Source organism: Achromobacter xylosoxidans (assembly GCF_014490035.1).
Classification (GTDB): Bacteria; Pseudomonadota; Gammaproteobacteria; order Burkholderiales; family Burkholderiaceae_B; genus Achromobacter; species Achromobacter bronchisepticus_A.
This window is the reverse complement of sequence record NZ_CP061008.1, coordinates 4282335-5188688: the sequence shown is the minus strand read 5'-3', so window position 1 is coordinate 5188688 and position 906354 is coordinate 4282335. Positions and strand designations below refer to the sequence as shown.

Genomic DNA, 906354 nt, shown 5'->3' with positions numbered 1-906354 from the left:
GGCGGCCAGCGCCAGGGCGCCAAGGACGGGGGCGAGCGGATGCGGTTTGCGCATGGTCAGGCACCTGTTTGGTTGGGTGCCGTTCATTGTACGGGCGGCAGCGGCCTCGCCAAATGAAACGGGGCCGCATAACGCGGCCCCGTGCTTGCGCTGCCAGGATCAGGCGCGGGCGGCGCGCCGGCGATCGATGAAGGCGCCGACCTCGCCCACGATGCCGCGGCGGAAGGCCAGCACGCAGATCACGAAGATCAGGCCGATCACGATGGTGACCGATTCGCCCAGGCGCAGGAACCAGTCCACGCCGGTCAGGTTGGCCATCATCTGGCCGAAGTCGCCCACCTTGTTTTCCATCAGCACCACGATGAAGGCGCCGAGGATGGGACCGGTCAAGGTGCCGAGTCCGCCGATCAGCGTCATCAGGATGACCAGGCCGGACATCTGCCAGGTGGCATCGGACAAGGTGGCCGACACGAAGACCAGGGTCTTGGTGGCGCCCGCCAGGCCGGCCAGCGCTGCCGACAGCACGAAGGCCAGCAGCTTGAAGCGGTCGACGTCGTAGCCCAGCGAGATGGCGCGCGGTTCGTTTTCGCGCAGCGCCTGCAGCACCTGGCCGAAGGGCGAGTTCACCGTGCGCCAGATGATGAAGTAGCCAATGATGAAGATGGCCATCACCACGTAGTACAGGTTCAGGTCCTTGGACAGGTCGATCAGCCCGAACAGGGTGCCGCGCGGCACGCTCTGCAGGCCGTCCTCGCCGCCGGTGAACTTCGCCTGGAGGAAGAAGAAGAACACCATCTGCGACAGGGCCAGGGTGATCATGGCGAAATAGATGCCGCTGCGGCGGATAGCGATGGCGCCCATCGCCAGACCCAGCAGCCCCGCCACGGCCACGCCGAACAGCAGGCCGATCTCGGTGGGGAAGCCCCACACCTTGAGCGCGTGGCCGGTGGCGTAGGCCGCGCTGCCCAGGAAGGCGGCGTGGCCGAACGACAGCAGCCCGGTGAAACCCAGCAGCAGGTTGAATGCGCAGGCGAAGAGCGCGTAGCACATGATCTTCATGGCGAAGATCGGATAGACCCCGATGAAGGGAAGAATGGCCACCACGATGGCCAGTACCGCATAGCCCAGGAATTGACGATTCATTTTTCTTTTCCGAACAGCCCGGCCGGGCGGATCAACAGAACGATGGCCATGATGATGAACACGACCGTGCTGGAGGCCTCGGGCCAGAACACCTTGGTCAGTCCTTCGATCACGCCCAGGCCCAGACCGGTCACGATGGCGCCCATGATGGACCCCATGCCACCGATCACGACCACAGCGAACACGACGATGATGAGGTTGGAGCCCATCAGCGGAGAAATCTGCAGCACGGGCGCGGCCAGCACGCCGGCAAAGCCCGCCAGCGCCACCCCGAAGCCATAGGTCAGGGTGATCATGCGCGGCACGTTCACGCCGAAGGCCTCGACCAGGCGGGGGTTTTCGGTGCCGGCGCGCAGCAGGGCGCCAAGGCGGGTGCGTTCGATGACGAACCAGGTTGCCAGACACACTGTCAGGGAGGCTGCCACGACCCAGCCGCGGTAATTCGGCAGGATCATGAAGCCCAGGTTGGTGGCGCCGCGCAGCGCGTCAGGCGTGGGGTAGGGCTGACCCGAGACGCCGTAGAAGCTGCGGAACAGGCCTTCTATCAGCAGCGTCAGGCCGAAGGTCAGCAGCAGCCCGTACAGGTGATCCAGCTTGTACAGGTGCCGCAGCAACAGCTTTTCTATGATGATGCCGAACAGTCCGACGACCAGCGGCGCCAGGATCAGCATGATCCAATAGTTCAACCCCAGGTACGACAGCCCCATCCAGGCGATGAACGCGCCCAGCATGTAGAGCGCGCCGTGCGCGAAGTTGATGACGTTCAGCAGCCCGAAGATGACGGCCAGCCCGAGCGACAGCATGGCGTAGAAGGAGCCGTTGACCAGGCCTAGCAATAGCTGGCCGAACAAGGCCTGTATGGGGATGCCGAAAATGTCAGTCATCTTATGAAAATCCTGCGCGTACGGAGGGAAGCGAGCTAATCAAAACGCGGCCCGGCCAAAACGTGGCTCGGCCAAGACGCGGCCCGGCCAAAACGCGGCCCGGCGCATAGGTTCGCCGGGTCGCGTCTGGGGGCACGTGGGCTGGATTACTTCTTGACCAGCTTGCAGGTGGACTCGGACAACTTGGTGTAGACCTCGTCGCCAGGCAGCGTCGCCACGACCTTGTAGTAGTCCCACGGGGCCTTGGATTCGGCCGGCGTCTTGACCTGCATCAGATACATGTCGTGGATCATGCGGCCGTCTTCGCGCACGTAACCGCCTTGCGCGAAGAAGTCGTTGACCTTGTTCGACTTCATCCACTTCATGACGGCGTCGCCGTCGTCCGTACCGGTGGCCTTGATGGCGTTCAGATAGAAGGCCGTGGCCGAATAGTCGCCCGCCTGCAGCATGGAAGGCTTGCGGCCGACCTTGGCTTCGAACTTCTTGGACCAGGCGCGCGAGGCGTCGGATTGGTCCCAGTACCAGCCGTCGGTCAGGTACATGCCTTGCGTGGCTTGCAGGCCCAGCGCGTGGACGTCGTTGATGAAGACCAGCAGGCCGGCCATCTTCATGGTCTTGGTCACGCCGAATTCATTGGCGGCCTTGATCGAGTTGATGGTGTCGCCGCCCGCGTTGGCCAGGCCCAGGATCTGCGCCTTGGAGGCTTGCGCCTGCAGCAGGAAGGACGAGAAGTCCGAGGCGCCCAGCGGCGCCCGCACCTGGCCCTTGACCTCGCCGCCCGCGGCCTTGACCACGGCCATGGTGTCGCGCTCCAGCGCGTGGCCGAAGGCATAGTCGGCGGTCAGGAAGAACCAGCTCTTGCCGCCGTCTTTCACCACGGCGGAACCGGTGCCGCGCGCCAGGGCGACAGTGTCGTAGGCGTAGTGCACGGTATAGGGCGAACACTGGGCGTTGGTCAGGTCCGACGCGCCCGCGCCGATCGCCATGAAGGGCTTCTTCTTCGCGGCGGCCACGCCGGCCATGGCCAGGCTGGTCGACGAGTTGGTGCCGGCGATGATGACGTCCACCTTCTGCTCGTCGAACCATTCGCGCACGCGCGCCGAGGCAACGTCGGCCTTGTTCTGGTGGTCCGCGGAGACGACTTCGATCTTCTTGCCGTTGATCGAACCGCCGGCGTCCTCGATCGCCATGCGCACGGCTTCCAGACCGGCCTTGCCGTCGATGTCCGAATACACGCCGGACATGTCAGTGATGAAGCCGATGCGGATGACATCGTCGGAGATACCTTGCGCGTGGGCGGGTGCCCCAGCAAATCCCAGGCCCGCCATGGCCAGTGCAGCAGTGATGGTGTGCAGCTTCATGGGATGACTCCTCTCTTCCCTACGGTGTAGTGTTGCCGGAATTCCGGCGGATGACACAGGTTCTAGACGCCCAGCAGTTCGTTGAGCGTGTCCTGTTTTTCTGAAAGTTCTGCGGCTTCGAAGTGCTCGACGATCTGGCCGTGCTCCATGACGTAGAAGCGGTCGGCCAAGGGCGCTGCGAAGCGGAAGTTCTGCTCCACCATGACGATGGTGTAGCCGCGCTGCTTCAGCGCCGTGATCATGCGAGCCAGCGCCTGCACGATGACAGGGGCGAGGCCTTCGGAGATTTCGTCGAGCAGCAGCAGGTTGGCGCCGGTGCGCAGGATGCGCGCCACGGCCAGCATTTGCTGTTCGCCGCCAGACAGGCGCGTGCCGGGAGAATTCCGGCGCTCCTGCAGATTGGGGAACATGTCGTAGATTTCGGCCAGCGACATGCCGCCGCCCAGCGAACCGACGACCGGAGGCAGCAGCAGGTTTTCTTCGCAGGACAGGCTGGCGAAGATGCCGCGTTCCTCGGGGCAATAGCCCACGCCCAGATGGGCGATCTTGTAGGTGGGCAGGTCGATGGCTTCGGTGCCATGGATGCGTACCGAACCCTTGCGCGATCCCGTCAGGCCCAGGATGGCCCGCAGGGTGGTGGTGCGCCCGGCGCCGTTGCGTCCGAGCAGCGTGACCACTTCGCCTTGTCCAACGCGCATATCCACGCCGTGCAGGATATGCGATTCCCCGTACCAGGCCTGCAGGCCCGAAATTTCCAGTGCCGGGGTGCTCATGCGTGCGCTCCTTGAAGTTCGCCCTCGGTGGTGCCCATGTAAGCCTGCATCACGGCCGGATGGCGGGAGACTTCGGCGTACGATCCTTCGGCCAGCACGCTGCCGCGCGCCAGCACAGTAATGGTGTTGGCGATGGAGGACACGACATTCATGTTGTGTTCCACCATCAGGATGGTGCGTCCGGCGCTGACGCGCTTGATCAGTTGCGTGACGCGGTCCACGTCCTCGTGGCCCATGCCCTGCGTGGGCTCGTCAAGCAGCATCAGTTCGGGTTCCATCGCCAGCGTGGTGGCGATTTCAAGCGCGCGCTTGCGGCCATAGGGCAGGTTGACGGTGGTTTCGTTGGCGAAGGCGCCCAGGTCCACTTGTTCCAGCAGGTCGCGCGCCGGTTGATTCAGCACGGCGAGCTGCTTGTCGCTTTTCCAGAAATGGAACGACAGGCCGGTCCTGCGCTGCAGCCCGATGCGCACGTTCTCCAGCACGGTCAGGTGCGGGAACACCGCCGAGATCTGGAATGAACGGATCACGCCGCGGCGCGCGATCTGCGCGGGGCGCTCGCCGGTAATGTCGATACCGTTGAACTTGATGCTTCCCGACGTGGGAGAAAGAAACTTGGTAAGCAGGTTGAAGCAAGTGGTCTTGCCCGCGCCGTTCGGCCCGATCAAGGCATGAATCTCGCCCCGCTTGATACGCAAATCGACCCCATTGACCGCGACGAATCCGCGGAATTCCTTGGTGAGGCCTTTTGTCTCCAGGATCGTGTCGTCCATGTTCGCTGCACCGGCGTTGTATTTATTTCGGTCTCCACCTGCCGTCGTTGCGCCAGGTCCCCGCAGGGTCCGGAAAACTGTTCAGGAAATCGCAGTTTTCTTCTGAGTTGCCGGCGAGTATGCGCACCTATTTATCAAAATTCCATGAGGGTTTGTCATAGGTTTTGCAGTGCGGAATGGGCAATTGTCGGCAGGCTGACAATGCTTGCGCCACAAGGGAATAGAGGCTTTCCATAATGGAAACGCAATGCAGCAAATACGCGTTGATCGTCATCAACGCGTCATGGATTTATTGGCGAGGGAAAACCCGGTTTGCGGCGCGCCGAATGCCGCGCCGGCGCATAAGCTTGTGCGCGATCAGGCGGGTGTCTTCTGCTTGAATTCGCAGAGATCGGAAATGCCGCATTGAGGGCATTTGGGTTTGCGCGCGACGCAGACGTAGCGGCCCAGCAGGATCAGCCAGTGGTGAGCGTCCTGCATGTATTCGCGCGGCACGAACTTTTCGAGTTTCTGTTCGACTTCCAGCACGTTCTTGCCGGGCGCGATGCCGGTGCGGTTCGATACGCGGAAGATGTGCGTGTCCACGGCCATCGTGGGTTGTCCGAACGCCGTGTTGAGCACCACGTTGGCGGTCTTGCGCCCCACGCCGGGCAGGGCTTCGAGCGCTTCGCGCGTCTGCGGCACTTCGCCGCCGTGCTGCTCGATCAGGATCTTGCAGGTGGCGATGGTGTTCTTCGCCTTGGTGCGGTACAGGCCGATGGTCTTGATGTAATCCGCCAGGCCTTCTTCGCCCAGGGCCAGCAGGGCTTGCGGCGTGCCGTAGGCGGGGAAGAACTTGCGCGTGGCGATGTTGACCGATTTGTCGGTCGCCTGCGCCGACAGCAGCACGGCGATCAGCAGCTGGAACGGCGTGTCGTATTCGAGCTCGGTGGTCGGATGCGGGTTGGCGGCCTGCAGGCGGGCGAAGATCTCTCGGCGTTTGGCGGCGTTCATGATTGCGTGGGGTTGCGGCGGGCCCGGGCGCGGGCCAGCGCGGATTCAATGGCGGAACGCTTGCGGTCCTCGTTGCGCGCCTCGTCGGCGGCGGGAGCGCTGGGCGCGGCAGCCGCTTCGGGCGCCATCAGGCGCGCGTTGTCGGCGGCCAGGCGTTCGGTGCGCGCCAGATGGCTGCGGTGGCGCTGGCGGCTGATCGTGGCGTCTTGCGCGCTCCACGCGCGGCCGGCCGGCACCATCTGGATGCAGTCGACCGGACAGGGCGCCACGCACAGGTCGCAGCCGGTGCACCAGTCGGCCAGCACGGTGTGCATGTGCTTGTTGGCGCCGACGATGGCATCCACGGGACAGGCCTGGATGCACAGCGTACAGCCGATGCAGTGGGCTTCGTCGATGCGCGCGACCAGCAGCGGGCCGGGCTCGCCGCGCGTGGTGTCCAGGGGCAAGGCGGCAGTATCAAGCAGGACCGCCAGCGCGGCGATGCCTTCATCGCCTCCGGGCGGGCAGCGGTTGATCGGAGCGGAGCCGTCCGCGATGGCGTCGGCGTAAGGCCGGCAGCCGTCGTACCCGCACTTGGTGCATTGCGTCTGGGGCAGCAAGGCATCGATGCGGTCGGCTAATGAGCGACAGGACATGAATGTGTAGAAGAAATCGTGGGACGGGGGGAAGGCGTGCAAGACAGGAACCAGGGGCTCCAAATGCGAATCGCGCGCAACCGTTCAGACAGCGGTGATATTTCTAGCCACCGCTGTTTGAAGGGTTGCGCGCGTCGGAGGTCCGGATTCTAGGCCGGCTTGACCCGCGCTACACCCATCCTACGCAGATTGCCGGATGAATTCGGCAATTTTAGGACAGATCATTTCGCGCCAGCGGCGGCCCGAGAAAATGCCGTAGTGGCCGCAATTGGGCGCCGTGTAATGCGTCTTGCGCTCGGCCGGAATGTTCTTGCACAGCTTGATGGCGGCGCGAGTCTGGCCCTGGCCCGAGATGTCGTCCAGTTCGCCTTCGATGGTGAGCAGGGCGACCTTCTTGATGTCAGCCGGCCGCACCAGCTTGCCGTCCACTTCCCAGGTGCCGTTGGGCAGCTGGAATTCCTGGAACACCATGCGGATCGTGTCCAGGTAGAACTCGGCCGGCATGTCCAGCACGGCGTTGTATTCGTCGTAGAAGCGGCGGTGCGCTTCGGCGTCGCTGTCGTCGCCGCGCAGCAGGTCCAGGTAGAAGTCGTAATGCGACTTCATGTGGCGGTCGGGGTTCATGGCCATGAACCCCGCGTGTTGCAGGAAACCCGGGTAGACCTTGCGGCCAGCGCCCGGATAGCGGGGCGGCACCGGATGGATGACCTGGTTCTCGAACCAGCTGTAGGGCTTGGTCGTGGCCAGGCGGTTGACCTGCGTGGGCGACTGGCGCGGGTCGATGGGGCCGCCCATCATCACCATGCTGCGCGGCTGACAGGGATCGTTGGCGGAGGCCATCAGCGAGACGGCGGCCAGCACCGGCACCGTGGGCTGGCACACGGAAATCACGTGGACGTCCGGACCCAGGTGGCGGATGAAGTCCTGCACGTAGCGCACGTAGTCGTTCAGATGGAACGGACCGGCCGACAGCGGCACCATGCGGGCGTCGACCCAGTCGGTGACGTAGACGTCGTGGGCCGGCAGCAGGGCGCGCACGGTGTCGCGCAGCAGGGTGGCGTGGTGGCCGGACAGCGGCGCGACCAGCAGGACCTTGGGATCGTCGCGGCCCGTGTGGCGGACATCGCGCTGGAAATGCAGCAGGCGGCAGAACGGCTTGTCCATGGCCACGCCTTCGATGACGCGGACGGACTTGCCGTTGATTTCGGTGGTGGGCAGGTTCCAGGCAGGCTTCTGGTATTCCTTGCCGATGCGGGTCATCAGCTCATACCCGGCTGCCATCTGGCGCGAAATCGGGGTATAGGCGAGAGGGCTGTAGGGGCTGGAAAACAGCTGGGAACCGGCGTCCGTGAATGCAGCGAACGGAGTCAGGAAGGCGCGCTGCATTTCGTGCAATTGATACAGCATTTGAGAAAAGTCCTTCTGGGTCGTGCGTGTGTCCCGATTATTGCTCCGGGCACTAACGATATTTCTAAACAGCCTGAAGAAACGCCGACAAAAAAAGCAAATCTGTTGCTAAAAAGCGACCCGACTACCCATTGGGCACCAGTTTAGGGCGCTTTTTACACCCGGAAGCCATATCAAAGGGAGGATTTATGCACTAAGTCGGACGGAGAGAACTACCAGTAGTTTTCTACCGCCAGATTGCCGGGAATGCCGCGGCGTCCAGGCTTGAAGCCGCGTTCGCCCAGCAGCTTGCGGGCGTCGGCCAGCATGTCGGGGTTGCCGCAAAGCATGATCTTGGCCTGCTCGGGATCCAGCTGCTGGCCGGCCAACTGCTCAAGGCGGCCGTCGGCGATCAGCGTGGTCAGGCGTTCCTGCGGCATGCCGGGCAGGGCTTCGCGGGTGGCGATGGGCAGGTAGACGAGTTTCTGCGGATCCGCCGCGAAAAACTCGGCCAGGGCCGGCTGGTTGCGCCAGGATTCGATTTCGGTGCGGTAGGCGAGCTCCGCGGCGGTGCGCACCCCGTGCACCAGGATGATGCGGCGGTAGGCCCGCCAAACTGCCGGGTCGCGGAGGATCGACAGATAGGCAGACAGGCCGGTGCCCGAAGCCAATAGCCAGAGATCGCCGCCGGGCGCGAAGCGCTCCAGGGTCAGAAACCCGTAGGGCGTCTTCTCCACATACAGGGAGTCGCCGGGCTGCAGCCGCGCCATGCGCGGACTGAACAGGCCTTCGGGGACCACGATGGAATAGAACTCCAGCCAGGGTTCGTGCGGCGCCGACACCATGGAATAGGCGCGCCACAACGTGGGTTCGCCTTCCGATGCGCCGGCTTCCGGCAGACCGACCCGGGCGAACTGGCCCGGCTGGAACGTATACGCGTCGTCGCGCGTCACGCGCACGGAGAACAGCTTGTCAGGCACCCAGGTATGGACGTGGGTAACGGTCTGGCGCGTGTATTTGGAGTCGTCGGTCATCGGTACATCGCGCGAAGCCGGCCGCCAGGGTGGGGCCGGCGTTCGCGGATTATTTTTCCAGGTATTGCAGCTTGTCCTGCTTGCCGTTCCATTCGTCGGCGTCGGGCAGGGGCTTCTTGGCACGGCTGATGCTGGCGAACTCGGGCGAGAGTTCGGCATTCAGGGCGATGAAATTCAGCTGGTCCTGCGGCACGTCTTCTTCGGCGTAGATGGCATTGGCCGGGCATTCCGGGATGCAGACGGCGCAGTCGATGCATTCGTCGGGATCGATCACGAGGAAGTTCGGACCCTCACGAAAACAGTCCACCGGGCACACGTCTACGCAATCGGTGTACTTGCACTTAATACAGTTTTCGGTGACAACGTGGGTCATTCAGGAACTCCGGGAGCGGCGGCTTTTGTGTCTTGTTGGGCGGATTTTACCCAATGCCGCGCCGATGTGCCGGCAATACCCGTATTGACATAGTGGCCCTTCGCCCTGAACAGCGGGGGCTCTATGCTATGGTGTCGCGAAACGAAACGCGCCATCATGATAATCACTTCGCTGCTCGACACCGATCTGTATAAATTCAGCATGATGCAGGTGGTTCTGCATCATTTTCCCGCTGCCCAGGTCGAGTACCGTTACAAATGCCGCACGCCCGGGGTCGACCTGCGTCCCTACCTGGACGAAATCCGCGAGGAAGTGCATCAGCTATGCCAGCTGCGCTTCACCGAGGACGAACTTAAATATCTGGGCGGCTTGCGCTTTATCAAAAGCGACTTCGTCGATTTCCTCGAACTCTTCCATCTGCCGGAGCGCTGCATCCACATCGGCGTAGGCGAGGGGCCGGGCGAAATCAGCATCGAGGTCAAAGGCCCGTGGCTGCATACGATCCTGTTCGAGATCCCGGTGCTGGCCATCGTCAACGAGGTCTATTTCCGCAACACGCGCAAGAATCCCGACTGGGAAGAGGGCCGCAAGCGCCTGCATTCCAAGATGCACCTGGTGTTGGACGATCCGGCGCTGGCCGATTTCCGCGTGGCCGAATACGGCACGCGGCGCCGCTTTTCCAAGATCTGGCACGAAGAAATCGTGTCCACCATGAAGTCGCAGATGGGCGTGCATTTCGCCGGCACCAGCAATGTGCTGCTGGCCAAGCAGCACGAGGTGCTACCCCTGGGAACCATGGGCCACGAATACCTGCAAGCCTGCCAGGCGCTGGGTCCGCGGCTGCGCGATTCGCAGGTGTACGCGCTGGAGGTGTGGGCCAAGGAATACCGTGGCGACCTGGGCATCGCGCTGTCGGACGTCTACGGCATGGATGCCTTCCTGCGCGATTTCGACATGTATTTCTGCAAGCTGTTCGACGGCGCGCGGCATGATTCAGGCGATCCCTTCGTCTGGGGCGAACGCCTGCTCGAGCACTACCGCAAGAACCGCGTGGATCCGCGCGCCAAGACGCTGGTGTTTTCGGATTCGTTGACCTTCCCGCGCGCCATCGAGCTGGCCCGCCAGTTTTCCGGCCGCTGCAAGGTGTCCTTCGGCATCGGCACCAACCTGACCAACGACCTGGGCCACGAGCCCTTGCAGATCGTCATGAAGATGGTCCGCTGCAATGGCCAGCCGGTGGCAAAGGTGTCCGACGCGCCGGAAAAGACCATGTGCGACGATCCGGCCTACCTGGCCTATCTGCGCCAGGTGTTCCAGCTGCCTCCCGCCTGACGGCGGCTCGGGGTAAATTGCGGGTTCTTCTGCATTGTTCCACCCAACCCACTCGAATCTAGGGGACTATTCATGAGCAGCATCAAGCGCTTCCACGTGGCCAAGCGCCTGTCCGACATGGCCGTGTACAACGGCGTCGCGTACCTGGCCGGCCAGGTGCCGGACGATTCCACGCTCGACATCACCGGCCAGACCGAACAGGTGCTCGCCACGATCGACCGCCTGCTGGCCGAAGCCGGCACCGACAAGACCAAGATCCTGATGGCCCAGATCTATGTGGCCAACATGAAGGAATTCGATGGCATGAACAAGGCCTGGGACGCCTGGGTCGCCGACGGCAATTCGCCTCCGCGCGCCACCGTCGAGGCCCGTTTGGCCAACCCGGATTTCAAGGTCGAAATCGTCGTGACGGCTGCCGTCTGAGATGTTTGCCGCGTTGGGCGCCCTGGGCGTCCGACGCGTGCGCGGGTGGCGGGCCATCGCGTCCGCCATCCGTCTCTTCTTCCCGCGTTGTGCCGGCTACTGCCCGAGCAACAGCGTCGCGGCCAGCAGGCCGCCCAATTCCTCGCATTTCGCAAGTTCCGCACTGGCCACGGTCTTGGGCGCCAGGATCTGCTGCGCCGTCTGCGCGCCCATATTGACGATGAGCGGAGGCGCCAGCGCGTTGAGCCGCCAGCCGGTGCAGATGCGTTCCACCTGCCGCGCCGCGCCCGAGCCGTCGCTGCCCGCGCTGATGGCGCAGGCGTAGGGCAGCCCTTGTATCCGGTCCAGCACGGCGTAGTAGTTGCGGTCGAAGAACTCCTTCATCTCGCCGCTCAGCGAGGCCAGGTTTTCGGGGGCGCAGAACAGGTAGGCCTGGCTGGCGAGCATTGCATCAGCCTGCGTATCGGCGGCCCGCCGCAGGACCACGTTCAGATCTGCCGCCTGTTCCAGCTGCGCGGCGGCCGCGAGCGCGCCGCGCGCAGCGGCTTCGGCCATCTGCCGCGCGGCGCCGGTACGCGAATGCCACACGATCAGCAGCTGTTTCATGCGTAGCGTTCCAGGGGATCCTGCCGGTAGTAGGCCCGCAGCAGTCCATACCATTGCGGCAGTGCTTCGTGCATGGGATAGGGATCCACGAAGAAGTGTTCCGAGCTGACCGCGAAGAACTCGGCTTCGTCGGTGGCGGCATACGGGTCCATCGGCAGTTGGCCGTACCAGGCGTCGGCGGCCTCGCTTTCCGGATCCACGTCGTGCGGGATGGCGGCTTCGACCGCGTCCACGGCCGCGATGAAGCGGTCCAGGCTGTCGTCCAGGATGCGGCGCCATGCCTGGGGCTTGAGTTCGGGGTGCGCGGCCAGCGAGGGCATGCCGTCGGCATGGCCCGACCGCAGGTCCAGCTTGTGGGCGAACTCGTGGATGACCACGTTGAAGCCGCCCTCGGAGAACTGCGTGTCTTCCCAGGACAGCACCAGCGGCCCTCCTTCCCAGGCTTCGCCGGCGGCGTCCTCCAGGTATTCGTGCACCACGCCGTCATCGTCCTGGCGCGAGCGCGGAATGCGGAAGCTGGCCGGGTACACGATGATCTCGTCCCAGCCTTCGTACAGTTCGGGCGCCAGGTTGAGGATGGGCAGGCTGGCCTGGGCCGCGATGCTCAGGCGCATGAAGTCCGAGACCTCCAGTCCTTGCGCGCCATTGATGTGCTTGCTGGCCAGCAGCCAGGCCGAGCGCGCCTGCAGCTGGGCGGCTTCATCGGCGTTCAAAGCCGCCAGGAACGGGTGGGCGTCCAGCACCCCTTGCCACAGTTCCGGGGAGATGCGGGCCTGCATTTCGGCCACCGCGGAGGGGCGGGCGCCCCGGCCCTTGAGCCAGCGCAACATAAGCTTCGGTTCCTTCCATATGCCGGGGCTAGCGGCTGCTTTTGGTGTCTACAAACCCTAGTGTAGAGTGTCGGGATATCAAACTACCTCCGCCTGCCGTCCGTCATGTCCGCCCCGCCTGTTCCCGACGCGCCTACGCCTTTCGACGCTACCTGGCGCCAGGAGGTAGGCGCCGGCCTGGATGCCGACGGCGTGGCGCTGATCGACCAGGCCGTGGCCTGGGCCGAACCGCGTTTCGAAGGGCAGCAGGCGCTGACCGGCGAACCCCTGGCCGGGCATGGCGCGGGCGTGGTCCGCATCCTGGCGGCTCTGCATACCGATGCCGCCACCCGCGCCGCGGCGCTGCTGGCTGCCTTGCCGACCGACCTGATGGCGCCCGCGCCGTCCCTGCGCAGCGATCCGGTCGCGGCGGCATTCGGCCCTGAAATCGCGCGGCTGGTGCAGGGCACGCGCGCGCTGCTGCGCCTGGGCGTGGTGGCGCGGCAGGCAAGCGACGCCGCCGCCGAAAGCGGCTCGCAAAAGGAGATGCAGCGCAAGATGCTGCTGGCCATGGCGGCCGACCTGCGCATCGTGCTGATGCGGCTGGCCTCGCGCCTGCGCACCTTGCGCTGGCACGCGGAAAGCAAGGCGCCGTGCTCCACCGATTTCGCCCGCGAAACCCTGGACCTGTATGCGCCGCTGGCGAACCGCCTGGGGATCTGGCAGATCAAGTGGGAAATGGAAGATCTGGCGTTCCGCTTCCTGGAGCCCGACAAGTACAAGCAGATCGCCCGCCTGCTGGAAGAGAAGCGGGTGGAGCGCGAAGCCTTCATCGCCGGCGCCATCGAGCGCCTGCAGACGGGACTGGCCAAGGCGGGCGTCGAGGCCGAGGTCAGCGGCCGGCCCAAGCACATCTACAGCATCTGGAACAAGATGCGCGTGAAGCGGCTGGATTTCTCGCAGATGTACGACCTGCGCGCGCTGCGCATCATCGTTGATGACGTGCGCGCCTGCTATACGGCGCTGGGCATGGTGCACGAAATGTGGACGCCGATCTCCGAGGAGTTCGACGACTATATTTCCCGGCCCAAACCCAACGGCTACCGCTCGCTGCACACAGTGGTGGCCGACGACGACGGCCGTCCCTTCGAAGTGCAGATCCGCACACGCGAGATGCACCAGTTCGCCGAGTACGGCATGGCTGCGCATTGGCGCTACAAGGAAGCGGGCGCCAAGGGCGGCCAGGTGGCGGCCTCCAGCGAATACGACCGGCAACTGGCGTGGATGCGCCAGCTGCTGGCCTGGAACAGCGATGTCGAGGGCGGCGGCGAACCCGCCCAGCCCGCGCCCGCCAAGCCCGCATCGGGCAAGCAGCGCGGCGCGGCGACGGCGCCGGTCCATACCGATGAGCGCATCTACGTGCTGACGCCGCAGGCGCGCGTGATCGAACTGCCAGCCGGCGCCACGCCGGTGGATTTCGCCTATCACCTGCATACCGACCTGGGCCACCGCTGCCGCGGCGCCCGCGTCGACGGGCAGATGGTGCCGCTGCAGACGCATCTGTCCACCGGCCAGACCGTGGAGATCATCTCCGCCAAGTCCGGCGGGCCCTCGCGCGACTGGCTCAACCCGCAGCTCGGCTTTTTGGCCAGTCCGCGGGCCCGCGCCAAGGTGCGCATGTGGTTCAACGCGATCGAACTGCAGCAGCGCATCACCCAGGGCCAGGCCCTGGTCGAAAAGGAATTGCAGCGCCTGGGCAAGACCGCCGTCAACCTGGAGCAGTTGGCGCAGAACCTGGGGTTCGCCCGCGCCGACGACCTGTACGTGGCGGCGGCCAAGGAAGAATTCAGCCTGCGGCAGATCGATACCCTGTTCCAGCAGCCCGGACCGGCCGTCGAGCCGCAACCGGCCGCTTTGCGCCACGCCAGCGCCGGCAGCGCCGAGAAAAGCGGCAAGAGCGGCGTGCTGGTGGTGGGGGTGGGGTCGCTCCTGACGCAGCTTGCGCGCTGCTGCCGTCCGGCGCCGCCGGACCCCATCGCGGGCTTCGTCACGCGCGGACGCGGCGTGTCGATCCACCGCAGCGATTGCCACAGCTATCTGGCGCTGGCCGCCCGCGAGCCGGAGCGCGTCATCGAGGTGGCCTGGGGCGAGACCGGCGACACGTTCTACCCCGTGGACATCAGCGTGCGCGCGCACGACCGTTCCGGCCTGTTGCGGGACCTGTCCGAAGTCTTTGCGCGGCTGCGCCTGAACGTGGTGGGCGTGAACACGCAAAGCAAGCAGTCGCTGGCTCATATGGTGTTCACGGTGGAAGTGCGCGGGGGGGAATCACTGTCCCGCGCGCTGGACGCCCTGGCCGAAGTGCCGGGCGTGTCGTCGGCGACACGCCGCTAGGCGGGAAACCCGGGCCGGGCGGCCCGGGTGGGAGCGGAACTCAGTTGTCCAGCTCTTCGTGCGCGCGGTCGCGCATGTAGAAGGCGGCGATCAGGCCCAGCGCCACGCCGAACATCACGTAGTAGGCGGGAGCCATCGGCGAGCCGGTGGTCTTGATCAGCCAGGTCACGATGAACTGTGCGAAGCCGCCGAAGATCATCACCGCCACGTTATAGGCCAGCGACAGGCCCACCGAGCGCACGCGCGCGGGGAACAGTTCCGCCATCACCGTGCTGAACACGCCGAAGAACGCCGATACGAACAGGCAGACCACGACCTGCACGGCCAGCAGGCGGCCGATGGAGGGCGCATCCGACAGCCAGTAGTACAGCGGATACAGCACGATCAGGTAGCCGATGAGCGAGCCGATCACCAGGGGGCGGCGGCCGATGCGGTCGGACCAGGCGCCCATGAAGGGCGTCAGCAGCACCATCAGCGCCGCGCCCGCCATCTGCACCAGGAAGGTCTGGTTCAGCGGCAGCTTCAGGATCTGCGTGGAGTAGGTCACCAGATACGTGAAGGTGATGTAGATGGACACGGTCGCGGTCACGACCAGGCCCACGCCGATCAGCGCTTCGCGGGTATGCGTCTTCAGCATCTGGCCCAGGCTCAGGCGCTGCACGTCGCCGCGGGCGGCGGCCTGGCGCTCTTCTTCCTTGATCTGCTTGAAAGCGTCGGTTTCATCGACGTTGCGGCGGATGTAGATGGCGATGGGGACAATGACCAGGCCGAAGGCGAACGGCAGGCGCCATGCCCAGTCGGCGATCTGTTGCGGGGTGAAGAACTCGGTGATGAGCGTGCCGCAGGCCGCGCCGATCAGCAGCGCCAGCATCTGGCCGGCCATCTGCCAGGAACCATAGAAGCCACGCTTGCCGTTGGGCGCCATCTCGATCAGCAGCGCGGTCGAGGTGCCGAATTCGCCGCCGGCGGAGAAACCCTGCAGGAGGCGCGCGATCAGGATGAAGATCGGGGCCAGGATGCCGGCCGCGTGGTAGGTCGGGGCCACGGTGATCAGCGCGATCGACACGGCCATCAGCGAGGTCACCATGACCATGGCGGCCTTGCGGCCTTTCTTGTCGCCGTACAGGCCGAGGATGATGCCGCCCACGGGGCGCATGAAGAAGCCGACGCCGAAAATGGCGGTGGTCATCAGGATGGCGTTCAGCTCGCTGCCGGGAACGCTGGGATCGGTGGGGAAGAACAGCTTCGAGATGATCGGCGTCATGAACGCGAACACCAGGAAGTCATACCATTCGAGGGCATTGCCTATTACTGCCGCCACGATGTTGCGTGTGGGAACTGCTTTGTGCTGCACGGTTTCTCCTTGGGGTTTTCCTATCCGGGCGACATTCTAGGCGCTTCGCGCGCCGGACCACGCCGAGACGCGGAGGCGCGCTGGCCTTACACTCCTGTTTTTCCCCAAGAGAGTAGTGACATGAACGCGCGCACCTGGCTGGAAACGCTGGTTGGCTTTGACACCACCAGCCGCAATTCCAATCTTGCCCTGATCGAAACCGTACGAGATTGGCTCAAGGGCCAGGGCGTCGACGCATGGCTGGCGCACAATCCGGAGCGCACCAAGGCCAACCTGTTCGCGACCTTGCCCGCCCAGGACGGCGGCATGCAGGGCGGCATCGTGCTGTCCGGCCACACCGACGTGGTGCCGGTCGACGGCCAGGAATGGAGCACGGATCCGTTCAAGCTCGTTGAAAAAGACGGCCTGCTCTACGGCCGCGGCAGCTGCGACATGAAGGGTTTCATCGCCAGTTCGCTGGCGATGGTGCCGGAATTCCTGGCCATGCCGCGCAAGAAGCCGATGCACCTGGCGTTCTCGTATGACGAGGAAGTCGGCTGCGCCGGCGCGCCCTACATGCTGGCCGACCTGCACGAACGCGGCATCCGCCCCGAAGGCTGCGTGGTGGGCGAGCCCACCGGCATGCAGGTGGTGGTGGCGCACAAGGGCATCAACTTGTTCCGCTGCAAGGTGCACGGCAAGGCGGCGCACTCGTCGCTGACTCCGCGCGGCTGCAACGCCATCGAATATGCCGCCCGCCTGATCTGCCGCATTCGCGACCTGGCCGACAGCTTCAAGGCCAACGGTCCCTACGATCAGTTCTACGACGTGCCGTTCTCCACGATGACCACCAACCAGATCCGGGGCGGCATCGCGGTCAATACCATCCCCGAACTGTGCGAATTCACCTACGAATTCCGCAACCTGCCCGGCATGCAACCCGACGAGATCCAGGCAGAAGTTGAAAAATACGTGCGCGAAGAGCTCCTGCCGCGCATGAAGGCCGAGTTCGACGGCGCCAGCATCGAAATCGAAACCGGCGCCGCTGCTCCCGCCCTGGAAGCGTCCGAGGAAGCCGCCATCACCCAGCTGGTGCGCGCCCTGACCGAAGACCGCGCCACCCGCAAGGTCGCCTACGGCACCGAGGCCGGCCTGTTCCAGGGCATCGGCATCCCCACCGTGGTCTGCGGCCCCGGCCATATCGAACAGGCCCACAAGCCCAACGAGTACGTCGCGCTGGACCAGCTGGCCGCCTGCGACACCTTCCTGCGCCGCCTGGGGCAGTCGCTCTGAGCGCAGGCTGACGGTTCCCGAGGCGGCTGGGGCGGTGCCCCCGGCCGCTGCCGGCGTCAGGTAAAATGACGGGTTGCAAACCGGATTTGCGGCCGGCAGTGGCCTGCCGCGATGCCCGGGGGAGATGCTTGGTGAAACCTTACGACTTTCCGGATGCCCAGGGCCATTTCGGCCCTTATGGCGGTGTTTTCGTGGCGGAAACGCTGATGCACGCGCTCGACGAGCTGCGCGCGGCCTATGACCATTACCGTGTCGACCCCGCCTTCCAGGAAGAGTTCAACTATGAACTCAAGCATTTCGTCGGCCGGCCCAGCCCGGTCTACCACGCACGCCGCTGGTCGGAAATGGTGGGCGGCGCCCAGATCTGGTTCAAGCGCGAAGACCTGAACCACACCGGTGCCCACAAGGTCAACAATTGCATCGGCCAGGCATTGCTGGCCAAGCGCATGGGCAAACCCCGCGTCATCGCTGAAACCGGCGCCGGCCAGCACGGCGTGGCCACCGCCACGGTGGCGGCCCGCTATGGCATGGAATGCGTGGTCTACATGGGCAGCGAGGACGTCCGTCGCCAAGCGTCGAATGTCTACCGCATGAAGCTGTTGGGCGCGACGGTGGTGCCGGTCACGTCCGGTTCGCGCACCCTGAAGGACGCGTTGAACGAAGCCATGCGCGACTGGGTCACCAACATCGAGAACACTTTCTACATCATCGGCACGGTGGCGGGTCCCGACCCCTATCCCCGCATGGTGCGCGATTTCCAGACCGTCATCGGCAACGAATGCCTGACGCAGATGCCCGAAGCCACCGGCCGCCAGCCCGACTACGTCGTGGCGGCGGTGGGCGGCGGCTCCAACGCCATGGGCATCTTCCATCCCTACATCCCGTACGAAAACGTGCGCCTGATCGGCGTCGAGGCGGCGGGCGAGGGCATGGACAGCGGCCGCCACGCCGCCTCCCTGGCCGCGGGCCAGGTGGGCGTGCTGCACGGCAACCGCACCTACGTCATGCAGGACGCCGATGGCCAGGTCCAGGAAACCCATTCTGTCTCCGCCGGCCTGGACTACCCTGGCGTCGGTCCGGAACATGCCTGGCTGAAGGACTCCGGCCGCGCCGAGTACGTCGGCATCACCGACGCGGAAGCCCTCAAGGCTTTCCACGACTGCTGCCGCATCGAAGGCATCATGCCCGCGCTGGAGTCGTCGCACGCCATCGCGCAAGCCGTGAAGATGGCCGCCACGCTGCCGCGCGACGCCATCATCCTGGTCAATTTGTCGGGCCGTGGCGACAAAGACATGCATACCGTGGCCGAACAGGCCGGCATCGAGCTCTGAGGCCCTGTCCATGACCACTCGCACCGACCGCATCGCCGCCGCTTTTGCGCGCACCGCCGAATCCGGCCGCGCCGCGGCGCTGATTCCCTATATTGCCGCGGGCGACCCTTCGCCCGCCGCGACCGTACCCCTGATGCACGCGCTGGTCGAGGCCGGCGCCGACGTCATCGAGCTGGGTGTGCCGTTCTCGGATCCCATGGCCGACGGCCCGGTGATCCAGCGTGCCGCCGACCGCGCCATCGCGCAGGGCGTGGGCCTGGCCCGCGTGCTGGAGCTGGTGGCTGAATTCCGCCAGCGCGACGCATCCACGCCGGTGGTGCTCATGGGTTATGCCAACCCCATCGAACGCATGGGCCAGGCCGATTTCGCGCGCCGCGCCGAGCAGGCGGGCGTGGACGGCGTGCTGGTGGTGGACTATCCGCCCGAAGAGGTCGTCGAGTTCGCCGCCACGCTGGGTGAGCACGGCATTGCGCCGATCTTCCTGTTGGCGCCCACGTCCACGGAAGCGCGCATCAAGGCCGTCGCCGAAGTGGCGCGGGGTTACGTGTACTACGTGTCGCTCAAGGGCGTCACGGGTTCGGGTTCGCTCAACACCGACGACGTCGCCGAGCGTCTGGCCGTGATCCGCCGCCACGTGCGCGACATTCCGGTCGGCGTGGGCTTCGGCATCCGCGACGCCGAAAGCGCCCAGCGCGTGGCGCGCGCGGCCGACGCCGTCGTGATCGGCAGCAAGCTGATTGAAACCATGGAGCAGGCGGCGGCGAATGCCCCGGCGGCCCAGAAAACAGACGCCGCAGTCACCGCCGCCAGCGGCTGGCTGCGCACCATCCGGCAAGCGCTGGATCAAGTAAAACGAGCAAGCGCGTCGGCCTGAGCGGCGGGCGTGACCTCATACGGGATGAATAATCAATGAGCTGGATCGAAAAACTCCTGCCTCCTCGCATCAATAAAACCAGCGAAAGCGGCCCCCGCCGCGTTCCCGAAGGCCTATGGGTGAAATGCCCGTCGTGCGAATCGGTGCTGTACAGCGAAGACCTGGCGGCCAATCTGCACGTCTGCCCCAAGTGCGACCACCACATGCGCATCGGGGCCCGTGCCCGCATCGATTCGCTGCTGGATGTCGAGGGCCGCGTCGAGATCGGCCAGACCACGCGTTCGGTCGATACGCTGAAGTTCAAGGACACGCGCAAGTACCCCGAGCGCCTGCAGGAAGCGGTCAAGCAAACCGGCGAAACCGACGCGCTGGTGGTCATGAGCGGTTCGATCCGCGGCGTATCCGCTACGCTGGCCTGCTTTGAATTCGAATTCATGGGCGGCTCCATGGGCTCGGTGGTGGGCGAGCGCTTCGCGCGCGGCGCCCAGGCCGCGCTGGACAACAAGACGCCCTTCATCTGCGTGGCTGCCTCGGGCGGCGCGCGCATGCAGGAAAGCCTGCTGTCGCTGATGCAGATGGCCAAGACCAACGCCATGCTGACTCGCCTGTCGGCGGCCGGCCTGCCGTTCATCAGCGTGTTGACCGACCCCACCATGGGCGGCGTGTCGGCCAGCTTCGCCTTCATGGGCGACGTGGTCATTGCCGAGCCCAAGGCGCTGATCGGCTTTGCCGGCCCGCGCGTGATCGAACAGACCGTGCGCGAAAAGCTGCCAGAAGGCTTCCAGCGCGCCGAGTTCCTGCTGCAGAAGGGCGCCATCGACATGGTCGTGGACCGCCGCCAACTGCGCGAGGAAATCGCCCGCCTGCTGGCCTTGCTGACCAATCAACCGGCGGACGTGGTTACGGCTTGAGTTTGCGCCGGCCCGTGCCCTCGGGGCGGGCCGGGCCAACTGCGCCAAGATGCCGCCGGTAGCCCAGGGCTGCCGGCGGCATTGTCATATGCGGCCCCGCGGCGGCCCATGGCGAATGATTTGCGGAACAGTGTTTTCCATCCACGATGTTGCCTGCGTGCGACAAAGCGTGAGCCTTCCGCCCCGGATTTTGCTATGTTGCGTACTAGGTTTGAAATCTACGGAGTTTTTCGATGCAGTTGATCAAGAAGAAGATGCTTACCGGCCTTGTGGGGCTTGCCCTGGCTGCAACCGCGTCGCTGGCAAGCGCCCAATCGTCCGAGGGCACCCAGGGCGGTGTCAGCATGCATTACGGCATTGGCGACCACTACCAGCGCCTGACGATCAACTACGAAACGGCTTCCGTCTGGACCTACCAGTTCGGCGGCAATTGGGGCCGCCTGGACCTGACGCCCGAACTGGGCGCGTCCTACTGGAAGGCGAACGGCTCGCGCTCCCCGGGCCATGTCTGGCAGCTCAATGCCATCCCGATGTTCCGCTGGTGGACTGGCGAACGCTTCTACATTGAAGCGGGTATCGGCGCCACGCTCTTCTCCAGCACGCGTTTCGCCGACGAGAACATCAGCACCGCTTTCCAGTTTGGCGACCACATCGGCATGGGCTTTCTCGTGACGCCGAACAACCGCATCGGCCTGCGCTATTCGCATTTCTCGAACGCCAGCATCAAGCGCCCGAACCCGGGCCTGGACGTGCTGCAGCTGACCTACACCTACCAGTTCTGATTGCGCCGCGCCTGCGGCGAACGGGGCGCGGCCATAGGGCGCGCCACACAGACAGATCCACCCCTCGGGGTGGATTTTTTTTTGGCGCGTCGCGCGCCGTGCTTTCCGGCTCGATCTGAAACCATAAAAATATTATGTGCTGATGCTGCGTATACATACTTGTTGGTAGGGAGTGCAATCGCCAGAATGCTCTGGCACCGCACAACACACAACGAGCCGCCGCGCGGCTCCGATCCCGGCACGCATCGCTGCGGCCGGGGAGGGGCGCGACGATGGCATACGGAGACCAACGCATGAACACCCCCTGTACGCCCGCGCGTCCGCTGACGCGCATGACTGTTGCCATAGGCCTGGCCCTCGCATTTTCCTGCGGCTCGTCCGCCGTCATGGCCGAGGAGTTTCCGAATAAGCCGCTGCGCATGGTCGTGGGCTTTGCGCCGGGAGGCGGGGCGGACATCGTGGCGCGCCTGGTTGGCGCCAAGATGGCCGAAAGCCTGGGGCAGCAGGTGGTGGTCGAAAACCGGGCGGGCGCCACGGGCACTATCGCCGCCGACAACGTCGCGCGTTCGCCTGCCGACGGCTATTCGCTGTTCCTGGGTTCGCAGTCCACCATGGTGGTGGCGCCTTCGCTGTTTCCGTCCCTGCCGTTCAAGCCCGAGAAGGACTTTGCGCCGGTTTCGCAGATCGTGACCATGCCGCTGATCCTGGTGGTCAATCCGGCCCTGGTGGACGCCAAGACCGTGCAGCAACTGACCGAACAGATCCGCAAGGCCGGCGATGGCGCAATGAGCTATGCCTCGTCGGGCCAGGGCGGTCCGCAGCACATTGCCGGCGAGCTGTTTGCGCACATGGTGGGTACCAAGGTGACGCACGTGCCGTACAAGGGCGAATCGGCGGCCATGGCCGACGTGCTGGGTGGCCATGTGCCGTACATGTTCGCCAATCTGCCGGTGGCGTTGCCGCACATCAATTCGGGCAAGGTCCGGCCGCTGGCCATCACCAGCCTGAAGCGCGACCCCAAGGCGCCGCAGATCCCGACCCTGGCCGAGTCCGGCTTCAAGGACTTCGAAGTGTCGACCTGGTATGGCGTGTTTGCGCCGGCCAATACGCCCAAGCCCGTGGTGGCCAAGCTCTCCGATTCCATTCGCGCCGCCGTGCAGCAGAGCGATATGCAGGCCAAGCTCAGCGAGCAGGGTTTCACGGTGGTGGGCAGCGATTCCGACGCCTTCACGCGTTTCGTGGGTACGGAGCTGCCGCGCTGGTCGGTGCTGATCCGCGACATAGGCATCAAACCCGAATAAGCGGCCAGCCCGAGCGGGCGGCCTTTCTCTACGAGATCCAGACATGATCGATTTCACTGAAAAACGCGCGGCCGGACCCGTGATCCGGCTGCATTCCGCGGACAACGTCGTGGTGGCGCGCGTGCCAATCGGCATAGGCATGGCCGTGCCCTCCGAAGGCATCGTCAGCCGCAGCCAGATCCCGGCCGGGCATAAGATCGCGGCCCGCGACCTGCGCGCCGGCGAGCCCATCCTCAAGTACAACGTCTGTATCGGCTTTGCGGCGGGCGATATTCCGGCGGGCACCTACGTCCATTCGCACAACATGGACTTCCAGGAGTTCGACCGCGACTACGCGCATGCGCGCGATTACGTGGCCACGCCGGTCCTGCCCGAGTCCGAGCAGGCGCGCTTTCTCGGCATCGTGCGCGCCAATGGACAGGTCGCCACGCGCAACTACATCGGCGTCATGGCGACGGTCAATTGTTCGGCGACGGTGGTGCACCGCATCGCCGAGGCCTTCACGCCGCAGCTGATGGCCGCCTATCCCAATGTGGACGGCGTGGTGGCGCTGAGCCATGGCATGGGCTGCGGCATGGAGATGTCCGGCGAACCCATGGACCTGTTGCGCCGGACGATGGGCGGCTACGCCTGCCACGCCAACTTTGCCGCCGTGCTGATCGTCGGGCTGGGCTGCGAGCGCAACCAGCTGGATGCCTTGCTCAAGGACCAGGGCCTGGAGGCGGGCGCGCGGCTGAAGACTTTCATCATGCAGGAGACCGGCGGCACGCGCAAAACCATCGAAGCGGGCGTCGCCGCCGTGCAGGCGCTGCTGCCCGAGGCCAATGACGTCGAGCGCGTGCCGGTGCCGGCGCGGCACCTGACGGTGGGCCTGCAATGCGGCGGCTCGGACGGCTTTTCGTCCATTACCGCCAATCCGGCATTGGGGGCGGCCATGGACATCCTGGTGCGCCACGGCGGCACCGCCATCCTGTCCGAAACGCCCGAGATCTACGGCGTGGAACACACCTTGACCTCGCGCGCCCGCAACCGCGAGGTCGGCGAAAAGCTGGTGCAGCGCATCCGCTGGTGGAAGGAAGAGTATTCGCCGGGGCGCGATGTGCAGATCAATGGCAAGGTCAGCCCTGGCAACCAGATGGGCGGATTGGCCAACATTTTCGAGAAGTCGCTGGGCTCCTCGATGAAGGGCGGCACCACGGCGTTGATGGAGGTCTACCGCTACGCGGAGCCGGTGCGCCAGCCCGGCATGGTGTTCATGGATACGCCGGGCTTCGACCCGGTGTCCGCAACCGGACAGATCGCCGGCGGGGCCAACATGATCTGTTTCACCACCGGGCGCGGCTCGATGTTCGGCGCCAAGCCCGTGCCTTCGATCAAGCTGGCGACCAACACGCCGATGTACGAAAGGCTGACGGAGGACATGGACGTCAATTGCGGCGACATCCTGGACGGCACCGCGACCCTGCAGGAAGTGGCGCAGCGCATCTTCGAGGAAATCCTGCTGGTGGCTTCCGGCACGCGCAGCAAGAGCGAACTCCTGGGACTGGGTGATCACGAGTTCGTGCCCTGGAACATCGGCGTGGTGAGCTGAGCGGCACTGCCAAAGAAAGCGCCCCGGCGCACGGCTTCAGGTTGCCGTGCGCCGGGGCTGTTCCGTCGTTCGATGCCGCAGGCGCGGGTGCGCCCGCGGGCCCGGGGCTAGTTGTCTGCCAGGGTCTGCGCGCCCGGCATGTCAAAGCCATTGTCGTCCAGCGCGGCCTGCAGGGCAGAGCGCTGCTCTGCGTTCAGTTCCACCAGGGGCGGGCGCACGGTCGCCCAGGCCGGATCGCCGGATTTCCAGGCAATAGCGGCTTTCATCGCGGGGATCATGGGGAATTTACCGAACACGTTGCGGGTCGCGTTCAGTCCGGCCTGGCGGGCGTCGGCGTCGGCTTCCTGCCAGCGCTGTTGCAGGGCGACGATGGGGCCAGGATTGACGTTGCCGGTGGCGGTGATGCAGCCCACGCCGCCGGCGCGCAGGGTTTGCAGCAGAAAGGCTTCGCTGCCCGCATAGACTTTGAAGCCGCGCGGCGCGAAGCGTTCGATCATGGCGGCCGTGTTGTTCCAGTCCCCGCCGCTGTCCTTCACGCCGGCGACCTGGCCAGGATAGCGGTCCAGCAGCCGATTGATCAGGTCCAGGCTCAGCGGCACCTGGCTCACGGGAGGGATGTGATACAGGTACATGCGCAACCGGGCATCGCCCACGCCTTCGATCAGTTCGGCGTAGTAGCGGAACAGGCCTTCGTCGCTTACGCCCTTGTAATAGAAGGGGGGCAGGACCAGCACGCCCATGCTGCCGCTGCGCACGGCGTGGCGGGTCAGTTCGATCGCATCGGGCAGCGCGCAGGCGCCAGTGCCGGGCATCAGCGCGGACGGTTCCACGCCGGCTTCCAGCAGCGCGTCCAGCAGACTGCGCTTTTCCGACAGGGCCAGCGAGTTGGCTTCCGAGTTGGTGCCGAATATGGCCAGCCCGACGGATTGTTCGCGCAGCCAGCGGCAGTGCTTCACATAGCGGCCCAGGGCCGGGCGATAGGCTGCGTCGAACGGCGTCAGGACCGGAGAAAAAACGCCGGGAATGCTGGCTTGGGTGCTCATTGTCTCTACTCGATTTCTGATGAATGAAAAGGACGCGCCGGGCGGCGCGGCGGCAACGTCTGATTCTGGCACCGAAGCGGCCGCTGAACATCTGCTGTTTAATTGCTTCAATCCATAAAATTGTTGTGGTTTGCCCTGGCGCAAATCGTGCATGCAGAAAAAAGGGGGGACGCTTTGGATACGCGATATGTGCAGAGCTTTGTGTCGGTGGTCGAATGCGGATCGCTGGCGGAGGCCGCGCGCCGGCTGGACCTGACCCCCGCCGCGATCGCGGCGCGGGTGCGCACCCTGGAAGAGGAGCTGGGCGCCACCCTCATCAAGCGCGTCGGCCGCAGCGTCAAGGCGACCGAGGCGGGCCTGAAGGTGCTGGAGCGGGCCCGCAGCGTATTGCGCGAAGTGCGGGACCTGCGCGCCAGCGCCAGCGACGACGCGCCGCTGGGCGAATTGCGGCTGGGCGTGTCGGTGTCGGCGCTGACGGGCATCATGCCCACCGTGCTGGCGCGCCTGTACCGGCGCCTGCCCAAACTGGCGGTGTTCGTGGAGCCGGGCACCTCCAATCACCTGTACCACCGCGTGATCAACGGCGACCTGGACGCGGCCTTCATCGTCAAACCGCAATTCAACCTGTCCAAGGGCTACGCCTGGAAATTGGTGGCGGAAGAGCCGCTGGTGGTGCTGGCGCCGCCCGATACCGTGAGCAATGACGCCCACGAACTCATGAGCACGCAGCCTTTCATACGCTATGACCGCAATGTCTGGGGCGGCCGGCTGGCGGACCAGTACCTGCGCCAGCACGGCATCGTGCCGCGCGAGCGTCTGGAGGTCGATGGCCTGATGGGCATCGCCTGCATGGTGTCGGAAGGGCTGGGCGTGTCGCTGGTGCCCGATTGGGCGCCCGATTGGGTGGACAGCCGGCGCGTCAAGCGCGTGCCGCTGCCGGGGCGCGCGCCGCTGCGCTGCATGGGGATCATCTGGGCCCGGCATATGCCGCATTCGGCGCTGGCGGAAGCATTCGTTGAAGAGGCCGGTCTGGCCTTGAACCTGCCTGCGGAGCCGATAGAGGACGAGTGAACGTCCAGGACGTGCGCGCTGCGGATCGCGTCGGGCGCCGCCGCGCTGCCAAGCCACCATGAAAAACACCCCGGACGCTGGATCGGTATCCAGCGTCCGGGGTGCGGCGTGCTGCCAGTCGCAAGCCCTTGCGGGCCTGCGGCTTAGTGGCGCGTTTCGACCTGAACCAGCGGTTCGTTGGAAACGGGCGCGACCGGCTTGCGCTCGCGGCCCAGGCGGACCGGCGTGTGTGCAGCGGCGATACGCAGCTGGGTCTGGGCGTGGCGGTCCGGATCGGTCTCCACCCACTGCAGGCCGGCGGCGTTCACCACGTCGTGCAGGGCCTGAGCCTTGGCCGACGGGGCGGCAGCCGGCAGCACGATGGGCTGGCTGGCTGCGGGCGCCGGGGCAGCCGCTTCCTGTGCCACAGGCGCGGCAGGAGCAACCGGGGCGGCCGGCGCGGCGGCGGGAGCAACCACGGGCTCGACGGCGGCGGCTTCCACCGGCGTCGTCTCGGTCGCTGCGGGGGCGGAAGCCTCGCTCGCGGCCTGCACGGACACAGGCTGGGTCACCTCGGCGGCAGCCGTCTGCACGGGCTGGGCCACGGGTTCGACGGCTTGCTCGGCTTGGACCTGCACGGGCGTTGCCGGCTGGGCTTCAACCGGAGCAGCGGCAACCTGGGCGGGCTCGGCCTTAGCGGTTTCGGGCTGCTGGGCTTGCACCGGAGCGGCTTGGACCTGTACGGCAGGTTCCACGGCTTGCGCAGCGGTCACGGCGGGTTGAGCGGCAGCTTCTTCCGGCTGATCGATGCTGTCGTCGTCGGCGCCATCTTCCTGCTGATCGTCGCTGCCGGCCAAACCTGCTTCTTCCTGGCTGCGGCGGCCGCGGCGGCTGCGGCGGCGGCGGCGCTTGCGCTCGGGATCGGCAGCGCCTTCGGCGCCTTCCACGGCGGGTACGCCATCGGCGGTCTGTTCGGCCACGGCTTCGGCTTCGACAGCCTCGGCGGTCACCGCGGCGGCTTCAGGAGCCGGTTTGGTCTCGGGCAGGGCAGTGGCGACCGTTTGAGCCAGGGCGGCGACCATGCTTTCCTGTTCGCTCATCGGGGCGTCGGACTGGCCTTCCTCGCGGCGGTTGCGGCCACGGCCGCGGCGGCGGTTGCGGCCGGCGCCGCTGTCCTCGCCGCCGGCTTCCACGGCTTGCTCGGGACGGTTGGACGCCAGGGCCGCTTGCGTGGCCTGGGTGTCGCGTTCGCCGCGGGCGTCGTTACGGTTGTTGCGGTCGCCGCGTTCCTGGCGGTCGCCCTCGGCGCGGCGGTTGCCGCGCACGTGGTGGCGGCCGCCTTCGCTGGCCTCGGCGCCTTCGCCGCGCGATTCGCCGCGGCGGTTGCGGTTGCGGTCCGAACCATGGCGTTCGCCACGGCGTTCCTGGCCGTCATGGCCGCTGCGGCCCTTGCCGCGGCCGGAGCTGGCGCGCTTGGCGCTGTCTTCCTGGGCGGCGGGAGCGGGCTTGGCCGCTTCGGAGCTGCCGCCCAGCCAGCCGAACAGGCGCTTGAACAGGCCGCCCAGGCCGCCGGTAGCCGCCGGCGCGGGAGCCGGCGCGGGGGCGGGCGTCGAAACCGGAGCGGGCTGCGAGGGCGTGATGCCCTTGACCAGCGCTTCCGGACGCGACTTGATTTCGTGCTCGCGCGGCTGCCAGGGAGCGTCCGTGGCCGGGGCTTCAACCAGTTCGAAGCTGGTCTTCAGTTCTTCCAGGCGCGGATCGTCGTGGCGCAGGCGCTCGATGTGGTGGTGCGGCGTTTCCAGATGCTTGTTGGGGATCAGCATCAGGTTGACCTTGAGGCGGGCTTCCATCTTGGTGATGTCGGCGCGCTTTTCGTTCAGCAGATAGGTCGCAACGTCGACCGGCACTTGGGCGTGCACGGCGGCGGTGTTTTCCTTCATGGCCTCTTCCTGCAGCAGGCGCAGCACGTGCAGGGCGCTGGACTCGGCGTCGCGGATCACGCCGGTGCCGTTGCAGCGCGGGCAGGTGATGTGCGAGCCTTCGTTCAGGGCGGGGCGCAGGCGCTGGCGCGACAGTTCCATCAGGCCGAAGCGCGAAATCTTGCCCATCTGGACGCGGGCGCGGTCGAAGTGGAGGGCGTCACGCAGGCGCTGTTCGACGGCGCGCTGGTTCTTGCTGTCCTCCATGTCGATGAAGTCGATGACGATCAGGCCGCCCAGGTCGCGCAGGCGCAACTGGCGGGCCACTTCGTCGGCGGCTTCCGAGTTGGTGCGCAGCGCGGTTTCCTCGATATCGGCGCCGCGCGTGGAGCGGGCCGAGTTGACGTCCACGGAAACCAGGGCTTCGGTGTGGTCGATGACGATGGCGCCGCCCGAGGGCAGCGTGACCGTGCGCGAGTAGGCCGTCTCGATCTGGTGTTCGATCTGGAAGCGGGAGAAGAGCGGGATATCGTCGCGGTAGCGTTTGACGCGCTGGACGTTGTCCGGCATCACCACGCTCATGAAGGCCGTGGCCTGGTCGGCGATCTCGTCGGTATCGATGAGGATCTCGCCGATTTCCGGGGAGAAGTAGTCGCGGATGGCCCGGATGACCAGGCTGGATTCCAGGTAGATCAGGATCGGCGCGGAGTTGTCGCGCGCGGCGCCGTCGATCGCGGTCCAGAGCTGCAACAGGTAGGACAGGTCCCACTGGAGCTCTTCGACGTTGCGGCCGATGCCGGCGGTGCGCGCGATGATGCTCATGCCCTGGGGCAGATCGAGCTGCTCCATCGTGTCGCGCAGTTCCTGGCGGTCCTCGCCCTCGACGCGGCGCGAAACGCCACCGCCACGGGGGTTATTGGGCATCAGGACCAGGTAGCGGCCGGCCAGCGAGATGAACGTGGTCAGGGCGGCGCCCTTGTTGCCGCGCTCTTCCTTTTCAACCTGGACGATCAGTTCCTGGCCTTCGCGCAGGGCGTCCTGGATGCGGGCGCTGCGGACGTCCACGCCTTCCTTGAAGTAGCTGCGGGCCACTTCCTTGAAAGGCAGGAAACCGTGACGGTCTTCACCGTAGTTGACGAAGCAGGCTTCGAGGCCGGGTTCGATCCGGGTGATGACACCTTTGTAGATATTGCCTTTGCGTTGTTCGCGGCCGGCAGTCTCGATGTCGAGATCGATGAGTTTTTGCCCATCGACGATAGCGACGCGTAATTCTTCCTGATGCGTCGCATTGAACAGCATGCGCTTCATGAGAGGGGTTCTCCGTTGTCATGACGCGCCGATATCGGCGCGTGACCTCGGGTCACTCGGGCTGCGGGCTGAAGCGGGCAAGAGTTGCGGACCGTACCTGGGCGGCGCCCAGGCGTATCCGCCGCGGGTCAGGCGGGCACGTCGAGCCGTGGGGCTCGGGGTTCTGTCAGCAGGAGGGTCAGCTTCACTGAATGTGGTTTGACGGAAAAGTGCTGTGAACGGCAGTTGCGGTCGGATTGGTTGCCCACGCGCAGCTGGTGCTTTAAATATGCGACGATTCTTGCGGTGCTTCAGAGCCGCTTGCGGCATGCAACGGACCTGCTGGGACAGCGGGCAAAATGAATGCCACACCACTATCCGGCAGGGCGCGGTTGCGCCGGCGACCAAATGACCCCGGGGGTTGAATGAGCAGGCAGTACAATGGCGGCCCGCGCGCTCGACGGAGTTGCGTAACGTTGCATCTCTACGTCAGGCGGCTAGTTCAGCCCCTTTAGGCTGTCCCGATTATATGTCGCTTTTCGCAATGCGCAAAGAAACTTCCCCCTCGCTTTCCCTCTCTAAAGCTCCCCCTGCCGTCCGGCTGGTGGAAGTCGACGCCGAGCATGCCGGCCAGCGTCTGGACAACTATCTTGCGCGCTTGTGCAAGGGCGTCCCCAAAACCCATATCTACAAAGCCATACGCGGCGGCGAAGTGCGGGTAAACAAGGGACGCACTTCGGCCGACTACCGCGTCGCCGAGGGGGACGTGGTCCGCGTTCCGCCCCTGCGTTTGCCGGATCCGGGCAAGCCCCGTCCAGTGCCTGGCGCAGAATTCCCCGTGGTGTTCGAGGACGAGGCGCTGTTGGTGGTGGACAAGCCCGCCGGGGTGGCGGTCCACGGCGGCAGCGGCGTGTCCTTCGGCGTGATCGAACAGCTGCGGGCGGCCCGGCCCGGCGCCAAGTTCCTGGAGCTGGTCCATCGTCTGGACCGGGAGACCTCGGGTCTCTTGATGGTGGCCAAGAAGCGCAGCGCCCTGCTGGCCTTGCACGCCATGCTGCGAGAAGGAAAAGGGGACAAACACTACCTGGCGCTGGTCGAGGGCGATTGGGTCAATGACCGGCAGCACATCAAGCTGGGCCTGTCCAAGTGGACCACCCAGTCCGGCGAACGCCGGGTCAAGGTCGACCCGGACGGCCAGTCGGCGCACACCATCGTCACGCTCAAGCAGCGGTTTGGTGGCTATAGTCTGGTCGACGCCGAATTGCGCACCGGCCGCACCCATCAGATCCGGGTGCACCTGGCCGCCAGCGGCTTCCCCATCGTGGGCGACGACAAGTACGGCCACGACGAAGTGCGGGCGCAGTTCGCGCGCATGGGCTTCGGCAGGATGTTTCTGCACGCCCACCAATTGACGCTGGCCCACCCGGTGACGGGCGAGCCCCTGACGCTTACGGCCGAGCTGCCTCCAGCTTGCCGGAAAATACTGAAACAACTGGAGTCGGTCTGATTATGTCGTATTCGCTGGTCGTTTTTGACTGGGATGGCACCCTGATGGATTCCACGCATAGCATCGTGGCCGCCATCCAGGGCGCCTGCCGCGACCTGGAGCTGGCGGTGCCTTCGGCATCCGACGCCAGCTGGGTGATAGGCCTGTCCCTGGAAAGCGCCCTGCGCCGCGCGGTGCCGGAACTGACCCAGGCGATGCTGCCGCGCTTCCTGGAGCGCTACCGCACGCACTATCTGCTGCGCGATCCGGAATTGCGCCTGTTCGAAGGCGTGCAGGAACTGCTGACTGAACTGGCGGGGCAGAACGTGCGCCTGGCGGTGGCTACCGGCAAGAGCCGGGTGGGCCTGACGCGCGCGCTGGCCGCGACCGGCCTGGGGCCGCTGTTCGATGCCACCCGCACCGCCGACGAAACCTTCAGCAAGCCGCATCCCGCGATGCTGCACGAACTGATGCAGGAGCTGGACGTGGAGCCGGACCGGGTGGTGATGGTGGGCGACACCTCGCACGACCTGCAGATGGCGATCAATGCCGGCGTACACGGTCTGGGCGTGACCTATGGCGCTCATACCCTGAAGGAACTTGAGGGTTGTTCGCCGCAGGCGGTGCTCGAGAGCGTGCCCAAGGTGCGCGAATGGCTGCTGCCGCGCGTCTAGCGGCCTGGCGCCCGGGATTCTCCGGGTGCACACCGTCCGGGCGCGGAACGCCGGCCGTCCGTGCGGGTCTATAGAAAATACCCGCAAGCGCCGGCTGCTGCGGAATATCATGGGGCGGCGCGGCGTCCATGGCTTGCGCAGGGCGCGTCCATGATCCTGCGGGCGCCACACCGGAGACCATGATGTTGATACGCAAGCCCGACGATATTCTTCCGTCAGAGATCACCTCCGAGGCCGTCTGGCGTTCGCGCCGCGAATTGATGCTGCGCGCCGGGATGGTCGCGGCCGCAGCGAGCCTGCCGGGGTGGGGCATGCGCAGCGCGCACGCCCAGGAGGCCGGCGCCCTGCCGGGCAAGCTCAATGCAGGCTTGAGCGTCATGGATAAGCAGACGACGCTGGCCGACGTAACGTCCTACAACAACTACTACGAGTTCGGCGTGGATAAGGGCGATCCGGCCGCCAATGCCGGCAAGTTGCAGACACGCCCCTGGAGCGTGAGCGTCGAGGGCGAAGTCGGCAAGCCGCGCACCTTTTCCATCGAAGAACTGCTCAAGCTGGCGCCGATGGAAGAGCGCGTCTACCGGCTGCGCTGCGTCGAGGGCTGGTCCATGGTGATCCCCTGGGTGGGCTATTCGCTGTCGGCGCTGCTCAAGCAGGTCGAGCCCACGGGCAACGCCAAGTACGTCGAATTCGTGACTGCGGTGCAGCGCGAGAACATGCCAGGCGTGCGCGCCGCGATCCTGGAATGGCCTTATGTGGAAGGCCTGCGCATCGACGAGGCCATGAATCCCCTGGCCATGCTGGTGTTCGGCGTTTACGGAAAAGTGCTACCGAACCAGAATGGCGCGCCGCTCAGGTTGGCGGTGCCCTGGAAGTACGGTTTCAAGTCGGCCAAGTCCCTGGTCAAGATCCGCCTGGTTGAAAAGCCGCCCGTGTCGTCCTGGATCAAGGCCGCGCCGCAGGAGTATGGCTTTTACGCCAACGTGAATCCCGACGTGCCACATCCGCGCTGGAGCCAGGCCACGGAGCGCCGCATCGGCGAGGACGGGCTGTTCTCGCCCAAGCGCAAGACCTTGATGTTCAACGGTTATGCCGAGCAGGTGGCGTCGCTCTACCAGGGGATGGACCTGAAGGCGAACTACTGAGGCGATTCCATGCCTGACGGCACTCCGCAGGCGGCTCCGGCCGCGCCGCCGCGCAAAACCCCGCTTTCCGCCAAGACCGTGGGGCGCTTCAAACCGTTCCTGTTCCTGCTGGGGCTGGCGCCGTTCGTGCGCTGGATCTGGCTGGGCGCGAACAACGGGCTGACGGCGAACCCGGTCGAGTTCCTGACCCGTTCATCGGGCACCTGGACCCTGGTCTGCCTGCTCGTGACCCTGGCTATCACGCCGCTGCGCCGGCTGACCGGCCAACCTGCCTTGGTGCGTCTGCGGCGCATGTGCGGGCTATTCGCGTTCTTCTATGGCTCCATGCATTTCATGGCCTGGGTCTGGTGGGACCGCGGCTTCGATCCGGCAGGCATGCTGCGCGATATCGGCGAACGCCCCTTCATCATGGCGGGATTCGCGGCGTTCGTGCTGATGGCCGCTCTGGCGGCCACCTCCACGCAGTGGGCCATGCGCAAGCTGGGCAAGCGCTGGCAAAGCCTGCATCGCGCCATCTATGCCATCGGCCTGCTGGCGGTGCTGCATTACTGGTGGCACAAGGCCGGCAAGAACGACTTGGCGCAGCCCGCGCTGTACGCCGCGGTGCTGGCCTTGCTGCTGGGCTGGCGGCTGGTCGCCTGGCTGCGCGGCAGGCGATAGCGCCGCGCGTTCCTACAGCATCGCCAGCATGATGGCGGCGGTCTCCGCGTCCGGCTGGCCGTCGTACAGCGCCGGCCGGTAGTGCATCTGGAAGGCCGCCAGCGCGCCGATCGTGGCCGGGTTCAGCGTGCCGTCCTGTGGACATGCATAGCCTAGCCGCGCCAACTGTTTCTGGAACCATGCCACGTCCGGGATGCCCTGGGCCTGCAGGCGCGCGAGGTGCTCGGCAGCCCCGGTTTCGTCGTACCAGCGCCCGATTCCCGCCTCGGCCAGCATTTTCCACGGGAATAGAGGTCCGGGGTCCACCTTGCGCTGAGGCGCGATATCGCTATGGCCTACGATGTTTTCGGGTGTGATGCCGTGGCGCTGCGCAATATCACGTAGCAGTATGGTCAATGCGCGCAATTGGCGGTCGTTATAGGGATGCCAGACGGGCTTGCCGTCAGGGCCCTCCGTCCAGCCCGGGTTGACGATTTCTATGCCGATGGACGTGCTGTTCATGGCGATGTTGCCATACCAGGAACTGGCGCCGGCATGCCAGGCGGCGCGGTTCTCGTCGACCAGCCGGTAGACGCGGCCGGAGTCGTACACCAGGTAATGGGAGCTGACCTTGCCCTTGGAGAGCAATTCCATCGAACGGGCGTCATCGACGCTGGTGTAGTGCAGCACGATGCTGCGCACCCGGCTGGCCTGGCCGACCGCGGTGATCGAGGTGTCCAGGTCCAGGCCCGCGGGGCCGCGCGCGGCGCATCCTGCCAGAACGGCCGCGGCAAGCGGCGCAAGCAATAGGCGGCGCATGGGTCAGCGCGCCAGGAAGAGAAACAGTGTCGGCAGCTTGTCGAGCTGGGGCGCCGGCTGCTTCTTCCAGTCCGCCACGCTGCGGGTGACGATCCATTCGTCGGCGGTCGTGACCGAGCGCGCCACGCACAGCTTGGTGTCGCCTTTCAGGCTGGCCAGCAGCGTGGCGTACATGGCGGCATTGCGATAGGGGGTCTCGATCAGCAGCTGGGTCTGGTTGTGCTTGGCCGAGTGCTGCTCCCAGGCGCGCAACTGCTTGGCGCGTTCCGCCGGATCCACCGGCGCGTAGCCGTGGAAGGCGAAGCGCTGGCCGTCCAGTCCGCTGGCCATCAGGCCCAGCAGGATGGAAGAGGGGCCGACCCAGGGTTTTACCGTGATGCCCAGGCGGTGGGCGGCGTCCGCGACCTTGGCGCCCGGATCCGCGACCGCGGGGCAGCCAGCCTCCGAGACCAGGCCGATCTCCGCGCCCTTTAGCGCCGGTTCCAGCCAGGCCTTGATCTGGGCGGCGTCGACCTTGTCGTTCAGGGTGTGGATGGTGATTTCCTGCAGCGGCCGGGTGGTGCCGATCAGTTTGAGGAAGGCGCGGGCGGTCTTGGCGTTTTCGGCGATATAGGTGTCCAGCCGGCCTGCCAGGGTACGGACCTCGGCGGGGAGCCAGCGCTCGGGCGGGGCGTCGCCCAGGCCGACCGGGATCAGGTGCAGCGCGCCGCTCATGCGGGTGCTCCGAGGGCGTCCAGCGGATCCAGGCCGAACTGCGCCAGCATGCCGGTCAGCGCGATCAACGGCAGGCCGATGATGGCGGTGGGATCGTCGCTCTGGATGCTTTCCATCAGGGCGATGCCCAGGCTTTCCGCCTTGGCGCTGCCTGCGGTATCGTAGGGTTCTTCGGCGCGCAGATAGGCCTCGATCGCGCGGTCCGACAATGCCCGGAAACGGCAGCGCGTGACGATGTCGGCTTTTTCCACCCGCTGGCCGTCGGTGACCGCCAAGGCGCTGTGGAATTCCACGATTTGACCCGACAGGGCCCGCAATTGCGCCAAGGCGCGCGGGAAATCCCCCGGTTTGCCGATGGGCTGTCCGTCCACGGTGGCCACCTGGTCCGAGCCGATCACGATGCTGCCGGGGTGATTGGCCGCGACCGCCATGGCCTTGGCGACGGACAGGCGCAACGCCAGGGCTTCGGGCGTTTCACCGGAGTGTGGCGTTTCGTCTACATCGGGGGAAATCGCCGTGAAAGGCAGGCGCAGGCGGGACAGCAGTTCTTTGCGGTAACGCGAGCTGGACGCGAGGATCAGGCTGGGCTTGGAAGGCATGCGATATTTGACGTTAAAGCGTAAGTCACAGTATTATCTAACGTTTTGCGGGATTTTTGCATGAATGGGCGCGCGAGCAAGCCGATGGCGAAGCTTAGCGACCTCGGCAAAATCATGGGTATGAGTAGTCCCCATGAGCAGCCCCGCGAATGCAAAGGACTGAACATCAAGCGCATCGATGCATACGCATTTGCCCAGATGGGCAAGGAAGCGCAAGGAACCATACCTCTTGTGCGGCTTACGCGCGTGGTTGACGGGCTGCCCGAACAACCGCAGGGCGATGCCGGACTCGTGACGTGGTCCGTGCGCGGCGAAATGGGTAGGACTGGTCTTCTGATGGGCCGGCCGCTCCTGCATATTCACGTGCAGGCGAATCCGGTGCTGGTGTGCCAACGGTGCAATGAGCCGTTCGTGTATCCGATCGACAGCGAAGTCCTTTTGCAGCTGGTCAAGTCCGAAGCCGATCTCGACGACGATGCTTCCTACGGGGATCCATCCGGCGAGGACGACGAGGACGAAGAAGGAAATGGTTTTGTGTCCAACCTGCCTGAAAAGGTGGTGGGTTCGCATCATTTTGATCTGCTGGCCCAGATCGAAGATGAGCTCATTCTGAGCGTTCCGTATGTGCCCAAGCATGATGTATGCCCGGGCGCGCTGGCCAAGGTCAGCGAAGCTTCTCCCGAGGAGCCCGCTGTCAAGCGTCCGTCGCCGTTTGCGGTGCTGGAACAACTGAAGCACAAAGATTGAGATCAACATCGGGCCGCATCGCGTACAATGCGCCCCGTTTCTAGGAGTCATCATGGCCGTTCAACAAAACAAGAAGTCCCCGTCCAAGCGCGGTATGCACCGCTCGCACGATTTTCTGGTGAACCCGCCGACCGCGATCGAACCCAACACGGGCGAAGCGCATCTGCGTCACCACATCAGCCCCAACGGCTTCTACCGCGGCCGCAAGGTCCTGAAGACCAAGGCCGACGAATAAGGCCCCCGGGCCGAACTCGTACTCGGACCATTTCGGCTGAGCGCTGATACCTGGCACCCGTGATACGCATCGCCATAGACTGTATGGGCGGAGACTTCGGTCTGCCCGTCACGATTCCGGCTGCGATCGAGTTCGCCCGGCAATTTCCGGATACCCGGCTATTGCTGGTCGGGCTTCCCGACGCTATTGAAGCGGCGCTCTCCGAGCACCGCGGCGTGGCGCGTGATCGCATTGAGATCGTGGCGGCTTCCGAAGTCGTCACCATGGACGACCCGGTCGAGGTCGCCCTGCGCCGCAAAAAAGACTCCTCCATGCGCCTGGCCGCCCAGTCCGTCAAGGACGGGCGCGCCGACGCCTGCGTTTCCGCGGGCAATACCGGCGCGTGGATGGCCATTTCACGCTATGTGCTCAAGACGCTGGACGGCATAGACCGCCCCGCGATCGCCACGTCCATTCCGAACCAGACGGGCCGCGCCACCACGGTGCTGGACCTGGGGGCGAATGTGGACTGCACGGCCGAGCACCTGCTCCAGTTCGCCATCATGGGCGCCGCGCTGTCGCAGGCGGTGGACCATCGCGAGCGCCCCTCGGTGGGCCTGCTCAACATCGGCGAAGAAGTCATCAAGGGCAATGAAGTCGTCAAGGAAGCCGCCGAGCTTCTGCGCAACAGCCCGCTCAACTTCTACGGCAACGTGGAAGGCAATGACATATTCAAAGGCACGGTCGACGTCGTCGTCTGCGACGGTTTCGTCGGCAACGTCGTGCTCAAGTCCGTCGAAGGGCTGGCGAAGATGTTGTCCAGCGTCATTCGCGAAGAGTTCAAACGCAATCTGATCACGCTGCTGGCTGGCGCGGTGGCCAAGCCGGTGCTCAACCGCCTGCGCACCCGCGTCGACAACCGGCGCTATAACGGCGCCGCGCTGCTGGGCCTGCGCGGCGTGGTCATCAAGAGCCATGGTTCCGCGGACGTCTACGCCTATGGATTTGCGTTGCAGCGCGCCCGCGAAGCCGTAGTGAGTAAACTGCTGGAGCGCACCGCCGAGACGGTCGCTCAGATTACCAAGCGCGTTCAATCTGGCGAAGGCCCCTCGGTGTCGTCGCCCAACGTGGCTGGGGACACCGCTTGATGGATACCGCAATGAAATATTCCGTGATCGCGGGCACCGGCAGCTTCCTGCCGGAACGCGTGGTTTCGAATGACGAACTGGCGGCGGAGCTGGCGACGCGCGACATCGCCACCTCCGACGAATGGATCGTCGAACGCACCGGCATCCGCCAGCGCCATCTGGCTGAGCGCGGCGTGACCACCAGCATGCTGGCGACCGAGGCCTCGCGCCGCGCGCTGGCTGACGCCGGCGTGGACGCTTCCGAGGTCGACCTGATCGTCCTGGCCACCTCGACGCCCGACTTCGTGTTCCCGAGCACCGCCTGCATCGTGCAGTCCAATATCGGCGCCAAGGGGTCGGCGGCATTCGACGTGCAGGCCGTGTGCAGCGGTTTCGTCTACGCGATGACCACCGCCGACAGCTTCATCCGGGCCGGCCGCGCGCGTTGCGCGCTGGTCATCGGCGCTGAAGTCTTCTCGCGCATCCTGGACTGGAACGACCGCTCCACCTGCGTGCTGTTCGGCGACGGCGCTGGCGCCGTGGTGCTCAAGGCTTCCGACAAGCCCGGCATCCTGGCCGCGCAGCTGCACGCCGACGGCAGCCAGGCCAAGATCCTGAACGCCGCGGGCAACGTTGCCTACGGCGACGTGACCGGCGATCCGTTCCTGCGCATGGACGGGCAGGCCGTGTTCAAGCAGGCCGTCACCGTGCTGGACCGTTCCGCGCGCGACACCTGCGCCGAGGCGGGCATCGAGATCGCCGACGTCGATTGGCTGATCCCGCACCAGGCCAACGTGCGCATCCTGAATTTCCTGGCGCGCAAGCTTGCCGTGCCGGTCGAGAAGGTCGTCGTCACCGTCGACAGCCACGCCAACACGTCCGCCGCCAGCGTGCCGCTGGCCCTGGACGCCGCGCGCCGCGACGGCCGCGTCAAGCCGGGCCAGTTGATCCTGATGCAAGGCGTGGGCGGCGGATTCACCTGGGGCTCGGTACTGGCCCGCATGTGAGGGCGCGCTCCGGCGCGGCGTGGCGCTTGGCGCCGCGGCCGCCGGAACGATGTGCCTGGCATTCCACACAGACACTGAATCAATCCAAACGGTCAAACATGAAAATCGCTTTTGTCTTCCCTGGCCAAGGTTCCCAAGCTGTCGGCATGTTGGACGCCTGGTCCGGCGTCGCGGCCGTCACGGACACCGTGGCGCGCGCTTCGCAGGCGCTGGGCCAGGACCTGGGCGCGCTGATCGCGCAAGGCCCCGCGGAACAGCTCAACCTGACCACCAATACCCAGCCCGCCATGCTGACCGCCGGCGCCGCGTTCTACGCAGCCTGGTGTGCCGCTGGCGGCCGCAAGCCCGACGTCGTGGCCGGCCACAGCCTGGGCGAGTACGCCGCGCTGACGGCTGCGGGCTCGCTCGCACTTGAAGATGCCGTGCGCCTGGTGCGCGTGCGCGCCGACGCCATGCAGGCCGCCGTGCCGGTAGGCACCGGCGCCATGGCCGCCATCCTGGGTCTGGACGACGACGCCGTGCGCGCCGCCTGCGAAGCCGCGGCCCAGGGCGAGGTTGTCGAAGCCGTGAACTTCAACGCGCCCGCGCAAGTCGTGATCGCGGGCCACAAGGCCGCCGTCGAGCGCGCATGCGAACTGGCCAAGGCTGCAGGCGCCAAGCGCGCGCTGCTGCTGCCGGTGTCCGCGCCGTTCCACTCCAGTCTGCTCAAGCCCGCCGCCGACGTGCTGGCCGGCGCGCTGGCCGGCGTGACGGTGTCCGCGCCGCAGGTGCAAGTGATCAACAACGTCGACGTGGCTTCGCCTGTCGAACCTGATGCAATCCGGGATGCGCTGGTGCGTCAGGCGTGGCATCCTGTGCGCTGGGTGGAAACCCTGCGCGCGATGAAGGCGCAAGGCGTCACGCACGTCATCGAATGCGGTCCCGGCAAGGTGCTGGCCGGCCTGACCAAGCGCATCGACCCCGAACTCACGGGCATGGCCATTACCGATCCTGCTTCGCTTGAAGCGGCGTTGGCCGCCGTCAACGGAAATTAAGAACATGGACAACACCTCGATCGAACTGCAGGGCAAGATCGCGCTGGTGACCGGCGCCACGCGCGGCATCGGCCGCGCCATCGCCCAGGAACTGGCCGCGCGCGGCGCGACCGTCGTCGGCACCGCCACGTCCGAGTCGGGCGCCGCCGCCATCACCGAAGCGCTGGCGCCCCTGGGCGGCCGCGGCGTGGTGCTGGATGTGACTGACGCAGTTGCCTGCGATGCGCTGATCGACGCGCTGGGCAAGGAAGGCGGCGGTCCCCACATCCTCGTCAATAACGCCGGCATCACCCGTGATACGCTGGCAATGCGCATGAAGGATGAGGACTGGTCGGCGGTCATCGACACCAACCTGGCTTCGGTTTTCCGTCTGTCGCGCGCCGTGCTGCGCAGCATGATGAAGGCGCGCTGGGGACGCATCATCAACGTTACGTCCGTGGTGGGTTCCAGCGGCAACCCGGGCCAAGCCAACTACGCGGCGGCCAAGGCCGGCGTGGCAGGCATGTCGCGCGCCCTGGCGCGTGAACTGGGCAGCCGCAATATCACCGTGAACTGCGTCGCGCCTGGTTTCATCGATACCGACATGACGCGCGCGCTGGGCGAAAATCAAACTGCCGCCTTGCTGCAGCAGATTCCGCTGGGCCGCCTGGGTTCGCCCGCCGACATCGCCCACGCCGTGGCGTTTTTGTCCGGGCCGCAGGCGGGTTACATTACCGGCACCACCCTGCACGTCAACGGCGGGATGTACATGCAATAAGTCACGAATCGCGCGTAGGCGGCCAGTTCCGCCAAGCCGTCGCCGGATACAAACGGCGAGGCAACGCGAGGTTCAACCGGAAACGCCGCACACCGGTTTCCTGCGCCACTCCCGGCGACAGATCAAGTGCGCGGTGTTATTTTTGTCACGGCCAGGCGTCGCAAAACTCCGCGCTTGGCTATAATTCGCGGGATTTTTCCCAATTGGAGATCTGCATGGAAAGCATCGAACAGCGCGTCAAGAAGATCGTCGCTGAACAACTTGGCGTCAACGAAGCCGAGATCAAGAACGAATCCTCCTTCCTTGACGACCTCGGTGCCGATTCGCTCGACATGGTCGAACTGGTCATGGCGCTCGAAGACGAATTCGAGACCGAGATCCCCGACGAAGAGGCCGAAAAGATCACGACCGTGCAACAAGCGATTGACTACATCAATTCGCACGGCAAGCAGTAAGCTGGGCTTTTACCCTTCTGGTTGCCTTGCGGCGTCCGTCGCAGCCAACCGGGAAATCGGGGCGGTTTCAGGAATTTGCCGTGCGGTCCGCATGCGGGAAGGGCGTTGTAATGCCCGACCCGCTTTCGCGTGGGCCGCACGTGCAGCGCATCCCGAAAACCGCCTTTCTTTTGTCTGTTTGAGGAGTCATCCGTGAAGCGACGTGTCGTCATCACTGGCCTGGGTATCGTTTCTCCCGTCGGGAACGACTTGACCACCGCTTGGGACAATATCGTCAACGGACGTTCTGGCATCAGCCGTATCACCCGTTTCGATCCCTCGGCCATCACCACGCATATTGCCGGCGAAGTCAAAGACTTCGACATCAGCACCTATATCTCGGCCAAGGAAGCCCGCCAGATGGATACCTTCATCCATTACGGCCTGGCTGCCGGGATGCAGGCATGGCGCGACTGCGGTCTGGAAGTCACCGAAGCCAACGCGGAACGCATCGGCGTGATCGTGGGCTCGGGCATCGGCGGCCTGCCGCGCATCGAGGAAACGCAGGTTGAATATCTGGCCAAGGGACCGCGCCGCATTTCGCCGTTCTTCGTGCCGGGTTCGCTGATCAACCTGATCTCCGGCCACTTGTCCATCACGTATGGCATGAAGGGGCCGAGCTACGCGGTGGTGTCGGCTTGCACCACTGGCCTGCATTGCATCGGCGATGCCGCGCGCCTGATCGAGTACGGCGATGCCGACGTCATGGTGGCCGGCGGCGCCGAGTCGACCGTGTCGCCGCTGGGCATTGGCGGTTTCGCCGCCATGCGCGCCTTGTCGACCCGCAATGACGATCCTGAAACGGCATCGCGTCCCTGGGACCGCGACCGCGACGGCTTCGTGTTGGGCGAGGGTGCAGGCGTACTGGTGCTGGAAGAATACGAACACGCCAAGAAGCGCGGCGCGCGCATCTACGGCGAGCTGGCAGGCTATGGCATGAGTTCGGACGCTCACCACATCACGGCTCCCGACAAGGACGGCCCGCGCCGCGGCGTTCTGAACGCGCTGCGCAACGGCGGCCTGAATGCCGAAGACGTGCAGTACGTCAACGCCCACGGCACTTCGACGCCCCTGGGCGACAAGAACGAGACCGACGCGCTGAAACTGGCTTTCGGCGACCACGCCAAGAAGCTGGTGGTCAATTCGACCAAGTCCATGACCGGGCACCTGCTCGGCGCGGCCGGCGGCATCGAGGCGGTGTTCACGACCCTGGCGGTCTACAACCAGATCTCGCCGCCCACGATCAACATCTTCAATCAAGATCCTGAATGCGATCTGGATTACTGCGCCAACGAGGCGCGGCAGATGAAGATCGATGTCGGCCTGTCCAACTCGTTCGGCTTCGGCGGCACCAACGGCTCGATGGCCGTTCGCCGGGTCTGATTTGGAAGAGGCGCTCGGGGAACGCTGGGCGTTTCGCGTGCCTGTCAGGCGGCCAGGAAGCGCCATGGCGCTTTTGGGCCTGGCGCTGGCCGCGGCCGGCGCCTGCGTGCTGACGGCGGCGTTCTGGCACGGTATGGCATGGGCAGCGGGCGCGGCAATCGCGCTCCTGCTTGTGCTGGCCAGGCTGTTACACTCGGCACGGAGCAGCCTGTCCCCCGTATCCGCATTGCGTGCGGCAGCCGGGGCAGGGAGCTGGCAGGTACGCCTGCCGCAAGGCTGGCAGGACGCAAGGCTGTTGCAAGAACAGCGCGGTCCCCGCTGGCTGACGCTCACTTTGCAGCCCTTGTCCACCGGGAGTACGGCCTTTACCAACAGCACAATCACCCTCACCGTCTGGCAACGGACGTTGCGCCCCGAGTCCTGGCGGCGCCTGTGCCTGCTGGCCGGCGCGGCGCGGCCCGCCCGTCCGGCGCCCAGTCTGCGGGAGGCGTCATGAGCGAGCGCGAAGTCGACGCCGAGCTTGTCGCGCGCGTCCAGCGGGGCGACAAGAAGGCTTTCGACCTGCTGGTGCTCAAGTACCAGCGCAAGATTCTCCGTCTGCTGGCCCGCATGATCCGCGACCCCTCGGAAATCGAGGACGTGGCCCAGGAGGCTTTCATCAAGGCCTACCGCGCCTTGCCCCAGTTCCGCGGGGAAAGCGCCTTTTACACCTGGCTGTACCGGATCGCCATCAATACGGCGCGCAATTGGCTGGCCTCGCAGGGCCGGCGTCCCAGCGCGCCCAATGCGATAGAAACGGAAGACGGTGAAACTTTTAACGAAACCGACAACCTAACCGATATAAGCACGCCGGAGTCCATGGTCGCCAGCCGCGAAATCGCCGAGACGGTGAACGCCGCGATTGAGGAATTGCCTGAAGAGTTGCGTACCGCAATTGTCCTGCGTGAAATCGAAGGTATGAGTTACGAAGACATCGCCCAGAGCATGGATTGCCCGATCGGTACGGTGCGTTCCCGCATTTTTCGTGCGCGCGAAGCCATCGCCGTCAAGTTGCGTCCATTGCTAGGCACCGATGCCGAGCGTCGCTGGTAAGGAGTGGCAGTCATGCAAACAGCAGCCAAATCCGTTGTGATCGCCGAGTCCTCCTGGGAGGAGTCGGTTTCCGCCTGGATGGACGGAGAGGAATCCGACGACATCTTTCCCGGCTTGTTGTCCCGCGAGGGGCGCGAGACCTGGGACACCTATCATCTGATCGGTGATTCCCTGCGCAACGCCGATCTGGCGCTGACCCCCAGCGCGGCCTTCCAGGCCCGCCTGGCACGGGCGCTGGACGCGGAATTGCCCATTGTTGCGGCGCCTCGGCGCCGCTCGCCATTGCGAGTCGGCTTGTCCGGCCTGGCGGTGGCCGCCGCCGTGGCGACCGTCGCCTGGGTGGCGCAGCCTTACCTGACCGGCGAACCTGCGACCGAAGTCCGCGTACTGGCCGATGCCAGCTCGCCGGCCGCGGCCGCCGACGATTCGGGCTTGCGCGACTACCTGGAAGCGCATCGCCAGATGGCCGGCCCGAGCGCTGTGCGCCAGGTGTCGTTCGACACCGGGGTGGGGCGCTGATGGCGTTGGTGCTTCCATCGCGCTGGCCGGTGCTGGGCCGGGCCGCCACGCTGCAGGCCCACCGCGCCGGCTGGTTTGCCGCAACGCTCTTGACCGCTTTCCTGGCTGCGCACGAACCCGCGCGCGCAGCCGATGCCGCGCCTGCTGCCACCGATGACGTGGTTCAGCTGCTGACGCGCATCCAACAAGCCGCCCGCAAGCAGGACTACGCGGGCGTCTTCATGTACCAGCAGGGTGAAACGATCCAGTCCTCGCGCCTGGTGCACGTGGTAGACGGCACCGGCGAACGCGAGCGCCTGGAAATCCTCGACGGCCAACCCCGCGAGTATCTGCGCCACAACGAAGACGTGCAGTGTCTCCTCCCCGAGCGCAAGACCGTGCTGCTGGAACGCCGCCGCGGCGACCGCTTCCCCGGCCTGCTGCTGGGCGAGGCGGCCAACCTGTCCGAACACTACAAGATCCATGCCGAATCCGCCCTGCACCGCGTGGCCGGGCGCGAGTGCCGCCTGATCACGATCGAACCGCTGGACAAGCTGCGTTATGGCTACCGGCTGTGCGCGGACGTCGAAACCAATCTGCTGCTCAAGGCCCAGACGCTGAACGCCGCCCGCGGCGTGGTCGAGCAGGTGTCGTTCACCTCGCTGCGGCTAGGTTCGGAAGTCGACCCCCAGTTGCTGACTTCGCGCTGGAGCACGCGCGACTGGAAGGTGCTAGAACCCTCCATGAAGCCGGTGGATCTGGCCGCCCAAGGCTGGCGCATCCCGGCGCCCAAGGGGTTCAAGGCCGTCATGCAGGTGGCCCGTTCGATGGGGAAGGGCATCACGGTCAACCAGATGGTATTGTCCGATGGACTGGCGGCCATTTCCGTGTTCATCGAACCCTACGACAGCCAGCGCGGTCACCGTCCTCCCCATGGCGCCGCGCAGCGCGGGGCGATCACGGTCTACGGCACGCGCATCGCTGATTTCTGGCTGACCGCCGTGGGCGAAGTGCCCCTCGCGACGTTGGAACAGCTGGCGCAAGCCACTGAATATGTGCCCGCCGCGCCTGCGGCGGCAGCGCCCGGGGCCGATTCCAAGTGATCGGCCGGGTGTGGCAAGCAGCAATTTCGGAGTAACACTTATGAAAGCAATGACAGTGTCGAGTGCTTTTTTGCGGCGCTTTCTGGTGGCGGCCGCGGCCAGCGTCATGATGGCCGGCGCCTACGCGCCTGCCGCCATCGCCCAGGCGCCGACGGTGGCGCTGCCTGATTTCACGAGCATTGTCGAAAAGGCCGACCCTGCGGTCGTCAACATCCGCACGACGGCCACGGTGCCGGTGCGCGGCATGGGTCCCGGCGGCGGCAACGATCCCTATGAACTGTTCCGTTGGTTCTTCGGCCCCGAATTCCAACCGCCCGGCGGCGGCCAGCCGGGCCCGTCGCAACGCCAGCGCCCGCAGCCTTCGCAGCCCGAAGAGCGCACCGTGCCGCGCGGCGTGGGCTCCGGCTTCTTCATTTCCGATGACGGCTACATCCTGACCAATAACCACGTGGTGGTGGACGCGACGGACATTTACGTCACGCTGACCGACGGCCGCGAGTTCAAGGCCAAGGTCATCGGCACGGACGAGCGCACCGACGTGGCGCTGATCAAGATCGAAGCCAAGGACATGACCCCCCTGGTCATCGGCGATCCCAAGCAGCTGAAGAAGGGACAGTGGGTGCTGGCCATCGGTTCGCCGTTCGGCCTGGATTCCACCGTGACTTCTGGCATCGTCAGCGCCATCGGCCGCGATACCGGCGAATACCTGCCGTTCATCCAGACCGACGTTGCGGTCAACCCGGGCAACTCGGGCGGTCCGCTGATCAACCTGCAGGGTGAAGTGGTGGGCATCAATTCCCAGATCATTTCGCGCAGCGGCGGCTTCATGGGCATTTCGCTGGCCATTCCCATCGATGAAGCCATGCGCGTGGTGGACCAGCTGCGCGCCACCGGCAAGGTCACGCGCGGCCGCGTCGGCGTGCAGATCGGCGAAGTCGGCAAGGATGTGGCCGAAGCCATCGGCCTGCCCAAGGCCGAGGGTGCGCTGGTCAGCAGCGTGGAAGCCGACGGCCCCGCCGAGCAGGCAGGCGTGCAACCGGGCGACGTGATCCTCAAGTTCAACGGCGAACCCATCAAGCGCTGGTCCGACCTGCCCCGCATCGTGGGCGAAACCAAGCCGGGCACGCGCGCCGACATGGAAGTGTGGCGCAAGGGCAAGAACCTGACGCTGTCGGTCAAGGTGGGCGAGATCCCGACCGAGAAGGCCGCGGGCGCCAGCAAGAAGGGCGCGCCGCCGGTGCCGGAAGTCACCAATGCGCTGGGCTTGGGCGTGGTCGACGTGCCGGCCGACGTGCAGAAGAAGCTGCGCATCAAGGGCGGCGTCCAGGTCAAGGTGGCCGAAGGCGCCGCGGCCAAGGCCGGCCTGCAGGAAGGCGACATCGTGTTGGCCCTGAACGACACCGACGTCACCGGCGCCAAGCAGTTCGGCGAGCTCGTGGCCAAGCTGGACAAGGGCCGCGCGGCGGGGCTGCTGGTGCGCCGCGGCGACCAGACGCAGTGGGTGGCGGTGCCGGCATCGAAGTAATGCCGGGCCCGTCCTCCGAGTCCGCAGAAAAAAGGCGCAAGACCGGCTAAAATGCCTGGTTGCCGCAAGAGGGGGCGCATGGCGCCCCCTTGTTTTGCCCGGGCCAGGCCCGTTGGCACCCTCCTCGTCAGCCGTGCGTATTCCGGCGGCGGTGTCTTCCGGCCCAGTGCCGAGTGTTCCGTCCCTTATAACTTCAAGCATGCAGCATATTCGCAACTTCTCCATCATTGCCCACATCGATCACGGCAAATCGACCCTGGCCGATCGCCTGATCCAGCGCTGCGGCGGATTGGCGGATCGCGAGATGTCGGCGCAGGTCCTCGATTCCATGGAAATCGAGCGCGAGCGCGGCATCACCATCAAGGCCCAGACCGCGGCCCTGCACTACAAGGCGCAGGACGGCAAGGTCTACAACCTGAACCTGATCGACACCCCGGGACACGTGGACTTCTCGTATGAAGTCAGCCGTTCCCTGTCGGCCTGCGAAGGCGCGCTGCTGGTGGTGGACGCCTCGCAGGGCGTGGAAGCGCAGACCGTGGCCAACTGCTACACCGCCATCGAGCTGGGCGTGGAAGTCCTGCCCGTGCTGAACAAGATGGACCTGCCGCAGGCCGATCCCGACGGCGCCCGCCAGGAAGTCGAGGACGTAATCGGCATCGACGCCTCGCAGGCGGTGCTGGCCAGCGCCAAGACCGGCATGGGCATCGACGAGATCCTGGAAATGGTCGTGGCCCGCGTGCCGCCGCCCAAGGGCGATCCCGACGCGCCGCTGCAGGCCCTCATCATCGATTCGTGGTTCGACAACTACGTGGGCGTGGTGATGCTGGTGCGCATCATCAACGGCGTGCTCAAGCCCAAGGACAAGATCCTGCTGATGGCGTCCGGCGCCACCCACCTGTGCGAGCAGACCGGCGTGTTCACGCCGAAGTCGCAGCAGCGTCCGCATCTGTCGGCGGGCGAAGTGGGCTTCATCATCGCCGGCATCAAGCAGCTGGAAGACGCCAAGGTGGGCGATACCGTCACTCTGGCCAACAAGCCCGCGGCCGAGCCGCTGCCCGGCTTCAAGGAAGTGAAGCCGCAGGTGTTCGCGGGCCTGTACCCCGTGGAAAGCTCCGAATACGACCAGCTGCGCGATTCGCTTGAAAAGCTCAAGCTGAACGACGCCGCGCTGATGTTCGAGCCGGAAGTATCGCAGGCGCTGGGCTTCGGCTTCCGTTGCGGCTTCCTGGGTCTTTTGCACATGGAAATCGTGCAGGAGCGCCTGGAGCGCGAATTCGACATGGACATCATCACCACCGCGCCGTCGGTGGTGTACGAGGTCGAACAGCGCGACGGTTCCGTGATCACCGTGGAAAGCCCGTCGCGCATGCCGGAGATCGGCAAGATCGCCGACATCCGCGAACCCATCGTGAAGGTCACGCTGTTCATGCCGCAGGACTACGTGGGTCCTGTCATGACGCTGTGCAATAACAAGCGCGGCGTGCAGGTCAACATGAGCTATCACGGCCGCCAGGTGCATCTGGTGTACGAGATCCCGCTGGCCGAGATCGTGCTGGACTTCTTCGACAAGCTGAAGTCGGTCTCGCGCGGCTACGCCTCGATGGACTACGAGTTCCTGGAGTACCGCTCGGCCGACGTGGTGCGCGTGGACCTGCTGATCAACAACGACCGTGTCGACGCGCTGGCCGTGATCGTCCACCGCAGCAACGCGCGCCACCGCGCCCGCGACGTGGTCACGCGCATGCGCGGCTTGATTCCGCGTCAGATGTTCGATGTGGTCATCCAGGCCGCCATCGGCGCCGAAATCATCGCGCGCGAAAACGTCAAGGCGCTGCGCAAGAACGTGCTGGCCAAGTGCTACGGCGGCGACATCTCGCGCAAGAAGAAGCTGCTGGAAAAGCAGAAGGCCGGCAAGAAGCGCATGAAGCAGGTGGGTAGCGTGGAAATTCCGCAGGAGGCGTTCCTGGCCATCCTGCAGGTGGAAGACAAATAAAACCCAAAGAAGGCGGTTAGCTGATGAGTTGGAACTTTGCCCTGATTCTTTTTATTTTGCTGGTGTTGACCGGCTTTATCTGGGTGCTTGATCTGGCAGTGCTGCGCAAGGGCCGCGAACGCCGGGCCCAGGCGGCAATGGCGCAATACGATGCGGCCCTGGTCGGCGACGCCCAGGAAGCCGAGCGCCTGCGCCGCGAAGCCGGCGACGCTGCGCGCCGCATGCCGTGGTGGATCGAATACGCCGTCAGCTTCTTCCCCGTCATTCTGTTCGTGTTCATGCTGCGCTCGTTCGTGGTCGAGCCGTTCCGCATTCCGTCGGGCTCCATGCTGCCGACCCTGCAATCGGGCGACCTGATCCTGGTGAACAAGTTCAGCTATGGCCTGCGCCTGCCGGTCATCGACAAGAAGGTCATCGACGTGGGCAAGCCCCAGCGCGGCGACGTGTTCGTGTTCCGCTATCCCGTGGATCCGAACATCGACTACATCAAGCGCGTGGTCGGCCTGCCGGGCGACGAGGTCGCCTACCTGGACAAAAAGCTCTACATCAACGGCGAATTGGTGCCGCATGTGCGCGACGGCGACTACTTCGAACCGGATCGTGTGTCGTATATTGCGCAATATAATGAGAAGTTGGGCGACGTTGAGCACAAAATCCTGCTTGATGAAGGCACGCCGCAGCGACTTGACCCGATACCGAGTTTCCCATTCCGCGAAAACTGCCAATACAGCCGAAATGGGGTACGCTGCAAAGTACCCGAGGGGCAGTTTTTCGCCATGGGCGATAATCGGGATAACAGCGCTGACAGCCGATACTGGGGCTTCGTACCGGAAGCCAATATCGTCGGACGCGCGTTCTTCATCTGGATGAATTTCAGCGATCTCAGCCGCATCGGCCGGTTCAACTGATTATGTCGCTAGCCACGCTAGAAAACCGCCTGGACCACCACTTCAGTGATCCGGCATTGCTCGAACAGGCGCTGACGCATCGCAGCCACGGCGCGCGCCACAACGAGCGCCTGGAATTCCTCGGGGATTCCGTGCTGAACTTCGTCGTTGCAGCGATGCTGTTCGAGCGTTATTCCAAAATCGACGAAGGCGACTTGTCGCGCCTGCGGGCCAATCTGGTCAAGCAGGCCTCGCTGGCGGATATCGCCCAGCGGCTGGAACTGTCGCAGTATCTGCGCCTGGGCGAGGGCGAATTGAAGAGCGGCGGTTTCCGCCGTCCTTCGATCCTGGCCGACACGGTCGAGGCCCTGTTCGGCGCCGTGTTCCTGGATGCAGGCTTCGACGCCGCCCGCCGCGTGATCGTGCGCCAGTACCAGCCGGTGCTGGCCTCGGTCGATCCCAAGACCCTGGGCAAGGACGCCAAGACCTTGCTGCAGGAATTCCTGCAGGGCCGCAAGCTGGCGCTGCCGGTGTACACGGTGGTCGCCACGCATGGCGCGGCCCATAGCCAGCAGTTCGAAGTCGAGTGCGCCATTCCGGCGCTCGAGATCAAGGTGATGGCGCCTGGCGCCAGCCGCCGCGCCGCCGAGCAATCGGCGGCCAAGCTGGCGCTGGAGGCCGCGTTGGCCGTCAGCCCGGCGACCAAGGCTGCCCGCAAGTCGGGCAAGGCGCGCAAAACCGCGCAATTGTCGCTGCCGGTGGCAGTGGCTCAAGAGACTAAATGAGCGATACCCCTTTTCGTACCGGCTTCGTCGCCATCGTGGGCCGCCCCAACGTGGGCAAGTCCACCCTGACGAACGCCCTGATCGGTTCCAAGATTTCCATCGTGTCGCGCAAGGCGCAGACTACGCGCCACCGCATCCACGGCGTGTTGACGCGCGAGCACGAGCAGTTCGTATTCGTCGATACCCCCGGTTTCCAGACGCGGCATGGCGGCGCCATGAACCGCATGATGAACCGCGTGGTCACGCAGGCCCTGGCCGACGTGGACGTGGTGGTGCACGTGGTGGAAGCCGGCAAATGGTCCGAGGGCGACGCCAAGCTGCTGCCGCTCTTGCCCGCGCCGGAGCGCACCATCCTGGTCGTCTCCAAGATCGACGCACTGAAGAATCGCGACGACCTGTTCGCCTTCGTCTCCAAGATCATGGCGCTGCATCCGTTCGGCGCCGTGGTGCCCGTCAGCGCCACCAAGAACCAGCAGTTGGACCAGCTGCTGGAGGAAATCGCGTCGCGCCTGCCGGAAGGCGAGCCGATGTTCGAGGAAGACACGCTGACCGACCGTCCCATGCGCTTCATCGCCGCCGAATTGGTGCGCGAGAAGATCTTCCGCCTGGTCGGCGACGAACTGCCCTACGGCTGTACCGTCGTCATCGAGCAATGGGAAGAGACCAGCAAGGGTGCCAGCATCAATGCCTGCGTGGTGGTCGAGCGCGACAGCCACAAGCCCATCCTGTTGGGCGCGGGCGGCATGCACATGAAGCGCATCGCCACGGAGGCGCGGCAGGACATCGCCAAGCTGCTGGACAAGCCGGTGCACCTGGAGGTCTACATCAAGGTGCGCAAGGGCTGGTCCGACCGCGAGGGTGCGCTGCGCGATCTGGGCTATGAGTAGACGGGCGCCCCGCGTCCAGGATCGCCCCGGATATATGTTGCACGCCACCGCGTGGCGTGAGACATCCCTCATCGTTCAGACTTTCTCCCGCGATCACGGCTGCGTGGCCATGGTCGCCAAGGGCGCCAAGCGCCCGTATTCCGTCCTGCGTCCCGTGCTGTCCGCGTTCCAGCCGCTGCTGCTGTCGTGGACCGGCAATGGCGAGGTCAAGACGCTGACGCGCGCCGAGATCGCGGGCATCCGCCCGCTGACCGGCACCGCGCTGATGTCGGCCTGGTACATGAACGAGCTGCTGCTGCGGCTGCTGCCGCGCGAAGACGCCCACCCGCTGCTGTTCGACGCTTACGACTTCGCCTTGCAGCAACTGTCCGGCGGCACCCGCGCTGCGGGCGCGCTGCGCCGTTTCGAATGGACGCTGCTGCGCGAGACCGGCTATGGCGTGGACGAGGATCCCCCCGATTTCGACGATGCGGCGATCGAGCCGGCCCTGCGCCGCGACCTGCGCGAACGGCTGGCCGAAATCCTGGCGGGCCGACCCTTGTCGACCCGGCGCGTGTTGCTGGACCTGCAACGCATCTGAGCGCAGCGCGATCCGGCCATGACCTTCACGCTCAAGCAGGTCGAGACCTTCCGCACCGTCTACGAAACGGAAAGCGTCACCGCCGCCGCCAGGCGGCTGGACGTGTCGCCCGCCACCGTCAGCGCGACCTTGGCGGCACTGGAAGCCAGCATCGAGCTGCGCCTGTTTGAGCGCGTGCGCCAGCGCATGCAGCGCACGCCCGAGGCGACGCTGTTGTATGAAGAAATCCGCCGCCTGAATGTCGGGCTGGAAAGCCTGGGCCGCAAGATCCGCGCCATCCGCGGCGCCGCGCAGCCGCGGCTGCGCATCGGCTGCATCCATGCCTATAGCGGCGCCATCATCAGCGACACCATCGCGCGCTTTCGGGAACGCTATCCCGATACCGGCCTGTATCTGCAGATCCGGGATTCCAATACCTTGCGCGACATGGTGGTGTCGGGCGAACTGGACCTGGCGGCGGTGGCCGACGAATCCGAGCTGGAAGGCTTGCGCGGCCATCGGCTGGCCAGCCTGCGCGCCGTGGCGGTCTTTCCCAAGGGGCATCCGCTGGCGCGGCTGGAACAAGTGGATTTTTCGCACCTGGCCGACGCCGACGTGATCGCGCTGAACGCCGAGGACGGCTCGCGCAAGCGCCTGGACGCGCTGTTGGCGCAGGCGGGGCAAAGCCTGAAGGTGGCCATCGAGACGCCATATTCAAGCACGGTGTGCCAACTGGCGCTGGCGGGACACGGTGTGGGTATCGCCAACCCTGCGACGGCGGTCGGCATGGCGGCGGCGGGCTTGTGCTACCGCCCGCTGGCCGCGCCGGTGCATTTCGAATGCCACATGATCCTGCACGGCAGCCGCCCCTTGTCCGAGGCGGGCAAGTTCTGGGCGACCTGCCTGCGCGGCGCGCTGGCGCCGCTGGTGGAGAGCTTCGGCGTCTAGCGCGCCGAAGCCGTTCCCGGGACGCTAGCCGCGGCGGCCGTCCGAGGTCACGATCAACACCACGGACGACTCCGCGTCCAGCAGGCCCGAGCGCCGCAGCCGAGACACGGCAGCCAGCGCCGCGGCCGACGACAGTTCGGTCGCCAGGCCCATGCGTTCCAGCCGCTGCTGCGCTTGCGCGGCAGCGGCGTCCGAGATCTCCACCGGCGTGCCGCCCGAGCGCGTCAAGGCTTCCAGCGACTGCAGCGTGCTGGTGCTGCCCGCGATTGAATACTGGTCCGTCACGCCGTCCCATTGCTTGCGCGCGTCGCCCGTGGCGCGGGCGCGCGACAGGCGAGCGTATGGCTCCACCGCGTGCAGGCGAGGCAGACGCGCAATGCGGCCGGTTTGCAGCAGATGCTGCCAGCCCAGGAAGATGCCCCACAGCAGATCGCCGCGCGCGGTGGGCACCACGATGTCGCTGGGAACGCCGCAGCTTTCCAGGATTTCCAGCGCGATGGGCTTGTAGCCTTCCACGCCGTAAGGGTGGGTGCCGACAGGCGGATTCAGATAGTTGGTGCCGGCGAAGGCGCCGCGGTTGCGGCACAGGTCCTCGACATGGGGCCAGCGGCTCAGGCTGTCCTCGAAGGCGGTGAGCCGGGCGCCGAAGCGCTGCATGGCCTCGCGCTGCAAGGGCGGGCAGTTGCTGGTGATGGCGATGTCGGCCTCCAGCCGCGCGGCGGCGCAATAGGCGGCCAGCGAGACGCCGGCATTGCCGCTGGAGGCGGCCGCCACGCGGGTGGCGCCGGCCAGGCGCGCGCGCGACACCAGTTGGGCCGCCATGCGGTCCTTGTGGCTGCCGGTGGGGTTGGCGCTTTCGCATTTCAGCCAGAGCTGGCCCACGCCTTCGGTCTGCGCCAGCGCGGGCACGGCGAGACAGGGGGTGGCGCCTTCGCCCAGCGTGACGGCGTTCAGCACCGGCAGGGGCATGGCGCCTTCGGCCGAGGATTCGTACAGGCATTCCAGGCTGGCGGGGTGGCCGGCTTCCAGGCAGCTGGGGCAGCCTTCTGGGTAATCGGCTGGCGGCCACAGGCTGGCGCAACGGATGCAGCGCAGGCCGGACAAGCTAGGGTTCATCTGCATGTGTCAGTACTTCGAGGCTAGGGAATCGAGGGGAAGGGCGGGCGCGACCTGGATCAGGCAATCGCCGTCGTCGCTGCGGGCGATGGAGCGCAGGCAGACGACGGTGCCGGCTTGCAGGCTGGTCAGGGCGCGCGGCGCGGTATCGGGTCGGGCGGGTTCCATCAGTTGGCCGACGCGCTGGCGCGCATTGATCTGTTGCCCCAGTTCGACCGCGGGCACGAACACGCCGGCCTCGCTGGCGCGCACGGTGGCGGCGGGGACGTCCAGGTCGTAGAGGCGGACTTCGGGGCGGCGCGCGGGCGGCCGGTCGGGCAAAAGGCCGAGTTCGCCCAGGCAGCCCAGCAGGCCGTCGCGGCAGCGGTCGACCAGCGCCTGGCTGGTTTCGCGGCCCCCGCCGATCTCGGCGCTCAGGCGCAGCACCCCGTGGCGGCTGGCGGCGGCCGGCATGGAGCCGGACTCCGTGCCGCGGAAGTACATGCAGTCGGGCAGCCCGAAGGCGCGCGCCAGGGCGGGCAGGCGTTCGTCGTAGGCATCATTGCCGTAGCGCGTGATGACCGACGAGGGCAGGTAGCGCAGCGATGCGCCGCCGCTATGCACGTCCACCAGCGCCTGTATGCGCGGCAACAGCCGGGCTTCCAGCGCGGCGGCCACGCTCTCCGTGTAGCCGCGCGCGGGGGCTCCCAAAAAAGCGCGGTTGAGGTTGCCGCCGTCGGACGGCGACAGGCGCGTGCCTGCCAGCGAGGCCTCGGCGTTGGCCGCAGGCAGCAGGTAGACCGTGCCGCGCCGCAGGATGCCGGGCAGCAGGCGCCACAGTTCCAGGATGGCGGCCTGGCCTTCCCATTCGTCGCCATGCACGCCCGCCATCAAGGCGACGGCGGGGCCAGGCCCCGCCTCGATCCGCAGCATCGGTATAGTGACGCGCCGGTAGGCCGACGCGTTGGTCGCCGCGGCGCAGGAGAAGTCCTCGCGGCTTACCGTGGCCATGCGGCGGCTCCTGCGCGTGTGGGGATCCGGTTCAATCCAGCGTGGTGCCGGCGGCCTTGATGATGCCTTCCCATTTGGGCAGCTCCTTGCGTATCTGGTTCTGTACGTCCTGCGGCGTGCCGCCCAGCGGTTCCTGGGAGCGGCTGCGCAGTTCCTTGCTGACGTTGTCCGAGCGCAGCGCCGCGTTCATCGCCGCGTTCAGCCGCGCGATGACCTCGGGCGGGGTGCCGGCGGGCGCGACCAGCGCGCTCCAGGCCGATTGTTCGTAGTCGGGATAGCCTTGCTCCGCCACCGTCGGCACGTCCGGATTGGAGGCGGCGCGGGTCTTGGTGGTGACCGCCAGCGCGCGCAGGCGGCCGTCCTTCAGGTTGCCGATGAGCGGCGGCAGGTTCTCCATCATGGAATCGACATGGCCGCCCAGCAGGTCGGACAACTGCGCAGCCGTGGCCTTGTACGGGATCTGGCGCACGGCGGCGCCGGTCTGGGCGATGAAGAGCTTGACCCCGACTTCGCTGGTGGTGCCCGGGTCGGCCGAGGTCATCGTCAGGCGCTCCGGCTGGGCGCGGCTGGCTTCGATGAACCCCTTCAAGTCGCGATAGGGCGAGGACGCGTTCACCACGATGACGTTGGGCGTTTCGGCCACCAGCCCGATGGCGGCGATGTCGCGGTCCAGGTCGTAGAGTTGCTGCTTGAACAGGAACCGGTGCAGCACCAGCGTGCCGACGTGGGCATAGCCGATGGTGTAGCCGTCGGCCGCCGCGCGCGCCACAGCCTGGGTGCCGATGCGGCCGCCCGCGCCGACGCGGTTTTCCACGACCACGGGCTGGCCCAGCTGGCGGCTCATTTCCTGGCCCACCAGCCGTGCGGTGATGTCGGCGTTGCCGCCCGCTGCGGCCGGCACGATCAGGGTGATGGCGCGTTCCGGATAGGCGGCCAGCGCGGCGGGCGCGGCCAGGCTGAGCAACAGGGAGGCAAGACAGGCGGTGCGTTTCATGACGTTTCCCCAGGCATTGAGAGCTGCGCCATTGTGCGGTCGCGGCCCGGGGAATACGTTTGTTTCAATGAGATGGATGTTCAAAAAAATCTAAGACTTGTCCGCAATACGACGGTCTGCGGTCCGTCCCAGCCCGTGGCCTACCGCCGCGGCCGCCAGCGCGCACAGGGCGCCCAGCACGGCGATCAGGGCCGCGCCATAGCCCAGCATGTCCACGCCCGCCTTGACCCAGCCGCTGGCCGCGTCGCCCGCCCGGTAGACCACGGTATCGATGACGTTCTTGGTCTTGTACTTGTCTTCCGGCGAAACCGCCGTGAACAGCATTTCCCGCCCCGGCCGGATCAGCGCGTACTCGCCGACCCGGCGCACGATCATGGCCGCGGCCAGCACGCCGAAGACGGGAAAGGCCGCCAGCGCCAGGAAAGCGGCCGTCATCGTCAGCGGCACGGCGGTCAGCAGGAAGCGCAGCCCCAGGCGGGTGGCCACGCGTCCGGTGATAAAGAGCTGCGACAGCAGCGACAGCGCCTGCACCGTGAAGTCCAGCGCGCTGAAGACCCGGATGCGTTGCGCCGTGTCGGTGAAGGCATCCGCCACCAGCCGCGCCTGCTCCATGTAGAGAAAGGTGTTGAGCGTGGCCAGCAGGATCACCAGCAGCGAAATTCCCAGCAGAAAGGGAGACTGGAAAATGCGCGAGAGGCCCGCCAGGATCGAACCCTCCAGCGGCCTGCGCATGTCGTCCGCGGCAGCATCCTCGCGGTGGGCCGCACGCCAGCGCAGCAGCCAGCGCTTGAGGGGCAGGGTGGCGGTCAACAGCAGCGCCGACAGCAGCAACAGGCCGGCGGGACCGAGCACGCCAGCCAGCAGGCCGCCCAAAAGCGGGCCGGCCAGCCCGCCGGCGCTGGCGCCCGCGGCGATCAGCGCGAACAGGCGCTTGGCGGAATCCATGCGGAACACGTCGGCCATCAGGCTCCAGGCGATGGAGACGACGAACAGGTTGAAGACCGACAGCCACACATAGAAGCTGCGCGCCGCCCAGACGCTGCCGGGCCGCAGATGGAGCAGGGCGGCGAAACCGGCCATGCTGAGGGCGAAGGCGGCATAGACCCAGGTCACCAGCATGGCGCGAGGCACGCGCGCCGACAGGCAGCCGAACAGCGGCACCACGGCCAGCATGGCGACGAAGGTCGCGGTGAAGAGCCATTGCAACTGGTCGACGCCCGCCTGGATGCCCATGGTCTCGCGTATCGGCCGCAGCATGAAATAGCCGCAGAACAGGAAGAAGAAAAACGCGAAGCCGCAGGCTGCCGGCGCCAGTTCCTCCTGGAGTATGCCCAGCGCCTGCGCGGCGCGGGCTTGCAGGCTGCCGGGGGCCGACGCCATGGCGTCAGGCCAGCAGGGCAGCGATGCGTTCCCGCATGGCGGCGTCCGGCAGCGGCCCGAAGCCGGCCTGCGCGTTGTCCGCCATGTTGGCCGGCTTGGAGGTGGCCGGAATGACGGCGGTGACCGCGGGATGGCCGATGATGAATTTCAGGAAGATCTGCGCCCAGGACCCGCAATCGAGCTCGGCGGCCAGCGGCGGCAGCGCCATGCCCTTGACCCGGCGGAACAGCGCGCCGTCCTGGAACGGGCGGTTGATCAGCACTGCGACACCGTGGGCCTGGCAGGCGGGCAACAGGCGTTTTTCGGCGCCGCGGTCGGCCACGGACAGGTTGACCTGCAGGAAATCGGGCTTTTCCCGTTCCACCAGTTCGGTCAGCTCGTCGTGGGCGTGGTCGGTGTAGTGCGTGATGCCCAGGTAGCGGATCACGCCTTGCTGTTTCAGTTCGCGCAGCAGCGCCAGTTGGTTGGCGGTGTCGATCAGGTTGTGCACCTGGACCAGGTCGAGCTTGTCGCTGCCCAGCGCCTGTTGCGATTGGCGCACCTGGCGCATGGCCGATTCGTGGCCCTGCGTGCCGATCTTGGTCGCCAGGAAGGTCTTGCTCCGCAAGCCGCCGTCGCGCGCCAGCAGCGCGCCGGTGACCGCTTCCGCCTGCCCGTAGCTGGGAGCCGTGTCGATCAGCTTGCCGCCCTTTTGCAGCAGCGTGTCCAGCACCTGCGCCAGCGGCGCCATGGCGGCCTTGTCCGCGGGGGACACGTTGAAGGTGTCGGCGGTACCCAAGCCGATGACAGGCAGCGCCTCGCCAGAGGCGGGTATGTTCCGCCTGTGCATGGGCGTCACCACGCTGAGGGCGCGAGCCGGCAAGGCGGAACCGGTCAGGGCGGCGGCGGCAGCGGTCTGGAGGAAGCGGCGGCGGTCGGGCATGGCGTGGCTCCAGCGGGAGGGGGCGGGCGCGGCAAAGAAAAAGGGCCTGCACGTGAATGTAGGCCCAAGATAAAGAAAAAGAGCCTACATGTGAATGTAGGCCCAAGATAAAGAAAAAGAGCCTACACGTGAATGTAGGCTCTTTGTGCCGCTTTGGCAGCGTTTCGATTACTCGCGGTTGCCGCCGAAGATGCCCAGCAGCATCAGCAGGTTCGAGAAGACGTTGTAGACGTCCAGGTAGATGGCCAGCGTGGCGGACACGTAGTTGGTTTCGCCGCCGTTGACCACGCGCTGCAGGTCGACCAGCATGAAGGCCGAGAAGATGACGATGGCCAGGACCGAGATGGTCAGCATCAGCGCCGGCAGCTGCAGGAAGATGTTGGCCAGGGCCGCCACCAGGATCACGACCGCGCCGATGAACAGAAATTTCTGCAATCCCGACAGGTCGCGCTTGATGGTGGTGGCCAGCGTGGCCATCGTGCCGAACACGATCGCGGTGCCGCCGAAGGCCGTCATGACCAGCTGCGAGCCGTTGCTCATGCCCATGACGAAGCCCAGCAGGCGCGACAGCATCACGCCCATGAAGAACGTGAAGGCCAGCAGCAGGACCACGCCCAGCGAGCTGTTCTTGTTCTTTTCGATCGCGAACATCAGGCCGAAGGCGCCCACCAGGAACACGATGGCGGACAGGCCGGGGCTTGCGCCCATGATGCGGTTGATGCCGGTGTACATGCCCACGGCCGCGCCCAGCACGGTCGGGATCAGCGAGAGCGCCAGAAGCCAATAGGTGTTGCGCAGCACCTGGTTGCGCGCGACCTCGCCCGGCGCGCCGGCCACGGCGCCGGAACGGTTAAAAGGGGACGGACGATATTCGTTCATTGAGAACTCCTGTGTGCGGCAGAGTAATGGTTGCCTAGAAGGCTTAGATGGGAAGGATACCTTACAGTTCCCTGAAGAATCCAGTTCTGCCTAGGATTAGACCAGAGGCGGGAAATAGGTTCCAGACGGGTCAACCCGGCCTGACGTCCTGCAGCACCCGGGCGACGATGCGCGGCAATTCCGCGTCCATGCGGGCCTGGATCTGTTCGATGGCTTCGGCCAGGGCCTCGCGCATCAGTTGCTCGACCTCGGCCTGCAGGCGGGCGCTCAGAACCGTGGCGTCCGGCGCGGCATAGGGCGTAGCAGGGACGGCGGCTGCCGGTGGAATGATATCAGGGGACGCATGGTCGCCGTCCGCCACTTCCGTCAGGAGCGGAAAGGCGTCGTCGTCATGATCCTGCGCGCCATCGTCGGCCAGTTCGGTCAGCACGGGCATGTCCGCGTCGTCCGGGGAAGCTGGCGGGTAGAGCGCGGGCTCGGCCCGCTGGGTCAGGGTAGGGATGCCGGGGTCGGCGTGGCGAGAGGGCATGATGGCTCCCGGATGATCGAGGTGGCGCGCCGCAAGGCCGGCGCGTTCAGCCGTCCGGCTGCTGGCGGCTGAGGTCGTGGCTTTGCGGCGTGTGGCCCGCGGCCAGGTAGGTTCGCCAGCGCTGGCGGGCGGCCTGCTTGTCCTCGGGGTCATCCGAGACGATTTCAAGCAGGCGCTCGAAGGCTTCGAAACCCGGAGGGCAGTCGAGGTCCAGGTTCAGCAGCCAGGACGGCTGGGGCTGTCCGCCCTGGCCCGCCGCGGCGGCCGCCTGTTGCGGATCGCCGGCGGTGAGAATCACCGGGGTCTCGCCCGCCAGCGGATCGTTGGCCAGCACGTGCGGCACGAAAGACGTGTCGTCGAAGGCCCAGAGCATGCGGTCGAACGCGGCCAGGCGGGAGCCATCCCTACAGTACACCACCAGCCGCTGCCCTGCCAGGTAGCGCTTGCGCACCACCTGGCAGGCGGTGCGCAAGCGGTCGGGCGCGCCGAAGGCGAAGTCGATGCGCGTCATGCCGGGTTCCGTTGCTGCCGTTTCAAGCCTGGTCCAGCAGGTACTGCATCAGGAGCGGCACGGGGCGGCCAGTGGCGCCCTTGTCCTTGCCGCCGCGCCAGGCGGTGCCGGCGATGTCCAGGTGGGCCCAGCGGTACGAGGTGGCAAAGCGCGACAGGAAGCAGGCCGCCGTGACCGCGCCCGCCGGAGGACCGCCGATGTTGGCGAGATCGGCGAAGTTGGACTTGAGCTGTTCCTGGTAGGCGTCGTCCATCGGCATGCGCCATGCGGTGTCCAGCGACTGGCGGCCGGCCGCGGCCAGCGCGTCGGCCAGGGCGTCGTCCTTGGAGAACAGGCCGCTGTTGACGTTGCCCAGGGCCACCACGCAAGCGCCGGTCAGGGTGGCGATGTCGATGACGGCGGACGGCTTGAAGCGTTCGGCGTAGGTCAGCGCGTCGCACAGCACCAGGCGGCCTTCGGCGTCGGTGTTCAGGATTTCGATGGTCAGGCCGGCCATGCTGGTGACCACGTCGCCCGGCTTGTTGGCCTTGCCGCTGGGCAGGTTTTCGCAAGCGGGGATCAGGCCCACCACGTCCAGCGGCAGCTCCAGTTCGGCCAGGGCGCGGAACGAGCCCAGCACGCTGGCGGCGCCGCACATGTCGTACTTCATTTCGTCCATGGTGGCGGCGGGCTTGAGCGAGATGCCGCCGGCATCGAAGGTGATGCCCTTGCCGACCAGCACAATGGGGCCTTGCGCGCCCTTGGCGGTCTTCTTGGCGGTCTTGCTGCCGGCATGGCGCAGGACGATGAAGCGCAGCGCTTCCTCGGAACCGCGCGCGACCGACAGGAACGAGCCCATGCCCAGCGCTTCGACCTGCTTGCGGTCCAGCACTTCCACCTTCAGCGACTTGAACTCGCGGGCCAGGCGCTTGGCCGTTTCGCCCAGGTAGGTCGGCGTGCAGATGTTGCCGGGCAGGTTGCCCAGCGTGCGGGTCAGGTCCATGCCGTTGGCGATGGCGCCGCCTTCGCGCAGGCCCTTCTGGGCCTGGGCCGCGTCGGCGCGCTCGACCACCTGGACGATCTTCTTGAGCTTGGGACGGGCGTCGCGGTCGGGCTTGCCGAAGCTGGCGTCGTAGTGATAGGTGGCGTTGCCGGCTGCGATCGCGGCGCTGCGGGCGCGCGCGATGACGGCCACGTCCGCGATCGGGTTGGCGACCAGCGTGGACACGCCTTCGGCCAACTGGGCCGATACGCAGGCCGCGGCGAAGGCCTGCTCGGCCGAAGCGTGGGCGCGGGCCGAATATTCTTCCTGCTTGCCCAGGCCGACCAGCACCACGCGCTGCGCGGACACGCCGGGCAGGTTGCGCAGGGTCAGCGTGGAGCCGGCGCGGCCGCGGAACTCGGCCTTGACCACCGAACGCACGGCGCCGTTGGAAGCGCGGTCGATGAGATCGGCGGCAGGGCTCAACACGCCTTCCGCATAGACCCCGACGGCCAGGGCGGCGGTCTTGACTTGGTGCAGGGAAGCAGTGGTCTGTGTGCTAAATTCCATGAGGGTTTCCCGTGTACGTCTGTGTAGAATGCGGTCGATTATCCCGCATATTCTCCCATGTCTCTATTCAAACGCTCTGTCGTCAGCGAGATCACCAGTCACGCTGGCGTTGTCTTTTCCACGTTGCTCATCGTATGGCTCAGCGTGCTGCTCGTGCGCCTGCTCGGCGAAGCCGCGGGCGGCAACATCGGGGCGGACGTCGTGGTGGTGCTGGCCGCGCTGTCGACCATCACCGCATTGCCGACCATTCTCGCGGTCTCGGTCTTCATCGCGGTCCTCACCACCGTCACCCGCAATTACCGCGAATCCGAAATGGTGGTGTGGTTCGCCAGCGGCCTGTCTCTGGCCGATTGGTTCCGGCCGGTGCTGCGCGTCGCCATCCCGGTGGCGCTGGCGGTGGCGGGGCTGACGCTGGTGGCGGCGCCCTGGGCGTACCGCCAGATCGGCGAATACCATGAACGCTTCGAGCAGCGGTCCGACCTGTCCAAGGTCACGGCCGGCCAGTTCGCGGAATCGTCCGGCGGCAACCGTGTGTTCTTCGCCGAGGATCCCCTGGAACCCAGCGACGAACTGGGCAACGTGTTTGCGCGCGAAAATGGCCCCGAATGGCTCAGCGTGCTGACCGCCAGCAAGGCCCACAGCGAAACTTTGCCCAATGGCGACCGCTTCCTGGTGCTGGGCGAAGGCCATCGCTATGACCTGAAGCCGGGCACGCCCGAGATCCGGCTGGTGCACTTCGACAAGTACGGCCTGCGCCTGGAAAGCAAGTCGGGCGGAGATCCCGTGGCCGAAGCGCGCGCCAACGCGGAACGTTCCGCCAAGGCGCGCACCACCTCGCAACTGATCGCGGACAACACCAACAGCAGCTGGTCGCAAGTGATGTGGCGGGTCTCGCTGCCGCTGGCCGCGCTGAACCTTGCGCTGCTGGCGATTCCGCTGGGCGCCGTCAATCCGCGCCTGGGGCGTTCGGGCGACCTGCTCATCGCCGGCCTGGTGGGCCTGCTCTACATGAACCTGATGAACCTGTCGCGCGCCTGGATCTCCAACGGCAAGCTGAGCTTCGGCGTGGGCGTGTGGGCGATCCATGCCTTGGTGGCGATGCTGACCTTCTTCCTGCTGATGCGGCGCTTGCGCGTGAAGGCGCCCAAGAACAGCGCCTGACGCCGGCACATCCAACGCCTTGCGGCCCGCCCAGCGCGGGCCGCGGCTTTTTCAGGGCAGGTACTTCATCGTGCCGCCCTTGCCGGCCAGCAGGTCGGCGTTCCTTAGCACCGACTTGCGGATGAATTCCCACAGGGCCGTCACGCGCTTGAGCTTGCGCAGGTCTTCATGGCAATACATCCAGAACGAGCGCGTGATCTCGACCTCGTCCGCCAGCACCGGCGTGAGCCGCGGGTCCTGCGCGGCGATGAAGCAGGGCAGGATCGCCAGCGACTGGCCCTGCAGCGCGGCGTGGTACTGCGCCACCACGCTGGTGCTGCGCAACACCACCTTGCTGGCGGGCAGCAGGTCTTCCAGATAGCGCAGCCGCTCGCTGAACAGCAGTTCGTCGACGTAGCCGATGAAGGTGTGGTCGGCCAGGTCCGCGCGCTCGCGGATCGGCGGGTGGCTGGCCAGATAGCCGGGCGTGCCGTACAGGCGCAGCGTGTAGTCGCACAGCTTGCTGCACACATAGGGGCCGCGCTGGGGGCGTTCGATGGTGATGGCCAGGTCGGCTTCGCGCTTGGACAGGCTGACAAAGCGCGGCACCGGCAGGATGTCCAGCGTGATGTGCGGATAGCGCCGCTGGAAGTCCGCCGCCAGCGGCGTCAGCACATAGCTGCCGAAGCCCTCGGTGGCGCCGATGCGCAAATGCCCCGACAGCGCCTGGCCGATGCCCGACAGGTTTTCGCGGGCGGAGTGCACCGTGCTCTCCATCTGTTCGGCATGCACGAACAGGCGCTGGCCGTCTTCGGTCAGCACGAAGCCCGCGCTGCGCGACTTCTCGAACAGCAGGGTGTCCAGCTCCGTTTCCAGCGCGCGGATGCGCCGCGACACCGTCGTGTGCTCGACGCCAAGCTTGCGCGCCGCGGCGCTCACCCGCTGGGTGCGGGCCACTTCCAGGAAATATCTCAGGCTGTCCCAATCAAGCACTTTCCGGCTCTCCAGGCCCGGCTGCGCGCTGCGCCGCCGGTCAAATTTTGCTTGTGCATGAATGCACAAGGAATGTGCATTTCTAGTGTTGCTTGTTGATTTTCACACATCTACACTGGGTCGGCGGGCTTGGGGCCTGTAGCCAGGCTCTCCGGAGTCTGAACCCCCCGGGACCGCAGGCCGCGAAGACGGCGCCATAACGCATAAAACTCAGGAGACAAATCCATGAAATTGCACGCACGCGGGCTGGCCGTAGGCTTGTGTCTGGGCGCCGCATTGGTCGGCCAGGCGCAGGCGGCGGATAAGCCGCCAGTGAAGATCGGCATTCTGACGGACATGTCTGGCACCTACGCCGGCATGGGCGGGCCTGGTTCGGTGGCGGCGGCGCAGTTGGCCATCGACGACTGCCTGGCCGCGGAATGCAAGGGCATGAAGATCGAGCTGGTGTCCGCGGACAACCAGAACAAGGCCGACGTGGGTGCGGCCAAGGCGCGCGAATGGTTCGACCGCGACGGCGTCACCGCCATCGCCGACCTGACCAATTCCGCGGTGGCGCTGGCGGTGCAGGGCATCGCGCGCGAAAAGAACAAGGTGGTGATGTTCTCCGGTCCCGCCACCACGGCGCTGACCAACAAGGAATGCTCGCCGGTGGGCTTTCACTGGATGTTCGACACCTACTCGCAGTCCGCGGGCGGCGCCAAGGCCACGGTGAAGGCGGGCGGCAAGTCCTGGTACTTCATCACCGTGGACTACGCCTTCGGCCACTCGCTGGAAGCCGACACGGCCAAGGCCGTGCAGGCGCTGGGCGGCACTGTGGCCGGCAGCGTGCGCCATCCCCTGAACGCCCCGGACTTCGCGTCCTACCTGCTGCAGGCGCAGGCCTCCAAGGCCCAGGTCGTGGCCCTGGCCAATGGCGGCCAGGACACCGTCAACGCGGTCAAGCAGGCGCGCGAATTCGGCATCGTGGCCGGCGGCCAGCGCCTGGTGTCGCTGCTGATTTTCCTGTCGGACCTGCGCGCGCTGGGCCTGGAAAGCGCCCAGGGCCTGTCCTACGTGGACGGCTTCTACTGGGATTACGACGATGCCACGCGCCAGTGGTCCGCGCGCTTCGAGAAGGCCTTCCGCGGCCTCAAGCCGACCATGACGCAGGCGGGCGTGTACTCCAGCGTGCGGCATTACCTGCGCTCGGTGGCCGCATCCGGCAGCACCGACGGCAAGGTGGTGGCCGACAAGATGCGCGCCCTGCCCATCGAGGATCCGATCATGCGCAACGCTTCCATCCGTCCCGATGGCCGTGTGGTCCACGACATGTACCTGTATGAAGTGAAGAAGCCGTCCGAGTCCAAGGGTGGTTGGGACTATTCCAAGCTGGTGGCCACCATTCCGGCCGCCGAAGCCTTCCAGCCGCTGGCGGATTCGAGCTGCCCGCTGGTCAAGAAGTAAACCGGGGGCGCCGGCAGGCCCTTGCCGCCGGCGCCTCACCATCCATGTATGCGGATTCCATCCGCATCGACCATGCAGTGTGAGGAGCATCAAATGAGTGAAGTCCCCCGCGTTCCGCTATTGATCGGCGGCAAGCTCGTGCAGTCCAAAACCACCGAATGGCGGGACGTGATCAATCCCGCTACCCAGGAGGTCGTCGCCAAGGTGCCCTTCGCCACGCGCGAAGAGCTGGACCTGGCCGTCTCCAACGCCAAGGAGGCTTTCAAGACCTGGCGCAACAGCGGGCAGGGCGCTCGCATGCGCGTCATGCTGAAGTTCCAGGAACTGCTGCGCGCCAACTCCGGCAAGCTGGCCGAAATGATCACCCGCGAGCACGGCAAGACCCTGCCGGACGCCGAGGGCGAAGTCGGCCGCGGCCTGGAAGTGGTGGAGCACGCCTGCTCCATCGCCAACCTGCAACTGGGCGAATACGCCGAGAATGCCGCTTCCGGCATCGACGTCTACACGCTGATCCAGCCGCTGGGCGTGTGCGCGGGCATCACCGCGTTCAACTTCCCGGTCATGCTGCCTTGCTTCATGTTCCCGATCGCCGTGGCCTGCGGCAACACCTTCGTCCTCAAGCCTTCCGAGCAGGATCCGACGTCCTCGCTGTTCCTGGCGCAGCTGGCGCTGGAAGCCGGCCTGCCTCCGGGCGTGCTGAACGTGGTGCACGGCGGCCCGGAAACCGCCAACGGCCTGTGCGAACACCCCGACATCAAGGCGGTCTCGTTCATCGGCTCGACCCGCGTCGGCACCGAGATCTACAACCGCGCCTCCGCCGCCGGCAAGCGCTGCCAGTCCATGATGGGCGCCAAGAACCACTGCGTGATCCTGCCGGACGCCGATCCCGAGGTCGCGCTGAACCAGCTGGTGGGCGCTGCCTTCGGCGCTGCCGGCCAGCGCTGCATGGCCTCGTCCGTGGCCGTGCTGGTGGGTGAAGCCCGCAACTGGCTGCCTGACTTCGTCGAACGCTCGAAGAAGCTCAAGGTCAATTCCGGCATGGACCGCGAGGCCGATCTCGGTCCCCTGGTCTCGCCCAACGCCAAGAAGCGCGTCGAAAGCCTGATCCAGAAGGGCGTGGACGAAGGCGCCAAGCTGCTGCTGGACGGCCGCAGCCTGAAGGTCGCCGGTTTCGAGCAGGGCAACTTCGTGGGCCCGACGATTTTCGACGGCGTCACCGAAAACATGACCATCTACACCGAGGAAATCTTCGGGCCGGTCCTGTGCGTGGTGGGCGTTGAAACGCTGGAGGACGCGGTCGCGTTCATCAACCGCAATCCCAACGGCAACGGTGTGGCGCTGTTCACCCAGGATGGCGGCGCGGCGCGCTACTTCCAGAACAACATCGACGTCGGCCAGGTCGGCATCAATGTGCCGATCCCGGTGCCGGTGGCCTGGTTCAGCTTCACCGGTTCGCGCGGTTCCAAGCTGGGCGACCTGGGCCCCAACGGCAAGCAGGCCGTGCAGTTCTGGACGCAGACCAAGACCGTCACCGCGCGCTGGTCGGCCCACGCCAAGAGCGTGAACACCACGATCTCGATGCGCTGAACTGGGGACGCCTTGCATGTAAGCTTATATAAATAAGTTATATAACAAGGCGCCCTTATTACTTATAATTGGCCCGTCTAACAGGGGCCAATTCATGAACCTGCAGCAATTTCGTTTTGTCCGCGAAACCATCCGGCGCGACTTCAATCTGACCGAAGCCGCCCGGATGCTCTACACCTCGCAGCCCGGCGTTTCCAAGGCGATCATCGAGTTCGAGGACGAACTGGGCATCAAGATCTTCGAACGGCACGGCAAGCGCATCAAGGGGCTGACCAAGCCCGGCCTGGCGGTGTCGCAGGTCATCGACCGCATCATGCGCGAAGTGGACAACCTGAAGAAGGTCAGCGACGAGTTCGCGCGCCGCGACGAGGGCGGCCTGGTCATCGCTTGCACCCACACCCAGGCGCGCTATCTGCTGCCCCGCGTGATTCCCGCATTCCGCAAGCAATTCCCCAAGGTGCACCTGTCGCTGGCCGAAGGCAGCCCCGCGCAACTGGCCGAGATGGTCCTGCACGAACAGGCCGACCTGGCACTGGCGACGGAATCACTGGCCTTGACGCCGGGCCTCGCGACCTTGCCGGTCTATGCCTGGGAACACACCGTGGTGGTGCGCCCGGATCATCCCCTGGCCGAACTGACCTCCAGCGCCGCCAAGCGCCTGTCGCTGGCGCAACTGGCCGAATATCCCATCGTGACCTATGACCGCGCCTTCACCGGCCGCAGCACCATCGATGAGATCTTCGCCAACCAGGGCATCCATCCCGACATCGTGCTGGAAGCCATCGATGCCGATGTCATCAAGACCTATGTCGACGTGGGCCTGGGCATCGGCATCATCGCTGGCGTGGCCTACGATCCGCGCCGCGACAGCAATCTGGTGGGCCTGCCGGTGGGCCATCTGTTCGGCACGCATACGACCCGCGTGGGCGTGAAGGCAGGGGTGTTTCTGCGCGACTACGTCTACACCTTCCTGGAGATGCTGGCGCCTTCGCTGACCCGCGCGGTGGTGACGGAAGCGGTGCAGGGGACGCCCAAGTAGCAGGCCGTGTCCTCGGGGATCAGAGGCGCGACGCCGTTGGGCGGCGCGCCTTTTTCTTGCCGCGACACGGTCCGCCCTATCCCCTTCCATATGCTCATAAAAATAATTAAATAAGAACGGATCTCATTTGAGTTGACTAAAAAATAGGAATCATTATCATTACATCCAGTCTCAACGACCCAGTGAGGTTCATCATGACGGCAGGATTAAGTGCAGTGGTAGTGGGCGCCGACCGCCTCGGCAACATTCCGGATCTGCTCAAAGGGCACAACATTTCGATCACGCACCACATCAGCGGGCGTGATCCCTCGCATCAAAAGAAGACGTTGCAACTGCCCTCGGGCACCCAGCTGGTCATCCTGCTGACCGACTTCCTGGGCCATAACGTCATGAAAACCTTCCGCAACGCCGCGCAACGTGGCGGTATCCGGGTCGTCGCTTGTCGGCGTTCGGTGTGCAGCATGCAGCAGGCCCTGCAGCAATGCGGCCTGTGCCAGCGGGCAGGCTCGGTGCATTGAAAACACGGTCTGCCGCCGCCTAACAAAAACTGGGGAGGCCGGAACGGCCTGCGGCCCAAAACGCCGCGAAGAGATGTAAAAAAACGCCGCCGGACTGGAAAGTCCGGCGGCGTTTTGCTTGTGGCGGGGAGAGCCTGGCGGCTATCCTGGGAGCGTATCAGTTGGAGGCGCGGGCGGAAGCCATCAGGCTGTTGTCCAGGCGGCGCGCGCCGTTGTAGCGCTTGGACCAGTAGGCCATGGTCATGTTTTCCACGCGGACCACGCCGCCGGCGCTGGGCGAGTGCACGAAGCGGTCGTCGCCCAGGTAGATGCCCACGTGCGAGTAGCGGCGGCCCAGCGTATTGAAGAAGACCAGGTCGCCAGCCTTCAGTTCGTTCTTGGCGATCGAGACGCCTTGCTGCGCCATTTCGGCGGCGTTGCGGGGCAGCTTCAGGCCCAGCGAGCGTTCGGCGGTGTACGTGACCAAGCCGCTGCAGTCGAATCCGGTGTCGGGGGAGTTGCCGCCGAAGCGGTAGCGGATGCCAAGATGGTTCAGGGCTTCGCTGACCAGGGCGTTGTCGCTATTGACGCCCGAGTGGGTCTTCTGGCGTTCGCGCTTGAATTTCTGGCTTACCAGTACGCCGATGGGATCATCGGAGGTGGCGACCCATTCCGTCTCGTAGGGGTCAATCTCGGACGTATGGGCGGTTGACTTTTGATTTGTAGCGGCACAACCTGCCAGACCCACCACGCATGCAACCAACGCCAGCAAGCGCAGACCGCGAGTTGCTTGGCCGGAGGAAGGATTCAGTCTCGCGTGGTTGGAGTGTCGATGCATGCGCCTGGGGGTGATTTGCAGATAACGGCAAAAAACACGGAATTCGCCGTGAATGTGGCCGAGATGTCAGCAAAATCAACATTGTTCTACAACTTCGCGGGGATTCTACCAAACTTTTAAGACCAGTTCGTTACGAAACCGGCGTTAATGTCCATGCAGCGTGGACATTTGGTAGAACATTTTGACTTGCGGCAAGCCTCGTGCAAGGTTTGCCTACCAGAATGGCCGAAGGATCAGAGAAGAAATCAATCAGCCTTAAGGCCTAAGAAAGATAACAGGAGACATAAATGCAAAAAACCCGGGATTTCCATTACCGCTCGATACACGACCGCGACGCTTTCTGGCGGGAAGAGGCCGGCCGCATCCACTGGGAGACGCCTTTCGAGTCCGTGCTGGACTTCTCCCGGCCGCCGTTCGCCAAGTGGTTCACGGGCGGGCGCACCAATCTCTGTTACAACGCCGTCGACCGCTGGCTGCCGACCCAGGCCGACGCGCCGGCCCTGATCTGGGTGTCCACCGAGGTCGACCGGGAGCGTGTCTACACGCGCCAGGAAATGTACGAAGAGGTCAACGCCGCCGCGGCCATGCTCAAGGAGCTGGGGGTGGGGCGCGGCGACCGGGTGCTGCTGTACATGCCCATGGTGCCGGAAGCCGTGTTCACCATGCTGGCGTGCGCGCGGATCGGCGCGGTGCACTCGGTGGTGTTTGGCGGCTTCGCCTCGGTCAACCTGGCCCAGCGCATTGACGACGCGGCGCCCAAGGTGGTGGTCTGCACCGACGGCGGTTCGCGCGGCGGCAAGGTCGTGCCCTACAAGCCCCTGCTGGACCGCGCACTGGCGCTGGCCAAGACGCCGCCGGCCTCGGTGGTGGTGTTCGACCGCGGCCTGGCGCCGTTCGAACCCGTCGCAGGACGCGACCTGGATTACGCGACCCTGCGCCAGCGGCATCTGGGCGCGCGGGTGCCTGTGGAATGGCTGGAGTCCTCGGAGCCCAGCTACATCCTCTATACCTCCGGCACCACCGGCAAGCCCAAGGGCGTGCAGCGCGATACCGGCGGCTACGCCGTGGCGCTGGCCTCGTCCATGGAATACCTGTTCGACGGCCGCGCTGGCGATACCTTCTTCTGCACCAGCGACATCGGCTGGGTGGTCGGCCACTCCTACATCATCTACGGCCCCCTGATCGGCGGGCAGGCGACGGTGCTGTATGAAGGCACGCCGGTGCGTCCGGACGGCGCCATCCTGTGGAAGCTGGTGGAGCAGTTCGGCGTGAACACCCTGTTCTCGGCGCCGACGGCGGTGCGCGTGCTCAAGCGCCAGGATCCGGAGCTGCTCAAGCGCCACGACCTGTCCTCGTTGCGCGCGGTCTACCTGGCGGGCGAACCGCTGGACGAGCCGACCGCGCAATGGATTTCAGGGGGCCTGGGCAAGCCCATCATCGACAATTACTGGCAGACGGAATCGGGCTGGCCGATCCTGTCGGCCCAGCCTGGCGTGGAAAAAGTCCCGACGCGCTTCGGCAGCCCGTCGTTCCCGGTGTACGGTTTTGACGCGCGCATCGTCAGCGAGTCCACCGGCGAGGACCTGGGCCCCGACCAGAAAGGCGTGGTGGCCATCGTGCCGCCGCTGCCGCCGGGCGCCATGTCCACCATCTGGGGCGACGACGAGCGTTTCGTGCAGACCTACTTCACGTCCATTCCCGGCCGCCAGGTGTATTCGACCTTCGATTGGGGGCTGGTGGACGCCGACGGCTACTGGTTCATCCTGGGCCGCACGGACGATGTGATCAACGTGGCGGGCCACCGGCTGGGTACGCGCGAGATCGAGGAATCCGTCAACAGCCACAACGCGATTGCCGAGTGCGCGGTGGTGGGCGTGGCGGACTCGCTCAAGGGCCAGGTCGCGATGGCGTTCGCCGTGCTCAAGAATCCCGCCGGGGCCGAGACTGAAGAAGGGGCAAAGCGCCTGGAAGGCGATATCATGCGGCTGGTGGAAGAGCAGCTGGGAGCGGTGGCGAGGCCCGCCAGGATCCGGTTCGTGGGCGCATTGCCCAAGACCCGTTCCGGCAAGGTCCTGCGCCGCGCGATCGTCGCGGTATGCGAAGGACGCGATCCCGGCGATCTGACCACCATAGAAGATCCCACCGCCCTGGAACAAATAAAGGAGTCGCTGCAATGAATACCAAGCCCGTGCTGAGCGCCGAAGACGTCAAGAAGATTTTGGCTGCGGCCGAAGCACACGCCCTGCAGAACAAGTGGGCCGTCACGATCTCCGTGGTCGATGATGGCGGCCATCTGCTGGGCATGCTGCGCCTGGACGGCGCGGCTCCGATTTCGGCGCACATCGCGCCGGCCAAGGCCAAGACCGCGGCGCTCGGCCGCCGCGAATCGCGCGTCTACGAGGAAATGATCAACAACGGCCGCTACTCGTTCCTGTCGGCCCCCTTGATCGACGGCCTGCTGGAAGGCGGCGTGCCGGTCGTGGCCGATGGCCACGTGGTCGGCGCGGTCGGCGTGTCGGGCGTGAAGTCGAGCGAAGACGTGCTGATCGCTCAAGCTGGCATCGCCGCCCTGGGCCTATGAGCCACGGCGAGCCGTCGGATGCGCCGGCCGGCGCGTCCGCGCAGAACGCCGGGCCAGGGGGCGACGGCCCCCTGAATCCCGGTGTGGCCAAACGCGAGGTCTGGGCCTGGGCCATGTACGACTTCGCCAATTCTGGCTACACCACCGTGATCCTCACGGCGGTGTTCAGCACTTATTTCGTCGGTGTGGTCGGCGGGCGCGCCCCGTGGGCCACGCTGGCCTGGACCGCGGCGCTGTCGCTGTCCTACCTGCTCATCATGCTGACCATGCCCACGCTGGGCGCCCGCGCCGATGCGCGCGCCAGCAAGCGTCGCTTGCTCTTTACGAGCACGGTGGGCTGCGTGGCCGCCACGCTGGTGCTGACGCAGGCTGGGCCTGGGGACGTCTGGCTGGCGCTGGCCGCCATCGTCGTTTCCAACTACTGCTATTGCGTCGGCGAGTCCGTGGTCGCGGCCTTCCTGCCGGAACTCGCGCGGCCCTCCGCGCTGGGGCGGGTTTCGGGCTGGGGCTGGAGCTTCGGCTATTGCGGCGGCATGCTCACGCTGGGCCTGTCGCTGGTGGTCGTGACGCTGGCCGAGGGGCGCGGTGAAACCGCCGAGCATTTCGTGCCGTGGGTGATCGTGGTCACCTGCGCGGTGTTCGCGCTGGCGGCGCTGCCATCCTTCTTCCTGCTGCGCGAACGCGCGAAACCGCAGGCTGGCAAGCAGGACGCGCTGCACATGCTCAAGCGCCTGGCCTATGCCTGGCGCGAAACCGGCCAGCACTTTCCGGAGTTCCGCCGCCTGCTCATGTGCATCGCCTGCTACCAGGCGGGGATTTCGGTGGTAATCACGCTGGCGGCGGTCTATGCCTCGGAGGTCATGGGCTTTACCACGCCGCAGATCATGCTGCTGGTGTTCACCGTGAACATCGGCGCGGCGGCCGGCGCGTTTTCGTTCGGCTACGTGCAGGACCGCATTGGCCACAAGCCGGCGCTGGCCCTGACGCTGTGCGGCTGGATCCTGATGGTGCTGGTGGCCTACGCCGCCGTGACCGCGCCCGTGTTCTGGGTCGCCGCCACCTTGGCCGGGTTGTGCATGGGCACCACGCAGAGCGCCGGCCGCGCCATGACCGGCGCCTTGGCTCCCGCCGGCCGGCTGGCCGAGTTCTATTCGCTGTGGACCTTCGCGGTGCAGTTGGCCGCGGTGATCGGTCCGCTGACCTACGGCCTGGTGACCTGGGCCACGCACGGCAACCACCGGCTGGCGATCCTGGTCACCGGCCTGTTCTTCGTGGGCGGCCTCATCCTTTTGTCGCGCGTGGACGTGAAGCGGGGGCTGGAACGGCGCGCCGCCTGAGGCGTGCGGGTCGCGCAGGCTGCTATCCTTATGGACTGTCCGGTGCCGCCGCGTCGAGAGCGCGGCGGCACGCCTTGATTACCCCGCGCCGGCCTTGCGCCGCGGGCTCCGGCCCGCATTTTGCGTAAGGTGCCCGTAAGAGCGTGGCGATACGGTTGCGGTTGGGTAATGAACAAGCGGCACAAACAAACAGAATTACCGATTGGAGACAAAGATCATGTCGAACGCTATTGAGTCCGTACTGGTGGAAACCCGGGTGTTCCCGCCGCCCGAGCGCGCTGCGGAAGGCGCCGCGATTCCCAGCATGGAGGCCTACAACGCGCTGTGCGCGCAGGTCGAGAACGATTTCGACGGATTCTGGGCCGGGCAGGCGCGCGACAACCTGCAATGGACCAAGCCGTTCACGCAGGTCCTGGACGAATCGGACGCGCCGTTCTACCGCTGGTTCGGCGATGGCGAACTGAACGTGTCGGCCAACTGTCTGGACGTGCACCTGACCAACGGCAACGCCGACAAGACCGCCATCATCTTTGAAAGCGACGACGGCAAGGTCAACAAGGTCAGCTACCGCGAATTGCTGGCGCGCGTCTGCCGCTTCGCCAATGGCATGAAGGCGCTGGGCTACAAGAAGGGCGACCGCGCCATCATCTACATGCCCATGTCGATCGAAGCCGTGGTGGCCATGCAGGCCTGCGCGCGCCTGGGCGTGACGCACTCGGTGGTGTTCGGCGGCTTCTCGGCCAAGAGCCTGCAGGAGCGCATCATGGACGTGGGCGCGTCGCTGGTCATCACCGCCGACGAGCAGGTGCGCGGCGGCAAGACCATACCGCTCAAGCCCGCGGTCGAGGAAGCCTTCACCATGGGCGGCTGCGAGGCCGTGACCAAGGTCATCGTGTACCGCCGCACCGGCGGCAAGGTGCAATGGAACGAAGGCCGCGACCTCTGGATGCATGACGTCGAGGCCGGCCAGCCCGACACCTGCGAGCCCGTGCCGGTCAACGCCGAGCATCCGCTCTTCATCCTCTATACCTCCGGCTCCACCGGCAAGCCCAAGGGCGTGCAGCATTCCTCGGCAGGCTATCTGCTGTGGGCGCTTTTGACCGTGAAGTGGACCTTCGACGCCCGCAAGGACGACGTGTACTGGTGCACGGCCGACGTGGGTTGGGTTACCGGCCACACCTACATCACTTACGGCCCGCTGGCGGCGGGCCTGACGCAGGTGGTGTTCGAAGGCGTGCCGACCTATCCCAACGCCGGCCGCTTCTGGGACATGATTGCGCGCCACAAGGTCACCACGTTCTACACCGCGCCCACCGCGATCCGCTCGCTGATCAAGGCCGCCGAGGCCGCGCCCGAAGCGCATCCGCAGAACTACGACCTGGACAGCCTGCGCATCATCGGCACGGTGGGCGAACCCATCAATCCCGAAGCCTGGATGTGGTATCACAAGAACATCGGCCGCGAGCGCTGCCCCATCGTGGACACCTGGTGGCAGACCGAGACCGGCGGCCACATGATCACGCCGCTGCCGGGCGCCACGCCGACCAAGCCGGGTTCCTGCACCTTGCCGCTGCCGGGCATCGCCGCGGCCATCGTCGACGAGACGGGTGGCGATGTGGAGCAGGGCAATGGCGGCTTCCTGGTCATCAAGCGTCCGTGGCCCGCCATGATCCGCAACATCTGGGGCGACCCGGAACGTTTCAAGAAGAGCTACTTCCCCTCGGAACTGCGCGGCTACTACCTGGCCGGCGACGGCGCGCAGCGCGATGCGGACGGCTATTTCTGGATCATGGGCCGCATCGACGACGTGCTGAACGTGTCCGGCCACCGCCTGGGCACGATGGAAGTCGAATCCGCGCTGGTGGCGCACGAGCTGGTGGCGGAAGCCGCCGTGGTGGGCCGCCCGGACGACACGACGGGCGAAGCCGTGGTGGCCTTCGTGGTGCTCAAGCGTTCGCGTCCGGAAGGCGACGAGGCGCAAGCCATCGCCAAGGTGCTGCGCGACTGGGTGGCCAAGGAGATCGGCCCCATCGCCAAGCCCAAGGACATCCGCTTCGGCGACAACCTGCCCAAGACGCGCTCGGGCAAGATCATGCGCCGCCTGTTGCGCGTGGTCGCCAAGGGCGAGGAAATCACGCAGGACGTTTCCACGCTGGAGAACCCGGCCATCCTGGACCAGTTGGCCAAGTCCCTGTGATCGTTCCCGTCCACTTGATGGACGGGAACGGCCCGCCTGCGGCCGCCGGAGGCGGCAAGGCAGGCGCATAATGTCATACGCCCGTATCGGAACCGCCGGTACGGGCGTATTTGCTTTTTCGCGTCCAGAATTTCCCCTACGGAGCCGTGCCAGTGAGCCGCAGCAGTTTCGATCGTGCAGGGCTAGCCCTGATGTTCAGCACCATCCTGGTCTGGGCGGGCAGCTGGATCGCGATGAAACTGATCGTTCCCTACATCGGCCCCTTCGACTTCGTGGCGCTGCGCTACGTCTCGGGCGGCCTGGTGCTGTTCGCGCTGGTCATCGCGCTGCGGCGGCCGCTGGCGATGCCGCCCTGGAAGCTGACCTTGTTGATCGGCCTGACGCAGACGGCCGGATTCCAGGGCTTTGTGCAGACCGCGCTGGTGTCGGGCGGTGTGGGCAAGGTCTCGCTCATGGCGTACACGATGCCGTTCTGGGTGATCCTGTTCGCATGGTGGCTGCTGGGCGACCGCCCCACCGCGCGCCATGGACTGGGTATCGGGCTGGCCGCCATTGGCCTGGTGTGCTTCGTCGAACCCTGGAACGGCCTGGGCGATATCCGTCCCGTGCTGCTGGGGTTGGGCAGCGGCCTGTGCTGGGGCGTGGGTACCGTGCTGTCCAAGCGCATGTTCGAACGCCATGCGCCCGATGTGATGACTTTCACGGCCTGGCAGATGCTGCTGGGCGGCCTGGTCATGACGCCGGTCGCTTTTCTTGTGCCGCAGATGCCCGCCCAGTGGGGCTGGCAGCTATGGGCCGGCATGACCTACATCGTGCTGATCGCGACGGCCGCGGGCTGGCTGCTTTGGCTGCTGGTGGTGCGTTTGGTGCCAGCGTCTATCGCGGGCCTGTCCAGCCTGGGCGTGCCGGTCGTGGCGATGCTGTTCGCCTGGGCGCTGCTGTCCGAGCAGCCTACCGCGGCGGAGCTGGGCGGCATGGTGCTGATCCTGGCCGGCATCTGGGTCGTGAGCCGCGCGGCGCCGGCGGCGCGCGCCGAATAAACGCTTTTTGAATTCCTTTTCCTATCCTGGGACATTCCATGATCGATCTGCGTAGCGACACCGTCACCCGGCCATCCGCAGCCATGCTGCAGGCCATGGTATCCGCGCCCCTGGGCGATGACGTGATGGGCGATGACCCGACCGTGATCCGCCTGCAGGAGGCGGTTGCCGAGCGCACGGGCAAGGCGGCCGGCCTGTTCTTCCCGTCCGGCACGCAAAGCAACCTGGGGGCGCTGATGGCCCATTGCGAGCGGGGCGACGAGTACCTGGTGGGCCAGCTCGCGCACACCTACAAGTATGAAGGGGGCGGGGCGGCCGTGCTGGGCAGCATCCAGCCGCAGCCCATAGAACATGCGGCCGATGGCACCTTGCCGCTGGACAAGTTGGCCGCGGCGCTCAAGCCCGAGGGCGATGCGCATTTCGCCCGTACCCGGCTGCTGGCGCTGGAGAACACTTTCCACGGAAAGCTGATTCCGGCCAGCTACGTGCAGGCCGCGACAGCCTGGGCGCGCCAGCATGGCCTGGCGACGCATCTGGACGGCGCCCGCGTGTTCAATGCGGCGGTTGCCAGCGGCAAGCCGGTGGCGGACCTGTGCGCGCCTTTCGATACGGTGTCCATTTGTTTTTCCAAGGGCCTGGGCGCTCCCGTGGGGTCGGTGCTGGTAGGCAGCGTCGAACTCATCGCCCGCGCCCGCCGCTGGCGCAAGGTGCTGGGCGGCGGTTTGCGCCAGGCTGGCGTGCTGGCCGCGGCTTGCCTGTATGCGCTGGAGCACAACGTGGAACGCCTGGCGCAAGACCACGAGAACGCCCGACTGCTGGCGGAGGGGCTGCGCGCCATTCCGGGCGTAAAGGTATTGAGCCAGGACACCAACATGGTGTTCGCGGAATTCGAGCCCGCGCGCTGCGAGGAACTCACCGCCAAGCTGGCTGCCGACGGCATTCAGATGCGGGCCGTGTATGGCGGCCCGACCCGCCTGGTCACGCACCTGGACGTGTCCGCCGCGGACGTGCGGCAGGTGGTCCAGGCGGTGGCCCGGCACCTGGCATAAGCAGGGCGGGCGCTCAGGCGTCCGCGCGCAGCACGTCCGACAAGACCGAGAACAATTCGTCGATCTGCGCGCGCTCGATGATGAGCGGGGGCGACAGCAGCATGGTGTCGCCCGCCGAACGGATCAGGCAGCCGCGTTCCAGGCAGGCCTGGTGCACGGCGTACGCGCGCTGGCCGGGCTTGCCTTCCAGCGGTTCGAGTTCGATGGCGGCCAGGAGGCCGATGTTGCGGATGTCCACCACGTGCGGCAATCCCTTCAGGCTGTGGGCGGCGTCCTCCCAGTAGCGCCAGAGCTCGCGGCTGCGCTGGAACAGGCCTTCGCGGCGGCAGATGTCCAGGGTCGCCAGGCCGGCGGCGCAGGCCACCGGATGGCCGGAATAGGTGTAGCCGTGCGACAGCTCGATGGCGCTGTCCGGTCCCTGCATGAAGGCATCGTAGACATGCTGCTGCACCAGCGTGGCGCCCATGGGGATGGCGCCGTTGGTCAGCCCCTTGGCGCTGGTGATGATGTCCGGCGTGACGCCGAAGTGCGATGAGGCGAACGCGCCGTCGATGCGGCCGAAGGCGCAGATCACTTCGTCGAAGATCAACAGAATGCCGTGCGCATCGCAGATCTGCCGCAGTTTCTGCAGATAGCCCTTGGGCGGCACCAGCACCCCGGTCGAACCCGCCACGGGTTCCACGATGACGGCCGCGATGGTGGAGGCGTCGTGCAGCGCGACGATGCGCTCCAGCGTATCGGCCAGGTGGGCGCCCCAGTCCGGCTGGCCGCGCGTGTAGGCCATCTGGCTGCGGTCATAGGTGTGCGGCAGATGGTCCACGTAGGGCAGCAGATTGCCGAACGGCTTGCGGTGGCCGGCGATGCCCGACACCGACAGGCCGCCGAACCCCACCCCGTGGTACGAGCGTTCGCGTCCGATCAGGCGCACCCGCTGGCCCTGTCCGCGCGCGCGGTGATAGCCCAGCGCGATCTTCAGCGCGGTATCCACCGCTTCGGATCCGGAATTCGAGAAGAACACATTGGAGAACCCGGCGGGCGCTTCCTGGCGCAAGGACTCGGCCAGCTCGAAGGCCAGTGGGTGGCTCATCTGGAACGACGGCGCGTAATCCAGCTCATGGGCGGTGCGGGCGATGGCCTCGACGATTTCCGGGCGGCGGTGTCCGGCGTTCACGCACCACAGGCCCGCAATGCCGTCCAGCACGCGGCGTCCGTCCGGCCGGATGTAGTGCATGCCCTCGGCGGCGCTGAACAGCACGGGCGCGCGCTTGTAGCGGCGGTTCGCGGTGAAGGGCATCCAATAGGCTTCGGCGTTGATGGCGGGGGTGGGATTAGGCGCTGACGATGACATGGGGCTTCCGGCATGTGGAGATTCGGGGTTTCTATTTTGTATTAATCAATTGATAAATACAATACAAGAAGACCCGAAGGCAATCCGCAGCGCGAGCGTCACGCGTGCCGGAGACCCGCTACGGCGGGCTGGCGGACGAATGAAGATGGAGAGGGGCGGTTAAGACACTTGCAGCGAGGTCTTCAAGTGGCGCCGCATGAGCTGCGAAGCCCATTCCTGGTCGCCGGCCTCGAGCGCGTCGATGATCTGCAGGTGTTCGCTGCTGGAGTTGACGAAGCGCGCGTCGCGGTAGAACGCGGCGTGCTCTTCCAGCCGGCGCAACTGGTTCTGCTGCTGCACCGCCTGCAGGATGTAGCGGTTGCCCGAGAAGCGGGCCAGCATCTCGTGGAACGAGGCGTTGAGATTGAAGAACTCGGTGGCCGAGATGTCGGCGTCGCTGCGCGCCGCCAGCGCTTCATGCGCGGCGCGCATGCGCGCCAGCGCTTCCCGGTCCAGGCGGAAGGTGGGCTCCAGCAGGCCGGCGCATTCGACGGTCATGCGGAAACGGTAGCTCTCGTTGAGCGCGTCGCGGTTTTCCAGCGACGGCGCGAACTGCCAGCCATGGCCCTTGCGCTTTTCGATCAGGCCGTCCGCGGAAAGCTGCAGCAGGGTCTTGGCCAGCACGCTGCGCGGCGCCGGATAGCGCTGCTGCAGGTCGCGCTCGGTAAAGGTTTCCGGCAGTTCGCGCGAGGCGCGGTCATCGATCAGGCGCCGGTACAGCTCGTCCTGGGTGGGGCCTGCGCCCTCGATGGCGGGAGGCGCGGCCGCCGCGTGCGCCGCCACCGTGTAGCCGCTATTGGGGCGGTGCGTGATGAGGCCCTGCGCGGCCAGCAGCTTGAGCGCGCCGCGCACGGGCGTGCGCGAGACCTCGTAGCTCGCCGCCAGCGTTTCCTCCGAGAGGTGGTCGCCGGGCGCATGGCGCCGGGCCACGATGTCTTCCGCGATATGGCGCGCCAGGTCGACTTGCAGCGGAGTGGGGCGGGCGGGAGCGGCGTTGGACATGGGGGATGGGCGCGAAGGGCGGCAGAGTCGGAATGGTACCGGAGAGCTACGCGCGCGGCGTTCGCGGTGATGGCTCCGGGGAAACCCTTGTATTGAACTTTTTCGTATATTAGTACAAAATTTGTCCGTCTTGAATCTTGCTCCGGAGCCTTGAGCCGTGACTTTGCCCACTCCCTTCCCCCTGGTCGATGTACAGGGCAGCCCATACGAGCGGGGCCGCCAGCATGGCGCCGCCGTCCCCGAGCGCGTGGCGCGCAGCGTGGCCCTCTACCGCGGGCAGCTGGAGCGGCGCGGCGTCGCGGCGGACCGCTTGAAGGAACTGGCCGCCGCCATGGTGCCGGTGGTGGGCGACTATGACGCGGCCTACCTGGAAGAGCTGCGCGGCATCGCCGACGGATCGGGTCAGGCGCTGGAGGACGTGGTGGTCATCAACTGCCGCACCGAAATGATGTTCGGCCATGCCGAGCTGGGCCGCGCCCGCAAGGGGCTGGACGATGGCTGCACCGGCCTGGTCGTGCTGCCCGAGGCCGCCGCCGGCGGCAAGCTCATGCATGCCCATAACTGGGACTGGCGCGAGGAATGCGTGGACACCGGCATCGTGCTGCGCATGCGCCGCGAAGACGGTCCCGACCTGCTGGTGTTCACCGAGGCGGGCAGCCTGGCGCGCCACGGCTTCAACAGCGCGGGCGTTTCCCTGTCCGGCAACTTCCTGTCCTGCGAGCACGACTATCAGCGCCCGGCCGAGGTGCCGCTGGTGCTGGTGCGGCGCAAGATGCTGGAAGCCTCCAATATCTGCAACGCCATGAAGGTGCTGTGGGCCTCGCGGCGCTTCTGCTCCAACAACCTGATGCTGGCGCAGGCGCAGGGCGAGGCGGTCGATCTGGAATGCTCGCCCGACGAAATCTTCTGGATTACGCCCGAAGACGGCCTGCTGGTGCACGCCAACCACTGGATCAGCCCGCCCGCGCGCGCCAAGCTGTTCGACAAAGGCCTGGCTGCCAATCCGGATTCGATCTACCGCCAGCGCCGCGTGCAGGACATGCTGGCGCGCGCCGCCGGCGGCATCGACTGGGACACGGTCAAGCGCATCCTGGCCGACGACTTCGCCGCGCCCGACGGCGTGCTGCGTTCGCCCAAGCCGGCCAGCTTCGACAGCATCTCGGCCACGGTGGCCACCACCTTGATGGAGCCGGCCAGCGGCGTGATGTGGATCGCGCGCAAGCCCTACGAAGGACGCAACTTCGCGGAGTACCGGCTCTTCTGAGCCGGCCCCCAGACCCATATGCGGCGAGCGCCGCGCCTGGAGTGATCCCTATGAATTCGCATGCTACGCACGCCAAGAACGCGCTGCTGTTATCCGCCGCGCTGGCCGCCGCCGCGGCCGGCCTGCCAGCCGCCGTGCGGGCGCAGGCCGCCGCGCCCGAAATCCGCTACGCCGAAGGTTCGGGCACGCCGACCACGCTGCCCGGCGGGCGGTCCCGCAACACTTCCACCGACAACGTGCTGGCGCACGTGGTGGAGTCCCTGGTGGCGCTGCGCGCCGACATGAGCGTGGCCCCCATGCTGGCCGACAGCTGGACGCTGTCCGACGACAAGCGCGCCTATACCTTCAAGCTGCGCCAGGGCGTCACCTTCCATGACGGCACGCCCATGACCTCGGCCGACGTCAAATGGACCTACGACTACCTCAACGGCGCCCAGTCCGAGTATTCCTGCAAGAACCTCTATGACGGCAGCAAGGGCGCCAAGGTCGTGGCGGTGGAGACGCCCGATCCCGCTACCGTGGTGTTCAGGCTGGAGCAGCCCTACGCGCTGTTCCTGGACCAGATGGCCAGCGTGCAGTGCCCGATGCCGGTGCTGAGCGCCAAGAGCGTCGACGCCGAGGGCAAGTGGGCCAAGCCCATCGGCACCGGGCCCTACGTGCTGGCGGAATGGAAAAAGGAACAATACCTGCTGCTGACGCCGTACGCCGGCTACAAGCCGCGCGAGGAAGCGCCCAGCGGCATGGCCGGCAAGAAAACGGCACAGGCCAACGTGCGCTTTGTGGTGATTCCGGATGCGGCCGCGCAGAAGGCGGCGCTCATGGCGGGCCAGGTCGACGCCTACAACGCGGACGAGGACAATCTGCCGGCCAAGGACCCGCGCTGGAACATCGTCACCGAGCAGGGTCTGGACACGGTCAACCTGCTGATGCAGACGCGCGCGCCGCTGCTGTCGGACGTGAACATGCGCCGCGCCATCGCGCTGGCGCTGGATTTCCCCGGCATTGCCAAGGCTTTGAACAACGGCCACGCGGTCTATAACCCGTCCCTGGTGCCCGCGGCCAGCGTTTATTACTCCGAAACCGACCGCGCCGGCTACGAAAAGAACCTGAAGGAGGTCAAGCGCCTGCTGGACGCCGCCGGCTATCGCGGCGAACCCCTGAAGCTGCAGGCCAACAAGCGCTATCCCTATCTGTACCGCGTCGCGGTGGTGACGCAGCAGCTGTTGGGCAAGGCCGGCATCAAGGCCGAGCTGGACATGCTGGAATGGGGCACCCAGGTGACCAACTTCCGCGAAGGCAAGTTCGAGCTGATGGCATTCGCCTATTCGGCGCGCACCGAGCCCGCGCTGATGTTCCGCGACGTGATCGGCGACAAGTCCAAGACGCCCATGGCCCAGTGGGAAAGTCCGGAGGCCGCGGCCATCCTGGAAGGCATAGAAGCCGAGTCCGATCCCGCCGTGCGCAAGCAGGCCTTCGATAAGCTGCATGCGCTGATGCTGCGCGACGCGCCGCTGCTGATGTACTACAACAAGCCCGGCTATGTGGTCGTCTCCAGCAAGCTGGAGGGCTTTACCGGCTGGCCGCTGCGCAAGCCGCGTTTCTTCAACGTGACCAAGAACTGAGGCGCCGTGCTGGGCTATCTACTCAAGCGCATCGCGGCGTCGGTGCCCACCGTGATCGTCGTCACGGTGCTCGTGTTCGCGCTGATACGCGCGATCCCCGGGGATCCGGCCTCGCTGATGCTGGGCGATATCGACAACCCGGCGCTGCTGGCCGAAATGCGCCACGCGCTGGGGCTGGACCGTCCCGTTGGCGAGCAGTTCCTGATCTGGGTGGGCAACGCGCTGCAGGGCGACCTGGGCATGTCCATCGCGCGGCGCGAACCCGTGATGCACCTGGTGCTGACGCATTTCGCGGTGACGGCCCAGGTGGTGCTGACCGCCACGCTGCTGGCCTGCCTGGTGGCGGTGCCCGCCGGCATGGTGGCCGCGTGGCGCCAGAACCGCCGCGCCGACACCGCCATCGTGTCGACCTCGATCCTGTTCGTGTCCATGCCCAGCTTCTGGGTAGGCATCCTGCTGATCTGGCTGTTCGGGGTGAAGCTGAACTGGCTGCCGGTGTACGGCTTCGAATCCATCGCCCAGGGCGGATTGGGCGCGGCGCGCTACCTGGTGCTGCCGGTCTGCGCCATCGTGCTGACGGAAATCGCGGCCATCACGCGCATGATGCGCGCCAGCACCATCGAGACGCTGCGGCTGGAATACGTGGCGCATGCGCGCGCCAAGGGCCTGCCGGAAAAGCGCGTCATGCTGCGCCATGTGCTGCCCAACTCGTTCGGCCCCACCTTGACGGTGATCGGCCTGATGTTGGGCCATCTGTTGTCGGGCGCGGCGGTGATCGAGACCGTGTTCACGCTGCCGGGCATCGGCCGGCTGCTGGTGGAAAGCATCTATGCGCGGGACTACCCCGTGGTGCAGGGCTGCCTGCTGTTCATCGCGCTTTTGTACGTGGCGGTCAACCTGGTGGTGGATCTGCTGTATCCGCTGTTCGACCCGCGCGTGAAGCTTCAATAGGATCATCATGGGCTTTAAACATACCAATGCCGTCCTGGGCGGCGCGCTGGTCGGGGGCGTCGTGCTGCTGGCCCTGGTCGGGCTGGTGTACACGCCGCACGATCCGCTGGAAGGCGATCTGCTGGCGCGCTTTGCGCCGCCGTCGGCGGAGTACTGGCTGGGCACCGACGAGTTCGGCCGCGACGTGCTGTCGCGGCTGATGGCGGGCGCCGGGGTCAGCGTGGCGGTCAGCGTGTTTTCCGTGCTGCTGGCGCTGCTCCTGGGCACGACGATAGGCGTCACGGCCGGCTATGCGGGCGGCTGGGTCGATCGCGGCATCACCGTGCTGGTGGAGTCGCTGATGGCGTTTCCCGGCCTCTTGCTCGCGCTGGGCATCATGACTGTGCTGGGACCGTCCAAATGGGGCGTGGTGCTGGCGCTGGGCTTGGCGTATTCGCCGTCGGTGTCGCGCATTGCGCGCGGCGCGGCGCTGTCCCTGCGCCAGCGCGATTTCGTCATCGCCTCGCGCGCCACCGGGCATGGCGGCCTGTGGACCGTGTTCCGCCACGTGCTGCCCAACTGCCTGCCGCCGCTGCTCATCTTCGCGACCTCGATCTTCGGTTCCGCCCTGCTGGCGGAAAGCGCGCTGAGCTTTCTCGGCCTGGGCGTGCCGCCGCCGCTGGCCACCTGGGGCGGCATGCTGTCCGAGAGCCGCAACGCCATGGACCAGGCCATCTGGCTGGCGGTATTTCCGGGCGCCATGATTTCGTTGAGCCTGCTGGGCATCAATCTGCTGGGCGACGCGGTGCGCGACCTGCTGGATCCGCGCATGCGGGGGGTGATGGCATGAGCGCTGCAGAACCCCTGCTGTCGGTGCGCGACCTGGAGATCCGCTTTCCCGGCAAGCGCGACGCCGCGCCTGTGGTGAACCGGGTGTCGTTCGATCTGCACGCCGGCGAATCGCTGTCCATCGTCGGTGAATCCGGCAGCGGCAAGACGCTGATCGGCAAGACCCTGTTGGGCCTGTTGCCCGACTCGGCGCGCATCACGGGCGGACAGGCGCTGTTCGAAGGCCAGGACTTGCTGCGGCAGGCGCCGCGCGATTGGCTGGCGATGCGCGGCACCGGCATCGGCATGGTGTTCCAGGAGCCGATGGTGTCGCTCAACCCGGCATTCCGCGTGGGCGAACAACTGATCGAGGCGCTGGTGCTGCGCCGTGGCATGGCGCGCCGCGAGGCCTGGGACGAGGCGGTCCGGATGCTGGAACGGGTGCGCGTACGCGACGCGCGGGATTGCATGAAGCGCTACCCGCATGAATTCTCCGGCGGGATGCGCCAACGCATTCTGCTGGCCGGCGTGATGCTGCTCAAGCCGCGCCTCCTGATCGCGGACGAACCCACCACCGCGCTGGACTGCGTGGTGCAGAAGGAAGTGTTGGACCTGATGTGCGAACTGACGCGCGAGCAGGGCACTGCGCTGATCTTCATCAGCCACAACCTGGCCCTGGTGGCGGCATACACGCAGCGCGTGCTGGTGATGTGCCGCGGTCTTGCGGTCGAGACCGGGCCAGTGGCCGAGGTCCTGTCGCGGCCGGCGGATCCATACACGCTCAGCCTGCTGGACGCGCTGCCCAAGCGCGGTCCGGCCCGTCCCGCCGTCGAAGGGCCGCCCATTCTGCAGGTGGACGGATTGGCCATCGACTACTCGGTCCGCGAGGGCTGGTTCCGCAAACGCGCGGTGCGCGCCGTGCACCGCGCGACGTTCGCGGTGGCGCCGGGGGAAACGTTGGCCATCGTCGGCGAGTCGGGCAGCGGCAAGACCACGGTCATGATGTCCATCCTGGGGCTGGTGCCGCAGGCGCAGGGGCGGATTGAACTGGATGGCCAGGCCTTGCCCGCGGGCGGTTCGGGCCAGTCTTGGCAGGCGGCGCGCCGGCGGGTGCAGATGGTGTTCCAGGATCCCTATTCATCGCTGGACCCGCGCATGACCATCGGCGACCTGGTGGGGGAAGGCCTGCGGCTGGAAGTTGGCATGACGGCGGAAATCCGCCGCAAGCGCGTGGCCGAGGCGCTGCGGGACGTGGGCCTGGGCGAGGGCTACGCGGAGCGCTATGCGCACGAGCTCTCCGGCGGCCAGCGCCAGCGCGTGGCCATCGCGCGGGCGCTGGTGCTGCGGCCCGAGGTCATCATCGCGGACGAGCCGGTGTCGGCGCTGGACGTCACCGTGCAGAAGCAGGTGCTGGAGACCCTGATGTCGCTGCAGCGCTCGCATGGCTTTGCCTGCCTGCTGATTTCGCATGACCTGGGCGTGGTCGAGCAGATCGCCGACCGCGTGGTGGTGATGCTGCGCGGCCATATCGTCGAAGAAGGCACGCGCGATGAAGTGTTCGACCGGCCCACGCATCCCTACACGCGCCGCCTGTTGCAGGCAGTGCCGGAACTGCGTGGCAACCGGACCGAGGGCTTTCGCGTGGAAGTGCGCGACCTGCCGGCGGGCCCGGGGCGCGACGAGGCCGATTACTTCGATCCCTCATCCGCGTCGGGCCTGCCCGCGATGACGGCGGTGTTCGAATCCGGCGCCACCCATCGGGTGGCGCTGGCGGCAGCCGCGGCCGGGGCCTGAGGCACAGGCCTCAGCCGTGCCGCTCGCGGCTGTCGGCGGGTGCCGCGTCGCGCTGGTTCATGCCATAGTCGCGCAGCACCTGCGCGACGCGCAGGCGGTAATTGGCGAAGACGCCGCCGCGCCCGGCTTCCTGGGCCCGGCGGTGCGACTCCAGCGTGCGCCAGCGCTGGACCGCCGCTTCATCGCGCCAGAACGAGAGCGACAGCAGCTTGCCCGGCTCGGACAGGCTCTGGAATCGTTCGACCGAGATGAAGCCGTCCACGGCCTTCAGTTCGTCGATGAGGCCGGCGGCGATGTGCAGATAGGGATTGGGGTCGCCGTGGGCGGGTTCGACTTCGAATATCACTGCGATCATGGCGCTTGCTCCTCGGAAAAATCAAACTGCGGCACGCGCGCGTTGGGCAGCGGCCGGTAACGGAAACGGGCCGCCAGCGCGGCGGCATCCAGGCCTGCGCGCAGCAGGCGCGTGAGCGCGCCCGCCGCATGCTGGCGGGCCGGCAGGCGGCCGGGGCAGGCGTGCCCGAACGCGCCGAAAGTCCAGTGCGCCTCGGGTTGCACCGTGGCGGCCGCGGCCAGCACCAGCAGCACGGTCTGGCCGGCTTCGATGTATAGACCGCCGACGTCGATGCCGGCGGCGAGAAAGCGCCGCGTGTTGTGCAGCGGCGGGTCGCTGCGTTCCACGTCATCCATCAGCGCCAGCGCCGCATCGTCCGTGAGGTCCGCGCGCAGGCCGCGCCGTCCGGCCAGGATGATGGCGTTGCCCAGCAGGCCTGCGCCGGCCTCGCAGGATTGGAACAGCAGGCCGGCCAGATTGGCGGCCAGCAGCGCCGGCGCTATTCCCGCCCGCGCGCCGTCGTCGCGCAGCCGGCGCAAGGCGGGCGCGGCGTCTCGGGCCTGCAGATGCGACTCCAGGCGTGCCTGCAGACGCTGCGCGGCGGCGTGCCCCGCTTCGATGCGATCCGCCGCTGCGGCGGCGGGCAGCGCGGACAGGAACGCCGCGATATCGGCGGCGCAATCCGCGTACAGGCCTGGCGGCAGGCCCAGGAACGCGGCTTGCGCATGCACCGGCGCGGCGCTCAGGTAACGGTCGACGGCCGCGGCGTCCAGCGGGCCCGGATCCGGCCACATGGGCATACAGGCCTGCGCCGTCTGTTCGCGGAGGTAGGCGCTCAGCAGGGTCTTCACCTGCGTGTGCGTTGCGCTGTCGTTCATGCGCACGAAGCGGCCAAAGAGTTCGCCCGCCGGGCCTGGGCACAGTGCCTTGGGCACGGGCTCCGCCGCCGGACGCACGCGCGCGGCCGGATGTTGCATGATGGCCGCTATCGTGTCCGGATGGCTGGCCACCCACAGGTCCAGCGCCGCCTCGCGATACAGCGGCCGCTCGCGCGCCAGCGCGGCGTAGTACGGGTAGGGGTCGGGGTGAGTGACCGCCTGCAGGGGATGGGCAGGATGCATGGCGATGGCCGGTAATGGATACGGCCGCCAGTATCCGCCAGCCTCGACGGTCACGATTCGATGCGCGGCGAACTATGCCTGCGGCGCGGCCGGGTTGCCTGCCGCTGCCAGCAGCGCGGCATAGCCGAGCCGCGAGTCCGGCCATTGCAGGGCGAAGCCGCTGGCGCGCAGGCGGGCGTTGCTCAGCTTCTTGCTGCCGACGTTGGCCGGCGCCGCCGCCTCGCGCGGCGCAGGGGCGCCGATCAGCCTGGCGAGGTCGGCGTAGAGCTCGTGCAAGGGCAGCGGCGTATCGTCGCAGCCTATGTAGACGGGCGCGGCGTGGGGCAGCAGCGCCAGGTGGACCACGGCCGCAGCCGCGTCGTCGATGTGGATGCGGTTGGCCCAGTGTTGGGGAGAGGCCGGCGCGCCTGCCGCGCCTTGGCGCAGGCGTTCGATCAGTTGCAGGCGTCCGGGCCCATACAGCCCTGCCAGCCGCAAGGCGGTCGAGGGCAGGCCGCGGGCCGCCAACGCGGCTTCGGCTTCGAGCAGGATGCGGCCATTGCTGCCCAGCGGCGCGGGCGGCGTGTCTTCGTCGACCCAGCCGCCCTCGTGTTCGCCGTAGACCGCGCTGGATGAGACGAACACGATGCGCTTGAGCTGCGTGGCGTCCAGCGCGTCCAGCACGTGTTGCAGGCCATCGACGAATACCGCGCGATAGGCGGCGGCTTCGCGCGCGCCGGGCGCGGGCAGGTGGATGAGCCGGGTGACGCCATCGGGCAGGGCGGGCAGTCCGTCGGCGCGGGAAATGTCGCCCCGCAGCCAGCGGATGCCGTCCGCCGTTCCGGCCGGCGGATTGCGGCGCAGCGCGTAGACTTCGTCGCCGCGCGCGAGGAAGCGCCGGGCCGCGCGCTGACCCAGGTCGCCGCAGCCGATGAGGAGTACGCGTTCAGTCATGGATAGTCCTGCCTGTCGAAAAAAAAGGCGCCCCGCGGGGCGCCTGTGGTTGCCGGGCGCGGGCGTCCGGTAGCTTTACATGCCGCTGTAGACGGGCCCTTCGCCGCCTTGCGGGGCCACCCAGACGATGTTCTGGGTCGGGTCCTTGATGTCGCAGGTCTTGCAGTGCACGCAGTTCTGCGCGTTGATCTGCAGGCGGTCCTCGCCGTGGTCGTCCTTGACGAATTCGTACACGCCCGCCGGGCAGTAGCGCGATTCCGGGCCGCCGTACTTGGCCAGGTTGACCTGCACCGGTATGGAGGGATCCTTGAGCGTCAGGTGGATGGGCTCGTTCTCGTCATGGTTGGTGTTCGAGATGAACACCGAGCTGAGCTTGTCGAAGGTGAGCTTGCCGTCGGGCTTGGGGTAGTCGATGCGCGCGCATTGCGATGCGGGCTGCAGACAGGCATGGTCGGGCTTGTTGTGGCGCAGGGTCCAGGGCATCTTGCCCTTGAGCAGCAGCTGTTCGACGCCGGTCATCACGGTGGCGACGGTGCGGCCCTTCTTGAACCACTGCTTGAAGTTGCGCGCCTTGTTCAGCTCCGCATGCAGCCAGGAAGCCTCGAAGGCCGCGGGGTAGGCGGCCAGCTCGTCCTGGCGGCGGTCGGCGAGCAGCGCGTCGAACGCGGCTTCGGCGGCCAGCTTGCCGGACTTGATGGCGGCGTGGCTGCCCTTGATGCGCGAGGCATTGAGGAAGCCGGCCTCGCAGCCGACCAGCACGCCGCCCGGGAAGGTCAGCTTGGGCAGGGCCAGCAGGCCGCCCGCGGTGATGGCGCGCGCGCCGTAGGCGATGCGCTTGCCGCCTTCGAAGGTGCCGCGGATGGCGGGGTGCGTCTTGTAGCGCTGGAATTCGTCGAACGGCGACAGCCAGGGGTTGGCGTAGTCGAGGCCAACGATCATGCCCACCGCCACCAGATTGTTGTCCAGGTGATAAAGGAAGGAACCGCCGTAGGTGTCGGCGTCCAGCGGCCAGCCGGCGGTGTGGATCACCAGGCCGGGCTTGGATTGGGCCGGATCGACTTCCCACATTTCCTTGATGCCGATGCCGTAGGACTGAGGATTGCGGCCGTCGTCCAGCTTGTAGCGGTCGATCAGCTGGCGGCCCAGCTGGCCGCGCGCGCCTTCGGCGAACACGGTGTAGCGGGCGTGCAGTTCCATGCCGGGCTGGTAGTGGTCGGTGTGCGAGCCGTCGCGGGCCACGCCCATGTCGCCGGTGGCCACGCCGCGGACGGCGCCGTTCTCGTCGTACAGCACTTCCACGGCCGCGAAGCCCGGGAAGATGTCCACGCCCAGCGCCTCGGCCTGCTCGCCCATCCACTTCACCACGTCGCCCAGGCGGACGATGTAGTTGCCTTCGTTGTGGAAACAGGGCGGCAGCAGCCAGTTGGGCGTGGTGCGCGCGCCGGTTTCGGACAGGAACATGAACTTGTCATGCGTGACGGGCACGTTCAGCGGCGCGCCTTTTTCCTTCCAGTCGGGGATGAGCTCGGTCAGCGCCAGCGGGTCCATGACGGCGCCGGACAGGATGTGCGCACCCAGTTCCGCGCCCTTTTCAAGTACGCAGACGCCGATTTCCTGATTCTTCTCAGCGGCCAACTGCTTAAGACGGATAGCAGTGGCCAGGCCGGCGGGTCCACCGCCAACCACGACCACGTCATATTCCATCGACTCGCGTTCAGACATTGCAAAGCTCCCCGTATGTATTCCATATATGGCTGGAAGTATTATCGGCGATTGTATTGCAGGCGGAGGCCATGGTTGCCTTCGTATTTCTTTTAGCCATCAGGAGCAATTGGTGAACGCGGACAAAACCTCAGCGCGGATCCTGGCCGTGGGAGATATCCATCAAGTCGAACTGCCTTTGCGGTGGGGCGACTCGGACGCTCTGAACCATCTGAACAATGCGATGTATTTCCGCCTCATGGAAGAGGCCCGGATACAGATACTCTATGGCGCGGGTTTCGCGCTGCCCGCTGATCAGGGACTCATCCTGGCGCATGCGTCCTGCGATTTCCTGCGGCCGTTGACCTATCCGGCCAATGTGCTCGTGACGCACAAGCTCATGCGCATAGGCCGCTCCAGCGCGGAATTCGAATTGCTGCTGGAGAGGGCGGGCGACGAAGGCGGTCCTTATGCCCGCGCGCGCAACGTGCTAGTCTGGATGGACTATGTGGCCAATGCGTCCGCCCCGTGGCCGCATGAGGTGCTGGTCAAACTGGGCGCCATGTTCAAGCCCGGGGCTTGAATCGGCGCCGGCCAAAATAGCGCGTGCGTTGGCCGGCCATGCCGGTAAAATCAGCGCAAAATCAAAAAAGCAATAAGGGCGCGCCACCCTAGGCGCCAGCCGCACAGGACTCCGTACGGTGTTGCTGGGCCGGCGCCGGCAGCCGCGCCCTCTTCAAGTTCGACCTTAACTAGGAGTTGGAGCGATGGACAAGGTTTTTGCAAGCGCCCAGGAGGCGCTGGCAGGCATCGTCAAGGACGGCCAGATGATTGCCGTGGGCGGTTTCGGCCTTTGCGGCATTCCCGAGGCACTGATCGCCGCGCTGCGCGATTCGGGCGTGAAGGACCTCACTTGCATCAGCAATAACGCGGGCGTCGACGGCTTCGGCCTGGGCCAGCTGCTCAATACGCGCCAGGTCCGCAAGATGATTGCGTCCTACGTGGGCGAAAACAAGGAATTCGAGCGCCAGTATTTGTCGGGCGAACTCGAGCTGGAGTTCACGCCCCAGGGCACGCTGGCCGAGAAGCTGCGCGCCGGCGGCGCCGGCATCCCGGCCTTCTTCACCCGCACCGGCGTGGGCACCATCGTGGCCGACGGCAAGGAAATCCGCGAGTTCGACGGCCAACAATACGTGATGGAGCGTTCGCTGGTGCCGGACGTGTCGCTGGTCAAGGCGCACATCGCCGACCGCAGCGGCAACCTGGTGTTCCGCAAGACCGCCCGCAACTTCAATCCGAACGTCGCCATGGCGGGCAAGTTCACGGTGGTCGAAGTCGAGGAAATCGTTGATACCGGCAGCCTGGATCCCGATCAGATCCATCTGCCCGGCATCTATGTGCATCGGATCGTGCTGAACGCCACGCCCGAAAAGCGCATCGAACAACGCACCACTCGCCCGGCCTAAGGAGAACAGACATGGCATGGTCACGCGATGAAATGGCGGCACGCGCCGCGCGCGAGCTGCAAGACGGCTTTTATGTGAACCTGGGCATCGGCCTGCCGACCCTGGTGGCCAACCACGTGCCCAAGGGCATGGAAGTGTGGCTGCAATCCGAGAACGGCCTGCTGGGCATCGGCCCGTTCCCCACCGACGATGAAGTCGACGCCGACCTCATCAACGCAGGCAAGCAGACGGTCACGACCTTGCCCGGCTCCTCGATCTTCTCGTCGGCGGATTCGTTCGCGATGATCCGCGGCGGCAAGATCAACCTGGCCATTCTTGGCGCCATGCAGGTGTCCGAAAAGGGCGACCTGGCCAACTGGATGATCCCGGGCAAGATGGTCAAGGGCATGGGCGGCGCCATGGACCTGGTGGCGGGCGTTGGCCGCGTCGTGGTCCTGATGGAGCACGTGGCCAAGAAGAAGGACGGCACCGAGGACATCAAGCTGCTGTCCGAATGCAACCTGCCGCTGACGGGCGTGGGCGTGGTCGACCTGATCATCACCGACCTGGGCGTGATGGAAGTCACCGAAAACGGCCTCAAGCTGCTGGAAACGGCGCCGGGCGTGACGGTGGACGAGATCAAGTCCAAGACCCAGGCCAAGCTGGACGTGTCGGCGGTCAAGTAATCCTTGCGCCGCACCCACGAAAAACGCCCCTCCGGGGCGTTTTTTTATGCCGTTTCGTCGAGCCGCATTCCCACATGCGGGATGCCGTCCTCGATGTATTCCTCGGTGACCTGCACAAAGCCGTGGCCGCCGTAGTAGTTGCGCAAGCGGGCCTGGGCGCCCAGATACATGGCGCGGCCGGGCCAGCGCAGGCGTACTTCCTGCATCGCATGGCGGATCAGTTCGTGGCCCAGGCCCTGGCCGCGGGTCCAGGGGGCGGTGATGACGCGTCCGATCTCGATCTGGCCGTCCTTCAGCGACGGATCCAGGATGCGGCAATAGGCCGCGAGCTTGCCGTCCTGCCAGGCCATCAGGTGCGAGGTCTGCCCGATCAGATCCTTGCCGTCCATGTCCTGGAAGATGCAATTCTGTTCAATGACAAAGACTTCCGTGCGCAACTGCAGGATCGCGTAGATCTCGGTCACGGTCAGTTCCTGGTGCGGCTTGCAGATCCAATCGGGCATAGCGTCAATCCGGTGTGGCGGGGTGGGAGGGCATTAGGGCGGGCCTTAGCGTACCTCAAACCGACCCCGTTTTATTTGATGCACTGTTACATGTTTTCACGGGTATACCCTTAGTATGAAAATCTATTTTCTTCTCTAAAATTTGTTTGTAAACAGATTTACATAAACTCCCGCTACACCTCCCTCCTCGATGAACAAGGCTGCACTTACGATTGCTGACCGGATCGCCCGGGCCCAGCCCGCGCTGAGCCGTACTCAGCACAAGATGGCCGAGTACGTGCTGGCGCACCAGTTCCGCGCCGCCACCATGACCATCGATGAGTTCGCCGCGGCAGTGGGGGTATCGGTGGCGACGGCCAACCGGTTTGCGCGCGCCCTGGACCTGCCGGGCTATCCGCAGTTCCGCGCCGAACTCGCGCGCGGCTTCGAGGCGGCGCTGGAGCCGGTGGAAAAGCTGCGCACCGAACTGGCGCATTCCGCCAGCGCCGTGCAGATCTTCGCCGCCACGCTGGAAGAAGACATCCGCAACGCCCAGCGCAACCTGCAGTCGCTGGACGCCGCCGCCTGCGAGCAGGCAGTGGAGGCCATCCTGGCCGCCGACCGCGTTTTCATCATCGGTTTCGGCGCCAGCGGTTTCCTGGCCGGCCTGTTGCAGCGCGGCCTTTGCATGCATCTGCATTCCGTCGAATCACTGGCCGGTCCCGGCGGCGTGTCGCACGCGGCGCGCCAGATGGCGCGGATGACGTCCAAGGACCTGGTGATCGCCATCGGCTTTCCCCGCTATCTGGCCGACACGGTGACGCTGGCCGGAGCCGCCAAGCAGGCCGGCGTGCCCGTGCTGGTGCTGACCGACAAGCCCACCTCGCCGCTGGCGCCCACGGCTTCCGTGCTGCTGTATGCGTATTCCGCGCGCCAGCTGATTCCCAATTCCGAAACCGCTGCCCTGGGGCTGATCGAAGCCCTGTCGGCCGCGGTGGCCTATCGGGCCAAGAATTCCGTCGCGGCCGCCGCTGGGGTAACCCAGTCCGTCATGCCGTGGCTCATCCATGGAGTAGGTAAACGATGATTCAACCCGTGATCGCGATTCACGGTGGCGCCGGCGCGATGTCCCGCGCGGCCATGTCGCCCGAGAAAGAACAGGAGTACCTGAGCGCGCTGGAATCCATCCTGACCGCCGGCCAGGCCGTGCTGGCCCGGGGCGGCAGCGCCCTGGACGCCGTGACCGAAGCCGTCCGTCTGCTGGAAGACTGTCCGCTGTTCAACGCCGGCCATGGCGCCGTGTTCACCAGCGCCGCCACCCACGAGCTGGACGCCGCCATCATGGACGGCGCCACGCTGCGCTCGGGCGCGATCGCCGGCGTGCACCGCGTGCGCAACCCGGTATTCGCCGCGCGCAAGGTCATGGAAAACAGCAAGCACGTGTTCTTCGTGGGCGAGGGCGCCGAAGCCTTCGCCAAGGAAGAAGGCGTGGAACTGGTCGATCCTTCCTACTTCTCCACCGAAGCCCGCCGCGAACAGCTGCTGCGCGTGCAACGCGAAACGCCGGAAGCGGCGGTGCTGGACCACGACGGCCAGGCGCTGGTCGCGCGCGGCCAGCCGGCGCCGGCCGATCCGCTGGACTCGGACAAGAAGTTCGGCACGGTGGGCGCGGTGGCGGTGGACGCCCAGGGCAACCTGGCCGCGGCCACTTCGACCGGCGGCATCACCAACAAGCAGGTCGGCCGCGTGGGCGACGCGCCGCTGATCGGCGCCGGCACCTATGCCAGCAACAAGACCTGCGCGGTGTCCACCACGGGTACGGGCGAAATGTTCATCCGCATGGTCGCCGCCTATGACGTGGCGGCCCAGATGGAATATTGCGGCGCGTCGCTGGAAGCGGCCGCCGACCGCGTCGTGCATGAAAAGCTGCCCACCATCGAGGGCAAGGGCGGCCTGGTGGCTGTCGACGCCCAGGGCAATGTGGCCTTGCCGTTCAACACGGAAGGCATGTATCGGGGTTACGCCCGCGTCGGCGAGAAGCCGGTCACCGCTATCTACCGATAAGCGGCGGCGGGTTCGTTTTTTCAGTATTTGGGGAATCAAAAGAGATGGTTGATCGCGCAAACAGCCTGGCGCTGCCGGAAAACCGCGTGGTCCAGGTCGACGACCTGACAGTGCGCTTCGTGGGATCGGAGCGCACGGTCGAAGCCGTGCGCAATCTGTCGTTCCATGTGGACCGGGGCGAGACCCTGGCCATCGTGGGCGAATCGGGTTCGGGCAAATCGGTGACGTCCCTGGCGCTCATGCGTCTGGTGGAGCACGGCGGCGGGCGCATCGCCCAGGGCAGCATGGCCCTGCGGCGGCGCAACGGTTCCGTGATCGACCTGGTCGGATCCAGCCAACGCGAAATGCGCAGTGTGCGCGGCGCGGATATGGCCATGATCTTCCAGGAGCCGATGACCTCCCTGAACCCGGTCTTCACCGCCGGCGACCAGATCGCCGAATCGATCCGCCAGCACCAGGGCAAGGACGCCGCGGCCGCGCGCGCCGAGGCGCTGCGCATGCTGGAACAGGTCCGCATTCCGGAAGCCAAGTCGGTGCTGGACCGCTACCCGCACCAACTGTCGGGCGGCATGCGCCAGCGCGTGATGATCGCGATGGCGCTGGCCTGCAAGCCGGCGCTGCTGATCGCCGACGAACCCACCACCGCGCTGGACGTCACCATCCAGGCGCAGATCCTGCAGCTCATCCGTCAGTTGCAGGAAGAAATGCACATGGGCGTGGTGTTCATCACCCACGACATGGGCGTGGTCGCCGAAGTGGCCGACCGCGTGCTGGTCATGTACCGCGGCGACAAGGTCGAGGAAGGCCCGTCCGAGCAGGTATTCGCCTCGCCGCAGCACCGCTACACCAAGGCGCTGCTGTCGGCCGTGCCGAAGCTGGGCGCCATGCAGGGCACGGACCTGCCCGCGCGCTTCCCGCTGCTGCAGGCCGAAGGCCAGGCCCAGCCCGAGGCCGCTCCGGTCAGCGCGCCCGCCGCACCGGATGCCAAGCGCGAGCCCATCCTGAGCGTGCGCAAGCTGGTCACCCGCTTCGATCTGCGCGGCGGCATCATGAGCCGCGTGCAGCGCCGCGTGCATGCCGTGGAGCAGGTCAGCTTCGACCTGTTCCCCGGCGAGACGCTGTCGCTGGTGGGCGAATCCGGTTGCGGCAAGTCCACCACCGGCCGTTCGCTGCTGCGCCTGGTCGACAGCCAGGGCGGTGAAATCCGCTTCGGCGGCCGCGACATCGTGCGCCTGAAGAACACCGAACTGCAGTCCCTGCGCCGCGACATCCAGTTCGTGTTCCAGGACCCGTTCGCCTCGCTCGATCCGCGCGTGACGGTCGGCTTCTCCATCATGGAGCCGCTGCTGGTGCACGGCGTGGCCCGTGGCCGCGATGCCGAGCGCCGCGTGGCCGAGCTGCTGGAGCGCGTGGGCCTTCCCGCCGAAATGGCGCAGCGCTATCCGCACGAATTCTCGGGCGGCCAGCGCCAGCGCATCTGCATTGCGCGCGCCCTGGCCCTGAACCCCAAGGTCGTGATCGCGGACGAATCCGTGTCGGCGCTGGACGTGTCGATCCAGGCGCAGATCGTGAACCTGCTGATCGACCTGCAGCGCGACATGGGCATTTCCTTCCTGTTCATTTCGCATGACATGGCCGTGGTCGAGCGCGTCAGCCACCGCGTCGCCGTCATGTACCTGGGCCAGATCGTGGAGATCGGTCCGCGCCGAGCCATTTTCGAGAATCCGCAGCACCCTTACACCAAGAAGCTGATGTCCGCCGTGCCGATCGCCGATCCGGCCCGCCGCCACATGAAGCGCACGCTGTTGTCCGACGAAATCCCCAGCCCTATCCGCAAGCTCGGCGACGAGCCGGTGGTGCAGCCGCTGGTGCAGGTCGGAACGGATCACTTCGTCGCCCGGCATCCGGTCGGCGGAGCGTATTGAGTCAGTCGTCGTAATTGTTTTTCTTCCACCAAACCCCCTAATTCCTTTTTTGGAACCAGGAGTTGCAATGATGAAAGTTCTGCGCCCCACCAAACTGATGGCCGCCGCTGCGCTGGCCTTCGGCGTGATCGCGTCGCCGCTGGCGCATGCCGCCAAGGACGTGACGTTCGCCGTCTCCATCGCGCTGGAAACGCTCGATCCGTACAACACCAACAGCACGCTGAACCAGGCGGCCGGCAAGGCCTACTACGAAGGCCTGTTCGAATTCGACAAGGACCTGAAGATCCAGAAGGTTCTGGCCACCGACTACACCGTCAGCGAAGACGGCCTGGTCTACACCTTCAAGCTGCGTCCCGGCGTGAAGTTCCATGACGGCACCGATTTCAACGCCGAAGCCGTCAAGATCAACTTCGACCGTCCGGCCAATCCGGACAACCGCCTGTCGCGCTACATCCAGTTCAGCGTCATCGACAAGACCGAAGTGGTCGATCCGATGACCGTCAAGATCACGCTGAAGAAGCCGTTCTCGGCCTTCATCAACGCGCTGGCCCACCCGGCCGCCATGATGATCTCGCCCGCCGCGCTGGCCAAGTACGGCAAGGAAATCGGCTTCCACCCCGTGGGCACCGGTCCCTTCGAATTCGTCGAATGGAAGCCGGCCGAATACCTGAAGGTCAAGAAGTTCGACGGCTACTGGAAGAAGGGCTACCCCAAGGTCGACACCCTGACCTTCCGTACCGTGACGGACAACAACACCCGCGCCGCCGTGGTGCAGACGGGTGAAGCGCAGTTCGCCTTCCCGGTGCCGTTCGAGCAAGCCGCCGTGCTGAAGAAGAACGACAAGCTGGACGTGGTCGATCACCAGAACTCGATCATGGCGCGCTACCTGTCGATGAACACGCAGCAAAAGCCGTTCGACAACGTCAAGGTGCGTGAAGCCATCAACTACGCCATCAACAAGGAAGCCCTGGCCAAGGTCGCTTTCTCGGGCTATGCCACCATCGTCGACGGCGTCGTGCCGCAAGGCGTGGACTACGCGTACAAGACCGGCCCGTGGCCTTACGACATCAAGAAGGCCAAGGCCCTGCTGGCCGAAGCCGGCTACCCCAACGGCTTCGAAAGCCAGCTGTGGTCCGCCTATAACGACGGCACGTCGGTGAAGGTGGTGCAGTTCCTGCAGCAGCAACTGGCGCAAGTCGGCATCAAGGTGTCGGTCGAAGTGCTGGAATCGGGCCAGCGCGTGCAGCGCGTCCAACAGGTGCAGAAGCCTGAAGACGCCAAGGTCCGCATGTACTACGCCGGCTGGTCGTCCTCGACCGGCGAAGCCGACTGGGGCCTGCGTCCGCTGCTGACCACCGCCGCGTTCCCGCCGGTGCTCAACAACGTGTCGTACTACTCGAACAAGTCGGTGGACGACGGCATCCAGCAAGCCCTGGCCACGACCGACCGCGCCAAGAAGACCGAGATCTACAAGAACGTTCAGGAAACCATCTGGAAGGACGCCCCGTGGGCCTTCCTGGTGACCCAGAACAACCTGTACGTGAAGTCGAAGAACCTGTCGGGCGTGTACGTTGAGCCGGACACCTCGTTCTGGTTCGGCGACATCGATCTGAAGCAGTAAATCTGGCAGTCACTCTCGGGGCCTAGTCGCCCCTGTAAGGCCACATACGGCGGGGGCGCGGTGTCCCCGCCGATGTTGCAGGAATTTCAATGCTGACCTACATCGTCAAACGTCTTTTGGGCATGATCCCCACGCTGCTGCTGGTGGCCGTGGTCGTGTTCCTGTTTGTGCACATGCTTCCGGGCGACCCGGCGCGACTGGCCGCGGGCCAGGAGGCCGACCAGCAAACCGTCGAGCTCGTGCGCAAGGAACTGGGACTGGATCTGCCCCTGCCGCAGCAGTTCGTGCGCTACTTCAGCCACATGCTGCAAGGCGACCTGGGTACCTCCTTGCGTACCAAGCGCCCCGTCTCGACCGAAATCGCCGACCGTTTCATGCCTACCTTGTGGCTCACGCTCGCCAGCATGGTGTGGTCAGTGACCTTCGGCATGATCATCGGGATCGTGTCGGCGGTATGGCGCAATCGCTGGCCCGACCGTCTCGGCATGACGCTGGCGGTGTCCGGCATCTCGTTCCCCGCGTTCGCGCTGGGCATGATGCTGATGCAGGTCTTCTCCGTGAACCTGGGCTGGCTGCCTACCGTGGGCGCCTCGACCTGGCAACACTACATACTTCCGTCCATCACGCTGGGCGCCGCCGTGGCGGCCGTGATGGCGCGCTTTACCCGGGCTTCCTTCGTGGAAGTCATCCAGGAAGACTTCGTGCGGACCGCCCGCGCCAAGGGCCTGACCGAGCGCCGCGTCGTCATCAAGCATGCGCTGCGCAATGCGCTGATTCCCGTCGTCACGATGATGGGCCTGCAGTTCGGCTTCCTGCTGGGCGGCTCCATCGTGGTCGAGACCGTGTTCAACTGGCCTGGCCTCGGCCGCCTGCTGGTGGACGCCGTGACCCAGCGCGACTATCCGGTGATCCAGGGCCTGGTGCTGCTGTTCTCGCTGGAATTCATCCTGATCAACCTGATTGTCGACGTGCTCTATGGCGTCATCAATCCCAGCATCCGTTACAAGTGAGGCGGCCATGAGCAATACGACACCCGCCACGACCATCGCCGCCGTTCCCAAGAACGACGTGCGCACGCCGGCCACCGAGTTCTGGCGCAAATTCAAGAAGCAGAAGCTCGCCGTCGGCGCGGGCCTCTTCGTCCTGCTGCTCGTCGTCGTCGCGGTTTTCGCGCCGTGGATCGTGCCGTTCGATCCGGAGAACTTCTTCGACTACGACGCCCTGAACGCCGGGCCTTCCGCGACCCACTGGCTGGGCGTGGACTCGCTGGGCCGGGACATCTTCAGCCGCATCATCATGGGCGCGCGCATCTCCTTGGCCGCGGGCTTCCTGTCGGTCGCCATGGGCGCCATCGTCGGCACCTTCATGGGCCTGATGGCGGGCTACTACGAAGGCTGGTGGGAACGCATCACGATGCGTATCTCCGACGTGCTGCTGGCGTTCCCCGGCATGCTGCTGGCCATCGGCGTGGTTGCCATCCTGGGTTCCAGCATGGTCAACGTGATCGTGGCCGTGGCCGTGTTCAGCGTGCCGGCGTTTGCCCGCCTGGTGCGCGGCAACACGCTGTCGATCAAGCAGATGACCTATGTCGAAGCGGTCAAGAGCGTGGGCGCGTCCGACTGGACCATCATCATGCGCCACATCCTGCCCGGCACGATCTCGCCGATCGTGGTGTACGGCACGATGCGTATCGGCACTTCGATCATCACCGCGGCCAGCCTGTCGTTCCTGGGCATGGGCGCTTCGCCTCCCACGCCGGAGTGGGGCGCGATGCTGAACGAAGCGCGCGCCGACATGGTGATCGCGCCGCACGTGGCGATCTTCCCGGCGCTGGCGATCTTCTTCACGGTGCTTGCGTTCAACCTGCTGGGCGACGGCCTGCGCGACGCGCTCGATCCCAAGATCGACCGCAAGTAATCCTGCCGCCGGTCCTCCCTGAAGGGCCGGCGTGGAGGGCGAATCTTTGCGCCGTCGCCCCAGGGCGGCGGCGTTTTACATTCAGGAGCGTGGCGACACGTAGCGAACATGGACAAACAAGCGCTGGACATCCCCCGCATCGGCGTACTGCCATCGGGACCGCTGGATTCGATCTGCGACGTGGGCGAGGTCACGGTTGGCCACCGCACGCTGGCCGAAGGCCCGCTGCAGACCGGCGTGACCGTGGTGCGTCCGCATGGCGGCGATCCCTATCTGGACAAGGTGCCGGCCGCCGCCACCGTGCTGAACGGCTTCGGCAAGAGCACCGGCCTGGTCCAGGTGCAGGAACTGGGCGTGCTGGAAACGCCCATCGGCCTGACCAACACGTTTGGCGTGGGCACGGTGGCCAATGCGCAGATCCGCGCGGCGGTCGCGGCGAACCCTGGCATTGGCCGCGGCATGGCTACCGTCAATCCGCTGGTCTTCGAATGCAACGATGGCTATCTGAACGATATCCAGGCGCTGGCGGTGCAGGAATCGCATTACGCCGAGGCGCTGGCCGCCGCGGACAAGCGGTTCGAGCAGGGCGCAGTCGGCGCCGGCCGGGGCATGTCGTGTTTTTCGTTCAAGGGCGGCATCGGCTCCGCGTCGCGCGTGGCCTCCATCCAGGCGGGACCGCAGTACACCGTAGGCGCGCTGGTGCTGGCGAACTTCGGCCGCCTGCCCAACCTGACCGTGGCGGGCCGGCCCTTCGGCCGACGGCTGGCGCAGCAGCTGGACAGCGGCCTGGCGCAGGCGGGCGAGAACGCCGCCATCGTGCCCGAGAAGGGTTCCATCATCCTGCTGCTGGCTACCGACGCGCCGCTGGACTCGCGCCAGTTGCGCCGCCTGTCGCTGCGGGCAGGGGCAGGGCTGGCCCGCACCGGTTCGGTGTACGGCCATGGCAGCGGCGATATCGCGCTGGCGTTTTCCACGGCCTATACGGTGCCGCAACTGCCCGAGCAGCCCATGCCGGCGGTGGCGATGCTGCACGAGGCCCGCATCGATCCCTTGTTCGAAGCGGCCGCCGAAGCCTGCGAACAGGCCATCATTTCCGCGCTGTGGCACGCCGAAGGCGTGACGGGGCGCGACGGCAACCACCGCGCCGCGATCCGCGACGCGGCGCCGCAGTGGCGCCAGTGGCTGTCCGAAACCGAATTCTGAAATCCTCCGAGGCTGATCCCATGAAGATCCTGATTTCCACCGACATCGAAGGCGTTGCTGGCGTCTTTCATTCCGAACAAGTCCGCGCCGGCAACGGCGAATACGAGCGCGCCCGCGCCTGGATGACCGCCGAGGCCAACGCGGCCGTGCAAGGCGCGATCGCCGGCGGCGCCGAAGAGATCCTGGTCAACGATTCGCATGGCGGCTTTCGCAACCTGCTGCCCGACGGCCTGGACGAGCGCGCACGCCTGGTGCTGGGCAAGCCGCGCTACCTCGGCATGATGGGCGGCCTGGAAGAGGGCTGCGACGCGGTCTTCATGATCGGCTACCACTCGCGCTCGCAAGGCCGCGGCATCCTGGCCCACACCATCAACAGCTTCGCCTTTGCGCGCGTGTTCATCAACGGCATGGAGCTGGGCGAGGCCGGCTTGTACGGCGCGCTGGCGGGCGAGATGGGCGTGCCCGTCATCCTGGGCACCGGCGACGATGCCTTCATCGCGGAGACCCGCGATACCTTCCCGGGCGCCGAATGGGTGCAGACCAAGGTGGCCCATGGGCAGGGCAGCGGCGTGACCCTGTCGCCTGCTGCATCGCGCCGCGCGATTGCGTCCGCCGCCGAAACCGCCGTGCGCAATTTGAAGAAAGGGGGAGTGGTTCCTTTCCGCATTCCCGCCCCTATAGAATGCCGGTTGCAGACGCAGAGCTCGGCCCTGGCCGACCTGTTCTGCATGTGGCCCACGCTGGAACGCGTGGACGGCGTGACCTTGCGATTCACCACGGATAGCATGCAGTCCGCCGTCCGCACGCTGAACAGCCTGGCCGCCATGTCTTTCATGTTGCGCTAAGGATCCCATCCCCCATGTCTAGCACCGACGCCCGTATCGCCCAATTGCGGCAGGCCATGAGCCGCCGCGGCCTGTCCGCCTATGTCGTTCCGTCCTCGGACCCGCACCTGTCCGAATACCTGCCCGCGCGCTGGCAGGGACGGCGCTGGCTGTCCGGCTTCACGGGCTCGGTCGGCACGCTGGTGGTCACGGCCGATTTCGCCGGCCTGTGGGTCGACAGCCGCTATTGGGTACAGGCCGAAGCCCAGTTGGCCGGCACCTGCGTGCAGCTGATGAAGATCGCGCTGGCCACGACGCCGGGCCATGTGGACTGGCTGGCGGCCAATGCCAAGGCGGGCGACGTCATCGGGGTGGACGGACAGGTGCTGGGCCTGGGCGCGTTCCGTGCCCTGTCGGCGGCCGCGGCCTCGGCCGGCGCCGTCCTGGAAATCCGCGAGGATCTGCTGGACGACGTCTGGGCGGACCGTGCCGGACTGCCCGGCGCCGCCATCTATGAACACGTGGCGCCCGAAGCCTGCGTGACCCGCGCAGACAAGCTGGCGCAGGTGCGCGGCGCCATGCGCACGCATGGCGCCGACGTGCATTTCATCAGCACGCTGGACGACATCGCCTGGCTCTTCAACCTGCGCGGCGCGGATGTGGACTACAACCCGGTTTTCGTCGGCCACGCGCTGGTCGGGCTGGACCATGCCACGCTGTTCGTGGCCGAGGGCAAGATCGACGACGCCCTGCGCGCCGTGCTCGCGGCCGATGGCGTGGAAGTGGCCGCCTATGCCCAGGCGGCCGATGCCCTGGCCTCGCTGGAACTCGATCAGAAGCTGCTGATCGATCCGGCCCGCGTGACCTGCGGCGTGTTCCATGCGATGGACCCCGCCGTGCCGCGCGTCGAAGCCATCAATCCGTCCACGCTGCTGAAGTCCCGCAAGACCGATGCCGAGCTGGCGAACGTGCGCCAGGCCATGGCGCAGGACGGCGCGGCGCTCTGTGAGTTCTTCGCCTGGTTCGAAGGCGCGCTGGGCAATGAAACCATCACCGAACTGACCATCGACGAGCAGATCACCGCTGCCCGCGCGCGCCGGCCGGCCTATGTCTGCCCCAGCTTCGCCACCATCGCCGGCTTCAACGCCAACGGCGCGATGCCGCACTACCGCGCCACCCAGGAATCGCACGCCACCATCGAAGGCGACGGCCTGCTGCTGATCGACTCGGGCGGCCAGTACCTGGGCGGCACGACCGACATCACCCGCGTGGTCGCGGTGGGCACGCCCAGCGCCGACCAGAAGGTGGACTTCACGCTGGTGCTCAAGGGCATGATCGCGCTGTCGCGCGCCTCGTTCCCGCGCGGCACGCCTTCGCCCATGCTGGACGCCATCGCGCGCGCGCCCATCTGGGAAGGCGGGGCGGAATACGGCCATGGCACGGGCCATGGCGTGGGTTACTTCCTGAACGTGCACGAAGGCCCGCAGGTCATTTCCTACCGCGCCGTTCCGGGCCCGCATACCGCCATGGAGCCCGGCATGATCACCTCCAACGAGCCGGGCATCTACCGCCCGGGTCGCTGGGGCGTGCGCATCGAGAACCTGGTCGCCAATCGCGCCTGGCTGACCTCGGAATTGGGCGAATTCCTGTGCTTCGAAACGCTGACGCTGTGCCCGATCGACACGCGCTGCATCGAACCGTCGCTGATGCGCGCCGATGAAATCGCCTGGCTCAACGACTATCACAAGACGGTGCACGAACGCCTGTCGCCGCTGGTCGAAGGCGAGGCGCTGGCCTGGCTGGAGCGCCGCACCGCCGCGATCTGAACCGCTGCGTGAGTGCATGAAAAAAGGCCGCGGGCGCAATGCCCGCGGCCTTTTGCTTTGCGCGAAATCAGGTCAGCTTGCCGGCGTGGCAGCCTTGGCGCCGGGATACAGCGCGAGCCTGCCGATCAGGCAGCCCAAGGCCAGCAGCGCGCCATAGGCCAGCAGCGTCAGGCCGGCGGCCGCATGGGATTCCGCGGCGCGCATCAGTTGCCCCCAGGTCATCGCCCGGACGGCCAGGAATCCCAAACCTATGCCCAGCGCCTGCGCCAGCCAGAAGGCGATGGAACCGTGGGCGACGGCCCGCCCGAATCGGGCCGCGCCGATCGGGCGCGGCAGGACGTTCAGGCAGACCAGGGTGCATAGACCCAGCAGGGCCGCGGGCAGGACCAGATAGCCCAGCGCGTACGCCGTCCAGCCAGCGCCCTGAGCCTGCATCTGCAGGAAGCCGCCCAACGAGATCGAAACGGTCAGTTGCCAGACCAGCACGGTCAGCCCGGTTGTCCAGGCGGCATGTCGCCGTTCATAGGCCGGGCCGCCGGCCGGGCCTGCGGGCTGCACGGTCCAGGCGGCAATGCGCACGATGACGCAGATGCCGATGATCTCCAGCACGATGCTCACGAGCTTGGTGATGGTGTTCAGGGCCAGAAATTGGCCGATCATGCCGAAGCCGAGCCGTTCCTGCAGCACGTCGCGATGGTCCATGACGAAGCGCATCAGCGTGTTTTGCAGGAAGGCGATGCCGGCCGCCACCGCCAGGGTGTAAAGCAGAAACAGCGCGATGAAGGTGCCGAACAGCTTGCGCGGCTCGGTCACCGCCTGGGTGTCATGGCGCGCCAGCCAGCCTCGCATCGCTCCCCAGGCGGTCAGTCCGGCGATCACCGCGCCCGCGACGATATGGGCCAGCAGCGGCGCCAGGAACTGCGGCTGGCTGTACATCTCCCGCATTTGCTCGAACTGGGGCAGGGCCAGCAGGCTGTACGACTGGACCAGCGCCGAGTAAGCCAGGCGCAGGAAAACGGCGGTCAGCGCAAGACGCCAGGCGAGCGAGTAGGAGGATCGGGCGGGATCGGTCATCGGCGAAAGGATGGAATGTTGAGAAAAAACAGCAAGCAGAAAAATAGGGATCGAACATAGCACGGCGCTGCGCCGCGCCACACAAGGCGATGGCCCTTGCGCCGATTCGAGTGCTGCCAAATGTTACGCCCCGGAGCTAGGGGAAAACCCAAATAAGCTCCGCCTCCCGGCTATAATCCAAATTTCCCGCACGCGCCCGCTCGTCCCGGGTGCTCATTACGATGACCAAATACGTATTTGTCACCGGCGGTGTGGTGTCTTCCCTGGGCAAAGGCATCGCCGCTGCGTCGCTCGCCGCCATCCTCGAGTCGCGTGGCCTGCAAGTCACCATGCTGAAGCTCGACCCGTACATCAACGTCGATCCGGGCACCATGAGCCCGTTCCAGCATGGCGAGGTGTTCGTCACGGAAGACGGCGCCGAAACCGACCTGGACCTTGGCCACTACGAGCGTTTCATTTCGGCTCGCATGCACAAGGTGAACAACTTCACCACCGGCCAGATCTACGAATCGGTACTCCGCAAGGAGCGCCGCGGCGACTACCTGGGCAAGACCGTCCAGGTCATTCCGCACATCACCAACGAAATCCAGGACTTCATCGCCCGTGGCGCCGAAGCCGCCTGGAACGGCAACACCGACGTCGCGATCGTCGAGATCGGCGGCACCGTGGGTGACATCGAGTCCCTGCCGTTCCTGGAAGCCGCGCGCCAGATGAGCCTGCGCATGGGCCGCAACAACGCCGCCTTCGTGCACCTGACGCTGGTGCCCTTCATCGCGTCGGCCGGCGAGCTCAAGACCAAGCCGACCCAGCACTCGGTGCAGAAGCTGCGCGAAATCGGCATCTACCCGAACGCGCTGCTGTGCCGCGCCGACCGCCGCATCCCGGACGACGAGCGCGCCAAGATCTCGATGTTCTCCAACGTGCCCCTGGACGCGGTCATCTCCGTCTGGGACGCCGATTCGATCTACAAGATCCCGGCGATGCTGCATGCGCAGGGCGTGGACAACATCGTCTGCGAAGCGCTGGGCCTGACCCCGCCGCCGGCCGACCTGTCCATGTGGGACAACCTGGTCGAAGCGCTGGAGCACCCGCAGCACCAGCTCACCATCGGCATGGTCGGCAAGTACGTCGACCTGACCGAGTCGTACAAGTCGCTGACGGAAGCCCTGGTACACGCCGGCATCCACACGCGCTCGAAGATCAACATCGAGTACATCGACTCCGAAGACATCGAAACCCGCGGCACCGACCAGCTCAAGCACCTGGATGCCATCTTGGTTCCGGGCGGCTTCGGCAAGCGCGGCACCGAAGGCAAGATCGCCGCGATCCGCTACGCCCGTGAAAACGGCGTGCCGTACCTGGGCATCTGCCTGGGCATGCAGCTGGCCGTGATCGAGTTCGCGCGCCACGTCGCCGGCCTGGGCGGCGCCAACAGCACGGAATTCGATCCGTCCGCGCCGCATCCCGTGGTGGCCCTGATCACCGAATGGATGGACCGCGAAGGCAAGGTCGAAAAGCGCAACCAGTCGTCCGACCTGGGCGGCACCATGCGCAAGGGCGCGCAGCGCGTGCCGATCAAGCCGGGCACCCGCGCGCAGTCGATCTACGGCGACGAAGTGAACGAGCGTCACCGCCATCGCTACGAGGTCAACAACGTCTACGTGCCGCGCCTGGAAGAAGCCGGCATGGTGATCAGCGCCCGCACGCCGACCGAGAACCTGCCGGAAATGATGGAATTGCCCGACCACCCGTGGTTCGTGGGCGTGCAGTTCCACCCGGAGTTCACGTCGACCCCGCGTGACGGCCACCCGTTGTTCGCCAGCTATATCCGCGCCGCCATCGAGCAGAAGGCTCGTCGCGGTCAGGAGGCGTAATGCGCGTCTGCGGTCTGGAGTTCCGTAAGCGGATCTTCGGGACCGCGGGCCGCCGCCTCAGCGCCGCCCTATACGGCGGCGCTTCTTTCGGATACAACCAATTAGCATCGGATATGCGTCGCCCGGCCGCCTTGCGCGACACTGGCGGCGTCGCCGTATCCGGCGTCAGACCGAAACCAACGCAACTGCTCTGAAGGAATCCCATGAGTGCCTACCTCATCGCCGACGTCTCAGTGACCAAGCCCGCGCAGTACGAGGATTACAAGCGTCTGTCCACGCTCGCGATGCGCGCGTACGATGCGAAGATCCTGGTGCGCGGCGGCGATTCCAGGCACCTCGAGGGCCGTGAGCCTGGCCGTACCGTCGTCATGGAGTTCCCCTCCATGACCGCGGCCCAGGCTTTCTACGACTCCTGGCAGTACCGCCGCGCCCGCAATGCCCGCGAAGGCGCGGCTGTCATGAATATGTTTATCGTTCAGGGAATGTAAAGTCATGAGTGCTATCGTCGATATCATCGGCCGCGAGATTCTGGATTCGCGCGGCAACCCCACCGTCGAATGCGATGTGCTGCTGGAGTCCGGCGCCATGGGCCGCGCGGCCGTGCCGTCGGGCGCGTCCACCGGCGCGCGCGAAGCCATCGAGCTGCGCGACGGCGACAAGAGCCGTTATCTGGGCAAGGGCGTGCTGCGCGCCGTCGAGAACCTGAATACGGAAATCTCGGAAGCCCTGATGGGCCTGGACGCCCAGGAACAGACCTTCGTCGATCGCACCCTGATCGAGCTGGACGGCACCGAATCCAAGGAACGCCTGGGCGCCAACGCGATCCTGGCTGCCTCCATGGCCGTGGCCCGCGCCGCCGCCGACGAATCGGGCCTGTCCCTGTACCGCTATTTCGGCGGCAGCGGCCCCATGAGCATGCCCGTGCCGATGATGAACGTCATCAACGGCGGCGCGCACGCCAACAACACGCTGGACCTGCAGGAACTGATGATTCTGCCGGTGGGCGCAGGCAGCTTCCGCGAAGCCCTGCGCTGGGGCGCCGAAGTCTTCCATATGCTGAAGAAGCTGATCCACGGCCAGGGCATGTCCACGGCAGTGGGCGACGAGGGCGGTTTCGCGCCCAACGTAGCCAGCCATGAAGCCGCCATCCAGCTGATCCTGAAGGCCATCACCGAAGCCGGCTACGAGCCGGGTACGCAGATCGCCCTGGGCCTGGATTGCGCCAGCTCCGAGTTCTACCGCGACGGCAAGTACACGCTGGCCGGCGAAGGCGGCATCTCGCTGTCCTCGCAGGAATTCACCAACCTGCTGGCCACCTGGTGCGACAAGTACCCGATCATCTCGATCGAAGACGGCATGGCCGAAAACGACTGGGAAGGCTGGAAGCTCCTGACCGACCAGTTGGGCAAGAAGGTGCAGCTGGTGGGCGACGACCTGTTCGTCACCAACACCAAGATCCTGCGCGAAGGCATCCAGAAGGGCGTCGCCAACTCGATCCTCATCAAGATCAACCAGATCGGCACCCTGACCGAGACCTTCGCTGCCATCGAAATGGCCAAGCGCGCCGGCTACACCGCCGTCGTGTCGCACCGTTCGGGCGAAACCGAGGACTCCACCATCGCCGACATCGCCGTGGCGACCAACGCCATGCAGATCAAGACGGGTTCGCTGTCGCGTTCGGACCGCATGGCCAAGTACAACCAGCTCCTGCGCATCGAGGAAGAGCTGGCTGAAGTCGCGTCGTATCCTGGCTTGGAAGCTTTTTACAACCTGCGTTGATGAGAAGCGCGGCCCCCGGCGCAATCCTGGGGCCGCATCCACGCCACGACTGCTGAGGGTTCCCGCGTATGCGCCTGTTGTTCCTGGTGCTGTTCGTGCTGCTAGGCCTGATCCAATACCCGCTGTGGCTGGGTAAGGGCGGGTGGTTCAAGGTCTGGGATCTGCAACGCCAGGTGGCGGAGCAACGCGAGACCAACGAAGGCCTGCGCGCGCGCAATGCCGCATTGGAAGCCGAAGTGCGCGACCTCGAAGGTGGCTCCGGCGCCATCGAGGAACGCGCCCGCGGCGAACTGGGCATGATGCGCGACGGCGAGGTGTTCGTGCACATCCTGCCGCAGAACACCCCGGCCCCGGCTGGCGGCGCCTCTTTGGCTGCCGACGCCGCGGCCAAGCCGGCCACGCCCGCGCGCGCCAGCGCGCCGGCGGCCCGCCCGGCGGCGACGCCTCCCAAGCCCGCCAATCAGGCCAATACCCGGCACTGAGCGCCGGCTGCCGTTCCTGTTCATCCCCCGTTCCGTTCAGCCGCAGCGCATGCTGCGGCATTCGCCGTACACGATGCCGGCGGGTTGCGGCGTCCTGCGCGCCCAATCCACCGGGTGCGAGTGCATCTCTGTTTCCAGTTCCATGCGCAAGGGCAACAGGCCCCGGGCCTGCGCGTTGCCGGCATAGCTGCCGCGATCGGCGCCCAGCGCGGCCAGCAATGCCCGCAAGGGCGGCAGCAGCGGCTTGTGCAGATAGGTCAGCCGCAGCTTCAAGGTGTTGGCCTGGAAGATGGTCTGTCCGCCCGGATGCGGCGGCCGGCGCGCATGCTGCAGGTCCTGGTAGCCGTTGTCGATGGCGCGCAGGCCTGACGCCGCGGGCACCTTGAGGTCCGGGCGGGCGTGTTCGCGGAACGATTGCTCATCGGGCAGCAGGACTTCGATGCGCCAGGGGTGGGTGCCCGAAATGGCAGCCAGCTCGGCTTGCTCGTCAGCTTGGCGGCGGCGCGCGCCAGCCTGGCCTTGCGGGTCCGCGTGGCGCGGCAGCAGGGCCTGCAGAAAGGCCGTCCGCATGCGCGCGGGATCGCCGTTGCCGGTAGCGCCGGCGCGCGCCGCCTCCATCAGCGCCAGATAGGCCATCTGGCGCACACCCTGCCAGCGGGCGGCCTCGATCGCCAGCAAGCCCAGCAGCAGCACCACGGCGCCAGCCACCGCGAATTCGATGGCGGCGGCGCCGTGTTGCCGGCAGGAGGGAGCATGAAAAAAGGCGGTCATGGCTGCGCAGTCTGGCGCAGGCATGACCGCCTGTCGATGAGGATAAGCCGGTGTGATCGAAACGTCCCGGCGGCCAGGCCGCCGGTGTGGATCAGTGCACCGTGGGAGGTTCGTCCGCGGAGGGAGCCGTGCCGGACGAGAACAAGGTGGCACAGTCGACGGAGTCGAACTTATACGGTTTGCCGCAGAAGTCGCAGGCCACGTCGACCTGGCCGCGTTCGGCCAGGATGCTGTTGATCTCTTCCTGGCCCAGCGTGCGCAGCATGCTGGCCACGCGTTCGCGGGTGCAGGGGCAGTGCCAGCGCACCGCCAGCGGATCGAACGCCACCAGGGTTTCCTCCCAGAACAGGCGATGGATCAGCGTGTCGATGTCGGTGGCCAGCAGTTCGTCGCGCTTGATGGTGCCGGCCAGGGCGCAGGCGCGGTCCCAGGTTTCGGCGGCGTTCTGTTCGGTGAGCGCGGGCGCGTCCGAGCCGCCATGGTAGGGCAGGCGCTGGATCAGCATGCCCGTGGCATGGTCGGCGTCGGCCGCCAGCCACAGCCGGGTATCCAGCTGTTCGGAGGCCTTCATGTAGTGCTGCAGCGCTTCGGCCACGGTGTCGCCCTGCAGGGGCACGATGCCCTGGTAGGCCTGTTGGCCCGGCAGCTTGCGCTGCGGGTCCAGCACCACGATGAAACGGCCGTTGCCGCCCGGGTTCAGCAGGCTTTGCATGTTGCCATCGCTGGGTACCTCGTGGCCTTCGCGCATCTTGACGGTGGCGCGTAGGCTCAGGTCGTTGCGGCATTCCACCACCAGCAGGGCGATGGGGCCGTCGCCCTGGATCTGCAGCACCAGCGAGCCGTCGAACTTGATGTTGGCGGCCAGCAGCGTGGACGCCGCCACCAGTTCGCCCAGCAGGTGGGTGATGGCGGGAGGATAGTCGTGATTGGCCTGCACGGCCTTCCAGGTCGCGTCCAGGCGCACGGCCTGGATGCGGACGCTGCGGTCTTCGGTAAGGTATTTCTTGAGCTGATCGGTCATGGAGGAATGTTAGCCGATCAGGCCCGCCTATTCCCCCTGCCGCCAGCAGGGTCGAAGCGCCGCCCCGGGGCGCTCAGCCGATCCGTTTCAGCGCGGTCTTGTAGTGTTGGCCGCGCGCCACGTAATGGGCGGTGTTCTTGTGCAGATTGGCGATTTCCTCGGCCGAGAGTTCGCGGACGATCTTGCCGATGCCGATGACCAGGGAGTTGTCGGGAATGATGCGATCTTCGGGAATGATCGCGCCGGCGCCGATCAGGCAGTTGCGGCCGATGACCGCGTTGTTCAGCACGATGGCCTGCATGCCCACGAGGGCGCCTTCGTGGATGGTACAGCCGTGCAGCATGGCTTGATGGCCCACCGTCACGTTGGGGCCGATGGTCATGGGACAGCCGTCGTCCACATGCAGCACGCTGCCTTCCTGGATATTGGTGCCGCTCTTGATCAGGATGGCGTCGTTGTCGCCGCGGATCGACACGTTGGACCAGATGCTGACGCCTGCCTCCAGCGTTACGTTGCCGATGATGTCGGCGCTGTCGGCCACGTAGGCCGCCGGGTCGATGCGGGGAATCAGGTCGTCGAGCTGGTAAATGGGCATGCCTAGGTCTCCGGTTGCGGCTTCACGCCTTGGGGGTGTGCGGCGCGTCTGTAATGCCTGCGGTCATCCGCGAGCGCTCTTCTTCGCGCAGGCGCAGGATGCGGCGCTGGATTTTACCGGTGGTGGTCATGGGCAGCTCGTCGACGAATTCGATCTCCTTGGGGTACTCGTATGGGGCCAGGCGCTCGCGCACATGTTCCTGCAGGTTCTCGATGATGTCGTTGCGGTCGCGCTGCGCGAATTCCGGCGTCAGCACCACGTAGGCCTTGACCAGGGCGCCGCGCTCGGCGTCGGGCTTGGGCACGACCGCGGCGTTGGCCACGGCCGGATGTCCGATCAGGCAGCTTTCGATTTCGCCCGGGCCGATGCGGTAGCCGGCGGACTTGAAGACGTCGTCGGCGCGGCCCGCGTACCAGAGGTAGCCGTCGGCGTCGATCTTGGCCAGGTCGCCGGTCAGGCACCAGTCGCCCTTGAACTTGGCCTGGGTGGCGGCTTCATTGCGCCAGTAGCCCAGGAACATCACGGGATCCGGATAGCCATGGATGTCGAGCCGGTTGACGGCGATCTCGCCGGTGGCGCCGGGCGCCACGGGCTTGCCGTCCTCGTCCAGCACCGCGACGTTGTGGCCGGGGTAGGGGCGGCCCATGCTGCCAGGCTTGGCGGGCCAGCGCCTCTGGCTGTTGCCCACCACGTAGTTCATTTCCGTCTGGCCGAACATTTCGTTGGGCGTCACGCCCAGCGCCGATTGGCACCATTCGAAGACGGTCTCGCCCACGCTTTCGCCGGCGCTCATGATGGAACGCAGGGCCAGCTGGTAGCGGCCGCGCGGCTCCGGCACCGCCTTCATCATCATCTTGAGCGCGGTGGGGAAGAGGAAGGTGTTGGTGACCTGGTAGCGTTCCAGGAGTTCGAATGCGCGCTCGACCGAGAAGCGGCCGCGCGTGCCGACGATGGGGTGTCCGAAGTACAGGGTGGGCAGCAGGGCGTCCATCATGCCGCCGGTCCAGGCCCAGTCGGCCGGCGACCAGAACACGTCGGCGGGCTTGGGGAACCAGTCTTGCGAGGCGACGAAGCCCGGCAGGTTGCCGATCAGCACGCTGTGCGGCAGCAGCGCGCCCTTGGGGGCGCCGGTGGTGCCGGAGGTATAGAGCAGAATGGCCGGATCCGAGGAACGGGTCTGGACCATCTTGAATTCGCTGGGTTGGCGCGCCAGCAGGCTGCGCCAGGGCAAAACACGTTCGTCGGCGAAGCCGATGCCGATGATCTGCTGCAGGTTGGGACAGTTGTCGCTCACGGCCAACAGGTTGGCGCTGGAGGCGTAATCCACGATCGCGACGCGGGTTTCCGAGTCGCGCAGGCGGCTTTCCAGGGCTTCCGGGCCGAACAGGGCGGACAGCGGCAGCACCACGGCGCCGACGCTGTAGATGGCCATATGGGCCACCACGGTCTCGGGCCGTTGTCCCAGCACCACACCGACGCGGTCGCCGCGCCCGACGCCCATTTTCACCAGGCCGTTGGCCAGCTGATTGGCCGCTTCCGCCAGGCGGGCATAGGTCCAGACCTCGCGGTTGCCAGATTCATCTTCGTAGTAGATGGCAATGCGCCGCGCATCCGGACTACTGGATGCCCAGCGGTGGCAGCACGCTTCCGCGATGTTGAACTGGGTGGGTACCAGCCAGCGGAATGTTTGGTAGAGCGCCTGATATTGGTCGTTCATGGCCCTATGTTGTGAGCATGTTGCAGCGTGAACGGGTCAAGTTGGCCCGTTGCCCCAGATGCAAGCATGACCTAGAGGGCCGTGAACTGCAACATCCCCGTTGCGTAACGGGGACGCATACGGGTTATCACGGGTGTTTGCCCTGGCGGCGCAGCGCGGACGGCAGGGCCGGCAGCGTCAGCGAGCGGGGCGGCCGGGTGGCGGGATCGGCTTCGCGTTCCGCCATGACGGCGGCCCAGTCCAGCAGCTGGAGCTGGCCGTCGTGCGTTTCCGCCAGGGCGGACAGGCTCTCCACCCAGTCGCCGTCGTTGCAGTAGAGGATCTCGCCCACATAGCGCAGTTCGGCTTTGTGGATATGGCCGCAGACCACGCCGTCCAGACCCCGGCGCCGGGCTTCGCCCGCCAGCGCCTCTTCGAAGTCCGTGATGAAGGACACGGCGTTCTTGACCTTGTGCTTCAGGTATTGCGACAGGGACCAGTAATGCAGTCCCAGGCGGTGGCGCAGCCGATTGAAATGATGGTTGATCCACAGCGCCAGTTGATAGAGCCCGTCGCCCAGATGGGCCAGCCAGCGGCTGTGCTGGATCACGCCGTCGAACTGGTCGCCGTGCAGCACCAGCAGGCGCTGTCCCTTGGCGGTGACGTGCACGTCCTCGTCCAGGATTTCGATGTCGCCGAAGGCGTATCCGGCGAACTCGCGCGCGAATTCGTCATGGTTGCCCGGGATGAATACGACCCGGGTGCCGTTGCGCGCCTTGCGCAGGATGCGCTGGATGACGTCGTTGTGCGCCCGGGGCCAGTGCCAGTGCTTGCGCAGCTGCCAGCCGTCGACGATGTCCCCCACCAGGTAAAGGGTGTCGGAATCGTTGTGGTCGAGAAAGTCTATGAGGAATTCCGCCTTGCACCCGGCGGTGCCCAGGTGAATATCGGAAATCCAGAGGGCGCGCCAGTGCGCGGGGCGGATTTCGTTCACGGTCGCGTTCCCAGGGGCTGTGCTCATGCCTGGGAATGAAACCATCCGGCGATGACCGGAACGTGAACGCCGCGTGACACTGTTGTGTCGGCCGGGCGAGGTTTCGCGATGCACGGCGGGCCGCCGCGCATCGGTTTCAAGGCATAGTGCGGCCGCGATCCGAAACGGCGGTCAGGGCTGCTGTTGGTTGGCCTTCTTGGCGCGCAGGCGCTTCCACAGGCCGCCGCCCAGCGCAGCCGCGGCCAGCACGCCGACCTTGGCGAATTTCGCCAGGAAGGCGGCGATCACGGCGAACAGGCCCAGCTTCTTGGCCGCCACGCCAGCCACCAGGGCGGCCAGGCCGTACTCGGCCACCTTGTCGGTCGAGGAATTGAAGTCGGCGTAGCGCTTGCCTTCGACGTAGTTCAGGTTGTCCAGCAAGGTCAGCACGGCCGTCTTGTCCTTGGGCACCATGCTCTTCTGCGTGATCAGGTCCAGCGTGATGTAGCCGTCGCGGCCCAGCGCGTAGGTGTTGTAGTTGACGGTGGGGTTCTCGGTGGCGCTTTCGCCCTTGTGCTTGACCGCGACCGACCAGACCAGGCGCTGCGAGTTGCTGTCGTACTTCGGCGCTTCGACCCAGCCGTCCATGATCAATTCGGGGAAACCGCGCTTCTTGCGCTCTTCGTTGGACTGCTCGGTGCCTTCGCGCAGGCTGTCCAGCAATTCGTTGACGTTCCAGTTCTTGGCGTCGTCGTCCTTGATGTAGCCGGCCTTGTCGAAATTGACGGTGATGACCCAATCGTCATCGTCGCTCTTGGGCATCACCACGCCCAGCAGGGAAGGATCCTTGCCGTTGCCGTAGGCCGCCATCAGCCGGTCCGCCTGCATGCGCGGCACGAAGAACATGGATTCGGGCAGATGCACGACCGCCTGCTCGCCCAGCTTGACTTCGGCGGGCCCCTCCTGGGCGGCGGCGAAGGCGGCCTTGGTGGCCGCTTCGATCTCCTGCTGGGCGGCCGCGTTCTGCGCGAGCGCACCGGCGGGCAGCAGGAACAGGGCGCTGGCGGTGGCCAGCGCAACACGGGAAAGGAAAGCGCGCATGATGGTTCTGGGGCGTCTGAAAAAAGGGGCCCCATTGTCTTTGCGGTCGACTTTCAACTTTCTGAAAGCAAACGGCTAATTCGGCGCACGATGTTGCCGTTTGTCGCAGGATGTATACGGCGCGGCGGCTGATGCCGCCGACTGGGGGCTAGCGGGCCTTCTTGTGCCGCGGCGCGTTGCGTAGCCGCGTGCCCAGGATGCGGTCGTGCAGGAACTGGCCGTCGGGATCGAACCAGGACCAGATGAAGATGGTGAAGGGCGCGGCGACGATGAACATGTCCATCGAAGGCCAGCCGGTGGCGCTGGCAGCCGCCCACACGACCGCCGCGCCGGCCAGCACCAGCGGCCAGACCAGGACGTAGCGCAACATCAGGCGGGGCGTGGACGGGGTGTTGCCGTCGCGGTCGACCAGGCGGATGTTCCAGGTCTTCATGGGCAGGGTCTGGCCGCGGCGGCGCCAGCACAGCACGAAGTACGCCCCGATGGCGACGAACAGCCAGGCCTGCCGGGCGCCGCGCAGTTCCAGCGCGTTCTTGCTTTGGGTCAGGGTGTCCAGCAGGTAGCCCGCCAGGAACACCACGCCGAACAGCAGCACGGCTTCGTACATCATGCAGGCGAACCGGCGCAGCCGGTTGGGGGTCTGGTCGAGGAGGGCGTCGGTCGTCATGGGTCGCTATTATCCGACAAAGCCCAGGCCTTCCAAGGCAAAAAAAAACCCACCGGTAAGGGCGGGTCTTAAAAGGGGCTATGCAGCCCCCAAGGGGAAAACTGTTCAGGCCGTAAGCCTGGGCCTTGCTTAGGCGGCGGAGTGCGCGTTCTTGGCGCTCGTCTTGCCAGCCAGGGCACGGATGCCGTGGGCCAGCTTACGCAGGCCGGCGGCCAACGCCCGCATCGGGTGCGGACGGAATTGTTCTTCAATAGCCTGGAGCATCAGTTGGCGCTCGAGTTCGTCGGTCAGGCGGATGGTGTTGTTCGGGTTGATCACAATAGCCTCCACGGGCTTGCACTGTTTGTTTAGCTACTAGGGATAACCCGAATTATAGGGGTTAACCCTGAACTTGTGCAAGTGCCCGGTGCATATTGGCAACACCTTGGTGCGATGATGCGCTCAAACGGTGCTGGGGAAAACCATAAGCAAAGATAAGCGCGCCATGTTGCGGCGCCTTTACAACGCGCTGTTCAAGGCGAAAGGGGGGGCGCCCCGGGGGCGAAACCGCCCGGGGCGCGAGGCCGCTCAGGCGTCGCGGTAACCGGCCGCGACCAGCTCGAAACCGAACAGGCGGCAGTCCAGCGAACCGTTGTGCAGGGGCACGCGGCGCTTGGGTTTCAGGCGCAGCTGGTTGGGCAGCGTCAGGTCGCTGGTGATGACGTGCAGCTGCCAGCCCGCGAAATTGCGCTTCAGGCAGGTGGCCCAGTCGCGCCACAGATCCGCATCCTGTTCCGTCCCCATGCGCTCGCCGTAGGGCGGGTTGGTGACGATCCAGCCGTGGTCGGCGGGCGCGGTGACGTGGCGGGCATCGCCGACCTCGAAGCGGATCGAGTCTTCGGTCAGCCAGGCGCGTTCGGCGTTGTTGCGGGCGAATTCGATGGCTTGCGGGTCCAGGTCGTAGCCGACCAACGGCGCGTCCAGCTGCGGCAGGATGCGCGCGCGGGCGTCGTCCTTCAGGTCGCGCCAGCGGTAGGCGTCATGCCCGCGCAGGCGTTCGAAGCCGAACGGGCGCGAGATGCCCGGGGGCACGCCCAGCGCGATCCAGGCGGCCTCGATCAGGATGGTGCCCGATCCGCAGAACGGATCCAGCAGCGGGGCGGCCGGATCCCAGCCCGCCAGCGCCAGCATGCCGGCGGCCAGGTTCTCGCGCAGCGGCGCCTCGCCCTTGTCCAGGCGCCAGCCGCGCTTGAACAGCGACTCGCCCGAGGTGTCCAGGTACAGCGTCGCGGTATGCCCGGTCAGGAACAGGTGCACGCGTGCGTCCGGACGCACGGTGTCGATGCTGGGGCGTTCGCCTTCCAGTTCGCGCAGGCGGTCGCAGATGCCGTCCTTGGCGCGCAAATTGCAGTACTGCAGGCTTTGCACCGGGCTCTTGATGGCCGAGGTGTCCACGCGCAAGGTCTGCTCCGCGCCGAACCAGCGCTCCCAGGGAGTGTCGCGGGCCAGGTCGAGGATGTCGTCTTCGTGCGAGATCTCGGCATGGGCGACCTGCACCAGGATGCGGGTGGCCAGGCGCGAATACAGGTTGGCGCGCTGCACGCCGGCCCAATCGGCCGTGAACGAGCAGCCAGCGCGGCCGGCCCGGGCGTCCTCGAAGCCCAGCGCCTGCATTTCGGCCGTCAGCGCCTCTTCCAGCCCTTGGGGGCAGGGGGCGAAGATGGGGAACGTTTCCGCCTGGCGGGTTTCGCGCGGACGGCGGTTGCGGACCTCGACGGCGGATTCGCGGCGGTCTTCGTGCTGCTCGCGGCTGTCAACGACATCCGATTCGTGCTCGGGTTCAGCCTGGTATTCGGGCGCCGGACCGTCGTCCTCGAACGGGTCGTAGAAGCGTCCCGCCGGCGTGGCCGGCGCGATGTACTGATCGTCGCGCAGGCGCGGCGCGCGCTGCGGGGCGCGGCCGGAGCGGCCGCCGGACTCGGTCTCGCGGCGCGGGCTGTCGGCCCGCTTGCGGTCCGGCGCAGGCCGCCCGGAGGCAGCCCGGTCCGAGGCGCCGCGTCCCGGCGTGGCCCGATCCGACGCGCCGCGCGCGGACTGGCCGCGGCCGGCGCCACGCGGGCCGCGGGCTTCCTCGTCCTTGCGCCGCTGGTAGGCGGCGGGATCCTTCTGGCGTTCGATGCTTTCCTTGGTGCGCTCCTGTTGCGCGACTAGGCGGGCGCGGGCGCCCGTGCGGGTGCGCTTGGGGGCGTCTTCGGCATAGGCGTCGCGCGCCGTTTTCTTGATCGTCAGCGTCTTGCGCGGGCGGTCCTGTTCATCAGAGGACATACGAATCCTGGCGGATGTGCAGAGGTAGGGGGTATCAGAAGGGTTTGACGACGACCAGCGCCACCACCACCAAGAGCAGCAAGACGGGAACTTCGTTGAACCAGCGATAGAACTTGTGCGAACGGGTGTTCTTGCCCTGTTCGAATTTGCGCAGCATCAGGCCACAGGCGTGATGGTAGCCGATGACGAGCAGGACGAAAAAGAGCTTGGCGTGCATCCAGCCGTTGCCGGGGCCCACGCCGATGCCATAACCCAGGTACAGCCACATGCCGAACACGACCGCGACGATGGCCAGAATGGTGGTGAAGCGGTACAGGCGGCGCGCCATGCCCAGCAGGGTGGTATGGACCGCGGGGTCCGATTGCTGCGCCAGGTTCACGAATATGCGCGGCAGGTAGAACAGGCCGGCGAACCAGGAAGCGATAAAGACAATATGAAAGGTCTTGACCCAAAGCATGGCCATGGCGCGATCCAGTCGAGAAAGCCGCATTGTAAGCTGCGCCACCGCGCGCTCAGGCCAGCAAGCCCAGCCCCGCGGACGGGGCTGGTCGGGACGGCGGCTCAGATCACATACAGGTCGACGTACTCGTGCACCGGCATGGCTTCCAGCCGCTTCTGGTCCAGCGAGGCCTGCAGGATGCGGTCCTGCTGGCGGGCGGGGAACATGCGCGCCAGATTGGTGCGGAACTTGGTTTCCAGCAGCGGTATGCCTTCGGCGCGGCGGCGCTTGTGGCCGATGGGGTACTCGCAGACGATCTCGTCCAGCCGCGTGCCGTCCTTGAATTCCACCGTCAGCGCATTGGCGATGGAACGCTTGTCGGGGTCGTGATAGTCGCGGGTGTAGGCCGGGTCTTCGACGCAGACGATCTTGTCGCGCAGCGCGTCGATGCGCGGATCCCGCGCCACCGCATCCTCGTAGTCGGCCGCGGTCAGGCGGCCGAACAGCGTCGGCACCGCCACCATGTACTGGATGCAGTGGTCCCGGTCGGCCGGGTTGGCCAGCGGCCCCTTCTTGTCGATGATGCGGATGCAGGCTTCGTGCGTGCGGATGGTGATTTTCGCGATGTCGTCGGCGCTCTTGCCGGCGGCCTGCAGCCGGGCGTGGAGTTCCATTGCGCATTCGACGGCGGTCTGCGCATGGAATTCGGCCGGAAACGAAATCTTGAACAGCACATTTTCCATCACGTAGCTGCCGTAGGGGCGCTGGAACCGGAACGGCTGGCCCTTGAACAGCACGTCGTAAAAGCCCCAGGTCTTGGCCGTCAGCACGGACGGATAGCCCATTTCGCCGGTCCGGGCGATCAGCGCCAGGCGCACGGCGCGGCTGGTGGCGTCGCCCGCGGCCCAGCTCTTCCTGCTGCCGGTGTTGGGGGCATGCCGGTAGGTGCGCAGGCTCTGGCCGTCGACCCAGGCCAGCGACACCGCGTTGATCACTTCCTCGCGGCTCAGGCCCAGCATCTGCGCCACCACGGCGGTGGAGGCGACTTTCACCAGCACGACGTGGTCCAGGCCGACCTTGTTGAAGGAGTTTTCCAGTGCGATGCAGCCCTGGATCTCGTGCGCCTTGATCATGCCGGTCAGCACGTCGCGCATCAGCAGGGGCGGTTTGCCGGCCGCGACCGCGGTGCGGGACAGCCAGTCGGCGGTGGCCAGGATGCCGCCCAGATTGTCGGACGGGTGGCCCCATTCGGCGGCCAGCCAGGTGTCGTTGAAGTCCAGCCAGCGGATCATCGCGCCGATGTTGAAGGCGGCCTGCACGGGATCGAGCTGGAATTGCGTGCCCGGCACCTTGGCGCCGTGGGGGACTGTCGTGCCGGGCACGATGGGGCCCAGCAATTTCCTGCACGCCGGATATTCCAGCGCTTCCAGGCCGCAGCCCAGCGTGTCGATCAGGCAGTTGCGCGCCGTTTCGTACGCCAGGCCGCTCTGGATTTCATACTTCAGGACGTAGTCGGCGATATCGACCAGAACCAGGTCGGGATCGGGACGGACGTTGGAGATCGGGGCAGACATAGCGGTACCTCTCCATGGAATGAATACAGGTGGCCATGCCGTGCCCTCGTCCGCGCCCTGGTGCCGTGGCTTACTTGCGCTTTTCCAGCGGCACGAACTTCTGGTCTTCCGGGCCCACGTAGTTGGCGGTGGGGCGGATGATCTTGTTGTCGATGCGCTGCTCGATGATGTGGGCCGACCAGCCCGCCGTGCGCGCGATGACGAACAGCGGCGTGAACATGGCGGTGGGGACTCCCATCATGTGATAGCTGACGGCCGAGAACCAGTCCAGGTTGGGGAACATCTTCTTGATGTCCCACATGACCGTTTCCAAGCGTTCGGCGATGTCGAACATCTTGGTGCTGCCGGCCTTCTTGGACAGCTTCTTGGCCACTTCCTTGATGACCTTGTTGCGCGGGTCGGACACGGTGTAGACAGGGTGGCCAAAGCCGATGATAACTTCCTTGGCTTCGACGCGGCGGCGGATGTCGGCCTCGGCCTCGTCCGGGGTTTCATAGCGCTTCTGCACGTCGAAGGCCACTTCGTTGGCGCCGCCGTGCTTGGGGCCGCGCAGCGCGCCGATGGCGCCCGAGATCGCGGAGAACATGTCCGAGCCGGTGCCGGCGATGACGCGCGCGGTGAACGTGGACGCATTGAACTCGTGTTCGGCGTACAGGTTCAGCGAGATGTGCATGGCCTTGACCCACTCGTCGCTGGGCTTCTCGCCGTGCAGCAGGTGCAGGAAATGGCCGCCGATGCTGTCGTCGTCGGTCTGCACGTCGATGATGCGGCCGTTGTGGCTGTAGTGGTACCAGTACAGCAGGGCCGAGCCCAGGTTGGCCATCAGGCGGTCGGCGATGTCGCGCGCACCCGGGGTGTTGTGATCGTCTTTTTCAGGCAGCACGCAGCCCAGCACCGACACGGCGGTGCGCATCACGTCCATCGGGTGGCTGGCGGCGGGCAAGGCTTCCAGCGCGGCTTGCAGCTGGGCGGGCAGGCCGCGCAGGCTGCGCAGCTTTTCCTTGTAGGCCTTCAGTTCGGCCTTGTTCGGCAGCTTGCCGTGGACCAGCAAGTGGGCGATTTCCTCGAATTCGCTGGCGTCGGCGATATCCAGGATGTCGTAGCCGCGGTAGTGCAGGTCGTTGCCGCTGCGGCCGACCGTGCACAGCGCGGTGTTGCCGGCGACGACGCCGGACAGCGCAACCGACTTCTTGGGCTTGAAGCCGGCTTTTTCTTCCGGCTGGGCGTCCGTCTTGGCCACTTGCTTCTTGGGAGCCGTGCTCATGTCTCTACTCCTTCCTTTCGCGATGGTCGTTGCTATTGGGGGTGGGCATGCAAGGCGCCGGGCGGCTGCCGCGGCGCCGGAAACCGGGGGGCTGGCTTACGCCTTGCCCTTCTGGAACAGCGCGTCCAGCTTCGATTCGAATTCGTGGTAGCCGATGCGGTCGTACAGTTCCTCGCGCGTCTGCATCAGGTCCACCACGTTCTTCTGGTGGCCGTCGCGGCGGATGGCGGTGTAGACCGCTTCGGCGGCCTTGTTCATGGCGCGGAAGGCCGACAGCGGGTAGAGCACCATGCCCACGCCCACGCTCTTCAGTTCTTCCACCGAGAACAGCGGCGTCTTGCCGAATTCGGTGATGTTGGCCAGCACCGGCACCTTGACCGCCTTGACGAAGCGGTCGTAGGTGGGCAGGTCGTAGGCGGCTTCGGCGAAGATCGCGTCCGCGCCCGCTTCCACGCAGGCCAGCGCGCGCTCGATGGCGGCATCCACGCCATGCGAGGCGATCGCGTCGGTACGGGCGATCAGGTAGAAATCGGTGTCGGTGCGGGCGTCGGCCGCGGCCTTGACGCGGTCGGCCATTTCCTCGGTCGAGACGATTTCCTTGCCGGGGCGATGGCCGCAGCGCTTGGCGCCCACCTGGTCTTCGATGTGGCAGGCGGCGGCGCCGAACTTGATCAGGCTCTTGACGCTGCGGGCGATGTTGAACGCCGACGGGCCGAAGCCGGTGTCGATGTCGACCACCAGCGGCACGTCGCAGACGTCGGTGATGCGGCGCACGTCGGTCAGGACGTCGTCCATGGTGTTGATGCCCAGGTCGGGCAGGCCCAGCGAACCGGCCGCGACGCCGCCGCCGGACAGGTAGATGGCGCGGTAGCCGGCGCGCTTGGCCAGCAGCGCGTGATTGGCGTTGATGGCGCCGATGATCTGCAGGGGGCTTTCTTCGGCAAGCGCGCGGCGAAAGAGGGCGCCGGCGGATTCGGGTCTGGACATGGGTGGTCTCCGTAATTTGGACCGGGTGTTTTCATGGGCCCCGGATGAAACGACTGGAATGCGGACTGGCGCGTCGCAGGCCTGGCCGGGACGCGTCCCGTCCTGGTTCCTGACCTTACCGCGGGCCCGGAAAATAAATCTGTCCCCTTCGCGACATTTCTTTGCGCAGGGGCAAAGGGACAGGTTTATGTTTCGGTCTTGCCTAGGAATTGGGCCCGCGCAAACGGGCCCAATTCTTTACTCATGCGCTGCTTACTTCAGCAGGTCCTTGACGCCGTCGCGCTCTTCGAGGAGCTCTTTCAGCGTGAAGTCCAGGCGCTCGCGCGAGAAGGCGTCGATTTCCAGGCCTTCGATGCGCTTGTATTCGCCGTTTTCGGTCGTGACCGGCACGCCGTAGATGATGCCTTCGGGGATGCCGTAGGAGCCGTCCGACGGGATGCCCATCGTGACCCACTTGCCGTTGCTGCCCAGGACCCAGTCACGGACGTGGTCGATGGCGGCGTTGGCGGCCGAAGCGGCCGAGGACAGGCCGCGGGCTTCGATGATGGCGGCGCCGCGCTTGCCCACGGTGGGGATGAACGTGTCGCGGTTCCAGGCGTCGTCGTTGATCAGCTTGGACAGCGATTCGCCGCCGACGGTGGCGAAGCGGTAGTCGGGGTACATCGTGGGCGAGTGGTTGCCCCACACGACCAGCTTTTCAATCGCGGCGACCGGCTTGCCCGACTTGGCGGACAGTTGCGACAGGGCACGGTTGTGGTCCAGGCGCAGCATGGCGGTGAAGTTCTTGGCGGGCAGGTCCGGCGCCGACTTCATGGCGATGTAGGCGTTGGTGTTGGCCGGGTTGCCGACGACCAGGACCTTGACGTTGCGGCTGGCGACGTCGTTCAGGGCCTTGCCCTGAGCCGTGAAGATCTGGGCGTTGACCGACAGCAGGTCCTTGCGTTCCATGCCAGGGCCGCGCGGGCGGGCGCCAACCAGCAGGGCCACGTCGGCGTCCTTGAAGGCGGTGCGCGGATCGCTGTGGGCGGTGACTTCTTGCAGCAGCGGGAAGGCGCAGTCATCCAGTTCCATGATGACGCCCTTCAGGGCCTTTTGCGCTTTCTCGTCGGGGATTTCCAGCAGTTGCAGGATGACGGGTTGATCTTTACCCAGCATTTCGCCCGAGGCGATGCGGAATAGCAGTGCGTAACCGATTTGGCCGGCGGCGCCGGTGACGGCGACACGCAAGGCAGGCTTGGACATGGACGTTCTCCGTAATGGTTTGGCGAGAAAAAATCTCACCAAGCAGTGTAATCGTTGGGCGTGAAAATCAACGCGTGTGCAACGGCGCGCGCAGCGGCATGCGCGGGGCCCGGGCAGCGTTGAATCCTAGATCGAATTTACGTGTCCGTCAATTGCTCTTCTATCTTATATAAGACATAAGACGTTGGACAGCGTCCCGGCCGATATGCCACAATAGAGCGTTTATTCGAATGCGCCGCAACCCGGTTTCGGTTGCGCGCCTGTATCAAGCCAGAACACCGGCGGCAGCAGCGCATTGCGGATGGGTTCGCTGCCTCGCGCCGCCCTCCCATTTCCTCCGGATAAACATGACTCAATCAAAAAGATCCATGGCAGAGCCCCGGCCCGAAACCTCCTTACGCATTCGCGCCGCCCGCACGGCGGGCGAGGGGGCCGCTTTCAGTCCGCTCTACCGGCAAATCAAGGATCTGCTTGTCCAGAGCCTGGAACGCGGCGAATGGAAGCCCGGTGAACTCATCCCCAGCGAAATCGATCTGGCTGCCCGTTTCCAGGTGAGCCAGGGCACGGTGCGCAAGGCGGTCGATGAGCTGGCTGCCGAGCACATGCTGCTGCGCCGGCAGGGCAAGGGCACTTTCGTCGCCACCCACCACGAAGCGCGTGTGCGCTACCGCTTCCTGCGCCTGGCCGCCGACGACGAAGGCGAGGCCGGCCGGGCGGAAAGCCGCATCCTGGAATGCCGGCGCCTGCGTGCGCCCGCCGAGATCGCGCGCGCCCTGGACCTGCGGGCCGGCGAAACCGTCGTCATGATCCGCCGCCTGCTGTCCATGGGGCAGACGCCCACCGTCGTGGACGACATCTGGCTGCCTGGTTCCATCTTCCGTGGACTGACCCTGGAGCTGTTGACCGCCAACAAGGCGCCGCTCTACGGTCTGTTCGAATCCGAATTCGGCGTGAGCATGGTGCGCGCGGACGAAAAGCTGCGCGCGGTGATCGCGCCGGCCGAGGTCTGTCCGCTGCTTAATGTTCCCGCCGGGACGCCGTTGTTGCAGGTGGATAGGGTGTCTTATACGTATGGTGACCGCCCCATGGAAATTCGCCGGGGGTTGTACTTGACCGATCGATACCACTACCGCAATAGTCTGAATTGATGAGTTTTTTACCTACGATTTGATACCGACCCTATCTCTGGGCGAAAATACCGTGTTTGCCCGCAAGGGCTACGGCATTTCCGCCGTAACGATTCCCTAGTTCCGAAACACCGAGGCCGTCATGTCCGACACCGCTGCCAAGCCACGTCCGCAGTTTCGCAATATTGGTATTGCGCAACTCGCCAGCTACCGCCTGCCCCTGGCCGGCAAGCTGTCCATCCTGCACCGCGTCAGCGGCGCGCTGCTGTTCCTCTGTCTTCCCTTGGTCATTCTGCCGCTGTTCGCGGCCAGCGTGGCCGCGCCGCAGACGTTCGCAGCCGTGGCCGCGTACGCCGGCAATCCGATCGTCAAGCTTGTCTTCCTGGTCCTGATCTGGGGCTATCTGCACCACTTCTGTGCCGGCATCCGCTACCTGCTGCTGGACCTGCACATTGGTATCGACAAGCTGTCGGCCAAGAAGAGCGCCGGCGTGGTTTTCGGGGTGAGCCTGGCGCTGACCCTGGTGTTCGCTCTCAAACTGTTCGGAGTGCTGTAATGGCCGACGTCAAAAACTACGGACCCAAGCGTCTGGTCGTGGGCGCCCATTACGGCGTCATGGATTTCATCATCCAGCGCATCACCGCCGTCATCATGGCCGTGTACACGCTGGTGCTGCTCATCGGCATCCTGATGATGCCGGCCTTCACGTACGAGCACTGGACTGCGCTGTTCAACTTCTACGTGGGCGTTCTTCCGGTTGGCCAGATCCTGGCCACCCTTGCATTCATTGCGCTGGCCTGGCATGCCTGGATTGGTGTGCGCGACATCTGGATGGACTACGTCAAGTCGGTGGGCGTGCGCCTGCTGCTGCAAGTGCTGACGATCCTCTGGCTGGTCGGTTCGGTCGTTTACTTCGCGCAAATCCTCTGGAGCATTTAAGCCGTGGTCTCTGTCATGAAATCCCTGCCGCGCCGCCAGTTTGATGTGGTGGTCGTTGGCGCCGGTGGAGCCGGCATGCGTTGTTCGCTGCAACTGTCCCAAGCGGGCCTGTCCGTTGCAGTGCTGTCCAAGGTGTTCCCCACGCGTTCGCACACGGTTGCCGCACAGGGCGGCGTGAGCGCCTCGCTGGGCAACATGAGCGAAGACAACTGGTACTGGCACATGTACGACACCGTCAAGGGTTCGGACTGGCTGGGCGACCAGGACGCCATCGAATTCATGTGCCGCGAAGCGCCGAACGCCGTGTACGAGCTCGAGCACTTCGGCATGCCGTTCGACCGCAACCCCGACGGCACCATCTACCAGCGCCCGTTCGGCGGCCACACCGCCAACTTCGGTGAAAAGCCGGTCCAGCGCGCCTGTGCCGCTGCCGACCGCACCGGCCACGCGCTGCTGCACACCCTCTACCAGCGCAACGTCGCCGCGCGCACCCAGTTCTTCGTCGAATGGATGGCGCTGGACCTGCTGCGCAACGAAGCGGGCGACGTCGTGGGCGTGACCGCCCTGGAAATGGAAACGGGCGAAATCTACATCCTGGAAGCCAAGACCACGGTGCTGGCCACCGGCGGCGCCGGCCGCATCTGGGCCGCTTCCACCAACGCCTTCATCAACACCGGTGACGGCCTGGGCATGGCCGCCCGCGCGGGCATTCCGCTGCAGGACATGGAATTCTGGCAATTCCACCCGACCGGCGTGGCCGGCGCCGGCGTGCTGATCACCGAAGGCGTGCGCGGCGAAGGCGGCATCCTGCTGAACAAGGATGGCGAACGCTTCATGGAGCGCTATGCGCCCACGCTGAAGGATCTGGCCCCGCGCGACTTCGTGTCCCGCTCGATGGACCAGGAAATCAAGGAAGGCCGCGGCTGCGGTCCGGACGGCAGCTACGTGGTCCTCAAGCTGGACCACCTGGGCGCCGACGTGATCAACAAGCGTCTGCCCTCGATCCGCGAAATCGCGATCAAGTTCGGCAACGTGGACCCGATCAAGGAACCGATCCCCGTCGTTCCGACCATCCACTACCAGATGGGCGGCATTCCGGCCAACTACCACGGCCAGGTGCTGACGCGCGAAAACGGCGAGAACAAGATCGTCAACGGCCTGTACGCCATCGGCGAATGCGCCGCGGTGTCGGTGCACGGCGCCAACCGCCTGGGCACCAACTCGCTGCTGGACCTGATCGTGTTCGGCCGCGCCACCGGCAACCACATCGTCAATTCGCATCCGGAACGCCAGCACGCGCACCAGCCCGTGCCGCAGCAAGCCGTCGAATTCTCGCTGGACCGCGTCAACAAGCTGGAATCGCGCACCTCGGGCGAGAAGACCCAGGACATCGGCAACGCCATCCGCTTCTCGATGCAGCGCCACTGCGGCGTGTTCCGCACGCTGGAGCTGCTGAACGAAGGCGTGACCCAGATCGAGGATCTGGCCAAGCAGGCCGACCACATCTACTTCAAGGACAAGTCCAAGGTGTTCAACACCGCGCGCGTCGAGGCGCTGGAAATGGCGAACATGACCGAAGTGGCCCGCGCCACCATCAAGTCGGCCGCCGCCCGCACCGAAAGCCGCGGCGCACACGCGCTGGACGACCACCCGACGCGCGACGACGAAAACTGGCTGAAGCACACGCTGTGGTACTCCGAAGGCAGCCGCCTGGATTACAAGCCCGTGCAGATGAAGCCGCTGACGGTCGAGTCCTTCCCGCCCAAGGCGCGTACCTTCTAAGTCCGGATTGAGCCCACTATGAGCACCAAGAGAATCGTCAAGTTCGAAATCTACCGCTACGATCCGGACAAGGACGAGCGCCCGTACATGCAGAAGCTGGACGTCGAACTCCAGCCGACCGACAAGATGCTGCTCGATGCGCTGGTGCGCATCAAGAACGACGTCGATGACAGCCTGGCCCTGCGCCGCTCGTGCCGTGAAGGCGTGTGCGGTTCGGACGCCATGAACATCAACGGCAAGAACGGTCTGGCGTGCACGACCAACCTGCGCGAACTGAAGGAACCCATCGTTCTGCGTCCGCTGCCGGGCCTGCCCGTCATCCGCGACCTGATCGTGGACATGACGCACTTCTTCAACCAGTACCACTCGATCCGCCCGTACCTCATCAACGACACGCCGCCGCCCGAAAAGGAACGTCTGCAGTCGCCCGAGGCCCGCGAAGAGCTGGATGGCCTGTACGAATGCATTCTGTGCGCGTGCTGTTCCACTTCCTGCCCGTCGTTCTGGTGGAACCCGGACAAGTTCGTCGGCCCGGCCGGCCTGCTGCAAGCCTACCGCTTCATCGCCGACAGCCGCGATGAAGCCACGGGCAGCCGCCTCGACAACCTGGACGATCCGTACCGCCTGTTCCGTTGCCACACCATCATGAATTGCGTCGACGTCTGTCCCAAGGGACTGAACCCGACCAAGGCGATCGGCAAGATCAAGGAACTGATGGTTCGCCGTACGGTCTAGTTTTAAGCAAGCGCATTTTGCCTCCGGCGGCGTTTTTGCCGCCGGGCCGTCCCAAGGCAAAAACGCCCTCCAGGGGGTGGCAAACCCGTGTAGCGGGTGCGGCGTTGGGGCTTTTTTTAGGTGTAAAGAAAGATGAGCAAGCTAACTGAATTGGAGCGGGCGCGTTTGCGTTGGCGGGCGCGCCGCGGCTTGCTCGAAAACGACTTGATCATCACCCGGTATCTGGATGCCCACGAGGCTGAACTTACCGATGATGACGTGGCCGCATTGACGCAGCTTTTCGAGATGGGAGACAACGACCTTCTCGATCTGCTGCTGGCCCGCAAAGAGCTTGAGGGCGCGCTGGACACGCCCAGGCTTCGGAGCATCATTGGCCAGATGCGCGCGCTCTGATTAATTGAGAGGAATGAACATGAACCTGTCTGACAAAAAAGCCACTCTATCCTTCTCGGATGGCAGCGCCCCCATTGAGTTCCCTGTTTACAAGGGTACGGTTGGTCCGGATGTGATCGACATCCGCAAGCTGTACGGCCAGACGGGCATGTTCACGTTTGACCCCGGCTTCATGTCCACCGCCGCCTGCGAATCGGGCATCACGTACATCGACGGCGACAAGGGCGAACTGCTGTACCGCGGCTACCCCATCGAGCAATTGGCCGTCAATTGCGACTTCATGGACATCTGCTACCTGATCCTGAACGGCGAACTGCCCAACAAGGACCAGAAGGCCGATTTCGATTCGCAAGTGACCCATCACACGATGGTCAACGAGCAGCTGCACTTCTTCCTGCGCGGCTTCCGCCGCGACGCGCACCCGATGGCCGTGCTGACCGGCCTGGTCGGCGCGCTGTCCGCGTTCTACCACGACTCCACCGACATCACGAACCCGCAGCATCGCCACATCTCGGCCATCCGCCTGATCGCCAAGATGCCGACGCTGGTCGCGATGGCCTATAAGTACTCGCAAGGCCAGCCCTTCATCTACCCGCAGAACAACCTGTCCTACACGGGCAACTTCCTGCGCATGATGTTCGCCACGCCGTGCGAAGACTACAAGGTGAACGAAGTCGTCGAGCGCGCGCTGGACCGCATCTTCATCCTGCACGCCGACCACGAGCAGAACGCTTCGACCTCGACCGTCCGCCTGTGCGGCTCGTCGGGCACCAACCCGTTCGCCGCCATTTCGGCCGGCGTGGCTTGCCTGTGGGGCCCGGCTCACGGCGGCGCCAACGAAGCTTGCCTGCAGATGCTGGAAGAGCTGCAAGCCAACGGCGGCATCGCCAAGGTCGGCGAGTTCATGGAGAAGGTCAAGGACAAGAACTCGGGCGTGCGCCTGATGGGCTTTGGCCACCGCGTCTACAAGAACTACGACCCGCGCGCCAAGCTGATGCAGGAAACCTGCAAGGAAGTGCTCTCGGCCCTGGGCCTGGAAAACGACCCGCTGTTCAAGCTGGCCATGGAACTGGAACGCATCGCCCTGTCGGATCCGTACTTCGTTCAGCGCAAGCTGTACCCGAACGTGGACTTCTACTCGGGTATCGTCCAGCGCGCCATCGGCATCCCGACCTCGCTGTTCACGGCCATCTTCGCGCTGGCCCGCACGGTGGGCTGGATCGCCCAGTGGAACGAAATGCTGTCGGATCCCGATTACAAGATCGGCCGTCCGCGCCAGCTGTTCACCGGTTCGGTCACGCGCGATGTGCCGCCGATGGACAAGCGTTGATACGCAGCCTGGCTTGAGCAAGAAACCGCCTTCGGGCGGTTTTTTGTTGCCTGTTCGCCGTGTGGCCGCGGCGTGATGGTTTGGCGTGTACCATCCTTGCCATGATTCCGATAGCGCTGCCTTCCGCCGGCTTTTACATTTTTGTTTCCCTGGGTTTTCTCGCCGGTCTGGCGTTGCTGGCCTGGGCCGTGGTCCTGGTTGCCATCGGCGGCGCGCGCCGCACGGTGCGCAAGTACTGGAAGACCTCCACCCTGGTATTCGTCGTGCTGGCCGTGCCGTTCGCCTTCTATGCCTGGGTGCAGACGGTGATCTGGCAAATCGAGCGGGAGGGCGCCCGCGCCGAGGCAGCTCGCAATGTCACGCTGCAGGAAGCCACGACCGTCGGTGGCACCGTCATGCCCGCGGGAACGCGGCTGAAGCTGCAGGACGAAGGGCAGCTGGAGACCTATCTCGAAGCGGAGTTTCCGCAGCCCGTGGCCATGTATGGCGTGCAGGCGTCGAGCGCGCGGCGTTATCTCGATTCGGACTATGACGACGAAACCTACGCCTTGCGGGGCCGCTATCCGCGCAACGTCATCCTGCGCGGTGCGGGCAGCCAGACCGTGCTGGGCTGGCGGTGCGACGCCACGCAGGAGATCGAGTTCGAGGTGAAGCGCGATGGCGCGATGACGGCGCTAGACAAGTGCGTGCTGGGTCCGGGCAACCGCGCCGAAACCCTGGATCTCGCGCCGGGTTCCATCCTCTACGGCTCCAGCGGCACGGTCTACACCGATGGCTCGAGCGATCCGGATCGCTGGCGCATCGAGGTCAAGGATCCGATGGCGGTCCGGATATTCGGGCTGCCCTTGAGCGAGCCCAGGCTGTATCTTGACGAGGCGCGGCGCCTGCTGCGGGTCAGCGATGCGGAACTGGCTTGCCCGACGCGATTCGGCGGCGTGAGCTATGCCGCCGGCACTCAGGTGAAGTCGGTGCGCCGCGGCCGCGGCGATGCGCGCGAACCGTACCCGGGCGTGCTGGTGCTGAGCCCCTGGAATGGCCAGGCCGCCAAACGCGACGGCCAGGCCGACGTGCCGGAAGGCATGTCGGTGATGCAGACCTTGGCCGGCGAGGTCGTGGACGTGGTCCAGAACGATACGGTGGGCGTCTTCCACTTCGCCACCTTTGTCGTGGGCGACGAGGAGCCCGAGGCCCGCCGCCGCGCATCCTGCTCTTGATGCGCGCGGCCCTGGCGGAGTGTTACGCGCCGATGCCGCGCGCCATCAGCACGGCGAACAGCGGCAGGAAGATGAACAGGTGCGATTCGATCATGACCCAGCGCCGCGCCCGCTTGATGTCGGCGGCCGCGGGCAGGAAGCCCGGCTGCTGGCGCGATTGCTTGGCCCAGCGCAGGAAGGTCATCGTGGGCGCGATCGAACAGAGGCCGATGATGACGAAGAGCGTGATCTTGGCGTGGAACCAGGGATTGCTCATGTAGAACGCGGCGCCCTTGATGCCCAGCGTCAGGCGCAGCACGCCGGTGACAAGCACCACCACGGCGCTCAGCGCATAGAGGCGGTCATAGATGACCAGGCGCTTGAGGCCGGCGGCGGTGAGATCGGGCCGCAGCAGCACGGCTTCGGCGGTCAGGACCACCACCAGCAGGAAAATGGCCAGGTAATGAAACCAGGCATACAAGGCGTCGGCCAGCATGTGGACTCCAGAAAACAAGGTTGAACTTGGTTTTTACCATCAGCCCGGGCCGGCAGGCTATCGCGGCGGAAAGTGCCCGCAGCAAGAAATAGGGCGCCCCAAGGGGCGCCCTTTGCCTTAATGGCCGTCGATGATCAACGACGCTTCTTGGCGGCCTCGGCGGCTTCCTGCTGCGCGTCCACCACGGCCAGCGCCGTCATGTTGACGATGCGGCGCACGGTGGCGCTGGTGGTCAGGATGTGCACAGGGCGCGCCGCGCCCAGCAGGATCGGACCCATCGCGACGCCATTGCTGCCAGTCATCTTCAACATGTTGTACGTGATGTTGCCGGTGTCCAGCGTGGGCATGACGAGCAGGTTGGCGCGGCCCTTGAGCGTGCTGTCCGGGTAGGCCAGCACGCGGATCTTTTCCGACAGGGCGGCGTCGGCGTGCATTTCGCCGTCGACTTCCAGGTCGGGAGCGCGGTCCTGCACCATCTGGCGCGCGGCGGCCATCTTGCGCGAGGATTCCGTCACGCGGCTGCCGAAGTTGGAGTGCGACAGCAGGGCGATCTTCGGCACCACGCCAAAGCGCAGCATTTCGTCCGCGGCCTGGATGGTGATGCTGGCGACTTCCTCGGCCGTCGGGTTCTCGTTGACGTGGGTGTCGGTGACGAACAGCGTCTGGTCGGGCAGCATCAGCACGTTCAGCGCGGCGTAGGTCTGGCCTTCCTTCTTGCCGATGATTTCGTCGATGTACTTGAGCTGGTTGTCGTACTTGCTGGCCACGCCGCAGAGCAGGGCGTCCGCGTCGCCACGGCGCAGCAGCATCGCGCCGATCAGCGTGTTGTGCTTGCGGATCATCGCCTTGGCGATGGCCGGCGTCACGCCTTCGCGGCCCTTCAACTGGTAGTACGCATTCCAGGTTTCGTTGAAGCGGCTGTCGTCTTCCGGATCCACGATCTCGAAGTCCTGGCCGGCCGCCAGGCGCAGGCCGAACTTCTTGATGCGCATTTCGATGACGGCCGGGCGGCCGATCAGGATCGGGAACGCCAGCTTTTCATCGGCCACGGTCTGCACCGCGCGCAGCACGCGCTCGTCTTCGCCGTCGGCGTAGATGACGCGCTTGGGCGCCTTCTTGGCCTGGGCGAACAGCGGACGCATCAGCTGGCCCGAGTGGTACACGAAGCCCATCAGCTTCTGGCGGTAGGCCTCGATGTCTTCGATGGGGCGGGCAGCCACGCCGGAGTCGGCGGCGGCTTGGGCCACGGCCGGGGCGATCTGGACGATCAGGCGCGGGTCGAAGGGCTTCGGGATGATGTAGTCCGGGCCGAACGACAGTTCCTGGCCGGCGTAGGCGCGGGCCACTTCGTCGTTTTGTTCGGCTTGAGCCAGTTCGGCGATGGCCTTCACGCAAGCCAGCTTCATTTCTTCCGTGATGCGCGAGGCGCCGGCGTCCATGGCGCCGCGGAAGATGAACGGGAAGCACAGCACGTTGTTGACCTGGTTCGGGTAGTCCGAACGGCCGGTGGCGATGATGCAGTCCGGGCGGGCGGCCTTGGCCACCTCGGGACGGATTTCCGGTTCCGGGTTGGCCAGCGCCAGGATCAGCGGGCTGGCGGCCATGGTCTTGACCATGTCGGCGGTCAGCACGCCGGCGGTCGAGCAGCCCAGGAACACGTCGGCGCCGTTTACCACGTCAGCCAGCGTGCGGGCGTCGGTCTTCTGCGCGTAACGCTTCTTGTTGGCTTCCATGTTTTCATCGCGGCCGTCCCAGATCACGCCGCGCGAGTCCACCACGTAGATGTTCTCGCGCTTGACGCCCAGGTGCACCAGCAGGTCCAGGCAGGCGATGGCGGCGGCGCCGGCGCCCGAGCAAGCCAGCTTGACCGAGCCGATGTCCTTGTTCACGACCTTCAGGCCGTTCAGGATGGCGGCCGACGAAATGATGGCGGTGCCGTGCTGGTCGTCGTGGAAGACGGGGATCTTCATGCGCTCGCGCAGCTTCTTCTCGATGTAGAAGCACTCGGGCGCCTTGATGTCCTCGAGGTTGACGCCGCCCAGCGTGGGCTCCAGCGCCGCGATGATGTCGACCAGCTTGTCGGGGTCGTTCTCGGCCAGTTCGATGTCGAACACGTCGATGCCGGCGAACTTCTTGAACAGGCAGCCCTTGCCTTCCATCACAGGCTTGGCGGCCAGCGGGCCGATGTTGCCCAGGCCCAGCACGGCGGTGCCGTTGGTGATCACGCCCACCAGGTTGCCGCGCGAGGTGTACTTCGAGGCGGCGTCATCGCCTTGGTCGAAGATGGCCATGCAGGCGGCCGCCACGCCGGGGGAGTAGGCCAGGGACAGGTCGTCCTGGTTGGCCAGCGTCTTGGTCGGCGTGACCGAGATTTTGCCGGGGGTGGGGTAGGCGTGGTAGTCCAACGCCATTTTGGTGAGGGTTTCGTCCATGGGATACAGGCCTTGCGGGCGCTAAATGGAAAGGAAATGGGATTGCAAAAAGCGGGCTCGCGGCCCGCCGTATTTTCTGGGAAATGCTTGGGAACACCCGTATTTCAACAGAAAGCGCGGGTGCTTGGTTGTTGCGCTGCAGCGAATGGACGATTTTGCGCAAAACCTCGCTGCATCCCGGATTGCAATCCTATCTATCCCAAGGCGGCGTTTGCCGCGTGCCGGCATTCAGGCGCGCGCGCAGCGTCTGGGCGTCTTCCTGGCGGTCCAGGCTGTCCAGCGCGTACAGCACGATCCAGTCCGCGCTGACCTCGAAGAAGTCGCGCAGCTGGGCGCGGGTGTCGCTGCGGCCGAAGCCGTCGGTACCCAGCGTGCGGTAGGGCGCGGGCACCCAGGCGCGGATCTGTTCCGGCACGGCGCGCACGTAGTCGCTGGCGGCAACCACCGGGGCGTTGCTGGCGCCCAGGCAGGTGCGGACCCAGTCGGCGCCGGACGCAAGGCCGAGCACGCGGGCGCGTTCGGCTTCGCGGCCGGCGCGGGCCAGCTCGGAAAAGCTGGTGACGCTCCAGACTTCGGCGTCCACGCCGTAGTCGGCCTGCAGCCGTTGCGCGGCAATTTCGGCCTCGCGCAGCATGGGGCCGGCGCCCAGCAGGCGCACCTGGGCCTGCCCGCGCGCGGGCCGCAGGCGGTACATGCCGCGCAGGATGCCCTCGCGTACGTCTTCGCCTGCCGGCATGTCCGGCTGCGCCAGGTTCTCGTTGGTGACGGTCAGGTAGTAGAACTCGTCGCGCTGCTCGTCCAGCATGCGGCGCATGCCGTGCTCGACGATGATGGCGACCTCGTAGGCATAGGCCGGGTCATAGGCGCGGCAGTTCGGCACTGCGGCGGCCATGATGTGGCTGGAGCCGTCCTGGTGCTGCAGCCCTTCGCCGCCCAGCGTGGTGCGGCCGGAGGTGGCGCCGACGAGGAAGCCGCGCGTGCGCTGATCGGCGGCAGCCCAGATCAGGTCGCCGATGCGCTGGAAGCCGAACATCGAGTAATAGATATAGAAGGGCAGCATCGGCAGGCCGTTGACCGAATAGCTGGTGCCCGCGGCCGTCCACGAGGAAATCGCGCCGGCCTCGGTAATGCCTTCTTCCAGGATCTGGCCGTCGCGCGCTTCGCGGTAATACAGCACCGAGCCGATGTCCTCGGGTTCATAGAGTTGGCCTTGCGCGGAGTAGATGCCGATCTGGCGGAACAGGTTGGCCATGCCGAAGGTGCGCGCCTCGTCCGCCACGATGGGCACGATGCGCGGCCCCACGGTGGCGTCCTTGAGCAGGGCGGTCAGCATGCGCACGATGGCCATGGTGGACGACATTTCCTTGCCGTCGGCGGCCAGCGCGAAACGCGCCCAGTGTTCGGCGTCCGGCGGCGCCAGGCGCGGCGCCTCGGTGTTGCGGCGGGGAATGTGGCCGCCCAGCGCGGCGCGGCGGGCCTGCAGGTGGCGCAGTTCGGCGCTGTCCTCGGCCGGGCGGTAGAACTTGAGCGCCAGGCAATCGGCGTCCGAGATCGGCAGCGCGAAGCGGTCGCGGAAGGCCAGCAGCGCCTCGTCGTCCAGCTTCTTCTGCTGGTGCGTGGTCATCTTGCCCTGGCCGGCCGACCCCATGCCGAAGCCCTTCTTGGTCTGCGCCAGAATCACCGTGGGCTGGCCGCGATGGCGCACGGCGCGGTGGTAGGCCGCATGGATCTTCACCATGTCATGGCCGCCGCGGTGCAGCCGGTCGATGGCCTCGTCGCTCCAGTCGGCCACCAGAGCAGCCAGTTCGGGATTCTGGTTGAAGAAGTGGGCGCGGTTGAAGGCGCCGTCGTTGGCCGCGAAGGTCTGGAACTGTCCGTCCACGGTGTTGGCGAAGGCGCGCGCCAGGGCGCCGCCGGTGTCGCGCCGCAAGAGCGCGTCCCAGTCGCTGCCCCAGACCAGCTTGATGACGTTCCAGCCCGCGCCCGCATACAGCGTTTCCAGCTCATCGATGATGCGGCCGTTGCCGCGCACCGGGCCGTCCAGGCGCTGCAGGTTGCAATTGACCACGAACACCAGGTTGTCGAGTTTCTCGCGCGCGGCCAGCGTCAGCGCGGCGATGGATTCGGGTTCGTCCATTTCGCCGTCGCCGAAGATGCCCCAGACCTTGCGGTCGCCGCCGGGCATGAGCGAACGGTGCTCCAGATAGCGCATGAAGCGCGCCTGGTAGATGGCGTTGATGGGGCCGATGCCCATCGACCCCGTGGGGAACTGCCAGAAGTCGGGCATCAGCCACGGGTGCGGGTACGACGACAGTCCGCGCAGGCCGCGCGCGCCGGCCGTGATCTCCTGGCGGAAATGCGCCAGGTCCTCTTCGCCCAGGAATCCTTCCAGATAGGCGCGGGCATACACGCCGGGCGCCGAGTGCGGCTGCATGTAGACCAGGTCGCCGGGGCCGTCCGGGCTCTGCGCGCGGAAGAAATGGTTGAAGCCGACCTCGAACAGGTCGGCGGCCGAGGCATAGCTGGCGATGTGGCCGCCCAGCTCCCCATGCGCCTGGTTGGCGCGCACCACCATCGCCAGCGCGTTCCAGCGGTTGATGCGGGCGATGCGCTCCTCCACGGCGAGGTTGCCGGGGAAGGGCGGCTCCTGGTCGGCGGGGATGGTGTTGAGGTAGGCGGTGCGGGTCTGGCTGTTGGCGCGCAGGCCCAGCGACGCCGCATGGCCCAGCAGATTGTCCAGCACGTAGCCCGCCCGTTCAGAACCTTCCGCCTGTACCAGCGATTCCAGCGCCTCGCGCCATTCGGCGGTTTCGGCGGGATCGGCGTCGTGCTGGATGTCTTGCCCGGGGGCGGAACTGGCGTCGCGCATGGTCTGGTCGTCTCCTGGTTTGACGTCCATGCTAGACCCTAGCCCCTGGCATGGGTGATCAAAATTCTGGGGAAACTTCGGAAAATTCAGCATAATCTTTTGCAAGTTTTACTGCTTGCGGCAGCTTCTGCCGAGGATATGCTTGGCGGTCGTCTCAGAGGGGTGACCGCTGGGTGGACGCGAAGGCGCTAGAATTCGCGCCTGGCAAGATAGGAATAACTGCAATGACCCAACCCATCAGCGTCCCGGCAGAGGTCACGTTGCCCGAACTTACGTTCCGCGGCATCCTCCTGGGCGCAATCATCACCGTCATCTTCACGGCTTCCAACGTCTTTCTCGGACTGAAGGTGGGCCTGACGTTCTCATCCGCCATTCCGGCGGCGGTGATCTCGATGTCCGTCCTGCGCCTGTTCAAGGACGCGAACATCCTCGAAAACAACATGGTGCAGACCCAGGCCTCCGCGGCCGGGACGCTGTCGTCCATCATCTTCATCCTGCCGGCCCTGGTCATGATGGGACACTGGCAGGGCTTCCCGTTCTGGCAGACGCTGGGCATCTGCGCCGCCGGCGGCATGCTGGGCGTGATGTTCACCATTCCGCTGCGCCACGTGATGGTGGTGCAGAGCGACTTGCCGTATCCGGAAGGCGTGGCCGCCGCTGAAATCCTGCGGGTGGGCAGCGCCGAGCGCGCCCAGGACGAGGCCGCGGAGGACGGACGCGCACCGGCCAAGGCCGAGACCGGCATGGGCGACATCGTGGCTGGCGGCGTGGTCGCCGCCGCGGTCAGTTTCGCCGCCAGCGGACTGCGCGTGCTGGGCGACAGCGTCAGCGGCTGGTTCGCACTGGGCGGCGCGGTATTCCGGCTGCCCATGGGCTTTTCGTTGGCGCTGCTGGGCGCGGGCTACCTGATCGGCATCGTCGCCGGGCTGGCCATGCTGACCGGACTGATTATTTCCTGGGGCATCGCCGTGCCCATCCTGACCGCCATGGGCGACATGCCCGCGGGCACGTCGCTGGCGAAGTACGCTACCGGCCTGTGGGCTTCGCAGGTGCGCTTCATCGGCGCCGGCGTGATCGGCGTGGGCGCCATCTGGACGCTGGCCACGCTGTTCATGCCGATGGCGCGCGGCGTCAAGGCTTCGTTCGCGGCGCTGACCAAGGCGGGCGCCGCCCGTGCCGGGCGCGCGCCGCGCACCGAGCGCGACCTGTCGGCCGGCTGGATTTCAGCGGTGACGCTGGTGCTGGTGGCGGTGCTGGTCGTCACGTTCCAGGTGTTCCTGTCCGGCGCGCCGCTGTCGCCCGCCGGCATCTGGAAGCTGGTGGCCTACGCCGTGCTGTTCGCCTTCGTCTTCGGCTTCCTGGTGGCCGCGGCCTGCGGCTACATGGCCGGCCTGGTAGGGTCGTCGACCAGCCCGATCTCGGGCGTGGGTATCGTCGCCATCGTGCTGGTATCGCTGCTGATGCTGGCGCTGGGCGGCGAACTGCTGGGCGCGCAGAACGGCGTGCAGATGGCGATTGCGTTGTCGATCTTCAGCACCTCGGCGGTGGTGGCGGTGGCCTCCATTTCCAACGACAACCTGCAGGACTTGAAAACCGGCTGGCTGGTGGGCGCGACGCCCTGGCGTCAGCAGGTGGCCCTGCTGATCGGCTGCGTGGCCGGCGCGGCGGTGATTTCGCCGGTGCTGGAACTGCTCTACAACGCCTACGGTTTTGCCGACGCCATGCCGCGCGCAGGCATGGACCCGGCGCAGGCCTTGTCGGCGCCGCAGGCGACGCTGATGCTGGCGATCGCGCGCGGCATCTTCACGCACCAGCTCAACTGGACCATGATCCTGATCGGCATGGCGGTCGGCGTGGGGCTGATCGTGGTGGACGAAATCATGAAGCGCACCTGCCGCGTGGCCCGCATTCCGGTGCTGGCCGTGGGTATCGGCATCTACCTGCCGCCCACCGTCGCCGCGCCCATCGTGGTCGGAGCGGTCCTGGCATGGCTGCTGGAACGCGCTCTGCGCCGCCGCGCGGCCGCCGCCGGCAAGCCCTACGAGCAGTTCGCCGACGCGGCCAACCGCCGCGGCGTGCTGATCGCCTCTGGCCTGATCGTGGGCGAAAGCCTGGTCGGCGTGCTGATGGCCGGCATCATCGGCGCGGCCGGTACCGAAGCGCCGCTGGCGATCGCCGGCGCGGGCTTCGAGCACACGGCCTCGTTCCTGGGCCTGGCCGTCTTCGTGGCGGTGGCGATCCTGTTCTGGCGCCGGGTGATGAAACTGGCGTGAAGCGCCCGGCCGGTCCTGCCGGGCGCCCGCCTCAGGCGGCGTCCAGCAGGTCGGCCAGCGTGCGGGCGATGACCTTGGTGGCGCGCCGCAGGTCTTCCAGCACCACCCGCTCATCGTTGCGCTTGGCGTGCGATTCCAGCACGGTGCGCGGTCCGGCGCCGTAGATCACGCCCGGAATGCCCGCTTCGGCGTACAGGCGCACGTCGGTATAAAGCGGCGTGCCCATGGCGGCGATGGGCTCGCCGAACAATTCCTCTCCATGTTTCTGTATGGCCTGCACCAGCGGCTGGTTGCCCGGCAGCGGGCGCATGGAATTGGCCAGCAGCAGGCGCTTGATGTCCACGCTGATGCCGGGCACGGAGGCGGCGGTTTCCTGGATGATGCGGCGGATGTCGGCCTCGACCTCGGCCGCGTTTTCTTCGGGGATCATGCGCCGGTCCAGCTTGAACACCACCTTGCCCGGCACCACGTTGGTGTTGGTGCCGCCTTCGATGCGGCCGACGTTCAGGTAGGGGTGGCTGATGCCCGGCACCTCGGAGCGGATCTCCCGATACCGCGTGTTCTGCGCGTACAGCGCGTTCAGGATCGCGACCGCGCCTTGCAGCGCATCCACGCCGCTGCTGGGGATGGCGGCATGCGCCATCTTGCCGTGGACCGTCACTTCCATCTGCAGGCAGCCGTTGTGGGCGGTCACGACCTCGTAGCTGAAACCCGCGGCGATCAGCAGATCGGGCTTGGTCAGGCCTTGGGACAGCAGCCAGCCGGGGCCGAGCAGGCCACCGAATTCCTCGTCGTAGGTGAAGTGCAGTTCGACCGCGCCGCGGCTGGGGCGGGCGACGGCTTCCAACGCGCGCAGGGCGAACGTGTAGCTGGCGAAATCGCTCTTGCTGACCGCGGCGGCGCGGCCGTACAGGCTGCCGCCGTCGATTTCGCCGCCGTAAGGATCATGTTCCCAGCCTTCGCCCGGCGGCACCACGTCGCCGTGGGCGTTGAGCGCCACGCGCAGGCCGCCCGCGCCGTACTCGCGGCGCACGATGAGGTTGGTGATGGATTGCAGGCCATAGTCCCGCACCTCCTGCGCCGGCACCGGATGGGCTTCGGCCTCCAGGCCGAAGCCTTGCAGCAATTCGGTCGTGCGCTCGGCGTGTGGCGCATTGTTGCCGGGAGGCGTGTCGGTCGGCACGCGCACCAGCTCCTGCAGGAAGCGGACTTCCTCGTCAAAGTGGGCGTCAATCCAGGCGTCGAGTCGGGCGTAATCGGTCATGGTCGGCTATTGGGTGTCGTGGGCAAGATCGTCGAGCAGGCGCAGGAACGCCAGCACGGCAAGCTGGATGTCGTCGCTGGAGGTGGATTCGCGCGGGTTGTGGCTGATGCCGGAGTTCTGGCCGCGTACGAACAGCATGGCCTGGGGCATGACTTCATGCAGCTTCATGGCGTCGTGGCCGGCGCCGCTGGGCATGCGATGGACGGGCAGTCCCAGCGCGTCGACGGCGCGTTCCCAGCGCTGCTGCCAGGCCGGATCGCTGGGCGCGGCGGCGGCGCGCATGGTTTCTTCCAGCGTGTAGCGCAGGCCGCGGCGCTGGCAGATGGCTTCGAGCTCGGCCAGCACGTCGCGCGCCAGCGCATCACGCTGCGCGTCGCTGGGCGCGCGTAGGTCCAGGCTGAAGCGGCATTCTCCCGGCACCACGTTGATCGAACCGCCGGGCACTTCCAGCATGCCCATGGTGCCGACCGAGTCGCCGTCGCGGGCGGCGCGCTGCTCCACGTACAAGGCCAGCTCGGCCGTGGCGGTGGCGGCGTCGCGGCGGCGGTTCATCGGGGTGGTGCCGGCGTGGCAGGCCAGGCCGTTGATCCGCACCTGATAGCGCACGCAGCCGTTGATGGACGTGACCACGGCCAGCGGCAGCCCCATTTCGTAGAGCACCGGACCTTGTTCGATGTGGACTTCGACGAAGCCCAGATAGCGGGCGGGATCGCGCTTGAGCTTGGGGATGTCTGCGCTGCGTAGGCCGGCTTGCGCCATGGCGTCGCGCATGCTGACGCCGTCTGCGTCCTGCTGGTCCAGCCATTGCGGCTTGAAGTCGCCGATCAACGCGCCCGAACCCAGGAAGGTGGCGCGGTAGCGCTGGCCTTCCTCTTCCGCGAAGCCGATGACTTCCAGGTGGTAGGGCAGGCGCTTGCCCTGGCGGTGCAGTTCGCGCACGCAGGCCATCGGCACGAAGATGCCCAGCCGGCCGTCGTACTTGCCGGCGTTGCGCACGGTGTCGTAATGGCTGCCGGTCATGAGGGTGGGGGCGTCGGCGCTGGCGGCCAGGTAGCGGCCGACCACGTTGCCAACCGCATCGATGCCGACCTCGTCGAAACCGCAGTCGCGCATCCATTGCGACAACAGCGCGGCGCAGGCGCGGTGGGCTGCGGTCAGGTAGGTGACGGTGAGCTGGCCTTTTTCTGCGTAGCCCGGATCGCTGTGGACGGCCAGTTGTTCGCCCCAGTCCCAGATGTCGTTGCCGATGGCGGGCTCGGCGTCGAAGCTATCGCGCAGGCGGATCTCGGCGATGCGGTGCAGCTGCTGCTGGGCTTCTTCGAATTCCAGGTCCGGCGGGTTGTCCAGGCGGCGGGTGAATTCGTCGATCACCTGCTGGCGCGTCATGCCGGCGCCGCGCGGGCCGCGTACGGCCAGCACGAAGGGAAAGCCGAATCTGGCGCCGTAGTCGGCGTTCAATGCTTGCAGGCGAGCCAATTCGGCGGGCGTGCACGCGGCCAATCCGGCCAAGTCCTGTTCGCGTGCCGAATCGGCGTTCCGGGGCGTGCCTGCTGCCAGCTCCGGATGGGCGCGCAGCAGCGCCGTCCGGGCGTCGGCGTCGGCCTCGTTCACGGCGCGGCGCAGGCGCTGCGCCAGGTCGGCCAGCGAGCGAAACGGCCGGTGGCCAAGCGCGCGTTCGGCGATCCAGGGCGCATGTCCGTACAGGCCGTCGAGCATGGCGACGGCGTCCGCGGGCGCCGCCGCATTGAGTTGGGCTAGGGTATGGGCCATGGCCGTCCTGTTCAGGCGTTGGGGGTGTAGGGATGCGCCGCCTTCCAGTGGCGCGCGATGTCCAGCCGCCGGCAGACCCAGACGCGGTCATGGCTGGCAATGTGGTCCAGGAAACGCTGCAGCGCGGTGATGCGGCCGGGCCGGCCCAGCAGGCGGCAATGCATGCCGATGCTCATCATCTTGGGCGCTTCGTCGCCTTCGGCGTAGAGCGCGTCGAAGCTGTCCTTCAGGTACTGGAAGAAGGGATCAGCGTGCGAATAGCCCTGCGGCAGCGCGAAGCGCATGTCGTTGCAGTCCAGCGTGTAGGGCACGATCAGTTGCGGCACGACGCTGCCGTCCGTTTTCTGTACGCGCATCCAGAAGGGCAGATCGTCGCCGTAGTAGTCGCTGTCGTACTCGAACCCGCCATAGTCGGCCACCAGGCGCCGCGTGCGCGGACTGTCGCGGCCGGTGTACCAGCCCAGCGGACGGCTGCCGGTCATTTGCGTGATCGCGTCCATGGCCAGGCGCATGTGTTCGCGCTCGGTGGCCTCGTCGATGTGCTGATAGTGGATCCAGCGCCAGCCGTGGCAGGCGATCTCGTGTCCCAGTTCGACGAAGGCGGCGGTCAGTTCCGGATGGCGCTGCAAGGCCATGCCCACGCCGAATACCGTCAGCGGCAGGCCGCGCTTCTCGAATTCCCGCAGGATGCGCCAGACGCCGGCGCGCGAGCCGTACTCGTAGATGCCCTCCATGCTGAGGTGGCGCTCGGGATAGCTGGCGGGGTTGAACATTTCCGACAGGAACTGTTCGGACCCGGGGTCGCCATGCAGCACGCTGTTCTCGCCGCCTTCCTCGTAATTCAGCACGAACTGCACCGCGATGCGCGCCTGCCCCGGCCATCGGGCATGCGGCGGATTGCGGCCGTAGCCGGCCAGGTCGCGGGGGTAGGGGAGCGTGGAATCGTAGACGGTCATGAGGCGGGCGGAGGGCAACGGCGCGCGGCGGCCGGGCGTGGGTGAGCGGATGACTTCCTGATGATCAGCACCATAGCGGGAAATCGTAGGTTTGTATACAAACTATGTACATAATTTTATTTGGGGGCTGGAAAGGCGGGCCCAAACGAAAAACCCAGCCGGCGGATACGCCGGCTGGGCTGCGCTTCCTGCGCTCATCATCGGCGCTGGCGGCCAGGACTGGCAAGTCCAGGGCCTGGCCGGCCTTTCAGCGCAAGTCGCCGCAAGGCCAGCCGAAGGCGCCGTAGGCGCCCTTATCCGTTGCGGTAGAGAAAGCTGTAGGCGTTGATCGCCGGCACCCCTCCCAGGTGCGCATACAGAACCCGCGAGCCGGCCGGAATCTCGCCGCGGCGGATGATGTCCATCATGCCCTGCATGGATTTTCCTTCGTAGACCGGGTCGGTCATCATGCCCTCGAGCCGGGCGCAAAGACGGATGGCCTCGTTGGTCTCGGCCGAGGGCAGGCCATAGGCCGGGTAGGCATAGCGGGTGTCCAGCACCACGTCGCGCTCTTCGATGGCGGCGCCGAGTCCGACCATGTCGGCCGTGCGCCGCGCGATGCGCAGGATCTGCGCGCGGGTTTGCTCGGGCGTGCCTGAAGCGTCGATGCCGATGACGCGGTCCGCGCGGCCATCCGCCGCAAAGCCCACCACCATGCCGGCCTGCGTGCTGCCCGTGACCGCGCAGACGACGATGTAGTCGAACTTGAAGCCCAGCTCGGCTTCCTGGCGCCGCACTTCCTCGGCGAAGCCGACGTAGCCCAGGCCGCCGAGTTCGTGGTCGGACGCGCCCGCTGGAATCGCGTAGGGCTTGCCGCCGCGCTTGCGGACATCTTCCAGCGCCTCTTCCCAGCTGCGGCGAAAGCCGATGTCGAACCCCTGGTCCACCAGACGCACGTCGGCGCCCATCAGGCGGCTCATCATGATGTTGCCGACCCGGTCGTAGACCGCGTCCGAATAGTCCACCCAGTTTTCCTGCACCAGCACGCAGGCCAGCCCGAGCTTGGCGGCCACGGCTGCCACCATGCGGGTGTGGTTGGACTGGATGCCGCCGATGGTGACCAGCGTGTCGCAGCCCTGTTCCAGCGCCTGCGGGATCAGGTACTCCAGCTTGCGCAGCTTGTTGCCGCCGAAGGCGAGGCCGCTGTTGCAGTCTTCGCGCTTGGCGTAGATCTCGACCTTGCCGCCCAGATGCGCGGACAGGCGCTCGAGCTTCTCGATGGGGGTGTCGCCGAAGGTCAGGCGATGGCGCGGAAATCGTTGCAGATCCATGGGACTCTCCTGGGCCGGGCCGGGTGGCGCGGATGGAAAAATCATAGGAATTTCAAGGATTTGCCGTCAATTGCGTATTTTTATTATTTAAAAGGAAAATAATTAAATAAACGTCCAAGTTTCTATTTAATATTTCTAGATTGGCTTTTTGATCGAAATTTAATTTTCAGGGACGCATCAAATGCCGACGAATTCTGACCTGGACCGCATCGATCGCCACATCCTGCGCGTGCTGCAGCAGGACGCCCAGATCACCAACCTGGAACTGAGCGCGCGCGTCCACCTGAGCCCGGCCGCCTGCCTGCGCCGCGTGGAAAAGCTCAAGAGCGAGGGAGTCATCCGCAAGACCGTCGCCCTGCTGGAACCGGCAGAGGTGGACATGGCCACCCTGGTCATCGTGGGCGTGGTGCTGGACCGCTCCACACCGGAGTCCTTCACGGATTTCGAAGCCGCGGCGCGCGGCATCAGCGGCTGCCTGGAATGCCACCTGGTGGCAGGCGAGTTCGACTACTTCCTGATGCTGCGCATCCGCGACCTGGAACGCTTTAACAAGCTGCATGCGGGCGAGATCATCAAGCTGCCCGGCGTACGCCAGATCCGCACCTTTTTCGTCCTGAAAGAGATCCTGTCGACCACCGAATTGCCCGTATGAACGAGGCTAATGCGCAACACTGCAATTTTTGCCAGTGAAAATGATGCGGCGCGGCATTTTGGATTGCCGGAAATTGAATGCGAGTAGACGGCGCAATGGAAGGGGTTGCCTGGACATTCCAATGCTGCATGACGGCATTCCGAATGCGCTTTTGCGTCACGCAAACGCAAGAAGACGTCCTTAAACTCAAAGGGCTATACTCTTATCCCATACGGCTTTTAAGGCTTGTACGCGCCTTCTGCCCCTGCTATCCGCTTAACGGGAAGCCCGTGTCGCGGAAGGTTTTCCTGCATCGTGTCGAGTGAAGCACTCGTAAAGGTGAAGCGATATGTCTTCGGAAATAGAATCTCTATCCACGTCTTATCTCTTTGGGGGTAACGCCCCTTATGTTGAGGAGCTTTACGAAGCCTACCTCGACAATCCCGGTTCGGTACCTGACAACTGGCGCGAATACTTCGACCAGCTGCAACACGCTCCCGCCACCGACGGCCAGGAATCCACCCGCGACCAGGCCCACGCTCCCATCGTCGAATCGTTCGCCCAACGCGCCAAGGCCAATGCCTTCGTGCAACGCGCGGCCGAACCCGATCTGACCGTGGCCAGCAAGCAGGTTTCGGTGCAGTCGCTGATCGCGGCCTACCGCTCCCTGGGTTCGCGCTGGGCCGACCTGGATCCGCTCAAGCGCCAGGAACGTCCCCCGATCCCCGAACTCGATCCGGCCTTCTACGGCCTGACCGAAGCCGATCTGGACCAGACCTACTCGGCCACCAACACCTACTTCACGACCGCCAGCACCATGACGCTGCGCGACATCCTGAAGGCGCTGCGCGACACCTACTGCCGCAGCATCGGTGCCGAATTCACGCACATCTCCGACCCCGCCGCCAAGCGCTGGATCCAGGAACGCCTGGAAGCCACCCTGGGCGCGCCGGCCTACTCGGCCGAAGAAAAGCGCCACATCCTGCAGCAGCTGACCGAGTCCGAAGGCCTCGAGCGCTTCCTGCACACCAAGTACGTCGGCCAGAAGCGCTTCTCGCTGGAAGGCGGCGAAAGCTTCATCGCCTCGATGGACGAAGTGGTGAACCACGCCGGTGAAAACGGCGTCCAGGAAATCGTGGTCGGCATGGCCCACCGCGGCCGCCTGAACCTGCTCGTGAACATCATGGGCAAGATGCCCGGCGACCTGTTCGCCGAGTTCGAAGGCAAGCACGCCGAAGGCCTGACCGACGGCGACGTGAAGTACCACAACGGCTTCTCCAGCGACCTGTCCACCCGTGGCGGCCCGGTCCACCTGTCGCTCGCGTTCAACCCGTCGCACCTGGAAATCGTCAACCCCGTGGTCGAAGGCAGCGCACGCGCCCGCCAGGAACGCCGCGGCGACGCCGAAGGCAAGCAAGTCCTGCCGGTGCTGGTGCACGGCGACGCGGCCTTCGCCGGCCAGGGCGTGGTCATGGAAACCCTGAACCTGGCCCAGACCCGCGGCTACGGCACGGGCGGCACGCTGCACATCGTCATCAACAACCAGATCGGCTTCACCACGTCCGACCCGCGCGATTCGCGCTCGACGCTGTATTGCACCGACGTGGTCAAGATGATCGAAGCGCCGGTGTTCCACGTCAACGGCGACGATCCCGAAGCCGTCGTGTTCGTCACCAAGCTGGCTCTGGACTACCGCCTGCAGTTCCGCCACGACGTCGTCGTGGACATCGTCTGCTTCCGCAAGCTGGGCCACAACGAGCAAGACACCCCGTCGCTGACGCAGCCCCTGATGTACAAGCGCATCGGCCATCACCCCGGCACGCGCAAGCTGTACGCCGACAAGCTGACCACGCAAGGCGTGCTGGCCGAAGGCGAAGCCGATCAGCTCGTCAAGGACTACCGCCAGCTGATGGAAGACGGCCAGCGCACCATCGAGCCGGTGCTGACCGACTACAAGAGCAAGTACGCCATCGACTGGTCGCCGTTCCTGGGCGCCAAGTGGACCGACCAGGCCGACACCGCCGTGCCGCTGGCCGAACTCAAGCGCATCGGCGAACGCATCACCACCGTGCCGGAAGGCTTCACGGTGCACCCGCTGGTCGCCAAGCTGCTGAACGACCGCCGCACCATGGCCAAGGGCGAAATGAACCTGGACTGGGGCATGGGCGAACACCTCGCCTTCGCGACCCTGGTGTCCTCGGGCTACGCCATCCGCATCACCGGCCAGGACTCGGGCCGCGGCACGTTCACGCACCGCCACGCCGTGCTGCACGACCAGAACCGCGAACGCTGGAACGACGGCACCTACATTCCGCTGCAAAACGTCTCGGAAGGCCAGGCTCCGTTCACCGTCATCGACTCCGTGCTGTCCGAAGAGGCGGTGCTGGGCTTTGAATACGGCTACTCCAGCGCCGAACCCAACACGCTGACCATCTGGGAAGGCCAGTTCGGCGACTTCGTCAACGGCGCCCAGGTCGTGATCGACCAGTTCATCAGCTCCGGCGAAGCCAAGTGGGGCCGCCAGTCGGGCCTGACCCTGATGCTGCCGCACGGCTACGAAGGCCAGGGTCCCGAGCACTCGTCGGGCCGCATCGAGCGCTTCCTGCAGCTGTGCGCCGACAACAACATGCAAGTGGTCCAGCCGACCTCCGCGTCGCAGATCTTCCACGTGCTGCGTCGTCAGATGATCCGTCCGTTCCGCAAGCCGCTGGTGCTGTTCACGCCCAAGTCGCTGCTGCGCAACAAGGACGCCGGTTCGCCCCTGACCGATCTGGCCGGCGGCAGCTTCCGCCCGGTCATCGGCGAGGTCGACGAGGCCATCGACGCCAGCAAGGTCAAGCGCGTGCTGGCTTGCTCGGGCAAGGTCTACTACGATCTGGTCAATGCCCGCCGCGAGCGTGGCGCCGACAACGTTGCGATCGTCCGCGTCGAACAGCTGTATCCGTTCGCGCACAAGTCGTTCGAAACGGAACTGCGCAAGTACCCGAAGGCAACCGAAGTGATCTGGGTTCAGGACGAACCGCAGAACCAGGGCGCCTGGTTCTACGTTCAGCATCACGTGTACGAGAACATGGTCGAAGGCCAGAAGCTGGGTTACGCCGGCCGCGCCGCGTCGGCATCGCCGGCCGTGGGCTACCTGGCCAAGCACCAGGAGCAGCAGAAGGCCCTGATCGACACGGCTTTCGCGCCCAAGTTCAAGGTCATGTTGACGAAGTAACACTCGCTTGATGCACGCGCCGCGCGCGCAGGTTTCTGGAATTCCGATTCGAAGCTTGCCGCGCAGCGCGACCAGAACACAAACTTTACGGAACAAACAAAATGGCTATTACCGACGTCGTCGTCCCCCAACTCTCCGAATCCGTCTCCGAAGCGACGCTGCTGACCTGGAAGAAGCAGCCGGGCGCTGCCGTTGAAGCGGACGAAATCCTGATCGAAGTCGAAACCGACAAGGTCGTGCTGGAAGTGCCGGCTCCCGCCTCGGGCGTGCTGGCTGAAATCGTCAAGGGCGACGGCAGCACCGTCACCTCCGGCGAAGTGCTGGCCCGCATCGACACCGCCGGCAAGGCCGCCGTTGCCGCCGCCGCGCCCGCCGCCGAAGCGCCCAAGGCCGCCGAGCAAGCCGCTGCTGCTCCCGCCGCTCCCGCTTCGTCGGCTGCCGCCGGCGTGGCTTCGCCCGCCGCTGCCAAGATCCTGGCCGAGAAGGGCGTCGACGCCGCTTCCGTGGCTGGCTCCGGCCGCGACGGCCGCGTGACCAAGGGCGACGCCCTGGCCGCCAGCGCTCCCGCCAAGGCTGCTCCGGCCAAGGCCGCCGCCCCGGTCGCGCCTCCGACGCTGTCGCTGGACGGCCGTCCGGAACAGCGCGTGCCGATGAGCCGCCTGCGCGCCCGCATCGCCGAGCGCCTGCTGCAATCGCAGCAGGAAAACGCGATCCTGACCACGTTCAACGAAGTGAACATGCAGGCCGTCATCGACCTGCGCAACAAGTACAAGGACAAGTTCGAGAAAGAGCACGGCATCAAGCTGGGCTTCATGTCGTTCTTCGTCAAGGCCGCCGTTGCCGCGCTGAAGAAGTTCCCGCTGATCAACGCCTCGATCGACGGCAAGGACATCATCTACCACGGCTACTTCGACATCGGTATCGCTGTCGGCAGCCCGCGCGGCCTGGTTGTGCCGATCCTGCGCAACGCCGACCAGCTGTCGATCGCCGACATCGAGAAGACCATCGCCGACTTCGGCCGCCGCGCCGCTGACGGCAAGCTGGGCATTGAAGAAATGACCGGCGGCACGTTCTCGATCTCCAACGGCGGCGTGTTCGGCTCGATGCTGTCGACCCCGATCATCAACCCGCCGCAATCGGCCATCCTGGGCGTGCACGCCACCAAGGATCGCGCCGTGGTTGAAAACGGCCAGATCGTCATCCGCCCGATGAACTACCTGGCACTGTCCTACGACCACCGCATCATCGACGGCCGCGAAGCCGTGCTGGGCCTGGTCGCCATGAAGGACGCTCTGGAAGATCCGCAGCGCCTGTTGCTGGACCTGTAATCTCGACGCCCCGGCCCGGCGCCCGATCGACCTTCGGGTCTTGCGGCGCCCCGGCCGGCCCCATGCCGGCCCGCAGGGCGGGGCGTGTTCCACTCAATACCTCTTCGCGAGAACACTATGTCCAAACAATTTGACGTCGTCGTCATCGGCGCGGGCCCCGGCGGCTACATCGCCGCCATCCGCGCCGCGCAGCTCGGCATGTCGGTGGCTTGCATCGACGCCTGGCAGAACGGCCAAGGCGGCCCGGCACCCGGCGGCACCTGCACCAACGTCGGTTGCATCCCGTCCAAGGCGCTGCTGCAATCGTCCGAACACTACGAACAAGCCAACCACCACTTCGCCGAGCACGGCATCGAAGTCAAGGGCGTCAGCCTGAAGCTCGACACGCTGATCGGCCGCAAGAACACGGTGGTCAAGCAGAACAACGACGGCATCCTGTACCTGTTCAAGAAGAACAAGGTCACGTTCTTCCATGGCAAGGGCGCGTTCGCCGGCCAGGTGGAAGGCGGCTGGGCCATCAAGGTCACCGGCACCGCCGAGGAAGACCTGGTTGCCAAGCATGTCGTGGTCGCCACCGGTTCGTCGGCGCGCGAGCTGCCCGGCCTGCCGTTCGATGAAAAGGTCGTGCTGTCCAACGACGGCGCGCTGAACATCGGCGCCGTGCCGAAGACGCTGGGCGTGATCGGCGCCGGCGTGATCGGCCTGGAAATGGGCAGCGTGTGGCGCCGCCTGGGTTCCGAAGTCACCATCCTGGAAGCCATGCCGGAATTCCTGGCCGCGGCTGACGGCCAGGTGGCCAAGGAAGCCCTCAAGGCCTTCACCAAGCAAGGCCTGAACATCCAGATGGGCGTCAAGATCGGCGAGATCAAGGCGACCGCCAAGTCCGTCACCGTGCCCTACGTCGACGCCAAGGGCGCCGAGCAGAAGCTGGTGGTCGACAAGCTGATCGTCTCGATCGGCCGCGTGCCTTACACCGGCGGCCTGAACGCCGACACCGTGGGACTGAAGCTGGACGAGCGCGGCTTCATCGCCGTGGACGGCGACTGCAAGACCAACCTGCCGAACGTCTGGGCAGTGGGCGACGTGGTGCGCGGTCCGATGCTGGCGCACAAGGCCGAGGAAGAAGGCGTGGCGGTTGCCGAGCGCATCGCCGGCCAGCATGGCCATGTCAACTTCGACACCGTGCCGTGGGTGATCTACACCTCGCCGGAAATCGCCTGGGTCGGCAAGACCGAACAGCAGCTCAAGGCCGAAGGCCGCGAGTACAAGGCTGGCAGCTTCCCGTTCCTGGCCAACGGCCGCGCCCGCGCGCTGGGCGACACCACCGGCTTTGCCAAGGTGATCGCCGATGCCAAGACCGACGAGGTCCTGGGCGTGCACATCGTGGGCCCGATGGCCTCGGAACTGATCTCGGAAGCCGTGACCATCATGGAATTCCGTGGCGCGGCCGAAGACATCGCCCGCATCTGCCACGCGCACCCGACGCTGTCGGAAGCCGTGAAGGAAGCCGCATTGGCCGTGGACAAGCGCGCATTGAACTTCTGATACGCGCATAGCCGATGCAAGACGGGGGCGGGTTCACGGATCCGCCCTTTTTTCATTCTGCTTTTCCTGCTCCCACATGAACGTCCGCGAATACTACGAACACGCCCTGGCCGAACGCGGCTACAAGCCCGACGAAGCCCAGAAAAAGGCGATCGACCGGCTGCAGCGCTATTTCGACGAATGGGTCAAGTTCAAGTCGATGCGCTCGAACGCGCTGAAGAAGCTGCTGAACCGCCCCGACGTGCCGCGCGGCGTGTACCTGTGGGGCGGAGTGGGGCGGGGCAAGAGCTTCCTGATGGACGCTTTCTACGCCACCGTGCCCGTGGTGCGCAAGACGCGCCTGCACTTCCACGAATTCATGCGCGGCGTGCACCGCGAACTCGAAGAAGTGAAGGGTATGCAGGATCCGCTGGACGAGGTGGCCCGGCGCGTGGCCAAGCGCTACCGCCTGATCTGCTTCGATGAGTTCCACGTATCCGACGTGGCCGACGCGATGATCCTGCACCGGCTGCTGTTCAAGCTGTTCGAGTACGGCACGTCCTTCGTGATGACGTCCAACTACGAACCCTCGACTCTGTATCCGGACGGCCTGCACCGCGACCGCATCCTGCCCGCGATCCAGCTGATCCAGGCGCGCATGGACATCATGAACGTGGACGCCGGCGTGGACTACCGCCGCCGCTCGCTGGAACAGGTGCAGTGTTATCACACGCCGCTGGACGAGCGTGCCCAGAACGCTTTGCAGGAAGCGTTCGACAGCCTGGCCGATACGCCGCCCCAGGATCCGGTGCTGCACATCGAACACCGCGAGATCCGCGCGCTCGCGCTGGGCGGGTCGGTGGTGTGGTTCGATTTCGCCACGCTTTGCGGCGGGCCGCGTTCGCAGAACGATTATCTGGAATTGGCCAATCGCTTCCACGCGGTGATCCTGTCGGGCGTACCCCGCATGGGACCGCGCCAGGCTTCCGAGGCGCGCCGCTTCACCTGGCTGATCGACGTGTTCTACGACCACCGCGTCAAGCTCATCATGTCCGCCGAATGCGAACCCGAGGAGATCTACACGGAAGGCGCGCTGGCCAATGAATTCCACCGCACCGTCTCGCGCATCCTGGAAATGCAGTCGCGCGAGTACCTGGAGTCGGAACGCCGCCACACCGTGTCGTTGTAGTCGCGCCGCATCTGTCCGGATTTTCCGGGCAGATCGCGGTTGAAATTGGTAATACAAGTCATTATCAATTAAGATTTGGAGACTTCTGGTCCAGCACCGCAGTTTCCAACGTGTCTTCCACCCTCCTGTCCGCATCGGCCGCGCGCACCGACCCTTCCGCCGCGCCCGTCGATGGCCTGTACCGCGATCATCGCTCCTGGCTGTTCGGCTGGCTGCGCCGCAGGCTGGGCTGCGAGCACCGCGCCGAAGACCTGGCGCAGGACGTGTTCCTGCGGGTGATCCAGGGCCGCAAGGCGGTGCGCGCCGCCGAAGCGCGCGGGCTGCTGACCACCATTGCCAAGGGTCTGGTAGTGGACCACCAGCGGCATGCGGCCTTGGAACGGGCCTATCTCGCCTATCTGGCCGCCATTCCCGAGGCCTATGCGCCATCCCCCGAGGAACAAACCGAGCAGCTGCAATCGCTGGCGCGGCTGGACCGTCTGCTGGACGGCCTGCCGCCCAAGGCCCGATCCGCGTTCCTGCTGTCGCAGCTCGACGGGCTGACCTATCCCGAGATCGCCCGGCGGCTCGAGGTTTCCTTGAGTTCGGTGCAGCAATACATGGTGCGCGCCATGACCGCGTGCTACGCGGCCTTTGATGACTAGCGCCGCGGATCCCGCCGCGGACCCCGTGGCGGGCCAGGCGATCGCCTGGTGGGTGCGGTTGCAATCCGGCCTGGCCGGAGCGGCGGAGCGGCAGTCCTGTGAGGCATGGCTGGCGCAAGACCCCGCGCACCGCTGCGCGTGGGACCGCTTGCAGCGCATCAGCCAGGACGCGCGCCGCGTGCCGGCGGCATTGGCGCATGGTGCGCTGACGCGCTCCGCATCGTCCTCGCCCCGATCGACCGGCCGTCGCACGGTTTTGCGCGGATTGCTGGCTATCGGCGGCACGGCTTTTACCGGCTGGGCTGCCTACCGCCACACACCGTGGCAGCGGCTGGCGGCGGACCTCAGCACGGGCGTCGGCGAGCGGCTGGCGGTAGCGGTGGCGGATGGGTTGCACATCACCTTGAACAGCGACAGCGCGGTGCGCCTGCATGTGCAGGGCGATGCCCGCGGCATGGACCTGCTGCGTGGCGAAGTGCTGGTGCGGGCCGAAATGCGGCCCGGCATGGCGGCGCTGCGCGTGGATACGGGGCATGGCGAGCTACGCGTCGAGCAGGCGCGCTTCGATCTGCGCCGCACCGCCGAAGGCGCGCGCGTGGGCGTGTACGAAGGCAGTCTGGCGCTTTTGCGCGGCGGCGCGGTCACCCATGCGGAAGCCGGGGAGCGCCTGCAATTCTCAGAACACGGCGACGTCGGCCGTCTTGCATCCGATTCCGACCGGCTGGCCTGGACCGACGGGCTGGTGGTGGCCAAGGACTGGCGCCTGGACTATTTCGCGCAATACCTGGCGCGCCAGCGGCTGGGCATGATTCGGGTGGACCCGGCGGTGGCGGGCCTGCGGCTGTCGGGCGTCTTTCCGCTGGACGACGCCGAGCGTGCGCTCAAGGCGCTGGAGTCCACCTTGCCCATCCGCGTGACACGACATACGCAGTATTGGCTGCAGGTCGGTCCGCGCGAGGCGTGAGCGTTACAAATTTTTTTGCCTGCGGCTTGCAGGTTTTCCGATCCCGTACGGAAGGCAGGGATAGATACCACCGTACAGGGAGAGTTTTGTGTCCGTTTCATCTCACCCGCGCTTGCGCGCCCCCTTGTCCGCCGGCCGCATGGCCCTGCTGGCCGCCATGTGCGCGGGCGGGCTTGCCGCCGGCATGCCGCAGTCCTGGGCGCAGCCGGCGCCCGCCTCCGCGAATGCGCCGCGCAGCTACCAGATCGCTGCCGGCTCCTTGGCCGATGCCCTGACGCAGTTCGCGCGCAGCGCCGGCGTGGTCCTGTCGTTCGACCCCGCGCTGGTGCGGGGACGCCGCTCGGACGGGCTGGACGGCGCCTATTCGGTGGGCGCGGGATTTGCCCGCATCCTGTCGGGCAGCGGGCTGCAGGCGCGCGCGCAATCGGGCAATACCTGGACCCTGGTGCAGGTCGCCGCGCCCGCGGGCGACACGCCCACGCTGGCGCCAGTGACCGTGTCCGGCTTGTCCGACAGCCCGATCACGACGGTGGGCTATGTCGCGACGGTGAGCGCCAGCGCCACCAAGACCGACACGCCGCTGATCGAAACGCCGCAGTCGGTATCGGTCGTCACGCGCGAGCAGATCACGGAGCAGGGCGCGCAGACGCTGAACCAGGTGCTGCGCTACACCGCGGGCGTGGCCACGGAATCGCGCGGCGCCACTGCTACGCGCCTGGACCAGTTCAGCGTGCGCGGCTTTTCGGCGTCGACGTATCTGGACGGCCTGCGGGTATTCGGCGGCCGCGACGCCTTGCCGCAGGTGGACGCCTATCGGCTGGAGCGCGTGGACGTGCTGAAGGGCCCGGCCTCCGTCATGTACGGGCAGGGCGGTCCGGGCGGCGTGGTCAACCAGGTCAGCAAGCGCCCGCTGGAAGAGACGCTGCGCGAGGTCGAGGTGCAGGTCGGCAACTATGACTACCGTCGCGCCAACTTCGATTTCGGCGGTCCGGTAGATGAAGACGGCAAGTTCCTGTACCGCCTGGTCGGCTCGGGCTACATGTCCGACGGCCAGGTCAAGGACACCAAGGAACGCCGCTACTTCGTATCGCCGGCCTTTACCTGGAAGCCCAGCGGCGACACGACGCTGACGGTGCTGACCAATTTCCAGCGCGATCCCGACATGGGTTCCTACGGCAGCGTGCCAGCCATGCGCACGCTGCTTTCCGCGCCCGACGGCATTCGCCTGCCGGCCGACTACTACGACGGCGACGCCAACTTCGAAAAGAGCGATCGCAAGAGCTATTCGCTGGGCTACGTGCTGGAGCACCGTTTCAACGACAACATCAAGGCCTCGCAAAGCCTGCGCTGGACGCGCGCGGAAGCGCAGTACCGCAGCATCTACGGCGCCATGACCAACAACTACGGCTACACCGACAAGACCTACCGCTACCAGCAGCGTGCGTCGATCGCGACCGACGTGGACGTGGGCGCGCTGGTGCTGGACAACAACGTGCAGGCGCGCTTCAACACCGGTCCCTTCGCCCATACTACGTTGCTGGGTTTTGACTACCAGCACGTCAAGACCGACACGCTGTCCGGCTTCGGCACCGCGCCCGCGCTGGATGTGCTGAACCCGAACAATCATCAGAACATCCCGGTGCCGGCGTTCTCGTCGGACGCAACCTCCAAGCAGTACCAGACCGGCCTGTACTTCCAGGACCAGATCAAGATCGACCGCCTGTCGGTGTTGCTGGGCGGACGCTACGACTGGTCGCGCACCGTGGGTGAGACCACCACGATCGCCACCGGACGGGTCGCGCCGTCCTCGCTGAATGCGGAGAAGTTCACGGGCCGCCTGGGTGCGATCTACAACTTCGACAACGGCGTGGCGCCGTACTTCAGCTATTCGGAATCGTTCGAACCGCAGTCCGGCACGGGCTGGCAGAACAAGCCGTTCAAGCCGATCGAGGGCAATCAGTACGAGGTTGGCATCAAGTACCAGCCGCCGGGCAGCGCCACGCTGCTGTCGTTTGCGGCGTTCGACATCCGCCGCGAGAACATGACCACCACCGATCCGGATCCGACCCATATCTGCGGTACGGCCGGCGGACGATGCTCGATCCAGGCGGGCGAACTGCGCACGCAGGGCATCGAGCTCGAAGCCAAGACCGAGCCCCTGCGCGGCCTGACGCTGGTGGCTGCGTACTCCTTGATGGACAACGAGTACTCCAAGGGCTATCCCAACGCCGCGGGCCTGAACCTGAAGGGCAAGACGCCCGTGGGCGTGCCTTCGCAACAGGCGTCCGCCTGGGCCCGCTACCAGTTGCAGGAAGGTCCGCTGGCGGGCGTGGGCGTGGGCGGCGGCGTGCGCTACATCGGTTCCTCGTATGCCAACGAGACCAACACGCTGAAGGTGCCGTCGGTCACGTTGTTCGACCTGATGCTGGACTATGACCTGGGCCGCGCGTCGCCGTCGCTCAAGGGCATGCAGGTGGCGCTGAACGTGCAGAACCTGTTCGACAAGGAATACATCGCCTCGTGCTCGGGCGATTCCTGGTGCTGGTACGGCTACCAGCGCTCCATCAAGGCCAGCCTGCGCTATCGCTGGTAAGCCTTGCCGCTATTTCGAAGTGAGAATGGTTATAATTTAAACCCTCCGAATCGGACCCGGGCCGCGGGGCTGGTCCGATCCGGTCCTCTAAAGGAAATCAACAATGACATTCGCAAGAACCTTGGCTGCCATCGCCTTGTTGAGCACGGCAGGGGCCGCGCAGGCGCATTTTGTTTGGTTGGAACGCAGCGCCGAGGGACCGGCCAAGGCGTATTTCGGGGAATGGGCGGATGATGTGCGCGAAAAGCGCGACGGCCTGCTCGGCAAGATCATGGTCGCACCGGTCGTGACGGGCGCCGACGGCAAGGCGCTGAAGACTTCGGGCGAAGGCGCGGACTTCCTCGAATTCGCGGCGGCGGGCAAGGGCGACGTGCGTCTGCGCCAGGCCTACCAGTTCAAGGACACCCTGGTGCAGTACGGCGCCAAGGCGGGCCGCGCGGACACCGAGGGCAAGCTGGACCTGGAGCTCGTGCCGGTCGCGGCCGGGACCAACGCCTTCGTGCTGCAGTTCAAGGGCAAGCCGCTGGCGAAGACGGAAGTCACCGTTTTCGGCCCGCCCAAGTGGGAGAAGCGCTTCCACAGCGATGAGAACGGCCGCATCGAGATCACCACGCCGTGGCCCGGCCAGTACGTGCTCGAAGCCGCCCACGTCGAAGACAAGCCGGGCGAGGCCGACGGCCGTGCCTACGCCAAGATCCGCTACGTTTCCACCACTACCTTCAACGTGTCCCAGTGAAAGCTCCCGCTGCCGGCGCAGGCATGATGCGCTACCGTCTGGCCGTCTTTTCCAGGGCGGCGGCCGCCATCCTGGGCGGCTACGCCCTGGCGTCGGCGGCCGCCGCCTGCCTGGCGATCTGGCTGCCCATGCGGCGGCCGGACGCCGTGGTCACGGCGCAGATGCTGTCCTTCGTGTTCTACGCCTGCGGCGTGATCTGGGTCTTTGCCACGCGCAATGCCTGGCGCGCCTGGGCCGGCGTGCTGTTGCCCGCTGCCTTGATGGGCGCGCTGTTCCTGGCCGGCCGGGCAACGGGGGCGGCATGAAGGCGAAAGTGGAAAGGGCGCCGGGCGAGGAAGGCCTGCGCCAATCCATGTCCTGGCTGCATACCTGGTCGGGGCTGATCTTCGGCTGGGTGCTGTTTGCGATGTTCCTGACCGGCACGCTGGCGTTCTTCCGCCCCGAGATCACGGCCTGGATGCAGCCCGAGATCCAGGTGCGGCCCGCGCCTGCTGCGCAGTCCGTGGCCGCCGCGCAAAACTACCTGGCCGAACACGCGCCCGACGCCACGCGCTGGTTCATCACGCCGCCGTCCGGCCGCGAGCCGTCGGTCCAATTGCTTTACCAGGTGCCCAAGCCCAAGCCGGGTGAACGCGGCTTCGTGCGCGTGAAGCTGGATGCGGCCACCGGCCAGGCCGTGACCGCGCGCGAGACTCGCGGCGGCGACTTCTTCTATCGCTTCCATTTCGAACTGGAAACCGCATTTCCCTGGGGGCGCTGGCTGGCCAGCATCGCCGGCATGTTCATGTTGGTGGCCATCATCAGCGGCATCATCACCCACAAGAAGATCTTCACCGATTTCTTCACGTTCCGGCCCGGGAAAGGCGGGCAGCGCGCCTGGATGGACGGCCACAACGCCTTGTCCGTGCTGGGGCTGCCGTTCCACCTGATGATCACGTTCAGCGGGCTGGTGCTGTTCATGGCCATGCTGATGCCGGCCGGCATCCTGGCCGTCTACGAGAGCCCGCGGCAGTATTCGGACGACGTTTTCAAGTCGTTCAGGATCACGCCCGCGCGCAACGAGCCGGCGCCGCTGATCGCGCTTGCGCCGTTGGTGGAGCAGGCGCAGCAACACTGGCAAGGCGGCCGGGTGGGGCGCATCACCGTCAACCATCCCGGCGATGCCGGCGCGACCGTGACCCTGGTGCGCGACGCTGCCGACGGCGTGTCGTTCGGCAAGCTGGCGCCCTACATGCGCTTTGACGGCGTCACGGGCGCACTGCGGGAAAGCGAGGACGAACTCGGCGCCACGGCGCGTACGGCGGGCGTCATCGTCGGCCTGCACCTGGGTCTGTTTGCCGAACCGTTCTTGCGCTGGCTTTATTTCCTGGTCAGCATGGCGGGCACGGCCATGGTGGGCACGGGCCTGGTTCTGTGGATCGCCAAACGGCGGCAGAAGGCACGTCCGGGCGCGCGCGAAGCATTCTCGCTGCGGTTGGTGGATGCGCTCAACGCCGGCACGATCGCGGGCCTGTTCATCTCGATCGCGGCCTTTTTCTGGGCCAACCGCCTCTTGCCCGTCGACCTACCGGGCAGACAGTTCTGGGAGTCTCGCGCCTTCTTCGCCGCCTGGGGGCTGTCGCTGGTCTACGCCTTCCTGTTCCAGCACCGCAAATGGCGCGACCTGCTGGCCGCCGCAGCCGTTGCCCTGGCGCTGGTGCCCGTGGTCAATGCCCTGACGACCTCGCGCCATCTGGGCGTGTCGCTGCCCGCCGGCGACTGGGTCATGGCCGGTTTCGACCTGACCTGCCTGGCCGGGGCGCTGCTGTTGGCCTGGATGGCGCGCAAGGCGGCCCGCGCTGGCAAGGTGGGCGCCAAAGCGCCCGCCAAGGGCCGCGCCGCGATCAAGCCGGCGGTCCAGCCGCAGGCCGCGCCGGCCCAGCCCGCCTACGAACCTAGAGGTGATACGCCATGACGCTAGCCGCCTTCTGCCTGGCCTATGCGGGCTTTTCCGCCCTGTGCCTGGGCATGGACCGCCACTACGAAGACCTGTTCGACCGCGCTCTGCCGCGGCGTCATCGGCTGCCCCTGCGCCTGTTCGGCTGGGGGGCGCTGGCCCTGTCCCTGTGCGCTTCGGCGGCGGTCTGGGGTTGGAGCTACGGCACGGTCGAATGGATCGGCATACTCAGCATCGCCGGGCTGCTGCTGATCTGGTTCCTGACGTTCCGGCCGCGCGCCGCGCTGACCGCGGGCGGGCTGTGCGCGCTGGCGGCGCCGGTGCTGGCCGTCCTGTAGCCGCGCGCCCGGCACGTTACACTGGGCGTTTCCCCTAGCAAACGCCTCTTCGCCTCATGAATACCCGCGTCCTCACCGGCATCACCACCTCTGGAACTCCCCACCTCGGCAACTACGCGGGCGCGATCCGTCCCGCCGTCCAGGCCAGCGCGCAGCCCGGCGTGGACGCATTCTTCTTCATGGCGGACTACCACGCCCTCATCAAGTGCGACGATCCCGCCCGCGTGGCGCGCTCGCGCCTTGAAATCGCCGCCACCTGGCTGGCGGTGGGCCTGGACCACGAGCGCGTGACCTTCTACCGCCAGTCGGACATCCCCGAGATCCCCGAACTGACTTGGTTGTTGAACTGCGTCACCGCCAAGGGCCTGATGAACCGGGCGCACGCTTACAAGGCTTCGGTGGACCAGAACATGGAAAAGGGCCTGGAGCCGGACGATGGCGTGACCATGGGCCTGTTTTCGTACCCGGTGCTGATGGCCGCTGACATCGTCATGTTCAACGCCAACAAGGTGCCGGTGGGCCGCGACCAGATCCAGCATCTGGAAATGGCGCGCGACATCGCCCAGCGCTTCAACCACCTGTACGGCCGCGACTACTTCACGCTGCCGGAAGTCGTGATCGAAGAGGACGTGGCGACCTTGCCGGGCCTGGATGGCCGCAAGATGTCCAAGAGCTACAACAACACCATTCCGCTGTTCGAAGGCGGCGCCAGCGCGCTGCGCGCGGCGGTGATGCGCATCGTGACCGACTCGCGCGCGCCGGGCGAGCCCAAGGACGCCGAGAACTCGCACCTGTACACCATCTATCGCGCCTTCGCCACGCACGAGCAGGCCGCCGCGTTGCGCAAGCAGCTCGAAGAAGGCATGGGCTGGGGCGAAGCCAAACAGGCGCTGTACGACCATCTGGAAAACCTGCTGGCGCCCATGCGCGAAAAGTACTTCGACCTGATGGCCAACCCCGGCCGCATCGAAGACATTCTGCAGGCCGGCGCCGCCAAGGCGCGCAAGCTGGCCACGCCGTTCATGCAGGAACTGCGCCAGGCCGTGGGCCTGCGCAACCTGGAAGCCGGCTCGGGCGCCAAGGCCGCACAGCCGAAGAAGGAAAAGGGCAAGGGCGCGCGCTTCGTCAGCTTCCGTGATGAAGACGGCGGCTTCCGTTTCCGCCTGCTGGCCGCCGACGGCGAGGAACTGCTGCTGTCGCAGCGTTTCGCCGATCCGAAGGAAGCCGGCGCGCTGATGCGCCGCCTGCAGTCGGAACCGGCCGATGCGGTGCTGCAGGCTGACGGGCAGGGCTATGCCGCGATGATCGACGGCGTGGCCGTGGCCATCGCGCCGGCAGGCGCGCAGGGCGAGTCCGGCGCCTTGCTGGAACGCGCGCGCGCCGCGCTGTCGTCTTTGTCGCAGGAATAAACCCAAGGGGCCGGCGCGCAGCCGGCCCGGCGGTTCAGGCCGCGCGGGCGCTGGCCACGATGCGCCCGTCGCGCACCTGGAAGCGCTGCGCGCTGCCCTGGCCGGCAATTTCCAGCATGTCGCCTTCCGTGTAGCCGGTGACGTTCGGGCAGTCCAGCCATTCCGGATTGATGAACGGGAAGTACTTCAGCGTGCCGCTGCCCTGGCTGGCGAAATCGAAGGTGGTGTTGGCGACCACTTCCGGGTCCCATTGGCTGGCGTCGAAGGTCAGCGCGCAACCCGCGCCGATGCGGTAGGTGATGCTGGCGCCCATGCTGGCGAATCCCAGTGCGCCGACGTGCAGCTGCGCCCCATTGCTCAGTTCGATGATGCGGCTGCCCAGCCGCTCCAGCGTGATGTGCTTGAAGCTGACTTCGGCGCCGTCGACAAGCAGGTGCGAATACTGGCCCAGGGTGATTTCGCTATAGACGCCGCTGGCGTTGGCTTCCTTGGCGGCGAGGGTTGCCGTTTCATTGGCGGCAAGCGTGATGGTATGGGACATGGCGGGGCGGATCTCCGGTCGTTCGGGGCAGGGCGCTGTTGTTCTTGTGCTGCTCCCCGGCAGGCGCTGCGCGCCATGGCGCGCCTGCTCGCGGGGGGCTTGTGCCGCCTTGCGGCCTGGCGCCGCCGGGTTTTATTATTTGGACACAATTAGATATTTTCTATCATTTTTGATAGGTTTGGCTTGAGACTACGCAAGTAACCCGTCTCTTTACGGGTAAGCCCTAGGCAAAAAAAAAACGGCGCATCAGGCGCCGGTTTTCCGTGGGGCGGTGCTTGCTCAGCGCTTGAGCTTGGCGAAGGCGTCCGCCATGGCGCTGTTCATGCCTGCGCCGGCCCCGGCGCCGGCGCGGCCGCCGTCGCCCTGCGGACGGCGGTTGCGGTCGCCGCCCTTGGGCGCGTCGCCGCTGCGGCGGGCGGGAGCCGCGGTGTCGTTCAGGCGCATGGTCAACGCGACGCGCTTGCGCGCCACGTCCACTTCCAGCACCTTCACGCTGACCGTCTGGCCCACCCGCACGACGTCGCGCGGATCCTTCACGAACTTCTCGGCCAGGGCCGAGATGTGGACCAGGCCGTCCTGATGCACGCCGATGTCCACGAACGCGCCGAAGTTGGCCACGTTGGTCACAACGCCTTCCAGCACCATGCCCGGGTACAGGTCGTTCAGCGTTTCGACGCCTTCCTTGAACTGCGCCGTCTTGAATTCCGGACGCGGATCGCGGCCGGGCTTTTCCAGTTCGGCGAAGATGTCGCGCACCGTCGGCAGGCCGAAGCGCTCGTCGGTGAAGTCGGACGGCGACACGCCCTTGAGCGCTTCGCGCTGGCCGATGATCTGCTTCACCTCGGCCTTGATCTTGGCGACGATGCGTTCGACCACCGGATAGGCTTCGGGGTGGACCGACGATGCATCCAGCGGGTTGTCGCCGTTGGGAATGCGCAGGAAGCCCGCGGCTTGTTCAAACGCCTTGTCGCCAAAGCGCGGCACCTTGCGCAGGATCTCGCGGGTCGGGAAGGCGCCGTTCTCGTCGCGCCAGGCAACGATGTTCTTGGCCAGCAGCGAATTCAGGCCGGACACGCGGGCCAGCAGGGCGGCCGACGCGGTGTTCACGTCCACGCCCACGGCGTTCACGCAATCCTCGACCACGGCGTCCAGCGAACGCGCCAGCTCGCGCTGGTTGACGTCATGCTGGTACTGGCCCACGCCGATGGCCTTGGGATCGATCTTGACCAGTTCGGCCAGCGGATCCTGCAGGCGGCGGGCGATGGACACGGCGCCGCGCAGCGTCACGTCCAGGTCGGGGAATTCCTGGGCCGCGGTTTCGGAAGCCGAATAGACGGAAGCGCCGGCTTCGGAGACCACCACGCGGGTGACCTTCAGGTCCGGGAAGCGTTCCATCATGTCGCCCACCAGCTTCTCGCTTTCGCGCGAGGCGGTGCCGTTGCCGATGGCGATCAGGTCGACCTTGTGGCGCGCCACCAGGGCGGCCAGCGTGTTGATGGTGCCTTCGCGGTCGCGGCGCGGCTCGAACGGGTAGACCGTGGTGGTGTCCACGACCTTGCCGGTCTGGTCGATCACGGCGACCTTGCAGCCGGTGCGGATGCCGGGGTCCAGGCCCAGCACGGCCTTGGGGCCGGCGGGCGCGGCCAGCAGCAGGTCCTTCAGGTTGGCGGCGAACACGCGGATGGCTTCGGCTTCGCCGCTTTCGCGCAGGCGGCCGATCAGTTCGCTTTCGAACGCCGTCAGCAGCTTCACGCGCCAGGTCCAGCGGCAGACTTCGCCCAGCCAGCGCGCGCGCGGCGTGGCGTCCAGCGCGAACAGGCCGTTGCCCAGCTTCAGGAAGCCGGCGATGCGGGCCACGCAGGGATGCGGCGTTTGCGCTTCCAGTTCGGCTTCCAGGCCCAGGCGCAATTCCAGCACGCCTTGTTGGCGGCCGCGCAGCAGCGCCAGGATGCGGTGCGAGGGCAGGGTGCGCAGCGGTTCGTTGAAGTCGAACCAGTCGCGGAAATTGGCGCCCTCGGTTTCCTTGCCGTCGACCATCTTGGAATGGATCAGCCCGGTGGACCACAGGTGCTCGCGCATGTCGGCCAGCAGGTCCGCGTTTTCCGCGTAGCGCTCGGCCAGGATGTCGCGCGCGCCGTCGAGCGCGGCCTTGGCGTCGTTGATGGACGCTTCGGGATTCAGGTACTGCGCGGCCAGCGCGACGGGGTCGCAGGCGGGATCGGCGAGGATGCCGTCGGCCAACGGCTCCAGGCCCGCTTCGCGCGCGATCTGCGCACGGGTGCGGCGCTTGGGCTTGTACGGCGCGTACAAGTCTTCCAGACGCTGCTTGGTGTCGGCCGTGGCGATTTCCTGCTGCAGCGCTTGCGTCAGCTTGCCCTGCTGCGAGATGGATTCAAGAATGGAGCCGCGGCGCTCTTCGAGTTCGCGCAGATAGCCCAGGCGCACTTCGAGATTGCGCAGCACGGTATCGTCCAGGCCGCCGGTGGCTTCCTTGCGATAACGGGCGATGAAGGGCACGGTGGCGCCATCGTCCAGCAGTTCCACCGCCGAAGCGATCTGGGAGGCGCGCGTACCCAGCTCGGTGGCGAGCTGCGCGACGATGCGGGCGTTGTCGACGCCGGCGGCGACGTACGTGATAGCGGAAGTTTCAGACATCTCGATACGACGACAAAAAGGAAAAACAAGGGGCGGATTGTGCCATAAGCCGCTGTTACAAAACGTGCCAGGGTGGACGGATATGTCCCCCTCGCGGCAGCCTGGCGGCCAATCCGCGGCCCGGCAGCGGGTATCATTTGGTCCTTTCCCACCCAAGTGTCTGGCGCCCGAACCGCAACCGGCACCGGTTCACCGTTGACTCGCTATGCTGGACCTGGATATCTCCGAATTCTTTGATGCCGAAGGCCCTTTGGCCACGGCCTTGCCTGGCTACAAACCCCGGCCTTCGCAGGTCGAACTCTCGCAGGCCATAGGGCAGGCCATCCAGGACCGCGCCACCTTGGTGGCAGAGGCAGGCACCGGCATCGGCAAGACCTGGGCCTATCTTGTACCCGCCTTCATCCAGGGCGGCAAGGTGCTGATTTCCACCGGTACGCGCACTTTGCAGGACCAGCTTTTCGCCCGCGACCTGCCGCGCGTGCGCGCGGCGCTGGCCGCGCCAGTGACGGCCGCGCTGCTCAAGGGCCGCGGCAACTACGTCTGTCATTACCACCTGGACCGCCTGCAGGGCGACGAGCGCGCGCTGAAGTCGCGCACCGAAATCCAGCAGTTGCGCCAGATCCAGGTATTCGCCGGCATCTCCAAGACGGGCGACCGCGGCGACCTGGCGCAGGTGCCGGAAGACGCCGACATCTGGCAGCGCGTGACCTCCACGCGCGAGAACTGCCTGGGCCAGGAATGCCCGCGCATCCGCGATTGCTTCGTGGTGAAGGCGCGCCGCCAGGCGCAGGAAGCCGACGTGGTGGTCGTCAACCATGCCCTGTTCATGGCAGACCTGGTGCTGCGCGAAGAGGGCGTGACCGATCTGCTGCCCGAAGCGGACACCGTGATCTTCGACGAGGCGCACCAGCTGCCGGACACCGCCACCCGCTTCCTGGGTAGCAGCGTGTCCACGCACCAACTGCTGGATTTCGGCCGCGCGTTGGAAGCGGCCGGCCTGGCCTACGCCCGCGAAGCCGCCAAATGGAGCGACGTCAGCCGCCATGTGGAAACGGCGGCGCGCGAGCTGCGGCTGGTCTGTGCGCCGCTGGACCGCATGCCGGGCCGCAAGGCCACCTTCGAGGCCATCCCCAATCCCGAGGAATTCGATGAAGCGCTGCTGGCGCTGCGCGAGGCCGTGGACGGCGCGGCCAAGGCGCTGGGCGCGGTGGCCGAAAAGCATCCGGACCTGATGGCGGCCGCGCGCAGCGGCGCCGAGATCTCGGTGCGCCTGAAACGCTGGGCCACGCCGGGACGGGCGGGCGCGGACCATGCCGACGAAGGCTGGGGCCGCGATGACCAGGCGTCCGAACCCGCCGTGCAATCGGCGCTGGGCGATGGGCTGTCCACGCCCGCCGCCATCCTGGAGGGTGCGGCCGCCGCGGAACAATGGACCGGTCCGGCGGTGCGCTGGGTCGAACACGGGCAGCACCATGTGCGCCTGCATTCGGCGCCGCTGTCGGTGGCGCAGGCTTTTTCCAAGTACCGCAAGCCGGGCCAGGCCTGGATCATGACCTCGGCCACGCTGTCCGTGAACGGCGAGTTCACCCACTTCACCAGCCAGCTGGGGCTGGAGAAGGCCCGCACGGGCAAATGGGAATCGCCCTTCGACTACCCCGAACAGGCCTTGCTGTTCGTGCCTCGCGGCATGCCCGAACCGCAGTCGCCGCAGTTCCTCGATCGTTTCGTGCAGACCTTGCTGCCGCTGCTGGAGGCCAGCCCGGGCGGCACGCTGGTGTTGTGCACGACGCTGCGCGCGGTGGACAAGGTTGCCAATCTGCTGGCGGATGCCTTCGACGATGCCGGCCATGAATGGCCCTTGCTCAAGCAGGGCGAGGGCACGCGCCGCGATCTGCTGGACCGCTTCTGCAAGCTGGAGCACCCCGTGCTGGTGGGCAGCGCCAGTTTCTGGGAAGGCATAGACCTGCCCGGCGACGTGCTGACGCTGGTAGCGATCGACAAGCTGCCGTTCGCGCCGCCCGACGATCCGGTCATCGAGGCGCGGCTGCGCGCCTGCCGCGCGCATGGCGGCAATCCCTTTGCGGAATACCAACTGCCGGAAGCCGCGATCTCGCTCAAGCAGGGCGCCGGCCGTCTGATCCGCACGGAATCGGACTGGGGCGTGCTCATGGTGGGCGACGCGCGCCTGGTCGAAAAGCCTTATGGCAAGCGCCTGTGGCGCGGACTGCCGCCGTTCGCGCGGACGCGCGAACTGGAAGAGGTGCTGGCGTTTTACCGGCGCAAACAGGAACCGCAGGACTAGCGGCCGTTCACGCCACAATGAGCCGGCCCTGGGGACCGCCCGCGCCAGCGGGCGCCCCTGGCAGCCACCTCAGGCCGCGACCCGTTCCATCCGCCGCGACATCGCCCACCAACCGGTCATGACCGCGGCCAGGCCCACGATGGGCAGCATGGCGGCATTCAACGTTTCCCAGCCCATGCGCGCGAGCGCCGGGCCCGCGGCCAGCGTGGCCAGGGCGGTGGTGGCATAGCGCAGCATTTCGGCGGCCCCTTGTACGCGCGCCCGTTCGGCGGGCCGGTAGGACTGCGCCAGCAGCGTGGTGCCGCCGACGAACATGAAGTTCCAGCCCACGCCCAGGCAGAACAATGCCGCGTGGAAGGCCGTGAGCGAAGTCGATTGCATCGCGATCACCGAGCAGGCCGCGTTCAGCGCCATGCCCATGCCGAGCACGCGGGGCAGCCCCAACCGGTTGATCAGCGCGCCGGCGAAGAAGGCCGGCGCGTACATGCCGATCAGATGCCACTGCATGATGCTGGCGCCGTCGGCGATGCTGTGCTGGCAGGCGACCGCTGCCAGCGGCGCGGCCGTCATGACGAACATCATCGATACCGAACCCACGACGTTGTTGGCCAGGGCCGCGACGAATATCGGCTGCCGCATGACCTCGCCCAAAGGACGGGCCGGCAGGTCCGCGGCCTGCGTGCCGGCGGGCTGGCCGCCGGCGGCTTCCTGGTCGCGGTAGGCGATCAGCAGCAGCGCGCTGGCGACTCCCAGCAGCGCCACCATCAGATAGGCGCCGGAGAAGATCGCGGCGGGGAAGAGGTCCTTGGCCCAGGCCGCCAGCGCCGGCCCCGCGATGGCGGCGATGACGCCCCCCGTCAAGACCACGGATATGGCGCGGCTCTTGGCCTCGGCGGGCACCGCGTCGGCGGCGGCCAGCCGGTAGTACTGCGCGAAGGCCTGGAACACGCCGACCAGCGCCGTGCCCAGGCAGAACAGCCAGAAGTCGCTGGCGAACACCGCGGCCACGGAAATCAGCCCGCCGGCCGCGCCCGCCAGCGATCCCAGCATGAAGCCCGCGCGGCGGCCGATGCGTTGCATCAGCAGCGATGCATACCAGGTGACCGCGGCGCCTGCCACCGTGATCAGCGCGAACGGCAGCGTGGCCAGCGCCGGATGCGGCGCCAGCATCTGGCCGGTCAGCGCCGTCAGGGTCAGGTCGATGGAGATCGCCGCGATGTACAGGCCCTGGCAGACGGCGAGGATGCGGGCATTGCGCAGGCCGCGCGTGGAGGAGGTCATGGCTGGTGGGAGTCCGGAGGATTGACAGGCCCCACTCTAGCGCCGGAAACTATGGCAAGAATGACTATTTTCCCTCATTTCATGCCATGACCCATCGCGTCTGCATTTTGCCTGTACCCAACTTCCAGCTGCTGGACATGGCTGGGCCGCTGTCGGTCTTCCAGATCGCCGCCGAACTGGTGCCGGGCGCCTATGAGGTGGCCGTGGCATCGGCCGAGGGAGGCCTGGTCCGCTGTTCGGCCGGCGTGCCCGTGTTGACGCGGTCCTGGCGCGGCCTGCGCGCCGACACCGTGCTGGTGCCGGGCGGCCAGGGCGCGCGCGAGCCCCAGGCGGCCCCGGCCATGCTGGCCTATCTGCGCGCCGCGCACGCTCGCGGCCGGCGCGTGGCCAGCGTCTGCACCGGCGCTTTCGTGCTGGCGCAGGCCGGCATCCTGCAAGGGCGCCGCGTGACCACCCACTGGCGCCATGCCGCCGAACTGCAGCAGCGCCATCCCGCGCTGGCGGTGGAAGCGGACCGCATCTACGTCGAGGACCGCGCGGTCTGGACCTCGGCGGGCATCACCGCCGGCATCGACCTGGCGCTGGCCATGGTGCAGGCAGACCACGGCGAGGCGGTCGCGCGCGCCACCGCCCGCGAGATGGTGGTCTATCACCGGCGCACGGGGGGACAGTCGCAGTTCTCGGCGCTGCAGGACCTGGCGCCGGCCAGCGGACGCATGCGCGAGGTGCTGGCGCACGTGGGCCAGCACCTGGACGAAGTCCTGGATATCGAGCGCCTGGCCGGCGTGGCCTGCCTGAGTCCGCGCCAGTTCTGCCGCCAGTTCAAGCTGGAAACCGGCGAGACCCCGGCCAAGGCCGTGGAACGCGTGCGCGCCGAGGCTGCCCGCGAACTGGTCGAGGAGGGCGACGCCGGCATGGATGCCATCGCGCGCCGGGTGGGTTTCGGCGACACGGAGCGCATGCGCCGCGCCTTCATCCGCATCTACGGGCAGCCGCCGCAGGCCCTGCGGCGCGGCGCGCCGGCATAAAAAAAAGCCCCTGCGTCGTGGCAGGGGCTTTCTTCGCTGCGGCGGTTACGTCAGTTGAACGGGTTCCACCAGCTCTTGTCGGCCTTCAGACCCTTGGTCTTGAAGTCGCTGTTGGGGAAGTTCTTGTCGTACACGCGCTGCGAGTCATTCTTCAGTTCGGTCAGGCCGAGCTTGTCGTAGGACTCGACCATCAGGTAGAGCGCTTCCTCGGTGGCGGGGGCGCCTTCGAAGTCGGTGATGACGGTCTGCGCGCGGTTGGCCGCGGCCACGTAGGCGCCGCGTTCGTAGTAGTAGCGGGCGACGTGCACTTCGTTCATGGCGATGGTGTTGACCAGCCAGGCGACGCGCTTCTCGGCATCCACCGTGTACTTGCTGTCCGGGTAGCGCTTGATCAGCTCGTTGAACGCGTCGTAGGACGCGCGCAGGCCCTTGGGATCGCGCTCGGCGGGATCCTGGCCGGTGATGCTGCTCATGAAGGCGCTGGCCGGGGTGAAGTTGATCAGGCCCTTCAGGTAGAGGGCGTAATCGGTGCCGGGGTGGTTGGGGTAAAGCTGCTGGAAGCGGTCGATGGCGGCCAGGGCCTGCTCGTTTTCGCCATCTTTCCAGTTGACGTAGGCAAGCTCAAGCAGCGCTTGCTGGGCGTAGACGCCGAAGGGGTAGCGGCTTTCGATCGCGGTCAGACGCTCGCGCGCTTCTTTCCAGCCGCCCGAGGCCATTTCCGCCTTGGCGTCCGCGTAGAGCTGTTCGGCGCTCCAGTTGGTGGTCTTGTCGTACTTGCTGTTGCTTGAGCCGCAACCGGCGATGACCATCACGGCGAGCAGCGCGATAACCACGCGCAAGACCGGCCCGCTTCGGGAGGCGGGATTCGAGGGAGCTGCGGAGTGGTGAATCACGAGAATCGTATCCTTGGTGTTAGCATGCAAGGCTGATTATATGATTTGTCTCCATGTCTGATACAGCCTCCGGCGCGGATCTCGTTTCCGACGACGAACTCCTGGGTATTTCCGAAGAAAACCCGCGGGGGGAACCGCAATTTGTAACAGTGCCTTCCGGCACGCGCGCCGACCGGCTGGACAAGGTGCTGGCAGGGCTGATGCCCGAGCATTCCCGCAGCCGGCTGCAGGGCTGGATCGAGGCCGGCAACGTCCACGTGAACGGCAAGCCGGGCAAGATCCGGCAGACGGTCGGCCCCGACGATGAACTCACCGTCTGGCCCCAGCCCGCGCCCGAAACCCTGGCCTTCGCGCCCGAACCCGTGGATTTCGCGGTCGTGGCCGATAGCCCCGACTGGATCGTGGTGAACAAGCCCGCCGGCCTGGTGACGCATCCCGGCGCCGGCAACTGGAGCGGCACGCTGCTCAACGGCCTGCTGTACCGCTATCCCGAACTGGCGCAGGTGGCGCGCGCCGGCATCGTGCACCGCCTGGACAAGGACACTTCCGGCCTGATGGTCGTGGCGCGCAACGAAACCGCGCAGACCCATCTGGTGCGTCAATTGCAGGCGCGCAGCATGGGCCGCGAGTACGTGGCGCTGGCCCACGGCTGGCTGGCCGGAGCCGGCAAGGTCGACCGTCCCATCGGCCGCGATTCGCGCGTCCCGGTGCGCATGAGCGTGGAGCGCCCGGTGGCGCCCAAGCCCGCCATCACCCATTACATGCCCGCCCGCCGCGGCGAGGCGGATCCCGGCGGCCGCGTCACCGAAGTGGTGTGCCGCCTGGAAACCGGCCGTACCCATCAGATTCGCGTGCACATGGCCAGCCTGGGGCACCCGCTGCTGGCCGACACGCTATACGGCGGCAAGAACATTGCGGGCGCGCAGCGGCAGATGCTGCATGCGCGCGCGCTGCACTTCGAAGATCCGGGCGGCCGCGGCGAAGTCGACTTCACCGCGGCCGTGCCACCCGACATGAGCTTGGTCCAGGAAGAGATTGCATGGAACGCGTAGTGGCAGGCCTGCCGGTGGTGACTGGCCCGCAATGGCCGGGCGTGAACTACTTCTGCACGACCCGGGCAGGGGGCGTCGGCGTCGCGCCGCACGACACCTTGAATCTGGGGCGCCGCGCCGGGGATGACCCGGACACGGTCACCGAGAACCGTCGCCGCGTGCGCGCCGCATTGCCGGCCGAACCCTTGTGGCTGCGCCAGGTCCATGGCAGCGAAGTGGTGGATGCCGATCAGGCCGACCTGCCGGACGAGCCGGCGGTCGACGCCAGCGTCACGGCGCAGCCCGGCCGCGTGCTGGCGGTGATGGTCGCCGATTGCCTGCCCGTGGTCATCGCCGATGCGCAAGGCACGGTGCTGGGCGCGGCGCATGCCGGCTGGCGCGGCCTGTCGGGCGGCGTGCTGGAGAACACGCTGGCGGCCATGCGCGCCAAGGCGCCGCAGGCCTCGGGCTGGCGTGCCTGGGTCGGGCCAGGCATCGGCCCGCAGGCGTTCGAAGTCGGCCAGGACGTGCTGGACGCCTTCTCCAAGGACGATCCCGCGACCCTGCGGTACTTCACGCCGCGGCCGGGCATTTCCGGAAAATGGCTGGCCGACCTCGCCGGATTGGCTGATTTCCGCCTGCGCCGCGCCGGGGTACAAGAAGTGTCCTTGAGCGGGATGTGCACGGTGGAGGGGGCGGATCGGTTCTTCTCGTACCGCCGCGACGGCGAAACCGGACGCATGGCTTTGCTGGCCTGGCTAGGCCCGGTTTGATCTGGCGCAAGGCCCGCAGCCGGCCTTGCGTCATACCCTGTCAGGCCTCCTTGTATACCCGCATTGACAGTCCCGGACCCGGAATGCAACATCAATCGCGTAGTTTCGATAACAAGGTGTCGAAGTGAATGCCAATCTCTCCGCAGGGCCCATTCCGGTGAGCGTGGCACCGGAAGTCCTGGCCGACATTCAGGCCGAATTCTCCCGCGAGTGGCAGCGCCTTTGCGATGACGCCCGCCGTGGCGCGCTTGCGCCGCCGCCAGACCGCCGTTTTTCGGGCGATGCCTGGGCCTCCAATCATTCGCATCTGTTGCTGGCGCATACCTATCTGCTGTCGGCCCGCGCCATGTCGCGCATGGTCGACGCGGCCCAAGTCAGCGAGCCCATGCGCGACCGCCTGCGTTTTTCGATCATGCAATGGGTCGACGCGCTGTCGCCGTCGAACTTCCTGGCGCTGAACCCGGATGCCCAGCAATCCATCGTCGAAAGCGCCGGCCGCGCGCTCAACGAAGGGCTGGCCAATCTGCTGGGCGACGTCAAGAAAGGCCGCATCACGCAGACCGACGAATCGCAGTTCGAGATCGGCCGCAACGTCGCCGTGACGCCGGGCGAAGTGGTGTTCGAAAACCGGTTGTTCCAGCTCATCCAGTACGCGCCGTCGACCGCCACCGTGCACGAACGGCCGCTGGTCATCGTGCCGCCGAACATCAACAAGTTCTACATCCTGGACCTGCAGCCCGAAAATTCCTTCGTGCGGCACGCGGTGGACCAGGGCTTTACGGTGTTCCTGATTTCCTGGCGCAATCCGGTGTCCAGCGACACCGATGGCGTGGACCGCGCGACTTGGTCCGATTATCTGGACGACGCTGTGTTGCAGGCGCTGCGCGTTGCCAGCGACATCACCAAACAGCCGCAGGTCAATGCGCTGGGCTTCTGCGTGGGCGGCACGATGCTGGCTTCCGCGCTGGCCCTGGCCGAGGCGCGCGGCGAGCATCCGGTCGCATCGCTGACGCTGCTGACCTCGCTGCTGGATTTCCACGATACCGGCATCCTGAACGTCTTCGTCGACGAGGCCCACGCGCTGCTGCGCGACCACCAATTGGGGCAGGGCGGGCTGATGCCCGGGCGCGATCTCGCCACCACGTTCTCGTTCCTGCGGCCCAACGAGCTGGTCTGGAATTATGTGGTCGGCAACTATCTGAAAGGCCAGAAGCCGCCCGCGTTCGACCTGTTGTTCTGGAATGGCGACAGCACCAATTTGCCTGGCCCGTTCTTCTCCTGGTACTTCCGCAATACCTACCTGGAGAACAACCTCAAGGTACCGGGCCGCGCGCATGCCGCGGGCCTGCCGCTGGACCTGACGCGCCTGGAAATGCCAGCGTACATCTTCGGGTCACGCGAGGACCATATCGTGCCCTGGGTCTCGGCGTATGCGTCGACCCAGGTGCTGCGCGGACCGCAGCGCTTCGTGCTGGGGGCATCCGGCCACATCGCTGGCGTGGTCAACCCTCCGGCGAAGAAGCGCCGCAGCTATTGGGCGGCTGACAAGCTTGAACAGTCAGGCCATCATCTGCCTGGCGATCCGAACACATGGTTCGCGCAGGCCGTCGAGACGCCGGGCAGCTGGTGGCCCGATTGGGCCGGCTGGTTGTCGGGCCACTCGGGCAAGCAGGTCAAGGCGCGCGAAAAATTGGGCAATGCCAAGTACCGGCCGATAGAGCCGGCGCCTGGCAGGTATGTGAAAGTCCGGGCAGCCTGAAACCGCGACCAGCGGTTAGGCCCAGACGCGAAGAAGGTTAATTAACGAGGCGTCCGTCGCACACAGGAGGAAGTCCAATGAGCGGAAAACTGGCTTACGTAACAGGCGGGATGGGCGGTATCGGCACCTCTATTTGCCAGCGCTTGGCCAAGGATGGCTTTCGCGTGGTGGCAGGTTGCGGCCCCAGCCGCAACTACCAGCAATGGCTGGATGAGCAGGCAGCGCAGGGCTACACGTTCTACGCATCCGTGGGCAACGTGTCCGATTGGGACTCCACGGTGGAAGCCTTCGAACGGGTCACGAAGGAGCTGGGCCCGGTCGACGTGCTGGTCAACAACGCGGGCATTACCCGCGATGGTCTGTTCCGCAAGATGAGCGCGGACGATTGGCGCGCGGTCATCGACACCAACCTGAACAGCTTGTTCAATGTGACCAAACAGGTGATCGACGGCATGGTCGAACGCCAGTGGGGGCGCATCATCAACATCAGCTCGGTGAACGGGCAGAAAGGCCAGTTCGGCCAGACGAACTATTCGACCGCCAAGGCCGGCATCCATGGCTTCACCATGGCGCTGGCCCAGGAAGTCGCCAGCAAGGGCGTCACCGTCAACACGATCTCGCCCGGCTACATCGGCACCGACATGGTTCGCGCCATCCGCCCCGACGTGCTGGAAAAGATCGTCGCCACCATTCCGGTGCGCCGCCTTGGCACGCCGGAAGAAATCGCGTCCATGACGTCGTGGCTGGCCTCGGACGAGTCCGGTTTTTCGACGGGCGCGGACTTCTCGCTCAATGGCGGCCTGCACATGGGCTGACCCATCGCGGACCGCCAGCGGGCGGCCCGTCGGCGCCGGAGGGCCTCGGGGAGAGGGCCCTCCGGATTACACTAACCCTATCCGAAGCCTTAGAGATCGCCCGATCCGGGGACAACCATGACGCAAGCACAAACCGGCGCCAGCCTGCGCCTGATTAAAAAGTACCCCAACCGTCGCCTGTACGACACCCGGACCAGCACCTACATCACCCTGGCAGATGTCAAGCAACTGGTCCTGGCAAACGAAGAATTCCAGGTGGTCGATGCCAAGAGCAGCGAAGACCTGACGCGCAGCATCCTGCTGCAGATCATCCTTGAAGAGGAAAGCGGCGGCATGCCCATGTTCTCGTCGAACATGCTGTCGCAGATCATCCGTTTCTACGGCCATGCCATGCAGGGCATCATGGGTTCCTACCTGGAAAAGAACATCCAGGCCTTCATGGAAATCCAGCAACGCATGGCGGAACAGTCCAAGGGCCTGTACGGCAGCCAGTTCGGCCCCGAGGCCTGGACCCAGTTCATGAACGTGCAGACGCCCATGCTGCAGAACATGATGAACAACTACATCGACCAGAGCAAGAATCTGTTCGTGCAGATGCAGGACCAGATGCAGGATCAGACCCGCGCCATGTTCTCGACCTTCCCGTTCACGCCCGGCGGCACGCAAGGTCCCGGACGCAAGTAACGGCGGGGCCGCGCCAGGCGCGCGCCTCATCGATCAACACCCCAAAAGCCGGACGGAGATCCGGTTCTTGGGGTGTTTTTTCATCATCGCGCGCGGCCTTTTGCTCGCGCGGCATGCAAAAGAACCGACCCCAGGAGTGCAAGCATGAGACTGAACAAGGCGTTTTCCCGCTTGGCCTGCGCGGCATTGGCCGGCTTGACGGCCGTGTCCGCGTCGCCCGCCGCTTGGGCTTGCACGCGCGTGGTTTTCCATGGCGCCAACCAGCAGGTCGTTACCGCGCGCTCCATGGACTGGAAGAACGACATCACCAGCAACCTGTGGGTATTGCCGCGCGGCATGGCGCGCAGCGGCGAGGCCGGCCCGAACTCCCTGCGCTGGACTTCGCGCTACGGCAGCGTGGTCACGTCCGGGTATGACGTCTCCACCACCGACGGTGTGAACGAAGCGGGCCTGAGCGCCAATCTGCTGTGGTTGGCCGAATCGCAGTACCCGCAATTCGACGCGAAGGGCAAGCCCGGCCTGACCATCGCGGCGTGGGCGCAGTACGTGCTGGACAACTACGCCACCGTCAAGGAAGCCGTGGCCGCGCTGGAGCAGGAACCCTACACCATCGTCTCGGACAACGTGCCCGGCGAGGACCGCCTGACGACGCTGCACCTGTCGATCTCGGACGCCAGCGGCGACAGCGCCATCGTCGAATACATCGGCGGACGCCAGGTGATCCACCACAGCCGCGATTACCAGGTGATGACCAACTCGCCTCAGTTCGAACAGCAGCTCGCGCTCGATGCCTATTGGCAGCAGATCGGCGGCACTACCATGTTGCCGGGCACCAACCGCGCGGCCGATCGTTTCGTGCGGGCATCGTTCTACATCAACGCCATCCCCAAGGATCCCGATCCCAACAAGGCGCTGGCCAGCGTCTTCAGCGTGATACGCAACGTCTCCGTACCCTACGGCATCAGTACGCCCGGACAGCCCAATATCTCGTCCACCCGCTGGCGCACCGTTTTCGACCACCAGCGCAAACTGTATTTTTTTGAGTCGGCCCTGACGCCCAACACGTTCTGGGTGGATCTGAAGGCCCTCGATTTCAGCCCGGAAAGCGGCAAGGTGCTGAAGCTGGACCTGGGGCCGGATCAGCGCCACACGTTTGCGGGCGACGCCACGCGCGACTTCCAGCCCTCGGCGCCGTTCAAGTTTCTCGGGCTCTGAGTCATCCGGGGCCGCACCTCTTTCACCGCTTGATCAAACGCAATGATCCGCAGATTTCCCTGGCCCGAGGTTCAGGGTTCTGTCAGTTGATTTGGTTACATTAATGAAAACGGTTCTTGTTTGTATTTTAAGAGCCGTCGTCTCATTCGTGACTCAAGGATTATGCACATGATCAAGAAAGCCTTGGCCCTGGCCATCGTCGCCCTGAGCGTTTCCGCCGCGAACGCGGCCGAATACCCCATCGGCAAGCCGGTGGAAAAGGGCGGCATGGAAATCGGCGCGGTATACCTGCAGCCGATCGAAATGGACCCCCCCGGGATGATGCGTCCGGCCAAGGATTCGGATGTGCACCTTGAGGCCGACATTCACGCCACCGCCGGCAACAAGACGGGCTTCCCTGAAGGCGAGTGGGTGCCCTACCTGGTCGTGAAGTACGAAATCCAGAAGGTCGGCAGCCAGAACGTGCAGAAGGGCACCTTCATGCCCATGGTCGCCAACGACGGTCCGCACTACGGCGAGAACATCAAGCTGGAAGGACCGGGCAAGTACAAGCTGAAGTACACCATCCTGCCGCCGACCGAGGACAAGATGAGCCACTTCGGCCGCCACATCGACAAGGAAACCGGCGTGGGCCCGTGGTTCGAGCCCTTCGATCTGGAATATGAATTCGTCTACGCCGGCACCGGCAAGAAGGGCGGCTACTGATCGTGCGCAGCCTGCTACGCGTTGCCGCCGCATTGCTGATCGGCCTGGCGGGCCTGGCCGGGGCGGCATCCGCGCAGGCTGACGAACTGCCCACGTTCACGCTGACCTTCAAGCCGAACGGGACGTTCGAACCGGCCACGCTGGAAGTGCCGGCGGGCCGGTTCAAGATCGAGCTCATCAACGAGAGCAACGAGCCGGTGGAATTCGAAAGCATTCCGCTGCGCAAGGAAAAAGTCCTGGGGCCGGGCGTGAAGTCTTTCGTGGTGATCACTATTTCCCGCCCCGGCGAATATCCCTTTTTCGACGATTTTCACCAGAGCGTGAAAGGCACCTTGGTCGTCAAGCCCAAGGAATAAGCGGTAGCAATATATGGAACAGGTCCTCTTTATCGTCTGGCGTGAAAGCGTCGAAGCCATGCTGGTGGTGGGCATTCTCTACACCTGGCTGCGCTCCACGCCCGAGGGCAAGCGCGGCCTGAACTACCTGTGGGGTGGCGTCGCGGCAGGCTTGGCGCTGGCCGTGGCCCTGGCGCTGGTGCTGCTGGGCGTGTCCACCTGGCTCAGCGACGAAGGCCAGGAATGGTTCCAGGCCATCATGTCGCTGGCCGCATGCGCACTGGTGGTGCAGATGGTCGTGTGGATGAAGAAGCACGGCCGCACGCTAAAGGGCGAACTCGAAGGCGGGGCGCGCGCTTCCGTCGCCAACGACAACTGGTGGGGCCTGTTCGTGCTGGTGGCCATTGCCGTGGCGCGCGAAGGCAGCGAAACCGTGGTGTTCCTGTACGGCACCGTGTCGGCGGGCGAGGGCGGCAGCGACATGCTGATGCTGGCGCTGGCCGGCGTGGCTGGTTTCGCGGTGGCGCTGCTGACGTTCTGGCTGCTGCAGCTGGGCGGCAAGCTCATCACCTGGCGCCGCTTCTTCCGCGTGACCGAAATCCTGTTGCTGCTGCTGGCCGGTTCGCTGCTGGTGGGCGGCCTGGATCACCTGATTTCGCTGGACGTACTCCCGACCATCGTGGATCCGGTCTGGGACAGCTCCTGGCTCCTGAGCGACAGCACCGGCGTGGGCAAGATCCTGGCCGACTTTGCCGGCTACCGCGCGCTGCCTGCGCTGAGCTCGGTGCTGTTGTGGGCGGCCTACTGGATCATTGTGTGGGCGCTGCTGCGCTGGGTGGGGGGCAAGCCGGCAGGCGCTGCCGCCGCCGCCCGCAGCGCTTCCTGAACCCGACTGTTGCCGGACTGAATATTTGAAGGTTTGACCATGGCAGCTGCACTCGGGAGGGCGACCTCCCGTATCGCCGACTTCCTCCGTGACCATGCCCCGCTGTTGCGCAAGCTGCAGTGGGGCATTGTTGCGATATACGCGTTCCTTTTGATCGTGCCCGCGATCCTGCCTTTGCCGGACAATGCGGCCTCGGTGTTCAACAATCTGACCATCGTCGCGCAGTTCGCGTTCTGGGGCGTGTGGTGGCCGTTCGTGCTCATCTCCATGCCCATTCTGGGCCGGGCCTGGTGCGGCTGGCTATGCCCCGAGGGCATGCTGACCGAATGGGCCAGCGAACGCGGCCAGGGCCACGCCATCCCGAAATGGATGCGCTGGGGCGGCTGGCCTTTCGTCGCGTTCGCGCTGACCACCGTTTACGGCCAACTGGTCAGCGTCTATCAGTATCCGCTCGCGGTACTGGCGGTGCTGGGCGGGTCCACGGTCGCGGCCATGATCGTCGGCTGGCGCTACGGCCGCAGCAAGCGCGTGTGGTGCAAGTATCTGTGCCCGGTCAACGGCGTCTTCAACCTGCTGGCCAAGCTGGCTCCCTGGCATTTCAAGGTCGACGAAGAGAAGTGGCGCCATCCGGTCATCCGCATCGAGCCCATCAACTGTGCGCCGCTGGTACCGCTGCGCCACATGAAGGGCGCGGGCGACTGCCATGTCTGCGGACGCTGCAGCGGCTATCGCGGCGCGATCGAGTTGACGCCGCGTTCGCCTGAAGAAGAAATCGTGCATGTCACCCATGGCGATCCGTGGCAGACCGCGCTGCTGTGCTTCGGCCTGATGGGCATCGCGATCGGCGCCTTCCTCTGGAGCGCCAGCCCCTGGTACGTGACCGCCAAGCAGTGGGCCGCGACCTGGCTGGTCGAACACGACATCATGTGGCCGCTGCTGGACAACGCGCCCTGGTTCATCCTGACGCATTACCCGGAAGTGAACGACAGCTTCTCGTGGCTGGATGGCGCCGGCATCCTGATGTTCGTCGTCGGCGCCACGATCTGTGTCGGCGGCGCTTCCTTCCTGTCGTTGTGGATCGCCGACCGCCTGGCGCCCGCCGCGCCGGTGGAAGGCGAACCCGCGACGCGCTGGGGTCGTCCTGGCCTGCATAAGCTGGCGCAGGCCTTGATTCCTTCCGCCGGCATTGGCGTGTTCCTGGGCCTGTCGGCCACTACCGTCAACCTGCTCAAGCACGAAGGGATGCAGGCCGCCTGGGCCGCGCCCGTGCGCTTCACGCTGCTGAGCCTGGCGGTGCTGTGGACGCTGCGCCTGTTTGCGCGCCTGCTCAAGCCGCGCCAAGCCAGCGGCTGGCGCAAGGGGCTGGCCTGGCTGGTGCTGGCGGCCGGCCTGGCGCCGTTCTGCCTGGCCTGGGTATTGTTCTTCGCGGTCTGGTAGCCCGGGTCCGAGGCTTGCGATAAAGTGGGAAACGCGCCGGCCTGAGCCGGCGCATACGTTTTCAACTATCGCTACCGCCATGGCCTCCTACGCTTTCCGCCTGCTCAACGTTTTCGCTTCCTCCACCTTCAGCGGCAACCAGCTCTGCGTGTTCGAAGACGCGCGCGGCATGGACGACGCCACCATGCTGAATCTGGCGGCGCAATTCAATCTGTCCGAAACGACTTTCATCCTGCCGTCCGACAAGGCGGCAGCGCGCGTGCGCATCTTTACGCCGGGCTTCGAGATGAAGTTCGCGGGCCACCCCACCATAGGCACCTCGCAGGTCGTGCGTGACTTGCGGCAGACGGGCGATGCGTTGACGCTGGAGTTCGCTGCCGGCGTGGTGCCGGTGACGGCGCGCGGCGATGCCTGGACCTTTACCGCGCCGTGCCCGGATGGCGTGCGCACCGCCGCGCCCGCGCTGGAACGAGGCGAAATTGCCAGTCTGCTGGGCCTGGATGCAAGCGATCTGCTGGACGATCCGATCTGGCTGGACACCGGCGCCGATCAGCTGCTGGTGCCGCTGGCCAGCGTCGACGCGGTGCGCCGTGTTGCGCCCGATGCCTCGCGGCTGGACCGCTGGCAGGCCAACAGCCTGGGCCGCAAGGTCATGTATGCCTACGCTTTCGACGACGAGCGGCAGCAGGATGGCCGCCAGGTGGTGGTGGCGCGCTATTTCTACGCCAAGGCGGGCGGCGGCGTGAACGAAGACGCCGGCACGGGTTCCGCCTGCGCCAATCTGGGCGGCTGGCTGCTGCATCAAAAGCGTCCCTTGCCCGCCAGCATCCTGGTGGAGCAGGGCGACCAGATGGGCAGGCCCTGCCGGCTGTTGCTGGACGTCCAGGCCGACGGCCGGATCCAGGTGGGCGGACGGGCGCTGGAGATAGGCCGGGGCGTGGTGAACATCTGATCCGGAGCGCCGCGGGTAGCGGCGCAAAACAAGGCGGCGCCTGTGTCGGACACAGGCGCCGCCTTGTATTTCAAGAACGGGCCGCAACAGCCCGGTTGGGGTTACTTCTTGTTCTTGGCCGGGTCGACCTTGATGTTGTTCATGACCTGCTTGACGCCTTCGACGCCGCGCGCCACGGTGGCGGCATGATCGGCTTCGGCTGCGGTGCCGACGGTACCCGTCAGCTTGGTGACGCCCGCATTGGTCTCCACGGCGATGTCCAGCGCGCTCAGCTGCTTGTCGGCCACGATGGCGGCCTTGACCTTGGTGGTCACGGTGGCGTCGGACGCGTACTCACCCACGGACTGTTTCGGCTTGCCGTCGTCGGCGGCAAAAGCCATGGAAGTGAAGACGGCGCCCGTGCCCAGTGCAGCGGCGGCGATCAGCTTGCGGAATTCCATAGTCATGCTCCTTGTTAGTGGTTCAGCGCGTCGGGACGCGAGGATGGGGTAGTGTCTTGGGTGCGAGTTCTATTTCTTGCGGAATGCGCCGCCGAGGATGGACAGCAGCGCCAGTACCAGAAAGACGAAGAACAGGATCTTGGCGATACCGGCAGCGCCGGCGGCGATGCCGCCGAAGCCCAGGACAGCCGCGATGATGGCGATGACGAAGAAAACTACGGCGTAATGCAACATGTCAGCTTCTCCTGGTGGTTTATCGGATCAAGGATTGCGGTCGAAGAAGTCACGGACTTCTTTTTCGGCCTGCTCCTTGGTCTTGCCGTAACGCTCCTGAATCAGGCCCGCCAGACGTTCGGCGTTGCCTTCGGTGCGGGTCAGCTCGTCATCGGTGAGCTCACCCCAGGCGGCCTTGGCCTTGCCCGTCAGTTGCTTCCATTTGCCAGCGATGATGTCGTTGTTCATGGTGACCTCTCCATTTGCTAGCGGCATCCGGTTTGCGGCCTGTAAACCGGGCTGTCGCGGTTGAGTGGGACACTGATCAGCTAGGGCCTGTCGGTTCAAGTGATTCCGTCCAGGCCATGCACTTACCGTACGGGTCCGCGGCATGGCCGTCAAACCTGGCTGTGGGCAAATGTAACGGCCCGGCGCCGGCGAAATGGCCCGGTTTCCGGCGGGTAGGGATTGCAGGCGCACTAGATCCCGTAGTTACATTCCGGCAATGTCTTGTCCCCTTTTGAGGGAGGCTGGTAACTGGATCTGCAAGGCTGGACGCGGGCATGCGCGCTTGGCTTGCCGGCGGGCGCGCCGGTATAGTGTCCGCGGAACCCGCAAGCAGGTTCGGCCACGGAATATGGAAAGAGGAACTCGCATGACGCAACGACTTTGCCGCGCTATCTTGCTGACGCTGGCCGCGATGGCCGCGCTCGGATGCACGCACGTGACGGACCGCTATCAGGCCGCCGCGCCCGTAGTGTCGTCCAGCAGTTGACCGGCGCGCGCTGATGCAAACGGGGCGCCCTTGGGCGCCCCGTTTGTCCTTCAGGAACCGCGTGCGGCTCAGGCCTGCGCGATGCGGCGCGCGATGTGATCCAGCGCTTCTTCGACCTGGTCGACCAGGATCAGGCACAGGTCGCCTGCGCCCAGGCGCGCCAGCGCCGTGTCGATGGCGAGAAACTCGCCGTGGATCTCTTCGACGTGCTTGCTGCGCGTGGCGTTGGCCAGGCCTTGCTGCAACAGGGCCAGCACTTCGCCGTCGGCGCGGCCGCGCTGGCACTGGTCCTGGTAGAGCAGCACGTCGTCGAAGGCTTCGCCGAGGATCTCGGTCTGCATCCGGATGTCTTCGTCGCGCCGGTCGCCCGCGCCGCTGATGACCACGGAGCGGCGCTTGGCCGGCATGGCGTCCACCGCGCGCACCAGGGCCAGGATGGCATCGGGATTGTGGCCGTAGTCGGCGATGACCGTGGCGCCGCGGTAATCGAACACGTTGAAGCGTCCGGGCGCGGTCTGGGCGTCATTGACGAAGCTGGCCAGGCCGCGGCGGATGATGTCCGTGTCCAGGCCCAGCGCCCAGGCAGCGGCGATCGACGCCATGGCGTTTTCCACCTGGAAGGTGATCGTGCCGTTGCGCGTGAGCGGAATGGCGGCCAGCGGGTAGCGGGTTTCTTCGCCGCCCTGTGCGGTGACGATGGAGTCGCCGTCGCGGTAGACGCAGCGCAGGCCTTGGGCGCGATGCGTGGCCAGCACGGGATGATTGCGGTCTTCGGCGAAGTAGGTAATGGAGCCCGGGCAGCTTGCCGCCATTTCAGCCACGATGGGGTCGGCCGCGTTCAGCACCGCGGTGCCGGTGGGGTGCACGTGCTGCACGATCACGCGCTTGACCACGGCCAGGTCTTCGACCGTGCTGATGTAGCCCAGGCCCAGGTGGTCGCCCATGCCGATGTTGGTAACGATGGCCACGTTGCAGCGATCGAAGGCCAGGCCTTCGCGCAGGATGCCGCCGCGCGCGGTTTCGAACACGGCTGCGTCGACGTCCGGGTGCATGAGCACGCTGCGGGCGCTGCGCGGACCGCTGCAATCGCCGGTGTCGATGCGCAGGTTGTCGACATAGACGCCGTCGGAGTTGGTCATGCCGACACGGTTGCCGGCGACGCCCAGGATGTGGGCGGTCAGGCGCACCGTGGTGGTCTTGCCGTTGGTGCCGGCCACGGCCACGACCGGGATGCGGCCGTCGTCACCGTCCGCGTACATGTTGGCGATGATGGCCTCGCCCACGGCGCGGCCCTTGCCGAAGGACGGATTCAAATGCATGCGCAGGCCGGGGGCGGCGTTCACTTCCACCACGCCGCCGTTCTGGTCTTCGAGCGGGTAGAGCACGCTTTCGGCGACCACGTCCACGCCGCAGATGTCCAGCCCGATCATGCGGGCCGCCGACACCGCGCGCGCGGCCATTTCCGGGTGCACTTCGTCGGTCACGTCGGTGGCCGAGCCGCCGGTGCTGAGGTTGGCGTTGTTGCGCAGGAAGATCAGGGTGCCGGACGGCGGCACGGAATCGGCCTCGAAGCCCTGCTTCTTGAGCGTGGCCAGGGCGATGTCGTCAAAGCGGATCTTGGTCAGCGAGGTGGCGTGGCCGTCGCCGCGCAGCGGATCGGCGTTGACCTGGTCCACCAGTTGACGGATGGTCTGCACCCCATCGCCCGTGACTTGCGGCGGATCGCGGCGCGAGGCCGCGACCAGTGCGCCGCCGACCACCAGCAGGCGGAAGTCGTGGCCGGGGATGTAGCGTTCGACGATGACTTCGGAGCTGATTTCCTCGGCCACTTCAAAGGCCTGGATCACGCGCTCGCGGGATTCGATGTTGACGGCGACGCCGCGTCCCTGGCTGCCGTCGCGCGGCTTGACCACGACCGGGCCGCCCAGTTCCTCGGCGGCGGCCCAGGCTTCTTCGGCGGTGGTCACCGAGCGGCCCATGGGCACCGGCACGCCGGCGGCGTCCAGCAGCATCTTGGTCAGGTCCTTGTCCTGTGCGATGGACTCGGAGATGGCGCTGGTCAGGTCGGTTTCGGCGGCCTGGATGCGGCGCTGCTTGCTGCCCCAGCCGAACTGCACCATGCTGCCCTGGGTCAGGCGGCGGTACGGGATGTTGCGGGCGGTGGCGGCGTTGACGATGGAGCCGGTGCTGGGTCCCAGGCGCACGTCTTCGTCGAGTTCGCGCAGGCGCTTCAAGGCGTCGGCGAGATCGAAGGGCGTGTCGTCCAGCGCGGCGCGCACCAGCACTTGCGCCAGTTCCATCGCCAGCTTGCCGACTTCTTCCTCGCTGTACTCGACCACCACCTGGAACACGCCAGGCTCGATGGTGGAGGCGGTGCGGCCGAACGTGACGGGGCAGCCGGCATGCGCCTGCATCGTCAGGGCCACGATCTGCAGCACGTGCGCGATGGAGACCGCGCCCTGATGGCCTTCCGGGCGCAGCAGCCCGGTCTGCGGCAGACGGGCGCGCAGGCGTGCTTCGAAATCAGGCAGGTTGTCGATGGAGCATTCGGCGTCGGCGCAGGAAACGATGGCCTCGATCGCGGTGTTCTTGCTCCACAGATTGGGGCCGCGCAGTGCTCGGATACGGGAAACTTCCATGGCAGGTATTCCTGTCTAGCTCACGCGCGCCCCGCTGGTGCGAGGGCGCGCGCAGATATTGTCAGTATTGCTGAATCCAGCGGCGGACCAGGTCGATGGTGGGACCGGAGAAGGCTTCGTCGGACTGCAGCAGGACGAAGTCGCCTGCGGCGATGGCGTCGAGCTGGCTCTGGATGGCCTTGCCGTGGTCGGGCTCGTCCTGGATGTCCTTGACGCGGGAACCTTGCGCCAGGCCCTGGCGCAACAGCGCGCGCGCTTCGCCTGCGGGACGCTTGCTGCGCACGGTCAGGTCGTCGTAGAGCACCACGCGGTCGAACGCGTCGCCCAGCAGCTTGCCCTGTTCGATCAGGTCCGCGTCGCGGCGGTCGGCGCCGGCCGAATAGACGGCGGCGCGCGTGGTCGACGGGAACTGGTCGATGGCGGCGATCAGGGGGCGCAGCGCCGAGGCGTTGTGCACGTCGTCGACCACCACGGTGCTGCCGTTGCGTTCGAACAGCGTGAACTGCCAGGGAGCGTCGGCCTGGTCGATGTCGAAGGTTTCGATGCCGGCGCGGATCAGCTCCACGGGAATGTCCAGCGCCCAGGCCGCGCCCACCGCGGCCAGCACGTTCTCGACCTGGAAGGCGACGCGCCCGCCATGGGTCAGCGGGATCGAAGCCACGGTGGCCAGGCGTTCCTCGCGGGTGCCTTGCGCCAGCACGATGCCGCCGTCGCGCACGAATACGGCGCGGCCGTCTTGTTGCAGGTGGGCGGTGATGGCGGGCAGGGCGGGATCGATGCCGAAGAAGATCACGGCGCCGTCGGATAGCTCGGCCATTTCCACCACGCGCGGATCGCGCGCGTTCAGCACGGTGGAGCCGCCGGGCAGCACCACGTCCACCTGCGTGCGGAACACATTGAACATGCGCTCCGTTTCATTGATGTCGAAGTCGCCGAGATGATCGGCGTCGTCGATGTTGGTGACCACGCCCACCTGGCAGCGGTCATAGGCCAGGCCCTGGCCCAGGATCACGCCGCTGTCGTTCTCGATGACGGCGGCATCCACGTTGCGGTTCATCAGCAGGCGCGTACCGGAAGCGAAATCGGCGCGGTCGCCCTTTTGCACCAGGCGGCGGTCCAGGTACAGGCCTTCGCTGCAGGCCAGGCCGGTGCGCTTGCCGGACAGGCTCAGCAGGCGGGCAACCAGGCGCGCCACCACGGTCTTGCCGTTGGTGCCGGTCACGCCCACGATGGGGATGCGGCCTGCATCGCCTTCAGGGAACAGGTGGTCGACGATGGCGCGGCCCACCGGGCGCGGCGTGCCGTCGGCCGGCTTCAGGTGCATCAGCAGGCCGGGGCCGGCGTTGACTTCGACGATGGCGCCGCGCTGTTCGTCCAGCGGGCGCGAGATGTCCTCGGCCACCAGGTCCACGCCGGCGATGTCCAGGCCGACGATGCGCGCGGCCAGGGTCACGGTGGCGGCGATGCTGGGGTGCACGCGGTCGGTGACGTCGAAGGCGACGTTGCCGCTGCGCTGCACCAGCACGCGCTGGCCTTCGGGCGGAACGCTGTCTTCCGACAGGCCCTGGCGCGCGATTTCCAGCCGCGCGGCGGAATCGAGGCGCACCGGGTTCAGCGGGTGGTTCTCGGTGCGGCCGCGGCGCGGGTCGGTATTGATCTGACTGTCGATGAGTTCGGTGATGGTGGACTTGCCGTCGCCCGTCACCCAGGCCGGTTCGCCGGCGGCGGCGGCCACCATGCGGTTGCCCACGACCAGCAGGCGGTGTTCGTTGCCCAGCACGAAGCGTTCGACGATCACGCCGCTGCCTTCGTCCACGGCCACGCGGTAGGCCGACACCACTTCCTCGCGCGTGGTCAGGTTGGTGAACACGCCGCGGCCGTGGTTGCCGTCATAGGGCTTCACGACCACCGGCAGGCCGATGTCCTCGGCCGCTTCCCAGGCGTCGTCCTCGCTGCGCACGAGGCGGCCTTCGGGCACGGGCACGCCGCAGGTCGACAGCAGTTCCTTGGTCAGGTCCTTGTCGCGCGAAATGCCTTCGGCGATGGCGCTGGTGCGGTCGGTCTCGGCCGTCCAGATGCGGCGCTGGGCCGAGCCGTAGCCGAACTGCACGAGGTTGCCCTCGAACAGGCGGATGTAGGGAATATCGCGGTCGTCGGCGGCATCCACGATGCAGGCGGTGCTGGGGCCGAGACAGTGCTTGTCGATCAGGCTGCGCAGCTTGGCGATGGCGGCGGGCACGTCGAAGGGGCGGTCTTCGATGGCGGCCATGACCAGGTCGCGGGCTTCGTTCAGGGCGGTGCGGGTGACCTGTTCCTGCCAGGCGCGCACCACCACCTTGTAGACGCCGCGGGTGGAGGTTTCCCGGGCCTTGCCGAAACCGCCGCGCAAGCCGGCCAGGTTCTGCAGTTCCAGGGTGACATGCTCAAGTATGTGGCCGGGCCAGGTGCCTTCCTTCAGGCGCGACAGGAAACCGCCCCGGACCCCCGGGCTGCAGCGGTGCTCGATCAGCGTCGGCAGCCATTCCGTCAGGCGTTCGTAAAAGCCGGGGATGGTGTTGGAGGGGTAGTCCTCCAGTTCACCGATATCCACCCACGCTTCGAGTACCGGACGGTACGTCCAAATGTTCGGGCCGCGCAAAGCCACGACATCGAGAAATTCAATGTCTTTCTTTTTCATGTTTTAATTTACGAGAGAAGCAGGTTGGCACGCGCGGACGCCCCTATGCAAGACCGCGAATTTATTGGGGTTGCGCCTTTAGAATAATGCCAACGAGTGGGGGATCCCAGATATTCCTAATTAGAAAAATCGGCTGCTACTATACGACGCCTTCAAGGCGTGAAATCGTTATGTTGTAAGGAAGGGACACGTTTGCCGCCAGTCCAGGTTGCGAACCGGTTGCCGCCTAGTAGGGCAGAGTCCTGGCCCGGTATGCGTTCCAATGAAAAAACCAAACCTGCTTTCCGGCCTTGCCGAAGCCTTTCCTGCCCGCTGGCGCGATGAAATCAGCGCCGAACTGGCGGACGGCGAAACCTTGTTGGCCTGGGTTGAAATAGACCTGGATCAGCGCCTGAAGTTCCGTCCGGGGCTGATCGCCGCCACCGACCGCCGGCTGCTGGCCCGCCATCCCGACGAACCGCGCTGGGAATCCTGGGCATACGGCCCCCAATTAAAGCTGAGCCTGACCGACCACGCCGGCGCCGCGCTGCTGGAATTGCACGACGATGGCTCCCGCCTGGGCGCGTGGCGTTTTACGCTGGCGCGCAATCCGGCCGCGTTGAAGCTGCTGGCGCAGTTCGAGACCCAGCAGGCCATCCGTTTGTCGGGCCATCAGGACGAGGAACTGGCGGAGCGCACCTGCACCGTCTGTAATAACGTCATTCCGGCGGGCGAGGAAGAATGCCCGACCTGCAACCAGGAACAGGCGGCGCCATCCACCACTTGGGCGCTGCTGCGCCTGTGGCGTTTCGCCCGCCCTTACCGCGGGCCGCTGCTGGCGGGTTTCGTGCTGACCCTGCTGGGCACGGCCGCCACCCTGGTGCCGCCGTACCTGACCATGCCGCTGATGGATGACGTGCTGATTCCGTTCCAGAACGGCGCGCCCATCGATTACGACAAGGTCCGCCTCTATCTGGGCGGGCTGCTGGCCTCGGCTTTCCTGGCCTGGGGCCTGGGCTGGGCCCGGACCTACATCCTGGCCTGGGTCAGCGAGCGCATCGGCGCGGACCTGCGCACCACCACTTATGAGCACCTGCAGCAGTTGTCGCTGGAGTATTTCGGCGGCAAGCGCACCGGGGACCTGATTTCCCGCATCGGCAGCGAAACCGACCGCATCTGCGTGTTCCTGTCGCTGCATTTGCTGGACTTCGCCAACGACATCCTGATGATCTGCATGACCGCGGTCATCCTGGTGTCCATCAATCCGTGGCTGGCGCTGGTCACGCTGGTGCCGCTGCCGTTCATCATCTGGATGATCCACGCGGTGCGCGACCGCCTGCGCCATGGCTTCGAAAAGGTCGACCGCATCTGGTCGGAGATCACCAACGTCCTGGCCGACACCATCCCGGGCATCCGCGTGGTCAAGGCTTTCGCGCAGGAAAAGCGCGAAGTGGCGCGTTTCCGCGAAGCCAACAACCGCAACCTGGAAGTCAACGACCGCGTGAACACCACCTGGTCGCTGTTCTCGCCCACGGTCACGCTGCTGACCGAAGTGGGCCTGCTGGTGGTGTGGATCTTCGGCATCTGGCAGGTGTCGCAGAAGCAGATCACCGTCGGCGTGCTGGCCGCCTTCCTGGCCTATATCGGGCGCTTCTACATGCGCCTGGATTCGATGAGCCGTATCGTCTCGGTCACGCAGAAAGCGGCTGCCGGCGCCAAGCGCATCTTCGATATCCTGGACCATGTCTCCAGCGTGCCGGAACCGCAGAATCCCGCCAAGCTGCCGCATATCAACGGCCGCATCGAGTTGCGCGACGTGGGCTTCCGCTACGGCAACCGCCAGGTTATCCGCGGCTTGAACCTGAACATCGCGCCGGGCGAGATGATCGGCCTGGTGGGTCACAGCGGCTCGGGCAAGAGCACCTTGATCAACCTGATCTGCCGCTTCTACGACGTGTCCGAAGGGGCGGTGCTGGTGGACGGCGCCGATATCCGTTCGGTGCGCGTGGCGGACTACCGCCGCAACATCGGGCTGGTGCTGCAGGAGCCGTTCCTGTTCTTCGGCACCATCGCCGAGAACATCGCCTACGGCAAGCCGGACGCCACCCGCGACGAAATCGTGGCGGCGGCGCGCGCCGCGCATGCGCATGAATTCATTCTGCGGCTGCCGCACGGCTACGACTCGCTGGTCGGCGAACGCGGCCAGGCCCTGTCCGGCGGCGAGCGCCAGCGCATCTCGATCGCGCGCGCGCTGCTGATCGATCCGCGCATCCTGATCCTGGACGAGGCCACCTCGTCGGTGGACACCACCACCGAAAAGGAAATCCAGAAGGCGCTGGACAACCTGGTGCGCGGCCGCACCACGATCGCCATCGCCCACCGCCTGAGCACCTTGCGCAAGGCGGACCGCCTGGTGGTGCTGGACCGCGGCCAGATCGTGGAGCAGGGTCCGCACGAAGAACTGATGGCCCGCGAGGGCGCCTACTACCGCCTGTACCAGGCGCAGGCGCGCCAGGCCGAGGCCGACGCGCAGGCGTCGGGCAGCGAAGACATGGCCGCCGTGGCCTGACGCGGAACCGGAATTATCGTCATGACCTTGCCGTCTTTTCAGCTGCGCCGCAATGCCTTCGGGCGCCTGGAGTTCCAGTCCGCCGATGGCCAGAACCACGAGGGCGTGCTGCCCGTGCGCGCCTTTCCCATCAGCGAGCCTGGCCGCGGCTTGTCGCTCGTGACGGTGGACGGGCGCGAACTGCTCTGGATCGAACACCTGTCCGATGTGCCGTCTCCGCAGCGCGAGTTGATCGAGGAAGAACTGGCGAGCCGGGAGTTCATGCCCGAGATCCGCAAGCTGGCCAGCGTCTCCACCTTTGCCACCCCCAGCACCTGGCAGGTCGATACCGACCGCGGCCCCACCTCGTTCACGCTGCGCGGCGAAGAGGACATCCGCCGCCTCAGTCCGCAGACCCTGTTGATCGCCGACAGCCACGGCATCTTCTATCTGGTGCGCGACATCCAGTCGCTGGACAAGCACAGCCGCAAGCTGCTGGACCGCTTCCTCTAGCCCTCAGCCTTCCCGCGGCCGCTTGAACGGGGAGTGCGTTTCCAGCTCTCCCAGATAATCCGTCACCGCCGCGGTTTCCTCGTCCAGGAAGTTCTGGATCGCGTCCGCGAAGCCGGGATGCGCGACCCAGTGCGCCGACCAGGTGGGCGTGGGCAGCAGCCCGCGCGCCATCTTGTGTTCGCCTTGCGCGCCGCCCTCGAAGCGGGCGATGCCGTGGGCGATGCAGTAGGCGATGGACTGCATGTAGCAGGTCTCGAAGTGCAGCCCCGGAACGTATTCGGTCGCGCCCCAGTAACGCCCATACAGCGCGTCGCCGCCCGCCAGGTTGAGTGCGGCGGCCACCGGCTGGCCGTCGCGCTCTGCCAGGATCAGCACGAAGGCCTCGGGCTGTTCGCGGTACGCGCGGCGGAAGAATTCGTGGTTCAGGTAGGGCGGATTGCCATGGCTGAAGTAGGTGCGGCAATAGCATTCGTAGAAGAAGTCCAGCTCGGTCTCGCCGATTTCCGCGCCGCGCAGCCAGCGGTACGACAGCCCGGCGGCCGCGACCTTCTTGCGATCCTGGCGGATCTTCTTGCGCTTGTCGTGGCTCATCGTGGCCAGAAAGGCGTCGAAGTCCGCGTAGCCCGGATTGGTCCAGTGGAACTGCACGCTTTCGCGGATCATGAAGCCGGCCTCGCGCAGCGCGCGCATGTCGGCCTCGGCAGGGAACAGCAGGTGCAGCGACGACACCTTGATCTCTTCGGCGAAGGCGACCAGCCCGCGCACCAGCGTGGCGCGATCCTCATCGTTGCCGGCCAGCAGCCTGGGACCGGTGACCGGGGTGAACGGAATGGCCGACAGCAGCTTGGGGTAGTAGCGCAGCCCGTGGCGCTGGAAGGCGTCGGCCCAGGCGTAGTCGAATACATACTCGCCGCGCGAATGGGATTTCAGGTACAGCGGTGCAGCGGCGGCCAACGCATCGTCGCGCCACAGCGCCAGGTAATGCGGAGCCCATCCGGTCTGAGGCGCGGCGCAGCCGGTCTCGTGCAGCGCGCGCAGGAACGCATGGCGCAGAAAGGGCTGGTCGCCTGCCAGCGCGTCCCATTGCTGGGCGTCGATGCGGGACAGGTCGGTCTCTATGGTCAGGCGCAGGGAATCCATGGGTGAATGATAAAGTCTCCGTGTATGCGCGCGGCCTGCGGCCACGGCGCTTTCAAGGGATTTCGGGTGGGCGCGAGGCCGCCCGGCACAGAGAAGCATATGGATAGCAACACGACGCCCGCCGCGGCCGGGCATCGCCAGGATTGCCTGCGCGGGCAGGCGCTGGCGGCCCTGGCCGCGACGGCCTGGCAGGACAAGCTGGCGGCAGTGCGCGCCATGTCGGATGAGGCGGCGCTGGACTGCGAGCGGACATACACGCCCACGGCTGGACTGCCGGGCCGTCCAGCCCGGCCCGAGCTGGTGGCTCCGGCCCAGGTCAAGCAGCGTTCCATGGCCACCGAGGAAGGGCGCGCGGCGCTGCTGCACGCGCTGGCGCACATCGAATTCAATGCCATCAACCTGGCGCTGGACATCATGTGGCGCTTTGCCGGCATGCCTCAAGCCTTCTACCTCGACTGGCTGCGCGTGGCGCGCGAAGAGGCCTATCACTTCGATCTGCTCAGGCAGCGCCTGGCCGCCATGGGGTGCGCCTATGGCGACTTCCCCGCCCACAACGGCCTGTGGGACATGGCGCAGCGCACGCAAGAGGATCTGCTGGCCCGCCTGGCCCTGGTGCCGCGCACGCTGGAGGCGCGCGGCCTGGACGCTTCTCCCGCGATCCGCGCCAAGCTGGCGGGAGCGGGCGACGCGGAAAGCGCCGCCATCGTCGACATCATCCTGGCCGACGAGATCGGCCACGTGGCCATCGGCAATCATTGGTACAAGCAGCTGTGCGCGCAGGCGGGCAAGGATCCCGTGTCCAGTTATGCCGAACTGGCGCAGCGTTACGACGCGCCCCGGCTGCGCGGCCCCTTCAACCTGGAGGCGCGCCGCGCCGCCGGATTCGACGACGCCGAGCTTGCCGCGCTGCAGGCCGGTTGATTGGAAAACATGAGCACCGACACTTTCATCAAAGCGCTGCGGACCCGCTGCTTGCGTCCACTGACCATCTTCTTGACGGGAGGCGCGCTCATTTCGCTGGCGCCTGCCGCATCGGCCGCCGACGCGTTCGCGGCCTGCCTTGCGCAATTGCGCGGCCCGGCGCTCAAGGCCGGCGTGTCGGGCGCTACCTTCGACACCCAGACGGCGGGGCTCGCGCCCGACATGACGGTGCTGAATCTGCTGGACGCCCAGCCGGAATTCAAGACGCCCATCTGGGACTACATGGCGGCTCTGGTCGACGATGAGCGCGTGGCCGACGGCCAAGCCGGCATGGCGCGCTGGCAGTCCGACCTGGACCGCGCCGCGTCGCGCTACGGCGTGGACGCGGCCACCATAGCCGCGGTGTGGGGCGTGGAAAGCAACTACGGCCGCACGCTGGGCGGCCGGCCCCTGCTGACGTCGCTGTCCACGCTGTCCTGCTTCGGCCGGCGCCAGGCCTATTTCCGCGGCGAGTTCTTTGCCACGCTGAAGATCATCCAGGACGAGCACATCGCGCCAGAACGTTTGACCGGCTCCTGGGCGGGCGCCTTCGGCCAGACCCAGTTCATGCCCTCGACGTACTTGCGGCTGGCGGTGGACTTCGATGGCGACGGCCGCCGCGACCTGGTCGACAGCGTGCCGGACGCGCTGGCATCGACGGCCAACTTTCTCAAGCGGGCGGGCTGGAACAGCGCGCTGCAATGGGGCTATGAAGTCCGCCTGCCGGCGGGCCTGGATACGTCGGGCGCGGGCCGCAAGAACAAGCGCGCCATGTCGTATTGGGCGGGGCGGGGCGTGACGCGCGCCGATGGTCAGCCGCTGCCCGCGGGCGACACGCCGGCGGGCCTGCTGCTGCTGGCTGGCAGCAAAGGTCCCGCCTTCCTGGTCACGCGCAACTTCGACGCCCTGTACTCCTACAACGCCGCGGAAAGCTATGCGCTGGCCATCGCCCACCTGTCCGACAGGCTGCGCGGCGGCGGTCCGCTGGCGCAGCCCTGGCCGACCGACGATCCGGGCCTGTCGCGCGCGCAGCGGCGGGAATTGCAGCGGCTGCTGATTGCCCGGGGCTATGAGATCGGCGAACCCGATGGCATGATCGGCGCCCGTACCCGGCAAGCCCTGCAGACGGTGCAGCGCGAACTGGGCCTGCGGCCGGACGGCCGCGCCGGCCTGAAGTCCTTGCAGGCCCTGCAGGCAGGAAAAACCGCCAACTGACGGGTCGGAATCGATAAGCTTTGTAAAGATGCCGGGTGTCATCCATCGGATGACAGGCAGGGCGGCAGGCATGGGCCTATACTGAATCTCCGTTTTTTCAGGAGCACGATGATGAGCCTATTGGATACCTTGGCCTCGATGGCCGGCGGCGGTCAGCAAGGGGGCTCGGCTTCGCTGCTGCCCGCGCTGATCGAGCAACTGAACAAGTACCCGGGCGGCCTGACCGGCCTGATCGCCAGCTTCCAGAAGGGCGGCTTGAGCGAGATCGTGGCCTCGTGGGTGGGCACCGGCCAGAACATGCCGGTCAGCGCCGATCAGCTCGGTTCCGTGCTGGACCCTGGCGTCGTCAACGAACTGGCCGCCAAGACCGGCCAGGACACGGACTCCGTGCTGGGTTCGCTGTCCTCGCTGCTGCCGCAGCTGGTGGACAAGGCGACGCCCAACGGCGAGGTCCAGGGCGAACAGCAATTCAACCCGGCCGACCTGCTGGCGTCCTTGTCCGGCATCTTCGGCAACCGCGCAGGATAAGTCCTATCGCCAGGCAGCCCATGCAGGCTTCTGCGCCTGCTTCCACCGGCCGGCGGCGTCTGTTGCAGGGCCTGGGCGCGGCGGCGCTGGCCGCCAGCCTGCCCGCCTGCGCGCCGGCCTGGTCGGTGCAAAGTACCTTCTGGCAGCTTTGGCCCAGCCATCTGGAATTGAGTCCAGAGGCCTGGCGCGAACGCATCGCCGCCATGCATGCGCTGGGATTCCGCGAGATCATCATCCAGTGGGTAGGCGCCAGCGGCGGGGCGCAGCCCTGGCAACTGCCCGCGCCCACGCTGGCGCTGATCTTCGACGAGGCCGAGCGTCTGGGCATGGGGCTGCAACTGGGCCTGCCCTACGACGAGCGCTGGTGGCGACAGCTTGGCAATCCGGATGACGCGGCGCTGGCCGAATTCCTGCAAGCCGCGCAGACGCAGGCGCTGGCCTATGCGGGGGCGTCGAACGCGACCGGGCTGGCGGCGTTTCGCGGCTGGTACATCCCCTACGAGATCGAGCAGCACAGTTGGGCCGCGCCCGGCCGCCAGGCGCGGTTGGCGCAATGGCTGCGCGAGCTGTCCGATCCGCTTGCGCAACAGACGGGACGCGCGCCCGCCATTTCCACCTATCACAGCAAATTGCCAGGAGCGCTGAGCCTGGCCGACCTGTGGAACGGATTGTTGGATGTTGCCAAGCTGAGGCCCATGGTCCAGGACGGAGTGGGCGTGTCCGGCATGGCGGCGTATGAGGCGCTGGAGCCCCTGCATCGCATGCTGCTGGCGCGGCGCGCGCCATTCGACCTGATCGTCGAATTGTTCGAGGAACTGCCGTCCGAACGCCAGGACGGCACCACCTTCAATGCCCGCTCCGCGGATGCGGCGCGCGTGCGCCGGCAGTTGCGCATCGCGCGGCGCTACCGCGCGCAAAGCGTGGTCGCCTTTGCGGCGGACCCCTGGCTGATCGGGCCTACGCCCGAGGCCGAGCGCTTGCGGCGCGAATGGCCGCTCTAGGCGGCCGTTTAGCGGTCGGGAAGGGAAGGGTCAGCGCGGTTGCGCCGCGGCCATGGCCTTGAGCTGCGCGCAGGTCTTTTCCTTGTCGGCCGCGCTCAGTGTGCCCAGTTGCACCTTGGCTTGGCTGTAGGACTTCGAAAAAGCGGCGTCGAAGTCCGCAGCGGACATGCCCTGGGCGCTGGTCGCGGTCTTCTGTTGTTGCTTCATCTGTTCGAGCTGCGCTGCCGTGTAGGCGCCGCAGTATTCGGCGGCGGCATGCATCTGGCCGCTCACGGCCGCCAGGTTGGGCATCTGGCCCGGCATGGTCTGCTGGGCAAGGGCGGCGCTGCTGGCCAGGGTCAGGGCGACGGTCGTCAGGGCGATACGGGCTTGTTTGAACATCGGCAATTCAATCTCCAACGCGGTGAGGGATGGGGTTTGCACGCCTGGCGATCGCGCTGCCTGCGTGGCGCGGAGCACTATGCCCGAATCATTGTTATAGGCTTATGAATCGATGTAATCGTGTGTATCAGCGGCTCAGTACGACAGCGTCATGTTCATGAACCAGCCCTTGGCGCGGTCGCTCTCGCCGCCGCCCAGGCTGGTGCGGTACTGGACGCCGAAGTCCAGATAGGAGCGCGGCGCGTTGTAGTGGTCTTCGCGGAACCAATAGCGCACGTTGAAGCCCGGTCCCACGCCCAGCGACCAGGAGGTGCCATGGTCGGACAGGACCACCGACTGGTTGCCGTAGCCGGGCAGGTCGTTCAGCTTGGCCACGCTTTTCTGCCACAGCCAGTCCGCGCCGACCACCGCATACGGAAACAGCACCAGCTTGTCGCTGATGCTGGTGGCGCGGAAGCTGCGGCCCACGCGCAGCTCGCCGGACAGGAAGGCCTGGTCGCGCTTGAGGCGGCCCGAGGAACTGCCCAGGTCCTGCTGGCGCTGGCCCTTGGAGTCCACCGAGTAGGCGGTGTAGTTGGCGCTATTGTCGTCCCAGAGATAGCCGCCCTGCGCATAGCCTTCGATGGTGAGCCAGCTCGGCACGTCCACGCGCAGCTCGCGGCCATGGTAGTAGCCGTAGGTGAGGTAGGTCATCCATCCGCCCGCGTTGCCGTTGAGCTTGTAGCGCGCGACCGCGCTCTGGTCCTGCAGGTTGGGGTAGGCGCTGTGGAAGGCCTGCTGCGCCGCGCATTGCACCGCGCTGGATTCCGGATAGGCGTAGCCCTGGCGGGTGGCCGACCCCAGGAAGAAACGCCGTTCTATGCCGAAGGTCACGCCGGTGTCGGCCAGCAGGTAGCGCAGGCCCAGCGCGCCGATGGTGCTGGGGATGCCCGCGGCCGAGCTGCTGTTGCGCAGGCGTTCGTCGGCCGAGCGGTTGTCCGGCGTGCTTTCTCCGGTGCAGGGATCCACGTTCCTGCGCGACTCGTAGGTGCTGCCGCCGTCGTACAGCGTGTTTGAGCTGCGCGCATAGGCTTCGAGCATGCCCCAGCGATTGTTCAGCTGCGGCGGACGCCAGAAGATTTCCGCAGTGCTGAATACCACGTCGCCTGGCGTGTTGATGGCGGCGCCGCCCATGCTGGAGTTGGCGGGGCGCGCACCGCGGTAAGACGCGGAGAACGAGCCGCCCCATTCGCGCGACAGGGCGGCGACGCCGCTGCGCGTGTTGTAGCGCTCAAGCGGCGTAAGGCCCAGCTGGCCGGCATCGTCCATGTCGATGGCTTGCTTGAGCGAGTCGGTGGCGGCGCGGTTGTCGCCCATTGCGGACTGCGCATAGGCCTGGTCCAGGATCAGGCGCGGCGGCGCCTGGCCGGTGGCGCGCGCGGCCGCGAAGTCGGACGCGGCGCCCGCGGGCTGGCCCAGGCGCTGGCGCGCGTAGCCGCGCTGCGCCAGCAATTGGGCCGAGTCCGGCTGGCGGGCGATGGCGTCGCTCAGCCGGGTTTCCGCCTCGGCGGCTTGCGCCTTGTTGCCGGCGGCCAGCGCGGTCGTCAGCAGCTGGGCATAGCTTTCGTTGTCCGGCGCTTGCGCCACGGCCTGGCGCGCCAGGGCGATGGCTTCCTGGTAGGCGCCCTTGTCGTAGGCGGCATAGGCGCCCGTGGCGGCCGCGCTGCCCGGAGCCGGCGCGGCGGGCGCCTGGTTCGCGGCGATCTGCTTCTGAAAGGCCTGTTGCCTGGCCTGTAGCGCCGCCTTGTTGGGCGCGCCCAGCGCCAGCGCCGTGTCCACGGCCTGGCTGGCGGCTTCATAGCGCTGTTGCGCGCCCAGCGATTCCACCCACAGCAAGGCCCATTCGCCTTGCCTGGGCACGGCGCGGAAGGCGCGTTCGGCGCCTGCCGCCGCCGCTGCGTAGTCCTGGCGGCCATAGTCCGCATAGGCGCGCGCCGCCACGGGATAGGCGCGCTGGTAAGGGGTTTGCGGCGCGGATTTGCGGGCAGGGGCGGGGGTTTGTACAGGCGCCTGCCCGGAAGTTTGCGCAGGCGTTTGCGCCGCAGGCTGCGCGGGCGTGGCGGCTACCGCGGGCGGGCGTTGCAGGTTGGCCTTGGCCTGGCGCAGTTCGGGCGTGCCCAGGCCGTCGGCGATCGCCGCATCGGCCGCGCGCGCGGCCTCTTGGCGCTTGCCCTGCTTTTCCAGGGCGTACACCAGCAGCAGCCGCAGGCGGGCCACGTCGGGCCGCAGGCGGATGGCGTTCTCCGCCATGATCTGGGCGGTTTCGTAATGGCCGGCGTCGTACTGCTTGTAGGCCTGGTCGGCGAGTTGGTAGGCGTCGCCTTCCAGCGGACGTTCGGCTGCGGCGGCGGGTTGCGCGGCCGCTTGAGGGACTGCGGCCACGCACAGCAGGGCGCTGAAAGCCAGCGTACGGGAAATGACGGTCATGGAGGTGTGGGCCTGTGCGATAGCGGGTCCGCGGGGTGTTCGGTCTGCGTCGGGGCGCCTTGCTGGAACGACAGCGCTTCGTGCAGCGTCTTTTCGTCGAGCCAGCCCCGTTCCATCAGGATTTCGCCCAGCGGCCGCTTCTCGCGCGCCTGGATCTCCAGCGCCTGCTCCAGCATCTGGTGATCGATGGCCTGCCAGGACAGCAGCAGGTCGCCCAGGCGCTGGCGTTGCTGCGCCAACTGGTCGGTGGAGGGGAAGTCATGCATGGTCTTGTCCCAGGCCAGCCGCTTGCCCGTGATCAGATGGCCGATGAACAGGCGCCAAGCCCGCGCCGCCGCCATGGCGTTGATGAAGTTGCCGACGATCATGCGCGGCATGGACAGCAGCGCATGCTCCCAGCCGTACATGCGGCCGACGAAGTACGCGCGTTGCACCACGCGCAGCAGCAGGGCCCCCGCGTTCAGCCACATCAGCGTCACCAGCCAGCCGCCCGGACGGAAATAGGAGGGGTAGTAGACCTTCCACCAGCCAAAGCGGTCGGCCAGATAGAAGAGAAAGAAGTTGGCCAGCAACAGATAGGCCAGTATCGCGATGAAGGATGTGAACAGTCCCTTGCGGTCGCGGAACAGCAGATACTTGGTGGCCAGCGACCCGGTCCATCCCACCTGTTGCCAGCCTTGCAGGCCGATGCCCAGCGTCCAGCGGGCCTTCTGCCGGTAAGCGGTGCGGAAGGTGTTGGGGAAGTACTCGCGCACGCCCAGCGGCATCTTGATGGCGGAGATCTTCTCCCGCCCCAGGCCGAACCAGGAACGGCGGCGCGTCACGTACTCGACCTCGAATTTGCCGAAGATCTGGCGCATGCCGCGCTGGGCCAGGCGCGCGCCGATGTCGTAATCCTCGGTCAGCGTGTCGGTATTGAAAGGCTGGTTGTTGGTCTCTGCCGCCAGCACCTCCAGCGCGTGGCGCGAGAAGCAGGTGCCGACGCCGGCGGACGGCACCATCTTGGACAGGCTTTCGCGCACCACCAGGTCCTTGGTGTGCCATTCGGCGAACTCGTCCATGTAGGTGCCGGCGACCAGTTCGTGCCACTCCCGCTCCAGCGACGTGACCGGCAACTGGATGAAATCGATGCGCGGCAGCAGGTAGTTGTAGTACTTGAGTTCCAGCGGGTGCAGCACGTCTTCGCTGTCGTGCAGGATCACGCCGGCGAAGGGTTCGGGCTGCTGGGCGTTCTGCGCGAAGATGGCCTGCACGATCCAGTTCAGGCAGTCGGCCTTGCAGGTCGGTCCGTCGTGCGGCACTTCCACCCGTATCAGTTGGCGGTAGCGCCGCCGCATGCGTTCCACTTCCTTGATGGTGCGCTCGTCGTTCTGGTAGGTGCCCGCGAAGATCATGTAGTTCTTGTATTCCAGCGTCGACACCATGTTTTCCAGCATGGGCGCGATCACGTCATACTCCAGCCAGGCCGGCACCATGATCGCCAGCGGCTGTTCCCGCTTGGCGCGCAACTGTTCCGCGCTCAGCGGCGCATACTGGCGCTTGACCGTCAGCCCGCGGCGCAGTTCGCGCAGCCAGAACCAGCCGTCGATGAACAGGTCGTCCAGGCTGGACAGCAGGATGATGACGCCGACCACCGCCGTCACGATCTCCAGGCCGCGGTAGTAGTCGGCGATGAGGTAGGGCCAGTAAAGCGAGGACATGGCGCCTCCGGGTTACTTGCTGTCCTTGTTCTTCCTGCGGGTGACGCGCAATGCGGCGATCAGGATCAGGAGCAGGACCAGCAGGCCCACGCTCATCGCCGGGACGCTCCACGACAGGTAGTTGCGCCATTCGAAGAAGGCGCTTGCACCCGCCCCCGGCGGCTGGCCCGCCGCGGGATTGGCGCTGTCTATCCAGGCCAGCGGTCCCGCCGCGCCGATGATGGCGATGTTGCCGCGGTTCAGCACGAAGGGCGCCTGCGGCATCACCGGATTTTGGCCCAGCGTGTGCCACAGCAGGCCGTCCTGGCCGCCCGCGCGCACCACTTCGGCCGTGCTCAGGTTGTCCAGGCCGGAAATGTCGAGCCAGGGCGCGTTCTTGCCGTCCACCGTCAGCTGCTTGCGGTCCGTGACCTTGACCATGGGTTTGGCGCCATCCACCGCGACTTCCATCGCCACGAAGGGGCCGCCGGGCTTGGCCGCCTGGCCCGCAGGCGTGAGCGACAGCGCCGCGCGCGTGGCGGACAGGCCGCTGGCCGTGGCGATGCCGATGACGCGCTGCAGGCTGGCCGGCGCGTCGGCCAGATAGCCGCCGGGGATCAGCAGCTGGGGACTGCCCGCCAACAGCGGCAGCAGTCCCACGAAGGTGCCGTCCGGCTGCGCGCGGCCCGGCTTCACGTAGCTGGTGGGCAGCACGTTGACGGGATAGCCTTGCGGGATTTCGTTGCAATCGACCGATACCGGCTGGCGCTGGAACGTGACGCGCACCGCGTTGGTGAGGCCCAGGGCGTAGCCGGGCACGCGTGCCGTCAGGCGTTCGGGATGGCCGTCGGCGTCCATCTGCTTGGCGGCTAGCAGGATGCCGTTCCAGAACACCGAGGCGACCGGGCGGGTGGCGGAGGCGCCCGGCGCGGCGGCCAGGTCCATGACCAGTTCGTCCGGCATGCTTCCGTCCGCCGACACCGCGGCCAGCGCGAACGTGGCGTTCCAGTCGCCGCGCGCGACCACGTCGAAGCTGGCGGACGATCCGCCCAGCGCGGTCAGGCGCATGCCGTCTTCGCCCGAGGCTTGCGGCGGTTCGGCCGTCTTGACCTGAGCCTGGCGTGTGACCAGGATGCGGCGCCAAGCCGTGTCGAAGGCGCCCGCGCCCTGCGCGCCGGCATCGGCGGCCACGGCGATGACCGCCTGCCGGCCCAGCGGCGCGAGGCGGATCTCCTTGGAGGGCAGGTCCTGGCCGGCCAGGGGCATGCGCCGCTGGCGCCAGGCCTTGAAGGCCTCTGCGGCGTCGGCGTCCTGCGCCAATTGCGCCTGCAAGGCGTCCAGCGCCTCGTTGTAGCGGGCGCGCAGCGCGGCGTCGGCGATCACCACGTCGCCGCTCACGGCGGGGGCGCCCATGACCAGCAGCGCGCCGATCTCCGCGGCGTTGCCCAGCTTGTGCTTGTCACTGGCCGCCAGGGCTGCGAACGCCGGCACCTGCCCCAGTCCGTTTGGAGCCTGCAGGCCGCGGGTGTCGATCTCGTCGCCGACTGCCGGGAAGGCGCGAACCGCAACCCGCTTGCCGCTGCGCTCCATCGCCACGCCCATGCGCCATGCGCTGTCGAAGGCCTGCTGGTCGAGCTTGGCGCCCGCCACCATCAGCACGGGCTTGCCGGGCAGGGTGCTCCAGGCTTCGTCCAGGCTGCCGATGGCCGATGCGTCGTAGCGGTAGCTCAGGCGCGTGCGCGGCGACACCATCAAGGCGTTGGCGGTGGCGCGGTTGCTTTCGCACTGGCGCTGCGCGATCTCCGATTGCCAGTCCACCGCCAGCCGCACGAAGCCGGTGTCGCGCACGCGTTGCTCCACGCTCAGCTTGCGCGTGGCCGAGCCCTCGCCGTCGGCGATGCGCTGCGCCGTCTGCGGCACGCCGTCCACCCACAGCACCATGCTGGCGCGGCCCGGTTCGCCCTTGATGTAGCGCGCGTCGAAGTCCAGCGTGGCGTCGGCTATCGGCACGCCGCGCGGCACCGGCAGGTAGAACTCTTGGCGCGCGTCGCTGTTGCTCAGCACCACCGGTTCGCGGATGCCCAGGTCTTCCAGGCTGGTGTCGCGCGTGACCCAGTCGTCGCCCAGCAAGCGCCGCAAGGCGTCGCCCGCGGGACTGGCCATCGCTCCCAAGGGGAGCAGCAACCCGGCGGCGATCAGGGCGCGGCAGAGGGTGCGGGCGGCGGGGGAGTGCGGGGCATGGGGCATGAGGGCTCCGGTGGTGAGGGGCGTGGGGCGGCTAACGGGCCGCGGCCGGTGCTTGAGGCGCAAACTCGGATACGGCGCGGCCGCAAAGCGCGTCGACGATGCGTAGGCTGGCGAGGCCGTCGCCATAGGGATTGATGCGGCGTGAGAACGAGGCGTGCAGTTCCGGGTTGTCGAGCAGGCGGTTCACTTCGGCCAGGATGCGCTGCGTATCGGTGCCGACCAGCGTCACCGTGCCGGCCTGCACGGCTTCCGGGCGTTCGGTGACGTCGCGCATCACCAGCACCGGCTTGCCCAGGTAGGGCGCTTCTTCCTGCACTCCGCCCGAGTCGGTCAGGATAAGGTAGGCGCGCTGCATGAACCAGACGAAGTCCAGGTAATCCAGCGGGGCGATCAGATGTACGCGCGACAGGCCGTCCAGCTGCGCCATCACCACGTTGCGCACCTGCGGATTCAGGTGCACGGGGTAGACGATCTGCAGGTCCTCGCGCCGCGCCAGTTCGGCCAGGGCGGCGCAGATGTTCCGGAAGCCCTCGCCGAAGCTCTCGCGCCGGTGCCCGGTGACCAGCAGCAGGCGGCGCTGCGGATCCAGCCAGCCGTAGCGCGCCGCCAATTGCTGCGCGAGCGCGCCTTCGGGCGCGAGCTTGGCGCAGGTCAGGGCCAGCGCGTCGATGACGGTATTTCCCGTGACCGTGATGCGTCCCGAGAGGTTCTCGCGCAGCAGGTTGGCGCGCGATTGCGCAGTGGGCGCGAACAGCCAGTCGCCCACCGCGTCGACCACGCGGCGGTTCATTTCCTCTGGGAAGGGCTTGGCCAGATCGCCGGTGCGCAGGCCGGCTTCGACGTGGCCGATGCTGGCGCGGCGGTGGAAGGAGGCCAGCGCGCAGGCCGATGCGGTGCTGGTGTCGCCGTGGACCAGCACGCAATCGGGCTGCTCCGCCTCCAGCACGCTGTCCACCCGGCTGATCAGCCGCGCAAACAGGCCGTTGAGCGTCTGGTTGGGCACCATGATGTCCAGGTCGTGCTGCGCCCGCAGGTCGAACAGGGCCATCACCTGATCCAGCATCTCGCGATGCTGGCCCGTCACGCAGACGACGCTCTGGATTCGGGGTTCGGCTTGCAGCGCGGACACCAGGGGGGCCATCTTGATCGCTTCGGGACGGGTCCCGAATATGGAAAGGACTTTCATCGCAAGAGCGGGCCCCCTACGCCGGTGGCATTTTCTTGCGTAGATTATGTATTGAAAGTAATCGTAATATGTGACGGTTTATTTCATAGAAAGGGGGTTGCTCGAAAATTTGGGGACAATCTGTTGCTTTCGCGCGATACCCCGCACTATTTACCCAGTGTCATGCCGCCGTCGATCGTGACGATCGAGCCGGTCATGAACAGGAACGGCGGCCTGGTCAACGCGATGAGCGACGCCGCGATTTCCTGGGTGGTTGCCAGGCGGTTCAGCGGATGCATGGCCGCAAGCCGCGCCTCGTCCAGTTCGCCCGCGTCGATGGAATGCTGGATCAAGGGCGTCTTGACGTAGCCGGGCGCCACCGCGATGACGCGGATGCCGTTTTCGGCCCATTCATTGGCCAGCGACCGCGTCAGCGTCGCGACGCCGGCCTTCGACACGGCGTAGTGGGCGCGGCCCTTCATCATGACCATGCCGGCCACCGATGCGATGTTGACGATGACGCCGCCGCGGGCGCGCAGCGCCGGGTACAGGGCATGCGCGCAATAAAAGGTGCCGTTGAGGTTCACCGCCAGGACCTGGGCCCATTCCGCCGGGTCCTTTTCCGCAACCGGGGCACGGCTGCCGGCGATGCCGGCGGCGTTGATCAGCAGGTCTACGCCGTCCAGCTGTGCCGCCGCGCGGGCCACGCTGGCGTAGTCCGAAACGTCGACGGCGACGGCGTCATCCGCGGCGGTCCGGTCCCACACCACGACCTGCCAGCCTTCGGCGCGCAACTGCCGCGCGCATTCCTGGCCGATCCCGCTTGCGCCGCCGGTGATGACGGCGATCCTTGCTTGAGTATTCGTGCTCATGTCTGACTCGCTATGTAGGTTGTGTGGATTTCAGGTGCCGGAGGCCGCTGCTTGTGCGGCTGGCGCCGCGCGCCGGTTGCGCACGCACAGGATTGCCAGGCCCGCGCTCGCCAGCGTCGCCAGGGCGAACACCTGGGCCGCGAGTTCCCATTCGCCGCCGCTGGCCTGCATGACCGCGCCGGTCAAGGTCGGGCCGAAGAAGCCTCCCAGCGAGCCAATGGTCGTCACCAGCGCCAGGGGGCCGGCGTTTGCGCCGATGTAGTTCTGCACCGCGGCATTGAGCGGACCGTAGTACGCGATGGTGTAGCCGGTGATGATGGATACCACGGCGAGGAACGCCGCCAGGGACACCGTCGCCGCGCCGTGCAGCATCAGGAAGCCGCCCGCGCCCGCCAGGCAGACGATCGCCAGGTGCCAGCGGATGTCGCCGGTGCGTTCGCTGCTGCGCCCGACCACGTAGCTGAACACCAGCGCCACGACGTTGGGGATCATCAGCAGCGCACCGATTTCCAGCGGCGTGATGCCATACAGCTGCTTGAGGATGGTGGGAAGAAAGTACGCCAGGGCAAAGGTCGCGGCATACGCGGCCAGCAAGATCAGCAGCAAGCCCCACAGCATGGGCTGGCGGAAGACGGCGAATCCGTGCGTCCAGGAAGCGGAGGGGGAGGCGGCGCGGGCGGGAGCCTCGTGTTCCATGACGGCGCGCAAACCCTGGCGCTGGTCGTCGCTGAGCCAATGGGCCTCCCGTGGCGTGCCGGGCAGGTAGCGTAGGATCAGCAGGCCCAGCAGCATGGTGGGCAGGCCTTCGATGAGGAACAGCCAGCGCCAGCCCGGCATGCCGATGTCGATCTTCAACAGCGCGCCCGCCAGCGGCCCGCCGAAGATCATGGCCAGCGGTAGCGCCATGATGAAGATCGAATTGATGCGGCTGCGGTAGCGCGGCGGAATCCAGGACGCGATGTAGAAATTGACGGCGGGGATGAAACCGCCCTCCGTCACGCCCAGCAGGAAGCGCAGCGCGTAGAACGATTTTTCGCCGTGCAGCGCGGCCATCAGGCAGGAGACCAGGCCCCAGGCCAGGAACATGCAGGCCAGCCAGCGCCTGACGCCAAAGCGTTGCAGCGCCAGGTTGGCGGGCACGCACACGCTGGCGTAGCCGATGAAGAACAGTCCCGCGCCGAAGCCGTAGGCCGCCAGGGAGATGCCCAGGTCCGCGCCCATCTGCAGCTGCGCATAGCTGATGTTGGTGCGGTCCAGGAAGTTGAGCAGATATCCTGCGAACAGCAAGGGCAGGACGCGGTTGCGAAAGCCGGCGACAGCCTGTTCGGCATGCGCCAGATCTTCATTGCGGATCATGGTTGGTCTCCTGTGTCGTCCGCCTTGGTGGCGGATCTCGCTAGGCTGGGATTGCGGTGGCGCGGGGCAGCGCGCCGCCGGTCGTGGTTTCAGGTGCGCCCCGTCACCTGGGCGTACAGGTCGGTATCCGGCCAGGCGGCGCCGCGCCAGGCGACGTGCTGATCGGGTCTGATCAAGGTGAGGGGGGCGGGGTAGAGGTTGGCGACGCCGCCTTCGTCCGGGCGGATCAGCGTCAAGGGCACGCCCGCGGCCCGCGCCGCGGATACGGCGGCATCGACGTCGCGGGCGGCCGCCGTGGGCAAGGCCAGCAGCGTAAAACCCGAACCGAAATGGTCGTACAGCGAGCTGCCGTCGTGCAGCCAGGCATGCGGGGCCAGGGCGCCCGGGCGGGACGACGGCGTGTAGTTGATGAAGTCCCGGGCCGGCTCGGGGCTGCCGTCAGTCACGATGACGGGAGAGTCCCCATATTGGTAGCCCAGCACCACGCCCAGGGTGGCGAACTCGCGCATCTTGGCCGCGCAGATGCGCGCGCCGGCTTCCTGGCGTGCCTGTTCGCCCGCGGCGCCGGCGTCTTCAAGATGGTCGGCCAGCAAATGATTGCCGAGAATCGAATGGTTGTGTTCGGCTTCGTCCAGTACCCATCGGTGCACGGGCCGGCGTTCCCGTTCATAGCTGTCGATGAGGGCGGGGCCGCCCCAGCCTTGCAGCGCCGCGGCCAGCTTCCAGCCCAGGTCCACGCTGTCGGCCACCCCCATGTTCATGCCATAGCCGCCGAAGGGCGGATGCAGATGGCAGGCGTCGCCCACCAGGAAGACGCGCCCCTGGCGGTACCGGTTGCCCAGCAGCTTGCTGGCGGTCCATTCGTCGCTGCTGAGCACCTCGTAAGGCAGGTCGATGCCGGTGGCGCGGGCGATCATGGCGCGCGCGTCGATGTCGCTGGCGCGCCGCTGCGGGTCCACATGAGTGGGCATGAAGAACCAGGTGTCGCCGCTGTCCATCGGGCCGATCAGGCTGGGCGCGTCGCCGTTGATCTGCCAGTACATGATGGCGGGTCCGTGCCGATGGGCCTGGGCCAGTCCGGGGGCGCGGAACACGATGTTGTAGTTGCGGGACAGCCCGTAGCTGCCTTCCATGCGCGTGCCGATCAGGTCCCGCACCAGGCTGCGGGCGCCGTCGGCTCCCACCAGGTAATCCACTTCCAGTTCGATGTCGCGGCCTTGCGCCAGATCGCGCAAGCGGGCGCGCACGCCGCCGGCATCCTGTGTCAGGTCCAGCAGTTCGGAGCGGAACCGTATCTCCACGCCGGGCAGGGAGGCCGCATGCGAACGCAAGACCTCTTCCACGGTGTATTGGGGAATCCATTGCGCGTGTTCCGAGTACAGCGGATTGCGGCCGGGGGCGCAATACATGGCGTTCTCGTGCCGCGCGAGCTCGAAGCCGGCCAGGCGGGTGCAGAACACGACGTTGGAGGGGTAGTAGGCGCCCAGCGGCGATGCCGCGCGCAGGCGGTCGGCGATGCCCCAGCGGCGTAGGTGTTCGCGTGTGCGCACATTGGTCGTCTTGGCGCGCGGCGCGTATCCCACGCGGTCGTTGCGCTCGATGAGCAGGCACGGAATCTTCCTGTGCCCCAGTTCGATCGCCAGACTCAGTCCGGCCGGTCCGGCGCCCACGATCAGCACGCGGGGCGAGGCTCGCTTCTCCACCTTCGGTCTCCTCGGTTGCCTGCTTTCCTTGCAGGCTTTGGACGCATCCTAGGCCTATGCCGCCGATGCTGAAAGATGGCAGAATTGGCTTATCGATATCAAATCTGAATCACTTGGCATGAAGCTCAACACCCTGCGGGATTTCCTGGCCGTGGCCGAACGCGGCGGCGTCAGGGCCGCGGCCCGGCATCTGGACACGCCGCAGCCGGCCATCTCGCGCAGCATCCGCGAACTTGAGAAAGAGCTGGGGTGCGTGCTATTCGAACGGCATGCCAAGGGCGTGCGCCTGACCCCCATGGGCGCCGTGTTCCTAAGGCGGGCCAACGCCATACGCCATGAGCTGCAGCGCGCGCGCGACGAGATCGGCCAGTTGAACGGGGAATCCCGCGGACGGGTCACGCTGTGCATGTCTACGGCGCCGCATCTGGGACTGTTCGCCGAAGTATTGCGCGAGTTCCGGGCGCGCTACCCGGACACCCATCTGGAAATCATCGACGGGGTCTACCCGCTGGTGGAAGCGTCCCTGCTGGACGGCACCGTGGACTTCTATATCGGGCCAGTGCCCACGCGCACGCCTGGCGAGCTACAGGTGGAAAAGCTCTTCGACAACACGCGCGTGATCATCGGCCGCAAGGGCCATCCGCTGGCGCGCGCCCGCTCTTTGCGTGACCTGGCCGGGGCGCAATGGATTACCACCTCCATCACGCACAAGGCCGAAGAAGAGCTGGGTCCGCTATTCGAGAAGCATGGCCTGCCGCCGCCGCACCTGGCCCTGAAGGCCCAGTCCGCGCTGACCTTCATCACCGCCCTGACCAACTCCGACCTGCTGATGATGCTGCCGGTGCAATGGTTGCGGTATCCGCTGCTGCAAGGCGTGTTCCAGGAAATCCGCGTCAAGGAACCGCTGCCCGCGCCGCCGGTATGCATCGTGCAGCGCGCCGGCCTGCCGCTGACGCCGGCGGCCGAGTACTACTGCACGCTGGCGCGGCGGGCAAGTGCGCGCCCCCCGGGCTAGAAGCAGAGCGGCGGGCGCCGCGCTCGAAGAAAACGATATGCCTTATCTGGCGTCGGCCGCCGGCCACTGGAAGCGTTGCGCCACCTTGTCGAGAAATCGGCCCGCCGCCTCGCGGTGATAGTCGGTGGAACGGGCCACCCCCTGGCCGGCGGCTTCCAGGTCCAGCATCGCGTTCAGGTCGCTGTTGAGCGAGGCATTGAAGCCGCGCTTGGTGATCGCCAGCGCCGCCAAGGGCAGTTCGGCCATGGACAGCGCGATCTGCCGCGCACGTTCGTGGATGGCCTCCTGCGGCTGGATCTCGAACACGATGCCCATGTCGCGGGCCTCCTGCGCGCCGAACTCGCGGGTGGAGAAGGCCAGTTCCTTGGCGCGCTGCAATCCCACCATGCGCGGCAGGGTATACATGGTGGCGCAATCGGGGATGGCCCCCAGCCGCAGGAAGGACAGGCAGAAGCGCGCCCGCGGCGAGGCCAGGATCAGGTCGGCGGTCAGGGCCAGGCCCAGTCCGGCGCCATAGGCCGGGCCGTCGACCGCGGCGATCACCGGCCGGTCCAGTGTGATCAGGCCTTCAATCGTCAGGAGCAGGCTGGCCATGCGTTCGCGCGCCTCTTCGGCGGAGCCGCCGGAGCCCATGGTGGAGATGTCGCCGCCCGAGCAGAAGGCGCCGCCGGCGCCGGCCAGGATCACGACGCGCACGCCGCGGTCGCGCCTGATTTCGCCCACCAGATGGGCCAGCTCTTCGCGCATGACCATGTCCAGCGCGTTGCGCTGGGCGGGGCGGTTCAGCGTGATGGTGGCGACTCCGCCTTCCACGGCATAGAGCAGGGTCTTGAACTCGCTAGAGATGACTTGCATCGGATTGGTCTCCATGTCTGCCTTCCATGATGGCCGGGCCGCGCCACGCGGACCGGGCCGCAAGCTGCCGCAGGCGCTCAGGCGATGGCGCCGCGTTCGCGCAGGGCCTGGATCTCGGCTTGCGCCAGGCCCAGTTCCGCCAGCAATTCTTCCGTGTGCGCGCCGGGCGCGGGCACTGCGCGGGCCTGCCCGGGCGTGCGCGAAAGCCGCGGCGCGGGGGCGGGGTGCACGATGCCGCCGGTTTCGATGAAACTGCCGCGCGCCTGATGATGCGGGTGCCGCGGCGCTTCCTCGAAGTCCAGCACCGGCGCGAAGCAGGCATCCGTGCCTTCGAGCAGCGCGCACCATTGTTCGCGGGTCCGGCCCGCGATGATGCCGGCCAGCTTGGCGCGCAGCTGCGGCCATTGCGCGCGTTCCCATTGCTGCTGGAAGTCCGGGTCGTCGATGCCGCAGCGCTCCAGCAGCAGGCGGTAGAACTGCGGCTCGATCGCGCCGATGGAGACGTACTTGCCATCCGCGCAGGCATAGCAGCCGTAGAAATGGGCGCCGCCGTCCAGCATGTTGGATTGGCGCTGGTTGACCCAGCCGCCGTCCCGCAGCTTGCCGTGGTAGGCGCTGGCCAGCAGGGACGCGCCGTCGCAGATGGCTGCGTCCACCACCTGGCCCCGGCCCGTGCGGCCGGCCTCGAGCAGGCCGCAAAGCACGCCGAAGGCCAGCATCATCGCGCCGCCGCCCATGTCGCCGACCAGATGCAGCGGCGGCGTCGGCGGCAGTTCGGCATGTCCCATGGCGTGCAGCGCGCCGGTGATGGCGATGTAGTTCAGGTCATGGCCGGCCGCCTGCGCCAGCGGGCCGTCCTGGCCCCAGCCCGTCATGCGTCCGTACACCAGCCGCGGATTGCGCGCCAGGCATTCGTCGGGCCCCAGGCCCAGCCTTTCCATCACGCCCGGCCGGAAGCCTTCCAGCAGGGCATCGGCCTGGTCCAGCAGCCGCAGCACGATGTCGGTCGCGCCGGGCTTCTTGAGATCCAGCGCAATCGTGCGCCGGCCCCGGTCGATGATGGTGCCGCCGCCGCCCAGGAAACCGGGCGCAAGCCGGTCGATGCGGATCACGTCCGCGCCCATGTCCGCCAACATCATGGCGCAGAAGGGGCCAGGTCCGATACCGGCCATCTCGACCACCGTAAATCCGCTCAGGGGACCAGCCATGTCTATCGTCACTCCATGATGTGTCGGGTTTTCAGGATTCGAAAAATTCAGCGCGCGCGTCCAGGATGATCTGGACGTACTTCTCCATGTTGGCGTCCATGCGGTGGGTCGGGCCGACGATGGACAGGGCCGTCAGCTGGCCTCCCACGCGCCCCGCGATGCCAACCGCCGACACGCCTTCATTGCCTTCGTCGCGGCTGTTGAAATAGTGCTTGGCCTGCTGTGATTCGATCTGCGCGCGCAAGGTGGCGGGGTCGGTGATGCTGCTGGCCGTGACGTGCTCATACGGCAGCGAGTCGATCAGCGCATTGCGTTCCGCCGCGTCCATCTCGCCCAGCAGCGCCTTGCCCAGCGCCGCGACCTGCAGGTCGAAGGTGGTGCCGGGCTGCACCACGTAGCGCAAGGCGCGCGGGCTTTCCTGGCTGGCGTAGATCTTCACCTTGTTGCCGTCCAGCAGGCCGCACATCGAGGATTCGCCGGACTGGCGCGTCAGGATCTCCAGCGCTTCGGACGCGAAGGCCTGCAGCGGGTCGGCCGCCGAAATGCCCTGGGCCACGTCGAGCAGCCGGCCGGTCGGGTGGAAGTAGCGCGACTTGGGCGTGCGCAGCAGGTAGCCTGCCTGGCGCAGCGTGTAGAGCAGGTCCGAGCAACTGCTGTCGGCCAGGTCGAGAAAGCGCGCCATTTCCGAATTCGTCAGGGGACGGCGTTCCCGCGCATAGACTTCGAAGACTTGCAGCACGCGCTGTGCGGTAGGGAGGATTTGCGGCATAGGATGTCGGAGTGGATAGGGGAGCCGGCCTGGGCGTTTGCGTAGTCGGTCATTTCAACGCGGAAATGCCCAGTACGCTCTGCGCCATGAGTAGGGCCTGGATCTGGTTGGTGCCTTCGGCAATGCTCAGGTGACGGGCGTCGCGGTAATGACGTTCGACGGGGAACAGCGTGGTGTAGCCCGCGCCGCCATGCACCTGCATGGACAGTTCCGCCACGCGCAGCACGGCGTCGGTGGCATGGCGCTTGGCCATCGAACATAGCATCTGGCTGTCGGCGGCGTTGCGGTCCAGCGCGTCGGCGGCGCGCCAGCACAACAGGCGCGAGGTTTCGACCAGCGTCATCATGTCGGCGATCATATGCTGCACCAGCTGGAAGCCGCCTATGGGCCGGCCGAACTGGACCCGGTCGCCGGCGTATTTTACCGCCGCCTCATAGGCGGCCTCGGCGATGCCCAGCGCGGAAAACGCCACCACGCAGCGGCCGATGTTGAGGTATTTCTTGGCCAGCGCGAAACCCTTGCCCTCCGTGCCGATCAGGTTGGCGGCGGGGATTTCCACGTCTTCGAACAGCAGCTCGCCCAGCGGGCAGCTCAGCATGCCCATCTTGTCGATGGGGCTGGACGAGAAGCCCGGCATGGCGCGCTCGAACAGCAGGCAGGACACGCCTCGTTCGCCGCCATCCCGCTGGGTCTGCACGAATACCACGCCCAGCTCGCAGACCGTGCCCAGGCTGATGTACAGCTTGCGGCCGTTGACCCGCCAGCCGGTCTCGGTCTGCACCGCGCGCGTTTCGACATGGGCGGCGTCCGAACCGATATTGGGTTCGCTGAGCGCGAAGCTGGCGATCGCGTCGCCCGACAGGACGCGCGGCAGGTACTTTTCCTTGAGATAGGGCGAGCCGCCGTCGCTCAGCACCGAGGCCGCGAGATTGCTGGTGCTGACGATGCTGCGCAGCGACGGCCAGACGCGCGCCAGCTCGGCTATCAGCACGCCGTAGGTCGTCATCGGCAGGTCGTAGCCGCCATCCTTTTCCTGCAGCATGCCGCCCAGGAGGCCGAAGTCGCGCATGGCGCGGACCATGTCCTGCGGCACCACGCGGGCTTCGGCCTCGTAGCGGTTGACGATGGGCGCGACTTCGGCCGCCAGGTAGCGGCGCAGCGAATCGCGCAATTCGATCTGGGTGGAGTCCAGTGAGAAGTCCATGCGAGTCCTAGGCGGATATGGTCGAGGAGGGCGTTGCGGCGGCGGTCATGATGGGCGTTGCTCCAGGCCGGCGTCCGCGCCGGGGCGCAGGCCGATCAGCGCGTCCAGCGGCATCGCGCCCTGTCCTGCGGCGCCGACCCAGACCGGGTTGAGCTCCAGTTCCTGCAAAGCGTCGCGGCGGCTCCAGGCAAAGTCCGATACCCGCAGGATCAGGTCCTCCAGCGCGGCAAGGTCGGCGGGCGCCTGGCCGCGCACGCCGTCCAGCACGTCGGCATGGCGGATCTCGCGCAGCAAGGCGCGAGCATCGTCGCGCGACAGCGGCACCATGCGGTGCGCCACGTCGCGGATGGTCTCGACGAAGATGCCGCCCAGGCCGAAGGTCAGCACCAGGCCGAAGGCCGCATCGCTGTGCACGCCGACCAGCACCTCGCGGCCGCCCGGCGGCAGCATGCGTTCCACCAGGATGCCGTCGATGACGGCATCGGGATGATGGCGCGCGACGGATTCGCGGATGGCGGCATAAGCTTCGCGCGCAGCACCGGCGCTGGCGATGCCCAGCTTGACGCCGCCCGCTTCGGTCTTGTGCGCGATCTGGGCGCTGACCACCTTCATCACCACGGGAAAGCCCAGGCGCTCGGCTTCGCGGGCCGCCTGGTCGGCGCTGGCGGTCACCACCCCTTCAGGTATCGGCAGGCCGGCCGCGCGCAGCATCGCCTTGGCCGCGGCTTCGCTGAGCATGCAGGCCTGGCTGGTAGCGGTGTCCACGTGCGCGGGGGGCGCAACCGCCCTGCGGTCGGGCCGTTTCCAAGGGATGGCCTTGGACAGCGCCGCGATCGCATCCGACAGCGACAGGAACGGCAGCAAACCGGCGGTTTCCAGCAGCTGGAAGCCGCCGCCCAGGCGTCGGCTCATCCAGACCGGCACGATCAGGGTTTCGGTCTCGGCCGCCACCGTGGCGATGGCCTGCGCCATGCCGTCGGTGATGGAACCGTAATCCATGGGGATGGGGAACAGCACCGTGCCCACCGCCGGGTCGGCGCATATGGCGCGCAGGCAGGCCGCCGAGGCCTCGGGGTTGCGCAGGATGTCGGCGGTGGTGTCGACGGGGTTGTCGATGCTGGCGAAGTCCGGCAGCAGCTTGCGCAAGGCGGCCTTGGTCTCGGGCGCGAAGGACGCCATCGGCAGGCCGGCGGCGCCGGCGATATCGGCGGCCAGCGCGGCGGTCCCGCCCGAAAACGTATAGATGCACAGGCCATTGCCGCTCTTGGGCGTGATGCGCGTAAGCAGGCGCGAGACCGCCAGCAACTGGTCCAGGTCGTCCACTTCGATCGCGCCGAATTGGCGGAACACCGCGCTGTTGACGGCGGCCGTGCCGGCTACCGACGCCGTATGCGACTGCGCGGCGCGCACGCCGGCTTCGGAGCGGCCGACCTTCAGCACCACCACCGGCTTGTTGCGGGCGCGCGCCAGCTCCAGCGCGGCGGTCAAGCGCCTGCCATCCTTCACGCCTTCCATCAGCAAGGCGATCACGCTGGTTTTCGGATCGTTCGCCATGTGGGCAATGAAGTCAGGAATCTCCAGGTCGACCTCGTTGCCGGCGGAAAACCACAGGCCCACGCCCTGGCCGTAGGACAGGCCTTGCAGCAGGTTGCGGCCGAGTCCGCCGCCCTGGGTTGCCAGGCCGATGGAGCCGGTATTCAGATCGTCCTTGAAGGCGGGCGAAAAGGTCATTCCCAGCCGGTCGCGGACATTGACGAAGCCCGGACAGTTCGGCCCGTAGACATGCAGGCCGGTGGCTTCGCACAGCTCGGCGATCTCGCGTTCGAGCCGCTGGCCTTCCTCGCCCGCCTCGGAAAAGCCGGAGGTCATGACCACCGCGAAAGGAATCCCGCGCGCCGCGCATTGCCGCAAGGCATCCAGCACCAGCGAGGCGTTGATCATGATCAGGGCCACGTCGATCTCGGCCTGTGGCAAGGCGCTGATGGAAGGCCAGCAAGGCCGACCGCCTATCTCCTGGTAAGCGGGATTGACTGCGTATATCTCGCCTGGCACCGAGGAATGCAGCGCCAGATTGTCGTAAAGGCGGCGTCCCTGGCTGGATTCACGGGCGGACGCGCCGACCACGGCGATGTTGCGCGGATTGACGAAGCGGCTGAGGTCTGCGAACGGCTTCATGCCTGACCCTCCATGGAACGCAGCACCATCGCGAAGTCGGCCTGGACCGCTACCTCGCCGCGCTGATTGATGGCTTCGCGCCGGAACACCACCTTGTCCTTGCCGGGCCGGTACTGCTTCGTCTTTTCCGTCACCGTTACCCGCACCACGATGGTGTCGCCGATGAAGGTGGGTTTGGGAAAGCGGCAGTTGATGTCGATCAGCGCCAGCACGTAGGGTTCCAGCTGGCGGTAGCCGCTGGACTGGGTGGTCAGCCCGGACAGCACGGACAGCACCAGCAGGCCGTGGGCGATGCGCTGGCCGAAGGGCGTGGCGCTGGCGTATTCGTGGTCGACGTGCAGGCGGTTGAAATCGCCCGACAGGCAGGCGAAGTTGACGATGTCGCTTTCGGTAATGGTGCGGCCGGCGGATTCGAAATGGTGGCCGACCTCCAGCGGCGGCTGGATGGGTAGCGGGGGCTGGCTGACTGGGCTTGCGCTTTGCATGGCTGATCGGATTCCGGATGGGAGGGGCGTTTTACGACGCGTAGCGGCCGCCGGTCACGTGCAGCAGTTCGCCCGTGATGAAGGAGGACCGCTCGGAAGCCAGGAAGGCCACCGCGTTGGCGATGTCCTCGACCGCGCCCAGGCGCGGCACCGGCTGGCGCGCCAGCGCATTGGCGCGCAGGGTTTCGTAGGTGGACAGGCCGCGCACCAGCGGCGTTTCGATCAGCCCCGGGGCGATGGCGTTGGCGGTGATGTTGAACTTGCCCTGTTCCAGCGCCAGCGCGCGGGTGAAGCCGATCAGGCCGGCCTTGGCGGCCGAGTAGTTGGTCTGGCCGGGATTGCCCCAGTGCGCGCGCGAGGCGATGTTGATGACGCGGCCCCACTTCCTTTCCATCATCGAGGGCAGGGCGGCCTTGGTGCAGTAGTAGGCGCCCTTCAGGATGGTGTCGACCACCGAATCCCAGTCCTCCACCGGCATCTTGAGCAGGTACTTGTCGCGCGTGAAGCCGGCGTTGTTGACCAGGATGTCGATGCCGCCGAACTTGTGCGCGGCCAGTTCGGCCATGGTCTGGACCTGTTCCGCATCGCAGACGTCGAGCACGGCGCCGATAGCCTCGTGACCGGCCTGCTTCAGGCTGCCGACCGCATGTTCCACCGATTCGGGGTTGATGTCGGTAATGACGATGCGGGCGCCTTCCTGCGCCAGGGCCAATGCCGACGCATAGCCGATGCCGCGGCCGGAACCCGTGATGACAGCGACTTTACCGGTGAGTTGCAGGTCCATCTCCATTCCCCTTCTGTAGCTGATGGCGCCCGGCGCCCTGGACCCGAAATCCAACATCCCGGGATAGGCGCCTGGCAGGTTTGAATTTATTCCGAGGTTCCGAACAAATATACACATCACCGGAATTATTGACAATTAATATCGGCACGTCGTTATACTGTTCGGCATGTCGGAAATAAGTAGGCCCGGCATTCCCATATCTCTAAAAAAACGGAAGGAGATCGACTCATGGCAATGTTGAAGGGATTGTTGGCCGCGGTACTGAGCCTGGCTGCCGCAGGCGCAGCCAGCGGGGCCGACGCTTATCCGGACAAGCCGGTGCGGGTGTACGTGGGCTTCGCGCCCGGCGGCGCCACCGACCTGCTTGCCCGCCTGTACGCCAAAAAGCTTGGCGAACGTTTCAACCAGACTTTCATCGTGGAAAACCGCCCGGGCGCCGGCGGCAACATCGCGATCCAGGCGCTGACGCAGGCGCCGGCCGACGGCTACACGATCGCGATGGCGGCCAACTATGTGGCGGCCAACGCCGCCATGAAGCGCAATCCCTACGACTGGGAGCGCGACCTGATGCCCATAGGCATGGTGGCGTCCACGCCGAACATTCTGGTGGTGCCGCCCGGCTCCAGCATCCAGAGCGTCGACGACCTGGTGCGCAAGGCCAAGGCCGGCGGCAACAAGCTGACCTTCGCCTCGGCCGGCATGGGCTCGTCCATCCACCTGGCGGGCGAGCTGTTCAAGGTCATGGCCGGCGTCGACATGACCCACGTGCCCTACAAGGGGGTGTCGCCGGCGGAGGTGGACTTGATGTCGGGCACGGTGGACATGATGTTCGGCAGCGTCTCCACCGCCATCCCGCTGGTGCAGTCCAAGAAGCTGAAGGCGCTGGCCGTGACCGGACGCGAGCGCATGAAGGCGATGCCCGACCTGCCCACCATCGAGGAGGCCGGCCTCAAGGGCTACGACGTGGAAGCGGTGTACTTCATGGCGGCGCCCGCCAAGGTGCCGGCGCCAGTCCTGAAGAAGCTGGCCGATGCCGTGGCCGACATCAACAAGCAGCCCGATGTGCAGGAGTTCATGGACCGGATCTACGCCCGGCCCCTGACCGGCGGCCCCGAAGAGGCCCGGGCCTTCCTGAAGAGCGAAGTGAAGAAGTGGCAGGGCGTGGTCGACGCCACCGGCATGAAGGTGGATTGACGCGCGGCAACGGGTCCGTACGCCGGATTCGAGACAGCGGGCGCCACAAGCCCGCGGACAAAAAACCAATCAGGAGACATACATGAACACACGCAGGCGATACACGCTGGCAGTGCTGGCCGGCCTGATGACCGCAATAACCTTGCCGCAGATGTCGCACGCGGCCGATGACTATCCGAACAAACCCCTGCGCCTGATCGCGCCCAGTTCGCCCGGCGGAATCCTGGACATCACCAGCCGGGTGATAGGCAAGAAGCTGTCAGAGCGGCTCGGTCAGCCGGTGGTGGTGGAGAACATGGCAGGCGCGGCCGGCATCCTGGGCATGCAAGGCCTGCTGCGCGCCGAGCCCGACGGCTACACGATGGTCATGGGCAGCAGCGGCCCGAACGCGGTCAATTACACGCTGTACAGCAAGCTGCCGTACGCAATGTCCGACTTCGCCCCGGTGATCCGCATCATCACCATGCCGAACGCGCTGGTGGTCAACGCCAACGCGCCGGTCAAGACGCTGGCGGAGTTTCGCGACTATGCCCGCAAGAAGCAGGGCAACCTGTCCATGGCGGTTTCCATGATCGGCACGTCCGGACACCTGGGCGGAGAGCTGCTGAAGAACCGCCTGGACTTCACCGCGGTCACCGTGCCCTACAAGGGCGCCGCGCCCGCGACCAACGACCTGGTCGCGGGCCAGGTCGACTTCACGGTCGAGAACGTGATCACCGTCGCGCCGCTGGTCAAGGCGGGCAGGCTGCGGGCGCTGGCGGTTACCACCCGCGAGCGCAGCCAGATCCTGCCCGACGTGCCGACGCTGGCCGAGCAAGGCTATCCCGATGTGGACGTCGGCGCCTGGCTGGGCGTACTGGTCGCGGCGCGCACGCCGCCGGCGGTGGTCGCGCGGCTGAACACGGAGCTCAACGCGGTCCTGGCCGATGAAGAGGTGAAGAAGCAGCTGGCGCAGCAGGGCGGCATTCCGCTGGGCGGCACGCCGGCCGAGTTCGACAGCTTCATCCGGTCGGAAAAAGACCGTTGGGAAAAAATCATCAAGGCCGCCGGCATCAAGGCGGAATGACCAGCATGCCGGCGGCCTGGCGCTGCCGGCATGCGTCGGGAGGCATGATCCATGGCAATCGATTATCAAAACCTGCGCAACTGGAAGTTCGAGGACCGCGTCGACCGCTACAGCGCGCGCGACTGCATGATTTACGCGCTGGGCCTGGGCTACGGCAGCGACCCTGCCGATGAAGCCGAGCTGCGCTACGTGCACGAGGACGGGACGGCCGTGGTGCCGACTTTCCTGGCCACCATCGGCGCGCCCAACGGCTGGGCCGCCGATCCGGCCACCGGCATAGACTGGGTCAAGATCCTGCACGGCGAGCATCGCATGACCTTCCACGCGCCGCTGGCCGCGGCCGGCGCGGTGCGCAGCCAGACCCGCGTCACGCGGGTGGTGGACAAGGGCGCCAGTAAGGGTGCGCTGGTGGTGACCGTGCGCGACATTTCGGACGCCGACAGCGGCGCGCCGCTGGCCACGGTGGAGCATGTGTCGTTCTGCCGCGCCGATGGCGGCTTCGGCCAGGGCGACGAACCGCCCGAGGCCTTGCCGGCCACGCCGCAACGCGAGCCCGATCAGGTCGTGCTGCTGGCCACGCTGCCGCAGCAGGCATTGCTCTATCGCCTGAACGGCGATCTCAATCCGGTGCACGCGCTGCCGCACATGGCGCGCACGGCGGGCTTCGACCGGCCCATCCTGCATGGCCTGTGCACCTATGGCATGGCGGCGCGCGCGCTGCTGCAGGCCTGCGCGCCCGGGGGGGCGCAACGCCTGGGCGCCATCGCCGCGCGTTTTTCCGCGCCGTTCTTTCCAGGCGAGACGCTGCGCGTGGAGATCTGGCGCGACGGCGACCGCCTGCAATTCCGCGCGCTGGCGCACGAGCGCGGCACGGTGGTGCTGAGCCACGGCGCCGCCAGCCTGGCGCATTGAGAGAAACCAGAGGTGAACCATGTCTGTACTTGAAGCCCATGCCCGGGAGATGCCCGATGGCATCGCCTACCGCATGATTCCGTCCGGCACCACGGTGACCTGGCGCGAGTTGGAACTGCGCAGCCGCAAATGCGCGGCGGCCTTGCTGGACGCCGGCCTGCAACCCGGCGACGTGATCGCGGTGTTCCTGGAGAACCATCCGCGCTTCTTCGAACTGTTGTGGGCCGCGCACCGCGTCGGCCTGTACTACACCACCATCAGCCGCCACCTCAAGCGCGAGGAAGCGCGCTACATCATCGAGAACTGCGACGCGCGGGTGTTGTTCTACTCCGGCCACACCCAGGCCGAAACGGATGCGGATGCGCTGGACGCGCGCGGCGTGCTGCGCGTGAGCATGGACGGCGCGGACGCCAGCGCGATCCAGTACGAAGACTGGACCGGCCGCTACGCCGACGACGTGGCCCTGCCCGAAACCCCGGAAGGCACGGACTTCCTGTATTCGTCGGGGACCACCGGACTGCCCAAGGGCATCAAGCGCCCGCTGTCCGTGGCCAACCGCTATTTCCGCGTTGGCGACGCGCCCAGCAGCGCCTGGAAGGCCTTCGACCGCGACACCGTCTATCTGTCCACCGCGCCGTTCTACCACGCGGCCCCGGTGCGCTGGAACATGGCGGCGCTGCGGGCGGGCGGCAGCTGCGTCATGATGGAAAAATTCGACGCGGCCGCGGCGCTGGAGGCCATCGCCACCTATGGCGTTACCCATTCGCAATGGGTGCCGACCATGTTCATCCGCCTGCTGCGCCTGCCGCCAGAGGAGCGCGCGCGACACGACCTGTCCACGCTGCGCTACGCGGTGCACGCGGCCGCGCCGTGCCCGGCCGACGTCAAGGAGGCGATGATCGCGTGGTGGGGGCCGATCCTGTACGAGTACTACAGCGGCACCGAACTGGTGGGACGCACCTCGCTGGGCTCCGACGAGTGGCTGGCGCACCGCGGCTCGGTCGGCCGGCCGGAGTTCGGCCAGGCCCACATCATGAGCGAGGACGGGCTGAACGAACTGCCCGCGGGCCAGCCTGGCGTCATCTATTTTTCCGGCGGCGGCTCCTTCGAATATCACAAGGATCCGGACAAGACGCGCGGCGCCTACAACGCGCGCGGCTGGGCCACCTACGGCGATATCGGCTATCTGGACCAGGACGGCTATCTGTACCTGACAGACCGCCTGTCCAACATGATCGTGTCGGGCGGCGTCAACATCTATCCCCAGGAAGCGGAGAACCTGCTGAGCACGCATCCCGCGGTGGCCGACGTGGCGGTGGTCGGCGTGCCGAACACGGAGTTCGGCGAGGAGGTCAAGGCTGTCGTGCAATTGCGCGATCCGGCCACGGCCAGCCCCGACCTGGCGCGGCAGTTGATCGACTACTGCCGCGACCGGATCTCCCCCATCAAGTGCCCGAAGAGCGTGGACTTCTCCAGCGACATGCCGCGCACCGAGACCGGCAAGCTGCTCAAGCGCCTGGTCAAGCAACGCTACTGGCCGCAAGCCTAGGCGGCCCGCCATGACAGACCAGGAGACCGCATGAACCCGCAGCGCAAGCTTTTCTCGGCGGAGCACGAACTGTTCCGCGACACGGTGGCGCGCTTCATTGCGCAAGAGATCACGCCCCATCACTACCAATGGGAACAGGAAGGCCTGGTGCCGCGCGAGCTGTGGCGCAAGGCCGGCGCGGCCGGCATCCTGCTGCCCAGCACGCCCGAGGAATACGGCGGCGGCGGCGGCGACTTCCTGCACACCATCATCGTGGTGGAAGAGATCGCCCGCGCGCTGGCCACCGGCGTCACCGGCTTCACCACCCATTCCGACATCGTCGCGCCCTACCTGCTTAACTTCGGCAGCGAACGCCAGAAGCAGCGCGACCTGCCCGGCATGGCCCAGGGCGACATCGTGGCGTCCATCGCCATGACCGAGCCGGGCGCGGGCAGCGACGTCAAGGCGATACGCACCGCGGCGGCCAAGGCGCCGGGCGGCTATGTCATCAACGGCCAGAAGACCTTCATCACCAACGGCTTCCATGCCGACCGCGTGCTGGTGGTGGCCAAGACCGATCCCGCCGCCGGCGCCCGCGGCATCAGCCTGTTCTGGGTCGATACCGCGACGCCCGGCTTCACCCGCGGACGCCTTTTGGACAAGGTCGGGCAGAAGGCGCAGGACACGGCCGAACTCTTTTTCCAGGACATGTTCGTGCCGGACGCGGACATGCTGGGCGAGCCGGGGCAGGGCTTCGGCTATCTGATGAAGGAACTGGTGCGCGAGCGCCTGATGATCGCGGTGCGCTGCGCCATGGCGCTGGAGAGCGCGCTGCAATGGACCGTCGACTACACCAAGAACAGGCGCGCTTTCGACAAGGCGTTGATCGACAACCAGCACATCCGCTTCAAGCTGGCCGACATCAAGACCCTGGCCGCCGCCACCCGCGCCTTCGTCGACGGCTGCGTGCAGCAATACCTGGATGGCGAGCTCGATGCCGGCGGCGCGGCCATGGCCAAGCTGTGGGCTTCTGAAGCTACCAGCGCCATCGACGACCTGCTGCAGTTCCACGGCGGCTACGGCTACATGCGCGAGTACCCCATCGCCCGCGCCTACACCGACGTGCGGCCCAACCGGATTTACGGCGGCGCTTCGGAGGTCATGCGCGAGCTGATCGCGCGGACGCTTTGAACCTTCTTCTTCGACTTCGACAGGAACAGATCCCTACATGAGCAAGCATCTCTCGAAATCGGTCGCCATCGTCGGCGCCGCGGAATCCGACCTGGGGAAAGTGCCCGGGATGACCTCGCTGGACCTGCAGGCGCAGGCAGCGGCCCGCGCGTTGCGCGATGCCGGGTTGACGCTCAAGGACGTCGACGGCGTGTTCGCGCACGTGGACGACAAGTTCGCCGGCCTGCACCTTGCGGAATACCTGGGCATACGGCCGCGCTACGTCGATTCGACCAGCGTGGGCGGCATGTCCAGCGTCATGCACATCCGCCACGCCATGGCCGCCATCGAGGCCGGCATGTGCGAGGTGGCGCTGGTGGCCTACGGCAGCACCCAGCTGTCGGACGGCACACGCAAAGTGGGCGGCACGCCCGAAGACATGCGCATGCCGCGCGGGCAGTTCATCACGCCGTATGGGCAGCTGAGCCCCATCGGCTACTACGCGATGGTGGCGCAGCTGCACATGCAGCGCTACGGCACCACGCACAAGGACCTGGCCGAAGTGGCGGTGGCGGCGCGCAAATGGGCGCAGCTCAATCCCAAGGCCTACCGCCGCGAGGACACCTCGATCGAGGAAGTCATGGCGTCCAAGATGATTGCCGATCCTCTGCGCCAGCGCGACTGCTGCCTGGTGACCGACGCTGGCGGCGCGGTCATCATCACGTCCGCGGCACGCGCCCGCGAACTCAAGCGGCCGCCGGTCTACGTGATGGGCATCGCCGAATCCTTCTCGCACCACTACACGCCTTTCAACACCGCGGACTGGCTGGACACCAATGTGGCGCAGACGGCGGACGCTGCGCTGGCCATGGCCGGCGTCACGCGCGCCGACATCGATGTGGTGCAGATCTACGACCACTTCACCATCGGCGTGATCCAGTCGCTGGAGGAACTGGGCTTCTGCAAGCGCGGGGAGGGCGGGGCCTTCGTGGCGGACGGGCGCCTGGCTCCCGGAGGCGACTTCCCCATCAATACCTCGGGCGGCGGCCTGTCCTATAACCATCCCGGCCAGTTCGGCATGCTGCTGCTGCTCGAGGCCGTGCACCAATTGCGCAAGGAATGCGGTGAGCGTCAGCTGCCCCGCGCCGAGCTGGCCTTGGTGCATGCGCCCGGCCTGGTTTTTTCCTGCAATACCACCCTGATACTCGGAGTCTGACCATGGATCTCGCCCAACGCCCGCTGCCGCAACCGACCCGGATCACCCAGCCCTACTGGGATGCGGCGAAGGAAAACCGCCTGGTCATCCAGCAGTGCGGCTGCTGCAAGACGCGCCAGTTCTATCCGCGCGAATTCTGCACGGCCTGCCTGTCCGACAGCATCGAATGGATAGCCTCCGCAGGCCAGGGCACCGTCTACACCTACACCGTCAACCGGCGTCCGAGCAACGCGGCCCTGAGCGAAAAAGTGCCTTATGTCGTCGCCATGATCGACCTGGACGAAGGCGTGCGCATGATGGCAAACATCATCGACAGCCCGCCCGAGGCGGTCCGGATAGGAAGCCGGGTGCGGGTGTGCTTCGAACAGGTATCGGACGAGATCACCTTGCCGCAGTTCAGGCTGGAGGCTTGAGCACAGCGCCGGCCAGTGGCCGGCGTTGCTGCGTGGCTACAGGTGCTGCTTGAAGAAAGGAACCAGCTCGGCCATGGCCAGCGCCACGGGTTCGGGCTTGTCATAGAGGTCGTAGTGCGACCAGCCTTCGACCAACACCATGCGCTTGTCCCTGGAGCCGGCGCGGCCGTAGATTTCCCAGCCGTCGCGGTAGGCGCCGAAGCCGCCCGGCTTGCTGCCCATCACCACCATCAGCGGCTGGGTCAGCAGCACTTCCGCGTTCAGGAAGGCATCCCAGCCCATCGCGGCGCTATTGAAGGAGTACAAACCGCTGGTCGCGCCATTAGGCTGCCGGCCGCGCGGCGTCTTGTAGTACTCGGTGGCTTCCAGCAGGTCGATGTCGGTGATGCCGGCCTGCTTGCCCGCTTCCACCGAGTCCGGCAGGTAATTGATGATGTGGGGCGCGGCGCCCTTGGCCTCCGCCGTGCGCTGCTTGGCCATGGCCTCGATCGCGGCCACCGGATCGAAATTGGCGAAACCCTCCCGGATCAGGCGCCCGAAATTCACGCCTGTGATCGAGGCCAGCGCCTTGATGCGGTGGTCGGTGATGGCGGCGTGGATGGTATAGGCGCCGCCGCCGCAGATGCCGATCGCGCCGATGCGGTTCTCGTCCACGTAGGGCAGCGACTGCAGATAGTCGATGGCGTAGCGGATGTCGGACACGCGGATGGCCGGATCCTCCATATAGCGGGGCTCGCCGCCGCTGGCGCCCTGGAAGCTCGCGTCGAAGGCCAGGACGATGAAGCCCTCCTTGGCCAGCCCGGCGCCGTACACATTGCCGCTGGTCTGTTCCTTGCAGCTGCCGATGGGGTGGGTGCTGACGATGGCCGGATACTTTTTCTTCTCGTCGAAACCCGGCGGCAGGTAGAGGTCGGCGGCCGTGTCCCAGCCCAGGTTCCGGTAGCTGACGTGCTTGATGGTGGTCGAGGTCATGATGGTTTCCTTGTCGGGCGGTGTGTGCCAGAGGATGGGGTGATCAGTGATGCAATGGAGTCATCTTAGGAGCGCCATTGATTAAGATAAATACGCATTGAAGGACATGAGAGTTAAGCTATGCTTACCAATATGCCCATGTCGCCTTCGCTACTCCCCGCGCTCGCCTGGTTCGCGCACATCGCCCGCCATCGCAGCTTCACCAAGGCCGCGTCGGAAATGGAAGTGTCGCGCGCGGCCCTGTCGCAGCAGTTGAAGGCGCTGGAACAGCAGCTGAACGTGCGGCTGCTGCATCGCACGACCCGCGATATGTCGCTGACCGAAGAAGGGCAACGGCTGTTCGATGCGCTTGCGCCCGCGCTCGCGTCCATCGAGCGCGCAGTCGGCGAACTGGGCGAGGCCTGCGCCGAGCCCGCCGGCCTGATCCGCATCAACACCTCGCGGCCGGCCGCGAGGTTGTTGCTGGAGCCGGGCATGACCCGCTTCCTGGCGGCCTACCCGAAGTTGCGGCTGGAACTGGTCATGAACGACGGCTTCGCCAACATCGTGGCCGAAGGGCTGGATGTCGGCATCCGGCTGGGCGAAAGCCTGGACGAACACATGGTCGCTGTGCCGGTGACCCCCATGCTGGAAATGGCCATCGTCGGCGCGCCGGCCTACTTCGAGCGCCACGGCATCCCCGAAACGCCCGCCGACCTGATGCGGCACAACTGCCTGTCCTACCGCTACACCACCAGCGGCACGATAGACCGCTGGACGTTCAACTCCCCCGATGCCGAGGGCCGCACGATCGTGCTGGAGCCGCAGGGCAACGCCGTCTTCAACGACGACGACAGCATGCTGCGCGCGGCGGTGCAGGGGGTAGGGCTGGTCCAGCACATCGACCTGTGCGTGCGCCAGCAACTGGCCGAGGGCACGCTGGTGCGCGTCCTGCGGCCGTGGTGCAAGCCATTTCCGGGATTCTTTCTTTATGTGCCGTCGCGGGCGCAAATGCCGGCCAAGATACGGGCGCTGATGGATTTTCTGGTGGAACAGCGGCGGTGGTTGGAGCAGGAGAAGCGCGACATCCTGGGGTAGCCGGCGCGCGGTTGGCGCAGGCAAATAAAAAAGGCCGGTCTGACTTTGAATCAGACCGGCCTTCTGCGGTATTTGGTGGAGCCGGGGGGAATTGAACCCCCGTCCGCAAGCCCTCCGCAACCAGTTCTACATGCGTAGTCGATTTATTTGGTTTTAACCCTGGACTTAGCCAACCGACAGGCCGGACCAGAGCGATTCACGTAATTTAAATTTGAACCGTGTGACCCCAGTTCAAACCGATTCCTTGTGAATGTCGCTGCTGCGGTTCGAGGGTTGCCCCCCTAGGAAGTTGCCTTCCCCCGCCTGACCCAAGGACAGATCAGTGCAGCGGCTCACCGCTTAAGCGGCGAGAGCGAAACGCTCGTCGTTGGCGTTTGTAGTGTTCCAGTGGTTTAACGAGCGTACTGGTGCTCGGCATGCCCTGAGTTGTTTCGCGACCCACGTCGAATCCGGATCGGCCCCAAGAACATCTATTGTACTGGGAAACGCCATAGCCTGCTGCATCGTCTGCGCCGCCATGCCCGGGCGTGGCGCAGACGATACAGGCGGGGCGTCAGGCGGCGTTGGCGCAGGCCGCCTTGGGCTCCCGGCGCGGGCGCGAGGCCGCCATCAGCGCGATGGCCAGGATCACGGAGACGCCGACGATGACGGCCGCGGCCCAGCCCAGCGAGGCCAGCCCGTAGTTGTCGATGACGTACCCGCCGACCACGGCGCCCAGGCCGATGCCGGTATTGGCGCCCGAGATATTCAGGGACGCGGCAAAGGCCGGCGCTTCCGGCGCGGACTTCATCAGCCGCACGTGGCAGACGATGAAGAGCGCGGCTTGCGCAATGCCCCAGACGCCCAGCGCCACGGCCAGCAGGCCATGCGATTGCATCACGGGGGCGATCACGGCCAGCCCGGCCGCCATCAGCGCCGAAAAGAGCGCGGTCGCGCCCAGCGGGCTGCGGTCGACCATGCGGCCGCCCAGGGTGTTGCCGATCAAACCGACGGCGCCGAACGCCATCATGGTCCAGCCCACGATCTGGCCGTTGAAGCCGGCCAATCGCTCCAGCATGTCCGCCAGGTAGGTGTAGGCCGTGAACATGCCAGTGAAAACAAGCAGCGACAGCAGCACATGTCCCACCACGATCGGATTGCGCAGGATGCGCAGTTGCGTGATGAGCTTGACGCTATCGGCGCGGATGCGGGTGCTGGGGAAGGCGAACAGCAAGAGCAGGGCCTTGGCGAACGCCACCGCCGACAGCACGCCAAAGGCGGCGCGCCAGCCGAAGGCGTCGGAAATCAGCACGCCGATGGGGATGCCGAACACCGTGGCCGCGACGATGCCGAAGGCGACCATGGAGATGGCGCGGCCGGCGCGCGCCGGGCCGACCAGCTCCACGGCCGTGGCGCTGGCCAGCGACCAGAATACGGGCAGAGCCAGGGCAGGGACGAGGCGAGCCACGGCCATGACCCAGATGTTCGGCGCGACGGCCGCCAGGGCGTTGGACAGGCCGAACAGCACCAGCACGCCGATGAACAGCCGCTTGCGCTCGATATTGGCCATGAGCGCCGTGAGCAGCGGACCGGTCGCCGCCACCGTGAAGGCGAACAGCGATACCAGCAGGCCGGCCTGGGACACGGTGACGTCCAGGTCGCGGGCCAGGCCGGGCAGCAGCCCGATGATCAGGAACTCTGTCGTCAGGATGGTGAAGCCGGCGGCGGAAAGTAACAGGATGGGCAATAGCATAGGCATTCCTCTGGCGCGGCGCGGGATGGCGGCGCGCGGGCGGCGTTGTGGGCGGTCTAAAAAAAGGTCAGGGGTGCGCCGGCCGGAGCGCCGGGCAGAGCATCGGGGCCGAAAGGCGCCGGTGCGGGGATCAGTGGCGGCGGATGGTACTGGCCGCAACTGCCGGCATCAGCCGGAAAAGGCAATCGGGAAGCACCCGCATGCCTTGCATGAGTCACACTTTAAGTGACTATGGTTTCAGGATAAAGACCCTGGTGTCGGAAATATTGTTCGGGTAACTCAACTAATTCCTGCGAACAACCAAAAGGCCGGAACCGGGCCGCATGGCGGCCCGGCCGTGCAGACTTAGCGCAGATCGCTGGGCAGCAGCGGATGGATGGCGGACCAGAGTTCCGCGGGGGTATTGGCGCAGGTTTCCGCTTCCCAGGCCGTGATGTTGTCGTCCTCGCCGACGTAGCCGTAAGCGGCCGCCACCGCGGGCATGCCTGCCGCGTGCGCGGCCTGGATGTCGCGCAGGTCGTCGCCGACATAGACGCAGCGGTCTACGGCGAAGCCGGCTTCGCGCGCGGCGTGCTGCAGCGGCAGCGGGTGCGGCTTGGCGTGCGCCGTGGTGTCGCCGCAGACCAGGACCGCGCTGTCGCGCGTCAGGTCCAGGTATTCGACGATGGGCAGCGTCAGATAGGTGACCTTGTTGGTCACGATGCCCCAGGACAGTCCGCGGCTGCGGATGTCCGCCAGCAGCGCTTCGATGCCGGGAAACAGCTTGCTGTGGACGGTCGAGCCGGCGGCGTAGTCTTCCAGGAACTGAAGGCGGGTGGGCTCGTAGTCGGCGTCGCCCGGTTTCAGGTCCAGCGCCACGCGCAGCAGGCCGCGCGCGCCCTGGGATGCGACCGGACGCAAGGCCTCGTAGGGCATCGGTTCCAGGCCCTTGCGGGTGCGCTGGCGGTTGGCCGCGGCGGCCAGGTCGGGGGCGGTGTCGGCCAGCGTGCCGTCGAAGTCGAACAGGATCAGGGCGCTCATTTGCGGGTAGCCATCAGGTAGTTGACCGAGGTGTCGGACGACAGGGTGTAGATCTGGGTGATCGGGTTGTATTCCATGCCGCGCATGCTGACCGGTTCCAGGTTGGCGCCGCGCGCGGCCGCCGACAGCTCGCTGGGCTTGATGAACTGGTCATAGCTGTGCGTGCCGCGCGGCAGCAGGCGCAGGACATATTCGGCGCCCACGATGGCGAACAGGAAGGACTTGGGATTACGGTTCAGCGTCGAAAAGAACACCCAGCCGCCCGGTTTGACCAGGGTCGAGCAGGCGCGCACGACGGACGCCGGGTCCGGCACGTGTTCCAGCATTTCCATGCAGGTCACCACGTCGTACTGACCGGGTTGTTCCGCTGCGAGTTCCTCTACGGGAACCTTGCGGTACTCCACCTTCACGCCGGATTCCAGGCCATGCAGGCGAGCCACCTTCAGGGACTTGTCGGCCAGGTCGATGCCGGTGACCTCGGCGCCGCTGCGCGCCATGGCTTCGGACAGGATGCCGCCGCCGCAGCCCACGTCCAGCACCTTCTTGCCCGCCAGGCTGCCTGCGCATTCCTGGATCCATTCCAGCCGCAGCGGGTTGATGGCGTGCAGAGGCTTGAACTCGCTTTCGGGATCCCACCAGCGGCTGGCCAGGGCGCCGAACTTGTCGATTTCGGCCTGGTCGGCGTTGATGGCGGGGCGGGCGGTGTCGTGAGTTTGCGTAGTCATGGGCAGGTTCAGCGTAAGGCGACTCTATGACTCTATATATAGAGGGGTCCGTCGCGCCGGGCGAGGGAGGGGCGGCGCAGCCCTGCACCGCTTTGGTGCGTGGCTGGCGAAAAAAAGGGCCTCGCTATGCGAGGCCCCCTTATTGTAGCTAGTCCAGCAATTACTTGCGGCTACCCACGATTTCGATCTCAACGCGACGGTTTTGGGCGCGGCCTTCCTTCGTCTTGTTGGAAGCGATCGGGTTCAGCTCACCCTTGCCTTCCGTGTAGATACGGTTCGGGTCGATACCCTTGCTGACCAGGTAGGTCTTGACCGAAGCGGCGCGGCGCTCGGACAGCTTCTGGTTGTAGGCTTCCGTACCGATCGAGTCGGTGTGGCCCACAGCAATGATGGTTTCGAGGTCGATACCGCGAGCTTGCTGGGCGACTTGGTCCAGCAGCTGACGGCCTTCGGGCTTCAGCGTCGACTTGTCGAAGTCGAAGAACGTGTCAGCATTGAACACGACCTTGGCCGCCATCGGGGCCGGCTTCGCCTTCTGTTGTGCAACCGGAACGCCGTCGCAACCGGGGATGCCGGTGGCCGGGGTCCAGAATGCATCGCGCCAGCACAGTTCGTTCGTGCCGTTCTTCCAAACGTCACCGAACGGGTTGCGCCAGTTGTCCACGGTTTGCGCGGAAGCTACACCAGAGGCCGTGACGGCGGCGAAGGCGAGCGCCAGAGCGAATTTGGAGGGTTTGTTCATGTTTCTCCTCGTTGAGCTTGAAGCTGGATAAGTGACTCGCAGCGAACCCCCGCCGCATATCAGGAAAACGGGGCCAGTATAGCAACGCCAAGAGCTGGTTCAAAGGAATAGCTACTGGGTTTCCTGCGTGCTGGAAACAATCTTAAGGCATTTGGGGGGCTTTGGCTTCCCTGGAGAGGCGCATTGGCGCTGGATATGACGTTTTCGGCGCTCCTTCGGTTTTCCATGTTGGTTTTTGACAACAGGGTCGCGGGACGCGGGCGGACGCGCGGTCGGTCGCCGCCCCATATCTTCCGCTCCGGCCGGTCGAGGCGCTACTTGGGGAGCGCCTTCTGACCTCTACGGGAATCGGATGATAGAATTTCCTGTTTACCCGGCCCGGGTTCCTCCTTACACGATTCTGTCGTTATATATATGGATTCCTTTGCCAAGGAGACGCTTCCGGTATCGCTGGAAGAAGAGATGCGCCGCAGTTACCTCGATTACGCGATGAGCGTGATCGTCGGGCGGGCGCTACCGGATGTGCGGGACGGCCTCAAGCCTGTCCACCGGCGCGTGCTCTACGCGATGCACGAACTGAACAACGACTGGAACCGCGCCTATAAGAAGTCGGCGCGTATCGTCGGGGACGTCATCGGTAAATACCACCCCCACGGCGACCAGTCCGTCTACGACACCATCGTCCGCATGGCGCAGGATTTTTCCATGCGCTACATGCTGGTCGACGGCCAGGGCAACTTCGGCTCGATCGACGGCGATAACGCCGCGGCGATGCGTTACACCGAAATCCGCCTGGCCAAGATCGCCCACGAATTGCTGGCCGATATCGACCAGGAAACGGTGGACTTTGGCCCCAATTACGACGGCAGCGAACAAGAACCGCTGCTGTTGCCGTCGCGCCTGCCCAACCTGCTGGTCAACGGCAGCTCGGGCATCGCGGTGGGCATGGCCACCAACATTCCGCCCCACAACCTCCAGGAAGTGGTCGACGGCTGCCTGTACTGCCTGCGCAATCCCGGCTGCTCGGTCGATGAGCTCATGGAGCTCATCCCGGCCCCCGATTTCCCCACCGGCGGCATCATCTACGGCATGTCCGGCGTGCGCGAAGGCTATCGCACCGGTCGCGGCCGCGTCATCATGCGCGCCAAGACCCACTTCGAAGACATGGAGAAGGGCAACCGCCAGGCCATCGTGGTCGACGCGATCCCCTACCAGGTCAACAAGAAGACGCTGCAGGAACGCATCGCCGAGCTCGTCAACGACAAGAAGATCGAAGGCATCTCGGACATCCGCGACGAGTCGGACAAGGACGGGATGCGCCTGGTCATCGAGCTCAAGCGCGGCGAGGTTCCCGAGGTTGTCCTGAACAACCTCTATAAGAACACGCAACTGCAAGACACCTTCGGGATGAACCTGGTGGCGCTGGTCGACGGCCAGCCCCGCCTGCTCAACCTGAAGCAGATGATCGACTACTTCCTGCAGCATCGCCGCGAAGTGGTCACGCGCCGCACGGTGTTCCAACTGCGCAAGGCCCGCGAACGCGGCCACGTGCTGGAAGGCCTGGCCGTCGCGCTCGCCAACATCGACGATTTCATCGCCATCATCAAGGCGGCGCCGACCCCCCCGGTCGCGCGCCAGGAACTGATGGCGAAGTCGTGGGATTCGTCGCTGGTGCGCGAAATGCTGTCGCGCGCCGACGGCGATACGCCGGGAGGCCGCGCGGCCTTCCGTCCGGACGACCTGGGCGCCGAGTTCGGCCTCCAGGGCGACGGCCTGTACCGCCTGAGCGACACGCAGGCCCAGGAAATCCTGAACATGCGCCTGCAACGCCTGACCGGGCTGGAGCAGGACAAGATCGTCGGCGAATACAAGGACATCATGTCCACCATCGCCGACCTGCTGGATATCCTGGCGCGCCCCGAGCGCATCACCACGATCATTGGCGAAGAGCTGCAGGCCATCAAGGCGGAGTTCTCGACCGGCGCGAAGGATACGCGCCGCTCGGAAATCGAACTCAACGCCACCGAGCTCGACACCGAAGACCTGATCACCCCGACCGACATGGTCGTGACCCTGTCGCACGGCGGCTACATCAAGAGCCAGCCGCTGTCCGAGTACCGCTCGCAAAAGCGTGGCGGACGCGGCAAGCAGGCCACGGCCATGAAGGAAAACGACTGGATCGACCAGTTGTTCATCGCCAACACGCACGACTTCCTGCTGTGCTTCTCCAACCGCGGCCGCGTGTACTGGCTGAAGGTCTGGGAAGTGCCGCAAGGCACGCGCAATTCGCGCGGCAAGCCCATCGTCAACATGTTCCCGTTGGCCGAAGGCGAGAAGATCACCGTGGTGTTGCCGGTCAAGGAATTCAGCGAAGACCACTACGTCTTCATGGCGACCTCGCGCGGTACGGTCAAGAAGACCCCGCTGTCCGACTTCTCCAACCCGCGCAAGGCCGGCATCATCGCCGTGGACCTGGACGACGGCGACTACCTGATTGGCGCCGACCTGACCGACGGCCAGCATGACGTCATGCTGTTCTCGGACGCCGGCAAGGCCGTGCGCTTCGACGAGAACGACGTGCGTCCGATGGGCCGCAACGCCCGTGGCGTGCGCGGCATGATGCTGGAAGACACCCAGACCGTCATCGCGCTGCTCGTGGCTGGCGACGAAACGCAAAGCGTGCTGACCGCCACCGAAAACGGTTACGGCAAGCGCACGCCGATCACCGAGTACACGCGCCACGGCCGCGGCACCAAGGGCATGATCGCCATCCAGACCAGCTCGCGCAACGGCAAGGTCGTGGGCGCCGTGCTGGTCATGCCTTCGGACGAGATCATGCTGATCACGACCGGCGGCGTGCTGGTGCGCACCCGCGTCTCTGAAATCCGCGAAATGGGCCGCGCCACGCAAGGCGTCACGCTCATCAACGTCGACGACGGCAGTTCCCTGTCCGGCGTGCGTCGCGTCGTGGAAAGCGATGCGGACGATGACGGCGACCTGGGCGAAGACGGCCAGGACGCGGATGGCGGCGACGACAACGGCGCTGCGGACTCGACGGATTCGACGGAACCTACGGAGCAATAATGGCCCGCCCCTGGAACTTCTCGGCAGGCCCCTCGGCCTTGCCCGAGGTGGTGCTGCAGCAAGCCGCTGCGGAAATGCTGGACTGGCACGGCAGCGGCATGTCCGTGATGGAAATGAGCCATCGCGGCAAGCATTTCGTGCAGATCTGCGATGAAGCCGAGTCCGATCTGCGTGACCTGCTTGGACTGCCGGCGGATTACGCCGTCATGTTCATGCAGGGCGGCGGTTCCGGGGAAAACGCCATCGTCCCCATGAATCTCATGGGACGCCGCGGTACGCCGGCGGCCGACTTCGTCGTGACGGGCCATTGGTCCAAGCGTTCGTACAAGGAAGCCGGCCGCTACGGCAGCACCCATGTGGCGGCAAGCAGCGAGCAGGCCATCCAGCTGGATGGCCGCGAGCAGGCGCCGCTGACCTGGGTGCCGCCGGTCGATACCTGGCAAGTGCGCCAGGATTCGGCCTATCTGCACCTGTGCAGCAATGAAACCATCGGCGGCGTCGAGTTCATGGACTGGCCCGACACCGCCGCGCTGGGCGCCCCCGACGTGCCGCTGGTCGTCGACGCGTCCTCGCATTTCCTGTCGCGTCCGATGGACGTGACGCGCTGCGGCATGATGTACGCTGGCGCGCAGAAGAACGCCGGCCCGGCGGGCGTGACCATGGTCATCGCGCGCCGCGACCTGATCGGCCACGCCTTGCCGATCTGCCCGTCCGCGTTCGACTACGCCAACGTGGCAGCCGAACACTCGCGCTACAACACCCCGCCCACCTTCGCCATCTACGTCGCCGGCCTGGTGTTCAAGTGGGTCAAGGCCAATGGCGGCGTGGCCGGCATGGAAGCCGCGAACAAGGCCAAGGCCGATCTGCTGTACGGCTATCTGGACAGCACCAGCTTCTACCGCAACCCCATTCACGCACCCGTGCGTTCGCGCATGAACGTGCCGTTCGTGCTGCGCGACGAATCGCTCAACGACGCCTTCCTGCAAGGCGCGGACGCGGCCGGCCTGACGCAGCTCAAGGGCCACAAGAGCGTGGGCGGCATGCGCGCCTCGATCTACAACGCGGTGCCCCTGGCCGGGGTCGCGGCGCTGGTCGAGTACCTCAAGGAATTCGAGCGTCGCTATGGATGACGATCTGCAGCGCAAGCTGCTCCCCCTGCGTCAGCGCATCGACGCGTTGGACGCCCAGATCCTCGACCTCCTGACGCAGCGCGCAAGCGCCGCGCTGGAAGTGGGCGAGGCCAAGCACGCCGCGAATGCCGATGGCCCCGTGTTGCGCCCCGAGCGCGAAGCCGAGGTCATCCGCCGTCTGCAACAGACCAATCCCGGCCCGTTCCCGAACACCGGCGTGGCCGCGGTCTGGACCGAAATCATCTCGGCCTGCCGCGGCCTGGAGCGCGGCATGACGGTCGCCTTCCTGGGGCCGCAGGGCTCGTTCTCGGAGCAGGCCGCGCAGGAGCATTTCGGCCACGCCGTGCAGAAGCTGCCGTGCGCTTCGTTCGATGAAGTGTTCCGCGCCGTCGAGGCGGGGCAGGCCGACGTCGGCATGGTCCCGGTCGAGAACTCCACCGAAGGCGCGGTCAACCGCAGCCTGGATCTGCTGCTGAACACACCGCTGAAGATCCTGGGCGAGCGTTCGCTGGTGATACGCCACTGCCTGATGTCGCAGTCCGGCAGCATGGACGGCATCAAGACGATTTCCGCGCACCCGCAGGCGCTGGCCCAGTGCCAGGGCTGGCTCACGCGCAACTATCCCGACGTGGCCCGCGTGGCCGCGTCCAGCAATTCCGAGGCCGCGCGCGCGGCAGCCGGCGACCCGAGCATCGCGGCGATCGCCGGCGAAGTGGCGGCGCCCGCCTGGAACCTGCAGATCGTGGCCGCAGGCATTCAGGACGACCCGCACAACCGCACGCGCTTCCTGGCGATCGGCAACATCGAACCGCTGGTCAGCGGCAAGGACAAGACCAGCCTGATCCTGGCCGTGCCGAACCGCGCTGGCGCCGTCTACGAAATGCTGGCGCCGCTGGCGGCCAACGGCGTGTCCATGACGCGCTTCGAGTCGCGGCCGGCCCGTACCGGCCAGTGGGAATACTATTTTTATGTGGACGTCCTGGGTCACCGCAATGATCCGAACGTTGAACGCGCCCTGGCCGCCTTGCAGGCGCAGGTTGCCTACCTGAAAGTGCTGGGTTCCTACCCGGCGCCGTGAGCCCTTCCGACATGACCACCGCATCCAAGCCCCTCGTTGCTCCGGCGCACGTCAGCGCCATCGCGCCTTACCAGGCGGGCAAGCCCATCGAAGAACTGGCCCGCGAATTCGGGCTGGACCCGGCCGGCATCGTCAAGCTGGCGTCCAATGAAAACCCGCTGGGCATGCCCAAGTCGGCGCGCGAGGCGATGCTGGCCGCGGCCGAGTCGCTGGCGCGCTATCCCGATCCCAACGGCTTCGACCTGAAGTCGGCGCTGGCTGAACGCTATGGCGTGCCGATGAGCTGGGTCACGCTGGGCAACGGCTCCAATGACATCCTGGAAATCGCGGCGCTGGCGCTGCTGGAGCCGGGCGTGTCGGCGGTCTATGCGCAGCATTCGTTCGCGGTCTACCGCCTGGCCACCCAGGCGCGCGGCGCGCGCCACATCGTGGTGCCGGCCAAGGACTATGGCCATGACCTGGACGCGATGTTCGATGCCATCGCCGACGACACGCGGCTGCTGTTCATCGCCAACCCGAACAACCCCACCGGCACCTTCGTGCCGGGCGACCAGATCGCGGCCTTCCTGGAGCGCGTCCACGCCGCCCACGGCGATCGCGTCACGGTGGTGCTGGACGAGGCCTACAACGAGTACCTCGATCCCGAGTTCCGCTTCGACAGCACCGCGCTGGTGCGCCGCTATCCCAACCTGATCGTGTCGCGCACCTTCTCCAAGGCCTACGGCCTGGCGGGGCTGCGCGTGGGCTTCGCGGTGGCGCAGCCCGCCCTGACGGATCTGCTGAATCGCGTGCGCCAGCCCTTCAACGTCAATACGCTGGCGCAGGCCGCGGCCATCGCCGCGCTGCGCGACACGGCCTACCTGGAAGAGGCCTATGCCTCCAACAAGGCGGGCAAGGCGCAGCTCTGCGCCGCGTTCGAGCGCCTGAAGCTGCGCTACGTGCCCAGCTACGGCAACTTCGTGCTGGTGCATGTGGGCGACGCCCCGCGCATCAACCTGGAACTGCTCAAGCGCGGCGTGATCGTGCGCCCGGTCGCCGGCGACGGCTTGCCGGAGTGGCTGCGGGTGTCCATCGGACTGCCGCAGGAAAACGAGCGGTTCATCGAAGCCCTGACCGCCATCCTGTCCGCATGAACGACGCGTCACCGAAATCCGATCAGGGGGCCGCTGGCCCCCTGATTCCTGTATTGGCCGTCGTAGGAGTGGGCCTGATCGGCGGATCCTTCGCCGCGGCCTTGCGCCAGGCGGGGCAGGTGGGCCGGGTGCTGGGAGTAGGGCGCAACGCGCAATCGCTGGCCCGCGCCATTGAATTGGGCTTGATCGACGAGGCTGCTTCGGCCGAGGAAGCCGCGGCGCGCGCCGATTTGATCCTGCTGGCGACGCCAGTGGGCGGGTTGGGCGACGTGCTGTCGCGCATGCGTGCGCATCTGCGCTCCGATACCGTGCTGACGGATGGGGGCAGTACCAAGGCCGAAGTGGTCGAGGCCGCGCGGGTCGCGCTGGGCGATCGCGTCGCGCAATTCGTGCCTGGCCATCCCATCGCCGGCGCCGAACGCAGCGGACCCGAGGCGGCCGATGCCGGCCTGTACCGTAAGCGCACCGTGATCCTGACGCCCTTGGCCGAGAACGGCGAGTCGTCCCTGGAGCTGGTGCGCCGCGCGTGGCAGGCTTGCGGAGCCGATGTGATCGACATGGACGCCGACGCCCATGACCGGGTGCTGGCCTCGGTCAGCCATCTGCCGCATCTGCTGTCGGCGGTATACATGGAACAGGTGGCCGACGCCGCCGACGCCGCCACGCGCCTGGCGCTGGCAGGCAGCGGCTTTCGCGACTTCACGCGTATCGCCGCGGGTTCGCCCGAAATGTGGCGCGATATTTTTCTGTCCAACCGCGATGCGATGCTGGCCGAACTGGCCGACGTGCGCGCGGTGCTGGACCGTGCCGAACGCGCCATTGCCGACGGCGATGGCGCGGCTTTGCTGACGCTGCTGGACACGGCGGCCCGCGCCCGCCGCAACTGGCGCAAGGAGTAGCTGACATGGGCGCTTTGCCTTATCTCGATCTGCCGCGCGTGCGGCAAGCGCGGGGCGTGATTGCCCTGCCGGGTTCCAAGAGCATTTCCAATCGCGTGCTGCTGCTGTCCGCCATCGCCGAGGGCAGCACGGTCATCACCGGTTTGCTGGATTCCGACGACACCCGCGTCATGCTGGGCGCCTTGCGCCAGCTGGGCGTGCAGGTGTCGGAACTGGAAGCGGGCAGCGTCACGGTGCAGGGCTTGCGCCGCTTTCCGGTGGAAAGCGCCGACCTGTTCATGGGCAACGCCGGCACCGCGATCCGGCCGCTGACCGCGGCGCTGGCGCTGATGGGCGGCGACTACCGTCTGTCGGGCGTGCCGCGCATGCATGAGCGTCCCATCGGCGATCTGGTCGATGCGCTCAAGGGTTTGGGCGCCAGCATCGACTACCTGGGCCAGCCTGGCTATCCGCCGCTGCACATCGGCCGCGGCGACATCGCGGCGGATGCTGTCACGCGGGTGCAGGGTTCTGTGTCCAGCCAGTTCCTCACCGCCTTGCTGATGGCCGCGCCGCTGCAAGCCGGCCGCAGCGGCAAGCCGGTCACGATCGAAGTGCTGGGCGAGCTCATCTCCAAGCCCTACATCGAGATCACGCTGAACCTGATGGCGCGCTTCGGCGTGCAGGTGCGGCGCGACGGCTGGAGCCGTTTCGTCATCGACGGCGGGGCCGCCTATCGCAGCCCCGGGCGGATCGCGGTCGAAGGCGACGCCTCGACGGCTTCCTATTTCCTGGCGCTGGGCGCGATCGGCGGCGGGCCGCTGCGCGTGACCGGCGTGGGCGCGGACAGCATCCAGGGCGATGTCGCCTTTGCCGACACGCTGGCCGAGATGGGCGCCACTGTGACCTACGGCCCCGACTGGATCGAGGTGTCGGGCGCGCGCGTCGCCCAGGGCGAACGCCTGAAGGCCTTCGACACCGATTTCAACCTGATCCCGGATGCCGCCATGACCGCGGCGGCCCTGGCGCTGTATGCCGACGGCCCGTGCCGCCTGCGCAACATCGGCAGCTGGCGCGTCAAGGAAACCGACCGCATCCACGCCATGCAGACCGAGCTGGAAAAGCTAGGTGCGCGGGTGGAATCGGGGCCGGATTGGCTGCGCGTGACGCCGCCGGCGCAGGACGCCTGGCGCGACGCGCACATCGGCACCTGGGACGACCACCGCATGGCGATGTGCTTCTCGCTGGCGGCTTTCGGGCCGGCGGCCGTCCGTATCCTCGACCCGGGCTGCGTCAGCAAGACCTTCCCGGGTTACTTTGATGTTTACGCGGGCCTGGTAGCGGCCTAGCGAAGAATCGCCCATGACTTCGATTTCCCCTGCAACTTCTTCCACTGTCCCCGTCATTACCATCGACGGCCCCACCGCGTCCGGCAAGGGCACGGTGGCCCACCGCGTCGCCAAGGCCCTGGGTTGGGCCGTGCTCGACAGCGGCGCGCTCTATCGCCTGACCGCGCTGGCGGCGCTCAATCGCGGCTTGTCGCCCGAGGACGAACCCGCCGTCGCGCGCGTGGCTGAAACCCTGGACGTGCGTTTCGAGGGGCCTCATGTCTACCTCGAAGGCGTGGACGTCGGCCACGACATCCGCCGCGAGGAAGTCGGCAATTTCGCCTCGCGCGTGGCCGCCTTCCCGGGCGTGCGCCAGGCGTTGCTCGAGCGCCAGCGCGCCTTCCGGCTGGCTCCGGGCCTGGTTGCGGACGGGCGCGACATGGGTACGGTGGTGTTTCCCGATGCGCCCCTGAAGGTGTTCCTGGTCGCCGATGTGGTCGCGCGGGCGCAGAGGCGCTGTAAGCAGTTGATCGAAAAGGGAATTTCTGCTAATCTTGATGACCTCCTACGGGATATGCGCGAGCGGGACGCCCGCGATATGGGGCGGACTACCGCTCCCTTGGCTCCCGCAGCGGATGCACACGTACTGGATTCGTCTGATTTGACGATTGCGGAAACGGTGCAGGCAATACTGGATTTCTGGAAGAACGCCGCCGCGGATTGAAGTACCGGTCCCGGACTTTCCCCTCGAATCCTCCGCAGTTTTCTGTTTTTTTTATCGGCCCTGTTCAAGCCAGGCGCAGCCCCCACGGGACACCCCGCAAGGGTAAACCGGCAAGCAGGCATTTTGACTCCACTGTGGCGGGCAATCCGCTGCGGTGTGTTTTTAACGGCCATTTCGGCCCAATGGATTTCAACCCCATGTCTTCCGTTTCCACTACCGCCACCGGCGGCGAAAGCTTCGCCGACCTTTTCGCACAAAGCCTCAAGAGCCAGGACATGAAGTCCGGCGAGGTCATCAGCGCCGAAGTCGTGCGCGTCGACCACAACTTCGTCGTCGTCAACGCCGGCCTGAAGTCCGAAGCGCTGATCCCCCTGGAAGAGTTCCTGAACGACCAGGGCGAGCTCGAAGTGCAACCTGGCGATTTCGTCTCGGTGGCCATCGATTCCCTGGAAAACGGCTACGGCGACACCATCCTGTCGCGTGACCGCGCCAAGCGCCTGTCGGCCTGGCTGCAACTGGAAAAGGCCCTGGAAAACGGCGAACTGGTTACCGGCACCATCACCGGCAAGGTGAAGGGCGGCCTGACCGTCATGACCAACGGCATCCGCGCGTTCCTGCCGGGTTCGCTGGTGGACCTGCGTCCGGTCAAGGACACCACCCCGTACGAAGGCAAGACCCTCGAATTCAAGGTCATCAAGCTCGACCGCAAGCGCAACAACGTCGTTCTGTCGCGTCGCCAGGTGCTGGAAGCCAGCATGGGCGAAGAGCGCCAGAAGCTGCTCGAAACCCTGCACGAAGGTGCTGTGGTCAAGGGCGTGGTCAAGAACATCACCGACTACGGCGCGTTCGTGGACCTGGGCGGCATCGACGGCCTGCTGCACATCACCGACATGGCCTGGCGCCGTGTGCGTCACCCCTCCGAAGTCCTGCAAGTGGGTCAGGAAGTCGAAGCCAAGGTGCTCAAGTTCGACCAGGAAAAGAGCCGCGTCTCCCTGGGCGTCAAGCAGCTGGGCGAAGATCCGTGGGTGGGCCTGGCTCGCCGCTACCCGCAAGGCACCCGCCTGTTCGGCAAGGTCACCAACCTGACCGACTACGGCGCGTTCGTTGAAGTCGAAGCCGGCATCGAAGGCCTGGTGCACGTCTCCGAAATGGACTGGACCAACAAGAACGTCGATCCGCGCAAGGTCGTGACCCTGGGCGAAGAAGTCGAAGTCATGGTCCTGGAAATCGACGAAGACCGTCGTCGCATTTCGCTGGGCATGAAGCAGTGCCGCCAGAACCCGTGGGAAGAGTTCGCCACCAACTTCAAGCGTGGTGACAAGGTCCGCGGCGCCATCAAGTCGATCACCGACTTCGGCGTGTTCGTCGGCCTGCCCGGCGGCATCGATGGCCTGGTTCACCTGTCCGACCTGTCGTGGACGGAAACCGGCGAAGAAGCCGTGCGCAACTTCAAGAAGGGCGACGAGATCGAAGCCGTGGTTCTGGGCATCGATACCGACAAGGAACGCATCTCGCTGGGCATCAAGCAGCTGGAAGGCGACCCCTTCAACAACTTCGTTGCCACCTTCGACAAGGGCGCCGTTGTTCCGGGCACCATCAAGTCGGTCGAAGCCAAGGGCGCTGTTGTCACGCTGTCCGTGGACGTTGAAGGCTACCTGCGCGCTTCCGAGATCTCCTCGGGCCGCGTTGAAGACGCCACCACCGTTCTGACCGCCGGCGAGAACATCGAAGCCATGATCGTCAACATCGACCGCAAGACGCGTTCGATCCAGCTGTCGATCAAGGCCCGCGACAACGCCGAAACCGCCGAAACGATCCAGCGCATGTCCGACGCCAGCGCTTCGTCCGGCACCACCAACCTCGGCGCGCTGCTGAAGGCCAAGCTGGACCAACAGCGCAACGACGGTTAATTCGTGACCAAGTCGGAGCTGATCGCCGCCTTGGCGGCCCGCTATCCTCAGCTGGCCGCCCGCGACACCGATTACGCGGTCAAGACCGTGCTCGACGCAATGACCCAGGCCCTGGCCTCGGGTCAGCGCATCGAGATCCGCGGTTTTGGCAGCTTCTCGTTGTCGCAGCGGTCTCCCCGCATCGGTCGCAATCCGAAATCCGGCGAACAGGTGCTGGTGCCTGGCAAACAGGTGCCGCACTTCAAGGCGGGCAAGGAATTGCGCGAGCGGGTGGACTTGGCCGGCGGCAATGACGAGGACGCTCAATCCTCTGGATCGAGTGAACCGATGCCGTCGATGGTGAGTCTGCACGCCATGCATTGACGGCACGGCAGTAAGGCCGCCTTCGGGCGGATCGGACCGAGAACCTAGCCCCTTGAGCAATCAAGGGGCTTTGTTTTTTGGCGCCAGGAGGGATCCGTCGCTTACAATTGATAGTCTTGAATTCTTTGGAGCATGCGCCATGCGCTACCTAGTCTGGGCCCTGCGATTGCTCGTGTTTGTTGCAGTTCTGATGTTTGCGTTGAAAAACACGGATCCGGTCGCCGTGAAGTTCTACGCCGATTACGTGGTGCAGGACGTGCCCCTCATCGTCGTGATGCTGGTCGTGTTCGTCTTGGGCGCCTTGTTCGGCCTGTTGCTGACCGTGCCCGCCGCCATGCGCCGCCGCCGCGAAGCCATGCGCCTGCGCCGCGAGCTGGACCGTGTCCAGGCCGCCGTGGCCGGCACCACGCCCGCCGTGCCGCCGGAGGCCGTGGCCCCGATGTCGCCGCTGTGATGCCGTTGCGCCAGCACTGAATCCCTTTCCGCACTGAATTACCGCAAGAGCCCGCATAGTGGATTTTGAACCTTGGTGGTTGATTTTCGTGCCGGTATTGTTCGCGCTGGGCTGGCTGGCCGCGCGCTTCGATATCCGGCAAATGCTGCGGGAAACCCGCAGCCTGCCCGATTCCTATTTCCGCGGGCTGAACTTCCTGCTCAATGAAGAGCCCGACCGCGCCATCGACGCCTTCGTCGAAGTGGCCAAGCTGGACCCGGAAACCACCGAGCTGCACTTCGCGCTGGGCAGCCTGTTCCGCCGCCGGGGCGAAATGGAGCGCGCCATCCGCGTGCACCAAAGCCTCCTGAACCGTTCCGACCTGCCCGCCGCCGAACGCGAGCATGCGCAGCACGAGCTGGCGCAGGATTTTCTCAAGGCCGGCATGCTGGATCGCGCCGAAAACGGCTTCGAGCAGCTCAAGGACACCCGCTACGCCTTGCCCGCGCTGCGTTCTTTGATCCGGATCTACGAATCGGAACACGACTGGCCGCGCGCCATCGAAGCCGTGAAGACGCTGCAGGGCCTGGTCGACGAGCCGGTGCCGCAGCTCGTGCACTATTACTGCGAACAGGCGCAGACCGCGCTGTCGGCCAAGCCTGCCGATATCGACGCGGCCCACAAGGCGCTGGATGCCGCCGACCATGCCTTGTCGACCATCGATCCGGCGTCGAGCAAGGGCGCCATGGTGCGCACCGCGATGCTGCGCGCCCGTCTGGCCCTGATCGAACAGGACCCGAAGCGCGAACGCCTGTACCTGGAGTCGATCATGACCGACGCTCCCGAGTACGCCGGCCTGGTCGCCGAGCAGGTGCTGGCGAATTACCGTGCGGCCAATCAGGAAGCGGCCGGGCTCGACGTGCTGCAGAAGCAGTATGCGCGCCACGCGTCGCTGGACCTGTTCAACGTGCTGTTCCGCGAGCTGCGCGCCCAGCAGGGCGCAGCGACGTCATGGGCATTTGCCCGCAACGCGCTGCGCAGCCATCCGTCGCTGCTGGGGCTGGACCGACTGCTGGAGGCCGAGCTGGCCAATCCGGAAAGCGGCGCCGAGCAGGCGCCGGTGCCGGGCGCCGACCTGACGCTGTTGCGCAGCCTGATACACAAGCATACGCAGCGGCTGGACCGCTACGCCTGCCGCAGTTGCGGATTTCAGGCGCGTCGCTTTTACTGGCAATGTCCCGGCTGCAATGCCTGGGAAACCTACGCGCCGCGCCGCTTGGAAGAACTTGAATGAATGCATTTCCCGCCGAAGCCATTTCGCATAGCCGCGTCCTAGTGGTGGGCGATGTGATGCTGGACCGGTACTGGTTCGGCGAAGTCGAACGCATTTCGCCGGAAGCGCCAGTGCCCGTGGTGCGCGTGGCGCGCCGCGAAGACCGTCTGGGCGGCGCGGCGAACGTCGCGCGCAACGTGGCGGCCCTGGGCGGCCACGTGACCTTGGTCGGCGTGCTGGGCGAAGACGAGGCCGGCGACAGCGTGCGGCGTTTGTCCGCCGAAGCCGGCATACAGGCCGAGCTGGTCGCCGATCCGTCCCTGCACACGACCTTGAAGATGCGCGTGCTGGGCCGCCAGCAGCAGCTCCTGCGCGTGGACTTCGAACAGCATCCGGCACAGCCCGCGCTGGATAACGTCGATGCCGCATTCGCGCGCCACCTGGCCAACCACGACATCGTCGTGTTGTCCGACTATGCCAAGGGCGTGCTGGCGCGGGTTGAATCGCTGATCGCCCTGGCCCGCAACGCCGGCGTGCCGGTGCTGGTGGACCCGAAGGGCCACGATTACACCCGTTACCGCGGGGCGACGCTCGTCACCCCCAACCGCTCGGAAATGCAGGAGGCCGTGGGCCGCTGGAGTTCCGAGGCCGAACTTACCGATCGCGCGCAGCGCCTGCGCGCCGACCTGGATCTGGAAGCCTTGCTCGTGACGCGTTCCGAGCAGGGCATGACTTTGTTTACCGACGCGGGACGCGACCACATCGACGCGCAGGCGCACGAAGTCTTCGATGTGTCCGGCGCGGGCGATACCGTGCTGGCGACGCTGGCGGTGTCGCGCGCCATCGATCTGCCGTGGGTCGACGCGATGGGCTGGGCCAACAAGGCCGGCGGCATCGCCGTGGGCAAGCTCGGCACGTCCATCGTCACCGCTGCGGAATTGGCAGGAGAACTCTCATGATCGTCGTTACCGGAGCCGCGGGCTTCATAGGCAGCAACCTGGTGCGCGGGCTCAACCGCCGCGGCATCAAGGACATCATCGCGGTCGATGACCTGACCGAAGGCGACAAGTTCGTCAACCTGGTCGATTGCCAGATCGCGGACTACATGGACAAGGACGACTTCCGCCGCCGCGTCCTCGACGGCAGCCTGCACGAAGTGCGCGCCGTGCTGCACCAGGGCGCGTGCTCGGACACGACCGAGCGCAACGGCCGCTACATGCTCGACAACAACTACCGCGTCACGCTGGAGCTGTTCGAGTTCTGCCAGGAGCGCCGCATTCCGTTCCTGTACGCCTCGTCGGCGGCGGTCTACGGCGGTTCCTCGATCTACGTGGAAGACCCTGCCAATGAAGGCCCGCTCAACGTCTACGGCTATTCCAAGCTGCTGTTCGATCAGGTCCTGCGCCAGCGCATGGACAGCCTGACCGCACAGGTCGTGGGCCTGCGCTACTTCAACGTCTACGGTCCGCACGAACAGCACAAGGGCCGCATGGCCTCGGTGGCGTTCCACAACATGAACCAGTTCCTGGAGCATGGGCATGTGCGCCTGTTCGCGGGCTGGGACGGCTACGTGGATGGCGGCCAGAGCCGCGACTTCATTTCCGTCGAAGACGTGGTCGCGGTCAACCTGCATTTCCTGGATCACCCCGAGCAATCCGGAATCTTCAACTGCGGCACCGGCCGCGCGCAGCCCTTCAACGATGTGGCGGCCGGCGTGGTCAATGCGCTGCGCGCGGAGCGCGGCGAAGCCGAGCTGACGCTGGCGCAACTGGTGGAGCTGGATCTGATCCGCTATATCCCGTTCCCGGACGACCTGAAAGGGCGCTATCAGAGCTACACGCAGGCCGACGTCACGCGCCTGCGCGCGGCAGGGTTCCAGGCGCCGATGCGCGATGTGCGGACCGGCGTTACCGAGTACGTGCGTTATTGGCGCGCCCGCAAGTAAGTCTGCACAGGCGCCGTGCATAGAAGAAAGCCACCGTCCGCGGTGGCTTTTTTTCGTCTGGCGGTTTGCCGGGGCGGATGTTTCCATTCACAGGGCCTCCGTGACAGAGCGCGCGGCCCGCATGATCTGAGCGTGCGTGACAGCCGTTGCGCCAGACTCCAGGGAGATCACCCATGAATCCATTCCTTCAATCCGCCGCCGCCCACCCGGCGCCCTTTGCCAGATGGCGCAGGGCGCGCGCCGCCCTTGCTTCCGGCGCCCGGCCGCGGCCTTTGCGGCAGGCCTTGGGCGCGCTGCTGGTAACGGCGGGCCTGGGCCTGGCCGCGCCGCTGGCGCACGCGGTGGACCTCAATCAGGCCAATGCCCAGCAGCTCGAAGGTGTCCGGGGCATCGGCCCGCGCATGGCGGAAATAATCATCAAGGAACGCGAGCGGGGCGGCAAGTTCGAATCCTTGAACGACCTGGCTGAACGGGTGCGCGGCATCGGCCCGAAGAAGGCGCAGGCCCTGCAAGAGGCAGGCCTGCAGGTGGGAGGGGCGGGCCCTCAGGCCGGGCAGGGCGAGACGGCGGCCAAGCCGGCGCAGGGTAAGCCGGTTGCGGGCAAGGCCGAAGCCAAATCCGAAGCGAAACCGGCGGCGTCCCAGCCCGCCGCCCGCGCCCGGCCCTGAGCGCGTAGCGGCCTGCGCCGTTAGCCCTGGCGGGAGCGCGGCTTTTGGCGGCGCGCGCCGCCAGGCGGGGTTATCATCGTCCGCATGACTACTACCTATCCCACTATCGAGCAAACCGTCGGCAACACGCCGCTGGTGCGCCTGCAGCGCATTCCCGGGGCCGCGGGCGCCGCCCGGGGCAATGTCATCCTGGCCAAGCTGGAGGGCAACAACCCTGCCGGCTCCGTGAAGGACCGTCCGGCCCTGTCGATGATCGCTCGCGCGGAAGAGCGCGGCGACATCAAGCCGGGCGACACCCTCATCGAGGCGACCAGCGGCAATACCGGCATTGCGCTGGCCATGGCCGCCGCCATGCGCGGCTACCGCATGATCCTGATCATGCCGGACAATCTTTCGGTGGAGCGCCGCGCGGCCATGACGGCCTATGGCGCCGAGCTGATCCTGACGCCGGCGGACAAGGGCGGCATGGAATATGCCCGCGACCTGGCATCCGCCATGCAGGCGGACGGCCGCGGGCTGGTGCTGGACCAGTTCGCCAACCCCGACAATCCCCGCGCCCACATCGAAACCACCGGGCCGGAAATCTGGAACCAGACTGAAGGCCGCGTCACCCACTTCGTGAGCGCCATGGGCACCACCGGCACCATCATGGGCGTGTCGACCTACCTGAAATCGCGCAATCCCGCGGTGCAGGTGGTGGGCGCGCAGCCCGCCGAAGGATCGTCGATCCCGGGCATCCGCAAGTGGCCCGAAGCCTATCTGCCCAAGATCTTCGATCGCAGCCGGGTGGACGCCTACGAATCCATCGAACAGGCCGAGGCCGAACAGATGGCGCGCCGGCTGGCAGCGGAAGAGGGCATCTTCGGTGGAATTTCCTCGGCGGGCGCGCTGATCGCCGCCCTGCGCGTGGCCGAACGCGTCAACGACGCCACCATCGTGTTCATCGTATGCGACCGCGGCGACCGCTACCTGTCCACGGGCGTCTTCAACTGAACGCCTGATCTGATCGCCTTCGGGCAGAATAAAACCGCCATGCCGGGTTTGCCGGACATGGCGGTTTTTCATTGGACGGGCGCGCCGGGCGCCCTCGTTTCTTGCGCGCTTATTCGGGCTGGATGCCGGCGTCCTGCATCACCTTGATCCAACGCTCGCTTTCCGCGAGGTTGAAGGCTTCGGCTTCCTGGTAGCTCATGGTGCTGGGCAGGGTGCCTTGCGACTTCAGCGCTTCAACCACCTTGGGCGATTGCGAGGCTTCGATCATGACCTTGTTCAGCTTGGCGATGATGGGCTGCGGCGTATCTTTCGGGGCCCACATGCCGTACCAGGTGACGATGTCGAAACCGGGCAGGACGCTTTCCGCGATGGTCGGCACGTCGGGCAGTTCGGCCAGGCGGGTCTTGGTCGTCACGGCGATCGGGCGGATCTTGCCGCTCTGGATCAGCGGCAAGGCCGGCGCCAGCGGCGCGTACATCAGGTCCACATGGCCGCCCGCGACGTCGGTCAGGGCCGGGCTGCTGCCGCGGTAGCCGACGTGGGTGATCTTGGCCTTGGTGGAGGTATTGATCAGCTCGCCCGCCAGGTGCGGCAAGGTGGCGACGCCGGGGGAGGCGAAGGTCAGCGAGCCGGGCTGGGCCTGGCCCTGCTTGATCAGTTCGCCGAAGGTCTTGAACTTGGAGTTGGGCGGGACGACGGCCACCATCGGCACCGTGCCCAGCACGCCCACCATCTTGAAGTCCTTGATCGGGTCAAAGCTCAGATTCTTGAATTGAGCCGGATAGATGCCCTGCACCGACGGGTTCATCAGCAAGGTGTAGCCGTCGGCCGGCGCCTTGGCGACCTGGGCCGTGCCGATGGTGCCGCTGGCCCCGGCGCGGGTTTCGATCACCAGCGGCTGACCCAGGATCTCGCCCATCTGGACCGCGATCAGGCGGCCGACCACGTCCGTCGGTCCTCCTGCCGCCCAAGGCATGATTACGCGGATGGGCTTGTCCGGATAGTCCGCCTGAGCATAGGCGGTCGCTGCCGGCAAGGCCGCCGTGGCGATGGCCGAGCAGGCCGCGGCGAGGAAGGTGCGTTTGTTCATCTACTGTCTACTCCTACAAAGGTGAGATTGGCCGAGGGCAGCGCTGCTTGCAGCATCGCCTTGACCTCGGCCAGCTGTTTCCCCGTGGTGGCTTCGTTCTTCAGCATCCGGCTCAGCGGGCCGGCCACCACGATGGCAAAGGGTTGTTCGTATGCCCGGAATCCGAGCGAAATGGACATCACGTCTTCCACGTTCTCGCCCACCGAGCGCTGCCAGCCGCGCGCCACGCCTGCTTCCAGGTCGCGGTCGAAGGCCTCCTGGCTGGTGAGCGTGCTGTCCGTATAGGCGGCAAAACCGCTGTAGGCCTTGAACCATTTCTGCCGTTCTTCCTGCGACAGCACCGATAGCAGCGCCTTGCCGGAGCTGGTGGCGTGCACCGCCTTGAAGCCGCCCGGCTGGTGCGAGAAGCGGATGGTCTGCTTGGACTCGGCAACGATCAGGTACACGACCTTGTCGTCGGCCAGCTTGGCTAGCAAGGCCGTCTCGCCCGTCAGGTCCCGCACCCGGGCCAGCACCGGCTCGATCACCGCGTTCAGCGGGTCGCTATGGCAGATCAGGGTGGCCACGTGGATCAGTTTCTGGGTCGGGTAATAGCCGTGCTTCTTGCCGATTTCATAGAGATAGCCGCGCGCCACCATGGTCTTCAGCAGCCCATGACAGCTCGACAGCGGTATCCCCATCTGGGCAGCGATCTCGCTGTACAGCAGGGGCTTCTGCGCCTCGGCGAAGAGGTTCAGCACATCCAGCACTCGGCCAGCGGTTTTCACATCCATGATGTTAGTATCCTATACGTGATAAATTTATGTCAAACAGCATTCAATCGACCAGGAGTTGCAACGCATGAGATGGAAGAACCGTCCTGAGGGATCGAACTGGGGAGATTTCGGGCCTGACGACCAGCGAGGCTGCCTGAATTACATCACCCCCGCGAACGTGCTGAGCGGCATGCGGGAAGTCCGCGAAGGACTGAGCTTTTGCCTGTCGCTGCCGCTGGATTACCCGGGCGGCAACGGCGTGAACGTGCGGCGTCATCCGCCCAAGCTGCGGCCTACCGAGAGGGACGGCGACCAGTATCTGAATTTTCCGCTGGGGCGCCTGCGCCCCGGCTGCGTCGACGTGCTCAGCGATGACATCGTCGAAATGAGCTTGCAGTATTCGACGCAATGGGATTCGCTGGCTCACGTGGGCGCACTGTTCGACGCCAACGGCGACGGCCTGCCCGAGCGCGTCTACTACAACGGCTACCGGCCCAATGAGCACGTGGTGGGGCCGGTGGACTACGACGTGGACAATGGCTACGCCAAGACCGACCTGGGTCAGGGGCCGGCCTCCAACGCCAAGAAGCTGGACATCACCCAACTGGCCGAATCCTGCCTTCAGACTCGGGGCGTGATGGTTGACCTGGCGCGCCATTACGGCCGGGAGCAGAAGTCGGTCGGCTACGACGATCTGATGCGCATCCTGGAAGCAGACCGGATCGAGATCGAGCAGGGCGATATCGTGCTGTTCCATACGGAATTCGGCGACGCCCTGCTGGAAAAGAACCGCGAGCCGGATCCCCATACGTTGCACGAGATCTGCGCCGGCCTGGACGGCAGCGACGAGAAGCTGCTGCAGTGGATCACCGACTCGAAGGTGGCGGCCATGGCTTCGGACAACCACGCGCTGGAAATCTATCCCACGCAGAAGCCCAATGCCTGCTGCGCGGCGTTGCCCTTGCACCACCACTGCATCTTCAAGCTGGGCCTGCCGATAGGCGAGATGTGGTACCTGGGGGCGCTTGCGCGCTGGCTCACGGCCAACGGCCGCAGCCGCTTCCTGCTGACGGCGCCGCCGCTGAACCTGCCTGGCGCCGTGGGTTCGCCCGTGACGCCCGTCGCGACGGTGTAAAGCAGACCGCGGCGCTTGGCGCCGCGGTCCCAGGGCCGTCAGCGGCCCACGCGCGCTTCGATCTCGCTTGCCAGATCCGCCACGGAGGTCGCGTAGAAGTAGCTGCGGTTGTACTTGGTGAGCGCGAAGAAGTTGGGCGTGCCGACGCGGTATTGCGCCGTGCCCCGGGCTTCCTCGACCAGGTCGACCACGCCCAGCGGCTGGCTGCCCCAGCCCGCGGCCGATGCGCCAGGCTGCAGGCGGGCGCCGGCCGCGGTGAGCGTGCCCCAGCTTTGCTTGGGTTCCAGTCCGCCGTCGACCAGGGGCGCGGGATCTGCGGGCAGCACCACCGGAGCGAACACCGGCAGGCCGCGCTGCCAGCCGTGCTGCGACAGGAAGCTGCCCACGGACATGATGGCGTCACGGGTGTTGTTGCTCAGGTCGATGTGGCCGTTGTCGTCGCCGTCCACCGCGTAATGCATGACGCTGGTGGGCATGAACTGGGGCATGCCGATGGCGCCCGCGTACGAGCCGCGGGTTTCCAGGTCCAGCTTGTCTTTCATGACCAGGGTCAGGAAGTCGGCGAGTTGGCCGCGGAACATGGTGGCGCGCTCGGGTTTGGCGGGGTCCGGATAGTCGAAGGCCAGCGTGGTCAGCGCATCCAGCACGCGGAAATTGCCCATATTACGGCCGTACAGCGTTTCCACGCCGATGATGGACGCGATCACCGGCGCCGGCACGCCGAAGCGCTGCGCCGCCTGATTGAGCAGGTCGCGGTTCTCGTTGTAGAACTCCACGCCCCAGCCGATGCGCTTGGGTTCGACAAAGCGCGAGCGGTAGGTCAGCCAGCTGCGCCAGATCTTTTTGCCCGGGGGCGACGGCGCGATCAGGCGCGCGACGGTGGCGTTGTAGCGCGACCCGGCCAGCGCGGCGACCATGGGGTCCAGCGGCAGCTGGCGCTCGGTGGCCAGGTTTTCCACGAAAGTGCGGACTTCAGGCCGCAACGTGCCATTGGCGGCCAGCGCGGCGGGAGCGTCGTCCGCCAGTTCGGATCCAGGTGTCGGCGCACTGGGTCCGATGCGGATGGGGGCCGGGGTTGATTCGGCAGCCGGCTGGCCGGCGACGGTGTTGGGTGCAGAGGGGGCGGTGGTGGAGCAGCCCGCCAGCAGGGCGGAGAGCGTTCCGAGTTGCAGTAATCGCCGACAGATGAACATAATCTTCCTTATGGAGACCATGTATCTTACCCACCCGGCATGCCGCCTGCATGAAATGGGCAGTTGGCATCCCGAAAGCCCCCAGAGGCTGGACGCCATTTCAGACCAGTTGCTGGCCAGCGGCTTGATGCCTTACCTGGACGACCGCCAGGCGCCGCAGGCATCCCGCCATGACATATTGCGGGTGCACACTGTCCAGTATCTGAACAGTTTGCGCGAACATACACCGGAGCAAGGGTATTTCCCTATCGATCCGGATACGCTGATGAACCCCCACACCTACGAAGCCGCGCTTTACGCGGCTGGGGCAGGGGTGGCCGCGGTGGACGCGGTGATGGGCGGAGAGGCCCGCACGGCCTTCTGCGCGGTGAGGCCCCCAGGGCATCACGCCTGCCGTTCCCAGGCCATGGGATTCTGCTTTCTGAACAACGTCGCTATTGCGGCGCAGCATGCGCTGGACTTCCACGGCCTGTCGCGGGTCGCCATCGTCGATTTCGACGTGCACCACGGCAACGGCACCGAAGACATCTTCGCCGGCAACGACCGCGTGCTGATGTGCAGCTTCTTCCAGCACCCGTTCTTTCCCAATAGCGGCGCCGAGAATCCCGCTTCGAACATGCTGAACGTGCCCGTGGCCGCGTATACCGGCGGGGCCGCGGTCAGGGCCATCGTCACCGATACCTGGCTGCCGGCGCTGGAAGCGCACCGGCCCGAGCTGATCCTGGTATCGGCCGGTTTCGACGCGCACCGCGAGGACGACATGGGCCAGATGGGCCTGGTCGAGGCCGATTACGCCTGGATAACAGAACAGCTCGTGGAGGTGGCCGAGCGCCACTGCCAGGGGCGCATCGTCAGCACGCTGGAAGGCGGTTACAACTTGTCCGCCCTGGGCCGCAGCGTGGTCGCCCATATACGAGCGCTGGCGAAGCTGTAGAATCGAGAAAAAATTGTGCAATGCGATCCCGGCGCATGCCGGGTAATTATTTTCCATTTGGAGGCAGCGGGATGAAGGTTTTGGTACCTGTCAAACGCGTCGTTGACTACAACGTCAAGGTGCGCGTCAAGTCTGATCAAACCGGCGTGGATATCGCCAATGTGAAGATGTCCATGAACCCCTTTGACGAAATCGCCGTCGAAGAAGCGACCCGCCTGAAGGAAAAGGGCGCCGTGGCTGAAGTCGTGGCGGTTTCTTGCGGCGTTGCGCAATGCCAGGAAACGCTGCGCACGGCCATGGCCATCGGCGCCGACCGCGGCGTGCTGGTCCAGACCGATGCCGAACTGCAGCCGCTGGCCGTGGCCAAGCTGCTGAAGGCGCTGGTCGACAAGGAACAGCCGCAGCTGGTGATCCTGGGCAAGCAAGCTATCGACGACGATGCCAACCAGACCGGCCAGATGCTGGCCGCGCTGCTGGACTGGCCGCAAGCCACGTTCGCCAGCAAGGTCGAGCTGGCCGACGGCAAGGTCACGGTCACGCGCGAAGTCGACGGCGGCCTGGAAACGCTGACGCTCAAGCTGCCCGCCATCGTCACCACCGACCTGCGCCTGAACGAGCCGCGCTACGTCACGCTGCCCAACATCATGAAGGCCAAGAAGAAGCAGCTGGACACCGTCACGCCGGAAGAACTGGGTGTGGACGCCGCGCCGCGCCTGAAGACGCTGAAGGTCAGCGAGCCGCCCGCTCGCAAGGCCGGCATCAAGGTGGCCGATGTCGCGGCCCTGGTGGACAAACTCAAGAACGAAGCGAAGGTGGTCTGAACATGACGACGCTGGTTATTGCCGAACACGATAACGCCCAGCTCAAGGGCGCAACCCTGAACGCCGTCGCCGCCGCCGCCAAGATCGGAGGCGACGTGCACGTGCTGGTCGCCGGCGCCAACGCGCGCGCCGTGGCCGACCAGGCCGCCGCCGCCGCGGGCGTCGCCAAGGTCCTGCTGGCCGACGCGCCGCAACTGGCCGACGGCCTGGCCGAGAACGTCGCCGCCCAGGTACTGGCTGTGGCCTCGGGCTACAGCCACATCCTGTTCCCCGCGACCGCCTCGGGCAAGAACGTGGCCCCGCGTGTGGCCGCCAAGCTGGACGTGGCGCAGATCTCCGACATCATCGGCGTGGAATCGGCCGACACCTTCCAGCGCCCGATCTACGCCGGCAACGCCATTGCCACCGTGCAGTCGGCCGACGCCGTCAAGGTCATCACCGTGCGCACCACCGGCTTTGACGCCGTGGCCGCGCAGGGCGGTTCGGGTGCGGTGGAAGAAGTCGCCGCCGTGGCCGATTCGGGCCTGTCCACCTTCGTGGGCCGCGAAGTCGCCAAGAGCGACCGTCCGGAACTGGCCGGCGCGCGCGTCGTCGTCTCCGGCGGCCGCGGCCTGGGCAGCGCCGAGAACTTCAAGATCCTGGATCCGCTGGCCGACAAGCTGGGCGCGGCGCTGGGCGCCTCGCGCGCCGCGGTCGACGCCGGCTACGCGCCTAACGACTGGCAAGTCGGTCAGACCGGCAAGATCGTCGCGCCGCAGCTGTATGTGGCGGTTGGTATCTCGGGTGCCATCCAGCACTTGGCCGGCATGAAGGATTCGAAGGTCATCGTCGCCATCAACAAGGATCCGGAAGCGCCGATCTTCGGCGTGGCCGATTATGGCCTGGTGGGCGATCTGTTCCAGGTCGTGCCCGAACTGACCGGCGCGCTGTAAGCCTTACGCGCTGTTGTATTTGAAGGGCCCGCCAGCTTTGCGCTGGCGGGCTTTTTTATTTTTCGACGCGAGGACTACACATCTTGTGATTTCAGTGTTCCAAATCTTTTGATTTCTCGAAAGATTCTGATAATGTGTTCCGCGCGCAGCTAGATACGCGCAAGTGCTTGACCTGTACAGAACGAAGGAGATTCGGGATGGAATGGTTCTTTGACACTCTGCGAAAATATCCGGAACTTGCGATATTCCTTACCCTCGGTCTCGGGTACTGGATAGGCGCCAAGAAGATTTTCGGATTCAATCTGGGAGCCGTGACCGGAACGCTGCTGGTAGGCGTGCTGGTGGGGCAGCTAAACATCACGATCGCTCCCGTCCTCAAGCAGGTCTTCTTCCTGCTCTTTCTCTTCGGTCTGGGTTACGGCGTCGGACCGCAGTTCTTCCGGGGTATGAAAAGCGATGGCCTGCCGCAGGTCATCTTCGCCGTCATTCTGTGCGTGATCTGCCTGCTGGTGACATGGGCGACAGCCGTAGGCTTCGGCTTCGATGCCGGCACTGGCGCAGGCTTGTTGTCCGGAGCCCAAACCATTTCCGCGGTCATGGGCGTGGCGACGGACACCATCAACGGCCTGGGCATAGACGCAGCCACCAAAAAGAAATGGATCGACAGCATTCCTGTCGCCTACGCGGTCTGCTACATCTTCGGCACGGTCGGAAGCGCCTGGCTGCTGGCCTCGCTGGGGCCGAAGCTGATGCGCGTGGACATCGTCAAGGAGTGCCAGGAATACGAAGCCAAGATGTCCGGCGGCGCCGACTCGATGGAGCTGTCCGGTTATCGCAAGTTCATCGCGCGCGCCTACAAGCTGGACAACGCCGAGTTCGCCGGCAAGACGGTGGGAGAGCTGGAGTCCCGCTTCGTCGAGGCCCGCGTGTTCGTGGAGCGCATCCGGCGCGGCGACCAGGTCATCGACAGCGATGGCAAGACGGTGTTGCAGCAGGGCGACGTGTTAGGCATTACCGGCCGGCATGACGCGCTGGTCACCCAGGCCGCCGGCATCATCGGCACCGAGGTCGAGGACCGCGACCTCATCAGCATGCCCGCCGAGGTCGTCGAGGTCGTGCTGACCAATAAGAACATTGCCGGCAAGACCATCAAGGAAATCGCGGACAGCGAAGTCGGCCGTGAACTGGGCCGCGGCGTGTTCCTGCGCAAGGTCGTGCGCGGCGGCCACGACATGCCGATCAACTGGGGGCTGAAGCTGGACCGCGGCGACCGCCTGTTCGTGCTGGGCGCCAAGCGCGACGTCGAGCGCGTGGTGGGCAAGCTGGGCTACGTCGACCGCGCCACCAGCCAGACCGACATGGTCTTCGTCGGTTTCGGCATCCTGCTCGGCGGCCTGTTCGGCTCGCTGGTGCTGACCGTGGGCGGCGTTCCCGTCACCTTGTCGACCTCCGGCGGCGCGTTGATTTCCGGCCTGATCTTCGGCTATCTGCGCTCGGTGCATCCGACCTTCGGCCGGGTGCCGGAACCGGTGCACTGGTTCCTGACATCGGTGGGGCTGACGACATTCGTTGCGGTCGTGGGCATATCGTCAGGACCGGGATTCGTGCTGGGCTTCCAGCAACTGGGCGCCAAGCTCTTCATCGCGGGCATCATCGCCACCAGCGTGCCGATGATCGTGGGCGTATACATTGCGCGGTATGTATTCAAGTTCCATCCCGCCATTGCATTGGGAGTCTGCGCCGGAGCCCGGACCACCACCGCGGCCATCGGCCAGATCACCGAAACGGCAAAGAGCCAGGTGCCCGCCCTGGGCTACACGGTTCCTTACGCCATCGGCAATACCCTGCTCATCATTTGGGGGATTGTCATCGTCATGCTCATGTCCTAGCAAAACGCCTCGCAAGCCCCGTGCTTGCGGGGCGTTTTGCAAGCGCGCCGGCCCGGCCGGCGACGTCCAGCGCCTGTCACCATGCAAACCAGGAGTACTGAACAATGGCTTCCACCACGCCTCTTACCGTCAGCCTGGCTTCGGCCTTGAAAACCACCCGCTCGCGCCAGCGCGACCTCGAACAGCTTTCTCCGTTTGAACTCAAGGACTATCTGATCACGCTGGCCAAGGACAACCAGCACACCGCCGCCATCACCATGTTGAACGCGGGCCGCGGCAACCCGAACTGGATCGCCACCGAACCGCGCGACGCCTTCTTCCTGATGGGCCAGTTCGCAATGAAGGAAGCGCGCCGCGTGCGCGACGAGTCCATCCTGGCAGGCATGCCGGCCAAGAAGGGCTGCGCCGACCGGATGCGCAAGTTCCTGGCCAAGCACAAAGGCATGGACGGCTACGATTTCCTGGTCGGCGTGCTGGAGTATGGCGTCAAGGTCAAGGGTTTCGACCCCGACGCGTGGGTCCATGAGCTGACGGACAGCATCATCGGCGACAACTATCCCGTGCCGCCGCGCGCGCTGGTCCATCTTGAACAGATCGTGCACGACTACCTGATCAAGGAAATGTGCGACGGCCGTCCGCCCAAGGGCAAGTTCGACCTGTTCCCGGTCGAAGGCGGCACGGCGGCCATGTGCTACATCTTCGATTCGCTGATGCAGAACGGCCTGCTCAAGCAGGGCGACACCATCGCGCTGTTCCTGCCGACCTTCACGCCCTATATCGAGATCTCGCATCTGGAGCGCTTCCAGTTCAAGATCGTGCCGATCAACGCCAGCAGCCTGCGGGCCGACGGCACCCATGATTGGCACTATCCGGCGTCTGAAATCGCCAAGCTGGAAAATCCCAAGATCAAGCTGGCGGTCACGGTCAACCCCAGCAATCCGCCGTCGGTGGCGTTCAGCCCGGTCGAGATGAAGCAGATCGTGCGCCTCATCCGCAAGAACCCGGATCTGGTGCTGGTGACGGACGACGTGTACGGCACCTTCGTGCCGAACTTCCGCTCGCTGATGGCCGAAGTGCCGCACAACACCATATGCGTGTACTCGTTCTCGAAGAACTTCGGCTGCACGGGATGGCGCCTGGGCGTGATCGCGACCCATGAAAAGAACACCATGGACCGCCGCATCGCCGAACTGCCCGCGTCCTGGAAACAGCGCCTGAACAAGCGCTACGGCGCCATGACGATGGAGCCCGAAAAGCTCAAGTTCATAGACCGGCTGGTGGCCGACAGCCGCAACGTCGCGCTGAACCACACCGCGGGCCTGTCCTTGCCGCAGCAGGTGCAGATGGGGTTCTTCGCGCTGTCGCACCTGATGGATCTGAAGGACTCGTACAAGCACCTGACGATGAAGATCGTACGTGCGCGCCGCGATGCCTTGTGGCGCGGCCTGGGCATACCGATGCCGCCCGAAGACCCGATGCGCGCCTGGTACTACGTCGAGCTGGATTTCATGGTCTGGGCCAAGATCACGTACGGGGACGCGTTCTGCAAGTACATGATGTCCAACTACGAGCCGGTCGACTTCCTGTTCCGCCTGGCGGAAAAATCCGGCGTGGTGCTGATGGACGGCGGCGGCTTTGGCGGCCCGCCCTGGTCGATCCGCGTGTCGCTGGCGAACCTGGACGACGGCGACTACGCCAAGATCGGCAAGCACATGGTCGAAGCCGCGACCGAGTACGTCGAGGCCTGGAAGGCTGGCGAGCTGGTGCGTTCGGGCCCGAAGGCCGGTAAGGGCCAGACGGTGAAGGCATCCGCGGCCAAGCGCAGCGCAGGCAAGACCGCGGCGGCCAAGAAGGCGGTGAAGAAAGCGGTGAAGAAGGCCGGCACGGCGGCGAAATCCGCCAAGAAGGCCGCGGCGCGCAAGTAGGCGGGCCGGGCAGCAACCTCCAGGGCGACATGACGACATGACTTGCACGGTCGGGTTTTTCAATAGCGTTCCCATCGCAGTGCTGTTCGTGACGGTGGGCTTGGGATACCTGATCGGCAAGCTCAAAGTCGGGCCGATCCAGCTGGGCGGAGTGTGCGGAACACTCATCGTCGCCCTGCTGATCGGCCAGACCGGCTGCCAGATGCGCGGCGACCTGAAGGAAGTCGCCTTCGCCCTGTTCATATTCGCGATGGGGTACTCGGGCGGGCCGCAGTTCTTCGCCAACCTGAATCGCTCCAGCCTGCGCTATATCGCGCTGCCGCTGATCGAAGCCTTGCTGGTGCTGGCGATCGTGCTGACCGCGGTGCCGCTGTTCGGCCTGGATGCGGGAACGGCGGCGGGTCTTGCGGCAGGCGCGGCGACTGAATCGGCCGTGGTCGGGACGGCTGCCGAGGCGCTCAAGCACCTGGGCCTGGCGGACGCCGAGGTCCAGCGCATGGAAGCCAACATCGCCACGGCCTATACGCTGACTTATCTGGTCGGCTTGATCAGCATCGTGTTCTTCACCAGCCAGATCGCGCCCGCGCTGCTGCGCATGAATTTGCGCGAAGCCTCCAAGGCGCTGGAGGAAAAGCTCGGCGTGGCGGCCGGCGAAGGCGAAGAATCGAACATGCCCACCTTGCCGCGGCTGGTGGGACGCTCGCACGTGGTCAAGGACGCGGATGGCAAAAGCGTGGCTGAAGTGGAGGCCGCGCTGGGCGGACGCACGGTCATCAGCCGCATCCTGCGCAATGGCGAGGCAGTCGACGCCACGCCCGGCGACACGCTGGCCACGGGCGACATCGTGGTGGTGCTGGGCCTGCGGCGCTTCGCGCTGCGCGCGGGTTCCGTCATCGGACCCGAAATCCAGCTGCCGGAGGCGCACGCCGACGACTTGCAGCTGAGCGAGCTGGCCGTCATCGTCAGCAAGAAGACCGTCAACGGCCATACCGTAGGCGAACTGGCGAAGCGGCCCAACGCCCAACGCGCGCGCGGCGTGTTCCTGCAGTCCATCGTACGCTCCGGCCATTCCTTGCCGATCACGCCAGCCACCGTGGTGCAGTATGGCGACCTGGTGACGCTGGTCGGCGCCGAGCCCGAACTGTCCCAGGCCGGCGCGGCGCTGGGCAACGAGTTGCGGCGCAGCGGCGTGACCGATCTGGTGTTCCTGGCTTTCGGCATTCTGGCCGGCTTGCTGATCGGCAGCCTGAGCGCGCGGCTCTGGGGCATCCCCGTGTCGCTGGGCAGCGGCGGCGGGGCGCTGGTCAGCGGCCTGGTCTGCGGCTGGATCAACGCCAAGCGGCCCTCGATAGGCCACATGCCGGACCATGCCGTGCAGTTGCTGAAGGATCTGGGGCTGGCGGTGTTCGTGGCTTGCGTGGGCTTGTCGGCGGGTCCGGAAGCCATCGCGCTGATCCGCGAGCATGGCGCGGTGCTGCCGCTCATCGGCCTGCTGGTGTCGTTGGGGCCTGCCTGCCTGTCGCTGTGGCTGGGCCACAAGATCCTGAAGATCGAAGGTCCCTTGCTGGTCGGCGCCATCGCCGGTCAGCACGTCAGCACACCGGCCATCAGCGCCATCCTGACCTCCAGCGGCAGTTCAGTGCCGCTACTTGGCTACACGGTGACGTACGCCATCGCCAACGTGCTGCTGCCGGTGCTGGGTCCGATCATCGTGTCGCTGGCGCATCATCTGAACTAGGGGGCGTCGAGAGACCCTGGCGGGCATAGGGTTTAAGATAGGCCAAACAATATGAAGACGGCCTACCCACGGAGACACCATGCCCTACGTAACCCCGCTGCAGGACTTCCGCTTTGCCTTGAAGCTGGCAGGGCTTGATGACGTCCTGAAACTGCCCGGCTTCGAAGAAGTCACGCCGGATCTGGTGGATGCCATCCTGGAAGAGAACGGCCGCTTCGTCGAGCAGGCCGTGGCGCCATTGAACGTGCCAGGCGATACGCAGCCGCCGGTCTGGAAAGACGGTAGCGTCACCACTACCCCGGGCTACGCGCAGGGATTCAAGGATTACGCCGCGGGCGGCTGGCAGGGCTTGCAGCATCCGGTGGAGTGGGGCGGGCAGGGCCTGCCCAAGCTGGTCGCGGCGGCGCCGGGCGAGAACATCCAGGCGGCCAGCCTGGCGTTTTCCTTGTGCCCCATGCTGACGGACGGCGTGATCGAGGCCTTGCTGACGGTCGGGTCGGACGCGCAGCGCAAGCAATACGTGCCGCAGCTGATCGGTGGCAAGTGGACCGGCACGATGAACCTGACCGAACCGCAGGCCGGTTCGGACCTGGCCCAAGTCGCGACGCGGGCGGTGAAGCAGGAAGACGGCAGCTACCGGCTGACGGGCCAGAAGATCTTCATCACTTATGGCGACCATGACCTGGCCGAGAACATCATCCACCTGGTGCTGGCGCGTACGCCGGACGCGCCGGCCGGCGTCAAGGGGATTTCGCTTTTCATCGTGCCCAAGTTCCTGGTGCAGGCCGACGGCACACTGGGCAGGCGCAACGACGTCTGGTGCGCATCACTGGAGCACAAGCTGGGCATCCATGGCAGTCCCACCGCCGTGCTCATGTACGGCTCGGGCAAGGGCGAGGTGGGCGAGGGCGCCATCGGCTATCTGGTCGGCGAGCAGAACCGCGGCCTGGAGTACATGTTCATCATGATGAATGCCGCCCGCTATTCGGTGGGGCAACAGGGCATAGGCGTGTCCGAACGCGCCTGCCAGCATGCCCTGGCCTATGCGCGCGAGCGCGTGCAGGGCCGCGCCGTGGAAGGGTCGCCCGGCCCCGTGGCCATCGTGCGCCATCCGGACGTGCAGCGCATGCTGATGACCATGAAGGCGCTGACCGAGGCGGCGCGCGCCGTGTCCTACGTGACCGCGGCCGCGCACGACAAGGGCACGCATCATCCCGATCCCGAGCAGCGCTCGCGCAACCGGGCTTTCTACGAATACATGGTGCCCATCGTCAAAGGGTTCTCGACCGAGACCGCGGTCGAGGTCGCGTCCCTGGGCCTGCAGGTGCACGGCGGCATGGGCTACATCGAGGAAACCGGGGCCGCGCAGTACTACCGCGATGCGCGCATCCTGCCCATCTACGAAGGCACGACCGCGATCCAGGCCAATGACCTGGTCAGCCGCAAGACCCAGCGCGACGGCGGCGCCACCGCCCATGCCGCGATCGCGGCGATGCGGGAGACGCTGCGCGCGGTGGAGAACGAGGCCACGCGTGCGTCGGCGGACGATCGCGAGGGACTGCGCCTGCTGCGCGACAACCTGGACAGCGCCATCCAGGCCTACGAGGCCGGCGTGGCGTTCATCCTGGAGCAATCGCCGACCAACATCAGGGCGGTCTACGCCAGCAGCGTGCCCTATCTGATGCTGGCCGGCGTGGTGCACGGCGGCTGGCAGATGGCGCGCGCCGTGCTGGCCTGCCGGCGCCACCTGGCGGCCGGATCCACCGATCCGTTCTACGGGGCCAAGCTGGCGACTGGATTGTTCTATGGCGCCCACATCCTGCCGCGCGCGCTGGCCTTGTCGGCCGCGGTGCGGGCCGGGGTGGTGGCGGACGCCTGCGGCGCCAGCTTGAATATTGCATAAGGTTATATGACTTGCGTATTTCCCCAGCTACAGGTTTGATGGAAGAATCGTTTCACAGGCGCTGGCCTGCGCCATGAAACGCTTTTCCTGCGCCGCCCGCAGCGACGGGCGGCCAGCCCCCCACCTGCATCCGCACACAGGAGACACCATGAGTCATCTACGCCTGGGCGACACCGCCCCTGATTTCGAACAGGAATCTTCGGCAGGGCCGATCCGCTTCCATGAGTATCTGGGCAACAGCTGGGGTGTACTTTTCTCGCACCCGGCCGATTTCACGCCCGTCTGCACCACCGAACTGGGCTACACCGCCAAGCTGGCCGACGAATTCGCCAAGCGCAACGTGAAGGTGCTGGCGCTGTCCGTGGACGGCACCGATTCGCATACCAAGTGGATCGAGGACATCAACGACACGCAGTCCACCAAGGTCAACTTCCCGATCCTGGCCGACAAGGACCGCAAGGTGTCCGAGCTCTACGACATGATCCATCCGAACGCCAACGCCACGCTGACCGTGCGCTCGGTGTTCATCATCGACCCCAACAAGAAGGTGCGCCTGACCATCACGTATCCGGCCAGCACCGGCCGCAACTTCAACGAGATCCTGCGCGTCATCGACTCCCTGCAGCTGACCGACAGCCACAGCGTGGCCACGCCGGTGAACTGGGAAGATGGCGACGACGTGATCATTGTTCCGTCCTTGCAGGATGAGGCCGTGATCAAGCAGAAATTCCCGAAGGGCTACAAGGCCGTGCGTCCCTATCTGCGCATTACGCCTCAGCCGAATAAGTAAATTCGGCAATCGAAGGGGCTGGACCCTCTTCGCAACCGCCGCCTGCCCCTTGGGGAGGCGGCGGTTTTTTATTGGGCGCGCCTGGGGGCAAGGGAGATTTCCATTGTTGGGACGCTGGTCCTATATGCCTGCGAGCGATGAGCAACCAAATAATGATTCGTTCCGTTCAGAACGCCCAGCCAGCACACTTGCTCCCACATTGCCGAACACAGGGAGCATGGGATGTCTTTCAGGAAAGCCGGTTGGTTGGCCGCCTTGGCCGCATTGACGATGTCGTTTGCCGCGATTGCGCCGGCGCAGGCGCAGCAGAAGCAGACGCTCCTGAATGTCTCATATGACCCGACCCGCGAGCTGTATCGCGCCATCGACGATGCGTTCATCAAGCAATATAAGGAAAAGGCCAACGTCGACCTGACCATCCGCCAATCGCACGGCGGTTCGGGCCGTCAGGCGCGCTCTGTCATCGACGGGCTGGAAGCCGACGTGGTGACGCTGGCGCTGGCCTATGACATCGACGCGGTCGCCGACCGCGGGCTGCTGCCGGCCGATTGGCAGGCCCGCCTGCCGCAGAACAGCTCGCCGTATACCTCCACCATCGTGTTCCTGGTGCGCAAGGGCAACCCCAAGCAGATCAAGGACTGGGACGACCTGGTCAAGGACGGCGTGCAGGTCATCACGCCCAACCCCAAGACCTCGGGCGGGGCGCGCTGGAACTACCTGGCTGCCTGGGCCTATGCGCTGGAGAAGAACGGCGGCAGCGAGGAAAAGGCGCGCGCCTTCGTGGGCGACCTGCTCAAGCACGTGCCGGTGCTGGACACCGGCGCGCGCGGCGCCACCACCACCTTCGTGGAGCGCGGCGTGGGCGACGTGTTGCTGGCCTGGGAAAACGAGGCTTTCCTGGCGCTGGAAGAGCTGGGTCCGGACAAGTTCGACATCGTGGTGCCGTCTCTGTCCATCCTGGCCGAGCCGCCGGTGGCCGTGGTCGACAAGGTCGTGGACAAGAAGGGCACCCGTGCGGCGGCGCAGGCATATCTGGAATTCCTCTACACGCCCGCTGCGCAGGAAATCATTGCCAAGAACTACTACCGGCCCATCGACAAGACCGTGGCCGCCAGGTACGAAAGCAAGTTTCCCAAGGTCAAGCTCGTGACCATCGACGACAAGATCTTCGGCGGCTGGCGCAAGGCGCAGAAGGATCACTTCAGCGACGGCGGCACCTTCGACCAGATCTATCTGCCGCAAAAGAAATAAGCACTTGATGATCGGACGACGGCCATGACGACAGCCTCGAACCCGGCGGCAAACGGCGCGCAAGCGCCTTTTGCCTTTCGGCGCAACAGCCCGGGCGTGCTGCCCGGATTCGGCATCTCGATGGGTTACGCGGTGCTGTACCTCAGCGTGCTCGTGCTCATTCCGCTGGCGGCCTTGCCGATCAAGAGCGCGAGCCTGGGCTGGCAAGGCTTCTGGGACGCGGTGACCGCGCCGCGGGTGCTGGCCTCGTACAAGCTGACCTTTGGCGCGTCGCTGATCGCGGCGCTGGTGAACCTGGTGTTCGGCACGGTGGTGGCCTGGGTGCTGGTGCGTTACCGCTTTCCGGGCAAGAAGATCCTGGATGCGCTGGTGGATCTGCCGTTCGCGCTGCCCACGGCGGTCGCGGGCATCGCGCTGACCTCGCTGTATTCGCAGAAGGGCTGGCTGGGCGGGCCGCTGGCCGACTGGTTTGGCTGGAAGGTGGCGTTCACGCCGCTGGGCATCGTGATCGCGTTGATCTTCATCGGCGTGCCGTTCGTGGTGCGCACGGTGCAGCCGGTGCTGGAAGACGTCGAGCGCGAAATCGAGGAGGCCGCGGCCAGCCTGGGCGCCAACCGCTGGCAGACCATACGCCGGGTGCTGCTGCCCATCATCATGCCGGCCTTGATGACCGGCTTCGCGCTGGCGTTTGCGCGCGCGGTGGGCGAGTACGGTTCGGTGGTGTTCATCGCCGGCAATATGCCCATGGTGTCCGAGATCACGCCGCTGCTGATCATCGCCAAGCTCGAGGAATTCGACTACGCGGGCGCCGCCGCCATCGCCACGGTGATGCTGGTGCTGTCCTTCGCGCTGTTGCTCGTCATCAATCTGCTGCAGGGCTGGCAGGCCCGCCGCAACCTCGGGAGGCTCGCATGAGCGCCGCGGACCGTCCCGCCCATCTGACCGAGCCGCGCTGGGTGCGCGGCGTGCTGCTCTTCATCGCGCTGGGATTCCTGGCGCTGTTCCTGCTGGTGCCGCTGGCGGCGGTATTTGCCGAAGCCTTCAAGAAGGGCTGGCAGTTGTACCTGGACGCCATCGTCGAGCCGGACGCGCTGTCCGCCATCCGCCTGACGCTGCTGGTGGCGGCCATTGCGCTGCCGGTGAACCTGGTGTTTGGCGTCGCCGCGGCCTGGGCGATCACCAAGTTCCAGTTCCGCGGCAAGCAGTTCCTGATCACCTTGATCGACCTGCCGTTCTCGGTGTCGCCGGTGGTGGCCGGCCTGGTATTCGTGCTGCTGTTCGGCACGCAGGGCTGGTTCGGCGGCTGGCTGCAGGCGCACGACATCAAGATCGTCTACGCGGTGCCGGGCATTGTGCTGGCCTCGCTCTTCGTGACCTTTCCGTTCGTGGCGCGCGAGCTGATCCCGCTGATGCAGGCGCAAGGCAGCGAAGAAGAGCAAGCCGCGTTGACCCTGGGCGCCAACGGCTGGCAGATCTTCTGGCGCGTCACGCTGCCGAACATCAAGTGGGGCCTGCTGTACGGCGCCATCCTGTGCAACGCGCGGGCCATGGGCGAGTTCGGCGCGGTGTCGGTGGTGTCCGGGCAGATCCGCGGCCTGACCAACACCATGACCCTGCACGTCGAGATTCTCTACAACGAATACCAGTATTCCGCGGCGTTCGCCGTGGCGTCGTTGCTGGCCCTGCTGGCGCTGGTGACGCTGGTGGCCAAGAACATCGTCGAGTGGCGCAACGCGCGCTTTCAACAGGCCGCCGACCTGCCGGTCGAGTATCCCGGCCAGCCGGCCGCCATCAAGCCGGCGCTGGCCTGACGCGGCGGCCTGACAGGAGATAAGCATGAGCATCGAAGTCCGCAATCTATCCAAGCGCTTCGGCCAGTTCCGCGCGCTGAACGACGTCTCGCTGCATATCGAGACGGGCGAGCTGGTCGCGCTGCTGGGTCCGTCGGGCTGCGGCAAGACCACGCTGCTGCGCATCATCGCGGGGCTGGAGTCGGCCGATTCCGGCAGCGTGCTGTTCGCGGGCGAAGACGCCACCGCGGTGGACGTGCGCCAGCGCCAGGTTGGTTTCGTGTTCCAGCACTACGCGCTGTTCAAGCACATGACGGTGTTCGAGAACGTGGCCTTCGGCCTGCGCGTCAAGCACCGTTCGCAACGTCCTTCGGAGGACGTGATCCAGCGCAAGGTGCATGACCTGCTGGGACTGGTGCAGCTGGACTGGCTGGCGGACCGCTATCCCGCGCAACTCTCCGGCGGCCAGCGCCAGCGTATCGCCCTGGCGCGCGCGCTGGCCGTCGAGCCGCGGGTGCTGCTGCTGGACGAGCCCTTCGGCGCGCTGGACGCCAAGGTGCGCAAGGAATTGCGGCGCTGGCTGCGCCGCCTGCATGACGAGCTGAACGTGGCCAGCGTCTTCGTCACCCATGACCAGGAAGAAGCGCTGGAAGTGTCGGATCGCGTGGTGCTGATGAACTCGGGCCGCATCGAGCAAGTCGGCACGCCGCGCGAGGTCTGGGAAGAGCCGGCCACGCCCTTCGTCTACGGCTTCCTGGGCGACGTCAACCAGTTGCAGGGCTTTGCCACGCGCGGCATCTGGAACGGCGCCGGCCTGTCCTTGCCCGCGCCGGAGCTGGCGCACGCCGAAGCGCAACGCGCCACCGCCTACGTGCGGCCGCACGAGTTCGAGGTCGAACGCTATCGCGCCGGCGCGGACGGCATCCCCGTGCGCTTGGCGCACGCCTTTCTTGCGGGTCCCAGCGCCTATCTGGAGCTGGCCAGCGAGGATTCCGACGCCATCATCGAAGCCGAGGTGCCCGAGTCGCTGTACCGGGAACTGGGCCTGCGCGATGGCGAAATACTGTTGGCGCGTCCGCGGCGGGCGCGCATTTTCGCGACGCAATCATGAGCACTACCGATCTTTTGCCTGAACTCGAACCGGGCCTGGCCGCGCGCTGGCGCGATCTGGGCGAGCGCCTGGCCGATGTGCAGCGGCGCTACCCGGACGCGGCGCTGGCGTCCTCGCTGGCGGCCGAGGACATGCTGTTGACGCACGCCATCTACGGCGCCGGCCTCGACCTGGAAGTCTTCACGCTGGACACGGGCCGGCTGCACGCCGAAACGCTGGGCGTGCTGGACGCCGTGCGCGAACGCTACGGCCGCGAGGTCACTGTGTACCGGCCGGTGGCGGCCGCGGTCGAGCAGCACGTCGCCGAACATGGCGCCTACGCGTTCTATGAAAGCGTGGAACTGCGCAAGGCCTGTTGCCAGATCCGCAAGGTCGAGCCGCTCAAGCGCGCGCTGGCCGGACGCGGCGCCTGGATCACAGGGCAGCGGCGGGCGCAATCCACCACCCGGGGCGAACTGCCGCTGGAAGAAGAGGACCAGGCTTTCGGCCTCTACAAGTTCAATCCGCTGGCCGAATGGAGCGAAGGCGAGGTCTGGTCCGCCATCCGCGCGCTGGGCATTCCATACAACCCGTTGCACGACCAGGGCTACCCGTCCATCGGCTGCGAACCCTGTACCCGAGCCATCCGTCCCGGCGAAGACCTGCGGGCAGGGCGCTGGTGGTGGGAGTCGTCGGATTCCAAGGAATGCGGCCTGCATGCGGGCAACCGGGTCATCAGCATCGCGGCGCGCGCCGATTGATGCGGCCCACGAATTCGAAATCTGTTTTAGGGGAAGTGCATATGTCTGCAGTGATCCAACGCAGCCACCTGGATTGGCTGGAATCGGAAGCAATATTCATCCTGCGCGAGGTGGCCGCCGAAAGCGAGAAGCCCGTGCTGCTGTTCTCGGGCGGCAAGGACTCCGTGGTGCTGTTGCGCCTGGCCGAGAAGGCCTTCCGGCCGGGGCGTTTTCCGTTCCCGCTGATGCACATCGATACCGGCCACAACTTCGACGAAGTGATCGCCTTCCGCGATGCGCGCGCGGCCGAGCTGGGCGAGACCCTGATCGTGCGCAGCGTCGAGGACTCCATCGCGCGCGGCAGCGTGGTGCTGCGCCGCGAGACCGACTCGCGCAATGCCGCCCAGGCGGTGACGCTGCTGGAGGCGATCGAGGAATTCGGCTTTGACGCCTGCATCGGCGGCGCGCGCCGCGACGAGGAAAAGGCCCGCGCCAAGGAGCGCATCTTCTCGTTCCGCGACGAGTTCGGCCAATGGGATCCGAAGGCGCAGCGCCCGGAACTCTGGAACCTGTTCAATACCCGCGTGCATCGCGGCGAGAACATGCGCGTGTTCCCGATCTCGAATTGGACCGAGCTGGACGTCTGGCAGTACATCCAGCGCGAGCAGCTGGCGCTGCCGTCGATCTACTACAGCCACCAGCGCGAGGTCGTGCGCCGCAAGGGCCTGCTGGTGCCGGTCACGCGGCTGACCCCGCCGCAGGATGGCGAACAGGTCGAACGCCTGCAGGTTCGGTTTCGCACGGTGGGCGACATCTCCTGCACCTGCCCGGTGGCGTCGGATGCCGCCGACACCCGGGCCATCATTGCCGAAACCGCGGTGACCGACATTACCGAGCGCGGCGCCACGCGCATGGACGACCAGACTTCCGAGGCCTCGATGGAGCGCCGCAAGAAAGAAGGCTATTTCTGATCGCATGACACGCCGGCATTCGCCGGCGACCAGGAACGCACATGAACGCACTCAACGATTCTTTTCTTTCCGGCGCCGACACGGGCGTGCTGCGCCTGATTACCGCAGGCTCGGTGGACGACGGCAAATCGACGCTGATCGGCCGCCTGCTGTACGACAGCAAAGGCGTGTTCGCCGATCAGCTGGACGCGATCTCGCGCGCCAAGCACAAGCGCGTGGCGGGCGACGGCATCGACTTTTCGCTGCTGACCGACGGCCTGGAGGCCGAGCGCGAGCAGGGCATCACCATCGACGTGGCCTACCGCTATTTCTCGACGCCCGCGCGCAAGTTCATCATCGCCGACGCGCCGGGCCACGAGCAGTACACGCGCAACATGGTCACGGGCGCGTCGACCGCTGACGTGGCCGTCATCCTGATCGACGCCACCCGCGCGGCCGACGGCGTGCTGTTGCCGCAGACCAAGCGCCACAGCACCATCGCGCGCCTCTTGGGCATCCGTCACATCGTGGTGGCGGTCAACAAGATGGACCTGGTGGACTGGGACCGCACGGTGTTCGAGCGCATCCGCGACGCCTACGCCGACCTGGCGGGCAAGCTGGGCATCGAGCACTTCGACGCGCTGCCGCTGTCGGCGCTCAACGGCGACAACGTCGTCACGCTGTCGCCGCAAACGCCCTGGTACGAAGGACAGCCCTTGCTGGCCTTGCTGGAGTCGCTGGACCTGGCAAGCGATGGCCGCGCCTTGCCGTTGCGCTTTCCGGTGCAATGGGTGGCACGCCATGACGGCAGCCGCAAGGATGACTTCCGCGGCTATGCCGGCCGCGTCGCAAGCGGCGTGCTGCGGCCGGGCGACGAGATCACGGTGCAACCCTCGGGCGTGACGGCAGTCGTGAGCGAAGTGCGCGCCTTCGACCGCGCGCTGGATGAAGCGGTGGCGGGCGACTCGATCACGCTGGTGCTGGACCGCGACGTGGACGTGTCGCGCGGCGATGTGATCGTGCATGCGTCGGCGCCGGCGCAGGTCGCGCGCGAATTCGAAGCCGAGCTGTGCTGGCTCGATGCGCAGGCCTTGAATCCCGCACGCAAGTATCTGCTGAAGTCGGGCACGCGCCTGACCTCGGCGAAGATACGCGCGGTGCTGTCGCATCGCGACATCCACGAACTGCAGGAAGTGGAGAACACCGAGGGCACGCTGCGCATGAACGATATCGGACGCGTCACGCTCACCACGCGCGAGTCGCTGGCGGTCGATCGCTATGCCGATGTGCCCGCGACCGGCGCATTCATTCTGATCGACGAAGCCACGCATCAGACCGCTGCGGCAGGTATGTTGCGCTAATCCGCAAGAGGCCGGAAAACAACGGGCCTCCAGCCCCCGCAGAACCTGTTGTTTTTCTGCTAGATCCAGTATTGGTGCGGGTTTCCGGGCGATCTCGCCTGATGAAAACGATTTGTCCGGACGGCGCCGGCGTCTTGCGGTAAAGTGGGGCTGTCTTACGAAAAGGCTTTTGGTGCTTGTCAAAACCACTGTGTTTTTGTACAGTAGTTTTCATGGCACGCACCGATCATTCTTTTCCCGCCGGTTCTGGGTCCCCGGCTGCCGCCCCCGCCGCCTTGCGCGGTCGGGGTGCGGTTACTAATGTTCGGCATCGCTTTCAGCGCGATGACCGCGTGCAGGTCGACGACGGCTGGTCTTCCTCCGGTCTGCCCGCCGACTTCGTAGACTCCGTCCCCGATAATTTCCCCGAAGCTGCCGCCGGCGAGCAAGCCGCCCGCGTCATTCCCATCGTGCCGGATGCGCGCATTGCGCCGCCCGCTCCCAAGACCACGGTCACCGCCGAAGAAGCGCGCAAGATGCTGTCGCGCAACGATTCGCCCGACATTCCCTTCGACGTGGCGGTAAATCCGTACCGCGGCTGCGAGCATGGCTGCGTCTATTGTTACGCCCGGCCCACCCATTCCTACCTGGGCCTGTCGCCCGGGCTGGACTTCGAAACCCGGCTGGTGGCCAAGGCCAATGCGGTAGAGGCCCTGCGCGCCGAACTCGCGCGGCCAGGCTACAAGCCGTCTCCCATCAACATCGGTTCCGCCACCGACGCCTACCAGCCCATCGAACGCGAATGGCGGCTTACCCGCGGCCTGCTGGAACTGATGCTGGAAACCCGCCATCCGCTCACCATCGTCACCAAGAACGCGCTGGTCGCCCGCGACCTGGACCTGCTGGCCGCCCTGGCCGAGCAGAAGCTGGTGGTGGTGTACATGAGCATCACCACGCTGGACGCCGGCATGGCCCGCACGCTGGAACCGCGCGCCGCCGCACCGTGGCGCCGGCTGGAAGCGGTACGCAGCCTGACCGACGCCGGCGTGCCGGTGGGCGTGCTGGTGGCGCCCATCATCCCGTTCATCAACGACGAGTCCATGGAGCACATCCTCCAGGAGTCCAAGGCTGCCGGCGCGCACTATGCCAGCTACACCGTCCTGCGTCTGCCCTGGGAGGTCAAGACCCTGTTCGAGGACTGGCTCAATGCCCATTTCCCGGACCGCGCCCAGCGCGTCCTGCATCGCATCGAAGACCTGCGCAACGGCCGCCGCAACGATCCCAATTTCGGGTCGCGCATGCGCGGGACCGGCGTCTGGGCCGATCTGCTGCGCCAGCGCTTCACCATCGCCACGCGCAAGCTGGGCTTGAACCGTCATCGCCTGGCGCTGGACTGCGACCGTTTCCTGCCTCCCGCCGCCGCCGCGGCGAAGGCTGCCGATTTCCTATCCCCGGCTGGCGCGCAAGCGTCTTCAGGGGTCCCTTTTCCCGCCGTATCGCCCGCAGCCGGCGGCGCGCACGGGCGCGTAGCGCGCCAGTTGCAAGCCATGGCCGCAGGCCAGTTGTCATTGTTCGATTGACCGCCGGCTGCCGCCGCGCATGCCTGCCGGGGGGCTATGCCCTGGCGCTGGACCGTCTTTCCTAGGAGTTCCCATGAACACCGCTGATATTTCCGTCTTGTCGGATGAACTCGTCGTCACCCTGAACCCGCTGCGCCGCGGCACGAACCGCGCCCGCGCCTGGTGCGCCAGGGTCGCCGGCATGGCGCTGCCCTGGAATACATCCGCAGCCGATGTCGAACCGCGCCGCCGCACGCGGCCCGGTTCCGCCCCGGCTCGCTGGCCGTTCCCGCCCGCGCCCGCCGAAGCCGGGGCGCTGGCTGGTCCGGCAGTCGCCGCGCCGATGTCCGCGCCCGCAGCGCCGGTCGCGCCGGTCGAGGCCGCGGTTGCCGCCGCGCCTGCCGCCGCGCGCGAGCGCAGCCTGGGCAACGCCACGGTGGAACCCGTAACGGCGCAGGTGACCATGAAGGCCATGGTGATCGATGTGGTAATGGTGCTGGCCTGGGGGGCGATCATCCCCGGCCTGATGTGGCTGGGCGCGGCCGCCGGATTCTGAGCGGCCCTATGCCCGGCGGTAGCCGGCAGGCCGGGCGTAAGCGGTAGGTACGCGCCAGCCCCGCCAGCCGCAGTGGCCAGGAGCGGTGCTCGTCAGCTTGAACCGAGCAGAATGACACCCGCGAGGATGGCCATACAACCCGCCAGCCGGCCCGGTCCGACTTTTTCGCGCAGCAGGAACATGCCGGCCAAGGTGCCGAGCATCATCGACATTTCCCGGGCAGGGGCGACCAGGCTCAGCGGCGCGCCGTTGCGCAGCGCATACAGCACCAGGATGTAGCCCAACGGCGACAGCAGGCCCACGGCCAACGCCAGATGCCAGTGCCCGCGCATGGCCTCCCAGGCCTGGGGGCGGCGGCGCAGCATGTGGGGGGCCATCATGGTCGTGCGGGTCACGCAAGTAAACCAGTCGAACAGCACCGGGCTGATCAACAACACTTTCACGCCATAGGCGTCGACGACGGTATAGGCCGCGATGAACAGGCCGATCACCACGCCCCAGCGCACGCCGACCCAGGCCTGGGCCTGCTTGAAAATGGCCAGGCGGCCCTGGGTCGCGATCAGCAGCACGCCGCCCACCACGCAAAGCATGCCGATGATGCCGGTGCTGGTGGCGGGTTCGCCCAGCAGCAAAAAGGCGCCGGTAGTGGACAGCAGCGGGCCGGTACCTCGGGCGATGGGGTAGACGACCGACAGGTCGGCTACCTGATAGCCGCGCTGCAGGCACAGGCTGTAGCCCAGATGCAACAGGCTGGAAGTCAGGATGGCGCCGACCACGGGCCAGGTCCAGGTCATGCCGTCATGCATCAGCACCCAGATGACCCAGGGCGCATACAGCACGGAAGCGCACAGGCCATAGGCGAAGACAAAGGGAGCGCCCACCATGGCCGCGCGCTTGGCGAGCAGATTCCACGTGGCGTGGGCCATTGCCGCCAGGACGACCAATATCAGGGACGAATACGACATGAGGGAACAGCGTCAGATGACGTGTTTGTTACAGAAGACGGAAGGGTACTCCAAACCGCGAGAACCGGGGCCATGTTACCTGATGCCTGGAGCGATTTTTGGTGTAGAATCATTGGTTTGCCAAATCTCATCCTCTGCTTGCGGCACATGCAACGGGGGCTGGCCTTACCGCCATGGCCCGTGCAACACGCGACGGATGTGGGCTGCATACTGCGCAGTCCTGCAGAAATCGCGTGAACAACATCGAACGGCAAAAGTTTTAGTCCGCAAAGACATGATGATCTAGGAGTTCTCATGAACCTTATCGCTATCCTGGAACAGGAAGAAATTGCCCGCCTGACCGGCGGTCAAGCCAAGCCTGAATTTGCTCCTGGTGACACCGTCATCGTGAGCGTGAACGTCGTTGAAGGCACCCGCAAGCGCGTGCAGGCTTTCGAAGGCGTCGTGATCGCCAAGCGCAACCGCGGCCTGAACTCCGCGTTCACCGTGCGCAAGATTTCGTCGGGTGAAGCCGTGGAACGTACGTTCCAGCTGTACTCGCCGCAAATCGCCGGCATCGAAGTCAAGCGCCGCGGCGACGTGCGCCGCGCCAAGCTGTACTACCTGCGCAACCGCTCGGGCAAGTCGGCGCGTATCAAGGAAAAGCTGGTCAGCAAGCAAGCCTCGGCGGCTTGATCGCTTATCGGCACACGGCCCTACCAGTGTCGGACGCTCACGCCATCCAGCGTTTTCGTTCGGCACGGGTTTCCGGGTTAAAAAGGCACCTGCGAGGGTGCCTTTTTCTTTTTGCAGAGCCTTTTGCAGAGCCGTATGTCTGATTCCTCGTCTTCTCCGCGGCCCCGGCGGCCGCTGGCGCGTCCCGGCTTCGATCCGGCGACGCAACCCTGGGTGGTCGCCAACGCGTCCTTGCCGGCCGTGCCCGCCAGCCTGTTGACCCCGGATTCGTTGCGGGGCACGCTCAGCCAGCCGTCCACCTGGACGCTGGAGCTGTCGCGCGACACCGACCTGCGCTATCCGGGCCGCGAAGGCGTGCCCGTGCCGGCGGCGGTGCTGATTCCGCTGGTGACGCGCGACAACGGCGTCCACATCATGCTGACGCAGCGCGCCGCCCACCTGCATGACCATGCCGGCCAGATCAGCTTTCCGGGCGGGCGCATCGAAACCAGCGATTCCACGCCCGAGGCCGCGGCCTTGCGTGAAGCGCAGGAAGAAACCGGGTTGCCCGCCAACCACGTCGAAGTGCTGGGCAGCATGCCGCCGTATCTGACGGCGACGGGATTCTCCATCGTTCCGGTGGTGTCGCTGGTGCGTCCGGGCTTTGACCTGGCCCCCGATGCCTTCGAGGTGGCGGAAGTGTTCGAGGTGCCGCTGTCCTTCCTGATGGACCCCGCCAATCACAGGCTGTACGAAGCCCGCCTGGACGACGGCCGGGTGCGCCAGTACTACGGCATGCCTTACGGCAAGCATTTCATCTGGGGCGCGACCGCCGGCATGTTGCGCAACCTCTACCATCTGCTGCGCCACGGCTTCACGCCCCGTTGATCCTTGTTGCGCGCCGGCCTTGTCGGGTTTCTGGTTCGCGCCGCCAATGAATACGGCCCCATACAGGGGCCGTATTCATTGCGGGACCGTTCGGAGACGTCAGCGTCGGGCACCGGCGCAAGTGCCGAGGGGGCAAGACGCTAGTAGCGTTGTTGCCCCGCCAGGTTCTCTTCCAGGATGCGCTGGTACAAGGCATAGCGCGCCGGGTCGATCGCGCCCGCCTGCAGGGCCGCGACCACGCCGCAGCCAGGCTCCTGGCGGTGGGTGCAGTTGTAGAAACGGCACTGTTCGATGGGTTTGGTGAACTCCGGGAAGCCGCGGATGATGTCCTCGCGGCTCAGGTGCTGCAGGCCGAAGGCCTGGAAGCCCGGGGAGTCGATCAGGTCGCCGCCGGGAGCGGGCAGGTGATAAAGCCGCGTGCTGGTGGTGGTGTGCTTGCCCATGTCCAGCGCCGTGGAGTGTTCGCGGGTGGGGGCGGCGGCGTCCGGCACCAGGGCGTTGAGCAGCGTGGACTTGCCCATGCCGCTCTGGCCCAGCAGCAGGCTGGTGTGCCCGGCCAGGCGCGGCGCCAGCAGCGTATGCACTTTCTCGGGCTCCAGCGCGCTGAGTTCGATCACGTCCACACCCAGCGCGGCAATCGGCGCCAGCCGCGCGCGCGCCGCCGGCAGTTCGTCGGACAGGTCGGTCTTGTTGAGGATGATGATGGGCGCGATGTCCGCGCTCCAGGCGCCGGCCAGGGCGCGCCCGGTCAGGTCATCCGAAAACGTGGGCTGCACGGCGACGACGATCAGCAACTGGTCGACGTTGGAGGCGAACTGCTTGGAACGCATTTCGTCCGAGCGGTACAGCAGATTGCGCCGCGGCAGGATGGCGTCGATGGCGCCTTCGTCCTTGCCCTGGGGCGTGATGCGCACGCGGTCGCCCACGGCGGCGCCTGCCTTCTTGCCGCGCGGGAAGCACTTGCGCAGCGTGCCGTCGGCGAGCTCCACCGTGTAGTGGCGCCCGTGGGCGGCGATGATGCGGCCTTCGTTGGACGGCGCGGTCATGCAGCGGCCGCCGTCAGGTGGCGGATGCGCACGGCGGCGGGGGGATGGCTGTCGTAGAAGGCGGAGTGCACGGGGTCGGGAGTCAAGGTGGCGGCGTTGTCGTCGTAAAGTTTGACCAGCGCGGACACCAGGCGTTCCGGCGAGCTCTGTTCGGCCGCGTAGCGGTCCGCTTCGAACTCGTCGCGGCGCGAGTACCAGCTGGCCACGGGCGTGAGCATGAAAGTGAAGACGGGGATGACCAGGAAGAACAGCAGCAGCGCCATGGCGTCGTTGCGCCCGCCCAGTTGCGGCATGACGCCCAGTCCCACGTAGAACCAGGGCTGTTGCGAGATCCAGCCCAGGATGGCGAAGAACGCCAGCGCGGCGGCGAAGCTGAAGACGATGCGCTTGATGATGTGGCGCTTGGCGAAGTGACCGAGTTCATGCGCCAGTACGGCTTCGATCTCGTCGCCGTTCAGGCGCGCCAGCAGGGTGTCGAAGAACACGATGCGGCGCGAGCGGCCGAAACCCGTGAAATAGGCATTGCCGTGGGCCGAGCGGCGCGAGCCGTCCATCACGAACAGGCCGTTGAGCGCGAAGCCGCAGCGCTGGGCCAGGCGCTGGATGCGGCCGGCCAGTTCCGGATCGGATAGCGGCGTGAATTTATTGAAGAGCGGAGCGATGAACATCGGGTAGACGATCAGAAGCGCCAGGTTGAACGCGGTCCATAGCGCCCAGGCCCACACCCACCAGTAGGCGCCCGCGCTGCCCATCAGCCATAGCACCGCGGCCGCCAGCGGCAGGCCCAGCACCGCCGCGACCAGCAGGCCCTTGACGGCGTCGGCGATGAACAGGCCGGGCGTCATGCGGTTGAAGCCGAAGCGCGCTTCCAGCTTGAACTGCCGCCACAGCGTGAAAGGCAGGCCCAGCAGGCCCAGCAGCAGCGCCACCACGACCAGCAGCAGCATCTGGCGCAGGAAGTCGTTGCTGGTAAGCTGGGCCACCATCAGGTCGATGAGCTGCAGCCCGCCCATCAGCGTCAGGCACACCAGCAGGATGGCGTCGTAGGTGCGTTCCAGCATGCCCAGCTTGACCCGCGCCACCGTGTAATCCGCCGCGCGCTGATGGCTGGCCAAGCCGATACGGTGGGAGAATTCAGACGGCACCTGGTCGCGGTTGCGCGCGACGTGGCGGATCTGGCGCGTAGCCAGCCACAGGCGCACGGCGATATCGGTCAGCAGGAAGGCAACGAACAGCAGTGTGAACATGGGCGATGTGGCGTGCTCAAGTGTAGGTATGTGCGAAAATCGCACGTTTTATAGGCAAATTATATGGCTGTGAACGAAAACCGCCTGGTTTGGCTGGACATGGAAATGACCGGCCTGGACCCTGAGAAAGAACGCATCATCGAAGTCGCCGTGGTGGTGACGGAACCCGACCTGACCGTCGTGGCCGAAGGCCCCGTGCTGGTGGTGCACCAGCCCGACAGCCTGCTCGACGCCATGGACAGCTGGAACAAATCCACCCACGGCAAGAGCGGCCTGATCGACAAGGTCAAGGCGTCGACGATTTCCGAGGCGCAGGCCGAGGATACGCTGCTGGCGTTTCTGGCGCAGCACGTGCCGGCAGGCAAGTCGCCGCTTTGCGGCAACACCATCAGCCAGGACCGCCGCTTCATGTTTGCTTACATGCCGCGCCTGGAGCAGTTCTTCCATTACCGCAACCTGGACGTGAGCACGCTGAAGGAACTGGCGCGCCGCTGGGCGCCGGCCGTCTACAAGGGATTCGAGAAGAAGAGCCGCCACGAAGCGCTGGCTGACATCTACGAATCGATCGACGAACTCAAGTACTACCGCGAACACTTCCTGAAGGTGTAAGCGGTCTTTCGCCATGCCTGCCGTCCCGTCCGCCTGCGAGCCGCTCATCGGGGAGCACCCGTCGATGGCGGCGCTGCGCGATCTGGTCGGCCGGGTCGCGCGCAGCAAGGCCAGCATCGTTCTCATCTACGGCGAAACCGGCACGGGCAAGGGGCTGGTAGCGCGCAACCTGCATGCGCAGTCGGCGCGCGCGGCCAAGGGCTATACCGAGATCAACTGCGCCGCCATTCCGGGCAACCTGCTCGAATCCGAATTGTTTGGCCATGAACGCGGTGCGTTCACCGGGGCGGTGGCGCGCAAGACCGGGCTGCTCGAAGCCGCCAACGGCGGCAGCGTGTTCCTGGATGAGATCCGCGAGCTGGATCCGGTCATGCAGGCCAAGATCCTGACCTTGCTGGACAGCCGGCGCTTCCGGCGCATCGGCGCGGTCCAGGAGGTTTCGGTCGATGCGCGTTTCATCGCCGCCACCAACAAGATCCTGCTGGGGGAAGTGCAGGCCGGCCGCTTTCGCGACGACCTGTATTACCGCCTGCAGGTGGTGTCGATCAACCTGCCGCCGCTGCGCGAGCGCGGCGATGACGTCATCGTGCTGGCGCAGCGTTTCCTGGAACGCTACAACGCCACCCACGGCAGCCGTTTTACCGTCATCGATCCCGACGTGCGGCGCATTTTCAAGGCCTACGCCTGGCCGGGCAATGTGCGCGAACTCGGCAATCTGCTGGAACGGATCTGCATCCTGGAAGACGGCGACACGGTGCTGGCGCGGCACCTGCCGCAGCGCATCCTGCGCGAAGCCGGCAAGCCCGCGCCGGCGGCTTCGCCTGCCGCTGCCGGCACCTATGCCGAACTATCCGCGCAGTTCCAGCGCGGCCTGATCCGCGCGGCCTTGCAGGCCCAGGACGGCAACCTGGGGCGCGCCGCCGAGTCCCTGGGACTCACGCGGCACGCCCTGCGCCACCAGATGCTCAAGCTGGGGCTGGACGGTTAAAAGCTATTCCGCGCTGATGTTGTGCTTGCGCGCAATGCCTTGCCACAGGGCCAGTTCCTCGCGCACGCGCGTGCCGAATTCGGCGCTGTCCATGCGCGACGGCACGGTGCCGTCCAGATCCAGCAAGGCCTTCATTTCGGGCGACGCCGAAATCTCGACGAGCGCGGCGTTGAGCTTGTCGATATAAGGCTGCGGCGTGCCCGCTGGCGCGAACACGCCCACCCAGATCTGCACCGAATACCCCGGCAGCGCCTGCGCGGCCGGCGGCAGGTCGGGGAACGCCGCGGAGGGCGCTTGCGCCGTGGTGGCCAGCAGCTTGACCTTCTTGCCCTGCACCACGGGGGCCAGCGTGCTGTAGTTGGACAGCATGACGTGGATCAGCCCGCCGGCCAGGTCGGAGGCGGCGTTGGCCGCGCCCTTATAGGGGACGTGGGTCATGTCCGTACCCGCGGCGTCGTCCAGCATGACGGTGGCCAGGTGCGCCAGCGAGCCGACGCCGGCGCTGCCGTAGTTCAGGGCGCCCGGCTTGCTGCGCGCCGCTTCCAGCAGCTGCTTCAACGAGGTGTAGGGCGTCTGCGTCGAGGCGGCGATGACCAGCGGACCCTGTCCTATCATCGCCACCGGCGCGAACTGCTTCAGCGGGTCGTAGGGCAGGTGCGGCTGGGTGGCGGCGGTGGTCAGGAAGGTCGACGAGGTCAGGAGCAGCACCGAGCCGTCCTTGGCCGAGCGGGCCACGTACTCGGAACCGATCGCGCCGGCCGCGCCGCCGCGGTTTTCCACGATCACCGTGTTGCCGAGGCGGGCCGCGAGTTGCGGCGCGATCGCGCGGGCGATCGCGTCATTGCTGGCGCCGGCGGTGAACGGCACTACGATCTTGACCTGCTTGGGCACTTCCGTCTGGGCCGCTGCCGCGCCGGCCAGCAGGGATGCCGCCAGGAACAACGTTGTTTGCATTAGCGCTTTCATGATCGATTCTCTAGGAGAGCGGAGGTTGGAGCGGGCGCCGGACGCGGCGCCCGCGGCGTTCAGTCCGGCATGGGAACTGCGACGTCCAGCAGCGGCGCATACTGCTGCGCGCCGAAGATGTCGCCGTCGCCCGCGGACCCGCTGGGAGCCAGCCGGTAGATCGTGAACTTGATGGCCAGGCCGGGATCGTAATGCACGAAGTCCGATATGCGGCTGTCGTCGATGCGGTACAGGGCGGCCATGCTGGCGCGCGTCAGCGCGCCGGAGCGCTTGACCGCCTCGTAGGTCGCCGGCTCGCGGAAGATGATGTCGAAGGTGATCTTGTTCACGCCCGCGTTCTTGCTGCGGATGGTCTTGGCCAGGGTGCTGAGTTTCTGGGTGCTCATGGTCTTGCCGGCTCAGGCGCCAGCCTCGGTGAGGTGGGTCGGGAAGAGTTCGCCGGCGTCTTCGACCGGCAGCGTGTGGTTCAGGGTCCAACGGTAGGCGGCGCTGGTGCGCACCACTTCGTCCAGCGGAAACGATACCGAGCCGGCCGTGCCTTTCACGTCGGGCAGGCGGGCGTAGAACATCTGGCGCAGGCCCGTGAGCGTCAGCTCCTCGGCCATTTCGGCGGTCGGCGCCACGCCCTGGACCATGACGCACAGCTCATGGCCGGGCTGGTCGCGCAGCGGCTCCAGGTCGCCCATGACGCCGTCGCGCCCGTAGACCTTGTAGTGCAGCTCGTAGCCCGAGTCGCCGAAGCGTTCGCGCACCTTGTCGCGCGCCCAGGCGATGACGCGGTCCACATTGGCGATGGTGTAGGGATCGCGTATGCCGCAAAGCCCCATGTAGCGTTCGCCGACCTTGCCGGAGCCTTCGAGCTTCACGCGCACCTGGGCGGCGGGCTCGAAGCGCGAGCCGGTGATGCGGGTGGTCTTTTCGCTCAGCTGCTCGTAGCGGCATTCGGCCATGTCGAGCCGGCCGCCGGCGAAGAATTCTTCGTACGGATTGGAGCGCTCGTACATCGCGTGGCCCGCGACTGATGCGATGGTGCAGCGCTGGTCGGGATGCATGGCGGTGACGCGCACGTCCTCCGCCGAGATCTCGCCCATCACGGTTTCCTTGCCGCCGTAGGGCTCGGCGCAGAACGAGGCGCACTCCAGCACCTTGCCCAGGTAATAGGCGCGGTCGGCATCGTAGCCCTGGTGCAGGGCCGGGGCGGCGAACACGGCGGCGTCCGAGCTGCGGCCGCCGATGACCACGTCCGCGCCGGCTTCCAGCAGCTTGATGTAGGGATGCACGCCGGCCACGGCCACGATGCGGTCGCTGGCATCCAGCTCGGCCTCGGTCAGGTCGGCGTAGCCGTCCAGGCCCGCCACCTGCTGGCCCGCGCGCAGCGCGCGGCGCACGCGCTCCTTGTCGACTTCGGAATAGAAGTAGCCGATCTTGAACGGCGCCAGCTTGTGCTCGGCGGCGATTTCCTTGATCAGGCGCACATACAGGTCGACGCGGCTGTTGGAGCCGGTGTCGCCGGCCGAGCCGATGACCATGGGCACACCCAGCTTGCGCGCGGCCAGCAGCATCTGTTCCAGGTCGTGGCGCTGCCAGGCTTGCGGGCTGGTGGAAGTATCGGAGCCCAGCGGCACGGGACCCACGTCGTCGCTGCCCGAGTCGGCGGCGATGCAGTCCGGCCCGGCGGCGACGCCGAGCTGGAAGCTCTCGGTGCGCAAGGGGGCGAATCCTAAGTGCCCGTTCGGGCAGATGATGCTCATGGAACGCATGGGTGTAGTCTCTTCAGTTGAGTCGTCCGGTCTCGCTCGTACCGGCAATGACTACAACGCAAGATGCGTGCCAACTGGCAGGAAGCGAAAATCCCGCGAATTCGCGGGGCCAGTGGCGCAATTCCTCCCGATCTGCGGGTAAATTTTCACGCAATGCGTTAATTTCACGCATAAATAGGCCATGCCATTCTCATACTCAGTCGCCAGCATCCGCGACGCCGAACGCCAGGCCCTGGCCGCCGGCAGAAGCTTGATGCCCCTGGCGGGGGCGGCCGCGGCCCGTTACGCGGCAGCGCGGATCCGGCCGGGGACGGTGGTGTTGGCGCTGGCGGGGCCTGGAAACAATGGCGGCGATGCGCTGGAAGCCGCGGCCGGCCTGCGCGCCATGGGGCATGACGTGCGCGTGCTGCTGCCATCGGGGGCGCAGCGCCTGCCGCCCGATGCCGCCCGCGCTTATGCCGGCTGGCAGGCCGCGGGCGGTGAAACCTGGTCAGCGCTGCAGCCGGGCTTCGTGCCGGAACTGGTCATCGACGGCCTGTTCGGCATCGGCTTGAATCGCCCGCTGGGCGCGGACTGGCAGGCGCTGGTGGACACGGTCAACGCCTGGAACGTGCCGGTGCTGGCGCTGGACGTGCCCAGCGGCATCGACGCCGATAGCGGCGAGGCCCTGGGGCGGCCGATCCGGGCGCGCTGGACCCTGTCTTTCATCGGCCGGGCGAGGGGGCTGGAACTGCCGGGGCCGGGACGCGACGCCTGCGGCGTGTCGGCAGTGGACACGCTGGGCGTGACCATCGCCCCGGCGGCCTGACCCGAAGGATTCGTCTTACGCGGGCTTGCCGCCGAAGCGCGAGGCGATGTCGGCTGCCAGCGGCGCGTAGCGCTCGTTGTCGCGGCCGGCCAGCGCATCCAGATGCGCTTCCGACGCGTCGAACACCTGCCAGTAGATGCGGCCGCAGATCTCGCGGGCAGCATTGCCGGGCCAGTCGTCGGGCAGCATGGGACCCGGCAGTTGCGGATCGTGCAGCACGATCCGGCGCCAGCTGTGCAGCAGCATGACGCGCACGATGAACGCCTCGGCAGGCGCGGGCGGGGTTTCCAGCAGCTTTTCCAGCGGACCGAAATTCTTGGCGAACTGGCGGTACTGCTCGGCCAGCTCGTCCAGGTTCCAGCATTGCGAGGCCAGGCTGGCTATCGGCAGACCGCCGGCGCCGGCCAGGTCGCGCGCCGACAGCACCAGGGCGCGGTCGGGGATGCCCAGCTTTTCCAGGATGTCGTGCGCGGCGCTCGCCTCGGTGTGCGGGTGGGCAAACAGCCCGGGCGCGATCATGCCGAAGCCCTCCCAGACCAGCTCCCGGCGCAACTCGGCGCGCTCGGCCAGCCCGTTGCCGGTGCGCGGCAGGGCGACCAGCGTCCACTCGCCGTTCCATTCCTGGGGCGGGCCGACATAGATGCGCTGGGAGGCATGCGCGGTGTGGCGCAGGCCCTGCTCGGAAATCAGGTAGAGGCTGCGCCGTCCGTGGCGTTCGGATTGCAGCCAGTTCTGCGCCACCAGGCGGAACACGCTGGTGCGCAGCAGGCGTTCATTGATGCCTAGCGGGGCCAGCAGCTCGATCAGGTCGCCCAGCCAGATGGCGCCGCCGTGCGGCGCCAATGCGTCCCCGAGCAGGCTGACGCAGAGCGATTTTGCGCGCGGCGGATCGTTCTTGATCAGGCGTGACAGAAAGCGGTCCAGGGGCGACTGAGGGTTTGCCATTAGAGGGGGGCGGGGCGGCCGATATCGGGATCCGCAATATGATACATAAATCCAATGTGATACAGATTTGAGTTTGACAATGAATTTTTTGTATTAAATAATCCGCCTATGACATGACGGCACTGCGGAACGTTTGCTTTGCGTTTTCGCAAACCGTCTTCAAGGAGACAGACATGTACGCTCAACTCGTCGAAACCGGCGTCAAGCAGGTCAAGACCGCGGACCAGCTCGAAGGCCGGGAACAGACGTTCCAACGCCGGATCGACGACGGCGTCCGCATCGAGGCCAAGGACTGGATGCCGGACGCCTACCGCAAGACGCTGGTGCGCCAGATTTCCCAGCACGCGCACTCTGAAATCGTGGGCATGCTGCCCGAAGGCAACTGGATCACCCGCGCGCCTTCGCTCAAGCGCAAGGCCATCCTGCTGGCCAAGGTCCAGGACGAAGCCGGCCATGGCCTCTACCTGTACAGCGCCGCGGAAACCCTGGGCGTGTCGCGCGACGACCTGATCGACGATCTGCACGCCGGCCGCGCCAAGTACTCCAGCATCTTCAATTACCCCACGCTCAGCTGGGCCGACATCGGCATGATCGGCTGGCTGGTCGACGGCTCGGCCATCATCAACCAGATCCCGCTGTGCCGCTGTTCCTACGGCCCCTATGCGCGGGCCATGGTGCGCGTCTGTAAGGAAGAGTCCTTCCACCAGCGCCAGGGCTACGACCTGCTGATGCAGATGTGCCTGCACGGCACGCCCGAGCAGAAGGCGATGGTGCAGGACTCGCTGAACCGCTGGTGGTGGCCGGCGCTGATGATGTTCGGTCCTTCGGATGCCGACTCGCCCAACAGCGCCCAGTCCATGGCCTGGAAGATCAAGCTCTTCTCCAACGACGAACTGCGCCAGAAAATGGTGGACCAGACCGTGCCGCAGGCCGAATACCTGGGCCTGACGGTGCCGGATCCCGATCTGAAGTGGAACGCCGAGCGCGGCCACTACGATTTCGGCGAAATCGATTGGTCCGAGTTCTACGCGGTGCTCAAGGGCAACGGCCCCTGCAACCGCGAACGCCTGGCCGCGCGCGTCAAGGCGCACGAGGACGGCGCCTGGGTGCGCGACGCATTGGTCGCCTACGCCGACAAGCAGGCAGAGCGCAAAGCCGCGTGATGAAACCCACCCCCGAAGCGCTGCGCGCTTCCCCCTTAAGGGGGCGCCGCAGCGGACCGGCAAAGCCGGCTCCGCGCGGCCGCGCTGCGGCTCCGGTGGCTGGGTTTCCGGACTCACTCTTTTAACCATTGCAGATCAGGGCGCGCCGCGCGCGCCCGGCATTCAAGGACATCCATCATGAGCAAAGACTGGCCCCTGTGGGAAGTGTTCATCCGCAGCCAGCACGGCCTGGCGCACAAGCACGTCGGCAGCCTGCACGCGCCCGACGCCGAAATGGCGATCAACCACGCCCGCGACGTCTACACGCGCCGCAACGAAGGCCTGAGCATCTGGGTGGTGCGCGCCTCCGACATTTCGGCCAGCAGCCCCGGCGACAAGGATCCGCTGTTCGAACCGGCCAACAGCAAGGTCTACCGGCATCCCACGTTCTTCCCGATGCCCGAAGAAATCAAGCACATGTAAGACGGCGGGGGAGACATGGACAAGACTCTGTTTGAATACCTGCTGCGCCTGGGCGATTCCTCGCTCATCCTGTCGCAGCGTCTGGGCGCCTGGACCGGCCACGGCCCGATCCTGGAAGAAGACCTGGCATTGACCAATACCGCGCTCGACCTGCTGGGCCAGGCCCGCATGTGGCTGACGCTGGCGGGCGAGGTCGAAGGCGCCGGACGCGACGAAGACGCGCTGGCCTACCTGCGCGACGCGCACCAGTTCCACAACGTGTTGCTGGCCGAACGCCCCAACGGCAACTACGCCGACACCATGGCGCGCCAGTTCCTGTTCGACGTCTGGCACTACTTCCTGCTGCAGCGCCTGGAAAAGTCGAGCGACGAACGCGTCGCCGGCATCGCGGCCAAGGCCATCAAGGAAGTGACCTACCACGTGCGCCGTTCCTCGGATATGGTGGTGCGCCTGGGCGACGGCACGGCGGAAAGCCATGCCAAGATGCAGGCGGCCATCGATGACGCGTGGCGTTTCACCGGCGAACTGTTCGCCGACGACGCCGTGGACCTGGACGTCGCCGCCCGCGGCATCGGCTGCGAGCTGTCGGCCTTGCGCGAGCCCTGGCTGGCGCACGTGCGCGAAGTGCTGGAAGAAGCCACGCTGACCGTGCCCGACGAAGCCGCCGCCAACCATCTGGCGCACCGCGGCGGACGCCAGGGCAAGCACACCGAGGAACTGGGCTACGTGCTCGCCGAAATGCAGTTCCTGCCGCGCGCCTATCCGGGAGCCACCTGGTGAACGCGCTGGCGCCCGTTTCCGCCGACCAGGTCTACGCCTGGCTGCAGGAGGTCCCCGATCCGGAGATCCCCGTGCTGTCCGTGGTGGATCTGGGCGTGGTGCGGGACGTGTCCTGGGACGGCGAGGCCTGTGTCGTGGTCATCACGCCCACGTACTCCGGCTGTCCGGCCATGCGCGAGATCACGCAGGATATCCAGCAGACGCTGGCCCGCCACGGCATCGCCGAGGTCCGCGTGGAAACCCGCCTGGCGCCAGCCTGGACCACAGACTGGATGAGCGAGAAGGGACGCGAGGCGCTCAAGGGCTATGGCATCGCCGCGCCCGCCGAACGCGCCGTCGACATCTCGGGCATCAGCCGGCGTGCGGCCGGCCCCGCCATCGCCTGCCCGCGCTGCGGCTCGAAAGACACGCGCCTGGTCAGCAACTTCGGGTCCACGTCGTGCAAGGCGCTGTATCGCTGCGTGTCTTGCCGCGAACCCTTCGATTATTTCAAGACTCACTGAGAGCGGTTTCGCAATGAGCCAGAACCAATTCCATTCCTTGACGGTGGCTTCGGTGGCGCGCAACACGCGCGACGCCGTGGTCGTGACCTTCGACCTGCCCGAGACGCTGGCGCAAGAGTTCGCCTTCCAGCCGGGCCAGTACCTGACGTTGCGCACCGAGCTCAACGGCCAGGAACAGCGCCGCTCCTATTCCATCTGTTCCGCGCCCGACGACAAGCTGCTGCGCGTGGCCATCAAGAAGGTGGACGAGGGCGTCTTCTCCAGCTGGGCCAACCATGAGCTGCAGCCCGGCCAGACCCTGGAAGTCATGGCACCGGCCGGCAACTTCACCGTCGATTTTTCCCCCGAGAACAAGCGCCACTATGTGGCGTTTGCCGTAGGCAGCGGCATCACGCCGGTGTTCTCCCTGGTCAAGACCGCGCTGTCGACCGAGCCCAACAGCAAGTTCACGCTGTTCTTCGGCAACCGCGCCTCGTCCGCGGTGCTGTTCCGCGAAGAGATCGAAGACCTGAAGAACCTCTACATGGAGCGCTTCTCGCTGGTCTACATCATGAGCCGCGAGACCCAGGACATCGAACTCTTCAACGGCCGCCTGGACGGCGACAAGGTCGACCAGCTGATGTCGGCCTGGATGAGTCCCGAGGATATCGATTACGCTTTTGTCTGTGGTCCGCAGACCATGACCGAAAGCGTGGTCGAGCGGCTGCAGGCCCGCGGCATTCCGAAGTCGAACATCAAGTTCGAACTCTTCGGCGCGCCCAAGGGGCCGCGCGCATTGCGCACCGGCCAGGACGCCCGCCAGGCGCCCGGCAAGGGCCAGTGCGAGGTGACCGTGGTGCAGGACGGCCACAGCCGTATGTTCGTGATTGAAAAGAATAAAGACAGCGTGCTGGATTCGGCGCTGGCGCAAGGTATCGAACTGCCGTATTCGTGCAAGGGCGGGGTGTGTTCCACCTGCCGCTGCAAGGTCATCGAAGGCGAGGTGGACATGGACGCCAACTTCGCCCTGGAAGACTACGAAGTGGCGCGCGGGTTCATCCTGAGCTGCCAGAGCTTTCCGGTCAGCGACCGCCTGGTCATCGACTTCGACCAGGAAACCTGACCCGGCCCGCGCCAGGCAGATAAAACCATATCCATTTGGAGAGACGCAGTGTCCCAACAATTCTTCGAACGCCATCAGCCCCTGCTGGAACAAGCCATGGCCGCCGCCTCCCTGCGCGGCTACTGGAGCCCCTTTGCCGAGTCGCCCAGCCCCCGCAACTATGGCGAAACCGCCAACGACGAGGGCCGCGCGGCCTTTGAGGCGCTGCAAGGCAAGCCTTTCCCGCTGAACCTGCACGACGCCGACGGTACCGTGGGCGGCGAAAAATCGCCGTTCGGCTTCGACCTGGGCATCACCTATCCGCACGTCCCCGCCGACAAGCTGATCGCCGCTTCCAAGCGCGCGCTGGAAGACTGGCGCCGCGCCGGCCCGCGCGCCTGGGTGGGCGTGTCGCTGGAAATCCTGGCCCGCCTGAACAAGCGCAGCTTCGAGATCGCCTACGCGGTCCAGCACACCACCGGCCAGGGCTTCATGATGGCCTTCCAGGCCGGCGGCCCGCACGCGCAGGACCGCGGCTTCGAAGCCGTGACCTACGCCTGGCAGGAAATGTCGCGCATCCCCGGCGTCGCCGTCTGGGAAAAGCCGCAAGGCAAGAATGACCCGATCCGCATGGAAAAGCAGTTCACCGTGGTGCCGCGCGGCGTCGCGCTGGTGATCGGCTGCTCCACCTTCCCGACCTGGAACGGCTACCCCGGCCTGTTCGCCAGCCTGGCCACCGGCAACACCGTCATCGTCAAGCCGCACCCCGGCGCCATCCTGCCCCTGGCCATCACCGTGAAGGTGGCGCGCGAAGTGCTGCAGGAAGCGGGCTTCGATCCGGACGTCGTCCTGCTGGCCGCGCATGCAGCCGGCGATGACACCGCGCAGAAGCTGGCGCTGGACCCGGCCGTCAAGATCGTCGACTTCACCGGCAGCACCGCCAATGGCGACTGGCTGGAGAACAACGCCCGCCAGGCGCTGGTCTACACCGAGAAGGCCGGCGTCAACCAGGTCATCATCGACTCCACCGACGACCTGAAGGGCGTGGCCCGCAACCTGGCGTTCTCGCTGGCCCTGTATTCGGGCCAGATGTGCACCGCGCCGCAGAACATCTACGTGCCGCGCGACGGCATCCAGACGCCGGAAGGCCGCGTCAGCTTCGACGAGGTCGCCGCCGCCCTGGGCGCCGCGGTCGAGAAGGTCGGCGCCGATGCGGCCAAGGCCGTCGAATTGACCGGCGCGATCCAGAACGAAGGCATCGTCGAGCGCATCGAGAAGGCCCGCGCGCTGGGCCTGCCGGTGGTGGCCGACAGCAAGGCGCTGACGCACCCGCAGTTCGAGAACGCCCGCGTCCGCACGCCGCTCCTGCTGCGCACGGAAGCCGGCAACGCCGCCATCAGCCAGGAATGGTTCGGTCCGATCGCCTTCGTGGTCGCCACCGACTCCACCACCCACAGCATCCAGCTGGCGCGCGACAGCGTGATCAAGCATGGCGCGCTGTCGCTGTCGGCCTACACCACCAGCGACGCCGTCGCCGACCAGGTGCAGGACGCGGCGGAAGTCTCGGGCGTGTCGCTGTCGCTGAACCTGACGGGCGGCGTGTTCGTCAACCAGACCGCCGCCTTCAGCGACTTCCACGGCACCGGCGCCAACCCGGCCGCCAACGCCGCGCTGTCGGATTCGGCCTTCGTGTCCAACCGTTTCCGCGTGGTGCAAACCCGCCGCCATGTCTGAACGGGGCCGCTGACATGAGCTACCAGGATATCCAATTCGACCTGTCGGGCGGCATCGCGCGCCTGACGCTGAACCGTCCCGACAAGCTGAACAGCTTCACCGCCAACATGCACGGCGAAGTGGCCGACGCGTTGACGCGCGTGGAGACCGAAGGCGCGCGCGTGCTGGTGCTGACCGGCGCGGGCCGCGGCTTCTGCGCCGGCCAGGACCTGAGCGAGCGCAAGCCCGCCGCCGACGGCACGCCGCCCGACCTCGGCGAGACCGTCGACAAGTTCTACGGGCCGCTGGTGCGCCGCGTGAACGCCCTGCCCATGCCCGTCGTGGTGGGCGTGAACGGCGTGGCCGCCGGCGCGGGCGCCAACCTGGCGTTTGCCGGCGATATCGTCATCGCCAAGGCTTCGGCCACGTTCATCCAGTCGTTCTGCCGCCTCGGGCTGATTCCCGATACCGGCGGCACCTTCGTGCTGCCGCGCCTGGTGGGCCGCGCCCGCGCCATGGGCCTGGCCATGCTGGGCGACAAGCTCAGCGCCAAGCAGGCCGAAGAGTGGGGCCTGATCTGGCAATGCGTGGCGGACGAGGAATTCGATGCGACGCTGGAACGCCTGGCGCAGCATTTCGCCAAGGCGCCGACCAAGGGCCTGGCGTTCACCAAGCGGGCCATGCAGGCTAGCCTGGGCAATGACCTGTCCACGCAGCTGGACCTGGAGCGCGACATGATGCGCGAACTCGGCCGCAGCGCGGACTATGCGGAAGGCGTGGCCGCCTTCCTGGGCAAGCGCGAACCGCAATTCAAGGGGCAATAAGAATGAACGCACACGTTCCCGAGGTCGAAGTGCCGGCCGATCCCCAGGAGCTGGCGCAAGCCGTCGGCACCGTCATGTACGCGGGCGACGCGGCGTCGCAGGGCCTGGACATGAAAGTCGAGGAAATGGCGCCGGGCTACGCGCGCCTGACCATGCGCGTGCGTCCCGACATGCTGAACGGCCACAAGACCTGCCACGGCGGATTCATCTTCGCCCTGGCGGACAGCGCGTTCGCCTTTTCGTGCAATTCGCGCAACGTCAGCACCGTCGCTTCGGGCTGCACCATCGACTATCTGGCCCCGGGCTTCGAAGGCGATCTGTTGACCGCGGTGGCGCAGGAGCGCTCGCTGGCCGGCCGCACCGGCGTCTATGACGTCACCGTCACCAACCAGGACGGACGCAACGTGGCGCTGTTCCGCGGCCGTTCCTACCGCATCAAGGGCCAGATCGTCGGCGTTCCCGCGGACGCTTGAGGCAGCCAGCCAACCAAAGCTATACGGCCGCGGGCCGGGCAGCGAGCGGGCAGGGCATATGCCCGCCGCGATCAGGCCCCGCGCAGAGAGAATTTCAGGAGAGAGATAACCATGTCCAACACCATGAGCAAGCCGGGGCTGGACCCCATCGAGCATGCCAGCCAGGATGAGCTGCGCGCGTTGCAGCTCGAGCGCCTGAAATGGTCGCTCAAGCACGCCTACGACAACGTGCCGCACTACAAGAAGGCTTTCGATGAAGCCGGCGTACACCCTGACGACCTGAAGCAGCTGTCCGATATCTCGAAGTTCCCCTTCACCACGAAGAAGGAACTGCGCGAGAACTATCCCTTCGGCATGTTCGCCGTGCCGCGCGAGCGCATTTCGCGCATCCACGCGTCCAGCGGCACCACCGGCAAGCCGACCGTGGTGGGCTACACCAAGGGCGACCTGGACAACTGGGCCAACCTGGTGGCGCGCTCGATCCGCGCGGCGGGCGGCAAGCCCGGCGACACGGTGCACGTGGCCTACGGCTACGGCCTGTTCACGGGCGGCCTGGGTGCGCATTACGGCGCCGAACGCCTGGGCTGCACGGTCATTCCGATGTCGGGCGGACAGACCGAAAAACAGGTGCAGCTGATCAACGATTTCCGTCCGGACATCATCATGGTCACGCCCTCCTACTTCTGCAATATTCTGGAGGAACAGCGCCGCCAGGGGATTGATCCGCGTCAAAGCTCGCTGCGCATCGGCATCTTCGGCGCCGAACCCTGGACCGGGCAGATGCGCGCCGACATCGAGGCCGAAGCCGGCATCGACGCCGTCGACATCTACGGCCTGTCCGAAGTGATGGGGCCGGGCGTGGCCAGCGAATGCGTCGAGACCAAGGACGGTCCGGTGGTCTGGGAAGACCATTTCTACGCGGAAATCATCAATCCCGACACGGGCGAGCCCGTGGCTGACGGCGAGCCGGGCGAACTGGTGTTCACTTCGCTGACCAAGGAAGCGATGCCCATCATCCGCTACCGCACCCGCGACCTGACCCGCCTGCTGCCGCCCACCGCGCGCAGCATGCGCCGCATCGGCAAGATCACTGGCCGCAGCGACGATATGCTGATCGTGCGCGGCGTGAACATGTTCCCGACCCAGGTCGAGGAACTGGTCCTGAAGATCGCCCAGCTGGCGCCGCATTACCAGCTGGTGCTGTCGCGCACCGGCAATATGGACGAGCTGGAAATCCTGACCGAACTGCGCGCCGAATTCTCGACGCTGTCGGATGCGGACCGCACGAATCTGGGCAAGCAGCTGCAGCATGCCGTGAAGACGCACATCGGCGTGAGCGCGCGCATCCAGGTGTCGGACGCGGGCCATGTGGAACGCACGCTGACCGGCAAGGCGCGCCGCGTGATCGACAAGCGGCCGAAATAGTAAGGGCCCCCACGCCGCGCCTGCTTACGCGGGCTAGCTGCCCCCCGAGGGGGCGTTTTCCCCTTGGGGCGGCCCGGCGGGGAAAAAGGGCCCCCACGCCGCGCCCGCTTACGCGGGCTAACTGCCCCCGAGGGGGCGGCTCGTCGGCGGGGCGGCTGCTTCTTGTAGGTAGCAGTCAAAAAAAGCAGCCGTAAGGCTGCTTTTTTTACTTGATCGTCCCACGCACGATGCGCCGGTACCAGTAGTGCAGCAAGGCCGCCGACAGTCCCAGGCCGACCATGGCCATCAGCCACATGCTGCCGGCGCCCTGGGGAGATCCAGGGACCAGGATGGCGCGCACGCCGTCCAGGCCGCCGCGGCCCGGGCCGAAGCCGAACCACCAGCCGCCGACCAGGCCCACGCCCGCCAGCGCCACCACTTGCAGCAGCAGCGGCACCACCGCGACCTTGTAGGCGCGCAGCAGGTAGGAGTTGATGCACTGCATCGAGTCGAACAGGTGGAACAGGGGCAGGACGGCCAGCAGCGTGGTCGCCACCGCGGCCACCTCGGGGTTGTCGGTGTAGGCGGCCAGGATCAGCGGGCGGCCGGCCAGCAGCACCGCCGCCGTCAACAGCGCGCCCAGTATGCCCAGCGTCAGGCCGGCCATGCCGGTGCGGTGTGCATGGGCGAGGTTGCCCGCGCCGATGGCCTGCGCGGTCAGGGCCGCCGTGGCTACGCCCAGCGCCATGGGCATCATGTAGCAGAGCGCGGCCAGGTTCGACATGATCTGATGGCCGCCCGTCACATAGGTGCCTTCGCGCGCCACCAGCAGGGCCATGAAAGTGAAGGCCGACACTTCGACCAGGTAGGAGCCGCCCATGGGGATGCCCAGGCGCAGCAGTTCCTTGAGCGTCTTCCAGTCGGGCTTGCCGACGTGCAGCTTGAAGCGGCGGTAGTAGCGGTCGTGGGTGATGACCCACAAGCCGAGGCCCAGGCTCATCCACGACACCACGGCGGTGGCCAGTCCGGCGCCGGTGGCGCCCATGGCGGGCAATCCCAGCTTGCCGTAGATGAACAGCCAGTTGAAGAAGGCCTTGAAGCCAATGGCCGTCAGGTTGATCGCCATGACCAGCTTGGGCCGCGAGACCGACGTGCCCAGCGCGTAGATGGTGCGGAACACCAGCGCGGCGGGCAGGGCCAGCACCAGGGCCTGCAGATACGAGCCGATGCGTTCGCGCACGCCGGGAGCGACCTCGCCGGACATGGACAGCCACATGTTGGGGAACAGCATCAGCACGGCGCCCACCACGGACAAGCCCAGCGCCAGCCAGACGCCCTGGCCCCAGCTGCGGCCGACCTCGAGGTTGTTGCCTGCGCCGAAGTGCTGGGCCAGGATGGGAATCAGGGCGTGCACCACGCCCATCAGTCCGACGAAGATAGTGATGTAGATCGACGCGGACAGCGCCATTGCCGCCAGGTCGGCGGCGCTGGAATGGCCGGTCATGGCGGTGTCGAGCACGCCGAAGGAGATGCCGGCCCACTGGCTGACCAGCACCGGCCAGGCCTGCCTGGCGATGCCGCGCAGGGTGGCGCCGAAACTCATCGGCGCGGCGGGAGCGGGCGTCATCGGGGGGCGCCGACTCGCAGCAGGCGGAAGACTTCCTGGCGGTCGGCGCGCCGGCCGCCTTGCCACAGCACCTCGGCGCCGTCGCTGTAAGCGGCGGTGTTGTCGCGCAAGCTCTGATTGCTGGTTTGCTGTAGCACCAGCGTGCACTTGGAGTCGAACGTGAACGTCAGGTTATCGAAGATCAGGAACGACGCGCGCTGCCCGCTGCCCAGGCTCAGCCCGCGCACGCACTCGCCGGGGCGCGCGTTCTCTTTCAGCGCATGGGCCAGCTGGCCCGACACGGTGCGGTAGCTGCGGGCGTAGTCCACGGCCGGTTGCCACAACAGCACCAGCAGGATCCAGGTCACGGTCAGGCCGCCGGCCGACAGCACCGTGCCGCGCCACAACGCCTGCGGCCGTACCCGCAGCCGCCACACCACCAGCGCGATCCAGCCCACGGTGAAGCCCACGGCCAGCGCGAACGCCACCCAGGAGATCTCGGGTTCGTAGCCGGTGGTCTGGCGGGCGATATTGCGGGAAATCTGCGCCGGCCAGCCGAAGTGCAGGGCGACCCAGCCCAGCCAGACCGTGGTGGCCGTCAGCGAAAAGCACATGACGGCGAACCAGTCCAGCGTGTTGACCACGCCGCGGCGCAGCGTGGGCAGCGAGAACGCGCCCAGCACCGCGCAGGGCACGGCCAGCAGCACATATTCGGAATCGGAAGCTTCTTCCAAGCCGAACAGCACGACCGCCGAGCAGACCAGCAGGGCCAGGGGCAGCCAGATGTGCGGCGCGTAGAGCCAGGCGCGCCAGCGCCAGATGGCCAGCAGGGCCAGCGGCCAGGTCGGCCACAGGTACCAGGGCAGATCGCGCAGGGTGCGCCCGATGTCATGCCAGGGCGGCACGGTGAAGGACGACAGGTTCCAGATCTTCCAGTTGCGGATCCAGTACTCGCTGCTTTGGCTGGCGGGTATCCACCAGGCCAGGATCAGAACGGCGGCCAGCAGCGCGGCCCACAGCAGCCAGCGGCGGCATTTCCACAGCCGGCTGCGCGGATAGAACGCCAGGGCCGCGCCCACCATGATGGGGATGGCGCCGACCCAGCCGCGGGTCAGGAAACTGGCCGCCAGGGCGATGCCCAGAGTGGTGCTGCCGGTGAACGGCCGGTCTATGCTGCGCGCCAGCGAATAGAAGGCAAGCGCCTGCCACGCCATGATGGCGGGTACGACGGTGGTTTCGTGGGTGCGCTGCAGGATGCCGACCGTGGCCAGCAACAACAGCAGCGCGGCGTCCGCCAGCATGCGTCCGTAGTCGCGCGGCTCAGGTTCGCCGCCGAAGGGCAGGGCCAGCGGTTGCGCCTCGGCGCGTCGGCCCAGCAGATAGGTGCCGTACCAGACGCTGGTGGCGGTGATGCCGAACCACAGCAGATTGGGCAGGCGGCCGGCGGTGATGTCGCCGATGAAGGGGCCGAACAGCCAGATGCAGATCGCGCCCACCCAGGTGATCAGGGGGCCTTCCTCGGCGTGCGCCAGATGTCCCACCTGCGGCAGCAGCCAGGTGATGCCGCCTTCGCGGATCGCCGTGATCATGGTCGCCAGCCCCACGGCATCGTCTGTTTTCCACGGGTCGCGCATGAACAGGCCGGCCACGATATAGGCCAGCGACAAGCCCAGCAGTATCAGTCTGGGCAGTTTCGCGGTGGCCACGGACGTGAGCCGGGCCGGAGTGGAAATGGAAAGTGGGGACACGGGCGTTAATGTAACCGAGTGGTCTGGTTGCGCTAGTACCCAGCGTCAGAATCGGACGGCCAGGGAGAAAAAAAAGCAGCCCGGAGGCTGCCTTTTCGCTGCGGCTCCCGGGGGAGCGACAGATCAGGAAGCGGACTTGACCGTGCCTGCGGTGCGGGCGAAGCGGGCGCGGAACTTTTCCACGCGGCCGGTTTCGACGATGCGCGTCTGGGCGCCCGTGTAGAACGGATGCGATTCGGAGGTCACGTCGCACTTGAAGAGCGGGTACGTCTTGCCATCCAGTTCGATGCTTTCGCGCGTTTGGACGGTCGAACGGGTGATGAACTTGTTGCCCGTTTGCAGGTCGGCGAAGACGACTTCGCGGTATTCGGGGTGAATGCCTTCTTTCATGGTGCTTTCCTAGGGCTCGGTCGAGCCTTGCAAGTTGTTAGGGTCGCCAGCCGGGTGTCCGGTGTCCCGCCAGCCTGGCGAACCCGTCGACATGCGGATCGGGTTTGCCCAGCGGCCGGATACTCGTCGACTGTTCCAGCCACGTATCCAAAAAGTAACCCCAAATTCTAGCATGGGAATTTTGGCCAGGCCAAGAGGAAAGGACTCGCCGCGTAGCGGGGCGGTCCTTGCCAGGAATTGGGGACGGATTTTTTCGGCGCTTAGAGATCCGTGCGCAGCTTCCAGATCTCGGGGAACAGCACCACTTCCAGCATGCGCCTCAGGTAATCCACCCCCGACGTGCCGCCGGTGCCGCGCTTGAAGCCGATGACCCGTTCGACCGTGGTGACGTGGCGGAAGCGCCACAGGCGGAACGCGTCTTCCAGGTCGGTCAGCTTTTCTCCCAGCTGGTACAGGTCCCAGTAGCGGTCGGGCTGGCGGTAGACCGTCAGCCAGGCGGCTTCCACGCCAGCCGACGATTGGTAGGGCTGGGTCCAGTCGCGCTCGAGGTGGTCGGCCGGCACGTCCAGGCCGTGGCGCGCCAGCAGCCGCAGCGCCTCGTCGTACAGCGACGGGGCTTCATAGGCGCTGCGCACCTGGGCCAGCAGGTCCTCGCGGTGTGCGTGCGGCTTGAGCATGGCCGCGTTCTTGTTGCCCAGCAGGAATTCGACCTGGCGGTACTGATAGCTCTGGAATCCGCTGGAACGCGCCAGATAGGGGCGCAGCGCCGAATACTCGGGCGGCGTCATGGTCGCCAGCACGTCCCAGGCATGGACCAGCTGTTCCATGATCTTGCTGACGCGGGCCAGCATCTTGAAGGCGGGCTGCAGCCGGTCGGCGGCCACGTTGGCGATGGCGGCGCGCAGTTCGTGCAGCATCAGCTTCATCCAGAGTTCGCTGGTCTGATGCTGGATGATGAAAAGCATCTCGTTGTGCTCGGGCGACAGCGGATGCTGCGCGCCCAGCAGTTCGTCCAGATGCAGGTAATCGCCGTAGGTCATGTCGCGCGTGAAATCCAGCTGCGCTTTTTCCTGGCGGACGATGTCCTCGGGGCGTTCGGAGTGGCTCATGCGCGACCTCCCTTGCAGGGCGGGGCGGCGCGGCGGGCCGAGGCGGGCAGGGCGCGCCACGAGGGCGCGTGGGGGCGGACGCAGGCAAGCGCCGCATGCAAATCGGAATGGTCTTTCATGGTCGTGCTTCCAGAACCGGCGGCCGACTTCGGATCGGCCGCCATGGCCAGCGGACCAGCCTACAGTTCGCGCAAGACGGCGCGAACCGGGCTGGCATCGGCCTGGACCAGCGCCAACGGCAGTGCGATCAACTCGTAATCGCCTTCCGGCACATCGTCGAGCACCAGGTTCTCCAGTACCCGCATGTCGTGCCGCAAGATCGTGTGGTGGCTGTCCAGGGTCTTGCTGGAGGCGGGGTCGATGCTGGCCGTATCCAGGCCGATCAGCATGACGCCGCGTTCGGCCAGCCATTCGATGGTCTGGGGCGCGTAGGCGGAGAAATCGTCGGTCCACCAGTCCTGCGCGGCGTGCTTGGCGGTGCGGACCAGCACGCGGGGCGGCAGGTTCAAGGCCGCATGGGCCAGGTGGTCCACCGTGATGAGGGGGCCGCAGTCGACGGCGTGGATGACGCGGCAGGGCCCGAGGAACGGTTCGAGGGACACCGCGCCGATGGCGGCGGCGCCGTTCTGGTAATGCAGGGGCGCGTCAGCATGCGCGCCGATGTGCGGCGACATGGTGATTTCGCTGACGTTGACCGGGCAGCCGGGCGCAAGCGACCATTTCCATTGCTGGCGGTACGGCGTGTCGCCAGGAAAGACTGGCGACGCCGTGGAGACGGGCGGGGAGATGTCCCACAAGCGTTTCATGTCAGGCGGGGTGGGTCGAGAGATGCGTTAAGCCTAAAACAATTGCGGGCGCTAGTCTAACGAATTCGGGCGCCGGCCGCAGCCCCTAAAGGCCGCCGAGTTCGGCCATGGACACGACGGTGCCGGCGGCCACGATCAGGTGGTCCACCAGCCGGATGTCCACCAGGGCGAGCGCCTGCTTCAGGTGCTGGGTGAATCCGCGGTCCGCGGCGCTGGGCTCGGCCAGGCCGGACGGATGGTTGTGGGCGATGATCAGGGCCGCCGCGTGGTGGCGCAGGGCTTCGCGCACGACCTCGCGGGGATAGACCGATGCCTGGGACAGGGTGCCGCGCGCCAGTTCGCCCGTGGCGATCAGGCGCAGGCGGTTATCCAGGTAGAGCGCAATGCAGTGTTCCACCTGGCGGTGCCCCAGCGCCATCTTGCAATATTGTTTTACCTGCAGCGGGTGATCCAGGTTGCTGTTGCGGGCCAGGTCTTCCTCGATGGCGCGGCGGGCCAGTTCCAGCAGGGCGGCCAGCATGCACGCCTTGGCGGTTCCCAGGCCGGGAACCGCGGTCAGCTCCTCGGGCGTCGTGCCCAGGAGGCCCCGCAGGCCGCCGAATCTGGCCAGCAGCCGGTTGCCCAATTCCACCACGTCCAGGCCGGGAACGCCGGTGCGCAGGGCGATGGCCAGCAGTTCCGAGTTCTGGAGCGCGGCGGCGCCGTGGCGCAGCAGTCGCTCCCTGGGACGCTCGTGTTTGGGCAGCCGGTCGGACAATTTCATAAGAGGCTCTAAAATCAAGGTTTATTCAATTGCATATACGGTGGCAGATCTTGAGCATCGCCTCTAATGAAGTGAACGTTTTGGTCCGTCCGGATTCCTACCTGACGCTGCACTACCGCATCACGCTGGCCTCGGGACCGGGCAAGGATTCCGTGTTCGCCGATACCTTCGACGGCCGTCCCGGCACGCTGCAGATGGGTAGCGGCCAATGGGCGCCCGGGCTGGAAGCCGCGCTGGTCGGCCGCGCTGAAGGCGAGCGCTTCAGCGTCACGGTGGAACCCGCCAATGCCTACGGCGAACGCAACCCCGAACTGATCCAGCGCGTCACGCGCGCCATGCTGGCCGAGCATGCTGGCGCCGACGCCGCCTTCGAGCCGGGCGACCTGGTGGAATTCACCGCGCCCAATGGCGGCCGCTATTCGGGCGTCCTGAAGGAAATCAACGACGAATCGGCCCTGTTCGATTTCAACCACCCGCTCGCGGGCATCAGCTTGCGGGTCGACGTGGCGCTCTTGGGAGTCCTCTGATGAGCCAGGTTGTCACCGCCGCCGACGCCGAAGTCCTGCTGGCGCAGCCGCGCGGCTTCTGTGCCGGCGTGGATCGCGCCATCGACATCGTCGAGCGCGCGCTTGAACTGCACGGCGCGCCCATCTATGTGCGCCACGAAATCGTCCATAACCGCTACGTGGTGGAAGACCTGCGCGCCAAGGGCGCCATCTTCATCGACGAGCTGGACGACGCGCCTGCCGGCGCCATCGTGGTGTTTTCGGCGCACGGCGTGTCCAAGGCGGTGCGGGCCGAAGCCGAAGCCCGCGGGCTGCGCGTGTTCGACGCCACCTGCCCGCTGGTCACCAAGGTCCACATCGAGGTGGCCCGCATGCGCGCCGCCGGCCGCGAGATCATCATGATCGGCCACAAGGGCCATCCCGAGGTCGAAGGCACGCTGGGCCAGGCCCAGGGCGGCATGTACCTGGTCGAGACCGTCGAGGACGTCGCCGGCCTGCAAGTGACCGATCCCGAGAACCTGGCCTACGTCACGCAGACCACCTTGTCGGTGGACGACGCGGCGGCCGTGTCGCGGGCGTTGAAAGAGCGCTTCCCCAATATCGTCGAGCCCAAGAAAAGCGATATCTGCTACGCCACCCAGAACCGCCAGGACGCGGTCAAGGTGATGGCGCCGGATTGCGACCTGGTGCTGGTGGTGGGCAGTCCCAACAGTTCCAACTCCAACCGGCTGCGCGAAGTGGCCGAACGCAAGGGCGTCGCTTCCTATCTGATCGACGGCGCACAATCGATCGACCCTGCCTGGCTGGTGGGCCGCAAGCGCATCGGCGTCACCGCGGGCGCGTCCGCGCCCGAGATCCTGGTGCAGCAGGTGATCGACCGCGTCAAGGAATTGGGCGCGGTCTCGGTACGCACCATGCCCGGCCTGGAAGAGAATGTGGCGTTCCCGCTGCCCAAGGGGCTGTCCCGCAAGTCGGCGCAGACGGAATCGCTGGAATAAGCAGACGGACGCCGCGCGCATGCGCGGCGCCGCAACAGAAAATCAAGGAGACTTCATGCAGTTGTACAGCTACTTTCGCAGCTCGGCCGCGTACCGCGTGCGCATCGCCCTGAACCTGAAGGGCTTGCCCTACGAATACCTGCCCGTGCATCTGCTGAAGGACGGCGGCCAGCAACTGTCGGCGGATTACCGCAAGGTGAATCCGACCGCGCTGGTGCCCACGCTGGTCGATGGCGACGCCGTCATCGGCCAGTCGCTGGCCATCATCGAATACCTGGAAGAAACGCATCCCGAAGTGCCGTTGCTGCCGGCGGACGCGGTCGGCCGCGCGCGGGTGCGCGACCTGGCGCTGGGCATTGCCTGCGACACGCATCCCTTGAACAACCTGCGCGTGCTGAAGTACCTGAAGCACACCCTGGGCGTGGACGAGGCGGCCAAGACCGCCTGGTACAAGCACTGGGTGCATCAGGGCCTGGAAGCCCTGGAGGCGCAACTGGCGGGCTCTTCCGCCACCGGCCTCTTCTGCCACGGCGATACGCCCACGATCGCCGACCTGTGCCTGGTGCCTCAGGTGGCGAACGCCCAGCGTTTCGACTGCGACCTGTCGGCCATGCCCAACGTCGTGCGCATCGATGCCGCCTGCCGTGCGTTGCCGGCATTCGACGCGGCCGCGCCGGGCAAGCAGCCCGACGCGGAGTAGCGCCTAGCCGGGTGTGGACCGGCTCAGCCGATCTGCACCGGCACGAAGATCTTGTCTTCGCCGCGCTGCACCAGCAGGGCGACCGTCTTGCCCGCCTTGGACAGCGCGTCCTTCACCTGCGCGACGTTGTGCACCGGCACGCCGTTCAGCGACAGCAGCACGTCTCCCGGTTCGATCCCGGCCTTGGCGGCCGGTCCGATCGAGCGTTCGATCAGCAAGCCCTCGGTGCCCGCCGCCTGCTGCTCCTGCGGACTCAACGGCCGCAGCGCCAGGCCGAGCTGACCGCGCTGCACCTCCTGGTCGCCCGCCGAGGCCTGCGTCTTGTCCTTGGGCACGCCGCCCAGGGTGGCGACCAGCTCCTTCTGCGAGCCGTTGCGCCAGACGTCCAGCTTGATCTTCTCGCCCGGCGTGGCCAGCGTGATGGTGGAGGCCAGGTCGCCCGAGGACACGATGGTCTTGCCGTCGATCTTGCGCACCACGTCGCCGGGCTGCAGGCCGGCCTTGTCGGCTGCGCTGCCTTTCTCCACGCTGGAAACCAGCGCGCCCGAGGGCGTATCCAGCTTGAAGGAGTTGGCCAGGTCCTGGTTCACTTCCTGCACCGTCACGCCCAGCCTGGCGTGCTGCACCTTGCCGTGTTCCAGGATCTGGTCCTTGATCTTGTAGGCCACATCGATCGGGATCGAGAACGACAGGCCCTGGAATCCGCCGGTGCGGCTGTAGATCTGCGAATTGATGCCCACGACTTCGCCGCGGTCGTTGAACAGCGGGCCGCCCGAGTTGCCGGGGTTGACCGCCACGTCCGTCTGGATGAAAGGCACCGAGGTGTCGTCGGGCAGCGAGCGGCCCTTGGCGCTGACGATGCCGGCAGTGGCCGTGTTTTCCAGGCCGTAGGGCGAGCCGATGGCCAGCACCCATTCGCCCACCTGCAGCTGGTTGACGTCGCCCACCTTCACCACCGGCAGGTTCTTGGCGTCGATCTTGAGGACGGCCACGTCGGTCTGGGGATCCGAGCCCAGCACCTTGGCCTTGTATTCGCGGCGGTCGGTCAGCTTGACGGTGACTTCCTTGGCGTCCTGGACCACGTGCGCATTGGTCAGGATGATGCCGTCGGCGCTGACGATGAAGCCGGAGCCTTCGCCGCGCATGGGTACTTCACGCGCAGGCCGCTGGCCGCGCGCGCCGGGAATCTGGCCGAAGAACTGGGCGAAGGGATCGCCTTCGTCGGCCGACACCTTGCGCGTGCCGCTGACGCTGATGTTCACCACGGCCGGGCCGAAGTCGCGCGTGATCTGCGCGAAATTCGGCGGGCTGGACGTGCCCGGCGTTTGGATGGAGGAGGTGATGGCCGGCGCGTTGGCCGCCATCGAAACGCCGCCGGTGAAGGCGGTTGCGCCCGCGCCGCCTATGGCGCCGGCAGCCAGCAGCGCCAGCACCAGGCGCGAGGGTTTCATTTGGGTGGTCTTCATGTCGGCTCCTGCGTTCATGTTGAAGGACATGGCGCTATCTTCGGGCCTGACACTTAGGCGAGCCTTAAGTCGGAAAAACCACCTTCACGCGCAGGCCTGAGCCAGCCGGCGTGTCCTGCAGTTCTATGGTGGCGCCGTGCTGGTCGGCGATGCTGCGCGCGATCGCCAGCCCCAGGCCGCTACCGTGCTGCGCATTGCCTTCGACGCGGTAAAAGCGGTCGAACACGCGCTCGCGTTCTTCAGGGGCGATACCCGGGCCTTCGTCGTCGATCAGCAGGGCGGCTTCAGCGGAAGTCTGTTCCAGATGGAGGTGGATGCGCTTGCCGGCGGGCGTGTATTTGATCGCGTTGTCGAGCAGATTGCGGACCAGCAGCGTCAGTGCGTCGCGGTGTCCCTGCACCCAGGCTTGCGGCGCGCCGTCCAGATCGATGCCGAGTGACTTGGCGTTGGCCTGGGGCAGCATTTCAGAGAGCGCCTGGCGCAGCACGTCGGCCAGGTCCACGGCTTCGGCGGGCGCCTGTCCCGCCGCGCTTTCGTGGCGCGCCAGGGAGAGCAGTTGCTCCACCAGGCGCGTGGCGCGGTCGATGCCGGCGGCCAGCCGTTGTTCGGCAAGCCGGCGCGCATCCGCATCGCCCGCGCGTTGCAGGGCCTGCAACTGCAGGCGCAGCGCCGTCAGGGGCGAACGCAGTTCGTGCGCCGCATCGCCGACGAACTGTTTCTGCTGCGCGAAGGCGCCGCGCATGCGCTCCAGCAGCAGGTTCAGTTCCAGCACCAGCGGCCGGATCTCATCGGGCAGGCCCTCCACGCTGACGGGCGACAGGTCTTCGGGCTGGCGCGCCGCAACCTGGGAGCGCGCGCGCTTTACCGGCCGTAGCGACCAACTGACCACGCACCAGACGATCAGCATGAGCAAGGGGGCTGCTGCGGCGATGGGGGCGATGGTGCGCAGCGCCAGCGCGCGCGCCATGCTGGTGCGCACGGCCATGTCCTGCGCCACCTGGATGACCTGGAAGGGCGTGGCCAGCGAATACACGCGATAGGTGCTGCCCTCCATCTTCGCGTCGGAGAAGCCGAGGATGATCTGGTCCGGCAACGGCCGGCGGGATCGGGAATTGAAGACGCGCACGCCGTCGGGTGTCCAGATCTGGATGATCAGGTCGTCCGCCACGGGCGATCCCGCGCCGCGCGCGTGCGCCGGGCCTGTGCTGAGCAGTCCGTCGCCCGTGCCCAGCGACAGGGCGGTGCGCTGCAGCAGCGAGTCGAAGATATCGTCGGCCTGCGCCAGGGTGCTGCGGTAGGCGATGACGCCTTGCACCAGCGCGCCGACCATGATGGCGGCCAACAGGAAGAAAAGCAGCCTGGCTCTCAGTGAGTAGCTAAGCGGAATGCTCATGTTTTGGGGATGACATAGCCGACGCCTCTGACGTTCTGGATCAGGTTCTGACCCAGCTTCTTGCGCAGGCCATGAATATAAACCTCAACCGCGTTGCTGCTGATGCCGTCTTTCCAGCTATACAGCTTTTCTTCCAGCTGGGCGCGCGAAAAAATCATGCCCGGGCGCGCGATCAGCGGTTCCAGCACCGCCCATTCGCGCGCGGTCAGCGTGACCGGAGCGCCGTCCACCATGGCGGCGTGCGACTGGGGGTCGATGGTGATGCCCTCGTGCTCGAACACCGGTTCCGCGCGGCCCGCGCTGCGGCGGATCAGGGCGCGCATGCGGGCCAGCAGTTCATCCACGTCGTAGGGTTTGACCACGTAGTCGTCGGCGCCGGCGTCCAGTCCCGCGATCCGGTCGCTCACCGCGTCGCGGGCGGTGGCGATCAGCACCGGCGTGCGGTCCTTGCGCGTGCGCAGATCGCGCAGCAGCGACAGGCCGTCGCGCTTGGGCAGGCCCAGGTCCAGGAGTATGAGGTCGTAGGTATCGGTGCGCAGCGCGAGTTCCGCGGCATTGCCGTCCTTGACCCAGTCTACGGCGTAGTGCTCGGCGCGCAGGCAGTCCAGCACGCTCTCGCCTATCATGAGGTCGTCTTCGACTAGAAGGATGCGCATGGTGATGTCCGCCAGGATGGTCCAGCAGGTTGGACGCATGGCGGCGGGCGGGAGTTCCCGGGCGGAGCGGGGGAAGGGTGGTGCGCGAACCGGCGCGGAAATGAAAAAAGCAGCCCGAGAGGGCTGCTTTTTGGAATCTGGTGCCGGCAATAGGAGTCGAACCTACGACCTTCGCATTACGAATGCGCTGCTCTACCAACTGAGCTATGCCGGCAAGACCATTTGCTCCGCTTTTCTCTTGTAAGAACCGCAAGCAAAACATCTTTGTTTTTTTCCGGTCCGTCACCCTGTTTATGGGGTCCGATCTGGAAAGACCGAGATCATATCAGAGTTTTTTTGCGATGGGAAACCAAGCAGGCCAAACAGGCGAAAAAATCAGCGATTTGCACAGTTCGAATTTTTAGTTCATAATCTCGTTTCTTAGCAGTTCCCCGATAGCTCAGTCGGTAGAGCGACGGACTGTTAATCCGCAGGTCGCTGGTTCGAGCCCAGCTCGGGGAGCCAAAGAATTCAGGGCCATTCACGCAAGTGAATGGCCCTTTTGGTTTTCTTCATCGGAATGGCTTGCATGGAAGATCGGGTATGGACGACAAGCGCATAGGCGTGACGGTGATCTCCGGTTTCCTGGGTAGCGGCAAGACGTCGCTGCTCAACCGGTTGCTGCGGGATCCGTCGTACGCCGATAGCGTTGTCATCGTCAACGAATACGGCGAGGTGGGCGTCGACCATCACCTGGTGCGCCAGGCCCGCGACAACATCGTCCTGATCGAGGGCGGCTGCCTGTGCTGCGTCGTCAGCGGCGCGGTGGTCGAAGCCTTGCGCGAGTTATTCATGTTGGCGCTCAGCCGCAAGATCAAGCCCTTTCGTCGCGTGATCATCGAAACCAGCGGCTTGGCCGATCCCGCGCCCATCCTGTTCACCCTCAAGCACGACCGCTTCCTCGCCGAGCGCTATGCGTACCGGGGCGCGATCGTCCTGGCGGACGCGCGCGGCGGATCGGACCAATTGGAACGGCAGCCCGAAGCGTTGCGGCAACTGGCCCTGGCGGATGTCGTGGTGTTCAGCAAGCCCGATCTGGCGGACGCGGCGAGTCTGGATCTTCTGGAGCAGGCGGTGGTCGCGATCAATCCAGGGGCGCGGCGCTGCGTGCAATGGCCCGATGCGCCGCTTGCGGATCCGCTGCGCGCGGGTCTCGATCTGCAGGCCAGGCGCGATGGCGTCGCTCTGGCGAATTGGTTGCGGCCCTTCGCGCAGCCGCGGAGCGCCGTTCATGGGGATGTGGGCAGTTTCTCGCTGGTACTGGCCGCTCCCGTCGGACGGGCGGCGTTTCTTGCCGGCATGTCGCGGGTCCTGGAGCGCTATGGGCAGGGCTTGCTGCGCGTGAAGGGGCTGGTGTGCTTCGAGGGCGAGGCGCTGCCGTGCGAGGTGCATGGCGTGCATGGCGAGCTCTATCCGATCAATCAGCTGGAGCGATGGCCGGACGAGGGGCGGGTGTCGCGGCTGGTCTGCATCTTGCGGGGGCTTGAGGCGGGCGAGGTCCGTGCTGCCCTGAGTGTCGCGCTCGGGCAGCCGACCTCTTGAACGCCTGCGTCTGAACGTCTGGCCCGGTCAGGGTTCGCGGGCGGCGGTCTCGATTATGGTGTCGATGTTGCGCCGAAATACGGTATAACCGGAGCGGTCTGGTGCAAGAATCGAGACAATCATGGATCGTTTGAAAGCCATGCAGGTATTCGTGGAAGTCGCTGACAGGGGCAGCCTGTCGGCGGCGGCGATTCATCTGGACATGTCGCGCGCCATGGTGTCGCGCTATCTCGCGGAAATGGAGCAGTGGGTGGGGGTGCGCCTGTTGCATCGCACGACGCGGCGTCTGAGCCTGACGCCCGCCGGCGCCGAAACGCTGCCGCGCTGCCGGCAGATGCTGGACATGGTGGGGGATCTGCGCAATGCGGTATCGACCCCGGACGATACGCCCCGCGGCCTGCTGCGCATCACCACCAGCATGTCGTTCGGCTCGCGCCATCTGGCCAGCGCCATTACCGACTACGTCAAGCTGCATCCGGGCACCTCGGTCGACCTGATGCTGGTGGATCGCGCCGTCAACCTGGTGGAAGAGCGCGTGGATCTGGCTGTACGCATCACCAACGACCTGGATCCCAACCTGATTGCCCGCAAGCTGGCGGTCTGCCGCTCGGTGGTGTGCGCCTCGCCCGAGTATCTGCAGCGCGAAGGCGTGCCGGCGCGCATCGAAGACCTGTCCTTGCGCAACTGTCTGACCCATTCGTATTTCGGCAAGAGCCTGTGGCGTTTCGAGCGCGATGGCGAGCCGGTGGATGTGCCCGTCAGCGGCAATATCAGCGCGAACGAGGTCTCGGTGTTGGCGCGCGCGGCGCTGGAGGGCGCGGGCATTGCGATGTTGCCGACCTACTATGCCGCGGACGACATCGCATCGGGCCGCCTGCGGGCCATCCTGACCCAAAGCAAGCCCCGGGAGTTGGGCATTTACGGCGTTTATGTCTCGCGTCGCCAGATGCCCCTGATCTTGAGATCCATGCTGGATTTTCTCGTGAGCCGCCTGGAGTCCACGCCATGGGACAAGCCTGCTCCGTAGTTTTTGCGCCGCGCAAGGCGCCGTGCGGGCTTGAGGGTGGGGTATATGGCGGTATAATGAAACAACTGCTTGAATATGTTGGGCGCGGTCGGCGGATGCCTGCTGTGTGTAGTTAGAAAACATCCAAGAATCGTGGTTGCGGCTCGGGTGAGCCGCGGCATCGCGGAACCGGTTTTTCGCGTGCGCCAGGGGAAACATATCGGGTTTGTGGGGTGCGGCGGTCTGTCCGTGGCGCCCGAGCCTCGATGATTCAGGTCCTTGATATCGATTGCCGCAGGAAAGCGGCGCCGGGTTGCCGGCGTGCTCCGCGGGCTGGCTGGCGATTTGTGCCGGCTTTTCCAGAATTTGCTTGAGTGTTTGCTGCGCCAGGCGCGGCAGGCATCCCGCTCAATCCCGATTGGCGCGGTCGTTTCGGCACATGTCCAGGGTACCTCTACCCGGGGCGCATGGCGGTAAACACAGGAATCCCGTGAGAACTACGCAAACCAATGCTGTCTGTTGCTGGCGAGCCGCCGAGGCTGCCGGCGCGGCGGCGGGTGTCTGTGCTGGCGCGCCGCGCGCGCTGGTGCGGTCGGGTTTGCCGGACTCGCTGATTTTTTCCGGCGCCGCAAATGAAAAAGGCCCGGCGAAATCGCCAGGCCTGAATCAATTTGGTTGCGGGGGCAGGATTTGAACCTACGACCTTCGGGTTATGAGCCCGACGAGCTGCCAGACTGCTCCACCCCGCGTCTGAGAAATGAATAGTAGCCTTATTTTCAACCTAGCGCAAGTTAGCCCTTTTTGAATTTGAATGTCGATGAACGATAGCGAGGCAATACTCGTGTTGGAAACCGCGCTGCTTTGCGCGGCGCAGCCGATGCAACTGTCCGATATGCGCAAGCTGTTCGGGGACGATGAACAATTCGACAACAGCGCATTGCGCACGCTTCTGGAAACGCTGCAGGCCAATTGGGCCGATGGCGGGCTGGAACTGGTGCAGTTGGCCACCGGATGGCGCTTTCAGAGCCGTCCGCGCATGCAGCGCTACCTTGAGCGCCTCAATCCGGAAAAGCCGCCCAAGTACTCGCGCGCCGTGATGGAGACGCTGGCCATCGTGGCCTGGCGCCAACCGGTGACGCGTGGCGACATCGAGGATATCCGCGGCGTCACCGTGTCTTCGCAGATCGTGAAGGCGCTGGAAGACCGCGGTTGGATCGAGGTCATCGGCCACCGCGACGCGCCGGGCCGTCCGGCGCTGTTCGGCACGACACGCCAGTTTCTCGATGACCTGGGCCTGCGCGCCCTGGACGAATTGCCGGCGCTGGAATCCGCGCAGGCCGCTGCGGCGCTCGCCGGGCTGGACCTGGGCGAAGTGCAGCAGGTGCTGGGTGGGGAAGCGCCCGCCGCAGAGGCTGATGCGTCTGCCGAGGGCGCCGAGGCAGCCGACCAAGCCATTGCCGAGGTCGAGCAAGGTGCCGAAGGTGAGATAAGTGCCGAGGGCGGGGCTGGCGGCGAAGCCGAGGCTCGTCCCGAGGGCGAACCTGCGGTCACGGCAGGCGAGCCCGACGTGTCCGAAAGCAGTATTCCGGTTGCGGAATTGTCTGTTTCGGAACAGGATATACCCATCGCTCCCGTCGATAGCGTAGAATCCATGCTTTCGCGCACAGAAGAAGGCGCGGATCCCGCCGACGAATCCACCGTCCGGGAGCAAGCCGAAGGCTTGTCCAATACGTCAGCCACGTCCGGTTTTCCCGACGATACGGCTGACAACGACATTTCCGATATGGCCGCCGATGCCCCAGAAGCCGGCGCTGCAAAGGAAAACGTCGAGAACGCAAAACACGCGGAACCGACCGACCCGATTGACGAGACCGATACCGCGGCGCCTGACGCCGCCGGGCATGAGCCCGCTTCCGGTCTTGCCGATCCTGTTCGGCCTGGCCCGGATGCCGCCTCTCCGGAATCGGACGAGGCAGGCTTCGAGCGGCCCGAGACCGATCGAGAGCCGGCGTCCCCAGATGATGACGAGCCTGCCGCAGGCAGGCCCACCCAAGTTTGAAATTCGGAGCTGTCCCAGTGACAACGAATACAGCAATGCAGGACGACAATCCCCGTTCGGATGATGCCGTTTCCAACGGCCAGCCGGAATCCGCCGCGCGTGAGCCGGCGGCTGAAGGCGAGACGGGAGCCCGCGGCAGGGGCCGCAAGCTGAGAACGCCGTTCCGCCGCCGCCGCGGCGATACCGCCGCCGAGCAGGCGCCGGCCGGCGAGGCGCAGCCCGCGGCGGCCGCCGCCCCTCAGGCCGAGCCGCAGGAATCGCGCGGCACCGAGCAGGAAGCCGAGCAGGCGCTGTCGTACCTGGAAACCGCTGACCGCATGGAGCAGCGTCTGGGCAAGTACCTGAACAGCGATTCGGTCATGCCCAAGCTGCACAAGGTGCTGGCGGACGCCGGCATCGGTTCGCGCCGCGAAATGGAAGAACTGATCGTCGCGGGCCGCGTGTCGGTCAATGGCGAGCCGGCCCATATCGGCCAGCGCGTGGCACCCAATGACCAGGTGCGCGTCAACGGCAAGCCCATCATGCGCGTCAACACGAAAAAGCCGCCGCGCGTGATCCTGTATCACAAGCCCGCCGGCGAGATCGTCAGCCACGACGACCCGGGTGGCCGCGCAAGCGTTTTTGCCCGTCTGCCCAAGCTGCGCACGGGTAAATGGCTGTCGGTCGGCCGCCTGGACCTGAATACTGAAGGCCTGTTGATCTTCACGACCTCCGGCGACATGGCCAACCGCATCATGCATCCGCGCTACGGCACGGAGCGCGAGTACGCGGTGCGTGTGCTGGGCGAGATGGACGAGGCCCAGCGCCAGTCGCTGGTCGACGGCATCGAGCTGGACGACGGCATGGCTGCCTTCGGCGCCTTGGACTACCTGGGCGGCGACGGCAGCAACCGCTGGTATCGCGTCACGCTGCAGGAAGGCCGCAATCGTGAGGTTCGCCGCATGTTCGAGGCCGTGGGCGTCACGGTCAGCCGGCTGATCCGCACCCGTTTTGGCGACGTGGTCCTGCCGCGTACGTTGCGCCGCGGCCGCTGGGAAGAGCTGGATTCTTCCCTGGTCACGGCCTTGATGGTCCAGTTGGGCCTGGTGCGCGACGACGACGAATCCGGCGGCAACCGCCGCCGCTCCAAGCAGCCGCAATCTCATGACAGCGCGCTGCCCCCGGGTTTCGGCACCATGGACCGCAACGGCATGAACGGCGCGCGCATCGGCCGCCGCGGCAAGCTGCAAGGCGGCCGCTTGGGCAGCGCAGGCCAGGCGGCCGCGTGTCCGTCGGATCCTTTTGGCACGGGCTTGATGATTGCTGGCGGTTACGCCAATGGCCACCCCCTGTCGGGAGAGGGCGCTGGCGGCAACCGCAAGGGCGGCAAGCCTGGCGGCGGCCGTTCCGCAACGGGAGCGGGCGGCGGCAAGGCTGGCGGCAAGCAGGGCGGGGGCAAGCCTGGCGGCAAGTCCGGAGGCAAGCCGCGCGGTCCGCGCGCGGCTGCGGCAGGCGGTCAGCCTGGCAATGCCATGTCGGTCGAGGCTGGCGCCGGCAACGTCGCGGAAGCGCCGGCCGGCGGTCGTCGGCCGGTTGGCGGCAAGCCTGCCGGCGCGCGTGGCAATAGCAGTCGTGGCGGCAAGCCGGCAGGCGCTGGTGGCGGCCGTAGCGGCAATAAGTCGGGCGGCGCCGGCGGCAATAAGGGGCCGAACGCTGGCGGCAAGCCGCGCGCACCCCGCAATGCCTCGTCGTCTCCGCGTGGCGATGACTGGCAGCCGCGCGGCGCTTCGGCGCACGAATCCCGTCTCGGTGTGATGGGCGGGCGCGGTCGTCAGGGGCGCTGAAGGTCCGCGGGCGGCGCGCCGGACGCGCCGCCGCGCGGGATATGTCCCGCATAAGCGTAAGCCCGCGACGAATCAGGCGTTTTTCCAGTTTATCTGGTAAAATCAATGGTTTTCATGGCTTCGCGCCGTTGTCTTTTGCGTGCCCGCAAGGAAAAAGCACGCAAATACAGGGGGCGGCGAGAGCCTGGCAGTTTGCATCGGACTTTGCGCCTGGTGCTGCCTGGCCCGAATTGCGGGTTGGGGCGGCGGTCTTAATGGCCTGGGCGGCGCAAGCCAAATTTAGGTCGCAATATAGGGCACTGCCCAGCATTGCTCCTTACGTGCAGTAGGGTGGCGGCTGGGCGCTGTGCAATACGGTGGGCTGGGCGTGCAGCCCATTTTTTTTGAGTATATGGCTGATTTATTCGCATTGACCAAAGAGGCTCTGGCCGGCATGGACGTCGAACTCGTGGACGTCGAGCGTGCCGCCCTGGGCCTTTTGCGCGTCACGATCGATCGGGTCGGCGGTGTGCGCATCGAAGACTGTGAACAGGTGTCCCGCCAGTTGTCGCGGGTGTTCGAAGTCGAGAACGTCGACTACAAACGACTGGAAGTCGGTTCGCCGGGCGTCGACCGCCCGCTGCGCAACGAGGCCGACTTCCGCCGGTTCGCAGGCGAGCGCATCGAAATCAAGCTGCGCGAGGCATTGGACGGCCGCAAGGTCTTTGCCGGCACCCTGACGGTGCCCGAAGACGATGCCGCAGCCTCCGACGCGGCTGCTGGAATGCAAAAGACCGTGTTCGGTCTCGAATTTGAGGCAAAAAAGAACGAAGTCCAGGTGTTGAATTTCACGGTCGACGATATCGAACGTGCAAAACTGGATCCCGTTCTGGATTTCAAGGGCAAAAAGCGATGAGTCGCGAAATTCTTCTGTTGGTCGATGCCTTGGCGCGTGAAAAGAACGTCACGCGCGACGTCGTGTTCGGAGCGCTGGAAAGCGCGCTGGCCTCGGCGATGAAAAAGCGCTTCAAGGATGATGCTGACATCCGTGTCGCCATCGATAGGGACACGGGCGATCACGAAGGCTTCCGCCGCTGGCTGGTCGTGCCCGATGAGGCAGGCCTGCAAGAGCCCGACAAGCAGGAAATGCTGTCGGACGCGCTGGAAATCGTTCCCGGCATCAAGGAAGGCGAGTACATCGAAGAGCCGCTCGAACCCATCGAGTTCGGCCGCATCGGCGCGCAGGCGGCCAAGCAGGCCATTCTGCAGAAGATCCGCGACGCCGAGCGCGAACAGGTGCTGAACGACTTCCTGGACCGTGGCGAAACCATCGTGTCCGGAACGATCAAGCGCATGGACAAGGGCGACGCCATCGTCGAAACCGGCAAGATCGAAGCGCGCCTGCCGCGTTCCGAAATGATCCCGAAGGAAAACCTCCGGGTGGCCGACCGCGTTCGCGCCTTTGTGTTGCGCGTAGACCACGCCGCGCGCGGCCAGCAGGTGATCCTGTCGCGCACCGCACCGGAATTCATCCGCCAGCTGTTCGAGAACGAAGTCCCCGAAATCGAGCAAGGCCTGCTCGAGATCAAAGCCGCGGCCCGCGATGCCGGCGTGCGTGCGAAGATCGCCGTGGTGGCATACGATAAGCGCATCGACCCGATCGGCACCTGCGTGGGCATGCGCGGTTCGCGCGTGACCGCCGTGCGCAACGAGCTGGGCGGCGAACAGGTCGATATCGTGCTGTGGTCGGAAGACCCCGCTCAGTTTGTCATCGGCGCCCTGGCGCCGGCCAACGTCGAGTCCATCGTCGTTGATGAAGACAAGCACGCGATGGACGTCGTGGTGGACGAGGAAAACCTGCCCAAGGCCATTGGCGCCAAGGGCCAGAACGTCCGCCTGGCTTCCGAGCTGACCGGCTGGCAGATCAACATCATGACGCCGGAAGAAAGCCTGAACCGCCAGGAAGTCGAGCGTTCGGGCCTGCGCTCCACGTTCATGAGCAAGCTGGACGTCGACGAGGAAGTCGCTGACATCCTGATCGACGAAGGTTTTACCGGTATCGAGGAAATCGCCTACGTGCCCATGCAGGAATTGCTGGAAATCGAGGCCTTTGACGAAGACACCATCAATGAGTTGCGCGCCCGTGCCCGCAATGCGCTGCTGACCGAGGCGATCGCCCAGGAAGAGCGCCTTGAGACCGCGCAGGATTTGCTCGAACTCGAAGGCATGACGCCCGAACTGGCTGCCAAGCTGGCCGAGCGTCAAGTGCATACGCGTGATGATCTGGCCGAACTGGCGACGGACGAACTGGCGGAAATCGCCGGTCTGACCGAGCAGGAAGCCAGCGATCTCATCATGCGTGCCCGCGCCCATTGGTTCGACGAGGAATAACCAAAAGGACACGGGTCCGTGGCGGGCGGGATATCCGCCGCCGCGAGTTCACGTTGTTTGTAATAGCTGCATATAGGGAAGAGAGAGCCTAATGTCGAGTAATACCGTCGCGCAGTTCGCTACCGAGCTGAAAATGCCTGCCAATGTGCTGCTGGATCAGCTGCGCTCGGCTGGCGTTGACCTCAAATCGGTCGACGATTCCGTCACCGACAGCGACAAGGCGAAATTGCTCGAATCGCTGCGTCGCGCCCACGGCGCGACCGAAGGCAAGAAGATCACCTTGACGCGCCGCCAGACGTCCGAGATCCGCCAGGCGGATGCCACCGGCCGTTCGCGCACGATTCAAGTCGAAGTGCGCAAGAAGCGCGTGTTCGTCAAGCGTGATCCCTCCGAAATCGCCCTGGAACAGGCCGCGTCCGCGCGTGCCGAAGAGGAAGCAGCCGCCGAAGCGGCGCCGCAGGAAGTGTCGGCGCCCGTCGCGCCCGAGGCTCCCTCTGCTGCCGCTCCTCGCGAGACCGCTCCCGTCCAGGCCGAGGCTGTTGCCCCGGCCAAGGCTGAAGAGCCCGTTGCTGCAGAAGCGCCCGCGCCGGTTGAAGCGCCCGCGCCTGTTGAATCCGTCGCGGCCGAAGCGCCCGCTCCCGTCGAGGCGAAAGCCGCCGAAGTCCAGGCCCAGCCTGAACCCGAACCGACGCCGGCGCCTGCTCCTGCCGAGCCCGTGGCCGAAGAGGCCAAGCCCGAAGTCAAGACTGAATCCACCGAGCCCCAGGCTGAAGAAGCCAAGCCGGAACCCGTTGTGCTAGCCAATAAGTCCGAAACATCTTCCTCCCAGGCCACCGCGCCTGTCGCCCAGGCTCAGCCTGCTGCGAAGTCCGAACCCGTCAAAACCGCCGCGAAGCCCGAGCCCGCCGCGCCCGCCGTCAAGGTTGGCAACCGCGCGGACAACCGCCGCGCCGGCCCGCCTCTCGCGGCTTCCGCCCAGCCGGCGGCCCGCGATGAAGCTCGCCGCAAGGCCGAGGCTGAAGCCGCCGCTCTGCGCGAGATGCTGAACCGTCCGCGCAAGGTGCTGCGCGCTCCCGAACCGGAAGCGCCCGCCGCTGCCGCGCCGATCTCCGGCACGCTGCACAAGCCGGCAGGCAAGCCGGGCGCCGCTCCTGGCGCCAAGAAGGACGCCAAGCCCGCCGCTCCCGGCGCGAAGAAGACCATCAAGACCGCCGAAGTCGCTTCGACCTGGTCCGATGACGCCTCGCGCAAGAAGCCCGCGGACAAGCCGGCAGCCCCGGCCAGCCGTGACGGCTGGCGCGCTGGCGGCAAGGGTGGCGGCAAGGGCGGCCGAGGCGGCCGCAACCAGCAGAACGATCGCCGCAACGAGCCGGCGCCGCAGGAATTCATCGCGCGTGAAGTCCACGTGCCGGAAACCATCAGCGTGGCCGACCTGGCCCACAAGATGTCCGTCAAGGCCGCCGAAGTCATCAAGCAACTGATGAAGCTGGGCCAGATGGTCACCATCAACCAGGTGCTGGACCAGGAAACCGCCATGATCGTGGTCGAGGAACTGGGCCACGTGGCGATCGCCGCCAAGCTGGACGACCCGGAAGCCTTCCTGGACGAAACCGCCAGCGTGTCGGAAGCCGAACAGCTGCCGCGCGCGCCGGTCGTGACCGTCATGGGCCACGTCGACCACGGCAAGACCTCGCTGCTGGACTACATCCGCCGCGCCAAGGTTGCCGCAGGCGAAGCCGGCGGCATTACGCAGCACATCGGTGCCTACCACGTTCAGACCGAACGCGGCATGGTGACCTTCCTTGACACCCCGGGCCACGAGGCGTTTACCGCCATGCGCGCCCGCGGCGCCAAGGCGACCGACATCGTCATCCTGGTCTGCGCGGCCGACGACGGCGTGATGCCGCAGACCCGCGAAGCCATTCACCACGCGAAGGCCGCAGGCGTTCCGATGGTCGTGGCCATGACCAAGATCGACAAGCCCTCCGCCAACCCCGAACGCGTCAAGCAGGAACTGGTTGCCGAGGAAGTGGTGCCGGAAGAATACGGCGGCGACGTGCCGTTCGTGTCCGTGTCGGCCAAGACCGGCGAGGGCATCGACGATCTGCTCGAAAACCTGCTGCTGCAAGCCGAAGTGCTGGAATTGAAGGCTCCCGTCGACGCGCCCGCCAAGGGCCTGGTGATCGAAGCCCGTCTCGACAAGGGCCGCGGCCCGGTCGCGACCATCCTGGTGCAAAGCGGCACCCTGCACCGTGGCGACGTGGTGCTGGCCGGCGCAAGCTTTGGCCGCGTGCGCGCCATGCTGGACGAAAACGGCAAGCCGATCCAGGAAGCCGGTCCGTCGATCCCTGTGGAAATCCAGGGCCTGACCGAAGTGCCGGCCGCTGGCGACGAGCTGATGGTGCTGTCCGACGAGCGCAAGGCGCGCGAAATCGCGCTGTTCCGCCAGGGCAAGTTCCGTGACGTCAAGCTGGCCCGCCAACAGGCCGCCAAGCTCGAGTCCATGTTCGACAACCTGGGCGAGGGCACGCAGACCCTGGCCCTGATCGTGAAGACCGACGTCCAGGGTTCGCAGGAAGCGCTGGTGCAGTCCCTGGTCAAGCTGTCGACCGACGAAGTGCGCGTGCAGGTCGTGCACGCCGCCGTGGGCGGCATCTCGGAAAGCGACATCAACCTGGCCATCGCCTCGAACGCCGTCGTCATCGGCTTCAACGTCCGCGCCGAAGCCAGCGCCAAGAAACTGGCGGAGAACAACGGCATCGACGTGCGCTACTACAACATCATCTACGACGCCGTGGATGAGGTGAAGGCAGCCATGTCGGGCATGTTGGCGCCCGAGAAGAAGGAAGAAGTCATCGGCTTGGTCGAGATCCGCGAGGTTTACAGCATTTCCCGCATCGGCAACATCGCCGGTTGTATGGTGCTGGACGGCCTGGTGCGTCGCGATTCGCAAGTCCGCCTGCTGCGCAACAACGTGGTCCAGTGGACCGGCCAGCTCGATTCGCTGCGCCGCTTCAAGGACGACGTCAAGGAAGTCAAGTCGGGTTTCGACTGCGGCCTTACGCTGCGCGGCAACAACGACATCCAGGTGGGCGACCAGCTGGAAGTCTTTGAAATCAAGGAAATCGCGCGTACGCTGTAAGGCGACCGCGAGGCATTTTTTCCAATGAGCCGTCACAAGTCCAAAGCCATCCCCGGCCGCAATCTGCGGCTGGCCGACCAGATCCAGAAGGATCTGGCCGGGATCATCCAGCGCGAGATCGACACGACCCGCGCTGGACTGATCACGCTCTCTGGTGTGGAACTGTCGACCGATTACGCGCATGCCAAGGTGTATTTCACGGTTCTGGGCGCCGAGCCCGAAGCCGCGACCGCCTTGCTGAACGAAAAAGCCGGTTGGCTGCATTCCCAGCTGTACAAGCTGCTGCACATACACACTGTCCCCACTTTGCGCTTCTTCCACGACGAGCAGATCGCCCGTGGCATCGAAATGTCGATCCTCATCGACCGCGCAAACCGGCCCGGCCCGCACTCGGGCGTGCCCGACGAACCTGAAGACCAGTCCTGATCGGGCTGTCGTCACTGCTTTAAACCGGATTCCGACGATGGCTAAACGACGCGGGCTTACGCTCGACGGTGTGCTGTTGCTCGACAAACCCGTGGGTTTGTCGAGTAACCACGCCCTGCAACGCGCCAAACGCGCCATGGACGCGGCGAAAGCCGGCCACACCGGCACGCTGGATCCCTTTGCTACCGGCCTGCTGGTGTGCTGCATGGGACGCGCAACCAAGATTTCCGGCGCGATGCTCAACGCCGACAAGGCATATCGCGCTACGCTGCAATTTGGCTCCGAAACCGATTCTGGCGACCTGACCGGCAATGTCGTGTCCACCGCCGAGCCGGGCTTTACCGTGGATGAGCAGGCGCTGCGCGACGCGCTGTCACGTTTCTCGGGCACGATCGAGCAGATTCCGCCCATGTATTCGGCGCTCAAGCGCGACGGCAAGCCCTTGTACGAGTACGCGCGCGCCGGCATCGAGCTGGAACGGCCGCCGCGCCAGATCACGATTTACCGCATCGAACTGCTGTCCCTGAACGGGACCGAGGCAGAGATCGATGTGGCATGCAGTAAAGGCACATACATCCGGACGCTGGCCCAGGACATCGGGCGCGTGCTGGGCTGTTACGCCCACCTGACGGCGCTGCGGCGCACGCACGTCGGGCCGTTTTCCCTGGAACGCGCCGTTGCGCTGGATGCCTTGCAGGCCATGCCAGACCCCAAGCAGGCATTGCTTGCATTGAACGAATTGCCGGAGGGCTTGCTGCCCTCCACCCTGACCTTAAAGGACTCGCTATGACTCGCGCCTTGCGCAACGTCGCCATCATCGCCCACGTGGACCACGGTAAAACCACCCTGGTCGACCAGCTGCTGCGCCAATCCGGCACCTTCCGCGAAAACCAGGCGCTGACCGAACGGGTCATGGACTCGAACGACCTGGAAAAAGAACGCGGCATTACGATTCTGGCCAAGAACTGTGCCGTCGAATACGAAGGCACGCACATCAACATCATCGACACCCCGGGACACGCGGACTTCGGCGGCGAAGTCGAGCGCGTGCTGTCCATGGTCGACGGCGTGCTGTTGCTGGTGGATGCGGTTGAAGGCCCCATGCCCCAGACCATCTTCGTGACCCGCAAGGCGCTGGCCCTGGGCCTGAAGCCCATCGTCGTGGTCAACAAGGTCGACCGTCCGGGCGCCCGCACCGATTTCGTCATCAACGCCACCTTCGACCTGTTCGACAAGCTGGGCGCCACCGACGAGCAGCTGGACTTCCCGGTGATCTACGCCTCGGGCCTGTCGGGCTACGCCGGCCTGAATCCTGACGTGCGCGAAGGCAACATGCGTCCGCTGTTCGAAGCCATCCTCGAACACGTGCCGCAGCGCGACGACGATCCCAACGGTCCGCTGCAGATGCAGATCATCTCGCTGGACTACAACAGCTACGTCGGCAAGATCGGCGTGGGCCGCATCAACCGCGGCCGCATGCGTCCCGGCATGGAAGTGGCTTACAAGTTCGGTCCCGAAGGCCAGGGCGGCCGCGGTCGCATCAACCAGGTGCTGAAGTTCCACGGCCTGGAGCGCATCGTCGTGGACGAAGCCGAAGCCGGCGACATCGTGCTGATCAACGGCATCGAAGAACTGGGCATCGGCTGCACGGTGACCGACACCGCCAACCAGGACGTGTTCCCGATGCTGCGCATCGACGAGCCCACCCTGACCATGAACTTCATGGTGAACACCTCGCCGTTGGCCGGCCGCGAAGGCAAGTTCGTGACCAGCCGTCAGCTGCGCGACCGCCTGGACCGCGAACTGAAGTCCAACGTGGCGCTGCGCGTGCGCGACACGGGCGACGACACGGTGTTCGAAGTGTCGGGCCGCGGTGAACTGCACCTGACCATTCTGCTGGAAACGATGCGCCGCGAAGGCTACGAGCTGGCCGTGTCGCGTCCGCGCGTGGTGTTCAAGGATATCGACGGCGTGAAGTGCGAGCCGTTCGAATCGCTGACCGTCGACGTCGAAGACGCCCATCAGGGCGGCGTGATGGAAGAGCTGGGCCGCCGCAAGGGCGACCTGCAGGACATGCAGCCGGACGGCCGCGGCCGTACCCGCCTGGAGTACCTGATCCCGGCCCGCGGCCTGATCGGCTTCCAGAACGAGTTCCTGACGCTGACGCGCGGCACCGGCTTGATGAGCCACATCTTCCATGAATACGCGCCCATCAAGGAAGGCTCGATCGGCGAGCGCCGCAACGGCGTGCTGATCAGCCAGGATCACGGCGACGCCGTGGCCTACGCCCTGTGGAAGCTGCAGGATCGCGGCCGCATGTTCGTGAGCCCGGGCGATGCGCTGTACGAAGGCATGATCATCGGCATCCACAGCCGCGACAACGACCTGGTCGTGAACCCCATCAAGGGCAAGCAGCTGACCAACGTGCGCGCTTCGGGCACCGACGAAGCCGTGCGCCTGGTTCCGCCGATCCAGATGTCGCTGGAGTACGCCGTGGAATTCATCGACGACGACGAACTCGTCGAAATCACGCCCAAGTCGATCCGCCTGCGCAAGCGTTTCCTGCTGGAAAACGAGCGCAAGCGCGCCGCGCGCGAATCCGCCGTCTGATAATTGCGCGCAGCCTTGCTGCGCGTGACATCAGAAAAACGCAGCCCGTGGGCTGCGTTTTTTTTTCCCGGCGACGCGCCGCGCTGTTCCTTACTCGGTCGCACACGTCGCTTCGGGCGTGGCTGGCCTGCCTGAATGAATCCGCATTGGGGGCCGGCATGGCCCGCCTGCGCGCGCCCGGCCTGCCTTCCGCCAACATGCCTGAACAGCCCGCCCTGATGGAACGGCTGAGGGACCTTATGGCCGCGAGGAACAGCAACGATGCCGTGGGCGCGGTGCTGCGCACCATCTGGGACGGGAACGCCCACCGAGATTTGCAGAGCTAGAACCTCAGTGGCTGGAAGCGGCCGCCGCGCCGGGCAGGCGCTGTACCGCATCCAGCAGCCGGGCGGCGAACTCTTGCGCGGCGCGGCTGCGCGAGGCTTCCTTGCGCCACAGGATGGCTGCGCGGCGGATGGTGGTCGGGTCGGTGAGCGCGATGCTCTTGAGCCCCGATCCGGCCGCGCCCGCCGCATGTTCGGCGGCGATGGTGGCCAGCTCACCTTGCCGGCACAGGTGGATCAGGGCGTCCACCGACTCCATTTCCACCCGCACGTCGGGCATCAGGCCCGCCTGGGCGCAGGCCGCGTCTATCATGCGGCGCGTGGCGAAGCTGCGCGGCAGCAGCGCCAGCGGCACGCCCGCGAGATCGCGCATGCGCAGGCTGCGCCGCGAGGCCAGCGGGTGGTTCTTGCCGACCACCACCTGCAGGCGCTCGTCGAACAGGGGTTGCGCCTCGATTTCTTCACGCAGCGCCGGATGGAAGGAAATGCCCAGGTCCAACTGGCCGCTGACCAGCAGGTCTTCGATGGGGCCTGCCCGCAGATCGCGCACCTGAATCTGGACCTTGGGAAAGGCCAGGCTGAATCCGGCCACCGCGTCCGGCACGAAATGGGTCAGGAAGGTGGGAATGACGCCTATGGTCAGGGACCCCGCCTGCAGGCCGGCCAGATCCGCCAGGGCCATCTTGCCGGCTTCGATTTCCTGTAGCGCCCGGCTGGCGTGGTCGCGCAGCACCCGGCCCGCCTGCGACAGGCGCAGCCCCCGGCCGATGCGGTCGAACAAGGGCATGCCGAGTTCTTCTTCCAGTTGCCGCAGGCCGTGCGACAGGGTGGATTGCGTGACGTGCAGGGCGTCGGCCGAGCGGGTCAGGTGCTCGGTGTCGGCGACGCTGAGAAAGTAGCGCAACTGGCGCAGTTCCATCGAGAGACTCCTGGCGACCAGCCGGTCTTGGCGGCCGATGATTGCAAGTATATTGTTCGATAATATCGAATGATAAATGCAATATAAATCATTGGATGCAAAACCGGCCGAGCCCTAATCTTGCCGCATCACTCACGCAGGGCTTCAGGCTTTATGACATCCGTTTCGACCCCGGCTCCGATCACGGCAGACGACGCCACCTGGCGCATCGAGCGCATCCACGCAAGAATCGTCGACATCCCGACGATCCGGCCGCACAAGTTCTCGTTCGGCGCCATCAACCGGCAAAGCCCGGTCATCGTGCAGCTGTGGCTGGCCAACGGTGCCTGCGGGTTTGGCGAGGCGGCCACGATAGGCGGACCGTCCTGGAACGAGGAGTCGCCGGAAACCATCCTGCATGCGATCCAGAATTACCTGGCTCCCGCTGTGACAGGCGCCGATGCGCGCAGGTTCGCCGAACACATCAATCGCTTCGATGCCGTCTGCAAGGGCAATGCGTTTGCCAAGAGCGCGGTGGAAATGGCGCTGATCGATGCGGTGGCGCGCAGCCTGGGCGTGCCGGCCTGGCAGTTGCTGGGCGGCAAGCGCATCGAACGCCTGCCGCTGGCCTGGACGCTTGCCAGCGGCGATTCGCAGCGCGATCTGGAGGAGGCCGAGCAGATGATGCAGGCGCGCCGCCATCGCCTGTTCAAGCTCAAGATCGGCGCGCGCAGTCCGGCGGATGACGTGGCGCACGTGACCCGCATCGCGCGCGGCCTGGACGGCCGCGCCGACATGACGGTGGACGTCAACCAGGCCTGGGACGGCAACACGGCGCGCCGCTATCTGCCGCAGCTGGTGGAGGCCGGCGTGACCCTGATCGAACAGCCCGTGGCGAAGTGGGACGTGCAGGCCTTGCGCGAAGCGACGCAGTCGCTGGGTTCGGCCGCGCTGATCATGGCGGACGAAACCGTGTGCTCCGCGCAGGACGCCTACATGCTGGCCTCGCAGCGCGCCTGCCATGTGTTTTCCCTGAAGGTCGCCAAGCATGGCGGGCTGCTGCGCACGCGCGAGGTCGCGGCCGTGGCGCAAGCCGCCGGCATCGGCTGGTACGGCGGCACCATGCTGGAAACCTCGCTGGGAAGCGCGGCGTCGGCGCACGTGTTCGCCACGCTTTCCGACCAGCACCACGGTTGCGAACTGTTCGGCCCGCAGTTGCTGGTCGACGACATCGTCGAGGAGCCCATGGCCGTGCGCGACTTCGAACTCCATCTTCCCGACGGCCCCGGCTTTGGCGTCGTCGTCGACGAAAAACGGCTGGAACGCTTTGACCGCGCAAGGGCTGGCCTGACGCCCGCCACGGTCGACTTCGGCCGCCGCGGCGAGACCGCCGCGACCTGACCCACCACTTTTCCGATCATTCCAAAAAGCAGGAGACGCATCATGGCTGAATATACCCAGCAACAACTACTGGACCTGGTCAACAGCTCCCAGGTCAATCCGGGCAACGACCGCGTCCGGCAGATCACGCAGCGCATCGTGTCGGACCTGTTCCGCGCGATCGACGATCTCGACATCAAGCCCGACGAATTCTGGGCGGGCGTGGACTGGCTGGCGCGCCTGGGCGCCAGCGGCCAGCTGGGATTGATCACGGCCGGCCTGGGCTTTGACCGCCTGATCGACATCCGCGAGGAAGAAGCCGACGAGGCCGCCGGCCGCGCCGCCGGCACGCCGCGCGCGATCGAGGGGCCGCTCTACATCGCGGGCGCGCCCTTGTCCGACGGCGAGGCCCGTCTGGACGAAGATCCCGCAGCCGGCACGGTGCTGGTGATGGAAGGGCAGGTGCGCGACGTGGATGGCAATCCCGTCGCCGGCGCGCTGGTGGACGTCTGGCATGCCAACGAGCTGGGGCGCTATTCGCACTTCGATCCCGATCAGGCGGACTACCACCTGCGCCGCAAGATCAAGACCGACGCGCAAGGCCGCTACCGCTTCCGCAGCTTCATTCCGCCGGGCTACGCGATTCCGCCGAACAGCGCCACGTCCGAACTGTTCGTGGCGCTGGGCCGCCATGGCAACCGGCCGGCCCACATCCACTTCCTGGTCGCCGCCGAAGGCCAGCGCACCTTGACCACGCAGGTCAACATTCCGGGCGACACCTTCCTGGACGATGACTTCGCCTTCGCCACGCGCGACGGCCTGGTGGTCGAACTGCAGCCCAATACGCCGGCCGCCGGCTATGAGAGCCTGGGCGTGAACGCGCCGTTCACACGCGTCTGTTTCGACTTTGTGGTGCAGCCGGCGCTGGACGCCGACGAGGCCCGTCCGCAAGCCCGCATGGACCGCGCCACCGCCTGACCGATGCCTGGGCGGCGCCCGCAAGCGGCGCCGCCATTTTTTCCCCAAACCACCTAGAACAACCCGCAGGCGCGAGGCCGGGTTCGGCCGCGCCATGGAGACAACCATCATGACCGCGACTTCCAGTTGGTCGATCCCCACGCTGATCGACCAGGAACGGCTGGGCGCCTTTCAATGGCGCGTGCTGATCCTGTGCTTTCTGATCGCGCTTTTCGACGGCTTCGATACACAGGCGATCGCCTTTACCGGACCCGCGATCCTGGCCGCTTTTGATTTGAAGGCGGGCGCCCTGGCGCCCATTCTGACCGCCGGCATCGTCGGCATGACGGTCGGTGCGATGACCCTGGGCCTGATCGGCGACCGCATCGGCCGCCGTCCGGCCATCATGCTGGGCCTGGCCCTGTTCGGCCTGTCCACGCTGGCCACGGCCTGGGCCACCGACACCACCCACATTCTGGTGCTGCGCTTCATTGCCGGACTGGGCATGGGCGGCTGCACGCCGGTGCTGCTGGCGCTGGCCGCCGAGTACGGTCCGGCCCGTTTGCGCGGCGCCATCATGACCGGCGTGCTGCTGGGCCTGCCTGCGGGCGCCATGCTGGGCGGCCTGCTGGCCGCCCGCATGCTGCCCGTGATCGGTTGGGAAGGCATCTTCATCGTTGGCGGCCTGGCGCCGCTGGTCCTGCTGGCCGTGGCCTTCGTGATGCTGCCCGAGTCGCTGTACTTCAAGGCCACGCGCCGCGATCCGGAAAGCCAGCGCTATATCGCGCGCGTCCTGTCGGCGATATCGAGCCGCAAGCTGGGCGCGGATACGCAGTTCACCGTGCCGGAGGAATCCGTCGCGCGGGCCGGCGTGGGCGCGCTGTTCTCGGACGGCCACGGCGCCAAGACGGTGGCGATCTGGGCGGTGTACCTGCTGAATTGGGTGGCGTGGTTCATGCTGCTGTCGTGGCTGCCCACGGTGCTGAAGGCCGCGGGCCTGCCCGCCGAGCAGGCGCCCATGGGCACCGTCATCGTCAATGCCGTCTTCATCATCTGCGCGATTCCGCTGTCCTTCGCGCTGCCGCGCGTCAACACCCGGCGGCTTCTGGGCGGCATGTTCGCGCTGGGCATCGCGGTGGCCGTCGGCCTGAGCCAGGCCGGCGACAACTGGACGCTGGTCTTCATCCTGGTCGGCGCGGCCGGCTTCGGCATCGGCGGACAGCAGATCGCGCTGAACTACCTGGTCGTGGGCGCTTATCCGACCGCCTTGCGCGCCACCGCCACCGGCTGGGCCATCGGCATGGGCCGCGCGGGCGCGATCGCGGGTTCGGCAATCGGCGGCAGTTTCCTGGCCTGGGGCGGACCGTCGGGATTCTTCATCGCGCTGGCCATACCCCTGGCGGTCGCGGCTTTGGCGGTGCTGAGCCTCAAGCTCAAGCATGCGCGGCCGGACGGCGCGCTTTCGGCGGCGCATTGATACTGCAAAGGGCGATACAAGCATGAGCACACATCTACGTTTCGAGGGCCAGGTGGCCCTGGTGACCGGCGCCGCGCAGGGCGTGGGCCGGGCAACGGCGCGGCGCCTGGCGGCCGAGGGCGCGCACGTCGTCGTGGTGGACCGGGCGGAGGAGCAGGGCGCCGCCGTGGCCGAGGAAATCCGGGCCGCGGGCGGACGCGCCAGCTTTGCCCAGGCCGATCTGGAAACCCATGCGGGCGCGCAGTCCATGGTGCGCGCGGCGCTGGAAATCAACGGCCGCATCGACGTGTCGGTGCACAACGTGGGCGGCACGATCTGGACTCGGCCGTTCTGGGAATACACGCCCGAGCAGATGCAGCGCGAGGTCAACCGCTCGCTGTGGCCGACGCTGTGGTCCTGCCGCGAAGTCATACCGGTGATGCGGGCGCAGGGCGCGGGCGCCATCGTCAACGTGGGTTCCAACGCGACGCGCGGCATCTACCGGGTGCCGTATTCGGCCTCCAAGGGCGGCGTGCACGCCGCCACCGTCTGCATGGCCCTGGAGCTGGCGAAGTCCGGCGTGCGCGTCAATTGCGTGTCGCCGGGTGCGCTGGACAATGGCGTGCGGGCGATCCCGCGCAACCAGGAGACGCCGTCCGAGCAGGAGACCGCCTGGGTGGGCGAGATGTATGCGTCCTGCCTGCATGACACGCCGCAGGACCGGCTGGGGCAGGCCGAGGAAGTCGCCGCGGCGATCTGCTTCATGGCCGCGCCCGAGGCGTCCTACATTACCGGGCAGATCATGTACGTGGCGGGCGGCGACATAGGCTGACCCGCTGGACTGGCGGCTCGGCGGGCGTTTTTTCAGGCCGCCAGCCAGTCGAGGAAATCGCGGCCAGGTCCCTGGTCGCGCACGATCGCGCCGATCGGCTGGAATGAACCCGGCGATTCGATGCGCAGGCGCTGGAAATGCCCGTGCTGCATGTACCAGTTGCCCAAGGTCTGCGGCACCATGACCAGGGCCTGCTGCGCCTGCATGACGGCGATGAGCAGCGGCATGGGCGGGGCGGCGCTGCTCAGCCTGCACAGCCGCGGCACCACCCCGGCGCGTTCGAAGAAGGCCTTGAACACCGCGTGGATGGCCAGTTCCGGGCGGGGTTCTATCCACAGTTGGGACGCCACTTGCGCCAGCGTCGGCGCGCCGTCCGCATCCAGCAGCGGGTGGCCGGCAGCGGCCACGATCACCGCCGCGTCCTCCTGCAGCGGCACGAATTCCAGGCCGGCGGGCACGGCTTCCGGACGCCGGCACAGCAGCATGTCCAGGCTGCCGCTGGCGGCCTGGGGCAGTAGCTGTTCGCGGCTGCCTTCCACCACCTCCACTTGCAATCCCGGGCGCGCGTTCAGGTAGGCGGGCAGGCGCTCGGCCAGCAGGCCGCCCGTGGCTGCCGGGATGGCCCCCAGGCGTAGATTGCCCGTGGCGCCCTGGCGCAGGGCCGCCACCGAATCCGTGGAGGCGCGCAGCGTCGTCAGCATGCTGCGGGCGCACTCCGCCATGAGTTGGCCGCTGCGCGTGGTGCGCATGCCGCGGGCATGGCGCTCGAATAGCTGCACGCCCAGCAGATCCTCTATGTCGGCCAGCGCATGGGTGGCCGCCGGCTGGCTCAGGCCGATATGGCTGGCCGCCTGCTGGATGCTGCCCAGGTCGGCGATGCTGGCCAGCAATTGCAGGTGGCGCAGGCGCCCCTTGGCGAGCAGGCGGGACAGCAGGGTGGCGGGAGCGACGTCCATGGCGCAGGCAGGAAAGATATTCAAAATACGAATATATCCACGCATTAATGTATTTGAAATAAGGATATGCCCTGGACACAATGCTGCGATCCCTTACATCGCTTCCGTTCCCCAGGAGTGGCTGGTCCATGAAGTCCCGTCTGCTGCACGCGCTGGTATGCGCCGTAACTTTCAGTGTTTCGTCCCTGGCCGCCGCCCAGGACGCCTATCCCTCCCAGCCCCTGCGGCTGATCGTGCCCTTCGCGCCCGGCGGGTCCACCGACGCGCTGGCACGCGCGGTGGCCGAGGGCCTGCGCAAGGAACTGGGCCAGAGCGTGGTGGTGGAGAACCGCGCCGGCGCGGGCGGCCTGCTCGGCACCGAGGCGGTGGCCCGGGCCGAACCCGACGGCTACACGCTGGGCATGGCCACGGTCAGCACCATGGCCGTCAATCCGCTGCTGTATGGCACCAAGCGCGTCAATCCCGAAACGCAGCTGAAACCGGTGGCCTCGGTGGCGACGGTGCCGGTCGTGTGGATGGTGAATCCGGCGTTTCCGGCGCAGGATTTTGCGCAATTCCTGGCCGAGCTGCGGGCCCATCCGGGCAAGTATTCCTATGGTTCGCCCGGCGTCGGTTCGCTCGGCCACCTGAACCTGGCGGCGATGAACGCGGACCTGAAGGTCGATGTGCTGCACGTGCCGTACCGCGGCATGGGGCCGGCGCTGACGGCCGCGGTGGGCGGCGAGGTGCAGGTGCAGCAGGACCAGTACGCGTCCGCGCAATCGCTGGTCAAGGCCGGCAAACTGCGCGCCATCGCCGTGTCGGCGCCCGCCCGTATGCCCGACATGCCGGACCTGCCGACCATGACGGAACTGGGTTATCCGCAACTGAACGCGCTGGGCCAGACCTGGTTTGGCTTGGTCGTGCCGGCCGGAACGCCCGATGCCGTGGTGCAGCGCCTGAACCAGGCCGCGGTGCGCGCGCTGGCCGATCCCGCGCTGGTGCAGCGCCTGGCGGGCATGGGCGCGCAGCCCGACGCGGGCACGCCGCAGGCCTTTGCCGAGCGCATCGCGCAGACGCTGGCCGCCAACCGCAAAATCATTGAAACTGCCGGCATCAAGCTCGACGAGTGACCTGACCGGTTTTTTCCCCGCCATTACAGCCACAGGAGAAACAATGGGTGCCATCGATAAACTTGCGCCGTTCATCGACGCGCGCAGCGAGCGCTACGCGGAACTGAGCGACCGCATCTGGAGCCTGGCCGAACTGCGCTACGACGAGCACAAGTCCGCCGAGCTGCACATTGCCATGCTGGAGGACGCCGGCTTTCGCGTCACGCGCGACGCGGCCGGCATTCCCACCGCCTTCGTGGCCGAGGCCGGCAACGGCGGTCCGGTGATCGGCATCCTGGGCGAGTACGATGCGCTGTCCGGCTTGAGCCAGGAAAGCGGCGCCTACGCCTGCCAGCCTTCGCCGGAGACGCCGAACGGCAACGGCCACGGCTGCGGCCACCATCTGCTGGGCACGGCCGCGCATTTTGCGGCGGTGGCGGTCAAGGAGTTCCTGGAGGCCAACGGCCTGCCCGGCACCATCCGCTTCTACGGCTGTCCGGCGGAAGAGGGCGGCTCGGGCAAGACCTTCATGGCGCGTGCCGGCCTGTTCGATGACGTGGACGCGGCGTTGACCTGGCATCCCGCATCGCACACCGGCATCTTCCACCAGTCCTCGCTGGCCAACATCCAGGCTTATTTCCGCTTCCGCGGCGTCGCGGCGCACGCGGCCAATTCGCCGCACCTGGGCCGCAGCGCGCTGGACGCTGTCGAGCTGATGAACGTGGGCGTGAACTACCTGCGCGAACACATGGTGCCCGATGCGCGCGTGCATTACGCCGTGACCAACAGCGGCGGCATTTCGCCCAACGTGGTGCAGGCTCGCGCCGAGGTGCTGTACCTGGTGCGCGCGCCCATCAATTCGCAGGCCGCCGAACTGTACGAGCGCGTGCAGAACGTGGCGCGCGGCGCGGCGCTGATGACGGGCTGCGAACTGGAGATCGTGTTTGACAAGGCCTGCTCGAACTACATCCCCAACGGCGTGTTGAACCAGATCATGTACGCCAACATGCTGGCCTTGCAGGGTCCCGATTACACCGCGGGCGAGCAGCAGGCCGCGCGCCGCATGTGGGACGCGATCTCCGCGGACGACATCGACAACGCCGGCAAGAACCTGGGCGCGGTGCTGCGCAATCCCACGCCGCTGTTTGCCGGCGTGGCGCCCTACGAGCCCGGCCGAGCCGAGATCACCTACGGTTCCACCGACGTGGGCGACGTGAGCTGGGTCGCGCCCACCGCGCAATGCTGGGGCGCCTGCTACGCCTACGGCACGCCGTTTCATTCCTGGCAGATGGTGGCGCAGGGCAAGATGTCCATGGCGCACAAGGGCATGGTGCACGCGGCCAAGATCATCGCGGCGACCGCCGCCGATCTGTACACGCAGCCGGAGGCGCTGGCGCGCGCCAAGGAAGAACTGATGGAGACGCGCCGCGGGCAGCCTTACGTCTGCCCGATACCGGCGGACGTGCTGCCGTCGTTCATGCGCAAATAGAGGAAGGGCCCCCACGCCGCGCGCGCTTTGCGCGCTTGCTGCCCCCCGAGGGGGCGGCGCCGCCTTAGGGCGGCCTGGCGGCGGCGCGGGCCCCCAAGCCGCGCGCGCTTTGCGCGCTTGCTGCCCCCCGAGGGGGGCGGCGCCGCCTTAGGGCGGCCTGGCGGCGGCGCGGGCCCCCAAGCCGCGCGCGCTTTGCGCGCTTGCTGCCCCCCGAGGGGGGCGGCGCCGCCTTAGGGCGGCCTGGCGGCGGCGCGGACCCCCAAGCCGCGCGCGCTTCGCGCGCTTGCTGCCCCCCGAGGGAAGCGGCGGCGCCTTGGCGCGGCCTGGCGGCGCCGCGGGGCCTCAAGCTACATACGATTTCAGGCCGGCAGGGACGGCGCGTATTGCGCGTCCGAAATGACCTTGGCGTGGAATTCCACCACCTTGCGCACCACCTTCATGGGATCGTCCTCGATGATGAAGAGATCCAGGTCGTGCGCGCCTATCATGCCGTTGGCCAGCACCTGGCCGCCCAGCCATTCGACCAGTCCGGACCAGTACTCGCTGCCCACCAGCACGATGGGAGCGGGCGGGACCTTGCCCGTCTGGATGAGCGTCAACGCTTCGAAGAGTTCATCCAGGGTGCCGAAGCCGCCAGGCATCGCCACATAGGCGAAGCTGTGCATGAAGAAGGTTGCCTTGCGCGAGAAAAAATACTCGAATGACAGGCTGATGGTTTGGTATTCGTTGTTGTGCGCTTCGTGGGGCAGGCTGATGTTCAGACCGATGCTGGTGCCGCCTGCTTCGAACGCGCCCTTGTTGGCTGCCTCCATGATGCCGGGACCGCCGCCGGCGATCACCGCGAAACCGGCGTCGGCCAGCGCGGCGGAAATTGCGACGGTGGTTTCATAGTGGGGGGAATTACGGCTGACTCGTGCACTGCCGAAGACGCTGACAGCAGGCCCGATGTTCGCGAGCTTGTCTGCCGCCGTCCGTATCTCTGACATAATCAGCGGAATTTGTTTGTTGGCGGGTGTTTCCGCAGCTATTGCCATATCTGCCTTTGTAACCATGAAAAAAACCTTATTACTGGTCGACGGTTCAAGTTACTTGTACCGCGCTTTCCACGCTATGCCTGATTTGCGCAACGCGCAAGGCGAACCCACGGGGGCGCTTTACGGCGTGGTGAATATGCTGCGCAAACTTGTCTCTGATCATAAGGCAGAGTATGCCGCATGTATTTTCGATGCCCGCGGCAAGACCTTCCGTGACGATCTCTATCCGGAATACAAGTCGCATCGCCCGCCCATGCCTGAAGACCTGGCCGCGCAGATCGAACCCATCCACCGCGCCGTGCGCGCGCTGGGCTGGCCGGTGCTGGCCATCGAAGGGGTCGAGGCCGACGATGTGATCGGCACCCTGGCCAAGCGCGCCGCCGAGCATGACGTGCACACCATCGTGTCCACCGGCGACAAGGACCTGGCGCAACTGGTCAACAGCCACGTCACCCTGGTCAACACCATGACCGGCGAAGTGCTGGACGAGCCCGGCGTGGTCAACAAGTTCGGCGTGCCGCCCGATCGCATCGTGGATTACCTGATGCTGGTGGGGGACGCGGTGGACAACGTTCCCGGCGTGACCAAGGTGGGCCCGAAGACGGCGGTCAAATGGCTTACGGAATTCGGCTCGATAGACAAGCTGGTAGAAGGCGCGGAAGGCGTCAAGGGCGTGGCGGGCAGCAACCTGCGCGAGGCCATTCCCAACTTCCCGCTGACGCGCCAATTGCTGACCGTGAAGTACGACTGCGACCTGGCCGGCCATGTGGATAGCGTGGACGACCTGACGCCGCGTCCGCGCGACGACGCGACGCTGACCGAACTTTATGAACGCTATGGTTTCCGCACCTGGCTGCGCGATCTGACTGGCGACGCCGAGCGTGTGCCCACGGGCGACGCCCGCGTCGCGCACGAGGCGCCGGCCGCGCCGGTGGAACTGGATTATCAGATCATTTCCGATTGGGCCGCGTTCGACGCCTGGATGGAAAAGCTGAAGGACGCGCCCCTGGTCGCGGTGGACACCGAGACCACCTCGCTGGACGAAATGCAGGCCAGGATGGTGGGCATGTCGCTGGCGGTGGCGCCTGGCGTGGCGTGCTACATCCCGGTTGCGCACCGCGGCCCGGACAATGCGCCGCAGTTGCCCAAGGCCGAGGTGCTGGCGCGCCTGAAGCCCTGGCTGGAAGACGCGTCCCGCGCCAAGCTGCTGCACCACGCCAAGTACGACGCGCACGTGTTCGCCAACGAAGGCATCAAGCTGGCCGGCATCGCCGAAGACACGATGCTGCAGGCCTATGTGCTGGAATCGCACCGCGGCGTGGGCCTGAATGATCTGGCCCAACGCTATCTGGGCCGCAGCGGCGTGTCCTACGAGGACCTCTGCGGCAAGGGCGCCAAGCAGATCGGCTTTGACGAAGTGGCGGTGGACAAGGCCGGCCATTACGCCGCCGAAGATTCGGACTTCACCTTGCAGCTGCACCAGGTGCTGCGCCCGATGGTGGCCGCCGACGCAGGCCTGAACCGCATCTATCTGCTGGAAATGCAGGTGTCCTCGGTGCTGACCACGGTCGAGCGCAACGGCGTCAAGGTGGATGCCGCGGAACTCGGCCGCCAGAGCCACAAGCTGGGCCAGGAGATGCTGCAGCTCGAACAGAAGGCCTATGAGTTGGCAGGCCAACCCTTCAACCTGAATTCCCCCAAGCAGCTGGGCGAGATCCTGTTCGGCCGCATGCAGCTGCCGGTGGTGCGCAAGACCGCCAGCGGCGCGCCGTCCACCGACGAAGAGGTGCTGAGCAAGCTGGCGCTGGACTATCCGCTGCCGCAGGTGCTGCTGGAGTACCGCGGCCTGTCCAAGCTGAAGTCCACCTATACGGACAAGCTGCCGCGCATGATCAACCCGGACACGGGGCGGGTGCACACGCACTATTCGCAGGCCGCGGTGATCACCGGCCGCCTGGCCTCGTCCGATCCCAACCTGCAGAACATTCCGGTGCGCACCGAAGCCGGCCGGCGCGTGCGCGAGGCGTTCATCGCCGAGCAGGGCATGCTGCTGTCGGCGGACTATTCCCAGATCGAGCTGCGCATCATGGCGCACGTGTCGGACGACGCCAACCTGCAGCGCGCCTTCGCGGCGGGCGAGGACATCCACCGCGCTACCGCCTCCGAAGTGTTCGGCGTGGCGCTGGCCGACGTCTCCACCGACCAGCGCCGCGCCGCCAAGGCCATCAACTTCGGCCTGATCTACGGCATGGGGGTGTTCGGCCTGGCGTCCAACCTGGGCATCACGCGCGATGCCGCCCAGGCCTACATCGACCGCTATTTCGCCCGCTATCCCGGCGTGGCGATGTACATGGACGATACCCGCCGCCGCGCGCGTGAACAGGGCTACGTGGAAACAGTCTTCGGGCGCCGCCTGCAGCTGCCGGAAATCCGCGGCGCCTCGGGTCCGCGCCGCCAGGCGGCCGAACGCGCGGCCATCAATGCGCCCATGCAGGGCACGGCGGCCGACCTGATCAAGATGGCCATGGTGGCGGTGCAGGATTGGCTGGAAGCCGAACAGCTGCAGACGCGCATGATCATGCAGGTGCACGACGAACTGGTGCTGGAAGCGCCCGACGCCGAGCTGGAGCTGGTCAAGGAAGCGCTGCCGCGCCTCATGTGCAACGTTGCGGAACTGCGCGTGCCGCTGGTGGCGGAAGTCGGCATGGGCAAGAACTGGGAGCAGGCCCACTAGGGCCGGAATCACCCCGTCCCAAGACACATGGGCTGCCTTCGGGCAGCCCATTTCCGTTTTTGGTATTGAAACAATATAATGTTTCGCTTCCCTCCGCCTTAAAGCGTCCCCCCAAAAATGTTGCTGCTCTGGATCTTGCTCGCCACCGTCACCGGCGGGCTTATCGCCGTCCTTGTCGCCAGCTGGCTGGCCTACAAGGTCTTCGCGCAATACCTGCACCACATGGTCAGCCTGTCGGTGGGGGTGCTGCTGTCGGTGGCGCTGCTGCACCTGCTGCCCGAGGCCTTCGAGACCGGGGTGGGCGATGCCCACGTGCTGTTCGGCCTGATGCTGGCGTCGCTGATCGGGTTTTTCGTGCTGGAGAAGATCGCGCTGCTGCGCCACAGCCATCACCACGAGGGCGACGGCCATCACCACCACAAGGGACATGACCGCCACGAGGCGGGCCGCGGCGGCGTGCTGATCCTGATCGGCAGCTCCCTGCACAATCTATGCGACGGGGTGCTGGTGGCGGCGGCGTTCCTGACCGACCCCCTGCTGGGCGTGCTGACGGCGGCGTCCATCATCATTCATGAAGTGCCGCACAAGCTGGGCGACTTCGTGGTGCTGCTCAACGCGGGCCTGGCGCGCCGCCGCGCCTTCTCGCTGATCCTCTTCACCAGCTTGTGTTCAGCCCTGGGCGGCATAATAGGGTACTTCGTGCTGCAGCAGGCGCAGCAATGGGTGCCGTATGTCCTGGTGGTTGCAGCCAGCAGCTTCCTCTATATCTCGGTGGCCGACCTGATGCCGCAGATGCACGAACGGGTATCCCTGGCCGATGCCGTCCCGCAATTGCTGCTGGTCGGCGTGGGCGTGGCGCTGATCTACAGCGTCACCACGGTCATGCACCACGGGCACGACCACGAGGCCGAAGCCGGCCTGGCCGCGCCGCAAGCGGAGCATGGCCACCGGCATTAGGATCGGCGCGAGGCCATGCAGGCGCTGGCGGGATATCCGGCTTGGTTGATCATCCCTACACAGGAGTTCTTCATGAGTTTTTCCGCCGCAGCCGGCAATGTTGCGCCCACCGTGATCCACACGGACACCCAGGGCCTGGTCCACGGGGATTTCAAGCTGCCCGTGGCCGACGGCACGATCGCCGCCTATTACGCCGCGCCCGAAGGCAAGCGCGACCTGCCCATCGTGCTGGTGGTGCAGGAGATCTTCGGCGTGCACGAGCACATCAAGGACCTGTGCCGCCGGGTCGCCAAGGCCGGCTACCTTGCCGTCGCCGCCAATCTCTACGAGCGCCAGGGCGACGCCTCGGTCTATACCGACATCCCGAAACTCATCGCCGAACTGGTCAGCAAGGTGCCGGACGAGCAGGTCTTTGCCGACCTGGACGCCAGCGTGGCCTGGGCCGCCGCGCATGGCGGCGATCCCAAGCGCGTGGCGGTGACCGGCTTTTGCTGGGGCGGCCGCCTGACCTGGATGTACGCCGCCCACAATCCCGACGTGAAGGCGGCGGTGGCCTGGTACGGCAAGCTCAGCGTGGGCCATGGCCCGCTGATCAAGCGCTTTGCCTTCGACGTGGTCAACGAGTTGCACGCGCCGGTGCTGGGCCTGTACGGCGGCAAGGACGCCAGCATCCCGCTGGCCGACGTCGAAACCATGAAATCCAAGCTGGCCGCCGGCAACGACAACGCCCGGCGCTCGGAGTTCGTGGTGTATCCCGAGGCCGACCACGCCTTCCTGGCCGACTACCGCGCCAGCTACAAGGCCGAGGCCGCGCAGGACGGCTGGAAGCGCATGCTGGAGTGGTTCAAGCGGTATTTGTAGGATGTTGGGGGGCGGTGAAAACTGCCCGGGAGCACAGTTGAAAAAAGCCGACCACATAAGGTCGGCTTTTTCGTTCCGCTCAGTTCCCCGCTTCGCGCAAGCGGCTGGGCAGCAGTTCGCCGTGACGCGCCAACAGAGGATAGGCCGCCGCGCCGACCAGATGGGAGTTGATGCCCTTCATGTCGCGCAGGATATCCAGGTAGAGCGCGCCCACCTCGGCGGCGTCGACCTCGCCCCCTTTGATTTTCTGCAGGTGCGTGTCCGCCGCATTGGTCTCGATCGAGCGGAAGCGGGCCTTTTCTCCTGCCAGCGCGCGGGCCTGGCGCAGGTCGTCGTTGACGAACAGGGCGGCGGCGGTGCGCTGGTTGGCGATGAGCTGGCCCAGCGTGTCGTCCAGGCTGGCGCGCTGTTCCGGAGAGAAGACCCAGCCCTGCTTGCGCAGCTTGGAAATGTGGCTGAGCAGACCGTGGTTGGCGATGTCGCCGGCGTGGCCGATATTGCTGGTGAACGCCAGGATGGCGTCCAGGCGCTGGATGTCCTCGCGCGTCATGTTCTCCTGGTCCAGGGTCGCCAGGTAGGTGGTGATGGCGTTTTCCAGCTTGTCCAGCGCGGCGTCCAGCTGGCGCGCCTGCACCATGCGGTGGCGGTTGTCGCGCTTGAAGCCGGCGCGGGCGTAGAGCAACAGGGTCTGCAGCATGTCGGCCATGCGCAGGGCTTCGCGCGCGGCGTTGCCCAGGGCCACGGCCGGCACGTCATGGGCCCATTCATCCAGGTACTGGGGGCGCGACGGGTCGTTCGGATCCGCGCGCTTGGGTAGCCAGCGGGTCAGCAGGGCGGCGTAGGGCGTCAGCAGCGGCAGGAACACCAGGGCGATGACGGCGTTGAACAGGGTGTGGAAGTTGGCCACCGCGCGGGCCGGGTCGGACGCCAGGTCGCTCATCATGGGCTGCAGATAGGGCAGCAGGATCAGGCCGGCCAGCACGCCCAGCACCCGCGTCAGCAGGTTGCCCAGGGGCAGGCGGCGGGCGGCGGGATCGTCCCCGGTCACGCCTTCGATCATGGGGTTGATGGCGGTGCCGAGGTTGGCCCCCAGCACCAGCGCAAACGCGACGTGCGGCGCCACCATGTGATGGCTGGCCAGCGACATGACCAGCACCACCACGGCCACGCTGGAATGCGCCGCCCAGGTGAAGGCGGCTGCCAGCAGCACGGTGGCCACCGGCTGGGTCGACAGCGCGTCCAGGATCATGCCCAGCATGGGCGCGGTCTGGAAAGGCTGGAACAGTTCGACCAGTTGGTGCAGCGATAGCAGCAGCAGCCCCAGGCCGATGAAGACGCGGCCGAGGTCGCGCGTGCGGCCGGGCGGGTAGCGGCGGAACATCCACACGCCCGCGAGGATCAGGATGGGGGCGAGCGAGGTCAGGTCGAAGGACAGCAACTGGACGATGAGCGTGGTGCCGACGTTGGCGCCCAGCATGGCGGCCAGGGCCGGCGCCAGGCCGACGACGCCGCCGGCCGCGAAGCCCGTGATCATCAGGCCCGTGGCGGTGCTGCTCTGCAGCGCGGCGGTAATGCCCAGTCCGGCGGCGAAGGCCCGCAGCCGGGTGCCCAGGGCCTTGCCCAACGCCGCGCCCAGGGCGGCCCCGAAGGCGCGCTGTACGCCTGTTTGGACCATGTGCACGCCCCAGAGGAGCAGGGCGACGTAGCCGGCGAAGTCAAGCAGGGTAATGAGTCCGGACATCCTGGCGTGTTTCCATTCTTTTATGACAAGTAATAATTCTGTAATGATCGCATGCGCGGCGCTGCCGGGGGAACCTGTCCCCGCAATACAGCATACGCTTGCCGGGCCTGCTGCGCGCGGGCTGGCCTACGCGTATCATTGCCTCATCAATCCCAGATGCAATGGAGTTTTGCGTGGCCGTTTCCGTATTCGACCTGTTCAAGATAGGCATAGGCCCGTCTAGCTCCCATACGGTGGGCCCCATGCGGGCCGCCCTGTTGTTCGCGCAAGGCCTGGAGCGCGATGGACTCATGTCCAGCGTGGCCACGGTGCGCGCCGAGCTCTACGGCTCGCTGGGCGCCACGGGCAAGGGCCACGGTACCGACAAGGGCGTGCTGCTGGGCCTGATGGGCGAAGCCCCCGACACCGTCGACCCCGCCGCCATCGCCGGCATGATCGCGTCGGTGCGGGCCAGCCGCCAATTGCCGCTGCTGGGACGCTATCCGGTTCCTTTCGTCGAAAAGGAACACATGATGTTCTACCGCCGCGAAGCCATGGCGGAACATCCTAACGGCATGAAGTTTCACGCCTTTGACGCCAATGGCGAATCGCTGCGCGAGGCCCGCTACCTGTCGGTGGGGGGCGGCTTCGTGGTGACGGCCGGCGCGTCCAACAGCCAGGTCATCGCCGCGCACGACCAGTTGCCGTACCCGTTCCGCATGGGTCGAGAACTGATGGCCATGTGCAGCGAGAGCGGCCTGTCGGTGGCGCAGCTGATGATGAAGAACGAGCTGACCTGGCGCGACGAGGCCGAGGTGCATGCCGGGCTGGACCGCATCTGGCAGGTCATGCAGGACTGCGTGTCGCGCGGCTGCGGCATCAACTATCCGGAAGCGGACGGCGAACTGCCCGGCCCCTTGCGCGTGCGCCGCCGCGCGCCCGAGCTCTACCGCAACCTGACCCAGCGCGCCGAGCGCACCCTGTCCGATCCCCTGTCCGTGATGGACTGGGTCAATCTGTACGCCATGGCGGTCAACGAAGAGAACGCCGCGGGCGGGCGCGTCGTGACGGCGCCGACCAACGGCGCGGCCGGCATCATCCCGGCGGTGCTGCATTACTACGACCGCTTCGTGCCCGGTTCCAACCGCGAAGGCGTGCGCGACTTCCTGCTGACCGCGGCCGCCGTGGGCTTGCTCTACAAGTACAACGCCTCGCTGTCGGGCGCCGAGGTCGGCTGCCAGGGCGAGGTCGGCGTGGCCTGCTCGATGGCGGCGGGCGGCCTGGCCGCCGCCCTGGGCGGCACCGTCGAACAGGTCGAGAACGCGGCCGAGATCGGCATGGAGCACAACCTGGGCCTGACCTGCGACCCCGTGGGCGGCCTGGTTCAGATTCCCTGTATCGAGCGCAACGCCATGGCCTCCATCAAGGCCGTGAACGCTGCCCGCATGGCGCTGCGCGGCGACGGCCAGCACTACGTGTCGCTGGATTCCGTCATCAAGACCATGCGCGAAACCGGCGCCGACATGAAGACCAAGTACAAGGAAACCGCGCGCGGCGGGCTGGCGGTGAACATCGTCGAGTGCTGACGGGGGCGGGGTGACGACGATGCGGGAGGGCGAGCGGATGTCATGGCCTTGGGGGTCCTTTCCGAAGCAAGGGAAGAACGCAGGCCGGCGAGGAAATGGCAAACGGCACGCCTGCAGGCTGCAGCTGGCCGCTGTCCGGGTCGATGCGCATGCAGGAAATGCGGTGTTCGTCCTGGCTGGCGACCAGCAGGAAGCCGCCGTCCGGGGGGATGGCGGCGTCGCGCGGCGTGCGCCCGCCGGCGGGCCACAAGCCTATCGGCTCGAGCCACGGGGCGGATTCCAATAGCCGAAATCCCGCGATGCTGTCGTGGCCGCGGTTGGTCGCGTAGAGCCAGCGTCCGCTCGGATGCAGGCAGAGCGCGGACGCGGAGTTGGCGTTGTGCCAATCTGCGGGCAGCGTGCCGATCCGGGTGAGCGCCTGTGCATGGGGATTGCGTGCCGTGGGCAGTTGAACGACGGTCACGCTATTGGACAGTTCGTTGAGCACGAAGGCGCGGGTACCGGCCGGATTCAGCCGCAGATGGCGCGGCCCGGAACCTGGTCCGATCTGCAGCTGCAGGTCCGGGAGCAGATCCAGCGTGGTGCCCCGCAGGGCATGGCGGGCGACGCTGTCGGTACCCAAGTCACACAGGTAGACCGCATCGCCGGACGGGGTCGGCTGGGCGCAATGCACATGGGGGCTCGCCTGGCGGTCGCTGCGCGGACCGCTGCCATGGCGCACGATGATGTCGGGCGGGGAGATGGGCAACCCTTGTCCGTCGAGCCGGAAGCTCAGGAGTTCGCCGCTGCCATAGTTGGACACGAAGAGGCGGTCCGCCGCAGGGGTCAGGCAGATGTGGCAAGGGCTGGCGCCAGGGGTAGGCACATTGAGCAAGTGCCGCAGCGTGGCCGCGTCGTCGACCGCGTAGACGTCGATGCTGGCGCCTTCTTCCTGCTCACTCACGCCATACAGCAGGCCGAGGGACGCGGAATGGCACAGGTAAGAGGGATTGACGCTATGGCTGTGCACCCGCAATTCACGCAGCGCGGCCGTCGCGGAGTCGAAACTCAGCAGGTGGATGCCGCGCCCTATGCCATGCACATGCGGCATCGGCCGCGTATACGTGCCCACGGCAATCAGCCAGTTGGCCGTTCCGCGGGCCGGGGAGTGCGTATTCGATTCAGCCATGGTCTGCCCTCGACATCACGTCTATCCATACGGCCAGGACCGGCGCCAGGCCCCTGAAGTTATGCCCCCACCCCATTTAAGCAGGAATATCTGATCGTCAATCGTCCTCGGGGGGGGGCCCGCCTCGCATCCTTGGGGCGGTTTTTCTTTTGGACGGGGCCGGAAAAGACGATGGCCCGCGCAGGCGGGCCATCGAGTCAGGGTGACGGGCGCGCGGCCCGTCTGAGCGAAAGGCTTAGATCACCCGTGCATTTTGCAGCGCGGCGATGCGGGCCGGAATCGGCGGGTGCGAGGCGAACATCGCGGCCAGGCCGCCCTTGCCGGTGATGCCCGAGGCCTCGAAGGACTTGGGCAGCTCGCCCGGTTCCAGGCCGCCCAGGCGGGCCAGGGCGCGGATCATGGGTTCGCGGGCGCCCATCAGGTGGGCCGAGCCGGCGTCGGCGCGATATTCGCGCTGACGCGAGAACCAGGCCACGATGATCGAGGCCAGCACGCCGAAGATGATTTCACAGACCAGCACGGTGATGTAGTAGCCCGGGCCGATGCCGCGTTCGTTCTTGAACACCACGCGGTCGATGAAGTAGCCGACCACGCGGGCCAGGAACACGACGAAGGTGTTCACCACGCCCTGGATCAGCGTCAGCGTGACCATGTCGCCGTTGGCGATGTGCGCGACTTCGTGGGCCAGCACGGCGGCGACTTCTTCCTCGCTCATGCTTTCCAGGAGGCCGGTGGACACCGCGACCAGGGAGTCGTTCTTGAAGGCGCCGGTGGCGAAGGCGTTGGGGGCGCCTTCATAGATGGCGACTTCCGGGCGGCCGATGCCGGCGCGGTCGGCCAGTTGGTGCACGGTGTCGACCAGCCAGGCTTCGCGCTGGTTGCGGGGCGAGTTCGGGTCCAGCACCTGGGCGCCGGTGCTCCATTTGGCCATGGGCTTGCTGATCAGGAGCGAGATGATCGCGCCGGTGAAGCCGACCACCACCGAGAAGATCAACAGGGCGTTCAGGTTCAGGCCGTTGGCGGTGATGTAGCGGTCCACGCCCAGGATGCGCAGCGTGGCCGACAGCACCAGCATGACAGCCAGGTTGGTCAGGACGAACAGGACAATGCGTTTCATGTTTTTTGTGTTCCTCTGCGAGCAGGATATGCCGGGATTCGACACTGCTGCGGGCCGCCAGTTCCCCGACTCGCGGCGCCGCTTCCGGTGACGGAGAGTATAGTATCGCTTTCCCTTATTCCTCTTCACTTTTCCCTTAGCGTAGACCCCCATGCAGGCACTCTGGATGTTGCTGGCGTCCGCCATGTTCGCCATCATGGGTTCGTTCGTGAAGCTCGGCACCGAACACGGCGCCTCGCTGCCGCAAGTCGTTCTGTTTCGTGGACTGCCGTCGGTCATCCTGCTGCTGATCTGGGCCCGCGCCGGCCGCCAGTCCATCATTCCCGTCAGCTGGAAACTCCACCTGTGGCGCAACCTGTCCGGCGTCACCTCGATGTGGCTGGGCTTTTTCGCCATCGCCCATCTGCCCCTGGCCACCGCCACCAGCCTGAACTACACCGCGCCGCTGTTCATCGCCTGCTGGATGCTGGGCTGGGGCGGCGCGCAGCGCGACCCCGTGCGCATCGTGGCGGTGGCGCTGGGGTTCCTGGGCGTGATCGCGGTGCTGCGGCCCAGCATCAACGAGGACCAGTGGCTGGCCGCCCTGTTGGGGATGACCGCAGGCGCCATGTCGGCCATCGCCATGATGCAGATCCGCCAGCTGGGCCGGGTTGGTGAACCTGAATGGCGCACCGTGCTGTTCTTCTCCGTGGCCGTTTGCGTGTCCAGCCTGGCCGGACTGCTGTTCGAGGGCTGGGGCCACGCCGACTGGACCGGCTACCTGTCGCTGCTGGGCGTGGGCGTGACGGGCCTGTTCGGCCAGTTGGCCATGACCCGCGCCTTCGGCCTGGGGTCGGCGCTGCTGACGGCGGCGCTGCAGTACAGCACCATCATCTTCGCGGCCTTGCTGGGCATGGGCTTCTGGGGCGAACAGCTGGACGCCCTGGCCTGGGCCGGCATGGGCCTGATCATTTTCGCGGGCCTGTTGTCGATCTGGCGCACCATGCGCGATCCGAAGCCGGCCTGAGCCGCGGTCGCCCCACACCCTTACAGGAGCACACCGAATGCCGATGACCCTGATTTCCGCCGCCGAACTGGCCGCGCGCCTGGATGCGCCGGACGTGCGCGTGTTCGACGTGCGCCACGATCTGACCAATCACGCGGCGGGCCGTCAGGCTTATGACGCGGGCCACATCCCCGGCGCGCGCTACCTGGACCACGAAACCGAGCTGTCCGCAGCCCGCACCGGCAAGAACGGCCGTCATCCGTTGCCGTCGCGAGGCGCGTTCGGCGCGCTCATGGCCGCCCACGGCGTGACGCCCAATACCCTGGTGGTGGCCTACGACGCCAGCGGCGGCATGTACGCCGCGCACCTGTGGTGGATGTTGCGCTGGCTGGGCCACGACCGGGTGGCGGTGCTGGACGGCGGCTGGCAGGCCTGGACCGCGGCCGGCCTGCCGACCACGACCGAAGCCGGCGCCGCCGTGCGCGCGGGCCAGCCGGTGGAGCCGGGCGCCTCGCTGGCGGGTTCGGTGGATGCGCAGGCGGTGCTGGACAACATCGCCCATCCGGCCTTCACCGTGATCGACGCGCGCGCGGCCAACCGCTACCGCGGCGAGGTCGAGCCCATGGACCCGGTGGCCGGCCACATTCCGGGCGCGTTGAACCGTCCCAACGGCGAGAACCTGCAGGCCGACGGCCGTTTCAAGCCGGCCGCGCAGTTGCGCGAGGAGTTCGCCAGCCTGCTGGACGGCCGCGATCCGGCGGCCATCGTGCATCAGTGCGGCTCGGGCATCACGGCTTGCCACAACCTGCTGTCCATGGAAATCGCGGGCTTGTCCGGTTCGCGCCTGTACCCGGGCTCCTGGAGCGAGTGGTGCAGCGATCCGTCCCGCCCGGTGGCCACGGGCGCTCAGTGACCTGACGCCTGGACCTGATGCCCGGGCCTGGACGCCCGGGCGTCCGCGAATACCCGGGCACCCAGAAAGTCCACCAGCGCCCGGACCTTCGGCGACGGGTGCTTGCTGGCAGGCCACAGGATGTGGAAGACGTTGGTCCGCTCCGATTTGCCTTTCAGGACCTGCACCAGGCGGCCATCCGCCAAGGGTTCGCGGATGGCGAAGTCCGGCAGGTAGGCAATACCTAGTCCTTGCAGCGCGAAGCAGGCGCGCGTCTCGATGTTGTTGCAGATCATCGAGACGGGCAGCTGCAGCTCTGGCTCGCCTTCGGCTTGCCGCAGAGCCCAAGTCTCCAGCTTGCCGCTGCTGGGAAAGCGGTAGTGCAGGCAGCTATGGCGCAGCAGGTCGGCCGGCGTTTTGGGGGTGCCGCGGCTGGCCAGGTAGGCGGGGGAGGCGACCAGCAGGATCTGGAACGCGCCCAGGCGGCGCGCCGACAGGCGGGAGTCGGCGGGTGCGCCCGTGCGCACCACGGCATCGAAGCCTTCTTCGATCACGTCCACCATCCGGTCGGTGAAATCCAGGTCGAGTTCGATCTCGGGATACTCGCGCATGAACTCGCCCAGCACCGGCAGCACCAGTCCGCTGACCAGCGGCAGGCTGACGCGCAGGCGTCCGCGGGGCGCGGCGGCGGCCTGCGACAGCTCCAGTTCGGCCGCTTCGATCTCGGCCAGGATGCGGCGGCTGCGTTCCAGGAACAGCGCGCCCTCGGCCGTCAAGGTGACGCTGCGCGTACTGCGGTGGAACAGGCGCACGCCCAGCTTTTCTTCCAACCGCGCCACGCTCTTGCCGATGGCGGATGCCGACACGCCCAGCAGCCTGCCGGCGGCGACGAAGCTGCGCGTTTCCGCAACCTGCACGAACACGACAAAGCCATTGAGGCTATCCATCTGGTTTCCTTGATTGCGGACATCTGGTTCCGCAGAAGAAGGAAATGTAGCCTACTTTTTCTTTAATCTCCGGGCCTATATCGTCTCGGCACCAAGCTGCAACCGAGGTGCCTGAGATGAAAAAACCTACGAATTCCCCGCGTCCGCGCACTGCGCCGGCGCGTCCCCCCGCCGGCCGCGACCGGCTGCCGCTGGGCGCCTTGCTGGCGCTGGCGATGGCCGGGTTCATCACCATCCTGACCGAGGCGCTGCCGGCCGGGCTGCTGCCGCAGATGGCGCAGGGCCTGGCCGTGTCCCAGGCCAGTATCGGCCAGACCGTCACCATCTATGCGATCGGGTCGCTGGCGGCGGCGATCCCGCTGGTCGCCGCGACCCGGGGCGTGCGGCGGCGTCCGCTGCTGCTGGCGGCGATCGCCGGGTTCGTGCTGGCCAATACAGTGACCGCGTTGTCTTTCAGCTATGTGCTGACCCTGGCCGCGCGCTTCCTGGCCGGCATGTCGGCGGGATTGTTGTGGGCGCTGCTGGCGGGCTACGCCGCGCGTATGGTGCCCGCACATCAGCAGGGCCGCGCGATCGCGGTGGCGATGCTGGGCGCGCCGCTGGCGCTGTCGCTGGGCGTGCCTGCCGGAACTTTTCTTGGGGCGCTGTGGGGGTGGCGCATCGGCTTTGGCATCATGAGCGCGCTGGCAGTGCTGCTGATGGTCTGGGTGCGCTTGCGGGTGCCGGACTTTGCGGGACAGGCCCGGGGCAAGCAACTGCCGCTGCGGCATGTCTTCCTGCTGCCCGGCGTGCGTCCGGTGCTGTTCGCGGTGCTGGCGTTCGTCCTCGCGCACAACATTCTTTACATCTACATCGCACCGTTCCTGGCATCGCTGGGCATGGCCGCAAGCACCGAGCTGGTGCTGCTGGTGTTCGGACTCAGTTCCCTGGCCGGGATCTGGCTGGTCGGGACGTTGATCGACCGCCATTTGCGGGTGCTGACTTTGGCTTGCGTCGCCCTGTTCGGCCTGGCCGCGTTGGCGCTGGGTATCGCGGGCGGCATGCCGGCCATGCTTTATCTGTCGGTGGGGGCTTGGGGCGTGGCGTTCGGCGGTTCGCCGACGCTGTTCCAGACCGCGCTGGCCAAGACGGCGGGCGACGCCGCGGACGTGGCGCAGTCCATGCTGGTGACCGCGTGGAACACGGCGATTGCCGCGGGCGGCATCGTTGGCGGCGCGTTGCTCGAACGCCTGGGCGTGGGCGCGTTCGTGCCGGCCCTGCTGGCGCTGCTGGCGGTGACGCTGGCGGTCGTCTGGGCCGCCAGGACGCATGGCTTTCCCGCCAGCCCTACCAGATGGCAGCCAGCTTGACCCGCCCCGAGATGCTTTCGGCGATTTCCAGGAAATGGTCCAGGGGCGGCGTCGCCAGCCCCGGAACCTTGGCCATGTCGTCCCACCGCCTCAGGCGGATCGCATCCGGCGCGCCCGGCATGCTCGCGAATTCCACCGCCTGGCTCGCATCGAAACTGCCCCCCTGCAGCGCCAGGCTGCGTTTCGAATCCTCCGAGAGCGACGCTTCATATTGCGGTTCCACATAGCAGAGGTAGCGTTTGGCTTCCACATGCAGCCGGATCGGATCCAGCACCGCCGAGCTGAACAGGCCGCGCAGGAAGGGCAGGACGAAGTACTGGTGCTTGTCGTCGATGCCGCGCAGCGTGGGCGTGCCGGGCCGGTCGGCGATGAGATGGCCCAGGTCGTGCAGCAGGCTGGCGGTGATCAGGTGGGCGCCGGCGCCGTTGCGTTCCGCCAGCGCCGCGGTCTGCAGCGCGTGCCGCAGGTGGCTGACGGATTCGCCGTCATAGGAGCGGTGTCCGCGCTCCAGGAAAATCTGCTCGATATCTTGCAAGGTCAAGGCCATGGTTGTCTCCTGGGTGGCCGCATAGGGGAGGGCGGCGCTCAGCCGGCGGCTGGCGCCATCTCCAGAAAGCGCGCGATCAACTGCACCGGTTGGCGCTCGCGCAGGCAGTACAGGTATTCGTGCATCACGATGTCGGCGCCCTCGATGTCCAGGGCCGCCAGGTCGGGATGGGAAGGGATCTCGCGCGAGGGGATCAGGCTGATTCCCAGGCCGCACAGGGTGGCTTGGCGGATGGATTCACGGCTGCCGATTTCCAGCGTGCGGCGCACCGTGACGCCAGCCGCCAGCAAGGCGTCCTCCGTCAGTTGCCGCGTCATGGAGCCGGGTTCGCGCAACAGCAGCGCGTGGTCGGCCAGGTCGGCCAGTCGGACCCGGCCGCGGCGCGCCAGGGGATGGTCGCGATGCGCCACGACCCGGATGGGGTCGGCGGCGATCATGCGCCGGTACAGGTGCTTGTCATCCATCAGAAACGACGACGTGGCAATCTCGATGCGATAGTCATGCAGCGCCTGGAGCATGCTTTGCGAGTTGCCGATAGCCAGCGTCAGATCTATGCCCGGGTAGCGCTGGTTGTAGGCGCGCACCGTGTCCATGATGTAGTAGGGGCCGGTGGCGCCGATGCGCAGATTGCCTTCGCGCAGGTCGCTGGCGTCGCGCAGGCGGAAGTCGATCTCGGTTTCCTGCTGGACCAGTTTTTCCACCATGGGCATCAGGCTGTGGCCCGCGTCCGACAGGCGCATGCCGCGCCCCTGGCGGTGGAACAGTTCGACGCCGTAACGCGACTCCAACTGGCGCAATTGCCCGGTCACCGTGGGCTGGCTGACGCCCAGCTGGGCGGCGGCCTTGGTGACGGTGCCGCAGCGGGCCACGGCGTAGAAGGATTTGAGTTCGGCGACAAGCACGGTGCAGGGGGCGGAATAGGGCGCAATGCGCAAGACCGCCAGTACACCAAAATAATTTGATGTTTTTATTACTGCATTTGCGCGAAGTGTCATAAACACTCAATACGCGTCTTCCATACTGCCTTCGTTCCCAAACCGGAGGCCCCATGGCCGAACGCGATACCGCATTTCTCTCTGTCAGGCATCTAGTGAAGCGCTTTGGCAGCCATACCGCGCTGTCGGACGTCTCGCTCGACATCCGCGCCGGGGAGCTGGTGTGCCTGCTGGGCCCCTCGGGCTGCGGCAAGACCACCTTGCTGCGCGCCATCGCCGGCCTGGAACGCCAGGACAGCGGCACCATCGTCCTGTCCGGGCGCGACATCTCGCACGCCGAACCGCAGGCGCGCGACTACGGCATCCTGTTCCAGTCGTACGCGCTGTTTCCCAACCTGACCGTGGCCCAGAACGTGGCCTACGGCCTGAGCGGCAAGCGCGCCCACCGCAACCACGTCGCCAACCGCGTCGAGGAAATGCTGACGCTGGTCGGCCTGGCGGGCGCGGCGGATAAATACCCGGGACAGATCTCTGGCGGGCAGCAGCAGCGCGTGGCCCTGGCGCGCGCGCTGGCGCCGTCGCCATCCTTGCTGCTGCTGGACGAGCCCATGTCGGCGCTGGACGCCCGCGTGCGCGAGCATCTGCGCATCGAGCTGCGGGCCTTGCAAAAGCGCCTTTCCATCACCACGCTGATGGTCACGCACGATCAGGAAGAGGCCATGGTGATGGCCGACCGCATCGCCGTCATGAATGGCGGGATCATCGAGCAGTACGGCACGCCGCGCGAACTCTACCGCCAACCCGGCTCGGCCTTCATCGCCGATTTCGTGGGCGAGGCGAACTGGCTGCCGTTCGAGCGCCTGGATGCGCACCGCGCCCGTGTCGGACGCCAGGAACTGGCCGTGGACGAGGCGCTGGATGCCGCCAGCGGCAAGCTGTTCGTGCGCCCGGAAGCCGTGCGCGTCAGCACCGCGCGCCCGGACCAGCCCAACGCCATGCTGGCCGATGTGCTGGACGGCGTGTTCCTCGGCCGCGGCTATCGCCTGGCCCTGCGCCTTGAGGGCGTACCCGGCAGCACGGTGCATTCCATCGTGTCCCCTGAAATCGGAGACGCCCTGCTGGGCCCTCACGCCGCCAGCCGCTGCTGGGTGGAGCTGCCGCGCCATGCGATACGCGCCTACGCTTGATCCGGCCATGACCCGTTCCTCCAACGCCGCCGCGCCGGCAGCTGGAAGCTTCGCAACGCCGGCGCCTGCGCCAGCGCTGGGCCGCCGCCCGCTGCCAGCCTGGGTTGGCGCCTTCGGCCTGGCCGCCGGGCAGGGCGCCCTGGCGCTGGGCCTGCTGCTGTTCCTGGCGCTGCCCTTGGCCGCCATCTTGCTCAAGTCCGTGACCGACAGCGACGGCGCCTGGGCCGGGCTGTCGGTGCTTGCGGACATCATCGGCGGCGACGGCTTCATGGCCATGGTCGCGCGCAGCCTCGCGGTGGGCGTCGTGACGACGCTGCTGGTCGTGCCCTGCGCGTACGGATTCGCCTACGGCCTGACCCGCACGCGCTTGCCGGGCAAGGGCCTGCTGCGCACCGTCGCCTTGCTGCCGCTGCTGGCGCCGTCGCTGCTGCCGGGCATCGCGCTGGTGTACCTGCTGGGCAACCAGGGCCTGCTCAAGAGCCTGACGGGCGGCGCGACCATCTACGGTTTCTGGGGCATCGTCGTGGGCGAGGCTTTCTATACCTTCCCGCACGCGCTGATGATTCTGCTGACCGGCCTGGCGCTGGCCGATGGCCGTCTTTATGACGCCGCGCGCGCCATGGGCGCGGGCCCCTGGCGCACCTTCCTGACCGTGACCCTGCCGGGCACCCGCTACGCCGTGTTTTCGGCCTGCTGCGTGGTGTTCACGCTGACGGTTACCGACTTCGGCGTGCCCAAGGTCGTGGGCGGCGACTACAACGTGCTGGCGATGGAAGCCTACAAGGCCGTGGTCGGCCAGCAGAACTTTCCCAAGGGCGCGGCCATCGGCATCCTGCTGCTGCTTCCCGCGATCCTGACCTTCGCCCTGGACCGGCGGCTGCGCGCCCGCCAGGGCGCCCAGCTGAGCGGCCGGGCCCAGCCCTATGCCGCCGGCGTCAACCGCCGCCGCGATGCCGCGTTCCTGGCGCTGGCCGGCGTGCTGGCGGCGTTCCTGCTGCTGATCATCGGCGTGGCGGTGTGGGCGTCCTTCGTGAAGATGTGGCCCTACAACCTGTCGATGTCGCTGCGTTCGTACGACTTCGACAATATGGACGGCGGCGGCTGGCTGGCCTGGCGCAACAGCCTGCAACTGGCGTTCTGCACCGCCCTGGCCGGCACGGCGGTGGTCTTCACCGGCGCATGGATGATGGAAAAAGTGCCTGCCCGCAACTCGCTCACGCGCGGTCTGCGCGGCATGGTCGGCATGCTGGCGCTGATGCCCATGGCCGTACCCGGCCTGGTGCTGGGCCTGGGCTACATCTTCTTCTTCAACAGCCTGTCGAACCCGCTGAACCTGCTGTACGGCACCATGCCGCTCCTGGTCCTGTGCACCATCGTCCACTTCTACACCAGCGCGCACCTCACCGCCGCCACCGCGCTCAACGCGCTGGACCCCGAATTCGAGGCGGCCTCCGCGTCGCTCAAGGTGCCGCGTTTGACGACCTTTGTCCGCGTGACATTGCCGATGTGCCTGCCGGCGGCGCTGGACGTGGCCCGCTACCTGTTTGTTTCCGCCATGACCACGGTGTCCGCGGTCGTGTTCCTTTACAGCCCGTCGACGGTGCTGGCCGCGGTCGCGGTGCTGAACATGGACGACGCCGGCTTCATCGGTCCTGCCGCCGCCATGTGCACCGTGATCATGGCCAGTTCGGCCGCGGCCGCCCTGGTCCTGCACCTGGCCAGCCGCGCACTGGTGGCGCGCAGCCAGGCCTGGCGCCGCCCCGCGGCTCATTGAACGATTTCTCAAGGAAGACCCTCATGACTGTTTCGCCTTTGCCCGTCCGCCTGGAAGCGGTGATTTTCGACTGGGCCGGCACGCTGGTCGACTTCGGCTCCTTCGCGCCCACCAAGGTGTTCGTGGACGCGTTCTCGCAGTTCGGCGTGGAGATGTCGCTGGAGCAGGCCCGCGGCCCCATGGGCATGGGCAAGTGGGACCACATCCGCACGCTTTGCAACGATCCCGTGATCGCCAGCCAGTACCAGGCCCAGTTCGGCCGCTTGCCCACCGATGACGACGTGACCGCCATCTATGAGCGCTTCCTGCCGATGCAGCTGGACAAGGTCGCCCAGTATTCGGCGGCTATCCCCGGCGCGGCCGAGTTGCTGCGCGCCCTGCGCCAGCGCGGCCTGAAGATCGGCTCGTGCTCGGGCTATCCCGCCAGCGTCATGCGCCGCGTGGTCGAACGCGCCGCCTCCGAAGGCCTGGAACCCGATTGCATCGTCGCCAGCGACGACGTGCCGCGCGCGCGGCCGGCGCCCGCGATGGCGCTGAAGAACGTGGTCGAACTCGGCCTGTCCGACGTCGCCGCCTGCGTCAAGGTCGACGACACCGCGCCCGGCATCGAAGAAGGACGCCGCGCCGGCATGTGGACCGTGGGCCTGCTGCTGTCGGGCAACGCCGCCGGCCTGACGCTGGAGGAATACCTGAGCCTGGACGACGCAGGCCGCCAGAAGGCCCGCACCGCCGCCAGCCTGGAGCTGTCGCCCGCCGCGCCGCACTACCTGATCGACACCGTCGCCGACCTGCCTGGCGTGATCGCCGACATCGAATCCCGCTTGTCCGCAGGCCAGCGCCCTTAACCCTCAACCACCTGTCTGCATCGCTTGCCGGGGCCGGTTCGCGCCAGCCCTGGGGGCTTCCCTCAGCCTTTTTCCGCTTACCCACGGAGTACTTCATGAATCGCTACAAGCTGCTTGCACTGGCCGCCGCCCTGACGGGCGTGATGGGCGCCGCCTCCGCCGAGACCACGCTGACGGTCTACACCGCGCTCGAAGCCGACCAGATCAAGGCCTATCAGGCCGCGTTCGAGAAGGCCAATCCCGACATCAAGATCCAGTGGGTGCGCGACTCCACCGGCATCATCACCGCCAAGCTGCTGGCCGAGAAGAACAACCCCAAGGCCGACGCCATCTGGGGCCTGGCCGGCACCTCGCTGGGCCTGATGGACAAGGAAGGCATGCTGCAGCCCTACGCCCCCAAGGGCCTGGACCAGATCGCCGCCAACATGCGCGACGCCAAGGCCGAGCCCAGCTGGGTCGGCATGGACGGCTTCGCCGCCGCCATCTGCTTCAACACCATCGAAGCCGAAAAGCAGAAGCTGCCCAAGCCGACCTCGTGGCAGGACCTGACCAAGCCGGTGTACGCCGGCAAGATCGTGATGCCGAACCCGGCGTCGTCGGGCACCGGCTTCCTGGACGTCAGCGCCTGGCTGCAGATCTTCGGTGAAGAGAAGGGCTGGGCCTACATGGACGCCCTGCACAAGAACATCGGTTCGTACACGCACTCGGGCTCCAAGCCGTGCAACATGGCCGCCGCCGGCGAATTCCCGATCGGCGTGTCGTTCGACTACCGCGCCGCCAAGCTGAAGGCCGACGGCGCGCCGGTCGAAGCCGTGTTCCCCTCGGAAGGCCTGGGCTGGGAAGTGGAAGCCACCGCCATCATGAAGGGCACCAAGAACCTGGAAGCCGCCCGCAAGCTGGCCGACTTCTCCGCCAGCCGCGAAGCCAACGAGCTGTACAAGGCGAACTTCGCCGTGCTCGCCATCCCGTCGATCGCCACGTCCAATCCGAACCTGCCGGCCGACCTGATGCAACGCATGATCAAGAACGACTTCACCTGGGCCGCCACCAACCGCGACCGCATCATCGCCGAGTGGACCAAGCGCTACGACGGCAAGTCCGAGCCGAAGAAGAAGTAAGTCCGTTTGACCGCGGCGGCGCAGGACGCCGCCGCGCCCCGGGAGCGCCCGCCAGGGCGGCTTCCGCCGCATTACCCTTTTCAATGTTCCACAGATGAAAAATTTCGACGTAGTCGTGGTGGGCGCCGGCATGCTGGGCATCGCCCACGCCTGGGCCGCCGCCAAGCGCGGCCTGTCGGTGGCCGTGATCGAGCGCAGCCGCCAGGCGCATGGCGCCACCATCCGCAATTTCGGCCAGGTCATCGTGACGGGCCAGGCCCCCGGCATGATGCTGTCGCACGCCCAGCAGGCGCGCGAGCTATGGCTGGAACTGGCGGGGCGCGCGGGTTTCCATGTGCGCGCCAACGGCGCCCTGGTGCTGGCGCGCAACGCCGAAGAGGCGGACGTGCTGCAGGAATTCGCCGACACGCGCATGCGGCAGGAAGGCTATCGCGCCGAACTGCTGTCGGGCCGCGAGGTGGCCCGCTTGTACGGCGGCCAGCTGGCGCATCACTGCGCCGGCCTGCAAGGCCATGACGATCTGCAGATCTATTCGCGCGAGGCGCTGCCGGCCATCACGCGCTACCTCGCGGAGTCGCTGGGCGTGACGTTCATCACCGGCACGCTGGCGCGTGCGGTCGAGGGCGGGCTGGTGTGCACCTCGGCGGGAGAATTCAAGGGCGGGCACGTGTTCGTCTGTCCCGGGCACGACTACCTGACCTTGTTGCCCGAGCGCTTCGCGCCGATGAACCTGGAGGTCACGCGCCTGCAGATGCTGCGCGCCGCGTTCGAGACCCAGCCCATCGCGCTGGACCGCCCCTTGCTGACCGGCCTGTCCTGCGTGCATTACGGCGCATTCTCGGACCTGCCGTCGGCGCTGGCGCTGCGCGACGTGATCCAGGCGCGCACGCCCATGCTGCTGGAGAACGGCATCCACCTGCTGATCAGCCCCACGCCCTATGGCGAACTGATCATCGGCGATTCGCACCGCTACGGCCAGGACGCGCCGCCGTTCAACGACGAAGCGGTCGACAACGCCATGCTGGACCTGGCGACCCAGGCGCTGGGTGCGCGCTTGCGCGTGCTGGAGCGCTGGCAGGGCGTCTATGGCGCGCACGGCCCTGCGCCGTTCTCGGTCATGCCGGTGGACCCGGCCACGACGGTGGCGGTGATGCACTCGGGCGTGGGCATGACGGTGGGTCTGGCCATCGGCGAGCGCACGGTGGCGGGCGCGCTGGGCCGCTGATCGCGGCAGCCGGAAAGAAGAAAGGCCTCGCGTATGCGAGGCCTTCTTGCATGGGAGAGGCGCCGAAGCCAGGCTTCAGACCCGCTCCTGCATGATGCGCCGATACCATTCATGGAAGTGCTGCATGCCGTCTTCCATGGGCGACTGGTAGGGGCCGGTTTCGTTCACGCCGCGCAGCATCAGCGCCTTGCGGCCCGCGTCCATGCGCTCGGCGATCTCGTCATCCTCGATGGCCGTTTCCATGTAGGCGGCGCGCTGCGCCTCGACGAATTCGCGCTCGAAGGCGGCGATTTCCTCGGGGTAGTAGAACTCGACCACGTTGACCGTTTCCTGCGGGCCCTTCGGGTACAGCGTGGAGAGCACCAGCACGTGCGGATACAGCTCGATCATGTGGGTCGGGAAGTACGTGACCCAGACCGCGCCGAAATCCGGCGCATCGCCTTCGCGGAACGCCAGCAGGCGGTCATGCCATTGCTTGTAGACATCGGAGCCCGGCTGCGCCAGGGCGTTGTGCACGCCGACCTTCTGCAGGCTGTACCAGTCGTTGAACTCCCAGCTCAGGTCGTCGCAAGTGACGAAGCGGCCCAGGCCCGGGTGGAACGGACCGACGTGGTAATCCTCGAGGTAGACCTCGATGAAGGTCTTCCAGTTGTAGTTGCACTGGTGAACTTCGACGTGGTCCAGCACGTAGTCGCCGAAGTCGAATTCCGGACGCGAGAACAGCGGCGCCATGTCGGCGGCCGGATCGCGCGGGCCTTCGAACAGCAGGCCATGGCAGTCGCGCAGGCGGAACTTCTGCAGGTTCATGCAGGGCGTGGTGGCGAACTGGGGCGCGCCCAACAACTCGCCCTGGTTGTTGTACGTCCAACGATGCAAGGGGCAAACGATATTGCCGCCGGTTGCCTTCAGATTGCCATGCGTATTGCAGTTGCCGGCCACATTGCCGGTCTCGCCGCCAAGCATCAGCGCCTGGCGGTGGCGGCAGACATTTGAGATGAGTTCGACGCCTTGCTGATTGCGAACCAGCACGCGTCCTCCGTCTTCCTGGACCAACGTACGCCAATCCCCGATTTCGGGCACCACTTTCTGGTGGCCGACGTATTGCGAGGATTGCTTGAAAATGAGTTCTTGCTCGCGGGCAAAGAGGGCTTCGTCAAAATACGCGCTGACGGGTAGCTGGGTGCGAGCTGGCACTACATGTGCCATCCGACCGATGTCGGTCATGATTCCCCCCGCTCGGATAAAAAAGCCAGGACGGAGAGGCTTTTGCCTGGCGGCTTTGAAATCCGCAGGATGCGTTCCGTGCTGGCGCGAAGAAAAATCGGTGTCTGGCCGATCAAATAAGCCGTGAATTGTACCCCAAGCCCTTACCCCGCGCCCGTGAAGATCTGCGAAGCTTCGTGAAGTTATGCCGTAGCCGTCGTGCACGCGCTACGCGCGGCATAACCCCTTGAAGATGTAGGCCTTTCAGACGAAGCGCCGGGTCGCCGGATGACGTCTCATCAGCCAGCTGCTGGCGGCCGACAACATGAACACGGCCACCGCCAGCACGGGCAGCGTCCAGGCCTCGTTGCGCGCGCCCGTCAGGGCGCCGGCGCGATGCGCCACGTCGAGGAACAGCGGATGGATCAGGTAGACGCCGAAGGTCAGCGGCGCCAGCGAGGCCAGCCGCGGCAGCCGCGGCGACGAAACGATCCACTGGAACGCGGCCAGCGACATGAACGGCACCGTCAGGCTGAAGTAATCGTAGAAGTAGGTATCCAGCGCGCGGTTGCTCGACATCGAATACACGCCCAGCGCGGTCGCGGCCACGCTGGCCGCCAGCATCAGGCCAGGGCGCGGGATGCGCATCTGGCCGTCGAAGATCAGGCGGCCCGCCACGAAGTAGCCCAGATAGGGCAGGAACCAGGTCAGGAAGAAGCCCGCGGGCGCGCCCAGCGCGCGGCGATACAACGCGTCCAGGATCGCCACGCCCAGGATGCCGACCACCCACAAGGCGCGGGCGCGCGGCGTGCTGCGCGCATACAGGATGCGCACCAGCGGCGCGAACAGGTACAGGCCCACGATCATGTACAGGTACCACAGGTGGTAGTACGGCTCGCCCTGCACCAGCTTGCGCGGCCAGAACGAAAAATCGATGCGGCCGTCGTCCCACCAATCCAGCGCCGTGCGCCAGGCCAGATAGAAAAACGTCCAGAACACGAGCGGCGCGCAGATCCGCGCCATGCGCCGGCTGTAGAACTGGCGCGCGTCCTGCGGCTTGTCGGGGTCCAGCAACAGGGCGCCGCTGACCATGACGAACACGGGCACGCACCAGCGCGCCGCCGAGTCGTACAGATTGGCGGCCAGCCACGCTCCGCCGCCGTACACCGCGGGGTTGCTTACCACCATGGCCGCGCTGTGCAGCAGCACCACGGCCACCGCCGCCAGCCAGCGGGCGGCATCCAGGCGCGCATATTTCTCTTCGGCGTACGGCATCGGGCTCCCATGGCGGTGTCTACTTTTTCACCATAGCAGCGGGCAGCGTCCTGGTTCTGTATCCAGGGGTTAGAGGGCATATCGACGCGCATGAAAAACCGGCAGGGGCGCTGGAGCCCTCTGCCGGCGGATGCCGCGCGGCGCGGCGCATTCACGGGCGGGCGCGGGCCCGCCTACGTTTTGTCACGAAACCAGCCGCGCCATCATTGCAGGACGATATTGGCCTGCTTGATCAGCTGCGCCACGATGGGCTGTTCGGTCTTGATCTGCTTGTCCAGTTCCGCGGCCGTGCCCGAGCGCGGGTCGATGCCCATGTCCAGCATGCGCTTCTTGATGGTCTCGTCCTGCAGGGTCTCGGTCAGGGCCTGCTGCAGCTTTTCCATCACGGGGGCGGGCGTGCCCTTGGGCGCCACGAAGCTGAACCAGGCGGTCATGTCGAACGCGGGATAGCCTTGCTCGGCCAGCGTCGCCAGCTTGGGCTGCGTCGCCAGGCGGCCGGGGCTGGTGATGGCGAAGACCTTGACCTTGCCGGCATCGGCCTGCGGCATGCCGGTGGCCACCATGTCGAAGAAAAGGTCCACGTCGCCGCTGACCAGCGCGGGCAGGGCCTGGGTCGCGCCCTTGAAGGGCACGTGCAGGATGTCGATGCCTGCGCGTTCCTTGAACAGTTCGCCCGCCAGGTGAGAGGACGTGCCAGGGCCGAAGGTGGCGAAGGTCAGCTTGCCCGGATTCTGCTTGGCGTAGGCCACCACATCCTGGGTGCTGTTGAACGGCCGCTTGGGGCTGGACAGCAGGACCAGCGGCCCCACGCCGACCATGCCGATGCGGGCGAAGCCATCGGGATCGTAGGGCAGCTCCTTGTACAGATAGCGGTTGGTGACCAGCGTGGAGTTGGTCGCCATCAGGATGGTGTAGCCGTCCGGCGCTTCGCGCGAAACAAAGGCCGCCCCGATCGAGGTGCCGGCGCCTGCCTTGTTCTCGACGATCATGGGCTGGCCTAGCGTCTTGGCCATGCGCTCGGCCAGGATGCGGGTCAGCACGTCGGTGGCGCCGCCGGCGGGGAAGGGCGAGACCACCTTGATCGGCCGGGCCGGATAGGTTTCGGCCTGGGCGCCCAGCGCTGCGGCGCTGAGCAGCAGGGTGGCCAGCAGTTTGAAGCTAGTGCGAATCATGTTTTCCCCTTGAAATCGCGTGCATGAGTGGAGGTTCGGGCCTGGCTTGGCGCTGCGGGCAGCGCTTGCCAAGTCTCCTTGGGTGCATTAAATTCCGTAAAATGGAATTTAATTTTGTTATTCGAAATAAACTATAAAAACGAAGCGAATAGAAATGCAATCTTTTTCTGACGCCAAGCGCATCGCCCATCCCGCCGCCAAGCCGGACGGCAAGGTCGAACTCAGCCTGCCCGCGCGCCGCAAGCGCGCTCCCGGCGCGGGCGAGGGCGCCAATTCGCCCGATTTCATTACCGCCCTGGCGCGCGGGCTGGACGTGCTGCGCTGCTTTCGCCATGGCGTGACGGCCTTGGGCAATCTGGACCTGGCGCGTCTGACCGGTCTGCCCAAGCCCACCATCAGCCGCATCACCTACACCCTTACTGAATTGGGTTATCTGCGCTATCACCCGGACACCGGCAAATATTCGCCGGGCTATGGCGTGCTGGCGCTGGGCTTCGGCCTGCTGGCCGGACTGGAGGTGCGCGAACTGGCCAAGGCCTCGATGACCGAGCTGGCCCGCGCCACGGGTGGCGCGGTGGCCCTGGGCGCCTTCGATGGCGACGCCATGACCTACGTCGAAGCCATTCACGGCTCTTCGGCGCTTTACCTGCGCCTGCCGGTCGGCTATCGCGCCAGCCTGGACAGCGCCATGGGGCGGGCCTACCTGGCCAGCCTGCCGTCCCAGGCCTGCGCCGACGCGCTGGCCCGGCTGGGCGAGACGGCGCCGGACGCGGCCGCCGTCGAGCGCGCGCGCGTCGAACTGCGCGATACGGGCTGCTGCTACGCCATCGGCGAATGGCAGTCGGGGATCAATGCGGTCGCGGTGCCGTTCTCGTCCATCACGGGCGAGGGCGTCTTCGTGATGAGCTGCGGCGGACCCGCCAGCCTCTTGCCGGAGGCGGACCTGCGTACGCGCGTGGCGCCCCTGCTGCAGGCCTCCATAGCGGGGCTGGCGGGCGCCGCGGCCTGAGACGCGCCGCGCGCGGCGGCAAGCCCGACGGCCTTGCGGGTATCTCGTACAATTCACGGATTGATCCACCCCTAGCGCCCTCGGAGACCCGTTTGGCCAAATCTTCACAAGCCGATCCGCAGATCGATGACCGTCCCTTGCCCCAGGATTTCGAAACGGCGCTGGCCGAACTCGAATCGCTGGTAGCGGCCATGGAAGACGGCTCGTTGCCGCTGGAGCAGTCGCTTGCCGCCTACCGGCGCGGCGTGGCGCTCACGCGGGTCTGCCAGGAACGCTTGGCGCAGGCCGAACAGCAGGTCAAGGTCCTGGAGGGCGACCTGCTGCGTCCGCTGGACCCGGCGGCGCTGGATGACGAATAAGAGCCCGATGAAGCAAATTCAACTCGCCTTCCCGGAATGGTTGCAAGGCCGTGTCCAGCACGTCGAAGACGTCCTGGACGATCTGCTCCCCCCGGCTGACGCGTTGCCCGCCCGGCTGCACGAAGCCATGCGCTACGCCGTGCTCGGCGGCGGCAAGCGGGTGCGCGCCGCGCTGGTCTACGCGGCGGGGCAGGCTTGCCCCGTCAGCGGCAGCGTGCTGGCCGTGCAGGCCTCGCTGGACCGCGCCGCCGCGGCGGTGGAACTGATCCACGCCTATTCGCTGGTGCACGACGACCTGCCCTGCATGGACGACGACACGCTGCGCCGCGGCCGTCCCACCACCCATGTGCAGTTCGACGAAGCCACCGCCATGCTGGCGGGCGATGCGCTGCAGCCGCTGGCCTTCGATCTGTTGGCCTCCATGCCGATCGCGCCCGCGCTGATCGTGCAGGCCACCCAGTCGCTGGCGCGCGCTGCCGGCAGCCAGGGCATGGCGGGCGGCCAGGCCATCGATCTGTTCAGCGTCGGCCGCGCGCTGTCGCGCGACGAACTGCAAACCATGCACAGCATGAAGACGGGCGCCATGCTGGCTTGCAGCGTGGCCCTGGGCGGCATCGTGGCGGGCGCCAGCTCGGCTTCGCGCCAGGCGCTGGACGCCTACGCGCAGGCGGTGGGGCTGGCCTTCCAGGTGGTCGACGACATCCTGGACGTGACCGCGGACAGCGCCAGCCTGGGCAAGACGCCGGGCAAGGACGCCGCCGAGAACAAGCCCACCTATGTATCGCTTCTGGGCCTGGACGGCGCGCGCGCGTTCGCCCAGGAACTGCGTGAGGACGCGCTGGCGGCCCTGGCTCCGCTGGGCGAGGCCGGATCGCGCCTGGCTGAACTGGCCGACTTCATCGTCCTACGAGACCGCTGAGCCGGGACCAGCCCGGGCTGGAGGCAGGCCGGGCCAACGAACCACATAAAAGCATGACGACAGATTTACTGGACCGCATTCAATCCCCGGCTGACCTCAAGCGCCTGGATCGCCGCGAGCTGAAGAAGCTGGCCGACGAACTGCGCGGCTTCGTGCTGGAATCGGTGTCCAAAACGGGCGGGCACCTGTCGTCCAACCTGGGCACGGTCGAACTCACCCTGGCCCTGCACCAGGTGTTCGACACGCCGCATGACCGCATCGTCTGGGACGTGGGCCACCAGTCCTACCCGCACAAGATCCTGACCGGGCGCCGCGCCGGCATGGCCAAGCTGCGCCAGCAGGGCGGGATTTCGGGCTTCCCGAAACGCAGCGAATCCGAATACGACGCCTTCGGCACCGCGCATTCGTCCACTTCCATCTCGGCGGCGCTGGGCATGGCGGTGGCCTCGCGCAATGCCGGCGTGCAGCGCCAGCACATCGCCATCATCGGCGACGGCGCGATGTCCGCGGGCATGGCCTTCGAAGCCATGAACAACGCCGGCGTCACGCCCAACATCAACCTGCTGGTGATCCTGAACGACAACGACATGTCGATCTCGCCGCCGGTGGGGGCGCTGAACCGTTACCTGGCGCGCCTGATGTCGGGCCGCTTCTATGCGGCTGCCAAGAACGTCGGCCGAGCGGTGCTGCAGCACGTGCCGCCGGTGCTGGAACTGGCGCGCCGCTTCGAAGAACATGCCAAGGGCATGGTCACCCCGGCCACGCTGTTCGAGGAATTCGGCTTCAACTACGTCGGCCCGATCGACGGACACGACCTGGACGCGCTGGTGCCCACGCTGCAGAACCTCAAGGCCCTGGAAGGCCTGCAGTTCCTGCACGTGGTCACCAAGAAGGGCCAGGGCTACAAGCTGGCCGAGGCCGACCCGGTGCTGTACCACGGCCCGGGCAAGTTCGATCCGGCCGTCGGCATCCAGCAATCGAAGGCGCCGGGCAAGCGCAGCTTCACGCAGGTGTTCGGCCAGTGGCTGTGCGACATGGCCGAACAGGATTCGCGCCTGGTCGCCATCACGCCCGCCATGCGCGAGGGCAGCGGGCTGGTCGAATTCGAAAAGCGCTTTCCGCAGCGCTACTTCGACGTGGGCATCGCCGAGCAGCACGCCGTGACGTTCGCCGCGGGCATCGCCTGCGAAGGCCAGAAGCCGGTGGTCGCGATCTACTCCACCTTCATGCAGCGCGGCTACGACCAGTTCATCCACGACGTGGCCCTGCAGAACCTGGACGTGACCTTCGCGCTGGACCGCGCCGGCCTGGTGGGCGCGGACGGCGCCACGCATGCGGGCAATTACGACATCGCCTTCCTGCGCTGCGTGCCCAACATGGTCGTGGCCACGCCTTCGGACGAAAACGAAACGCGGCTGCTGCTGTCGACCTGTTATCAGTATCCCGGCCCGGCGTCGGTGCGCTATCCGCGCGGCGCGGGCTGTGGCGCGGCCGAGGCGCCCGGCCTGGACACGGTCGAACTCGGTCGCGGCGTGGTGCGCCGCGAGGGCCGCAAGATTGCCATCCTGGGTTTCGGCATGCTGCTCCAGGCCGCGTTGGGCGCGGCCGAAAAGCTCGACGCCACCGTGGCCGACATGCGCTTCGTCAAGCCGATCGACCGCGAACTGATCCTCGACCTGGCCAGCCGCCACGACGCCCTGGTTACGCTGGAAGACGCGTCCATCATGGGCGGCGCGGGCAGCGCGGTGCTGGAAACGCTGAGCGCGGCCGGCGTTGCGATTCCGGTCCTGCAACTGGGCCTGCCCGACGAGTTCATCGACCACGGCGAGCAATCGGCGCTGTGGGCCGGCATCGGCCTGGACGCGGCGGGCATCGAAAGCGCGATCCGCGCTCGTTACGCCGACCTGCTGGGCTGAATCCGGCCCGATTCCGCGGACAGGGGCGAGGCCACTGTCCGCGGTAATGAAACACACTGTTCCGGCCCCGCCAACCTACGAATAAAAGGGTTTTCCCTGGCGATCGGCGGACTATGGGCGATAATGGCCCCCTTCTCAAAGATTCCTAGGCCCGTGCGTTTTCACGACTGACTGCCTAGACAGGTAAGCCGAAATGAATTCTCCGATCGACCCCGCCATCGTGATGCCCGACGTCCAGAGTTCGGCGGACACCCGGCACATCCCGATTCAGCGCGTGGGCATCCGTGGCGTGCGCCACCCCATGTTGATTGAAAGCGGCGACGGCTCGCCCCAGGGCACCGTGGCCAACTGGACGCTGACCGTGGCGCTGCCGCCCGAAGAAAAGGGGACGCACATGTCCCGCTTCGTGGCCTTGCTGGAAAAGTACCGCAGCATCCCCATGACGCCGACCCTGTTCCGCGCCATGGCGGCCGACATGCTGCCGCTGCTGCATGCCGAACGCGGCGACATCACCGCCGCCTTCCCGTACTTCATCAACAAGTCCGCCCCGATCTCCGGCGTGCAAAGCCTGCTGGACTACGACGTGCAGTGGATCGCGCGCGCCCAGGGCGACGAGGTCGAGTTCGAACTGATCGTGCAGGTGCCCGTCACCAGCCTCTGTCCCTGCTCCAAGGCCATCTCCGAGTACGGCGCGCACAACCAGCGCTCGCACGTCACGGTGTCGGCCATCCTGAACGCCGATATCGGCATGGACGGCGTCATCCGCCTGATCGAAGAAGAAGGTTCGTGCGAACTCTGGGGCCTGCTCAAGCGCCCCGACGAGAAGTACGTCACCGAGCGCGCCTACGACAACCCCAAGTTCGTCGAGGACCTGGTGCGCGACGTGGCCGCCCGCCTGAACGCGCATCCCGGCATCGCCCGCTACCGCGTGGAAGCCGAGAACTTCGAATCCATCCACAACCACTCGGCCTACGCCGTCGTGGAAGGCTGAGCTTTCCGTGAGCCATCCGGCGGCCAATGACTGGCCGCTCATCGCGGGGCTGCAGGAGTGGGAATCGCGGCTGGCCAGCAATCTGGCCGGCCGCGGCCGTTTTGGCGTCGCGCTCTACGAGTTTTTCCGCTTCGGCGTGAAGCAGGCCTGGGCCTGCCTTTTCGGCGGCCTGATGTGCGCGCTGCTGCTCGGCACGCATTGGTGGTATCCGAAGGATGCCGCGCTGGCCCGCTACGACTTCCTGACCCTGGCCGCGCTGGGCATCCAGGCGCTGCTGCTGGCGCTGCGCATGGAGACCTGGAGCGAAGCCCGCGTGATCCTGCTGTTCCATGTGGTGGGCACGGGCATGGAAGTCTTCAAGACCGCCGCGGGTTCGTGGATCTATCCCGAGGCCAGCGTGCTGCGCATCGGCGGCGTGCCCCTGTTCACGGGTTTCATGTATGCGGCGGTGGGCAGCTACCTGGCCCGCGTCTGGCGCCTGTTCGACTTCCGCTTCCGCGCGCATCCGCCGCTGGCGGCCTGCGTGGCGTTGTCGGTGCTGATCTACCTGAACTTCTTTGCGCACCACTACATCATGGATATCCGGTGGGCGCTGTTTGCGCTGACCGCCATCCTGTTCGCCCGCACCTGGGTGTATTTCCGTATCTGGCAGGTCTACCGCCGCATGCCGCTATTGCTGGGTTTCGTGCTGGTGGCCCTGTTCATCTGGTTCGCCGAGAACATCGGCACCTTTGCCAACGCCTGGCGCTATCCGAACCAGTCGCAGGGATGGCAACTCGTGTCCATCGCCAAGCTGGGCTCATGGTTCCTGCTTATGATCATCAGCTACGTGATGGTCAGCGTGGTCAACCGTCCCCAGGAAATCGATGTTGCCGATTTGCCTCGGCAGGCGGGGCAGGGCGATGGAAATAGTCCGTCCCTTATTTCCTGACCGACCTCTAGCTTGCGCCTGACCGCTCAATCGGTGATAATCGAGAGCTTTCTTGCTCGACCGCCCATGGTTTTTGGGTAGCGGGCTGCCCCTTGCGGGCCACTGTTCAAGATGCATATTGCGATCCGCCCCTGATGGAAAGCGGGGGCGCAGGACGGTCGGCCAGCGAGACATCCTCAAGGAGTTTTACTCATGCGTCACTACGAAGTGGTGTTTATCGTTCACCCCGACCAAAGCGAGCAAGTGCCCGCCATGGTCGAGCGTTACCAAGCGCTGGTCACGGGCCAAGGCGGCTCGGTTCACCGCCTGGAAGACTGGGGTCGCCGTCAACTGGCCTACCCGATCCAGAAGCTCGTCAAGGCTCACTACGTCTGCCTGAACATCGAGTGCGGCCAAGCCACGCTGGATGAGCTGGAACACTCGTTCCGCTACAACGACGCCGTTCTGCGCCACCTGGTCATCAAGACCAAGAAGGCTCAAGCCACGCCCTCGATCATGATGAAGTCGGTCGAACGCGAAGAAGCCCGCAAGGCTTCGGCTGAAGCAGCAGCGCCGGCTCAGGCCGAGTAAGCAGGGCTCACGCAGAGCTCATCCCATGAAGTCCCCTCGGTGCCTGGCAGGATGAACAAGCTGGAACTCAGCGCCCGCGTTCTCGAATGCGAGCCTTTGCGCCACACTCCCGCCGGTTTGCCCGCACTGGAAATGGTGCTGGCGCACGAGTCGGAAGTCATCGAAGCTGGCCACCCGCGCCGCGTCGAACTGACTATCGCGGCCGTGGCACTGGGCGATCTGGCGTTGCTGCTGAAGGACACCGCGCTAGGGTCCGAATTGCTGGTGCAGGGGTTTCTGGCTCCCACCCGCAAGGACTCGGTGAAGGTCAAGCTGCATTTGCAGCAGGCACGCAGGATCAGCGGCAGCGCAGGGCGCGATCCGCTGGTGGCTTGAAGGGAATTGGGCAAGAGGCGCGATGAGCGCCTTCTGATTACGGATAGGTTATGGGGGTTTGGGCCCGTTTTGGGTAGAACCCGGCCCCCTCAAACAAAGAGGCACATATCATGGCTTTCTTCGGAAAACGCAAGGAAAAACGCAAATTCACGCAGCAGAACCCGCTCTTCAAGCGTCGTAAGTTCTGCCGCTTCACCGCTGCCGGCGTGGAAGAGATCGACTACAAGGATCTGGACACCCTGCGCGACTTCGTGCAAGAAAACGGCAAGATCATCCCGGCTCGCCTGACCGGCACCAAGGCAATCTACCAGCGTCAGCTGGACACCGCCATCAAGCGCGCGCGCTTCCTGGCCCTGTTGCCTTACACCGACAACCACAACTAATCCGGGGCACTGAAATGCAAGTTATTCTGCTCGAAAAAGTCGTCAACCTGGGTAACCTCGGCGAAGTCGTCCGCGTGCGTGATGGCTACGCCCGCAACTTCCTGATCCCCCAGCGCAAGGCCCGTCGCGCAACCGACGCCGCCCTGAAGGAATTCGAAGCGCGCCGCGCCGAACTGGAAAAGGCCCAGGCTGAAAAGCTGGCCGCTGCCCAAGCTCTGGGCGAGCGCGTCGCCGGCTTCCAGCTGAAGATCGTCCAGAAGGCTGGCGTCGACGGCCGTCTGTTCGGCTCGGTCACCAACGCCGACATCGCTGAAGGCCTGCGCAAGGCTGGCTTCGAAGCCGTGGAAAAGGCGCAAATCCGCCTGCCCAACGGCCAGCTGAAGTCGATCGGCGAGTTCCCGGCCCAGGTCGCCCTGCACGCCGACGTTCTGGTCGACGTGACGATCCTGGTCGAAGGCGAACTGTCCTAAGCCGGTACCCGCAGTAAAAAAGAAGCCGGCCCGCGCGCCGGCTTTTTTTCTTTTTGCCCATCGCCGTATTGCGTGTAGTCTTCGGACTCCACGATCCAGGCCCCGCGCCGCATTCCTCAGAGGACGTCTTGACTCAGCCCCCCGTGCACCACAACGCGCCCCCAGGCCTGCGAGCCTGGCTGGACAGCGTGGATGCGTCGCGTGAACCTTCGGTGAGGGATGTGACGATAGATGGCGTGCGCTGCATCATCAAGCGCCGCCGTTCCAGCATCGGCCAGGGCGTGAGCTACGCGCTGCGCTATGTGCGCGCCCTGTTCCTGGGCGTGGGGTGCAAGATTTTCCTGGGTGAATTTCCACGTCCGGGCGTGTTGCTGCGCAACGGCCTGACGCACGAGTCGCAGCGCCTGGCCCAACTTCTGAAGGCCGGTTGCCGCGTGCCCGAGGTCTGGTGGCAGGAGCAAGGTCTGCTGGTGCTGGAATACGTGGGCGAAGACCTGGCCGACCTGATCCGCAACGAGGACACGACGTCCCGCCTGTGGCTGGCGCGCGCCGCCGCGGCCGACCTGGCCGCTTTCCATGCCCGCGGCCTGTGGCATGGCGGCGCCCAGATCCGCAACATCACCTTGCAGGACGGCGAGCTCTGGCGCATCGATTTCGAAGAGAACATCGGTTCGACGCTGTCGCGGCCGCTGGCCCAGGCCTATGACCTGTTCCAGATGCTGGCCTCTCTGGTGTCTTTGCGTAAATTGCCGGACGACGTGGCCCGTACGCTGGGTAAACTGGCGTTCGAAGTCTATTTCGAGAGCAACCCAGACCCTGAGGTCCGATCCCGCCTGACGCGCCTGGCGCGCGTGCTCTGCGGCATTGCCGCGCCCTTGCGCGTGGTGCTGGGCCGATTGCCCTCGCGCGATATCCAGGGATTCTTCCGCGTCGCGGACATCCTGCAGCCGTTACTATTGAAGTCATGAATACACCTGCCGACTCCCAGCTCGAATACCTGCGCGTTCCCCCCCATTCCATCGAGGCGGAGCAGTCGGTGCTGGGCGGCCTGCTGCTGGACAATGCGGCCTGGGACCGCATTGCCGACGTGCTGGTCGAAGAGGATTTCTACCGGCACGACCACCGGCTGATTTGGCACCATATCGCCCGCCTGATCGGGCTGGCGCGCCCGGCCGACGTCATCACCGTCCACGAATCGCTGGTCAGCGCAGGCAAGGCCGAGGATGCCGGCGGCCTGGCCTATCTGAACGCGCTGGCCCACAACACGCCATCGGCCGCCAATATCCGCCGTTATGGCGAGATCGTGCGCGAGCGCGCCATGCTGCGCAAGCTGGTCGCGATCGCCGACGAGATCTCCGCGGCCGCCATGAGCCCGCAGGGCAAGGAAGCGCGCCAGCTGCTGGACGAGGCCGAGTCCAAAGTGTTTCAGATTGCCCAGGAGGGCGCCCGCGGCGCCGCGGGCTTCCAGGAAATCCAGCCGCTGCTGACGCAGGTGGTGGAACGCATCGACGAGCTCTATCACCGCGAAAGCACCTCCGACGTGACCGGCGTGCCCACGGGCTTCACCGATCTGGACAAGATGACCTCGGGCATGCAGGGCGGCGACCTGATCATCGTGGCCGGCCGCCCGTCCATGGGCAAGACCTCGTTCTCGATGAACATCGGCGAGCACGTCGCCATCGAGGAAGGGCTGCCGGTGGCGGTGTTCTCCATGGAAATGGGCGCGGTCCAGCTGGCCATGCGTATGCTGGGCTCCGTGGGCCTGCTGGACCAGCATCGCATGCGGACCGGCAAGCTGATCGCCGAGGACTGGCCGCGCGTGACCCACGCGGTCCAGCTGATGCAGGACGCGCAGGTCTACATCGATGAATCGCCGGCGCTCAGCCCGATGGAAGTGCGCGCGCGCGCGCGCCGCCTGGCGCGCCAATGCGGCCAGCTTGGCCTGATCATCATCGACTACCTGCAGCTCATGTCGGGCAACGGCTCGGGTGAAAACCGGGCCACCGAAGTGTCGGAAATCAGCCGCTCGCTCAAGGGGCTGGCCAAGGAACTGAACTGCCCGCTGATCGCGCTGTCGCAGCTGAACCGAAGCCTGGAACAGCGCCCCAACAAGCGTCCCGTGATGAGCGACCTGCGCGAATCCGGCGCTATCGAACAGGACGCGGACGTGATCCTGTTCATTTACCGCGACGAGGTCTACAACCCTGATTCGCCGGACAAGGGCACCGCCGAGATCATCATCGGCAAGCAGCGTAACGGTCCCATCGGCTCGGTGCGTCTGACCTTCCAGGGCTCCAGCACGCGCTTCCTGAACTTCTCGGGTGCGCAGCCGCGCGACATGTACTGAGCCTTTTGGCCCCAAGAAAAAACCGCGCTTCGGCGCGGTTTTTCGTTGCGGCTGCGAACTCGCCTCAGGCTTGCGCCTCGGGGCGTTTGCCGAAGCGCGCGGCCAGCACGCCGCACACCATCAGCTGGATTTGGTGGAACAACATCAATGGCAGCACGATTGCGCCCACGGCATGGCCGGCGAACAGCACCTGTGCCATCGGAATGCCGCTGGCCAGGCTTTTCTTCGAACCGCAGAACAACAGCGTGATGCGGTCTTCGACATTGAAGCCGAACACGCGGCCGGCCAGGGCCGACAGGCCCAGTGCGAGTGCCAGGATGACGGCGCAAGCCACCACCAGGCCGGCCAGCGCGGGGATCGGGGTGGAACTCCACAGGCCTTCGTTGATGGCTTCAGAGAAAGCCGTGTAGACCACCAGCAGGATGGAGCCCTGGTCGACGAACTTCAGCATGGCCTTGCGCTTGTGCACCCAGGCGCCGATCCAGCGGCGGGCGAACTGGCCCAGCACGAAGGGCAGCAGCAGCTGCAGCATGATCTTGCCGACGGCGTCGAACGAGATCGGCGCGCTGCCCGCGTTGGCGACCACCGTGCCCACCAGCAGCGGAGTGATGAAGATGCCGAGCAGGCTTGAGGCGGAGGCGCTGCACACGGCGGCCGGAACGTTGCCGCGCGCCATCGAGGTGAAGGCGATGGCCGATTGCACCGTGGCGGGCAGGCAGCACAGGAACAGGATGCCCAGATAGAGCTCCGGCGTGACCAGCGGCTCCAGCACCGGCTTGAGCGCCAGGCCCAGCAGCGGGAACATCAGGAAGGTCGCGGAGAAGATCGTGAGGTGCAGCTTCCAGTGCGTCAGGCCGGCGATGATGGCTTCGCGCGACAGGCGCGCGCCGTGCAGGAAGAACAGCAGGCCGACCGCGATGTTGGTGATCCAGCCGAACACGACCACGCCTTGCCCGTGGGCGGGCACGATGCTGGCGATGATGACGGTGCAGATCAGGTAGAGGGTGAAGCGGTCGGGAAGAAGGCGGGCAAGGCGTGACATGAGGGATGGAAGGGGGAGGGCGGACGGAAAGCGCCGCGGGCGCCGTAAACGGGCCGTATTGTAGTCCCCGGGACGCCTTGCTTCCTGACAGCCAGTTGTCAGCGCTGCCGGGCCACGGCAGGGCCGTGGCGCCGCGCTCAGGGCGTCATGGCCAGCGCCAGGTCGAACGCCGCGACCAGCGAGGCATGGTCGGCCAGGCCCTTGCCCGCGATGTCGAAGGCGGTGCCGTGGTCCACGCTGGTGCGTACGAAAGGCAGGCCCACGGTCACGTTCACGCCATGATCCAGGCCCAGGTACTTGACCGGAATGAGTCCCTGGTCGTGGTACTGCGCCACCACGATATCGAACTCGCCGCGCCGGGCGCGCATGAAGATCGTGTCGCCAGGCCAGGGACCGCTCGCGTCTATGCCTTGCGCGCGGGCGGCGGCGATTGCGGGTTCGATGATGTCGATGTCTTCGCGGCCGAACTTGCCGCCTTCACCCGCGTGCGGATTCAGGCCCGCGACCGCGACGCGCGGCTGGGCAATGCCCATCTGGCGGCAGGCCTGGTCGGCCAGGCGCATGGCGGTCAGTTCCGCTTGCGGCGTGATGCGCGCGATCACGTCGGCCAGCGCCACGTGTATGGTCACCAGCAGCACGCGCAGCTCGTCGTTGGCCAGCATCATCGCGAAGTCGCGCGTGTCCGAGCGCTCCGCCAGGATCTCGGTGTGGCCGGGGTAGTCGATGCCGCCGGCATGCATGGATTTCTTGTTCAGCGGGGCGGTGACGATGGCGCGGATGCGGCCGGCCCGCGCATCGTCGATGGCGGCGCAGACGTAATCGTAAGCGCCGCGTCCGGCGGCCGCGCTGATCTGTCCCAAGGGCAGGTCGGCGGGCAGGGCGGGGCTGCAGGCGATGACGTTGATGTGGTCCGCGCCCGGCGCTGCCTGGCTGACATCGGCGACCTCGACGATCTTCAGCCTGGCGCCCAGCTGGGCGGCGGCGCGGCGCAGCGCGCCGGCGTCGCCATAGACCACACAAGGCGCGTTCAGGCCTTGCGCGTAGGCCTTGACGACGATTTCGGGGCCGATGCCGGCGGCATCGCCCATGGTGATGCCTACGGGCAGGGAGGTGTTCACGATGCGGGGACTGAGGTTGTGTTGCGGATCGGGGCGGGCCGCCGTCCTACTTCGAGGAATTCTTGGGCGGCTCGATGACGCCGCATTCGAAGGTCACGGTGGCGCGCTTGGGACCCAGGCCGGTCGCGTGGTTGGACGTGATCTTGGGCTTGACCAGCTTGCGGTCGATCGACTGGCAATACTGTTCGGCCCGCAGCAGGGCCTGGTTCTTGATTTCCACCCAGGTCATCATCTGCGAGCCGGAGCTGTGGGTGACGCTGTAGGTGTCCTTGCCGACGGGCGTCACCTCGCTCATGCTGGAACAGGCGGTCAGCAGGGCAAGCAATACGGCGGCGGGGGCAAGGCGTGCAAACATGGGGTGTCCTGAAATGGCGGTTGCCCTCATTACACCATCATTTCATGGCGCGGCCACGGCGCTGCGGCGGTCTAGCTTGCGGCTCAGGACGATGGAAGTCTGGGTCTGCTTGACCCCGTCGATCAGGCCGATGCGATCCAGCAGTTCGTCCAGTTGTTCATGGGTTTCGCAGCGCAGGAAGATGAGGTAATCGTAGGGGCCGCTGACCGAGGAGACCTCCTCGACCTCGGGCATCTTCTCCAGTTCGCGGATCACCGCGGCGGGAGTCTTGGGCAGCACGCTGATGAAGCAATAGGCGCGCACCGCCGCTTCTTCCAGCAAGCGCCCCAGGCGTACGCCATAGCCCGCCACGATGTGCTCGCGTTCGAGCCGCGCAATGCGCGCAACCACCGTGGTGCGGGCCAGGCCGAGCTTGCGCGCCAGGATGGCCGCGGGTTCGCGCGCATTGGCTTGCAGCAGGCTGAGCAGTTGCCGGTCGATGGCGTCGAGTCGTTCGTTCATACGGGGATGGGCGGCATGGAGCGAGAGGGCGCGAGTGCCGACGGTACAGGCCCGGGCCTGCCCGCGTCAATACGCGGCAGCCCGCGCACGCCAGCATGGCGCCGCGCGCTAGCCGTCGGATTCGGGCGGAATGCCGCCCTGATAGATGCGCCCGTCGAACTCGAAACGCGTGATGGTCTTGCGCGCGGCATCGAAGATGCGGTCGCGGCTGGCGTCGTCCAGGCCATCGTGGTCGGCGAAGCTGAAGCGGCACAGATCGATGTCGCTATCGTAAAAGGCCGAATGCACATAGCGGCTGACATCGGCCTCGTGCGCGAAATGCGCGAACTCGCGCAACTGCTCCATTTCGTGGAAGGAGCCGTTGCGGCTGACCAGCAGCATGCCGAACTTGCGCTCTTCGTCGGCGACGGGTTCCGGCGCGGGCAGGGCGTCGGGATGCCGTGTGTCCTGGTAATCGAAGCGCGCGCCCAGATCGTGCATGGCCGCCAGCACGCGCTGCCATTGCGCTTCGTCCAGCGTGAGACGGGCCGCAACAAAAAACAGGCGCTGGCGGCCCAGCGAGCGCGGCTCGGCGCCGCCGATAAAACTGTGCCAGGGGATGGCTGCGTCCAGTCCGGCCAGCTCCGCCATGCGCGCGTCGCTGTACCCCAGCCGGTCCTGCAGGCGCCGCATGGACTGGGCGTCCGGCGCAACGTAGTTCTGGATCGTCTTCATCGGAAGCCTCCGGTTGCACCGGATGCTCGCGGGCGCGCAGCCCTGGAAACGGAGCCGGTGACGTGCGCCGCCGTGCCTCTGCGGCTACGCTTCATGCTAGCGCGGCGCGCAAGGCTTGCCTAGCATGGGCGGGCGTGGCGCCATGCTAGGATTTGCGCCGACTTCAATGCCAGGAGGCTTACACATGGACATCCAGGAACAAATCGCCGTCATCGTGCACACCATTTCGCATCAGGGCGGCCGCATCGATGCGCTGAACTCGACCGTGCTGTCGATGCTGCATCTGGCCAAGGCCTCGCCCGGCCTGCGCGAGGCCATCGAAGCCCAGCTCGAACAGAACTATTCCAGCCTGCTGGCCCGCTCCGAGAATCCGCAATACGTGGCCGGTTTCGAGAGCGTGCGCGACATGATTCTGGGCGCCCTGAAATAGGCTGCCGTGCGGGTCCAGGCTTGCAAGAGTTACCCACAACTTCTGTGGACAAGCCTTGGGATAGTGCGGGCATAGATGTTCATTTTCCTTTAATTACAAAGGCTTGCATGGGGCGGTCAAACCTGGCTCCAATTGCTCGTTGCGGCAGCGCGCAGCAAGCGCTGCCGCAGGTCATGCAAGCCGGGTAATATGCGGCCCCATGCGGAATCAGTATTCATTGGAATGCCGGGGCGGATCGATCGCGATGCGCGTCTCGGAAGCAGCAAAGCTGGCGGCGTTCGACCCCGGCAAACTTTCCCCCGAGGCGCGCCAGAGCTGGGAGCGCATGGGGCATGGCTTCAAGGCCTGGCACGACTTCGACCAGCGCCATCCCATCCTGCGCCGCCTGGCGCGCTTGCCCCTGGTGGGCCGCTGGTACCGCAACGCGCGGCGCCGTTATGTGCTGCGCGCCAGCGGCAAGCTGGTGGTCTGAGCGCCGTTATTTGCGGCGCTTGCCCAGCAGGTGATACGCCAGCCAGATGAGCGCGCCGATCGCGACGGCCACGGCCAGTTTGGTCTCGACGCCGTGCAGGCGTCCCAGCATGGATTCGATCGTCTGGCCGAACAGATAGCCCAGGGCGCTGAAGCACACCGCCCAGATGGCGGCGGCAATGGCGTTGAGCGCCAGGAAGCGCAGCGGCGGCACGCTCGATACGCCCAGGGCCACCGGCCCCACCGTGCGCAGGCCATATAGAAAGCGCAGGCTGAGAATGAAGCCGTGCGGATAGCGGTCCACCGCCGCCAAGGCCTTTTCGAATGCCGGCTTCTGGCGGACCTTCCGGACGTAGCGATGATCGCGATAGCGGCGGCCCAGCAGGAACAAGACCTGGTCCGCAAGGAATGAGCCGGCGAACGCGCACAGCATTACATAGGGCAGGTGCAGCAGGTGCTGGTGCGCCAGGAATCCGGCGAACACGACCACGCTTTCGCCTTCCAGCAGGGTGCCGGCCAGCACCGCCCACAGGCCGTAGTCGACGATGAACTGGTGCAGGGCGGGATTCATCTGGGCCGCTCGCCCACGATGCGCGCGAGCGTCTGCAGGGCAGCGGTGATCTCGGGCGTGGTGCGCTGCCCGCAGCTGATGCGCAGGAAGTGGTTGTAGCGTATGCCGTTGGAAAACATGGCGCCCGGCGCAACCCGGATGCCCTGGCGCAGCGCGGCTTCGAACACGTCCGTGCCGGAACGTCCATCGGGCATTTCCACCCACAGCAGCATGCCGCCCTGCGGCACGCTCAGGCGGGTGCCGGGAGGGAAGTGCGCGGCGATGGTCTCCGCCGTCTGGTCGCGCTGCATCTTCAGGTGCCGGCGCAGGCGCGACAGATGGCGGTCGTAGGCGCGCGAACCCATGAACTCGGCCACGGCGATCTGCGCCAATGGTTCGTTGGGGCGGCTCTGGGCGAACTTCAGCATGGCGATGCGGGCCTTCCAGCGCCCGCCCAGCAGCCAGCCCAGGCGCATGCCCGGCGCCAGCGTCTTGTGCATGGACGAGCAATAGATGACATTGCCGGTCGCGTCCCAGGACTTGGCGGCGGCCAGCGGGGTGTCGTCGTCGGTCAGCGCGCCGTAGGTGTCGTCTTCGATCAGGGGCACCTGCTGGCGTTCGCACAGGGCGACCAGCCGCGCTTTTTCCGCATCGGGCATGACGCAGCCCAGCGGGTTCTGGAAGTTGGGCACCACCACTACGGCACGGATGTTGCCGTGGGTCTGGAACGCCAGGTCCAGCGCTTCGATCGACAGGCCGTGCTGCGGGCTGGTGGGGATTTCCAGCGCCCGCATGCCCAGGCTTTCCAGAATCTGCAGCAGGCCGAAGTAGGCGGGCGATTCGACCGCGATCGTGTCGCCGGGACGCGCCACCGCGCGCAGCGCCAGGTTCAGCGCCTCGATGCAGCCGTGCGTGACGATGACGTCGTCCGGCGTGGCGTTGATGCCGTTGGCCAGCGCGCGGCGGGCGAGCACGGTGCGCAGGTCCGGATGGCCCTGCGGCGGAACCGGGCTGACCAGCACCTGTGGCGACTGGCGCAGCGCCCGCGTCATGGCCTGCTTCAGTTCTTCCAGCGGATAGGCCTCGGGCACCGCCGCGGCCAGGGCGAAGTTGGCGCTGACCGGGTGCGCTTCGCACTTGGCCACGAAGTCCGAGACCCGGTCGTGGATGCCCACGTATTGCGCGGCGCCCAGCGTTTGGCGGATGTCCGGCTCGTCCACGGGCGGAATCGTGTTGCGCCGCGGCTTGAGCACGAAGTAGCCCGAGCGCGGCCGCGCTTCGATCAGGCCGTCATCTTCCAACTGGCGGCAGGCCTGCAAGGCCGTGGACAGGCTGACGTGATGGGTGCGCACCAGGGTGCGGACGGAGGGCATGCGCTGGGCGGGCGCCAGCACGCCCGTCTGGATGGCGCGCCGGTAATGGTTGGCCAGGCGTAGATAAAGCGGTTGCGGATCCATGCGCCGATCATGCTCCCCGAGGTTGGTGTGAGACTAGGCACAGATTCAGGCAAAGTACACCATAACAGCGCATAAATCGAGGATCTGCATCGGTACAGAAACCTTGAGAGTGTGACTGTTGCGCATAGCAGGGCGCGCGTAGTCTGTGGTTGTCCGACAGGAGACGACGATGATTGCGACGTACACCCCAGATGCCCAGGCCCGCCGCCTGGAACTTGCCGCCGGCGCCAGCCGGAAACTGGTCCTGCGCGCCGGCGCCACCCTGGTGTGCGTCAGTGGCAGCGTGCGGATCGAGGAACCGGTGAACGGCCCGGAAGCCGCGGGCGGACTGCCTCGCGCGGTTTCGGTGCGCATCAACGCGGGGGAAGGGCATGGCCTGGGCTACGGCGGCGTGGCGCAGGTCACGGCCATCGGCCCGGCCGAGGTGATATGCATGGACATGCCGGGCTATGCACGGCGCTTTTTTCAGGCGGCTGCCGCATTTTTTCAGCTGAATTTGGCCAAAAACCGAAAAAATTCCCTCGGTGCGCTGCACAAGATTTCAAAATGATGTATGATTCACACATCAGACGCGGGGTGGAGCAGTCTGGCAGCTCGTCGGGCTCATAACCCGAAGGTCGTAGGTTCAAATCCTGCCCCCGCAACCAGTTTCAAGCAGAAGAAAGCCGCGATATTCATCGCGGCTTTTTTTTCGCCTCGCGGCTGGATTTTTGGCGCTGCTTGCTCTGCGTCAAACCTTTGTTCCAGTCCGGACTTTCCCTGGTATGCGCGGCCGCACAGGTCCGCAGCCCTGCGCTACCATGGGTCACGCGCGCTACGTTGCCGCACTCGAGGAGGGTCCATGGGAACAGCAAAATACGATCATCCCGGCTATGTCGCCGATACGGGCGCTGACGGCAAGTACCACGTGGGCATCTGGTGCCCCCACGGCTATCCCGCCCATATTCATATCGGCAGGCCCGCCGAACGCGGCGATCCCCAGGCGCTGCTGCGCCTGCGCATACCGGACGGGGTGTTCCAGTCCTTGCCCGACGATCCTGAAACCCTGTGCCGCCGCGCGCTGGGCCAGGCGCTGGGTGCGGGCCTGCTGCCTTCCGTCTCGGTGGACGGGGAATACCAGGAATTGCGCTTCCAGATCGACGCCGAACCCTGGTCCGGCCCGATGCAGTCTGCCGCCCACGCCTGAATCCCGGCGCAAAAAGCCGACTGAATTACCCACAGCAACTGTGGACAAGCCTTGGGATAGCCTCTGCGCATTTCGGGTTTTCCCTGTGATAACAATGACTTGCTAACACCGGTCAATAAACGCCCCACTGGGGCGTTTATTGCTTCCGTCCTGCCCGACGGTCCGGCTATGCGACAATCTTTTCCCTTCCTGGCGTTCCCGCGCCTGTTTTGCCATTCCCACCCGGTTCGTTCCCCATGCTTAGTGCTACGCGTATCCATTCCTGCGGCCTGAAGGCGCCGTTGCCATGAGCCCGGCTGTCGCGCGCGTCGCCGTCATTGGCGGCGGTCCTGCCGGCCTGATGGCCGCCGAGCGCCTGAGCGCGCAAGGCGTGCAGGTGGATGTGTTCGATGCGATGCCATCGGTCGGCCGCAAGTTCCTGATGGCGGGGCGGGGCGGCTTGAACCTGACCCACAGCGAGCCGGCCGAACCGTTTCTGGCACGCTACGGCGACCGCGCGTCCCATGTCGCGCCCTGGCTGCAGGCGCTGGACGCGGGCGGTTTGCGCGAATGGACCCATGGCCTGGGCATCCAGACCTTCGTGGGCTCGTCCGGCCGGGTGTTTCCCCAGGAGATGAAGGCGGCGCCCCTGTTGCGGGCCTGGCTGGCCAGGCTGCGCGCCAGCGGCGTGCGCTTGCATATGCGGCACCGCTGGCTGGGATGGCCGGCGGGTTCCCGGCCTGGCGCGGGCGCGCTGCGCTTCGACTCGCCCGAGGGGGAGCAGCGCTATGCGGCAGACGCCGTGGTGCTGGCGCTGGGCGGAGGCAGCTGGGCCAAATTGGGGTCGGACGGCGCCTGGGTCGACGGCCTGCAATTGCACGGCGTTGCCGTCGCGCCGCTGCGGCCGGCCAATTGCGGATTCGACGTGGCGTGGTCGGACCATTTCCGCGAACGCTATGCGGGACAGCCCGTGAAATCCGTGGCCATGGCCTGCGAAACCGCAGCCGGCGTGACGCCCGCCCGTCAGGGAGAGTTCGTCGTGTCGGAAACCGGCATAGAAGGCAGCCTGGTCTACGCCCTGTCCGCGCCGCTGCGCGACCGGATCGACGCCCAGGGCCATGCCATCGCCATGCTGGACCTGGCTCCGGACTGGCCGCAGGAAAAGGTGATGGCTGCGGTGACGCACCCGCGCGGCTCGCGGTCGATGTCCAGCCATCTGCAGAGCCGGCTGGGGCTGACCGGGGTCAAGGCGGGATTGCTGCGCGAATGCGCCTCGGCGGAAGACTTCCGCGACGCCGAGCGCCTGGGCCTGCGCATCAAGGCCTTGCCGCTGCGTCTGCTGCGGGCGCGGCCCATGGACGAAGCGATCAGCACCGCGGGCGGCGTGTCGTTCGCCGCGCTGGATTCCGGCCTGATGCTGCGCGAAATCCCTGGCGTGTTCTGCGCAGGGGAAATGCTGGATTGGGAGGCGCCGACAGGCGGCTATCTGCTGACGGCCTGCATGGCGAGCGGCGTGGTCGCCGCGGCCGGCGTCATGGCGTTTCTGCGGTCTGGCGGGCGGGCGTTGCCAGGGGCCTGAGGCCGCAAGGGCTCAGGAGCCCGAGGAGTAGGGCGCCAGGCCCAGCGGCGCGCGCGGCGCCAGATCGCCGACGACGTGGCCCACCACGGGCTCGCCGCCTTCCGGTTGCGTGACGATGCCGATGACGCGGGTAATCGCGCTGGCAGGAATGTCCGTGCCGTGCGCGGGGTCCTGCACCAGCTGCCAGATGGTGGCTTCTTCGGGGATGGCGTTCTGCTCGGTCAGGTCGGAGCTGTCCAGGCAGCTGCGGGCAAAGGCCGACCAGTCCGAGGCATTGCAAGGCAAGCCGTGAGCGGTGGCCAGGCGGGCCAGGGCCAGCGGCGCGTCCGCCTGGCTGGCCGCATGCTGGGCGGCGGCTCCCAGGGAGACATCCAGCGACAGCAGGCGCAGGAACTCTACGACGTTGTCGGTATTCTTCATTGTGCGGTCTCCTGCGGTGACTGTTCTGGTTATGGCCCTGAGCCTGCTGGCAAGCCGGGCGGCGTTTCAGGCCGGGCCTTGGCCCAGCATCGATACCAATGACTGTTTCAGGCGCGCCGAAAAAATCGGTACCGTATGGGATACCCCATCGCGGTCGACGCCCTCTTTGAGTTCGACCGATTGGCCGAGGAAAATATCCGGTGCGGCGCCAATTTCGTTGTAGCGAGCCAGCAATTCGTTCACGTTCTGCTGCGCGTCGGCCAGCGTGCTGCTTTCAGCCAGCTTGCCGGCGGCATGCGCCTGCAAAATGCGATGGAGATCGTCGATGAAGAGCGCCAAAGCCGCCTGCCCGCGGCATTGCGGCTGTTCCCAGCCCCAGCTCTGGTGAGCCGAACCGGCGCTTTGCGATGTGTGTTTCTTGGTCATGTCCGCATCCTAATCGATTGGCGCTAATTGCGCGACAGGCGAACGCAAGCCTTTCCAACGGCGTTTGGTCCTGGGTCTGGCGCTCATGGCGGCAGCCGCGGCGTCCGGTCTGGCCGGTGCGCAAATGAGGGTCTTTGGGGTATGCTGACTTCACTTTCCAAGCCCAGACAGGAGATGTCCATGAAGAACAAAGTCTTTCTCGTCATGTTGCTTTCGATCGCCGCGCTCTCGGCCGGTTGCAACACCGTAGCGGGGGCAGGCAAGGACATCCAGCGGGGCGGCGAGAAGATAGAGGGTGCTGCCACCAAGTAGGCCTTCGCTCCCTGCGCCGCAATCCGGCCCGCAAGCCGCGAGACATGCCTTGGCATCCCTCTCGCGGCTTTTTTGTTGACGCCCGGCTTCGGGGGAAGGGCAGCAGGCGGGGGCGTCGCGAGGACTCTTCCCCCTGGCATAATTCGAGGAGTTGAATTCGATCGTGGGAAGTGTCATGCGCAAGTCTTTGTGGTTGGGAATGGCGTTTGCGGCCTTGTTGGCCGGCTGCGCGAGCAAAGGGGTCTACGAATCCGATGCCGTGCTGACGGAGACCTTCACTGTCAATACCAACTACGAAGCGGCTTTCCGCCGGGCCGGCGAGTACGTGCGCACCTGCCACGTGCAAGTGCAGCACGCGTATAACGTCGCCTATGCCTGGCGCCACGTGAAGGGTGAAAAGGGGGCGCCGGACGAGGTGCAGCTCTATAAGGTGACGGAGCCCGCCAAGGTGCTGGAACTGATCGCCGCCGAAACCGCCACGCCGTCGACGTCCAAGGTGACCATCACGGTGCTGGGCGAGGGGCGTTGGGACGCTGCTGAAATCGCCGCTGCCCGCGCCTCGATCCAGAGCGCCACGCCGGTCTGCCGCAAGGGCGGGGAAGGCTGATCCGTGGACGCCCGCGCCCAGCAGATACGCGCCAGCGGCCTGTCGTTCTCGCTACTGGCGGGGGCGTTTCGCTTCCTGGGCTGGCTCAATGGCGGCGCGGCGCTGATCCTGACGGGCTTTTCGCTGGGCGTAGTGGGCGGCGACATCGCCGCGCCGGATCTGCAGCTGCCGCTGGCGCTGTTGCTGGGCGGCCTGCTGGCCGCCTGCCTCGGAATCCTGTTTGCTTACCTGGCGCAGGTCAGCCTGTTGCGCCAGGGCTACACCGGACATCTGACGCGCGCCCACTGGCCCGCGCAGCTTCTGGCCATGGTTTGCTATCTGATCAGCGCGCTCGCCTTCTGCGCCGCCTGCTGGCTGGCGGCGGGACAGGCGATCACGGATGCGCCCCAGACGACTACCGCCTACGTGAGACGTTAGTTGCGGGTAAACCCGTGTGCGCAAAAGTGTTGGACTTGAATTTGTGTTGAGAATAATATGCGCAGTGCGTATATAAATCTCCTGTTCGGGGCCCGTCATGACCATTTCCCAGCAAGCCTTCCTGCGCGACGCCATGCGACGCCTGAATCTCACCCGCGACGTGTTCGCAACCCGCATCGGCGTCAAACGCCGCGCGTTGGATACCTGGCTGTTGCCCGAGGGCTCGCAGGAATTCCGCGCCATGCCGGAAGTGGTGCAGCGCTTCGTCAGCGAAATCGTCCAGAACGGCGTCTTGCTGGAAAAATATACGCAAAGCGTACAAGAAGGCCCGCTGCGTGACCGCATCGCGGTGGAAGGCAAGCACCAGTTGCTGTCGGTGGACCAGTTCACCCGCGAATCGGTCGAGGACCTGTTCCGCGTGGCCGACATGATGCAGCCCATCGCCCGCCGCCAGAAGGTGTCCCGCGTGCTGGAAGGCGCGGTGCTGGGCAACCTGTTCTTCGAGGCCAGCACCCGTACCCGCGTGAGCTTCGGTTCCGCGTTCTGCCGCTTGGGCGGCTCGGTCTGCGACACCACCGGCTTCACGTTCTCGTCCATGGCCAAGGGCGAGTCGATCTACGACACCAGCCGCGTCATGAGCGGCTACGTCGACGCCATGGTCATCCGCCATCCGGACCAGGGTTCGGTTGCCGAATTCGCGCGCGCCACCAACATCCCCGTGGTCAACGGCGGCGACGGCCCCGGCGAGCATCCCAGCCAGGCCCTGCTGGACCTGTACACGATCCTGACCGAGTTCTCGCGCCTGGGCAAACTGCTGGACGGCGCCCACATCGCCATGGTCGGCGACCTGAAGTACGGCCGCACCGTGCACTCGCTCATCAAGTTGATGGCGCTGTACAAGAATGTGAAGTTTTCGCTGGTGTCGCCCAAGGGCCTGGAAATGCCGGCATACATCATCGAGCAGGCCAGCCGCAACGGCAACATCATCGAGCAGAAGAGCACGCTGGCCGAAGGCCTGGCCGGCGCCGACGTGATCTACGCGACGCGCGTGCAGAAAGAGCGCTTCGCCAACGAGGAGAACGAAGGCTATACGCCGGACTTCCAGATCAGCCGCGCCATCATCGACGCCTACTGCGGCCCCGATACCATCGTGATGCACCCGCTGCCGCGCGACAGCCGTCCCGGCGCCAATGACCTGAGCGTGGACCTGAACCACGATCCGCGCCTGGCCATCTTCCGCCAGACCGACAACGGCATCCCCATCCGCATGGCGATCTTCGCGGTGCTGCTGGGCGTGGAAGGCTTGGTGCAGCATTCCTTGCGCGACGTGACCTGGCAGCATCCCTCCCACGTCGGTCCGGACGATTCCGCCTTTCACGGACTCGAATAAGCGCGCGGCTCCGGGCCGAATACCCCTCTGAACCAGGCCCCTGCGCGGCCTGGTCGCGGGGTTTTCAAGCATAATCCGCGCTGGCTTTTTTTCTGTCGCGTGTCGTTTCCGGACACGCCGTGGGGCCTGCGGACGGATTATCTATGTCTACAAGCAGTATTGGCGTTCCGCCAACTTCCGATCGTCACGCCGGCTCATCCGGCCAGGCGTGCTACCTGAGCGCGTCCGACGAGCAGGCCTGGATAGCGGTCTACCAGTCGGTTGACGCCTATACGCGCGGGCAGGTCGCCGCGGTGGTGGGCGACAGCCTGTCCGCCCTGGTCGACGCCTTCTATTCCACGCTGCTGGCCGATGCCGAGGCCGGCCCCCGCCTATCCCACGACATCGTGTCCAGCCGCCTGCATGCCGGCATGACCCGCTGGCTCAAGGGGTTGCTGTGCGTGCGCGACCAGGGCGATATCGCCGCCCTGATGGCCACGCAGAAAAAAGTGGGCGAGGTGCACGCCCGCGTCCACATCCCGATCCATCTGGTGATGGCTGGCGCCCGCATCCTCAAGAACGAGATCGCGTTGCGCCTGCGCGCCAGCGACCTGGACGGCATGGCCGCGTCGGTCGCCACCCAGTACGTGTGCAACTTGTTCGACCTGGCGGTCGAGCAGATGAGCCGCGCCTTCATGCGCGACATCAGCCGCGGCGCCCGCAACGACGAGGCCTACCGTCTCTTCGCCCTGGGGCAGAACATTTCCACGGAACGCGAACGCCAGCGCGCCGCCTTGCTGGAGTGGAGCCAGTCGGTGCTGATCGGCTTGCATTACCGCGCGCCGGGGCAAAGCCTGCCGCGGCTGGCGGCCTCGGAATTCGGATTGTGGCTGCAGCACAAGGGCGGGGCGATGTTCGAAAGCGCCCCGGGCCTGCAGCAGATCACGGACGCCGTCGCGCAGCTGGACGGGGTAGTGCTGCCGCAATTGATGCGCGGCGAAGAACAGGGTCTCGCCGCTTCGATGCCGGACCACGTGCGCGAGTTGCAGGAGCTGGTGGCGCGCATCAAGCACCTGCTCAACGGCCTGTTCGACATGGTGGCCGAGATCGAGAGCGGCAGCGATCCGCTGACCAATGTGCTGAACCGGCGCTTCCTGCCCTCGGTGGTCGGGCGCGAAATCTCGATCGCGCGGCGCCAGCGCAGCTCGTTCTCCGTTCTGCTGCTGGACATCGATCATTTCAAGGCCATCAACGACCAGCACGGCCATTCCGGCGGCGACCAGGTGTTGCGCCAGTTTGCGGAAGTGCTGCATCAATCGTGCCGCTCCAGCGATTTCGTGTTCCGCTACGGCGGCGAGGAATTCCTCGTGGTGCTGGTGGATGCGCAACAGGAGGCCGCGCTGGCGACGGCCGAGAAGCTCGGCGCGGAGATCCGCCGCCATGTCTTCACCATTCCCGAGGCAGCGCCGCTGCACATCACGGCCAGCATCGGCGTGGCGACCTTCGACGGCCATCCGGACTATGCCTATCTGATCGACCGCGCGGACCAGGCGCTGTACCAGGCCAAGCAGGCCGGCCGCGACCGGGCCGTGGCGGCCTGAGGCCCAGCTCGCGCGCATGAAAAAGGCCGCCCGGTCAAGGGCGGCCCGTGGCTTGCCTGGCGCCAGGGCGCCTGAGGCTTACACCTTCTTTTCGCCGCCCAGCGCGTCGACCAGCTCGGCCATCATCTTGGCCAGTTCGCCCGTCATCAGCATCATGTCGGAATCGAACTTCTCGTCGTCGTTGGCGGCCACGCCTTCGTTGCCTTCCTTCAGCACGTCCAGGGGCGCGACGCGCTTGACGTCCAGGCCTTCGGTGAGCACGAACGAAATGCGGTCGGCCCAGGTCATGGCCAGGCGGGTGCACTGCTTGCCCGACTGGATATGGCGGCGCACGTCATCGGCGTCGATCGAGTGCTTGACGTAGCGGATCGCCGCGCCGCTTTCGCCCGACGAACGCAGCTCGGTGTCCTGGTCGATCGAGAAGTTGGCCGGAGCCTCGTCCTCGGCCAGCCAGCCGGTCATGGCCGAGGCCGGCGACTGCGCCACGTACAGGTTTTCGAGCGGGAAGGGATCCACGCACTTGGCCAGGAGGCCGATGACTTCGTCGGCCTTGGCCGAAGCGGCCGCATCGATCACCAGCCAATGGTTCTGCGGATCGATCCAGACGCGGGTGTCGCGGTACACGCTGAAGGCGCGCGGCAGCAGCTCGTCGGTGACGCGCTCCTTGATTTCCTTCATCTGCTTGCGGCCCGGCTTGTAGCCTTGCTGCTCTTCGATTTCCTGGGCGCGGGCCTTGGCAACCTGGTTCACCACGGTGCCCGGCAGCAGCTTCTTTTCGGCGCGCAGGCTCAGCAGGATCTGGCCGTTGACCACATGCGCCAGGCCGCCGTTCTCGCGCGGAGGAACCCAGCCCAGGCTTTGCATTTCGAGGTTGTTGCCGCTTTGGTAGGCATGCCGCGCGAGCGTTTCTTCAAGCTGGTCGCCGACCAGCGTCCACGGCGAGGAGAGGCGATAAATCTTGAGATTCTTGAACCACATGAGCGTCGGCCAAAAGGGTTGATTCTATACGACGCGGCCGCTTTGCCGAAGTGCGGCAATACCGCAGCGTGATGCGACACCTTCTGTCACTGACAGCGGCGAGCCGATGCGCTACTGTCCGCGCAGCAAGTCGAACTGGAGATAAAAAATGAAGATCATCGGCGCCATTCTGATCGTCCTGGGCATCGCCGCCCTGGCCTACAAGGGCTTCAACTACAAGTCCGAGGAGACCGTGCTGCAGATCGGTTCGGTGAAGGCCACCGCCGAGACCGAGAAGTCGGTGGCGATTCCGGCCTGGGCCGGCATTGCGGCCATCGTGGCCGGCGTGGTGGCAATCGGCGTGGGCATGCGCCGCTGATTGCGGGCGGCCGCGACCGCTGTCGGCAGGATTCGATCATGGCGACCGAGAGGTCGCCATTTTCACGTGCGCGGCATAAAAAAAAGCGGCCCGGCTCATTGAGGGCCGGGCCGGTACGGGAGCACGCAATACCGCGTCATAAAAGGCTCGCGGGGAACGCGGTATCGGTGTCAGAACACTGGCCCTGCAATCGTCCGACAGGGGGATCAATCGTCGGTCGATCTGGCGCAAGGCCGTAATCTGAGCACCCAGTCTAATGGGGCGGGTCTGACATGGTCCTGAAAGTGCGGGCCTCTTTTTAGCCCGCTCGCTCCCTGGAGGCGGATCCTGCTTGATTGCGCGCAAAAAAAAAGCTCCATAAGGAGCTTTTGAAAGGCCGGGCGGGCGCAGCAGTCCCGTCCGGCGGGGGATGGCCTTTTAAGCGTTGATGTCGTTGTCCTTGGATTCGCGCACGAACAGCGTGCCGATGACCAGGGTCATGACTGCAATGATGATCGGGTACCACAGGCCGTCGTAGATGTTGCCGGTGGCCGCGACCACGGCGAAGGCGACCGGGGGCAGGAAGCCGCCGAACCAGCCGTTGCCGATGTGATACGGCAAGCTCATCGACGTGTAGCGGATGCGCGTCGGGAACATTTCCACCAGCATGGCTGCGATCGGGCCGTACACCATGGTCACGTAGATCACCAGGATGGTCAGCAGCACCACGACCATGACGTTGTTGCTCTGGGCCGGATCAGCCTTGGCGGGGTAGCCGTGGCTGCGGATCGCGGTGGTCAGGGCCTTGTCCAGTTCGGCGGCCTTGGCCTTGAAGTCGGCGGGGGCCATGGTCTTGCCGTCGAACGAGGCGAACTCGTCGTTGCCGATCTTGACCTTGGCGACCGAGCCGGCCGGCGCCGCTTCGTTCTTGTAGTTCACCGAGTTGCGGGCCATGAACGACTTGACCACGTCGCAAGAACTGGTGAAGGACGAAGTGCCTACCGGGTTGAACTGGAACGAGCAGGTGGCGGGGTCCGCGATCACGGTGACCGGGGCCGTGGCCTGGGCCTTTTCCAGCGCCGGGTTGGCGAAGTGCGTGATGCCCTGGAAGATCGGGAAGTACGTCGCCGCGGCGATCAGGCAGCCGGCCATGATGATGGGCTTGCGGCCGATCTTGTCCGACAGCGCGCCGAAGATCACGAAGAAAGGCGTGCCGATCAGGAGCGCGATCGCGATCATGATGTTGGCGGTATTGGCGTCGACCTTCAGCGTCTGCGTCAGGAAGAACAGGGCGTAGAACTGGCCCGTGTACCAGACCACGGCCTGGCCGGCGGTCAGGCCCAGCAGCGCCAGGATCACGACCTTCAGGTTCTTCCACTGGCCGAACGATTCGGCGATCGGCGCCTTGGAACCCTTGCCTTCTTCCTTCATGCGCTGGAAGGTCGGCGATTCGCTCAGTTGCAGGCGGATCCACACCGAGATGCCCAGCAGGACGACCGAGATCAGGAACGGAATGCGCCAGCCCCAGGCCTTGAAGTCGTCTTCGCCCATGAACGTGCGGATGCCGAGGATGACCAGCAGCGACAGGAACAGGCCCAGGGTCGCGGTGGTTTGGATCCAGGATGTGTAGAAGCCGCGGCGGCCATGCGGCGCGTGCTCGGCCACATAGGTCGCGGCGCCGCCGTACTCGCCGCCCAGCGCCAGGCCTTGCAGCAGGCGCAGGACGATCAGGATGGCGGGAGCGGCCAGGCCGATGCTGGCGTAGCTGGGCAGCACGCCGACCAGGAACGTGGACAGGCCCATGATCACGATCGTGACCAGGAAGGTGTACTTACGTCCGACCAGGTCGCCCAGGCGGCCGAACACCAGGGCGCCGAACGGGCGCACGGCGAAACCGGCCGCAAACGCCAGCAGGGCGAAAATGAAGCCCGCGGTGGGGTTCACACCCGAGAAGAAGTGTTGCGCGATGATGGCGGCTAGCGAGCCGTACAGATAGAAGTCGTACCACTCGAAAACCGTGCCCAGCGACGACGCAAAGATGACGCGGCGTTCATCCTTGGTCATCGGGCGCGGATCCGCGGATGGGCCGCGGCCTGCCATGGTTGTTGTGCTCATGATGTCTCCTCGGTTTTATGGCCGGCGGTGGTCCGCCGTGCTGCGCCCGCCGCCGGCGAGCCGACATTGAGCTATATGCAACATTGGGGGGTGAGGCTGACGAGGTTCTGACGGGATACTTACTTGAGTCTTAAAATTGAAACCGAAAGTAACGTCTCCCTGGGAGGCTAGGGATAGTCCTAGGAGACGTCGGAGAGGTCTGACAACTCAGCGTAGAGCGGAAAGATCACGCGGATCCGCATGCCGGGCAGGTTCGAATACGTCGTGGGGTGATCGCTGATTTCGACGCTGGCCTGGTGCTTCTGGGCGATCTCGCGCACGATGGCCAGCCCCAGGCCGCTGCCGTCGGACTGGGTGCCCAGCACGCGATAGAAGCGGTCGAACACGCGTTCGCGTTCCTCGGGCGGAATGCCTGGCCCGGAATCCTCCACCTCCAGCACCGCGTGTCCGTCCTGGACCTGCGCACGGACCGTGATGTGGCCGCCGCGCGGCGTGTAGCGCAGCGCGTTGTCCACCAGGTTGTTGAGCAGTTCGGCCAGCAGCAGGGGGTTGCCGTTGATCTCCACCGGCTGGTCCGAGCCTTCGAAGCCCAGGTCGGTACTCAGCGAGAGCGCCTGCGGCACCCAGTGCATGGCCTGTTCGTAGGCGATGGCGTTGATGTCCGTGCGCGTCATGCCGATGGCGCTGGGGTTCTCGGCCCGGGCCAGCAGCAGCAGCTGGTTCACCAGGCGCGTGGCGCGTTCGGAGCCGGTCACGAGCTGGCGCAGGCTGGACTGCATTTCCTCGGGGCTGGCGTCGCGCAGGGCCAGTTCGGCCTGCGTGCGCAGGCCGGCCAGCGGGGTCTTCAGCTGGTGCGCGGCGTCCGCGACGAAGCGGCGCTGCGCCTGCACGTTGGACGAAAGCCGATCCAGCAGGTCGTTCATTGCGGCCACCAGGGGCGCGATCTCGGTGGGGGCGGCGCGCTCGTCGATGGGCGACAGGTCGTCGGGCCGGCGGGCCCGCAGGCGCTGCTGCAGCGCATTCAAAGGCGCCACTCCGCGCGACAGCCCGAACCACACCAGCAGCACGGCGACAGGCAGCACCACGAACTGCGGAATGATCACGCCCTTGATGATGTCGTTGGCCAGTTGCGTGCGCTTTTCGACGGTTTCGGCGGCGATCAGCAGCGCCGGCTGGGTATCCGGCAGATGCAGGTCCACCCAGGTGAACGCCAGCCGGACCCCGAAGCCGCGCAAGGTCGCGTCTTCGTACTGGACTTCGCCGGGGCGGGGCTGGCCCACGGTGGAAGGCAGGGGCAGGGCGCGGTCGCCGCCCAGGTATTCGCCGCGGCTGCCCAGCGCCAGCCAGAACACGCTATCGGTCTCGTCGGCGTGCAACACCTCGCGCGCGGTGTTGGTCATCTTCAGCACGGCCCGGCCGTCCTGCGCGTGCACCTGCAAGGTCAGTACATGGAGGTTGTTGGCCAGCGCGCGGTCGTAGGGCACGTTGGCGATGTTCTGGGCCACCACATAGGTGATGGCCACGCTCATCGGCCACAGGAGGAACAGCGGCGCCAGCATCCAGTCGAGGATTTCGCCCAGCAGGGAGCGCTGCGGCGGCGCGAAGCTCGGGCCCTTGGCCCCCGCCCGCATGACATCCAGTGCTTCCTGGTTCAGCGCTTCCGGCGGCGCCGCTTCAGCTTGCGAGGTACGCCGCACCCTGGTCCCGCTCAAGACAGTAGCCCAGGCCGCGCACGGTCACGATCTTCACGCCGCTGGGTTCCAGCTTCTTGCGCAGGCGATGGACGTAGACCTCGATGGCGTTGGTGCTGACCTCTTCGCCCCATTCGCACAGGTGGTCGACCAGTTGCGTCTTGCTGACCATGCGGCCGCTGCGGGTCAGGAGGATCTCGAGCAGGCTGACTTCGCGCGCCGACAGGTCCAGGGTCTGGTCGTCGACCATGGCGACGCGGCCGGTCTGGTCGAACAGCAGGCGGCCGTGCTTGATCATGGTGGCGCCGCCGCCCGCGCCGCGCCGGGTCAGGGCCCGTACGCGGGCCTCGAGCTCGGACAGCGCGAAAGGCTTGGCCATGTAGTCGTCGGCGCCCAGGTCCAGACCTTTGACGCGCTGTTCGATGCTGTCGGCCGCAGTCAGGATGAGTACCGGCAGGGCGGAATTGCGGGCGCGCAGGCGGCGCAGCACTTCCAGCCCGGCCAGTTGCGGCAGGCCGAGGTCGAGGATGAGCAGGTCGAATGCCTGGGCCGCCAGCGCCGAATCGGCCGCCAGTCCGTCGCGCACCGCATCCACGGCATAGCCGTTGTGGCGCAACGAGCGGGACAGGCCGTCGGCCAGGATGCTGTCGTCTTCGGCGATCAGGATACGCATGGGCTACAGTGAGAAAAGGCCCCGCGGCGCAAAGGGGACAAAACGCCGGGTTCGTCTGGCATTCTGGCATAGGGCGCCAAGCTTGCCACTCAGGGTATACGTGCAAAACACTGGCACACTGGTTTTATGTACAGTATAATCCGATGCCATAATCTGACCCGTTGCTCAAAGCACCCGCCTAACCCTGCGGCACTTCCCTAGACACCAGATACGTTACAGACAGGACTCTACATGGACGACAAAACCACCAAGGCCGCCGCATCGGAAAAGGCCAAGGCGCTTGCCGCCGCGCTTTCGCAGATCGAAAAGCAGTTCGGCAAGGGCTCGATCATGCGCTACGGCGACAACGATGTTTCGCATGACATCCAGGTGGTTTCCACGGGCTCGCTCGGTCTGGACATCGCGCTGGGCGTCGGCGGCCTGCCGCGAGGCCGCGTGGTTGAAATCTACGGTCCGGAATCCTCGGGCAAGACCACGCTGACGCTGCAAGTGGTCGCTGAAATGCAAAAGCTGGGCGGCACCTGCGCCTTCGTCGACGCCGAACACGCGCTCGACGTGCAATACGCCTCCAAGCTGGGCGTGAACCTGGCCGACCTGCTGATCTCGCAGCCGGACACGGGCGAGCAGGCCCTGGAAATCACCGATGCGCTGGTGCGCTCCGGTTCGGTCGACCTGATCGTCATCGACTCGGTGGCCGCGCTGGTGCCCAAGGCCGAAATCGAAGGCGAAATGGGTGATTCCCTGCCCGGCCTGCAAGCCCGCCTGATGAGCCAGGCGCTGCGCAAGCTCACCGCCACCATCAAGAAGACCAATTGCATGGTCATCTTCATCAACCAGATCCGCATGAAGATCGGCGTGATGTTCGGCAACCCCGAAACCACCACCGGCGGCAACGCGCTCAAGTTCTACGCCTCCGTGCGCCTGGACATCCGCCGCATCGGTTCCATCAAGAAGGGCGACGAAGTCGTCGGCAACGAAACCCGCGTCAAGGTCGTGAAGAACAAGGTCGCGCCGCCGTTCAAGCAGGCCGAATTCGACATCATGTACGGCGCCGGCATCTCGCGCGAAGGCGAAATCATCGACCTGGGCGTGGCCGCCAATGTGGTGGACAAGTCCGGCGCCTGGTACAGCTACAACGGCAATCGCATCGGCCAGGGCAAGGACAATGTCCGCGAGTACCTGAAAGAACACAAGGAACTGGCCATCGAAATCGAGAACCGCGTTCGCGAGAACCAAGGCATCGTCAGCCGCGCGGCAGAATTCGTGCCGACCGCGGAAGATACCTCCGAAGAGTAATCGGATCGGTGGCGGGCCTGGCGCGGCGCAATTCAGCTTCGCCGCAAACGGCCGGCCTATCGCGTCGGGGTAGCCCGAACAGTTGCGGCAGGCGCCAGGACGGGCCTGCCGTTATGCATAGCAAGCAGGAAACGCATGAGCTGGAAACCGCCGCCCGCCTCAGCCGAACGCCTACGCGCCAAGCTGGACGATGAATTCGAAACCGTGGCCAAGCCCCAGGGGTTGCGCCGCACTTCGGATGCGCGCCGCGATCAGGAAGCGGAATCCAGCGATGCGCCAGATCAGTGGAGCCGCAGCTCGGAAGCCGGCAATGCGCGCCGCGGCCGCCGTGCCGTCGCCGGAGCCGAGGACGGCCCGGATGCGGACGGCCAATCCGCCCGCAAGGGGCCGTCGCTGAAGATGCGGGCCGTGGGCTATCTGTCGCGGCGCGAGCATGCCCGCGAAGAGTTGGCGCGCAAGCTTGCCGCCTACGCCGAGGACCCGGGCGAGGTCGAGGCCGTGCTGGATGCCCTGGAAAAAGAAGGCTGGCTGTCCACCGAACGTTTTGCGCAAAGCCTGGTGCACCGCCGCGCATCGCGCCAGGGGGCGGCGCGCATCGTGCAGGAATTGCGCCAGCATGGGGTGGACGACAACCAGGTCGCCGAATTGCGCGAACAGCTGCGGGCCACCGAGTACGACCGCGCGCTGGAGGTCTGGAAGAAGCGCTTCAGCGCCAAGCCGGAAGACCGCGCGGCCTACGCCAAGCAGGCGCGCTTTCTGGCCAGCCGCGGCTTTGCGCATGACGTGATCCGCCGGATACTGGGCGAGAGCGACGAGGATTGAGCAGCCCTGTGCGGGGCTTGTCCGTACGCCCATGAAAATCCGCCGTGGCGGATTTCCCAAAAAGCGAGGCGACGGGCCTTATTCCTGGATGGCAGACAGGAAATCCGGGTCCTTGGCCAAAGCTTCGGTGCTGAGCCGTATCGAATCGTTTAGCGAAGTGAAGAAATTGGCGAACTTGTTCGTGCGTCGCTTGGTTTCCTTGGTTTGCGTGTACACGGGCTTCTGCGTGGCCTTGTCGGTCACGACATAGGCGATACGCAATGTCCAATCCACCGAATACCCCAGGTCGTCCGCCAGGAATTCCTCGACTTCGGCGGTCAATAGACGGCGCTGTTGGTTGCCATTGACCTTGACGCCGATGAAGCGCAGTTCGGCAAAGGTGGCATCCCGGACAAAGTCCTTGACGTCCTTTTCGAGCAATATGCTGCCGATTGCGGTGTTGCGGATCTGATTCGGAGCGATTTGCGGGGCGCGGTAGCTGCCAGTGGAGTTCGGTGAGCTGGCCTGCTGCGAGGTCGACAGGCCGGCGTTGGCGTAGCGCTGGGGTTTGGGCTGTTCTGCCGCCTCTTTCTTGTTGGGTTCGTAGGTGAAATCGCCGACTTCGACAGCCCCTTCAGCGCTGATCACCGAGGAAGGCGAGTACTGCACCGGGAGCGTGTTCGGAACGTTGCCGCAACCCGCCAGCAAGGCGATGGAAGCAAGAATGGCCGAACGGCCGATAACGCGCGCTGAGAACAACGATGGCAAGAGCATGTTTTTGCTGCTGGCTCGAAGGTTTGAGGGAGCAGCATTCTAAGCCTTATGTACTAAATTGAATCTTATTATTTTTTAATGTATCGCGAGTCGGCGACATACGGCAGGGGCGCTATTTTGCCGACTTGATCCCCGACAAGGTCTTGAAGCACACATCCCGGGTAATGGTCAGGAACTCATCGATGTACGAGGCCTCCGTGTCCTCGCTGCGCACCGTCGCATACAGCGTGCGCCACACGCCTTGCGGGCCCAGCCGGCACAGCCGCAGCCAACCCTGATTCATGTATTCCGTCAGCGCCCAGTTGGGCAGCGCGGCCACGCCGCGGTTGCTGGCCACCAGTTGCGCAATGATGGGGGTGAGTTCCGCGCGGCGGATGGCGGCCGGCTCCACGTCGGCGGGGTCGAGGAAGGCCGTGAAAATGTCCAGGCGCTGCTTGTCCACGGGATAGGTGATGAGCGTCTGGTCGGCCAATTGGTCCGGCATGACGAACTTGCTGCCGGCCAGCGGATTGGATTCCGACACGGCCAGCACAAGCTCGTACTTGAACAGCGGCAGGTATTCCACTGCGTCCAGCGGCTGGGGATCGGAGGTGATAACCAGGTCCAGGTCGCCCCGCACCAGGGCGGGCAGGGGAGCGAAGGAAAACGCCGCCGACAGATCCAGCGCCACGTCCGGCCATTGCACGCGGAAGGCATCCAGGGCCGGCATCAGCCACTGGAAGCAGGAATGGCAGTCGATGGCCAGGTGCAGCCGGCCGGTGCGGCCCGCGGCCAGCCGCTGCAGGTCCCGTTCCGTGGCGCGAATGCGCGGCAGCACTTCATCCGCCAGCGCCAGCACCCGCAGTCCCGCCGTCGTCAGCCGTGCCGGTCGCGTGCGGCGGTTCAACAACGGCGTGCCCAGCCGGGTTTCCAGGTCGCGCAACTGGTGCGACAGGGCCGATTGGGTCAGATGCAGGCGCTCGGCGGCTTCCTGCAGGCTGCCGCCGTCGCGGATGGCGGTAAGCGTTTCGAGATGGCGGACTTCAAGCATGGGTGCCTGCAGGGATGGGAAATAAGCTCATATTCTATGAGATTTTCTCATTCTATAAATGTGGACATTGATTTTGATTCATTTTGATTTGGCCTCAAAATGGCTGTCACTTGAACAAATTTTGTCTAACGGTGGTGATTCATGACTACGATTCATAATTTGGGGTTCCCCCGCATCGGCGCGCAGCGTGAACTGAAGCGCGCGGTCGAAGCCTATTGGGCCGGCCGGCAGACCGCCGGGGATCTTGAGCAGACGGGCCGCGAGCTGCGCGCCAGGCACTGGAAGCTGCAGGCCGCCGCCGGCCTGAAGTTCGTGCCGGTGGGCGACTTCGCCTGGTACGACCAGATCCTGGAATGGACCACGCTGCTGGGCGCCGTGCCTGCCCGCTTCGGCCAGAACGACAGCGAACCCGTCACGCTGGACACGCTGTTCCGCATGGGCCGCGGCCGCGCGCCGTCGGGCAAGCCCGCCGCTGCCTGCGAAATGACCAAGTGGTTCGACACCAACTACCACTACATCGTGCCGGAACTGGCGCCGGGCCAGACCTTCCGCATCGCCCGCGAATCGCTGTTCGAACAGGTCCGGGAAGCGCAGGCCCAGGGTTGCGCGGTGAAGCCCGTGATCCCCGGGCCGTTGACCTGGCTGTATCTGGGCAAGGGCGACGCCTTTGCCGCCGGCGCCGCCGATGAGGGCAAGCTGCAACTGCTGGCCGCGCTGCTGCCGGTCTACCAGGAAGTGCTGGCGCGCTTCGCCAAGCTGGGCGTGCAGTGGGTGCAGATTGACGAGCCCATTCTGGCGCTGGACCTGCCGCAAGCCTGGCGCGGCGCGTTCAAGCAGACCTATGAGCAGCTCTCTGCCAGTCCGGTCAAGCTGCTGGTGGCCACGTACTTCGACGGCCTGAAGGACAATCTGCCGACCGCTCTGGGCCTGCCCGTGGCCGGCCTGCATGTGGACCTGGTCCGTGCGCCCGAGCAGCTGGCGGAAGTGGCCGCCGGCCTGGGCGCCGAGCAGGTGCTGTCCGCTGGCGTCATCAACGGGCGCAACATCTGGCGCACCGACCTGGACGCGGCCATCGCCACGTTGACCCCCATCAAGCAGCAATTGGGCGACCGCCTGTGGCTGGCGCCGTCGTGCTCGCTGCTGCACGTGCCGGTGGACCTGGCGCATGAAACCGAGCTGGACACGGAACTCAAGAGCTGGCTGTCGTTTGCCGCGCAGAAGCTGGAAGAACTGAGCCTGCTGGGCCGCGCCCTGGACCGCGCCACGCAAGCCGCCGCGCAGGACGGCCTGGCCAAGCAGCGCGCCGCGCTCGCCGCCCGCCGCGCTTCGACGCGCATCCACAATCCGGCCGTCGCCCAGCGCATGGCTGGCGCTGCCGCGGTGTCGCGCGACCGCGCGCCGTTCGCCGGCCGCATCGCCCGCCAGCAGGAACAGCTGGGCCTGCCCGCCTACCCGACCACGACCATTGGTTCCTTCCCGCAGACCGCGGAAATCCGCGCCTTGCGCCGCGACTGGAAGTCGGGCGCATTGACGGACTCGGGCTACGAGGCCGCCATCCGCAAGGAGATCGAGGAAGTCATCCGCTTCCAGGAAAAGGTGGGCCTGGACGTGCTGGTGCACGGCGAACCCGAGCGCAACGACATGGTGGAGTACTTCGGCGAGCTGCTGGCCGGCTTCGCCTTCACCAAGAACGGCTGGGTTCAGAGCTATGGCTCGCGCTGCGTCAAGCCGCCTGTCATTTTTGGCGACGTCGCGCGTCCGGCGCCGATGACGGTGGGCTGGTCGTCGTACGCGCAGTCGCTGACCGACAAGCCGGTCAAGGGCATGCTGACCGGCCCGGTCACCATCCTGCAATGGTCGTTCGTGCGCGACGACCAGCCGCGCGAGCAGACTTGCCGCCAGCTGGCGCTGGCGCTGCGCGACGAAGTGGTGGACCTGGAAGCCGCCGGCATCAGCGTTATCCAGATCGACGAGCCCGCCATCCGCGAAGGCCTGCCGCTGCGCCGCGCCGATTGGCAGGCCTACCTGGATTGGGCCGTGGATTGCTTCCGCCTGTCGACCGCTGGCGTGCGCGACGAAACGCAGATCCACACCCATATGTGCTATTCGGAGTTCAACGACATCATCGAGTCCATCGCCGCCATGGACGCGGACGTGATCACGATCGAAACCTCGCGCTCCAATATGGAGCTGCTCAAGGCGTTCGAGGACTTCCGTTATCCGAACGATATCGGTCCCGGCGTGTACGACATCCATACGCCGAACGTGCCTGAAGTGGATTGGATGGTCGGCCTGATGCAGAAGGCCTCGGCCCGTCTGCCCAAGGAGCGTCTGTGGGTCAATCCTGACTGCGGACTGAAGACGCGCGCCTGGCCTGAAACCGAAGCCGCGCTGATCGGCATGGTGCAGGCGGCCCGAGCCTTGCGCCAGGCGGCCTGAGCAGACAGCTTGCCGCAACGCCGCCGGATACTTTGAGGCCGGCGCCAGCCCTGATCCGCGCATGCCGCGCGCGGATCAGGGCTTTTTCTTTGCGGCCGCAAGATCCCGGTGATGGCTGCAAGCCACAGCTGGGGCGTGGCGCCGATTTTTTTTTCAATCTTGCTTGAACGAATTTCCGCGGCGTGGGTCAATACGCAAAAATCCCATTGCTGGATCCTTGCCGTTCCTATGATTCTCCAAGGCCCCTGTCGGCCCGACCTGCTGCTCGCAGAGACGCTGCCCGACATTCTGGAAGCCACGATCCGCCGGCATCCCGCCGCCGTCGCCATTCATTGGCTGGATCACACTCTCACCTACGACATACTCGGCCAACGCGCCGATCTGGCCGCGCATCATCTGATCGAGGCTGGCGTGCGGCCCGGCGATATCGTGGGCCTGTGCCTGCCGCGCGGCGCCGACCTGCTGGTGATGCAGGCGGCCATCGCCAAGGCGGGCGCGGCCTGGCTGCCGTTTGAATCCGACACGCCGGCGGACCGCATGCTGGTCTGCCTGCAGGATGCGGGCGCTCGCGGACTGGTCGCGGGCGCCGAGGTCCGGCTGGACGGCATGGTCACCTGGACCACCTGGGCGCTGTCGGAGCCGGTCGAGGGCGCTTTGCGCAGGCGGGAAGGGCTGCTGCCCGAGCATCCCGCCTACGTCATCTACACCTCGGGCTCCACCGGCAAGCCCAAGGGCGTGCCCATCAATCACGCCAGTATCTGCCACTTCCTGCGCAGCGAAAACGCGGTGCTGGGCGTGCGCCACGAAGACAAGGTCTACCAGGGTTTCTCGGTCGCCTTCGACATGTCGTTCGAAGAGATCTGGATCAGCTATCTGGTCGGCGCGTCGCTGTGGGTGGCCCCCAAGATGCTGACCACGGACCCGGAAGGCCTGCCGGACGCGCTGGTGCGGGAAGGCATTACCGTGCTGCACGCGGTGCCGACCTTGCTGGCGCTGTTCGCGCGCGACGTACCCGGTTTGCGCATCGTCAACCTGGGCGGCGAGGTCTGCCCGGACTTCCTGGTGCCGCGCTGGGCCACGCCCGGGCGGCGCCTGTTCAATACCTACGGCCCCACCGAGACCACGGTGTCCGCCAGCCTGGCCGAACTCCTGCCCGGGGAGCCCGTGACCATAGGCACGCCGCTGCCCAACTACGGCATGCTGGTGCGCGGCGAGGACGGCGCGGTGCTGCCGCAAGGGCAGGTGGGCGAGCTGTGCATCACCGGTCCCGGCGTGGCCGGCGGCTATCTGGGCCGGCCCGAGCTGACGGCCGAGAAGTTCCTGGCCAATCCGCGCCCGGCTGGCGATTACGACACCCGCATGTACCGCAGCGGCGACCTGGCGCGCATCGATGAACACGGGCAGATCCATTGCCTGGGCCGCAGCGACGATCAGGTCAAGGTGCGGGGTTTCCGGGTCGAACTCGGGGAAATCGAAGCCGCGCTTTACCGCCTGCCGGGCGTGGGCGCCGCCGCCGTGGTGCTGCGCGATCTCGCGGGCATCGAGCAACTGGTGGCCTTCCTCAAGCCCGAGGGCGAGGAGCGGCTGGACCCGCACGCGATGCGCGCCGCGCTGGGCGCGGACCTGCCCGCCTACATGATTCCGGCGCGCTTCGAGCTGGTGGCCGACGTTCCCCGGCTGACCTCGGGCAAGATCGACCGCAAGGCGCTGAAGGCGCGCGAACTGGAGGCCGTGTCCGAGCCCAGCGGCGAAGACGACGTGCCCGTCACGGCGGGCGAGCAGGCCTTGTTCGACGCCTTGCGTCCGCTGTTCCCAGGGCAGCCGCTGCGGCTGGCCAGCGACTTCTTCCGCGATCTGGGCGGCCACTCGCTGCTGGCCGCGCGTCTGGTGTCGTCGCTGCGCAAGCATCCGCATTTTTCCGCGCTGACCATGCACGAGCTTTACCAGCACCCTGTGCTGGGGACGCTTGCGGCCCGGCTGGACGCGCTGGCCTTGGCCGAAAATGCCGCGGCCCAACCGGCGGGCGTCGCTGGGACTGGCGCCGATCCGGCGCCCGCGCCTGAGTGGCGCCGCTGGACTTGCGGCCTGGCGCAGTTGGCGGCCTTACCGCTGCTGATCGGCGTACGCATGCTGATCTGGCTGACGCCGTTCTTCACTTACCACTACTTTACGGGTGACGAGGGCGACTCCGTCTTGCGCGCGGTGGCCCTGTCCATCGCCAGCTACCTGGCCTGCAATCTGTTGAGCTTCGGCGTGGCCGTGGCCTGCAAGTGGGGAATTCTAGGGCGGCTCAAGCCCGGCAGTTATCCGATGTACGGCTGGCTGTTCTACCGCTGGTGGCTGGTGGACCGGGTGATGGACATTCCGCCCGCGCATCTGCTTGCCGGATCTCCGCTGCAGGTCTGGTATCTGCGGGCGCTGGGAGCGCGCGTCGGCCGCGATGCGGCCATCAGCCGAGTCTCCGTGCGCGCGCCCGACCTGCTGTCGGTGGGCAACGGCGTGAGCATCGGCGCGGCGGTCAACCTGGAGAATTTCTCGGTGCGCGGCGGCGAGTGGACGGTTGCGCCGATCACGCTGGCGGATAATGCCTACATCGGTTCCTATTCGGTGCTGCAAGGCGACGTGGCGATGGGCGAGGGCGCGCGGCTGGACGGGCTGTCTTCGCTGGCGCAGGGGGACCGCGTGCCTGCGGGCCAGATCTGGAGCGGGGCGCCTGCGCGCCACGATCCGCAGGCCCGCGCTCCCGAATTGCCGCCGCGGCCGCAGCGCCAGGGCATCTGGAGCCGGCTCGACTGCATGGCCTATGCGGCCGGCGGTACGCTGATCGCCGCGCTGTTCTTCATGCCGGTGTTCCCGAGCTTCGTGCTGATCGACTGGATCGACGCGCGCTGGCTGGACCTGATGGGCGCGCGCGTACCCTGGCCGCAAGCCTTCCTGAGCTATCTGCTGCTGGCTTTGCCTGCCAGCGCCTTGCTGCTGATGCTGACGGTGCTGGTATCGGCGCTGCTGCGTTGGACGCTGTTGCCCCGTCTGGCCAGCGGCCGCTGGCCGGTGTATGGCCAGATCTACCTGCGGCGCTGGTTGACCAACCAGATCCAGGAATCGAGCCTCAGCGTGCTGCACGGTCTGTACGCTTCGATCTACGCGGGCAACTGGTACCGCCTGCTGGGCGCGAAGGTCGGGCGCGGCACGGAGATTTCCACCGCCATGGGCGTGGTGCCCGACATGCTGACCCTGGGCCGCGACAGCTTCATCGCCGACGGCGTGATGCTGGGCGACGAGGAAATCGACGGCGGCTGGATGACCATGCGGCCCACCGTCATCGGCAACCGCAGTTTCGTTGGCAACGGCGCCTACGTGCCGGACGGCTCGGTGCTGCCCGATGACGTGCTGATCGGCGTGCAGAGCCGCGCGCCGGCCAACGCCCGCATGGCCAGCGGCCAGACCTGGCTGGGCAATCCGCCGCTGGCGCTGCCGGCGCGCGAGCAGACGGCGGGCTTTCCCGCGCACCTGACGTTCCGGCCCAGCCTGGGCCGCAAAGTGCTGCGGGGCGGTGTCGAGGGCATGCGGATGATCCTGCCGCTGGCCGTGGTGATCGCGGTGGGCTATCTGACCGTGATGAAGGTCATCCCCATGGCCGCGCGCGAAGGCTTCGTCGCCGCGTTCGACGAGCTGATGCTGGCCGGCGTGCTGTATGGCGTGGGCGCCTTCCTGTTCCTGGTGGCGCTGAAATGGGTGCTGATCGGCCGCTACAAGCCGCGCGCCGAGCCCATGTGGACGCCGTTCGTCTGGAAGAGCGAAGCGGTCACCAGCCTGTATGAGTCCATCGCCGTCCCGAACTTCTTCAACTTCCTGCGGGCCACGCCCTGGCTGCCGCTGGCCTTGCGCTGCATGGGCGCCCGCATCGGCAAGCGCGTCTTCATGGATACCACCGACATCACCGAATACGACTGCGTGTCGATCGGCGACGACGCGGTGCTGCACGCCTGGTCCGGGCCGCAGACCCATCTGTTCGAAGACCGCGTGATGAAAATCGGCATGGTCCGCATCGGCGATGCCGTCAACGTCGGGCCCCGCAGCACCATCCTGTACGACACCCGGGTCGAAGCGGGGGCGCGCCTGGGGCCGCTGACGCTGGTGCTCAAGGGCGAGGCCATTCCGGCGGGCCAGGCCTGGATCGGCAGTCCCGCCACGCCTTGGACGCAGCGGTGACCGGACCGCTGAGGCTGACAGGGGAGGGCGCCCCGGTGGAATTGTGGCTGCTGCATCTGCCAGCGTCCCGGCCAAGGCAGCGCCAGGCCGCCCGGGATTGGCTGGCCGCGGAACTGGCGCGGCGCGACCCGCTAGCCGCGCCCGGTTGGACCGAAACGCCCAAGGGGCCGAGGATGCCCGCGGGCGCGCGCTGGAACAGTTCCTTCTCTTACTATGGCCCCTATATCCTCTGCGGCCTGTCCCGGCTGGGCCTGCCGGGCGTGGATCTGACCGGCGCGCAGTCGTGGACGGGCGATGCGGACGTTATCAGCCTCTATTGCGGTCCACGGGCTGCCGCCGAGCTGGCCGCCAGTCGGCCGGCGGCGCGGGCGGACGCCTTCGCGCGCGCCTGGAGCGCGCTGGAGGCGCGCCTGAAAGCCTGCCGGCGGGGACTGGAGGAATACTCCCCGGAGCGAGAGCGCCATCTGGCCGCCGCCCGCATCACCTGCCAGCTGCAGCACCAGGGCCTGTGGGTGGCCGCCGCGCTCTGCGGCGGCGCGTCAGGCGCCAGTCAGGAGGCTTGATCGCAGGCCGCCTGCGCTATACTTTGAAGGTTTTGTTGCCGCGCACCATGCGCAGGCATCTCGCCCCGCAGGCCCCCAGCATGCCCTTGCCACCGCCGGACTATCCTCGCCAACCATTGCACACGCGTTCCATACGCGTGCAGTCGTATGCGCGCGAAGACGGGCTCTGGGACCTGGAAGCCGAGCTGATCGACGTCAAGGCGTACGATTTCCCCAAGCGCGACGGCGAGATGTTCAAGGCCGGACAACCCATCCACCACATGCATCTGCGCATCACCATCGACGAGAATTTCGCGATCGTGGCGGCGCAGGCCGTCTATGACGCCGCTCCCTACGGCGAGCATTGCATGGCCATCGAACCGGCTTACACTGATCTGATCGGCATGAACCTGCTCAAAGGGTTCCGCCGGCAGGTCAAGGAGCGGTTCGGGCACGTGGAGGGCTGTACGCACATGACCGAGCTGTCGCAGGTGCTGCCCACCGCGGCAGTCCAGACCATGGCCAACCGCCGGCGGCAGGAAAACAACCCGAACCGGCGTCCATTCCAACTGGACGGCTGCCACGCGCTAAGCACCCGCGGCCCGGTGGTGGCTGAGCACTATCCCAAGTGGTACACCGGGGGTAGCGCTGAGGCATCGGCCGATTCGTCCTCCGATTCACCTTCTTTTTCTCATACGTCCTGACAGGTAACACATGAAAATCCACGAGTATCAAGGCAAGGAACTGCTGAAGCAATTTGGCGTCCCCGTGCCGCGCGGGATTCCCGCTCTTTCCGTCGACGAGGCCGTGGCTGCCGCTGAAAAGCTGGGTGGACCGGTGTGGGTCGTCAAGGCACAAATTCACGCGGGCGGCCGCGGCAAGGGCGGCGGCGTGAAGCTGGCGCGCTCGCTGGACGACGTCCGCAAGCTGGCCTCGGAAATCCTGGGCATGCAGCTGGTCACGCACCAGACCGGCCCGGAAGGCCAGAAGGTCCGCCGCCTGTACATCGAAGACGGCGCCGACATCCAGAAGGAATACTACGTGTCGCTGGTCACCGACCGCGCCACCCAGAAGGTTGCCTTCATCGCTTCCAGCGAAGGCGGCATGGACATCGAGGAAGTGGCCCACTCCACTCCCGAGAAGATCATCACCGAATACATCGACCCGCTGACCGGCCTGTCGGCCGAGCAAGCCACCAAGATCGCCAACGCGATCGGCCTGCCCGCTGACTCCACCGCCCAGGCCGTGGACGTGTTCCAGAAGCTCTACAAGTGCTACATGGACACCGACGCCTCCCTGGTCGAAATCAACCCGCTGAACCGCGACAGCAAGGGCAACATCATCGCCCTGGACGCCAAGTTCAACTTCGATCCCAACGCCCTGTTCCGCCACCCGGAAATCGTCGCCTACCGCGACCTGGACGAAGAAGATCCGGCTGAAATCGAAGCCAGCAAGTTCGACCTGGCCTACATCCAGCTCGACGGCAACATCGGCTGCCTGGTGAACGGCGCCGGCCTGGCCATGGCCACCATGGACACCATCAAGCTGTTCGGCGGCGAGCCGGCCAACTTCCTGGACGTCGGCGGCGGCGCCACCGCCGAGAAGGTCACGGAAGCCTTCAAGATCATGCTCAAGAACAAGAGCGTGAAGGCCATCCTGGTCAACATCTTCGGCGGCATCATGCGCTGCGACGTCATCGCCGAAGGCGTGATCGCTGCTTGCAAGGCCGTCAACCTGAACGTGCCGCTGGTCGTCCGCATGAAGGGCACCAACGAAGAACTCGGCAAGAAGATGCTGGCCGACTCCGGTCTGCCGATCATCAGCGCCGACACGATGGCTGAAGCCGCCACCCGCGTCGTAGCCGCCGTCAAGTAAAGAAAAATCCAAGGATTCACAAATGTCGATTCTGATCAACAAGGACACCAAGGTCATCACCCAGGGCATCACGGGCAAGACGGGCCAGTTCCACACCCGCATGTGCCGTGAGTACGCCAATGGCAAGGCCGCTTTCGTGGCCGGCGTGAACCCCAAGAAGGCGGGTGAAGACTTCGAAGGCGTGCCGATCTTCGCTTCGGTGAAGGACGCCAAGGCTGACACCGGCGCCACCGTGTCCGTCATCTACGTGCCGCCCGCGGGCGCCGCTGCCGCCATCTGGGAAGCCGTCGAGGCCGAACTGGATCTGGTGATCTGCATCACCGAAGGCATCCCGGTCCGCGACATGCTGGAAGTCAAGAACCGCATGAAGGCCAAGGGCAGCAAGACCCTGTTGCTGGGCCCGAACTGCCCGGGTCTGATCACCCCCGACGAAATCAAGATCGGCATCATGCCCGGTCACATCCACCGCAAGGGCCGCATCGGCATCGTCAGCCGTTCGGGCACCCTGACGTACGAAGCCGTGGCGCAAGTCACCGAGCTGGGCCTGGGTCAATCCAGCGCCGTCGGCATCGGTGGCGATCCCATCAACGGCCTGAAGCACGTCGACGTGCTGAAGATGTTCAATGACGATCCCGACACCGACGCCGTCATCATGATCGGCGAAATCGGCGGCCCGGACGAAGTCAACGCTGCCGAGTGGGCCAAGGACAACATGAAGAAGCCGGTCGTCGGCTTCATCGCTGGTGTCACCGCTCCTCCCGGAAAGCGCATGGGCCACGCCGGCGCGCTGATCTCCGGCGGCGCCGACACTGCCGACGCCAAGCTGGAAGTCATGGAAGCCTGCGGCATCCGCACCACGCGCAACCCGTCCGAAATGGGCAAGCTGCTCAAGTCGGTGCTGTAAAAAGCGCCTGGCCGCTCGTCTGGACGCTGCTTGCGTCCGGCGTGCGGCCTGCTGGCGGAAGTCCCGCTCCCGGCGTCAAACCCCTGGCTCCCGGCGGCTGGCATCCGCCAACCCAAGCCCGCTATGGCGGGCTTTTTTTCGTTTTTTTTCCGCAATCCTAGGGAAATCCCGCGTCCATGGCGCGGCCTGGCAAACATACGGAAAGCTGAACGAAACTATAATGAAAGAAATTCCACGCGTACCAAGCAAGAATGCCGCCGGGCTCGCACCAAGGCGGTCAGTACGATTTTTTTATCTTTTTTTCACCCATTCATTTGGTTCGTCCTAGGGGGATCACACCTAGGAAAGAGAGGCATGGAACTCAGTTCAGCGGCATTCTGGATAGCGTTGCTCCAGATCATTTGGGTCAACATTCTGCTATCGGGCGACAACGCCGTGGTTATTGCGCTGGCGGCGCGTTCGCTGCCTCCGGCCCAACAGAAAAAAGCGATCGTGGTCGGCTCCGCCGCGGCGATCATCATGCGTATCGTGCTGACGCTGGTAGCGGCCAAGCTGCTCCTGCTGCCGTGGCTCAAGCTGATCGGCGCGCTGCTCCTGGTCTACATCGGCGTGACGCTGCTGTTGCCCGAAGGCGAGGAAGATGGCGGCGGCAAGACGCAAGGCAATCTGCTGACCGCAATCCGCACTATCATGATTGCCGACCTGGTCATGAGCCTGGACAACGTGGTGGCCGTTGCCGCCGCCGCCATGGGCGACACGACCTTGCTGGTGTTGGGCCTGGCCATCAGTATTCCGCTGGTCATCTTCGGCAGCACGCTGCTCCTGAAGGTCATCGAGCGCTTCCCGGTCATCGTCTGGGTGGGCGCGGCGCTCCTGGGTTTCATTGCTGGCGAACTGCTGGTGGGCGATCCGGCCCTGGAAGAACCCGTGGCGCGCATCGATGCGGCCCTGGGAATCACGCAGCATAGCTTTGCGTTGATGACGGGCGTGCTGGGCGCGGTGCTGGTGCTGGCTATCGGTAAAGTTTTGCTGATGCGCCAGAAAGCTGACTGAAAGCTGAATTATACTAATAAGTTGTACTGAATAAGCTCGCCGCGCCATGCGCGGCGAGCCTTGCCGGACCGGGACCGGCCACTCTTTTCATAATGCCTTCGGGGGTTCATAGTGCTTGAGTTTTTCCAGACGCTGAGTTGGACAGCGGTATTCCAGATCATCCTCATCGACATCCTGCTCGGCGGCGACAACGCCGTCGTGATCGCGCTGGCTTGCCGCAATCTGGCGCCCAAGCAGCGCATGCAAGGCATTCTGTGGGGTACCGCGGGCGCCATCATCCTGCGCGTGGTCCTGATCGCCTTCGCCCTGACGCTGTTGTCGATTCCCTTCCTGAAGGTCGTGGGCGGCCTGCTGCTGGTCTGGATCGGCGTCAAGCTGCTGATTCCCGAGGATGATGCCCATGGCAACATCAAGGGCGGCACATCCATCGCCGCCGCGATCAAGACCATCATCATCGCCGACTTCGTGATGAGCCTGGACAACGTGATCGCCATCGCCGGCGCCGCCCAGAACGCCCACGCCGACCATCAGATCGGCCTGGTCGCCTTCGGCCTGATCGTCAGCGTGCCCATCATCATCTGGGGCAGCACCCTGGTGCTCAAGCTCATCGACCGCTATCCGCTGGTGGTTACGCTGGGCGCGGCACTGCTGGGCTGGATCGCCGGCGGCATGCTGATCACCGACGTGGTTGTCGAACGTCAATTCGGCGTACAGCCCACTGCGGTTAAAATCGGCGCAGAAATCATTGGCGCCTTGCTCGTTGTTGTCCTTGGACGGTGGCTGGCAAGCCGCAAAACCGCTTCCAAGGAATCAGCACATGAGTCTGCGTAGATCCACCGATCCCCAGCAATCCGAATCGGGCCTGAGCCTCCTTCAGGGCCTTTTCGTGCTGGCCATCCTCGGGGTGGTCGCGACGGTCATCGTCTCCAATTTTGTTTGATGCCGTCTCGTGTCTCTACCGCAACGCCTGGTCATCGCGACCCGCGCCAGCCGGCTTGCCCTGTGGCAAGCCGAGCATGTGCGCGACCGGCTGCGCACGCTGTACCCGGCGTGCGCGGTTGAGCTGCTCACCCTGACGACCCGAGGCGATCAGATCCTCGACCGCACGCTCTCCAAGGTGGGCGGCAAGGGTCTCTTCGTCAAGGAACTCGAAAACGCGCTGCTCGACGGGCGCGCCGATCTGGCCGTGCACTCCTTGAAGGACGTGCCGGTCGATCTGCAAGCCCCGTTCGAGCTTTGCGCCGTCCTCGATCGCGCGGATCCGCGCGATGCCTTCGTCTCCAATACCCATGACTCGCTGGCCGACTTGCCGGCGGGCGCCGTCGTGGGCACGTCCAGCCTGCGCCGCGAATCGCAGATCCGCGCGCGCTATCCCGAGCTGGTGGTCAAGCCTTTGCGCGGCAATCTCGACACCCGCCTGGGCAAGCTCGACAAAGGCGAATACGACGCCATCGTGCTGGCTGCGGCTGGCCTGGAGCGTCTGGGTCTGGGGTCGCGCATCCGCAGCCTGCTCGAACCGGAAGACAGCCTGCCTGCCGCCGGGCAGGGCGCCCTGGGCATCGAGATCCGCGACGACCGCGACGACATGCGCGCCTGGCTGGCCCCCTTGATCAGCGCCGGCACCACCTCCTGTGTGGTGGCTGAGCGCGCGGTGTCCCGCAAGTTGGGCGGATCTTGCCAGGTGCCCCTGGCGGCGTATGCCGAGATCGCCGGCGGCACTTTGTCGCTGCGCGCGCTGGTGGCGTCGCCCGACGGCGTGCGCATGGTCCATGCGGCCCGCAGCGGCCCGGTGGCCGAGGCCCAGGCGATCGGCGAGGCCGCGGCGCAGGCGCTGCTGGACGCGGGCGCGCAGGACATCCTGCGCGAACTGCTGCAAGACCCGCCCAGAGTCGACTGATGGCCATGGCGTCCGCTGCCGCCGAACCGCCGCGGGTCGCCATCCTGACGCGGCCCGAAGGTCGCAACGAGGCGCTGGCCGACCGCCTGGCCGGCGCCGGCTGGACGTCCTGCATTCTTCCCGCCCTGGAAATCCTGGCCTTGCCCGCCGCCGCGGGCGGGCCGCCGCGCCCTGCCGACTTCGACATGGTCGTGTTCGTCAGCGGCAACGCGGCCAAGTTGTACTTGGAACAGTGGGCACAGGCCGACGGGGCGGCTCCCTGGCCGGCTGGCGTCATCGCCGCAACGGTCGGGCCGGCCAGTGCCCAGGCCTTGCGCCTATCCCCCTGTTTTGGCGTGAATACAACAGTTTTGCATCCCCCCGAAAGCGCGCCCAGTCACGACTCCGAGGCGCTCTGGGAGGTTTTGCAGGGGCTGCCGCAAATGCCCGCCCGCGTGCTGCTGGTGCGCGGCACGCAGGGCAGGGACTGGCTGGGCGACAAGCTCGAGGCGCAAGGCGCTGCCGTGACGCGCCATGCCGCCTATCTGCGGCGCCCCGCGAGCTGGGGAGCGGACCAGGTCGCCAGCCTGCGGCGCTGGGCTGACGCGGGTATTCCAGCCACCTGGCTGATCACCAGCGGCGAGGGCGCTGAGGCCCTGCGGGCCGGCCTGGACGCGGCCGGGCTGGCGGACTGGTGGGCGCGGTGCCGCTTCGTACTGACGCATCCCTCCTTGGAACGCCGTCTGCCACAGGCCTGTCATGAAGGCGGGGCGCGGCCGATGGTAAAAATCTGCTTGCCCAACGACGAGTCGATATTCCAGGCTTTTGTTGCTGCTTGATTCGTTGCATCGGACTGACACCGAATACAATCGCGTCATGACAGACAAGACTCCCGCTACCGATCCGGTCGTTCCGACGGCCGCCCCGGGTGCAAGCGCGCCCGCATCGGCCCCGGCCGATTCCGTCAAGGCCCGTCCGGCCAAGCGCGGCAGTGGCCCGTTGGTCCCCGCCCTCATCATCCTCATCCTGCTGGCAGCCGGCCTGGGTTACGCCCTCTGGATGCAGCGCACCCAGTTCGTGTCCGCCGGCCGCGAAGTCGCCACGCGCCTTGAAACGCTGACCGCCGACCTGGCGCAGGCCCGCAAGGACACCCGCGAGGCCCTGGCCCTGGCGCAAGCCCAGGCCGGCCGTGTCGGTGAACTCGAAGACACCGTGCGCGAAACGCAAAGCCAGTACAGCGCCCTGCAACTGGCCTGGCAGAACTTCAACGACAGCGCCAGCGACGAACTGCTCGCCAACGACGTCGAACGCCTGCTGACCATCGCCAACCAGCAACTGCGCCTGGCGGGCAATGTCTCCAATGCGATCGTGGCGTTGGAAACGGCGCAATCGCGCCTGGCGCGCGCCGACCGCCCGCGTTTCTCCAGCCTGCAGCAATCCATCAACGGCGACCTGGACCGCCTGCGCGCCGTGTCCACCGTGGATATCCCCGCCCTGTCGGCCCGCATCGACCGCCTGGTGGCGCTGATTGGCAAGGCGCCCCTGCTGGTGCCGGACGCCGCGGCCCCGGGCGTGGCGCCCGCCGGCGAAAGCGCTCCGGCTGCCGCGCCGGCCCCCGCGGTCGATCCGCTGGCCGGCCTGCCGGCCGACGCGCCCTGGTGGCAGCGCTGGCGCGCCGAAATGGCCTCCTGGCCCGGCCGCGCCGGCTCCGCGCTGGCGCATGAACTGGGCGGCCTGATCACGATCCAGCGCGTGGACGAGCCCGCTGCCTTGCTGCTGTCGCCCGAACAGGCCGACCAGGTGCGCGGCACGCTGCGCCAGCGCCTGCTGACCGCGCAACTGGCCATGCTGATGCGCCAGCCCGCCGTCTGGAAGAGCGAACTCGACAACGTCGGCGTCACGCTCGCCAAGTATTTCGACGGCCGTTCCCCCGACACCGTCGCGGCCCAGACCCTGGCGCGCGAACTGGCGCAGACCGACATTGCCGTGCGCATGCCGGAAGTGGCCGACAGCCTCAACGCCGTGGCCGCGCTGCGCGCCGCAGGCTTCAAGACCAGCGGACAGGACTGAGGCTTATGCGTACCTGGTTCTGGACTCTGCTGCTCGCCGTCATCGCCGTCGCCTTGGCGGTGGTGCTGCGTTCGCACTCCGGCAACGTGCTGTTGCTGGTCTGGCCGTGGCGCATCAGCATGTCGCTGACGCTGGCGGTCCTGCTGATCGTCGCGGCCTTCATCGTGCTGTACGTGGGCCTGCGCCTGCTGGCATGGCTGCTGGCCATTCCCGACCGCGTGCGGGCCTGGCGCGGCAAGCGCGCCCAGGCGCGCGACCACGAACTGCTGGAACGCGGCTGGATCGGCCTGCTGGAAGGGCGCTACACCACCGCCGAAAAAGATCTGACCAAGCTGCTGGACCAGACCAAGGTCCAGACGCGCCGTGTGCTGGCGGCCTTGTCCGCCGCCCGCGCCACGCATGGCCTGGGCGAGTTCGACCGCCGCGACCGCCTGCTGGCGATCGCGCAGGAACAAGCCGGCACGGACGCCGGTCTGATCGAAGCCACTGCCACCGTGTCGGCCGACATGCTGCTGGACCAGGGCCGCGCCGAGCGCGCGCTGGCCGTGCTGGAGCCGCTGGCCGACGGCGGCGCGCGCCATCTGCACACCATGCGCCTGCTGCTGCGTGCGCACACCGCCTTGCATCACGACGAACAGGTCTTCACGCTGGCGCGCGGCCTGGTACGTCGCAATGCGCTGGCCCGTTCCGAAGCCGATCAGTTGATCGACGCCTCGGGCGCGGCGCGTTTGCGCGCCGCCGCCGCGGGCGGCAGCGATGCCTGGCGCGCCATCTGGAAGGATCTGAAGGCCGAGGAGCGCCTCCTGCCGGAAATCGCGCTGTCGGGCGCGGCGGCGTTCGAGGCTGCCGGCGAAGCCAGCGAGGCCGCGCGCGTGCTGGAAGCCGCGGTCGCCGTGAAGTTCAATCCGGCCCTGGTGGCCGCCTACGCCCGCTGCGAAGCCGAACAAGTCTCGCGCCGGCTGGCCCGCGCCGAGACCTGGCTGCAACAGCGTCCCACCGATCCGGACCTGCTCACCGCGCTGGGCATGCTGTGCCTGAACGGCCAGCTCTGGGGCCAGGCCGAACGCTATCTGCTGCGCAGCCTCAGCCGCCGCAGCGATGCGCAGACGCATGCGCTGCTGGGCAGCCTGTATGACCGCCTGGACCGTCCCGCCGACGCGGTGCGCCACTGGCGTCTGGCAACGGCGGCCAGCATGGCGCTGCCGGTGCTGGCGGCGGATGCCGCCTTGCCGGCCGCGGATACCGGTTCCGATCCTTATCGCGTGGACGCCGAAGGCGGCTATGCGGTGGGTCTGTCCGACGTCGACAGCGACGACACCGAACTCGGCGGCGATTACCCCGCGTTGCCGCCGGCCGTGGCGGCCTCGGCCTCCGACTACGTGCTGGATCCGGACGCCCGCGTGAACAAAGAACAGCGCGAGCGCGCGCTGGCTCCCGAGGACGCTCCGCTGGCCGGCGGCAGTACCTCCGACATCGACGAGTACTTCGACAGCGCCCCCATCCCGGCGGCGGCTTTCGATGATCCCGTGCCCACGTACGCGCCGGCTACGCCCGCAGGGTCCAAGCCCGCGCCGGCCGCCGCGCCCGTGCCGGCTACCAAGCCGCCGTTCAAGGACGACGGCTCGATTTGAACAATCCTTCAGACACACAACAAGGTTGAATCATGAGTCTTGATCGCGTCTCCCCTGGCAAGAAGCTGCCGGAAGACTTCAACGTCATCATCGAAATCCCCATGAACGCCGACCCGGTGAAGTACGAGGTCGACAAGGACACGGGCGCGATTTTCGTTGACCGCTTCATGCTGACCGCCATGCACTACCCGTGCAACTACGGCTACATCCCGCAAACCCTGTCCGAAGACGGCGACCCCGCCGACGTGCTGGTGCTGACCCCGTTCCCGATCCAGATCGGCGCGGTGGTGCGCTGCCGCGCCATCGGCGTGCTGGAAATGGACGACGAGTCGGGCGGCGACGCCAAGCTGTTGGCCGTGCCGATCGAAAAGCTGTACCCCCCGTACCGCAACATCAAGTCCTACGAAGATCTGCCGGCGGAAGACATCTCCCGCATCCAGCATTTCTTCGAGCACTACAAGGACCTGGAAAAGGGCAAGTGGGTCAAGGTCAAGGGCTGGAAGGGCCTGGACGCCGCGCACGAGGAAATCGTTCGCAGCGCCGAGCGCTACAACAAGGCCTGATCTCAGGTCTGGACCTGGCCGGCGTTTTTTTGCCGCCGGGCCGTCCCAAGGCAAAAACGCCCCCTCGGGGGGCGGCAAGCCGGAGGCGCGGCGTGGGGCTATTTTGACTTGGCTGGGGTCTTGATGCGGCGCGGCCGCGACGGCATGATGCCGATCGCCGCCGCGCCGTTGCTTTGCGGGGCCTGCAGATTGCGCGACACCTGCGCGGCCGCGATCTGGATGCGCGCCTGCAGTACCTTCAGCCGCTCGGCCGAGGTGCGCGCTTCCGCGGCGATGAATACCAGGCTGCCCACGACCTTCTGTTCGGCGCTGAAGATGGCCGAGCCTATGCCTATCAACCCCGGGTCGACCTCGCCATGCGACACGTACACCCCGGCCGCGCGCAGGCGCTTGAGGTTGGCGCGGAACTCGTCCCAGTCCTCTCCCAGCCCGGCCTCGCGGATTTCCGCGGCGTGCCACAGCATCAGGTTGCGCAGCTGATACGGCGGCAGGTTGGCCAGGATGGGCTTGGCGGTGGCGCCATGGAACATGGTGTAGGGACGGCCGCGCGCATAGCTCGATTCGATGGAATCGTCGGTCCAGTAGCGGTCCACGCACATGACCTTGTCGCCGTAGTAGTTGCACAGCATCAGGTTGGCGTGCAGCTCGTCGCCGGTGGCGCGCATGACGTCACGCGCCGCGCGCATCAGCGGATCGTGCTGGCGCAGGTGGCGGTCCAGCTCGATGATGCGCGAACCCAGCACATAGGCGCCGCCCGAGGTCGGCGCCAGCAGCCCGCTTTCGGTCAGCGACTTGAGGTAGCGGTAAGCCGTGGCGCGCGAGCAGTCCAGATGCGCCATGACGTCTTCCTGGAACGCGGCGGTGGTGTCGTCGCGAAAGAGGTCGAGGATGGACAACATGCGGTCTGGAGTGCTCATTGCGGGAGGGCGCGCCTAGTGAATGTGGAAGCCGCCATTGACGTCGACCACGATGCCGGTTGAGTAGGAGGACAGGTCCGAGGCCAGGAAAAGTATGGCCTGGGCGACTTCGGCGGGCGAGCCGAAGCGCTGCAGCGGAATGCCCTGTTTGAGTTCTTGTTCCCAATTTTCGCCGAATTTTCCCAGCGTCATGTCCGTTTCGATGATGCCGGGCGCCACGCAATTGGCACGCACCCCGCGCGGCCCCAGCTCGCGGGCCAGCGCCTTGGTGAAACTGATGACGCCGCCTTTGGACGCCGCATAGTGCGAACCGCCCAGGAGACCGCCGCCGCGCAGGGCGGCGGTGGAACCCAGGTTGACGATGGCCGGGCGCCGCGGGCTTTGCAGCAATTCGGGCAGCGCCGCATGCGTGACGTTGTAGGTGCCGGTCAGGTTCACTTCCACCATGCGGCGGAACTCGTCCTCGGGCAAATCCCAGATGCGCGTGGCCGCGACGATGCCGGCGTTGTTGACCAGCACGTCGATGCCGCCGAGCGCTTCCCGGGCGCGCGCGACCGCCGCCTCGCAGGAGGCCGAGCGGGACACGTCGCAGTGCAGGTCGATGCGGCCCGCGGCCAGTGCCGCGTTGGCCCCCTCCGGATAAGCCTGGTCCAGCACCGCGACCGTGGCGCCCTGGGCGATGAAGAGCTCGACGATGGCGGCGCCTATGCCACGGGGGTTGGCGCCCCCCGTGACAATGGCGCGCTTGCCGGTCAGCAGTCCAAGCGCGCCGTCCATCATGATTTCACCAGCGGGCAGGCGCCGTCCTTGAGCGGACGGAAGGCCTGTTCGGCCGGAATCTTGCGCACCAGGTTGTAGTAGTCCCAGTCGCGCTTGGATTCCGAGGGCTTCTTGACCTGGAACAGGTAGAGGTCGCGCATGATGCGGCCGTCCTCGCGGATGCGGCCGTTCTCGGTCATGAAGTCGTTGATGGGCGTCTCATGCATCTTCTTCAGCACCGGTTCGGAAGCGTCCGTGCCTGCGGCCTTGACGGCATTCAGATAGTGCATGGTGGCGCTGTAGTTGCTGGCCTGGACCATGGACGGCATGCGGCCGGTGCGCTTGAAGTAGCGCTCGGACCATTGCCGCGACTTGTCGTCCAGGTCCCAGTAGAAGGGTTCCACCAGGTTCAGGCCCTGCGCGTATTCCAGTCCCACGCTGCGCACGTCCACGATGCTCATGAAGAGGGCGGCCACGCGCTGCTTGCTGCCCATGATGCCGAATTCGAACGCCTGCTTGATGCTGTTGATGGTGTCGCCGCTGCCGTTGGCCAGGCCGATCACCTGGGCCTTCGACGCCTGCGCCTGCAACAGGAACGAGGAGAAGTCCGCGCTGGCGATGGGGTGGCGCACGCTGCCCACGACTTGGCCGCCCTTGGCCTTGACCACTGCCATGGCATCGCGTTCCAGCGAATGTCCGAAGGCGTAGTCGGACGTGATGAAGTACCAGCTCTTGCCGCCGTCTTCCATGACGCCGTTGGCCACGCCGGTGGCGTAGGCGTAGGTGTCGTAGGTCCAGTGCATGCCGTTGGGCGAGCAGGCCTTGCCGGTCAGGTCGGCGGAGCCTGCGCTGGTGAAGATGACCACGCGCTTCATCTGGCGAGTCAGGTCCTGCACCGCCAGCGCGATGGCGGAGTTGGGCACGTCCAGGATCAGGTCCACCTTGTCGTTCTCGTACCAGCGGCGCGCGGTCGCCACGCCGATGTCGACCTTGTTCTGGTGGTCGGCCGAGATCACTTCGATGGGCTTGCCCAGCACGGTGCCGCCGAAATCCTCGACGGCCATCTTCACGGCTTCCACGCCGAACTTGCCGGACAGGTCGGCCATCATGCCGGACTGGTCGCCCAGCACGCCGATCTTCACGACGTCATCGGACACCTGGGCCTGGGCGGATACGGACAGGGCGCCCAGCACGCACGCGGCCAGGCTGTTCTTCAAACGGGTCTTCATGGGTATGTCTCCTCGGGGGCTAGTTTCTGTGCGCGCCATCCTGTGCCGGACGGTCGCGCCGGGGCCGCTTACTCCAGCGTCTGGCCGGCGTAGGCGTCGATGAACATATTGGGTTTCAGGAAGAAGCTCAGCACCAGGGCGCCGTTGGGCGCGCGCGCCACGTGCCGGTTGCCGCGAGGGCGCCACACGTAGTCGCCGGCGCAGACCTCGCCTTCGGCGTCGACGATCGAGCCTTCCAGCACGAAGGTCTGTTCGACTTCCACGTGCTCATGCAGCGGCAGCTCGGTGCCGGGCTGCCAGCGGAACAGGGCCGTCAGCAAGCCGGTCTCCTTGTCCTGCATCAGCACCTTCATGTCTATGCCTTCCACTTGCGTCGGTTTCCATGGCAGATCGGCAACCTTGAGGAAGCGTGAAGCCAGGGGCGGCAAGGCGTTGGCTGCGGGGCAGCCGGGAGTTTCCAGGGCCATGATGTCTCCTACCAGAACTCTTTATGAGAGATAAAGAAAAAATCTTGTTATTGAGTGTTTAAAAATAGTCGCGTATATTGAGATTTATGTCAATCATGTTTTCGCCGGACGGAAGCATGCAGCGACACAGCCGGGCCAAGAAATCCGGCATATATAAAACCAAGGAGACAAGCTTGAAACACGACTATCTGGACCGCACGTTCGGTCTGGCGGGGCGCGTCGCGCTGGTGACGGGCGCGGCAAGGGGACTGGGCTACGCCATCGCGCGGGCATTGGGGCAGGCAGGCGCCCAGGTGGTAATCAACGATCTGTCCGGCGAAGCCTGCGCCGCCGCCTGCGAGCGCCTGGCGGCCGAAGGCATCAAGGCCCATGGGGCGCCTTTCGACGTCGCCGACGAACAAGCCGTGGCCGATGCCGTCGCGCAACTGGAGAGCGCCGGGCTGGAAATTGATGTGCTGGTCAGCAATGCCGGCAACCAGAACCGCAAGCCCGTGGTGGAGATGAGTTCCGCCGAATGGCAGGCCTTGCAGAACGTGCACGTCAACGGCGCCTTCCACTGCGCGCGGGCCGTGCTGCCCGGCATGGGCAAGCGCGGCTTCGGCCGCATCGTGCTGATGTCGTCCGTGGCGGGGCAGGCCACCATGCCCAATATCGCCGCCTACGCCACCGCCAAGGGCGCCATCGCTGCCTTCACCCGCGCGCTGGCGGTCGAATACGGCGCCAGCGGCATCACCTGCAATGCGCTGGCGCCCGGCTTCGTGCGCACCGATTTCACGCAGGGGCTGCAGGACAATCCGCAGTTCCAGTCCTTCCTGGCCACGGCGGTGCCGACTGGCCGCTGGGCCGCGCCGGAAGATATCGCGCCTGCCGTGGTCTACCTGGCCTCGCCGGGCGCTTCGTTCGTCAACGGACACGTCCTGGCGATCGACGGCGGCCTGCTGGCCCGCATGTAGGAGCGCGCCCATGAACACCCCAGCGGTCCTGTCCGCGCAGGGATTGGTCAAGCGGTTCGGCGGCTTCAATGCCGTCGACGGCGTGTCCTTGTCCCTGCGCGAAGGCTCCATCCATGCCTTGATCGGCCCCAATGGCGCAGGCAAAACCACCTGCTTCAACTTGCTGACCAAGTTCCTCACGCCCGACGCGGGCGTCATCCATTACCGCGGCCGCGACATCACGGCGCTGGCGCCCGAGCAGATCGCGCGCCTGGGCATCGTCCGCTCGTTCCAGATATCCGCCGTGTTCCTGGGCCTGACGGCGCTGCAGAACATGCGCGTGGCGCTGATGCGCCAGCACGGCGACGGCTGGCGCTTCTGGCGCAGCCGCAGCAGCATCGACCGCCTGAACGGCCGCGCCATGGAACTGCTGGACGCGGTCGGCCTCTCCGGCCTGGCGCATACCACGGCGGCGCTGCTGCCTTACGGCCGCAAGCGCGCGCTGGAAATCGCGATGACCCTGGCGCTGGAACCGGAAATCATGCTGCTGGACGAGCCCATGGCGGGCCTGGGCCAGGAGGACGTGACCCGTATCGCCGCGCTGATCCGGCGCGCGTCCGCCAACCGCAGCATCCTGATGGTCGAACACAACCTGTCGGTGGTGGCGGATCTGTCCGACACCATCACGGTGCTGGCGCGCGGCGCGGTGCTGGCCGAGGGCGACTACGCCACCGTGTCCAGCGACGAGCGCGTCATCACGGCCTACATGGGCTCCGACGAGGAGGCGCACTGAGATGCTGGTTATCAAGGACCTCAACGCCTGGTACGGCGAATCCCACGTGCTGCACGGCGTGGACATGGAAGTCAGGCGCGGCGAGCTTGTCACCATCCTGGGCCGTAACGGCGCGGGCAAGACGACCACGCTGCGCGCCATCATGGGCATCATGGACAAGCGCCGCGGCTCCATCCGCCTGAGCGGCCAGGAGACCGTGGGCATGGCGGCACACCGCATTCCGCGGTTGGGCGTGGTGTATTGCCCCGAAGAACGGGCCGTGTTCCGCAGCCTGGACGTGACCGAAAACCTGATGCTGCCGCCGCGCCTGGCCGATGGCGGCATGTCGCTGGACGAGATCTACACGCTGTTTCCCAACTTGCGTGAACGCAGCGCCAGTTCCGGCGGCAACCTGTCCGGCGGCGAACAGCAGATGCTGGCGATCGCGCGCATCCTGCGCACCGGCGCCCAGCTCATCCTGCTGGACGAGCCCACCGAAGGCCTGGCGCCCGTCATCGTGCAGCAGATCGGGCATGCCATCCGCACCTTGAAGGAGCGGGGCTTCACCATCGTGCTGGTCGAGCAGAACTTCCGTTTCGCGACCAAGGTGGCCGACCGCCACTACGTCATGGAGCACGGCTGCGTCGTCGACCAGCTGTCGGCAGAAGAAGCGCGCAACGATCCCGAGCGGATCAAGCGCCGCCTGGGCGTCTGAGGGGAGAATCCACGTGTTCGAAATATTCGGCGTGCCGTCCACGGCACTATTCGGCCAGCTCCTGCTCGGCCTGATCAACGGTTCGTTCTACGCGCTGCTGTCGATCGGGCTGGCGGTGATCTTCGGCCTGTTGAACATCATCAACTTCGCCCACGGCGCGCAATACACGGCGGGCGCGTTCCTGGCCTGGATGCTGCTGAACTACCTGGGCGTGAACTACTGGGCCGCCCTGGTGCTGGTGCCGCTCATCATGGCCGTGTTCGCCATCGTGGTCGAGCGCCTGCTGATCTCGCGCACCTACCGCATGGACCACTTGTACGGCCTGCTGCTGACCTTCGGCATCGCGCTGCTGATCGAAGGCGGCCTGCGTCAGGCCTATGGCGTATCGGGGCTGCCTTACACGATACCCAAGGCGCTGTCCGGCGGCGTCAACCTGGGCTTCATGTTCCTGCCCTGGTACCGCGGCTGGGCGGTGGCGGTATCGCTGGTGCTGTGTCTGGCCGTCTGGGTGCTGATCGAGAAGACCCGCGTGGGCGCCATGCTGCGCGCGGCCACCGAGAATCCGACGGTGGTGCGCTCCTTCGGCATCAACGTGCCGCTGCTCATCACGCTGACCTACGCGCTGGGTGTGGCGTTGGCGTCGGTGGCGGGCGTGATCGCCGCGCCGATATACCAGGTCAGTCCGATGATGGGCTCCAACCTGGTGGTGGTGGTGTTCGCGGTGGTGGTGATCGGCGGCATGGGTTCCATCATGGGCGCCATCATCAGCGGCTTCGGCCTGGGCATCATCGAAGGCCTGACCAAGGTGTTCTATCCCGAGGCCGCCAACCTGGCGATCTTCATCATCATGGTGCTGGTGCTGCTGTGCAAGCCCGCGGGCCTGTTCGGCAAGCCCCTGCAGGTGCAGAACGTGCTGGCAGCCGAAGCGACGCGCGAGCCGGTGCAGCTGAGCCGCCGCGGCATGCGCGTGGCAATGGCGGCGCTGGCCGTGGCCGCCCTGGCCGCGCCCTGGTTCATCTATCCGACCTTTCTGATGAAGGTGCTGTGCTTCGCGCTGTTTGCCGCGGCCTTCAACCTGCTGGTGGGCTACGTGGGCCTGCTGTCGTTCGGCCATGCCGCGTTCTTCGGCGCGGCTGCCTACGCGACCGGCATCGTGATGAAGCTGCTGAGCGCCACGCCCGAGCTCGGCCTGCTGGCGGGGGTGCTGACGGGCGGCCTGCTGGGCCTGGCCTTTGGCGCAGTCGCGATCCGGCGCCAGGGCATCTACTTCGCGATGATCACGCTGGCGTTGTCGCAACTGGTCTACTTCATCGCGGTCCAGGCGGGCTTCACCGGCGGCGAGGACGGCCTGCAAAGCGTGCCGCGCGGCAAGCTGTTCGGCATCTTCGATCTTGAAGGCGTGATGCCCATGTATTACTTCACGCTGGCCGTGTTCGCGCTGGGCTACGCCTTCGTGCTGCGCGTGTTGAACTCACCCTTCGGCGAGGTAATCCGCTCGGTGCGCGACAACGAGCAGCGCGCCCGCTCGCTGGGCTACTCCACTTCGCGCTACAAGCTGATGGCGTTCACGCTGTCGGCCTCGGTGGCGGGGCTGGCCGGCGGCCTGAAGGTGCTGGTGTTCGGTGTCGCTTCGCTGACGGACGTGCACTGGCATGCCAACGGCGAAGTAGTGCTGATGGCGCTCCTGGGCGGCATCGGCACGGTGTTCGGGCCGCTGGCCGGCGCCTTCACCTTCGTGTCGCTGCAAAACTACCTGGCGCCGCTGGGCTCCTGGGTGCTCATCGTCCAGGGCGCGATCTTCGTCCTCTGCGTCCTCCTGTTCCGCGACGGCATCATGGGACTGGTCTCGCGGGCCTGGCTGGCGCTTACCCGCAAGAAAAAGGAATCCTGATGTACTTGCATGTCGTAATGCTGCAGCTGTCGGAGGCCGCCGACGGCCGTTTCCATGACCGCGTCCAGGGCTATTGCCAGCGCATCCTGGCCGAGTGCGATGGCGTGGCGGGCTACTCTTTCCGGCCCAACGAGGCCAGCCGCTCGGATGGCCTGACCCATGCCGTGGTGGCGGCTTTCGCGGACAGCCCCGCGCATGACCGCTACCAGGTCTCGCCCGCGCACCAGGAGATGAAGGCCTACATGGCCGGCTTCATCGAGCGCCTGGTGGTGTATGACGGGGAAATTCCTACGTTCAGCTGAATAGCCCGAACCGCGCCCAGCCCCCCGGAAAGGGATAAACTCGCGGATGACTTTTCATCGTCTGGCCGCCCGCAGGGAAGGCCGCCCGCGGTAGCGGGCGCCTCGCGGGGCTGGCTGTTTTCTATTGCCGGATTCCGGCCACGTATTCTTCATAGGTCGAGTGAACATGGACTACGTATTGCCCCCTCAGCCGCCCGTCGCGGTTCCCGTTGCCGGCAGCGCCGCGCTGTTTCCGGTGCGCCGCGTCTATTGCGTCGGCCGCAATTACGCCGAACACGCCAAGGAAATGGGCTTCACCGGCCGCGAGGATCCGTTCTTCTTCTGCAAGCCGGCCGACGCCGTGCTGAGCGTGGCCGACGGCGAAACCGGCAAGATGCCGTATCCGCCCAAGACCTCCAACCTGCACTACGAAATGGAACTGGTCGTGGTGCTGGGCAAGGGCGGCCGCGACATCCCGGTCGAACAGGCCAATGATTGCGTGTGGGGCTATGCGCTGGGCCTGGACATGACCCGCCGCGACCTGCAGGGCGAAATGAAGAAGCAGGGCCGTCCCTGGGAAATCGGCAAGGCCTTCGATCTGTCCGCGCCGCTGGGCCCGATCCATCCGCGCAGCGTCGTCGGCACCCTGGAAAAGGGCGCCATCTGGCTGGATGTGAACGGCCAGCGCAAGCAGTCCAGCGACATCTCGCAGATGCTCTGGAACATTCCGGAAAGCATTTCCTACCTGTCCGGCCTGTTCGAGCTGCAACCCGGCGACATCATCTTCACCGGCACGCCTGAAGGCGTGGGCGCCGTGCTGCAAGGCGACGTGATCACCGGCGGCGTCGAAGGCCTGGGTGAACTGCGCGTCCAGATCGTTTAAAGTACGCCCCGGATCCGTTTTCACCACTTCAGGAGCGCCAGCATGCGCAGCAAGATCGTGCTGACCGCCTTTGTCGTGTTCGGCTTCGTGCTCGCCGGTTGCAACACCGTCGCGGGCATGGGCAAGGACATGTCGAAGGCAGGCAACGCCATTACCAACGCCGCCGACAAGTAATTGCCGGGGGCGGGTTCGAGAAGGCCTGAGCCGGGGATCGCGCCCCGCTCAGGCCTTTGTACGTTCAGGCGCTAAGAAGCAAGGTGTGCTTCGGCGCCCGCTATAAAAACCCTGAGTGAGAAATCGAGTTGCTCAGGCCCGTAGGTGTCGATTCCCAGCGCGACGGCCTGGCGTAGCCGTGAATAAGACTTTCCATCGACCGAGTCCAGCCATTTCTGCAACTGGCGAGGTCTGGTGCGCTCAACCGCCGACCTGGCTTGCCAAATATCCTTCACATGGCCAACGCAGAGGGCGGCAAGCAGCACGGCCAAGCGCACCGAGGCGGCTTCGCTGAAGCCCGCCCGATTCAGCTGTTCGAGCAATTCCTCGGTCGGCAGCAGGTTCCAGCTCATCAACTCGGAATCGTCAAAGCGCAGGTGTTCCGCCAAGCTTCCCATGGCGACGGCTGCGTCGACCAGGTGGGTCGCGTAGGTCCTGCATGCGTCTTGCCATGTGGGCGCGCGCGCGATGTCGGCGCTGCTGAAGCTCGCAGTCAGTGTGTCCTTCGCGACGAGCGCCAGCAGAGTCTGGCGATCTTTCACATGGTAGTTGAGCGCCTTCCGGTCCACATTGAGCGCGTCCGCAAGCGCCTGCATCGACAATTTGTCGTGACCGATGCGCCTTGCCGCCTGCAAGATCCGGGCCAGATCAAGGCCGGCACGTTCTCCTCTTCCGCGCTCAACTTCCCCTAAAACATCTTTTTTCATCGTCTTTTCGGCGTGATGTTTGGTCAACAAGCAGGCCGCCTCAAGCCCCGCTTGTGCGCGGAAAACATGACGCGTCCTGAGGAAAACCCTGCTTGACTGGGGTTCATCGTAACACTAACTTCAACGCCATATTCCCGGCCGGGAATATGGCGTTGAAGAGGCGAGACACCGATCAGCAGGGTGCATCGAACGCTGCCAACAACGTCGTGACCAGCAGAGACTGCACGGAATGGAGGTGGTTCGCCCAGTGATCAACTTTCGAAACCGGTCGGCATGAAATATCTCAATTGGCCCCGGGCTATTGAGACGGCTGCGGACGCTTTATCGGGATGCCTCCTCTCCCCGAATTCTTGCATCGACCATGACCAATGCGTACATGCCCGATTGTTATGTCTAAACAATCCGGATTTTGCGGAGTACGAGCGAGAAATCCTGGATTGAAGGAGGCCGCATGCCAAACCAGATCATCAGTTCGCGCCAGGTCAAAGTGCCGGCGCACTCGCTTGTGTCGATCTTTACGGCCATGGGGGCGATTGCATGGGACTGCAATGCCTCTGAATCCCGAACGGGGCTCGAGCGCGGAACGGTCGCTCAGCTACGGCCATCATCCGAGTCCTCTGCCGTGGACGCCGCGCCGCAGCCTGCGTCTGATTTTGCGTCTCTTGAGCGCCTGATGGAGCAGGGCGCGCTGGTTCGGATTCCATCGATTCGGGACACGGTGCTGCGTGACGCCGGCGGATTCCGTTCCGATCTGGCGCGGCACGGGATCGGCTTTCAGATCGTCAGCTTGAACTCCGCGGCTTACGACCTCAGGGGCGAAAACCCGCGGACACATCGCAAGCAGTCGTACAACGGCCAGGTTCCCACGTTCGCGGAGACCCAGCAGCTAGTCCTGACTTATGACCTGGGGCAGCACGGAAGCGATCAAAGCCAATTGATTTTCAGCGCCGTGACGGGTCACGCGAGCTGGGCGCCGAAGGGGCCTTCGGCGGACATCGCGCTGAGCCGGCTGGCGTACTTCACCACCTTCAACAACCGTCAATGGGAGTTGAAGGCAGGCTATCTCAGCAATGCCCTGGAGTTCGTGGGCTTGTACGTTGGCGGTTCCTTGGCGGTCGGGGCGCAAGGGATGAATTCCATCATTCCCTTTCAGGTCGGCCTGTCACGCCTGCCTTTTGCTACCCCGGGCGTGAATCTGACCTACAACGGATCTGGCGGCTTCTACAACAAGACCGGAATTCAGCGCAGCACCAGCCCCTACGGCGCGGAGGCGGAAGAGTCAGAACACCAGCATGGGCTGAAGTGGAAAACCCCAGGTAGCGGATGGCTGGTCATCAACGAAATCGGAGTAAAGCAACAAGCGAGTCCCGATAATCCCTCGAGATGGTTCCGGATTGGGGGAATATTCAATACGTCCGACTATGCCAGGTTCGATTCCCGCGAGCGTAGTTCGAACAACTACGCGCTTTATGCCGCGGGAGACCAGCAGATTTCGCGGCTGACGCCCAACTCATCTTCCGCGCAGGGATGGTACGCCGGCCTTTCCTTGCACCTGGCTCCCCCGGATCAGAATCTGTACACCAAATTCGTGGAAGCCAGGCTATATACGATAGGCACGTTTCCATCGCGACCCTATGACATGTTGTCGGCCACGGTCACCTGGTCGGATTTCAGCGATACCGCGAAGGACGCCTACGGGAAAAGGGGCGTGGATACGGCGAATTCGAGCAGTGCGGCCATGCTGTCCTACATGGCGCGTCTCTATCCCGGCGTCTATCTGAGCACGGGGCTCAGCTTCATTCGATCCCCGTCATTCGTGCCCGTGGACAAGAACGCCTTGAATTTTCTGGTGGGGCTCAACATGTTCATGTAGGGGCATTCGCGCTTCCTGTGCGAACGCAATCGTGAACAACTCATGAGCCTCTGCAAAAAAAAAGCCCGATGAAGGTTCATCGGGCGTTCGTTCATGGGAAAAGCCTATGCTGGCATGGAGTGTAGGGGCTGGGCCTACAGCACATCTCCGGCATAGTCGGCCAGGCGCGAACGTTCGCCCCGCTGCAGCGTGACGTGCCCGGAATGCGGCCAGCCCTTGAAGCGGTCGACCACGAAGGTCAGGCCGGAACTGCCTTCGGTCAGGTAGGGCGTATCGATCTGGGCGATGTTGCCCAGGCAGATCACCTTGGTGCCGGGACCCGCGCGCGTGACCAGCGTCTTCATCTGCTTGGGCGTCAGGTTCTGCGCCTCGTCGATGATCAGGTACTTGTTCAGGAAGGTGCGGCCGCGCATGAAGTTCAGCGACTTGACCTTGATGCGCGAACGGATCAGGTCCATGGTGGCGGCGCGGCCCCAGTCCCCGTTGCCTTCGCCTTCACCCATGTTAAGGACGTCCAGGTTGTCTTCCAGGGCGCCCATCCAGGGCAGCATCTTCTCTTCTTCCGTACCCGGCAGGAAACCGATGTCTTCGCCGACCGGCACCGTGACGCGGGTCATGATGATTTCGGTGTAGCGCTTGGTTTCCAGTACCTGGGTGATGCCCGCGGCCAGCGCCAGCAGCGTCTTGCCGGTGCCCGCCTGGCCCAGCAGCGACACGAAGTCGCATTCCGGATTCATCAGCAGGTTCATGGCGAAGTTCTGCTCGCGGTTGCGCGCGGTGATGCCCCAGACGTTGTTCTTGCCGTGGGTGTAGTCGCGCAGCGTGGCCAGCACCGCCATCTTGCCGCTGACCTCGCGCACCTGCGCATACAGCGGCATCTGGCCTTCGAAGTAGACGAACTGGTTGACCACGAACTGCGAGCACAGCGGGCCATGGATGCGGTAGAAGGTGGTGCCGCCCTGTTGCCAGGATTCGACATCCTTGCCGTGCTTGTTCCAGAAGTCCTCGGGCAGCTGCATCACGCCCGAATACATCAGGTCCGAGTCCTCCATGACCTGGTCGTTGTAGTAGTCTTCCGCGGCCATGCCCAGCGCGCGCGCCTTCAGGCGCATGTTGATGTCCTTGGACACCAGCACGACTTCGCGTTGCGGGTACTTTTCCTGCAGGGCGCGGACCACGCCCAGGATCTGGTTGTCGGCCTTGCCCATGGGCAGGTCGGAGGGCAGCGTGCTGTGGATCGCGGTCGTCTGGAACATCAGCCGGCCGGTGGCGTCCTTGTTGCCCAGCTTGGTCAGCTCAAGTCCTTCGTCCAGCTGGGTCGCGTCCTGCACCAGCGCGTCCAGCGAACGGCTGACCTGGCGCGCGTTGCGCGCCACTTCGGACATGCCCTTTTTCTGGTGATCCAGCTCTTCGAGCGTCATCATCGGCAAGAAGATGTCGTGCTCTTCGAAGCGGAACAGCGAACTGGGGTCGTGCAGCAGTACGTTGGTGTCCAGCACGAACAGCTTGCGCGGCTCGTTCTGGGCGCGCGCCTTGGCGCGTTTGGTTGGAGCCGGAGCGGTCTTGGCGCGGCGCGTCTCGGCGCGCGGGGCGGGGGCCGCGGGGGCCGGCGGCGGCACCTGGCGGGCGGGCGCCGGGATCTGCGCCTTGCGGGCCGGGGCTGCCAGGCCCTCGAGTTCGGGCTGGACGAGCAACTCGTTGTCGTCGTCCCCTGCGAGGACTGCCTGGGTACTGGACCGCGCAGCGGCGGTCTTGGTGCTGCGGGCCTGCGCCCGGGCGGATTCGCCCGAGGGGAAGGTCAGGATGGCTGCGGGACGGGTGGGCAACTTCGGAAGCGGCATATTTGTCACTCTCCAGTGTGGGCCGGCTATAGCGCCTGACGGGTAAAACCTGTGCTGACGGCTAACCGATGCTCTTCGCTGCTTGCAGGACTTCCTTGGCGTGACCCGGGACCTTCACCCCGCGCCACTCCTGCACCAGCACGCCATAGGCATCGATCAGGAAGGTGCTGCGCTCGATGCCGCGCACCTGCTTGCCGTACATGTTCTTCTGCTTGATGACGCCGAACAGATTGCAGACGGTTTCGTCGGCGTCGGAAATGAGGGGGAAGGGAAGCTCGTACTTGGCCTTGAAGTTCTCGTGCGACTTCAACGAGTCGCGCGAGATGCCGATGACCACCGCGCTGGCCGCCAGGAACTCGGCGTGCAGGTCGCGGAAATCCTGGCTTTCGGTGGTGCAGCCAGGCGTGTTGTCCTTGGGATAGAAATACAGGATCACGGCGCGGCCCTGGCATTGCTCCAGGCTGATCGGACCTATGGTGCTTTCGGCGGTGAACAGCGGGGCGGGTTTGCCTATGGTCGGCGTCATTTCTGGGATTCTCCGTTGGGGGGGATGAGGGCCACGACCACGCGCCGGCCCTCCGCCATCAGGATGTTGTAGGTGCGCGAGGCGGCGTGCGTGTCCATGATCTCGACCCCGATGCCGATCGCCAGCAGCGGACGCAGCACGTCGGGACGCAGGAACTGCTGGCGCGCGCCCGTGCCCACCAGCAGCACTTCCGGCGCATTCGCGGGGCGGCTGGGGCTGGCTTCCGGTTCGTCCAGAAAGGCCATGGGGTCGCGGACGGGCTCGGACAATCCGGCCGCCTGGCGCAAGAGGGTGGGGGTGATGTCGGCCGGCGACTCAACGGGCCAGTGGGTCACTTCGCCTTCGGGGCCGAACGCGACCGAGGAGGAAAAACGTACCTGGTTGACCTCGATATAGCCATCACCATAGGCGGTGACGGTATTCAGAGCGGCCGTCGCAGGATCGGTATGCAGCTTCAATAAAAACTCCGGCTATATGGCCCGATAATAGCGCATCGGGATGACGCCATGTTGCAGGGTATCCACGAGAGGAGCCCCCACGCCGCACTCGCTGCGCTCGCTTGCTGCCCCCGCGGGGGCGCGTTTTGCCTTGGGGCGGCCCAGCGGCAAAACGGGGCTTCCTTGTCACGCGATTTCCCTCGAGAGGGCGTGAAATCGGCCCCTTTTTTTCGCCATTTGCCGCACGGGCGTCCTTGCGCTAGATTACAGGGTTTTGCTGCACTGCAATCGCATGCCGGTGCGGCGTTTCGGACCCTTTTCCCCTTCGCGCATTCGCGCCCTGGTTTTTTCGCCCTTTTTATCGCCCCTAAGGATTCCCATCATGAGGAAGTTCTCTCGCATCGAGCGTCTGCCCCCGTACGTTTTCAACATTACCGGCGAGCTCAAGATGGCGGCGCGTAGGCGTGGCGAAGACATCATCGACATGTCGATGGGCAATCCGGACGGCGCGACTCCCAAGCACATCGTCGACAAGATGGTGGAAGCGACGACGCGTCCGACCACGCACGGCTATTCCGTGTCCAAGGGCATCCCGCGCCTGCGCAAGGCGATCTGTGACTGGTACCAGCGCCGCTACGCGGTCGAGTTCGATCCGGATTCCGAAGCCATCGTCACCATCGGTTCCAAGGAAGGCCTGGCGCACCTGATGCTGGCCACGCTGGACCGCGGCGACACCGTGCTGGTGCCGAACCCCAGCTATCCGATCCATATCTACGGCGCGGTCATCGCCGGCGCCAACATCCGTTCCGTGCGCATGACGCCGGGCGTGGACTTCTTCGAGGAACTGGAACGCGCCGTGCGCGAGTCCATTCCCAAACCCAAGATGATGGTGCTGGGTTTTCCCAGCAACCCGACCGCGCAATGCGTGGACCTGTCGTTCTTCGAACGCGTGGTGGCGCTGGCCAAGGAACACGACATCCTGGTGGTGCACGACCTGGCCTACGCCGACATCACCTTCGACGGCTACGTGGCGCCGTCCATCATGCAGGTGCCTGGCGCGCGCGATGTCGCCGTCGAGTTCTTCACGATGAGCAAGAGCTACAACATGGCCGGCTGGCGCATCGGCTACATGGTCGGCAACCGCGAGCTGGTCAACGCGCTGGCGCGCATCAAGAGCTATCACGACTACGGCACGTTCACGCCGATCCAGGTGGCGTCCATCGCCGCCCTGGACGGTCCGCAAGACTGCGTGAACGAAATCGTGGCGCAGTACCAAAGCCGCCGCGACGTGCTCGTGCGCGGCTTGCATGAAGCAGGTTGGAATGTGGAAATTCCCAAGGCGTCCATGTACATCTGGGCGCAGATCCCCGAACCCTACAGGGCGATGGGCTCTTTGGAATTTGCCAAGCGTGTCCTGTCGGATGCGAAGGTGGCCGTGTCCCCCGGGATCGGCTTCGGCGAGTATGGCGACGAATACGTGCGCTTCGCCCTGATCGAAAACGAGCAGCGCACCCGGCAAGCGGTGCGAGGCATTAAAGACATGTTCCGCAAGGACGGATTGCTGCGGTAGGACCACCCCCGAAGCGCTGCGCGCTTCCCCCTCAAGGGGGCGCCGCAGCGGACCGGCAAAGCCGGCTCCGCGCGGCCCCGCGTGGCGCTGCCAAGTGTGGAGTCGCTCGTACAGCAGTTATGGAGAACTGAAATGAATTCCCCCCAACGGCCGCCCGCAGAAGGCGCCGCGATGAAACCCATGAAAGTCGGCCTGCTCGGTCTGGGCGTGGTTGGCGGAGGCACCTGGTCGGTGCTGTCGCGCAACGCGGAAGAAATTGCGCGCCGTGCCGGCCGCCGCATCGAAGTGACCCGCGCCGCGGTGCGCGACGTGGCCAAGGCGCGCGCGCGCGTGGGCGACGCGATCCAGGTCGACACCGATGTGCGCGCGCTGGTGCGCGATCCTGAAATCGACATCGTGGTCGAACTGATCGGCGGCGACACGCTGGCGCGCGAGCTGGTGCTGGAAGCCATCGCCAACGGCAAGCACGTCGTGACCGCCAACAAGGCGCTGCTGGCCAAGCACGGCAACGAGATCTTCGCCGCGGCCCATGAGCGCGGCGTGATGGTGACCTTCGAAGCGGCCGTCGCCGGCGGCATTCCCATCATCAAGGCGATCCGCGAAGGCCTGACCGCCAACCGCATCCAGTGGGTGGCCGGCATCATCAACGGCACCACCAACTTCATCCTGTCGGAAATGCGTACGCGCGGCCTGCCGTTCGCCGACGTGCTGGCCGAGGCGCAGCGCCTGGGCTACGCCGAAGCCGATCCCACGTTCGACGTGGAAGGCGTGGACGCGGCCCACAAGCTGACCCTGCTGGCTTCGCTGGCTTTCGGCGTGCCGGTCCAGTTCGACCGCGCCTACATCGAAGGCATTTCGCAGCTAGCCGCCGAGGACATCGAGCATGCCGAACGCCTGGGCTATCGCATCAAGCTGCTGGGCGTCACCAAGCGCCGCCCGGACGGCATCGAGCTGCGCGTGCATCCGGCGCTGGTGCCGGCCGAACGCCTGCTGGCCAACGTCGAAGGCGCGATGAACGCCGTGCTGGTCAAGGGCGACGCCGTCGGTCCCACGCTGTACTACGGCCAGGGCGCGGGCGAAGAGCCCACCGCCTCGGCCGTGGTGGCCGACCTGGTCGACGTGACCCGCCTGCACACCGCGGATCCGGGCAACCGCGTGCCGCACCTGGCCTTCCAGCCGGATGCCATGTCCGACACGCCGATCCTGCCGATCGAAGAGGTCAGCACCTCGTACTACCTGCGCCTGCGCGTGGACGACCAGCCGGGCGTGCTGGCCGACATCGCCCGCATCCTGGCCGACCGCTCCATCTCCATCGGTTCGATGATCCAGCAGCCGTCGCACATCGGCGGCGCCGACATCATCTTCCTGACGCATGAAGCAGTCGAAGGCAACGTCAATCAGGCGATCGAGCGCATCGAAGCCCTGCCGTTCGTGCGCTCGAAAGTGACGCGCCTGCGCGTGGAAAATTTGCTATGAAATACATCTCCACCCGCGGCGGCATGACGCCGCTGCAATTCTCGGACATCCTGCTGGAAGGCCTGGCGCCGGACGGCGGCCTGGCCGTGCCGGAGCAACTGCCCCAGGTTTCTGCGGAAACGCTGGAGTCCTGGCGCGGCCTGCCGTATGCCGACCTGGCATTCGAAGTGCTGTCGCTGTTCGCCACCGACATTCCGGCTGATGACCTGCGCCGCCTGACGCGCGCGGCCTACAACCAGCAGACCTTCAACAGCGAGGACATCGTCCCGCTGCGTCCGCTGGACGGCGGCCTGTCGCTGCTGGGCCTGTCCGAAGGGCCGACGCTGGCCTTCAAGGACATGGCCATGCAGTTCCTGGGCCAGGTCTTCGAATACGTGCTGGCCAAGCGCGGCACCACCCTGAACATCGTGGGCGCCACCTCCGGCGACACGGGTTCGGCGGCGGAGTACGCCTTGCGCGGCAAGAAGGGCGTGGCGGTGTTCATGCTGTCGCCCCATGGCCGCATGAGCGCCTTCCAGCGCGCGCAGATGTATTCGCTGCAGGACGAGAACATCCACAACATCGCCGTGCGCGGCGTGTTCGACGAGGCCCAGGACATCGTCAAGGCCCTGGCCGGCGATCTGGAGTTCAAGAGCAAGTACCGTCTGGGCGCGGTCAACTCCATCAACTGGGCGCGCATCGCCGCCCAGGTGGTGTACTACTTCCATGGCTGGCTGCGCGCCACCAGCAAGGCTGGCGAGCAGGTGTCGTTCGCGGTGCCTTCGGGCAATTTCGGCAACATCCTGTCCGGCCACATCGCGCGCAGCATGGGCCTGCCCATTCGCCGCCTGGTGCTGGCCACGAACGAGAACAACGTGCTGGAAGAGTTCTTCCGCACGGGCGTCTATCGTCCGCGTCCCGCCGAGCAGACCTACGCCACCTCCAGCCCGTCCATGGACATTTCGCGCGCTTCGAACTTCGAGCGCTTCGTGTTCGACCTGGTCGGCCGCGACGCGGCCCGCGTCAAGGAACTGTGGGCCGGCATGGCGCGCGACGGCTCTTTCGACCTGTCCGCCCTGAAGCCGCAGTTCGAGGAGCGCTATGGCTTCGTGTCGGGCGCAAGCACGCACGAAGACCGCCTGGCGACGATCCGTTCGGTCTACGATGAAACCGGCGTGCTGATCGATCCGCACACCGCCGATGGCGTCAAGGTCGCGCGCGAGTTCGTCGAGCCTGGCGTGCCCATGCTGGTCCTGGAAACCGCCTTGCCGGCGAAGTTCTCGGAAACCATCGAAGAGGCCCTGGGCCGTCCGGCCACGCCCCCGGGCAATCTGGCGGATCTGGAATCCCTGCCGCAACGCGTCGAAATCATGGATTGCGACGCGGCCGCCGTGCGTCGCTTCATCGAGGCGAACGCCAAGGTGTAAAGGCCGCTTGCGTCTTGTATGCGTGTGCAACCCCTCGCAGGCTTGGCCTGCGAGGGGTTTTTTTCATTTTGGCGGGTCAGCAGCTTTACCTTCGCATGCATTTTGACCACAACCCGTCACGAATGCGGGGACAGTGTCAGATACAGTGAATTCACGATTCACTTTCGGAGAACACGCCCATGAAACTGAAGACCATGACGCTCGCCCTGGCCGTGACCGGATTCGGAGTACTGGCGGGATGCTCGTCTCCGTCGGTCATTCAGCAGCGGGACGGCAGCTCGACCGTGACGCCGGATAAGCCCCAGTACGACAAGGATTCGGGCATGTACGAATACGACAAGGACGGCAAGAAGGTCCAGATCAACAAGGACGACGTGAAGTCCATCGAACAGGTGAAGTGATCGCCGTTCCGATATGGCTTGCCCATGAAAAAAGCCCCGGCCGCTCAAGGCGCCGGGGCTTTTTCGTTGGCGCGGGGCGCCTGCAGCGTTACTGCTTGGCTGCTTCTTCGGCGTGGTAGCGGCCGACGCGGTCGACTTCGTTCTTCGAGCCCAGGATCACGCTGACGCGCTGATGCAGCTTGTCGGGCTGGATCTCCATGATGCGCTGCGTGCCGTTGATCGCGGCGCCGCCGGCCTGTTCGACCAGGAAGCTCATGGGATTGGCTTCGTACATCAGGCGCAGTTTGCCGGCCTTGCCGGGTTCGCGGGCGTCCCAGGGGTACATGAAGATGCCGCCGCGGGTCAGGATGCGATGCACATCGGCCACCATGGAGGCGATCCAGCGCATGTTGTAGTCCTTGCCCAGCGGGCCGGTCGTGCCTGCCAGGCAGTCGTCGACGTAGCGCTTGACCGGGGCAGCCCAGTGGCGCATGTTCGACATGTTGATGGCGAACTCCTTGGTGTCTTCCGGCACGCGGATGTTCTCGTGCGTCAGCACCCACGAGCCCATTTCGCGGTCCAGCGTGAAGCCCACCACGCCATTGCCGATGGTCAGCACCAGCATGGTCTGCGGACCGTAGACGGCATAGCCGGCCACGACCTGCTTGTCGCCCGGCTGCAGGAAGTCCTGCTCGCACACGGGCGCGCCCGACACGTCATGCGGCGCGTGCAGCACGGAGAAGATGGTGCCGATGGAGACGTTGACGTCGATGTTCGAGGAGCCATCGAGCGGATCGAACAGCAGCAGGTATTCGCCCTTGGGGTAGCGGTTCGGGATCAGATGGATGGTCTCCATTTCTTCCGAGGCCATGGCCGCCAGGTGGCCGCCCCATTCATTGGCTTCGAGCAGGATTTCGTTGGACAGCACGTCCAGCTTCTTCTGCACTTCGCCCTGGACGTTCTCGCTTTCCAGGCTACCGAGAACGCCGCCGAGCGCACCCTTGCTTACCGCATGGCTGATGGCCTTGCAGGCGCGCGCGACCACCTCGATGAGCAGCCGCACTTCCGGCGCGAGGGCTTGGGCGGAGCGCTGCTGCTCCACCAGGTATTGGGTCAGTGTTTTACGTTTCAAAGGAACCTCCTATGCTGCGAATTCTAAAGCCTTGGATACGATTTCCTGCACATTGCGCGACAGGCCTTCCTGGGCGCGCACCCGCTGCAGGGCGGCCTGCATGGGCGTGCGCAGGGCGGGCACGAAGCGTGCCCAGTTGTCCAGCGCGCGCGCCAGGCGGGCGGCGATCTCGGGGTTGAGGGCGTCCAGCGCCAGCACCTGCTCGGCCCAGAAGGCGTAGCCGGTGCCGTCGGGGTGATGCATGCCGCGGGCGTTGTTCAGGCAGAACTGGAAGATCAGCGAGCGCGCGCGGTTCGGGTTGCGCAGGGTGAATGCGGGGTGCTGCATCAGCTCGCGCGCGGTCTGCACGGTGGTCGAGCGGGCCGCGGCCTGCAGGGCGAACCACTTGTCCACCACCAGGGCGTTGTCGCGCCATTTGTCGTAGAAAGCGGCAAGCGCCTTATGCGGGAAGTCGCCCTGGCCGAAATTGATCAGCGCGGACAGCGCCGCCATGCTGTCGGTCATGTTGCCGGCCTTTTCGTACTGCTGCTCGGCCAGGCGCTGGGCATCGAGTTCGCCCGCCGCCATCAGGTGGCTGAGCGCCAGGTTCTTCAAGGCGCGCTTGCCGGCCGGAACCGGCGCCGGGCTGTATTCGCCCGGCGTCTGGTTGTCGTCGAATGCCAGGCGGAACTCGGCGGCCAACTGGCGTCCCAGTTCGGCACGCAGGAAGTCGCGTGCGACCGCCAGGGCAGGCGGGTCCACCTGCTGCATGCGTTCGGCCAGGGTCTTTTCGGACGGCAGGGCCAGGGCGCGGGCGCGGTAGGCGGCGTCCAGAGCCGGATCGGTCAGCAGCGCGCGCCAGGTCTCGATGAAGGCGGCGTCGGCATGCAGGGTCTTGCCGGCCTGGCGGGCCTCGGCCAGCGCCAGGATCTGGCGGGTGGCGAATTCCTGGCCGGCTTCCCAACGGGCGAAGGGATTGCCGTCGTGCGCCGACAGCAGGGCCAGTTCTTCGTTGGTCCAGTCGTAGTCGACGATGACCGGGGCCGAGAAGTCGCGCAATAGCGACGGCACAGGACGCTCGGCGATATCCTCGAATATCCATTGCTGGCTTTGCTGCGTCAGTTCCAGCAGCGCGGTGTCCAGGACCGCGCCGGCATGGCGCAGCGGCAGTGCGCGGCCGTCGCGGTCCAGCAAGCCGATGGCGAACGGGATGTGGAAGGGGGCCTTCACGTAATCGGCGCCGGCCTTCTTTTCCACGCCGACCGGCGGGCATTCCTGGGTGAGCGTCACGGTGCAACGGCGCGTTGCGGCGTCGTGGTCGAGCTTGACGGTCACGCGCGGCGTGCCGGCCTGGCGGTACCAGCGGCGGAACACGGACAGGTCGCGGTCCGGATGCTGGCGCACGTAGACGGATTCCATGGCGGCCACGAAGTCGTCGCAGGTCACGGCCTGGCCGTCATGGCGGCGGAAGTACTCGTCCATGCCGGCGCGAAAGCCCGCCTCGCCCAGCAGGGTGTGCTGCATGCGGATGACTTCGGCGCCTTTCTCGTACACGGTCGCCGTGTAGAAGTTGCCGATCTCCTGGTAGCTTTCAGGCCGGATCGGATGGGCCATGGGGCCGGCGTCTTCCGGAAACTGGGCGGCGCGCAGCGCCACCACGTCGTCGATGCGCTTGACCGCGCGCGCGCTCGCGGCCTCGGCGGCATCCATGCCGTGGGCCATCATGTCGGCGCTGAATTCCTGGTCGCGGAAGACGGTCAGGCCTTCCTTCAGGCTCAGCTGGAACCAGTCGCGGCAGGTGACGCGGTTGCCGGTCCAGTTGTGGAAGTACTCGTGTCCGATGACGGATTCGATGCCTTCATAGTTGGCGTCCGTGGCAGTATCCGCATCCGCCAGCACGTAGGCGGCGTTGAAGATGTTCAAGCCCTTGTTTTCCATCGCGCCCATGTTGAAGTCATGGACTGCCACGATCATGAAGCGGTCCAGGTCCAACTCCAGGCCGAAGCGGCTTTCGTCCCAGCGCAGCGCGCGCACCAGCGAATCCAGCGCCCATTCGGTCTTGGATTCCGAACCTGGATCGCTGTAGACCTGCAGCAGCACGTCGCGGCCGCTGGACGTCTTGACGGTGGTTTCGCGGTGCGTGAGCTTGCCGGCCACCAGCGCGAACAGGTAGCAGGGCTTGGGGAAGGGATCTTCCCATTCGACCTCGTTGCGGCCGTCGGGCAGTTGGCGCGTGGCCAGCAGGTTGCCGTTGGAAAGCAGCACCGGATACTCCGGCTGGGCGCGCAGGGTCACGCGGTAGCGCGACATCACGTCGGGCCGGTCGGCGAACCACGTGATGCGGCGAAAGCCCTGGGCCTCGCATTGGGTGAAGAAGTTGCCGCCCGAGACGTACAGGCCCATCAGCGTGGAATTGGCCGACGGTTTGCAGCGGCTGACGATTTCCACCGTGGCGCTGGGCGGCAGGCCGTAAAGGGCCAGGCTGTGTTCGGACAGGCGATAGCGGTCGGCGGGCAGGGGCGCGCCATTCACGCCTACCGAGACGAGCTCCAGGTCTTCGCCGTCCAGGATCAGGGCGGCGTCGGCGCTGGCCCCGGCCTTGCGCTGCACTTGCATCGTGCAGCGCACTTCGGTCGCGTCCGGCGCGAGATCGAAGGCGAGGGCGACTTCGGGAATGTCGTAGGGGTAGGGCTGGTAATCCTTGCGATATACGGTTACGGGCGTGTCTGTGCGCATGGGATTGCAGTCCTGTATGAACGAAGGCTCTATTGTAGTGGCTGGGCATGATGCACCGCCCTGGGCCGTTTGGCGTACCGTAAACTTTTTGTAGCGGTCTGAGTCAAAGTCAGTATCATGGCGCCGTCGCGCGCCGCAGAGGTGTCAAATGTCGAGGTTGTCCATGTTCAATATGCGCCGCTGGGCCGGTCTGCTGGCCGTGGCGGGGGCGTTTGCCCTGACGGGTTGTGCCGCTCCCACGGTTTCCGCGAGGGTCACTTCCTTTCAGCAATGGCCCGCGGGCGTGGAGGGGCAGACCTACCAGTTCATCGCTGCCGATGCTTCGCAAAACAACAATCTTGAATATCAGTCCTATCAGGACATGGTGCGGGCCGGCATAGGCGCGACCGGCCTGGTCGAGGCCAAGCCCGGCGCAAAGGGTCGTTTCGACGTGTCGTTCAACTACGGCACCACGCAGACCCAGATAATGGTGCAGCGTCCATACGATCCATATTTCTATGGCGGCTACGGCTATGGCGGTTTCTACGGCCCGCGGCCGTGGGGAGCGGGGTATGGCTACTGGGGCCCGGAATGGGTCGACGTACCCATGGCCGTGCAACGCAATACCCTCACCCTGCATATCTATGACACGCAGCGCGGCGGCGCCGAGGTATACCGTTCCAGCGCTTTCATACTGAGCGAGCGCGACGATTTCCTGCGCACCATGCCGTACCTGGTACGCGCAATATTTGATAATTTTCCCGGGAATAATGGCGCGGAGCGCGAAATCCGCTTCCCGGTGCAATGAAATCGGGCGGCCTTTTGAGGCCTGTCTTTAAATAAAATCGGCGCACCAATATGGTGCGCCGATTTTTTTCTTACTGGCGGATAGGTTTTTATTCTTTGATAAGAAAACTGTCGCGGGTTGCGCCTGCGGCTTCTTCCGCGGCGAGCCAGCGGGGAGCCTTGCCACGGCCGCTCCACGTTTCCCCTGTTTGAGGATGGCGGTACTTGGGCGCAACGGCGCGTTTGGCGGCGTTGGCCGGACGGGCAGCGGGGCCAGCCTTGCGGCGGCCACCGGCGGCGGCGGCGCGGGCGGGCTTGCCGGCGCCATAGGCTGCGACGATCTCTTCAGGCGTGATGTCGTACTCGCGCATCGACGTGATGATCTGCGTGATCACGGGCTTGCGACGCTTGGTTTGCAGGACTTCAGCCTTCTTTTGTAGCTTGTTGATTTCCTTTTCGATCTTTGCTTGCAGTGCTGCGTAGGATTCTCGGGCCATGGTTTATTCCTGATTATGGAACTGCTGTAATCGCCGGCGAAGTTATTGTGTAATTGTTGTGCTTCGCATAATACAGAAGTTACGGCTTGACTTCCTGGTTTCTGATGCAATTACTTTGTATCAAAAGAGTCCGATACCGTTTTTCGGTCTGGGAGTGCCTGCAACGAGCCAAGTATTGGGAAGGATATTCTCGAATTTGGGACAACTTGAAACAATAGGGGTATTGGTTCACGAGGCGGACGAATAGCCGCGCATGCCCTTGCATCTGTTCGGTTTGTCTCGCAAAGCGCGCAAATACGGGGCTCCAGGCCTGACGTCCCGCATCGGACCTGCCGCGGGTGCGGCGTTTGCGGAAGTCTGATGACGCAACGGCGGGAACAAATGAATAGTCTTGCGGTCTGATATTCGCCAGGCATGGTCCGACAGGATTCTGTGCTATGCGCCCAGCGGTCTCATTGGCGTATTTCATTTTCATGTCAAGTTGTATGACGAGTTTGGTGCGCGCCTCGGGAATACCTTTGCCTGTATGCCTGCTGGTCGAAAAAGTCCTATGAGCACCCGAAAAAAGGGGCGCATCGAACATTGTTTGAGCTTGTCGGTGCAGCCCGGTATGTAATATTCCGACCCCGCCCGCACGCGTAAATAATGCCCGTGGTATTTTTCGCCCCAGCGTGTTTCCCGGCGGGGCGCGCGGCCCGACGACCAGGCCGCGCCAGCGTTACGATATGATCTCGAGTATCACCGCGAGCGCGCGCCAGCGCGCCGCCGCCTCCTGTACAGAGCCCCATGAAAATCATCGATCCCGCCATTGCTTCCCTCGCCACCGCCAAATCCCTGCTGCTAGACCCCTGGGGCCTGACCGAGGCGGACATGGCGCGCGCGCTGGGTGAGATCTTCACTCACAAGGTCGACTACGCCGACCTGTATTTCCAGTACACGCGCAGCGAGGGCTGGAGCCTGGAAGAGGGCATCGTCAAGACCGGCAGTTTCTCGATCAGCCAGGGCGTCGGGGTACGTGCCGTGAGCGGCGAGAAAACCGCCTTTGCCTATTCGGATTCGCTGTCGCCCGAAGCGCTGTTGTCGTCTGCGCACGCGGTGCGCGGCATCGCGCGCCGCGGCGCCGGCAAGGTAAAGGTGGCGGCGCAGGTCGAAGCCGAGATCGGCCGCAGCCTGTATGCCGATATCGATCCGGTTGCCACCTTGAGCGCTCCCGAGAAGGTCGCGCTGCTGGAACGCGTGGAGCGCATGGCGCGCGCCCGCGATCCGCACGTGATTCAGGTCATGGCGGGCCTGGGCGCCGAATATGACGTGGTGTTGGTAGCCGGCAGCGACGGCCGCCTGGCCGCCGACGTGCGCCCGCTGGTGCGCTTGTCGCTGACCGTCATCGCCGAGCGCAATGGCCGCCGCGAAATGGGTCACGCGGGCGGCGGCGGCCGCCTGGGCCTGGCCTATTTCACGGATGAAATGCTGCAGGGCTACGTCGAGCGCGCGGTGCACGAGGCCATGGTGAACCTGGAAGCGCGCCCCGCGCCGGCCGGTGAAATGACTGTCGTGCTGGGTTCGGGCTGGCCCGGCATCCTGTTGCACGAGGCTGTCGGCCACGGGCTGGAAGGCGACTTCAACCGCAAGGGGTCCAGCGTGTTCTCGGGCCGCATCGGCGAGCGCGTCGCCTCCAAGGGCGTGACGGTGGTCGACGACGGCACCATCCCCGATCGCCGCGGCTCGCTCAACATCGACGACGAAGGCAATGCCACCCAGCGCAACGTGCTGATCGAGGACGGCATCCTGCGCGGCTATATGCAGGACACGCTGAACGCGCGCCTCATGAAGACCGCCGCCACCGGCAACGGCCGCCGCGAATCGTTCGCGCACCTGCCGATGCCGCGCATGACCAACACCTACATGCTGGCGGGCGACAAGCCGGCCGAGGAAATCGTGTCGTCCGTCAAGCGCGGGCTGTACGCGGTCAATTTCGGCGGTGGCCAGGTCGACATCACCAACGGCAAGTTCGTGTTTTCGGCGTCCGAAGCCTACATGATCGAAAACGGCAAGGTGACCTATCCGGTCAAGGGCGCCACCCTGATCGGCAACGGTCCGGACGCCATGAACCGCGTCACCATGATAGGCAACGACCTGCAGCTGGATTCCGGCGTGGGTACGTGCGGCAAGGATGGCCAGAGCGTGCCCGTGGGCGTGGGCATGCCCACGGTCCGCATGGAAGGCCTGACCGTCGGCGGCACCGCCTGACTCAAAAACACGGATGACGGCTCGAAAAATTTGTGCTAGAGTCAATCCCCATGAAATTCGCGTCCCCCGCCTTTTATTTTTATTTTTATGGTTTTCTGAAGCCGCTGGCGGAGGAAGGGACGCGCTCAATCTGAAGTTTGGAAAGAATCCCCCCAAAAAAGCCGCCAGCGAACTGGCGGCTTTTTTTGCGCCGCCAGTTGAGGAAACCATCTCGGGAAACATCCCCGCGGCGGGCAACCCAGGAGCAGTACCGTGTCACACAATACCGACGACCTTCGCATTCGAGAAATCAAAGAGCTGAACCCGCCCGCGCACGTCATGCGCGAGTTCGCCTGCACCAAGGAGGCGTCCGACACCGTGTTCGCCGCCCGCCAGGGGATGCACCGCATCCTGCACGGCATGGATGACCGGATGATCGTCGTGATCGGTCCTTGCTCCATCCACGACACCCGCGCGGCCATCGAATATGCGAAGCGTCTGAAGCCTGTGCGCGACCGGCTGAGCGCCGACCTGGAAATCGTGATGCGCGTGTACTTCGAGAAGCCGCGCACCACCGTGGGCTGGAAGGGTTTGATCAACGATCCGGATCTGGACGGCAGCTTCGACATCAACAAGGGCGTGCGCGTCGCCCGCGAGCTGCTGCTGGACATCAACAGCATGGGACTGCCGGCGGGTTGCGAGTTCCTGGACATGATTACGCCGCAGTACATCGCGGATCTGGTCTCCTGGGGGGCGATCGGGGCTCGGACGACGGAAAGCCAGGTGCATCGCGAGCTGGCATCGGGACTGTCGTGTCCGGTGGGGTTCAAGAACGGCACCGACGGCAATGTGAAGATCGCGGTCGATGCGATCAAGGCTGCCTCCCAGCCGCACCATTTCCTGTCGGTGACCAAGGGCGGGCATTCCGCAATTGTGTCGACGGCCGGCAACGAGGACTGCCACGTCATCCTGCGCGGCGGCAAGACGCCGAACTACGATGCGGCCAGCATCGAAGCGGCCTGCCAGGACATGTCCAAGGCCGGTCTGGCGCAGCGCATCATGATCGACGCCAGCCACGCCAACAGCAGCAAGAAGCCCGAGAACCAGCCCTTGGTCATCGAAGACGTGGCGCGCCAGATGGAAGCGGGCGACAGCCGCCTGGTGGGCGTCATGGTTGAAAGCCACCTGCTGGGCGGCCGCCAGGACATGGTGCCTGGCACGCCGCTGGTCTACGGCCAGAGCATCACCGACGGCTGCATCGACTGGGACGCCTCGGTCGCCGTGCTCGAGCGTTTGGCTCATGCGGTGCGCGAACGCCGCCGGGTCGCCCTTACGACCGGCAAGTAAGTCCCTGGTAAAACTGAGGGCCGCTAGCGCCTGGCGGTTTGCGGCGCGGCGCGCGCGGCGGCGTAGAATAATCGGATCAACCAATCTAACCCAGGATCACGCTGATCATGAATGCCCCCATGCATGCCGAAACGCTGCGCCGTCCGGTGCCGGCCGCTTGTCTGGATGCTTTGCGCGCGCGCTTTGGCGACCGCCTGTCCGAATCTGCCGCGATGCGCGACCATCATGGCCGCGATGAATCTCCCTATCCGGCCATGCCGCCGGACGCGGTGGTCTTCGCGCACACGACCGAGGAAGTGGCCGAGATCGCCAAGCTGTGCAACGAGCATCGCGTTCCTTTGATCCCTTATGGCGCGGGTTCTTCGCTCGAAGGCCACATCCTCGCGATCCAGGGCGGCATCAGTCTCGACCTGTCGCAGATGAACAAGATTCTTGCGATCAACGCCGAGGACCTGACCGCCACCGTGCAGGCTGGCGTGCTGCGCAAGCAGCTCAACGACGAAATCCGCGATACCGGCCTGTTCTTTCCGATAGATCCGGGCGCCGACGCCAGCCTGGGGGGCATGGCGGCCACGCGCGCTTCCGGCACCAATGCCGTGCGCTACGGCACCATGCGCGAGAACGTCATGTCGCTGACCGTGGTGACTGCGGATGGACGCATCGTCCGCACCGCGGGCCGCGCCCGCAAGTCCTCGGCCGGCTACGACCTGACGCGCATCTTCGTCGGCAGCGAAGGCACCCTGGGCATCATCACCGAAGTGACGGTGCGCCTGTATCCCCAGCCTGAAGCCGTGTCGGCCGCGGTCTGCAACTTCCCGACGCTGGATTCGGCGGTGCAGAGCGTGATCGAAATCATCCAGATGGGCGTGCAGATCGCCCGCGTTGAATTCATGGACGCCGCCAGCGTGCGCGCGGTGAACCTGCACAGCAAGCTGACGCTGCGCGAAACGCCGCTGCTGGTGTTCGAGTTCCACGGCAGCCCGGCCGGCGTGCAGGAGCAGGCCGAGATCGTACAGGCGATCACGGCCGATCACGGCGGCATGGATTTCGAATGGGCCGAACGTCCCGAAGACCGCAGCCGCCTGTGGACCGCCCGCCACAATGCCTATTTCGCGGGCCTGCAACTGCGCCCCGGCTGCCGCGCCAGCACCACCGACGTCTGCGTGCCGATCTCGCGCCTGGCCGATTGCGTGAGCGAGACGGTCGAGGAACTGGACCGCGCCAGCTTCCCCTACACGATCGTGGGCCACGTGGGCGACGGCAACTTCCATGTGCTGATGCTGCTCGATCCGGACAGCGCCAAGGAATGGGAAGAATCCGAAACCATCAACCACAATCTGGTGCGCCGCGCGATCGCCGCCGACGGCACCTGCACGGGCGAGCACGGCGTGGGCCTGCACAAGATGCAGTTCATGGCTGAAGAGCATGGCGAGGACGCCCTGGATCTGATGCGCAGCCTGAAGCACGCGTTTGATCCGAACAACATCCTCAATCCTGGCAAGATCGTGTCCTGGTAAGCCTGCTTCGGCAGCGCAGCCGACTTCCGAAGCCGACGGCGCGCCGTCGGCTTTTTTCTTGCCATCCTCAGGCGTGAACGAGCGGGGCGGCCACGCTGCGCGGCGAGAGATTACGGCTGGTTACTTATCTGGCATGCCATAGGTGCACGGATGCGGGTAAATCCCGGTCTGCTAGTGGCGGGCGCTCGCGCTATTGTTGCGCTCATGAATTCATTGGTCGAAACCGGCCTGGCACAAGTGCAGGCGCCTTATTCTTTGCAGCAGCTCATCGAGGCGTTGTCGGCCGTGTTGCCCGCGCACTGCGTGTTGTTCCGCGAAGAAGATACGCGCCCCTACGAGTGCGATGGCCTCTCCCTATATCGCGCGCTGCCTGCGGTCGTCGCCCTGCCCGAAACGGAAGAGCAGGTACAGGCTGTCATGCGCGTCTGCAAACGCCTGAATGCGCCGATCGTCGCGCGCGGCGCCGGCACCGGCTTGTCCGGCGGCGCCATGCCGCACAGCCGCGGCGTGTTGCTCGGCTTGTCCAAGTTCAATCGCATCAAGCACATCGACCTGGCCAGCGCCACGGCCATCGTGCAGCCCGGCGTGCGCAACCTGGCGATCTCGGAGGCGGCCGCGCCCTACGGGCTGTATTACGCGCCTGATCCTTCCAGCCAGATCGCCTGTTCCATCGGCGGCAACGTGGCGGAGAACTCCGGCGGCGTGCATTGCCTGAAGTACGGGCTGACCGTGCACAACGTGCTGCGCGTGCGGGTTGTGACGATCGATGGCGATGTGGTTGAACTGGGCTCCGAAGCGCCCGATGCGCCGGGCCTGGATTTGCTGTCCGTCTTCATCGGTTCGGAAGGCATGCTGGGCGTGGTCACGGAGGTGACGGTCAAGCTCATTCCCAAGCCGGCCTGCGCGCAGGTCGTCATGGCCAGCTTTTCCAGCGTGGAAGCGGCGGGCAATGCGGTCACGCAGGTGATCGCGGCCGGCATGATACCCGCGGGTCTGGAGATGATGGACCGTCGTGCGACGCACATGGTCGAACCCTTTGTGCGCGCCGGCTACGACATGGACGCGCAAGCCATCCTGCTGTGCGAATCGGACGGCACGCCCGAAGAGGTCGAGCACGAGATTGCGCGCATGGAGGCCGTGTTCCGCGAGGCCGGAGCCACGCGCTGCCAGGTCTCGTCGTCAGAGGCCGAGCGCCTGAAGTTCTGGGCCGGCCGCAAGAATGCCTTCCCGGCCGCGGGGCGCGTATCGCCCGATTACTATTGCATGGACGGCACGATACCGCGCCGCCATCTGGCGCGCGTGCTGGGCGCCATCGAGCAGATGGAAGACGAATTCAGCCTGCGCTGCGCCAACGTCTTTCACGCAGGCGACGGCAACCTGCATCCGTTGATCCTGTTCGATTCAAACAAGCCGGACGAGGTGGAGCGCGCCGAGAAATTCGGTGCCGCCATACTCGAGCTGTGCGTGCAGGTAGGAGGGACCGTGACTGGAGAGCACGGTGTGGGTATGGAGAAAATAAATCAAATGTGCGTGCAATTCTCTCGCGAAGAACTCGACGCGTTCCTGGCGGTCAAGCGGGCCTTCGATCCGCCCTGCCTGCTCAATCCTGAAAAAGTCATCCCTACGCTGGCCCGCTGCGCCGAATACGGCAAGATGCACGTCCACGCGGGAGAGTTGCGCTTCCCCGATCTCGCCCGTTTCTAGGACCTGTCCTTATGGATTTCGTCCTGTCGGAATTGTGCGACCAGGTCATGACGGCCCGTGCCGGCCACAAACCCCTGTTCGTGATGGGCGGGGGCAGCAAGGCGTTCTATGGCAATTACCGCCCGGTGACGCCGCAGGACGGCCACTGCCTGCTGGACATGACACCCTATCGCGGCATCGTCAGCTACCACCCGTCGGAGCTGGTGGTGACGGTGCGCGCGGGTACGCCGCTGGCCGAGCTCGAAGCCGCGCTGGCCGAGAACGGGCAGATGCTGGCCTTCGAGCCGCCGCATTTCTCGGCGTCCGCCACGGTCGGAGGATGCGTCGCCACGGGGCTGTCAGGCCCGCGCCGCATGAGTGCCGGCGCGCTCAAGGATTTTGTCCTGGGCGCGCAACTGCTGGATTCGGAAGGCCGCATCCTCTCGTTCGGCGGCGAGGTCATGAAGAACGTGGCGGGCTATGACGTATCGCGCCTGTTGGCCGGTTCGCACGGCATCTTCGGCGCCATACTCGAAGTGTCCTTGAAGGTCGTGCCGCGGCCGATGGAAGAGATCACCCTGGCGCTGCCGGCGACGCAGGCTCAGGCCTTGGCCAGCTTCGCCCTGTGGCGCGGCAAGCCCCTGCCGATCTCGGCCACCAGCTGGAGCGGCGGCGATGAGGGCGCCGAAGGCCAGATGGCCGTGCGCCTGTCGGGCGCGCCGCCCGCGATCGCCAGCGCCCGCCAGCTAATAGGCGGCGCGCCAATGGCGCCCGAGGCTGCGCAGGCCTGGTGGCGGTCGCTGCGCGAGCAGACGCATTCCTTCTTCACGCCGGGCCGGCCCTTGTGGCGCCTGGCGTTGCCGCCCACCGCCGCCGCGTTGGGACTGGGGCCGACCTTATTGGAATGGGGGGGAGGCCAGCGCTGGCTGTCGGGTGAGCAAGACGCCGCCACGCTGCGCGAGACCGCCGAGCGGCTGGGCGGCCACGCCACGCTGTTCCGCGCCGGGCAGGGCAAGCCGCCTGCCGACGGCGTATTCCATCCTCTGGCGCCCGGGATCGCTTCGATCACGCGCCGCCTCAAACAAGAGCTCGATCCGGCCGGCCTGTTCAACCCCGGCCGCCTGGTCCTGGATCTATAGGGCATCATGCAAACCAATCTGGCATCCTGGGCACGCGATACCGATCTGGGCAAGGAGGCCGACGCCATCCTGCGGCGTTGCGTGCACTGCGGCTTCTGCACCGCGACCTGTCCGACGTATCAGGTGCTGGGCGACGAGCTGGACAGCCCGCGCGGACGCATCTATCTGATCAAGCAGGTGCTGGAGGGCGCCGAGCCCACGCAGTCCACGCAGCAGCACCTGGACCGCTGCCTGACTTGCCGCAATTGCGAGACCACTTGCCCGTCCGGCGTCCAGTACGGCCATCTGGTGGATATCGGCCGCAAGATCGTCGAAGAGCGCGTGCCGCGCAGCTGGGCCGACAAGACCAAACGCACCTTGTTGCGCAAGACCATGCTGTCGCCGCTGTTCGCGCCCGCGATGCGGCTGGGGCAGGCGGTGCGCGGCATGCTGCCGGAGGCGCTCAAGCGCAAGGTGCCGGAGCGCCGCGCGGCGGGGCCGCTGCCGCAGGTGGCGGGCCATGCGCGCCAGGTGCTGATGCTGGCGGGCTGCGTGCAGCCCGCCATGATGCCGACCATCGATGCGGCCACCATCCGCGTGCTGGACGCGGTGGGCATAGGCGCGCGCATCGCCCCCGGCGCCGGCTGCTGCGGTGCGGCCAGTTTCCACCTGGACGCGCAGGACGATGCGCTGGCGCAGATGCGCGCCAACGTTGATGCCTGGTGGCCGCTGCTGCAGGATGGCAAGGTCGAGGCCATTGTGATGAACGCGTCCGGCTGCGGCGCCATGGTCAAGGAGTATGCGCATCACCTGCGGCACGATCCGGCCTACGCGCAAAAGGCTGCGGACATCGTGGCGCTGGTGAAGGACGTGGCCGAGATCGTCGCGCCGCATGCGGCGCAACTGCGTTCGCGGCTGCCGGCGGGCACGCGCGCGGCCTTCCATCCGCCATGCACGCTGCAGCATTGGCAAGGCCTGCGGCCGCTGTCGGAACAATTGCTGGCGGATCTGGGTTTTGCATTGCAGCCATTCGCCGACAAGCACTTGTGCTGCGGTTCGGCGGGCGCCTATTCGGTGTTGAATCCGGAGATCGCGCTGGAACTGCGCGACCGCAAGCTGGGCGCGATCGCCGCGGGCGGACCGGACGTGATCCTGTCCGCCAACATCGGCTGCATCGGCCACCTGCAAAGCGGCACCGACACGCCGGTGCGGCATTGGATCGAAGTGGTTGACGAACAGTTGCGCCAGCCTGCGGGCCAGCGCGGCGCGTAGGCGCCGGACGCCAGGCGGCATCCGGCGCCGGGCGTTTTACTCCACGGCCTTGACCATGTCTTCAAGCACCTTCTTGGCGTCGCCGAAAACCATCATCGTGCGGTCCATGTAGAAGAGCTCGTTGTCCAGGCCCGCGTAGCCCGAAGCCATGGACCGCTTGTTCACGATCACGGTGCGGGCCTTGTAGGCTTCCAGGATGGGCATGCCGGCAATGGGCGACTTCGGGTCGTTCTTGGCGGCCGGATTCACCACGTCGTTCGCGCCCAGCACCAGCACCACGTCGGTCTGGCCGAACTCGCTGTTGATGTCTTCCATTTCGAAGACCTGGTCGTAAGGCACTTCGGCCTCGGCCAGCAGCACGTTCATGTGGCCGGGCATGCGTCCCGCCACCGGGTGGATGGCGTACTTGACGGTCACGCCGCGCTCGGTGAGCTTTTCCGCCAGTTCCTTCAGCGCGTGCTGCGCGCGCGCCACCGCCAGGCCGTAGCCGGGAACGATGGTCACGCTTTCGGCGTTGGTCATCAGGAAGGCGGCGTCGTCGGGGCTGCCCGACTTGACGCTGCGCTGCTGCGCATCGCCCGCCGCGGCGCCCGCGCCGGCCTGGCCGCCGAAGCCGCCCAGGATGACGTTGAAGAACGAGCGGTTCATCGCCTTGCACATGATGTAGGACAGGATCGCGCCCGAAGAACCCACCAGCGAACCGGCGATGATCAGCATGGGGTTGTTCAGCGAGAAGCCGATGCCGGCTGCCGCCCAGCCCGAGTAGCTGTTCAGCATGGACACCACCACCGGCATGTCGGCGCCGCCGATCGGGATGATGATCAGGACGCCCAGCACGAAGGCGATGAGCGTCATGATGACGAACGGCGTCCATTCCTGTGTGAGCATGAACCAGATGCCGCATGCCAGCATCAGCAGCGCCAGCGCCAGGTTCAGCATGTGCTGGCCCGAGAACACCACCGGCGCGCCCTGGAACAGGCGGAACTTGTACTTGCCCGACAGTTTGCCGAAGGCGATGACCGAACCCGAGAACGTGATGGCGCCGACGAAGGTGCCGATGAACAGCTCGAAGCGGTTGCCGGTGGGAATCGGCACGCCGACGGGCACGATGCCGAAGGCATGCGGTTCGGCCACCACGGCTACCGCAATCGCGACCGCCGCCAGGCCGATCATGCTGTGCATGAAGGCGACCAGCTCGGGCATCTTGGTCATCTCGACGCGCTTGGCCATCAGCGTGCCGATGGAGCCGCCCACCAAGAGGCCCAACACGACCCAGCCCAGGCCGATGGTGGCGGCGCCGTCGCGCGCCAGCCCGACGATGAGCGCGGCCGTGGTCAGCACGGCGATCGCCATGCCGGCCATGCCGAACGCATTGCCCAGCCGCGACGTGGTCGGATGCGACAGGCCCTTGAGCGCCTGGATGAAGCAGACCGAGGCGATCAGGTACAGCAGGGTGACGAGGTTCAGCGAGATCATTTCGCTTCCTCCTTGCCTGCCTTGCGGTCCTTCTTCTTGAACATTTCCAGCATGCGCCGGGTCACGAGAAAACCGCCGAACACGTTGACCGCGGCCAGCGCCACGGCGAACACGCCCATGCCGCGCGCCAGCCCGCCTTCGGTCAGCGCGGCCGCCAGCATGGCGCCCACGATGATGATGGCGGAAATGGCATTGGTGACGGCCATCAAGGGCGTGTGCAGGGCGGGGGTGACGTTCCACACGACGTGGTAGCCGACATAGATGGCCAGCACGAAGATGATGAGATTCATCAGGGTGGGGTTGATCGCTTCCATGCTGTTAGTTCCTCCGCGCCACGTTGCCGCCTTCGCACACCAGGCAGGCCGCGACGATTTCATCGTCGCGCTGGATCGCCAGCGCGCCGTCCGCATTGATGATGAGCTTCAGGAAATCCTGGATGTTGCGCGCATACAGCGCCGAAGCGTCGGTCGCGACCAGGCCGGGCAGGTTGGTCAGCCCGATGATCGTCACGCCATGCTTTTCCACCACCAGGCCTTTCTCGGACAGCGGGCAATTGCCGCCGCGTTCGACCGCCAGGTCCACCAGCACCGAACCCGGCTTCATGGCCGCGACGGTTTCCGCGGACACTAGCGTGGGGGCGGGGCGGCCGGGAATCAGCGCCGTGGTGACGACGATGTCGGCCTGCTTGCAGCGCTCGGACACGAGCGCGGCCTGCCGCGCCATCCAGGCGGGCGGCATGGGCCGGGCGTAGCCGCCCGTGCCTTGCGCGATCTCGCGTTCTTCGTCCGTCTCGAAAGGCACGTCGATGAACTTGGCGCCCAGCGATTCCACCTGTTCGCGCGCGGCGGGGCGCACGTCCGAGGCTTCGACCACCGCGCCCAGCCGCTTGGCGGTGGCGATGGCCTGCAGCCCGGCCACGCCAGTGCCCAGCACGACGGCGCGGGCGGCCTTCAGCGTGCCCGCGGCAGTCATCATCATGGGTATGAGGCGGCCGTAGTGGTGCGCCGCCAGCAGCACGGCCTTGTAGCCGGCCAGGTTGGCCTGGGAGGACAGCACGTCCAGGCTCTGGGCCCGCGTGATGCGGGGCGCGGCTTCCAGCGCGAATCCGGTGAGTCCGGCGGCGGCGATCTGCTGGATGCCTTCGGCGTCGAAGGGATCCAGCATGCCGACCACGACAGCCCCGGATTTCATCTGGGGCAGTTCCGCGGCAGAAGGCGCGCGCACCTTCATGACGAGTTCTGCCCCCAGCGCATCCTGGGCGGTGCCGAGCGTGGCGCCCGCTGCCTCATAGGCTTCGTCGAGATAGCGGGCGGCAGTGCCTGCCCCGCGCTCCACGATGACGGTGTGTTTCCCGCCTACGTACTTCTTGACGGTCTCCGGTGTTGCTGCGACACGAGTTTCCCCGTCTCGGGTTTCTTTTGGTATCCCGATGTGCATCTACGCCTCTCCTCATTAGTTGGCATCAGTTATACACGGGAAAGTGCAAGGAAAGGTGTCTCGCCCCTGGGAAGCGAGGGGGAAGAGTACGGGGGGGCGCAGGACCGCCAATGCCCGGCGGCAAACCAAAAAAAACCCCATGGCGAACCATGGGGCTGGGGTCTTGCAACCCAATTGCTCCGGCCGGTCTGACGTTGATGCCGGCCGGCACCTGCGCGCAAACGTCCGGCGTCAAGCCGTTTGCGCGCGAGTCCAGGTGATCAGCGCGGCGGTGAGTTCGCGCAGATCGGCCTTCAGGCGGCCGTAGTTTTCGGAAGGACGCAGCGAGACTTCGTCCATGTAGAGCTTGCGGTTGATCTCGATCTGCAGGCTGTGGCGGCCTTCTTCGGGGCGGCCGAAGGCGCGCACCAGTTCCACGCCCTTGTAGGGATCGTTGACGGTGACGTTGTAGCCGCGTTCGCGCAGCCAGGCGGCGATGAATTCGCGGAAGGCCGGGTCGCTGGTGCTGCCGTCGCGGTCGCCCAGCACGAAGTCGGGGTGCACCAGGCCCGGGCGGTCGGTGGCGTAGGCGCCGGCGATGCTGGGCATGGAGTGGCAGTTGATGTGCCAGACCTTGCCGAACTTCTTGTGGGCGGCGTCCAGCACCTGGCCCAGCGCGGCGTGGTAGGGCTTCCAGCAGGCGTCGATGCGGTGGCGCACTTCCGCGACCGTCAGCTTGCGGTTGTAGAGCGGCGTGCCGTCGTCCAGCATGCGCCAGATCAGGCCCTTGCCCAGCTTGACCTTGGGCGAGGCGTTGATGGCGTCGGGCCAGGCGGCGTCCAGCAGCAATTCGTCGATTTCGTCGGGCGAGCGGTTGGCGTCGATGTAGGCGCGCGGGAACGCGGCGGCAATCATCGGTACGCCCATTTCGATGGCGTCGCCCCACAGGTCGTCAACCCAGGTGTCCTCGGCGGTGCGCAATGCGCCAAAGTCCACCGCAGCCGCGAAATCGGGGGGGTAGGCGGTGCCGCTGTGCGGGGAGTCCAGCACGAGGGGAGCCGAGGAGTCCGAATCAGGATATTGCTGCGGGAGGTCGAGCCGGTAAGACAGGGGTTGGGTAATTCGCATAAGGGGGTGTTGCGTTCGTTAATCGGAGGTCCTCGCGCACCGGGCGGCGCGCGAGGACCGAAGACCGCTTAGTCGATCTTCACGTTGGCTTCTTTGGCGATGCGCTTGTTCTTGGCGATTTCAGCCGAGATCTGCGCCGCGAATTCGGCCGGAGTGTTGGCGGCCGGCGCCGCGCCCAGGGCTTCCAGGCGGCTCTTGACGTCGGCTTCGGCGCTGACCTTCTGCACGGCGGCGTTCAGCTTGTCCAGCACGGGCTGGGGCAGCTTGGCGGGAGCCACCAGGCCGAACCAGGACGCGTCGTTCACGGCCGGCAGGCCGGCTTCGGCGAACGTGGGCACGTCGGGCAGGGCGGCCACGCGCTTGGGCGAGGCCACGGCCATGGCGATCAGGCGGCCGGACTGCACGTGCGGCAGCGAGGAGGGCAGGTTGTCATACATGACGTCGACCTGGCCGGCCAGCGCGTCGTTCAGCGCCGGGCCCACGCCGCGGTACGGCACGTGCATCAGGTTGGTGCCCGAAGCCATCTTGAACAGCTCGCCCATCATGTGCGAAACCGAACCGTTGCCGGCCGACGCGTAGGTCAGCTTGCCCGGCTCGCTCTTGGCCAGCTTGATGAAGTCGGCGATGTTCTTGGCCTGGACCTTCGGGTTGATGGTCATGATGTTGGGCACGGCCGCCAGGTTCGAGACGGGCGTGAAGTCCTTCTCGCCATCGAACGGCAGGTTCGGGTAGATGGCCGGGTTGATGCCGTGGGTGCTCACGGTGGCGATGCCCAGGGTGTAGCCGTCCGGCGCACTGCTGGCGACGAAGGCGCTGCCGATCGAACCGCCGGCGCCGCCGCGGTTTTCCACCACGACGGTCTGGCCCAGTTCCTTGCCGAGCTTGTCGGCGAACAGGCGGCCGACGATGTCGGTGGTGCCACCGGGCGGGAAGGGAACGATCAGGCGGATGGGCTTGGTCGGATACGCGTCTTCAGCGTGCGCGATACCCGAGGTCAGCGGCGCGGCGAGGGTCGCGGCGGCGACGCACAGGCCCAGTACTACTTTACGGCGTTGCATGGATTCCCCTAATGAATTGGAAAGCGGATGCGCAAAGGCAGACGCAAACGCAACGATTCTTTCCTGGCGGTCCGGTTTGCGCAAACGAAAGTTTCTCCGTAAGCTATGACTTTTTTTCATGCCTTTTTTCGCGGCGGCCCGGAGCCGGGCTGTTTTTGCTGCGCGGCCTGAAACAATTTGCGTACCTCATCCATGCGGCGATTCTGTCCCTCACTCACGGATCTCCAGGCGTTCGAAGTCGCCGCGAGACATAGCAGCTTCACGCGCGCGGCCCAGGAATTGTGTGTCACGCAGGGTGCGGTCAGTAAGCAGGTGAAACATCTGGAGGAGTTCGTCGGCATCGAACTATTCCTGCGGATCAGGCAAGGCCTGGTCCTGACCGAGGCCGGACGCAGCTACCTGACCAAGATCCAGGCCGGGCTGGGGCAGATCGAAGCCGCCACCGTGGAACTGATCGCGCACCAGGGGCAGGGCGGCACGCTCAACCTGACCTGTATGCCGACCTTCGGCGCGCGCTGGCTGATCCCGCGCCTGACCGCCTTCATGCGCCTGCGGCCGGATATCCACGTCGAATTCCTGCCTCACCGCCAGGGCTATGACTTCTCCACCCCTGAACTGGACGCCGCCGTGCGCTTCGGCGAAGGCATCTGGCCAGGCAGCGGGGCGGACTACATCGTCGGCCGCGAAATTCTGCCGGTCTGCAGCCCGCGCCTGATCCCGGGCGGCTGTGCGGCGCCCGCGGACCTGCTGGCCTATCCGCTGCTGCACCACACCTCGGCGCTGGAAGGCTGGCGCGACTGGTTCGAGCAGGCCGGCTGCGATACCCGGCGCAGCCTGGAAGGCGCGCGCTTTGACCAGTATGCGCTGCTGTCGCAGGCCGCCGCGGCTGGCTTCGGCGTGGCGCTGATTCCGCGCTGCCTGATCGAAGACGAGCTGCGCGACGGCAAGCTGGCCGTCGCCATCCAGCTGCCGATCCGGGCGCGCATGGGGTACTACCTGTGCTACCCGGAGCAGAAGGCCAATCTTCCGACCCTGCAGGCTTTCCGCACCTGGCTGATGGAAGTGTCGCGGGCCGCCGAGCCGCAGCCGCGGGAAGATGCGCGGACCGATCTAAAATAGTCCCATCATGAGTCAAAAACTTACCAAGAAAGGCCGCGTTGTCGTCGGCATGTCCGGCGGGGTCGATTCTTCGGTCACCGCCTGGCTGCTCAAGCAGCAAGGCTACGAGGTCGTCGGCCTGTTCATGAAGAACTGGGAAGACGACGACGATTCCGAATACTGCTCCACCCGCCAAGACCTGCTGGACGCCGCCAGCGTCGCGGATCTGGTCGGGGTCGAGTTCGAGTTCGTCAATTTCGCCGCCGAATACAAGGACCGCGTGTTCGCGGAGTTCCTGCGCGAGTACTCCGCGGGCCGCACGCCGAACCCGGACGTGCTGTGCAATGCCGAGATCAAGTTCAAGGCCTTTCTGGACCACGCCATGGCGCTGGGCGCCGAGCACATCGCCACCGGCCACTACGCCCGAGTGCGCGAGGTGCCGGCCGAGGGGGGCGGCACGCAGTTTCAACTGCTCAAGGCGCTGGACGCGTCCAAGGACCAGAGCTACTTCCTGCACCGGCTGAACCAGGCGCAGTTGTCGCGCACCATGTTCCCGCTGGGTGAGATCCACAAGACCGAGGTGCGGCGCATTGCGCACGAGATCGGCCTGCATAACGCCGCCAAGAAGGATTCCACTGGCATCTGCTTCATCGGCGAGCGGCCGTTCCGCGAGTTCCTGAACCGCTATCTGCCGACCGAGCCTGGCCCGATCATGACGCCGGAAGGGCAGAAGGTCGGCCGCCACGAAGGGCTGTCGTTCTATACGCTGGGCCAGCGCAAGGGCCTGGGCGTGGGCGGGGTGAAGGGGCGCCAGCGCGAGGACGGTACGGCCGAAGCCTGGTACGTGGCGCGCAAGGATCTGGAGCGCAATGTGCTCTACGTGGTGCAGGGGCATGACCACCCCTGGCTGTTGTCGGGCGAGCTGCGGGCGCAGGACGCGAGCTGGGTCGCTGGTCACGCGCCGGCCGCGGGCGCCTATGGCGCCAAGACGCGCTACCGCCAGGCCGATGCCGCGTGCAGCCTGGAAGGCGCCGCCGGCGGCACCTTCAGCCTGAGCTTTACCGAACCGCAGTGGGCGGTCACGCCTGGACAGTCCGCCGTGCTTTACGATGGCGAGGTTTGCCTGGGCGGCGGCATCATCCTGTAGGTGTAGGCGCCGCGCCGGCATCCGCCGCGCGGCGTGCGCGGATTTCAATCAAAGCCCCTGGGGCGCGGCCCCTGGGGCTTTGTTCATTACCAAGAAGAAAGAGGAGAGAGTTGTGGATGTAACGATGGTGATTTGCCTGCTGGTGCTGGGGGGCGTGGTGGGTTTCGCCGCGGGCCTGCTGGGCATAGGCGGGGGCATGTTGCTGGTGCCTTTCCTGACGATGCTGTTCGCGTGGAAGGGCATGCCTGCCGACCTGGTGGTGCATGCCGCCATCGCCACGTCGATGACCTCGATCCTGTTCACCTCCATTTCCAGCGTGCGGGCGCACCAGCAGCGCGGCACGATCAAATGGAACATCGTCTGGGCGATGGCCCCGGGCATCATCATCGGCGGCCTGCTTTCGGGCGGCGCGGTCTTCGCCGCGCTGAGCACGCTGTGGCTGTCGCTGTTCTTTGCGCTGTTCGTCGGCTATTCCGGCTGGAGCATGCTGCAGAACAAGAAGCCCAAGCCCAGCCGCCAGATGCCGGGCGTGGTGGGCACCAGCACGGCCGGGGCGGGCATCGGCTTTTTGTCCGGCCTGGTGGGCGCGGGCGGCGGCTTCCTGTCGGTGCCTTTCATGGTCTGGTGCAACGTGGCCCTGCACAACGCGGTGTCAACCTCGGCCGCGCTGGGCTTTCCCATTGCGCTGGCCAATAGCGTCGGTTATGTGGTGTCGGGCCTGAACTCGGGCGAAACGCGTCCGGGCATGCTGGGCTACATCTACTGGCCGGCCCTGATCGCGCTGGTGTGCACCAGCGTGCTGACGGCGCCCTTGGGCGCGCGCATGGCGCACCGCCTGCCGGTGCAGACGCTCAAGCGCGTGTTCGCCTGCCTGCTGTTCGCGCTGGCCGCGTACATGCTGTTCAAGGCCTGGCAGACGTTCAACGCCTGAGCCGGACAGGGCTGCGCCGATGGAAAAGCGCAGCCCACGTAGAAGCGCCGCCGATGCGGTAGCAAAGGCGGCGCGGAAGCAAAGGCAAAACAGAAGCGCAGGCAAAACAGAAGCGCAGCCAAGCAGAAGCCGGGCCGCACGGATCCGGCTCCGCCGGTCCGTAGCGGCGCCCCCTGGGGGGAGGCGCGCAGCGCCTCGGGGGGGCTACACCACCGGAACGGTATCGATGAAGGACTGCCGCTGCGACAGCTTGTCGTACAGGCGGGCCAGGTTCTGGTGGTCGGCGCGCCAGTCGAGCGCGGCGAAGCGCAGGTCCAAGTAGCCCAGCGCGCAGCCGACGGCGATGTCGGCCAGGCTGTAGTTGATGCCCATGCAGTGGGCGTTGTCGCCCAGGCTCTTGTTCATCGCGTCCAGGCTGGCGTGGATCTTGGAATACTGGCGCTCGATCCATTCGGGGCTGCGCTGAGCCTCGGGGCGCTGGTTTTCCTTGACGATGGTCACGCAGGCGTCCAGGAGGCCATCGGCGATGGCTTCCCAGCACTTGACCGCGGCGCGATCACGCCCCGGCTGAGGAATCAGGCGGGCAACAGGGGACAGGGTGTCGACGTATTCGACGATGACGCGCGAATCGAAGAGGGCGCCGCCATCTTCCATGACCAGGCAAGGCACCTTGCCCAGCGGGTTGTACGTTTGGATCTGCGTGTCGGCGGACCAGACGTTTTCGAGTTCAAGCCGGTAGTCCAGCTTTTTCTCGGCCATGACGATACGCACTTTGCGCACGTAAGGACTGGTAAGCGAGCCGATCAGTTTCATGGAGTCACAAGCGGAGTCGGAAAGCGGCCGAAGTATAGCAGGCCGCATGACGGCAAGACGGCCAAGAGGCCGGAATCTTCGTCAGTTTGCCACAATGTTGCACGCTTCCGGATGATAAAATCGCCCGATTCGCTCATTCCCCGCTTTTTCTCTTCCAGACCATGCAAATCGCCGAACAGCTCAGCCAACTCAACGCCCTTTCGCCATTGGATGGCCGGTACGCTTCCCGGGGCGACGCGCTGCGCGGCCTGCTCTCCGAAGCCGGTTTCATGGCGCACCGCGTCGAGGTCGAAGTGGCCTGGCTGGTCGCGCTGTCCGACGCCGGCCTGCCGGAGCTGCCCGCCTTCTCCGAAGCCGCCCGCGCCCGCCTGCAACAATTGGTGCGCGACTTCTCGGAAGCGGATGCCGCCCGCATCAAGGACATCGAACGCGTCACCAACCATGACGTCAAGGCCGTCGAGTACTGGCTGAAGGAAAAAGTGGCCGATGACGCCGAGCTGGCCCGCGCCGCCGAGTTCATCCACTTCGCCTGCACCTCCGAAGACATCAATAACACCTCGCACGCGCTGATGCTGACGCGCGCCCGCAACGAGGTCGTGGTGCCGCGCCTGCGCGAACTGGCCGCCAAGCTGAACGACATGGCCGTGGCCCAGGCCGACCAGCCCATGCTGTCGCGCACCCACGGCCAGCCCGCCAGCCCGACGACCCTGGGCAAGGAATTCGCCAACGTGGCCGCGCGCCTGAATCGCGCCATCGCCGCGGTCGAGGCCGTCGAACCGCTGGCCAAGCTGAACGGCGCCACCGGCAACTACAACGCCCACCTGTCGGCCTATCCTGAAATCGACTGGCCCGCCTTTAGCCAGCGCGTGTTGGCCGGGCTGGGCCTGACCCAGAACCGCCACACCATCCAGATCGAGCCGCATGACTGGATGTCGGCCTTGTTCGACGCCATCACGCGCGCCAACATCATCGTGCTGGACCTGGACCGCGACATCTGGGGCTACGTGGCGTTGGGCTACTTCAAGCAACGCCTGAAGGAAGGCGAGGTCGGTTCCTCCACCATGCCGCACAAGGTCAACCCGATCGACTTCGAAAACTCCGAAGGCAACCTGGGCCTGGCCAACGCTGTGCTGCGCCACCTCTCGGACAAGCTGCCGATCTCCCGCTGGCAGCGCGACCTGACCGACTCCACCGTGCTGCGCAATCTGGGCGTGGGCCTGGGCTACTGCCTGGTGGCTTGGGATGCCTGCATGCGCGGCCTGGGCAAGCTTGAGGTCAACACTGCCGCCATCGACGCCGACATCGACGCTTGCTGGGAAGTGCTGGCCGAGCCGGTGCAGACCGTCATGCGCCGCTATGGCCTGCCGCAGCCGTACGAGCAACTCAAGGCTTTGACGCGCGGCAAGGGCATCACCGAGGAAGGCCTGCGAGAATTCATCCAGGGCCTGGCCCTGCCCGAAGAGCCCAAGGCGCGCCTGTTGGCGATGACCCCGCGCTCCTACATCGGGCTGGCCGCAGACTTGGCCCGGGCGGTATAGTCGCCTTGCCGCGCGCCCGGGGCGCGCGGCCTCTGTTGACCTTACGGGAGATTGCAATGAAGAAGTTGTCCACGCTTGCCGCGTTGGCCTGTATGACGGTTGGGCCCCTGCTGGCGACGAGCGCGTCCGCGCAGTTCGCCAAGCCGGAGGACGCGGTCAAGTACCGCCAATCGGCGCTGACGCTGATGGCTTCCCACTTTGGCCGCATGGCGCCAGTGGTCAAGGGCCAGCAGCCCTATGACGCCGCGCAGATCAAGGCCAACGTGGAAGTGCTGAAGACCTTGTCGGCCTTGCCGTGGACGGCTTTTGGCGCGGGCACCGAAGGCGGCGATGCGCGTCCGGAAATCTGGAGCGACGCTGCGGGCTTCAAGCAGAAGCAACAGGCCTTCCAGGACAATATCGTCAAGCTGTCGGCCGCTGCCGATGCCGGCGACCTGGACAAGCTGCGCGCTGCGTTTGGCGACGTCGGCGCAAGCTGCAAGGCCTGCCACGACTCGTACCGCAAGAAGAAATAAGGCGCCTGCCGTCCGCGGGCGGCATGTGGGCAAAGAGGCGCCAGCGTAACGGTTGGCGCTTTTTTTTATGGCTTTGCCGGGCGTGACCTCGCGGGACTGCGCGTCGGTCTTGCACAGGAGAGAAGCGATGAAATCCTTTGATGAGCTGGTGGCAGAGGCCGAAGCCGCCGATGTCGGCGGGTGGGGCTTCGGCTGGCTGGCGGGGCGCGCTTCCGAGCAGCGTCCGCCGTGGGGCTATGCCAGGCTGCTTGCGCAGCGCCTGGCCAGTGTGCAGTCGGCGCTGGACCTGGATACGGGCGGCGGCGAAGTGCTGGGCGAGGCGCCCCGCTTTCCGCCGGTGATGTGCGCGACCGAAGCCTGGCCGCCCAATGCCAGGAAAGCGCATGAACGCCTGGCCGCTCGTGGCTTGCGGCTAGTGCAGACAGCGCCGGGCGCGGGCTTGCCGTTTGCCGATGCGTCGTTTGAACTCGTGACGTCCAGGCACCCTGTGAACGCGGACTGGGCGGAAATCCACCGCGTCCTCAAGCCGGGTGGGCATTACTTCGCCCAGCATGTGGGGCCGGCTTCGGCCTTTGAGCTGATCGAGCATTTCCTGGGGCCTTTGTCAGCGCAGCGGCGCTTGCGGGATCCGCAGGATGAGGCGGCCGCCGCGGCGGCTGCTGGACTTGCCGTGACGGACTTGCGCGCGGCCCGTTGCCAGATGGTGTTCCATGACGTGGGCGCCGTGGTCTGGATCCTGCGCAAGTGCGTGTGGTGGGTGCCCGATTTTTCGGTGGCGAGGTATCGCGATGCCCTGCAGGCGCTGGATGAGCGGATGCGTCGGGGAGAGCCGTTCGTGGCTCATTCGACGCGGCACTTGATCGAGGCGCGGCGTTGAGCGGGCCGCAGCGCTGTCTTCGCGCTGCGTGAACCGTCAGGAAAAAGACATGTCGGCCGCGACTTCCAGCGACCGGATCCACAGTACCAGGACCGTGACACAGGCGCCCAGCACCAGCGCACGCAGCCAGACGGCGAAACCGTCCTGCGTGGGGGCCGTGCCGGCGGGCACATCCTTGGCATCGACCTTGCCGGTGATGATGGCGCGCACCAGGCGCTTGCGGCGCACCAGCGCGTACCAGAGCACAGCTGCAATATGAAGGGCGACCAGGGTCAGGATGACCCATTCGTTCAGCTTGTGCCAGGACGTCATGGCGGCGGAAACGGCTTCGCTGACGTGGCCGAACAAGGGGCCCTGCGTCATGATGTCGTCGGTGGTGAACAGGCCGCTGACCGCCTGGAAGCCGATGACCAGCAGCAGCGCCAGCACCGACAGCGCACCCAGCGGGTTGTGGCCTGCGGGCGCCGCGGCGCCCTTCAGATAGCGGGCCACGGCCGCCGGGCCGCGCACGAAGTGCGTGAAGCGGGCGTAGCGCGGGCCGATGAATCCCCAGAGCAGGCGGAACAGGATCAGACCCAACGCCGTACAGCCGAAGCGCACGTGCCAGTCCATGTACAGGCCGCCCAGCTTCACGCTGACGAACGCGCCGACGATGCAGACGACGAGCGCCCAATGAAAGAGGCGGGTGGGAAGGTCCCAGATATGGACTGCGAGACGGTTGTTCTGCATGGTGGGATCGCCAGGGCTGTATTGCCGGGGACTTTATCACGCACAAATTGCCCCGTTGCTTGCGCAACGGGGCGGGCTGCTGCTTCAGTGAGTGGCGCTGCGCACCGGTTCGATGCGATGCACGTGCTCATGGCGGAAGCGGATGCGCTGGCCGGGGGCCTTTTGCGCGGGTGCGCCGCAGGGCACGACTTCGGTCGTGTAGGTGGTCGTGCCATCGATGGGCGCGTTGTAGATGACCGTGGCGCGGATTTCCGGGCCATTTGCGGGCTTCAGGTAAACGATGTCGCCGATATGGATCGGCATGTTGTCCAGCGTGGTGTGCGCCGGGCGTCGGATCAGGTCCGAGGTCGTGAAACGAGTATTCATGGTGTTTGTTCTCTTGGTTTCTAGTTATGGGAAAAGCCGCGTCTGGCCACGTGGCGCGCAGCGTTCCTGCCGCGTGCCGCTGCCAGCCGTATTGAATCGGGCAGGCGTGTGTCGTGACACTAACGCATATATGCCGCCGTCCTTTTGCGCATTCTCATGTTTTGCGCGCACGGCCTGGCGGCGCGACGCTGTCCATCAGTCCGGGACAGCGTCGTTTCGGGTTGCGCGATGCGCGAACAAGCGCAAAGCATGCATGCGGACATGCGCGGCCCGAGAAGTCATGCAGGACGGACAGGCCCTGCTGGTTGCGGCGCGGTTATCGGTATTCGTCGCTTGCGCGTGTTGTAGGCGCCGCTGATTGTCTTGTTGCTTCTTGCCAAGCCGGACTGGCGGTTGGGTGAAGGCGTTTTGTTCCAGGCCGCAATCCGGATTTGCGGTTTTCGCAAATGGGACGGGATGCTTGGGCTTGGGTATTTTCGAGGGTCTGCTTCGGCGTCTGGGGAGGGGCTGATGTACAGGCCTCAGTGCCAGCGCCGTCGTTTATCACCGCGTTTTTTCGTATGGAATTTGGCGAAAACGGCAGAACTCAACCAGCAATAGTACAGGCAGTTGATGCTTTTGGCAAGCGTTTTGTGGTGGGGGGAGACTCCTCCCCCGTTCCAGGCCTTTAATGGGTCGCCGGGCGAGCCTGGCGCTGGGCCTCGATGATGAGGCCTTCCAGGCGTGGCGACATGCGCAGCGCCACTTGCGCGCTGGTCTGGCCGTCAGGCTGGTTTTCGGTTTCCAGGGCGAGTTCGATGCGCTCGTTGTCGAAGGCTTCGGGGGCGGCCTGAATGTCCACGTAGCGGGCCAGCAAGGCATCGACCGCCTTTTGCGCATCGGCCAGCGCTTCGTTGGATAGCTGTCCCGGGCTCAGGTACTGGTTGATCACCCGCGCCAGGTCGTTCATGAAGAACAGCAGGGCGGCCGCGCCGCGGCAATCGGGATGGGCAAAGCCCCAGGTATCGGAGGTGGCGTTTTGAGTCATGTCTTGGGGCTGGGCCTGTATTGCGGGGCCGTGATGGCCGAAAACGCCATTTTATGGGATCGGACGCCGGGCCCGCATCAGGCATACTGCCATGCCTATGATCAGACTCGCACGACCTACAGACCTGGCCAGCCTGGCCGATATCGAACGCTCCGCCGCGCGGCGCTTCCTGGGCACGCATATGGCGTGGGCCGCCGGCGACGATACGGCGCCGCAGGCCGAGCTGGCGCAGGCGCAGGCGGCCGGCCTGCTGTGGGTCGCGGAAGGCGAGGGCCAGTGCGCGGGCTTTGCGCTGACGCGGCCCATGGACGGCGATCTCTACCTGGCCGAAATGGCGGTAGCGTTGCCGTGGCAGGGGCGCGGCCTGGGGCGGGCGCTCCTGGCCGCCGTATGCACGCATGCCCGCAGTGCCGGTCGCTACCGGTTCGTGCTGCTGACCACCGACCGCGAACTGCCTTGGAACAGGCCGTTTTACCTGCGGCAAGGTTTCGTCGATATCGCGGCAGGGGAGCTCCCGCCCGGGTTGCGCGAGCGCTTGAGCCATGAGGCGGCCATGGGTTTTGACCCCGCGCGCCGTTGCGCCATGGCGTATCCCCTGGAGCCATGATGCGGGCGGCGCACCCTGTGTCAACACGCTTCGATAGCAACAAAATCCGCCCGCCGGCAGCGTCGGAAAGCGCCTTCGGGATAATCTGCCGGAGGGCGGCCGCCCAGTTCGCGGGCGGCGCCGGTTCTGCGAACCCGCATGCAAGGAGGATGCGCATGGCATTGCTGCGAGCTTGCCTGCTGGGCCTGGCGATGGCGTCGATGCTGTTTCTGTCGGCCTGCGTCAACAAAGAGCCCCAGGAGCGGGCCGCGTTCATCCAGCTGCTGCAAAGCCGGATGAACAGCGCGTCGCTGCTGCCCATAGGCGTCCTGAGCGAGCAGGAAAAGGAGGCCGTCGGCGGCTATGCCGATGCCTACGAGGTCATCGCCGATTTTCAGGAAATCCTGACGCAGGCGGCGGCGTCCATGCGTGACGCGTCGGAAGTCGAGACCCTGCGTTCGGTGGCCGAGATCGTGGAGCGGCGGGACCGCCTTGAGGCCGCGCGCAAGACGCTGGCCGAGCAGGCTGCCGAGGTCCAGCGGGCTCAGGCCAGGGCGGACAAGGCGCGTGCGGCGCTGACGCTGCCGGCCGATCTGGCGCCCGTCTACGACGGTGTCTATGACGAGGCAGTGACGGCGCCCGCGGCCGAGGTGCTCGATGCCGCGGCCGCCATGGACGCGGTGGCGCGCGATGCGCTGGGCGTGGCGGATTTCGTGGCCGCACATGCGCAGGACATCCTGCTGGCGGATGGGCAGGCGCGCGTCGCCACGCCCACGCTGCAGCAGGAGTTGAACCTGCGCCTGCAGGGGTTGAACGCGCAGTCGGAGGTTCTGGAGCATGCGCGCGCCGCATTGCGTCAGGCCGCCGGACAGCCGCAGGACGCCCGCTGAACGGCGCTTTGTACAATGCGGGTCTCGCGGCGCAAGCCGAGCCTGGGACGTAATATGAGCCAATCTTCCAGCGTGCACTACAGAACCTTTCTGCTCCTGCTGGTGGTGGTCACCATCGCATTCGGCTGGTTGTTGTGGCCGTTCTACGGCGCTGTTTTCTGGGGCGCGGTCCTTGCCATCATCTTTGCGCCGCTGCAGCGCCGGCTGGTGGCGCGCATCGGCGGACGGCGCAACCTGGCCGCGCTGATCACTTTGCTGCTGGTGCTGCTGCTGGTGATCCTGCCGCTCATCGTCATCAGCGGATCGCTGGTGCGCGAAGGCGCGAACCTCTATCAGAGCGTCAAGTCCGGGCAGATCAACTTCGGCGACTATTTCCAGCAGGCCATGGCGGCGCTGCCGCCGTCGGTGCATGATCTGCTGGCGCGCTTCGACCTGGCCGACATACCGAGCCTGCAGGAAAAGCTCAGCGCGGGCGCCATGCAGGCCAGCCAGTTCCTGGCGACGCAGGCCTTGAACATCGGGCAGGACACGTTCCAGTTCGTGATCAGCTTCGGCATCATGCTGTACCTGCTGTTCTTCCTGTTGCGCGACGGCCCGCAGCTATCGGCGCGGCTCAAGCGCGCCATGCCGCTGAGCGACACGCACAAGCAGCATCTGCTGCGCAAGTTCACCACCGTGGTGCGCGCCACCGTCAAGGGCAACGTCGCAGTGGCCGCGGCGCAGGGCGCGCTGGGCGGCATCATCTTCTCGATCCTGTCTATCCAGGGCGCGCTGCTGTGGGGCGTGATCATGGGTTTTCTGTCCTTGCTGCCCGCGATCGGCGCGGGGTTGATCTGGGCGCCGGTCGCGATCTACTTCCTGTTGACCGGCGCCACGATCAAGGGCGTCGTGCTGATCGCTTTCGGCGTGCTGGTCATCGGCATGGTGGACAACGTGCTGCGCCCCATTCTGGTCGGCAAGGACACCAAGATGCCGGACTATGTGGTGCTGATCTCCACGCTGGGGGGCATGGCTTTGTTCGGCCTGAACGGCTTCGTGATCGGCCCGCTGATCGCCGCGCTGTTCATGGCCAGCTGGGACTTGTTTGCGCCGCCGGTGGAGGGATACGCGGACGCCGCCGCAGACAAGCCAAGCGCCCGAAAGTAGGCGCGGCGGATCGGCCGTCAGTCCGTCCGTCCCAAGACGGGTGTATGGTGTAGCAGGCCGGCTTCCATCGGGGCCGGCCTGTCGTATCAACCTCGACTATTCGGGAGCGCGTCGGATATGGAATGGAAACTGCATCGATCGGGCTGGATCGAAGAACGCAACTTCGACATCGAATTCGCCGAGACGCCCGACGGCTATCACGCCCGGGTGCGGGTCTTCGGATTCCCGGTGCTGGAAGACACCAAGCATGTGTTTCCCAATGAGGCGCTGGCCGAAAAAGGGGCGCTGACGCTGCTCAAGACCCAGTTCACCGGCACCCCGGACCTGGAAGACCAGTAGACGAACCAGGCGCCGCGTCTCCGGAATAAATTGGGGACGCGCCCTTTAAGCCACATCCGTCTCGACGCGGCGAGGGGATTCCCATGGCGCGGATTGTGCGATTGCGAACTTCTGCAATAATTTCTGGCGTTCGTTCGTCCTCTGCTCGTGGGCCGGGCGGAGCGTATCGGGAGGCGCATGGGTCCAGAGGTGTGGTTTCGGTCGGCAGGGCGACGTTTGCGGACGTCGCAAGGCGAGGTTCCCGTGGCTGACGGCGAGAGCCTGGCCGTCGCGCGGGCGCGTCGGCCGCGCCGTTATTCCATGCGCACGGGCCTGCTCACGCTTGTGTTCGCCTGTATTACGCCCGCGCTGGTCATGGCGTCCGTGGCGGTCTACGAAAGCTACGTCATCCAGAAAGAGCGGATCTTCCGCGACACGATATTCCTGGCGCGCAATCTCACCGCGATTCTCGACCGCGAACTCACCGGCGTCGAGGCTGGCTTGCAGATGCTGGCGTCGTCGCCGGATCTCGTCGCCGGCGACCTGGCCGGTTTTCATAGGCGGGCGCGCGAGTCCGTGCGTTTCCAGATCATCGACAGCTATGTCCTGACCGACAAGGATGGCCGTCAATTGATCAACACGTCTGTTCCGTTCGGCAACGCCTTGCCGCCGACGGGTGCCTCCGCCGAGCTGGCCCACGTTTTCCAGACACGGACTGCGGTGTTGACGGGGCTGTTCACCAGCAGGGTCAATCAAGCTCCGCTGATTGCGCTGGGCGTGCCGGTGCTGCGCAACGGCGAGGTCGCCTACAGCCTGAACGTCGGCATCTTGCCTGAGCGCATTGGCAATCTGCTGGGCAGGCGCGCCTTGCCGGACGGCTGGGTGGCCGCCGTGCTGGACGACAGCGGCACGATACTGGCGCGCACGCGCGATACCTCGAAATTCGTGGGCCAGAAGGCCGTTCCCGAACTGGCGCGGGCGGTGCAGCAGGAAAGCGAGGGTTCGCTGGAAACCATTACCAAGGAAGGCACGCCGGTCTACACCGCTTTCAGCCGCTCGTCGTTATCTGGCTGGACGGTCGCCGCCGGCGCGCCGATGAGCCTGCTGACCACGGACCTCTACCGCTCCATCGCCTGGATCGCCCTGGGCACCTTACTGGCCTTCGGGCTGGGCTTGCTGCTGGCCTTGCGGCTGGCCCAGCGCCTGACCTCGTCCGTGCAGAGCCTGGTCGCGCCGGCGCTGGCGCTGGGCAAAGGGCATGCGGTGATGGTGCCGGGCACGCGCGTCAAGGAGGTTGCGGAAGTGGGCGGCGCCCTGGTGCAGGCCTCGCGCATGCTGACGCATGCCCAGCACCTGGCGCACTACGATCCGCTGACCGGGCTGTGCAACCGCGTGCTGTTCAACGAATTGGTGCTGCGCGAGGTGGCGGTGGCGCAGCGCAGCGGCGAATCCTTCGCCATCCTGGCGATCGATCTGGACGGCTTCAAGGCGGTCAACGACCTGCATGGCCATGCGGCCGGCGATGCGGTGCTGCAGGAAGCGGCGGAGCGCATGGCCGATGCGATCCGCGTGTCCGACGTGGCGGCGCGGCTTGGAGGCGACGAATTCGCGGTGTTGCTGCTGGGCGCGGACAAGGAAAACGCCGGGCATGTCGCGCAGGCGCTGGTCGAAAACCTGTCCCTGCCGTATCCCGACGTCAGTGTCGCCGTATCCGCCAGCGTGGGCATAGCCGTGTATCCGCAATCCGGCGTCACCGTGCGCGAATTGCTGGAGCGCGCGGACAGAGCGCTCTACAAGGCCAAGGGCCAGGGCAAGCGGCGGGTGGAGGCGGATCAGTAGCTCCGCCAGCCTCAGAGGTCGGAGAGCGGCGGCGCCAGGGCGGTCAGGACTTCGCCCGATTTCAGCCTGTACCGGTTCCGGTCCAGCGGCAACACCAGCTCCCCCTCGGTGGTGCGGTGTATGTAGCGGGCCGCGTTAGGCCGGGCCGCGTCAGGCCGGGCCGCGTCAGCCTGCAACGCAGCCGCTCCCGGCTCTTCCGCCCGCAAGAACACCTCAATCCGGTAGAGCCGGCCCGATTCCGTGCTGGCCAGCACGTCGCTCAATCTGCGTGTGGATATGGTCATGCGACGCTTGCTCCTTCTTCTGCATTGTTCTGGCGGTCATTCCGGGCTGGGGAGGCCGGCTCCGCCGTAAGGCGGGGGCCGCCCGCGGAGCGTTTGGGTTTTCGCTAAACTGCCCGGCTTGACGCCCCAAGACGGGCAATCGGAATCGGTAATGCAACTCTCCCTGAGCCGGAACACGGCGACTTCACTGGGCTTGCTGGCGGTGCTGCTGTGGGGCACCGTGGTTGGCCTGATCCGCAGTGTCAGCGAAAGCTTCGGGCCGGTCGGCGGCGCCGCGCTCATTTACACGGCGGGTTCGGCGTTCCTGGTGCTGCTGCTGGGCTTTCCGAAGCTGCGGACCTTTCCGCGTTCCTATCTCATCGTCGGCAGCCTGCTGTTCGTTGCCTACGAGATCTGCCTGTCGCTTTCCCTGGGATTCGCTGCCAACCGTGGCCAGGCGATCGAGCTGGGCATCGTCAACTATCTCTGGCCTTGCTTTACCGTGATTCTGGCCATGCTCATCAATGGCCAGCGCGCCAACGCGTGGGTGGTGCCCGGCATACTGCTGTCGCTTGCCGGCATCGTCTGGGTCCTGGGCGGATCCGGCGGGCTTTCCTGGGAGCGCACCCTCGCCAACGTGTCCAGCAATCCCCTCAGTTATGGGCTGGCCTTCAGCGGCGCCGTGATCTGGGCCGTCTATTGCAACGTCACGACGCGATTCGCCGATGGCAAGAATGGCGTTGCCTTGTTCTTCATGCTGACCGCGCTTGCCCTGTGGATCAAGTACCTGTCGGGCGCCGAGCCTGCGCTGGCCTTCTCCTGGCCCGCCACGCTGGAGCTGCTGGTGACCGGCGGCGCCATGGCGGCGGGCTACGCGCTGTGGAACGTAGGGATACTCAAAGGCAACCTGACCTTGCTGGCCACGGCGTCCTACTTCACGCCGGTGTTTTCGACGTTCTTTGCTGCCGTGTGGCTGTCGACCCGTCTGAACGCATCATTCTGGCAGGGCGTGGCCATGGTGACCGCCGGGTCGCTGCTGTGTTGGGCCGCAACGCGCGGCAAAGCCGCCCGGGGCGCGTAGCCCCAGGCGCATGCGTTGCAATGATGGAATTATTCGATCAGCACGGTCTGCGCGACCGCGTATCCGAGCGGAATCAACAAGAGTGAAGCGAACAAGGAACTGGTGATCGCCGCCGAGATTCTCAGCCAGGGTTCGGACCCTGCGCTTTGAACCGTTTGAATCACCAACGCGACGATACCCACAACCATCAAACAGCTGATAACCACTGCTACATAAGTCATGTTGTCTCCGTCCTCGCCTGATTAAAGGGATGCGGCTGCCGCTGAGCGGTCTAGATGTTTGTATTGATTGTGCGCCTGTATTGGCGCAACAGGCCCTAGGGTTTTCCTGACGCGACGCGCGGTTTGTGGCGTTTTTGCTGCGGGGTCTGCAGCATGAATTCATGTGCGGTCGCAGCATTCATGGCCGTGTCGCCAGCACCGGGGTTGCGCCGGCGCGTCTTGCGCTACGATGGCGGCGTCGAGTCACGTTAAAGGCCGTCCCATGCCGCAACTGCGCCCAGGCACGCGCGCCACGTTGCAAGTCAGGCAACTGATGCCGGGAGAATTCGCCTGGATCATCACCTTGTTCGATCCCGAAACCGGCAATGTGCGCAGCACCAATTATTCGCCCAGGCGTTATGCCAGCCAGGACGAAGCCTCCGCCGCGGGCAAGGCTGCTGTCGTCGAATTTCTTGGCGGCGGCGGCCAGAAAGCCGCCGAACCGGCCAGGGACGGCAAGAGCAAATCCTGACCCTGCTGGCTGCGCATGCATGAAAGCCCTCGCGAAGAGGGCTTTTTTCGTTCAGGGGCCACAAGCCGGGAATGCGGTTTGCTGATGGGGCTGGGCGGCGCGCCAGGCGCCGCTTCAGGAGAACGCCATGTCCCAATCCATGCATCGCGAACCCGGTGGGGGCGACCCGCCCGCGCCCGACGATCCCGCCTTTCCCAATAATCCGCCGCCGGACGACCCGCCGCTCGATCCGACGCGGCCACGCAGCGATCCCGACGTCATCGATCCCGTGCAGCCGCCGCCGAATCCGCGCGCGCCCGGCACCATCGACCTGGCCTGAGCGTTGCGAGCAACGCGCAGGACATCATCCAAGGAGGCTTTATGCGTTCCATCTTGCTTTGGCTATTGGGCGTGCCCATTCCCATCATCATCCTGCTGGCGCTTTTCTGGCATTGACCCGCGAGGCTTTCCGCCGCGGCAGCGCGTATCCGCGCCGCCGCGATGAACCGTGAACAAGGAACAGATCCATGGAAAACGCAACTTCATTGAGCCAGCCCTATCCCGGCGGCGTGCCGCCGAGGGAATCTGCCATCTCCGCCGTCTCCTGGGCCGCGGTGATCGCGGGGGCGGTCATCGCCGCGGCCCTTTCGCTGGCGTTGTTCGCTGGCGGCACCGGGCTGGGCTTTCTTTCGGTTTCGCCCTGGAGCGGCGAGGGCGCAACCGCGCCCGCGATAGGCATCGGCCTCATCGTGTGGATGTTGGCCACGCAGATCGTCGCCTATGGCATCGGCGGCTACGTCGCGGGGCGGCTGCGCACCAAATGGGTCGACGTGCACTCGGACGAGGTTTACTTCCGCGACACGGCGCACGGTTTTCTGGTGTGGGCGTTGAGCGCGGTCGTAAGCGCGGTGCTGCTGGGCGCTTCCATCGCGACCTTGGTTTCGGGCGTGGCGAAGGCGGGAGCTTCTGTCGCGGCAGGGGCCGGCACGGCTGCGACGGCCGCGGCAGCCGCCGCGGGCGGCAGTGACGGAATGGCGCAGATGCAGGGCTACTTCTCGGACGCCTTGCTGCGCTCGGAGCGGCCCGATGCCGGCGCCGACCGCAACGGCGCGAGAGTGGAGGTGGGCCGCATCATGGCGATGAGCGCGGCGCGCGGCTCGATGACGGGCGAGGACCGCGACTATGTCGTGAAAGTCGTGGCGGCGCAGACCGGCATGGAGCCGGCGGCGGCGCAGCGCCGCGTCGAGCAGGCCGTGCAGAACATGAAGCAGGCCGCCGACGACGCCCGGCAAAAGGCCAAGGAGGCCGCAGACCAGGCGCGCAAGGCCGCGGCCGCGTTCGCGCTGTGGGGCTTCGCCTCGATGCTGATCGGCGCCTTCGTGGCCAGTCTGGCGGCGACCTGGGGCGGCCGGCGGCGCGACGCGGTGCGGCTGCCTTGACTGGAAGGCAGCCGCCGGGCCGCTCCCGTCAGGCAGCGGCCCGCGCCGGATCCGGACGCTTCTCGCCGAAGATGAACACGTGCGCGTAGCTGTCGTTCATGGCATGGCGCGCTTGCGTGACTCCCGGGATGGCCGGCGCCATGGGGGCAAACAGATCCCGCCATGCGATGTCCACCTCGAAGGGGGCGTGTTCGGGCGTATCGTTGTAGCCCAGGATCAAAAGCCCGCCAGGCTTGAGCACGCGATGGCATTGCTCCATCAGGCGTTCGAAATCGGCTCGCTCGTTGAGGCCCCAGCCGATCAAGCCATTGGCCACCACGACGTCGAACGAGGCTTCGGGGTAGAACGCCGACATGTTGGTTGCGCTTCCGATGGTGTGTCTGCCGGCTGGGCCGTAGACGGCTTGTTCGGGATCCATGTCCAGCGAATGGAAATCCATCTTCAGCAAGCGAGGGTAGTGCCAGGTGTATTCATGCATGCCGACGAACAGGCACTGCATGGGGCTGCTGGCCTGGGCAGCCGATTGGTTCAGGTAGCCGAATATCTGCTGTTCCAGGAAACTGCGATTCGGCGCCTTCAGCCGGAAATCAAAACCGCAACGTGCGGCCAGTTCTGGCGACCAATGAAATAGCCTCTTTTTTGCTCTACGGATAAGTCGGCGCAAGGGAATTTGATCGCTCCTGGGAGGTTGCTCGGGGTGGCGGCTGTGCGATGGCAAGTGAGGCTGTATGGTCCCCATGCCGGCGGCGATACCGCGTCGTGAGACAGGCTTCCTGCGACTAGAGTTCCGATGCAAAAACAAAAAGGGCGCCCACTTGTGTGGGCGCCCTTTGAATTCCTGGTGGCGCATCCCTGATTCGAACAGGGGACCTGCGGATTATGATTCCGTCGCTCTAACCGGCTGAGCTAATGCGCCATTTCGATCAACCTCTGGGTTTGCGTCACATCCGTGTCGCAATCAGTGATCAACGAAGAACGAAATTCTAGCACGAAATTTTTGACGCATGCAAGCGATCCTCGGTCAAATTTCAAAGAAAGGCTTCAGGCGTCCCGCGCCAGCCGGATGCCAGAGAACTGCCAGCGGGCCTCGGGCGGGAAAAAATTGCGGTAACTGGGGCGGATGTGGTCCCTGGGGGTGGCGCAGGAGCCGCCTCGCAAGACGTACTGGTTGCACATGAACTTGCCGTTGTATTCGCCCACCGCGCCGCTGTCGGGCTTGAAGCCGGGGTAGGCATCGTAGGCGCTGGAGGTCCATTCCCAGGCGTCGCCGAACAGTTGCACGGGGCCGCCCGTGCCGTTGCGCGCGGGCGCCGGTCGCGTGTCCAGGTGGCCGTTCTCCAGCATGTTGGCGCGCCCGGCCAGCGCGCCTTCGGGCTGTTGGCGGGCGGCATGTTCCCATTCGGCTTCGCGCGGCAGCCGCACGCGCGCCCAGCGGGCGTAGGCGTCGGCCTCGAAATAGCTGATGTGCGTGACCGGCGCCTGCAGTTCGAGTTCCTGCATGCCGCGCAGCGTGAAGATGCGCCAATCGTCGCGCTGTCCTTCCCAGTAGAGCGGCGCGCGCCAGCCTTCGGCGCAGGCTATGTCCCAGCCCAGCGACAGCCAGAGTTCGGGCCGCTTGTAGCCGCCGTCCCGGATGAAGGCCAGGTATTCGTGCTGGGTCACCAACCGGTCGGCCAGGTGGAACGGGGCCAGCAGCACGTCATGGGCTGGCCCCTCGTTGTCGAAACCGAAGCCATTGCCGTCATGGCCGATGCGGGTGATGCCGCCGCCATAGCGGGTCCAGCCGGCCGGTGTGGAAGGTGGCAGCGCGGGCGGGCCAGGCGCGACGTAGGCGGGCTTGAGCGGATTGGCCGACAGCATGTGCTTCAGGTCGGTCAGGATCAGCTCCTGGTGTTGTTGTTCGTGATTCAGGCCCAGCTCCAGCAAGGCGTCGAAGGCGGGGTCGTTGCCGCCCAGGCGCGAGATCAGCTCGTGCATGGCGCCGTCCACATGCCGGCGGTAGTGCTGTACTTCCGCCAGCGCGGGACGCGACAGCAGGCCGCGGCGCGGACGCGGATGCTTGGCGCCGACGGCGTTGTAGTAGGAGTTGAACAGCATGCGGTACTGCGGATGGAACACCGCATAGGACGGGTGAAAGCGCGTCAGCAGAAAGGTCTCGAAGAACCAGGTGGTGTGGGCCAGATGCCATTTGACCGGGCTGCAGTCCGGCATGGATTGCACCTGGCAATCCTCGGGGCTCAGCGGGGCGGCCAGGGCCGTGCTGGTGGAGCGCACCGCGTCGTAGCGGTCGTGCTGGCCCGCCTGGCCGGCAGCGTAAGGTCCGGTGGCAGGGTGAGTCAGCAGGCACGCAGGTTCCATGGCGATCCTCCAGTGGCGTTGAGGGCAGGCCCGCTTTACGCGCGGGCGCTGAAAATCGAGAACCAGCCGCGGGAATCCGACCAGTGCGCGACGTCGCGGTAGCCGGCGCTCTGCAGCAGGTCGGCGAAGGCTTGGGGAGTGAACTTGTAGGAGTTTTCAGTGTGGATGCGTTCGCCGGCGCTGAACGCGCGCGCGCCGCCCGGCCACGCCACGCGCACCGCGCGCAGCGCTTCCAGATGCATTTCGATGCGCGAGTCGGCGCTGTTGAACAGCGCCACGTGGCGCCAGTCGTCCACGTCGAAATCGGCGTCCAGCACGCTGTTCACGTGCCGCAGCAGGTTCAGGTTGAAGGCCGCGGTCAGGTGCAGCGCGTCGTCGTAGGCGGGCTCCAGTACTTGTTTGGGCTTGACGCGGTCCACCCCGACCAGCAAGCCGCCGCCCGCGCATTGCTCGCGGATGCGCCGCAGCATGGCGTGCGCGTCCGCGGGGCTGAGATTGCCGATGCTGGAACCGGGATAGAAGAACAGCCGCTGTTCGGCCGGAATGCTGGCGGGCAGGGCCAACGCGTGCGTGAAGTCCTGGCCGATGGCGGTGATCTGCAGGTCGGGGTAGGACAGCTGCAGGCGGCGCACCGCGGCTTGCAGGTAGTCGGCCGAAATGTCGATGGGCACGTAATGGCGCGGGCGCAGGCTGGGGAACAGGCGTTCGGCCTTGACGCAATCGCCCGCGCCCAGGTCGATCATGGAGAGCACCGGTCCGACGTGGCGCGCAATGTCGGCGCCATGGCGCTGGAAGATCTCCGACTCGCAGCGCGTCGGGTAATACTCCGGGAGCTGTGTGATCGCGGTAAAGAGCGCCGAGCCCAGCGCGTCATAGAGGAACTTGGGATCGATGTGCGCGTGGCGCGCCAGCAAGCCTTCGTGCAGTTCAAGCTGCTCGGCGCTGGGAGGCTGCGGCGCTTGCGCGATGAATTTCGGCGCGGCGGGGGCAAACAGTGCGGAAGGCGAAACCATGCGTCCTGTTCCTTTTCTGTCGCCGGGACTGCCCGCCGCGGGTGCGCCCAGGATGGGGCGGCGGGCGGTCGGGAGGCGCGGCGTTGGGAGGCTCAGACCAGGCGGTTCTGGCGCATTGCAAAAGTCTATTGTGGCGGTCAGGGCGGGGCCGGTGTCAAGCGCCAAGCCGCTGAATGCAATGGATTTTTACGAATTTGAAAGACGGCATGCAAGCTCCGGCGCCGGCCTGCGGTGCGCGCGCTGCCGATACCTTTGCTTGCGTTGAAATATCGGTTTACGGCTGGTTGCCAAAGCTCTGGCGGCCGCGGCCGTTGATGGTCACAATGGGACTCTTCAATGCGCGGCGCGCTTCGGGTACCGAGCGTGCTGCGTTGCGTCAGGCGGCCCGACTCCGCGAGGCCCAACAACTACAAAGGAGCGACCATGAACCGAAAGCACCAACGCGCCGAAATGGCCCTGCACCGTGAGCGCGTCAGCGACAGCTTCCACGAGCTGCTCGCCGGCACGGAAGACCTGTTGCGCTCGACGGCGTCGTATACGGGGTCCGAGATCGAATCGGCGCGCGCGCGCCTGAGGCGCCAATTGGCCGACGCGCGCGAGTCCGCCGGCGATTGGGAGGGCGCGGCGCGGGAACGCGCGCGCCGCGCAACCGCCTATGCTGACGAGTACGTGCATGAACATGCCTGGAAGTCGGTGGGCGTGGCGGCGCTGGTGGGCGCCTTGCTAGGCTGCCTCCTGGCCTCGGGCGGCCGCCGCTAAGCCCTGACGCCATGAAGCCGTCCGGGGCTGCGCGCCGGTCGGGACTGCGGCGGGATTGGCGGGCGTGGATGGCCCGCGCACACCGGTTGCTGCTGCCGCTGGCGTGTGCGGTCTGGCTTGCGGCCTGCGCCAGTGTTCCTGATTCGCAGGAGCGCCGCGCGCGCGCATCGCAGGCCAGCCTGTCTTCCGACGCGGCCTCGGACAGCTATCGCCGCGGGCAGGGCATCGCCGCGGACCCGCGGACTCCCAAGGGCGACTTTCTCGCGCGTCACCTTGCCGTCGAGCGAGCAGTCAGCGGTGCGCCGCTGGTTGCCGGCAACCGTGTCCGGCTCCTGGCGGACGGCCCCAGCACCTACCGCGCCATGCTGCATTCCATCGCGCAGGCTCGCCGGTACGTGCACATGGAAACCTATATCTTCGATGACGATGCCGAAGGTTCGCGCTTTGCCGAAGCCCTGATCGCGGCGCGCAATCGCGGCGCCGAAGTGTCCTTGATGGTCGACGCGGTCGGCACGATCAAGACGCCCGATGCCTTGTTCCAGCGCCTGCGCGATGCGGGCGTACAGGTGGCGATCTTCAATCCGGTCAACCCGGCGAGCGGCCGCGCGGGCTGGTCGCCGAACCAGCGCAACCATCGCAAGGTGCTGGTCGTGGACGGCAAGGTCGGCTACCTGGGCGGCATCAACGTCAGCAGCGTCTACGAGTCTTCCCCGAACTCGGGATCGGGTAGCGGAGGCAGTGCAGGCAAGGCGGACGCGCCAGCGGCCGCCGACGCCCGGGTGGCGCCCTGGCGCGACACGCATCTGCGCATCGAAGGGCCTGCCGTGGCCCAACTGGAGCAGGTCATCCGCGCGGGTTGGGAATCCCAGTCCGAGGAGCCGATCAAGGGGGGCGATTCGCAGGTGGCGCCGCCCCTGGGTGCAACGACGGTGCGGATACTGGCCAATCAGCCGGACCGCAGCGATGGCTACACCGTCTACCTGACGCTGATGTCGGCGTTTGAAAGCGCACAGGAATACATCCATATCACCATGGCGTACTTCGTGCCGGATCCCGCCTTCATCGAAGTCCTGACGGACGCGGCCCGGCGTGGCGTCGACGTGGCGCTGGTGCTGCCCGGCTTCAGCGACTCGTCGCTAGTGTTCCATGCGGGACGTTCGCACTATACGGACCTGCTCAAGGCCGGCGTGAAAATCTACGAGCGGCGCGATGCGCTCTTGCATGCCAAGACCGCGGTGGTGGACGGCGTGTGGTCCACGGTGGGGTCCAGCAACCTGGATTGGCGCAGCTTTGCGCTGAACTACGAAATCAATGCCGTGGTGCTGGGGCCTGAATTCGCGGCCGAAATGGAGGCGCTGTTCCAGCGCGACGTCGCCGATTCGGTGCGGATCACGCCCGAGGCCTGGCAAGCCAGGGGCGTGGGTGACCGTTCGATGGAGTTCTTCTCGCGCATGTTCGAGCGCTGGCTGTAGCGCCCGGCGGCAGCCGGATCAGACTTGCGCGGCGGCCGGCGCGGCATGGGCGGCATGCTCTTGCGCCAATGCGGTGGTGATGTCGTGGGTCGGCTGGAACGAACTGGCCTGGGCCATGGCCCAGCCCGCGCGGAATACCTGATGGCGGAATTCGCCGCGCAGCAGTTCGCCCGGCGCGAGTTCCGGGAACAGCGCCGACAGCAGCCGGATTTCGCTGGAGGAGATGCGGCGTGCGATATGGTGCGGGCGCAGTTGGCCGGGGTGGGTCAGGCCGGCCGCGGCCAGCAGTTCCGCCAGCGCATGCAGCGTGTTGCGGTGGAAGTTGGCCACGCGCTGCGCCTTGTCCGGCACCACCAGCGCGCGCTGGCGCAGCGGGTCCTGCGTGGTGACGCCGGTGGGGCATTTGCCGGTGTGGCAGGCTTGCGCCTGGATGCAGCCGATGGCGAACATGAAGCCGCGCGCGGCGTTGCACCAGTCCGCGCCCATGGCCATGACACGGGCCATATCGAAAGCGGTGATGATCTTGCCGGATGCGCCCAGCTTGATGCGGTCGCGCAGGTTCACGCCGATCAGCGTGTTGTGGACCAGGCGCAGCGCTTCGCGCAGCGGCGTGCCGACGTGGTCGACGAACTCCACGGGCGCGGCGCCGGTGCCGCCTTCGGCCCCGTCCACCACGATGAAATCCGGCGTGATGCCGGTTTCCAGCATGGCCTTGACGATGGCGAACCACTCCCACGGGTGGCCCACGCAGAACTTGAAGCCCACCGGCTTGCCGCCGGACAGTTCGCGCAGGCGCGCCACGAACTTCATCAGGCCGATGGGCGTATCGAAGGCGGAATGGGTGGCCGGCGAATTGCAGTCCTGCCAGGCCACGACGCCGCGCGCTTCGGCGATCTCCGGCGTCACCTTGCCGGCGGGCAGGATGCCGCCATGGCCGGGCTTGGCGCCCTGCGACAGCTTGATCTCGATCATCTTGACCTGCGGCGTACAGGCATTCTTGACGAAAGCCTCTTCGGAGAACGCGCCGTGTTCGTCGCGGCAACCGAAGTAGCCCGAGCCGATGTTCCAGACCAGGCTGCCGCCCGGCTGGCGGTGGTAGCGGCTGATGCCGCCTTCACCGGTGTCGTGCGCGAAGTCGCCCTGGCGCGCGCCTTCGTTCAGGGCCAGGATGGCATTGGCCGACAAGGCGCCAAAGCTCATGGCCGACACGTTGAACGCGGACATGGAGTAGGGCTGCTTGCACTCGGGGCCACCCACCGTGACGCGGAAGTCGGTGTCGGGGATTTGCGAGGGCGACATGGAATGGTTGATCCATTCGTAGCGGTCGCCGTAGACGTCTTCCTGGGTGCCAAAGGGACGCTTGTCGATCTCGCGCTTGGCGCGCTGGTAGACGATGGAGCGCTGCGCGCGCGAGAACGGCGCGGCCTGCGTGTCGTCTTCCAGGAAGTATTGGCGGATCTCGGGCCGGATGAATTCGAACAGGAAGCGCAGATTGCCCAGGACCGGATAGTTGCGGCGGATGGCGTGGCGCGTTTGCGCCAGGTCATAGACGCCCAGCGCGGCCAGCAGTGTCAGCGGCACGGCCAGCCAAAGCCAACCGGGCGAGCTGGTCGCGGCCAGGGCGGCGGTAACTGCGGCGCCGATCAGGGTCAGTAAAAAGGCCGTGTAGCGGCCGAAAATCCAGCTCATGTCCATCTCCGTATTTCGGGATGGAGCAACCATACACCAGGAGCTGTCCCGCCGTGCCAGCGGACAGCCCTGGAATACTGTTTCTCAGCAGCTGGACGCCGCCGGGGTCTTTTCGACGGCGAGGCCGAAGGCGGGGCGCAGGCGCACACCCAGGGCGCTGCCGGCGAAGGCGGCCGGCAGCCACAGCCAGGCATGCAGGCTGCCCGACAGGATGCCGCTGAAGTAGGCGCCGATATTGCAGCCGAAGGCCAGGCGCGAACCATAGCCCAGCAGCAGGCCGCCGATGACGGCGCCGGCCAGCGAGCGGGCCGGCACCTTCCAGATGGGCGCGAACTTGCCGGCGGCGCTGGCCGCGGCCAGCGCGCCCAGCATCAGGCCGATGTCCATGACGGTGGTGACGTCCTGGCGCAGCGGCGCGGCCAGCGAGGGCTGCTTGGCCCAGTAGGCCCAGGTGGCCACGTCGCCGCCCAAGGCGTCGAGGGTCTTGGCGCCCCACAGCGCGAAGGCGGACGTGATGCCCCAGGGGCGGCCAGCCAGCGCCAGCGTGGCGAAGTTCAGCGCGACCAGCGCCACGCCGCCCCAGATCAGCGGCCAGGGGCCTTGCAGCAGGGAGGCCGGGCGCGCGGTGCGCGAGGCGAACGAGATCACATGGCCGTGGCGGCGCTTCTCCAGCGCCGTGGCCGCCCACGCGATCAGCGCGAACACGGCCAGGTTGATGGCCAGCGCGGGCGCCAGGCCCCAGGTCTTGATCAGCGAGGTCGGCGCCAGCGCCGGCAGGCTCGACCACCAGCCGAAGTTGGCGGTCGCAATGACCGAGCCGATGATGAAGAACAGCAGCGTGACCACCATGCGGGTGTTGCCGCCGCCGACCGCGAACAGCGTACCCGAGGCGCAGCCGCCGCCCAGTTGCATGCCGATGCCGAACAGGAAGGCGCCCAGCAGGACTGAGACTCCCGGGGGCGACACGAAGCCGCTGACGGGTTGGCCAAACAGCGTGCCGGCCGCCAGGAAGGGGAAGAACAGCAGCACGCCCGCGGCCAGCATCAGCATCTGCGCGCGCAGCCCCGCGCCGCGGCGGTCGGACACGAACACGCGCCAGGCCTGCGTGAAGCCGAAGGAGGCGTGGTACAGGGTCACGCCCAGCAGGGCGCCGACGATCCACAGCGCGCCCTGGCGCCAGCTGACGGTCTCATGCAGGTACAGGGCGCCCGCCAGCACCAGCAGCAGGGCGATCCAGAGCGGCTTGCGGTTGATCTGGATGGGCGGCAGGGCCGAGGAAGGCAGGGGGAGAGTCGAGGCGTTGGTGCTCATGGGCGAGTCCCGGAACTTGATACGTAAGAAAGCAAAACGGGCGCGCGCAGGCACCCGTGTGATGGTTGGAAGTCTAAAGCGGTGGACGGCTGGATCAAAACACCGATTAATGCCTTTTATATAACTAAAAGCTATATAGAAGTTTACTGCAGGCGCCAAGCCAGCGCGGCCAGCGTCAGCAGCAGCACCGGCAAGGTCAGCACGATGCCGACCTTGAAGTAGTAGCCCCAAGTGATGCGCAGACCCTTGCGCGCCAGCACGTGCAGCCACAGCAGCGTGGCCAGGCTGCCGATAGGCGTGATCTTGGGACCCAGATCGCTGCCGATGATGTTGGCGTAGATCATTGCGTCCTTCACGGCTCCCGTGGCGCTGGTGTCCGCGATCGACAGCGCGCCCACCAGCACGGTAGGCAGGTTGTTCATGATGGACGACAGGAAGGCGGTGATGAGGCCCGTGCCCATCGCCGCGCCCCAGACGCCGTATTCCGCGCAGCGGTCCAGCACTTGCGCCAGGTGCGCGGTCAGGCCGGCGTTGCGCAGGCCATACACCACCAGGTACATGCCCAGCGAGAACACCACGATGTGCCAGGGCGCCTCGCGCATGATGCGGCGCGTGCCGACGATGTGCTGCCGTCCCGCGATCAGCAGCAGGCCCAGCGCGCCGACGGCGGCGATGGCGCTGACCGGGATGCCCATGGGTTCCAGGATGAAAAAGCCCGCCAGCAGCAGGGTCAGCACGACCCAGCCGGCGCGGAAGGTGGTCAGGTCGCGGATGGCGGACGCGGGCGCGGGCAACTGGCTCACGTCGTAGCGCGGCGGAATGCTGCGGTGGAAAAACAGCAGCAGCACCCCCAGCGTGGACGCCACGGCCATCAGGTTCACCGGCAGCATTACCGATGCGTACTCGCCGAAGCCGATATTGAAGAAGTCGGCCGACACGATGTTGACCAGGTTGGATACGATCAGCGCGATGCTGCCCGTGTCCGCGATGAAGCCCGCAGCCATCACGAAGGCCAGCGATGCGCCGGGGCCGAAGCCCAGCGCCACCAGCATTTCCATGACGATGGGCGTAAGGATCAGCGCCGCGCCGTCGTTGGCGAACAGGGCGGACACGGCGGCGCCCAGCAGCACGATCAATACGAACAGCAGCCGGCCGCGGCCGCCGCCCCAGCGCGCCACGTGCAGCGCGGACCATTCGAAAAAGCCGGCCTCGTCCAGGATCAGGCTGGTGACGATGATGGCGATGAAGGTGGCGGTCGCGTTCCAGACAATGCGCCAGACATCCGCGATGTCGGCCAGGTGGACCACGCCCGTGGCCAGGGCAAGCGCCGCGCCCAGCACGGCGCTCCAGCCGATCGACAGGCCCCTGGGCTGCCAGATGACCAGCGTGATGGTGAGTACGAAGATGGCGACGGCGAGCAACATGATGAAGAGCAATCAGGAGATCGGGTGTGCGCTGATCCAGGCGACCAGCAGGCTGACGGTCAGCACCGATGCGACGGTGGAAACCAGGATGGCGCGCGAGGTCACGCGGGCGTCGCGGCCGTACATCTGGGCCAGCATGAAAGGGCCGGTGCCGATGGGCAGCGCGCTCATCAGCACGGCGGTCCAGGCCCACACTGGCGGCATGGCGAAGACGTAGAACGCCAGCACTGCCGTGACGGCGGGCTGCAGCAGCAGCTTGCCGGCGACCAGGCGCATGACGCCGGGCCCCGAGCTGGACGTCTCCGTCTGCGCCAGGAACAGGCCGATCGTGACCAGGGCGCAGGGACTGGCGGACGCGCCCAGCAAGGCTACGTAGCGGTCCACGCCCTCCGGCAGCGCGAGGCCGGTGAAAGCCCAGGCCAGGCCCAGCAGCGGCGCCGCCAGCAGCGGGTTGCGCAGCAGCGCGCGGCCGACCTTGAACAGGGTCAAGGACAGGTTGGGCGTCTGCTGGCGGTCGAACTCGATCAAGGCGATGGCGAAGCCGAACAGCACGCTGGCGGTGAGCAGGGTGGTGAATGTGGCGGGCGCCATGCTGTCAGGGCCCAACAGCGCCAGGCACAGCGGAATGCCCATGTAGCCCGCGTTGGCATAGGACGCGGCCAGGCCCTGGATGCCACGGTCGGTCAGCGCGCGCTGCGTGCGGCGCGCGCCGAGAAACGAGGCCAGGAACGTGACGGCGATGCCACCCGCGAAGGCGCCCACGAAACCCCAGTGCGCCATGTGCGTCAGGTCCACCTGCGTCATGGCGCGGAACAGCAGCGCGGGCAGCGACAAATAGACGACATAGCGGTTCAGCGCGTCGGTGGCGCCGGCGCCCAGGATGCGCCAACGGGCGGCTAGCCAGCCGGTCAGGATCAGCGCGAAGACCGGCAGGGCGGAGGTAACGACAGCGTTCATGGGCAGGGATCTGGTGGGGCGCTCATTCTACTTGGCGGCGGTGCGCGCCGTGCGCGTCACCAGCAGGATGCCGAGCGCCGCCAGCGCCATGCCCGGCCAGGCCAGCGCGGGAATGGCTTCGCCCAGGATGATCAGCGCAATGATGGCGGTGCAAGGCGGCACCAGGAAGAACAGCGCCGACACGCGCGAGGCCTCGCCGTAGCGGATCATGGTCAGCAGCAAGGTGATCGCCACCAGTGAATTGCCCACGACCAGGTAAGCCAGCGAACCCAGCAGGGGCCCGGTCCATTCGATGTGCATCGGCTCCAGCCAGAACGCCAGCGGCGCGGTGGCGATCAGGCCGACCGCGTACTGCACCATGTTCGAGGTGACGGGATGCGTCTGCACGCCAAAGCGCTTTTCATACAGCGTGCCGCCGGTGATGCAGAGCAGGGCGCTGATGGCGAACGCCAGGCCCAGCGGAGAGATCACGTCGATCGAGGCCTTGGCGATGATCACGAGCGCCGCGCCCGATACCCCCAGCCCCAAGCCTGCCCAACGGCGGGCATCGACCTTCTCGTGCGCAATCACCGGCGCCAGCAGGCCGATCAGGATGGGTTGCAGCGACGTGATCAGCGCCAGGGCGCCGGCCGACATCCCCTGTTTGAGCGAAAGGTAGGTAAAGCAGAAGTAGCCTGCCTGCAACAGCAGCCCGACCATCGCCAGGTGGCCCCAGGCACTGGCGCCGCGCGGCAGCGGCGGGCGCAGGAACAGCATGAAGGGCGCAAGTATCAGCACCACGCAGGCGTAGCGCAGCGCCAGGAACGTCATGGGGTCGGCATAGGCCAGGCCCACTTTGAGCACGACGAAACCGCTGGACCAGAGAAGCAGGAAGAGCGCGGGCGCGGCTTTCAACCAGGCGGGGGGAGCGGCAGGCGGCATGTGGGGGAACATGGACGACGTGGGCAAGCCGCGATCGTACCCCCTTTTGGCCATTGTTCATCCCTGCCAAAATGGGGTTTAGGATTCTTTTATTCATTTGCTGCACGCGAGGGATGGACATGTCGACCAACAAACAAGCAACGGTGCGTATCGCCCTGGGAACCTGGGACCGTTTGCGCGACGACGCGTATTCGGTGCGCCACGAAGTGTTCGTCGTCGAACAGAAAGTGCCGCCCGAGGTCGAGCTGGACGACGATGACGCCGTGTCGGTGCACGCCGTGGCATACGGCCCGGACGGCACGCCGATGGGCACGGGCCGGCTTCTGCCCGATGGCCATATCGGCCGCATGGCGGTCCACAAGAAGGCCCGTGGCATGGGCGTCGGCAGTCAGTTGCTGGACGCGCTGATCGAACAGGGGCATGGCGACGGCCATCGCATGCTGGTGCTGCACGCGCAGACGCACGCGGCGGGCTTCTACCAAGCCCATGGCTTCAATGTGGAAGGCGAGGAATTCGTCGAGGCCGGTATTCCGCACGTGGTCATGACTCGCGTGCTGAAGTAAGGCGGGCCGCCCGGCTCAAAGCGTCTGCCTGTGAGCCGGGTCGGGCAATCAAACAGGCTGGATAAAGAAAAGGGCCGGACAAAGAAAAAACCCCGGACGCTTACGCGTTCGGGGTTTTTTTGGCGCATCACGCAGGTACCTCGTGATGTAATAATTGGTGCCCAGGAGAGGACTCGAACCTCCACACCTTGCGGCACATGGACCTGAACCATGCGCGTCTACCAATTCCGCCACCTGGGCGCTGATGCTTTACTTGTCGCTTCGCTTTCGCGTTGTTTCTTGTTCAGCAGCAGAGGAATGAGATTATGCACACTTTTTTTGAAGTGTGCAAGTCGTGTGGCTTTTTTTTCATGTTTTTTTGCTGCCGGGCCGCTTTCGAACTTTCGATATAGTGTCGCCCCATGTCCCGTACCCTCTGCACGCGTTGCCTGCGTCCTCTATCGCACTGCCTGTGCGCGCTGATTCCCTCGCTTTCCTGCCGCACCCAAGTGGTGGTGCTGCAGCATCCGAGCGAGGCGCGCCATGCCTTGAACACCGCGAGGCTGGCTGTGCTGGGCCTGGATGGCGCGCGCCGCGTCGTCGGCGAATATTTTTCGGAAGACGATTGGGCGTTGCCGGGCTATCTGCCGCGCCTGCTGTTTCCGGGCGAAGGCGCTGAGGTACTGACGCCGGGTTATGGGCAGGAGCTTGGCGCGCCGATCAGATTGATCGTGCCCGACGGCACCTGGGGGCATGCGCGCAAGCTGCTGCATATCAATCCCGGGCTTGCCGCGTTGCCGCGCGTGATGCTGCCTGCGGGACTTTCCACGCGCTACCGGGTTCGCCACGCCGACGTGCCAGGTGCGCTGTCGACGATAGAGGCTGTGACGCATGCCTTGAATGCGCTTGAGGCGCCGATGAATTTCGATGCGTTGTTAAAGCCTTTCGAGGCCTTGATCGACGGTCAGATCGACGGCATGGGCGCCGACCTGTATGCGCGGCATCATTTGAATCGCAAGGTGCCGTGGCGTTGAAGCGACGAGGGTAGGGCGATGCAAAGCAAAAGCCCCGGAAATCTTGCGATTTCCGGGGCTTTTTAGCTTTTGCCATCAAGACCGGCTTGCATGGTCTTGATTGAAATTCCGTGGTGCCCAGGAGAGGACTCGAACCTCCACACCTTGCGGCACATGGACCTGAACCATGCGCGTCTACCAATTCCGCCACCTGGGCACTGAGAGATACTGTCAGAAGTATGTGATACGCTGCCGCTCTAGTTGCATCGCTTCAGTTAAAACACATTAACTAAAACATGCGTCCAAAGTGCAGTTGGTTCTACAATAAGGTTTTTAAGCAACTTGCTTTTCAAACCCCGGCTGGGTTTTAAACTTCCCGGCCCTTCTGACCATTTTCTGCTTCAGTGTTCAGCCTTGGGCGAACCACAGAAGCTGCGCATTATATACGGAAATTTTAGCTTTGGCAAAACGATCGAATAACGAATCGAATAACAACAGATCAACACCCTTGCCCGAAGCGCCGCCGGACTTCGATCCTGATGTCCCGTCCCGTGAAGCCATCCTGAAAGCGCTGCGCGCCGCAGGCTCGCCGCTGTCTCCGGTGGAACTGGCCGAACGCATGGGCGTCGAGCGCGCCGCGACGATGGTGGGATTTGAGCGCCGCCTGGGCGCCATGGAGCGCGACGGCCAATTGATGCCCAACCGCAAGGGCGTGTTGCTGCTGGCCACCAAACTGGACTTCGTTGCCGGCAAGGTGCTGGGGCATCGCGACGGCTTCGGCTTCCTGCTGCGTGATGACGGCGGCCCGGACCTGTTCCTGTCGCCGCGCGAAATGCTCAAGGTGCTGCATGGCGACCGCGTACTGGTCAAGCCCACTGGCGAATACCGCGGCAAGCCGGAAGGCACCATCGTCGAAGTCATTGAGCGCCGTACCAACAAGCTGGTGGGGCGCTTCCTGCACGAGCATGGCCTGTCCATCGTCGTGCCCGAGGACCAGCGCATCAAGCATGACATCCTGATTCCGCCCAGCGACACCAACGGCGCCCAGCATGGGCAGGTGGTCGCGGTTGAAATCATGGAGCAGCCCACGCGCCATACGCAGCCGCTGGGCCGTGTGGCCGAGGTGCTAGGCGAGATCGACGATCCCGGCATGGAGATCGAGATCGCGGTGCGCAAGTTCGACGTACCGGTCGATTTCTCCGAGGCCGCGCTCAAGCAGGCCGCCCGCCTGCCGGACGTGGTCAGGAAGACCGATCTCAAGGACCGCGTCGACCTGCGCGACGTGCCGCTCATCACCATCGACGGCGAGGACGCGCGTGACTTCGACGACGCGGTGTACTGTGAACCCGTGGAGCTGGGCACGGGTCAGCGCAAGCGTCCGGGCTGGCGCCTGCTGGTGGCCATCGCCGACGTCAGCCACTATGTGCGTCCGGGTGACGCCCTGGACGACGACGCGATCGAACGCGGCACCAGCGTGTACTTCCCGCGCCGGGTCATCCCGATGCTGCCGGAGTCCCTGTCCAACGGCTTGTGTTCGCTGAACCCGGACGTCGACCGCCTGGTGCTGGTTTGCGACATGGTCATTCCGGCCAGCGGCGCCAAGGCCGGCACCGTCACCGCCTACCAGTTCTATAACGCGGTCATGCACTCGCATGCGCGCACCACCTATACGAACATCTGGGCCGCCCTGCAGCAGCCCGGCGGTCCGGCCGCGCACGCCATGCGCAGCGTCATGCCCCAGGTCCAGCACCTGTACGAACTCTTTCAACTGCTGGCGCAAGGGCGCAAGAAGCGCGGCGCCATCGACTTCGACACGGTCGAAACCAAGATCGTCTGCAACGAGCTCGGCCGCATCGAACAGATCGTGCCGTCGGTGCGCAACGATGCCCACAAGCTGATTGAAGAGTGCATGCTGGCCGCCAATACCTGCGCGGCAGACTTCATGGCCCGCAGCAAGCATCCCGGCCTGTACCGCATCCACGAAGGCCCCACGCCCGAGCGCCTGCAATCGCTGCGCGAGTTCCTGCGCACCATGGGCCTGTCGCTGGGCGGCGGCGAGACGCCCACGGCCAAGGATTACGGCGATTTCCTGGATTCGGTGCGCGGACGCCCCGACTACCAGCTATTGCAGACGATGTGCCTGCGCTCCATGCAGCAGGCGGTCTACAGCCCCGACAACATGGGCCACTTCGGCCTGTCCTATCCCGGCTACAGCCACTTCACCTCGCCCATCCGCCGCTATCCCGACCTGCTGACGCATCGTGTCATCAAGGCGTTGCTGGCTGGTCAGCGCTACGTGCCCAGCCTGGAAGACCAGCCCGTGGTGATCGGCCGCACGCAGCGCGAGCACGAACATGCCATCTGGGAAAAGATGGGCCTGGTGCTGTCTGCCAGCGAGCGCCGCGCAGACGAGGCGTCGCGCGACGTTGAGGCCTGGCTGAAGTGCTGGTTCGTCAAGGAGCGCGTGGGCGAGGACTTCAGCGGCACCGTTACCGGCGTCGCCAGCTTCGGCATCTTCGTCACGCTGGATACCCTGCACGTCGAAGGGCTGGTGCATGTTTCCGAGCTGGGCGGCGAGTACTTCCAGTTCAACGACGCCCTGCACGAGTTGCGCGGCGAGCGTACCGGCATGCGTTACCGCCTGACCGACAAGGTGCAGGTGCAGGTGTCGCGCGTGGACCTCGAAGCCCGCCGCATCGAGTTCCGCCTGGTGCAGGGCACCAGCTTCGACGCCTTGCGCAAGGCCTCGGCCCGCAGTCCGGACGAGTCTTCCCGCCGCGTCAAGAAGGCAGCGTCGCCCAAGCCCGCCGCCCTGAAGGGCCAAACCGCCAAGGAGCGGCGCGCCGAGGCCAAGAAGGCCAGCAAGCCGCCGCGGGCGCCCAAGGCATCCAAGCGCGCCGCGCCGGCCAAGAAGGCCGCGCACAAGCGCCACTGACACTTCCTTATGGCGCGGCCGTCGTAGGGCGGCCGCGCCATAAGGGGTAACATTGCATCTATGGCCGGCTTGGTCCGGTGGCCCGCCCCGCTCTGGGGCGGGTATTCGTTTATCTAAAGGTATTGCATTTATGGCGTCGACCCAAGTCCTGGCCGGGTTTCACGCGGTTGTTGCGCGGCTGCGCCACGCGCCCGACTCGATCAAGGAAATCTATGTAGAGGCGTCGCGCCGCGACAAGCGGATGCAGACGTTCATCGAGCAAGCCGAAAAAGCGGGCTGCCGCCTGCATCCGGTCCCCATGGAGCGTCTGGACGGGCTATCCCGCGGCACCCGCCATCAGGGCGTGGTGGCGCTGGCCGAAGAGCGCCAGCTGGCGGTGGACGTGGATGAGGTGCTCGACGTCATCGAAGGTCCGCCGCTGCTGCTGATCCTGGATGGCGTGACCGATCCCCACAACCTGGGCGCCTGCCTGCGCACCGCTGATGCCGCCGGCGTGCACGCCGTCATCGCGCCGCGCGACCGGGCCGTCGGCCTGAACGCGACCGTGCAGCGCGTGGCGTGCGGGGCGGCCGATACGGTGCCCTATCTGATGGTGACCAACCTGGCGCGCACCATGCGCAGCCTGAAGGACCGCGGCGTGTGGCTGGTGGGCACGGACGACCAGGCCACCGACAGCATGCACCAGATCGATGCGCGCCAGCCCATGGCCTGGGTCATGGGGGCGGAAGGCGAGGGCATGCGCCGTCTGACGCGGGAAACCTGCGATCAACTGGTGAACATTCCCATGCTGGGTTCGGTGGAAAGCCTGAACGTCAGCGTGGCCAGCGCCGTCTGCCTCTATGAAACTGTGCGCCAGCGCCGTTCCTGATTCATCCGTCTTGCCTATCTTGTAGACCACACCCTCTTCGCGTCAGCTCATCATGCACCAGAACGGCTTTACCACCACGATCCTCCATTCCGACCGCAAGCAATCCGTCGAGCACGGAGCGGTGCACAAGCCCATGCATCCGTCCTCGGAGTTCGCCTACGAAGACGCGCGCGAGCTGGCCGCGGTCTTCCAGGGCAAGGCCGGCTTCACCTATGCCCGCCAAGGCACGCCCACCACCACCGCGCTGGAGGCCAAGGTCAACCAGATGGAGGGCGGCAAGGGCACGGTCAGCTTCGCGACCGGCATGGCCGCGCTGGCTGCCATCTTCACCACGCTGCTGCGCCGCGGCGATCACCTGGTGTCCAGCCAGTTCGTGTTCGGCAACACCAACAGCCTGCTGGGCACGCTGCTGGAGCTGGGCGTGGAGATCACCTTCGTGGACGCAACCGATTCGGCGCAGGTGCGCGCGGCGATCCAGCCCAACACCCGCATGGTTTTCACCGAAACCATCGCCAACCCGGGCACGCAAGTTGCTGACCTGGCCGTGATCGGGGAAATCTGCCGCGAGAAGGGTCTGGTCTATGTCGTCGACAACACCTTGACCTCGCCCTGGATGTTCCGGCCGGTCTCGGTCGGGGCGTCCCTGGTGATGAACTCGCTGTCCAAATACATTGGCGGTCATGGCAATGCATTGGGTGGCGCCGTCACGGACACGGGGCTGTATGACTGGTCGAACTACTCGAACATCTACGAGGCCTATCGCAAGGGGCCGTCCACCAGTTGGGGGCTTACGCAGGTCAAGAAGAAGGGTCTGCGCGACATGGGAGGCACCTTGGCGGCCGAACCCGCGCACCGCATCGCGGTGGGTGCCGAGACCCTGGCCCTGCGCATGGCCAAGCACTGCGCCAACGCGCTGGCGCTGGCGCGCTTCCTGGAGGATCATCCGGGCGTGGCCAAGGTGCATTACCCCGGGCTTGCCAGCCACCCGCAGCATGCGCGCGCGGCGGCGCTGTTCGGCTCGCGCTTCGGCGGCCTGCTGGGCGTCGAGCTGGCGGACGGGGTGGACTGCTTCGATTTCCTGAACCGCCTGCGCATCGTGCTGATGGCGACCCACCTGGGCGATACGCGCAGCCTGGCGCTGCCTGCCGCCCACACCATCTATTACGAAATGGGTGCCGAGCGCCGTAAGCAAATGGGCATCGCGGACAGTCTCATCCGCGTGTCCGTGGGCATCGAAGACGAGGCCGATCTGCTGTTTGATTTCGATCAGGCGCTCAACGGTTGCCTGCAGGGATAATGCGGCACGCGCGCGGCCGGTGGCCGGGCGCGCCTGCAACGCAATCGGGATAGCGCCCATGCTCATACAGATCGCAGAAGTTTTCACGCCAGAAGAGGCGGCCGAGATCCGGCGCCGCCTGGATGCCGCCGATTGGGTCGACGGCAAAGTCACGGCCGGCTATCAGTCGGCCGAGGTCAAGCGCAACCGCCAACTGCCGGAGCAGCATCCTCTGGCCCAGGAACTGGGCAATCTGATCCTGCAGCGCCTGGCGGCCAACAACCTGTTCATGTCGGCCGCGCTGCCGCGCAAGATCTTTCCGCCCTTGTTCAATCGCTACGAGGGCGGGGAAGCGTTCGGCTATCACGTGGACAACGCGGTGCGCGGCATCGCCGGCACGGCTGAGCGCGTGCGCACCGACCTGTCGGCAACGCTGTTCTTCTCCGACCCCGACTCCTACGACGGCGGCGAGCTGGTCATCGATGACACCTATGGCCCGCGCGCGGTGAAGCTGCCGGCGGGGCACATGGTGCTGTACCCGGGCACCAGCCTGCACAAGGTCAATCCGGTGACGCGCGGCGCGCGCGTGTCGTCGTTTTTCTGGATGCAAAGCCTGGTGCGCGAAGATAGTCAGCGCGCGCTGCTGCTGGACATGGACGTGGCCATACAGCGCTTGAATCAGGATGCCGCGGGGCATCCCTCGATCGTGCAACTCACCGGCATTTATCACAATTTGCTGCGTCGATGGGCCGATGTCTGACGCAAGTTAACGATCGTTTTCGAGGGTGTCGCGCAAACACCGAAATGCGTGTTTCTGTTTATTGCGAAACGGTCTAAAAGCTAGTATTGACGCGGGTTGTGGTGAGGTTTTCGCTTGACAGCCGCGCCACGCCAAGGCCTAATACACGTCTGCGTCGCTGGTGATTTGAAGGCAATTTGCCATTGAATCCAGGCGGCGCAGCAGTTTAAAAGTTGTGCGTCGCAGCGCAAGAAAAAAGTTTATCCACTGTCTGTTCGTCGTTTGTCGGTTTTGCGTCTTCAGCGGCGTCCATCATGACGGCCATGAACTGCACTCCGGCAGACTCAATACCTTGTGAGGGGTACACCTGAATGAACAAAACCGAACTCATCGATCACATCGCCAGCAAGGCCGACATCTCCAAGGCCGCCGCTGGTCGTTCGCTCGACGCCCTGATCGGTGCCGTCAAGACCACCCTGAAGAAGGGCGGTACGGTTACGTTGGTTGGCTTTGGCACGTTCGCTGTGTCGGCTCGCGCCGCTCGCACCGGCCGTAATCCGCGCACTGGCGAAACCATCAAGATCAAGAAGGCCAAGGTGCCGAAGTTCCGTCCGGGCAAGGCCCTGAAGGACGCCGTCAACTAATGGACGGCGGGCGGGTCGCAGGCATTCAGCCCTGGCGATTTGCCCACAATTGCGCGGTCCGGTATACTCCGGCCCGCGTATTGCTTTTGAGTGCCCCGGTTGGCAGTTGCTTGTACGGATTTTTCGCGAATTTCGTCTTGAGGCTGCATCAAAATGGGTGCTTAGCTCAGTTGGTAGAGCGGCGCCCTTACAAGGCGTAGGTCACAGGTTCGACCCCTGTAGCACCCACCAAAAGCTCCGATATGCGCTCCGCACAAAACCCGCACACGTCATGGTGGCGGGTTTTTTGTTTTGCGCGCGCCGTAACGCTCATGCCTGTTGATCCCGCCCGGAAATGTAAGACGGGGTCAGATGAAATAGGACGTGCGAATCATTCGCATTTAAGATATTATTGTGGGCTTGTACCGGTCAGCCGGCGTCGCCATCGCGTGTGCGTCTTTCCTGGCTGGCCGGATAAGTCAATGCACCCTGGCTGATTCATGCCTAGTTTTCAACGCGGTTGGAATTCTTCTTCGCGCTCTTCATTCGGTATACGCGCAGGCGCTGGCCTGACGGTCCTGGCGCTGCATGCGGCAGTGATCGGCGCCATCTTCATGGCACCCGAGAATCGTCCTGAACTCGAGGAACCCGAAGCCATCATGGTGAGTGTGGTGGATGCGCCCATACCCCAGATCGCCAAGGCCGAACCCACTCCCGAGGAGCCGCAGCCGGTGACGGAAACTCCACCCGAGCCGCCGCAGCCCGAAGTCGAACCCGAGCCTGAACCCGAGCTCAAGCCCGAGCCGGAGCCTGAACCCGAACCGGAGCCAGTGGTCGAAAAGCCGCCGATGCCGGCGCCCAAACCCAAGCCCAAGCCGCCTCCCAAGCCTAAACCCAAGCCCGAGCCCAAGCAGGACGTCAAGGTCGAGCCCAAGCCGGAAGCGCCGAAGACGCCGCCCAGCGGCGCGCCCGAAGGCACGCAGGCGCCGCAAGGGCCGCAGCAGGGGCCGCCGCCGGATCAGCCGGTGCTGGTGTCCAGCATTGAATTCCAAGGCGCGCGCCCGATGCCCAACTATCCGATGGCGTCGCGCCGCATGCGGGAAGAGGGCCGGGTGGTGGTGCTGGTCGAGATCAACACCCAGGGGCTGGTGGAGCGGGCAACCATCGATGCGTCCTCGGGCTTTCCGCGCCTGGACGAATCGGCGCTGGCAGCCGCCCGCAAGGGCCGATTCAAACCGTATACCCGTAACGGCGTGGCCTATCCCGCCAAAGCCAAAATTCCGTTCGATTTCGTAATGAGGAACTGAGATGTCCAACGCACTGCATAGCGCCACCCTGGTGGCGCAGGCGACCACCAGCCCGGCAGCACCGGCTGCCGCCGCCGCTGCGCCCGCCGCGGCTGCGGCCGCGCCCGCAGCTCAACAAGCCGCCTCGACCGTCGGCGCCGTGGCTCAGCAATCGGCCGATGCGCTGCAAGGCGCTGCTGCCGCGCTGCCCTCGGCGCTGCCTGCCGCGCCGGCGCCCGCCGCGGTTCCCGACATGGGCTTCCTGCACTTCGTCGCGCAGAGCGACTTCGTCGGCAAGAGCCTTTTCATCATCCTGATCCTGATGTCGCTGGTGACCTGGTATCTGATCCTGGTCAAGGTCGCCAGCAACGTCAGCATGCGCAAGCGCTCGGCGGACTTCCTGAACAAGTTCTGGAACGCCAGCTCGCTCGAACAGGTCGAAAACGAAATCGTCACGCACGGCGCGCGCGACCCGTTCTCGCACCTGGCCAGCCACGCCATGCATGCGCAGGCGCATCACAACAAGTTCGGCGCGACCAAGCTTGAAGAGTCGGGCAGCAACTCCGATTTCGTCACGCGCACCATGCGTAAGGTCATCGACGAAGAAACCGCCAAGCTGGAAAACGGCCTGACCGTGTTGGCCTCGGTGGGTTCGACGGCGCCGTTCGTGGGCCTGTTCGGCACGGTCTGGGGCGTGTACCATGCCCTGGTCGGCATCGGCCTGTCCGACGGCGTGACCATCAACCGCATCGCTGGTCCGGTGGGCGAAGCGCTGATCATGACGGGCCTGGGCCTGGCGGTCGCCATTCCCGCGGTGCTGGCCTACAACACCTTCGTGCGCAACAACCGCGTGTTCCTGTCGCGCCTGGATGCCTTTGCGCATGATTTGTTCGCGTTCCTGACCACCGGCCAGCAGGTCGCTCTGTCCGATGGCAAGGTGCGCGCCCTGCGCCGCCAGAACGGTAACGGCGCTGCGGCTCAACGCGGGAGCGAATAATGGCCTTTGGCAGCTTCGAGGGCAAAGGATCCGGAAGCAGTACGGTTTCCGAGATCAACATGGTGCCCCTGATCGACGTGATGCTGGTGCTGCTGGTGATCTTCATCATCACCGCGCCGCTGCTGGCGCATTCGATCAAGATCAACATGCCCCAGGTGGCGGCCGAGCAGATCGAGGAAGAACCCAAGACCGTCGACCTGGCCATCGATGCCAGCGGGGCGCTGTTCTGGGACGAGAAGCCGGTCAATATCGATGACCTGCCCAACCGCTTCAAGTCGATTGCCGGCACCAAGCCGCAACCCGAGATCCGCATCCGTGCGGACCAGAATACCCGCTACGAGACCCTGGCCAAGGTCATGGCTTCGGCGCGCCGTTCGGGCATGACGCGCATCGGGTTTGTCACCACGCCTCCTTCGGGCGGCGTGGCCGGCTCCGCCGCGCCCGCGGCAGCCGGGGCCGCCCCGGCTCCGTCCGCACCTTGAACGCTTCCCGGCCCCGGGGCGCATTTCGCGCCCCGTTCCGGCCGGGATCGCGCTAGAATCGCCGCATGCGAGTTCTGGTAATCGAAGACGACACCACCCTGGGCCACGCGCTCCAGGAATTTCTGGCCGACCAAGGCTATGCGGTCGACTGGCTGACCGAGGGCGACCGGGTTCTGGGCGCCTTGGCGGGGCAGCCTTACGACCTCATGCTGCTCGACCTCAACCTTCCTGGCATGAGCGGGCTGGACGTGCTGCGGCAATTGCGGCAGGACGGCAACCAGGTCCCTGTGTTGATCCTCACCGCCCGCGATGGCATCGAGGACCGCGTCGCCGGCCTGGACGCCGGGGCGGACGATTACGTCACCAAGCCTTTTGAACTGCCCGAGCTGGCGGCGCGCGTGCGCGCCTTCGGCCGGCGCCGCGCCGGCCAGGCGCAGCCCCTGATTGAAGTCGGCCCGCTGGTGTTCGACACCGTCGGCCGCGAAGTCCGCGCCAATGGCCAACGCCTGTCGCTGTCGGTGCGCGAGCTCTCCGTGCTGGAAATGCTGATGGCCCGCGTCGGCCGCGTCGTGACCAAGCGCCAGATCGTGAACTCGCTGTCGGCCTGGGATGCCGATTTCAGCGAAAACGCCGTCGAAGTCTATGTGTACCGCCTGCGCAAGCGCCTGGAAGGCACGGGCGCCAGCATTCAAACGGTGCGCGGCTTTGGCTACATGCTGGATGTGGAATCGGCCTGACGGGCCGGCTGCGGCCGCGTCGCGCCGGCCGCGCGCATCCATACGCCTAGGCGAGGGCATTGCGTCATGATGCAGGAACGCACTCCTACCGCTACTCCGGTTTCCCGTCCCTTGCTTCCCTCCCGTTCGCTGGCGCGGCATCTGGTCATTCGCCTGATGCCGCCGATCCTGCTGCTGGTCCTCTTGGACTTGGCGGCCACCTGGGTCATCACGCACAAGATCGACATGTCGCTCTGGATGCTGGAAGATTTCTTCTGGCTGATGGTGGTGGGGCAGGTCGCGCTGATCGCGCTGTTCACGTGGGTGGTGGTGCAGGGCGTGCGTTCGGGGCTGCGCTCGGTCAATCATCTGTCCGAAGAGATCCGGCAACGCTCCATCGACGACATGCAGCCGCTGGAAGTGGCAGGCGTGCCGGTCGAGATCGAGCCCTTGGTCACGCACACCAATGATTTGCTGCTGCGCCTGGATGCCTCGCTGGCGGCGCAGCGCCGCTTTATCGGCCATGCCGCGCACCAGCTGCGCACGCCCTTGTCGGGCCTGCGCCTGGAGTCGGAGCTGATGCTGGCGCGCCCCTTGCCCGACGACGTGCGCGCGCGGGCCGAGCGCATCAAGGCGGTGAGCGACCGCATGATCCGTCTGGGGCAGCAGCTGCTGGTCCTGGCGCGGGCCGATCCCAACGCCCGGCCGCAGGACAGCTTCGTGCGCATCGACCTCTGCGAATGGGTGCGGGCGAACGGCGCCGAATGGTTTCCGCGGGTGCGCGAGGCGCACTACGAGCTGGATCTGGTGGCGCCGGACGCGCCCATCTGGATCGACGCCGACCCCTTGCTGCTGGCCGAACTGCTGGGCAACCTCATCGACAACGCGCTGCGCTACGGCAACAAGACCGGCCGCATCACGCTGATCGTCGGCGCCAATCCGCCTTCGCTGACCGTGGAGGACGATGGGCCGGGGATTTCCCCCGATGAGCGCGAACGCGTGTTCGAGGCCTTCTACCGTTCTCCCACCGCGACCGCGGGCGGGTCGGGCCTGGGGCTGGCCATCGTGCGTGAAATCGCGCACGCGCACGGCGCCTGGTGGAAGCTCACCAGCCGTCCGGACTTTTCAGGAACACGGCTGTCCGTCGTGTTTCCCGGCCCTCGCAAGGGGGCCCAACTTACTCGTCAAGAACCTACATCATGAGCCAAGGTTCGGTCAGCGTTCCTTCATCGTCCAACGGGCAGGCACTCGGCGGGCACGCGCCATCGTCGCGGGCCGCCCTCATCATGGGGGCGCTGGGCGTGGTGTACGGCGACATCGGCACCAGCCCCCTGTATACCCTGCGCGCCTGTCTGACGGGCCTGAGCGTGCACACCGACTTGGAGCCTGCCCACCTGCTGGGCGTGCTGTCCATCCTGTTCTGGATGCTGATGGTGGTGGTGTCGTTCAAGTATGTGACGCTGGTGCTGCGCGCCGACAACCGTGGCGAGGGCGGCACGCTGGCCTTGCTGGAGCTGGCGGTGCGCGGGCGGGAAGGCAAGCTGCGCTGGGTGCTGATCGTGCTGGGCATTTTCGGCGCGGCGCTGTTCTATGGCGATAGCATGATCACGCCGGCCATTTCAGTGCTGTCGGCGCTGGAGGGGATAGGCATCGTGTCGCATCAGCTGGACGCCTGGGTCGTGCCGCTGTCGCTGGTGGTGCTGATCGCGCTGTTTGCGATCCAGTCGCACGGCACGGGGGCCATGGGCAAGCTGTTCGGTCCGGTGATGCTGTTGTGGTTCGGCACGCTGGCCGCGCTGGGCGGCTGGCAGATCTGGCAGACGCCGGAAGTGCTGCGGGCCTTGAATCCGATGTGGGGCCTGCGTTTCATCGTCGAGTTTCCGTGGATCAGTTTCGTGCTGCTGGGGGCGGTGGTGCTGGCCCTGACTGGCGCCGAAGCGTTGTATGCCGACATGGGCCACTTCGGCCGTCCGGCGATCCGCCGCGCCTGGTTCAGCATGGTGCTGCCGGCCCTGACGCTGTGCTATTTCGGCCAGGGCGCGCTGCTGTTGCGCGATCCGACCGCGATCCGTAATCCGTTCTTCATGATGGCGCCGGAATGGGGGCTGGCCCCGCTGGTGGCGCTGGCCACCATTGCGACCATCGTGGCGTCGCAGGCGGTGATTTCCGGCGCCTACTCGGTCACGCGCCAGGCGGTGCAGCTGGGTTTCTGGCCGCGCATGCAGATCCTGCACACCTCGGCCATCGAGAAGGGCCAGATCTATCTGCCGCAGGTCAATGCGCTGCTGCTGTGCGCGGTGCTGGTCCTGGTGCTGCTGTTCCGCAATTCGGACAACCTGGCTGCCGCTTACGGGTTCGCGGTCACGGGAACGATGTTGACGACGTCGGTGCTGGCGTTCGCGGTGCTGCCGCGCGGTTCGACCGGCATCAAGCGCGTGCTGTGGCTGGTGGCGCTGGGCCTGTTGCTGCTGTTCGATGTGCTGCTGTTCTCGGCCAACGTGTTCAAGATCCACGAGGGCGGCTGGTTGCCGCTGCTGGTGGCGATCGTGGTGTTCACGCTGATGATGACGTGGCGTCGCGGCCGCCGGCTGCTGTCGGAGATGCAGCAGCGGGACCGCCAGCCGCTCAAGGAATTCATGGCGCAGCTCGAAGAGTATCCGCCGTCGCGGGTGCCGGGCACGGCCATCTTCATGACGATGAACTCGGGCAATGTGCCGCCGGCATTGCTGCATAACCTGAAGCACAACAAGGTGCTGCACGACCATGTGCTGTTCCTGACGATTCTGGTGGCGGACGTGCCCTATGTCTCGCCCGAGGAGCGCTTCTCCGTGACCAAGCTGTCGGCGTCGAGCTGGCAGGCGACGATCAATTACGGCTTCAAGGAAGATCCGGACGTGCCGGAGGCGCTGCGGTTGGTGGCGGAGGCGTATCCGGAGATCGATCTGGAACCGATGCGGACTTCCTACTTCCTGTCGCGGCAGACCGTGGTGGCGGCGAAGAAGCCGGCGTTGTGGCGCTGGCGGCGGGCGGTGTTTTCGTTCATGGCGCGGAACTCTACGCGGAGTACGAAGTTCTTCAAGATTCCGGCTAATCGGGTGGTGGAGATGGGGATGCAGGTGGAGCTTTAGGCTCTGGGGTTCTTGCGCCGGGGTGATGAGTTCTTATGACGCCTGTGGCGAGGGGGCCTGGGACGCGCGGGGCAACGATTGCGGCCCGGAGCCTTCGCTCCGGGCTTCCCCGTCGTCATCGTCGTCCTCGCCTTCGGCGACTCCTACCGATTCCCTCGGGCTTATCGACGCCCCGCGCGTCCCAGGCCCCCTCGCCACAGGCTGCGTCAGCTGAATTTGTCCGGTCGCTGGGGAGGGCGGTGTGCTTGGCGTTCTCGCCTAGGGTGGGGGTATGGCGATGGATCTTGCGGGGTTCGCCCCCGGCCGGCCGCGCGGGCGGCCTTTGGGGGCGTACGCGGTGTCTTGCGGCAGGTGATGACGCTGCGCGCTGGTCGTGACTGTCTTTAGCGGACACGCTCTCGTCGAGGTTGGCGTCCGATTGCTGCGCTCCAAACAAAAAGCCCTTCGGCATGCCGAAGGGCTTTTTGGTTTTTGGCTTTGAAGAATTACTTCTTCTTGCCTTCGTCGCTCAGCTGCGGCAGCGAGCTGCCGGAGGAGGCGAGCAGGCCGGTCTTCACGTAGGTGAAGAGCTTGCCGCGGGTGTCGACGATGTCGAGGTTGCGCATGGTGAGCTGGCCGATGCGGTCCGCGGGCGTGAACGGGGCGTTTTCGACCTTTTCCATGGACAGGCGCTCGGGCGCGTAGGTCAGGTTGGGCGATTCGGTGTTCAGCAGCGAGTAGTCGTTGCCGCGGCGCAGTTCGATGGTGACTTCGCCGGTGACGGCGCGGGCGACCCAGCGTTGGGCGGCTTCGCGCAGCATGATGGCTTGCGGGTCGAACCAGCGGCCCTGGTACAGCAGGCGGCCCAGCTTGCGGCCGCTTTCGCGGTACTGCTCGATGGTGTCTTCGTTGTGGATGCCGGTGACCAGGCGCTCGTAGGCGATGAACAGCAGGGCCAGGCCCGGGGCTTCGTAGATGCCGCGGCTCTTGGCTTCGATGATGCGGTTTTCGATCTGGTCGCTCATGCCCAGGCCGTGGCGGCCGCCGATGCGGTTGGCTTCGAGCATCAGCTCGACCGGGTCGCTGTATTCCACGCCGTTCAGGGCGACCGGATGGCCTTCCTCGAAGCGGACGGTGACTTCCTCGGCCTTGACGGCGACGTCGTCGCGCCAGAAGGCGACGCCCATTATGGGCTTGACGATGCGAATGCCGGAGTTCAGGTGCTCCAGGTCCTTGGCTTCGTGGGTGGCGCCCAGCAGGTTGGAATCGGTGGAGTAGGCCTTTTCAGCCGACATCTTGTAGTCGAAGCCGGCCTGGCGCATGTACTCGGACATTTCCGAACGGCCGCCGAGCTCGTCGATGAAGCGCTGGTCCAGCCAGGGCTTGTAGATCTTCAGGTCCGGATTGGTCAGCAGACCGTAGCGGTAGAAGCGCTCGATGTCGTTGCCCTTGAAGGTGCTGCCGTCGCCCCAGATGTTGACGTCGTCTTCCTTCATGGCCGCCACCAGCATCGTGCCGGTCACTGCGCGGCCGATGGGGGTGGTGTTGAAGTAGGTGATGCCGGCGGTCGAGATGTGGAACGCGCCCGATTGCAGGGCGGCGATGCCTTCGGCCACCATCTGCGCGCGGCAGTCGATCAAGCGGGCCTTTTCAGCGCCGTAGGCCATGGCCTTGCGCGGGATCTCGTCGTAGTCGGACTCGTCGGGCTGGCCCAGGTTCGCGGTGTAGGCGTAGGGGATGGCGCCATTGTTGCGCATCCACAGGAGCGCTGCGCTGGTGTCGAGGCCGCCGGAGAAGGCGATGCCGACCTTCTGGCCGGTGGGAAGGTTCGGGAGGATAGTGGTCATTGTTTGAAGTGAGACGCCAACAGGACTTGGACAGCAGACTTTGACAGCTGCTAGCCGCCAAACAAGAGAAACGGACGCTATTTTAACTCTTTTGCCGCGGTCGGGCCGGCGGGGCGAACAGGGCCGGCAGCTCCAGCCGGCGGATCAGGAGCGCGGTGGCGGCAGCCAGCCGGGTGGCCGGGCGGTGGCGGGCGCTGGCCAGCACCAGATCATTGGTGATGGTCGGGTCGACGATGTCGCACAGCGACAGCTCATGCTCGGCGGCGGGGCCGCGCGCGGCCGAGCGCGGCAGGATGGCGTAGGCGTCGCCCTGGGCGGCCAGTTCGACGATGGTCTGGACCGCGTCCACCTCGACGGCGATGGTCAGGCGCACGCCCTGGGCGCGGCATACGCTTTCGACCAGGGTGCGGATGGCGTTGGGCAGGCTGGGCACCACCAGCGGGTAGTCGCCCAGTTGCGCCACGGCGATGCGCGGGGGCAGGGCGGGCCGGTGGCCGGCCGCGGCCACCAGCACCAGGTCTTCGCGGAACAGCGATTCGTAGGCCAGCTGGGGCGAGGGCGCGGGATCGTAGAGCAGGGCCAGGTCGACGCGGCCGGCCAGCAGCCATTCTCGCACCTGGGCGCTGAGGCCCTCGGCCACGGCGATGGAGGCCTCGGGGAAACTGCGGCGGAAGGCCTGGACCAGCGGCGGCGTGAGTACACGCGCGATGCGGGGCGGCAGACCCACCACGACCTTGCCGGTGGGCGTCTCGCGCAGGCTTTGCAGGTCTTCCTTGGCGCGTTCGGCCAGGGTCAGCAGGGCGCGGGCGTGCTCCAGGAAGCGCAACCCGGCTTCGGTGGGTTCGGCGCCGCGCCCGTTGCGGTAGAGCAGATGCTGGCCAAGCTCCAGTTCCAGCAGGCGGACCTGGCGGCTGAGCGTGGGCTGCGCCACGTCCAGCATTTCGGCCGCGCGCGAGAAGCTGCGCCGCTCCGCCACGCGCAGGAAGTATTCGATCTGCTTGAGGTCCATCGGATATTCGAAAAATCTATATCTGAAATCAAAGATATAGCATTGTTGGGCGGCGGGCAATCCGGGACCATGGCGTTTTCAACGCAGGAACCCGCCCGTGCCCGATTGCCGTCCTCCACTAGCCGCGCCGTCCCGTCCCCGCCATGCCTTGCCGCCGGGCGCCTGCGATGCGCATTGCCACGTGTTCGGGCCGGCCGACGTGTTTCCGTACGCCGAGGGCCGCTCGTACACGCCGCCGGATGCGCCTTACCAGGCCATGGCGGCGCTGCACAACCGCCTGGGCGTGGAGCGCGCGGTGGTGGTGCAGGCCAATTGCCATGGCTCGGATCATCGCGCCCTGCTGGATGCGCTGGCCCAAAGCGGCGGCCGCTATCGCGGCGTCGCTCTGCTGGGAGCGGACGCGACCGAGGCCGGCGTCAAGCAACTGCATGAGGGCGGCGTGCGCGCCGCCCGTTTCAACTTCGTGCCGCATCTGGGCGGCGCACCCGATCCGGCGGTCTTTGGCCGCGTCGTGGCGCTGATCGCGCCGCTGGGCTGGCATCTGTGCCTGCACCTGGACGGCGCGATGCTGCCGGAGCTGCTGCCGCGCCTGGCCGCGCTGCCGCTGCCCTTCGTGGTCGACCACATGGGACGGCTGAAGGCGGGCGATGGCTTGGCGTCGCCGGCGATGCGGGCGCTGCTGGGCCTGGCGCAGGTGCCGCAGGCCTGGGTCAAGGTGTCGGGCATCGACCGCATCGCGTCGGGCAAGCGTCCGTACGCCGAAGGTCTGCCCTTCGTGCGCGCGCTGGCCGAGACCTTGCCCGAACGCTGCCTGTGGGGCACGGACTGGCCGCATCCGAACGTGGCGGGCGACATGCCGGATGACGGCGAGCTGGTCGACCTGTTTTTCGAAGCTTGCCCCGATGCGGCCCTGCGCCAGCGCATCCTGGTGGACAACCCGGCGCGGCTGTACGGATTCGAGTAGGCGCGGCAAACGCCGCCGCCATCTGGCGGCGTGCGAACGACAAGAAAATTCCATTCAATCAGGAGACACCATGTTCAAGAAAATACTGTCCGCCGGCCTGCTGAGCCTGGCCGCCCTGGGATCCGCCCATGCCGATGGGCCGGTGCGCCTCATCATCGCCTTCCCGCCTGGCGGGCCGGTGGATCTGGTCGGCCGGGTCTTGGCCGAGCAATTGGGCAAGGAGCTCAAGCAGCAGGTCATCGTGGAGAACAAGGCCGGCGCCAACGGCAACATCGCCGCAGCCTACGTTGCCAAGGCGCCCGCTGACGGCTCGGTGCTGTTCCTGACCAGCGTGGGCGCGGTCGCGATCAGCCCGGCGCTGTACAAGGACTTGCCGTATGACCCCGTGCGCGATTTCGCGCCGGTGTCCAAGGTGGTCAACAACGCCACGGTGTTCGTGGTCAATCCGTCCAATCCGGCGGCCGACGCGGCTGACTTCGTCAAGAAGTCCCAGGCTGCCTCGCAGTCGGTGGCGATCGGCTCGTCGGGCATCGGCAGCATTCCCCACCTGACTCTGGAAATGTTCGCCGATTCCAGCAAGGCGAACGTGATGCACGTGCCCTACAAAGGCGCGGCGCCGGTCATCAATGACGTGATGGGCAACCAGGTGTCGGGCTTCTTCGGCGACGTGCCGGGCCTGATCGGCCATATCCAGGGCGGCAAGCTGAAGCCCCTGGGCATCGCCGCGCCTACCCGCCATCCGCTGCTGCCCGAGGTCAAGACCCTGGCCGAGCAGGGCATCGCCGGCGTGGAGTCCAACAACTGGTACGGCATCGTTGCGCCGGCCGCCACGCCGCCTGCCACGATCGACAAGCTCAACCAGGCCGTGCGCGCCGCGCTGAACACGGAGAGCGTGCGCGCCCGGCTGGAGAAGTTCGGGGCGCAGGCCGCGCCCGGCAGCCCGCAGGAACTGGCTGCCCTGATCGCATCCGACCGCGAGAAGTGGACCTCGCTGATCCAGCGCAAGAACATCCGTCCGGAGTGAAGATGAACGCATGCAGAGTAGGGCTGGTGACGCCGGGCAGCCGCCCGGAACTGGCCGCGATCGAGGCGCGGATATCGGCTGCGCGGGGGCGCATCTCGCCGCTGTACCAGGTGTTGCTGAACAGCCCGGCCGTGGTCCAGGGCTGGGAGGCCATGCTGACCGCGATCCGCCTGAACACGGCGGTGCCGCCGCGCCTGCGCGAACTGATCATCCTGCGCGTGGCGACCTTGAACAATGCGCCGTACGAGTTCGAGGCGCATGTGCCGCACGCGCTGGCCGCTGGCATGCCGCAGGCGCTGGTGGACGCATTGCGCGGCGGTCCGGCGCCGTCGGCGCTGCAGGGCCTGGAAGCCGGCGAGGCCGAAGTGCTGGCGCTGACGGACGCGATGACGCGCGACATCGAGGTGCCGGACGCCGTGTTCGCGCCGCTGCGCGCGCGCTACGATGACACGCGGCTGGTGGAACTGGCGGCGACCGTGGGCGCGTACAACATGGTGTCGCGCTTCCTGGTGGCCTTGCGCGTCGGACATTGAAGGAGACTGGAGTGCAGGAAACCGTATTGCTGGTATCGCTGGGCGAGCGCTTCGACACGCCGCGCGCACGTGAACTTGAACAGACCCTGACCCAAGGATTGGCAGGCTTGCGCGCCGCCGCTTATGCCGCCCTGGAAGAGGACGAAACCTACGTCTATCTGCGCGGATCGGCGGCGGTCTTGCCGGAAGCGCAGGCCCGCCTGGCCGAGAGCTTCCCGGGCGCGCGCAGCCGCGTGCTGCATCAGACGCTGGACCTGGCGGGCGCCTCGGCGGGGCAGGACGCGCCGTGGCATTACATCGTCGAGACCGACGTGTTGCCCGAGGCGGAAGCCGACCTGAACGCCTGGTACGACCAGGAGCATCTGCCGGGCCTGGCCTCGGTGCCTGGCACGGTGCGCGCCATGCGCTATGAATGCCGCGACGAGTCGCCGCGCTATCTGGCCTGCTATGACCTGCACACGCGCGAAACCTTCGGCAGCCCGCCCTGGCTGGCCGTGCGCGCCAGCGACTGGAGCAGCCGCGTGCGGCCATCCTTCCGCAATACGCGCCGGACCATGTTCAAACGGATTCTGTAATTGCGCGGCGTCCGCCGCATCGGATTTGAATTCGGGTGTGTCGTGCCCATGAAAAAAGCCTGCGCATCGCGAGATGCGCAGGCTTTTCCATATGGGGGTGGTCTTACTTGATCTGGCCCAGCAGCAGGAACTCCATCAGCGCCTTCTGCACGTGCAGGCGGTTTTCGGCTTCGTCCCAGACCACGCTTTGCGGTCCGTCGATGACTTCGCCGGTGACTTCCTCGCCGCGGTGGGCGGGCAGGCAGTGCATGAACACGGCCTGGGAATCGGCGGCGGCCATCATTTCGGCGTCCACGCACCAGTCGGCGAAAGCGGCGCGGCGCTCTTCGTTTTCGGCTTCATAGCCCATGCTGGTCCAGACGTCGGTGGTGACCAGGTGCGCGCCCTTGCAGGCTTCCATGGGGTCCTTGAATTGGCGCAGCACCGTGGCCGGTGGCGTGCCGATGCGCGAGGCTTCGAGTTCGTAGCCGGCCGGGGTCGACACGTGCAGCGTGAAACCCAGCATTTCCGCGGCTTGCAGCCAGGTGTAGGCCATGTTGTTGGCATCGCCCACCCAGGCCACCGTCTTGCCGGCGATGGGGCCGCGGTGCTCGATGTAGGTGAAGATGTCCGCCAGGATCTGGCAGGGGTGGAATTCGTTGGTCAGGCCGTTGATCACCGGCACGCGCGAGTGCGAGGCGAAGCGCTCGATGCGGGTCTGCTCGAACGTGCGGATCATGACGATGTCGACCATGCGCGAGATGACGCGCGCGGTGTCTTCGATGGGCTCGGAGCGGCCCAGCTGCGAATCGTTGGAGGTCAGGTTGATGACCGAACCGCCCATCTGGTACATGCCGGCCTCGAACGACACTCGGGTGCGCGTGCTGGCCTTTTCGAACACCATCGCCAGCGTGCGGTCATGCAGCGGCATGTGGGGTTCGTAGCGTTTGAACTTGTCCTTGATCAGGCGCGCGCGGTCCAGCACGTAGGCGATCTCGGCGGACGAGAAGTCCTTGAACTGCAGGAAGTGCCGCAGCGGGCCGTTTTGAGTCGTGGGAGGTGTCATGGTGATGTCGCAGGTCATGGGGCCCGGCCAGGCTCATGGCCCGGGCGGGACGTTGATTTTATGGTGTTTCGGCCAGGAATTCCTGGATGAGCGGAACCAGGATGGCGACGATGCGGTCGGCTTCGTCGCGGTTGAGGATCAGCGGCGGCAACATGCGGATCACGCGGTCGCGCGTGACGTTGATAAGCAGGCCGGCCTGCATGGCGCGCAGGGCCAGCACGCCGCAGGGGCGGGCCAGCTCGATGCCCAGCATCAGGCCGCGGCCGCGGATGTCGGTGACGCCCGCGACGCCGGTCAGCGCATCGGCCAGGGCGGTTTTCAGGTGATTGCCCACGTCGTGGGCGTTGGCGAGCAGGTTTTCGGATTCCAGCGCATCCAGCACGGCCAGCCCGGCCGCACAGACCAGCGGGCCGCCGCCGAACGTGGTGCCGTGGCTGCCGGGGGTTAACACGCCCGCGGCGGGGCCGGCGGCCAGCATGGCGCCGATGGGCACGCCGCCCGCCAGGCCCTTGGCCAGGGTCATGACGTCGGGCACGATGTCGGCCCACTGGTGGGCGAACCACTTGCCGGTGCGGCCGATGCCGGACTGGACTTCGTCGATCATGAGCAGCCAGCCGCGCTCGGTGCACAGCCGCCGCACTTCCTGCAGATAGGCGATGTCGGAGGGGCGGATGCCGCCTTCGCCCTGCAGCACTTCCAGCAGCACCGCAGCCACGCGCGGCTCGGCGTCGCCGGCGGCGCGCACCGCGTCCACGCTGTTGTAAGGCACCTGGATGAAGCCCGAGGGCAGGGGCTCGAAGCCCTTGCGCGCCTTTTCGCTGCCCGTGGCCGCCAGCGTGGCCAGCGTGCGGCCATGCCAGGACGAATCCATGGTGATGATGTGGGCGTGCTTGTTGCCGCGCTGGTAGGCGTAGTAGCGCGCCAGCTTGATCGCGGCTTCGTTGGCCTCGGAGCCGCTGTTGTTGAACGCGACTTCCCGCATGCCGGACAGCTGCGTCAGGCGAGCGGCCAGCGCGGTCTGCTGCGGCACTTCGTAGATGTTCGAGGTATGGATGACGCGGGCGGCCTGCTCGCTGATGGCGGCCACCAGTTTCGGATGGGCGTGGCCCAGGCAGGACACCCCGATGCCGGCCAGCGCGTCCAGGTACTTGCGGCCTTCGGCGTCCCACAGCCAGACGCCCTGGCCGTGCGTGAACGATACCGGCAGCCGGGCGTAGATATTGGCCAGAGGCGAAGTCATCGAGGATCCTCCTGTGGATGAAGCGGATTGCGCCGGGACTCAGCCGGAGTTCCCGTGGGATGCCGCCGGGGTTGGCAGTCCGGACAGCTCGTTTTCCCAGGCGAATCGCTTTTTGAAAGAGGGCAAAGGATCAATCATATACAATTCGCGGCGCAGGGCGCATGTTTGATCACGCCGAAGATCCGGCTTTCGTGAAGGGCGCGCTGTAGTGAAGAACTCATGGCAACTCGCGTCAGACAATTCGTAATTCATGGCGTTACCGAAAGCGGTAGCCGCTTTCGCCCCAGCGATTGGGCGGAACGGCTCGCCGGCGTAATGGCACAATTCCGGCCCGCCGGCTGTGCCGGTAACCACCTCACCTATTCGCCCTATGTGCTGCCCGTCGTGATCGACGGCGTGCGCGGGATCGTGGTCGATCTGCGTTTGCGCGATCTGGAACCGCTGGCGTACAAGTTCGTGGTGGATTTCGCTCGCGACAACAACCTCAAGACGGAAGAGCGCGAAATCTAGGCTCTCCAACCAAAAAAGCGCCCTCACCGGGCGCTTTTTCGTTGGGGGGCTTCGTGCGTCCCTACGTGCCGTAGCGGTCCAGGATCTTGCGGATATCGCGCACGCCCTGGCCGTCCGCGGTCAGCAGCGCGCGCGCGGTCACCGATTCCAGATGATGCTCCAGCAGGTGCAGCACGTGCTTCTCGTCGCGCGCGCGCAGGCCCGCCACGATCTCCATGTGTTCGCTGACGGCGCATTCGCTCGAATGCGGCCGGCCATAGAGGGCCAGGATCAGCGAGCAGCGCGACACGATCTCGTTCACGTAGCGCGCATACACCGCATTGCCCGACAGCTCCGCCATCAGGATATGGAATTCGCCTGACAGCCGGATGGATTCGTTGGTGCTGTTGCGCTTGCGGGCTTCCTCTTCCTGCTCCACGTGCTGTTCCAGCCTGGTCAGTCCGGCTTCGGTGATGTGCTGCAGCAGCCGGCGCGTGACGTCGCGCTCCAGGCAGCGGCGCGCCTCGAAGATGTCGTGCGCCTCTTCCAGGCTGGGGCGGGCCACCGCGGCGCCGCGGTTCGGCCGCAAATCCACCAGCCCTTCGCTGAACAAGCGTGTCAGCACGCTGCGGACGATGGTCCGGCTGACGCCAAAACGCTCGCCGATGATGTCCTCGGGCAGCTTGTCGCCGGGCAGCAGGGCCTGCTCGATGATGGCTCTGCGCAAATTTTTGTATACGATTTCGTTGCGACTGATGTCTTTCTTGGCGGGCTCGTCGGCCGGCGGCGCGAGGGACTTCATCTTCTTGTTGGCTCCTATGCCTGCGCGCTTTTCAGGGTGTTGGAATGGTCCGGCAGGCGCTGCCGGCGCGCGTTTTTCTCTGTGCTGGGAAGCATACTACACCCGGGCCTAAGGGTTAGCGATAGCTTGCCGCCGAGATTCTGCGGAGTACATTGGCCACATAAATCGTATACAAGTTTTTATACAAAACAAACGTGATTGTTCTTTAATGATCATCTTGTTTGTATACAAGTTTACAAAGGCTGATCCATGTCCGCTGTACCCCAGGCCGTCGCACCCGAGCTGTCCCTTTCCTCGCCTTACCGCCTGCTGGTGGTCAACGGCAACACCACCTCCGAGCTGACGGCCAGCCTGGCCAGCCAGGCCGAGGCCTTTTACGGGGACAGGGTCCGCATCCATGCGGTTACCGCCGGGTTCGGCCCCGCCTACATCGCCAGCCGCGCGGAGGCGGCTGTTGCCGCCCACGCCGTGCTGGACATCGTGGAGCGGGCGGCGGGCGAGGCGCCGGACGGCGGATTCGACGCCTGCCTGCTGGCCTGCTTTGGCGAACCCGGCATCGGCGCCGTGCGCGAACGCCTGGACGTACCCGTGGTGGGCATGGCCGAGGCCTCTATCCTGAGCGCCCTGCAGCGCGGCGACCGCTACGCCATCGTGACGGTGGGACAGCGCTGGCCCGGCATGCTGCGCGAGCAGATCCGGCAGCTGGGACTGGAGTCCCGCTGCGCCGGCATCCTGGCCCTGCCGGGCAATGCCCTGGACTACGTGTCGCGTTCGGCCGAGTCGGCCTTGCAGGTCAGCCGGGCGCTGGACGCCGCGGTGGCGCAGGGCGCGGACGTGGTGATCGTGGCGGGCGCGGCGCTGGCCGGCTACCTGCCCAGCCTGCCGCGCCTGCCGGCCGTGCCCATCATCGATTCCTACCGCGCCGCCCTGGCCCAGGTGCTGGCGCTGGCGTCCCTGGAGCGCGCGCAGCGGCTGTCGCTCGTCCGCCCGGGCGCGCATTCCTAGCCATTTCGTCTTATCCACCGCGCCGGGCTCGACCCCGGCGAGTTCAGACCGATACACAAGGGAGAGTTGCAGCCATGAAGACTTTGCTCAAGTGGACCGCGGGCGCCGTGATCGCGCTGTCGGCCATCACGGGGGCCAACGCCGCCAACACGCTGAAGTGGGGCGCGGCCCGGGACCTGGATTCGCTGGATCCGTATTCCTACGGCAGCACCTTCAACCTGGCGTTCCTGAACCATGTGTACGAAGCGCTGATCCGCTATGACGACAAGTTCAACATCACGCCCGCGCTGGCGGAGTCCTGGGAGACGCCGTCGCCCACGGTGCTGCGCTTTCATTTGCGCAAAGGGGTGAAGTTCCACAATGGCGCGCCGTTCTCGGCGGACGACGTGGTGGCGTCGATGACGCGGGTCTCGGACGAAGCTTCTCCCCTGAAGGGCAATCTGCCGGCCTTCAAGGCGGTGCGCAAGGTCGATGACTACACGGTCGACATCGAAATGACGCATCCGTATCCGTTGATGCTCAACGACCTGACCAACATCTTCATCTTCAACCGCCAGTGGCTGGTGGACAACAACAGCCTGAAGCCGACGGACGCCGCCAAGAAGATCGAAGGCTATGCCACGCATAACGCCAACGGCACCGGCCCCTTCAAGGTGGAGTCGTACCGTCCGGATACGCGCACCGTGCTGGTGGTCAACCCCGGCTGGTGGGACAAGCCGCGCCACAACCTGGACCGCATCGAATTCACGCCCATCGCTTCCGCGCCCACGCGGGTGGCGGCGTTGCTGTCGGGCGATATCAATTTCACCGAGAACGCGCCGCTGCAGGACCTGGACCGGCTGCGCGCGGCGTCCAACGTCAAGGTGCTGGCCTCGACCGAGCTGCGCACGCTCTATTTCGGTTTCAACCTGGGCGACAAGCTGGTCGGCTCCAACATCACCGACAAGAATCCGCTGAAGGATCTGAAGGTGCGCCAGGCGCTGTACATGGCGCTGTCGCCGGAGCTGATCCAGAAGCGCGTGATGCGCGGCCTGTCGCGCACCACGGGCGCGCTGGTGGCGCCGTCCATCCCGGGCTACGAGACCAAGCAGGAAGAGCGCCTGCCGTTCGACGCCGCGCGTGCCAAGAAGCTGCTGGCCGAGGCGGGCTATCCGGATGGCTTCACGGTGTCGCTGCTCTGCTCGAACGACATGTTCGTCAACGAGGAGGAAATCTGCCAGGCCGCCGCCTCCATGTGGGCGCGCATTGGCGTGAAGGCCTCGCTGGCCAGCGGTCCGCGTTCGCTGCAGAACCCCAAGCGTTCGCGCGGCGAGTTCGATATCACCATCCACGGCTGGGCCAACGAGCCGCAGATCGACGCGCTGTCCATCCTGCTGCAGGTGATGCACAGCCGCAGCGGCCCGGCTGGGGTCTTCAACTGGGGCCAATGGGGCGATCCGGCGCTGGACGCCAGGATCGACGCCGCCGCGGCTGAAATGGACCGTCCCAAGCGGGTGCAGATGATGGCCGACGTGCTGCAGACGCTGCATGACGACGTGCGCTTCCTGCCGCTGCATCAGCAGCCGATGGCCTGGGCCGTGGGCAAGAACGTGGGCGAGGTGCTGCAGATGCCGGACAACAAGGCGCGCCTGTGGACCGTACGCATGCAGTGACGCCGCGGACCGCCGCCTGCCGGCGGTCCTGCGTATGACTAGGGTCTGAAGGGGAGCCGCACATGCTGGCATTCATAGTGAGACGGGTCTTCAACGCGGTCGGCGTCATGCTGGCGGTGGCGCTGATGGCCTTCGTGATTTTCCGGTTCGTCGGCGACCCCGTCGACATGATGCTCAACGAGCAGGCCTCGCAAACGCAGCGCGATGAACTGCGCGAACGCCTGGGGCTGAACGCGTCGGTGGGCATGCAGTTCGTGCACTTCGTGACCAACGCGGCGCAGGGCGAGTTCGGCATTTCCTACCGCAACCAGCAGGACGTGTTCGCGCTGGTGGCCGAACGTTTTCCGGCCACGTTTGAACTGGTCCTGATGGCGACGCTGCTGTCGCTGGTCATCGGCGTGCCGCTGGGCGTGCTGACCGCCATCTACCGCAAGTCGCGCCTGGCGCAGGCGCTGCAGTTCGTGTCCATCCTGGGCATATCGCTGCCAAGCTTCGTGGTCGGGATCATGCTGATCCTGATCTTTTCGGTGCAGCTGGGCTGGCTGCCGGGCTTCGGGCGCGGCGACACGGTGAAGATCGGCTGGTGGACCACCGGCCTGCTCACGCCCTCGGGCCGCGCCGCGCTGGTGCTGCCGTCCATCACGCTGGCGCTGTTCCAGATCACGCTCATCATGCGCCTGGTGCGGGCCGAAATGCTGGAGACGCTGCGCACCGAGTTCATCAAGTTCGCCCGCGCGCGCGGCCTGCCGGATCGCATCGTGCATTTCCGGCTGGCCCTGCGCAACTGCCTGATGCCGGTCATTACCGTGACCGGCATGCAGATCGGCAACCTGATTGCCTTCGCGCTGATTACTGAAACGGTCTTCCAGTGGCCCGGCATGGGGCTGCTGTTCATCCAATCGGTCATGTTCGTGGACATCCCCGTCATGGCCGCTTATCTGGTGATCGTGTCCTTCATCTTCGTGGCGCTGAACACGCTGGTGGACATGATGTACGGCGTGGTCGACCCGCGCCTGCGCAGCCAGCACGTCAAGGGAGGCGCCAATGCTCACTAAGCCATTTTCCGCAACGGGGCAGGGCCGGCTTGCCCGCTTCCTGCGCAGCGACCTCTGGTGGAACCTGAGGCAGGACTACGTAGCCATGGGCGCGGGCATCGTGCTGCTGGCGGTGGTGCTGCTGGCCGTATTCGCGCCCTGGATCGCGCCGCAGAACCCGTACGACCTGGCGCAGCTGGACCTGTTGAACGCGGAGCTGCCGCCCGTCTGGGAGGCAGGCTCGGATCCGCAGTTCCTGTTGGGCACGGACACGCAGGGCCGCGACGTCTGGTCCGCCATCCTGTACGGCTCGCGCATGTCGCTGGTGATCGGACTGGCCACGGTGGTGCTGTCGCTGGCCATTGGCCTGCTGGTGGGGCTGGCGGCGGGCTATTTCGGCGGCTGGGTCGACAACGCGCTGATGCGCCTGGGCGATACGTTGCTGAGCATCCCGACGATCCTGGTGGCGATCCTGGTGACGGCGGTGTTCCGCCAGCTGTTGCCGCCGGGCATGCGCGAAACCCTGTCGGCCGTGATCCTGATCCTGGCCATCTCCATGACCAACTGGGTGCAGTACGCCCGCACGGTGCGGGCTTCGGCCCTGGTGGAGCGCGGCAAGGAGTACGTGCAGGCGGCGCGCCTGATCCGCGTGAGTTCGCTGCGCATCATGCTGACCCACATCCTGCCCAACACGCTGACGCCGGTCATGGTGACGGCCACCCTGAACCTGGGCCTGGCGATCCTGATCGAGGCCACGCTCAGCTTCCTGGGCGTGGGCATGCCGCCCACCGAACCGTCGCTGGGCACGCTGATCCGCCTGGGCAACCAGTTCCTGTTTTCGGGGCAGTGGTGGGTGGTGGTGTTTCCCGCGCTGTACCTGAGCCTGATCGTGCTGGTGGTGAACCTGCTGGGCGACTGGCTGCGCGACGCCCTGAACCCCCGCCTGCGCTGAACGCAAACCGACAAGAGTAGAACGATGGAAAACGCAACGCTGTATACCCAAGTCCGCCCGGCAGGCGGCGAGATGACTTCTGTGCTGGTGCGCGACGGCCGCATCCAGGCGCTGGGCGGACCGGCCCCCGCCGGCGTGCCGGTGGTGGAGGGGGGCGGCGCGCTGATGCTGCCGGGCCTGATCGACGCCCACGCGCACCTGGACAAGACCATGTACGGCATGCCCTGGTATCGCAATGAAGTCGGCCCGCGCCTGATCGACAAGATCGAGAACGAGCGCGCCGAGAAGAAGCGCCTGGGCATCGATCCGTACCGCCAGTCGGCGCGCCAGCTGGTGATGTCGATCGGCGACGGCACCAGCCATATCCGCAGCCATGTGGACGTGGACACGGACATCGGTCTGGCAGCGATCGAAGGCGTGATGCGCGCGCGCGAGCAGTACCGCGACCAGATCGACGTGGAGATCGTCGCCTTCCCGCAGAGCGGGCTGCTGATCCGCCCCGGCACGCTGGAACTGATGGACGAGGCCCTGCGCATGGGCGCGGAAGTCGTGGGCGGGCTGGATCCGGCCGGCATGGACCGTGATCCCAAGGGTCATCTGGACGCCATCTTCGGGCTGGCCCAACGGCACGGCAAGCCCATCGACATCCATCTGCACGAAGCGGGCGAACTCGGCGCGTTCTCGATGCAGATGACCATAGACCGGGTGCTGGCGCTGGGCATGCAGGGCAAGGTCACCTTGTCGCATTCATTCTGCCTGGGGATGCCCGACACTTACGCAGTGCAGGCATTGACCGAAGGCTTGCTGAAGGCCGGCGTGCACATCATGACCACGGGCTCGGCCTCGCGGCCGGTGCCCAACGTGGCGAAGCTGCACGCGGCCGGCGTCACGGTCTGTACCGGCAACGACGGCATGCGCGACACCTGGGGCCCCTACGGCAAGCCCGACATGCTGGAGCGGACCATGCTGGTGGGCCTGCGCAACAACTTCCGCCGCGACGACGAACTGGATCTGGCGCTGCACGTGGCCACCTACGGCAATGCGCAGGTCATGGGCTTGTCCGACTACGGTCTGGCGCCAGGCTGCCACGCCGACTTCGTGCTGGTGGACGCCGAGACGGTGGCCGAAGCCATCGTCTCGCGCCCGCCGCGCAAGCTGGTCGTCAAGGGCGGGCGCGTGGTCGCGCGCGACGGCCGGGCGCTGGCGGAGGCGCCGTGATGAACGCGCCGCAAGGTCCCATTCTGCTGACCGCCCGTTGGGTGGTGGGCCACGAGAACGGCCGCCATTGCCTGTACGAGAACGGCGAGGTGGTGTTCGAGGGCGACCGCATCGTCTACGTCGGCCACCGCTATCCGGGGCAGGTCGCGCAGCGCCGCGATTACGGCCGGGCGTTGATCGGCCCGGGCTTCGTGGACCTGGACGCGCTGTCCGACCTGGATACGACCATCCTGGGCTTCGACAATTCGCCCGCCTGGAAGAAGGGCCGCATCTGGCCCGAGAGCTACATGAAGCGCGGGCCGTACGAGATGTACACGGCCTCCGAGCTGGCGTTCCAGAAGCGCTATGCCTTCGCCCAGCTGATACGCAACGGCATCACGACGGCGCTGCCGATCGCGTCGCTGTTCTACCGGGTGTGGGGCGAGACCCGCGACGAATTCCTGTCGGCGGCCAACGCCGCCGGCGAACTGGGTCTGCGCGTCTACCTGGGGCCGGCCTATCGCAGCGGCCACACCTATGTGGACGCTGCGGGCAAGATCCGCTGCCACTACGACGAGGCGCGCGGCATGGCGGGGCTGGCCGAGGCCCTGGCTTTCTGCGACGAGATCGAAGGCCGCCACAACGGCCGGGTGCGCACCATGCTGTCGCCCGACCGCATCGAAACCTGCACGCCTGCGCTGTTGCGCGCTTCGGCCGCCGCGGCGCGCGAGCGGAACATTCCGATCCGGCTGCATTGCTGCCAATCGCGCCTGGAGTACGACCTGGTGCTGGAGCAGCACGGCATGAGTCCGCCGGAATGGCTGCAAAGCCTGGACTTCCTGTCCGAGCGCGCCTTGCTGCCGCACGGCACCTACGTGTCGGGTTCGCGCCATATCGAGCGGCCCGGGCGCGACCTGGAAATCATCCGCGATGCCGGCGCCAGCATCGTGCATTGCCCGTTGGTATCGGGACGCCACGGCGCCACGCTGGAATCGTTCGCGCGCTACCGCAAGCTGGGCGTGAACATCGGCATGGGCACGGACACCTGGCCGCCCGACATGGTGCTGAACATGCAGGTGGGCATGATGCTGTGCCGCGTGGCCGATGGCTTGACCGAGGCGGTCCGCTCCGAGGACTACTACGACGCGGCCACGGTGGGCGGGGCTGACGCGCTGGGCCGCCCGGACCTGGGCCGGCTGGCCGTGGGCGCCAAGGCCGACATCGTGGTGTTCGATTTTTCGCACGACCGCAACGGCCAACTGATCGATCCCATCCAGACGCTGATGGTGAGCGGCAGCGGGCGCGACGTGTCGCAGGTGGTGATCGACGGCCGCTTCGTGATGGTGGACGGGCGCATCCCCGGTTTCGATGCGCGCCTGGCGCAAGAGCAGGCGCAGACGCAGTTCGACGGGCTGGTGGCCCGCTACCCCGACCGCACCTGGGGCCATCCGCCGGCCGAGCAGATTTTCTCCTCCAGCTATCCGCGTCCCGCAAGGAGTCCGTCATGATGGCCATCGTTCCCAACACCACGCAGCCGCCGGCCGCGGCCAACGTCGCGCCGACCCTGTCCGTGCGCGGCCTGTCGGTCGAATTCCCCACGCGCCACGGTGTCCTGGTCGCCACGCGCGACATCAGCTTCGATATCCAGCCCGGCGAGATCCTGGGCATGGTCGGCGAATCCGGCGCCGGCAAGTCGCTGACCGGCATGGCGGTGATCGGCTTGCTGGAGCCGCCCGGACGGCTGGGCGGCGGCGAGATCCATCTGGCGGGCAGGCGCATCGACAACCTGCCGCCCAAGGCGCGCCAACGCTTGCGCGGCAAGGAAATCGGCGCGATCTTCCAGGATCCGCTGACCAGCCTGCATCCGCTGTTCACGGTGGGCGACCAGCTGGTCGAGACAATCCGCCATCATGACAAGGTGAGCGCTCAGGCGGCGCGCCAGCGGGCGCTGGAGCTGCTGCTGGCCGTGGGCATTCCGGCGGCGGACAAACGCATTGACCACTATCCGCACCAGTTCTCGGGTGGCATGCGCCAGCGCGTGGTGATCGCGCTGGCCTTGGCGGCGCGGCCGGCGCTCATCATCGCCGATGAACCCACCACGGCGCTGGACGTATCGGTGCAGGCGCAGATCACGGCGCTGTTGCGCCGCCTTTGCCGCGAGCAGGGCACCTCGGTGCTGCTGGTGACGCACGACATGGGCGTGATCGCCGAGACCGCCGACCGCGTGGCGGTGATGTACGCGGGCCGCATCGTCGAGATCGGACCGGTGCTGGACGTGCTGCGCCGGCCAGGCCACCCCTACACGCAAGGCCTGATGAATGCGATTCCCGGCCTGCGCCAGCGCGCGGCCCGGCTGAACCAGATTGACGGCGCCATGCCGCGCCTGCACGCCATGCCCGACGGCTGTGCTTTCCACCCGCGCTGTGCGATGGCGGGGCCGCGCTGCAGTCAGCAGCGCCCGCCGCTGGCGGCGTCCCCGGCCGGCGCCACCGTCAGCGCCTGCTGGCTGCATCAAGGAGGAGTCGCCCATGCCGCATAACGATGATGTGTTGTTGCGGGCCGAAGACCTGGCCTGCTGGTTCGACGTGTCGCCGCCCTGGCTGGAACGCACGTTGTCGCGCCAGCCCGAGCAGACCTTGAAGGCGGTGGACGGGGTGTCGTTATCCGTGCCGCGGGGAACGACGTTGAGCATCGTGGGCGAATCGGGCTGCGGCAAGTCCACGCTGGCGAAGTTGCTGGTGGGGCTGGTGGCGCCGACGCGCGGAACGCTGCGCTACGGGCGCAACCGCAAGGGCGGCGTGCTGCATCCGCAGATGATCTTCCAGGATCCGTATGCCAGCCTCAATCCGCGCTGGCGGGTGGGCAATATCGTGGCCGAACCAATCACGACGCTGGGCTTGCGGGCCACGCCGGCCGAGACGCGGCGCAGGGTCGACGAGCTGCTGGAGCTGGTGGGCCTGTCCGCCAGCGACGCCGGCCGTTTCCCGCACGAGTTCTCCGGCGGCCAACGGCAGCGCATCTCGATCGCGCGGGCGCTGGCGACGGAGGCGGAATTCCTGGTGTGCGACGAGCCGACCTCGGCGCTGGACGTGTCGGTGCAGGCGCAGATCCTGAACCTGATGGGTGATCTGCAGAAGGAGTTCGGGCTGACGTACGTGTTCATCAGCCACAACCTGTCGGTGGTGCGGCATGTGTCCGACAGCGTGGCGGTGATGTACCTGGGCCGCATCGTGGAGCAGGCGCCTGCGGATCAGCTGTTTGATTCGCCACAGCATCCGTATACGCGGATGCTGCTGGATACGATTCCGGATCTGGATGATCCGCGGCGGGATCGGGAGCCGATGGGGGGCGAGGTGCCGAATCCTATATTGCCGCCGTCAGGGTGTACGTTTCATCCACGGTGTCCGATGGCGCGGGAGCAGTGCAAGGTGGAGGCGCCGGCGGTTGTCGGGGTCGGCGGGCGGCAGTTGCGGTGTCATGCGGTGGCTTGGGATGCAGTGCGCGCCGCGTGATCTTGTCGAGGATCGGCTCCTAGGGCGCCAACCGCGCCGTGGATGAGCCGGTTTCAGTCGGATCTGAGCGCTTCAATCGGACTCAATTTCGAGGCTACAAAGGCGGGATAGATACCGAAGAACAATCCGGTCAAAAGCGACATGCCGAACCCGAGTAGTGCCGCCAGAGCCGATAGCGTCGGCTCCCAGCCCGTGAACCACGCGTAGAGCACGGAGGCGAGCATGCCGAGCAGGGTGCCTGCTCCGCCTCCCACGAACGAGAGGCTGACCGCCTCCGTGACGATCATTGTCATGATGCCCCACTGGTCGGCGCCGATGGCCATGCGCAGCCCGATCTCGCGGCGTCGTTCGGCGATACCGGCCAGCATGACGTTCATGATGCCAATGCCGCCAACAAGCAGCGAGATGCAGGCCACTCCACCCAACATCCATTTGAACATCTGCCCTTGCTGCCGCATGCCGTCGAGCAGCAGCAGCGCTCCCTGCGCCTGGGCGTTGCTGCCCTTGCGCTGAAGAAACGAGGAGACCTCGGTGAGCGCATGCAGAGGGTCGTGGCCCTCGGCAACGCGAAGCAGGATGTTGGATAGCGCTCCGGTCGCGGAGTTCGCGCGGCGATCCGCCTTGATCGGCAGAATCAGGGCGTTGTCGAGATCGAACGGCAGTAGTGGGTTGCGTGGCGCACTAAGCAGGACTCCCACGACCGTATAGCGGTAGTTGTCCATGCGGATCTCATCGCCCAGCGCCAGCTCTGTGCCGCCGCCGACGAGTTGTGTAGCCAGATTCCCTCCGACCACCACCACGGTGTTCAATCCATCCCGGTGGGAAATGAATCGGCCGCGGGCGAGTTCCAGCCGAGCTGCGGTCATCAGGTGTTCCGTGGTGCCAATGGCCGTCGCGTCGAGCAACTTTCCTCCTGTGCCGGTCTTGACTGGCGTCGTCGATAGCGGAGCGGCCAGGGAAACCCCAGCGATACTGTTTGCCATTTCTTGCGCGTCTTCGCTCCTGAGTGGGGGGGCTTTGCGCTGTCCGCCGAGGGCGGGGCTGTCCTGAACGATGATGAGGTCCGTCCCCATCGACTTAAATTGGCGCGCAGCCTCGTCCGAGGTGTTCTCTCCGATGTTCAAGAGCGCCACGACGGCCGCAGCGCCGATGGCTATGCCGACCAGGGACAGAAGGGTGCGCTGCCGAACCGCGACCATATTGTCGATGGCATCCTCGACAATGGCGCGCAAGGAGCCGGTCGCGCGCGGGAGATTCATCCACGCCATGGCGCACTCTCGCGAACGAAGGCCCGCCCGTGACTGACGGCGATTTCCCGCTGACACTTGACGCTGATGGCTGGGTCGTGGGTCACGATGACGACGGCGACGCCGGATTCCCGGCTCAGTTCGCCGAGTAGGCTGAGAATGTCCTGCGCCGCCTTCGGATCAAGGTTGCCGGTGGGTTCATCGGCGAGCACGAGCTGTGGCGCTCCGACTAGGGCCCGCGCGATGGCGACTCGCTGCTTCTGTCCGCCGGATAGCGAGTCCGGCAGGTACTCTGCGCGATCGGCCAACCCGACGCGCTCCAGCCAGCGCTGCGCCCGTCGGCGGCGCTCGGACTTGCCGATGCCGCGGTAGAGCAGGGGAAGGCCGACGTTGTCGAGTGCGCTCATGCGCGGCAGCAGATTGAAGGCTTGGAATACGAATCCGATGTGGCGATTGCGCAGGTCAGCTCGCGTCTTCAAGTCCGCATCGTGCACGGGCTTGCCCCGGTAGAGCACGGCGCCGCTATCCGGCGCGTCGAGCAACCCCATGATGTTGAGCAACGTGCTCTTGCCCGACCCCGATGCTCCGACGATGGCGCACATTTCGCCAGCGCCGACCTCGAGGCATACGTCTTGCAGCACAGGCACTGCACCGCTGCCATTGTGGTAGGCCTTGCTGATCCGGTCCAGTTTCAGCATTTCAGTTTCTTGTCTGCACAGGCGACCTGCCGATACGCGCTGGGCCGCCTGGCTCGGGATTCGCGGCGCCCCGGGTTTTTATGCGAAGGTTGCAGGACATTCCGACGCGCAGCCTCCTGCGCTGCTCCTTGCTCAATGCCGGCAGATCGACGCTCACGTCGAACAGGGCGCTGCGGACGCCGTTGCCGCTTTGGATGGCCTGTGCCGAGATACTGGCAAGGTTTCCTAGGAGGGGGGCGATCTCCTGTGAATCGATCCACACTTCCACAGGCATGCCTGTGGCGAGGCCGACGACGTCCGCTTCGTCGACCCGGGCCGACACGCGCAGCTTGCCGGTAAGCGCGACGTTGAACAGCAGCTGACCCTTCGTGATCCGGCTTCCCGCATCAAGTGTTGCCGGCGCTTGTCCAGAGGATGCTGGCGCCTTCGACAGAATGCCGGCACGCGGCGCGGCGATGCGTGCCAGCAGCGCGCTCCTGGCCAAGTCCTCGTGCTTCGCCCTGGCCTGCTCATACTCGATTTTGGCGATCTCCAGGTTGCTCTTGTCGGCTTTGTCCTGGGTGGCTTTCAGGTCATCCGCTGCCGCCGCCAACTGGGCCTTGAAACCGTTGAGCTGTTCCGCCACGATGTCGTACTCGTTCCGGGCGAGAATGCCCTTCTTGACCAGCCCGTCGGTTTCCCGCACTTTGCGCTCAGTTTGCTCGACCTGCTGGCGGGCCACCTCGAACGTGCGTCTCGCCCGCGAGACTTCGGCGCCTCTGTCCCAGCGCTCAAGTTCCTGCATGGTCTTGGCGGCCTTGAGCATCGTCACCCTGGCTTCTTGGACGCGTTGGTTCAAGTCGTTTGGGTCCAGTATCAGCAGCAACTGATCTTGCTTGACTTCCGTGTCGAACGAGAAGTGCCTTTCTTTGATGACGCCATCGAAAGGGGCCGAAACGCCGAGCGTTTCGTTGGCCTCGATGGTGCCGATGACGGAAATGTAGGCCGGGGTGGTGGGTGCCATGATTGGCGTCATCGAAGCCGACGCGGCTGCACTCGCTCCAGATGAGGCCGTCGGCGGAGCCGCGCCGGGGCCAAACGTTTTCCCAAGCAGCACAGCGACCAAGAGGGCCGCCGAGCTACCGGCGGCCAGCCTGGGAATTTTGGTGCGCCCCGCGCGCCGCGCTGCGGCTGCGGGTGCGACCGAGGGGAGCGGGGTATCGAGCAGAATCAACCAACGGCCATCAGCTTCGGGGCCGGGAAGCCGTTCGCATTGCACGTACAGCCGTGTGGCGTGATGGTGTCTTTCTCGAGCACTGCCGCCGCGCGGCGGTGTGCCGAACCGTGAGATCAACGTGCTCGCGGACGTTTCGTCAGCGATATCGAGCAATGCCGTAACGGCCGGCTGGCCGATGAGCGATACACTCGGTAGCCGCAGAAGCACCTCCGCCTCGGTGTTGAGTGATTCGATGATGCCGACGGCGCTCACGACTACGAGGCCGACCTGCCGGGCTGACGGCATGGACTCTTCAGTTCTCATAACCATTGGTCTGGATGATGGGGATGCTCCAGACGTCGAGGGTCTTGCCCATGCGTTCGTCCAGTTCGGTGAGCGTGTTCAGGTACGTGATCTGCGCATTGAGGCGGGCGCTCTCGGCATTGCGCAGGTCGTTCTCGAAGGACAGCACCTGGAAGTTCGACGATTGGCCGACCTGTAGCTTTTCCTTCTCCGCCTCAAGCTTCTGCCGGGACAAGTTGCGGGCCTTGATCGAGAGTTCCAGCTGGCGCCATCGGGTTTGGACATTGCGCGTGGCATCGCGGATGCGGTGCTCCACCGTTTGACGCGTTTCAAGCAACTTGAGTTCTTGGGTGTGCAGATCCACGGAGGCGCGCACCTCGGATTGCTTGATGGAGCGGTCCCCTAAGGGGATGGTGAGCTGCAGGCCCGCGTAGCTGCCGTCGGTCCGGGCGCCGGACGCCTGAATGTCCATGGCTCCCAACGACGCGCCGCTGCTCCGGGCCTGGGTTCTGGTGGCCACCAGCGACAAATCCCACAGCTGCTGGTTCTTGGCATAGTCCAGACTGATCTTGGCCCGTTCGACCAGGATTTTCATGGAGAGGTAGTCGGGCTGAAGCGTGAGCGCCGTTTCCAGGGCGCGCGTCGGGTCGGTAGGACGCCAGTCCACGCTGGTTGGAGCGGTCGCGTATAGAGGTGTGCGCGGCTCCAGAGCAAGCAACGCTACAAGGGCCAGCCGGGCCGTGTCGATCTGGTTCTCCGCTTCTTCCAGCGCTACTTCTCGATTCGCGACTTCGGCCTGCGTTTGCAGGATCTCCACCTTGGCCATGCGTCCTGCCGCAATCAGCGCGCGGTTGACCTCGTACAGGTCTTTGTTGCGTGCCAGGGCTGCTTCGGCGATCACCTTCTGTTCCTGGGCGCGCAGGAGCTCGCGGTAGGCGTAGATCACCTGCGCGACGGTTTGGGAGAGCGTTGCCTTGAGTGCTAGTCGGCTGATTTCATCATCGAGGCGCGCGATGCGGACTGATGCCGTGTTCGCATCGATTCCTGCGTTTTTCAGCAGGGGCTGGCTCAGCGTGACCGATGTAGACGAAGGTGTGCCCGCGGTGCTCCTGCCCTGGACATTGGCGATAGATACGGTCGCCCCGGTCGGCAAGGTGAGCGATGCGTTGGTGTTCAGGTCTTTCGCGTTGCTGGAGGTACCGTTGACTTTGCTCGTCAATGCGGACGTGGTGAGCAGCAGTTTCGGGTAGAACTTCCCTTCGCTGACGTAGAGGTCGAATTTCTGGCTGATGCGCTGGACGTAGGCGCTTTTCACCAACCTGTTGTCCCTCACCGCCAGCGCGATGGCTTCTTCCAGCGGAAACGCGAACGCACTTTGCCGCTGTTTGGCTTGGTACTCGGAATAAAGAACATCCGCACCGAACGCGGCGTCGCACGTCAAAAGAAGCAATCCGGTCAGCGCGGCCGTGAGGTAACGCCGAGGGTTCAGTGGCTTGCTCTGAGAACGCGTGTGCGTAGGATGGAAAAAGTCAGAAAAGTCCCATTTTTCGCTCGCTTTTTGGACTAAAGGCTCGCGATCCTTCAATCTAGCATCAGGCGATAAGTTAAGACGCTGTTCTATCAACGTAGCTTTCCGTGGCGTAGGCGCCAAGAAGATTAGGAAAAAATACTTCAAGGCTCGCCACTTTCTGTATTGATTGGAGATGTGAATGAATATTCAGTCTGGCTTTAGCGTTCTTTCGTTCCAAGGCGCAGATCGAGTGGGCTTTTCGAAGCTGAGTTCCACTACGACGAAATCAACGCCGGTGGACGTGGCGGGGTTTCAGGGACTCTTTCAGGGATTCAATTCTTCGACCACACAAGTGGGCATTTCCGATGCGGCTCGAAAGCGCTCGAGCCAGGAGGGAGCCGCGACGCAGGGCCGCACGGCGATTCAGGAAAAGTGGTTGAATTCCGCAGCTTCCGACCCGCAATACGCTGAACAGTTCGCGTATGACATGGTGAACATACCCAGCACGATCTGGTACGACATACGCGACCAGCTTGCACCGGGAAGAGGGGGGGAGCCGCTGAATAAGCTCTCTTCCGGGCGCATCATCGACGAAGCCTTCAAGGAGAATTTTTCCAAGGAGGCTGCCGTGATCGACGCGCAGCGCAAGGCGATATACGACTCCGAGAAGGCAAAGGGTACTCCTGCGGCTCAGATTCTTGCCAAGCTCTTTGACCATACGAACTCGCAATCCGAAGACTACCTTGAGGCTAGTGGCTGGCTCACACCGGCGGGCCGAAAGGCCGCGTAGTTGCAGATTCATCATTCACGGCGAGCCGGGGTGAGACCCATTGCCCGCTCGCCGATTACCGGATCAGTCGTCGTACATCACCGACACGTTGGCGGTGCCATCACCCATCAGGGGTGACATCGTGCCATTGCCACCGACGCGTGCATGGAAGCGGACCGGCGTGTTGGCCTTGACGCCTTTGCCTTTGAAGCTGACCGAGCCCGAGCCCCTGGAGGTCACGTCAGTGCAGTTGGTGCCGTTGTTGTCGCACAGCAGCACTTGAAAGCCGGTCGGGCGCGGAAAGCGATAGCCGTAGCTGTAGTACACCGTGGTGATGGTTGCAGTGCTCGGAGGGCTCCCGACCACGGGCGGTGCCACGGTGTACCAGTGGTTCTTGCTGTAGATGGTCGGCATGACCGCGGAACTCGAGTAGGCGCCCGCGGCCATGGCGTTCTGGGCGAACGCCGCGAGTGTCAGGGAGGCGACAGCCAGCAGTGCTGGCGCAGCACGTTTCTTGAATCTCATAAGACGACTCCAGTGCTTGATACTGAGTTGATGGAACAGGTGTGAGCAGATCTGGACGAATCTCTCCCGCAACCCGGCCATGTCAATTCGTGAATTCTTTCTCGTGCGAAAGATGACATGGCGAACGCAGGCTATCTGATAGACATCAGCTGCACATCTCCAAAAAAGACTAGGTGCATGACCGGCGACGCCGTGAGTCGGGGTTTCAGAGCGGCTAACACGGGCTTCGTCAGAGCTTTCTGCAGAACAGTTTTGCTTACTGCCCAATGGCACGACGACCCGCCAGTTAGCAAAGAGCTTTGGTGACAGCTACGCGAGCTGACGACTGAGAGCGCAAGCTCCGGCCGGAATGCACTTTGTCGCGTTGGTCCGAGCAGACCTGGAAGGCGTTGGACGGGGCGTCGCTCTCAGTGCCACGCGGCCAATATCGTCGCCGAATCGATCACGAGGCTGGGTCTGAGGGCCACTCCGGCCAAGGCGCGGCGCTGAGTCGACGAGCTGCTGGAACTGGTGAGCCTGTCCACCAGCGACGGCGCATCTCGGTCTTCAAGCGCCAAGACGGAGTTGGCCAAGAATCGTCATTTCAACTTCGCCGCCGGATGGGTGGCGCGCGCGAACGGATCTTGATGCGTAAACGGCTGCTTGCCGCGCGCCACCCATCACCGCCCACCCACCAGATGCTGGTGACATTAGCAAACAGCTCTCCGCATTCGCGCAAGCGCAGACAGCCACGACGCCCACCAACACGTATGCTGCTTGCGGCCGCCCGCGCGGCCGCAAGCAGCGGGTGACGCAAGACTCGCCACCAACCACAGCTCTAGCAGCGCAACAGGCCAAGAATCCGGTAGCTCGCCGGTGCGGGCGCCTGAGGGGCAAGCAACCTCGATGCGCCCGACGGAATCCGAAGGAGTCGCCGAAGGCGAGGACGAGGATGAGGCAGGGGCAGTCCGGAGCGAACGCTCCGGACCGCAATCGTGGGCGCTCGCCCCTCAGGCGTCCGCGCCGGCGAGCGGCCTACGAAGAAGCCCTGACGCCCGCCACTACAACAGAACCTGCAAACAGACTTACTTCGCGTAGACCAGATCCCGCAATCCCAGCGACAACCCCGGCCAATAAGTAATGATCATCAGGCAAACAATCACCACCCCCACAAACGGAATCAACGGCTTGATCAACCTCTCCAACGGCAACTTCGCCACCGCGCAAGCCGCGAAGAGATTCACCCCGAATGGCGGCGTAATCATCCCGAGCGCCAGGTTCACCACCATGATGATCCCGAAGTGCACCGGCTCCACGCCGAACTTCAGCGCCACCGGCAGCAGCAAGGGCGCCAGCACCACGATGGAGGCCGAGGTTTCGATGAACATGCCGATTATGAACAGCGCCGCGTTCACGCCCATCAGGAAGGTGAACTTGGTGTCGAAGATCTGCGCCAGCCACACGCCCAGCGCGTCCGGAATGCCCGCGCGGTTGAGCAGGAAGCTGAAGATGCCGGCGTTGGCGATCACGAACATGATCACCGCCGTCGACACCACCGACTTGTGCAGCGTGGCGGACAGCTGCTTGAAGCTTAGGCGGCGGTAGATGAACTTGCCCACCACCACGGCGTACATTACGGCCACCACCGACGCTTCGGTCGGCGTGAAGATGCCGCCGTAAATGCCGCCCAGGATGATGACCGGCATCATCAGCGCCAGCCAGGCGTTCTTGAACGCGGGCCACAGCGGCAGGCGGCCTTCGCCGTCGCGCTTGCCCAGGTTGTTGCGCTTGGCGTAGAACCAGACGTAGAACATCAGCGCCACGCCGATCAGGATGCCAGGCATGACGCCGGCGATGAACAGTTCGCCGGTCGAGGTGTCGGTGGACACCGCGAACAGGATCATCGGGATGGACGGCGGGATGATCACGCCCAGTTCCGCCGCGCTGGCCTGCAATGAGGCGGCGAAGGGCGCCGGGTAACCGTGCCGGATCATGGCGGGAATCAGGATCGCGCCCACCGCGAAGGTGGTGGCCACGCTGGAGCCGGCCACGGCGGCGAAGATCATGCAGGTCAACACGCAGGTGCAGGCCAGGCCGCCCTGGATGCCGCCCACCACGCTCTTGGCGAACTCCACCATGCGTTCGGAGATGCCGCCCGCTTCCATCAGGTTGCCGGCCAGGATGAAGAAGGGAATGGCGACCAGCGGGTACTTGTCCAGCGCGGCGAAGAGTTGCTGCGCCACCACCACCCAGGGCAGGCCGGCAGCGCCGACTCCCGCCAGGCTGGCCAGGCCGATCGACACGGCGACCGGCACGGACAGCCCGAAGAAAATCAGCATCGAGACAATCATTAATTGGGACATGGCGATATCTGCTGCGTATGTTCGATGGGGGGGCTCAGCCTTGCGCGTCGTTGCGCACCGGCACCTCGTCTTCCTCGCCGGCGCACCAGCGGGCCAGCACGGCGATGGCGGCGAGGGTGGCGCCCACGGGGATGGCCAGGTAGATCCAGGAAATCGAAATGTCCAGGCTCGGCACGGTCTGGAAGCGCACGCGGTAGGTCATGTTGCCGCCGATCCAGGCCAGAAAGCCGAGGAATCCGGCGCAGATCAGGCCGATCACCGCTTCGAGCACGCGGCGGCGCGTGCCGCCCAGCAGGTTGCGCAGCAGTTCCACGCTGATCATGGCGCCGTGACGGAAGGCCAGGGCCACGCCCAGCAGCACGGTCCAGATCAGGAGGGCGCGGGTCAGCACCTCGCTCCAGTCGGCGGGGGAGTGCAGCACGAAGCGCGCGATGACTTGGTAGAAGGCGGCGGCTGCGGCGGCCACCAGCAGCAATTGGGCAAGGACCGAGACCAGTTTGAACAGGCCGCGGTCGAAGGCGCAGAGCAAACGCATGATGAATCCCGTTGGCGTTGTACGCAAAGGATGGGAACGAAAGCGGCGGGACCGGGATCCCGCCGCCATGGGCGCTTCGCCCCGGATCGGGGCGGGGGCCCGCTTACTTGGTGTCGCGGATCGCGTCGATCAGCTTCTTGTCGAACTTCTTGTAGTACTCGGGGTAGGCGGGCTCGACGGCGGCGGCGAAGGCGGCGCGGTCCACTTCGGACACCTGCATGCCTTCCTTCTTCAGCTGTTCGACACCCGTCTTCTCGATGTTGTCCACGTAGGCGCGCATGGCCTGGGCGGATTCCTTGCCGGCCTTGTCGAAGTTGGCCTTGTCCGCGGCCGACAGGCCCTCGTACACGTTGGCCGACATCAGCACCAGGGCCGGGCCATAGACGTGGCCGGTCAAGGACAGGTACTTCTGCATCTGCGACAGCTTGGCGGAGGTGATCACCGACAGCGGGTTTTCCTGGCCGTCGATGGTGCCTTGCTGCAGGGCGGTGGCGACTTCAGGCCAGGCCATGGGGGTCGGCAGAATGCCGATCTGGCGGAAGGCGGTGATGTGGATCGGGTTTTCCGTGGTGCGGATCTTCAGGCCCTTGGCGTCGGCCGGAGTCTTGACCGGGCGGACGTTGTTGGTCAGGTGGCGAAAGCCCTGTTCGCCCCAGGCCAGGGCGATGATGCCGCGGCTGGGGAACTTTGCCAGCATATCTTGTCCGATCTTGCTGTCGAGCACGTTGCGGGCGTGCGGCAAGTCGCGCAGCAGGAAGGGGATGTCGAAGACACCCGTTTCAGGCACGAAGTTCAGCGTGGCGCCGGTGGACACGATGGCCAGGTCGATGGTGCCGATCTGCAGGCCTTCGATCACTTCGCGTTCGCCGCCCAGCGCGCTGTTGGCGAATTGCTGTACTTTGTATTTCCCGCCGGTGGACGCTTCGATGGACTTGGCCAGCGCGTCGGCGCCAGCGCCGTAGTGCGAGGACGTGGACAGCGCGTAGGCCATCTTCAGAGTGTTCTGCGCCACGGCGGGCAGGGCGGTTGCGGCCGTGCAGGCGGCCAGAATCGTGGCGGCAAGCCAGGATTTACGCATCGTCTTCTCCAGGTTTTGAGTATCTTTATGGGTGGCTTCGCCTCCCGCCCCGGGATGATATCGGGATTCGGCCCCGATCTAGGCCGTTGGTTAACATTGTGGAATGATGGATTTCCCTGATACGTCACGGGCCAGGCGCCCAGGTTTTTGGTCCACCTTGCGCCAGGGCGCCAGGATGATGATGCGCGACGCCCGCGCCGGGGAACTGCGGCTGCTGGTGCTGGCGCTGGTCGTGGCGGTGGCCGCGGTGACCAGCGTCGGCTTCCTGGCGGACCGGGTCGGCCGGGCGCTGGAGCGCGACGCCGGGCAGATGCTGGGCGCCGACCTGGTGCTGGACGCCGACGAGCCGGTGCCTGCCGCCTTCATGGACCAGGCCCGCGAACGCGGGCTGGCCGTGTCCAGCACCTGGCAGTTCCCGTCCATGGTCGGGGCCGGCGACGGCGCCCAGCTGGCCGCGCTGAAAGCGGTGGAGCCGGGCTATCCGCTGCGCGGCGCCCTGCGCGTGGCGGGCGCGCCGTTCGAACCCGACGCCCCGACGCGCGACATTCCGCCTGAAGGGGCGGTCTGGGTGGACGCCCAATTGCTGTCCCTGCTGAACCTGAAGGTGGGCGGCACGCTCAACGTGGGCGACGCCCACCTGCGGGTGGACCGCGTCATCACCTATGAGCCGGACCGCGGCATGCAATTCGTCAACGTGGCGCCGCGGGTGCTGCTGCGCGCCAGCGATCTGCCCGCCACCGGCCTGATCGCGCCGGGCAGCCGCATCGGCTACGCCATGCTCGTTGCGGGCCAGCCCGACGCCGTGGCCGGCTACGCGACGTGGCTCAAGCAGAACCTGAAGCGCGGCCAGAAGGTTGCCACCCTGGAGTCCGGCCGGCCCGAAGTGCGCCGCACGCTGGACCGGGCGCAGCGCTTCCTGTCCCTGGTCGCGCTGCTGGCGGTGCTGATATCGGCCGTGGCCGTGGCCCTGGCCGCCGGCCGCTACATGACGCGCCACCGTGACGGCATCGCCGTCATGCGCTGCCTGGGGGCGGTGCAGTCGCAAGTGTCGCGCATGCTGACGCTGGAGTTCACCCTGGTCGGCCTGTTCTCGTCGGCCGCGGGCTGCCTGCTGGGTTATGCGGTGCACCAGGTGCTGGTGATGCTGCTGGGTTCGCTGATCGATACCAGCCTGCCCGCGCCTTCGGCCATCCCGGCCTTGCAGGGGCTGCTGACCGGCCTCTTGCTGTTGCTGGGTTTTGCCCTGCCGGCGCTGGCCCAGCTGCGCCATGTGCCGCCGGCCCGGGTGCTGCGCCGCGACGCCGACGCGCTCAGCGCGCGCAGCGCCCTGGGCTATGTGCTGGGGGCCGCGGGCTTCGCGCTGCTGATCTGGTGGTTTGCCGGCGACGCCAAGCTGGGCGGCGTGGTGGCGGGCGGCTTTTTAGGAGCCTTCGCCGTATTCGCGCTGGTGGCCTGGCTCTGCATCCTGGGCCTGGCGCGGGTGCGCCGGCTGGCTGCCGGCCTGCCGGCGCTGCGTTTCGCGCTGGCTGGCGTGGTGCGCCGGCGCGCCGCCACCATCACCCAGGTGTGCGCCCTGGCGGTGGGCCTGATGGCGCTGCTGTTGCTGACCATGACGCGCACCGATCTGATCCAGGGCTGGCAGCGGACCCTGCCGCCGGATGCGCCCAACCGTTTCCTCATCAACGTGCAGCCGGACCAGCGCCAGGCCGTGACCGACGCGCTTACCCGAGAAGGCCTGGGCCGCGTCACGCTGGCGCCGATGGTGCGCGGGCGGCTGATTGCCATCAACGGCAAGCCCGTGGGGCCGGACGACTACGAGGAGCCCCGCGCCAAGCGATTGGTGGACCGCGAGTTCAACCTGTCCTATGGCGATGAATTGCCGTCCTCCAACCGCATCGAGCAGGGCCGCTGGCTGGAACCCGGCGCGGCCGAGGTGTCGCTGGAGTCGGGCCTGGCCAAGACGCTGGGCCTGGCGCTGGGCGACAAGATGACCTTCGACGTGGCGGGCCAGCAGGTCGAAGTGGCCGTCACCAGCACCCGCCGGGTCGATTGGGATACGATGCGCGTCAATTTTTTCGCCATCCTGACGCCCGCCGCGTTGGCCGACATGCCCCAGAGCTGGATCACTTCGTTCTATCTGCCGCCCGAAAAGGCCTCGGTCCTGCCCGCGCTGGTGCGCGAGTTCCCGAACCTGACGGTGTTCGACGTGGGCGCCATCCTGCAGCAGTTGCAGTCCGTGCTGAACGAGGTGGGCAAGGCCGTGCAGCTGCTGTTCCTGTTCACCCTGGCCGCCGGCGTGCTGGTGCTGTCCGCAGCGCTGACGGCCACACGCGACGAGCGCATGCGCGAAGCCGCGGTGCTGCGTGCGCTGGGCGCAACCCGCAGCCAGCTTGCGCGCTCCCAGCGCATCGAGCTGTGGGCCGTGGGCGGCCTGGCGGGCCTGCTGGCGGCGGCGGGCGCCACCGCGATCGCTTGGGCTTTGTCAACGCAGGTATTTGATTTCACGATTACTCTCAGCCTCTGGCCCTGGCTGGCGGGCATCGCCGCGGGCATGCTGGGCGCATGGGCCGGCGGCGCCCTGGCCCTGCGCGGCGTGTTGCGCACCCCGCCCCTGGTCACCCTACGAGAAACCTGATGCCGACGCGCGTCCATACGATTACCGAACCCGTGGAAAACTCCAGCAGCATTTTTGACCTACTTGGCGGCGAGCCGGGCGTGCGCGCCTTGGTGGACCGCTTTTATGACCTCATGGACATGGAGCCCGACCTGAAGGAGCTGCGGGCCGCCCATGGCCCCAGCCTGGACCAGGCGCGCGACAAGCTGTTCTGGTTTCTTTGCGGCTACTTCGGCGGTCCGGACCACTATATAGAACGTTTCGGCCATCCGCGGCTGCGCGCCAGGCACCTGCCGTTCTCGATCGGCGAGGTCGAGCGCGACCAGTGGGTCATCTGCATCGGCCGGGCCATGGAAGACCAGGGGATCGAACCGGCCCTGGTCGAACGCCTGCTGCAGTCCTTCTACGGCGTGGCCGACTGGATGCGCAACCGTGAAGGCTGAAGGCGATTCCCGATCCGGCGAACGGCGCCTGGCCTGGTCCGGCCCCCTGGGCGGCGCCATGCTGAGCGATCCCTCGCGGCTGGCCGAGGCCGGCCCGGACCTGTTCAACCCGGCGCACTACGGCGACCGGGCGCGGCCGGTGGATGCCGGCGGGCGCCAGGCGGCGTGGTTCGTGCAGGGGGCGGGCTGGCAGGGCGTGCTGCGCCGCTACCGCCGCGGCGGAATGATCGCGCGCATCAGCCGCGACGCCTATCTCTGGAATGGCGAGGCCCGCACCCGCAGCTTCCGCGAATACCGCCTGCTGGCCGCCATGCGCGCCCAAGGCCTGGCGGTGCCCGCGCCGCTTGCCGCCGCCTACTGGCGGCAAGGCCCGATCTACCGCGCCGCCATCGTGGTCGAGCGCATCCCCGGCGTGCGGCCGCTGGCCCACATGCTGGCCGAGCCGGTCTGGCAGGCGGCGGCCGAGGCCATCGTGCGCATGCACCGGGCCGGCGTCTGGCATGCCGACCTCAATGCCTTCAACATCCTGGTGGGGGGCGACGGCCGCGTCTGGCTGATCGATTTCGATCGCGGCACGCAAGGTTCCCTGTCGGACCGCCAGCGCGAGGCCAACCTGGAACGCCTGCGCCGTTCGCTGCGCAAGGTGGCTGGGGAAGAGGGCGAGCGCTTCTGGCTGCGCCTGCGCGACAGCTACTGGACGGCCTGGGGCGTGGGAATCCAGCCCTGATCCGGGCGGCGGCGGCCAATTGCCGCCATCGGGCCCAAATCGCGCCAATTACCCGGCAAAGTTGGGCAGGTGATCGCTAAAAAGCTTTATCATTTCGCCTTTTGGTACTCCTGTCACATACGGCATAACGCAAGGGGGCTGGTGATGAAACTACGGGCGGGTATGCGCTTGGCGCTTGGAACGATGCTGGTCATGGCGGCCTCGTCGGCGGCGGTGGCGCAGAACAAGGTCGTCAACGTCTACAACTGGGCTGAATACACGGCTCCGGACACGATTCCCGGTTTTGAAAAGGAAACCGGCATCAAGGTCCGCTATGACGTCTACGACAGCAACGACACCCTGCAGGCCAAGCTGTTGGCCGGCAAGTCGGGTTACGACGTCGTTGTCCCGTCCACGCATTACGCCTCGCGCCAGATCGAAGCCGGCCTGTTCCAGAAGCTGGACAAGTCCAAGATCCCGAACTGGAAGTACCTGGATCCCGAAATCATGGCGCTGGTCGCCACCGTCGATCCCGGCAACGAATACGCCATTCCCTGGGGCTACGGCACCAACGGCCTGGGCTACAACGTCACCAAGGTCAAGCAGATCATGGGCGACGGCGTCGACCTGGCCAACTGGGACATGATCTTCAAGCCCGAGAACGCCGCCAAGCTGAAAGAGTGCGGCATCTCCATGCTGGACGAAGCCGCCCAGGTGTTCCCTGCCGTGCTCAAGTACCTGGGCAAGGACCCCAACAGCACCAACGCGGACGACTACAAGGCCGCGCTGGACGTGCTGATGAAGATCCGCCCGTACATCCGCCAGTTCAGCTCGTCGGGCTATATCGACGAGCTGGCCGTGGGCGACCTGTGCATGGTCTACGGCTTTTCCGGCGACGTGATGATCGCCCGCAAGCGCGCCCAGGACGCCAAGAAGTCCTATGAAGTGAACTACTTCATTCCGAAGGGCGGCGCGCCCGCGTGGTTCGACCTGATGGTCATCCCCAAGGATGCGCCGCATCCCGAAGAGGCGCTGGCCTTCATCAACTACATCGAAACGCCCAAGGTGCACGCGGCCATCACCAACACCATGTTCTACCCCAACGCCAACAAAGAGGCGCGGCAGTACGTGGTCAAGGACGTGGCCGACAACCCCATGATCTACCCGCCGGCGGACGTCTCCAAGACCCTGTATGTGATCAAGGCGCTGCCCTTGAACATCCAACGCCTGCAAAACCGGATGTGGTCCGAGCTGAAGTCTGGAAGATAAGTCATCATGAGCGATAGCCGTTACTCGGCGCAGCATTCGGCCGATCCGGACGAGTTCGTCCGGATCTCCGATGTCGTAAAGATCTTCGGCGATGTGGTCGCCGTCCGTTCCGTCAATCTCTCGGTCAAGCGCAACGAGATCTTCGCCCTGCTCGGCAGTTCGGGCAGCGGCAAGTCCACCTTGCTGCGCATGCTGGCGGGCTTCGAGGAAGCCACCTCGGGCCAGATCTTCCTGGATGGCGAGGACATCACGCACGTGCCGCCGTACCGCCGGCCCGTGAACATGATGTTCCAGTCCTACGCGCTGTTCCCGCACATGACGGTCGAGGCCAACGTGGCCTTCGGCCTGAAGCAGGAAGGCGTGGATCGGGCCGAGATCCACGACCGCGTGTTCGAAGCCCTGGACCTGGTCCAGATGGCCGGTTATTCGCGCCGCAAGCCCAACCAGCTGTCGGGCGGCCAGCAGCAGCGCGTGGCGCTGGCGCGCAGCCTGGTCAAGCGGCCCAAGCTGCTGCTGCTGGACGAGCCCATGTCCGCGTTGGACAAGCAGATCCGCCAGAAGACCCAGATCGAACTCGTGAAGATCCTGGAGCAGGTCGGCGTGACCTGCATCATGGTCACGCACGACCAGGAAGAAGCCATGACCATGGCCCATCGCCTGGCCGTCATGACCGAAGGCCAGATCGTCCAATGCGGCACGCCGCAGGACGTCTACGCCTTCCCGAATTCCCGCTTCGTCGCCAGCTTCATCGGTTCGACCAACATGTTCACCGGCACCATCGTGGTCGATGAACCGGACCATGTCGCCATCGAGTGCGGCGAGCTGACCCGCCCGCTCTTCGTCAACCACGGCGTGAGCGAACCGCTCGGCATGGAAGTGCACGTCTCCATCCGCCCTGAACGGTTGGTGGTGTCGCGCGAGCAGCCCGAAGCCGAGTACAACTGGGCCCACGGCATGGTCAGCCACATGGCCTGGATGGGCAGCTACGCGCTCTATCAGATCCGCCTGGATTCCGGCAAGACGGTCGAGGCCAGCGTGCCCAGCCAGCTGCTGGCCGCGATGGACGCGCCCGGCATCGACGAAGAGATCTTCGTCAGCTGGGACGCCGACAGCGCCACGGTGCTGGCGTCATGATCCGCTTTTCGCCCCGCGACTGGTTGCCATCGGGCCGGGCGCTGGCGGTGGTGCCGCCGTTCGCCTGGCTGGTGCTGTTCCTGCTGGTGCCGTTCCTGCTGGTCCTGAAGATCAGTTTCGCCGAGCTGAAGTTCGGCATTCCGCCGTATACGTCGCTGGCGGAATTCAAGGACGAGGCGGTGCAGTTCAGCCTGCATCTGCGCGGCTACATCCTGCTGTTCACGGACAGCCTGTACTTCGCCACGTATCTGAATTCGGTGAAGATTGCCGCCATCACCACGCTCTTCTGCGTACTGATCGGCTATCCCATCGCCTATTACATCGCGCGTTCGTCGCCGGCGGTGCGCAACCTGCTGCTCCTGGGCGTGATCCTGCCGTTCTGGACTTCGCTGCTGCTGCGCGTATACGCCTGGGTCGGCATCCTGCGCAACGACGGGCTGCTCAACAACCTGCTGCAGAGCCTGGGCATCATTTCCAGTCCGCTGGAAATCTACCGCACCGACGTCGCCGTCTACATCGGCATGGTTTACGCCTACCTGCCGTTCTTCATCCTGCCGCTGTATGCCACGCTGGTGAAGATGGACCTGCGCCTGCTCGAAGCCGCCTACGACCTGGGCGCCAAGCCCTGGCAGGCGTTCTGGCAGATCACCGTGCCGCTGTCGCGCCAGGGCGTGATCGCGGGCGCCATGCTGGTGTTCATCCCGGCGGTGGGCGAGTACGTGATCCCCGAAATGCTGGGCGGCGCCAACACGCTCATGATGGGCCGCGTGATGTGGAATGAATTCTTCAACAACGCCGACTGGCCCATGGCCTCGGCCGTGACCTGCGTGATGGTGCTGTTGCTGCTGGTGCCCCTGGTGTATTTCCAATACAACCAGGTCAAGCAGCAGGAACAGGCGAGCGGAGGCCGCAAATGAACGGGCCCAACAAGACTTTGCGCGCCGTCGTGCTGGGGCTGGGGTACTTCTTCCTGTACGTGCCCATCATCAGCCTGATGGTGTTCTCGTTCAACGAGTCGCCCACCGTCACGTCGTGGACCGGCTTCTCGTTCCGCTGGTATCACTCGCTGTTCAACGACGACGCGCTGCTGCGCGCGGCCTGGCTGTCGTTCCGCATCGCCGCCATGACCGCCACCGCCGCCGTCATCATCGGCACCTGGGCCGGCTATGTGCTGGGCCGCATGGGGCGCTTCCGCGGCTTCGCCCTGTATGTGGGCATGCTGAGCGCGCCGCTGGTCATCCCCGAAGTGGTGCTGGGCATCTCGCTCCTGCTGATGTTCGTGGAACTGCGCGGCAGCCTGGGCTGGCCCGCCGAAAACGGCATCTTCACGATCTGGGTCGGCCACGTGACCCTGTGCATGGCCTTCGTCGCGGTCGTCATCCAGACCCGCATCCGCGACCTGGACCGCTCGCTGGAAGAGGCCGCGCTGGACCTGGGCGCCACGCCCATGACCGTGTTCTTCAAGATCACGCTGCCGCTGATCGCGCCGGCGCTGGCCTCGGCCTGGCTGCTGTCCTTCACCCTGTCGCTGGACGACGTGGTGCTGGCTTCGTTCCTGTCCGGCCCCAGCTCCAGCACGCTGCCCATGGAAGTTTTCTCGCGCGTGCGCCTGGGCTTGAAACCCGAAATCAATGCGCTGGCGACGCTCTTCATCCTGGCGGTCGGCACTTGCGTGATCCTGGCCAACCGCATGCAATGGCGCAAGGAGTCCGAACCCAAATGAAGCAAACCACCCTGTACGGCCTGACGAAGTGCAGCACCTGCGTCAAGGCGCGCGACTGGCTGACCGCGCATGGCGTTGCCCATGCGTTCGTGGACTACCGCGACAATCCGGTGCCGGCCGCCACGCTGAAGTCCTGGGCTGACCAGGTCGGCGGCTGGGAAAAGCTGGTCAACCGCACGTCCATGACCTGGCGCAACCTGCCCGAAGAGCGCAAGACGGCGCACACCGATGCGCAGTGGAGCCAGCTGATCGCCGAGTATCCGGCGCTGGTGCGCCGCCCGGTTACGGTCACGCCCGATGGCGAGGTGAGCGTTGGCTTCAGCGAAAAGCGCTACGGCGAACGTTTCGCCTGAGGTCCAGGCCGGCCTGGCGCCGGGCGCGCCCGGCCGGGCCTTGCCCGACGCCTTCTTCGACCGCGACGCCGCGCAGCTGGCGCGCGAGTTGCCGGGCAAGGTGATCCGCCACCGCGTGGGTGACCTGTGGCTGTCGGCCCGCATCATCGAGACCGAAGCCTATTACCTGGAAGAGAAGGGCAGCCATGCGTCGCTGGGCTACACCCACAAGCGGCGCGCCCTGTTCATGGACGGCGGCACGGTCTACATGTATTACGCCCGCGGCGGGGATTCGCTGAACTTCAGCGCCGGCGGGCCGGGCAACGCCGTGCTGATCAAATCCGCCTATCCCTGGACGGACGCGCTGTCCGGTCCGCAGGCGCTGGCCCGCATGCTGCAGTTGAACCCGGATGCACAGGGGCGGCCGCGGCCGGTCTCGGGCCTGTGCGCCGGCCAGACGCTGCTGTGCCGGGCGTTGGGCCTGAAGGTGCCGGACTGGGATGCACGCGGTTTCGACCCGCAGGCGCTGTACGTGGAGGATGTGGGCGAGTCGCCCGAGGCCCTGATCTGCACCACGCGCCTGGGCATTCCGCTAGGGCGGGACGAACACTTGCACTACCGTTTTGTGGATCCTGCCTATGCGGCCTTCTGCACGCGCAATCCCTTGCGCCGCGGACAGCGCGCCGGCCACGACTATGTATGGGTAGACCGCCAGGGCGTGGTGTTGCCGCAGGCGCCGCAGGCGTAGCCGACCAGCCCGCGCCCCGGCCGCGCTTGCGTAAGGCGCCTCAGAACCCGCCAGTGGCGATGCGTTCGGCCAGGGCCGCGCGCATGCGCGTGTACTTGCGGTGGATGCGCCGGCTGTTCAGGCGCTTGCTCCAGGCATAGATCGGAATTAGGGGCAGCCCGCCGAAGCCGTCGATCAGGTACAGGCCTTGTTTGCCGTCGGCATTCAGGCCACAGGCGATGTTGCTGGCGGAGATGTCGTGCAGGACCACGTGGGCATCGGCCAAGTCCTGGAAGAATTCGTCCAGCTGCGCGCTGAGGGCGTCGTCCAGCTTGCCCTGCTTGGCCAGATCCGTCACGGTGGGAGCAATATTGCCGTTGGTATCGCAGATTTTCTCGACGACCAGCCCCAAGCCCAGCGTGGTTTGGGCCACGCCGAGTATGCGCGCCATGGGCACCTGCCAGACGCCGGAGGGGCGGGTGGTGGTGGTGACGTACTCGGAAATTTCGGTCAGGTAGACGCGGTACGCGCTTTCACGCTGGTACTGCTTGTACCAGCGCTTGAACGGGCGCGATTCCAGGTACACCGCGCGGGCGCGCATATCCATGACCTTGACGAGCAAGGACGGCATGTTGGGGTGCTGGAATATGTGCCTGTCGTGTCCCGAGGCGAGCGGCGTGGCGGCGTTCAGGTCCAGCGGGCCGAAGACGGACTGGAATGAAGCCGCGGCGAGACAGGGGGTGGGATCTGGGGGGGTCAAGGGGGAGCAAACCTGTTTGAATGCCCCAAAGTTTAATCCCTTGTTTCCGTTTTACTTGCCCGGCAGTGGTCGATCCTAGCGGGATTCACCCTGAACGACGGGGGCCGCATCCTACAATCCCGGCTTTGGAGATGCATCTTTTGAACGACATACATCTGCTTTGGATCGCCGCAGGCGGCGCCGTTCTGGCCTTTCTGGCGGCGTTGCTGGCCTGGCTGCGCCCGCCCGCGCAGGACGCCCGGCTCGATGCGCTGCTGGAAAGCCTGGAACGCACCGAGCGCGCGCTGCGCTCCGACATCGCTGAAGGCCAGCGCGGCCTGCGCAGCGAATTCGCGGACTCCACGCGCGCCCTGCGGGTGGAGCTGTCGCAGTCGCATGGCGACCTGCGCGCCGGCTTGTCGCGCGATGCCCAGGCCGCGCGCGCCGAGTCGGCGGAATCCCTGACGCGCTTTGCAGCGGGCTTCTCCGAGCAACTGCAAGGCCTCATCCAGATCAACGAGCGGCGCCTGATGGAAGTGCGCGCCACGGTGGATCAGCGGCTGCAATCGTTGCAAACCGACAACAGCGCCAAGCTCGACGAAATGCGCCGCACCGTGGATGAAAAACTCCACGCCACGCTGGAGCAGCGCCTGGGCGAGTCCTTCAAGCTGGTGTCGGACCGCCTGGAGGCCGTGCACAAGGGCCTGGGGGAAATGCAGGCGCTGGCGGCGGGCGTGGGCGACCTGAAGCGGGTGCTGACCAACGTGAAGTCGCGCGGCACCTGGGGCGAGGTGCAGCTGGCCAGGCTGATCGAGGACAACATGACGCCGGACCAGTACGCCAGCAACATCAAGCCCGTGCCGGGCAGCGATGCGGTGGTGGAGTTCGCCATCCGCCTGCCGGGGCGCGGCGATGGCGGCGAACCCGTCTGGCTGCCGATCGACGCCAAGTTCCCCAAGGAAGAGTACGAGCGCCTCATGGACGCGCAGGAAGCCGCCGACATCGAAGGCGTGAAGAACGCCGGTGCCGCGCTGGGCCGGGCCGTCGAGCTGCAGGCGCGCCTGATCGCAGGCAAGTACGTCGCGCCGCCGCACACCACCGACTTCGCCATCATGTTCCTGCCCACCGAAAGCCTGTACGCCGAGGTGCTGCGCCGCCCCGGCCTGCTGGACAAGCTGCATGACCTGCGCGTCAACGTGGCCGGTCCCAGCAACCTGGCGGCGCTGCTGAACAGCCTGCAGATGGGGTTCCGCACGCTGGCGATCGAACAGCGCTCGTCCGAGGTCTGGCAGGTGCTGCGCGCGGTCAAGACGGAGTTCGGCAAGTTCGGCGAATCCCTGGCCAGCGTCAAGAAGACGCTGGACACTGCCAGCAACAAGATCGGGCAGACGGAAGTGCGCACCCGCGCCATGCTCAAGAACCTGAAGGCCGTCGAGGCGCTCCCCGAAGCCGACGCCCGGCTGCTGCTGGGCGCGGCGGACGAGGGCGGCCCCGGGGATGACGACGAAGACCAGGCTGCGGGCCAGAACTGATCCGGCCGCGGCGGCATCGCAGGGGCGTGAGCTTGTTGCCCGCTGCGACTGCCGATATCCTGGCGCTAGCGGCAATCCGCCGTCAGCTACCTGGAGCATTGCAAGCATGAGCACCGCTGAACGCCATGATTCCTCCACCCTGGACGCGACGGCGCTGGGCGCCGATATCGCACAAGGGGCCACCACTGCGCTTGCTGCGATGCAGCAGGCGGTGGATCGGGTGGCGGCCCGCAATCCCTCGATCAACGCGGCCTGCGGCATGCAGGCGGAAATCGGCCTGCGCCTGGCGCAGTCGCTGGACGAGGAGCTGGGCGGCCTGTCGCAGGAACAGCGCTTGGCGCAATTGCAGAAGCGGCCGTTCCTGGGCGTGCCCACCTTGCTCAAGGATCTGGGCACCGCGGCGTTGGGCCTGCCCAGCGCCATGGGGTCGGTGCTGTATGGCCAGGTGGAATGGAACGTCGACGCCGAGATCGTCAAGCGCTACCGTCGTGCCGGCCTGATTCCGTTCGGCCGCACGACCAGCGCGGAACTGGGCCTGAGCCCCACCACCGAATCGCCGGTCTACGGACCGGCCACGCAGAATCCCTGGAAGGCGGGCCATAGCGCGGGCGGGTCCAGCGGCGGCGCGGGCGCCGCGCTGGCCAGCGGCATGGTGCGCATCGCCCATGGCAGCGACGGCGGCGGGTCCATCCGCATTCCCTCGTCCTGCTGCGGCGTGCTGGGCCTGAAACCTTCGCGCGGCCTGATGCCGCTGGGTCCGCTGAAGGGCGAAGGCTGGGGCGGCCTGGCCACCGAACACATGATGACCCTGTCGGTGCGCGACTGCGCCGCGTCGCTGGACATCAGCGCCGGCGCCGACGTGGGCGCGCCATATGCCGCGCCGGCGCTGCCGAAGGATTCCTATCGTGCCGTGGTGGCGCGCGTGGCCGCCGATCCGCAATCGGCTGCGCGGCGCCGCATCGCCTTCGTCAACACCACCTACGAGGGCGAGGCCATCCATCCTGAAGTGGCGGCCGTCGTGGACGAGGCCGCGCGCCTCTTCGCCTCGCTGGGCCATGAATTGGCGCCTGCCGCGCCGCCGGTGGGATCCGAGGAGGTGCTGTCGCCCATGCTGCCGCTGATCGCGAGCGCGGCGGCCAACGCCATCGATGCCTTCGTGGCCGCGCGCGGCCGCCGCCTGGCCGCCGACGAACTGCAGCCGACCACGCTGGGCGCGCGCGAGTACGCCCGCGCCATCTCCGGCGCGCAGTACGTGGCCTGCGTCGATACCTGCCACGAGATCACGCGCCGGGTCGGCCGCTTCCTGGAACGCGACGGCACGCAAGGCTACGACCTGTTCCTCAGCCCTGTGCTGGCGCAGCCGCCGGCGGCCATTGGCCGCTACGCCATGGACAACGCCGACTACCTGGCCTACCGTTTGGGCAAGAAGGGCGTCATCGGCTATTCGCCTTTCGCGCCTTTGGCCAATCTGACGGGCATGCCCGCCATCTCCATCCCCTTCGGCATGTCGTCCGATGGCCTGCCCATCGGCATCCAGCTGATGGGGCCGCTGGGCAGCGAGGCGCTGTTGCTGGAACTGGCAGCGCAGGTCGAAGCGCTGCGGCCCTGGGCCCTGGTGGCGCCAATGGCCAGATAGGGCGGAAGGGGCAGACCGCGCCGCGGGCGGGCGGCGCATCAGTGGACCGATCCAGGGAGCAGCCATGTCATCGTTCGCGACGCATACCGTATCCAACCAGGTGCCGCCCCTGGAGGACTACTCCTTGTACGAGACCGATCCGGCCTTGCGCGAGGCGGTGCGGCGCGAAGGCGCGCAAGCCTGGGAGCCGGAACTGGCGGCGCACGGCGCCTGGCTGGGCCGCGCGCAGACGCTGGAAGCCGGCGCGCAGGCCAACCGCTGCACGCCGCGCCTGGTCAGCTACGACCGCGGCGGCCATCGCATCGACCGCGTCGAGTTCCATCCATCCTGGAATCTGCTAATGGGCGGCATCATGGCGCGTGGCCTGCACAGCCGCGCCTGGGCCCAACCCGAGCCGGGTGCGCAGGTGGCGCGGGCCGCGGCCTATGTCATGCAGGGGCAGGTCGAGGCGGGCAGCTTGTGTCCCACCACCATGACTTTTGCCGCCATGCCGCTGTTGCAGCGCGAGCCTGCGGGCGTCGTGGACTTTGGCGGGCAGTGGCTGAACGCCTTGTATTCCCGCGAGTTCGACGGCGCCGACGCGCCGCTGGCCGCCAAGCGCTCGGCCCTGATAGGCATGGGCCTGACCGAAAAACAAGGCGGTTCTGACCTGCGCGCCGTCACCACGCGCGCCACGCCGCTGGGCGCGCCCGGACGCGGCCGCGCCTATTTGCTGGTCGGCCATAAATGGTTTTTCTCGGTGCCGCAGGCCGACGCGCATCTGGTGCTGGCGCAGACCGACGAAGGGCTCAGCTGCTTTTTCGTGCCGCGCTGGATACCGGACGGGCCGCGCAATGCCGTGCGCGTGCGCCGGCTGAAGGACAAGCTCGGCAATCGCAGCAACGCCAGCGCCGAGGTCGAATTCGAGGACGCCTGGGGCGTCATGGTGGGCGAACCGGGCCGCGGCCTGGCCGTGTTGCTGGAGATGGCCGCCACCACCCGGCTGGATTGCGTGCTGGGCAGCGCGGCGCTGCTGCGGCAGGCGCTGGTGCAGTCGGCGCATCATGCGCGCCATCGCCACGCCTTCGGCAAGCCCCTGATCGGGCAGCCGCTGATGCGCAACGTGCTGGCCGACCTGGCGCTTGAAAGCGAGGCGGCCATGATGCTGGGGCTGCGGCTGGCGCGCGCCGTGGACGAGCGCGCCGACGCCGAGGCGCGCGCCCTGGTCCGCGTGGGTACTCCCGCCGCCAAGCTTTGGGTCTGCAAGCGCGCCATCGCCGCGGTGGCCGAATGCATGGAGGTCTGGGGCGGCAACGGCTACGTGGACGACGGCCCCATGCCCCGGCTTTACCGCGAAACGCCGGTCAACTCCATCTGGGAAGGATCCGGCAATGTCATGGCGCTGGACGTGTTGCGCGCCTTGCAGCGCGAGGCCGGGGCGCTGCCCGCGCTGGAGCGCGAGTTCGCGCAGGCGGCGGGCCAGTACCAGGATTTCGACGACGCGCTGGCGCGCTGGCGGACCTTGTTGGCCGACGGCGCCCAGGCCGAGTTCCAGGCGCGCCGCATCGCCGCCGGCCTGGCGCGGCTGTGGCAGGCTGCCTTGCTGATCCAGCATGCGCCCGCGCCGGTGGCGCAGGCTTTCGTCGCCAGCCGCCTGATCGCGGGTGGCGGCGTGTTCGGCGAACTGGCCGCGGGCGCGGATGCGCAGGCCATCCTGGCGCGGGCGTGGCCCGCCGCCGCGTGCTAAATTTCCTGGCTCGACAAACCTTCCCGCATTTCTCGCCATGCTTTCCCAGCAAGAACTCAAGCAGCAAGCCGCAGACGCGGCCCTGGAATTCGTTGAACAGGTCGCAGGACCCGACGCCATCATCGGCGTAGGCACGGGCTCCACGGCTGATCTTTTCATCGACGGCCTGGCCCGTTTCAAGGGCCGGATCGGCGGCACGGTGGCCAGTTCCGAGCGCAGCGCCGCCCGGCTTGCCGGACACGGGCTGAAGGTGCTGGACCTGAACGACATCACCAGCATGCCGATCTACGTGGACGGCGCCGACGAGATCGACGCCAACCTGCACATGATCAAGGGCGGCGGCGGCGCGCTGACGCGCGAGAAGATCGTGGCTTCGGTGGCCGAGCGCTTCATCTGCATCGCCGACGAGTCCAAGCTGGTGCAGACCATGGGCAAGTTCCCGCTGCCTGTCGAAGTCATCCCGATGGCGCGCGCATCCGTGGCGCGCGCCCTGGCGGCGCTGGGCGGGCAGCCCAAGCTGCGCGAGGGATTCGTCACCGATAACGGCAACGTCATCCTGGACGTGTCCGGCCTGTCCATCACCGATGCGCCGGGCCTGGAAGCCCGGGTCAACAATCTGGCGGGCGTGGTGACCTGCGGCCTGTTCGCGATCGCGGGCGCCGACGTGGCCCTGCTGGCCACGCAAAACGGCATCCGCCGCCTGGACCGCCGCGCCTGAGTCCGCTGCCGACGCTTCCCGGCGTCGCCCCGGCCGGCCCGCCTTGTGGCGGCCGGGGTCCGTGTTCATAATCCTGTCACACTTGGGTCATAACCTTGCGGGTTGTGCAGGCCCAACTCGTAATATCCTTTTTTCAGGGCAGTGCAATGAGACCAAACACGCAGGGAGCCCGGATGTCGGAGCATACAAACAAGCAGTTCGATGCGGACCTGGAAAGTGTCCGTTCGCAGTTCCTGCAAATGGGCGGCCTGGTGGAAGCCATGATCCAGGAGGCCATCGACGCGCTCGCCAGCGGCGACATTTCGCTGGTCGAGAAAGTCCGTGAGCGGGAGAAGGAAGTCAACCGCCACGAAGTCGAAATCGACGAGAGCATCAGCCGCATCCTGGCGCGCCACCAGCCTACCGCCATCGACCTGCGCATGCTGATGGCCGTGTCCAAGATGCTGACCGACATGGAGCGTTCGGGCGATGAGGCCGAGAAGGTCGCCACCGTCGCGCGCCGCATCCATGAAGCCGAACTGCGCCATATCCCGGTGATCGAACTGCGCCACATGGCCGCCAATGTGCGCACCATGCTGCATCAGGCGCTGGACGCGTTCGCCCGCCTTGACCCCATCCAGGCCGCCGCCGTGGTGCGCAGCGACAAGGAAGTGGACAAGGAATGGAAGGGCGCGCTGCGCCACCTGATCACTTACATGATCGAAGATCCGCGCACCATTTCGCGCGCCATCGACATGATCTTCATCGCCCGCGCGCTGGAGCGCATCGGCGACCATGCCAAGAACATGTCCGAGCGCGTGATCTACATGGTCAAGGGCGCCGACGTGCGCCACACCGGCGTGAAGAACACCGAGCGCCTGGCGCGCGGCGAAGAAGAAGACACGGAAGAGTAACTACCGGATGCCCGGCGGCCCCTCGGTCGCCAGGCCTCATTCCAGGGGCAGCGACGCCCCTGCTTCCAGCCGCGGGTCCGGCACGCCGGCTTTGCCGGCGTCGATGCGGCCCGCCAGCCTGCGGCCGAAGGCCGGCATGGCGGGCGCGCTGATCTCCAGGTCGTACCATCCCTGGCAACCGCCATAGGCAAGCTCCAGCGAGCCGTCCGCCCGCACGTGCGCCATGGCGCACCAGCCGTCGCCCATGCGCGACTCCACTTTCACTGGCTGCGGTATTTCCGCGCGATTGACGAGGCGCAGGCTCAGGCCCGTCGCCGTCGCCGCCACTTGCGCTTCCAGCGTTCCGGCATCGCGCGCATCGCCGCGGAACCGCCGGTGCAGACCGTCGGGGCCCAACAGCCACAAGTCATAGGCGCCGCCTGCGTGCAGGCGCCAGCCGTCGTCCAGCCGCGCGCCCGCGCTCACGGTGTAGCGGCGCGGCGCGTATTCCAGCGCGTGGCGGTCGTAGACATGCAGCACCGCGGCCGCGGCGCCGGGGTTGCGCAGGGTCAGCCGGTAATGCCCGCCGTCGGCGGCCAGGCGCCCCTGCACGTCCAGCGCATAGGGCAGGGCGCAAGCCTGGCGCCGGCCTTTGGCGTGCGCACCGCGGGTGGCAGTGAAGTCGAAGGCCGAAGTCAGGTCGCCGGCGATCTCGCGCCGCCATGCGCTGATGTTGGGTTCAAGCACGCCGAAGCGCGCTTCCAGGAAGCGGATCACCGAAGTGTGGTCGAACACCTGGGAATTGACCCAGCCGCCGCGGCTCCAGGGCGATACCACCAACATCGGCACGCGTGGCCCCAAGCCAAACCCGCGGCCGTGCAGGCCGGCAGGGTCGTCAGGCGTGGCGGCGCTGGGGCCGTGGCGAGTATCGTGGTATTCGCCGTCCAGCTCGACCGTGGACAGGCCGCCCGACTGGCCGTCGGGCGCGCGGGCGGGTGGCGCGGGCGGCGGCATGTGGTCGAAGAAGCAGTCGTTCTCGTCGTACGTGACGAAGAACACGCAGCGGCTCCATACCTCCGGATTGCGCGTCAGGATCTCCAGCACGCGTTCCGTGTAGGCGCCGCCCCGCACGGGAGAGGAGACCTCGGGATGCTCGGAGTCGGCCGTGGGCGCGATGATCCACGACACCTGCGGCAGCGTGCCGCGGGCGACGTCGCGCGCCAGCTCGTCCAGCGTGCAGGTCGACAGGCCGCGGTCGCGCAGGGGCGCGTCGCCGGCGGCGTCGGCATGCTGCCGGCGGTATTGCTGGAAGCCGGCCAGCGGATTGTCGTGGTAGTTGTCCGCCATGTCCTGGTAGATGCGCCAGTCCACGCCGGCAAGCTGCAGGCGTTCGGGGTAGGTGGTCCAGGCGTAGCCTTCGCCGGCCGGTCCCAGGCGGTCGTAGGTGTTGACCAGGGCCGGGCCGCCGGCCTGGCCTTGCGGATCATTGGTGCCGGTCCACAGGAACAGGCGGTTGGGATTGGTGCCTGCGTGGATCGAGCAGTGATACGCGTCGCACAGGGTGAAGGCGTTTGCCAGCGCGGTCTGGAACGGTATTTCCGCGCCGCGATAGGCGCCCATGCCGAGCCGGCTCTTGGCGGACAGCCATTGATCCATGCGGCCGTCGTTCCAGGCGCGCTGCGCGTCGTCCCAGGTATGCGGCGTGATGTAGCCCACCCGCGCATCGCTGGCGTATTCCGCTTGCAGCGCATAGGGACGGACCCGGGCCGCGCCGTCGGCCTGCGTCAGCACGTCGCCCGCCAGCGTGGGCGCGGGATGCGGATCGGCGAACCCGCGCACGCCCGGCAAGGTGCCGAAATAATGGTCGAAGGACCGGTTTTCCTGCATCAGGATCACCACGTGCTGCACGTCCTGCAGCGTACCCGTGCGGCGGTCGGGCGCGATGCCGAGCGCGCGTTCGATGGGCGAGGAGGGGGACAGGCGCGATTCTTCTTTCATGACAGCGATGATACGGCCAGCAATACTTGAATCTTAAGGCCGGCGCCAAGGCGGACGCTGGCGCCGGAAATGAACAGCCCCTCGCGGGCGAGGGGCTGTATCGGGTCGGCCGCCATCTGGTGGCGGCCGGAAAGGGCGCGACCGGATCAGGCCGAGGGCGGAACGTAACCCTGGGCTTCGACGGCGCCGTCTTCGAACAGGAAGCGCTCCATCTGTTCTTTCAGGTACTTGCGCGCACGGGCGTCCGCCAGGTTCAGGCGGTTTTCATTGACCAGGCGCGTTTGGATGCCCTTCCATTCTTCCCAAGCTTCCTTGGAAATGCTCTGCCAGATCTTGGTGCCGAGTTCGCCGGGGTAGGGGGGGAAATCCAGCCCTTCGGCTTCACGCTTCAGTTTTACACAGTTGACGATACGGGCCATGGTTCGCTGCCGGAAGAAATGAGTAATCCCGCATTTTAACGGGCTTGGCGCCGTGACGGCGACTAAGCCCTGCGGACCCTGCGGGTAGCCCGGTTGTTACAGCTTCTTGATGAAGACCAGGCTGTTGCGTGAACGGTTGTAATTGTGCTGCTTTTCGCGCGGCAGGTCGGCGATGCCGCCCTGCACGAAACCGCGCTTCATGAACCAGTGCGAGGTCCGCGTCGTCAGCACGAACAGGCGCTTGGCGCCGACGGCGCGCGCGCGCGATTCCATGTGGCGCAGCAGGATCTCGCCTTCGCCCGAACCTTGCCATTCCGGATGCACGATCAGGCAGGCCATTTCGGCCATCTGTTCTTCGGGGAAACTGTGCAGGGCCGCGCAGCCGTAGATGACGCCGTCGTGCTCCAGCACGGTGAAGTTTTCCACGTCGCGCTCGACCACGCTGCGCGGGCGCGGCACCAGGGTGCCGTCCGCTTCCAGCGGTTCGATCAGGCTGAGGATGGCGCCCACGTCGTCGATGGTGGCGGCGCGCAGATCGTCCAGCGTGTCTTCCACCACCATGGTGCCCACGCCGTCGTGGGTGAAGATTTCCAGCAGCACGCTGCCGTCCAGGGCGAACGGCAGCAGGTGGGCGCGGGCCACGCCGCGTTTGACCGCCAGCGAGGCGTACTGCAGGAAGGCGTGGGTCTCTTCGTCGAGTTCGCCGCCGGCCAGCAGCGCGTCGGCATCCACGCGGGCCAGTTCGGTGTCCAGCGTGCCGTCGTCGTTCAGCACGCCCTGCGAGCTGGACAGGAAGATCAGTTTTTCAGCGCGCAGCGCCACGGCGACGCTGGTGGCCAGGTCTTCCATGGCCAGGTTGAAGGCGTCGCCGGTGGGCGAGAAGCCGAGCGGCGACAGCAGCACCACGGACGAGCCCTTCTCGATGGCGAACTTGAGCGCGTCGATGTCGATCTTGCGCACCTGGCCGGTGTGCTTGTAGTCCACCCCGTCCAGCACGCCGGTCGGGCGGGCGGTGACGAAGTTGCCGGAGATCACGCGGATATGGGCGTGCGACATGGGCGTGTTGGGCAGTCCCTGGCTGAAGGCGGCCTCGATGTCCAGGCGGATCTCGCCGGCGGCTTCCTTGGCGCATTCCAGCGCGGCGGCGTCGGTGGGCGACAGGCCGCGGTCGAATTGCTGGGTAAAGCCCTTCAGGCGCAGCTGCTCATTGACCTGCGGACGCGAGCCGTGCACCAGCACCAGGCGGATGCCCAGCGAGGACAGCAGCGACAGGTCTTGCACCAGCGCGTTCAGCGCGCCGGCCTGCACCAGTTCACCGCCGAACGCCACCACGAACGTCTTGCCTCGGAACGCATGCACATAAGGCGCCACTTCTCGGAACCATCGGACGAACTGGGCGGGTGCGAATTCTGGGGCTTCGAGGGCGGAGACGGTGTCTGGTTCCAGGTCGGGCATGATGGGTGGAAGGATTCCTGAGAGTAAGCAAAAACGCGGCGCAGTGCCGCGCCATAGCGCCGTCGGGCGACGGCGTGGCGAAATTATATGACCGTCGCGCCCCGGCGCAGGCGGAAAAGAGTGCCAATTTGGTGCCGGATTTTCCGGTTTGCGCCCGCGGCGCCAGCAGGAGAGCCGCGGAAATTTATAATGCCGGGCTAACCGGACTAATCGTACATGCCTGAATCCTCCAGCCCGCGTGCGCCCAAGGCCGCGGACGCGGCGGCTCCAGCGGCAGCGGCGGACGCGCAGAACGCGCGCCGCGCGCCGCGTCCCGAGCGGCCCATACCCGTGGTCACCTACCCCGAAGACCTGCCCGTCAGTGCGCGGCGCCAGGAGATCGCGCGCGCCATCGCCAGCCACCAGGTGGTGATCGTCAGCGGCGAAACCGGCTCGGGCAAGACCACCCAGCTGCCCAAGATCTGCCTGGAACTGGGCCGCGGCCGCCAGAAGATGATCGGCCACACCCAGCCGCGCCGCCTGGCCGCGACCTCGGTGGCCAAGCGCATCGCGGAAGAGCTGAACACGCCCATGGGCGAGGTGGTGGGCTACCAGGTGCGCTTCAACGACCGCACCGGCCCCAACGCGTCCATCAAGCTGATGACGGACGGCATCCTGCTGGCCGAGTCGCAGCGCGATCCGCTCTTGCGCCGCTACGACACCATCATCATCGACGAGGCGCACGAGCGCAGCCTGAACATCGATTTCCTGCTGGGCTACCTGAAGCAGCTGCTGCCGCGCCGCCCGGATCTGAAAATCATCATCACCTCGGCCACCATCGACGCAGAGCGCTTCGCCCGGCACTTTGCCGCGTCCGAGGACAAGCTGGCGCCCGTCATCGAGGTGTCCGGCCGGCTGTATCCCGTCGAGGTCCGCTACCGCCCCGTGCGCGAGGAACTGGCGGAAGACGAAGCCGCGCCGGCCAAGCCCGGCCGCGACCGCGAGCGCATGTCCGGCGACGAAGAGCGCGACCTGATCGACGCCATCGTGGACGCCGTGGACGAATGCGCGCGGCACGGCCCCGGTGATGTGCTGGTGTTCCTGCCCGGCGAGCGCGAGATCCGCGAATCCGCCGAGGCGCTGCGCAAGCGCCATCCGGCCGGCACCGAGGTCTTGCCGCTGTACGCGCGCCTGTCGCAGGCCGAGCAGGAGCAGATCTTTCATCCGCGCACCAATGCGCGGCGCATCGTGCTGGCCACCAACGTGGCGGAAACCTCGCTGACCGTGCCGGGCATCCGCTTCGTGGTCGACAGCGGGCTGGCGCGCATCAAGCGCTATTCCTGGCGCAACAAGGTCGAGCAGCTGCGCATCGAGCCGATCAGCCGCGCCTCGGCCAACCAGCGCGCCGGCCGTTGCGGCCGGGTGGGGCCGGGCGTCTGCATCCGGCTCTACGACGAGCTGGACTTCAACAACCGGGCGCCGTTCACGGATCCGGAAGTGCTGCGCTCGTCGCTGGCCTCGGTCATCCTGCGGATGAAGTCGCTGAAGCTGGACGACATCGAGCAGTTCCCCTTCGTCGAGGCGCCGCCGGGCCGCGCGGTGGCCGACGGCTACCACCTGCTGCAGGAGCTGGGCGCGATCGAACTGGCGTCGGCCTCGGACGACGACACGGATGCTTCGCGCACCGGCTCGTCCTTCGTGCTGACGCGCACGGGCCACGAACTGGCCAAGCTGCCGGTGGACCCGCGCATCGGCCGCATGATCCTGGCCGCGCGTGAACACCAGTGCCTGGCCGAGATGCTGATCATTGCCTCGGCCCTGTCGGTGCAGGACGCGCGCGACCGGCCCATGCAGGAGCGCGAGGCCGCCGAGGCGGCGCACGCCAAGTTCGCCGACGACAAGTCCGAGTTCATCTCCTTCCTGAAGCTGTGGCGCTGGTATGGCGAGCAGGTGCAGCACAAGGCCTCGCAGCGCAAGCTGGTGGCCCTGCTGCGCCAGAATTTCCTGTCGCCAATCCGGCTGCGCGAATGGCACGACGTGCACACCCAGCTGGCCGCGCTGGTCGGTGAGCAGGGCTGGCGCCTGAACCAGACCGAGGCCACCTACGAGCAGCTGCACATGGCGCTGCTGTCGGGCCTGTTGGGCAATATCGGCTTCAAGAGCGACGAAGGCGGCCACTACCAGGGCGCGCGCGAGATCCGTTTCCATATCCACCCGGGTTCGCGGCTGGTGAAAAAGGCGGGGCGCTGGATCGTGGCGGCCGAACTGGTCGAGACCACCCGCCTGTACGCGCGCTGCGTGGCGCGCATCGATCCGGTGTGGCTGGAAAAGGTCGGCGCGCATCTGATCCGCAAGAACTGGTCCGATCCGCGATGGGAAAAGAAGGCCGGGCAAGTGGTGGCCAATGAACGGGCCACGCTGTACGGGCTGACCATTTACACCGGCCGGCGCATTCAGTACGGCCGGGTCAATCCGACCCAGGCGCGCGAGCTGTTCATCCGCCAGGCTTTGGTGCCGGGCGAGATCGACACGCGGCTGGCTTTCGTGGCGCACAACCGCAAGCTGATCGCGGGCATCGAAAAGCTGGAACATCAGACCCGCCGCCCGGACATCCTGGTCGACGACGAGCTGATCCACGCCTTCTACGACCGCCAGCTGCCGGCCGACATTTCGCAGACGGCGACGCTGGAAAAGTGGGTGTCGGGGCTGGACAAGGCGGCCGCCGCCAAGCTGCTGCTGACGCGCGACGAGCTGATGCGCCACGAAGCCGCGGGCGTCACGACCGACGTCTTCCCCAAGAAGGTGGAATGGCAGGGCGTGTCGATGGCGCTGGATTACCACTTCGAACCGGGTTCGCCGCGCGACGGCGTGACCCTGTCGGTGCCGCTGTTCGCGCTCAATCAGATCGATCCGGCGCGCTGCGAATGGCTGGTGCCTGGCATGCTCAAGGAAAAGGTGCACCTGCTCTTGAAGTCGCTGCCGCAGAAGCTGCGCCGCCATTGCGTGCCGCTGCCGGATTACGCCGCGGGCTTCTACGACCGCTGGTTCGAACGCCAGGCCGATCCCCAGCAGGGGCTGGTGGAGGCGATCATCGCCGACATGTGGGACCAGGTGCAGATCCGCCCCGCCGCGGCGGACTTCAAGCTGGAGACCCTGCCAGCCCACCTGTTCATGAATTTCCGGGTAGTGGACGAGCACGGCCGCATGCTGGCGGCGGGACGCAACCTGGCGCAGCTGCGCGCCGAATTCGGCAAGCAGGCGCAGGCCACGTTCCAGCAGTTGGCGGCCAGCGACACCCAGGTGGCCCAGGCGCTGGCGCACGAGAACCTGACTGCCTGGTCTTTCGGCCCCTTGCCGGAGATCATGGAGATCAAGCGGCGCGGGCAGTCGGTGATCGGCTATCCGGCGCTGGTGGACCGCGGCGCGCATTGCGACCTGGACGTGTTCGACGATCCGGACGAAGCGCGCAAGCACCATCGCGCGGGCTTGCTCAGGCTGTTCCGGCTGGGGCTGCGCGAACAGGTGAAATTCCTGGAAAAGAACCTGGCGGATCTGACCAAGATCAGCATGCTCTACATGACGCTGGGGACGCAGGAAGAGCTGCGCGACCAGATCATCGATTGCGCGCTGGGGCAGGCCTGCCTGGCCGACCCCTGGCCGGTCAACGAGCAGCAGTTCGAAGCCCGGCGGGCCGAGGGCAAGGGCCGGCTGGGCCTCCTGGCGCAGGAAGTGGCGCGCTTGGCGGGGGCGGTGCTGACGGAGTGGGCCGCGGTGCAGCGCAAGCTGCCGCAGGCCAAGCCGCACGCTTCGGCCTATGCGGACCTGCAGGCCCAGTTGGGGGCGCTGATGCCGAAGTGGTTCATCCGCGACACCCCGTACGCCCAGCTGGCGCATTTCCCGCGCTACCTGAAGGCGGTGCTGGCGCGCATCGACAAGCTGCGCGCCGATCCGGCGCGCGACGCCAAGCTGGTGGCAGAGATGGCGCCGCTGCTGACGCAGTACCAGCGGGCCAGATCCGCGCTGAAGGGGGCGCCCGACCCCCGCCTGGACGAGTTCCGCTGGCTGCTGGAGGAACTGCGCGTGGCGCTGTTCGCGCAGGAGCTGCGCACGCCCATGCCGGTCTCGGTGAAGCGGCTGATGAAAAGCTGGGAATCCCTGAAGCGTTGACCGCGGCGGGACGGCGGGAGCCGTCCCGTATTACTGCAAGATTTCAGGTCGTTTTCCGTTCAGAGACGCGTCATCTGGTTATGCTTCAATGCGCGGGCCTTCCCTCGCCGCTCCCAGGAGCATAGCCGCCATGTTCGAGCTCTTCAGCACGCGTACCCGCCCGGGCGCGTCGTCCCGGTCGACCCCGAACCGCTGGGACTGGGCTTTGCTGCCCCTGGTGCTGGCCGTGCTGGCGCTGATGGCCTATGGCGCCTCCCAGATGAGCCGCCCCTTCGCCGTCGGGGAAGATCTCCCGATCTCGCTGGACCCGGTCTACCTGCCGTATTACCTGTTGCGCACCATCCTGCGGATGTTCACGGCGCTGGCCTTCTCGCTGCTGTTCAGCTTCGTCTTCGCCGCCATCGCCGCCAAGTACCGGGCGGCGGAGAAGGCGATGATTCCGATGCTGGACATACTGCAATCCGTCCCCATCCTGGGCTTCCAGGCCATCGCGATCGCGCCGTTCATCGCCCTGTTCCCGGGCAATCTGCTTGGGGTCGAATGCGCGGCCATCTTTGCCATCTTCACCTCCCAGGCCTGGAACATGGCGTTCAGCCTGTACCAATCCATGCGCACGGTGCCCTCCGAGTTGAGCGAGGCGGCGCGCATTTTCCGCTTGTCCGGCTGGCAGCGGTTCTGGCGGCTGGAGCTGCCATACGCCACGCCCGGCCTGCTTTGGAACATGATGATGTCGATGTCCGGCGGCTGGTTCTTCCTGGTTGCCGCCGAGGCCATTTCGGTGGCGGGGCAGGACATCAAGCTGCCCGGCATCGGTTCCTATATCGCGGTGGCGATCGACGCGGAAAACGGCCGCGCCATCGCCTGGGCCATCGGCGCCATGATGGCGGGCATCCTGCTGTACGACCAGCTGTTCTTCCGGCCGCTGCTGGCCTGGGCCGACAAGTTCCGCTTCGAGGAGTCGCAGGGCGATGCCGCCCAGCAGTCCTGGCTGCTGGACTGGACCCGCCGCAGCCGCTGGATGAAGGCGCTGTCCAACGCCTTTTGGGCGCGCATGCGGCGCGCGCTGGGCTGGTTCAGCGTGCCGTACGACGGCACCTCGATCCGCGCCCGCGCCAAGACGCCCGATCCGCGCTGGACGCGGGCCTGGGATGCGCTGCTGGCGGCCGGCGCGCTGCTGGCCACGTACAAACTGGTGCGCTTCGTCCACGAGGACGTGGGCTGGGGCGAAGTGCTGCACGTGCTCGGGCTGGGGGGCATCACCCTGGTGCGCGTCATGCTGCTGATCACGCTGGCCTCGGCGGTCTGGGTGCCGATCGCCGTCTGGATCGGGCTGCGGCCCAAATACTCGCAGCGGGTCCAGGCGGTGGCGCAGTTCCTGGCCGCCTTTCCGGTGAACCTGCTGTTTCCGGCGGTGGTGTTCGTGATGGTGGCGTTGAAGCTCAACCCCAACATTTGGCTGAGTCCGCTGATCATCTTCGGCACCCAGTGGTACATCCTGTTCAATGTGGTGGCGGGGGCCTCGACCATCCCCAACGAACTGCGGTTGGCGGCGGGCAACCTGGGGCTCAAGGGCTGGCTGTTGTGGCGCCGGGTCTACCTGCCCGCGGTCTTTCCCAGCTTCATCACGGGAGCCATCACCGCCAGCGGCGGCTCCTGGAACGCCAGCATCGTGGCCGAGTACGTGACCTGGGGCAATACCTCGCTGGTCGCGGATGGCCTGGGCAGCTACATCAAACAGATGACGGAGCTGGGCGATTTCCACCGCATCGCGCTGGGCATCGGCGTCATGAGCATTTTCGTGATGCTGTTGAACCGCTTTTTCTGGCGCAAACTGTATTTGCTGGCCGAAGACCGCGGCCGCTAGGAGTCTCTCGTCATGGGTCCCATTTCCCTGATCGATCTGCATGACGTCGGCAAGTCCTTCCGGGCCGCCGACGGCACCCAGCGGCATGTGCTGGAACACGTGGACTTCGCGCTGAAAGAGGGCGAAATCGTCGCCCTGCTGGGCAAGTCCGGTTCGGGCAAGTCCACCCTGCTGCGCATCATGGCGGGCCTGGTCAACGCCGACCAGGGCACGGTCACCTACCGCGGCCAGCCGGTGTACGGCCCGGCCTCGGGCATCGCCATGGTGTTCCAGTCGTTCGCGCTGTTTCCCTGGCTGACTGCGCAGCAGAACGTCGAGCTGGGCCTGGAGGCCCAGGGCGTGGCGCCGGCCGAGCGCGCCAGGCGCGCGGACGCGGTGCTGGACCTGATGGGCCTGGGCGGTTTCGGCGGCGCCCTGCCGCGCGAGCTTTCCGGCGGCATGCGGCAGCGGGTCGGCATCGCCCGCGCCCTGGTCATGAATCCCGACGTGCTGCTGATGGACGAGGCATTCTCGGCGCTGGACGTCCTGACCGGCGAGACGCTGCGCGACGACATGCTGGAGTTGTGGGAGGAAAGCCGCATTTCCACCAAGGGCATCCTGATCGTGTCGCACAACATCGAGGAAGCCGTGATGATGGCCGACCGCATCATCGTGTTTTCCAGCGACCCGGGACGTATCCGCAGCCAGGTCATGGTGGGCCTGCCGCGGCCGCGCGACGTGGATTCGGCGCCGGTGCGCGCGCTGATCGACGAGGTCTATGCGCTGATGACCATGCGGCCCGCGCACGACGTGCCGACGCCCTTGCAGCAAGGCCTGGGCTACCGTTTCCCGCAAACCGAAGTCGAGCGCATGGAAGGCGTGCTGGACGTGTTGGCGGAAGCGCCGTTCAACGGCCGGGCCGACCTGCCCAAGTTGGCCGAGGAGGCCGAGATCTCGGACGACGACCTGCTGCCGGCCTGCGAAGCGCTGGGCCTGTTCGGTTTAGCCCGGATCGACCGCGGCGACATCTTCCTGACGCCGCTGGGCCAGCGCTATGTGCTGGCCGAGCAGGCCCAGAAGCAAGCGATTTTCGGGCGCCAGCTGCTGGCGCACGTGCCGTTGGCCGCGCATATCCGCCACAGCCTGGAACAGGAGCCCACCGGCGCGCTGCCCGAAAAAGACTTCCTGGACTCGCTGGAAGAATTCCTCAAGCCCGACGAGGCGGAACGGGTGCTGAAGATCGCGGTGGAGTGGGGGCGCTACGGCGAGATCTATGGCTATGACTACCATACCGGGCTGCTGACGCTGCCCGCGCCCGACCCCGTCTGAGGGGCCGCCGCGCAAGAAAGCAGGGCGCCCGGGCCTGCCGGGCGCCGTTGGCTACAGGGCCAGGAATCCCGCGACGACCAGAATGATCAGGCCGTACTTGGTGGCCTTGTAGACCTTGCGGTTCCAGGCCTTGAAGGCCTTGCGCTTCTGGTCGATGACCCAGTGGGCGTGGGTCAGCTTGTTGATCGCGCCGGTCTGGTCGCCGCCGTCGTTGGGCGAACTGGCGGCGGACATCACGACGCGGCCGAACCAGCGGTTGAAGGCTTCGGCCCAGCGCCACTTCAGCGGGCGCTCCACGTCGCAGAACAGGATGATGCGGTTCTGGTCGGTGTGGTTGTAGGCTTCGTGCACGTAGGTTTCGTCGAACACCACGCTTTCGCCGTCGCGCCAGCTGTAATGTTCGCCGTCGACGATGATGTGGCAGCCGTCATCGTTGGGGGTGACCAGGCCCAGGTGGTAGCGCAGAGACCCGGCGAACGGGTCGCGGTGGGGGTTCAGCTGGCCGCCGGGCGGGAGTTCGGCGAACATCGCGGCCTTGACCTTGGGCAGGGTCTTCAGGATGGCGACGGTCTTGGGGCAGAGTTCCTCGGCGGACGGGTGGCGCGCGTCATACCACTTCAGGTAGAAACGCTTCCAGCCGTACTTGAAGAAGGAATTGAAGCCGATGTCGTTATGGGTGTCGGCGGCCTTGATGCGGCGCAGCTCGGCCATCTGCATCGCCTCTTCGCGGATCGTCTCCCAGTTGTCGTCCAGCACCTTGAGTTCGGCGATTTCGCTGGTCGTCAGGTAGGGCGTGGTCGGAACCCGCGAGGTCAGCACCATGAAGGCGTTGACGGGGGCGAGCAGCACTGAATGGTCCAGCAATTGGCGGCCCAGCGGCAGCTTGACGCGGCCGCGGAAGTGCGCAAACAGGATGGCGCTCAGCCAGATCCCGGGAATTAGCCATTTCATAGGTGAATCTCGTGCGTAAATCTCATGTCAACAATGGAGGATGACGTGCAACGTGTATTGTTACACAGGCGCCCGCGTAGTCCTTTGCGCAACCGCATGGGCCTCGGCTTGGACCGCGTTGACTAGGTACAATTCCCTTTATGTCCGAAGAAGCCGTAACAACCCCGTCCCCATTTGTTCACCTGCGCGTACACTCCGAATTTTCGGTCGTGGACGGCATCGTGCGCATCCCCGACCTCATCAAGCGCGTGGCCAAGCTGGGCCAGCCCGCCGTCGCCTTGACGGATCTGTCGAACCTGTTCGGCCTGATCAAGTTCTACAAGGGCGCGCGCGGCGCCGGCATCAAGCCGATTGCCGGCTGCGATGTCTGGCTGTCCAACGACGACGACCCCGCCAAGCCTTTCCGCCTGCTGCTGCTGGTGCGCAACCACCAGGGCTACCTCAATCTCTGCGAACTGCTGACCAAAGCCTTCCTGACGAACCAGGGCAAGGGCCGCGCCGAGATCCGCCGCGAATGGCTGCAGGGGCAGGAGGGCCTGATCGCCCTGTCGGGCGGGCGCGGCGGCGATGTGGGCCAGGCGCTGGACGCGGGCAACGCCGTGTCGGCGCTGGCGCTGGCGCGCCAGTGGGCGCACCTGTTCCCGGGCAGCTACTACATCGAGTTGCAGCGCGCCGGCATGGACGGCGACGAAGCCTACACCCAGGCCGCCATGCGCCTGGCCAGCGAGGCCGGCTTGCCGGTGGTGGCGACGCATCCGGTGCAGTTCCTGGACGAGTTCGAATTCCAGGCGCACGAGGCCCGCGTCTGCATCGCCGAAGGCGAAATCCTGGCCAACCCGCGCCGCGTGCGCCGGTTCAGCAAGGAGCAATACCTGCTCAGCTCCGAGGAAATGGCCCGGCGCTTCGCCGACGTGCCCTCGGCGCTGGCCAACACGGTGGAAATCGCCAAGCGCTGCAACCTCAGCCTGGTGCTGGGCAAGCCGCGCCTGCCCAACTTCCCCACGCCGGACGGCGTGAGCCTGGACGACTACCTGGTCCAGCTGTCGGAAGAGGGCCTGGAAAAGCGCATGGAGTTCCTGTTCCCGGACGAGGCCGAACGCGCCTCCAAGCGCGAGCAGTACTACGAACGCCTGCGCTGGGAATGCAAGACCATCATCCAGATGGGCTTCCCCGGCTACTTCCTGATCGTGCAGGACTTCATCAACTGGGGCAAGAACAACGGCGTGCCGGTGGGGCCGGGCCGGGGTTCCGGCGCGGGCTCGCTGGTGGCCTATGCCCTGGGCATTACCGACCTGGATCCGATCCGCTACGACTTGCTGTTCGAGCGCTTCCTGAATCCCGAGCGGGTTTCCATGCCCGACTTCGATATCGACTTCTGCCAGGACAACCGCGAACGGGTCATCGACTACGTCAAGGAAAAGTACGGCCGCGCCGCCGTGAGCCAGATCGCCACCTTCGGCACGCTGGGTGCCAAGGCCGTGGTGCGCGACGCCGGCCGCGTGCTGGACATGCCCTATATGTTCTGCGACGGCCTGTCCAAGCTGATCCCGTTCAATCCGATGGATCCCTGGTCGCTCGAACGCACCCTGAAGGACGAGCCTGCCTTCAAGGACCGCTACGAACAGGAAGAGGAAGTGCGCGCGCTGGTGGACCTGGCGCAGCCGCTGGAAGGCCTGACCCGCAACATCGGCATGCACGCCGGCGGCGTGCTGATTGCGCCGGGCAAGCTGACGGACTTCTGCCCGCTGTATTGCCAGCCCGGCCAGGAAAACAGCGCGGTTTCGCAGTTCGACAAGGACGACGTCGAGGCCGCCGGCCTGGTGAAGTTCGACTTCCTGGGCCTGCGCAACCTGACGATCCTGGACTGGGCCGTGCGCTACGTGCGCCAGTTCAACGAGGACAAGCGCGACTTCGACGTCATGGCCCTGGCGCTGGACGATCCGGCCGCCTATAAGATCCTGTGCGACGCCAACACGACCGCCGTGTTCCAGCTGGAATCGCGCGGCATGAAGGAACTGCTGAAGAAGCTGCGGCCCAACACCTTCGAAGACATCATCGCCATGCTGGCCCTGTACCGTCCGGGGCCGCTGGAATCGGGCATGGTGGACGACTTCGTCAACCGCAAGCACGGCCGCGCCGCGGTGGATTATTTCCACGACGACCTGGAGAACACCCTCAAGAGCACCTACGGGGTCATCGTCTACCAGGAACAGGTGATGCTGATCTCGCAGATCATCGGCGGCTATTCGCTGGGCGGCGCCGACCTGCTGCGCCGTGCCATGGGCAAGAAAAAGCCCGAGGAAATGGCCAAGCACCGGGAACTGTTCGAGCAGGGCGCCAAGGAAAAGGGCCACGATCCGGACCTGGCGGTCAAGCTGTTCGACCTGATGGAGAAGTTCGCGGGCTACGGCTTCAACAAGTCGCACTCGGCCGCGTACGCGCTGATCTCTTACCAGACGGCATGGCTCAAGGCCTACCATCCGACCGAGTTCCTGGCCGCGACCATGTCCTCGGACATGGACGACACCGATAAGGTCCAGATCTTCTGCCGCGACGCCCAGGATAACGGCGTCGAGGTGCTGCCGCCCGACGTCAATTTCTCGGGCTACCGCTTCGAGCCGGTCGCCGACAAGCACACCAAGAACGGCAAGCCGCCGCGCACCATGCGCTACGGCCTGGGGGCGGTCAAGGGCACGGGGCAGGGCGCGGTCGAGGACATCCTGCGCGCGCGCAAGGAAGGCGGCCCGTTCCAGAACCTGTTCGACTTCTGCCGCCGCGTCAGCAAGCAGGCGGTCAACCGCCGTACCATCGAAGCCCTGATCAAGGCCGGCGCCTTCGACACCATCGAGCCCAACCGGGCGGCGATGCTGGCTTCGGTGCCCACCGCCATGGAAGCCGCCGAGCAGGCGGCCCGCAGCGCCAACCAGGCCTCGCTGTTCGGCGACGACAGCGGCGACGTGGTGGCGGGCGAACTCGCCAAGGTCGCACCCTGGGATCTGCACAAGAAGCTGACCGAAGAAAAGTCCGCGCTGGGCTATTACTACAGCGGCCACCTGTTCGACGCCTGGCGCGACGAAGTGCGCCGTATCGTGCCCATGCAGCTGGTGCGGGTCGAACCGCAGCGCGACCTGCAATGGATGTGCGGCGTGCTGGCCAGCGTGCGCGTCATGATGACCCGCCGCGGCAAGATGGTCTTCGCGGTGCTGGACGACGGCACCGCGCAGGTCGAAATCTCGGTCTTCAACGAGCTCTACGAAAAGCACCGCAACCGCCTGCGCGAAGACCAGCTGGTGATCGTCCAGGGCAAGGTCAGCAATGACGACTACTCCGGCGGCATGCGCATCGTAGCCGAGCAGCTCTACGACCTGCAGCTGGCGCGCGAAGCCCGCGCCAAGTCCCTGCGCGTCAAGCTCAACGGCAGCGCCGACGCGGCGCGCCTGCGGCAGATGCTGAATCCGTTCCGGGCCGAACCCGAGAACGGCATTCCAGGAGTGCCGGTCGATATCGTCTATACCAAGAACAATTTCCTGTGCACCGTCCGCCTGGGCGAAGAGTGGCGCGTCCGCATGGCCGACACGCTGCTCGCCAACTTGAATGAATGGACCAAACCCGATGGCGTGGAGGTCACGTATTGATGCCTAGCCTGCGTATCGTTCACTCGGAAGCCGCAACCAGCTTCGGCGGCCAGGAAGGCCGGATCTTCAAGGAGATGACCGCCATGCGCGCGCGCGGCCATCACATGGAAGCCATCTGCCAACCCAAGGCGCAATTGGCCGAACGTCTGTCGGACGCCGGTTTTCCCGTGCACACCCTGGAAATGGATGGCGCGGTGAATTACCTGAAGGGCATCGCCACCATCCGCGGCATCCTGCGCGAAGGCCGCTTCGACGTGCTCAATACCCACAGCCGGCGCGATACGGTCATCGCGGCCGCCGCCGGCCGGCTGGCGGGGACGCCGCTCATCGTGCGGACCCGGCACCTGTCGAACAAGGTGGGATCGCTATGGTCCTACACCTGTCTGCCGCACAGGGTCACGACGGTCAGTGATCATGTGCGACAACACCTCATCGACCGTGGCGTGCCTGCTGGCAAGGTAGCCACCGTCTATTCCCCCATCGTGCTGCCGCCGCCCGTGGAACGCTCCACGCTGCGGGCAGAACTCGGCCTGGCCGATGACGACATCGTGGTCGGCTGCGTGGCCGTCATGCGCGCCACCAAGGGCCACAAGGACCTGATCGACGCGATCGCGCCGCTGATGGCCAGCCGGCCCAAGCTGCATCTGGTGTTCGTCGGCGGCGGTTCGCCGGTGTTCGAGCAGACCCAGGCCTATGTGGCCGAACTGGGGCTGCAGGACCGCATCCACCTGATGGGCATGCGGCGCGACGTGCCCAATCTGCTGGCGGGTTTCGATCTGTTCGCCCTGGCCACGCAGCAGGAAGCGTCCGGCACCGTCTACGTCGAGGCGCAGGCCAGCGGCCTGCCCGTGATCGGCACGGACGTCGGCGGCGTGTCCGAAATGTTCCGCGACGGCGAAACCGGCATCCTGGTGCCGCCCAAGGACCCCGAGGCGCTCACGGCCGCCCTTGTGCGCCTGATCGACGACGCTGATCTGCGGCGGCGCATGGGCGAGGCCGGCCGCAAGATGGTCTGGGACGAGGGCGTGTTCTCGCCCGCCCGCCTGGCGGAAACCACCGAAGCCGTCTATGCCAAATGGCTGGCGGAGCGCGCGGGATGAACGCGCCCAACGTTCCGGTGCTGATGTATCACCACGTCACGCCGGCTGGCGGCATGATCGCCGCCACGCCCGACGTGTTCGAGGCGCAGATCTCGCGCCTGGCCCGCGCCGGCTACCAGTCCTTGTCCGCCGATCAGTTCGCGGCCTACCTGGCCGGCGGCGCCGCGCCCGAGCGCTCGGTGCTGATCACCTTCGACGATGGCTACCTGAACAACTGGGTGCATGCGCACCCGGTGCTGGCGCGCCACGGCATGCGCGCGGTGCTGTTCACCATCACCGGCTGGATCGGCGACGGGCCGGTGCGCCCGCATGCGGGCCAGGCCGGTCCCTTGCCCGCCACGCCCGACCACGACGCCTGCAAGCAGCTGGTGGCCGCGGGCCGGACCGACGAGGCCATGCTGCGCTGGAGCGAGATCGAGGCGATGCAGGCGGCGGGCACCTTTGAGTTTCATTCCCACACGCACTCCCATACCCGCTGGGACAAGGTCTGCGGCGCCGATGTCGACGCCAAGCGCGGCCATATTGCCCAGGAATTGCAGGAGTCCCGCGACACGCTGACGCGCCGCCTCGGCTCCGTCAGCGACCACCTCTGCTGGCCGCAAGGCTATTTCGACGCGGACTACGTGGCCGCGGCGCGGGCCGCCGGATTCCGGCACTTGTACACTACCGACCCTTTCGGCCAGAACACCCCCGGCGCGGATCCCGAACACATCTATCGTTTCGCGGTGCGCAACCAGGGCGGATCCTGGCTGAACCGGCGCATCTGGCTGTCGCGCGATCCCTTCTGGGGGCCGCGCTTTCATGCCTGGAAGGCCTGGAAAAAGCGTCTCAGGAATCGCGGATGAAGCTATCTGTCATCATCATTACCAAGAACGAGGTGGAGAACATCGCCGCCTGCATCAAGTCCGTGGCCTTCGCCGATGAATTCATCGTGGTGGACTCGGGCAGCACCGACGGCACCGTCGAAGTCGCGCGCGCCCTGGGCGCCCGGGTGGAAGTGACCCCGGACTGGCCCGGCTTCGGACCGCAAAAGAACCGCGCGCTGGACCTGGCGACGGGCGACTGGGTGCTGTCGATCGATGCCGACGAGCGCGTCACGCCGGAACTGGCCCAGGAAATCCAGGAAGCGCTGCGCGCGCCGCGCGCCGACGCCTACGAAATCGCGCGCCTGTCGAATTTCTGCGGCCGCGACATTCGCCACAGCGGCTGGTGGCCCGATTACGTGCTGCGCCTGTTCAAGCGCGGCACGGCGCGGTTCAACGACGTGGCCGTGCATGAGCGCGTGGTGCCGGCCAATGGCAAGCCGCTGCAGATGCGCGGCTACTTCCACCACTATCCCTACGACAACCTGGACGCGCTGATCACCAAGGTCAACCGCTACTCGTCCGACGCGGCCGCCATGATGTACGCCAAGGGCCGGCGCACCTCGATCTTCGGCGCGCTGGGCCACGGCTTCTGGACCTTTGTGCGGATCTACCTGATCCGGCGCGGCTTCCTGGACGGCAAGCACGGTCTGGTGCTGGCCGTGGTCGCCTCGGCCGGCAGCTTCTTCCGCTATTCGAAGCTGATGTTCCTGGCCGAGAAGAAGAAGTGAAGATCCTCTACACCAACTTCCACGCCGGCAACGGCGGCGGGCACGTCACCTACATCATCAATCTGGCCAAGGCCCTGTCCAAGGACCACCAGATCACGATCGCGGCGCCGGCCACCAGCCGCCTGTACCGTTACGCCAAGGCGATTCCGGGCGTGGCGGTGGAGGACATGCAGTACACGACGCGGCCCTCGTCCTGGTTCAAGGACCGTGCGCAACTGCGCCGCCTGATCAAGGCCGGCGGCTTCGACATCATCCATGCCAACGGCTCGGCCGACCACAAGCAGGTCATGCTGGCGACGCTGGGCATGCGCCACCGCCCGCGCATCGTTTTCACCAAGCACAACGACCATCCGCTGGCGAGCTTCGGCCACAAGTTGCGGGTGGCGCTGGCCACCGACCATGCCATCGCGGTCAGCGACTACGTCCATGGCCTGATGCAGCAGTCGCCCTACGGCAAGCGTCCCATCACCACCATCCGTCACGGCATCGACACCAATTTCTTCGCGCCGCCGCCGCCGGAAAGCCTGGACAAGCTGCGCGCCATCTTCTTCGGACCCGACTGGCACGGCAAGCTGCTGCTGGGCAGCGCCGGCGGCACAGACTACGACAAGGGCTGGCTGGACCTGGTGGCCGCGGTCGCCGCGTTGCCGCCGGAAGACCGCAAGCGCGTGCTGCTGATGGTGGCGGGCGACCCGCCCAACGAGGCCAAGCTCGCCCGGGTGCGCGAGTTGGGCATGATCGACCAGGTCCGCTTCCCAGGCTTGCTCGATGACGTGCGGGCGGCGCTGGCGTCCTGCCATGCGGGTTTCGTGCTGTCCTACCGCGAAGCCCTGTCGTTCGCCTGCCGCGAGATCATGGGGTTGGGGCTGCCCGCCTTGGTCAGCGACGCGGGCGGGCTGCCGGAGAATGTCACCGATGGGGTCGATGGCTGGATCGTGCCCGCGCGCGACGTGCCCGCCATCACGGCCAAGCTGCGTTTCATGCTGGACCATCCCGACGCCGTGCGCGCCATGGGCGTCCAGGCACGGGCAACCAGCCTGCGGGACTTCAATCTGGAACGTTTCGCCGCCGCCACACTGGACGTATACCGACGCACGCTGGGATAGGGCCAGGCTTTATAATCTGTCCCTATGTCTATCCCCATACTCATGTACCACCAGATCGGCGAGCCCAATCCCAAGGGCACGCCGTTCCGCGGGCTGACGGTGCACCCCGACAGCTTTGCCCGGCAGATGCGCTGGATGCGCAGGCTGGGCTATCGCGGCTTGTCCATGCGCGACGTCATGCCTTACGTGCGCGGAGAGCGCCAGGGCAAGGTGTTCGGTCTCACGTTCGACGACGGCTACCGCAATGTGCACCATAACGCCATGCCGGTGCTGAGCGAACTGGGCTTCACCGCCACCAACTATTTCGTGGCGCACCAGTTCGATGGCGGCAATGTGTGGGACCTGGAAAAAGGCATACCCTTCTCGGCCCTGATGACCGTGAACGAGATGCGGGAATGGGCGCAGGCTGGCAACGAGGTCGGCTCGCACACGCTGGACCACGTTCATCTGCCGGAAATGACGCCCGACGAAGCCCGCCGCCAGATCGTCCAGTCCAAGGACGAACTGGAGCAGGCGCTGGGCGCGCCGGTCACGGCCTTCTGCTATCCCTATGGCGACCACGGCCCGGAGCATCGTGTCATGGCGCGCGAGGCTGGCTACGACAACGCGACGCTGACCCAGCGCGGCTTGGCGGCGGCCTCCGACGATCCCTTCGGACTGCCGCGGGTGACGGTGTCGCGTTCCACCAACATCATCCGTTTCCTGCAGAAGTGCCTGACCCGGTATGAAGACTCCCGCCGGCGCGCTTGAGCGGCGCCTGCGCATCGCGCTGCTGGTCGATCGCTTCGGCAATCGTTTCGGCGGCGCTGAAGCTTATGGCGTGGAGTTGATGCGGGTGCTGGGGCAGCGCCACGACGTCTCCGTGGTGGCGCGCGATTTCGACAGCGACCTGCCGTTCCCCTTCTTGCCCGTGCGCTTTCCCGGCTGGCTGCCCAGCTGGATGCGCGTGCTGTATTTCGCCTGGCGCGCCGACCGCCTGACCCGCGGCCGCTACGACATCGTGCATTCGCACATGAACGGCTGGGCGGGCGAGATCCAGGTCATGCACGTGACGCCGGTGCGCTACAACCGGCTGACCCGCGTCAAGCCGCTGCAACGCCTGACGGCCTGGCTCAGCCCGCGCCTGGCCACGTATCTGCTGCTGGAAAAGCTGCGCGTGCGCCCGGCGCCCGCGCGACGCGTGGTGGCGGTGTCCGGCCTCATCATGGACCAGCTGCACCGCAGCTACGGTCCGCAGCTGCCGGTGGACATCATCGCGCCCGGGGTCAAGCTGCCGACCGCGGCGCAAATGGAAGGCCGCGAGGCCACGCGCGCCAGCCTGGGGTGGGACGCCAACACCATCGGCTGCCTGCTGGTCGCTCGCAATCCCTTGCGCAAGGGATTGCCGGCGCTACTGGATGCGCTGGCGCAATTGCCGCCGCAATACCGGCTGTTGGTCGTGGGCGCGGACGAGCCGACTCGTGAACGCGTGCGCGCGGCGGGCGCCATCGCCAGCCGCGTCACGCTGATCGACCCCACGCCCGACGTCGCCCGCTACTTCAGCGCCGCCGACATCTACGCGCATCCGACGCTGAACGACAGCTACGGCATGGCGCCGCTGGAAGCCATGTCGCACGGACTGCCGGTCGTGGTGAGTTCGCCCGCTTACTGCGGCTTCGCGCAGTACCTGGCGGCGGGCAAGGACGCGCTCATCCTGCAGGATCCGCGCGACGGCGCCCAACTGGCCCAGGCGCTGGAGCGGCTGGGCTCGGAACCCGCGTTGCGGGCGGCCCTGGCCGAACGGGGTCTTGAGATCGCGCGTGAGCAAAGCTGGGAAACGGTGGCGGCGCGCTACGAGGCGCTGTACGACCAGGTGCTGCAAGAACGCCGCTGAGGCAGGTCCAGGCGGCGTTGCGGCGTGGCGTCAATGGCCGGGCGCCGTCGCCCGTTCCAGTTCGCCCAGCCAGCGGATCGCATGTTCGCGGTCGGCGCCGCACATCTCGGCCTGAGGCTGCAGCCCGCCGCAGAAATCCGGGCGCGACGGCTGGCCGAAAATCGCGCAGCGCATGTCAGGCAGCAGCTGGATACAGGGCACGCCGGCGGGCTTGCCTTGCGGCATGCCGGGTATCGGCCGGGTGATCGACGGCGCGATGCAACAGGCGCCGCAGCCGGGCCGGCATTCCAGCGCGGCGGGCGCCTGCAGGTTCAGACCCATCCGCGCAGCCAGTAGATGAACAGGCCCGCGTATTCCTTGAGAATGGAGCGGCTGGCGTCATAGGCGCGCTGATTCGGGAGCCACAGGGGCACGGAGCCATCGGCGGGTTCCACGATCTGCGGCGGCGCGGGGGCGGCGATCGCCTCCACGCCCTGCTTGGAAAAGGCCGCCATCGCACGCGGCATATGCAACGCGGAAGTCACCAGCAGCACCTTGCCGATGCCGCGCGCCTTGAGCTGATCCTCGGTCAAGGCCGCGTTTTCATACGTGGTGCGGCTGGAGTTTTCCAGGATGAGCGCCGTGTCTGGCACGCCCTGCTGGCGGATGGCGTGCGCCATGCCGCGGGCTTCGCTGACGTCGCCTTCCAGCGCGCCGCCCGACAGCAGCACCTTGGGCGCGCGTCCGGCCAGATAAAGTTGCGCTGCCGTGTCGATCCGGACCACGGCGGTTTCCTTGTCATACGGCAGGAACCAGTTGGCGCGCCCGTTGGCGGTGTTGCCGCCCAGCACCACGATGGCGTCGGCGGTCGGGGATTGCGCTGGCGGCAGATGCGGATAGCGGTGTTCCAGCGCGCCGCCGGCCCAGATCGACGTCGCGGGCAGAGACCAAGCCAGCGACCACAAAAGGCCGGCGACGATGAGCGAACCGCCGGTCTTGCGGAGCCGGAACAGACCCAGCACCAGTCCGACGGCAACCAGGGTCAGGCTCAAGTTGTAAGGAATGATCAGATTTGTGAGATAGCTGGACAAGGGCATCTTGAAAAAAATCCTGATTACTACGTCTCGTCCAGCAGAAGGTTGGCTTGCTGTTCAACCTCTTCGCCAGACGGCCATGCATGCTCCGAGCCTACGCAGACGGCGCGCGGCGACCACGGACCGGTGCGTCCCGGACGCGTGACGCCGAACAGCGTCAGTTCGCTGGCGTTGGCGGCTGCGGCGACGTGCGAGACACCAGAATCGTTACAAATCACCAGCGCCGCCCGCGCCGTCAACGCTGCAAATGCGCCCAGGGACAGGGGAGGCAGCAGCATCGCCGTAGGGGCATTGCGCCGCGCTTCCTCGGTTTCGGCCGGAGGAGGGCACATTACCACGGTATGACCGCGGGCCTGCAAGGCCCTGGTAAGTGTATCGAATCCCGGCCAGACCTTGATCTTGCCCTTGTGCAGACCCGTGGCCGTGGGCGCGATCAGCACGAAACGCTGGCCTGCCAGCCCGGCGGCTTCCAGCGCCAGATCGGCGGCGCTCTGGTGGGCGGACGTCAGCGGCAGGTCCAGGGTCGGACCGGGTTCGGCCGGGCCGCTGGGCAGGCCCCAGCGGGTCAGGGCCTCGCGGGTCAGGTGATGCCAGGACTGGACCGCGTGCAGCGAGTCGCCGGGTTTGGCAACGGGCCAGCGCAACAGGAAGCTGCGGCCGTCGTCGCGATAGCCGGCCGAGGGCAGTCCCGCCAGCCGGAACACCAGCGCGCTGGACAGCGAGTCCGGCAGCAGCAGTCCGCGGGCGCGGCGCCCCTGGGCGCCCAGGCTGCGGCGGTGGGCGCTGACCGCTGCCCGGTCCGGTCCGACCTTGCCGCGCATGGGGATGAAATCCTGCTTGGCCACGCCGTCCAGTAGGTCGCGGGCCCAGGGGCGGGCGCAGATCACCAGGGGCAGGCCGCTGGCGTGCAGGGCGCGCAGGCTGGGCAGGCTCATGCAAACATCGCCCACCCAATTGGGCAAGCGGACGTACAGGCAGCTGATATCGGACATGGAAGGGCGCTGGGCGCGTTAAGGCTGAAGGGGACATGGCCCGGGCGGCGACTTGTCGCGCAGCCGGTACAATTCTGGCCACAATTGTATAAAAGCGAGTGATTCCTTTGAATTCTGCCGCACGCAACGCGCCCGCGAGTTCCCAACCTGTCAAAGCCGAACTCTGGAGTCGGATCTACAGCCGCGTGGGCTCCTACTGGAAGGGATTGTTGCTTGCCGTCCTGCTGATGGCCGGCGCGGCCGCCACGCAGCCCGTCCTGGCAGTCATCATGAAGCCCTTGCTGGACGGCGGCTTTTCGGGCGCCAAGCCGTATTACGTCTGGGCGCTGCCGCTGGCAGTGGTTGGCCTGATCCTGCTGCGCGGCATCTGCAACTTCTTCAGCGATTACCTGCTGGCCTGGGTGGCCAACAACGTGCTGCTGGGCATGCGCAAGGATATGTTCGAGCGCCTCCTGGGCCTGCCCGACGCCGACTTCAAGCAGGGCGATACCGGCCGCCTGCTCAACCGCTTCACCATCGATGCCGGCAACGTCACGGGCTACGCCACCGACGTCATCACGGTGCTGGTGCGCGAAACCCTGGTCGTCGTCGCGCTGATCTGCGTGCTGCTGTACATGTCCTGGGTGCTGACGCTGATCATCCTGATCATGCTGCCGGTGTCGGTGCTGATCTCGCGCTTCTTCATCAAGCGCCTGCGCCGCATCAACCGCGAAACCGTCAACATGAACGCCGAACTGACCCGCGTGGTCGGCGAAGGCATCGACGGCCAGCGCGTCATCAAGCTGTTCGACGGCTATGAAGTCGAACGCGGCCGCTTCGATTTCGTCAGCCGCCGCCTGCGCCGCTTCGCCATGCGCACGGCCACGGCCGATGCCGCCCTGACGCCGCTGACCCAGGTCTGCATTTCCATCTCGGTCGGCGCGGTCATCGCCGTGGCGCTCAGCCAGGCCAACCACGGCGCCCTGACCGTGGGCAGCTTCGCCTCCTTCATGGCGGCGCTGGCTCAGATTTTCGACCCCATCAAGCGCCTGACCAACGTCGCCGCCCGCATGCAGAAGATGCTGGTGTCGGCCGAAAGCGTGTTCACGCTGATCGACCAGGTACCCGAAAAAGATACCGGCACCAAGGAACTGGCCGAGCCCGTGCGCGGCAAGGTCGAATTCCGCAGCGTCTCCCATCGTTTCCCCGATGCCGACCGCGATACCGTCAACGGCATTTCCTTCACTGTGGAGCCCGGCCAGACCGTGGCCCTGGTAGGACGTTCGGGCAGCGGCAAGACCACCCTGGTCAACATGCTGCCGCGCTTTGTGCTGGCCGATAGCGGCTCCATCCTGGTGGACGACACGCCAATCGACGAGCTGACGCTGCGCAGCCTGCGCTCGCACCTGTCGCTGGTGAGCCAGGACGTGGTGCTGTTCGACGACACCATCGCAGCCAACGTCGGCTACGGCGCGTTGGGCAAGTCGAGCGAGCAGAAGGTGCGCGATGCGCTGGCGGCGGCCAATCTGCTGGAATTCGTCGAGGGTCTGCCGCAGGGACTCAATACGCCGGTGGGCGAGAACGCCGCCCGCCTGTCCGGCGGCCAGCGCCAGCGCTTGGCGATCGCCCGCGCGCTGATCAAGAACGCGCCCATCCTGATCCTGGACGAAGCCACTTCCGCGCTCGACAACGAATCCGAGCGCCAGGTCCAGGCCTCGCTGGAGCGCCTGATGAAGGGCCGGACCACGCTGGTCATCGCCCACCGCCTGTCCACCGTGCAGAATGCCGACCGCATCATCGTGCTGGATGCCGGCAAGATCGTCGAGCAAGGCCCGCACGCCGAGCTGCTGGCCGCCAACGGCCTGTACGCCTCGCTCTACAAGATGCAATTCCGCGACGACTGATCGGCCAGCCGCCTGGCCTGGCGGTTGTTCGTTCCTGTCGCATTTCCGGATTGCCAAGCGTCCGGATTGCCGGAAAATGGAGCCGGGCCTGCCGGCAGGCCCGGCTCCCGTCCGCTGCGGGCGGGGCGGCGCCCCGAGGCGCTTTGGTCCGCCGTGCATCTGGAGCGCCCCATGTCCCTGCCTGCCGAAGGCAATCAGCTAGTCAATGTCGTCGTCCTGCTGGGGGCTGCGGTCGTCGCGGTTCCCCTGTTCAAGCGCCTGGGGTTGGGATCCGTCCTGGGATACCTGGCCGCCGGCCTGGTGATCGGCCCCTTCGGCCTGGGCCTGTTCTCCGATCCCAAATCCATCCTGCACGTGGCCGAACTGGGCGTGGTGATGTTCCTGTTCATCATCGGCCTGGAAATGCAGCCCTCCCGGCTGTGGAAGCTGCGCGGCGAGATCTTCGGCCTGGGCGTCGCACAGGTGCTGGCCTGCGGCGGACTGCTGACGGTGGTCGGCCTGCTGGCGGGGCTGTCGGGTCCGGCGGCTTTCATGGCCGCGATGGGTTTCGTGCTGTCGTCCACCGCCATCGTCATGCAGATACTGGGCGAACGCGGCGACACCGCCAGCGCGCAGGGCCAGCGCATCGTCTCGATCCTGCTGCTGGAAGACCTGGCCATCGTGCCGCTGCTGGCCCTGGCGACCCTGCTGGCGCCGGCTGGCAATTCCAGCCATGGCGATCCGTGGATACAGTCGGCCATCGCGGTGGCGTGCATCCTGGCATTGCTGGCCGCCGGCCGCTGGCTGCTCAACCCGCTGTTTCGCCTGCTGGCCGCCGCGCATGCGCGCGAGGTCATGACGGCAGCCGCCTTGCTGGTGGTGTTGGGCGCGGCGCTGCTGATGGAATTGGGCGGCCTGTCGATGGCGATGGGCGCCTTCCTGGCAGGCGTGCTGCTGTCCGAATCCACCTTCCGCCATCAGCTGGAGGCCGAAGTCGAGCCGTTCCGCGGCATATTGCTGGGCCTGTTCTTCCTGGGCGTGGGCATGTCGCTGGACCTGTCGGCGGTGGCCCGCGAATGGCCGCTGATCCTGGCCGCGGTGGCGGTGTTCATGCTGGTGAAATCGGTGGGCGTGTACGTGGTGGCGCGGGTGCTGCGCGCGACGCACGCCGAGGCCATGACCCGCGCGGCCCTGCTGGCGCAGGGCGGTGAATTCGCTTTCGTGCTGTACGGGGCGGCAGCCGCCGCCGGCATCTTCGATGCCCACACCGGCGCCGTGCTGACTGCAGTCGTTATCATTTCCATGGCGCTCACGCCGCTGTGCGTGCTGGCGTTGCGCTGGCTTCTGCCCAAGCCGCAGCCTTCGATGGAAGACGTGGATGTGGCCAAGGATCTGGAGGGCTGCGCCCTCATCGTGGGCTTCGGGCGTTTTGGCCAGATCGTGACCCAGGCGATGCTGGCTCGCGACCTGACGGTCTCCATCCTGGATACCGACACCGACGCGATCCGGGCAGCGGCCAAATGGGGCGTCAAGGTCTATTACGGCGACGGCACGCGCATCGACATGCTGCGCACCGCCGGCGCGGAAAATGCCTGCGCCATCCTGATCTGCATCGACGACCCCAAGGCGGTCAACCACATGGTCAAGCTGATCAAGGCCGAATTCCCGCTGATACGGGTGGTGGTGCGCGCATACGACCGTATCCATTCGTTGGCGCTGGCCAAGGAAGGGGTCGACTACCAGGTGCGCGAAACCCTGGAATCGGCGCTGGCCTTTGGCGAGGCCGCGCTGCGCGTGATCGGCGTGCCACCCGATGAAGCCGCCGAGGTGGTGCAGGATGTGCGCAGGCGCGACACCGAGCGTTTCGACCTGGAGGTGGCCGGCGGGCTGTTCGCCGGCCGCTCGCTGCTTTACGGCAATATGACCAGCGCCCCGGACGGCCGCAACGACCAGCCCGATCGGGAAGCCGAGAGCGCCGCGCCCAGCCCGTCGGTGTAATAGACTATTTCCTGATCGTTGCATTACTTTTCGCATCATTTCACGCGCAGGCGCTGGTGGCTGAGGTAGATTTATCCGCACTGACTCGTCATCCATGACGAGCATTTGCCAGGGGGCTGCCATGCTGCAATCGGATCGGATTTTCACGACACCGCACGCTGTTGGAGTAGAACTGGCCCGGCGGCAGGCCCGGGCCTTGCGATGCGGATTTTCGGCGGGCTCCATGCGCCAATTGGTGTCGCACACGGGCGGAACCGGCCCGGCATGGTCGATTGGCGCGCACCGCGAAACCGACAGGGCCAAGGGCGCCAAGGCCTTTCCCTTCCGCATCGCGGCGGTCGCGGCGACCTGAGGAAGCTGCGGCGCGGAAAGCGCGGCGCGGGCGGCGCTGGGGTTTTTTAGGGGCGGATCTTGCGCGGCTTGTCCGGCGGCGGCATCATCTGCGGCGTAAATCTCTGCCGGAATGATCCGCGTCCCCCGGACGTCCCCGGCGTAGGAGCGCCGTATTGAAGTCTCGCGGGTTTGTGCAACGCGCCCTGTATGCGTTGGCGGTGCTCGTCGCAATCGGCATCTGCGCGGCCGCGGTCGCGCTGCTCTGGATCGACCGCCGCGCCACCTGGGACGCCGCCCACGCTTCGGCGCGCAACATCACCGGCGTGCTGTCCGCGGACATCAGCCGCACCCTGCATGTCTACGACCTGTCGCTGCAGGGCATGGCCGAACGCCTGCGCGAACCGGGCCTGGCTCAGCTGGCGCCTGAAACCCAGCACCGCTTCCTGTTCGACCGGCCATCCACCGCCGAATACCTGGGCGCCGTCGTGGTGCTGGATAAGGACGGCAATATCCGTTACCACTCCGGGGATCTGGATGCGCCGGATGTGAGTTTCGCCGACCGGGATTTCTTCCAGGTGCATCGCGATGCCGACGACGTCGGCATGTATGTCAGCAAACCCTACCGCAGCCGCCTGCGCGGTGGCGACGAGAGCATCGCCATCAGCCGGCGCCTGTCCAATCCGGACGGCAGCTTCGCCGGCGTGGTGGGCGGTTCGCTGCGCCTGGCCTATTTCCGCGACCGCTTTGCCGCGCTGTCGATCGGCGAGCGCGACGAAATAAGCGTCTTCCGCAACGATGGCCTGGTGTTGTTGCGCGCCCCATATTCCCTGAACGACCTGGGCAGCGACATCGGCATGGCGCTGGATTTCCAGCAATTCCTGATCCGCCGCGAAGGCTCGTTCGTCGGCGCGCTGTCTCCAGACGGCGTGAACCGCTACTACACCTTCGCCAGCATCGAGGACACGCCGCTCATCATCGACGTGGCCATGGACGTGGACGAGCTGATGGAGCCCTGGGACCGCCGCGCGCTCTTCATCATCCTGGTCACTACGGCGCTACTGCTGTCGGTCGTGGCGCTGATCGTGCTGTTCAGGCGCGAGATGATCCTGCGCAAGGCGGTCGAGACGCAGCTGGCGATACAGGCGCGCACGGATGGGCTCACCGGCCTGGCCAACCGGCGCGCGTTCGACGAAACGCTGGAGCGCGAATGGCAGAATGCGCGCCGCGAGCGCGTGCCGCTATCGCTGCTGTTCCTGGATGCCGACCATTTCAAGCGCTACAACGATCGCTACGGCCACCAGCAGGGAGACCAACTGCTGGCGACGCTGGCGCGCGTCCTCAAGAAAAAGGCCCGGCGTCCGCGCGACCTGGCGGCCCGCTATGGCGGCGAGGAATTCGTCGTGCTGCTGCCCAATACCAGCCGCCAGCGCGCCGCGGAGATCGCGGAGAGCATCCGGCGGGCGGTTGCCGGCCTGAAGGTGCCGCACGCGGACGCCGCCGCCGGCATCGTCACCATCAGCGTCGGGGTCGCGACCGCTGTGCCACAGGGCGACGATACGGTCGCCGGCCTGGTGGAGGCGGCCGACGAGGCCGTCTACCAGGCCAAGGAGTCAGGCCGCAATCGCGTGGCAATGGCCGGGTCTTGATCCGGCGCTGAATGAAAAAGCCCCGCCGCGCTCATCGCGCGGCGGGGCTTTTTCGATCCTGTGTGGCTTAGCGGCCGACCATGACGGCCTGCATGCGCGTTTGCGCCTGTTGCACGTTCTTGGCTTGCGCGTTCAGGTCCTGCAGCAGCTTGTTCAGCTCGGCTTGCACGGCCGGATCCTGTACCTTGACGATGGGACCGGAAATGTCGATCTGCGCGGCATGCGCGGCAACGTAGTCGGCGATCTTCAGGCTGCTGTCGAAGGTTGCGTTCAGCTGCGGCAGCACGTCGCGGAAGGTGTCGGCTGGCAGGCTCACGGTCTTCTCGTAGGCCTTGTCGTACACCGCCTTCAGGTCTTCCGGCTGCTTGAGCTGAGCGCGCGCGGCGTCGGCCTTGGCCTGCTGTTCCTTCAACGCCGCGCCCATTTCATTGAGCGAGGTTTGCACGGTCTTGAGGTCGTCGCGACGCGTCACGATATCGTTCAGCGAACGCATGGAGCCTTTCTGCATGATGCCCGACAAGGGCTTCACCGAAGCATCCATGCCCGCATTGAAGTCGGTGATCACCGCATATTGCGCGGCGTAGTCGCCGAAGGACTTCTTCTCTTCATCCGTCAACTGCGGGACGCGCACGCCGGGCTTGTCGACGATGCGGGTCTGCAGGAACTGCGTGAACGCGGCACGCTGTTCGGGTTCCTTGTTGCCGCAAGCGGCCAGCATCAACGGCAGCGCTGCGGCCAAGACGAGGAACGGACGGAATAGGGACTTCATCGCATCGAACTCCTAAAAGCGAAAGAAAGAAATTTTCAGGGTATACCCTGAAGGCGCCCGCAGCTTATCGGGTCGCCTTCCTTGCCGCCATCGCTTTCAGAATTGTTTGCAATCGAATCTTTAAGACACAAAATCCACACATAATGAAGTGAAGTCGCGCCCGCTACCTGTTACGCGTGCGCGCGTGTTCCAGTTATTCCTGGACGGCGATTTCCCGCAATGCCGCGGTCAGCAGTTCCGCCGACCGCGACAGCGAGCGGCCCGCGCGCCGCAGGATGCCGATGTGCCGATATAACGGCGGACTGCTGATGGAAACGCAACGCAGGCGGTTGGTATCGCCTTCGCGGGCAGCCAGTTCAGAAAGAATGGCGACGCCCAATCCTTGCGCCGCCATCGCCAGCACGGTCGAGTTGTAGACGACCTCATAGGCCGCCGGCAGCGAGATTTTCAATTTGTCGGCTGCCGCCTCGATATGCGTGCGGATGCTGCTCTCCCGCACCGGCAATATCAACGGATGCTCGGCCAGATCCTTGAGCGTCACGGTGTCCGGCGCGGCCCAGGGATAGTCATGCGCCATGTAGGCGCAAAAGCGGTCGGTCACCAGTTGCTCCCAGACCAGCTCCTGATCGCGCTTGATCGGACTGCCGATACCAAAATCGACCTCGCCGCTGCGCGTCATGTCGTTGACGCGGGAGGCCACGGTGTCCCGCACGCAGACGGTGATCCGCGGGTAGTCGCGGTTCAGCCTGTGGATCGCCTGCGGCAAGAGGCCGGCGGCCAGGGAGGGCAGCACGGCAACGGTCACCGTGCCGCGTTCCCGGTCGCTGGTGTCGCGGGCCTGGGTCACCAGGTCTTCGATTTCAACCACCAGTTTTTCGATCCTCGGATAGAGCTCCTGGCCCCGCGGCGTCAGGCTGACGCTGCGGTGGTTGCGGTCGAACAGCCGCGTGCGCAGATGGGACTCGAGCTGCTGGATCTGTATGGTCAGCGCCGACTGCGAAATATTCAGTTCGTGAGCCGTCCTGGTGAAGTTGCCTAAACGCGCGATCGTGAGGAAAGCGCGTAACTGCTTGAGATCACTCAACATTATCGAAACTCCGAATCAAGACGCGAGGGCACTACGATCGTTTTTTTTGAAAAGAATGTTCCGTTATTTGAATTTTACGAATCGCATGCCGCTGAGTATATTTCCTATCGAACGCCTGGCTCAAAAAGGCGGCGAATAAATAAATGAGACAAAGAGGGAGGGCTCAGCATGGCCGGGTATTGTGCCTCACACCAGAGGCTTCAAACGCTGCAGCGAATAATGGATTCGATAAATGCCGCGGCTGAAAAGTGCGCCGGACTGTTTCTTATAGGAATGGTCCTGGCGATTTCAATTTCTGTATTTGTACGGCTGCTTTACACCTATACCGGCATTCCATTTTCCACGCCCTGGGCGGAAGAATTGGGCCGTTTCATGATGGTCGGCAGCGTCTTCATTGGCGGCGCGGTCGCCACCTACCGCCTGCGCCTGATCGGCGTCGATGCCTTCATCGGCATGGTGCCTGAGTCGGTCGCGCGCTGGCTGCGCGTTGTCGCCCATATCCTGACCTTGATGCTGGCCGTGCTGCTGGCCTGGAAGTCGATCAGATTGATCGAGCTTGGCATGAGGCAGACGTCGCCCGCGATGGAAATGCCCATGGCGTACATCTATGTGTTCATGTTCATCGGTTGTATGCTGATGAGCCTGAATACCTTCGCGCATGTCGTCAAGGAATTGATGAGTGTCGAAGCATCGCAGCCGGTCGGAGAGACGGAAAGAGCCGCCGCCGCCATGCAAAATAGTGAAGGAGGGGCGCTGTGATCCCGGTTCTGTTCTTATCGTTTACGGCGATCCTGATAATCGGCGCGCCCATCGTCACCGCCTTGGGCATGTCCGCCGCGTTTGCCCTGCAGGCGGGCGACCGCTCGCTGCTGATCGTGGCCCAGATGGCGTTTCAGTCGCTCGATTCGTTCAGCCTGATGGCCGTTCCATTCTTCATCCTGGCCGGGCATCTGATGTCCTCGGGCGGTGTTGCTGCCCGGCTGGTGCAACTGGCCAATGCCTTCGTCGGCTGGATCCGCGGCGGGCTGGGTGCGGTCGCGGTGCTGACCTCGCTGCTGTTTGCGACGGTTTCGGGTTCCTCGTCCGCAACTACCGCCGCGATCGGCTCCGTGCTGATCCCGGAAATGGAAAAGAAGGGCTACCCCAGGTCGTTCGCGGCTTCCATTGCCGCATCCTCCGGCGAACTGGGGGCGATCATCCCGCCCTCGATCCCCATGATCGTGTATGCGCTGACGGCGAACGTGTCGGTCGGCTCGCTATTTCTCGCGGGCATCCTGCCGGGTCTGCTGATCACCGTGTCGCTGATCCTTACGGTCTGCCTGGTTGCCCGTTTCCAGGGCTTTGACGCAGTCACCGCGGTGAGCTTCACCGGATGGCTCAAGGGTGTCCTGGTCGCCCTGAAGGATGCGACGCTGGCGTTGATGATGCCGGTCATCATCCTGGGAGGGATCTACGGCGGGTTGTTTACCGCGACGGAAGCCTCCTGCATCGCCGTGTTGTACGGCCTCGCGCTTGGGCTGTTCGTCTACAAGGAAATAACGGTCAAGGATCTGCTCGGTATTTTCGCGCGCTCCGCGGTGATGTCCTCCATCATCCTGCTGATCGTGGCGTTCGCGGCCGTGTTCGCCTACCTGCTGACGATCAATCAGGTGCCGCAGCAGGTCGCTGCGATGCTCGGGTCGGTGACGACCAATCCGATCGTGTTCCTGCTGCTGGTGAACGTCATGCTGTTCCTGGTCGGCATGTTCATCGAGGCACTGGCGGCGATCCTCATCATCGTGCCCATCCTGGCGCCCATCAGCGTCACCTTCGGCATCGATCCCATCCACTTCGGCATGATCGTCATCACCAACCTGGCGGTCGGCATGGTGACGCCTCCGGTCGGCGTGAACCTGTTCGTGGTGTGCGAAGTCGCCCAGTTGAAAATGCACCAGTTGGCGAAGTATCTGGTCATTTTCCTCGCCGTCCTGGTGCTCGACGTCCTGATTATTTCTTACGTGCCCGCCATTAGTACCTTTTTCTTATAAAAACTAGATCGGCTGCCCGAGGACAGCGTCCTTTGGGCGGCTGGAAAACCGAGGAGATGGAAGTGAAGCTATTCAAGAAGATGTTTGGCGCCGGCGTCCTGAGCGCACTCATGTTTGCTACGCCGTCGTATGCGCTGAACATGGACGTCGGGCATACGCTCACGACGGACAGCCCGTTCCACGTAGGCGCGCAGAAATTCGCCGAAGTGCTGAAGGCGAAGTCGAACGGAAAAATCACGATTTCCGTGTTTCCGCACTCCCAGCTGGGCGGCGAACTGACCATGATCCAGGGCGCGGTGGCCGGGGCCACCGACCTGGTCATCACGGGTCAACCGACCCTGAACGGTATCGTCAAGGAATTCCTGGTCTTTGACTCGCCGTTCCTGTTCGACAGCGTCGACCAGGCCAACCAGATCCTCAACGGGCCGGCTGGCGACAAATTCATGGAAGTCCTGCCCAAGTACGGCCTGGTTGGCCTGGGCTGGTTTTCGGCGATCGAACGCAACGTTTTCGGCAACCGGCCCGTCAATTCGGCCGAAGACCTGAAAGGCATGAAGATCCGCGTCATCCAATCGCCGGGCTATGTCGAAAGCTACAAGGCCCTGGGGGCGCAAGCCACTCCCATGGCCTATTCGGAACTGTATCTGGCCCTGCAGCAGAAGGTGCTCGATGGCGGCGAGACGACGCCGGACCAGTTCGTCTCGGATAAATTCATCGAAGTCTCCAAGTACTTCAACATGACGCACGTCAATATCCATCCAGCGCTGCTGCTCATGTCCAAGGACCGCTGGGACCGCTTCTCGCCCGCGGAACAGAAAATGATCAAGGAGTCGGCGGACGAGGCCATGGCCTATGCGCGCGACTATTACAAGAAGGTCTACGACGAGGGTATGAAAACGATGGAGCAAAAGGGCGTGTCCATCGTCTATCCCAGCAATCTCGATTCCATGGTGCAGGCCACGCGGCCGGTCGTGAAAAAGCTCGTCGGCGAAGCGCCCAATGGCCAGGCGCTTTATGACGCGCTGATCGCCGCCAAGCAGAAGCAGTAACCGGCGCAAACGGCATCGGCCCCGGCGCTTTCCTATTCAAGAGAAACTGGACAGATTGATGACACCCTTCAACCAACCCGAAAACCTGCGCGTGTTGATTACCGGAGCGGCCGGAAACATAGGCCTTTGCCTGCGCACGCATCTGCGCGGCCGCTACGCCTTGCTGCGCCTGGCGGACATCGCGCCGCAGGAACCGGCGCAGGCCGGCGAGGAAATCTGCGCGATGGACGTCCGGGACATCGAGTCCCTGGAGCGCTGCATGGAGGGTATTGACTGCGTCATCCATCTGGCCGGTATCCCCGGCGCCGATGTCTGGGAAAAAATCCTGCCCATGAATATCGAGGGTTGCTACAACGTATTCGAGGCGGCCCGGCGTCAGAACGTGCGCCGGGTGGTCTTTGCCAGCTCGAATCACGCTATCGGCTATCACCGCCGGGAAAAATTCCTCGATGACACCGTGCAGCCCCGGCCCGACTCGCTGTATGGCGTCTCGAAGGTGTTCGGCGAGGCCCTGGGCCGGATGTACGCCGACAAGTACGGCATGTCAGTCGCCTGCCTGCGGATCGGGACGTTCCGTACGCCCGACCGCCCGAGCGAGGCCCGCCAGCTGTTGACCTGGATCAGCCACCGCGACATGGCGCAATTGACGGCGCGCTGCGTCGAACACGCGTCCTACCATTTCACGGTGGTCTACGGGGTGTCGAACAACCTGCGCAACCGCTGGGACAATTCCAACGCGAAATTCCTGGGCTATGCGCCGCAGGACGATTCCGAGGTGTTCGCCCCGGAAATCCTGGCTCAAAACATCCCCGAGGATCCCATCGCCGCCCAGTTCCACGGGGGCTTTTATTGCCCCTTGGAATTCGTCGGAACCACGGACAGGATTTCCTGAAATCAGACCAGGATGATGTCGTACTGTTCTTGAGAGTACGCGCCTTCCACTTCCAGCGAAATGCGCTTGCCCACGAAGTCGCCCAGCATCGCCAGATGCTGGCTTTCTTCTTCGAGGAACAGGTCGACCACCTCTTGCGAGGCGAGGATGCGGAATTCCTTGGGATTGAATTGCCGCGCCTCGCGCAGGATTTCGCGCAGGATTTCATAGCAGACGGTGCGCGGCGTGCGCACGTTGCCCCGCGCCTCGCACATGGGGCAGGGCTCGCACAACTGATGCGCCAGCGAGTCGCGGGTGCGCTTGCGCGTCATTTCCACCAGGCCCAGCTGCGTAAAGCCGTTGACGGTCATGCGGGTGCGGTCGCGCGACAGCGCCTTCTTCAGTTCGGCCAGCACCGTTTCGCGGTGTTCCTGTTCCTCCATGTCGATGAAGTCCAGGATGACGATGCCGCCCAGGTTGCGCAGCCGCAGCTGGCGCGCGATGGCCTGGGCCGCTTCCAGGTTGGTCTTGAAGATGGTGTCGTCGAAATTGCGGCCGCCCACGAAACCGCCGGTATTGACGTCGACCGTGGTCAGCGCCTCGGTCTGGTCGATGATCAGATAGCCGCCCGACTTCAAGTCCACCCGTCGAGATAGCGCCCGGGCAATCTCATCGTCCACGTTGGCGGTGTCGAACAGGGGGCGCTCCCCGCTGTAGTGCTGGATGCGGCCCACGACCGAGGGCGTATAGATGCGCGCCCATTCCAGCATCGCGGCGCTGGTCGTGCGGGAATCCACAAGAATGGTGCCGGTGTTCGGGCCCACCATGTCGCGCAGCACGCGCTGCGCCAGGGTCAGATCCTGGTGCAGCAGGGCGGGGGCGGGCTGGGTGCGAGCCGCCGCCTGGACGCTGCTCCACAGTTTGCGCAGATACTCCAGGTCGGCAGTCAATTCCTCGTCATTGGCGCCTTCGGCCTGTGTGCGGACGATGAAGCCGCCTTTTTCCTCTGCCGGCATCAAGGCCTGCAGGCGTTCGCGCAGCTGGATGCGCTCGGATTCGTCGTCGATCTTCTGCGAAATGCCGATATGCGGATCGTGGGGCAGGTAAACCAGCATCCGGCCGGCCATGCTGATCTGGGTGGAAAGCCGTGCGCCCTTGGTGCCCAGGGGATCCTTGACCACCTGAACCATGATGGTCTGTCCCTCGAATAACAGCTTTTCGATCGGAGTGGGAGTCAGTCCCTGGCTTCTTTCACCGCGGTTCTCGCGCAGGTCGGCAATGTGAATGAAAGCGGCACGCTCCAGTCCGATATCGATGAAGGCGCTCTGCATGCCCGGCAGTACGCGGACCACCCGCCCCAGATAAATATTACCGACATGGCCCCGCTGGATGCTGCGTTCCACGTGCAGCTCCTGTACCGAACCTTGTTCCACCAGCGCAACGCGGGTTTCGAAGGGGGTGACATTGATCAGGATATCTTCGCTCAGGGCGATGGCTGGGGGCATAGCGTGTTCGTCTCCAGTAAGGTGCGGCGTACAGGCGAATAGTAAACGTAGGGCAAGGTGGACGAGACAACTATCTATATGGGGCAACCGCGGGAATCACCACTATATATAGGGGAGAGGCGGCGGTGGCAGCGGTACAGGTCCACGGGTTCGCCGTTTTGCGCCACGCGAAAAAACTGTGCTATAGTCTCGCTCCTTCGCAGTTCGGACAGTTCTGAAGCGCGAAGCCAAGCAAGCACAACAGGTCGGGCAAGAAGATTCGAGCCAGGCCTGCCGCAAAGCAGTCAGAAATGAACGCCGCGCGGTTATTGCAAGGATTGCAGCAAGTTAGGCAAAAGCCGGTTGCACAATCTGCAAAAATCGTGTTATAGTCTTGGGCTTGGCGGTTGCCGAAAACTTAGGGTTAACCCTGATATTTCGATAACTGCTAAGAGAGGCGGACCTGAAGAGGTCGCAAGCAAGAAAGCGAAACGCAGTATGTGACGCTGACTTGACAAGCGAAAAAAACTTCTTCATAATCTCGTTTCTCTGCTGCAAACAACGCGGCGCCAGCGAAAGCGGCGTAGCGAAGCGAGCAGGCAGTAAGTAGTACAGAATTTAGCAGTACCGCTCTTTAACAATTAAACAACCGATAAGTGTGGGCGCTTGATGCGGGTGCAATGTGACTTCGGTCACAAGCACAATGAAATCAAGTGCTCACTAGAAGTGAAGTACCTTAGACGTCAAGTTTAAGAACATACCTCACTTCCTTTGAGTAGCGACGTATGACTCGACCCTTTCGGGGGTTAAGAAATACGAAACAAATACAGAGATTAAACTGAAGAGTTTGATCCTGGCTCAGATTGAACGCTAGCGGGATGCCTTACACATGCAAGTCGAACGGCAGCACGGACTTCGGTCTGGTGGCGAGTGGCGAACGGGTGAGTAATGTATCGGAACGTGCCCAGTAGCGGGGGATAACTACGCGAAAGCGTAGCTAATACCGCATACGCCCTACGGGGGAAAGCAGGGGATCGCAAGACCTTGCACTATTGGAGCGGCCGATATCGGATTAGCTAGTTGGTGGGGTAACGGCTCACCAAGGCGACGATCCGTAGCTGGTTTGAGAGGACGACCAGCCACACTGGGACTGAGACACGGCCCAGACTCCTACGGGAGGCAGCAGTGGGGAATTTTGGACAATGGGGGAAACCCTGATCCAGCCATCCCGCGTGTGCGATGAAGGCCTTCGGGTTGTAAAGCACTTTTGGCAGGAAAGAAACGTCATGGGTTAATACCCCGTGAAACTGACGGTACCTGCAGAATAAGCACCGGCTAACTACGTGCCAGCAGCCGCGGTAATACGTAGGGTGCAAGCGTTAATCGGAATTACTGGGCGTAAAGCGTGCGCAGGCGGTTCGGAAAGAAAGATGTGAAATCCCAGAGCTTAACTTTGGAACTGCATTTTTAACTACCGGGCTAGAGTGTGTCAGAGGGAGGTGGAATTCCGCGTGTAGCAGTGAAATGCGTAGATATGCGGAGGAACACCGATGGCGAAGGCAGCCTCCTGGGATAACACTGACGCTCATGCACGAAAGCGTGGGGAGCAAACAGGATTAGATACCCTGGTAGTCCACGCCCTAAACGATGTCAACTAGCTGTTGGGGTCTTCGGACCTTGGTAGCGCAGCTAACGCGTGAAGTTGACCGCCTGGGGAGTACGGTCGCAAGATTAAAACTCAAAGGAATTGACGGGGACCCGCACAAGCGGTGGATGATGTGGATTAATTCGATGCAACGCGAAAAACCTTACCTACCCTTGACATGTCTGGAATTCCGAAGAGATTTGGAAGTGCTCGCAAGAGAACCGGAACACAGGTGCTGCATGGCTGTCGTCAGCTCGTGTCGTGAGATGTTGGGTTAAGTCCCGCAACGAGCGCAACCCTTGTCATTAGTTGCTACGAAAGGGCACTCTAATGAGACTGCCGGTGACAAACCGGAGGAAGGTGGGGATGACGTCAAGTCCTCATGGCCCTTATGGGTAGGGCTTCACACGTCATACAATGGTCGGGACAGAGGGTCGCCAACCCGCGAGGGGGAGCCAATCCCAGAAACCCGATCGTAGTCCGGATCGCAGTCTGCAACTCGACTGCGTGAAGTCGGAATCGCTAGTAATCGCGGATCAGCATGTCGCGGTGAATACGTTCCCGGGTCTTGTACACACCGCCCGTCACACCATGGGAGTGGGTTTTACCAGAAGTAGTTAGCCTAACCGTAAGGGGGGCGATTACCACGGTAGGATTCATGACTGGGGTGAAGTCGTAACAAGGTAGCCGTATCGGAAGGTGCGGCTGGATCACCTCCTTTCAGAGCTTAGTGCTCGTGTTAAGCGTCCACTCTTATCGGTTGTTTGATGTAGCTGGGATCAGTTGCAGGCTTGGGTCGAGGGAATCTTCCCTGGGTCTACAGCTTTCCTGACTGCTGATCCGAAAAGGTTTTTGGGTCTGTAGCTCAGTCGGTTAGAGCACCGTCTTGATAAGGCGGGGGTCGTTGGTTCGAATCCAACCAGACCCACCAAGTATTCTGCGCATGCGGGATATGGGGGTGTAGCTCAGCTGGGAGAGCGCCTGCTTTGCAAGCAGGATGTCATCGGTTCGATCCCGTTCACCTCCACCAAGTACTTGATGCCTGGTGATGTAGAGGCTAACTCATAGCGTCGTTGAAACGGCCTTATGAGTTAGGTTTTACCTGACAGCTATATTTGTTCTTTAACAATCTGGAAGAAGCACAACGAAAATGTACTTATCAAGTACTCGGCGCAAGCCGATGAAGATAAGTACGGGTTGTGATTGCATTAATTTTGTTCCAAGTTCTCAAGACTGGGGTGAATAACCTCAGACTGCTTTGAAACTTATGAACGGCACAAACGCTAATACTCAGGTCCTATAGCCTACAGCGTTATAGGATCAAGCGACTAAGTGCATATGGTGGATGCCTTGGCGATCACAGGCGATGAAGGACGTAGTAGCCTGCGAAAAGCTACGGGGAGCTGGCAAACAAGCTTTGATCCGTAGATGTCCGAATGGGGAAACCCACCGCAGCAATGCGGTATCCCTGGCTGAATACATAGGCCAGTGGAAGCGAACCGGGTGAACTGAAACATCTCAGTAGCTCGAGGAAAAGAAATCAACCGAGATTCCGAAAGTAGTGGCGAGCGAAATCGGAAGAGCCTTTACGTTTTAGCACGCAAGATAGTCGAACGGAATGGAAAGTCCGGCCGTAGCAGGTGATAGCCCTGTAGGCGAAATCTTGTGTGTGGAACTAAGCGTAAGAAAAGTAGGGCGGGACACGTGAAATCCTGTTTGAAGATGGGGGGACCATCCTCCAAGGCTAAATACTCGTGATCGACCGATAGTGAACCAGTACCGTGAGGGAAAGGCGAAAAGAACCCCGGAAGGGGAGTGAAATAGATCCTGAAACCGTATGCATACAAACAGTAGGAGCCTCCTTGTGGGGTGACTGCGTACCTTTTGTATAATGGGTCAGCGACTTACATTCAGTGGCAAGGTTAACCGAATAGGGAAGCCGTAGCGAAAGCGAGTCCGAATAGGGCGATTCAGTCGCTGGGTGTAGACCCGAAACCAGATGATCTATCCATGGCCAGGTTGAAGGCACGGTAACACGTGCTGGAGGACCGAACCCACTAATGTTGAAAAATTAGGGGATGAGCTGTGGATAGGGGTGAAAGGCTAAACAAATCTGGAAATAGCTGGTTCTCTCCGAAAACTATTTAGGTAGTGCCTCAAGTATTACTGCGGGGGGTAGAGCACTGTTATAGCTAGGGGGTCATGGCGACTTACCAAACTATGGCAAACTCCGAATACCCGCAAGTACAGCTTGGGAGACAGAGCACCGGGTGCTAACGTCCGGACTCAAGAGGGAAACAACCCAGACCGCCAGCTAAGGTCCCAAATTATCGCTAAGTGGGAAACGAAGTGGGAAGGCATAGACAGTCAGGAGGTTGGCTTAGAAGCAGCCATCCTTTAAAGAAAGCGTAATAGCTCACTGATCGAGTCGTCCTGCGCGGAAGATGTAACGGGGCTAAGCGATAAACCGAAGCTGCGGGTGTGCACTTTTAGTGCACGCGGTAGGAGAGCGTTCTGTAAGCCTGCGAAGGTGGCTTGTAAAGGCTGCTGGAGGTATCAGAAGTGCGAATGCTGACATGAGTAGCGATAAAGGGGGTGAAAAGCCCCCTCGCCGTAAGTCCAAGGTTTCCTGCGCAACGTTCATCGGCGCAGGGTGAGTCGGCCCCTAAGGCGAGGCAGAGATGCGTAGCTGATGGGAAGCTGGTTAATATTCCAGCACCGTCGTACAGTGCGATGGGGGGACGGATCGCGGAAGATCATCAGGGTGTTGGATGTCCCTGTTGCTGCATCGAAGATGGCGCTTAGGCAAATCCGGGCGCGTAAATCAAGGGTGTGGCACGAGCGAGCATTGCTTGCGAAGTGATTGGAAGCGGTTCCAAGAAAAGCCTCTAAGCTTCAGCTGTACGAGACCGTACCGCAAACCGACACAGGTGGACGGGATGAATATTCCAAGGCGCTTGAGAGAACTCAGGAGAAGGAACTCGGCAAATTGATACCGTAACTTCGGGAGAAGGTATACCCCGGTAGTGTGAAGCGCCTGCGCGCTTAGCATGATGGGGTCGCAGAGAATCGGTGGCTGCGACTGTTTATTAAAAACACAGCACTCTGCAAAGACGAAAGTCGACGTATAGGGTGTGACGCCTGCCCGGTGCCGGAAGGTTAAGTGATGGGGTGCAAGCTCTTGATCGAAGCCCCGGTAAACGGCGGCCGTAACTATAACGGTCCTAAGGTAGCGAAATTCCTTGTCGGGTAAGTTCCGACCTGCACGAATGGCGTAACGATGGCCACACTGTCTCCTCCTGAGACTCAGCGAAGTTGAAGTGTTTGTGATGATGCAATCTACCCGCGGCTAGACGGAAAGACCCCATGAACCTTTACTGTAGCTTTGCATTGATCTGTGAACCGGCCTGTGTAGGATAGGTGGGAGGCTTTGAAGCGTGGTCGCTAGATCACGTGGAGCCATCCTTGAAATACCACCCTGGTTTGTTTGCGGTTCTAACCTTGGTCCGTTATCCGGATCGGGGACAGTGCATGGTGGGCAGTTTGACTGGGGCGGTCTCCTCCCAAAGTGTAACGGAGGAGTTCGAAGGTACGCTAGGTACGGTCGGAAATCGTGCTGATAGTGCAATGGCATAAGCGTGCTTGACTGTGAGACTGACAAGTCGAACAGGTGCGAAAGCAGGACATAGTGATCCGGTGGTTCTGAATGGAAGGGCCATCGCTCAACGGATAAAAGGTACTCTGGGGATAACAGGCTGATACCGCCCAAGAGTTCATATCGACGGCGGTGTTTGGCACCTCGATGTCGGCTCATCTCATCCTGGGGCTGTAGCCGGTCCCAAGGGTATGGCTGTTCGCCATTTAAAGAGGTACGTGAGCTGGGTTTAAAACGTCGTGAGACAGTTTGGTCCCTATCTGCCGTGGGCGTTGGATACTTGACGGAGCCTGCTCCTAGTACGAGAGGACCGGAGTGGACGTACCTCTGGTGTACCGGTTGTCATGCCAATGGCATTGCCGGGTAGCTAAGTACGGAAGAGATAACCGCTGAAGGCATCTAAGCGGGAAACTCGTCTGAAGATAAGGTATCCCGGGGACTTGATCCCCCTGAAGGGTCGTTCGAGACCAGGACGTTGATAGGTCGGGTGTGGAAGCGCAGTAATGCGTTAAGCTAACCGATACTAATTGCCCGTGAGGCTTGATCCTATAACACTGATGGTTATGACCTGGTGATATAGCGTTCCAAGTGTCGTTCAATACAAAATCTGGCTGCACCGTCGGCAGCCAGCCAACACCAATTACACCCCACCGTGCGTGATCATCGAGTCTGACTCTGATCGCCACGCGTTGTGTTTCTTCCAAGATTGGAGCTGTTGCCTCAACCGCAGCCGCTCAACCAGTTACGCTTGACGACCATAGCGAGTTGGTCCCACTCCTTCCCATCCCGAACAGGACAGTGAAACGACTTTGCGCCGATGATAGTGGACGGACGTCTGTGAAAGTAGGTCATCGTCAAGCTTTTATTCCGCAGAACCCCACAGGTAACCCCTGTGGGGTTTTGTCTTTGTGGCGCCGCGTCGATGATTAGACTCATGCGGTCCGCAACCTCCAATGAAAAAGCCCTCGCAGGATGCTCCTGCGAGGGGCAATGCGGACGCCGCGCAGCCTACTGTTGCGTGTACTGCTGGCGGTCGATGCCGTGGCGCTGCAGCTTGTCGTAGAAGGTCTTGCGCGGAATGCCCAGCGACTCCAGAGTGGCCTTGATGTCGCCCTGGTGCGCCTGGAGTGCCTCGCGGATGAGCTGCGCTTCGAAGCGCTCCATCCGGTCCGGCAGGCTCGCCGCGGCGTCCAGGGCCATGGAGGTTGGCGGGGCAGGGGTATTCAGCACGCCAAGAACGACGCGTTCGGCGAAATGCGCGAGTTCACGCACGTTGCCGGGCCAATCGTGCGTCATGACATGTTGCTTGATGGACGCCGGCATTTCCGGGATGTCGCGCTGGAAGCGGCGCGATGCGTGGCCGAGGTAGTGGGCAAACAGCAGCGGAATGTCCTCGCGGCGCTCGCGCAGCGGCGGAATCCGGATGGTGACGACATTGAGGCGGTAGAACAGGTCCTCGCGAAACTTGGCGCGTATGGCCGGACTGCCCAGGTCCTCCTTGGTGGCGGCGACCACGCGCAGGTCCAGATTGCGCACTTCGTTGCTGCCCAGGGGAGTGATCTGGCGGGATTCAAGCACGCGTAGCAGCTTGACCTGCACTGCCAGCGGCATGCTTTCGATCTCGTCCAGGAACAGCGTGCCGCCGCTGGCGTGCTCGATGCGGCCGATACGCTTCTTTTGGGCGCCGGTGAAAGCGCCGGGCTCGTGGCCGAACAGTTCGCTTTCGATGACGCTTTCGGGCAGGGCGCCGCAATTGATCGCGACGAGAGCGCGGTGCCTGCGGCGGCTCAGGCGATGCAAGGCGGTGGCAACGACTTCCTTGCCGGTTCCGGTCTCGCCTTCGACCAGGACGTCCACGTCCGCATCCGCGATATGCCGCAGCGTTTGCTTGATGCGCTGCATGGCGGGCGTGGCGCCGATGAAAGGCACTTCGTCGGCCTCGACGGCGAACGCGGCCTCGCGCAGCCGGCGGTTTTCCAGCACAAGGTGGCGCTTTTCCGCAGCGTGCATGATGGCGGTGATCAGCCTGTCGGCGGCATAGGGTTTCGCCAGGAAATCGTAGGCGCCGTCTCGCATGCATTGCACGGCGGTGGCGATGTCGCCATGGCCGGTGATCAGGATGACGGGAATGTCGGGGTCGATGTCCCGCAAGCGCTGGAAGAGCTGTAAGCCGTCCATGTCGGGCATACGAATGTCGCTGACGACCACGCCGTCGAAATCGCGCGTCAGCGTGGGCAGCGCAGAGCGCGCGCTGGCATGCGCGTCCACGGCGATGCCATGCAGTTTCAGCGTCTGCGCATTGGCGCGCAGCAGTTCGTCGTCGTCGTCGATGAACACGGCGCGCGGCGAGAACGGTTGGCGCAGGCTGTCGTCGATGGATGCCGGTGCGGCGGGAGGAAATTCAGGAGCGCGGTTCATGGTGTAGCTCGGTAGCGTTTTGCCGGCCAGGCGCCTTGCGCAACGTCAGGATGAACATGGCTCCGCGGCCCGGGGCATGCGGAGCCGGAAAGACGGGATCGGCCGGGCCGGCGGCGATCAAGTCGCCACCGAATTCGGTGACGATGTCGCGGCAGATGACCAGCCCCAGCCCGAGTCCTTCGGCCTTGGTCGTGTAGAAGGGGGTGAACAGGTGCGCCCGCGCCTCGGCCGACAGGCCGGGGCCGTTGTCGCTGACGTAGACCTGCACGGTCGCACCCAGGTCTTGCAGCGCGACGACGATGCGGCCGTCTGGCCGGCCTTCCAGGGCTTCCATCGCGTTTTGAAGCAGATTCACCAGCACCTGTTCCAGCCGTATGCGATTGGCCAGCACCTGGTAATTCTGATCCGCGGGCGGACGTTGCAGGACGATGCCCTGGCGCCGCGCCCGCGGGGCAACCAGCAGTAGCGCGCCCTCCAGGCAATCCTTCAGGCTGGCGGGTCCGATGGACGTGTCAGCCTTGCGCGAAAAGGCGCGCAGTTCCCCCGTGATGTGGCCGATCCGTTCCGTCAACGCGGCGATGGTGCCCAGGTTCTCCTGCGCCGAGCCTTCGTCTTGCCGGCGCAGGAATTCGGCGGCGTTGTCCGCATAGGCGCGTATGGCCGCGACAGGCTGGTTGATCTCGTGCGCCACGCCGGCAGCCACCTGTCCCAGCAGCGCGAGCTTGCTGGCCTGGACCAACTCCTCTTGCATGGTGTGCAGGCGGGCGGCGGTGCGCTGGCGCTCGTCCATCTCATCGACCAGCTGTTCGTTGACTTGCAGCAATTGAGCCGTGCGTTCGTCGACCAGGGAGGCCAGCTGTTCGTGGACGGCGGCCTGCTGTTCGGCGCGCTCGCGGTTGCGGTGGCGGCGGAAGAGAATGATGCCTACCAAGGCGGCCAACGCGCACTGCGCCAGCAGCGCGCCCAGCTGGGCGTTGGCGGTAGCCTGGTTGATGGCCGCCTGCACGGGTGATAACAGATGCAGCGTCCAACCTGGGGACTCGACGATGGGCAGCGTCGTGTGCACCATTGGCGTTCCTGCCGGGATCTGCGGCAGGGTTACGTCGGCGCGTATGAGCTGGCCGTGGCTGATGAGCTGCAGCTGCGGCCGCAAGGGCAGCGGCAGGAAGGGCGCGTCGCCGAATTGCAGGCTGGTGCGCAAGGTCCGGGCCAAGTCTGGGGTGAGCGGAGCCAGCACGTCGAAACGCCAGTCGGAAATACTGCCCAACAGCACCACGCCATGCTCGTCGGTGACGAAAATGGGCGAGACCGACTGGCGCCAGTCGGCCTCCAGGTCCCGGAAATCCACTTTCAACACGACTACGCCCAGCAGGGCGCCGTTGACGTCGTCCACGCGCCGCGACAAGTACAGCCCGGCCTCGTGGCTGATCGTGCCCAGGGCGAAATGTTCGGCCGAGCCATGGGCTACCGATCCCTGGAAATAGGGGCGGAACTGGTAGTCCACGCCGACAAACGTGGCGGGTTCGCGCCAGTTGCTCGCAGCGATCGCAAGGCCTTTCTTGTCCAGCACGTAAATGGCGGATGCGCCTACGCCGCGGCTTAGCGTATCGAGCTTCTCATCCAGGGATTCGATCTGTCCGTGCGAACCTTCCTGCAGCGCCGCGCGCACGTCGACATCGCGCGTCAGGACAAAGGGCAGCGCCCTGAACTTGTCCAGGTTGTTTCGCAGCAATGCCGCGTTGAGCTGGGCTGCCACGCGTGCCTGTTCCCCGGCACTCTTCAGCGCGCCGTCGCGCGCCCAGAGGGTGGCGGCGTGCAGCACCCCGTAGACGATGGCGACGACCAACAAGATGGCGATGGCTTTCCAGGGCCAAGGCCAGACGGGCGTATGCCGTGGACGGCGCGGCTGGCTGGTCTGGTCCGGACCGGGCCAGGCATCGCGAGGGGAGGAGCGGGTCGACATGGGATGTGCGGTTTTTCGCACATTCTATATCTATTCTGTGTGAAATTCCGCCAAAAATCGTCGGGCCAGCGCGCTGGGGAAGGAAAAAGTTCGTTTCTGATCAAGGGCTTGGAGCTCAGGCGCGGGGCTGGTCGATGTTGGCATGCCTCTTGCATTAGTAAAGCCAAGCCTGGTGGAGCCGTCTGCCGGGTGAAATCGGCTTGCGGCGAGACGCGCTGGCCAGAAAACAGATAACGCCCCGTCGCCCGCGCTGAATCGCCCGGAGCAAGGGGCCTTGGTGGGGACAATCCCAATGATCGACGTGGATCAAGTCGCGCCCGCGCGCAAGCTCAAGTTCTATCAAATCCTTTATGTGCAGGTGATTTTCGCCATCGTGGTGGGCGTGCTGCTGGGCGCGTTCAAGCCCGAGCTTGGCCAGCAGATGCAACCGCTGGGCGACGCCTTCATCAAACTGGTGAAGATGATCATCGCGCCGGTGATCTTTCTGACCGTAGCCACCGGCATCGCCGCGATGAGCGACCTGAAGAAGGTCGGTCGCGTGGCGGGCAAGGCCATGCTGTACTTCCTGGTGTTCTCGACGCTTGCGCTGATCGTAGGCATGATCGTCAGCCACATCGTCCAGCCGGGCGCCGGCATGCACATCGACCCCAAGACGCTGGACGAGAAGGCAGTGTCGGGCTACGTGGCCAAGGCGCATGACTCGACGATCACGGGCTTCCTGATGAACGTGATTCCGACCACGATCTTCAGCCCGTTTGTCGGCGGCGACATCCTCCAGGTGCTGTTCGTGGCGGTGTTGTTCGGCATTTCGCTGGCCATGGTGGGCGAACGCGGACAGCCGATACTGAACTTCATGACCGCCCTGGCGCAGCCCGTCTTCAGGCTGGTCGCCATCCTGATGAAGGCCGCGCCCATCGGCGCCTTTGGCGCGATGGCCTTCACCATCGGCAAGTACGGCATCAAGTCCGTCATCAATCTGGCGATGCTGGTAGGTACGTTTTACGCAACCTCGGTGCTGTTCGTGGTCGTGGTGCTGGGCCTGGTGGCGCGCTACAACGGCTTTTCGATCCTGAAGCTGGTGCGCTACATCCGCGAAGAACTGCTGCTGGTGCTGGGCACCAGTTCGTCCGAAGCCGCGTTGCCCACGCTGATGCAGAAGATGGAACGGGCCGGCTGCTCGAAGTCGGTGGTCGGGCTGGTCGTGCCCACCGGCTACTCGTTCAACCTGGACGGCACCAACATCTACATGACGATGGCGGCGCTGTTCATCGCGCAGGCTTGCGACATTCCGCTGTCGTTGGGCGACCAGATCCTGCTGCTGCTGGTGGCGATGCTGAGCTCCAAGGGCGCGGCGGGCGTGACCGGGGCGGGCTTCATCACCTTGGCCGCGACCCTCTCGGTGGTGCCTTCCGTGCCGGTCGCCGGCATGGCGCTGATCCTGGGCGTGGACCGCTTCATGTCGGAATGCCGCGCGCTGACCAACCTGGTCGGCAACGCGACTGCCGCCGTGGTCGTGGCGCGCTGGGAAGGGGAACTGGATAAGGAACAGCTGCATGCCGCGCTTGAGGGCGAGCTGCAGCCCGTGCCCGTGCCTGCCCCGGCTCCGGTTCAGCAAACGCCGAGGACTGGCGGCCTGCCCATGGGGCAGCCGATGCAGCACGGCTGAAGCGGTGTAGATCCGCAGTCGCCTGCGCGCGGCCGCGTCTGTTGATGCGGCGATGCTGCCCGGCGGTAAAAAGAAAATCCCCCGGACCTTGACGGTCTCGGGGGATTTTTTCCGGCAGGACGCCGCAGCTTTCAGGGCACCTGTATACCTGCCGCGCGCAACAGGTTCGCGGTTTCGAACAAGGGCAGGCCCATCACGCCGGTGTAGCTGCCGGCGATATGTGAAATGAACGTGCCTGCCAGGCCCTGGATGCCATAGGCGCCGGCCTTGCCGTAGGGTTCGCCGCTGTCGCAGTAGCGGCCGATTTCCTCATCCGTCAGCTCGCGCATGCGGACTTCGGTGATGGACACGGCCTCCAGCAACTGGTTTCCAGTCCAGACGGCGACAGCGGTATGCACTTCGTGGGTGGAGCCGGACAGGGCCCGCAAAATGCGCATGGCGTCGTCGCGGTCGGCCGGTTTGCCCAGTACCGCGCCCGCCAGGATGACGGTGGTGTCGGCGGCCAGCAGCGGCAGTTGCGGCAGGTCCTGGCTGAGCATCCAATCGCGTCCGCGCAAGGCCTTGTCGCGCGCAGTGCGTTGGACGTAGTTGGCGGCGCTTTCGCCAGGGTGCTGGGGTTCGTCCTCGCCCGGCGGGGCGGGTACGAGCAGGACTTCGTGGGCCAGGCCGACCTGGGTCAGCAGCTCGCGCCGCCGGGGACTGGCGGAGGCAAGGTAGAGGCGCGCGGAGGTTGCGGTGTCGGTCATGCGTCAGCGGGATGGGCGTCGGCCCGGCCAGAGGGTCAGGCGCGGTGGTAGGGATGGTTCGTCATGATGGCCCAGGCCCGGTAGAGCTGTTCGGCCAGCACCACGCGCACCATGGGGTGCGGCAGCGTCAGCGAGGACAGGCGCAATTGGCCGGAACAGGATGCCTTCAGGTCGGCATCCAGCCCGTCCGGGCCGCCGACGAGAAAAGCGACATCCTGGCCGCCTGCGCGCCATTGTTCCAGCTTTTGCGACAACGCCATGGTGGTGAGGTCGCGTCCGCGTTCGTCCAGCGCCAGGCGCAACGCACTGGCGGGCAGGGCGGCTTCGATCCGCTTGGCTTCCGCCGCCATCATCTGGGCGGGGGTTTTACCGGTGGTGCGGGGTTCGGGTTTGATTTCGCGCAGTTCCAGCGCGCAGTCGGCCGGCAGGCGCTTGGCGTAGTCGTCCCAGGCGGTTTGCACCCAGTCCGGCATGCGTGTGCCCACGGCCACGACGATCAGCTTCACGGCGCGCTCAGTACTCGGCGTCGTGCGCGCCGTCGTTGGCGACCGGCGCGGGGCGGGTGGACTCGGGCAGGAGCTTCACGCGCACCGGCTTGCCGCCCCAGATTTCTTCCAGGTTGTAGTACTGGCGGATGGCGGGTTGCATGATGTGCACGACTACGTCGCCCAGGTCGACCACGACCCATTCGCCGGTGTCTTCGCCTTCGATGGTGATGCCGGAGAGGTCGAGCGCGCGGCCGCGGTCCGCGACGCTGGAAGCGAGGGCGCGGGTCTGGCGGTTGGAGGTGGCGCTTGCAATCACGACGCGATCGAACAGGCTGGTCAGATGCGTGGTGTTGTAGACCTTGATGTCTTGCGCCTTGACGTCTTCGAGGGCGTCGATGACGGCGCGTTGGAGTTTTTGTATATCCATAGTCAGTAAATATAACCCGCGGGCGGACAGCGGATGCTGGCCCCGTGGCGCTTTCAGCGCACCGCGGGTGTAGGTTTATCGGTAAAGATGGTGCGCCGCAATATACGCGGCCACCGGTGCGGCAAGCAGGCCCTCGGTCGATTCGCCTTGCGCCAGGCGCTGGCGGATCTGCGAGGCCGAAACCGGCATGGGAGCAAAAGGCAGCTCCTGCAGTTCGCGACCCTGGCGGCGCAGGTGTTCGGCCAGCGCCGGCGGGGCAGTGAGCGCCGTGCCCGGGCGGGTGGCGACGGCCAGGTCCACCAGGCTGGCGATGTCCTGCCAGTCGCGCCAAGTGCAGAAATTCGCCAACTGGTCGGTACCCAGCAACCAGACATAGCGCGCGTCCTGGGGGAGGGCGCGCAGCGTGTCTATGGTGTAGGTCGCGCCGCCGCGTTCGATTTCAATGGGATTGACGATCAGGTGCGCATGGCCGGCGATGGCCAGTTGGAGCATGTCGCGGCGTTGTTCGGCCGTGGCGTGCAACGCCGCACGCTGCCAGGGATTGGCCGCGGGGATGAGCTGCACCTCGGCCAGGCCCAGCGTCTGCAAGGCATTTTGCGCCAGGGCGATGTGCGCGACGTGGACGGGGTCGAAACTGCCACCCAGCAGGCCGATGCGCTTCAAACCCAGTCCCGCGGTTTGAGGTAGGCGGCCAATTCGGCCTCGGGCGTACCCGCTTCGGGCTGCCAGTCGTAGCGCCACTGCGCCAGCGGCGGCATGGACAGCAGGATCGACTCGGTGCGTCCGCCGGACTGCAGGCCGAACAGCGTGCCGCGGTCGAAGACCAGGTTGAACTCCACATAGCGTCCACGGCGGTAGGCCTGGAAATCGCGCTCGCGTTCGCCGTAGGATTGGTCGCGGCGGCGTTCCACGATCGGCATGTAGGCCGGCAGGAAGGCGTCGCCCACCGAACGGGTCAGCGCGAACGAGGCGTCAAAGCCGGGAGCGTTCAGGTCGTCGTAGAAGATGCCGCCCACGCCGCGCGTTTCATTGCGGTGCTTGAGGAAGAAATACTCGTCGCACCAGCGCTTGTAGCGCGGGTAGTAGTCGGCGCCATGGCCAGCCAGCGCATCGCGGCAGGTGGCGTGGAAATGGCGGGCGTCTTCCTCGTAGGGATAGTAGGGCGTCAGGTCGATGCCGCCGCCGAACCAGAAGACGTCGGCCTCGTCGTGGCCAGGCCGCGCGGCGGCCAGGAACATGCGCACGTTCATGTGCGTGGTGGGCACATAGGGATTGCGCGGATGCAGCACCATGGACACGCCCATGGCTTCCCAGGAACGGCCGGCCAGTTCCGGGCGGTGCGCGCTGGCCGAGGGCGGCAGCTTGCTGCCCTGGACGTGGCTGAACAGCACGCCGGCCCGTTCGAACAGCGAGCCGCCTTCCAGCAGGCGCGACAGCCCGCCGCCGCCCTCGGGGCGGACCCATTCGTCGGTACGGAAGGCTGCGCCCTCGGCGGCTTCCAGGGCGCCGACGATGCGGGCCTGCAAGCCGGTGAGGTAGTCCCGGACGGAAGAGACGGGCAAGGCGTTCATTGACGGTTCCGGCTAGGCGTTGGGCTTGGACTTCTGCTGCGAGGGCTTGAGCGCTCGCCAGCCGATGTCGCTGCGGTACTGGCGGCCGTCGAAGTGGATGCCGTCGATCGCTTCGTAGACGCGGTCGCGGGCCATCTTGACGGAGTCGCCCAGCGCCGTGACGCACAGCACGCGGCCGCCGGTGGTCTTGACTTCGTCGCCGTCGAGCTTGGTGGCGGCGTGGAACACCATGCAGTCTTCGGCGTCGGCGGGCAGGCCGCGGATGACATCGCCGGTGCGCGGCGTGTTGGGGTAGTTGTGCACGGCCAGCACGGCGCCCAGGGCGGTACGGCGGTCCCAGGTGATGTCGGCCTGGTCGAGCGTGCCGTCGACGGCATGCTCCAGGGCGTCCAGCAGGTCGCTCTTGACGCGCATCATGATGGGCTGCGTTTCAGGATCGCCCATGCGGCAGTTGAATTCCAGGGTCTTGATCTCGCGGTCGGGGTCGTCGCCCGGGGCGATCATCAGGCCGGCGTACAGGAAGCCCGTGTACGGGATGCCGTCGCGCGTCATGCCCTGCACGGTCGGCAGGATGATTTCGCGCATGATGCGGTGGTGCAGTTCCGGGGTGACGATGGGCGCGGGCGAATACGCGCCCATGCCGCCGGTGTTGGGGCCCTGGTCGCCGTCCTGCAGGCGCTTGTGGTCCTGGCTGGTGGCCAGGGCCAGCACGTTGCGGCCGTCGCACATGACGATGAAGCTGGCTTCTTCGCCCACCAGGCATTCCTCGATGACGACGCGCGCGCCGGCGGCGCCCATGGAGCCGTCGCCCAGCATGGCGTCCACGGCGGCATGCGCTTCTTCCAGCGTGGCGGCGACCACGACGCCCTTGCCCGCGGCCAGGCCGTCGGCCTTGATGACGATGGGAGCGCCTTCCTGGTCGATGTAGGCATGAGCCTTGGCCGGATCGGTGAAGGTTTCGTAGCGGGCGGTCGGGATGTTGTGCCGGACCATGAAGGCCTTGGCGTAGTCCTTCGAGCTTTCCAGCTGAGCGGCGGCCTTGGTGGGGCCGAAGATCTTCAGGCCGCGGGCGCGGAACACGTCGACGACGCCGGCGGCCAGGGGGGCTTCAGGGCCGACGACGGTCAGGGCGACGCCTTCGCGTTGCACGAAATCAGCCAATTCCTCGGCATTGGTGAACGGGACGTTCTCGATCTGTTCGGCGCGTTGCGTGCCGCCGTTGCCGGGAGCGACGTATACCTTGTGGACGCGCGGGGAGCGGGCCAGCCGCCAGGCGAGGGCGTGTTCTCGGCCGCCAGAGCCAATTACCAGGAGTTTCATGTTGCGTGGTTCTTAAGGTTGCCAGTCGAGCGCCGCAAGGCGCCAGCCCGTGGAGTAGGCCAGGATCCAGGCGGACCCGGATCCGGTGACAGCGTGGCGCCGGACAGGCAAGGCCCGCCCGGCGCCAGGGTAATGGGTTTACTGCGCTTCGTCGAAAACGACGTTCGTATAGACTTCCTGCACGTCGTCCAGGCCTTCCAGGGCGTCGAGCAGTTTTTGCATCTTGATGGCGTCTTCGCCGGCGAGTTCGGTCTCGTTCAGGGCCTTCATGACGATGCCGTCCACTTCGGCCTTCAGGCCGGCGGCGTCGAAGGCGCCGCGCACGGCGGCGTAGTCAGCCGGGGCGCAGACCACTTCGATCACGCCTTCCTCGTCGGTCGTCACGTCTTCGGCGCCGGCTTCGAGGGCGGCTTCCATGACCTTGTCTTCCGAGGTTCCGGGGGCGAACACGAATTGGCCGCAATGCTTGAACATGAAGGCGACCGAGCCTTCCTGGCCCAGGTTGCCGCCGTTCTTGGCGAAGGCGTGGCGCACTTCGGCGACGGTGCGGGTGCGGTTGTCGGTCATGCAGTCGACGATCACGGCTGCGCCGCCGATGCCGTAGCCTTCGTAGCGGACTTCTTCGTAGGCCTCGCCGTCGGCGCCGCCCGCGCCGCGCTGGATGGCGCGCTGGATGTTGTCCTTGGGCATGTTGGCGTCGGTGGCCTTGTCCCAGGCCATGCGCAGACGCGGGTTGCTGTCCGGGTCAGGGCCGCCGGCACGCGCCGCCACGGTGATTTCACGAATGATCTTGGTCCAGAGCTTTCCGCGCTTGGCGTCTTGGCGCCCTTTGCGGTGCTGAATATTGGCCCATTTGCTGTGTCCGGCCATGGCTTCCCAGGGTAATTTGTCTGCAAAAATGGCATTTTACCGTGCCAGCGCCCGGCGCGCCCGGGGGCTGACCGCATGTGTCCATATTGCCACGCGCACAAGCGGCGCAGCAGGCTCTACACTTGGGCATCCATCTGATTCCCTGGTCCGGAGAGCTGCACATGCCCAACCCCATCGTCATCGCCAAGAATGCACAGACCGAATTGGCGCTGCTGCCCGCCCTGGCGAACCGCCACGGCTGTATCACGGGGGCCACGGGCACCGGCAAGACCGTCACCCTGCAGGTTCTGGCGGAATCCTTCTCGCGTATCGGTACGCCGGTGTTCATGGCCGACGTCAAGGGCGACCTGACCGGCATTTCCCAGGCCGGCGCGGCGACTCCCAAGCTGCTGGAACGCCTGAAGAACCTGGGCCTGAGCGAACCGGCCTGGGCGGCCAGCCCCGTCACCTTGTGGGACGTGTTCGGCGAGCAGGGGCTGCCGGTGCGGGCCACCGTGTCGGACATGGGGCCGCTGCTGCTGTCCCGCATCCTGGAATTGAACGATACGCAGGAAGGCGTGCTGACGCTGGTCTTCAAGGTTGCGGATGACGAAGGCCAGCTGCTGCTGGACCTGAAGGACCTGCGCGCCATGTTGCAGAACGTCGCCGACCGCGCTTCGGAACTGAAGACGCGTTACGGCAATGTGTCTTCCGCCAGCATCGGCGCGATCCAGCGCGGCTTGCTGGCCCTGGAATCGCAGGGCGCGGAGAAATTCTTCGGCGAACCCATGCTGGACGTGGCCGACCTGATGCGCACGGACGCGCAGGGGCGCGGCATGGTCAACGTGCTGGCCGCGGACAAGCTGATGCAGGCGCCGCGCCTGTATGCCATCTTCCTGTTGTGGCTGCTGGCGGACTTGTACGAGAAGCTGCCCGAAGTCGGCGACATGGACCAGCCCAAGCTGGTGTTTTTCTTCGACGAAGCCCACCTGCTGTTCAACGACGCGCCCGCCGCGCTGCTGAACAAGATCGAGCAGGTGGTGCGCCTGGTCCGCTCCAAGGGAGTGGGCGTCTATTTCGTGACGCAGAATCCGCTGGACATCCCCGACACCGTGCTGGGGCAATTGGGCAACCGCGTCCAGCACGCCTTGCGGGCGTTCACGCCGCGCGACCAGAAGGCGGTGAAGACGGCGGCCCAGACGATGCGGCCCAATCCGGGGCTGGACGTCGAGGCCGCCATCACCGAGCTGGGCGTGGGCGAGGCGCTGATTTCCTTGCTGGACCCCAAGGGGCGGCCGATGCCGACCGAACGCGCCTACATCGTGCCGCCGGCCAGCCGGATCGGCCCGGCGACCGACGCGGAGCGGCAAGCGCTGCGCCAGGGCAGCCCGCTGGCGTCGAAGTACGAGAAATCGATAGACCGCGAGTCCGCCTATGAAGTGCTGGCCGCGCGCGCGGCCAAGCCGGCGGACCAGGCCGGCGCGGCCAGGAACGGTTCCGCGCAGCCCGAAGGCAAGGGCGCCGCGGAAGAATCGGGCGGCGGTCTGATGGACAGTTTGAACGAGGTTCTGTTCGGGTCGACGGGCCCGCGCGGCGGCAAGCGCGACGGTGTGGTGCAGACCATGGCCAAGAGCACGGTCCGGTCGATCGCGCGTGAATTGACCCGGGGCATTTTGGGTTCCTTGCTGGGCTCGAAAGGCCGGCGTTGAATCCCTCGTCCGGCGAGCCTGCCGGACGTCGTTGGTACGCCCGATTTGGGGCCGTATCGAGTAACATTCCCGTGCAATGACAAGGAGGTCGCGCGTGGCCGCTCAGACCCGTGGCACGCGCGATGCATCCAAAGAAAACAAAGGAAGACGTGGTGGCAAAGAAACACAAGATAGCGGTGATTCCCGGAGACGGCATCGGCAAGGAAGTCGTGCCCGAAGGCTTGAAAGTGCTGGATGCGGTCGCAACGCGATTTGGCATCGATTTTCAGTGGGACCATTTCGACTGGAGCTGCGACTACTACGCCAAGCACGGCAAGATGATGCCGGACGACTGGCAGGCGCAGATCGGCCAGCATGAAGCGATTTTCTTCGGCTCGATAGGCTGGCCCGCCACGGTGCCTGACCACGAAGCGCTGTGGGGCTCGCTGTTCAAGTTCCGCCGCGAGTTCGACCAGTACATCAACCTGCGCCCGGTGCGCCTGATGCCCGGCGTGCCTTCGCCGCTGAAGGACCGCCAGCCCGGCGAGATCGACTTCTTCATCGTGCGCGAGAACACCGAAGGCGAATACTCCAACAGCGGCGGCCGCCTGTTCGCGGGCACCGAGCGTGAAGTGGTCATTCAGGAAAGCGTCTTCACGCGCATCGGCGCCGATCGCGTGCTCAAGTTCGCTTTTGAACTGGCCCAGAAGCGCGGCAAGCACCTGACCGCGGCTACCAAGTCCAACGGCATTTCCATTTCGATGCCCTGGTGGGACGAGCGCGTGGCCGAGATGGGCGAAAAGTATCCGGACGTGCGCTGGGACAAGTACCACATCGACATCCTGTGCGCGCATTTCGTGCAGCATCCCGATTGGTTTGACGTGGTGGTGGCTTCCAACTTGTTTGGCGACATCCTGTCCGACCTGGGGCCGGCCTGCACGGGCACCATCGGCATCGCGCCTTCGGCCAACCTGAACCCTGAACGCAAGTTCCCGTCCCTGTTCGAACCGGTGCACGGTTCGGCGCCGGACATCTACGGCAAGGGCATCGCCAACCCGATCGGCCAGATCTGGAGCGGCGCGCTGATGCTGGATTTCCTGGGTTATCCAGACGCGTCGGCGGCGGTCGTCAAGGCCATCGAGACCGTCCTGGCGGAAGGTCCGCGCACCCGGGACATGAAAGGCACCGCCTCCACCGCCGACGTCGGCAGCGCGATTGCCGCGCTGGTCGCGGCGGGCTGAGGCAAGCCGCTGGCTAGGCTCACAGACTAGTCCATGGACGATTCCGTTTTTTCCCCTTCCTCCGCCCCCGTGGGCGGCGGAAGGGCCGACCGGTTTGCGCGCAAGCTGTTCCGCGTACTCCGGTCGCGCACGCAGCGGCACAATCAACATCTGTGGCCGTTCGTGCGCATCTGGAGGGATCGATCGGGCGTTATTTGCGGCTTTCGCGCCTTTGGCCGGTCGCAGCCAGTCACGCCGCTAGCCCAAGGCTACGATGCTGCCGACGAGGAAATTCATCTGATCCTGAGCGGACCGTCGGTTACTCAGATACCCTACGACCGGCTGAATATCCGTACGGCGATGGGCGTGAACGGCGCCATCATGCTGGCGCGCAAGTTCGATCTGCCGTTCAAGTATTACTGCATCATCGACCAGAACTTCGTGCGCCAGCGTATCGATCTGGTGCGCGAGATCGTGTCGCGCGACCTGACCCTGTACGTCTTGCCCGAGGTCCTGCGCTACATCATGCAGGGGCTGCCGCAGGAGTCGATCCGCTGCCGCATCTGCATCATCGAACTGATCGCCGAACGCGCCTACCAACGCATTTCCGCGCCGGCCGTGCTGCAGCGCATGGCGGCAGCCTCGCCCGACGTGCAACTGCTGGACGCGAAAAGGGGCATGGGATTCAGCTTCAATGTGGAACTGGGCGTCTTCGACGCCGATACCGTGGCCTATGCCGCCTTGCAGGTGCTGGTATCCAGCGGCGCACGCAAGGTCTACACGCATGGGCTGGATCTGACGCTGCAGAACGGCTTGCGCTTCTACAATGAAGGGCAGACGCCGCAGTCCAGCAGGCTGGCGCGCAAGTTCGCGCAACTTATCGAGCCATCGTTCCGCTTCGCGGCAGCGCAATGGCGCGCGCGCGGCATCTCGGTGTTCAACCTGTCGCCCATCAGCGCCTTGCCGGCCGACGTCATCGAGCGCGCCGACTGGCAGGTCTTGTTGAAGGAATAGGGGAAGGTATCGCCTGGTCCTGGACGCAACGCGATCCGGGACCAGGCGCTGCGCCCTAGTGGGCGCCTGCGGCCGCTTCGGCCGCGCCGCCGCCGCCCGCCTTGGCCGACCGGGGACGGGCGAACCACACCAGGCCGGTCAGGGCCAGGAAGATGATCGCGGAGGCATAGAACACGTCCACCGCCGACATGGTGAAGGCTTGCGCATTGATCAGTCCGTCCACCATCGTCAGCGCTTGCTGATGCGTCACGCCCAGCCCGTTCTGCAGCGTCGCCATGGTCTGGTCGAACGCCTGCTGGCCGGGTTTGGCGACCTCGGTGAGCTGCGCGTGATGCATGGTTGCGCGGTTTTCCCACAGCGTGGTGGCGATGGATGTGCCGAACGCGCCCGCGGTCAGGCGCAGGAAGTTCGACAGGCCCGAGGCCGCGGGGATGCGCCACGGCTCGATGCTGGACAGCGTGATCGAGGTAAGCGGCACGAAGAACGTCGCCATGGCCGCGCCCTGGATGATGGTCGGCACCATCAGCGTGCGGACATCGGTCTGGGTGTTGAATCCGGAACGCATGAAGCACACCAGCGCGAAGATCAGGAACGCCACCGTTGCGATTTGCCGCGGATCGCGCGTGGCCAGCATCTTGCCGACGATGGGCGTCAGCAGGATCGCCAGCAGGCCCACCGGCGCGGTCACCAACCCCGCGTAAGTCGCGGTGTAGCCCATGTTGCTTTGCAGCCAGAGCGGCAGCAGCACCACGTTGCCGAAGAAGACGCCGTAGGCCACCGCCAGCGTCAGCGCGCCGACCGTGAAATTGCGGATCTTGAACAGGCGCAGATCCACCACGGGGTGGGCGTCGGTCAGTTCCCAGATCAGGAAGAAGACGAAGGCGACGAAGGCGGTCGCGGCCAGCGCGATGATGGTGCCGCTGGCGAACCAGTCCAGCTCCTTGCCCTTGTCCAGCATGATCTGCAGCGCGCCTACCCACAACACCAGCAGCGCCAGGCCGACCTTGTCGATCGGCAGCTTGCGCGTGACCGATTCGCGGTCGCCATAGATGCGCCAGCTGATCCAGGCGGCCAGCAGGCCCACCGGCACGTTGATGTAGAAGATCCACGGCCAGGTGTAGTTGTCGGAGATCCAGCCGCCCAGCAGCGGCCCGGCGACGGGCGCGACCAGCGTGGTCATGGACCAGACCGCCAGCGCCATGCCCGCCTTGGACTTGGGGAAGCTCGCCAGCATCAACGCTTGCGACAGCGGAATCATGGGCCCGGCGACCGCGCCTTGCAGCACGCGGAACGCGATCAGCGCTTCCAGCGAGGGCGCAAAGCCGCACAGCCACGACGCCAGCACGAACAGCAGCGTGGAAACCAGAAACAGCCGCACCTGTCCGAAGCGTTGCGTGAGCCAGCCCGTCAGCGGCACCGTGATCGCGTTGGCCACGGCAAACGAAGTGATGACCCAGGTGCCCTGGCTGGTGCTGACGCCCAGGTCGCCCGAGATGGTGGGGATGGACACATTCGCGATCGAGGTGTCCAGCACGTTCATGAACACCGCCGTGGACAGCGCGATGGACCCGATGATGCGGGTCGCGCCTTCCAGCGGCGGGTGGGAGCCTGGCGGGGGCGCCGGCGCGGCGGCAGGCTGCTTGGCGGCGCTCATGATGCGAGGTTGGCCTCGATGATCTTGCTGATCATGGCGTCGACTTCATCATGGGCCGGCTCGAAGGCGCGCGTCGACCAGGCCGGTTCCTTGCGTTCGGCCTGCGTCAGCGGTTCGCCTTCCTGCTTGCCCACGTCGACTTCCACGTCCATAGACAGACCCACGCGCAGCGGGTGCTTCTTCAGGTCCTCGGGGTCCAGCGCGATGCGCACCGGCACGCGCTGCACCACCTTGATCCAGTTGCCGGTGGCGTTCTGGGCGGGCAGCAGCGCGAAGGCGCTGCCCGTGCCGGCGTCCAGGCCCGCGATGGTGCCGTGGTAGGTGACCGCGCTGCCGTACAGGTCGGCCACCATCTTGGCCGGCTGGCCGATGCGCATCTTGCGCAGCTGGCCTTCCTTGAAGTTGGCTTCGACCCACACCTGGTCCAGCGGCACCACCGTCATCAGGGCCGAGCCGGGCGCGACGCGCTGGCCGACCTGCACACTGCGCCGGGCCACCACGCCGCCCACCGGAGCGGGCAGTACGGTGCGCGACTGCGCCAGCCAGGCGTTGCGCAGGCCGGCGGCGGCCTGCTGCACGTCGGGGTGGTTGGCGACCGTGGTGCCCTGGGTCAGGGCCTGGTTGGTGGCCAGCTTGGCGCGGGAAGCTGCCAGCGCCGCGCGCGCTTGCGCCAGGCCGGACTGGGCGGACTTCAGCGCGGCTTCGGCGTGCAGGATCTCTTCGCCGCTGACGCCGCCGGACTTGGCCAGCTGCTGACGACGGTTGACGTCGCTTTGCGCGCGGGTCAGCTCGGCCTGGGCGCGCAGGATGTCGGCGTTGCGCAGGTCGACGTCGGCGGCCAGGGCGTCGTTCTGGACGTAGATGGTGCGCACCTGGCGCACCGTTTGCGCCAGCTTGGCCTGGGCCTGCTGCAAGGCCACGTCGGTGTCGGCCGGATCCAGGCGCACCAGCGGCTGGCCTGCGGCCACGGTTTCGGTGTCGTCGGCCTCGATGGCCACGACCGTGCCGGGCACTTGCGGCGTGATCTGCACCAGGTTGCCGTGCACGTAGGCGTCGTCGGTGCTCTCGAAGTGGGCGCCGAACAGCGCCCACCAGATGCCGTAGGCGATCGCGATGAGTATGAAGGCCCCGGTGGCCAGCAGCAGCAGGCGTTTGCGGGCGGGGTTGGCGGCGGGTGTGGCTGCGGTCATGACGTCTGAGTCCGGGGAACGTTCAATGGGTGGAGTTCGTGGCGGGGGCCGGCTCGGCCGCGGGGGCGTAGCCGCCGCCCAGCGCGTTGGCGAGACTGGCGTCCAGCTGATAGGCGCGGATACGCAGATCGGTGTCCAGCCGCGCCTGGGTCAGCACGCCGGTCTGCGCGATGAGCACGGAGATGTAGTTGCCCATGCCGGCCTTGTAGCGCTTGACGGCCAGGTCATAGGCGGCGTCGATGGCTTCGCGGGCCTGGCGCTGCTGGGCCTTTTCCTGGTCCAGCAGGCGCAGGCCGTCGAGCGCGTCGGCCACCTGGTGCACGGCGTCCAGCACGGTCTGGTTGTAGTCCGACACCGCGAGGTCGGCGTCGGCGCGCCGGCCCGCCAGGTTGGCGTTCAATTCGCCGCCGTGGAAGATCGGCAGCGTGACCGCCGGGCCGAAACCGGCCATGCGGGCATCCGCGCCCAGCAGGTTGCCGGTGCCCATGGCCTGGAAGCCGACGAACGCCGTCAGGTTCACATTGGGGTAGAACTCGGCGCGGGCGCTGTCGATGGCGTGGCGGGCGGCTTCGGCGCGCCATTTCGCGGCGGTGACGTCGGGGCGGTGGCCCAGCAGGTCCAGCGGCACGTTGGCGGGCACGCCGCCGGCGGGCGCGGTCAGCGCCACCGGCTGCAAGGATTGCCCGCGCTGCGGACCGGCCCCAGCCAGCGCGGCGACCTGATTGCGCAGCTGCGCTAGCGTGGTGTCGGTCTGGGTCAGTTCGACCTTGCCGGCGGCCAGCGACGATTCCGCCTGTTTGACTTCCACCTGGGTGTCCAGCCCGGCCGTGTAGCGGCCCTGGGTCAGCGACAGCACCTCGGCGCGCTGGGCCAGCACGCGGTTGAGCACGTCGCGCTGGGCGAAGGCGTTCTGCAGGTTCAGGTAGGCGCGGACCAGGGCGCCGGCCAGCAGATTGCGCGCCGCCTGCGCGTCGGCCGCGGCGGCGGCCTGCTGTGACACGGCCGCTTGCAGGCGCGAGCGGTTCTTGCCCCAGAAGTCCAGCTCATAGCTGAAGTCCAGCGCCAGGCGGTTGTCGCTCACGACCGAGCCGCCCATGGGAGCGGGGTAGATGTAATCCTTGGACAGGTGTTCGCGGGTCAGCGTGTAGTTGGCGTCCACCCGGGGCAGCAGCGGGGCGCGTGCGATGCCGACCGCGGCATTGGCCTTGGCCAGGCGGGCTTGCGCCGCGCTCATCGAGGGGTTGTTGGCCAAGCCCTCGTCCAGCAAGGCATTGAGCTGCGGATCGCCGTAGCGCTGCCACCATTGGGTTTCAGGCCAGACGGTGTCCTGGCTGGTGAGCCCCAGCTTGGCGCCGTCCAGCGCGGCCACGGGCTCGGAGCCGGATTCCATCAATGCGCAACCGCTCAGGGCCAGCACCAATACGGTAGTAAGAAGGCGTTTCATCCTGACTGTTTGCTGAAAGTAATTGATTGATCTGTATTTGCCTAGGCAATCATTATGCCAAATAAAACCCCGAAAGCCGGGGTTCGCTGGCGGCCCTTAGCGGTTTGGAGGTGCTGACGAGGCAGAGCCGTTGGCGATCATCCGGCGCAGCAGGTGCTTGAGCTGCGCGACTTCGTCGCTGGAAAACCCGCGCAGGTGGTAATTCAGGACTCGCGCGATATTGGGCGGGATCGCGCGCGCCTTGGCCTCGCCGATCTCGGTGAGTTCGATCTTGACGACCCGGCGGTCCGTCTGGCACCGGTTGCGGCGCAGCAGGCCCTTGGCTTCCAGCCGGTCCAATGCGCGGGTCATGGCGCCCGTGTCCATGCCGGTGAGCCTGGCGAGTTCCGCGGGCGTATCGGCGCGGCCCTGGAATACCAGCAGCACGGGACGCCATTGCATCGCGGTGAGCTCCAGCGGGGCCATTTCCTGGTCCAGCATCCGGTTCAGGGAATTGGAGACCAGCTTGATCAGGAAGCCGGCGTTTTCATCCATCACGCAGCTGGCGTCTGCACGGTAATGGACGGGGCCGTCGGACGGGGAAGGGGGAGGCGCAGCAGTCATATGCGCCGAATTTTACTGCCTAGTCAGTTATTGTCAAGGCTGTGTCTTCACCGCGGCGTCCGGCTGTGCGGCGGGCGCCTGCTTGCGCAGGCCCGACCAGACGATGGCGGCCACGATCAGGGCGGCGCCCGCCATCATGCGCGGCGTCGGTTCCTGGCTGAACAGCGCCCAGGCGAACGCGATCGCGTAGACGGGCTCCAGTGCGATGACCAGTCCGGCGCTGCGCGCGTTCAGCCGCGTCAGGCTGGAGACGAACAGATAGTGGGATAAGCCCGTGCAGAAGATGCCCAGCAGCGCCAGCCAGAACCAGTCCAGCGCAGGCAGCGCGGGCAACTGGGACACGGCGAAGGGCAGCATTACCAGCGCCACGATCAGGTTCTGCCAGCAGGCTACCTGCATCGGGTCCATGCCCGAGGCTGAACGGCGATTACTCAACGCCAGCAGGGCGAAGCTCAGGCCCGACAACAGGCCCCAGGCCAGGCCGATGGTGCCCTGGTCGGCCAGGTCGAACGCGGGCGTGACCAGAACCAGGCCTGCAGTCACCAGGCCCAGCAGCAACCATTCGGTCGGGCGGATGCGTTCCCGGAAGAGCAACCCCTCGAACAAGGTGATGAAGGCGGGGAAGCTGGCGAAACCCAGCGTGGCGATGGCGATGCCGCCGACCTTCACGGCGATGAAGAAGGTGACCCAGTGTCCCGCCAGCAGGGCGCCCGAGACCACCAGCACGAACAGCTGCGCGGGCGTCAGGGCGCCCAGCAGCGGCTTGCGGCGCATGCGCGCGAACAGCCCCAGCGCGAGCACCGCGAAGACGGCCCGGCCCAGCGTGATCACGGCGGCGCTGGCCTGGATCAATTCGCCGAACACGCCGGTCAGGCCGAAAAGCACGGCGGCAACGTGGATGTAGGTGAGGGCGCGGTGTCGGGTCATGCGTGAGGCAGGCGTATGGCGAAGAAAGCGTGGGTAAAGGCGTGCGGCGTTTTGGCGCTGAATCTAAAATCATCGCATGAATCGCCTTGCCAAGCTTTCGCCGCCCTTCCGCCTTTCCAACCGCGCTGCCGGCTTTTTCCTGGCAACCCTGGGCGCAGTCCTGTTCTCGGCCAAGGCCATCGTGGTGAAGTTCACCTACCGCTATGGCATCGACGCGGTCACCCTCATTGCTTTCCGCATGCTGTTCGCCATGCCGTTCTTCGCGGCGGTGGCCTGGTATCAGTCGCGCCGCGCGGCGCGCGGCGAAATCCCCGTGATGACCTGGAGGGAGCGCGCGCAGGTCTGCGTGCTGGGCCTGCTGGGCTATTACCTGTCCAGCTTCCTGGACTTTCTGGGGCTGCGCTACATCACCGCCAGCCTGGAGCGCCTGATCCTGTTCCTGTCGCCCTCGCTGGTGGTGCTGTTGTCGGCGTTCTGGTTCAAACGCCCGGTCGAGCGCCGCCAGTGGATGGCCATGGCGCTGTCCTATGCCGGGGTGGTGCTGGTGTTCGCCCACGACCTGTCCTTCGGCGGTAGCGAGGTGCTGTTAGGGTCTTTGTTCGTTTTCGGGTCGGCCGCAAGCTATTCTGTGTACCTGATCTGTTCGGGGGTACTGGTCAAGCGCTTGGGCGCGACGCGCCTGGTGGCGTATGCCATGCTGGTGTCCTGCGTGGCCTGCATCATCCAGTTCTTTGCCGTGCATCCTCCGTCCATGCTGATCCAGCCTGCCGGGGTCTACGGGTATTCGGTGATCCACGCCACGCTGAATACCGTGGTGCCGGTGTTCATGCTGATGTGGGCGGTGGCGCTGATCGGCGCGCCCACCGCGTCGCTGCTGGGCATGATCGGGCCGGTATCGGTGCTGTTTCTGGCGTCGTGGTTCCTGCAAGAGCCCATCACGGTGTGGCAGATGGCGGGGACCGCGTTGGTGCTGGCAGGGGTATTCGTGCTGATGGGGGGCGGGGCCGGCAGGCTGGCGTCCGTCAGGCAGGACGAGGCCCGGCCATCGCGTTGAATCTGGTTTTTCTCGTTCAGGGGCCGCAGACAGGCTCTCGTTAGCATTTTTTCCAATGAAAGGAGGCCAGCATGGCCAGCAATCTCGTCAAGGCAATTCGTATCGAGCAGCACGGTGGTCCTGAAGTCCTGAAGCTGGTCGAGGTGGAAGTGCCTCCGCCCGCCGCCAATGAAGTCACGATCGAGCAGCACGCCGCCGGCCTGAACTTCATCGATATCTATTACCGCACGGGTTTGTATCCCCACGCGCTGCCGCATGGCCTGGGCTTCGAGGGCGCGGGCGTCGTGACCGCCGTCGGCGCCGACGTCACGCATCTGAAAAAGGGCGACCGCGTCGCCTACGGCCAGAGCCCCATCGGCGCCTACGCCAAGGCGCGCAATGTGCCGGCGGCGCAGGTCGTCAAGGTGCCCAAGGGCATCGGCTTTGACGAAGCCGCAGCCCTGATGCTCAAGGGCCTGACGGTGCAATACCTGTTCCGCCAGACCTACCGCCTGCAAGGCGGCGAGACCATCCTGTTCCACGCGGCTGCGGGCGGCGTGGGCCTGATCGCATGCCAATGGGCCAAGGCCCTGGGCGTGAAGCTGATCGGCACCGTCTCCAGCCCCGAGAAGGCCGAGCTGGCCCGCGCCAACGGCGCCTGGGAAACCATCGACTACTCGCGCGAGAACGTGGCCGAACGCGTGCTCGAACTGACCGGCGGCAAGAAGGTGCCGGTGGTGTACGACGGCGTGGGCAAGGACACCTGGGAAACCTCGCTGGACTGCATCGAGCCGCGCGGCCTGATGGTGAGCTTCGGCAACGCGTCCGGCCCCGTGTCGGGCGTCAACCTGGCGACGCTGAACCAGAAGGGCTGCCTGTACGTGACGCGCCCGTCGCTGGGCCTGCACGTGAACACGCTGGCCAAGCTGCAGGCCGCCTCCGAGGAGCTGTTCGACCTGGTTCTGAAGAAGAAGATCAAGGTCCGCATCGACCAGCGCTACTCGCTGGAGCAGGCCGGCGAAGCCCAGACCGCGCTGGCCGCGCGCAAGACCACCGGCGCCACGGTGCTGATGCTGGACTGATCCGACGTCCGCGGTGCGCGGGCCCCAAAGGGGCGCCGCGCCAGGCCCGGCACCGCGCGGCGCGCATTGCCGGGCCTTTTTTTTGCGCCGTGCGCAGAATGACAAATCGCCATGCACGGTCCGACAAGCCTTCCGGGAAGGCCGTTGCTATCCTGGCTTCAACCATTTCGTTGGAGCTACGAATGTCTTCAGCAAGCGCAAGCGCCGCCGGCCACGCCGGATCTGACCGCCCGGAACTGGCCGCCATCCGGGAAGCCATGCTCATCGATGGCAAGCCGGTGCGCGAAGGACAAGGCGCGCCCATCGCCGTGCATGATCCGGCCACGGGCGCAGTCATCGCCCATCAGCCTGACGCCGGGCCGCGGCAGGTGGACCTGGCGGTGCAGGCCGCCAGGCGCGCCTTCGAATCCGGTCCCTGGCGCGACATGCTGCCCGCCGGGCGCGAACGCCTGTTGCTGAAACTGGCCGACCTGATCGAACAGCACGGCACCGAACTGGCCCGCCTGGAAACCCTGAACAACGGCAAGCTGCTGGGCGTGGCGCAGGGCCTGGAAGTCGGCTCGGGCGCGCAATGGCTGCGCTACATGGCGGGGTGGGCGACCAAGATCACGGGCGACACCTTGTCGCTGTCCATACCGTTTCCTCCGGGCGTGCGGTACAGCGCCTATACCTTGCCGCAGGCGGTGGGCGTGGTGGCCGCGATCATTCCGTGGAATTTTCCGCTGTTGATGGCGATCTGGAAGATCGCGCCCGCCTTGGCCGCGGGCTGCACCGTCGTGCTCAAGCCCGCCGAGGAAACGCCGCTGACGGCGCTGCGCCTGGCCGAGCTGGTGCTGGAGGCGGGCTTCCCGTCCGGCGTCGTCAACGTCGTGACCGGCCGGGGCGAGACTGCCGGCGCCGCGCTGGTCGCGCATCCTGGCGTGGACAAGATCGCGTTCACCGGTTCGACCGAAGTCGGCAAGCTGATCGGGCGCGCCGCGATGGACGACATGAAGCGGGTCTCGCTGGAGCTGGGCGGCAAGTCCCCCGTGATCGTGCTGGACGACTGCGACGTCGACCGCGCGGTGCAGGGTGCCGCCGCCGCCATTTTCTTCAACCAGGGGCAGGTCTGCACGGCGGGCTCGCGCCTGTATGTGCAGAAGGGCCTGTATCCCAAGGTCGTCCAGGGGCTGGCGGATCTGGCCGCCGGCATGAAGCTGGGTTCCGGATTCGATCCGGCCACGCAGGTCGGCCCGCTGGTGTCGGCCCGCCACCAGAAGCGCGTCATGGATTACATCGGCCTCGGACGCAGCGAAGGCGGACGGGTGCTGGCGGGCGGGGGTAGCGGCAGCGGTTCGGGCTACTTCGTGCAGCCCACCGTTTTTGCGGACGTGCCGCCGGGGGCGCGCATCGTCCGCGAGGAGATCTTCGGACCCGTGGTGGTGGCGCAGCCCTTCGACACGTTGGACGATGCGGTGCGGCTGGCCAATGATAGCGCCTACGGCCTGGGCGCCAGCCTCTGGAGCAACGATCTCTCCCGCGTGCAAAGCCTGATCCCGCGCATCGACGCCGGCACCGTCTGGGTGAACACGCACAACATGCTGGATCCCAACATGCCTTTCGGCGGATTCAAACAGTCCGGCATCGGCCGCGAGCACGGCCGCGCCGTGCTGGAAATGTACCTGGAACGGAAGTCCGTTTGCATCGCTTACTAGAACGATGAGCGCTCGGCCCAAGCCGGGAAATACCGGTGGCCGCGCCTTCATGACACCAAGGGGAAGACATGGCAGGGACAGGTAGCCTGGCCCGCAGGCGGGCCGTGCTGTTGCTCGCGTGCGCGGCAGCGTCGCAGACGGCATGGGCGGGAGACCCCAGCGCGCGGGATTGGATACCCGCGCCGGTGGGCACCAATATCATCGCCGGGTATCTGGCGGGACTGCGATCCTCGGGCTTGTACTCCGAGGGGCAGCGGGTGGACGGCGCGTCCGTCGACGTGAATGCGCTGGTGTATCGCCAGATGCACTATCGCGACTTCTACGGCAAGACGATGCAGCTCGAATTCATCGTGCCAATGTATCGGACCTCGCTGGACCTGCCGGGCGCGCCCGGCGACCACCAGACGGGTATCGGCGACCTGACGCTCGGGTCGGCCATCTGGCTGTACAACAATGAGCAGACCAAGACCTGGTTCGCCTGGGAACCCTTTGTGGTGGCGCCGGTGGGCCGATACGACGGTTCGCGTCCCGACGTGTCTCCAGGCAAGAACCGCTGGTCCACCATCCAGGATTTCGCTTTCGTGCAGGGCTTCGGCGAATCCACCTATCTCGAAGCCATCGCCGAAGTGGAGATCTACGGCCGCAATACGGACTGGTATGGGCAGACGCTGAAAAAGGACCCCTCGTTCCGCTTCTTCGCGCTGGCCTCGACCAACCTGACGCCGGACACCTACACCGGCATCCGTTACCGCTACGAGACAGGCGGCAAGGAAACCTCGTCCGGCGAGACCGTCGCCACGCGGGCGCGCAATCATCAGCTGGCCGTCGAACTGACGCATCAGATCAACGACGCCAACCAGATTCAGATGCAGTACATCCACGACCTGAAGGTCGAGAACGGACCGCGGATGCGTGGCGTGCAGTTGCGCTACGTCTATGCGTTCTAGGAGAACCGGACCATGAGACCAGGAGAATATCGATGAACGCGCCTAGCGCCAGATCATGCGCATCGCGGGCCGGACGGTGGGCGCTGTGCGCCGCCCTGGCGGCGTCGGCGGGCCTAGCCCGGGCGGACCTGCCCGTGGAAGAGCTCAAGGGCGGCACCCGCCTGCCGCCGGCCACGCCGCACAGGTTGTACGTGATGGATGCCGTCTTCAACCACCTGGTCGACAGCCGGGTCAACATCTACGACGGCGACTCCATGAAGTTCCTGGGCATGGTGCCCGCGTCGTTCAACGGCCACATGACCGTGTCCGCGGACGGCAAGGACATCTACGTCATGACGACCTACTACGAACGCTTGAACCGCGGCAAGCGCACCGACGTGGTGGAGGCTTGGGACGCCGAAACGCTCACACCCAAGTACGAGGTGCCGATCCCGCAGAAGCGCGCGCAGGCGCTGAACTACCGCAACTATCTGCAGCAGAGCACGGACGGGGAGCTGCTGTTCGTGCAGAACGCCACGCCCGCGTCCTCGGTCACGGTGGTGAACCTGCAGACGCGCCAGTTCGCGGACGAGGTCACCGCGGCCGCAGGCTGCTGGAGCATCATCGTGCTGCCTTCGCGCCCGCGCAGCTTCGCCAGCATCTGCGGCGACGGCGCGCTGCTTACCGTGGACCTGGACCCGGCCGGCAAGCCAGCCGGGCAGCAGCGCAGCCAGCCCATGTTCGACCCCGAGAAGGATCCCATCTTCACGCACACCGAGAACCTGGGCGATACCTACTACTTCGTGTCCTACAACGGCAATGTCTACAGCGCCGACTTCAGCGGCAAGGAAGCGGCGTTCGGCAAGCCCTGGTCCCTGCTGGACGCTGCGGGCAAGGACCAGGGCTGGCGCCCTGGCGGCTACAACCTGCTGGCCATCAACAAGGCCGCCAAGCGGCTGTATGTGGGCATGCATCCCAACGGGGCCGAAGGTTCGCACAAGACGCCGGCCGCCGAGATCTGGGTCTACGACCTGGCCACGCACCAGCGGGTGGCGCGGGTGCCGGGCCAGAATGCCTTGTCGATGTCGGTTTCGCAGGACGACCAGCCGCGGCTGTACACGATCGACGGCGGCAACGTGAACGTCTACGACGCCGCGCCGGCCGCGCCGGTCCTCAAGGGCACGATCCAGGCCGCCGGCGAAACCGCGCTGCAGGTCGAACCGCAACCGCGAGGTGCGCGATGAACGATCCCGTGCTGCTGTATGCCGCGAGCGCGGCGCTGGCTTGCGTGCTGCTCCTGGGGGCGCTGGAAAAGCTGAAGGACATTGCAGGCTTCACCGCCATCGTGTCGGCCTACCGCATCCTGCCGGCGGGGTGGAGCGGCGCGTTCGCGTGGCTCTTCGTGCTGAGCGAAGCGCTGGCCGGCGCCTTGCTGCTGGCCCCGGCGCGACAGGCGGCGGGCGCGCAACTGGCGCTGCTGGTGTTGGCGGCTGCGACGCTGGCGCTGGCCTTCAACCTGCTGCGCGGCCATCGCGACATCGACTGCGGTTGCGGCGGTCCCGCCGCCAGCGGGCCGGGACGCGGCACGCAACGTGGCGGGCTGTCGTGGTGGCTGGTGCTGCGCAACGCGTTGCTGGCGCTGTGGGCTGCGCCCGCGCTGATCGCCGCGGCGGGCCAATCGCGTGGCCTGCTATGGGCCGACTCCGCCGCCGTCTTCGGCCTGGCCATGGCTGCCGTGGGCCTGTACTTCACCGCCAATCACCTGTTGGCCTCCCATCTCAAGTTGCGCAATCTCTGAAGGAAACTCACATGGATGCCTTGATCATTTCCAATTTCCTGCTGTGGGGCGTGGTGCTCTGCCTGGTGCTGGTCATCCTGGCGCTGTCGCGGCAGATCGGCGTGCTGTACGAGCGCGTGGCGCCGATGGGGGCGCTGACGATGGACAAGGGCCCTGGCGTGGGCGAGCCTGCGCCGCGCTTCGAGCTGCCGGATCTGCTGGGCCGCCGTATCGTCGTGGGCGAACGCGGCCAGCACAGCCAGCTGCTGTTCTTTCTTTCCCCGACCTGCCCGGTTTGCAAGAAGCTGCTGCCGATCCTCAAGTCGGTGGCCAGCACGGAAAGCGCCTGGCTGCGCATCGTGCTGGCCAGCGACGGCGAAATGCCCGAGCACCTGGCGTTCTACAAGCAGGCGGGCCTGGAGCGTTTCCCGTATTTGCTGTCGACCGAGCTGGGCATGAAGTTCCAGATCAGCAAGCTGCCCTATGCCGTGCTGATCGATGAAACCGGAACCCTGCGCGCCAAGGGCCTGATCAACTCGCGCGAACAGCTCGAAAGCCTGTTCACCGCGAAGGAGCTGGGCGTGGCTTCGGTGCAGGAGTTCCTGGCCGCCGGCACGCTGGAAGAAACCCGGATTTCCCGCAAGGAGAGCGGCAATGCAATGGCTGGATAAACTCGCGGAGCGCGCCGCGCGCTCGGTTGCGCACACCACTTCCCGGCGCAGCGTGCTCAACCGCATCGGCCGGGCGCTGGTCGGAACGGCATTCCTCATGCCGGTGCTGCCGGTGGCGCGGTCCGCGCCCGCGGACCCCAAGAAGCCGCAGATGGACGACACGGCGTGCGACTACTGGCGCTATTGCGCGGTGGACGGCTTTCTGTGTTCATGCTGCGGGGGCAGCATGACGTCCTGCCCGCCAGGCACCTCGCCTTCGGCCGTGTCGTGGGTCGGCACCTGCCACAATCCCTTGGACGGCAAGGACTACCTGATCAGCTATAACGATTGCTGCGGCAAGGCTGCTTGCGGCAAATGCATGTGCGCGTCCGCCGAGCGCGAGCGGCCGGGCTATCAGATGTTCCTGCATAACGATGTGAACTGGTGCATGTCCAACGAGTCCTCCATCTTCCACTGCACGACTTCGGTGATCGTGGGCCTGGCCAAGCCGAAGCCAAAATCATGAGGCCGGAAAGGCGACCGCCGCGGCATGGGTGGCGCGGGTTGTGCGCCGCCGTCCTGCTTTGCGTGGGCGGGGCGGCGGCCGCAGAGCAGGCGGCCGCTGACGGCGCCGCGGCCGACAGGCTGCGCGCGGCTGTCCGCGCCGACTACGTGCTGCAATGCGCGGGCTGCCATCGCGTGGACGGCCGCGGCAGCGGCCGCCATGGCATTCCTGATTTCCGCAATTCCGTGGGCGCGTTCGTGCATCTGCCGCAGGGCCGCGACTACCTGGTCCGCGTGCCGGGCGCCGCGCAATCGCAGCTCAGCAACGCCGAGCTCGCGGCCGTGCTGAACTGGGTGGTGCAGGAATTCAGCGCGGCGCAGTTGCCGCCGGATTTCCGGCCGTACACGGAACAGGAAGTCGCGCAGGTCCGGCCGCGCCGCTACGAGGACGTGGTGCCGGTGCGTCATGGCCTGGCTCAGGCGCTGTCGCAACTCGGTTTCCAATTGGCCGATTATTCCTATGGCAGCGACAGAAAACCTTAGAGGAACAGGCACTTAGGGGTTGTCACCGATACTCCCTGGCGCCGACCGATGCTAGAAAGAGGCAGCATTCCATTCAACGCTGTAGCTGTGTCGCCAGGCAGGCCGTCCCAGGCAAACAGGCACGCCGTTTCGAGACGCCGGAGTCGCCATGTCCCCATCCCTTCTGCGCAGCGAGCCCAGGCACTTCCTGGACTGCGCAAGCTGGCAGGAAAATGTCAGCGATACCTTCGTTCCCCTGGAAGTGTCCGCGGTGTTTCCGGCCCGTTTCCGCAACAGCGTGGCGGTGGATTCGCTGGGCTGGATGCAGATCTGCGAGTTGCGCAGCAGCGCCCAGCGCGTGCGTCGCAGCAAGCTGCTGGCCAACCGTTCCGAGTCGTCCGGCTACAAGGTGACGCTGCAGCTCGCGGGCCGCAGCGAGATCCGCCAGTCGGGGCGCAGCGCCTTGCTGGTGCCGGGCGAATGGAGCATCTACGACACCACCCGGCCGTACGAAGTCGACGTCGACGATGGCGCGCACTTCCTGGTCATGCAGGTGCCCGGCAAGCATTTCGAGGCCTGGCAGTCTTTCATGCAGAATGCCGTGGCGCGCAGCTTCAGCGCGCGCCAGGGTTGCGGGCGCATGGCGATGGACCTGTTGCGCGTGGCGCTGACCGAGCACGCGCATCTGTCTGAAAGCGCCTCGCGCGATGCCGCCAATGCGGTGCTGCAGATGATGGGGCTGGATATCAGCGAGCGGGCAGGGGGGCAGGCCGAACACGACCAGGCCGAACTGCGCCAGGCGCAATTGCGCCGGGTGCAGCAGCACATGCTTGAAAACCTGCATGATCCGGCGCTGTCGCCGGCGACAGCTGCCGCGGCCTTCCGGATGTCGCGCCGCTATCTCTACAACCTGTTCGCGCAGGCTTCCACGACCCCGGCCGACTTCATCCTCAGCGCGCGGCTCGAGCGTTGCTGCGATACGCTGTGCGACCCCGTTCAGGCCGCGCGGCCGATCGGCGACATCGCCTACAGATTCGGGTTCTCAGATGCGGCGCGTTTCAGCCACGCGTTCCGCAAGCGTTTCGGCGTGTCGCCGTCGGAGTACCGGCGCCATGGGCGCCCGTCCTGATCAGAGCTGTTCCTCGTTGATCAGGTCTTCCTTGCCGTAGAACTTCACGCCGATGTGGATGCGTTCGCGGCCCTGCGAGCGGCGATGGCGGTTGGTGTCGCGCAGCGAATAGACGCAGCCGCAATACTCCTGCTGGTAGAAGTTTTCGCGCTTGCTGATTTCGATCATGCGGGCCGAGCCGCCGCCCTTGCGCCAGTTGTAGGTCCAGTAGATCAGATCGTCGTAGCGCGCCGCGGCGCGTTCGCCGCAACCGTTGATCTGGTTCATGTCCTTCCAGCGCGAAATGCCCAGCGAGCTGGTGATGGTGTCAAAGCCATGCTCGTGCGCGTAGAGCGCCGTGCGTTCGAAGCGCATGTCGAAGCAGGCCGTGCAGCGTTCGCCGCGTTCGGGCGCGTTTTCCATGCCCTTGACGCGGTCGAACCAGTTGTCCATGTCGTAGTCGGCGTCGATGAATTCAATGCCGTGCTGCTCGGCGAAGCGGATGTTCTCCTGCTTGCGGATTTCGTACTCTTTGACCGGGTGGATGTTCGGGTTGTAGAAGTAGATGGCGTAATCGATGCCTGAGGCGGTCATCGCTTCCATGACTTCGCCGGAACAGGGCGCGCAGCACGAGTGCATCAGCACCTTGCGGCGGCCGGCGGGCAGGTCGAGTTTGGGGCGCACGAGTTCGGACATGGCTTGCAGGAAACAAATAAGGCGGAAAACCCCTTATTTTACGCTGAGTTGCCGCTGAAGGGGGCGCCCCGTCCCCCCATGCCTTCAGCCCAGCACCGCGTCCCAGAGTTCGCGCACGGCAGCGCGCTCCTCCAGCAGCTGGTCCTGCGGCACGCGCGCCTTTTCCACGCCTTGCAGGCGCATCTGGTGCTGGACGCGGCGCAGGGTGCGGTAGGCGTCGCCGGCGCGCGCGGCCAGCTCGGGAGCAATCAGGCTGGCCTCGCCGGACAGGCGCAGCAGGGCGATATTGCCCAGGTTGCGCACCAGCACCGGATGCGTGCCCGAGTGGCAGAGCACCAGGTATTGCGTGACGAACTCCACGTCGACCATGCCGCCGCGATCGTGCTTCAGGTCGAACAGCGGGCTGCTGTTGGGGTGGCCTGCGTTGATTTTTTCGCGCATCGCCAGCACTTCCTCGCGCAGCTTGGCGGCGTCGCGCGGCAGCACCAGGATGTCCTCGCGGATCTGCTCGAAGCGCGCGCCGACGCTGGCGTCGCCCGAGGCGTAGCGGGCGCGGGTCAGCGCCTGGTGCTCCCAGGCCCAGGCGTGCTTGTGCTGGTACTGCTCGAAAGCTTCCACGGACACCGCCAGCAGGCCGGCGTCGCCGTCCGGCCGCAGGCGCAGGTCGACTTCGTACAGGCGGCCGGACGAGGTCATGGTCGAGAGCCACGATGTCATGCGCCGGCCCAGCTTGGCGTAGACCTCGGCGGCGTCGTCGCGCGGGTCGTCGAACAGGAACACCAGGTCCAGGTCCGAGGCATAGCCCAGTTCCTTGCCGCCCAGCTTGCCGTAGGCGATGACGGCGAAGCGTGGTTCGGCGCCCTCGGCCTTGTTGACCAGCGGCCAGGTGCGGCGGATGGTTTCGGTCAGCAGCAGGTCGGCCAGCGCGGACAGCTGGTCGGCCAGCTTTTCCACGGTGAGTTCGCCTTCCAGGTCCTGCGCCAGCAATTGGAAGCTGGCCTGGCGCTGCATGTCGCGCATCAGGTTCATCTGGCGCTCGATGTCCGGGTCGCCGTCGGGCAGCCGGCAGGCGTCCAGGTCGGCGGTCAGCTGGCGCGCGATCTGGCCGAAGTCGAGCGGTTCGAACAGGGTGCGCCAGTCGATCAGGCTGTCCAGCAGCAGGGGGTGCTGGGTCAGGTATTGCGCGGCCCAGGGGCTGGCGGCGACCATGCGCGCCACGCGCGCCAGAGTGTCGGGGTATTCGGCCAGCAGGGCCAGGTAGGCGCTGCGCTGGGCGATTTTCTCGATCAGGTCGAACAGCCGCACCGTGGCTTGCAGCGGCGCAGGGGTCTGCAGGGCCGCTCGCAGGGCGGCCGGCAGCAGCGCGTCCATGCGCTTGCGGCTGCTCTCGGGCAGGCTGCGCACGCGGTGGCTGCCCAGCAGGGTTTCGGTACGGCGCAACAGGTCCTGCGCGTCGTCGCCGAAGGCCTGGCTGATCTGTTCAGCCAGTTCGCAACTGCTGTCTGGCTCGTCCGGGCCGGACCCGGGGTCGGCAACGCCGGGCGCGGGCGCCGGCACTTCGGCGTCGCCCATGCCGACCAGCCGGAATACGTTGCGGAAGGTCTGCGAGACGAATTGGCGGTGCGCGGTGAGCGTGCTTTCGAAGTCCGCGGGACTCATGCCCAGCGCCGCGGCCAGGGCGGCGCGCTGTTCGGGGTCGCCCGGCAGCAGATGGGTCTGGGCGTCCTCGCGGTATTGCAGGGCGTGCTCGGTGCGGCGCAGGTAGCGGTAGGCCTCTTCGAGCCGGCGCGCGTCTTCCTCGGGCACCAGGCCGGCGGCGCTTTCCGCGTGCAGCGCTTCCAGCAGGCCGCGCTTTTGCAGCGCGGGCATGCGGCCGCCGCGGATCAGCTGGGCAAGCTGCACCACGAATTCGATTTCGCGGATGCCGCCGTCGCCCAGCTTGATATTGTTGGCGCTGTCGATGCCGTTGCGCGCGCTGGCGCGCCGCTGCCAGTCCTGGCGGATGCGTTCCCGCAGCGCGCGCAGGGCCGAGAGCGCATCGAAGTCGAAATACTTGCGGTAGACGAAGGGCACGCGCAGGCTTTCCAGCTGGCGAGCCTGGGCGGCGCTGTCGCTGCCTTCGAAGGCCTGGGCCGGGATCAGCCGGGCCTTGAGCCAGGCGTAGCGTTCCCACTCGCGGCCCTGGCCGATCAGGTAGTGCTCCAACGCGTCCAGGCTCCAGGCCAGGGGACCGCCGTCGCCGTCGGGGCGCAGGCGCAGGTCGGTGCGGAACACCTGGCCGTTGGCGTCGACTTCGGACAGTACCGGCATCATGCGCCGCGTCAGGCGGCCGTAGAACTCGTGATGGCTGATGCGGCGCGGGCCGTCGGTTTCGCCTTCTTCGCCGTACAGCATGATCAGGTCGATGTCGGACGAGACATTCAGTTCGCAGCCGCCCAGCTTGCCCATGCCCACGATCAGCATTTCCTGGGGCAGGCCGGTGGCCGGGTCGCGCGGCACGCCATGCACGGCGGCGAGGTCCGCCGCCACGCTGCGATAGGCCGAGGCCACCGCGGTGTCGGCCAGCGTGGTCATGGCGCCCACGACTTCTTCCAGATCGGCCTGGCCGGTCAGGTCGCGCACGATGAGCGTGTTGAAGACCCGTTCGCGCAGCTTGCGCAGCACCATGCGGCAGGCGTCCACCGGCAGCGTGTCGCCTGCCTGGGGTCCGGCCAGCTCTGCCTGCCAGCGCGCGATCTGCGCGGGCGTGACGGGTTCGCGCACGGCATCGTTCAGCCAGGCGGCCAGATCCGGGTGGGCATCCAGGCGGCGGCGCAGATGGCCGGACCAGGCGAGGGCGGGGGCAAGCGTAGAGGGCGTGGACATGGCGAAAGGGGCGGCGCAATGGGCGCGTTTCAGGTATAAGTGGGGACGATACTGCAAGACCTCTTCTCCTGCCCACCGATCCGTGTCTGTTTCAAAAAAAGTGCTCTGTTGGGTGTTCTGGGCCGTACTGACCGTCTATGGCGTCGTGGCTCTCGGACTGTTGGGCGTGCGCTATTGGGTCCTGCCCCGCGTGGACCAATGGCGTCCCCAGATCGAAGCCTACGCCAGCAAGGCGTTGGGCTCCCGAGTGACCATCGGCTCCATCCAGGCGAACTGGCACGGCCTGAACCCCAAACTCGATCTCACCTCCGTCCAAGTCTACGACGACGAGGTGGACCCCGTGCTGTCCTTGCCTTCCGTTTCGGCGGTGCTGGCCTGGCGCAGCATCCTGGTCCTGTCGCCCAAGCTGCTGCGGCTGCAGCTCGACCGGCCCGAACTCCTTTTGCGGCGCGATCCCGCCAATCACCTGTGGGTCGCGGGCCAGGACATCGATCTCAATAGCGGCGATCAGCGTTCCGACCTGGACCATCCGGCCCTGCGCTGGTTGGGCGCGCAGCGCGAGCTGCGCATCCGCGGCGCGACCATACGCTGGCAGGATGAGTTGCGCCGCGCGCCGGAGCTGACCCTGACGGGCGTCGACTTCCTGGCGCGCAACGGCAGCTTGTCGCATCGCTTCGTGCTCAAGGCCGCAGCGGGCGACGCGTTGGCGCGCAATGTCGAGCTGCGCGGCGAATTCAACCGCAGCCTGTTTTCGGTGAACGCGGCGAATCCCGGTAATTGGGGCGGCCAACTGTATGTCCAGCTGGACGACGCCGAACCGCAGGCGTGGCAGCCGTGGTTCGAGGTCCCGGCGGTAGCGGGCCGCCTGAGCGGGCGGGCATGGCTGCAGCTGGAGCGTGGCAAGTTCACTGACCTGACCGCGGACGCTGCCGTGCGCGGCCTGCAATGGACCGAGACGGCGCAAGGGGCCGCGGCGCCCGGTTTCAAGGCCGGCTATGTCCAGGCCCGCGTCCAGGGCTTGCCGGGCGACTTCATGCAACTGGAGAGCGTGCCGCTGGCGCGCAGCCCCGGCGCCCCGGCGGTGTCGGTCAGCGGCAAGGCCGAGCACTTGACGCTGTCCTTGCCCGGCGTCTTCGAGCAACCCACGCTGGCGGTGCGCGACGTGGCGCTGGATGCCTCCGTCAAGGGGCCGGACGCCAAGCATTGGTTCGTGGACATAGGCCAGCTGCAACTGGTCAACGACGACCTCGACGTGCGCGTGCAGGGACAGTGGCGCCCCGAGGGCAAGACCGCGGCGGGCAGCGTCGACATGCACGGCGTGATGGCGCGCGGCTCCATGTCCGCCATCCATCGCTATCTGCCCCTGGAGGTCAACGCCGATGCGCGCGAATGGCTGGCCAGCGGCTTGCCCGCGGGCGAAATGCAATCCGCCTCCATCACGCTCAAGGGCGATCTCGACGAGTTTCCTTTTGGCGCGCCTGAGGCTCAGGGCGAATTCGTGATCGCCGGCGCATTCAGCGGCGCCAAGGTCGATTACGCGCCTGCGCGCGAACGGCGCAAGGGCTGGCCGATGCTGGAGAACCTGTCCGGCAATTTCCGCATCGACAAGGTCAGCCTGGCGCTGGACAGCGCGGGCGGCGCGGTCGCGCATACCGGGCCGGGGCATACCGTAACGCTCGGGGCGGTTTCCGCAACCATTCCCAACATGGAAGAGAACTCCGAACTTCTGCTGACCGGCGAGACGTCCGGCGCCGTGCCGGCCTATCTGGCGCTGGCCGCCAACTCGCCCTTGGGCGAGCTGCTGGATGGCGCCCTGGACGAGGCGCGCGGCACCGGCGACTGGCGGGTGGGGCTCAAGCTCAAGGTGCCGCTGTTGAACACCGATGACACCCAGGTCCAGGGGAACATCCTGTTCGCGGGCAACTCCTTCACCTTCATGCCGGAGATGCCGCTGCTCAGCCAGATGCACGGCGACCTGGCGTTCTCGGAGACGGGTGTCGAGGCCAAGGATCTGAGGGCCCAGTTCCTGGGCGGCCCGGCGCGGATATACGGACGCCTGGCGCAGAGCACGGACGCCCTGCGCTTCGAGGGCACGCTGGCCGGGCCGGCGCTGACCCAATTGAGCAACACGCCGTCCATGTCGCGCTTTTCGGGCAAGGCGGCCTACAAGGGCAAGGTGGGCTATCAGCGCGGCGGCGCGGTGGACATCTCCGTCGAATCCGATCTGGTGGGCATGGCGATCGACATGCCCGCTCCGGTGGGCAAGGCCGCCCAGGCCTCGCAGTTGCTCAAAGTGCAATGGTCGCCCGCGCAGGACCGTGGGGCGCAGAACCGGCGCTGGCTCACCGCCAGTCTGGGCGATGGCGTCAACGCGTTGTTCGAACGGGCGCCGTCCGAAGGGGCGCAATCCTATTTCGCGCGCGGCGCGCTGGGCATCAATCGTCCGGCAAGCCTGCCGGAACGCGGATTCAGCCTGAACGCGAGCCTGCCCGAACTGGACATGGACGCCTGGGAAAAAGTGTCCGATGGCTTCAGTGCGCCTGCGGCCAAGGGCCGTGCCGCGCCCAAGCCCATGCTGCCTGCGGCCGAACGCATCAGCCTGGCGGCCGGCGTCTTGCGGACCGGCGGCTTTACCCTGAACGACCTGACGCTGTACGCGACCCGGCCGGGACCCGCGCAATGGCGCGTGGATCTGCAATCCAAACAGGCCACGGGTTCGCTTGAATGGCGCGAGGCTTCGGGCGCCATCGCCGGCCAGATCACCGCGCGCCTGAAGCACCTGTCGCTGGGCGGCGAGGGCGACACCAACAAGGCCGACGAGGCGCTGTCCTCTGGCAACGATCTGTCCGACATCCCGGCGATCGACCTGCAGGCCAAGGAATTCCTGCTGTACGGCAAGAATGTGGGCGAACTCCAGGTGCAGGGCACGAACCTGCAGCGCGGCCGCCAATGGCGCCTGGACAAGCTGTCCATCGTCAACGACGCGGCCTCGCTCAACGCCACCGGCAACTGGAACCTGGAAGGCCAGGGCCGCGGCCTGACCGTGGACGCCTCGGTCAAGTTCGAAGACGTAGGCAAGTTCCTGGACCGCATCGGCCTCGAGAAAGTGGTCTCGGGCGGAAAGGGCACGATGCAGGGCAAGGCCACCTGGCGCAATCTGCCCTGGACCCACAAGGTCGAAGACCTGACGGGCGAGGTCGACGTCAGTCTGGACAAGGGCCGTTTCATGCACGTCAACTCGCGCACCGCGCGACTGTTGGAGCTGCTGTCCCTGCAGTCGCTGCAGCGGCTGGCGCGGCTGGATGTGAACCCCACCAATCTGCTGCGCGACGGCTTCCCCTTTGACACCATCCGCGGCAAGGTCAAGCTGGCCGACGGCACGGCGTCGACCGAGGGCTATAAGATCAACGGGCCGGTGGCGGCCATCGTGCTGGCGGGCGGTGTCAACATCATCCGCGAACGCTGGGACATGAAGGCCGTGGTGATTCCGAACCTGGACGCCAGCGGGGCGGCCATGGTGACGGCGCTGGCGGTCAATCCGCTGATCGGCCTGGGTGCGTTCGTGACGCAGTGGCTGCTGAAGCAGCCGCTGGCGCGGGCCATGACCATGGAATACGCCGTCACCGGCAGTTGGGACGACCCCAAGATCGAGCCGATAGACGCGTCCGGCAAGCCGGCAGGCAACAAGCAGACCCCGCGCCCGGCGCCGCAGCCCGGCACGCTGGAGGAGTTCATGGGCGGGCAGTGAGCCGCGCAGGCAGTCTGTCCGATCCATGAAAGAAAAACGCCCTGGGCGCAAGCGCTCCAGGGCGTTTTTCATGGCCGGGTCCGCGGCGCAGGCGCCGCGGACCGCGACTGGGCTTACTTCTTCTTCATCATGTCGAAGAATTCGGCGTTGGTCTTGGTGGCGCGCATCTTGTCCAGGATGAATTCCATGGACTGGACTTCGTCCATGTCGTGGATGAACTTGCGCAGCACCCAGACCTTCTGCAGCAGGTCCGGAGCGATCAGCAGCTCTTCGCGGCGGGTGCCGGACTTGTTCAGGTTGATCGACGGGTAGACGCGCTTTTCGGCCAGGCGGCGTTCGAGGTGGACTTCGGAGTTGCCGGTGCCCTTGAATTCTTCATAGATGACTTCATCCATGCGGCTGCCGGTTTCGATCAGCGCCGTACCCAGGATGGTCAGCGAACCGCCTTCTTCCAGGTTGCGGGCCGCGCCGAAGAAGCGCTTGGGGCGTTGCAGGGCGTTGGCGTCCACGCCGCCGGTCAGCACCTTGCCGGAGGCCGGCACCACGGTGTTGTAGGCGCGGGCCAGACGGGTGATCGAGTCCAGCAGGATCACGACGTCCTTCTTCATTTCGACCAGGCGCTTGGCCTTTTCGATGACCATTTCCGCGACCTGCACGTGGCGGGTGGCGGGCTCGTCGAAGGTCGAGGCCACCACTTCGCCGCGCACCGTGCGCTGCATTTCGGTCACTTCCTCGGGGCGCTCGTCCACCAGCAGGACGATCATGACCGCGTCGGGATAGTTGGTGGTGATGGCGTGCGCGATGTGCTGCATCATCACCGTCTTGCCGGACTTGGGGCTGGCGACGATCAGGCCGCGCTGGCCCATGCCGATGGGGGCGAAGACGTCGAGAATGCGGCCGGTGAGGTTTTCCTCGCTCTTGATGTCGCGTTCCAGGCGGATGTTGCGGTTCGGGTGCAGCGGCGTCAGGTTTTCGAACATGATGCGATGCTTGATCGCTTCCGGCGCCACGCCGTTGACCTTGTCCACCTTCACCAGGGCGAAATAGCGCTCGCCGTCCTTGGGCGTACGCACTTCGCCTTCGATCGAGTCGCCGGTGTGCAGGTTGAAGCGGCGGATCTGCGAGGGCGAGATGTAGATGTCGTCCGTGCTGGCCAGATACGAGGTCTCGGGCGAGCGCAGGAAGCCGAAGCCGTCGGGCAGGACTTCCAGGACGCCGTCGCCGAAGATCTGCTCGCCTTGCTTGGCGCGCCGTTTCATGATGGCGAACATCAGTTCCTGCTTGCGCAGGCGGTTGGCGTTCTCGATTTCCAGGCCGGCGGCCATTTCCAGCAGCTGCGAGACGTGCAGCGCCTTCAGTTCGTTGAGGTGCATCGCGGTGGATTTTTGGGGGAAAGTGAAGGAGAGTTCTGGCGGCGCGCCACGGACGGGCACACGCGGTATTGAATGAGCGCCGCCCCGAGGGCGGCGCCTTCGTTCACGGCACGCGGCTTACAGCGCGCCGTCCAGGAATGCGGTCAGTTGCGACTTCGACAGCGCGCCAACTTTGGTGGCGGCGGCTTGGCCGTCTTTAAAGAGCATAAGGGTGGGAATGCCGCGGATGCCGTACTTGGTGGCGGTGCCCTGGTTTTCGTCGACGTTCAGCTTGGCGATCGTCAGGCGGCCAGCGTACTCCGTGGCGACTTCTTCCAGGATCGGGGCAATCATCTTGCAAGGGCCGCACCAGGCAGCCCAGTAGTCCACCAGCACCGGCTGGCCGGATTTCAACACATCGGCATCGAAGCTGGCGTCACTGACGTTCTTGATTTGGTCGCTCATGATGGTGATTCTCGGTTCGGCAGCAAAAGGCGCGTAAAAAGGGACGCGCCCCGCCGTTGTTCTTGTTTGTGGATGGACTCAAGCATACCACTGTCAATATCAACAGGCATACCACTGTTAATAACAACAGGAGTTGCTGGATTTGTGTAGGATGTTGCGGCGCAGTTATCGCGATCCGGGCCGTATCGACCCGATGCGCTGGCTGTGACTGTCATCATCCTACCGAATTCGGAGCTGCTCAGGTCGTGCTCATCCCACTGGGAGCCGCGCAGAATCTAGACTTATCCGTAAAATGTCGGTTTTTTTCCACAGATGTTGGGGATAACTTGGCCACTCCACGTTACACCGAGGCGTCCATTCGCGTCCTGAAGGGACTGGAGCCCGTGCGGCAGCGCCCGGGCATGTACACCCGAACCGAAAACCCCCTGCACGTCGTGCAGGAGGTCATTGATAACGCCGCAGACGAGGCATTGGCCGGCTACGGCAAGCAGATCCAGGTCACGCTGCACGTCGACGGCAGCGTTTCCGTCGAGGACGACGGGCGCGGCATTCCCGTCGGCCTGCACCCTGAAGAGAACGCTCCCGTGGTGGAGCTGGTGTTCACGCGCCTGCACGCGGGCGGCAAGTTCGACAAGGCGGGCGGCGGCGCCTACGCCTTCTCCGGCGGCCTGCACGGCGTGGGCGTGTCCGTCACCAATGCCCTGGCCACGCGCCTGGAAGTGGTGGTGTGGCGCGACGGCGCCGTCAACCGCCTGATTTTCAAGGGCGGCGACGTGGCCGAACCCCTGGCGCCCTACGACCAGGGCGGCCGCAAGAAGTCCGGCACCCGCGTGCGCGTGTGGCCGGATGCCAAGTATTTCGACAGCCCCAACATTCCGCTGGGCGAGCTGACGCACCTCTTGCGCAGCAAGGCCGTGCTGCTGCCGGGCGTCAAGGTGTCCCTGGTCAACGAGAAGACCGGCGACACCAAGACCTGGCAGTACCAGGACGGCCTGCGCGGCTATCTGTCCGAGGCGCTGGCCGGGGCGGAGCTGATGGTGCCGTTCTTCGAAGGCGAACAGTACGCCGGGGCCGACCATGAGAACTTCGCCGAAGGCGAGGGCGCCCAGTGGGTAGTGGCCTGGACCGAGGACGGCAACGCAGTGCGCGAGTCGTACGTGAACCTGATTCCGACGCCGGCCGGCGGCACCCATGAATCGGGCTTGCGCGAAGGCCTGTTCGGCGCGGTCAAGGGTTTCGCCGAACTGCACAGCCTGCTGCCCAAGGGCGTCAAGCTGTTGCCGGAAGACGTGTTCGCCCGCGCCAGCTTCGTGCTGTCGGCCAAGGTGCTGGACCCGCAGTTCCAGGGGCAGATCAAGGAACGCCTGAACAGCCGCGACGCGGTGCGCCTGGTTGGCGGCTTTTCCAAGAGCGCGCTGGACCTGTGGCTGCACAGCAACGTCGAGTACGGCAAGAAGCTGGCCGAACTCGCCATCCGCCAGGCCCAGGCGCGCCAGCGTTCGGCGCAGAAGGTCGAAAAGCGCAAGAGCTCGGGCGTGGCCGTGCTGCCGGGCAAGCTGACCGATTGCGAGTCCAGCGACGCGACCCGCACCGAAGTCTTCCTGGTCGAGGGCGACTCCGCCGGTGGTTCGGCCAAGATGGGCCGCGACAAGGAATTCCAGGCCATCCTGCCGCTGCGCGGCAAGGTGCTCAACTCCTGGGAAGTGGACCGCGACCGGCTCTTTGCCAACAACGAAATCCATGACATTTCCGTCGCCATCGGCGTGGACCCGCACGGCCCCGGCGACACGCCGGACCTGTCGGGCCTGCGCTACGGCCGCATCTGCATCCTGTCCGATGCGGACGTCGACGGCTCGCACATCCAGGTGCTGCTGCTGACGCTGTTCTACAAGCACTTCCCCAAGCTGGTCGAGGCCGGCAACGTGTTCGTGGCCAAGCCGCCGCTGTTCCGGCTGGACGTGCCGGCGCAGGGCAAGCGTCCGGCGCGCAAGATCTACTGCCTGGACGAAGGCGAACTCGAAGCCGCGCAGGACAAGCTGCGCAAGGAAGGCGTGCGTGAAGGCGCCTGGGCCGTCAGCCGCTTCAAGGGCCTGGGCGAAATGAACCCCGAGCAGCTGTGGGAAACCACCATGAATCCGGACACGCGCCGCCTGCTGCCCGTGGGCTACGGCGACCAGACTCCCGAGGACACCACCCGCATGTTCGACATGCTGATGGGCAAGGGCGAGTCCTCGCAGCGCCGCGCCTGGATCGAAGAGAAGGGCAACCTGGCGGAGCTGGACATCTGATGGCCGGGTCCGCGCCCGGCTCGGCCCGCATGGACGTCCAGATGACGGCCGACGACTACGCCGACTTCGCCGCTTACGTGTACAAGCGGCCGGAGCTGCGCCGCCGCCGCTACCGGTCCCATCTGCGATTCGCGGTCCTGATGATCGTGGCCCTGCTGGCCTACCTGATCTGGCAGACCTGGGACGGCAATACGCCGAACTGGGGGCGGATCCTGCCCGTGTATTTCCAGGGCTTGGCGGTGGGCCTGGGCATACTTGCGCTCCTGGCGCTGGCCTACGAGTACGTCCTGCCCTCGCTGGTCAGGATGAACACGCGCCGCATGCTGAAGCGACAGCCCGACGAATTGTTCCTGGGCCGCCATCAGCTGGATTTCGGCCCCGATGGCATCACGGATACCACTGCCACCGCCTCCGGACGCATGGACTGGTCCGATGTGCGGCGGGTCGAGGAAACTCCGCAACATCTCTATGTCATTCTCGGCACCTTGCAAGGCGTGATCATCCCCAAACGCGGGCAGGATGCCGCCACGTTGGATGCGGTGCGGACCCAGTTGCGCGCGCATGTCGCCGATACGCAGCTGATGTCGTCCGCGCAGGCGCTTTGACGCCGTTTCGATGAAATTGTCTACCTGAATACATCATGACCGACAGCAATCAACCCGGCTTGTTCGATTCCAACCCGCCCGGCGGCGATGGCGGCGGCGATGGCGATGCCGCCATCACCCTGGCGCGCTACGCCGAGCAAGCCTATCTGGACTACGCGGTGTCCGTGGTGCGGGGCCGCGCCCTGCCGGACGTGGGCGACGGGCAGAAACCCGTGCAGCGGCGCATCCTGTTCGCCATGCAGGCGATGGGGCTGGCGGCTGGCGCCAAGCCCGTCAAATCCGCGCGCGTCGTGGGCGACGTGCTGGGCAAGTATCACCCGCATGGCGACCAGGCCGCCTATGACGCCATGGTGCGCATGGCGCAGGATTTCTCGCTGCGCTATCCGTTGATCGACGGCCAGGGCAACTTCGGTTCGCGCGACGGCGACAACGCCGCCGCCATGCGCTACACGGAAGCCCGCCTTACCCCCATCGCCAAGCTGCTGCTGGACGAGCTGGACGAAGGTACCGTGGACTTCGTGCCCAACTATGACGGCAGCCAGCAAGAGCCGCAGATGCTGCCGGCGCGCCTGCCCGTGATGCTGCTCAACGGCGCCTCGGGTATCGCGGTCGGCATGGCGACCGAGATCCCGCCGCACAACCTGCGCGAAGTGGCGCAGGCTTGCGTGGCGCTGCTGAAGCATCCGCAGATGCCGGACGCCGAGCTGCACGCCCTGATCCCGGGGCCGGATTTCGCGGGCGGCGGGCAGATCATCACGCCGGCCGAGGACATCGCCCAGATCTACGCGGGCGGCCGCGGTTCGCTCAAGGTGCGTGCGCGCTGGCAGTTCGAGGAAATGGCGCGCGGCCAATGGCAACTGGTGGTCACCGAGCTGCCGCCGGGCACCTCGGGCCAGAAGGTGCTGGAAGAGATCGAGGAAATCACCAACCCCAAGGTCAAGACCGGCAAGAAGAGCCTGACGCCCGAGCAGACGCAGGCCAAGGCCGTGATGCTGAACCTGCTGGACGCCGTGCGCGACGAGTCGGGCAAGGATGCCGCCGTGCGCCTGGTCTTCGAACCCAAGACCTCGCGCGTGGACCGCGACGAATTCGTCAACACGCTGCTGGCGCAGACCAGCATGGAAAGCAGCTCGTCCATCAACCTGGTGTGCATCGGCACCGACGGCCGGCCGCGCCAGAAGGGGCTGCGCGACATCCTGGTCGAATGGCTGGCGTTCCGCACCAATACCGTGGTGCGCCGCACGCGTTTCCGCCTGGACAAGGTCATCGACCGCATCCACGTGCTGGAAGGCCGCATGGTCGTCTACCTGAACGTGGACGAAGTCATCCAGACCATCCGCGAATCCGATGAGCCGCGCGCCGCGCTGATGGAACGCTTCAAGCTGTCCGAACGCCAGGCCGAGGACATCCTGGAAATGCGCCTGCGCCAGCTGGCGCGCCTGGAAGGCTTCAAGATCGAACAGGAACTGGCCGACAAGCGCGACGAGCAGGTGCGCCTGCAGGAACTGCTGGACAACCCCGCCTCGCTCAAGCGCCTGCTGATCAAGGAAATCGAAGCCGACGCCAAGCAATACGGCGACGACCGCCGTACGCTGATCGAGACCGCCGAACGCGCCGTGCTCGAAACCAAGGTGCTGGACGAACCCGTCACCGTGATCGTGTCGCAAAAGGGCTGGCTGCGCGCCCGCCAGGGCCACGGCCATGATGCGTCGCAATTCGGCTTCAAGCAGGGCGACGATCTGTACGGCGCCTTCGAGTGCCGCACCACCGACACGCTGATCGCCGTGGGCGACAACGGCCGCGTTTATTCGGTGCCGGTCGCCGGGCTGCCTTCGGCGCGCGGCGACGGCCAGCCGGTCACCACCATGATCGACCTGGGCAGCGGCACGCGCATCGTCCACACCATCGCTGCCGCGGCCGACAGCCGCTGGCTGCTGGCCACGCGCGGCGGCTACGGCTTTGCCGCCAAGCTGTCCGACATGGTCAGCCGCCAGCGCGCCGGCAAGCAGTTCATCACCCTGGAAGAGGGCGACGAACTGCTGCGTCCGGTGCCGCTGTTCGACGGCGCCAAGCAATTGGCGCTGCTGTCGCACAAGGGCAAGTTCCTGGTGTTCGGCCTGGACGAGGTCAAGACGCTGTCCGGCGGCGGCCGCGGCACCATCCTGATGGGGCTGGACGGCAGCGACAAGCTGGACCAGACCGTACCCATCGGCGCGGGCGGCCTGCGTGCGGCCGGCATCTACCGCAACAAGCACACCGAGGACATCCTGGTGGGCGACGCGCTGGCCCCTTACATCGGCAAGCGCGCCCGCAAGGGCCGGGCGCTGGATGTGCGGCCCAAGCAGCCGGTGCTGTCGCCGGTGCTGGGCTAGGCGTCGGGCAGGCAAGAGAATGGCGGGCTGCGGCCCGCCATTTTTTCGTCTGTTGACTGGCTGCACGATTCCGGCATTTAATAGATAGATCATTCAGTCTATTAATAAGATGCGCAAGATCGACCCCATCAAACAGCAGGAACGGCGCAACCAGATATTGGCCGCCGCGGCGGATTGCTTTGCCGAGCACGGCTTCCACTCGACCTCGACGGCGCAGATCTGCGCCCGCGCCGGCATGAGTCCCGGCAACCTGTTCCACTACTACGGCAGCAAGGCCGAAATCATCGAAGCGATGATCGCGTCGGATACGGAGTCCGCGCGCGACCGCATGCGGCAAGCGTGCGCCGCGCCCGACGCGAGGCGGGCGCTGGCGGACTGGGTCGCGGCGCAGTTGGCGCAGCATCAAGATCCGGCCTACGTCAGGCTGGGCATGGAGATCCTGGCCGAGGCCGTGCGCAACCCGCGCGTGCACGCCCTGGTGATGGAGAACGAGGCGGCGCGCAAGGCCGGCCTGGTGGCCTTGCTGGAAAAGGTTTGGGCGCAACGCATGCCGCCGCAACCCGTAGCCGAGATGGCCGATACGCTATTGCTGCTGCTGGACGGCGTCTACAGCCGGTCGGTGGTGGACCCCGCCTTTGGCGCGGCGGCGGGCAGCCGTCTCCTGGAGCAGGCCCTGTCGCGGTGCCTGCCTGATGGCGCGCAACAAGGCTCAGCCGCAGGGAGGCGGGCATGAACGCGCCGGCAACCCACGCGCGTCTGGCGCAGGTCGATGCGCTGCGCGGTTTCGCGCTCTTCGGCATACTGGTGGTCAATATCGGCGTGTTCTCTTCGCCGTTCTATGGCGCCGGCGTGGCCGACCCGGCGTACTCGCAGCCCTTGGATCTGACCGTGCGCTGGCTGATCGCCTGGCTGTTCGAGACCAAGTTCTATCTGCTGTTCTCATTCCTGTTCGGCTACAGCTTCACCTTGCAGATGAGCGCCGCCGAACGCGGCCAGGCGGCTTTCGCGCCGCGCTTCCTGCGCCGCTTGGCGGGCCTGGCTTTGCTGGGGCTGGCGCACGCGGTGCTGTTCTACCAGGGCGACATACTCCTGACCTACGCGCTGCTGGGCCTGGCGTTGCTGCTGTGCCGGCGGATGGAGCCGCGGCGGGCGCTGCGCATTTCGCTGTGGCTCATCGTGCTGACGGCATCGTTGTGGGCCATTCTGGGCGCGTTGAGCTACCTGGACCCGGTGGCGCCCGGGTACGAGGCGCAGTATCAAGCGGACGCCCTGGCGGCGATCGATGCATATCGGGGCACCATCGGCACGACCATTGCGCAGCATTGGAATGAGCTGACCGGGGGCGTGTGGTTCACGGTGCTGTTCGTGCAGGGGCCGTTCGCGTTCGCCATGTTCCTGGCGGGCTACGCGCTGGGCCGCCGCAACGCGCTGGCCGATCCCTGGCGTCAGCCGCGGGCGCTGTGGCTGCTGTGCGCGCTGGGACTGGCGCCAGGCCTGGCCGGTTCCGCGGCCTATGCCTTCAGCACGCTGCCGTCGGCGGGGGCAGCCTGGGAATTGCCGGGCCTGGCGGTGGACCTGCTGACCGCGCCGCTGCTCAGCATGTCGTACGCGGCGGCCTTGCTGCTGGCCATGCGCACGCAGCCGGGGGCGCGGCTGGCGGGCTGGCTCGCGCCCGCCGGGCGGATGGCATTGAGCAATTACCTGATGCAATCCGTGGTCTGCGCTTTTCTCTTCACCGCCTGGGGCCTGCGCCTGTTCGGCTCGGTGTCGCCGCTGGCGACGTTCTGCATTGCCGTGGCGATATTCGCGGCGCAGTTGCCGCTGTCCGCCTGGTGGCTGCGGCGCCACGCCTACGGCCCGGTCGAGTGGTTCCTGCGCGCGCTCACCATCGGCGCCTGGCCGGCCTGGCGGCGCGCGCGGACAGACTGATCAGACCGGCTTGGCGCGCAGCCGGCCGACGGGGGCGCCGCCGTCGCGCCGGCCCTGGCGTGCCCACATTCCCGCCAGCAGCAGCAATGCGGGCACATAGACCCAGAAGTCGGACCAGCGCTGCGGGTTGGGCGCTTTCACTTCCAGCACGTCCCAGCCTTGTTCCCAGCCGGCGCGCTGGGCGCGGCTGCCGAAGCGCACGCCGCCGATCTGCGTCTGGTCGCCCAGGCTCATCAGCGTCAGTCCGGCTTCGGCCAGGCGCTTGCGGCCCGCGTCCTGCCCGGCAGCGTCGCCGGTCAATTCGGGCAGGGCAACGGCCACGGTCTTGGTCAGTTCATCGCCTTCCAGGTTGATGCCGCGCAGCACCACCGTCAGCCGTCCGTTGTCGGGCAGCGCGCCCGCGATGGCTTGCATCTCGGACGCCGGACGGCTTTCATGGCGCGGCGCGAAATGGTCCATGAACCAGTCCGGACGGAACAGCATGAACGTGATCAGCAGCAGTACCCCGACCTCGGCCAGCGTGCAGCGCACGCGGAACCAGCGCATGGTGGCGGCGGCGAAGGTCAGCGAGGCGATCGTCGCGCCCGTCACGACCAGCGCCAGTTCCCAACCGTAGGTGACGTCGATCAGCAGCAGCATGGGGTTGAACACGAACATGAACGGCAGGATGGCCGTGCGCGCCGCGTAGGTCACGCCCTGGATACCGGTCTTGATCGGGTCCTCGCCCGAGATGGCGGCGGCCGCGAAGGTCGCCAGGCCGACGGGCGGCGTGATGTCGGCCATGATGCCGTAATAGAAGACGAACATGTGCACCGCGATCAGCGGAATCACCAGGCCGCTCTGCGCGCCCAGCTCCACCACCACGGGCGCCATCAGCGTCGCCATCAGGATGTAGTTGGCCGTGGTCGGCATGCCCAGGCCCAGGATCAGGCACACCACCGCCGTGAAGATCAGCATCAGCAGCACGTTGCCCATCGACACCAGCTCGACGAAGGCCGTCATGCGCAGGCCCAGGCCGGTCAGTGTGATGGCGCCGACGATCAGTCCGGCGGTGCCGCAGGCGATGGCGATGCCTATCATGTTGCGGGCGCCGTCCTCAAGGCCGCCGATGGCGTCGCGCCAGCCATGGCGCCAGGCCGCGGACACCGGCTGCTTGCGGAACCAGGCGATCAGCGGACGCTGCGTCACCATCTGGAACAGCATCGCCATCGCCGCCCAGAACGCCGACAGTCCGGCCGACAGCTCTTCCACGCTCAGGCACCAGACCAGGATGCCGATGGGAATCAGGAAGTAGAGTCCGGCGCGCACCGTGGGCCAGGGCTGCGGGCGCACGGGGTGGTTGATGTCGATGTCCTGCGGCAGATCGGGGTGCCGCGCCGCCACGCGCAGCAGCCACAGATAGAGCACGGCCAGGATGGCCAGCAGCACCCAGATGGCCGCGGCGCCCGCCACGGCCTGCACGCCCGTGCCTATCCAGTAGACCGCGCCCATCACCAGCAAGGTGCCGCTGATGCCCATGCCCCATCCGGCCAGCTTCTGCAGCGGCGTGCGGGCGGGGCCCGAGGCCATCATGGGCTGGATGCCCAGTTTCAGGGCTTCCAGGTGGACGATGTAGAACAGCGCGATGTAGGAGATCGCGGCCGGCAGGATCGCGTGGCGGATGATGTCGGTATAGGGGATGCCTACGTACTCGATCATCAGGAAGGCGGCCGCGCCCATCACGGGCGGCATGATCTGGCCGTTGACGGACGAGGCGGTCTCGATGGCCCCGGCGCGCACGCCGCCGTATCCGGCCTTCTTCATGAGCGGAATCGTGAAGATGCCGCCGGTCACCACATTGGCCACCGACGACGCCGACACCAGGCCGTTGACGGCGGAGGACACCACCGCCACCTTGGCCGGTCCGCCGCGCAGGTGCCCCAGCAGCGCGAACGACACCTGCATCATGTAGTTGCCGGCGCCGCACTTGTCCAGCATCGAGCCCAGCAGCACGAAGATGAAGATGTACGACACCGATACGCCCAGCGCCACGCCATAGACGCCTTCCGTCGTCAGCCACATGTGCGACATCAGGCGCTCCAGCGAAGCGCCGCGGTGCGCCAGCACGTCGGGCAGCCAGGGCCCGGCCAAGGCATAGGCCACGAACACCAGGCCCAGCACCGTCATGGGCAGGCCGAGCGCGCGGCGCGTCACCTCCAGCAGCAGGGCCAGGCCGATCGCGGCCGTGGCCACGTCCATGGTCGTGGGCTGGCCGGGGCGGCCCGCCAGCTCGTTGTAGAACAGGTACAGATAGCTGCCGCAGAAGCCCGCCATCAGCGCCAGCGCCCAGTCGTACCAGGGCATGCGGTCGCGCGCCGAGCGCTTGCTGGCCGGGTAGGCCAGATAGCCCAGGAACATGGCGATGCCCAGGTGCAGGGCGCGCGCCTCGGTGTCGTTGAAGATGCCCCAATTCAGGGAGAACGGCAACGGCGACGCGTACCAGAGCTGGAAGAGGGACCAGATCAGCGCGCCCGCCGCCAACGTGGCGCCCGCCAGGCCGCGCACATTGCGGCCTCCGCGGTCGGCGTCGGCGACCAGCTGTTCCAGGTCCGGGGCCGGCGTATGCGGCTCTTTATTCATGAAATTCCCCTACGTGTCATGGCGCGCGCCGGCGGCGCGGCGCGCGTTGAGTCCCCGCGCTTGCTGTGCGTCAGGGACGGCAGCCTGCGTGGCCGGGCTGGACCCGGCTCCGCTGGCGTGCCGTTTCAGCGGCCCTTGGGCCCGGGCCTCAGAGCAGGCCCTTTTCCTTGAAGTACTTCTCGGCGCCCGGATGCAGCGGCGCCGACAGCCCGTTCTTCACCATGTCCGCCGCCTTCAGGTTGGCGAACGCGGGATGCAGCTTCTTGAAGTCGTCGAAGTTGTCGAACACCGCCTTGACCACGGTGTAGACGGTGGCTTCGGGCACGTCGGCCGAGGTGACGAAGGTGGCCGTCACGCCGTAGGTCTTGGTTTCCGTCGGGTTGTTCGGATACAGCCCGGCCGGAATGGAGGCGTGGGCGTAGTACGGGTACTTCTCGACCAGCTTGTCCACGGCCGGGCCGGTCAGCGACACGAGCTTGGCGCCGCAGCTGGTGGTGGGGTCCTGGATGTTGGCCGAGGGGTGGCCCACGCCATAGAAGAAGCCGTCGATCTTGCCGTCGCACAGCGCCGAGCCGTGCTCGTCGGGACGCAGTTCGGACGCCAGCGAGAAGTCCTTCAGGGTCCAGCCCATGGTGCTCAGCAACTCCTCCATCGAGGCGCGCGTGCCCGAGCCAGGGTTGCCGACGTTGAAGCGCTTGCCCTTGAGGTCTTCGAAGCTCTTGACGTTCGCTTCCTTGCGCGTCACGACGGTGAAGGGCTCGGGGTGGATGGAGAACACCGAGCGCAGCTTGGTGTACGGCCCGGCCTGCTTGAACTGGCCTTCGCCCTTGTAGGCGTTGAAGCCCACGTCGGATTGCACCACGCCCAGGTCCAGTTCGCCGGCCTTGATGGTGTTGGCGTTGAAGACCGAGCCGCCGGTCGATTCGACCGAGCAGCGGATGCCGTGGCTGGAGCGGTCTTTATTGACCAGGCGGCAGATGGCGCCGCCGGCGGCATAGTAGACGCCGGTGACGCCGCCCGTACCGATGCTGACGAACTTCTGTTGAGCGGCGGCGGGCGCCGGCGCCGTGGACAGCAAGGCCGTGGCGAGGCCCGCGGCTGCGAGCGTCCAGGCGTTGCGATGGCCCAAGGGGTGTTTGACGGACGTGGTCATGCAAACTCCTTTTGGGGTTTTTCCCCGTGATATTGCCGGTCTTGGCCGGCGGTTGGTGCGCCCCGCGAGCCGCGGAGCACCCTGTGCGTATCATCACGAGCCCGCGCCAGGCGGGCGGCGCGGCGCAATCCCTTGCGCCGCGCTTGCAGCAGGCGGCTAGGCGCGCGCCTGCGCGATAGCGGCGTCGATGGCGCCGCTCAGACGTTCGGTCAACTGGTCCAGCTCATCGTCGGAGATGATGAAGGGCGGGGCGAGCAACACGTGGTCGCCGTGGCGGCCGTCGATGGTGCCGCCCATCGGGTAGACCATCAGGCCGCGCGCCATGGCCTCGCGCTTGATGCGGGCGTGCAGCGACAGCGCGGGGTCGAAGGTCTGCTTGCTGGCGCGGTCCTGCACCAGCTCGATGCCCATGAAGAGGCCGCGGCCGCGGATGTCGCCGACGTGCGGATGCGCGCCCAGCGCGCTGTCCAGCCGCTGGCGCAAGCCTGCGCCCTGCGCTTGCACGCGCGCCAGCAGGCCGTCGCGCCGGATCACTTCCTGCACGGCGAGCGACGCGGCGCAGGCGATCGCATGGCCCAGGTAGGTATGGCCATGCTGGAAGAAGCCGCTGCCTTGCTGCATGGCCTCCACGATGCGCTGCTGCACCATCACCGCGCCGATCGGCTGATAGCCGCCGCCCAGGCCCTTGGCGATGGTGATCAGGTCAGGCGTGACGCCTTCCTGTTCCACCGCGTACAGCGTGCCGGTGCGGCCCATGCCGCACATGACCTCGTCGGCGATCAGCAGCACGCCGTGACGGTCGCAGACTTCGCGGATACGGCGGAAATAGCCCGGCACCGCCGTGACGGCGCCGGCGGTGGCGCCGACCACGGGTTCGGCCACGAAAGCCATCACCGTGCCCGGACCCAGGCGCTCAAAGGTCTGTTCCAGTTCCTGCGCCAGGCGCTCGCCATATTGCTCGGGGCTTTCGTCCTCGCGCTGGTCGCGGTAGGCGTAGCAGGGCGACACGTGCTCGACCTCGATCAACAGCGGCGCGAACTGCGCGCGGCGCCAGGCATTGCCGCCCACCGCCAGCGCGCCCAGCGTGTTGCCGTGATAGCTCTGGCGCCGCGCGACGATGTGGCGGCGTTCCGGCTGGCCGATTTCCACGAAATACTGCCGCGCCATTTTCAGCGCGGCTTCGACGGCTTCCGAGCCGCCCGAGACGAAGTAGGCGTGGGAAATGCCTGGCGGCGCATCGGCTACCAGGCGCTCGGCCAGTTGTTCCGCGACCTCGGTTGTGAAAAAGCTGGTGTGGGCATAGGCCAGCGCGTCGATCTGCGCGTGCATGGCGGCCTGGATGTCAGGGTGGTTGTGTCCCAGGCAGGAGACCGCCGCGCCGCCCGAACCGTCGAGGTAGGAGCGGCCGGAGCTGTCATAGACCCACACGCCCTGGCCGCGGACTGCGACGGGAGGCGTCTGGCGCAATGAACGATGCATGACATGGGTGTGGCTCATGGGGCGATTCCGCAATGCAGGAGGTTGAAGGCGAATCCGGACGGGATGTCAGGCGGGGCGGCGCGGCGGCGCGCTGCTCCAGTAAACGTTGTCGTTGAGCAGGCGCTGCTCCACTTCGGTCAGGCGGTTCAGCACTTCCTCGCCGCCGCGCGCGGTCAGGCGGGCGATCAGGTGCTCGGCCAGGCCGAGCAGGCCGGCGGTGGTGTGGAAGAACGACCCGGGGCCCTGGCGCGCCGGGCGCGCCCGCACGCCTTCGCGATCCGGGGGCGCGAAGCGCAAGGTGTGGCGGGCGTCGACCGCCAGCGGCGACAAGGGGTCATCGGTCAGCGCGATCAGCGCCACGCCGCGCTGCACGGCCTGGCGGGCCAGCTGCACGGTGGCGGTGGGATAGGGCGCCTGCGAGATCACGATGAGCGCATCGCCGGTTCCCAGGTTGTCGGCCTGTTCGGCGGGGGCGCCGCCCAGACCGTCGATGAGCACGCTGTTGCGCCGCACCAGCTGGTACGCATAGCGCATCTGGAATGCGATGCCGAAAGCCGAGCGGGTACCCAGGAAGCCGACCTGCCTGGCTTCCAGCAGGGTCTGCACCGCAGCGTCGAAGGCGGAGGGCGGGTTCAGCGCGCAGACTGAGCTCATGGCCTGGACCTGATAGTCGGTGAGCACGTCGTGCCCGGCCGCCGCGGGTTCGCCCGCCGCCGCCTGCAGCGCGGCGGCGCGGTCACGCAGTCCTGGCGTAGCGTGTCCAGCCAGGGCCTGCTGGAAGGGTTGGCGGAAATCCTCGTAGCTGGAAAAGCCGACGGCCCGCGCCAGCCGCAGCATGGTTGCCGGCGCCACGCCCAGGGTCTGGGCCTGGCGCCGCATGGACCACAGGCCGACCTCGGCGGGGTGTGCCACGACCCAGTGCGCCGCCCGCTGCAGTTCCGGCGGCAGTTGTTCCAGTTTTTCCTGGAGGGTCAGAAGGAGGTCGGACGGCAAGGACATGTACGGCGGCTGGGGTGCGTAAAAAACAGATGATAAATCCGTGTTCGATAAAAAAACATATGTTTTTATAAGGATTTCCACCTAGAACGCTTGTCGGCGAAGGCAAGGCTATTCTCAGGTAAGTCCTTGAAATTCGCTGCCAATTCCAGCAAATAGGCGCTTATTTACTTACATCATGCAACGGGATTTTTGTTTGACGGGAATGAATCGTGCGCATATCATTTGTGTAGAAATGAATTTGACCGAACACGCTTTTTCCCATGACTGACGCCGCGAAATCCGATCCCTCACAGCAATACGATTTGCGCATCTTGCGGGCGCTGCGCCGCATCACGCGTTCCATCGCCTTGCATTCGCGCCAGCTATCCGCGGTCAGTCACATTACGGCGCCGCAGCTGATGTGCCTGCGCACCGTGATCGCCAACGGCCCGATGACGGCCACCGCGATCAGCCGCGAAATGCACGTCAGTCCCAGCACCGTGGTCGGGATCCTGGATCGCCTGGAAGACAAGGGCTTGATCCGCCGCGAACGCGGCCGCGAAGACCGCCGCATCGTATTCGTCACGGCCACCGACGCGGGCCGCGAGTTGGCGCAAGGCGCGCCGTCGCCGCTGCAAAAGCATCTGGCCGACGCGCTCAATGCCTTGCCCGAACTGGAACAGGCCACCATCACGCTGTCCCTGGAGCGCATCGTGGCGCTCATGGAACAGGACGGCCAGGCCGCCGCCGACACGCATGGCGACGTGTCGTCGCCCATCCTTGAAGTGCCCACGGGCGGGGCACCCCCTGAATCGGGAATCGTTGCATGAAGAAAACCGAACTGGATACCCCAACCCTCTCAAGTGCCGTGGCGCCGGCGGTCAGCGCGCAGACCCATACCATGCGTCTGCCCGACCGCAAAGACGGCGCCGCCATCCACCGCCTCATTTCCGAGTGCCCGCCGCTCGACCTGAATTCCCTCTACGCGTACCTGCTCCTCGCTGAGCATTTTCGCGACACCTGCGTCCTGGCCGAAAGCGCCGGCGGACGCATCGACGGTTTTATCTCCGCATATGTGATCCCGGACCGGCCCGACACCTTGTTTGTCTGGCAGGTCGCGGTGCACACCCGCGCACGCGGCCATCGACTGGGCCGCGCCATGCTTCGCGAGCTCTTGCGCCGCAAGGGTCTCGAGCATGTCCGCTATCTCGAAACCACGGTGGGGCCTGACAACCAGGCATCGCGCCGCAGCTTTGCCGGCCTGGCCGGCGAACTTGGCGCCCACGTCTCCGAGCAGCCGTTCTTCGACCGGCAACTGTTCGGCGGCGCGGACCACGACGACGAGATGTTGTTGAGGATAGGTCCGTTCGCCTTGCCGGCCCCCTAGGGGCGGCGCAAGCCCAGCGGTCTTATCGAATACCGGGATGGTTGGCAGATCCGGATGCGCAAGCGCACCCGGAGGGGTTCTGGCCGTCCGTCCACTTATGAGATGAAAAGGGAGGATTAATCATGGACTTGAAGATCTTTGACCGGATGGAGTCGGAGGTACGGGGCTACATCCGGTCGTTCCCCGTGATATTCAGCCAGGCCAGGGGCTCGACCCTGATCGATGAAGACGGCACCGAATACATCGATTTCTTCAGCGGCGCCGGCACGCTGAACTATGGCCACAACAATCCTGTTCTCAAGGAAAAGCTGCTGGAGTACGTCCAGTCGGACGGCGTGGTGCACGGCCTGGACATGGCCACCAGCGCGAAGAAGCGTTTCCTGGAGACGGTGGACCGCGTGCTGCTCAAGCCGCGCAACTGGCAGTACACCTTGCAGTTCACCGGTCCCACCGGCACCAACGCGGTGGAAGCCGCGCTGAAGATCGCGCGCCAGGTCAAGGGGCGTCCCAACGTCATCTCGTTCACTCACGGGTTTCATGGCGTGAGCGGCGGTTCGCTGGCCGTGACGGCCAACATGAAGTTCCGCGACGCGTCCGGCTATGCGTTGGGCAACACCACCTTCATGCCCTATGACGGATACTTCGGTCCGGACGTGGACACCATGGCCTATCTGGAGCGCATGCTGGAGGACCCCAGCAGCGGCATGGACAAGCCGGCGGCCGTCATCGTGGAAACGGTGCAGGGCGAAGGCGGCGTCAACGTGGCAACGCTGCGCTGGCTGAAGGAACTGGAAAAGCTGTGCAAGCGCCACGACATGTTGCTGATCGTGGACGACATCCAGGTCGGCTGCGGCCGCACCGGCACCTTCTTCAGCTTCGAGGCCGCCGGCATCCGCCCCGACATCATCACCCTGTCGAAATCGCTGTCTGGCTTCGGCCTGCCGATGTCGCTGGTGCTGATGAAGCCCGAGCTGGACATCTGGAAACCCGGCGCCCACAGCGGCACCTTCCGCGGCAACAACCTGGCTTTCGTCACGGCGGCCCAGGCCTTGGAAACCTATTGGGCCAACACAGCCTTCACCGCCGAGATCCAGCGCAAGGAGCGCCAGGTGCGCGACTGGCTGGAGAACCTGGTGCATAGCTATCCCAATGCCGGCCTGTCGGTGCGCGGCCGCGGCCTGATCCAGGGGCTGGTCTGCAACGCCACGCCGGCGCTGGCCAACCGCATCGCGCAAAGCGCCTTCAAGAAGGGCGTGGTGATCGAGACGTCCGGCGCGCACGATGAGGTGCTGAAGCTATTGCCCGCCCTGACCATCGAGGAAGAACTGCTGGGCAAGGGCCTGGACGTGATCGAAGCCAGCGTCGCGGAAGCGCTCGCCGAAGAAGGGCAGTCCGCCCGCATCCTGAAATTTGGAGGAAAACGTCAATGATCGTACGCAATGTCAAAGATGTGATCGGCACCGCCGACGAAGTCCGCACGGATACCTGGGTCAGCCGCCGCGTGCTGCTGAAGAAGGACGGCATGGGCTTCTCCTTTCACGAGACCACCATCTTTCCGGGCGGCCGCACCCACATCCACTACAAGAACCATCTTGAAGCGGTGTGGTGCATCGAAGGCGACGGTTCCATCGAGACCATCGCCGACGGCAAGAAGTACGAACTGGGACCCGGCGTGGTCTACGCCCTGAACGAACACGATGAGCACTGGCTGTGCGGCGGCAAGGAGCCGCTGCGCGTCATCTGCGTCTTCAACCCGCCGCTGACCGGCCAGGAAGTGCACGATAAAGAAGGCGTCTACGCCTTGCCTGAAGCCGAAGCCCAAGCGGCCTGAAATACAAGGAGGTTCGCATGATCTCACCTGCACAGGATCCGTACGCCTCCCGTACGGATCGAAGTTCCGCCATCATCGCCCGCCAGGATCCGGTGGTCTATGAAAACGGCCAGTACGCCAGCGCGTTGAACGCCGGCCAGGTCGAGCAATACGAGCGCGACGGCTTCATCCTGCTGGAGAACCTGTTTTCCGACGATGAAATCCGCGCGCTGTCCACCGAGGTCGAGCGCATGACGCGCGACCCCTCGATCGTGCGCCGCGAAGAGTCCATCACCGAGCCGGGCAGCAATGCGGTGCGCTCGATCTTCATGGTGCACGTGCTCAACCCCATCCTGTCGCGCCTGGTGCGCGATCCGCGCCTGGTCAACGTGGCGCGGCAGATCCTGGGGTCAGAGGTGTACATCCACCAGTCGCGCGCCAACATGAAGCCCGGTTTCAAGGGCAAGGAGTTCTACTGGCACTCCGACTTCGAAACCTGGCACGTCGAAGACGGCATGCCGGCGATGCGTGCGCTGAGCTGCTCGGTGCTGCTGACCGACAACAACGAATGCAACGGCCCCCTGATGCTGGTGCCCGGATCGCATCGTCAGTTCATATCGTGCGTGGGCGAAACGCCCAACGAACACTACAAGCAGTCGCTGAAGAAACAGGAGTACGGCGTGCCGGACCCCGTCAGCCTGCAACTGCTGGTGGAGCAGGGCGGCATCCGCTCCATGACGGCCAAGGCCGGTTCGGTGGTGTTCTTCGACTGCAACACGATGCACGGCTCCAACAGCAACATCTCGCCGTGGCCGCGCGCCAACGTTTTCATGGTCTACAACAGCATGGAGAACACCTTGAATCCGCCCAAGTATGGGCTCACGCCGCGTCCCGAGCACATCGCGACGCGCAAGGGATTCAAGGCGGTCACCCCGCTGGATACCTTGAAGCTGGTGGGAGGCTGAGGCCCCTGTGAAAATGCCCAGGCGCTGCCTGGGCATTTTTTCTTCCGGGCGTCTGCTATTCTCTGCGCACTTCGCCTCATCGAGACTCCGCACGCCATGTCCGCCCGCATCCTCAGCCTGCACATCTACCCGGTCAAGTCCTGCGCAGGCATCGCCTTGAACGAATCGCCCATCGACCGCGCGGGCCTGGCCCATGACCGCCGCTGGATGCTGATCGGCGCCGACGGCCAGTTCATGACGCAACGGCAATGGCCCGCGATGGCGCTGATCCGCACGGCGCTCACGGCCGATACGCTGCGTTTGTCCGCGCCGGGCATGCCTGATCTGGACGTAGCCCTGGACGGCTCGGGACTGGAACAAGAGGCGCAGTCCGTGGCCGTGTGGAGCGATACCACTTCCGGCCGGCGCGAAAGCGTGGCGGCGGGGCAGTGGTTTTCCGATTTTCTCAAGACGCCGTGCCGCCTGTACAGGGTGGACGCGGCCGCGCAGCGCAACGCCAAGCCGGACTGGGTGTCGCGCTGGCTGGATGCTCATCCCGACCTGGCCGAACCGTTCGCGGGCCAGCACTGTTTCGGCTTTGCCGACGGCTTCCCGCTGCTGGTGGCCAACCAGGCCTCGCTGGACGACCTGAACGCCCGCCTGCAGGCCAAGGGCGTGGCGCCGGTGCCGATGGACCGCTTCCGGCCCAACATCGTGGTCCAGGGCGAATGGGAGGCCTTCGAGGAAGACCACACCGCCATGATCGAGGCCGCGGGCGTGAAGATGGCTTTCGTCAAGCCTTGCACCCGTTGCTCGATTCCCGATATCGACCAGAACACCGCGCAACAGTATGAAGAGCCTGGCCGTACGCTGGCTGGCTACCGCAATCTGGAAATCGGCGTGGTGTTCGGCCAGAACGCGATCCTGGACGCGCCCGCAGGCGCCCGCCTGAAAGTCGGCGACGAGGTCGGGATCGAATTGGATTTCTGAATCCGCGGGTCCGGCCGCCGGGGCCTTAGGCCGAGGACAGCTTCAGACCCACCAGGCCCAGCACGATGAGGGCCACGCTGGCGATGCGCATCCAGCTGGTGGATTCGCCGAACAGCACGATGCCGGCCACGAAGGCGCCGATCGTGCCGATGCCCACCCATACCGCATAGGCCGTACCCAGGGGCAGGGATTTCATGGCTACCGCCAGCAGCCAGACGCTGATGGCCATGCCTCCCGCGGTGATGGCCGAGGGCCAGAAACGGGTGAATCCGTGGGTGTATTTCAGGCCTACGGCCCAGACGATTTCAAACAGGCCTGCGAGTACCAGGATGATCCAGGTCATTACGACTCCTACCTTGTGCTGCCGGCGTGCCGCCGGCGCGAGGGGCCGTCCCCAGAATCAAACGCACCAGCCTTGCGGCCGCGCGCGGCAGCGGGCCGTCCCGCTGCGGCAAAAATTATAGAATACCGGGTTAATACGGCAAAACCGGGTGCCGGGCATCACTCTTGCAACACTTCGCGGTTCCGGGCCGCGAAACCAGGATATTTATCATGCAACGCATCATGCTGCGGGCAAAGCTGCACCGCGTCACGGTCACCGAAGCCGACCTCCACTACGAGGGGTCTTGCGGCATCGACGAAGACTTGCTGGACGCTGCCGGCATGCGCGAGTTCGAACGTATCGAGCTCTACAACGTCACCAACGGCGAACGTTTCGACACCTACATCATCAAGGCGGCCCGCGGCAGCGGCGCCATCTCCCTGAACGGCGCCGCCGCGCGCCGCGCCCAGGTCGGCGATCTGATGATCATCTGCACCTACGGCCCGATGTCCGAGGCCGATTCGGCCACGCACAAGCCGCTGGTGGTGCTGGTCGACGACGCCAACCGCGTCAAGGAAATCCGCAAGTTCCCGGCCTGAGGCCGGGCCGGGCGGAGCGCTTCGCGAGCGAGGCGCTCCGCTAAAACCCTGAACCGTTTCATCATGAGCTTCCAGGTCATCATCCAACCCAGCCAGCACCAATTCCCGGTCGAACCCGGCCAGACCGTGCTCGATGCCGCGCTGGCCGCCGGCATCGTCCTGCCGTACAGCTGTCGCAACGGCGCCTGCTCCACCTGCAAGGGCCGCGTGGTGTCCGGGGAGTTCGACGCGGGACAGTATCCCGCACAGATTCTTTCACCCGAGGAACTGGCCGGCGGCTACACGCTGTTCTGCCAGGCCCGGCCTGAATCCGACATGGTGGTCGAATCCACCGAAGTCCGCCTGGCCAGCGACATCCAGATCCGCAAGCTGCCTTCGCGCGTGCAGGCGCTGGAACGCGTGGCCCCGGACGTCACCGTGATCAAGCTGCAACTGCCCGCCTCCGAGCAGTTCCGCTACTACGCCGGCCAGTACATCGAAGTCATCCTGAAGGACGGCCGCCGGCGCAGCTATTCGATGGCCGGCGCGCCCCACACCGGCAGCCCCCTCGAACTGCACATCCGGCACATGCCCGGCGGCGTGTTCACCGACCACGTGTTCGGCGCCGGCGACACGCAGATGAAAGAGCGCGAGATCCTGCGCCTGGAAGGGCCGTTCGGCTCGTTCTTCCTGCGTGAAGACAGCGACAAGCCCGTCGTGCTCCTGGCCAGCGGCACGGGCTTCGCCCCGGTCAAGGCCATCGTCGAGCACATGATCCACAACAACATCAAGCGCCCCGTGGCGCTGTATTGGGGAGGACGCCGTCCGCGCGACCTCTACATGGACGCGCTGGCGCAATCGTGGACCGGCATGCTGCCCGATTTCCGCTATGTGCCGGTCGTCTCCAATGCCTTGCAGGAAGACGGTTGGACCGGACGCACCGGCTTCGTCCACGAAGCCGTCATGCAGGACATCGCCGACCTCTCGGGCCATCAGGTCTACGCCTGCGGCACGCCGCTGATGGTGGACGCCGCAAGGCGCGAATTCAGCGCCCAGAATGGCTTGCCGCCCGAGGAGTTCTACGCCGACGCCTTCACGTCCGAAGCGGACCTGGCCCGGGCTGCAACCCAGTCTTGAGTAACAGGGCATGAGCGAATCGGGGTGGAACGAGCGGGCCTGGAAAGGTTTGTGACTTCCGCCCCTTTTTATTCCATAGGCGCGGGCAAAGCGCCGGGGTAAACTGCCGTGGCAGCAGCTTGCCATGGGGCGCGGACATAGGGTCGGCGAACCGAGCTGGCACGCAAGGAGCAATGCGGGCATGAAAGTAGCGGTATTGGGTGGCGGCATCATCGGAATCTCCAGCGCCTGGTGGCTGAACCAGGCCGGCCATGACGTCGTCGTCATAGATCGCTGCACCGGTCCCGCCCAGGAAACCAGTCTGGCCAATGGCGCCCAGATCTCGGTCTCCTACGCCGAACCCTGGGCCAATCCGCAGGCCCCGCTCAAGCTGCTCAAATGGATGTTCCAGGACGACGCCCCGCTGCTGTTCCGTCCGCAGCTGGACTGGCGGCAATGGATGTGGGGGCTGGCGTTCCTGCGCGAGTGCCTGCCCAGCCGCCTCGCTCCCAATATCCGTGCCATGGTCCGCATGGCGGAATACAGCCGCGCGACGCTGCGCAGCATGCGCGCTGAACTGGGCATCCAGTACGACCACCTGGAACGCGGCATCCTCAATTTCTACCGCGATCCGCACGAATTCGAAAACTCGCAGCGCGCTGCGGGCCTGATGCGCGACTTCGGCGTGGAACGCCGCGTGGTCTCGACCGACGAGGTCATCGCCATCGAGCCCGCGCTGGCGCCGCACCGCCAGACCATCGTCGGCGGCGATTACACGCCCGAGGACGAGAGCGGCGACGTGCACCTGTTCACCGTGGCCCTGGCCGAGCGTTGCGCCCGGGCCGGCGTCGAATTCCGCTACAGCACGCGCGCCACGCGCCTGCTGACCAACGGCGGCACGGTGCAAAGCGTCGAGATAATCGAACCCGACGGCCGTTACGGCGTCTTGTCGGCCGATGCCTACGTCGTGGCGATGGGCAGTTTCAGCCCCTACCTGCTGCGGCCGCTGGGCGTGCCCTGCAATGTCTATCCGGCCAAGGGCTATTCCGCGACCTTCCCGGTGATCAAGCCGGACGCCACGCCCACGGTCAGCCTGACGGACAGCAGCCACAAGGTGGTTTTCTCGCGTCTGGGCGACCGCCTGCGCATGGCCGGAACCGCCGAGCTGTCGGGCTATTCCCGCAGCCTGAACACCGGACGCTGCGAAGCCATGACCCGCCTGGCGCGCGAACTTTTTCCCGACGCGCTCGATTTCGAGCGCGTCAGTTATTGGTCGGGCTTGCGCCCGTCCACTCCCTCGAACGTGCCCATCATCGGCCGCAGCCGTATCCCCAACCTGTACGTCAACACAGGACACGGTACGCTCGGTTGGACCATGGGCGTTGGCTCGGGCCGGGCCTTGGCCGATCTGCTCAGCGGAAGGCGGCCGGAACCGGAGTTTCCTTTTCTTGGTCTGTGAACCTATGAAGAATCTGCAATTGGCGGGCGTTGCCCGCGCGATGTTCGCCAGCCGGCGTGCATGGTTGTTCGGCGCCGCCATGGCGATGGCCGGGGCGGCGAATGCCGCTGCGGTCGAGATCCAGGTCTGGCACACGCTGACCGACGCAAACAAGGCCGAGTTCGAAAAGCTCGCCAAGCAATACAACAAGGAGCAGGACCAGGTCCGCGTGACGCTGCGCGGCTTCGCCTCGCCCAGCGCGCTGGAGCAGGAAGCCGTCACGGCGGTCAAGGCCAAGAAGGGCCCGAACCTGCTGCAGCTGACCGACAACCATTCGCCTGAAGTCGTCGCCCAGCACAAGGCCGTGCTGCCGCTGTACGAACTGCTGGCCAAGTACCCGATCAAGGACCTGAACTGGTTCGTGCCGGCCACCAGCAGCTTCACGCGCGACAGCAAGGGCCGCCTGCTGGCCTTCCCCTGGATGGCCGAAGTGCCGGTGATGTTCTACAACACCGCCGCCTACAAGAAGGCGGGCCTGGATCCCAACAAGCCCGCGCGCACCTGGGCCGGCCTGCAAGGCGAATTGCTGAAGCTGCGCGACGTGGCCGACATCGACTGCCCTTACGCCTCCAGCGACCAGGTCACGGTCCACCTGGAGAACCTGGCGCCGATCAACAACCAGCAGTTCACCAGCAACAACAACGGCCTCGATGCTGTCACCAAGAAGTCGGCGGCGCCGGCCATGCAGTTCGACACGCTGTACATGCGCCACATCTCGCTCATGGTGAGCTGGAAGCGTTCGCTGCTGTTCACGGCGCATTCCGCCGACAACGCCAGCGACAAGCTGTTCGCCAAGGGCGAATGCGCCGTGCTGACCGCCAACACCGGCGCGTTCGGCCAGTTCATCAACACCAAGTCGCTGTCCTTCGGCGTGGCGCCCCTGCCTTACTACGACCAGGTCACCAAGGACGGCGGCAAGCCGTTCGTGAGCGGTTCGGCGCTGTGGGCGCTGGAAGGCCATCCCCAGGCCGAGGAAAAGGCCACCGCGCAGTTCCTGGCCTGGCTGTCCAAGCCCGTCGTCGCCGCGGAATGGCACCAGCGCACCGGCTTCCTGCCGCTGACGGAAGCCGCTTTCCGCGCTTCGGACGTGTCGTTCTATGACCGCATTCCGGGCGCTCAGGCGCTGATCGCGTCCATGCGCACCCCGCCCACGGCCAACAGCCGCGGTTTCCGCATGGCCAACTACACGCGCATCGAGCCGGTGCTGAACCAGCAGCTGGATGACGCCTTCGAAGGCAAGGTGCCGCCGGTTGCGGCGCTGAACAACGCCGCCACGCAGGCGCGCAGCATCGCAGCGCAACGCTGATTCAGGCGGGCGGCGCAAACGCCGCCACGCCCTGACGCAAACCCGGTCCCTGGACCGGGTTTTTTTTCGTCCGTCCGCCGCGCGACCAAACCATCCATGCGTACATGCCAGTCTGGCGACGCGGAGGGCGCTCATCCACCATGCCTCTCATGCGTATCGATTCCGGTGCGCCTTTTGCTCGCGGTGAGGCATGGTTCGTTTCTTCTTCCTGGCGGCAGGGCTGTCCTGCCTGGGGGCCTGCGCAGGGTCCGGCAAGAGTCCGGCCGCAACTTCATGGGAAGCCTCGCGGCAGGCTGCTCAAGGCTTCCGCTTCGACTGGCAATTGTCCGGCGATCCCTCGGTCGCGCCCATGCAGGTATTCGACGACGGCAAGGAAACCTGGCTGCAGTTCGCGCCGGGCCAGCCGCTGCCGGCGATTTTCGGCGTTGGCAGCGACGGCGAGCGCGCCTTGCCCTATTTGCGGCGCGACCCCTATGTCGTGCTGGCGGGAGGGTGGAGCGGGCTGCTGTTTCGCGGCGGGCGCCTGAGCGCCCGCGCGCAGCGCCTGCAGGCGGTCGCCGACGCCCGGGCGGGGGGCAGGCCGCAGGATGAACCCGCAGCCCAGGCGCCGGCGGTCCTGGCTGAGCGCATCGGGGCGGCGCGGCCTGCCGAAACGGCGGCGTCCGCCATCGGCGCGTTGCAAGCCGCCGGGCCTTTGGCGGGCGCGGCTTCCGCCGCAGGCGTTGCGCTGGCCCCGGCTGCTGGCGTCGCGTCGGCACCGGTCTCGGCGCCGCAGCCCGTCTACCGCGCGGCGCCGCCGGACGCCACGCTGCGAGCCGTGCTGGCGCGCTGGGCGGACCTGGCGGGCTGGACCTTCCAGCCGCAGCACTGGGCCGTGGACGTGGACATCCCCTTGTCGGCGACGGCCGAATTCTCCGGCGACTTCAAGTCGGCCGTGCGCGAACTGCTGGGCGCCACAGAACTCGCCGAAAGGCCTCTGCAGCCATGCTTCTACGGCAACCGGGTGCTGCGCGTCGTGCCATTGGCGCAGTCCTGCACGCGCATGGCCACGCCCGGAGGGGCCGCGGCATGATGCGCATATTGTTCTTGAGTGTGGCGGCGTGCGGCGTTCTGGGCGGTTGCGCGGTGTCGCAACAGGTCGCGGATCAGCGCCGCGCGGCAAACGCGCGTCAGGCTCAGGTGGCCGCCAGTCATAGGGCTTTCACCGAAGGGTTGTCGGACCGGGCCGCGCGCGTCGCGGCCCAGGATGTCGCCATGCCCTGGCTTGCCGGCAAGCCCCAGCCGTTGGCGCGGGAAGTGGCGCTGCCGCCCGCATTGCGCGAGAACGTGCGGACCACCTTGATACTGGCCGACGACGCCGATCTGCCGACCCTGGCCCAGCGCCTGAGCGCCATCACCGGCATCGCGGTGCGAGTGCGTCCGGACGCCTTGCTGCCGCTGGAACTGTTCCTTCCCCGGCTGGCCGTCAATGGCGCCTTGTCCGTGCCGGCGCCGGCCAGCCTGGAGATCCGCGCGGGCGCGCAGCCGCTGGCCGACTTGCTCGACACGCTGGCCGCGCGCTTCTCGGTGCATTGGCGCTACGAGCACAACGCGCTCGAGTTCTACCGCACCGAGACCCGCGTGTTCGATTTGCGCGCACTGTCGCTGAGCAGCAAGGTGGACGTGCGCCTGGGCCGCGAAGGCAGCCCGGAGGGCGAAGGCTTTGAAAGCACCTCCAACACTTCCCTGTCGGCGGGGCAGCACGACGCGTTGGCCATCCTGCGCGCCAACGTCATGCCGTTCCTGACGCGTTCCGGCGTAGTCGCCGAAGCGGTGGAGGGCTCCACCTCGATCGTCGTCACGGATACGCCCGAGGCGCTGGAGCGTGTCGCCCGTTACCTCGAACGTGAAAACAAGGCCCTGACCCGTCGGGTGCGGCTGGTGTTCGAGGAAATCACGGTCGTTGCCAACGACGCCGTTTCGGGGGGCATCGACTGGAACATCGTCTACGCCGCGGCGGGAGCGGCGGCGCGGCTGGCGCTGCCCGGGGCCGGATCGGGCGGGGGCAGCCTGGATGCTTCCACGGCCAGGGGGCCATTCGAAGGCTCGCAGGCCATCATCTCCGCGCTCAGCACGATGGGCGCTGTCGTGCGGCACAACAAGGTTCCCATCCTGACCTTGAACCGTCGCCCGGTTACCCATGCGGTCAGAACGACGTTCAGCTACATCGACCGGGTGCAGAGCACTGCGGTCCCAGGCACCACGGCAGGAGGCGCCAACGGTTCGCTGCCCGCGGTGTCCATCAGCCAGAAGGAAGAAACGGTAGGTTCCTTCCTGACGCTGTTGCCGGACATCCAGGAGGACGGCCAGATCCTGTTGTCGCTGGCCTATGACAACGCGGTCGCCCAACCCCTGAAGACCATCACGTTCGGCGAGCGCGGCAACCAGGTGCAGGTCCAGCAGGTCACGATCGACGGCAACGGCACGGTGCAGCAGGTCGAGCTGCGCCCCGGCCAGCCCATCATCGTCTCCGGCTTCGATCGCGGCCAGGAACAGCATGACCGCCAACGGCTTGCGCCGGGGCTGCCGCTCATCGCCGGCGGCCTGGATAGTGCCGCCTCGGAACGCACGACGACCCTGGTGCTGGTAACCGCCCAGGTCGAGGAAGGGTACTAGGCATGGAACGCGTCCCTCCCACCTTGTTGTTCGACGTTCCAGGTACCGGCCGTACGCTGGCATTCGGCTTGCGCTGGTTCGCCCTGATCGGTTCCAACATTCCCGCGCTGGCCCGTTCGCGCGGACGCCGCTTGCGGGCCAGCCATTATGTCGTGGGCGGGGCGCCGGCCATGGTGGCCGGCTATGGCCGCATGCGCTCGCCGTGGCGCGGCGGTGCGCGGGCGGGGCGGCGCAGGCAGGGACACATCCAGGCTGCCGCGCAGTTGTACGCCTTGTTGTATCCGGATGGGGGCCATAGCCTGATCAGCCTGCCCAGCGGCGGGCATTGGCTGGTGGCGGCGCAGCGCGGCACCGTGTTGTCGCAGGCGGACCGGGTATACGCCACGCTCGACGAAGCCTTGCGTGAACAGGCGCTGTTGCGCGCCCGGCGCCCCGCCTTGCCGGCGCGGGAAGCCGACGAGGCCTGGGCCTTGCTGATGCAGGCGGCGGACCCGGCCGCGCAGCTGCTCGCCTTGTCCTCGCGTTGGGCCGAGCTGCCGCTCGCGTTCCGCCTGTTCCTGGGCTGCGTGGCGCTTGCCGCCATTGCGCCGCCAATGTGGGACGGTTTGCTCGGATTGCGGCCGGACCGCGCATCGCCCGATCAGCCCGCTGCGCAGGATATCCCGCCGCAACGGGATCCGTATCTGACCCTGCTGCAAAACACCGTGGCTCATGCTCCCGCCGAGGTCACCCGCTTGCTGGACGGCTTCGGCAGGCTCCCCATGCAGGTGCGCGGCTGGGCATTGAGCCGCGCACGCTGTCTGGCCGGGGATCAGTCGTGGAACTGCTCCGCGGTCTATGTCAGGGCGCATCCGCAGGCTGCCAACGATGTGTTGCATGCGCTGCGGCCCGCGGGCTGGCAAGTGACATTCCAGCCGCTGGAGGAAGCCACGCTGTCATGGCGCATGGCGTCCTCGCCGGTGGGGCTGGCGGACCTGGTCCTGCCCACGGCGCTGCAGGTCGATACCGGGTTGATCGCGGCGTTGCAACGCATGCGGGCGGCGTTTACTTCCGTGATCCTTGCGGCCGCATTGCCGCTGCCTTTGCCGGTGCAGTCCCAACCCGCTGGTCAACGCGTCGCCGGCCTACCCGATGCAGGTCAACCCGGCGCAGGTCAACCCGGCGTCGCCATCCCGCTGCAGCCTGCCATCCGCAGCCGCGCCATCACCTTGCGGGGACCTCTGCGTTCCTTCGCGCTGCTCGACGGCGCTGTCGCGGCGGCCCGATGGTCCCGCCTGTCGCTGGACATCCAGGCGCAACCCAGGCCCACCTTGGTTTCCAGCACGCTGGTGGCCGAATTACAGGGAGAACTTTATGAACAGGAATAGGGGCGCCGTCACGCGCTCGAATCCCGTGGCAGGATTCATCGGGCGTCTGCTCTTGTCGGCCGCCTTGGTGCCGGCCGCTCACGGCCAACCGTCACCGCAAGGCGCCGACGAACCGCGGCCATGGCCAGAGACGGAAACCGTGCGCGCCTTGCTGCGCGCGGATGCCGCGGCCGCATTGGCGGACTGCCGGGTCCCCGGCCTGTGCCGTCCTGGACCCGAGTCCGTGGGGCAGGCGCCGCCGCCCGCCAGGGCATCCGACGATATCCGGGTGATGGCGATTTTCGGCCTTGCGCGACGCTTGAGCGCCGACGTCGCGGTCAATGGCGCCGTGCTCCGCTACCAGACCGGCAGGGGCGAACCCGTCGCGGGAGCCGTCGACGGCCGCGCCTACCAGCTGCTGGCGATCGACGACAGCTGCGTGAGGCTGCGCCGCGGCGATACGGAACGCACTGCCTGCGTCGATGCGGGCAGGGGGCGGCCATGACTGTGCATGCCTTGCAGTCCGTCGCGGCGCATCCGGCTGTGGTGCTTCCCATGGCGGCGGCTTGGGAGCCGCCCCAGCTGCAAACGGCCGAAGACATCGCCCGCTTGCAGCCCGCATTCGCGCGTGCGCTCGGACGCGATTTCGATCTTGCGGCGCTCGCCGGCAGGCTGTGTCCCGTGTTGCTCGAGAGCGGCGAGGCCGCCGTGTTCGCCGTAAAGGACTACACGGTGGGCGACCAGATCGACGAGGTCGAGCGCATGGTGCAGGCACGCGGTTACCGGTTGGCGCAAGTGTCCCGTTATCAGTTGCCCGCGCCGCTGCTGCTGATGATCGCGCGCGGTCAATTGGCCGCGCCAGCGCTGGCCGGGCGCGGCAGGGAGCGGCGGGAAGAGCGCGCCTCGGCCTTGGCCGCCCTGTTCCAGGACATCGTGCGTTGGGGCGTGGCGCAGGGAGCGAGCGACGTGCACATCAACGTGAACCGGCGACGCGCTGCCTGCGATATCCGCTACACCATCGGCGGGGAATACGTCGGCACGGAACGCTTTGCGGGCCTGTCCAATGCGACGCTGCTGGAGGTTCTGGCGGTGGCCTGGATGGATGTCAGGGGGGGAAATGGCGCGGTGTTCGACCCCGCGCTGGAGCAGCAGGGGCGCATCGGGCTGGACATCGATGGCGTACCTATCGTGCTGCGCTGGGCCTCGCTGGCCGCCGATGCGGGGCCGTCGGTGTGCTTGCGCATATTGCGGCTGGACGCAACCGCCAATGCCGATCTGCTCGCGCTGGGCTATCTGCCCGCGCAGGTCGAAACGCTGGCGCGGGCGCGCGAGCGCGAGGGCGGGGCCATCGTGCTGGCGGGCGTGGTCGGCTCCGGCAAATCCACCACCATCGCGACGCTGATGCGCGGCATCGCGCCCACGCGCAAGGCCATCACGCTGGAAGATCCGGTCGAGTACATCATTGAGAACGCCTTGCAGAACACCCTGGGAGGCGCTCTGGCCGAATCCGCCTGGCCGGCGTTCGATGCCAAGCTCAAGACCATCAAGCGCTCGGCAATGAACGATCTGCTGATCGGCGAGATCCGGGACGTCGACACCGGCCGCGCGTTCATGGATCTCGCCGGTTCGGGCGTCAGCCTGTACACCACCACCCACGCCGCTGGCGCCGTGCTGATACCCGAACGCCTGGCGTCGGATTCGATCGGCGTGTCGCGCGATTTTCTGGCGACGCCAGGCATCCTCAAGTTGTTGGTCTACCAGACCTTGCTGCCGCGTTTGTGCAGCCGCTGCTCACTGCCCGTGGACAGTCTGTGGTCCAGATCCGCCGGGGGCGGCAAGCGTCTCGAATGGCAGGCATGGTTGAAGCGGATGCGGCATGAGTTCCTGCTGGAGCCTGACACGCTCAGGGTCAGGAATGCCGCAGGCTGCAGTGCTTGCAGGCGTGCGCAATTGCCTGAGTTGAACGGCATCGCAGGCCGCAGCGTGGCGGCGGAAATGCTTGAGCCCGAGCGCGTCGAAGGCTTTCTTGAAAGGGTGCGCACGCGCGACAACGTGGGGCTCAAGCGTCAGGCCGAGGCTGCCGGGCCCGCCGCCTGGCGCAACGAGGCCGCGCGCGGCGCGTTGGCGCGGGACTGCGCCCTGTACAAGGTCAGCCGCGGAGAAGTCGATCCCCGCGCGCTGCTGCGCCGCTTCGACTTTCCTGCGGTCTTGCCTGCGCAGGGCCCAGGATCTGGCGGGGGCGGCCATGGCTGAACCGCTGTCGCCGCGTTCTTTCCTCAGCCTGCCCTCCGGCCGCACCCTGTCGCTGCGCCTGGACGCGCTGCGCTTTCGTGCAGGGCGAGCGGACTATTACGAATATCTGGCCGACCTGGTCGAAGGAACACAGGGCCGCAAGAACCTGCGCGATGTCTTCGAGGATGACGCGCGCCGTCATGGCGAGGACACCGTGCGGGGCCGGCTGTCGAGGCATTGGGCGGGCATGTATCTGGAGGCCGGCGGCGATCTGGGCGCCGCCTGGACGGACACGCTGCCGTCCAGCGAATGCGTGCTGCTCAGCTGCGTGCAGGAAGAGGGCGGCGATCTGTCCGCCGCGTTGCGGGACGTGGCGCGGGCCGTACGGCTGGCGTCGGATGCGTGGCTGGCCCTGGTCTCGGCCGCGGCGGCCGGCTTCGCGGCGGCAGCCGTCGCATTCGCCTTGCTGTGCGCCATTCCCTTCTTCAGCGTGCCGCGCTTGCAGCAGGTGTTCCAGGCCGTGCCGGCGGAGGAGTACGGTCGCCTGACCCGCGCGCTGTTCGCGCTGTCGCAAGGCCTGAGGCAATGGTTGGCCCTGTGGCTGGTGCTGTTGTTGGGCCTGGTCTTGCTGTGCCTGTGGTCGTTGCCGCGTTACACCGGCGCCGCGCGGCCGCGGCTGGATCGCTGGCTGTTGTGGCGGCTCTACCGGGATTTCCACGCCATCCGCTTTCTTGCGTTGCTGGCAGTGCTGGTCAGGCAGCACGGCGCGGCCGACACTCGCCTCAGACGAGCCCTGGCCGTGCAGGCCCGGGATACGGCTCCCTGGATGCATGCGCATCTGCTGGACATGCTGGGGCGGATAGACGGTGGTCAGACGGGGCCGGAGATCTTCGGCACTGGGCTGCTGGACGCGGATACCTGGTGGTACATGGCCGACATGATGGACTGCCTGGGCATGGAGGCTGGGCTTGCGCAAGTACGGCTGCGCGTCGAGTCGCGCCTGCTGGCGCGGGTGCGCCGGCAGGCATCGGTGTTGCGCTGGACGTTGCTGCTCTCGTCCGTGGCCGCCGTGCTGGGTATCACGCTCTGGCATTACGCCGTGATCGACGAACTGCGCCAGGCGCTGACCAATTTCTACGCCAGCCAATAGGGGCTGCATCAGGCATGCGGCGCTTGTCCGCCTGCATGCTTTTTTTCACAAGGAGAGCAAGCATGCATCATGTCCACGCAGTCCTGCTACGCGCCAACCGGCAGCGGGGCTTTTCCCTGATGGAGGTGTCCATCGTCACCGCCATCGTCCTGCTGATCGCGATCGTCGGCATTCCGGCCATTGGCGCCTATGTCGTCGAGAACAAGGTTCCCAAGGTGGGCGAGGAACTGCAGCGCTTCATCGCCAGCATGAAGACCAATGCGCAAGGCGGCGGGGTCACGCCCTATGCCGGTCTCGACACAGGCGCCATGGCCAATGCGCTGCGGGAATCCAGCGTCTTGGCCGTCGACGGGACAGGGGGCGCGGCGCGCATCGCCCATGGCCTGGGCGGCAGCGGCGTTGGCGGCAATGGGGTGGTCGAGGTCGCCGCCGCCTCGTTCGGCAGCGCGGGGCAGGGTTCGGCGTTCTCCATCAAGCTGACCAATGTCAGCCAGGCCGCATGTCCGTCGCTGGCCTCGGTGCTGCAACGGATGTCCGAGACCATCTCGATAGGCGGCGGGGGAGGCGGCCTCAGAGTCGTGAAGGATGCGTTCGCAACGCCCAGCGTGCCCTACCGCGCGGCTTTGGCTCAGGCCCAATGCAGTCCGGGCGATGTCAACACCTTCTTGTTCGTCGCAAAATGAACCGGTGCGCGAGCTTCTTGATGGCCCGATCGCATGCTGCGGCGATGTGGCCGAGGCAGCGCGGATTCTCGCTGGCGGGCCTGGTGCTGGTGTTGGCCTTGAGCGCCATGGCGGCTATCTGGGCGTCCGGCCAGGTGGTGCAGCGGATCGAAGACGCCGCGGCCCGTGCCGCCGGCGTATGGTTGACGCAGATCCGCCTGGCGGTGACGGAGATGCTGGCACGGCACTCCGCCACCCTTGCCAAGGGAGGCGTGCCGCGCAGCGAACAGGGGAACCCGCTGTTCGCGGATCCGCTGGCGCCCACTCTGGGCGAATTACGCGGACTGGGGCTGTTGCCCGCCGATTTTCCCGACCGTTCCGCCCTGGGCTTCTCCGCGCAGATCAGGATCGCCAGGTCGCAGGCATGCCCGGGCGAACGCTGCCGCGTGGACGGACTGGTCTACAGCGCCACGCCTTTGATGAAAACGGGGACACAAACACCGGACCTGACCGGCATCGCCGCCGTGATCGATGCCGCCGGCGGCTACGGCGGGGCGGTGTGGCCGGCGGCGCCGGGACTGGTGCGCGGCGCGGCATTCAGTTTCGCCAATCCCCTGGCGCCCGGGGCGTCGGCGTACGCGCCCGGCACGCTCGCCCTGTGGGCGGGAGCCGGAACGGGCGCGCCGGATCTGGAGCGCTATGTCCGGATACGGGACACGCGCGATCCGCAGCTGCAGGGGGAATTGAGCGTCGCGGCCTCGGCGCAGGTCGGCTCGTATCTGAAGGTCGGCGCGCGCGCCAGCGCGGGGCAGCCATGCAGCGTCGCGAACGGCGCCGTGGCCACCTCGGAACAGGGGGAACTGCTGACATGCCAGTCCCGAGTCTGGGCGCCGGCCAGCGGCGGCTTTGGCGGCGCATTCAGCATTAATAGCCGGTATGGTTGTTACGATACCCGCGGCACATGGAGACCGAATCCCCGCTCCGGCGCTTGCTCCTGCCCTGCTGGCTATACGCCCATGGTAGTTTCCGAGCGGGGCGATTCGTTTGAATCCGGTGGCGTTACCACCGGCTACGTCTGCGTGCGCTAAGACTGCCGCGCCGCCTCTTTTCCTGGGATGCCCGCCAACCCTCTATAATCAAAAATTCGCCTAAATTCTGCTTCGCCCACGATGAAATCCTCCGAGATTCGCCAGCAGTTTCTGCAATTCTTCAAGTCCAAGGGACACACCATTGTTCCCTCGTCGTCGCTCGTCCCCGGCAACGACCCGACCCTGCTCTTCACCAATTCGGGCATGGTCCAGTTCAAGGACGTCTTCACGGGCAAGGAATCGCGGTCCTATACGCGTGCCACCTCGTCGCAGCGCAGCGTGCGCGCCGGCGGCAAGCACAATGACCTGGAGAACGTGGGCTATACCGCCCGTCACCATACGTTCTTCGAAATGCTGGGCAATTTCAGCTTCGGCGATTACTTCAAGCGCGACGCCATCCAGTACGCCTGGGAGCTGCTGACGCAGGTCTACAAGCTGCCCGCCGAGAAGCTCTGGGTCACGGTCTACCAGGAAGACGACGAGGCCTACGACATCTGGGCCAAGGAAGTCGGCGTGCCGGCCGAGCGCATCATCCGCATCGGCGACAACAAGGGCGCGCGCTACGCCTCGGACAACTTCTGGCAGATGGCGGACACCGGTCCTTGCGGCCCGTGCTCGGAAATCTTCTATGACCACGGTCCCGAAATCTGGGGCGGCCCCCCGGGATCGCCCGAGGAAGACGGCGACCGCTACATCGAGATCTGGAACCTGGTGTTCATGCAGTTCGAGCGCGACGCCGCCGGCAACATGCCGCGCCTGCCGCGTCCCTGTGTCGATACCGGCATGGGCCTGGAGCGCATCGCCGCCGTGTTGCAAGGCGTGCATTCCAACTACGAAATCGACCTGTTCCAGCACCTGATCGCCGCCGCCGCGCGCGAGACCGGCATCAAGAATCTGGAAGACAACTCGCTCAAGGTCATCGCCGACCACATCCGCGCCTGCTCGTTCCTGATCGTCGACGGCGTGATCCCCAGCAACGAAGGCCGCGGCTACGTGCTGCGCCGCATCGTCCGCCGCGCGCTGCGCCACGGCTACAAGCTGGGCCAGACCAAGCCGTTCTTCCATCGTCTGGTGCCGGACCTGGTCGCCGAAATGGGCGAGGCCTATCCGGAACTGGCCGCCACGGCCGACCGCGTCGCCCAGGTGCTCAAGCAGGAAGAAGAACGCTTCGGCGAAACGCTGGAACACGGCATGCGCATTCTGGATTCCGCCCTGGCCAACGTGCCCAAGGGCGGCCAACTGGACGGCACGACCCTGTTCACGCTGTACGACACCTACGGCTTCCCGGTGGACCTGACGGCCGACATCTGCCGCGAACGCGAAGTGGACGTGGACATGGCCGGCTTCGAAACCGCCATGGAGCGCCAGCGCGACCAGGCGCGCGCCGCCGGCAAGTTCAAGATGGCCGAAGGCCTGAGCTACGAAGGCGCGGACACGCGCTTCGAAGGCTACGAAAAGTTGGAACTGGATGGCGTCAAGGTCACGGCCCTGTACGTCGACGGCACGCAGGTGCAGCAGGTCAAGGCGGGCCAGAGCGCGGTCGTCGTGCTGGACGCCACGCCGTTCTACGCGGAGTCGGGCGGCCAGGTTGGCGATACCGGCCTGCTGGAAGCCGACGGCGTGCGTTTCGCCGTGGCCGACACCCTGAAGATCCAGGCTGGCGTCTTCGGCCACCACGGCGAGCTGGAGTCCGGCACGCTGTCGGTGGGCGATACGCTGCTTGCGCGCGTGGACGCGGTCCGCCGCGCCCGCACCGTGCGCAACCACTCGGCCACCCACTTGATGCACAAGGCGCTGCGCCAGGTGCTGGGCGCGCACGTGCAGCAGCGCGGCTCGCTGGTGGATCCCGACAAGACCCGCTTCGACTTCGCCCAGGACGCCCCGTTGACGGCCGAGCAGATCGCGCGCGTCGAAGCCATCGTCAACGCCGAGATCCTGGCCAACCAGCCCACCGTGGCGCAGGTCATGGGCTATGACGATGCCGTCAAGGGCGGCGCCATGGCGCTGTTCGGCGAAAAATACGGCGACACCGTCCGCGTGCTCGATATCGGCTTCTCGCGCGAACTCTGCGGCGGCACGCACGTCAGCCGCACGGGCGACATCGGCCTGTTCAAGATCGTGTCCGAAGGCGGCGTGGCCGCAGGCGTGCGCCGCGTCGAAGCCATCACTGGCGACAACGCGCTGGCCTGGGTGCAAAACCAGAATGCCTTGCTGACCCAGGTTGCCGGCATGCTGCGCAGCACGCCGGCGGATCTGCCGGCGCGCATCGCGCAGGTGCAGGAGCAGGTCAAGAGCCTCGAAAAGGATCTGGAACAGTCGCGCAACAAGCTTGCAGCCAGCGCCGGCAACGACCTGGCAACCAGCGCCGCGGTCGAGGTCAAGGGCATCAAGGTCCTGGCCGCCAGCATCGGCGACGTCGATCCCAAGGCCTTGCGCGGCATGGTCGACAATCTCAAGGACCGCCTGAAGCCCGCAGTCGTGCTGCTGGCCACCGGTTCGGCCGACGGCAAGATCAGCGTGGTGGGCGGCGTCACCGCCGACCTGACCGGCCGCGTCAAGGCGGGCGATCTGGTTGGCTTCGTTGCGGCCCAGGTGGGCGGCAAGGGCGGCGGCCGTCCCGACATGGCCATGGGCGGCGGCACCGACCTGGCTGCCTTGCCCGCGGCGATCGCCAGCGTGCAGAAATGGGTGGATGAGCGTCTGTGATGAGCGGGGCGGATACCAGTCTTGATGGCGGCGCGCAGGCGCCGTCCTTCGAGCAGGAAGTCGATGCCAGCGGCTTGACCTGCCCGCTGCCCATCCTGCGTGCCAAGAAGGCCTTGGCGCAGATGGCCAGCGGCGAAGTGCTGCGCGTCATCACCACGGATCGCAACGCGGTCCGCGACTTCCAGGCTTTCGCCCGTCAGACTGGCAATGCGCTGGTCGCGCAGCAGGAGATCGACGGCCGCGGGGTGCATTTCCTGCGGCGGCGCTGATCCGCTTGCCGGCTGTATTCGCCAAGTAAGAGGGCCCGCCGCAAGGCGGGCCCTCTTACTTGGGGCGAGCCCGAGGTTACTTGCGGATGGCGGCGGCCACTGCCCGGGTGATCGTGAAGTCAACCAGATCGCCTTCCTTCAATTGCTGCAGGCGCGCCTGCAGGGCGGGATCCTGGACCTGGATGGTGCGCATGCCGCCTTGCGGCCCCTTCAGTGTCACCAGATTGGCGCTCTTGTTGATGTGCCAGATCTCGGCGGTGATGGTGGTCTGGCTTCCGGCCGCGCCGCCAGGCATGGCTCCCTTGGCGCTGCGGGTTGCCGCAGTTTCGGTTTTCACTTCCGGAATGCCGGAGCCGGCCGGGCGTACGTCGACCGCCACCGACTCGTAGTAGTCGAGCGTCAGCGTGTCGCCAGGCTTGATCTGCTGGAAGTTGCGGACATTGGGACCCGCCTGGATGTCCACGCTATTGCCGTTTTCGCCTTGCAGCGTGATGGTCCGGGTGGCCGGATCCACTGCAGTGACCTTGCCGGAGGCGGTCGTCAGGGCAGCGCCCACGACTCGGGCCGAGGCGGCCAGCGGCATGGCCAACGTACCCGCCAGCAAGCCCGCCAAGGCCAGGCGCGCAACAGGGGTGAAGACTGATTTCTGGTTCTTCATGGTGGTGCACCCTCCGGTTAGAGGAAGTTGGGGAAAAAACGCCGAAAAAGTGGGGGCAGGCGGCCGAAGGGCCGCTCTCACGGAGATGGCTTGAAGCGGGTGCGGTGGCGGCGCCGTGGACAGGCGGCAGGGAGGATCGAAGCGCGGGGTCTTGCGTAGGTCGACATAAAACCGATCTCCTCAATCGGGTTATTTCTTCACACGCACTGAGTTCTGACGCACTAAGACAAGCACGAGAGGGGCGGGGCGGCTACACTTCGGATTGCGGCGCGGGCCCCGGCCCGTGTTTGTAGAATACCCGGATGTGGTGTTTTAGGATACAAATCGCGCCGCTACGCACAATTCAGCACTGCCATTTGCCAGCAGGCGTGTTTAAGTGCTAGAATTTCCCGTTTTTCACAACTAATTCAAGGGATTACCTATGGTGGTGATTCGCCTGGCCCGCGGTGGGTCCAAGAAGCGTCCGTTTTACAACCTGGTGGCCACCGATTCGCGTAACCGTCGCGACGGCCGTTTCATCGAGCGCGTGGGTTTCTACAACCCCGTAGCCAGCGAAGGCACGGAAGCCCTGCGCATTGCGCTGGATCGCGTGCAGCACTGGACCAGCAACGGCGCCCAACTGTCGCCCGCTGTCGAGCGTCTGGTCAAAGAGTACTCGGCCAAGGTTTCCGCCGCGGCTTAATTGCCCGCGTCGCAGACCAAGCCCTGAGCTTTACCGCGCTTTAAAAGCTGCCATTCATAGCTGCTTCATAGTTACCAAGAGCACGATACATGCCTGATGCCGCAACCTCCAACGCGGCGCCGACGGATTTGATCGAGCTGGGCCGCATCAGTGCAGCCTACGGTGTGAAAGGCTGGGTCAAGGTGCAGCCACATTCGGCCAATGCCGAAGTGCTGCTCTCAGCATCTCAATGGTGGTTGACTCGCCCTGTGCCTGAATTGGCGCGGGGCGTTGTCGCGTCTGCGCCTGTCGCATACAAGGTCGTGCAAGTCCGTTCGCAAGGGGCCACCGTGGTGGCTCAATTGGCGGGCATTGCGGATCGCGACCAGGCCGAAGCCCTGCGCGGTTGTTCCGTGCAGGCGCCGCGGGGATCTTTCCCTGCGCCCGAGGAAGACGAATACTACTGGGTCGATCTCATCGGTTGCGCGCTGTATACCAGCGCCGACGGTGAGTCTGCGCTTTTGGGCGTGGTCGACGAGGTTCTCGACAACGGCGCTCATGCCGTGCTGAGGGTCTTGCGCCAGAAGGCAGGGGCCGCTGGCCCCGAGCCCGTCCTGAACGCCAAGGGTCGGCCCGCCGAAATGCTTGTTCCGTTCGTGCGCGCGCACATACACGCCGTCGATCTGTCAGCTCGCCGCATAGACAGCGACTGGCCGGCGGATACTTGATGCGTATAGACGTCGTTACGCTCTTTCCCGAAATGTTCGGGGTGGTGCGGGACCTGGGTGTCACCGGCCGGGCGCATGCCCAGGGCCGGTGGTCCCTGCATGCCTGGAATCCCCGTGATTTCACGCATGACGTGCACCGTACCGTGGACGACCGCCCGTACGGCGGCGGCCCCGGAATGGTGATGATGGCGGGGCCTCTGGAAGCCGCCGTCAACGCGGCCCAGGACGCGCGCGCTGCGCTTGGCCTGGGCCGCGCCCCTGTTGCCCTGCTGGCTCCGGTCGGCCGGCGCTACGATCAGGCGGGCGCCGAATCCCTGGCTGCAAGCGAAGGTCTCATCCTCATTTGCGGCCGCTACGAAGGCGTGGACCAGCGTTTCATTGCGCGCTGCGTCACGCAGGAAATCTCGCTGGGCGATTTTGTGCTGTCCGGCGGAGAGATCGCGGCGCTCGCCGTGATCGACGCCGCCGTGCGGTTGTTGCCCGGCGTACTCAACGATGGTGAATCCGCGCTGCAGGATTCATTCAACGACGCCTTGTCCGGCCTGCTGGATAGTCCGCACTACACGCGCCCCGAGGTCTACGAAGGCGAGCCGGTGCCCGCGCCCTTGCTTAGCGGGCATCACGCAAACATCGCCCGCTGGCGGCGTGAGCGTTCGCTGGAGCTGACTGCTGCCCGGCGTCCGGAATTGATCGAGGCTGCTCGCGCAAAAGGGGCGTTGACTCCGGTCGACGAACGCTATCTGGCCGAATTGGCGGGCACTCCGCTGCCGGAGCCTGCCAGGCGGCGCCGGACCTCCCGTCCCAAGCCGCCCAAGACTTCCTGAGAGATCTATCGGCCGCTGCCGGCTATGCCTGTGTCGGGCGCATCTTGCCGCGGCGGGCAAATAAAAAACCCCGGAACCAGGTTCCGGGGTTTTTGTTTTCAGCGCGAGGGCTTAGTTGCCCAGCTTGGCGCGCTGTTCGCGCACCTTGTCCAGGGTCTCGCCGAATTGCGTCATGCGCGCCTTTTCCTGCTCGACCACGGCGGCAGGCGCGCGCTCGACGAAGCTGGCGTTCGACAGCTTGCCGTTGGCCTTGGCGATTTCGCCTTCCAGGCGCGCGATTTCCTTGTCCAGGCGCACGCGTTCCGCTGCCACGTCGATTTCGACGTGCAGCATCAGGCGGCTGCCGCCCACGACCTGGACCGGCGCGCCGGCGTCGGGCAGGGCGTCGAGCACCTCGACCTGGCTCAGCTTGGCCAGGGCGGCCAGGTACGGCGCGTTGCGGGTGAGGGTGGGCGCATCGCCCTGGGCGCACAGCGGCACCTTCTGGGCAGGCGACAGGTTCATTTCGCCGCGCAGCGCGCGCACGGCTTCGACCTGTGCCTTCAGTTCGGCGACGTCGGCTTCGGCAGCGGTGTCGACCGCGTCGGGGTTGGCTTGCGGATAGGGCTGGACGCTGACGCTGTCAGCGACGCCTTCCTTGCGCTTGCCAGCCACCAGCGACACCTTTTGCCAGAGCTCTTCCGTGATGAACGGAATGATCGGGTGCGCCAGGCGCAGCACGCCTTCCAGCACGCGGATCAGCGTGCGGCGCGTGCCCAGTTGCTGGGCCGGCGTGCCGGTCTGGATCTGGACCTTGGCCAGTTCCAGGTACCAGTCGCAGTACTCGTCCCACACATAGCGGTAGAGCGAGTTGGCGATGTTGTCGAAGCGGTAGTCGGCAAAGCCGCGCGCCACGTCGGCTTCCAGCGTCTGCAGCTGGCTGACGATCCAGCGGTCCACAAAGGATGTTTCGCCGGTTTCCGGGCCGGTCAGGTCGTGGCCTTCGGTGTTCATCAGCACAAAGCGCGTGGCGTTCCACAGCTTGTTGCAGAAGTTGCGGTAGCCCTCGCAGCGCTTCAGGTCGAAGTTGATGTTGCGGCCCAGCGTGGCGTAGGCCGCCATGGTGAAACGCAACGCGTCGGTGCCGAAGGCCGGGATGCCGTCCGGGTACTGGCGGCGCGTGGCTTTCTCGATGGCGCCGGCCTGCTTCGGATTCATCAGGCCGTAGGTGCGCTTGACCACCAGGCCGTCCAGGTCGATGCCGTCGATCAGGTCGACCGGATCCAGCGTGTTGCCCTTGGATTTGCTCATCTTCTGGCCGTCCGCGTCGCGGATCAGGCCGTGCACGTAGACGTGCTTGAACGGGATGTGGCCGGTCAGGTGGGTGGTCAGCATGACCATGCGCGCCACCCAGAAGAAGATGATGTCAAAGCCCGTGACCAGCACGCTGGACGGCAGGTAGCGTTGCAGGTCCGGGGTGTTTTCCGGCCAGCCCAGCGTGGTGAAGGGGACCAGACCGGACGAGAACCAGGTGTCCAGCACGTCGGGGTCGCGCTTGAGCTCGCCGGTCACGCCGGCCGCGCGGGCCTGCGCCGTGGCTTCGGCTTCGTCGTGCGCGACGAAGATCTGGCCGTCTTCCGAGTACCAGGCCGGGATCTGGTGGCCCCACCAGAGCTGGCGCGAAATGCACCAGTCCTGGATGTTGTTCAGCCACTGGTTGTAGATGGTGGTCCAGTTGTCCGGATAGAACTGGATGCGGCCGTCGGCCACGACTTCCAGCGCGACTTCGGTGATGCTCTTGCCCGGATTCAGCGTGCCTTCGGGGGCGGGCTTGCTCATCGCCACGAACCATTGGTCGGTCAGCATCGGCTCCAGCACGACGCCGGTGCGGTCGCCCTTGGGCTGCATCATCTTGTGCGCCTCGACCTTGACCAGATAGCCTTCGGCTTCCAGTTGCGCGACCACGGCCTTGCGGGCCTCGTAGCGTTCCATGCCCTGGAACTGCGCGGGACCGTTCTCGTTGATGTGGGCGTCCAGCGTGAAGATCACGATCATGGGCAGATCGTGGCGCAGCGCGCAGGCGTAATCGTTGAAATCGTGGGCGCCGGTGATCTTGACGCAGCCCGTGCCGAATTCAGGATCGACGAAATCGTCGGCGATGATGGGAATGTTGCGGTCGCACAGGGGCAGTTCGACCTGCTTGCCGACCAGGTGCTTGTAGCGCGGATCGTCGGGATGCACGCAGAGCGCGCCGTCGGCCAGCATGGTCTCGGGACGCGTGGTGGCAATGGTCAGGCCGCGCAGCGTGACGCTCTGGCCGTCTTTATCGGTGATGGTCTGGGGGCCATCGACGAACGGGTAGAGGATGTGCCACATGTGGCCGTCGGTTTCCTCGGAAACGACTTCCAGGTCGGACACGGCGGTCAGCAGCTTCGGATCCCAGTTGACCAGGCGCTTGCCGCGGTAGATCAGTCCCTGTTTATGCAGACGCACGAAGGTTTCCACCACGCCGCGCGACATGCGGTCGTCCATGGTGAAGTACTCGCGCGGCCAGTCGGCCGAGGCGCCCAGGCGGCGCACCTGTCCGGTAATGGCGTTGCCCGACTTTTCCTTCCATTCCCACACTTTTTCCACGAATTTCTCGCGGCCGAGGTCGTGGCGGGAAACCTTATCGGCGTCCAGCTGTCTTTCAACCACGATCTGCGTGGCGATGCCGGCGTGGTCGGTGCCGGGGATGAATACGGTGTCATCGCCCAGCATCCGGTGGTAGCGCACCAGGCCGTCCATGATGGTCTGGTTGAAGGCGTGGCCCATGTGCAGGGTGCCCGTCACGTTGGGCGGCGGGAACTGGATGACGTAGGGCTGGCTTTCAGTCCCCGTTTTTACATGCTGACCCGCCTGGAAGTACCCGCGCTTGTCCCACTCGGCGTACCAGCGGGATTCCAGCGCGGAGGGTTCGAAGCTCTTGGAGAGTTCCTGGGAGTCGCTCGCGGCGTTCGCGGCGTTCGGGGGAGCAGCTTGAGTCATTGCAGGGTTCCGGCAAACAGGGGCGCCCGGGCTAGGGACGCGGACGGCAAACCGCACATTTTAAGATGTAATGCGGTCTTCTCAGCGTGTTAGAATACCGGGTTACTGTAAACCTTTTAGAAGTCCCTGAATTCATTGAGGATTCCGGGTGAGTCCGACAGGTAGGCAGTGTCGAATCCCTGCCTTGGACCAGTGGTTCGGGCCGGCCCGAAACATGCATTCGTTTCGGACCGCCCGTGCGCCAACAGCGCGATGACGCTTCAAGGGTGACACCGACAAGCGCAGATCCACGCCAGGCAATTCATCAGAAACCAAGTCAGAAATCAGTTTTCGGAGTTCTTATGTCCATTCAACGCACCCTCTCGATCATCAAGCCCGACGCCGTCGCCAAGAACGTCATCGGCCAGATCGTCGGCCGTTTCGAACAAGCCGGCCTGAAGGTCATCGCCGCCCGCCTGGCCCAGCTGTCGCGCGCCGACGCCGAGCGTTTCTACGCCGTGCACAAGGAACGCCCCTTCTTCAAGGACCTGGTCGACTTCATGATCTCCGGCCCGGTGTTCGTGCAAGTGCTGGAAGGTGAAGACGCCATCCTGAAGAACCGCGACCTGATGGGCGCCACGGACCCCAAGAAGGCGGCTCCTGGCACCATCCGCGCCGACTTCGCCGACAGCATCGACGCCAACGCCGTGCACGGCTCCGACGCTCCGGAAACGGCCGCTGTCGAAGTCGCTTTCTTCTTCCCCGAAATCAACATCCACAGCCGTTGATTTTTGCGGAACATCTGTTCTAGCTTTTGAGTTTTACCCAGGTCATGGAATCCGTCGAACGAATCAATCTGCTGGGGCTTGACGGCTCCGCCCTGTCCGAACTCGTCGGAAAGTGGGGCGGCAAGCCGTTTCGGGCTCGCCAGTTGCAGCGCTGGATGCACCAGCGCGGCGCCGATTCGTTCGACGCCATGACCGACCTGGCCCGCGAGTTCCGCGGCCAGCTTGCGCAGCATTGCCGCATCGAGGCTTTGCCCGTCAACATCGAGCAGCGCTCGACCGACGGCACCCGCAAGTGGCTGTTCGACGTGGGGCAGGGCAATGCCATCGAGACCGTCTTCATTCCCGAAGACGACCGCGGCACGCTATGCATTTCCAGCCAGGCCGGATGCGTGGTGAACTGCCGCTTCTGCTCGACCGGGCACCAAGGTTTCAACCGCAACCTGAAGACCAGCGAGATCATCGGCCAGCTGTGGTGGGCCAAGCGCGTGCTGGAGGCCGACATCGGCACCGCCCGCCTGGAAAGCGCCCGCGCCACCGAAGACACTCGCGTCATCAGCAACGTGGTCATGATGGGCATGGGCGAACCCCTGCTCAACTACGACCAGGTTCTGCCCGCCTTGCGCCTGATGCTGGACGACAACGCCTACGGCCTGTCGCGCCGCCGCGTCACGGTGTCCACCTCCGGCGTGGTCCCCATGATGGACCGCCTGTCGCAGGACTGTCCCGTGGCCCTGGCCGTGTCCTTGCATGCGCCGAACGACGCATTGCGCGACGAGCTGGTGCCGCTGAACAAGAAGTACCCGTTGAAGGAATTGCTGGCGGCCTGCGAACGTTATCTGGCGTTTGCCCCGCGCGACTTCATCACTTTTGAATACTGCATGCTGGACGGCATCAACGATACCGACCAGCACGCCAAGGAACTGATCCAAATTGCACGCCAGCTGCGCTGCAAGCTCAATCTGATCCCGTTCAACCCCTTTCCCGAGTCCGGCCTGAAGCGTTCGAACTCGGCGCGGGTGAAGGTGTTTGCCCAGCGTCTGATGGACGCCGGCATCATCACCACCGTCCGCAAGACCCGGGGCGACGATATCGATGCGGCCTGTGGCCAACTGGCCGGAGAAGTGCGCGACCGTACCCGTATCACCGAACGGAACGCCGCACAGCGCCAGACCATACCAATTAAACAGGTGCACGCATGACGCAGGATTTCGCTTCTGCAGTTTCAGAAACGCCCGCCGGCGCTGTGGGTGGCATCGGCTCGGCATTGCGCGCGCTGCGCCAGTCCAAGGGCTGGTCGCTCGACGAAGTGTCCAGCCGCATCAAGTTTTCCACGAAGCAGATCGAAGCCCTGGAAAACGAGCAGTGGGCCAACCTGCCCACCGGCGTTTCGCTGCGCGGCCTGGTTCGCAACTATGCGCGCCTGCTGGGCGCGGACTCGCAGGCCATCGTCGATTCGCTCGACCCCAAGGCGCGCGTCACCGGTCCGGTGAAGCTCAGCCCCGGCGCCCTGCATTCGGCGCATTCCATTCCCCAGTCCAGCGCCGACGACGACCGTTCGTCCTCGACCTCGTGGGGCTGGCTCATCGCCATCGTGCTGGTGCTGGCCGCCGGCGTGGCGTATGCCTTCTGGCAAGGCTGGCTGCCGCAGCACTGGCTGCCGTCCGACTGGCTGCCGAAGTCGGCCAAGTAACAACCCGGTTCCACCGATGCAAGAATCTTCTCTGCCTTGCCAGGATGCCCCGCCTCCCTCCGTGGGAGCGGCTGAGCGCCGCGCCACGCGTTCGGTGGCGGTGAAGTGGGGCGATCGTGTCGTGAAAATAGGCGGCGATGCCCCGGTCGTGGTTCAGTCCATGACCAACACCGACACGGCGGACGCGATCGCCACCGCGATCCAGGTCAAGGAGCTGGCCCAGGCCGGCTCCGAGCTCGTCCGGATCACCGTGAATACGCCCGAAGCCGCGCGCGAAGTCATCGCCATCCGCGAACAGCTCGACCGCATGGGCGTGAACGTGCCGCTGGTGGGCGACTTCCACTACAACGGCCACAAGCTGCTGACGCAGTTCCCGGACTGCGCGCAAGCGCTGTCCAAGTACCGCATCAACCCTGGCAATATGGGCGGGGGCAAGCGGCGCGACGACAACTTCGCGCAGATGATCGAGGTTGCCTGCCGCTACGACAAGCCGGTGCGCATCGGCGTGAACTGGGGCAGCCTGGATCACGAGCTGATGGCGCGCAAGATGGACGAGAACAACCAGCGCGCCCAACCCTGGGAAGCGCAGGCCGTGATGCGCGACGCCCTGGTGGTGTCCGCCATCAGCAACGCGCAGCGCGCCGAAGAGCTCGGCCTGCGGCGCGACGCGATCATCCTGTCCTGCAAGGTCAGCCATGTGCAGGACCTGATCGCGGTCTATCGCGACCTGTCCGCGCGTTGCGACTATCCGCTGCATCTGGGCCTGACCGAGGCCGGCATGGGCAGCAAGGGCATTGTGGCGTCCACCGCCGCGCTGGCCGTGCTGCTGCAGCAGGGCATCGGCGACACCATTCGCATTTCGCTCACGCCCGAACCCGGCGGCGACCGCAGCCGCGAGGCCGTCGTGGCGCAGGAAATCCTGCAGACCATGGGCTTGCGCGCGTTTACGCCCATGGTCGTTGCCTGCCCTGGGTGCGGCCGCACCAGCAGCACGTTCTTCCAGGAACTGGCCGACAGCATCCAGACCTTCCTGCGCCGGCAGATGCCTGTGTGGCGCGCCCAGTACCCCGGCGTCGAAAGCATGAACGTCGCGGTCATGGGCTGTGTGGTCAACGGGCCAGGCGAAAGCCGCCATGCCGATATCGGCATCAGCCTGCCTGGCACCGGCGAAGTGCCGGCGGCGCCGGTATTCGTCGACGGCGAACGCACGGTCACGCTCAAGGGCGACCATATTGCCGAAGAGTTCCAGGCCATTGTCGAAGACTACGTCGCGCGCCGCTATGGCGCGCCCGCCTCTCATTAAAGTAAGGGTGTGGCCGCTAGCGCGCTTGCCGGCGCGCGATGCGGCATGATCAAGATGACTCAAGCTTTCCAGAAAGTCGCCGCCATCCGCGGCATGAATGATCTGTTGCCAGGGGCCAGCGCCCGCTGGGAACAATTCGAGGAAATCGTGCGCGGCTGGCTGCGCGGCTACGGCTATCGCAATGTGCGTACGCCCGTGCTTGAGCATACGCGCCTGTTCGCGCGCGGCATCGGCGAAGTGACCGACATCGTCGAAAAAGAGATGTACACTTTCACCGATGCGCTCAACGGCGAATCGCTGACCATGCGCCCGGAAATGACGGCTGGCATCGTGCGCGCATCCATCGAGCACAACCTGCTCTATGACCGTCCGCAGCGCGTCTATTCCATCGGTCCCGTGTTCCGTCACGAGCGCCCGCAACGCGGCCGCTACCGCCAGTTCCACCAGATCGACGTCGAGGCCCTGGGCTTCGCCGGTCCCGACGTGGATGCCGAACTCATCGTCATGCTGGCGCGCCTGTGGAAGCTGTTGGGCCTGACCGACGTGCGGCTGGAGCTGAATTCGCTGGGCCAGCCGGCCGAACGCGCGGCTCACCGCGCCGCCCTGATCGAGCACCTGGAAAAGCACCGCGACATCCTGGACGAAGACGGCCAGCGCCGCATGTACAGCAATCCGCTGCGCGTGCTGGATACCAAGAATCCCGCCATGCAGGAAATGGCCGACAGCGCGCCGCGCCTGTTCGACTTCCTGGGGGAAGAGTCACGTGCACACTTCGACGGCGTGTGCCAGCTCCTGGCCGACGCCGGCATCGAGTACCGCCTGAATCCGCGCCTGGTGCGCGGTCTGGACTACTACAACCTCACGGTGTTCGAGTGGGTTACCGACCGCCTCGGTTCCCAGGGCACCGTGTGCGGCGGCGGCCGCTACGACGGTCTGATCGAACTGCTGGGCGGCAAGCCCGCGCCCGCAGTGGGTTTTGCGATCGGCATGGAGCGCCTGCTGGACCTCTGGGAGCAGAGCGTGCAGGTCGAACAGCCGGCCGAGTGCGACGTCTACGTCGTCCATCAGGGCGAAGAGGCGCAGCGCCTGGCCGCGCGGGTCGGTGAAGACCTGCGCGATGCCGGCCTGTCGGTCATCGTGCATGCGGGTTCCGCAAGCTTCAAGTCGCAATTCAAGCGCGCCGATGCCAGCGGCGCCCGCGTTGCGGTTATTCTTGGCGCCGACGAAGTGGCTGCGCAGACGGCCAGCGTCAAGTTCCTGCGCGCCGAGGCGCAGGGCGAAGCGGCCCAACAGCAAGTCCCGTTGGCGGGATTGGCCGACGTATTGAATAACAAGGGTTAATGCATGGCATACGATCTCGAAGAACAGGAAAAACTCGACGCCATCAAGGCGTGGTGGGCGCGCTACGGCACCCTGGTGGTTACGCTGGTGGCGGCGGTCGCGCTGGCCTGGGGCGGCTGGTGGGGCTGGAAGGCCTACCAATCGCACCGCGCCAACCAGGCCATGGGTTACTTCGAAGCGCTGGAAGACGCGGCCCGCCTGGGCGGCGCCGATTCCTCGGTGCGTATCAAGACGGCCGCGGCCACGCTGCGCGAGCAATATCCGTCCACCGGCTACGCCGCGCGCGGTGCGCTGGTGGCGGCTCAGGCGCTGCAGGCCCAGAAGGATGACGCTGGCGCCCGCGAGCAGTTGGAATGGCTGGCCGGCCAGAGCAAGAACCCGTCCATGCAGTCGGTGGCGCGTCTGCGCCTGGCCGGCATGATGCTGGACCAGAAGCAATACGATGCCGCGTTGGCACAGCTGAACAATCCGCCGGCAGCCTTCGCCGCCTTGTACGCGGATCGCCGCGGCGATATCCTCGCCGCGCAAGGCAAGCGCGAGGAAGCGCGCGCCGCCTGGCAAAGCGCCATCGATGGCCTGGGCACGGCAAATCCCCTGACCCAGGTTGTGCAACTGAAACTGGATGCCCTGAGCGGAGCGTGACTGTAATGCGTAAATTTGCACCTGGTCGTATGTGGCGTGGCGCCGTTTGCCTGGCGGGCTTGCTGGCCCTGGGCGGATGCGGCATGTTCTCCCATGATGACGGCCGCTACGATCCCGCGCCCCTGACCGAATACAAGGCCGGCATGTCCGTGCGCCAAGTCTGGAGCGTCTCGGTCGGCAGCGGCTCGGGACTGGGCTTTGCGCCCACGGTGCTGGGCGACGCCGTCTACGCCGCCACGCCCGATGGTTCGGTGGGCAAGTTTGACCTGCAGAGCGGCCGCGCCATCTGGAAAGCCAAGGTCGACGGCAAGCTGTCAGCCGGCGCCGGCAGCGATGGCACCACTACCGCCGTGGCCGCGCCGAACGGCGACGTCGTCGCCTTTGACGACACCGGCAAGGTGAAGTGGAAAGTCCGTGCCACTAGCGACGTGACCATTCCGCCCGTCGTGGGCTATGGCATCGTCGTGGTCCGCAGCGGCGACTACCGCATCCAGGCCTTCGACGCCAACAGCGGCGAACGCGTCTGGAACGTGCAGCGCCCGGGTCCCTCGCTGGCCCTGCGCAGCGTGTCGCAGATGGTCCTGGCCGAAGGCCTGGTCATTACCGGCCTGCCGGGCGGCAAACTGATGGCCATCGCGTCCAACAGTGGTAACGTGCAATGGGAAGGCACCGTGGCGACGCCGCGTGGCGCCAGCGACCTGGAGCGCCTGACCGACGTGGTCGGCGCGCCTCGCATCGCGGGCAACCTGCTTTGCGGCGTGGCTTATCAGGGACGCATCGTCTGCTTCGACGTCACCGCTGGCGGCCGCCCGTTGTGGGCCAAGGACTTCTCCAGCGTCAGCGGCCTGTCCCTGGACGAACGCTTTGCCTATGCGGCGGACCAGAACAGTGTGGTCAACGCATTTGCGCTGGATAATGGCGGCAACGTCTGGAAGCAGGCGGCATTGAAGAACCGCCAGGTCACCGCGCCCGCCATGCTGGGCGGTGCGCTGGCAGTGGGCGACCTGGAAGGCTATGTGCATTTCCTGTCGCGTAGCGACGGCAGCCTGATGGCGCGCCTGTCGGTAGGCGGCGGTCCCGTGGTGTCGCCGCCGCAGACCACCCCCCAGGGAGTGCTGATCCAGACGGGCAATGGCAACCTCGTCCTGATCGGCGCCAACTAAAACCTATAGAACAAAGCCTTACACCGTGTCTTTCAAGCCTGTCGTCGCCCTGGTCGGCCGCCCCAATGTGGGGAAGTCGACCCTATTCAACCGCCTGACGCGATCGCGCGCCGCGCTGGTGGCCGATTACTCCGGCCTGACCCGCGATCGCCATTACGGCGAGGGCAGGGTAGGCGAGATCCCCTTCATCGTCATCGATACCGGTGGTTTCGAACCCGTCGCCAAGGACGGCATCCTGCTGGAGATGGCGCGCCAGACCCGGCAGGCCATCGCCGAGGCCGATGTCGTGGTGTTCCTGGTTGATGCCCGCGCGGGCATCAACGCCCATGACCACGAAATCGCCCAGCTGCTGCGCAAATCCGGCCAGCAGCGCGTGCTGCTGGCGGTGAACAAGGCGGAAGGCATGGGCGCCAGTGGCGCCATTTCCGAGTTCCATGAACTCGGGCTGGGCCAGCCTTATCCGATTTCCGCGGCGCACGGCGACGGCATCGTCGACCTGATCGAGCTGGCGCTTCGAGATCTGGCCGAGCCGCCCGCCGAAGAAGACGCATTCGAAGAGGCTGAGCACGATCACCGCATCAAGCTGGCCATCGTCGGCCGCCCCAACGTGGGCAAGTCCACGCTCATCAACACCTTGATGGGCGAAGAGCGCGTGATCGCGTTCGACATGCCGGGCACGACCCGCGACGCCATCGAGATCGACTTCGAGCGCGACGGCCGCCGCTACACGCTGATCGACACCGCCGGCCTGCGCAAGCGCGGCAAGGTGTTCGAGGCGGTCGAGAAGTTCTCCGTCATCAAGACGCTGCAGGCCATCGAGGCCAGCAACGTCGTGCTGCTGATGCTGGATGCGCAGACCGAAATCTCCGAGCAGGATGCGCACATCGCCGGCTTCGTGCTGGAAACGGGGCGCGCCGTGGTCGTGGCCATCAACAAATGGGACGGCCTGGACAGCGAAGCCAAGGAACGCATCGAACGCGAATTCCAGCGCAAGCTGCGCTTCCTGTCGTTCGCGCGCATGCACACCATTTCGGCGCTGCGCGGGCAGGGCGTGAAGCCTTTGCTCAAGTCGATCAACGCGGCGCACGCCGCGGCGTTCGCCAAGCTGTCCACGCCCAAGCTGACGCGCGAGCTGCAGATCGCTGTCGAGCAACAACAGCCGCCCCGCAAGGGCATCTTCCGTCCCAAGATGCGCTACGCGCACCAGGGCGGACAGAACCCGCCGCTGGTCATCATCCACGGCAACGCGCTGGACGCCATTCCGGACTCCTATCGCCGTTACCTGGAAACGCGTTTCCGTAACGCGTTCGATCTGGCCGGTACGCCGCTGCGCATCGAATTCAAGTCTTCGCACAACCCCTACACGCAGGAAAGCTGATCCATGAGCCGCTTCTGGAGTCCCGTGGTCGGGACGCTCAGTCCGTATGTTCCGGGCGAGCAGCCCAAGCTTCAGAACCTGGTCAAGTTGAACACCAACGAGCATCCGTATGGGCCGTCGCCCAAGGTGCTCGACGCGATCCGCTCTGCCTGCGACGACACGCTGAAGCTCTACCCGGACCCCTCGTCCGACCGCCTGCGGCAGACCATTGCCGGCACGGTCGGCGTGCAGCCGGGCCAGGTCTTCGTGGGCAACGGTTCCGACGAAGTGCTGGCGCATGTGTTCCTGGCGTTGCTCAAGCATGAGCGCCCGCTGCGCTTTCCGGACATCACTTACAGCTTCTATCCGGTCTATTGCGGTCTGTACGGCATCCAGTACGAAACGGTGCCGCTGACGGCGGATTTCAGGATCGCCGTCGAAGACTATCTGCCCGGCGGCAAGGGGCAGGCGGGCGCCATCATCTTCCCGAATCCCAATGCGCCCACCGGCCGCGCGCTCAGCGCGGCGGAGGTCGAGCGCATCGTGGCCGGCAATCCCGACGCGGTCGTCGTGGTGGATGAGGCCTACGTGGATTTTGGCGGAGAGTCCGTCATTCCTTTGGTGGACCGCTACGACAACCTGCTGGTCGTGCAGACGCTGTCCAAGTCGCGTTCGCTGGCGGGCTTGCGCGTCGGTTTTGCCGTAGGCAGCGCCGAGCTCATCGACGGGCTGGAGCGTGTAAAGAACAGTTTCAACTCCTACCCCATCGACCGCCTTGCCTCCGCGGGTGCGGTGGCGGCCCTGGAAGACGTGGAGTACTTTGAACGTACTCGCCAGGCCGTGATCGAAACCCGCTCGCGGATGACGGCGGGCCTGCAATCCCTGGGCTTCGAAGTGCTGCCCTCGGCCGCGAACTTCGTGTTTGCGCGGCACCCTTCAAAAGATGCCGCCGGCCTGGCCGCCGCCTTGCGCGAGCGCAGCATCATCGTGCGCCACTTCCGCCATGAACGCATCGATCAGTTTTTGCGAATTACCGTGGGCACCGATGAGCAGTGCGAACTGCTGTTGAAGGCGCTTGCGGAGGTCCTGCAGGCTTGAGCGGCAGCAGCTTTCCAGTCGGAAAACTCTGGTGTCACTTTTGCTTCCTGCCCAAGTAGCACGGGCCGGGAAAACCCTGTAGAGTACAAGTTTCGGCGTACCCCACCAGTACAGAAGTACGCCACCACTCAATAACAAACAAATGGAGCCTGGCCAATGAGCAATAAAGGGCAAACTCTGCAAGATCCGTTCCTGAACACGCTGCGCAAGGACCATGTGCCCGTGTCGATCTACTTGGTGAACGGCATCAAGCTTCAAGGGCAAATCGAATCCTTCGACCAGTACGTGGTGCTGCTGCGCAATACGGTCACGCAAATGGTTTACAAGCACGCCATTTCGACCGTCGTTCCCGCGCGTGCCGTGAATTTCCAGGTGGAAGTCCCTGCTGAGTAATCTCGCTCCAGCTTTACCTTTTATTGCCCGCCGGACGGTCCTCGTCGGCGGGCATTTTCGCTTTGGCTCCAATATGGTGCATGTATGCGCGCTCTGATTATCAGCGTCGATCTGGGAGATCCGGACTTCGCGGCCCATGCCGAGGAATTCGCCATGCTGGCCAAGGGCGCTGGCGCGGAAATCGTCGGCACCTTGACGGCGCGGCGGGACAGACCCGACGCCAAGTTCTTCATCGGTTCAGGCAAGGCCGATGAGGGTGTGGCGATGGCCCAGGCCCTGCTGGCCGACATCGTCCTTTTCGACCAGCCGCTGTCCCCCGCGCAGCAACGCAACCTGGAACGCGCCTTCAACCTGCGCGTGGTGGATCGCGTTGCGCTCATTCTCGACATCTTCGCGCTGCGCGCGAAGAGCCATGAAGGCAAGCTGCAGGTCGAATTGGCCCAGCTGCAGCATCTGGCCACGCGCCTGACCCGCATGTGGAGTCACCTGGAACGGCAGCGCGGCGGTATCGGCATGCGCGGGCCGGGTGAATCCCAGCTCGAAATGGACCGCCGCATGATCGGCGCCAAGGTCAAGGTACTGCGCGAACGTCTGGACAAGGTCGAACGCCAACGCGTGACCCAGCGCCGGGCGCGCGCGCGCGGCGGTGCGCTGTCGGTATCGCTGGTCGGCTATACCAACGCCGGCAAGTCCACCTTGTTCAATGCCCTGACGCGCGCAGACAGCTACGCCGCCGATCAGTTGTTCGCGACGCTGGATACGACCACGCGCCGCATCTGGATCGAAGGGGCGGGCTCGGTGGTGGTGTCCGACACGGTCGGGTTCATCCGCGATCTGCCCCACGGCCTGATTGCGGCGTTCCGCGCCACCCTGGAAGAAACCGTGCATGCCGACCTGCTGCTGCACGTGGTCGATGCCGCCAGCCCGCAGCGCGACGAACAGATCTTCGAGGTCAACAAGGTTCTGGCCGAAATCGGCGCGGCCGCGATTCCCACCATTCTGGTCTACAACAAGATCGATCTTGCCGGATTGGAGCCGCGGGTGGAACGCGATGCACATGGTACGATTGCGCGAGTATTTGTAAGCGCCACCGAGCGCGCCGGTTTGGATGCGTTGCGCGGGGCAATTGCGGAAACCGGACAGATTGTGGGAAACAATGCCGCGAATTATCAAACTCTTCAATCTGAATGACCCCGGCTGGGGTCGTGGGAACAACAATGGCTCCGAGCCGCCGCCCAAGCGGCCCCAAGGCAACGGAGACGGCCCTCCCGACCTGGACGAGGTCTGGCGCGATTTCAACAATCGCATCGGATCGTTGTTCGGGCGCAAGGGCGGGGGCGGCAATAACCGCCCCGGAAACCGCGGCGGCATGACGCCGCCGTCGCCGCGCGGTGCGCGCATCGGCCTGGGGGTGATTGCCCTGGTCGCGGCCGGCATCTGGCTGGCCAGCGGTTTCTACATCGTTCAGGAAGGCCAGGTCGCGGTTGTGACACAGTTCGGCAAGTACAAGTCGACGTCGCAAGCCGGTTTCCAATGGCGCCTGCCGTATCCCATTCAAAGCCACGAAATGGTCAACGTGTCGCAACTGCGCACGTTCGAAGTCGGTTTCCGTGGCGGCGCGCGCAATAAGGTCCTGCCTGAAGCGCTGATGCTCACGACGGACGAGAACATCGTCGATATGCAGTTCGTCGTGCAGTACCGCCTGCGTGCCGACGGCGCGCCCGATTACCTGTTCATGACGCGCGACCCGGACGAATCCGTCCGCCAGGCCTCGGAAACGGCCATGCGCGAAGTCGTGGGCAAGCAGTCCATGGACTTCGTGCTCTACGAAGGCCGCACCACGGTGGCCACGCAAGTGCAAACCCTGATGCAGCAGATCCTGGACCGCTACCAGACCGGCGTGCAGGTCAGCACCGTGGCGATCCAGAACGTGCAGCCGCCTGAACAGGTGCAGGCCGCGTTCGATGACGCCGTCAAGGCAGGTCAGGACCGCGAGCGCCAGATCAACGAAGGCCAGGCCTACGCCAACCAGGTCGTGCCGCTGGCCAGCGGCCAGGCCTCCCGCATGACGGAGCAGGCCGAGGGTTACAAGGCCAAGGTTGTCGGCGACGCCCAGGGTAATACCTCGCGCTTCACCAGCATCCTCGGCGAATACGAGAAGTCGCCGCAGGTCATGCGCCAGCGCATGTATCTGGAAAGCATGCAGGAGATCTTCACGCGCGCCAGCAAGGTCATGGTCGACACCAAGAGCAACAACAACATGCTGTACCTGCCCTTGGACAAGATCATGCATCTGGCCGCTCAGGACGCCAGCAAGTCCGGTGTCGCCGGTTCCGGTTCGACCACGCTGGCTCCGCCCGCGCAGTCGCCGGCGCGCGGTAGCGCCGCGCCGGTGCCTCAGTCTTCCGGCAGCAGCAATAGCAACACGCTGCCTCGCGACCGTACGTCGCGCTAACCCGGAGGAGTCCTGATCATGCAACGTCTCATGCCTATCCTGGTCGGCCTGCTCATCGTGCTGGCCGCCCTTTCTTCCTGCGTCTTCGTCGTGCGCGAGCGCGACTATGCCCTGGTGTTCTCGCTGGGTGAAGTACGCAAGACCATTAGCGAACCCGGCCTCTACTTCAAGGCGCCGCCTCCGTTCCAGAATGTCGTGACGCTCGACAAGCGCATTCTGACCATCGAAACCAACGAAGCCGAACGCATCCAGACTTCCGAAAAGAAGAACCTGCTGATCGATTCGTACGTCAAGTGGCGCATTCTGGATCCGCGCCAGTACTACGTGTCCACCGGCGGCAACGAGCGTGTGGCGCAGGAGCGCCTGCAGGCGCTGATCCGCGACGCGCTGAACGCCTCGGTCAACGTGCGCACGGTGCGCGACGTGGTCTCGACCGAACGCGACAAGATCATGGCCGAAATCCTGACCAACGTCGCCAAGCGCGCCGAGCCGTTGGGCGTCCAGATCGTCGACGTGCGCCTGCGCCGCATCGAGTTCGCGCCGGAAATTTCGGAATCGGTGTACCGCCGCATGGAAGCGGAGCGTACGCGCGTCGCCAACGAGCTGCGCTCCATCGGCGCCGCCGAAGGCGAAAAGATCCGCGCCGAAGCCGACCGCCAGCGTGAAGTCATCGTGGCCCAGGCCTACGCCAAGGCCCAGGGCATCATGGGTGAGGGCGATGCCGCGGCCGCCGCGATCTATTCGCAGGCCTACGGCAAGAACCCGCAGTTCTACACGTACTACAAGAGCCTGGAAGCCTACCGCGCTTCGTTCTCGAAGCCGGGCGACGTGCTGGTTGTCGACCCCAGCTCCAGCTTCTTCCAGTTCATGAAGGACCCCACCGGCGACGCCCTGGCGCCGGTCACCGTGCCGGCCAAGTGACGCGGCGACGGTAATGCGGAAAAAAGCCCCTTGGAAGTCCAAGGGGCTTTTTGCTTGCGGGCAGGGCGGCATCCTGGGATCCCCCCGCAATAAGGGACGGTTGTGCTGTCCCGGCTGGCGTTGGTCGCCGAACCATGTACAATACCCCGTAAGCTAGAAAACATTCCGCAGCGGCTGAGCGGGCTTACGCCCCCTCAGCCGCTTTTTCGTTTGGGCGACGCCCACGCATCACTTGGCGTTCTTCAGGTAAACATTCATGGGTAACTGGTTGCTGCCCGAGAGCCTTGCCGACGTACTTCCGGCAGAGGCCCGGCGCATCGAGGAATTGCGCCGCGAACTTCTCGATCTGTATCGCACTTACGGTTTCGAGCTGGTCGCGCCGCCCCTGGTCGAATACATCGATTCATTGCTGTCCGGCACGGGCAGCGATCTGGATCTGCGCACTTGCAAGCTGGTCGACCAATTGTCCGGACGCACGCTGGGCGTGCGCGCGGACATGACGCCCCAGGTTACGCGCATTGACGCGCACTTGTTGAACCGGGCTGGCGTTACCCGCCTGTGCTATTGCGGCAATGTGCTGCATGCCCGCCCGGCGGACCTGCTGGCCAGTCGCGAGCTGCTGCAGATCGGTGCTGAAATCTACGGCCATGCCGGTTTCGAGGCCGACCTGGAGATCATCCAGCTGGTGCTGGAAACGGTGGCAATTGCCGGCGTGCGTAACCCGAGGCTCGATCTGTGTCATCCGGGCGTGCTGCGCGCGCTCCTGGAGTCCGATCCGGCGGCAACGGCCCTGTCGCAGGACGTCATCCTGCTGATGCGCGAGAAGGACGTTCCGGGGCTGGGCGAACTGGCCGAACGGGCTCCCGGCCTGCGTGCAGAGACCCTGAAGGCCCTGCAATTGTTGCCCAAGCTGTACGGCGGGCCGGAAGTGCTGAAGGAGGCACGCCGTGAGCTGCCCCTGCTGCCGGGCGTCGTGGCGGCGTTGGACGCCCTGCAATTGGTGGTCGACGCCATGCCCAATGTGGCGTTTGGCGTGGACTTGGCCGACGTCGGGGGCTATGGCTACCATTCCGGCGTGAAGTTCGCGCTGTATGCCGAAGGCTGGCGCGATGCGCTGGTCAGCGGCGGCCGTTATGACGATGTCAGCCGTGCGTTTGGCCGGGCCCGCCCCGCCACCGGCTTCAGTCTTGATTTACGCAAGCTGGCGGCGGGTTTGCCGCCGGCGGAAAGGGCGCGTGCGGTACGTGCGCCCTGGGGGCAAGCCCCCGCCCTGACCGAGGCGGTGCGCCGCCTGCGCCGGTCGGGGGAAATTGTCGTTCAGGTATTGCCCGGTCACGAGCAGGATCAGGACGAATTCGTTTGCGATCGCGAGCTGGCGCTGCAGGATGGCGCCTGGACGGTCAGAACGCTGTGACTAACCCCCTCTCGGCAACGAGAGGGCCGCGGGGAGATTTCCGGATTTCCCGAGAAACTCGATATTGATTCGTAACATGAGCAAGAACGTAGTCGTAATCGGCACCCAGTGGGGTGACGAGGGCAAGGGCAAGATCGTCGACTGGCTGGCGGAATCCGTCCAGGGCGTGGTCCGCTTCCAGGGCGGTCACAACGCCGGCCATACGCTGTGGATCAACGGCAAGAAGACGATTCTCCGCCTGATCCCGTCGGGCATCATGCATCCCGGCGTCACCTGCTTCATCGGCAACGGCGTCGTGCTGTCCCCGGAAGCCCTGCTCAAGGAAATCGAAGAGCTTGAGGCCGCCGGTCTGGACGTGCGTTCGCGCCTGCAGATTTCCGAAATCTGCCCGCTGATCCTGCCGTACCACGTCGCCATCGACAAGGCGCGCGAAGCGCGCAAGGGCGACGGCAAGATCGGCACGACCGGTCGCGGCATCGGCCCTGCCTATGAAGACAAGGTCGCCCGCCGCGCGCTGCGCGTGCAGGACCTGTTCAATCCCGCGCTGTTCGACGAAAAGCTGGCCGAAGTGCTGGATTACCACAACTTCGTGCTGACCAAGTACCTGGGCGCCGAGGCGGTTTCCGCCAACGAAGTGCGCGACCAGGCCATGGCGCTGGCTCCGGCCATCGCCCCGATGGTCAAGGACGTGTCGAGCAACCTGTATGCCATGCAACAGGAAGGCAAGCGCCTGCTGTTCGAAGGCGCGCAGGGCGCTTTGCTGGACGTCGATCACGGCACCTATCCCTTCGTCACCAGCAGCAATTGCGTGGCTGGCGCGGCGTCGGCTGGCGCAGGCGTCGGTCCGCAGCAGTTGGACTACGTCCTGGGCATCACCAAGGCCTACACGACCCGCGTCGGTTCGGGCCCGTTCCCCACGGAGCTGGTCGACGAGATCGGCACCCGCCTGGCCACGATCGGCAAGGAATTCGGTTCCGTTACGGGCCGTCCGCGCCGCTGCGGCTGGTTCGATGGCGCCGCGCTCAAGCGCTCGGTCCGCCTGAACGGCATCACCGGCCTGTGCATCACCAAGCTGGACGTGCTGGACGGCCTGGAAACCATCCAGCTGGGCGTCGGCTACCGCGTCAATGGCGAATTCCGCGACGTGCTGCCGTACGGCGCGCATGCCGTGGCGCAGGCGCAACCGGTGCTGGAAGAACTGCCCGGCTGGAGCGAATCCACCGTCGGCATCACCGAGTACGACAAGCTGCCCCAGGCAGCGCGTCGCTACCTGGAGCGCGTGGCCGAAGTTTGCGGCGTGCCCATCGACCTGGTGTCGACCGGCCCGGACCGCAATGAAACCATTGTGCTGCGTCATCCCCTGAAGGGCTGACATCGGGTTATTATTCGCAAGGCCGCCGCCGGTCTCATACCGGCGGCGGCCTTTTCGTATTTATTAAGCAGGAGATGCTTGCCTATGAGCACGCCGACCAATGATGACAGCCATCTGTGGGTGACGTGGGACGACTACAACCGCCTGATCGAGCGCCTAACCTTGCAGGTGCATCAATCGGGTTGGAAGTTCGACAAGATTCTTTGCCTGGCGCGCGGCGGCATGCGCGTCGGTGATGTTATGTCCCGTATTTTTGACGTACCCCTGGGCATCCTGGCCACGAGCAGCTATCGCGAAGCGGCCGGCACCAAGCAGGGCGACATGGATATCGCCCAGTTCATCACCATCACGCGCGGCACCCTGTCCGGGCGAGTGTTGCTGGTGGACGACATGGTCGATACCGGCAAGACCTTCAGCAAGGTCTACGATCACCTGAAAAGCCAGTTTGCCGACATTACCGAGCTGCGCAGCGCGGTGTTGTGGTGGAAGGGCCATTCCCAGGCGACGCCGGACTACTACGTCGACAAGCTGCCGACGAACCCCTGGATCCACCAGCCGTTCGAAGATTACGACAGCCTGCGTCCGCATCAGCTCGAGGCCTGGATCCGCAAGGGCTCCAAGAGCTGAGCATGGCGTTCCGGCAGGAGAGGGCATTCTGGCCGCCCAGGGCGCCAGGCTGTCCCTCCAGTAGTCAAAGTGGCCGTGACCATGCTAGAATCGCTGGTTATCGCTAAACCGAACTTGGCTTGTTACTCTTTGGGTAGTCTTTGGGTAACGGAAACAGCCAGCGGAAATCCGGGATGGGTCTGTGGTTCAGGGCTGCCAAGCAGCGCTGAAGCCGGTCCGGCGCCTGGATTGCGCTTTCAAGGTTCCCCGTTCGCGGTACCTGCCTCTGTTGGTATGATTTCAGTATCGACGAGGCCGTTTACGCGTACCTGGACCCGCGCAGCGTTGCTGGTAAGCAAGCCAGGTTTGTCATCAACTTTTGTTACCCTACAAGCAGGCCAATCACTTTATGCCTATCGTTCGACTGAAGGAAAACGAACCGTTTGAAGCCGCTCTGCGCCGCTTCAAGCGCACCATCGAAAAGACCGGTTTGCTCACCGAGCTGCGTTCGCGCGAGTTCTATGAGAAGCCCACGGCTGAGCGCAAGCGCAAGCACGCCGCCGCTGTGAAGCGCCACTACAAGCGCATCCGTAGCCAACAACTGCCCCCGCGCCTGTATTGATCTTTGATTCCCGAATCTATTGATTCCAGAATCATTCATCCAGGATTTGCTCGCCCGAGTCGACGTCGTCGACATAGTCGGGCGATACGTGCAGTTGAGAAAGGGCGGGGCCAACTTGCTTGGCCTGTGCCCTTTTCATAACGAAAAAAGTCCCTCGTTCACTGTCAGCCCCACCAAGCAGTTCTATCACTGTTTCGGTTGCGGGGCGCATGGCAGCGCCATCACCTTCCTGATGGAACACACGGGCGCCAGTTTCCCCGATGCCGTGCGTACGCTCGCGGCGTCGGCGGGAATGACGGTCCCCGAAGAAAATCGCAGTCCACGCCAGCAGCAGGAATCCGCGCGCCGCAAGGCTGAGGAATCCCGCCACACGCAGGTGCTGGATGCCGCCCAGGCGCATTACCTCAAGCAGTTGCGGGCTTCGCCCGCGGCGATCCGCTATTTGAAGCAGCGTGGCCTGACCGGTGAAATCGCAGCGCATTTCGGCCTAGGATGGTCGGGCACAGACCGCCATGGCCTGTCGCAGGTCTTTCCGAATTACGAGGACCCCGTCCTGGTGGAATCCGGGCTGGTCATCGAATCCGAGGACGGCCGCCGCTACGACCGTTTTCGGGAACGTGTCATGTTCCCGATCCGCAATGCGCGGGGCAGTCTCATCGGTTTCGGCGGACGCATCATCGGCAAGGGCGAGCCCAAGTACCTGAATTCGCCCGAGACCCCGCTGTTTTCCAAGGGGCACGAGCTCTATGGGTTGTGGGAGGCCCGTCAGGCCATACGCCAGGAAGGGCAGGTCATTGTGGTCGAAGGCTACATGGACGTGGTCGGCCTGGCGCAGCAAGGTATCGCCAACGCGGTAGCGACGCTGGGCACGGCCACCACGCCGGACCACGTCAAGAAGCTGCTGCGCGCCAGCGACAAGGTCATCTTCAGCTTCGACGGAGACGGCGCAGGCCGGCGCGCTGCGTGGCGCGCCCTGCAGGCTTGCCTGCCGGTGCTGCGCGACGACATTGCGATCCGCTTCCTGTTTCTGCCGTCGGAGCACGATCCCGACTCGTATGTGCGCGAACTGGGCGCGGAAGCTTTCCGGGCATGCCTGGGAGAGGCCGTAGCGCTGTCCCGCTTCCTGCTGGACGAGCTGGCCTCGCGGCACAACATGAACGAAGCCGAAGGGCGGGCCAGTTGCCTGCACGAGGCCAAGCCCTTGCTGGCCGCCATTCCCGAATGCGCGCTGCGTGTGCAGATAGAGCGGGAAATGGCAAAGCTGGTGCAGCTGACGCCGGAGGAAATGGCTCAGGTGCTGGCTCAGCAGCCCGCCAAGCCCTTCGCGCCCGCGCCCAAGCCGGGCGCCGCGGGAGGCGATGCAGGCGCTGCTGCGGCGCCTGGCCACGAGCCGGGCTATCCGGACACGGGCTACGACTTCGCCGGACACGATTTTCATGACATTCCGGCCGATGAGTCCGACTACGCGGACCAGGTTCATCTGCCGTCCCAAAGTTCCGACTTTGGTGGGGCAGGAGCTCAGCGCGGCGGCGGCAAGCAGGAGTGGAAGGGTAAGAGCGACTGGAAGGGCAAGAGCGACTGGAAGGGCGGCAAGGGCGGTTGGAAAGGCAAGCGCGACAACGATGTGGGCGGGTTCGAAGGCCGCCGCACCATGCCGTCGCTGGCCAAGCGCCTGCTGGGCTTGTTGCTGGCGCACCCTGAACTGGTCGACTCCATGGGTGACCAGCAGCTTGAAGTCATCGACCACGGCCCCCATCTGGGTCTTGTAAGAGACCTGATCATGCTGGCGCAATCCAGCGGTGCCCGCCACGTCGGCGCTTTGCTGGAAGCCGCGGAGCCGGATTCGGATCTGGCCACGGTGCTGAAGGGCCTGCGGGCCGACATCCTGTCCCAGGAAGACCTGCCTGATCCGCAAACGGAATGGGACGATGCCTTGAGGCGCATCGAGTTTGACTCGGCCAAGCTGGAAATGGCCAAGCTCGCTGCGGCGGGTTTGGCCACGGAAGATGCGCGCAAGCGCTATCAGGAGCTATCCAGCCGCATGGTAGTACTGAAAGGTGCTGGCGTGCGCTAAATGCGCTAAAATCAAAGGTTGTCCGTTCGCAAAGCGTGTTTTTGGGAGCGGGGCGGATAGAACTGGGCGGGTGTGTGCATTGCGCGAACCTGCCTGATCTGTCTTTGATGTACGCGGATTGTGGTGCTGGCAGTTGATTGCGGCCTGATTCTTGCTGAATTTGGCGGTAATCCTCGTGCCACGGTGCGCAGGCAACAAGAAATGCATTCGGCGGGCGGAATCTATTCCGGCAGCCGGAATCTAATGGATGTATAGGGTTTGACGCGGTACCGGCGATCCGGACGCGGCGGATGCTCCAGATAATGGAACGTTGGATGCGCAACGGCAGAAATAAAAGCGGATGCGCGCGTCAAATTTGTTACATAGTTAATTAATATAGCTAAGCGGTGAATCAAGCAGTCCGGCGGCGGTTATCTCCGCATGGCGTTAGTGGTTTGGGTGCTGTGTCTACTCAGCTGCTTGGGGCAAAGGCCCGATAAGCAAGCAAAGCCTATTTATAGGCAGGCAGCCCCCCCGACGCCCGGGAGCCTCCGCAGGATGAGGTCATGCACGCAAGGCGCAAGTACGGTATCGCACCGGAACGGCGCCAAGCGGGCTCGCAAGAGTTGGCGCTGCGAACAACGCAGCCGCGTGATCTCCGCTGATTCACCTGATTTACCCGTATAAGCGCCGTGTTGGGCTGCCGTCCAAAGCGGCTTCATGCGGTGCAACATGCCCGAACGGGTTGCGACGACCACGGAAGCGACTATGACCAAATCCACCGGCAAATCCTCCTCTGCAATTGATGCGGCCGAAACCAAGGCCACCACGGCCAAGCGCGTCGTAAGCATGGCAGCGGAAAAGGCGCCCGCCAAGACGGCGGTGAAGGTCGCCAAGCCCGCAGCCAAGACGGCCGCCAAAAAGGCGACCAAGGCTGCCGCGGCTGACAAGCCCGAGAAGGTGACCAAGGCTCGCGCCAAGAAGGCCGAAGACAAGCTCGCCGACCTGGTGGGCAGCGCGCGCCCCGCGCCCAGCGGCCGCCGCCCGGGACGTCCCGCCAAGAACGCGAACAACGATTCCGACGGCTTTGACGACACCATGGACGGCGACGGTGAAGTCCTGCCTGATCTGAAGCCGCCCAAGCGCGGCGGCAAGCGCGGCAAGGCCGATCCCAAGGACCTGATCGCCCGCGGTCCCGTCACGCCCGAAGAATACGAAGCGCGCCGCAACCGCCTGAAGCAGCTGATCAAGCTGGGCAAGGACCGCGGCTACCTGACCTACGGCGAAATCAACGATCATCTGCCCGACGACCTGGTCGATGCGGAAGCGATCGACGGCATCATCAGCACGTTCAGCGACATGGGCATCGCGGTCTACGACCAGGCGCCCGATGCCGAAACGCTGTTGATGAGCGAAAACGCGCCGGTCGCGTCCAACGACGACGACGTCGAAGACGAAGCCGAAGCCGCGCTGACGACCGTCGATTCGGATTTCGGCCGCACCACGGACCCGGTGCGCATGTACATGCGTGAAATGGGCTCGGTGGAACTGCTGACGCGCGAAGGCGAAATCGAAATCGCCAAGCGCATCGAAGACGGCCTGAAGCACATGGTCATGGCCATCTCGGCCTGCCCGACCACGATCAACGAGATCCTGGCCCACATCCTGCGCGTGCGCGAAGGTCAAGCCCAGATCGACGAAGTGGTCGACGGCCTGGTTGATCCGGAAGACGGCGAAGAATACGCCGGCGCCGGCGTTTCCGCCGAGGAAGACGAAGGCGATGACGGCCCCGCCGGCGGCATGTCCAGCAAGCAGCTGGAAGACCTGCGCGTGAAGGCCCTGGCCAAGTTCGACGAAGTCGGCAAGCAGTTCGAAAAGATGCGCCACTCGTACGAGAAGGACGGCTACAAGTCGGACGTCTACGTGCGCGCCCAGGAATCCATCCAGAACGAACTGATGGGCATCCGCTTCACGGCCAAGATGGTCGAGAAGCTGGCGGACACCCTGCGTCAGCAGGTCGAGGAAGTGCGCCAGCTCGAACGCGCCGTCCTGCACACGTGTGTGGACCGTGCCGGCATGCCGCGCACGCACTTCATCAAGGTGTTCCCGGGCAACGAAACCAACATGCAGTGGGTTGTCGACGAAGTGGCCGCTGGCCATCCGTACGCCGAAACGCTGGAGCGTCAGATTCCCGCCGTGCAGGAACTGCAGCAGAAGCTCATCGACCTGCAAACGCGCGTCGTGCTGCCGCTGAAGGACCTGAAGGACGTCAACAAGCGCATGGCCACCGGCGAAGCCAAGGCTCGCAAGGCCAAGCGCGAAATGACCGAGGCCAACCTGCGCCTGGTGATCTCGATCGCCAAGAAGTACACGAACCGCGGCCTGCAGTTCCTGGACCTGATCCAGGAAGGCAACATCGGCCTGATGAAGGCCGTGGACAAGTTCGAGTACCGTCGCGGCTACAAGTTCTCGACCTACGCGACCTGGTGGATCCGTCAGGCCATCACGCGTTCCATCGCCGACCAGGCGCGCACCATCCGTATTCCGGTTCACATGATCGAAACGATCAACAAGATGAACCGGATCAGCCGCCAGATCCTGCAGGAAACCGGCGCCGAGCCGGATCCCGCGACCCTGGCGCAGAAGATGGACATGCCCGAGGACAAGATCCGCAAGATCCTGAAGATCGCCAAGGAACCGATCTCCATGGAAACGCCTATCGGTGACGACGACGACTCGCACCTGGGCGATTTCATCGAAGACACGTCCACGCTGGCGCCTTCCGACGCGGCTTTGCACGGTTCCATGCGCGATGTGGTCAAGGAAGTGCTAGACTCTCTCACCCCGCGTGAAGCCAAGGTCCTGCGCATGCGTTTCGGCATCGAAATGAGCACCGACCAGACCCTGGAAGAAGTGGGCAAGCAGTTCGACGTCACGCGCGAGCGCATCCGCCAAATAGAGGCGAAAGCGCTGCGCAAGCTGCGTCACCCCAGCCGGGCCGATAAGCTGAAGAGCTTCCTGGAAGGGCAGTAATCGTTTTCTGGGCCTCTAGCTCATGCCTGGTTAGAGCAGCGGACTCATAATCCGTTGGTGCCGAGTTCGACTCTCGGGGGGCCTACCAAGTAATGGCGCGGGTTTGCGTGTAGTTCACGCAACCCGCGCTTTTCTTTTGTCTGGGGATTCTTTGCCAATCTCCCCGAGCACCATTTTCATCGCGTAGGTCGCCAGGTGCGCATAGCGCTTGGTGCTAGTCGCTTACTGGTGGCCCAGCACCGCTCCCACGGTGTACAGATCCACCTTTGCGTTGATCATCGCGCTGGCGCACACGGTGGCGCGGAGCCAGCCCTCGATGGTCTTGCTGGATGTACAGCAAGCGGTTCCTGGCATTTTTTCGGATGCTAAGTACGAAGAGTGCTACCGGAAGGGGTTCAATTCATTTGCTCGGTTCTCGCTGCTAAGTCGCAATAATGCTCGCACCTGCTTTTGCGTAAGTGCTACTGCATAGACCGTGCGGCAACAAAATCCGCTTGAGGCGGGCTGTGGGGCGGTCGTGACGCGCTATACATCAACTTCTTTGAGTACTACGCCGAGGCCCCGCATCATCGCAAATGGTTGGGCGGGCTTCTGCGGTTCCCTTATCGCGTTGGCGCAGGACGACAGCGCGCATGCCGTCAGGACGAATTTGTTGGGCAGTGGGCGATTAGGACCAAACCATCGCGGGTTCCGGTCCCTCTCTATGGCCACCAGTTTGTTCACCAGATCGCGTGGGCTGCACCCAGATCCGTATGCTTGGAACTGAGCCACGGCCTGCCGTTCCTCCGGAACTTTCGTATTGGCCTTTGCTCTGATCTCTCTTTGTGCACGACTGCAATGGAGAACTCCGATGAAATCCAAAGCCCTGCCTGGTACTGCCCTGGACCCGCTGGCTTTCGAGGCGGAAGCCCTGGCGTGGAGCGGCGTTCGCCCAATGGCGCCTGACATCTCAATGATGTCTCCCAGTGAGCTGATGAGGCATGCCTTGGTGAAGCTGGAAAGTTCGTCCGTTCACCAGACGCCGGAGAAAGCTGCCGCAATCCAATACCTGACCAGTGCATTGAGCATGGTCAGCGTTGTCACATGCAGCTAAGTGGGATCAAGGAACTGCGTCTGCCGCAGGCAAGGGAACAAGGCAGGCAGTGCATCAGTCGATGACTTCCGCGCAAGCATCCGTCGGCGCGGTAGCGACGTCGCCGACGACCGGCACGATCTTGATGGCGGCAGATGCAATGCGGCAAGGGGCGGCGACGACACCGCAGCCGGAAGCGAACATGCATAGCATTGAGACCAGAATCCACTTCATCGGACGTGCTCGGAAAAAATTGATCAAGGCGCGGCCTGGGTACGGGCTGGCGGTGTCGCACGGCGTCGATGCTGGTCATGTTCAGACGCAGATTTGCTTCTGAAGAAAATGTGCACGATGCCTGGCGCAGGCGGCATTCTGCTCTGTGTCTCCCCGCCGATTATTGGGGAAATGCTGGCCAAGTGTAATGACACTTGCTCGTATTGGAACAGGAGGTAACGCAGAGCCCGCTTGCAGGGCGCCAGGGCCGGAAATCCCAGGTAGGATGGTGGCGTTCCTTTCGGGCGTGCCTGGAAGGGGCGTCCAACAACAATAAGGAGCGCTACATGCTTGATACTCTCCCCAAGGCAGGCCGGGCCGGCGTGATCGCCGCGATGCTCGGCGTGGCAAGCCTGGTGTTCACCGGCTGCACCACGACCACCGCCCAATCCTCGGCCACGGCCGCGGAAAAGCGGCAGGAACTCGATACCGCGGCCGACGCGACCCTGACCAAGCTTTATCAGTCCTCGTCCCAGGCCAAGCAATTGGTGGAACGCGCGCGCGGCGTGCTGGTGTTTCCGGGCGTGCTGAGCGCGAGCTTCATTGTGGGAGCCCAGCATGGAACCGGCGTGCTGCGCGTAGGCGGGTCGGATACCGGCTACTACAGCATCACGGGCGGCTCCATCGGCTTGCAGGCCGGCGCGCAGTCCAAGGCGATGGTGGTGCTGTTCATGACGGAGGGCGCCCTGGCCAAGTTCCGGGCCAGCAGCGGCTGGACGGTGGGGGCGGATGCCACTGTCGCGGTGGCTAATGTGGGCGTCAACGGCAGCATAGATACCTACACCGCGCAGCAACCCATCGTCGGTTTCGTCTTGAACAATGGCGGCCTCATGGCCGGAGTGTCGGTGGACGGCAGCAAGATTTCACCGCTGCTGTTGTAAGAGGCGCGCGCGCCTCATAAGCCCATGGCTTGCTCCCAAGGTAATTGGGGCGGCAGGGCTTCCACCATCGCATCTACAAAAGCGCGGATGCGCGGCGACAGGTGCCGGTTCGGCAGATAGACCAGCTGGACCGGCGCGCCGGGCGCCATCCAATCGGTCAGCACCAGTTTCAGGCGTCCGTCCAGCACGGCGGACTCCGCGATGAAGCTGGCCATGCGGGCAATGCCGGCGCCGGCCACCACGGCGTCCAGGATGGCTTCCGGATGGTTCACGTTCAGAGTGCCGCCGGGCGTGATCGTGTAGCGCTCATCACCTTTCTGGAAATCCCATTCGTGATATCGGCCGGTCTGCCATTGGACGTAGGCCAGGCAATTGTGCCGTTCCAGCTCGTCGGGCGTGGCCGGTGCACCGTGCGTGGCCAGATAGGCGGGGCTGGCGCAGGTGACGTAGCGCAGCCGGGACAAGGTCTTGGCGATCACGCGCGAATCGGTCGTAACGCCGATGCGTATGGTGGCGTCCAATCCTTCTTCGGCCAGATTGGGCATGCGGTCGCTGAAATCGGCGTTGATCGATAGCTCCGGATAGCGCGCGGTCAGCGACAGCAGCGCGGGCATGATGACCTTTCTGCCCAAGCCGACCGGCGCATGCACGCGCAGCTTGCCGCGCGGGCTCACGCTGGCTCCCGTCACTTCGGCCTCGGCGGCTTCCACTTCCAGCAGGATGTGGCGGCAGCGCTGCAGCAGCAACTCGCCATCGTCGGTCAGCGACAGGTTTCGCGTGGTGCGGTTGAGCAGCTTCACGCCCAACTTGGCTTCAAGCAGCGAAACGCTCTTGCTTACCGCCGCGGTTGAAATGTCGAGCCGGTGCGCCGCGGCCGTGAAGCTGCCGCTGTCCGCGACGCGTACGAAGTTCAGAACATGCTTGAGATGGTCTATCAGGATGTACATGGCTGTCGGGCTGATGGGTGCACGCCATCTTAGCCATTCTCGCGCGCAAAGTTAAAAGTGATTTGCCCTAGGGTCCGTTTATCTGCCGCGTTCCTGTCCCTACACTGAGCCGCAATGTTGGCAGGTTGAAAAAGACGACACGACAGGAGGCAAGGGTGGAGATCCAGAGCAGTGCGCAGGCGGCGGGCGGACCCGAGCAGATTTATCTGGAAGGCTTGGGGGCAGGCCGGTTTCAGATCCAACGCTGCGCCGATTGCAGCCAGGCGGTGTTCTATCCCCGCTGCGTATGTCCCCATTGCGGCGGTGCGGCATTGGATTGGTTCAGCCCCACGGGGGAGGGCGTGGTGTACGCCAGCACCACCGTGTATCGCAACACGGAGCAGGGCGGCGACTACAACGTCTGCCTCGTGGATCTGCAGGAAGGCGTGCGGATGATGAGCCGTGTCGCGGAGATCGCGCCAGGGCATGTGCGGATCGGCATGCGCGTCAGCGCCAGAATCGTCGGGGACGGCGAGGCGGCGCAAGTGGTCTTCGTGCCTACGGGAGCAGATGCATGACGCTGCGCGATTTGAGAGGCAAGACCGCCGTGGTCGGCGTCGGGCAGGCCGGGCTGGGCCAGGCCCGCGGTCATACCGAGCAGGAGGTGCTGGCGCAGGCCGCCATGGCTGCGATTGCGGACGCCGGCCTGAGCCTCAAGGACATAGACGGCATCACGACCTGCAGTTCCCTGTCGCCCATGTGGGCGATGTCTGTGGTCGAGTATCTCGGCATACGGCCGACCTTCCTGGACAGCACCATGATAGGCGGCTCCAGCTACGTGGCGCATCTGCTGCCCGCCATGCACGCGCTGGCGTCCGGGCAGTGCAACGCGGTCCTCGTCTGCTACGGCAGCACCCAGCGCACCGCCAAGTTCAACCGCGCCGATCTGACCCGCGCGCGGAAATCCCTCGACCCTCAGCCTTACGAAACGCCCTATGACCCGCCCCTGCCGGTGGCGGCCTATGCGTTGGCCGCGAGCCGCCACATGCACCAGTACGGCACCACGCGCAAGCAGCTGTCGGAGGTCGCGGTGGCCGCGCGGAAATGGGCGCAGTTGAACCCCGAAGCCACCATGCGCGAGCCGCTATCGCTGGCGGACGTGGAGGCGGCTCGTCCGGTCTGCGCGCCCTTTACGGTGCGCGACTGCTGCATGGTCAGCGATGGCGCCGGCGCCTTCGTGCTGACCCGCTCGGACCGGGCCCGCGATTGCGCCAGGAAGCCGGTGTACGTGATGGGTAACGCGACCGCGGTGTGGAACCGGCAGGTTTCGTCCATGCATGACCTGACGGTGACGGCGGCGTTTGAATCGGGCAAGCGCTGCTACGAGATGGCCGGCGTGTCCGCGAAGGATATGGACCTGGCCATGCTGTACGACGCCTTCACCATCAACACCATCCTGTTCCTGGAAGACCTGGGCTTCTGCCAGAAGGGAGAGGGCGGCGCGTTCGTCGACGACGGTGGGATCGCGCCCGGCGGGCGGCTGGCGGTCAATACCAACGGCGGCGGCCTGTCCTGCGTGCATCCGGGCATGTACGGCGTGTTTCTCATGGTGGAGGCCGTCAGGCAGTTGCGCGGCGAGTGCGGCGAGCGCCAGTTGAAGGATCCGAACCTGGCCCTGGTGCATGGCAATGGCGGCACCTTGTCCAGTCAGTCCACCGCGATCCTGAGCGCGCTGCCTGCGCTCTGACCGTCCGATAAGTCTGCGGTGGAGGCGCCGTGAGCGCGTCTGCCGTCATGGGGTGAGCAATGTTGAACAAGATCGTGCCTTCTCTGGAGGAGGCCGTGGCCGGCGTGGCGGATGGCGCCACGCTATTGATTGGCGGATTCGGCGCATCCGGCGTGCCGACGGAACTGCTGCAGGCGCTGCTGGAGACCGGCGCGCGCGAACTGACCATCGTCAATAACAACGCGGGCAATGGCGAGCAGGGTTTGAGCCAGTTGATCCGCGCGGGCCGGGTGCGCAGGGTGATCTGCTCCTTCGCCCGTTCCTCGAATCCCGAGAAGCCCAATGCCGCCGCGTTCGGCGAATGGTATGCGGCGGGCAGGATCGAACTGGAGGTGGTGCCGCAAGGCACCTTGGCCGAACGCCTGCGCGCCGCCGGCGCGGGCATGGGACCTTTCTTCACGCCCACCGCCTATGGAACGCGGCTGGCGCAAGGCAAGGAAACGCGCTCCATCAATGGCCGGGGCTATGTGCTGGAAGAGCCGCTGCCGGGCGATGTGGCTTTCGTGAAGGCCCAGTACGGCGACTGCGCGGGCAATCTGACCTACCGCTACGCCAGCCGCAATTTCGGACCTGTGATGTGCATGGCCGCAAGGCTCACGGTGGCCCAGGTCGACCAGGTGGTGCCGCTGGGAGCGCTGGCGCCGGAGCAGGTCATGACGCCTGGAATCTTCGTTCAACGCATCGTCGAGTGTCCCAATGAGCATCAATAGGCTGTCCCGCGCGCGCATGGCGCAGATCGTCGCCGACGATATTCCACCCGCCTCGTACGTCAACCTGGGCATAGGCATGCCGACGTCGGTGGCGGATCACTTGAAGCCCGAGCGCGGCGTAGTGCTGCACAGCGAAAACGGCATCCTGGGCATGAAAGGCCTGCCGCCAGGCGCCGAGATCGACAGGGATCTGCTCAATGCCAGCAAGGAGCCCGTCGCGCTGGATATCGGGGCGTCGATCACCGATCACGTAGTGTCCTTTTCGATGATGCGCGGCGGCCATATCGATCTCACCGTGCTGGGCGCCTTCCAGGTATCGGCCGACGGCGACCTGGCCAACTGGGACACGGGGCGCGAAGACTCGATTCCGGCGGTCGGCGGGGCCATGGACCTGGTGGCGGGCGCCAAGCGCATCTTCGTGATGATGCAGCACGTGGACCGCGACGGCCGGCCGAAGATCGTGCCCGTATGCACCTACCCCCTTACCGGCAAGGCCGTGGTCGATCGCATCTACAGCGATCTGGCAATTCTGGACATCACGCCACGTGGCCTACGGGTGCGGGCGATGGTGCGGGGCCTGGATTTCGCGGCGTTGCAGGCGCGGACCGCGGTGGACTTGACGCTAGACGAGGCGTGGATCGAACTGGCGCCCTGAGCCTCAGGCTGGCGCCGTCATGGGAGGAAGTAATGAGCTGGACGCAGGAGTTGGACGAGCTGGCACGCCGCAAGGAGTTTTCCCTGAGCATGGGGGGCGTGGACAAGGTGAAGCGTCAGCATGACGCGGGCAAGCTGGACATCCGCCAACGGATCGAACGGCTGGTCGACGGCGGCTCGTTCGTCGAGGTCGGCGGATTGGCCGGCAGCGGCGAGTATGACGCGCAGGGCCGCCTGGTCCATGTGATGCCCTCGAACGTGATCATGGGGCGCGCGGCGCTGGACCGCAAAAACGTCGTGGTCGTTGGCGACGACTTCACCGTGCGCGGCGGCGCGAACGACGGCGCCGTGGGCGACAAGATGATATTCGCCGAGCAGATGGCGTTCGACCTGCGCATTCCGCTGGTGCGCCTGATCGACGGCACGGGCGGCGGCGGGTCGGTCAAGAACATCGAGAAGATGGGGCATGCGCTGCTGCCGAAAATGAAGATCTGGGCCTATGTGGCGCGCAACCTGGCTCAGGTCCCGGTGGTGTCGCTGGCTCTTGGGTCGGTGGCGGGCCAAGGGGCTGCGCGCGTGGCGGGCAGCCACTATTCCGTCATGGTGAAGGACACGTCGCAGCTGTTCATCGCGGGTCCCCCGGTGGTGGCCAAGATCGGCCAGCATCTGGGCAAGAACGAACTCGGCGGAAGCGCCATCCACACCCGTAATGGCGTGGTCGACGACGAGGTGGGTTCCGAGGACGAGGCTTTCGCGGCCGCACGGCGCTTCCTGTCGTACATGCCTGCCTCGGTGCACGATCTTGCGCCCAGGGGCGAGGTTCCGGCCGCGGCGGCGGAGCAGGAATGGCTGCGCACGGCCATTCCGAAGGACACGCGCAAGGTTTACAAGATCCGGCCCATACTGGAAACCTTGTTCGATCCCGGCAGCGTGTTCGAAATCGGCCGGCATTGGGGCAAGGCCATCGTGGGCGGGCTGGCTCGGGTGGATGGCTGGCCGGTGCTGTTCGCCGCCAGTAATCCTTATCACTATGGCGGCGGCTGGGACCGGCATACCGCCGAGAAATTCACCCGCCTGCTCGACCTGGCCGAGACCTTTCACCTGCCGGTGGTGAACCTGGTGGACATCGCGGGTTTCCAGATCGGCCTGGAAGCCGAGAAGGACGGCGTGATGCGCGCCGGCGTGAGGGCGCTGACGGCGGTCTCGCAGTCGACGGTGCCTTGGTTCTCGCTGATCATGCGGCGCGCTTTCGGCGTGGCCGCGGGCGGCCATCAGAATTCCAGCCGCTTCAACTTCCGCTATGCGTGGCCATCGGCGCAATGGGGTTCGCTGCCGATCGAGGGCGGCCTGGAGGTGGCGTACCGGTCCGAGATCGAGGCGGCCGCCGACCCAGAAGCCAAGCGCGCGGAGATCGAGGAAAGAGTGCGGGCCCTGACGTCCCCGTTCCGCAGCGCGGAAGCCTTCGTCATCGAGGACATCATCGATCCGGCCTGCACGCGCGCGCGCCTGGTCGAGTTCGCCAATCTGGCCGCGCCGCTGCGCCAGCCCGGCATGGTGGCCACCGGATACCGGCCCTGAGGGGATACAGATGAAGAAGATCCTGATTGCCAACCGGGGCGCCGCCGCCGCGCGCATTCTGCGCGCCGTGAAGGCGCTGGGCCTGCAATCCGTGGCGGTGTACTCCGAGACCGATGCTGACCTGCCATACGTGCGCCAAGCCGATGAAAGCTACTGCATCGGGCCTGCGCCTGCGCGGGCCAGTTATCTCAACCAGGACCTGCTGCTCGAGGTCATGGCGGGTTGTGGCGCCGACGCGCTGCATCCCGGCTACGGATTCCTGTCCGAGAACGCGCAGTTCGCGCGCCGGGTGGAAGCGGCGGGGCATTGCTTCATCGGACCTTCGCCCAGGTGGATCGATGTGCTGGGCAACAAGGCGAGTGCGCGCGAGTTGATGCAACGGCACGGCTTGCAGGCAGGCGGCAGCACCGGCATCCTGCCTCGCGATGACATGGTCGCGGTGCGCCAGGCCGCCGGCGCGCTCGGGTATCCGGTGCTGATCAAGCCTGCGGGCGGCGGCGGGGGCATAGGCATGATCCCCGTCCACGATCCTCAGTCGCTGTCCGACAGCTGGGAACGGGCCAGCGGCATGGCGGAAAAGGCGTTTGCCAATCCCGCCCTGTACATGGAGCGATTCGTGCCATCGCCGCGGCATATCGAATTCCAGTTCCTGGCGGACAGGTTTGGCAATGTCCTGTCCCTGTTCGAACGGGACTGCTCCACCCAGCGCAGATACCAGAAGGTGATCGAGGAGGCGCCGGCGCCGGCCATCGACCGCCAGGCGGTCGCCGGCATGGCCGAGCGGCTGGCGGCCATCCTGGGAGAAATCGGCTACGACGTCATAGGCACGGTGGAGATGCTGTACACGCCGGGCAGCGGCTTTTCGTTCCTCGAGGTCAACACGCGCCTGCAGGTCGAGCACGCCATCTCGGAAGCGGTCACCGGCGTGGACATCGTGCAGGCGCAGATCCGCCTGGCTGCGGGCGAAAAGCTGTCGTCGGTGATCGGCAGGCAACCGGCCGTGGCGGGGCATGCCATCGAGGCGCGCGTGTATGCCGAGGATCCCGTGCGTTTCCTGCCTTCGCCCGGCGTCCTGAAAACGTTCGAGTTACCGCCCTCCCGCCCAGGCCTACGGATAGAAACAGGCTACGCGCAGGGCAACCGGGTTTCCAGCCACTACGACCCCATGGTGGCGAAAGTCATCGCGCATGCAGGCGATCGCGCTGCCGCGATCCGGGAGTTGAGCGGTGCACTGGGCAGCATGCGGGTAGAGGGCATCAAGACCAACATTCCGATGATGCTTCAGGTGCTCGCGTCGGAGCGGTTCCAGGCCGGCACGATGACCGTCGACGGCTTGCAGGCAGTGATTTCAACAGAGTCGGTAAAGGAGCTGGCATGAAAAAAATCGTCTCCAACGTCGCGGGCCGCGTGGTCGCGTGTTGCGTGGAAGAGGGCGCACGGATTCAGACGGGCGACGAGGCCTTCAAGGTCGAGTCCATGAAGATGGAGATTCCCGTGGAAAGCGAGGCAGCAGGCCGTATCGCCAAGATTCTGGTGGCGGTTGGCGATGAAGTGGAGGAAGGGCAGGATCTTGCTGTGCTGGATTGAGGCGGACCGCCTCTGAACCTGGATAAAAGAGCGAGGAGACTATGTTCAAGACAATCAAAAAAGACGCGCCCGCAGCTTCTGCGCGCAAGCGTCCCCTGAAGTTCCTGGCATTGCTGGGACTGGCGGCCCTGCTGGGCGCTGGCGCGGCGGGCGCGCAGACGGCGCAGGGTTTTCCCAACAAGCCGGTGACGATAAACGTGCCGTTCTCGGCGGGCGGCACGACCGATATCCTGGCGCGCGTGATAGGCCAGCGCCTGAGCGAACGCTGGGGCGTTTCCGTGGTGGTCGAGAACAAGCCTGGCGCGGGCGGCAACATCGGCACCGCGCAAGTGGCGCGCGCGGCGCCGGACGGCTACACGCTGGTGATGGGCACGATAGGCACGCACGCCATCAACCCCAGTCTCTACAAATCGATGCCCTACGACGCGATCAAGGACTTCGCACCGATCACGCGTACCGCCATGGTGCCGAACGCCCTGGTGGTGCCCAAGAATGCGCCGTACGACACCGTGAAGGAGCTGATCGCCTACGGCCGCGCCCACCCGGGCAAGCTCACCTTTGGCTCTTCCGGACACGGAAGCACGCTGCACATGTCAGGCGAGACGTTCAAGATGATGACCGGCGTCGACATGGTGCACGTGCCCTACAAGGGCAGCACGCCGGCAGTGACGGATCTGCTGGGCGGCCAGATCTCCATGATTTTCGACAACTTGCCTTCGGCGCTACCGCACATCAAGGCGGGCCGGCTGAAGGTGCTGGCAGTGACCTCGGCTCAGCGTAGTGACCAGCTACCCGATGTGCCCACCGTGGCGGAGGCGGGCGTGCCCGGCTACGAGGTCGTGTCGTGGTTCGGCCTGTGGGCGCCCGCGAAGACGCCGGACGACGTCGTGTCGGAGATCAACAAGCAGGTGGTCGCCATCATCCAGACACCCGACATGCAGAAGCAGATCCGCGACCAGGGAGCGGTGCCCAATCCCGATACGCCCGCGGAGTTCGCCGCCTTTATCGGCAGCGAGGGCAGGAAGTGGGCCGAGGTGGTGCGCCGCGCCAACGTAACGACCGAGTAGGCAATCGACAGCATTGGGCCTGCCGCAGACAGCCGGCGGGCCCGTTTTGAGGAGACATGGGCATGGAACGCATGATGGAAGGCAAGGTGGCGGTGGTGACCGGAGCCGGAGGCGGCATCGGCCGCGAGATCGCTTTGCAACTGGCGGCCGAGGGCGCCAAGGTCGTGGTCAACGATATCGGGGTTGCGCTCAATGGCGATGACCTGTCGGCCGCAGTGGCGCCCGCGGACGCAGTCGTTGCCGAGATCCGCGGCGCGGGCGGGACGGCCGTCGCCAACTTCGATTCGGTCGCGACGCACGCGTCCGCCAACGCCATCATCCAGTGCGCCATGGATCACTTCGGACGCATCGATGGCGTGGTCAACAACGCGGGCAACCTGCGCGACCGCTCCTTTCACAAGATGAGCGAGGAAGAATGGCGGGCCGTCATTGCGGTGCATCTGGATGGCACATTCTTCGTCAGCAGGGCGGCGGCCACGCACTTCCGCGAACAGGAGAGCGGCGCGATGGTGCACATGACCTCGACGTCGGGGCTGATCGGCAACTACGGCCAGGCCAACTACGGAGCGGCCAAGCTGGGCATCGTGGCCTTGTCCAAGATGATTGCGCTGGACATGGGCCGCTATGGCGTGCGCTCCAACTGCATCGCCCCGTCAGCCTGGAGCCGCATGACCAGTTCCATCCCCACCGATACGCCACAGCAGCGGGACCGCGTGGAAAAACTCAAGAAGATGGAGGCCGGCAAGATTGCGCCGATGGCCGTGTACTTGCTCAGCGATGCCGCGCGAGAGGTCAGCGGTCAGATATTCGCGGTGCGCGCCAACGAGATCATGTTGATGAGCCAACCACGTCCCGTGCGTTCCGTGCACTTCAGCGAAGGCTGGACGCCGCAGCGCATTGCCGAGGTCGCCATTCCGGCGATGCAGAAGCACTTCTATCCGCTGGAGCGCTCGCCCGACGTGATGAGCTGGGATCCGATCTGACCCGGACGCCATGGTCATGGATGTGTTTTCGGGACCAAGGGGAAGAACGTCATGCGCTTGAGCCATGAACAACTGTTGAACTATGAACTGCCGGAAATCAGGCAGCGCTACACCGAGCGGGATGTCATGCTGTACGCGCTATCGGTGGGCTTGGGGCAGGATCCCGTGAATGAGTCCGACCTGGCCTACGTGGGCAGGCGGCACGATCCGCTCGTGCTGCCCTACATGGCCGTGGTGCTTGGCTATCCGGGCTTCTGGCTGGATGCGCCCGATATCGGGGCCGATACGGTGCGCTTGCTGCACGGCGAGCAGGGAATGGAACTGTTCCATCCCATACCCGCCGCCGGCGAACTGACAGGCAAGACCCGCGTGGTGGAGGTTGTCGACAAGGGCGAGAAGGGCCTGTTGCTGTATTCCGAGAAAACCTTGACGGATACCGGTACGGGACTGCTCATCGCGCGGACTTCCGCCACCCACGTGCTCAGGGGCGATGGCGGCATGGCGAATGCCGGCAGGCTGGCGCGCCCGGCGCACGCCATGCCCGACGGGCCGCCGGACTGGACCGTGCAGGCGCGCACCCGGCCCGAGCAGGCGCTGGTGTATCGCCTCAACGGCGACTACAACCCGCTGCACTGCGATCCGCAGGTCGCCCAGGCAGCCGGCTTTCCCCGCCCCATACTGCACGGCCTGTGCTCGTTTGGCCTGGTGTCGCACACCGTCGCCAAGCAGCTGCAGCCTGCGGGCAATGGGGCGGTGCGTTCCGTGTCGCTGCGATTTTCCGGGCCGATGTACCCCGGCGAGACGCTGAGCATAGACGTCTGGGGGGACGGCTCCTTCCGGGCGAAGGTCGTCGAGCGTGACGCAATCGTTATCGACAATGGGGTGTTGCGGGTCGCCTAGCGCCTTGTAGAGGCGGGGCGCGTCGGAACTGTTGCCCTGAGGGACGAGCATTTGCGCGCCGCAAAATGGAAGAGCGCCCCAGCTCAAGGTGAGTCTGAGGCGCTCCTGCCCGGCTTCGCACGCGATGGGTGTCAGACAGCCCGGCAACTCAAATCTACTGCTGAGCCATAGGTCGGGCAATAGGGAAAACCCTTGAATATTAAAGGGTTACAAGATTCATGCCGTTTTGCGCGGCGGCCAGCCTGCGCCGGCCGCTGCTGTCCGTGAACTGTCAACGAACCCGTGATCACTTTATCCGCCTCGGCATCCGCGAATAGCGACGCCGGGGGCGGACGCCGACACTGAAGCCTGTCTTCACAGTGCCGGAGAACGGATATGTCAGGGTTGCGCAAGCGTCAGTCGGGACAGGGTATGACGGAATACGTGGTGGTCGTGGCTTTGGTCGCGGTGGCGGCTATCGCGGTGTATCAGTATTTCGGCCAGGTGGTGCGATCGCAGACCGCCGCCATGGCGCGTGAACTGGCCGGCGAAGACGGCGGCGCGCAGAGCCGCGCGGCACAACAGGCGGCGCAAAAGGCGGCGGCGCAGACCAAGGCCCGTTCACTCAAGTCCTTCACCGGCAATGCCACGGATGCGAAGTGAACACACGTTCTTGCGCACCGCTTGCCCACCAGCGCGGCCAGGCGCTGGTCCTGGGCCTGTTGATGGCCGCGGTGGGAGGCATGTCCCTGGTCGTGCTGTACAACTTGGGGCAAACCGTGGGAGCGCGGCAGCGGCTGACGCATGCCGCGGACGCGGCCGCCTACAGCGGGGCGCTGGAGCAAGCGCGCGCGCTCAACGCCCTGGCCTATATCAACCGCACACAGATCGCGCATCAGGTCGCCATGGCGCACCTGGTCACGCTGGCTGCATCGGCGCAGTATGCCCGCACCATGCAGTCGCAGCGTGATCGGCGCAATCCGCCCGCCGGCCTGATCGCCATGTTGTTCGGCCCCGATGTGGGGGCAGCCTACCAAACGGTGCGGGCGGTGCCCGAGGCCGAGCAGAGACTCGCGTCCGCGTTTGGCGAGCATGACAGGGTGGTCCACCAGGTCCTGGAGGCTGCCGCGGCGTCCGCTGTCGCAGGTTTGGCGGCTTCGCGTGAGCGCATCATGAAGAAGGTGCTGTTTGCCAATCTGTCGGACGATGGTCCGTCGCCGGGCGTCGATGTTGCGCATGTCCGGGGCGCAAGCCTGCGGCTGTTGACCGATGAATGGCCTGGGTTCGTGGGGCGTCGTCTGGCCACACGCGAGGCGGGTTTGCGGCCGGCCGTCGAGCAGGCGGCGGCACGCTATGGCTTTCTCGACCGCCGCAGCGCCACGCGCCGCAATCCGTGGATGGTGCATCCGCTATGCCCTTTGTATCGCCACGAGTTGCGGCGCCGGGGGGCCACCTGGTTGGGGCCGGATGGACGGTGGGGCGCTCTCGATACCCAGTCCTACCATGCGCTGCGTTTCAATCGCTGGAGAGGCTGCTACTTCCGCGAATACGCCATGGGCTGGGGCACGGCGCAAGGCCAGAAGATCAAGGCGCCCGAAGGCTTGACGTACGTGGAAGAGCCGCCGTTCGATTTTTCCGAGCAGGATTTCTGGCGCTGGGTAGAGCTGTTGGCCAGATGGGACCTGCTCGACGACGTCACCAATCCGTTGGCCAACTCGTACGCCATGGCAGCCGTTCAGCGCTGGCCGGGGCGGGGTCTGCCAGCTTATCGCGACATCGCCTTGCCACGCAGCAGCAGTCCCCTGCGTTTCGCGGTGGCCGTCGGGCTTGCCGGTTCATCCTTGAAAACCACGAATGGCGACAGCGCAGTCCGCACGCCCTTGGGGGCGTTCCGCTATGGCGCGCTGGGACCGGAAGACGCCGTCACCGTCACTTCTGCGGCGGAAACCTACTTTGCGCGGCCGGAACGGCGGGCCGATGGCCGTGATGAACTTGCCACGCTTTTCCGCCCTTACTGGCAGGCGCGCTTGTCCGCCGTCAGCGCCGCAGAGGCCGCGCAGGCAAGGCGGGCGCCATGAACCGGATTCCCGCGCGCCAGCAAGGGCAGGCTCTGGTCGAAGCGTTGCTGATGCTGCCGCTGCTGGCCCTGCTGCTTTGGGCAGCGTCCTGGATTGGCGGATTGCAGTTCACGGCGCGGGAAATGGCGCAGGCCAGCCGCAAGACCGCGATGGCCGGCGCCTTGGGGCAACCCATGCGGAATTCGTCCGTACCCGGCGGCATGGCGCTCTCGGGCAGGGCCACCGCGTTATCGGGTATCGCGCCGGCACAGGTCAAGGCCTTGCAGGACGAATGGTTCGGCGCGGATCTGAAACTGCTGTCGGTAACGGCAAGCGCTGCGCGCTTCGATCGGGATAGCGCGGCCTGGTTGCGCATCGCCCGCCGCACGCATGTGGCAAGCGGCGCCGGCTATGCGCACGGCGATACCGACACGCAGCGCAGGATCGGCCGGGCGCCTACATCCTGGAACAGGGCGGAACGCGCCTCGTTGGCCGAGGCCCGACGCTTGCAGCCTGTTGTCGATCGCCTGGACGGACCCTGGCGCAGGCCCGGCCTGTCGCTGGACTGGTTGTCCGAATGGGCGGATGTGGTGCCCGGGGAGCGGCTGGTCAGCCGCAAGGGAGCGGGCAAATGATCGGACTGCGCTGGTCTGCGTCTCTTCCCGGTTCGGCCCTGCCCAGGGACGACGGCCGGCGAAACTTGGCCATGGCAAAGACGCTGCGCCTATTGATGGCCGGCGCGCTGGCTGTCGCGGCGGTAGGGGGGCGCAATGTCGCGGCAGCTCAGGATCTTGCGACGGGCGGCGGGGAGTTCGGGGGCGGCGGCAGAAACCGGCCAGGCGTTGCTGCGCTGGAGGCATTGCGTCTTCCGGCAGGTTCGCGTCGCGGATTGTTGGCGGAGAGCATCTGGCTGCATGGAATCCCGGCGCGCGTGTTGGTATTCGATGCGCCGCTCAGCACGCCGGAGCTGATCCGCTATCTGTCCGCCCAGCAGCCGGCCTTGGCCAATCTCAACGTGTTTTCCGGCCAGGCCATCCTCTCAGGGCAGGTGGGGCAGGAGCAATGGGTCGTCCACCTTGAAGGCCTGGGCTCGCGTCGGACAGCCGGAAGCATTTCAGCGGTCAGCCTGCTGGCTGCGCCTGACAGCGCTACCCCTGCCTGGCTGCCCGCCGGGGGGCGTCTCAGATTGGACGTTGCTTTGACGGAGGAGGGCGTGCGCGTTTCCGAGCGAATCTGGCAATACGCGCAGCCCCCGGGACAGTTGGCTGCGCAGCTGGAGGAGCGTCTGCTTCAGAACGGCTGGCGTCGCCTGCCCGTCTCCGAGGATTCGGCGCATTGGTGGGTCCGCTCTGGCTCGCGCATGCGGCTGTCGCTGGTGCCGTTGGACGGCGGCAGCGGGCTTCTGGTCAGTGGAAGAGCACCATGACGAACTGGATCACCCAGGTCGTGCCGCGCCTGCGCCGAATGGGCGTGTATGCCATTGCGCTGATCGCGGGTCTGGTATCCGCGTGGGCGGTGCGGGAACACGTGCAGCAGCGTGTCCAGGCGCTGGAGGCGGAGGCGCGCACGCCGATGGTCAGCCGGCTGGTCGCGGCGTACGACCTGCCCGCTGGCACGCAACTCGAAGAGGTGCACCTGGCCGTGCGCGAGATTCCGCAGCCTTGGGTGTCCCGGGCCAGCATCGATCCCCTGGATCTTTCCAGCCTGCTTGGCGCCACCTTGCTCGCCGATGTCGCCAATGGCGAGCCCTTGCTGCGGGGGCACTTGACGTTCAGTCCTCCGGCCCCTGCCTTGGCGTCCCGCTTGCGCAGCGGGCAACGCGCGCTGACGGTGGCGGCGACGGACCTGGGCGGCTTGGCGGATGTATTGCGCGTGGGCGATGCCATCGATATCTACGTGAGTTTTTCGCATCGGCAGCGGGAGCTGACGGTGCCTCTCTTGCAAGGCATGCGTGTGCTGATGGTGGGGGGCGACGCCGAGGGTGAAAGCAAGGGCGGCAATATCACCTTGGCCGCAACGCCGGATGAGGCCATGCGATTCGTGGCGGCGCGGCAGAGCGGGGCGCTGACAGCGATGTTGCGGCATCGCGACGATGCCGCAGTGGTCAGCGGTGCAGCGCAGGGCGACCTTGCCTCGCTGGTCGGACTGGACCAGGAACCCCGGAATGCGCCGGGTGTGGCCATTCTGTACGGAGACAGGCTGGACCCTTCGGCAGGCGCAGGAGCAATGGATGTGGAAAGTACAGTCGCGGCTCGACTTCAACGGGAGCGGCCATGAGACGCGTCGTCGTCAGGATGCTTGCCTGCGTGCTCTGGCTGGCCAGTCCCGCAGTGCGCGCGGAGGATGAGGCAATCGAACTTCAGGTGGGTGAAACGCGGATTCTGTCGCACCCCGGGGTCAAGCGCGTGGCGATAGGCAATGGCCAGGTAATCGGCGCCATCGAGGCCGAAGGGCGCGAGGTCGTGGTCTTTGCCCGTGCCGAGGGTGTTTCGTCCCTGCACGTCTGGGCGAATGGCGGGCGCGCCAAGGCCTATGAACTGAGGGTCGTGCCGGCCGGAGCGCCGCGTCTGCGCGCGGAGGTCGAGGCCTTGCTTGCCCGCATTCCCGGCGCGCGCAGTACCGAGGTGGGCGGCCGCATCCTGATCGAAGGCGACGACCTGTCCGACGATGACCGATTGCGCATCACGGCCCTGGCGGACCGCTATCCCGCCGTACTGGACTTTACCGGGCAAGTGGGCTGGGACCGCATGGTGCAGCTGGACGTGCAGGTCGTGGAGATCCCCACCTCAAGGCTGAGGGATCTGGGCGTGCGCTGGGACGGGCTGTCCCAAGGCGGCATCAACGCCGGCCTGGCCTGGGATGCGGGGTCGCGGGGGCGGATGAACCGTCCGGGCGAAGGGATCATAGAAACAGTGGGTCCGGTCTCTTCGGCGGCTGGCTATTTCGGCGTCAATGCGCTGCTGTCGTCCCGGATAGCGATGTTGGCGCAAAGCGGGGAGGCCGTCATGCTGGCTCAACCTCAACTGCTTGCGCGCAGCGGGGCCAGCGCCACCTTCCTGGCCGGTGGAGAGGTTCCCTACGCGTCGACCGACACGCGCGGCAACTCGACCACGATGTTCAAGCCCTATGGCGTCATGCTCAGGATCACCCCTCGCATCGACCGCAACGGGGTCATCCGATCCTTGATCGAGGTAGAAGCGAGTTCGGTGGACAACGCGCTGAGCGTGCCGGGCGGACCGGCGTTGCGCACGCGCCGCGCATCCACCGAGTTCAACGTGCGCTCCGGCGATACCCTGGTCATCGGTGGCTTCCTGTCGCGCGAGCGGGACGAGACCAGCGACGGTCTGCCATGGCTGAAAGACATCCCGGTCCTGGGAGCCTTGTTTTCGTCCCGGCGCTATCAATTGCGGGAAACCGAACTCGCCATTTTCGTGACGCCCAAACTCATTACGCAGGCAGAGCCCGCCATGGCAGACCGGGTGCGGCGAGGACGTGGCGTACTTGAAGCGGCTTTTCCCGTGCCGCCTCGCCTGGGCACCGCCGTGCCTGCCGCGGCAGGGTGGGATTCCCACGCCGGCGCCGGTTCGCAGTGGGGCTCGCCGCAAGACGGCGCGCCGATTTTTTCTTCGGAGACTCGGCCATGATCGACGTGGAAATGATGTTCGAGGACGCCTCCGTGCACAGATCCACGGTGGCTGCTCCCGTGTTGATCGGAAGGGGCGCGCATTGCGGCGTGCGCATCGTGAACTGGAGGGTGGGGCGCCAGCACGCCCGTCTGTCGCGCGAAGCGGTCGGGATCGTGCTCGAAGACCTGGGCACGTTGGGCGGAACCCTGGTGAACGGAACGCGGATCGTGCGCCACGCGCCGGTGTTGCCCGAAGACGAAATACTGATCGGGCCCTGCCGGCTGCGGATGTCGTTGGCGGACGTCCCGGAGCGCGCCGGGGGATCGGGCGGCGCGGCTGCTGGCGGCGCGGCTCGCGACACGGCTGCCGTGCAGGAATCGCCGATGTTGCCCGCGGCCTCGACGCCAGTGCCAATGCCGGTTCTGCCGCTGCCAAATCCGCTGCAGGAGCGCCGGCGCCTGCATGCGGCGCTGCTGGCGGCGCTGGATCTGCGCCGCCTCGACGTGGCCGGCATGAGCGACAGCATGCTGCGCGCCGAGGCCGAACGGCTGTTGACGCTCATCGTCGCCACGGACACCGACTTGCCGCCCGGGGCGGACCGGGCCGCGCTTTGCCGCGAGGTGCTCGACGAAGCGGTTGGCCTGGGGCCGCTGGAGCCCTTGCTCGCCGCTGCCGACATCACGGAGATCATGGTCAACCGCCACGATGAGATCTATGTCGAACGTGCCGGCCGCTTGTCGCGCCATCAGGCGACCTTTACCAGCGAGCAATCGCTGCGCTGGGTCATCGAGCGCATCGTCACGCCCTTGGGGCGACGCATCGACGAAAGCTCTCCCATGGTGGATGCGCGCCTGGCTGACGGGTCCCGGGTGCACGCCATCATTCCGCCGGTGGCTCTCAGGGGCGCCAGCCTGACCATACGCAAGTTTCCGCAGCGGCGCCCCGGAATGTCCGATCTGATCTCTGCGGGTTCGCTGAGTGGCGCCATGGCGCAATTCCTGGCGCTCTGCGTGAGGATGCGCAGGAATCTGGTGGTATCCGGAGGCACCGGGGCGGGAAAGACGACGTTGCTCAACATCCTGTCCAACGAGATTCCCGACGGTGAGCGCGTGGTGACCATCGAGGATGCGGCGGAGCTGCGCCTGAACCACGATCATCTGGTGGCGTTGGAGGCGCGTCCGGCCAACCAGGAGGGGCGCGGACGCATCGACATTCGCGAGCTCGTGCGCAACGCATTGCGCATGCGGCCAGACCGGATCGTCGTGGGCGAGTGCCGCGGGGCGGAGGCATTCGACATGTTGACCGCCATGAACACCGGGCACGAAGGCTCCCTGACGACGCTGCATGCCAACTCGCCGCGCGACGCGCTGGGGCGCCTGGAATCGATGATTCTGATGGCGGGACTCGATCTGCCTCTGGCTGCGGTGCGCGAACATATCGCAGCCAGCGTGGACATCGTGGTGCAGCAGGCGAGGCTGGGCGACGGGCGCCGCGTCGTGACGTCGATAGCGGAGATCACGGGCATGGAAAGCGGACGCATACAGCTCCAGGATCTGTTCCGCTACGACCGCGTGCGCGGCTTCACCGGCTGCGGGGCCTTGCCCGGCTTCATGCGCGAATGGACGCAGGTCGAGGAGGCCTTCGATCCCGCCTGGTTCTCCAACACCGAGCAGGCGGCGCCGGGGACCGCTGTCTTTGCGCAAGGAACGGCATGATCTGGCTATCCGCGGGGGCCGCCATGGTATGCGTGCTGCTACTGGCGTGGCGTGCTCAACACTGGTTTGCGCCGGCGCTGCGCCGCTACCGCGAGGTCTACACCCAGGAGGCGGGCCTGCGCCTGAGCGAGGTGTTTTTGTTCATAGACCCAGCCCAATTGTGGGCAGGCGCGGTGGCTTGCGCGGCGATGGCGGCGGCACTGGCCTTCGCCGCGACGGGCAGCGGCTTTGTCGCCACCGTCGCTGCGGCGCTTGCTTCGCGCCTGCCTCGGACGCTGGTGAATGCGTTGCGGCGCCGGCGTGCCCGGCGGTTCGAGCAACAACTGCCGATGGCGCTGTTGATGCTCGCCTCTGCCTTGCGCGCGGGGGTGGCATTGACCACAGGCCTGCGCCACGTCGTCGAGCAGAGCAGCGCGCCCTTGGCTCAGGAGTTGGGCCTGATGTTGCGTGAACAGCGCATGGGAGTGCCATGGGACAGCGCGCTTGAGAACCTGCGTGGCCGCATGCCGGCCGATTCGACCGCGCTCGTCGTAGCGGCCATGCGCATTGCGGCGCAGACGGGCGGCAACCTGGCAGAGGCGCTGGAGAGCATCGCGCAGACCCTGCGCGCCCGCCTGCAGTTGCAGGCGAAGCTGCAGGCGCTGACCTCGCAAGGACGCATGCAGGCCTGGATCGTGGGGGCTTTGCCTTTGCTGCTGCTTGCCGTGCTCGACCGCCTGGAACCGGAAATCATGGGCTTGCTGTGGCATACGCCCGTGGGTTGGGGCGTGTTGGCCATCGTGGCGGTACTGGAGACCGCGGGCATGCTGCTGATCCAGCGCATTGTCCGGATCGATATCTGACGGGAGCAGATGCGATGTGGCTGTACTTGAGCCTGTTGACGGCCGCGCTGGCCGCGGGATGGCTGGCGTGGGTGGTTTTGAAGCCGTTGTCGTTGGATAGCGAGGGCGCTTCGTCTGCCTTGCCTTGGTGGTGGCGAGCGGCCTGGCCCTGGATTTCGGCGGTGGCGCCCGTGGCGGGGCCTTTATGTTCCTGGCGTTGGCGCATACGGCTGACTCGCGCCATCGAGCGGGCGGCATTGCCCGCCGGCATCAGCTACGCGCATGTCGCGGCGCTGTGCTGGAGTGCGGCCGCGGCTGCCGGAGGGGTGACGGCGGCGGCAGCCATCCTTCTGGCGCAATCGCCGTCCTGGGAGTGGATTCCTTGGATGGTAGCGTCCGCGCTGGCGGCAGGCGCCGCGCCCGGGCTTTGGCTGCGCAGTCTGGGCCGCAACCGGCGGCGCAGCATCGAACGCGACTTGCCTTTCGTGTTCGACATGATGACTTTGTGCGTGGAGGCGGGGCTGAGCGTGCACGGGGCATTGCAGATGGCAGCCCAGAGCGGGCCGGAGGGCATACTGCGGGATGCCCTGGCCGACGCATTGGCGGAGATGCGTGCGGGAGTCTCCAGGACCGCGGCGATCAAGGCCCTGGCAGAACGCAGCAATAGCCCGCTTGCGCGCAACTGGGCGGCCGCCCTGGCGCAGGCCGAAGCACTTGGGATAAGCCTGGGGCCAGTGTTGCGCGCACAGGCGGCGCAAGCCCGCAGCGATCGCCACGTGCGGGCGGAACAGCTGGCGATGCAGGCTCCGGTAAAGATGCTGCTGCCGCTGATCGGCTGCATCTTCCCCTGCACGTTCATCGTGCTGGCCTTTCCGGTGATGGTGCAATTGCTGCAGAGCGTGCAATGACTGGCGGCCAGCCGCAGGCGCCGCGCAGCGGACTCAGGCTGCTCAAAGTCGCCAGCTGCTACGGCCGCGCGCGGGGCCTGCTGGGACGCAAGCCGCCTGGGCCGCGGTCCGGCATCTTGTTGATGCCTTGCGCCGCGGTGCATACCTTTGGCATGCGCTATGCCATCGACGTGGCATTCATATCGCGGCAGGGAAGGGTGCTTGCGGTGCGCAGGGCGCTGGCGCCCTGCCGCGTGGCGTCATGCCTGGGCGCCGCTGCCGTCGTCGAGATGCGCGCTGGCGTTCTCGATACCGAACACGGAGGTATAGGCAGGATAGAAGCTGCAGTACAGCACGCCACCCGCGGCGATATTGAACGGAATCTGCAGCGTGCCGGCAAGCTGGGGTGACAGACCGATGGCGACCAGGAGGCCGGCGCAGAGGTCAATGAAAAGAAACACCAGGATCCAGGTGGCGCCGTAGACCAGGAAAGGCAGTTTGTTGCGCCAGCAGGCGATGCCGGAGAAGAACAGGGCCTGGATCAGCCGCAGCCCATGCCAGGCGACCAGGACGGGAGCGTGCCAGAACAGTGCGGCGATTATGACGTACACGATCGCGAACAAGGTCAGCGGAACGGCCATGGCAGACAGGATGGGTTCCATGGACTTTTCCACGGAGGCAATGCGCATGCCTTCGACCATCGCGTCCGTGAACGGCAGGAAGATGATCAGGCCGGTCGCAATGCAGAGCGCTGCGTACAGCAACCCCATCAGGAACAGTTTCCGGAACACGCCGGGCTGCTTGAGTGGCTTGGCCCACATCGAGGGCAGCATGATGCGGTCGGCTTCGACGTGCTTGCACGCCGATAGCGTCATCAGCGTGATGATGGGCATCAGCGCCACCACCAATATGGGGCCGACCGGCGGCGTCGCCGTGGCGAAGATGACCAGGAGGCTGATGGCCATGGCCCAGGTGAACATGGCCAGTGGTTGCTTGCGGAACAGACGGAAACCGTCTCGGACCCATTGCCAGCCGGATGTCGCGGGGAGGAATGCTGCTTGCATGGCTCTTTAAAGGGGGGTGATCTCTCAAAAAGGGACGTTCTAGCCCCATTATGGGGGGAGCAACGGTTACGGCAATATTGGCAGGCCCGGGCGGTGGCGCGCTTGCAACACTCTTTCGAAATGCCGGGGGTCGTGCGGTTTGAGGGTCTGAGCCGGCCGCGGCAGGAAAAAGTCGTACAGGCGCGATATCCAGAAGCGCAGCGCGGCGGCACGCAGCATCAGCGGCCAGGCCTCGCGTTCCGCATCGGTGAACGGGCGCACGGCCGCATAGGCCGCCAGCCAGGACTCGACCAGTTCGGGCACGAATTCGCCGGTGTCGCGTTCGATGCACCAGTCGTTGACGCTTACCGCCACGTCGAACAGCCAGGTGTCGCAGCCGGCGAAGTAGAAGTCGATGATGCCGCCCATGAGCGGATCCTCGAAGGTGCCGGCGAACAGGACGTTGTCCCGGAACAGGTCGCAGTGGGCCGGACCTGTCTGCAATGCCTGCCAGGCCGGCGTCGCGGCGGCGGCTTGCTGGTCGGCCAGCTCTGACGACAGCAGCTGAGCCTGCGCCGGTTCCAGGAAGGGCATGACCTTGGGGGCCGTTTCCAGCCACCAGGACAGTCCGCGCAGGTTGGGCTGGTGCAGCGGAAAGTCGCGTCCGGCCAGGTGGGCGCGGGCCAGCGTGGCGCCGGCCAGGGCGCAATGGGCGGCGCCGGGCGCGGGTTCGTAGCCGCCCGGCAGGCGCGAAACAATGGCGCAGGGCTTGCCGTGCAGGGTGGTCAGGCGGGTGCCGTCGCGCAGCGTCTGGGGCCGGGGCACGGGAATGCCGCGCTCGGCCAGGTGGTACATCAGTTCGATGTAGAACGGCAGTTGGGCCTGCGTCAGCACCTCGAACAGCGTCAGCACATACTCGCCGCGGGTCGTGTACAGGAAGTAGTTGGTATTCTCGATACCCGCCGTAATCCCCCGAAGCGAGACAAACTCGCCCAGATCGAAATGCGCCAGTAGGGCGCGAGCGTCGTCTTCGGAGACAGGGGTGAATACGGCCATTGATGTGCGGGATTTAGGGGTTGACGGGCGGGTTGACCGGCGCGCGTGCAAGCCTGTTTCGGCTGCGGCGGCGCAATTTTAGACCACATGGCGGATCAGTCCGTCCGCCATCCGGCGGAGCGGACGCAGCCGCCTGCCAGACACAAAGCCGCCAAGCACCGTAAAATACCGCATCCCCTTGTTTTGTAGAGTGATTCTTGGACTCCCCCGACTGGCGGCTGTGCGTCGCCCCGATGATCGATGTGACCGACCGCCATTGCCGTTATTTCCACCGGCTGCTGGCGCCGCGCGCACGCTTGTACACGGAAATGATTACCACCGGCGCGTTGCTGCACGGCAATGTCGAGCGGCACCTGGACTTTGACGAGGCCGAGCATCCCGTGGCCCTGCAATTGGGCGGCAGCGAACCCGACGCGCTCGCGCATTCGGCCAGGCTGGGCAAAAAATGGGGTTACGACGAGATCAACCTGAATTGCGGTTGTCCGTCGGAACGGGTGCAGAAGGGCGCGTTCGGCGCCTGCCTGATGGCGGAACCGGCCCTGGTGGCCGATTGCATGAAGGCCATGCAGGACGCCGTGGATATCCCAGTCACCGTCAAACACCGGCTTGGCCTGGATTATGACGAGTCCTACGCGTTTGTCCGTGATTTCGTCGGCAAGATCTACGACACCGGCTGCCGGGTGTTCATCGCCCATGCCCGCAATGCGGTACTGAAGGGTCTGACGCCCAAGGACAACCGCGAGATTCCGCCCCTGCGCTATGACGTGGTGCGTCAATTGAAGCGCGACTTTCCGGATTGCACGTTCGTGCTCAATGGCGGTCTGGCCGACGCCGAGCAGTCCGTGCGCGCCGCGGGCGACTTCGATGGTGTCATGCTGGGCCGGGCTGCCTGGCACACGCCGCGGGTGCTGTCCGAGGTGTCTCTGCAGCTATGGCCGTCGCTGCGGTTGCCCAGTGATGCGCAGGTGGTGGACGCGATGATGGGATACGCAACGCGGCAGGTCGCGCGGGGCGTGCCCCTGCGGGTGATGACGCGGCCCATGCTGGGGCTGGTGAACGGCCAGTCCGGTGCGCGCCGTTGGCGTCGCATGTTGTCCGATCCGGCGCTGTTGGCCGCGAACAACCCTGAACTGATCTATGACGCCTGGCGCAGCCAGCGGCATGCGCCGGATATGCGCGGCGCCGCGATCGAAGCGGCGCCGGCTGGGGTTTGACTGGGGGCCAGCAGCGCTGGCCGCGGGCTCAGGACTTGGCCGGTTCGGCGCTTTCCGTGGGCCAGTCCCGGATATAGGCCTTCAGCATGTTGTTTTCGAACTGCTGGGCCGCGACGATGGCCTGGGCCATGTCGTAGAACGAAATGACGCCCATCAGGGTGGGGCCATCCATGACCGGGATGTAGCGCGCGTGCTTTTCGAGCATCAGGCGCTGCACTTCGTCGGCGCTGGTGTTGGGGGACACGCTGACCGGGGCATCGTCCATGATGGAGCGGATGGTGGTGTCGCCGGCGCCGCCATGCGCATGCATGTGGCGGATGATCTCGCGGAACGTGAGCATGCCGGTCAGCGTCCCGAATTCCATGATCACCAGCGAGCCTATGTCCTGCTCGCTCATTGTTTGCACGGCCTGGGACACAGGCATGTCGGGCGACGCCGTATAGAGCGTATCGCCCTTGACGCGCAAAATCTCGCTGACCTTCAACATCGGTTCCTCCTGGGCGGACTGCGCCCTGATCCTATTTGCTAATTTTTTTTCGCTTCCAGCTGCAGCACGGGAGCGATTCCATTTTCGGTATTTTGCGCTTCTCCGCAGACTTCTTCCAGCGTGGGCGCATTTTGCTGGGAAAGCACGGCCGATGCGACTCGCAATACTTCCGGGTCATTGCGGACCCGGGGCTGGCCGCGGTCCAGCAGAAAACGGTCCACCACGGGTTCCATCGAGGTTTTGCGGGCGTCGCAGGTCAGAACCCAGAGGCCTTCGGGACTGCGCGTCGCCAAGCCCATTTCAGCCAGTGTTTCCAGGACTTCGTTCAGTTCGTCCTGGTGCAGGCGCAATTGCGCGGCCAGCAGATTGGCGGGCAGGCCTGGCGGATTGGCCGTCTGCGCCTGGCGCAGCGTGCGCAGCGCATCCACGGCGTCCACGAAGGGAGCGCCGGGATAGCGGTTGATTTCCCAGCGGCCCAGGCGGATCAGCGGTGCGCTCGACGCCAGGATCGCTCCCAGCAGCACGGCCAACCATGACAGGTAGATCCAGAGCAGGAAGATGGGCAGGGTGGCGAATGCGCCGTAAATAATGGTGTAGGTGGGAAAGCGGGTCAGGTAGTAGGCGAAAGCCGACTTCATGATTTCCAGCACGATCGCGGTCACGCAGCCCCCGACCAGGGCATCGCGCCAGAGCACCTCGCGGTTCGGGACCATGACGAACAGCGCGGCAAAACCGAGCGCGGTCAACACCAGCGGGATGAACGACACCGCGACGCTGACGGCTTCGGGCACGTCCCGGACCAGCCCCAGCGATTCGCGAGCCACGAACGAGGTCGCCCAAAGACTGGCGCCGGCCACGACCGGTCCTAGCGTGATGATGGCCCAGTACACCAGCGCGCGCTGCCGCAGCGGACGTTGGCGCGTCACGTGCCAGATGTCGTTGAACGCCTTGTCGATCGTCATGATCAGCAACAGCGAGGTGATCAGCAGGAACGCGCCGCCGATGGCGGTCAGGCGCGAAGCCTGGCGCGCGAACTGGTTCAGGTAGTCCATGATGTTGTCCGACACGGACGGCGGCATCAGGCTGTTGGTCAGGAAATCCTCGAGCGCGACGCGGAATTCCTGGAATACCGGGAAGGCGGTGAACAGCGACAGAACCACGGCCAGCATCGGCACGATGGCCAGGACGGTCGTGAAGGTGAGGCTGGACGCGACTTGCAGCAGTTTCTCTTCGCTGGCGCGTTCGGCGCTGAAGCGCACAACACGTCCGGACCTCGCGATCCATGAAGAGCGCGAGGTCGAGTGCTCGGTGGCCGCCGGCGTCGTGGCGGCAGGCTCGGCAGGGCGATTCATCAGGCGATAATAGCAGCATGAACCCTGAACTCAACCCCCGTTTGCGCCTGTTGGCCTCGGTTTCGCTGTTCGCCCTGATCGTGCTTTGCGTCACCTGGGAGACCGTGGTGGCGCCGTTGCGGCCGGGCGGTTCCTGGATGCTGCTCAAGGCCCTGCCGCTGGCGTTTCCGCTGCGCGGCATCCTGCGCGGCAATCTCTATACCTACCAGTGGGCGTCGATGCTGTCGCTGCTCTACCTGATGGAGGGGGCGGTGCGGGCCATGTCGGATCCGGCTCCGCTGTCCGTATTGATGGCCTGGGGAGAGATCCTGCTGTCGGCCATTTTCTTTTTTAGCGCCATTTTCTACGTGCGGCCCGCCAAGCGGGCTGCCAGGAGGCAACGCGCATGAGCGCCCGTACGCTGTCCGACCTGCGCGTCGTCAACTCGTTTGCCGCCTTGCCTGCGGCCTTTTATACCCGGCTTGCGCCCCAGGCCTTGAACAATCCGCGCCTGCTGCACGGTAACGCGGAGGCGGCGGAACTGATCGGCCTGGACCCGTCGCTCCTGTCCACGCCCGAGTTCCTGAGCGTGTTTTCCGGGGCCCAGCCGCTGCCGGGCGGCGACACCCTGGCGGCGGTCTACAGTGGCCATCAGTTCGGCGTCTGGGCCGGCCAGTTGGGCGATGGCCGCGCCCATCTGTTGGGCGAGGTCGAGGGGCCCCGGGGCAGTTGGGAGTTGCAGCTCAAGGGTTCGGGCATGACGCCGTATTCGCGCATGGGCGATGGCCGCGCGGTGTTGCGTTCGTCGGTGCGCGAGTACCTTGCCAGCGAGGCCATGCACGGGCTGGGCGTGCCCACGACGCGGGCGCTGGCGCTGGTGGTTTCCGACGACCCGGTCATGCGGGAAACGGTGGAAACAGCCGCCATCGTGACGCGCATGTCACCCAGTTTCGTGCGCTTCGGCTCTTTCGAGCATTGGTCCTCGCGGCGCCAGCCCGATATGCTGAAGACGCTGGCGGACTACGTCATAGACCGTTATTACCCGGAATGCAGGGAAGCCGGAACGGGCGAGTCCTCGAACGAGGCGCTGCCCTATATCAACCTGCTGCGTGCCGTCACCCGGCGCACGGCGCTGCTGATGGCGGACTGGCAGGCGGTGGGCTTCTGCCATGGCGTGATGAATACCGACAATATGTCCATACTGGGACTGACGTTGGATTATGGTCCCTACGGTTTCATGGATGGTTTCCGGCTGGGCCATATCTGTAATCACTCGGACTCGGAAGGGCGCTATTCCTGGAACCGCCAGCCGTCCGTCGCTCTCTGGAACCTTTATCGCCTGGGCGGCAGCCTGCACACGCTGGCGCAGGATGTGGAAGGCCTGCGGGCCGTCCTGGATGAATTCGAGCCGGTCTTCACGCGCGCCTTCCATGACCGCATGGGCGCCAAGCTGGGGCTGGCCGCCTGGACGCCGGCCGATGAACCGCTGCTGGACGACCTGCTCAAGCTGATGGACGCCAATCAGGCTGACTTCACGTTGACCTGGCGTCGCCTTGCCGATGCCTTGTCCGGCCAGCGCAGCGCGTTCGAAGACCTGTTCATCGACCGGCCCGCGGCAGGAGCCTGGCTGGATCGCCTGATGGCGCGGCACGCACAGGACGGCAGGTTGATGCAGGATGTAACCGCCGGCATGAATCGCGTGAATCCGCTCTATGTGCTGCGCAATCACCTGGCGGAAGAGGCGATCCGGGCGGCCAAGACGGGCGACGCCAGCGAGATCGATACCTTGATGAAGCTGTTGCGCAACCCCTACGAGGCCCAGCGGGGATATGAGCGGTATGCGGGTTTACCGCCGGATTGGGCGGGCAGTCTGGAGGTCAGTTGTTCGTCTTGAAACCGGCCGCCAGCCGTACAACTGGGACATTTGCGAAAGCGATTTTCCTGCGATTTACGGGAAAATAACCGTTTGGACAAGGAATATCGCAGTTTTTTTCCTTGCAATCATTCGTTTCCATTGTAAAAGACGTAAGATTGTCGCCAACGGAATACCCGGGACGCTGCGTCCGCGGGGCATTTGTCGATAATCTTCAAAATAAAGCACTCTAAATATGGCTGGCGCAGATGGTTTGCTGTGTATCGGTCTGCTTGAGGATGACGCCGACTTCCGGGAGGAGTTGGCGTTAGGCTTGGGTGGCTATGGTTTCCGGGTGGCATTCGCCTGTGATAATGCCGCGGCGTTTTATCGTCGGTTGCAGGAACAGCCCTGCGACATCGTCATTCTTGACGCCCACCTGCCCGGGGAAGACGGTTTCTCCGTGGCGACCCGCCTGCGCGCCCTCAGCCCCGTCGGTATCGTCATGCTGACAGGCCGTAGCGCGCTGGAAGACCGGGTGCGCGGCCTGGAAGGCGGCGCCGATGTCTACATGACCAAGCCTGTGGACCTGCTGGAACTCAGTTCCGTCATCCGCAGTTTGGCACGCCGGATGCGCCTGGCGAAGGCTCCGCGGCCGGTGGATGCGGAAACGCGCGCCACCGCCGACACGTCGTGGTCTCTGCAGGACGGAGGCTGGATCCTGGTTGCGCCCGATGGCGCCTCGCTGCACCTGAGCGCTCAGGAACGGACCTTCTTGGTCGCCCTGATGGATGCCGCCGGCAGCGCGGTCAGCCGTCAGGTCCTGGCGGAATTGTTCCTGCCGGACAGCCCGGGCGGCTTTGAATTGCGCCGTATCGACGTGCTGGTCAGCCGTTTGCGCGCCAAGGCGCAAAGCGCGGGCCTGAAGCTGCCCGTGTTGTCGGTGCGCGGCCAGGGTTACGTGTTCGCGGCCTGAAGACGCCAGGGGCGGTCAAGCCGCCGGAGCGCTGGCGGGCAGGGTGACGACGAAACGCGTGCCCACGCCGACTTCGCTTTCCACGGTCAGTGTGCCGCCCTGGTTCTCGCAGATGCGCCGGGCCAGGTAGAGTCCGATACCCATGCCCTGGGTTTCGCGGTGCGCCGTACGCCGGAAATGTGGCTCGAAGATCTTGGCTTGCTCCTCCAAGCCTATGCCCGGGCCGCGGTCGGTGACGGCGACCCACGCCATGGGAATGGCTCCCACCCGGGCTTCACCGGTTTCTATGCGCACGGGCTCATTCGCCGGCGAATATTTGATGGCATTGTGAATCAGGTTGCGCACCACCACGCTGGTCAGCGGGCGGTCGCAGTAGACCGGCAAGGAGGCGCTGGCTTGCACCATCAGCGCATGCGCGGTGTCGGGCTGCATGGCGGTGACGACATCGAGCACCAGATCCGCCATGTCCGTTTGCTCTCCGCGCGGCGTCCAGGCCTGTTCGCCCAGCCTGTCCTGGTTCAGCAGCTGATCCATGAGTTCGGTCATGCGGGTGACCGACCGATGTATGCGCGCCAAGCGGTTGTCCACGGCCTCGCCGCTCTCGGCAAGTATCATGTCCAGGGACTGGGCTGCCGCGCTGACGGTGGCAAGCGGCGCGCGCAGTTCGTGCGAGATCAGTGCGTTCATCTGGCGCTGCGTATCCAGCGCGCCGGCCAGTTCGGCCAGCCGCAGCTCGCCCTGGGCCAGGTGTTCCGCGTCGGTGTGTTCGTGGTCTTTGCGTTTCGATCCCTGTTGCGGGTGGCCCTGTTGATTGATCGCCAGCAGGATCAAGGCGCTCGACACCAGCAGCAACCGCGCCAATTCGGCGAACGTTCCCGCTGCGGCCTGCGGCTGCCAGGCGTCCTGCCCCAGCAACCAGGCCGAGATGCCATAGGCGCCGGCCAAGGTCAGCGCGACCGCTCTTGCTGGCGACGGGCTGGCGGCGCGGACCATGAGCCAGGTGGCCAGCGGCAGACTGGCGATGGCGCAGGCCCCGGCGATCGCGGCGGACATGACACCGTTGCCTGGGTCGTACGCGAGGATCAACGCCAGTATCGCCAATATCATCAGGGCCAGGCTGGCCCAGCGGCAGGCTGTCGCCAGCTTGTCGGCGGCTGTTTCTTTTAGGATTGGTGCAGTGAGCGCCAGCAGGGCGGCATAGGAGCCGGCCTGTAGCGCCGCCGCCGGCAACAGCGCGGGTATGGAGCGGAACACTCCCTCGACCAACATGAAGGCCAGTCCCGCGCCGAAAATGGCATTGCGGGTGGCCGCCCATGCGACCGCGCAGGCTACGGCACAGGCCGTGGCGACACCGGCGGTCAGGCCCAGATGCAGGTCTTCGTGTGACACACCCATGCCGTAGGCCAGGGCCGCGTCGGGACCGAGCAGGGCGCATAGCAGCATCCCCCCGCGAGGCAGCATGGCTTGCCGAACCGCGGAGGCGTTACCGGTGCGCCGCGGGCGGGACGGCCAGAGAGCGCGAAAAAGCCAACAGATGCGAAGCAGCATGCCTTCCGTCAACTGGAAACCCATGGATGAGCAGGCGCGAGATCGCGCGCCTGGGCGGAGTTTACGACAGGCCCGCGCATGGCATGCACGCCCAGGCCCGCCAGGACATTCTGCGTGGCAATGTCTGGCACGTCCTCGGCGTAGACCGCGATATTCAGTGCGGCCGCCGTGGCCACCACCGTGGCGGCGAGGTGTTGGCTGCCCGGGCTGTGAAGCAGGCCGGTGATGAAGCCGCCACATAGCTTCAGATAGGACAAGGGGAATTCGTGCAGGTGCTCGATGGCGCCGAACTGGTATGACAGTCGGCTTACGCCGACGCGGGCGCCTGCAGCCACGACGATGTCGCAAAGCGGGTGCAAGTCGGTTCCCTGCGCGGCCAGGGCCGCCGCGTCGATTTCAACGATCAGGCGCGCGCTCAGCGCGGGGCGGTCGGCCAGCATGCGTTGGAGCCTGGACTGGAACGAAGGCTGGGCGATCGATGCCAGCGAAATTGGCACTGCCAGCGCGCCGGGGCGCGCGTACAGCCAGTCCAGCCCCAGGCGGATGGCTTGTATGTCGCATTCCGCGGACAGGCCGAGGCGGACGGCGGGAGGCATGAAGATCGAAGCTGGCACGGGATCCGCGTCGCTGGTGTCGTGCAGGGTCAGGCTGGCTTCCTGGTGCAGCAGGCTGCCGGAAAGATCGTGCAGAGGCTGCACGGACAAGGAGAACCTGTGCTGTTCGAGCGCGGTGACCAGCGCGTCGTGCCAGCTGTATTCGCCGATGTGCGTGCTGTCCGGCGCGCGGCTGGCCGGGGCGATCTGGTCGTCGTCGGCGCTTTCGGCGCACATCAGGGCGTGGTCCAGCCGCGCCAGCGTGTCGCTCATGCCGTCTCCTGGCGCGTAGGAGGCCATCGCCAAGGCCCAGCGGCAGGATTCGTGCTTGTCCATGGGCACGCGCAGCGAGCGCAGTTCGCGCCGCACCCGCTCGGCCAGCAGGCTGGCTTGAGGCGCCGAGGCGCGGGGCAGCAGCAGCGCAAAATCCGAACCGCTGATGCGCGCGAGCATGGCTCCCGGACCGCCGAATTCAGCGACCAGCTTGCGCAGCCGGTCGGAAGACGAGCGCAGCCACTGGTCCGTGAAGGCGCGCGAGAGATGCCGGTTGATCTGCGCCAAGTCGCGTTGCCGGAACATCAGCAGATGGCCGCCCGCGTCAGGGTCCTTGTCCGCCAGCGCCAATCTGAACTGGTCGACAAAATACTTGCGGTTGTGCAGCCGGGTGACGGGATCCCTGTAGATTTCGCTCTGTAGCGATTCGATCCGCGCATTCTGTTCCTGGACCGTGGCGGCGACTATGCGTTGCGCGTCCACCAGCGCCTGGTCGACGCCCGCCAGTTCGCAGGCGCCGTTCAATGTGTTGCGGTTGCCCGGCGCCAGCGCGCGCACGCGCTCACAGATGTCGCGCGAGGTGCGAGCTTCAATCCGCCGCGCCAGGTTCACGGAGAACAGGACCCATAGCAGGCCCGCGGCCAGCATCAATCCGAGGACCCGCACGCCGCCTTGCCATAGCGTATCGCGAGCAGTCCGCGAATCCGCTTGTACGGTCACGACACCTCGTGAACTGCCGTCCGGGGCCGAGTAGGGCCGCGATACGACGGGGGCGACCATGTTCAGCCAGGCGTCACGCCAATCGTACTCTCTGGTCTGCGGATCGGTTTGCGGCGTTTGGCGCTCGATGACGGGCGCGCCCCTGTCGTCCGTGATGCGCACCAGCGCATAGTCCCCTCCCGCGAACATTTCATCCGCCAGCGCAGTCCGTTCATCGGGGGTGGCAGTCGCATGCGACAAGGCCCAGGCCAGCGCGTTGGCGCCGTCGTCGCTCTGCTGCGCCAACTGCGCGCTCAGATAGCGGTGCGCGGCCAGCATTCCCACCGTCTGTGCGCCGAGCAGAACCAGGCCGATCAGGAGGGCAGTGAAGAAAAGGAGCCGGCGGAAAGTGGACATGTATTTGGAGGTTCCCTTCCTGGCCATTGCGTGGCCTGAACTGAGGACTGCCAGTTGTCCGGATGGAATGGCGTCGGATCGCGATCAGCGCTAGAGGGCCTGGATACGGGTGTGATACGAGTCACTAATACATCAGTGGTACAGCAATTCTACATGTCACAGAACGTGCCGAATATTACTAAATTCGTGCCGTAAGGGGCCAAGCTGTGCAATTATTTCGAAGCTGTCTGATTTTGAATGACAACTATCGAGACACGGTGTATTAATTTTTCGGGTGTAGCTGTCGTAAGTAGTAGGCGAGCATGGCGCGAGGGCCGGCGCCAGTCTGCCGTGGCTCATCCCGAAGCCCTCCGTGAGCAACCAAAGTAACCGTAGGAATACAGGGAAAAGAGGTGCGTTGCCTCTGAAGTGTGGCGTTTTTTGCGAAAATAATGCATATTTTAAAAAATGTTACAGTCCTTGGGTTCCCTTTCGAACCGCAACGCCAGGGGCTTATGGATAGGGGGCTTCGTGCGTGAGAGTTACCTGCTCGCACTGTGCCTGACGCTTGCGGGCGCACTTGTAGCGATATGCTGGGTCTTCGTACGCAGGGAACGCCTGCTGCGTCAACGCCTGACGCGCGATGAACTGACCGGTGTCCTGAATCAGCAGGAATTGCACCGGCGCGCCCGCGCCTGGCTCAACAATGCAGAGGGCCGCTCGCGCCGCGGCGCGTTCTTCCTGGTGAGCTTCGAGCAATATGCCGAGATCAGCGCCATGTTGCGCGCGGGCGAAGATCAAGCCCTGCTGGTGCAGGTGGCCAATCGCCTGGGGTTGATCTGCCGGTCGATGGGCGGCATGGTGGCGCGTTCGGGGGCGGATGCTTTCACGGTCTGCGCACCCGACGTGGATGAGGCGGGGGCGGCCCAGGTGTCGGCCAAGCTGCTGGAAGCCCTGAGCGTACCCTACGAGCTGGGCGGACGTCCGCTGATGGCCATGTTCCGCGTCGGCGCCGCCTTGTATCCCGAGCACGGCCGCAGCGTGGAAGAACTGCAGCGCTGTGTCCAGGTGGCCCTGCTGCCGCTGAAGGAGCGCGGCGGCCCAGGCTGGAACTTGTTTGATTTCCGCATGCTGGCGCGCCAGCGCGACCAGCAGGGGCTGGAAAACGACCTGCGGCTGGCGCTGACCACGCCGGACATGGATCAGTTCGAACTGTATTACCAGCCGGTCTGTGACAGCGGCACCGGCATGGTGCAGGGCTGCGAGGCGCTGCTGCGCTGGCATCACCCCGTGCTCGGCAGCGTCTCGCCCGCGGTGACCATCGAATTGGCCGAGCGCAGCGGCCTGATCGTGCCGTTGGGGGCCTGGATATTGGAGCGGGCATGTACGCAGGCGGCACTATGGCCGGCGACCTGGCGCGTGCACGTAAACCTGTCGGTCAAGCAGATGAACGAAGATGGCTTGGTCGAACTCGTGTCAAATGCGCTGGCGGCCGCAAACCTGGCCCCGCGCAAGCTGGTGCTGGAGATCACGGAATCCCTCTTCATCCTGCATTACGAACGGCATGTGAAGATCCTGAACACGCTGCGTGCGATGGGCATCGGCGTGGCGTTGGACGATTTCGGCTGCGGCTATTCCAGTCTGAACCATCTGCGTTGCCTGCCGATCGACTGGGTCAAGATCGACCGCAGCTTCATCTCCGCGCTGGAATCCGATGCCGGCAGCCGCGAAGTGGTCTCGGCGCTGTTCGGCCTGTGCCAGGCGATGCATCTGCCGGTGGTGGCCGAAGGCGTCGAAACCGAGGGGCAGCGCGAGATCCTGAAGTCCCTGGGATGCCGGGTGATGCAAGGTTTCCTGTTGGGACGCCCCGCGCCGGCGTCCGAAATCCAGGCTTTGGCCTCGGCGGTGTCATAATCGGGGTTGCTTGCAAACCCCACCTGTTGACTCCCTATGCCCGGCAATACCCTAGGTACCCTCTTTACCGTCACCAATTTCGGCGAATCCCACGGGCCGGCCATCGGTTGCGTCGTGGACGGCTGTCCTCCGGGGCTGCCGCTGGATGTCTCCGACATCCAGCTCGAACTGGACCGTCGCCGCCCTGGCACATCCCGCCACGTCACGCAGCGCCAGGAAGCCGACCAGGTGGAAATCCTGTCGGGCGTCTACGAGGGAGTGACGACGGGTACGCCCATCGGTCTGCTTATCCGCAACACGGATGCGCGCAGCAAGGACTACTCCAATATTGCCGATACCTTCCGTCCGGGCCATGCCGATTACGCCTACTGGCGCAAGTTCGGCGTGCGCGACCCGCGCGGGGGCGGCCGTTCCTCCGCGCGCTTGACGGCGCCGACCGTGGCGGCAGGCGCCATCGCCAAGAAATGGCTGGCGGAACAATACGGCGTCAAGGTGCGCGGCTACATGAGCCAGCTTGGCCCCATTGCGATTCCCTTCGTTTCGTGGGAAGACGTTCCCAATAATCCGTTCTATGCGCCAAACGCCGCGGTCGTTCCCGAACTGGAAGCCTACATGGACCAGTTGCGCCGCGACGGCGACTCCGTGGGCGCCCGGATCGAGGTCGTGGCCGAGAACCTGCCCGCGGGCTGGGGCGAACCGATCTACGACCGTCTGGACGCCGACATCGCACACGTGATGATGGGCCTGAATGCCGTGAAGGGCGTGTCGATCGGAGCGGGTTTTGACAGCATCGCTCAACGAGGCTCGGAGCACGGCGACGAAATTACCCCGGACGGTTTCCTGACCAATAACGCGGGCGGAGTGTTGGGCGGCATTTCCACTGGCCAGCCAGTCACCGTTTCGCTGGCCATCAAGCCGACCTCCAGTATCCGGGTCGAGCGCCGCTCCGTGAACCGCGCCAATGACCCGGTCATGGTGCAGACGCTGGGCCGTCATGATCCTTGCGTCGGCATCCGCGCCACGCCCATCGCCGAAGCGATGCTGGCGCTGGTCTTGATAGATCATGCCCTGCGCCACCGCGGCCAGTGCGGCGATCCGGTAGTCTGATACGCTGTTGCTCTTCGAATTGTCTGGGAGGCCCGTCATGAACCGGAAACGTCATCTGCTGCGCAACGCGGGCGCGGCGCTCGCGCTGGCGGCCCTGGCGGGCTGCACCGGCATGAATACCACGCAGTCGGGCGCCATCGGCGTCAACCGGACCCAGTACATGTCCAGCATGGTGCCTTCGCAGGCGCTGGAACAAGAGGCGACCCAGCAGTACGCCGACATACTCAAGCAGGCGCAAGCCAAGGGCCTGCTGGACCGCGACCCTCAACAGGTGGCGCGGGTCCGCACCATTTCCCAGCGGCTGATCGCGCAGGCAGGAGTCTTCCGGCCTGACGCCGCCAACTGGAAATGGGAAGTGCATGTGTTGTCCAGCAACGAGATCAACGCCTGGTGCATGCCGGGCGGCAAGATTGCGGTCTACACGGGCTTGCTGGCCAAGATCAAACCCACGGACGATGAGCTGGCGGCGGTGCTGGGCCATGAGATTTCGCACGCCTTGCGGGAGCATGCGCGCGAACGCGTATCCCAGCAGATGGCCACCAACCTGGGCTTGTCGGTGCTGGCGATCGCCACCGGATCTTCCGCGGCGTCCGACCTGGGCGAACAGTTCACCAGCGTCATGTTCACGCTGCCCAACAGCCGCACGCACGAAACCGAAGCCGACCGCATGGGTGTGGAGCTGGCGGCCAGGGCGGGATACGATCCGCGCGCCGCCGTGACGCTGTGGCAGAAGATGGGCGCGGCAGATCAGGGCAGCGCACCGCCCGAAATCCTGTCGACCCACCCGTCTGCCGCATCGCGCATCAGCGATCTGCAGGCCGCAGCCCAGCAGGTGCTGCCGCTGTACGAACAGTCCAAGGGTAAAGCCGCCCGCTGAGGCGGCTGCGGCGGCCGTGATTTTTACGGCCGCCTCTTGAATCGCTGCCTTATGACGCGGCTGTCCTGACGCCGGGACCGCGCATGACAGCGATGCCCAGCCTGGCCAGGATGCGCTGCGTTTCGGCATCCGGCACATCTTCGGCATAGACCGCTATCTTCAAGCCGCGCGCGGTTTCCAGCACCGATGCCGTCAACTGTTGGCTGCCGGGGCTTTGCGACATGCCGCCGACGAAACCGCCGCCCAGTTTCACGTACGACAAGGGCAGGGTGTGCAACTGCGCAACTGCGCCGAACTGCTGAGCCAGGCGGCGCACGCCGATATGCGTGCCGAACTCCGATGCGACGCGGGCCAGCGTGGCGATCTGCTCGTGGCATTCCACCAGGCCGTGCGCGTCGATTTCCAGGTACAGACGGCGCGCCAGAGGCCGGTGTTCGGTCAGCAACAGGGCCAACTGGCGGAAGAACTTCTGGCCTCGCAACGAGGGCAGGGCCACCCGCACAGCCAGTTCGCCCGGGTTGGCGGCCAGCCAGTCCAGCCCCAGGCTCACGGCTTCCAGGTCGCAATCAGCCACCAGATCCAGGCGCACGGCCGGCGGGATGAACAGCGTGGCGGGGATCGGCACCTGGTCGGCCGCGGTCCGCAGCATCAGCATCGCTTCGGTACGGACGGTGCTGCCGTCGGTGGCTCGCAGGTCTTCCGTGGCCAGCTCGAAACAATGTTCTTCCAGAGCGGATTGGATCGCGTCCTTCCAGGCGCGTTCACCCGATTCCGAAGGCGACTGCATGTCGGTCGCTCCGGCGATCACGACATGGTCGTTGCCGGCGCTTTCCGCCCGCATCAAGCCGAAATCCAGGCGTGCAAGCACCGGCCCGGCCTGGCTGCCGTGGCCATAGTCGGTCATGGCCTGCGCCCAGCGGCACAGATGTCCTTCGCCCACGGGAATGCGGGACGCGTGCAGGTCGGCGCGCACCTGCTCGGCCACCATCATGGCCTGGGGCGCCGCGCAGCCCGGCAGCAGCAAGGCGAAATCCGAGCCGTTCAGGCGGGCCAGCAGGGGCGAGGCCACGTGCATGCTCTTGAGCGTACCGCGGATGCGCTCGCAAGCCGTGCGCAGCCATTGGTCGATGAACTCGCGCGGCATATGGCGATTCAGGTCCGCCAGGTCGCGTTGGCGGAACACCAGAACGTGGCCGCCGTCGATGCCACGGCCGCTTGTGAGGGCAGGGGCCTCCAGCGCGCGGCGGAACTCGTTGACGAAGTACTTGCGGTTCGGCAGGCCCGTGACCGGATCCTGGTTCAGCTCCAGCTCCAGCGACTCGATCTTGGCGTTCTGTTCTTCGACGCTGGCATGGATGCGTTCGCGGGTCTGGTTCAGCGCCTGCACCACCCCGGACAGTTCAGGCACGCGCGCCTCGACCTGTTCCGTCGGGGAGTCCTGGCCGATACTGCGCACGTGGTCGCTGATTTCACGCAGCAGGCGGTTCTTGATCCAGCCCACCAGCATGAAGGCGAACACGGCCCACAGGATGCCGGCGCCCACCACCAGGGCGATCATCTTGAGGCTGCTGCGCCACAGGGCTTCCCATGCATAGGCGTCGTTGGCGATCAGTGTGACCTCGCCGATCTGGCGCCAGCCATCGCTGACGGCATGGCTGGCCGATTGCGTAGTCAAGGGGGCCAGCGCCTGAAACCAGGCCGGAACCGACGCCGCGGTGGCCGTGGATTTCCGTTCGATCAGAACCTTGCCTTCCGGATCGCTCAAGCGCACCAGCGAGAAATGCCCGCCGTCATACAGCGCCGACACCAGCAGCTCTTGCACGACCGGGTCGTTGTTCGCTGGCTGCGAGAGCGACAGCGCCAACGACACGGCGGCGTCCGTGCTCTGCACCTGCAGTTGGCCGGACAGGTACTCCCGAGCGGAATTCACGCTGAGCGCGAGCGTGCCCAGCAGGATGACGCCGATGGCGAGGGTAACGCTGAGCAATAGCTGTCGAAGTATGGACATAGTCTTATTTCCGGACATCAGGGGCGCACGCCTTCCCGTTCCATGCGTTGAAGTAGATCACGCCAGCGGCTGAGACGGTCAACCGGCGCGGCGGGCTTGCCGTCCACGTAGACGCCGTCGGCATTGAAACTGAATACCGGCGTCAGGTCGCGACGCTGCGTGGCGGGCAAAATGGTCGAGATCAGGTTGTCCAGCACCAGCGGCACGGCATTGGGGGTTTCGTAATAACCCAGCACCATGTGGGCGATCTGGGTGCTGCTGGCCGCGCCGCCGATGCGCGCGCGGACATAGATGAATCGCAGCTTGTTGGCCGGCACGCCCAGCGCCAGCAGCGTGAAGTACTTGCCGATGACGTAGTCTTCGCAGTCGCCGGCGCCCCTGCCCAGCGATTCTAACGGCGTGGCCCAGTAATCGGCCTGTTTCCAGATGGTGATGTCCTCGCCGGACATCAGGGAGCGGTTCCAGAAATCATTGGCCTGTGTCAGCGCGCCTCTTTCCTGGGCAGAGGGGGGACTGCGCATCAATTGCAGCCATTCCGATACCGCCTTGGAGCCTTTTGCGCCATAGCGACTGGCCGACAGGCTTTGCAGCCGGTCGGCATTCACTTCCAGGGCGGAACTTCCGCCCCAGCCGCAAGCCAGGCATAGCAAAGCCAATCGGCACAGATTCAGCGTGCGGCGGAAACGGCGGGACGATGGCATGAAACGGATTTTCACATTTTTCCGGGCATCTTAGACGCGCCCTGGGAAAAAATGCGTCATGCGGGGGCGGGAAGATCCGTTGCGGATCTCCCCGGGAGCTATTGTTCAGGCGTGGTCGACGGTTAGCTTACCTTTCTGCAGCAGGTCATTGATGATGGCCTGGTTGCTCATGGACTGGCCGTAGGTATCGTGGGTGAGATCCACGTTTGCCAGCACGATCTTTTGGTCCGCGCCCTGGGTACCCAGCTGGCCGTGGGTGTTCACATCGATGACCGTGTCGTTGTCTTCCTTGCGGAAGCCCAGGTAGTTGGTTAGGTTGCCGTCGTTTTCGCCGACGAGTAGTTCCTGCAAGTCAAGAATGTCGCCGCCGTCGGCTTGCTTTTGAATCGAGAAGTCCATGATCCTATCCACAGCAGGGGCGTCCGTGGTGCCCTGGTCATTGAGTCCCCACTTGAACGTGTCGCTGTTGTCGTCATATCGGACGCCATTGCCGTCGCCGTACATGAGGTCATTACCCATGCCACCTATCAGAACATCACTGCCTGCATCGCCTTCGAGATAGTCGTTGCCTGTGCCGCCCGACAGGATGTCGCGGCCATTGCCACCGTACAAGGTGTCGTGGCTACCTTGGCCGTAGAGGATGTCGTCGCCATCGCCGCCGTGTAGGATATCGAAACTACCGCGCGTATCTCCATGCACTTCTAGGATTTCATGGTTTTCCGAGATGAACTTGTGCAGATCTACATCCGTAGGCGGCACGCCAACCTTCAGAAACAAGAATTGCTTGAGCGCCTCCAGGCCCAACCCGTCGTGCAGACCTTCAGGTCTGGCGGGATTGCCATCGATGCCCCAGGGTAACTGATCGGTGTTGATCGCATCGCCGAACAGGATGTCTGAACCCTTTCCTCCGGAGATCCAATCTGTGTCCGGCAAGGCCAGTACATGGCCTGGCAAGTCGCCGGCCTCAGCTTCTCGGCCTTGAGAAATCCAAAAGTCAGCAGGTTTTGGGGGAGGAGGGGGAAGGCCGAGCATGCCTCCGTGGTCGCCTAGTATCACGTCATTGCCGTCTCCGCCGTACCAATTGTCGATGATCTGGGCTCGGTTGTAATCGTCGTCGCCACCGACGATGAGCTGGCCTACGTTGATTTTGAATGTCTGCTGATGGGATAGGTCGTCGCCTCCGTTGGAAGTGCCACCGTTATCTCTGACGCGAAAGTCGAAGGACGATGAAGTATTGTTTCCGTCGAAGGTCACAGCGTCGGGTTGGAACACTAACTTTCCGCTGGCCAGATCTTCAGTGCTGATTTCTTGTCCTTGCACAATCGCTTTGCCATTCAAGAGCAGCCGACCGTGTTGGGGTAGAGAGTCGATAATCACCGACTTCATCGAATGTCCCTCCCCTGGGTCGGAGAATGGGAAGTCATTCAGACTGAACGTGTAGCGGCCGCCTGCCACGACGTTGCCGGAGGCGTCTTGCGACACCGGGGCGTCGTTGACGGACAGAACTCGAATGTTCAAGGTGGATGAGGTCGTGAGCGTGCCGTCCGTCACGGTGTACGTGATCTGCGGGACGTTTCCGTTCCAGTTTGCGTCCGGTGTGAACACATAATTGCCGTCGGCTTTCACGAGGATTGAGCCCACGCCCTCCATGTACGCAGTGATGCCGGCGGAGTACGTTGTGCCATTGAGGGTGAACGTTGTGACAGTCAGCGCGTCGTTGTCGACATCGATTGCCCCGATGAGCACGTTGCCGGATGCCGCGTGGTCCTCTAACACCAGGTTGTCGTGTGCCTGGAGGATCGGCGCGTCGTTGGCGCCCGTGATTTCAACGGTCAAGACGGCCGAGCTGGTACCGCCCTCGCCATCGGAGACGGTATAAGTGATCGAACTGTAGGCTTTCTGGCCGACGCCGAGGTGTTGAAAGGCAGAGCCTGGGTCGAAGCTGTAGGAGCCATCGGCGTTCAGTGTGAACGTGCCGCCGTGGGAGCCCGCGATGGCGGCGCCTACGTTGGCTGCGTTGCCGTTCACTTGCGAAACGGCAAGCGCGTCGCCGTCTGGGTCGTTGTCGTTTGCCAACACGCCGTTTTGAGCACTGACGTCGAGAGTCGAATCCTCGCTGACAGCGCCCGAGTCGCCAGCCGCCAGGGGGGCGGGATTGGCAATGGCCCAGTCGAACTTCTGCGAGGTTGTCGCGCCAGAGGGGTCTGTGGCGGTGATGGTGACGTTGTATACGCCGATACTGCTGCCTTGCGACGCCGAAGGATCGATATCACCGTTAATGATGCCGGTGCGAGGATCGATGCTCAGGCCGGGCGGCAAGCCGGTTGCGGTGTAGGTAAGCTTGTCGCTCGCGTCCGGATCCGAGAAGCGGCCGGAGATGTCGTAGCTCACATGGGTCTGAGCGTCCAGGCTGGAGATATCGGAAATGGCAGTGGAGACTGGCCCGTCGTTGGTGCCGGTGATCGTCACGACGGCGGTTGCCGTGGAGGTGGCGCCGCTGGGATCCGTGATGGTGTACGAAATGGTGCTGGTGGCGGTTTCGCCCGCGGCCAGGCGGTCAAACTCGTTTCCCGGCGTGAAGACATAGCTACCGTCAGGCAGGACTGTGAATGTGCCGCCATTGCTGCCCGCGATTGAAATGCCGTCCGCGGTCATGGGCCGGCTACCTACCGACGCTATCGTCAGGTGATCGCCGTCCGGGTCTGAGTCGTTCGAGAGCAGGTTGCCGCGCACCTGGCCGTCTTGATCGCCTTGACCCGCATCGTCCCGCGCGGTGGGGGCATGGTTGACGCTGACGGGAGTGGGCGCCTGGTCGTCGCCATTGACGGGGCCAATGCTGGACATGCGTGGCAAGACCGCTTCATCGCGTGCGGGATTCGAGTAGGCCAGGTCGAGCGGACTGGTCGTTTCAAGAAGGCGAGCCAGTCGGACAAAGCTGCTGCCGCCTCCACCGCCGCCGCCTGCCACGACGGCGGCGGTGGGATCGAGTTCGTCGAACAGGTCGCGGCCGTCTTGCAGTGCGGCCAACAATCGGTCGGAGTCGGTGCCAGCGGGCGGCGCTACCGCCGCTTCGGACGCATCATCCAGAATGCCGGTCATTTCGCTGGTCAGCGCGACGTCGCGGTCTTCGCCGATGACGATCGGCATGCCGTTTTCAATATGCAGGGAAACCGTGGCGCCCGAGGCTGTGACGACGTCACTGCCGACCGCGACTTTGCTGCCTTGATGCAGTTCGGTCAGGGAACCGTCGCTATTGCGTATCCATGCGCGACCGGAGATTTCGTTGACGATTGCGGCGGGAGTATTGGCCATGTTGGTCTCGTTTCAGAGCGTTGTCCAAGATGGTTTGATACTAGAGGGCGTTGCTGCCGCTCGATACTGCCAATACTAATAGTGCTAAGCAAAGACGTAGCAGCTTGATGGAAGACGAATCATGCGAGAAGGCCGTTTCCGGCCCTTCCTGGATTCGTCGCCTAGGCATGGTCGACGTTCAACTTTCCTTTCTGCAGCAGGTCATTGATGATGGCGTGGTTGTTCATGAATTGGCCGTAAGCATCGTGGGTGAGGTCGACGTTCTCCAGTACGATTTTCTGATCCGCGCCCTGCGTGCCCAGCTTGCCCTGGGTGTTCACATCGATGACTGTATCGTTGCCTTCCTTGTGGAAATTCAGGTACTTGGCCAGTGAGCCGTCATTCTCGCCGACCAGCAACCCCTGCAGATCCAGAATGTCGCCGCCGTCGGAGGGCTTCAGGGGCGAGAAGTCCTTGATCGTATCCACGGCCGGGGTGCCTGCGGCGCCTTGGTCGTTGAACGCCCACTTGAATGTGTCGCCGCCTGAACCGTCGTACAGGATGTCATCGCCTTTGCCGCCAAGCAGAACATCGTTGCCGGCATCGCCAAACAGCGTGTCTTTGCTAGCGCCGCCGGACAGGACGTCGTTGCCATCGTCGCCGTGGAGCAGGTCGCTTCCTCCCTGGCCATAGAGAATGTCGTTGCCCGCGCCGCCATGCAGTTCATCATTGCCGCCGCGCGTATCTCCCTGTACGTCGAAAAGCGCGTGGTTGTCTGAGATGAACTTGTGCAGATCGGCGTCGGTCGGTTGGATGCCGTTCTTCAATAGCAGGAACTGCTTGAGCGCGTCGAGGCTGGACCCGGGGGGAAGGTTCGCGGGTTGCGCGGGGTTGTCACCGATACCCCAGGGCAAACGGTCCGTATTGATCGCATCGCCGAACAGGATGTCTGAGCCGTCGCCGGCATGGATCTTGTCGTCACCGACCGAGGCTGCTTCATTGCTAGTCTGGCTGCCGGTTAGCGTCGCCGTTAGCTCCGAGGGATGCCGTTTTCAACTTGGAGGGAAACCGTCGCGCCCGACGCAGTGACCAGGTCGCTGCCGGCCGGGACCTTGCTGCCGAGGTGCAGTTCGGTGAGGGATCCGTCGCTATGGCGCAGCCACGCGCGATCGGAAATTTCGTTGACGATTGCGGGAGACGTATTGGCCATGTTGGTTCCCTTTCCAGGGGGTTATCCAAGAAGGCCAGATACTAGATTTCGTTGCCAGAGCTCGATACTGGCAATACTGACAGTGCCAAGCCGCAATGCTGCTGCTTGGGGAAAGATGCCAAGCAGGGAAGGCCGTTGCCGGCCTTCCCTGGGGCTTGTTGCTTAGCTGTGGTCGACGTTCAGCTTACCCTTCTGCAGCAGGTCGTTGATGATGGCCTGATTGCTCATGGCCTGACCGTTCGCGTCATGGGTGAGATCGACGTTCTCCAGCACGATCTTCTGATCCGCGCCCTGGGTGCCAAGCTTGCCCTGGGTGTTGATCTCGACGAGCGTATTGTTGGAGTTGGCCGGATCCTGCTTGAAGTTCAGGTACTGCGACAGGTTGCCGTCCTTCTCGCCCACGAGCAGGTCCTTCAGGTCCAGCACATCCCCGCCGTCGGCGACCGAGGCCTTCGAGAAGTCCTTGATCGTGTCGATCGCAGGTTGCGCCGTGGTGCCCTGGTCGCCGAGCTGCCACTTGAACGTGTCGCTGCCGCCGTCACCCCACATGGTGTCGTTGCCCTTGCCGCCGACCAGGATGTCGTTGCCAGCGCCGCCGTGGAGCTCGTCGTTGCCGGTTCCGCCATAGAGCTTGTCGTTGCCGTCATCGCCCCACAAGACATCATTGCCGCCCTGGCCATAGATGATGTCGTCGCCCTTGCCGCCGTGCAATTCGTCATTGCCGCCACGCGTGTCGCCAGCCGCATCGAACTGTCCCGGATTCTGCTTGATGAACTCGTATATCCGTTCGTTGGTCGGCGCGACGCCGTCCACGGCCGTGAGGTAGTCCTTCAGCGAGTCGAGACCGCCACCATTGTGGGATCCCGCGGGATTGCCGGCCCACGCCAGGTGGTCGGTGTTGATCGCGTCACCGAAGATGATGTCGTTGCCGTCGCCGCCGTAGACGGTGTCGTGGCCGACTTCGGCCGGATTGCTCGTGCTGCTGCCTCCCTTGAGCGCGGCCGCCAGGTCGTTTGCGGTGTTGACGATGTCAATGGAACCAACCTTGCCGGTGACGGTGTCCCAGCCCCAGTAGTCAAACGAGATCTGGCCATTGCCGACAGTGTCTGTATTGTCGAAGAAGCGCAGGATGTTGCTGTCGATGCCGGTTCCGATACCGATGCCGTGGACCTTGCTGGTGCCACTCAAGGCTTTGAAGGCGTCGACGGATTCCTTCATGGTGTTGTAGTCGGTATCGTTACCCGGTCCTTTGACGCTCCCGCCGTTGTTGTAGTACTGAGTCGGATTGCCGTCGGTCAGGAAGAAGGTCAGGTTTTCGAACTTCACCCCATTCGGGGTCGCTTTGCCTTGGTCAGCAAACCACTTCACGGTGGCGTTGAACGCCGCCTCGTAGTTGGTGCCCGCGATATCGCCGCTCGCAATTGTGAGTTTGTTGATCGCCTCGATCAACTGGCTCAGATTGTCCTTCGTGAGGTTGTTGAACGTGATCGGAGCTTGAGCATGGGTTGCGAAGCCGATCAGCGATACATTGACGACGCCGTCGTGCTTCTCCAGGTCGGCGGCGAGCTTGACCAGCGCGTCCTTGACCAGCTGCATGCGGTTGACACCGGAACCCGATTGCGCGGACATGCTGCCCGAACGGTCCACCACCAGTGCGATGTTGTAGTTCGTGCCGGGGGTGACGTTCGTGACGTAGCCGCCGTGGTCCGCCAGGATGATGTCATCGCCCGACCCGCCGTTCAGCGGCGGCTTGCCGCCGCTGCCGCTGTTGTCATTGCCATTGGTCACCAGGTGGTCGGCGGAGATGACGAACTTGTGCTCGGTCGAGGTGTCGTTGCCGCCATTCGCCGTGCCGCCATTGTCCTTCACTTGGAAATTGAAGGAGCTGTCCTGCTTGTCGGCGCCCGGAGTGAACTTCAGCAGGCCTTGTTCGATGGCCGACTTCGGAATCTCCATGCCGGCCGTGACCGGCTTGCCGTTATAGGTCATCGTGCCGCTGGTGGGCGGTTGGGTGATGATGACGCTTTGCAGGCTGTTGCCTTCCGCTCCATCGTCGAAGCGGAAATCGTTCAATGAGAAGACGTACTGGCTATCGTCAGCTTCCAGGTTCGCGGAACCGTCCACGGTCGTGGGCGCGTCGTTGACACCATTGATGGTGATGGTGATGGTGCTGGTGGCCGAGCCGTCGGCGGAGGCGACCGTGTAGGTCTCGACGATGCTTTCGCCCGCCTTGAGGAACTGGATCGCGGCGTTGTTGACGTTGTAGGTGTAGGTGCCATCGGCTTTCATCACGATGGCGCCCAGCGCTCCGCCCGCATGCGTACTGCTGGTGAGCTTGAGGGTGTTTGTGTCGAAGGTCGACTGGCCGGCATCGGGATCCGTGATGGTGACCGCGCCCTTGACGGTGAGATTTCCGGCCGTGACGTTCACGTCTTCGGTGACAGACCGGAAGTCGTTGGTCATCACCGGCACGTCATTGGTGCCATTGATCGTGATGGTGATGGTCGTGGTGCTGAAGTCGCCGTCGGAATCGCGGATGGTGTACGAGAACACGTCCGAGAGCGTGTTGCCTTGCCCCAGCGCATTGACGCGCGGATCGCTGTTATTCAGGGTATAGGTATAGGTGCCATCGGCGTGGATGGTGATCTTGCCGTACACGCCATTGACCTCGGCGTCGACGTTGCCTTCGATCGCCTTGTTCGCGTTGGCAGCACCCTTGGCCACGCCGACCACGGTGGTCACGTCGGCGCCCACGGCGTCCGCACCGGTGCCGGTGATGACATTGCCCGTGGCTTCCAAGACCTTGTCTTCCGTCACGCTGGCCGTGTCCGGCTTTGCCTCGGGCGCGCTGTCGGTGATCTGGATGGTCAGCTTGCCGCTGCTGCCGTGGCCGCCAGCATTCTTGGCGGTCACGGTGAAGTCGTCATGCACACTGTCCTTGCCGTTAGAGTGATCCTGGGATTTCCCCTTCTCGGTATAGGTGTAAGTGAGCTTGCCGGTAGCCGGATCGTAGCCGGTGATCTTCAGCGTGCCCTTGCCCGTGGTCAGGCTGACGGGGTTGGCATTCGTCGCCTTGGTGACGTCCACGCCATTTACGTCGACGCTCACAATGCCCAACGCCGCGGAGATCTGCATCGTTCCCGTAACCGTGTCGCCGGTGGCTTCCGCGACCTTGTTCGTCGCGTTCGTAACGGCGGACTCCGCAGTGGAGGTCACGTTGAAATGCGTGTTCACCTTGTCGCCGTCGCCATCCGTTCCGGTAACGCCAACCGTGAAGTCCATCGGGCCGGCGGGAACGCTTTCCGTATAGGAGCCGGTCGTGAGGAAGGACATCCTGACGCCGCTGCCCGCGGCGACCTCGATGCTATCGAATTGAGAGAACGAGGGGGTGCCCTGGCTCAACATCTCCTTCGTGATGTGGATGGCGCCAGTCGTATTGTTCACGGGTACGGTGATGACCTTGGAAACGCCATCGCTCCATATCGTGACATTGAGCGTGCCGCTTCCCTTGACTTCCGCGACATTAAGCGTGAAATCCGAGAGGGCTTTCTTGAAGTCCATGCGGAAGCTCTCGCCCGAGTCGAAGGAGGTGTTGCCGATCCCGAACGAATTTCCGCTGCCGAACGTGTTGGCGTTGAACGTCTTTCCGCCGCCGGCGCTCAGCGTGGCATAGCCGAGGTCATAGGAGGATTGGGGGTTGTTGCTGATCGAGGAGGCCAAGTCGATCGACGCGGTCGTCCCGGGCCGGGCTTCGTGCTGGGTGACGGTATAGCCGCCCTCCGGATTCAGGGTCACCGTGAAGATCTTGGTCCCGTTGGGCGAGAAGATGTCGACCGAAGACTTGTTGAGCGCGCTGGTCGTCCAGTTCTGCGGCAGCTGACCGACAGACGACACAACCAGCGTGGCGCCCACGGCGTCGGCACCCGTATGGAATTCCAGAATGCCGGTGGCGCTGGTAGCGGCATTCTCCATCACCGTATTGGTGACGGCGCCGAATTCCGGACTGTCATCCTCGATATTGATCGTGATGGTGCCGTTGCTGGTGGCGTGGCCATCGTTGACCTGCACGCCGATGCCCAGCTGGAGCACGTCCTCGACCGAGTTCGTCGGGTGATCCACTTGGCCCGACAGGGTTACGGTGTAGCCGCCCGCGTCGGTCATCGTGACGGTGATGACGGGGTTTCCGTGGAAGTCCTTGCCGACCAGGGTGTGGCCATTGTCCGACAAGGTCCAGACGACAGGTTTCCCTTGCGAGGTCAGGGCATTGTCCGCCGGCTTGACCAAGGTGACGGTATGGGTGTCCTTCACATCCAAATCGGAGATGGTCAGGTTGCCGGAGTAGGTGACGGCGTTCGTCGTATCGATGGTGCCCGTGTTGTCGGGTATGCCGTGCGGCAGGCCTTCTTCGGACAGGTTGATGCTGGCGCTGCTGATGGAGGGCAGATCGTTCGTGCCGGTAATCGTAATCGTCAGCACGGCCTCGCTCTTGTCGCCGTCGGCATCGGTGATGGTGTAGCGGATGGTCTCGGTCAGCAATTCGCCCGCCTGCAGCCCCTGGACAGCTTGCAGGCTGTTGTTGAGCTGATAAGACCAGGTGCCATCGCCATTGTCCACCAGCGTGCCGTACTTGGCGTCGCCGGTAGTGATGACCGTCGTGACTGCATCGGCGCCGAGCGTGTCGTTGCCCAACAAGTTGCCGGAGATGGGGGCGGTCGTGCCTTCGGTGATGCCCGCCGTGTCGTTCTTGGCTTCAGGCGCGGTGTCGGTGATGAGCACGACCAGGTCGTCGGACTTGACCTGGTTGGCCGCGTCGGTGACGGTGACCGTGAACTTGTCGGTGACGGAGTTGTCGCCGGCAGTGTGATCCTTGGCCGTACCGTCCTGCTGGTAGCTGTAGGTGATCTTGCCGCTGGTGGCGTCGTAGCCGGTCAGCGTGAGCTTGCCTTCGGTGCCGGTGATGACACGCGGGGTGGTCGGGCTCAGCGCCTGCAGCTCGGCCACGGTGAGGGTGACGTTGCCGATCTTGACGGTGGCCAGGCCTTCCGGCGCGGTGACGGTCAGTTCGCCGGTGACCGGCTGCGTGGCGTTCTCGGCGATGCTGACGTTGCCAGCGTCTGCGCCGTTGGCGTCGGGGACAGTCACGCCCGGCACGCCATCGGTGTGGCCGTTGATGCTGACCGTGATGGTGGTGGTGCTGACGTCGCCGTCGGCGTCACGGATCGTGTAGGTGAAGGTGTCCTTGAGCTGCTGGCCATCGAGCAGCGCGTTGACGCGCGGATCGTTGTTGTTCAGCTCGTAGGTGTAGGAGCCATCGGCCTTGAGGACGATCTTGCCGTACTCGCCGTTGACTGCGGTGTTGACGTTGCCGGTGACGTTCTGGCCGGCGCCCACCGTGCCCTTGGCCACGCCCACGACGTTGGTGGCGTCTGCGCCGAGGGTGTCGGCGCCGGTGCCGGTGATGACGTTGCCGGAGGCGCTCAGCGCGGTGTCTTCGGTGACGGTAGCGGTGTCGGGCTTGGCTTCAGGCGCGGTGTCGGTGATGAGCACGACCAGGTCGTCGGACTTGACCTGGTTGGCCGCGTCGGTGACGGTGACCGTGAACTTGTCGGTGACGGAGTTGTCGCCGGCAGTGTGATCCTTGGCCGTACCGTCCTGCTGGTAGCTGTAGGTGATCTTGCCGCTGGTGGCGTCGTAGCCGGTCAGCGTGAGCTTGCCTTCGGTGCCGGTGATGACACGCGGGGTGGTCGGGCTCAGCGCCTGCAGCTCGGCCACGGTGAGGGTGACGTTGCCGATCTTGACGGTGGCCAGGCCTTCCGGCGCGGTGACGGTCAGTTCGCCGGTGACCGGCTGCGTGGCGTTCTCGGCGATGCTGACGTTGCCGGCGTCTGCGCCGTTGGCGTCGGGGACAGTCACGCCCGGCACGCCATCGGTATGGCCGTTGATGGTGACCGTGATGGTGGTGGTGCTGACGTCGCCGTCGGCGTCACGGATCGTGTAGGTGAAGGTGTCCTTGAGCTGCTGGCCATCGAGCAGCGCGTTGACGCGCGGGTCGTTGTTGTTCAGCTCGTAGGTGTAGGAGCCGTCGGCCTTGAGGACGATCTTGCCGTACTCGCCGTTGACTGCGGTGTTGACGTTGCCGGTGACGTTCTGGCCGGCGCCCACCGTGCCCTTGGCCACGCCCACGACGTTGGTGGCGTCTGCGCCGAGGGTGTCGGCGCCGGTGCCGGTGATGACGTTGCCGGAGGCGCTCAGCGCGGTGTCTTCGGTGACGGTAGCGGTGTCGGGCTTGGCTTCCGGAGCGGTGTCGGTGATGAGCACGACCAGGTCGTCGGACTTGACCTGGTTGGCCGCGTCGGTGACGGTGACCGTGAACTTGTCGGTGACGGAGTCGTCGCCCTTGGTGTGATCCTTGGCGGTGCCGTCTTGCTGGTAGCTGTAGGTGATCTTGCCGCTGGTGGCGTCGTAGCCGGTCAGCGTGAGCTTGCCTTCGGTGCCGGTGATGACACGCGGGGTGGTCGGGCTCAGCGCCTGCAGCTCGGCCACGGTGAGGGTGACGTTGCCGATCTTGACGGTGGCCAGGCCTTCCGGCGCGGTGACGGTCAGTTCGCCGGTGACCGGCTGCGTGGCGTTCTCGGCGATGCTGACGTTGCCAGCGTCTGCGCCGTTGGCGTCGGGGACAGTCACGCCCGGCACGCCATCGGTGTGGCCGTTGATGGTGACCGTGATGGTGGTGGTGCTGACGTCGCCGTCGGCGTCACGGATCGTGTAGGTGAAGGTGTCCTTGAGCTGCTGGCCATCGAGCAGCGCGTTGACGCGCGGATCGTTGTTGTTCAGCTCGTAGGTGTAGGAGCCATCGGCCTTGAGGACGATCTTGCCGTACTCGCCGTTGACTGCGGTGTTGACGTTGCCGGTGACGTTCTGGCCGGCGCCCACCGTGCCCTTGGCCACGCCCACGACGTTGGTGGCGTCTGCGCCGAGGGTGTCGGCGCCGGTGCCGGTGATGACGTTGCCGGAGGCGCTCAGCGCGGTGTCTTCGGTGACGGTAGCGGTGTCGGGCTTGGCTTCCGGAGCGGTGTCGGTGATGAGCACGACCAGGTCGTCGGACTTGACCTGGTTGGCCGCGTCGGTGACGGTGACCGTGAACTTGTCGGTGACGGAGTCATCGCCGTCGGTGTGATCCTTGGCGGTGCCGTCTTGCTGGTAGCTGTAGGTGATCTTGCCGCTGGTGGCGTCGTAGCCGGTCAGCGTGAGCTTGCCTTCGGTGCCGGTGATGACACGCGGGGTGGTCGGGCTCAGCGCCTGCAGCTCGGCCAAGGTGAGGGTGACGTTGCCGATCTTGACGGTGGCCAGGCCTTCCGGCGCGGTGACGGTCAGTTCGCCGGTGACCGGCTGCGTGGCGTTCTCGGCGATGCTGACGTTGCCAGCGTCTGCGCCGTTGGCGTCGGGGACAGTCACGCCCGGCACGCCATCGGTGTGGCCGTTGATGGTGACCGTGATGGTGGTGGTGCTGACGTCGCCGTCGGCGTCACGGATCGTGTAGGTGAAGGTGTCCTTGAGCTGCTGGCCATCGAGCAGCGCGTTGACGCGCGGATCGTTGTTGTTCAGCTCGTAGGTGTAGGAGCCATCGGCCTTGAGGACGATCTTGCCGTACTCGCCGTTGACTGCGGTGTTGACGTTGCCGGTGACGTTCTGGCCGGCGCCCACCGTGCCCTTGGCCACGCCCACGACGTTGGTGGCGTCTGCGCCGAGGGTGTCGGCGCCGGTGCCGGTGATGACGTTGCCGGAGGCGCTCAGCGCGGTGTCTTCGGTGACGGTAGCGGTGTCGGGCTTGGCTTCAGGGGCGGTGTCGGTGATGAGCACGACCAGGTCGTCGGACTTGACCTGGTTGGCCGCGTCGGTGACGGTGACCGTGAACTTGTCGGTGACGGAGTCATCGCCGTCGGTGTGATCCTTGGCGGTGCCGTCTTGCTGGTAGCTGTAGGTGATCTTGCCGCTGGTGGCGTCGTAGCCGGTCAGCGTGAGCTTGCCCTGGGTGCCGTCGATGACACGCGGGGTGGTCGGGCTCAGCGCCTGCAGCTCGGCCACGGTGAGGGTGACGTTGCCGATCTTGACGGTGGCCAGGCCTTCCGGCGCGGTGACGGTCAGTTCGCCGGTGACCGGCTGCGTGGCGTTCTCCGCGATGCTGACGTTGCCGGCGTCTGCGCCGTTGGTGTCGGGGACAGTCACGCCCGGCACGCCATCGGTGTGGCCGTTGATGGTGACCGTGATGGTGGTGGTGCTGACGTCGCCGTCGGCGTCACGGATCGTGTAGGTGAAGGTGTCCTTGAGCTGCTGGCCATCGAGCAGCGCGTTGACGCGCGGATCGTTGTTGTTCAGCTCGTAGGTGTAGGAGCCGTCGGCCTTGAGGACGATCTTGCCGTACTCGCCGTTGACTGCGGTGTTGACGTTGCCGGTGACGTTCTGGCCGGCGCCCACCGTGCCCTTGGCCACGCCCACGACGTTGGTGGCGTCTGCGCCGAGGGTGTCGGCGCCGGTGCCGGTGATGACGTTGCCGGAGGCGCTCAGCGCGGTGTCTTCGGTGACGGTAGCGGTGTCGGGCTTGGCTTCCGGGGCGGTGTCGGTGATGAGCACGACCAGGTCGTCGGACTTGACCTGGTTGGCCGCGTCGGTGACGGTGACCGTGAACTTGTCGGTGACGGAGTCGTCGCCCTTGGTGTGATCCTTGGCCGTACCGTCCTGCTGGTAGCTGTAGGTGATCTTGCCGCTGGTGGCGTCATAGCCGGTCAGCGTGAGCTTGCCCTGGGTGCCGTCGATGACGCGCGGGGTGGTCGGGCTCAGCGCTTGCAGCTCGGCCACGGTGAGGGTGACGTTGCCGATCTTGACGGTGGCCAGGCCTTCCGGCGCGGTGACGGTCAGTTCGCCGGTGACCGGCTGCGTGGCGTTCTCGGCGATGCTGATGTTGCCGGCGTCTGCGCCGTTGGCGTCGGGGACGGTCACGCCCGGCACGCCATCGGTGTGGCCGTTGATGGTGACCGTGATGGTGGTGGTGCTGACGTCGCCGTCGGCGTCACGGATCGTGTAGGTGAAGGTGTCCTTGAGCTGCTGGCCATCGAGCAGCGCGTTGACGCGCGGATCGTTGTTGTTCAGCTCGTAGGTGTAGGAGCCGTCGGCCTTGAGGACGATCTTGCCGTACTCGCCGTTGACTGCGGTGTTGACGTTGCCGGTGACGTTCTGGCCGGCGCCCACCGTGCCCTTGGCCACGCCCACGACGTTGGTGGCGTCCGCGCCGAGGGTGTCGGCGCCGGTGCCGGTGATGACGTTGCCGGAGGCGCTCAGCGCGGTGTCTTCGGTGACGGTAGCGGTGTCGGGCTTGGCTTCAGGGGCGGTGTCGGTGATGAGCACGACCAGGTCGTCGGACTTGACCTGGTTGGCCGCGTCGGTGACGGTGACCGTGAACTTGTCGGTGACGGAGTCGTCGCCCTTGGTGTGATCCTTGGCGGTGCCGTCTTGCTGGTAGCTGTAGGTGATCTTGCCGCTGGTGGCGTCGTAGCCGGTCAGCGTGAGCTTGCCCTGGGTGCCGTCGATGACACGCGGGGTGGTCGGGCTCAGCGCCTGCAGCTCGGCCACGGTGAGGGTGACGTTGCCGATCTTGACGGTGGCCAGGCCTTCCGGCGCGGTGACGGTCAGTTCGCCGGTGACCGGCTGCGTGGCGTTCTCGGCGATGCTGACGTTGCCAGCGTCTGCGCCGTTGGCGTCGGGGACAGTCACGCCCGGCACGCCATCGGTGTGGCCGTTGATGGTGACCGTGATGGTGGTGGTGCTGACGTCGCCGTCGGCGTCACGGATCGTGTAGGTGAAGGTGTCCTTGAGCTGCTGGCCATCGAGCAGCGCGTTGACGCGCGGATCGTTGTTGTTCAGCTCGTAGGTGTAGGAGCCATCGGCCTTGAGGACGATCTTGCCGTACTCGCCGTTGACTGCGGTGTTGACGTTGCCGGTGACGTTCTGGCCGGCGCCCACCGTGCCCTTGGCCACGCCCACGACGTTGGTGGCATCTGCGCCGAGGGTGTCGGCGCCGGTGCCGGTGATGACGTTGCCGGAGGCGCTCAGCGCGGTGTCTTCGGTGACGGTAGCGGTGTCGGGCTTGGCTTCAGGGGCGGTGTCGGTGATGAGCACGACCAGGTCGTCGGACTTGACCTGGTTGGCCGCGTCGGTGACGGTGACCGTGAACTTGTCGGTGACGGAGTCGTCGCCCTTGGTGTGATCCTTGGCGGTGCCGTCTTGCTGGTAGCTGTAGGTGATCTTGCCGCTGGTGGCGTCGTAGCCGGTCAGCGTGAGCTTGCCCTGGGTGCCGTCGATGACACGCGGGGTGGTCGGGCTCAGCGCCTGCAGCTCGGCCACGGTGAGGGTGACGTTGCCGATCTTGACGGTGGCCAGGCCTTCCGGCGCGGTGACGGTCAGTTCGCCGGTGACCGGCTGCGTGGCGTTCTCCGCGATGCTGACGTTGCCGGCGTCTGCGCCGTTGGTGTCGGGGACAGTCACGCCCGGCACGCCATCGGTGTGGCCGTTGATGGTGACCGTGATGGTGGTGGTGCTGACGTCGCCGTCGGCGTCACGGATCGTGTAGGTGAAGGTGTCCTTGAGCTGCTGGCCATCGAGCAGCGCGTTGACGCGCGGGTCGTTGTTGTTCAGCTCGTAGGTGTAGGAGCCATCGGCCTTGAGGACGATCTTGCCGTACTCGCCGTTGACTGCGGTGTTGACGTTGCCGGTGACGTTCTGGCCGGCGCCCACCGTGCCCTTGGCCACGCCCACGACGTTGGTGGCGTCTGCGCCGAGGGTGTCGGCGCCGGTGCCGGTGATGACGTTGCCGGAGGCGCTCAGCGCGGTGTCTTCGGTGACGGTAGCGGTGTCGGGCTTGGCTTCAGGAGCGGTGTCCGTGATCTGGATGATCAGGTCATTGCTGCGGGTCTCGCCGGCAAAGTCCGTGACGGAAACCTGGAAGAGGTCGCGGACCGAATCGTCGCCCTTGGAGTGATCGGCGGCTCCGCCAGTTTCCTGGTAGGAGTAGGTGATCTTGCCAGTGGCGGCGTCGTAATTGGTGATGGTCAGCACCCCCTTGTCGGTGGCGATGACTACCGGGTTGGCGGCGCTGGCGTTGCTGACATCCTTGCCGCCCACCGTGACCTTGTCGATGCCGGCCTCGGCGGAGACGGTCACGGAACCGGTGACCGTGGCGCCAGAGGCTTCGGCCACATTGTTATGACCCGCCGTCACATTGCCGTCGCTGTCTTCAGGCGTGATCACCGGAGGCGCATCGGTCTGGCCGGTGACCGTAATGGTCAGGGTGGCAGTGCTGGTCGCGCCTTGCGCGTCGGACACCGTGTACGTGATCGACGTCGTCGCGGTCTGGCCGTCATTCAAGTATTGGAAAGCCGTGCCGGGATTGAACGTGTACGTGCCGTCGGCGTTGAGCGTGAACGTGCCGCCATTCGAACCGACGACAGGCTTGCCGACGTCGGCGTCGGCGCCATTGACTTGCGAAACGCGGATGGCGTCGCCGTCCGGATCGCGGTCGTTGCCCAGCACGCCTTCGGTGACGTGGTTAACGACCAGGATGTTGTCTTCACCGGTGGCGCCTTCGTCGTTGGTGGCGACCGGAACGGGGTTGCCCACCGTCCAGACGAAGGTCTGCGAAACGCTTGCGCCCGACTTGTCGGTGGCGGTTACGGTGATGAGGTACTCGCCCTTGACACCCGTGTTGGTGTGATCGGACGCCCAGTTAGCGAACTGGCCGGTGAAGGTGCCGGTGGTGGGGTCGAACTTCAGGCCGCCGGGGATGTGGTCGACCGAGTAGACCAGGGAGTCGCCGTCGTCGAGGTCGCTGAAGAAGCCGGACAGGTTGTAGTTGACGACATCGCCGTCCATGTTGTCCTGGTTCTGCAGGGCAACCGCGGTCGGCGCGTCGTTGGTGCCGGTGATTTCGACTGTCAGCGTGGCGGAGCTGGTGCCGCCTTGGCCGTCCGTGACGGTATAGGTGATCGAGCTGGTCGCCGTTTGGCCAACAGCCAGATGCTGGAAGGCGTTGCCGGGGTTGAACGAGTACGAGCCGTCGGGGTTCAGGGTGAACGTGCCGCCATTGGAGCCGGCCGTCGGCGTGCCGACGTTGCCGGTGGCGCCGTTGACTTGCGAGACGGTCAGGGTATCGCCGTCCGGGTCGATGTCGTTGGACAAGACGCCGTTCTGGGCGTTGACGTTGAGCGTGGTGTCTTCGTTCGTGGTGCCGTTATCGTCGGCAGCCGTCGGTGCGGGATTGGTGACATCCCAGTTGAAGTCCTGGGACGTCGTGGCGCCGGACGGATCGGTGGCGGTCACCGTGACCGTGTAGACCCCATTGTTGCCGCCTTGCGAGGCGGAATGGTCGATGGTGCCGGTGATGATGCCGGTGTTCGGGTCGATGGTCAGGCCGGGCGGCAGGCCGGTGGCGGTAAAGGTGAGCTTGTCGGTGGTGTCCGGGTCCGAGAAATGGCTGGAGACGTTGTAGCTCACGCCGGTCTGGGCATCGATGCCCGAGGTGTCGGCGATGGAGGTGGACACCGGGCCGTCGTTGGTGCCGGTGATCGTCACGACGACGGTCGCCGTGGAGGTGGCGCCGCTGGGATCCGTGATGGTGTACGAAATGGTGCTGGTGGCCGTTTCGCCCACGGCCAGGTGGCCGTATTCATTACCCGGGTTGAAGACGTAGCTGCCGTCGGGCAGGACCGTGAAGGTGCCGCCGTTGCTGCCGTTGACCGTGAGGCCGGCCGGGGTCATGGGGCGGCCGCTGACCGAGACGATCGCCAGCGGGTCGCCGTCGGGATCCGAGTCGTTCAGCAGCAGGTTGCCGCGCACCAGGCTGTTCTGCTCGCCGCTGCCGGTATCGTTCAGCGCGTTGGGCGGGGTGTTGACGGTGGCCGGGGTGGCCTCCTCGTCGCCGCCGGCGCCGGTGCCGGACAGACGGGGCAGGATCTCCTGGCCGCGGCTGGGGTTCGGGTAAGCCAGGTCGAGCGGGGTGGTGGTTTCCAGGATGCGGGCCAGGCGCACGAAGCTGCTGCCGCCGGCATCGCCGCCGCCGGCCACGACGGCAGCGGTGGGATCCAGTTCATCGAACGGGTCGCGGCCGTCGCGCAGGGCGGCCAGCAAGCGGTCGGAGTCGGTGCCGGAGGGCGGAGCCACGGCCGCTTCGGACGGGTCGGCCAGGGGACCGGTCATGTCGCCGGTCACGGCAACTTCGCGGCCTTCGCCGATGACGATCGGCATGCCGTTCTCGACCTGAAGCGAAACGGTGGCGCCCGAGGCAGTGACGACGTCGCTGCCGGCGGGGACCTTGCTGCCTTGATGCAGTTCAGTCAGGGAACCGTCGCTATTGCGTATCCACGCGCGACCGGAGATTTCGTTGACGACTGCGGGAGAAGTGTTGGCCATGTTGGTTCCGTTTCAGGGAGTTATCCAAGATGGCCAGATACTAGATTGCGCCGCCGGCGCGGGATATTGTCCTCAAGGACAGTATCAGGAAGTAATTTTGATTTTGGCGTCGGCGGGGGCAGAAATGCCGTGGACGAGCAGGGCGAGCTGCAGGCGATCGGTCACGCCCAGCTTTTCGAAAACGGCTGACAGGTGGGCCTTGACCGTGCGCTCGGTGATGCCCAGGGCTTCGGCGATCTGCGCATTGGCCTGGCCGCTGGAGGCATAGCGGGCGACGGTGATTTCACGCTCCGTCAACACCCCGCCGTCCCAGGAGCTCTCGTCCTGAGCGCGTTCGGCAACCAGCTTGAGCAGGCGCGACACCAGCGAACGGCCCATCCAGATGCCGCCAGAGGCGACGACTTCCAGTGCCTGCGACAGCGAGGCGGCCGAGGCATAGCCGTGGCAATAGCCATGCGCGCCGGCGCCCAGTACCCGGGTGCCTTGCTCGTCGTTCGGACTGGGGCTGGCGACCACCACGTGCAGGTCCGCGAGCGTCGCGGCCCAGATGGGATCCTGCCAGGAAGGCAGCCGGGGCAGGTCCGCATCCAATACCGCCAGAGTGCGGCCCTGTTCGCGCCAGCGTTGCAGGTCGGCCAGGCCGCGCCCGCGGGCCGCCAGCCAGCGGGCCGGGTTCAGGCCGCGCCAATGCTGCCACAACAGGTCGTCGTGCGTAATCAACAGGACAGGAACGGGTTTCATAAAGCCTTGCAGCCCTCCTTTAACGTTCGGTAAAGGCATTCGCCTTGGCGCGCAGTATGGGCTTGAGCAGGTACTGCAGCACCGTGCGCTTGCCAGTCAGGATATGAACCTCCGCCACCATCCCGGGGATGATGGGCAACAGTTTGTCGCCTACCGTGCTGCGGTCCGTGCGGACCCGCACCACATAGTAGGAATTGCCTTTCTCGTCGGTCACGGTGTCCGCGCCGATTTGTTCCACCTTGCCTTCGAGGCCGCCGTAGATGGCGAAGTCGTAGGCCGTGAATTTCACTTCCGCCTTCTGGTCGGCATGCAGGAAGCCGATGTCGCGCGGCTGGATGCGGACCTCGAGCAGCAGCGTGTCGTCCTTGGGCACGATTTCGATGATGTCCTTGCCAGGCTGGACCACGCCGCCGACCGTGTTGTTGAACAGCGTCTTGACCGTGCCGCGCACCGGGGCGCGGACCTCGGCCAGCTTCACGCGGTCGGCCAGCGCCAGCTTGCCTTGGCGCAGGGTAGCCAGCTTGGTGTTGGTTTCGGAGAGTTCGTTGCGGGCCTGGTTGCGGATGTTCAGTTCGGCTTCCTGGAGCTTGCTTTCGGCTTCCTTGATGGAGGCCTGGAAGCGGTCGATCTGGGCTTCGGCGCCTTTCTGTTCGCCGCAGTAGCGGGCCACGTCGCGTTGCAGGCGCAACAGGTCGACTTCGGACACGGCGCCGCTCTTGAGCAGGGGACGGGTCACCTGCAACTCGCGCGAGGTCAGGCCGCAGCTGGCCGAGGCCTGGTCGCGTTTGGCGATCGTTTCGCGCAGGTCTTCCTGGCGCTGCTTGAGCTGTTCGCGGGCAACGTTGACGGTGGCGTTCAATTCCGTGGTGCGCGCCTGCCACGCATTGCGCTCCATTTCCACCAGTCCGGGCGCCTGCGCCAACACTTCCGGGGGAGCCACGAAGGGGTCGCCGGTGGCCAAGGCCTGCAGGCGGGCCGCCTTGGCGAGCAGGGACAGGTATTCGGCGTTGTTCTCGCCCAGCGACGAGGCGAACCGGGTGGAGTCGATCTTCAGCAGGATTTCGCCGGCCTCGACTTCCTGGCCCGGACGCACCAGGATTTCCTCGACGATACCGCCGTCCAGACTCTGGATGATCTGGACCTGGCGCGAGGGTACGACCTTGCCTTCGCCGCGCACGACTTCGTCGATGCTGCCGGTGCCGGCCCAGAACAGCAGCCCGCCGGTGGCCAGCAGGCTGACCCATAGCAGGATGCGCGAACCGCGCGCCTGCGATTCATGGATGACCCATTCCGCGTTGCCTACGTAGTCGGAGCGTTGCTGGGGCTTGCCTTTTTCGGTTCCGTCCAGCAGGCGGTCGAAGAAGAACACGAACACGCCGCGCAGCTTGCGCCACAAGCTTCCAAACAGGCCGTGCCGGGTTTCGCCAGGATTGTTCAGCATGGTTTCCTCAGCTTCCGCGTCCGACGCGTCCTTGACGCAGTGCCTCGACCACTTGCTCCTTGGGACCGTCGGCCACGATATGGCCGTTGTCGATCACGATCAGGCGGTCGACCAGGTCCAGCAGGGCGGTGCGGTGCGTGACCAGCAGGATCGTCTTGGTGGCGCTGGCTTCACCCAGCCGCTTGCGCAGCTGCGCTTCACTCTGGTGATCCATGTTGCTGCTGGGCTCGTCCAGCAGCAGGATGGGCGGATCGTTGATCAGGGCGCGGGCCACCGCCACCGACTGGCGCTGGCCGCCGGAGAGGGATTCGCCGCGTTCGCCGATGATCATGTCGAAGCCATCGGGGTGCAGGTTGGCGAAGTCGGTGACGCCCGCCATGTTGGCGGCAGCCAGGATGCTGGCGTCGTCGGCGTAGGGCGCGCCCATCGCCAGGTTGTGCTTCAGGCTGCCATAGAACAGCAGCGGGTCCTGCGGCACGTGGCCGATGGCGCGGCGCACGTCGGCCGGATCGATCTGCCGCACGTCCACGCCGTCCAGCAGGACTGCGCCCTCGGTAGGTTGGTACAGCGCCAGGGCCAGCTTCTCCAGCGTGGTCTTGCCGGAGCCGATGCGGCCGATGATGCCGACCTTTTCGCCCGGCTTGAGCTTGAAGGACACTTTCTTCAGCACCGGCTGCTTGCTGCCGGGATAGCTGAAGGTCACGTCGCGGAACTCAATGCCGCCATGGAAGACCGGGCGATGCAGGAATTCGGCTTCCGCCGGACGTTCGATCGGCAGCTTCATATAGTTGTCGATCGAACCCAGCGAGGTGCGCGCGTTCTGGTACTGCATCAGCAGTCCGGCGACCTGGCCGAGCGGGGCCAGGCAGCGCCCGGCGATCATGGAGGCGGCGATGATGCCGCCCATCGATATGGCGGATTCCTGGGCCTGGTAGACGCCGATGATGACGACGGAGATCGACACCAGTTGCTGGATGGCCTGCACGAAGCCGACCGTGGACGACGAAATCAGCTTCAGTTTGCCGCCCGTCAGGGCGATGTACTCGGTGGCGCGCTCCCAGTTGCGCTGGATGGAGCCCTGCGCGTTGAGCGTCTTGACGGACTCCAGGCCGGTCAGGGCCTCGACCAGGGTCGCATTGCGCTGCGACGAGGCCTGGTAGGAAGCCATGGTGAGGGATTCCATGCGGGCTTGCGCGGCCAGCGACACCAGCAGGATCAACACGATCGCGACCAGCGGCGGCAGCACCATCCAGGGCGAGATCCAGGCCAGCGCCAGCAGGAACAGCAGAATGAAGGGCAGGTCGACCAGGGTGGTGATGGTGGCCGATGCGATGAAGTCGCGGATGGATTCGAATGAACGCAGGTTGGCGGCGAAGGAGCCCACCGACACCGGCCGGCCTTCCATGCGCAGGTCCAGAACGCGTTCCATGATCTGCGCCGACAGGCGCACGTCGACCCGTTTGCTGGCGCTGTCGACCACGTGGGAGCGCGCAGTGCTCAGGATCATGTTGAAGATCACGACCAGGGTGATGCCGATGGCCAGCACCCAGAGCGTTTCGACAGCGTTGTTCGGCACGACGCGGTCATACACGTTCATGGTGAACAGCGGCATCGCCATCGCGAAGACGTTGATCAGCAGGGCGGCGATCAGCGCGTCGCGGTACAGGCGCCGGTTTTCCATGATGGCGGCCCAGAACCAATGGCGCTCGCGCACCTTGGCGACTTCGGGCGCGCGCGCGTCGAAACGGAACTGCGGGCGCACGAAGCACACCAGTCCGGTGTATTGCGCAGATAGTTCCGCGGCGCTCATTTCCATGGAGCTGCCGCCCAGTTCGGGGTGGCTGACGACGTAGTTTTCGCCGTCTTTCTTCAGCAGCAGGCAGGCGCGTTCGCCGTTGAGCAGCAGGATCGCGGGCAACAGGTCTTGCGAAATGCTCTCCAGCGTGCGCTTGACCACGCGGGCCGAGAGCTGGGCACGCGCGGCGGCGCGCGGCAGCAATGCCGGCGTCAGCTTGTGTTCTTCCAGCGGCAGGCCGGCCGACAGCGCCTGAGCCGTCGCCGTCACGCCATGCAGCCGGGTGATTTCAACCAGGCAGTCCAGCAGTGGGTCGTCGTGCGCCGCGCGCGCGTCAGCGCGCCACTCCCGGGCCGCCATTTCAGATAACTTGTCCATCTTCGTCATCCAGCAGGTCGAGGTGTTCGGAGAGGCGCGCGCGCTGTTGCTTGCGCTGGGTCAGCTTTTGTTGAGCCTGTATAGGCAGGTCGGTCATACGCAAGGTGCCATTGGCTATCAGCGCGTCGATCAGGTCTTCCAGGACGCGGACGAAGTCCGCATCCAGTTGTGAGAAGTCGTTGCCCTGTTTCTGCATATGGTCTCCTTGCGCTTGCATCGCCTAGGGTTTGGCCTTGGGCGAGTTTACCGGGATGAACGTGGGCGGCAGGTTGCCCTCGTTGTATTGCACGCGCACGGGCGCCAGGCGGGCCGAGTCGGGGATCGTCGAGTTGCAGAGCTTGATGACTTCGTCGGAGACTTCCAGCTTGCCGTTTTCTTCGGGCATTTCGTTGCGCGCGGGCTGCAGCGACAGCGCCGGCAGCAGCGCGTGCGACAGCGCCAGCCAACGGTATTGCGCGATCTGCAGGTCGTACAGCGCGTTGGTCAGGGCGCGGCGCGATTCGAACAATTCGTTTTCGGTGTCCAGCAAGTCCAGCAGCGAACGCTGGCCGATCTGGAATTGCTGGCGGTAGGCTTCGCGCACCTTGGTGGTGGCCACTTCGTGGTCACGCAGGAAGGGCAGCTTCTGGCTCAGGCTGGCGACGTTGTTCCAGGCCACGGCCAGGTCCTGCTGCACATTGCGGCAGGTGTAGTCGCGGATGTCGCGCGCGGCATAGGACTGCGCGGAGGTCTGGCGCACGCGGGCGGAGTCGGAGCCGCCGCGATACAGGTTGTAGCTCATGACAACCTGGACGCTGGAGTTCTGGATGTCGCGGTTTTGCGGCGTCGGGTCGTTCTGGTCGCGGCCGGTGGCGGCCACGAACTCGAACTTGGGCGAGAAAGCGCCCTTGGACGAGGCGACGCCTGCTTGGGCGGCCTGCAGCCCGGCCTGCTTGGACAGGAAGCTGGGGTTGCGGCGCAGCGATTCGTTGAAATCGGCGGGTTTGACCGGCAGCTTGCCGCTGATATCGGGCGTGGGCTGCATCGCTTCAGGGGGCAGGGCACCGGTGACGCGCTGGAAACGCTGTTGCACGTCCAGCAGGTTGGCGGTTTCGGTCATCAGGTTGGTCTGGGCCAGCGCCAGGCGCCCGCCGGCCTGTTCCAGGTCGACGCGGCGGCCCACGCCCGATTCGGCGCGCTCATTGATCTGCTTGAGCGTTTCTTCGTGCAGGGTGTAGTTCTGGCGCGCCAGCAGTTCCATGTCGCGATAGCGCTGCAGGTCGATATAGGCCTGCACTGCGCCGAAGGCGGTGTTGTCGCTGGTCGCCAGCAGGTCATAGAAGCGCGCCAGCTTGTCGAAGCCAGCTTGCTTGACGTCGTTGCTCGTACGGAAACCGTCGAAAATCAGCTGACGCAATTCCACGCTATAGCCGGGGCGGTTCCAGCTCTGCGACCCGACTCCGGGCACATTGTTGCGGTATTCGCGGCCCACGTAGCCTTGCGCATTGATCTGCGGGAAGAACGCGCCGCGAGCGACGGCCTGGCCTTCCAGCGAAGCCTGGAAATCATGGTACTTGGCCTGGATTTCCGGGTTGCTGAGCAGGGTCTGCTCGACGACCTGGTTCAGAGTGACCCCAGCTGCCCCGGAGGCGGGGGCTGCTGACTGTGCAAATGCCGCAGGAACGAATGCCAGGGCAAGGACCGAAGTCGTGCTTTTGAGCAAAAACGAAGCCATAGTGATTATTCGCGAGTCGAGTTAGGAATTAATGGCCGCCATATTGTGTGGAAATGTCAGATTTGACGAGTCAATATTTGTTAATTCTTGACGAAGTTTTCCGGTCGGCAGTTTGGGTTTCTTCGCGCATCATCTCTTAATTAGCTTGAATTTGCACTAATTTCGCGATATTCCAGATTTGTGATCCGGTTTAATGCAGGATAAATGCGGTTTATTGCGCTTTATTTCGCGGTTTGGGTGAACACGGCGCACAACGATTATATCGGTTTGATAATTTTGTATCTGTTTTAAATACCCGAATTTGTATCTGTAACTGTTTGGTTGCGGTTCGATTGAGGTATGGAAATAAGACGAACTGACCTCGCCATGTCTTAGCGTGGTAGTGTTGGTACTGGTATATAAGGTGCAGTTGTACTAGGTTGAGACCCTGTGCATAATTCGCTCATGCCGCAGTGGCTGGCGCCCGGGATCGTTGTTTGAACCGCGCGCGGCACGAGCCGGATTGTCTATTTGCAGAGCGCATCCATGGCCCAAACTCTTTACGACAAACTCTGGGACGCCCACGTCGTCCATCAGGAATCAGACGGCACCTGTCTGCTCTATATCGACCGCCACCTGGTGCACGAAGTCACCAGCCCGCAGGCGTTCGAGGGCCTGGCGATGGCCGGCCGCAAGCCGTGGCGTACGGGCGCCAACCTGGCAGTCGCGGACCACAACGTGCCGACGCTGAACCGCGCCCAGGGCATCGACGATCCGATTTCGCGCCTGCAGGTGGACACGCTGGACGCCAACTGCGAAAAGTACGGCATCACCGAATTCCGCATGAATGACCTGCGCCAGGGCATCGTGCACGTGATCGGCCCGGAGCAGGGCGCGACCCTGCCCGGCATGACCGTGGTCTGCGGCGACTCACACACCAGCACGCACGGCGCCCTGGGTGCGCTGGCCTTCGGCATCGGCACTTCCGAAGTGGAGCACGTGCTGGCGACCCAGACGCTGCTCATGAAGAAAGCCAAGAGCATGCTGATCAAGGTCGACGGCGAGTTGCCCTTCGGCTGTACGGCCAAGGACGTGGTCCTGCACATCATCGGCATCATCGGCACGGCCGGCGGCACGGGCTACGCCATCGAGTTCGCCGGCAGCACGATCCGCGCCCTGTCCGTGGAAGGCCGCATGACCGTCTGCAACATGGCCATCGAAGCCGGCGCTCGTTCCGGCATGGTGGCGGTGGACGACAAGACCGTCGAGTACTTCCGCGGCCGTCCCTTCGCGCCCACGGGCGTGCTCTGGGATCAGGCGGTGGGCTACTGGCGCACCCTGCATACCGATGAGGGCGCCAAGTTCGATGCCGTGGTGCAAGTCAACGCCCGCGACATCAAGCCGCAGGTCACCTGGGGCACGTCCCCGGAAATGGTGCTGCCGGTGGATTCCCGCGTGCCGGACCCCGATCGCGAAAAAGACGACGTGCGCCGCAGCGGCATGGAGCGCGCGTTGCAGTACATGGGCTTGAAGCCGAACACGCCGCTTACCGATATCCGCGTGGATCGCGTGTTCATCGGTTCTTGCACCAATTCGCGCATTGAAGACCTGCGCGCGGCGGCGGCGGTCGCACGCGGCAAGCATGTGGCCTCCAATGTGCGCCAGGCCATGGTGGTGCCGGGCTCGGGCCTGGTCAAGCAGCAGGCCGAGCGCGAAGGGCTGGACAAGATCTTCATCGAGGCGGGCTTTGAGTGGCGCGAGCCGGGCTGCTCCATGTGCCTGGCCATGAACGCCGACCGCCTGGAACCGGGCGAGCGTTGCGCCTCTACCTCGAACCGCAATTTCGAGGGCCGGCAAGGGCAGGGCGGGCGCACCCATCTGGTCAGCCCGGCCATGGCCGCCGCAGCCGCCGTCGCCGGCCATTTCGTCGACGTCCGCACTTTCCGTTAAGCGTCACGCACCGAGTATCGACATCATGCAAGCATTTACCACTCACGAAGGCCTGGTGGCTCCGCTCGACCGCGAAAACGTGGACACGGACCTCATCATTCCCAAGCAGTTCCTCAAATCCATCCAGCGCACCGGCTTTGGTCCGAACCTGTTCGATGAACTGCGCTATCTGGACCATGGCGAACCCGGCATGGACAACAGCAAGCGTCCGCTGAATCCGGATTTCGTGCTGAACCAGCCGCGTTACCAGGGCGCGTCGGTGCTGCTGGCGCGCAAGAACTTCGGCTGCGGCTCCAGCCGCGAACATGCGCCCTGGGCGCTGACGCAGTTCGGGTTCCGCGCCATCATCGCGCCGTCCTATGCCGACATTTTCTTCAACAACAGCTTCAAGAACGGTCTCTTGCCCATCGTCCTGTCGGAACTGGAAGTCGCGCGCCTGTTCGACGAAGTGAAGGCTTTCCCCGGCTACAAGCTGCGCGTCGACCTCGACCGCCAGGTCGTGGTGGCGGCGGATGGGCGCGAGATGGGTTTCGACATCGAACCCTTCCGCAAGTACTGTCTGCTCAACGGCTTTGACGATATCGGGCTGACCCTGCGCCAGTCGGACAAGATCCGCGCCTTCGAGGCCGAGCGCCTGGCCCGTCATCCGTGGCTGGAAAGCCGTCCCATCGCCTGACGCCACCATTCTTCTGATTACAGGATCGTTTTCGTATGACTCACAACATCGCAGTCTTGCCGGGTGACGGCATCGGCCCGGAAATCGTCGAACAGGCCGTGCGCGTCCTGAAGGCGCTGGACGTGTCCTTCGATATCAAGCAAGCGCCCGTGGGCGGCGCCGCCTTCGATGCGTTCGAGCATCCGCTGCCGCCGGCCACGCTGAACCTGGCCAAGGAATCGGACGCCGTGCTGTTCGGCGCCGTGGGCGACTGGAAGTACGACAGCCTGCCGCGCGAGTTCCGCCCCGAGCAGGCCATTCTGGGCCTGCGCAAGGCGCTGGGCCTGTTCGCCAACCTGCGTCCGGCCATCCTGTATCCGGAACTGGCCAGCGCTTCGTCGTTGAAGCCCGAGATCGTGTCCGGCCTGGACATCCTGATCATCCGCGAACTGACTGGCGACATCTATTTCGGCACGCCGCGCGGCGTGCGTTCCTCGCCCGACGGCGCCTTCACCGGCGAACGCGAAGGCTACGACACCATGCGCTACGCGGAATCCGAAGTGCGCCGCATCGCGCGCATCGGCTTCGAATCGGCGCGCAAGCGCAACAAGAAGCTGTGCAGCGTGGACAAGGCCAACGTGCTGGAGACCTCGCAGTTCTGGCGCGACATCGTCATCGAAGTGGCGCGCGAGTATCCCGACGTGGAGCTGTCGCACATGTATGTCGACAACGCCGCCATGCAGCTGGTGCGCAACCCGCGCCAGTTCGACGTCATCGTGACCGGCAATCTGTTCGGCGACATCCTGTCCGACGAAGCGGCCATGCTGACGGGCTCGATCGGCATGCTGCCTTCGGCTTCGCTGAACGCCGGCGGCCAAGGCTTGTACGAGCCCAGCCACGGTTCCGCGCCCGATATCGCCGGCCAAGGCATCGCCAATCCGCTGGCGACCATCCTGTCCGCGGCCATGCTGCTGCGCTATTCGCTGAATCTGGCGCCGCAGGCTGACCGCATCGAGGCCGCCGTGCGCCGGGTGCTGGCCGACGGCCTGCGCACCGCCGACATCTTCGAGCCGGGCACGACCAAGGTCGGCACGGCGCAGATGGGCGACGCAGTGCTGAAAGCGCTGGCCTGATCTTCTCGGGATCGAGCCGCCGGGCGCCCGTGCGCCTGGCGGTTGAAGCGCCGTAAAACAAGGGGCAGCCCGGCTGGGTCGCCCCTTGTTTTGCTGTTGTGGCATCGCCTCGAAAGCGCTCTGTATCCATTGCGGCCCCTATTATTTCTAGCTGCGCCGCAACATCCGGCCGTGCATTCTGATAAATTGTTGAATTGCACGGCTTTTTCCCCTGGACCCTAGTCTCCACACCTTTAAAGAGCGATTGAAATGAATCAAGCAGTAGGCCTTGTCGGCTGGCGCGGTATGGTCGGCTCGGTGCTCATGCAACGCATGCGCGACGAGAACGACTTCGCACTGATCGAACCGGTGTTTTTCTCCACCAGCAACGCTGGCGGCGCCGCGCCCACTTGGGCCACTGGCGCAGGCCCGCTGCAAGACGCCTACAACATTGACGCTCTGAAAAAACTGCCGATCATCGTGACGGCGCAAGGCGGCGACTACACCTCCGAGGTCTATCCCAAGCTGCGCGGCGCAGGCTGGAACGGCATCTGGATCGATGCCGCCAGCACCCTGCGCATGGCCGATGACGCCATCATCGTGCTGGATCCGGTCAACCGCCCGGTCATCGACGCGGCGCTCAAGCGCGGCGTGCGCAACTTCATCGGAGGCAACTGCACCGTCAGCTGCATGCTGATGGGCCTGGCCGGCCTGTTCAACAACGACCTGGTCGAATGGATGACCTCCATGACCTACCAGGCTGCTTCCGGCGGTGGCGCGCAGCACATGCGCGAGCTGCTGACCCAGTTCGGCGAGATCAACGGGTCGGTCAAGTCGCTGCTGGACGATCCCGCGTCGGCCATCCTGGAAATCGACCGCGGCGTGCTGGCCAAGCAAAAGGATCCGGCGCTGCCCCACGAGCACTTCGGCGTGCCGCTGGGTGGCAACCTGATTCCCTGGATCGACAAGGACCTGGGCAACGGCATGTCCAAGGAAGAGTGGAAGGGCGAGGTCGAGACCAACAAGATCCTGGGCCGCGGCGCCGCCTTCGGCACGCCCGCCACGCCGATCGACGGCCTGTGCGTGCGCATCGGCGCGATGCGCTGCCACAGCCAGGCGCTGACCATCAAGCTCAAGCGCGATGTGCCGCTGGACGAGATCGAAGCGCTGATCGCCGAAGGCACGCAGTGGGCCAAGGTCGTGCCCAACACCAAGGAAGCCACGGTTTCCGCGCTGACGCCGGTCGCCGTTACCGGCACGCTGGACATTCCCGTGGGCCGCCTGCGCAAGCTGTCGATGGGCTCGCAGTACCTGGGCGCTTTCACCGTGGGCGACCAGCTGCTGTGGGGCGCCGCCGAGCCGCTGCGCCGCATGCTGCGCATCGCGCTGGCCGAAGCCTGATGCCGTTGCAGGCGGCGTTCTGCGCCGCCTGAGCAGGCACGCAAGGCAAGCAAGGGCACCTCAGGGTGCCCTTGCCGTTTGCAGGGCGTCTGTACCGTGTCGGCGGACAGGCCCGCCAGCAAGCGCGGCCGGGCCTTTCAGGTTTGTGAAATGCGCATGATCCATTACACTTTTCCCGTGAATTGATGCCAGTTCTCACCGATATGGCGTGATCCGGCTCCAGCCCGCAAGTCGACTACAAGACGGAATTCCAGCTTATGACCCAGCGTTCGCGCCAAGTGAAGCATGCCCGCCGTTTAAAAGCCCTGCAGTGGGCGATTGCGCTGGCGATTGGCTCAAGCGTGTGCAGTACCGCCATGGCCATGCGCGTGGGGCATTCGCGGGTGGTTTCCGTGCCGGGCGCGCCGCTGCAGGCGGTGGTGGGATTGCAGGAACTCACGCCCGAGGAAATCGCATCGCTCAAGGTGTCGGTGGCCGACGAGGCGTCCTGGCAACGCGCGGGCCTGAAACCGCCGGTCCCGCTGGCAAGCATGGTGGTCCGGGTTGAGGACGGCCTGGACGCCACGCGCAAGAATCTGCGCGTGCGGGCCTCGCAGCCGCCGGCCAGCGGCGCGGTTGATCTGCTGCTGGATATCAGCTCCAGCTCCGGGCAGCGCCAGGTGCAGGTCAGCATCCTGGTGCCGTTGCGCGGCACCACGGCCGACGTGACGCCGGCCGCGGTCGGCACGCCGGGGCGTGCGGCGGGATCACGTTCGGTCAACGTGAAGTCCGGCGACAATCTTTTCGCGATCGCGCAGCGCAATGCCGTGCCCAACGCGTCGGTCTATCAGATGCTGGTGGCCTTGTGGCGCGCCAATCCCGAGGCATTCATCCAGAACAATATGAATCTGGTGAAGGCTGGCCAGAGGTTGACGATTCCCGACGCGGCCACCGTGCGCGCGGTGGATCCGGCCGAAGCGCGGCGCATCTTCAATGAGCATGCCGAGGCATTCGCGAAGTACCGCGCGCGCATCGGCGCGGCGGCCGGCGCGAATCCGTCCGTGGTCCAGGGGCAGGGCGCGGCTTCGGGCAGCGTTGCGCCTCCCGCTGATGCCGGGGCGGCCAGCGCATCGCCGCCGCAGGATCGCGTTCGCTTGTCTTCCGGGCAGGCGCAAGACAGCGCGTCGGCTCAAGCCGAGGCGCAGGCTGACGCCAGGACGTCGAGCGAGCGCGCCATGGCCGATGTCCAGGGGCGTGTGAGCCAACTGCAGAGTAATGTCGACGATTTGAACAAGGCGGTGGCACAGCAGGGCGCCGCTGGTGCAACGGGCGCTTCGGGTGCAACGGGCGCTTCGGGTGCAGCGGGCGCTTCGGGTGCAGCGGGCGCTTCGGGTGCAGCGGGCGCTTCGGGCGCAGCGGGCGCTTCGGGTGCAGCGGGCGCTTCGGGTGCAACGGGCGCTTCGGGTGCAGCGGGCGCTTCGGGTGCAACGGGCGCTTCGGGTGCAACGGGCGCTTCGGGTGCAGCGGGCGCTTCGGGAGCAGCGGGCGCTTCGGGTGCAACGGGCGCTTCGGGTGCAACGGGCGCTTCGGGTGCAGCGGGCGCTTCGGGAGCAGCGGGCGCTTCGGGTGCAACGGGCGCTTCGGGTGCAACGGGAGCTTCGGGTGCGGCAGGCGCTCCGGGTGCGGCAGGCGCTTCGGGTGCGGCGGGCGCTGCGGGTGCGGCAGGCGCTGCGGGTGCGGCAGGCGCTGCGGGTGCGGCAGGCGCTGCGGGTGCGGCAGGCGCTCCGGGCGCGGCAGGCGCTCCCGGCGCAACAGGAACGGCAGGAGCCGCGGGCACTCCCGGCGCCGCGGGCGCTTCTGGGACACCTTCGCCAGATCAGGCCGCCGGTACGCCGGCAGGCAAGGATTCTGCCTCGGACATGCCTGCGTGGCTGGCCGACAATCTGCTCGTTATCGTCACCGCAGTGCTGGCGCTGATCGCATTCGCGATTGCCTGGCTCTTGCGCCGGGCCGGCGCGCGGCGCGGGGACGATGACGAGGAAACCTACGAATTCAACGAGCCAGCGCTGGATACGGCGGCGCTGAACCGCAAGCTCGGAAGCATCAATCTCGACCTGGACGAACCGCCCACGGACGAACCGCACCGTGTCGGCGGGCCACGGGTTTGATACATGTCTAGAGTTGCATTGGGGCTGGCGTATGACGGCTCCGCCTGGCAGGGTTGGCAGACACAGCCGCATCGGCAAACGGTGCAGGACACGCTGGAGGCCGCCCTGGGCAGTTTTTGTGGTGTGGAAGGGCCGGTCGCGACCATCTGCGCCGGCCGTACGGACACCGGTGTGCACGGCGCGATGCAGGTAGTCCATCTGGACACCGAGCTCGATCGCCGGATGGAATCCTGGGTCCGGGGGGTGAATGCCTTCCTGCCACCCAGTATTTCGGTCCAGTGGGCGCAGCCGGTATCGGACGAATTCCACGCGCGATTTTCCGCGCGCGCCCGCACCTACGTTTATCTGTTGTGGCGCGGCCGCGTTCGGCCTGCGTTGTGGGCCGGGCGGGCTGGCTGGTGTTTTCAGCCGCTGGACGTCGATGCCATGCGGGCCGCGGCAAACGCCTTGCTGGGCGAGCATGACTTTTCCAGCTTCCGTTCCTCGCAATGCCAGGCCAAGCATCCCGTGCGTCATCTCTACCGGCTGGACATCGATGAACGCGGGCCGTTCCTGGTGTTCACCCTGAAGGCCAATGCCTTCCTGCATCATATGGTGCGCAACATCATGGGCGCACTATTGCAGATCGGGCAAGGGCGCGAATCGGTGGACTGGATGGCGCAGTTGCTGTCCTGGCGCGACCGCAAGCGGGGCGCGCCGACCTTCGCGCCCGATGGGCTGTACCTGTCCGCCATCGATTATCCGGAAGCGTTCGGCCTGGATGAGCTCGACGGGGGATCGCAGTTGCTGTCGCCGTTTACTCAAACCTATTAGGGATGTCGCCGGCAACGGCGATGCCTGTCCATATCCGATGGAGGCTCTTGCCATGCAACGCCGCGCGTTTTTGAAGCAGACCGCCCTGGGCGGCGCCGCCCTGGTCGCTCCGGCGTTCGCGCAGGAAGTCCCGTCGACCGAGGAAAACGCCAGCGCTGTCCCGTCGGAACCGCCGTCGGCTCCGCAAGAGGCTCCGGCCAGTCCGCCGCCCGCTCCGGTGGCCGCGCCCGAAGCGCCCGCGGTGGTGGCAGCCCCATCCAAAGTCGCATGGCGGCTGGCCTCCAGTTTTCCCAACGAGTCTCCCACCTTGTTCGCCGGCGCCGAAGACGTGGCGCGTTACGTGAACGAGGTGACCGACGGGCGCTTCAGCATCGAGATCTTTCCCGCCGGCGACCTGGTGCAGCCGGGCCAGGTGCTGGAAGCCGTGCAGCACCGCGTCGTCGATTGCGGCCATACGGCGTCGACCCGCTACTTCGATATCGACCCGGCGCTGTGCTTTGACGCCGGCGTGCCGTTCGGCCTGAACACGCGGCAGATGAATGCGTGGATGACGCAGGGCGAAGGCCTGGCGCTCACGCGCGTGCTGTTCGACAAGTACAACATCCTGAACTTTCCCTGCGGCTATACCGGCGCGCAGATGGGCGGCTGGTTTCGCGGGGAAATCAAGACCGTGGACGACCTGCGGGGGCTCAAGGTGAAGGCCGGCGGGTTCGCCCGCCATGTGCTGGCGCGGATGGGCGCGACGCCCGTGGACGTTCCGGTGGCCGAAGCCTATGGCGCGCTGGAGCAGGGCGTCGTGGACGCCGTGGCGTGGATCGGCCCGTACGACGATGAAAACCTGGCTCTCTATAAAGTGGCCAGGAATTACTATTTTCCGGGCTGGTGGGCGGGCACGCTGCAGCTGTCCTTGTATGTGAACCAGGACGCCTACGACGAGTTGCCCAAGCCGTATCAGTCCGCTTTGACGCTGGCATGCCGCATGGCGACTGCCAACATGATCGCCAAGTACGACGCTGGCAATCCGGACGCGCTGCGCCGGCTGGTGTCGCGCGGTGCGCAGTTGAAGGCGTTTCCCAAGCCGGTCCTGCAGGCGAGCTACGAGGCGTCGCTGGCCGCCTACCAGGAAATGAGCGCCAAGGATCCCATGTTCAAGAAGCTGTACGACAGCATGGCGGCGTTTCGTGACAAGGAAACGCCCTGGTTCCGTCTGGCCGAGGGCAGTTTCGACAATCTCGTGGCCACCATGGGCCAGCCCGCCGCGTAGGCGGTGCCTGCACGCCGGATATACTGATTCGACCAGCCGCGCAGGGCGGCCAAGCAAGCGAAGAGTTTCATGCGCACACGCATCAAGATCTGTGGATTGACCCGGGAACAGGACATCGACGCCGCCGTTGCGGCGGGCGTCGATGCGATCGGTTTTGTGTTTTACGCCAAGAGCAAGCGTTGCCTGACGCCGACGCGCGCAGCTCAGTTGCGGCGCATGGTGCCGGCCTTTGTCGACGTGGTGGCCTTGTTCGTGAATGCGCAAGAGGCCGAGGTGCAGGCCGTGCTGGACCAGGTCAAGCCGGAGCTGCTGCAGTTCCATGGCGATGAAACGCCGCAGGATTGCGCGCGCTACGGTCATCGCTTTCTAAGGGCATTCCGTGCCGGCGCGCCCGGCCTGGATACCGCGGAAAGCCTGGCCTCTTCGTGCCGCGCCTATGGCGAAGCCGCGGGCTGGCTGTTCGACAGCTACAGCGCGGGATACGGCGGCAGCGGCCATGGCTTCGACTACACCCTGTTAGACGAGGTGAGGGCCGATCCGGTGTCGCGGCCCCTGATTCTGTCGGGCGGCTTGAACGCAGAAAACGTCGGGCAGGCGGTGGAATTGGTCAGGCCTTGGGCGGTCGACGTGAGTAGCGGCGTGGAGCTTGAGCAAGGAATTAAAAGTTCTGATAGAATCTCGTTCTTCGTTGCTGCAGCGCAAGCGGCAGACGCGAAGCTGAAGGGAAATTAGTTAGTGCAGTGCAGGCGGTTTGAAGCGGTGCGGCAATGCTGAAAAGCGGCGCTTAAAGTTTCTTGGAACAAGTTCCTAAGAACGGACTCTTCAAAACGCGTTGCGCAAGGAAGTTTGAAGGCATGCGAAAGTAAACGCCGCAAATTTCGAAGCGCAATAAATAATGCAAAAAATCTTGTTAGACGATTTGCATAGTTTAAAAAAGCACTATATAATTCTTCTTCTTTGCAGGCGGTTAGCTCAGCTGGTTAGAGCGCCACGTTGACATCGTGGAGGTCGTTGGTTCGATTCCAATACCGCCTACCAAATTCCTGCAAAGTGCTGTCAAGCACGGCAAAGAGAAAGCCGCTAGATCCATGATCTGGCGGCTTTTTTGTTTTCAGCTCGCAAAATGCGGGGAATCGAAGGCCTGGTGCAATGATTAACGCGTCTTCAGATTACAGCCCATTCTTGGGCGCGTTCAGGATAAGGCGTAACCCCAGCGCGGAAATGACGCCCGCAGCACCTCTATCTATCCATTTCTTCGCGCGCAAATAAACTTCTCGCGGGCCTTTGGTCGAAAAGCAAAGCGCCACGATGGCATACCAGCCGAACTCGACCAGGAATACCAGCGGCGGCAGCGCGAAGTAAATCCATGCCGGCGGGTGCTGGGGCAGCAACGCGGCGAAAATGCTTCCATACCAGATCGCAGTTTTGGGATTGCTTAACTGGGTCGTCAGTCCGATCCAGAAGGAACTCCGTCCATTGCGAGAGGCCACGGCGGCGCCACCGGGCAAGGCGAAAGGTTGCTTGGCGCTACGCCAGATCCGGCCAGCGATGTGAAGCAGATAGGCGCCGCCTGCGATTTTCAGCGTGACATAAAGCCATTCCACGCTTTGCAGCAGAGAATACAGGCCCGCCAGCGCCAGGCCGGCGAACAGCATGCCGCCTGCGCCCATGCCGAAGGCCGAGGCCAGGCCGTCCCAGCGGGACTGGCCGATGGCCTTGCGCGCGACGATGATGAAACTTGGCCCGGGCAACATGGCTCCGAGCCACAGTGCACCGAGAATCGCGAGTATGGATGCGAGAGGAGTCATGATCGTTTGGGAGGCTGAAGCCGCGGGAGGCTTTGATTCTTCCACGAAAGCCGGACCCTGCAAAGGACGGCGCAGCGCTTGCCGCTGGCAGACGTCTTGCAGTTTTTGTATCAGCCGCCTGCCAGCGCCGCCGACGCGGCGAGCCCCTGATGCGTCACCCGCGGCGCTGCCTGTATTGGCGGCGACGGCTCATCCCGCAGGCGAAACACGCCCACGGCTTGCAACAGTTCGGCCGCCTGTGTTTGCAAGGCGGTAGAGGCGTCCGCGGCTTGCGCGACCCGGGCCGCATTCTGCCGGGTCAGCTCGTCCATCTGGGTCACCGCCTGGTTGACTTCGTCGATGTCAGTGGCCTGCGCGCGTCCCGCGTCGCCGATCTGGCTGACGATGCCGGCCACGCGCTCGATACTGGCCACGACTTCGCGGATCACGTGGGCGGCATGGTCGGCCTGGCGGAACCCGTCGCCGGTCTTGGTCAGCGAACCGTCGATCAGGCCGCGGATTTCGCGCGCGGCGCTGGCGCTGCGTTGCGCCAGCGCGCGCACCTCGGTGGCCACGACGGCGAAGCCACGTCCGCTTTCGCCGGCGCGGGCCGCTTCCACCGCCGCGTTCAAGGCGAGGATGTTGGTCTGGAAGGCGATGCTGTCGATCAAGCCGGTAATCTCGGAAATCTTCTTGGCCTCTTGCTGGATTTCTCCCATCACGGCCGCGACGCCGGCGACAGCCGTGCTGCCGGTGTCGACGATGCGCCGGGCTTCGTCGCTCAGTTCACGGGCATGCTGCGCATTGGTGGCGTTGTCGTGGACGTTCGCCGCCAGGTCGCGCATGGATGTCACGGTGCGCTGCAGCGAATCGGCCTGGGTGCGGGTGCGTTCCTCCAGTTGCTGGTTGTCCTGCATGATGTCGCGCGACGCTGCCGAGAGGGCGGTTGCGGTGGTCCGGACCCCGCTCATGGTCCGGTGCACGGCATCCATCGTGGCTTTGAAGCTCTGCCCCAGGCGGCTATCCATGCTCAAGCCGCCGAAGCGCAAGTCGAACATGCCGGCCTCGCGGCCTATATGCGCGCTGAGCCGGGCCAGTTCCTCGGCTGCTACCGCGGCCCGCTCCATTTTCCAGGCCAGCCAGCCCAGCGCGGCGGCCTGCACCACCACGTAGACCGCATGCAGAAGCACCATGGGCAGGCTGGGTTCCGTGAAGCAGATCGTCCCGTAGCCCCACTGTTGCAGGAAATTGAACGACAGGTGGTGCAGCGCGATGACCACTGCCGCGCACAGGATCGTGCGCCAGTCGCGATAGGCCAGGAGCAGTGAGAGCAGCACGAAAATGCCGAAATGAATCTCGGCCATGCCGGACATCAAATGGATATGGAGCGCGGCCAGCACCATCAGGCCACAGGCGACGGTCAAACGCGTGCTCAGCCGGCCGGGTCGCCAGAGTATCAGCAGCGAGGGAATGCCTGCGCCGGCCAGGCCGACTGCGATGGCGGCGCCCCAACGCCCGTACTGCGGGGCCATGCACAGTCCGACGGCGAACAGCAGCCAGAGCAGGGGCAACATTGCCCGGTCGGTCCGGCGGTACGAGTCTTCCAGCAAATCGCTTGCGTTGCGCATGGCATTTCCTCGCGACGGAAAGCGCGGAACCCCGCGCGCGTACGATTTTTATTCAATAATTCCAATTTGTGAATATATATTCCAATTTATTCATATTTGTCCCAAATACGCCACCGACCGGGCCGGGGCGTCGGAGCGCCGCCGCCGACTTGCGCAGCGCGTTTGAAGCGACTGGAAAACCTGGGATATCCTGCTGCCCATCATGATGAGAGTACTGTGGCTCTGCCTGGGTTGCCTGATGCTGGCATTGGGTGTGATCGGCGCGTTTCTGCCCGTCATGCCGACGACCATATTCCTGATCCTGGCGGTCGCCTGCTTTTCGCGCTCTTCGCCGCGGCTGGAGAAGTGGCTGCTGGATAGCCCGACCTACGGTCCCGCGCTGCGCGCCTGGCGGGACCAGGGCGCCGTGTCGCGCAAGGGCAAGACCTACGCCTGCCTGGGCATGGCCGTGGGCTACGTGCTGTTCTGGTGGGGCGCGCATCCGTCGTGGATGCTGGCCGTCGCCGTCGCCGTGTTTTTCCTGGCCAGCGCGGCCTACGTCGTTACGCGGCCGGCTCCGCAAGGGCCGCAAGCCGGCAGCGGCCAGGCCCCCCAATAGCCGCCAGCGTCAGTGCGAATGGCGGGGATCGCCCCGCGTTTCCACCACTTTCAGGTACAGCGTCGCAGGCTCCAGGCAGCCGCCGGTCGAAAGCTGACCGACCAATTGCCGGTAGAGTTCTTGCCAGGGCGTCTGCGAAGCCGGCGCCTGGTACGGCGGTTCCAGCTTGCGGCGTTCCATTTCGGCTTCGTCCACCAGCGCGGTGACCGAACGCTGGTTCAGGTCGACACGGATGCGGTCGCCCGTGCGCAATAGCGCCAGGCCTCCGCCCACCGCAGCCTCCGGAGACATGTTCAGGATGGACGGGCTGGCCGAGGTGCCGCTCTGGCGGCCGTCGCCCAGGCAGGGCAGCGAGTCTATGCCGCGCTTGAGCAGATGCGAGGGCGGGGCCATGTTGACCACTTCGGCGCTGCCCGGGTAGCCCACGGTGCCGGCGCCGCGAATCACCAGGATGCAATGCTCGTCGATGTTCAGGGCAGGGTCTTCGATGCGCGCGTGGTAGTCCTCCGGGCCTTCGAAGACGATGGCACGCGCTTCGAAGGCGTTCTCCGAACCGGGCTCCGACAGGTAGGCGCGGCGGAAGGCTTCGCCCACGACCGACATCTTGATGATCGCGCTGTCGAAGAAATTGCCGGACAGGACGATGAATCCCGCGCGGTGCTTGAGCGGCGCGTCGCAGCTGCGGATGACATCGGCATTGTTGGTCTTGGCCGTGGCCGCGATCTCGCCGATGGTCTTGCCGGACACGGTGCCGCAATCGGTATGCAGGCGGCCGGCCGCCGCCAGTTCATGCAACACCGCCGGGACGCCGCCCGCGCGGTGAAAGCCCTCGCCCAGATGCTCGCCCGCAGGCACGCAGTTGACCAGCAGCGGCACGTCTTCGCCCAAGCGCTGCCAGTCGTCCAGGCTCAGGTCTATGCCAGTGTGGCGGGCGATGGCGATGAGATGCGGCGGGCAGTTGCTGGAGGCGCCCAGCGCCGAGGCCACGACGATGGCGTTCTCGAAAGCCTGGCGCGTCAGGATATGGGACGGGCGCAAGTCCTCGCGCACCATGTCGCAGATGCGCAGCCCGGTGGCGTAGGCCATCTGGCCGCGTTCGCGGTAGGGCGCGGGAATGCTGGCGCAGGTGGGCAGCGACATGCCCAACGCTTCGGCCAGCGAGTTCATCGACAGCGCCGTGCCCATGGTGTTGCAGTGGCCGATGGATGGCGACGACGCCGTGGCCAGCGTCATGAAGCCTTCGTAGTCCAGCTTGCCCGCGGCCATCAGGTTGCGCGCATGCCAGATGACGGTGCCGGAGCCGACGCGCTGGCCGTCGTGCCAGCCGTCCAGCATCGGTCCGCCGGACAGCACGATGGCGGGAATGTCGACGGTGGCCGCGGCCATGAGGCAGGCGGGCGTGGTCTTGTCGCAACCGGTCGTCAGGACCACGCCGTCCAGCGGATAGCCGTGCAGGATCTCGACCAGGCCGAGGTAGGCCAGGTTGCGGTCCAGCGCGGCGGTGGGGCGCCGGCCCTGTTCGGCCAGCGGGTGCACGGGAAACTCCATGGGGATGCCGCCCGCGTCGCGGATGCCGGCCTTGATGCGCTCGGCCAGCGCCAGATGATGCCGGTTGCAGGGCGCCAGGTCGCTGCCGGTCTGGGCGATGCCGATGATCGGCCGCCCCGATTGCAGTTCCTGGCGCGTCAGGCCGTAGTTGAGATAGCGCTCGACATAGATGGCCGTCATGTCGGCGTGCGCCGGATCATCGAACCACTTCTGGCTGCGCAGTTTGCGGGGAGTCTGGGACATGGGATTCTCGTTTACAGCGGTTGCGTGGCGGCCCGGCGCGCGTCCGGGCCGCAAAAGGCCTAGTTGCGCGCCTTCTGGATTTCGTCGTTGAGCTGCTTGACCAGCTCGGGGCCGAGGTCCTGCGTGTACTTGTCGACCACCGGCTGCACCTTCTGGCGCATGCGCGCGATCTCTTCGGGCGATACCGTATTGATCTTCATGCCAGCCTTCTCCAGCGTGGTCATGGCCTTCTGCGAATCGGCGCGGCTGTCCTGGCGTTCAAAGTCGCGCGAGGATGCTGCGGCCTGGCGGATCAGCTTCTGTTCTTCCGGCGACAGGGTGTCCCACCATTTCTTGGACGCCAGCACCACCCAGGGCGTGTAGACGTGGCGAGTAATGGTCAGATAGGGCTGCACCTCGTAGAACTTGCTGCTCTGGATGGTGGTGATGGGGTTTTCCTGGCCGTCCACGGTGCGGGTTTCCAGCGCGGTGAACAGTTCGGAGAACGGCATGGGCACGGCGTTGGCGCCCAGCGTGTTGAAGACGCCCAGCGCGATCTGGTTCTGCATCACGCGCAGCTTGATGCCTTGCAGGTCTTCCGCGCGCGCGATGGGGCGCTTGGAATTGGTCATGTTGCGAAAGCCGTTTTCCCAATAGACCAGGCCGACGATGCCCTTGGCTTCCAGCTTCTTCAGCATGTCCTGACCCATCGGGCCGTCCAGCACGGCGTCCGCTTCCTTTTCGCTGTTGAAGAGGAAGGGCAGGTCGAACACGCCGAACTCCTTGACCATGCCGGCCAGGGGCGCGGTGGATCCCACCATCATTTCCTGCACGCCGCCCACCAGCGCGCTTTGCATCTGTTCGTCCGAGCCCAGGTTGGCCGAGCCGAAGGTCTTCATCTTGAGCTTGCCGCCGCTGATTTTTTCCAGCTCCTGCGCCAGGTGGCGCGCGGCGCGTCCCTGGACGCTTTCCTCGTTCAGGCCGTAGCCGAAACGGATCAGGCGCGGTTTGACGTCGGCGGCGGACGCGACGCCGGCGATAGCGCAGGACAGCGCCGTCGCCAGGACAAGCATGCGGGTCTTGAAACGGGTGATCATGGTGCTCCTCCTTGGGGGTTTTTCTAATGCATCCAGCGTGCGGGGACGGTGATCAGCTCGGGGAAGATCACCAGCAGGACCAGCAGCAGCGTGTAGGCGACGACGTAGCGCCACACGCCCCTGCAGATGGTTTCCATATTGATGCGGGCGACGCCGCAGACCACGTTGAGCACGGTGCCCACCGGCGGCGTCAGCAGGCCCACGCAACCCACCATGACGAACATCACGCCGAAATAGACCGGGTCGATCCCGGCCTTGGTGACCACAGGCATCAGCACCGGCGCCAGGATCAGGATGGTGGGCGTCAGGTCCATCACCGTGCCTACCAGCGTCAGCAGCACCAGCAGGGCGAACATCAGCAGCTTGGGCTGGTCCAGTACGGGTTCCAGCAACGCGATCAGGTCCTGCGGCATGTCGGCCAGGGTGATCATGTAGGACGAGACCATGGCGGCGGCCACCAGGAACATGACGATGGCGGTGGTACTGGCGGCGTTGATGAAGAGCGGCGCCAGGTCGCGCACGCTGATTTCCCGGTAGACGAACAGGCTCACCAGCAACGCGTAGACCGCGGCGACGACGGCTGCCTCGGTCGGCGTGAAGATGCCGCCGCGCAGGCCGCCGATGATGATGACGGGCAACATCAGGGCCCACAGCGATTCGCGCAGCGCCTTCCAGCGCTTGCTCCACGGCTCGCGCGGCGAGGGCTTGATGCTGCCGTGCTTGCGCGCCACCCAGGTCCAGACCGCAACCAGGGTCAGGCCCATCATCAGCCCGGGCGCGATGCCGGCGAAGAACAGCTTGGTGATCGACACGTTGGTGGCGACGCCGAAGATGATGAACGAGATCGAGGGCGGAATGATGGGCGCGATGATGCCGCCGGCCGCGATCAGCCCCGAGGCCTGGCCCGCGTCGTAGCCTCTTTCGCGCAGCATGGGAATGAGCAGCGAGCCCAGCGCCGCGGCGTCGGCCACGGCCGAGCCGGACAGCGCGGCCAGCAGCACGCTGGCGAAGATGGCGACATAGCCCAGGCCGCCCTGGATGTGGCCCACGAAGGTGCTGGCCAGATTGACGATGCGGCGCGAAATGCCGCCGGCGTTCATCAGTTCGCCGGCCAGCATGAAAAGCGGCACCGCCATGAGGGTGAAGCTGTTGGCGCCAGACAGCATGTTCTGCGCCAGGATCTGGGTATCGAAAAAGTCCAGCTGGAACATCATGGCGATCGCGCTGAGCAGCAGCGCGAAGGCGATAGGCATGCCGAGGGCGATCAGCCCCAGCAGCACGAGCAGGAAGACGGTCAGGATCATTGCGGGCGTCCGGGCGGGGTGGGGGAGTTGGAGGCGGAGCCGTCAGACCAGCGGGTCTTCGGGGCTGGATTCCGCCGGCAAGGGCCCGCCCGCAAGGACGCGCACCAGATCGATCAAGGTCAGGATGCCCATGGCGGCAGCCGCATAGAGCGCCGCGGCGTTGAACACCGCCAGCGACATGCCGGTCACAGGCAGCACCGTGTCCAGGCCGATGACGGTCTGGGTCCAGCTGCCCTCGGCCATCAGCCACAGCACCCACAGCGTCAGCAACTGGCAGAACACGTGCGAAGCGCGGCGGGCGGCGGGGCCGAAGCGTTCCACCAGCATGGTGACGCCGATGTGCTGATGCGAGCGCAGCGCTATCACCGAACCCAGGAAGATCATCCAGACGAAGGCCAGCCGGGAGATCTCGTCGGAGACGTTGATGCCGGAATTGAACAGGTAGCGCAGCGCGACGTTGCCGAACAGCAGCACCACCATGACGGCCAGACAGGCCACCATCAGCCAGGTCTGCAGCGCGAAGCACCAATTGGCGGCGCGGGCCAGCGGCGTGCCGCCAGGCCGCCCCGGGGGGGAAGCTTGCATGCTTGTCTCCTATCCGTTTCCCGGAATTTTTTAGGGTTATGCTGTGCGAAATGTTAGCGCTAACATTTTGCGTTTGGCAAGCCCCAGTTTTTTACGTCAGACTACGCGCTCAACAACCGATGCCGAGGACCGATGTCCATCCGTAAACCCCGCAGTTCACGCGCCGGCCGCGTCACCATGCAGGATGTCGCGCGCCACGTGGGCGTGAGCGCGATCACGGTATCGCGGGCGTTGCGCACGCCGGACAAGGTGGCGGAGGAACTGCGGCTGCGCATCGCGCGGGTGTGCCAGGAACTGGGTTACGTGCCCAACCATGCGGCCAGCGCGCTGGCGTCGGCGCGTTCGCAGACCATCGTGGCGCTGATTCCGTCGCTGAGCAACGTGGTGTTCGTCGACATCATCGCGGGGATCAAGGAAGAGCTGGACCGGCACGGCTACCACATGCTGATCGGCGTGACCGGCTATGCGCCGGACGAAGAGGAGGCTCTGCTGCGCAAGTATCTGCAGCACGCGCCCGACGGCCTGATCCTGACCGGCATCGACCACAACCCGGGCGTATGGGACCTGCTGGACACGCAGCGCATTCCCACCGTGCACACGATCGAGACGCTGGACGGCGGCCAGCACATGAGCGTGGGCTTTTCGCAGTTCGATTCCGGCTATGCCGCCGGCCGCCATCTGGTGGAGCGGGGCTACCGCCGTATCGGCATCGTCGGCGCGCAGCTGGATCCGCGGTCGCTGCGCCGCTGCGAAGGCTGCCGCCAGGCGCTGCGGGATGCGGGCCTGTATGACCCGGCTCTGGAAATCATGACGCCGGAGAAATCATCCATCGGCCTGGGAGCCTCGCTGCTGGAAGCGCTGCGCGCGCGCCATCCCGACTGCGACGCGCTGTTCTTCTGCAACGACGACCTGGCCCAGGGCGCGGTGTTCCAGTGCGGAAGGCTGGGCGTGCCGGTGCCGGAACGCATGGCCATCGTCGGCTTCCACGACGTGGCGGGCACGGCCTGGACCACGCCGCCGCTGTCGACCATCGCCACGCCGCGCTACCAGATCGGCGTATCGGCCGCGAACCTGTTGATGCGCCATCTGGCGGGCGAAGCCGTCGCCGAGCGCCATGTGGACCTGGGCTTCAAACTGGTCCAGCGCGAGACCAGCTGAACGCAATCCTCAGCCCCGGCGCAGCGCCAGGAACACGCCGGAGGCGATGATCAGCGCCATGCCGGCCAAGGCCAGCCCATCGGGCGGACGCTGGAACCAGAAGGTGCTGAACAGTACCGCCAGCAGCAGCTGGAAGTAGTTCAGGGGCGCCAGCGTCGCCGCCGCCACGCGCTGGAAGGCGGATATCAGGAAGATCTGCGCCAATCCACTGCAGGCGCCCAAACCGACGATGAAAAGCATATCGGCGAGATCCGGCCACGGGTCAGGCAGGAAGAATGGCGCCGGCAGCCCCGTGACGACAAGGCAGATGAAGGCCGTGTAGGCATACTGGACCGGTCCGGGCACCTTGCCGGAGAGCTTGCGCGTCAGCACCTGGAACACCGCGTAACTGACCGCGGACACCGCCATCAGCAGCGTGCCCAGCCACGGCAGGTTGGCGCCTGGCCGCACGATCAGCAGCATGCCGCCAAAGCCCGCCGCCACCGCCATCCACTGGGCGGGTCGCACCCGCTCGCCCAGCAGCCAGGGCGACAGCGCCACCATGATCAGGGGCGAGGTGAAGTAGATGGCCGTGGCTTCCGACAGCGGCATCCAGATCAGCGCTGTCATGAAGCAGGTACCCACCGTGGCCAGCAGCAGGCCTCGCAGGATCAACAGCGGTTTTTCGGGCGCATCGCGCAGGCGCGGACCGCCGCGGTGCCGCCACAGCAGCGCCAGCGCCAGCACGGCCACCGCCGAATAGCGCATGATGTTCAGGAAGGGCGCGGGGTAGCGGGCCAGCATGTGCTTGGACCCCGCATCGAAGGTGGCGAAGGCCACCAGCGCGGCAAAGAACAGCAGGATGCCGGTCTGGCGCGCGGCGGCCGGCGAGGGTAACGCAATGGGAACGGAGCTCATGTCGGCGGACGGGCTCAGGCTGCCGTCAGGCCCGCGCCCTGCAGGAACGCGTCCAGCGCGGGGCCGATGGCCTCGACCATGTAGCCGCCTTCCTGCACGATCACGGTGGGCAGCCCCAGGCTGGCGACGCGCGCGCCGATGTCGCGGTAGGCATCGATGTCGAGCTTGAGGACGCTGATGGGATCGTCCTTGTAGGTGTCGAAGCCCAGGGCCAGCACCAGCGCCTGCGGCGCGTAGCCGTCCAGGGCGGCGAGCGCCGTGTCCAGCGCGCGCAGGAAGGCGTCGTTGCCAGAACCGTGCGGCAGCGGCAGGTTCAGGTTGCAGCCTTCGCCCGCGCCGTAGCCGCGCTCATGCGCATAGCCGGTATAGAAGGGGTAGTAGGCGGCGGGGTCGGCGTGCAGGGATACCGTCATGACGTCGCCGCGCTGATAGAAGATGTTCTGCGTGCCGTCGCCATGGTGCGCGTCCACATCCAGCACGGCCACCTTGGACCAGGTCTGAAGCAGCCGGCTGGCCGCGGCCGCGCTGCTGTTCAGGTAACAGAAGCCTCCCGCGCGATCGCGGTGGGCATGGTGGCCGGAGGGCCGGCACAAGGCGTAGGCCATGCTCCCGGTGCTGGCGACGTGGTCGGCGGCCGCCACCGCGCTGTGCGTGGAGCGCAGCGCCGAGCGCCAGGTCTGCGGCCCGATGGGGCAGGACAGGTCGCTCAGGTAGTAGCCGGTCTGCGCCACGATGGAGGGCGACGGGCAGGGGCCGCGGCCAGCCAGCTCGACGCGGCCGTTGTAGTAAGGCGAAAGATTGGGCAGCACCTCGGGGCCTGGGTCCATGGCAGGCGAGCGCAAGGCCTGCCAGCGCGCATAGGCCGTTTCCAGATAGTCCAGGTAGTCCGGGCTATGGATGTCCTGCAGCGGCTTGCGGCCGTAGTCCGCCGGCGCTTGAACGCGGATGCCGCGCGCGGCCAGCGCGCCTTGCAGGCTTTCCGCCCGCGCCGGCAGATCGGTGGGCGCGCTGATGCGCCCAAGCCGCATGAATTGCTGCGGCGTATGCAGCAGCTGCTCTTCCGAGAAAAACGCCTTCATGGCTGCCCTCGCTGGCGTTATGCGTGCTTGAGTTCGATTTCGACGAACACGAATTCCGTGTCGCTGGGATTGATCACGTTGTGCTCTACGCCCACGGGCCGGTAGTAGGCCACGCCGGCGGTGAGCTGGCTGGTGATTTCGCCGTCGGGCGTGTCCAGCAAGAGCGGGCCGGTGGTCTGCGGGACCACCACGTAGTTCATGCCATGGCGGTGCCATCCCGTTTCGCCGCCGGGCGGGAAGCGCCATTCGGTGACGGTGACCATGTCATTGTCGATCTGCACGGTCGGTATGGCGGCGGGGCGTTGCATGGAGCTTCTCCTTGGGGGTATGAATATTCTTGTGCGCTTCAGGCCGCTTGCGCCTTGGTCGGGTCCCAATGCTGGCCGGGGACCGCGGCGATCAGCTGCCGCGTATAGGCGTGTTGCGGGTTGTCGAAGATCTGCGCGGGCGAGCCGTACTCGACCACCTTGCCGCGATGCATGACCAGAACGGAATTGCAGATCTGGGCCGCCACGCGCAAATCGTGGGTAATGAAGACCAGCGCAATCTTCAGGCGTTGCTGCAAATCGTGCAATAGCTGCAGCACCTGCGCCTGAACCGAGACGTCCAGCGCCGACACTGATTCGTCGGCCACCAGCACCTTGGGCTCCAGCGCCAGCGCGCGTGCGATGCCGATGCGCTGGCGCTGTCCGCCGGAAAACTGGTTGGGATAGCGGTCGAAGGCGGAAGGGTCCAGCCCGACCAGCGACAGCAGCTCGCGCACCCGCGCCTCGGCCTGCGCGCGCGGCACGCCGTTGGCGACGGGACCGTCGCTGATGATGCGGCCCACGGTATGGCGCGGGTTGAGCGAGGCGAACGGATCCTGGAAGATCATCTGGATATCGTGGCGCAGCGGCCGGAAGCGCGATTCCGGCATGGCCGCAATGTCCTGGCCGTTGAAGATCAGCTGGCCGCCGTTGATGCCCACCAGCTTGAGCAGGCATTTGCCGATGGTGGACTTGCCGGAGCCCGATTCGCCCACGATGCCCAGCGTCTCGCCGCGCCGCACGCTGAAGCTGACGCCGTCCACCGCATGCACCTCGCGCTTGCCGCCCAGCCAGCCGCGGCCCACCACGTAGGTCTTCTTCAAGTCCCGCACGTCCAGCACGGGCTGGTCGTGCGCGGCGGACTCGCGCTCGGCGCCGCGGCGATGCGGCACGGCCGCGATCAGCCGTTGCGTGTAGGGGTGGCGGGGGCGGTTCAGTACCTCCTCGGCCGGCCCCTGTTCGACCAGGATGCCTTTTTCCATGACGGCGACCCGGTGGGCGATTTCGGCCACCACGCCGAAGTCATGGGTGACGAACATCACGCCCATGCCTTTCTCTTTCTGGATGCGGGCGATCAACGCCAGGATTTGCGCCTGGGTGGTGACGTCCAGCGCGGTGGTGGGTTCGTCGGCGATCAGGAGCGCGGGCTCGAGCGCCAAGGCCATGGCGATCATCACGCGCTGGCGCTGGCCGCCCGACAGCCGGAACGGATAGACGTGGTAGAGCGTGGCGGGGTCGGGCAGCCCCACGAAGGCCAGCAGCTCCAGCGTGCGTGCCATGCGCTGCGCGCCCGGATAGGCGTTGTGCACGCGCATGACTTCGCTGATCTGCTCGCCTACCGTCATCAGCGGGTTGAGAGCCGACAGGGGCTCCTGGAAGATCATCGCCATGTCCTTGCCGCGCATGGCCTGCAGCGTGGCTTCGTCCTGCCGCAGCAGGTCCTGGCCGCGGAACAGGATGCGGCCCTGCTGCGGCGTCAGGTAGTCGGGCAGCAGGCCCATGATGGCGTTGGCGCTCATGGACTTGCCCGAGCCCGATTCGCCGACGATGCAGAGGATTTCGCCGGCGCGGATGTCGTAGGACACGTCCTGGACCGCATAGGGGCGGTCGCCGCCCTTGGGCAGGGCGATGCTCAAGTTCTGGATGGAAAGCAGAGGGGGGGATGCGTTCATGCCGTCCTCCTATTCGCCGCGCTTGCGCAGCTGCGGGTTGAGGGCGTCGTTCAGGCCTTCGCCGATCAGGTTGATGGCCAGCACCGTCAGCAGGATCGCGACGCCGGGCCAGACGCTCATCCACCAGGCTTCGCGGATCATGGTGCGGGCCGCGCCGATCATGAAGCCCCAGCTCATCAGGTTGCGGTCGCCCAAACCTAGGAAGGACAGCGAGGATTCCGTCAGGATCGCGGTGGCGACCATGAAGGACGCCGACACGATGATGGGCGACATGGCGTTGGGCAGGATCTGGGTGCCGACGATGCGGGCTGGCGTCTGCCCGATGACGATGGCGGCCTGCACGAACTCGCGCTGCTTGAGCGTCATGAATTCGGAGCGCACCAGCCGCGCAGCCGGCGGCCAGGAGACGACCGCGATGGCGCCCATGATGGAGTAGACGGACGGGCTCAGGATCGCCACCAGCACCACGGCCATGGCCAGCTGCGGGATGGTCTGGAAGAACTCCGTGAAGCGCATCAGCGCGTCGTCCACCCGGCCGCCGCAGTAACCCGCCACCGAGCCCACCACGATGCCGAACACCAGCGCCACGGCGGTGGACAAGAGACCCACCATCAACGAGACCCGGGCGCCCCAGACCAGCCCGGCCGTGATGTCGCGGCCCAGCATGTCGGTGCCGAAGGGGTAGTCGGCATTGGTGAAGGGCGGAATCAGCGGGTCGGCCACCATCATCCAGGGGGATTCTTCATACAGCAGCGGCGCGGCCAGGGCCACGACGATCACGACCAGCATGATGGCCAGTCCGGCCACCGCTCCGTAATTGCGCATGTAGCGCCGGGCAAATGACTTCATGCGGCGGCTCCTTGCTGCGCGCCCGCGCCGATGCGCGGATCGATGAGTCGGTACAGCACGTCGGTCAGCAGGTTGAACACCACCACCATGATGGAGGTGACCAGGAAGATGCCCAGCAGCAGCTGGTAGTCGCGCTGCAGCAGCGCGTCGAACATCAGCCTGCCTATGCCGGGCCATGCGAACACGGTTTCGGTCAGTACCGCGCCGCCCGCCATCTGCCCCAACTGGATGCCGGCGAAGGTAATGACAGGCAGCAGCGCATTGCGCAGCACGTGGGCGCGGATCACGCGGCCGGGACTTACGCCCTTGGCGCGCGCCGTCTTCACGAAATCCATGCCTATCACTTCCAGCATGGAGGCGCGGGTCAGCCGCACGTAGACCGCCATGAAGAAGCAGCCCAGCGTCACGGTGGGCAGGATCAGGTGCTGGGCAATGTCGGCTGCGCGCGCCCAACCCTTCAGGTTGGCGCCCACGGTCTCCATGCCGAAGGCCGGCAGCCAGCCCAGCACCACCGAGAACAGCAGAATGCCCATCAGCGACAACCAGAACAGCGGCGTGGCATACAGCACCAGGGCGCCCGTCATGACCGAGCTGTCGATCCAGCGGCGCTTGTTGCGGTAGCGGGCCTTGGCCGCCACCACGCCCAGGAAGACGCCCAGCACGATGGAAAACACGAAGGCGCAGGACATCAGCAGGAAGGTGGCCGGCAGCCGTTCCAGGATCAGGTCCAGCACCGGCACATGGTTGCGGTACGAGAAACCCAGGTCCAGCTGCACCACGCCCTTCAGGTACAGCATCAGCTGGGTCAGGATGGGCTTGTCCAGGCCGAACGCCACGCGCAATTGTTCGACGTAGGCGGCGTCGCCCGCGCCGGCCTGGCCTGCCAGCACGGCGGCGGGGTCGCCGGGAGCCAGGCGGATCAGGAAGAAATTGATGATCACCACGCCCAGCACGACCACCAGGGCCTTGCCGATGCGGGAAACAAGGAAAGACAGGAATTTCATGCTCGGGGTCCTCTCTGGTCGGGCGCGGCCTGCCTGGGGCAGCCGTAGTCCGGCCGGCATCCGCCGCCGCGGCAGGCCTGCCGCGGCGGCGTCCTGCGGCGCTTACTTCTCGATGTACACGTCGTCGAAGCTCTCGTTCAGGCCGATGGCGGTCTTGACCAGATTCTTCACGTTGCCGCGGTAGAGCGTGGGGAACTCCATGTCCACCAGGAAGCCGTTGGCGATCTCGTTGACCAGCGTGGTCTGCAGCTTGCTGTAGAGCTCCTGGCGCTTGGCGGGGTCAACCTCGGACGCGGCCGCCTCCCATTGCTTGTCGGTCTCCGGGTTGCTGTAGCCCTGCACGTTGGCGAAGGGCGAACCCTTGACGATGTTCGACGAGATATAGAGCCGCTGCACGCCCAGCGCGGGGTCGCCGTACTGGTAGGTGAAGGTGGTCGTCATGTCGAAGTCCCAGTTGCCGGTGCGGCTGGCCCAGCCGCCGGCGTCGGTGGCTTCCAGGTTGACCTTGAAGCCCAATTGCTCCAGCGCCTGCTTGGTGTATTCGCCCAGGCGGTCCCAGGTGGAGCCGTAGGGGAAGCTCAGTTGGCGGATCGTGTAGTCCTCGGGCTTGATGCCGGATTCCTTGATCAGCGCGCGCGCCTTCTTCATGTCGAACGCCAGCGGCGGCATGTTCTTGTCGTAGAACATCTCGGTGGTGACGAAGGGGCTGGTGGACACCTTGCCCAGGCCGAAGAAAATGTTGTTGACCACCATGTTGCGGTTGATGGCCGCCATCACCGCCTGGCGCACCTTCAGGTTGTCGAAGGGCGGCTTGCGCATGTTGAAGATCAGGTAGGCCTGGGGCGAGAACATCTCCCAGCCAGCCGTCGTGTACTCGACCTTGGGCAGGGCGCGCAGGCGCTTGATGTCGACGTTGTCCACGTCGCCGCCGCGCAGCACGTCCACGCTGCCGCGCTCGAAAGCCACCGCGCGCGAGGCCGAGTCGGGGATGACGTTGAACACCAGTTCATCCAGATACGGCTTGCCGGGCTTCCAGTAGTCGGGGTTGCGGGTCAGCTTGATGTATTCGCCGCGCTTCCATTCCTTGAACATGAACGGACCCGTGCCGACCGGCTTCTGGTTGGCAGGGTTGGTCATGTAGTCGGTGCCCGCATAGATGTGCTTGGGCATCATGGGCGCAAAGCCCGGCTCGAACATCAGCATGAAGGCGGGGAAGGGCGTCTTCAGCTTGACGACCACCGTCTTGGCGTCCGGCGCCTGCACCGATTCCACGAACTTGTTCAGGATCACGCGGGCGCGCGCGTGGGTCTTGGGCAGCATGTCCGCCAGCGAGAAGACCACGTCCTCGGAGGTGAAGGGCTTGCCGTCATGCCACTTGACGTTGTCCTGCAGGTGAAAGGTGTAGGACAGGCCGTCGGCCGAGGCGTCCCAGGACTTGGCGAGGCCGGGCTGGGGCTTCAGGTCGGTGGAGTAGGTCAGCAGGCTCTCGTAGATCTTGCCGGCGACGAATTGCGTGGGACCCTGCTGATTGATGGCGGTGACGATCACCGGCGGTTCGGGCTGGACGATCATGTTCAGCGTGCCGCCCTTGGTCTGCGCCAGCGCTTGCGTGGCGGGCAGCGCGGCCGCGAGGACCAGTGCGCCGATGCTTAGGGAGAACCATTTCTTCGATTTCACTGCGAGCCTCCGGGCTGGAAAGGGTCTGACAGGTGTCCGCGTCGCGGATGCCGTGCACTGGCAAGCAAACCTCATGCCACCTGTGTTTTCAGGGGTACTACGGGTGGAGCCGCTACAACAATGCTTCGTACAGGTGCTCTTCAGCGCGCCGCGCACCATTGCGGAGCGCCGTTCTCGTCGCCAAAGTCTTCCCGCAGGCGCGCCAGGATGCCCAGCAGATGCGCATGCATGGCGTGCCGCGCGCGGATCGGGTCGCGCGCCTGGATGGCCGTCAGGATGCGCTGGTGCTCGGCATGGGCGATGGCCCAGACCTTGGTATCGACGAAGTAATCCTCCATGCGGCTGTACACGGGGCTGGTCTGCGTCAAGTCCCACAGATGGGCGACCGAGGCCGCTACCGCGGCGTTGCCGCAAGCCGCGGCAATGGCGTTGTGGAATTCGCGGTCGTGGCGGCCGGGCGAGTTGCCCAGCGACATGCCCTCGTGGGCATCGCGGATGGCGGCAATCTGGGCGGGCGACCCATGCTGCGCGGCCATGCCGGCGCACTCGGGTTCGATCAGCATGCGCGCTTCGAGCAGGTCGAACGGGCCGATGCCGTCCTGTCCCGGCGTGGCGTACGTGGCGGGGGCGGAGGCTTCCCGGGAGGCGGTGACGAATACTCCGGTGCCTACACGCACTTCGACATAGCCTTCAATTTCCAACGCGATCAAAGCCTCGCGGATCGACGCGCGGCTGACCTGCAGTTGTTCAGCCAGCTCCCGCTCGGAAGGCAGGCGCCCGCCGCGAGGGAATTCTCCGGCCCGAATCCGGCCGGCGATCTGGTCGGCGATGACGCGGTACAGGCGGGTGACGGCGGCAGCTTGGAAGGTGTTCATCGACGGTGGGGGCGGGAACTTGGAGCCAAGTGGTCAGGCCACCAAATATAGGCATCTGATCCTTGAATATGAAGGGAAATTTTCCAATTCAAGGGAAAACGATCACAGGGATTCCACCTCTTTCTTTAAGGTGGTCAGGCCAGTTAGGAATGCCTGGCGCGCTTTACAGTTTCCAGACAAATCCGCACAGAAACAACGCTGTTGCGAACCCGCGCCATCCCATACTCCGTTGCGCCCGATAACGGGCGTGAAGCAAGGCAGTGCGCTGCGCCGGCAGGAAGGGGTAGGAAGTGCGGGAAGTGACGAAGCGGGCGTTCCGGCCCGAGGGCTGGTGGATCGGCGCGGGCATGGCGGTGTACGCACTGGCGTGGTTGACGCTGCTGGACAGGGCGACCTTGGTGCCGCCCACCGACAACATCGAGCAACTGACCTGGGTACGCAGCCTGGAATGGGGCTATTACAAGCATCCGCCGCTACCGACCTGGTTGCTGTGGCCAGCGGTGCAATTGCTGGGCTGGTCGGCGTGGACCAGCTACATCGCCGGCGCGCTCTGCACCCTGGGCGCTTTCGCGTTGTTGTGGCGCTGGCTGCGGCGCATGCGCGGCAGTGGTCATGCGCGGGCGGCGTTGCTGGCCGGCCTGTGCATCACCTTCTACAACGGCCGCCTGCATTTCTACAACCACGAGATCGTACTGATTCCCCTGGCGGTGGGCTGTGCCGTCGCGTGCTGGAAAGCCTGGACCACGCGCCGGATCGGGTGGTGGATCGTGCTGGGCGCCAGCCTGGGTCTGGGCGCGCTATCCAAATACCAGAGCGCGGTGGCGGGCGCCGCCGTGCTGGTCTTTTGGCTGAGCCAGCGCGGCTGGCGCGATTCCATGCACCGGTTCGGGCTGCAGGTGGCGGCGCTGACCGCGCTGGCGGTCTTCGCGCCGCATCTCTGCTGGCTGGCCTACAACGGTTTCGAGCCCCTGAACTACGCAATGAACTCATCGCTGGCCGCTGGCCTGCCTTGGGCCCAACGCGTGGCGGAAGTGGCGCGGTGGTGGGGCGATCAGATGCTGAACCGCGCGCTGCCTGCGTGGGTGTTCCTGGGCGTCTTGTGGTGGCTGGCCCGCCGCCGCTCAACCGTGGCCGCTGTGAAGACGGAGGCGCCGCCGCGCGATGCTGGCCGCGCCATCCTGCTGTCGTTCGGCTTTACGCCACTGGTGTTCGTCAGCGTCATGACGCTTGCCAGCGGTTCCCATGTGCAACTGCACTGGGGCACGCCTTATCTGCTATTCGTGGCGCCCGCGATGATGGAGCTGGCGCGTGGCGGCGTCTGGGAGCGCGTGCGGCCGCGCGATGCCGTACTGGTGTTCGCTTTGGTCCAGGCGCTGTTGATGGTCCGGGTCGGGCTGACGTCCCCGGGCGGGGCGGGGCTTGTGCGCAAGGCGTCGGACTGGCGCTATTTCGATTCCCGGGCGCTGGCCCGGGCCTTGCATGAACCCGCCAAGGCCGCGCTGGGCGGACCCGTCACGGTGATATCGGGCCCGCCCGCCGAAGCCGGCGCGCTGGCCCTGAGGCTGCCCGAACAGCCGCTGGTGCTGATAGATGGACAGCTCCGTTTCAGTCCCTGGGTGCCGAAGGAGGTGGCCGAGGCTTGCGGCGCGTTGGAACTGGAGCTGGAACCGAGAACGCTCGGAGCGGGGTTCGTCGCAGTCGGCCAGGATTTTCCGGGCCTGCACTGGCGCGTGACGCCGGCCTCCCGGCTTTGCGGCGCGGCGTCTGCCGCGCGTGGCCCCTAGGGGCAGACTACTGCGCCTCGTCGTCCGGTTCGGGCGTCTGCGTGAAGGCGCGCACCAGCCGCGCGATGCCGTCCAGTTCATCGTGCGCGCCCGCCACCCATTCCGGTTTCTCGAACGGGCTGTCCGAAGGGGTGTTGTCCATGCTTGCCTTCAGGTCATTGAGCAGCTCCAGCGCCATGTCGGTGGCTTGGGGGCTGCTGCGGGTCGAGAGGGCGATGGCGATCGCCAGCGCCTGGCGCATGGCGAGCAGGCGGCCGTCCAGTTCAGTGCCCATGATGGTTTCCTTGTTGTGCATCTTTTTGACAGGCGCATTTTACGGGGACGAGGCCGCAAGCGCCGCAGGGAGTCCCTAGGGGGGCTGGCGGATAGGAGGCGGGTCAGCAAGACGCCGGCATTTGCGCAAGATCAACCCGGACTGGCCGGCGCAGGCGAATAATTCCAGGTATGCAAGCCGCCCTACGCCCGTCACAGACAGAATCCCGCGAGCCCTCCGCCGCCAGCCCATTGTTCCCGCCCCAACTGCTGGCGCGGCTGGACAAGAACGGACCCCGCTATACCTCGTATCCCACGGCCGACCGGTATCACGGCGGTTTCGGCGAGCAGGAGTACCGGCAGGCGCTGCAGCAGCGCCGCGCGGCGGCGCCGGCTGAGCCTTTGTCGCTCTACGTGCACATTCCGTTCTGTGAGTCGGTCTGTTATTACTGCGCCTGTAACAAGGTGGTGACCCGCCACCACGACCGCGCCGTCCGCTATCTGGACGCACTGGCGGCGGAGATCGAGCTGCATGTGCGCGAGCTGGGCGAGGGTGTGCCCGTATCGCAGTTGCATTTCGGGGGCGGCACGCCGACCTTCCTGTCCGACGAGGAATTGTCGCGCCTGATGGCAAACCTGCGCCGCGCCTTCCGCTTCGAGCCCGACGCGGAAATCTCGATAGAGGTCGATCCGCGCACCGCCACGCCCGAGCGCCTGGCCCATATGCGCGAACTGGGCTTTAACCGCCTGAGTTTCGGCGTGCAGGATTTCGATCCTCGGGTGCAGGCGGCGGTGCATCGCATGCAGTCGTTCGAAGACGTGCGGGCGCTGATGCTGAGCGCCCGGGCCTTGGGCTATGCCTCGGTCAACATGGATCTGATCTATGGCCTGCCGCTGCAGACCACGGAATCCTTTGCCCGCACCATCGCGCAGGTCATTGCGTTGCGACCCGACCGTATCGCGTTGTATGCCTACGCTCATCTGCCCGCGCGCTTCAAGCCGCAGCGCCGCATCAACGAGGCCGACCTGCCCGACAGGGAGACGCGGGTGGGGCTGCTGAGCGCCGCCATCGACGGTTTCCTGAAGCAGGGCTATGCCTACATCGGCATGGACCATTTCGCGCTGGAAACCGATGCGCTGGCGATCGCCAAGCGCAAGGGGGAACTGCATCGCAATTTCCAGGGCTACAGCACGCAGCCCGACCGCGACCTGGTCGCGCTGGGCGTGTCCGCGATCGGCCGCATTGGCAATACCTACAGCCAGAACGCCAAGGTCCTGGACGAGTATTACGCAGCGATCGAAGCGGGGCGCTTCGCCGTCGAAAGAGGGCTGGCGCTGAGCACGGACGATCTGGTTCGGCGCGAGATCATCATGGACATCATGTGCCAGGGCCGCGTGGACTACAGCCGGATCGAGACGCGCCACGGACTGCGGTTCGCCGACAGCTTTGGCCCGGAACTGCAGCAGATGGCGAATCTGGCCGAGTTGGGCCTGGTCAACCTGCGCCCCGATGAGCTGCGGGTGACCGGCCTGGGCTGGTACTTCGTGCGAGCCGTCGCCATGGCGTTCGACGGCTACCTGCAGGCGCCGGGCACCGCGGCGAGTTACTCGCGGATCATCTGAGCCGCGGCGTCGCGCGGAGCCTGGGGTTGCGTTCATTCGGCGAACTTCTCCCGAAGATAGAGCGCCAGCGACAAATCGTCGGACAGCTGCAGCTTGCGCATGGCGCGGCGCTTGTGGGTGCTGATGGTCTTCTTGCTGCGCATCAGGCGCGCCGAGATCTGCGTGACGGACAGGCCCTGGCTGATGTGGCGCAGTACCTCCACTTCCGAGGTGGTCAAGGCCGAATGAGGGTGCGTCGGCTGCTGCGGCCGGACCTTGCCGTCCTGCACCGTGAGGAACGCCTCTTTGCCAGCCAGCACGCCGCGGATCATTTCCGGCAGCAGCACCATGCCGCATTCCTTGGCGAAGTAGCCGTTCGCGCCTGCGCGAAAGGCGGCGTATTGGGTTTCCTGGCGGCTGCCCGCCGAGAAGGTGATGAGCGCCATTTCCGGGTGGTGGCGGCGCAGGCGCCGCAGATAGTTCACGCCATCCCAGGGTTCCAGGGGCAGGTAGAAATCGACGAGGGCGACTTCGCAGGGCGAGTGGGACAGTTTCTCCAATAGGGAACGTGCCGAAGTTTCCCGATGCACCACCCGGAAACCCGGCCGGCTCTCCAGATAGGCGCCCACGCCCACGGCAACCACGGGGTGGTCGTCCAGGATCGCCACCTTGATGAGAGGCGGCGGCCGGGACAGGAGCAGGTGCCGGCGCGTGCCCGGGCGGTCGCCGCTGTCGGCGGGCTCGGGGTTGAGGTGCGGGGGCGCTTTGAGGGTGAGCGCTGAGACAGTTTTCATCGATGCTCCACATGCAGGATGGGGGAACGCCGGCGGTCGATTGCGCAGGTCGCGGGTGTCCTGAATTTGCGAAGGCAGATTACGTTTTCGCATGGCCTGCGGGAGGTGAATCGCGCCAATATCAGACTGTTGCACCGTCGACCTGTCATATATGCGAGAAGCACGCGTGGAACAGCCGGGATTTAGGCCGCGACGGCAGATGAGGTTTTGAGTTATGGCGCCCGCGCGCGCCGGCGGGCGCAACCAACGCGCCCTGAAGGGCGTGTTGTGGCGCTTTAGCCACGGAAAAGGCGTAAGTAGTGATACAATCGTGGACGATAAGCACAGCTTCTGTTGCGCGGTGCATTGTTTGCTGTTTTTGATCCCTGCCGCTGCGGCGAGCATCATTAGGTCCAGACACCATGTTTTTCCCGCTGGCACGAACTACGACCCGGAACTTTCGCCCTATGTCGCGTTAAGTTTTCGTGCGTCGGGTTTCACCGTGTCAGGTCAGCGGTAGGACTCAGCAAGACAATCCAAGAAACGCGGCTCTCTGGCCGCGTTTTTCGTTTCCGTATTTTGTTTTTTAGTTCCCAGAACCCCCCAGGAAGCACTCCCGATGGTACAGATCACATTGCCCGATGGTTCGCAGCGCCAATATCCGGGGCCGGTAACGGTTGCCGAAGTGGCGCAATCGATCGGTACGGGCCTGGCGAAGGCCGCCTTGGGCGGCCGCGTGACGTTTGAGGGCTCGGATTCCAAGCTGGTCGACACCAGCTTCCGCATCGAGGGCGACGCGCGCCTGGCCATCGTCACCGCCAAGGACGCCGACGGCCTGGATCTGATCCGCCACTCGACGGCGCACTTGCTGGCCTATGCCGTCAAGGAGCTGTTTCCCGATGCCCAGGTCACCATTGGTCCGGTGATCGACAACGGCTTCTACTACGACTTCTCGTACAAGCGCCCGTTCACGCCCGAAGACCTGGCCGCCATCGAGAAGAAGATGGCCGAACTCGCCAAGAAGGACGAGGTCGTCACGCGCGAGGAATGGTCGCGCGACGACGCCGTTGAGTTCTTCAAGGGCATCGGCGAAAAGTACAAGGCCGAGATCATCGCCTCGATTCCGTCGAACGAGCCGCTCAGCCTGTACCGTGAAGGCGACTTCATCGACCTTTGCCGCGGCCCCCACGTGCCGTCCACGGGCAAGCTGAAGGTCTTCAAGCTGATGAAGGTGGCCGGCGCCTACTGGCGCGGCGACAGCAAGAACGAGATGCTCCAGCGCATCTACGGCACGGCCTGGGCGACCAAGGAAGAGCAGGAAGCCTATCTGCACATGCTGGAAGAGGCCGAACGCCGCGACCACCGCAAGATCGGCCGCGAGCTGGACCTGTTCCATTTCCAGGACGAGGCCCCGGGCCTGATCTTCTGGCACCCCAAGGGCTGGGCGCTGTGGCAGCAGGTGGAGCAGTACATGCGCTCCGTCTACCGCGACAATGGCTACCAGGAAGTGAAGGCGCCGCAGATCCTCGACATTTCGCTCTGGAAAAAGACGGGCCACTGGGACAACTACCGTGAAAACATGTTCACGACGGAGTCCGAGAACCGCGTCTACGGCCTGAAACCGATGAACTGCCCGGGCCACGTGCAGATCTTCAATGCCGGCCTGCATTCCTATCGCGAGCTGCCCCTGCGCTACGGCGAATTCGGCCAGTGCCACCGCAACGAACCCTCGGGTTCGCTGCACGGCATGATGCGCGTGCGCGGCTTCACGCAGGACGACGGCCACATCTTCTGTACCGAAGAACAGTTGCAGGACGAGTGCGCCGATTTCACGGCGTTGCTGCAGAAGGTCTACCGCGACTTCGGCTTCACGGAAGTGCTGTACAAGGTCGCCACGCGTCCGGAAAAGCGCATCGGCACGGACGAAGTCTGGGATACGGCGGAAGCCGCCCTGATGGAGAGCCTGCGCCGCACGGGTTGCGAATTCGAGATCTCGCCGGGAGAGGGCGCCTTCTATGGTCCCAAGGTGGAATACACCCTGAAGGACGCCATCGGCCGCCATTGGCAGTGCGGCACGATCCAGGTCGATTTCTCCATGCCCGTGCGCCTGGGCGCCGAGTACGTGGACCAGAACGACCAGCGCCGCCCGCCGGTCATGCTGCACCGCGCGATCCTCGGTTCGCTGGAGCGTTTTATCGGCATGCTGATCGAAAACCACGCCGGCGCCATGCCTCCCTGGCTGGCTCCGGTGCAGGCGGTCGTGTGCTGCATTTCCGAACCTTCGGCCGATTATGCGGCTGAAATCACGCAAAGCCTGAAAAAACAAGGCTTTAGAGTAGAGTCCGATTTGCGCGGTGAAAAAATCACTCGTAAAATTCGGGAGCACAGCCTGCAAAAGGTGCCGTACATCCTCGTCGTCGGCGACAAGGAAAAGCAAAACGGCACCGTAGCCGTACGCGGACTGGGCGGATTGGATCTTGGAGCCATCGCATACGACGAGTTCGTCGCGCGTTTGTCCGAGGACGTTTCCACCCGTCGCGACGTCGTTCATCCTGATAGCAGCGCTGCTTAACATTTCTAGGAGCTTTCAACATCGCCACTGAAAAAGCCAATCGCATCAACGGTGAAATCCGCGTCCCCGAGGTGCGCCTGATAGGTCTGGACGGAGAACAGCTCGGCATCGTCAAGATTGCCGACGCCTTCCGTCTTTCCGAGCAAAGCGACGTGGATCTGGTGGAAATCGCGCCGAACGCCGAACCGCCGGTCTGCCGTTTGATGGACTACGGCAAATTCAAGTACCAGGAGCAGAAGCGCCAAGCCGAAGCTCGTTCCAAGCAGAAGGTCATCCAGGTCAAGGAAGTCAAATTCCGTCCGGCCACCGACGAGGGCGACTACCAGGTCAAGCTGCGCAACCTGCGCCGCTTCCTCGAAGAAGGCGACAAGGCCAAGGTGACGCTGCGTTTCCGTGGCCGCGAAATGGCTCACCAGGAACTCGGTATGCGGGTGCTTGAACGTGTGCGCGACGATCTGCTGGAACTTGCCCAGGTCGAAGCCATGCCGAAGCTCGAAGGCCGTCAGATGGTCATGGTGCTGGCGCCGAAGAAAAAGGCCGTGCCTGCGGGCAAGCCTGAATCGGCTGCCTGAGCTCCTGCCGTAGTCTCCCCAGGGAGGCTACGCCGCTTGTGCGATCTGCCGCCAGCCATGGCGCCGGCGGGTTCGCTAATTGGGCGGCTCTGCGCTACGATGTCATAAAGCCGCCTTCCCGCGAGGGAAGGCGGTGTCCGTTCAGGGTGTCGCGATGCATGTATTGTTCGTTTTGGATCCCTTGCCGCTGCTCAAGGCGTACAAGGACAGCTCTGTCGCCATGATGCGCGCCCTGGTGGCGCGCGGCCATACGTTAAGCGTGGCCATGCAGGGCGATCTCTATATCGAGGCGGGCACGGTCAAGACCGCGGCCACCCCCATCGAATTGGTCGCGGACGCCGATCTGCACGGCCACGACTGGTGGCGCGAGTCTGCCGCCCAGGATCTGCCGTTGGCGGAATTCGGCGCGGTGGTCATGCGCAAGGATCCGCCGTTCGACATGGAGTATGTCTACTCCACGCACCTGCTCGAGTACGCCGAGGCGCAAGGCGCCCGCGTCTTCAATAGCGGCGCGGCGATCCGCAACCATCCCGAAAAGCTGGCCATCACCGAGATCAGCGAGTTCACCGCGCCTACGCTGGTGACGCGCAGCATGGCCCGCCTGAAGGCGTTCCACGACGAGCATCGCGATGTCATCGTCAAGCCGCTGGACGGCATGGGCGGCACGGGCGTGTTCCGGCTGCAGCCCAAGGATCCCAATCTCAACGCCATCCTGGAAACGCTGACGGACAATGGCGCGCGCACCATCATGGCGCAGCGCTACATTCCCGACATCGTCAAGGGCGACAAGCGCATCCTGCTGATCGGCGGGGTGCCGGTGCCGTATTCGCTGGCCCGCATTCCGCTGGCCGGTGAAACCCGCGGCAACCTGGCGGCCGGCGGCCGCGGGGTGGCCCAGGAACTTTCCCCGCGCGACCGCGAGATCGCCGAGGCCGTGGCCCCCAAGCTGGCCGCTCGCGGCCTGCTGCTGGTCGGCCTGGACGTCATTGGCGATTACGTTACCGAAGTCAACGTCACCAGCCCCACCTGTTTCGTGGAAATCGCGGAGCAAACCGGTTTCGACGTCGCGGGCATGTTCGTCCAGGCGCTGGAAAAGGCCGTGGCGGCCCCTGCCGCTGCCGCTTGACCCGCCAGGATTCCTGTCATGACCACCGGTATAGTCATCGTCGTGCACGCGCCCCTGGGCGCAGCGATACGCGATTGCGCCAGCCACGTCATGGGCAACCTGGACGGCATGCTGGCCATACACGACATCCAGCCTGAAGACCGGCCGGACGATCTGGCGCCGCAAGTCCTCAAGGACATCCTGGAGCAGGAGCACGGCGCGGGCGTACTGGTGCTGACCGACCTGATCGGCGCCACGCCCGCCAATATTGCCAAGCGCGCCGTCTCCGATGCCCAGGCCCAGGGCATTCAGTGCTGCGTGCTGGCCGGATTGAACACCCCGATGCTGCTGCGGGCCCTGACCTATCGCAATCTGCCTTTGGCCGAAACCCGCGAGAAGGCGCTGGCCGGGGGGCTTCAGGGTGTCTTACGTGTAGACTGACGGGCGGAAGTTTGCCCTATTATGTCGGCTATCCATTCAGGCCGATTGACGGTTCGACGGTTTGCTGTGATCAACACTGCGGCCTCATGCCGCAGCCATAATATTTCCTATGCCTAATACAGACATCGTCATCAGCAATAAACTGGGCCTGCATGCCCGGGCGGCGGCCAAGCTGACGCAGCTGGCCAGCAAGTTTTCCAGCGAGATCTTCATCTCGCGCGGCGCGCAGCGCGTGAACGCCAAGAGCATCATGGGCGTCATGATGTTGGCGGCCGGGCTGGGTGTGACGGTAAAGCTGGAGGCCTCCGGCAATGACGCCGATCAGGCCCTTTCTGAAATTCAATCATTGTTCGATAGCAAATTCGGTGAGCAGGAATAGAATTTCTTCCGAATCCGCCGGCCTGAGCATCGCCCAGGCCGGCGCGTCTACGACCCTCAATGATGCACCCAACGGGGCTGGCTTTGCCGGCCCCGTTGTCTGTTTGTACGGCAAAGGCGTCGCCAAGGGATATGCCATCGGCCGCGCGGTCGTCATGGGCGCGGCGGCGCTGGAGGTCGCGCACTACCGCATCTCGCCCGAGGATGTGCCTGCCGAAAGCAGCCGGCTCACCGATGCGCTGGCTTCGGCGCAGCAGGAACTGCTGCAGTTGGCCGATACCTTGCCGGCCGACGCGCCGCGCGAGCTCGGCGCCATGCTCAACGTGCACAGCCTGCTGCTGGGCGACCCGCTGCTGGCCGAGCAGACCCTGGCGCTGATCGCCGAACGCCACTACAACGCCGAATGGGCCTTGACGACGCAGGGCCAGATCCTGGGCCAGCAATTCGACGCCATGGAAGACGAGTACCTGCGCGAGCGCGGGGCCGACGTGCGCCAGGTCATCGAACGGGTACTGCATGTGCTGGCCGGCACCTCGGCGATCCTGCCCGACATGTCTCACATGGGCGGCGACGACGCGCTGGTGGTCGTGGCCCACGACATTTCGCCCGCCGACATGCTGCGCCTGCGCGGCGGCCGCTTTGCCGCCTTCGTGACGGACCTGGGCGGTCCTACTTCGCATACCGCCATCGTGGCGCGCAGCATGGCCGTGCCCGCGGTGGTCGCCATGGGCAACGTGCGGGAACTGGTTCGCGACGGCGACATGCTGATCATCGACGGCGCGGCCGGCGCGGTGATCGTCAATCCGTCCAGCCGCATTCTCGAGGAATACCGCCGCCGCCAGTCGGCCTATGCCGACGAGCGCGCCGAGCTGAGCCTGCTGCGCGACGAGCCTTCGGTCACGCTGGACGGCATCGATGTGGTGCTGCACGCCAACATCGAATTGCCTGAGGAAGCCGCGCTGGCGCTGGCTTCCGGCGCGCACGGCATCGGCTTGTTCCGCAGCGAATTCCTCTTCATGGGACGTCCGGACCTGCCGGGCGAGGAAGAGCAGTACGAAGCCTATTCGTCGGTGGTCAAGGTGATGGCCGGCAGGCCGGTCACCATCCGCACGCTGGACATCGGCTCGGACAAGACGCTGGACGGCGAGGCCACCGTGGCCACCAATCCCGCGCTCGGCCAGCGCGCCATCCGCTATTGCCTGGCGCGCCCGGAGATGTTCGCGACCCAGTTGCGCGCCATACTGCGGGCCTCGGCACACGGGCCCGTGCGCCTGCTGATTCCCATGATCGCGCACATGCACGAGGTGGTGGCGACCAAGGCTGCCATCGAATCCGCCCGCCGCGAGCTCGATGCGCGCGGCCAGGCCTACGCGCCCCACATGGACGTGGGCGCCATGGTCGAGGTGCCCGCCATCGCCATCGCCATCGAACCGTTCGCGCAGGCGCTGGATTTCCTGTCCATCGGCACCAACGACCTGATCCAGTACACGCTGGCGATCGACCGCGGCGACCACGACGTGGCGTCCCTGTACGATCCGCTGCATCCCGCGGTGCTGCGCCTGGTTGCGCACACCATCAATGCGGGCGAGCGCGCCGGCAAGCCGGTTGCCGTGTGTGGCGAGATGGCGGGGGATTCGCGCATGACCCGGCTGCTGTTGGGCCTGGGCCTGACCGAGTTCTCCATGCACCCCCAGCAGCTGCTGGACGTCAAGCGCGAGGTCCGGCGCGCGCACTCCAACGCCTTGCGCGTGAAGGTGGCCAGCGCCCTGAACCGCGCCTTGCCGGTGGACCTGGACACGCTGGACCTGGCCTGAGGCGGTTCGCCGCCGCATGAAAAAAGGCGCCGGGGCGGAATGCCCCGGCGTCTTTTTTATCCCCGCCCGCCCATGCCATCCGGCGGGCGGGGGGGAGAGGCTTCTGACTTAGCTGTGATACGCCGATTCGCCGTGGCTGGTGACGTCCAGGCCTTCGCGCTCCTGGTCTTCCGGCACGCGCATGCCGCACAGGGCGTTGGCGATCTTGTAGGCGATCCACGCCACCACGCCGGACCAGACAATGGTCAGCAGCACGCCTTCCAGCTGGACCCACAGTTGATGGCCGATCATGCCCGGCTCGGCCAGGCCGGGACCGCCGAGGATCTGCGCATTGAACACGCCAGTCAGCAGGGCGCCCACGATACCGCCCACGCCGTGTACGCCGAATACGTCCAGCGCGTCGTCGGCGCGCAGCAGGCGCTTCAGGCCGTTGACGCCCCAGACGCAGACGATGCCGGCAATGACGCCGATGACCAGCGCGCCCACCGGACCCACCAGGCCGGCGGCCGGGGTGATGCCGACCAGGCCGGCGACGGCGCCCGAGGCGGCGCCCAGCATCGAGGGCTTGCCCTTGACGGCCCATTCGGTGAACAGCCAGGACAGCACGGCGCCGGCGGTCGCGATCATGGTGTTGAAGAAGGCCAGGGTGGCGTTCTCATTGGCGGCCAAGGCGGAGCCGGCATTGAACCCGAACCAGCCCACCCACAGCAGCGCCGCGCCCACGAAGGTCATCGGCAGGTTGTGCGGCTGCATGGCTTCGCGGCCGTAGCCGACGCGCTTGCCCACCACGTAGGCGCCCACCAGGCCGGCCACGCCGGCGTTGATGTGCACCACGGTGCCGCCGGCGAAGTCCAGGGCGCCCTTGGCGTTCAGCAGGCCCGGCGCCGTTTCGGACGCGAACCAGACCATGTGGGCAATCGGTACGTAGGCGAACGTGAACCAGATCACCGTGAACACCAGCACCGCCGAGAAGCGGGCGCGTTCGGCGAAGCTGCCGACGATCAGCGCGCAGGTAATGCCGGCGAAGGTGGCCTGGAAGGAGGCGAACAGCAGTTCGGTCAGCGAGTTCGACATGGCGTACTTGCCGTCTGACGGGGTGAACATGCCGGAGAAGAAGGCGCGCGACAGGCCGCCGAAGAAGGCGTTGCCTTCGGTGAAGGCAAGGGAATATCCGTAGATGAACCAGAGCACCAGGCCCAGCACGAACGTGCACAGCACCTGCAGCAGCACGGACAACACGTTCTTGCTGCGCACCAGGCCGCCATAGAACATCGCCAGACCGGGTACGGCCATCATCAATACAAGCAGGGTAGAGACGAGCAACCAGGAGATATCTGCTTTATCCATTTTCAGGCTCCATTGAGTCTTTATTTATTTACAGCGCAGCTTCGCCGGATTCACCCGTTCTGATGCGGATCACTTGTTCGAGCGGCGCGGCGAAGATCTTGCCGTCGCCGATCTTGCCGGTGCGGGCCGCCTGTTCGATGGCTTCAATGACCTGATCGACCAGATGGTCAGGCACGGCGGCTTCGACGCGCAGCTTGGGCAGGAAATCGACGGCGTACTCGGCGCCGCGATACAGCTCGGTATGGCCCTTCTGGCGACCAAATCCCTTTACTTCAGTGACAGTCAGACCCTGGACGCCGATCCCGGATAGAGCCACCCGCACTTCGTCGAGCTTGAAGGGCTTGATGATGGCGATGATGAGTTTCATGGCATTTCCTCTCATGGTTGCACGTTGGCCTCACCTATCAAGCAAATTCCATGCCATGTCGGACATGGCCCAGCGGAGGAGGTTGGTGCGCTGAAGATGTGCCTGATTGCACCGATTTGGTGCTTCATGCACCGCTGGTCGGCTTCAAGTTGGTGCGCCGCGCCAGCCCTTGGGGCAAGCAACAAGATATGTTTCTCAACCAATATTTGTAGCAAATTGATGCGTGTTTTATTGCGTTTTATATTGGCATATCAGCTTATTTATAGAACCATCGATGGACCGCCTGTTGCCCGCAGAGCCATGCACGGCGCGCCTCTGGCGCAAATCGACAGACATTCGGCGAGACGTCGGAGCGCGCCGGAATCGGTGCGGCCGGCGCGGTCGCGTGATACGAGGGTTTACACCCGTCGGCTTGTTGCCGAAGAGCGGCTGCAGAAGAATCGATATCAGTTCAAGCCTGTCCCCAAACAGGCTGGGCCGCAGGCGGAGCCTCCGCGTCGACGGATCTCCAAGAGAAAGCAGGAACGGGAAGGGGTAGTCATGAAGATCCACCGCAAGGCTTTCTGCACTTTGGCCCTGGCCGCGTCGCTCGCCGCGCTGGCCGGTTGCAACAAGAGCGAAGAAAAGGCCGCCACGCCGGCCGCCACCGCTCCTGCGCCCGCACCTGCGGCTCCCGCGACGCCGCCTCCACCCGCAACTCCGCCTTCCTCGGCTGCTCCAGCGGCAGGCGCCGTGGCGTCCGTTCCCGCCGAGTGCGAGGCCTACGTCGCCAAGATCAATGCCTGCATGGACAAGCTCGGCAGCGGCAATCCGGCTGCCGCCGCGATCAAGGAGCAGCTTGACGCGGCCAGGGCGCAATGGGGCGCGGTCAGCGACAAGGCGCAGCTGGCGGCGCAATGCAAGCAGTCGTCGGATACGTTCACGCAGTCGGCAAGCCAGATGGGTTGCCCGTAACGATGTTGGTAGGGGGTTGCCGCCATGGCAGCCCGGTTTTCTCCTGTGCTTTGAAGGGCGGTCACCGCATGCGGCCCGCCCTCTTTTTTTGGATCGAGGCGGCCCTTTTTTGCCGGACGGGTCCGGAAACGGCATTCCGACGCACTACACTTGAGGCATCAAGAACACAGTGAGGCCGTCATGAACAATCGCACCCAGTGGATGGAAGACATCCAGAAGAACATCTCCGACCTGATCGCCCGCAGCCCGGCCGCGGATGTCGAGCGCAACGTGCGCGCGATGATGACGCAGGCATTCTCCAAGCTGGATCTCGTCACGCGCGAGGAATTCGACGTCCAGGCCGACCTGCTGGCGCGCACCCGCGCTCGGGTGGATCAATTGGCCGCGCAGGTGCAGCAGCTGGAGTCGCGCTTGTCCGCGCTGGACAAGTAAGCGCTGGCGGCCGCATCGCGGCCGGCAGGGAACGCTTCCCGGAAACGGCCGCGATCAGCGGCCGTTTTCCATTTCCGCGTGCGCATCTGTGGCGGGCGGGCGTGATGCTTCTGTCACGGCCGCCGCCGCGGACGCCTCGCGTTTGCGGATACTGGCGGACCCAGCTCTTACTCGGAGGCCGCCTTGACGCTAGCCGTACTTGCCAGCCGCGCCCTGTGCGGCCTGGATGCCCATGCGGTCCGCGTGGAAACGCATCTGGGCCCGGGCCTGCCCAGCTTCAATGTGGTCGGCCTGCCCGATATCGAAGTGCGCGAAAGCCGCGAGCGCGTGCGCGCGGCCATCCTGAATAGCGGCTTCGAGTTCCCGCCGGGCAGGATCACCGTCAATCTTTCGCCCGCCGACATCCCCAAGGAGTCGGGGCGTTTCGACCTGCCCATTGCCCTGGGCCTGCTGCTGGCCTCCGGCCAGTTGGCCGCGCCGGCGGACGTCCGTGATCCGGAATCACCCGTTCGCGATCCGGCCCTGGCCGACCTGGTGCTGGCCGGCGAGCTATCCCTGACTGGCGCGTTGGTGCCGGTCGCGGCGCCGCTGGTCATCGCGCTGAGCGTCGCCCGGGAGGCGCCCGGCGCCACGCTCATCCTGCCTGCGGGCAGCGCCGAGCAGGCAGCCTGGGTTCCCGGGCTGCGCGTGCTGTCGGCGCGCACATTGGCCGACGTGGCTGCGCACGCCGCCGGTGCTTGTCTGTTGCCCAATGCCGTACCCCGGCCCTGGCCGGCGACTGCGCCCGGGCCGTGCCTGTCGGACGTTCGGGGGCAGCCGGGGGCGCGGCGGACCCTGGAGGTTGCTGCGGCGGGCGGACATAGTCTCTTGATGATAGGGCCGCCGGGGGCGGGCAAGAGCATGTTGGCGGCGCGCCTGCCGGGGCTGCTGCCGCCGCTGGCGCGCGGCGAGGCGTTGGAAGTTGCCGCCGTTGCCGCGCTGGCTGGCTTGTCCGACGCGCCCGTGGGCCAGCCTCCGTTCCGGGCGCCGCACCATTCCGCCACGGCGGCGGCGCTGGTGGGCGGGGGGAGCCGTCCCCGTCCAGGCGAGATCAGCCTCGCGCATCATGGGGTGCTGTTTCTGGATGAATTGCCGGAGTTCAGCCGCCGTACGCTGGAGGCCCTGCGCGAACCCCTGGAGACGGGCAGGGTGGTCATCGCACGGGCGCTGCGCGCAGCGCAGTTTCCTGCCCGTTTCCAGTTGGTGGCGGCCATGAATCCGTGTCCTTGCGGTTGGCGTGGGCACCCGGGGCGGCCCTGCGCCTGCACGCCGGATCAGGTGGCGCGCTATGCAGGCAAGATATCGGGTCCGTTGCTGGACCGCATCGATCTGCACGTGGCCTTGCCGCCATCCGACCCCGAATGGATGGGCAAGCCGCCGGGGGAGGCGTCCGGCCCGGTCCGCGAACGCGTGGCGCGTTGCCGCCAGCGCCAGCAGGCCCGCCAGGGCAAGCCCAACGCCGCGCTGGCGGGAGCGGAACTGGACGAGCATTGCCGTCTGGATGACGAAGGCCAGGCCCTGCTGCTGCAGGCCATGCGCCGCCTGGCGGGCTCGGCCCGCGCCATGCACCGGGCGCTGCGGGTGGCGCGCACGATCGCCGATCTGGAAGGGGAGGACGCCCTGGGCGCCCGCCACATTGCCCAGGCGGTGCAGTACCGGCGGCCGGGCGTATGAGACTCCCTGCGGACGCCCAATGAGCCTGGGTTGCGCTTTGCCGGCTGCCTGGCTCGACAAAATGCAGGAAATCACCATATAATCAAAGGCTTTCCCGGATCCGGATCAGATTTGACCTGCTCTGGGGAGAATCCGCTTGGCAGCGATGCTGGCGGAAAGTACCCCGGAAGTACTTCGAGAAGTATCCCAAGAAGTACCCCCCGGAAGTACCCCAAGTAGTACCCCAAGAAGTGGCAACAGGTCTCCAAGTTTTGTCGCCATGGAAGGTTTCATCGGCCGTCCATGCGTCAAGCACCTGGTGTCATGCATATCAACAATGAGTGTTTAGTTTAGGGAATCAACATGCCCAAGATGAAAACCAAGAAAAGCGCCTCCAAGCGCTTTAAGGTTCGCGGCAGCGGCTCCATCAAGCGCGGTCAGGCGTTCAAGCGCCACATTCTGACCAAGAAGACCACCAAGGCCAAGCGTCAACTGCGCGGCTCGACGGCGGTCCATGAATCCAACGTGGCCTCCGTCAAGGCCATGATGCCTTTCGCTTGATCTAAGGGAGATCTACTATGCCTCGCGTCAAACGCGGCGTAACCGCCCGCGCACGTCACAAGAAAGTCATTGCCGCCGCCAAGGGTTACCGTGGCCGCCGCGGTAATGTGTTCCGTATTGCCAAGCAAGCAGTCATGCGCGCTGGCCAATACGCCTACCGCGACCGTCGTAACAAGAAGCGCACGTTCCGTGCTCTGTGGATCACGCGTATCAACGCCGCCGTCCGCGAACATGGCGTCAGCTACAGCGTGTTCATCGCCGGCCTGAAGAAGGCTTCGATCGAACTCGACCGCAAGGTTCTGGCCGACCTGGCCGTGCGCGACAAGGCCGGCTTTGCCGCCATCGTGCAGCAAGCCAAGGCTGCCTTGGCTGCCTGATCGCGCTTTAACTCATCGCGCATCGCTGCAAACGGGGCTGTAATGGCCCCGTTTGCGTTTTGAAGGCTGGATTTCATGACTCAAACGGTTGACGACCTGGTCTCCCAGGCGCAAGAACGCTTCGCCGCGGCCTCCGATGCCGCCGCGCTGGAAAATGCAAAGGCTCGGTTCCTGGGCAAGGAAGGCGCGCTGACGGTGCTGCTCAAAGCCCTAGGCAAGCTCGAACCCGAGCAGAAGCGCGAGATGGGCGCCCGGATCAATCAGGCCAAGCAACAGGTCGAAGAGCTCCTGAACCTGCGCCGCGCCGCGCTGGCACAGGCTGAACTGGACGCCCGCCTGGCATCCGAAACCATTGACGTCACCCTCCCGGGCCGCGGTCGCGCGCCGGGCGGCATCCATCCGGTGATCCGGACCTGGGAACGCGTGGAAGAGATCTTCCGTTCCATAGGCTTCGACGTGGCCGACGGCCCCGAAGTGGAAAACGACTGGACCAATTTCACCGCTTTGAACAACCCGCTGGACCATCCGGCGCGTTCCATGCAGGACACGTTCTACGTCGACATGAACGACGCCGACGGCCTGCCGCTGCTGTTGCGCACGCACACCAGCCCCATGCAGGTGCGTTACGCCCGCATGCACAAGCCGCCCATCAAGGTCATCGCGCCGGGGCGCACCTATCGCGTCGACAGCGACGCCACGCACTCGCCCATGTTCCACCAGGTGGAAGGGCTCTGGATCGCCGAGGACATCTCGTTTGCTGACCTCAAGGGCGTGTACACCGATTTCCTGCGCTGCTTCTTTGAAACCGACGACCTGGCCGTGCGTTTCCGCCCGTCGTTCTTCCCGTTCACGGAGCCGTCCGCCGAAATCGACATGATGTTCACCTCGGGTCCGAACCGCGGCCGCTGGCTGGAGATTTCTGGCTCGGGCCAGGTGCATCCGCAAGTGGTGCGCAACTTCGGCCTCGATCCCGAACGCTACATCGGCTTTGCCTTCGGTTCCGGACTTGAGCGCCTGACCATGTTGCGCTACGGCGTCAACGATCTGCGCCAGTTCTACGAAGGCGATTTGCGCTTCCTGCGCCAGTTCAACGAATAACAGACGGCTGATCATGCAATTTCCCGAATCCTGGCTGCGTACGCTGGTCAACCCCGCCATCGCCACCGATGAACTTGCACACCGGCTTACCATGGCCGGCCTGGAAGTCGAAGACACCGTGCCCGCCGCGCCCGCCTTTACCGGCGTGGTCGTGGGCCACATCGTCGAAATCGCGCCGCACCCCGACGCCGACAAGCTGCGCGTCTGCAAAGTGGACGACGGCTCCGGCGAACTGCTGCAGATCGTGTGCGGCGCGCCCAACGCGGCTGCCGGCCTGAAGGTGCCGCTGGCGCGCGTCGGCGCCGAGCTGCCTGGCGGCATGAAGATCGGCGTGGCCAAGATGCGCGGCGTGCAGTCCTCGGGCATGCTGTGCTCGGCCCGCGAACTGGGCCTGTCGCAAGACCATGCGGGCCTGTTGGAACTGCCTGCCGACATGACGCCGGGCCAGTCGATCCGCGAGGCGCTGGATCTGGACGACACGCTCTTCACGCTGAAGATGACGCCCAATCGCGCCGACTGCCTGTCCATCCTGGGCGTCGCGCGCGAAGTGGCCGCCCTGACTGGCGCACCGCTGTCGGTACCCACGGCCGTCGCCGTGCCCGTCACGCTGGATGAGCGCCTGCCGGTCAAGGTCGAAGCGCCCGATCTGTGCGGCCGTTTTGGCGGCCGCGTGATCCGCGGCGTCAACGCCCGCGCCGCGACTCCTGAATGGATGAAGACGCGCCTGGAGCGCGCCGGCCAACGTTCGGTGTCGGCGCTGGTGGACATCTCCAACTACGTCATGCTCGAACTGGGCCGCCCCTCGCACGTGTTCGACCTGGACAAGATCCGCGGCGACCTCAGCGTGCGCTGGGCCCGCGAAGGCGAGACGCTCGAACTGCTGAACGGCCAGACCGTTGCGCTGGACTCCAAGGTCGGCGTGGTAGTGGCCGGCGACCAGGTGGAAAGCCTGGCCGGCATCATGGGCGGCGAAGCCACCTCGGTCACGCTCGATACCCGCAACATCTATCTGGAAGCCGCGTTCTGGTGGCCGCAGTCGCTCGCCGGCCGCGCGCGCCGCTACAAGTTCAGCTCGGAAGCCAGCCACCGCGGCGAGCGTGGCGTGGACTACGCCACCATCCCCGAGCACATCGAATTCATCACGCGCCTGATCATTGACATCTGCGGCGGCGAAGCCGGCCCGCTGGATGATCAGATCGTCAACCTGCCCAAGCGTGAACCCGTGCGCATGCGCCTGGCGCGTTGCCACCGCGTGCTGGGCGTGCCCGTCACGCAGGCCGAAGTCGCCAAGATCTTCGGCAGCCTGGGCCTGGACTTCAAGATCGAAGGCGACGACTTCGTCGTCACGCCGCCGTCCTACCGCTTCGACCTGGAGCTTGAGGAAGACCTGATCGAGGAAGTGGCCCGCATCTACGGTTTTGAAAACATTCCGGCCGAGCCGCCCATGGCGCGCGCCAAGATGTACTCGCAGCCGGAGATCCGCCGTGGCGCCCACGCGCTGCGCCGCCTCACCGCCGCGCAGGACTACCAGGAAGTCGTGAACTACAGCTTCGTCGAAGCCGATTGGGAACGCGACTACGCTGGCAACGAGACGCCGGTGCGCCTGGTCAACCCGATTGCCAGCCATCTGTCGGTCATGCGCTCCAGCCTGATCGGCGGCCTGATTGCCAACATCCGCCACAACGCCAATCGCAAGCAGACGCGCGTGCGCCTGTTCGAACTGGGCCGCGTATTCATGCGCGATGCGTCCGCCCAGGATGGTCCGCTGGAAGTGGCCGGCGTGCGCCAGCCCATGAAACTGGCGGGCGCGGCCTGGGGGCCGGCCGTGGAAGAACAGTGGGGCGCCGCAACGCGCCAGGTGGACTTCTATGATGTGAAGATGGATGTCGAGGCGCTGTTCGGCGCGCGCGGCAGCCGTCTGCGCTTTGAAGCCGCCTCGCATCCCGCTCTGCATCCGGGCCGCGGCGCCCGCATCGAACTGGACGGCAGGCATGTCGGCTGGATCGGCGAGCTGCATCCGCGCTGGGCGCAACAAGCCGACCTGGCGCACGCGCCTGTCGTGTTCGAACTGGACGTCGCCGCGCTGTCCGAAGGCGAACTGCCGCAAGTGCGTGAACTCTCGCGCCAGCCCGTGGTGGTGCGCGATCTGGCGCTGTGGGTCGATGCTCATGTGTCGGCGCAATCCATGCTCGACACCGTCGCCGCGGCCGTCAAGGCGGACCCGCAGCTGTCGGTGGTGCAGGACGCGCGCCTGTTCGACGTGTGGCGCGAGAAGGCCCAAGGCAGCGAGCCCGTCTCGGAGAAAAGCCTTGCTTTCCGTTTCTGGCTACAGGACACTGAGGTCACGCTGGACGAGGCCCGCGTGGCGGATTGCCTGGCACGCATCAAGGAAGCCTTGGTGGCTGCGCACGGCGCTCGCCAACGCGCTTGAACCATGGGGAACAGTATGCTTGCTGCCGAGCCGCGCACTCTGACCAAGGCTGAACTGGCCGAACTGCTCTTCGAGCGGGTCGGCCTGAACAAGCGCGAAGCCAAGGACATCGTTGATACCTTCTTCGAGGAAATCCGCGACGCCTTGGCGCGCGGTGATTCCGTCAAGCTCTCCGGTTTCGGCAACTTCCAGGTGCGCGACAAGCCGCCGCGCCCTGGCCGCAATCCCAAGACCGGCGAAACCATCCCCATCGCCGCGCGCCGCGTGGTCACCTTCCACGCGAGCCAAAAGCTCAAGAGCGTGGTGGAGCAGGCAGCGCCCGCAGCACCCGACGCCGAGGAGTGATACGCTTTGTCGGCAATTGTTATCGGCACCTGACGCATCGCGGCATAAAATCCCCTTATGACACGTACCGAATCCACCGTTACCTTACCGCCCATTCCCGCCAAGCGTTACTTCACCATCGGTGAAGTCAGCGACCTGTGTGGCGTCAAGCCTCATGTCTTGCGGTATTGGGAACAGGAATTCACGCAGCTCAAGCCGGTGAAGCGGCGCGGCAATCGCCGCTACTACCAGCATCACGAAGTGCTGCTGATCCGCCGCATCCGCTCGTTGCTGTATGAGCAAGGCTTCACGATCAGCGGCGCGCGCAATCGCCTGGGCGATGCGCGCGACGTGCCGCATGATCAGGATGCGGCAGTGCGCCTGTCGGGCGCCGAGATGCAGGCCTTGCGTAATGAGCTGGGCAACGTCTCGACGATGCTGTCTGAAGCCTTGGGCACGGCGGCGAACGCTGCAGGCGCAAGCGCCAGCAACGCCAGCCCCGCGGCCTGAACGCGGCGCGTCGTCTTTCCCAATATTGTTTGAACGCAGTACCTGCAACGCGCGGCTCATGCCGCGCGTTGCATTGAGCAGTACCTCGCGCTGCAATCATCGATGCGCATGCGGTTGATGCACTCGATGAACGCATCGCGAAAATTTTTTTGAGTATTCAGCACTTTTTTTGCACGAATGCGTGCAAACAATTTTTTGTTCTGCTATACTCTTTTTCTTTCGGGGCGTAGCGCAGCCTGGTAGCGCACTTGCATGGGGTGCAAGGGGTCGCGAGTTCGAATCCCGCCGTCCCGACCAGTAGTTCCAAAGGCCGTTAGTGAGAAATCACTGACGGCCTTTTCATTTTTGCTGCATCTATTTTCGATGCGACCAACGCAAGCCCAATGCATCGGCGCCTGCCAAAAGAAAGCCACCTGATGCAGGTGGCTTTTATTTTCTTCCGATCAGCTTCGATACGCCAGATGGATCAGCGGGTATGGCCTGCCTTGATCATCAAGCGGCGAACGCCCTGTGCGCTTGAAGCCCATCCTCTCATAGAAGCCTACCGCCTGGCCATTCTGTTCATTGACGTCCGTCGTCATGTTGGGATGAAGCGAGAGTCCGTGCCGCACCAGCGCGGCGCCGATGCCTGTGCCGCGGCAGGCGGGATCGACGAACAACGCCTGCATGTGGCCGTCGTCGATCAGCATGAATGCCTGCGGATAATCGTTGGCGTCGACCGCAAGCCAGAGCGGCACTTGGGGGAGAAAGCCGCACACCATCTCGTCGATGGCCTGGCGATCCTCGGGTGAAAGAAAGTCGTGCGTGGCGTCCACCGCATTGCGCCAGATTTCGACGGCGCGCGCGCCTTCGTCGGGGCGGGAGGTTCTTATCGTAATCATCGGCGCAGAGTATTGGATTTTCTTTTGCGTCGTCAAATTGACGACGATCTGGTGCGTAGCTGAATGGTATAAGTGCTCGGCAGCGCAACGACGGTGCGCTTGATGGTCACTGATTATTCCAGGCGGTCTGCGGATGAAAGTCATGAGAACTCTTGCGTTGCTCCTTTTGCTGACGCTACAGGCGGCCAACGCCGTTGCCGAAACGCAGGCAGACGCGTCGACCACGCGCGTGGTGCAGGGCGGTCGCTGGGCCGACGGCGTGGCTACGGGCGCGTACCGGATCGTCGTGGAAGAGGTCGGCTTCGAACACGTCAGCTGCCGCGTCCAGATTCAATGGATCGCTTCCGCGCCCTCTGGCCGCCCTGCGAAGCTCATTGCGGAACAGACCTTCGCGGAACTCTCAACCACCTTCTGGAGTTGCGGGCAGGGCAAGCAGAGCGTGCTCGTCGCGGGCAATGTGCTGAAAGTGCAGGCCACGCACGCGTATTCCGGCGAGTCCTGCACATTTACGGCGAGGCTCGGCAAGCCGGGCCGATATCAATACGAAGGATGCAGCAACGAGAAGCCTGCAACCAAGGCTGGCGGTTGAGTCGCTTACCGCGGCGGTATATGGCGCACCGCGAGCTCCTGCGACCTTACGCATGGCTTGGTTAAGATAAAGCCCACTTTTCGACATGCCTACCTGATGCCTCTATCCCAACGCCGGTCCCTGCTCAAAAGAATATTCGCCAGCAAGATCACGCTTCTGCTGATTGCCTGCAATGTCGCGGTGTACGGCGTGGCGGGATTTTTGGACTCGCGGGCGTTCGAGAGCCTGAGCGAAACCTCGTTCCTGATCGATTGGGGCGGAAACGTGCCCGCCTTGACCTTGTCCGGGGAATACTGGCGCCTGTTCACCAGCATGTTCCTGCATGTCGGCTTCCTGCATCTGGCAATCAACATGCTGGCGCTGTGGTCGCTGGGGATCATTCTGGAGGCGCGTATGCGCTCCTGGGTGTTCCTGGGCGTGTATCTGCTATCTGGCCTGTGCGGCAGCCTGGCTACGGCGCTATGGCATCGCGACGATTTTTTCCTGAGCTGCGGGGCTTCCGGCGCGATCCTGGGCATTTTCGGGGCGGCGATCGTTTATGGCCTGCATGACCGGCGCATGGGCCGGCCGCACATCCCTCCCGGCAATCTGCTGTTCAGCCTGGTGCTGACCTTCGGCGCCGGCTTCGCGTTCGACGTCGACAACGCGGCGCACCTGGGCGGCTTGCTGTCGGGAGCACTGCTCGCGGGTATCGCGCTATACGGCGAGCGCTTGCGGCCGATGACGGCGGCGGTGGTCCTGGCCGCGACGGGCATGCTCAGCGCCGCGGCGCTGGCTGCGGTGACGCTAGCCAATCATGACCGCGACATGCAGGAACAGCTTGCCGCCGCCCAGTTTGGGCGCACGCTGGGAAAAATGGGGTTGCTGGGCTCGGATCAGGCGCTATGGAAGGCTCCGTCGCTGGATGAGTGCATTGCCGGCGCGTTGTCCGCCGCTGCGCGCGACGGATCGCAAACGCCGGATCTGCGAGGTTGCGCGAAACCCGGCGACAGGGATCTGGCCTTGTTGGCGAGGTTCATGCCGCAGCAATACCAAAGCTGCCACGCGCAGATCGCAGGGTTGCGGAAACTCTACACGGCTGCCGCTGCGCAAGAGGCATTGACCGCGGCAGACCAGTACTGCGAACTTCAAACCCGGATCTATGGCGCGGTCTTTCAAAAAGACGGCGCTGAGATCGATCCTGAAACAGCGCGCCAGACACGTTTGAAGATGAACTTCCTGCTCGACACGAAGGGGATGTATCGGACCGATTCGGCGCAATTGCGGGCGCAGGCAGCAGCCCTGAAGGCGATACTCCGGCGGCCGGGTGAACTCGCATTGGCGGTCATCAGCCGGTCTGGTTGCCCATACTGGAGTTGCGAGCGCTAGCGCCTGCGACCGGGGCCATAAGCAAACGCAGCAATAAACGGGAGGACAAGGCGCCCCGGCATTCGTAGGATGCAGGCATTGTTCATGTGCCTGGAGCAGACGTGGATGTCTTTATCTCTTGCTGGAAAAGTGGCTTTGGTGACGGGCGCGTCCTCGGGCATCGGGCGCGCGGTGGCGTTGCGCCTGGCAGCCGAGGGCGCGGCGCTGGTGCTGACGGCCAGGCGCCGTGATCCGCTGGAGCAGGTGGCCGATGAGATCAGAAGCGCTGGCGGGCGGGCCTGCGTTGCGGCGGGAGACGTCGCCTTGCCGGACACGCACAGACTGGCGGCGCAGAGCGCGCAGCGCGAGTTCGGCGGCCTGGATATCGCGATAAACAATGCCGGCACCATCGGGCCCTTCAAGCCGCTTGCGGAAGTGGCCCTGGACGAATGGGAACACACGCTGAGCGTCAATCTCACGGCGGCGTTCCTGGGGGCGCGGCATCAGATCCCGGCGATGCTGGAGCGGGGCGGCGGCGCGCTGGTCTTCGTGTCCAGCTTTGTGGGGACGAGCGTGGGCCTGCCCGGGATGGCTGCCTACGGCACGTCGAAAGCCGCGCTGATGGGCTTGGTCAAAGGCATTACGGCGGACTACGGCGCGCAAGGCATCCGCGCCAATGCGCTCTTGCCTGGCGGAGTGGACACCGAGATGGCCGGGAATCAGGAGCAGAAGGACTGGGCGGCCAGCCTGCACGCGATGAAGCGGATTGCGCGGGCCGATGAAATCGCCTCGGCGGCGCTGTTCCTGGCCAGCCCGATGGCAAGCTTCGTGACGGGGTCGGCGCTTTATGCGGATGGCGGCAACTCCGCGGTGAAGTGAGCGCGCGGCAAGCACTCGCCGCGTGCGCTCAATCGTGCAAGACCGGCGCTTCGTTGGCAACCGCCTGCCGGCGCGAGTACATGTCCAGGGTTTCCTTGGCATTGACGCCCAACGGCCCGAGGACGCTATCCAGCGCCTTGGCATTGCGGGCAAGCTGATCGCGGCCGGGTAGTTCGCCGTTGACCGCCATGATGACGCGATTGCCTGTTTGCAGATTGAAGAACTCTCCGAACACCGCGGCATAGGTCGCCGATTCGCGCGCGTATAGCTGGCTCTCGGTGAACGTGTTCGCCACCGCCACGCCGCCCGGCGCGAGGATGCCGCGCACGTGCTGCAGGAACTCCAGCGTCATCAGGTGTTCAGGGATGTAGTCGACGTCGAACGCGTCCAGCATCACCATGTCGTATTGCAGGCCGTCGCGATGGGCGCGTTCGATGTGGGCGCGGCCGTCTTCCAGGAAGAGGCGTTGCCTGGGGCCTTCCTGATAGCCGAAGTAGCGCGCCGCGACCTTGCCCACGGCGGGATCGATTTCAACGGTATCGATGACGGTGTCGGGCAGGAGCGCGGCCAGGGTCTTCTGCAGCGTGGCGCCGCCCAATCCGACGATCAGGATGTTGCGCGGCTTGGGATTGATGTAGAGCGCGGTCATCATCATGCGCGTGTACGAAAACACCAGCTGCCCGGGATGCGCAAGGCTCATGCAGGTCTGGCGGCCGACGTCGTGCATGGAGTTGAAGTTCATGCAGCGCTCGCCGTTTTCCTCGAACACGAGCAGCTTGCCGAACTGCGAATCTTCGCTGTGGATCAGCTGGGGGCCGCCCGTGCCTCGCAGCAGCACCAAGGCGGCGCTGGCGATGACAAGGACGAGAATGGCGCGCAGGGCAATACGGAGCATGTAGCGGCAAGCAACAAGTGGGGGACGCGTCATCGTATCGTGCGCCGAGGCCTACCGTGCGGCGCGTTGGCGCGTGACCCCGGCTGGCAAGGCTGCGGCAACCTCGGGACAGCAGAAATCAACGATCGTTTTTTTGGAAAGATACGTTCGATATATTTCATTTCCTTAAATGCTCGGCTCTCCTTAGAATTTTGCTCGAAACGGGGCATAGATTCCCGTCCGGAAAATCAGAGGAGACCCGCATGTTCTACGATCCCGTCCCCAGGATTCAGGCCAGCGTATACGCCCGGCTGCCCGACGAGCTGAAGTGGCAAGGCCAGGACCTGAACGAGTGGGTCGCCAGCCAGCCGCAGGGCAATCCGCCGCGCTCGTTGCTGGAAGGGCCTTCCTTCGGGCCGGACGGCCTGTTGTATTGCGTGGACGTGATCAACGGCCGCGTCCTGCGTGTCGACGCGCGCGGCGAGTTCGAGCCGCTCGTGCAGTACGACGGCTGGCCCAACGGCCTGAAGTTCCATCGCGACGGCCGCATTTTCATCGCCGACTACAAGCACGGCATCATGCAGTTCGACCTCGAGCGCCGCGAGGTGCGTCCGGTGCTCGAACGCTACAACATCGAGCGCTTCAAGGGCGTTAACGACCTGTTCTTCTCGCAAGCGGGGGACCTCTATTTCACCGACCAGGGCATGACCGGCTGGCAGGATCCGACCGGCCGCTTGTTCCGCCTGCGGCCGGACGGAAAGCTGGACTGCTTGCTCGACTGCATCCCCAGCCCCAACGGCCTGGTGATGGATCTGGACGAGCACGCGCTGTATGTGGCGGCGACGCGGGCCAATGCCATCTGGAAGGTGCCGCTGCTGCGCAACGGCCAGGTCGGCAAGGTCGGCACCTTCATCCAGATGTCGGGCGGCGGCGGCCCGGACGGCCTGGCGCTGGATGCCCGGGGAGGGCTGTGCATCGCCCACGTGGGCCTGGGCACGGTGTGGTGCATGGACCCCCTGGGCCAGCCGGCCCTGCGCATCCAGTCTCCGGAAGGGCTGCACACCACCAATGTGGCCTTTGGCGGGCAGGGCGGGCGCACGCTCTACATCACCGAGTCCAGTTCGGCCAGCATCCTGCGCGTCGAACTCGACGTGGCGGGCAAACCCATGTACCTGCCGGCGCCGCAGGCGCAGGCTCTCTGAACACCACATACCCCAACTACCAAAAGGACGGAAAAGATGGATCAGGCAATTGTGCTGGGCGCGGGCACCATGGGGGCCGACGTCGCCGCCGGCTTTCATGCGGCCGGCTGGCGCGTATGGCTGGTGGAGCCCGACGCGGCGGCGCGGGCGGCGGCGACGCGGCGCGTGAACGCATCCAGCGAAATGATCGGCGGGCAGGCGGACGCCGGGCGCATCGTCACCAGCGCGACCATGGAGGAAATCGACTGGCGCGATACCCGCATCGTGGTCGAGTGCGTGCCGGAACTGCTGGAAACCAAGCGCGCGGTGTTCGCCCGTCTGGAACAGCTGGCGCCCGCTTCGATTCCCTTGACCAGCAATTCGTCGAGCTTTCCCATCAGCGCCATCGGCGAGGGCTTGCAGACCCGCGCACGCATGGTGGGCCTGCATTACTTCATGCCGGCCCATCTGGTGCCCGCCGTGGAGGTGATACGCGGCGAGGCCACCGATGAAGCCATGGCCCAGGAAGTCAGCCGCATCATGCGCGATACCGGCAAGAAGCCGGTGCAGGTCAAGCGCGACGTGCCTGGGTTTCTTGCCAACCGCATCCAGCACGCGCTGATGCGCGAGGCGATCGCGCTGGTCGAGGAAGGCTTCGCGTCCGCCGAGGACGTGGACACCGCCGTGCGCTACGGTTTCGGATTCCGCTACATCGCGGCCGGCCCGCTGCTGCAGAAGGATCTGGCCGGCATCGACATCCATTGCGCGGCGGCTGCGACCATGTATCCGCATCTGCGCACCGACGACAGGCCCAGCGCGCTCATGCGCGAGCTGGTCGAGCAGGGCAACATCGGCGTCAAGTCGCCGTCGCTGAAGGGCTTCTATCAATGGACGCCGGACCGTGTCGCCCAGGAGCAGCGGCGCTACCAGGTCGCCCTTGGCAAGGCCATGCAGATACTGAAGGATGAGGAAGCGTTGGCCTGACGCAGATTGCGACCGGGCTTCGAGCTTGCGGATGTCAGGGTTCTTTAGCCGCCAAGGCAGCCCTGCGCCATTCCGATGCTCGCCCCAATGGGGCTGCGCTTCGGATGGCTCCGGGCTACCTCGGCTGACAGTCGCCTAATGCGTTGGCTTCAGCCCCCTTCATGGGCAGATGCCGTGAGCCGGTGGCCGGGCGGAGGGATCCGAAGCGCAGCCCCACCGGGGCGAGCATCGGAATCCCGCAGCCCGGACGCCGGCGGCTCAAGAACCCTGCTTCACAATACCGAAGTGCGATCCGGATTTTCCTCATCCGAACGCCCCAGGACTCGCACGGATTTTTTTGACAGAACATAAATTTTTTTCTCTTTTCGCAGACGAGAGTTTGCGAACATGCGCCTAGAGCTTTCAAGCCATAAGAACGCATCGGGAGACAACAATGTTCTGTAAGAATGCCGCGCGCAAGCGCATTCACATCGCCGTGGCCGCCTTCATCGCGGCAGCCGCCTTCACCGTTCCTGGCCATGCCTACGCACAGGGCGCCGATAGCTATCCCGGCAAGCCCATCCGCCTGATCATTCCGTACCCGCCGGGAGGCGCGACCGACGTGATCGGGCGCATCGTCGGCCAGCGCCTGAGCGAACAGATCGGCGGCCAGGTCGTGATCGAGAACCGGGGCGGAGCGGGCGGCAATATCGGAGCGGCCGAAGTGGCGCGCGCCCAGCCCGACGGCTACACATTGTTGATGGGGGCGCTGACTTCGCATTCGGTCATGGCGACCCTGGAGAAGGACACCATTCCCTACGATTTGCGCAAGGACTTCGCGCCCGCCGGAGTGGTCGGTTTCGTGCCGCTGGTGGCCGTGGTCAATCCCAAGCTGCCGATCAACTCGCTGGCCGATCTGGTGAGCTACGCCAAGGCGAATCCCGGAAAACTCAATTTCGCCTCGTCGGGCGCGGGCGCGCCGCAGCGCATGGCGATGGAACTCTTCAAGCAGATCGCGGGCGTCAACATCGTGCACGTGGCCTATCGCGGCAGCGGCCCGGCCATGACGGACCTGGTCGGCGGCCAGGTGGAGACGATGACAGAGACGGTGCCCGCCGCGATCTCCTTCATCAAGTCCGGCCAGTTGCGTCCACTGGCCGTGCTGACGCCGCAGCGCGTTTCGATGTTGCCGGATATCCCCACCGCCGAGGAACAAGGCTTCAGCGGCTTCAACGTCAGTTCGCTCTTTGGCGTAATGGCGCCGGCCGGCACGCCGGCTCCCATCGTCGCCAAGATCAACAAGGCGCTGACCACGGCGCTGGCCAAGGACGATGCCAAGGCCCAGCTGTTGCAGCAAGGCGTCTACGCCGACGCGTTAGACGTCGAAGCCTCCAAGGCGCGCCTGAACGCTGAAATCGAGCAGTGGGCCAAGGTCATCCGCGACGGCGGCATTACCGCAAATTAACTGGAAGCAGCTTGAACAAGATGAGCAAGAAAAACACCGAGGCGTCGCAGGGCGAGGCCGGCGGCCTGCGCAAAGGCCTCACCAGCTATGGCGACAGCGGCTTTTCGCTGTTCCTGCGCAAGGCCTTCATCAAGGGCGCGGGCTACACGGACGGCGCGCTGGACCGGCCGGTGATCGGCATCGCCAACACGGGCAGCGCCTACAACCCCTGTCACGGCAACGCGCCGCAGCTGCTGGAGGCCGTGAAGCGCGGCATCATGTTCGCCGGCGGGCTGCCGATGGACTTCCCGACCATCTCCATCCACGAGAGCTTTTCCTTTCCCACCAGCATGTACTTGCGCAACCTCATGTCCATGGACACAGAGGAGCTGATACGCGCCCAGCCCATGGATGCGGTGGTGCTGATAGGCGGATGCGACAAGACCGTGCCCGCCCAGCTCATGGGGGCCGCGTCGGCGGACATCCCGGCGATCCAGCTGGTGACGGGGTCGATGCTGACGGGTTCGCACCGTTCGGAACGGGTGGGCGCATGCACGGATTGCCGCCGGTACTGGGGCAAGTACCGCGCCGAAGAGATCGACGCTCAGGAGATCGCAGACGTCAACAACCAGCTCGTGGCCAGCGTGGGCACCTGTTCGGTCATGGGCACGGCAAGCACCATGGCCTGTATCGCCGAAGCGCTGGGCATGACCGTGCCTGGCGGCGCCACGCCGCCGGCCGTCACGGCGGACCGAATGCGTATCGCTGAACTCACCGGCGCACAGGCCGTCGAGATCGCCAGGCAGCGCCTGTCGGTCTCGAAGATCCTGACCGCGGATTCCTTCGAGAATGCCATGCGCGTGCTGCTGGCCATCGGCGGGTCCACCAACGGCATCATCCACCTGACCGCCATCGCCGGCCGGCTGGGCCTGGACCTGGATCTGCGGGCGCTGGACCGCATGGGGCGCGAGACGCCCGTGCTGGTGGACCTGAAACCGTCGGGCCAGCACTACATGGAGGACTTCCACAAGGCGGGCGGCATGGCCACGCTGCTGCGCGAACTCAAGCCGCTGTTGAAGCTCGACGCGCTGACCGTGACCGGCAGGACGCTGGGCGAGGAGATCGAGCGCGCGGGGCCGGGGTTCCCGCAGACCGTGGTCAGGACCAGGCAGAACCCGATCTATCCGCAGGGCGGGATAGCGGTGCTGTCCGGCAACCTCGCGCCCGAGGGCGCCATCATCAAGCAGTCTTCCGCCAACGCCGGGCTGATGGAGCACGAAGGCCGCGCCGTGGTGTTCGAGAACGCCGAAGATCTGGCGGGCCGCATCGACGCCGCCGATCTGGACGTCACGCCGCAGGACATCCTGGTGCTGAAGAACATCGGTCCCAAGGGCGCGCCCGGCATGCCGGAGGCGGGCTACATCCCGATCCCCAAGAAACTGGCGTCGCAGGGGGTGAAGGACATCATCCGGATTTCGGACGGCCGCATGAGCGGCACCGCCTTTGGCACCATCGTGCTGCACGTCACGCCGGAAGCGGCCATAGGCGGGCCGCTGGCCTATGTCAGGAACGGCGACCGCATACGCCTGAGCGTGAGCCGGCGCGAGATCTCCCTGCTGGTGCCGGACGAAGAGCTGGACCGCCGCCGCCGGGAGCAGCCAGTCACGCCGCCGACGGCCGAGCGCGGCTACAAGAAGCTCTTCCTCGATACGGTGACCCAGGCCGACAAGGGCGTGGATTTCGACTTCCTGCGCGGCGTGCCGGGCAAGTCGAAGTAGGGCTATGGCGTTGCCCGGCGTGCTTCCATATTGCCGAAGAGGGTCCGGGCATCCTGGGAAATCGACGCGGCCATCTTGGCATGATGGCCGCGGGTATTCCAGATCAGGCCGTTCCGGCGCACGGGCGCGCGGTTGGGCAGCGGGATGCGCGCCACGTCGAGCGACTTCCACATGGACGACCAGTCCGGAATCAGCGCAACGCCCAGGCCTTCGTGCACCAGCGCGACGATGGCAAGCAGGCCGTCGATTTCCAGCCGCTGCTTGGGCCAGATCTGATGGTCGCGCAGATAGCGGTCGGCCAACTGGCCGCCGTAGATGTTGCGGTCATACCGTATGAAGGGTTGGGTCGACAGCAGGGTGTGGGCGTCCTGGTCCGCAAGATGGGACGGCGCCACCACGACCAGCGGCTCTTCCATGAACGGCTGCCAGAGACAGCTCTTGGGCACGGCGAACTGCGGTTCCACCACGATGGCAGCGTCCAGTTCGCCGCTGACCACCTTGCCGCACAGGTCGATGGAGCCGCCGGGCGTGACGAAGACGCAGGCGTCCGGATGCTTGCGGTACAGCGATTTCAGTATCGGCGGCAGCACGTTCGTCAACGCGGACACGAAACAGCCGATGCGGAATTCGCCCGGCTGGTCGCCGTCGACGGCCATGGCGCGCAGATCGCGGATATTGCGGATGGCCGCCTTGGTGCCTTCGAGGATGCGCATGCCGCTCTCGGTCGGCCGCACCGAACGCCCGGAGCGCTTGACCAGCGCCACGCCCAGGTCCATCTCCAACGCCTTGATGCGCGCGGCGATGGCGGCCGAGGTCAGATCGAGCTTGCGCGCCGCTTCGGCGAATGAACCGGCTTCGACGACCGCGACGAAGCTCTGCATGCACTTGATGTCCATGATGCGATGGGCCTATTGCCCTGAAAGGAGAAACTTCAGGTTGAAGATCGCACGAACCGCTACGAACCCGGCTGCGATGGTTGCAGGCTTATCGCGCCAATTTTCCGTATGTTATAGCGTCGAGGTTGAAATCCATGATCGAGCATGAACTGGCCCAAGCGCGCCAGGCAGCAGCAAATGGCCCCGGCAAGGGGGACGGCGGGTTTCCCCCTCTGCTCAAGGTAGGGGTTTTTCCCGAGTCGGTGGAAGCGCAGTTCCGTTCGAGGTTCACGTTGATCGACGAGGAGGCGCTGCAAAACGATCCCGCGCAGGCCGAGGCGATCGGCGGCATCGTCACGCGCTCGAACTACCGGATTCCCGCCGAGCTGATGGATCGTTTGCCTGGGCTGCGCATCATCGCCACCAACGGCGTCGGCTACGACGGCATCGCGCTGGACCGCGCGCGTGAAAAGAACATCGTCGTGACCAACACGCCCGACGTGTTGAACAAGGCCGTGGCCGAATTGGCGGTGGGGCTGTTGCTCGCCCTGCTGCGCAAGCTGCCTGCGGCCGACAGCTTTGTGCGCGCGGGCGCGTGGGAGGCCTCGCCCTTTCCGTTGGGGGCGAGCCTGGCGGGCAGGAAGGTCGGCATCGTCGGTTTAGGGCGCATCGGCAAAGAGATCGTCCAGCGGCTCGTGCCGTTTGAAGTGGACCTCAGCTACTTCGGCCGCACGCGCCAGGAGGCGCCGTGGCGGCATTTTGATTCTCTGCCTGCCATGGCCAGCCATGTGGACGTGCTGGTCCTGTCGTGCCCCGGCGGGGCGGCGACGCACCATATCGTCGACGCCGCCGTGTTGAGTGCGCTGGGGCCGGAGGGGCTGGTCGTCAACGTCGCCCGCGGCTCGGTGATCAACGAGGCCGACCTGTGCCATGCGCTGGCCAACGGCATCATCCAGGGCGCCGCGCTGGACGTGTTCGAAAGCGAGCCGTTGGGCGAGAGCCCGCTGCGGCACCTGTCCAACGTGATCCTGGCGCCCCATATCGGCAGCGCCACGCACGAGACTCGCCGCCAGATGGCGGAGCTGGCGATACGGAACCTGGTGTCGTTCTTTACGACGGGGAGGGCAGTTACGCCAGTGGCGTAGCTGGACGTTGGGCTGCCCGCTAGAACCACACCGTGGCAATCAACAGCGCGCAGCCCGCCGTCGCGGTGGCTGCCATGATGACGGCCAGGCGCAAGGCGATCTTGCGTTCCTTGCGGCCGACGTTGGGGTTGCCGACGTTGGCGGAGCGCAGTTGTTCCCAGGTCCACGCGGCGCCCGCTTCGCGGCTCTGCAAGGCCGAGGCGGCGTTCGCCGTGGAGCGGGAAATGCGGGTGAGCCGCAGCGCCGGATAGGCCAGCAGCAGCCCGGCCAGGAACAAGGCGCAGGCGCTGATTGCGCCCGCCGTGAAGGCCGAGCTGTCGCGCGCGGCGAACAGGATAAGGGACGCCGCCAGGCCGATGAGGTTCAAGCCGGCCAAGGCTTTCAGCGCCTGGACTCCCCAGGGGCCAGTGGCTTCCTCGGTGAAGTCTCCGACCGAGCGCCAGTAAGCGGCGTCGTTGGATGCGGCCTGGAAAAAGAAGGCGAGATCCCTCAGGAGCACGTCGCCTTGCCTGTCGTCGGGGCTCGTGTCCCGATGCCATTGGGTGGCGAACTTCCGGCTTCGATCGGCGTCCGCGTGATGCGCGCGGGCCCAGTTCTCTGCCAGACGTACCGCCGCTTCGACGGTAAGAGCCCCCGCGGGTCTTGCACTGTCTTTCATCTTTTTCATCCCCATATATGGGACATTGTACTAGGCCTGCGTGGGGGCGAGTTGATGCAAGACAGGAGGGCGATGCGCCGCGGAGATCAAGGCAGGGCGGCGCCCGGACCTGGGGCAGGCCGGGAGAAACACACTTCGAGCAGACTGTTGCTGCGCAATTTGATGGTGACGTCCATTCGTTGCCTGCCCGGGGCGGTGGCTGCAAGCAGTCCGAGGCCCAGGGCGCCGATCCAGGCGGGAAGAAAACTGGCCAGATCCCAACCCGTGATGCCGGTGTTGTAGGGCTGCTTGAGCACCCGAGCGGTCAGTCCGTGTTCATGGCAGAACGCCTGCATCGCCGCGGCGGTTTGATCGATGTCGACGATGTTCTCAAGAAAGAACGGCTCCTGCGCCAGCATCAGGCGGACAAGTTCACCAGCAGGCAGGCGGTTCTCGAAGTAGGTGCGTACCGTGGACATATGGCGGGTTCCGGGCGTGAGCAAATCGTCATGTGCCGGTGGCTGGAAAGAGGCAAGCATGCCAGTCTTGGGGAATAGTCTATGCCAAATCCCCCCGCTGTTACGGTCCCGATTCACCGCCTCTGTGTCTGGCGGGCCACACGCTGGCCCCGCAAACTTTACAGGTCGCCGCGCAGTCCGCGCGGTTTGAGAGGACGTTCCATGCGCTACCGTTATGTCACCGCCGATGTGTTCACCAGCCAAGCGTACGGCGGCAATCCGCTGGCCGTCGTGTTCGACGCCCAGGGGCTGAGCGGGGCGCAGATGCAGCGCATCGCGCGCGAGTTCAACTATTCCGAAACCAGCTTTGTGCTGCCGCCGCGGGATCCGGCCCATACCGCTTGGGTGCGTATCTTCACGCCCGACCGCGAAGTGCCGTTCGCGGGGCATCCCAACGTCGGTACGGCCGTGGTGCTGGCCCGAGAAATGGCTGCCTCCGGCCGGACTGTGCCGGAAACCTTTGTGTTCGAGGAAGAGGCGGGACTGGTGCGCATTGCGCTGCGCACGGGCGCAAGCGGCGCGGCCGGTGCGCAGCTGCTTGCGCCGCAACCGCTGTCGCGCGCCAGCGAGGCGCCGGCCGCCGCGGTCGCGCGGGCCTTGAGCCTGGAGCCTGCGGACATCGATACCTCCACGCATGCGCCGCAGGTGGCGTCGGTAGGCCTGATCTTCCTGGTGGTGCAATTGGCCAGCCGCGACGCCTTGCGCCGGGCCGTGCCAGACCCGGCAGGCTACGCGGCCTTGCTGCCGCTGGACGGCGCAAAGTCCATCTATGCCTACACCACCGATACGGGCGCGGGTGCACAGGCGGATGTCCAGGCTCGCATGTTCACGGGTCGCATGACCGAAGACCCCGCGACCGGCAGCGCGACGGCGGCCATGACGGCCTTGCGCACGGCCCTGCGCGGCGCGGGCGCGCTGCGCCTGCGGGTGGAACAGGGCGTGGACATGGGACGCGCCAGCGTGCTGCTGGCCCACGCCGAACCGCGCGCAGATGGCGTCTGGGCGGGTGTGGCGGGAGAGGCCGTGGTGGTGATGGAAGGTACGCTGGCGGCGCCTGATGTGTCTTGAGCCTGGCGGCTCCGCGTGGCCTCGTGTATGCTGACCGCATGAACGCACCGCATTTCGCGCCGATCTCCGGCGCAACCTGCCGACGAATCGCTCGACGTTTACGTTGAGTGGCCAGTCACGTCCAGGCGCCGAACCCTCGGCGCCTATCCCTGAAAGCCACGATACTCCTCGTGGCTTTTCTGTTTCTGGCTGGTCCCGCTGTCGAGGCGTATCGCAAGGCTTTCGTTGCCATCCTTGAAGGAACGAAGCATGAGTGCGCAAGACCTCGCCATCCGGCCCTACCATTCGACCGATGAAGCCGCGATCATCCAGCTGTGGCATGACTGCGGCCTGACCCGCCCATGGAACGATCCGCGCAAGGACATCGAGCGCAAGCTTGCGGTGCAGGCGGATCTGTTCCTGGTAGGAGAGGCGGACGGCGCGATCGTCGCGACGCTGATGGGCGGCTATGACGGCCATCGCGCCTGGATCAACTACCTGGCGGTCTCGCCCGCGCATCAGCGCCGCGGCCACGCGACCGCGCTGATGCAGGCAGTCGAGCGCAGGTTGCTGGAAATGGGCTGCCCCAAGATCAATCTGCTGATCCGGTCCGGCAATGTCGCGGTGAAGGATTTCTACGCGACCCTGGGCTTTCAGCAGGACGAGGTCATCAGCCTGGGCAAGCGCCTGATTCCGGACCTTTGACGGCACCGGACCAGGCGCGCGCGGCAGCGATCAGATCGCCACGGTCAGGTATACCGCTTCGCGGCCCACGATGGGCATGCGGGTGGGCATGAAGATGGTGCAGTCATCGCAGGGCGAACGGATTTCCTCGGTGCCGTTCATGGCGATGAGTTCACCCTTGGCGAAGGTCTCGAAGCCGATCACCGGACGCGTGAAGGTGAAGTCCTCGGACTTCACCATATGCACTTCGAGCAGGCGGTAGCGCTGCGGCGCGGGCGGGGGCGGCGTGCCGGCAGGCATGTCGATCAGGCCCGTGTGCGCCAGGAAGCGCAGCGTGACGTCCGTGGCCAGGTCGGCGGCGGATTGCGCGAAGTGCTGGCCGCATTCGACCACCAGCGATCCGCTGCTGTCGGAGTGCGGATCGCCATGGCGGCCGTAGCCCATGACGCCGGTGCCAGGGAAAAGGTCGGGAGGCATCACCAGATGCACCTGCGGCACGCCGACGGCGCTGGCCAGCGCCGTGTTGCGGTCCATCTCGGTGTAGACCCAGAAGGGCTGCACCGGCGCACGCGTGGAGTGGATGTCGAGCACGAAGTCTGCAGCGTCGAGCACCGGACGCAGCTCGCGGGCGCGGCGCAGTTCGGGGCTGTCTTCCGGGCCGTCCAGCATGGCTGCCGACCAGATGCGGTTCAGGTTGTGGACGAGCTGGCGGTTCTCGTAGGGGTTTTCGATATCGAAGGCTTCATAGGCTTCGACGTGCGCGAAGCTGACGGTGAGCGTGCCGATCTTGGGGCGCACGCCGCTGTCCAGCAGATGGGTCGCAGCCACCATGCCGCAGATTTCGTTGCCGTGCGTGATGGCGTTGATCAGCACGTGCGGGCCGGGGCGGCCAGACTCGAAACGGTGCACGTAGGGAATGCCGACATTGCCCTCGCGGTAGGCCGAGAGATCGCGCGGCAGGACTTCGAGCGGAGCGGTGTCGGGTTCGAAAGCGGGATTTTTCATGGGAGTAGGGCCTATTCAGGACGGATGCCGGCGCGGTCGATCAGGTCTTTGTACAACGCCAGGCGCTCGGACATCATGGCGGTGAACTGCTGCGGAGTCTGGTTCTCGGGGGGCAGCGCGCCGGCCTTTTCCAGGGATTGCGGCATGCCATCCTCGGTGGCGGCGGTGCGCACGGCGGCCAGCAGCTTCTGGACGATGTCGGGCGGCGTGCCGGCGGGCGCGGCCAGGCCGATCCACGACATGGAGTTGAGCACGGGATAGCCCAGTTCCTCGAAGGTCGGCACGTCGGGCAGGGAGTCCAGGCGCTTGGGGGCGGCCACCGCCAGCGCGCGCATCTTGCCGACCTGGATGTGGGGCAGGAAGGGCGCCAGGTTGTCCAGCGCGAACTGCGCCTGGTCGGACAGCAGCGCGTTGATCAGCGGCGCGCCGCCGCGATAGGGCACGTGCACGGCCTGCAACTGCAAGGTGTTCTTCAGCAGTTCGGCGTTGAGCTGACCCATGCTGCCGATGCCCGCGGTGGCATAGTGCAGCTGGTCGGGGCGCGCCTTCAGCAGCGCCACGAATTCCGCCAGGTTGCGGGCCGGCACGGCGGCGTTGGTCACCAGCACATTGGGCGTGCGCGACAACTGCGAGATCGAGATGAAGTCCTTGATCGGGTCGTAGCCCAGGTCGTTGCGCATCAGCGGGTTGGCCAGGTGCGAGCTTTGCGAGGACGCGACCAAGGTGTAGCCGTCCGGCGTGGCGCGCGCGACGCGCTTGCTGCCGATGGCGCCGCCCGCGCCGTCGCGGTTCTCGATGATGACGCTGGTACCCAGCGCCTTGCCCAGGGCGTCCGCGTACAACCGGCCGATCAGGTCGACGGAGCCGCCCGCAGGAAAGGGGACGACCAGCGTGATGGGGCGCGAAGGATAGGCGTCGGCGCGCGCGGCCAGCGGCAGCAAGGCGGCGCCCAGGCCGGCCAGGACCAGGCTGCGGCGGGTCATGGACGGCCCCTGGGGGTGATGCTTCATGGAACTCTCTTGTGATGTCTGCGGGTTTGGTCTAATTTGCAATGAAAATTGCAGGCTGCAATATAAGATGCAATGTGTGTTGTGAGATTTGGGGTTATCACCTAGGGCCATGCAAGGATGAACCTGCACCAACGTATCGCCGGCTACGGCCGCAAGCTCAGCAAGAGCGAACAAATGCTGGTCGAGGAAATGCAGGCGCGCTATCCGCAGAGCTTGCTGGAATCGGCGACGGCGCTAGCCAGGCAGGTCGGCACCAGCGCTTCCACCGTGGTGCGCCTGTTGGCCAAGCTCGGCTACGAAAGCTATGCGCAGGCGCAGATGGAGGCGCGCGCGGAGGTGACGGCGCGCCTGGCCTCGCCCGGCGAACGCGCGGACGCGGTGGGCGCCGACAAGCCGTCGCCGCGCGCCTGCCTGCACAACGCCTTGCTGCACGACCAGCACAACCTGAAGGAGACTTACGCGTCGATCGACGTGGCGGCTTTCGAGGCCGCCGTGCGGCTGCTGACGCAGCGCAAGGGGCGGGTGCACGTGCTGGGGCTGCGCCAGGCCGCGCCGCTGGCCAGCCACGTCGCCTTGTACCTGAACCTGTGCCTGCCTTCGGTCAGGCCCATGGTCGCCGCCGGTCCGTTGTTCCTGGAAGACCAGCTGCTCTGGATCGACGAGGCCGACGTGCTGCTGGCGTTTACCTTCAGGCGCTATTCAGTTGCCGCGGCCAAGGCGGTGCAGTACTTCCGGCAGCGCGGCGGCAAGGTGATCCTGATCACCGATTCGGCGTCGGCGCCCGCTGTGGCGTCGGCACACCACGTGCTGATCGCGCGCAGCTCCAGCGCATCGCCTTTCGATTCCTACACCGCGGCCTTTTCCGTCTGCAATGCCTTGCTTGCGGCGGTGGCGCAGCGCAGCAAACAGGCCTTGGGCGCGGCGTTGGAGCGCGGCGAAGGCTTGTGGGATGCGCAATGGATTCGCCCGCCGGGCGGCTGAAAGACGCGGCTCGCACCGTTGTGCGCGGCGAGTGCCAAAGGCCTGGATTCGGACCGATTTTCGGCCATTTGGAGGCGCGGCAAGATGCGTTCGCACTACCTGCTCTAGTACTCCATAACTCCTTGAAAACATTGCTTTTCAAGCCAAAAATTTTTTGGCATATTGCGGCCGGGAAAAGCAATTTCGAGGAGCAAGGAATGGGCGCGTGGCCACAGCGTCATATTGATGGATTCGAGGTGGAATGCCAGGTCATCCGGCTGGATACCGGCATGTTGGCGATCGAGGTTGCGGTATGCCGCAGGGTGGCAGGCGAATTCGAGCGCCGCTGGTCGCTGCCGCGCTTCGTGACCTTCGAGGATCCCGGGACGGCCAGACGCCATGCCGAACTGGTGCTGTCCGGCATCGTGTCGGTGGATGAAGCCACGGGCGAACCGCGCTACGGCATCCTGTAGCGGCGGGCCCGACCCGCGGCGGCAGGCAGGTTTTTGTTTCTTTTCACACAATCGCATGCTTTGCGCTGGCGGATTTGCCCGGTACATTGGTGTAGGGTGACAACAACAAAGGAGAGTTCCATGTTTGATACTTTTCCTGTCTTGCGCCGCGCTGGCCTGGCCGCCGCGGCGATCGGTGTGGCCGGCCTGATGTTTACCGGCTGCACCACCACCAGTCCCAAATCCTCGGCAACCGCGACTGAACAGCGCCAATCGCTGAACAGTGCGGCCGACGCCACCTTGGGCAAGCTCTATCAAGCCTCGCCGCAGTCCAGGGAACTGGTCGCGCGCGCCCGGGGCGTGCTGATCTTTCCCGATGTGTTGAGCGGCAGCTTCATCATCGGCGCCGAACATGGCAAGGGCGTGCTGCGCGTGGGCAGCTCCACCGCTGGCTACTACAGCACCACGGCGGGTTCCGTCGGCTTCCAGGCGGGCGCGCAGTCCAAGGCGATGGTGCTGTTGTTCATGACGGACGAGGCGCTTGCCAAGTTCCGCAACAGCAGCGGCTGGACCGTGGGCGCCGACGCGACGGTCGCGGTCGTCAACGTTGGCGCCAATGGCCGCATCGACACCAACACGGCGCAGCAGCCCATTGTCGGTTTCGTGATGAACAACGGCGGCCTGATGGCAGGCGTGTCCCTGGCTGGCACCAAGATCTCCAAACTGGATCTTTGAGCTGCCTGCCAAGCAAAACGCCGCGGATGGTCTCCGCGGCGTTTTTGTTTGGCGCGGCAGCCGGCGCTTCAGCCCATGAGCGTATCGCCGTTGTTGCGCACCGAACTCTCGCGCTGCATTTCGGCAGCTTCGATGTCCGGGTCCAGGCCGCGCCAGCGTTTGATGCGGCCGCGATCCTGCTCGGGCTCCCAGCCGAGCAGGCCGTAGCGTGTGATTTCGGTTTGACCCGTTTCGAATTCCACTTCGAAGTAGCCCTGACGATCGGGTAGCGTGCCGCCGGGGAACCAGTCGGTTTCAGGCATGGTGTTCTCCTTGCTAGGCGATGGGAGGGGCGCCGGCGCGGGGCGCGGCGCTTTCATTGTGGAGGGGCATCGCGGATCCCGCAAGTTGCCGCCGCAGGCCTCACGCGAGCGGGACGGCAGTGGTGTACAGCACCTGCTTCAAGGCAAAGCTGGAACGGATGCTGGCTACGCCGGGGATGCGGGTGATGTGTTCGACGATCAGCCGCTCCAGTGCGTCCACGTCGGGCACCAGGGCGCGTATGAGGTAGTCGGCGTCGCCTGACATGAGGTAGCACTCCATGATTTCCGGCAGGACCGCGATCTCGCGTTCGAACACGTCCAGCGCCGCCTTGCGCTGCTTGTCCAGCGAGATCTGGATGAACACGTTGACCTTCAGGCCCAGCTTGCGGGCATTGAGCAAGGTGACGCGGCGGTCGATCAGGCCCTCGGTTTCGAGCCGGCGCACGCGCGCCAGACAGGGCGAGGCGGACAGGTTCACGCGCGCGGCGAGCTCGACATTGGTCAGCCGCGCATCGCGTTGGAGTTCGTTGAGGATACGGATGTCGGTGGCATCCAGGTTGATTTCCGGCATAAGTCACCCAGGTATGGTCATTCAGCAATTCATCTGTGCTGAGTATGACGGGTATCGCCCTTGAATGCAGTGAAATATGCTGGGGTTAACCCTATAGACTATTCCATCGTTTGGCAATTGTGCCAAAGCGCGGAATATTCAAGCAGTAGATTGGGCAGTAATGAGTCAGCAGAGCACGTTGGGCAGGTTTTTGCCGCTGGTCGGCGCGGTAGCCATCTGGGGCGGCAATTGGCCCGTCATGAAGCTGGGGCTGACGCACATGAGCCCGCTCTGGCTGGCCGCCAGCCGCTTCGGCTCGGCCGCGCTGATCAGCGCGCTGGTGCTGGGCATGCTGGGCCGCCTGCGCCTGCCCACGCGGCAGGAAATGCCGCTGGTGGCCGGCGTGGCGTTGCTGCAGATGGGCGCGTTCACGGCGCTGGCGCTGTGGGCGATGCAATACGTGGCGCCGGGGCGCGCGTCCGTGATCGCCTACGCCACTTCCATCTGGGTCATTCCGCTGTCCTCGCTGATCCTGAAGGAACGCCTGTCGATGGCGCAATGGCTCGCGACGGCGCTGAGCTATGCCGGCATCGCCGTCATCGTCGCGCCCGCGTTCAGCCCCTGGCAGGCGCACACGGTGGTCGGCCTGGCGATGCTGCTGGGCGCGTCCTTTGCATGGGCCTGCAACATCATCCAGCTGCGCGGCTACCGGCATATCCGCCTGGGCGCGGACATGATTCCCTGGCAGACCGCCATCGCGGCGCTGCCGCTGGCCGCGCTGGCGTGGATGCGCGATGGCGCGCCCGTCTTCCTGGCGCAGCCCGAGGCATGGCCGGTGATCCTGTACACCGGCCCGCTGGCTACCGCGCTGACCTTTATTGTGGTGCTGGGTATGACGCAGAAGATGCCGCCGGTGGCGACCTCGATCGCCATGCTGTGCGTGCCGGTGATCGGGCTGATCGTGTCCTCGCTGGTATTCCAGGAGCGCATCTCGGCCGACCTGACGCTGGGCCTGGCCCTGATCGGCGCCAGCGTGGCGGCGTCGGCGGCGGCGACGCGCCTGAAGCGGCCTTTGGCGCTGCGCGCTTCGTAGTCCGCCTGCACGCCGCCGCCGCGAAACCGGCCAGCGATGCGGTCTAGAATGTCGAGCGCCGGAACCGTTCCGGCTTCTCTTGCAGGCATGCGGCGGGTATGGATTCCTTATATGTGCTGGTCGCGGCGGGCGCCATGGCCGCCGGGTTCGTGCAGGGCCTCTCGGGCTTCGGCTTCGGCATGGTGGCCATGTCGTTCTGGGCCTGGACGATAGATCCGAAACTCGCTGCCGCCATGGTGGTGTTCGGCTCGCTGACTGGCCAGTTGCTGGCCGCCTTTACCATGCGCCGCGGATTCGCGGCGGTGCATCTGCTGCCCTTCGTGGCAGGCGGATTGCTGGGGATTCCGTTGGGCGTCAAGCTGTTGCCATACCTGGATCCGCTGATGTTCAAAGCGCTGGTGGGCGGGCTGCTGGTGGTTTGGTGCCCAGTGATGCTGTTCGCGACGCGCTTGCCTCCCATCAAGGCGGGGGGGCGATTGGCCGATGGGGTGGTGGGCGCGATGGGCGGCGTCATGGGCGGCATAGGCGGATTCACCGGCGTCATTCCTACCTTGTGGTGCACCTTGCGCCGCTTTGACCGCGACGTACAGCGCGCGGTGATCCAGAACTTCAACCTGTCGATGCTGGTTGTGACGATGGCGAGCTATGTCTACACCGGTGTGGTGACGCGCGACATGCTGCCGCTGTTCGCGGTGATCGTGCCGGCGATGCTGGTGCCAACCTTATGGGGCACGCGCGTGTACGTGGGCATCAGCGACGTGTCGTTTCGCCGCATCGTGCTGGGCCTGCTCACTGTTTCGGGCGTGGCGCTGCTGGCGTCATCCTTGCCCAAGCTGCTTGCCTAGCGTCCCTTACCGGTCATCGGGGCGGGACCGGCGACATGCTATCGTTGGGTATTCAAGAGAGAATCACCGCATGGCATTGCACCGTTTCGAGAAAGGCGAGTTGGGACATTGGCTGCGCATCGTGGCCGACAATTGCGCGCCCGGCGCCGTCCAGACCGAAGTGCCCGCGCACGTCGCGCAGGCGCTGGAGACGCTGCGTTGCATTGCAGCCGACGCCGACGGCCGCTGGCTCATCACCGAGAAGGGCAAGCTCGCCCTGCGCATGGAAGAGCCAGGCGCCATCCACTTGCGCTGACCCGCGAAATCCGATTATGTCGACAGCAGCGGCCCGGGGCCGCTCTCCGCGTTTCGCTGCGTCTTGACCGTTTGGTGCGGGAATTTCCACACAATTTGCGAATGTTTTCGCAGTATTTCGCGAGTTCGCGACTACTAGGGCCGTGCTACGGGAATTTCCTGAGACGGAATGCGCGATTTGGCTGCTTTTCGACGTATCGCAGGCCACGAGTCGCCAGTAAGATGAACTTGCGTGACGTTTGCAGGTCTATTCATTTGCGCGGGGATTCTGCCCCCGCAACGTCACGCGTGGTTCACGCGTTTAGGTAACCGACTGGGAGGTAGCACATGCAGCATCGTGACCAGGAAGTTCTGATCGACGTTTCCACAGCGGCCATGGATACCGGCGGATATGGCGTACTGCTGACGGTTACGGCCGAGGGCGGCACCGAAGTGGATGCCGCGTTTTCCCACTTGGGCAACTGCGCTTCGTTGGACGAAGCACGCGATCGCGCGGAAGTATTCGCGCAGAACTGGGTAGAGGAAAACATCTTCCGATAGGGCGCCCCGCCCTGGACGGAGCTGATTGGCTGGACCGGTCTGTGTGAGCATGACGCTTCGGAGAATACTCAAAGGTTTGCGACGAAAATTTCGGTTATCGTTGCTGCTCCAAAATCTGGGGCCCTCAGTGGGTATGCGCCGTTCCAAGATGACTGCCGCACAGACCAACTCTTCACTTGCGGAACACATCCGCGCATTCCGCGACCATTTTGATTCCGTTGTCCTGCCTCTTTGGATGGGGCAGGGTTTCAATGGCGCGCTGGGTCTGCCTTTTGAATCGCTGGACGCAGCTACCGGCCGCCCGCTGCCGGCCGAGCGCTACCGCGCCATGGCTTGCGCGCGCCAGCTCTACGTTTTTTCAGAAGCGTCTGGCGCCGCCGCGCGCGCGCATGCCGATGTGCTGTTCGAATCGCTGCGCCGCGTATTCCGCGACGAGTCCCATGGCGGATGGCGCTACAGCGTGGACGCCGCTGCACATGCGCTGGACGACACGCAGGACCTGTACACCCACGCGTTCATCGTGCTGGCCTGCGCCGCCTATTTCCGCCGCAGCCGCAATGCCGATGCGCGCAAGCTCATGTTGTCGACGTCGTCGACCATCGAGGCGCGCTTCAAGACTGCCGACGGGCTGTATCACGCGGCGCTCAGCGCCGACCTGAGCCAGCCGCTGCGCGCGCCCGCGCAGAATCCCATGATGCATCTGACCGAGGCATATCTGGCGGCGGCCCAGGTCGCGGAGCCGGCGCTGTACGCGCAGCGTCTGCGCGGCCTGGCGCAAGGCATCAGCCATTTTTTCGTGCATGCGGCCTCCCAGTGCATCTCGGAACAGCGGCAGGGTACGGCCGGCAACCGGCTGGAGCCCGGGCATCAGTTCGAGTGGCTGTCGCTGGTGCAAGGCTCGGCCGAGGTTTTCGACGGCCTGGAGCTGACGGAGTCGCTGCCGCGCGCGGTGCGCTGGTCGCGCCGCCATGGCGTGGACGCGGGCGGGGTGGCGGCATCGCTGGACGAGTCCGGCGCCGTGATCGACGATACGCGCCGGATCTGGGCGCAGACCGAGTATTTGCGGGTGCTCGGCGTGCTGGGGGATCTGCCCGCGCTGGAGGCCGGCCTGGCCATGTTCCGCGCGCGTTTCCTGCACGCTGGCGGCTGGTACGAATGCCTGGACGCGGACGGGGCGGTGGTGCGCGCGGACATGCCTTCGACCTCCCCATACCACCTGGCTACCTGCCTGTCCGCCATGCCGACCGTTGTTTAATTGTGGCGTTAACAATTATTTTTGGATTTATCGTCATATATTGATAGAAAAGTATTGGTGGAATCCCTTACAATTTGGTTACTATGTTTGTAGGGAAGCATCAATGAGCGTTATGTGCCTGGCTTGCCAACGCATTAACCCTGGGCTTGCTGGCGTTGCGCCGCATGCCCATCTGGGGCATCAGGGATTCACCAACCCGACGCAGAAGGGCCGGGAAGAAAGCCGTGAAGACCACTTCCGCTGCCTGAATTGCGGGGCGAAATGGCTGCGTGAAACCGACAAGTGGGGCGTGGACCTGGGGTTCAAGCTCGCGCCCTGAGCTATTCGCTGCGCCATCCGGACGGGCTCCTCAGGAGCCCGTTTTCATTTCGTCGCAGTTGTTCTCCGTCACACGAAACCACATGTTGCTTGCTGCCGCTCAACCCGGGCCGGCGGCGACCACGTCGGGATCTTGCCCGGCAGTCTCCAGCAGCCATAGCCGGAAGCAGGCCAGCGCATAGTGGTCGCGGCGCTGGGCCGGCGCGCATAAGTGATAGCCGCGGGCGATGCGTATGGGCAGGTCGGGAAACGGGGCCGCCACGCGTCCCGCCTGCAGGTCGTCGCGGACCAGGCAGCGCTGCAGCACCGCGATACCCATGTCAGCCATGACGGCGCGGACCAGGATGGAAACCTGGTCGAAACCATTGGACAGCTGGACCGAGGCGCGCGGCACGCCAGCAGCGGCCAGCCACTGCATCCAGTTGTCCATGCCATTCGAGTGATACAGCAGCGGCTCCCCAAGCAGGCCGGCCGGGGTCTCCCAGAGTCCCTGCGCGCGCCGCGCCGCCAGCCGGGCGGGGTGGCAGATCACGACCAGTTCACGCCCGATAACGTAGTCCACCTGCCAGCCAGGCCATTGCTCGGGCAGGCCGGACAGGATGCTGGCATCGGGCGTCGCGCCCGAAAAGTCCTCGTTGCGGCGGTAGGCCGCGAAGCCGAGCTGGATATCCGGATGGCGCGCGTGAAAGTCGGACAGGCGGGGCACCAGCCAGGCGCTGGCCAGCGTCGGCACCGTCGACAGCGTCAGGCGCAGGCGGCGGTCGTTGGCACGCAATCCGGCGCTGAGCGATTCGATCTGCTGCAGCGGGCCTTGCGTGCCGTCGTACAGGCGGCGTCCGGTTTCAGTCAGGGTCAGGCCATGGGCGTTGCGATGCATCAGCGGCTGGCCGAAATGCGCTTCCAGGCGGGAAATGGCGCGGCTGACGGCGCCCTGGGTGACGCACAAGACCTCCGCGGCGCGGGTGAAGCTGCCCAGGCGTGCCGCCGTCACGAAGGCGTGCAGTTCGGACATGGAGGGCGAGTGCAGTCGCATCTAGCATGACCATTGGTAATGAAGCCGTGCAATATAGTCGTTTGAAAGGGGATCGTAAAGTTCGGACACTGGCGGCCTTGTCGACTGACCTTCAACTTTCGGAGTCATCCCCATGTCCCGCCGCCTTCTGGGCCGATCCGCGCGCTTCGCGCTCGCCGGCATGTTCGCTACCCTGTCCTTCGCCGGCATCGCCCAAGCCGCCGACTATCCCGCCCGTCCCATCAAGCTGGTGGTGCCGTTCGCCGCCGGCGGTTCGACCGACATCGTGGCGCGCCTGGTGGCCGAGTACGCCGGCCGTGACCTGAAGCAGACCATCGTGGTCGAGAACAAGGCTGGCGCCGGCGGTTCCATGGGCATGGAGCAGGTGGCCCGCGCCACGCCCGACGGCTACACCATCGGCATGGCCACGATGAGCACGCATGGCTCGAATCCGGCCGTGTTCCGCAAGATGAACTACGACCCGGTGAAGGATTTCGTGCCGGTGGCCAACGTGGTCGCCGTGCCCAGCATCTTCGCGATCAACCCGGGTCTCCCGGCCAAGAACATGGCCGAGTTCGTGGCCCTGGCCAAGAAGCAGCCGGAACGCTATAGCTTCGCTTCGCCGGGCGTGGGTTCGCTGGGTCACGTGAACATCGAGAATTTCATGATGCTGTCCGGCATCAAGCTGCTGCACGTGCCGTACCGCGGCGCCGGTCCGGCGCTGAACGACGTGATGGGCGGCCAGGTGGACGCGATCACCGACAACCTGTCCTCGACCCTGCCGCAGGTGCAGGGCGGCAAGCTGCGCGCGCTGGCCGTGCTGGGCGCCGAACGCTCGCCGCTGTTGCCCGACGTGCCGACCTACATCGAGCTGGGCTACCCCGACATGGGCACGGGCGGCTGGTTCGGCCTGGTGGCGCCCGCCGGCACCCCGCCGGCCGTGATCGAGCGCCTGAACAAGGCGGTGCGCGCCGCCCAGGACGATCCGGAATTCCGCAAGAAGGCCGAGGAAGTGGGTGGTACGCTGGTGCGCACCACGCCCCAGGAATTCGAGGCGCAGATCCAGCAGGCCCTGGCGCGCTACGCCAAGGTCGCCAAGACTGCCAACATTCAGGCTGATTGACGATGACCCACGCCGACTTCGACGCTGTTTCCGTACACGAGCCCACCGGCCCGGCCTTGCCGCTGGTTTGCGATTCGCCGCATAGCGGCGAGCGCTATCCCGACGATTTCGGCGCCGCGGCCACCCTGGCGCAATTGCGCCAGGGCGAGGACACGCACGTGGACGCGTTGTGGTCGGCGGCGCCGGCCCTGGGCGCGACGCTGATTGCCGCGAACTTTCCGCGCGTCTATATCGATCCGAACCGCACGCTGCAGGACCTGGACCCGGAGCTGCTGGCGCAGCCCTGGCCCGAACCGCTGGACCCGGGCGAGAAGACGCGCCTGGGCAAGGGTCTGATCTGGCGCAGGATGGACAAGTCCACGCCGATCTACGATCGCAAGCTGACGCTGGCCGAAGTGCGCCACCGCATCCAGGCGTACTACGAGCCCTACCATGCTGCGCTGTCCCAGGCGATTCAGCAGGTGCGGCAGCGTTTTGGCGCGGTCTGGCATCTGAACCTGCATTCCATGCCCAACGACGCCTACGAGCGCCTGGGCCGCCAGAGCGAGCATCCGCTGGCGGACTTCGTGCTGGGCGACCGCGACGGCACGACCTGCGAACCCGAGTTCATCGCCCTGATCGAGACCGCCTTGCGCGACAAGGGTTACACCGTGGCGCGCAACGACCCCTACAAGGGCGTGCAGCTGATCGCGCAGATCGGCCAGCCGGCCTTGAACCGCCACAGCCTGCAGGTGGAAATCCGCCGTCCGCTGTACATGGACGAAGCCACGCGCGAGCGCAACTCGGGCTTTGCGCCGCTGCAGGCCGACCTGTCCGACGTGCTGGCCCAGGTGGCGGCCTACGTGCGCGCGCGCCAGGCGGCGCCGGCTTAAGTTTCCCCGCGGCTGGCCGTAGTCGGTAACAAGGAACCGCGCTTTTTTTGGGCGCGGCCACACGGAACCGCAATGGCTGAGAAGATCATCAACGGATTTTCGGTGCTCGCGTACGCGACCCAACCCGAGGGGCGCGTGCCGCCGCGCGCTTTCATCGAAACGCGGCGGCTGCCGAAGAAAAAGAGCCAGGCCGAACTGGACGCCCAAGCCGCGACCCAGGCTGATGCCTCAGCGCCGCCGGATGAAGCCGCGCAGCAGGAAGCCGAGCCCGACACCCAGGCTTTCGAGATCTTTATCAGCCGACGCTTCCGCAGCACGGTCGAGGCCATGTCGGCCGCGCGCAACGCGCTGGACCGCGTCAAGCTGGTCGATGAGGACGGCGTTCCGGACCACTTGCCCGAATAGTCCGGCCATGGGGCGGCAACGCGCCGCTCATATTGTTATCCCGCCTTTGTATTTGTCGAGCCCCAGAGCGCAGGCCGATGATGCCGCATGGCAAGCATCGCCATGTGGTCGTTCCGGATAGACGCCGCGAACATTGGCCGCGGCGCTTGCCCGAACACATGCCAACCCCAAGCGAGGCAGTCAGAAAGAAAGCCTCAGGTCAGCGTGCTGCGCATCAGGATCTCGGTCAGCGCCCGCGTGGGCTTGTTGGGCGCGGGCGCCGAGATCACGATGAATTCCACCTGTGGCAGCGCGGGCAGCTGCGCGGCGCCCGCCGGAGCGGCAAGGCCCAGGGTGGACAGGTGCGAAGGCTGCACCGTGATGCCCAGGCCGGCGCGGGCGGCCGCCTGGCAGCCGGCGTAGCTGGTGCTGGTGCACACGATCTGCCAGCTGCGGCCGGCGCGGGCCAGGGCGTCCAGCGTCAGGCTGCGGGTCACGCTGGGTTCGCGCAGCAGGATCAGGGGCAGCGGCTCGCCGGGCGCCACGCGCAGGCCTTCCTTGGCCTGCCACAGCAAGGCTTCCTTGTGCAGGGTCTGGCCGCGCCGGTCGCCCTTGCGGCGCTTGCCTATCATGACGTCCAGGCCATTGTCGTCCAGCAGCTTGTAGAGCTCGCTGGTGACGCCGATGGTCAGGTCCAGTTCCACCTCGGGGTGGGCCAGCCGGAAGGCGGCCAGCACGTCGGGCAGCGGGCCCATCGCCAGGTCGTCCGAGGTGCCCAGGCGCACGCGCCCGCGCAGGCGGGGCGCGTCGAACAGGCGCTCGGCACGCTCGTGCGCGTCAAGGATGATCTGCGCATGCACCAGCAGGCTGCGGCCGTCGCTGGTGAGCGCGAGCGAGTGCGTGTCGCGCTGGAACAGGCGCCGGTTCAAGGCCTGTTCCAGCTGACGGATGTGCTCGCTGACCGTGGGCTGGGTCAGCCCCAGCCGCCGGGCGGTTTCGGTGAAGCTGGGCGCGGCGGCGGCAGCGGCGAAGGTCTTGAGCCACAGAGGATTGAGCATGGCGGCCTGGTCATAGGAAAGTCCGATGACAGTTAAAGTACCTAGTGGGCTTCACGATGGCAAGCGCCGTGCCTATAGTTTCCGCAATCCCTACGGAAACCTTTGCCATGCGCCGCTTCCTGCCCGACCAATTCACGCTCATCCTGATCGCCACGGTGGTCTTCGCCAGCTTTTTCCCGGCCGTGGGCAAGGGCGCGGCGTTCATGACCGTGGCCAGCAACATCGCCATTTCGCTGCTGTTCTTCCTGCACGGCGCCCGGCTGTCCACCGATGCCATCGTGGCCGGCGTGAAGGACGTGCGCCTGCACGCGCTGATCCTGGCTTGCACCTTCCTGCTGTTTCCCGCGCTGGGGCTGGGTTTGCGGGCGCTGTTTCCCAACCTGTTGACGCCGTCGCTGTGGCTGGGCGTGCTGTTCGTCTGCACCCTGTCGTCCACCGTGCAGTCGTCGATCGCCTTCACCTCCATGGCGCGCGGCAATGTGCCGGGCGCGATCTGCGCGGCCACCGCGTCGAACCTGCTGGGCACGGTGCTGACGCCGCTGCTGGTGGCGGTGCTGCTGCACCGCCAGGGCGGGGGCCACGGGCTGGCCGACGCCGGCCGCATCCTGCTGCAGCTGCTGCTGCCGTTTGCGGTGGGCAGCCTGCTGCGGCCCTGGATCGGCGCCTGGGCCCAGCGCAACAACCGCACGCTGTCGAAAGTGGACCGCAGTTCGATCCTGCTGGCTGTCTACACCGCGTTCAGCGAGGCGGTGGCGCAGGGCATCTGGCACGCGTTCCCGCCCATCGACCTGGCCTCCATGGTGCTGGTGAACGCCTTGTTGCTGGGAACGGTGCTGCTGATCACGACCTGGGGCAGTCGCAAGCTGGGGCTGTCCAAGGAAAACGAGATCACGCTGGTGTTCTGCGGCTCGAAGAAGTCGCTGGCCTCGGGCATTCCGCTGGCCACGGTGCTGTTCGGCACCTCGCAGATGGGCGTGGTGGTGCTGCCGCTGATGATCTTCCACCAGATGCAGCTGATGGTCTGCGCGGTGCTGGCGCGGCGCTACGCGGAACGGCAGGCGCCGGCGGAAGCGGCGGCGGCGCGGGCGTGAAATCCGCGCAAGGGTTCTGCTGGAGCGTACCGTTCTAGGCGGCCGCGTCTTCCCAAGGACGGATCTTGCCGGCCGGCTGCCAGTAGACCGCGCCATCGCGTTCCTCGACGGCCAGCGCGGTCAGGCGGCCGTTCTTACAGGGGCCGCCCACGCATAGCCCCGTGTCCGGCTGGTAAGTGGCGCCGTGCCGCGCGCACATGATCAGGTCGCCGGCGCGGGTGAAGAAGCTGCCTTCCCAATCCAGTTCCACGCCGACGTGCGCGCAGCGGTTCAGATAGCCGTGCACGCGGTCCTGATAGCGCACGAAGAAGGCCGTGGTGCGGCCGGCGGCATCCGACACGGGGAGCTTCACGCCCAGGCCGCCGTTGGCGAGGTCGGAGGAAGCGCAGACGCGGACGGCGGGGACGGGGGCTGAATCCTGCATGGTGGGCCTGGAAATCAAAGGGTGCGATGTTCGGACAGGGGGGAGGGCTTGTCAATCCGGCGCGCCGGTCAGGGCGCTTTGCTGCTGGCGGGCCCACATGCCGGCGTAGATGCCGTCCTGCGCCAGCAGCTGCGCATGGCGGCCGCGTTCGACGATGCGGCCCTCGGCCAGCACGATGATCTCGTCCGCATCCGCCACGGTGGACAGGCGGTGGGCGATGATCAGCGTGCTGCGGCCCTGGCTGACTTCGCGCAGATTGGCCTGGATTTCGCGTTCGGTGTGGGTGTCGAGCGCGCTGGTGGCTTCGTCGAACAGGAAGATGGGCGGGTTCTTCAGGATGGTCCGGGCGATCGCCACGCGCTGCTTTTCGCCGCCGGACAGCTTCAGCCCGCGTTCGCCCACCATGGTCTGGTAGCCGTCCGGCATGGCCATGATCAGGTCGTGGATGTGGGCCAGGCGCGCCGCCGCCTGGATCTCTTCCTCGCTGGCGCCGGGGCGGCCGTAACCGATGTTGTAGAGGATGGTGTCGTTGAACAGCACGGTGTCCTGCGGCACGACGCCGATCGCGGCGCGCAGGCTGGCCTGGGTCACGCTGCGCACGTCCTGGCCGTCGATGAGGATCGCGCCGCCGTCGGCGTCGTAGAAGCGGAACAGCAGGCGCGCGATGGTCGATTTGCCGGCGCCGGAGGTGCCGACGACGGCCACGGTCCTGCCCGCGGGGATGGTGAAGCTGACGCCCTTCAGGATGGGGCGGCGCGCGTCGTAGCCGAAATGCACGTCGCGGAACTCCACTGCGCCGCCCGCCACGCGCAGGGGCTGCGCATCGGGCCGGTCGGCCACTTCGCGGTCCTGTCCCAGCAGTTCGAACATGCGCTCCATGTCGATGATGGCTTGCTTGATCTCGCGGTAGACGAAGCCGAAGAAGCTCAGCGGCTGGTACAGCTGCAGCAGGTAGGTGTTGACCAGCACGAAATCGCCCAGCGTGTAGCGGCCCTCGGCGATGCCGGTGGCAGCCATCCACATGACCAGGGTGAGGCCCACCGAGATGATGGCGGCCTGGCCGATGTTGAGGATGGACAGGCTGACCTGGCTGCGCACGGCGGCGCGTTCATAGCGCTTGAGCGACGCGTCGTAGCGGCGCGCCTCGTGTTCCTCGTTGCCGAAGTATTTGACCGTCTCGTAGTTCAGCAGGCTCTCGATGGCCTTGGTGTTGGCCTCGGAGTCGGTTTCGTTCATCTGGCGCCGGAACTTGGCGCGCCATTCCGTGACCAGCAGCGTGTACGCCATGTACAGCGTGACGGTGGCGCCGGTGGCCAGCGCCAGCCAGATGTCGAACATCTTCCACAGCACCACGCAGACCAGCCCGATCTCGAAGAAGGTCGGCAGGATGCTGAAGAGCAGGAACGACAGCAGGGTCTGGATGCCCTTGGTGCCGCGCTCGATGGCGCGGTTCAGGCCGCCGGTCTGGCGCGTCAGGTGAAAGCGCAGCGCCAGCGCATGCAAGTGGCGAAAGACCTGCAGGCCGACCGCGCGGATGGCGTGCTGCCCGACGCGCGCGAAGATGGCATCGCGCAGTTCCGAGAACAGCAGCGAAAGCACCCGGGCCGTGCCATAGGCCAGGATCAGGCCCAGCGGCACGGTGACGGAACCCGGGGCGCCCTGGCCCAGCTCGTCGATGGCGTGCTTGTACAGCAGCGGGACATAGACCGTGGCCACCTTGGCCGCGAACAGGCACAGCAGGGCCGCGATCACCCGCGTTTTCAGGCCCGTCTCGCCGGGCGGCCAGAGATAGGGAAAGAGGGTGCGCAGGGTGGAAAAGCCGCCGCGGCGCTCGGGCCGCGTGTCAGGAGCGTTCATGGTCTGGGGGGATGCATGGGCCGTCGGGCCGTCGGAAGCGCATTATCGGCCACAGGCGCCAATTCTGCCGCAGCGCCGCGCCCAGGGGCGAAAACGCCTGCTTTGGCAGAGGGCATTCAGGGATTTTGCGGCTCTGGGGGTAATATCGGCCTCACGACCCCTGGGATGTGTAGACCTCTCCCGGGGGTTTTCAATCCGGCATGGTGACTCGGGCGCAGCCTGGCGGGCCCGTTCTTTACTGTCTCAACCAAGGATGAAGCCTGGCTGCCCCTTGGTTGCGCGACCCGGCGCATATTCGCCGCGCGGACGTCGCGTCGCAAGCTACGGAGGGTCTTATGGCGAAAGTACCGGCAATGCAATTGAACGACGGCGGCAAGATTCCCCAGCTGGGCCTGGGCGTCTGGCAGGTGCCGAACGATCAGGCCGCCGCAAGCGTGAAAGAGGCGCTGGCGGCAGGCTACCGCTCGGTGGACACCGCGGCCATCTATGGCAACGAGGCTGGCGTGGGCGCGGGCTTGCGCGCGGCCGGCGTGGCGCGCAAGGATCTGTACGTCACGACCAAGCTCTGGAACGACAGGCACGGCTACGACGAGGCCCATAAGGCCATGGACGAGAGCCTCGAAAAGCTGGGCCTGGCCTATGTGGACCTGTACCTGATCCATTGGCCCGTCGCCGGCAGCACGAAGTTCCTGGATGCCTGGAAGGCCATGATCGAAATGAAGGAAGACGGCCGCGCGCGCTCGATCGGCGTGTCCAACTTCACCCAGGCCAACCTGGAGCGGCTGCTCGACGCGTCCGGCGTGACGCCGGCCGTGAACCAGGTGGAACTGCACCCCGGCTTCACCCAGCAGGCGCTGCGGGCTTTCCACGCCAAGCACGGCATCGCGACGGAGTCATGGAGCCCCTTGGCCCAGGGCGGCGTGGCCAAGGACAAGGTCATCCTGGAATTGGCCAGGAAGCACGGCAAGTCGCCGGCCCAGGTGACGCTGCGCTGGCATCTGCAGCACGATCTGATCGTGATCCCGAAGTCGGTGACGCCCGCCCGCATCCGCGAGAACATCGACGTCTTCGACTTCGAACTGTCGGCGGCCGACATGGCCGCCATCGACGGCATCAAGCAAGGCGCGCGCCTGGGGCCGGACCCCGAGACCTTCGGCAAATAATGCCGGACGCCGGCACGGGCCTGGCGGTCGCGTCTAGCGCTGCAGCGGGAACACCCAGTAGCGCACGATGACCGCCAGCAGGATGGCCAGGGCGATCCAGGACGCCCAGTGCCAGCCTCCCGTGCCCAGCAGGGCGGCCAGCAGGCCGAACACGCTGAGTACGCCCAGCAGGATCGGCGCGCCCCAGACAAACATGAAACCACGGGCCGTTTTGCTCATGCGGGAGTCCTTTTCGGGATGGCGGCGGCCTGGTGCTTGCGCACGAGTTCGGCGATGCGCGCCTCGGTGGCGCGGCGGCGGGCCAGCCAGAGATAGAGGCCGCTGACCAGCACGATGATGGTGATGACGTCCAGCAGCGCCCAGATGATCTTCAGCGGCATGCCGCCGTAATCGCCGAAGTGCAGGGGCCGCGACAGTTCCAGCGCGGTCAGGTACCAGGGCATCTTGGCCACGGTGGTCAGTTCGCCGGTCTTGCCGTCCACCAGCACGGGCGTATTCAGCTTGGAGGTAAGCGGCGTGTCGCCGCGCATCCAGGTGATGTAGTGGTGGGGACTGCCGAAGGCGTTGCCGGGGAAGGCGATGAACGATACCTCGTTGCCGGGCAGCGCCTTTCTGGCCGTATCGGCCGCGCCTTGGGCCGAGGCCAGCTCGGTGGGGACGCTCTGGCCCTTGTAGGGTTCCAGGATGCGCACCAGTTCGGTGGACTGCCACAGGCGGAACAGCGGCGTGGAGAGTTCGTTGATCACGCCGGTCACGCCCACCACGAAGGCCCAGACCAGCGTCACGATGCCCAGCAGGTTGTGCAGGTCCAGCCATTTCAGGCGGGTGGAGCGGGCGACGCGTACCGTGCCGAATTCCAGCTTCTTCATGAAGGGGCCATAGAGCACCACGCCGGAAACGATCGCCACGCAGAACAGCAGCCCCATGAAGCCCAGGAACAGCTCGCCGGGCAGCCCCGCGAACAGGTCCACGTGCAACGCCAGCATGATGCCCATGAAGGAAAATTTGTCCTGGGTGTAGAGCGGGCCGTCCAGCAGCACGTCGCCGGTGCGGGCGTCCATGCGCACCGCGTGGCCGGATACCTGGCCGTCGCCGGGCGTTTTCGCCATGCCCACGTAGACCTGCGGCTCGTCGGGATCGAAGAACAGATAGTCGACGACCTCGCCCGGATACATGGCGCGGGCGCTGCCGACCAGCTTGTCCAGGTCGGCGCGAGGGGTCGAGGCCGGCACGTCGGACAGCGGCTTGCCGTCGTCGAGCCAATGTTCGATCTCGTGGTGGAACACCAGCGGCAAGCCGGTAAGACAGATGACGAGCAGGAATATCGTGCAGACCAGGCTGGTCCATTTATGGACCAGATACCAGGTTTTGATGGTGGACGCGGCAGTCATGGGGGAGGGCGGGGCCCTTGCAGGCGCGGATTTGAGAAAGCTGAATATTATCGCGAATAGTTTCGATTCTCGTAACCAAATTTTGACCATGACGGGGCAAAAGGGGATGGATGGGGCGGCGCGAAAGCGGGTTAAAAAGAGGGATCGAGCATCAACCAGTGGTAGCCCCGGATCATCATGGAGCAGCGTTTTCTCAAAGTCCCGCGCAACGAGCTAGGCCGCGATTTCGCGGTGGGCGATTTGCATGGGCATTTTTCCCGCCTGCAGGAAAGCCTGGACGAGTTCGGCTTCGATCCCTCCCGGGACCGCCTGTTTTCGGTCGGCGACCTGGTGGACCGGGGGCCGGAAAGCGAGGCCGCCCTGGAGTGGCTGGCCCGGCCATGGTTCCACGCGGTCCAGGGCAATCACGAGGATTACGCGATCCGCCACGTGCGTACGGGGCAGGTGGACGTGGACAACTGGCGCGGCTACGGCGGCGGCTGGTTCCTGGATCTGCCTGCTGATCGCCAAAAGGTCTTTGCCGAGGCTTTCGCGCAATTGCCCATCGCCATCGAGGTTGAAACCCTGGACGGCGCGGTGGGGCTGCTGCACGCGGATTGTCCGGTGCTGTTCTGGCCGCGGCTGGAATCCGCCTTGCAGGATCGCTACCGGCGCACCAGCGCCGCCTGCCAGTGGTCGCGCGACCGCCTGCGGCAAATGGACCGCACCGGCATCCGCGGGGTGCGGGCGGTGGTGGCCGGACACACGCCGGTCCCGGCGCCGCTGCTGCTGGGCAACGTCTACCACATCGATACCGAAGGCTGGAAATCCGGCTACTTCACTTTCCTGGACCTGGAATCCCTGCGGGCCTGGCCGCGCGAGGTCGTGACCGAACTCGCGGAGCAGGAATAGCAGGCCTGGATTTCCGGCGGCTGGCGCCGGCCGCGGTCAGAGCGGCCGGGCGGCCACCGGCGCGGCGCCACTGACGGCGCTGGCGCGGGCGGGGGCGTCCGCGTCCACGCGCGGCACGGGGATGGGCGGGATGGCGGGCGGCGCGTTGCCCGCCGGCGCGCCGCCGGCAGGGGCCACGGGAACGGGCACGGCCACCGGCGGTTGGGCGGGACTGCTTTGCGGCATTGCGCCGCCGCCGGGCGGCAGGGGCTTGACCGAGGTGTCCACGCCGTCCGTCGAACGGTTGTTGTTCAGGAAATCGGTCAGCGCGTCGCCCGAGGACAGGTCCAGCGAGGCCACGGCCTGGCCCGGCGGGAATTCCGAGAAATAGTATTCGCCGTTGTCCACGATCAGGCCGTCCGGCCGCGGCGCGGGCTTGGCTTCCGGCACGCCCTTCAACGCCGGCTGCATGTAGTCCAGCCAGGTGCTAAGCGCCAGGCCGCTGCCGAATTCGTTGGTGCCCAGCGACTTGGGCTGGTCAAAGCCCATCCAGACGGTGGTGGCCAGGCTGGGCGTGAAGCCCGAGAACCACACGTCCACGGCCTCGTTGGTGGTGCCGGTCTTGCCGCCGATGTCGTTGCGCTTGAGCACCTGGTGCGCGCGGGCGGCGGTGCCGCTGACCGTGACGCCGCGCAGGATGTCGTCCATGACCCAGGCGGTGCGGGGATCGATGGCGCGCGCCAGGGCGTCGCCGGCGACGACCGGTTGCGCCTGCATCAGCACGTTGCCCGAACGGTCGGTGACGCGGTCCACCAGATAGGGGGTGACGCGGTAGCCGCCATTGGCGAATACGCTGTAGCCGTTGACCACCTGCAGCGGCGTGGCGCCGCCGGCGCCCAGCGCCAGCGGCAGCACGGCCGGCCAGCGCGACTTGTCGAAGCCGAAGCGGGTCAGGTAGTCCTGCGCATACTGCGGCGAGATGGCCTGCAGGATGCGGATCGACACCATGTTCTTGGAACGCATGAGGCCCTGGCGCAGGGTCAGCATGGGTTCGTACTTGTTGCCGTCGTTCTTGGGCTGCCAGGCCTTGGAGCCGGTTTGCTCCGCGGTCAGCATGAAGGGCTGGTCGGAGATCTGGGTGGCCGGGGTCAGGCCGCGCTCCAGCGCCGCGGCGTAGACGAAGGGCTTGATGTTGGAGCCCGGCTGGCGCCAGGCTTGCGTCACGCGGTTGAAGCCGCCGCGGTTGTAGTCGAAGCCGCCGATCATGGCGCGGATGGCGCCGTCCTGGGGCACCATCGAGACCAGCGCCGCCTGCAGCGTCGGCATGTTGATGATTTCCCAGCCGTCGCCGTTCTTGTGGATGTAGACGACCGAGCCGCGGCGCAGCCGCTGGCTGTCGCTGGCCTTGGGGTTGAGGGCGCGCGCCACCACCGCCAGTGCCTTCTTGTCATTGATGGTGATGATGTCGCGCGCGCTGCGCGCCAGCGTCACTTCGGTGGGGCTGGCGGCCAGCACCACGGCGGTCAGCAGGTCTTCGCTGTCAGGCGTTTTTTCCTGCACGCCGTCCAGGATTTCATCCAGCGCGGCCGGGTCCTGCTCGACGCCCTCGGGCAGGTCGATCTGGTCTTCCGGACCCGGATAGACGGCGCGGCGCGTGTAGTCCATCACGCCGTCGCGCACGGCGCGGTAGGCGGCTTCCTGGTCCTTGGAATCGATGGTGGTGTAGACGTCGATGCCCTTGCTGTAGGTCTGTTCCTGGAACACGCCGTACATCAGCTGGCGCGCCAATTCGGCTGGGTAGTCGCCGTGGATCGCGAAGCCGCGCGCGCTGGCGCCGTCCGCGCCGCGGATGGTCAGGCGCTGCTTGAGCGCTTCGTCGGCCTGTTCGGGCGTGAGATAGCCCAGCGTTTTCATGCGGCCCAGCACGTAGTGCTGGCGGATCTCGGCGCGCGGGAAATTGGTGATGGGGTTGAAGCGCGACGGCGCCTTGGGGATGCCGGCGAGCATGGCGGCCTCGGCCGGCGTGACTTCCGACAGGGGCTTGCCCAGATAGGTGCGCGAGGCGGCCGCGAAACCATAGGCGCGGTGGCCCAGGTAGATCTGGTTCATGTAGAGCTCGAGGATCTGGTCCTTGGAGAGCTCGGATTCGATCTTGAACGTCAGCAGCAGTTCATAGAACTTGCGCGAATAGGTCTTTTCCGACGACAGGTAGAAATTGCGCGCCACCTGCATCGTGATGGTGCTGCCGCCCTGGCTCTTGGAGCCCTTGACGAGGTTGGTCAGCACCGCGCGCGCCACGCCCATCCAGTCGACGCCGCCGTGGCTGTAGAAGCGGTCGTCCTCGGCCGCCAGCACCGCCTGGCGCATCACGGGCGGAATTTCGTCAAAGCGCAGCACGTTGCGGTGCTCTTCGCCGTACTCGCCGATCAGCACCTTGTCCGCCGTGTAGATGCGCAGCGGCACCCTGGGGCGGTAGTCCGTCATGGCGTGCAGGTCGGGCAGGCTGGGCCAGGCCAGGGCCAGCGCCAGGCCGAGCGCGATGCCGCCGCACACGGCGAGGCCGCCGGCGGCCACGCCGGTCTTGACGAGGATACGTTTCCAGGGGAGGCCCGGTTTGCCGCCCGGGGTGGCGGAGGATTGCTGGGGGGTGCTCATTGCAGGCGATTCTAGGGCAGAACACGATGGACCGCCCAGAGGGTCATAAGGTTTCAGTAACTAAACATGAATTGCGTCGCGGATGACGCCAAATCCGGTTGCAGGCGTCAGCTATTGTTCAGGTAACGTTGCGGCGGCGCGCCCAGCGCGCGGTGGAACATGGCCGAGAAGGCGCTGGTGCTGCGGTAGCCCAGGTCGGCGGCGATGCGCGCGACCGGCACGCCCTGCGACAGCCGGCACACCGCCTCGGCCAGCCGGACCTGCTGCACCCACTGCCGGTAGTTCAGCCCCAGTTCCGCCTGGAACAGGCGGATCAGCGTGCGCGCGCTGGCGCCGACTTCGTCGCCCCAGTCCTCGATGCCGCGCTGCAGTCCGGGATCGTCCAGGATGGCCGCGCATATGGTCTGCAGGCGGCGGTCGCGCGGCCAGGGGATCTGCAGCGGCGCCACGCGGGCGGCGGCCAGTTCGGAGAGCAGCAGGGCGGCGACCTGCCCGGCGCGGCCGTCCAGCGGATAGTCGATGGGCTCGGCGGTCAGGGCCAGGATCAGCTCGCGTAGCAGGCCGCCGACCTCGACCACCTGGCACTGCGGCCAGTAGTCGCGGGCGGTCTCGGCTTCGAGGTAGAGCGAACGCATGGATACCGCGCCCACCATGTCCACGCCATGCGGCACGCCGGCAGGCACCCACAGCGCGCGCAGCGGCGGCAGGGCCCAGAAGCCGCTGGGCGTGGTGACGCGCATGACGCCTTCGACCGCGTAGACCAGTTGCGCTCGGGGGTGCGAGTGGGTGCCCGTGCGGGTGCCCGGCGGGAATTCCTTGGCCATGGCCGTCACGGCGCGCGGCCGATGCTGGTAGTCCTGCGGATTGACGCTGCGGGCGGGGTCGGGCAAAAGGAGTCGGGCGGGCATGCGTGTCACTTCCGGCATAAGGATGAGCAGGGCGGCTCAGGCGTGATTTGCGGTTTTTGTCACCGTATTTTGTCACTTGTGCGACGAAAATTGGCAGATCGGTTCCGTCCCGGATTCCTACACTGGCTACAGGTCCCGGCGCGCTGCCGGGCATGCTCCCACTTTATCCCCGTCCGCCACCCATGAATCCACCGCAGAATTCCGCCGCCGGCGTCACCGCCGCCAATACGGCTCCACCGCCCGCCGCCTCATCGGATCCGTCCACCGCCTTCAAGGTGCTGGGCGCGATCAGCGTGGCGCACCTGATGAACGACATGATCCAGTCGATCCTGTTGGCCATCTATCCCATGCTGAAGGATTCGTTCAGCCTGTCGTTCGCGCAGATCGGCCTGATCACCCTGGTCTATCAGCTTGCGGCCTCGCTGCTGCAGCCTTTCATCGGCTTTTATACGGACCGCAACCCCAAGCCGTACTCGCTGCCGGTGGGCATGGGCTTCACCCTGCTGGGGCTGTTGCTGCTGTCGATGGCGCCGTCGTTCGGCTGGCTGCTGGTGGCCGCGGTGCTGGTGGGCACGGGCTCGTCGGTGTTCCATCCGGAGTCCTCGCGCGTGGCGCGCATGGCGTCCGGCGGACGCCATGGATTGGCGCAGTCGCTGTTCCAGGTGGGCGGCAATGTGGGCTCGGCGCTGGGGCCGCTGCTGGCCGCGTTGTTCATCATTCCGCACGGGCAGCGCAGCGTGGCCTGGTTTTCGCTGGCGGCGCTGTTCGGCATCGTGGTGCTGACCGGCATCGGCCGCTGGTACAGCGCCAACCGCGTGCTGCTCAAGCCGCGCGCGCGGCGCGAGGGCGCGGGCAACGGGCTGTCGCGCAACCAGGTGCTGGGCGCATTGGCGGTGCTGGGCGTGCTGGTCTTCTCCAAGTATTTCTACCTGGCCAGCCTGAACAGCTATTTCACCTTCTACCTGATCGACAAGTTCGCGCTGTCGGTGCGGGAGGCGCAGCTCTACCTGTTCCTGTTCCTGGCCGCGGTGGCGGTGGGAACCGTGGTGGGCGGGCCGGTCGGCGACCGCATCGGCCGCAAGATCGTGATCTGGGTGTCGATCCTGGGCGTGGCGCCGTTCACGCTGCTGCTGCCCTACATGAACCTGTTTTGGACCGGCGTGCTGGTGGTGATCATCGGCATGGTGCTGGCCTCGGCGTTCTCGGCCATCGTGGTCTATGCGCAGGAGCTGGTGCCGGGCAAGGTGGGGATGATCGCCGGACTGTTCTTCGGCTTTGCCTTCGGCATGGGCGGCGTGGGCGCCGCAGCGCTGGGCAAGCTGGCCGACGCCACCAGCATCGGCTACGTGTACCAGGTCTGCGCCTATCTGCCGCTGCTGGGCGTGGTCGCGATCCTGCTGCCGGATGTGGAGAAGGCGCGCCGCTGAAGGCGGGCGCCGGGCCTGGCGCGGTCAAGCCATCCGGCTCGCGGCGCCAGGCAGCGATAACATCAGCCGGCCTGCACCGCGTTCAGGCGAGGGCGGCCGATTTCGATGCCGGTGATGTCGCCGGCCGCGCCATGGTGGACGATGCAGGTGTGCGCGGAACGCACCTGCATCAGCTGCGCCGTGCTGATCGCGAAGCTGGCCGCCACGCGGCGGTCGCCCACCGGCTTGATCGGCTTGCGGCGGTCGCGGCCGGCGAACTTGCGGTGGTTGTAGACGGCCCAGCCCACCAGCACGCCCGCGTTGATCAGCGCCAGCAGCGCATAGCCCCAGAGCGTGTGCACGGTGGGCAGGAACACCGGCCATAGCGAGACATCGGGGCCGCCGGCGGCGGCGCGCAGGATCGCCAGGATGCCGGCGCCGAACAGATACACGAAGGCGAACCAGCCGATGGCGGTCAGGACCAGGTCGAACAGATAGCCTGCGCGGGAACGTTGCGTGGTGATGATCATGACGTTGCGTCCGGTGATTTGATGCCCCGGTCCGGGCTGGTCCAGCGCGCGCGCCGGGCCTGCTTGCGGAGCATGACTTTGGGGAAGCTGACCAGGGTGGTGAACAGGCTCACCATCCAGAAGGCCAGCGGATACCAGATGACCCAGTACAGCGAGCGGGCCAGGCCGGGCTCGTAGCGGCGGTCGATCAGGATGCTGACGACGAATTGCAGCAGGCAGACCACGGCCAGCATCATGCCGGTGAAGGCGGGCGGCATCAGGCTGGCGATCTGCATGTTGTTGGGCAGCGTGACCACCTGGCTGACGGCCCACAGCAGCACCGACACGCCGAAGGCGAAGGCCCAGGCGGTGGACAGGCAGAACTCGGCCATCAGCGGCCACAGCCGGCGGTGGCGCCAGACCCAGATGGAACGCAGGTTCTTCAGGAAGACCTCGGCGCCGCCCTGGGCCCAGCGCAGCCGCTGCTTCCACAGTCCGCGCAGGGTTTCGGGCATCAGGATCCAGCACAGGCCGCGCGGCTCGTAGAAGATCGACCAGTGGTCGCGCTGCAGCTTCCAGCTGATGTCGATGTCCTCGGTGATCATGTCCAAGCTCCAGTAGCCCACGCGGTCCAGCGCCGCGCGCCGGAAGGCGGCGACCACGCCGGACACCGTGAACACCTGGCCATAGACGCGCTGGGTGCGCTTGATCAGGCCGATGATGGAAGAGAACTCGCCGACCTGGATGCGCCCGATCATGGTGGAGCGGGTGCGGATGCGCGGGTTGCCGGTGACGGCGCCCACACGCGGATTGTCGATCAGCGGCGCCACCAGGTAGGCGGCTGCGTCCGGGTCCAGCATGGCGTCGCCGTCGATGCAGACGAGATACTCGCTGCGTGCGGCCATGGCGCCCATGCGCAGCGCCATGGCCTTGCCCTGGTTCTGCGCCAGGTGCACCACGCGCAGCCGCGGATGGGCGGCGGCCATGCGGTCCAGCATGTCGGCGGTGCCGTCGCTGGAGCCGTCGTTGATGGCGATGACCTCGATGTGCGGATAGTTCTGGCCCAGCGCGGCCAGCAGCGTCTCTTCGCCGTTGTCGGCCTCGTTGTAGCAAGGCACCAGGATGGACACCAGCGGGTTGCCGGCCAGGACCGGCGGCTGGCTGTCCTTGCCCCATTTCCAGTGCCGCTCCCAATGCCACCAGAAATAGATGCCGCCGGCCATCCACATGCCGGACATGAACAGGGGGTAGAAGAACACGAAGCCCAGCAGCGCCTCGCCGGTCAGCATCAGGGTGAAGCCGAAGGGCGCGCCAAGCACCGCGCAGAGAATCAGCAGGGCAATCAGTCGGTCTATCATTTGATCGGATACCAGGCTTCGGAAATGGCGGGCCGGATGCCTTGCAGCCGGGGCTGGTCTTGCGAGAAATCGTCGGGGTAGTAGCCGAAGCTGCGCGAGCCGCGCAACTGCAGGCGCTTCATCCAGCCGGCGAGCACGGCGGTGTCGACCGGCGCGGCTTCAGGACGGCCCGGGCCGGTGCGCCAGTCGCGCGCCTGCAGTTCGAACACGGTCTTGTCCAGCGCCCCGGGGCGCTGCGCGACGGTATCGACCAGCCGGTCCAGCCAGGCGTTTTCCTGGCCGGCCGGCACGTTTTCCATCAGCGGCATCGCCATCGGCGCGGTCCAGTCGTAAGCGCCGAGGAAGTCGTCCAGGTTCTGCGCGAACCAGGTTTCGCTGCCCGGATTCAGGATGGGTTCGGCAAAGATGTTGCGCGCCGTCTTGATCTGCGGGCCGCGCACCGCGCGCACCCGCTGCGTGAGTTCGGCGGTGAAGTCCACCAGCGCGCGGCTCTTGTAGCGGGTCCAGCGTTGCAGGGTGTCGGGATCCGCGCGCAGTTCGGCGATGCTGCCCGGCAGGCCCGCGGCGCGATAGGCGGCCAGCGCGCCGGGGCTGGCGTCTTCGAAGTCCGACAGCAGCGCGTCGTCATGGAACAGGATGCCGTCGAAGATCGCGTAGCGGGACAGGTCTTCGTACAGGTCGCCGATGCGCGCGCGCACGGTGGCGTCGAACGGCGACAGGCGGCGGTACTGGTCGGGATCCGGCTCTGGCTGCGCCTGGCCTTCCTGCCAGCGCGTGACGCGCGGCAGGGCGGGATCCAGGTCGAAGGACAGCACCGGCATCCAGGCGTAGACCATCACGTTGGCGCGGTTGTGCAACTGCCAGGCGGCGCGGTTGAACAGGTCGGCGCGCATCGGCAGCCAGCGGTTGGGGAAGTAGACCGATTTCACCAGGCCGTCGCCCACCGGGTCCGAGTAGGCCTGCAGGAACACCGTGTTGATCTGCATGTCCAGGATGCGTTGCACCAGCTCGCCCAGGTTGCGGTCGGTCTGCGCCGGGTCCGGGTCGTAGACGTAGTCCAGGTCCACGTGCGCCACGCGCATGAAGGGCTGGGCTTCCATGCCGACCACGCTGTTGGCGAAGGGCTTGAGCGTGGGGTCGCTGGACAGCAGCAGGCGCGGCGTGGACATCAGGCGGCCGACGCGTCCCGGGCCGTCCTCCAGCGTCAGCGCCAGCTGATAGCCGTGTTCGGCGGTGATGCGCAAGGTGGAGCCGCCTTCGGCGCCATAAGGCCAGACCCAGACGCGCGGCTTCTTGCCGGTGGCGCGGCGGATCTTCTCGGTGATGGCGGCGACGTCGCCGCCCATGCGCGCGTCGAACTCCGCCTCGGTTTCGTAGCGGCGGGTCTGCGCGTCATAGGCGCGGATGGCGGCGGCGGGCTCGGTATTGCCCTGGGGATTGGCCAGCGCGCCGTAGTGCGAGGCGTTGGTGTGCGCGGCGATCTCGACCAGCCCCGAGCGCGAGATCTCGCGGATCTCGTCCCAGTTGAGGAAGCGCTTGCGGTCTTCAGGGCTGCCGCCGAAGTCCACGCGCTGGTTGGCTGGCGTGTCCATCCAGACGCCGACCGGCGCCAGCAGCGCAGGCCATTGATAGGCCTTGAGGATGGGCAGCACGCGGGTGTAGAAGCTGCGGTAGCCGTCGTCGAAGGACAGCAGTACCGCGCGCTCGGGCAGCGGCTTGCCGCCCTGGCGCGCGGCCAGGATCTGGTCCACGGTCACGGCCTGGTAGCCGTTGGCGCGCAGCCAGGCCAACTGTTCGACCAAACGGTCGGTGCGCACGCTGAGAAAGCCCTGGTCGGGGTCTTCGTCTTCGACGTCGTGGTAGGCCAGGGCCAGGAACTGGCCCTGGACCCAGGGCTGTTCGGCGGGGGCGAGCGGGCGCTGGTGCGGCGGCGTGTAGACCGGGATGTCCTTGGCGCAGGCGGTCAGCGCCAGGATCGCGAGCAGCAGCAGGCCGGCGAGAATCAGGCGGGTATGGGTTTTAAGCATCATGGCGTTACTCGGTGCCGGGTTCAGAAGCGGTACGTCAGGTCGAACACGATGCGCAGTTCGCGCTCGCGTTCGCCGTCGTACGGGCGGCTGGTGCCGGTGATCATGGCGCCCATGTCGAGGACGTCGTTGGCGCGGTATCGCTGGCCGTAGCCCAGCGCGATCACGCCGCCGGTGCCGTAGCCTTGCTGGGTGTAGGCGCCGGCGCCCAGGGTGCCGATCTGTTCCCAGGCGGTTTCGTAGCGGCGGTACAGGGTGTGCGTGAGACGCACGCCGGGCAGCAGCATCAGATCCGAGCGGGGATTGAAGTAGGGCACGTTGCTGTCATGGCTGTTGCGCTGGGTGGACGCTTCGAACTCCAGGTCCGCCAGCAGGTGTGGCGCGGTGTAGACGCGCTCGCGCCCGGCCAGGCCCAGCGCCCAGCGGTTGTTGCCGTCGCTGAAGTGCGAGGGCGACAGCGCCAGCGTCCATTCGCGGCGCTCGTCGGCGCGCCAGCGCACGTAGGCCGACACGCTGTTGGAGGTGATGCCGCTGGTCAGCGCGCGCAGCGGCGTTTCGCGCGACATGATTTCGCCCGAGCCGCCCACCTGCCAATGATCGTCCAGGTCGTAGGCGGCCGACAGGCGCGCGCCTGGCTTCACGCCGTGGCCGTAGTCGTGGGTGGAGACTTCGCCTTCGACCGTGAGGTCGCGGCCGCGCCATTCCACGCCGGTGCGCAGCCAGCGGTAGTTGCCGCGGCCTTCCTCGAAGTCGCCGGAGGCATAGCCGCCGCCGCCGAAGACCCGCCAGTTGTAGTCCAGCGGAGAGGAGTACAGCACGGCGTCGATGCCGAAGTCGCCGCTGCCGTTGACCGGGCTGTCCGATGCCAGGCCGCGGTAGCCGTTGATGCGCAGCTCGGCCTTGTTGTGCACTTCCCATTCGCGCGCCAGGCGGCGGCTGGTCAGGTTTTCGGGCGAGCGGGCCATGGTGTCCTGCGACAGGGCTTCGGCCTGGCGCCATTCCTGCAGGTCCAGCGCAGTGAAGCCCTGGCCGTTCTCCACGCCCAGGCTGCGCGGCGCCAGCGTCTCGGCCATCTTCAATTCGACCTCCGAGGCGCGGGGAAGCGAACGGGCGCGATAGACGGTGGCCAGATCGCTGCGCAGGCCTGAGTTGTTGGGCGCGTTCGCGACCATCTCTTCGAGGCGCTGCTGGGCGGAGACGGTGTCATTGGCCTGCAGACGGGCCGACGCCAGGGTCTGGCGGCTTTCCAGGTTCAGGTCGTTGGGCATGCGGGTGGCCTGGCCCTTGTAGTACAGCCAGGGGGCATAGCCCGATTCGACCTCGTCGGTGACGGCGCCGGTCTCGTTGAACTGTTCGCCCTCGGCCAGCGAGTAGTACAGGCCGGTTTCGGTCGCCAGGCGCTGTTCGGCATCGTCGCCGCGCAGGGCATCGTTGGCGGCGACCTGGCGGTAGATGTCGCGGGCGCGTTCGGGCTGGCGCACGTACAGGTAGGCCGATGCCACGTCGTTCAAGGCGTAGCGCGGCACCGTGACGCCTTCGGCCAGCAAGGCTTCGTATTCGCGGACCAGATCGGCCATGCGCACGCGGACGTGCAAGGCGTGCAAGCGGTCGATGCGGGCGCGCAGCGCGTCGGCGCGGGCGTCCTCCTGCTGCTGCCAGGCGGGGATCAGTTCGTCGTAACGGGCCAATGCCTTGTCGGCCAACACGAAACGCTCGGCCTCCGACCGCGTGGGCATGGCCGCCAGCCGTACCTGCTGGGCTAGCGCGTCGGCCTCGAAGCCGCGCATCTGGCCGGCGTCGAACAGGTCCTGGTGGCGGCGCGCCAGGTCCAGCGCCACGTCGGCCATGCGCGCGCGCTGCAGCGCCCAGATGTATTCGCGCAGCACGTAAGACGTGTTGGGCGCGGCGGCCAGGGCCAGGTCGGCCTGGTGCAGCGCCTCGTAGGGCTCGCCCTGGCGGGCGTGAACGTAGCTCAGGGCAAGGCGGGCGTCGACATCGCGGGGATGCCGCTTGAGCCAGCGCGCCGCGGCGTCGCGCGCCTCGGGGTAGCGGCCGGCGTCGGCCAGCGTCATGATTTCGCCGGCGGGGAAGGCGGACTGGCCGGGATGGCGGCGCGCGCCCGCCTGATACGCGGCCAGCGCCTCGGGCCAGCGCTGCAGGTCGCGGTAGGCGCGTGCGACGGCAAGCTGGATGTCGGCGGGTAGCGCCGCGCCTTGCGGCAACTGCTCGTAGGCGGCAACGGCTTCGGCCGGCTTGCCGGCCCAGCCCGCGATGATGATGTGGTCGTGGATGGCGCGGCTGCCGCCGGCCGGACCTTGCTGGCGCAGCATCGTCAGGGCGGGCTCGTAGTCGCCGGCGCGCGCCCGGGCGATCAGGGCGTCATAGTCATTGCCGGGGCCGGCCAGCGCCATGGCGGGCGCCAGGATGGCGCAAGCCGCCAGCAGGCTCAGTCTCGGTCCAACGGCACCCAGGGGTGTCGATCCTCTGTTTTGCATCTGTCTTACTTCCGCAGTTGCGACTCGGGGCGTTCCTGTTCCGGCCGCCCAGGGGCATGCCTTTTTTCGGCGCGAGCCGAGGCGACACCTGGCGCAAAGGCGCCGGCGGCACGGGAAGGAACATTGGGTTAGGACTGCGCGGCGCCCGCTGCGGGGACCTTCGCACTCGCGCAATGGGAGTGCATGGCTAGTACGCGCCACGCCCGTAGGGCGTGATTGCGGCGCTCTTCATGGCACCGTCAATGGCACGAATTATAAGTGTGTTAACTGTCAGTCAACTGTCAATTAGTGCAAAGGGCCATGGCGAAAGTCCTGCCGTGGCGTATTCTTCGTCGCTTGCCGCGCAATCGTCTTGGCGCGGGCGGTAAAGGTTCAGGGCGAAACGGCGTGCGGCGACGGACGGGCGCCAGGTAGTGCCGGTCTGTCGCTGTACGGGTAACAAAAAGCGTCAGGAGTGGTGGGATGTAACCCCTCCAGGCGCATGAACCCAGTGCAACAGCAATGACGAGCGACGGCGGGCGCCCTTGGGGCGCAAGCCGGCAAACACCATGACGACTTCTCTTTTCTTCCTGATGTGGGGCCTGGCCACGGCTCTGGCATTGCCATTGCTGGCGCCGTTGCGCGCCCGCGACGTGGGCGGGGTCGGCGCGTTCACGGCGGGCAACGCGCTGGCAGTGCTGTCGCTGCTGGCCTATGCCGCCTCGCCCATTCTGCCGTCCGCTGTCTATGTGATGGTCTCGAACGCCGCCTGGGTCTGCGCGGTCAGCCTGGTCTACGTCGGCGTGCGGCAGTTCTTCGGCCTGCGCCCGCTGGCGCGGCGCACGGCGGCGCTGGGCGCGATCAGTATCTCCGCGTTCGCGCTGCTGCTGTACGTGGCGGATGACTTGCGGGCGCGTATGCTGCTGTTTTCCGCCTACACCTTCGTGGCCATGATGGCGACGGGCCTGGTGTTCTTCCGCCAGCGCAGGCGCCTGCACACGCGCGGCGTGATGCTGTACCTGATGCTGGCGAGCTTCGGCCTGGCCGCGCTGCATGCCCTGCGGCTGGCGGTCTACAGCATCGGCGGACAAGAACCCTCATCGTTGCTCGAACCCAGTCCCTGGGGCCTGTTCTTCATTGTCTGCGGGACGGTGACCGTGCCCGGGCTGTTCCTGGCGCTGCTGCTTCTGATCCAGACCAGCCTGTCCGAACAGATGGAAGCTGCGCTGACCTTCGATGGCCTGACGGGCGCCTATTCGCGCCGCAGCATCCTGGACGAACTGGAGCGCGAGCTGCAGCGCTGCCAGCGCGCCGGCGGCAAGCTGGCGGTGCTGGTGCTGGACATCGATCACTTCAAGTCCATCAACGACCGCTACGGCCACGCCGCTGGCGACGCGGCGCTACGCCATTTTTCGAAGGTGGTGCAGCGGGCGGTGCGCGCCAGCGACCGCTTCGGCCGGTTGGGCGGCGAGGAATTCGTGCTGCTGATGTACGACTGCGACCCGGCCCGCGCGCTGGTGCAGGCGCAGCGCGTCTGCGACGCCCTGCGCGACACGCCTTTCCACCTGCAAGGGCGCGAAGTGCGGATGACCACCAGCGGTGGCCTGGCTTCGTATCAGTCCGGAGACGGCGCGGACGGCATCCTGGCGCGCGCCGACGATGCGCTGTACCGCGCCAAGGCACATGGGCGCGACCGCGTCGAGATGGCCTGGATCGGCCGTCCCGCGGGCCGCGCGCAGGAGCGCGGCCCGGCGGTGCTGGAGGAGGAACTCAGGGCTTGAGGTGTTCCGTCAGGAACTTCTCCATGGCTTCGTAGAACTCGAACTTGTTCTCGTCGTTGTGGAAGCCGTGGCCTTCGTTGTCCTTGACCATGTACTCGACCTCGACGCCGCGGGCGCGCAGCGCCTTGACCATCTGGTCGCTTTCGTCTTTGTTGACGCGCGGATCCTTGGCGCCCTGGGCCACGAACAACGGCGTCTTGATCCTGTCCGCGTGCAGCGCGGGCGAGGTGGCGGCCAGGCGTTCGCGGTCGCGTTCGGGGTCGCCCACCATGTCCTGCATCTTGTCCAGCATGGGCTTCCAGTACGGCGGAATGGACTTCATGAACGTGAACAGGTTGGACACCCCCACGTAGTCCACTGCGGCGGCATACAGGTCGGGCGTGAACGCCACGCCGGCCAGCGTGGCGTAGCCGCCGTAGCTGGCGCCATAAATGCCGATGCGCTTGGGATCGGCGATGCCCTGTTTGACCAGCCACTGCACGCCGTCGGTGATGTCGTCCTGCATCTTCAGGCCCCATTGGCCGAAGCTGGCTTCCCAGAAGGCGCGGCCATAGCCGGTCGATCCGCGGAAGTTCATCTGCAGCACGCAGAAGCCGCGGTTGGCCAGGAACTGGACTTCGGGGTTGTAGCCCCAGCCGTCGCGCGCCCACGGGCCGCCGTGAGGATTCACGATGCAAGGCAGGTTCTTGGGATCGCGGCCGGCGGGCAGCGTCAGGTAGCCGTGGACCGTCAGGCCGTCGCGGGTCTGGTAGCTGATGGGCTGCACGCGCGACATGTCCGCCTCGGGAATGGCGGGGTTGATGTCGGCCAGCTTGGTCAGCGTGTCGGCGGCGGCGTCGTAGATGTAGCGCGAGCCGGGCGTGCGGTCGTTGTAGGCGGCAACGATGAACTTGTCCTCGTCGCGGTTGGAGCCCTGGATGGCGAAGTCGTAGCCGGTGAGCTGGGCCGACAGCTTCTTGAAGAGGGTCTCGGTCTGCGCGTCGAAGAACTTGTACTGCGGCTTGTCGGTCTGGTAGGCGGCCACCGTCAGCACGCGGCGCTTGCGCGAGTAGCCGGCGGAATCCAGGTCGACGGTGTCGGGCGTGAAGATCTCTTCCTCGGCCTCGGGCTTGGCGGGGTCGATCACCACCAGTGACAGCTTGTCGCGCCCGCGGTTGGACAGGGCGTAGAACTTCTTGTCGTCGAAGGTGAAGAACGCCGGACTGACGCTGGTGCGGTAGTCGGTGGTGATGAGCGGACGGAACTCGGACGATTCGTCGTCGCGGTAAAGCAGGGTGGTGTTCAGGCCGTCGCTGGCCACGGCGGCGCGCACCTTGCCGGCGTGGTCGGTCTGCCAGCCGACGATGTTGCCCGGGTTCTGCGCCACCAGCTCCGCGGCGCCCGTGTGCACGTTGACGCGGTAGACGTCGAAGACTTCCGGATTGCGCTGGTTGTGGCTGATGAGGACGTGGTCGGGATCGTCTTCCAGATCGTCCTCGATGCCGGCGCGCACGCCTTCATAGGGCGTCAGGTCGGTGATCTTGCCGGTCTTGGCGTTGACGGCCAGCACGTGGAAGTTCTCGTCGCCGCCGAAGTCCTTCTGGTAGAGCACCACGTCGGCGCCTTTCCAGAAGAAGTTGCTGATGTCGCGCGCGGTTTCGCTGGTCAGTTGGCGCGGGTCGCCGACAGGCGTGCTGCCTTGCAGCGGCTGCACGTAGATGTTCATGCGGGCGGGATTGCCGTCCACGCTGGTGGGCTGCATGAAGCCCAGTGTGCGGCCGTCGTCGGCCAGGCGGAAGAAGCCCCGCTCGGGGTTGCGGAAGAAATCCTTGAGGGGATAGGCGCGCGGCGGTTGCGCGGCGCTGGCGCCCAGCGATACGCCGATGATGCTGGCGGCCAGGACGGTGCGCTTGAGGAATGAGAACAAGGGGGACCTCCGAAGTTGCCGCGGCGGGCGCTTGGGGCCGGCCGCCGGGTGGTCCGTCGATAATGCCATAGCGGCGCGGGCGGTGTCGAACCGCCCGCGGACGCTGTCGGCCGTGCCCCAGGCCTACTGCGGCTCCAGCCCCGTCGCCTTGACGATGGCGCCGTACTTGGCCATTTCGGCGCCGATGAAGGTTTTGAATTCCTGGGGCGGCTTATAGGAAATGGCCAGCCCTTGGCCCTGCAGTTTTTCCTTTACATCGGCGGCCTCCAGCGCCTGGGCCGTGTCCTTGGAAATGCGCTCCACCAGGGCCGGTGGCATGCCGGCGGGGCCGAACAGACCGAACCAGTTGGAAATGTCGAAGTCGTCCAGGCCGACCTCCTTGGCCGTCGGCGTCGAAGGCAGGACGTCCTGGCGTTGGGGACCGGCGATGAACAGCGGGTGCAGCTTGCCGGCGCCGATCTGGCCGATGATGGCTGGCGCCGTGGCGAAGAAGATGTCGATCTGGCCGCCCACCAGATCGGCCACGGCCAGCGCCGTGCCGCGGTAGGGCACGTGGGTCAGGTTCATGCCGGAACGCACCCGCAGCAGTTCGCCGGCCAGGTGCTGCTGGCCGCCCATGCCCGGCGAACCGTAGACCAGCGGCGCCTTTGCGCCTTGTCGCTTGAGATCGCCGTAGGTGGTGGCGGGCAGCTTGGTACCGCTGACCAGCACCAGCGGCGCATCCGCCACGAGCGCGATGGGCTGCAGGTCCTTCAACGGGTCGTAGCGCATCTGTTTATAGACCAGCTTGTTGATCGAGACCTCGGGCGTGTAGGCCAGCAGCAGGGTGTAGCCGTCGGGCGTGGCGCGCGCGACCTGTTCGGCGCCTATCATGCCGCTGGCGCCGGACTTGTTCTCCACGATGACCTGCTGGCCCCAGCTTGTGCTCAGCTTCGCCGCGAGGATGCGGGCGATCACATCGGTGGCGCCGCCGGGCGTGTAGGCGACGATCAGGCGCACCGGCTTGTCGGGATAGGGCTGCGCCTGCGCCAACATGGGAAGGCAGGCGGCGGCCAGGATGCCCGCGAGTTTGATTGCGTGTCGAAACATGGAGTGGCTCCTGTGCGGGGGATGGGGATTCAGTTGCGCCGGATCAGCAGCACGGCCTGGGCGGGCAGATGCAGGCGCGCGTACTCGTCCCAATCGTCCCGGGTCGGCAGCGCGCGCTGGGCCGTCAGGTCGACGACGCGTTTGAACGCGCCGGCCTCGACCTGGCGTTGGAGGGCCGGACTGGGGCCGTAGGCCAGTTCATAGGCCTGCTCGCCGCAGCGGTAGCGGCACAGGCGCAGGCCGGCTTCGCCGTCGATGCGTTCGACCCATCCGACGCCTGCGGCCTGCCCTGCAAAAACCGCGTTCAGCGCGGCCAGCGCCAGGCCGGCGGGTCGCGGATCGTAGCGGCGGTCGATCAGGCCGTTGCGCGGAAAGTAGCCGCGGTCCACGTCCATGAAGGTGTCGAAGGAATAGCTCACCGCGTCTGTGGCCCGGGCTGCCAGGAAGGCTTCCGCCACCAGCGCGGCGATGGCGGTGTCGTCGCTATTCGCCGCCGCCAGGCGGTCGGCCAGCTTGACGCCCACGTTCACCGTCGCGCCCCAGTCGCGCGCCTGCGCGGCCAGTTGCTGGTGCGTGGCGATCAGGTCGGAACCCCAGTCCAGGCGCACGGTGAAGCCGTCCAGGTTCTTCTGGGCGAAGTGCGGCAGCAGGGTGGATTGCGCTGCTTCGAGCTCGGAGGCGCGCAGTCCGGTGTTGACGAAATGGCTGTAGTGCTTGCCGTCGAAGTGGGCGTCGTCCGCGCCCGTGCGGATCTTGCAATAGACGAGGCGGGCGTCGGTGTGCTCGCGCAGGCGCTGCAGGGCCGCGCCCGCCTCTTCCAGCGCCTGGGCGTTCAGGTTGATCTCGATCGCGGCGATGGCCACGCCGTGCTCGCGCGCCTGTTGCAGCAGTCTGGCGTCAGGCAAGCCCAGCGAGGTCAGCACGAAGCGGTGGCCGACGTCGGACATGAGACGCGCGCGGCGCAGGGTCTTGTCGTCGCGCAGATCCTGCACGGGAATCTTGAGGGTACGCAGCCCCATTTCCCACATGGACATCAGCGGATAGTCGTTGCGGGCCAGCTTGCGGCCGAACTCCTGCACCCCGCCGGTGCAGGGGATTTCGACGATTTCGGCCCAGGGATGCCGCATTTCGACCGCAATGCCGTCACAGGCGGCGGTCTTGGTATGGACGGTGGGCAGGGTGCGCGCCGCAGCCCGGTCCGTTTCGGCCTCGCCACGCATGGCGCCATGCGTGCGGATCAGCTTGGCCACATGGCCTTGCTCATGAACATCGACGATGAAGTAGCCGAATTTCTCGACGTCGCCGCGGCCGAACTCATCCGCCGGCGGCACCCGGTAGAACTCGGAAAAGTCGTGCCGCAGGAAGGCGGTCGACGGCAGCATGTAGATCTCCGCGCCGCCGATGACGTCGTACCAGAAATTGTGGACGTGGCCGGCGAAAACGCCTTCGACGCGCGGATGGGCCAGGCGCGACAGCAGCCAGCCGCGGCCGGGCTCGTCGATGTTGTCGTAGGAACCGCGTTCGTGGGCGTCATGCAGGTAGGGCGGGTAATGCAGCGAAGCGAAGACGCGGCCGCTGGCGCTGGCCAATTGCTCGTCGATCCAGGCGCGTTGCGCGTCGTCCGCCGCCAGTCCGGAGTTGAACAGCAGCGCGTTCAGGAACAGGAAGCGCACGCCGCCATGGTCCACCGCGTAATAGTCCGGCCCGAACACCTGGCGGTACTTGTCCAGGTAGTCGTCGCAGACGATGTCGGCCGGCATCCAGTCGATGCGCTTGTCGCCGACGTCGTGGTTGCCGGGCACCAGGTGCAGCGGCATGTCGATCTGGCCGGCGATGGCCTTGAAGCGGTCGGCCGCCACTTCGAACGAGGGCATGCTGGGCACCGGATGGACGATGTCCCCGAGGTGGATGGTGAAGGCGGGGGCGGGGTCCAGTCCGGCGATGTCGGCGAAGACGTGCCGCGCCCGGGCATTGGCGCGGGCATTGGTGGCAAAGGGCGACGCGCAGGTGTCTTCCGATTCATTGACGTGGGTGTCGGCCACCACGGCAAAGCTGAACAGGCGGGCGCCCAGCGGCTGGCGGGAAAAGCAGGAATTCGTCATCAATCACCCTTTCAATTTCAATAAATGGAATTCAAGTGTTTATAGTGAACGGAATGTTTGTATTTCGGCAGGCGATATACTGTCAATGCTCCGAATCCCTAGGCCGCCATGCACTCGAAAACGCCGCTCAACTACGAACTCGAATCCCGCGCTTCGCTGGAAGCGCATCCGCGATTTGCCTCCACGCTCTCCAACGGCTTGGACGTGCTCAAGTGTTTTTCCGCGGCCGAGCCGCTGCTGGGCAACAAGGAAATCGCCGAAATGCTGGGCCTGACGCGCCCGACGGTGTCCAGGCTGACATTCACGCTGGTGGGTTTGGGCTATCTGCGGCGCGACGAACGCACCGGCAAGTACTCGCTGGGTCCGGCCGTGTTGACGCTGGGCTATCCCTTGCTGGTGCACCTGACGCTGCGGCAACTGGCGGCGCACGACATGATCGAATTGGCGCGCTATGCCAAGGGACCGGTGTCCATGGCCATCCGCGACCGCCTGCAGGTGGTCTACGTCGAAACCGTGCATGACGGCGCGTCGAACGCCTCGCGCCCGGATATCGGCTCGGCCCGCCCCTTGCTGCGCACCGCCACCGGGCGCGCGCTGCTGTATGCGCAGACGCCGGACGAGCGCGAACTCATCTGCGGGCGGCTCGCGGAGGAATTTCCCGAGGACTGGGAGCGTTTCGGGCCGTCATTGCAGCCCGCGTTCGAGGCCATCGATCAGCACGGCTTCTGCGTGGTCAGCAAGGACTGGCGGGCGGAGCTGTGCGGCATCGCCACGCCGATGCGCTATCGCTCCAATGACTTGCCGCTGGCCTTCAACGTGACGATCCCGGCCGATAACCTGGACGAAAAGCACGTGTACGAGACCCTGGGCCCGCGCCTGCGGACCCTGGTGAAGAACCTGGAGTACCGCATCGGGATCATGTGAACGCGGCTGCGCTTATCGCGCGCAGCCGATATGCGGGATAATCGCGGGCACTGATCTGGAGATACACATGTACTGGAAACTGGTCGCGGCTTCGGCGCTGGCCCTGGGCCTGGCAGGCTGCTCGATGGGCATTTCGTCCGGCAGCGCGTCGCCGCACAGCGAATTCAAGGCCCCGGTGGCCTTCAAGGACGCCTACGACGCGGCGATCCGGCAGGCCAATGCCTGCCTGCGCAGCACCGACAACGCCTACCGCGTGGTGGACACCATGAACGAAAGCGCGCAGTCCGGCGTGGTGCAGGTGCTGGCGCCCTACAGCGACAACGAGATGACGCGGGTCGAATTGAAGGCCGCCGGCCCCAAGACCACCGATGTGCGCATCGCGGTGTGGGGCAAGGGCACCTGGGACGCGGCCGCCATGCGCGCCATGCAGGACGCCATCTATTACAGCCTGGTGTCGTGCAGCAGCTATATGCCGCTGGATCCGCGTCCGCCGGTCAAGCCTTCGCGAGACCTGCCCAACTGAGGCGCAGGGGCCGGCGGCTAGCCGCCGCCGGCGCGCTCAGTCCCCGCCCGGGCGGCGGCGGATGATCTTGAAGGTGGCGGTGGCGCGCGCCACCAGTTCGCCGTCGGCGCGCCGGACCTCGCCTTCGCAGAAAGCGATCGAGGCCCCTTTGCGCAGGCAGCGCGCCTCGATCACCAGGTCGCCCGTGCCGGGCGACAGGAACGAGGTGTTCATATCGATGGTGGCCATGCCTTCCGTGCCATCGGCCGAGCCGCGGGCGGCGGCGCTGAGCGTGAAGTCCAGCACGCTCATCAGCGTGCCGCCATGCACGTCGCCGCGGCTGTTGGTCAGGTCGGCGCGCCAGGGCAGCGAGGTGCGGGCATAGGCCGGCGCGATGCTCTCGGGCACCAGGCCGATGAAATGCATGAAGGGAATGGTCAGGCCGAAGTAGTCGGTTTGGGGCGTTGAGGCTGCAGTCATGGACCGTTGCGGGCAGGAATGGGAAGTCGGTTGTCGCCGGTCATAATATATGTTTTGCCACGGGGTTTCAGGCGATGAACGGCTCATGGGGGCAGCACCACCATGATTGAATTACGGAAGATCGTGCACGTGGACATGGACGCGTTCTACGCGTCCGTGGAACAGCGCGACAACCCCGAACTGCGCGGCAAGCCCGTGGTCGTGGCCTGGACCGGGCCGCGCTCGGTGGTGTGCGCCGCGTCCTACGAGGCGCGGCGGTTCGGCATCCATTCGGCCATGTCCGCCGCCCGCGCGGAGCGCCTGTGTCCGCATGCGATCTATGTACCGCCGGATTTCAACCGCTACCGCGAGGTCTCGCGCCAGGTCAGGCAGATATTCGCCCGCCATACCGACATGATCGAACCCCTGTCGCTGGACGAGGCCTATCTCGACGTCACGGTCAACAAGCTGGGCCTGCCCTCGGCCACCGAGGTGGCGCAGGTCATCCGGCAACAGATCCGCGAGGAAACCGGACTGACGGCTTCGGCCGGCGTCGCGCCCAATAAATTCCTGGCCAAGATCGCGTCCGACTGGAACAAGCCGGACGGCCTGTTCGTGGTCCGGCCCGCCAAGGTGCTGGCCTTCCTGGAGCCCCTGCCGGTGCGCAAGGTGCCGGGCGTGGGCAAGGTGACGCAGGCGCGCCTGGAACAGCTGGGCATCCATACCGTGGGCGACCTGGCCACGCACAGCGCCCAGGAACTGGAGCATTACTTCGGCCGCTACGGCCGGCGCCTGTACGAATTGGCGCGCGGCATCGACGAGCGCGAGGTGCAGACGGACCAGCCTTTGCAGCAGGTCTCGTCGGAGACCACGTTCTCTGAGGATATCCGCCTGGACGCGGTGGGCGAGGCCATCGACCGCATGGCGGAACGCGTGTGGGACCAGGCGCTGAAGAAGGGCGCCCTGGGCCGCACGGTGGTGCTCAAGTTGAAGACGGACCGTTTCCGGATCCTCACGCGCAGCCAGACCAGCCTGAGTCCGCCTGGATCGGCGGCGGAGCTGGCCGCCGTCGCCAGGCTGCTGTGCGAACGCGTGGACTTGCCGCCGGAAACGCTGTACCGGCTGGCGGGGGTGGGGATGAGCAATTTCGCCAACCCGCAGGAGCAGTCGCGCCAGCCCGATCTGTTCGGCGGCGCGTTCTGAGCTGAGCGGGGCGGCTGGCAGCCAACCCCGGCAGGGTTTAGGCCAGGCGGGCCTTCACTTGCTGCGACAGCGCCGTCATGTCGGCGCGGCCGGCCAGGGCCTGCTTCAGCAGCGCCATGACCTTGCCCATGGCGGGCGCGCCGGTCACGCCCTGGGCGGCCACTTCGGCCAGCGCGGCGTCGATGGCGGCGGCGACTTCCTCGGGCGTGGCGGCTTGCGGCAGGAATTCCTGCAGCACCAGCAGTTCGGCCTTTTCCTGTTCGGCGGTTTCGGTGCGGCCGGCCTGTTCGAACGCGGCGATGGACTCGCGGCGCTGCTTGACCTGCTTTTCGATGATGGCGGTGATCTCGGCGTCGTTCAGGTCGCGGCGTTCGTCCACTTCCTTCTGCTTGACGGCCGCCAGCAGGAAGCGCAGCGTGGTCAGGCGTTCGGAGGCCTTGGCGCGCATCGCGTCCTTGACGGCATCGGAGAGGCGGGTCTTGAGCGTAGCAGTGCTCATGGGTAAACCTTTGTGGTGTGGCGACAAACAAGCAGTTTAAACCGGCGGCCGGCGTTTTCCGGCGGCTGGCGATCCGCCTTACTTCACCTTGGACAGGTCGCCGCGCAGGGCGACGCCGGCCACCATGGCGCCGGCATGGCATTCATAGTCGGTCTTGCTGCTGTATTCGTTCTTGCGGTAGTAGCTGACGATATTGGTCACCGCGTTCGCGCCGGCCTTCTTGGCCGCTTCATGCAGCGCGATGATGGCGGATTGGGCCACCCACAGGCAGGCGTCCTCGTCCTTCTTGGCGAAGGCGTTGGTCTTGCGGTTGGTGACGACGCCGGATTCCAGCACCGTGCCCTTGGGGCCGGTGCCGGCCAGGTAGAACCTGACGCTGCCATCGATCTTGCCGGCGGCCTGGGCGGCGTCGATCGCGGTCTGCATGGGCAGATGGACGGTACGGTCTGCCGCCAGGGCTTGCGCCGAGCATGCGAGCGACAGGAGCAGGGCGGCGGACAACTGGTAAGAAGCGTTCATGTCTGGCATTCCATTCGTGAGAGGGAAAAACGCGGGTATTGCGGACTTCAGCGCCAGCGGCGGAAGATCAACGAGGTGTTGATGCCGCCAAAGGCGAAGTTGTTGTTCATGACATATTCGTTGCTCATGCTGCGGCCCTCGGTCAGGTAGTCGAGTTCGCCGCAACGCGGATCGACGTTGCGCAGGTTGAGCGTGGGCGCGTACCAATCGCGGTTGAGCATCTCGATGCTGAACCACGACTCCAGCACGCCGCAGGCGCCCAAGGTGTGGCCCAGGTAGCTCTTCTGCGAGCTGATGGGCATGCGGCTGCCGAACAGGCCGTGCGTGGCCTGCGTTTCGGCGATGTCGCCCTGTTCCGTGGCGGTGCCGTGGCCGTTGACGTAGCCGATGGCTTGCGGCGGCAGGCTGGCGTCGGCCAGCGCCATTTCCATCGCAATGCGCATGGTGCTGGCTTCCGGGCGCGTGATGTGGGTGCCGTCCGAATTGCTGCCGAAGCCGACGATTTCCGCATGGATGCGCGCGCCGCGCGCCAGCGCGTGGTCCAGCGATTCCAGCACCAGCATGCCGCCGCCTTCGCCGATCACCAGGCCGTCGCGGTCGCGGTCGTAGGGGCGGGGCGTGAGTTCGGGCGTGTCGTTTTTCTGGCTGGTCGCGTAGAGCGCGTCGAACACCAGGGCTTCGCTGGCGCACAGCTCTTCCGCGCCGCCCGCCAGCATCAGCTCCTGGCGGCCGTAGCGGATGGCCTCGTAGGCGTAGCCGATACCCTGGCTGCCCGAGGTGCAGGCGCTGGACGTCGGGATGATGCGGCCCTTCAGTTCGAAGAAGATGCCGACGTTGGCCGCGGTGGTGTGGGGCATCATGCGGACGTAGGAATTGGCGTTGAGGTCGTCCGTGACGCCGTTGAGCAGCATGTTGCCGAAGGCGCGGATTTCGGCCGTGCTGCCCACCGACGAGCCGCAGGCCACGCCCATGCGGCCGTCGGCGATGCGCGGATCGCCCAGCAGCGCCGCGTCGTCCAGCGCCAGTTCCGCGGCGCGCACCGCCAGTTGGGAAACCCGTCCCATGCTGCGCAGTTGCTTGCGGGTCCAGTGCGCGGGCGTGCGGAAGTCCTCGATGGGGCCGGCCAGGCGGGTGTTGAGTTCGGCGTAGCGCGACCAGTCGGGCATGACGCGGATGGCGCTGCGGCCCGTCTGGAACGCCTGCTGCACGCTGGCCCAGTCGTTGCCGAGCGCGCTGATGCCGGCCATGCCGGTGATGACGACGCGTTTCATCAGCACAGTCCTCCGTTGACGGCGATGACCTGGCGCGTGATGTAGGCGGCGCCGGGAGACATCAGGAACACGACGGTGGCGGCCACTTCCTCGGGCCGTCCCATGCGTTGCGCTGGCACGGCCTTCAGGATTTCCTCGACCGGCACGTGCTCGTCGATCATGTCGGTGTCGATCAGCCCCGGCGCCACGCAGTTGACGGTGATCTGGCGCTTGGCCAGTTCCACGGCCAGGGCTTTGGCGGCGCCGATGAGACCGGCCTTGGAGGCGCTGTAGTTCACCTGGCCGCGGTTGCCCACCAGGCCGGACACGGACGCCATGCAGACCACGCGGCCAGGCGCGCGGCGGCGGATCATGGGCATGGCGAGCGGACTGAGCACGTTGTAGAAGCCGTCCAGGTTGGTGCGCAGCACCTGGTCCCAATCGTCGCCGGTCAAAGCGGGAAACGCGCCGTCGCGGGTCAGGCCGGCGTTGAGGACCACGCCGTAATAGGCGCCGTGCGCGTCGATGTCGGCCTGCAGGGCGGCGGCGCATTGCTGGCGGTCCGCCACATCGAATTGCAGCACGCGCGCCTGGCGTCCGCGCGCCTGGACTTCGGCCTGCACGGCCTGGGCCTGGTCGAGTTGCTGGCGGCAGTGCAGCACCAGGTCGTGGCCGGCGTCGGCCAGGGCCAGCGCGATGGCGCGGCCGATGCCGCGGCTCGAGCCGGTTACGAGTATGGGGGCAGCGCTCATTCGGGTGATTCTTCCTGGATAAAAGCGGTGGGATCCTTGGGCTGATAGACGTTCAGCCTGGCCTCGGCCAGCAGGCGCGCGTCGTCGCGCAGTTCGCATTCGAAGACGCTCATGCCGCTGGCGTCGACCAGCCCGCGGCGCGCGTGTATGGTCAGGCGGGCGCCGGCGGGCAGCGCGTCGGCATGGCTTTCGTAGCGCCGCGTGCCGAGCAGAAAGCCCAACTTGACGGGGTCGCCCGCCTGGCGCGCCTGGCAACCGGCCCAGGCGCCCACGGCTTGCGCCATCAGCTCCATGCCCAGCCACGGCGGCAAGGAGCCGTCGGGCAGCGAGTAGGGGCCGGGCTTGACCAGGGCGCGCGCGGTCAGGCTGTCGGCGTCGTGGCTGCAGACCTCGTCGATCAGGATCATGTCGCCGGCGTGCGGCAGCAGGCCGGAGACGGGCCAGGTCGTCATGCTTGGGCTCCCAGGATCAGGCTGGCGTTGTTGCCGCCGAAGGCGAAGGAATTGCTCATGGCCAGGCGCGGCCGGCCTTGGGCGTAGCGGTGCTGCGCGGTGCTGAAATCCAGCGCCGGCAGGACGGGATCGGGCTGTCCGTCCCAGACGTGGGGCATCAGCCGTCCTTCGGCATTGCCGGCCGACAGCGTGGCCCAGGCCAGCGCCGCTTCCAGCGCGCCTGCCGCGCCCAGCGCGTGGCCGGTCAGCGCCTTGGTCGAGGCGCAGGGCACGCCCTGCGGAAAAACGGCATGCATGGCCAGGCTTTCCATGGCGTCGTTGTGGAGCGTGCCGGTGCCGTGCAGATTGACCCAGCCTATGCTGGCCGCGTCCACGCCGGCGGATTGCAGCGCGGCCTGCATGGCTGCCCGCGCGCCGGCGCCGCTGGGCTCGGGCGCGGACATGTGCCAGGCGTCGGAGCTGGCGCCGCCGCCCAGCAGCGCCACGGAGCGCTCCCCTGCGGGCTCGCGCTCCATCAGGAACAGCACGCCGGCTTCGCCGATGTTGATGCCGCGGCGGTTGGCGGAGAAGGGCAGGCACAGCGTGTCGTCGATGGCCTCCAGCGTGGCGAAGCCGTTGATGGTCAGGCGGCACAGGGTGTCCGCGCCGCCGCAGACCACGGCGTCGCACAGGCCCGAGGCGAGCAGGCGGCGCGCGGACAGCAGGGCGCGGGCGCTGGAGGTGCAGGCCGTGGACAGCGTATAGGCGGGGCCGGTGGCGCCCAGCCAGTCCGCGAAAAACGCGGCGGGAGACGACAAGGCCTGGCGGCGGTAGTCGTAGCCGTCCGGCCATGCGCCTTGCGCCGCCAACTGGCGGAAGGCGGGCGCATTGTCGTTGACGCCGGAAGTGCTGGTGCCCAGCACCACGGCGACGCGGTGGGCGCCATGGCGGGCCACGGCGGCGCGCAATTGCGGCTCGATCTGCAACGCGGCTGCCAGCAGCAATTGGTTGTTGCGGCTGTGGTGATGCGCGGGCAGCGTGTCGGGGATGGGCGGCAGCGCGTCCGCATGGCCGCCCAGCGTCAGCGTGCGGCCATGGACCCAATCCGGCTGCGGGCGCATGCCCGAGGTGTCGCCGGCGAAGGCGGCGCGGGCTACCGCGTCGATGCCGGCGCCCAGCGCGCACACCACGCCGGGGGTACCCAACCAGGTGTTCATGGCTGCTCCTTCAAGGGCGAGATCCGCCAGGTGACCTGGTCTGCGGTGGTGATGGTGAACGTGCCGGCCTGTGCGGCCGCTGGCCAGCGCACGCTCCAGCGCGGACGGCCCCGGTCCAGCAGTTCGCGTTGCGCCGCGCCGCCGTCCTCGCGGCTGGCGCGCCAGTTGCCGGCGCCGTAGGCCGCGTCCAGTTCCGCTTCGGGCGTCCACGCGAAGATCAGGGCGGCGAACAGATCGCGCGCCTGGGCATTGGGCCGCAGGAAGCCGTCGTTGCGCCATTGGCCGCGTTCCAGCATCTGCCGCGCCTGCGGCACGCCCATGGGGTCGAACAGCGACCAGCGCAAGGCGGCGCCTTCGCGCTGCACCACCAAGAGCGTGTCCAGCGCGGGCTGGCCGGCGGCGGACTGCAGCACATGCAGCTGACGCGGCAGCGGAAAGTCCGCGTCGCGCGCCGGCACGGGCGGCGCGCCCGCGCAGCCCGCCAGCAGGGCGAGCGCCAGCAGCGCGCCCAGCGTGCGCGCGGCGGACAGAAAGGAGGAGCGGGTGGCGGACATGGTCGGGATCAGGCGGGCAGCGGCTGCGCTTCGGCGCCGCGGCACAGTTCGCTCAGCATGCGCAGGCGGCGTTGCGGGTTGGCGACGAAGGGGTTGTTCCGGTCCCAGGCGTAGCCCGCCAGGATGGAGCTGATCATGCGGCGGATCTCGGGCTGCGCGTGCTCGTAGAAGACCACGTCCTGGAATTCGCCGCTGTACCAGCCCTGGACATAGGCGCGGAAGGTTTCCACGCCCACCATCAGCGGATCGGCGAATTCGGCCTGCCAGTCGACCTGCGCACCCGTCAGTTGGCGGTGCAGCGCGTCTGCCGCCAGCTTGGACGAACGCAGGGCGATGGTGACGCCCGAGGAAAAGACCGGGTCGAGGAATTCCGCCGCGTTGCCCAGCAGCGCGTAACCGGGGCCGTGCAACTGCCGCACGCTGGCCGAATAGCCGCCGATGGTGTTGGCGGGCGTGTCCCAGACGGCGTGCTTCAGGACGCGCTTGAGATTGGGCGCGGCGTCGGCCATCTCGCGCAGCGTGGCCATCAGGTCCTGGCCGGGGCCGCCAAAGAGGTTTTCGCCGCCCACGACGCCGAACGAGCAGCGGCCGTTGGAGAAGGGGATCAGCCAGTACCAGATGCCGCGTTCTTGCGGATGCACGCTGATCAGGATCTTCTCGCGGTCGAAGCCGGCGTCGTCGATGCGGTCTTCGATATGGGTGAAGATGGCCTTGCGCGGCGGCATCGACGACGGACGCTCCAGGTCCAGCAGGCGCGCCAGCACGCGGCCGTAGCCGCTGGCGTCGAGCACGAACCGGCTCTTCACTTGATAGGAAGTGCCGTCAGCGCTGCGCACGTCCAGCAGGGGGCCGTCGTCGCCGTCGAAATCGGCCGCCGTCACTTCCTGCAGATAGCGCACTTCCACGCCCTGGCGGGCGGCATCGTCCGCCAGGACTTTGTCGAAGTGCGCGCGCTGCACCTGGAACGTGGTGCCGGGGCCGGGGCTGAACTTGTCGCGGAAATCGAAGTGGGTGTAGCGTTCGCCGCAGGCGAAGGCGGCGCCGTTCTTCACCTGGAAGCCGGCGGCCTGCACCGCCGGCAGCATGCCCGCTTCCTCCACGAACTCCAGGCAATGGGCGAGCAGGCTTTCGCCGATGGAAAAGCGCGGAAACTGCTGGCGTTCCAGCATCAGGACGTCATGTCCCTGGCGCTTCAACAGGGCGGCGGCGACCGCGCCTGCCGGTCCCGCTCCTATGACTACAACTTCGCGATGTTCCATGCCGGAGATGTCCTTTTAGTTATTGAAAGCAGGATGCTGCGGCTGCGCGCGGCGGATTGATCCAGGGCGCCCACAGCAGCGAGAAGGCCACGCCCAGCGCCACCGCCAGCCCGAAGTTGGCGATGGCGGGCGTCTGGCTGACCGCGAGCAGTCCGAAGGACAGCAGCGTGGTGGCTGCGCCCAGCAGGATGCCGACCAGGCTGGCGGCCGCGCCCGCGACCCGTTCGTACATGAAAATGGCGTAGTCCACGCCGATGGCCGACACCAGCAGCAGGCCGAACAGGCTGAACAGGGTTAGCGGCTGGCCCAGGTAGCCCAGCGCGGCCAGGCTGCATGCGGTGGCCGCCAGCGGCACGGCCAGGATGCGCCAGGCGGCGGCGCGGCCCAGGGTCAGCAGCAGCAACAGCGCCGCGACCCCATAGGACAGCAGCTTGAGTTCGGCGGCTTCGATGCGCGTGGCCGCGAACATGCGGTTCAGTTCGCCGCTGCGGTCCACCAGCGTGACGTCCGGCGCAACCTGGGCGATGGCCTCCAGCGCGGACGCGTCGCGCAGGCCCAGCAGGGTCACCATGCCCGCAGCCTGCCCGTCGCGCAGGCCCAGCCATAGCGGCCGCCAGCGCTCCGCCAGCGGGCCTTGCAGCGCGTCCTCGATGGCCAGCGGCGGCAGCGCGGCCATGGACTCCAGTTCCTGGCGCATGGCCGCGTAGGGGATGCCGATGTCGGTAAGCGGCTTCCAGGCGTCGGGCTGCGCGGCCAGGCCGGCCAGCGTCGCGCCCAGCGCCTTCTGGTCGGCAGCCGGCGAGACCAGCTGGCTCAAGGCGTTGTAGGCGGCGAGATCGCCGCGCGCGACCAGCGCGTCCAGCGCCTGCGACACCCGCGCCTGCCTGCGCAGCAACTCGTCGGCGTCGGGCGCGCGCACCAGGAAGAACTGGCTGGTCGGCATGAAGCCGGTGATTTCGCCGATCTGCCGGGCCTGCTGCAGCAAGGGCGCGGGCAGGCTGAGCCATTGCCGCAGATCGTCCTGGATGCTCAGCCGGCTGATGCCGCCGGCAGTGGCGGCGATAAGGGCCAGGGCGCCCAGCCAGAGGGCGGCGCGGCGTCCGGCCAGGCGCTGACGCGCGCGCAGCGCGGCCTCGGCAAAGCGCAGCAGCGGCTGCCAGGGGCGGGGCCGCCAGCCGTCCATCCAGGCCGGCAACTGGCACACGGTGCAGGCGTAGGCGCCCAGCAGGCCAGCGGCCGAAAACACCGCGGTCTGCGTCAGCGCGGGAAACGGCGTGAACGCCAGCGCGACGTAGCCGACCAGGCTGGCGGCGAGGCTGATGGTGAGCCCGGGCAGGACGCGCCGCAGCGCGGGCCAGGCCTGCCAGTCGGTCATGCCATAGCTCTTGCCCAGCCAGTGCATGGGGAAATCCACCGCCACCCCGATCAGGCTGGCGCCGATCACCAGGGTCAGGACATGGATGGAGCCGAACACCGCCACGCAGGCCACCGCGCCCGTCAGCAGCCCGACGGCGACCGGCACGAAAGCCAGCAGCGCGCGCACGCGCCGCAGCGCCAGCAGCAGGACCAGCACGATGCCGATGGTGGCGCCGGTACCGATCCAGCTGCTTTCGGCAACCGCTTGCGCCCGGCCCGCGGCCGCGTACAGGGGACCGCCCGCCACCAGCAGCTCGGCGCCGGCCGCGCCGAGTGCCGCGCGGTCCTGTTCGAGCTGCGCGGCGATTTGCTGGGGCGCGGCCGCGTCGAAGGCATCGCCGCGGGTTTCGGCGCGCACCAGCATCCAGCGCCTGCCGGCGTGTTCGGCCTGCAGGGTGCCCGTGCCCATGTCGTACTGCACCGCGCCGCCCGGGCGCAGCGCCTGTTCGGCGCGGCGCGTCAGGCCCAGCCAGTCCTGGTCCGCCGGCACCAGGCCCGAAGATGAAAACGGATCGGAGAGTTCGCGCGCGCGGCGCTGGGCGTAGGCCGCGGGATCGGTCTCGAGCTGATGCCGGTCGGCCGCAGGGAGCATGGCCAGCCTGCCAGCCAGCAGTTGCGCGCGCAGCGCGGGCACGTCGACTTGCAGTTCCACCTGCACGGAAGAAAACAGGCCGCTGTCGGTCCAGCGCTGCGCCAGCAGGCGTGCGGGGGCTGCGGCATCCGCGCCGGCGTCTGCGCTTTGAGCCGCGACCAGCGCGATGAGCTGCCGCGACAGGGGTTCCTGGATGCGGGCCTCGGCCAATTGGCGCGTGGCGTCGGCGCCGGCCTGGGGCACCAGCTCCATCAGGTTGGCCGACACCGGCCAGCCATGGCGGCTTTGCCAGGCGCCGGCGCAGAGAATCAGCAGCAGCCCCAGCTTGAACAGCCGCGGCAGCCAGCGCTCAATCGGCGAACGCACGTTGCTCCTCGGCGGTCAGGGCCTGGGCGGCCTGCGCATCCGTCATCTGCAGCACGCTGCGGTCGCCCTGCGTCTCGCGCAGCTCGATGCGGTCGACCAGCTTGCCGCCGTTGATCTGGATGTTGTCGAAGATCTGCCGCAGCAGCGCCGAGCGCGGCGTCAGCAGCAGCTGCCAGGCATCGGCGTCGCCGCTGAGCGCCAGGTCGAAGTTTTCGCGCAGCCCGGCGGTGTCGCCTGCCAGCACGGACAGGAACAGCCGGTTCTCGCGGCCGGCGCCGGCGTGTTGCGGCAGGGCCTGCCATTTGCCGGCTTCGTCGCGCCGCGAGATGCCGCGGGTGTCGATGCGCAGGTCCTGCGCGATCGGCGTGCGCAGCAGCCACAGCAGGCCCTTGCCCGCCGCCAGCGTGAAATCGCCGCGGCTGGTCAGCGGCTGCGGCAGCGAGCGCAGGAACTTCTGCTGCACGAAATGGCCGCGCACGACAGGCGTGGCGTTCAGTTGCGTTTGCAGATCGGCCAGATCGAAGGCGCGGGCGGCCAGGGGCAGCAGGGCCAAGGCCAGCAGGGCGCACAGGCGGCGCATGAAAACCAGGCGGCGCGTCATGCGGGCGTCTCCATCGATTGCAGCTTGCGTCGCACGGCGTCGACCAGCGCGGCGGGCGAGGTCAATTGCATTTCGCGGGTCTGGATGCAAACCGCCACCTGTTCGGACGTGGCCCGCGTCAGGCGCTGGCCGCTGGCGGCGTCCAGGATCAGGTAGTTGATCTTCAGCCGGTGCTCCCATTCCACCAGTTCGGCGCGCACCGTCAGGCGCTGGCCGAATTGCGCGGGCTGGGCATAGCGCAGATGCAGGTCGATGACCGGCCAGGCGTAGCCGCTGGCGCGCATGGCGTCATAGTTGTGTCCCAGCAGGTCCAGCAGTTCGCAGCGGGCCTGTTCCAGGTATTTGACGTAGTGTCCGTGCCAGACCACGTTGAGGGGATCCACGTCGAAGAAGGGCACGCGGATTTCGACTTCAGCGCCGATGACGCCCCGTTTACGCATCGTCTTTCCAGAAAGGGTAGAAGTTGAACCATTGCAGCGGCGCCAGGCGGCAGTGCGCGGCAAGGCGGTCGGCGTAGCGCTGGGCCAGCTCGGCGATGCGGGCCTGGCGCGTGGCGCGCGTCCATTCGATGCCGTCCGACAGGCGTTCCATCGCCACGCGGTAGCGCGCGCCGTGGCGCGTGCAGAACAGCAGGTTGACCGGGCAGCGCAACAGGCCGGCCAGCAGCCAGGGGCCTTGCGGCAGCAGCGCGCTGGCGCCCAGGAAGTCCACGGGCGTGCAACGGTCGCCCTGCAGCGGCACGCGGTCGCCGGCGATGGCCAGCCATTCGCCGCGGTCCAGGCGCTGCGCCAGGTCCAGCATGGCGGGAGCATCCAGCTCGCTGACCTGGATCATGCGCAGTCCGCCGCCGGCCTCGTGCAGCAGGCGGTTGAAATGAACCGCGTGCTTGTCGTGCACCAGCACATTGAGTTTCAAGGTGCCGCTTTGCTCCGCCAGCGCGCGGCAGACCTCGATATTGCCCAGGTGCGAGCCGACCAGGATCTGGCCGCGGTTCCTGCCCATTTGCGCATGCAGGCCGTCAGGGTCGGCGATGTCCAGATGGGCCATCGTGATCTTGCCCTGCCAGACGTCCAGCTTGTCGAGGATGGCGTTGGCGAACGCGAGGTACTGGCGGTAGACCGGCATGCGGCGCGGCAGCGGCTCGGCCAGCGCGCCGGATTGCGCCAGGCGGCGCTGGTAGGCCGCGATCGAACGCCGGGCGCGGCTGCCGCTGGCATAGAAATACAGCACGACCAGCCAGACCACGGGCGCGACGAGGCGGCGGCCCAGGGTGCGCGCGGCCCAGGCCGTCAGGCGCATCAGCAGGGCGCTGCCGCGCTCGGGCTGATCGGCCCAATGCTGATCGGCGGCGTTCATGGACGCGGACCTCCGGCAAGCCTGCGCCACAGCAGCGCCGGCGAGCGCGCCAGCATGCCGAAGAAAAGGCCCGCATGCATGCGGCTGATCAGCAGGTTGTCGCGCAGGCCCTTGAAGTGGGAAATGCCGTCTTCCGGGTAGGCCACGCGCGTCGGCAGCCACACCATCGCGACCCCGCGCCAGTGCAGGCGCACCAGGACGGCGATGTCGAAATCCATGCGCCGGCCTACGCGCGCGCCGTCGATCACGGGCAGCGCCGCGGCCAGCGGGTAGACGCGGAAACCGCACATGGCGTCGGGGATGTCGAGCGACAGCGTGTTGATCCAGACCCACACGCGCGTCAGCCAGCGGCCGTAGAGACGGCTGCGCGGCACATCGTCGCCATACAGCGGCGCGCCGCAGACGAGGGCGTCGGGCCGGGCCCGGGAGGCCGCCGCGAAGGCCGCCGCGTCCGCCAGGGCGTGCTGGCCGTCGGCGTCGACCTGCAAGGCGTGGGTATAGCCCAGCGCCGCCGCCGCGCGCAGCCCGTCCTGCACCGCCGCGCCCTTGCCGCCGTTGACCGCGCGCCGCAGCAGATGCGTATGCGGCTGGGTCGCCAGCGCATCCAGCGCCGCCGCGCAAGACGGCTCGGAGCCGTCGTCCACCAGCACGCAGGGCAAGCCTTGCGCCACCAGCTGCGCATGCACCGCGGCGACCGTGGCGCCATGGTTGTACACGGGAATGAGCGCGCAGAGCTTATGCGGGGGCATGGCCGCCTGCCTGCAGAATGCGGCCGGACGAGCAGGGCGCGTCGTTGACCGTGTAGGTGAAATACAGCTTCTGCTTCGCGGCGTCCCATTTCAGCGCCAGCATGGCGGTATCGCCCGGACGCAGCAGCCGCTGGAATTTCAGCGCCTCCATGCCGGCGAAACGCAGCTCGGGATGAAGGTCGCGTTGCGCCAGCGACATGGCCCAGCCGATCTGGGCCACCCCGGGCACAACGGGAGCCGTGGGGAAATGGCCGCTGAAATGGGCGAGGTCGTAGGGAATTTCCAGCGCATAGCGGCGTTCGTGCACCGACGGGCGGGGCAGTTCCACCGCCTCGGGCGCAAGCGGCCGGGCGCCCGCGGCGGCGTCGAACAGGCTGCGCGGCAGCTTGCCTTGGGCGTTGGCGGGCAGCTGTGCGAAGAAGCGCCAGGTGCGCGGAACGGCCAGCGATTCGAAGCCTGCGGCCAGATGCGCGCGCAGGGCGTCCACGACCGCCTTGCGGCCCTGGTTGCGCAAGGCATGCAGGCCCCGCGCCGACAGGGCGACCAGCGCGGCCAGGCGCGTGGCCCCGGCCAGACCGCCCAGGCGCGCTTCGGCAACGTAGGGATGGCGCGCCAGCGCCTGTTCCAGCATGGGCAGCGAAATGCGTTTTTCCTCGATCTTCACGATGCGGTCGAGGCGCCCCAGCAACCGGAAACCGCCATGCGCAAGCTCCGCGCCGTCGGCGGTCTGCGCCTCGGCGGGGTTGACCCAGGGCGATTGCACGCGCAGGGCGCCTTCGGCGTTCAGTTCGACGGCCACGCCTGGCAGCGGCTGCCAGGGGCTGTCGCCTTCGCGCCAGGCGACGGCGCCGGTTTCGGAGCTGCCGTAGATCTCGCTGGGGCGCAGGCCCAGGTGCTGCGCGATGTGGTCGGATGCCTCGGCGGGCAGTTCGCCGCCGGAGGAGTGGATGCGGGTCAGGCGGCCGCGCAACTGGTTCCAATCCAGCCGCTGTCCCAGGCGGCGCAGCAGCGCGGGGCTGGCGATCCAGGTGCAGGCCGGATGGCGCAGGCTGGCCTGCTGCAGTTCTTCGGGATAGAGGCGCTGCGGCCGGTCCAGCTGGCGTCCCGCGCACAGCGGCCACAGCACCCTGAAGGGCAGGCCGTACATGTGCTGCGCCGATACGCTGCCCAGCACGGGGCCGCGCGCATCGGGCCATTGCCGTTGCAGCGCGCGGACTTCTTCCATCAGTTGCCGCCAGTGCTTGGCGATATGTTTGGGCGTGCCGCTGGATCCCGAGGTGCACAGCACCAGCGTCAACGCGGAATCCAGTTCGGCGGGCGCGAGCGGCGCGTGGCCTTGCAGGTCAGCCAGCCGGCACAGCCGTTGCGCCGGCAGCGGCAGTTCGGTGTCGCTCAGCCAGGCATCCACCGTGGCGTCGAGCATGGCGCAGGTCTGCGCCTGGGCATCGCCCGGCAGCACCGCGACCGCGCCGGCGCGCCAGCAGGCGAACAGGGCGACGGCCATCTGCGCGGCGTCCTCGAACCAGATCGCGACGCGCCGCAACTGCCTGGCCTGCAAGGCGCCCGCAGCCTGCAGGCTGGCGCACGCAAAGGCCTCGCGCGTCAGCGGCGGCTCGTCGGCGACCAGGGCGCCGGCCAAGTCAGGCGGGGCGGGCAGCAGCAGCTGCGAGAGATCGGTCCAGGCCATGCTTTACGCCGCCTTGGCAGCGGCGGGGCGCAGCAGCCATTCGCCCGCCAATAGCAGGCCCATCAGGGCATAGCTCACGGCGCCGTTGTAGGCGGTCCACCAGCTCCAGGGGCCCCAGGCCGCCAGCGCCGCGGCCACGCTGCCGTTCAGGGCGAAGAAGGCGCACCACACGCGGGTGACATTGCGGGTGTAGCGCACGCCTTCAGGCGGCAGGTCGGGATGGCGCAGGCGGGCCAGTTGTTCGATCACGGGGCGGCCGCGCCGCAGGCTGGCGCCGAAGATCGCCAACATCATGCCGTTGACCAGCACCGGATACCAGCGCAGCCAGTCTTGCGAATTCGAGATGGCCAGGATCAGGCAGAACGCCACCGCCACGGCGGGCAGCAGGCGCGCGCCCGGCCGGGCGCCATCCGCGGTCAGGCCGCGCGCCAGCCACAGCAGGGCCAGCGGCAGCGCCAGCCAGGCGGGGCTCACCCGTCCCAGCGCCGCGTGGACGGCGAAGGGATAGGCGATGCCGGCCACGGCCAGGGCTGCCGCCACGCCGCGTCTCATGCGGCGGGGTCCTGTTTCTGGCACATGGCCTGCACCACGTCCTCGACCGTGCGCACGGTGCGGAAGTCGTTGGCGTCGAGCTTGCGGCCGGTCTGGCGGCGCACGTGGTCGATGAGGTCGATGGCGTCGATGCTGTCGATCTCCAGATCCGTGTACAGGTTCGCTTCGGGCGTGATGCGTTCAGGTTCGATCTCGAACAGTTCGACCAGCGCGCCGCGCAGCGTATTGAAGATTTCGTCGCGGGTATGCATCCTGGACTCCATATCCATTAGGCGCGGCGTTGGGCGCCGACAAACTCGGCCAGCTTGGCGATGCTGGCGAAATGCTCGCGCATGTTGCGCGTCTCGGGATCGATGGTGATGCCGTAGCGCTTTTGCAGCGCGAGGCCCAGCTCCAGGGCGTCGACCGAGTCCAGTCCCAGTCCGTCGCCGAAGAGGTGGGCATCGCTGTCGATATCGTCGGGCGCGATGTCCTCCAGGCCCAGCGATTCGATGACGAGGGTCTTGAGTTCAAATTCCAGTTGGTTCATCCGGTCAGGACTCCACTTCCACCGCCTGGGGCGGTTGTTCATTCATGATGGCGCCGGCGGGCGCGGCGGGCGCCAGCTCGGCTTCGAAATAGGCGTGCAGGTAATCGTTCATCTTGCGTCCGGCGATGGGCAGCGGGTGCGCGCCGCTCCAGGCGGCGGGATCGATGTCCTCGCCCACGCGGATCACGTAGCGCATGCGGCAGGGCGGAATCCGGTACCAGGGCTCGCCCTTGGTCAGGCTGCGGGGATTCATGCTGATGACCACGGGCGTGACCACGCGCGCGCCGCGCAGCGCGATGGCGCAGGCGCCGCGATGAAAGCGCGGCATGGCGTCGCGCGGCGTGCGCGTGCCTTCCGGAAAGACGATCAGGGTCTCGCCCGCGCGCAGCACGTCGGCGGCGCGGTCGAACATGTCGAAGCTTTCGTCGTTGGTGATGTAGCCGGCATTGGCCACCGGGCCGCGGGTGAACGGGTTGGTGGCCAGGCCGTGCTTGACGATGCAGTTGGCGTTCTTGACGTGGCCCACCAGGAACACCACGTCCAACAGCGAAGGGTGGTTGGCCAGGATCATCTGTCCGGGCTTGCCGAGACGTTCGGCGCCCTTGAATTCCACGGTCAGGATGCCGGTTCGGACCATGAAACGGATGAACAGGCGGAAGGTGCCGTTCAGCGCGCCGCGCGCGCGGCGCTGGCGGTCCGCCTTGTCGCCGGGCAGCAAGCGCTGGGGCGGGAACACCAGCACGCGCAGCAGCACGCCGCCCAGCCCGAAGAGGGTGAAGGCCATGCCGGTGGCGAACAGACGCCAGAGCCAGAAGTCCTGCCGCGGTGGTGTGGCGCTCGTCATGCCGTGCGTGTCCAGTTCCATAGTCGGGAGCGGTTGGCGTGGCGCCAGCCGGGCGTGCGCAGCAGGAGGTGGCGCAGCAGGTTCAGGGGATTGGGCCAGGCCTGCGCGCCGCGGGCGGCATCGGGCGCCTGCGGAGCCAGGGCCAAGGTCCAGTCGGCGCCGGGCTGCAGATGCAGGGCGACCGCATAAGCGTAGGGCGCGTCATCCATCCAGGGGGCGTAAGGCGCGGGCGGCCGTTCCTCGGCCAGCACCACGAGCACGTCCTGGTGGCCGGCGTCGAACAGCATCGACGCTTCGATGCAGGCATGCTCCAGGCCGTCGTCTTCCACCGACAAGGCCACGGATTCGGTGGTTTCGCGGCGTATGATCGACCACTGCGCGGCGATGGCGTTGTGGACCGACAGGCCGAAGGCCGTGGGCGACAAGGGTTCGTCCGCCGCCAGTGCTTGCAGCAGGCCGAAGTTGCGGGTGGTTTCGCCATGGCGGGAGGCAAATACCAGCGGCATGGGCGGGCGTCCCTCGGCCAACGGCCACGCGCACTCGAACACCCCGCGAGCCAGCGGGCTCAGGCGGCGGCGTTGCAAGGGAGGCAGGAAGTCCAGGCGGGGCGGATTCTGATTTCCGATCGGGCAGAACGGATGTTCGGCCCATTTCAACCAGTCGCTGGGGCCATCGATTCCTTGCGCCCAACCCTGCCATTGCGCGATCGAAAACGTCAACATAGCGCGCGATTCTACTATGGCGATGTCAGGCCATTTTGATTTAAAACGTTACATAATACACAATATTTCCTGCATTTCTTACACTTAAGCTTGCTATTTGTTACTTTCTCCCGTGAGCGTTCAGGAACTTTTAATCTGGTGGGCAGACAAAGGCGCCGCTGCTGGCTACCGCAGCCAGGACCTGTCGGCCGCGGACGCCGCGCGTGCGCCGGCGGTGCGCAGTTCGAAGGCCCAGGTCGATTGGCGGGTCAGCAGGGCGCTGCTGCAGGACGCCAGGCAGGCCATGCCGCTTGCAACCCTGTCGCTCAGCCATAGCGGCGGTCACGCGGTCTGCGCGTCCGCCCCGCTGGGGTGGCAACTGGGCGCCGATCTGGAGCGGGTGCGGCCGCGCGAGGTCCTGCGCCTGGCCGAGTGGGTATGCGCGCCGGCCGAGCAAGCCGCGCTGGCCGGTCTGGAAGGCGCAGCCCAATTGGAACGCTTTTATCTCTTGTGGACGCTGAAGGAAGCCTTCATCAAGGCGGCCGGACTGGATTTCCCCGCGGACATGGCCGCAGTGGGCCTGGCGTTCGACGGAAAGGCGGGGTGGCGCCTGCGTGCGCCGCCGGGGCGGTGGCGCGCCTGTTCGTGGCGCCTGGGCGAGGACTGGATCGCGTCCGTGGCGTGGCGCGGACCGGCTGACGACGCAGCGCGACCCCAATGGCGCGCCGGGGCCGATTGCGTGTTACCGCCGCTTGCCATCCTGGGCGGGTGGACTTCCGGACCGGATTGAATCGCCTGGTGTTTTTCAGCGGGCATTTAAAGATGTATTATAAATGCATGTTTAATGGCGATTCCGATCGCGCCACAAGGAGCAGTTGATGTTGAGTCCCCAAATCCGCGCCCTGGTCAAGGGCACGGCGCCCGTTCTCAAGACGCACGGCGTTGCGCTGACCAAGCATTTCTATGCCCGCATGTTCAAGCACAACCCCGAGCTCAAGCATGTCTTCAATCAAGGTCACCAAGCCGGCGGCGAGCAGCAGCAGGCGCTGGCCGGCGCGGTCGCGGCCTATGCCGAGCACATCGACGATCCCTCGGTGCTGATGCCCGTGGTGACGCGCATCGTGCACAAGCATGTCAGCCTGGGCATCCGGCCCGAGCACTACCAGATCGTGGGCAAGCATCTGCTGGCCTCCATCAGCGAAGTGCTGGGCGAGGCGGCGACGGAAGAACTGGTGGCTGCCTGGGCCGCGGCCTACGGCCAACTGGCCGACCTGCTGATCGCCGAAGAGGCGCGCCTGTACGCGGAGTCGGCCGCCAAGCCGGGCGGCTGGACCGGCTGGCGTGCGTTCCGCGTGGTCGGCAAGCAGCGCGAAAGCGCCGAGATCACGTCCTTCTACCTGGCGCCGGCCGATGGCGGCGAAGTGCCCGCCTACCGCCCCGGCCAGTACGTGTCGGTGCGCGTGTTCGTGCCCGAACTGGGCCTGATGCAGCCGCGCCAGTACAGCCTGTCCGACGCGCCGGGCCAGGACCGCCTGCGCATCTCGGTCAAGCGCGAAGCGGCTGGCGCCGATACGCCGGCCGGCCGGGTTTCCAACGCCCTGCATGACCGCCTGGAAGAGGGCGGGGTGCTGGACGTGGCGCCGCCCCAGGGCGATTTCCATCTGCGCGACGAAGGCAGCGCGCCGGTGGTGCTGCTGAGCGGCGGCGTGGGCCTGACGCCCATGGTCTCCATCCTGAACCATCTGGTGGGGTTGAACGACGAGCGCCAGATCCGTTTCGTGCACGGCTGCCGCAACAACTCGGTCCACGCCATGCGCGATCACGTCAACAGCATCGCCGCCGAACGCGCCAACGTGCGCAAGGCCGTGTTCTACGAGGAGGTCGGCCACGGCGACCAGCCGGGCCGCGACTACGATTACGCCGGCAGGGTCGACCTGAACGCCATTCGCGACGAAGTCATCGTGCCTGGCGCGGACTACTACCTGTGTGGCCCGGCCGGCTTCATGCGCGCGCAGCGCGAGGCCTTGACCGGCCTGGGCGTGTCCGCGGACCGCATCCATGCCGAAGCCTTTGGCAGCGGCGGCGCGCCCGCCTGAGCGGTGTATCCTGGCGGCCTGAGTTTCCGGGCCGCCAGCGCCCATTCCTTTCGTCCCTGCCATGCAACTGACCCGATTCACCGATTTCGGCCTGCGCGTCCTGATGTACCTGACGCAATGCCGCGACCGGTCCGCCGCCGTCACCATTCCGGAGATCGCCGACCGCTTCAGCGTGTCGCGCAATCATCTGGTGAAGGTGGTGCACTTCATGGCGCAGCAGGGTTGGGTCAGCACCTCGCGCGGCAAGGGCGGCGGCCTGCGGCTGTCGCAGGCCGCCGACCGCTACCGGCTGGGCGACCTGATCCGGCAGCTGGAGCAGCAGGGGCCGCTGATCGACTGCCGCGAGCCTCCCTGTGCGCTGGACGGTGCGTGCCGCTTGTCCGGCGTGTTGGCGCAAACCTTGCAGGCCTTCTACGAGGCGCTCAACGGCTACACCCTGGCCGATCTGGTGCGCGACCCCACGGCCGCCGCCATCATCAAGCTGCACCGCGTCGCCTGAGGCGGGGCATGATGTTTTGTTATGGACCCTGCGGAGTTTGGCATTTGCCGGACGGGCGGGGCGCGTCCCAGAATAGCGCGGTGTCCCTGTCTTTCTGGATCTAAGAGTATGCGGGTTTGCGTAATCGGCGCTGGCGTCGTGGGCGTCACGTCGGCCTATTTCCTGGCGCGCCAGGGCCATGACGTGGTGCTGGTGGACAGCCAGGCGCGTCCGGCCGAGGTGTCCAGCTACGCCAATGGCGGCCAGCTCAGTTATAGCTACGTGGCGCCTTTGGCCGGTCCCGGCGTGCTGCCCAGCGTGCCGGGCTGGCTGCTGCGCGAGGATTCCCCGCTGCGTTTCCGGCCCAGGCTGGATCCCCATCAATGGCGCTGGTGCCTGCAATTCGCGCTGGCGTGCCGGGCCTCGGTGGCCAAGGCTTCCACGGTCCAGCTGGCTGGCCTGTCCTATCTGAGCCGGGACGTCATGCATTCGCTGCTGGAGCAGGAAGACCTGGATTTCGGCCATCTGAAGAACGGCAAGCTCATCGCCTACCGCAGTCCGGCCCTGCTGGACAAGGCGCGCGAACTGGTGGCGTACCAGGCCGACCACGGCGCCGAACAGCAGGTGCTGGACGCCGCCCAGACGCTGGCGCTGGAACCCGCGCTGGCCGGCATGGGCGCAAGCCTGGCCGGGGCCATCTACACCCCCAGCGAAGAGGCGGGCGACTGCCGCCAGTTCACCGAGGCGCTGTTCGACCGCCTGCAGACCATGGCCAACGTGCAATGCGCCATGTCCAATCCGGTGTCCGGCCTGCAGCGCGAAGGGCGCCGCATCGTGGCGGTGAACACGCGCGACGGCGACATCGGCGCCGACGCCATCGTGCTGGCCACCGGCATCGGCACGCGCACGCTGCTCAAACCGCTGGGCCATGACGTGCCGCTGTATCCCCTGAAGGGCTACAGCCTGAGCGTGCCGCTGGCCGAGGACGACGACTCGGTGGCGCCGCGCATCAGCGTCACGGACTACGAAAGGCGCATCGTCTACGCCCGCGTCGGCGGCGTGCTGCGGATCGCGGCCATGGTCGACATCGGCAGCGCCGATGCCGGCATCGACACGGCGCGCATCGGGTTGCTCAAGCGCCAGGTGCACGAGGCGTTTCCGGCGCTGGACCTGCGCCAGGCAGTACCTTGGGCGGGGCTGCGTCCGGCCACCCCCACCAGCAAGCCTCTGATCGGGCGCAGCCATGCCGCCGACAACCTGTGGCTGAACATCGGGCAGGGCGCGCTGGGCTTTACCCTGGCCTGCGGCAGCGCCGCGCTGTTGACGGCCCAGATGGGCGGGCTGGAGCTGCCGCTGGATCCGGCGCCGTTCCGCCCCTGATACGGGCGATGTCCATTTTGCGATAGTGGCTGCCTTTTCATCGGCAGACGGACTGGATCGCGCTCAATAGGATAGCGATACTCCTGCCGCCTGCGTCGCCCCAAAGGGGCGCCGCAGGCGGCAGGAGGCCATCTCTCATCCTCCGAGCGCAACCACCATGTCCTACTTGTTTCCGTTGTTCGCCATCCTGTTCTGGGCGGGCAACGTCATCGTCTCCAAGATGGCCGCCAGCGCCATCTCACCCACCGCCATCACCTTCTACCGGCTGGTGCTGGCCCTGTTCCTGATGGGCCTGTTCACGGCCGGCCCGGCCTGGCGCAACCGCAAGACCATCCTGCGCCATTGGCCCAAGCTGGCGCTGTACGGCGCCCTGTCGTCGGCAGTGTTCCAGGCGCTGTCCTATCGCGCAGCCGAAACCACCACCGCCACCAACATGGCCATCCTGACCGCGCTGATTCCCTTGCTGAGCATGCTGCTCAGCGTGGTGATCCTGCGCGATCCGCTGACCCTGGGCATGGCTGCCGGCGGCGCGCTGTCGTTCCTCGGCCTGCTGTACCTGGTGGGCCAGGGCGACATGCTGAGCGTGTTCCAGCACGGCATCCACGTCGGTGACGGCCTGATGCTGCTGGCCGCCTTGTCCTATGCGCTGTACGGCGTGCTGCTGCGCCACTGGAAGGTGCCGCTGCCGGCCTGGCAGTCCACCTTCGTGCAATCGATCTTCGCGCTGCTCTACATGCTGCCGCTGTATCTGCGCGTGCCGGCGGCGCAGGCTGCGCTGGACATGAACACGGTGCCGCTGATCCTGTACGCGGGCATCTTCTCGTCGGTGCTGCTGTCCTTCCTGTGGATCGAAGGCGTGCAGCGGCTGGGGCCCAATCGCTGCAGCATCTTCATCAACCTGTTGCCGCTGTTCACCGCGCTGGCCGCTTTCGTCATGCTGCGCGAGCAGCTGCACCTGTACCATCTGCTGGGCGGCGCGGTGACGCTGGCCGGCGTGCTGCTGGCGCAGACGGTGCAGCGCCCGCTGTTCGGCCGCGCCCGCGGGCTGGCGCTGGATTAGGAAGTTTTCACTGGCGTTCAAGACGGGCGCGCGCCGCACCGGCACAGTGGCTCTCTTTATAGGGAGAGAGCCCATGAGCATGTTCCAGAGAACCGCGATCGCGCTGGCGCGCAGCCCGGGCGTGGGGCGGGCGATGCGGGCCATGGCGGCCCGCACGTCGCTGGCGGCCCGTTTCGTCGGCGGCGCGGACGTCGACGCCGCCGTCCGCACGGCCGCCAGGCTGCGCGAGGCGCACGGCATCCGCGCCTCGCTCTTCTACCTGGGCGAATATGTGGACGATCCCCAGGCCATCGAGCAAAACGTGGCCCAGGCGCTCGGCGCCTGCCGGGCGCTGGAGCATGCGGGGCTGGACGTGCACGTGTCGGTCGATCCCACGGCCATCGGCTATATGCGCGACGATGCGCTGGGCCGCGACAATGCCCGGCGCATCGGCCTGGCGGCGCGCCGGACGGTCGGCCTGGGACGCGACTGGATGGTGCTGGACATGGAAGATTCCTCCATCTGCGACCGCACCTGCGCCTTGCACCGCGAACTGCTGCAAGCCGGCATACCGGCAGGCCTGACGCTACAGGCGCAGCGGCGCCGCACGCCGCAGGACCTGGCCTGGGCGATTCGCCAGCGCACGTCGCTGCGGCTGGTCAAGGGCGCGTTTCCGGAGCGCGCGCTGGACCACGCCGGCCGCGCGCGCATCGACCAGGCCTATCTGGACGCCGCCGCCATCATGCTGTCGCGCGAGGCGCTGGATTCCGGCTTCCAGCCCGTCTTCGGCACCCATGACGACCGCCTGGCCGGCGCCATCCTGGCGCTGGCGCGGGAGCGCGGCTGGCCGCCCGAAGCCTTCGAATTCGAAATGCTCTACGGCGTGCGGCCGGACTGGCAGCTCGCGCTGCGCCGTTTGGGCTATAACGTCAGGGTCTATCTGCCCTTTGGCGGCGACTGGTGGCCATATGCCGTGCGCCGCGTGGGCGAGAATCCCCGCAACGCATGGCTGCTGGCCCGCACGCTGACCTCGGACCAGAGCTACTTCGGCTAGGCGCCCCACGCACACGTATCCATGGCGGTTTCCCGACACATCTGGCATTGCGGCGCCGGCCTGCCCGGCGACGTCCTGATCGCGGACCTGCGCGGCTACCGCTATGCGCCGCACTTCCACGACGCCTGGTCCATCGGCGCCATCGCGCAGGGCCGCTGCGCCTTCACCGTGCATGGCGAGCCGCAGGCCGCGGGCGAGGGCGATCTGGTGGTGATTGCGCCTGGCCAAGTCCATACCGGCGGCACTTCGGATGCGCCGCTGGGGTACCGCATGGCCTATATCGATCAGGCCTGGTTCAGGAACCACGAACTTGCGCTGTACGCAGGCGGCGCAGCGCTGGCGGGGCCCGTCATCCGCGATACGGCGCTATGCCAGGCGTGGCTGGACGCACTCACGCCAGATCCCATCGCCGACCCCGAGCGTCGCGAGCGCATCTCCGCGGCGCTGTTCGGCCTGCTGGCGGCGCATGCGCAGGCCAGCCACGCAGCGGCCGACGACGAGTCCGACGTCTGCGCGCTGCTGCGCGCACGCATGGCCGCCGACCCGGCCTGCGCGCCGGACCTGGAGGCCCTGGCGTTGGCGCAGGACCGCCACCGGACCACCCTGGTCAAGCAGTTCGCGCGGCGCTACGGCCTGCCGCCGCAGGCCTGGCTGCGCAACTGGCGGGTGGCGCGGGCCCGGGCGCTGCTGCGCGACGGCCTGGCGCTGGCCGACGCCGCGCATGCCGTGGGCTTCGCCGACCAGGCCCATCTGACCCGCGTGTTCAAGCAGGTCTACGGCAGCACGCCCGGCGTGCTGCGCAACGCAGGGGCGGGCTCCCAGACATTGCGGGCGCGCGGCGTTTCCACCCGGTAGTCGGAGTACTTGCGGGTAAAGAACGCGGCGCCCAGTTCGGCCGCCGCCTGCAGCGGCTGGCGCGGATCCGCCGCGATTTCGCCGCGCAGGTTGCCGGCGCCATGCACGTAGCCGACGAAGTCCGAATGGGTGTAGCGCGCGTATTCCTGGATCTGGTGCACGATGCCCAGCGCCGCGCCGGGGTAGGTTTCCTCGGACGCGACCGCCAGGCCCAGGCGCTTGCCGGTCATGCGCTGCTTCACCCGGTCGGGCTCGGGGCCCTGGCCGGCATAGTGGCTGAACGATCGGTCGAAGAACGCCTTGGTCTGCGCCGACATCCCGTACCAGTAGATCGGGGTGCAGATCAGCACGCCGTCGGCCGGCAGGAAGTGTTCCAGGAACAGCTCGGAGTATCGGTCGGTCGGCGGGGGCGAACGCCGCAAGTCCGGCAGGAAGGCCTCGATGTAGTCGTCCAGGAACAGTAGCGTGGCCTGGGTGCCCGCCGTCTCGGCCCCGCGCAGCGCGGCCGCGCCCAGGGCCGCGCTGTTGCCGTCGCGCCGCGGGCTGCCGACCAGGATCAGCAGGCGCTTGGTGGGATGATCTGAATTCATGTCTGGTTCCTCTTGTTGGCATGGACGCTTCCATGTGGTGAGGAAAATTCTGTCTTACGGACTGACAGGCGACAAATGATGAATCCTTGAATATGATGAATTGATTTCATCCATAGAGCCAGGAATCCATGTTTGCCACGCTACCGGTGACCGCGTTGCGCACCTTCGAGGCAGCCGCCAGATTGCTCAGCTTCAAACTGGCCGCGGCCGAACTGGCGGTCACGGCCACGGCCGTGTCCCATCAGGTCAAGGCGCTGGAGCGGCACGTGGGCTACGCGCTCTTCGAACGCGTGCCGCGCGGCGTGCGCCTGACGGAGAAGGGGGCGCGCCTTTTTGCAGGCGTGCATGGCGCCTTGCTCGACGTGGCGCAGACCCTGGACGCCTTGCGCGCCGCGCCGGCCTCGGGTGCGCTGACGCTGTCCACCACGCATTCGTTCGCGGCCTTATGGCTGGTGCCGCGGCTGGGGCGCTTCTACGCGGCGTTTCCGCAATACCAGCTGAACCTGAACACCAGCCCCGAAACGGTGGACCTGCTGCGCGACGCCAGCGTGGACCTGGCCATCCGCTACAGCCGCGCGCGCTGGCCCGGGCTGCACGCCGCCTGCTCGTTGCAGGAGTGGTTCGGCGTCTATGGGGCGCCCGCGCTGGCCGCCCGGCCGGGCAGGCGCGCGCCGTCGCTGGTGACCGTGCGCTGGCGCGATTCGCAGTTGTACGAGCAGGGCTGGCTGGACTGGTGCGAGGCGGCAGGCCTGCCGTCCTGGCGCAAGCCGGCGGCGCTGCATGCCTACGAGGAAGAGCACTATGCCCTGCAGGCCGCCATTGCCGGCCAGGGCCTGGTGCTGGCCAGCTCCGTCATGGTGTCGGACAGCGTGGCGGCGGGCACCCTGGCGGCGTATCGCCCTGAAGTGCGGGTGGCGGGGGCCGCCTACACCGCGCTGTGCGCGCCGGGCCGCGAACGCCATCCGCCGGTCAAGGCTTTCCTGGGGTGGTTGCGCAAGGAGTTCGATTGACGCGCCCCTGCGCGCGCTTCTACTCTCTTTCCCAAAATCAGCGCGGAGGCCGCAAGGCGTGAATCGATTCCATGAAATGAGCGTATTCCTGGCGGTGGCCGAAGCGCAGAGTTTCGCCGCGGCGGCGCGCCGCTTGGAGATGTCGGCGCCGACCGTCACGCGCAGCGTTTCGGCGCTGGAGCGGCGGCTGGGCGCCTTGCTGCTGGTGCGCACCACGCGCAGCCTGCGCCTGACCGAGGCCGGCCAGCGTTATGCCGACGACTGCCGCCGCATCCTCGACGAAGTGGAGCAGGCCGACGACGCCGTGACCGGCGCGATGGCCGCGCCGCGAGGCGCGCTCAGCATCACTGCGCCGGCGTTCTTCGGCGAATTGCACGTGATGCCGGCGGTGCTGGCCTATCTGCGCACGCACCGCGAAGTTTCCGTGCGCACGCTGCTGGTGGACCGCGTGGTGAACCTGCTGGACGAACGGGTGGACGTCGCGGTGCGCATCGGCGCCTTGCCGGATTCGACGCTGACGGCGGTGCCGGTGGGGCAGGTGCGCCGCGTGGTCTGCGCCGCGCCCGCCTTCCTGCGCGAACACGGCGTGCCGCGGGACCTGGAGTCGCTGCCGCGCTTTTGCACCGTCACCGCCGCCATGGAGGGCCGCACGCCGCAATGGCGCTTCCAGCAGGACGGCCAGCCCCGCAGCCTGCGCGTCGATTCGCAGCTGACGGTCACGTCCTTTCAGGCCGCGGTGCTGGCGGCTTGCGAGGGCTGGGGCCTGACGCAGGTGGTGTCCTACCAGGTGGCGCGGCACCTGGCCAGCGGCGCCCTGGAGGTGGTGCTGCGCGACTTCGAGCTGCCGCCGCTGCCGGTCCACCTGGTGTATCCGGAAGGCCGCAAGAGTTCGGCCAAGGTGCGCAGCTTCGTGGAGTTCTGCGTCGAGGCCTTGCGGCGCGATCTGGCGACGCTGCCGGCGTAGCGTCCGGGCCCGCGCTCGCCATCTTTCTTTCATCCGCTGCAAGAGTGTCTTGCCGCCGCTGGCCGTTCACGCGCGCCCGGCGCCGGCACAAGATGGAGCCTGTATCCGACTTGGAGCCCGCTCATGCAAACCGCCCAGCCCCCCTCGCTGACCTTCTATGGCTTTCCCCTGTCCGGCCACGCCCATCGCGTCGCCCTGATGCTGTCCCTGCTGGACGTGCCGCACCGCAAGGTCGACGTGGACCTGCGCGGCGGCGAGCAGAAACGCCCGCCGTTCCTGGCGCTCAACGCCTTCGGCCAGGTGCCGGTCATCGACGATGACGGAGTGGTGGTCGCGGATTCGACCGCCATCCTGGTCTACCTGGCCAAGCGCTACGGCGGCCAGGCCTGGCTGCCGGAGGATCCCGCCGGCGCGGCGGCGGTGCAGCGCTGGCTGTCGGTGGCATCCGGTCCGCTGGCCATCGGCCCGGCGGCTGCGCGCCTGGTGACGTTGTTCGGCGCGGCCTATGACGTGGACAGCACGCTGGCCCGCGCCCATGCCTTGCTCAAGGTCATGGACGGCGAACTGGCCGGGCGCGATTTCCTGGCGGGCGCGGCGCCCACCATCGCGGACGTGGCCTGTTATGCCTATGTGGCGCATGCGCCTGAAGGCAACGTCTCGCTGGATGCCTATCCGCACGTGCGCGCCTGGCTGGGCCGCATCGAAAGCCTGCCGCGCTTCGTGGCCATGCCCCGCTCGCCCGTGGGCCTGCAGGCCGCCTGAGGGCGAGCGCCGCGCGCAAGGAGCACGCCATGTCCATCGCAGAGCCCGCCACCCTCCCGCCGTCGCCCTGGCATGCCGGCGAACGCCTGCTGCAACAGCATGTGGGGATCGCCGAACGCATGGCGGTGACCGGACCCAAAGTCATCCGCGACTACATGCCGGACCAGCACCGCCTGTTTTTTGAGCAGTTGCCGTTCCTGGTAGCAGGCGCGGTGGACGGGCAGGGCGATCCCTGGGCCGGCGTGCTGGAAGGCCTGCCCGGCTTCGTGTCCTCGCCCGATCCGCGCAGCCTGCGCGTGTCCGCCGTGCCGGATGCCGACGATCCGCTGCTGGCCGGCCTGGGGATGGACCGGCAGGTAGGCCTGCTGGGAATCGAGCTGCACACGCGCCGGCGCAACCGCGCCAACGGCCGCATCGCGGCCTGGGACGGCAAGCGCTTCGAGGTGGCGGTGACGCAGTCCTTCGGCAATTGCCCGCAATACATCCAGGCCCGGGAATTCCAGTTTTCGCGTTCGCCGGCGCTGCGCTTTCCGGGCGTGCCCAATGAGCGTGGCGGACTGGACGATGCCGCGCGGGCGCTGATCGCCCGGTCCGACACGTTCTTCGTGGCGACCTACGCGGACGAAGGCGGCCGCAAGGTCGACGTGTCGCACCGCGGCGGCAAGCCGGGCTTCGTGCGGGTGGACGGCGACGTGCTGACCATTCCCGACTTTTCCGGCAACCGCTTCTTCAACACCCTGGGCAACATGGTGCTCAACCCGCGCGCCGGATTGCTGTTCATGGACTTCGAGCGCGGCGACGTGCTGCAGCTGACGGGCGCCGCTGAAATCATCCTGGACAGCCCGGAGATCGCGCAGTTCGAGGGCGCCGAGCGGCTGTGGCGGGTGCATGTGCGGCGTGTGGTCCGCCGGCCCGGCGCGCTGGCCTTGCGCTGGCGCTTCGATTCGTATTCGCCCACCGCGCTGGCAACCGGGCAATGGCCTGCCGCGGGGGCTGCGCAGCGGAGCTAGCCCGCGAGCGCGGTCTTCTGCACCACGGCATCGTCCGGCCCGAGCAGGCGGCCGTCCTGCGCGCGGATTTCCAGCTTGCGCACGGGCTGGCCGCGCTTGCGGTCGATCAGCGTCGAATGGGGTTCGGCGGGGCCGTAGTAGTGTTCTTCGCCCCATTGGCGCAAGCCCACGATCACCGGAAAGAGCGCCCGGCCTTTGTCCGTCAGCACGTATTCCTGGTAGGCGCTGCCGTCCGAGGCCGGGGCCACTTCCAGGATGCCGTGCGCCACCAGCGTGCGCAGCCGGTCGCTGAGGATGTTCTTGGCCACGCCCAGGCTTTTCTGCAATTCGCCGAAGCGCCGCAGTCCGTCGAAGGCGTCGCGCACGATCAACAGCGACCACCAGTCGCCGATCGCGTCCAGGGAGCGCGCCACCGGGCAGGCGGCGCCTTCGAGACTAGTGCGTTTGACCATATCGGATCCTTGCTGAGGGAAAGGCGGTGATGGCAGGCGTATCGAAATTTCGGTTGCATTATAAAACCTTGAAAACTACTATTCTGGTTTTATAAAGCAACCAAATTGGAGCAAGACATGCCAGCCCGACCAGAACCCGCCGATTCCGCACCCCCAGGCCCGATGCCCAGATCCCTGGTCATGCTGCTGGCGGTGGCCTGCGCCCTGAGCGTGGCGAATGTGTATTACGCCCAGCCCCTGCTGGACGCCATCGGCCGCGAGTTCGGCATCGCCGAAGGCGCGGTGGGCATCGTGGTCACGGCCACCCAACTGGGCTGCGCGCTGGCGCTGCTGTTCGTGGTGCCGCTGGGCGACCTGCTGGACCGCCGGCGCCTGATGCTGGGACAGTTGGCGCTGCTGGTGCTGTCCTTGGCGGCCGTGGCGCTGTCGGCCGGCACGCCCTGGCTATTGATGGGCATGGTGGCGCTGGGCTTGTTGGGAACGGCAATGACGCAGGGCCTGCTGGCCTTGTCCGCGGCGCTGGCCGCACCGGGCGAGCGAGGCCGCGTGGTTGGCGCCGCGCAAGGCGGGGTAGTCATCGGCCTGTTGCTGGCACGCACGCTGGCCGGAGCCGTGGCGGACCTTTGGGGCTGGCGCGCGGTCTACGTCGTGTCCGCGGCGCTGGCCGCCGTGCTGGCGGTGGTGCTGGCGCGGCGCCTGCCGGAACGCCGGCTGCCCTCGGTGGACATGGGTTACTGGGCCTTGCTGCGCTCGCTCTACGGCCTGTTGGCCACCGAACGCGTGCTGCGCGTGCGCGGCATGATCGCGCTGCTGATGTTCGCCGCCTTCAGCGCTTTCTGGACCGCGCTGGTACTGCCCCTGAGCGCGCCGCCGCATTTGCTGACGCATAGCGCGGTGGGCGCGTTCGGGTTGGTGGGCGTGGCGGGCGTGCTGATGGCGGCGCGCGCGGGACGACTGGCCGACAGCGGGCAGGGCGAGCGAACCACGGCCGCGGGTCTGGCGTTGCTTTGCCTGGCCTGGGTGCCGATTGCCTTCCTGGAGCAAAGCCTGTGGCTGCTGGCGTTGGGCGTGCTGGTCCTGGACATCGCTCTGCAGGCGCTGCACGTGACGAATCAGACCATGATCTTCAGCGTGAATCCGCAGGCGCATAGTCGATTGGTCGGCGGGTACATGATGTTCTATGCGGTGGGCAGCGGATTGGGGGCGATCGCTTCGACTGCTGTTTATGCTCAGGCCGGCTGGCTGGGGGTGTGCTTGTTGGGGGCGGGTATCAGTGTTGTGGCGCTGGCGTTTTGGGCAGTGACGTTGCCGCGTGGGGAGCGTTTGCTGGTTGGTTCTTGAGATGTCTGTCTGTCGTCTGCGGCGAGGTTCTTAAGACGCCAGTCGCGTCGGTGGCCTGCGGGGCGCGGGGCAACGATTGCGGTCCGGAGCCTTCGCTCCGGACTTCCCCTGCCTCATCCTCGTCCAGGCCTTCGGCCTTCCCTACGGATTCCGTCGGGCTTATCGACGCCCCGCGCCCCGCAGGCCACCGACGCGACAGGCTCGGCTGGTTGAATCTTCACGGGCGCTGGGGCGGGCGGTGTGCTTGGCGTTCTGGCCACGGTCGGTGGGGTGGTGGCGTGTTTTGCGGGGCCCGCCCCAGGCCGGCCGCGCTGGCGGCCTCTTGGGGCTTACGCTGTGTCTTGCGTCGCGCGATGGCGCTGCGCGCGGGGGACGGGGGCTTTCTCGTGGTGACGCGTGCGGCTGGCGAGAACCAGGTTTGAATTTGTGGGCGCTGCGTTCGGGTTGATGGCGAAGCGCACGGGTCAACCAGCAATCGTCATTTCAACGCGGGTGCTGGATGGGTGGCGCGCGTCCGGGTCTGCATGCGCAAGCGGCTATTCGCCGCGCGCCACCCATCACCGCCCATTCCCCCATGAGCAGGGGCCATTAGCAAACCATTGGTCGCATTCGCGCAAGCGAACACATTCGAAATTCAAAAAATTATGTATGTAATTTTCGGCCGCCCGCGCGGCCGAAAATGACGGGCAATACAAGCATCGTCCCTGCCCACGGCTCCAGCAGCGCCCCAAGCCAAGATTCAAGTAGCTCGTCGGCGCGGGCGCCTGAGTGGCGGGCAACCTCGATGCGCCCGAGGGAATCCGAAGGAACCGCCGAAGGCGGTGACGAGGATGAGGATGGGGTAGTCCGGAGCGAACGCTCCGGACCGCAATCGTGGGCGCCCGCCACTCAGGCGCCCGCGTCGACGAGCGGCCTACGAAGCACTGGAACGCAACCCCGAAAGCCGCAAAACCTCAGACGCCCCTTGTATCAAGCCCGCCTGACGCCAATCGTCGGCAGTCAAGGCTGCACCTCATACTCTCCAGATCCCAGCACCACCGTCGCAAGCCCGGGCGCCTGGCTCAGCTTGTGCAGCGCGTAGCACTGCGCGGTGGCGATCTTGGCGTCGTGGAAAGCCGGGTCTTCCTGGCGCAGGTCCAGACTGGCCAGCAGCGCTCGCGCCATCTGCCAGCCGGCAAACGTGGTGCCTGCCAGCAACAGATACGGCACCGCGGCCGCGAACACCGCGTTGGGGCGGCTGGCGGCGTTGGCCAGCACGAAGTCGATGGCGTCGGCCAGCGCCGCGCGGGCCTGGCGCAGCGGCGTCAGCATCAGGCGGGCGGCGGGTTCGCTGCGGGCCTCCAGCGCCGCTTCGGTCTTGCCGACTTCCGCCAGCAAGGCGCGGGCGACGGCGCCGCCGTCGCGTAGGGTCTTGCGGCCCACCAGGTCATTGGCCTGGATCGCCGTGGTGCCTTCGTAGATCGTGAGGATGCGCGCGTCGCGGTAGTACTGCGCCGCGCCGGTTTCCTCGATGAAACCCATGCCGCCGTGCACCTGCACGCCCAGGCTCGCCACGTCGATGGACATTTCGGTGCACCAGCCCTTGACGATGGGCACCAGGTATTCCTGCACCGCCAGATGGCGCTTGCGGGCCTCGGCGTCCGGGCTGGCGTGCGCCAGATCGGCGTGGCCCGCGGTGTAGTAGGCCAGCGCGCGGCCGGCTTCCGTCAGCGCGCGCATCGTGCCCAGCATGCGACGCACGTCGGGGTGCTGGATGATGGGCACCGCGTCCTTGGACGAGCCGTCCACCGGGCGGCTCTGCACGCGCTCGGCGGCATAGGCCAGCGCGTGCTGGTGGGCACGGTCGGCGACGGCCACGCCCTGCACGCCCACCGCGTAGCGCGCGGCGTTCATCATGATGAACATGGCGTCCAGGCCGCGGTTTTCCTGGCCCACCAGATAGCCCAGCGCGCCGCCCGCATCGCCGAACTGCAGCGTGCAGGTGGGGCTGGCCTTGATGCCCAGCTTGTGTTCGATCGACACGCAATGGACGTCGTTGCGCGCGCCCAGCGTGCCGTCTTCGTTGACCAGGAATTTGGGCACCAGGAACAGCGAAATGCCTTTGACGCCTTCGGGCGCGCCGGGCAGGCGCGCCAGCACCAGGTGCAGGATGTTCTCGGCCAGATCGTGCTCGCCGTAGGTGATGAAGATCTTGGTGCCGGAGATGCGGTAGGTGCCGTCGCCCACGGGCTGCGCGCGCGAGCGGACCATGGCCAGGTCCGAGCCTGCCTGCGGTTCGGTCAGGTTCATGGTGCCGGTCCAGCGTCCGGAAATCATGGGCTCGATGAAGCGCTGCTTCAGTTCAGGCGAACCGGCCGTCAGCAGCGCCTCGATCGCGCCATTGGTCAGCAGCGGACACAGCGCGAACGACAGGTTGGCGGCGTTCAGCATTTCCGAGCAGGGCGAACCGATCAGGCCAGGCAGGCCCTGGCCGCCGTATTCCACCGGATGCGTCATGCCCTGCCAGCCGGCCTCCGCGTACAGGCTGAACGCCTGCTTGAAGCCCGGCGAGGTGGTGACCGCGCCGTCGCGCCAGGAGCTGGGCTCACGGTCGGCGGCATGGTTCAGCGGCGCCAGCACGTCGCCGGCGTAGCGCGCGGATTCCTCCAGCACGGCCTGGGTGGTGTCGGGCGTGGCCTCCTCGAAACCTGGCAGCGCGGCGACTTGCGGCAGGCCGGCAAGATGGTTCAACACGAACAGCATGTCTTTCACGGGGGCTTGGTACGTCATGGCGTCGGAGCTCCTGGATGGGATTTGGGGACGTGGAATTCAGCCGGTCTTCTTGCCGGAACCGGCCACGTCGATGGCCTGGGTCGCGCCGACGGCGGCGCGCAGTTCGAATTTCTGGATCTTGCCGGTGGAGGTCTTGGGCAGTTCGCCGAAGCGCACCGCGCGCGGCACCTTGAAGCCGGGCAGCAGCAGCTTGCAATGCGCAATGATCTCTTCGGCGGTGGCGCTGCAGCCGGGCTTGAGCTCGACGAAGGCGCAGGGCGTCTCGCCCCATTTGGGGTCGGGCATGGCTACCACGGCCACCGCCGCCACCGCGGGATGGCGATAGAGCGCGTCTTCCACTTCGATGCTGGAGATGTTCTCGCCGCCGGAAATGATGATGTCCTTGCTGCGGTCCTTGATGCGGACGTAGCCGTCGGCCGTCATCACGCCCAGGTCGCCGGTGCGGAACCAGCCGCCGGCAAAGGCCTGGTCGGTGGCGCGTTCGTTCTTCAGGTAGCCCTTCATGCAGATGTTGCCGCGGAACATGACCTCGCCCACGGTCTGCTCGTCGGCCGGCACCTCTTCCATGGTGTCGGGATCGCGCACGGACACGCCCGCCTGCAGGTGGTAGCGCACGCCCTGGCGCGCATTGCGCAGCGCGCGCTCTTCCTCGTCCAGCGCGTCCCAGGCTTCCTGGCGGGCGCACACGGCCGCGGGTCCATAGACCTCGGTCAGGCCGTACACATGGGTCAGCTCGAAACCGATGTCGCGCATCTTGGCGATGACGGCGGGCGCGGGCGCGGCGCCCGCCACCATGGTGCGTACCGTGTGGTCGATGCCGGCGCGCAGCTCGGCCGGCGCGTTGGCCAGCGCGCTCTGCACGATGGGCGCGCCGCAATAATGGGTGACGCCTTCATTGCGGATCAGGTCGAACACGGTCTGCGGATCGAACTTGCGCAGGCACACGTTGACCCCGGCGCGCGCGGCCACCGTCCAGGCGAAGCACCAGCCGTTGCAATGGAACAGCGGCAGGGTCCACAGATAGACCGGGTGCTTGGGCATGTCCCATTCGAGGATGTTGCTGATGGCGTTCAGGTAGGCGCCGCGGTAGTGGTAGACCACGCCCTTGGGATCGCCGGTGGTGCCGGACGTGTAATTCAGCGCGATGGCGTCCCATTCGTCGGCGGGCGGCTTCCAGTCGTAGCGGGCGGGGGCGCCGGCCAGGAAGGCTTCGTAATCGACCGCGCCGGGCAGTTCCGCCGGGGCGCTTTCCAGGTCGTGCACCGAAATGAGCTTCAGGTGCGGGAATTCGGTCCGCGCGCGCTGGGCGAGTTCGGCGTACTCGGTGTCCACGATCAGCGCCTGCGCTTCGCCATGCCCCAGCATGAACAGCACGCTGGGCGTGTCCAGGCGGGTGTTCAGGGTATTGAGCACCGCGCCCAGCATGGGCACGCCGAAATGGGCTTCGACCATGGCGGGAATGTTGGGCAGCATCACGGCCACGGTGTCGCCGCGCTTGATGCCGGCTTGCGCCAGCGCGCCGGCCAGGCGCTGGGCGCGCTCGTAGGTCTGGGCCCAGTTGCGCCGCACCTCGCCGTGGACGATGGCCAGGCGCTGGCCATAGACTTGGGCCGCGCGGGCGATGAAATCCACCGGGGTCAGGGCTTCGTAGTTGGCGTCGCGGCGCTCAAGGCCGCGGTCGAACATACCGCTCATGCTTGTCTCCAGTTGGGACGCGCAGGCGTCCCTTATCCGTATGCCGGGAGTTTGATCCCCGTCGCTTGCCCTAGCTTACGGGGCCGCCGAAAATACTGTCTGTCACCTGCATGACAGACGGCCGGCCGACCTGGCTTCCCCAAGTTTTACACAGTTATTCCCATGTCCGACGTTTCAAACATCGTTTCCGCCGAGGAACTGGCCGGCCTGTTCGAGGCTTGCGCCTGGTTCGACGCGCTGGAGGCCCGCCACCAGGACCTGGTGCTGGCGACCGCGCGCGCCGAACACGTGGCCAACGGCGCCTGGATCGCGCGGCGCAATGCGCCCTCGGACTTTTGGCTGGGCGTGCATACGGGTCTTTTGAAGCTGGCGATCTACAACGAGTCGGGCCGCAGCTGCACCCTGTCGGGCGTGCCGCCGGGCGGCTGGTTCGGCGAAGGCAGCGTCATCAAGCGCGAACTGCGCAAGTACGACGTGGTGGCGATCCAGCCGTCGCTGGTGTTGCAGGTGCCTACGGCCACCTTCCATGCGCTGCTATCGGCCAGCCTGCCTTTTTCGCATTTCGTCATCGGCCAGTTGAACAACCGCATGGGCGAGTTCATCGCTTCCATCCAGAACCACCGTTTGCTGGATGCGGACGCGCGCGTGGCGCAGTCGCTGGCGCAGCTGTTCAATCCGCAGCTGTATCCGTCCACCGATCTGACGCTGGCGATCTCGCAGGAAGAACTAGGCTATCTGACGGGCCTGTCGCGCCAGCGCGTCAATCAGGCGCTGCAGGTGCTGGCGGACCAGGGCATGCTGGCGCTGGCCTACAACCAGATCAAGGTGCTGGATCTGGAGCGTCTGCGCCAATTCGGCCTGGACCAGATCTGAAGACGCCGGATCAGGCGCCGCGCAAGGCGCGGCTGAGCGCGGCGCGCGCCAGAATGCGGGTCGAATCCAGCGTGGGCAGGGCGGAATTGCCGTCGTTCAGCACCAGCGGCAACTCGGTGCAGCCCAGTACCACGGCATCGCAGCCAGCCTCGCGCAGGCGCTCGATCACGGCTTGCAGCCGGGCCACGGATTCGGGCTTGAACACGCCGTACACCAGCTCGTCCATGATGACGCGGGCCAGCGTGTCGCGGTCTGGTTCCGCCGGCCGCAGCCATTGCAGGCCGCGCGCTTCCAGCTTGTCCGGATAGACGGTGCTGTCCACCAGCCAGCGCGTGCCCAGGATGCCGATGCGGCGCAAACCGCGCGCCTGGGCCTCGGCCGCGACTTCCTCGGCGATGTGCAGCCAGGGCAGGGGCGACTGCGGCAGCACATGGCCCAGCGCCTGGTGGATGGTGTTGTCCGGGCAGATCAGGAAATCCGCGCCCGCGCGCGCCAGCTTGCCCGCCGAGGACTGCATCAACGCGCCCACGCCGGCCAGGTCGGCGCGGTCCAGGCAGGCGACGTAATCCGCCAGCGAATGCGTGTGCAGCGAAATCTCCGGATGCGCGTGCGGGCCCAGGCGTTGGGCGCCTTCCGCGCACAGCGTGCGGTAGCAAAGCGCGGCGCCTTCCGCCGAGCAGGCGACGATGCCGATATGCAGGGGCGTGGCGTTCATTCAGCAGACTCCTTGCTGGAGGCGCGCACGTGGCGCGCAATGTCCAGGAAGCTTGCCGCCATGGCGTCCTGCTGCGCCTGCGGCAGCCGCGACAGGAACAGTTCGTCGACGGCGGGGCCGTAGACCTTCCACATCTCGCGGCGCAGCGCGCGCCCCTTGGGCGTGAGGCGGGCGTAGGTGGCGCGGCGGTCCTCGTCCGAACGGAAGCGTTCGACCAGGCCGTCGGCCTCGATGCGGTCCATCAGGCGCGTCAGGTTGTAGCGCGCGATCACCATGCGCTCGGCGATCTCGAACATCCTGGCCGTGCCGTCAGGCGCGCGCTCCAGCGCCCATAAGGCGTCATACCAGGCCAGCGGCGGCAGGCCGGCGGCTGACAGGCGCTTTTCGATTTCTTCCACCACCAGCGCATGCGCGGTCAGGAAGAGGCTCCACGCATCGGGCTTGCCCCTGGCCATGCGGTCGGTTCCTTTGAAAGAGGTGGGAATGCAGCGGGGATTGTAAGAGGCGGGCGCCTGGCGCGACGCCGGCATTTCGTGGTCCAAACAACCCTTTATTGGTGATTTATACCCTGGCCGGCAATGGTGAAAAAGACCGGGTGAATCGCAATACCCTGATTTTCATGGGATTTTTCCTGGCACGAAATTCGCATATGGGTACGTACCCCAAAACCGCAACACTGGAGGGCGTTCCCATCATGGGTCCGTATCGGAAATTATGGTTCACCTTGATCGCCGTATTGGCGGTCACGTTCGCATTGCTGGGTTTCTACGGCGGCGAGGTCTATCGCCAGGCGCCGCCGATTCCCGGGCAGGTCGTGACGACCGACGGCAAACCGCTGTTCGGCCGCGACGACATCCTGGACGGCCAGACCGCCTGGCAATCGGTCGGCGGCATGCAGCTGGGATCGGTCTGGGGACACGGCGCCTACCAGGCGCCCGACTGGACGGCCGACTGGCTGCATCGCGAACTGACGGCCTGGCTGGACCTGGCCGCGCGCGAGCAGCACGGCCGGGACTATGCGCAGCTGGACGCGGGCGCCCAGGCCGCGCTGCGCGCGGAACTGAAGGCCGAGTACCGCGCCAACCGCAGCGACGCCGCCACCGACACGCTGGCGGTGAGCCCGCGGCGCGCGCGCGCCATGGCGCAGACGGCGGCCTACTACGACCAGCTGTTCTCCGACGCGCCCGCGTTGCATCGCAGCCGCGAGAATTTCGCGATGAAGGAAAACACGCTGCCCGACGCCGCGCGCCGCACCCAGCTCACGCATTTCTTCTTCTGGACAGCGTGGGCCGCGGCCACCGAGCGCGAAGGCAAGGCGGTCACCTATACCAACAACTGGCCGCATGAGCCGCTGATCGACAACGTGCCCAGCGCCGAGAACGTCATGTGGTCCATCCTCAGCGTGGTGGTGCTGCTGGCCGGCATCGGCTTCCTGGTCTGGGCCTGGGCCTTCCTGCGCGGCAAGGAAGACGACGAGCCGCTGGCGCCGGCCAAGGATCCGCTGACCACCTTCGCCCTGACGCCGTCGCAGCGCGCCCTGGGCAAGTACCTGTTCCTGGTGGTGGCGCTGTTCGGCTTCCAGGTGCTGCTGGGCGCCTTCACCGCGCACTACACCGTCGAAGGGCAGAAGTTCTACGGCATCGACCTGTCGCAATGGTTCCCGTATTCGCTGGTGCGCACCTGGCATATCCAGAGCGCGCTGTTCTGGATCGCCACGGGTTTCCTGGCCGCTGGTCTGTTTCTTGCGCCGTTGATCAATGGTGGGCGCGATCCCAAATTCCAGAAGCTCGGGGTCGACATCCTGTTCTGGGCGCTGGTGCTGGTGGTGGTCGGATCGTTCACCGGCAACTATCTCGCGATCGCGCAGATCATGCCGCCGGACCTGAACTTCTGGCTGGGTCACCAGGGCTATGAATACGTGGACCTGGGCCGCCTGTGGCAGATCGGCAAGTTCGCGGGCATCTGCTTCTGGCTGGTGCTGATGTTGCGCGGCATCGTGCCCGCGCTGCGCACGCCGGGCGGCGACAAGAACCTGCTGGCGTTGCTGACCGCTTCGGTGGGCGCCATCGGCCTGTTCTACGGCGCGGGCTTTTTCTACGGCGAGCGCACGCACCTGACGGTGATGGAGTACTGGCGCTGGTGGATCGTGCACCTGTGGGTGGAGGGCTTCTTCGAAGTCTTCGCAACCACGGCGCTGGCCTTCATCTTTTCGACCCTGGGCCTGGTGTCGCGCCGCATGGCCACCACCGCCAGCCTGGCCTCGGCCTCGCTCTTCATGCTGGGCGGCATACCCGGCACCTTCCATCACCTGTACTTCGCCGGCACCACCACGCCCGTGATGGCCATCGGCGCCAGCTTCTCGGCGCTGGAAGTGGTGCCGCTCATCGTGCTGGGGCATGAGGCCTGGGAGAACTGGCGCCTGAAGACCCGCGCGCCCTGGATGGAAAACCTGAAGTGGCCGCTGATGTGCTTCGTGGCCGTGGCCTTCTGGAACATGCTGGGCGCGGGCGTCTTCGGCTTCATGATCAACCCGCCCGTTTCGCTGTACTACATCCAGGGCCTGAACACGACGCCGGTGCACGCGCACGCGGCCCTGTTCGGCGTGTATGGCTTCCTGGCGCTGGGCTTCACCCTGCTGGTGCTGCGCTACATCCGTCCGCAGTATGCGCTGAGCCCCGGCTTGATGAAGCTGGCGTTCTGGGGCATGAACCTGGGCCTGGCGCTGATGATCTTCACCAGCTTGCTGCCGGTGGGGCTGATCCAGTTCCACGCCAGCGTCAGCGAGGGCATGTGGTACGCCCGCAGCGAAGGCTTCATGCAGCAGGAGCTGCTGCAGAACCTGCGTTGGGGCCGCACCTTCGGCGACGTGGTGTTCCTGCTGGGCGCGCTGGCCATCGTGATGCAGGTGATCCTGGGCCTCTTGAGCGGCAAGCCCGCGCTGGCCGAGCCGCGCCTGCAGGCCAAGGCGGCGCGCGGCTAGCGTCCCGTCCCGCGCAGGCGTGGCGCACGCTTGCGCGGCAGGACGCCAGGCAAGCGCCGGGCTCTTTGCTTCAGCGCAAAGAGCCCGGCCGCCGCAGCCGGTCCAATGGAATCCAGCCCGCGCCCGACCGGCGCGGGCATTCCGGAGCACCGCCGCATGCGCATCCTGCCGACCGTCATTGTTCTATTGCTGTTGACCGCTTGCGGGCCCCAGGACGGGGCCCGCTTGGCTTTGCCGGAAATCACGCGCCTGCCGCCGGGCGAGGTGAGCTACGTGCCGCCGGGCGAGGCGCTGCGCAACGGCTATCCCGCCACGCCCGCGCCCCGCAGCGCGCGCTACCCGGATGGCCTGGCCATCATGACGCGGCAGGTCAGCCAGGCCGACTACGCGGCCTGCGTGCGCGCCGGCGGCTGCAAGCCGCTGGACCCCGCACAGCGCCAGGCGGCTGCGCCCGACCTGCCGGCGGTGGGCATCAGCTGGACCGACGCGTCCGCCTATGCCGCCTGGCTGTCCGAGCGCACCGGCAGGCGCCTGCGCCTGCCCAGCTATGCGGAATGGGTCTACGCGGCGGGCGAAGCCTATCGCGAGGAAGCCTTGCCGGCCTTGCCTGGCGGCAGCGACCCCGCGCAGCGCTGGCTGGCGGAATACGAGCAGCAGAGCCGCCGCGGCGCGCAGGGCGACGCCACGGTGCGGACCTTTGGGGCCTACGGCCGCAATCGTGCCGGCCTGATGGACATGGCGGGCAGCGTGTGGGACTGGACTGACGATTGCCATGCGCGGCGCGTGCTGGACGGGCTGCGCGATGGCGCAAGCGTCACCGCTGCGCAGGAGCAGGAAAGCCGCAACTGCGGCATACGCGTCGCGGCGGGCAGGCACATCGCCTATCTGCCCGACTTCATCCGCGATCCCAAGGGCGGGGCGTGTTCGGTAGGTGTGCCGCCGGCGAACCTGGGTCTGCGGCTGGTGCTGGAACCCGGCTAGGCCGCGTTGCATGCGCGCTATGCGCCGGCCAGCTCGGCGCTCGCGTCGCAGGCCTCGTCCGCGGCCGGCGATCCCTGGCGGCAGGACAGGCAGGCCGAACAGTCCACGGCGGGCGCGGCGTGCTCGCCCAGGCGGGCCAGCGCGGCGGGCGAGCGCAGCACCACGCGCTTGCGTCCGGCCGAGACGATGCCGCGCTGCTTCCAGTCGCTGAGCAGCCGGCTGACCGTGTGCAGGGTGGTGCCGGTCATTTCGGCGATGTCCTGGCGGGTGATGGGAAAGCCGATGCCGATGCCGTCCTGCATGGGCTGGCCGGATTGCTGCACCAGCCTCAGGATGGCGCGCGCCACGCGCTGTTCGACTTCGTCGGTGGACAGTTCCTGGATGCGGACGTGGGCGTCCTGCAGGCGCTGCCCCATGGTCTGCAGCGCGGCCGCGCCCAGCTGGGGATGGCAGGCGATGAAGCGTTCCCAGGCCGCGGCCGGCCACGCCAGGCAGACGCTTTCCTGCACCGCCTGCACGGTGGCGGGATAGCAGGGCTGCCGCATGGCGCAGGCCAGCCCGAACAGGTCGCCGGGATGGACGTAGCGCACCACGACTTGTTCGCCCTCCGGCGTCAGCTGCGCCACCTTTAGACAGCCATGCAGCAGCACGAAAAAGTGCGCGGCCGCGGCGCCCTGGCGATAGGCCAATGCGCCGGCCTCCAGGCGGCAGGGCAGCGCGCCGCGCAGCGCGGCGTCCAGCTGCGCATCGGACAAGGGCCTGAACAGATCCAGGTTGCGGAGCAGGGCATGGCACAGGGGCGACGAGGCCGCAGGCCGCCCGGAAGCGTGTGGAGGGTCCATGCCCCGATGGTGACATCGCATCCGCGCAGCGGCAATGCGCGCCGGGCCGCGGGTTGGTTCGAAGTTTGCGCTACAGCAAAGAACGCGAGCGATGCCCGGCCTTCAATGGAACCGCCGACAGACTCGGCGTTGCAGAAACCCGAACAGGAGTTGCACATGAACGCTTTGCGCCCCACCTTGCTTGCCATGGCATTGATCGCAGCGATGGCGGGCGGCCCAGCCGCCGCCCAGAACGCCGATCAGCTGGAACGCGCCAAGGTTGCGCTGGTCGCCCCGCCCATGGTCCACCCGCATGAGCAGGTGGCCCGTTCGGGCCCCAAGGTGATCGAATTCACGATGACCATCGAAGAAAAGAAGATGGTCATCGATGACAAGGGCACGACCTTGCAGGCAATGACGTTCGACGGATCCATGCCCGGTCCTACCCTGGTGGTGCACGAAGGCGATTATGTCGAGCTGACCCTGGTCAATCCGGCCACCAACGCCATGCCGCACAACGTGGATTTCCATGCCGCCACCGGCGCGCTGGGCGGGGCCAAGCTCACCAACGTGAACCCGGGCGAGCAGGCCACGCTGCGCTTCAAGGCGGACCGCAGCGGCACCTTCGTCTACCACTGTGCGCCCGAAGGCATGGTGCCCTGGCACGTGGTGGCGGGCATGAGCGGCACGCTGATGGTGCTGCCGCGCGACGGCCTGAAGGATCCGCAGGGCAAGCCGCTGCGCTACGACCGCGCCTACACGATAGGCGAGTTCGACCTGTACATCCCCAAGGACGCGAACGGCAAGTACAAGGACTACGCGACCTTGGCGGAAAGCTATGGCGACACGGTCGAAGTCATGCGCACGCTGACGCCATCGCATATCGTCTTCAATGGCAAGGTCGGGGCCTTGACGGGGGCGAACGCGCTCACGGCCAAGGTCGGCGAGACGGTGCTGCTGATCCATTCGCAGGCCAATCGCGACACGCGCCCGCATCTGATCGGCGGCCATGGCGACTGGGTCTGGGAAACCGGCAAGTTCGCCAATCCGCCGCAAAAGGACCTGGAGACCTGGTTCATTCGCGGCGGCTCGGCGGGCGCCGCGCTCTACACCTTCAAGCAGCCCGGCGTGTACGCCTACCTGAACCACAACCTGATCGAGGCCTTCGAACTGGGCGCAGCCGGGCATATCAAGGTCGAGGGTAAATGGAATGACGACCTGATGAAGCAGATCAAGGCGCCGGGTCCGATCCCGCGCTGAGCGCTGCGGCAGGGCGCGCTCAGCGCGCCTTGCCCGTATCGGTCCGCCACGCCGTCACGCATTTTCCTTCCGGAGCCATTCCATGTCCTCGCTTTATCGAATCGCGTTCGCCGCCGCGCTGGCCAGCCTGCCCGTCCCGCAAGCGGGCGCCGAGTCGCTGGCCGCCATCAACCCTGCCGGAGAAAAACTCTACAAGTCCGCCTGTGTCGTGTGCCACGCCAGCGGGGTCGCCAACGCGCCCAGGCTGGGTGACAAGCAGGCCTGGTCGCCATTCATCGCGCAGGGAGCGGACGCGCTGTTGGCGACCGTGCTCAAAGGCAAGGGCGCGATGCCGCCGCGCGGCGGCTCATCGGCGGACGAGCCCACGCTCAGGGCCGCGGTGGAATTCATGATGGCCGCGTCCCGCTAGCCGCCGCGCGCGGCGGGCGGGCGGATTAATAGTTGCACTTGCAATTATTAAGAATCCTCCATGCGATTGCAATTGCACATGATGCAATTGCAATTCACGATGCGAAATGACGGCGGCCGTACACCGGGATGCCGCCTTCGCGCCCACCAGGAGGACGCCATGGACACCCCGATAGAACCGACCGACGCCGATCCGCAGGAAACCCAGGAATGGCTGGAGGCCATGCAGGCCGTGCTGGCCCACGAGGGCCGGCCACGCACCCACTATTTGCTGGACCAATTGATCGGCCAGGACCGCGCCGGCCACGGCGGCTACGCCGCGCCGAACGCCACGCCCTACGTGAACACCATCCGGCCGGCGGACCAGGGGCTGTTCCCGGGCGACATGGGCATCGAGCTGCGGCTGGACGCCTATCTGCGCTGGAACGCCATGGCCATGGTGCTGCGCGCGGGCAAGACCTCGGGCGTGGGCGGACACATCGCGACCTACGCCTCGGCCACGACCTTGTACGAAACCGGCTTTCGCCATTTCTTCCGCGCGGCCACGCCGGATTTTCTGGGCGACATGCTGTACATCCAGGGCCACTCCGCGCCCGGCATCTATGCGCGCGCCTATCTGGAAGGCCGCATTTCCGAGGAAGAACTCGATCGCTTCCGGCGCGAGACGGCCGGCGGCGGACTGGCGTCCTATCCGCATCCGCGCACCATGCCCGGGTTCTGGCAGTTCCCGACCGTGTCGATGGGCCTGGGGCCGCTGATGGCCGCCTACCAGGCGCGCTACATGCGCTACCTGGAAGACCGCGAGCTGATCCCCGCGCAGGGCCGCAAGGTATGGGGCTTTCTGGGCGACGGCGAACAGGACCAGCCGGAGACGCTGGCGGCGGTGGCGATGGCCGGGCGCGAAAAACTGGACAACCTGATCTTCGTGGTGAACTGCAACCTGCAGCGCCTGGACGGTCCGGTGCGCGGCAACGCCAAGATCATCCAGGAACTGGAAAGCGTGTACCGCGGCGCCGGCTGGAACGTCATCAAGGTGATCTGGGGAGCCGGCTGGGATGCGCTCTTGGCCCAGGACCACGACGGCCGCCTGCGCCGGCGCATGATGCAGTGCGTGGACGGCGAGTACCAGGTGTTCAAGGCGCGCGGCGGCGCCTACGTGCGCGAACATTTCTTCGGCGCGGACCCGGTGCTGCTGGAGCGCGTGGCGCACCTGAGCGATGAAGAGATCGGCGCGCTGAACCGTGGCGGCCACGATCCGGCCAAGATCTATGCCGCCTACGCCACGGCGCTGGCCCATCGCGGCCAGCCCACCGTCATCCTGGCCAAGACCGTCAAGGGCTATGGCATGGGCGCGGCGGGCGAGGCGGCCAACACCAACCACCAGCAGAAGAAGATGGCGGACCCGGCGGTGCGCGCCTTTCGCGACCGCTTCTCCATCCCGGTCCCCGACGATCTGCTGGAACAGATTCCCTACATCAAGCCCGCGCCCGGCAGCGCCGAACGTACCTATTTCGACGCCGCGATCGCGCGCGCGGGCGGCCATCTGCCGCGGCGGCCGGCCGGGCCCGGCCCGTTGGCCACGCCGCCGCTGGAGGCTTTCGCCGCGCACCTGAAGGGCAGCGACGGCCGCGAGTTCTCGACCACCATGGCCTTCGTGCGGGTGCTGGCGCAATTGCTCAAGGACCCGGCCATCGGCCAGCGCGTGGTGCCCATCGTGCCCGACGAGTCGCGCACCTTCGGCATGGACGGCATGTTCCGGCAGGTGGGCATTTATTCGCACGTGGGGCAGCTGTACACGCCGCAGGACGCCGACCAGCTGAGCGTCTACCGCGAAGACCGGCGCGGCCAGATCCTGCAGGAAGGCATCAACGAATCGGGCGCGATGGCCTCGTGGATCGCGGCCGCCACCGCACACAGCACGCACGGCGTGGCGACGATTCCGTTCTACATTTTCTATTCCATGTTCGGCTTCCAGCGCGTGGGCGACCTGGCCTGGGCGGCGGGCGACATCCGCGCGCGCGGCTTCCTGCTGGGCGCGACCTCCGGACGCACCACGCTGGAAGGCGAGGGCCTGCAGCATGACGACGGCCACAGCCACGTGCTGGCTTCGGTCATCCCCTCATGCGTGGCCTACGACCCGGCCTACGCCTACGAGATCGCGGTGATCGTGCAGGACGGCATGCGCCGCATGTACCAGGACGAAGAAGACGTCTTCTACTACTTGACGCTGATCAACGAGAAGACCGCGCATCCGCCCATGCCGCAAGGCGCCGAGGAAGGCATCCTGCGCGGCATGTACCGCCTGCGCGACGGCGGCGATGGCGCGTTGCGGGTGCAGTTGCTGGGCAGCGGCGCCATCCTGGGCGAAACGCTGGCGGCGGCCGATCTGCTGCGTCAGGACTTCGGCGTGGCGGCCGACGTCTGGAGCGTGACCAGCTATTCGGAACTGGGCCGCGACGGCCAGGAGGCAGAACGCTGGAGCCGCCTGCATCCGCTGGAGGACAGGCGCCGCGGCTACGCGGAAACGGTCCTGGCGGACAGCGAGGGGCCGGTGGTGGCGGCCACCGACTACATGAAGACGGTGGCCGAACAGATACGCCCGTTCATGCAGGACCGCCGTTACGTCACGCTGGGCACCGACGGCTTTGGCCGGTCCGACACGCGGACGGCCTTGCGCGCCTACTTCGAGGTGGACCGGCATCACATCGCGTTGGCGGCCCTGAAGGCGCTGGCGGACGACGGGCTGATGCCGCGCGACTGCGCGGCGGACGCCATCGCCCGCTACGGCATCGACCCGGAGGCCGTGTCCGCGGCGCGGCCCTAGGGGCAGGCTAGACGCGCCGCGCCAGCAAGGCCCAGATCCCGGCGGCGGACAGCAGGGCGCCGCCGCCCAGGTTGAAGCCGCGCTGCGCGCGGGGCGAGGCCAGCAGGCGCCGGGCCGACCCGGCAAAGATGGCGTAGGCCGTGGCATTGATGCCGGCGCAGGCGACGAAGGTGGCCGACAGGATCCAGAGCTGGCGCGTCACGTCGCCCGCCGGATCGATGAACTGCGGCAGGAAGGCCACGAAGAAGATGATGCCCTTGGGGTTAAGCGCCGTCACCAGATAGGTGTTGGCGAACAGTTTCCAGCGCGAGCCCGCGGCGCTGGCGGCGGGCAGCGTCGCCGGCGAGACGCCGGCGCGCAGCAGCTTGAAGCCCAGGTACAGCAAGTACAGGCCGCCCACGATCTTGACCGCCGTGAACCAGAACGCCGACGCCGCCAGCAGGGCGCCCAGGCCCAGCAGCGACAGCAACAGGGCGGTGGAGTCGCCCAGCGCCACCGCCAGCACCAGCGGCAGGCGGGCGCGCCGGCCTTGCGCGATGGAGTAGCTGATGACGGTGAGTATCGTGGGGCCGGGCAGCATCACGAGCAGGGCGGACGCGCCCAGGAAGGCCAGCCAGGTTTCAAGCGACATGGGATCTGCTCCAGGGGTGGGGCTGTGCGCGGCGGCCAGCCTGCGGGCCACTGTATAGCAATCGCGGCCGCCTGCAAACCGGGCGCGGCCGGGCGTCAGCGCCGGGTGGTGTTAAATACAGCTTTCCCGGACAGTGAACGCGGCGCCGCAAGGCGACGCGAAGGAAACACCATGGCATTCGATTTTGATCTGTTTGTGATCGGCGCGGGCTCCGGCGGCGTGCGCGCGGCGCGTTTCGCCGCGGGCTTCGGCGCGCGCGTGGCGGTGGCGGAAAGCCGCTACCTGGGCGGCACCTGCGTGAACGTGGGCTGCGTGCCCAAGAAACTGCTGGTCTATGGCGCGCATTACAGCGAGGACTTCGAGCAGGCCCGCGGTTTCGGCTGGAGCGCCGGCGAGCCCAGTTTCGACTGGCCCACGCTGATTGCGAACAAGAATCGGGAAATCGAGCGTCTTAACGGCATTTACCGCAATTTGCTGGTCAATAGCGGCGTGACCCTGCTGGAAGGCCACGCCCGCATCCTGGATCCGCACACGGTCGAGATCAACGGCAAATCCCATAGCGCCGCCCATATCCTGGTGGCGACCGGCGGCTGGCCCCAGGTGCCGGACATTCCGGGCAAGGAACACGCCACCACCTCGAACGAAGCCTTCTTCCTGAAGGAACTGCCGCGCCGCGTGCTGGTGGTGGGCGGCGGCTACATCGCCGTGGAATTCGCCTCCATTTTCAACGGCATGGGCGCGCAGACCACGCAGGTCTACCGCGGCCCGTTGTTCCTGCGCGGCTTCGACCAGGGCGTGCGCGAGCATCTGCGCGACGAACTGGTGAAAAAGGGCATCGACCTGCGCTTCAACTCGGAAGTGACGCGCATCGACAAGCAGGCCGACGGCACGCTGGCCGCCACCCTGAAGGACGGTTCCGTGGTCGAGGCCGATTGCGTGTTCTACGCCACCGGCCGCCGGCCCATGCTGGACAACCTGGGCCTGGAGAACACGGCGGTCAAGCTGGGCAAGGGCGGCTTCATCGAGGTGGACGACGAATACCGCACGGCCGAGCCTTCCATCCTGGCCATCGGTGACGTGATCGGCCGGGTGCCGCTGACGCCCGTGGCGCTGGCCGAAGGCATGGCGGTGGCGCGGCGCCTGTTCCGTCCCGAGGAATACCGCAAGGTCGACTACCAGCTGATCCCGACCGCCGTGTTCAGCCTGCCCAACATCGGCACGGTGGGCATGACGACGGAAGAGGCGCGCGCCGCGGGGCACGAGGTCAAGCTGTTCGAAAGCCGCTTCCGGCCCATGAAGCTGACGCTGACCGAGTCGCAGGAAAAGACGCTGATGAAGCTGATCGTGGACGCCAAGACCGACCGCGTGCTGGGCGTGCACATGGTCGGTCCGGACGCCGGCGAGATCGTGCAGGGCATCGCCATCGCGCTGAAGGCCGGCGCGACCAAGCAGGTGTTCGACGAGACCATCGGCATCCATCCCACGGCGGCCGAAGAGTTCGTGACCCTGCGCACCCCGGTCGCCCAATAGGGCGCGCTACAGGCGTTCGATCATGGCGCGCGCCGCCAGCGGCGCGAGTTCCTTGGCGCCATTGATGAAGAACGCGAAGACATTTCCCGGCCGCGCCGTCTTTTCCGGGGCGCCGGCGAGCGGCAGGTCGGCCGGGTGGCTGCCGCGGGCCCAGCCGCGCAGGCGGTCCGCCCAGGCGTCCAGCGCCTTGGGCGCGTAGCCCGCCTTGTAGGCGGTACTGGCGCGCATCAGCCGCGCATAGACGAAATCGGCGGTACGGTCGGCGATGGATGGGTAGTCCTCGCTATCCGTGTAGACGGTGGCTGCGCCGTGGCGCCGCGCCAGTTCCAGGTATTCCTCGCAGGCGAAGCTGGCATGGCGCACGTCCAGCACGTGGCGCAGCGGCAAGCCGTCCACCTTGTCTGGCAGCAGCGCGAGGAAGGCGGCGAAGTCGTCCGCATCGAACGCCTTGGTCGGCGCGAACTGCCAGACGATGGGCCCAAGCTTCGGACCCAGTTCGGCGATGCCGCTGTGCACGAAGCGGTGGATCGAGTCCTTGGCGCCCGCCAGTTCGCGGCGGTTGGTCGCGTAGCGCGAGGCCTTCAGCGAAAAGACGAAGCCTTCGGGCGTCTCATCGCGCCATTTGGCGAAGGTGGCCGGCTTCTGGGTGCTGTAGTAGGTGCCGTTGATCTCGATGGCGGTGAGCTGGCTGCTGGCGTATTCCAGTTCGCGCGCGTGCGGCAGGTTTTCGGGGTAGAAGAGGCCGCGCCAGGGGGCGTAGGTCCAGCCGCCGATACCGATGCGGATGGCGCCGTCTTTCGGATGAGGATGCGCTTGCGGCATGTCCGGCCCTCCAGGCGTGGGAACCGGACAACTGTATCGCCGGCGCCACTGGTCCGCAAACCGCTGCCGGAAGTTCGCTGTTCCGATACAGTTTTGCGCTAAGGTGTGGATTCACGTTTCCACTTTCCGCGCGGCCTCGCGCCGGCCCATCATGCCCGACCTTACCCATCTGATGACGTTCGCCCTGGTTGCCCTGGGCATGGTGCTCACGCCCGGGCCCAACATGATCTACCTGGTCTCCCGTTCCATCTCGCAGGGCGCGCAGGCGGGTCTGATTTCGCTGGGGGGCGTGGCGGTCGGCTTTGTCTTCTACGTGCTCTGCGCGGCCTTCGGCATCACGGCGCTGCTGATGGCGGTGCCTTACGCCTATGACGCGCTGCGCATCGGCGGCGCGCTGTACCTGCTGTACATGGCCTGGCAGGCCCTGCGCCCGGGCGGGCGTTCGCCGTTCCAGGTGCGCGAACTGCCCAAGAGCAGCCCGCGCACGCTGTTCACGATGGGGCTGGTGACCAATCTGCTCAACCCCAAGATCGCGATCATGTATGTGTCGTTGCTGCCGCAGTTCATCCAGCCCGAACGCGGCAGCGTGTTCACGCAGTCGCTGGCGCTGGGCATGACGCAGGTGGCCATCAGCCTGACGGTCAATGCGTTGATCGCCATCATGGCCGGTTCCATCGCCGGGTTCCTGGCGGGCCGCCCCTTGTGGATGGTGGTGCAGCGCTGGCTGATGGGCACGGTGCTGGCCGGGCTGGCGGTGCGCATGCTGATGGACAATCGCCGCTGATGCAGGCCGAAGACGGTTTCTTCGCTTCCCTGGGCGGCATGCTGGGCGAGGCGCTGCGCAGCGTCGTCGCGGGCTTGAAGTGGCTGCTGGGCGGCCTGGGCCATGCCTTCGGCGATTTCTACTCGGGGCTGGCCGGCGCAATGGGCATGAGCCCTTCGATCTTCAATTTCATCCTGCTGGTGCTGGGGCTGATGTGCCTGTGGGCCGCGGTCAAGGCGCTGCTGCGCCGTTCCATCATCGGCTTCCTGTTCTGGCTGGTCGTGGCGCTACTGCTGCTGGGCGGACTGGGCGCCTAGCGCCTCTCCCAGCGCTTCCCGCAAGAGGGCGATGCGGGGGTTGGCCGGTCCCTTCCGGGTTATCAAGGCCACCACGCTGGAAGGCGGTTCCGGAAGCACGCGTATCTGCCTGACCGCGCCTGCAAGCGCGACATCATGGCGAATGAGGGCCATGTCCGGCACGATGCCGATGCCCAGGCCGCTGGCGACGAACTGCACGCCGGTGGTGGGGCTGGTTGATTCCACCACGGGCAGCGGCGCGGGCAGACCGGCATGGATGAAGCAGTCTTCTATCAGCTTGCGGCCCATGGATCCTTCGGCCGGCATGATCCAGCGTTCCCGCGCCAGGCGAGTCCAGTCCACGCGCCGTGCGCGGACCAGCGGATGACTGGCCGCCGCGATCACCGCGAACTGCACTTCAAACAATTTGACGTACTGAAACGCGGCCGCCCCGGATTCCAGCATCTGCAGCGGGAAAGTGGAAATCAGCGCGTCGATTTCGCCCAGCTCCAGCGCGTGGAGCAGGGCGGGCACGCGCTCCTCCAGCAATTGCACGCGCATCGGCCTGGCATGGTTCACCAGCTTCTCGACCACGCCGCGCAGGTAGGTCTGCGCGAGGAAGGGAGGCGCGCCGATGCGGATCTTCGCTGCATAGCGATCGGCGGTCTGGGCGTCGGCGCGCAGATGTCCCAGCTCTTCAAGCAACAGCGCGGCGCCGCGCAGCACCACCTCTCCTTGCGCGGTCGGTTTCAGGCCGCGCGCGGTGCGCAGGAACAAGGCAAAGCCGAACGCGCTTTCGACTTCCGTCAGCGCCTTGCTGAGCGCGGGTTGCGTCAGATTGAGCGCCTGGCTCGCGGCCCGCAGGCTGCCCGTTCCCTGCACTACCTGCAGCATGCGCAGATGGCGGAAGCGCAGCTTGGATACCAGATGGTCGGGTTCGATGGCGCCGGTCATGGGTGGGTATAGAACTGAAAGTTATCGCTATATCAAAATATATCAATTTTTCGATTAACTGCGATCGCCTATCCTGCCCGCATAACAAGGAGACAACATGCAACGCCGTACTTTTTGCCTGGGCGCCCTCGGCGCCGGCATGATGTTCCGTGCCATGGCGAACGCCGCAGAGAGCTATCCGTCGCGGGCCGTGCGCGTCGTCGTTCCCTATGCCGCAGGCGGCGGGCCCGACATCATGGTGCGCCAATTCGGCCCGGTGCTCAGCGCCAGCATGGGTCAGCCGATCGTGGTGGAGAACAAGGTGGGCGCGGGCGGCGTGCTGGCCGCCCAATACGTGGCCCAGGCCGCGCCCGACGGCTACACCGTGCTGCTGGGATCCAACTCGCACCTGATCCAGAAAGCCCTGCAGCCCAGCCTGATGTTCGATCCCGAGCAGGACTTTCTGCCGGTGACGGTAATCGGCGCCTCGCCCAGCGTGCTGGTCGTGTCTGCCAAGTCGCCCTACCGCACGGCGCAAGATCTGATCGCCGCCCTGAAGGCGCAACCGGGCAAGATGAACTACGCCTCGGGCGGCATCGGCTCGGCCGCGCATCTGGGCGGCGCGACCTTCGTCACGCTGCTGGGCGCCGAAGCCACGCACGTTCCCTTCAAGGGGTCGGTGGAGATCCCGACCTCTCTGCTGCGCGGCGACACGGATTTCGCCTTCGCTATCGCCGGGACCGCCGTTCCGCAGGTGCAGGGCGGCCGGCTGCGCGCGCTGGCCGTGACCAGCCGCGAACCCATGGCGGAGCTTGCCGGCGTGCCCACGCTGCGGGAGATCCTGGGCAGCGATCTGGCGGTCCAGGAATTCTGGTTCGCCTTCTGGCTGCCGCGCAAATCGAGCGCCGAGGTGGTCGACAAGCTCTATGGCGCGACCACGGCTTCGCTCAAGGATCCGGGCGTGAAGAGCAATTTCGAGGCGGCCGGCGTCAGCGTGATGCATAGCGACAGCCCGCAAGCCGCCGCGTCGTTCGTGCGCGCCGAAGCCCGCAAATGGGCCGAAATCATCAAACTGACTGGCATCACCGCCGGCTGATCCGCAGGAAACTTATGGCCAAGCCTCTCGAAGGCGTACGCGTGCTCGACCTGTCGCACGTGATCGCCGGTCCTCTCGCTTCCTTCTATCTGGCGCAGCTGGGCGCCGAAGTCATCAAGGTCGAACCGCCGCTGGCGGGCGAAGTCCTGCGTTCGATGAAGAACGGCGTCGACACCGACACGCCCACCGGCTTCGCGGCCATCAACGCCGGCAAGCAATCGCTGGCGCTGGACATCCGGACCCGGCAGGGGGCGGACTTGCTGCGCTCGCTGGCCGCCTCGGCCGATGTGTTCATCGAAAACTTCAGGCCTGGCGTGGTGGCGCGTTACGGGCTGGATTACGCCTCGATCAAGGCGGTCAAGCCCGACATCGTGTACTGCTCCATCTCGGGCTTCGGCCAGCAAGGGGCCTGGTCGCAGCGCGGCGCTTACGACCATGTGGTCCAGGCGATGACCGGCATGATGATGATGTCGGGCGAGGGTGACGACGCGCCGCCGCTGAAAGTGGGTTTCCCGGTGATCGACGTGGCGGTGGGCATGCTGGGCGCGTTGTCCATCGTGTCGGCGCTGCACCGCAGGTTGCGCGAAGGCGCCGGCCAGTACATCGACGCGTCCATGGTCCAGGCCTCGCTGGCGCTGATGTACACCAATACCTGCGCCTACCTGAGCGACGGCACGCCGACGCGCAGGGTCGGCAATCGGGGCTACACCGGCAGTCCCGCCGCCGACACCTACCGCTGCGCCGACGGCTGGCTGGCGGTGGCCGCGAACACGCCGGAACAATTCCGCAAGCTGACCGCCGCCATTGGGGTGGAAGCACTGTGCGGCGACGCCAAGGCGCTGGATCTGGAAGCCTTCAACCTGCCCAACGGATTCGTGGTGCCGAACGACCGCGAGTACGTGGTGCAACAGTTGAGAGCCGCATTTTCGACCCGCAGCGCCGCGCAGCTCGAGGACCTGCTCAGCCAGGCCGGCGTGCCCGCGGCCAAGGTGAGAAAGCTCGAGGAGTTCCTCGACGAGGCGGACGTCACCGGCTGCGTGAGCCTGCCTGATCATCGTTTTCACCAGGGTGGACGCGAACTGCGCACGCATGGGCTAGGCTTTGCCTTCGAGCAGGACGGCGGTCCGACCAAGGCAGGTGCTCCCGCGCTGGGCGAGGGTACGCGCGAGGTGCTCAGGCGAGTGGGCCTGGACGACGCCGCGATTGCCGAGCTCGAGCGCGCCGGCGTCCTGAGGACCCAGGCCGACACCGCGCTTCCCCTGATCCCCTGAACAACCATTCATCCGGAGACTCTATGACTCAACTTTTGCAAGGCCGCGTCGCCATCGTGACCGGAGCCGGGCGTGGATTGGGCCGCTCGCATGCGCTGGAGCTTGCGCAGCACGGCGCCCTGGTGCTGGTCAACGACATGGGCGCGGACCAGCCGGACGCGCCGGCCCAGGCCGTGGTGGACGCGATCCGCGCGGCAGGCGGGGATGCCATGGCGCATGGCGCCGACGTGACCCAGCCGCAGCAGGTCGAGGCGATGGTGCAGGCGGCCATCGCAAAATGGGGGCGCGTCGACATCCTGGTCAACAACGCGGGCATCCTGCGCGACAAGACCTTTGCCAAGATGAGCCTGGAGGACTTCCGGCTCGTGATGGAAGTCCATCTGATGGGCGCGGTGCATTGCACCCAGGCGGTGTGGAACGCCATGCGCGAACAGAACTACGGCCGCATCGTCATGACCACGTCGTCCTCCGGGCTTTACGGCAACTTCGGCCAGGCCAATTACGGCGTGGCGAAGATGGCGCTGGTCGGCCTGATGCAGACCCTGGCCCTTGAAGGGGAACGCTACGGCGTGCGCGTGAACTGCCTGGCGCCGACGGCTGCCACGGCCATGACCGAAGGCCTGCTCGACGAGCAGGCGCTGGCCTTGTTGACGCCGGGCTCGGTCAGTCCCGCCCTGGTTGCCCTGGTGACGGAAAACGCGCCGACCCGGACCATCCTGATGGCGGGCGCGGGCAGTTTCGAGCAGGCCCACATCACCATGACCCGCGGTATCCACCTGAACGGCGCGGACTTGTCCGCCCAGGCACTGATCGACCGCCTGGACGAGGTTTCCGACCGCGCGCAAGAAACCGTTCCCGCCACTGGTTTCGACCAGTTGCGCCACGAGATCGCCAAGGCCCAGGCATGCGAAACCGAGAAGTTGTAGTCCTGTCGGGCGTGCGCACGGCCATCGGCAGTTTCGGCAAGAGCTTGAAGGACGTCCCGCCCACGGCGCTGGCCGCCGAGGTGCTGAAGGCCGCCGTGGCGCGCGCAGGCCTTGCGCCTGCGCAGGTCGAGCACGTCTGCTTCGGCCAGGTCATCACCACCGAAGCGCGTGACCTGTACCTGTCCCGGGTGGCGGCGATCGAGGCCGGTTGCGCCGACGGCACGCCGGCATTCAACGTCAACCGCTTGTGCGGTTCGGGATTGCAGGCGGTCGTTTCCGCGGCGCAATCCATCCTGCTTGGTGACTGCAAGGTCGCGGTGGCGGGCGGCGCCGAGAGCATGTCGCGCGCGCCGTACGCCACATCGGCGCTGCGTTTTGGCGCGCGCATGGGCGATGCGCCGATGACCGATATGCTGCTGGGCGCCTTGCATGATCCGTTCCACCGCATCCACATGGGCGTCACGGCGGAAAACGTCGCCAGGCGCTACGGCATTACGCGGGACGCGCAGGATGCGCTGGCGCTGGAGAGCCACCGCCGCGCCGCGCGCGCCACGGCCGAAGGCCGCTTCGACGCGCAGCTCGTGGCCATCACGACACCCGGCCGCAAGCCCGTCGTGTTCGCGCGAGACGAGCACGTCCGCGCCGATATCGCGCCGTCGGAGCTTGCCGCCCTCAGACCCGTATTTTCTTCCGACGATGGCACGGTCACGGCGGGCAACTCGTCCGGCATCAATGACGGCGCGGCCGCGCTGGTGCTGATGGAACGTTCTGAGGCGCTGGCCCGTGGCGCGCGTCCCATGGCCCGCCTGCTTGCCTATGCCCATGCCGGCGTGGACCCGCGCTACATGGGCATGGGCCCGGTTCCCGCCGTGCGCTGCGCCCTGGCCAAAGCGGGCTTGTCCGCCGCCGATATGGATGTGATCGAGTCCAACGAGGCCTTCGCGGCGCAGGCCTGCGCGGTGGCGCGCGAACTGGATCTGGATCCGGCCAAGGTCAATCCCAACGGGTCGGGCATCGCGTTGGGGCATCCGGTGGGCGCCACGGGCGCGATTATCGCGGTCAAGGCCTTGCACGAACTCGAGCGCATTGGCGGACGGTATGCGCTGGTCACCATGTGCATAGGCGGCGGGCAGGGCATCGCCGCAATTTTCGAACGCATCTGAAGCCGCCATGACACACAATCCTGTTGCCTCTCCGCAGCCGTTCGGCTCGGTCCAGTCTTTGCTGGACGCCGTGGGGCAGCCTCCCATTGTTTCCGATGCGCTGCTGATCGATCAGGGCATGATCGACCGGTTCGCGCAGGTCACGCTCGATACGCAGTGGATCCATGTGGACCGGTTGCGCGCGCAGGCGGAATCCCCTTACGGCGACACCATCGCGCATGGCTTTCTGGCGCTGTCGTTGCTGACGCACTGGCAGAACAGCTGCATCGCCTTTCCGGGCGCGGCGATGTTGCTGAACTACGGATTCGACAAGGTCCGCTTCACCGCGCCCGTGGTTTCCGGCACGCGCGTGGCCGCCAGTTTTTCCTTGGCCGAGGTCGTGGAGAACGGCACAGGCGTGGCTCGCTGCGCCTGGAAGGTCGCGATCCAGGCCGAGGGGACGCCCAGGCCGTCGGTGCACGCCGACTGGCTGATCATGGTCCGCTACGGGAGCCCTTGAGGCCCAGCGTCACGTCGCGGAGCCTGCGCACCAGGCCCGCGAACCGCTCGGCCCCGGTGTTGCCGTATCCGATCACCAGGCCGTTATCTTCCGCCCGCGGCGCCACCGCAAACGACGACAACGCGCCCGGATTCATGCCGATCTTGCGTGCCTGCTCCACGATCTCCCGGTCGGAATACGCGGCAGGCAGGCGCACCGTCAGATGCAGCCCGGAATGTCCGCCCAGGACCTCGTGTTCGATTCCCAGATGCGCCGCCAGCGCCTCGCGCAGCGCTCCCTGGCGTTCGCGGTACAGGCGCCGCATGCGGCCCAGGTGGCGCGAGAACTGGCCGTTTTCCATGAAGGCCGCCATGGTCAGCTGTTCCAGCCGGTGGCCGCCGCGCAGCATCTCGATGATGGACGGCATTGCCTGCGCGGCGATGGCTTCGGGCAGCACCAGGAAGCCCAGGCGCAGCGCCGGGAACATGGTCTTGCTGAAGGTGCCCACGTAGAGCACCGGCGCGTCTTCGACCAGGCCTTGCATCGCGGCGATGGGTTCGCCTTGATGGCGGAATTCGCTGTCGTAATCGTCTTCGATGATCCAGGCGCCGGCCTGGCGGGCGCGTTCGATCAGGCCCAGGCGGCGCGGCAAGGACAGCACCGCGCCCGTGGGGTACTGGTGCGACGGCGTGGTCTGGATGAGGCGGGGCGGACGTTCCTGCCAGGCGCTTTCGGGGATCACGATGCCGTCCGCGTCGACGCGCATGGCCACCACGTCCAGGTCGCCGCCATGGAAGGCGGACTTGGCGCCGCGGTAGCCGGGGTCTTCCAGCCAGGCGGTGTCGCCGGGGTTGGTCAGCAGCTGCACGCACAGCGCCAGCGCGCCCTGGGCGCCTTCGGTGATGACGATGCGCGAGGCGTCGCAGCGCACGCCGCGCGACACGCGCAGGTATTGGGCGATGGCTTCGCGCAGGGCGGGTTCGCCTACCGGATGGCCGTAGCCCAGGGCGGTGGCGGGCGCCGCTTGCAGCGCGTGGTCCTGCGCGCGGCGCCAGGCGCTGATGGGGAATTGCGTCAGCGCCGGGGTGCCGGGCGTCATGGGCAGCGACCCGTCATGGGCGTAGCGCGTGGAGACGATGCGCGTCAGCCGCTTGGCCGTCAGCGAGGGCTGGTCCGTGGGCGGTGTCGCGCGCTTGGCGGCGATGGCCGCGGCGGCCGACAGGGGCGCGACCCGCGTGCCCTGGCGGTCGGCGATCACGTAGCCTTCGGCCGTCAGTTGCTCGTAGGCGATCAGCACCGTGTTGCGCGAGATGGCCAGTTCCTCGGACAGGGCGCGCGACGAAGGCAGCTTGCCGCCCGCCGGCAGTTGGCCGGCCAGGATGGCCTGCTTGAGGCGCTGGATCAGCTGGCGCTGGCGTGGCAGCGCGCCGGGGCCGCGCGTGAGCGGGCTGGACAGCAGGGCGGGGGTGTTCATCTTGGCCCTATTAAAATTCGGGATCGTGGTGCTTTTTATGATGCCACGATTCCGATATCGTGAGGGCATGCGTACTGCGTCCGTCCCTTCGGGCGGCGCGCCAACCTGAAGAGGCCCCGTAGCATGCAACCCCGCGTCAACGCCTACCAGCAACCCATCGGCCCGGACATGACGGGCTGGACCACGCGCCCGCGTCCGCCCCTGACGCCCGTCGTCGGCCGCTATTGCCGGCTGGAGCCGCTGTCGGCCGAGCGCCACGCCGAGGATCTGTATCACGCGTTCAGCCAGGCGCCGGATGACAGCGACTGGACCTATATGTCGGTGGGGCCGTTCGCAGACCTGGCGGCCTACCGCCAATTCGCCGAGAAGGCGCAGGCCGGCAACGACCCCTTGCACCACGCCATCATCGACCTGGAAACGGGCCGCGCCATCGGCACGCTGGCGCTGATGCGCATCGACCCGGCCAACGGCGCGATCGAAGTCGGCTTCGTGTCGTTCTCGCGCCAGCTCAAGCGCACCCGCATCGCCACCGAGGCCCAGTTCCTGCTGATGCGCCGCGCCTTCGATGAGCTGGGCTATCGCCGCTACGAATGGAAGTGCGACAGCCTGAACGCGCCGTCGCGCGCGGCCGCCGCCCGCCTCGGATTCCAGTTCGAGGGCATCTTCCGCCAGGCCACGGTGTACAAGGGCCGCAGCCGCGACACGGCCTGGTTCGCGATGGTCGACGGCGATTGGCCCGCGCTGCGCGCCGCTTATGAACGCTGGCTGAGCCCGGACAACTTCGACGCGCAAGGGCGCCAGCGCCAGGGCCTGTCCGAGCTGACGGCCGAGGCGCGCGCCGCGTGCGCCTGATCCCGATTGCGCTGGCCCTGTTCTGGGGCCTGAACTGGCCGGCGGTGAAGATCATCCTGTCGATCTTCCCGCCGTTCACGCTGCGCCTGCTCGGCCTGGGCAGCGGCGCGGTATTGCTGTTGCTGCTGGCGCGCGCCAAGCGGGTCAGCTTGCTGCCGCCGCGCGAGTCGTGGCGCGGCATCATCGTGGGCGGCTTGCTTGCCGTCGCGGCCTTCAACCTGCTGGTGGCTTGGGCGCAGCTCAGCACCAGCACCTCGCGCGCGGCGGTGCTGACCTTCACCATGCCCATGATGTCGGCCCTGCTGGCCTGGGCGGTACTGGGCGAACGCCTGGACCGGCGCCGGGCGCTGGCGCTGCTGCTGGGCGCGGCGGGAGTGTCCATCCTGGCCTGGCCGGTGCTGCGCGCGGTCTTCGGCGAACACGACGCGGCCGCGGCCAAGGGCCTGGTGTTTCCGCTGGTGGCGGCTTTCGGCTGGGCTGCCGGCACGGTCTACCTGAAGGGCTGGCCGGTGGCCGGCGACCGCATCGTCGTCACGGCCTGGCAGTTGGCGGTGGGTGCGGCCTGCGCGCTGGGCGGCATGCTGATCGCGGGCGAATCGTTTCCCACGCAGGGCTGGAACGGCCGCGTGGTGGCGGCATTGTCGTTCCACATCATCCTGGGCACCGCCGTCGCGTACTGGCTCTGGTTCGTGCTGAGCGAGCGCGTCAGCGCCACGGTGGCCGCGCTGACCACATTGATGGTGCCGGTGGTGGGAGTGCTGGGCGCGATGGCGCTGGTGGGCGACCGGCCCGCGGCTTTGGATTGGTGGGGGTTCGCCCTGGTGCTGGGCGGCGCCGCGCTGATCGTGCTGAACCTGGGCGCGGCGCCCGCGCCGCGATCCAGGCCATAGGCGCGGGCGGTTCAGCGTGCGCGCCGCAGCTTCTCGCGCAGCAGTTCGGCGCCGCTCACCAGGGTGATGCCGGCCAGCACCAGCAGGGCGCCCAGCACAAAGCCGGCGTCCAGCGGTTCGTCCAGGATGAGCACGCCGAAGCTCACGCCGAACAGCGGCGTCATGAACGACAGGACGGACAGGCGCGAAGCCAGGTAGCGGCGCAGCAGCCAGAACCAGGCCAGATAGCTGGACAGGGCCACCACCACGGACTGGAAGGCGACGCTGAGCACCGCCGCCTGCGTATAACGAAAACCGGCGTTGCCGGTGGCCGCGGCGTATGCCAGCAGGGTAATGGCCGCGACCGCCATCTGGTAGAACAGCGTCTTGGCGGGCGCGGCTTCGGACAGCGAGGTCTTGCGGATCGCCACGGTGGTGGCGCCCCAGAACAGGCCGGCCAGCAGTCCCATCGCATCGCCCAGCAGCATGTTGGGAGCGGCGTCGGAGCCCGCGGGCTGACCCTTGCCCAGGAAGGCCACGGCGATGCCGCAGAAGGCGATGGCCACGCCGACCCATTGCAGCGGCTTCAGGCGTTCTTCTGGCAGCAGCCAGTGCAGCCCCAGCGCGGCGAAGATGGGCGCGGTGTAGAGGAACACAGACATGTGCGAGGCGGTGGTGTAGACCAGGCCCTGCGCCACGAACAGGAATTCCCCGGCGAACAGCAGGCCCACGATCAGGCCGGGCAGCGCCGTGCCGTCCATGACGGCGCGCAGGCCTTCGCGCCGCCACACTGCCACGGCCAGGACCAGCGCCGCGAACGTCGAGCGCAGTCCGATCTGCATGATGGGCGACACGTCCGCGGCCACCAGCTTGATGGCGATCTGCTGGAAGCCCCAGCAGACGCACAAGAGCAGCATGGCGCCGGTCGCCAGTCCGTCCAGCGGCTGGCGCAGGGGCTTGGCGGCGCTCACGGCAGTTCGGCGGGGTAGCTGTCCAGGGCCAGCCCGATCTGCTGGCGCAGGTCCCATTCCGCCAGCGTCGATTGCACCGGGCCGAAGAAGGCGCCGTCGCGGGTCACGAACATGGCGGGCAGGTGGAAGACTTCGTAGCGTTCGACCAGGCCGCGGTTGTCGCCGGCATCGACCCAGCACACGCGTTCCACGGGCAGCTCCAGCTGCGGCAGTTGTTCGCGGGCGATGCGGCAGGTGCCGCAGGTGCGGCTGTGGAAGACCAGCAGGGACAGCCCGGGCGCGTCCAGCAGGTAGCGGTCGGCGGTGCTGTCGTTGAGTTCTATCTGTTCCATGGGGCGGGCAAGGCGGGAGAGGGGCGCCGGTCGCGGCGCGAGGCGCCCATTATGGCAGCGCCCCGCCCGTGGGCGGGAGATACCCGCGGACCTGGCAGGGACGCCCCGGCCTCAGCCGGCGCGCAGCTTGCGGTCCAGTTCCAGCACCGACTGGTACAGCACGCGGGTGCCGTCCAGCAGCTGCGCGGGTTCGATCCATTCTTCCGGACAGTGGCTGCGGCCGTTCAGGCAAGGGATGAAGATCATGCCGATGGGGCCGGTGGGCGCCATGTAGACCGCGTCGTGGCCCGCGCCGCTGGGCAGGCGCATGGAGGCGTAGCCCAGCTGGTCGGCGGCGGCCTGCACCGCGTCCATCACCAGCGGCGTGCAGTCGGTGGGCCGCGCGCGGCTCAGCTGCGTGAAGCTTGCGGACAGGCGCAGCGCGGTCAGGTCCGTGGCCACGCCGGCCATCAGGGTCTCGGGGAAGGCGTCCAGCACGGCGTCGCTGTCGCTGCGCATTTCCAGCGTCAGTTCGACGCGGCCCGGCACCGCGTTGGCGGCGTTGGGCGTCATGGACAGGCGGCCCACGGTGGCGACCACGTAATGCGGATT

At 66.0% G+C, this 906354-nt stretch carries 814 protein-coding genes, 13 tRNA genes, 3 rRNA genes, 1 other RNA gene and 1 pseudogene (2 of these 832 running past the window's edge); 516 read left to right on the top strand and 316 right to left on the bottom strand.

Annotated features, from left to right (window positions below; all coding sequences use genetic code 11):
- From IAG39_RS24060 to fdxA, 11 genes are all read right to left on the bottom strand, one after another.
- Positions 1-54, bottom strand: the 5' end (the start) of a protein-coding gene (locus IAG39_RS24060) for an ABC transporter substrate-binding protein (RefSeq protein WP_059374835.1). Its footprint begins 972 nt before the window's first position; the window shows 54 of its 1026 coding nt (coding positions 1-54); the start codon lies at positions 52-54; its stop codon lies off the left edge, out of view.
- Positions 55-159: 105 nt separating this feature from the next.
- Entirely contained in the window at positions 160-1143 is a 984-nt protein-coding gene (locus IAG39_RS24055) for a branched-chain amino acid ABC transporter permease (protein WP_059374833.1), read from the bottom strand.
- Positions 1140-2027 carry a branched-chain amino acid ABC transporter permease gene (locus IAG39_RS24050; protein ID WP_118931855.1) on the bottom strand — a complete coding sequence of 296 codons (888 nt, stop codon included), beginning with the start codon at positions 2025-2027 and terminating at the stop codon, positions 1140-1142. Before IAG39_RS24050 ends, IAG39_RS24055 begins: the two co-directional genes overlap by 4 nt.
- Positions 2028-2173: 146 nt before the next feature.
- Positions 2174-3388, bottom strand: a complete 1215-nt coding sequence (locus IAG39_RS24045; protein ID WP_059374829.1) for an ABC transporter substrate-binding protein — start codon at positions 3386-3388, stop codon at positions 2174-2176.
- A 62-nt stretch (positions 3389-3450) separates the two neighbouring features.
- Positions 3451-4161, bottom strand: a complete 711-nt coding sequence (locus IAG39_RS24040) for an ABC transporter ATP-binding protein (RefSeq protein ID WP_013392192.1) — start codon at positions 4159-4161, stop codon at positions 3451-3453.
- Positions 4158-4931, bottom strand: a complete 774-nt coding sequence (locus tag IAG39_RS24035; protein ID WP_059374827.1) for an ABC transporter ATP-binding protein — start codon at positions 4929-4931, stop codon at positions 4158-4160. Before IAG39_RS24035 ends, IAG39_RS24040 begins: the two co-directional genes overlap by 4 nt.
- A gap of 357 nt (positions 4932-5288) precedes the next feature.
- Positions 5289-5924 carry an endonuclease III gene (nth, locus tag IAG39_RS24030; RefSeq protein ID WP_054450563.1) on the bottom strand — a complete coding sequence of 212 codons (636 nt, stop codon included), beginning with the start codon at positions 5922-5924 and terminating at the stop codon, positions 5289-5291.
- Positions 5921-6559, bottom strand: coding sequence for an electron transport complex subunit RsxB (gene rsxB / locus IAG39_RS24025; RefSeq protein WP_118931904.1), 639 nt, complete (start codon positions 6557-6559; stop codon positions 5921-5923). The genes nth and rsxB overlap by 4 nt, the downstream gene beginning before the upstream one ends.
- A gap of 180 nt (positions 6560-6739) precedes the next feature.
- Positions 6740-7966 (bottom strand): polyhydroxyalkanoate depolymerase, encoded by a 1227-nt coding sequence (locus tag IAG39_RS24020; protein WP_059374822.1) that lies wholly within the window; start codon positions 7964-7966, stop codon positions 6740-6742.
- Between the two features lie 212 nt (positions 7967-8178).
- Entirely contained in the window at positions 8179-8979 is an 801-nt protein-coding gene (locus tag IAG39_RS24015; RefSeq protein ID WP_118931854.1) for a ferredoxin--NADP reductase, read from the bottom strand.
- Positions 8980-9028: 49 nt separating this feature from the next.
- The gene (gene fdxA, locus IAG39_RS24010) at positions 9029-9352 is read right to left on the bottom strand and encodes a ferredoxin FdxA (protein ID WP_006389264.1); all 324 of its coding nucleotides are present in this window, start codon (positions 9350-9352) and stop codon (positions 9029-9031) included.
- Positions 9353-9508: 156 nt separating this feature from the next.
- On the opposite strand from fdxA, the gene pncB reads away from it, so the two are divergent.
- Both pncB and IAG39_RS24000 read left to right on the top strand, forming a co-directional pair.
- Complete coding sequence (pncB, locus tag IAG39_RS24005) at positions 9509-10684, top strand: nicotinate phosphoribosyltransferase (RefSeq protein ID WP_059374817.1); 1176 nt, start codon at positions 9509-9511, stop codon at positions 10682-10684.
- Positions 10685-10756: 72 nt separating this feature from the next.
- Positions 10757-11107, top strand: a complete 351-nt coding sequence (locus IAG39_RS24000) for a RidA family protein (RefSeq protein ID WP_013392200.1) — start codon at positions 10757-10759, stop codon at positions 11105-11107.
- Between the two features lie 96 nt (positions 11108-11203).
- Here IAG39_RS24000 and IAG39_RS23995 read toward each other — a convergent pair whose 3' ends face one another.
- Both IAG39_RS23995 and IAG39_RS23990 read right to left on the bottom strand, forming a co-directional pair.
- Positions 11204-11713, bottom strand: a complete 510-nt coding sequence (locus tag IAG39_RS23995; RefSeq protein ID WP_059374816.1) for an NAD(P)H-dependent oxidoreductase — start codon at positions 11711-11713, stop codon at positions 11204-11206.
- The gene (locus IAG39_RS23990) at positions 11710-12543 is read right to left on the bottom strand and encodes a zinc-dependent peptidase (RefSeq protein WP_118931852.1); all 834 of its coding nucleotides are present in this window, start codon (positions 12541-12543) and stop codon (positions 11710-11712) included. Before IAG39_RS23990 ends, IAG39_RS23995 begins: the two co-directional genes overlap by 4 nt.
- A 105-nt stretch (positions 12544-12648) precedes the next feature.
- Here IAG39_RS23990 and IAG39_RS23985 point away from each other — a divergent pair, with 105 nt between their 5' ends.
- A complete protein-coding gene (locus IAG39_RS23985; protein ID WP_059374813.1) occupies positions 12649-14916 on the top strand; it encodes a RelA/SpoT family protein in 2268 nt (755 codons plus the stop codon).
- 40 nt (positions 14917-14956) lie between these two features.
- On the opposite strand, the gene IAG39_RS23980 is transcribed toward IAG39_RS23985, so the two are convergent.
- Entirely contained in the window at positions 14957-16270 is a 1314-nt protein-coding gene (locus tag IAG39_RS23980) for an MFS transporter (protein ID WP_059374811.1), read from the bottom strand.
- 120 nt (positions 16271-16390) lie between these two features.
- Here IAG39_RS23980 and argE point away from each other — a divergent pair, with 120 nt between their 5' ends.
- The 7 genes from argE to IAG39_RS23945 all read left to right on the top strand — a co-directional run bounded on the left by argE (position 16391) and on the right by IAG39_RS23945 (position 24332).
- Positions 16391-17542, top strand: coding sequence for an acetylornithine deacetylase (argE, locus tag IAG39_RS23975; RefSeq protein WP_054450578.1), 1152 nt, complete (start codon positions 16391-16393; stop codon positions 17540-17542).
- A 131-nt stretch (positions 17543-17673) separates the two neighbouring features.
- Positions 17674-18873: a tryptophan synthase subunit beta gene (trpB, locus tag IAG39_RS23970; RefSeq protein ID WP_059375340.1), complete on the top strand. Its 1200-nt coding sequence runs from the start codon at positions 17674-17676 to the stop codon at positions 18871-18873.
- Between the two features lie 10 nt (positions 18874-18883).
- Complete coding sequence (gene trpA / locus IAG39_RS23965) at positions 18884-19747, top strand: tryptophan synthase subunit alpha (protein WP_059374808.1); 864 nt, start codon at positions 18884-18886, stop codon at positions 19745-19747.
- A gap of 35 nt (positions 19748-19782) precedes the next feature.
- Positions 19783-20658 (top strand): acetyl-CoA carboxylase, carboxyltransferase subunit beta, encoded by an 876-nt coding sequence (accD, locus tag IAG39_RS23960; protein WP_054450581.1) that lies wholly within the window; start codon positions 19783-19785, stop codon positions 20656-20658.
- A gap of 233 nt (positions 20659-20891) precedes the next feature.
- Positions 20892-21440: an acyloxyacyl hydrolase gene (locus IAG39_RS23955; protein WP_059374806.1), complete on the top strand. Its 549-nt coding sequence runs from the start codon at positions 20892-20894 to the stop codon at positions 21438-21440.
- Positions 21441-21733: 293 nt separating this feature from the next.
- On the top strand, positions 21734-22741 hold the full coding sequence (locus IAG39_RS23950; protein ID WP_059374804.1) for a Bug family tripartite tricarboxylate transporter substrate binding protein: 1008 nt from the start codon (positions 21734-21736) through the stop codon (positions 22739-22741).
- Between the two features lie 43 nt (positions 22742-22784).
- Positions 22785-24332: a UxaA family hydrolase gene (locus IAG39_RS23945; protein WP_059374802.1), complete on the top strand. Its 1548-nt coding sequence runs from the start codon at positions 22785-22787 to the stop codon at positions 24330-24332.
- A 107-nt stretch (positions 24333-24439) separates the two neighbouring features.
- Here IAG39_RS23945 and IAG39_RS23940 read toward each other — a convergent pair whose 3' ends face one another.
- Positions 24440-25375: a dihydrodipicolinate synthase family protein gene (locus IAG39_RS23940; RefSeq protein WP_118931851.1), complete on the bottom strand. Its 936-nt coding sequence runs from the start codon at positions 25373-25375 to the stop codon at positions 24440-24442.
- Between the two features lie 174 nt (positions 25376-25549).
- On the opposite strand from IAG39_RS23940, the gene IAG39_RS23935 reads away from it, so the two are divergent.
- Complete coding sequence (locus IAG39_RS23935) at positions 25550-26446, top strand: LysR family transcriptional regulator (protein ID WP_054450590.1); 897 nt, start codon at positions 25550-25552, stop codon at positions 26444-26446.
- A gap of 143 nt (positions 26447-26589) precedes the next feature.
- Here IAG39_RS23935 and IAG39_RS23930 read toward each other — a convergent pair whose 3' ends face one another.
- On the bottom strand, positions 26590-29652 hold the full coding sequence (locus IAG39_RS23930; protein ID WP_118931850.1) for a ribonuclease E/G: 3063 nt from the start codon (positions 29650-29652) through the stop codon (positions 26590-26592).
- A gap of 508 nt (positions 29653-30160) precedes the next feature.
- On the opposite strand from IAG39_RS23930, the gene IAG39_RS23925 reads away from it, so the two are divergent.
- The 4 genes from IAG39_RS23925 to msrQ all read left to right on the top strand — a co-directional run bounded on the left by IAG39_RS23925 (position 30161) and on the right by msrQ (position 33596).
- Positions 30161-31138 carry an RluA family pseudouridine synthase gene (locus IAG39_RS23925; protein WP_118931849.1) on the top strand — a complete coding sequence of 326 codons (978 nt, stop codon included), beginning with the start codon at positions 30161-30163 and terminating at the stop codon, positions 31136-31138.
- 2 nt (positions 31139-31140) lie between these two features.
- Positions 31141-31791: an HAD family hydrolase gene (locus IAG39_RS23920; protein ID WP_059374797.1), complete on the top strand. Its 651-nt coding sequence runs from the start codon at positions 31141-31143 to the stop codon at positions 31789-31791.
- Positions 31792-31973: 182 nt separating this feature from the next.
- Entirely contained in the window at positions 31974-32936 is a 963-nt protein-coding gene (gene msrP, locus IAG39_RS23915) for a protein-methionine-sulfoxide reductase catalytic subunit MsrP (protein WP_118931848.1), read from the top strand.
- A gap of 9 nt (positions 32937-32945) precedes the next feature.
- Positions 32946-33596 carry a protein-methionine-sulfoxide reductase heme-binding subunit MsrQ gene (gene msrQ, locus IAG39_RS23910; protein ID WP_118931847.1) on the top strand — a complete coding sequence of 217 codons (651 nt, stop codon included), beginning with the start codon at positions 32946-32948 and terminating at the stop codon, positions 33594-33596.
- Between the two features lie 12 nt (positions 33597-33608).
- Here msrQ and IAG39_RS23905 read toward each other — a convergent pair whose 3' ends face one another.
- The 3 genes from IAG39_RS23905 to IAG39_RS23895 are packed head-to-tail and all read right to left on the bottom strand — an operon-like array spanning position 33609 to position 35707.
- A complete protein-coding gene (locus IAG39_RS23905; protein WP_118931846.1) occupies positions 33609-34394 on the bottom strand; it encodes an N-acetylmuramoyl-L-alanine amidase in 786 nt (261 codons plus the stop codon).
- Between the two features lie 3 nt (positions 34395-34397).
- On the bottom strand, positions 34398-35108 hold the full coding sequence (locus IAG39_RS23900) for an SAM-dependent methyltransferase (protein WP_059374789.1): 711 nt from the start codon (positions 35106-35108) through the stop codon (positions 34398-34400).
- Complete coding sequence (locus IAG39_RS23895; protein WP_118931845.1) at positions 35105-35707, bottom strand: Maf-like protein; 603 nt, start codon at positions 35705-35707, stop codon at positions 35105-35107. Before IAG39_RS23895 ends, IAG39_RS23900 begins: the two co-directional genes overlap by 4 nt.
- Positions 35708-35827: 120 nt before the next feature.
- Between IAG39_RS23895 and IAG39_RS23890 the strand changes: the two genes are divergently transcribed.
- The 19 genes from IAG39_RS23890 to IAG39_RS23800 all read left to right on the top strand — a co-directional run bounded on the left by IAG39_RS23890 (position 35828) and on the right by IAG39_RS23800 (position 52747).
- Complete coding sequence (locus IAG39_RS23890) at positions 35828-36454, top strand: YceD family protein (protein ID WP_165867790.1); 627 nt, start codon at positions 35828-35830, stop codon at positions 36452-36454.
- Positions 36455-36506: 52 nt separating this feature from the next.
- On the top strand, positions 36507-36689 hold the full coding sequence (gene rpmF, locus IAG39_RS23885) for a 50S ribosomal protein L32 (protein WP_013392223.1): 183 nt from the start codon (positions 36507-36509) through the stop codon (positions 36687-36689).
- Positions 36690-36748: 59 nt separating this feature from the next.
- Positions 36749-37816, top strand: a complete 1068-nt coding sequence (gene plsX, locus IAG39_RS23880; RefSeq protein ID WP_059374784.1) for a phosphate acyltransferase PlsX — start codon at positions 36749-36751, stop codon at positions 37814-37816.
- Positions 37816-38802, top strand: coding sequence for a beta-ketoacyl-ACP synthase III (locus IAG39_RS23875; protein WP_118931844.1), 987 nt, complete (start codon positions 37816-37818; stop codon positions 38800-38802). Before plsX ends, IAG39_RS23875 begins: the two co-directional genes overlap by 1 nt.
- Positions 38803-38900: 98 nt before the next feature.
- Complete coding sequence (gene fabD, locus IAG39_RS23870; RefSeq protein ID WP_054450614.1) at positions 38901-39836, top strand: ACP S-malonyltransferase; 936 nt, start codon at positions 38901-38903, stop codon at positions 39834-39836.
- Between the two features lie 4 nt (positions 39837-39840).
- Positions 39841-40593 carry a 3-oxoacyl-ACP reductase FabG gene (gene fabG, locus IAG39_RS23865; RefSeq protein ID WP_118931843.1) on the top strand — a complete coding sequence of 251 codons (753 nt, stop codon included), beginning with the start codon at positions 39841-39843 and terminating at the stop codon, positions 40591-40593.
- 215 nt (positions 40594-40808) lie between these two features.
- Positions 40809-41048, top strand: coding sequence for an acyl carrier protein (gene acpP / locus IAG39_RS23860; protein ID WP_003813816.1), 240 nt, complete (start codon positions 40809-40811; stop codon positions 41046-41048).
- A gap of 192 nt (positions 41049-41240) precedes the next feature.
- A complete protein-coding gene (fabF, locus tag IAG39_RS23855) occupies positions 41241-42470 on the top strand; it encodes a beta-ketoacyl-ACP synthase II (protein WP_059374776.1) in 1230 nt (409 codons plus the stop codon).
- Between the two features lie 64 nt (positions 42471-42534).
- Entirely contained in the window at positions 42535-42966 is a 432-nt protein-coding gene (locus IAG39_RS23850; RefSeq protein WP_223283229.1) for a hypothetical protein, read from the top strand.
- Entirely contained in the window at positions 42963-43562 is a 600-nt protein-coding gene (rpoE, locus tag IAG39_RS23845; RefSeq protein WP_013392230.1) for an RNA polymerase sigma factor RpoE, read from the top strand. Before IAG39_RS23850 ends, rpoE begins: the two co-directional genes overlap by 4 nt.
- A gap of 12 nt (positions 43563-43574) precedes the next feature.
- Complete coding sequence (locus IAG39_RS23840; protein ID WP_054450617.1) at positions 43575-44081, top strand: sigma-E factor negative regulatory protein; 507 nt, start codon at positions 43575-43577, stop codon at positions 44079-44081.
- Positions 44081-45163 carry a MucB/RseB C-terminal domain-containing protein gene (locus IAG39_RS23835; RefSeq protein WP_118931842.1) on the top strand — a complete coding sequence of 361 codons (1083 nt, stop codon included), beginning with the start codon at positions 44081-44083 and terminating at the stop codon, positions 45161-45163. The genes IAG39_RS23840 and IAG39_RS23835 overlap by 1 nt, the downstream gene beginning before the upstream one ends.
- Before the next feature lie 106 nt (positions 45164-45269).
- Entirely contained in the window at positions 45270-46688 is a 1419-nt protein-coding gene (locus IAG39_RS23830; RefSeq protein ID WP_373429154.1) for a DegQ family serine endoprotease, read from the top strand.
- Positions 46689-46887: 199 nt separating this feature from the next.
- Positions 46888-48681: a translation elongation factor 4 gene (gene lepA, locus IAG39_RS23825; protein ID WP_059374769.1), complete on the top strand. Its 1794-nt coding sequence runs from the start codon at positions 46888-46890 to the stop codon at positions 48679-48681.
- Positions 48682-48704: 23 nt separating this feature from the next.
- On the top strand, positions 48705-49589 hold the full coding sequence (gene lepB / locus IAG39_RS23820; RefSeq protein WP_118931840.1) for a signal peptidase I: 885 nt from the start codon (positions 48705-48707) through the stop codon (positions 49587-49589).
- Positions 49590-49591: 2 nt separating this feature from the next.
- Positions 49592-50353 (top strand): ribonuclease III, encoded by a 762-nt coding sequence (gene rnc, locus IAG39_RS23815; RefSeq protein WP_042792396.1) that lies wholly within the window; start codon positions 49592-49594, stop codon positions 50351-50353.
- The gene (gene era / locus IAG39_RS23810; RefSeq protein WP_059374765.1) at positions 50350-51240 is read left to right on the top strand and encodes a GTPase Era; all 891 of its coding nucleotides are present in this window, start codon (positions 50350-50352) and stop codon (positions 51238-51240) included. Before rnc ends, era begins: the two co-directional genes overlap by 4 nt.
- Positions 51233-51820: a DNA repair protein RecO gene (gene recO, locus IAG39_RS23805; RefSeq protein ID WP_118931839.1), complete on the top strand. Its 588-nt coding sequence runs from the start codon at positions 51233-51235 to the stop codon at positions 51818-51820. Before era ends, recO begins: the two co-directional genes overlap by 8 nt.
- Before the next feature lie 18 nt (positions 51821-51838).
- Positions 51839-52747 carry a LysR family transcriptional regulator gene (locus IAG39_RS23800; RefSeq protein ID WP_054450632.1) on the top strand — a complete coding sequence of 303 codons (909 nt, stop codon included), beginning with the start codon at positions 51839-51841 and terminating at the stop codon, positions 52745-52747.
- 24 nt (positions 52748-52771) lie between these two features.
- Here IAG39_RS23800 and IAG39_RS23795 read toward each other — a convergent pair whose 3' ends face one another.
- The 9 genes from IAG39_RS23795 to IAG39_RS23755 form a co-directional block, all read right to left on the bottom strand.
- On the bottom strand, positions 52772-53869 hold the full coding sequence (locus IAG39_RS23795; protein ID WP_118931838.1) for a pyridoxal-phosphate dependent enzyme: 1098 nt from the start codon (positions 53867-53869) through the stop codon (positions 52772-52774).
- Between the two features lie 3 nt (positions 53870-53872).
- Positions 53873-54853 carry a succinylglutamate desuccinylase/aspartoacylase family protein gene (locus IAG39_RS23790; RefSeq protein WP_059374761.1) on the bottom strand — a complete coding sequence of 327 codons (981 nt, stop codon included), beginning with the start codon at positions 54851-54853 and terminating at the stop codon, positions 53873-53875.
- Between the two features lie 31 nt (positions 54854-54884).
- Positions 54885-55847 carry a Bug family tripartite tricarboxylate transporter substrate binding protein gene (locus IAG39_RS23785; protein WP_118931837.1) on the bottom strand — a complete coding sequence of 321 codons (963 nt, stop codon included), beginning with the start codon at positions 55845-55847 and terminating at the stop codon, positions 54885-54887.
- A gap of 90 nt (positions 55848-55937) precedes the next feature.
- Positions 55938-57227: an NTP/NDP exchange transporter gene (locus tag IAG39_RS23780; protein WP_118931836.1), complete on the bottom strand. Its 1290-nt coding sequence runs from the start codon at positions 57225-57227 to the stop codon at positions 55938-55940.
- A 4-nt stretch (positions 57228-57231) separates the two neighbouring features.
- Positions 57232-58149, bottom strand: a complete 918-nt coding sequence (locus IAG39_RS23775; protein WP_118931835.1) for an aldo/keto reductase — start codon at positions 58147-58149, stop codon at positions 57232-57234.
- 168 nt (positions 58150-58317) lie between these two features.
- Positions 58318-59028, bottom strand: coding sequence for a Bax inhibitor-1/YccA family protein (locus IAG39_RS23770; RefSeq protein WP_054450644.1), 711 nt, complete (start codon positions 59026-59028; stop codon positions 58318-58320).
- 130 nt (positions 59029-59158) lie between these two features.
- Positions 59159-59557 carry a hypothetical protein gene (locus tag IAG39_RS23765; RefSeq protein ID WP_118931834.1) on the bottom strand — a complete coding sequence of 133 codons (399 nt, stop codon included), beginning with the start codon at positions 59555-59557 and terminating at the stop codon, positions 59159-59161.
- Between the two features lie 46 nt (positions 59558-59603).
- Positions 59604-60068 (bottom strand): DNA polymerase III subunit chi, encoded by a 465-nt coding sequence (locus IAG39_RS23760; RefSeq protein ID WP_059374751.1) that lies wholly within the window; start codon positions 60066-60068, stop codon positions 59604-59606.
- A 22-nt stretch (positions 60069-60090) separates the two neighbouring features.
- A complete protein-coding gene (locus IAG39_RS23755) occupies positions 60091-61599 on the bottom strand; it encodes a leucyl aminopeptidase (RefSeq protein ID WP_059374749.1) in 1509 nt (502 codons plus the stop codon).
- A gap of 57 nt (positions 61600-61656) precedes the next feature.
- Between IAG39_RS23755 and lptF the strand changes: the two genes are divergently transcribed.
- Positions 61657-62760, top strand: coding sequence for an LPS export ABC transporter permease LptF (lptF, locus tag IAG39_RS23750; protein ID WP_059374747.1), 1104 nt, complete (start codon positions 61657-61659; stop codon positions 62758-62760).
- 51 nt (positions 62761-62811) lie between these two features.
- On the opposite strand, the gene IAG39_RS23745 is transcribed toward lptF, so the two are convergent.
- The gene (locus IAG39_RS23745) at positions 62812-63732 is read right to left on the bottom strand and encodes a LysR family transcriptional regulator (RefSeq protein WP_118931833.1); all 921 of its coding nucleotides are present in this window, start codon (positions 63730-63732) and stop codon (positions 62812-62814) included.
- Positions 63733-63957: 225 nt separating this feature from the next.
- On the opposite strand from IAG39_RS23745, the gene IAG39_RS23740 reads away from it, so the two are divergent.
- The 4 genes from IAG39_RS23740 (at position 63958) to IAG39_RS23725 (ending at position 68319) form a co-directional block, all read left to right on the top strand.
- On the top strand, positions 63958-65175 hold the full coding sequence (locus IAG39_RS23740) for an ABC transporter substrate-binding protein (protein WP_118931832.1): 1218 nt from the start codon (positions 63958-63960) through the stop codon (positions 65173-65175).
- A 93-nt stretch (positions 65176-65268) separates the two neighbouring features.
- Complete coding sequence (locus IAG39_RS23735; RefSeq protein ID WP_059374741.1) at positions 65269-66762, top strand: CoA-acylating methylmalonate-semialdehyde dehydrogenase; 1494 nt, start codon at positions 65269-65271, stop codon at positions 66760-66762.
- A gap of 94 nt (positions 66763-66856) precedes the next feature.
- The gene (locus IAG39_RS23730) at positions 66857-67801 is read left to right on the top strand and encodes a CysB family HTH-type transcriptional regulator (RefSeq protein WP_054450660.1); all 945 of its coding nucleotides are present in this window, start codon (positions 66857-66859) and stop codon (positions 67799-67801) included.
- A 194-nt stretch (positions 67802-67995) separates the two neighbouring features.
- Positions 67996-68319 carry a DUF2325 domain-containing protein gene (locus tag IAG39_RS23725; RefSeq protein WP_054451313.1) on the top strand — a complete coding sequence of 108 codons (324 nt, stop codon included), beginning with the start codon at positions 67996-67998 and terminating at the stop codon, positions 68317-68319.
- A 157-nt stretch (positions 68320-68476) separates the two neighbouring features.
- Here the strand turns inward: IAG39_RS23725 and IAG39_RS23720 are convergent, their stop codons facing one another.
- On the bottom strand, positions 68477-69136 hold the full coding sequence (locus IAG39_RS23720; RefSeq protein ID WP_059374739.1) for a C40 family peptidase: 660 nt from the start codon (positions 69134-69136) through the stop codon (positions 68477-68479).
- Positions 69137-69423: 287 nt separating this feature from the next.
- Between IAG39_RS23720 and IAG39_RS23715 the strand changes: the two genes are divergently transcribed.
- The 6 genes from IAG39_RS23715 (at position 69424) to ltaE (ending at position 77340) form a co-directional block, all read left to right on the top strand.
- Positions 69424-71313 (top strand): propionate--CoA ligase, encoded by a 1890-nt coding sequence (locus tag IAG39_RS23715; RefSeq protein ID WP_059374737.1) that lies wholly within the window; start codon positions 69424-69426, stop codon positions 71311-71313.
- Entirely contained in the window at positions 71310-71717 is a 408-nt protein-coding gene (locus IAG39_RS23710) for a GlcG/HbpS family heme-binding protein (protein WP_042792413.1), read from the top strand. The genes IAG39_RS23715 and IAG39_RS23710 overlap by 4 nt, the downstream gene beginning before the upstream one ends.
- Positions 71714-73054 carry an MFS transporter gene (locus tag IAG39_RS23705; protein WP_118931831.1) on the top strand — a complete coding sequence of 447 codons (1341 nt, stop codon included), beginning with the start codon at positions 71714-71716 and terminating at the stop codon, positions 73052-73054. Before IAG39_RS23710 ends, IAG39_RS23705 begins: the two co-directional genes overlap by 4 nt.
- A gap of 217 nt (positions 73055-73271) precedes the next feature.
- Positions 73272-75251, top strand: coding sequence for an acetate--CoA ligase (gene acs / locus IAG39_RS23700; protein ID WP_059374732.1), 1980 nt, complete (start codon positions 73272-73274; stop codon positions 75249-75251).
- 152 nt (positions 75252-75403) lie between these two features.
- A complete protein-coding gene (locus IAG39_RS23695; RefSeq protein WP_118931830.1) occupies positions 75404-76291 on the top strand; it encodes a DMT family transporter in 888 nt (295 codons plus the stop codon).
- 38 nt (positions 76292-76329) lie between these two features.
- The gene (gene ltaE, locus IAG39_RS23690; RefSeq protein ID WP_118931829.1) at positions 76330-77340 is read left to right on the top strand and encodes a low-specificity L-threonine aldolase; all 1011 of its coding nucleotides are present in this window, start codon (positions 76330-76332) and stop codon (positions 77338-77340) included.
- Positions 77341-77353: 13 nt separating this feature from the next.
- Here ltaE and IAG39_RS23685 read toward each other — a convergent pair whose 3' ends face one another.
- Positions 77354-78688, bottom strand: a complete 1335-nt coding sequence (locus IAG39_RS23685) for an aspartate aminotransferase family protein (protein ID WP_059374726.1) — start codon at positions 78686-78688, stop codon at positions 77354-77356.
- Between the two features lie 159 nt (positions 78689-78847).
- Positions 78848-79729, bottom strand: coding sequence for a GntR family transcriptional regulator (locus tag IAG39_RS23680; RefSeq protein ID WP_118931828.1), 882 nt, complete (start codon positions 79727-79729; stop codon positions 78848-78850).
- Positions 79730-79886: 157 nt separating this feature from the next.
- On the opposite strand from IAG39_RS23680, the gene IAG39_RS23675 reads away from it, so the two are divergent.
- Genes IAG39_RS23675 through IAG39_RS23655 form a run of 5 tightly spaced genes read left to right on the top strand, consistent with a single transcriptional unit; the run spans position 79887 to position 86167 of the window.
- On the top strand, positions 79887-80993 hold the full coding sequence (locus IAG39_RS23675) for a C45 family autoproteolytic acyltransferase/hydolase (protein ID WP_059374723.1): 1107 nt from the start codon (positions 79887-79889) through the stop codon (positions 80991-80993).
- A 50-nt stretch (positions 80994-81043) separates the two neighbouring features.
- Positions 81044-82615, top strand: coding sequence for an ABC transporter substrate-binding protein (locus IAG39_RS23670; protein ID WP_118931827.1), 1572 nt, complete (start codon positions 81044-81046; stop codon positions 82613-82615).
- 6 nt (positions 82616-82621) lie between these two features.
- Positions 82622-83566 carry an ABC transporter permease gene (locus IAG39_RS23665; RefSeq protein WP_013392266.1) on the top strand — a complete coding sequence of 315 codons (945 nt, stop codon included), beginning with the start codon at positions 82622-82624 and terminating at the stop codon, positions 83564-83566.
- A gap of 7 nt (positions 83567-83573) precedes the next feature.
- A complete protein-coding gene (locus IAG39_RS23660; RefSeq protein WP_059374719.1) occupies positions 83574-84395 on the top strand; it encodes an ABC transporter permease in 822 nt (273 codons plus the stop codon).
- Positions 84392-86167, top strand: a complete 1776-nt coding sequence (locus IAG39_RS23655) for an ABC transporter ATP-binding protein (protein WP_118931826.1) — start codon at positions 84392-84394, stop codon at positions 86165-86167. Before IAG39_RS23660 ends, IAG39_RS23655 begins: the two co-directional genes overlap by 4 nt.
- A gap of 10 nt (positions 86168-86177) precedes the next feature.
- Here the strand turns inward: IAG39_RS23655 and IAG39_RS23650 are convergent, their stop codons facing one another.
- The 4 genes from IAG39_RS23650 to IAG39_RS23635 all read right to left on the bottom strand — a co-directional run bounded on the left by IAG39_RS23650 (position 86178) and on the right by IAG39_RS23635 (position 90277).
- Positions 86178-86522: an antibiotic biosynthesis monooxygenase family protein gene (locus tag IAG39_RS23650; protein WP_059374714.1), complete on the bottom strand. Its 345-nt coding sequence runs from the start codon at positions 86520-86522 to the stop codon at positions 86178-86180.
- Positions 86519-87622 carry a cytochrome gene (locus IAG39_RS23645; protein ID WP_118931825.1) on the bottom strand — a complete coding sequence of 368 codons (1104 nt, stop codon included), beginning with the start codon at positions 87620-87622 and terminating at the stop codon, positions 86519-86521. The genes IAG39_RS23650 and IAG39_RS23645 overlap by 4 nt, the downstream gene beginning before the upstream one ends.
- 72 nt (positions 87623-87694) lie before the next feature.
- Positions 87695-88555 carry an NAD-dependent epimerase/dehydratase family protein gene (locus IAG39_RS23640; RefSeq protein ID WP_118931824.1) on the bottom strand — a complete coding sequence of 287 codons (861 nt, stop codon included), beginning with the start codon at positions 88553-88555 and terminating at the stop codon, positions 87695-87697.
- Between the two features lie 75 nt (positions 88556-88630).
- Positions 88631-90277: an electron transfer flavoprotein-ubiquinone oxidoreductase gene (locus IAG39_RS23635; RefSeq protein ID WP_165867786.1), complete on the bottom strand. Its 1647-nt coding sequence runs from the start codon at positions 90275-90277 to the stop codon at positions 88631-88633.
- Positions 90278-90389: 112 nt separating this feature from the next.
- On the opposite strand from IAG39_RS23635, the gene IAG39_RS23630 reads away from it, so the two are divergent.
- The 3 genes from IAG39_RS23630 (at position 90390) to IAG39_RS23620 (ending at position 92387) form a co-directional block, all read left to right on the top strand.
- Complete coding sequence (locus IAG39_RS23630) at positions 90390-90839, top strand: acyl-CoA thioesterase (RefSeq protein WP_059374708.1); 450 nt, start codon at positions 90390-90392, stop codon at positions 90837-90839.
- A gap of 184 nt (positions 90840-91023) precedes the next feature.
- Positions 91024-91722 carry a CoA transferase subunit A gene (locus tag IAG39_RS23625; protein ID WP_025137174.1) on the top strand — a complete coding sequence of 233 codons (699 nt, stop codon included), beginning with the start codon at positions 91024-91026 and terminating at the stop codon, positions 91720-91722.
- Between the two features lie 11 nt (positions 91723-91733).
- Positions 91734-92387, top strand: a complete 654-nt coding sequence (locus IAG39_RS23620; protein ID WP_054450695.1) for a CoA transferase subunit B — start codon at positions 91734-91736, stop codon at positions 92385-92387.
- A 44-nt stretch (positions 92388-92431) separates the two neighbouring features.
- Here IAG39_RS23620 and IAG39_RS23615 read toward each other — a convergent pair whose 3' ends face one another.
- Positions 92432-92890 (bottom strand): GNAT family N-acetyltransferase, encoded by a 459-nt coding sequence (locus IAG39_RS23615; RefSeq protein WP_059374706.1) that lies wholly within the window; start codon positions 92888-92890, stop codon positions 92432-92434.
- Between the two features lie 190 nt (positions 92891-93080).
- Between IAG39_RS23615 and IAG39_RS23610 the strand changes: the two genes are divergently transcribed.
- The 9 genes from IAG39_RS23610 to IAG39_RS23570 all read left to right on the top strand — a co-directional run bounded on the left by IAG39_RS23610 (position 93081) and on the right by IAG39_RS23570 (position 104249).
- Positions 93081-93956 carry a MurR/RpiR family transcriptional regulator gene (locus tag IAG39_RS23610; protein ID WP_059374704.1) on the top strand — a complete coding sequence of 292 codons (876 nt, stop codon included), beginning with the start codon at positions 93081-93083 and terminating at the stop codon, positions 93954-93956.
- Complete coding sequence (locus tag IAG39_RS23605) at positions 93953-94933, top strand: isoaspartyl peptidase/L-asparaginase family protein (RefSeq protein ID WP_059374702.1); 981 nt, start codon at positions 93953-93955, stop codon at positions 94931-94933. The genes IAG39_RS23610 and IAG39_RS23605 overlap by 4 nt, the downstream gene beginning before the upstream one ends.
- A gap of 44 nt (positions 94934-94977) precedes the next feature.
- The gene (locus IAG39_RS23600; protein WP_054450703.1) at positions 94978-96858 is read left to right on the top strand and encodes a dipeptide ABC transporter ATP-binding protein; all 1881 of its coding nucleotides are present in this window, start codon (positions 94978-94980) and stop codon (positions 96856-96858) included.
- Between the two features lie 67 nt (positions 96859-96925).
- Entirely contained in the window at positions 96926-98479 is a 1554-nt protein-coding gene (gsiB, locus tag IAG39_RS23595; protein WP_059374697.1) for a glutathione ABC transporter substrate-binding protein GsiB, read from the top strand.
- An 89-nt stretch (positions 98480-98568) separates the two neighbouring features.
- Positions 98569-99489, top strand: coding sequence for a glutathione ABC transporter permease GsiC (gene gsiC, locus IAG39_RS23590; RefSeq protein ID WP_013392281.1), 921 nt, complete (start codon positions 98569-98571; stop codon positions 99487-99489).
- Between the two features lie 7 nt (positions 99490-99496).
- Complete coding sequence (gsiD, locus tag IAG39_RS23585) at positions 99497-100396, top strand: glutathione ABC transporter permease GsiD (RefSeq protein WP_059374694.1); 900 nt, start codon at positions 99497-99499, stop codon at positions 100394-100396.
- Between the two features lie 108 nt (positions 100397-100504).
- Entirely contained in the window at positions 100505-101599 is a 1095-nt protein-coding gene (locus IAG39_RS23580) for a P1 family peptidase (protein WP_118931823.1), read from the top strand.
- Between the two features lie 20 nt (positions 101600-101619).
- Positions 101620-102444: a M55 family metallopeptidase gene (locus tag IAG39_RS23575; protein ID WP_059374691.1), complete on the top strand. Its 825-nt coding sequence runs from the start codon at positions 101620-101622 to the stop codon at positions 102442-102444.
- 14 nt (positions 102445-102458) lie between these two features.
- Positions 102459-104249, top strand: a complete 1791-nt coding sequence (locus tag IAG39_RS23570; protein ID WP_118931822.1) for an aminopeptidase P family protein — start codon at positions 102459-102461, stop codon at positions 104247-104249.
- A gap of 72 nt (positions 104250-104321) precedes the next feature.
- Here IAG39_RS23570 and IAG39_RS23565 read toward each other — a convergent pair whose 3' ends face one another.
- Positions 104322-105323 (bottom strand): hypothetical protein, encoded by a 1002-nt coding sequence (locus tag IAG39_RS23565; protein ID WP_059374686.1) that lies wholly within the window; start codon positions 105321-105323, stop codon positions 104322-104324.
- 221 nt (positions 105324-105544) lie between these two features.
- On the opposite strand from IAG39_RS23565, the gene IAG39_RS23560 reads away from it, so the two are divergent.
- The 4 genes from IAG39_RS23560 (at position 105545) to ftsB (ending at position 109458) form a co-directional block, all read left to right on the top strand.
- Complete coding sequence (locus IAG39_RS23560) at positions 105545-107197, top strand: CTP synthase (RefSeq protein ID WP_054450715.1); 1653 nt, start codon at positions 105545-105547, stop codon at positions 107195-107197.
- Positions 107198-107400: 203 nt separating this feature from the next.
- Positions 107401-107685 (top strand): DUF1330 domain-containing protein, encoded by a 285-nt coding sequence (locus tag IAG39_RS23555; RefSeq protein WP_013392289.1) that lies wholly within the window; start codon positions 107401-107403, stop codon positions 107683-107685.
- A 4-nt stretch (positions 107686-107689) separates the two neighbouring features.
- Positions 107690-108976 (top strand): phosphopyruvate hydratase, encoded by a 1287-nt coding sequence (gene eno, locus IAG39_RS23550; protein ID WP_054450719.1) that lies wholly within the window; start codon positions 107690-107692, stop codon positions 108974-108976.
- Between the two features lie 68 nt (positions 108977-109044).
- Positions 109045-109458, top strand: a complete 414-nt coding sequence (gene ftsB, locus IAG39_RS23545; protein ID WP_059374685.1) for a cell division protein FtsB — start codon at positions 109045-109047, stop codon at positions 109456-109458.
- A 36-nt stretch (positions 109459-109494) separates the two neighbouring features.
- Here the strand turns inward: ftsB and IAG39_RS23540 are convergent, their stop codons facing one another.
- The 14 genes from IAG39_RS23540 to IAG39_RS23475 form a co-directional block, all read right to left on the bottom strand.
- A complete protein-coding gene (locus IAG39_RS23540) occupies positions 109495-110229 on the bottom strand; it encodes a TadE/TadG family type IV pilus assembly protein (RefSeq protein WP_165867980.1) in 735 nt (244 codons plus the stop codon).
- Between the two features lie 91 nt (positions 110230-110320).
- Positions 110321-111250, bottom strand: coding sequence for an Hsp33 family molecular chaperone HslO (gene hslO / locus IAG39_RS23535; RefSeq protein ID WP_059374681.1), 930 nt, complete (start codon positions 111248-111250; stop codon positions 110321-110323).
- 73 nt (positions 111251-111323) lie between these two features.
- The gene (locus IAG39_RS23530) at positions 111324-111845 is read right to left on the bottom strand and encodes a gamma carbonic anhydrase family protein (RefSeq protein WP_059374679.1); all 522 of its coding nucleotides are present in this window, start codon (positions 111843-111845) and stop codon (positions 111324-111326) included.
- Between the two features lie 22 nt (positions 111846-111867).
- Positions 111868-113562: an acyl-CoA synthetase gene (locus IAG39_RS23525; RefSeq protein WP_118935178.1), complete on the bottom strand. Its 1695-nt coding sequence runs from the start codon at positions 113560-113562 to the stop codon at positions 111868-111870.
- Between the two features lie 127 nt (positions 113563-113689).
- On the bottom strand, positions 113690-114580 hold the full coding sequence (locus IAG39_RS23520; RefSeq protein WP_373429004.1) for a UDP-2,3-diacylglucosamine diphosphatase: 891 nt from the start codon (positions 114578-114580) through the stop codon (positions 113690-113692).
- A 126-nt stretch (positions 114581-114706) separates the two neighbouring features.
- Positions 114707-115615, bottom strand: a complete 909-nt coding sequence (locus IAG39_RS23515; protein ID WP_118935182.1) for a DUF2167 domain-containing protein — start codon at positions 115613-115615, stop codon at positions 114707-114709.
- A 148-nt stretch (positions 115616-115763) separates the two neighbouring features.
- Positions 115764-116282: an RDD family protein gene (locus IAG39_RS23510; protein ID WP_059374672.1), complete on the bottom strand. Its 519-nt coding sequence runs from the start codon at positions 116280-116282 to the stop codon at positions 115764-115766.
- Positions 116283-116411: 129 nt separating this feature from the next.
- Entirely contained in the window at positions 116412-116600 is a 189-nt protein-coding gene (locus IAG39_RS23505) for a hypothetical protein (protein WP_006389355.1), read from the bottom strand.
- A 249-nt stretch (positions 116601-116849) separates the two neighbouring features.
- The gene (locus tag IAG39_RS23500; RefSeq protein ID WP_187774064.1) at positions 116850-118586 is read right to left on the bottom strand and encodes a class I SAM-dependent RNA methyltransferase; all 1737 of its coding nucleotides are present in this window, start codon (positions 118584-118586) and stop codon (positions 116850-116852) included.
- 34 nt (positions 118587-118620) lie between these two features.
- Positions 118621-119049, bottom strand: a complete 429-nt coding sequence (locus IAG39_RS23495) for a CopD family protein (RefSeq protein WP_187524030.1) — start codon at positions 119047-119049, stop codon at positions 118621-118623.
- Between the two features lie 98 nt (positions 119050-119147).
- Complete coding sequence (locus tag IAG39_RS23490; protein ID WP_118933997.1) at positions 119148-120599, bottom strand: bifunctional 2-methylcitrate dehydratase/aconitate hydratase; 1452 nt, start codon at positions 120597-120599, stop codon at positions 119148-119150.
- Between the two features lie 70 nt (positions 120600-120669).
- A complete protein-coding gene (gene prpC, locus IAG39_RS23485) occupies positions 120670-121863 on the bottom strand; it encodes a 2-methylcitrate synthase (protein ID WP_042792448.1) in 1194 nt (397 codons plus the stop codon).
- Between the two features lie 96 nt (positions 121864-121959).
- On the bottom strand, positions 121960-122850 hold the full coding sequence (gene prpB, locus IAG39_RS23480; protein WP_054450739.1) for a methylisocitrate lyase: 891 nt from the start codon (positions 122848-122850) through the stop codon (positions 121960-121962).
- Between the two features lie 252 nt (positions 122851-123102).
- Entirely contained in the window at positions 123103-124092 is a 990-nt protein-coding gene (locus IAG39_RS23475) for a malate dehydrogenase (RefSeq protein ID WP_088139105.1), read from the bottom strand.
- Between the two features lie 368 nt (positions 124093-124460).
- Between IAG39_RS23475 and IAG39_RS23470 the strand changes: the two genes are divergently transcribed.
- The 8 genes from IAG39_RS23470 (at position 124461) to IAG39_RS23435 (ending at position 131612) form a co-directional block, all read left to right on the top strand.
- Positions 124461-125240 (top strand): GntR family transcriptional regulator, encoded by a 780-nt coding sequence (locus IAG39_RS23470; protein WP_042792450.1) that lies wholly within the window; start codon positions 124461-124463, stop codon positions 125238-125240.
- 121 nt (positions 125241-125361) lie between these two features.
- Positions 125362-125775, top strand: a complete 414-nt coding sequence (sdhC, locus tag IAG39_RS23465; protein ID WP_013392307.1) for a succinate dehydrogenase, cytochrome b556 subunit — start codon at positions 125362-125364, stop codon at positions 125773-125775.
- Positions 125775-126158, top strand: a complete 384-nt coding sequence (gene sdhD, locus IAG39_RS23460) for a succinate dehydrogenase, hydrophobic membrane anchor protein (RefSeq protein ID WP_013392308.1) — start codon at positions 125775-125777, stop codon at positions 126156-126158. Before sdhC ends, sdhD begins: the two co-directional genes overlap by 1 nt.
- Before the next feature lie 15 nt (positions 126159-126173).
- Entirely contained in the window at positions 126174-127940 is a 1767-nt protein-coding gene (gene sdhA, locus IAG39_RS23455) for a succinate dehydrogenase flavoprotein subunit (protein ID WP_191295314.1), read from the top strand.
- 18 nt (positions 127941-127958) lie between these two features.
- Positions 127959-128675 (top strand): succinate dehydrogenase iron-sulfur subunit, encoded by a 717-nt coding sequence (locus IAG39_RS23450; RefSeq protein WP_059374660.1) that lies wholly within the window; start codon positions 127959-127961, stop codon positions 128673-128675.
- 132 nt (positions 128676-128807) lie between these two features.
- A complete protein-coding gene (locus IAG39_RS23445; RefSeq protein ID WP_013392311.1) occupies positions 128808-129068 on the top strand; it encodes a succinate dehydrogenase assembly factor 2 in 261 nt (86 codons plus the stop codon).
- A 19-nt stretch (positions 129069-129087) separates the two neighbouring features.
- A complete protein-coding gene (gene gltA / locus IAG39_RS23440; protein ID WP_059375329.1) occupies positions 129088-130398 on the top strand; it encodes a citrate synthase in 1311 nt (436 codons plus the stop codon).
- A 101-nt stretch (positions 130399-130499) separates the two neighbouring features.
- A complete protein-coding gene (locus IAG39_RS23435; protein WP_118933996.1) occupies positions 130500-131612 on the top strand; it encodes a hypothetical protein in 1113 nt (370 codons plus the stop codon).
- A 22-nt stretch (positions 131613-131634) separates the two neighbouring features.
- Here IAG39_RS23435 and IAG39_RS23430 read toward each other — a convergent pair whose 3' ends face one another.
- The 3 genes from IAG39_RS23430 to mdeB all read right to left on the bottom strand — a co-directional run bounded on the left by IAG39_RS23430 (position 131635) and on the right by mdeB (position 137388).
- Entirely contained in the window at positions 131635-132087 is a 453-nt protein-coding gene (locus IAG39_RS23430; protein WP_118933995.1) for a DUF2214 family protein, read from the bottom strand.
- 134 nt (positions 132088-132221) lie between these two features.
- Positions 132222-134519: an NADP-dependent malic enzyme gene (locus IAG39_RS23425; protein WP_059374654.1), complete on the bottom strand. Its 2298-nt coding sequence runs from the start codon at positions 134517-134519 to the stop codon at positions 132222-132224.
- Positions 134520-134709: 190 nt separating this feature from the next.
- A complete protein-coding gene (gene mdeB / locus IAG39_RS23420) occupies positions 134710-137388 on the bottom strand; it encodes an alpha-ketoglutarate dehydrogenase (protein WP_118933994.1) in 2679 nt (892 codons plus the stop codon).
- A 224-nt stretch (positions 137389-137612) separates the two neighbouring features.
- Between mdeB and IAG39_RS23415 the strand changes: the two genes are divergently transcribed.
- Entirely contained in the window at positions 137613-139661 is a 2049-nt protein-coding gene (locus IAG39_RS23415; RefSeq protein WP_118933993.1) for an OPT family oligopeptide transporter, read from the top strand.
- Between the two features lie 31 nt (positions 139662-139692).
- Here IAG39_RS23415 and IAG39_RS23410 read toward each other — a convergent pair whose 3' ends face one another.
- The 4 genes from IAG39_RS23410 to IAG39_RS23395 all read right to left on the bottom strand — a co-directional run bounded on the left by IAG39_RS23410 (position 139693) and on the right by IAG39_RS23395 (position 144961).
- Complete coding sequence (locus tag IAG39_RS23410; RefSeq protein ID WP_059374648.1) at positions 139693-140925, bottom strand: M20 family metallopeptidase; 1233 nt, start codon at positions 140923-140925, stop codon at positions 139693-139695.
- A gap of 6 nt (positions 140926-140931) precedes the next feature.
- Positions 140932-142695 carry a 2-oxo-4-hydroxy-4-carboxy-5-ureidoimidazoline decarboxylase gene (gene uraD / locus IAG39_RS23405; protein WP_118933992.1) on the bottom strand — a complete coding sequence of 588 codons (1764 nt, stop codon included), beginning with the start codon at positions 142693-142695 and terminating at the stop codon, positions 140932-140934.
- 11 nt (positions 142696-142706) lie between these two features.
- Positions 142707-143651, bottom strand: coding sequence for an allantoinase PuuE (gene puuE, locus IAG39_RS23400; protein WP_118933991.1), 945 nt, complete (start codon positions 143649-143651; stop codon positions 142707-142709).
- Positions 143652-143944: 293 nt separating this feature from the next.
- Complete coding sequence (locus IAG39_RS23395; protein ID WP_054450759.1) at positions 143945-144961, bottom strand: 1-aminocyclopropane-1-carboxylate deaminase; 1017 nt, start codon at positions 144959-144961, stop codon at positions 143945-143947.
- Between the two features lie 181 nt (positions 144962-145142).
- Here IAG39_RS23395 and IAG39_RS23390 point away from each other — a divergent pair, with 181 nt between their 5' ends.
- From IAG39_RS23390 to IAG39_RS23330, 13 genes are all read left to right on the top strand, one after another.
- Positions 145143-145613, top strand: a complete 471-nt coding sequence (locus IAG39_RS23390; protein ID WP_059374642.1) for an Lrp/AsnC family transcriptional regulator — start codon at positions 145143-145145, stop codon at positions 145611-145613.
- Between the two features lie 328 nt (positions 145614-145941).
- Positions 145942-148809: a 2-oxoglutarate dehydrogenase E1 component gene (locus IAG39_RS23385; RefSeq protein WP_118933990.1), complete on the top strand. Its 2868-nt coding sequence runs from the start codon at positions 145942-145944 to the stop codon at positions 148807-148809.
- A gap of 101 nt (positions 148810-148910) precedes the next feature.
- Entirely contained in the window at positions 148911-150137 is a 1227-nt protein-coding gene (odhB, locus tag IAG39_RS23380; protein ID WP_059374638.1) for a 2-oxoglutarate dehydrogenase complex dihydrolipoyllysine-residue succinyltransferase, read from the top strand.
- A gap of 117 nt (positions 150138-150254) precedes the next feature.
- Positions 150255-151682 (top strand): dihydrolipoyl dehydrogenase, encoded by a 1428-nt coding sequence (lpdA, locus tag IAG39_RS23375; protein WP_059374636.1) that lies wholly within the window; start codon positions 150255-150257, stop codon positions 151680-151682.
- Between the two features lie 76 nt (positions 151683-151758).
- A complete protein-coding gene (gene zapE / locus IAG39_RS23370) occupies positions 151759-152850 on the top strand; it encodes a cell division protein ZapE (RefSeq protein WP_059374633.1) in 1092 nt (363 codons plus the stop codon).
- Positions 152851-152960: 110 nt separating this feature from the next.
- The gene (locus IAG39_RS23365) at positions 152961-153494 is read left to right on the top strand and encodes a sigma-70 family RNA polymerase sigma factor (RefSeq protein ID WP_118933989.1); all 534 of its coding nucleotides are present in this window, start codon (positions 152961-152963) and stop codon (positions 153492-153494) included.
- On the top strand, positions 153487-154458 hold the full coding sequence (locus IAG39_RS23360; protein WP_118933988.1) for a FecR domain-containing protein: 972 nt from the start codon (positions 153487-153489) through the stop codon (positions 154456-154458). The genes IAG39_RS23365 and IAG39_RS23360 overlap by 8 nt, the downstream gene beginning before the upstream one ends.
- Before the next feature lie 139 nt (positions 154459-154597).
- Positions 154598-157051 carry a TonB-dependent siderophore receptor gene (locus IAG39_RS23355; RefSeq protein WP_165867930.1) on the top strand — a complete coding sequence of 818 codons (2454 nt, stop codon included), beginning with the start codon at positions 154598-154600 and terminating at the stop codon, positions 157049-157051.
- Between the two features lie 103 nt (positions 157052-157154).
- Entirely contained in the window at positions 157155-157787 is a 633-nt protein-coding gene (locus IAG39_RS23350) for a DUF4198 domain-containing protein (RefSeq protein ID WP_118933986.1), read from the top strand.
- Between the two features lie 23 nt (positions 157788-157810).
- Positions 157811-158092 carry a DUF3649 domain-containing protein gene (locus tag IAG39_RS23345; protein WP_059374627.1) on the top strand — a complete coding sequence of 94 codons (282 nt, stop codon included), beginning with the start codon at positions 157811-157813 and terminating at the stop codon, positions 158090-158092.
- Positions 158089-159741: a PepSY-associated TM helix domain-containing protein gene (locus IAG39_RS23340; RefSeq protein ID WP_118933985.1), complete on the top strand. Its 1653-nt coding sequence runs from the start codon at positions 158089-158091 to the stop codon at positions 159739-159741. The genes IAG39_RS23345 and IAG39_RS23340 overlap by 4 nt, the downstream gene beginning before the upstream one ends.
- Complete coding sequence (locus IAG39_RS23335; RefSeq protein WP_054450784.1) at positions 159738-160061, top strand: DUF3325 domain-containing protein; 324 nt, start codon at positions 159738-159740, stop codon at positions 160059-160061. The genes IAG39_RS23340 and IAG39_RS23335 overlap by 4 nt, the downstream gene beginning before the upstream one ends.
- Positions 160062-160117: 56 nt before the next feature.
- Positions 160118-161470 carry a tryptophan--tRNA ligase gene (locus tag IAG39_RS23330; RefSeq protein WP_118933984.1) on the top strand — a complete coding sequence of 451 codons (1353 nt, stop codon included), beginning with the start codon at positions 160118-160120 and terminating at the stop codon, positions 161468-161470.
- Positions 161471-161504: 34 nt separating this feature from the next.
- Here IAG39_RS23330 and IAG39_RS23325 read toward each other — a convergent pair whose 3' ends face one another.
- Both IAG39_RS23325 and tex read right to left on the bottom strand, forming a co-directional pair.
- Positions 161505-162011, bottom strand: a complete 507-nt coding sequence (locus tag IAG39_RS23325) for a hypothetical protein (RefSeq protein WP_118933983.1) — start codon at positions 162009-162011, stop codon at positions 161505-161507.
- A gap of 279 nt (positions 162012-162290) precedes the next feature.
- Entirely contained in the window at positions 162291-164666 is a 2376-nt protein-coding gene (gene tex / locus IAG39_RS23320) for an RNA-binding transcriptional accessory protein Tex (protein WP_187774063.1), read from the bottom strand.
- A gap of 205 nt (positions 164667-164871) precedes the next feature.
- On the opposite strand from tex, the gene IAG39_RS23315 reads away from it, so the two are divergent.
- Complete coding sequence (locus tag IAG39_RS23315; protein WP_118934243.1) at positions 164872-166968, top strand: ATP-dependent DNA helicase; 2097 nt, start codon at positions 164872-164874, stop codon at positions 166966-166968.
- A 69-nt stretch (positions 166969-167037) separates the two neighbouring features.
- Here the strand turns inward: IAG39_RS23315 and IAG39_RS23310 are convergent, their stop codons facing one another.
- Entirely contained in the window at positions 167038-168249 is a 1212-nt protein-coding gene (locus IAG39_RS23310) for an MFS transporter (protein WP_118934242.1), read from the bottom strand.
- Positions 168250-168335: 86 nt separating this feature from the next.
- Between IAG39_RS23310 and IAG39_RS23305 the strand changes: the two genes are divergently transcribed.
- The gene (locus tag IAG39_RS23305; RefSeq protein WP_118934241.1) at positions 168336-169277 is read left to right on the top strand and encodes a GlxA family transcriptional regulator; all 942 of its coding nucleotides are present in this window, start codon (positions 168336-168338) and stop codon (positions 169275-169277) included.
- Between the two features lie 50 nt (positions 169278-169327).
- Here IAG39_RS23305 and IAG39_RS23300 read toward each other — a convergent pair whose 3' ends face one another.
- Positions 169328-170086 carry an outer membrane protein assembly factor BamD gene (locus tag IAG39_RS23300; RefSeq protein WP_240633409.1) on the bottom strand — a complete coding sequence of 253 codons (759 nt, stop codon included), beginning with the start codon at positions 170084-170086 and terminating at the stop codon, positions 169328-169330.
- A gap of 137 nt (positions 170087-170223) precedes the next feature.
- Here IAG39_RS23300 and IAG39_RS23295 point away from each other — a divergent pair, with 137 nt between their 5' ends.
- The 11 genes from IAG39_RS23295 to IAG39_RS23245 all read left to right on the top strand — a co-directional run bounded on the left by IAG39_RS23295 (position 170224) and on the right by IAG39_RS23245 (position 180762).
- On the top strand, positions 170224-171222 hold the full coding sequence (locus tag IAG39_RS23295; RefSeq protein WP_118934240.1) for an RluA family pseudouridine synthase: 999 nt from the start codon (positions 170224-170226) through the stop codon (positions 171220-171222).
- Positions 171210-171974, top strand: coding sequence for a peptidoglycan editing factor PgeF (pgeF, locus tag IAG39_RS23290; RefSeq protein ID WP_118934239.1), 765 nt, complete (start codon positions 171210-171212; stop codon positions 171972-171974). The genes IAG39_RS23295 and pgeF overlap by 13 nt, the downstream gene beginning before the upstream one ends.
- Before the next feature lie 124 nt (positions 171975-172098).
- Positions 172099-173733, top strand: a complete 1635-nt coding sequence (phaC, locus tag IAG39_RS23285) for a class I poly(R)-hydroxyalkanoic acid synthase (protein WP_059374608.1) — start codon at positions 172099-172101, stop codon at positions 173731-173733.
- Positions 173734-173810: 77 nt separating this feature from the next.
- Positions 173811-174548 carry an acetoacetyl-CoA reductase gene (phbB, locus tag IAG39_RS23280; RefSeq protein ID WP_054450805.1) on the top strand — a complete coding sequence of 246 codons (738 nt, stop codon included), beginning with the start codon at positions 173811-173813 and terminating at the stop codon, positions 174546-174548.
- Positions 174549-174665: 117 nt separating this feature from the next.
- On the top strand, positions 174666-175232 hold the full coding sequence (phaR, locus tag IAG39_RS23275) for a polyhydroxyalkanoate synthesis repressor PhaR (RefSeq protein WP_059374607.1): 567 nt from the start codon (positions 174666-174668) through the stop codon (positions 175230-175232).
- Positions 175233-175376: 144 nt separating this feature from the next.
- Positions 175377-176447, top strand: coding sequence for a linear amide C-N hydrolase (locus IAG39_RS23270; RefSeq protein ID WP_059374605.1), 1071 nt, complete (start codon positions 175377-175379; stop codon positions 176445-176447).
- A gap of 168 nt (positions 176448-176615) precedes the next feature.
- Positions 176616-177152 (top strand): iron transporter, encoded by a 537-nt coding sequence (locus tag IAG39_RS23265; protein ID WP_059374603.1) that lies wholly within the window; start codon positions 176616-176618, stop codon positions 177150-177152.
- Between the two features lie 2 nt (positions 177153-177154).
- The gene (locus IAG39_RS23260) at positions 177155-177508 is read left to right on the top strand and encodes a cupredoxin domain-containing protein (RefSeq protein ID WP_059374601.1); all 354 of its coding nucleotides are present in this window, start codon (positions 177155-177157) and stop codon (positions 177506-177508) included.
- Between the two features lie 13 nt (positions 177509-177521).
- Positions 177522-178373, top strand: coding sequence for an FTR1 family protein (locus tag IAG39_RS23255; RefSeq protein WP_118934238.1), 852 nt, complete (start codon positions 177522-177524; stop codon positions 178371-178373).
- Positions 178374-178412: 39 nt separating this feature from the next.
- On the top strand, positions 178413-179810 hold the full coding sequence (locus IAG39_RS23250; RefSeq protein WP_118934237.1) for a 4Fe-4S binding protein: 1398 nt from the start codon (positions 178413-178415) through the stop codon (positions 179808-179810).
- Positions 179811-179889: 79 nt separating this feature from the next.
- Positions 179890-180762 (top strand): PhzF family phenazine biosynthesis protein, encoded by an 873-nt coding sequence (locus IAG39_RS23245; RefSeq protein WP_118934236.1) that lies wholly within the window; start codon positions 179890-179892, stop codon positions 180760-180762.
- A 101-nt stretch (positions 180763-180863) separates the two neighbouring features.
- On the opposite strand, the gene IAG39_RS23240 is transcribed toward IAG39_RS23245, so the two are convergent.
- From IAG39_RS23240 to cphA (IAG39_RS23220), 5 genes are all read right to left on the bottom strand, one after another.
- Positions 180864-181202, bottom strand: coding sequence for a BON domain-containing protein (locus IAG39_RS23240; protein WP_013392352.1), 339 nt, complete (start codon positions 181200-181202; stop codon positions 180864-180866).
- Positions 181203-181271: 69 nt separating this feature from the next.
- Positions 181272-181436 (bottom strand): DUF1328 domain-containing protein, encoded by a 165-nt coding sequence (locus tag IAG39_RS23235; protein WP_006389411.1) that lies wholly within the window; start codon positions 181434-181436, stop codon positions 181272-181274.
- A gap of 27 nt (positions 181437-181463) precedes the next feature.
- The gene (locus tag IAG39_RS23230) at positions 181464-181664 is read right to left on the bottom strand and encodes a CsbD family protein (protein WP_006389412.1); all 201 of its coding nucleotides are present in this window, start codon (positions 181662-181664) and stop codon (positions 181464-181466) included.
- A gap of 594 nt (positions 181665-182258) precedes the next feature.
- Positions 182259-184829 (bottom strand): cyanophycin synthetase, encoded by a 2571-nt coding sequence (cphA, locus tag IAG39_RS23225; protein WP_059374592.1) that lies wholly within the window; start codon positions 184827-184829, stop codon positions 182259-182261.
- A gap of 61 nt (positions 184830-184890) precedes the next feature.
- On the bottom strand, positions 184891-187506 hold the full coding sequence (cphA, locus tag IAG39_RS23220; RefSeq protein ID WP_059374590.1) for a cyanophycin synthetase: 2616 nt from the start codon (positions 187504-187506) through the stop codon (positions 184891-184893).
- A gap of 262 nt (positions 187507-187768) precedes the next feature.
- Between cphA (IAG39_RS23220) and IAG39_RS23215 the strand changes: the two genes are divergently transcribed.
- The gene (locus IAG39_RS23215) at positions 187769-190054 is read left to right on the top strand and encodes an ABC transporter ATP-binding protein (protein ID WP_118934235.1); all 2286 of its coding nucleotides are present in this window, start codon (positions 187769-187771) and stop codon (positions 190052-190054) included.
- Positions 190055-190075: 21 nt separating this feature from the next.
- A complete protein-coding gene (locus IAG39_RS23210) occupies positions 190076-190546 on the top strand; it encodes a DUF1854 domain-containing protein (RefSeq protein WP_059374585.1) in 471 nt (156 codons plus the stop codon).
- Positions 190547-190549: 3 nt separating this feature from the next.
- Here the strand turns inward: IAG39_RS23210 and IAG39_RS23205 are convergent, their stop codons facing one another.
- Positions 190550-191686 (bottom strand): GNAT family N-acetyltransferase, encoded by a 1137-nt coding sequence (locus IAG39_RS23205; protein ID WP_118934232.1) that lies wholly within the window; start codon positions 191684-191686, stop codon positions 190550-190552.
- Positions 191687-191785: 99 nt separating this feature from the next.
- Between IAG39_RS23205 and IAG39_RS23200 the strand changes: the two genes are divergently transcribed.
- From IAG39_RS23200 to IAG39_RS23185, 4 genes are all read left to right on the top strand, one after another.
- Positions 191786-192607 carry a ferritin-like domain-containing protein gene (locus IAG39_RS23200; protein WP_118934248.1) on the top strand — a complete coding sequence of 274 codons (822 nt, stop codon included), beginning with the start codon at positions 191786-191788 and terminating at the stop codon, positions 192605-192607.
- 9 nt (positions 192608-192616) lie between these two features.
- Entirely contained in the window at positions 192617-193861 is a 1245-nt protein-coding gene (locus IAG39_RS23195) for a lytic murein transglycosylase (protein ID WP_223283485.1), read from the top strand.
- A gap of 111 nt (positions 193862-193972) precedes the next feature.
- Positions 193973-194389, top strand: coding sequence for a YidB family protein (locus IAG39_RS23190; protein ID WP_054450829.1), 417 nt, complete (start codon positions 193973-193975; stop codon positions 194387-194389).
- 20 nt (positions 194390-194409) lie between these two features.
- A complete protein-coding gene (locus tag IAG39_RS23185) occupies positions 194410-195390 on the top strand; it encodes a DUF4434 domain-containing protein (protein WP_118934230.1) in 981 nt (326 codons plus the stop codon).
- Positions 195391-195420: 30 nt separating this feature from the next.
- On the opposite strand, the gene IAG39_RS23180 is transcribed toward IAG39_RS23185, so the two are convergent.
- From IAG39_RS23180 to IAG39_RS23145, 8 genes are all read right to left on the bottom strand, one after another.
- Positions 195421-195771, bottom strand: coding sequence for a hypothetical protein (locus IAG39_RS23180; RefSeq protein WP_059374579.1), 351 nt, complete (start codon positions 195769-195771; stop codon positions 195421-195423).
- Positions 195772-195906: 135 nt separating this feature from the next.
- Positions 195907-198237 (bottom strand): NfrA family protein, encoded by a 2331-nt coding sequence (locus IAG39_RS23175; protein ID WP_187774062.1) that lies wholly within the window; start codon positions 198235-198237, stop codon positions 195907-195909.
- Positions 198234-199937 carry a glycosyl transferase family protein gene (locus IAG39_RS23170; protein WP_059374572.1) on the bottom strand — a complete coding sequence of 568 codons (1704 nt, stop codon included), beginning with the start codon at positions 199935-199937 and terminating at the stop codon, positions 198234-198236. The genes IAG39_RS23175 and IAG39_RS23170 overlap by 4 nt, the downstream gene beginning before the upstream one ends.
- Before the next feature lie 12 nt (positions 199938-199949).
- Positions 199950-202163: a cellulose biosynthesis cyclic di-GMP-binding regulatory protein BcsB gene (locus IAG39_RS23165; protein ID WP_118933428.1), complete on the bottom strand. Its 2214-nt coding sequence runs from the start codon at positions 202161-202163 to the stop codon at positions 199950-199952.
- A gap of 31 nt (positions 202164-202194) precedes the next feature.
- Positions 202195-203349 (bottom strand): non-hydrolyzing UDP-N-acetylglucosamine 2-epimerase, encoded by a 1155-nt coding sequence (gene wecB, locus IAG39_RS23160; RefSeq protein ID WP_118933427.1) that lies wholly within the window; start codon positions 203347-203349, stop codon positions 202195-202197.
- 146 nt (positions 203350-203495) lie between these two features.
- Positions 203496-204200 carry an SDR family NAD(P)-dependent oxidoreductase gene (locus IAG39_RS23155; protein WP_118933426.1) on the bottom strand — a complete coding sequence of 235 codons (705 nt, stop codon included), beginning with the start codon at positions 204198-204200 and terminating at the stop codon, positions 203496-203498.
- Between the two features lie 30 nt (positions 204201-204230).
- Positions 204231-205556: an MFS transporter gene (locus IAG39_RS23150; protein WP_118933425.1), complete on the bottom strand. Its 1326-nt coding sequence runs from the start codon at positions 205554-205556 to the stop codon at positions 204231-204233.
- An 89-nt stretch (positions 205557-205645) separates the two neighbouring features.
- Positions 205646-207259 (bottom strand): FAD-dependent monooxygenase, encoded by a 1614-nt coding sequence (locus tag IAG39_RS23145; RefSeq protein ID WP_118933424.1) that lies wholly within the window; start codon positions 207257-207259, stop codon positions 205646-205648.
- 118 nt (positions 207260-207377) lie between these two features.
- On the opposite strand from IAG39_RS23145, the gene IAG39_RS23140 reads away from it, so the two are divergent.
- The gene (locus IAG39_RS23140; protein ID WP_118933423.1) at positions 207378-208274 is read left to right on the top strand and encodes a LysR family transcriptional regulator; all 897 of its coding nucleotides are present in this window, start codon (positions 207378-207380) and stop codon (positions 208272-208274) included.
- Between the two features lie 42 nt (positions 208275-208316).
- Here the strand turns inward: IAG39_RS23140 and IAG39_RS23135 are convergent, their stop codons facing one another.
- From IAG39_RS23135 to fabG (IAG39_RS23105), 7 genes are all read right to left on the bottom strand, one after another.
- The gene (locus tag IAG39_RS23135; protein WP_118933422.1) at positions 208317-209144 is read right to left on the bottom strand and encodes an enoyl-CoA hydratase/isomerase family protein; all 828 of its coding nucleotides are present in this window, start codon (positions 209142-209144) and stop codon (positions 208317-208319) included.
- 62 nt (positions 209145-209206) lie between these two features.
- Positions 209207-210337: a CaiB/BaiF CoA transferase family protein gene (locus tag IAG39_RS23130; RefSeq protein ID WP_118933421.1), complete on the bottom strand. Its 1131-nt coding sequence runs from the start codon at positions 210335-210337 to the stop codon at positions 209207-209209.
- Between the two features lie 31 nt (positions 210338-210368).
- Complete coding sequence (locus tag IAG39_RS23125; protein WP_059374555.1) at positions 210369-211106, bottom strand: IclR family transcriptional regulator; 738 nt, start codon at positions 211104-211106, stop codon at positions 210369-210371.
- A gap of 49 nt (positions 211107-211155) precedes the next feature.
- Complete coding sequence (locus IAG39_RS23120) at positions 211156-212310, bottom strand: acyl-CoA dehydrogenase family protein (RefSeq protein ID WP_118933420.1); 1155 nt, start codon at positions 212308-212310, stop codon at positions 211156-211158.
- 45 nt (positions 212311-212355) lie between these two features.
- The gene (locus tag IAG39_RS23115; protein WP_118933419.1) at positions 212356-214485 is read right to left on the bottom strand and encodes an acetate--CoA ligase family protein; all 2130 of its coding nucleotides are present in this window, start codon (positions 214483-214485) and stop codon (positions 212356-212358) included.
- The gene (locus tag IAG39_RS23110) at positions 214482-214970 is read right to left on the bottom strand and encodes a MaoC/PaaZ C-terminal domain-containing protein (RefSeq protein WP_059374549.1); all 489 of its coding nucleotides are present in this window, start codon (positions 214968-214970) and stop codon (positions 214482-214484) included. Before IAG39_RS23110 ends, IAG39_RS23115 begins: the two co-directional genes overlap by 4 nt.
- A 31-nt stretch (positions 214971-215001) precedes the next feature.
- Entirely contained in the window at positions 215002-215754 is a 753-nt protein-coding gene (fabG, locus tag IAG39_RS23105) for a 3-oxoacyl-ACP reductase FabG (RefSeq protein WP_059375319.1), read from the bottom strand.
- Between the two features lie 228 nt (positions 215755-215982).
- Here fabG (IAG39_RS23105) and IAG39_RS23100 point away from each other — a divergent pair, with 228 nt between their 5' ends.
- The 7 genes from IAG39_RS23100 to IAG39_RS23070 all read left to right on the top strand — a co-directional run bounded on the left by IAG39_RS23100 (position 215983) and on the right by IAG39_RS23070 (position 223253).
- A complete protein-coding gene (locus IAG39_RS23100) occupies positions 215983-216948 on the top strand; it encodes a tripartite tricarboxylate transporter substrate binding protein (protein WP_059374547.1) in 966 nt (321 codons plus the stop codon).
- Positions 216949-217030: 82 nt separating this feature from the next.
- Entirely contained in the window at positions 217031-218014 is a 984-nt protein-coding gene (locus IAG39_RS23095) for a Bug family tripartite tricarboxylate transporter substrate binding protein (protein ID WP_118933418.1), read from the top strand.
- A gap of 51 nt (positions 218015-218065) precedes the next feature.
- Positions 218066-218926, top strand: a complete 861-nt coding sequence (locus IAG39_RS23090) for a MaoC/PaaZ C-terminal domain-containing protein (RefSeq protein ID WP_118933417.1) — start codon at positions 218066-218068, stop codon at positions 218924-218926.
- Between the two features lie 19 nt (positions 218927-218945).
- Positions 218946-220475, top strand: coding sequence for an AMP-binding protein (locus tag IAG39_RS23085; RefSeq protein ID WP_118933416.1), 1530 nt, complete (start codon positions 218946-218948; stop codon positions 220473-220475).
- A gap of 30 nt (positions 220476-220505) precedes the next feature.
- Complete coding sequence (locus tag IAG39_RS23080; protein WP_118933415.1) at positions 220506-221645, top strand: acyl-CoA dehydrogenase family protein; 1140 nt, start codon at positions 220506-220508, stop codon at positions 221643-221645.
- 37 nt (positions 221646-221682) lie between these two features.
- Positions 221683-222840, top strand: a complete 1158-nt coding sequence (locus IAG39_RS23075; RefSeq protein ID WP_054450871.1) for an acetyl-CoA acetyltransferase — start codon at positions 221683-221685, stop codon at positions 222838-222840.
- 2 nt (positions 222841-222842) lie between these two features.
- On the top strand, positions 222843-223253 hold the full coding sequence (locus IAG39_RS23070) for a Zn-ribbon domain-containing OB-fold protein (protein ID WP_118933414.1): 411 nt from the start codon (positions 222843-222845) through the stop codon (positions 223251-223253).
- Positions 223254-223289: 36 nt separating this feature from the next.
- Here the strand turns inward: IAG39_RS23070 and IAG39_RS23065 are convergent, their stop codons facing one another.
- Positions 223290-224225: an alpha/beta hydrolase gene (locus IAG39_RS23065; RefSeq protein WP_059374531.1), complete on the bottom strand. Its 936-nt coding sequence runs from the start codon at positions 224223-224225 to the stop codon at positions 223290-223292.
- A gap of 120 nt (positions 224226-224345) precedes the next feature.
- On the opposite strand from IAG39_RS23065, the gene IAG39_RS23060 reads away from it, so the two are divergent.
- Positions 224346-225302 carry a LysR family transcriptional regulator gene (locus IAG39_RS23060; protein ID WP_223283432.1) on the top strand — a complete coding sequence of 319 codons (957 nt, stop codon included), beginning with the start codon at positions 224346-224348 and terminating at the stop codon, positions 225300-225302.
- 73 nt (positions 225303-225375) lie between these two features.
- On the opposite strand, the gene ssrA is transcribed toward IAG39_RS23060, so the two are convergent.
- The 5 genes from ssrA to ompA all read right to left on the bottom strand — a co-directional run bounded on the left by ssrA (position 225376) and on the right by ompA (position 229521).
- Positions 225376-225764, bottom strand: a transfer-messenger RNA (tmRNA) gene (ssrA, locus tag IAG39_RS23055).
- Positions 225765-225855: 91 nt separating this feature from the next.
- A complete protein-coding gene (locus IAG39_RS23050) occupies positions 225856-227034 on the bottom strand; it encodes an MFS transporter (protein WP_118933413.1) in 1179 nt (392 codons plus the stop codon).
- Positions 227035-227379: 345 nt separating this feature from the next.
- Entirely contained in the window at positions 227380-228054 is a 675-nt protein-coding gene (locus tag IAG39_RS23045; RefSeq protein WP_059374526.1) for an HAD-IA family hydrolase, read from the bottom strand.
- Positions 228051-228779, bottom strand: a complete 729-nt coding sequence (ubiG, locus tag IAG39_RS23040; protein ID WP_118933412.1) for a bifunctional 2-polyprenyl-6-hydroxyphenol methylase/3-demethylubiquinol 3-O-methyltransferase UbiG — start codon at positions 228777-228779, stop codon at positions 228051-228053. Before ubiG ends, IAG39_RS23045 begins: the two co-directional genes overlap by 4 nt.
- A gap of 160 nt (positions 228780-228939) precedes the next feature.
- Positions 228940-229521 carry an outer membrane protein OmpA gene (gene ompA / locus IAG39_RS23035; RefSeq protein ID WP_013392385.1) on the bottom strand — a complete coding sequence of 194 codons (582 nt, stop codon included), beginning with the start codon at positions 229519-229521 and terminating at the stop codon, positions 228940-228942.
- 414 nt (positions 229522-229935) lie between these two features.
- Here ompA and gyrA point away from each other — a divergent pair, with 414 nt between their 5' ends.
- The 15 genes from gyrA (at position 229936) to cysM (ending at position 246461) form a co-directional block, all read left to right on the top strand.
- Complete coding sequence (gene gyrA / locus IAG39_RS23030; protein WP_054450882.1) at positions 229936-232605, top strand: DNA gyrase subunit A; 2670 nt, start codon at positions 229936-229938, stop codon at positions 232603-232605.
- Positions 232605-233735: a 3-phosphoserine/phosphohydroxythreonine transaminase gene (gene serC / locus IAG39_RS23025; protein WP_165867895.1), complete on the top strand. Its 1131-nt coding sequence runs from the start codon at positions 232605-232607 to the stop codon at positions 233733-233735. The genes gyrA and serC overlap by 1 nt, the downstream gene beginning before the upstream one ends.
- The gene (gene pheA / locus IAG39_RS23020; RefSeq protein WP_059374519.1) at positions 233728-234813 is read left to right on the top strand and encodes a prephenate dehydratase; all 1086 of its coding nucleotides are present in this window, start codon (positions 233728-233730) and stop codon (positions 234811-234813) included. The genes serC and pheA overlap by 8 nt, the downstream gene beginning before the upstream one ends.
- A gap of 11 nt (positions 234814-234824) precedes the next feature.
- On the top strand, positions 234825-235946 hold the full coding sequence (gene hisC / locus IAG39_RS23015; protein WP_059375308.1) for a histidinol-phosphate transaminase: 1122 nt from the start codon (positions 234825-234827) through the stop codon (positions 235944-235946).
- Positions 235943-236845 carry a prephenate dehydrogenase gene (locus IAG39_RS23010; RefSeq protein ID WP_118933411.1) on the top strand — a complete coding sequence of 301 codons (903 nt, stop codon included), beginning with the start codon at positions 235943-235945 and terminating at the stop codon, positions 236843-236845. Before hisC (IAG39_RS23015) ends, IAG39_RS23010 begins: the two co-directional genes overlap by 4 nt.
- Before the next feature lie 5 nt (positions 236846-236850).
- A complete protein-coding gene (gene aroA / locus IAG39_RS23005; protein WP_118933410.1) occupies positions 236851-238173 on the top strand; it encodes a 3-phosphoshikimate 1-carboxyvinyltransferase in 1323 nt (440 codons plus the stop codon).
- A gap of 13 nt (positions 238174-238186) precedes the next feature.
- Positions 238187-238876 (top strand): (d)CMP kinase, encoded by a 690-nt coding sequence (gene cmk, locus IAG39_RS23000; RefSeq protein ID WP_054450894.1) that lies wholly within the window; start codon positions 238187-238189, stop codon positions 238874-238876.
- 197 nt (positions 238877-239073) lie between these two features.
- Positions 239074-240786, top strand: coding sequence for a 30S ribosomal protein S1 (gene rpsA, locus IAG39_RS22995; RefSeq protein WP_026382780.1), 1713 nt, complete (start codon positions 239074-239076; stop codon positions 240784-240786).
- A 3-nt stretch (positions 240787-240789) separates the two neighbouring features.
- The gene (locus IAG39_RS22990) at positions 240790-241149 is read left to right on the top strand and encodes an integration host factor subunit beta (RefSeq protein ID WP_013392394.1); all 360 of its coding nucleotides are present in this window, start codon (positions 240790-240792) and stop codon (positions 241147-241149) included.
- Positions 241150-241288: 139 nt separating this feature from the next.
- Positions 241289-241603 carry a lipopolysaccharide assembly LapA domain-containing protein gene (locus IAG39_RS22985; protein WP_013392395.1) on the top strand — a complete coding sequence of 105 codons (315 nt, stop codon included), beginning with the start codon at positions 241289-241291 and terminating at the stop codon, positions 241601-241603.
- 58 nt (positions 241604-241661) lie between these two features.
- Complete coding sequence (gene lapB, locus IAG39_RS22980; RefSeq protein ID WP_059379332.1) at positions 241662-242876, top strand: lipopolysaccharide assembly protein LapB; 1215 nt, start codon at positions 241662-241664, stop codon at positions 242874-242876.
- Positions 242873-243814, top strand: coding sequence for a D-glycero-beta-D-manno-heptose-7-phosphate kinase (gene rfaE1 / locus IAG39_RS22975; protein WP_118933409.1), 942 nt, complete (start codon positions 242873-242875; stop codon positions 243812-243814). The genes lapB and rfaE1 overlap by 4 nt, the downstream gene beginning before the upstream one ends.
- Positions 243811-244800 carry an ADP-glyceromanno-heptose 6-epimerase gene (gene rfaD, locus IAG39_RS22970; protein ID WP_118933408.1) on the top strand — a complete coding sequence of 330 codons (990 nt, stop codon included), beginning with the start codon at positions 243811-243813 and terminating at the stop codon, positions 244798-244800. The genes rfaE1 and rfaD overlap by 4 nt, the downstream gene beginning before the upstream one ends.
- 173 nt (positions 244801-244973) lie before the next feature.
- On the top strand, positions 244974-245468 hold the full coding sequence (locus IAG39_RS22965) for a ComEA family DNA-binding protein (RefSeq protein WP_059379330.1): 495 nt from the start codon (positions 244974-244976) through the stop codon (positions 245466-245468).
- 84 nt (positions 245469-245552) lie between these two features.
- Positions 245553-246461 carry a cysteine synthase CysM gene (cysM, locus tag IAG39_RS22960; RefSeq protein ID WP_059379329.1) on the top strand — a complete coding sequence of 303 codons (909 nt, stop codon included), beginning with the start codon at positions 245553-245555 and terminating at the stop codon, positions 246459-246461.
- Between the two features lie 109 nt (positions 246462-246570).
- Here cysM and IAG39_RS22955 read toward each other — a convergent pair whose 3' ends face one another.
- Positions 246571-247551 carry a Bug family tripartite tricarboxylate transporter substrate binding protein gene (locus tag IAG39_RS22955; protein WP_118933407.1) on the bottom strand — a complete coding sequence of 327 codons (981 nt, stop codon included), beginning with the start codon at positions 247549-247551 and terminating at the stop codon, positions 246571-246573.
- Positions 247548-248324: an IclR family transcriptional regulator gene (locus IAG39_RS22950; protein WP_059379327.1), complete on the bottom strand. Its 777-nt coding sequence runs from the start codon at positions 248322-248324 to the stop codon at positions 247548-247550. Before IAG39_RS22950 ends, IAG39_RS22955 begins: the two co-directional genes overlap by 4 nt.
- A 67-nt stretch (positions 248325-248391) precedes the next feature.
- On the opposite strand from IAG39_RS22950, the gene IAG39_RS22945 reads away from it, so the two are divergent.
- Entirely contained in the window at positions 248392-249441 is a 1050-nt protein-coding gene (locus tag IAG39_RS22945) for a cyclase family protein (protein ID WP_118933406.1), read from the top strand.
- 38 nt (positions 249442-249479) lie between these two features.
- Here IAG39_RS22945 and mltB read toward each other — a convergent pair whose 3' ends face one another.
- On the bottom strand, positions 249480-250634 hold the full coding sequence (gene mltB / locus IAG39_RS22940; protein WP_059379325.1) for a lytic murein transglycosylase B: 1155 nt from the start codon (positions 250632-250634) through the stop codon (positions 249480-249482).
- A gap of 10 nt (positions 250635-250644) precedes the next feature.
- Here mltB and IAG39_RS22935 point away from each other — a divergent pair, with 10 nt between their 5' ends.
- From IAG39_RS22935 to IAG39_RS22855, 17 genes are all read left to right on the top strand, one after another.
- Complete coding sequence (locus IAG39_RS22935; RefSeq protein ID WP_187524001.1) at positions 250645-251568, top strand: histone deacetylase family protein; 924 nt, start codon at positions 250645-250647, stop codon at positions 251566-251568.
- Positions 251569-251639: 71 nt separating this feature from the next.
- Positions 251640-252389 (top strand): electron transfer flavoprotein subunit beta/FixA family protein, encoded by a 750-nt coding sequence (locus tag IAG39_RS22930; RefSeq protein WP_013392406.1) that lies wholly within the window; start codon positions 251640-251642, stop codon positions 252387-252389.
- 2 nt (positions 252390-252391) lie between these two features.
- Complete coding sequence (locus tag IAG39_RS22925; RefSeq protein WP_054450918.1) at positions 252392-253321, top strand: electron transfer flavoprotein subunit alpha/FixB family protein; 930 nt, start codon at positions 252392-252394, stop codon at positions 253319-253321.
- Between the two features lie 197 nt (positions 253322-253518).
- Positions 253519-255210 carry an aspartate-alanine antiporter gene (aspT, locus tag IAG39_RS22920; protein ID WP_059379324.1) on the top strand — a complete coding sequence of 564 codons (1692 nt, stop codon included), beginning with the start codon at positions 253519-253521 and terminating at the stop codon, positions 255208-255210.
- 104 nt (positions 255211-255314) lie between these two features.
- Positions 255315-257135: a bifunctional aspartate transaminase/aspartate 4-decarboxylase gene (locus IAG39_RS22915; RefSeq protein ID WP_059379323.1), complete on the top strand. Its 1821-nt coding sequence runs from the start codon at positions 255315-255317 to the stop codon at positions 257133-257135.
- 37 nt (positions 257136-257172) lie between these two features.
- On the top strand, positions 257173-258873 hold the full coding sequence (gene aspT, locus IAG39_RS22910; RefSeq protein WP_118933405.1) for an aspartate-alanine antiporter: 1701 nt from the start codon (positions 257173-257175) through the stop codon (positions 258871-258873).
- Positions 258874-258952: 79 nt separating this feature from the next.
- Positions 258953-260776, top strand: a complete 1824-nt coding sequence (locus tag IAG39_RS22905; protein WP_118933404.1) for an acyl-CoA dehydrogenase — start codon at positions 258953-258955, stop codon at positions 260774-260776.
- Positions 260777-260924: 148 nt separating this feature from the next.
- Positions 260925-261566 (top strand): peroxiredoxin, encoded by a 642-nt coding sequence (locus IAG39_RS22900; RefSeq protein WP_042792543.1) that lies wholly within the window; start codon positions 260925-260927, stop codon positions 261564-261566.
- A gap of 222 nt (positions 261567-261788) precedes the next feature.
- Positions 261789-262817, top strand: a complete 1029-nt coding sequence (locus tag IAG39_RS22895; RefSeq protein ID WP_118933403.1) for a sulfate ABC transporter substrate-binding protein — start codon at positions 261789-261791, stop codon at positions 262815-262817.
- Positions 262818-262841: 24 nt separating this feature from the next.
- Positions 262842-263732, top strand: coding sequence for a sulfate ABC transporter permease subunit CysT (gene cysT, locus IAG39_RS22890; protein ID WP_059379319.1), 891 nt, complete (start codon positions 262842-262844; stop codon positions 263730-263732).
- Positions 263729-264628: a sulfate ABC transporter permease subunit CysW gene (gene cysW / locus IAG39_RS22885; protein WP_059379318.1), complete on the top strand. Its 900-nt coding sequence runs from the start codon at positions 263729-263731 to the stop codon at positions 264626-264628. Before cysT ends, cysW begins: the two co-directional genes overlap by 4 nt.
- A 25-nt stretch (positions 264629-264653) precedes the next feature.
- A complete protein-coding gene (locus IAG39_RS22880) occupies positions 264654-265718 on the top strand; it encodes a sulfate/molybdate ABC transporter ATP-binding protein (RefSeq protein WP_118933402.1) in 1065 nt (354 codons plus the stop codon).
- Positions 265715-266458, top strand: a complete 744-nt coding sequence (locus IAG39_RS22875) for a phosphoadenylyl-sulfate reductase (protein ID WP_118933401.1) — start codon at positions 265715-265717, stop codon at positions 266456-266458. The genes IAG39_RS22880 and IAG39_RS22875 overlap by 4 nt, the downstream gene beginning before the upstream one ends.
- Before the next feature lie 41 nt (positions 266459-266499).
- Positions 266500-267408: a sulfate adenylyltransferase subunit CysD gene (gene cysD / locus IAG39_RS22870; protein WP_059379315.1), complete on the top strand. Its 909-nt coding sequence runs from the start codon at positions 266500-266502 to the stop codon at positions 267406-267408.
- Between the two features lie 41 nt (positions 267409-267449).
- Positions 267450-268748, top strand: coding sequence for a sulfate adenylyltransferase subunit 1 (locus IAG39_RS22865; protein WP_118933400.1), 1299 nt, complete (start codon positions 267450-267452; stop codon positions 268746-268748).
- 212 nt (positions 268749-268960) lie between these two features.
- Positions 268961-270307, top strand: coding sequence for a PA0069 family radical SAM protein (locus tag IAG39_RS22860; RefSeq protein ID WP_118933399.1), 1347 nt, complete (start codon positions 268961-268963; stop codon positions 270305-270307).
- Positions 270308-270380: 73 nt separating this feature from the next.
- Positions 270381-270842, top strand: coding sequence for a hypothetical protein (locus IAG39_RS22855; protein WP_187774061.1), 462 nt, complete (start codon positions 270381-270383; stop codon positions 270840-270842).
- A 92-nt stretch (positions 270843-270934) separates the two neighbouring features.
- Here IAG39_RS22855 and IAG39_RS22850 read toward each other — a convergent pair whose 3' ends face one another.
- Positions 270935-271807, bottom strand: a complete 873-nt coding sequence (locus IAG39_RS22850; RefSeq protein ID WP_059379311.1) for a DMT family transporter — start codon at positions 271805-271807, stop codon at positions 270935-270937.
- Positions 271808-272101: 294 nt separating this feature from the next.
- Between IAG39_RS22850 and rplS the strand changes: the two genes are divergently transcribed.
- A complete protein-coding gene (rplS, locus tag IAG39_RS22845) occupies positions 272102-272482 on the top strand; it encodes a 50S ribosomal protein L19 (protein WP_006218237.1) in 381 nt (126 codons plus the stop codon).
- A gap of 135 nt (positions 272483-272617) precedes the next feature.
- Positions 272618-273349: a CoA pyrophosphatase gene (locus tag IAG39_RS22840; RefSeq protein ID WP_059379310.1), complete on the top strand. Its 732-nt coding sequence runs from the start codon at positions 272618-272620 to the stop codon at positions 273347-273349.
- Positions 273350-273489: 140 nt separating this feature from the next.
- Here IAG39_RS22840 and rsgA read toward each other — a convergent pair whose 3' ends face one another.
- Positions 273490-274395, bottom strand: coding sequence for a ribosome small subunit-dependent GTPase A (rsgA, locus tag IAG39_RS22835; RefSeq protein WP_118934202.1), 906 nt, complete (start codon positions 274393-274395; stop codon positions 273490-273492).
- On the bottom strand, positions 274392-275642 hold the full coding sequence (locus IAG39_RS22830) for a M48 family metallopeptidase (RefSeq protein WP_059379308.1): 1251 nt from the start codon (positions 275640-275642) through the stop codon (positions 274392-274394). The genes rsgA and IAG39_RS22830 overlap by 4 nt, the downstream gene beginning before the upstream one ends.
- Before the next feature lie 63 nt (positions 275643-275705).
- Here IAG39_RS22830 and orn point away from each other — a divergent pair, with 63 nt between their 5' ends.
- Together orn and IAG39_RS22820 are read left to right on the top strand one after the other, a co-directional pair.
- Positions 275706-276251: an oligoribonuclease gene (gene orn / locus IAG39_RS22825; protein WP_042792554.1), complete on the top strand. Its 546-nt coding sequence runs from the start codon at positions 275706-275708 to the stop codon at positions 276249-276251.
- A gap of 13 nt (positions 276252-276264) precedes the next feature.
- Positions 276265-277239: a sigma-54 interaction domain-containing protein gene (locus IAG39_RS22820; protein WP_118934204.1), complete on the top strand. Its 975-nt coding sequence runs from the start codon at positions 276265-276267 to the stop codon at positions 277237-277239.
- A gap of 3 nt (positions 277240-277242) precedes the next feature.
- Here IAG39_RS22820 and IAG39_RS22815 read toward each other — a convergent pair whose 3' ends face one another.
- The 3 genes from IAG39_RS22815 to IAG39_RS22805 all read right to left on the bottom strand — a co-directional run bounded on the left by IAG39_RS22815 (position 277243) and on the right by IAG39_RS22805 (position 279965).
- Positions 277243-278193 (bottom strand): tripartite tricarboxylate transporter substrate-binding protein, encoded by a 951-nt coding sequence (locus IAG39_RS22815; protein ID WP_223283478.1) that lies wholly within the window; start codon positions 278191-278193, stop codon positions 277243-277245.
- Between the two features lie 71 nt (positions 278194-278264).
- On the bottom strand, positions 278265-278591 hold the full coding sequence (locus IAG39_RS22810; protein ID WP_013392433.1) for a DUF4387 domain-containing protein: 327 nt from the start codon (positions 278589-278591) through the stop codon (positions 278265-278267).
- A gap of 12 nt (positions 278592-278603) precedes the next feature.
- Positions 278604-279965, bottom strand: a complete 1362-nt coding sequence (locus tag IAG39_RS22805) for an acyclic terpene utilization AtuA family protein (RefSeq protein WP_118934208.1) — start codon at positions 279963-279965, stop codon at positions 278604-278606.
- 181 nt (positions 279966-280146) lie between these two features.
- Here IAG39_RS22805 and IAG39_RS22800 point away from each other — a divergent pair, with 181 nt between their 5' ends.
- A complete protein-coding gene (locus tag IAG39_RS22800) occupies positions 280147-280773 on the top strand; it encodes an NAD(P)H-hydrate epimerase (protein WP_118934211.1) in 627 nt (208 codons plus the stop codon).
- Between the two features lie 15 nt (positions 280774-280788).
- On the opposite strand, the gene paaX is transcribed toward IAG39_RS22800, so the two are convergent.
- On the bottom strand, positions 280789-281718 hold the full coding sequence (paaX, locus tag IAG39_RS22795; RefSeq protein WP_118934213.1) for a phenylacetic acid degradation operon negative regulatory protein PaaX: 930 nt from the start codon (positions 281716-281718) through the stop codon (positions 280789-280791).
- Positions 281719-281891: 173 nt separating this feature from the next.
- Between paaX and paaA the strand changes: the two genes are divergently transcribed.
- The 9 genes from paaA (at position 281892) to paaK (ending at position 290142) form a co-directional block, all read left to right on the top strand.
- Positions 281892-282881 carry a 1,2-phenylacetyl-CoA epoxidase subunit PaaA gene (gene paaA, locus IAG39_RS22790; RefSeq protein WP_059379302.1) on the top strand — a complete coding sequence of 330 codons (990 nt, stop codon included), beginning with the start codon at positions 281892-281894 and terminating at the stop codon, positions 282879-282881.
- Positions 282882-283058: 177 nt separating this feature from the next.
- On the top strand, positions 283059-283343 hold the full coding sequence (gene paaB, locus IAG39_RS22785; protein WP_006388300.1) for a 1,2-phenylacetyl-CoA epoxidase subunit PaaB: 285 nt from the start codon (positions 283059-283061) through the stop codon (positions 283341-283343).
- Positions 283344-283358: 15 nt separating this feature from the next.
- Positions 283359-284123 (top strand): 1,2-phenylacetyl-CoA epoxidase subunit PaaC, encoded by a 765-nt coding sequence (gene paaC / locus IAG39_RS22780; RefSeq protein WP_059379301.1) that lies wholly within the window; start codon positions 283359-283361, stop codon positions 284121-284123.
- Complete coding sequence (paaD, locus tag IAG39_RS22775) at positions 284120-284626, top strand: 1,2-phenylacetyl-CoA epoxidase subunit PaaD (RefSeq protein WP_059379300.1); 507 nt, start codon at positions 284120-284122, stop codon at positions 284624-284626. Before paaC ends, paaD begins: the two co-directional genes overlap by 4 nt.
- Positions 284627-284639: 13 nt before the next feature.
- A complete protein-coding gene (gene paaE / locus IAG39_RS22770) occupies positions 284640-285728 on the top strand; it encodes a 1,2-phenylacetyl-CoA epoxidase subunit PaaE (RefSeq protein ID WP_059379299.1) in 1089 nt (362 codons plus the stop codon).
- Between the two features lie 48 nt (positions 285729-285776).
- Positions 285777-287441: a phenylacetic acid degradation protein PaaN gene (gene paaN / locus IAG39_RS22765; RefSeq protein WP_059379298.1), complete on the top strand. Its 1665-nt coding sequence runs from the start codon at positions 285777-285779 to the stop codon at positions 287439-287441.
- Between the two features lie 14 nt (positions 287442-287455).
- The gene (paaG, locus tag IAG39_RS22760) at positions 287456-288244 is read left to right on the top strand and encodes a 2-(1,2-epoxy-1,2-dihydrophenyl)acetyl-CoA isomerase PaaG (RefSeq protein WP_059379297.1); all 789 of its coding nucleotides are present in this window, start codon (positions 287456-287458) and stop codon (positions 288242-288244) included.
- A 2-nt stretch (positions 288245-288246) separates the two neighbouring features.
- A complete protein-coding gene (gene paaI / locus IAG39_RS22755; protein WP_059379296.1) occupies positions 288247-288717 on the top strand; it encodes a hydroxyphenylacetyl-CoA thioesterase PaaI in 471 nt (156 codons plus the stop codon).
- Between the two features lie 111 nt (positions 288718-288828).
- Positions 288829-290142 (top strand): phenylacetate--CoA ligase PaaK, encoded by a 1314-nt coding sequence (gene paaK, locus IAG39_RS22750; protein WP_059379295.1) that lies wholly within the window; start codon positions 288829-288831, stop codon positions 290140-290142.
- A gap of 205 nt (positions 290143-290347) precedes the next feature.
- On the opposite strand, the gene IAG39_RS22745 is transcribed toward paaK, so the two are convergent.
- The 6 genes from IAG39_RS22745 to radC all read right to left on the bottom strand — a co-directional run bounded on the left by IAG39_RS22745 (position 290348) and on the right by radC (position 296543).
- Complete coding sequence (locus tag IAG39_RS22745; protein ID WP_059379294.1) at positions 290348-291748, bottom strand: MATE family efflux transporter; 1401 nt, start codon at positions 291746-291748, stop codon at positions 290348-290350.
- On the bottom strand, positions 291745-293475 hold the full coding sequence (locus IAG39_RS22740) for an ArnT family glycosyltransferase (protein ID WP_059379293.1): 1731 nt from the start codon (positions 293473-293475) through the stop codon (positions 291745-291747). The genes IAG39_RS22745 and IAG39_RS22740 overlap by 4 nt, the downstream gene beginning before the upstream one ends.
- Positions 293476-293598: 123 nt before the next feature.
- Positions 293599-293865 (bottom strand): type B 50S ribosomal protein L31, encoded by a 267-nt coding sequence (locus IAG39_RS22735; protein ID WP_054450976.1) that lies wholly within the window; start codon positions 293863-293865, stop codon positions 293599-293601.
- A gap of 260 nt (positions 293866-294125) precedes the next feature.
- The gene (gene kynA / locus IAG39_RS22730; protein ID WP_054450977.1) at positions 294126-294974 is read right to left on the bottom strand and encodes a tryptophan 2,3-dioxygenase; all 849 of its coding nucleotides are present in this window, start codon (positions 294972-294974) and stop codon (positions 294126-294128) included.
- A 179-nt stretch (positions 294975-295153) separates the two neighbouring features.
- Complete coding sequence (gene kynB / locus IAG39_RS22725) at positions 295154-295780, bottom strand: arylformamidase (protein ID WP_059379291.1); 627 nt, start codon at positions 295778-295780, stop codon at positions 295154-295156.
- 85 nt (positions 295781-295865) lie between these two features.
- The gene (gene radC / locus IAG39_RS22720; RefSeq protein ID WP_118934216.1) at positions 295866-296543 is read right to left on the bottom strand and encodes a RadC family protein; all 678 of its coding nucleotides are present in this window, start codon (positions 296541-296543) and stop codon (positions 295866-295868) included.
- A 50-nt stretch (positions 296544-296593) separates the two neighbouring features.
- Here radC and IAG39_RS22715 point away from each other — a divergent pair, with 50 nt between their 5' ends.
- From IAG39_RS22715 to maiA, 3 genes are read left to right on the top strand one after another with little or no spacing between them, the layout of a single operon-like run.
- A complete protein-coding gene (locus IAG39_RS22715; RefSeq protein WP_118934218.1) occupies positions 296594-297070 on the top strand; it encodes a peptidylprolyl isomerase in 477 nt (158 codons plus the stop codon).
- Positions 297070-298047 (top strand): 4-hydroxy-3-methylbut-2-enyl diphosphate reductase, encoded by a 978-nt coding sequence (gene ispH, locus IAG39_RS22710; protein ID WP_118934220.1) that lies wholly within the window; start codon positions 297070-297072, stop codon positions 298045-298047. Before IAG39_RS22715 ends, ispH begins: the two co-directional genes overlap by 1 nt.
- 55 nt (positions 298048-298102) lie before the next feature.
- Positions 298103-298747, top strand: coding sequence for a maleylacetoacetate isomerase (gene maiA, locus IAG39_RS22705; protein WP_054450982.1), 645 nt, complete (start codon positions 298103-298105; stop codon positions 298745-298747).
- A gap of 23 nt (positions 298748-298770) precedes the next feature.
- Here maiA and IAG39_RS22700 read toward each other — a convergent pair whose 3' ends face one another.
- The 4 genes from IAG39_RS22700 to IAG39_RS22685 all read right to left on the bottom strand — a co-directional run bounded on the left by IAG39_RS22700 (position 298771) and on the right by IAG39_RS22685 (position 302476).
- Positions 298771-300213, bottom strand: coding sequence for a DegQ family serine endoprotease (locus IAG39_RS22700; protein WP_059379342.1), 1443 nt, complete (start codon positions 300211-300213; stop codon positions 298771-298773).
- A gap of 64 nt (positions 300214-300277) precedes the next feature.
- Positions 300278-301606 (bottom strand): ATP-binding protein, encoded by a 1329-nt coding sequence (locus IAG39_RS22695; protein ID WP_118934222.1) that lies wholly within the window; start codon positions 301604-301606, stop codon positions 300278-300280.
- Complete coding sequence (locus IAG39_RS22690) at positions 301603-302262, bottom strand: response regulator (protein ID WP_059379341.1); 660 nt, start codon at positions 302260-302262, stop codon at positions 301603-301605. The genes IAG39_RS22695 and IAG39_RS22690 overlap by 4 nt, the downstream gene beginning before the upstream one ends.
- A 138-nt stretch (positions 302263-302400) precedes the next feature.
- Positions 302401-302476, bottom strand: a tRNA-Thr gene (locus tag IAG39_RS22685).
- A 214-nt stretch (positions 302477-302690) separates the two neighbouring features.
- Between IAG39_RS22685 and IAG39_RS22680 the strand changes: the two genes are divergently transcribed.
- The 3 genes from IAG39_RS22680 (at position 302691) to IAG39_RS22670 (ending at position 304870) form a co-directional block, all read left to right on the top strand.
- Positions 302691-302766 (top strand) — tRNA-Asn (locus IAG39_RS22680).
- Positions 302767-302844: 78 nt separating this feature from the next.
- The gene (locus tag IAG39_RS22675; RefSeq protein WP_118934224.1) at positions 302845-303843 is read left to right on the top strand and encodes a CobW family GTP-binding protein; all 999 of its coding nucleotides are present in this window, start codon (positions 302845-302847) and stop codon (positions 303841-303843) included.
- A 121-nt stretch (positions 303844-303964) separates the two neighbouring features.
- A complete protein-coding gene (locus IAG39_RS22670; RefSeq protein WP_118934226.1) occupies positions 303965-304870 on the top strand; it encodes a LysR family transcriptional regulator in 906 nt (301 codons plus the stop codon).
- Positions 304871-305521: 651 nt separating this feature from the next.
- On the opposite strand, the gene IAG39_RS22665 is transcribed toward IAG39_RS22670, so the two are convergent.
- A tRNA-Met gene (locus IAG39_RS22665) sits at positions 305522-305598 on the bottom strand.
- A gap of 62 nt (positions 305599-305660) precedes the next feature.
- On the opposite strand from IAG39_RS22665, the gene scpB reads away from it, so the two are divergent.
- The 9 genes from scpB to IAG39_RS31675 all read left to right on the top strand — a co-directional run bounded on the left by scpB (position 305661) and on the right by IAG39_RS31675 (position 317605).
- Complete coding sequence (gene scpB / locus IAG39_RS22660) at positions 305661-306908, top strand: SMC-Scp complex subunit ScpB (protein WP_118934228.1); 1248 nt, start codon at positions 305661-305663, stop codon at positions 306906-306908.
- Positions 306909-306943: 35 nt separating this feature from the next.
- The gene (locus tag IAG39_RS22655; protein WP_187774060.1) at positions 306944-308731 is read left to right on the top strand and encodes a pseudouridine synthase; all 1788 of its coding nucleotides are present in this window, start codon (positions 306944-306946) and stop codon (positions 308729-308731) included.
- A gap of 391 nt (positions 308732-309122) precedes the next feature.
- Positions 309123-309626 (top strand): ribosome maturation factor RimP, encoded by a 504-nt coding sequence (gene rimP, locus IAG39_RS22650; RefSeq protein ID WP_059379281.1) that lies wholly within the window; start codon positions 309123-309125, stop codon positions 309624-309626.
- Positions 309623-311101, top strand: a complete 1479-nt coding sequence (gene nusA / locus IAG39_RS22645) for a transcription termination factor NusA (protein WP_118934803.1) — start codon at positions 309623-309625, stop codon at positions 311099-311101. Before rimP ends, nusA begins: the two co-directional genes overlap by 4 nt.
- 91 nt (positions 311102-311192) lie before the next feature.
- Positions 311193-314243, top strand: a complete 3051-nt coding sequence (gene infB, locus IAG39_RS22640; protein WP_118934805.1) for a translation initiation factor IF-2 — start codon at positions 311193-311195, stop codon at positions 314241-314243.
- Between the two features lie 24 nt (positions 314244-314267).
- Positions 314268-314669 (top strand): 30S ribosome-binding factor RbfA, encoded by a 402-nt coding sequence (gene rbfA / locus IAG39_RS22635; protein WP_006388333.1) that lies wholly within the window; start codon positions 314268-314270, stop codon positions 314667-314669.
- A gap of 37 nt (positions 314670-314706) precedes the next feature.
- Positions 314707-315459 carry a tRNA pseudouridine(55) synthase TruB gene (gene truB / locus IAG39_RS22630; RefSeq protein WP_054450994.1) on the top strand — a complete coding sequence of 251 codons (753 nt, stop codon included), beginning with the start codon at positions 314707-314709 and terminating at the stop codon, positions 315457-315459.
- Positions 315456-317279, top strand: a complete 1824-nt coding sequence (gene typA / locus IAG39_RS22625) for a translational GTPase TypA (protein ID WP_059379277.1) — start codon at positions 315456-315458, stop codon at positions 317277-317279. The genes truB and typA overlap by 4 nt, the downstream gene beginning before the upstream one ends.
- A 158-nt stretch (positions 317280-317437) precedes the next feature.
- On the top strand, positions 317438-317605 hold the full coding sequence (locus IAG39_RS31675) for a hypothetical protein (protein ID WP_223283508.1): 168 nt from the start codon (positions 317438-317440) through the stop codon (positions 317603-317605).
- A 4-nt stretch (positions 317606-317609) separates the two neighbouring features.
- Here the strand turns inward: IAG39_RS31675 and cynR are convergent, their stop codons facing one another.
- A complete protein-coding gene (gene cynR, locus IAG39_RS22615; protein ID WP_059379275.1) occupies positions 317610-318521 on the bottom strand; it encodes a transcriptional regulator CynR in 912 nt (303 codons plus the stop codon).
- A gap of 153 nt (positions 318522-318674) precedes the next feature.
- On the opposite strand from cynR, the gene IAG39_RS22610 reads away from it, so the two are divergent.
- The 4 genes from IAG39_RS22610 (at position 318675) to IAG39_RS22595 (ending at position 323125) form a co-directional block, all read left to right on the top strand.
- Positions 318675-319901, top strand: coding sequence for a muconate cycloisomerase family protein (locus IAG39_RS22610; RefSeq protein ID WP_118934808.1), 1227 nt, complete (start codon positions 318675-318677; stop codon positions 319899-319901).
- 42 nt (positions 319902-319943) lie between these two features.
- Positions 319944-320858 (top strand): dioxygenase, encoded by a 915-nt coding sequence (locus IAG39_RS22605; protein ID WP_059379273.1) that lies wholly within the window; start codon positions 319944-319946, stop codon positions 320856-320858.
- 109 nt (positions 320859-320967) lie between these two features.
- Complete coding sequence (locus IAG39_RS22600) at positions 320968-322314, top strand: MFS transporter (RefSeq protein ID WP_118934814.1); 1347 nt, start codon at positions 320968-320970, stop codon at positions 322312-322314.
- 22 nt (positions 322315-322336) lie between these two features.
- The gene (locus IAG39_RS22595; protein WP_118934810.1) at positions 322337-323125 is read left to right on the top strand and encodes a 1,6-dihydroxycyclohexa-2,4-diene-1-carboxylate dehydrogenase; all 789 of its coding nucleotides are present in this window, start codon (positions 322337-322339) and stop codon (positions 323123-323125) included.
- Positions 323126-323157: 32 nt separating this feature from the next.
- On the opposite strand, the gene IAG39_RS22590 is transcribed toward IAG39_RS22595, so the two are convergent.
- A complete protein-coding gene (locus tag IAG39_RS22590; protein WP_059379270.1) occupies positions 323158-324081 on the bottom strand; it encodes a LysR family transcriptional regulator in 924 nt (307 codons plus the stop codon).
- A 128-nt stretch (positions 324082-324209) separates the two neighbouring features.
- On the opposite strand from IAG39_RS22590, the gene IAG39_RS22585 reads away from it, so the two are divergent.
- Together IAG39_RS22585 and IAG39_RS22580 are read left to right on the top strand one after the other, a co-directional pair.
- Positions 324210-325193 (top strand): Bug family tripartite tricarboxylate transporter substrate binding protein, encoded by a 984-nt coding sequence (locus IAG39_RS22585; protein WP_118934812.1) that lies wholly within the window; start codon positions 324210-324212, stop codon positions 325191-325193.
- Positions 325194-325236: 43 nt separating this feature from the next.
- Positions 325237-326661 carry a M20 family metallopeptidase gene (locus IAG39_RS22580; protein WP_059379268.1) on the top strand — a complete coding sequence of 475 codons (1425 nt, stop codon included), beginning with the start codon at positions 325237-325239 and terminating at the stop codon, positions 326659-326661.
- 359 nt (positions 326662-327020) lie between these two features.
- Here the strand turns inward: IAG39_RS22580 and IAG39_RS22575 are convergent, their stop codons facing one another.
- A complete protein-coding gene (locus IAG39_RS22575) occupies positions 327021-327647 on the bottom strand; it encodes a TIGR00730 family Rossman fold protein (RefSeq protein WP_059379267.1) in 627 nt (208 codons plus the stop codon).
- 64 nt (positions 327648-327711) lie between these two features.
- Between IAG39_RS22575 and polA the strand changes: the two genes are divergently transcribed.
- The 3 genes from polA to IAG39_RS22560 all read left to right on the top strand — a co-directional run bounded on the left by polA (position 327712) and on the right by IAG39_RS22560 (position 332247).
- A complete protein-coding gene (gene polA / locus IAG39_RS22570; RefSeq protein WP_059379266.1) occupies positions 327712-330429 on the top strand; it encodes a DNA polymerase I in 2718 nt (905 codons plus the stop codon).
- 117 nt (positions 330430-330546) lie between these two features.
- Positions 330547-331386 carry a ZIP family metal transporter gene (locus tag IAG39_RS22565; RefSeq protein ID WP_118933362.1) on the top strand — a complete coding sequence of 280 codons (840 nt, stop codon included), beginning with the start codon at positions 330547-330549 and terminating at the stop codon, positions 331384-331386.
- A 72-nt stretch (positions 331387-331458) separates the two neighbouring features.
- Complete coding sequence (locus IAG39_RS22560) at positions 331459-332247, top strand: dienelactone hydrolase family protein (RefSeq protein WP_088139343.1); 789 nt, start codon at positions 331459-331461, stop codon at positions 332245-332247.
- Positions 332248-332326: 79 nt separating this feature from the next.
- Here the strand turns inward: IAG39_RS22560 and IAG39_RS22555 are convergent, their stop codons facing one another.
- Positions 332327-333988, bottom strand: a complete 1662-nt coding sequence (locus tag IAG39_RS22555; protein WP_059379264.1) for a Na/Pi cotransporter family protein — start codon at positions 333986-333988, stop codon at positions 332327-332329.
- A gap of 173 nt (positions 333989-334161) precedes the next feature.
- Between IAG39_RS22555 and IAG39_RS22550 the strand changes: the two genes are divergently transcribed.
- Positions 334162-335553 carry an L-serine ammonia-lyase gene (locus IAG39_RS22550; RefSeq protein ID WP_059379339.1) on the top strand — a complete coding sequence of 464 codons (1392 nt, stop codon included), beginning with the start codon at positions 334162-334164 and terminating at the stop codon, positions 335551-335553.
- 40 nt (positions 335554-335593) lie between these two features.
- Here IAG39_RS22550 and IAG39_RS22545 read toward each other — a convergent pair whose 3' ends face one another.
- Both IAG39_RS22545 and htpX read right to left on the bottom strand, forming a co-directional pair.
- Complete coding sequence (locus IAG39_RS22545) at positions 335594-336721, bottom strand: lactonase family protein (RefSeq protein ID WP_118933361.1); 1128 nt, start codon at positions 336719-336721, stop codon at positions 335594-335596.
- A 235-nt stretch (positions 336722-336956) separates the two neighbouring features.
- Positions 336957-337838, bottom strand: coding sequence for a protease HtpX (htpX, locus tag IAG39_RS22540; protein WP_013392481.1), 882 nt, complete (start codon positions 337836-337838; stop codon positions 336957-336959).
- A 151-nt stretch (positions 337839-337989) separates the two neighbouring features.
- Between htpX and IAG39_RS22535 the strand changes: the two genes are divergently transcribed.
- Together IAG39_RS22535 and IAG39_RS22530 are read left to right on the top strand one after the other, a co-directional pair.
- Positions 337990-338844 carry a DMT family transporter gene (locus IAG39_RS22535; protein ID WP_054451009.1) on the top strand — a complete coding sequence of 285 codons (855 nt, stop codon included), beginning with the start codon at positions 337990-337992 and terminating at the stop codon, positions 338842-338844.
- A 37-nt stretch (positions 338845-338881) separates the two neighbouring features.
- Positions 338882-339736: a sulfurtransferase gene (locus IAG39_RS22530; RefSeq protein ID WP_118933360.1), complete on the top strand. Its 855-nt coding sequence runs from the start codon at positions 338882-338884 to the stop codon at positions 339734-339736.
- Here IAG39_RS22530 and IAG39_RS22525 read toward each other — a convergent pair.
- Positions 339730-340662: a LysR family transcriptional regulator gene (locus IAG39_RS22525; protein ID WP_118933359.1), complete on the bottom strand. Its 933-nt coding sequence runs from the start codon at positions 340660-340662 to the stop codon at positions 339730-339732. The two genes, IAG39_RS22530 and IAG39_RS22525, sit on opposite strands and share 7 nt — an antisense overlap.
- 116 nt (positions 340663-340778) lie before the next feature.
- On the opposite strand from IAG39_RS22525, the gene IAG39_RS22520 reads away from it, so the two are divergent.
- Positions 340779-342011 (top strand): MFS transporter, encoded by a 1233-nt coding sequence (locus IAG39_RS22520; protein ID WP_205736608.1) that lies wholly within the window; start codon positions 340779-340781, stop codon positions 342009-342011.
- On the opposite strand, the gene IAG39_RS22515 is transcribed toward IAG39_RS22520, so the two are convergent.
- Together IAG39_RS22515 and IAG39_RS22510 are read right to left on the bottom strand one after the other, a co-directional pair.
- Positions 341989-342558: a phosphonate degradation HD-domain oxygenase gene (locus tag IAG39_RS22515; RefSeq protein WP_054451012.1), complete on the bottom strand. Its 570-nt coding sequence runs from the start codon at positions 342556-342558 to the stop codon at positions 341989-341991. The genes IAG39_RS22520 and IAG39_RS22515 overlap by 23 nt on opposite strands.
- A gap of 38 nt (positions 342559-342596) precedes the next feature.
- On the bottom strand, positions 342597-343460 hold the full coding sequence (locus tag IAG39_RS22510) for a LysR family transcriptional regulator (RefSeq protein ID WP_059379260.1): 864 nt from the start codon (positions 343458-343460) through the stop codon (positions 342597-342599).
- A 146-nt stretch (positions 343461-343606) separates the two neighbouring features.
- Between IAG39_RS22510 and IAG39_RS22505 the strand changes: the two genes are divergently transcribed.
- The 5 genes from IAG39_RS22505 (at position 343607) to IAG39_RS22485 (ending at position 349642) form a co-directional block, all read left to right on the top strand.
- Entirely contained in the window at positions 343607-344680 is a 1074-nt protein-coding gene (locus tag IAG39_RS22505; protein ID WP_118933358.1) for a putative 2-aminoethylphosphonate ABC transporter ATP-binding protein, read from the top strand.
- Positions 344658-346454 carry a putative 2-aminoethylphosphonate ABC transporter permease subunit gene (locus IAG39_RS22500; RefSeq protein ID WP_410469164.1) on the top strand — a complete coding sequence of 599 codons (1797 nt, stop codon included), beginning with the start codon at positions 344658-344660 and terminating at the stop codon, positions 346452-346454. Before IAG39_RS22505 ends, IAG39_RS22500 begins: the two co-directional genes overlap by 23 nt.
- Before the next feature lie 23 nt (positions 346455-346477).
- A complete protein-coding gene (gene phnX / locus IAG39_RS22495; protein ID WP_118933356.1) occupies positions 346478-347299 on the top strand; it encodes a phosphonoacetaldehyde hydrolase in 822 nt (273 codons plus the stop codon).
- 95 nt (positions 347300-347394) lie between these two features.
- On the top strand, positions 347395-348417 hold the full coding sequence (locus tag IAG39_RS22490; protein ID WP_054451016.1) for a putative 2-aminoethylphosphonate ABC transporter substrate-binding protein: 1023 nt from the start codon (positions 347395-347397) through the stop codon (positions 348415-348417).
- A 94-nt stretch (positions 348418-348511) separates the two neighbouring features.
- Positions 348512-349642 carry a TIGR03364 family FAD-dependent oxidoreductase gene (locus IAG39_RS22485; RefSeq protein WP_059379255.1) on the top strand — a complete coding sequence of 377 codons (1131 nt, stop codon included), beginning with the start codon at positions 348512-348514 and terminating at the stop codon, positions 349640-349642.
- Positions 349643-349717: 75 nt separating this feature from the next.
- Here IAG39_RS22485 and IAG39_RS22480 read toward each other — a convergent pair whose 3' ends face one another.
- From IAG39_RS22480 to IAG39_RS22470, 3 genes are all read right to left on the bottom strand, one after another.
- Complete coding sequence (locus IAG39_RS22480; RefSeq protein WP_054451018.1) at positions 349718-350866, bottom strand: aromatic ring-hydroxylating oxygenase subunit alpha; 1149 nt, start codon at positions 350864-350866, stop codon at positions 349718-349720.
- Positions 350867-351109: 243 nt separating this feature from the next.
- Entirely contained in the window at positions 351110-352120 is a 1011-nt protein-coding gene (locus tag IAG39_RS22475) for an acyltransferase (RefSeq protein ID WP_118933355.1), read from the bottom strand.
- 203 nt (positions 352121-352323) lie between these two features.
- Positions 352324-353292, bottom strand: a complete 969-nt coding sequence (locus IAG39_RS22470; RefSeq protein ID WP_059379253.1) for a Bug family tripartite tricarboxylate transporter substrate binding protein — start codon at positions 353290-353292, stop codon at positions 352324-352326.
- Positions 353293-353446: 154 nt separating this feature from the next.
- Between IAG39_RS22470 and IAG39_RS22465 the strand changes: the two genes are divergently transcribed.
- The 12 genes from IAG39_RS22465 (at position 353447) to IAG39_RS22410 (ending at position 363562) form a co-directional block, all read left to right on the top strand.
- The gene (locus IAG39_RS22465; RefSeq protein WP_118933354.1) at positions 353447-354301 is read left to right on the top strand and encodes an IclR family transcriptional regulator; all 855 of its coding nucleotides are present in this window, start codon (positions 353447-353449) and stop codon (positions 354299-354301) included.
- Positions 354302-354393: 92 nt separating this feature from the next.
- The gene (locus tag IAG39_RS22460) at positions 354394-354660 is read left to right on the top strand and encodes an exodeoxyribonuclease VII small subunit (RefSeq protein ID WP_054451022.1); all 267 of its coding nucleotides are present in this window, start codon (positions 354394-354396) and stop codon (positions 354658-354660) included.
- Between the two features lie 7 nt (positions 354661-354667).
- On the top strand, positions 354668-355579 hold the full coding sequence (locus tag IAG39_RS22455) for a polyprenyl synthetase family protein (protein WP_059379251.1): 912 nt from the start codon (positions 354668-354670) through the stop codon (positions 355577-355579).
- A gap of 53 nt (positions 355580-355632) precedes the next feature.
- Positions 355633-357495, top strand: a complete 1863-nt coding sequence (gene dxs / locus IAG39_RS22450; RefSeq protein WP_059379250.1) for a 1-deoxy-D-xylulose-5-phosphate synthase — start codon at positions 355633-355635, stop codon at positions 357493-357495.
- 193 nt (positions 357496-357688) lie between these two features.
- A complete protein-coding gene (gene folE2 / locus IAG39_RS22445) occupies positions 357689-358486 on the top strand; it encodes a GTP cyclohydrolase FolE2 (RefSeq protein ID WP_118933353.1) in 798 nt (265 codons plus the stop codon).
- Between the two features lie 7 nt (positions 358487-358493).
- Positions 358494-359417: a DUF817 domain-containing protein gene (locus IAG39_RS22440; RefSeq protein WP_059379249.1), complete on the top strand. Its 924-nt coding sequence runs from the start codon at positions 358494-358496 to the stop codon at positions 359415-359417.
- A gap of 192 nt (positions 359418-359609) precedes the next feature.
- Positions 359610-359987 carry a 30S ribosomal protein S6 gene (gene rpsF / locus IAG39_RS22435; protein WP_013392507.1) on the top strand — a complete coding sequence of 126 codons (378 nt, stop codon included), beginning with the start codon at positions 359610-359612 and terminating at the stop codon, positions 359985-359987.
- A gap of 51 nt (positions 359988-360038) precedes the next feature.
- The gene (gene priB / locus IAG39_RS22430; RefSeq protein WP_054451027.1) at positions 360039-360362 is read left to right on the top strand and encodes a primosomal replication protein N; all 324 of its coding nucleotides are present in this window, start codon (positions 360039-360041) and stop codon (positions 360360-360362) included.
- A gap of 110 nt (positions 360363-360472) precedes the next feature.
- A complete protein-coding gene (rpsR, locus tag IAG39_RS22425; RefSeq protein ID WP_006218308.1) occupies positions 360473-360745 on the top strand; it encodes a 30S ribosomal protein S18 in 273 nt (90 codons plus the stop codon).
- Positions 360746-360759: 14 nt separating this feature from the next.
- A complete protein-coding gene (gene rplI / locus IAG39_RS22420; protein WP_054451028.1) occupies positions 360760-361215 on the top strand; it encodes a 50S ribosomal protein L9 in 456 nt (151 codons plus the stop codon).
- A 128-nt stretch (positions 361216-361343) separates the two neighbouring features.
- A complete protein-coding gene (locus IAG39_RS22415; RefSeq protein WP_059379247.1) occupies positions 361344-362183 on the top strand; it encodes an RIO1 family regulatory kinase/ATPase in 840 nt (279 codons plus the stop codon).
- Positions 362180-363562, top strand: coding sequence for a replicative DNA helicase (locus tag IAG39_RS22410; RefSeq protein ID WP_054451030.1), 1383 nt, complete (start codon positions 362180-362182; stop codon positions 363560-363562). The genes IAG39_RS22415 and IAG39_RS22410 overlap by 4 nt, the downstream gene beginning before the upstream one ends.
- Positions 363563-363626: 64 nt before the next feature.
- Here IAG39_RS22410 and IAG39_RS22405 read toward each other — a convergent pair whose 3' ends face one another.
- The 5 genes from IAG39_RS22405 to IAG39_RS22385 form a co-directional block, all read right to left on the bottom strand.
- A complete protein-coding gene (locus IAG39_RS22405) occupies positions 363627-364604 on the bottom strand; it encodes a bile acid:sodium symporter family protein (RefSeq protein ID WP_054451031.1) in 978 nt (325 codons plus the stop codon).
- A 137-nt stretch (positions 364605-364741) separates the two neighbouring features.
- A complete protein-coding gene (gene pdxA, locus IAG39_RS22400) occupies positions 364742-365722 on the bottom strand; it encodes a 4-hydroxythreonine-4-phosphate dehydrogenase PdxA (RefSeq protein ID WP_118933352.1) in 981 nt (326 codons plus the stop codon).
- Between the two features lie 46 nt (positions 365723-365768).
- Complete coding sequence (locus tag IAG39_RS22395) at positions 365769-366077, bottom strand: hypothetical protein (protein WP_118933351.1); 309 nt, start codon at positions 366075-366077, stop codon at positions 365769-365771.
- Between the two features lie 42 nt (positions 366078-366119).
- A complete protein-coding gene (locus tag IAG39_RS22390) occupies positions 366120-366578 on the bottom strand; it encodes an Lrp/AsnC family transcriptional regulator (RefSeq protein ID WP_054451034.1) in 459 nt (152 codons plus the stop codon).
- 108 nt (positions 366579-366686) lie between these two features.
- Positions 366687-367292, bottom strand: a complete 606-nt coding sequence (locus IAG39_RS22385) for a hypothetical protein (RefSeq protein ID WP_118933350.1) — start codon at positions 367290-367292, stop codon at positions 366687-366689.
- A 184-nt stretch (positions 367293-367476) separates the two neighbouring features.
- On the opposite strand from IAG39_RS22385, the gene IAG39_RS22380 reads away from it, so the two are divergent.
- Both IAG39_RS22380 and IAG39_RS22375 read left to right on the top strand, forming a co-directional pair.
- Positions 367477-367722, top strand: coding sequence for a hypothetical protein (locus IAG39_RS22380; RefSeq protein WP_054451036.1), 246 nt, complete (start codon positions 367477-367479; stop codon positions 367720-367722).
- A 244-nt stretch (positions 367723-367966) separates the two neighbouring features.
- Positions 367967-368194 carry a hypothetical protein gene (locus tag IAG39_RS22375; protein WP_223283424.1) on the top strand — a complete coding sequence of 76 codons (228 nt, stop codon included), beginning with the start codon at positions 367967-367969 and terminating at the stop codon, positions 368192-368194.
- A 6-nt stretch (positions 368195-368200) separates the two neighbouring features.
- Here IAG39_RS22375 and IAG39_RS22370 read toward each other — a convergent pair whose 3' ends face one another.
- Together IAG39_RS22370 and IAG39_RS22365 are read right to left on the bottom strand one after the other, a co-directional pair.
- Positions 368201-368764, bottom strand: a complete 564-nt coding sequence (locus IAG39_RS22370; RefSeq protein ID WP_118933349.1) for a DedA family protein — start codon at positions 368762-368764, stop codon at positions 368201-368203.
- A complete protein-coding gene (locus IAG39_RS22365) occupies positions 368761-370200 on the bottom strand; it encodes a PLP-dependent aminotransferase family protein (RefSeq protein ID WP_059379240.1) in 1440 nt (479 codons plus the stop codon). Before IAG39_RS22365 ends, IAG39_RS22370 begins: the two co-directional genes overlap by 4 nt.
- 169 nt (positions 370201-370369) lie before the next feature.
- Between IAG39_RS22365 and IAG39_RS22360 the strand changes: the two genes are divergently transcribed.
- The 4 genes from IAG39_RS22360 (at position 370370) to IAG39_RS22345 (ending at position 372944) form a co-directional block, all read left to right on the top strand.
- Positions 370370-370750 carry a hypothetical protein gene (locus IAG39_RS22360; protein WP_118933348.1) on the top strand — a complete coding sequence of 127 codons (381 nt, stop codon included), beginning with the start codon at positions 370370-370372 and terminating at the stop codon, positions 370748-370750.
- Between the two features lie 20 nt (positions 370751-370770).
- A tRNA-Met gene (locus IAG39_RS22355) sits at positions 370771-370847 on the top strand.
- Between the two features lie 194 nt (positions 370848-371041).
- Complete coding sequence (locus tag IAG39_RS22350) at positions 371042-371386, top strand: hypothetical protein (RefSeq protein ID WP_118933347.1); 345 nt, start codon at positions 371042-371044, stop codon at positions 371384-371386.
- A gap of 286 nt (positions 371387-371672) precedes the next feature.
- A complete protein-coding gene (locus tag IAG39_RS22345; RefSeq protein ID WP_118933346.1) occupies positions 371673-372944 on the top strand; it encodes a TIGR03862 family flavoprotein in 1272 nt (423 codons plus the stop codon).
- 12 nt (positions 372945-372956) lie between these two features.
- On the opposite strand, the gene IAG39_RS22340 is transcribed toward IAG39_RS22345, so the two are convergent.
- Both IAG39_RS22340 and IAG39_RS22335 read right to left on the bottom strand, forming a co-directional pair.
- A complete protein-coding gene (locus IAG39_RS22340; RefSeq protein WP_118933345.1) occupies positions 372957-373364 on the bottom strand; it encodes a hypothetical protein in 408 nt (135 codons plus the stop codon).
- A 66-nt stretch (positions 373365-373430) separates the two neighbouring features.
- Positions 373431-373790: a hypothetical protein gene (locus tag IAG39_RS22335; RefSeq protein WP_059379234.1), complete on the bottom strand. Its 360-nt coding sequence runs from the start codon at positions 373788-373790 to the stop codon at positions 373431-373433.
- 180 nt (positions 373791-373970) lie between these two features.
- Here IAG39_RS22335 and IAG39_RS22330 point away from each other — a divergent pair, with 180 nt between their 5' ends.
- The 5 genes from IAG39_RS22330 to IAG39_RS22310 all read left to right on the top strand — a co-directional run bounded on the left by IAG39_RS22330 (position 373971) and on the right by IAG39_RS22310 (position 378096).
- Positions 373971-374102, top strand: coding sequence for an entericidin A/B family lipoprotein (locus tag IAG39_RS22330; protein ID WP_042792633.1), 132 nt, complete (start codon positions 373971-373973; stop codon positions 374100-374102).
- Positions 374103-374277: 175 nt separating this feature from the next.
- Entirely contained in the window at positions 374278-374709 is a 432-nt protein-coding gene (locus IAG39_RS22325; protein WP_059379232.1) for a BPTD_2524 family lipoprotein, read from the top strand.
- 3 nt (positions 374710-374712) lie between these two features.
- Positions 374713-375126, top strand: coding sequence for a hypothetical protein (locus IAG39_RS22320; RefSeq protein ID WP_059379231.1), 414 nt, complete (start codon positions 374713-374715; stop codon positions 375124-375126).
- A 97-nt stretch (positions 375127-375223) separates the two neighbouring features.
- Positions 375224-376516, top strand: coding sequence for an aspartate carbamoyltransferase (locus tag IAG39_RS22315; RefSeq protein WP_054451047.1), 1293 nt, complete (start codon positions 375224-375226; stop codon positions 376514-376516).
- 143 nt (positions 376517-376659) lie between these two features.
- The gene (locus tag IAG39_RS22310; protein ID WP_059379228.1) at positions 376660-378096 is read left to right on the top strand and encodes a diguanylate cyclase; all 1437 of its coding nucleotides are present in this window, start codon (positions 376660-376662) and stop codon (positions 378094-378096) included.
- Between the two features lie 78 nt (positions 378097-378174).
- Here IAG39_RS22310 and IAG39_RS22305 read toward each other — a convergent pair whose 3' ends face one another.
- The gene (locus IAG39_RS22305; RefSeq protein WP_054451049.1) at positions 378175-379074 is read right to left on the bottom strand and encodes a recombination-associated protein RdgC; all 900 of its coding nucleotides are present in this window, start codon (positions 379072-379074) and stop codon (positions 378175-378177) included.
- A 148-nt stretch (positions 379075-379222) separates the two neighbouring features.
- On the opposite strand from IAG39_RS22305, the gene IAG39_RS22300 reads away from it, so the two are divergent.
- Positions 379223-379432 (top strand): hypothetical protein, encoded by a 210-nt coding sequence (locus tag IAG39_RS22300; RefSeq protein ID WP_059379226.1) that lies wholly within the window; start codon positions 379223-379225, stop codon positions 379430-379432.
- Positions 379433-379849: 417 nt separating this feature from the next.
- On the opposite strand, the gene IAG39_RS22295 is transcribed toward IAG39_RS22300, so the two are convergent.
- The 3 genes from IAG39_RS22295 to IAG39_RS22285 form a co-directional block, all read right to left on the bottom strand.
- Positions 379850-381511: an MFS transporter gene (locus IAG39_RS22295; RefSeq protein WP_059379225.1), complete on the bottom strand. Its 1662-nt coding sequence runs from the start codon at positions 381509-381511 to the stop codon at positions 379850-379852.
- Between the two features lie 194 nt (positions 381512-381705).
- Positions 381706-383085, bottom strand: coding sequence for a sensor histidine kinase (locus tag IAG39_RS22290; protein ID WP_118933365.1), 1380 nt, complete (start codon positions 383083-383085; stop codon positions 381706-381708).
- A 115-nt stretch (positions 383086-383200) separates the two neighbouring features.
- Positions 383201-383890 carry a response regulator transcription factor gene (locus IAG39_RS22285; protein WP_013392535.1) on the bottom strand — a complete coding sequence of 230 codons (690 nt, stop codon included), beginning with the start codon at positions 383888-383890 and terminating at the stop codon, positions 383201-383203.
- Between the two features lie 231 nt (positions 383891-384121).
- Between IAG39_RS22285 and recA the strand changes: the two genes are divergently transcribed.
- Positions 384122-385186 carry a recombinase RecA gene (recA, locus tag IAG39_RS22280; protein WP_059379220.1) on the top strand — a complete coding sequence of 355 codons (1065 nt, stop codon included), beginning with the start codon at positions 384122-384124 and terminating at the stop codon, positions 385184-385186.
- A 135-nt stretch (positions 385187-385321) separates the two neighbouring features.
- A complete protein-coding gene (gene recX / locus IAG39_RS22275; RefSeq protein ID WP_118933343.1) occupies positions 385322-386008 on the top strand; it encodes a recombination regulator RecX in 687 nt (228 codons plus the stop codon).
- Positions 386009-386086: 78 nt separating this feature from the next.
- Here recX and IAG39_RS22270 read toward each other — a convergent pair whose 3' ends face one another.
- Together IAG39_RS22270 and IAG39_RS22265 are read right to left on the bottom strand one after the other, a co-directional pair.
- Positions 386087-386761, bottom strand: a complete 675-nt coding sequence (locus tag IAG39_RS22270) for a hypothetical protein (RefSeq protein WP_223283423.1) — start codon at positions 386759-386761, stop codon at positions 386087-386089.
- A 112-nt stretch (positions 386762-386873) separates the two neighbouring features.
- A complete protein-coding gene (locus IAG39_RS22265; RefSeq protein WP_059379209.1) occupies positions 386874-387791 on the bottom strand; it encodes a LysR family transcriptional regulator in 918 nt (305 codons plus the stop codon).
- Between the two features lie 141 nt (positions 387792-387932).
- On the opposite strand from IAG39_RS22265, the gene metE reads away from it, so the two are divergent.
- The 14 genes from metE (at position 387933) to ppa (ending at position 404956) form a co-directional block, all read left to right on the top strand.
- On the top strand, positions 387933-390230 hold the full coding sequence (gene metE, locus IAG39_RS22260) for a 5-methyltetrahydropteroyltriglutamate--homocysteine S-methyltransferase (RefSeq protein WP_118933342.1): 2298 nt from the start codon (positions 387933-387935) through the stop codon (positions 390228-390230).
- A gap of 228 nt (positions 390231-390458) precedes the next feature.
- Entirely contained in the window at positions 390459-394442 is a 3984-nt protein-coding gene (locus tag IAG39_RS22255) for a Pls/PosA family non-ribosomal peptide synthetase (RefSeq protein ID WP_118933341.1), read from the top strand.
- A 35-nt stretch (positions 394443-394477) separates the two neighbouring features.
- Positions 394478-395005: a 4'-phosphopantetheinyl transferase superfamily protein gene (locus IAG39_RS22250; protein ID WP_262422093.1), complete on the top strand. Its 528-nt coding sequence runs from the start codon at positions 394478-394480 to the stop codon at positions 395003-395005.
- An 80-nt stretch (positions 395006-395085) separates the two neighbouring features.
- Positions 395086-395688 (top strand): DUF2889 domain-containing protein, encoded by a 603-nt coding sequence (locus tag IAG39_RS22245; RefSeq protein WP_059379336.1) that lies wholly within the window; start codon positions 395086-395088, stop codon positions 395686-395688.
- A gap of 10 nt (positions 395689-395698) precedes the next feature.
- Complete coding sequence (sucC, locus tag IAG39_RS22240) at positions 395699-396859, top strand: ADP-forming succinate--CoA ligase subunit beta (RefSeq protein ID WP_059379204.1); 1161 nt, start codon at positions 395699-395701, stop codon at positions 396857-396859.
- 22 nt (positions 396860-396881) lie between these two features.
- Positions 396882-397763, top strand: a complete 882-nt coding sequence (sucD, locus tag IAG39_RS22235; RefSeq protein ID WP_013392545.1) for a succinate--CoA ligase subunit alpha — start codon at positions 396882-396884, stop codon at positions 397761-397763.
- A gap of 354 nt (positions 397764-398117) precedes the next feature.
- Complete coding sequence (locus IAG39_RS22230; protein ID WP_118933340.1) at positions 398118-398816, top strand: TerC family protein; 699 nt, start codon at positions 398118-398120, stop codon at positions 398814-398816.
- Between the two features lie 111 nt (positions 398817-398927).
- Entirely contained in the window at positions 398928-399647 is a 720-nt protein-coding gene (locus IAG39_RS22225) for a TerC family protein (RefSeq protein ID WP_059379201.1), read from the top strand.
- Positions 399634-399756, top strand: a complete 123-nt coding sequence (locus IAG39_RS31670) for a hypothetical protein (protein ID WP_042792647.1) — start codon at positions 399634-399636, stop codon at positions 399754-399756. Before IAG39_RS22225 ends, IAG39_RS31670 begins: the two co-directional genes overlap by 14 nt.
- A gap of 9 nt (positions 399757-399765) precedes the next feature.
- Positions 399766-400713, top strand: a complete 948-nt coding sequence (gene hemC, locus IAG39_RS22220; RefSeq protein ID WP_118933339.1) for a hydroxymethylbilane synthase — start codon at positions 399766-399768, stop codon at positions 400711-400713.
- Positions 400713-401531 (top strand): uroporphyrinogen-III synthase, encoded by an 819-nt coding sequence (locus IAG39_RS22215; protein ID WP_118933338.1) that lies wholly within the window; start codon positions 400713-400715, stop codon positions 401529-401531. The genes hemC and IAG39_RS22215 overlap by 1 nt, the downstream gene beginning before the upstream one ends.
- A gap of 37 nt (positions 401532-401568) precedes the next feature.
- Positions 401569-402762 carry a uroporphyrinogen-III C-methyltransferase gene (locus tag IAG39_RS22210; protein ID WP_059379198.1) on the top strand — a complete coding sequence of 398 codons (1194 nt, stop codon included), beginning with the start codon at positions 401569-401571 and terminating at the stop codon, positions 402760-402762.
- 5 nt (positions 402763-402767) lie between these two features.
- On the top strand, positions 402768-404393 hold the full coding sequence (locus IAG39_RS22205; protein WP_118934941.1) for a heme biosynthesis HemY N-terminal domain-containing protein: 1626 nt from the start codon (positions 402768-402770) through the stop codon (positions 404391-404393).
- Between the two features lie 32 nt (positions 404394-404425).
- Positions 404426-404956, top strand: a complete 531-nt coding sequence (gene ppa, locus IAG39_RS22200) for an inorganic diphosphatase (protein ID WP_013392552.1) — start codon at positions 404426-404428, stop codon at positions 404954-404956.
- A 98-nt stretch (positions 404957-405054) separates the two neighbouring features.
- Here the strand turns inward: ppa and IAG39_RS22195 are convergent, their stop codons facing one another.
- From IAG39_RS22195 to IAG39_RS22180, 4 genes are all read right to left on the bottom strand, one after another.
- Positions 405055-405873: an IclR family transcriptional regulator gene (locus IAG39_RS22195; protein ID WP_118934939.1), complete on the bottom strand. Its 819-nt coding sequence runs from the start codon at positions 405871-405873 to the stop codon at positions 405055-405057.
- Between the two features lie 15 nt (positions 405874-405888).
- Entirely contained in the window at positions 405889-406653 is a 765-nt protein-coding gene (locus IAG39_RS22190; protein WP_223283513.1) for an SDR family NAD(P)-dependent oxidoreductase, read from the bottom strand.
- Entirely contained in the window at positions 406650-407861 is a 1212-nt protein-coding gene (locus IAG39_RS22185) for an ABC transporter substrate-binding protein (RefSeq protein WP_059379190.1), read from the bottom strand. The genes IAG39_RS22190 and IAG39_RS22185 overlap by 4 nt, the downstream gene beginning before the upstream one ends.
- Before the next feature lie 68 nt (positions 407862-407929).
- Complete coding sequence (locus tag IAG39_RS22180) at positions 407930-408328, bottom strand: cupin domain-containing protein (protein ID WP_054451069.1); 399 nt, start codon at positions 408326-408328, stop codon at positions 407930-407932.
- 173 nt (positions 408329-408501) lie between these two features.
- Here IAG39_RS22180 and IAG39_RS22175 point away from each other — a divergent pair, with 173 nt between their 5' ends.
- The 7 genes from IAG39_RS22175 to IAG39_RS22145 all read left to right on the top strand — a co-directional run bounded on the left by IAG39_RS22175 (position 408502) and on the right by IAG39_RS22145 (position 413976).
- Positions 408502-409281: an SDR family NAD(P)-dependent oxidoreductase gene (locus IAG39_RS22175; protein WP_059379187.1), complete on the top strand. Its 780-nt coding sequence runs from the start codon at positions 408502-408504 to the stop codon at positions 409279-409281.
- Positions 409282-409291: 10 nt separating this feature from the next.
- The gene (locus IAG39_RS22170) at positions 409292-410053 is read left to right on the top strand and encodes an ABC transporter ATP-binding protein (RefSeq protein WP_054451071.1); all 762 of its coding nucleotides are present in this window, start codon (positions 409292-409294) and stop codon (positions 410051-410053) included.
- 1 nt (position 410054) lies between these two features.
- Complete coding sequence (locus IAG39_RS22165) at positions 410055-410747, top strand: ABC transporter ATP-binding protein (protein WP_118934937.1); 693 nt, start codon at positions 410055-410057, stop codon at positions 410745-410747.
- Between the two features lie 13 nt (positions 410748-410760).
- Entirely contained in the window at positions 410761-412638 is a 1878-nt protein-coding gene (locus IAG39_RS22160) for an ABC transporter permease (RefSeq protein WP_059379186.1), read from the top strand.
- The gene (locus tag IAG39_RS22155; protein ID WP_059379184.1) at positions 412638-412940 is read left to right on the top strand and encodes a Dabb family protein; all 303 of its coding nucleotides are present in this window, start codon (positions 412638-412640) and stop codon (positions 412938-412940) included. Before IAG39_RS22160 ends, IAG39_RS22155 begins: the two co-directional genes overlap by 1 nt.
- A gap of 166 nt (positions 412941-413106) precedes the next feature.
- Positions 413107-413802, top strand: coding sequence for a fumarylacetoacetate hydrolase family protein (locus IAG39_RS22150; RefSeq protein WP_042792659.1), 696 nt, complete (start codon positions 413107-413109; stop codon positions 413800-413802).
- A gap of 42 nt (positions 413803-413844) precedes the next feature.
- Entirely contained in the window at positions 413845-413976 is a 132-nt protein-coding gene (locus IAG39_RS22145; RefSeq protein WP_042792660.1) for an entericidin A/B family lipoprotein, read from the top strand.
- A gap of 71 nt (positions 413977-414047) precedes the next feature.
- Here the strand turns inward: IAG39_RS22145 and IAG39_RS22140 are convergent, their stop codons facing one another.
- The gene (locus IAG39_RS22140; RefSeq protein ID WP_118934936.1) at positions 414048-414752 is read right to left on the bottom strand and encodes a TetR/AcrR family transcriptional regulator C-terminal domain-containing protein; all 705 of its coding nucleotides are present in this window, start codon (positions 414750-414752) and stop codon (positions 414048-414050) included.
- Between the two features lie 421 nt (positions 414753-415173).
- On the opposite strand from IAG39_RS22140, the gene IAG39_RS22135 reads away from it, so the two are divergent.
- Complete coding sequence (locus IAG39_RS22135; protein ID WP_118934934.1) at positions 415174-416595, top strand: carbohydrate porin; 1422 nt, start codon at positions 415174-415176, stop codon at positions 416593-416595.
- 134 nt (positions 416596-416729) lie between these two features.
- Here IAG39_RS22135 and IAG39_RS22130 read toward each other — a convergent pair whose 3' ends face one another.
- The 3 genes from IAG39_RS22130 to IAG39_RS22120 all read right to left on the bottom strand — a co-directional run bounded on the left by IAG39_RS22130 (position 416730) and on the right by IAG39_RS22120 (position 419420).
- A complete protein-coding gene (locus IAG39_RS22130) occupies positions 416730-418436 on the bottom strand; it encodes a PhoH family protein (RefSeq protein ID WP_059379178.1) in 1707 nt (568 codons plus the stop codon).
- A 61-nt stretch (positions 418437-418497) separates the two neighbouring features.
- The gene (locus tag IAG39_RS22125; RefSeq protein WP_054451079.1) at positions 418498-418962 is read right to left on the bottom strand and encodes a peroxiredoxin; all 465 of its coding nucleotides are present in this window, start codon (positions 418960-418962) and stop codon (positions 418498-418500) included.
- Positions 418959-419420: an Mth938-like domain-containing protein gene (locus tag IAG39_RS22120; RefSeq protein ID WP_059379176.1), complete on the bottom strand. Its 462-nt coding sequence runs from the start codon at positions 419418-419420 to the stop codon at positions 418959-418961. Before IAG39_RS22120 ends, IAG39_RS22125 begins: the two co-directional genes overlap by 4 nt.
- 361 nt (positions 419421-419781) lie before the next feature.
- On the opposite strand from IAG39_RS22120, the gene alaC reads away from it, so the two are divergent.
- The 4 genes from alaC to IAG39_RS22100 all read left to right on the top strand — a co-directional run bounded on the left by alaC (position 419782) and on the right by IAG39_RS22100 (position 424252).
- Complete coding sequence (gene alaC, locus IAG39_RS22115; RefSeq protein ID WP_054451081.1) at positions 419782-420969, top strand: alanine transaminase; 1188 nt, start codon at positions 419782-419784, stop codon at positions 420967-420969.
- Positions 420970-421140: 171 nt separating this feature from the next.
- Positions 421141-422445 (top strand): homoserine dehydrogenase, encoded by a 1305-nt coding sequence (locus IAG39_RS22110; protein ID WP_118932195.1) that lies wholly within the window; start codon positions 421141-421143, stop codon positions 422443-422445.
- The gene (gene thrC, locus IAG39_RS22105) at positions 422442-423851 is read left to right on the top strand and encodes a threonine synthase (RefSeq protein ID WP_118932196.1); all 1410 of its coding nucleotides are present in this window, start codon (positions 422442-422444) and stop codon (positions 423849-423851) included. The genes IAG39_RS22110 and thrC overlap by 4 nt, the downstream gene beginning before the upstream one ends.
- A gap of 179 nt (positions 423852-424030) precedes the next feature.
- Complete coding sequence (locus IAG39_RS22100) at positions 424031-424252, top strand: YgdI/YgdR family lipoprotein (RefSeq protein WP_059379174.1); 222 nt, start codon at positions 424031-424033, stop codon at positions 424250-424252.
- Between the two features lie 88 nt (positions 424253-424340).
- Here IAG39_RS22100 and IAG39_RS22095 read toward each other — a convergent pair whose 3' ends face one another.
- Both IAG39_RS22095 and pepN read right to left on the bottom strand, forming a co-directional pair.
- The gene (locus IAG39_RS22095) at positions 424341-425363 is read right to left on the bottom strand and encodes a class 1 fructose-bisphosphatase (RefSeq protein WP_059379173.1); all 1023 of its coding nucleotides are present in this window, start codon (positions 425361-425363) and stop codon (positions 424341-424343) included.
- A 9-nt stretch (positions 425364-425372) separates the two neighbouring features.
- Entirely contained in the window at positions 425373-428078 is a 2706-nt protein-coding gene (gene pepN / locus IAG39_RS22090) for an aminopeptidase N (RefSeq protein ID WP_118932197.1), read from the bottom strand.
- Positions 428079-428226: 148 nt separating this feature from the next.
- On the opposite strand from pepN, the gene IAG39_RS22085 reads away from it, so the two are divergent.
- Positions 428227-428865: a DUF4136 domain-containing protein gene (locus IAG39_RS22085; RefSeq protein WP_118932198.1), complete on the top strand. Its 639-nt coding sequence runs from the start codon at positions 428227-428229 to the stop codon at positions 428863-428865.
- Positions 428866-428953: 88 nt separating this feature from the next.
- On the opposite strand, the gene IAG39_RS22080 is transcribed toward IAG39_RS22085, so the two are convergent.
- Positions 428954-429340, bottom strand: coding sequence for an H-NS family nucleoid-associated regulatory protein (locus tag IAG39_RS22080; RefSeq protein WP_118932199.1), 387 nt, complete (start codon positions 429338-429340; stop codon positions 428954-428956).
- Between the two features lie 786 nt (positions 429341-430126).
- On the opposite strand from IAG39_RS22080, the gene tldD reads away from it, so the two are divergent.
- From tldD to glcF, 6 genes are all read left to right on the top strand, one after another.
- Complete coding sequence (gene tldD / locus IAG39_RS22075; RefSeq protein WP_013392574.1) at positions 430127-431587, top strand: metalloprotease TldD; 1461 nt, start codon at positions 430127-430129, stop codon at positions 431585-431587.
- 252 nt (positions 431588-431839) lie between these two features.
- Positions 431840-432913: a 3-deoxy-7-phosphoheptulonate synthase AroG gene (gene aroG / locus IAG39_RS22070; protein WP_059379168.1), complete on the top strand. Its 1074-nt coding sequence runs from the start codon at positions 431840-431842 to the stop codon at positions 432911-432913.
- A gap of 107 nt (positions 432914-433020) precedes the next feature.
- Positions 433021-434430 carry an FAD-binding oxidoreductase gene (locus IAG39_RS22065; RefSeq protein ID WP_059379166.1) on the top strand — a complete coding sequence of 470 codons (1410 nt, stop codon included), beginning with the start codon at positions 433021-433023 and terminating at the stop codon, positions 434428-434430.
- 204 nt (positions 434431-434634) lie between these two features.
- Positions 434635-436134 (top strand): FAD-linked oxidase C-terminal domain-containing protein, encoded by a 1500-nt coding sequence (locus tag IAG39_RS22060; RefSeq protein ID WP_059379164.1) that lies wholly within the window; start codon positions 434635-434637, stop codon positions 436132-436134.
- 11 nt (positions 436135-436145) lie between these two features.
- Positions 436146-437252 carry a glycolate oxidase subunit GlcE gene (gene glcE, locus IAG39_RS22055; protein WP_118932200.1) on the top strand — a complete coding sequence of 369 codons (1107 nt, stop codon included), beginning with the start codon at positions 436146-436148 and terminating at the stop codon, positions 437250-437252.
- 6 nt (positions 437253-437258) lie between these two features.
- Positions 437259-438503: a glycolate oxidase subunit GlcF gene (glcF, locus tag IAG39_RS22050; RefSeq protein WP_059379160.1), complete on the top strand. Its 1245-nt coding sequence runs from the start codon at positions 437259-437261 to the stop codon at positions 438501-438503.
- Between the two features lie 36 nt (positions 438504-438539).
- Here the strand turns inward: glcF and IAG39_RS22045 are convergent, their stop codons facing one another.
- The 5 genes from IAG39_RS22045 to IAG39_RS22025 all read right to left on the bottom strand — a co-directional run bounded on the left by IAG39_RS22045 (position 438540) and on the right by IAG39_RS22025 (position 443581).
- Positions 438540-439979, bottom strand: coding sequence for an NAD(P)(+) transhydrogenase (Re/Si-specific) subunit beta (locus IAG39_RS22045; protein WP_059379158.1), 1440 nt, complete (start codon positions 439977-439979; stop codon positions 438540-438542).
- Positions 439976-440293, bottom strand: a complete 318-nt coding sequence (locus IAG39_RS22040) for an NAD(P) transhydrogenase subunit alpha (RefSeq protein WP_013392581.1) — start codon at positions 440291-440293, stop codon at positions 439976-439978. Before IAG39_RS22040 ends, IAG39_RS22045 begins: the two co-directional genes overlap by 4 nt.
- Before the next feature lie 4 nt (positions 440294-440297).
- On the bottom strand, positions 440298-441416 hold the full coding sequence (locus IAG39_RS22035) for a Re/Si-specific NAD(P)(+) transhydrogenase subunit alpha (RefSeq protein ID WP_118932201.1): 1119 nt from the start codon (positions 441414-441416) through the stop codon (positions 440298-440300).
- Positions 441417-441647: 231 nt separating this feature from the next.
- Complete coding sequence (locus IAG39_RS22030) at positions 441648-442523, bottom strand: N-formylglutamate amidohydrolase (RefSeq protein ID WP_118932202.1); 876 nt, start codon at positions 442521-442523, stop codon at positions 441648-441650.
- A 68-nt stretch (positions 442524-442591) separates the two neighbouring features.
- Complete coding sequence (locus tag IAG39_RS22025) at positions 442592-443581, bottom strand: Bug family tripartite tricarboxylate transporter substrate binding protein (RefSeq protein ID WP_059379151.1); 990 nt, start codon at positions 443579-443581, stop codon at positions 442592-442594.
- A gap of 192 nt (positions 443582-443773) precedes the next feature.
- Here IAG39_RS22025 and gcvA point away from each other — a divergent pair, with 192 nt between their 5' ends.
- The 3 genes from gcvA (at position 443774) to IAG39_RS22010 (ending at position 446757) form a co-directional block, all read left to right on the top strand.
- A complete protein-coding gene (gene gcvA / locus IAG39_RS22020) occupies positions 443774-444700 on the top strand; it encodes a transcriptional regulator GcvA (RefSeq protein ID WP_059379149.1) in 927 nt (308 codons plus the stop codon).
- A gap of 7 nt (positions 444701-444707) precedes the next feature.
- The gene (gene mnmA, locus IAG39_RS22015) at positions 444708-445826 is read left to right on the top strand and encodes a tRNA 2-thiouridine(34) synthase MnmA (protein WP_059379148.1); all 1119 of its coding nucleotides are present in this window, start codon (positions 444708-444710) and stop codon (positions 445824-445826) included.
- Positions 445827-445938: 112 nt separating this feature from the next.
- Positions 445939-446757, top strand: coding sequence for a sulfite exporter TauE/SafE family protein (locus IAG39_RS22010; RefSeq protein WP_118932203.1), 819 nt, complete (start codon positions 445939-445941; stop codon positions 446755-446757).
- A gap of 204 nt (positions 446758-446961) precedes the next feature.
- Here IAG39_RS22010 and IAG39_RS22005 read toward each other — a convergent pair whose 3' ends face one another.
- The gene (locus tag IAG39_RS22005) at positions 446962-447570 is read right to left on the bottom strand and encodes a glutathione S-transferase (protein WP_118932204.1); all 609 of its coding nucleotides are present in this window, start codon (positions 447568-447570) and stop codon (positions 446962-446964) included.
- Positions 447571-447731: 161 nt separating this feature from the next.
- Between IAG39_RS22005 and purB the strand changes: the two genes are divergently transcribed.
- The 3 genes from purB to IAG39_RS21990 all read left to right on the top strand — a co-directional run bounded on the left by purB (position 447732) and on the right by IAG39_RS21990 (position 450500).
- On the top strand, positions 447732-449108 hold the full coding sequence (gene purB, locus IAG39_RS22000; RefSeq protein WP_059378553.1) for an adenylosuccinate lyase: 1377 nt from the start codon (positions 447732-447734) through the stop codon (positions 449106-449108).
- Positions 449109-449164: 56 nt separating this feature from the next.
- Complete coding sequence (locus IAG39_RS21995; RefSeq protein WP_059378551.1) at positions 449165-449623, top strand: c-type cytochrome; 459 nt, start codon at positions 449165-449167, stop codon at positions 449621-449623.
- A gap of 127 nt (positions 449624-449750) precedes the next feature.
- A complete protein-coding gene (locus IAG39_RS21990; protein ID WP_118932205.1) occupies positions 449751-450500 on the top strand; it encodes a class I SAM-dependent methyltransferase in 750 nt (249 codons plus the stop codon).
- A gap of 36 nt (positions 450501-450536) precedes the next feature.
- On the opposite strand, the gene IAG39_RS21985 is transcribed toward IAG39_RS21990, so the two are convergent.
- The 3 genes from IAG39_RS21985 to IAG39_RS21975 all read right to left on the bottom strand — a co-directional run bounded on the left by IAG39_RS21985 (position 450537) and on the right by IAG39_RS21975 (position 452622).
- Positions 450537-451229, bottom strand: a complete 693-nt coding sequence (locus IAG39_RS21985; protein WP_118932206.1) for a cytochrome b/b6 domain-containing protein — start codon at positions 451227-451229, stop codon at positions 450537-450539.
- Between the two features lie 84 nt (positions 451230-451313).
- On the bottom strand, positions 451314-451595 hold the full coding sequence (locus IAG39_RS21980) for a hypothetical protein (protein ID WP_054451105.1): 282 nt from the start codon (positions 451593-451595) through the stop codon (positions 451314-451316).
- Between the two features lie 667 nt (positions 451596-452262).
- The gene (locus tag IAG39_RS21975; RefSeq protein WP_118932207.1) at positions 452263-452622 is read right to left on the bottom strand and encodes a hypothetical protein; all 360 of its coding nucleotides are present in this window, start codon (positions 452620-452622) and stop codon (positions 452263-452265) included.
- 91 nt (positions 452623-452713) lie between these two features.
- Between IAG39_RS21975 and IAG39_RS21970 the strand changes: the two genes are divergently transcribed.
- The 5 genes from IAG39_RS21970 (at position 452714) to IAG39_RS21950 (ending at position 457401) form a co-directional block, all read left to right on the top strand.
- Positions 452714-453229, top strand: a complete 516-nt coding sequence (locus tag IAG39_RS21970; protein ID WP_118932208.1) for a GNAT family N-acetyltransferase — start codon at positions 452714-452716, stop codon at positions 453227-453229.
- Positions 453230-453384: 155 nt separating this feature from the next.
- Entirely contained in the window at positions 453385-454098 is a 714-nt protein-coding gene (locus tag IAG39_RS21965) for a DUF3053 family protein (RefSeq protein WP_118932209.1), read from the top strand.
- A 54-nt stretch (positions 454099-454152) separates the two neighbouring features.
- Entirely contained in the window at positions 454153-455244 is a 1092-nt protein-coding gene (locus IAG39_RS21960) for an AI-2E family transporter (protein ID WP_059378542.1), read from the top strand.
- 117 nt (positions 455245-455361) lie between these two features.
- The gene (locus IAG39_RS21955) at positions 455362-455583 is read left to right on the top strand and encodes a hypothetical protein (RefSeq protein ID WP_118932210.1); all 222 of its coding nucleotides are present in this window, start codon (positions 455362-455364) and stop codon (positions 455581-455583) included.
- A 243-nt stretch (positions 455584-455826) separates the two neighbouring features.
- A complete protein-coding gene (locus IAG39_RS21950; protein ID WP_059378540.1) occupies positions 455827-457401 on the top strand; it encodes a sensor domain-containing diguanylate cyclase in 1575 nt (524 codons plus the stop codon).
- Positions 457402-457412: 11 nt separating this feature from the next.
- Here the strand turns inward: IAG39_RS21950 and IAG39_RS21945 are convergent, their stop codons facing one another.
- Entirely contained in the window at positions 457413-457685 is a 273-nt protein-coding gene (locus IAG39_RS21945) for a 6-phosphofructokinase (protein ID WP_118932211.1), read from the bottom strand.
- A 151-nt stretch (positions 457686-457836) separates the two neighbouring features.
- Between IAG39_RS21945 and yddG the strand changes: the two genes are divergently transcribed.
- Positions 457837-458745, top strand: a complete 909-nt coding sequence (gene yddG / locus IAG39_RS21940; protein ID WP_059378536.1) for an aromatic amino acid DMT transporter YddG — start codon at positions 457837-457839, stop codon at positions 458743-458745.
- Positions 458746-458774: 29 nt separating this feature from the next.
- Here yddG and IAG39_RS21935 read toward each other — a convergent pair whose 3' ends face one another.
- Positions 458775-458966, bottom strand: a complete 192-nt coding sequence (locus tag IAG39_RS21935; RefSeq protein WP_054451113.1) for a hypothetical protein — start codon at positions 458964-458966, stop codon at positions 458775-458777.
- A 262-nt stretch (positions 458967-459228) separates the two neighbouring features.
- On the opposite strand from IAG39_RS21935, the gene IAG39_RS21930 reads away from it, so the two are divergent.
- The 3 genes from IAG39_RS21930 to IAG39_RS21920 all read left to right on the top strand — a co-directional run bounded on the left by IAG39_RS21930 (position 459229) and on the right by IAG39_RS21920 (position 460895).
- The gene (locus IAG39_RS21930; protein ID WP_059378534.1) at positions 459229-459477 is read left to right on the top strand and encodes a hypothetical protein; all 249 of its coding nucleotides are present in this window, start codon (positions 459229-459231) and stop codon (positions 459475-459477) included.
- A gap of 127 nt (positions 459478-459604) precedes the next feature.
- The gene (locus tag IAG39_RS21925) at positions 459605-459796 is read left to right on the top strand and encodes a hypothetical protein (protein ID WP_118932212.1); all 192 of its coding nucleotides are present in this window, start codon (positions 459605-459607) and stop codon (positions 459794-459796) included.
- Between the two features lie 187 nt (positions 459797-459983).
- Positions 459984-460895, top strand: coding sequence for a hypothetical protein (locus IAG39_RS21920; protein WP_118932213.1), 912 nt, complete (start codon positions 459984-459986; stop codon positions 460893-460895).
- A 28-nt stretch (positions 460896-460923) separates the two neighbouring features.
- On the opposite strand, the gene IAG39_RS21915 is transcribed toward IAG39_RS21920, so the two are convergent.
- The 4 genes from IAG39_RS21915 to egtD all read right to left on the bottom strand — a co-directional run bounded on the left by IAG39_RS21915 (position 460924) and on the right by egtD (position 464266).
- Complete coding sequence (locus IAG39_RS21915) at positions 460924-461394, bottom strand: class I SAM-dependent methyltransferase (RefSeq protein ID WP_118932214.1); 471 nt, start codon at positions 461392-461394, stop codon at positions 460924-460926.
- Positions 461395-461734: 340 nt separating this feature from the next.
- Positions 461735-461811 (bottom strand) — tRNA-Met (locus IAG39_RS21910).
- Between the two features lie 125 nt (positions 461812-461936).
- Positions 461937-463253, bottom strand: a complete 1317-nt coding sequence (gene egtB, locus IAG39_RS21905; protein ID WP_118932215.1) for an ergothioneine biosynthesis protein EgtB — start codon at positions 463251-463253, stop codon at positions 461937-461939.
- A 35-nt stretch (positions 463254-463288) separates the two neighbouring features.
- Positions 463289-464266 carry an L-histidine N(alpha)-methyltransferase gene (gene egtD, locus IAG39_RS21900; RefSeq protein ID WP_118932216.1) on the bottom strand — a complete coding sequence of 326 codons (978 nt, stop codon included), beginning with the start codon at positions 464264-464266 and terminating at the stop codon, positions 463289-463291.
- Between the two features lie 423 nt (positions 464267-464689).
- Here egtD and IAG39_RS21895 point away from each other — a divergent pair, with 423 nt between their 5' ends.
- Complete coding sequence (locus IAG39_RS21895) at positions 464690-465025, top strand: YqjD family protein (protein ID WP_059378525.1); 336 nt, start codon at positions 464690-464692, stop codon at positions 465023-465025.
- Between the two features lie 68 nt (positions 465026-465093).
- A complete protein-coding gene (locus tag IAG39_RS21890) occupies positions 465094-466497 on the top strand; it encodes a phospholipase D-like domain-containing protein (RefSeq protein WP_118932217.1) in 1404 nt (467 codons plus the stop codon).
- Positions 466498-466515: 18 nt separating this feature from the next.
- On the opposite strand, the gene IAG39_RS21885 is transcribed toward IAG39_RS21890, so the two are convergent.
- The 5 genes from IAG39_RS21885 to IAG39_RS21865 all read right to left on the bottom strand — a co-directional run bounded on the left by IAG39_RS21885 (position 466516) and on the right by IAG39_RS21865 (position 472799).
- A complete protein-coding gene (locus tag IAG39_RS21885; RefSeq protein WP_118932218.1) occupies positions 466516-468186 on the bottom strand; it encodes an FMN-binding glutamate synthase family protein in 1671 nt (556 codons plus the stop codon).
- Between the two features lie 84 nt (positions 468187-468270).
- Positions 468271-469497, bottom strand: a complete 1227-nt coding sequence (locus IAG39_RS21880) for a YeeE/YedE family protein (protein WP_165867812.1) — start codon at positions 469495-469497, stop codon at positions 468271-468273.
- Between the two features lie 143 nt (positions 469498-469640).
- Complete coding sequence (locus tag IAG39_RS21875; protein WP_059378560.1) at positions 469641-470921, bottom strand: arsenic transporter; 1281 nt, start codon at positions 470919-470921, stop codon at positions 469641-469643.
- A 12-nt stretch (positions 470922-470933) separates the two neighbouring features.
- On the bottom strand, positions 470934-471878 hold the full coding sequence (locus tag IAG39_RS21870) for an AEC family transporter (protein ID WP_059378520.1): 945 nt from the start codon (positions 471876-471878) through the stop codon (positions 470934-470936).
- Between the two features lie 27 nt (positions 471879-471905).
- Positions 471906-472799 (bottom strand): DMT family transporter, encoded by an 894-nt coding sequence (locus tag IAG39_RS21865; protein ID WP_059378557.1) that lies wholly within the window; start codon positions 472797-472799, stop codon positions 471906-471908.
- 113 nt (positions 472800-472912) lie between these two features.
- On the opposite strand from IAG39_RS21865, the gene IAG39_RS21860 reads away from it, so the two are divergent.
- Positions 472913-473362 carry a GNAT family N-acetyltransferase gene (locus tag IAG39_RS21860; RefSeq protein WP_373428999.1) on the top strand — a complete coding sequence of 150 codons (450 nt, stop codon included), beginning with the start codon at positions 472913-472915 and terminating at the stop codon, positions 473360-473362.
- 155 nt (positions 473363-473517) lie between these two features.
- Here the strand turns inward: IAG39_RS21860 and IAG39_RS21855 are convergent.
- A tRNA-Leu gene (locus IAG39_RS21855) sits at positions 473518-473602 on the bottom strand.
- A 161-nt stretch (positions 473603-473763) separates the two neighbouring features.
- On the opposite strand from IAG39_RS21855, the gene IAG39_RS21850 reads away from it, so the two are divergent.
- Positions 473764-474375: a tRNA-uridine aminocarboxypropyltransferase gene (locus IAG39_RS21850; RefSeq protein WP_059378518.1), complete on the top strand. Its 612-nt coding sequence runs from the start codon at positions 473764-473766 to the stop codon at positions 474373-474375.
- A gap of 111 nt (positions 474376-474486) precedes the next feature.
- Here IAG39_RS21850 and IAG39_RS21845 read toward each other — a convergent pair.
- Positions 474487-474571 (bottom strand) — tRNA-Leu (locus IAG39_RS21845).
- A 243-nt stretch (positions 474572-474814) separates the two neighbouring features.
- Between IAG39_RS21845 and rnr the strand changes: the two genes are divergently transcribed.
- From rnr to IAG39_RS21785, 12 genes are all read left to right on the top strand, one after another.
- Complete coding sequence (rnr, locus tag IAG39_RS21840; protein ID WP_059378517.1) at positions 474815-477289, top strand: ribonuclease R; 2475 nt, start codon at positions 474815-474817, stop codon at positions 477287-477289.
- A gap of 130 nt (positions 477290-477419) precedes the next feature.
- Positions 477420-478157, top strand: a complete 738-nt coding sequence (gene rlmB, locus IAG39_RS21835; protein WP_013392619.1) for a 23S rRNA (guanosine(2251)-2'-O)-methyltransferase RlmB — start codon at positions 477420-477422, stop codon at positions 478155-478157.
- Positions 478158-478209: 52 nt separating this feature from the next.
- Entirely contained in the window at positions 478210-479454 is a 1245-nt protein-coding gene (locus tag IAG39_RS21830; protein ID WP_118932219.1) for a cystathionine gamma-synthase family protein, read from the top strand.
- 58 nt (positions 479455-479512) lie between these two features.
- Positions 479513-480193 carry a Fe2+-dependent dioxygenase gene (locus IAG39_RS21825; RefSeq protein ID WP_118932220.1) on the top strand — a complete coding sequence of 227 codons (681 nt, stop codon included), beginning with the start codon at positions 479513-479515 and terminating at the stop codon, positions 480191-480193.
- A 350-nt stretch (positions 480194-480543) separates the two neighbouring features.
- A complete protein-coding gene (locus IAG39_RS21820; RefSeq protein WP_003812968.1) occupies positions 480544-480816 on the top strand; it encodes an HU family DNA-binding protein in 273 nt (90 codons plus the stop codon).
- Positions 480817-480971: 155 nt separating this feature from the next.
- Positions 480972-481047 (top strand) — tRNA-Val (locus tag IAG39_RS21815).
- 248 nt (positions 481048-481295) lie between these two features.
- Positions 481296-482102, top strand: a complete 807-nt coding sequence (locus tag IAG39_RS21810; RefSeq protein ID WP_059380458.1) for an energy transducer TonB — start codon at positions 481296-481298, stop codon at positions 482100-482102.
- 1 nt (position 482103) lies between these two features.
- A complete protein-coding gene (locus IAG39_RS21805) occupies positions 482104-483078 on the top strand; it encodes a MotA/TolQ/ExbB proton channel family protein (RefSeq protein WP_118932221.1) in 975 nt (324 codons plus the stop codon).
- Positions 483078-483560 carry an ExbD/TolR family protein gene (locus tag IAG39_RS21800; protein ID WP_059380456.1) on the top strand — a complete coding sequence of 161 codons (483 nt, stop codon included), beginning with the start codon at positions 483078-483080 and terminating at the stop codon, positions 483558-483560. Before IAG39_RS21805 ends, IAG39_RS21800 begins: the two co-directional genes overlap by 1 nt.
- 65 nt (positions 483561-483625) lie before the next feature.
- Positions 483626-484297: a response regulator transcription factor gene (locus tag IAG39_RS21795; RefSeq protein ID WP_118932222.1), complete on the top strand. Its 672-nt coding sequence runs from the start codon at positions 483626-483628 to the stop codon at positions 484295-484297.
- 66 nt (positions 484298-484363) lie between these two features.
- Positions 484364-485479: a sensor histidine kinase gene (locus IAG39_RS21790; protein WP_223283347.1), complete on the top strand. Its 1116-nt coding sequence runs from the start codon at positions 484364-484366 to the stop codon at positions 485477-485479.
- Positions 485476-487404: a potassium transporter Kup gene (locus tag IAG39_RS21785; protein WP_118932223.1), complete on the top strand. Its 1929-nt coding sequence runs from the start codon at positions 485476-485478 to the stop codon at positions 487402-487404. The genes IAG39_RS21790 and IAG39_RS21785 overlap by 4 nt, the downstream gene beginning before the upstream one ends.
- Before the next feature lie 485 nt (positions 487405-487889).
- Here the strand turns inward: IAG39_RS21785 and argG are convergent, their stop codons facing one another.
- Positions 487890-489230 (bottom strand): argininosuccinate synthase, encoded by a 1341-nt coding sequence (argG, locus tag IAG39_RS21780; RefSeq protein WP_013392627.1) that lies wholly within the window; start codon positions 489228-489230, stop codon positions 487890-487892.
- 82 nt (positions 489231-489312) lie between these two features.
- Positions 489313-490239 (bottom strand): LysR family transcriptional regulator, encoded by a 927-nt coding sequence (locus tag IAG39_RS21775; RefSeq protein ID WP_118932224.1) that lies wholly within the window; start codon positions 490237-490239, stop codon positions 489313-489315.
- Positions 490240-490336: 97 nt separating this feature from the next.
- Here IAG39_RS21775 and IAG39_RS21770 point away from each other — a divergent pair, with 97 nt between their 5' ends.
- From IAG39_RS21770 to IAG39_RS21755, 4 genes are all read left to right on the top strand, one after another.
- Positions 490337-491203, top strand: a complete 867-nt coding sequence (locus IAG39_RS21770; RefSeq protein ID WP_187523964.1) for an amidohydrolase family protein — start codon at positions 490337-490339, stop codon at positions 491201-491203.
- 70 nt (positions 491204-491273) lie between these two features.
- The gene (locus tag IAG39_RS21765) at positions 491274-492227 is read left to right on the top strand and encodes a Bug family tripartite tricarboxylate transporter substrate binding protein (protein WP_059380453.1); all 954 of its coding nucleotides are present in this window, start codon (positions 491274-491276) and stop codon (positions 492225-492227) included.
- 2 nt (positions 492228-492229) lie between these two features.
- On the top strand, positions 492230-492760 hold the full coding sequence (locus tag IAG39_RS21760) for a carboxymuconolactone decarboxylase family protein (protein WP_118932226.1): 531 nt from the start codon (positions 492230-492232) through the stop codon (positions 492758-492760).
- An 11-nt stretch (positions 492761-492771) separates the two neighbouring features.
- Complete coding sequence (locus tag IAG39_RS21755) at positions 492772-493335, top strand: DUF4286 family protein (protein ID WP_118932227.1); 564 nt, start codon at positions 492772-492774, stop codon at positions 493333-493335.
- A 103-nt stretch (positions 493336-493438) separates the two neighbouring features.
- On the opposite strand, the gene argF is transcribed toward IAG39_RS21755, so the two are convergent.
- On the bottom strand, positions 493439-494380 hold the full coding sequence (gene argF, locus IAG39_RS21750) for an ornithine carbamoyltransferase (RefSeq protein ID WP_059380465.1): 942 nt from the start codon (positions 494378-494380) through the stop codon (positions 493439-493441).
- A gap of 58 nt (positions 494381-494438) precedes the next feature.
- On the bottom strand, positions 494439-495620 hold the full coding sequence (locus IAG39_RS21745) for an aspartate aminotransferase family protein (RefSeq protein ID WP_059380450.1): 1182 nt from the start codon (positions 495618-495620) through the stop codon (positions 494439-494441).
- A 219-nt stretch (positions 495621-495839) separates the two neighbouring features.
- Here IAG39_RS21745 and IAG39_RS21740 point away from each other — a divergent pair, with 219 nt between their 5' ends.
- The gene (locus IAG39_RS21740) at positions 495840-496130 is read left to right on the top strand and encodes a DUF3579 domain-containing protein (RefSeq protein ID WP_013392635.1); all 291 of its coding nucleotides are present in this window, start codon (positions 495840-495842) and stop codon (positions 496128-496130) included.
- A gap of 61 nt (positions 496131-496191) precedes the next feature.
- Here IAG39_RS21740 and IAG39_RS21735 read toward each other — a convergent pair whose 3' ends face one another.
- The gene (locus IAG39_RS21735; RefSeq protein WP_118932228.1) at positions 496192-496911 is read right to left on the bottom strand and encodes a GntR family transcriptional regulator; all 720 of its coding nucleotides are present in this window, start codon (positions 496909-496911) and stop codon (positions 496192-496194) included.
- A 249-nt stretch (positions 496912-497160) separates the two neighbouring features.
- On the opposite strand from IAG39_RS21735, the gene IAG39_RS21730 reads away from it, so the two are divergent.
- From IAG39_RS21730 to IAG39_RS21695, 8 genes are all read left to right on the top strand, one after another.
- Complete coding sequence (locus tag IAG39_RS21730; RefSeq protein WP_059380448.1) at positions 497161-497916, top strand: aspartate/glutamate racemase family protein; 756 nt, start codon at positions 497161-497163, stop codon at positions 497914-497916.
- A 74-nt stretch (positions 497917-497990) separates the two neighbouring features.
- On the top strand, positions 497991-499568 hold the full coding sequence (locus tag IAG39_RS21725; RefSeq protein WP_118932229.1) for an ABC transporter substrate-binding protein: 1578 nt from the start codon (positions 497991-497993) through the stop codon (positions 499566-499568).
- Between the two features lie 62 nt (positions 499569-499630).
- Positions 499631-500623, top strand: coding sequence for an ABC transporter permease (locus IAG39_RS21720; protein ID WP_054451141.1), 993 nt, complete (start codon positions 499631-499633; stop codon positions 500621-500623).
- On the top strand, positions 500613-501554 hold the full coding sequence (locus tag IAG39_RS21715) for an ABC transporter permease (protein ID WP_059380446.1): 942 nt from the start codon (positions 500613-500615) through the stop codon (positions 501552-501554). The genes IAG39_RS21720 and IAG39_RS21715 overlap by 11 nt, the downstream gene beginning before the upstream one ends.
- Positions 501555-501578: 24 nt before the next feature.
- Positions 501579-502772: an amidohydrolase family protein gene (locus IAG39_RS21710; protein WP_118932230.1), complete on the top strand. Its 1194-nt coding sequence runs from the start codon at positions 501579-501581 to the stop codon at positions 502770-502772.
- Positions 502772-504259 carry an amidohydrolase family protein gene (locus IAG39_RS21705; protein ID WP_118932231.1) on the top strand — a complete coding sequence of 496 codons (1488 nt, stop codon included), beginning with the start codon at positions 502772-502774 and terminating at the stop codon, positions 504257-504259. Before IAG39_RS21710 ends, IAG39_RS21705 begins: the two co-directional genes overlap by 1 nt.
- Positions 504256-505290 (top strand): ABC transporter ATP-binding protein, encoded by a 1035-nt coding sequence (locus IAG39_RS21700; RefSeq protein WP_118932232.1) that lies wholly within the window; start codon positions 504256-504258, stop codon positions 505288-505290. Before IAG39_RS21705 ends, IAG39_RS21700 begins: the two co-directional genes overlap by 4 nt.
- On the top strand, positions 505280-506263 hold the full coding sequence (locus tag IAG39_RS21695; RefSeq protein WP_059380442.1) for an ABC transporter ATP-binding protein: 984 nt from the start codon (positions 505280-505282) through the stop codon (positions 506261-506263). Before IAG39_RS21700 ends, IAG39_RS21695 begins: the two co-directional genes overlap by 11 nt.
- Before the next feature lie 53 nt (positions 506264-506316).
- On the opposite strand, the gene IAG39_RS21690 is transcribed toward IAG39_RS21695, so the two are convergent.
- From IAG39_RS21690 to IAG39_RS21675, 4 genes are read right to left on the bottom strand one after another with little or no spacing between them, the layout of a single operon-like run.
- Entirely contained in the window at positions 506317-507531 is a 1215-nt protein-coding gene (locus IAG39_RS21690; RefSeq protein WP_118932233.1) for an ABC transporter permease, read from the bottom strand.
- A complete protein-coding gene (locus IAG39_RS21685) occupies positions 507519-508208 on the bottom strand; it encodes an ABC transporter ATP-binding protein (RefSeq protein WP_118932234.1) in 690 nt (229 codons plus the stop codon). Before IAG39_RS21685 ends, IAG39_RS21690 begins: the two co-directional genes overlap by 13 nt.
- Position 508209: 1 nt before the next feature.
- Positions 508210-509709 (bottom strand): efflux RND transporter periplasmic adaptor subunit, encoded by a 1500-nt coding sequence (locus tag IAG39_RS21680; RefSeq protein ID WP_165867814.1) that lies wholly within the window; start codon positions 509707-509709, stop codon positions 508210-508212.
- A gap of 7 nt (positions 509710-509716) precedes the next feature.
- Positions 509717-511291, bottom strand: a complete 1575-nt coding sequence (locus IAG39_RS21675; RefSeq protein WP_124260357.1) for a TolC family protein — start codon at positions 511289-511291, stop codon at positions 509717-509719.
- Positions 511292-511415: 124 nt separating this feature from the next.
- On the opposite strand from IAG39_RS21675, the gene IAG39_RS21670 reads away from it, so the two are divergent.
- Complete coding sequence (locus IAG39_RS21670; RefSeq protein WP_118932237.1) at positions 511416-512006, top strand: hypothetical protein; 591 nt, start codon at positions 511416-511418, stop codon at positions 512004-512006.
- Between the two features lie 63 nt (positions 512007-512069).
- Here the strand turns inward: IAG39_RS21670 and IAG39_RS21665 are convergent, their stop codons facing one another.
- The 4 genes from IAG39_RS21665 to IAG39_RS21650 form a co-directional block, all read right to left on the bottom strand.
- Positions 512070-512510 carry a flagellar protein FlhE gene (locus IAG39_RS21665; RefSeq protein ID WP_165867815.1) on the bottom strand — a complete coding sequence of 147 codons (441 nt, stop codon included), beginning with the start codon at positions 512508-512510 and terminating at the stop codon, positions 512070-512072.
- Positions 512511-513574: 1064 nt separating this feature from the next.
- Positions 513575-514852: a TRAP transporter large permease gene (locus tag IAG39_RS21660; RefSeq protein ID WP_118932239.1), complete on the bottom strand. Its 1278-nt coding sequence runs from the start codon at positions 514850-514852 to the stop codon at positions 513575-513577.
- Positions 514853-514886: 34 nt separating this feature from the next.
- Positions 514887-515387, bottom strand: coding sequence for a TRAP transporter small permease (locus IAG39_RS21655; RefSeq protein ID WP_059380439.1), 501 nt, complete (start codon positions 515385-515387; stop codon positions 514887-514889).
- A 103-nt stretch (positions 515388-515490) separates the two neighbouring features.
- Positions 515491-516465, bottom strand: coding sequence for a TRAP transporter substrate-binding protein (locus tag IAG39_RS21650; protein WP_059380438.1), 975 nt, complete (start codon positions 516463-516465; stop codon positions 515491-515493).
- A gap of 103 nt (positions 516466-516568) precedes the next feature.
- Between IAG39_RS21650 and IAG39_RS21645 the strand changes: the two genes are divergently transcribed.
- From IAG39_RS21645 to IAG39_RS21605, 9 genes are all read left to right on the top strand, one after another.
- Positions 516569-519100 (top strand): ABC transporter permease, encoded by a 2532-nt coding sequence (locus IAG39_RS21645; RefSeq protein WP_118932240.1) that lies wholly within the window; start codon positions 516569-516571, stop codon positions 519098-519100.
- Entirely contained in the window at positions 519100-519522 is a 423-nt protein-coding gene (locus tag IAG39_RS21640; protein ID WP_059380436.1) for a group II truncated hemoglobin, read from the top strand. The genes IAG39_RS21645 and IAG39_RS21640 overlap by 1 nt, the downstream gene beginning before the upstream one ends.
- Complete coding sequence (locus IAG39_RS21635; RefSeq protein ID WP_118932241.1) at positions 519512-520249, top strand: 3-deoxy-D-manno-octulosonic acid kinase; 738 nt, start codon at positions 519512-519514, stop codon at positions 520247-520249. Before IAG39_RS21640 ends, IAG39_RS21635 begins: the two co-directional genes overlap by 11 nt.
- A gap of 144 nt (positions 520250-520393) precedes the next feature.
- Positions 520394-521497 (top strand): polyamine ABC transporter substrate-binding protein, encoded by a 1104-nt coding sequence (locus tag IAG39_RS21630; RefSeq protein ID WP_059380435.1) that lies wholly within the window; start codon positions 520394-520396, stop codon positions 521495-521497.
- A 6-nt stretch (positions 521498-521503) separates the two neighbouring features.
- The gene (locus IAG39_RS21625) at positions 521504-522631 is read left to right on the top strand and encodes an ABC transporter ATP-binding protein (RefSeq protein ID WP_059380434.1); all 1128 of its coding nucleotides are present in this window, start codon (positions 521504-521506) and stop codon (positions 522629-522631) included.
- Complete coding sequence (locus tag IAG39_RS21620; RefSeq protein ID WP_059380433.1) at positions 522628-523548, top strand: ABC transporter permease subunit; 921 nt, start codon at positions 522628-522630, stop codon at positions 523546-523548. Before IAG39_RS21625 ends, IAG39_RS21620 begins: the two co-directional genes overlap by 4 nt.
- Positions 523545-524354: an ABC transporter permease subunit gene (locus IAG39_RS21615; RefSeq protein WP_042792726.1), complete on the top strand. Its 810-nt coding sequence runs from the start codon at positions 523545-523547 to the stop codon at positions 524352-524354. The genes IAG39_RS21620 and IAG39_RS21615 overlap by 4 nt, the downstream gene beginning before the upstream one ends.
- Positions 524351-524707 (top strand): arsenate reductase, encoded by a 357-nt coding sequence (locus IAG39_RS21610; protein WP_059380432.1) that lies wholly within the window; start codon positions 524351-524353, stop codon positions 524705-524707. The genes IAG39_RS21615 and IAG39_RS21610 overlap by 4 nt, the downstream gene beginning before the upstream one ends.
- A gap of 13 nt (positions 524708-524720) precedes the next feature.
- A complete protein-coding gene (locus IAG39_RS21605) occupies positions 524721-525434 on the top strand; it encodes a DNA-3-methyladenine glycosylase (protein WP_118932262.1) in 714 nt (237 codons plus the stop codon).
- A 40-nt stretch (positions 525435-525474) separates the two neighbouring features.
- Here IAG39_RS21605 and IAG39_RS21600 read toward each other — a convergent pair whose 3' ends face one another.
- Positions 525475-526173, bottom strand: coding sequence for a PhoP regulatory network YrbL family protein (locus IAG39_RS21600; RefSeq protein WP_118932242.1), 699 nt, complete (start codon positions 526171-526173; stop codon positions 525475-525477).
- 131 nt (positions 526174-526304) lie between these two features.
- On the opposite strand from IAG39_RS21600, the gene rmuC reads away from it, so the two are divergent.
- The 5 genes from rmuC to phoU all read left to right on the top strand — a co-directional run bounded on the left by rmuC (position 526305) and on the right by phoU (position 532657).
- Positions 526305-527684: a DNA recombination protein RmuC gene (gene rmuC, locus IAG39_RS21595; protein WP_059380430.1), complete on the top strand. Its 1380-nt coding sequence runs from the start codon at positions 526305-526307 to the stop codon at positions 527682-527684.
- Between the two features lie 106 nt (positions 527685-527790).
- The gene (locus IAG39_RS21590; RefSeq protein WP_118932243.1) at positions 527791-529320 is read left to right on the top strand and encodes an amidase; all 1530 of its coding nucleotides are present in this window, start codon (positions 527791-527793) and stop codon (positions 529318-529320) included.
- Between the two features lie 64 nt (positions 529321-529384).
- Entirely contained in the window at positions 529385-531046 is a 1662-nt protein-coding gene (locus IAG39_RS21585; RefSeq protein ID WP_118932244.1) for an isovaleryl-CoA dehydrogenase, read from the top strand.
- Positions 531047-531083: 37 nt separating this feature from the next.
- Complete coding sequence (gene rpiA / locus IAG39_RS21580) at positions 531084-531764, top strand: ribose-5-phosphate isomerase RpiA (RefSeq protein ID WP_059380427.1); 681 nt, start codon at positions 531084-531086, stop codon at positions 531762-531764.
- A 173-nt stretch (positions 531765-531937) separates the two neighbouring features.
- A complete protein-coding gene (gene phoU / locus IAG39_RS21575; protein ID WP_054451167.1) occupies positions 531938-532657 on the top strand; it encodes a phosphate signaling complex protein PhoU in 720 nt (239 codons plus the stop codon).
- Between the two features lie 36 nt (positions 532658-532693).
- Here phoU and IAG39_RS21570 read toward each other — a convergent pair whose 3' ends face one another.
- From IAG39_RS21570 to argA, 3 genes are all read right to left on the bottom strand, one after another.
- On the bottom strand, positions 532694-534634 hold the full coding sequence (locus IAG39_RS21570) for a phosphocholine-specific phospholipase C (RefSeq protein ID WP_118932245.1): 1941 nt from the start codon (positions 534632-534634) through the stop codon (positions 532694-532696).
- A 146-nt stretch (positions 534635-534780) separates the two neighbouring features.
- On the bottom strand, positions 534781-535053 hold the full coding sequence (locus IAG39_RS21565) for an oxidative damage protection protein (RefSeq protein ID WP_059380425.1): 273 nt from the start codon (positions 535051-535053) through the stop codon (positions 534781-534783).
- 96 nt (positions 535054-535149) lie between these two features.
- A complete protein-coding gene (argA, locus tag IAG39_RS21560) occupies positions 535150-536508 on the bottom strand; it encodes an amino-acid N-acetyltransferase (protein ID WP_054451170.1) in 1359 nt (452 codons plus the stop codon).
- Between the two features lie 216 nt (positions 536509-536724).
- On the opposite strand from argA, the gene hrpA reads away from it, so the two are divergent.
- The 3 genes from hrpA to IAG39_RS21545 all read left to right on the top strand — a co-directional run bounded on the left by hrpA (position 536725) and on the right by IAG39_RS21545 (position 543826).
- The gene (gene hrpA / locus IAG39_RS21555; protein ID WP_118932246.1) at positions 536725-540654 is read left to right on the top strand and encodes an ATP-dependent RNA helicase HrpA; all 3930 of its coding nucleotides are present in this window, start codon (positions 536725-536727) and stop codon (positions 540652-540654) included.
- A gap of 130 nt (positions 540655-540784) precedes the next feature.
- The gene (locus IAG39_RS21550) at positions 540785-542518 is read left to right on the top strand and encodes an ABC transporter permease (RefSeq protein ID WP_059380423.1); all 1734 of its coding nucleotides are present in this window, start codon (positions 540785-540787) and stop codon (positions 542516-542518) included.
- Positions 542519-542530: 12 nt separating this feature from the next.
- Positions 542531-543826: an AAA-associated domain-containing protein gene (locus IAG39_RS21545; RefSeq protein ID WP_118932247.1), complete on the top strand. Its 1296-nt coding sequence runs from the start codon at positions 542531-542533 to the stop codon at positions 543824-543826.
- 51 nt (positions 543827-543877) lie between these two features.
- On the opposite strand, the gene lpxO is transcribed toward IAG39_RS21545, so the two are convergent.
- Positions 543878-544777: a lipid A hydroxylase LpxO gene (lpxO, locus tag IAG39_RS21540; RefSeq protein WP_059380421.1), complete on the bottom strand. Its 900-nt coding sequence runs from the start codon at positions 544775-544777 to the stop codon at positions 543878-543880.
- Positions 544778-544917: 140 nt separating this feature from the next.
- On the opposite strand from lpxO, the gene dnaE reads away from it, so the two are divergent.
- Genes dnaE through IAG39_RS21505 form a run of 7 tightly spaced genes read left to right on the top strand, consistent with a single transcriptional unit; the run spans position 544918 to position 554085 of the window.
- Positions 544918-548412, top strand: a complete 3495-nt coding sequence (gene dnaE, locus IAG39_RS21535; protein ID WP_059380420.1) for a DNA polymerase III subunit alpha — start codon at positions 544918-544920, stop codon at positions 548410-548412.
- Entirely contained in the window at positions 548412-549512 is a 1101-nt protein-coding gene (locus IAG39_RS21530; protein ID WP_059380419.1) for a glycosyltransferase family 4 protein, read from the top strand. Before dnaE ends, IAG39_RS21530 begins: the two co-directional genes overlap by 1 nt.
- Positions 549509-550357: a polysaccharide deacetylase family protein gene (locus IAG39_RS21525; RefSeq protein ID WP_118932248.1), complete on the top strand. Its 849-nt coding sequence runs from the start codon at positions 549509-549511 to the stop codon at positions 550355-550357. Before IAG39_RS21530 ends, IAG39_RS21525 begins: the two co-directional genes overlap by 4 nt.
- On the top strand, positions 550354-551106 hold the full coding sequence (locus tag IAG39_RS21520) for a glycosyltransferase family 2 protein (protein WP_059380417.1): 753 nt from the start codon (positions 550354-550356) through the stop codon (positions 551104-551106). Before IAG39_RS21525 ends, IAG39_RS21520 begins: the two co-directional genes overlap by 4 nt.
- Entirely contained in the window at positions 551103-552212 is a 1110-nt protein-coding gene (locus IAG39_RS21515; protein WP_059380416.1) for a glycosyltransferase family 4 protein, read from the top strand. Before IAG39_RS21520 ends, IAG39_RS21515 begins: the two co-directional genes overlap by 4 nt.
- Positions 552213-552236: 24 nt before the next feature.
- Positions 552237-552962: a polysaccharide deacetylase family protein gene (locus IAG39_RS21510; protein WP_118932249.1), complete on the top strand. Its 726-nt coding sequence runs from the start codon at positions 552237-552239 to the stop codon at positions 552960-552962.
- Positions 552937-554085: a glycosyltransferase family 4 protein gene (locus IAG39_RS21505; RefSeq protein ID WP_118932250.1), complete on the top strand. Its 1149-nt coding sequence runs from the start codon at positions 552937-552939 to the stop codon at positions 554083-554085. The genes IAG39_RS21510 and IAG39_RS21505 overlap by 26 nt, the downstream gene beginning before the upstream one ends.
- 30 nt (positions 554086-554115) lie before the next feature.
- Here IAG39_RS21505 and IAG39_RS21500 read toward each other — a convergent pair whose 3' ends face one another.
- Genes IAG39_RS21500 through IAG39_RS21490 form a run of 3 tightly spaced genes read right to left on the bottom strand, consistent with a single transcriptional unit; the run spans position 554116 to position 556150 of the window.
- The gene (locus IAG39_RS21500) at positions 554116-554406 is read right to left on the bottom strand and encodes a YkgJ family cysteine cluster protein (protein WP_059380414.1); all 291 of its coding nucleotides are present in this window, start codon (positions 554404-554406) and stop codon (positions 554116-554118) included.
- Complete coding sequence (locus IAG39_RS21495; RefSeq protein ID WP_059380413.1) at positions 554397-555161, bottom strand: YdcF family protein; 765 nt, start codon at positions 555159-555161, stop codon at positions 554397-554399. Before IAG39_RS21495 ends, IAG39_RS21500 begins: the two co-directional genes overlap by 10 nt.
- Before the next feature lie 20 nt (positions 555162-555181).
- A complete protein-coding gene (locus IAG39_RS21490; RefSeq protein ID WP_118932251.1) occupies positions 555182-556150 on the bottom strand; it encodes a glycosyltransferase family 9 protein in 969 nt (322 codons plus the stop codon).
- Between the two features lie 107 nt (positions 556151-556257).
- Here IAG39_RS21490 and msbA point away from each other — a divergent pair, with 107 nt between their 5' ends.
- From msbA to IAG39_RS21470, 4 genes are all read left to right on the top strand, one after another.
- On the top strand, positions 556258-558033 hold the full coding sequence (gene msbA / locus IAG39_RS21485; RefSeq protein WP_059380411.1) for a lipid A export permease/ATP-binding protein MsbA: 1776 nt from the start codon (positions 556258-556260) through the stop codon (positions 558031-558033).
- Between the two features lie 171 nt (positions 558034-558204).
- On the top strand, positions 558205-560010 hold the full coding sequence (locus tag IAG39_RS21480; RefSeq protein ID WP_118932252.1) for a monovalent cation:proton antiporter-2 (CPA2) family protein: 1806 nt from the start codon (positions 558205-558207) through the stop codon (positions 560008-560010).
- A gap of 223 nt (positions 560011-560233) precedes the next feature.
- A complete protein-coding gene (locus IAG39_RS31665) occupies positions 560234-560362 on the top strand; it encodes a hypothetical protein (RefSeq protein WP_262422092.1) in 129 nt (42 codons plus the stop codon).
- A 154-nt stretch (positions 560363-560516) separates the two neighbouring features.
- Complete coding sequence (locus IAG39_RS21470; RefSeq protein WP_165867816.1) at positions 560517-561989, top strand: diguanylate cyclase; 1473 nt, start codon at positions 560517-560519, stop codon at positions 561987-561989.
- Positions 561990-562056: 67 nt separating this feature from the next.
- Here the strand turns inward: IAG39_RS21470 and IAG39_RS21465 are convergent, their stop codons facing one another.
- Positions 562057-562758, bottom strand: a complete 702-nt coding sequence (locus tag IAG39_RS21465; protein ID WP_118932254.1) for a DUF3053 domain-containing protein — start codon at positions 562756-562758, stop codon at positions 562057-562059.
- Between the two features lie 193 nt (positions 562759-562951).
- Entirely contained in the window at positions 562952-563845 is an 894-nt protein-coding gene (locus IAG39_RS21460) for a LysR family transcriptional regulator (protein ID WP_118932255.1), read from the bottom strand.
- Positions 563846-564064: 219 nt separating this feature from the next.
- Between IAG39_RS21460 and IAG39_RS21455 the strand changes: the two genes are divergently transcribed.
- From IAG39_RS21455 to IAG39_RS21440, 4 genes are read left to right on the top strand one after another with little or no spacing between them, the layout of a single operon-like run.
- Complete coding sequence (locus IAG39_RS21455; protein ID WP_223283348.1) at positions 564065-564604, top strand: TRAP transporter small permease; 540 nt, start codon at positions 564065-564067, stop codon at positions 564602-564604.
- Positions 564601-565872: a TRAP transporter large permease gene (locus IAG39_RS21450; protein WP_118932257.1), complete on the top strand. Its 1272-nt coding sequence runs from the start codon at positions 564601-564603 to the stop codon at positions 565870-565872. The genes IAG39_RS21455 and IAG39_RS21450 overlap by 4 nt, the downstream gene beginning before the upstream one ends.
- Before the next feature lie 56 nt (positions 565873-565928).
- On the top strand, positions 565929-566921 hold the full coding sequence (locus IAG39_RS21445; protein ID WP_118932258.1) for a TRAP transporter substrate-binding protein: 993 nt from the start codon (positions 565929-565931) through the stop codon (positions 566919-566921).
- 58 nt (positions 566922-566979) lie between these two features.
- Positions 566980-567813: an NAD-dependent epimerase/dehydratase family protein gene (locus tag IAG39_RS21440; protein ID WP_118932259.1), complete on the top strand. Its 834-nt coding sequence runs from the start codon at positions 566980-566982 to the stop codon at positions 567811-567813.
- A 2-nt stretch (positions 567814-567815) separates the two neighbouring features.
- Here IAG39_RS21440 and rng read toward each other — a convergent pair whose 3' ends face one another.
- Positions 567816-569279 carry a ribonuclease G gene (gene rng / locus IAG39_RS21435; RefSeq protein ID WP_118932264.1) on the bottom strand — a complete coding sequence of 488 codons (1464 nt, stop codon included), beginning with the start codon at positions 569277-569279 and terminating at the stop codon, positions 567816-567818.
- Between the two features lie 832 nt (positions 569280-570111).
- Here rng and IAG39_RS21430 point away from each other — a divergent pair.
- The 5 genes from IAG39_RS21430 (at position 570112) to rrf (ending at position 575436) form a co-directional block, all read left to right on the top strand.
- Positions 570112-571642, top strand: a 16S ribosomal RNA gene (locus IAG39_RS21430).
- A gap of 133 nt (positions 571643-571775) precedes the next feature.
- Positions 571776-571852 (top strand) — tRNA-Ile (locus IAG39_RS21425).
- Between the two features lie 23 nt (positions 571853-571875).
- Positions 571876-571951, top strand: a tRNA-Ala gene (locus IAG39_RS21420).
- Positions 571952-572239: 288 nt separating this feature from the next.
- Positions 572240-575124, top strand: a 23S ribosomal RNA gene (locus tag IAG39_RS21415).
- Positions 575125-575323: 199 nt separating this feature from the next.
- Positions 575324-575436, top strand: a 5S ribosomal RNA gene (gene rrf, locus IAG39_RS21410).
- The 16S, 23S and 5S rRNA genes sit together here with 2 tRNA genes alongside, the layout of an rRNA operon.
- Before the next feature lie 148 nt (positions 575437-575584).
- Here the strand turns inward: rrf and IAG39_RS21405 are convergent.
- Both IAG39_RS21405 and IAG39_RS21400 read right to left on the bottom strand, forming a co-directional pair.
- Positions 575585-576994, bottom strand: coding sequence for a sigma-54-dependent transcriptional regulator (locus IAG39_RS21405; protein WP_223283448.1), 1410 nt, complete (start codon positions 576992-576994; stop codon positions 575585-575587).
- A complete protein-coding gene (locus tag IAG39_RS21400; protein WP_118933618.1) occupies positions 576978-578957 on the bottom strand; it encodes an ATP-binding protein in 1980 nt (659 codons plus the stop codon). Before IAG39_RS21400 ends, IAG39_RS21405 begins: the two co-directional genes overlap by 17 nt.
- 292 nt (positions 578958-579249) lie before the next feature.
- Between IAG39_RS21400 and IAG39_RS21395 the strand changes: the two genes are divergently transcribed.
- Positions 579250-580623, top strand: a complete 1374-nt coding sequence (locus tag IAG39_RS21395) for a dicarboxylate/amino acid:cation symporter (RefSeq protein ID WP_118933617.1) — start codon at positions 579250-579252, stop codon at positions 580621-580623.
- A 131-nt stretch (positions 580624-580754) separates the two neighbouring features.
- Here IAG39_RS21395 and IAG39_RS21390 read toward each other — a convergent pair whose 3' ends face one another.
- The 7 genes from IAG39_RS21390 to IAG39_RS21360 all read right to left on the bottom strand — a co-directional run bounded on the left by IAG39_RS21390 (position 580755) and on the right by IAG39_RS21360 (position 586045).
- Entirely contained in the window at positions 580755-581369 is a 615-nt protein-coding gene (locus tag IAG39_RS21390; protein WP_118933616.1) for a Maf family protein, read from the bottom strand.
- A gap of 35 nt (positions 581370-581404) precedes the next feature.
- Complete coding sequence (rlmH, locus tag IAG39_RS21385; protein ID WP_059378867.1) at positions 581405-581875, bottom strand: 23S rRNA (pseudouridine(1915)-N(3))-methyltransferase RlmH; 471 nt, start codon at positions 581873-581875, stop codon at positions 581405-581407.
- A 7-nt stretch (positions 581876-581882) separates the two neighbouring features.
- Positions 581883-582284 carry a ribosome silencing factor gene (rsfS, locus tag IAG39_RS21380; RefSeq protein WP_013392761.1) on the bottom strand — a complete coding sequence of 134 codons (402 nt, stop codon included), beginning with the start codon at positions 582282-582284 and terminating at the stop codon, positions 581883-581885.
- A 75-nt stretch (positions 582285-582359) separates the two neighbouring features.
- Entirely contained in the window at positions 582360-582947 is a 588-nt protein-coding gene (gene nadD, locus IAG39_RS21375; RefSeq protein WP_118933615.1) for a nicotinate (nicotinamide) nucleotide adenylyltransferase, read from the bottom strand.
- Positions 582944-583855, bottom strand: coding sequence for an oxygen-dependent coproporphyrinogen oxidase (hemF, locus tag IAG39_RS21370; RefSeq protein WP_059378870.1), 912 nt, complete (start codon positions 583853-583855; stop codon positions 582944-582946). The genes nadD and hemF overlap by 4 nt, the downstream gene beginning before the upstream one ends.
- A gap of 12 nt (positions 583856-583867) precedes the next feature.
- Positions 583868-585175, bottom strand: a complete 1308-nt coding sequence (gene purD / locus IAG39_RS21365; protein WP_118933614.1) for a phosphoribosylamine--glycine ligase — start codon at positions 585173-585175, stop codon at positions 583868-583870.
- 138 nt (positions 585176-585313) lie between these two features.
- Positions 585314-586045 (bottom strand): YebC/PmpR family DNA-binding transcriptional regulator, encoded by a 732-nt coding sequence (locus tag IAG39_RS21360; RefSeq protein ID WP_059378872.1) that lies wholly within the window; start codon positions 586043-586045, stop codon positions 585314-585316.
- A gap of 161 nt (positions 586046-586206) precedes the next feature.
- On the opposite strand from IAG39_RS21360, the gene IAG39_RS21355 reads away from it, so the two are divergent.
- From IAG39_RS21355 to IAG39_RS21345, 3 genes are all read left to right on the top strand, one after another.
- Positions 586207-587733 carry a helicase HerA-like C-terminal domain-containing protein gene (locus IAG39_RS21355; RefSeq protein ID WP_118933619.1) on the top strand — a complete coding sequence of 509 codons (1527 nt, stop codon included), beginning with the start codon at positions 586207-586209 and terminating at the stop codon, positions 587731-587733.
- A 152-nt stretch (positions 587734-587885) separates the two neighbouring features.
- Positions 587886-588953, top strand: a complete 1068-nt coding sequence (locus IAG39_RS21350) for a tartrate dehydrogenase (protein ID WP_059379033.1) — start codon at positions 587886-587888, stop codon at positions 588951-588953.
- A gap of 33 nt (positions 588954-588986) precedes the next feature.
- Complete coding sequence (locus tag IAG39_RS21345) at positions 588987-589946, top strand: hypothetical protein (protein WP_059378873.1); 960 nt, start codon at positions 588987-588989, stop codon at positions 589944-589946.
- Positions 589947-590001: 55 nt separating this feature from the next.
- On the opposite strand, the gene IAG39_RS21340 is transcribed toward IAG39_RS21345, so the two are convergent.
- The 5 genes from IAG39_RS21340 to IAG39_RS21320 form a co-directional block, all read right to left on the bottom strand.
- Entirely contained in the window at positions 590002-591600 is a 1599-nt protein-coding gene (locus tag IAG39_RS21340) for a DHA2 family efflux MFS transporter permease subunit (RefSeq protein WP_118933613.1), read from the bottom strand.
- Positions 591597-592790, bottom strand: a complete 1194-nt coding sequence (locus IAG39_RS21335) for an efflux RND transporter periplasmic adaptor subunit (protein ID WP_118933612.1) — start codon at positions 592788-592790, stop codon at positions 591597-591599. Before IAG39_RS21335 ends, IAG39_RS21340 begins: the two co-directional genes overlap by 4 nt.
- A 22-nt stretch (positions 592791-592812) precedes the next feature.
- Entirely contained in the window at positions 592813-594234 is a 1422-nt protein-coding gene (locus IAG39_RS21330; RefSeq protein WP_118933611.1) for an efflux transporter outer membrane subunit, read from the bottom strand.
- A gap of 96 nt (positions 594235-594330) precedes the next feature.
- The gene (locus IAG39_RS21325; RefSeq protein WP_054458746.1) at positions 594331-594837 is read right to left on the bottom strand and encodes a MarR family winged helix-turn-helix transcriptional regulator; all 507 of its coding nucleotides are present in this window, start codon (positions 594835-594837) and stop codon (positions 594331-594333) included.
- A gap of 33 nt (positions 594838-594870) precedes the next feature.
- Positions 594871-595764: a DMT family transporter gene (locus IAG39_RS21320; RefSeq protein WP_118933610.1), complete on the bottom strand. Its 894-nt coding sequence runs from the start codon at positions 595762-595764 to the stop codon at positions 594871-594873.
- Positions 595765-595840: 76 nt separating this feature from the next.
- Here IAG39_RS21320 and IAG39_RS21315 point away from each other — a divergent pair, with 76 nt between their 5' ends.
- The 10 genes from IAG39_RS21315 to IAG39_RS21270 all read left to right on the top strand — a co-directional run bounded on the left by IAG39_RS21315 (position 595841) and on the right by IAG39_RS21270 (position 605081).
- Positions 595841-596818 (top strand): DMT family transporter, encoded by a 978-nt coding sequence (locus tag IAG39_RS21315; protein ID WP_118933609.1) that lies wholly within the window; start codon positions 595841-595843, stop codon positions 596816-596818.
- Between the two features lie 71 nt (positions 596819-596889).
- Complete coding sequence (locus IAG39_RS21310; RefSeq protein ID WP_059378888.1) at positions 596890-597879, top strand: quinone oxidoreductase family protein; 990 nt, start codon at positions 596890-596892, stop codon at positions 597877-597879.
- Between the two features lie 182 nt (positions 597880-598061).
- Entirely contained in the window at positions 598062-599573 is a 1512-nt protein-coding gene (gene styD, locus IAG39_RS21305) for a phenylacetaldehyde dehydrogenase StyD (RefSeq protein ID WP_059378890.1), read from the top strand.
- 68 nt (positions 599574-599641) lie between these two features.
- Positions 599642-600520 carry a transporter gene (locus IAG39_RS21300; protein WP_059378892.1) on the top strand — a complete coding sequence of 293 codons (879 nt, stop codon included), beginning with the start codon at positions 599642-599644 and terminating at the stop codon, positions 600518-600520.
- Positions 600521-600552: 32 nt separating this feature from the next.
- Positions 600553-601743 carry an amine dehydrogenase large subunit gene (locus IAG39_RS21295; protein ID WP_059378894.1) on the top strand — a complete coding sequence of 397 codons (1191 nt, stop codon included), beginning with the start codon at positions 600553-600555 and terminating at the stop codon, positions 601741-601743.
- Positions 601740-602297, top strand: a complete 558-nt coding sequence (locus IAG39_RS21290; protein ID WP_118933608.1) for a MauE/DoxX family redox-associated membrane protein — start codon at positions 601740-601742, stop codon at positions 602295-602297. Before IAG39_RS21295 ends, IAG39_RS21290 begins: the two co-directional genes overlap by 4 nt.
- 11 nt (positions 602298-602308) lie before the next feature.
- Positions 602309-602947 carry a methylamine dehydrogenase accessory protein MauD gene (gene mauD / locus IAG39_RS21285; RefSeq protein WP_059378898.1) on the top strand — a complete coding sequence of 213 codons (639 nt, stop codon included), beginning with the start codon at positions 602309-602311 and terminating at the stop codon, positions 602945-602947.
- On the top strand, positions 602931-603452 hold the full coding sequence (locus IAG39_RS21280) for a methylamine dehydrogenase light chain (RefSeq protein ID WP_054458730.1): 522 nt from the start codon (positions 602931-602933) through the stop codon (positions 603450-603452). Before mauD ends, IAG39_RS21280 begins: the two co-directional genes overlap by 17 nt.
- A gap of 38 nt (positions 603453-603490) precedes the next feature.
- Positions 603491-603973: a c-type cytochrome gene (locus tag IAG39_RS21275; RefSeq protein WP_223283447.1), complete on the top strand. Its 483-nt coding sequence runs from the start codon at positions 603491-603493 to the stop codon at positions 603971-603973.
- A gap of 148 nt (positions 603974-604121) precedes the next feature.
- Positions 604122-605081 (top strand): helix-turn-helix domain-containing protein, encoded by a 960-nt coding sequence (locus IAG39_RS21270; RefSeq protein WP_059378902.1) that lies wholly within the window; start codon positions 604122-604124, stop codon positions 605079-605081.
- Here IAG39_RS21270 and IAG39_RS21265 read toward each other — a convergent pair whose 3' ends face one another.
- Both IAG39_RS21265 and glnE read right to left on the bottom strand, forming a co-directional pair.
- Entirely contained in the window at positions 605082-605756 is a 675-nt protein-coding gene (locus IAG39_RS21265) for an epoxyqueuosine reductase QueH (RefSeq protein ID WP_054458727.1), read from the bottom strand.
- Positions 605757-605840: 84 nt separating this feature from the next.
- Entirely contained in the window at positions 605841-608621 is a 2781-nt protein-coding gene (gene glnE, locus IAG39_RS21260; protein WP_118933606.1) for a bifunctional [glutamate--ammonia ligase]-adenylyl-L-tyrosine phosphorylase/[glutamate--ammonia-ligase] adenylyltransferase, read from the bottom strand.
- Positions 608622-608733: 112 nt separating this feature from the next.
- On the opposite strand from glnE, the gene IAG39_RS21255 reads away from it, so the two are divergent.
- Positions 608734-612369 (top strand): YhdP family protein, encoded by a 3636-nt coding sequence (locus IAG39_RS21255; RefSeq protein ID WP_410469163.1) that lies wholly within the window; start codon positions 608734-608736, stop codon positions 612367-612369.
- Between the two features lie 113 nt (positions 612370-612482).
- On the opposite strand, the gene rho is transcribed toward IAG39_RS21255, so the two are convergent.
- Positions 612483-613742, bottom strand: coding sequence for a transcription termination factor Rho (gene rho / locus IAG39_RS21250; RefSeq protein ID WP_054458721.1), 1260 nt, complete (start codon positions 613740-613742; stop codon positions 612483-612485).
- Positions 613743-613859: 117 nt separating this feature from the next.
- Complete coding sequence (gene trxA / locus IAG39_RS21245) at positions 613860-614186, bottom strand: thioredoxin TrxA (protein ID WP_006218534.1); 327 nt, start codon at positions 614184-614186, stop codon at positions 613860-613862.
- A 326-nt stretch (positions 614187-614512) separates the two neighbouring features.
- On the opposite strand from trxA, the gene IAG39_RS21240 reads away from it, so the two are divergent.
- The 5 genes from IAG39_RS21240 (at position 614513) to IAG39_RS21220 (ending at position 621380) form a co-directional block, all read left to right on the top strand.
- Positions 614513-616474, top strand: a complete 1962-nt coding sequence (locus tag IAG39_RS21240) for a DNA topoisomerase IV subunit B (RefSeq protein WP_118933604.1) — start codon at positions 614513-614515, stop codon at positions 616472-616474.
- Positions 616474-617079 carry a YcxB family protein gene (locus IAG39_RS21235; RefSeq protein ID WP_054458717.1) on the top strand — a complete coding sequence of 202 codons (606 nt, stop codon included), beginning with the start codon at positions 616474-616476 and terminating at the stop codon, positions 617077-617079. The genes IAG39_RS21240 and IAG39_RS21235 overlap by 1 nt, the downstream gene beginning before the upstream one ends.
- A gap of 35 nt (positions 617080-617114) precedes the next feature.
- Positions 617115-619451, top strand: a complete 2337-nt coding sequence (gene parC, locus IAG39_RS21230; protein WP_118933603.1) for a DNA topoisomerase IV subunit A — start codon at positions 617115-617117, stop codon at positions 619449-619451.
- Positions 619452-619560: 109 nt separating this feature from the next.
- A complete protein-coding gene (locus IAG39_RS21225) occupies positions 619561-620184 on the top strand; it encodes a TetR/AcrR family transcriptional regulator (protein WP_118933602.1) in 624 nt (207 codons plus the stop codon).
- The gene (locus tag IAG39_RS21220) at positions 620181-621380 is read left to right on the top strand and encodes a DUF418 domain-containing protein (RefSeq protein WP_118933601.1); all 1200 of its coding nucleotides are present in this window, start codon (positions 620181-620183) and stop codon (positions 621378-621380) included. The genes IAG39_RS21225 and IAG39_RS21220 overlap by 4 nt, the downstream gene beginning before the upstream one ends.
- On the opposite strand, the gene IAG39_RS21215 is transcribed toward IAG39_RS21220, so the two are convergent.
- The 4 genes from IAG39_RS21215 to IAG39_RS21200 form a co-directional block, all read right to left on the bottom strand.
- The gene (locus IAG39_RS21215; RefSeq protein ID WP_059378913.1) at positions 621381-623999 is read right to left on the bottom strand and encodes a TRAP transporter permease; all 2619 of its coding nucleotides are present in this window, start codon (positions 623997-623999) and stop codon (positions 621381-621383) included.
- 148 nt (positions 624000-624147) lie between these two features.
- A complete protein-coding gene (locus IAG39_RS21210; RefSeq protein ID WP_059378914.1) occupies positions 624148-625152 on the bottom strand; it encodes a TAXI family TRAP transporter solute-binding subunit in 1005 nt (334 codons plus the stop codon).
- 156 nt (positions 625153-625308) lie between these two features.
- Positions 625309-626649: an aspartate aminotransferase family protein gene (locus IAG39_RS21205; RefSeq protein WP_118933600.1), complete on the bottom strand. Its 1341-nt coding sequence runs from the start codon at positions 626647-626649 to the stop codon at positions 625309-625311.
- Between the two features lie 48 nt (positions 626650-626697).
- Entirely contained in the window at positions 626698-627630 is a 933-nt protein-coding gene (locus IAG39_RS21200) for a MurR/RpiR family transcriptional regulator (protein WP_118933599.1), read from the bottom strand.
- 260 nt (positions 627631-627890) lie between these two features.
- Here IAG39_RS21200 and IAG39_RS21195 point away from each other — a divergent pair, with 260 nt between their 5' ends.
- The 6 genes from IAG39_RS21195 to IAG39_RS21170 all read left to right on the top strand — a co-directional run bounded on the left by IAG39_RS21195 (position 627891) and on the right by IAG39_RS21170 (position 632740).
- Complete coding sequence (locus IAG39_RS21195; RefSeq protein ID WP_059378921.1) at positions 627891-628439, top strand: MarR family winged helix-turn-helix transcriptional regulator; 549 nt, start codon at positions 627891-627893, stop codon at positions 628437-628439.
- Positions 628436-628996: a diaminobutyrate acetyltransferase gene (gene ectA / locus IAG39_RS21190; RefSeq protein ID WP_059378922.1), complete on the top strand. Its 561-nt coding sequence runs from the start codon at positions 628436-628438 to the stop codon at positions 628994-628996. Before IAG39_RS21195 ends, ectA begins: the two co-directional genes overlap by 4 nt.
- A gap of 122 nt (positions 628997-629118) precedes the next feature.
- Positions 629119-630426, top strand: coding sequence for a diaminobutyrate--2-oxoglutarate transaminase (ectB, locus tag IAG39_RS21185; protein WP_118933598.1), 1308 nt, complete (start codon positions 629119-629121; stop codon positions 630424-630426).
- Positions 630423-630827 (top strand): ectoine synthase, encoded by a 405-nt coding sequence (locus IAG39_RS21180; protein ID WP_006387829.1) that lies wholly within the window; start codon positions 630423-630425, stop codon positions 630825-630827. The genes ectB and IAG39_RS21180 overlap by 4 nt, the downstream gene beginning before the upstream one ends.
- Before the next feature lie 17 nt (positions 630828-630844).
- Positions 630845-631771, top strand: a complete 927-nt coding sequence (thpD, locus tag IAG39_RS21175) for an ectoine hydroxylase (protein ID WP_059378925.1) — start codon at positions 630845-630847, stop codon at positions 631769-631771.
- Between the two features lie 96 nt (positions 631772-631867).
- The gene (locus IAG39_RS21170) at positions 631868-632740 is read left to right on the top strand and encodes an MOSC domain-containing protein (protein WP_118933597.1); all 873 of its coding nucleotides are present in this window, start codon (positions 631868-631870) and stop codon (positions 632738-632740) included.
- Positions 632741-632765: 25 nt separating this feature from the next.
- Here the strand turns inward: IAG39_RS21170 and sugE are convergent, their stop codons facing one another.
- On the bottom strand, positions 632766-633083 hold the full coding sequence (gene sugE / locus IAG39_RS21165; protein WP_013392803.1) for a quaternary ammonium compound efflux SMR transporter SugE: 318 nt from the start codon (positions 633081-633083) through the stop codon (positions 632766-632768).
- A gap of 209 nt (positions 633084-633292) precedes the next feature.
- On the opposite strand from sugE, the gene panD reads away from it, so the two are divergent.
- The 14 genes from panD to IAG39_RS21095 all read left to right on the top strand — a co-directional run bounded on the left by panD (position 633293) and on the right by IAG39_RS21095 (position 649668).
- Complete coding sequence (gene panD, locus IAG39_RS21160; RefSeq protein WP_013392804.1) at positions 633293-633661, top strand: aspartate 1-decarboxylase; 369 nt, start codon at positions 633293-633295, stop codon at positions 633659-633661.
- A gap of 63 nt (positions 633662-633724) precedes the next feature.
- Positions 633725-634777, top strand: a complete 1053-nt coding sequence (locus IAG39_RS21155) for a CDP-6-deoxy-delta-3,4-glucoseen reductase (protein WP_059378928.1) — start codon at positions 633725-633727, stop codon at positions 634775-634777.
- Positions 634778-634958: 181 nt separating this feature from the next.
- Positions 634959-636215 (top strand): D-amino acid dehydrogenase, encoded by a 1257-nt coding sequence (locus tag IAG39_RS21150; RefSeq protein WP_059378930.1) that lies wholly within the window; start codon positions 634959-634961, stop codon positions 636213-636215.
- A 4-nt stretch (positions 636216-636219) separates the two neighbouring features.
- Complete coding sequence (locus IAG39_RS21145; RefSeq protein ID WP_059378931.1) at positions 636220-637560, top strand: extracellular solute-binding protein; 1341 nt, start codon at positions 636220-636222, stop codon at positions 637558-637560.
- Positions 637561-637750: 190 nt separating this feature from the next.
- Positions 637751-638632 carry a TcpQ domain-containing protein gene (locus IAG39_RS21140; protein ID WP_187774059.1) on the top strand — a complete coding sequence of 294 codons (882 nt, stop codon included), beginning with the start codon at positions 637751-637753 and terminating at the stop codon, positions 638630-638632.
- Positions 638629-640215 carry a hypothetical protein gene (locus tag IAG39_RS21135; RefSeq protein ID WP_059378933.1) on the top strand — a complete coding sequence of 529 codons (1587 nt, stop codon included), beginning with the start codon at positions 638629-638631 and terminating at the stop codon, positions 640213-640215. The genes IAG39_RS21140 and IAG39_RS21135 overlap by 4 nt, the downstream gene beginning before the upstream one ends.
- Before the next feature lie 2 nt (positions 640216-640217).
- Positions 640218-641582, top strand: coding sequence for a hypothetical protein (locus IAG39_RS21130; RefSeq protein ID WP_223283401.1), 1365 nt, complete (start codon positions 640218-640220; stop codon positions 641580-641582).
- Positions 641569-642066, top strand: coding sequence for a hypothetical protein (locus IAG39_RS21125; protein WP_059378935.1), 498 nt, complete (start codon positions 641569-641571; stop codon positions 642064-642066). The genes IAG39_RS21130 and IAG39_RS21125 overlap by 14 nt, the downstream gene beginning before the upstream one ends.
- A gap of 50 nt (positions 642067-642116) precedes the next feature.
- Positions 642117-643814, top strand: a complete 1698-nt coding sequence (locus IAG39_RS21120; RefSeq protein WP_118933174.1) for an ATPase, T2SS/T4P/T4SS family — start codon at positions 642117-642119, stop codon at positions 643812-643814.
- Positions 643807-644943, top strand: a complete 1137-nt coding sequence (locus tag IAG39_RS21115; RefSeq protein WP_059378939.1) for a hypothetical protein — start codon at positions 643807-643809, stop codon at positions 644941-644943. Before IAG39_RS21120 ends, IAG39_RS21115 begins: the two co-directional genes overlap by 8 nt.
- Positions 644944-645005: 62 nt before the next feature.
- Positions 645006-645626, top strand: a complete 621-nt coding sequence (locus IAG39_RS21110) for a type 4 pilus major pilin (RefSeq protein WP_059378940.1) — start codon at positions 645006-645008, stop codon at positions 645624-645626.
- A gap of 20 nt (positions 645627-645646) precedes the next feature.
- Entirely contained in the window at positions 645647-646693 is a 1047-nt protein-coding gene (locus tag IAG39_RS21105; protein ID WP_165867875.1) for a prepilin, read from the top strand.
- A gap of 81 nt (positions 646694-646774) precedes the next feature.
- The gene (gene alaS, locus IAG39_RS21100) at positions 646775-649399 is read left to right on the top strand and encodes an alanine--tRNA ligase (RefSeq protein ID WP_059378942.1); all 2625 of its coding nucleotides are present in this window, start codon (positions 646775-646777) and stop codon (positions 649397-649399) included.
- Complete coding sequence (locus IAG39_RS21095) at positions 649399-649668, top strand: sulfurtransferase TusA family protein (RefSeq protein WP_059378944.1); 270 nt, start codon at positions 649399-649401, stop codon at positions 649666-649668. Before alaS ends, IAG39_RS21095 begins: the two co-directional genes overlap by 1 nt.
- A gap of 76 nt (positions 649669-649744) precedes the next feature.
- Here the strand turns inward: IAG39_RS21095 and IAG39_RS21090 are convergent, their stop codons facing one another.
- The gene (locus tag IAG39_RS21090; protein ID WP_059378945.1) at positions 649745-650326 is read right to left on the bottom strand and encodes a hypothetical protein; all 582 of its coding nucleotides are present in this window, start codon (positions 650324-650326) and stop codon (positions 649745-649747) included.
- A 421-nt stretch (positions 650327-650747) separates the two neighbouring features.
- Between IAG39_RS21090 and rpsP the strand changes: the two genes are divergently transcribed.
- The 3 genes from rpsP to trmD all read left to right on the top strand — a co-directional run bounded on the left by rpsP (position 650748) and on the right by trmD (position 652539).
- Positions 650748-651008 carry a 30S ribosomal protein S16 gene (gene rpsP / locus IAG39_RS21085; RefSeq protein ID WP_054458672.1) on the top strand — a complete coding sequence of 87 codons (261 nt, stop codon included), beginning with the start codon at positions 650748-650750 and terminating at the stop codon, positions 651006-651008.
- An 89-nt stretch (positions 651009-651097) separates the two neighbouring features.
- Positions 651098-651715, top strand: coding sequence for a ribosome maturation factor RimM (rimM, locus tag IAG39_RS21080; RefSeq protein WP_118933168.1), 618 nt, complete (start codon positions 651098-651100; stop codon positions 651713-651715).
- Entirely contained in the window at positions 651715-652539 is an 825-nt protein-coding gene (gene trmD / locus IAG39_RS21075; RefSeq protein WP_118933167.1) for a tRNA (guanosine(37)-N1)-methyltransferase TrmD, read from the top strand. The genes rimM and trmD overlap by 1 nt, the downstream gene beginning before the upstream one ends.
- A gap of 111 nt (positions 652540-652650) precedes the next feature.
- On the opposite strand, the gene IAG39_RS21070 is transcribed toward trmD, so the two are convergent.
- A complete protein-coding gene (locus IAG39_RS21070; protein ID WP_118933166.1) occupies positions 652651-655545 on the bottom strand; it encodes a valine--tRNA ligase in 2895 nt (964 codons plus the stop codon).
- Between the two features lie 341 nt (positions 655546-655886).
- Here IAG39_RS21070 and ndk point away from each other — a divergent pair, with 341 nt between their 5' ends.
- The 20 genes from ndk to IAG39_RS20970 all read left to right on the top strand — a co-directional run bounded on the left by ndk (position 655887) and on the right by IAG39_RS20970 (position 677863).
- On the top strand, positions 655887-656312 hold the full coding sequence (gene ndk / locus IAG39_RS21065) for a nucleoside-diphosphate kinase (protein ID WP_006393972.1): 426 nt from the start codon (positions 655887-655889) through the stop codon (positions 656310-656312).
- Positions 656313-656356: 44 nt separating this feature from the next.
- Positions 656357-657511: a 23S rRNA (adenine(2503)-C(2))-methyltransferase RlmN gene (gene rlmN / locus IAG39_RS21060; protein WP_054458665.1), complete on the top strand. Its 1155-nt coding sequence runs from the start codon at positions 656357-656359 to the stop codon at positions 657509-657511.
- On the top strand, positions 657508-658002 hold the full coding sequence (locus IAG39_RS21055; protein WP_059378951.1) for a helix-turn-helix domain-containing protein: 495 nt from the start codon (positions 657508-657510) through the stop codon (positions 658000-658002). The genes rlmN and IAG39_RS21055 overlap by 4 nt, the downstream gene beginning before the upstream one ends.
- 16 nt (positions 658003-658018) lie before the next feature.
- Positions 658019-659305, top strand: coding sequence for a flavodoxin-dependent (E)-4-hydroxy-3-methylbut-2-enyl-diphosphate synthase (gene ispG, locus IAG39_RS21050; protein WP_059378952.1), 1287 nt, complete (start codon positions 658019-658021; stop codon positions 659303-659305).
- Positions 659306-659359: 54 nt separating this feature from the next.
- Entirely contained in the window at positions 659360-660646 is a 1287-nt protein-coding gene (gene hisS / locus IAG39_RS21045; RefSeq protein WP_118933172.1) for a histidine--tRNA ligase, read from the top strand.
- A 3-nt stretch (positions 660647-660649) separates the two neighbouring features.
- Positions 660650-661288: a YfgM family protein gene (locus tag IAG39_RS21040; protein ID WP_118933165.1), complete on the top strand. Its 639-nt coding sequence runs from the start codon at positions 660650-660652 to the stop codon at positions 661286-661288.
- 5 nt (positions 661289-661293) lie between these two features.
- Positions 661294-662451 (top strand): outer membrane protein assembly factor BamB, encoded by a 1158-nt coding sequence (bamB, locus tag IAG39_RS21035; RefSeq protein WP_059378957.1) that lies wholly within the window; start codon positions 661294-661296, stop codon positions 662449-662451.
- A gap of 25 nt (positions 662452-662476) precedes the next feature.
- A complete protein-coding gene (der, locus tag IAG39_RS21030) occupies positions 662477-663829 on the top strand; it encodes a ribosome biogenesis GTPase Der (RefSeq protein ID WP_059378959.1) in 1353 nt (450 codons plus the stop codon).
- A 3-nt stretch (positions 663830-663832) separates the two neighbouring features.
- Entirely contained in the window at positions 663833-664906 is a 1074-nt protein-coding gene (hisC, locus tag IAG39_RS21025; RefSeq protein WP_059378960.1) for a histidinol-phosphate transaminase, read from the top strand.
- 156 nt (positions 664907-665062) lie between these two features.
- A complete protein-coding gene (gene hfq, locus IAG39_RS21020) occupies positions 665063-665299 on the top strand; it encodes an RNA chaperone Hfq (protein ID WP_006218585.1) in 237 nt (78 codons plus the stop codon).
- An 84-nt stretch (positions 665300-665383) separates the two neighbouring features.
- The gene (gene hflX / locus IAG39_RS21015) at positions 665384-666490 is read left to right on the top strand and encodes a GTPase HflX (RefSeq protein WP_059378961.1); all 1107 of its coding nucleotides are present in this window, start codon (positions 665384-665386) and stop codon (positions 666488-666490) included.
- The gene (gene hflK / locus IAG39_RS21010; protein WP_054458647.1) at positions 666456-667754 is read left to right on the top strand and encodes an FtsH protease activity modulator HflK; all 1299 of its coding nucleotides are present in this window, start codon (positions 666456-666458) and stop codon (positions 667752-667754) included. The genes hflX and hflK overlap by 35 nt, the downstream gene beginning before the upstream one ends.
- Before the next feature lie 18 nt (positions 667755-667772).
- Complete coding sequence (hflC, locus tag IAG39_RS21005; protein WP_059378965.1) at positions 667773-668675, top strand: protease modulator HflC; 903 nt, start codon at positions 667773-667775, stop codon at positions 668673-668675.
- A gap of 256 nt (positions 668676-668931) precedes the next feature.
- Positions 668932-670089: an ATP phosphoribosyltransferase regulatory subunit gene (locus IAG39_RS21000; RefSeq protein ID WP_118933164.1), complete on the top strand. Its 1158-nt coding sequence runs from the start codon at positions 668932-668934 to the stop codon at positions 670087-670089.
- A gap of 76 nt (positions 670090-670165) precedes the next feature.
- Positions 670166-671461, top strand: a complete 1296-nt coding sequence (locus tag IAG39_RS20995) for an adenylosuccinate synthase (RefSeq protein WP_042792859.1) — start codon at positions 670166-670168, stop codon at positions 671459-671461.
- 84 nt (positions 671462-671545) lie between these two features.
- Complete coding sequence (locus IAG39_RS20990; protein WP_042792860.1) at positions 671546-672088, top strand: phosphoribosyltransferase; 543 nt, start codon at positions 671546-671548, stop codon at positions 672086-672088.
- A gap of 388 nt (positions 672089-672476) precedes the next feature.
- Positions 672477-672689, top strand: a complete 213-nt coding sequence (gene rpsU, locus IAG39_RS20985; RefSeq protein ID WP_006218592.1) for a 30S ribosomal protein S21 — start codon at positions 672477-672479, stop codon at positions 672687-672689.
- 19 nt (positions 672690-672708) lie between these two features.
- Positions 672709-674763 (top strand): DNA primase, encoded by a 2055-nt coding sequence (dnaG, locus tag IAG39_RS20980; protein WP_059378968.1) that lies wholly within the window; start codon positions 672709-672711, stop codon positions 674761-674763.
- A gap of 747 nt (positions 674764-675510) precedes the next feature.
- Positions 675511-677775: an RNA polymerase sigma factor RpoD gene (gene rpoD, locus IAG39_RS20975; protein ID WP_059378969.1), complete on the top strand. Its 2265-nt coding sequence runs from the start codon at positions 675511-675513 to the stop codon at positions 677773-677775.
- Between the two features lie 9 nt (positions 677776-677784).
- Positions 677785-677863: transfer RNA gene (locus IAG39_RS20970), tRNA-Ile, on the top strand.
- A gap of 134 nt (positions 677864-677997) precedes the next feature.
- Here IAG39_RS20970 and IAG39_RS31660 read toward each other — a convergent pair.
- Positions 677998-678129: a hypothetical protein gene (locus IAG39_RS31660; RefSeq protein ID WP_262422091.1), complete on the bottom strand. Its 132-nt coding sequence runs from the start codon at positions 678127-678129 to the stop codon at positions 677998-678000.
- A 496-nt stretch (positions 678130-678625) separates the two neighbouring features.
- On the opposite strand from IAG39_RS31660, the gene IAG39_RS20960 reads away from it, so the two are divergent.
- Positions 678626-678868, top strand: a complete 243-nt coding sequence (locus tag IAG39_RS20960; RefSeq protein WP_118933163.1) for a hypothetical protein — start codon at positions 678626-678628, stop codon at positions 678866-678868.
- A 54-nt stretch (positions 678869-678922) separates the two neighbouring features.
- On the opposite strand, the gene IAG39_RS31655 is transcribed toward IAG39_RS20960, so the two are convergent.
- Positions 678923-679081, bottom strand: coding sequence for a DUF6726 family protein (locus IAG39_RS31655; protein ID WP_118933162.1), 159 nt, complete (start codon positions 679079-679081; stop codon positions 678923-678925).
- Between the two features lie 326 nt (positions 679082-679407).
- Between IAG39_RS31655 and IAG39_RS20950 the strand changes: the two genes are divergently transcribed.
- Complete coding sequence (locus tag IAG39_RS20950; RefSeq protein WP_059379036.1) at positions 679408-680001, top strand: YSC84-related protein; 594 nt, start codon at positions 679408-679410, stop codon at positions 679999-680001.
- A 14-nt stretch (positions 680002-680015) separates the two neighbouring features.
- Here the strand turns inward: IAG39_RS20950 and IAG39_RS20945 are convergent, their stop codons facing one another.
- Positions 680016-680948 (bottom strand): LysR family transcriptional regulator, encoded by a 933-nt coding sequence (locus IAG39_RS20945; RefSeq protein WP_118933161.1) that lies wholly within the window; start codon positions 680946-680948, stop codon positions 680016-680018.
- A gap of 155 nt (positions 680949-681103) precedes the next feature.
- On the opposite strand from IAG39_RS20945, the gene IAG39_RS20940 reads away from it, so the two are divergent.
- The 20 genes and pseudogenes from IAG39_RS20940 to IAG39_RS31730 form a co-directional block, all read left to right on the top strand.
- A complete protein-coding gene (locus IAG39_RS20940) occupies positions 681104-681505 on the top strand; it encodes a Zn-ribbon domain-containing OB-fold protein (protein ID WP_059378975.1) in 402 nt (133 codons plus the stop codon).
- Positions 681502-682674 carry a thiolase gene (locus tag IAG39_RS20935; RefSeq protein ID WP_118933160.1) on the top strand — a complete coding sequence of 391 codons (1173 nt, stop codon included), beginning with the start codon at positions 681502-681504 and terminating at the stop codon, positions 682672-682674. Before IAG39_RS20940 ends, IAG39_RS20935 begins: the two co-directional genes overlap by 4 nt.
- A gap of 59 nt (positions 682675-682733) precedes the next feature.
- Positions 682734-683423: a 3-oxoacid CoA-transferase subunit A gene (locus IAG39_RS20930; RefSeq protein WP_059378978.1), complete on the top strand. Its 690-nt coding sequence runs from the start codon at positions 682734-682736 to the stop codon at positions 683421-683423.
- Positions 683410-684078 (top strand): 3-oxoacid CoA-transferase subunit B, encoded by a 669-nt coding sequence (locus IAG39_RS20925; RefSeq protein WP_118933159.1) that lies wholly within the window; start codon positions 683410-683412, stop codon positions 684076-684078. Before IAG39_RS20930 ends, IAG39_RS20925 begins: the two co-directional genes overlap by 14 nt.
- Before the next feature lie 32 nt (positions 684079-684110).
- Positions 684111-685655: an acyl-CoA carboxylase subunit beta gene (locus IAG39_RS20920; protein ID WP_059378980.1), complete on the top strand. Its 1545-nt coding sequence runs from the start codon at positions 684111-684113 to the stop codon at positions 685653-685655.
- Between the two features lie 10 nt (positions 685656-685665).
- Entirely contained in the window at positions 685666-687033 is a 1368-nt protein-coding gene (locus tag IAG39_RS20915) for an acetyl/propionyl/methylcrotonyl-CoA carboxylase subunit alpha (RefSeq protein WP_118933158.1), read from the top strand.
- Positions 687030-687242, top strand: coding sequence for an acetyl-CoA carboxylase biotin carboxyl carrier protein subunit (locus IAG39_RS20910; protein ID WP_059378983.1), 213 nt, complete (start codon positions 687030-687032; stop codon positions 687240-687242). Before IAG39_RS20915 ends, IAG39_RS20910 begins: the two co-directional genes overlap by 4 nt.
- A 41-nt stretch (positions 687243-687283) precedes the next feature.
- On the top strand, positions 687284-688309 hold the full coding sequence (locus tag IAG39_RS20905) for a Bug family tripartite tricarboxylate transporter substrate binding protein (RefSeq protein ID WP_118933157.1): 1026 nt from the start codon (positions 687284-687286) through the stop codon (positions 688307-688309).
- Positions 688310-688371: 62 nt separating this feature from the next.
- Positions 688372-689292 (top strand): SDR family oxidoreductase, encoded by a 921-nt coding sequence (locus IAG39_RS20900; protein WP_118933171.1) that lies wholly within the window; start codon positions 688372-688374, stop codon positions 689290-689292.
- Positions 689293-689343: 51 nt separating this feature from the next.
- Positions 689344-690192, top strand: coding sequence for a MaoC/PaaZ C-terminal domain-containing protein (locus IAG39_RS20895; RefSeq protein ID WP_118933156.1), 849 nt, complete (start codon positions 689344-689346; stop codon positions 690190-690192).
- Between the two features lie 375 nt (positions 690193-690567).
- Positions 690568-690834, top strand: a complete 267-nt coding sequence (locus IAG39_RS20890; protein ID WP_054458606.1) for a hypothetical protein — start codon at positions 690568-690570, stop codon at positions 690832-690834.
- Positions 690835-690914: 80 nt separating this feature from the next.
- On the top strand, positions 690915-692249 hold the full coding sequence (locus IAG39_RS20885) for a hypothetical protein (RefSeq protein WP_240633315.1): 1335 nt from the start codon (positions 690915-690917) through the stop codon (positions 692247-692249).
- Positions 692246-692863 (top strand): pilus assembly protein, encoded by a 618-nt coding sequence (locus IAG39_RS20880; protein WP_118933154.1) that lies wholly within the window; start codon positions 692246-692248, stop codon positions 692861-692863. Before IAG39_RS20885 ends, IAG39_RS20880 begins: the two co-directional genes overlap by 4 nt.
- A 71-nt stretch (positions 692864-692934) precedes the next feature.
- Complete coding sequence (locus IAG39_RS20875) at positions 692935-693654, top strand: hypothetical protein (RefSeq protein WP_223283400.1); 720 nt, start codon at positions 692935-692937, stop codon at positions 693652-693654.
- Positions 693651-694505: a Flp pilus assembly protein CpaB gene (cpaB, locus tag IAG39_RS20870; RefSeq protein ID WP_118933152.1), complete on the top strand. Its 855-nt coding sequence runs from the start codon at positions 693651-693653 to the stop codon at positions 694503-694505. The genes IAG39_RS20875 and cpaB overlap by 4 nt, the downstream gene beginning before the upstream one ends.
- Entirely contained in the window at positions 694502-695872 is a 1371-nt protein-coding gene (locus tag IAG39_RS20865) for a type II and III secretion system protein family protein (RefSeq protein WP_059378990.1), read from the top strand. The genes cpaB and IAG39_RS20865 overlap by 4 nt, the downstream gene beginning before the upstream one ends.
- A complete protein-coding gene (locus tag IAG39_RS20860; RefSeq protein WP_118933151.1) occupies positions 695869-697569 on the top strand; it encodes an ATPase, T2SS/T4P/T4SS family in 1701 nt (566 codons plus the stop codon). Before IAG39_RS20865 ends, IAG39_RS20860 begins: the two co-directional genes overlap by 4 nt.
- Positions 697566-698411: a type II secretion system F family protein gene (locus tag IAG39_RS20855; RefSeq protein WP_118933150.1), complete on the top strand. Its 846-nt coding sequence runs from the start codon at positions 697566-697568 to the stop codon at positions 698409-698411. Before IAG39_RS20860 ends, IAG39_RS20855 begins: the two co-directional genes overlap by 4 nt.
- A gap of 14 nt (positions 698412-698425) precedes the next feature.
- Positions 698426-699298 (top strand): type II secretion system F family protein, encoded by an 873-nt coding sequence (locus IAG39_RS20850; RefSeq protein ID WP_118933149.1) that lies wholly within the window; start codon positions 698426-698428, stop codon positions 699296-699298.
- Positions 699295-699531, top strand: a pseudogene (locus tag IAG39_RS31730) (DUF192 domain-containing protein); the annotation flags it as partial. The gene IAG39_RS20850 and the pseudogene IAG39_RS31730, both read left to right, overlap by 4 nt.
- A 6-nt stretch (positions 699532-699537) precedes the next feature.
- Here the strand turns inward: IAG39_RS31730 and IAG39_RS31645 are convergent.
- A complete protein-coding gene (locus tag IAG39_RS31645) occupies positions 699538-700341 on the bottom strand; it encodes a BPSS1780 family membrane protein (RefSeq protein WP_223283399.1) in 804 nt (267 codons plus the stop codon).
- Between the two features lie 66 nt (positions 700342-700407).
- Positions 700408-701376: a homoserine kinase gene (locus tag IAG39_RS20840; RefSeq protein WP_059379000.1), complete on the bottom strand. Its 969-nt coding sequence runs from the start codon at positions 701374-701376 to the stop codon at positions 700408-700410.
- A 233-nt stretch (positions 701377-701609) separates the two neighbouring features.
- On the opposite strand from IAG39_RS20840, the gene dusA reads away from it, so the two are divergent.
- The gene (dusA, locus tag IAG39_RS20835) at positions 701610-702590 is read left to right on the top strand and encodes a tRNA dihydrouridine(20/20a) synthase DusA (RefSeq protein WP_054458584.1); all 981 of its coding nucleotides are present in this window, start codon (positions 701610-701612) and stop codon (positions 702588-702590) included.
- A 28-nt stretch (positions 702591-702618) separates the two neighbouring features.
- Here dusA and IAG39_RS20830 read toward each other — a convergent pair whose 3' ends face one another.
- Together IAG39_RS20830 and IAG39_RS20825 are read right to left on the bottom strand one after the other, a co-directional pair.
- Positions 702619-703077 (bottom strand): CBS domain-containing protein, encoded by a 459-nt coding sequence (locus IAG39_RS20830; protein ID WP_054458582.1) that lies wholly within the window; start codon positions 703075-703077, stop codon positions 702619-702621.
- Between the two features lie 38 nt (positions 703078-703115).
- Entirely contained in the window at positions 703116-704429 is a 1314-nt protein-coding gene (locus tag IAG39_RS20825) for a YihY family inner membrane protein (protein WP_118933147.1), read from the bottom strand.
- A 17-nt stretch (positions 704430-704446) separates the two neighbouring features.
- Between IAG39_RS20825 and IAG39_RS20820 the strand changes: the two genes are divergently transcribed.
- The 3 genes from IAG39_RS20820 (at position 704447) to IAG39_RS20810 (ending at position 707236) form a co-directional block, all read left to right on the top strand.
- The gene (locus IAG39_RS20820) at positions 704447-704818 is read left to right on the top strand and encodes a DUF2069 domain-containing protein (RefSeq protein ID WP_118933146.1); all 372 of its coding nucleotides are present in this window, start codon (positions 704447-704449) and stop codon (positions 704816-704818) included.
- Positions 704815-706302 (top strand): protein adenylyltransferase SelO, encoded by a 1488-nt coding sequence (locus IAG39_RS20815; protein WP_118933145.1) that lies wholly within the window; start codon positions 704815-704817, stop codon positions 706300-706302. Before IAG39_RS20820 ends, IAG39_RS20815 begins: the two co-directional genes overlap by 4 nt.
- A gap of 214 nt (positions 706303-706516) precedes the next feature.
- Positions 706517-707236 (top strand): response regulator transcription factor, encoded by a 720-nt coding sequence (locus IAG39_RS20810; RefSeq protein WP_054458575.1) that lies wholly within the window; start codon positions 706517-706519, stop codon positions 707234-707236.
- A gap of 15 nt (positions 707237-707251) precedes the next feature.
- Here the strand turns inward: IAG39_RS20810 and IAG39_RS20805 are convergent, their stop codons facing one another.
- Positions 707252-708697 (bottom strand): sensor histidine kinase, encoded by a 1446-nt coding sequence (locus IAG39_RS20805; protein WP_223283398.1) that lies wholly within the window; start codon positions 708695-708697, stop codon positions 707252-707254.
- 95 nt (positions 708698-708792) lie between these two features.
- The gene (locus IAG39_RS20800; RefSeq protein WP_118933144.1) at positions 708793-710766 is read right to left on the bottom strand and encodes an EAL domain-containing protein; all 1974 of its coding nucleotides are present in this window, start codon (positions 710764-710766) and stop codon (positions 708793-708795) included.
- 510 nt (positions 710767-711276) lie between these two features.
- Between IAG39_RS20800 and IAG39_RS20795 the strand changes: the two genes are divergently transcribed.
- From IAG39_RS20795 to IAG39_RS20785, 3 genes are read left to right on the top strand one after another with little or no spacing between them, the layout of a single operon-like run.
- On the top strand, positions 711277-712659 hold the full coding sequence (locus IAG39_RS20795) for a putative bifunctional diguanylate cyclase/phosphodiesterase (RefSeq protein ID WP_059379010.1): 1383 nt from the start codon (positions 711277-711279) through the stop codon (positions 712657-712659).
- A gap of 36 nt (positions 712660-712695) precedes the next feature.
- Positions 712696-713766: a chorismate synthase gene (aroC, locus tag IAG39_RS20790; protein ID WP_118933143.1), complete on the top strand. Its 1071-nt coding sequence runs from the start codon at positions 712696-712698 to the stop codon at positions 713764-713766.
- A 37-nt stretch (positions 713767-713803) separates the two neighbouring features.
- Positions 713804-714643 carry a M48 family metallopeptidase gene (locus IAG39_RS20785; RefSeq protein WP_059379015.1) on the top strand — a complete coding sequence of 280 codons (840 nt, stop codon included), beginning with the start codon at positions 713804-713806 and terminating at the stop codon, positions 714641-714643.
- Between the two features lie 49 nt (positions 714644-714692).
- Here the strand turns inward: IAG39_RS20785 and IAG39_RS20780 are convergent, their stop codons facing one another.
- The 11 genes from IAG39_RS20780 to IAG39_RS20695 form a co-directional block, all read right to left on the bottom strand.
- Positions 714693-716651 carry a LapD/MoxY N-terminal periplasmic domain-containing protein gene (locus IAG39_RS20780; protein WP_059379017.1) on the bottom strand — a complete coding sequence of 653 codons (1959 nt, stop codon included), beginning with the start codon at positions 716649-716651 and terminating at the stop codon, positions 714693-714695.
- Positions 716652-716668: 17 nt separating this feature from the next.
- Complete coding sequence (locus IAG39_RS20775; RefSeq protein ID WP_187523989.1) at positions 716669-717352, bottom strand: transglutaminase-like cysteine peptidase; 684 nt, start codon at positions 717350-717352, stop codon at positions 716669-716671.
- 105 nt (positions 717353-717457) lie between these two features.
- On the bottom strand, positions 717458-720664 hold the full coding sequence (locus IAG39_RS20770) for a retention module-containing protein (RefSeq protein ID WP_118933141.1): 3207 nt from the start codon (positions 720662-720664) through the stop codon (positions 717458-717460).
- A 161-nt stretch (positions 720665-720825) separates the two neighbouring features.
- A complete protein-coding gene (locus IAG39_RS20765; protein WP_223283397.1) occupies positions 720826-721470 on the bottom strand; it encodes a type I secretion C-terminal target domain-containing protein in 645 nt (214 codons plus the stop codon).
- A gap of 203 nt (positions 721471-721673) precedes the next feature.
- The gene (locus IAG39_RS20760; RefSeq protein WP_118933140.1) at positions 721674-721853 is read right to left on the bottom strand and encodes a hypothetical protein; all 180 of its coding nucleotides are present in this window, start codon (positions 721851-721853) and stop codon (positions 721674-721676) included.
- A 162-nt stretch (positions 721854-722015) separates the two neighbouring features.
- Positions 722016-735311, bottom strand: a complete 13296-nt coding sequence (locus tag IAG39_RS31630) for a retention module-containing protein (RefSeq protein WP_316252969.1) — start codon at positions 735309-735311, stop codon at positions 722016-722018.
- An 84-nt stretch (positions 735312-735395) separates the two neighbouring features.
- Positions 735396-736052 carry a helix-turn-helix transcriptional regulator gene (locus IAG39_RS20715; RefSeq protein WP_059371199.1) on the bottom strand — a complete coding sequence of 219 codons (657 nt, stop codon included), beginning with the start codon at positions 736050-736052 and terminating at the stop codon, positions 735396-735398.
- Positions 736053-736071: 19 nt separating this feature from the next.
- Positions 736072-737493 carry an HlyD family type I secretion periplasmic adaptor subunit gene (locus IAG39_RS20710; protein ID WP_059371198.1) on the bottom strand — a complete coding sequence of 474 codons (1422 nt, stop codon included), beginning with the start codon at positions 737491-737493 and terminating at the stop codon, positions 736072-736074.
- A 7-nt stretch (positions 737494-737500) separates the two neighbouring features.
- Complete coding sequence (locus IAG39_RS20705; RefSeq protein ID WP_059371197.1) at positions 737501-739666, bottom strand: type I secretion system permease/ATPase; 2166 nt, start codon at positions 739664-739666, stop codon at positions 737501-737503.
- Positions 739650-739862 carry a hypothetical protein gene (locus IAG39_RS20700; RefSeq protein WP_042792889.1) on the bottom strand — a complete coding sequence of 71 codons (213 nt, stop codon included), beginning with the start codon at positions 739860-739862 and terminating at the stop codon, positions 739650-739652. Before IAG39_RS20700 ends, IAG39_RS20705 begins: the two co-directional genes overlap by 17 nt.
- Positions 739863-739886: 24 nt before the next feature.
- The gene (locus IAG39_RS20695) at positions 739887-741380 is read right to left on the bottom strand and encodes a TolC family outer membrane protein (protein ID WP_059371196.1); all 1494 of its coding nucleotides are present in this window, start codon (positions 741378-741380) and stop codon (positions 739887-739889) included.
- Positions 741381-741905: 525 nt separating this feature from the next.
- Between IAG39_RS20695 and leuC the strand changes: the two genes are divergently transcribed.
- The 9 genes from leuC to IAG39_RS20650 all read left to right on the top strand — a co-directional run bounded on the left by leuC (position 741906) and on the right by IAG39_RS20650 (position 751739).
- The gene (leuC, locus tag IAG39_RS20690; protein WP_059371195.1) at positions 741906-743309 is read left to right on the top strand and encodes a 3-isopropylmalate dehydratase large subunit; all 1404 of its coding nucleotides are present in this window, start codon (positions 741906-741908) and stop codon (positions 743307-743309) included.
- A 25-nt stretch (positions 743310-743334) separates the two neighbouring features.
- Positions 743335-743985, top strand: coding sequence for a 3-isopropylmalate dehydratase small subunit (leuD, locus tag IAG39_RS20685; RefSeq protein WP_054458281.1), 651 nt, complete (start codon positions 743335-743337; stop codon positions 743983-743985).
- Positions 743986-744020: 35 nt separating this feature from the next.
- Positions 744021-745097 (top strand): 3-isopropylmalate dehydrogenase, encoded by a 1077-nt coding sequence (gene leuB, locus IAG39_RS20680; RefSeq protein WP_118934947.1) that lies wholly within the window; start codon positions 744021-744023, stop codon positions 745095-745097.
- Between the two features lie 249 nt (positions 745098-745346).
- Positions 745347-746477 carry an aspartate-semialdehyde dehydrogenase gene (asd, locus tag IAG39_RS20675; RefSeq protein ID WP_059371193.1) on the top strand — a complete coding sequence of 377 codons (1131 nt, stop codon included), beginning with the start codon at positions 745347-745349 and terminating at the stop codon, positions 746475-746477.
- A gap of 257 nt (positions 746478-746734) precedes the next feature.
- A complete protein-coding gene (locus tag IAG39_RS20670) occupies positions 746735-748624 on the top strand; it encodes a FimV family protein (protein ID WP_187774058.1) in 1890 nt (629 codons plus the stop codon).
- A 3-nt stretch (positions 748625-748627) separates the two neighbouring features.
- Entirely contained in the window at positions 748628-749437 is an 810-nt protein-coding gene (gene truA / locus IAG39_RS20665) for a tRNA pseudouridine(38-40) synthase TruA (protein ID WP_118933334.1), read from the top strand.
- Positions 749438-749489: 52 nt separating this feature from the next.
- Positions 749490-750701 (top strand): TRAP transporter substrate-binding protein, encoded by a 1212-nt coding sequence (locus tag IAG39_RS20660; RefSeq protein WP_118933333.1) that lies wholly within the window; start codon positions 749490-749492, stop codon positions 750699-750701.
- Between the two features lie 69 nt (positions 750702-750770).
- Positions 750771-751433 (top strand): phosphoribosylanthranilate isomerase, encoded by a 663-nt coding sequence (locus IAG39_RS20655; RefSeq protein WP_118933332.1) that lies wholly within the window; start codon positions 750771-750773, stop codon positions 751431-751433.
- Positions 751434-751662: 229 nt separating this feature from the next.
- Positions 751663-751739 (top strand) — tRNA-Val (locus tag IAG39_RS20650).
- A 131-nt stretch (positions 751740-751870) separates the two neighbouring features.
- On the opposite strand, the gene IAG39_RS20645 is transcribed toward IAG39_RS20650, so the two are convergent.
- Both IAG39_RS20645 and IAG39_RS20640 read right to left on the bottom strand, forming a co-directional pair.
- A complete protein-coding gene (locus IAG39_RS20645; protein WP_118933331.1) occupies positions 751871-752509 on the bottom strand; it encodes a LysE family translocator in 639 nt (212 codons plus the stop codon).
- Between the two features lie 110 nt (positions 752510-752619).
- Positions 752620-754116, bottom strand: coding sequence for a methyl-accepting chemotaxis protein (locus IAG39_RS20640; protein ID WP_223283421.1), 1497 nt, complete (start codon positions 754114-754116; stop codon positions 752620-752622).
- Positions 754117-754318: 202 nt separating this feature from the next.
- Here IAG39_RS20640 and IAG39_RS20635 point away from each other — a divergent pair, with 202 nt between their 5' ends.
- Positions 754319-754714, top strand: a complete 396-nt coding sequence (locus IAG39_RS20635) for a YbaN family protein (RefSeq protein ID WP_118933330.1) — start codon at positions 754319-754321, stop codon at positions 754712-754714.
- Positions 754715-754723: 9 nt separating this feature from the next.
- On the opposite strand, the gene IAG39_RS20630 is transcribed toward IAG39_RS20635, so the two are convergent.
- Genes IAG39_RS20630 through IAG39_RS20615 form a run of 4 tightly spaced genes read right to left on the bottom strand, consistent with a single transcriptional unit; the run spans position 754724 to position 759470 of the window.
- Positions 754724-756505 carry an IlvD/Edd family dehydratase gene (locus tag IAG39_RS20630; protein ID WP_059380510.1) on the bottom strand — a complete coding sequence of 594 codons (1782 nt, stop codon included), beginning with the start codon at positions 756503-756505 and terminating at the stop codon, positions 754724-754726.
- 59 nt (positions 756506-756564) lie between these two features.
- Positions 756565-757581: a TRAP transporter substrate-binding protein gene (locus IAG39_RS20625; protein WP_059380511.1), complete on the bottom strand. Its 1017-nt coding sequence runs from the start codon at positions 757579-757581 to the stop codon at positions 756565-756567.
- Positions 757582-757604: 23 nt separating this feature from the next.
- On the bottom strand, positions 757605-758885 hold the full coding sequence (locus IAG39_RS20620) for a TRAP transporter large permease (protein ID WP_118933329.1): 1281 nt from the start codon (positions 758883-758885) through the stop codon (positions 757605-757607).
- Between the two features lie 42 nt (positions 758886-758927).
- On the bottom strand, positions 758928-759470 hold the full coding sequence (locus tag IAG39_RS20615; RefSeq protein WP_118933328.1) for a TRAP transporter small permease: 543 nt from the start codon (positions 759468-759470) through the stop codon (positions 758928-758930).
- A 132-nt stretch (positions 759471-759602) separates the two neighbouring features.
- Between IAG39_RS20615 and IAG39_RS20610 the strand changes: the two genes are divergently transcribed.
- A complete protein-coding gene (locus IAG39_RS20610) occupies positions 759603-760628 on the top strand; it encodes a LacI family DNA-binding transcriptional regulator (protein ID WP_118933327.1) in 1026 nt (341 codons plus the stop codon).
- Positions 760629-760637: 9 nt separating this feature from the next.
- Here the strand turns inward: IAG39_RS20610 and IAG39_RS20605 are convergent, their stop codons facing one another.
- From IAG39_RS20605 to IAG39_RS20570, 8 genes are all read right to left on the bottom strand, one after another.
- Complete coding sequence (locus IAG39_RS20605) at positions 760638-761525, bottom strand: DMT family transporter (protein ID WP_118933326.1); 888 nt, start codon at positions 761523-761525, stop codon at positions 760638-760640.
- Between the two features lie 14 nt (positions 761526-761539).
- Complete coding sequence (locus tag IAG39_RS20600; RefSeq protein WP_118933325.1) at positions 761540-762604, bottom strand: histone deacetylase family protein; 1065 nt, start codon at positions 762602-762604, stop codon at positions 761540-761542.
- Positions 762605-762621: 17 nt separating this feature from the next.
- Complete coding sequence (locus IAG39_RS20595; RefSeq protein WP_059380517.1) at positions 762622-762912, bottom strand: cupin domain-containing protein; 291 nt, start codon at positions 762910-762912, stop codon at positions 762622-762624.
- A 38-nt stretch (positions 762913-762950) separates the two neighbouring features.
- Positions 762951-764582, bottom strand: a complete 1632-nt coding sequence (locus tag IAG39_RS20590) for an ABC transporter ATP-binding protein (protein WP_059380518.1) — start codon at positions 764580-764582, stop codon at positions 762951-762953.
- A 9-nt stretch (positions 764583-764591) separates the two neighbouring features.
- On the bottom strand, positions 764592-765431 hold the full coding sequence (locus IAG39_RS20585; RefSeq protein WP_059380519.1) for an ABC transporter permease: 840 nt from the start codon (positions 765429-765431) through the stop codon (positions 764592-764594).
- Complete coding sequence (locus IAG39_RS20580) at positions 765428-766435, bottom strand: ABC transporter permease (protein ID WP_118933324.1); 1008 nt, start codon at positions 766433-766435, stop codon at positions 765428-765430. The genes IAG39_RS20585 and IAG39_RS20580 overlap by 4 nt, the downstream gene beginning before the upstream one ends.
- A gap of 102 nt (positions 766436-766537) precedes the next feature.
- Positions 766538-768112, bottom strand: coding sequence for an ABC transporter substrate-binding protein (locus IAG39_RS20575; RefSeq protein WP_059380521.1), 1575 nt, complete (start codon positions 768110-768112; stop codon positions 766538-766540).
- Between the two features lie 140 nt (positions 768113-768252).
- Positions 768253-768987 carry a FadR/GntR family transcriptional regulator gene (locus IAG39_RS20570; protein WP_059380522.1) on the bottom strand — a complete coding sequence of 245 codons (735 nt, stop codon included), beginning with the start codon at positions 768985-768987 and terminating at the stop codon, positions 768253-768255.
- Positions 768988-769277: 290 nt separating this feature from the next.
- Here IAG39_RS20570 and IAG39_RS20565 point away from each other — a divergent pair, with 290 nt between their 5' ends.
- Positions 769278-770771, top strand: a complete 1494-nt coding sequence (locus tag IAG39_RS20565; RefSeq protein WP_118933323.1) for a glycosyltransferase family 39 protein — start codon at positions 769278-769280, stop codon at positions 770769-770771.
- 7 nt (positions 770772-770778) lie between these two features.
- On the opposite strand, the gene IAG39_RS20560 is transcribed toward IAG39_RS20565, so the two are convergent.
- A complete protein-coding gene (locus tag IAG39_RS20560; protein ID WP_059380540.1) occupies positions 770779-771045 on the bottom strand; it encodes a hypothetical protein in 267 nt (88 codons plus the stop codon).
- A gap of 170 nt (positions 771046-771215) precedes the next feature.
- Here IAG39_RS20560 and hemN point away from each other — a divergent pair, with 170 nt between their 5' ends.
- Positions 771216-772646: an oxygen-independent coproporphyrinogen III oxidase gene (gene hemN / locus IAG39_RS20555; RefSeq protein ID WP_118933322.1), complete on the top strand. Its 1431-nt coding sequence runs from the start codon at positions 771216-771218 to the stop codon at positions 772644-772646.
- A gap of 32 nt (positions 772647-772678) precedes the next feature.
- On the opposite strand, the gene IAG39_RS20550 is transcribed toward hemN, so the two are convergent.
- A complete protein-coding gene (locus IAG39_RS20550; RefSeq protein WP_059380524.1) occupies positions 772679-773419 on the bottom strand; it encodes a response regulator transcription factor in 741 nt (246 codons plus the stop codon).
- Positions 773420-774017: 598 nt separating this feature from the next.
- On the opposite strand from IAG39_RS20550, the gene thrS reads away from it, so the two are divergent.
- The 6 genes from thrS (at position 774018) to ptsP (ending at position 780280) form a co-directional block, all read left to right on the top strand.
- Positions 774018-775970 (top strand): threonine--tRNA ligase, encoded by a 1953-nt coding sequence (gene thrS, locus IAG39_RS20545; RefSeq protein WP_059380525.1) that lies wholly within the window; start codon positions 774018-774020, stop codon positions 775968-775970.
- 20 nt (positions 775971-775990) lie between these two features.
- Positions 775991-776542 (top strand): translation initiation factor IF-3, encoded by a 552-nt coding sequence (infC, locus tag IAG39_RS20540; protein ID WP_080551054.1) that lies wholly within the window; start codon positions 775991-775993, stop codon positions 776540-776542.
- Positions 776543-776696: 154 nt separating this feature from the next.
- The gene (gshB, locus tag IAG39_RS20535) at positions 776697-777668 is read left to right on the top strand and encodes a glutathione synthase (protein WP_118933321.1); all 972 of its coding nucleotides are present in this window, start codon (positions 776697-776699) and stop codon (positions 777666-777668) included.
- Positions 777669-777686: 18 nt separating this feature from the next.
- The gene (locus IAG39_RS20530) at positions 777687-778088 is read left to right on the top strand and encodes a PTS sugar transporter subunit IIA (RefSeq protein ID WP_054458255.1); all 402 of its coding nucleotides are present in this window, start codon (positions 777687-777689) and stop codon (positions 778086-778088) included.
- A 109-nt stretch (positions 778089-778197) separates the two neighbouring features.
- Positions 778198-778467: an HPr family phosphocarrier protein gene (locus tag IAG39_RS20525; protein ID WP_013392913.1), complete on the top strand. Its 270-nt coding sequence runs from the start codon at positions 778198-778200 to the stop codon at positions 778465-778467.
- 154 nt (positions 778468-778621) lie between these two features.
- A complete protein-coding gene (ptsP, locus tag IAG39_RS20520; protein ID WP_240633337.1) occupies positions 778622-780280 on the top strand; it encodes a phosphoenolpyruvate--protein phosphotransferase in 1659 nt (552 codons plus the stop codon).
- Between the two features lie 108 nt (positions 780281-780388).
- On the opposite strand, the gene amt is transcribed toward ptsP, so the two are convergent.
- Together amt and IAG39_RS20510 are read right to left on the bottom strand one after the other, a co-directional pair.
- On the bottom strand, positions 780389-781627 hold the full coding sequence (gene amt, locus IAG39_RS20515) for an ammonium transporter (protein ID WP_013392915.1): 1239 nt from the start codon (positions 781625-781627) through the stop codon (positions 780389-780391).
- 28 nt (positions 781628-781655) lie between these two features.
- Positions 781656-781994: a P-II family nitrogen regulator gene (locus IAG39_RS20510; protein ID WP_054458254.1), complete on the bottom strand. Its 339-nt coding sequence runs from the start codon at positions 781992-781994 to the stop codon at positions 781656-781658.
- A gap of 540 nt (positions 781995-782534) precedes the next feature.
- Between IAG39_RS20510 and IAG39_RS20505 the strand changes: the two genes are divergently transcribed.
- From IAG39_RS20505 to IAG39_RS20460, 10 genes are all read left to right on the top strand, one after another.
- Positions 782535-782948 (top strand): DUF5339 family protein, encoded by a 414-nt coding sequence (locus IAG39_RS20505; protein WP_118933320.1) that lies wholly within the window; start codon positions 782535-782537, stop codon positions 782946-782948.
- A gap of 180 nt (positions 782949-783128) precedes the next feature.
- A complete protein-coding gene (locus tag IAG39_RS20500) occupies positions 783129-783380 on the top strand; it encodes an accessory factor UbiK family protein (RefSeq protein ID WP_054458252.1) in 252 nt (83 codons plus the stop codon).
- Between the two features lie 183 nt (positions 783381-783563).
- Positions 783564-785093, top strand: a complete 1530-nt coding sequence (locus IAG39_RS20495; RefSeq protein WP_118933319.1) for a YifB family Mg chelatase-like AAA ATPase — start codon at positions 783564-783566, stop codon at positions 785091-785093.
- Positions 785094-785435: 342 nt separating this feature from the next.
- Complete coding sequence (gene rpmI / locus IAG39_RS20490; RefSeq protein WP_006218740.1) at positions 785436-785633, top strand: 50S ribosomal protein L35; 198 nt, start codon at positions 785436-785438, stop codon at positions 785631-785633.
- A gap of 17 nt (positions 785634-785650) precedes the next feature.
- Positions 785651-786010: a 50S ribosomal protein L20 gene (gene rplT / locus IAG39_RS20485; RefSeq protein WP_006218741.1), complete on the top strand. Its 360-nt coding sequence runs from the start codon at positions 785651-785653 to the stop codon at positions 786008-786010.
- Positions 786011-786085: 75 nt separating this feature from the next.
- Positions 786086-787108, top strand: coding sequence for a phenylalanine--tRNA ligase subunit alpha (pheS, locus tag IAG39_RS20480; RefSeq protein ID WP_118933318.1), 1023 nt, complete (start codon positions 786086-786088; stop codon positions 787106-787108).
- A 13-nt stretch (positions 787109-787121) separates the two neighbouring features.
- Positions 787122-789539, top strand: coding sequence for a phenylalanine--tRNA ligase subunit beta (gene pheT, locus IAG39_RS20475; protein WP_118933317.1), 2418 nt, complete (start codon positions 787122-787124; stop codon positions 789537-789539).
- A gap of 3 nt (positions 789540-789542) precedes the next feature.
- Complete coding sequence (locus IAG39_RS20470) at positions 789543-789884, top strand: integration host factor subunit alpha (protein WP_054458248.1); 342 nt, start codon at positions 789543-789545, stop codon at positions 789882-789884.
- Between the two features lie 57 nt (positions 789885-789941).
- Positions 789942-790373, top strand: a complete 432-nt coding sequence (locus IAG39_RS20465; RefSeq protein ID WP_059380532.1) for a MerR family transcriptional regulator — start codon at positions 789942-789944, stop codon at positions 790371-790373.
- Positions 790374-790593: 220 nt separating this feature from the next.
- Positions 790594-790670, top strand: a tRNA-Pro gene (locus tag IAG39_RS20460).
- 146 nt (positions 790671-790816) lie between these two features.
- On the opposite strand, the gene IAG39_RS20455 is transcribed toward IAG39_RS20460, so the two are convergent.
- The gene (locus IAG39_RS20455) at positions 790817-791254 is read right to left on the bottom strand and encodes an acetyltransferase (RefSeq protein WP_059380533.1); all 438 of its coding nucleotides are present in this window, start codon (positions 791252-791254) and stop codon (positions 790817-790819) included.
- Positions 791255-791396: 142 nt separating this feature from the next.
- Between IAG39_RS20455 and IAG39_RS20450 the strand changes: the two genes are divergently transcribed.
- The 3 genes from IAG39_RS20450 to IAG39_RS20440 all read left to right on the top strand — a co-directional run bounded on the left by IAG39_RS20450 (position 791397) and on the right by IAG39_RS20440 (position 794069).
- A complete protein-coding gene (locus IAG39_RS20450; RefSeq protein ID WP_124260378.1) occupies positions 791397-791843 on the top strand; it encodes a hypothetical protein in 447 nt (148 codons plus the stop codon).
- A gap of 57 nt (positions 791844-791900) precedes the next feature.
- Positions 791901-793211 (top strand): rhomboid family intramembrane serine protease, encoded by a 1311-nt coding sequence (locus tag IAG39_RS20445; protein ID WP_124260377.1) that lies wholly within the window; start codon positions 791901-791903, stop codon positions 793209-793211.
- Positions 793212-793295: 84 nt separating this feature from the next.
- The gene (locus IAG39_RS20440) at positions 793296-794069 is read left to right on the top strand and encodes an SDR family oxidoreductase (RefSeq protein ID WP_410469188.1); all 774 of its coding nucleotides are present in this window, start codon (positions 793296-793298) and stop codon (positions 794067-794069) included.
- Positions 794070-794097: 28 nt separating this feature from the next.
- Here the strand turns inward: IAG39_RS20440 and IAG39_RS20435 are convergent, their stop codons facing one another.
- Positions 794098-794964 carry a spermidine synthase gene (locus tag IAG39_RS20435; RefSeq protein ID WP_118933314.1) on the bottom strand — a complete coding sequence of 289 codons (867 nt, stop codon included), beginning with the start codon at positions 794962-794964 and terminating at the stop codon, positions 794098-794100.
- A 242-nt stretch (positions 794965-795206) separates the two neighbouring features.
- On the opposite strand from IAG39_RS20435, the gene IAG39_RS20430 reads away from it, so the two are divergent.
- The 4 genes from IAG39_RS20430 (at position 795207) to IAG39_RS20415 (ending at position 800309) form a co-directional block, all read left to right on the top strand.
- A complete protein-coding gene (locus tag IAG39_RS20430) occupies positions 795207-796145 on the top strand; it encodes an SMP-30/gluconolactonase/LRE family protein (RefSeq protein WP_118933313.1) in 939 nt (312 codons plus the stop codon).
- Between the two features lie 36 nt (positions 796146-796181).
- Positions 796182-797108 carry a 3-hydroxyacyl-CoA dehydrogenase family protein gene (locus IAG39_RS20425; protein ID WP_059380538.1) on the top strand — a complete coding sequence of 309 codons (927 nt, stop codon included), beginning with the start codon at positions 796182-796184 and terminating at the stop codon, positions 797106-797108.
- Positions 797109-797541: 433 nt separating this feature from the next.
- Positions 797542-798552: a Bug family tripartite tricarboxylate transporter substrate binding protein gene (locus IAG39_RS20420; protein WP_118933312.1), complete on the top strand. Its 1011-nt coding sequence runs from the start codon at positions 797542-797544 to the stop codon at positions 798550-798552.
- A 20-nt stretch (positions 798553-798572) separates the two neighbouring features.
- Entirely contained in the window at positions 798573-800309 is a 1737-nt protein-coding gene (locus tag IAG39_RS20415) for an IlvD/Edd family dehydratase (RefSeq protein ID WP_118933336.1), read from the top strand.
- A 2-nt stretch (positions 800310-800311) separates the two neighbouring features.
- On the opposite strand, the gene IAG39_RS20410 is transcribed toward IAG39_RS20415, so the two are convergent.
- Positions 800312-801205: a LysR family transcriptional regulator gene (locus tag IAG39_RS20410; RefSeq protein WP_059378420.1), complete on the bottom strand. Its 894-nt coding sequence runs from the start codon at positions 801203-801205 to the stop codon at positions 800312-800314.
- Between the two features lie 134 nt (positions 801206-801339).
- Here IAG39_RS20410 and IAG39_RS20405 point away from each other — a divergent pair, with 134 nt between their 5' ends.
- Positions 801340-802329 (top strand): 2-hydroxyacid dehydrogenase, encoded by a 990-nt coding sequence (locus tag IAG39_RS20405; protein ID WP_118933311.1) that lies wholly within the window; start codon positions 801340-801342, stop codon positions 802327-802329.
- A gap of 19 nt (positions 802330-802348) precedes the next feature.
- On the opposite strand, the gene IAG39_RS20400 is transcribed toward IAG39_RS20405, so the two are convergent.
- Positions 802349-802987, bottom strand: coding sequence for a hypothetical protein (locus IAG39_RS20400; RefSeq protein WP_187523997.1), 639 nt, complete (start codon positions 802985-802987; stop codon positions 802349-802351).
- Positions 802988-803073: 86 nt separating this feature from the next.
- On the bottom strand, positions 803074-803505 hold the full coding sequence (locus IAG39_RS20395) for a hypothetical protein (RefSeq protein WP_124260376.1): 432 nt from the start codon (positions 803503-803505) through the stop codon (positions 803074-803076).
- A gap of 141 nt (positions 803506-803646) precedes the next feature.
- Between IAG39_RS20395 and IAG39_RS20390 the strand changes: the two genes are divergently transcribed.
- Positions 803647-804552 carry a PhzF family phenazine biosynthesis protein gene (locus IAG39_RS20390; protein WP_118933308.1) on the top strand — a complete coding sequence of 302 codons (906 nt, stop codon included), beginning with the start codon at positions 803647-803649 and terminating at the stop codon, positions 804550-804552.
- 249 nt (positions 804553-804801) lie between these two features.
- Positions 804802-805236, top strand: coding sequence for a GNAT family acetyltransferase (locus IAG39_RS20385; RefSeq protein ID WP_118933307.1), 435 nt, complete (start codon positions 804802-804804; stop codon positions 805234-805236).
- A 30-nt stretch (positions 805237-805266) separates the two neighbouring features.
- Here IAG39_RS20385 and IAG39_RS20380 read toward each other — a convergent pair whose 3' ends face one another.
- Both IAG39_RS20380 and IAG39_RS20375 read right to left on the bottom strand, forming a co-directional pair.
- Positions 805267-806220, bottom strand: coding sequence for a succinylglutamate desuccinylase/aspartoacylase family protein (locus IAG39_RS20380; RefSeq protein WP_054458229.1), 954 nt, complete (start codon positions 806218-806220; stop codon positions 805267-805269).
- Between the two features lie 11 nt (positions 806221-806231).
- Positions 806232-807230: a Bug family tripartite tricarboxylate transporter substrate binding protein gene (locus tag IAG39_RS20375; protein WP_118933306.1), complete on the bottom strand. Its 999-nt coding sequence runs from the start codon at positions 807228-807230 to the stop codon at positions 806232-806234.
- 117 nt (positions 807231-807347) lie between these two features.
- Between IAG39_RS20375 and IAG39_RS20370 the strand changes: the two genes are divergently transcribed.
- From IAG39_RS20370 to IAG39_RS20360, 3 genes are all read left to right on the top strand, one after another.
- Positions 807348-808211, top strand: coding sequence for a MurR/RpiR family transcriptional regulator (locus tag IAG39_RS20370; RefSeq protein ID WP_059378412.1), 864 nt, complete (start codon positions 807348-807350; stop codon positions 808209-808211).
- Positions 808187-808663 (top strand): hypothetical protein, encoded by a 477-nt coding sequence (locus tag IAG39_RS31625; protein WP_223283419.1) that lies wholly within the window; start codon positions 808187-808189, stop codon positions 808661-808663. Before IAG39_RS20370 ends, IAG39_RS31625 begins: the two co-directional genes overlap by 25 nt.
- Positions 808664-808783: 120 nt before the next feature.
- A complete protein-coding gene (locus tag IAG39_RS20360) occupies positions 808784-809377 on the top strand; it encodes a YSC84-related protein (protein WP_059378409.1) in 594 nt (197 codons plus the stop codon).
- A 68-nt stretch (positions 809378-809445) separates the two neighbouring features.
- On the opposite strand, the gene IAG39_RS20355 is transcribed toward IAG39_RS20360, so the two are convergent.
- Together IAG39_RS20355 and IAG39_RS20350 are read right to left on the bottom strand one after the other, a co-directional pair.
- Positions 809446-809679 carry a hypothetical protein gene (locus IAG39_RS20355; RefSeq protein WP_059378407.1) on the bottom strand — a complete coding sequence of 78 codons (234 nt, stop codon included), beginning with the start codon at positions 809677-809679 and terminating at the stop codon, positions 809446-809448.
- Between the two features lie 100 nt (positions 809680-809779).
- Positions 809780-810250: an Lrp/AsnC family transcriptional regulator gene (locus IAG39_RS20350; protein WP_006226939.1), complete on the bottom strand. Its 471-nt coding sequence runs from the start codon at positions 810248-810250 to the stop codon at positions 809780-809782.
- Between the two features lie 160 nt (positions 810251-810410).
- Here IAG39_RS20350 and IAG39_RS20345 point away from each other — a divergent pair, with 160 nt between their 5' ends.
- From IAG39_RS20345 to IAG39_RS20320, 6 genes are all read left to right on the top strand, one after another.
- Complete coding sequence (locus tag IAG39_RS20345; protein ID WP_118933305.1) at positions 810411-811322, top strand: DMT family transporter; 912 nt, start codon at positions 810411-810413, stop codon at positions 811320-811322.
- A gap of 98 nt (positions 811323-811420) precedes the next feature.
- Positions 811421-812167 (top strand): sulfite exporter TauE/SafE family protein, encoded by a 747-nt coding sequence (locus IAG39_RS20340; protein ID WP_059378404.1) that lies wholly within the window; start codon positions 811421-811423, stop codon positions 812165-812167.
- Positions 812168-812237: 70 nt separating this feature from the next.
- On the top strand, positions 812238-812462 hold the full coding sequence (locus tag IAG39_RS20335) for a hypothetical protein (protein WP_118933304.1): 225 nt from the start codon (positions 812238-812240) through the stop codon (positions 812460-812462).
- A 326-nt stretch (positions 812463-812788) separates the two neighbouring features.
- Positions 812789-813001 (top strand): hypothetical protein, encoded by a 213-nt coding sequence (locus IAG39_RS20330; RefSeq protein WP_008159938.1) that lies wholly within the window; start codon positions 812789-812791, stop codon positions 812999-813001.
- 148 nt (positions 813002-813149) lie between these two features.
- Entirely contained in the window at positions 813150-814256 is a 1107-nt protein-coding gene (locus IAG39_RS20325; protein WP_059378425.1) for an AGE family epimerase/isomerase, read from the top strand.
- A gap of 103 nt (positions 814257-814359) precedes the next feature.
- Positions 814360-814575: a hypothetical protein gene (locus IAG39_RS20320; protein ID WP_042792993.1), complete on the top strand. Its 216-nt coding sequence runs from the start codon at positions 814360-814362 to the stop codon at positions 814573-814575.
- Between the two features lie 99 nt (positions 814576-814674).
- Here IAG39_RS20320 and IAG39_RS20315 read toward each other — a convergent pair whose 3' ends face one another.
- Entirely contained in the window at positions 814675-815607 is a 933-nt protein-coding gene (locus tag IAG39_RS20315) for a LysR substrate-binding domain-containing protein (RefSeq protein ID WP_118933303.1), read from the bottom strand.
- A 112-nt stretch (positions 815608-815719) separates the two neighbouring features.
- Between IAG39_RS20315 and IAG39_RS20310 the strand changes: the two genes are divergently transcribed.
- From IAG39_RS20310 to IAG39_RS20300, 3 genes are all read left to right on the top strand, one after another.
- Entirely contained in the window at positions 815720-816709 is a 990-nt protein-coding gene (locus IAG39_RS20310; RefSeq protein WP_054458219.1) for a Bug family tripartite tricarboxylate transporter substrate binding protein, read from the top strand.
- A gap of 2 nt (positions 816710-816711) precedes the next feature.
- Positions 816712-817581 carry an N-formylglutamate amidohydrolase gene (locus IAG39_RS20305; RefSeq protein WP_059378399.1) on the top strand — a complete coding sequence of 290 codons (870 nt, stop codon included), beginning with the start codon at positions 816712-816714 and terminating at the stop codon, positions 817579-817581.
- Positions 817582-817653: 72 nt separating this feature from the next.
- On the top strand, positions 817654-817986 hold the full coding sequence (locus IAG39_RS20300; RefSeq protein WP_059378397.1) for a hypothetical protein: 333 nt from the start codon (positions 817654-817656) through the stop codon (positions 817984-817986).
- Between the two features lie 194 nt (positions 817987-818180).
- Here IAG39_RS20300 and IAG39_RS20295 read toward each other — a convergent pair whose 3' ends face one another.
- Positions 818181-819023, bottom strand: a complete 843-nt coding sequence (locus IAG39_RS20295) for a LysR family transcriptional regulator (RefSeq protein ID WP_118933302.1) — start codon at positions 819021-819023, stop codon at positions 818181-818183.
- A gap of 107 nt (positions 819024-819130) precedes the next feature.
- Here IAG39_RS20295 and IAG39_RS20290 point away from each other — a divergent pair, with 107 nt between their 5' ends.
- The gene (locus tag IAG39_RS20290; RefSeq protein ID WP_059378394.1) at positions 819131-820114 is read left to right on the top strand and encodes a bile acid:sodium symporter family protein; all 984 of its coding nucleotides are present in this window, start codon (positions 819131-819133) and stop codon (positions 820112-820114) included.
- Positions 820115-820148: 34 nt separating this feature from the next.
- On the opposite strand, the gene IAG39_RS20285 is transcribed toward IAG39_RS20290, so the two are convergent.
- Positions 820149-820538: a Rieske (2Fe-2S) protein gene (locus tag IAG39_RS20285; RefSeq protein ID WP_118933301.1), complete on the bottom strand. Its 390-nt coding sequence runs from the start codon at positions 820536-820538 to the stop codon at positions 820149-820151.
- A 51-nt stretch (positions 820539-820589) separates the two neighbouring features.
- Positions 820590-822395, bottom strand: a complete 1806-nt coding sequence (locus IAG39_RS20280) for an ABCB family ABC transporter ATP-binding protein/permease (RefSeq protein WP_165867890.1) — start codon at positions 822393-822395, stop codon at positions 820590-820592.
- A gap of 335 nt (positions 822396-822730) precedes the next feature.
- Here IAG39_RS20280 and IAG39_RS20275 point away from each other — a divergent pair, with 335 nt between their 5' ends.
- Positions 822731-823558 (top strand): aldo/keto reductase, encoded by an 828-nt coding sequence (locus IAG39_RS20275; protein WP_059378391.1) that lies wholly within the window; start codon positions 822731-822733, stop codon positions 823556-823558.
- A 33-nt stretch (positions 823559-823591) separates the two neighbouring features.
- Here the strand turns inward: IAG39_RS20275 and IAG39_RS20270 are convergent, their stop codons facing one another.
- Together IAG39_RS20270 and IAG39_RS20265 are read right to left on the bottom strand one after the other, a co-directional pair.
- Positions 823592-823777, bottom strand: a complete 186-nt coding sequence (locus tag IAG39_RS20270) for a hypothetical protein (protein ID WP_054458208.1) — start codon at positions 823775-823777, stop codon at positions 823592-823594.
- A complete protein-coding gene (locus IAG39_RS20265) occupies positions 823774-824949 on the bottom strand; it encodes a PepSY-associated TM helix domain-containing protein (protein ID WP_059378389.1) in 1176 nt (391 codons plus the stop codon). Before IAG39_RS20265 ends, IAG39_RS20270 begins: the two co-directional genes overlap by 4 nt.
- Before the next feature lie 177 nt (positions 824950-825126).
- On the opposite strand from IAG39_RS20265, the gene IAG39_RS20260 reads away from it, so the two are divergent.
- Entirely contained in the window at positions 825127-825840 is a 714-nt protein-coding gene (locus IAG39_RS20260) for a metallophosphoesterase (RefSeq protein WP_059378388.1), read from the top strand.
- 36 nt (positions 825841-825876) lie between these two features.
- Here IAG39_RS20260 and IAG39_RS20255 read toward each other — a convergent pair whose 3' ends face one another.
- Complete coding sequence (locus IAG39_RS20255) at positions 825877-828474, bottom strand: penicillin-binding protein 1A (protein WP_187774057.1); 2598 nt, start codon at positions 828472-828474, stop codon at positions 825877-825879.
- 107 nt (positions 828475-828581) lie between these two features.
- Complete coding sequence (locus IAG39_RS20250) at positions 828582-829382, bottom strand: AraC family transcriptional regulator (RefSeq protein ID WP_118934537.1); 801 nt, start codon at positions 829380-829382, stop codon at positions 828582-828584.
- Between the two features lie 182 nt (positions 829383-829564).
- On the opposite strand from IAG39_RS20250, the gene IAG39_RS20245 reads away from it, so the two are divergent.
- Positions 829565-830809 carry an MFS transporter gene (locus tag IAG39_RS20245; protein WP_059378384.1) on the top strand — a complete coding sequence of 415 codons (1245 nt, stop codon included), beginning with the start codon at positions 829565-829567 and terminating at the stop codon, positions 830807-830809.
- A 62-nt stretch (positions 830810-830871) separates the two neighbouring features.
- On the opposite strand, the gene pgaD is transcribed toward IAG39_RS20245, so the two are convergent.
- From pgaD to pgaA, 4 genes are read right to left on the bottom strand one after another with little or no spacing between them, the layout of a single operon-like run.
- The gene (gene pgaD, locus IAG39_RS20240; protein WP_118934539.1) at positions 830872-831318 is read right to left on the bottom strand and encodes a poly-beta-1,6-N-acetyl-D-glucosamine biosynthesis protein PgaD; all 447 of its coding nucleotides are present in this window, start codon (positions 831316-831318) and stop codon (positions 830872-830874) included.
- On the bottom strand, positions 831315-832655 hold the full coding sequence (gene pgaC, locus IAG39_RS20235; RefSeq protein ID WP_118934541.1) for a poly-beta-1,6-N-acetyl-D-glucosamine synthase: 1341 nt from the start codon (positions 832653-832655) through the stop codon (positions 831315-831317). Before pgaC ends, pgaD begins: the two co-directional genes overlap by 4 nt.
- Complete coding sequence (gene pgaB, locus IAG39_RS20230; RefSeq protein WP_118934543.1) at positions 832652-834685, bottom strand: poly-beta-1,6-N-acetyl-D-glucosamine N-deacetylase PgaB; 2034 nt, start codon at positions 834683-834685, stop codon at positions 832652-832654. Before pgaB ends, pgaC begins: the two co-directional genes overlap by 4 nt.
- 20 nt (positions 834686-834705) lie before the next feature.
- Positions 834706-837177 carry a poly-beta-1,6 N-acetyl-D-glucosamine export porin PgaA gene (gene pgaA / locus IAG39_RS20225; RefSeq protein WP_118934546.1) on the bottom strand — a complete coding sequence of 824 codons (2472 nt, stop codon included), beginning with the start codon at positions 837175-837177 and terminating at the stop codon, positions 834706-834708.
- 548 nt (positions 837178-837725) lie between these two features.
- Here pgaA and IAG39_RS20220 point away from each other — a divergent pair.
- Positions 837726-838937 carry a GGDEF domain-containing protein gene (locus IAG39_RS20220; RefSeq protein ID WP_118934564.1) on the top strand — a complete coding sequence of 404 codons (1212 nt, stop codon included), beginning with the start codon at positions 837726-837728 and terminating at the stop codon, positions 838935-838937.
- Here IAG39_RS20220 and IAG39_RS20215 read toward each other — a convergent pair.
- From IAG39_RS20215 to IAG39_RS20205, 3 genes are all read right to left on the bottom strand, one after another.
- Positions 838927-840843, bottom strand: coding sequence for an alpha/beta hydrolase family protein (locus IAG39_RS20215; RefSeq protein ID WP_118934548.1), 1917 nt, complete (start codon positions 840841-840843; stop codon positions 838927-838929). The genes IAG39_RS20220 and IAG39_RS20215 overlap by 11 nt on opposite strands.
- Before the next feature lie 123 nt (positions 840844-840966).
- Entirely contained in the window at positions 840967-841932 is a 966-nt protein-coding gene (locus IAG39_RS20210) for a Bug family tripartite tricarboxylate transporter substrate binding protein (RefSeq protein WP_118934550.1), read from the bottom strand.
- Positions 841933-841961: 29 nt separating this feature from the next.
- Positions 841962-844034, bottom strand: coding sequence for a metallophosphoesterase (locus IAG39_RS20205; RefSeq protein WP_118934552.1), 2073 nt, complete (start codon positions 844032-844034; stop codon positions 841962-841964).
- Positions 844035-844142: 108 nt separating this feature from the next.
- On the opposite strand from IAG39_RS20205, the gene IAG39_RS20200 reads away from it, so the two are divergent.
- Together IAG39_RS20200 and IAG39_RS20195 are read left to right on the top strand one after the other, a co-directional pair.
- On the top strand, positions 844143-844958 hold the full coding sequence (locus tag IAG39_RS20200) for an IclR family transcriptional regulator (protein ID WP_059378362.1): 816 nt from the start codon (positions 844143-844145) through the stop codon (positions 844956-844958).
- A 67-nt stretch (positions 844959-845025) separates the two neighbouring features.
- Positions 845026-845481, top strand: coding sequence for a BPTD_2524 family lipoprotein (locus IAG39_RS20195; protein WP_059378359.1), 456 nt, complete (start codon positions 845026-845028; stop codon positions 845479-845481).
- Positions 845482-845517: 36 nt separating this feature from the next.
- Here the strand turns inward: IAG39_RS20195 and IAG39_RS20190 are convergent, their stop codons facing one another.
- On the bottom strand, positions 845518-845940 hold the full coding sequence (locus IAG39_RS20190; protein WP_054458193.1) for a PaaI family thioesterase: 423 nt from the start codon (positions 845938-845940) through the stop codon (positions 845518-845520).
- 102 nt (positions 845941-846042) lie between these two features.
- Here IAG39_RS20190 and dinB point away from each other — a divergent pair, with 102 nt between their 5' ends.
- Complete coding sequence (dinB, locus tag IAG39_RS20185) at positions 846043-847122, top strand: DNA polymerase IV (RefSeq protein ID WP_118934554.1); 1080 nt, start codon at positions 846043-846045, stop codon at positions 847120-847122.
- A gap of 37 nt (positions 847123-847159) precedes the next feature.
- Here dinB and IAG39_RS20180 read toward each other — a convergent pair whose 3' ends face one another.
- The 19 genes from IAG39_RS20180 to IAG39_RS20090 all read right to left on the bottom strand — a co-directional run bounded on the left by IAG39_RS20180 (position 847160) and on the right by IAG39_RS20090 (position 863017).
- On the bottom strand, positions 847160-847621 hold the full coding sequence (locus tag IAG39_RS20180; RefSeq protein ID WP_006218783.1) for a GatB/YqeY domain-containing protein: 462 nt from the start codon (positions 847619-847621) through the stop codon (positions 847160-847162).
- Between the two features lie 78 nt (positions 847622-847699).
- Positions 847700-848140 (bottom strand): excinuclease, encoded by a 441-nt coding sequence (locus IAG39_RS20175; RefSeq protein WP_118934556.1) that lies wholly within the window; start codon positions 848138-848140, stop codon positions 847700-847702.
- Positions 848141-848187: 47 nt separating this feature from the next.
- Positions 848188-849411 carry a beta-ketoacyl-ACP synthase gene (locus tag IAG39_RS20170; protein ID WP_059380545.1) on the bottom strand — a complete coding sequence of 408 codons (1224 nt, stop codon included), beginning with the start codon at positions 849409-849411 and terminating at the stop codon, positions 848188-848190.
- Positions 849411-850142, bottom strand: coding sequence for a 3-oxoacyl-ACP reductase FabG (gene fabG, locus IAG39_RS20165; protein ID WP_118934558.1), 732 nt, complete (start codon positions 850140-850142; stop codon positions 849411-849413). The genes IAG39_RS20170 and fabG (IAG39_RS20165) overlap by 1 nt, the downstream gene beginning before the upstream one ends.
- The gene (locus tag IAG39_RS20160) at positions 850139-850594 is read right to left on the bottom strand and encodes a hotdog family protein (protein ID WP_118934560.1); all 456 of its coding nucleotides are present in this window, start codon (positions 850592-850594) and stop codon (positions 850139-850141) included. Before IAG39_RS20160 ends, fabG (IAG39_RS20165) begins: the two co-directional genes overlap by 4 nt.
- Positions 850591-851790: a beta-ketoacyl-ACP synthase gene (locus IAG39_RS20155; protein ID WP_118934562.1), complete on the bottom strand. Its 1200-nt coding sequence runs from the start codon at positions 851788-851790 to the stop codon at positions 850591-850593. The genes IAG39_RS20160 and IAG39_RS20155 overlap by 4 nt, the downstream gene beginning before the upstream one ends.
- On the bottom strand, positions 851787-852344 hold the full coding sequence (locus IAG39_RS20150) for a hypothetical protein (RefSeq protein ID WP_059380573.1): 558 nt from the start codon (positions 852342-852344) through the stop codon (positions 851787-851789). Before IAG39_RS20150 ends, IAG39_RS20155 begins: the two co-directional genes overlap by 4 nt.
- A gap of 8 nt (positions 852345-852352) precedes the next feature.
- A complete protein-coding gene (locus tag IAG39_RS20145) occupies positions 852353-853603 on the bottom strand; it encodes an NAD(P)/FAD-dependent oxidoreductase (protein ID WP_118933733.1) in 1251 nt (416 codons plus the stop codon).
- Between the two features lie 19 nt (positions 853604-853622).
- On the bottom strand, positions 853623-855977 hold the full coding sequence (locus IAG39_RS20140) for an MMPL family transporter (protein WP_118933734.1): 2355 nt from the start codon (positions 855975-855977) through the stop codon (positions 853623-853625).
- Positions 855961-856578 carry an outer membrane lipoprotein carrier protein LolA gene (locus IAG39_RS20135; protein ID WP_223283413.1) on the bottom strand — a complete coding sequence of 206 codons (618 nt, stop codon included), beginning with the start codon at positions 856576-856578 and terminating at the stop codon, positions 855961-855963. Before IAG39_RS20135 ends, IAG39_RS20140 begins: the two co-directional genes overlap by 17 nt.
- A complete protein-coding gene (locus IAG39_RS20130; RefSeq protein ID WP_118933735.1) occupies positions 856575-857018 on the bottom strand; it encodes an acyl-CoA thioesterase in 444 nt (147 codons plus the stop codon). Before IAG39_RS20130 ends, IAG39_RS20135 begins: the two co-directional genes overlap by 4 nt.
- On the bottom strand, positions 857011-857934 hold the full coding sequence (locus IAG39_RS20125) for a glycosyl transferase (RefSeq protein ID WP_118933736.1): 924 nt from the start codon (positions 857932-857934) through the stop codon (positions 857011-857013). The genes IAG39_RS20130 and IAG39_RS20125 overlap by 8 nt, the downstream gene beginning before the upstream one ends.
- Positions 857931-858683 carry a glycosyltransferase family 2 protein gene (locus IAG39_RS20120; RefSeq protein WP_118933737.1) on the bottom strand — a complete coding sequence of 251 codons (753 nt, stop codon included), beginning with the start codon at positions 858681-858683 and terminating at the stop codon, positions 857931-857933. Before IAG39_RS20120 ends, IAG39_RS20125 begins: the two co-directional genes overlap by 4 nt.
- Entirely contained in the window at positions 858670-860370 is a 1701-nt protein-coding gene (locus IAG39_RS20115) for an AMP-binding protein (protein ID WP_118933738.1), read from the bottom strand. The genes IAG39_RS20120 and IAG39_RS20115 overlap by 14 nt, the downstream gene beginning before the upstream one ends.
- 3 nt (positions 860371-860373) lie before the next feature.
- On the bottom strand, positions 860374-860922 hold the full coding sequence (locus IAG39_RS20110; RefSeq protein WP_118933739.1) for a hypothetical protein: 549 nt from the start codon (positions 860920-860922) through the stop codon (positions 860374-860376).
- A complete protein-coding gene (locus tag IAG39_RS20105) occupies positions 860919-861173 on the bottom strand; it encodes an acyl carrier protein (RefSeq protein WP_013392999.1) in 255 nt (84 codons plus the stop codon). The genes IAG39_RS20110 and IAG39_RS20105 overlap by 4 nt, the downstream gene beginning before the upstream one ends.
- A gap of 17 nt (positions 861174-861190) precedes the next feature.
- Entirely contained in the window at positions 861191-861451 is a 261-nt protein-coding gene (locus IAG39_RS20100) for a phosphopantetheine-binding protein (RefSeq protein ID WP_059380556.1), read from the bottom strand.
- A gap of 4 nt (positions 861452-861455) precedes the next feature.
- A complete protein-coding gene (locus IAG39_RS20095) occupies positions 861456-862295 on the bottom strand; it encodes a lysophospholipid acyltransferase family protein (RefSeq protein WP_223283414.1) in 840 nt (279 codons plus the stop codon).
- Positions 862292-863017, bottom strand: coding sequence for a beta-ketoacyl synthase chain length factor (locus IAG39_RS20090; RefSeq protein WP_059380558.1), 726 nt, complete (start codon positions 863015-863017; stop codon positions 862292-862294). Before IAG39_RS20090 ends, IAG39_RS20095 begins: the two co-directional genes overlap by 4 nt.
- 112 nt (positions 863018-863129) lie before the next feature.
- On the opposite strand from IAG39_RS20090, the gene IAG39_RS20085 reads away from it, so the two are divergent.
- The 7 genes from IAG39_RS20085 to IAG39_RS20055 all read left to right on the top strand — a co-directional run bounded on the left by IAG39_RS20085 (position 863130) and on the right by IAG39_RS20055 (position 869898).
- A complete protein-coding gene (locus IAG39_RS20085) occupies positions 863130-863786 on the top strand; it encodes a 4'-phosphopantetheinyl transferase family protein (protein ID WP_118933741.1) in 657 nt (218 codons plus the stop codon).
- 88 nt (positions 863787-863874) lie between these two features.
- The gene (gene hmpA, locus IAG39_RS20080) at positions 863875-865092 is read left to right on the top strand and encodes an NO-inducible flavohemoprotein (RefSeq protein WP_118933742.1); all 1218 of its coding nucleotides are present in this window, start codon (positions 863875-863877) and stop codon (positions 865090-865092) included.
- A gap of 61 nt (positions 865093-865153) precedes the next feature.
- A complete protein-coding gene (locus IAG39_RS20075; protein ID WP_059380561.1) occupies positions 865154-865591 on the top strand; it encodes an Rrf2 family transcriptional regulator in 438 nt (145 codons plus the stop codon).
- Positions 865592-865699: 108 nt separating this feature from the next.
- Complete coding sequence (locus IAG39_RS20070; protein WP_059380562.1) at positions 865700-866950, top strand: D-amino acid dehydrogenase; 1251 nt, start codon at positions 865700-865702, stop codon at positions 866948-866950.
- Between the two features lie 157 nt (positions 866951-867107).
- Positions 867108-868010 carry a DMT family transporter gene (locus IAG39_RS20065; protein WP_059380563.1) on the top strand — a complete coding sequence of 301 codons (903 nt, stop codon included), beginning with the start codon at positions 867108-867110 and terminating at the stop codon, positions 868008-868010.
- Between the two features lie 73 nt (positions 868011-868083).
- Positions 868084-869043: a proline dehydrogenase family protein gene (locus tag IAG39_RS20060; RefSeq protein ID WP_118933743.1), complete on the top strand. Its 960-nt coding sequence runs from the start codon at positions 868084-868086 to the stop codon at positions 869041-869043.
- Positions 869044-869064: 21 nt separating this feature from the next.
- A complete protein-coding gene (locus IAG39_RS20055) occupies positions 869065-869898 on the top strand; it encodes a helix-turn-helix transcriptional regulator (RefSeq protein ID WP_118933744.1) in 834 nt (277 codons plus the stop codon).
- Here the strand turns inward: IAG39_RS20055 and IAG39_RS20050 are convergent.
- A complete protein-coding gene (locus IAG39_RS20050; protein ID WP_118933745.1) occupies positions 869817-870488 on the bottom strand; it encodes a flavodoxin family protein in 672 nt (223 codons plus the stop codon). The two genes, IAG39_RS20055 and IAG39_RS20050, sit on opposite strands and share 82 nt — an antisense overlap.
- Positions 870489-870616: 128 nt before the next feature.
- Here IAG39_RS20050 and IAG39_RS20045 point away from each other — a divergent pair, with 128 nt between their 5' ends.
- From IAG39_RS20045 to IAG39_RS20030, 4 genes are all read left to right on the top strand, one after another.
- Positions 870617-871498, top strand: a complete 882-nt coding sequence (locus IAG39_RS20045; protein ID WP_059380567.1) for a LysR substrate-binding domain-containing protein — start codon at positions 870617-870619, stop codon at positions 871496-871498.
- A gap of 58 nt (positions 871499-871556) precedes the next feature.
- Positions 871557-872462, top strand: coding sequence for a LysR family transcriptional regulator (locus tag IAG39_RS20040; RefSeq protein ID WP_118933746.1), 906 nt, complete (start codon positions 871557-871559; stop codon positions 872460-872462).
- A 123-nt stretch (positions 872463-872585) separates the two neighbouring features.
- Positions 872586-873224, top strand: a complete 639-nt coding sequence (locus IAG39_RS20035; RefSeq protein ID WP_118933747.1) for a glutathione S-transferase family protein — start codon at positions 872586-872588, stop codon at positions 873222-873224.
- A gap of 29 nt (positions 873225-873253) precedes the next feature.
- Positions 873254-874234, top strand: a complete 981-nt coding sequence (locus IAG39_RS20030; RefSeq protein ID WP_118933748.1) for a pyridoxamine 5'-phosphate oxidase family protein — start codon at positions 873254-873256, stop codon at positions 874232-874234.
- Here IAG39_RS20030 and IAG39_RS20025 read toward each other — a convergent pair.
- Positions 874231-874686, bottom strand: a complete 456-nt coding sequence (locus tag IAG39_RS20025) for a winged helix-turn-helix transcriptional regulator (RefSeq protein WP_059380571.1) — start codon at positions 874684-874686, stop codon at positions 874231-874233. The genes IAG39_RS20030 and IAG39_RS20025 overlap by 4 nt on opposite strands.
- A 117-nt stretch (positions 874687-874803) precedes the next feature.
- Here IAG39_RS20025 and IAG39_RS20020 point away from each other — a divergent pair, with 117 nt between their 5' ends.
- On the top strand, positions 874804-876027 hold the full coding sequence (locus IAG39_RS20020) for an MFS transporter (RefSeq protein WP_118933749.1): 1224 nt from the start codon (positions 874804-874806) through the stop codon (positions 876025-876027).
- A 999-nt stretch (positions 876028-877026) separates the two neighbouring features.
- On the opposite strand, the gene IAG39_RS20015 is transcribed toward IAG39_RS20020, so the two are convergent.
- Together IAG39_RS20015 and IAG39_RS20010 are read right to left on the bottom strand one after the other, a co-directional pair.
- Positions 877027-878796, bottom strand: coding sequence for an acyl-CoA dehydrogenase (locus tag IAG39_RS20015; RefSeq protein ID WP_118933750.1), 1770 nt, complete (start codon positions 878794-878796; stop codon positions 877027-877029).
- 39 nt (positions 878797-878835) lie between these two features.
- On the bottom strand, positions 878836-880494 hold the full coding sequence (locus IAG39_RS20010; protein ID WP_059380269.1) for an acyl-CoA synthetase: 1659 nt from the start codon (positions 880492-880494) through the stop codon (positions 878836-878838).
- Positions 880495-880656: 162 nt separating this feature from the next.
- Between IAG39_RS20010 and IAG39_RS20005 the strand changes: the two genes are divergently transcribed.
- Entirely contained in the window at positions 880657-881367 is a 711-nt protein-coding gene (locus IAG39_RS20005) for a Crp/Fnr family transcriptional regulator (RefSeq protein WP_118933751.1), read from the top strand.
- 10 nt (positions 881368-881377) lie between these two features.
- On the opposite strand, the gene IAG39_RS20000 is transcribed toward IAG39_RS20005, so the two are convergent.
- Together IAG39_RS20000 and IAG39_RS19995 are read right to left on the bottom strand one after the other, a co-directional pair.
- Positions 881378-882082 (bottom strand): aspartate/glutamate racemase family protein, encoded by a 705-nt coding sequence (locus IAG39_RS20000; protein ID WP_118933752.1) that lies wholly within the window; start codon positions 882080-882082, stop codon positions 881378-881380.
- Complete coding sequence (locus IAG39_RS19995) at positions 882079-882537, bottom strand: MarR family winged helix-turn-helix transcriptional regulator (protein WP_059380276.1); 459 nt, start codon at positions 882535-882537, stop codon at positions 882079-882081. The genes IAG39_RS20000 and IAG39_RS19995 overlap by 4 nt, the downstream gene beginning before the upstream one ends.
- Before the next feature lie 239 nt (positions 882538-882776).
- On the opposite strand from IAG39_RS19995, the gene IAG39_RS19990 reads away from it, so the two are divergent.
- Together IAG39_RS19990 and IAG39_RS19985 are read left to right on the top strand one after the other, a co-directional pair.
- Positions 882777-885062, top strand: a complete 2286-nt coding sequence (locus IAG39_RS19990; protein ID WP_059380275.1) for a nitric-oxide reductase large subunit — start codon at positions 882777-882779, stop codon at positions 885060-885062.
- Positions 885063-885167: 105 nt separating this feature from the next.
- The gene (locus IAG39_RS19985) at positions 885168-886043 is read left to right on the top strand and encodes a formylglycine-generating enzyme family protein (RefSeq protein ID WP_118933753.1); all 876 of its coding nucleotides are present in this window, start codon (positions 885168-885170) and stop codon (positions 886041-886043) included.
- Positions 886044-886060: 17 nt separating this feature from the next.
- Here the strand turns inward: IAG39_RS19985 and IAG39_RS19980 are convergent, their stop codons facing one another.
- A complete protein-coding gene (locus tag IAG39_RS19980) occupies positions 886061-886885 on the bottom strand; it encodes a Crp/Fnr family transcriptional regulator (protein WP_118933754.1) in 825 nt (274 codons plus the stop codon).
- Positions 886886-887041: 156 nt separating this feature from the next.
- Between IAG39_RS19980 and nirK the strand changes: the two genes are divergently transcribed.
- From nirK to aceE, 3 genes are all read left to right on the top strand, one after another.
- Positions 887042-888124: a copper-containing nitrite reductase gene (gene nirK / locus IAG39_RS19975; protein ID WP_059380265.1), complete on the top strand. Its 1083-nt coding sequence runs from the start codon at positions 887042-887044 to the stop codon at positions 888122-888124.
- A gap of 82 nt (positions 888125-888206) precedes the next feature.
- A complete protein-coding gene (locus IAG39_RS19970; RefSeq protein WP_059380264.1) occupies positions 888207-888533 on the top strand; it encodes a c-type cytochrome in 327 nt (108 codons plus the stop codon).
- A 159-nt stretch (positions 888534-888692) separates the two neighbouring features.
- Entirely contained in the window at positions 888693-891356 is a 2664-nt protein-coding gene (gene aceE / locus IAG39_RS19965; protein ID WP_118933755.1) for a pyruvate dehydrogenase (acetyl-transferring), homodimeric type, read from the top strand.
- Positions 891357-891363: 7 nt separating this feature from the next.
- On the opposite strand, the gene IAG39_RS19960 is transcribed toward aceE, so the two are convergent.
- On the bottom strand, positions 891364-891987 hold the full coding sequence (locus IAG39_RS19960; protein ID WP_059380262.1) for a LysE family translocator: 624 nt from the start codon (positions 891985-891987) through the stop codon (positions 891364-891366).
- 171 nt (positions 891988-892158) lie between these two features.
- Here IAG39_RS19960 and gorA point away from each other — a divergent pair, with 171 nt between their 5' ends.
- Positions 892159-893517, top strand: coding sequence for a glutathione-disulfide reductase (gorA, locus tag IAG39_RS19955; RefSeq protein WP_118933756.1), 1359 nt, complete (start codon positions 892159-892161; stop codon positions 893515-893517).
- A 6-nt stretch (positions 893518-893523) separates the two neighbouring features.
- Here gorA and IAG39_RS19950 read toward each other — a convergent pair whose 3' ends face one another.
- Positions 893524-894339, bottom strand: coding sequence for a DUF72 domain-containing protein (locus tag IAG39_RS19950; RefSeq protein WP_118933757.1), 816 nt, complete (start codon positions 894337-894339; stop codon positions 893524-893526).
- 151 nt (positions 894340-894490) lie between these two features.
- On the opposite strand from IAG39_RS19950, the gene IAG39_RS19945 reads away from it, so the two are divergent.
- Both IAG39_RS19945 and IAG39_RS19940 read left to right on the top strand, forming a co-directional pair.
- On the top strand, positions 894491-895123 hold the full coding sequence (locus tag IAG39_RS19945) for a LysE family translocator (protein ID WP_059380273.1): 633 nt from the start codon (positions 894491-894493) through the stop codon (positions 895121-895123).
- On the top strand, positions 895123-895419 hold the full coding sequence (locus tag IAG39_RS19940) for a hypothetical protein (RefSeq protein WP_059380259.1): 297 nt from the start codon (positions 895123-895125) through the stop codon (positions 895417-895419). The genes IAG39_RS19945 and IAG39_RS19940 overlap by 1 nt, the downstream gene beginning before the upstream one ends.
- Here the strand turns inward: IAG39_RS19940 and IAG39_RS19935 are convergent.
- On the bottom strand, positions 895390-896352 hold the full coding sequence (locus IAG39_RS19935; protein WP_223124322.1) for a LysR family transcriptional regulator: 963 nt from the start codon (positions 896350-896352) through the stop codon (positions 895390-895392). The genes IAG39_RS19940 and IAG39_RS19935 overlap by 30 nt on opposite strands.
- Positions 896353-896449: 97 nt before the next feature.
- On the opposite strand from IAG39_RS19935, the gene IAG39_RS19930 reads away from it, so the two are divergent.
- The 5 genes from IAG39_RS19930 to IAG39_RS19910 are packed head-to-tail and all read left to right on the top strand — an operon-like array spanning position 896450 to position 901286.
- A complete protein-coding gene (locus IAG39_RS19930; RefSeq protein WP_118933758.1) occupies positions 896450-897427 on the top strand; it encodes a Bug family tripartite tricarboxylate transporter substrate binding protein in 978 nt (325 codons plus the stop codon).
- A gap of 14 nt (positions 897428-897441) precedes the next feature.
- Positions 897442-898698 (top strand): CaiB/BaiF CoA transferase family protein, encoded by a 1257-nt coding sequence (locus tag IAG39_RS19925; RefSeq protein ID WP_118933759.1) that lies wholly within the window; start codon positions 897442-897444, stop codon positions 898696-898698.
- Positions 898699-898721: 23 nt separating this feature from the next.
- Positions 898722-899624: an SDR family NAD(P)-dependent oxidoreductase gene (locus IAG39_RS19920; RefSeq protein WP_118933760.1), complete on the top strand. Its 903-nt coding sequence runs from the start codon at positions 898722-898724 to the stop codon at positions 899622-899624.
- Positions 899603-900787 carry an acetyl-CoA C-acyltransferase family protein gene (locus IAG39_RS19915; RefSeq protein ID WP_118933761.1) on the top strand — a complete coding sequence of 395 codons (1185 nt, stop codon included), beginning with the start codon at positions 899603-899605 and terminating at the stop codon, positions 900785-900787. Before IAG39_RS19920 ends, IAG39_RS19915 begins: the two co-directional genes overlap by 22 nt.
- Positions 900788-900794: 7 nt before the next feature.
- Entirely contained in the window at positions 900795-901286 is a 492-nt protein-coding gene (locus IAG39_RS19910) for a MaoC family dehydratase (RefSeq protein WP_118933762.1), read from the top strand.
- Here IAG39_RS19910 and IAG39_RS19905 read toward each other — a convergent pair.
- On the bottom strand, positions 901261-902739 hold the full coding sequence (locus IAG39_RS19905) for a PLP-dependent aminotransferase family protein (RefSeq protein WP_118933763.1): 1479 nt from the start codon (positions 902737-902739) through the stop codon (positions 901261-901263). The two genes, IAG39_RS19910 and IAG39_RS19905, sit on opposite strands and share 26 nt — an antisense overlap.
- Before the next feature lie 123 nt (positions 902740-902862).
- On the opposite strand from IAG39_RS19905, the gene IAG39_RS19900 reads away from it, so the two are divergent.
- Positions 902863-903591, top strand: a complete 729-nt coding sequence (locus IAG39_RS19900) for a GNAT family N-acetyltransferase (RefSeq protein WP_118933764.1) — start codon at positions 902863-902865, stop codon at positions 903589-903591.
- Positions 903582-904481, top strand: a complete 900-nt coding sequence (locus IAG39_RS19895) for a DMT family transporter (RefSeq protein WP_059380251.1) — start codon at positions 903582-903584, stop codon at positions 904479-904481. Before IAG39_RS19900 ends, IAG39_RS19895 begins: the two co-directional genes overlap by 10 nt.
- 11 nt (positions 904482-904492) lie before the next feature.
- Here IAG39_RS19895 and IAG39_RS19890 read toward each other — a convergent pair whose 3' ends face one another.
- From IAG39_RS19890 to IAG39_RS19880, 3 genes are all read right to left on the bottom strand, one after another.
- Positions 904493-905431, bottom strand: coding sequence for a DMT family transporter (locus IAG39_RS19890; RefSeq protein WP_118933765.1), 939 nt, complete (start codon positions 905429-905431; stop codon positions 904493-904495).
- Positions 905428-905763 (bottom strand): thioredoxin family protein, encoded by a 336-nt coding sequence (locus tag IAG39_RS19885; RefSeq protein ID WP_042793046.1) that lies wholly within the window; start codon positions 905761-905763, stop codon positions 905428-905430. Before IAG39_RS19885 ends, IAG39_RS19890 begins: the two co-directional genes overlap by 4 nt.
- A 111-nt stretch (positions 905764-905874) precedes the next feature.
- A protein-coding gene (locus IAG39_RS19880; protein WP_187774056.1) for a Zn-dependent hydrolase crosses the window boundary here: on the bottom strand, positions 905875-906354 show its final stretch. Its footprint extends 786 nt past the window's final position; only the last 480 of its 1266 coding nucleotides appear in the window; the start codon falls outside the window, past its right edge; its stop codon occupies positions 905875-905877.

What these genes read in the sequence shown, in the direction of transcription:
- IAG39_RS22190 (WP_223283513.1), bottom strand. Translation starts at nt 406,653, where the DNA reads ATGATGGACGGCGCGCTTGGACTGCTGACCGGCAAGCGCGCCATTGTC.
- IAG39_RS21660 (WP_118932239.1), bottom strand. Translation starts at nt 514,852, where the DNA reads ATGTCCCAATTAATGATTGTCTCGATGCTGATTTTCTTCGGGCTGTCC.
- IAG39_RS21210 (WP_059378914.1), bottom strand. Translation starts at nt 625,152, where the DNA reads ATGACCACGTCCGTCAAACACCCCTTGGGCCATCGCAACGCCTGGACG.
- rsxB (WP_118931904.1), bottom strand. Translation starts at nt 6,559, where the DNA reads ATGTCCTGTCGCTCATTAGCCGACCGCATCGATGCCTTGCTGCCCCAG.
- IAG39_RS31675 (WP_223283508.1), top strand. Translation starts at nt 317,438, where the DNA reads ATGGCCCGCCTGCGCGCGCCCGGCCTGCCTTCCGCCAACATGCCTGAA.
- IAG39_RS20180 (WP_006218783.1), bottom strand. Translation starts at nt 847,621, where the DNA reads ATGAGCACTGCTACGCTCAAGACCCGCCTCTCCGATGCCGTCAAGGAC.
- lepB (WP_118931840.1), top strand. Translation starts at nt 48,705, where the DNA reads ATGAGTTGGAACTTTGCCCTGATTCTTTTTATTTTGCTGGTGTTGACC.
- IAG39_RS21340 (WP_118933613.1), bottom strand. Translation starts at nt 591,600, where the DNA reads ATGAGCGCCGCCAAGCAGCCTGCCGCCGCGCCGGCGCCCCCGCCAGGC.
- IAG39_RS20005 (WP_118933751.1), top strand. Translation starts at nt 880,657, where the DNA reads ATGTCCGACGTTTCAAACATCGTTTCCGCCGAGGAACTGGCCGGCCTG.
- IAG39_RS19985 (WP_118933753.1), top strand. Translation starts at nt 885,168, where the DNA reads ATGGAATCCAGCCCGCGCCCGACCGGCGCGGGCATTCCGGAGCACCGC.
- IAG39_RS21330 (WP_118933611.1), bottom strand. Translation starts at nt 594,234, where the DNA reads ATGAAACGCCTTCTTACTACCGTATTGGTGCTGGCCCTGAGCGGTTGC.
- IAG39_RS20045 (WP_059380567.1), top strand. Translation starts at nt 870,617, where the DNA reads ATGTTTGCCACGCTACCGGTGACCGCGTTGCGCACCTTCGAGGCAGCC.
- IAG39_RS22860 (WP_118933399.1), top strand. Translation starts at nt 268,961, where the DNA reads ATGGCACGCACCGATCATTCTTTTCCCGCCGGTTCTGGGTCCCCGGCT.
- IAG39_RS20110 (WP_118933739.1), bottom strand. Translation starts at nt 860,922, where the DNA reads ATGAGACGCGGCGTGGCGGCAGCCCTGGCCGTGGCCGGCATCGCCTAT.
- IAG39_RS21205 (WP_118933600.1), bottom strand. Translation starts at nt 626,649, where the DNA reads ATGAGCCACACCCATGTCATGCATCGTTCATTGCGCCAGACGCCTCCC.
- IAG39_RS22080 (WP_118932199.1), bottom strand. Translation starts at nt 429,340, where the DNA reads ATGGCCCGAGAATCCTACGCAGCACTGCAAGCAAAGATCGAAAAGGAA.
- amt (WP_013392915.1), bottom strand. Translation starts at nt 781,627, where the DNA reads ATGGATAAAGCAGATATCTCCTGGTTGCTCGTCTCTACCCTGCTTGTA.
- IAG39_RS22525 (WP_118933359.1), bottom strand. Translation starts at nt 340,662, where the DNA reads ATGGATAGCCTCAATGGCTTTGTCGTGTTCGTGCAGGTTGCGGAAACG.
- IAG39_RS23230 (WP_006389412.1), bottom strand. Translation starts at nt 181,664, where the DNA reads ATGAACAACGACATCATCGCTGGCAAATGGAAGCAACTGACGGGCAAG.
- IAG39_RS21525 (WP_118932248.1), top strand. Translation starts at nt 549,509, where the DNA reads ATGAACGCGCCCAACGTTCCGGTGCTGATGTATCACCACGTCACGCCG.
- IAG39_RS21530 (WP_059380419.1), top strand. Translation starts at nt 548,412, where the DNA reads ATGCCTAGCCTGCGTATCGTTCACTCGGAAGCCGCAACCAGCTTCGGC.
- orn (WP_042792554.1), top strand. Translation starts at nt 275,706, where the DNA reads ATGGCTGTGAACGAAAACCGCCTGGTTTGGCTGGACATGGAAATGACC.
- IAG39_RS21615 (WP_042792726.1), top strand. Translation starts at nt 523,545, where the DNA reads ATGAACGGGCCCAACAAGACTTTGCGCGCCGTCGTGCTGGGGCTGGGG.
- IAG39_RS20825 (WP_118933147.1), bottom strand. Translation starts at nt 704,429, where the DNA reads ATGAATCGCCCTGCCGAGCCTGCCGCCACGACGCCGGCGGCCACCGAG.
- IAG39_RS22670 (WP_118934226.1), top strand. Translation starts at nt 303,965, where the DNA reads ATGGATCGTTTGAAAGCCATGCAGGTATTCGTGGAAGTCGCTGACAGG.
- hfq (WP_006218585.1), top strand. Translation starts at nt 665,063, where the DNA reads ATGAGCAATAAAGGGCAAACTCTGCAAGATCCGTTCCTGAACACGCTG.
- IAG39_RS20860 (WP_118933151.1), top strand. Translation starts at nt 695,869, where the DNA reads ATGATCGACGTGGAAATGATGTTCGAGGACGCCTCCGTGCACAGATCC.
- IAG39_RS22830 (WP_059379308.1), bottom strand. Translation starts at nt 275,642, where the DNA reads ATGTTCACACTGCTGTTCGTTGCCTTCCTGCTGACCGATATCGCCGTG.
- fabG (WP_059375319.1), bottom strand. Translation starts at nt 215,754, where the DNA reads ATGGACCTGCAACTCACCGGTAAAGTCGCTGTCATCACGGGTTCCGGC.
- IAG39_RS21785 (WP_118932223.1), top strand. Translation starts at nt 485,476, where the DNA reads ATGAGCCAAGGTTCGGTCAGCGTTCCTTCATCGTCCAACGGGCAGGCA.
- IAG39_RS19900 (WP_118933764.1), top strand. Translation starts at nt 902,863, where the DNA reads ATGCAACCCCGCGTCAACGCCTACCAGCAACCCATCGGCCCGGACATG.
- recX (WP_118933343.1), top strand. Translation starts at nt 385,322, where the DNA reads ATGAGCTGGAAACCGCCGCCCGCCTCAGCCGAACGCCTACGCGCCAAG.
- IAG39_RS23010 (WP_118933411.1), top strand. Translation starts at nt 235,943, where the DNA reads ATGAACGACGCGTCACCGAAATCCGATCAGGGGGCCGCTGGCCCCCTG.
- IAG39_RS21775 (WP_118932224.1), bottom strand. Translation starts at nt 490,239, where the DNA reads ATGGACCTCAAGCAGATCGAATACTTCCTGCGCGTGGCGGAGCGGCGC.
- IAG39_RS20800 (WP_118933144.1), bottom strand. Translation starts at nt 710,766, where the DNA reads ATGTCCACTTTCCGCCGGCTCCTTTTCTTCACTGCCCTCCTGATCGGC.
- IAG39_RS22345 (WP_118933346.1), top strand. Translation starts at nt 371,673, where the DNA reads ATGAGCCCGGCTGTCGCGCGCGTCGCCGTCATTGGCGGCGGTCCTGCC.
- IAG39_RS22380 (WP_054451036.1), top strand. Translation starts at nt 367,477, where the DNA reads ATGGACATCCAGGAACAAATCGCCGTCATCGTGCACACCATTTCGCAT.
- IAG39_RS21490 (WP_118932251.1), bottom strand. Translation starts at nt 556,150, where the DNA reads ATGTCCGATATCAGCTGCCTGTACGTCCGCTTGCCCAATTGGGTGGGC.
- hslO (WP_059374681.1), bottom strand. Translation starts at nt 111,250, where the DNA reads ATGACCGATCAGCTCAAGAAATACCTTACCGAAGACCGCAGCGTCCGC.
- IAG39_RS21990 (WP_118932205.1), top strand. Translation starts at nt 449,751, where the DNA reads ATGAAATCCTTTGATGAGCTGGTGGCAGAGGCCGAAGCCGCCGATGTC.
- IAG39_RS23335 (WP_054450784.1), top strand. Translation starts at nt 159,738, where the DNA reads ATGACGCTAGCCGCCTTCTGCCTGGCCTATGCGGGCTTTTCCGCCCTG.
- IAG39_RS20055 (WP_118933744.1), top strand. Translation starts at nt 869,065, where the DNA reads ATGGCGGTTTCCCGACACATCTGGCATTGCGGCGCCGGCCTGCCCGGC.
- IAG39_RS21265 (WP_054458727.1), bottom strand. Translation starts at nt 605,756, where the DNA reads ATGTCCGAACTCGTGCGCCCCAAACTCGACCTGCCCGCCGGCCGCCGC.
- msrP (WP_118931848.1), top strand. Translation starts at nt 31,974, where the DNA reads ATGTTGATACGCAAGCCCGACGATATTCTTCCGTCAGAGATCACCTCC.
- IAG39_RS21280 (WP_054458730.1), top strand. Translation starts at nt 602,931, where the DNA reads ATGCAATGGCTGGATAAACTCGCGGAGCGCGCCGCGCGCTCGGTTGCG.
- IAG39_RS21040 (WP_118933165.1), top strand. Translation starts at nt 660,650, where the DNA reads ATGGCATACGATCTCGAAGAACAGGAAAAACTCGACGCCATCAAGGCG.
- IAG39_RS23555 (WP_013392289.1), top strand. Translation starts at nt 107,401, where the DNA reads ATGAGTGCCTACCTCATCGCCGACGTCTCAGTGACCAAGCCCGCGCAG.
- IAG39_RS22530 (WP_118933360.1), top strand. Translation starts at nt 338,882, where the DNA reads ATGCCGATGACCCTGATTTCCGCCGCCGAACTGGCCGCGCGCCTGGAT.
- IAG39_RS21220 (WP_118933601.1), top strand. Translation starts at nt 620,181, where the DNA reads ATGAACGCGCCGGCAACCCACGCGCGTCTGGCGCAGGTCGATGCGCTG.
- cmk (WP_054450894.1), top strand. Translation starts at nt 238,187, where the DNA reads ATGACTTCGATTTCCCCTGCAACTTCTTCCACTGTCCCCGTCATTACC.
- IAG39_RS22210 (WP_059379198.1), top strand. Translation starts at nt 401,569, where the DNA reads ATGACAGACAAGACTCCCGCTACCGATCCGGTCGTTCCGACGGCCGCC.
- IAG39_RS23795 (WP_118931838.1), bottom strand. Translation starts at nt 53,869, where the DNA reads ATGCAGATGAACCCTAGCTTGTCCGGCCTGCGCTGCATCCGTTGCGCC.
- paaA (WP_059379302.1), top strand. Translation starts at nt 281,892, where the DNA reads ATGTACGCTCAACTCGTCGAAACCGGCGTCAAGCAGGTCAAGACCGCG.
- IAG39_RS23295 (WP_118934240.1), top strand. Translation starts at nt 170,224, where the DNA reads ATGTCTGATACAGCCTCCGGCGCGGATCTCGTTTCCGACGACGAACTC.
- IAG39_RS23235 (WP_006389411.1), bottom strand. Translation starts at nt 181,436, where the DNA reads ATGTTGCATTACGCCGTAGTTTTCTTCGTCATCGCCATCATCGCGGCT.
- IAG39_RS20025 (WP_059380571.1), bottom strand. Translation starts at nt 874,686, where the DNA reads ATGGTCAAACGCACTAGTCTCGAAGGCGCCGCCTGCCCGGTGGCGCGC.
- IAG39_RS20130 (WP_118933735.1), bottom strand. Translation starts at nt 857,018, where the DNA reads ATGCGTAAACGGGGCGTCATCGGCGCTGAAGTCGAAATCCGCGTGCCC.
- IAG39_RS20925 (WP_118933159.1), top strand. Translation starts at nt 683,410, where the DNA reads ATGAGCATCAATAGGCTGTCCCGCGCGCGCATGGCGCAGATCGTCGCC.
- paaG (WP_059379297.1), top strand. Translation starts at nt 287,456, where the DNA reads ATGAGCTACCAGGATATCCAATTCGACCTGTCGGGCGGCATCGCGCGC.
- IAG39_RS20805 (WP_223283398.1), bottom strand. Translation starts at nt 708,697, where the DNA reads ATGCTGCCTCGCGGGGGGATGCTGCTATGCGCCCTGCTCGGTCCCGAC.
- pgaD (WP_118934539.1), bottom strand. Translation starts at nt 831,318, where the DNA reads ATGATCATCACCACGCAACGTTCCCGCGCAGGCTATCTGTTCGACCTG.
- IAG39_RS22265 (WP_059379209.1), bottom strand. Translation starts at nt 387,791, where the DNA reads ATGCTTGAAGTCCGCCATCTCGAAACGCTTACCGCCATCCGCGACGGC.
- trxA (WP_006218534.1), bottom strand. Translation starts at nt 614,186, where the DNA reads ATGAGCGACCAAATCAAGAACGTCAGTGACGCCAGCTTCGATGCCGAT.
- IAG39_RS22110 (WP_118932195.1), top strand. Translation starts at nt 421,141, where the DNA reads ATGAAACCCATGAAAGTCGGCCTGCTCGGTCTGGGCGTGGTTGGCGGA.
- IAG39_RS19910 (WP_118933762.1), top strand. Translation starts at nt 900,795, where the DNA reads ATGACACACAATCCTGTTGCCTCTCCGCAGCCGTTCGGCTCGGTCCAG.
- IAG39_RS22595 (WP_118934810.1), top strand. Translation starts at nt 322,337, where the DNA reads ATGAGCACACATCTACGTTTCGAGGGCCAGGTGGCCCTGGTGACCGGC.
- IAG39_RS23250 (WP_118934237.1), top strand. Translation starts at nt 178,413, where the DNA reads ATGGCAGCTGCACTCGGGAGGGCGACCTCCCGTATCGCCGACTTCCTC.
- IAG39_RS22950 (WP_059379327.1), bottom strand. Translation starts at nt 248,324, where the DNA reads ATGGATGTGAAAACCGCTGGCCGAGTGCTGGATGTGCTGAACCTCTTC.
- IAG39_RS22475 (WP_118933355.1), bottom strand. Translation starts at nt 352,120, where the DNA reads ATGCCGTACGCCGAAGAGAAATATGCGCGCCTGGATGCCGCCCGCTGG.
- IAG39_RS22805 (WP_118934208.1), bottom strand. Translation starts at nt 279,965, where the DNA reads ATGCGTTCCATGAGCATCATCTGCCCGAACGGGCACTTAGGATTCGCC.
- IAG39_RS23565 (WP_059374686.1), bottom strand. Translation starts at nt 105,323, where the DNA reads ATGACCGATCCCGCCCGATCCTCCTACTCGCTCGCCTGGCGTCTTGCG.
- IAG39_RS22935 (WP_187524001.1), top strand. Translation starts at nt 250,645, where the DNA reads ATGGAGACCATGTATCTTACCCACCCGGCATGCCGCCTGCATGAAATG.
- IAG39_RS20930 (WP_059378978.1), top strand. Translation starts at nt 682,734, where the DNA reads ATGTTGAACAAGATCGTGCCTTCTCTGGAGGAGGCCGTGGCCGGCGTG.
- IAG39_RS20380 (WP_054458229.1), bottom strand. Translation starts at nt 806,220, where the DNA reads ATGAAAAATCCCGCTTTCGAACCCGACACCGCTCCGCTCGAAGTCCTG.
- IAG39_RS20245 (WP_059378384.1), top strand. Translation starts at nt 829,565, where the DNA reads ATGAATCCACCGCAGAATTCCGCCGCCGGCGTCACCGCCGCCAATACG.
- hemN (WP_118933322.1), top strand. Translation starts at nt 771,216, where the DNA reads ATGCAAGCCGCCCTACGCCCGTCACAGACAGAATCCCGCGAGCCCTCC.
- IAG39_RS23165 (WP_118933428.1), bottom strand. Translation starts at nt 202,163, where the DNA reads ATGCCCCATGCCCCGCACTCCCCCGCCGCCCGCACCCTCTGCCGCGCC.
- IAG39_RS23560 (WP_054450715.1), top strand. Translation starts at nt 105,545, where the DNA reads ATGACCAAATACGTATTTGTCACCGGCGGTGTGGTGTCTTCCCTGGGC.
- IAG39_RS23635 (WP_165867786.1), bottom strand. Translation starts at nt 90,277, where the DNA reads ATGTCTGAACGCGAGTCGATGGAATATGACGTGGTCGTGGTTGGCGGT.
- IAG39_RS20770 (WP_118933141.1), bottom strand. Translation starts at nt 720,664, where the DNA reads ATGGCCAATACTCCCGCCGCAATCGTCAACGAAATCTCCGGTCGCGCA.
- IAG39_RS22205 (WP_118934941.1), top strand. Translation starts at nt 402,768, where the DNA reads ATGCGTACCTGGTTCTGGACTCTGCTGCTCGCCGTCATCGCCGTCGCC.
- mnmA (WP_059379148.1), top strand. Translation starts at nt 444,708, where the DNA reads ATGAGTCAAAAACTTACCAAGAAAGGCCGCGTTGTCGTCGGCATGTCC.
- asd (WP_059371193.1), top strand. Translation starts at nt 745,347, where the DNA reads ATGAATCAAGCAGTAGGCCTTGTCGGCTGGCGCGGTATGGTCGGCTCG.
- IAG39_RS20615 (WP_118933328.1), bottom strand. Translation starts at nt 759,470, where the DNA reads ATGCAAGCTTCCCCCCCGGGGCGGCCTGGCGGCACGCCGCTGGCCCGC.
- IAG39_RS22945 (WP_118933406.1), top strand. Translation starts at nt 248,392, where the DNA reads ATGAGATGGAAGAACCGTCCTGAGGGATCGAACTGGGGAGATTTCGGG.
- IAG39_RS21090 (WP_059378945.1), bottom strand. Translation starts at nt 650,326, where the DNA reads ATGAAGAACCAGAAATCAGTCTTCACCCCTGTTGCGCGCCTGGCCTTG.
- IAG39_RS23840 (WP_054450617.1), top strand. Translation starts at nt 43,575, where the DNA reads ATGCAAACAGCAGCCAAATCCGTTGTGATCGCCGAGTCCTCCTGGGAG.
- cysW (WP_059379318.1), top strand. Translation starts at nt 263,729, where the DNA reads ATGAGCGCCGCGGACCGTCCCGCCCATCTGACCGAGCCGCGCTGGGTG.
- IAG39_RS20505 (WP_118933320.1), top strand. Translation starts at nt 782,535, where the DNA reads ATGAAGATCCACCGCAAGGCTTTCTGCACTTTGGCCCTGGCCGCGTCG.
- IAG39_RS21650 (WP_059380438.1), bottom strand. Translation starts at nt 516,465, where the DNA reads ATGCGTAAATCCTGGCTTGCCGCCACGATTCTGGCCGCCTGCACGGCC.
- thrC (WP_118932196.1), top strand. Translation starts at nt 422,442, where the DNA reads ATGAAATACATCTCCACCCGCGGCGGCATGACGCCGCTGCAATTCTCG.
- truB (WP_054450994.1), top strand. Translation starts at nt 314,707, where the DNA reads ATGGCTAAACGACGCGGGCTTACGCTCGACGGTGTGCTGTTGCTCGAC.
- glnE (WP_118933606.1), bottom strand. Translation starts at nt 608,621, where the DNA reads ATGTCCACGCCCTCTACGCTTGCCCCCGCCCTCGCCTGGTCCGGCCAT.
- IAG39_RS23130 (WP_118933421.1), bottom strand. Translation starts at nt 210,337, where the DNA reads ATGGCTGGTCCCCTGAGCGGATTTACGGTGGTCGAGATGGCCGGTATC.
- IAG39_RS20340 (WP_059378404.1), top strand. Translation starts at nt 811,421, where the DNA reads ATGGATTCCTTATATGTGCTGGTCGCGGCGGGCGCCATGGCCGCCGGG.
- IAG39_RS23800 (WP_054450632.1), top strand. Translation starts at nt 51,839, where the DNA reads ATGACCTTCACGCTCAAGCAGGTCGAGACCTTCCGCACCGTCTACGAA.
- IAG39_RS20305 (WP_059378399.1), top strand. Translation starts at nt 816,712, where the DNA reads ATGACCCACGCCGACTTCGACGCTGTTTCCGTACACGAGCCCACCGGC.
- IAG39_RS23340 (WP_118933985.1), top strand. Translation starts at nt 158,089, where the DNA reads ATGAAGGCGAAAGTGGAAAGGGCGCCGGGCGAGGAAGGCCTGCGCCAA.
- IAG39_RS20160 (WP_118934560.1), bottom strand. Translation starts at nt 850,594, where the DNA reads ATGACGACCTGGCCCGTCTCCGGCCTGCTGCCGCACGCCGGCGACATG.
- IAG39_RS22560 (WP_088139343.1), top strand. Translation starts at nt 331,459, where the DNA reads ATGAGTTTTTCCGCCGCAGCCGGCAATGTTGCGCCCACCGTGATCCAC.
- IAG39_RS21290 (WP_118933608.1), top strand. Translation starts at nt 601,740, where the DNA reads ATGAACGATCCCGTGCTGCTGTATGCCGCGAGCGCGGCGCTGGCTTGC.
- metE (WP_118933342.1), top strand. Translation starts at nt 387,933, where the DNA reads ATGACTACGATTCATAATTTGGGGTTCCCCCGCATCGGCGCGCAGCGT.
- IAG39_RS23255 (WP_118934238.1), top strand. Translation starts at nt 177,522, where the DNA reads ATGGAACAGGTCCTCTTTATCGTCTGGCGTGAAAGCGTCGAAGCCATG.
- IAG39_RS22245 (WP_059379336.1), top strand. Translation starts at nt 395,086, where the DNA reads ATGCCCTTGCCACCGCCGGACTATCCTCGCCAACCATTGCACACGCGT.
- IAG39_RS20640 (WP_223283421.1), bottom strand. Translation starts at nt 754,116, where the DNA reads ATGCGCAACGCAAGCGATTTGCTGGAAGACTCGTACCGCCGGACCGAC.
- IAG39_RS23200 (WP_118934248.1), top strand. Translation starts at nt 191,786, where the DNA reads ATGGATAGCAACACGACGCCCGCCGCGGCCGGGCATCGCCAGGATTGC.
- IAG39_RS21665 (WP_165867815.1), bottom strand. Translation starts at nt 512,510, where the DNA reads ATGAGATTCAAGAAACGTGCTGCGCCAGCACTGCTGGCTGTCGCCTCC.
- IAG39_RS22315 (WP_054451047.1), top strand. Translation starts at nt 375,224, where the DNA reads ATGACCATTTCCCAGCAAGCCTTCCTGCGCGACGCCATGCGACGCCTG.
- IAG39_RS21105 (WP_165867875.1), top strand. Translation starts at nt 645,647, where the DNA reads ATGGCCCGATCGCATGCTGCGGCGATGTGGCCGAGGCAGCGCGGATTC.
- IAG39_RS22880 (WP_118933402.1), top strand. Translation starts at nt 264,654, where the DNA reads ATGAGCATCGAAGTCCGCAATCTATCCAAGCGCTTCGGCCAGTTCCGC.
- IAG39_RS21915 (WP_118932214.1), bottom strand. Translation starts at nt 461,394, where the DNA reads ATGCAGTGCCTGTTCGTCGGCATGCATGAATACACCTGGCACTACCCT.
- IAG39_RS20705 (WP_059371197.1), bottom strand. Translation starts at nt 739,666, where the DNA reads ATGGACAAGTTATCTGAAATGGCGGCCCGGGAGTGGCGCGCTGACGCG.
- IAG39_RS23940 (WP_118931851.1), bottom strand. Translation starts at nt 25,375, where the DNA reads ATGAGCACCCAAGCCAGCATTCCCGGCGTTTTTTCTCCGGTCCTGACG.
- IAG39_RS21625 (WP_059380434.1), top strand. Translation starts at nt 521,504, where the DNA reads ATGAGCGATAGCCGTTACTCGGCGCAGCATTCGGCCGATCCGGACGAG.
- priB (WP_054451027.1), top strand. Translation starts at nt 360,039, where the DNA reads ATGAACAAGCTGGAACTCAGCGCCCGCGTTCTCGAATGCGAGCCTTTG.
- IAG39_RS21725 (WP_118932229.1), top strand. Translation starts at nt 497,991, where the DNA reads ATGAAGACTTTGCTCAAGTGGACCGCGGGCGCCGTGATCGCGCTGTCG.
- serC (WP_165867895.1), top strand. Translation starts at nt 232,605, where the DNA reads ATGGCCCGCCCCTGGAACTTCTCGGCAGGCCCCTCGGCCTTGCCCGAG.
- IAG39_RS23190 (WP_054450829.1), top strand. Translation starts at nt 193,973, where the DNA reads ATGAGCCTATTGGATACCTTGGCCTCGATGGCCGGCGGCGGTCAGCAA.
- egtB (WP_118932215.1), bottom strand. Translation starts at nt 463,253, where the DNA reads ATGGAACCTGCGTGCCTGCTGACTCACCCTGCCACCGGACCTTACGCT.
- IAG39_RS23270 (WP_059374605.1), top strand. Translation starts at nt 175,377, where the DNA reads ATGAGACTGAACAAGGCGTTTTCCCGCTTGGCCTGCGCGGCATTGGCC.
- IAG39_RS20300 (WP_059378397.1), top strand. Translation starts at nt 817,654, where the DNA reads ATGGCTGAGAAGATCATCAACGGATTTTCGGTGCTCGCGTACGCGACC.
- IAG39_RS22040 (WP_013392581.1), bottom strand. Translation starts at nt 440,293, where the DNA reads ATGGAAGCGATCAACCCCACCCTGATGAATCTCATCATCTTCGTGCTG.
- IAG39_RS22865 (WP_118933400.1), top strand. Translation starts at nt 267,450, where the DNA reads ATGAACGCACTCAACGATTCTTTTCTTTCCGGCGCCGACACGGGCGTG.
- IAG39_RS23510 (WP_059374672.1), bottom strand. Translation starts at nt 116,282, where the DNA reads ATGACGACCGACGCCCTCCTCGACCAGACCCCCAACCGGCTGCGCCGG.
- IAG39_RS23625 (WP_025137174.1), top strand. Translation starts at nt 91,024, where the DNA reads ATGGACAAGGTTTTTGCAAGCGCCCAGGAGGCGCTGGCAGGCATCGTC.
- IAG39_RS23150 (WP_118933425.1), bottom strand. Translation starts at nt 205,556, where the DNA reads ATGATCCGCAATGAAGATCTGGCGCATGCCGAACAGGCTGTCGCCGGC.
- IAG39_RS23395 (WP_054450759.1), bottom strand. Translation starts at nt 144,961, where the DNA reads ATGGATCTGCAACGATTTCCGCGCCATCGCCTGACCTTCGGCGACACC.
- ubiG (WP_118933412.1), bottom strand. Translation starts at nt 228,779, where the DNA reads ATGACTACGCAAACTCACGACACCGCCCGCCCCGCCATCAACGCCGAC.
- IAG39_RS21710 (WP_118932230.1), top strand. Translation starts at nt 501,579, where the DNA reads ATGGAAAACGCAACGCTGTATACCCAAGTCCGCCCGGCAGGCGGCGAG.
- IAG39_RS23575 (WP_059374691.1), top strand. Translation starts at nt 101,620, where the DNA reads ATGAAGATCCTGATTTCCACCGACATCGAAGGCGTTGCTGGCGTCTTT.
- IAG39_RS22695 (WP_118934222.1), bottom strand. Translation starts at nt 301,606, where the DNA reads ATGAGCATTCCGCTTAGCTACTCACTGAGAGCCAGGCTGCTTTTCTTC.
- pgaC (WP_118934541.1), bottom strand. Translation starts at nt 832,655, where the DNA reads ATGATAGACCGACTGATTGCCCTGCTGATTCTCTGCGCGGTGCTTGGC.
- IAG39_RS20115 (WP_118933738.1), bottom strand. Translation starts at nt 860,370, where the DNA reads ATGGCCTGGACCGATCTCTCGCAGCTGCTGCTGCCCGCCCCGCCTGAC.
- IAG39_RS19920 (WP_118933760.1), top strand. Translation starts at nt 898,722, where the DNA reads ATGACTCAACTTTTGCAAGGCCGCGTCGCCATCGTGACCGGAGCCGGG.
- IAG39_RS20325 (WP_059378425.1), top strand. Translation starts at nt 813,150, where the DNA reads ATGACTGCCGCACAGACCAACTCTTCACTTGCGGAACACATCCGCGCA.
- IAG39_RS21235 (WP_054458717.1), top strand. Translation starts at nt 616,474, where the DNA reads ATGGCCGGGTCCGCGCCCGGCTCGGCCCGCATGGACGTCCAGATGACG.
- IAG39_RS23385 (WP_118933990.1), top strand. Translation starts at nt 145,942, where the DNA reads ATGTCTTCGGAAATAGAATCTCTATCCACGTCTTATCTCTTTGGGGGT.
- IAG39_RS23310 (WP_118934242.1), bottom strand. Translation starts at nt 168,249, where the DNA reads ATGACCTCCTCCACGCGCGGCCTGCGCAATGCCCGCATCCTCGCCGTC.
- gshB (WP_118933321.1), top strand. Translation starts at nt 776,697, where the DNA reads ATGCATGTATTGTTCGTTTTGGATCCCTTGCCGCTGCTCAAGGCGTAC.
- IAG39_RS22600 (WP_118934814.1), top strand. Translation starts at nt 320,968, where the DNA reads ATGACCGCGACTTCCAGTTGGTCGATCCCCACGCTGATCGACCAGGAA.
- lptF (WP_059374747.1), top strand. Translation starts at nt 61,657, where the DNA reads ATGTCTCTATTCAAACGCTCTGTCGTCAGCGAGATCACCAGTCACGCT.
- IAG39_RS21880 (WP_165867812.1), bottom strand. Translation starts at nt 469,497, where the DNA reads ATGAGCACCAACGCCTCGACTCTCCCCCTGCCTTCCTCGGCCCTGCCG.
- IAG39_RS22535 (WP_054451009.1), top strand. Translation starts at nt 337,990, where the DNA reads ATGCAGGCACTCTGGATGTTGCTGGCGTCCGCCATGTTCGCCATCATG.
- sucD (WP_013392545.1), top strand. Translation starts at nt 396,882, where the DNA reads ATGTCGATTCTGATCAACAAGGACACCAAGGTCATCACCCAGGGCATC.
- rpoD (WP_059378969.1), top strand. Translation starts at nt 675,511, where the DNA reads ATGACCAAATCCACCGGCAAATCCTCCTCTGCAATTGATGCGGCCGAA.
- IAG39_RS23945 (WP_059374802.1), top strand. Translation starts at nt 22,785, where the DNA reads ATGATCGATTTCACTGAAAAACGCGCGGCCGGACCCGTGATCCGGCTG.
- IAG39_RS22230 (WP_118933340.1), top strand. Translation starts at nt 398,118, where the DNA reads ATGGAACTCAGTTCAGCGGCATTCTGGATAGCGTTGCTCCAGATCATT.
- IAG39_RS23240 (WP_013392352.1), bottom strand. Translation starts at nt 181,202, where the DNA reads ATGGAATTCCGCAAGCTGATCGCCGCCGCTGCACTGGGCACGGGCGCC.
- IAG39_RS20695 (WP_059371196.1), bottom strand. Translation starts at nt 741,380, where the DNA reads ATGGCTTCGTTTTTGCTCAAAAGCACGACTTCGGTCCTTGCCCTGGCA.
- IAG39_RS20050 (WP_118933745.1), bottom strand. Translation starts at nt 870,488, where the DNA reads ATGAATTCAGATCATCCCACCAAGCGCCTGCTGATCCTGGTCGGCAGC.
- IAG39_RS23740 (WP_118931832.1), top strand. Translation starts at nt 63,958, where the DNA reads ATGAAATTGCACGCACGCGGGCTGGCCGTAGGCTTGTGTCTGGGCGCC.
- IAG39_RS23245 (WP_118934236.1), top strand. Translation starts at nt 179,890, where the DNA reads ATGGCCTCCTACGCTTTCCGCCTGCTCAACGTTTTCGCTTCCTCCACC.
- IAG39_RS21805 (WP_118932221.1), top strand. Translation starts at nt 482,104, where the DNA reads ATGTCCAACGCACTGCATAGCGCCACCCTGGTGGCGCAGGCGACCACC.
- IAG39_RS20060 (WP_118933743.1), top strand. Translation starts at nt 868,084, where the DNA reads ATGAGCATGTTCCAGAGAACCGCGATCGCGCTGGCGCGCAGCCCGGGC.
- IAG39_RS21850 (WP_059378518.1), top strand. Translation starts at nt 473,764, where the DNA reads ATGTCCCGTACCCTCTGCACGCGTTGCCTGCGTCCTCTATCGCACTGC.
- IAG39_RS20020 (WP_118933749.1), top strand. Translation starts at nt 874,804, where the DNA reads ATGCCAGCCCGACCAGAACCCGCCGATTCCGCACCCCCAGGCCCGATG.
- IAG39_RS22605 (WP_059379273.1), top strand. Translation starts at nt 319,944, where the DNA reads ATGGCTGAATATACCCAGCAACAACTACTGGACCTGGTCAACAGCTCC.
- IAG39_RS21055 (WP_059378951.1), top strand. Translation starts at nt 657,508, where the DNA reads ATGACGCAGGATTTCGCTTCTGCAGTTTCAGAAACGCCCGCCGGCGCT.
- IAG39_RS22125 (WP_054451079.1), bottom strand. Translation starts at nt 418,962, where the DNA reads ATGACGCCGACCATAGGCAAACCCGCCCCGCTGTTCACCGCCGAAAGC.
- IAG39_RS20590 (WP_059380518.1), bottom strand. Translation starts at nt 764,582, where the DNA reads ATGAACGCATCCCCCCCTCTGCTTTCCATCCAGAACTTGAGCATCGCC.
- IAG39_RS21640 (WP_059380436.1), top strand. Translation starts at nt 519,100, where the DNA reads ATGCCGACGCGCGTCCATACGATTACCGAACCCGTGGAAAACTCCAGC.
- rsgA (WP_118934202.1), bottom strand. Translation starts at nt 274,395, where the DNA reads ATGACCGCGCCGTCCAACGAAGGCCGCATCATCGCCGCCCACGGGCGC.
- IAG39_RS21170 (WP_118933597.1), top strand. Translation starts at nt 631,868, where the DNA reads ATGTCCGCCCGCATCCTCAGCCTGCACATCTACCCGGTCAAGTCCTGC.
- IAG39_RS20290 (WP_059378394.1), top strand. Translation starts at nt 819,131, where the DNA reads ATGCGCCGCTTCCTGCCCGACCAATTCACGCTCATCCTGATCGCCACG.
- rho (WP_054458721.1), bottom strand. Translation starts at nt 613,742, where the DNA reads ATGCACCTCAACGAACTGAAGGCGCTGCACGTCTCGCAGCTGCTGGAA.
- IAG39_RS22925 (WP_054450918.1), top strand. Translation starts at nt 252,392, where the DNA reads ATGACGACGCTGGTTATTGCCGAACACGATAACGCCCAGCTCAAGGGC.
- IAG39_RS22815 (WP_223283478.1), bottom strand. Translation starts at nt 278,193, where the DNA reads ATGCAAACAACGTTGTTCCTGGCGGCATCCCTGCTGGCCGGCGCGGCA.
- IAG39_RS22335 (WP_059379234.1), bottom strand. Translation starts at nt 373,790, where the DNA reads ATGACCAAGAAACACACATCGCAAAGCGCCGGTTCGGCTCACCAGAGC.
- IAG39_RS21860 (WP_373428999.1), top strand. Translation starts at nt 472,913, where the DNA reads ATGGACATGTCGACCAACAAACAAGCAACGGTGCGTATCGCCCTGGGA.
- IAG39_RS21760 (WP_118932226.1), top strand. Translation starts at nt 492,230, where the DNA reads ATGAACGCATGCAGAGTAGGGCTGGTGACGCCGGGCAGCCGCCCGGAA.
- IAG39_RS21135 (WP_059378933.1), top strand. Translation starts at nt 638,629, where the DNA reads ATGATGCGCATATTGTTCTTGAGTGTGGCGGCGTGCGGCGTTCTGGGC.
- IAG39_RS20430 (WP_118933313.1), top strand. Translation starts at nt 795,207, where the DNA reads ATGTTCTACGATCCCGTCCCCAGGATTCAGGCCAGCGTATACGCCCGG.
- IAG39_RS20175 (WP_118934556.1), bottom strand. Translation starts at nt 848,140, where the DNA reads ATGAACGCTTCTTACCAGTTGTCCGCCGCCCTGCTCCTGTCGCTCGCA.
- IAG39_RS20550 (WP_059380524.1), bottom strand. Translation starts at nt 773,419, where the DNA reads ATGAAAACTGTCTCAGCGCTCACCCTCAAAGCGCCCCCGCACCTCAAC.
- IAG39_RS20260 (WP_059378388.1), top strand. Translation starts at nt 825,127, where the DNA reads ATGGAGCAGCGTTTTCTCAAAGTCCCGCGCAACGAGCTAGGCCGCGAT.
- IAG39_RS21945 (WP_118932211.1), bottom strand. Translation starts at nt 457,685, where the DNA reads ATGACCATATCCACACGCAGATTGAGCGACGTGCTGGCCAGCACGGAA.
- phbB (WP_054450805.1), top strand. Translation starts at nt 173,811, where the DNA reads ATGAGCGGAAAACTGGCTTACGTAACAGGCGGGATGGGCGGTATCGGC.
- cynR (WP_059379275.1), bottom strand. Translation starts at nt 318,521, where the DNA reads ATGGAACTGCGCCAGTTGCGCTACTTTCTCAGCGTCGCCGACACCGAG.
- IAG39_RS22330 (WP_042792633.1), top strand. Translation starts at nt 373,971, where the DNA reads ATGAAGAACAAAGTCTTTCTCGTCATGTTGCTTTCGATCGCCGCGCTC.
- ltaE (WP_118931829.1), top strand. Translation starts at nt 76,330, where the DNA reads ATGATCGATCTGCGTAGCGACACCGTCACCCGGCCATCCGCAGCCATG.
- IAG39_RS21390 (WP_118933616.1), bottom strand. Translation starts at nt 581,369, where the DNA reads ATGACCGACACCGCAACCTCCGCGCGCCTCTACCTTGCCTCCGCCAGT.
- aspT (WP_118933405.1), top strand. Translation starts at nt 257,173, where the DNA reads ATGACTTGCACGGTCGGGTTTTTCAATAGCGTTCCCATCGCAGTGCTG.
- IAG39_RS20285 (WP_118933301.1), bottom strand. Translation starts at nt 820,538, where the DNA reads ATGCAGGATTCAGCCCCCGTCCCCGCCGTCCGCGTCTGCGCTTCCTCC.
- IAG39_RS23775 (WP_118931835.1), bottom strand. Translation starts at nt 58,149, where the DNA reads ATGCCCGACCGCCGCCGCTTCCTCCAGACCGCTGCCGCCGCCGCCCTG.
- IAG39_RS20875 (WP_223283400.1), top strand. Translation starts at nt 692,935, where the DNA reads ATGGCAAAGACGCTGCGCCTATTGATGGCCGGCGCGCTGGCTGTCGCG.
- rpoE (WP_013392230.1), top strand. Translation starts at nt 42,963, where the DNA reads ATGAGCGAGCGCGAAGTCGACGCCGAGCTTGTCGCGCGCGTCCAGCGG.
- IAG39_RS22395 (WP_118933351.1), bottom strand. Translation starts at nt 366,077, where the DNA reads ATGTTTGCACGCCTTGCCCCCGCCGCCGTATTGCTTGCCCTGCTGACC.
- IAG39_RS20530 (WP_054458255.1), top strand. Translation starts at nt 777,687, where the DNA reads ATGACCACCGGTATAGTCATCGTCGTGCACGCGCCCCTGGGCGCAGCG.
- IAG39_RS22985 (WP_013392395.1), top strand. Translation starts at nt 241,289, where the DNA reads ATGCGCTACCTAGTCTGGGCCCTGCGATTGCTCGTGTTTGTTGCAGTT.
- rpsA (WP_026382780.1), top strand. Translation starts at nt 239,074, where the DNA reads ATGTCTTCCGTTTCCACTACCGCCACCGGCGGCGAAAGCTTCGCCGAC.
- IAG39_RS21865 (WP_059378557.1), bottom strand. Translation starts at nt 472,799, where the DNA reads ATGCCGCCTGCCGCTCCCCCCGCCTGGTTGAAAGCCGCGCCCGCGCTC.
- IAG39_RS20390 (WP_118933308.1), top strand. Translation starts at nt 803,647, where the DNA reads ATGCGCTACCGTTATGTCACCGCCGATGTGTTCACCAGCCAAGCGTAC.
- IAG39_RS23210 (WP_059374585.1), top strand. Translation starts at nt 190,076, where the DNA reads ATGACCTTGCCGTCTTTTCAGCTGCGCCGCAATGCCTTCGGGCGCCTG.
- IAG39_RS20330 (WP_008159938.1), top strand. Translation starts at nt 812,789, where the DNA reads ATGCAGCATCGTGACCAGGAAGTTCTGATCGACGTTTCCACAGCGGCC.
- IAG39_RS21115 (WP_059378939.1), top strand. Translation starts at nt 643,807, where the DNA reads ATGGCTGAACCGCTGTCGCCGCGTTCTTTCCTCAGCCTGCCCTCCGGC.
- hisS (WP_118933172.1), top strand. Translation starts at nt 659,360, where the DNA reads ATGACTCAAGCTTTCCAGAAAGTCGCCGCCATCCGCGGCATGAATGAT.
- IAG39_RS23050 (WP_118933413.1), bottom strand. Translation starts at nt 227,034, where the DNA reads ATGCTATTGCCCATCCTGTTACTTTCCGCCGCCGGCTTCACCATCCTG.
- ptsP (WP_240633337.1), top strand. Translation starts at nt 778,622, where the DNA reads ATGGGCGCGGCGGCGCTGGAGGTCGCGCACTACCGCATCTCGCCCGAG.
- purD (WP_118933614.1), bottom strand. Translation starts at nt 585,175, where the DNA reads ATGAAACTCCTGGTAATTGGCTCTGGCGGCCGAGAACACGCCCTCGCC.
- IAG39_RS22270 (WP_223283423.1), bottom strand. Translation starts at nt 386,761, where the DNA reads ATGCTCTTGCCATCGTTGTTCTCAGCGCGCGTTATCGGCCGTTCGGCC.
- IAG39_RS20450 (WP_124260378.1), top strand. Translation starts at nt 791,397, where the DNA reads ATGAGAACTCTTGCGTTGCTCCTTTTGCTGACGCTACAGGCGGCCAAC.
- infB (WP_118934805.1), top strand. Translation starts at nt 311,193, where the DNA reads ATGTCGAGTAATACCGTCGCGCAGTTCGCTACCGAGCTGAAAATGCCT.
- IAG39_RS20270 (WP_054458208.1), bottom strand. Translation starts at nt 823,777, where the DNA reads ATGAGCAAAACGGCCCGTGGTTTCATGTTTGTCTGGGGCGCGCCGATC.
- pgaB (WP_118934543.1), bottom strand. Translation starts at nt 834,685, where the DNA reads ATGATGCTTAAAACCCATACCCGCCTGATTCTCGCCGGCCTGCTGCTG.
- argE (WP_054450578.1), top strand. Translation starts at nt 16,391, where the DNA reads ATGAACGCGCGCACCTGGCTGGAAACGCTGGTTGGCTTTGACACCACC.
- IAG39_RS21715 (WP_059380446.1), top strand. Translation starts at nt 500,613, where the DNA reads ATGCTCACTAAGCCATTTTCCGCAACGGGGCAGGGCCGGCTTGCCCGC.
- rplI (WP_054451028.1), top strand. Translation starts at nt 360,760, where the DNA reads ATGCAAGTTATTCTGCTCGAAAAAGTCGTCAACCTGGGTAACCTCGGC.
- IAG39_RS19960 (WP_059380262.1), bottom strand. Translation starts at nt 891,987, where the DNA reads ATGTCGCTTGAAACCTGGCTGGCCTTCCTGGGCGCGTCCGCCCTGCTC.
- IAG39_RS22290 (WP_118933365.1), bottom strand. Translation starts at nt 383,085, where the DNA reads ATGCTGGCGCCGCTGTTCCTCCTGTGGCCGATGAGCGTGGCCATCACC.
- paaB (WP_006388300.1), top strand. Translation starts at nt 283,059, where the DNA reads ATGAGCAAAGACTGGCCCCTGTGGGAAGTGTTCATCCGCAGCCAGCAC.
- IAG39_RS20145 (WP_118933733.1), bottom strand. Translation starts at nt 853,603, where the DNA reads ATGGAACATCGCGAAGTTGTAGTCATAGGAGCGGGACCGGCAGGCGCG.
- IAG39_RS23640 (WP_118931824.1), bottom strand. Translation starts at nt 88,555, where the DNA reads ATGACTGAACGCGTACTCCTCATCGGCTGCGGCGACCTGGGTCAGCGC.
- era (WP_059374765.1), top strand. Translation starts at nt 50,350, where the DNA reads ATGAGCGATACCCCTTTTCGTACCGGCTTCGTCGCCATCGTGGGCCGC.
- cysD (WP_059379315.1), top strand. Translation starts at nt 266,500, where the DNA reads ATGTCTGCAGTGATCCAACGCAGCCACCTGGATTGGCTGGAATCGGAA.
- IAG39_RS22130 (WP_059379178.1), bottom strand. Translation starts at nt 418,436, where the DNA reads ATGCCGCTTCCGAAGTTGCCCACCCGTCCCGCAGCCATCCTGACCTTC.
- IAG39_RS20655 (WP_118933332.1), top strand. Translation starts at nt 750,771, where the DNA reads ATGCGCACACGCATCAAGATCTGTGGATTGACCCGGGAACAGGACATC.
- argG (WP_013392627.1), bottom strand. Translation starts at nt 489,230, where the DNA reads ATGACCACTATCCTCCCGAACCTTCCCACCGGCCAGAAGGTCGGCATC.
- rsfS (WP_013392761.1), bottom strand. Translation starts at nt 582,284, where the DNA reads ATGGATATACAAAAACTCCAACGCGCCGTCATCGACGCCCTCGAAGAC.
- IAG39_RS21590 (WP_118932243.1), top strand. Translation starts at nt 527,791, where the DNA reads ATGAGCACCGCTGAACGCCATGATTCCTCCACCCTGGACGCGACGGCG.
- IAG39_RS20345 (WP_118933305.1), top strand. Translation starts at nt 810,411, where the DNA reads ATGAGTCAGCAGAGCACGTTGGGCAGGTTTTTGCCGCTGGTCGGCGCG.
- IAG39_RS20455 (WP_059380533.1), bottom strand. Translation starts at nt 791,254, where the DNA reads ATGATTACGATAAGAACCTCCCGCCCCGACGAAGGCGCGCGCGCCGTC.
- IAG39_RS21360 (WP_059378872.1), bottom strand. Translation starts at nt 586,045, where the DNA reads ATGGCCGGACACAGCAAATGGGCCAATATTCAGCACCGCAAAGGGCGC.
- IAG39_RS21700 (WP_118932232.1), top strand. Translation starts at nt 504,256, where the DNA reads ATGATGGCCATCGTTCCCAACACCACGCAGCCGCCGGCCGCGGCCAAC.
- ftsB (WP_059374685.1), top strand. Translation starts at nt 109,045, where the DNA reads ATGCGCCTGTTGTTCCTGGTGCTGTTCGTGCTGCTAGGCCTGATCCAA.
- IAG39_RS23790 (WP_059374761.1), bottom strand. Translation starts at nt 54,853, where the DNA reads ATGGCCACGGTAAGCCGCGAGGACTTCTCCTGCGCCGCGGCGACCAAC.
- IAG39_RS23780 (WP_118931836.1), bottom strand. Translation starts at nt 57,227, where the DNA reads ATGGCGTCGGCCCCCGGCAGCCTGCAAGCCCGCGCCGCGCAGGCGCTG.
- IAG39_RS20500 (WP_054458252.1), top strand. Translation starts at nt 783,129, where the DNA reads ATGAACAATCGCACCCAGTGGATGGAAGACATCCAGAAGAACATCTCC.
- IAG39_RS21970 (WP_118932208.1), top strand. Translation starts at nt 452,714, where the DNA reads ATGCCTATGATCAGACTCGCACGACCTACAGACCTGGCCAGCCTGGCC.
- IAG39_RS20905 (WP_118933157.1), top strand. Translation starts at nt 687,284, where the DNA reads ATGTTCAAGACAATCAAAAAAGACGCGCCCGCAGCTTCTGCGCGCAAG.
- IAG39_RS21310 (WP_059378888.1), top strand. Translation starts at nt 596,890, where the DNA reads ATGGCCAGCAATCTCGTCAAGGCAATTCGTATCGAGCAGCACGGTGGT.
- IAG39_RS19995 (WP_059380276.1), bottom strand. Translation starts at nt 882,537, where the DNA reads ATGGCCAGGGGCAAGCCCGATGCGTGGAGCCTCTTCCTGACCGCGCAT.
- IAG39_RS22895 (WP_118933403.1), top strand. Translation starts at nt 261,789, where the DNA reads ATGTCTTTCAGGAAAGCCGGTTGGTTGGCCGCCTTGGCCGCATTGACG.
- bamB (WP_059378957.1), top strand. Translation starts at nt 661,294, where the DNA reads ATGCGTAAATTTGCACCTGGTCGTATGTGGCGTGGCGCCGTTTGCCTG.
- IAG39_RS19925 (WP_118933759.1), top strand. Translation starts at nt 897,442, where the DNA reads ATGGCCAAGCCTCTCGAAGGCGTACGCGTGCTCGACCTGTCGCACGTG.
- IAG39_RS22915 (WP_059379323.1), top strand. Translation starts at nt 255,315, where the DNA reads ATGGCTTCCACCACGCCTCTTACCGTCAGCCTGGCTTCGGCCTTGAAA.
- IAG39_RS21300 (WP_059378892.1), top strand. Translation starts at nt 599,642, where the DNA reads ATGGCAGGGACAGGTAGCCTGGCCCGCAGGCGGGCCGTGCTGTTGCTC.
- dinB (WP_118934554.1), top strand. Translation starts at nt 846,043, where the DNA reads ATGATTGAATTACGGAAGATCGTGCACGTGGACATGGACGCGTTCTAC.
- IAG39_RS21585 (WP_118932244.1), top strand. Translation starts at nt 529,385, where the DNA reads ATGTCATCGTTCGCGACGCATACCGTATCCAACCAGGTGCCGCCCCTG.
- IAG39_RS20895 (WP_118933156.1), top strand. Translation starts at nt 689,344, where the DNA reads ATGCGCTTGAGCCATGAACAACTGTTGAACTATGAACTGCCGGAAATC.
- hrpA (WP_118932246.1), top strand. Translation starts at nt 536,725, where the DNA reads ATGCCTGAATCCTCCAGCCCGCGTGCGCCCAAGGCCGCGGACGCGGCG.
- IAG39_RS23680 (WP_118931828.1), bottom strand. Translation starts at nt 79,729, where the DNA reads ATGTCCAACGCCGCTCCCGCCCGCCCCACTCCGCTGCAAGTCGACCTG.
- msrQ (WP_118931847.1), top strand. Translation starts at nt 32,946, where the DNA reads ATGCCTGACGGCACTCCGCAGGCGGCTCCGGCCGCGCCGCCGCGCAAA.
- IAG39_RS20820 (WP_118933146.1), top strand. Translation starts at nt 704,447, where the DNA reads ATGAACCCTGAACTCAACCCCCGTTTGCGCCTGTTGGCCTCGGTTTCG.
- IAG39_RS20960 (WP_118933163.1), top strand. Translation starts at nt 678,626, where the DNA reads ATGAAATCCAAAGCCCTGCCTGGTACTGCCCTGGACCCGCTGGCTTTC.
- IAG39_RS22900 (WP_042792543.1), top strand. Translation starts at nt 260,925, where the DNA reads ATGAGTCATCTACGCCTGGGCGACACCGCCCCTGATTTCGAACAGGAA.
- IAG39_RS21145 (WP_059378931.1), top strand. Translation starts at nt 636,220, where the DNA reads ATGAAGAATCTGCAATTGGCGGGCGTTGCCCGCGCGATGTTCGCCAGC.
- IAG39_RS22465 (WP_118933354.1), top strand. Translation starts at nt 353,447, where the DNA reads ATGCAATCTTTTTCTGACGCCAAGCGCATCGCCCATCCCGCCGCCAAG.
- IAG39_RS20670 (WP_187774058.1), top strand. Translation starts at nt 746,735, where the DNA reads ATGACCCAGCGTTCGCGCCAAGTGAAGCATGCCCGCCGTTTAAAAGCC.
- IAG39_RS21630 (WP_059380435.1), top strand. Translation starts at nt 520,394, where the DNA reads ATGAAACTACGGGCGGGTATGCGCTTGGCGCTTGGAACGATGCTGGTC.
- gyrA (WP_054450882.1), top strand. Translation starts at nt 229,936, where the DNA reads ATGGATTCCTTTGCCAAGGAGACGCTTCCGGTATCGCTGGAAGAAGAG.
- maiA (WP_054450982.1), top strand. Translation starts at nt 298,103, where the DNA reads ATGCAGTTGTACAGCTACTTTCGCAGCTCGGCCGCGTACCGCGTGCGC.
- argA (WP_054451170.1), bottom strand. Translation starts at nt 536,508, where the DNA reads ATGCCCGACCTGGAACCAGACACCGTCTCCGCCCTCGAAGCCCCAGAA.
- sdhA (WP_191295314.1), top strand. Translation starts at nt 126,174, where the DNA reads ATGAAATCCCTGCCGCGCCGCCAGTTTGATGTGGTGGTCGTTGGCGCC.
- IAG39_RS20585 (WP_059380519.1), bottom strand. Translation starts at nt 765,431, where the DNA reads ATGAAGTCATTTGCCCGGCGCTACATGCGCAATTACGGAGCGGTGGCC.
- IAG39_RS24055 (WP_059374833.1), bottom strand. Translation starts at nt 1,143, where the DNA reads ATGAATCGTCAATTCCTGGGCTATGCGGTACTGGCCATCGTGGTGGCC.
- acpP (WP_003813816.1), top strand. Translation starts at nt 40,809, where the DNA reads ATGGAAAGCATCGAACAGCGCGTCAAGAAGATCGTCGCTGAACAACTT.
- kynA (WP_054450977.1), bottom strand. Translation starts at nt 294,974, where the DNA reads ATGAGCCACTCCGAACGCCCCGAGGACATCGTCCGCCAGGAAAAAGCG.
- IAG39_RS20700 (WP_042792889.1), bottom strand. Translation starts at nt 739,862, where the DNA reads ATGCAGAAACAGGGCAACGACTTCTCACAACTGGATGCGGACTTCGTC.
- IAG39_RS20935 (WP_118933160.1), top strand. Translation starts at nt 681,502, where the DNA reads ATGACGCTGCGCGATTTGAGAGGCAAGACCGCCGTGGTCGGCGTCGGG.
- IAG39_RS20070 (WP_059380562.1), top strand. Translation starts at nt 865,700, where the DNA reads ATGCGGGTTTGCGTAATCGGCGCTGGCGTCGTGGGCGTCACGTCGGCC.
- IAG39_RS21550 (WP_059380423.1), top strand. Translation starts at nt 540,785, where the DNA reads ATGTTCGAGCTCTTCAGCACGCGTACCCGCCCGGGCGCGTCGTCCCGG.
- IAG39_RS20910 (WP_059378983.1), top strand. Translation starts at nt 687,030, where the DNA reads ATGAAAAAAATCGTCTCCAACGTCGCGGGCCGCGTGGTCGCGTGTTGC.
- IAG39_RS21510 (WP_118932249.1), top strand. Translation starts at nt 552,237, where the DNA reads ATGTCTATCCCCATACTCATGTACCACCAGATCGGCGAGCCCAATCCC.
- IAG39_RS22470 (WP_059379253.1), bottom strand. Translation starts at nt 353,292, where the DNA reads ATGATTCGCACTAGCTTCAAACTGCTGGCCACCCTGCTGCTCAGCGCC.
- IAG39_RS19935 (WP_223124322.1), bottom strand. Translation starts at nt 896,352, where the DNA reads ATGACCGGCGCCATCGAACCCGACCATCTGGTATCCAAGCTGCGCTTC.
- prpB (WP_054450739.1), bottom strand. Translation starts at nt 122,850, where the DNA reads ATGTCCAGACCCGAATCCGCCGGCGCCCTCTTTCGCCGCGCGCTTGCC.
- IAG39_RS21735 (WP_118932228.1), bottom strand. Translation starts at nt 496,911, where the DNA reads ATGAAGTCCCTCGCGCCGCCGGCCGACGAGCCCGCCAAGAAAGACATC.
- IAG39_RS20815 (WP_118933145.1), top strand. Translation starts at nt 704,815, where the DNA reads ATGAGCGCCCGTACGCTGTCCGACCTGCGCGTCGTCAACTCGTTTGCC.
- IAG39_RS20395 (WP_124260376.1), bottom strand. Translation starts at nt 803,505, where the DNA reads ATGCTTGCCTCTTTCCAGCCACCGGCACATGACGATTTGCTCACGCCC.
- IAG39_RS20275 (WP_059378391.1), top strand. Translation starts at nt 822,731, where the DNA reads ATGGCGAAAGTACCGGCAATGCAATTGAACGACGGCGGCAAGATTCCC.
- IAG39_RS22500 (WP_410469164.1), top strand. Translation starts at nt 344,658, where the DNA reads ATGCGATACGCGCCTACGCTTGATCCGGCCATGACCCGTTCCTCCAAC.
- IAG39_RS20560 (WP_059380540.1), bottom strand. Translation starts at nt 771,045, where the DNA reads ATGGGCACTGAACTGGACGGCCGCCTGCTCGCCATGCGCCAGGCGCTG.
- IAG39_RS23180 (WP_059374579.1), bottom strand. Translation starts at nt 195,771, where the DNA reads ATGTTCAAACAAGCCCGTATCGCCCTGACGACCGTCGCCCTGACCCTG.
- aspT (WP_059379324.1), top strand. Translation starts at nt 253,519, where the DNA reads ATGGAATGGTTCTTTGACACTCTGCGAAAATATCCGGAACTTGCGATA.
- IAG39_RS31665 (WP_262422092.1), top strand. Translation starts at nt 560,234, where the DNA reads ATGCGCCAATTGGTGTCGCACACGGGCGGAACCGGCCCGGCATGGTCG.
- IAG39_RS23720 (WP_059374739.1), bottom strand. Translation starts at nt 69,136, where the DNA reads ATGCATCGACACTCCAACCACGCGAGACTGAATCCTTCCTCCGGCCAA.
- ispH (WP_118934220.1), top strand. Translation starts at nt 297,070, where the DNA reads ATGAGCCAGGTTGTCACCGCCGCCGACGCCGAAGTCCTGCTGGCGCAG.
- IAG39_RS24020 (WP_059374822.1), bottom strand. Translation starts at nt 7,966, where the DNA reads ATGCTGTATCAATTGCACGAAATGCAGCGCGCCTTCCTGACTCCGTTC.
- hisC (WP_059378960.1), top strand. Translation starts at nt 663,833, where the DNA reads ATGAGCCGCTTCTGGAGTCCCGTGGTCGGGACGCTCAGTCCGTATGTT.
- IAG39_RS23450 (WP_059374660.1), top strand. Translation starts at nt 127,959, where the DNA reads ATGAGCACCAAGAGAATCGTCAAGTTCGAAATCTACCGCTACGATCCG.
- IAG39_RS20295 (WP_118933302.1), bottom strand. Translation starts at nt 819,023, where the DNA reads ATGCTCAATCCTCTGTGGCTCAAGACCTTCGCCGCTGCCGCCGCCGCG.
- IAG39_RS22195 (WP_118934939.1), bottom strand. Translation starts at nt 405,873, where the DNA reads ATGAGCACTCCAGACCGCATGTTGTCCATCCTCGACCTCTTTCGCGAC.
- puuE (WP_118933991.1), bottom strand. Translation starts at nt 143,651, where the DNA reads ATGACCGTCTACGATTCCACGCTCCCCTACCCCCGCGACCTGGCCGGC.
- IAG39_RS20850 (WP_118933149.1), top strand. Translation starts at nt 698,426, where the DNA reads ATGTGGCTGTACTTGAGCCTGTTGACGGCCGCGCTGGCCGCGGGATGG.
- sucC (WP_059379204.1), top strand. Translation starts at nt 395,699, where the DNA reads ATGAAAATCCACGAGTATCAAGGCAAGGAACTGCTGAAGCAATTTGGC.
- pgeF (WP_118934239.1), top strand. Translation starts at nt 171,210, where the DNA reads ATGGAACGCGTAGTGGCAGGCCTGCCGGTGGTGACTGGCCCGCAATGG.
- IAG39_RS22215 (WP_118933338.1), top strand. Translation starts at nt 400,713, where the DNA reads ATGGCCATGGCGTCCGCTGCCGCCGAACCGCCGCGGGTCGCCATCCTG.
- IAG39_RS21000 (WP_118933164.1), top strand. Translation starts at nt 668,932, where the DNA reads ATGGGTAACTGGTTGCTGCCCGAGAGCCTTGCCGACGTACTTCCGGCA.
- IAG39_RS22585 (WP_118934812.1), top strand. Translation starts at nt 324,210, where the DNA reads ATGAAGTCCCGTCTGCTGCACGCGCTGGTATGCGCCGTAACTTTCAGT.
- IAG39_RS23530 (WP_059374679.1), bottom strand. Translation starts at nt 111,845, where the DNA reads ATGCCCATTTACCAGCTCGACGACCTGATTCCCCGCATCGACCCGGCG.
- IAG39_RS21345 (WP_059378873.1), top strand. Translation starts at nt 588,987, where the DNA reads ATGGACGATTCCGTTTTTTCCCCTTCCTCCGCCCCCGTGGGCGGCGGA.
- IAG39_RS23525 (WP_118935178.1), bottom strand. Translation starts at nt 113,562, where the DNA reads ATGAACGACCAATATCAGGCGCTCTACCAAACATTCCGCTGGCTGGTA.
- pheT (WP_118933317.1), top strand. Translation starts at nt 787,122, where the DNA reads ATGCAATTTCCCGAATCCTGGCTGCGTACGCTGGTCAACCCCGCCATC.
- IAG39_RS21825 (WP_118932220.1), top strand. Translation starts at nt 479,513, where the DNA reads ATGCTCATACAGATCGCAGAAGTTTTCACGCCAGAAGAGGCGGCCGAG.
- IAG39_RS23515 (WP_118935182.1), bottom strand. Translation starts at nt 115,615, where the DNA reads ATGCGCGCTTTCCTTTCCCGTGTTGCGCTGGCCACCGCCAGCGCCCTG.
- mauD (WP_059378898.1), top strand. Translation starts at nt 602,309, where the DNA reads ATGGATGCCTTGATCATTTCCAATTTCCTGCTGTGGGGCGTGGTGCTC.
- IAG39_RS31630 (WP_316252969.1), bottom strand. Translation starts at nt 735,311, where the DNA reads ATGGCCAACACTTCTCCCGCAGTCGTCAACGAAATCTCCGGTCGCGCG.
- IAG39_RS22745 (WP_059379294.1), bottom strand. Translation starts at nt 291,748, where the DNA reads ATGACGCCCGCTCCCGCCGCGCCGATGAGTTTCGGCGCCACCCTGCGC.
- IAG39_RS21820 (WP_003812968.1), top strand. Translation starts at nt 480,544, where the DNA reads ATGAACAAAACCGAACTCATCGATCACATCGCCAGCAAGGCCGACATC.
- IAG39_RS23470 (WP_042792450.1), top strand. Translation starts at nt 124,461, where the DNA reads ATGGCAGAGCCCCGGCCCGAAACCTCCTTACGCATTCGCGCCGCCCGC.
- IAG39_RS22690 (WP_059379341.1), bottom strand. Translation starts at nt 302,262, where the DNA reads ATGCGCATCCTTCTAGTCGAAGACGACCTCATGATAGGCGAGAGCGTG.
- IAG39_RS24035 (WP_059374827.1), bottom strand. Translation starts at nt 4,931, where the DNA reads ATGGACGACACGATCCTGGAGACAAAAGGCCTCACCAAGGAATTCCGC.
- IAG39_RS21140 (WP_187774059.1), top strand. Translation starts at nt 637,751, where the DNA reads ATGGTTCGTTTCTTCTTCCTGGCGGCAGGGCTGTCCTGCCTGGGGGCC.
- IAG39_RS20405 (WP_118933311.1), top strand. Translation starts at nt 801,340, where the DNA reads ATGATCGAGCATGAACTGGCCCAAGCGCGCCAGGCAGCAGCAAATGGC.
- IAG39_RS21315 (WP_118933609.1), top strand. Translation starts at nt 595,841, where the DNA reads ATGAATCGCCTTGCCAAGCTTTCGCCGCCCTTCCGCCTTTCCAACCGC.
- alaC (WP_054451081.1), top strand. Translation starts at nt 419,782, where the DNA reads ATGAGGAAGTTCTCTCGCATCGAGCGTCTGCCCCCGTACGTTTTCAAC.
- IAG39_RS23925 (WP_118931849.1), top strand. Translation starts at nt 30,161, where the DNA reads ATGTCGCTTTTCGCAATGCGCAAAGAAACTTCCCCCTCGCTTTCCCTC.
- IAG39_RS21460 (WP_118932255.1), bottom strand. Translation starts at nt 563,845, where the DNA reads ATGTTGAGTGATCTCAAGCAGTTACGCGCTTTCCTCACGATCGCGCGT.
- IAG39_RS21225 (WP_118933602.1), top strand. Translation starts at nt 619,561, where the DNA reads ATGCGCAAGATCGACCCCATCAAACAGCAGGAACGGCGCAACCAGATA.
- IAG39_RS20645 (WP_118933331.1), bottom strand. Translation starts at nt 752,509, where the DNA reads ATGACTCCTCTCGCATCCATACTCGCGATTCTCGGTGCACTGTGGCTC.
- IAG39_RS20715 (WP_059371199.1), bottom strand. Translation starts at nt 736,052, where the DNA reads ATGAAACCCGTTCCTGTCCTGTTGATTACGCACGACGACCTGTTGTGG.
- IAG39_RS23875 (WP_118931844.1), top strand. Translation starts at nt 37,816, where the DNA reads ATGGATACCGCAATGAAATATTCCGTGATCGCGGGCACCGGCAGCTTC.
- IAG39_RS23500 (WP_187774064.1), bottom strand. Translation starts at nt 118,586, where the DNA reads ATGTCCTCTGATGAACAGGACCGCCCGCGCAAGACGCTGACGATCAAG.
- IAG39_RS21810 (WP_059380458.1), top strand. Translation starts at nt 481,296, where the DNA reads ATGCCTAGTTTTCAACGCGGTTGGAATTCTTCTTCGCGCTCTTCATTC.
- IAG39_RS21130 (WP_223283401.1), top strand. Translation starts at nt 640,218, where the DNA reads ATGGAACGCGTCCCTCCCACCTTGTTGTTCGACGTTCCAGGTACCGGC.
- IAG39_RS20920 (WP_059378980.1), top strand. Translation starts at nt 684,111, where the DNA reads ATGAGCTGGACGCAGGAGTTGGACGAGCTGGCACGCCGCAAGGAGTTT.
- IAG39_RS21505 (WP_118932250.1), top strand. Translation starts at nt 552,937, where the DNA reads ATGAAGACTCCCGCCGGCGCGCTTGAGCGGCGCCTGCGCATCGCGCTG.
- IAG39_RS19945 (WP_059380273.1), top strand. Translation starts at nt 894,491, where the DNA reads ATGCCCGACCTTACCCATCTGATGACGTTCGCCCTGGTTGCCCTGGGC.
- hflK (WP_054458647.1), top strand. Translation starts at nt 666,456, where the DNA reads ATGCCGCGAATTATCAAACTCTTCAATCTGAATGACCCCGGCTGGGGT.
- IAG39_RS21070 (WP_118933166.1), bottom strand. Translation starts at nt 655,545, where the DNA reads ATGACTCAAGCTGCTCCCCCGAACGCCGCGAACGCCGCGAGCGACTCC.
- dnaE (WP_059380420.1), top strand. Translation starts at nt 544,918, where the DNA reads ATGTCCGAAGAAGCCGTAACAACCCCGTCCCCATTTGTTCACCTGCGC.
- IAG39_RS20265 (WP_059378389.1), bottom strand. Translation starts at nt 824,949, where the DNA reads ATGACTGCCGCGTCCACCATCAAAACCTGGTATCTGGTCCATAAATGG.
- pepN (WP_118932197.1), bottom strand. Translation starts at nt 428,078, where the DNA reads ATGCGCACAGACACGCCCGTAACCGTATATCGCAAGGATTACCAGCCC.
- IAG39_RS22185 (WP_059379190.1), bottom strand. Translation starts at nt 407,861, where the DNA reads ATGAAGACCCGTTTGAAGAACAGCCTGGCCGCGTGCGTGCTGGGCGCC.
- IAG39_RS20350 (WP_006226939.1), bottom strand. Translation starts at nt 810,250, where the DNA reads ATGCCGGAAATCAACCTGGATGCCACCGACATCCGTATCCTCAACGAA.
- IAG39_RS22065 (WP_059379166.1), top strand. Translation starts at nt 433,021, where the DNA reads ATGAATGCCCCCATGCATGCCGAAACGCTGCGCCGTCCGGTGCCGGCC.
- yddG (WP_059378536.1), top strand. Translation starts at nt 457,837, where the DNA reads ATGCAACTCTCCCTGAGCCGGAACACGGCGACTTCACTGGGCTTGCTG.
- IAG39_RS23435 (WP_118933996.1), top strand. Translation starts at nt 130,500, where the DNA reads ATGATTCCGATAGCGCTGCCTTCCGCCGGCTTTTACATTTTTGTTTCC.
- IAG39_RS20470 (WP_054458248.1), top strand. Translation starts at nt 789,543, where the DNA reads ATGGGGAACAGTATGCTTGCTGCCGAGCCGCGCACTCTGACCAAGGCT.
- IAG39_RS23985 (WP_059374813.1), top strand. Translation starts at nt 12,649, where the DNA reads ATGTCCGCCCCGCCTGTTCCCGACGCGCCTACGCCTTTCGACGCTACC.
- IAG39_RS23045 (WP_059374526.1), bottom strand. Translation starts at nt 228,054, where the DNA reads ATGAGCGCCCTGATCCTGTTCGACTTCGACGGCACGCTGGCCGACACC.
- IAG39_RS22310 (WP_059379228.1), top strand. Translation starts at nt 376,660, where the DNA reads ATGTCTACAAGCAGTATTGGCGTTCCGCCAACTTCCGATCGTCACGCC.
- IAG39_RS23125 (WP_059374555.1), bottom strand. Translation starts at nt 211,106, where the DNA reads ATGCCGCAAATCCTCCCTACCGCACAGCGCGTGCTGCAAGTCTTCGAA.
- IAG39_RS22675 (WP_118934224.1), top strand. Translation starts at nt 302,845, where the DNA reads ATGGACGACAAGCGCATAGGCGTGACGGTGATCTCCGGTTTCCTGGGT.
- IAG39_RS23490 (WP_118933997.1), bottom strand. Translation starts at nt 120,599, where the DNA reads ATGTCTGCCCCGATCTCCAACGTCCGTCCCGATCCCGACCTGGTTCTG.
- IAG39_RS21925 (WP_118932212.1), top strand. Translation starts at nt 459,605, where the DNA reads ATGTCCCAATCCATGCATCGCGAACCCGGTGGGGGCGACCCGCCCGCG.
- IAG39_RS22135 (WP_118934934.1), top strand. Translation starts at nt 415,174, where the DNA reads ATGCCAAACCAGATCATCAGTTCGCGCCAGGTCAAAGTGCCGGCGCAC.
- IAG39_RS21790 (WP_223283347.1), top strand. Translation starts at nt 484,364, where the DNA reads ATGATGCAGGAACGCACTCCTACCGCTACTCCGGTTTCCCGTCCCTTG.
- rnc (WP_042792396.1), top strand. Translation starts at nt 49,592, where the DNA reads ATGTCGCTAGCCACGCTAGAAAACCGCCTGGACCACCACTTCAGTGAT.
- IAG39_RS20360 (WP_059378409.1), top strand. Translation starts at nt 808,784, where the DNA reads ATGTTTGATACTTTTCCTGTCTTGCGCCGCGCTGGCCTGGCCGCCGCG.
- hemF (WP_059378870.1), bottom strand. Translation starts at nt 583,855, where the DNA reads ATGAACGCCTTGCCCGTCTCTTCCGTCCGGGACTACCTCACCGGCTTG.
- IAG39_RS20900 (WP_118933171.1), top strand. Translation starts at nt 688,372, where the DNA reads ATGGAACGCATGATGGAAGGCAAGGTGGCGGTGGTGACCGGAGCCGGA.
- IAG39_RS22370 (WP_118933349.1), bottom strand. Translation starts at nt 368,764, where the DNA reads ATGAATCCCGCCCTGCACCAGTTCATCGTCGACTACGGCCTGTGGGCG.
- rmuC (WP_059380430.1), top strand. Translation starts at nt 526,305, where the DNA reads ATGCATCTTTTGAACGACATACATCTGCTTTGGATCGCCGCAGGCGGC.
- prpC (WP_042792448.1), bottom strand. Translation starts at nt 121,863, where the DNA reads ATGAGCACGGCTCCCAAGAAGCAAGTGGCCAAGACGGACGCCCAGCCG.
- IAG39_RS23920 (WP_059374797.1), top strand. Translation starts at nt 31,141, where the DNA reads ATGTCGTATTCGCTGGTCGTTTTTGACTGGGATGGCACCCTGATGGAT.
- IAG39_RS20785 (WP_059379015.1), top strand. Translation starts at nt 713,804, where the DNA reads ATGAACCGGAAACGTCATCTGCTGCGCAACGCGGGCGCGGCGCTCGCG.
- mltB (WP_059379325.1), bottom strand. Translation starts at nt 250,634, where the DNA reads ATGTTCATCTGTCGGCGATTACTGCAACTCGGAACGCTCTCCGCCCTG.
- rbfA (WP_006388333.1), top strand. Translation starts at nt 314,268, where the DNA reads ATGAGCCGTCACAAGTCCAAAGCCATCCCCGGCCGCAATCTGCGGCTG.
- zapE (WP_059374633.1), top strand. Translation starts at nt 151,759, where the DNA reads ATGAACGTCCGCGAATACTACGAACACGCCCTGGCCGAACGCGGCTAC.
- parC (WP_118933603.1), top strand. Translation starts at nt 617,115, where the DNA reads ATGACCGACAGCAATCAACCCGGCTTGTTCGATTCCAACCCGCCCGGC.
- gsiD (WP_059374694.1), top strand. Translation starts at nt 99,497, where the DNA reads ATGAGCAATACGACACCCGCCACGACCATCGCCGCCGTTCCCAAGAAC.
- alaS (WP_059378942.1), top strand. Translation starts at nt 646,775, where the DNA reads ATGAAATCCTCCGAGATTCGCCAGCAGTTTCTGCAATTCTTCAAGTCC.
- IAG39_RS22325 (WP_059379232.1), top strand. Translation starts at nt 374,278, where the DNA reads ATGCGCAAGTCTTTGTGGTTGGGAATGGCGTTTGCGGCCTTGTTGGCC.
- fabG (WP_118934558.1), bottom strand. Translation starts at nt 850,142, where the DNA reads ATGAGCGCTGCCCCCATACTCGTAACCGGCTCGAGCCGCGGCATCGGC.
- IAG39_RS23065 (WP_059374531.1), bottom strand. Translation starts at nt 224,225, where the DNA reads ATGACCTCGACCACCATCAAGCACGTCAGCTACCGGAACCTGGGCTGG.
- IAG39_RS22085 (WP_118932198.1), top strand. Translation starts at nt 428,227, where the DNA reads ATGTCGAGGTTGTCCATGTTCAATATGCGCCGCTGGGCCGGTCTGCTG.
- IAG39_RS21795 (WP_118932222.1), top strand. Translation starts at nt 483,626, where the DNA reads ATGCGAGTTCTGGTAATCGAAGACGACACCACCCTGGGCCACGCGCTC.
- IAG39_RS20000 (WP_118933752.1), bottom strand. Translation starts at nt 882,082, where the DNA reads ATGAACGCCACGCCCCTGCATATCGGCATCGTCGCCTGCTCGGCGGAA.
- IAG39_RS23765 (WP_118931834.1), bottom strand. Translation starts at nt 59,557, where the DNA reads ATGCCCTCTCGCCACGCCGACCCCGGCATCCCTACCCTGACCCAGCGG.
- IAG39_RS20400 (WP_187523997.1), bottom strand. Translation starts at nt 802,987, where the DNA reads ATGAAAGACAGTGCAAGACCCGCGGGGGCTCTTACCGTCGAAGCGGCG.
- IAG39_RS20035 (WP_118933747.1), top strand. Translation starts at nt 872,586, where the DNA reads ATGCAAACCGCCCAGCCCCCCTCGCTGACCTTCTATGGCTTTCCCCTG.
- IAG39_RS21455 (WP_223283348.1), top strand. Translation starts at nt 564,065, where the DNA reads ATGGATTCGATAAATGCCGCGGCTGAAAAGTGCGCCGGACTGTTTCTT.
- aroA (WP_118933410.1), top strand. Translation starts at nt 236,851, where the DNA reads ATGGGCGCTTTGCCTTATCTCGATCTGCCGCGCGTGCGGCAAGCGCGG.
- glcF (WP_059379160.1), top strand. Translation starts at nt 437,259, where the DNA reads ATGCAAACCAATCTGGCATCCTGGGCACGCGATACCGATCTGGGCAAG.
- IAG39_RS22590 (WP_059379270.1), bottom strand. Translation starts at nt 324,081, where the DNA reads ATGGACGTCGCTCCCGCCACCCTGCTGTCCCGCCTGCTCGCCAAGGGG.
- IAG39_RS20370 (WP_059378412.1), top strand. Translation starts at nt 807,348, where the DNA reads ATGAACCTGCACCAACGTATCGCCGGCTACGGCCGCAAGCTCAGCAAG.
- IAG39_RS20190 (WP_054458193.1), bottom strand. Translation starts at nt 845,940, where the DNA reads ATGACTGCAGCCTCAACGCCCCAAACCGACTACTTCGGCCTGACCATT.
- dxs (WP_059379250.1), top strand. Translation starts at nt 355,633, where the DNA reads ATGACGACAGATTTACTGGACCGCATTCAATCCCCGGCTGACCTCAAG.
- ndk (WP_006393972.1), top strand. Translation starts at nt 655,887, where the DNA reads ATGTCCATTCAACGCACCCTCTCGATCATCAAGCCCGACGCCGTCGCC.
- IAG39_RS21480 (WP_118932252.1), top strand. Translation starts at nt 558,205, where the DNA reads ATGTCCCTGCCTGCCGAAGGCAATCAGCTAGTCAATGTCGTCGTCCTG.
- IAG39_RS22565 (WP_118933362.1), top strand. Translation starts at nt 330,547, where the DNA reads ATGTTGCTGCTCTGGATCTTGCTCGCCACCGTCACCGGCGGGCTTATC.
- IAG39_RS20155 (WP_118934562.1), bottom strand. Translation starts at nt 851,790, where the DNA reads ATGAACACCTGGTTGGGTACCCCCGGCGTGGTGTGCGCGCTGGGCGCC.
- IAG39_RS22385 (WP_118933350.1), bottom strand. Translation starts at nt 367,292, where the DNA reads ATGAAGACGATCCAGAACTACGTTGCGCCGGACGCCCAGTCCATGCGG.
- IAG39_RS21180 (WP_006387829.1), top strand. Translation starts at nt 630,423, where the DNA reads ATGATCGTACGCAATGTCAAAGATGTGATCGGCACCGCCGACGAAGTC.
- IAG39_RS21195 (WP_059378921.1), top strand. Translation starts at nt 627,891, where the DNA reads ATGACTGACGCCGCGAAATCCGATCCCTCACAGCAATACGATTTGCGC.
- IAG39_RS22025 (WP_059379151.1), bottom strand. Translation starts at nt 443,581, where the DNA reads ATGCAACGCCGTAAAGTAGTACTGGGCCTGTGCGTCGCCGCCGCGACC.
- leuC (WP_059371195.1), top strand. Translation starts at nt 741,906, where the DNA reads ATGGCCCAAACTCTTTACGACAAACTCTGGGACGCCCACGTCGTCCAT.
- sdhC (WP_013392307.1), top strand. Translation starts at nt 125,362, where the DNA reads ATGTCCGACACCGCTGCCAAGCCACGTCCGCAGTTTCGCAATATTGGT.
- rpsR (WP_006218308.1), top strand. Translation starts at nt 360,473, where the DNA reads ATGGCTTTCTTCGGAAAACGCAAGGAAAAACGCAAATTCACGCAGCAG.
- recO (WP_118931839.1), top strand. Translation starts at nt 51,233, where the DNA reads ATGAGTAGACGGGCGCCCCGCGTCCAGGATCGCCCCGGATATATGTTG.
- IAG39_RS21870 (WP_059378520.1), bottom strand. Translation starts at nt 471,878, where the DNA reads ATGAACGCTGTCGTTACCTCCGCCCTGCCGGTCTTCGCGCTGATCCTG.
- IAG39_RS22030 (WP_118932202.1), bottom strand. Translation starts at nt 442,523, where the DNA reads ATGCGAATTACCCAACCCCTGTCTTACCGGCTCGACCTCCCGCAGCAA.
- IAG39_RS22045 (WP_059379158.1), bottom strand. Translation starts at nt 439,979, where the DNA reads ATGATCTCGCTGAACCTCGTCACCCTGCTGTACCTGATCGCCTCGGTC.
- IAG39_RS21495 (WP_059380413.1), bottom strand. Translation starts at nt 555,161, where the DNA reads ATGCCCTTGTCCAGCTATCTCACAAATCTGATCATTCCTTACAACTTG.
- cpaB (WP_118933152.1), top strand. Translation starts at nt 693,651, where the DNA reads ATGACGAACTGGATCACCCAGGTCGTGCCGCGCCTGCGCCGAATGGGC.
- IAG39_RS24045 (WP_059374829.1), bottom strand. Translation starts at nt 3,388, where the DNA reads ATGAAGCTGCACACCATCACTGCTGCACTGGCCATGGCGGGCCTGGGA.
- IAG39_RS22655 (WP_187774060.1), top strand. Translation starts at nt 306,944, where the DNA reads ATGCAGGACGACAATCCCCGTTCGGATGATGCCGTTTCCAACGGCCAG.
- IAG39_RS23605 (WP_059374702.1), top strand. Translation starts at nt 93,953, where the DNA reads ATGATTCAACCCGTGATCGCGATTCACGGTGGCGCCGGCGCGATGTCC.
- IAG39_RS20375 (WP_118933306.1), bottom strand. Translation starts at nt 807,230, where the DNA reads ATGAAGCATCACCCCCAGGGGCCGTCCATGACCCGCCGCAGCCTGGTC.
- IAG39_RS20810 (WP_054458575.1), top strand. Translation starts at nt 706,517, where the DNA reads ATGGCTGGCGCAGATGGTTTGCTGTGTATCGGTCTGCTTGAGGATGAC.
- IAG39_RS21120 (WP_118933174.1), top strand. Translation starts at nt 642,117, where the DNA reads ATGGCGGCGGCTTGGGAGCCGCCCCAGCTGCAAACGGCCGAAGACATC.
- IAG39_RS19970 (WP_059380264.1), top strand. Translation starts at nt 888,207, where the DNA reads ATGTCCTCGCTTTATCGAATCGCGTTCGCCGCCGCGCTGGCCAGCCTG.
- IAG39_RS24040 (WP_013392192.1), bottom strand. Translation starts at nt 4,161, where the DNA reads ATGAGCACCCCGGCACTGGAAATTTCGGGCCTGCAGGCCTGGTACGGG.
- lepA (WP_059374769.1), top strand. Translation starts at nt 46,888, where the DNA reads ATGCAGCATATTCGCAACTTCTCCATCATTGCCCACATCGATCACGGC.
- IAG39_RS22145 (WP_042792660.1), top strand. Translation starts at nt 413,845, where the DNA reads ATGCGCAGCAAGATCGTGCTGACCGCCTTTGTCGTGTTCGGCTTCGTG.
- IAG39_RS22580 (WP_059379268.1), top strand. Translation starts at nt 325,237, where the DNA reads ATGGGTGCCATCGATAAACTTGCGCCGTTCATCGACGCGCGCAGCGAG.
- IAG39_RS21500 (WP_059380414.1), bottom strand. Translation starts at nt 554,406, where the DNA reads ATGGGTCTGAACCTGCAGGCGCCCGCCGCGCTGGAATGCCGGCCCGGC.
- pheS (WP_118933318.1), top strand. Translation starts at nt 786,086, where the DNA reads ATGACTCAAACGGTTGACGACCTGGTCTCCCAGGCGCAAGAACGCTTC.
- IAG39_RS22405 (WP_054451031.1), bottom strand. Translation starts at nt 364,604, where the DNA reads ATGTCACGCCTTGCCCGCCTTCTTCCCGACCGCTTCACCCTCTACCTG.
- IAG39_RS20610 (WP_118933327.1), top strand. Translation starts at nt 759,603, where the DNA reads ATGTCCATCCGTAAACCCCGCAGTTCACGCGCCGGCCGCGTCACCATG.
- IAG39_RS21325 (WP_054458746.1), bottom strand. Translation starts at nt 594,837, where the DNA reads ATGACTGCTGCGCCTCCCCCTTCCCCGTCCGACGGCCCCGTCCATTAC.
- hflX (WP_059378961.1), top strand. Translation starts at nt 665,384, where the DNA reads ATGCGCGCTCTGATTATCAGCGTCGATCTGGGAGATCCGGACTTCGCG.
- IAG39_RS23835 (WP_118931842.1), top strand. Translation starts at nt 44,081, where the DNA reads ATGGCGTTGGTGCTTCCATCGCGCTGGCCGGTGCTGGGCCGGGCCGCC.
- IAG39_RS22480 (WP_054451018.1), bottom strand. Translation starts at nt 350,866, where the DNA reads ATGACCGACATCGGTCGGATGGCACATGTAGTGCCAGCTCGCACCCAG.
- paaE (WP_059379299.1), top strand. Translation starts at nt 284,640, where the DNA reads ATGAGCCAGAACCAATTCCATTCCTTGACGGTGGCTTCGGTGGCGCGC.
- paaX (WP_118934213.1), bottom strand. Translation starts at nt 281,718, where the DNA reads ATGGCAAACCCTCAGTCGCCCCTGGACCGCTTTCTGTCACGCCTGATC.
- glcE (WP_118932200.1), top strand. Translation starts at nt 436,146, where the DNA reads ATGGATTTCGTCCTGTCGGAATTGTGCGACCAGGTCATGACGGCCCGT.
- IAG39_RS20950 (WP_059379036.1), top strand. Translation starts at nt 679,408, where the DNA reads ATGCTTGATACTCTCCCCAAGGCAGGCCGGGCCGGCGTGATCGCCGCG.
- IAG39_RS21465 (WP_118932254.1), bottom strand. Translation starts at nt 562,758, where the DNA reads ATGAAGTCCCTATTCCGTCCGTTCCTCGTCTTGGCCGCAGCGCTGCCG.
- IAG39_RS21125 (WP_059378935.1), top strand. Translation starts at nt 641,569, where the DNA reads ATGAACAGGAATAGGGGCGCCGTCACGCGCTCGAATCCCGTGGCAGGA.
- IAG39_RS22365 (WP_059379240.1), bottom strand. Translation starts at nt 370,200, where the DNA reads ATGGATCCGCAACCGCTTTATCTACGCCTGGCCAACCATTACCGGCGC.
- IAG39_RS23355 (WP_165867930.1), top strand. Translation starts at nt 154,598, where the DNA reads ATGGCCCTGCTGGCCGCCATGTGCGCGGGCGGGCTTGCCGCCGGCATG.
- gorA (WP_118933756.1), top strand. Translation starts at nt 892,159, where the DNA reads ATGGCATTCGATTTTGATCTGTTTGTGATCGGCGCGGGCTCCGGCGGC.
- IAG39_RS22360 (WP_118933348.1), top strand. Translation starts at nt 370,370, where the DNA reads ATGATTGCGACGTACACCCCAGATGCCCAGGCCCGCCGCCTGGAACTT.
- IAG39_RS19980 (WP_118933754.1), bottom strand. Translation starts at nt 886,885, where the DNA reads ATGGACCCTCCACACGCTTCCGGGCGGCCTGCGGCCTCGTCGCCCCTG.
- IAG39_RS21890 (WP_118932217.1), top strand. Translation starts at nt 465,094, where the DNA reads ATGGCCCGCGCACACCGGTTGCTGCTGCCGCTGGCGTGTGCGGTCTGG.
- pheA (WP_059374519.1), top strand. Translation starts at nt 233,728, where the DNA reads ATGGATGACGATCTGCAGCGCAAGCTGCTCCCCCTGCGTCAGCGCATC.
- IAG39_RS23610 (WP_059374704.1), top strand. Translation starts at nt 93,081, where the DNA reads ATGAACAAGGCTGCACTTACGATTGCTGACCGGATCGCCCGGGCCCAG.
- hmpA (WP_118933742.1), top strand. Translation starts at nt 863,875, where the DNA reads ATGTTGAGTCCCCAAATCCGCGCCCTGGTCAAGGGCACGGCGCCCGTT.
- sugE (WP_013392803.1), bottom strand. Translation starts at nt 633,083, where the DNA reads ATGACCTGGATCATCCTGGTACTCGCAGGCCTGTTTGAAATCGTCTGG.
- IAG39_RS20220 (WP_118934564.1), top strand. Translation starts at nt 837,726, where the DNA reads ATGACGACTTCTCTTTTCTTCCTGATGTGGGGCCTGGCCACGGCTCTG.
- IAG39_RS20440 (WP_410469188.1), top strand. Translation starts at nt 793,296, where the DNA reads ATGTGCCTGGAGCAGACGTGGATGTCTTTATCTCTTGCTGGAAAAGTG.
- IAG39_RS20010 (WP_059380269.1), bottom strand. Translation starts at nt 880,494, where the DNA reads ATGAGCGGTATGTTCGACCGCGGCCTTGAGCGCCGCGACGCCAACTAC.
- kynB (WP_059379291.1), bottom strand. Translation starts at nt 295,780, where the DNA reads ATGAAACGCTTGTGGGACATCTCCCCGCCCGTCTCCACGGCGTCGCCA.
- IAG39_RS20125 (WP_118933736.1), bottom strand. Translation starts at nt 857,934, where the DNA reads ATGAACGCCGCCGATCAGCATTGGGCCGATCAGCCCGAGCGCGGCAGC.
- IAG39_RS20630 (WP_059380510.1), bottom strand. Translation starts at nt 756,505, where the DNA reads ATGTCCCAGACTCCCCGCAAACTGCGCAGCCAGAAGTGGTTCGATGAT.
- IAG39_RS20780 (WP_059379017.1), bottom strand. Translation starts at nt 716,651, where the DNA reads ATGTCCATACTTCGACAGCTATTGCTCAGCGTTACCCTCGCCATCGGC.
- IAG39_RS20135 (WP_223283413.1), bottom strand. Translation starts at nt 856,578, where the DNA reads ATGACGCGCCGCCTGGTTTTCATGCGCCGCCTGTGCGCCCTGCTGGCC.
- IAG39_RS22165 (WP_118934937.1), top strand. Translation starts at nt 410,055, where the DNA reads ATGCTGGTTATCAAGGACCTCAACGCCTGGTACGGCGAATCCCACGTG.
- IAG39_RS23995 (WP_059374816.1), bottom strand. Translation starts at nt 11,713, where the DNA reads ATGAAACAGCTGCTGATCGTGTGGCATTCGCGTACCGGCGCCGCGCGG.
- polA (WP_059379266.1), top strand. Translation starts at nt 327,712, where the DNA reads ATGAAAAAAACCTTATTACTGGTCGACGGTTCAAGTTACTTGTACCGC.
- IAG39_RS20775 (WP_187523989.1), bottom strand. Translation starts at nt 717,352, where the DNA reads ATGCCATCGTCCCGCCGTTTCCGCCGCACGCTGAATCTGTGCCGATTG.
- IAG39_RS21955 (WP_118932210.1), top strand. Translation starts at nt 455,362, where the DNA reads ATGGAATGGAAACTGCATCGATCGGGCTGGATCGAAGAACGCAACTTC.
- IAG39_RS22060 (WP_059379164.1), top strand. Translation starts at nt 434,635, where the DNA reads ATGAATTCATTGGTCGAAACCGGCCTGGCACAAGTGCAGGCGCCTTAT.
- IAG39_RS20200 (WP_059378362.1), top strand. Translation starts at nt 844,143, where the DNA reads ATGCACTCGAAAACGCCGCTCAACTACGAACTCGAATCCCGCGCTTCG.
- tex (WP_187774063.1), bottom strand. Translation starts at nt 164,666, where the DNA reads ATGTCTGAAACTTCCGCTATCACGTACGTCGCCGCCGGCGTCGACAAC.
- IAG39_RS22035 (WP_118932201.1), bottom strand. Translation starts at nt 441,416, where the DNA reads ATGCACATCGGGATACCAAAAGAAACCCGAGACGGGGAAACTCGTGTC.
- argF (WP_059380465.1), bottom strand. Translation starts at nt 494,380, where the DNA reads ATGACACCTCCCACGACTCAAAACGGCCCGCTGCGGCACTTCCTGCAG.
- IAG39_RS23095 (WP_118933418.1), top strand. Translation starts at nt 217,031, where the DNA reads ATGAACACACGCAGGCGATACACGCTGGCAGTGCTGGCCGGCCTGATG.
- IAG39_RS21645 (WP_118932240.1), top strand. Translation starts at nt 516,569, where the DNA reads ATGATGGATTTCCCTGATACGTCACGGGCCAGGCGCCCAGGTTTTTGG.
- leuB (WP_118934947.1), top strand. Translation starts at nt 744,021, where the DNA reads ATGACTCACAACATCGCAGTCTTGCCGGGTGACGGCATCGGCCCGGAA.
- IAG39_RS21620 (WP_059380433.1), top strand. Translation starts at nt 522,628, where the DNA reads ATGATCCGCTTTTCGCCCCGCGACTGGTTGCCATCGGGCCGGGCGCTG.
- IAG39_RS21570 (WP_118932245.1), bottom strand. Translation starts at nt 534,634, where the DNA reads ATGAAAGAAGAATCGCGCCTGTCCCCCTCCTCGCCCATCGAACGCGCG.
- radC (WP_118934216.1), bottom strand. Translation starts at nt 296,543, where the DNA reads ATGAAATTGTCCGACCGGCTGCCCAAACACGAGCGTCCCAGGGAGCGA.
- IAG39_RS21985 (WP_118932206.1), bottom strand. Translation starts at nt 451,229, where the DNA reads ATGCAGAACAACCGTCTCGCAGTCCATATCTGGGACCTTCCCACCCGC.
- IAG39_RS22810 (WP_013392433.1), bottom strand. Translation starts at nt 278,591, where the DNA reads ATGAGCACCCAGAAACTCAGCACCCTGGCCAAGACCATCCGCAGCAAG.
- IAG39_RS24050 (WP_118931855.1), bottom strand. Translation starts at nt 2,027, where the DNA reads ATGACTGACATTTTCGGCATCCCCATACAGGCCTTGTTCGGCCAGCTA.
- IAG39_RS20625 (WP_059380511.1), bottom strand. Translation starts at nt 757,581, where the DNA reads ATGATCACCCGTTTCAAGACCCGCATGCTTGTCCTGGCGACGGCGCTG.
- IAG39_RS21200 (WP_118933599.1), bottom strand. Translation starts at nt 627,630, where the DNA reads ATGTCCTTGCCGTCCGACCTCCTTCTGACCCTCCAGGAAAAACTGGAA.
- IAG39_RS21440 (WP_118932259.1), top strand. Translation starts at nt 566,980, where the DNA reads ATGACACCCTTCAACCAACCCGAAAACCTGCGCGTGTTGATTACCGGA.
- IAG39_RS19915 (WP_118933761.1), top strand. Translation starts at nt 899,603, where the DNA reads ATGCGAAACCGAGAAGTTGTAGTCCTGTCGGGCGTGCGCACGGCCATC.
- IAG39_RS23785 (WP_118931837.1), bottom strand. Translation starts at nt 55,847, where the DNA reads ATGAAACGCACCGCCTGTCTTGCCTCCCTGTTGCTCAGCCTGGCCGCG.
- IAG39_RS22300 (WP_059379226.1), top strand. Translation starts at nt 379,223, where the DNA reads ATGAAGATCATCGGCGCCATTCTGATCGTCCTGGGCATCGCCGCCCTG.
- phoU (WP_054451167.1), top strand. Translation starts at nt 531,938, where the DNA reads ATGTCGGAGCATACAAACAAGCAGTTCGATGCGGACCTGGAAAGTGTC.
- truA (WP_118933334.1), top strand. Translation starts at nt 748,628, where the DNA reads ATGTCTAGAGTTGCATTGGGGCTGGCGTATGACGGCTCCGCCTGGCAG.
- IAG39_RS23580 (WP_118931823.1), top strand. Translation starts at nt 100,505, where the DNA reads ATGGACAAACAAGCGCTGGACATCCCCCGCATCGGCGTACTGCCATCG.
- IAG39_RS20415 (WP_118933336.1), top strand. Translation starts at nt 798,573, where the DNA reads ATGAGCAAGAAAAACACCGAGGCGTCGCAGGGCGAGGCCGGCGGCCTG.
- IAG39_RS20580 (WP_118933324.1), bottom strand. Translation starts at nt 766,435, where the DNA reads ATGAAATTCCTGTCTTTCCTTGTTTCCCGCATCGGCAAGGCCCTGGTG.
- IAG39_RS21960 (WP_059378542.1), top strand. Translation starts at nt 454,153, where the DNA reads ATGAGCCAATCTTCCAGCGTGCACTACAGAACCTTTCTGCTCCTGCTG.
- IAG39_RS20205 (WP_118934552.1), bottom strand. Translation starts at nt 844,034, where the DNA reads ATGACGAATTCCTGCTTTTCCCGCCAGCCGCTGGGCGCCCGCCTGTTC.
- acs (WP_059374732.1), top strand. Translation starts at nt 73,272, where the DNA reads ATGTCGAACGCTATTGAGTCCGTACTGGTGGAAACCCGGGTGTTCCCG.
- IAG39_RS19990 (WP_059380275.1), top strand. Translation starts at nt 882,777, where the DNA reads ATGGGTCCGTATCGGAAATTATGGTTCACCTTGATCGCCGTATTGGCG.
- gsiB (WP_059374697.1), top strand. Translation starts at nt 96,926, where the DNA reads ATGATGAAAGTTCTGCGCCCCACCAAACTGATGGCCGCCGCTGCGCTG.
- IAG39_RS23170 (WP_059374572.1), bottom strand. Translation starts at nt 199,937, where the DNA reads ATGTCCTCGCTTTACTGGCCCTACCTCATCGCCGACTACTACCGCGGC.
- IAG39_RS21405 (WP_223283448.1), bottom strand. Translation starts at nt 576,994, where the DNA reads ATGAACCGCGCTCCTGAATTTCCTCCCGCCGCACCGGCATCCATCGAC.
- IAG39_RS20410 (WP_059378420.1), bottom strand. Translation starts at nt 801,205, where the DNA reads ATGGACATCAAGTGCATGCAGAGCTTCGTCGCGGTCGTCGAAGCCGGT.
- IAG39_RS20210 (WP_118934550.1), bottom strand. Translation starts at nt 841,932, where the DNA reads ATGTTTCGACACGCAATCAAACTCGCGGGCATCCTGGCCGCCGCCTGC.
- IAG39_RS23520 (WP_373429004.1), bottom strand. Translation starts at nt 114,580, where the DNA reads ATGGTTTCATTCCCAGGCATGAGCACAGCCCCTGGGAACGCGACCGTG.
- pgaA (WP_118934546.1), bottom strand. Translation starts at nt 837,177, where the DNA reads ATGCAAAACAGAGGATCGACACCCCTGGGTGCCGTTGGACCGAGACTG.
- IAG39_RS20570 (WP_059380522.1), bottom strand. Translation starts at nt 768,987, where the DNA reads ATGAACACCTTCCAAGCTGCCGCCGTCACCCGCCTGTACCGCGTCATC.
- rplS (WP_006218237.1), top strand. Translation starts at nt 272,102, where the DNA reads ATGAACCTTATCGCTATCCTGGAACAGGAAGAAATTGCCCGCCTGACC.
- IAG39_RS20255 (WP_187774057.1), bottom strand. Translation starts at nt 828,474, where the DNA reads ATGAGCACCCCCCAGCAATCCTCCGCCACCCCGGGCGGCAAACCGGGC.
- IAG39_RS23390 (WP_059374642.1), top strand. Translation starts at nt 145,143, where the DNA reads ATGCCGACGAATTCTGACCTGGACCGCATCGATCGCCACATCCTGCGC.
- IAG39_RS23735 (WP_059374741.1), top strand. Translation starts at nt 65,269, where the DNA reads ATGAGTGAAGTCCCCCGCGTTCCGCTATTGATCGGCGGCAAGCTCGTG.
- IAG39_RS22515 (WP_054451012.1), bottom strand. Translation starts at nt 342,558, where the DNA reads ATGGCCTTGACCTTGCAAGATATCGAGCAGATTTTCCTGGAGCGCGGA.
- IAG39_RS20995 (WP_042792859.1), top strand. Translation starts at nt 670,166, where the DNA reads ATGAGCAAGAACGTAGTCGTAATCGGCACCCAGTGGGGTGACGAGGGC.
- IAG39_RS23085 (WP_118933416.1), top strand. Translation starts at nt 218,946, where the DNA reads ATGTCTGTACTTGAAGCCCATGCCCGGGAGATGCCCGATGGCATCGCC.
- IAG39_RS20315 (WP_118933303.1), bottom strand. Translation starts at nt 815,607, where the DNA reads ATGCGACTGCACTCGCCCTCCATGTCCGAACTGCACGCCTTCGTGACG.
- IAG39_RS21150 (WP_059378930.1), top strand. Translation starts at nt 634,959, where the DNA reads ATGAAAGTAGCGGTATTGGGTGGCGGCATCATCGGAATCTCCAGCGCC.
- IAG39_RS23715 (WP_059374737.1), top strand. Translation starts at nt 69,424, where the DNA reads ATGCAAAAAACCCGGGATTTCCATTACCGCTCGATACACGACCGCGAC.
- IAG39_RS22410 (WP_054451030.1), top strand. Translation starts at nt 362,180, where the DNA reads ATGAATACACCTGCCGACTCCCAGCTCGAATACCTGCGCGTTCCCCCC.
- IAG39_RS19950 (WP_118933757.1), bottom strand. Translation starts at nt 894,339, where the DNA reads ATGCCGCAAGCGCATCCTCATCCGAAAGACGGCGCCATCCGCATCGGT.
- IAG39_RS20355 (WP_059378407.1), bottom strand. Translation starts at nt 809,679, where the DNA reads ATGCCTGAAACCGACTGGTTCCCCGGCGGCACGCTACCCGATCGTCAG.
- IAG39_RS22575 (WP_059379267.1), bottom strand. Translation starts at nt 327,647, where the DNA reads ATGTCAGAGATACGGACGGCGGCAGACAAGCTCGCGAACATCGGGCCT.
- uraD (WP_118933992.1), bottom strand. Translation starts at nt 142,695, where the DNA reads ATGGCCCATACCCTAGCCCAACTCAATGCGGCGGCGCCCGCGGACGCC.
- egtD (WP_118932216.1), bottom strand. Translation starts at nt 464,266, where the DNA reads ATGGTTTCGCCTTCCGCACTGTTTGCCCCCGCCGCGCCGAAATTCATC.
- rimP (WP_059379281.1), top strand. Translation starts at nt 309,123, where the DNA reads ATGGCTGATTTATTCGCATTGACCAAAGAGGCTCTGGCCGGCATGGAC.
- IAG39_RS20840 (WP_059379000.1), bottom strand. Translation starts at nt 701,376, where the DNA reads ATGGCCGTATTCACCCCTGTCTCCGAAGACGACGCTCGCGCCCTACTG.
- IAG39_RS21110 (WP_059378940.1), top strand. Translation starts at nt 645,006, where the DNA reads ATGCATCATGTCCACGCAGTCCTGCTACGCGCCAACCGGCAGCGGGGC.
- IAG39_RS20760 (WP_118933140.1), bottom strand. Translation starts at nt 721,853, where the DNA reads ATGGCCAATACGTCTCCCGCAATCGTCAACGAAATTTCCGATCGCGCG.
- IAG39_RS23670 (WP_118931827.1), top strand. Translation starts at nt 81,044, where the DNA reads ATGAATTCGCATGCTACGCACGCCAAGAACGCGCTGCTGTTATCCGCC.
- IAG39_RS19940 (WP_059380259.1), top strand. Translation starts at nt 895,123, where the DNA reads ATGCAGGCCGAAGACGGTTTCTTCGCTTCCCTGGGCGGCATGCTGGGC.
- IAG39_RS31645 (WP_223283399.1), bottom strand. Translation starts at nt 700,341, where the DNA reads ATGCAAGCAGCATTCCTCCCCGCGACATCCGGCTGGCAATGGGTCCGA.
- IAG39_RS23070 (WP_118933414.1), top strand. Translation starts at nt 222,843, where the DNA reads ATGGATCTCGCCCAACGCCCGCTGCCGCAACCGACCCGGATCACCCAG.
- IAG39_RS19885 (WP_042793046.1), bottom strand. Translation starts at nt 905,763, where the DNA reads ATGGAACAGATAGAACTCAACGACAGCACCGCCGACCGCTACCTGCTG.
- IAG39_RS21670 (WP_118932237.1), top strand. Translation starts at nt 511,416, where the DNA reads ATGAATATTCAGTCTGGCTTTAGCGTTCTTTCGTTCCAAGGCGCAGAT.
- IAG39_RS20660 (WP_118933333.1), top strand. Translation starts at nt 749,490, where the DNA reads ATGCAACGCCGCGCGTTTTTGAAGCAGACCGCCCTGGGCGGCGCCGCC.
- IAG39_RS23685 (WP_059374726.1), bottom strand. Translation starts at nt 78,688, where the DNA reads ATGTCATCGTCAGCGCCTAATCCCACCCCCGCCATCAACGCCGAAGCC.
- IAG39_RS20170 (WP_059380545.1), bottom strand. Translation starts at nt 849,411, where the DNA reads ATGAAACGCGTCGTCATCACCGGCATGGCCGGCATCAGCGCGCTCGGC.
- ppa (WP_013392552.1), top strand. Translation starts at nt 404,426, where the DNA reads ATGAGTCTTGATCGCGTCTCCCCTGGCAAGAAGCTGCCGGAAGACTTC.
- IAG39_RS20880 (WP_118933154.1), top strand. Translation starts at nt 692,246, where the DNA reads ATGAACCGGATTCCCGCGCGCCAGCAAGGGCAGGCTCTGGTCGAAGCG.
- IAG39_RS23615 (WP_059374706.1), bottom strand. Translation starts at nt 92,890, where the DNA reads ATGCCCGATTGGATCTGCAAGCCGCACCAGGAACTGACCGTGACCGAG.
- IAG39_RS21885 (WP_118932218.1), bottom strand. Translation starts at nt 468,186, where the DNA reads ATGAGCTGGATTTTCGGCCGCTACACGGCCTTTTTACTGACCCTGATC.
- IAG39_RS23350 (WP_118933986.1), top strand. Translation starts at nt 157,155, where the DNA reads ATGACATTCGCAAGAACCTTGGCTGCCATCGCCTTGTTGAGCACGGCA.
- IAG39_RS20605 (WP_118933326.1), bottom strand. Translation starts at nt 761,525, where the DNA reads ATGAGCTCCGTTCCCATTGCGTTACCCTCGCCGGCCGCCGCGCGCCAG.
- IAG39_RS21445 (WP_118932258.1), top strand. Translation starts at nt 565,929, where the DNA reads ATGGAAGTGAAGCTATTCAAGAAGATGTTTGGCGCCGGCGTCCTGAGC.
- IAG39_RS22735 (WP_054450976.1), bottom strand. Translation starts at nt 293,865, where the DNA reads ATGAAAGAAGGCATTCACCCCGAATACCGCGAAGTCGTCTTCGCCGAC.
- ispG (WP_059378952.1), top strand. Translation starts at nt 658,019, where the DNA reads ATGCAAGAATCTTCTCTGCCTTGCCAGGATGCCCCGCCTCCCTCCGTG.
- IAG39_RS21295 (WP_059378894.1), top strand. Translation starts at nt 600,553, where the DNA reads ATGAACGCGCCTAGCGCCAGATCATGCGCATCGCGGGCCGGACGGTGG.
- IAG39_RS31625 (WP_223283419.1), top strand. Translation starts at nt 808,187, where the DNA reads ATGGATTCGCCCGCCGGGCGGCTGAAAGACGCGGCTCGCACCGTTGTG.
- rimM (WP_118933168.1), top strand. Translation starts at nt 651,098, where the DNA reads ATGCCTGATGCCGCAACCTCCAACGCGGCGCCGACGGATTTGATCGAG.
- IAG39_RS23215 (WP_118934235.1), top strand. Translation starts at nt 187,769, where the DNA reads ATGAAAAAACCAAACCTGCTTTCCGGCCTTGCCGAAGCCTTTCCTGCC.
- IAG39_RS23115 (WP_118933419.1), bottom strand. Translation starts at nt 214,485, where the DNA reads ATGAAGCCGTTCGCAGACCTCAGCCGCTTCGTCAATCCGCGCAACATC.
- IAG39_RS23475 (WP_088139105.1), bottom strand. Translation starts at nt 124,092, where the DNA reads ATGTCCAAGCCTGCCTTGCGTGTCGCCGTCACCGGCGCCGCCGGCCAA.
- IAG39_RS23660 (WP_059374719.1), top strand. Translation starts at nt 83,574, where the DNA reads ATGGGCTTTAAACATACCAATGCCGTCCTGGGCGGCGCGCTGGTCGGG.
- IAG39_RS21995 (WP_059378551.1), top strand. Translation starts at nt 449,165, where the DNA reads ATGAAGAAGTTGTCCACGCTTGCCGCGTTGGCCTGTATGACGGTTGGG.
- IAG39_RS20065 (WP_059380563.1), top strand. Translation starts at nt 867,108, where the DNA reads ATGTCCTACTTGTTTCCGTTGTTCGCCATCCTGTTCTGGGCGGGCAAC.
- tldD (WP_013392574.1), top strand. Translation starts at nt 430,127, where the DNA reads ATGAAAATCATCGATCCCGCCATTGCTTCCCTCGCCACCGCCAAATCC.
- sdhD (WP_013392308.1), top strand. Translation starts at nt 125,775, where the DNA reads ATGGCCGACGTCAAAAACTACGGACCCAAGCGTCTGGTCGTGGGCGCC.
- IAG39_RS21270 (WP_059378902.1), top strand. Translation starts at nt 604,122, where the DNA reads ATGTCCCCATCCCTTCTGCGCAGCGAGCCCAGGCACTTCCTGGACTGC.
- IAG39_RS23570 (WP_118931822.1), top strand. Translation starts at nt 102,459, where the DNA reads ATGTCTAGCACCGACGCCCGTATCGCCCAATTGCGGCAGGCCATGAGC.
- IAG39_RS20090 (WP_059380558.1), bottom strand. Translation starts at nt 863,017, where the DNA reads ATGTTGACGTTTTCGATCGCGCAATGGCAGGGTTGGGCGCAAGGAATC.
- rpmF (WP_013392223.1), top strand. Translation starts at nt 36,507, where the DNA reads ATGGCCGTTCAACAAAACAAGAAGTCCCCGTCCAAGCGCGGTATGCAC.
- IAG39_RS20150 (WP_059380573.1), bottom strand. Translation starts at nt 852,344, where the DNA reads ATGTCCGCCACCCGCTCCTCCTTTCTGTCCGCCGCGCGCACGCTGGGC.
- leuD (WP_054458281.1), top strand. Translation starts at nt 743,335, where the DNA reads ATGCAAGCATTTACCACTCACGAAGGCCTGGTGGCTCCGCTCGACCGC.
- IAG39_RS23410 (WP_059374648.1), bottom strand. Translation starts at nt 140,925, where the DNA reads ATGACCGATTACGCCCGACTCGACGCCTGGATTGACGCCCACTTTGAC.
- IAG39_RS22850 (WP_059379311.1), bottom strand. Translation starts at nt 271,807, where the DNA reads ATGTCGTATTCGTCCCTGATATTGGTCGTCCTGGCGGCAATGGCCCAC.
- IAG39_RS20830 (WP_054458582.1), bottom strand. Translation starts at nt 703,077, where the DNA reads ATGTTGAAGGTCAGCGAGATTTTGCGCGTCAAGGGCGATACGCTCTAT.
- IAG39_RS21320 (WP_118933610.1), bottom strand. Translation starts at nt 595,764, where the DNA reads ATGACCCGACACCGCGCCCTCACCTACATCCACGTTGCCGCCGTGCTT.
- rpiA (WP_059380427.1), top strand. Translation starts at nt 531,084, where the DNA reads ATGCTTTCCCAGCAAGAACTCAAGCAGCAAGCCGCAGACGCGGCCCTG.
- gltA (WP_059375329.1), top strand. Translation starts at nt 129,088, where the DNA reads ATGAACCTGTCTGACAAAAAAGCCACTCTATCCTTCTCGGATGGCAGC.
- IAG39_RS22555 (WP_059379264.1), bottom strand. Translation starts at nt 333,988, where the DNA reads ATGTCCGGACTCATTACCCTGCTTGACTTCGCCGGCTACGTCGCCCTG.
- IAG39_RS22485 (WP_059379255.1), top strand. Translation starts at nt 348,512, where the DNA reads ATGAAAAATTTCGACGTAGTCGTGGTGGGCGCCGGCATGCTGGGCATC.
- IAG39_RS21875 (WP_059378560.1), bottom strand. Translation starts at nt 470,921, where the DNA reads ATGTTGCTCGCCGTCGCCATCTTCGTACTCACCATCACGCTGGTCATC.
- rpsF (WP_013392507.1), top strand. Translation starts at nt 359,610, where the DNA reads ATGCGTCACTACGAAGTGGTGTTTATCGTTCACCCCGACCAAAGCGAG.
- IAG39_RS31655 (WP_118933162.1), bottom strand. Translation starts at nt 679,081, where the DNA reads ATGAAGTGGATTCTGGTCTCAATGCTATGCATGTTCGCTTCCGGCTGC.
- IAG39_RS23325 (WP_118933983.1), bottom strand. Translation starts at nt 162,011, where the DNA reads ATGTCCCATACCATCACGCTTGCCGCCAATGAAACGGCAACCCTCGCC.
- IAG39_RS23725 (WP_054451313.1), top strand. Translation starts at nt 67,996, where the DNA reads ATGACGGCAGGATTAAGTGCAGTGGTAGTGGGCGCCGACCGCCTCGGC.
- ectB (WP_118933598.1), top strand. Translation starts at nt 629,119, where the DNA reads ATGGACTTGAAGATCTTTGACCGGATGGAGTCGGAGGTACGGGGCTAC.
- rplT (WP_006218741.1), top strand. Translation starts at nt 785,651, where the DNA reads ATGCCTCGCGTCAAACGCGGCGTAACCGCCCGCGCACGTCACAAGAAA.
- IAG39_RS19905 (WP_118933763.1), bottom strand. Translation starts at nt 902,739, where the DNA reads ATGAACACCCCCGCCCTGCTGTCCAGCCCGCTCACGCGCGGCCCCGGC.
- IAG39_RS21095 (WP_059378944.1), top strand. Translation starts at nt 649,399, where the DNA reads ATGAGCGGGGCGGATACCAGTCTTGATGGCGGCGCGCAGGCGCCGTCC.
- cphA (WP_059374590.1), bottom strand. Translation starts at nt 187,506, where the DNA reads ATGAAAAAGAAAGACATTGAATTTCTCGATGTCGTGGCTTTGCGCGGC.
- IAG39_RS21720 (WP_054451141.1), top strand. Translation starts at nt 499,631, where the DNA reads ATGCTGGCATTCATAGTGAGACGGGTCTTCAACGCGGTCGGCGTCATG.
- IAG39_RS23890 (WP_165867790.1), top strand. Translation starts at nt 35,828, where the DNA reads ATGAGTAGTCCCCATGAGCAGCCCCGCGAATGCAAAGGACTGAACATC.
- IAG39_RS22340 (WP_118933345.1), bottom strand. Translation starts at nt 373,364, where the DNA reads ATGAAGAATACCGACAACGTCGTAGAGTTCCTGCGCCTGCTGTCGCTG.
- IAG39_RS20120 (WP_118933737.1), bottom strand. Translation starts at nt 858,683, where the DNA reads ATGCCCCCGCATAAGCTCTGCGCGCTCATTCCCGTGTACAACCATGGC.
- IAG39_RS21685 (WP_118932234.1), bottom strand. Translation starts at nt 508,208, where the DNA reads ATGCTGAAACTGGACCGGATCAGCAAGGCCTACCACAATGGCAGCGGT.
- IAG39_RS21655 (WP_059380439.1), bottom strand. Translation starts at nt 515,387, where the DNA reads ATGCGTTTGCTCTGCGCCTTCGACCGCGGCCTGTTCAAACTGGTCTCG.
- IAG39_RS22930 (WP_013392406.1), top strand. Translation starts at nt 251,640, where the DNA reads ATGAAGGTTTTGGTACCTGTCAAACGCGTCGTTGACTACAACGTCAAG.
- IAG39_RS20015 (WP_118933750.1), bottom strand. Translation starts at nt 878,796, where the DNA reads ATGACGTACCAAGCCCCCGTGAAAGACATGCTGTTCGTGTTGAACCAT.
- IAG39_RS23425 (WP_059374654.1), bottom strand. Translation starts at nt 134,519, where the DNA reads ATGGACGAAACCCTCACCAAAATGGCGTTGGACTACCACGCCTACCCC.
- IAG39_RS21680 (WP_165867814.1), bottom strand. Translation starts at nt 509,709, where the DNA reads ATGCCGTCAGCCCGGCAGGTCGGCCTCGTAGTCGTGAGCGCCGTCGGC.
- IAG39_RS23430 (WP_118933995.1), bottom strand. Translation starts at nt 132,087, where the DNA reads ATGCTGGCCGACGCCTTGTATGCCTGGTTTCATTACCTGGCCATTTTC.
- IAG39_RS23655 (WP_118931826.1), top strand. Translation starts at nt 84,392, where the DNA reads ATGAGCGCTGCAGAACCCCTGCTGTCGGTGCGCGACCTGGAGATCCGC.
- nth (WP_054450563.1), bottom strand. Translation starts at nt 5,924, where the DNA reads ATGAACGCCGCCAAACGCCGAGAGATCTTCGCCCGCCTGCAGGCCGCC.
- IAG39_RS21745 (WP_059380450.1), bottom strand. Translation starts at nt 495,620, where the DNA reads ATGACTTCGCCTCTGGCCAATATCTACGCCCGGCTGCCGGTATCGTTC.
- IAG39_RS20945 (WP_118933161.1), bottom strand. Translation starts at nt 680,948, where the DNA reads ATGTACATCCTGATAGACCATCTCAAGCATGTTCTGAACTTCGTACGC.
- IAG39_RS22700 (WP_059379342.1), bottom strand. Translation starts at nt 300,213, where the DNA reads ATGAAGACCACCCAAATGAAACCCTCGCGCCTGGTGCTGGCGCTGCTG.
- IAG39_RS20075 (WP_059380561.1), top strand. Translation starts at nt 865,154, where the DNA reads ATGCAACTGACCCGATTCACCGATTTCGGCCTGCGCGTCCTGATGTAC.
- lpdA (WP_059374636.1), top strand. Translation starts at nt 150,255, where the DNA reads ATGTCCAAACAATTTGACGTCGTCGTCATCGGCGCGGGCCCCGGCGGC.
- IAG39_RS21155 (WP_059378928.1), top strand. Translation starts at nt 633,725, where the DNA reads ATGAGCTTCCAGGTCATCATCCAACCCAGCCAGCACCAATTCCCGGTC.
- folE2 (WP_118933353.1), top strand. Translation starts at nt 357,689, where the DNA reads ATGAATTCTCCGATCGACCCCGCCATCGTGATGCCCGACGTCCAGAGT.
- IAG39_RS21895 (WP_059378525.1), top strand. Translation starts at nt 464,690, where the DNA reads ATGAACCGAAAGCACCAACGCGCCGAAATGGCCCTGCACCGTGAGCGC.
- IAG39_RS22820 (WP_118934204.1), top strand. Translation starts at nt 276,265, where the DNA reads ATGCCTGCCGTCCCGTCCGCCTGCGAGCCGCTCATCGGGGAGCACCCG.
- IAG39_RS20105 (WP_013392999.1), bottom strand. Translation starts at nt 861,173, where the DNA reads ATGCATACCCGCGACGAAATCTTCAATACGCTGCGCGGCGCGCTGGTC.
- mdeB (WP_118933994.1), bottom strand. Translation starts at nt 137,388, where the DNA reads ATGCGCGACGCCAGTTCCGCCCCCGGGCAAGACATCCAGCACGACGCC.
- IAG39_RS22905 (WP_118933404.1), top strand. Translation starts at nt 258,953, where the DNA reads ATGCCCTACGTAACCCCGCTGCAGGACTTCCGCTTTGCCTTGAAGCTG.
- thrS (WP_059380525.1), top strand. Translation starts at nt 774,018, where the DNA reads ATGGTACAGATCACATTGCCCGATGGTTCGCAGCGCCAATATCCGGGG.
- IAG39_RS23710 (WP_042792413.1), top strand. Translation starts at nt 71,310, where the DNA reads ATGAATACCAAGCCCGTGCTGAGCGCCGAAGACGTCAAGAAGATTTTG.
- IAG39_RS23830 (WP_373429154.1), top strand. Translation starts at nt 45,270, where the DNA reads ATGATGGCCGGCGCCTACGCGCCTGCCGCCATCGCCCAGGCGCCGACG.
- rpsU (WP_006218592.1), top strand. Translation starts at nt 672,477, where the DNA reads ATGCCTATCGTTCGACTGAAGGAAAACGAACCGTTTGAAGCCGCTCTG.
- IAG39_RS20865 (WP_059378990.1), top strand. Translation starts at nt 694,502, where the DNA reads ATGAGACGCGTCGTCGTCAGGATGCTTGCCTGCGTGCTCTGGCTGGCC.
- IAG39_RS23445 (WP_013392311.1), top strand. Translation starts at nt 128,808, where the DNA reads ATGAGCAAGCTAACTGAATTGGAGCGGGCGCGTTTGCGTTGGCGGGCG.
- purB (WP_059378553.1), top strand. Translation starts at nt 447,732, where the DNA reads ATGCAAATCGCCGAACAGCTCAGCCAACTCAACGCCCTTTCGCCATTG.
- IAG39_RS22545 (WP_118933361.1), bottom strand. Translation starts at nt 336,721, where the DNA reads ATGGCTGAATCGAATACGCACTCCCCGGCCCGCGGAACGGCCAACTGG.
- IAG39_RS21335 (WP_118933612.1), bottom strand. Translation starts at nt 592,790, where the DNA reads ATGACCGCAGCCACACCCGCCGCCAACCCCGCCCGCAAACGCCTGCTG.
- fabG (WP_118931843.1), top strand. Translation starts at nt 39,841, where the DNA reads ATGGACAACACCTCGATCGAACTGCAGGGCAAGATCGCGCTGGTGACC.
- IAG39_RS23850 (WP_223283229.1), top strand. Translation starts at nt 42,535, where the DNA reads ATGGCGCTTTTGGGCCTGGCGCTGGCCGCGGCCGGCGCCTGCGTGCTG.
- IAG39_RS23140 (WP_118933423.1), top strand. Translation starts at nt 207,378, where the DNA reads ATGAAGCTCAACACCCTGCGGGATTTCCTGGCCGTGGCCGAACGCGGC.
- hisC (WP_059375308.1), top strand. Translation starts at nt 234,825, where the DNA reads ATGACCACCGCATCCAAGCCCCTCGTTGCTCCGGCGCACGTCAGCGCC.
- IAG39_RS21695 (WP_059380442.1), top strand. Translation starts at nt 505,280, where the DNA reads ATGCCGCATAACGATGATGTGTTGTTGCGGGCCGAAGACCTGGCCTGC.
- odhB (WP_059374638.1), top strand. Translation starts at nt 148,911, where the DNA reads ATGGCTATTACCGACGTCGTCGTCCCCCAACTCTCCGAATCCGTCTCC.
- wecB (WP_118933427.1), bottom strand. Translation starts at nt 203,349, where the DNA reads ATGAAAGTCCTTTCCATATTCGGGACCCGTCCCGAAGCGATCAAGATG.
- IAG39_RS22285 (WP_013392535.1), bottom strand. Translation starts at nt 383,890, where the DNA reads ATGCGTATCCTGATCGCCGAAGACGACAGCATCCTGGCCGACGGCCTG.
- IAG39_RS21935 (WP_054451113.1), bottom strand. Translation starts at nt 458,966, where the DNA reads ATGACTTATGTAGCAGTGGTTATCAGCTGTTTGATGGTTGTGGGTATC.
- gsiC (WP_013392281.1), top strand. Translation starts at nt 98,569, where the DNA reads ATGCTGACCTACATCGTCAAACGTCTTTTGGGCATGATCCCCACGCTG.
- IAG39_RS23540 (WP_165867980.1), bottom strand. Translation starts at nt 110,229, where the DNA reads ATGACCGCCTTTTTTCATGCTCCCTCCTGCCGGCAACACGGCGCCGCC.
- IAG39_RS22455 (WP_059379251.1), top strand. Translation starts at nt 354,668, where the DNA reads ATGAAGCAAATTCAACTCGCCTTCCCGGAATGGTTGCAAGGCCGTGTC.
- IAG39_RS23135 (WP_118933422.1), bottom strand. Translation starts at nt 209,144, where the DNA reads ATGGAGACCAATCCGATGCAAGTCATCTCTAGCGAGTTCAAGACCCTG.
- IAG39_RS23265 (WP_059374603.1), top strand. Translation starts at nt 176,616, where the DNA reads ATGATCAAGAAAGCCTTGGCCCTGGCCATCGTCGCCCTGAGCGTTTCC.
- IAG39_RS22955 (WP_118933407.1), bottom strand. Translation starts at nt 247,551, where the DNA reads ATGAACAAACGCACCTTCCTCGCCGCGGCCTGCTCGGCCATCGCCACG.
- IAG39_RS23955 (WP_059374806.1), top strand. Translation starts at nt 20,892, where the DNA reads ATGCAGTTGATCAAGAAGAAGATGCTTACCGGCCTTGTGGGGCTTGCC.
- rfaE1 (WP_118933409.1), top strand. Translation starts at nt 242,873, where the DNA reads ATGAATGCATTTCCCGCCGAAGCCATTTCGCATAGCCGCGTCCTAGTG.
- IAG39_RS20855 (WP_118933150.1), top strand. Translation starts at nt 697,566, where the DNA reads ATGATCTGGCTATCCGCGGGGGCCGCCATGGTATGCGTGCTGCTACTG.
- IAG39_RS23730 (WP_054450660.1), top strand. Translation starts at nt 66,857, where the DNA reads ATGAACCTGCAGCAATTTCGTTTTGTCCGCGAAACCATCCGGCGCGAC.
- IAG39_RS21395 (WP_118933617.1), top strand. Translation starts at nt 579,250, where the DNA reads ATGATCGACGTGGATCAAGTCGCGCCCGCGCGCAAGCTCAAGTTCTAT.
- IAG39_RS20320 (WP_042792993.1), top strand. Translation starts at nt 814,360, where the DNA reads ATGAGCGTTATGTGCCTGGCTTGCCAACGCATTAACCCTGGGCTTGCT.
- IAG39_RS21800 (WP_059380456.1), top strand. Translation starts at nt 483,078, where the DNA reads ATGGCCTTTGGCAGCTTCGAGGGCAAAGGATCCGGAAGCAGTACGGTT.
- pncB (WP_059374817.1), top strand. Translation starts at nt 9,509, where the DNA reads ATGATAATCACTTCGCTGCTCGACACCGATCTGTATAAATTCAGCATG.
- IAG39_RS20990 (WP_042792860.1), top strand. Translation starts at nt 671,546, where the DNA reads ATGAGCACGCCGACCAATGATGACAGCCATCTGTGGGTGACGTGGGAC.
- IAG39_RS20510 (WP_054458254.1), bottom strand. Translation starts at nt 781,994, where the DNA reads ATGAAACTCATCATCGCCATCATCAAGCCCTTCAAGCTCGACGAAGTG.
- IAG39_RS24000 (WP_013392200.1), top strand. Translation starts at nt 10,757, where the DNA reads ATGAGCAGCATCAAGCGCTTCCACGTGGCCAAGCGCCTGTCCGACATG.
- IAG39_RS21980 (WP_054451105.1), bottom strand. Translation starts at nt 451,595, where the DNA reads ATGAATACTCGTTTCACGACCTCGGACCTGATCCGACGCCCGGCGCAC.
- paaK (WP_059379295.1), top strand. Translation starts at nt 288,829, where the DNA reads ATGTCCAACACCATGAGCAAGCCGGGGCTGGACCCCATCGAGCATGCC.
- IAG39_RS22505 (WP_118933358.1), top strand. Translation starts at nt 343,607, where the DNA reads ATGGCCGAACGCGATACCGCATTTCTCTCTGTCAGGCATCTAGTGAAG.
- IAG39_RS31660 (WP_262422091.1), bottom strand. Translation starts at nt 678,129, where the DNA reads ATGCCAGGAACCGCTTGCTGTACATCCAGCAAGACCATCGAGGGCTGG.
- IAG39_RS23080 (WP_118933415.1), top strand. Translation starts at nt 220,506, where the DNA reads ATGAACCCGCAGCGCAAGCTTTTCTCGGCGGAGCACGAACTGTTCCGC.
- IAG39_RS22100 (WP_059379174.1), top strand. Translation starts at nt 424,031, where the DNA reads ATGAAACTGAAGACCATGACGCTCGCCCTGGCCGTGACCGGATTCGGA.
- IAG39_RS20620 (WP_118933329.1), bottom strand. Translation starts at nt 758,885, where the DNA reads ATGATCCTGACCGTCTTCCTGCTCGTGCTGCTGGGGCTGATCGCCCTC.
- IAG39_RS21730 (WP_059380448.1), top strand. Translation starts at nt 497,161, where the DNA reads ATGTCCGCTGTACCCCAGGCCGTCGCACCCGAGCTGTCCCTTTCCTCG.
- accD (WP_054450581.1), top strand. Translation starts at nt 19,783, where the DNA reads ATGAGCTGGATCGAAAAACTCCTGCCTCCTCGCATCAATAAAACCAGC.
- IAG39_RS23090 (WP_118933417.1), top strand. Translation starts at nt 218,066, where the DNA reads ATGGCAATCGATTATCAAAACCTGCGCAACTGGAAGTTCGAGGACCGC.
- IAG39_RS20710 (WP_059371198.1), bottom strand. Translation starts at nt 737,493, where the DNA reads ATGCTGAACAATCCTGGCGAAACCCGGCACGGCCTGTTTGGAAGCTTG.
- IAG39_RS20195 (WP_059378359.1), top strand. Translation starts at nt 845,026, where the DNA reads ATGTACTGGAAACTGGTCGCGGCTTCGGCGCTGGCCCTGGGCCTGGCA.
- IAG39_RS23195 (WP_223283485.1), top strand. Translation starts at nt 192,617, where the DNA reads ATGAGCACCGACACTTTCATCAAAGCGCTGCGGACCCGCTGCTTGCGT.
- aroC (WP_118933143.1), top strand. Translation starts at nt 712,696, where the DNA reads ATGCCCGGCAATACCCTAGGTACCCTCTTTACCGTCACCAATTTCGGC.
- IAG39_RS23415 (WP_118933993.1), top strand. Translation starts at nt 137,613, where the DNA reads ATGACCCAACCCATCAGCGTCCCGGCAGAGGTCACGTTGCCCGAACTT.
- IAG39_RS20310 (WP_054458219.1), top strand. Translation starts at nt 815,720, where the DNA reads ATGTCCCGCCGCCTTCTGGGCCGATCCGCGCGCTTCGCGCTCGCCGGC.
- IAG39_RS23110 (WP_059374549.1), bottom strand. Translation starts at nt 214,970, where the DNA reads ATGCAAAGCGCAAGCCCAGTCAGCCAGCCCCCGCTACCCATCCAGCCG.
- IAG39_RS20425 (WP_059380538.1), top strand. Translation starts at nt 796,182, where the DNA reads ATGGATCAGGCAATTGTGCTGGGCGCGGGCACCATGGGGGCCGACGTC.
- IAG39_RS22005 (WP_118932204.1), bottom strand. Translation starts at nt 447,570, where the DNA reads ATGAAACTGATCGGCTCGCTTACCAGTCCTTACGTGCGCAAAGTGCGT.
- IAG39_RS23330 (WP_118933984.1), top strand. Translation starts at nt 160,118, where the DNA reads ATGAATACCCGCGTCCTCACCGGCATCACCACCTCTGGAACTCCCCAC.
- IAG39_RS23905 (WP_118931846.1), bottom strand. Translation starts at nt 34,394, where the DNA reads ATGCGCCGCCTATTGCTTGCGCCGCTTGCCGCGGCCGTTCTGGCAGGA.
- htpX (WP_013392481.1), bottom strand. Translation starts at nt 337,838, where the DNA reads ATGAAACGCATTGTCCTGTTCGTCCTGACCAACCTGGCTGTCATGCTG.
- IAG39_RS22305 (WP_054451049.1), bottom strand. Translation starts at nt 379,074, where the DNA reads ATGTGGTTCAAGAATCTCAAGATTTATCGCCTCTCCTCGCCGTGGACG.
- gcvA (WP_059379149.1), top strand. Translation starts at nt 443,774, where the DNA reads ATGCGGCGATTCTGTCCCTCACTCACGGATCTCCAGGCGTTCGAAGTC.
- IAG39_RS22840 (WP_059379310.1), top strand. Translation starts at nt 272,618, where the DNA reads ATGTCTGATTCCTCGTCTTCTCCGCGGCCCCGGCGGCCGCTGGCGCGT.
- IAG39_RS23060 (WP_223283432.1), top strand. Translation starts at nt 224,346, where the DNA reads ATGCTTACCAATATGCCCATGTCGCCTTCGCTACTCCCCGCGCTCGCC.
- IAG39_RS21765 (WP_059380453.1), top strand. Translation starts at nt 491,274, where the DNA reads ATGTTCAAGAAAATACTGTCCGCCGGCCTGCTGAGCCTGGCCGCCCTG.
- IAG39_RS22180 (WP_054451069.1), bottom strand. Translation starts at nt 408,328, where the DNA reads ATGGCCCTGGAAACTCCCGGCTGCCCCGCAGCCAACGCCTTGCCGCCC.
- phaR (WP_059374607.1), top strand. Translation starts at nt 174,666, where the DNA reads ATGACGCAAGCACAAACCGGCGCCAGCCTGCGCCTGATTAAAAAGTAC.
- IAG39_RS21215 (WP_059378913.1), bottom strand. Translation starts at nt 623,999, where the DNA reads ATGAATAAAGAGCCGCATACGCCGGCCCCGGACCTGGAACAGCTGGTC.
- IAG39_RS21545 (WP_118932247.1), top strand. Translation starts at nt 542,531, where the DNA reads ATGGGTCCCATTTCCCTGATCGATCTGCATGACGTCGGCAAGTCCTTC.
- IAG39_RS22875 (WP_118933401.1), top strand. Translation starts at nt 265,715, where the DNA reads ATGAGCACTACCGATCTTTTGCCTGAACTCGAACCGGGCCTGGCCGCG.
- cysM (WP_059379329.1), top strand. Translation starts at nt 245,553, where the DNA reads ATGACTACTACCTATCCCACTATCGAGCAAACCGTCGGCAACACGCCG.
- rlmB (WP_013392619.1), top strand. Translation starts at nt 477,420, where the DNA reads ATGGCGTCGACCCAAGTCCTGGCCGGGTTTCACGCGGTTGTTGCGCGG.
- IAG39_RS22800 (WP_118934211.1), top strand. Translation starts at nt 280,147, where the DNA reads ATGCCATTCTCATACTCAGTCGCCAGCATCCGCGACGCCGAACGCCAG.
- IAG39_RS23100 (WP_059374547.1), top strand. Translation starts at nt 215,983, where the DNA reads ATGGCAATGTTGAAGGGATTGTTGGCCGCGGTACTGAGCCTGGCTGCC.
- IAG39_RS20635 (WP_118933330.1), top strand. Translation starts at nt 754,319, where the DNA reads ATGATGAGAGTACTGTGGCTCTGCCTGGGTTGCCTGATGCTGGCATTG.
- ectA (WP_059378922.1), top strand. Translation starts at nt 628,436, where the DNA reads ATGAAGAAAACCGAACTGGATACCCCAACCCTCTCAAGTGCCGTGGCG.
- IAG39_RS21690 (WP_118932233.1), bottom strand. Translation starts at nt 507,531, where the DNA reads ATGGCGTGGATGAATCTCCCGCGCGCGACCGGCTCCTTGCGCGCCATT.
- IAG39_RS23755 (WP_059374749.1), bottom strand. Translation starts at nt 61,599, where the DNA reads ATGGAATTTAGCACACAGACCACTGCTTCCCTGCACCAAGTCAAGACC.
- rlmN (WP_054458665.1), top strand. Translation starts at nt 656,357, where the DNA reads ATGGAATCCGTCGAACGAATCAATCTGCTGGGGCTTGACGGCTCCGCC.
- IAG39_RS19930 (WP_118933758.1), top strand. Translation starts at nt 896,450, where the DNA reads ATGCAACGCCGTACTTTTTGCCTGGGCGCCCTCGGCGCCGGCATGATG.
- cysT (WP_059379319.1), top strand. Translation starts at nt 262,842, where the DNA reads ATGACGACAGCCTCGAACCCGGCGGCAAACGGCGCGCAAGCGCCTTTT.
- IAG39_RS21930 (WP_059378534.1), top strand. Translation starts at nt 459,229, where the DNA reads ATGCCGCAACTGCGCCCAGGCACGCGCGCCACGTTGCAAGTCAGGCAA.
- scpB (WP_118934228.1), top strand. Translation starts at nt 305,661, where the DNA reads ATGTCGATGAACGATAGCGAGGCAATACTCGTGTTGGAAACCGCGCTG.
- IAG39_RS20465 (WP_059380532.1), top strand. Translation starts at nt 789,942, where the DNA reads ATGACACGTACCGAATCCACCGTTACCTTACCGCCCATTCCCGCCAAG.
- IAG39_RS23205 (WP_118934232.1), bottom strand. Translation starts at nt 191,686, where the DNA reads ATGGATTCCCTGCGCCTGACCATAGAGACCGACCTGTCCCGCATCGAC.
- IAG39_RS23620 (WP_054450695.1), top strand. Translation starts at nt 91,734, where the DNA reads ATGGCATGGTCACGCGATGAAATGGCGGCACGCGCCGCGCGCGAGCTG.
- IAG39_RS20595 (WP_059380517.1), bottom strand. Translation starts at nt 762,912, where the DNA reads ATGCAACGCCCCGCCGCCATACCGACCGTGCAGATCGACAATGACATG.
- IAG39_RS22965 (WP_059379330.1), top strand. Translation starts at nt 244,974, where the DNA reads ATGAATCCATTCCTTCAATCCGCCGCCGCCCACCCGGCGCCCTTTGCC.
- eno (WP_054450719.1), top strand. Translation starts at nt 107,690, where the DNA reads ATGAGTGCTATCGTCGATATCATCGGCCGCGAGATTCTGGATTCGCGC.
- IAG39_RS20100 (WP_059380556.1), bottom strand. Translation starts at nt 861,451, where the DNA reads ATGAACCAACTGGAATTTGAACTCAAGACCCTCGTCATCGAATCGCTG.
- IAG39_RS23315 (WP_118934243.1), top strand. Translation starts at nt 164,872, where the DNA reads ATGCTGGACCTGGATATCTCCGAATTCTTTGATGCCGAAGGCCCTTTG.
- nusA (WP_118934803.1), top strand. Translation starts at nt 309,623, where the DNA reads ATGAGTCGCGAAATTCTTCTGTTGGTCGATGCCTTGGCGCGTGAAAAG.
- IAG39_RS20335 (WP_118933304.1), top strand. Translation starts at nt 812,238, where the DNA reads ATGGCATTGCACCGTTTCGAGAAAGGCGAGTTGGGACATTGGCTGCGC.
- IAG39_RS23930 (WP_118931850.1), bottom strand. Translation starts at nt 29,652, where the DNA reads ATGAAGCGCATGCTGTTCAATGCGACGCATCAGGAAGAATTACGCGTC.
- IAG39_RS20525 (WP_013392913.1), top strand. Translation starts at nt 778,198, where the DNA reads ATGCCTAATACAGACATCGTCATCAGCAATAAACTGGGCCTGCATGCC.
- IAG39_RS22490 (WP_054451016.1), top strand. Translation starts at nt 347,395, where the DNA reads ATGAATCGCTACAAGCTGCTTGCACTGGCCGCCGCCCTGACGGGCGTG.
- hflC (WP_059378965.1), top strand. Translation starts at nt 667,773, where the DNA reads ATGCAACGTCTCATGCCTATCCTGGTCGGCCTGCTCATCGTGCTGGCC.
- IAG39_RS21400 (WP_118933618.1), bottom strand. Translation starts at nt 578,957, where the DNA reads ATGTCGACCCGCTCCTCCCCTCGCGATGCCTGGCCCGGTCCGGACCAG.
- IAG39_RS20385 (WP_118933307.1), top strand. Translation starts at nt 804,802, where the DNA reads ATGAGTGCGCAAGACCTCGCCATCCGGCCCTACCATTCGACCGATGAA.
- aceE (WP_118933755.1), top strand. Translation starts at nt 888,693, where the DNA reads ATGGACACCCCGATAGAACCGACCGACGCCGATCCGCAGGAAACCCAG.
- IAG39_RS20030 (WP_118933748.1), top strand. Translation starts at nt 873,254, where the DNA reads ATGTCCATCGCAGAGCCCGCCACCCTCCCGCCGTCGCCCTGGCATGCC.
- IAG39_RS20890 (WP_054458606.1), top strand. Translation starts at nt 690,568, where the DNA reads ATGTCAGGGTTGCGCAAGCGTCAGTCGGGACAGGGTATGACGGAATAC.
- IAG39_RS23770 (WP_054450644.1), bottom strand. Translation starts at nt 59,028, where the DNA reads ATGAACGAATATCGTCCGTCCCCTTTTAACCGTTCCGGCGCCGTGGCC.
- IAG39_RS23305 (WP_118934241.1), top strand. Translation starts at nt 168,336, where the DNA reads ATGACCCATCGCGTCTGCATTTTGCCTGTACCCAACTTCCAGCTGCTG.
- nirK (WP_059380265.1), top strand. Translation starts at nt 887,042, where the DNA reads ATGAACGCTTTGCGCCCCACCTTGCTTGCCATGGCATTGATCGCAGCG.
- IAG39_RS21920 (WP_118932213.1), top strand. Translation starts at nt 459,984, where the DNA reads ATGGAAAACGCAACTTCATTGAGCCAGCCCTATCCCGGCGGCGTGCCG.
- paaC (WP_059379301.1), top strand. Translation starts at nt 283,359, where the DNA reads ATGGACAAGACTCTGTTTGAATACCTGCTGCGCCTGGGCGATTCCTCG.
- rpmI (WP_006218740.1), top strand. Translation starts at nt 785,436, where the DNA reads ATGCCCAAGATGAAAACCAAGAAAAGCGCCTCCAAGCGCTTTAAGGTT.
- IAG39_RS22170 (WP_054451071.1), top strand. Translation starts at nt 409,292, where the DNA reads ATGAACACCCCAGCGGTCCTGTCCGCGCAGGGATTGGTCAAGCGGTTC.
- IAG39_RS22295 (WP_059379225.1), bottom strand. Translation starts at nt 381,511, where the DNA reads ATGGCAGGCCGCGGCCCATCCGCGGATCCGCGCCCGATGACCAAGGAT.
- IAG39_RS22150 (WP_042792659.1), top strand. Translation starts at nt 413,107, where the DNA reads ATGGACTACGTATTGCCCCCTCAGCCGCCCGTCGCGGTTCCCGTTGCC.
- IAG39_RS20435 (WP_118933314.1), bottom strand. Translation starts at nt 794,964, where the DNA reads ATGCTCCGTATTGCCCTGCGCGCCATTCTCGTCCTTGTCATCGCCAGC.
- IAG39_RS24015 (WP_118931854.1), bottom strand. Translation starts at nt 8,979, where the DNA reads ATGACCGACGACTCCAAATACACGCGCCAGACCGTTACCCACGTCCAT.
- IAG39_RS21705 (WP_118932231.1), top strand. Translation starts at nt 502,772, where the DNA reads ATGAACGCGCCGCAAGGTCCCATTCTGCTGACCGCCCGTTGGGTGGTG.
- IAG39_RS23360 (WP_118933988.1), top strand. Translation starts at nt 153,487, where the DNA reads ATGACTAGCGCCGCGGATCCCGCCGCGGACCCCGTGGCGGGCCAGGCG.
- IAG39_RS20915 (WP_118933158.1), top strand. Translation starts at nt 685,666, where the DNA reads ATGAAGAAGATCCTGATTGCCAACCGGGGCGCCGCCGCCGCGCGCATT.
- IAG39_RS23075 (WP_054450871.1), top strand. Translation starts at nt 221,683, where the DNA reads ATGAGCAAGCATCTCTCGAAATCGGTCGCCATCGTCGGCGCCGCGGAA.
- phnX (WP_118933356.1), top strand. Translation starts at nt 346,478, where the DNA reads ATGACTGTTTCGCCTTTGCCCGTCCGCCTGGAAGCGGTGATTTTCGAC.
- dusA (WP_054458584.1), top strand. Translation starts at nt 701,610, where the DNA reads ATGATCGATGTGACCGACCGCCATTGCCGTTATTTCCACCGGCTGCTG.
- IAG39_RS23705 (WP_118931831.1), top strand. Translation starts at nt 71,714, where the DNA reads ATGAGCCACGGCGAGCCGTCGGATGCGCCGGCCGGCGCGTCCGCGCAG.
- IAG39_RS21830 (WP_118932219.1), top strand. Translation starts at nt 478,210, where the DNA reads ATGCACCAGAACGGCTTTACCACCACGATCCTCCATTCCGACCGCAAG.
- IAG39_RS23950 (WP_059374804.1), top strand. Translation starts at nt 21,734, where the DNA reads ATGAACACCCCCTGTACGCCCGCGCGTCCGCTGACGCGCATGACTGTT.
- panD (WP_013392804.1), top strand. Translation starts at nt 633,293, where the DNA reads ATGCAACGCATCATGCTGCGGGCAAAGCTGCACCGCGTCACGGTCACC.
- IAG39_RS23645 (WP_118931825.1), bottom strand. Translation starts at nt 87,622, where the DNA reads ATGCATCCTGCCCATCCCCTGCAGGCGGTCACTCACCCCGACCCCTAC.
- IAG39_RS23990 (WP_118931852.1), bottom strand. Translation starts at nt 12,543, where the DNA reads ATGTTGCGCTGGCTCAAGGGCCGGGGCGCCCGCCCCTCCGCGGTGGCC.
- IAG39_RS23185 (WP_118934230.1), top strand. Translation starts at nt 194,410, where the DNA reads ATGCAGGCTTCTGCGCCTGCTTCCACCGGCCGGCGGCGTCTGTTGCAG.
- IAG39_RS22610 (WP_118934808.1), top strand. Translation starts at nt 318,675, where the DNA reads ATGACATCCGTTTCGACCCCGGCTCCGATCACGGCAGACGACGCCACC.
- fdxA (WP_006389264.1), bottom strand. Translation starts at nt 9,352, where the DNA reads ATGACCCACGTTGTCACCGAAAACTGTATTAAGTGCAAGTACACCGAT.
- IAG39_RS21965 (WP_118932209.1), top strand. Translation starts at nt 453,385, where the DNA reads ATGGCATTGCTGCGAGCTTGCCTGCTGGGCCTGGCGATGGCGTCGATG.
- IAG39_RS23760 (WP_059374751.1), bottom strand. Translation starts at nt 60,068, where the DNA reads ATGACGCGCATCGACTTCGCCTTCGGCGCGCCCGACCGCTTGCGCACC.
- IAG39_RS21610 (WP_059380432.1), top strand. Translation starts at nt 524,351, where the DNA reads ATGAAGCAAACCACCCTGTACGGCCTGACGAAGTGCAGCACCTGCGTC.
- styD (WP_059378890.1), top strand. Translation starts at nt 598,062, where the DNA reads ATGTCTTCAGCAAGCGCAAGCGCCGCCGGCCACGCCGGATCTGACCGC.
- IAG39_RS23895 (WP_118931845.1), bottom strand. Translation starts at nt 35,707, where the DNA reads ATGCCTTCCAAGCCCAGCCTGATCCTCGCGTCCAGCTCGCGTTACCGC.
- IAG39_RS20420 (WP_118933312.1), top strand. Translation starts at nt 797,542, where the DNA reads ATGTTCTGTAAGAATGCCGCGCGCAAGCGCATTCACATCGCCGTGGCC.
- IAG39_RS21975 (WP_118932207.1), bottom strand. Translation starts at nt 452,622, where the DNA reads ATGACTCAAAACGCCACCTCCGATACCTGGGGCTTTGCCCATCCCGAT.
- IAG39_RS22155 (WP_059379184.1), top strand. Translation starts at nt 412,638, where the DNA reads ATGTACTTGCATGTCGTAATGCTGCAGCTGTCGGAGGCCGCCGACGGC.
- IAG39_RS23175 (WP_187774062.1), bottom strand. Translation starts at nt 198,237, where the DNA reads ATGACCGTCATTTCCCGTACGCTGGCTTTCAGCGCCCTGCTGTGCGTG.
- fabD (WP_054450614.1), top strand. Translation starts at nt 38,901, where the DNA reads ATGAAAATCGCTTTTGTCTTCCCTGGCCAAGGTTCCCAAGCTGTCGGC.
- IAG39_RS21740 (WP_013392635.1), top strand. Translation starts at nt 495,840, where the DNA reads ATGGCAACTCGCGTCAGACAATTCGTAATTCATGGCGTTACCGAAAGC.
- IAG39_RS23650 (WP_059374714.1), bottom strand. Translation starts at nt 86,522, where the DNA reads ATGATCGCAGTGATATTCGAAGTCGAACCCGCCCACGGCGACCCCAAT.
- IAG39_RS21355 (WP_118933619.1), top strand. Translation starts at nt 586,207, where the DNA reads ATGCCCAACCCCATCGTCATCGCCAAGAATGCACAGACCGAATTGGCG.
- ompA (WP_013392385.1), bottom strand. Translation starts at nt 229,521, where the DNA reads ATGAACAAACCCTCCAAATTCGCTCTGGCGCTCGCCTTCGCCGCCGTC.
- rpsP (WP_054458672.1), top strand. Translation starts at nt 650,748, where the DNA reads ATGGTGGTGATTCGCCTGGCCCGCGGTGGGTCCAAGAAGCGTCCGTTT.
- IAG39_RS23900 (WP_059374789.1), bottom strand. Translation starts at nt 35,108, where the DNA reads ATGAGCGGCGCGCTGCACCTGATCCCGGTCGGCCTGGGCGACGCCCCG.
- IAG39_RS20280 (WP_165867890.1), bottom strand. Translation starts at nt 822,395, where the DNA reads ATGAACGCTCCTGACACGCGGCCCGAGCGCCGCGGCGGCTTTTCCACC.
- IAG39_RS21565 (WP_059380425.1), bottom strand. Translation starts at nt 535,053, where the DNA reads ATGGCCCGTATCGTCAACTGTGTAAAACTGAAGCGTGAAGCCGAAGGG.
- IAG39_RS23120 (WP_118933420.1), bottom strand. Translation starts at nt 212,310, where the DNA reads ATGGACTTCTCACTGGACTCCACCCAGATCGAATTGCGCGATTCGCTG.
- IAG39_RS22390 (WP_054451034.1), bottom strand. Translation starts at nt 366,578, where the DNA reads ATGAACGAACGACTCGACGCCATCGACCGGCAACTGCTCAGCCTGCTG.
- IAG39_RS22255 (WP_118933341.1), top strand. Translation starts at nt 390,459, where the DNA reads ATGATTCTCCAAGGCCCCTGTCGGCCCGACCTGCTGCTCGCAGAGACG.
- recA (WP_059379220.1), top strand. Translation starts at nt 384,122, where the DNA reads ATGGACGACAAAACCACCAAGGCCGCCGCATCGGAAAAGGCCAAGGCG.
- IAG39_RS23495 (WP_187524030.1), bottom strand. Translation starts at nt 119,049, where the DNA reads ATGGCCATGCTTTGGGTCAAGACCTTTCATATTGTCTTTATCGCTTCC.
- IAG39_RS20885 (WP_240633315.1), top strand. Translation starts at nt 690,915, where the DNA reads ATGTCCCTGGTCGTGCTGTACAACTTGGGGCAAACCGTGGGAGCGCGG.
- lpxO (WP_059380421.1), bottom strand. Translation starts at nt 544,777, where the DNA reads ATGAAATGGCTAATTCCCGGGATCTGGCTGAGCGCCATCCTGTTTGCG.
- IAG39_RS31670 (WP_042792647.1), top strand. Translation starts at nt 399,634, where the DNA reads ATGAGTCTGCGTAGATCCACCGATCCCCAGCAATCCGAATCGGGCCTG.
- IAG39_RS23300 (WP_240633409.1), bottom strand. Translation starts at nt 170,086, where the DNA reads ATGGTCATCGCCGGTTGCGGCTCAAGCAACAGCAAGTACGACAAGACC.
- IAG39_RS22375 (WP_223283424.1), top strand. Translation starts at nt 367,967, where the DNA reads ATGCGCGTCTCGGAAGCAGCAAAGCTGGCGGCGTTCGACCCCGGCAAA.
- IAG39_RS22855 (WP_187774061.1), top strand. Translation starts at nt 270,381, where the DNA reads ATGAACACCGCTGATATTTCCGTCTTGTCGGATGAACTCGTCGTCACC.
- IAG39_RS20600 (WP_118933325.1), bottom strand. Translation starts at nt 762,604, where the DNA reads ATGAAGGCGTTTTTCTCGGAAGAGCAGCTGCTGCATACGCCGCAGCAA.
- IAG39_RS20250 (WP_118934537.1), bottom strand. Translation starts at nt 829,382, where the DNA reads ATGCCCGCCCGACTCCTTTTGCCCGACCCCGCCCGCAGCGTCAATCCG.
- rfaD (WP_118933408.1), top strand. Translation starts at nt 243,811, where the DNA reads ATGATCGTCGTTACCGGAGCCGCGGGCTTCATAGGCAGCAACCTGGTG.
- typA (WP_059379277.1), top strand. Translation starts at nt 315,456, where the DNA reads ATGACTCGCGCCTTGCGCAACGTCGCCATCATCGCCCACGTGGACCAC.
- IAG39_RS21520 (WP_059380417.1), top strand. Translation starts at nt 550,354, where the DNA reads ATGAAGCTATCTGTCATCATCATTACCAAGAACGAGGTGGAGAACATC.
- thpD (WP_059378925.1), top strand. Translation starts at nt 630,845, where the DNA reads ATGATCTCACCTGCACAGGATCCGTACGCCTCCCGTACGGATCGAAGT.
- trpA (WP_059374808.1), top strand. Translation starts at nt 18,884, where the DNA reads ATGACCACTCGCACCGACCGCATCGCCGCCGCTTTTGCGCGCACCGCC.
- IAG39_RS22520 (WP_205736608.1), top strand. Translation starts at nt 340,779, where the DNA reads ATGAAAAAACCTACGAATTCCCCGCGTCCGCGCACTGCGCCGGCGCGT.
- IAG39_RS20095 (WP_223283414.1), bottom strand. Translation starts at nt 862,295, where the DNA reads ATGACGAGCGCCACACCACCGCGGCAGGACTTCTGGCTCTGGCGTCTG.
- paaI (WP_059379296.1), top strand. Translation starts at nt 288,247, where the DNA reads ATGAACGCACACGTTCCCGAGGTCGAAGTGCCGGCCGATCCCCAGGAG.
- IAG39_RS23600 (WP_054450703.1), top strand. Translation starts at nt 94,978, where the DNA reads ATGGTTGATCGCGCAAACAGCCTGGCGCTGCCGGAAAACCGCGTGGTC.
- trmD (WP_118933167.1), top strand. Translation starts at nt 651,715, where the DNA reads ATGCGTATAGACGTCGTTACGCTCTTTCCCGAAATGTTCGGGGTGGTG.
- IAG39_RS22350 (WP_118933347.1), top strand. Translation starts at nt 371,042, where the DNA reads ATGGGAACAGCAAAATACGATCATCCCGGCTATGTCGCCGATACGGGC.
- IAG39_RS23155 (WP_118933426.1), bottom strand. Translation starts at nt 204,200, where the DNA reads ATGAGCACGAATACTCAAGCAAGGATCGCCGTCATCACCGGCGGCGCA.
- IAG39_RS23345 (WP_059374627.1), top strand. Translation starts at nt 157,811, where the DNA reads ATGATGCGCTACCGTCTGGCCGTCTTTTCCAGGGCGGCGGCCGCCATC.
- cphA (WP_059374592.1), bottom strand. Translation starts at nt 184,829, where the DNA reads ATGGAAGTTTCCCGTATCCGAGCACTGCGCGGCCCCAATCTGTGGAGC.